This window comes from Vibrio salinus (genome assembly GCF_021272385.1).
GTDB lineage: Bacteria > Pseudomonadota > Gammaproteobacteria > Enterobacterales > Vibrionaceae > Vibrio > Vibrio salinus.
Map to the genome: position 1 here is coordinate 343,616 of NZ_JAJSDZ010000009.1, position 770,623 is coordinate 1,114,238.

A 770,623-nucleotide genomic window follows, 5' to 3' on the forward strand; every position below is an offset into this window, starting at 1 on the left:
CAGTGCGCTGAAATCCCGGACATCGGGTTACCATTATGATGATTTTGGCCGGGTCGTCACCGAAACGCTTCCGGGCAAAAATAATCAGGTGACGTATGCGTATTCTCTGGGGACGGATTGCCCTTATTCAACGGATCAGACAGTCAGTTGCTCGGTGACTAAGGCCACTTCCAGAGGTTCGGCGATCACTTTGTATGATTACGCCGGGAGAGAAATCCGGAAACTGCATCAGGCATTTAATGGTCAGTGGGTCAGTGTCAGTACCGGATGGGATACCAGCGGGCGCAAGATAATGGTGAGCCGCCCCGCGTTTGTCAGTCAGAAAAGCAAGGCGGCTTATGTTACGTTCCGCTATGACATACTGGACCGGGAAACCGAAAAATCAGAGCCCTCTGCGACGGGAAACCGGGCCGTTTATCGTTCTTCGTACAGTGGTCTGACGACCACCAGTACCGATGCCAAAGGCAACAAACATTATATTACGTACGATGTAATGGGTTATGTGCAGCGTAAAGATGAACCACTGAGCGCTTATCAGACGTATCAGTATTACCCTGACGGAAAACTCAGAAGCAGTACGGATTCAGCGGGCAACACGACGCGGATTACCTACGACGGGCTGGGTTACCGCAGAACGCTGGATGATCCGGATATGGGCAAGTGGCAGTACGTTTATAATGCGTTGGGTGAACTGACCTACAAGCGTGATGCCAATGGTATTGTCACCCGTATTAGTTACGACACACTCGGCCGGAAAGTCAAACAGGTTGAGGATGGTCATATCTCTGTCTGGCAGTACGATGGTAACGGTGCTCCGGGCACTCTGACCCGGTTTGCCGGTTATGGAAACACCACTCAGTATTCGTACAACAGTTCCGGCTTGGCAGATAAGGTGTCGGTGACGGCTGAAAATGAGCGTTTTTCTACCCGGTATGTCTACGACGGGCTTGAGCGGGTAACCCGTGAAATTCGTCCTAATGGCAGCAACAAAGATCAGGCATCGTCGTCTTCATCGGACACACTGGCAGTTGAGTATGTTTATAACCCTCATGGTTACCTTTCGGCTGTCCGCAGCCCCCGCAGCAGTGCGGATGAAGAATTTACCAGTGAAAAATTCCGGACGGAAATCCGTCAGTTGCTGGATCAGGTGTTAGCAAAAGCCAATGAATATCTGACGAAAGCCGAGCGTTATCACAGTCAGTATCAGCTATACAGCCAGCAGGCCAAAGCGTTTCGCGAAAAGACCACCAACAAACATCAGCTTGATAGTGCATCGGTCGCTCTGTTAGGAAAAGAGCATAAGTTTCAGCAATGGTGCAGTGATGACGGTGAATGTTATCTGCTTCCGGTTGGCTGGTCGCTGATCGGTGTGAATGTCTCCGTTCCGGTTGAAGCGGTGATTGGGGATGATGTATACCGTATGGATACCATTTACAGCGGAACAGACAGCGCGGGAAACCGTTTGTTTTCGGCCTCTTTGCAGCGTGTCAGTGTCAGCGAGTTCAAGAGTCTGACGCTGACCCGCCAGCACGATTTTGTGGTGTCCCGTTCCGGTGGGACGGTTTCGCTGATCAGTGATGAAGACGTGTACGTTGCTGAGGTTAGCAGCAGTACCAGACAGGAACTGCTGTATACTGCAGAGGATTTGGATGAGGCCGCAACGCTGGCCAAAACAAAACAGAAATTCTTTACGACGCTGGCCGAAAAACTGATTACGTTATCTGAAAAAGTAGCGGCACTGAGTGGATTGTATTGTCAGGATGCTCAGAAACTCGGTGGTCAGCACAGCAGTCTGGCCGGGAAGTGGGGAACCTGTGCCAAACCGACCGGTTACGGTCAGGCGGATACCCTGCAACTGATACTCGATCAGTCTGAGCTGGAAGCCTCCAAAGACAGTCAGGCGTACATTTATTACTGGCAGCGAACGGATACCGATGCCTACGATCATACGTTATCGGAAATTTTAGGTAATGGTCTGGTCAATGAGTATCAGCATAATGCGGCAACCGGCCAGCCGGGTATCATCCGGACCCTGAACAGTGGAAAAAGCATCCGGGCTCTGTATTACCGGTACGATGAGCACAATAACGTGACATACCGGTACGATGAGGAGCTGGGCATTACAGACCGCTGGACGTATGACGCGCAGGACCGGGTCATCAGTAACCGGATTGCGCTGGTGACTCAGAACCAGCACGGAACGGATAACCCTGATTTTGCACAGCCGTTTGAGTACCGTTACGACAAACTGGGTAACCTGACCTTTAAAACTAATATTGGCGACCTGACCTACAACAATAAGAAAGCCGGGCCTCATGCGGTAATCAAAGCCAATGGCCTGACGTATCAGTACGACAGTGTCGGGAATATGCTGCGGGCGTATAAGACCGGTACCAGTTCCGATGAGCGGACACTGACATGGACGCCTTTCAATAAACCGTCCGTTATCCACCGTAATGGTAATGAAGTGGAATTTCGTTACGATGCCAATCACAACCGTTACCTGAAAAAAAGCAGCGACGGCACCGAAACGTTCTACTTCGGGAAAACCTACGAACGGATTGTTAATGCCAAAACCGGCGAAACTCAGCATAAGCATTTTGTTTATGCTGACGGTAAACTGATTGCCCTGAATACCCAAATCCGGGACAAAGAGAATAAGCTGAAAAATAAGCAGGTTCGTTACCTTCATTACGACGCGTTGAACTCGGTAGATATGATCACCGATGGCTACGGCAATGTGGTGGAGCGTCGGAGTTACGATACCTGGGGCAAGCAGAGAAAAGTGCTCTGGCGCAGCAGCAGCGCTTCCGAATTGATTCAGGAAGTGATCACCAACAGGGGCTACACCGGCCATGAGGAGATCAAAGAAGTCGGGCTGATCCATATGAACGGCCGGGTTTACGATCAGGAACTGGGCCGCTTCCTGAGTGCCGATCCGCACATTCAGGCGCCGTTTTTAGTCAACAGCTTTAACCGTTATTCGTATGTGATGAATAATCCGTTGAAGTATGTGGACCCGACCGGGTTTAGTTGGGTTGGAGGGGAAACGTGTAATGTAAGTACTGGTGAGGGCTGTAAAACCAGTAAAAGTCCTTCTTCGCCAGATAATGGAGGGAACAATGATGATAATCATCAAGGCAAGAAGGCAGAGGAAAGTAAGACAACAAGCGATGTTTCTGCAAAAGAAAGTGTAGTTGGTAGTGATACCAATGCGGATTCCGGCGGAGATGAACAAAAAGAAAATGACTTAGTGGGTAGCACAGTCTCTGATGATTCAGGGTTTGGCTACGGCATCTCTCAATCTGTATGGGATTTTACTAAAGATGTACTCAATGTTGTTGTTGAATCAGCTATTCCATCGGGCGAAGAAATGGCTGTTTATACAGGACTTGGTGAAATAGCGCTTGTAACTCCAGGTCCTTTTGATGACGTGGCTCTTGGTGTCGGAATTTTGGGTCATAGAGTTGTCAAAGTTGTTGATAGCTTATATCATTTTTCTATAAATAGATCTAAATTTGTTATAAATAAAGGCATATGGACGTCATCTCGCGTAGGTGCTGTCAAAACCGATCATATTTTTTCCAAGAAACATATCAAAAATGGAATTATGGATCTTGGAGCATCACCGGATGATATTTTATCCAAGGGACGAGATATACTGACACGATTTGATCAAAGTGGTCAGTTAAAGGAAGGTTCTAACATGATCAATACCCGCATGAATGGTTATGATGCGACAGTTAGAGGAACTTTTAAAGACGGTAGATTACAAAGTATGAATATTATGAAGGGCCATAGTGCTCCCAAAAAAGGATGGAATGTAGTCAATGACTTTTGATCTTGATATAGCTATATCGTTTGCTTTGAAAGAAGATGATGATCAGCAATTATTGGAGTTACTTTCCCGATCTCATCGTCTTAAGTTAAGTGTTGTACACAGTATGGCATATGCATTAATGGAAATGATGCCTCCTTTTGAAAATTATGATTTAGCAACTGATGTGTTGAAAGGATGGTTCGGTACAAATTCAGAAAAAATTGCTGCTATATTTTGTGGCTATATATACGTTAATCTACAGCCATTTGATGATAGTTTTGTCAATATTTTGGATAAATATAGTGATTGCTCGGTTGCGAATTATATTCTTGCCTTGTATTTTGACTATGAAGGCGATGTTGATCAGGCCAAAAAACATATTGACTCATCAATAGCTTTACGACATTTTCCTAATAACCTCCTTTTCAAGTTATCATTGTATTCTAACAAATTAAACGATGAGAAAAGGGACCTGTTCAAGAGAGAGGTGTTTAGGTTAGTAACAGATAAACAATACGAGTTATCATCTGCACCTATTGATGTAGATAGCTTGGTAGACTCCTACATGAGTGAACTAGTATTAGGTACTTATATGACGAGTGTAAACTGGGGTATTACAAAGGAAAAGTATCATTTATAAATCATCTAACACTACCACCGTATATGGACACTTCTGCTTTTACAGCACTTTTGAATGATTTATTGAAAACCGCCACCACCTTTGGTGATGGCGGTTTTCACTATACCGGGTTCAGAGAAGGGTTACTGAATCTGATAGATGCCAGATTACCATGGCTGAAGAGTTAACCGGTCAGAACCTGCTTATGGCCGTGTCACTAAGCGGCTGTATTGTCAGAATGCAGCAGTCTGGCCGGGCCTCATGCGGTGATCAAAGCCAACGGTCTGACGTATCAGTATGACCATGTCGAGAATATGCTGCGGGCGTATAATACTAAGAAGGTCAATAAATGAGTCAAAAAAACTATATAGCGTTGTGCATTTTATTGTTTTTGATGCCTTGTTTTAAAGCATTTTCTGAAGAGGTTGTTGTTCCTCAGCATACTTTAGAGAAAAACTTAGGATGTAATACCAAGCCAGGCCAATCTATATGCTTTGTTAACGCAGTTAAATATATAAAAAATGATTTATATGTTTTAGAGTTCAGAGTGAAGTTCGATGTTGAACCAAAAGATATATTCAAAACCATTAGATTAAATATGACACAAATTTCTATTATGTTGAATCCCATGACAGCTAGACATTACGGCGTAAAATTCCCTTCATCAAAAATAGTGGATGAGAATATATACCCAGCGAGTGATATTGTTGTTTTTTTTCAGGTTATGAATAGAGGAGAGCAGTACGTATCATATATCTATCCAGTAGAGAAAGAAGGAGCCACTATTATTTATAGTAAGATCTTTGTTGGTGATTATAGTGTTCTGAAATTACTTGAAAAAGGAGATTTTAACGACGATTACCAACCTCGGCAGCACAGGCCATAAGACCATCAACGAAGTCGGTCTGTAGTGGTTGTTATAGCCAATCAAAATTGGTCACAGTTTTGTCGTTCTGCCAGAAGAATTGCTATGACCCATAGGGCAGTTATTATCGACTTTGGCTTTGCTTGTATTCACAATGCTCTAAATTACCTCTTGATTTTTAGGGTATTATTTTATTAAAACAGGTTGAAAATTTACCTGACCCGACAAATTCAAAGCACAGAAGTGAAAACTGCCACTTGATTAGTCAGAGCTGGACGTAAGTATCCACAGAATGTGGCAACGGGTCAGCCGGATTTTTCTGCTAGAAGTTTATTTAGTGGTGTTCGGGATCCTGTTAATTATACAAGGGCATTTAGGTAAATTATGAAATATGGACTTCGAGTTGAGCAGGTGACATCGGCAATTTTAGCTGTTGATACTTATATACAATTAAACCATTAGGGAATAATTATATGCATGCATTTGCTATTGTTGCATTTACCTTGGTCATTCGTTGGCTAATTTATGTTGTAGATTTAAAGTTAATTAAAGAAATACTGATATTTCTAGGAGGAGGGCTCCCTTTAATACTAATTATTCTTGGTTATATTGATAAAGATATTATATCTGTGACATTGGCTGCGATTTGTTTATTTGGATTTCCAATAACTTCTAATTCCAAATAGATGGACTTATGCTTGAGGTGTTAGTAATTACATTTCATTACAAGTATGATTTTATATTAATTGTGTTTTTTGGCTGAAAAATTATCAAGGGAACTGCTTGTGAATTCTGTTTTTATTATTGTTTTTGCACTTGTTGTTGGTTGGCTTTTATATGTTGTTAATTATATTTTAATTAAAAAGCTCTTAGATATAGGCGCTATTACTCCTATTATATTATTTGTTTTTGATGTTGTTAAAAATGATGCCATATCTTTAATTTTAGTTCTAATTTGTTTTCTTGGGTTTGCTAGTGTTTCAATAAAAAATAAGTAGATAAATAACTAATAAGAGCTGTTGCTCTTTGCTGTTTAGATTTCATCTAGAAACATATTGACAGATACGTTATAGTAAACATCAGAGATATTATACTGACAAATCTCTGAAATTTTGAACAGTGAAGATTGCATCAGAACACATTATTGAATGTGGTTATGTTGTAGAAATGGTTTCTATCATAAACACACCAATAGATAGCCAAAATAGAGTTCATCTATTGTTAGATGCGCATTACTCTATGTCTTTATTGCTCACAGGTGAAGGAGCTGGTTTTGAGATATTAGTAATTATTTTGGAAAAGTAATTTTTTGTTATTACTATTTGAATAGGTAGCGTTTAGCGTAAGAGGGTTTAATTAGTGGGAGACTTGCTTTTTTCTCTGCTCAGTGTAATGGTTGTTGTTATTTTTATTATACCAATCGAAACTGTTCAGGGAGACAATATCATCGGAAATGTATTTGTTCCGTGTGTTTCCTTTTTGTGCATGTTTTCATTTTTATTTTTCTTTTATGATTTTGTAGTTAACCGGCGTGTAGAAAGAATGAGAGGTTTTTGGTTCTTTGGATTTCTGTTTTTTAACTATATCACAGCAATGATATATTATGTTTTTTATTATAGAAAAAAGAAGACTTAATATATTAAAAACCATTTTGTATTTTTTCTACTTATGTCTTTTTTAGTACCGATTATATATTCTTACAATAAGGAAAACAAACTAATATCCAATAAAGGTAATAATATACAATGTGTTTGATAAAACAGTCGTTTCCTCGATTAGTCTTAATATTAACTTCATTATGTTATGTAAACAATGTCTTTTCTGGAGAATCAATTTGTGAAGAAATTAAATTACATATAAATCCAGCTATTGAACAAAGTGAATTTAATGAAAGTATATTTGGAATAAAAAGAAAGCTGGAAGAAATTAAGAGTATATCAGATGTTAATAATGTTATAGGTAAAGCAAGTCGTCATTATTCCGAATATTTTAATTTAAAGGAATGTTTTTATTTAAATAAAAATAGATTCTTACAAAGAAATTCTGATATATTTAAGTTATTATTAATTGGAATGTTAAATGAAGATTTTAAATCTGATAAATTTGATGATATAAAAAAATATGTTCTTAAATCATTACGCTCTGATGATGGAATGGTAATAGATAAAGCTATTTTTGCTACTGTTTTTTTACATGATAATATGTTTATAGGTGCTCTGAAAGATATTGTCATTAATAGTAAGAGTATTAGCACCAGGAAGGACGCTATTGATGCGATAGGAAGTATTTATACAGAAGCATCAAAAGAGTCATTAAATGAACTAAGAGAACAGGTTCCACCTGATTTAGTAAAAGAAATTGATGAAACTTTATCTAAAAACTATTGGTAAAAAGCATTTTTAGTGATTCAGAGAGCAAGTAGAGTGATTGAATGATTAAGTTTCTATATAAGAATAAAATAATTGCCAGAGAACTCTATCAGAGAAAAGGAGACAATGATGTTGGCTTTATGTCGATAGCATTTTCAGCAGTGTGTTTGTTTTTTAATATTTTATCTGTCAATTTGCTTATTGAAATCTACTATATTCCATATAGGAATTATTCAATACTAAAGAATAGCTTTATATCAGTGGAAATTTTGTACATGCTGTTTGCAATTGCTTTGTTTTTTTTCATTGCTCTATTAAAAGGTAACCCTGAGTGGAATCAGATTTCTAAAAAAGACAAGTGGTTAAACAGAATTTATGTCATATTTTCTTTTTTATCATTACCTTGTTCTTATATTGTTTACTACTTTCGTTGAAAAATTATATAAGTTATTTAGTTCTACCCATTTTAAATCCCCTCTTGATTTTTAGGATAATATTTTATCAAAACAGGTTAGAAATTTACCTGACCCTGAAATTCTGAATACATAAATAACCGCCATTACGTTTTGTGATGACAGGCACTGAAACGTTCTACTTCGGAAAAACCTACGAACGGATTGTTAATGCCAAAACCGGCGAAACTCAGCATAAGCACTTTGTTTATGCTGACGGTAAGCTAATTGCCCTGAATACCCAAATCCGGGACAAAGAGAATAAGCTGAAAAATAAGCAGGTTCGTTACCTTCATTACGACGCGCTGAACTCGGTAGATATGATCACCGATGGCTACGGCAATGTGGTGGAGCGCCGGAGTTACGATACCTGGGGCAAGCAGAGAAAAGTGCTCTGGCGCAGCAGCAGCGCTTCCGAACTGATTCAGGAAGTGATCACCAACAGGGGCTACACCGGCCATGAGGAGATCAAAGAAGTCGGGCTGATCCATATGAACGGCCGGGTTTACGATCAGGAACTGGGCCGTTTTCTGAGTGCCGATCCGCACATTCAGGCGCCGTTTTTAGTCAACAGCTTTAACCGTTATTCGTATGTGATGAATAACCCGTTGAAGTATGTGGACCCGACCGGGTTTAGTTGGGTTGGAGGGGAAACGTGTAATGTAAGTACTGGTGAGGGCTGTAAAACCAGTAAAAGTACTTCTTCGCCAGATAATGGAGGGAAAGGTAACAATGATGATGATCATCAAGGCAAGACGGCAGAGAAAAGTAAGACAACAAGCAATGTTTCTAAAGAAGAAAGTGTAGTTGATAGTGATACCAAGGCGGATTCTTCGGGCGAAGATAACGAAAAAGAAAGTATTAAGTCAGAACTCAATAAGATTGAAAGGTCTATTGAAAAGTATGATTGGGATTCTTTTTTAGATAATATGCATTTTTCCTTAGATGTCTTAGGGCAAACTTTTGGATTAGGAGTGGGGCCAGATTTATTAAATGCAGGAATATATGCTGCAGAAGGTAAATTTGGTGATGCGCTTATTTCAGGTTTTGCTGCTGTACCTTTTATTGGTAATGGAGCAACATCAGTTAGAATTGGGAGGCGTCTTGAAGCTATTGTTGCAAAGGGGCCAAGGAAGTTATTAGAGCCTGTCTATAAAACAGCTAAAGAGGCTAAAGTTGCAGCGGAGAAACTCGGCTTTAGAAAAATAAAAGAAACTACTCATGGTGGTCAAGCCGTTTATCAACGAGGAAAAAATGAGTTTATCACTCGTGATCTTGATGGTCACAACGGCGGGGCATGGAAAATGGCTGATTCTGTAAAAAATTTGGGTAAAAAAGAGACTAGAGACGGAACTTTTGATACCAACTTAAACCGTATAGGAGATTAGTTGTGAATAATAGTAGGAATCCAGATTGGGTAACACAAGGAAAGACAATTAAGCAATTGATCTCCGAACTTCAGACTTTTGAAAATCAAGACTTGCAAGTTGAAATTTCATTAGATGGTGGAGAGACCAGTAAGCCTATTAGTCTTGTTCGGAAACGACGTTCTATCTGTATGTTAGTAAACAGCGAAATAGAGTGAACAACCGCCAGTATCTGGGGTGCAGGCTCTTTAAGGTACCGAAGGCATTAGAGTTGCGGGTAGTGTTGGCTACGATGAACGTCAGGGTGTCTTGATTTTACAAAGAGAACAGTTTCTAAGATTGGGGATATAACGAAACTGTCCGTGAAAACGGGGTAGAACCCGTGTCGGCATTTTGGGCCATAGAGTAATGAGAGTCGTTGATGGCTTATATCATTTTTCTATAAAGAGATCTAAGATTGTTACAAAGGGGTTAGAGAGCAGAGGTATACGCCCACAACCTGGAACAAGAGTTAAACCTGAGGGTATTCCAGATAACTGGCGTGTTCGTTCATCAAAATCTAAAGGTGGAGTTAAATACTCAGATCCAACAAACCCTCGCAAAAACGTAAGAGTGGAACAAGGTGTTCCTGACCATCCTCATGACAACTCTAGAGTCCCACATGTTAGGGACATGAGAAATGGCAGATATGTCGATAAGAATGGAAATCCAGTTCAAGACGGAAGAAGAGATCCTGCTGGTCATATATCTTTAGATGAATATCGTTATACACCATAACTAAGGTTGACTATGAGTATTATAAATGTTGATAAACAACTCATTATTGAGTGCTTAAAAGAGTTAAGTGACACTGACTACCAGCAACGAGTATGGATTGTAGGTTCGACTGATGAGGTTTCCGGTTTCAACGATGTTGTTGCTGCCCTTTTTGATGATTCGCTCTTGGAGGACGCCCTATTAAAGAACAAAGTTACGTTTACGATAGAAGCTGATAATAAGCTTCGTATGCTAGGGGAACTGATAGCATTCCTGCCAGATAATATCACCACTAAGGCTTTGGTATCACAACCAAAATGGAAAGATATCGTCACATTGTCTGGAGATGTGTACAACTTGATTAAGTAGTTGTTACAAACAGTGGAAGAAAGTTTCAAAAGAACATCTAAGTTATATTGCATTTATGTTCATATCATTGAGAGATGACGTTATCATTTCTTTTTTTAGTGAGCAGAGGAACCACGGTGTTCAATAAGCAGACAACAGCAATAGCAGTTCTTTTTATCATCCTGTCATTCACGGTAAAAGCCGATCATTTAACGGCATCGGCGGCCTATGCATCCATGGCACTGGTGAACGACGATACCTTATGTACCAGCCAGAACTCAAAATTGTATCCACCGGCATGGACTAAAAATGCTACCATCGTTCAGGGGATTCCCCGCGGCGATACCGTACCGGCCGACTGGGCGCATCAGTATAATATTGAGCATCCGGATAGTGTGGTGACAAGTACTACGCCATGGGAAGCGATGACCGTCTGGTTTGTGGCTATTGAAGCGGAAGAGAATCTTGCTCATCACTATCAAATTGCCATTGGCCAGCCTGAAGTCTGGATTCTGAAAAAAGAACAGACATCCGATAAGGCTGTCTGGACGCAGATTAATAATACCGGATCGGATATTCTGAACTTTAGCTGGGCAACTTACTTTGAAGACGATCTGGTGCACCCGACAACAAAAGAAGCTATCAACCTGTCTTCAGACAGTCAGTTTAAAAAATACAATTCAGATCGTCTTTCAGAGACAGCTAAATGCGGTTATCCGATTCATGGTGGGACGAATATGCTTGAGATTGGCAGCGATCCGATTTTGGGCGTTTTTGTGCGCGTAAAAGCGTGGTTATCCGGAGATGACACCACATCGGGACAAGGCAGTCCATCACCGTTAGTTTTACTGAGTGTCGGTGCCGATTATTATCCGACAATAAGCTCTGCGGCCAGTGACTTTTCTCCCCTCTATTATCTGCCGGGGGCCGGTGGAAGCCGGTATGCTTATTTAACCTCTGAACCCAAATGGTATTATATGGCGACGGTGCGCCCGGAAAATGGGTTACCTGTTGTCGATGAAACCAGTGCTTATTATCAAAATGGCGGAAAAACCTACCTGACCAGAAAAGAGTGGATGGAGGATACGCCACCGGTTCTTACGACAGATTGATAGTAAAAAGAGTAGAGTATTTTTTTCTTGGAATGAAACTCTGAGATAAAAACCGCCACCACGTTTTGTGATGGCGGTTTTTACTATACCGGGTTCAGAGGTGGGTTACTGAATCTGATAGATGCCAGATTGCCATGGCTGAAGAGTTAACCGGTCAGAACCTGCTGGTGGTGGCGTCACGGAGTGACTTTCAATCAACGTTTTTTTGATATGAATGTGTTCGGGCAGCGGGTAATGTATCGTTTTCTCTTTAAAATTCGCCACGACAAGGTATTTTTTATTACCCAGCTCCCGGGTATACGCGTACACCTCGGTATTCTCAGGCGCTAAATCATGATAAGAACCGACAGACAGTGCCGGGATCCGGTGGTGAAGCGCAATGACTTTTTGATAGAAATGGTACACCGACGCCGGATCTTTGAGCTGACTCTGAGCATTAATGGTTTTGTAATTCGGATTGATTTTTAACCACGGGGTTCCGCTGGTGAAACCGGCATTCTCGGAGGCATTCCACTGAAACGGCGTTCTGGCGTTATCCCGGCTGGTGAGTTTGACATTTTTCAGCAATTCACCGGCTGTTGCTTTATGCGTTTTTACGTAGTCCTCGATAAAGCCTTTGACTTCAATATCACTAAAATCGTTCAGTGACTTAAATGGGTAGTTGGTCATGCCCAGTTCATCGCCCTGATAAATAAAGGGAGTTGCCCTTTGTGTCAGAGTTATGGTTGCCAGGGCTTCTGCTGAAGCATTACGCCACTGCGGGCGATCGTCGCCATAGTGAGAAACCGTGCGCGGATTATCATGGTTGCCGAGGAAGAACGTATTCCAGCCATACTGACCGACAACGTGATTCATCTTATCAATGGTCTGACGAAAATCCGCCAGTGTTTTCGGAACGGTGTGCCAACGGTCGGCGGCCCGGTCATATCGAATCAGATCGAACATAAAGGTCATGTTCAGTTCATGACGGCGGCTGTCAACGAACAGGGGGACTTGTTTCATCGGAACGCCGAAAATCTCGCCGGCAGAAACCGCATCATAATGGGAGAGGACTTCGCGGTTCATTTCTTTCAGGTATTTATGAAGGTTTGGTCCCTGAGTGTAAGCCAGAGAAAAGTCCTTTAACTGTTGTGGTGTCAGGTCCGGAAAGTTCGGTATTTTGGATAAGGTTGCTACGGTATCAAAGCGGAGTCCGGAAACGCCTTTATTCAGCCAGAATCTCAGAATGGAATACAACTCCTCTCTGACTTTTGGGTTATCCCAGTTAAGGTCCGGCTGGTGTTTGCCAAAATAGTGCAGATAATACTGTTGCGTGGTTTTGTCTTTTTGCCAGGCCGAGCCGCCGAAGAATGAACGGTAATTATTGGGTTCGTGACCCTCTTTGGCACTTCTCCAGAAATAATAATTCCGGTATGGATTATCTTTGGATTTTTTACTTTCCAGGAACCATTTGTCCTGATCACTTGAGTGATTAAAGACAATATCAATCATCAGGCGCATATTGCGTTTTTTCAGCTCAGCCATCAGATTGTCAAAATCTTGCATGGTACCGAATTCTTTCATTACCTTACGGTAGTCCCGGATGTCGTAACCGTTATCCGTGTTTGGGGAGTCATAGTGTGGATTGATCCAGATGGCGTCGATGCCCAATGTTTTCAGATAATCCAGTTTTTCCGTCAATCCTTTCAGATCGCCGATCCCATCACCGTTGGTGTCTTTGAATGAACGGGGATAAACCTGATAAAAAACCGCCTGTTTCCACCATTCAGGAAGCCCCTTTTCTTTTTTAACTGAGATAGCAGAAGACGAATTTGTATTGTGTATGGTAGCCGGTGCTGACGTTGTATTCCCCATCACATAAGATGAGGAGAGAGCGCATAACATGGCTGCAAAGCAAGCTTTCTTACTTGGCATAAATGATATTCTCCGATTAATAAATAGGTATTAACGACAGAGGGATATCAGAGGCTCGATATTTAATTATTATGAATTTTATTTTTATAATTTTATCAATATCTATAGGACGACAATTATTATTTCGCGATGTTTAATATGAGTCAAGGTTAATATTGTCCATGAGTGGATATGGATTAAGTTTTCGATATAAATAATTATATTATTGATTTATAAGTCATTATTTATAATTTAAAAAACAATCATTAAAATAAATCATACTATCCGATTAAGTTATTATTACCGCCAGTCAGATTCGGCTATATGACCTATTTCTTATTAGTATTGTTGTTTATCTGTGTTTCTTTCAGGCTATTTTTTGCTTGTTATCTATTACCTCGACAAATAGCCGCCATCTACGGTGTAGACGCCGCCGGTGCAAAAACTCGCTTTATCAGACAGAAGAAACAGGATAAGGTCAGCGACCTCTTCTCTTGTTGCCAGACGGGACATGGGGTGTGTCTGGGCGAAGGTGTGTAAAACATCCGGAGGAAGCTGATTCACTCTTGGGGTGGCGACATAACCGGGGGCGACAGCATTCACCCGGATATGTTGTTCGGCGTATTCCAGCGCGGCGGTTTTGGTTAAGCCGATGACGCCATGTTTGGCCACCGTATAAGGAGCCAGACCGGCGATGGCAACCAGACCATTTACTGCCGAAAGATTCACAATCGCACCGCCTCCCGATTTTTGCATTGCGGGCAGTTCGTATTTCATACAATAAAAGACACTGCTTAAGCTGGTAGCCAGTACGGATTGCCAGTTTTCGAGGGTTTGATCGGGGATTCGGGTATGACTGTCTCCGGTTTTTCCGGCATTGTTGACGGCAAAATCCAGCCTGCCATAGCGGTTTATGGTTTGCTCTACCAGTAAGCGCACCTGCTCCGGATCCGATACGTCACATTCTATGCCGGTTGCACGGTGACCATCCGGTGATAATTGCTGAGCTTTTTGCTTTGCCAGCAAGCCGGATTTTGAGGCAATAATAACCTTTGCACCGTGAGAGAACAGTTTGTCAGCAACGGTTTCACCAATGCCATTGGTGCTTCCCGTGACGATGGCTACGCGATGATCGAAATTCATAAACACTCCGTGGTTTCACATTTGTCAGTTCATGTTACCCGGGGTGTTTGTCAGTTTCTGTCAGTAGCGTTCCGGTGATGCGATTCCCTGACTGTCCCGCCATGCTTTCAGTAGTACGGCGTGGCTTTTAGGACAGGTTTCTTCCAGTACGGTCATTGTCTGAATTCTGTCTGCTCTGAAATGACGGAAATTTTTTCTTAGTTCACACCAGCCGACCAGTAACCGGGCGGATGATATAAAGCCGATGGCAACCGGCCAGAGAATCCTGGTTGATAAGTCGTCGTTTTTGTCCCGGTAGGTGATTTTGATCTTTTTACGGTGATGAAGGGCAGAGCGGATTTCGGGAAGAAAGGTGGGATCCGTATCTGGATCGACCGGGCCGGTTAGCAATGACTGAAACTCGATATGGTGTTTCATCGGCTCCGGGACGACAGAATGAAGCTTGGCCAGTGACTGACTGGCGGATTCTCTGAGCGCTGGATCGGTGTGGCTTTTGACCCAGTTCAGTCCGAGAATTAAGGCATCCAGCTCATTGCGGGAAAACATCAGGGGCGGCAGATGGTGGTCGGATTTTAAGATCAGGCCGACTCCGGCACTTCCCTGTATATCGACGCCCTGCTGCTGAAGCGTTGCAATATCCCGGTATACGGTTCGGATACTGATTTCTAGCTTTTCAGCCAGATAAGACGCCGTCACCGGGTATTTATGCGTGCGCAGAATTTGCACTATGTCGAGCAGTCTTTGTGTTCGTGTGGTCATCGCGGGTTATCCGGTGATATCAGAATTATTCTGACTTTAATACTTTCTGCAGGGTTTGCTGTGCTGCCGGAGCACATAAATCCAGTTGAGACAGACCCAGAAAGTCAGCGGTTTCAATTTCTGAATCGGGCATCAGTTCGCCACTAAAGTCGGCTGTGTAGCAGCTCATGGTGAGGTGCGTATCCTGGAGGCCGTAGGCCTGATCGGTGATGTCAAACTGAAACCGGATGGAGTCCGGCAGTAAGTCGATGCCCAGTTCTTCTTTGATTTCTCTCAGTAAAGCCGCCTCGTTTGTTTCCCCGTTTTCTAACTTTCCTCCGGGAATAAAATATTTCTCTTTGCCTTTGGACTTAACGCACAACAGAGTCTCACCTTGCTGAAAGATCCAGGCTACGCTGTTTAACTTTTTTATATCCTTGTTCATATTCTTGTCCGTTAAAAATGGAATGGATGGCAGATTTCGATGTTTGCTCTGGTGGAAATGTAACATGAATACTGTATATAAAAGGCTCTGATCCATTTGTGTGTTGTTTGACTATACTTATAACAAGTATTCAAACCAACGAGCGTTCATTATGAATACAGAAGAGTTTAATGAACTAACTGAAGAAATTAATACACTCAACTTCCCCCAACTTAAACGATTACGACACAAAATCGAATCTCTGATTTCCAGCAACCAAGTTGGTAAAGCTATTGCTGACAAAGAAGAGCATATATCACATTGTCCATATTGTGGAAGTCCTGAATTTACTAAGCATGGAACCACAGCACGAGGTCAGCAACGTTATAAATGTAAGGGGTGTTCTCGCACGTTTAATTCATTAACTGGCACTCCATTGGCGAGACTGAGAATGCAGGGGAAATGGCATCAATATTCTGAAGGTATGTGGTTAACCACTAAACTTCGGGGGGCAGCAAAAGAACTGGGTGTTAATGTCAAAACCGCATGGCTATGGCGTCATCGTTTATTAGCTGCGCCTTGTAAACATAAGCCCTCCGAGCTGCATGGGATCATTGAGGCAGATGAAACCTTTATTAATGAGTCATTCAAAGGCTCTAAGAAAATGCTTCGAGAGCCACGCAAGCGTGGTGGTGGAGACGTCCCCAAAGTACCAATATTTCTAGCATTAGATCGAACGGGCGTAGTTACTCATCAAGTATTAGAACGTGATACAAAAGAACAATTAAAACAAGCATTAATACCAGTTCTAACACCACAAAGCGTACTTTGTACCGACGGTAATATCAGCTATAAAAGTATCATAGAAGATTTACCATTTGAGATAGACCACAAACGCCTAATTACACTGGATAAGAAGAGGGTAATTGAAGGGATATACCATATCCAAACACTCAATAACTGGACGATGCGTTGGAAAGCATGGTTAGCACAGTTTCGAGGGGTTGGAACAGCTTATCTGGACAATTATTTAACTTGGTTTAGACAAATGGAATGTGCAGAACAAAATGAAAGTTGGGTAGTTTTGGCTTTATAACCACACACAAATGGATCAGAGCCATATAAAAACAGTAGAGATGACAACCCGTTGACTTATCTGGATGCTGAGGCCCGATTCCGGGGGAAAAGAGGGCGTTTTGCGTGAGTTAATGGTAATCTGCAAGCCTGTGTAGTGAAACATCCGATGGCCGGTTATGTTAAAAATTTCAAATACCGTTGAGCTTGCTGACTGGGAAATTGAATTGTCGGCGATTCGTTCGATGGGCAATGGTGGTCAGAATGTGAATAAAGTATCCAGTGCGATACATTTGCGTTTTGATATCCGGCATTCCACCCTGCCGGATGTGTATAAGCAAAGACTGCTGGCGTTGTCGGATTCCAGAATCACGAAAGAGGGCGTCGTTGTCATTAAAGCTCAGACTTACCGGACTCAGGAAAAGAACCGGGAAGATGCGCTCAGCCGTCTGAAAGGTTTGATTGTATCTTCCATGGTGGTGGCGAAAAAACGCAGGCCGACCCGGCCGACGAAAAGTTCTCAGCGCCGCCGGGTGGATTCGAAAAAGAAAAATGGTGCAACGAAACAGCTACGGAAAAAAGTAGTGATGTAATACCTTTTTACCTGTTGTGCCTTTTTAATATGCGTTGAATAGAACTTTCCCCTCAATGTTTTTTTATTTTCTAATCACTCTTGTCTATTAAATTAATCGGTAAGAACAGTCTGTATCCAGCCTGATTCACTGGTAGTTTATCACCCAAAGAAACAACCGGTGATAAGACTGTTATGCGTTATTTTTCGATTACCCGTTTGGTCCGTGCCAATACGATTCTGGCGACCATCGCTATTGTTGGGTTAAGTATCTACCTGATTTCATCTCTGAATCAGGTTCAGAAAGAATTTGGTCATGTTGTTGACCGTAATGTCAGTTTGTTAAGTACCGTTTCGGATATGAGATATTACACCGTGACCTACCGTCGTTTCGCACTGGATTATGGTCTGACAACGGATGAACATGAGCATCAGAAAATTATCAAGACGATCCGGTTTAATGATCAGGCTGTTGATCAGGCTTTGAAAAGAATGAAGCGGTTATCAGATAACAGCACCATTCAGCAGGAAGTGGATAACTTTGAATCCAATGTTAATCAATACCGGGCAATGCAGCAGGATTACATTCACCTGATTGATCAGGGAAGGATAGAGGATGCCCGTAAAAAAATGCTGGGTCCGATGCTTGAACCGTTTAATACCATTGTTGGCAATCTGACCCGGTTTCAGACGCATTTGCAGAAGCAGGCGATTGAAATCAGAAATCAGAAGCAGCATGAAATGGAGTCGGTTGTCCGGTGGTCTGTTGCGGCTGTTATTATTACCGTCATGCTGTGTATTGCCAGTGGATTCATGACGATCCGACGTGTGATTATTCCGTTGAATATTCTGAAGACTCACATGTCAATTTTAGGTAAAGGTGATTTACAGACGGCTTTTCCGGCTGAGAAATTTCATCAGGATGAACTGGGGCAGGCAGCTCAGGCTTTCAGTCAGATGAAGAAGGATCTGACAACGCTTATTACGGCAGTCAAATCGAGTGTTGATTCGCTTAATCAGGCTTCTGAGCAACTGGCGGAAAAAGTGTCCGGCACCCGAAACCATGTAAAGGTTCAGAAACAGGATATTGCTCAGATAGCGTCGGATTCTCAGGTATTGGCTGAGAATACTTATGTTATTGATGAAGCAACAAAAAAAGCATCGGAAAACAGTGAGCTGACCAAAGAACAGGCTCAAAAAGGTGAACGCGGCATTATTACCTCAGTTCAGGCGACGGATGATATGAGTAAACTGATCACACAAACCAGCGATGTAATAGACGGGTTGTACCACCGGAGTTCGGATATCAGTCTGATATCCGAAGTGATAGGTAATATTACCAAACAGACCAATTTGCTGGCTTTAAATGCAGCCATTGAAGCCGCCCGGGCCGGAACCGCCGGTCGTGGTTTCGCGGTGGTTGCTGATCAGGTTCGTGAACTGGCCCGGCAGACTCAAAGTTCTATCGAAGAGATTGGCAGTATTATTGCCAGTCTGCAATCTCAGGCGACGGATGCTCAGGCGCTAATGACAGAATGTCAGACGCATATCCAGACCAACCTGACGTTGGTGAAAGATGCCGGTAACTCTTATCATCAAATTGTGAACGCTTCTGAAGCGATTGCCGAAATGAATCAGACTATTGCGTCCTATGTCAGGGAGCAGAGCCAGCTTTCCGCTCAGGTGTGTCAGAGTACTGAACATATTGAGCAATCCTCTCTGGATATTGAAGAGATCGCGGGTGAAACGGCACAAACGTATCAGTCACTGCAGGATCAGGCTGAATACCTGAAGCAATACATTAATTCTTTTACTCTTTAATGTGTCTTACTCACGGTTTATTCATTTTTGATAAAACGGTGAGTAAAGAGAAACGGCGGAAGAGCATTTGCAATATCGTTCAATAATCCGGGAAAGTTTTCCGTTATCTTTTCCTTTTCGTATTTTGGAGAGGTAGCACAATGGATAAAGTGATTCTGGCAATGATCTCGTTTGCTTTTGTGGGGGCCGTTACTCCCGGCCCCGTCAATCTTCTGGCTATCAGTACGTCACTCAACTACGGTAAAAAAGCGGCTTTCTGGCATGTGACCGGCGCGTCTTTAACTTATGCTCTGGTGGTCTTTTGCTCCGGCAGTATGATGCAATCGATACTGACAGTGTTGCCCAGACTTGAGTTGACAATGAAGTTATGCGGGAGTCTGTTTCTGTGTTATCTGGTGTATAAAATTGGTTTTGCGCCGTATTCTTCGGTTCGGTCATCTTCTTCGGTTCAATCCGGTTTCCGGACCGGCTCTTTGACTCAGTTACTGAGTCCCAAAGCCTGGATGGTTGCTATGTCTGGCGTCAGTTTGTATGTGATTGATCAGGGAAATGAAACTATCTTACTCAGTTTGTTTACGTGCATTTCTCTTATTATTTGCTTTATCTGTGTTGGTCTGTGGGCAATGATTGGACGCCTTTTTTCAGCATACCTTGAAAATCCAGTCCGGCAACGCCAGTTTAATAGAATCATGGCGGGAGTACTTTTTGCTTCAGTTGTCATGATATGGTGATGAGAGGAAACGGAGGCCGGGAAGATGAAAAACGATACCAGTGTTAGCTTTCAGAAAAGTACAATATTGCCATGGGTTGAGCTGAGAATTGCTGATAAAAGTTCATCTTGCTATGACTTACATTCCCATGATGAGTTTTCATTCGGCATTATCGATCAGGGACAGGCAGGATACCATAACCGGCACTATCGTCACCGGATCGGAGTGGGAGATATTGTCACAATCAACCCGGCAGATACACATTCATGCAATCCGGAATCCGAGGTTTGGTCCTATCGGATGTTATTTATCGATACGTTTAAAATGGGAAAAATGCAGCAGGAAGTGATGCAAAATGAGACCTGTGATTACCTGCCATTTAAACGCAACGTAGAGCAGACCCCAGAAATAAAACAGTCGGTTATCTCACTCATTCAGTCATTGCAAACAGAAGAGAGTCTTTTACAGGTTCAGAGCTTTTTGTTTGATTTTATTGAGAAAAGTGTGGGTAATTCGTGGGAAGATAAGCCCGGAAAAACCAATGTTTATCCCGGCTTAAACCGTGTACGGGAAAAACTGCTGGATGAACTTCAGAATACTCATCAGTTAAATGAGCTGGCAGACGAAGCGGGGATGAGCCGCTATCAACTGTTAAGAGCGTTTAAACGTCAGTTCGGATTGTCGCCTCACGCTTATTTGATGGATGAGAAAATCAAACGGGCGAAAAAGTTGCTGAAATCCGGTCAGACTATTTCTGATACCGCGTTGCAACTGGGATTTTCGGACCAGGCTCATTTTCAGCGTCAGTTTAAACGAAAACTGGCCGTTACCCCGAAATTTTATCAGTCACATTTTATATATTAGTCACTTTCTTTATTACGACTTGCTATACTCTTCTTGTTATATTTATGTTTGTTTAGTTGCTGAAATGATAAAACGGTATTTTGGAATACCGGGGGACTGGTTTAAGCTGGATTACTTAATGACAGATTTAACAATAGAGCAAATAGACGAACTGGAGATGTTAAGAGCGGTCATTGAAACGTCACCGGATGCTATTTTTGTTGCGACTGAATCCGGACATTACCTTCATGTATATGCCGGAAATGAGAGAACCTTTGACCTTGATTACCAGATGATAATTGGTAAGCATTTTACAGAGACTCACTCTCCCAAATGTTCATCAATGATTGAAGAAACGATCAAAAATGCAATTGAAACGAATCTGACTCAGAAAGTGACGTATTCATTGAGGCCGGAAGAAATTTATTTTATAGCAGATAGTCATATTCCTGATGATGATTATTGGTTTGAGGCCAGAGTAACGCCTTTGTCTCTTAAGCATTTTAAAGAGCGGATCATATTATGGAATGCAAGAGAAATTACCCAACGAGTTAAACTTGAACAGGAAGTCAGGTTACTGGTTGATCATGATGAGTTGACCGGAGTGTTTAGCCGAAGGCGGCTTATGATTTGTCTGTCTGAGTATTTTGCTGAATTCAGGCGGTACCAGAAAGATACGGCAGTTATTATGCTGGATATTGATGATTTTAAGAGTTGTAACGATCAATTTGGACATCTGTTTGGAGATAAGGTCATCAGACAGGTTGCTCAGACTTGCTCAGCAGAATTAAGAGCGTGTGATATGTTCGGCCGTTTGGGAGGGGAAGAGTTTGCTGCGATTTTGCCTCATACGGGATTGACTCAGGCCTGTGATTTAGCCGAGCGTTTACGTTTTGCTATTGAAACAACAGACTGTAAAACGGAAGATGGAAAAAGTGTTCATGTCACTGTGAGTATTGGTATTGCACAATTTGATGTCTCTGATGACGAAGACAGTAATGTGCTGAACCGGGCTGATAAGGCAATGTATGCGTCTAAACATTCCGGGAAAAATAAAACGACGGTGTTTGGCGAATGTATCAGAACTAGGTGTAACTGATAGAAAAGGAAGGAAAGGTACCCAGATTTCTCCGGGTACCATCGCGATCCTGGTGGCTAGAGATTATGGTGCTGTAAATAATGACCGGCCGCGTCCGGTCCCATGTATCGGGCCAACGTTTTTTCTTCGACTTTTCTTAAATCCACGACAATTAATCCATCCAGAGCATCGTTAAAGTCAGCATCTACATTAAAGCAGACAAACTTACCGTTCAGGCCCAGATATTGTCTTAGCAGAACCGGTACGCCTTTCCCGTCATCCATTCTGGAAATAACTTTTGATAATAGCTGAACATCAGCAAGTGCACTGAGCAGGCAGTGATTCCAGTCCTGATTGTCTCTATTCTTCAACGGGTTTGTTGCCGCAACAAGTTTCGCTTGGTCGTTATCGTAGTAATGAAGTGCCATCGTCTGAGCAAGTAGTTGCCTTGCTTCATCACTGTAATCATTACTGATACTGACCGGGCCGAATAAGTGCGTATAATCGGGATTGCGGCTGACGAACGTCGCGATGCCTTTCCAGAGTAACATGAGTGGAGCCATGCTTTTCTGGTATTCTCTGGCAACAACAGAGCGCCCCATTTCAATGGATTTACCCATATTGCTGATAAATGGCTCCTGATAACTGAACAGAGTGCTGGAATAGAGCCCTTTGATACCGAATCGGGGTTGGATCTGATCGACTAATCCTAAGCGGTAAGCGCCAACCAACCGGTCATTTTCTCTGTCCCAGATAAAGAGATGAAGATACTCCTGATCGAATTTATCAACATCCAGCGTGAGTCCGGTGCCTTCACCAACCTGCCTGAATGTAATTTCTCTGACTCGGCCAATCTCATGCAGAATGCATGGAATATCTTCGGCTTTTGCGCAATATACCTCAAATTCGTTATGGGACAGTAAATGCTGCTCCGGAGAGAGACTCTGCAGATCGGCTTTGAGTTCTGAAACCGGAAGCTGAGCGCAAACCGGAGGCAGGGGATGATCCTGCTCATTCTTATTGCGAACCTGTTTGGTAGCCGGATTGAGCAGATACGTGTTGAACCTCAGGTAGCTGACAAGCTGGCTGTGAGATAGCGTATTGACTTCTTTGTACCGGATTGGCTGACCGATATAGATACGAATGGGTTTGTTTTTCTTGTTCAGTAGCTCCCGTCCAAGCATCAGAGTTCTTAATAGTGGGTGAATCTTACCTGCCATATAAAAACGTTTGGAGTTCTGGCCATTGATAAAAATCGGTACTGATGTGGCTTTGTGTTTACGGATGAGCCGGCTTACTGAGCCACTCCACTCTTTGTCTTCGAGTTTTTGCTTTTTCCTGTCAACCAGATGAGAAACTTCACCGGCAGGGAAGATTAGCAGCAGTCCGCCTTTTTCCAGATGGCGGTGTGCACTTCTTAATGCATGCATATTGGAATACTGTGCGTTTTCTTCATTTAAAACATCGACACCAATAAATAACTCATCCAGTTCCGGAACGGTTTTCAAATAATGATTCGCCAGAATCTGAATATCGGAACGAACGAAAAGCAGCAGTTCGGCGAGAATGACACCTTCTACACAGCCGAGAGGGTGGTTTGCAACCACAACCGTTGGTCCTGTGGCCGGAACATTTTCCAGTGAACCTTTAGCAACATTGTAGTCAATGCCAAGAACTTCCAGAGTAAATCGTAAGAATTGCCGGGTGTTGCATCCTGCAGGGCGCTGATGATAGAAGCGGTCTAACTGACTGAGCCCCGTCGCCCATTCTGCAATATTTTCACCCATTCCAAAGGGGGTTTTTCTCGGTAATTTAAAGGGACTGTTTGACAGCATATAAAAACCTCATGTCCGTATCTTATGCTTTATGTTAAGAAGGATATGTGTCATTAACGCTTCAGTTTAATGAGGCTTTTATTGCAAATGTTTTACCTGAAGGGACGATGGTGTACAGCCCGAAGAGTACTTGGCCTATGATAAGCTAAATACTAATAATGAATTTATCTTATTGTTTATCATTAGATAATTGGTTTTTCTGAAATCGATAATGAGTTTTTGGGTTCCGGTAACCCAATTACTTATAGCAATCCATGAGAGGGTTGTGTATAAAACAGAGAAAAGAATGTTTTCTAACCGAAGCCGTACTGTAAGGAGAATCAGGTTTGGACGTAATAGTGACGCATGCCATTTCTGTATTCATGGGTTTTTTTGCCATTATGAACCCCATCGCGAATACGCCTGTTTTTTTAGGGCTGACTTCAGAAGAAACGCATGAGCAGAGAAAAAAAGTGGCATTGATGGCCTTAGCTCTCAGCTTTATTATTGTGGCTGTGTTTGCCGTTGCCGGAAAAATGATTTTTGATTTGTTCGGAATTACCCTGCCGGCTTTCCGGATTACGGGTGGTGTGTTAGTCGCTCTGGTCGGATATCACATGCTGCAGGGAGGACAACATTCATCCATTCAGCATCCGAGTGATGAAGATAAAGAAAGCAGTATGGATGCTATTATGAATATTGCCATTTCACCTCTGGCCATGCCTATTCTTGCCGGGCCAGGTACGATAGCGACGGCGATTAATTTTTCATCCTCCGGCCGTATCAGTGATTTGGTCGTGACTGTGGGTGCTTTTTTTGTTCTGTGCCTTATTAGTTATATATTTTTTATTTTTGGCGAAAAATTTGTTCGTTATCTTGGAGATAATGGCATCAAGGTTGTGACCCGTCTAATGGGGCTGATTCTGGCCGTCATTGGTGTTCAGATGCTGATTGCAGGTATCGGAGGTGCTATTACCCAACTGCACTGATATTCTTTCCGGATTATGGACGGTTTGGTTGATGTGAACTAATATGATACAAAGGGAATATAGGGCAGCCAGAGTAAGGAGTAAAAATGGTCAGCTATGAGGTAGGATCAAGAAGTACGGGGTGGCTGCTCGCTATTTCTATTGCTCTTTTTCTTATTCTCGATTTAAGTCTGTTAGGCCTGAACTTTCGAATAACCAAAGAAGTATCTGAAGATGCTTTGGTGATAAATTTGGCCGGTCGTCAGAGAATGCTAACACAACGGATGTCAAAAGTTGCGTTTCAGATAGATCCGGAACAGGTGTCTTCTCCGGAGTCGAAAGTTCTGATGACGCGTTTCCATGATGCTTACTGGCTGTTTACAAAGACGCTGGATGCGTTTTATTACGGTGGAGAGATTAGAGATGCTGAACTCAACACCGTCACGATTAACCGTATTAATATCCCGGAAGCCAGAGACATCTTATTTCATGCCCGTAAACTTAGCCTTCATCTTGCCCCATTAATTAAAACTATCACGGATAAAGGACTGACCGGGACCAGCCTTGCTAAGGTGAAAAAGATACTGGTTAGCACTGATGAAGAAATGCTGGGTATGATGAATCGGCTTACGGTGATTGTTGAAAAGAACTCGAAGCAGAAAACAAGAACCTTGCGGATGATCCAGCTTGTCACCTTCTGTCTGGCTTTACTCAATTTTGCCGAAATTATCCGGTTGTTCCGGAAAATTCATAACCAGTCTAAAGACATGGTGAGCATTCTTGATGCGCTTTTTCAGTCCACTAACGCGGCGCTGATTGTATTCTCAGCCGATCAGCGAGTGTTAATGAGTAATCAGTTTGCCTGCCATTTTCTGGGATATTCTGCCCGCGAGCTGAAAAATATGAACCGAAATGCATTGTTATTAGAAGGCTCCGGGAAAGATGGTAGTGAGAAATGCCTGACAATCGATGGGAAAGAAATTGATGTTGAGGTGAATGAAAGAACGGTTATCCATAAAGGAAATAAACTGAGTGTATTGACCATTATGGATATTTCCACTCATGTTGAAAGAGAAAGAAATGATCCGTTAACCGGTATACAGAATAGGCACGCTTTATCTCTGGCCCTTGATATAAAATCTGAACAGGTACAGACTATCGGCGGACGGTTTGCCTGCTTTTTTCTGGATCTTGATAATTTTAAAGTAATTAATGATCAGTACGGTCATGAGGCTGGGGATAATGTTCTGAAATGTTTTGCTGGTCGTCTGAAACATACTCTAAGAGACAGTGATTTAATTTATCGCTTTGGCGGCGATGAATTTATTATTCTGGTTGATCTGACCGCGGATAATAAATCCATTGATTCTATTTTTCAGAAACTGGACTCGATGATGCGACAGCCGTTCAGCCTGTCATCACTGATTTCGGTTAGGCTTTCACTGAGTGCCGGGGTTGCTGTTTATCCTGACGATACTACGGATACAGATGAGCTGCTAAACATGGCAGACAGGTCAATGTACCGTACCAAGAATGGTACGAAAAAAGAAATTGTATATCAGCAAATTAGCTAAGGCAGGCGATAAAAGCCTGCCTTTTCCGTTTGATGTTATTGTCCAGATATTCAGACGATGGCCGAATTAAGGATCTCTTTTGCAACATCCGGTGTGATGGACTGACTCTCTCCTAATGCGACCATTCCGTGCTGTTTTAATTTTTGGATTACAATTTCAACCGCTTTCTCTTTGGTTTCTTCATAATCTTTGAATTGCGTAGATACCCCTAGCTGGTGGTAAAAGGCTTCAATGGCATCAATCGTTTCTTCTGCTGAACAAGTGTTTTTCAGTCCAAAAACATTGCGACCCATCTGTTCCAGCTTTTCCCGTTTGGCATCAATCTGACTACGTAACAATGACGGGTGAATGATTGCCAGTGAACGGGCATGATCGACTCCCCATAGCGCGGTGAATTCATGGCCAATCATGTGTGTGGCCCAGTCCTGAGGCACACCGGCACCAATCAGTCCGTTCAGAGCCTGGTTTGCTGACCACATCAGATTTGCCCGCCACTGATCGTTATCCCGGTCAGCGAATTGTTCTCCTAACACTTTCAGACTTTTCAGCAGACCTTCTGCGTAGTTATCCTGAACATAAGCATTAACAGGGTAAGTAATATACTGCTCGCAGACATGGACCCAGGCATCAACCAGTCCGTTTAGCAACTGGCGTTCCGGCAGTGTTTTCATCACATCCGGATCAAGAACGGCGAATTTAGGCTGAGCGGGGATGGCTTTAAGGACCAGTTTATCATGCGTTTCTTTTTTGGTAATGACGGCACCACAGTTGGATTCTGAGCCAGTTGCCGGCAGAGTTAGAATTGCGCCAACCTGAATCGCATCCCTGACATCGGATTTTTTTGTCAGGAGATCCCAGCCATCGCCATCGTATTTTGCCGCCGCAGAAATGTATTTTGAACCATCGATTACGGAACCGCCACCTACAGCTAAAATGAAGCCGATGTTTTCAGACTTCGCTATTGCAACGGCTTTGTCGAGGGTTTCTTTTGTCGGGTTTGGTTCAACTCCGGAAAATTCCAGCCAGGTATGTTGGTCAAGCGCTTCTTTAACCTGATCATAGACACCGTTTTTTTTAATCGACCCTCCGCCATAGACAACCAGTACCTTTTTATCTGTAGGAATTGCCTGAGTAATCGTTGCGATTTGACCCTGACCAAAGAAAATTTGAGTTGGATTTGAATACGTAAATTGCATCACATTTCCTTTTCTGATAGACATGTACTTTTTTGTTTTACCATGTGCATAATAGTACTTAAATTTATAGTTACATAGGCTGGATTCTCCATATTTAATGCCTATTTCTACAGGATTGCATTTTATGTCATTAATCAAGCTGTTAGAAACGTACATTGAACAGAATGAATTACAGTCGCTTGATGGCATTCATCAGACGCAGATACCGGGAGTCCTCATTTACCGCAGTCCTTATGGCAGCGATAGGCAGCCGTTGGTTTACCAGTCGGGAATTCTGATTTTGGCTCAGGGCTATAAGAATATTTATCTGGATCAACAGTCGGTGACCTATGGAGCGAATGACTATCTGGTGGTGGGCGTGCCTTTACCTTTAGAGTGTGAATCTTTTGTGGAAGAGGGGAAGCCATTATTGGGTATTTCCATCCGGATTCCTCCGGGTGTATTGCAAAAGGTGGTGCAGAAAATTGAAGCATCCGGATACAGCCGGAAACCGGGCACCTGCGAGTTAGGGTGTGGGCTGCGATCCGTGTCGATGGGAAAAGATATTCAGGATGCATCCATCCGGTTAACGGCATCACTGTGTCATGATCTGGAAGCGAAAGTGCTGGGTGAATCGTTGCTGGAGGAGCTTATTTTCCGGGTGCTGATGAGCAAAGAAGGGCATGTTTTGTTCGATCTGGCTCATCAGGAAGGGCATTACGCCCGGGTTGCGGGGATTCTGAACCGGGTTCATCAGGACTATAGCCAAAACCTGACAATCAACGATTTGGCAAAAGATGCCAACATGAGCATTTCGGCTTTCCATCAGGCCTTTCGTCATGTGACCATGGAATCGCCTTTGCAGTACATTAAAAAAGTCAGACTGAATAAGGCAAAGGAGCTGATTCAGCTTGAAGGCCGTAAAGTTAATGAGGCGGCCCGCATGGTGGGTTACACCAGTCCTTCACAGTTTCACCGAGAATATAAACGTCTGTTTAAAGAGACCCCGGGAGACCGAAAACAAAGTGCTTATTAAGAAGAGAAACTTGTCTTTTTCTTTCCTTACAGCATACGCTTTCACTTTTCTTTCAGTAAGATAAATCTTAACTAATTGTCATATATGGCTTTTATTTAAATGTAAGAACAAAAAGTGTGCAAGGTCACATTTTTTGTTTTTCTAACACGTCATTTTTGTTTGTTTTTGTTTGTCTGGTTTTTGTTTGAGTTCTCTCTCATCTATCTGAACTGAACTTTATAAAATAACGTCATCAAAAAGGGTTTGGGTATGTATCGAGAAAGACGCCGGGAACAGATTATTAGTGTATTGCGCCGTCAGGGACAATTGAGCGTAAGCCATCTTGCGGATGTGTTTAAAGTTACGAAAGAAACGATCCGATCGGATCTTCAACATCTGCAAAAAGCCGGGCTGGTTACCCGGTATCATGGCGGTGCTTCTCTGAAAAAGCACTTAATGCAAGCTGAATTAACACATGATGGCGATTTAAATATCAGCCATTTAATGCAGTCTCAGCGTCAAAGTCATCACATGGTTCAGAAAGGAAGACCGGACACAATGATTGGGAAAGTATGCGTATTTGGTTCTTTTAATGTGGATATTGTGGCGAAAGTTCCCCGTTTCCCTAAAAACGGGGAAACACTGGTGGCCCGAGAAGCCACGTTTGGACCCGGAGGAAAAGGAGCTAATCAGGCTCTGGCTGCAAACCGGGCCGGTGCAAAGGTTCATTTTGCAACAAAAGTTGGAAACGATCAGTTTAATTCCTTTGCCCAGAATCATCTCGAATCCTGTGGTATTGATTCGTTCACGCTCTATGAATCAGAGACCGAATCAACCGGAAGTGCAGTTATTTATGTTAACGATGAAGGTGAAAATATTATTGCAATTTCTCCGGGGGCCAATAAGCAGGTAACCAGTGAAGAAGTGGCAGAGCTGATGCCTTTCATTAATGATTCGAAGGTGTTGCTGGTTCAGTTAGAAAATAATTTTGATGCGCTTGATGGGGTTATCCAACTGGCGAATGGCTTAAAAGTACAGGTTATTCTTAATCCGGCGCCTTATGCGGCAGAGGTTGAGCGTTTTTTACCAAAGATTGATCTGATTACCCCCAATGAGACTGAAGCTTCTGCGATGTCCGGTGTTGAAGTGTTAGATGTGGAATCGGCTAAAAGAGCGTCTTCTATCATTCATCAGAAAGGTGCGAAATCGGTATTGATCACTTTGGGTAAGCAGGGTGTCGTTATCTTTAATGGCGAAAATCATTACCACATTCCGGCTTATTCGGCGGTGGCCGTCGATACAACCGGTGCGGGAGATGCTTTCAACGGGGCATTGGCCGCGTCTTTAGCCAAAGGAATGAACCTGTCTCAGGCTGCACATTATGCGACGGCGTTCGCGTCATTAGCGGTAGAAAAAGAGGGTGCCGCAAATATGCCGAATGAAGCGGAAGTCGAAGCCCGCATGGTTCAACAACAAATTTCTGTGACCGCGATTTAGCCGGTTACTATTAGTAGGACAGAGAAAATGAAAAAGATTGAAGGTATCGTTCCGGTTATGTTGACCCCTTTTACAGAGGACAACAACATTGATTACCCGGCATTAGAACGTCTTATCGACTGGTATATTGATAATGGTGCGGATGCGTTGTTCGCTGTTTGTCAGTCAAGTGAAATGTTATTTCTTTCTCTTGAAGAACGGGTTGAGTTATCAGCATTTGTGGTAGAAAAAACCGCCGGTCGGATCCCGGTGATTTCTTCCGGACATATTTCCAGAGAGCTGGACAAACAGATAGAAGAGCTGGCCGCAGTAGCGGATACCGGTTGTGGTGCCGTGGTATTGGTGACCAATCGTTTAGACCCTGATAATGAGGGTACCGATACCTTTATCCGTCATGTCGATGCTATTTTAGAAGCACTGCCATCCGGTACTCTGTTTGGTCTGTATGAATGCCCGGCGCCTTACCGTCGTTTGCTGACGGATGAAGAACTGAGTTACTGTGCCAATACAGGGCGTTTTGTGGCTTTGAAGGATGTGAGCTGCGATTTAGAAACTGTGACCAGACGGGTTAAAGTGGTTGAAGGGACACCTCTTGCCATTATTAATGCAAATGCCGCCATTGCATATGATGCTATCAAAGCCGGTTCTAAAGGATTTAGTGGTGTCTTCACGAATTTCCATCCGGACCTTTATCACTGGCTGTATCATCATTCCGATCAGGATCCTAAGTTCGCTGAAAGATTAGCGCATTTTTTATCTCTCAGCGCCGTAACGGAGAATTTGGGCTACCCAAAGAATGCGAAAGAATTTCATCTGAGACAAAAACTGGGCACATTTACCAGTGCCCATTGCCGTGCGGTCAGTGATGACGTGATTGAGAAATTTTGGGCTTTAGATGTCATTCTGGACCAAATCGCCGATGCGGATATTGCTTACCGTCAGGACATCCAACAACGTAACCCTTAAATTAAAAAGCACAGATTATAACGATAATACAGGAGCATCCAATATGAAACGTACCCTACTTATTACCGCAATTGCCTCGTCGGTATTAGCATCAACCTCGGCCATGGCTGCCTGGCCTGATAAACCGATTAAAATTATTGTTCCATGGGGAGCCGGAGGAAATACTGACACCGTTGCCCGTCTTGTTGCCGAAGGTTTGCAGGAAGAACTGGGTGTAAATGTTAACGTAATCAACCGTACCGGTGGTGCCGGAGTGGTTGGTCATGATGCGATGGCGAAAGCAAAACCGGACGGTTACACGTTAGGGGTTGCGACCGTTGAAATTGCGATGATGCACCATCAGGGCATGACCAGTCTGGACTACACAAATTATACTCCGATTACCCGTCTTGCTGTGAACCTGGGTGGCATACAGGTTGCTGAAAATTCTAAATTCAAGAACATCAAACAATTGACGGATTATATTAAAGCCCATCCGGGTGAGCTTAAGGCATCAGGAAGCGGACTGAACTCCGGTTGGCACCTGAATCTGATTGGTATGCTGGATGCGATGGGATTGCCGTCGAATGCGGTGACCTTTGTTCCGTCTGAAGGCTCAAGCTCAGCGCTGATGGAACTCGTCTCCGGGGGGATTGATTTTACCACGTCGTCCCCGGGTGAAGCCCGTAGTATGGTTCAGGCCGGAATGGTCCGAAATCTGGCGACTATGGCTGAGAAAGCCGATGGTCTGTATAAAGATGTGCCGGTTTTCCAGAAAGCAACACCTTATAAATACAGTTTTTCCACATGGAACAGCCTTGTCGCACCGGCTGGCGTACCTGAAGACGTTGAGAAAAAACTGATTTCAACCATGAAGAAAGTTTTCTCTGAAGGAAAAATTCAACAATATGCGACCAAACAGGGATTCGAAATTTATCCTCTGTATGGGAAGGATATGGTGAACTTTATGAAATCAGAAGATGAAAAGTACGGCAAACTTATCAGTAAGCTGAAAAAATAAATTGAGTCGCTAACCGATATTGAGGTGCAAAGTGACCTCAATATCGGTGTTCATGTTTTTGTTACTACCTATCACTGAAACGTCACATGTAGGTGTCCCATGCGTACCGTTCCTTTTTCCCAATTTTTTATTGGTGTATTTGCCTTAGTAATTTTTGTTACAAGTATCCATTTGTATGGAGGCGTCGATGAATTCGGTGCCGGATTTATGCCTACTGTATTAAGTGGTTTGTTGTTTTTCTTTACTGCTCTTGATGGTTTTATCCAGTGCCGGAAAGAAACAAAGGTGATGGACCAGTTCACCGGAAAGGAGTGGAAAGCCATATTCTTAATCATTGTTGCCGTCGCTCTTTTTGTCTGGCTGCTTGATATTCTGGGATTCTTAATCAGTGCGATTGCTTTGTTGTTTTGCCTGATGATGATCCGGCGAAAAGAAAAAGTTCTGTTTGCTCTGGTCTTGTCCGTGATGACTGCTTCCATTATTTATTATGTTTTTGCTCACGTGCTTATGGTGGATCTGCCATCGGGTTTCTGGCAATAGGAGAACGTTATGTCAGTTTTATTGAGTGCTTTTCATTATATTGATCTCAGTGCAATTCTGGCTATTATTGCCGCCGGGTTATTCGGTCTTTTTGTCGGTTCAATCCCAGGGTTAACTGCAACCATGGCAGTGGCGTTAATGGTTCCGTTTACTTTCTTTATGGATCCGATTCCGGCACTGGCTCTGATGATTTCCATTGGCGCATCGTCAATATACGCCGGTGACATTCCCGGGGCGCTGCTCCGGATTCCGGGCACACCGGCATCTGCAGCTTATGTTGCCGACTCGAACGAGCTGGTAAAGCAGGGGAAATTAAACCGTGTTTTAGGGCTGGGGTTAGCCAGTTCGGTTATCGGTGGTTTGATCGGGGCGGTTATCTTAATGCTTGCGGCACCATTGCTGGCAAAGTTTGCCTTAAAATTCAGTTCTTATGAATACACCTGGCTGTCTCTTCTTGGGTTAACCTGTGCCACACTGGTGGTCGGTAATCAGCCATTAAAAGGATTGGTGACACTGTGTTTAGGGCTTCTTCTGGCGTGTGTCGGTTATGATCAGATTACCGGAGTGCCCCGGTTTACGTTTGGTCAGGTAAGTATGTTGCAGGGGATCAGTTTTATTCCCGCTATGATCGGTTTATTTGCGATTTCCGGTGCCATTGAATATTACGCCGATAAGATTAAAGATATCCGTGAAAGCGCACCGAAAACCGAGTCTAATTTCAATTTGTTTAAAGGCATATCCGGGCGTTTATGGAAAAGCAAGCTGAGTATTCTCCGCAGCAGTGTTCTGGGGACTCTGATCGGGGCACTTCCGGGGGCCGGAGCCGATATTGCCGCCTGGATTTCATATGCACTGTCTCAGAAGTTTTCAAAAACGCCGGAGCAGTATGGTAAAGGATCGGAAGAAGCCATTGTCGACTCATCGAGCAGTAACAATGCCAGTCTTGCCGGAAGCTGGATTCCTTCTCTCGTTTTCGGTATCCCGGGCGATTCGGCAGCGGCCATTATCATCGGTGTGCTTTATATGAAAGATATGAACCCCGGGCCAACGCTGTTTTTATTCCAGCCGGATAAGTTGTATGCCGTGTTTATCTTATTCTTTATTGCCAACTTAATGCTGTTACCAATGGCACTGTTAGTGGTCAACTTTATTAAGCGCATTATTTACGTCGATAAAGCGGTTCTATACCCGGTTATCATCTTGTTCAGCATGGTCGGCTCGTTTGCGATCAATAATTCCGTCTCATCGATTTTTGTTATGTTGGGGATGGGGGTTCTGGGCTACTTGCTGCAGCGTAACCACTATCCGATTTCACCAATTATTTTAGGGATGATACTGGGCCCGATGCTGGAGAAAAATCTGTTGTCGTCGCTGATTAAGTCCGGCGGGAACGTGATTGAATTTGTTGAGCGTCCGGTATCAATGGTTTTAGCCGGGTTATTCTTTGTTGTAGTTGTGATGCAGATTCGCAATATTATCAAAGCTGCCCGGAATGGCCGTTCAGGGGCAATGCCTTCCTGACCTAATCAGTTAGCGGAACTACGTTGATACAATTTAAGGCCGTAGCCATGTGCTCCGGCCTTAAATTGTTTTCAGTATTCTGGCGGGATTGCCGCCGATAACCACGTTATCCCCAAAGCTTTTGGTAACAACGGCACCGGATGCGACAACGACATTGTTTCCCAGTGTAACACCCGGGTTTATGGTCGCGTGTCCTCCAATCCAGCAATTATCGCCGATGGTGATGGGTTTTGCGTATTCCAGTCCGGCCGCTCTTTTCTTCGGATCAGTTGGGTGGGTTGCCGTATATATGCCTACCTGAGGTGCAATTAAACAGTCGCGGCCAATACGAACCTCGGCAACATCCAAAATAACGCAGCCAAAATTGGCGAAAAAGTTGTCGCCGACATGAATATTTTTCCCATACTCACAGTTAAAAACCGATTCTATGTGGAAGACTTTTCCGGTTGAACCAAATAAAGCGCGGATGATCCGGTGTCTTTCTTCCGGTTTTTCTGCACTGGTTTGATTTAATGTTTCGGTGAGCAGCCGTGCTCTGAGCCGCATGGCAATGAGTTCAGAATCGTCCGGATCGTAATATTCTCCGGAGAGCATTTTTTCTTTTTCTGTCACAAGCAAACTACTCCCGATACGGATTAACACATAAAGTTAATATATCCGTTTGTCGTCGTCTGACCTAGTGATTTTTATTTTAAAAAAACAGGCTGGATAGTGAGCTTTCTTTGTCTGAGTGGCATTGACCATGAGTGGAGGTTACTCATTTTTGAAAGAAGGACTATTTATAAATATGATGGTAACGGTGGCGGTTGTGTTGCATTTAAACAACCAAACAAGGATATTGGTATTTTGCTAACCACCGCGGGCGTATTCGTTGGTATAAAGGGAGATTTACGTGAAGGTATATGGAGATATCCAGTCAGGAAACTGCTACAAGGTTAAATTGCTGTTGTCATTTTTAGGACTTAAACATGAATGGTGTCACATGAATATCTTAGATGGTGAGACCAGAACAAAGGAATTTTTGTCGATTAATCCGAATGGGAAAATCCCAACGGTTGTGATGGATGATGGCCGTTGTTTGTCGGAGTCTAATGCAATTCTTGGTTATTTTGCTGATGAAACCGTCTTTATACCTACGGGTAAATACGATAAGGCTAAAATGTACGAGTGGCTTTTTTTTGAGCAATACAGCCATGAGCCATTTATTGCGGTGGCCCGTTATATACAAAAATACCTTGGTATGCCGGAATCAAGGGTAGAGGAATACCATTCGCTACAGTCTGGTGGTAATAATGCGTTGTCGATTATGGACAGCCAATTAGGGCAAACAGACTATCTTGTCGGTCATCAGCTGACGATTGCTGATATTGCTTTATATGCGTACACGCACGTCGCACATGAAGGTGGCTTCGATCTGTCTCTTTATCCGAATATTCAGGCATGGTGCAAACGAATCCGGGAGCGTGAAGGCTACGTGGGTATGGTTTAGCTAAAACGGCTCAGAGTGTTTTTAGCTTTGCGTTATGGTTTTATGGTGTACGGACGATTTTTAGTTGATAGTATTCGCGATGAGGAGTGATCTCGCAGGTAAAAATGCACTGGATAGTCAAGTTTTAGCAAAAGCTCTCTTTAGCAAAAGCTCTCTTTGGCAAAAATTCAAATGCATGACAAGGCAATTAAGGTGATTTCTTTTGCTCGGTGGTTTTGGTTTGGAGCCCGGAGAGCTCTTCTGGTTCGGTGGGACACACCTCATCGCAGGCATTAAGTGCATGGAGGCACAATGAATATTGGTATCTATATTTACGATCAAGCAGAAGTTCTTGATTTTTCGGGTCCGTTTGAAGTTTTCAGTACAGCGAAAAGATTAGGTGCTGATGGTCTGAACGTGTTTCTGATTTCAGAAAACTCTAAACCAGTTGTAGCCCGTGGCGGCTTTAAAGTTCTGCCTGATTACACGCTACAGAATCATCCTCAGATGGATTTACTTGTCGTTGTCGGTGGAGTACACACCGATGAAATGTATAAACCAAATATCCTGACGTGGCTGGCTTCTGTTGAACCTCTTACTGTTGAAATCGCATCAGTGTGTACCGGTGTATTTCTTTTAGCTCAGGCTGGTTTAATAAAAAAATTAACAGTGACTACCCACTGGGAAGATATTCCTGATCTATCTGCTCAGTTTCCGGATTTAAAAGTCATTTCTGACCAACGTTGGGTCACTTCCGGAAAGTTCACTACTTCTGGTGGCATTTCTGCGGGTATAGACATGAGTTTACATCTTGTGTCAAAACACTACGGTAAGCCGTTTGCGGAGACTGTAGCAAGACAAATGGAGTACAACTGGCAGGAGGAGAGTAGGCAATAATTGCTAGAGGCCTCTGATGCCTGACAAACGCAATTCACTGTTTAACCTTTTCGTTTAAGACAATATTCAACTTGGGGGGCATGAGTTGTGCCCGTTAGGCGGGCAATAGTCATTAACAGGAGATTTCATTCAATAAAACTGTTCATCAATATCAAAATGAGCAGCAATATCGCTTTGTTCGAACGTTTAGGTTACAGGGTTTATAAGCGGGCTTGTGTTGATGGCTATGATCGTGTGTATATGGAGAAGAAGTTACAAAATAGCTGATAATTGCTTCAGCCGACTTTAATTGTATATATGTTTACAGTAGTCAGAAACGATAAAGGCTTAGCATTAAAAGTAATGCTAAGCCTTTAATAAATATGGTGGGCCTTCCGGGACTTGAACCCAGGACCTGCCGATTATGAGTCGGATGCTCTAACCAACTGAGCTAAAGGCCCCATGTAGGGGGATGATTATAGGGGAATGCCGTCGTGCTGTCCACCCTGTATAGGGGGTAATTCCGCTTATATTTTATTCACTTAAACCAATAAAAATAAAAAAGGTGAGCGTTTGCTCACCTTTTGTCCGATCAATAATGTGATTACTCATCAAGGAAACTGCGAAGAGTCTCTGAACGGCTTGGATGACGTAATTTACGTAACGCTTTTGCTTCGATCTGACGAATACGTTCACGGGTTACATCAAACTGTTTACCTACTTCTTCCAAAGTATGGTCCGTGTTCATATCGATACCAAAACGCATACGAAGTACTTTGGCTTCACGAGGTGTCAGACCTGCCAGTACATCCCGGGTAGCGGCTCTTAAGCTGGTAGAGGTCGCCGAGTCTAACGGAAGTTCTAACGTTGTATCCTCGATAAAATCACCCAGATGCGAATCTTCATCGTCACCGATTGGGGTTTCCATGGAAATTGGCTCTTTAGCGATTTTTAGTACTTTACGTATTTTATCTTCCGGCATTGCCATACGTTCTGCCAATTCTTCCGGCAGAGGCTCACGGCCCATTTCCTGAAGCATTTGACGGGAGATACGGTTCAGTTTGTTGATAGTCTCGATCATGTGTACCGGAATACGGATGGTACGAGCCTGATCTGCAATGGAGCGGGTGATTGCCTGACGAATCCACCATGTTGCATAAGTCGAGAACTTATAACCACGGCGGTATTCAAATTTATCAACGGCTTTCATCAGACCGATGTTACCTTCCTGAATCAGATCAAGGAATTGTAAACCACGGTTGGTGTATTTCTTAGCAATAGAGATAACCAGACGTAAGTTCGCTTCGACCATTTCTTTTTTGGCCCGGCGGGCTTTCGCTTCGCCAATCGACATACGACGACTGATGTCTTTAATGCGGTTCACGCTCAGTTTGGTTTCTTCTTCGATGGCCTGAAGTTTCTGAATTGAGCGACGAATTTCTTCTTCGTTAGCTCGAATTTTCTCAGCGTATGGTTTATCCGATGCTAAGACGGTATCCAGCCACTCTTCATTGGATTCGTTATTGGTAAATACCGCAATAAATGATTTTTTCGGCATTTTTCCGTATTCAACAACCCGTCTCATGATCAGACGTTCCTGAGTACGGACACGATCCATTGAACCACGAAGTGAGTTAACAAGATGATCAAACTGTTTTGGCGTTAAACGAAATTCACGGAAGATATCCTGAACCAGATCCGTTGCCGACCTGGCTTCCGACGACATGTCGCCGTGTTCCTGAATAGCAACCTGATAGTTCTGGAAACGGGTTCTTAATTCGTTGAATTTCTCAAGAGCGAGTTCAGGGTCGATGCCGACATCTTCGTCTTCCTCTTCCTCTGTATCATCATCACTCTCTTCTTCGTCTTCTTCATTGCCATCTTTGTCTTTTTTGGCTTTGATAGAGAGTTCTTCATCTTCAAGATCAGAGCCGGTTAATTCCGAACCGATGTGAGTCGCTGTTGGTGCGGCCGTTTCATCAGCATCAGGATCGACAAACCCGGAAATGATGTCTGTCAGGCGAAGCTCTTCCGTCTGAACTTTGTCAAACTGTTCAAGAATGTAAGGAATGGTTCCCGGATATTCAGCAACAGAACTTTGAACCTGGTTGATACCTTCTTCGATACGTTTCGCTATATCAATTTCACCTTCACGGGTCAGTAGTTCAACTGTCCCCATTTCTCGCATGTACATGCGAACAGGATCGGTAGTTCGACCAATTTCATTTTCAACACTGGAAAGTGCAGCAGCTGCCGCTTCAGCGACTTCTTCGTCAGTTATATTTGTATCGTCATTCAGAGCTAAGTCATCGGCATCTGGGGCAGTCTCTACTACCTTGATACCCATGTCATTAATCATCTGAATAATGTCTTCTACCTGTTCAGAGTCGACTATTTCTGCAGGTAAGTGGTCATTTACTTCGGCGTAGGTCAGATAGCCTTGTTCTTTGCCTTTTACGACAAGTTGTTTTAGCTGTGACTGCGGATTTTGATCCATAGACGGTATCCAACTTCTATTCTGGTGACGGAAATGGTTGCTTAACGCAAACCACGTATTATAACAAATGTATCATTTGCTGACTACAGAAATAGGGTTACGCTTTCAAGTCGAGCATTAACGCGAGAAGCTCCCTTTTTTCATCGGCTGATAAACCGACACTTCGTTCTTTTGCCTGCAGATTTTCAATTTGCTTTTCAACACATTGGGCTAAAATTTTGTCCAACGAGTCTAAAAATATGTCTTTCTGATTATCATCGACAATGGGTATATCCCAGCTTGCCAATCGAGAAAGAAGCGCTTCATTTTGGCTGCTTCGCCAATGTTCAAGTAATTGGCCTGTTGAAACATGGGGATAATTTCGACACTTTTCAAGTACCTCTATTAATAAATTCAGCCCAGCTATTTTCAGTGTGGCGACGCCGGAAAGATCGGGCACCATATGAGCATAGCTTGGATTTTGTAAAAGCAAAGCAATGACTTCCCGCATTGGCGTGCGTTTTATTTCTCTGTGTGGCTGAGGCCGGATGCTATCGTTTTGTTTTACATTTGGTTTTTTATATACACCCGTTTTGTTTTCTAATAAGTGTAGTAATTGATCCTGCAGAGATTCGTCAGGAATTTTATAAATGAGAGGTAGAGTCAAAGCCTCCAGAGCGGCTTTGCCTTCAGTATTCCCGACATCCACCTGTTGTAACAGATGATTAAACAGGTATTTCGACATCGGTTCCGCATTTTTTATCTGTTGTTCAAATGCGTCCTTTCCGTGCTTACGGATATAGCTGTCAGGATCTTCGCCATCCGGAAGGAATAAAAATTTTAATACGTGTCCGCTTTTCAGATAACCAAGCGCATTTTCCAGAGCCCGCCAGGCCGCTTCTCTTCCCGCCCGGTCGCCATCGTAACAGCATACGACGGTAGAGGTTTGACGAAAGAGCAATTGCAGGTGGTCACCTGTTGTCGAGGTTCCCAGTGAAGCCACGGAATAATCAACCCCATACTGCGCGAGAGCCACCACATCCATATAGCCTTCGACGACCAGTATCTGTTGTGGTTCGCGATGAGCTTTCAGAACTTCGTAAAGGCCGTACAGCTCTTTTCCTTTATGGAAAATTGGGGTTTCCGGAGAGTTTAAATATTTTGGTGTGCCATCGCCGATAACACGGCCGCCGAAACCAATGACCCGGCCACGCCGGTCACGGATAGGAAACATTACCCGTCCGCGGAAGCGATCATAACGCCGGCCCTGATCATTTTCTATCAGCAATCCGCCGCTTAACAGCATGTCCTGAGTTGGTTTTTGTTTGCCAAACTCCTTGAGAATCGTATCCCATTCATCCGGGATATACCCGATCCCAAACTGCTGGGCAATTTCGCCGGACAGGCCCCGTTCGCGCAGGTAATCAATAGCAATTTTTGCCGATGGTTTTTTCAACTGCTGTGCGTAAAAACGGGCGACACTTTCCATCAGATCATAAAGTGACCTTTTTTGTTCTTTATTGGCCTGTGGTTTTCCGGAACTGAATCCTGAAGATGTACGCTGTTCTCTCGGAACTTCCAAACCTAAATAAGAGGCCAGTTCTTCGATGGCCTCAACAAAGTCAAGACGCTCGTATTCCATCATGAAGTCAATGGCATTGCCATGAACACCACAGCCGAAGCAGTGATAGAACTGTTTTTCCTGACTGACACTGAAAGAAGGGGTTTTTTCGTTATGAAAAGGACAGCAGGCCGAATAATTTTTGCCTTTCTTTTTAAGTTTTACGCGAGCATCGATGATGTCGACAATATCAAGCCGAGCCAATAAGTCATCGATAAATGTTCTGGGGATGTGTCCAGCCATAAAACCTAAAAAGAAAAAATTAAATTAGTGATGTCAGAGATACAACTAAGCCGTGCTTACCAGAGGATAGCACGGCTTGCTATAAATTGGAGTAGGGCATCAGCTAAGTTTAGCTTTCACTAAACCACTTACTTTTCCCATATCCGCACGCCCTTGGATTTGCGGTTTAAGCAATCCCATTACTTTTCCCATATCCTGCATGCTTTGAGCATTAGAATCAGCGATAGCTTTGTCAAGCAAAGCAGCGACTTCTTCATCAGAAAGTGGTTGAGGCATAAATTCCTCAAGAACTGTGATTTCAGCTTGTTCCGCGTCGGCCAGGTCTTGACGACCAGCTGACCCGTATTGGGCTACGGAGTCGCGACGTTGTTTCACCATTTTTGTCAGGATAACCACGATATCGTCGTCTGTGAGTGTAATTCTCTCATCAACTTCACGTCGTCTGATTTCTGACATGGCTAAACGTATAGTGCCAAGGCGTGGTTTATCCTTGGCTTTCATCGCTAATTTTTGCTCTTCTTTGATTCTATCAATAAGAGCCATAACTTAGTTCCTACCTGGAAATTAGCTATTAGTATAGGCGAACGCGACGAGCGTTTTCGCGAGCAAGCTTTTTAGCGTGACGCTTTTGAGCTGCTGCTTTAGCGCGTTTGCGAACTGTAGTTGGTTTTTCATAGTGCTCACGACGACGCACTTCTGAAAGGATACCTGCTTTTTCGCAAGAGCGCTTGAAACGACGCAGAGCTACGTCGAACGGTTCGTTTTCACGTACTTTAACTACTGGCATATGCCTTTCACCTCAGGGGTTATTCGTTAATGCTGGATTTTCATACTACAAGTAAGCTTAAAAATGGGCTTGCTTGGTTTTTAGCCAGCGAGATCAAAAATGGTGCGAAATTTTAATCCGAACGCATGGGCTTTGTAAAGCTTTTTGTCGATTATATCGTGCTCAGTGTTTGTTTGTCGGCGTCAGCCGAGGTAACATGACGCCAAATTTTAGCCATGTTTAAAGTATTCTGAAAAAATATGCGTATTTTAGGTATCGAAACCTCTTGTGATGAAACAGGAGTTGCAATCTATGATGATGAAAAGGGACTCCTTTCTCATCAGTTATATAGCCAGATAAAATTGCACGCTGACTATGGTGGTGTGGTACCCGAGCTGGCATCCCGGGATCATGTGAAGAAAGCTGTACCATTGATCCGGGCGGCAATGAAAGAAGCGGGATGTACGCCACAGGATATTGACGGTGTGGCTTATACGGCAGGTCCGGGGCTGATTGGAGCATTGCTGGTCGGGGCGACGATTGGACGCAGTCTTGCGTATGCCTGGAATGTGCCGGCGGTGCCTGTTCACCATATGGAAGGCCATTTACTGGCGCCGATGCTTGAAGATACGCCGCCGGAGTTTCCATTTGTTGCGGTCCTGGTGTCTGGCGGCCATAGCATGATGGTGGAAGTAAACGGGATCGGTGATTATAAGATTCTCGGGGAATCAATTGATGATGCTGCCGGTGAAGCGTTTGATAAAACAGCGAAGCTGATGGGATTAGATTATCCGGGTGGTCCTCTGTTAGCGAAACTGGCTGAAAAAGGAACGCCGGGACGATTTAAATTTCCTCGTCCAATGACTGACAGACCGGGGTTGGATATGAGTTTTTCCGGTCTGAAAACTTTTACGGCGAATACGATTGCGGCAAATGGCAATGATGAACAGACGCGGGCGGATATTGCTTTTGCGTTTCAGGAAGCAGTGTGCGATACATTGGTCATTAAATGTAAGAGGGCATTACAACAAACCGGGCTGAAACGAATCGTTATTGCCGGTGGTGTGAGTGCGAATAAACAGTTGCGGGCTGATCTGGCGGGACTGGCAAAAAAAGTAGGCGGTGATGTGTTCTATCCCCGGACCGAATTTTGTACCGATAATGGGGCCATGATTGCCTATGCCGGTATGCAGCGCTTAAAATGTGGTGAAACGGTAGGGCTTTCCATTCAGGCAACCCCTCGCTGGCCGATTGATCAACTAGAGCCGGTAAAATAATTTTTTCCGAATGAGAGAGTAGTCATTATGCCGTTTGTTACGATTGAAGATCGCACTATGCATTATCTGGATATCGGTCAGGGCGAAACATTAATTTTCGGGCACAGCTTTTTGTGGAATGCCGGGATGTGGCGTCCTCAGATAGAGCTCCTGAGTCAGAAATACCGTTGCATCGTCCCGGATTTCTGGGCTCATGGTCAATCGGAGTTCCCACCGTCGTCAATGCAGAATCTTACGGATTACGCCGGGCATATTTTGCAACTTGCCGATGAGTTAAATATTGAATCGTTCTCCATTGTGGGGTTATCCGTCGGGGGAATGTGGGGCGCTGAGTTAACGGCTCTGGCTCCGGAACGGGTGAAAACGTTGATTCTGGCCGATACATTTGTCGGACTGGAGCCGGAAGTCAATCACGATAAGTATTTTGCCATGTTAAATACGATCATCGCGAATCAATCGTTCCCTTCCGTTGTTCAGGAACAGATGCTTCCGATGTTTTTTGCTCCGAGAAGTCTTGATGGCAATGCAGGCTATGTGCAGGATTTCCGACAGTATATTAGCAACGTATCAGGAGACGCTGCACTTCAGATAGCTTCAGTCGGGAAAATGATCTACTCCCGTAGGGACTTGTTCGATGACATCGAAAAGTTTGCCTTACCTGTATTGATTATGGTCGGTGCCGAAGACCGGTTTCATCCGGTGTTAGAATCGTATCTGATGCATGACAGTATTACCGGCAGTGAATTGGTGATCGTTCCTAATGCAGGGCATATCAGCAACCTGGAACAGACTCAATTTTTTAACCAGGCATTGAGTGACTTTTTGTTCCGGACTCTGCACAAATAAAGCATAGGATCTAAGGATCTAGGGTCTGTTGATCTTTGGTGATGGTTTTTGCAGCGAGTTGATGGTGATTTAGGCAAGGCGGGGCATGTGAAGTGTAGTCATCTACATGAGTCATGACCCAACGCTGAATAAATCACCATCAAACGCTGCCCGAAGGGTTCATCTGAACTGGCTTTGCTCTTTGTTGCAGGTCATTTGCTTAGAATGACTAAGCTACATGCCCTGCGCCGCGATCAAAACCCGTTCAGAGTGAACAAAAATCAACCATCAAAGGTCAACAGACCCTAGGTATTGGTGACTTTTTTTTCGCCAACTTTCGGCTCAGAGCCGTCTAAAAGCCGCTTAATATTGGCGTGGTGCCGAAAAATGATTAAACAACATAACATGGCAACGGGAACGGTATAGTGAGGTTTGATCATCCAGGTATAAAAAGGCGCCAATATGACAGAGACCAGAGCAGCCAGTGATGAATAACGGGAGACACCAAGAACGATCAGCCAGGTTGCTGCAATCAGTCCCGTCAGATCAAGCCCGATAGGCGCCATTGCTCCTAATGCTGTGGCGACACCTTTTCCGCCTTTAAAATGAAAAAAAATAGGATAGATGTGGCCTAAGCATGCTGCTATGGCAATCACTCCCAGCATAATGGACTGCACGCCGAGAAAATAACTTCCCCATACCGGAATGGTTCCTTTGAGCATGTCGCATAACAGTACCAGAACGGCTGCTTTTTTCCCTCCAAGACGAAGCACGTTTGTGGCTCCCGGATTTTTGGATCCTGATTGTCTTGGATCGGGTAAATTCATGATCCGGCAGATCAATACTGCACTGGATACGGATCCCAGTAAGTAAGCTCCGATAATCAGAATTAGAATCATTGGCGACATAGACACCTTAATTTTTATAAAACGGCAGATACCATTTTAACTTAGAAAAATATGGCATCTTTTTCCATATTTGTGTGGTTTGAGTATATGATATCGCGATATGTAACATGGTACTGTGTTTTTAATGACATAGGTATCCGACCTGTATAATAGTTTGAAGTAAAGTCTCATGGATAAAGTATTTATTGAACAGTTAACCGTGATTACCACAATCGGTGTTTATGACTGGGAACAACAGATTAAACAGAAGCTGGTTCTTGATATTGAAATGGCTCATGATAATCGTCCTGCCGGGAAAAGTGACGATGTAAAGGATGCACTGGATTATTCTCAGGTTAGCGAAGCCATTATTCAGCATATTGAAAATGGCAGGTTTCTGCTGGTCGAAAGGGTAGCGGAAGAAGTCGCTGAGCTGGTGATGTCCCGCTTCTTTGTTCCCTGGATCCGAATTCGTTTAGCGAAACCCGGTGCTGTCGCTCAGGCCGCCAGCGTGGGTGTCGAGATTGAGAGAGGAGTGCTATGACGGTTGTTTATGTTGGCATTGGCTCAAATATAGACAAACACAAACATGTAGAGGAAGGGGTCAAATCGTTATCCCTTTTAGGTCAGCTGACTGCAATGTCGACAATTTATGAATCGCCGGCGGTTGGGTTTGAGGGAAAAACTTTCTTTAATCTCATTGTTGAGATGACAACCTCGCTTAAACTGTATGAGTTTTCGAATCAGCTCAAAGAAATTGAAATCGAATGGGGGCGGGATCCTGGTGCTCAAAAATTTCAGGATCGAACGCTGGATATGGATATTCTTCTTTTCGGTCAGAGTATCAATAAGGGAAAGCCTCAGGTTCCCCGGGAAGATATTTATAAATATCCATTTGTTATTCAGCCTCTTTTTGAACTGAATCCGGAACTGATTGTCCCTGATGATGGCAGAACCGTCTGTCAGATTTGGTCGCAGGCAAAAGATTTAGATGTACTCAGGGTAGTAAAGCCCTGGTTTAATCCAACCATTACAGAGTAAATACATGGATATAATTCAAAGCGTTATTCTCGGTTTAATCGAGGGGGTTACCGAGTTTCTTCCTATTTCTTCAACCGGACATTTAATTGTTGCCAGTGAATGGCTGGGACTGGCACAAAGCGATAGCAATAAGGCCTTTGAGGTCATTATTCAGCTATCGGCTATTCTTGCTGTCCTGACCAACTACAAAGAGCGTTTTCATCCTAAATATATCGCTTTGTGGGTTAAAGTATTCATTGCTTTTTTACCGATAGCAGCCGTCGGATTTTTATTTAAGGATGAAGTGAAATCTCTCTTTTCCATTACGGTTGTTCCGATCATGTTTATTATGGGCGGTGTTATTTTCTTAATTGTCGAACGTTATTTGAAAAATCATCAACCTACGTCTCATTCACTGGACGACATTTCTTATTATCAGGCGGTTGTGATTGGTATTGCCCAGGTATTTGCTCTGATTCCGGGTACCAGTCGTGCCGGTTCGACCATTGTCGGAGCTTTGTTGGTCGGTGTCAGCCGGACTGCCAGTGCGGAGTTTTCATTCCTTTTGGCACTGCCGGTTATGTTGGCGGCTAGTGGACTGGATTTGCTTGAGCATTATAAAGATTTTACTGGTGAGCTGGCTCTGCCTCTGATCGTCGGTTTTATTACTTCGTACATTTCAGCCTGGATTGTGATGAAGGTCTTTTTGGCCTTTTTAAGCCGTTTTACGTTTAATGCTTTCGGTATTTACCGAATCGTATTTGGTGCCGCCCTATTATATTGGTTATACACTTAAACGCGTATAAGCTTACGTAATAAAGCCACTGTACTCGCGCCGGCAAAGCGGTTGTGATATAAGTGGCTTTCTATTTCTCAATCTTGATATTTTCTTAATACATCGTGTATAGGATATCGTCCACGTTCGGTTAACAGTAAAGATTATGCGTATTTTCGTACTTGTTTTGGTCTTTTTATTAGGGTGGCTTCAGTACACGTTGTGGTTGGGGAAAAATGGTATTTTTGATTACGAAACGATTTCCGTTGAAATCAAAACTCAGGAGCAGGTTAATAAAAATCTGCGCGCCAGAAATAAAGAAATGTACGCTGAAATTGATGACCTGAAACAGGGACTTGATGCGATTGAAGAGCGTGCCCGTCATGAGCTTGGAATGATTAAGGACGGAGAGACATTTTATCGAATTACCGGCAAAGAGGAAGATAATGAATGACGGAGTTACGTTTTACCGCCATTGTTCCTGCCGCGGGAGTCGGTGCCCGGATGAGAGCCGACAAACCAAAGCAGTACCTGAAAATTCATAATAAAACCATACTTGAACACACACTGGAAAAGATACTCTCTCATCCTTATATCGACAAAGTTGTTGTCGCAGTCAGTAAAGATGATCCTTATTTTGATTCGTTAGAAGTGTCTCATTCTCCTCAGGTCATTCGGGTCAATGGTGGCTCAGAACGTTCAGATTCAGTATTAAATGCACTTAAGTATGTGGTTCGGGAGAAGTTATCGACCTGGGTTCTGGTTCATGATGCGGCCCGGCCATGTGTGCGTTTATCTGATATTTCAGCGTTAATTGATGAGGCAACCAGCCACCCTGTCGGCGCAATACTGGCGGCACCGGTAAGAGACACAATGAAGCAGTCAGATTGTAATGGCGAAATTGAAACGACGGTTGATCGTGCCGTTCTCTGGCATGCCTTAACACCGCAGATGTTTCGTTCGGAACAGCTAGCAGAAGCCTTAACAAAAGCGATGTTTCACAATGTTACGATTACGGATGAAGCCTCTGCAATGGAGTGGCTGGGTATGAAACCCAAACTGGTGACAGGGCGGATGGATAATCTGAAAATAACTCAGCCGGAAGATCTCGATCTGGCTGAATTTTATTTAACGCGTGATAAGGGTTAGGTCATGTTTAAAATTGGTCACGGTTTTGATGTACATAAATTTGGTGGTGAAGGCCCGGTGATTATTGGCGGTGTGTCCGTTCCATATGAACAGGGATTGCTGGCCCATTCTGATGGTGATGTCGCCTTACATGCTTTATGTGATGCTTTGCTGGGCGCTATTGCGGCCGGTGATATCGGTCGTCATTTTCCTGACACGGATGATAAGTGGAAAGGCGCTGATAGCAGGGAACTGCTGAAAGATGTTTACCGGCGGGTAAAAGAGAGTGGTTATCGTTTGGGCAACGCAGATATCACCATTATTGCTCAGGCACCTAAGATGGCTCCTTATGTACAGGCGATGTGTCAGGCTATTGCCGAAGATCTTGAGGTCGGGCTGACTTCCGTGAATGTTAAGGCAACAACCTCGGAAAAATTAGGCTTTACAGGGCGAAAAGAAGGCATTGCCTGTGAAGCGGTTGTTTTGCTGATGAAAGCATAGCAACGAGAGTAGTAGATAGTGGAATAATTATGAGTGATATACTTGCCGATTTGGCGTTTCTTTGTGGCAAGCCGAAAGCGAAGGCAAAAATAAAAGCAAAGCCGGAAGATTTTATTGTGTTGGAAAAACCGGGATTTGAGTTTTCCGGTTCTGGTGAACATTTGCTGGTTAAAATCAGAAAAACCGGTGAAAACACCAAATTTGTTGCCAATGAACTGGCAAAATCCTGTGGTGTAAAATCGAGAGATGTAAGCTGGGCAGGGTTAAAAGATCGTCATGCCGTTACAGAACAATGGCTGAGTGTTTATCTTCCCGATGGTCAGACACCGGATTTTAGCGGTTTTCTTGCTTCTCACCCCCAGGTTCAGATCTTGGATATCACCCGGCATCATAAGAAATTGCGTCCCGGTGACTTACAAAGTAATACGTTCAATATTGCATTAACCGATGTTTCGGATGTAGATGATGTGATTGCCCGTCTTAAACAGGTTAAACAATTGGGAGTGCCGAATTATTTCGGACAGCAACGATTTGGTAACAACGGGAATAACCTGAGCGAAGCAAGACGCTGGGGAAAAGAGAACGTACGAACCCGTAATCAGAACAAGCGGAGCATGTATCTCTCTACTGCCCGTTCGTGGATTTTTAATCATATTGTATCCAAACGAATTGAGACCGGATGTTTTGACTCGTTTATTGCGGGCGATATTGCGCTTGAAAATGGTGAGCCGGTATTAGTAAAAGCGGACATGCTTGATAGCTGGAATCAGAAAGTGACTCAGAATCAGGCTGTCATTACCGCGGCAATGGCCGGAGATAACGCGTTGCCTACGGAAGAGGATGCGTTGCTTCTGGAGCAACCAGTACTTGATTCAGAACCGGATTTAATGAAATTAATTTGTGGTAACCGAATGCGTCACGACAGGAGGAATATTGCATTATATCCTGAAGAGCTGGATTGGCAGTGCGATGACAATCGGGTTATAGTGAACTTTTCACTCGGAGCCGGAAGTTTTGCTACCTCGATCTTACGGGAGTTAGTGGAAGAGATTCCGGTAGAAAGAGACTATAACTGATGAAAATTTTATTGAGTAATGATGACGGTGTCTATGCTTCAGGAATTAACATTCTGGCCGAAGTGATGTCTGATTTTGCTGATGTGGTTATTGTGGCTCCGGATCGTAACCGGTCCGGTGCATCGAATTCACTGACACTTGAGCAGCCTTTGCGAGTGACAGGCATTGCCGATAATATCTTTTCCGTACAGGGGACGCCGACCGACTGTGTTCATTTTGCGTTGAATGAGCTCATGAAAGGGGATCTTCCTGATCTGGTGCTGAGCGGTATTAATCATGGCGCTAATCTTGGTGACGATGTGCTGTATTCGGGGACGGTAGCGGCGGCGATGGAAGGGCATTTTTTAGGTGTTCAGTCTATTGCATTTTCTCTGGTTGGTGAGAAATACTTTGAGACGGCGGCCATGGTTGCAAAAAATATGGTTTTGCACCATTGCCGTTTATCAATACCGACCAACCGGTTATTAAACGTTAATATCCCGGATGTGCCGTTTGAAGATCTCAATGGTGCCGTGGTAACCCGTCTGGGAGCCCGTCATCATGCGGAGAATATGGTTAAGCAAAAAGATCCCCGTGGCCATGATATCTACTGGTTAGGTCCTCCGGGGAAAGAGCAGGATTCAGGCATTGGTACTGATTTTTATGCCATTGAGCAAAATTCCGTTTCTGTTACGCCGATGCAAGTGGATCTGACGGCTCATGAATCATTAGACACTATAAATAGCTGGTTAAAAGGATAGGCGCGATGCAAAACCCACACGCTGAAAAATTGATCGAACTTCTGAAAGAGAATGGGGTCGATGATCAAAGTGTGCTAGATGCAATTTATACTCTGCCAAGAGAACATTTTGTTTCTCAGGCAATGCTTCACCAGGCTTATGATAATAATGCTTTACCAATAGGCCACGGACAAACGATCTCTCAGCCTTATATTGTCGCCAGAATGACTCAGCTACTTAATTTGCGCCATAGCAGTCGGGTTTTAGAAATTGGGACTGGGTCCGGATATCAGACTGCGGTTCTAGCTCAGTTGGTGGAACATGTTTATTCCATTGAGAGAATCAAAATTTTGCAATGGGAAGCGAAAAGAAGACTCAGACAGCTGGATATTTATAATTTTTCGCTAAAACATGGTGATGGCTGGCAGGGATGGGCTGCGAAGGCACCGTTTGATGCCATTATTGTGACAGCGGCGGCCTCCAAAGTACCTCAGGCTTTATTAGAGCAATTGACGGATGGTGGGCGATTAGTGATTCCTGTCGGTGAAGACAATCAACAGTTGTTGTGTGTCAAACGCGTCGGAGACGCTTTCGAGACTCAGACTGTTGAAGCTGTTAAGTTTGTTCCTTTGGTATCGGGTGATTTAGCGTAGTTATTATGAGATTGGGTGGTCAGATAGTAGTAACTGTATTTTCCGCATTGCTCCTGGCTGGATGTTCAGTGACAGGACCAGCGCCGGTTACCGACTTGACCAAAAACTATCACTCATCGAAGAAAGGGAGTTACAGAGGAAGTTACTATATTGTTAATAAAGGAGATACTCTTTACTACATTGCTTACGTAACCGATAAAGATGTGAATGACCTGATTCGTTATAATCACCTTAAGTCCCCCTATGTCATTCACCCCGGGCAGAAGATTAATCTTTGGAGGCCTTCCTATCTTGCTCCTAAATACGGAAACTCGGCTCCTATCACCGCAGTATCACCAAAACTGACCGATCACTCATTAGTAAATTCTAAATCTGAGGCCCATACACATAATTCAAAGAATAAACATGACGGGGTTAAAAGATCTGCAGTTAAAGGTGTTGAATCTTCAAAATCAAAAAGGTATGGTGAGTCAGTAAGTAAAAATAATGTTAATAAAAATGTAGCAAAAGCGAAGATAGGCAATAGTAAGATCAAACACTGGGTATGGCCAACGAGAGGGAGGTTAATCAGAAAATTTTCGTCGGGTGATCAGGGTAATAAGGGTATCGATATTGCAGGACGACGTGGACAAAATATTGTATCAGCAACAGCAGGTACAGTGGTCTACTCGGGAAATGCACTTAGAGGATACGGTAATTTAATTATTATTAAACACAACGACAAATATTTAAGCGCTTACGCGCATAATGATCGGTTGCTAGTTAAAGAAGGCCAGAGTGTCAAAGCCGGACAAAAAATTGCTACCATGGGTAGTTCAGGTACAAATAGTGTCCGTCTTCACTTTGAAATCCGATATCAGGGTAAATCTGTGAACCCAATTCACTATTTGCCGTAACAAACTCTTAATTAGAGTCATGTAGCGACATTCAAAGCAGTAATGTCTTACTAAACTCGCCGGGGGGAGGCGTTATGAGTAAGAGTAATTCCGCAACTAAAAAAGTAGAACAGCTTAATTATAGCAGGCATTCTGATGGGTTTGATTTTCATGCATCAGAACATGGACATGCCGTTTCTACTGAATCCACTGTCGAAGCCGATACAAGGGAAGAATTTGATGCTTCCAACAAAACTCTGGATGCGACTCAACTTTATTTGGGAGAAATTGGTTTCTCTCCACTTCTAACTGCCGAAGAAGAAATTCTTTATGCCCGTCGAGCACTTCGTGGCGATGAGGCCGCTCGTAAAAGAATGATTGAAAGTAATCTTCGTTTGGTGGTGAAAATTTCCCGTCGCTATTCCAACAGAGGACTTGCCTTATTAGATTTAATTGAAGAAGGCAATTTGGGCTTGATTCGTGCTGTCGAAAAATTTGATCCGGAAAGAGGGTTCCGCTTTTCAACCTACGCGACATGGTGGATTCGTCAAACCATCGAGCGTGCGTTAATGAATCAGACCAGAACGATCAGGCTACCGATTCATGTTGTGAAAGAGCTGAATATTTATCTTCGTACTGCCCGTGAATTATCCCAAAAACTGGATCATGAACCAACGGCAGAAGAGATCGCATTGGAGTTGGATAAACCGGTGGATGATGTCAGCAAAATGTTACGTCTTAATGAGCGCATCAGTTCGGTTGATACCCCGATTGGCGGTGATGGCGATAAAGCCCTTTTGGATATCATTCCTGATTCTATTCAGTATGATCCGGAATTTTCTTCAGAAGATTCTGATATCAAATCCTCATTAATTGACTGGCTTGATGAACTGAATCCCAAGCAGAAAGAAGTATTGGCCAGACGTTTTGGGTTGCTAGGTTATGAACCGTCAACGCTTGAAGAAGTTGGGCATGAAATCGGACTGACAAGGGAAAGGGTCAGACAGATTCAGGTTGAAGGTTTACGACGCCTGAGAGAAATTCTGTTAAAACAGGGTTTGAATATGGAGTCTTTATTTGATTTTGAAATTGAATCTTAGGGCTTTATTTTACCAACGCAACGGATAGATTATTTGAATTTGAAAAAGGCACGGTGAAAATCGTGCCTTTCTATTTGTGCCTGTCAGGACTGTAACAGGTGTTTTAGTCGGTACAGCTCTTCCAGTGCCTGGCGTGGGGTCAGATTATCGGGCTCGATTTGTTCTAAGGCCAGTTCAACGTTACTTTGAACGGGGATCAGGCTCAGTTGCTGCTCTGTCCGGTCAGTCTTGGTGGGTTCTTTTCCTGTCGGAAGTTCTTCTCTTCCTGACTGATGTTCTAACTGAGACAGTTTTTTTCTGGCATTATTGATGACGGCTTTTGGAACACCAGCCAGTCCTGCAACCGCCAGTCCGTAAGATTTGTTTGCTGCGCCATCCTGGACGGAATGCATGAAGGCGATATCTTCACCATGTTCAATGGCATCAAGATGAACGTTAACCAGATTTGGCAATAACCCCGGCAGTTCCGTTAGCTCAAAATAATGAGTGGCAAACAGGGTTAATGCACCAATCTGAGATGCGAGCCATTCGGCACTGGCCCAGGCCAGTGACAGTCCGTCATAGGTGCTGGTCCCCCGGCCAATTTCGTCCATCAGAACCAGACTTCTTTCTGTCGCATTATGCAGAATATTTGCGGTTTCTGTCATTTCAACCATAAATGTTGAACGCCCGGAAGCAAGGTCATCAGAGGCACCAATTCGGGTAAAAATTCGATCAACAGAACCGATCCGGGCAAAGTCAGCCGGCACATAACTTCCGATATGAGCCAATAGGGTAATCAATGCAGTCTGACGCATATAGGTTGACTTTCCCCCCATATTCGGGCCGGTAATAATCAACATTCTTCTGTCCGGATTCAGAGATATCGGGTTGGAAATAAACGGCTCATCCAACACTTGTTCTACGACCGGATGGCGGCCCGCATTGATTTCAATTCCCGGTTCTTCTGTCAGCTCTGGACGACAATACTGTAACGCATCAGCCCGTTCAGCCAGAGTTTGTAATACATCGAGCTGGGACAGGGCTTCTGCCAGTTTCTGTAGCCTTTCCAGCTCGGGTAACAACTGATCAAATAGCTGTTCCCATAACTGTTTTTCCAGAGCCAATGCTTTAGATTTAGAATTGAGCACTTTGTCTTCATGCTCTTTCAGTTCCGGAATAATGTAACGCTCTGCATTTTTCAGTGTTTGCCGACGAATGTAGTGAGGTGGCACCAGGTGGCTTTGTCCACGACTGACTTGTATGTAAAAGCCGTGAACATTGTTATAGCCAACCTTAAGGGTATCGATGCCGTGGCGTTCTCTTTCTTCAATTTCCAGTTTTTCTAAATACTCAGTCGCTCCACTGGCCAAATCCCGCCATTCATCTAACTCTGTGTTGTAACCGGGAGCAATAACGCCACCATCTCGAATGACCACTGGTGGATTATCGATAATGGCGCTCTCCAGAATTTCACAGACGTTATCAACCGGAAGACAATCCTGAGCAAGGGCTTTTAAATGGGGTTGAGTCAGACTTTTCATTGTTACGGATAAGTCTGGCAACTGATGTAAAGCGAACCTTAACCGGGCCAGATCCCGGGGACGGGCAGAACGCAGAGCCAGTCGGGCCAGAATTCTTTCAATGTCTCCAACCTGTTTTAATATTGGCTGAAGGTCGGCAAATGTGCCGGAAGCGATCATTTCCTCGATTGAATCCAGCCTTTGATTCAGTTCCGGTCGGGAACGCATTGGTTGATGCAACCAGCGTTTTAGCATCCGGCTTCCCATTGGGGTTGCGCAATAATCCAGTATTGACGCAAGAGTATTGTCGTTTCCTCCAGACAGATTTTGGGTTATTTCCAGATTGCGGCGTGTCGAGGCATCCAAAATGACAGAGTCATCTTGTCGGTCATAAGTCAGAGAACGAATATGAGGAAGCGCGGTCCGTTGAGTATCTTTAACATACTGAATCAGACAACCGGCAGCACATAATCCCCGGAGAGCATTTTCCACACCAAAACCGGTCAGGTCTTTGGTGCCGAATTGCTGGTTTAATTGTTGACGGGCGGTATCGGATTCAAATTCCCAAACAGGTCGGCGGCGGTTACCTTTCCTGCTTTCCATTAGCTGCACAGAGACAAAGTCTTCCGGAAATAATAATTCTTTTGGTGAAGTTCGCTGCAGTTCGGCCGCCATTGCTTCTTCTGTTTCCGGTTCTGACAACTGGAACCGTCCGGAGGTAACATCCAGAGTGGCGTAGCCAAATTTACCCTCATGTTCGTAAATGGCGGCAATCAGGTTGTCGATTCTTTCCGGAAGTAATGCTTCATCCGTAACGGTTCCCGGTGTGACGATCCGGACGACTTTTCGCTCTACCGGTCCTTTACTGGTGGCCGGATCGCCAATTTGTTCACAAATTGCGACGGATTCCCCAAGCTGAACAAGTTTGGCCAGATATCCTTCGACAGAATGAAAAGGGACGCCGGCCATAGGTATGGGTTCTCCGGCGGATTGTCCCCGTTTTGTTAAGGAAATATCGAGCAGCTGAGACGCTTTTTTTGCATCATCATAAAAGAGTTCATAGAAATCCCCCATTCGATAAAACAGCAAGATATCAGGATTCTCAGCTTTCAGCCTGAGATATTGCTGCATCATAGGGGTATGTTTTGCATCCTGAGCGGGGGTTTTTAGGGTACTGTTTGTCATGAGAACCTTTTTAGTCAATGCATGGTTCAGATACTTATCTGATAAATGAAAATATCACAAAGCAGGGTATCAGACAGGCGAAAATAATCGGGCTAGCATAGCAAAACAAACCTGCTATGAGCAATTTGTTCGCAAACATTTTAATCGCCAGAATTTTATTGAGTTTATTTTTTTCCTGACGATGAATGCCATTGTTTTATGATTTGCGACAGAGTAATTTAGTGAACTTCGATGGAGCAATAGTCGGGGGATAGACAGATGGATAATGACACTACGAATTTGAGTGCTCAGGTAGGGCAGTGTTTAAAAAAATCCAATCATATACTATGTACAGCGGAATCTTGTACCGGTGGCGGAATTGCTGCGGCTATTACCGATATTGCAGGAAGCTCAGCCTGGTTTGATCGTGCTTTTATAACTTACAGTAATGAAGCAAAAAAAGAAATGTTGGGTGTCAGAGACAATACGCTTGACAGTTATGGCGCAGTGAGTGAGCAAACGGTCAGAGAGATGACGGATGGAGCCCTTAAACGTTCCAGAGCCAGTGTTGCCGTGGCTGTGAGTGGTATTGCCGGACCGGATGGTGGAACCGATGATAAACCGGTGGGAACCGTTTGGTTTTCCTGGCAGGATAAATACGGATGGAAGAAGTCTGAGAGGTTGGTTTTTCAGGGAGACAGAGCACAGGTCAGACAACAAACGGTTTTACATGTGTTGAAAGTTTTGCATTATCGGTATTCCTGAATAAATTTTAATACAGGTATAGACACTGTATGAATCTACAGTATAATTATCTGTATCAGCTTAAATAAATTACAACGCTCATATTAAGAGTTAGCGATAGTCTGGAGAAAGTAATGGACGAGAACAAACAAAAAGCATTGGCTGCGGCCCTGGGACAGATAGAAAAGCAATTTGGTAAGGGCTCTATCATGCGCCTTGGCGATAACCGTGCAATGGATGTAGAAACCATTTCTACAGGTTCTTTGTCTTTGGATATTGCACTGGGTGCCGGTGGTTTGCCTATGGGGCGTATTGTTGAAGTTTACGGCCCGGAATCGTCAGGTAAAACAACGTTAACGCTTGAATTGATTGCGGCAGCTCAGAGAGAAGGGAAAACTTGTGCCTTTATTGATGCAGAGCACGCTCTTGATCCTGTTTATGCAAAAAAACTGGGCGTTAATATTGAAGAACTTTTAGTCTCTCAGCCGGATACTGGTGAACAGGCACTGGAGATTTGTGATGCGCTGGCTCGCTCCGGAGCCGTTGATGTTATGGTTGTTGACTCTGTAGCTGCGTTGACTCCAAAAGCAGAAATTGAAGGTGAAATGGGAGACAGCCACATGGGGCTTCAGGCCCGTATGTTATCTCAGGCTATGAGGAAATTGACCGGTAATTTGAAAGCATCAAATTGTATGTGCATCTTTATCAACCAGATCCGCATGAAAATTGGTGTTATGTTTGGCAACCCGGAAACAACAACCGGGGGAAATGCACTTAAGTTTTATGCCTCTGTCCGTCTTGATATCCGTCGCACAGGTGCGATCAAAGAAGGCGATGAAGTTGTTGGTAATGAAACCCGTATTAAGGTAGTTAAAAACAAAATTGCAGCTCCGTTTAAAGAAGCACATACCCAGATTATGTATGGCCAGGGATTTAACCGTGAAGGCGAGCTGGTTGATCTTGGTGTGAAGCATAAGCTGGTTGAAAAAGCAGGTGCCTGGTACAGCTATAATGGCGATAAAATCGGTCAGGGTAAGGCAAATGCATGTAAGTACCTGAAGGAACATACCGAAGTAGCTAAAACCATTGATACGAAGTTGCGTGAAATGCTACTGGCACCGGCTGACATTCAGGCGGAAGAACCGGAGTTTGGTGCGGTACCGGAACAGAGTGAAGAGCTTTAATTTTTGACTTAGCACTTTTAAGAGCCCTGTTCAGTCAGGGCTTTTTTGTACTATATATTTATGCATCAGTGAGTCAGGTTAGGCGAGTATGTATTTCAACCATCAGAAATTAAGTTGTAAAGAGACGGCATTGCAGCTTCTAAGCCGGCGGGATTATGGCGAGCAGGAACTTCACAGGAAATTGGCTGGTAAAGGATTTTCTGAAAATGAAATAGGTGAGGTTCTCGCTTACTGTCATGATCTTGGGTATATCGATGATATAAAATTTGCACAAAGTCAGATTCGTCAGCATATCTCTAAAGGGCAGGGCGAAATCCGCATTCGTCAGGAACTGAAACAAAAATCGGTGTCTGAAACGGATATTGATATGGCTTTTCAGGATTTTGATACCGACTGGTATGAACTGGCACGAATTTCGGCAATGAAAAAGTATCGGGTACTGGAAACAGTTGAGCCAAAAGAGTACGCCAGACGCGTGCGTTTTTTACAATACCGGGGATTTGATTTTGAGCAAATCCAATATGCATTAACCCCGGATTCAGACGAATAACGATTACTCAAAGTTAGTTTTCACATTATATTCACTTCTTAATTACGTCTTTTCTGTAAGAAAACTAGGCGAACCGTTATCCTTGCTTTACAATATGGCAAAAATTTTACTTGAGTATTCTAGGAAGAGCTGCATGTATATGAGCACTGATGAGGTTCGTCGCGCGTTCCTCTCGTTCTTTGAATCAAAAGGACATCAAATTGTAGATAGTTCGTCGTTAGTACCTCATAACGATCCGACACTACTATTTACAAATGCGGGAATGAACCAATTTAAAGATTGTTTCCTAGGCATCGAAAAACGTCCATACACACGTGCTACAACAGCACAGCGTTGTGTGAGAGCGGGTGGTAAACATAACGATTTAGAAAACGTAGGCTTTACAGCTCGTCACCATACTTTTTTTGAAATGCTGGGAAACTTTAGTTTTGGCGATTATTTCAAAGAAGACGCCATTAAATTTGCCTGGGAATTTCTGACTGAAGTGTTAAAACTGCCTCAGGAACGTCTGCTTGTAACGATTTACAAGACAGACGATGAGGCATTTGACATCTGGCACAAGCAGGTGGGATTACCAGAAGACCGTATTATTCGCATTGGTGATAAAGACGGTGGTAAACCATACGAGTCCGACAACTTCTGGCAAATGGGCGATACCGGTCCTTGTGGTCCGTGTTCTGAGATCTTTTATGATCATGGCGAACATATCTGGGGCGGTCCTCCAGGATCGCCAGAAGAAGACGGTGATCGTTTTATCGAAATCTGGAATAACGTATTTATGCAGTTTAACCGTCATGCTGACGGTCGTATGGATCCATTACCAAAACCATCGGTGGATACCGGTATGGGGATTGAACGAATTTCTGCCATTATGCAGAAGGTTCATTCAAACTACGAAATCGATGTATTCCAGTTCCTGATAAAAGAAGCGGCAAAAGTGACTGGCAGTCAGGATTTGTCTGATCAGTCTCTTCGGGTAATTGCGGATCACATTCGTTCTTGTGCATATTTGATCATTGATGGTGTAATGCCTTCTAACGAAGGACGCGGTTATGTTTTACGCCGTATTATCCGTCGTGCAATCCGCCACGGAAATAAACTGGGCGCGAAAGACACATTCTTCTATAAATTGGTTGGTCCGCTGGCCGAGGTAATGGCAAGTGCTGGTAAAGAGCTTGAGCAGCAGCAGGCTGTTGTTGAAAAAGTGTTGCGCATTGAAGAAGAGAATTTTGGTCGTACGCTTGAACGTGGTATGGCTATTCTGAATGAAGCTCTGGATAATGTTTCGGGGAAAGTTCTGGATGGTGAAACAGTCTTTAAGCTTTACGATACTTACGGTTTTCCTGCGGATTTAACCAATGATGTTGCCCGCGAACGTGGTTTCAGTATTGACGAGGAAGGGTTTGAAGCCGCAATGGAAGCACAGCGTCAGCGAGCGCGTGAAGCTGGCCATTTCGGAACAGATTACAATGCTCAAATCAAGATAGAGGCAAGCTCTGAGTTCTGTGGTTATTCTTCCATAGAAGGGCAGAGTTTTGTTTCAGCCATGTTCGTTGATGGTCAGGAAGTTGAATCGCTATCTGCCGGTGAACATGCCATTGTGGTTCTTGAAGAAACGCCATTCTATGCTGAATCTGGTGGTCAGTGTGGCGACACCGGACTGATCAGAACCGATTCGGGATTATTTAAAGTTCTGGATACCCAGAAAGTGGGCAATGCCATCGCACATCACGGTGAATTGATCGAGGGCGTATTAGCGAAAGGTGATGCCGTGCAGGCCAGTGTGGATGCCGCCCGTCGGCAGGCCATCCGGCTGAATCACTCAGCAACGCATTTACTTCATGCGGCGTTACGTCAGGTTCTGGGTGAGCACGTTGCGCAAAAAGGCTCACTTGTTAAAGCAGATAGTTTGCGTTTCGACTTCTCGCATTTGGAAGCTATGACATCTGGAGAAATTAAAGATGTTGAGCGTATTGTGAATGCTCAGATTCGTAAGAACCATGCAGTTGAAACCAATATTATGGATCTTGATGAAGCCAAAGAGAAAGGCGCAATGGCTTTATTTGGTGAGAAGTACGATAGCAAAGTCCGGGTGCTTTCTATGGGGAACTTCTCAACAGAGCTTTGCGGCGGAACGCACGTAAACAGTACTGGTGATATCGGTCTGTTTAAGATCGTATCTGAAAGTGGTATTGCTGCCGGTATTCGTCGTATTGAGGCCGTGAGCGGTGATGCTGCTCTGGATGAGTTAGATACTCTTCAGATGGGCTACGAAACAAAACTGGCAGATGCGGCTCAGAAAGCAAAACATCTGGAAAAAGAAATTCAACAGCTAAAAGCGAAACTGGCCTCTCAGGCAAGTGCAAACTTAACCCAGCAGGTGAAAGAAATTTCCGGTGTTAAAGTATTGGTTGCTAAGTTGGATGGTGCCGATAATAAAGCGCTGCGTAGTATGGTTGATGATTTAAAAAATCAACTGGGCAGTGGGATTATTATGTTGGGTAATATTTCCGGTGATAAAGTTGGTCTGATTGCCGGAGTGACAAAAGATCTGACTGGTAAAGTGAAAGCCGGTGAGCTGGTCAATATGGTTGCTCAGCAGGTTGGTGGTAAAGGTGGTGGCCGGCCAGATATGGCTCAGGCTGGCGGTACAGATATCGCATCTTTACCGGCGGCACTGGAAAGTGTTGACGCATGGATTGAAGCGAAGCTTTAATTTCCTATGAATTTTAGTGGAAATACACCATCAAAGGTGTATTTTCTTTTTCATTTTTTTATTAACCAAGTAGTGAATACGATAAATATCACTGCTTGGTTTTGTTTTTGCGTTAGACTACGTTGAAATTTAAACAGTAGTGGGACTGTTGTTTAAAAATCTGACAAATGACGGTCTTAGTGTAGAGAATTTTGTTTTTTAACAGAATAATTTACTTAAGTTTGACTATGTTTGTATTTGGGATTGTTTTTCTTTCAGTCTGAGACTAATTTTAGTTTTAGACGAGGGAAACGGGTGATAAATAACGTATGCTGTTTATTAAGTGGTCATATTACGAAGTTTTGTCGCTGAATGTGAGCCCAAACAAGCATTTATAGGTGAATAAATCATAAGAAAGTTTACCTGATTGTTGCTTTTGTTAGATAATAATGTGGAATAAGGCAAAAACAGAGATTACTCAAGGAGCCAAGAATGCTAATTTTGACTCGCCGGGTTGGCGAAACACTAATGATTGGTGATGAAGTCACCGTAACTGTGTTAGGTGTGAAAGGAAATCAGGTTCGTATCGGTGTGAATGCGCCAAAAGAAGTATCTGTTCACCGTGAAGAAATCTACATGCGGATTCAGGCTGAAAAAGGAACGGGTAACACGGGTTCCGGGAACTATTAATGAGGAAAATTGCTGGCAGTTAATGTTGGCTTTTTTTGCAGATGGCTCATTAATACAAATATTTGCGTTAAATGTGGTGACTTTGATTAAATACCCAACGGTTGACGCGTTTTTTGTGAAATTTACCAAGAAAATGTTTGACATATTTTCGGTAAATCGTAATATGTGCCTCCGCAAGACGGTGAGGTGGCCGAGAGGCTGAAGGCGCTCCCCTGCTAAGGGAGTATACGGTTTGTAGCCGTATCGAGGGTTCGAATCCCTCCCTCACCGCCATTGTTATTGCTTATATACAAAATAGCGCGCTCGTAGCTCAGCTGGATAGAGTACCTGGCTACGAACCAGGCGGTCGAAGGTTCGAATCCTTCCGAGCGCGCCATATTCCGGTGAGGTGGCCGAGAGGCTGAAGGCGCTCCCCTGCTAAGGGAGTATACGGTTTGTAGCCGTATCGAGGGTTCGAATCCCTCCCTCACCGCCATTATTTTGTGTATATGCATACAGCGCGCTCGTAGCTCAGCTGGATAGAGTACCTGGCTACGAACCAGGCGGTCGAAGGTTCGAATCCTTCCGAGCGCGCCATATTACCGATGCGTCCTTAGCTCAGCTGGATAGAGTACCTGGCTACGAACCAGGCGGTCGGAGGTTCGAATCCTCCAGGACGCGCCACTTTTTATCGGTAAAACAAGCAATACCGGATGTTTTTTCAGACATCAATCGTTTCAATAGCGCGCTCGTAGCTCAGCTGGATAGAGTACCTGGCTACGAACCAGGCGGTCGAAGGTTCGAATCCTTCCGAGCGCGCCATATTACCGATGCGTCCTTAGCTCAGCTGGATAGAGTACCTGGCTACGAACCAGGCGGTCGGAGGTTCGAATCCTCCAGGACGCGCCACTTCTTTTTTATCGCCATATCTCCTTCGAATATTTATTCCAACACTATCTTTTTTATACCTTATTTGTTGCTATTTCGTGTTACATGTATAAATTTTCATATGCCAACATAATTATTTGATGATTTTTATCCGCCATAAGCTTATTTTAGAAAGCGAATCTTAACTTACTAATCTGAAATTTTCTTTTTTTACAATTCTGTTCGTCAACGGTGTTGATCGTTTGAAAAAGGATATTGTGTACATGGATAACTCAGTTGGAAGTTTACTTTGGCAGGCTGCAAATATCATGGTTACGGGAATGGGAGTGGTTTTCATTTTTCTGACTATTATGGTCTTTCTTGTTACATTGATGTCGAAACTTGTGCCAAAGGAATCCTTACCGGACCCCGTTCCCCGTTCTCACACTGGTATGTCAACGTCAAAGGATGTTGAGCCTCAGGTCATTGCTGCCATCAGTGCAGCCATTCATCAACATAGAACAAAGCTAAAAAAGGTAAGTAAAAGGAGCTAACTAACATGGCAAAACCATTAGCTATTACGGATGTTGTTCTGAGAGATGCGCATCAATCTTTATTTGCCACCCGGATGCGTATTGACGATATGTTGCCAATTGCAGCTGAACTGGACAATGTTGGATACTGGTCATTGGAAACCTGGGGAGGGGCGACATTTGACTCCTGTATTCGTTTCTTAGGAGAGGACCCCTGGGAACGGTTACGATTATTAAAGAAAGCTATGCCGAAAACACCGATGCAAATGTTGCTGAGGGGGCAAAATTTACTGGGATACCGTCATTATGCGGACGATGTCGTCGAGAAATTTATTGAGCGGGCCCGGACAAATGGCATGGATGTTTTTCGCATTTTTGATGCGATGAATGATGTGAGAAATTTTCAGACTGCAGTGAAAGCCACCATTGCAGTTGAAGGGCATGCTCAGGGTACGATGTCGTATACGACCAGCCCAGTTCACAATGCTCAGACCTGGGTTGATTTGGCGAAAAAACTGGAAGATTTGGGGTGTCATTCTCTTTGTATCAAAGACATGTCCGGGTTGCTGAAACCTTATGAGGCTGAAGAGTTAATAGGCAGAATTAAAGCGTCTTGTGATATCCCGCTTGCTTTGCATTGTCATGCGACCACTGGATTATCGATGGCAACGGCGGTAAAAGCCATTGAAGCGGGGGTGGATATGCTGGATACCGCCATTTCATCAATGAGTCAGACTTACGGGCATTCTCCAACGGAATCCGTGGTTGCCATGCTCGAAGGTACTGAGAGGGATACCGGACTGTCTTTGGCTGCGCTGGAGTCGATAGCGTCTTATTTCCGGGATGTCCGGAAAAAATACGCTGGTTTTGAAGGGCAATTAAAAGGTGTCGATTCCCGAATCTTAATTGCTCAGGTTCCGGGTGGCATGTTGACGAATATGGAAAGCCAGCTTAGAGATCAGGGGGCAACGGAACGTATTGACGAAGTATTGGATGAAATTCCAAGGGTCCGGAAAGATTTGGGTTATATCCCGCTTGTGACACCAACCTCTCAAATTGTTGGAACTCAGGCCGTAATTAATGTGCTGACCGGTGAACGTTATAAATCCATTACCAAAGAAACGGCCGGCATTCTGAAAGGAGAATATGGCAAAACCCCGGCAGAGCTGAATGTTGATTTACAGGCAAAAGTTCTGGATGGTGCTGAACCGATAACCTGCCGTCCGGCGGATTTATTGAAGCCTGAATTAACGGAATTGACTCAGGAGCTGTCAGATATAGCGAAAGAGCAGGCGATAACATTAAGTAAAGACAAAGTCGATGATGTTCTCGTGTATGCGTTATTCCCTCAGGTCGGCCTTAAGTTTCTTAAGAATCGCCACAATCCGGCAGCCTTCGAGCCGGTTCCCACATTAGATGAATCGGTCACATCAGCGAAAAATCCGAAATTACCGGAAGAAACGGCACCTTCAGTTGAAGCCTACAGCGTTAAAGTGGATGGGAAAGTTTACGAAGTTGAAGTTGGACCTCAGGGACAATTAACTTCAGTTGTTCCTGCTTCTCAGCCTGAAAATACGGAGAATATTTCTGGTGCTCCTGCCGGAGATATCGAGGACATTCCGGCACCTTTGGCCGGTACAATTTTTAACGTTAATGTTAATGTCGGAGATGCGGTGGCTGAAGGAGAAATTCTATTTGTTCTCGAAGCCATGAAGATGGAAACCGAAGTTCGTTCTCCCAGAGCCGGCCTGATAGAAGGTGTTTACGTGAAAGAAGGCGATTCTGTTACTGTGGGCACACCATTATTAGGTCTGGCTTAAGGAGTATTACATGGATGGATTACTGATACTTTGGTCAGAAACAGGATTGGCGAATTTTCAGTTCGGTCAGGTTTGTATGATAGTCGTCGGTGGATTATTACTTTTTTTGGCGATTACGAAAGGTTTTGAACCACTGCTGTTACTTCCTATCGGTTTCGGTGCCATATTAGCAAATATTCCTAATGCCGGCTTTACAGAACCGGGGGGATTACTTTACTACATTTATCATGTTGGTATTGAGTCCGGGGTCTTTCCTCTGCTTATCTTTATGGGAGTTGGTGCCATGACGGATTTTGGCGCCCTTATTGCTAACCCCAAAACCCTGTGGTTGGGCGGAGCGGCTCAGTTGGGGATTTTTGCCACTTTGTTTGGTGCTATTTTGCTGAATTATGTTCCGGGAATGGAATTTAGTCTGGCTGATGCGTCATCCATTGCAATTATTGGTGGTGCCGATGGTCCGACCGCGATTTTTTTAGCAAGTCGTTTGTCTCCGGATTTGTTGGGAGCCATTGCGGTAGCGGCTTATAGTTACATGGCATTGGTACCGATTATTCAGCCACCGATTATGAAAGCTCTGACGACGGTGGAAGAGCGTAAGATTAAGATGGCACAGTTAAGGTATGTCAGTAAAAAGGAAAAGATCTTTTTCCCACTGTTGGTTCTGGCACTGACGATATTACTGCTGCCGTCAGCGACACCGCTTGTCGGTATGTTCTGTCTTGGTAATCTGATGCGAGAAGCTGGAGTGGTAGAACGATTATCAAAGACAGCTCAGAATGAGCTGATTAACATAGTGACCATTTTTCTTGGTCTCGGTGTTGGTTCGAAATTACAGGCCGATAAGTTTTTGAATCTGGAGACGCTGGGTATTCTGGCCCTCGGAGCATTGGCGTTCAGTATTGGTACTGCCGGGGGTATTTTGATGGCTAAGCTGCTGAATAAGCTTTCTAAAGAAGATATTAATCCGTTAATAGGTGCAGCTGGTGTCTCGGCGGTTCCTATGGCGGCCCGTGTAGTGAATAAAGTCGGATTACAGGATAATCCTCAAAATTTTTTACTGATGCATGCTATGGGGCCGAATGTAGCCGGAGTATTAGGATCCGCCGTCGGTGCTGGTATTTTACTTGCGTTAGTTGGATAAATTCACATCATTTTCACGGAAAGGTTACCGAATTAGAGAAAAATGATATATATTCAAGGGGATGCTATTGCATCCCTTTTTAATTCACATCAAAAGGATTGTTGACATGGAAAATAAGCAAATTGCAATTACTCAGTTTGGTGACACTGATGTATTAGCCATTCAAACTGGCCAGATACCAGAGCCTAAAGAAGGAGAAGTTCTGGTTGAAGTGAATTTTGCCGGCGTGAATCCTATTGATGTGAAAACTCGTGCCGGACTTGGCTGGGCGGCAGAACAGAATAAAGACAACCTACCTTGGATTCCCGGCTATGATATTGCCGGTCGTATCGTGAAATGCGGTCCGGGTGCTGAGCGCTTTCAGGAATCCGATAATGTTGCCGGTTTTATTGGTTTTCCGGTTCAGGGTGGTGGTTATAGCCAGTATGTGTGTGTTCCTGAGTCTTTGTTAAGTTATGTTCCGCCGGCGGTCACTCTGGAAGCAGCGGCGGCTATTCCGCTTGCCGGACAAACGGCTGCTCAGGCTCTGAATAAAGTGAAAGTTCAGGAAGGAGATAGTGTACTGATCCTTGCCGGTGCCGGTGGTGTCGGACATCTGGCCATTCAGTTTGCCGTTGCGGCAAAAGCCGAAGTTTACACAACCTGTAGTGAACGTAATTTAGACTATATGGCAACACTTGGGGCTCATGCTATTAATTATGAGTTTGCGCCAGTATCAGAGCGTCTGGAAAACATTGATGTTCTGATTGATCTCGTTGGTGGCGATATTGCTTTGGATGCCCTGAAATGTCTGAATGATAATGCCAGAGTGGTTACCATTCCGACAATTTCGGCGGAGATGATCTGTGAGAAAGCCAAGCTGCTTGGTTTTGATGCAACAGGAATGCTGGTCGATCCGGATCCGGAACAAATGGATACTATGCTTTATATGATTAGTGTGGGATTACTCAAAGTGGAAATTCAGAAAATTTATCCCTACACTGAAGTGGCTGATGCACATAAACAAATGGAATCCGGTCATACCCGGGGTAAGATCCTTCTTAATATGAAATGTTAAACTGGCTGATGTCCCTCGGGATAGATTTTGGACATCAATGGGCAGACTCTGCATTGTCCATGTTGTTTTTGTCTGGCTTTCTTAGTGCAACACTATTGCCCGGAGGCTCAGAAGCTGTGTTGTTTGCAACATTGGATCTTCATACTTACTCCCCTTTTTTGGCTGTATCTGTTGCGACGTTTGGTAATTCTTTGGGCGGAGTGGCTAATTTTGCGATTGGCTTGTGGATACCTAACCGGAGTCAGAATCGAAAGCGTGGTCTCAGATCTCTGTTATGGCTGAAAAAGTACGGTTACTGGGCTTTATTGTTTAGCTGGTTACCTGTTGTCGGTGATGCGATGTGTGTTGCTGCGGGATGGTTACGAATGAGACTGCTCCCTTCTTTTATTCTTATTCTAATTGGTAAAGCAATTCGGTACGCAGTTCTTGCTGCACTTTTTTATGGTTTTTTTTAAGGAGCAGTGATGTTTCTGCGCTGGCTTTACATTAGTGTACTGACACTGATCGTTGTGGCCTGTTCTTCAACAGGGAAACAAGCGAACCGGGTTTCACTGCCTGCCGGTGTTACGTTAACTGAAAAGCATCAGCCAACGCTTGGTGAGGTTGGTATTCCTTATTCAAAGTATCGGTTGTCAAATGGTCTGACGATCATTCTTGCCCCTGATCATTCAGATCCGCTGGTGAAAGTGGATGTCACTTATCATGTTGGTTCATCCAGAGAAGAACCCGGATATACTGGATTTGCACATTTCTTTGAACACATGATGTTTCAGGGCTCTAAACACGTCGGTGATCAGCAACATTTCAGAATGATTACAGAAGCCGGCGGTACTCTTAATGGCTCAACCAATCGTGACCGGACCAACTACTATGAAATGGTACCGTCTAATCAGCTGGAAAAAGTGCTTTGGCTAGAATCCGACAGGATGGGGTTTTTACTGGATGCTGTCTCCCAGCGGAAATTTGAAATACAGAGGGATACGGTAAAAAATGAGCGAGCCCAAAATTATGATGATCGGCCCTATGGTCTTATCTGGGAAAAAATGGATCAGGCGATGTTCCCTCCTACGCACCCTTATTCATGGCAGCCGATAGGTTATGTTGACGATTTAGATCGGGTGAGTGTGAAGGATTTAAAAGCATTCTTTTTACGCTGGTATGGGCCAAATAATGCCGTGTTAACCATTGGTGGGGATATTGATGTTGGGCAGACATTAAAGTGGGTGAAGAAGTATTTTGGCCCGATACCTAAAGGTCCGGATGTGACCCGAATAGCCAAAGAGCCGGTATCATTATCTCATGATCGTTATATTACTGTTGAAGATCGTATAAAGCAGCCAATGGTAGTGATTGGTTGGCCTACGGAATATTTAGGTGCTCCTTCTGAAATCAGTCTGGATGTGCTCGCCCGGGTCATTGGTGGTGGTAGCAACAGTCTCCTTTATCAGAAGCTGGTGAAAACACAAAAAGCACTGGATGCCGGATCATTTCAGAAATGTGGTGAGTTGTCCTGCCGTTTTTACCTGTATGCTATGACGTCATCGTTACAGCCCGGAAAGTTGAAACAGCTAAAAGACACTATGCTATCTGTTGTTGGTCAGCTTTATAAATCCGGGATTCATGCTTCCCGGCTAAAAGAGATAAAAGGAATGGCCCAGGCGGATGCTGTTTTTGCTTTAGAAAGTGTTTCCGGAAAAGTAGCTCAGCTAGCCAGTAATCAAATCTATTTTAATCAGCCGGATAGGCTTCAGCAGGAATTAGCTGAGCTTGATAACGTTACCGAGCGTTCCGTTCGCGATGTTTTACAGCATTTTTTACTATCCAGACATAAAGTTGTGATGAGTGTTGTTCCTCAGGGACATCCGGAACTGGCGGTCACAAAGCAGAATTATACTTTTCACCGGGCTCCGGTAGTCGAAAAAAATCAGCTCGAAACTCAAACGTTGAAATACAGAAAACCCCGGGATACCTTTGATCGTTCGAGAGTACCGGCGGTGGTGAAATCGGTCATGCCTTCTGTTCCCAGACTTTATAATGATTATCTGGATAATGGTGTTGAAATCATGGGTACGGAAACTACGGAAACGCCCACTGTACTGATTCAGATATCGGTTCCTGCCGGTAACCGGTATGTGCCTTCTGGTAAAGAAGGGTTAGCCGGTATTACGGCTGATCTTTTGTCCGAGGGAACGACGCTGCATAGTTCAGAGGAAATTGAATCCAGACTGGATAAACTGGGCTCTGTTATTTCCGTTAGCAGTGGAATGTATACTTCGAAAATTGTTGTATCGTCTCTGAAGAGCCATTTAGACGAAACTCTGACGACTTTAAATGAGATACTGAATAATCCGCAATTCAGTATCCATGACTTTAACAGAATTAAGCATCAGAGGATTCAGGAGGCGTTATACCGACATGAAAAATCCGGTTGGCTTGCCTCTCAGGCAACAAGACAAATTCTTTATGATCATACCATTTTTGCCCGGAGTCCTGACGGGACACCTGGTTCACTCAAAGGTATAACGTTAAAAGAGGTGAAAGCGTTTTTTGCCAGTCATTACACTCCTAACGGTGCTCAGGTTTCGGTTGTCGGTGATATCTCTGAAAGAGAGGCAATGCAAAAACTGCAGTTTTTAAATCACTGGAAAGGGTTACCGGCGCCTTTATTAGTTCCTCAGTCTCTGATACCTCTGAAAGGTCAGAGTATTTACTTAATTAATAAGCCGGGCAGTTCGCAAAGCATTGTAAGGTTTGTTCGTCAGGGAATGAAATTTGATGCGACCGGAGAAATGTTTATGACTCAGTTGGCGAATTTTAATCTGGCCGGAAACTTTAACAGCCGTATGAATCAGAATTTGCGGGAAGATAAAGGTATTACCTATGGTATGAGTGGGTATATTGCAAGTAACCGGGAAGTTGGCGCGATTATCTTTAATGCTTCGGTGAAACAGGAAGCCACGCTGGAAGCCATTCGTGAAATTAAATCTGAAATGCTTCGCTATTCTCAGGAAGGCATTACAGATAGTGAATTGCAATTTATGCGACTGGCCGTCGGACAGCAGGATGCACTTGAATATGAAACACCGGCGCAAAAAGCACAGTTAATCGGTGGAATTATGACTTACAGCCTTGATCCGGATTATTTATCAGAAAGAAACCAGATTGTTGCTGATATTTCAAAAGCGACGATTAACACCCTTATAAGGAAATGGTTTAATCCCGAAGATTATCAGATTATAGTAGTCGGAGATGCAAATAAGCTAAAGCCTCAACTTGAGAAGCTGAATCTTCCTGTTGTTGAGCTTGAAATATAAGATTGAAGGACGCATTAATAGTCCATAATATAAGTTCACCCGGCGATAAGAAATACGGAATGGAATCGGATTGTTATCGCCCCAGAATAAGCGAAGCTCATTTTGACTAATTTTTCCCTACGCCTTGAGAAGATCGCCAAAGATCCTCAAATATTTCGGTCTTTAGGACGAGGTATTGAGCGAGAAAGTTTACGTTTTAATTCAGATGGTCATCTGGCTCATACACCACACCCAAAAGCATTGGGGTCGGCATTAACCAATCGTTTTATTACGACGGATTTTTCGGAGTCATTACTTGAATTTATTACCCCGGTTAACAACGATGTCGATACATTGCTGGATCAGTTGACAGATATTCATGCCTTTTCTGATTCGAACATGGGTGATGAGCATTTGTGGCCAATGTCCATGCCTTGCTTTGTCGGTAATGAAGACGATATTCAGCTGGCTCAATACGGAACGTCGAATTCTGGTAAAATGAAAACCTTGTATCGGGAAGGTCTGAAAAGACGCTATGGCAGCCTGATGCAAATTATCTCCGGCGTTCATTTTAATTTTTCATTTCCTGATTCATTCTGGGATGCGTTATTTGGTCAACAGAGTGAAAAGGAGAGGGAAGAGAGTCGTTCTGCCGGATATTTTGGATTAATCCGTAATTATTATCGTTTTGGATGGCTAATTCCTTACCTGTTCGGGGCATCACCGGCTATCTGTTCGTCTTTTCTTCAGGGAAAAAAATCCAATCTGCCTTTTGAACATATTGGAAAAACATTGTTCCTTCCCCATGCGACATCATTAAGACTGAGCGATTTGGGTTATACCAATCATGCGCAAAGCGCATTAAAAATCGGGTTTAACAGTTTAGAGCAGTATTTATCCGGATTGTCTAAAGCGATTCGTACACCTTCTGAAGAGTTTGCCCGCATCGGTATTAAAGTGGATGGAGAGTACCGGCAGTTAAACTCAAATATTCTACAGATAGAAAATGAATTGTATGCCCCAATCCGGCCTAAGAGAGTGGCAAAGGATGGTGAAAAGCCATCAGAAGCTTTGGCAAGAGGCGGAGTTGAATACATTGAAGTCCGTTCTCTGGATGTCAATCCATTCAGTCCAGTCGGTATTAATAAAACCCAGATCCGGTTCTTAGATGTTTTCCTTGTCTGGGCTGCGTTAAGTGATTCGGATTTGATGGGAGGGTGTGAGCTTGAATGTTGGCGGGCAAACTGGAGAAAAGTGATTCTTGAAGGCCGTAAACCGGGGTTAGAGCTTCAGATTGGTTGCCAGGGAGAAGTCCTCAGTCTGACCGAATGGGCAAAACGGGTGTTTTCCGAGTTTTCTGAAGTCGCTAAAGTGATGGATCAGGTAAACGATGATCATCGTTATTCAGATGTTATCACTGAGCTGGCAGACTGGATAATGCATCCTGAGAAAACACTGTCATCGCAAATGTTGGAAAAAATTAAAGAAACCGGAGGTATTGGTTCTCTGGGCAGAGCTTTGAATCAGCATCATAGCGATTTCTACCGTCAATATCAGTTGCGTCATTTTTCCAGAGAGGTACTGAATCAGGAGGCTATTGAGTCTCTGGAGAAACAACGAAAAATAGAAAAATCCGATTCGATGGATTTTGATACATTTTTATCTGACTATTTTGCCTGTTTACATACCAATGCGTTTGCTTAAGTTTTTCTGTTTTTTGATCTTTCCCTGCACACTTCTGATTTCGGGGTGTGCAACGCCACCGCCGTCGCATCCGGAAAATATCTGTTCTATTTTTCGTGAAAACCCGGATTGGTATGAAGATGCGGTTGATATGAATGATCGTTGGGGAACACCGATTCAGGTAGCAATGGCATTTGTTAAACAGGAAAGTTCATTTCGGCATGATGCTTTGCCTCCCCGTGATTATCTGCTGGGATTTGTTCCTTTCGGCCGGGTGAGCAGTGCTTATGGCTATGCACAGGCCCAGGACCCGGCGTGGGAAGATTTTCAGAAGGCGACGGACAATGGCGGAAGCCGGACGAATTTTTCTGATTCCCTGATGTTTATTGGCTGGTATACTAGGACAACAAATAAAGCACTGGGTATTTCGATGTGGGACACTTATAACCAGTATTTAGCGTATCATGAAGGTAAAGGTGGATTCCGTAAAAAGAGTTATCGCTCTAAACCTTCCGTGATGTCAGTGGCCCGTCGGGTTGCTCAGCAGGCTAAAAATTATGGGTGGCAACTGAAGAAATGTCGTCAGGAGCTTGAAGATAATCGTAGCTGGTTTTTTTAATCAGCCGGAATGGAGAAAAGTAATGCCATTACTAGATAGTTTTACCGTAGATCATACCCGGATGAATGCCCCCGCTGTTCGAGTGGCAAAAAAAATGACAACGCCTCAGGGGGATACTATTACGGTGTTTGATTTACGTTTTACAGCACCAAATAAAGATATCCTGTCAGAAAAAGGAATCCATACGTTAGAACATTTGTACGCGGGATTTATGCGTTCACACCTGAATGGCAGCGATGTAGAAATCATTGATATTTCTCCAATGGGATGCCGGACTGGTTTTTATATGAGCCTAATCGGTGCACCGGATGAGCAGCAGGTTGTTGATGCCTGGTTGGCATCAATGAATGATGTTCTGAAAGTTGAAAGTCAGGACAATATTCCTGAACTGAATATTTATCAGTGTGGAACGGCTAAAATGCATTCTCTTGATGAAGCAAAACAAATTGCGAAAATGATCATTGATGCTGGCATCTCAATTAATAAAAACGATGAGTTAGCATTACCTAAATCAATGCTGGACGAGCTTAAAGTTCATTAATTTATAAATTGTCAGTAGTAAAAAGCTTGGTTGTTGACCAAGCTTTTTTTGTTTCTTGCACAACGAATATCAGCAGGACTACTGATTTTTTTTCTTGCTCGGATAGACTTTCACAGAGGTAATCCTGTTTTCTTCTATTTCCATTATTTCCATGGCATGACCGGAAATTCTGACGCTGAGTTTGGTTTCCGGAATGTCTTCTAAATGCTCCAGAAGCAGACCATTTAGAGTTCTCGGCCCGTCAGTTGGTAATTTCCACCGTAAGCTTTTGTTGATATCCCGGATATTGGCGCTGCCTTCAATAATAAAGCTACCGTCAACCTGTGGTGTAATTTCTTCTGCCAGACTTGGCTGCATTGATGTCGTAAACTCACCAACAATCTCTTCCAGAATGTCTTCCAGAGTGATGAGCCCGTTTATATCTCCGTACTCATCAACAATCAGGCCAATCCTTTCTTTATTTCGCTGGAACTTTAATAACTGAACATTCAGAGGCGTAGATTCCGGGATAAAATAGACTTCGTCTGATGCACGCAGCAGTGTTTCTTTGTTAACCTCATTTTTCTCAAGCATGATTTTAAAAGCGTCACGCAGTTTTAGGATACCGACTACTTCATCGATATTATCCCGGTAAAGAACCAAACGGCCGTGGGCTGAGTGTGTCAGTTTACGAACAATGGACTTCCAGTCATCATTAATATTGATACCGGCAATTTCATTTCTGGGTATCATGATGTCGTTAACGGTGACGTGCTCCAGATCCAGAATAGATAACAACATATCCTGGTGGCGTTTAGGAATCAGTCCGCCGGCTTCATTCACAATGGTTCTGAGCTCTTCTGAGCTCAGACTGTCTTCTACGGAATGTTTGACGGACAAGCCTAGCAAACGGATGAAACCATTGGTGATAAAATTGACAAATACCACTAATGGGGACAGTAACTTCATTAACACGACCAGTACTAAGCTACTGGCGTTGGACACTTTTTCCGGATAAATTGCAGCCAGTGTTTTGGGTGTCACTTCCGCAAATACCAGAATAACCAGAGTTAAAGCCCCGGTGGCGATTGCGACGCCAAGATCGCCATACAAACGCATACCTATGATGGTCGCGATGGCAGATGCCAGAATATTGACCAGATTATTACCGATGAGAATGAGTCCGATGAGCCTGTCTGGTCTGGAAAGTAGTTTTTCGACGCGTTTTGCTCCTTTATTCCCCGTGTTAGCCAGATGCTTAAGCCGGTAACGGTTCAGAGACATCATTCCGGTTTCTGAGCCGGAAAAGTAACCGGAAATAACGATAAGGCACGCAAGCAGAGCAAATAATATACCCGTTGATATATCGTCCAAAATTAAAGATTCCCTTAAATATTTTTAACAAATGTCATTCTTATTACCATTGGGTCTTAACTAAGAATAAACTCTCGAACAAAGCGGTTACCAAAGTAGGCCAGCGTTAATATAAACGCGCCCAGTATGGTTAACCATGTAACCCGCCGTCCTCTCCAGCCTTTCTGATAGTGTCCCCAGAGAAGTATGGAAAAGACAATCCAGGCGATAAAAGAAAGGATTCCTTTGTGCATATTTCCCCGGGAAAACACTTCTTCTATATACACAAACCCAGTTACTAATGTTGCAGTAAGCAAAAGGTTACCAAATAAAATGATACGGAATAGCTGCCTTTCTACCATCATTAACGGGGGCAGGTTAGGGTTAATCGCCAGTGCCTGTTTGCTTTTTAATTTGTGATCCAGCCAGGCGATTTGAACCGCATAAAGTGCGCCTATAATGAGGGCGGCATAAGACGCCAGCGCAAGAGAGATATGAATGAGTAGCTCGGTCTTATTCTCTAAGTGCGTCATAAAGGTTCCGGGCAAAAAGGTTGCAGCGGCCAGGATGATGGCAGAAAAACTGTAGACAATTGGCAGTAAAAACCACAGGCGGACTTTTAAAGTCGAAACCGTCATAGCAAGAGAAATAATAAAGCTGACCAGTGATGCGACATTCAGAATGCTCAGGTTCTGTCCGTTACTGTGAAGAATTAAATCGCTTAATGACCAGCCGTGAAGAATCAGAGCTAAAATGGCACTGATAAAAACAGCACGTGCTTTTACTCCGACCTGATGCAGAATACCGGGAATGATGGTGGCAATAGCAATGAAATAGCAAGCAGATGACACTATTGCAATGATGTCGTCCATATCTCTCATGAAAATTATTAGAACAAAATCAGATTATAACCTGCTAATAGTCTCAGGGCTATGTTCATCCTTGGCGATTTTGTATGTTGCTGTGTCTTTTACCGGATAAAATTGTGTAATTGCCGGCTTTTTGATATATGCCGGACAGTTTTACAGGAATGAAAGATGCTAACGGGTATGACTATTACTCCGGCTAAGGTATACTCTTGGGTATTTGTCGCCGTACCGCGTAGAGAAGCAAGATGTTTGAGAATTTAACCGACCGTTTATCCCATACGCTGAAGAATATCAGTGGTAAAGGACGTCTGACAGCTGAGAATATTAAAGAAACGTTGCGGGAAGTGCGCATGGCACTTCTGGAAGCTGACGTCGCTTTGCCTGTTATCCGGGAATTTGTTAATCGGGTGAAAGAAAAAGCCGTAGGAATTGAAGTTTCTAAGTCACTGACGCCCGGACAGGAATTTATAAAACTGGTTCAGACGGAATTAGAAGCCGTGATGGGCGAGTCGAATGAAGCCTTGAATCTGGCTGCTCAGCCTCCGGCCGTGATTTTGATGGCTGGTTTACAGGGGGCTGGTAAGACAACCAGTGTGGGTAAATTAGCCAAACAACTTCAGGAAGTTGAGAAGAAAAAAGTACTGGTTGTTTCAGCTGACGTGTATCGTCCTGCGGCGATAAAACAGTTGGAAACGTTAGCTGCTGATGTTGGCGCGGATTTCTTTCCTTCATCTCCTGATCAGAAACCTATCGATATTGCGGATGCGGCGGTTGAGCATGCCAAACGCAAATTTTATGACGTATTAATTGTAGATACGGCAGGCCGGTTGGCCATCGATGAAGAAATGATGGGCGAAATAAAATCTCTTCATTCTGCTATTGATCCGGTTGAAACCCTTTTTGTTGTTGATGCCATGACCGGTCAGGATGCGGCTAATACGGCCAAAGCATTTGGTGATGCTTTACCTTTAACCGGTGTCATTTTAACGAAAGTGGATGGTGATGCCCGGGGTGGGGCGGCGTTGTCTGTTCGTTACATCACCGGTAAACCCATTAAATTCTTAGGTGTCGGTGAGAAGACGGATGCATTAGAACCATTTCATCCTGACAGAGTGGCATCCCGTATCCTGGGAATGGGGGACGTATTATCCCTAATCGAAGATATTCAGCGAAACGTTGATCAGGATAAGGCTCAGAAATTAGCGAAAAAATTCAAAGAGAAAAAAGGGTTTGATCTGGAAGATTTTCGTGAACAGCTTGGCCAGATGCAGAATATGGGCGGAATGATGGGAATGCTGGATAAGCTCCCTGGCATGTCAAAACTTCCGACAGATATAAAAGATAAAGTTGACGATAAAATGTTCCGGCAGATGGAAGCCATCATCAGCTCCATGACTATGAAAGAGCGGGAACGCCCGGATCTGATTAAAGGCTCAAGGAAAAAACGCATTGCTGCGGGTTCTGGTACACAGGTTCAGGATGTTAACCGCCTGCTTAAACAGTTTACCCAAATGCAGAAAATGATGAAAAAAATGCAGAAAGGTGGCATGAAAGGAATGATGCGTAATATGCAGGGAATGATGGGCGGTATGGGCGGCGGTTTTAACCCGTTTGGTCGTTAGTAAAATAAGTTTTAAGGTGATTAGTCACTTATCATTACAGAAGCGTTTCTTGTATTAAGATGACGTTCTGTACATTGGTTGAAAAATAGCTAAAAACCTTGCAATAGCTCCGAATAAGAGTAAAATTCCGGGGCTTTAAATTGGCACGAGACCCCAAACTGTTTCTTAATAAGCGGTGTTTGGGGTTAATTTTATTATTGAGAAAGCAAAAGAGGACGATATGGTAACCATTCGTTTGGCACGTCACGGCGCTAAAAAGCGTCCATTTTATCAAATTGTTGTAGCAGATAGCCGTAAAGCAGCTACTGGTCGTTTCATCGAAAAAGTGGGTTTCTATAACCCAACTGCACGTGGTCAGGAAGAAGGCCTACGTCTGGACCTGGACCGTGTTAATCACTGGGTTGGTCAAGGCGCGACTGTATCTGATCGCGTAGCTAAACTAGTAAAAGACGCTCAAGCAGCGGCTTAATCTATTTATTGTTCTGAGATAGTGACTAGTTTATGTCGATGAAAGGTAAAGAAACCATGAGCGGGCAAAACGAAAAAGTTGTTGTAGGTAAGTTTGGTGCTACTTATGGCATTCGTGGCTGGCTTAAAGTTTTTTCCTATACAGACAACGCTGAAAGCATTTTTAGTTATTCTCCCTGGTATGTAAAACATAAAGGGGAATGGGTTGAATACAATATTGAAAGTTGGAAACGCCATAATAAAGGTCTGGTTGTTAAATTAGACGGTATGGATGTTCGGGAAGATGCAAATCTTCTGACTAACTTTGAAATTGCGATTGATCCAGGTTCATTGCCTGAACTGTCAGAAGATGAGTTCTACTGGCGAGAGTTGTTTGGTATGCAAGTGGTCACCACTAATGGCTATAACCTCGGAGAGGTGACAGACATTATGGAAACCGGCTCAAATGATGTTTTGGTGGTGAAAGCGAATTTAAAAGATGCTTTTGGGCAAAAGGAACGTTTAATCCCGTTCCTTGAAGAGCAAGTGATCAAACAAGTTGATCGCGAAGCTCAACGGATCGAAGTTGACTGGGATCCTGGGTTTTAATTTATTCCCCGGCAGAGCGAGTTAGACATGTGGGTTGGCGTTATTAGCCTTTTTCCAGAAATGTTCCGTTCTGTTACTGATTTTGGGGTAACAGGTCAAGCGGTAAAAAAAGGTTTACTTTCAATAGAAATGTGGAATCCAAGAGATTTTACTCACGATAAACATCGGACTGTTGATGATAAACCATACGGTGGTGGTCCTGGCATGTTAATGATGGTTCAACCTTTGCGTGATGCCATACATGCTGCTAAAAAGGCTGCTCCCGGAAAGACGAAAGTCATATACCTTTCTCCACAGGGTCGTAAGTTAGATCAGTGTGGAGTAGAAGAGCTGGCAACAAATGAGAACCTTGTTTTGATTTGTGGCCGCTACGAAGGGGTAGATGAGCGTATTATTGAGTCAGAAGTTGATGAAGAATGGTCAATTGGCGACTTTGTAATGACGGGTGGAGAGATTCCGGCCATGACGTTAATCGATTCCGCCTCCCGGTTTATTCCCGGAGTGTTGGGAGATTTTGCGTCAGCAGAAGAAGATTCTTTTGCAAATGGTTTGTTGGATTGTCCTCATTATACACGTCCTGAAGTACTGGATGATGTTGAGGTTCCAAAGGTTCTTAAATCCGGAAATCATCGTGATATTCGTCGCTGGCGGTTGAAACAATCGCTGGGCCGAACTTGGCTGAGAAGACCAGAGCTCCTGGAAAACCTAGCTCTGACTGACGAACAGGAACAATTACTGGTCGAGTTTATTAAAGAAAACCGAACCAAGTAACCTATTTAATTTAGTATCAGTTTATTCTAGGAAATTTAAAAATGAGTAATATCATCAAAGCTCTTGAGCAAGAGCAAATGAAGCAAGACCTACCTACTTTCGCACCAGGTGATACTGTTGTGGTTCAAGTTAAGGTAAAAGAAGGTGAACGTGAGCGTCTACAGGCATTTGAAGGCGTTGTAATCGCAGTACGTAACCGTGGTCTTCACTCTGCATTCACCGTTCGTAAGATCTCTAACGGTGAAGGTGTAGAGCGTACGTTCCAAACTCACTCTCCAGCAGTGAATAGCATTGAAGTGAAACGTCGTGGTGCAGTACGTCGTGCCAAGTTGTACTACCTACGTGAACGTTCAGGTAAAGCGGCTCGTATCAAAGAGAAGCTTGCTAAGAAATAATGCTGACACTAGCGTTCTCATAAAGAAAAGCGGAGCCATTTGGCTCCGCTTTTTATTTTATGGGAATTCTGTATTGTGATTATTTGTCTCTTTTATCTTCTGCAACGGTTACCGGGATAGTCAGCTCTTTCCCATTGCGAATGACCACAACCTTGACGGTTGTTCCTGGACGCAGATCAGTAACAATTTCCATCACACTCTGGCGTCCGGCAACTTTATGACCATCGATACGAATGATGATATCTTTGGGTTTAAATCCTGCACTAGCGGCCGGGCCATTGGGATCGACACCAAGTACAACAATACCCCCAATATGCTCATTTCCTAAAAGGCGTGAAGTAAGAGAGTTGATATCCTGCCCGTCAATACCGATGTATCCGCGGATCACACGTCCGTCCGCAATAATTTTCTGCATAATTTTATTGGCAAGTTTATAGGGTATTGCAAATGAAATACCGTAAGTTTCCAAATCCGTAGCCTGTTGAAATGACGCAGTATTGATGCCGACGAGTTCTCCCTGAGTATTGACAAGAGCGCCACCGGAATTCCCTTTATTGATTGCGGCATCGGTTTGAATGAAAGACTGTCTGCCATCGGCACTGATTGATGAGCGTCCGGTCGCTGAAATAATACCAAATGTCGTGGTTTGTCCCAAATTGTAAGGGTTACCGATGGCTAAAACGACATCACCTACCTGAGGAGAATAATTTGGATTTAAAGGGATAACAGGCAAGTTATTACCATCGATGCGCAAAATAGCAATATCACTTCGTTTATCCTTACCGACAAGCTGGGCAGCGGCTACCCGGCCATCCTGAAGTGCGACGATGATTTGGTCTGCCTGAGCAATAACGTGATAATTAGTAATGATGTATCCTTTCGCGCTGACGATGACGCCGGATCCCAGTCCCTGAGTTGAAAGCTTGCGTCTGTCATTTTCGGTATACTTTCTGCTGTAGATATTGACTACGGCAGGTGCAGCTTTACGAACCGCTTCATTGAACGTAATTTGCAGTGACTGAATACTGTTAGATTCGGAGTGTTCAAGTAAAGAAAAGACATGCTGCCTAGTTGATGGAACAGCAAAAATGACAACAATGGATGTCACTAATCCCAGAATGATTGAACGAATTAAATAGCGAAACATATTCTCCCCGGTTCTGAACTTATTCCAAAGAACAATTACACAGGGAGAATAGCATTACCTTATGAGTGTGGAAATGGGCTAATGAAAAAGATTAGCCCTGTGAGACATTGGTTTAGCGAATAACCAGATAAATAGTTCGTTCACCTCTCTGGATATTAAGGGCTAATACCCCTTGAGTTTTTTCCAGTATTTTTCTGAGCTGAGCGATGTTTTTCACTCTTTGGCGGTTAACCCCGATGATAATATCGTCTTTTTTAAGTTGATATTGCGCAGCAGGAGAATCTTTTTTCACACTGATTACTTTGATGCCTTCAATCGGATCCGCCGGTGTTGTGTTAGCCAGCTCTGCACCTGCTAATCCTTCATGTAAGTTATCGGCCAGTGTTTTTGTTTCATTCTGTTCGCCTAATGTGACTTTAAAGTCTTTCTTATTACCATCTCTCAATATGCCAAGCGTAACTTTTTTACCGGCGCCAAGCGTTGCCACTTTGGCTCTTAACTCGGCGAAGCTATCAATATCTTTTCCGTTGATAGAAACGATAATATCGCCGGCTTTCAATCCCGCTTTATCAGCGGCACTATTTGGTATTACCTGACTGATAAAGGCACCTTTGCTGGATTTATAACCCATTGCCTGTGCCAGTTCGGATGTTACTTCTCCTCCCTGAACCCCCAGCATACCGCGTTTGACTTCTCCAAACTGCAGAATCTGATCGGTCAGGTTTTTCATCATGTTAGAAGGAATGGCAAACCCGATACCAATGTTACCGCCGCTAGGTCCCAATATAGCGGTATTAATTCCGATAAGCTCGCCTTTCAGGTTGACAAGGGCACCACCGGAGTTACCGCTGTTAATAGCCGCATCGGTCTGAATGAAGTTTTCAAAATTCTCGATATTCAGCCCACTACGGCCCAATGCGGAAACAATACCAGACGTCACTGTCTGACCGAGACCAAATGGGTTACCGATAGCAACGGCAAAATCACCAACTCTCAGTTTGTCTGAATCTGCGACTTTTATCTGAGTCAGGTTACTGGCATTTTGCAGTTGGATCAGAGCAATGTCTGACATTTTGTCACCACCAACCAGTTTAGCTTTGTATTCCCGGCCATCATGAAGTTTCACTTTAATTTTTGTCGCACTGTTAATGACATGGTAATTTGTGACCACATACCCTTTTTGGGCATTGATAATTACGCCGGAACCCAATGCTTTGAATGGCCGTTCCTGCAATTGTTCTGTGGGAAAATCTGGCCCGAAGAAGAAACGGAATTGCTCAGGAATTTTTTGGCGGGAAACCTGAGTTCCTTCTACAGCGATGCTAACTACTGCCGGAGTAACATGCTCTAGCATTGGTGCCAGGCTTGGTAGTTGCTCTCCATTTACAGTAAGAGGAAGGGCTGCGGATGCGGGTATTGGTGTAATGACTGAACTAAGACATAATGATAGAGCGGTTAGTGCAAGCAAAGGTTTTTTCATCCTAAAACTCCTCTGGTATTTGATTTGCCTGTTGCTATCCCATATATGTGCGTAACCGGATAACGTTAATGACAGAGACGAGAATTAAGACTCAAAAACCTTTGTAAAGTTCATAAAAAAGTTTTAACTGGTTTGCGCATTAACGACCTCTTTTGAATCGATAATTTTTAATTCATCATTTTTTAGCAGTCCTGTTGCGCCAGTTGCATAATCTTTTGGTGGCTGATCTTCACTGGTTGAGGGCTCTGGTTCTTCAGCAGGGTTATTCTGAGTAACTGACTTGGATATACCCGGCTTATTGTGTTTAGCGGCCGTTTTAACGAATGGATTGTCATGATCGGGAATGTTCGGGACAAGCTCTTTAGAGGTTTTCGCAAGGTGTTGATAGAGTTTTGTATAATCTTTCCCAATAATATCAAGCAGTTCCGCTGTCTGAGCAAAGTGATCAACCAGATCTTGCTGCTTTTGCTCTAACGCGTATTTTGCATTGTCCAATTCTTTGTGAAGTGTTTTTTGGCTCTTGTACTGAGGGGTTGTAATACGGGCAACTACTATGCCAACGACACAACCGACTAAAAGGCCTACAATGGCATAAATCCACGGCATAAGTGCTCCTTAGGTATGTTTTCTTTATGTGTAGTCTTTACACAACTTTACATAACGACATGTTACTATGAGTTCAGATACCAATAAAGTTAAATGACGATATAACTTATAGTGCTTCTTATCGGCTTCTCATTTATAAACCGTTATCTTTATGAAAGAATGATGCGGGTTTGATTTTAAAGAATAGTTGAGATTAATGAGAGAAATTTAAAGAAATTGCACAAAAAGAGATGATTTTTTCTTCTCTCTTCTCTATAATCCTGCGACCCACCGTTACTGCAGGCTCTTTAGCCGAGAGTGCCAACACTCGAAGGGGTGATGAATGGGCTCTTAGACAGTGGGAGCAAGAGCTCCTTAAGTGTAAATTTAAATTAACGGGTTATTATTAGCATGAAAACTTTCGTTGCTAAACCAGAAACAGTAAAACGCGACTGGTATGTTGTAGACGCTGAAGGTAAAACTCTTGGTCGTCTAGCAAGTGAAATTGCATCTCGCCTACGTGGCAAGCATAAAGCTGAATACACTCCTCACGTTGATGCTGGTGATTACATCATCGTTATCAATGCAGAGAAAGTGACTGTAACAGGTAACAAAGCAGCTGCTAAAACTTACTATCGTCACTCAGAATTTCCTGGCGGCATTAAATCAATCACTTTTGATAAACTGATTGATCACAAGCCAGAAATGGTAATTGAGCTAGCGGTTAAAGGTATGCTACCACGTGGTCCTCTAGGCCGTGCTATGTACCGTAAGCTAAAAGTTTACGCCGGCGCTGAGCACAACCATGTTGCTCAACAACCAAAAGTACTAGACATCTAATCGGGGATTTCGAAAATGGCAGAGAATCAATACTACGGCACAGGCCGTCGCAAAAGCTCAGCTGCGCGTGTTTTTATCAAACCAGGCAGCGGCAACATTGTAATTAATAAACGTAGCCTTGAAGAGTACTTCGGTCGTCCAACAGCGCGTATGGTTGTTCAGCAACCTCTTGAGTTAGTTGAAATGACTGAAAAACTTGATCTGTACATCACTGTTTCAGGTGGTGGTATTTCTGGTCAGGCAGGTGCTATCCGTCACGGTATCACTCGTGCTCTTATGGAATACGACGAATCTCTACGTCCAGCTCTTCGCGCTGCGGGTTATGTTACTCGTGATGCTCGTTGTGTTGAACGTAAGAAAGTTGGTCTACGTAAAGCACGTCGTCGTCCACAGTTCTCAAAACGTTAATCTTTTCGCAAAGGTTATTCGAAGAGTATTGTATCGATACGATTGGAAAGCCCGGCAAATATGCCGGGCTTTTTATTTCTTATTTTTCCTTTCCGACAGAGACTTGTCTTTTTGCTTTTGGCATATTTTTCCATCGAATAACGCCGAAAGAAAATTGGCACGGTGAGCATTAAATATGCTACCATAATACGTTGTTTTTTTATTTATCAGAGACTGATACTTCATTCGAAGTGTTGGTTAAATATTGTAAGTGTGCTGGAGGGCTCCATGGCTGTAGCTGCCAATAAACGTTCTGTGATGACTTTATTCTCAAGTGCATCTGATTTGTACAGTCACCAGGTACGAATTGTTCTGGCTGAAAAAGGTGTTAGTGTTGAAGTTGAGTTGGTGGATGAATCCAATCTGCCTACGGAACTTATTGAGCTAAATCCATATAAATCAGTTCCTACTTTAGTTGATCGTGAATTAGCGCTTTACGATTCAAAAATCATTATGGAATACCTTGACGAGCGCTTTCCACACCCGCCGTTAATGCCGGTTTATCCTGTTGCCCGAGGTAACAGTCGTTTAATGATTTATCGTATTGAAAGAAACTGGTATTCACTGGCTTATAAAATTACTAATGGTTCTGCGGAAGAATCAGAAGCTGCCCGTAATAAGCTTCGTACTGATTTATTAACGCTTGCTCCAGTATTTGCTGAATTTGAATATTTTATGAGTGAAGAATTCAGTCTGGTTGATTGTTATTTAGCTCCATTGCTATGGCGTTTACCTGAATTAGGTATTGAACTGACAGGCCCTGGTTCAAAAGAACTGAAAATTTATATGAATCGTGTCTTTGAACGTGATTCATTCTTAGCTTCACTGACTGAAGCCGAAAGAGAAATGCGTTTAGCTCGTTAATGGGTGGATAGCATGGATATGTCTCAAATGACACCTCGTCGCCCATACATGTTGAGAGCATTTTATGATTGGTTGCTTGATAACGATCTGACGCCTCATATTGTTGTAGATGCGACGTTGCCAGGCGTGAAAGTCCCAATGGAATTTGTGCAGGACGGTCAGATTATTTTGAATGTGGCTCCTCGTGCTGTTGGTAATCTTGAATTGGGTAATGATGAAGTCAGATTCAGTGCCCGTTTCAGTGGTAAACCTCATACCGTAATCGTTCCCTTGTATGCTGTTCAGGCTGTGTATGCACGGGAAAACGGCGCAGGAACGATGTTTGAGCCTGAAGATTCTTACATTTCCGAATTGGAGAATGCCGAACAAAACGGTGTGGATTCGGACATCGGGTTAAGCATTGCCGGTAAGTCTGACTCTGATGATGATCCCGGTGATGATGAACCACCAAGACCAAAAGGGAAACCAAGTCTCCGGATAATCAAATAAAAGTAAAAAAGCAGCTGAGACGCTGCTTTTTTACTTTTATTGTTTTTACCTTGATGACCGTATCAGTTTTTAGTTAATCGCCATACTGGAAAGCTCTGATGACTTTTTTGACACCAGATACGTTGCGGGCGATTTCAGTTGCCTTGTCTGCATTCTTATGGGTAACATAACCCAGCAGAAAGACTTCTTTATCTTCAGTGATTACTTTGATTTTAACGCCGCTTAATTCATGTGCCGTTAACAACTGAGCTTTGACCTTGGTCGTAATGACACTGTCTTCACCGATAGCCAGAGTACTCAAAGGTTCTTTGATTCTGACCTGATCATAAACGTCTTTTACGCCCTTAATTTCTTTCACATCTTTTTCAAGAGACTTTAAAAGAGAAGGATCCGGTGTCTGGCCCATAAGTATGACAGAACCTCGGAATGAGCTGGCGCTGATTCGGGTTTTGCTTCGGTAGGGCGGTTTTTTTACAATTCCGGTAATTTCACTTTCAATGTAGTTATCATCCCAGATTTGTTGTGTTGTTCTTGGATCAGTAACAAGGTTAACTGTTGTTGCTGTACCGGCAATAAAAAGCCCTACACATCCGGACAGCATGAGAACGAGACTAATTGTTACTATTAAAGTCAGGTTTTTCATTTTTTATTCTTCATGAGTTGGAAATAACACTTGATCAATCAGATCACATAAACAATGGAGAGTGACCATATGTACTTCGTGAATTCGGGCTGTTCTATGCGATGGAATTCGTATTTCTACGTCATTCTCACCGAGCAGACCAGCCATTTCGCCTCCATCTTTACCTGTTAATGCAATGATGGTCATGTCTCTTGTGACGGCGGCTTCCATGGCTTTAATGATATTTTTACTATTACCACTGGTTGATATTGCTAACAAAATATCGCCTGGCTGACCCAGAGCCCGGACCTGTTTTGCAAAGATTTCCTGGTAGGTATAGTCATTTGCAATAGCAGTCATCGTTGTATTGTCTGATGTCAGAGTCAACGCCGGAAGGCTTGGCCTTTCTGTTTCAAAACGATTAATAAGACAGGCAGAAAATTGCTGAGCATTGGCTGCTGATCCGCCGTTACCACAACATAAAATTTTATTGCCGTTAAGGAGTTGAGCGACCATTGCCTGTGCTGCATGAGTAATGGCATCGGGTAATGCCTCTGCTGCAGCAATTTGAATTTGAATGCTTTCTGTAAAACTTGCTTTAATGCTATCCAGCATTGTTTAATCCTGAGTGATTGCGTTTTTAAACCATTCGATATGCTTACCTTCATCATGAATGGCAATCACATCAAATCTAAATTCTGTGTCATAAAGCGAGTAGTTATTTTTTAATAACCAGACAGTTGACGCTTTAATAAGTCTTTTTTTCTTTGTGGGCGTGACCGCCTCTGCCGCATGACCATGATACTGATCCTTCCGGTATTTGACCTCAATAAAGACAAATGCTTCTTTATCTTTCATGATCAGGTCTAACTCGCCACCACGGCAATTAAAATTCCGAGCAACAGGCTTCATTCCCTGACGGATCAGGTAAGTCAAAGCCATGTTCTCATAATTTGAGCCGACAACTCTTGTTGAATTAAAGAGCTTCATGCTCTCCCCAACTGAGTTCCCGCTGTACCACGCACTGGTTATCAATACTTAGCTTACCGGTTTCTCCGTCCGCCTGATATCCTTTGACAACTTTCATCTGAGGAAGTTCCATAAGTAATTGATATGCATCCATTCCCATTGCTTTCAACCGTTTCTCTGCAAACGATTCCTTTGGCCACAATGCTTTTAATTGTCTGGCTACATCGGCTTTCGGTTCTATCAATAATGGAATATCGCTATAAGAAACACCGCTTAAATCCTCATATTGTTTTTTCCCACTGTTACTCCGGGAGCTTGAAAAAAGTTTCGGAGGGGTGGTATCCGGATTGATGGCAACTTCAATAAAAGGTTTAATCAGGGTTAGTTCTGCGCTATTAGCTACGATATAAACCGCATCGATATCGCGGCGGCTGCGGGGTTGAGATTCTAATTTCATACCCAGTAATGATTGCATCTGGGTAATATTCTGCTGGCTCGCTTTTAAGCCGAATACGGCATTAATGTCTTTTTGTAATTTTCGTTTGTCGGTAAAATTCGAAACCGCAACCGGGTTTTTGCTGTATTTCGACCATTCGGCGTCAAATGCATGAATAACACGTTGTCCAAATGAACTGTTTGGCGCAAGAATGAGTGGATATCGATAACCTTCACGGAACAGATGTTTTGCGGCCTGATGGGCTTCCTGCTCTGGTGACAGTGCAAAATAGCAGGTGTTTTCTGAAGGATCGATCTTATCCGGAATATTAAGTGCCAGCATTGCGAGGGGATGGTGTCTTTTTTTCTCCAGTTCTTTGAGAGTCAGAATATTATTTTTAATCAGCGGCCCGACCACAAAGTCAATGTCTGAACCTTCTAACCGGTTTTCGATTTGTTCCATGGACTCTGCATTGGTATCGATAATGGTAAGGGTTGCATTAGGATCTCTGTTGTGATCATTCATCATCGAAAACATGAAACCATCCCGGATCAACTGAGCCTGCTGAGAAAACTTACCACTAATAGGCAAAAGCAATGCGGTATGAAGTGGTGCCGACACTTTTAACGCCAGAATGGAAGTGATGGCTTCTGGCTGGTGAATGGCGGCCGGATGTGTCGGGTTTTCTTCTATCCATTTAGTCAGTGTGTTTTTCAGTTGTGACAAATTGCCTTTTAGGGTTTTGACATAAATAGCAAGCTGAACCCATCCGTCCAGTTCGTCTTCATTCGGGTTGAGTTTTAATTCAGTAATTTCATCTTCAGAATAATGACTTAATGATACCCAGATTTGCTGTGCAATCTGTTCCTGTGTATCGTTATCCTGTGTTAAGTCATAAGTATGAACCAAAGATTTAGCAGCGGTAAACCAATTTTCCAGTTTCGTATTGATTTGGGCTTTAGTCTGATAGAATGCGAGCCATTGAGAATTGGATAATTTCCACCATGGTTTGAATTCCAGTTGCCGTGATGCGGCATTATATTGATCCTGCATCATTAAAAGATGTGCATTCGCTAATTGCTGCTCGGCACTTTGACCTTCGTTTAACGTGGCTTTTTTCAGACGCAGAAGAAGCAAATTGGCCTGGGTTGTGTCACCTTTCTGAACGGCGGCTTTTAATGCCATGATCAACCAATCGTTCTGTAGTGTTCCCTGACTGCTGTCAGCCTTGACCAGGTAAGACTGAATGTTGTGAGTTGGAGCCTGAGTAATGTCGACAGTGTTACTTAAAGGTGCGGTTGTGGTACACGCTGCCATGGATATCGCAAGGGCGACAGGAGCTAATGTGCGTGTTACGCTTAGTTTGATTCGATTTTTCATAGCACTGAGCTGTTAACTTTTTCCGGTGTAATTAACTCTATAATAATCTTTGAAGTAATGGTAAACAAATGACAGATAATAAAACTTTTCAGCAGGAAAGCTCGATCCTATATATAGTACCGACTCCTATTGGTAATTTAGGTGACATCACTCAGAGAGCTTTGGATGTTTTAAGCTCTGTTGATGTTGTGGCTGCTGAAGACACCCGGCATACCGGAAAACTATTATCTCATTTCAATATTCAAACAAAAACGTTTGCACTACATGATCATAACGAGCAGAACAAAGCTGACATTCTAGTCGAACGACTATTGTCAGGGCAATCTATTGCGTTAGTTTCTGATGCAGGCACTCCATTAATCAGCGATCCAGGATACCATCTTGTGAGTCGTTGTCGTCAGGCTGGTGTAAAAGTTGTCCCTTTGCCAGGGGCTTGTGCTGTGATTACCGCTCTTAGTGCTGCCGGGCTGCCGTCTGATCGTTTTAGTTTTGAAGGTTTTTTGCCTCCGAAAACCAAAGCACGTAAAGATAAACTACAGGAAATCGCTCAGGTTGAAAGAACCTGCATTTTTTACGAATCACCACACCGGATTATTCCGTCGCTGGAAGACATGCTGGATGTGCTTGGTCCGGGCAGAGAGGTGGTAATTGCGAGAGAACTGACAAAAACATTTGAAACCATTCAGGGAATGCCTTTGGGAGAACTGATTCTTTGGATGGGAGAAGATGAAAATCGTCGTAAAGGTGAAATGGTATTGCTGGTTCACGGTTACAGACAACCCGGAGAAGAGGTATTATCCGCAGAAGCGACACGTGCATTAACGATTCTGGTTAAATCATTACCATTGAAAAAAGCCGCCGCTGCTGTCGCGGAGATTTATAATCTGAAAAAAAATGCGCTTTATAAGTGGGGATTAGACAATCTGGATTAAGTAAATAGTGTCTCTTTGTTGGTTTTTTATCCGTTTGTCAGAAGAGAGTTGACCTTTTCTAGACAGTGACCGGTATTCCCTATACAATCCGCCCCGGAGTTGACTGGGTAGTCGCTGCCTTATTGATGTCCCTTGGTCTAGTACCGGGGAGACTGATAAGGGGGAGGAAAGTCCGGGCTCCGTAGAGCAGGGTGCCAGGTAACGCCTGGGAAGCGCAAGCTTACGACAAGTGCAGCAGAGAGAAGACCGCCGATGACCCATATGGGTACAGGTAAGGGTGAAAGGGTGCGGTAAGAGCGCACCGTGCGACTGGCAACAGTTCGTAGCAGGGTAAACTCCACCCGGAGCAAGACCAAATAGGCTTCCATATGGCGTGGCTCGCGTCAGGAGGCGGGTAGGTTGCTTGAGTCAGTGAGCGATTGCTGACCTAGAGGAATGGCTACTGCCACGAAAGTGGTACAGAACCCGGCTTATATGTCGGCTCCAACTTTTTGTTTTTACAAGGCCTTACAGAGGCTGTGAGGCCTTGTAAAACAGCTGATGTTATAAACCCATATGTGGATCATAGTGATTTCATTTCTGAGTCGTTCGTATATCGGTACTTTTATACCTTTCTAACGAAATACCCATTTTGTACTGAGAACATAGTTACAGCACATCCCCGAGAGAATTCCCAGTACCAGAGCGACATATATTAGTGTGCCTTGTGCTCCTGTCAGTAATACCACCATCTTAAATACCGCAAAGTTGGGCAATGCACCGATGCAGGCTGTGACCATGAATTTTTTCCACTGAGCAAAAGCCTTCGGCTGTTGGAATTGTGAAAAAGTGAGCCGACGGTTACCAAACCATGTTGTTGTAGCCGCAAGTAAAAAGGCGATGCTACGGGCAAGCATCAGATCCAGATCAAAACCTTTAAACAGGATTGTAAAGAAGAAGGTATCGACGATAAAACCGATACCCCCAATAAGTGCAAATTTTAATAGTTGTTTCATCAGATTATCTGGCAAGGCAGGTATAGAGTGAGCGTTTAGATTTTGCTGTGAACTCGTATGTGCAGCTTAAGGACTGAGCGTGAATTAATGCGTACACTTCGGCTTCTTTGCCTATCAGGTGGAACCGGCTCAAATGATTTAGCTCGTTGTTATTTTTAAGTTGCTTCGCTTTGCCCCGACTGTAAAACTGACCGGAAAATGGGCGGTGACCGACATAGAAGACTGGTGCATTATCTGTGATGTGTTCAAATATCACGCGATCACTGCGCCGGTCTGCTCTGCCCATGTTCATCACTAACATGGCAATCATCAATAATACGGGTACCAAAGCGGCCACACCGGTTACCCATCTGAAATCATGCTTATCGACCAGCATGGCGATTAAAATACCAATCGCAGGAACACCCGGAAGAACATAAGCAGGCAGTATGTTTCCTGCCAGAGTGAACAGGATCATTGGTGAGATCAACCAACACAATAAATAACTGAACAGTTTTTTATGATCGGGTTCCAGCGTCTTTAACAGATTACGGCGTTTCCATGCGATAACAGGCAGAACAATAGACCAGGGGGCGGCTGAATATAGCCAAAACAACCAAATCATACCACGTGTATGGACATGAGCGGAGCCATACAGATCGCCTTTCCAGCCACTAATAATATAGCGTTTGAAATGTTCACCTACGATGAAGTAATCGATAAACCCGGGGGTCGCTCTTTCTGCCATAATATACCAGGGCAGGGCTATCGCCAGCATTAACGCGACACCGGAAACGATTGGGAAACGTTGCCACAATACTTTGAATGCGTTGATAAAACCGTGTTGAATGACTAACCAGGGGAAAACGGCAATGCCCATGATAACAAGAGCGACCGGGCCTTTTGCCAACAATCCGGATGCCAGACCGAAAAAGCTAAGATATCCCCATAAGCGACAGTATTTATCTTTACCTGACCAGCAATAGTAAAAACCCATCATGGCGATGGTCATAGCGAGTGTGAGTGCCATGTCTGTCATCACGGCGCCCGCCGCTATGGAAAAAATACCACAGGTTGCTAGCACCAGCGCGGCAATCAATGCACTAAAACCGGCCCGTTTTGCCATAAACGCTGTGAGTATAATGGTGACAACACCTGCCAGCCAATGAGGAGCCCGAACCGCAAATTCATTCAGTCCAAACAGTTCAATACCATAGGCACTCATCCAGGTGAACATAGGGGGTTTGCCCCAAAAAGGGATACCATAATCAAACTGAGGCGTTAGCCAGTTATGAGTTTCCACCATCAGACGGGCCATTTCACCATAGCGTGCTTCTGTGCTGTCCATTAATGGGTATGTAGCGAGTGAGATCAGGCGGATCAAAAGAGCAAAGGCCAGCAAGACCCATAAATGAGTTTTAGTAATGTTCATGGTTGGTTATGCCGTTTCTTCCAGTTTAGATGCCATACAATGAATTGAACTGTGTTTTGCCGGTTGCTCGTAAACAGACTGAACCAGATATAGTGGGCGCTGTTTGGTTTCGATAAAAATGCGTCCGATGTATTCACCCAATAAGCCAATGGAAAGCAGTTGTACGCCCCCCAGAGCCAGCTGAGCGACCATCGTGGATGGGTAACCAGAAACCGGCTCACCAAAAACCACCGTTTTCATTACAATGAACACACCGTAAAGAAAGGCACTGAATGCCACTAAAATGCCTGCCAGTGTCGCCAGACGCAGTGGCCGGATAGAAAATGACGTGATGCCATCCATGGCTAAACCAATCAGTTTGAGATAATTCCACTTCGTTTCACCACAAAAACGGGCATCTCGTTCGAACGGAATGGTGATTTGCCTGAATCCTGGCCAGGAAAAAATGCCTTTCATATAACGGTTACGTTCAGGAAGCGTATTGATGTGACTGACAACTTTGGCATTGAGTAACCGGAAATCACCAACGTTCTCAGGAACCTCCAGTTTTGCCATACTATTGAGGACTTTGTAGAAACAAGCGGCAGAGAAACGTTTGAACCAGGTTTCACCGTGGCGCTCACTTCGTTGCATGTTCACAACGTCATACCCTTCACGCCATCGGGATACCATTTTCGGAATAAGCTCCGGAGGATCCTGCAAATCCGAATCAATCACAACAATGGCTTCCCCCTTGCTGTGTTCTAATCCGGCGCTCATAGCCGATTCTTTACCAAAATTGCGACTCAGTGAAATACAGCGAATGTCGCTGGACGATTGAGTAAAGGACTGCGTGATCCTAAGGCTGTTGTCTTTACTGCCATCGTCAACATAAATAATTTCACAGTGTTCCGGCATGGCATCCAAAACCGCCGTTAAACGCCGATGGAATTCCGTAAGCACTTCCTGCTCGTTGAAAAATGGGACGACAACCGATAAAACGGGGTTAGAATCAGGGTATTGAGTGCCCCTTGAAAAGGCGGCAGTGTATATATTTAAGTTTGACATACGACTTTTCCACAGTATCCGATGAATAACTGCAGTCTACAAATCGCCATGTGAAAGAAATGTTATTGACATTTTTTTCACATGTTTAGTAAATAATGGTCATATAAAACGGATCATGAATGCGGTTGTATCGATCATTGGAGAGAAATACATGAAACGCGTGCTTTTGGTGGAAGATAATCGGGAAATTGCAGGCATGTTGTTCGATTATTTTGAGTGTGCCGGTATGGAACTTGATTATGCGGATAACGGTGAGCTTGGGTTGAAACTGGCGCAGGAAAATACATTTGACATCATCCTGCTTGATCTCATGCTACCCCGCATGGATGGTCTGACGATGTGTAATATGCTCCGGGATTCCGGTAACAATACGCCCGTGCTTATGCTTACGGCACTGGATAGCCGGGAAGATATGCTAAAAGGGTTCCGGCATGGCGCAGATGATTACCTTGCGAAACCTTTTGATCTCGATATTTTAGAGGCCCGCATGACGGCATTGATCCGCCGTTACCGGGGGGCTGTCGCTGCTTCGAAACTGGAATATGGTGAAGTGACCATTGATCAGAAAACGCATAAAGCATACCGTCAGGACAAGCTGCTGGCACTAAATCCCACAACTTACACGATTTTGGAAATGTTAGTGAAAAGTGCCCCAAACGTCGTTACCCGGGAAGACATTGCATTTCGTCTGTGGCAGGAAAACGAGCCAAACAACGATGTGTTGCGCAGTCATATTTACCAATTGAGAAATCAGCTTGACAGACCGTTTGAAAAGCAACTGCTTAAGACCATCACCAAAGTTGGCTTTCGTCTGGAGTCAGGTGAATGATTTTTCAACTGTTTAACCGAACTAAAAGCACTCAGAGTATGAAAAGCAGTCTGGCGCTGTTTTTCTCTTTTGTCTCAGTGGTTATTGGTATCTTCTGTTTTTTATTGATCGCCGGTTCTCTGACCTGGTCTGAAGATCGGGTTGGTGAGCGCCGTATCATGATTGATAAAAAAGAAGCCGTCCTTTATTTTCAGTCTCATCCGGAACAGAGCCGTATCAAGCTTGATTTGCTTACCACAGCGTACAATGATATTCATTTGGTACCTAAGAGCTTTCAAAAATATCTGGTCGGGCAAAAACACTTTCTTGGTGAAGTAGGAGATGAACCGGATTCGAGAATGATTTACATGAGTTCTTATACCGACAAGGGAATAGAGCACCCGGTCATTCTGGTTTCCCTTATTGATGAAACTGAAATTACGTCCCGGGAGTTTATTCTGGTGGTTGCATCGGTGCTTGCTGTTGTTGCCGTACTAATTTTTTTGTTTGGCAGCTTGTTACTTAGATTGTCTCAGCAGTTAATTGAACCCGTAAATATACTGAAAAGTCAGTTGGACAAGAGTCAGGGGGATCCCTCTCAGATTTTTAGTGTTCCGGACAGTTCTGCAAAAGAGTTCCAGACACTGGCGGATGAACTCAATCAATATCGTCATAAAATTAATCAGGTAATCAAACGTGAGCAGGCTTTTGCCCGCTATGCGAGTCATGAGTTAAGAACCCCACTTACTGTTATGAAAGGTTCTAACAGCCTGATGGCAAGAGGTGCCAGCACGGAATTTCAGGTTCGTCAGGTTCAGCGTATCCAGGATGCTACGGAGCAAATGTCGACCATAGTCGATGCGCTGCTTGGTTTGGTTCGTTATGAGCGAAATGCCGATGATGCGCCGTTGAGAACCATTACCGAAGAAGAACTGACCCGGATTATTTCTCTTAGCCAAATGCAGGCCGATGAAAAAGCGCTCCGCTTTGAGGTTCAGATCAATGGCAATCCAGTCACAAGAGCCACCAACGCAGTTATCACCATCGTTCTTGGCAATCTGATACGTAATAGTATCGCGGCGACATCAGCTGGCTCGATTCATATTGCAATGGAAGACAATCGGATTTCTGTCCGGGATGAAGGGGAAGGTTTCTCTCCCATACCTGATTCTGATGGCCATGGATTAGGGCTAATGATTGTTGATGATTTGTGCCACCGTTATGGCTGGCAGTTTCATATTGGAACTCATCCTGATGGCGGCTGTGAAGCCGTTATCATTCTCACCTCCTGACGAAAACAGTATGAAGGCATATGCTTGTGTTAGTTAGCCTACGATTATAAAACAGTGCTGGCTACGACGTACTATAATTGCATCTGTTAGCCATAGAACGTTAAGCCAGATGAAAACATTGATATTCATGATTCTGACTCTTATCGCGAGTTTTTCAGGGATGGCTGGTGAGCATTTTAATCAGGTATGGCGAAGCAGTAAGAGTGTTGATGAGTTTACACACGATACCCGGTACATTGCCAATGGCTGGTCGGAGATTCATTATCTGTTACCAGACAGTGACAGAATTGAATACACCAGCAATCAGATGTCATATGCGGTCAATCCTTTACGGCAGATCGGAACCCGGTGTGATGTTTCGGTTGAAGGGGATCTTAAATTTATGCTTACCTTTCAGATTGATCAACATCTCAAAGCACCGGAAGACGTAGTGTATCTGAAACTTCGGGTTGACCAACACGCTCCTTTGGCTTTTTCAGGCCGTTTATTTGTGAATTCCGACAATGCTGGTTATGTTGCGCTAAGTAAACAAAATGCGGCACAGATGCGGCAGTTTATTGCTCAGGCTAAAGCCGGTTATGAGATGTCAGTCAGAGTGCATAACCAATATAAATCGGTGATTGAAGATTACTCTGTGTTATTGCGGGGGTTCACAAAACATACCGCGGATTCATTGCGTGCCTGTGCGGTTTTTATTTCCCCGGCCAATATCAGTCTGTACGATAAGCAGCGATTAAATGAGATCGATAGAAAAATAGAGACACTAAAGGCTGAAAAAAACGCAATTCTGAATAAGTACTGACAAAAAAGTCAAAATACGATGACCCGATAGGTTTAGTCCGCTGTAATATTGTTGCTGTGGATTTACTTTTTATTGACGATGAGGCAATGAAATCCATTAAACTTGGGGAAAAATCACATCTCCCGGACTGAATTACTGGCTCTGATGCTATCATTCTAATACCATAAGTCGCTATACGCCTTTTTAGCGCAATGAGAACAAAATGACGCAAGCTTTCAAACATATCTCTGTACTGTTGAACGAATCAATCGATGGATTGGCAATAAAGCCGGATGGTACCTATATTGATGGTACATTTGGCCGGGGTGGTCACAGCCGGGTCATCTTATCTAAACTGGGCCCAAACGGACGACTTTTTAGTATCGACAGAGACCCGCAGGCGATTGAAGAAGCAAAAACGATCAACGACCCCCGGTTTACCATTATCCATGGACCGTTTTCTGGTATTCAGAAATACGCAGAAGAGTATAATCTGAATAATAAAGTTGATGGTGTTTTGTTTGATCTTGGGGTTTCCTCTCCCCAGTTAGATGATGCCGACCGTGGATTCAGTTTTATGAAAGACGGTCCGTTAGATATGAGAATGGATCCCACTTCAGGTGTTTCGGTCGCACAGTGGTTGTCAGAAGCCGAACTCGATGATATCACTTGGGTTATCCGGGAGTTTGGGGAAGATAAACACGCAAGACGAATAGCGAAAGCAATTATTGCGTACCGGGAAAATGAAGATAATCCCCCATTGACCAGAACCGGTCAGCTTGCGAAATTAATATCGGAAGCGGCACCTAAGAGTTTTAAAGAGAAAAAACACCCGGCAACAAGAACATTTCAGGCGTTTCGTATATACATTAACAGCGAACTGGAAGAAATTGATGTTGCACTGAAAGGTGCATTAGCGATTTTAGCTCCGGAAGGGCGTTTATCTGTGATCAGTTTTCATTCTCTCGAAGACCGGATGGTGAAGCGGTTTATGAGAAAGGAAAGCAAGGGACCGGAAATTCCTCATGGTTTACCTTTAACCGACGAACAAATCAAAGCATTGGGCAGTGCTAAGCTTAAGTTGGCTGGGAAAGCAATTAAGCCGTCCAAAGACGAAATAGAAATGAATCCCCGTTCCAGAAGTTCTGTATTACGAGTGGCGGAAAAAATTTAATGTTTCAACAATCTCGTTATCCTAATCTTGCAAAATTAATTGCCAAAGATCTTTTTACGGTTGGCCGGATTCCACTCATTTTAATGATACTGATAGGTGCCAGTGCTATGGGCGTGGTTTTTTCAACCCACCAGAGCCGACAGGCTATTTCTAAAAATGAACAGGAAATGATAGAACGGGATCATCTGGATAATGAATGGCGGAATCAGCTGATTGAAGAAACCGCACTTTCAGAACACAGTCGGGTCGAACAAATTGCTAAAAAAGAACTGGATATGAAGCGACCTGATGCAGATAAAGAAGTGATAATTTCTCAACCATGAAAAAACCATCTCATTCCGAAAAAACCGTGCTCAAAAAGACAAAAACAGACGACAAAAGTATTTTTATCCGCTGGCGGTTTTATCTGATCGTTGCTTTTGTCCTGGTGGCGTTTTCCGCACTTGTTGGCCGCGTTGCTTATATTCAAATAATTCAGCCGGATAATCTGATTCATCAGGGCGATTTACGCTCTGTCCGGGCGAAAACGCTTCCGTCTGCCCGGGGAATTATTACGGATAGGAATGGCGAGCCTTTGGCAGTGAGTGTACCGGTTGAAGCTGTCTGGGCTGATCCTGCCACGATAATTAAAAAAGATGAGCTAAAGGATGTAAAGCGTTGGTATGCGCTGGCTGATGTTTTGGGATTGAACCGGAAAGGACTTATCCGGAAAATTGAAAAAAACAAAACACGCCGTTTTGTTTATCTGCAACGTCAGGTCAATCCGGCCATGGCAAAATATGTACGGGAGCTGAAATTAAGCGGTATCGGGCTGAAAGCCGAATCAAAACGCTATTATCCATCTGGTGAAATCAGTGCTCATTTAGTGGGTGTTACCGGGATTGACGGACATGGTCTGGAAGGAGTGGAGCGCAGTTACGATAAATGGCTGACTGGTGAACCGGGTAAGCAGGTGATCCGGAAAGATCGTTATGGCCGGGTGGTTGAAAATATTTCTCTGGATAAAAGGCAGGAAGGCAAAAATCTGGAGCTGACCATTGATCAGCGGCTTCAGGCTCTGGCTTATCGTGCGGTGAAGCAGGCTGCGGCGGATCATCGGGCAACATCGGCTTCGGCGGTTATGATTGATGTTAAAACCGGGGCGGTTCTGGCAATGGTAAATGCCCCTTCATATAACCCAAATAACCGGAGCGATTTACAGAGTTATAAAATGAGAAACCGGGTGATTACGGATTCGATTGAGCCGGGTTCAACGGTAAAACCGTTCGTGGTTTTAGCCGCGCTTGAAAATGGGGTGGCGAATAAAGATACCATTATTGATACCGGTAACGGCATACTTCGTATCGGTGGTAGCCGGGTCAGGGATGTTTCCCCTGTCGGAAAAGCCAGTCTGCAAAAAATTCTGCAAAAATCAAGTAATATCGGTGTGACAAAACTGGCGTTGAGAATGCCGATAGAGTCTTTGCTTAGTATGTATAATTCCGTTGGATTAGGCGAAGTTTCCGGACTGAATCTGGTGGGGGAAACGGCCGGTATTTTCCCAACCCGCCGCCGTTGGTCAAAATTTGAAATAGCAACACTGGCCTTTGGTTACGGATTAGCTGTAACACCTATTCAACTGGCTCATGCCTATGCAACTTTGGGAAATCTTGGAAAATATCAGCCAATACATATCATTGAAAATAACCAGGAAGATCTTTCCCATCAGGTTGCTGATAAAAAATATGCCCGTCAGGTTCTGGATTATCTTGAAACCGTAACTCAACCTGGTGGATCCGCGATAAGAGCAGCTGTTCCGGGCTATCGTATCGGAGCCAAAACCGGGACATCCAGAAAGGCAACAGCTGGTGGTTATAGTGATGAATACGTTGCTCTGACTGCCGGTGTTGCACCGATTAGTAATCCCAGAGTTGCATTAGTCGTTGTTATTAATGAACCGCAAGGGGATCAGTATTACGGTGGGCAGGTGGCGGCACCGGTTTTTTCGAAAATCATGAAAGGTGCGCTGCAGATTTTAAATGTTACTCCGGATGAAAATAAGTTCCAGAAATAGTATTGGGAAATGAGAATGAACGTGGGCGCGTCTTTAGTGGAGTTGCTGGCTCCATGGATAGTGATTAAAGATAAAAAATTATCAGATTTACCGGTATCGGTCCTGAAAATGGACAGCCGGATGGTTGTGGATGGCGATACCTTTGTGGCGGTTAACGGTCATGCTGCCGATGGGCGCCAGTTTATCCCGGCGGCTATAGAAAAAGGGGCTAATCTCGTTCTGGCCCAGTCTGATACTGAAGCTGAACATGGTAACGTTACTTATTTATCAGAGACACCGGTGATTTCTTTTTATCAGTTGGATCAGGTTTTATCTGAACTCGCATTACGTTTGTATCCACTGGATCATCTGAATATTATCGGAGTCACCGGGACCAATGGTAAAACGACCATTTCTCAGCTTATTGCTCAATGGCTGGAGTTGTTGGGCCACAAAACATCGGTTATGGGAACGACCGGTAACGGATTTTTACAGCACTTGTCGTCCGCCAGAAATACGACAGGCAGTCCGATTGAGATCGTATCCACTCTCGCCTCACACCAACAATCGGGTGCGGAATATGCCAGTATTGAGGTTTCCTCACATGGTTTGGTTCAGGGACGTGTCAAGGCGATTCCTTTTAAGGTCGGTATTTTTACGAATTTAAGCCGTGATCATCTTGATTATCATGGTGATATGAACTCTTATGCTTTAGCTAAAAAGTCTTTGTTTACGGCTCACCATTGTGAGCATGCGATTATTAATGTTGATGATAAAGAAGGTGCGGCGTGGATGACGTCGTTGCCTAATGCCATTTCTGTTTCATTATCAGAGCCAGTGGGTGAGAATAAAAAGTCGTTGTGGGCAACGAAAACACAATATACCGAGCACGGAATCGAAATTCATTATGATGGACGCTGGGGAACGGGAGTCTTGAGGACTCCGCTAATTGGGGAATTCAATGCTTCTAATTTGTTTTTGAGTTTTGCTTCATTACTTGCTCTGGGGATGGATAGCGAGAGTCTTCTGGCAACAGCACCGGAGTTAACCCCGGTGATTGGTCGTATGGAATTGTTCTCCAGACCGGATAAACCCAAAGTTGTGGTCGATTATGCCCATACGCCTGATGCGTTAGAAAAAGCACTAAATGCGCTGCGCATCCATTGTGAAGGTAAACTTTGGGCCGTTTTCGGTTGTGGTGGTGATCGAGATACCGGGAAACGCCCGTTGATGGCAGAAGTCGCAGAGCGACTTGCTGACCGGGTGATACTTACTGACGATAATCCTAGGACAGAACCGGCTCAGAATATTATTCAGGATATGCTAGCCGGGTTAAAAAATCCGCATCAGGTTACGGTGATTCATTCCCGTTTTGATGCCCTGCAGTCGGCATTAAATCAGGCTGATGATAAAGATATTATTTTGCTGGCCGGAAAAGGGCATGAAGATTACCAAATCATAGGCAGAGAGACGATTCACTATTCAGACAGAGAGTCGGCCGAGACTCTGTTGGAGGCAATATAATGATTGAATTACCTCTGTCCCGAGTCGCACTGGTTACGAATGGTCAGTTAATTGGGGAAGACCGTATGATTTCTTCTGTGTCAACGGATTCCCGGCATTTTGAAAAGAATGGACTTTTTATTGCACTACGTGGAGAGCGTTTCGACGGACATAATTTTCTGGCCGGAGCAATAGAAAATGGTGCTGTGGCTGCGATTGTTGACGGGAAAGCAAATATCAGCAGCGTGTTGCCGCATGTTGTCGTTAATGACACAAAAAAAGCAATGGGACTGCTATCCTCATGGGTGCATGAGCAGTGTCAGACGCCGACCGTTGCTATTACCGGTAGCTGTGGAAAGACAACAGTAAAAGAGATGATTGCTTCCATTTTATCCCGTAAAGGCAATGTATTATTCACTTCCGGTAATTTTAATAATGATATCGGTGTTCCCCTGACCCTTTTTCGCTCTAAGCCAAGTGATGATTACGCTATTATTGAGCTGGGAGCGAACCACATCGGTGAAATTCAATATACGACAGCATTAGTTAAGCCGGATATTGCCCTTGTTAATAATGTCGCTGCAGCTCATTTGGAAGGATTCGGTTCTATTGATGGTGTAAAAAAAGCAAAAGGTGAAATTTATCTGGGATTGAAGCCGGGTTCTACCGCAATTGTTAACCTTGATAGTCAGGGAGAGGCGCTTTGGAATCCAGTTTTGTCTGATAAAACGGTAAAGACGTTTTCTGCTACTTCTGATGGCGCTACGGTTTATGCCGACAATATTGCATTGGATGAGCAGGCCCGGGCACGATTTGATTTGGTTTTTCAGGATGAACGTTTGCCCGTGAAATTAAATATTGTCGGTGAGCACAATGTAAGTAATGCACTGGCAGCGGCTTTGGTAGCGAAAGAATTGGGGGCCAGCCAGAAAGATATTCAATGGGGGCTTGCTCACTTGCCGAATGTGAAAGGACGGGTGGATGTCGAGCAGATATCCGGGAATATTAAACTTATTGATGATAGTTATAATGCCAGCGTTCCAGCTATGAAAGCGGCAGTGGATCTGTTAGGTCGTTTTTCTGCAAAAAGATGGTTAGTTTTAGGGAATATGGCAGAGTTAGGTAAAGAAAGCCTTGAACTTCACCGACAAGTCGGTGAACATGCATCACCATTTAATTTTGAACATGTTTTGACGTATGGTGCGGATGCTAAAGTAATCAGTGATGAGTGCCATGGTATTCATTTTTCATCTCATCAAGACATAATAGAATATATTGAACAGCAGCTACAGAAAGAAAAAGACCAACAACATACCTTGTTAATCAAAGGTGCTAATAGCACCGGTATGAGTAAGATTGTTGCTGCTCTTAGGGAGAAATACTTATGATTATTTGGCTTGCAGAGCATCTTCAGCCATATTTTTCATTTTTTCGCTTATTTGAATATTTATCATTTCGGGCCATTGTTAGTATTCTGACGGCCTTAGGTCTTTCCTTGTGGATGGGACCAATTTTGATAAAGCGTTTGCAGTTAATGCAAATCGGACAAGTTGTTCGTAATGATGGCCCTGAATCTCATTTTAGTAAACGGGGAACACCGACCATGGGCGGTGTGATGATTTTGGCTTCCATTTTTATCACTGTGTTATTGTGGACCGATTTAACGAATCCCTATGTCTGGGCAGTTCTTGCTGTGCTTCTGGGGTATGGTATTGTCGGATTTGTTGACGATTACCGCAAAGTCGTTCGTAAGAATACCGATGGTTTAATTGCCCGCTGGAAGTATTTCTGGCAGTCGTCAATCGCCTTGGTGGTGGCGTTTGCACTTTACCTGCATGGACATGATACCCCCGCAACGCAACTGGTTGTTCCTTTCTTTAAAGAAATCATGCCTCAGTTAGGCCTGTTTTATGTGGTTTTAGCTTACTTTGTGATTGTCGGAACCAGCAACGCCGTGAACTTAACCGACGGTCTTGATGGCTTAGCCATTATGCCAACCGTTTTGGTATCTGCCGGTTTTGCAGTGATCGCCTGGGCGACCGGTAACGTCAATTTTGCGACCTATTTGCATATCCCTTATATTTCCTATTCTTCTGAATTGGTCGTCGTCTGTACCGCGATTGTCGGAGCTGGTCTGGGCTTTCTGTGGTTCAACACTTATCCGGCTCAGGTCTTTATGGGCGATGTCGGTTCATTGGCCTTAGGCGGGGCATTGGGAACCATCGCGGTGTTAGTCAGACAGGAATTTGTTCTGGTTATTATGGGCGGCGTATTTGTGATGGAAACGCTCTCGGTCATTCTTCAGGTGGGGTCTTATAAGTTGCGGGGTCAGCGTATTTTCAGAATGGCACCGATTCATCACCATTATGAGTTGAAAGGCTGGCCGGAACCCCGGGTAATTGTCCGTTTCTGGATTATCTCTATCGTTCTGGTACTTATTGGTTTGGCAACACTTAAAGTTCGTTAATAATTTTTCTGGTTGAGTTGTAGCAAAATGGAACATTGGCAAGGCATCAGTAATGTGGTTGTGGTCGGGTTAGGTATGACCGGCCTGTCGGTTGTGAATTATCTGAAGAGATTTCATTCAGACGTTTCAGTTAAGGTTATTGATACCCGACCGTCCCCTCCCGGGCTGGATAGTGTTCCTCATAGCGTTGATGTGTATACCGGCGGTTGGAATACAGCCTGGCTTGCCGAATCGGATTTAGTGGTGGTGAATCCGGGCATTGCTTTAGCAACGCCAGAAATACAGAATGTGCTCGAACAGGGGATCCCGGTTGTCGGTGATATTGAATTATTTGCCTGGCATGTAACAAAACCGGTTATTGCGATTACCGGCTCTAATGGTAAAAGTACGGTAACGGACTTAACTGGCGTACTGGCCAGTGCTTCGGGATTGCGTGTCGGTGTGGGCGGGAATATCGGAGTGCCTGCACTGGAGTTACTGAATCACTCTTATGACTTGTATGTTCTGGAGTTATCGAGTTTCCAGCTTGAAACAACAGACAGTTTACCGCTTAAAGCGGCGGCATTTCTTAATGTGTCTGAAGATCATATGGATCGCTACGATTCCATGGAATCTTACCGGCAGGCGAAACTGCGGATTTTTAAGTGTGCCGAAACGGCCATCGTCAATGGCGATGATCCGGCAACTGCCCCGGATTCTTTTTCCGGTGATCTGGTGAGGTTTTCTATTGAGAAAGAAAGCGATTTTTACCTGTCACTCATTGATGGAGAAGAGTGGTTGACAGCTCATCAGAAACCCATCGTAAAAACATCGGATCTCCGGTTGGTCGGTAAGCATAATGTTGCGAATGTATTGACGGTTCTGGCGTTACTGGATGTGATACATATCGATCTTGTTTCCATTCTTGATGCGCTGAAAGCATACCGTGGGCTGACTCATCGTTGTCAGTTGGTTGAAGAAAAACAGGGTGTGTTATGGATTAATGATTCGAAAGCCACCAATGTCGCCAGTACCGAAGCCGCGTTGTCAGGGTTGACTTATCGTGGAACGCTGTATCTTCTGGTGGGGGGAATTGGTAAGGGCGCGGATTTTTCCCCGTTAGCGCCAATGTTGTCTAAACATCGTGTCGAATTATGTTGTTTCGGGCGCGATGGGAATCAGTTTATGGGGTTGCACCCGTCGGCGCATTTGTATGAAACCATGGAAGAGATTGTCGAAAATATTCATACCAAACTGGTGGACGGTGACATCGTGATGTTATCTCCTGCCTGTGCCAGCATGGATCAGTTCAAAAACTTTATGGCCAGAGGTGATGCATTTGCCCGTTTGGCTCATCAATATGCCTGATTAGGATGAAAATGTGTTGTCGATAAGCAGAGGGGTTTCATCTTTAAAACGCTGGTTTACTCAACCCAGCCCGGAAGCGCTGTATGATCGTCAACTGGTGTGGATCTCTCTCGGGTTGATGCTTATCGGGCTGGTTATGGTGACGTCGGCTTCCTTTCCGGTCAGCTACCGCTTAACGGATCAACCGTTTCATTTTATGTTCAGGCATGCGGTATTTTTGCTTCTTGCCTTGATCGTTTCTTCTGTGGTGGTGCAGATACCTTTAGAACGCTGGATGAAGATGAGTTCCCTCATGTTGGCGGTGTCTTTTTTCCTTCTGGCGATTGTGTTGGTTGCCGGGCATTCGGTCAACGGGGCATCCCGCTGGATTCCGTTGGGATTGTTTAATCTGCAACCTGCCGAAGTCGCAAAGCTTTCCCTTTTTGTTTATATGTCGGGTTATCTTTTGCGGAAGCAGGATGAAGTCAGGGAAACCTTTTTTGGTGGGTTTATGAAGCCGATAGCGGTTTTCGCGTTATTGGCGGTTCTATTGTTGTCTCAGCCTGATTTAGGCACCGTCGTCGTTATGTTGGTTACTCTGTTTGGTATGTTGTTTATTGCCGGAGCCAAGTTGTCTCAGTTTATCGCTTTAATGGTGACCGGCATTTTTGCGGTTATTGGTTTGATACTGGCGGAACCTTACCGAATCCGGCGTGTTACCTCATTTCTTGATCCCTGGGAAGATCCGTTTGGCAGCGGTTATCAGCTAACACAATCATTAATGGCGTTTGGGCGCGGGCAGTGGTTCGGGCAGGGGTTAGGTAACTCGATTCAGAAATTGGAATATTTGCCGGAAGCTCATACGGATTTTGTTTTTGCCGTTCTCGCGGAAGAATTAGGTTTCGTTGGTGTTGTTTGTGTGCTTGTGCTGATTTTTTGGTTGGTATTAAAGGCCTTATATATCGGGAAAAAAGCGTTTCTGCATGATCGGCCGTTTGGGGGCTATCTGGCTTTTGGTATTGGCATCTGGTTTGCATTTCAGACACTGGTTAACGTGGGGGCAGCAGCCGGAATTGTTCCTACTAAAGGGTTGACACTGCCTTTGATTAGCTATGGTGGATCGAGTCTTATTATTATGTCTGTGGCAGTGGCTATATTGCTCAGAATTGATTTTGAATGCCGACTGGCGGATGCCGGTTATGAAATAGATAAAGAACAAGATGAAAAAAAATAAAAGACTCTTTGTGATGGCAGGTGGAACCGGAGGACATGTTTTTCCCGGTCTTGCTGTCGCGAAACGACTTCAACAACGGGGATGGGATATTCGCTGGCTTGGTACGGCGGATCGGATGGAAGCGGATTTGGTCCCCAAACATGGCATTGATATTGATTTTATCCGGGTAAAGGGTATTCGTGGGCAAGGTGTTACCCGATTGCTAAAAGCGCCATTTCAAATTCTTAGTGCGGTGATGCAGGCAAGAAAACACTTTAAACAGTGGAAGCCGGATGCAGTTCTGGGGATGGGGGGATATGTCAGTGGGCCGGGAGGCATTGCCGCCTGGATGATGGGGATTCCAGTCGTTCTGCATGAACAAAATGCCGTTGCCGGATTGACGAATCAATGGTTGTCGAAAATTGCCAGAAAAGTCTTTCAGGCTTTCCCGGGAGCTTTCCCTGATGCTCAGGTTGTGGGCAATCCGGTAAGAAGTGATGTTGCCGGGCTTGATTCGCCAGAAGAGCGAATGTCCGAGCGTAAAGGCCCCATCCGGATTCTTATTATGGGCGGTAGTCAGGGAGCCCGGATTTTAAATCAAACCCTTCCTCCCGCAATAGCCCGGTTAGGAGATGGTTTCTCAGTGCTTCATCAGGTAGGGAAGGGTAATACTGATGACGTTGAGAAATGTTATCGGGACTGTGATGTTAGTTCAGAAATAAAAGTCTCAGAGTTCATCGATGACGTGGCGCAAGCCTATGCATGGGCGGATCTGATAGTGTGCCGTTCAGGCGCATTAACCGTGTCAGAAATTTCGACCACAGGTATTGCAGCTATATTCGTTCCGTTTATGCATAAAGACAGACAACAGGCGCTTAATGCAGATCATCTGGTGGAATCAGGAGCTGCTCTTATGATTGAGCAACCTGATTTAACGGCCGAAAAACTGGCTGACAGTATTTATAGGCTTGACAGGCCGTCTCTTTTAGAAATGGCGAAAAAAGCGAAATCAGCCGCCAAAGATAATGCGGATATCATTGTCGCGGATGCGATTGCTGCGATAACAGAACATGAGAAATAACGATGACAATTAAACATAAGCAAGATTTAGCTCAAATTCGTGCCATGGTTCCTGAAATGCGGCGGGTGAAGTGCATTCACTTTGTTGGCATTGGTGGGGCAGGTATGAGTGGTATCGCAGAGGTATTGCTAAATGAAGGATATCAGATTACCGGATCAGATATTGCTGTTAATGCGGTAACAGAGCGCTTATCTCAACTTGGGGCGATAGTTCATATCGGTCATCAACCATCTAATATTGAGAAGGCGAGTGCTGTCGTTGTTTCTACTGCGATTTCTCAGGATAATCCTGAATTAGTCGCAGCAAAAGAAAAACGAATTCCTGTAGTCCGGCGTGCAGAAATGCTGGCTGAACTAATGCGTTTCCGGCATGGTATTGCGGTTGCAGGAACTCATGGTAAAACCACAACAACCGCACTGGTTACTCAAATTTATCATGAAGCTGGTTTGGATCCGACGTTTATTAATGGTGGTTTGGTTAAAAGTGCCGGGACCAATGCCCGTCTGGGTTCAAGCCGCATCTTAATTGCTGAAGCCGATGAGAGTGATGCTTCTTTTCTGCACCTGCAGCCAATGGTGAGTATCATAACGAACATCGAAGCTGATCATATGGATACCTATTCCGGTGATTTTGATACCCTAAAGCAAACGTTCATTGATTTTCTGCATAATTTGCCTTTTTATGGACAGGCTATTTTGTGCATTGATGACCCGGTTATCCGGGAGTTAAGCCCCCGGGTCAGTCGTCAGGTTATTACTTATGGCTTTTCTGAAGATGCCGATGTCCGGGTTGAAAATTATCAGCAAGAAGGGCAGAAAGGTCGCTTTACCATTGTTCGTGAAGGACACCAGAATCTGGACATCACACTGAATATTCCGGGGCGTCACAATGCTTTGAATGCGGCGGCGGCCATTGCGGTTGCAACAGAAGATGACATCGCTGACCGCGCAATTTTAAGTGCCATGGCTAATACTCAGGGAACCGGGCGCCGTTTTGATCATTTAGGTGTCTTTGAGACAGGAAATGGTCAGGTGATGTTAGTCGATGATTATGGTCATCACCCAACCGAAGTTGGGGTGACTATCAATGCAGCAAGAAGCGGATGGGCTGACAAACGATTGGTGATGATTTTTCAGCCTCACCGATATAGCCGGACACGTGATTTATATGATGACTTTGCGAATGTTCTGGAAAATGTGGATGTACTGCTGATGCTGGATGTTTACCCAGCAGGAGAAAAGCCGATAGCCGGAGCTGATGGTCGTTCTTTATGCCGGACCATTCGTAGCCGGGGCAAGATAGATCCTATTTTTATTCCGGATAGCAAGGTACTACCATCAGTATTAGCAAATGTATTGCATGATGGTGACCTGGTTCTGACGCAGGGCGCGGGTGACGTTGGCAAAGTAGCGAGGCAGTTAGCGGCGTTAGAGCTTAATATTGAGAAGATGAAAACTGTTTAAATATTAGTCGTTTTGTGTCATATAATGGAAGTAACTTGGTATTAAGTAAACATTTATAAATATCAATATTTGATACTTTTTATTACCTCAGTATAATTTGTCAGTTAAAATGATTGCTTTTGCTTCTATTGCTTTTGAATTAAGGTTACAAATTGACAATTAACAATAGGGCGGTGGGCTTTGATTAAAGCAGTAACAGATAAAAGCCAGTGGCCTGAAACCGTATTTATCCGCAAGCAAGCTTGCGGTGTAGTATTTTTGATTATTGTTGTTTTGTTAATATCAGCGATTCTTTACTCTGCAATTAGCTGGATGTGGGATGATCAACGTTTGCCCTTATCTAATTTAGTTTTGCAGGGTAATTTGCATTATGTGACAGCGAAAGATGTTCAGGATGCCTTTAGTCATCTTGATCATGTGGGGACATTCATGTCTCAGGATGTTGATACGTTACAGAAAGTAGTAATGAGCATTCCCTGGGTTGAACATGCAGCAATCAGAAAGCAATGGCCGAATACGATTAAAGTGTTTTTAACTGAGCATCAGGTTCAGGCTATATGGAATGGTAACTCATTGCTGGATGAACATGGCGTTGTATTCGATGGTGATATAGGCTTAATAAAAGGCGAACATGCAAAACTCTATGGCCCGGAAGATTCCGCGCCGGAAGTATTGGCCGCCTGGCGTCATTATAATCCGGAGTTTTTAAAACTGGGCTTAAAAATATCATCTTTAGTTTTAAATGAACGTCGTGCCTGGCAAATTATATTAGATAACGGAATTCGTCTGGAATTAGGAAAAGATTCGTTAGACGAAAGAATTACCCGCTTTATGGCTTTATATCGTTATTTTGGCAATAAAGTGGATAAAATTAGCTATATCGATCTTCGTTATGATACCGGAGCTGCGGTTGGTTGGTTTCCAGAACAAGAAGTAGAACAAGAGAGTACAGATGACAAAAGTGACCGATGACAACATTATTGTTGGTCTTGATGTAGGAACGGCTACCGTATCAGCTCTTGTAGGTGAATTACTTCCTGATGGTCAGATAAATATTATCGGCGCAGGAACAAGTCCATCCAGAGGAATGGATAAAGGTGGGGTCAATGATCTGGAATCCGTTGTAAAGTCAGTTCAGAGAGCAATTGATCAGGCTGAATTGATGGCTGAGTGCCAGATTACCAATGTTTTCCTGTCTATTTCCGGCCGTCATATCGCCAGCCGGATTGAAAAAGGAATGGGTACTATTTCTGATGAAGAAGTATCCCAGGATGATATGGATCGTGCGATACACACTGCAAAATCCATAAAAATTGGCGATGAACAGCGAATTCTGCATGTAATTCCTCAGGAATTTACTATTGATTACCAGGAAGGCATAAAAAACCCTCTTGGTTTGTCTGGTGTCAGAATGGAAGTTAGTGTTCACCTTATTTCCTGTCATAATGACATGGCAAGAAACATCATAAAAGCGGTTGAGCGTTGTGGTCTGAAGGTTGAACAACTTGTCTATTCCGGATTGGCTGCAAGTAATGCAGTGATTACAGAAGACGAACGTGAACTTGGTGTTTGCGTCGTTGATATCGGTGCTGGTACGATGGACATTGCTATCTGGACCGGTGGCGCATTAAGGCATACAGAAGTGTTCTCTTATGCGGGGAATGCCGTGACAAGCGATATTGCTTTTGCGTTCGGGACACCGATCAGTGATGCTGAGGAAATCAAAGTAAAATATGGCTGTGCGTTAAGTGAGTTAGTCAGCAAAGATGACACGGTCAATGTTCCCAGTGTTGGCGGGCGTCCGTCCAGAAGTTTACAACGTCAGACGTTGTCAGAGGTCATTGAACCTCGTTATACAGAGTTGATGGGGCTGGTAAATCAGATCATTGATTCGGTGCAGGAAAAATTAAGAGCTGAGGGAATTAAACATCATCTCGCAGCTGGCGTTGTTCTCACCGGAGGCGCCGCACAAATTGAAGGTTTGGCAGAATGCGCAGAGCGCGTGTTTCGCAACCAAGTTCGCGTAGGTAAGCCACTTGAAGTGAGTGGTTTAACCGATTATGTAAAAGAGCCGTATCAGTCTACGGCAGTTGGTTTACTTCATTACGCAAAAGACAGTCAAATAAATGATGAGACTGAATACACTGTGCCTAAACGCCAGTCAGTTTCCGGTTTTTTGGGTCGTTTGCGTAATTGGATACAAAAAGAGTTTTAACCTGAGTTGCAGGAAAAACGGAGAAAACACATGTTTGAACCGATGATGGAAATGTCCGATGATGCAGTAATCAAAGTCGTTGGGGTTGGCGGCGGCGGCGGTAATGCCGTAGAACATATGGTGCGTGAATCCATCGAAGGTGTGGAGTTCATCAGCGTTAATACGGATGCTCAGGCATTACGCAAAACGGATGTAAGCACAGTTATTCAAATTGGTGGTGACATCACTAAAGGTCTTGGTGCAGGTGCTAACCCGCAAGTTGGACGTGATGCAGCTCTTGAAGATAAAGATAGAATTAAAGAAGTGCTCGAAGGTGCCGATATGGTATTTATCGCAGCTGGTATGGGAGGTGGTACCGGTACAGGTGCTGCTCCGGTAATTGCAGAAGTCGCGAAAGATCTCGGTATCTTAACGGTGGCTGTGGTTACTAAACCATTTAGCTTTGAAGGGAAGAAACGTTTGGCGTTTGCTGAACAGGGTATTGATGAGCTGTCTAAACATGTTGACTCTCTGATTACGATTCCAAATGAAAAGCTATTAAAAGTATTAGGACGTGGAATCACACTTCTTGAAGCTTTTGCCAGTGCGAATGATGTATTGAAAAATGCAGTTCAGGGTATTGCAGAACTGATTACCCGTCCGGGTATGATTAACGTTGACTTTGCCGATGTAAGAACGGTAATGTCGGAAATGGGTCATGCAATGATGGGTAGCGGTGTGGCACGCGGCGAAGATCGGGCGGAAGAAGCGGCAGAGATGGCAATTTCAAGCCCTCTTCTTGAAGACATTGATCTTGCCGGGGCACGAGGTGTTCTTGTTAACATTACCGCCGGTCTGGATATGCGTCTGGATGAATTTGAAACAGTAGGTAATACTGTGAAAGCATTTGCTTCTGATAATGCCACTGTTGTTATCGGTACATCGTTAGACCCTGATATGGCGGATGAAATTCGGGTAACGGTTGTTGCTACTGGTATTGGTAACGAAAGAAAACCGGACATCACATTGGTTGCAGGTGGTAAGCCTCAGACACAAGCGGTAGCACCGCAACCAGCAGTGAGTCAACCAGCAGCGAAAACGGAAGAAAAACCGGCACCGAATTTGCATGCATCTAAAGCAGAGTCAAAAACTCAGCCAGATGCGGTAAGTGGTTCTTCTAAAAGCGGTCAGAATACTGCGCCAAAAGAAAAAGAGAGTGGTTATCTGGATATACCTGCTTTCTTACGTCGTCAGGCTGATTAGAAATATTCGTAAATTTGACACAGCTCAAATTTATGATAACATTCGCGGTTCATATTTTATGTATAGTATATTGGACTGCGTTTGTAGCACTGATATAGAGGCAAGTAGATGATCAGACAAAGAACTCTGAAAGAAATAGTGAAAACAACCGGAGTGGGATTACACTCAGGTCGTAAAGTGACACTTACTCTTCGCCCTGCAGCTGCAAACACCGGAGTGATTTACCGTCGTACGGATGTTAATCCTCCTGTTGATTTCCCTGTTGCGCCTGAATCCGTTCGAGATACCATGCTATGTACCGCTTTGGTTAACGATGAAGGTATTCGCATCTCTACTGTAGAGCATCTTAATGCAGCCCTTGCCGGGGTTGGGATTGACAATATTATTGTTGAGGTGGATGCACCTGAAATTCCGATTATGGATGGTAGTTCCAGCCCGTTTGTGTTCTTGCTTCAGCAAGCTGGCATTGAAATGCAAAATGCGCCCAAGCGTTTCATTCGGGTGAAAAAAACGATTCGTATTGAGGATGGCGATAAATGGGCAGAATTGCGTCCGTTTAACGGTTTTCGGATGGATTTTGAAATTGAGTTTAATCATCCGGCAATTGATGCCGAGCAGCAACGTATGGTTTTTGATTTCTCCTCCAGTGCTTTTGTAAAAGAAATTTCTCGTGCAAGAACTTTTGGTTTCATGAGAGATATTGAAAATCTTCAGTCACAAAATTTATGCTTGGGTGGCAGCTTTGATTGCGCCATCGTTCTGGACGAATACCGTATTTTGAATGAAGAAGGATTACGCTTCAGAAATGAATTTGTTACTCATAAAATTCTGGATGCAATTGGTGATCTGTATATGAATGGCCATTCGGTTGTCGGTGAATTTAGAGCATATAAATCTGGACATGGATTGAATAATCAATTGTTAAGAGCATTGCTGGCCGATCAGGAAGCCTGGGAATGGGCAACTTATGAGCAAGAATCTGGTTCACCGGTTTCTTTCGCAGACCTGAATACAGTACTGGCTTGATTAATTGATGTGAATTAGTAAAAACCGGAGAAATTATTCTCCGGTTTTTTTGTTTTTGTCTGCAAGTTTTGCAATGTTTTCGAGCCTTGCTCTGACTTTCGGAGTAGCATTAGTTGCAATGCTTTTCAACATATTGGCTGCGTTTTCGGATACTGGCGCTTTTGCTGTTTTTTCCGGCGCTTTTTCTGTCTGATCTGAGCGGTATATTGACGGCTCAATGGTAATATCCAGCCCCATTAGACCGGCATATCCGTTAGCCCGGAGAAAGTTCAGAATTGTGAGTCGTTCGTACGAGACTTTCATTTTTATTGCTGCACTGGCAGCTTGTAAATGGAGGTAATTATTACGAATATTTGCCACGCGGATAAAATCTTCTGTACCTTTGGGTAAAACAGAGCGGATTAGGCTTGTGAGTTGGTGGATCTGCTCAGCATGTTCTTGAATTGTTTTTAGCTTCGATTGAGCTAATAAATCACCAGTTGAGGTTGGACGGTGATCTCGCATCATTCACTCCTATTGAACCGTGAAAAACTCAGGTACAATAGGGATTTTATCATTGTTTCGCCAGAGTGATACAGTAAGTGAGTTTTTCTTTATTCAATTTCGTAATGATATTAAGGAAAAATCAGTGACTAAATCAGACAAAATGAAATTTAGCCTTGAAAAGACCATTAGTTATCACAATATCCGATGTATATGATTTCACTCAGTACACTTAGTTTAAAACTGATAGAGACTGATGGCTTATTATAGATCACAGATGAATGATCTGGGTATAGAGAGAATAATAGTAAAATGTTAACTAAGCTACTGACTAAGATCGTAGGCAGCCGTAATGATCGAACGTTACGACGCCTGAGAAAAATAGTAAAACAGATCAATAATTTTGAACCTACTTTTGAAGCCCTTTCTGATGAAGAATTACAAGCGAAAACCGTTGAGTTTCGTCAGCGATATGAACAGGGTGAAACCTTAGATGAATTGTTGCCGGAAGCATTTGCAACTGTAAGAGAAGCGTCTAAGCGTATTTACGGTATGCGTCATTTTGACGTACAGCTGATTGGCGGTATGGTGCTTAACTCCGCGCAAATTGCGGAGATGCGTACCGGTGAAGGTAAGACGTTAACCGCAACGTTGCCGGCTTATCTAAATGGTATTGCCGGTAAAGGCGTTCATGTGGTTACAGTGAACGATTACTTAGCAAAACGTGATGCGGAGACCAACCGGCCACTTTTTGAATTTTTGGGAATGACCGTCGGGGTCAATGTGCCCGGCATGATGCCTTTGGAAAAACAGGAAGCTTACAAAGCCGATATTCTATATGGGACCAACAATGAATTTGGTTTTGATTACCTGAGAGACAACATGGCTTTCCGTAAGGAAGACCGCGTTCAGGGTGAACGTTTTTTTGCCATTGTCGATGAGGTTGACTCGATCTTAATCGATGAAGCACGGACACCGTTAATCATCTCCGGTCCGGCTGAAGACAGTTCTGAGCTTTATACCCGTATTAATGCGTTAATCCCTAATCTTGAAAAACAAGATAAAGAAGATGATGAAGAGTATCACGGTACCGGCCATTACACCGTCGATGAAAAAGCGAAGCAGGTGTATCTGACGGAAACCGGTCAGGAATACGTTGAAGAACTTCTGATTAAAAATGGTCTGATGAACGAAGGGGATACCGTGTATTCTCCGGCAAATATCGCTTTGTTACATCATGTAAATGCAGCTTTGAGAGCTCACGTCCTATTTGAGCGGAACGTCGACTACATTGTGAATGAAGAAGGCGAAGTGGTTATTGTCGATGAGCACACCGGACGTACGATGCCTGGTCGTCGTTGGTCTGATGGTTTGCATCAGGCGGTGGAAGCCAAAGAAGGCGTTCAGATTCAGAATGAAAACCAGACGCTGGCTTCAATTACCTTCCAGAATTATTTCCGTCTTTATGACAAATTGTCTGGTATGACGGGGACTGCCGATACAGAGGCTTTCGAGTTTCAACAAATTTATGGTTTGGATACGGTTGTTATTCCAACCAATAAACCAATGATTCGTAATGATATGCCTGATATGGTGTATCGTACGGAAGCTGAAAAATTTAACGCCATTATTGATGACATTAAAGAAAAAGTAAAAGCTGGTCAGCCTTGTCTGGTTGGTACCATATCAATTGAAAAATCCGAGTTGTTATCTAACGCTTTGAAAAAAGCAGGCATTAAACATAACGTGCTGAATGCTAAATTCCATGAGAAAGAAGCCGAGATTGTGGCAGAAGCGGGGATGACAGGTTCGGTAACAATTGCAACAAACATGGCTGGTCGTGGTACCGATATTGTGCTTGGTGGTAGTTGGCAGAGTAAAGTTGATTTGTTGGATAACCCAACGGATGAGCAGGTTTCTGACATCAAAGCAGCCTGGCAGGTTGAGCATGATAAAGTGTTAGAAGCCGGTGGTTTGCATATTATTGGTACGGAAAGACACGAATCAAGACGTATTGATAACCAGCTTCGTGGTCGTTCCGGTCGTCAGGGTGATCCGGGTTCAACTCGTTTCTATCTGTCCATGGAAGATGCGTTGTTACGTATTTTTACTTCTGATCGCATGGCGAATCTGATTAAGAGTGGTATGGATGAAGGGGAAGCGATTGAAAGTAAGCTGCTGTCCCGCTCTATAGAAAAAGCTCAGCGTAAAGTTGAAAGTCGTAACTTTGATATTCGTAAACAGTTATTGGAATACGATGACGTTGCGAATGATCAGCGTAAAGTTGTTTATGAACTGCGTGATGAGCTGATAGAAGCGCAGGATATCAGTGAAATGATCGAACAGAACCGCAGCGATGTCTTTACGATAGCTATTGACGAATATATTCCGCCGCAGTCATTAGAAGAATTATGGAATGTGACTGGTCTTCAAGATCGTCTGAAACACGATTTTGATCTGGATCTGCCCATTCAGAACTGGCTTGATGAAGATGACAGTTTGTTTGAAGAAGCGTTGAGAGAAAGAATTCTTGACGAAGCGGTTGCTATTTACAAACAAAAAGAAGAAGTGGTTACGTCTGAAATTTTGCGTAATTTTGAGAAATCCGTAATGTTGCAATCATTGGATACATTATGGAAAGAGCACCTTGCAGCAATGGATCACTTGAGACAAGGTATTCATCTTCGTGGTTATGCGCAGAAAGATCCGAAACAGGAATATAAGCGTGAATCTTTTGAGCTATTTGAGGAAATGCTTGATTCATTAAAATTTGATGTTATTTCTATTCTTTCTAAAGTTCGTGTTCAGCAACAGGAAGAAGTCGAACAGATGGAAGAGCAGCGCCGGATTCAAGCGGAGGAAGCAGCACGTAAAGCACAAACTCAGCATCAACAGGAAAATGCGCTCGTTGATGAAGATGAGCTGCAGGATTCACACCAGCCGATTGTTCGTGGAGAACGTAAAATTGGTCGTAATGATCCTTGTCCTTGTGGTAGTGGTAAAAAATACAAACACTGTTGCGGAAGGATTGCTTAACGCTATGTCGATAAAAAGAGTCGCTTTTTTAAAGCGGCTCTTTTTTTATCCGCTATTTGTCGATAGACTGATTTTATTCTGAGTGAACGATAAGAAATTTAATGAAACGAACTCATATTGTTGCCGCCGTTATTTTTAATGCGGATAAAAGTCAGGTTTATATCACGAAAAGACCCAATCATGTTCATAAAGGTGGGTTGTGGGAATTCCCGGGTGGTAAAGTAGAATCTGATGAAAGTATCGAACAGGCTATGGTTCGTGAACTGGAAGAAGAAGTGGGTATCCGGGTAACCAATCAGTCTGTATTTGAACATCTTGAATTTGATTATTCCGATAAAGCTTTGGTTTTTGATTTTATGCTGGTGACAGGGTTTCAAAATGAACCATTTGGAAAAGAAGGCCAGCAGGGGAAATGGGTTACTATAAACCATCTGGAAGACCATGCTTTTCCGGAAGCAAATATTGGTATTGTAAAGCGGGTTATTGCAGAATTTGCATAATGCGCAAATTGTAGGCTGAAGACATGGCAAGAATTTTGTCAGCGTAGTCGGATAGGTAAGCAGTATGATGTGTGCAAGGCATGTCATTTAGTATCGAATGGAGAAATTGGCAATGGTTAAAATTGCGATTGCAGGAGCCGCTGGCCGTATGGGCCGTAATTTAGTAAAAGCAACTCATCATAATGATAATGCACAGGTTGGTGCTGGTTCAGAAAGGGCAGAATCTTCATTGATTGGTGTTGATGTCGGTGAATTATGTTCTGAAGGCCGTCTTGGTGTTTCTTTGGTTGATTCATTAGAGGGGGTGATTGATAACTTTGACGTCATTATCGATTTTACGGCACCTCAAAGCACCTTATCAAATCTGGAATTATGTAAAAAATTTAAAAAGAAAATTGTTATTGGTACAACAGGTTTCAGCGATGAAGAGCGCTCTTTAATTGATGAAGCTGCGAAAGAAATTCCGATTGTTATGGCTCCAAACTACAGTGTCGGCGTGAATCTGGTTTTCAAATTATTGGAAAAAGCAGCGAAAGTGATGGGGGATTACTGTGATATTGAAATTATCGAAGCTCACCATCGACATAAAGTGGATGCCCCTTCAGGTACTGCTATTGGAATGGGAGAATCCATTGCCGGTGCGATGGGCAACAAATTAAGTGATGTGGCTGTTTATGCCCGCGAAGGTATTACGGGCGAAAGAAGCCGCGATGAAATTGGTTTTGCAACGATTCGGGCCGGAGACATTGTTGGTGAGCATACTGCTATGTTTGCTGATGTCGGTGAACGAGTCGAAATTTCACATAAAGCAACGGATCGTATGACGTTTGCTAACGGTGCTGTAAAAGCTGCCGTGTGGTTGAGTGATAAACAACCGGGTTTTTATTCAATGACCGATGTACTTGGATTAAATGAACTTTAAATAATTATGCGCTAACGTTTGTTAGCGCATTTTTCTTTTTCTTTTTGTCGTTTATGATCTTTACTTCGTTTTTTTCCAAAAATAAGCTTCACTTTAATTACTATTAAGCTAAGTTTTTATAAAAAAGCGAATAAAACCCATAAAAAAGTATATAAATCCTCCTACGATATCGATTACTTCCTCACCATTTCTGTATATTTCTTTTCTTTCTGCTGTCTGAATGATTATTTTTCATAATGTTGAGTATAAAATCATCAAATATGGCTGTTAAATATAGTCTTTTATTGTGTTTTATTGCTCATTGAGGATAAGTCACTAAAAAAAACACTTTCTTTGATAGCGAATGTTGACACTAATCACGGTAATCTCTAAAATAAATCCAATTTGTCCTAAGTACGCTATGACAGCAATGAATAGCGAAAAGGAAGGCAAATTTGCAGTTTAATTTACTTTTTTTGCATTTTTATTCTGGAGGTTGTCTTGAGTAAGTCAGCACTGTTAGTCCTAGAAGATGGGACAGTGTTCCACGGGGTGTCCATTGGCGCAGATGGGGTTTCCGTTGGTGAAGTCGTTTTTAATACCTCGATGACGGGGTACCAAGAAATCCTCACTGATCCTTCCTATTCCCAGCAAATCGTAACTCTCACTTATCCCCATATTGGAAACACCGGAACCAATTCCGAAGATGAAGAATCTTCTGCTATTCATGCTCAGGGGTTGATTATTCGGGATCTTCCGTTAGTCGCTTCAAATTTTCGTTCTGAGCAATCTTTGTCTGAGTATCTTTCCGCAAATAATGTTGTCGGTATTGCAGACATCGATACAAGAAAGCTGACCCGTATTTTGAGAGAAAAAGGGGCTCAGAATGGCTGCATTATGGCCGGTGATAATCTGGATGAAGCATTGGCGTTGACCAAAGCAAAAGAATTTCCGGGTCTTAAGGGAATGGATCTTGCCAAAGTTGTCACTACAAAAGAAGCTTATGAATGGAAACAGGGTTCCTGGTCTCTTGAAGGTGGTTTACCTCAGGCTAAAGAGGACAGCGAGCTGCCTTTCCATGTCGTTGCATACGATTTTGGTGCTAAACGTAATATCCTGAGAATGCTTGTCGATCGTGGTTGCCGCCTGACGGTTGTACCGGCAGAAACGTCTGCAGAAGATGTTCTGGCTATGAATCCGGATGGTATCTTTCTATCAAATGGACCGGGCGATCCGGAACCATGTACTTACGCTATTGATGCAACAAAAACCTTCCTAGATAAGGGATTGCCAGTGTTTGGCATCTGCCTGGGACACCAGATACTGGCGTTAGCATCCGGTGCAAAAACCATAAAAATGAAATTTGGTCATCACGGTGCTAACCATCCGGTGAAAGATTTGGATCGTAATGTTGTCATGATTACCTCTCAGAACCATGGCTTTGCTGCGGATGAAACGTCTTTGCCTGAGAATTTAAAAGCGACACATAAATCTTTATTTGATGGTTCATTGCAGGGTATCCACCGTACGGATAAACCGGCATTTAGTTTCCAGGGGCACCCGGAAGCAAGCCCTGGTCCACATGATGCGGCTCCGCTTTTTGACCATTTTATTGAACTTATTAAACAACACCGCGCTTAATCCGGAGTAGTAGACAATGCCAAAACGTTCAGACATAAAAAGTATTCTTATTCTAGGTGCGGGTCCTATTGTTATCGGTCAGGCGTGTGAGTTTGACTATTCAGGTGCTCAAGCCTGTAAAGCACTTCGTGAAGAAGGGTATCGGGTGATTCTCGTTAACTCGAATCCTGCGACTATCATGACCGACCCTGATATGGCGGACGCTACCTACATTGAGCCAATTCAGTGGGAAGTGGTGCGCAAGATCATTGAAAAGGAAAGCCCGGATGCCATTCTGCCTACAATGGGTGGCCAAACTGCACTGAACTGTGCTTTGGATCTTGAAAAACATGGTGTCCTGAAGGAATTCGGTGTTGAAATGATCGGAGCGACTGCGGATGCTATCGATAAAGCCGAAGATCGTTCCCGATTTGATAAGGCAATGAAATCAATTGGTTTGGCATGTCCAAAAGCGGATACTGCTAAGACAATGGAAGAAGCTTACAAAGTGTTAGACATGGTCGGCTTCCCATGTATCATTCGTCCTTCTTTCACTATGGGTGGTACCGGTGGCGGTATCGCATATAACAAAGAAGAGTTCGATGAAATCTGTCACCGTGGTTTTGATCTGTCACCGACGCATGAGCTTTTAATCGATGAATCTCTTATCGGTTGGAAAGAATATGAGATGGAAGTGGTTCGTGATAAAAACGACAACTGTATCATCATCTGTTCAATCGAAAACTTCGATCCAATGGGTATCCATACCGGTGACTCAATCACGGTTGCTCCGGCGCAGACACTGACAGATAAAGAATATCAATTGATGCGTAATGCATCTCTTGCTGTATTACGTGAAATCGGTGTTGAAACGGGTGGTTCAAATGTTCAGTTCGGTATTAACCCGAAAGATGGCCGTATGGTTATCATTGAAATGAATCCTCGGGTGTCCCGTTCATCCGCTCTGGCATCTAAAGCAACCGGATTCCCGATTGCAAAAGTCGCAGCCAAACTGGCTGTTGGGTTCACGCTTGATGAGTTAATGAACGACATTACCGGTGGTGCAACACCTGCATCTTTTGAACCGACAATCGATTACGTTGTGACTAAGATCCCTCGTTTTAACTTCGAAAAATTTGCCGGTGCGAATGATCGCCTGACGACTCAAATGAAATCTGTTGGTGAAGTAATGGCAATTGGTCGTAACCAACAGGAATCCTTACAAAAAGCGTTGCGTGGTCTGGAAGTTGGTTCATACGGCTTTGATGAAATTGTAGACCTGAGCTCTCCGGATGCAATGACCACGATCCGTCATCAACTGAAAGACGCCGGTGCCGAACGTATCTGGTACATTGGTGATGCGTTTCGGGCAGGAATGACCGTTGAAGACGTCTTTTCTCTGACTGCCATCGACCGTTGGTTCCTGGTTCAGATTGAAGAAATTATCAAACTGGAAGCAGAGCTTCACACTGCCGGTTTTGCCGGTCTGACAGCGGATGTTCTGCGTAAACTGAAACGTAAAGGCTTTTCTGATGCCCGCCTGTCTAAACTGGTTGGTGTGGCTGAAAGTGAAATCCGTCGTTTACGTGATCAGTTCAGTATTCATCCTGTTTATAAACGTGTTGATACCTGCGCTGCTGAATTTGCGTCAGATACTGCTTATATGTATTCATCTTATGATGAAGAGTGTGAAGCGAATCCGACGGACCACGATAAAATTATGGTACTGGGTGGCGGTCCTAACCGTATCGGTCAGGGTATTGAATTTGATTATTGCTGTGTACATGCTTCGCTGGCATTGCGCGAAGATGGTTATGAAACTATCATGGTTAACTGTAACCCTGAAACGGTTTCAACTGACTATGACACCTCTGACCGCCTGTATTTTGAGCCGGTTACACTGGAAGATGTATTGGCAATTGCCCGGGTAGAAAAACCGAAAGGTGTAATTGTTCAGTATGGTGGTCAGACGCCTTTGAAACTTGCCCGTGCTCTTGAAGCGGCAGGTGTACCAATCATTGGTACCAGCCCGGATGCCATTGACCGAGCAGAAGACCGTGAGCGCTTCCAACAGGCAGTTGAACGTTTAGGCTTGCTTCAGCCAGAAAATGCGACCGTTACAACGATTGAATTGGCCATCGAAAAATCCAAAGAAATTGGTTTCCCTCTGGTTGTCCGCCCTTCCTATGTTTTGGGTGGACGAGCAATGGAAATCGTGTATGACGAAGCGGATTTGCGTCGCTACTTTAATGAAGCGGTCAGTGTTTCAAATGAATCACCTGTGCTTCTTGATCATTTCCTTGATGATGCGGTTGAAGTCGATATCGATGCTATCTGTGATGGTGAGCGTGTTGTTATCGGCGGTATCATGGAGCATATCGAACAGGCGGGGGTTCACTCTGGTGACTCAGCATGTTCTCTTCCGGCTTACACACTGAGTAAAGAGATTCAGGATGTAATGCGAGAACAAGTTGAGAAGCTTGCTTTTGAGCTTGGTGTTCGTGGCCTGATGAACACTCAGTTTGCCGTGAAGAATGATCAGGTTTATTTAATTGAAGTAAACCCTCGTGCAGCACGTACTGTACCGTTTGTGTCTAAGGCGACTGGCGCTCAACTTGCTAAAATTGCTGCGCGGGTGATGGTTGGACAGTCTCTGGAACAACAAGGCTTTACTAAAGAAATCATTCCTCCGTATTTTTCGGTAAAAGAAGTAATGCTACCGTTTAATAAATTCCCGGGTGTTGATCCTTTGTTAGGGCCTGAAATGCGTTCAACCGGTGAGGTTATGGGCGTTGGTTATACTTTTGCTGAAGCTTTTGCAAAAGCGGAACTGGCTTGTGGTAATGTTTATCCGGAAGGAGGGCGTGCTCTTCTTTCTGTTCGTGAAGGCGATAAGCATCGTATTGTGGATGTGGCGAAAAAACTTCTGGAACTGGGTTACCAGCTTGATGCGACACATGGAACGGCGGTTGCTCTTGGTGAAGCGGGGATCAACCCTCGTCTTGTGAACAAGGTTCATGAAGGGCGTCCACACATTTTAGACCGGATTAAAAATAATGAGTACTCTTACATTATTAATACTGCGGCAGGACGTCAGGCGATTGAAGATTCTAAGGTACTTCGTCGCGGTGCTTTGGTTGAGAAAGTCAATTATACGACAACCATCAATGCCGCTGTTGCAACCTGTATGGGTCAGAAGACGGATCCAAAATCATCCGTTATCTCGGTTCAGGAAATGCACGCGAAAGTGAATGAAGCTTAGTGAAAAGCTGGCAAACCAATAGTAAGTCAAGGCCTGCTAAGAAGTAGGCCTTTTTGTTTATGTTTAATTTGCTAGGGGGAAATGATGAAATCAGCGGTACTGATTATTGATGTGCAGAAGGGCCTGTTTGACACTCAACCTGGTCCATTTGAAAGTGAAGAGGTGATTGAACAGATAAATACAGTCACGTCATGGGCTCGTTCTAATCAATATCCGGTTATTTATGTTCAACATGAACTGGATGATTCAGTTCTGGAATATGGAAGTGATGGCTGGCAGTTGCAGAGTGATTTAGTAACAGAAGATGGAGATTTGTTTATTCGTAAAACGACACCAGATTCTTTTTTAAGAACAGATTTGGCAATGGTACTGGAACATCAGAATATTGATCACCTTATTGTATGCGGTTATGCATCCGAATTTTGTGTTGATACCACGGTCAGAAAAGCAGCGGCATTAGGTTATCAGGTAGACATTGTTTCCGATGCTCATACGACACACGATAAAGAACATGCATCCGGTGAGCAAATTCGCACCCATCATAATGTAACACTACCGAATATTACCAGTTTTGGTGTGGCGATTTCGGCCGTTAGTGCCACAGACATTGTTAATCGCTGATGATGCCGACGGATGAAATTATGTTTATGTGTTGTACATCACTTTTAATAAATAATTGCAATGATAGTTCTCAATATGGATGAAAAACAGAAAGTGTAATATATACTAACTATATGATTTAAATGAACTATGGTGAGCATATGTCGAAAACAGCTAAAATCGTTAATGAAGATAAACTATTTAAAAAGGCATTAGAAGTCGGCTGTAAAATGGCTGAAATGCAGGGATATAATCTTGCTTCGAATGCGTCACCATCGGTTAAAGCGAAAGCGTTATATCTGTTCCTGGTTGAAGTTAAACAGATTACACCTTTACCGGCAGATAAATTAGATGGGAAAAGCATTAAAAAACGTTTGGCTCTGTGGATTCACAGTGCTCTGCCCGATAATGACCCTCTGAAATAGTTTTGGGTTTATTCTGATATATACGCTGGCTTGGTTGAATTTATTGGCTGAGTCGCGTTGAAAGAAGACGAATGGTAAGGAGGACTCTATTTTTTAGCCGAAAACAGAATTATCTAAGCATGTCTTTGAGTGGCAGAATGTTTTTTTGTTTCTTATACTCAATATTTAAAATTTAATATTTTGTATTAATGAATCATCATGGATAATTATACCCTCTTAGAAACGTTAGTCATCATGGTTGGTATCAATGCGATCTTCACTTATGCTATATCCGGTAACATTGATCTTGATGTCGCGAAGCGTTGGCGAATGTCTTCTATCCTCATCTTTTTTGGTTGTATCTTATTATTATCACAACGTTATTTTAATTATTATTGGATAACAATAATACTGTCTAATGGTTTTCTTTTATTTGGTTTTTATTATCAGGTTTCAACAGCGTTGTGTTTTGAAATAAAGAAAATTCCTTATGAAAATTTTGTTGTTTTATCTATTTTAATATTATATGGAGTCGGATTCTATTATTATACCTTTATAGATTTTAATACAATGTTTAGAGTGTTGATTGTTTCTATTATCTCTTTTATGTTGTATTTCTTTTCTATCGCATGTATTTTTCAAAAAAAAGGTTTGTTTTTAAGTTTAATTTCTAAAGAAATTTGGATGTTGTTTATTTTTTCCTGTGCTTTTTATCTGGTAAGAATAACGATAACAATTGCTGAATATCTTTCTGATTACAGACTTCATTCTTTATTTGATAAGGATGTTTTAACCAGTCTTACGTTCATTTTTTTAATTGTCTATAATACCATTTTTTTAAATGGTATGTTTAATGCTACTTTGAGAGATAAGAACAGACTGCTTAAGCAAGATAAAAATCGGTTTACACATCTTTTTGAATTTTTAAATGATACGGCAAAGCATCTTGATTTACAGGGATTGTATAAATCCATTGAATCCATATTAAGAAAGTCATTTGGTGTCCCATCAGGAGCGATTTACCTGAAAGATGAAGGTCATGGTGAGTACTCCCATACGATGGCATATCTTTTTAATGAACTGGAGTTGCCAATTAATCAGGTCAAAACCTTTAAGATGGGAGAAGGGCTGTCAGGGAAAGCTGTTGAGCAGGAAAAAGTCATCATTATTGATATTGATAGCTACCCTAATAAAGAGCTTGCTGAAGATTATAAAAGTAAGGGGGTATCTCACATGGTGAGTATTCCTTTAATAGCATCAAATGAAATTATTGGCGCAATCACTATTGTTTATTCTATTGATGAAATCAAAAAAGAATTATTTGATAAGAAGTTCCTTCTCTATCTAGGTGAACAAATATCGTTAGTTTTACATAATGCAATTTTATATAATAAGTTGTCAGGATTGGCGAATACAGACTTTCTCACCGGGCTTTATAACCGGAGAAAAATTCAGGAATTATTTCATATTGAAGAAAAAAGATTCAAACGGAATAATAAAGCGTTAACCATTGCGCTAATTGACTTAGATCACTTCAAAATAGTTAATGATACTTATGGTCATGAGTGCGGTGATGAGGTTTTAAAATGCATGGCAAATGCGTTGAAAAAATCCTGTCGTGATACAGATTATATTTGTCGTTGGGGGGGCGAAGAATTTTTAATTATATTTGTCGAGACAACACTTGCTAATGCAAAAATTGCGTCAGAAAGAATCCTGACTGTTTTTTCCACAACCACCATTGAATGTACACAAGACACTTCGGTGACCGCCAGCATAGGACTTGCTCAGAAAAACTGTGTGGATGAAACATTAGATGAGTTGACAATCAGAGCGGATAAAGCGTTGTATGAAGCGAAAAGTAATGGCCGTAATCAGGTTCGTTGTTCTTACCCTTATGAATGATACCAACAGTAATTTACCAAAGAAAAAATAAAGGCACATAATGACTGATAATATTTCCCGGGAATCGATTCCTGCAGATCCGACAGAGCGTATGAACTGGTTTTTCAATCGTGTGACAAAGGAACTGAAAATTTGGTTATTGGTTGATGAGCATGGCAGTGTCCTGCTCACTGCGGATGATGAAGATTGTGTGCCGGTCTGGCCTACTCAGTCATGTGCTGAACAGTGGGCTACGGAGGAGTGGGAAGGGTTTACTACAGAAGCGATCTCGGTTTCCAAATGGAAGAGCCGCTGGACAATGGGACTGGAAGAGGATGATTTATCAGTGATTGTTTTTCCGGATCAACAAGGGGAAGGGATTGTGTTGTATCCGGAGGAGTTTGAATTTGAGCTGACCAAAAGAGAGTCAAAACGACGCTGATACTCTGATGGTAAAGTAAGGGAGCATACAGCTCCCGATATGAATGTTTGTCTATCCGTTGTTGGAGAACTATTTCTGTATCTCTTTTCGTTTTTGTGTACCATCAACATTGATTTTTTTCTTTCCATTTTCAGATCGTTATTAAGCGTATTGCGGAGTGACTTAAGGAGGAGTTTATGTCATCGCCGGAGAGTTCTGCTTCTGGTTTTAAAGCTTTTTTGAAGAAGAAAAATGTTGAATTGTCATTCAGAATGTATGCTATTGATGCATTGGGCGCGATGGCTCATGGTCTTTTTGCTTCTTTGTTGATCGGGACCATTATGAAGACGATTGGGGCAAAACTGGATATTGATATTCTGGTGACCATGGGAGGTTATGCGGCAGCGGCGACAGGGGCTGCAATGGCAGTTGCCATCGGATATGCGTTAAAGTCTCCCCCACTGGTTCTATTTTCGTTGGTGGCCGTTGGCGGAGCGGCTAATTCTTTAGGAGGTGCCGGAGGACCGCTGGCTGTTTTGGTGATAACTATCGGTGCTGCAGAAATAGGCAAACTGATTTCTAAAGAAACCAAAGTTGATATTATTGTGACGCCTTTTGTCACTATTTGTGCCGGAGCAATTCTGGCGTTGTGGCTGGCTCCGTCTATTGGTAAAGCGGCCAGTTCGGTTGGTCAGTTAATTATGTGGGCGACCGAACTGAGACCAGTATTGATGGGAATGACTGTGGCGGTTGTGATTGGCATTGCTTTGACCCTTCCTATCAGTAGTGCGGCGATTTGTGCAGCATTGGGGATTACCGGACTTGCCGGTGGTGCTGCGCTGGCTGGTTGTTGTGCTCAGATGGTGGGGTTCGCGGTGATCAGTTTTCGTGAAAACCGCTGGGGCGGCTTACTTTCTCAGGGAATCGGTACGTCTATGCTGCAAATGCCAAATATTGTCAGACAACCACGAATCTGGATTGCCCCCATTGTTGCTTCTGCAATTACCGGACCTTTAGCTACGGCGTTTTTTCAGTTAAAAATGAATGGACCTGCAGTGGCTTCGGGGATGGGAACCTGTGGATTAGTTGGCCCTATTGGTGTTTATACCGGCTGGCTTTCGGATATTGCCTCCGGTGAAAAAAATGCGATAACTGGTCTGGACTGGGTTGCTTTGATTTTGGTGTGTTTTGTTTTACCGGCCATTTTTTCTTTACTGGTAAACCACTATCTGAAAAAAGTGGGATGGGTAAAAGAAGGCGATATGAAACTGAGCTGATTTTTCAGATTAGAATTATTGTTATCCGAAGAGATTTTATGATTTGGCGGCTCTGTTGACTATCAAATTGATAACACTAATGTTACTGTGAGCGGCATCTTATCTTGTTATAAATAAAAGTAATGGACGTTTCTATTGATATCTTGGGGCTGCTGTTTCTTGCTGGCAGTTTAGCCGGTTTTATTGATGCAATTGCCGGTGGTGGCGGATTGATCACCGTCCCTGCTTTACTGGCCGCCGGTGTTCCTCCCGCTCAGGCTCTGGCGACGAACAAATTACAGAGTTCGTTTGGTAGTTTTTCTGCTACATTTTATTTTGTCCGGACCGGACTGGTTTCTTTAAAGCAACTCAGATTTGCGATTTTTTGTACTTTTTGTGGTGCCGCTACCGGTGCGGAGTTAGTCCAGAATATCGACGCAACGATACTAACCAGCCTGATTCCGATTCTTTTAATTGGTATCTCGTTGTATTTTTTGTTTGCACCTTCGACAAAGCCGGGAAAGGCAAAAATATCAGAAAACCAGTTTGCTCTGATTGTTGGGTTCTGTATCGGTTTTTATGACGGCTTTTTCGGACCGGGTACCGGATCATTGTTTACAGTTTGCTTTATTGTTCTTGGCGGTCTTTCGATTATTGAAGCAACCGCGAGAACCAAGGTTCTGAATTTTACGTCGAATATTTCGGCTTTAACCTTTTTTCTGGTTGCGGGTTTACCGGTCTGGAAAATTGGCTTAGTCATGGCTGTCGGGCAGTTTCTTGGTGCCCGGATGGGGGCGAAAGTTGTGGTAACCAAGGGACAAAAATGGATTCGGCCTCTGGTTATCATTATGTCAATGGCAATGGCACTGAAGCTCCTCTGGGAACAGCATCAGGACTGGTTTGTCGGGTTATTCTGAGTCTCCCCTCTGAACCGTTGCCGGAATGTTTTCGGTGAGATGCCTGTCTGTTCATTAAAGATTCGGCGAAAAGCACTGGTATCTTCATAACCGACTGAGTGAGCAATTTTTTCAACCGGTGTGTTGGTATTTTCCAGTAAGTCACAAGCCGTCTGGACTCTGAGTTTTTGCTGATATTGTTTGGGACTCAGGGAAGTGGCCTTACAAAACCTACGGTGCAGTGTTCTTTCTGTAAGATGAAACAGTGCGGCCAGTGCTGAAATCGAAAGAACAGAGCTAAAGTATTGGTGGATATAATGTTGTATTGCGATAATGGTATTGTCGCCATGGCCGAATTCAGGGCGAAACTGGCAGTAACAACGTTGCTCTCTTGCTGCCGTATCAATCACCAGTGTTTTCCCCAATTGTCTCATTATGTTATCGGACAAGCGGGTTCTGACAATTTCCAGTCCCAGATCAATCCAGGACATTAATCCTCCTGAAGCAATAATATCACCGTGATTAATCAGAAGCTGATTTTCATCAACGGGTTGCTGAGGAAATTCTGCTCTGAATTTTTTGACTAAATTCCAGTGTGTGGTAATCGTTCTGCCTTTGATGCAGTCTGTTTGAGCCATAATGAAGGCACCGGCACACCCCGATGCTATCACTGCACCATTCTGATGTTGCTGGTTGAGCCATTTTATTACGTTATCCCGGGCTTTTTCATAGCCACTTAAAGCTGGAGGTAAAATGATGATATGGTAAAGCTTGTCCGGTAGGAGGGCTTCGGTTTTGATAATGTCCGGTTTTAGAATGGTTTCTGTCTGGGAGAAAGTATTCGCAATCAGAAACATTTCTTCCAGCCCGTAAAGAGCAGACCTTAAAACATTAGGATAGTGAAGAATGGCGATAGTGATAGTTGTCATTACTTTGACCGATTTGGCTCTTAATTTGTCATATCAGACTCTGATTGTACCCTTTTTTTTCGCTCATACTTGCTTTTCGTTCAATTCGTTCGATAAGAGGAAAAAGATGAGTTCAAAAGTATTATTAGTGATTGATCCACAAAACGATTATTTAGCCAATGGTGCGTATCCTTTGTGGAATGTGGAAAAGGTACTGGAAAATATAAAGCAACTAATTTGTCGGGCTGAAGAGTTGTCGGTACCGGTAATTCTGGTCCGGCATATTGCGATAAGTGAACAGGCCCCTTTCTTTAAAGATGGCAGTTTTGGGGCAGAGATATGTTCTGATATTCGTGAACTGAGTCAGCATGCGGATGTTGTTATCAAACATTATGCCGACAGCTTTGATGAAACGGAGTTAAATTCTGTGCTGAAAAGCTATTCGGCTGATTCTTTAATTTTGTTCGGGATGATGACTCAAAATTGCGTAACACACACAGCGCTGTCAAAATCAGCAGAATCATTTTCCGTTTCTGTCGTGGCGGATTGCTGTACAACCATCGATGCCATGACACATACGATCGCATTAAATGCGCTTTCCCGGCGTTGTAAGCTTATTAATCTACAAGAGTGTCTGAATACTCTCTAATCTTGTGTATTATCGATTGAGAGCAAATATTGGTAAAGACAGATGCCACCGAATTGCTCCAAGTCTGATTATGAGTGTTGACATCATACTGGCCAGAATGGCGGTTGGATGATCATAATGTAAATACAGAGCTGTTGTGTGGAAGATACCTCCGGCAATACAGGCGGTGGCATAGACTTCGCTTCTCAGAACCATAGGGACTTCCCGGGCTAATACATCTCTTATGATGCCGCCGCCGCAGCCTGTCAGAACGCCCATCAGAATGGCGATCAGATAGGAATCCTGATAAAGAAGGGCTTTTTCGACACCGATACCAACAAAGACAGATAACCCTATAGCATCGCAAACCGGTAGTATCCACCAGGGTAACCGTTTCGGACGGCGGACAAAAAGCATGGTGATAAGACAGGTTATCAGGATCACCCATATATAAGTTGTGTCTCTGATCCAGAAAACCGGTGTTGCTCCCAGAGTAAGATCTCTCATGGTTCCGCCACCAATCGCGGTAACACCAGCTAATACCACGACACCAAATGGATCCATTTTCAGTCTTCCGGCTAACAATACGCCTGATATAGCAAAGATCGCTGTTCCGAACAGATCAATAAAGTAGAGCAGCATAGTTCAAAATCTCATTAAGGGTTCACAGAAATATATGAGGCGCGCATTGTACGAAAAATTACTGTGAACTGTTAGTCATTTTTCTTACCTGATCAAAATGGTTACAGATTTCTTTTATTGCGTTCAGGGTCCTTGGGGTAGGCCGGTTGATCCAGTCTGAATTGAGAGTCCATATAAAATGGTGACTGACCGCCGGAATCTGGTGCCATTTTTGCCACATTGAGGCGTCTTTTACTGCATGGCGGGAGTTAAAGATGACCTCGGGTTTCGCAAGAATGACTTGTTCCAGACCAACTTGTGGGTATGGCGATGGACTGTTTTTGAAAATATTGACACCGCCACAGAAAGAAAAGACTTCAGAAGGCCAGTGATCCATTGCCATAGTAATAATAGGTTTTTCACTTAACTGATAAAAATAGGAAACACGTTGTTCACTATGATACCGGGTTTTTAGCATTGCTAATTGCTTGCGAAACTTCCGGGCATTGCGAAGGCCAACTGAAGGGTCATCGGCATACTGACTCAGCGTTTCTATATTGGTGGCAATATCATTCAGAGTCCGGATTTGCGAGTTATATATTTTGATGCCCATCTGACGAAGTTTGTTTAAGGCTTTTGCCGGATTTCCGGCCGGCCATGCAATGACCAGATCAGGATGAAGCGTCAGGATCTTTTCTATATTGATTCCTTTATAGTTGGCTACTTTTGTTTTCGTTTGGGCTTCCGGCGGATAATCACTCTTTTCACTAACGGCAATAATTTTATTCCCTAAACCTGCGGCGTAGGCTATTTCTGTGGTATGGGGCGACAGTGTAATGATTCGCTGAACACCGGACGCTGCGAACGTAGGATGAATCTGGCTGATTAACAGGAAAATAACCGTCAGAATACGAAGTTGCATTTAAAAACCTTTATGAATAACAAACATAATGATGCTTTGTAACACCAGCCAGACCAGTATACGCTGGGTTAAATAACGTTGAACCAACGATAGATGGTATGAAGAAGGAGCAATTCGTCCGCCTAATTTCGTTCTTACTGATTTGCGATGTTCATAGAGAGCCGGTCCTCCCAGTGATAAATTAAATTTGGTTCCGGTTATCGCAAGGAGAGCACCAATATGTGGTGATGTCCAGCTCGCGGCTTGCTGCAGAATTAAACGAAGGTGAGACATCGTATCTTTGCCGATAAACAATAAGACGGCGAACAGTGAGACCGGAATCGTTTCTATCAATGCTAAGAGTTTATAGGTAAAGAGTCCGAAAGGATGAAATTCAGCACGGGAAGGTGACCAGATGTGATGAAGCTCTGAGATAATGCGAAAGGTTAATGCTCCGATGCCACCCAGCCAGCCATACCAGAATACTACGCAGATGAGATTTCGGGCTGTGCCGGTTAGTACGGTTTCAACACCTGCTTTGCCGATACCAACCAGAGAGAGCGTCGTTGTCTTTCTGTTTAACCATCCTTCCAGTAAAGTTCTTGCCGATGCTTTATCTTCTTTTGATAAAAACTCGATCAATTCCGAAGATAAGTGTCTTAAATTTCTTAGATCCAGGGCAAGAATAAGCAGTGCCAAATCAAATAACTGAGATTGCCATACCAGAGGTGATAAAGCGATAAGGACAATGACAGCAGGTACGATCATCAGTAAACTGGCCAGGGTTCCGGATAACAGGTTTTGTTTATAGCTGTCCGGTTTGTTGACTTTATCTGATAAGATGAGGCCGAATTTTTGCCAGAGAACCATTAAATGTGACTGTTTCGGTATGGGGATAAGCCAGTTGAGAATCAGTGCTCCCCATAATACCAGCAGCGATCCATCTGCATAAAAATTTTCCATAAATTGATTCATGATGTACCTGCAATAGAAAGACTATTTAATGAGTGGCAGCATGTTCAGTACCATTTCTGAAGAGCTTTTGGCTGCCAGAGGTAAAAATTCCTCGAAAGACATTGGCGATTCTTTGTCTGCAACATCTGAGATAGCCCGGACAACAACAAAAGGGACATTAAACTGATGACAGGTTTGGGCAATTGCAGAAGCTTCCATTTCAACCGCGACAACCGATGGAAAGTTTGAGCGGATTACCTTTTGCTGTTCCGCAGTACAAACAAAAGCATCGCCGGTGCAGATCAGCCCGCGTACCGCGTGTTTATCCCCAATGGCTGTCAGAGCCTCTTCAGCGTTCTGCATAAGAGCCGAATCCGCAATGAATGCGGCGGGCTGCCCTGCCATCTGACCGATTTCATACCCGAATGCCGTTACATTTGCATCATGATGACGAACTTCTGTGGAAATAACGACATCCCCCACATTCAGAGATGAATCAAAACCGCCAGCTGAACCGGTGTTTATCACCCGGTCTACCTGATATTTTTCCAGAAGTATCGCGGTACCGACGGCTGCAGCAACTTTACCAATTCCTGACTGAAGTAAGACCACATCGACATTATTGATATGACCGGAAAAAAAAGTACAGCTGCCTTTTTTTTCTTCTTTCAGATCTGTGATTTGGTTTTTCAGAATGGTAACTTCCTGCTCCATCGCACCAATGATGCCAATTTTCATAGTAAATCTCTTATTAATAATGAAATGATGATGCTAGTTTAGCATGTTTTTTCTAACACTCTGATAACCTGAAAGTAAAAAGGTTGCCCGAAAGCAACCTTTGAATTTTTTACTTTTACTCAGTTTGTCACTCAGACATCAAGAAAATCCAAAATGCCTTCTGCTGCTTTACGACCTTCATCAATTGCGGTGACAACCAGATCCGAACCGCGGACAGCATCGCCACCAGCGAAAATCTTTTCGTTGGTTGTCTGATATTGATACGTTTGTGTTGCCGGTGCTTTAATCCGGCCTCTGTCGTCCAGTTCGACACCGAAGGGCTCAAGCCAGGGCATGGCATGGGGCTGAAAGCCAAATGCCATGATAACGGCATCAGCCGGCAGCACATGTTCACTGCCCGGTACGGGTTCTGGTCGCCGTCTGCCTGCCGGGTCCGGTTCACCCAATGCGGTTTTCACTACCTGAACACCTGAGACATTGCCATGATCATCCAGTTCGATTCCCAGAGGTTGTAGATTAAACATGAACTGAACACCTTCTTCCCTGGCATTTTTTACTTCACGGCGGGAACCTGGCATGTTTTGTTCGTCACGCCGGTAAGCACAGATGACATTGCCTGCACCCTGACGAACAGATGTTCTGACACAATCCATGGCAGTATCACCACCGCCAAGGACTACTACATTTTTTCCATTCATATCGATGAACGGTTTATCGGTATTCAGGTTCATGACACGATATGTGTTTGATATCAGGAAAGGTAATGCATCGTAGACGTCTTCAGCATCCTCATTTTTCAGTCCGGCCCGCATATTTTTATACGTTCCGACTCCCAGGAATACCGCATCGTGTTCATCGATCAACTTCTGCAATGGTATGTCTTTTCCGACTTCCGTGTTGAGCTGAAATTCGACACCCATCTCTTCAAAAACATGCCGGCGGTGAGTCATGACACTTTTTTCCAGCTTGAAAGAGGGAATGCCAAACGTTAACAGGCCGCCAACTTCAGGATACTTGTCATAGACAACGGGCTTTACCCCGTTTCTGACCAGTATATCCGCAGCTGCCAGTCCGGCGGGGCCGGCGCCAATGACAGCAACTTTTTTGTCTGTCCATTCAACGTTTGACAGGTCTGGTTTCCAGCCCATTTTAAACGCGGTATCAGTGATGTATTTTTCGACATTGCCTATCGTGACCGCTCCGAAGTCGGCGCTTAGAGTGCAGGACCCTTCACATAATCTGTCCTGAGGACAAACCCGGCCACAGACTTCCGGCAGACTGTTGGTTTGGTGAGATAACTCAGCCGCTTCTAAAATTCGTCCTTCATTGGCCAGTTTCAGCCATTGGGGGATGTAGTTGTGAACAGGACATTTCCATTCACAGTACGGATTTCCGCAATCCAGGCAGCGATCGGCCTGAGCGGTTGCCTGCTGTCTTGTAAAAGGTTCGTATATTTCAACGAACTTGATTTTACGAACTTTCAGCGGCTTTTTAGCGGGTTCAACCCGGTTAACATCGATAAATTGATATACATTCTGGCTCATAAATCCGATTCCCTCCTATTACTGTGCCTGAACACGAAGTTCTGCTGCACTACGACTTTGGTGACCCAGAAGAGTTTTGAGATCAGCCGCTTTTGGTTTAATGAGATAGAACTTAGGAATCCAGTGATCAAAGTTCGCCAGAATAGCCTCTGCATGAACCGAACCGGTTTCTTCCAGATGCTCGGCAATCAGACCACGTAAATGTTCCTGATGAATATATAAGTCGTCTAATGAAAGAGCATCGACCGATTCGTCATTAACCCGGCCCAGAAAATCTTTGTTTTCATCCAGTACATAGGCAAATCCCCCGGTCATTCCTGCACCGAAGTTCACACCGGTTGCTCCGAGAATGGCAACGATCCCGCCTGTCATATATTCACAGGCATTGTCACCGGCTCCTTCGATAACGGCAACGGTACCTGAATTACGTACCCCAAATCGTTCACCGGCTTTACCGGCCGCAAACAGTTTTCCACCGGTTGCTCCGTACAAACAAGTGTTACCGATAATGGTTGCTTCATTACACTGGAATGCGGTTCCAAGGTGAGGGTGGATCACCAGTTTTCCTCCGGCCATCCCTTTTCCGACATAATCATTGGCATCGCCGGTCAGATACAGCTCCAGCCCACCGGCATTCCAGACCCCAAAGGATTGTCCGGCAGTGCCTTGCAGGTGAATGCGTATTGGCGAGCCTGCCATCCCCTGATTACCGTAACGTTTCGCTATTTCACCTGATAAACGGGCTCCGACTGAACGGTCTGTATTGATGACATTATAGTAAAGCTCTAAAGATTGTTTTTTCTTAACAGAATCAAGGGCATCTTCGACCATTTTTTGATTCAGAGGGGCCTTATCAAAGGGTTTGTTAGGCTCGGTACAGAACAGAGGTAAACCGGCCGGTGATACAGGTTTCTCCAGAATTGCAGAGAGATCGAGCTTGTTCTGTTTGGCTGTAATGCCCTGAGCCACGTCCAGTAAATCAGTCCGTCCGATTAAGTCTGTTAATTTTTCAACTCCCAATTCTGCCAGATAACCTCTTACCTCTTCGGCCAGACCGGTAAAATAGTTCATAACCATTTCCGGAACGCCCTTGAAGTATTCTTTCCGTAACTTTTCATCCTGAGTTGCCACTCCGGTTGCACAGTTATTCAGGTGACAGATTCTCAGGAATTTACAGCCCATAGCGACCATCGGCCCGGTACCAAAGCCGAAGCTTTCGGCACCTAATATGGCACCTTTAATGACATCCAGACCGGTTTTCAGTCCGCCATCGACCTGAAGCCGTATTTTGTGTCTAAGTCCGTTTGCAACGAGAGCCTGTTGGGTCTCTGCCAGTCCCAGTTCCCATGGGCATCCGGCGTATTTTACCGATGTGATCGGACTGGCTGCGGTTCCTCCGTCGTAGCCGGAAATGGTAATTAAATCCGCGTACGCTTTTGCAACGCCGGTTGCGATAGTTCCGACACCCGGCTCGGAGACCAGTTTGACAGATACCAACGCATCGGGATTGATCTGTTTTAGATCGAAGATAAGCTGAGCCAGATCTTCGATGGAATAAATATCATGATGCGGTGGTGGTGAAATCAGGGTGACTCCCTGTACCGAGTAGCGCAATCTGGCTATTTCAGCGGTGACTTTATGACCGGGAAGCTGACCACCTTCACCCGGTTTAGCTCCCTGAGCCACTTTAATCTGAAGCACATCGGCATTGGTTAAGTAGTGAGGCGTGACACCAAAGCGGCCCGACGCAACCTGTTTTATCCGGGAATTTTTTTCGGTACCAAAACGACGTGGGTCTTCACCGCCTTCTCCCGAGTTGGAAAATCCGCCCAGCCGGTTCATAGCGGTTGCCAGAGATTCATGGGCTTCCGGGCTTAGTGCTCCGATGGACATGGCTGCAGAATCAAAACGTTTAAAGAGCTCGGTTTTCTTTTCCACTTTTTTCAAAGATACCGAAGTGGTGTTTTTCTTTAACGTCAATAAATCACGCAGCGTTGCAACGGGGCGGGAATTCACCTGAGTTGAAAAAAACGTGTAGTCTTTTGGATCTCCGGAGCGGACTGCTTTTTGCAGAGTGTTGACGACATCGGGATTGAAAGCATGATATTCCCCGCCGTGAACGTATTTTAGTAAGCCGCCGTGTTCAACCGGTTTGCGTTTTGCCCAGGCTTTACGGGATAAATTGAAGAGATCCTGTTGAAAGTCTTCAAAGGTTGCTCCTTCGATTCGGGTTGTAACTCCGGTAAAGCAGAGATCCACCAGTTCCCGGCTCAGGCCTACGGCTTCAAAGAGTTGTGAGCAACGATAAGAGGCCACTGTCGAGATGCCCATCTTAGACATGATTTTATACAGGCCTTTATTAATACCATATTGGTAATTTTGCATTGCCTGTCGGTAATCTTTATCCAAAGCCCCTTCATTAACCAGTTTGGCAATGGTTTCGTAGGCAAGATAAGGGTATATAGCGGTTGCACCAAATCCCAGTAAAACGGCGAATTGGTGGGGATCTCTTACTGTTGCGGTTTCGACAATAATATTCGCATCGCAGCGAAGCTGTGCATTGACTAAACGGTTATGAATTGCACCTACAACCATCGCGGCAGGCAGAGGCAGTTTGCCTTTTTCAATGTTACGGTCCGACAACACCAGTAGTACGGTTCCGTCCCGGGTCAGCTCTTCGGCTTCATCACAGAGATCGACAATCGCCTGTTTCAGATCTTTGGCCTCCGGATTGTAGTTAATGTCCAGAGTTACGTTTTTGTAGTGTCTATCGCCTAATGCCAGCAGTTGCTGAAGATCAGAATAGAGTAAAACCGGAGAATCAAACGTCACCCGGTGAGCAAGACCGTCGGTTTCGTTGAACACATTCATTTCCTGACCAATACAGGTCGCCAGAGACATGACATGCTTTTCACGCAGAGGGTCAATCGGCGGGTTGGTGACCTGAGCAAATTTCTGCCGGAAATAATCAGTGATCAATCGTTCTTTTGATGACAGAACCGCCATGGGCGTATCGTCTCCCATTGAACCGACGGCTTCTTGTCCCATATCGGCAAGAACATAGAGCACCTGGTTAATTTCTTCGTTGGTCATGGCAAACTGTTTCTGATAAGTCTTAAGCAGATCTTTATCAAAAGAAGCATTACCTATTTTATCATCACCCTGTTCAGAGAACGGCGTTAAACGGTAGACATTGTGTTCCATCCACTCTTTATAGGGATGGCGGCTTTTCAGATCATTGTCAATCTCATCGGATTGCCATAATTTGCCTTCTTTTGTATCGATTACCAGCAGTTCTCCGGGGCCGACCCGGCCTTTTTGGGCGACTTCATCCGGGGCGTAATCCCAGATACCGACTTCTGAAGCGAGCGTAATTAAATTGTCTTTTGTAATGACATACCGGGCCGGACGTAATCCATTTCTATCCAGATTACATGCTGCATAGCGACCATCTGATAACACAATACCTGCTGGTCCATCCCAAGGTTCCATGTGCTTGGAGTTAAAGTCGTAGAAGGCTCTGAGATCAGAGTCCATATCAGGATGGTGTTGCCAGGCAGGTGGAACAAGCAGTCTCATTGCTCTGAACAGATCCATACCACCAGCAAGAAAAAGTTCAAGCATGTTATCCAGACTGGAAGAGTCAGAGCCAGTTTCATTAATAAACGGTGCAGCAGACTGAAGATCGGGGATCAGCGGTGACGCAAATTTATAGGCTCTGGCTCTGGCCCACTGCCGGTTACCCTGAATCGTATTGATTTCACCATTGTGAGCCAGGTAGCGGAACGGTTGTGCCAGTGGCCAGCGTGGTTGTGTATTCGTTGAAAAACGCTGGTGGAAAAGGCAGATAGACGATTCCATTCGTAAATCGGCTAAATCCGTATAGAAACGGGGAAGATCGGCCGGCATGCACAGGCCTTTGTAGACGATGACCTGCGTTGAAAGTGAGCAGATGTAGAAATCGTTATCATCAATGATGCGTTTTTCCATCCTGCGACGGGCAACGTATAAACGACGCTCTATATCCTGGGCTCTCCAGCCGGCAGGCGCGGAGATAAAGACCTGTTGAATGTCAGGTAACGATTCTTTTGCTATGGGGCCCAGAACATTTGAATTGGTTGGTACTTTTCGCCAGCCGTCAACGGCCATGGTTTCTTTTGATAATTCTTCGTTGACGATTTTTATTGCGGCCTGACTTTTGATCGGGTCAGTGTTTAGAAATATCATTCCGACTGCAAACTGTTTTCCCAGTTTCCAGCCTTGTTCTTGTGCGACGAGTCTTAAATACTCATCAGGTTTTTGCAACAGAAGTCCACAGCCATCACCGGTTTTTCCATCTGCAGCAATACCACCGCGGTGAGTCATGCGATCAAGAGCTGAGATAGCTGTTCTTACTAGTTTATGGCTGGTTTGACCTTCCATATGTGCAATCAAACCGAATCCGCAGTTGTCTTTTTCAAAACTAGGATCGTATAGAGTCATTGCAACTCTCCCTTTGCTTTCCGTCTGTCAGACAATAAATGACTAATAATTCTTTATTGTTTTTGTATGTGAATTTTTATTCGTTAAAAAAGGATAAAAACACAAACCAACTGAATGGTTGTATGGTAAGGATCTATCAAATTATAGCTAATATTAATAAAGATCAAGGTATTCGTGAAAAAATGTGAAAAAAGAGTTTTATTCATCTTATGAATGATAAAAATCAAAAATAAAAAATAATTATTATGTTTGTGACGAAATCGAAGAAAAATGTACTAATGATATGATTGTTTTTAATTCTGAGAATCAGAATAAAAAAACCGGCACTATTGTGCCGGCCAATGAGAATTGCTCGGAAGGAGTGTCATATCTCAAAAATCCCCGGCTCGAGACCAAACGTGCCAGGGAAAAATCACCTATGCAGATAACATAAGTGAATCTGCTTTTGCTTCAAGGTTTGTGGTGCCAGTTAAGTAGGCATCCACGGCACGGGCACTTTCACGGCCCTCGTTGATACAACGAACGACGAGAGATTGGCCGGTGCGCATATCACCTGCAGCAAAAATTCCTTTCTGGTTTGTCTGAAAATCCGTTGTAGCGACGTTACCACGTCCATCCAGTTTGATATCCAGTTGTGCCAGAACACCATCGGGTTCCGGGTGTAGGAAGCCCATTGCCAGAAATGCCATATCACATGGAATCACGCGTTCAGTTCCTTCTACCTCTTCAAAGGTCGGACGTTCACCGGGAGCGGCTTCTTTCCATTGGATATCAGCAATTCGCAGACCGGTGACCTCACCGTTATCATTACCGATAAATTCTTTGGTCAGAATATTCCAGTAGCGCTCACAACCTTCTTCATGAGATGTTGTGGTCTTCAGAATCATCGGGTATTGAGGCCAGGGCATATTTGCCGGGCGTTTTTCCGGTGGCATTGGCATAATTTCGACCTGAGTTATGCTCTCTGCTCCGTGGCGGTTGGATGTTCCGACGCAGTCTGAGCCCGTGTCACCGCCACCGATCACGACGACATGTTTTCCTTTGGCATGGATTTCTTCGGTTTTCAGATCCATGTCATTTGCACGACGGTTGTTTTGTGTCAGAAATTCCAGTGCAAAATGGACGCCTTTCAATTCACGTCCGGGAATCGGAAGATTACGGGGTACTGTTGAACCGCCGGTCAACAGTACGACGTCATACTCCTGACGAAGTTGCTGAGCATTAATTTCCACACCAACGTGAGCGTTGACAACGAATTTAATGCCGGCCTGTTCCATCAGGTTGATTTTCCGATCAATGATATCCATACCTAATTTGAAATCAGGGATTCCAAAACGAAGCAGGCCGCCAACTTTTTCATCGCGTTCGTAAACGGTCACAGTGTGGCCGGCGCTGTTAAGCTGTTCTGCCGCCGCAAGGCCAGCAGGGCCTGAACCGATGATCGCAACGGTAAACCCGGTACGTGCACGGGGCGTTTTGGGTTTGGCATAGCCTTCCCTGTACGCGGTTTCTACGATATTTTTTTCTATATTACAGATGGTGATTGGGTCCTGATTGACGCCGAGAACACAAGCACTTTCGCAGGGAGAAGGACAAACCCGTCCGGTAAACTCAGGAAAGTTATTGGTTGAACTCAGAATGTTCCAGGCTTCTTCCCAGCTGTCTCTGTATACCGCATCGTTAAATTCGGGAATGATATTCCCGATAGGACAACCGTTGTGACAGAAAGGCACACCACAGTCCATGCAGCGAGATGCCTGGACATTGATCTTTTCACCAAATTCTTTGTCTAAAACAAATTCTCTGTTGTTTTGAATACGAACTGACGGATCTAATTTTTTAGGCAGTTCGCGTCCATGTTCTAAAAATCCAGTAGGCTTACCCATTATACTGCCTCCGCTTGCTGTTCTTTCATTGCCTGAGCTTGCTCTTTACGTTTTTGAATGACGCGTTTGTAATCACGTGGCATGACTTTTACCAGTGATTTTACGTTGTCTTCAAAGTTAGCGAGGAATGCTTTTGCAACGTCACTTCCTGTGAGTACCTGATGCTTGGTTAGCATTTCTGACAGAAGTGCTTTGTCTTCGTTATCGATAGGGTCAAGGTCAACAAGTTCTCTGTTCAGCTTGCTGTCAAAGTCACCATCTTTATCCCAGACATAAGCGACGCCACCACTCATTCCGGCGGCAAAGTTGCGGCCCGTTGCGCCAAGAACGACAGCAACGCCTCCGGTCATGTATTCACAGCCGTGATCACCAACACCTTCGACAACAACCCTTGCACCTGAGTTACGAACACAGAAACGTTCGCCGGCTTTACCGCGGATATAGGATTCACCCGATGTTGCACCGTAGAAACAAACGTTACCGACAACAATATTATCTTCGGCAATGATGGTTGAGTTTGCATTTGGATACAGAACCAGCGTACCGCCAGACAAGCCTTTACCCCAGTAGTCGTTGGCATCGCCTTCTACTTCAAATTTCACACCTTTGGCAAGGAAAGCCCCAAATGACTGGCCGGCGGAACCTTTGAACTTGACGTTCATCGGTTGCGGTAAGCCTTTATCTTTATAGACTTTTGAAATTTCGTTCGACAGCATCGTACCAGTGCTTCGGTCGGTGTTGATAATCGGGAAGTCAGCTGTTACCGCTTCACCGCGTTCAAGCGCCGGCGCTGCTGTTTCAATCAGTTTGCGATCCAGAATGGTATCCAGTCCGTGGTTTTGTTGTGTCTGGCAATAGATGCCATCTTCAGCACGGGGAGGTTCCATATAAAGCAGGGCAGATAGATCCAGATTTTTGTATTTCCAATGTTCAATGTCGTCACGAACTTTTAATTTGTTCGCCTGACCGACCATTTCATCAATAGTACGGAAACCCAGTTCAGCCATGATTTCACGCAGGCCCTGAGCCATATACCGGAAGAAAGTCACGACATCTTCAACACGTCCGTCAAACCGTTCACGGAGTGTTTTATTCTGTGTTGCAATACCGAATGGGCAGGTATTTGAGTGACACTTACGCATCATCATACAACCTTCAACGACGAGCGCTGCTGTTGCAACTCCCCATTCTTCGGCCCCCAATAGTGTCGCGATAGCAATATCACGGGGTGTTTTCATCTGACCATCAGCCTGAACAACAATACGGTTACGCAGACCGTTTTTCAGTAGTGTCTGATGCGTTTCAGCCAGCCCCAGTTCCCATGGCAGGCCGGTATGGCGAATCGATGAAATTGGAGATGCACCGGTACCACCGTCATAGCCGGCGATAAGCACCACGTCTGCTTTTGCTTTTGCAACACCGGATGCGATCGTACCCACACCGGCTTCGGATACCAATTTGACGTTTACCCGGCCTTTACGGTTTGCATTTTTCAAATCAAAGATGAGCTGAGCCAAATCTTCAATGGAGTAAATATCGTGATGTGGTGGTGGTGAAATCAGTCCGACTCCCGGAGTGGAATGACGGGTTGCACCGATCCAGTCATCGACTTTATTGCCCGGAAGCTGACCACCTTCGCCAGGTTTCGCGCCCTGAGCCATCTTAATCTGGATTTCTTCAGAATTGGTCAGATAGTAGGATGTTACACCAAAGCGGCCCGAAGCGACTTGTTTGATCGCTGAGCGTTCCCAGTCGCCATTTTCTTTGCGTTCGAAACGGATTGGGTCTTCACCACCTTCACCAGAGTTCGATTTTGCTCCCAGACGGTTCATCGCAATAGCTAACGTAGAGTGAGCTTCATAAGAGATGGAACCGAATGACATAGCACCGGTTGCAAAGCGTTTTACAATATTTTCAATAGGTTCAACCTGATCCACAGGAATAGATCCTGCCGGATTTTTGATGAATTCCAGCTGACTACGCAGAGTCACTGCTTTATTACCCTGAGTATCCACCGCTTTGGTGTACTCTTTGAACTGTTCGTAGTTCTGGTTACGGGTCGATTGCTGTAGTAACGAAATTGTCGTTGGGTTAAACAGATGCTGCTCACCACGTTGCTTCCATTGATAAACACCACCAACGTCCAGCATTTGTAGTGGGATTTCCCGTAATGGATAACCCACGCGGTGGCGGACAATGACTTCTCTTGCTATGTCATCCAGCGACAATCCCTGAATCCGGGTAACCGTACCGGTGAAATATTTATCGACAACTGATTTGCTGATACCAAGGGCTTCAAAAATCTGAGCACCGTGGTAAGACTGAAGAGTAGAAATCCCCATTTTGGAGAAGATTTTCAGCAGACCGGCATTAACACCTTTACGGAAATTATTGAACAGTTGTTCCGCTGGTGTTTCCGGATTCAGTTTATTAATCCGCTGCAGTTCAATAATGGTTTCGGTTACCAGATAAGGGTTAACCGCATTGGCTCCGTAGCCAACTAAAGTAGCAAAGTGATGAGTTTCACGAGCGTCGCCGGTTTCTACCACAATACCGCATTTAGAGCGGAGTCCACGACGAATTAAGTGGTGATGAACGGCACCGACTGCCAGCATCGCCGGAATAGCTGCATGGTTGGAGTTTGCCGCCCTGTCCGTGAGCAGAATAATGGAATAACCATCAATAACAGCATCTTCAGCGTATTGGCAGATCCTTTTCAGTGCTCTTTCCAGTTTGCCTGGTTCCCCACTGGCCTGGAATACGATATCCAGTGTTTTTGCCTGTAAGTGTTCGTTATCAATTGCCCGGAGCTTCTCCAGTTCGGCATTTGAGATAATTGGAGAATCAAGTTCTACTTTCCGGCAGTGTGCCGGTGATTCCGATAACAGGTTTTGCTCTTTACCGATGTAGGTCTTTAAAGACATGACCATGCGTTCACGGATCGGGTCGATCGGTGGGTTAGTAACCTGTGCGAATAACTGTTTAAAGTAGTGAGATAAATGCTGAGACTGATGAGAAAGAACCGCCAGAGGCCAGTCTGCTCCCATTGATCCCAGAGGTTCATAACCGGTTTCAGCCAGAGTCAGGATAATATCATCCACTTCTTCTCTGGACACGCCAAAGGCTTGTTGACGGTGTAGCAGACGTTCCGGTTTCGGCTGACTGTGGCCGGTTTCCGCGTGAGGTAAAGATTTCAAGCTTAGCAGGTTATCTTTGACCCATTTTTCATACGGTTGTGAATTGGCAATCTCTTCTTTTACTTCTTCATCAGAAATAATGCGGCCTTCTTCCAGATCGGCAATGAAGATTCGTCCCGGTTGTAAACGACCCCGGTAATCAACGTTTTCAGGTGCAATATCAACCGCCCCGGTTTCCGATGCCATGATCAGGAAATTATCTTTAGTCACCGTATAACGTGATGGTCGCAGACCATTACGGTCAAGTGTTGCCCCTACGGTAACACCATCGGTGAAGCAAACCGATGCCGGGCCATCCCATGGTTCCATGACGTTGGCGTGATACTGATAAAATGCACGGCGTTTCGGATCCATATTCGGATTTTCCTGCCATGCTTCCGGGATCATCATCATCAGAGCATGAGGCAGAGAGCGGCCTGAAAGAACCAAAAGTTCCAACACCATGTCAAAGTTTGCTGAATCGGAGGCTCCTTCCTGACAGATAGGAAGCAGCATGTCGATTTCTGCTTTGGTGAAAAGTTCTGACTGAAGAATCGCTTCACGCGCTTTCATCCAGTTCAGGTTTCCGCGTACGGTGTTTATCTCTCCATTATGGGCGATATAGCGGAAAGGCTGGGCCAGCCGCCATCTTGGGAAAGTATTGGTTGAGAAACGAGAGTGTACCAGTGCCAGAGCTGAAACCATTGTCGGATTTTGCAAATCCAGAAAATACTGTGGTACCTGCTCAGTCGTTAACTGGCCCTTATACATAATGGTTTTATAAGACATCGAGTTAATATAAAACTCATCACTTATATTAGACACACTTTCAAGGCAAACCCGAATGGTGTAATTACGCAGAACATACAGTTTGCGTTCGAGTTCCTCCGGTGTAATTCCTGGGCCACCGGAAATAAATACGTGCTCAAATTGAGGCTCTGTGCTTAATGGATCAGCACCAAGCATGGAGTTATCTGTGGGTAATACGCGATAACCTAAAATTTCAAGATCCAGGCGTTTGGCATTACGCAGTAAAATATCACGACATTGTTCGCGTTTATATTCATCTTTAGGAAACAGAACAACCCCAACACCATACTTTTCAAAAGAAGGTATTGTGATGCCTAATTTTACGGTTTCCTCAAGTAAAAATTCATGTGGTTTTTGTAACAGGATACCCGCTCCATCACCACTGCACGGGTCACAGCCCTGACCACCGCGGTGTTCCATACGGGCAAGCATGTCTAATGCCTGAGTTACTACTTCATGAGATTTTCGGTTTTTCAGGTGAGCAACAAAACCGATACCACAAGCATCATGCTCCAGTTCAGGAGTGTAAAGACCTTGTGAATTCTGTTGTCTATCTACCATAGATACATCCTTCCAGTTAGTGCGAGACGCAACCGTGCCAAGAGACAAACGCTCTTAGCCATATGATGCGACTGGTCCTTTGAGATCTAAACTGACATATGATTGTCAGTTTGAGTCCGTTCCGTTTCTCACAGGAAAATAAGTTGTGAGAAAAACAATCCATGGTGATATTCAAATTGTTATTACTCTTATTTCAGAGTTTTATTTGGTGGGGTATGAATATCACCGTCATTTCTATTTTTATTTATCTTTCAAAACTGATAAATATCAGAGTCGAAAACCTAAACATCCTACAATTTTGTTACAGCGAATTCCAATAGAAAATGTTATGAAACGCACTTTTTTTTGGAAAAAAATCGGTTCTTTCCATTACTTTTCTCTGACATTTTGTGTTAAATGCTGAAAAATCACCCCTTTATTGATATTTACCAGAATGAAACCTTTAATTACGGACTAAAATTGCCATTTAAAGCTCACAATAGTGATTCAAAAAATCTTTTTTTGAATGATATTTATTCTCATTTTGGTGTGAAAATTGAAACAATTGCACGAATTAGTCAATACCATAGGTCAGGACCTGAAACACAGATATGGCGAAAAAGTTCATAAACTCACTTTACATGGTGGGTTTAGTTGTCCTAACCGGGATGGGACGATTGGCCGTGGCGGCTGTACTTTTTGCAATGTGTCGTCTTTTGTTGATGAAACTGCGAAAGTGGTATCGATAAAGGATCAGTTGAAAGACCGGGCGGTGGAAGTAACCCGCGCCAAAAAGTATCTGGCGTATTTCCAGGCTTATACCAATACCTATGCGGAAGTTCAGGTTCTGGATAAAATGTATAAGGATGCCTTGCAGTCTGCAGATATTGTCGGATTGTGTGTGGGAACCCGGCCGGATTGTGTGCCGGATGAAGTGTTAGAACTGCTAAGCCGTTATCGCAAACAAGGGTATGAAGTTTGGCTGGAGTTAGGTCTGCAAACCGCTAATGACAGGACTCTGCATAAAATAAACCGGGGACACAATTTTCAAAGTTATGTGGATATTACCCGTAAGGCGAGAGAACTGGGGCTGAAGGTCTGTACCCACCTTATTGTTGGTTTACCGGGAGAAGGAAAAGAGGACAACCTCACTACGATGGCGCAGGTTCTGGATGTTGGCACTGATGGAATTAAGCTACACAGTCTTCATATTGTTAAAGGGAGTGTCATGGCGAAATCCTGGGAAGCCGGACGATTAGAAGCACCTTCACTGGAGTTTTATGTTGATACCGCCAGTGAACTAATCCGAATGACACCACCAGAAGTGGTTTATCACCGGGTGTCGTCTGCAGCAAGAAGGCCAACGTTATTATCACCGTTGTGGTGTGAAAATCGCTGGTTGGCAATGACGGAAATTGAGAAAGCATTAAATCGTGATGGAGCCCAGGGGTCACTGATTGACCGTCCGTTTTTCCGTTCTCCTCAGTAAACATGAAAAGTAGGGCAGCATAGACTTACTTTTTGAAATATGTGATAAAGATTAATTAATTGATATTACATTGGAGTTGTCAATGAAACCGATGAAGAATCTGGCGCAGTATTACGTCGACTTGCTTGTTAAATTAGGTATTCTGCGTTTTTCAATTTTATTGGCATTGGCACTCGTTGCTTTGGCTGTTGTTGTACAGGTAGGACTTACGCTGGTATTCAATGGTTTTGTGGACGATATTGATATCATCCGCTCCGTCTTTTTTGGTCTGATTATTACCCCCTGGGCCGTGTATTTTCTTTCTGTGGTCGTAGATCAGCTTGAAGAATCCCGTCAGCGGCTATCTAAACTGGTGTCAAAGCTGAAAGATATGAGGTTTCGTGATCAGGAACTGAATTACGAGCTTCAGCAGAATATTGCAAAATTAAATCAGGAGATAGAAGAGCGAATTAAAGCGGAAGAAGCACGGAAAGAAGCCATGGTGGATTTGGAAAATGAAGTTTACCAGCGAGAGAAAACCCAGATGGAACTTGCTGAGCAAAGTGCGTTGCTCCGTTCTTTTATTGATGCTTCTCCCGATTTGATTTATTACCGGAATGCCAATGGCATCTTTTCTGGTTGTAACCGGGCTATGGAAGAGCTGATCGGTAAACGGGAGAGTGAGTTGGTTGGTTTGTCGCCTCAGGAAGTTTATACCGAAGACGTTGCCTCATTAGTTATTGAAACCGATGAGCACGTATTTAAGAATAATTGTTCGATTACTTACGAACAGTGGCTTGAATATCCCGACGGCCGGAAAAGCTATTTTGAAATCCGTAAAGTGCCTTTTTATTCGAATGACGGTCGTCATCTGGGGTTGGTTGGGTTTGGCCGTGATATTACGGAACGTAAGCGTCATGAGGAATCGTTAGAAAAAGCCAGCCGTGAAAAGACCACGTTTATATCCACAGTCAGTCATGAATTAAGAACGCCTCTGAACGGTATTGTTGGCCTGAGCCGCATGTTACTTGATACTAAACTCGACGATGAACAGCGTAAACACATGCAGACCATCAATGTCAGTGCTGTGACACTGGGGAATATTTTTAACGATATTATCGATATGGATAAATTTGATCGTAGAAAATTAGAGCTCATTCCTGAAGCTCTTAATTTTGAAGATTTTATCGTTGAAATCGATAGTCTCGCTTCGTTAATGGCTGAGCAGAAAGGGCTTCGTTTTGATCTGGACCGACTAACCGATATCCCTTCTGTGATTGAAGTGGATGCAACTCGTCTGCGTCAGGTACTCTGGAATTTGTTAAGTAATGCAATGAAGTTTACCAGAGAAGGGGGGGTTGTGATGACGGTCAGTGCTGATATTCATGAGTCTGATGTTGAAATCTTAATTGACATTGAAGACACCGGAGTTGGTATTCCTGACGCGGAGTTAGAAAAGATTTTTGCAATGTACTATCAGGTAAAATCTGATAAAGGAAATCTTCATGCGGTTGGTACCGGGATTGGACTGGCTGTGTCGAAACAGTTAATGAATATGATGAATGGTGATATATCGGTTTCGAGTGAAGAAGGCTTTGGAAGCACATTCACAGTTTCTTTTACTGCGCCGCTAATTGATGACTCAATGTTGATAACCGAAATGCCATGTGAACAAAAAAGCTTGAATATTTTCATGGTCGAAGATATTGAATTAAATGTTACCGTTGCTCGTTCATTACTGGAAAGTCTGGGACATACTGTGACTGTTGCGATGACAGGGCAGGAAGCTCTTGATAAATTCCGTGTTGATACGTTTGATTTAGCTTTTCTTGATATTCAGTTGCCGGATATGACCGGGTTCGATGTCGCAAAAATAATCAGAGAGCGTTTTGAGGAGCAATCATTGCCGCCGCTGGTGGCATTAACGGCAAACGTTCTTAAAGATAAAAGTGAATACCTGAAGAAAGGGATGGATGATGTAGTCAGTAAACCCTTATCCGTTGCTGCAATAAAAGATGTCATAGACAAACTGGTTAATGATGATAACCGCCCTGAGGACATTATTAATGAAATGGATAAACAGTCTGGTCAAGAGATCTCGGAAATGGCACATGAAGAGCAGAAATACCATCAGATACTAGATATTGACATGTTGACCTCTTATGTTGATATTGTGGGAGTTAAACCGGTGTTAGACAGCATTGAAATGTTTGAAGAATTGATGCCTGGCTACATTGAGGTTCTCGATTCAAATATGATGGCTAAGGATCAGGATTCCATTGTTTCTGAAGCTCATAAGATCAAAGGTGCCGCCGGTTCAATTGGTCTTGCCAGAATTCAGAAAGTCGCGCAGAAAGCACAAACGCCGGATGCTCCTGCCTGGTGGGAAAACATTAGTGATTGGGTTGACGAGATTAAAAATGAGTATTCAAAAGATATTCAGCTTTTAAAACAATGGTTAGAAAGCAGGTAATCTATGAAGTCATATATATTAGCGGGTTTGTTAAGTATCGTATTAGCCGGATGCTCTAATGGGGATCGGGCTGAACTCGGTGAGTTTCCGAATTTCTCTGAAGTGACAGGCGCAGAGGTCGAAGTGACAAGCAACTTTTGGGTTGATGATACTCGGTCTCAGATGGAGGGGGATGTTTATCTTGTTTCTCACGCTTCGCTTCCAGCTGATTATGAGATAGAAAAAGTCATACTCTATCAGGGAACGAATGTGACAACGCTTTCCAAAAATCAATTAGATCTGGATATCAGTAATGAGAGTTTGTGGGAAATTCACTTTCAACTGAATACATTAAAGTTATCGTCACCGATTGATGTACTTGTCCTGCTGCATAATGACAGAGAAAAAGCATGGTTGATAGACAAAAACGTGTCAATCGACCGTGTTACGGGAAGCTAGGTCTGTATCCCGAAGATAGATATTAAAAAACCTCAGTGATTAATACTGAGGTTTTTTCTAGGTGAATTAAAAATCGCAGAGTGAGATTTTGGGGTTATGCCTCGATATCACCACAGAAGCGGTAACCTTCGCCGTGAATAGTGGCGATAATCTCGGGTGTACCTGTTACCGATTCAAAATGTTTACGAATGCGTCTGATGGTTACATCAACAGTACGATCATGCGGTTTTAGTTCCCGGCCAGTCATTTTTTTCAGAAGGTCCGCACGGGTTTGGATTTTTCCTGGATTCTCACAGAAATGAAGGAGGGCCCGGAATTCAGAACGTGGCAGCTTGTATGAATCACCATCCGGATTGACCAGTGAACGGCTGTTGATGTCAAGCTCCCATCCGTTGAAGCGGTATGATTCGACGTTGCGTTTTTCTTCGTGTACGGCATTCGTTGTCATCGAACGGCTGAGAAGGTTACGGGCACGAATGGTCAGTTCTCTTGGGTTAAACGGTTTCGTGATGTAATCATCGGCGCCAATTTCCAAACCAAGGATTTTATCCACTTCATTATCGCGTCCGGTTAAGAACATAAGAGCAACATCTGCCTGTTCCCGTAACTCTCGCGCAAGTAACAATCCATTCTTCCCGGGCAGGTTAATATCCATAATTACCAGGTTGATGGATTGTTCAGACAGTACGGTGTGCATATCTTCGCCATCGCTGGCTTCAAATACAACGTATCCTTCGGCTTCAAAAATACGTTTAAGCGTATTACGGGTGACTTGCTCATCTTCTACAATAAGAATCTGCGGGGTTTGCATCGGCGGTACCTGAAAAATTGTTAATAAGTTGTATCAAAACGAAATAAGCTATAGGTAAAGATAACATACTAATAAAACTATGTTGATATTAACCTAATGCACCCAAAAAGCATACTTTGATTCGTTTTCCGCCTTCCGTGGGGGTTGTGGCTGCTTGCCGTTGTTGTCTTGGGCTTTAACGGGCGTATTCTATATTCTTAACAGCATAGTAACAATGGTTAAATGTTCATTCCCTACAATTGTTTGATTTATATCAAGAGCTATTAACCTTCATATAACAATAGTAATATTTAGGAAAAACAGGAATATATAATGATTAAGCCTGAGCTCTGGCATGCTTATGCGGATACGGTTTTTGATCTATCCCATGAGATTTTATTTCCACAATATGCGATTATTACTGCGTGGAACCCTTTTAGCGACAGAATGTCTTATAAACAAAACTGCGCGAATAATGAGAAATTAAAAAAAGATCTCCGTAGTCGTCTTTATTGGCCCGTTATCGCAGGTGATCGCAAATTTGAATGGTATGAAGAGAGCTTTGCTGTTGAGATTCCATTACCGGATGCAATTCACCTTGGGAAAAAATACCGTCAGAATGCCATCTTTTATGTTTCTGCCGGAGAGTTGTATTTATATTCGTGTGTCGATGAATATTCGTGTCATATAGGGATTGCTGCAGAGAGATTTATAAAAAGCTTTAATGAGAATCATGGAGGAATAATGAAAGATATCACCCCAGTTATTTGTGATAAATATGCATCTGATGTCCAGTTACTTGATCTGCCACTGCATAACTTTGGTTACCGGAGTGTTTTTTTTGGTCAGGTTGTCACCGTTAGTTGTTTTAAAGACAGCGCTAAAATCATTGAACAACTGAGTCAGGATGGAAAAGGCAAAGTGTTGTTTGTCGATGGTAATGGCTCTTGTGATGCCGCTTTATTTGATGACCAAACTGCTGCTATCGCCATGAAAAATGGTTGGGAAGGCGTTGTTATTTATGGTGCATTACGAGATGTTGGTGCTTTGGCGGACAGAGACATTGGTATTAAAGCTTTGGCAGCCTGTCCTAAAAACTCGGCGAATCATGACTCAGGCCATGTCAATCTGACTTTAAGAATTGCCAATCAGTCTATCCAACCTGGAGATTACTTATATTCGGATTGGAATGGCATTGTGCTGTCAACCAAACCGCTCGATTTTTAATCTTTTTACTGAATTAATGATCGTTTTTTACGCTTTTACTGATTCATTTCCTGTTTAGCTAAAAAAACTTAAGTTTTGGTTGACTTGAGTAGCGTAAATAAGGTAAATGTAGAGGCAGCAAACATAAACTGATTAAAAAGTGAATTTGTAAATGAACGCAATTTGCCCATTAGTAATGATTACCACCATTATTATTACCGACATTACGTATGTTGGGGCAGGCTGCTGAGCGAAATTTTAGAAAAAAGGGCCTGCATTCAATAAGATGCAGGCCCTTTTTTTATGTCTATTTGAAGTATTGGAGGAAGGGATGCGTGTATTAAAGTTCGGTGGTTCGTCGTTAGCTGATGCCGATCGGTTCTTAAGAGCTGCGCAAATTGTGGCAAATAATTCCAAACAAGAAGAGGTGTCTGTTGTTCTGTCTGCTCCGGGAAAAACAACGAATAAATTGGTCGCTATTATTGAGTCTGCGCTTAAAAATGGTGAAGCAGAATTACAGATTGAAGAACTGAAAACCTCATTTGAACAGTTATTTAATACTATTCAGCAAGAACTACCGAATATCGATGGAACGGCTTTCCATGAAGTCGTGAATAAATCGTTATCTACGCTCCGTCAGTTTGTTCATGGCATAGGGTTGTTGGGTATGTGTCCCGATCATGTGAATGCCCGTATTATCAGTAAGGGTGAGCGTATATCAATTCAACTGATGAAAGCCGTGCTGGAAGCAAAAGATCAGAAAGCCCATTTAATTGATCCCGTTGAATATTTTTATGCTGAAGGCAACCATCTGGAAGCCATGGTCGATGTTGATATTTCAACAGAAAACTTTAAACGCAACCCGTTACCGGACAATCATGTAATTATTATGCCAGGTTTTACTGCAGGTAATGAAAAAGGGGAATTAGTTTGTTTAGGCCGTAATGGCTCTGATTATTCTGCTGCTGTACTGGCTGCCTGTCTGAGGGCCGATTGCTGTGAAATCTGGACTGATGTAGATGGCGTTTATAACTGTGATCCACGGCTGGTTCATGATGCACGCTTGCTCAAGTCACTGAGTTATCAGGAAGCGATGGAACTGTCATACTTTGGTGCTTCCGTTCTCCATCCCAAAACCATTGCTCCTATTGCCCGCTTCCAGATCCCATGTTTAATTAAAAACAGTTTTAACCCTCAGGGAGCCGGTACTCTTATCGGTCAGGATACAGGTGAAGATAATTTACCGATTAAAGGCATTACGACACTGAATAGTCTGACGATGGTTAATGTCTCCGGTCCTGGAATGAAAGGCATGGTTGGTATGGCAAGCCGAGTGTTTGGTGCCATGTCTTCTGCCGGCGTTTCGATCGTTTTGATTACACAGTCTTCATCTGAATATTCTATCAGCTTCTGTATTGAAACTGAGGATAAACATAAAGCAGAACAAACACTGGCTGAAGCTTTCGAACTTGAGCTTAAAGATGGCATCCTTGAACCGGTTGAATTTATCAGTGATGTTGCGATTGTGACTTTAGTCGGTGATGGAATGAGAACCACCAGCGGTATTGCTTCTCAGTTCTTCCGTTCTCTGGCCGAAGTGCACGTGAATATCGTGGCCATTGCTCAGGGGTCATCGGAAAGGGCGATTTCAGCGGTTATTTCTGAAGATAAAATTTCAGAAGCCATTAAAGCCTGTCATGAAAACCTGTTTAACGCTAAACATCATTTGGATGTCTTTGTTGTCGGTGTCGGTGGTGTTGGTGGTGAGCTTATTGATCAGATTGCCCGTCAACAACCAAAGCTGGCGGAAAGAGGCATTATCATCCGGGTATGTGGTCTGGCAAACAGTAAAGGGTTGCTGCTCGATGCTGAGGGTCTGCCTCTTGATAACTGGCGTGACAGAATGTCCGGTGTGTCAGAGGAATTCAGTTTAGCCAGACTCATTGCTCTGGTTCAGCGTAACCACATTATTAACCCTGTTCTGGTTGATTGTACTTCCAGTGATGATATTGCCAGCCAGTATGCGGACTTTATTTCGGCCGGTTTCCATGTTGTTACCCCGAACAAGAAAGCGAACACAGCCAGTATGGCTTACTATCAAGAACTGCGAAAAGTTGCCCGTCGTGCGCGCCGCCGTTTAATGTATGAAACAACGGTCGGAGCTGGTCTGCCGGTAATTGAGAACCTGCAGAATCTGATAGCGGCCGGTGATGAACTGGAACGATTTAACGGTATTTTATCCGGTTCTCTGTCTTTCATTTTTGGAAAGCTGGATGAAGGATTAACATTAAGTCAGGCCACTCAGATTGCAAAAGACAAAGGGTTTACTGAGCCTGATCCCCGGGATGACCTGTCCGGTATGGATGTTGCTCGTAAATTGCTGATTCTGGCCCGTGAATCCGGAATGAAGCTGGAACTTGATGATGTGAACGTTGAACTGGCATTGCCGCCGGGATTTGATTCTACCGGTTCGGTTGATGACTTTATGGCCCGTTTGCCGGAAGCGGATGAATACTTTAAACAGCTGCAGGCAGAAGCAGACAAAGAAGGCAAGGTCTTACGTTATGTCGGCGAAATTGCGGATGGAAAATGCCAGGTCAGAATTGCAAAAGTGGGTGAAAACGATCCAATGTTTAAGATTAAGGACGGTGAAAACGCACTCGCATTTTATAGCCGTTATTATCAGCCGATTCCACTGGTATTACGTGGTTATGGTGCCGGTACCGAAGTCACTGCCGCAGGAGTTTTTGCGGATGTGATGCGTACTCTGGGCTGGAAATTAGGGGCATAATATGAGCGAGCAGAAATCAGGCGTTGTTGTTTACGCACCAGCCTCTATTGGCAATGTTAGTGTGGGGTTTGACGTTCTGGGGGCCGCAGTGTCACCTATTGACGGTACATTACTGGGAGACCGGGTTGAGGTTAAAAGCAGTGACAACGAATTTTCTTTGAATTTAGTTGGTGACTTTGTATCTAAACTGCCTCCCGAGCCAAAAGACAATATTGTTTATGACTGTTGGGTTGTATACAAAAGAGAGCTGGAGAAAAAGGGAATACAGATTGAGCCACTGCAAATGACGCTGGAAAAAAATATGCCTATCGGTTCAGGACTGGGCTCCAGTGCCTGTTCCGTCGTTGCGGCGTTAGATGCTTTGAATCAGTTTCATCATAACCCATTGTCAGAAATGGAACTGCTGGCATTAATGGGGGAAATGGAAGGTAAGATTTCGGGTGGTGTTCACTACGATAATGTTGCGCCATGCTATCTTGGTGGTTTACAGCTTATGCTTGAAGAGCTGGGTATTATCAGTCAGGAAGTCCCTTGCTTTGATGAATGGTACTGGGTTATGGCTTATCCGGGCATTAAAGTGGCTACGGCAGAAGCCAGAGCCATTCTTCCGTCTCAGTACCGTCGTCAGGATGTTATCGCTCACGGTCGTCATCTGGCCGGGTTTATTCATGCCTGCCACTCTAATCAACCTGAATTGGCGGCTAAACTTATTAAAGACGTGATCGCAGAACCATATCGTGAGAAACTTCTTCCTGGTTTTGCAGATGCCCGTCGCTATGCTGCGACAGCCGGTGCATTAACGACAGGAATTTCGGGCAGTGGTCCGACGTTGTTCAGTATTTGCAAAGAAAAGAGCGTTGCTGAGCGAGTTGCTCGGTGGTTAGAACAGAATTATGTACAAAATGAGGAAGGATTCGTCCATATTTGTCGTTTAGATAAACAAGGTTCGAAACTGACAGGAAGTGAGCTATGAAGCTTTACAATATAAAAGAGAATGATGAACAGGTATCTTTTGGTCAGGCCGTTCGCCAGGGGCTGGGCCGAAATCAGGGATTATTTTTCCCATCAGAATTGCCAACGTTTGATGATATTGATGGGTTACTGGCGGAAGATTTTACGACTCGTAGTGCGAAAATATTGTCTGCTCTTATTGGCGATGAACTTGCTCCGGAAAAAGTCTCCGAAATGGTTAATGCGGCTTTTCAGTTTCCGGCTCCTATCAGTCAGGTAAAAGATGGCGTTTATGCGCTGGAACTGTTCCATGGTCCGACTCTGGCATTTAAAGACTTTGGTGGCCGCTTTATGGCTCAGTCTTTAGCTGCGGTATCCAATGGCGGTAAAATTACCATTCTGACCGCGACTTCCGGTGATACCGGAGCGGCGGTTGCCCATGCCTTTTATGGAATGGAAAATATCAACGTTGTGATTCTTTATCCAAAAGGCAAAATTAGTCCACTACAGGAAAAACTGTTCTGCACGTTGGGCAAAAATATTCATACCGTTGCCATTAACAGTGATTTCGATGCTTGCCAGTCATTGGTCAAACAGGCATTTGATGATCAGGCGTTACGTGATGAAATCGGTCTTAACTCAGCAAACTCGATTAACATCAGTCGTCTGATGGCACAAATTTGTTATTACTTTGAAGCCGCGGCTCAAATGAGTAAAGAAGAGCGTGAAAATCTGGTGGTGTCCGTTCCTAGTGGTAACTTCGGTAATCTGACGGCCGGTCTGCTTGCTAAAGCACTGGGTCTTCCTGTTAAGCGCTTTATTGCAGCAACGAATGTTAATGATACGGTTCCCCGTTATCTTGAGAATGGGCAGTGGGATCCAAAACCAACGATTGCAACAACGTCAAATGCCATGGATGTGAGTCAGCCGAATAACTGGCCCCGAATTGAAGAGCTTTGCCGTATTAAGCAATGGGGACTGGACACATTAGGTAAAGGCGCTGTTACCGATGAGCAGAGTGCTGAATCCGTTAAGGAGCTGAATCAGCTTGGTTATCTGTGTGAGCCTCATGGTTCGATTGCTTATCGTGTTCTCGGTGAGCAACTTCAACCGGGAGAAACCGGGTTATTCCTATGTACCGCTCATCCGGCTAAATTTAAAGAAGTGGTTGATGATATTTTAGGGACCGATATTGAGCTTCCTGCGCCATTAGCAAAACATGCCGCGATGGAATTGTTATCAGAAGAACTAGATAACGATTTTGAAGCATTGAAAACCGTATTACGCAGAGTTCAGAAATAATATACGGCAAGTTCACAGGTATAAAAAATGGCGCAAATTGCGCCATTTTTCGTTTGTCTGACAATTACAGAGATTCTGTAAAAGTACGAGCGATAACATCGCGTTGTTGTTCTGGTGTCAGAGAATTAAAACGTACAGCGTATCCGGAAACACGGATGGTTAGCTGTGGGTATTTTTCTGGATGATCAACGGCATCCATAAGAGTTTCCCGTTTCAGAACATTAACGTTCAGGTGTTGACCACCTTCAATTTTAGGTGCAGTTTCAATAGCAACTTCACGACTTTCGTATTCACCCAGCTCATTTAATGCGACGACCTGGTTTTCTTCGTAGCCAGAACCTGCAACACAACGAGCTTCGTTGGTTTCTGAATCAAGAAGCCAGATAGAATTGATAAGATCATCGTTAGCTGCTTTAGTAATTTGAATACCTTGAATCATTACGAACTCCTAATTTTAATGAGATTATTTGGTGTTTATTTTCAATAATTTTGCTGAGCTGCTCATTATATACCAAATAACCATACTAAAAATATTGATTTATATCAAGCTTGATTAATATATTGACTTGTTTGACGATCTTGTGAATTGATTAAAATCAACTAAATCTTCGTTAGTTTTGCCATGTACAAACTTTTTTAAAATATAAAAAATTGTTTATACGTAAATTTGTTGTAATTTTACTACATACGCTTTGAGGTTTGATGAAATGAATAAGCGATTGATATACTGTGATAAGGTTAATTAAACAAGAGATTTCAGGTGAATGAAAAGTGTGAAATGGGTAGGAGCACATGTATCCGCTGCCGGAGGTGTTCAGAATGCACCGCTCAGAGCAAATGAAATAGGGGCAACTGCTTTTGCTTTGTTTACTAAAAATCAGAGGCAGTGGAAAGCAAAGCCTCTGGATGAAACGACGATAACAGCATTTAAGACTAACTGTAAGAAATATGGTTTTAGTGCCGATCAAATTCTTCCTCATGACTCGTATTTAATTAATTTAGGAAATCCCGATAAGGAAAATCTGGAAAAGTCTCGCTTTGCTTTTTATGACGAAATGGCAAGGTGTGAGCAGTTAGGGTTAAAGCTGCTTAATTTTCATCCTGGAAGTCATCTGAAAAAAATGCCAGAACAGGATTGTCTGAAACGAATTGCCGAGTCGGTTAATCTTGCCCATGAGCAGGTCGGAAGTGTCATTACTGTTATCGAAAATACGGCAGGCCAGGGGACGAATCTCGGACACCGTTTTGAGCATCTTGCTTATTTAATTGAACTTGTTGAAGATAAAGAACGGGTTGGGATTTGTATCGATACCTGTCATCTATTTGCGGCAGGATATGACCTCTCAACGGCAATGGCTTGTGAGAGTACATTTGAAGAGCTGGATCAGGTTGTCGGTATGCACTATTTAAGAGCAATGCATTTAAATGATTCAAAAACACCTTTAGGTGGGCGTGTTGACAGGCATCATTCTCTGGGAAAAGGGCATATCGGTTTGGAGTGCTTTGAATTTATTGGTAAAGATAAGCGGTTTAATGGGATTCCCCTGATACTTGAAACGATTGAACCGACATTATGGCCTGCTGAAATTGATCTGGTACAATCTTTTCATTCATAAGATATATTGATTTTCAATTCTTGATAAGTTGGCATCATTTTTTCATAGCATAATATGAGAAAACGCTCTTAGTTACCAGTTAATTACATAAATGTGAATTTTGGAGGTCTTTATGTCTTTCTGCTCTGTACTTTGCGCAGCTGGTCGACCAGCACCCCGGATGCCAATGCCAAACCGTCATGTGAATGGTCAGGGACATCACCGGGCACCACAACGACCGTCTCATATATCGTACTGATTAATCGTTGAAAATGATGTCATGTCATCTGGTTTGTCGTTAAAATAGTTGTAAATTGGACAATTTAGGAATGTTTTATGACAAACCCAATTTCATGGCATGATGTAATCGGTGCCGAAAAGCAGGAGCCTTACTTCCAGCAAATTATGTCATTTGTTGAGTCGGAGAGACAAAGTGGTAAAGTGATTTATCCTCCCGCCCATGATGTCTTTAATGCTTTCCGGTTTACTGAATTTTCCGATGTTAATGTCGTTATTATCGGACAGGATCCTTATCATGGACCTCAGCAGGCTCATGGTCTCTGTTTTTCTGTACGGCCAGAAGTTAAAACGCCGCCTTCTTTAGTTAACATATACAAAGAGTTAGCAAGTGACATTCCCGGTTTTTCAATTCCTGAACATGGTTATTTAAAAAGTTGGGCCGCTCAGGGTGTATTGTTGCTTAATACGGTTTTGACTGTTGAGCAGGGTAAAGCGCATTCTCATGCAAATTGTGGCTGGGAAACCTTCACGGATAAAGTGATTGCCGTTATTAACGAGCAACGGGAAAATGTCGTTTTTCTTCTGTGGGGCGCTCATGCACAGAAAAAAGGACGAATTATTGACCGTCAGAGGCACCATGTTTTGACTGCACCTCACCCATCTCCACTTTCTGCTCATCGTGGTTTTTTAGGTTGTGGCCATTTTTCAAAAACAAATCAAATACTTAATAATGCAGGTAAGGCGCCAATTAACTGGCAACCAGTACTTAACTGAAATGTAAATTTTGTTTTTTCGACTGGAATCAAAGCATATTTCATCAATGTTTTATACAATTAGGTTGGCAAATGCATTGGAGAAGCATGATGATGATAGAACGGATCAGGCGTGAACATGGATATATGACGCGCCTATTAGCCATATTGAAAAGTCAGTATCAACGATTGCAAACAGAGCAAAAAGTTGATTATCGGTTGGTGAAAGATATAGTTGATTACTTATCTTCCCATTCAGAAACGGTACACCACCCCAAAGAAGATTTAATTTATCATTACTACGTAGAAAAATACGGTGATGATAAACACATTGCTGATCTGGCTGAAGACCACGTTGCGCTGGCTAAAAAAACACATCACTTTATGGATATTATTGAGATGATTTTGCAGGATGCCATCGTTCCTCAGGAAGTGTTTATGGAGCAGCTGGCTGAATTTATTACTTCTCAGAAACAGCATCTTGATTTAGAAGAAAGAGAAATTATTCCTATTGTAAATAAAACATTTGTCGCTGCAGACTGGGAGTTTCTGGAAAGTCAGTGGGAACAGAGCGAAGATGATCCTGTCTTTGGAGATAATATTGCCGATCGTTATAAACAGCTGGCTGAACTTGTAAGAAACTTCAAACAAGAAGAAAAAGTCTGAGCCTTGTGTTTTAGCTATATCATATCGTCTAAATCAAAGAAAAAATGAATAAAAAAGGCTCATAAGAGCCTTTTTTAAAAAAATTATAATTTGATGTCGTCTACATCAAGACAAACATCCATTTCCAACAGTTCTTTTTCTAATCGTCGTCTGTCTCTGATTTCCTCTATTTCCCGCCACATTCTTTTGGACGGTTTTGAACGTTGAGAGCGAATTTTGTTGATTTCTTTTTCTAGAAGTTCTACCAGGATTAAATCGTCCATAATTTAGCCTCTTTATGCCATTGCCAACAATATGACAGCTGAATAGATAACATACTTTCACTTAAATTAACTTTGAAATATTTCTCAAATATTTCTTAAATGTTTCTATTTGATGACGTTTTTTCTATTTTTCGTAACAAAATCACAAAAAATAAGAGGTAAAAACGTCACATAGTATTGTTGAGGTCAGGACATTGAGTGGAATTATGTAAATTTTTTTAACTTTCTTGAGGTGAATCTTCGATCAAAATTAAAATGCCATATTTCATTAAGACATCGAAAATTTCACAAATTAAGAAAAATTCCGGTCATCCTGACCAACCAATTTCCCTTTACAATGGTGTTGACGAAAGAATCTCTTTTTTTATGTCTTTTGTAAAGAATAAATTCAAATAATGTGTAAAAAATGTTAAATCAAAATAACCCCATGTTAAGTTTGTCTGGCATGTACAAAACTTGATATACATCAGTTAAGTTGATTTTTTGCTATTTAGATAGCATTATCCCCGAGTAAAAATAAGCAGTCCTTATTTTTATAAGTCAGAAAAAGGAAAACTAAGATAACGCTTCTTGGTTAGTTTCGAGTCAAGAATCAGAATGGATGTGCAACAGAATTAACAGACTCTAGTCTATGTCCGCCCGAGGTTTTTGTGACAGATTTAATCAATTTAATGAACGATCTTCTTTGGGGATCGATACTGGTTTACCTTCTTGTTGGCGTGGGGTTGTATTTCACCTTTCGTTTAAGCTTTATTCAGGTTCGCCATTTCAAACATATGTTTCTGGTGCTTAAAAATTCCCGGCGTGTTGATAATTCAGGAATCTCTTCTTTTCAGGCTTTATGTACAAGCCTTGCAGCCCGAGTTGGAACCGGGAATATGGCAGGGGTTGCGGTTGCTCTGACTGCAGGTGGTCCCGGAGCTATTTTCTGGATGTGGGTAACGGCCATGGTCGGTATGGCAACGTCATTCGCGGAAAGTACATTGGCTCAGCTTTATAAAACCAAAGATGATGATGGTAATTACCGTGGTGGTCCTGCGTATTATATGGAGAAAGGCCTTGGAATGCGCTGGATGGGAATTCTTTTCTCTGTTTTTCTGATGATTGCCTTTGGTCTTGTATTTAATGCGGTTCAGGCAAATTCGATTACAAATGCACTGACGACGGCATTTGGTTTTCAACCGGTTTACGTCGGCGTTGGAATTATGGGGTTATCGGCATTTGTTATTTTGGGTGGTGTAAGAAAAATCGCCCGGACAGCTGAGATAATTGTTCCTTTTATGGCGCTTGTTTATTTGGCGATTGCACTGTTTGTCCTGGTGATTAATATCGAAAAATTACCGGCAGTAATCACTTTAATTGTCAAAAGCGCATTCGGTTTTCAGGAAGCGGCAGCCGGTGGATTGGGGTACATGGTTGCCCAGGCGATGATTAATGGTGTTAAACGAGGGCTATTTTCGAACGAAGCGGGGATGGGGTCTGCTCCTAACGCGGCAGCATCTGCAACACCATATCCTCCTCATCCGGCTTCTCAGGGATACGTTCAGATGCTCGGTGTCTTTATTGATACGATTGTTATCTGTTCATCTACTGTAGCGATTATTCTCATGTCCGGAGAATATGTTCCACATGGAGAGGTTACGGGAATTGAACTTACCCAGAGAGCGCTTAACGCTCAGGTTGGTGACTGGGGGGGGATTTTTATTGCCTGTGCGATTTTTTTGTTTGCTTTTACCTCTATTATTGCCAACTATTCTTATGCAGAAACCAACTTAGTCTTTCTGGAGCGTAACCATAAGAAAGGACTGTTGATCTTCCGAATGGTTTTCCTTTGTATGGTGCTGTTTGGTTCTCTGGCTACGCTGCCTACGGTGTGGGCGATGGCAGATGTATCGATGGGACTGATGGCGATTGTTAATCTGGTGGCGATTCTTTTACTGTCAGGGATTGTTGTGAAACTGGCAAAAGATTACAACCAGCAACTGAGATCAGGAAAAGTGCCAACATTTGATGTTAATGATTATCCGGAGCTTAAGTCTCAGTTAGAAGAGGGAATCTGGGATCAGCCTGAAAATGGAGATGATTGATTCTATCTATTTCTGATATCGGAAAAGCCATGCAGACATTGCATGGTTTTTTTTGTTACTTTAGGATGGAAAACCATATAAAAATAAACAATCAGGAATTTTAAAGTCATGCTTATTGTCGTCTCACCAGCAAAAACATTAGATTACGAATCTCCGCTTGTTTCGGAGATCTTTACCGTCCCTGAGTTTACCGAACATTCACAAGAATTAATTGATGTATGCCGTCAGTTGACACCGGCAGATATCGCTTCTCTGATGAAAGTCAGTGATAAAATTGCCGGTTTGAATGCCGTACGTTTTGAAGAGTGGAGTCCATCGTTTTCCTTTGATAATTCACGGCAGGCTGTTTTCGCTTTTAAGGGCGATGTCTACACCGGTCTGGATGCTGAAACTCTGTCAGAAGAGGATTTGAAATACGCTCAGAGTCATTTGCGAATTTTATCCGGGTTGTACGGTATACTCCGTCCACTTGATCTAATGCAGCCATATCGTCTGGAGATGGGGACAAAACTGGAAAATCCACGAGGAACCAACTTATATCAATTCTGGGGGGATCGGATCACCGATAAGATTAATGATTCTTTGGGTGAACAAAGTGATCAGGTTTTAGTCAACCTGGCATCCAATGAGTATTTTAAGTCGGTAAAAACCAAGAAACTGAGTGGTAAGATGATAACGCCGGTCTTTAAAGACTGTAAAAGCGGTCGTTATAAGGTGATCAGTTTTTATGCGAAGAAAGCCAGAGGCATGATGGCGCGCTATATTATTGAAAACCGGATTGATGAGGTTGAGCAGCTTAAATCATTCAACACCGCCGGTTACTATTTTGTTGAAGCGGAATCCTCTGATAAAGAGTTTGTTTTTCACCGTGAAGAACGCTAATTCCCCATGTTCATTTTTGGTCGATACTCACTGTCATTTTGATTTTGATGCCTTTTCTTCTTCTTTTTCTTCAGAACTGGAAGAGGCTATTAACAGGGGTATCCGAAAACTGATTGTTCCGTCTGTCGGAGTTCAGAATTGGCGTCGGGTTGAAACGTTATCGGAACAATACCCCGGCATTATTTATCATGCATTGGGTATTCATCCTTATTTTCTGTCGTCAGTTGATGAGCGGATACTGACAGAATTTCAGAGTGCGGTAGACCGACGACAGAATTCCTGTGTCGCGATTGGTGAATGTGGTCTGGATGCGACGGTTAATATACCACTTGAAAAGCAGCAGGATATACTGACGGCGCAGTTTGATATAGCTATCAAGAGCTCATTACCCGTGATATTGCACAGCCGGAAGACCCATTCACAAATTGCCGGGATGGTCAGGAAATATCCGGCATTGTCTGGAGGCGTTGTGCATGCTTTTACCGGAAGTTATCAGCAGGCCAAAGTATTTGTTGATTTAGGGCTGAAAATTGGGGTCGGTGGGACGATCACTTATCCAAGAGCAAATAAAACCCGACAGGCTATCAGCCAACTGCCTTTAGAGAGTCTTGTTCTGGAAACCGATGCCCCGGATATGCCAGTCTCCGGACATCAGGGAATGCCTAACCATCCTAAGTACCTGCAACGAATCTTGCTTTCACTGACTGAATTACGTTCAGAAAAGGCCACCGATGTGGTGAAGCAGTTATGGATAAACAGCCATTCGCTTTTTCAGTTACCAATAGACAGGTAAGAAAAAGGGTATCAGGTCCCCTTTTTCTTATAGGATGTTTGCCTTCTCAGCCGGTGCTATTCACGTTCTTTAGTGTACGGAACACCGATTGCTTTCGGTGCAATAGCGGTGCCGATGAATCCGGCCAGCAGGAAGACAGTCAGAGCGTAAGGTAATGCTTCTATCGCCTGTACCGGTATGACGATGCCATCAATCGTCACGCCCTGCAAACGAATGGCTAAAGCATCTAAGAAACCGAACAGCAGGCAGGCACTCATGGCTGTGACCGGTCGCCATTTACCAAAAATTAATGCAGCAAGAGCCATGTAGCCTTTACCGGCACTCATATTCGGTAAAAACTGAGCAGTTTGCCCTACGGATAGGTACACCCCTCCCAAACCGACTAAAATGCCGCAAATGACCATTGCACTGTAGCGCATACCAATAACAGAAATTCCCGCTGTATCGACAGCAGAAGGCGACTCACCCACTGCTCTTAGCCGTAATCCGAAACGGGTTTTAAAAAGGACATACCATGAAATAGGGACGGCAATAAAAGCAATGTACTCAATAACGGAATGACCACTGATTAGCTCAGAGTACAAAAGGCCAATGATCGGCGTGTCTTTCACGGCATCAGCTCCGGGAAGCGTGATAGGGGCAAAACGGGCTGCCCCGGAAAGAGATGGTGTCTGACCTCCCTGATGAAACCAGTAACGTCCCAGCGTGACGGTTAATCCGGCGGCAAGAATGTTGATGGCCATACCGCTGACAACCTGATCACCCCGGTGAGTGATGCTGGCAAATCCGTGGATCAATGCCAGAAGAACAGAAACAGAGATTCCTGCCAGTAAGCCAATCCATGCCGAACCGGTGGTGTGTGCGACAGCTGCACCGGCAAAAGCGGCGGCCAGTAGCTTACCTTCCAGTGCAATATTGACGACACCGGAACGTTCACTGAACATGCCGGCCAGTGAGGCTAGGATTAATGGTGCTGCTACCCGAACTGTAGAGTCCAGCATGAGAATTATTGTTTCAAACATAACTTATGCTTCTCCTTGTGGTTTCACGGGCGCCAGACGAAGATAGAGTTTTTCTAACGACGGGCGGAACATGTGCTCTAAAGCGCCGCAGAATAAAATGACAAGTCCCTGAAGAACAACAACGATATTTCTGTCCACTCCATATTCAAAACTTAATTCAGCACCTCCCTGATACAGGAAGCCAAACAGAAGGCTGGCCAGAAAAATACCGATAGGATGGTTTCGTCCCATTAATGCAACAGCAATACCGGTAAAACCAAACCCTTCAACAAAATTCAGCTTTATCTGATGCAGTTCTCCCTGAAGAACATTCAGTCCAAAGAAGCCGGATAACATACCGGAAATAAGCATGGTGATAATAATGATTTTTATGTAGTTGATGCCGGCATAGGTTGCCGCTGAGGGGTTGGAACCAATTGCCCGGATTTCATAGCCCCAGCGGGTGTGCCAGATGAACAGCCAGACAAACACACAGCAGAGTATGGCAAAGAAAAAGCTGATGTTAAGAGGGCTTGATGCCATTTTTATTCCCAGCAACGCAAACACATCATGCATTTTGGGTAGCCAGCTGGCTTGAGTAAAAACCCGGCTTTCGGTTGCCATGGAATTTTCCGGTTTGAAAATATCAACCAGCAGATAGGCCATCAACGAGGCTGCAATGAAGTTAAACATGATGGTGGTGATTACAATATGAGAGCCCCGTTTTGCCTGTAAGTAGGCGGGAATGAAGGCCCAACCGGCACCAAACAGTCCGCCGGCTATGATGGCAACGGGAAAAATAATATACCAGGGCGCGACATCACCAAGCGTCAGACAAACAATACCAACCCCAAGTCCGCCTATGTACGCCTGGCCTTCGACTCCGATATTGAATAAACCGGCATGGTAGGCAACGGCAACAGCCAGTCCGGTAAAAACAAATCCAGTGGTGTAGTAGAGCGTATAGCCCATTCCTTCGGCGTATCCGAACGCACCTGTCCACATTACTTTTATTGCATCAAGCGGATTGATATCAATATACAAAAACAGCAGGGCTGAGACTAAAAAGGCAACGGCAATATTGACGGCCGGTAATAGACCTATGGATACCCATGCCGGTACTTTGGCTTGGCTCATGATGGCTCTCCAGATTTTTTGATATGGTTGGGAACGATGTTTGCCATCATCAGCCCTAATGTTTTTTCGTCAGCCTGAGAAGAATCGATTTCACCCACGATCTCCCCATCAAAGACAACAATGATCCGGTCTGCGAGAGAAAGAATTTCATCCAGTTCAACGGAAACCAGTAAAACGGCTTTGCCGGCATCACGACAGGCAATAATTTGTTGGTGGATATATTCAATCGCTCCGATATCGACTCCGCGGGTTGGCTGTCCGATCAGCAGGACATCGGGATTTTCTTCCATTTCTCTGGCAATCACCAGTTTCTGTTGGTTGCCTCCAGAGAAATTGGCGGTTTTCAGGTGAATATCACTCGGGCGGACATCCCACTTTTCCATGCTTTCCTGACAACACTCTTCGATGGCTTTTTTATTTTGTAGTAAGCCATTGTTGTATTTGTTCAGATGGTGATATCCCAGGATGTAAGCTTCCTGAGCCTCAAATTTGTTGATCAGTCCTTGTTTGTGACGATCTTCCGGAATGTGTCCGACACCCATCGCCCGAATCTTGCGGGGATCTGCCGGGTTCTGAGCGGTAATTGTGTGCCCATTGAGTTCTATTTTTCCGGAGGATGGTTTGAGTATTCCGGATAACAGACTGAGAATTTCGGATTGCCCGTTCCCTGATACCCCGGCAATACCGACCAGTTCGCCTTCCCGGACAGAAAAACTGATCTCCTTAACCCGGGTAACGCCAGAGCTGTCGATGTAGCTGAGTTTTTCGACACGAATTTTCTCTTTTTGGGGAATGGCTTTATCTTTTTCAACTTTGAGGCGAACTTTACGCCCTACCATTAATTCTGCGAGAGATTCACGGTCTGTGGTCGAAGTTTTGACATGGGCAACCATCTGTCCCTGACGCATGACGGAAACATTATCGGTAATCGCCAGAACTTCACGCAATTTATGCGTAATGATCATGACTGTTGTACCTTGTTCCCGTAATTTTTTCAAAATGCTGAACAGGTGATCCGCTTCTTGTGGGGTAAGGACTCCCGTAGGTTCATCGAGGATTAAAACATTGGCGCCACGATAGAGCGCTTTCAGAATTTCGACCCGTTGTTGCAGGCCGACAGGGAGTTCTCCAACAATCGCATCAAGAGGAACTTCAAGCCCATAATCTTTTTCGAGCTGTTGAAGCTTTTTTCTGGCTGATGATAAGCTTTCTTTTAATTTCCAGCCCTGTTCTGCACCCAGAATGATGTTTTCCAGTACCGTAAATGTATCTACTAACATGAAATGTTGATGGACCATTCCGATCCCGGACCGGATAGCAGCCTGAGAATCTGAGGGACGATATGGCTGTCCATCTACTTTCATATTACCGGAATCTGGCTGATAGAAGCCATAGATGATGCTCATCAGGGTTGATTTTCCGGCTCCGTTTTCTCCGATAATTCCGTGAATAGTACCTTTAGGAATCTGAAGATCGATTGCCCGGTTGGCGTGCACAGCTCCAAATCGTTTATCGATATTTTTGAGCTCAATTGCGTAGTCTGTCGTTCGGGTCACATTAACATCCTGAACAAAATTTAAAAAAATTAATACCTTAACGTAAGAAAAAAATAACAGTGTTATCTCTTATCAATACACGACAACGCCGCTATTGGCAGCGGCGTTATGGTATGGGTACTACTTTATGTCCTGATTAGTACGTACAGGTATTATTGCTCATATAGTCATGAACAACGATTTTTCCTGAGACGATTTCCTGCTTTAATTTCTCCATATAAGCTTTCATATTGTCGGTAATTAAAGCTTCGTTATTCTTATCTAATGCCCAGTCAACGGCACTTTCTTTCAGGCCAAGGACCTTTACGCCAGGTTTCCAGTCGCCTTTGATTTCTTCTTCCCAGCTATCTTTTGCCGCTTTGCCCACAAGTTTTACCATGGATGTCAGCATTGTTCCCGGATGAAGATGGTTTTGGTTTGAATCCACGCCAATAGCATATTTATGGGCATCGGCTGCCGCCTGATACACACCAAGCCCTGTACCACCGGCAGCGGCATAAATTACGTCAGCGCCCTGAGAAAATTGAGATTTGGCTAATTCAGAGCCTTTTGCCGGATCAGAGAAAGCTGCTGGTGTTGAACCGGTCATGTTTTCTAATACTTTGATGTCAGGCTTAGCATATTTTGCACCCTGTTCATAACCACATTCAAACTTACGGATCAGAGGGATATCCATTCCACCGATAAAACCAATTGTGCCTGTTTTGGAATATTTGGCTGCTAATGCCCCAACAAGGAAAGAACCTTCATGTTCTTTAAAGACAACAGACTGAACATTTGGTTTGTTTACGACCATGTCTAAAATGGTGAAGTGAATGTCAGGAAATTCTGTTGCTACTTTCTCTACCGCTGAACCCATATTGAAACCGACGGCGACAATCGGACTGAATCCGCGACTGGCCAGACGGCGTAATCCCTGTTCGCGCTGGGCTTCATTCTGAGGTTCGAATTCTCGTACTTTTACGCCTTCCGCTTCCATTGGTTTGACACCATTTTGGTAAACGGCTTCGTTAAATGATTTGTCAAACTTACCAGCTGTATCGTAAATAACAGCCGGTTTTGCTTGCGCAAGAACCTGAAATGAAGAAATTGCTAACGCAATAGTGGACAATTTTAGTATGGTTTTTTTCACCGCTTATTCCCTTTGTTGCACTGCTGTTGTGTTTGTCTTAAAACCGTTAAAGACAACGAGTATAAAATTTCGGATATTTTATCTTTACGTCGAAAAAAAGAAATCGATTAACCCCACATCAGTTCGCTTTTTCTGAGTTTTTTGATTTGACTCAGGATATTATTGTTAAATTTTTGTAATAAAAAAAGCTTTTTTTATTTTAAAGTGCTTTTTTATGAAAAACGGGGTCAGTACTAATCAGTGGACTGAGTTTTTTCGTGTTAAATTTTGTGAGATTAAGAGTTGGTATACAGTTAAAGTCGGAAAGTTCATTAATAGAGAGAAGAGGGAAATATTTATTTTTTTTGTGATATATATCTCAAAATTAAATGTACAATAAGAAACAAGTATGTCGTTTTATAATTTATATCACTTTTTTCTACTATATAATCTTTCGCCAAAGATAAGTTGACCATATGGTTGGGTTCTATCCGGTGGGGTTTGTATGGGTATTGTAATAAGTTTAGTGGGTATGGCGGTTTTAATCGGACTGGCTGTACTCATTTCAGATAATCGTAAAGCGATTAAATTTCGAACGGTTGGTGGTGCGTTTGCCATTCAGTTTTTATTGGGTGGCTTTATCCTTTACGTCCCCTGGGGAAGGGATCTGCTTGCCAGTATTTCCGCAGGGATTCAGCATGTCATTGATTATGGTAAAGACGGTATCGGATTTTTATTCGGTAGTCTGGTCAATTTCTCTGTTGATGGTCTCGGGTTTATTTTTGCCTTTCAGGTACTGCCGGCGGTTGTCTTTTTCTCCGCATTAATCTCCGTTTTGTACTACATTGGTGTCATGCAGTGGGTTATCCGTATTATTGGTGGTGGTCTGCAAAAAGCATTGGGTACTTCTAAAGCAGAATCATTATCTGCAGCGGCAAATATCTTTGTTGGTCAGACAGAAGCACCTTTGGTGGTTCGACCATTTATTGCCCGGATGACGGAGTCAGAACTCTTTGCCATCATGTGCGGTGGTCTTGCTTCTATTGCCGGTAGTGTTCTTGCCGGTTATGCGTCGATGGGTGTGCCTCTGGAGTATCTGGTTGCGGCTTCTTTTATGGCTGCTCCGGGAGGGTTATTATTTGCGAAACTGATTAAGCCAGAAACCAATGTCCCTAAAGATCATTATGATGAAGATGCCAATAGTGAGGAAGAAAAACCGGCGAACGTTATTGATGCTGCTGCATCCGGTGCGTCCGTTGGTATGCAACTGGCACTGAATATCGGGGCTATGTTGCTGGCATTTATCGGTTTGATTGCTTTGGTCAATGGTCTTCTGGGTGGTATCGGTGGCTGGTTCGGAATGCCGGGACTGAGTCTGGATGTGATTCTTGGATGGGTTTTTTCTCCATTGGCTTACATTATTGGTGTCCCATGGTCAGAGGCGACAACGGCCGGTGCCTTTATCGGTCAGAAAATCGTGATGAACGAATTCGTTGCTTACTCTAATTTTATTCCATACATTGGCGATCATGCTCAGGCAGTGGCAACGACCGGTCACATTATGTCTGAGAAAACACAGGCGATTATTGCTTTTGCTTTGTGTGGTTTTGCAAATATTTCTTCTCTTGCTATTTTACTTGGTGGATTGGGGGGGATGGCACCATCCCGTCGTAAAGACATTGCCAGAATGGGGATCAAAGCGGTGATTGCCGGCACATTATCTAACTTAATGGCTGCAACTATCGCTGGTTTATTCCTGTCACTCTAATAAAAAAGAGTGTATTCAGGAAAAAGGATTGCCCTTCATGCTTCGGTATGAAGGGTTTTTTATTGGCTCTGATAAAAAGAGTGAGACGCAAACCGATTGCGTACAGGTTCTGTTTTGAATGTGAAAAAGAACGCAGTAAGCTAATGGGATATCAGGTCAAGAATGTGAGATTTTTATGAGTGACTTAATTCAGGTTGCACAACAGGCATTATCTTTAATGGACTTAACCAGTCTGAATGATACGGATACCGATGAAACTATTTTGGCATTATGCCGAAATGCCTGTACACAGGAGGGGCGCCCGGCGGCGATTTGTATTTATCCGCAGTTTATTCCTAAGGCAAAGCAGTATTTAACCGAATTAGGTATCGGTGACCTAAGGGTAGCGACAGTAACCAATTTTCCGGAGGGTAAGGATGATGTTTCGCTCGCGGTTAAAGAGACTGTTCAGGCAATTGAACTTGGTGCCGATGAAGTGGATGTGGTGTTTCCTTACCGGGCATTAATGGATGGAAACGAGAACATTGGTTATGAGCTGGTTCGCCAGTGTAAACTGGCCTGCGGTGATAAATGCCTTAAGGTTATTATTGAAGTTGGCGAGCTGAAAGAAGAGTCGCTGATTAAAACGGCCAGCCGCATTGCTATTGACGCCGGGGCCGATTTTATTAAAACGTCGACTGGAAAGGTGCCAGTCAATGCGACACCGGATTATGCCCGTATGATGTTAGAAGTGATACAGGAAAAATCGGCACAAGACCGGGTCGGTTTCAAAGCAGCTGGTGGCGTGAAAACAGCGGAAGACGCAGAAATTTATTTGAATCTTGCCAACGATATGTTTGGTGAACAGTGGGTATGTCCGGAACGTTTTCGTTTTGGTGCATCCAGTTTATTAACGAATCTAATTAATACCATCAATGGTGTGGAATCGAACATTAATAATGAAGCTTCGTATTAATGTCTCATCGTTTGAAAAAGTAAGGAGATGTGATGGCAACGCCACATATAAATGCTGAACCGGGTGACTTCGCTGACGTTGTTTTGATGCCAGGCGATCCGTTAAGAGCTAAATACATTGCGGAAACATTTTTGGACGATGCGGTTCAGGTGTGTGATGTCCGGAGTATGTTTGGTTTTACCGGAACCTATAAAGGAAGAAAAGTATCGGTAATGGGGCATGGCATGGGGATCCCTTCCTGTTCAATTTATACCACAGAACTGATAAAAGACTTTGGAGTTAAGAAAATAATCCGGGTTGGAAGCTGCGGTGCCGTGAGTAACGATATTCAACTGCGGGACGTAGTAATTGGCATGGGAGCGTGTACGGATTCGAAAGTCAACCGCTCTCGTTTTAAGAACCACGACTTTGCTGCAATAGCGGATTATCATATGGTGAAGGCCGCGGAAGAAGCGGCAAAAGACCGGGGTATCGATGTAAAAATAGGTAATCTTTTTTCTGCCGATCTCTTCTATTCACCAGAACCGGATATGTTCGATATTATGGATAAGTACGGTATTGTTGGTGTTGAAATGGAAGCCGCCGGTATTTATGGCGTTGCTGCTGAATTCGGTGCCAAAGCTTTAGCGATTTGTACCGTTTCTGATCACATTAAAAATGGTGAGCAAACCTCTTCTCAGGAACGGCAAACGACGTTTAATGATATGGTGCTGATAGCCTTAGATTCCATTTTAATTGGTGACAAACAGCCATAATCCGTCATTTTCAGTCATAACACTAAGACAGCTATGATTGACGGGGATTTTTCAAAAGGAGGTTCTCGCCTCCTTTTTTGTAATCTAAACGACGGTTGTTTATCAGTAGTGTTATCAGTACACCACTTAAAAAACTAACCAGAATCATAAGGTACATATAGCGGTCACTTTTCCGGTAATGATGATCGGAAATGGCCGTGACTTTGCCCGTTTCAAAGGTAATCCGGATAAAGCCAATAATGCTATTGTTATGCATAATGGGTTCAACCAGTTGCTGTCTGCCAGTATTGGCAGCCTGAAGCGGAGCATCTAAACCCAGAATATCCCGGACACTTAACGCGGAGCTGCTTTTGGCCAGTTGAATGCCTTCTGAATCGTAAATAGAGGCGTCAAACACGAGTCGGTCTTTCGCCAGTTGATTAGTGAATTCAATTAATTTGTCCTGATTTTGCTCTTCAACAAACGAGCTGGCGGTTAATGCTGCCTGAGAAATTAACAGTTTTGTCAGCGTCTCTAGCTGATTAGCCTGAATTTTTTCATTTCCTTTACTGATCATTACACTGTTTTGCGCCGTAAAGTAAAACGTCGTTAGTACCAGTAAAATTGCGACGATACGCAGAACAAACTTAAAGGAAAAAAGAGAGCCATCCATATATAAAAAATCCAAATAAATTGAATATAAGCAATATTGAGACTTGCGTTTACAAATTGCAATAGGGTAACTTCATGGGACTTAAATAAATGGTGAAATTACATGGATGCATTAATGACGTTGCCGATTCATAAACACACTAACCTGACACGCCGTATTTCAAGACTGGCTTTTTCGACACCACTTGAGCGGGAAGGTGCTAACTGGATTATTTTTGGAAAGAAACTGACAGAAGCTCATTTCGAATGTATCGATTTTTATACCGGGTACTTTAATAAGGTTGTTGATGCATGGAAAGTCGGAACCTACGAAGTGGCTCTGATGAGTGGAAATATTTCTTCATTGCATGAAGAAGTACTGGAAGAACTGGAATTGGATTTTGCAGACATCTGGGATGTTCCCGATTTATCAAAGCCGGGTCTGATATTGATGGATATGGACTCAACAGCGATTCAGATAGAATGCATTGATGAAATTGCTAAATTAGCCGGTGTTGGTAAAGAAGTCTCGGAAGTGACCGAAAGAGCCATGCAGGGAGAACTGAATTTTGAGCAAAGTTTGCGTCAGCGCGTCGGTAAGCTTGAAAATGCGGATGCTTCGATTCTTGAGCAGGTACGAAGTGTATTACCGATGACGACTGATCTTCCCCCTTTAGTGGCTACACTGAAATCGTTGGGATGGAAGGTGGCGATAGCGTCCGGTGGGTTCACTTATTTTTCCGACTATTTAAAAGAGCGCCTGTCTCTGGATTTTGCCCAGTCCAATACGCTTGATATTATCGATGGAAAACTGACCGGGAAAGTGCTGGGACAAATTGTCGGGGCTCAGGTTAAAGCGGATATTCTGGTTAAGCTGACGGATGAGTACGGAATTGAAAAACAAAATACGGTCGCTGTTGGTGATGGCGCGAATGATTTGGTTATGATGGAAGCCGCCGGGCTGGGCGTGGCGTATCACGCTAAGCCTAAAGTAGAGGCGAGAGCTCAGACTTCCGTGAGGTATTCTCATCTGGGTGGAGTTTTGTGTATTTTATCTGCCGGATTAGCTAAACAGGGCAAATTGTCCTGGCAGAAAAGAGTGTAATGACAATCTTTATATGTGACAGGTCAGGGAGCCTGACAGGGTATCTCTGACCATTATGAACTTAATTCCAACCGGATTAGAACTTCTTCTGTTATGTCAATGATTTGCGCGTAACCAACCAAACTATTTATCTCTTTTTCAATGGATTTCGCATGAAATTTACTGACAGAGAGCAGCTCATCAAGGTCTTTTTGTAATAATGGGGTTAATGGCTTAAATATGGGTGACCCCGAAATATGCAAGACATAAATTTCACCAAAAAGCAGTGCGTCCCGGATATAGTCAATGCGTTCTTTGGTATTTTCAAAGTCAAAGCGAAGTTTTGTTTCCACCGAGTGCACTTTTGCACCAAAACGTTTTACTGAAATATAAATTTCGTTAGAAATCGGCTTTTCTCTTTCAACATGTTTCATTGGTTCAGCCATCAGAGTTTTGGTGTGCCCTTTGAAAATGGGTTCCAGGGAAGATGTCTGATCGGTTCCCAGTTTTGCCAGCAGGGATAAATATCCGGGAAGTGGATAAGTCACGCCAATGGCTTTTGGCGTTAGCGTGACACCTTTACGGGCAACATAGATTGGCGCGCAGTAAACGTTATTCAGTAAAATATCGTGAAGGCTCTCAAGTAACGCTTCACCAGGAAGTAACTCTTTGCTTTCCGCTAGCCGGTCCTGATTGCTATTAATTAACTTGTTTAAAAAAGCAACAATTCTGACGCTGAAACTTGAGCTTTCAATAGCAAGCTGAATTCGTCTTCCGGAGGCATCGGTCCGGATGACTTCATAAGGTACTCGTTCCAGTGAGACCGTTTTACTGTAGGATTTGAGTTCAATAAAATGTATGTGAACGGTTTGGCCAACCCGAATGTTTGCCGGCTGTTTTAACAGAAGGCTCAGTCCGCTTTTGGATAAGTCGACCGTTGATCCGGATATAACCATGTTATCGGGACTGATTATTTCCACGGGAGAAGCCAGTTTGTATCGCGGCTCTTTTCGTTGAGAACGGGTATCATAAAAAATGCACAGCGGATGCCCGGCTTGCTTTCTTGGCTGACGGTAGGCGTTCAGTTCTGAGGACGGAATTCTCGGTTTATCGACAAACAGATAATCACTGGATTCGTTATTCGTGTTGATCTCCTGCAGAAAACCGATGTGGGTGAGAGGAAAAATATGTTTTTCCAGTTGATCCGAGCTTTCCTGAAGATTTTGCCTGTCTTCTTCTGATATTTCAGAAACCGTCAGTCTGAATACCCGCCATGAATCCCGCTTTGCGCCCAGATGCCAGAACAGTTTCCGTTTTGCCGGAGTTCCTTCTGTTCTGATCATAGAAAAGAACAGTTTTTTGTCCTGATGCAGATGTTGGAAAGAATAGATGGTTGCTGTAGTACCGCTGGTTCCCGGCTTGGTCAATAATGCCATTCTTTTTGGAGAAAACAGGCCACCCAGCGTTTGCAGGTTTCTCTCATCATGCCAGTATTGCCAGATATGCTGATTATTGCCGGTCAGTAATACCGCTTTTAATTCATTTTTGTTGAAAAGAATGGGTAACTGATTTGCATTGTTTAAAAAGACGTGCTCATAGGCACGGGTTCTGGCCCGAATGATCTTATCCTGATTATTATGGCGGCTTTTCTGGGTTTCGCTGGTAAGGTGATAATCTATCACTTTATCAATGATATCCGTATCCGAGGTACGAACTGTCCTCAGAAAGTAAACCGAGTCATTTTCATAGGATTCATCAACACCGAGTATCCGGTATTCGACCGGGAATTCAATGCCTTGAATGTCGAGCGTTTTCTCTAACTCGACAAAGCGGACAAAGATGGTTTCCCCTAACTTGTAATTAAAGGATGACGGAACTTTAAATTTTGCTCCGGATGGGGAAAGATCGACGGTAACCGCATTTAATGATTGAGAACGAGGGAGTTCTATCTCAATCTGAGATGAGATTTTAAGACGGTTTTCCTGGCGTTTCAGGTCATAACCAAGCTGGATGGACTCGACATGAAACGGGTTGGATTCATTCTGAGTCTGGGGTTTGGGTTGAATTCCTTTTTCCCGCATAACCCTGAAGTTATTTTTTGTATTATACAGCGCTTCCCAGACACCCTGAGTGTAACCACCATATTTTTTGACGTATCTGTGATAATCGTTGAACGCAACATCGTCCAGCCAGTGAGCATAGCCGTCCAGTGTGTATTCTCTGCATTCCCCCTGAACCCGGCCTCTTAAATCAATATTCTTGGTGCACGGTTCCATTATCCGGTTGAGTTCCATTTTTACCAGAAGTTTGACCGACGGCGCGAGGCCTTCCGTCATATGAGATAAAATTACATCGAAATCATCGGAATAGTATGCTGGAATAAGTTTTTCGGTATAAGAAAGAATTTCTGACTGCTGCATATTTTTGTTAACGTTACATATCTCAACATAGATATCGTCATTATTTTGAAGATCTTTAACGATAATGGCTAACATCCAGCCTTAATAATAGATGGAAGTTCCCGTTGAGTCACATAAATAATTCTTTTTATCAATAAGAGGCGACATGGCGAAAGTAAAAAAAGCGTATGTTTGTAATGATTGTGGCGCGGATTATCCTCGTTGGCAAGGTCAGTGTAGCGCCTGTGGTTCGTGGAATACCATTTCTGAAGTCAGGATAGCAGCTTCCCCTCAGGTGGCAAGAAATGAACGTTTGACAGGGTATGCCGGTTCGGTAAATGAAGCGAAAGTGCAGGTTTTATCTGAAATTGATTTACAGGAAGTTCCGCGTTTCTCCAGCGGATTTAAAGAATTTGACCGGGTTTTGGGTGGGGGCGTTGTCCCCGGTGCTGCTATTTTGATAGGCGGAAACCCCGGTGCCGGTAAATCGACATTATTATTGCAAACCATGTGTTATCTGGCATCCCATATGCCGACATTGTACGTAACCGGTGAAGAGTCGTTACAGCAGGTAGCCATGCGGGCATCCAGACTCGGATTGCCGAAAGATAAACTGAAAATGTTGTCTGAAACCAATGTGGATCGCATCTGCCAGATTGCAGAGCAGGAAAGCCCGAAAGTTCTGGTTGTCGATTCCATACAGGTGATGCACGTTTCTGATGTTCAGTCATCTCCCGGAAGTGTGGCTCAGGTTCGGGAGTCGGCAACGGCGTTGACCCGTTATGCCAAGCAGAACAATGTGGCTGTTTTTATTGTCGGACACGTTACCAAAGATGGCACACTGGCCGGCCCGAAAGTCCTTGAGCATATTATTGACAGTTCTGTACTACTGGATGGCGGCGCGGATAGCCGGTTCCGGACATTAAGAAGTCACAAAAACCGATTTGGTGCGGTAAACGAACTGGGCGTATTTGCGATGACGGAGCGTGGTATGCGGGAAGTCAGTAATCCTTCTGCTATCTTTTTGTCCAGAGGTGAAGAAGAAACTTCCGGCAGTTCGGTGATGGTGGTTTGGGAAGGGACCCGTCCTTTGCTTGTCGAGATTCAGGCTCTGGTCGATTATTCCCAGTTAGCGAATCCAAGACGCGTTGCTGTCGGTCTGGAGCAAAACCGGTTGTCGTTACTATTGGCGGTTCTGCATAAGCATGGCGGCCTGATGATGGCCGATCAGGATGTCTATGTGAATGTTGTCGGCGGTGTAAAAGTCACGGAAACCAGTGCGGATCTTGCATTAGTGATGGCGTTGTTATCCAGTTTCAGAGACCAGCCATTACCCAAAGATGTGGTCATTTTTGGTGAAGTGGGTCTGGCAGGGGAAATTCGTCCGGTACCCAGTGGTCAGGAACGGTTAAATGAAGCCTTTAAGCACGGCTTCAGAAAAGCTATTATTCCGGTATCTAATATGCCTAAAGGCGGCATAGACGGAATGCAGATTCACGCGGTAACAAAACTGTCGGATGCAATTCAGGCATTTGATGAACTTTAATTGAATATGGAGTGAGCAAGAGAGGAAGGAAAGACTAAACTTATTTTGTTCACTGATGTGTGATGATATCGAGCCGGAATCGGGAAACGATACGGTAAAAAATAATTTAAGCCAAAAGGTTCGCGGGGCTATCAGTCTTGACAGATTATGGTATACTCTGCGCGCACTTTATACCTTATTAACAGAGTAAGACAATGACTGACTTATCAAAATACAGAAACATTGGTATTTTCGCGCACGTTGATGCGGGTAAAACTACCACTACTGAACGTATCCTAAAGCTTACCGGTATGATTCACAAAACCGGTGAAGTTCATGACGGTGAATCAACTACTGACTTCATGGAACAGGAAGCAGAGCGTGGTATTACAATCCAATCAGCTGCGGTAAGTTGTTTCTGGAAAAACCACCGTCTTAACGTGATTGACACCCCGGGACACGTTGACTTCACTGTTGAAGTATATCGTTCTCTGAAAGTTCTTGATGGTGGTATCGGTGTATTCTGTGGTTCAGGTGGTGTTGAGCCTCAGTCTGAAACTAACTGGCGTTATGCTAACGAATCTGAAGTTTCTCGTATTATCTTCGTTAACAAACTAGACCGTATGGGTGCTGACTTCTACCGTGTTGTCGACCAGGTGAAAAACGTTCTGGCGGCGACTCCACTGGTTATGACTCTGCCTATTGGTATTGAAGAAAACTTCGTTGGTGTTGTTGACGTACTGTCTCGTCAGGCTTACGTATGGGATGACACTGGTCTGCCAGAAAACTACGAAATCAAAGAAGTACCGGCTGACATGGTCGATGATGTTGAACAGTACCGTGAAGAGCTGATTGAAACTGCAGTTGAGCAAGACGACGATCTGATGATGGCTTACATGGAAGGTGAAGAACCTTCAATCGAAGACATCAAACGTTGTATCCGTAAAGGTACCCGTGATCTGGCGTTCTTCCCAACTTATTGTGGTTCTGCATTTAAAAACAAAGGTGTTCAGCTTGTACTGGACGCAGTTGTTGATTACCTGCCAGCACCAACAGAAGTTGATCCTCAGCCTCTGATGGATGACGCAGGCGAAGAAACTGGCGAACACGCTATCGTTTCTGCTGACGAAACTTTTAAAGCATTAGCATTCAAAATCATGGATGACCGTTTTGGTGCTCTGACTTTCGTTCGTATTTACTCTGGTAAACTGAACAAAGGCGACACCATTATGAACTCGTTCACTGGTAAAACTGAACGTGTTGGCCGTATGGTTGAGATGCAGGCTGATGACCGTAAAGAACTGACCAGCGCACAAGCCGGTGACATCATCGCTATCGTTGGTATGAAAAATGTTCAGACTGGTCATACTCTGTGTGATCCTAAACACCCTGTTACTCTTGAACCAATGATCTTCCCAACACCGGTTATCGAAATCGCTGTTAAACCAAAAGACAAAGGTTCAACAGAGAAAATGGGTATCGCGATCGGTAAAATGGTTGCTGAAGATCCATCATTCCAGGTTGAGACTGATGAAGATTCAGGTGAGACTATCCTGAAAGGTATGGGTGAACTTCACCTGGATATCAAAGTAGATATCTTAAAACGTACTTACGGTGTTGAACTGGAAGTAGGTCAGCCTCAGGTTGCTTACCGTGAAACCATCACTCAGGCCGTTGAAGACAGCTATACTCACAAGAAACAGTCTGGTGGTTCAGGTCAGTTCGGTAAGATCGATTACCGCATCAAACCAGGAGAGCCAAACTCTGGCTTTACGTTCTCTTCAACTGTTGTTGGTGGTAACGTGCCTAAAGAATTCTGGCCTGCTGTTGAAAAAGGCTTTGGATCAATGATGGCTGAAGGTGTGCTTGCAGGCTTCCCGACTCTTGATGTTGAAGTTGAACTGTTTGACGGTGCTTACCACGCAGTGGATTCATCTGCTATCGCATTTGAAATCGCAGCAAAAGGTGCATTCCGTCAATCTATGCCTAAAGCGGGTCCACAGCTTCTTGAGCCAATCATGCACGTAGACGTATTCTCACCAGAAGATAACGTTGGTGACGTTATCGGTGACCTTAACCGTCGTCGTGGTATGATCAAAAACCAGGAAGCGGGTGCAACAGGTGTACGTATTAAAGCAGATGTTCCTCTGTCAGAAATGTTTGGTTACATCGGTCATCTTCGTACTATTACTTCAGGCCGTGGTCAGTTCTCTATGGAATTTGAACAATACTCTCCATGTCCTGCGAATGTTGCAGAACAAGTGATTGCTGAAGAAAAAGCGAAGAAAGAAGCGAAATAATTTATTTCACTTTATTCTGCTATCGAAAAACAAGGGCCAACATGGCCCTTGTTTTTTATGTCCTGCTAATGAATGGTTTAGTATTCCGAATCCAATCTTTTTAATGCACTATTTCTGTATTGCTGCGGTGTCATTCCTGTGCGTTTTTTGAATATCCGGGAAAAGTAAGAAATATCCTGATACCCACACTGATAAGCAATCATGGCGATTTTCCCCGGCTTCAGTAAGTTCTTTTTAGCCAGCTCAATGCGTTTATTAATGATGTAATTTTGAAAGCTGATTCCTATCTGGTAGCGAAATCTTTTTGAAAAATAACTGATGGAATAATTCATATCCCGGGCAAAGTCTTTAATGGACAGATGTTCTGCCAGATTATTATCAATATACTGAGTGATATCGGTCATACTGGATTTGATCGTGCGGGGTGAGGTTTGTGAAAGGGGCAACTTTGTTGAGTCCAGCTTGCGGAACAATGCCAGAATTTGCTTGACCGTTTCTTTTTTCTTTAACTCGCCCACGGTAATGATCTGGATACTGTCCGTTTCGTATTCTTTTGTGATGAACTGAGAGCTCTCCTGAGTAATGACAATCAACTGTTTGTTTAAGTTAGTACAAATCTTTACCGCAGACTGAAGAGCGCTACGCTGTTCATTTCCTCTGCAATAGAAAAAAGCCAGATTGATGGCCGGGTCGGTTAATTCATCAACATCCTTTCCCTTATCCTGAATATAAAAATGCTGGAACAAACTTTTTCCGGTTAAGTGAGGCAATTTGTCCAGTTCACATCCGAACCAGTGAATAAGATGTTTATCTTTTCGGTCTATCATATTGATATAAAATTATTTTTTCTATCCTGTTGATTTAAAAGCATTACGGGAAAACCAGATGATATGTATTAAAATTAGCCAATGAATCGATAATTGCAAAAATTAACTAAGGTATCAGGTTCATATGTTTTGGAACGAAGTTAACAAAAATAATCATTGATACGAATCAAATAAAAAGCAAAAGAGAACAACAGAGTCCTATCCATTATCAACATAATCCTAAAGAATGGTTTTTATTTTTTATATTGTTTAACTGAATCATTGAAAAACGGGGGAAAACCTTATGAACACTCTACTGGCAAAATGCAAAGCCTTTTTAAAAGACGAAGAGGGTTTAACAGTCGTCGAATACGTTATCGGTGCCGGATTACTGGTGGCAGCGTTGACAGCGGTGTTTAGTGGTATGGGTAATATTCTGACTCAGAAAATTACCAACATTATTACTAACATCAACGAAAGCTAACTCTATCAGACTCTTAGGTGTTAGGCGTATTTCTGACATGGAACGCCAGGCTCATTAATGTTTAAGAGTCATAGTATATAGCCGAAAGTTTGATTCATAACTTTCGGCATGCATTGTTATGACATTATATTCGTTACTGAATATTCTGGTATTAGGAATGCTTCTTTTAATCGGAGTTTTTGATTTGAGGGAGCATCGTATTCCGAACCTGTGTGTATTCATTTTGTTAGTATTAGCCGTATCACTCAAACTGGATGGTATGTACCGAGACAATTCAGTCAGTTTGTGGTGGGACTTTTTCTCCGGCTGTCTGTTTTTTGCATTTGGACTGGTTTTGTTTCTGATGGGGGCAATGGCTCCAGGAGATGTCAAATTACTGGGAGTGGTCGGTTTTTTCCTTGGATGGAATGAAGCACTAAATGGTGCTTTTTATCTCTCGGTCGCCATGCTGATCATCGGTGTTTTTTACTATTTTTATTTTCGGGCACAAACCTGTCATCCGTCCGTATTGAGTATGGTAAAGGATTATTTTTCGCATGCAGAAATCAGTGTTCTGTCTGTGGGGGTTTTATTACGTCAGTGTAACAGGGTAAGGCTGGGACAATCCGATAAAAACATAATAAACCGGATGCCATTTGCTCCTGTTGTTGTATTAGGAGTGACACTTTTTCAATACTATAGCTGATAAGGAGTGTGAGTAATGAATTTGGTAGAAAATGGCTCGCACCTGACAGAATTAGTGCCACAGGCTTCAGCGCCAAAGGTGCCGACTTCGTTCGAGGACTTAAAAGTTCCCCGGACGGTGATTGAAAACTTATTGTTGAAGCAAATTTCTGCGTTCCCGAAATCGGATGTGATTTTTCTGACCCGGTCGATGGGTATCAGCAGTAATCTGGTTGAAGCTATGCTGGCAGACCTGAAAAGCCGATCATTGATCGAAGTGTATCAGGCCAGTCATACTTCTGTTTCTTCGGGGAATCCCATTCTTTATGCTTTGTCTGAAGCAGGGATGAAAGAAGCTGAAATTGCATTCCGGAAAGACGCTTATCTCGGAAAAGCTCCGGTTTCTCTGGATGATTATGCTGTGATGGTTCAGGCTCAGGATGTAAGGGCCAATCATGTTCAGAGACCTGAAGTGGTTCATGCGCTGAGTGATGTATATGGTGGTGAACGGCTGATACCCTTACTAGGTCCGGCCATAAACTCCGGCCGGGCATTATTGCTTTATGGAGGTGCCGGAACGGGGAAAACCTATGTGGCGACCCGCCTTCTTCGATCGCTCAATACCTCTGTTTACATTCCTTATTCTGTATTTGCGGCCGGGAATATTATCCGGGTTTATTCTCCCCAGCATCACCGGAAGGTAGACAGTTCAGATACGGTTCACTCATTCTCTCTGAAAGACAAATACGATCCGCGCTGGGCTTTGTGTGAACGTCCCAGTGTTCAGGTCGGCGGTGAACTGACCATGGACATGCTGGAAGTGAATCATACCGAGCATAACCGGGTCTGGCTGGCTCCGGTTCAGATGATGGCCAATAACGGTATTCTTATCATTGATGACCTGGGCCGGCAGCCCATGCCGGTGTCCAAACTGCTGAACCGCTGGATTGTTCCGATGGAATATCAGTACGACTACCTGACCTTACCAAACGGGCAGCAGATTTCGGTGCCGTTTGTGCTGACGTTGGCTTTTTCGACCAACCTGGATCCAGAAAAGATTGGAGATCCGGCTTTCTTAAGACGTCTTGGCTACAAAATTCAGTTTAATCCATTAAAGCGTGACGACTATCAGGCGCTGTGGGAGTCTACAGCCGATGACCGAACGTTATCGGTTACGAAAGAAGCCTTTGATGTTCTTTATCACCTGCATGATCTGCATCAGGTCGGTTATTACCCCTGCCTGCCAAAAGATTTAATCGGCATCAGCCGGGATATTTTAATTTTCGAAGATGAAGATCCTGTTATTACCCCCCAGATATTAGAACAAGCCTGGCAAGTCTACTTTACCGAAGATGGTAAAGGAGGAGGAAGACGATGAGCAAGAATCAGGTTGTACTGTTACTTATATTGTCTGTTCTGTTTGGTTTAGGTGCGGTTTTCTTTGCCAAAAAATGGATGGACACTCAGGTTCAGCCTCAGGTGGAAGTTGAACGTGTGGAGCGTGAACCGGTGGTGGTGGCTGCGATTGAAATTCCGGAAGGGACGATTATCGAAGAGCAGGAGTTATCGATAAAGCTGCTGGAAAAATCGTGGCGGAACGAATCTCAGTTTAGCGAAAAAGAACAGCTAATCGGCCGGGTGGTCGGAACGACGATTTTCCCGGATGAAATGGTGACGGCACCGCATCTGGCTCCGGAAGGGGAAGGTTCGACACTTGCCCATTTATTACCGGAAGACAAGCGGGCGGTGACGATTCGGGTGAACGACGTTATCGGGGTGGCTGGATTTCTTTTACCCGGTAATAAAGTCGACGTGTTAAGTACGGTCAAACGGGGGGCATACGCGAATACCCGCACCGTGCTGAAAGACATCAAAGTGCTTGCTGTCGATCAGACTGCCCGGACCAAAGAAAATAAACCCATTATTGTAAGAGCAGTGACGTTAGAGGTATCGCCGAAAGACGCTGAAAAATTGTTGTCGGCCAACAGCCGGGGAAATATTCAGCTGGCGTTGCGTAATCCTGAAGCAGTCGAACCTCCTGCTCCCAAATACTATGCAGCACCCAGCGTGACAATCATTAAGGGAACCGATGCATCGAACGTCCGGGTTCGTGAGTGAGTGGAGGTGGAATATGAAAAGAATAATAAATGTTATCAGCCTGATTTTCCTGTTGTGTTTTGGTTCTTTTGCCGCGGCGATGACAACCGGGAAAGTGGTTAAAGTGCCTCATCACAAATCGGCCTATGTTCAGCTGGTTGCCAAGGCGAAGCGGGTGTCTCTCGGTGACCCGAATGTGCTGGACATTATCATGCTTAAATCGAACGAAGTGTTTCTTATCGGTAAAAAACTGGGTTCGACCAATCTGATGGCATGGGACCGGCGCGGGAACCTAATCGAGTCGATCGATATTGAGGTCATCCATGATGTTAACAGCTTAAAGTCCAAGCTTCATGAGTTTTTGCCGGATGAGAAAATTGAGGTCCACAGTTCTCAGAATCGTCTGGTACTGAGCGGACAGGTTTCGTCTCAGAACAATATGATGAAAGCGGTCAAGATTGCGGAAACATACGCCGGAGCTCAGGCAGCAGATAAGGCCACTGGTTCGAGAAGTAAAGATATTGGTAAAACTAATGTGATCAACCTGTTGTCGGTCGGTGGGGCTCAGCAGGTCATGCTGGAAGTGACGGTTGCCGAAGTATCAAGGGATCTGGTCCGGCGTTTTAATACCAATTTCGGATTTTTTGAATCAAACGGCAAATTTGGCTGGGGCGGTACATCTGTCGGCAGTACGACCACATCCACCACCAGTGCGATCAGTACTGTTTTTAACAGTATCACGACCGACTCAACCGGTTTACTTACCACTTTTTTAGACGGTGATACGTTATTCTCTCTCGCTCTGGACATTGCGAAAACCAACAACACAGCCAAAGTGCTGGCTGAACCGACACTGACCGCACTCAGCGGTGCCAAAGCGGAGTTCTTAGCCGGTGGTGAATATCCGATTCCGGTGCCGGATGACGACGGTATTTCCATTGAATATAAAGAGTACGGTGTCGGGGTCAAATTTATTCCGACCATCCTCAGTGATAAGAAAATTAATCTGAATTTGGCGATTGATGTCAGTGAAGTGGCTGCCACCGGTAGTATTACTTATGGCAGTACCTCTACCGGAACCTACTCGGTTCCACCTTTTACCCGCCGGAGTGCGTCTTCAACACTGGAACTGGCTGACGGACAGACGATTGGTATCGCCGGGATGTTTAAAAATAATGTCCGGGACGTCATTTCCAAATTCCCCGGTCTGGGTGATTTACCCATCATCGGCCAATTGTTCCGGAGTCAGAATTATGTGTCCGGCGAAACGGAGCTGGTCATCCTTGTGACGCCTCATTTAGCCAAACCGATAGACAGAAGTAAAGTCCGTTTACCCACCGAAGGCTTTGTTGAACCGGGAGATCTGAAATATTACCTGTTGGGTCAGGGGGCTTATATCACGTCACCGATGAAGCGTGATCAGCTTAAAGTACAGGTCGACGATTCCTATGTCGAAGATATAAAAGGTGGCTCTGAAGGCGTATTTGGACATGAAATGTGAGGTAAACGTGATGAAAATGAATATCGTGTTTCTGTTTATCCTGACCGTACTGACGTTAGGGTGTACGTCAACTGAATACCAACTGGGTCAGTCTGTGGCTCAGATGAAGGCTGAGCAGATCTATAATCCGGGTGCAGCCAAAGAGAATCAGGGCTACATTCCTGATGGGCAGGGTGAGCGGATCGAAAGCTCTCTCAGCACCTACACCGGGAAATCTGATGATTCATTGTCGGGTACATCGAGTCAGGTTCTTGATGATTTCTGATGGGTGAGCACTATGAAAAAACAGTCGCGGTTAAATAAAAATGGCTCATCGATGGCCGGCCGGAAAGAAAAGGGACTGGTTGCGGTTTTTGTGACCTTTACGTTTCTGTTCCTTGCCGGTATTGCTGCTCTGGCTATTGATATCAATTATGCTTACATGGATAAGTCTAAGCTGCAAAATGCGGTGGATTCTGCGGCGCTGGCGGCCGCGGCAGTTATTAATGGTGACAATTCGGTTGATAACGGTGATGCGACAGTGGATTCCACTCTGGATAGTGTCATTGCTTTTACCGGAAATACGGAATTTTCGGACATTAAGAGTCACTTATCCGTAACGTACAGTGATGACCCGACAGACGGCGCTTCTTTTGTAAGTGCCGGCAGTTATTCGAGCACCAGTGAATATATCTATATCCGGGTTGCCATAACCGGTTATCCCATCCGTAATTTTTTTGTGTCTGTGTTTGGTCTGGACAAATATGTATCGGCCAGTGCGGTTTCCGGTCCCAGTGCACCAACCACGCCGAATACGGTGGTCCCGGTTGCGATTTGCGAAGGCGATGAAAGCACTCCTTCTGGTTATATTAACGGTGAAATCTATGCGGTTAAATCCAATAACTCGGCATTAGGAAACGGTAATTTTCAGTATCTGGTTTTAGAAGATGCAACCGGTGCGGACATTCTCAGTGAAAGTCTGGCCGGAGGGTATAACGGGAGTCTGCGTGTCGGTGATTCCATCTTAACGGAGCCCGGTGGTAATACCAATAAAGGGATTAACGGGATGAACTCCCGGCTGGGGACTCAACAGCAAAATAGTCTTGATGCTACCACGTTCCCGCCAGATAAATATGTAAAAGAACCGGCGGAACTTGCTGAGCTGGATAATGATGGCACAACCGTTCTCTATTATGAAGATGATCCTGGCAGTGCCTGGCATTACTCGGATTACAAAGATGAGCTGGCACAGTGCGCCGGAGGCGCAACAAACGATGACTGTACCGATTACTACGATGCAACTGGCGGTAATAACCGGCGGACACTGGTTGTCCCAATAGTGGACTGTTCAACCGGGCCTTCCGGACGGACCTATGTCACTATCACCAGTTTTGCCTGTTTTTTCCTGCTGCAGTCGATGGATAAAATCGGTAATGAACTGGCTTTGTTCGGTGAATTTATCGACAGTTGTCCGGTTTCGTCCGGCGGTGGATATGACCTTGATGACGGCACTCAGTACCGCATAGTCTTGTTTAACGATCCGTTAAGTGAAGGTTCCTGATATGAAAAGCCGTAGCCTGAAAAAACAGAAAGGATTATCGGCGATTGAGTTTGCGATCACCATGCCGCTTATTTTTATTCTGATGGGGGCCGTGATCGAATTGGGGTTGATGCTGGTTAAGTATCAGACACTGACAAAACTGGTTCAGAACGGAGCCCGTTACGCGGCGACAGAAATTTATGATGCTTACGGTATCCCTTATTCGGAAGCTCAGGAAAAAATCATTTGTGTGGTTGTCACCGGTTCGACCAGCAATCTTTCTGCCGGATGTGGTAACACCGAAGATAAGCCATTGGCTGCATTAGAGGAAAGTGATGTTACCGTGACGGAGAATGGCGATTATGTCAATGTGACCGCGGTATATCATTATTCGCCTTTTGTTGACTTTGCCGTTATCAAAAATGACTTCACTTTTGAGTTAAGTGCATCTGCAATTATGAGGATGACAAGATGATGAAGCGCCGGAACCGCCAGAAAGGTCTTTCAATCATTGAATTCACGGTTGTGGTGACGGGGTTCCTCATTGTGATTTTCAGCTTTATTGAATTGGGACTTTATCTCTATTCGATGCAGACACTGAATGATGTATCACGAAAAGCAGCACGGTTAGGGGCGGTGTGTTACCCCAGTGCGGATATTTCGACTATGGTTACAGAGGGGAAACCTCTGGGAATTACCAGTGAGCATATTCAGGTGGATTATCTGAATCTGAACAGTGGTGTTGAGTTTTCGAATCCCAAAGCGAACCCCACTAACGATGAAATCGGTTCTGTTGCTTATGTCAGAGCCACGGTCGTCGGCTTTTCTTTTCGTATGACCGGCATTCTTTCATTTTTGGGATTAGGCAATAACGGAGTATTGGCTATGCCTGGTTTAGAGACGGTTTTACCGGCAGAAAGTCTCGGGTTGCCTCACGATTATGACCCTGATAACCCGAGTTACGATACCTGCCAGTAGGGAGAATAAATGACAAACCTAAAGTCTGGTAGTGATGATATGTATTCGTCATCGCCTCTGCGGTTGAAAACGCTGCTTGATGTATGGGTGTTGTATTCTGATGACGAGTTTAAATTACACATGGCACGGGAGCTGGTTCAGTGCCTGGGGGTTAACTTTGAATTTATTCCGGAAGAAAAAGTGAATCCGGACTTGTTTAAAACCAATAATCTGCCGGATTTGTTATTTGTGCAGACGGGGCATGGGTGGGCGCAAAAAATTGCCAAATTACAGCATGCTGATATTGAACAGGATGAGCAGCATGAAATGTCGCTGGTGGTTTTTGGTGATGAATCGGATAACGAATCGTTGAGAATGGCGCTTCGTCTGGGAGCCTCAGATTATTTGTCTGATACTGCCAGTGCTAAGGATTTAATGCATCTGCTGACCGAGATTGCTGAAAATAAGATTTCCACCAGTAAGCTTGCAGAGTTGTTTGTTTTTATTAATACCAAGGGGGGGGCCGGGGCAACAACCATCGGGCTGAATCTGGCTGTGGATGTGGCGATGCATATACCGGAGAATGTTCTTTTTCTTGATTTGGACAGTCATTTTGGTGTTGCGGCCGATTATCTGAATCTGAATCCTGTGTACAGCGTTGTGGATGCGATCGACAGCCAGGAAGATCTGGACGAGATGTCTTTGCAGGGATTGGTTACCAAGCATGAGTCCGGATTACATATGTTGAATTTTAATCCGGAAACCCGGTTGGAAAACTATGAAAAGTCCAAACAGATAGCGGGATTGATACCCATTCTCCGCCGGTATTATAAATATATTTTTGTGGACTTTTCTCAGGGCATTGATGGTCTGTTTACCTCAGTATTGACTCAGGCGAGCAATGTGTTTCTGGTTACGCAGCAAAATCTGGTGGCGCTTAAAAATGCATCATCTGTTATCCGTTCACTGAAATTCGAATATGGGATTGCGGCAGAATCGATGTCGATTGTGGTGAACCGCTATGAAAAAAAACAGCAGATCAAACTTAAAGATATTCAGAGTTCGCTGGCCGGTGTCAATGTGATGACGATACCTAATGATTTTAAAGTGGCAATAGAGAGTACGAATTTAGGAAAGCCATTTGTGATGGCCAAACCCAATGCCGTGATTAGTAAATCGATACATGAATTCAGTGCTGGTCTGTGTCCTGATGTACAGTCTGAACAAGGTTGGTTGGATCGGTTATTCAGCTAAACAGGAGGGCGAGATGTTTTTCAAGCGAAAAAATATCAATCCTGACTTTCAAGATAAAGCCTTGAAAGCCGAGCAACAGTCTGTGCAGAAAGAAAGTGAGACGAGTGATAAACCGGTGAGCGCGGAGGGTACTTCAAGTAAACCGGATGAATCTGCACTGGCGGTGAAAAAAAAGACGGTTGATGAAGCGAGAAAACAACTGGAACAGGAACTGTCAGTAAAACACTACTACCATCAGAAGCTGCTGGAAATTTTAGATTTGGCGATTCTGTCCAGTCTGGAAAAAGATCGGGCTAAAAAAGAACTCAATGACGCTGTTGTTCAATTGATGGCCGATGATCCGACTCATACTTTAGGTGTTGAAGGCCGGAAACGGATCGTTAAGCAGATAGAAGATGAAGTCTTCGGGTTAGGGCCGTTAGAGCCTTTGCTGAATGATGCAACGGTGTCGGATATTCTGGTGAACGGGCCGAAAAGTGTCTTTGTGGAACGGTTTGGTAAATTAGAAAAAACGCCTTATACCTTTTTGGATGAGCGACACTTAAGAAACATTATTGACCGGATTGTCAGCCAGGTCGGGCGCCGTATTGATGAAGCCTCGCCAATGGTTGATGCCCGTTTGATGGACGGTTCCCGTGTTAATGCCATTATTCCACCATTGGCACTGGATGGAGCGGCATTGTCAATTCGCCGGTTTGCGGTCGATAAGCTGACTATGGATAACCTGCTTTCTTATAATTCTCTTTCTCCCGGAATGGCCACCTTTATTGAAGCTGCGGTGAAAGGCGAGCTTAATGTGCTGATTTCAGGCGGTACCGGTTCAGGGAAGACCACTACACTGAATATTTTGTCGGGTTTTATTCCTCATGATGACCGGATTATCACCATTGAAGATTCCGCCGAGCTTCAGTTACAACAACCGCATGTCATTCGTCTGGAAACCCGGCCGCCCAACTTGGAAGGGAAAGGGGAAATCAATCAGCGCGATTTGGTGAAAAACACTTTGCGTATGCGTCCTGACCGGATTGTTCTAGGGGAAGTCCGGGGAAGTGAAGCGGTAGATATGCTTGCGGCTATGAATACCGGTCACGAAGGTTCTCTGGCAACCATTCACGCCAATACCCCACGTGATGCATTAAGCCGTCTGGAAAACATGTTCTCGATGGCCGGATGGAATGTTTCTACAAAGAACTTACGTGCTCAGATTGCATCCGCGATACACCTTATTGTACAGATGGAACGTCAGGAAGATGGTAAAAGAAGAATGGTCAGCATTTCGGAAATCAACGGCATGGAGGGTGAAATTATTACCATGTCTGAGATTTTTAAATTCCAGCGTCAGAATGTTGATGAGCAGGGTAACGTGGTCGGTTTTTACACCGCAACCGGTGTAATTCCTCAATGTCACGATAAGTTATCGAAAAGAGGTCTTCATATACCTTTTGATATTTTTAGTGAGTCCTACCAGTAGGAGGATGCAATGCAAGATGATATTACAATCTTTCTGGTACTGTTGTTTTTTGCTGTGGTATTTATTTCTCAGGCTCTGCTTATTCCGGCAGTGGGAAATCAGGCCAGACATAAACTGCTGACTCATCGCTTAAAGCAGACAGAAGCACAACTGGATGAGGAATCCCGCTCGTTATTACGGGAATTTTACCTGAAGTCTCTGTCACCGATGGATCGCAAGCTGGTGTCGATTACTTTTTTTGCCAATATGCAGAAAAAGCTGGAAATGGCGGGATTAAGCATTTCTTTGTCCAGGTTGCTGGGGATCACTCTGGCCGTAGATATTTTGATATGTCTGACGTTGTTTGGATTTGATCAGCCATGGTATGTCATTTTGTTTGCCTTTTCGGTTGTGTGGATCATTTTGAATCTTCTGTTGGATAAACGGATTTCAGATCGGTTAACCAGTTTTGAAGAGCAGTTACCGGAAGCGCTGGATATCATGCGGCGGATGTTACAGGCCGGGATGCCGATTTCTCAGGCTATGGGGGAAGTCGGAAACGAAATGCCGGAACCGATCGGTTCTGAGTTTAAAAAGGCCTTTAATCTGCTTAATTTTGGCTACGATATGCGTCTGGCCATTATGCAGATGGCGGAACGGACTCCAACGGTATCAATCCTTGCTTTTTCCAGTGCGGTATTACTACAAAAAGAAACCGGCGGCAACTTATCGGAAAATCTGGAAAAAGTGTCCCGGGTATTACGGGCCCGTTTTAAATTGCAGCGGAAAATTAAGACCATTTCAGCAGAAAGCCGTATGTCGGCGTGGATACTGATTCTGGCGCCTTTCATCCTGTTTCTGGCAATGACGGTCATTCAGCCGGACAACGCGTCTTTACTTTATAAAGATCCCAGGGGGATCAAGCTGATCACATTCGGGGTGATCAGCTTATTCTTCGGTGCCTTATGGATGCGGAAAATCATCAATTTCGAGGTGTGATATGAATGACATACAAGCCTATTTTGAAGATCTGATTCGACTTGATCAGGAAACCTTAGTTCTGGGAGGTATTTTCCTTGCTGTCACTCTGATTGCATTATCCATTGCGTTATTCTTGCTTGGTTATCGCTCTAATACCAAAAGGAAGCTGGCAGAGATACGTAAATCAATGGATGGGGAAGCCAGAGTGACCGACGGGTCCAGAAAAATAGATAATACGCTGGAATCACTGGCACCTCTTTTTTCTCCGAAAAGTCAGAAGGAGCGGGATTCGGTTAAGAATCAACTGATGCACGCCGGTTTCCACGAATCTAGCGTTCTGACTCAGTTTTATGCGCTTAAAATGATGACCACCGTGATTGGTGTCGGAGCGGCGGCGGGTATTTTCTTTTTTGGTACGGATATTCCCTATTCGAATCTGCTTATGATTGTGGCGGCAGCGACCGGTTTGTTCTTACCTAATTTTGTCCTGCATCAGTTAGTGAAGAAACGGCAGTCAAAAATACGTAATGCCATTCCGGATGCGCTTGATTTGCTCGTGGTCTGCACGGAGTCTGGGCTCGGTTTTAATTCCGCGCTGAAAAAAGTTTCAGAAGAGCTGGAAATTTCACATCCGGATTTTGCGGATGAGCTTGATACAGTCTGTGCCAAAGTGAATTCCGGCGTTGAGCTGAATGATGCGTTTGAAGAGTTAGTCAAACGGACGGGTGTTACCGAGATTATGGGGTTGGTGAAGATGTTGGCGCATGCATCCCGGATTGGTGGCAGTCTGGCTCAGACATTGCGTGAATATACGGAAGACTACCGGGATCGGCGAAATCAGGAGATTGAAGAGATTGCGGCAAAAATTCCGACCAAAATGATTTTTCCACTGTTGATCTTTATCTGGCCCTGTTTCTTTATCGTTGCTGTCGGGCCGTCCATTTTATTCCTTCTTGATGCCCTGGGAGCTTAACTGGAGTGGTGTTATGAATATAAAAATAGTAATGGTATGTACTGCTGCGTTTCTGTTTGTGGGGTGTGCCGGTCACTCGAAGCAAAATACGATGCCTTTTGACAGCGAATTGTATGACGGTCAGGAAGTTGAAAGTTTTAATCTGAAAGACGCGCCGAAAACAGAAACGGAAGCAATAAAACGGGGAGATAAGGCTCTGGGGCAGAACAATGTGGATCTGGCGTTGTATGAATACATCCGTTCTCTGAAGCTACCAAAAGGGGTACATAAAGATAAAACGCTTTATACCATTGGGCAGATACATCAGTCCCGTCAGAATATTGCTCTGGCAGAGAAAGCTTATCTGATGGCATTAAAAGAAAATCCGGATAATGTGAAAGTACTGGAGCAACTGGGGGCGAATTTCAGTAAACAGGGTGATGTCGCGCAGGGTAAAAGCTATTTTCTCAGAGCCATTAATGCGGATCAACTGAGGATGAAAGCTGGAAGTCAACAGATAAAAGAGCCATTAACGTCAACCCGTATTAACGGCCTGACAGTTGATAATCAATCTCCGATCGTTGCTTATATGGGACTGGGGATATTATATGATGTCGATAATAAGCACGCTCTGGCACAGGGTTTTTACCGGAAAGCGCTTACTATTGATCCTAAGTCAGCGAAAGGCCTCATTAATATGGGGTATTCTTATTACATGAGCGGGGATTATGGTGAAGCCGCAAGGACCACCATAGCAGCGTTAAAACTGGCGAAAAACAATGAAAAGGCTCAGAATAATCTGGCTTTGATTTATCTGGCTCAGAATAAAGTACAAAAGGCCTTGGGTGTCTTTATGAGCAGCATGGAAGACTATCAGGCCTTAAATAATGTCGGGTATTTTCTGATGCTACAGGGTAAACCGGAAATGGCCATTCCTTATCTTCAGCAGGCTATTGATAAAAATCCGGTTTACTACCAGTTAGCCAATGAAAATCTAAAGAGAGCACTGGCTGAAATCCGGGCAAAAGACCGTAATTAAAGTTTTATATTATTAATATCCCGGAGACAGTATTCCGGCTTATTTTTCCCAGATAATAAGCTGATTTTTCGGCCAGTTTGATGCGATAAACTGATATTTATTTTCCAGTACCCGGCGCTTTATTTTGAGCGTCGGTGTCAGTATTTCATTTTCGACAGACCAGTCCTCTTTTGCGATGAGCACGCCTTTGATTTGTTCATGAGAATCAAGCTTTTCATTTATTTTGTGAATGATGGCTGAAATGGACTTTTCATAGCGGGCCTGATCCATCTTTTTGAACTTAAATGGCACAATGAGTAAGATTGGAGATGGCTGTCCGGAACCTATAAGACATAGGGACTCGAGTTTAAGTTTTTCCGAAATAAAGTGTTCGATTGGTTGCGGTGATACAAATTTGCCTTTTGCCGTTTTAAAAGAGTCGGCTTTTCTACCCAGAATATAGAGATAATCTTCGGTATCTTTTTCTCCTAAATCACCGGTTCTCAGCCATCCTTCAGACGTAAATGCTTCGTGGGTTTCATAAGGCTGCTTGTAGTATCCCGAAAATAACCCTTTGCTTTGCACCAGAAGTTCACCGTCATCGGCAATGTGAAATGTTACGCCGGGAGCGGCAACACCGATACTTCCCAGTTTCTTTTTGTTGTAAGGGAAATTGAGCGAGCCCAATGCCAGACTTTCCGTCATTCCCCAGGCCTCGGTGATATGCAATCCTAGCTGGTGATACCATTTTAGTATTGTCGGCGATATGGGTGCTGAGCCGCATCCCAGGACTCTGGCTTTATCCAGCCCTAACTCCTGAGCAATTCGGTTTTTTATTAACTGGCGGACAAAAGGCGTTTTCAGAGCTATGGACAAGGCTAACGGTGATATTTTACTGGTAATACGTTGCTGAAAAAGCGTCCATAAGCGGGGAACCGACAGAAAGAGGGTCGGCTGTTGCATCTTTACATCATTGATAAACGTATCCAGAGATTCCGGAAAAGCAACACTCAGGCCTGTTTCAATGGACGTTCCTAAAATATAGACCCGCTCTGTGATATGAGAAAGAGGAAGATAGGAAAATAGACGGTCATCGTGTTCGATACCGATTAAATTGGTAATTTGATTCACTGACCAGGTGAAAGCACTGTAGCTGAGTATTGCACCTTTAGGTGTGCCGGAGGTGCCGGAGGTGTATACGATAGACATAATATCATCGTCTTCATGTGCTTTCAGATTGGGTAAATCGGCATTGGATTGACGGATGATATCTTCATACTGGTAACGGCAATTCATTGAGAGCGGATAAGGGAACGAAATTGTTGTTATGTTCGGTAACATTTCCAGTGCCTGCTCAGTCTCCTGAGTTGAGTCCAGCTTTCCGACAAATAAAAACGTTGTTTCGCTGTGTTTAAGGCAATAGGAAATGGTTTCTCTGTTGGTGGTCGGGAAAATGGGTACGCTGATAAAGTGCCCTAACATGCAGGCAAAATCATAGATAAACCACTCAGCGCAGTTTTTGGAAATAATGGCGACCTTATCGCCGGGGGCTGCACCAAGTTGTTTCAGTCCATTTGCCAGAGCCGCAGATTTTGTCATCACATCCGCGAAGGTATAGGTATGAAACTGGCGATTAATTATCTGTTTTAAATAAATTTCATCCGGACGGTCTTTTGCCCATCGACTGAGATGTTCATCCGGTGTGAGCAACTGGCTGGATATTTCGGGTGTCGTCACCATAAAAATCAATATGCATTTTGTTGATATGTGTATCTATGAACTTAATGCTAAAACCTTATATTTTCCAGGGCTCATGCCGACTTTTTTCTTAAAAATCCGGTTGAAATAAGAAAGATCTTTATAACCACATTGAAGGGCAACAACAGCTATTTTTGTATTGGGTTGTTCTATCAGCAGTCGTTTGGCAAAGGCAATGCGTTTTCTGCACAGGTAATTCCGAAAAGAAACACCTAATAAGTTGTGGAATGTTCTGGAAAAATACGCCACGGAGTAACCGTATTGATCGGCAATATCATCTTCTCTCAGCTCTTCTGACAGCTGCATCTCCATCATATACAGTAACGAAAAGATGGAATCAGAATTAAGTGGCTCAGTGATAGTGATATCGTTGTTTTTCTGTTTTGACATCGGAGCTATATCGAGTGAATTAAATTCCCGGATAACGGCAGATAGTAACCGGAATGGAGGGGCTGAACCGGTCTGAAAGTTGATAAGCCAGACACCCGGATACAGAGAAATCAGCGGTACTGAAAAGTTGGAAAGACAAAGCAGTACATAGCCTTTCTGGCGGTATGTGAGTAAGTACGTTTTTAAATCTGCAGTCAGGGTAGCGTCTGTGATTCTGATTACCGCAATTTTGCTATGATCCTGAGCATGATCAGAGACCTGAGTCGGGTGAACAAAGCAAAAATAGGCTTCTAAAGCATCTTTTACATTGGATGGTAACTGGCTGAGTGGATCGCCAAACGTATGGGCAAGGTATTTATCAAACATGTGAGTTAATGTTTTATTTCCATGTCGCTGGGATCCGTTTCGGGATATTCGTTAATAATATCGCTCAATTTTTGTTGGTGCTGTCTTAAGGCATTAACACAGTGGTTGTCGATTTCTCCTCCTGAAACCATTTTTTCTAATTCCAGCAAAGCGTAAGCCACAGAACAGGCCTGTTTGTATGGCCTGTGACTGGTTAATGCGTCAAAGATATTGGCAACAGCAATAATTCGGGCGGATACCGGTATTTGCTCTCCCTGTAACCCAAATGGGTAGCCGGTGCCGTTTAACCGTTCCTGATAGTACGAAATGATTTCTTTCAGTATATTCAAACACGCATGAGAACTACAGCCTGTTTTTGAGATAATCTCTTCAACGATGTTAATACCTTTTTCAATGTGGTCGTAAACTTTGTCTTTTTCTGATTTTTGTAAATTCGCACATTTTTGCAGAACAGAGGGTGCAATGCTCAATTTCCCGATATCGTGAAAGCGTGAAAATATGATGATGTTTTCAATTTCTTCATCGCTTAATTCATAGACATGAGACACGCCGGTCGCAATCAGCTTAGTGTAATAATGCATCCGTTGCTGATGGTCTTTTAGTTGCGCCATGTGTCTTGGCTGTCGCTGTATGGTGCTGTTGGCGGCATCAAAAATAGTATGTACGGTTTCGTATTCCCATGTTGCTGCCTGCACAATAATATCGATGAAAGGCAGTAATTTTTCCTGAATATCATTGGTAAAATAATTTTCCACAGTGGCATTGATGAAAATAAATCCAATCAGGTCTTCTTCAAGGTAGGTGGGAATGGTCAGAGAGGATTTCAGGCCCTGTTCGATTAGCCATTGGTTATGATGGCTGGTGTTATCTAAATCTGAATCAAAGTTGTCAATAACACGGAACTTATGGTTTTCGGCGCATTCTTTCAGGGTAGGCAGGGAACTAAGTTTGTGTTCATAATGACGTAAAATACCTGTGCAGTACTGAGCACTGTCGGCATAGGTTTTGACCAGATCCGTGCTTTGTTCGTACAGAGCAAATGAAATTCGGTCTATTTGGGGAAAGTCGGATTGAATTTGATGAAGAACTTCAATAAGTTGCTGGCTTAAAGACCCTTTCCAGAAGGAAGGTCTTTTATGATCTTTTCTTGATAAAGTTCTCATGACTATCCCCCCTAATAATCATTATTTCCCGTTTGCTACTTTCCTATTTAAGTGTAGGCAAAAATGAATGTTTTTGGTGAGTAAATTATCAAAATGACGTATCAGTCACAGTAGAAATAAATTTATTGAAAAATGAAATAACCATTTCTTTTTAAAATGGTCTATAACCCTTTTAAAATGAAATAACCATTTCTTTTTAAAAGGGTTATAGACCATTTTTTATCAACATTTTTGTCATTACTATTTAATTGTCGAAAGCATGAAAATGAATGTTTTTATGCTACTTAGCTTGCCTTATCCGTCTTTACGTTTTGTTACTGATTCTTAATATAGAATGATGACGTTGAGAATCAGTGACTTGCCTGAATACGGATCATTTTAGTTGAATTTATTGTAAATTTGACTGAAATATAACCAGAAAGTTCAAAAAATCGTGCCGGAACATTTTTGTCTATTTTGATCTTGGTGTTATCCATCTATTTATTGGGCCTGTTTTTTAGCAGAGAGCATATGATAGGCAATGGCGATGACCAGATAAATAGCGATCCGTTCTGTTGAGATGAGATGCGTGGTTAAATACTGGCTGATACCGATGATGAAAAGAGGAATATATAAGCAAACTGCCGTGACAATGCCAGGTGAATATTTTCTGAGCCGAATGACACCTAAAATATGAAATCCTGCGTTAATTACCAGCATGGTTGCTACCCCCAGCCAGATTGATGCGCCGGTTTGTGTGTTTCCGAAGTACATTGCCAGAATAATAAACCACATCATTAATGTATTTATCCAGATAAGATATTCGGGGCCCCGGCCTTTTTCCTGAGGAGGACATAATTCCCGGTACCATGCAATGAAGCCGCCCGGCCATATAAATTCTTCTGTGACATGTAACATGGCTGCAATAGCCAGCAAAATTGATAATCCGTGAACATCCAACATAATAAATCTCTCCTCAAGTGCCATTCTGACTGGTGGTGAGACTCTAATCAGTGAAGACACTGACATTTCCCACAAATCAATGATGACATTGCAATTATAACCATTACAGCTGGAAATACGATACTGACGGCAGCAACGGCTTTGGCGACAACGTAGTGACTGAGAAACATTCTATCCATAATTTGTAGTAGTCCGCTTATGGACATATCAACAACAGAGGGAATGCATTTCTGGCAAACAGGCGTCCGGTCGGTGCAGTGAGAAACACATTTGTCTAAGCTATGTTCATTTTGCCTGTGAGCACCCAGAGTTGTACCGGTTAATGTTTGGGGAAGGATTTCGCAGGGCCTCTAAAGGCAGCGAAAAAGTGAAGTACTTTTTCTGTGGTCTGTTGTGCATGGATTATCATTACTTTGATTGATCAGCAGTTTGATTCCAATGCTGATCGGGACGATATTATCCGAAAAGTACTGGCGGCTGCCGAAGCCGGTTTTATAGTTTGAGCTAGGGTCAGTTGAGCTTTATCGTTCGTTTGGTATAACGGTCTCTTTTGTGACTTTTCGCAGCATTTTTAAAGAAGTTGCTGAGAATTTTGTTGCATTTATTGGAAAACTATTTCTAAAAAAATCAGAATAATAAATGTCGTTTGTTAACTTATTGATTATAATTATAACCCTAAATGGATTTTTTAGGGATAGCAATGAACAACATAAGACAGTCCGGTATTCGGTTTCAGATCCTGGTCAGTTGCTCGATTGTTTTGGGTATGCTGGTTCTTGCTGCAGCTCTGATCTCTCACTCCTACAATAGTACCAGAGCCATCTTGATTGATCTGGCGAAAGAAAATGTTCATCAGATAGCGATGAAACTTGATAGCCAGGTTGAGAGACATACTGAACCAGTGATAACTTCGATCAAATTCTTATCTCAGGATAGCCTTGTTGCTAGCCAGTCTCATGAGTCCAGGATGAAAAAAATTGGTTTGCTGAAAATGATTCTGGATGAGAATACAGTGCTGGATTCGGTGTTCATCTGCTACAAGAATGGTGATTTTTTCCTTTTGCGAAAAATAAAGAATGACCAAACCCGTCACTTAGTTGGTGCGCCTAAGAAGTCTGAATATATGGTTCAGTCGGTAGAGAGAAACCGGCCAGGAAGGGGTAACTCTGCACAATGGATTTTTTTTGATAAGTTTTTTCAACGTTTATCTCAGATAAAACCTAAAGAGTTTCAGGCTGATGTAAGAGCCCGTGACTGGTTTGTTGGAGCAATGGCATCGGATGCCCCTTTTATCGGGAGTCCTCATCTTTTTTATACAACCAAAGAAGTCGGCGTGACGTTATCAATGAGAGCATCGTCTCCGGGTACAGTTGTCGGAGTAGATTCATCTATAGCGGAAATATCAGGTATGATGAAGTCTTTTGTGCCAGATGACCAAAGCCGCTTTGCTTTAGTGAATCAAAATTTACAGGTTATTGGTTTTCCTGAATTAAATAAGTTCGTTCATGAAACTGCTGATGGACATTTTCGCTTATCCAGAGTCAATGAACTCGGGATTCCTTTGTTCAGACAACTGGTCGAGAATAAGAAAACCAGTTCTATATTACAGCAGTACATGACCGAAGATGGCGTTTGGTTTGGACAGAGTATTAAAATTGGTCCCAGTGGAAAAGAACGCTGGAGTTTATTATACGGTATTCCTGAAAATGCGTTGCTTGAAAGAGCTCGGCGAATTTTTCGGGAACAATTACTCTGGTCTGGCTTGGTTATTATTGTTTTGTTGGCTATTGGCTGGCGTTTAGGCAAATTTATTACCAGGCCAATGTTGAGTTTATCAAAAATGATAGAAGGCATGAAAGCTTTCGAGTTTAAATCCGACCAGACCGTTAAATATCCGATTCGTGAAGTGAATATTTTGTCTCAGTCATTAAGTGACATGTCGGCTGCGATCAAAAACTTTCAGTCAATATCCATGCTGCTTTCTCAGGAAAGTGATTTGGATAAGATGCTAAACGGGGTCGTCAGTCATTTGGTTAAAATCACCTCTTCAGAAATGGCTGTGATTTATCTTTATGATTCAGAGAAAGAGCAGCTTGTACAGGCGACAAAAAGTCCCCGTTGGGGGAAACCGGTTATTCCTTGTCCTAAAGCTCAGAAAAGTGACATTGTCGACATCTGCCAGAAAGAGTTTGCCGGTGATGAATCATTTGTCTGTGTTCCTTTGTCAGATCGTCAGATGAGTATTACCGGTGCATTAATTCTTAAAGCCAATACCAGTGATACCGGTGATAGCAATGTTAACCAGGCTTTTCTGGAATTTGTTACCCGAATTTCCGGATCAGCGGCTACTGCGATTGAAACCAGAAAATTGGTTGAGGAACAAAAACAATTGATTGACGGTATTATTCGTTTGCTTGCTGACGCTATCGATGCCAAATCTCCCTATACCGGGGGGCATTGTGAACGGGTTCCGATGTTAGCTGAGATGTTAATAGACCATGCACAGGAAGAAATGAATGGTGTGTTTGCCGGGTTTATGATGGATGAAAACCAGCGGCGGGAATTTAAAATTGCGGCTTGGCTTCACGATTGTGGAAAGATTACAAGCCGGGAATATATTATTGATAAAGCAACAAAATTAGAGACGATTTATAATCGTATTCATGAAATACGGACCCGTTTCGAAGTTCTCTGGCGCGATAAAGAAATTGATTTCTGGAAGGGAATAGCAAACGGTGAATTACCAGATAAGCTTGAACGGACCCTGCGACAGGAACAGCAAACGCTGCTTGATGATTTTGCATTAATTGCGAAGTTAAATATAGGAGGGGAAACCGTTCAGGATAGTGATATAGCGCGCCTGAAAGACATTAGCCGGACCTCCTGGCAACGGCATTTTAGTCGTCGGATTGGTTTGTCCCGTCATGAAGCGGATAAGTTAGCAATCGGTGAGGAAATTTTACCGGCAACAGAAAAGCTGATTGATGACTTGCCTGAACATATTGTTCCCTGGGGTAATAAAAAACCACCGGTAGAAAAAGATAATCCAGAGAATATCTGGGGATTTGATATGTCTCTTCCAGACTATGAAATGAATTTGGGCGAAATTTATAATTTATCCATCGAAAGAGGCACTCTGACTAAAGAAGAGCGCTTTTTGATTAACGATCATATTGTGCAGACAATAAGAATGTTAACACAGTTGCCGTTCCCGGAAGGGATGAAAAATGTGCCTGATATTGCTGGTAATCATCATGAAAGGGTTGATGGGCGAGGGTATCCCCGTCGTCTGACCGGAGAACAACTGACCATTCCGGAAAAAATCATGGCGTTAGCGGATGTTTTCGAAGCGTTAACCGCAAAAGACCGACCATATAAAAATGCAAAAACGTTGTCGGAATCTCTGAAAATTTTAGCCGGGATGGTGAATGAGCAGCATATTGATAAAAACGTATTCCGTCTGTTTATTGAAAGAAAAGTATTTCAGGATTACGCCGAAGGGTATTTGCTTGATAAACAAAAGGATGAGGTTGATGTCGATGAATTGTACCGGCTTGCCGGTATTGATGTTTAATTCGGTGGTCATTCGGATACTCCGGTGGTAGTGATACTCACCGGAGTCGTTCAATAAAAGCTGAGCCTGAGTATTAATCAGGCATAATTTGCAACAAAGTCCAGAACCTGCTTTGTCATCCGTTTTTTTTCTGTATCACTGATAAAGCTGGCTTCAATGGCGTTTAATGTGAACTGAGCCAGATCTTCTTTTGTGGTGGGCAGAGCTTCAGCGACTGCGACAAAGTTATCTGTCATATAACCGCCGAAGTAGGCCGGGTCATCAGAATTGATAGTGACACATAAACCTTGTTTTAACAGAGAAACGACATTGTGATCTTTCATTTCTTTAAAGACTTTCAGTTTTGTGTTTGATAATGGACAAACGGTAAGTGGCATTCTGTTTTCAATCAGGTTTTTGACCAGCTCCGGATCTTCCACGCAGCGCACACCATGATCAATACGTTGCACATGAAGCATATTGATGGCATCAATGATGTTTTGTGCAGGGCCTTCTTCTCCGGCATGGGCGACAGCTAAAAAGCCCTCCTGTTTTGCCATATCAAAGACCCGGGCAAATTTTTCCGGTGGATGCCCGTCTTCTGATGAGTCAAGTCCGACACCAATAATGTCTTTTTTGTATGGCAAGGCCTGTTTCAGGGTTTCTATTGCCTGTTCTTCACTCAGGTGACGAAGGAAACACATGATTAACTGACTGGAGATGCCTAATTCTTCCCTGGCCTTTGTCAATGCTTTAGTGATGCCCTTAATGATAGTTTCAAAGGCAATACCACGTCCTGTATGCGTTTGAGGGTCAAAGAATATTTCGGTATGTATGACATTATCTTTCTGACAGCGAAGCAGATATGCCCAGGTTAAATCAAAAAAATCTTCTTCAGTAATGAGGACGTTGGCACCCTGATAGTAGATATCAAGGAATGATTGTAAATTCGTAAACTGATAGGCGGCTTTCACTTCATCTGGTGAATTGAAAGGAATGTCTACATGGTTGCGTTTAGCGAGTTCAAACATCAGCTCAGGTTCAAGCGAACCTTCAATATGAAGGTGTAACTCTACCTTTGGTAGATCATTTATAAAACGTAACATGTGTATGCCTCTAAAATGGAACAATTAAAATATAGGTAAGAATTGGTTATCAATGCTCTTTCATTTAATGATTATGTGAGCAACCAGAGAAACCGATAGCCTGATCTGGTGATTTGTGTTGATGATTAACGGATAAACGCTAATGATAAAAATAATTAAAGGCCGGTGCAAATGCACCAGCCTTTCAGGGAAATTCGTTTCCGTTTTAATCAGTTGTTAGAGTGTAACTGATCATTTAACTCGATGGCCGATTTATTGGCCAGACATTCAACCTGACCGGTTGAAGAGTTACGGCGGAATAACAGATCCGGAACACCGGCAAGATCTCGGGCTTTGATTATTTCGACTTCATTTCCATCTTTGTCCAGCATGCGGACTTTGGTTCCGGCTGTTACGTACAGGCCAGACTCGATAGTACAACGATCACCAAGAGGGAAACCCAGACCTGCATTGGCGCCAAGCAGAGAGTTCTCACCAATCGAGACCACGACTTTACCGCCACCTGACAGGGTTCCCATGATGGAAGCACCGCCACCGATATCCGAACCGTTTCCAACCATAACACCTGCTGAAATACGTCCTTCAACCATACTGACGCCAGTGGTTCCGGCATTAAAATTAATGAAGCCTTCATGCATTACTGTTGTGCCTTCACCAACGTGAGCCCCCAGACGTACACGAGATGTATCTGCAATACGTACGCCTGTCGGAACAATGTAATCCACCATTTTAGGGAATTTATCAACACAGTCGACAGTTAGAGTACGGCCGGCCAGACGTGCTTCTGTTTGTCTGTCTGCCAATTCCGGTAAATCGATTGGGCCTTCGTTAGTCCAGGCAATGTTGTGTAGCAGGCCAAAAATACCATCCAGTACGATACCGTGAGGCTGAGCCATGCGATGAGAAATCAGCTGAAGTTTCAGAAATCCTTCCGCTACTGACTGAGGTTTTTCATCCGTTGCCAGAATAACAAGCACAAGAGGCTGAGTTGACTCTGACGCTTTAGCAGAAAAGGCTGCACTTTCCGGTTGATCATTGGCTGAGAATACGTCGCTAAGCGCTTTCGCCTGCCCGGCTGAGATTTCAACAGACTGGTTACCTTCAGCATAACCGGTTATTCCCGCCAGGGATTTTATCAGCGCATCCGATGGGGTCATAACCGGTGTTGGGAAATAAGCTTCGATGATTTTACCGTTCGTATTTTTGGTTGCAATGCCGAGAGCCAGAGCAAAATGAGCCATAATTTCATTCTCCGTATGTTGGGTAGCGTCTGTGGATGAAGAAGCGTCTTTCATTCACCCGCTTTATTCGTTTTTGTTTGTTGGGTTCATCTTAAAGATAGTTAGAAATATATAAAAGACTTGCACAGGAGAAAGTCTGTAAACCGATATTTATTGTCTTTTTAGGGATATCTCTCTTTATAAAGAAAGATATCCTGAGATTTGATGTATAAGAAAGGAGCTAAGTGAAAGATCAGGCGGCATTATCTTCTGTGTTATCTGGAACGGCTTTCTCTTCTTTGACCGCTTTGGGTTTTTTAGGAGAAGGGCGGCGTTTGGCTCCAAGAGCAAATAAGACCTCTTCTTTGTTCTGGGCCAGATACAGGGCAAGCTCTTCCTGTTTTGCTTCATCATCGACTAATTCACTTTTACCTAACAGTGTAAAAAGCTCGTCTGCCATATCCAACATTTTATCGTAGGCATCTGCTTCTGCTTTTGAGGTAAAAGTCATTTTTTCTTCTCCATTACGCTCGACCACGTACTTGACGATTACAGCCATGGTTATTCCTCTACAATTTTTATCTGAGTTAACTGGGTTTTTATACAGTCTTTTGGCTCATGAGTCCAGAAAACGACACCGAACCGTGACGATTGTTGATGTAAGTGGACAGGTTTTACTCTTTTTTACCTTGCTGATCCCATTCAAAACAAAACTGTATAAATCGTTTCATCAGCGGACTTTGGTACTTTTCTTTATGTACCAGAAGCCAGAACCGACGTTTCATATCAAGCGGGATATTGAGTGTTTTCACCCGACCGTCATTTATTGCTGAGTGCGCTGCCAGTTTGGATAAACAGGCGTAGCCAATGCCGGCTGACACACTGTTTATCAGAGATTCTGTTGTGTTGAGCTGAAAAGCTTCATGCCAGTGTTCTATTCTCGGAGCGACGGCCCGGAGAAAGAATTCTCTTGAACCGGACCCGGCTTCTCTTAGTAACCACTCGCTGTTTTCAAGGCTGGACAAAGAGACCACGTCTTCATTGGCCAGTGGATCACTGGCAGAGCAGATTACGCACATTTCATCCTGACTGAACTGGGTTGAAATAATGTCCGGATGAAGTGTTTTCCCTTCAATCAGTGCAATGTCCAGTTCGTAATCAATCAGTCTCTGGCATATGAGGGCTGAATTAGAAATAAACAGGGTTTGTGACGTGTGTTTGAGTTCTTTTCTGAAACGGCTCAGAAGGTGAGGGGCGACCTGATTGCCTATTGTGTCGCTGGCTCCGACTTTAAGGAGGCCGGTAAGCTGACTTTCGTCATCGAACAAGTGACTGATGGTATTGGCTCTGTTCAGAAGTTCATCGGCGAGAGGTAACAGTTTTTTCCCTTCCTGATTGAGAATCAGACGGTGGTTCACCCGGTCAAACAACGCATGTCCAATTTGCTTCTCCAGTTCTGACAGAGCCATACTGACAGCGGCTTTGGACAGAAATAATGCTTCAGATGCCTCTGTTAATGTACTGTGTTGAGTGATGGCCTGAAAGACCCGTAACTGCTTTAAAGAGACATTTGTACCCATAGTGATCACCATTATAAACGCATACAACGTATCTTATTGAAACTGAATGAATCTGCAAACAGGAAAATATGAAATGAGGCTTTTCAGGTAAATCGCCAGGATTATTCTAGGGTTGGTTCTTTTCACTATGCTAATCTAGACGTCATGACTCTTTTGGCTTTGGTGTTTGAATTTGTTTACCGTTTACCACTCTAATAAACTTGAAACGTTAAAAATATTACTGGTTCATTTGATTCAGAGTGACCCGTACAAGAACCCATTTGAGTCAGAACGGATATTGGTGCAGAGTCCGGGAATGTCTCAGTGGCTGAAAATGGCTCTGGCAGACGAATTGGGGATTGCGGCCAATATAGAGTTTCCCCTTCCGGCAACGTTTATCTGGGATATTTTTACTGAACTGCTTGATGATGTCCCGGCGCATAGCGCGTTCAATAAAGAGTCCATGGTCTGGAAACTGGTTCAGTTATTACCAAAGCTAAAAGAACGGACAGAATTTTCACCGGTTAAACAGTATTTGGATCGAGACAGTTCTGAGCTGAATCTGTACCAGCTGGCTGAAAAAATTTCAGATATATTTGATAGTTATCTTGTTTACCGGCCTGAGTGGATAGACGCCTGGGAGCGTGGTGAAAACATCGGAGAAAATAAAGATATTCATCCATGGCAGCCGGTGTTGTGGCGTGAGTTATACCGTTATACGCTGGAGCTTGGCCAGTCTCACTATCATCGGGCAAATCTTTATCAGACATTGATTGAGCAATTACAATCTCAGGATCTGAGTCAGAGCTCATTACCTAAGCGTTTGTTTATTTTTGGTATAACGGCCTTACCGCCACGTTATATCGATGCGCTACGTGCTTTGGGGGAACATATTGATGTACATCTTATGTTTACGAATCCTTGTCAGTATTACTGGGGAGATTTGCGGGACCGGAAAACGTTAGCCTGGATTGCTCAGCAGCAGAGATTACGATGGATTAAGAACTGTGACTCCGTTACGCGGGGCGAACCGGTTTCTATTCTGAAAGGTGGGATAGAGGATAATGAGGAAGATTCCCTGCATCTGAAAAGTGCTGTTGGAAATGATTTATTGGCATCGATGGGAAAGCTTGGGCGGGATAATTTGCTGTTACTTTCTCAGACAGAAAGTGAAGAACATGAATTATTTATCGATATTGACCGGGTTAATTTACTGACGAATATTCAGGCTGACCTGTTAAATTTAGAAGAACATCAGAGTGACGATATTCTGCTTTCTAGTCATCATAAACCTGCAATGGATGTTGATGACCGATCGTTGTCTTTTCATGCCTGTCACAGTCCAATGCGGGAGATAGAAGTTTTACACGATCATTTATTGTCTCTTTTTGACGAGGATCCTGACTTAACGCCCAAAGACATCATTGTGATGGTCGCTGATATTAATGATTACAGTCCGGCTATTCAGGCGGTATTTGGTAATGCGCCGGGTGAACGTTTTATTCCTTTTTCCATTTCTGACCGTACCGCGGATCAGGAGTCGCCGGTTCTGAATGCCTTTTTGCATATTCTTAATTTACCCCGTTCACGTTGTCTTGCCTCGGAATTTCTGGAATTGCTTGAGATTCCTGCTGTTTCCAGACGGTTTGATATCAGTGATGAAGAGTTTATTCAGGCAAAACGCTGGATTGAAGAGTCCGGAATTCGTTGGGGATTAAACCAACATACGGCAAAAGAATTTGATTTACCTGAAACGTACCAGAATACCTGGGAGTTCGGTATTGCCCGGATGCTTACCGGTTACGCGATGGGGGATGAGGTCGATTGGATTGAAGTAAAAGGTGAATGCATTGCGCCTTATAGTGAAGTTCAGGGATTAAAGGCGGAACTGGCTGGTAAGCTCGCATTTTATATTGAAACCATTCGTCGTTACCGGGATAGGTTGAATATTGCCCACTCTATCGATGTCTGGCGGGATATTATGGATAACCTGTTAAACGATTTTTTTGCAGTCGATCTGGAGGAAGAAGTCGCATTCTATTCCATTCGTGAGTTGTTCGGTCAGCTTAAGGAACAAATTAGCGAATCGCATTACGCGCAGCCGATGACCTTTGATTTATTGGTTTACTATTTAACGCAAAAATTGTCCGGGACTCGTGTCAGTCAGCGTTTTCTGGCCGGGCAGGTGAACTTTTGCACTCTGATGCCTATGCGCTCCATTCCCTTTAAAGTCGTCTGCCTGCTGGGTATGAATGATGGCGTTTATCCGAGAAGTATTCCGGCAGAGGGATTCGATCTGATGGCGTTATCTCCCAGACCCGGAGACCGTTCCCGCCGGGATGATGACCGTTATCTGTTCCTGGAAGCGTTAATTTCTGCCCAGAGTTCTCTTTATATCAGTTATGTCGGACAGTCTGTCAGAGATAATACGCCCCTTTCACCGTCTGTATTGGTAACAGAATTACAGGAATACTGTTACCAGAATTACTGTCTGCATGGTGATGAAGATTTGGATGTTGATGCATCAGGACAGCGTCTTCTTCATCATCTGACGTTTCATCATTCAATGGTTCCTTATGGTCATGACGCTTTTTCAGGTGAAAAGCCGAGTTATGCCGCGGAATGGTTAACATCAGCAAAAAGAAAAACGTATAACGAAAGTGAACCGGAGCAGGATCTGGTGGATTACTGGCTGGATAAGACATTTCCGTTTGATCTGGAACTGACGGATTTTCAACGGTTCTGGTCTTTACCGGTTCGTTATTTTTTTAATGTTCGTCTGGGTGTCTATTTTGATGAGCCAGTGTCTGAGCAAAAAGATGAAGAGCCGTTTATTCTGAATCATCTGGAAAATTATTACCTGATGGATGCTCTCATACCACTGATGCTGCAAACGGAGACAGAAGCAGGAAAAGGATTTGAACATCTTCGTAAAAAATTATCTGCGCAGGGGAAGTTACCTGTCGGTGCATTTGGTGATTTAGACTTCCATCAGCAGGTGGTCAGGGTAACGCCTTTGGTCGAGGGAATTCGTGAAGTATGCGGAGGAAAACTGCCGGATCAGGAAATTGAACTGGAGTTTAAAGTGCCGGATACCGATCGTGGTATTCATTTGAATGGTTGGATTAGTGAGTGTTACCAGTCCGGTCTGGTTCGTTACCGGCCCGGCCGCCTCAGAGCTCAGGACTATCTGACCTGTTGGATAGAGCATTTGGCTTATGCAGCGATGGGGAATGTTTGTGTGACTCACATGATTGCTCTATCACCAAAACAAGAGCGAGAGCATCAGATTTATGAGGGTATTCGTGACTCTGAATGGGCGAAAGCCGAACTTGCATCTCTTGTGTCATACTTTCTTGATGGGATGAATAAACCTCTGGCTTATTTTCCCCGGACGGCATTGGCTGGTATTGAGTCGTTATTCCGTAAAGGGCAATGGACAGACGATGAAGACGGTGTTTTCGATAAAATGGCCCGGACGTTTTGTGGCGATGATTATTTTGATGGAGAGGGACAGAACGTTTATATTTCCAGGATTTGGCCCGAATGGAATGACGAACTGGCCAGACGATCAAGGCACATTACCGCCCGGGTTCTGGAAATCCCACGCAAATACGCCAGAGCATTTGGTTCAGAAAAGGGTGAAGAATAGGGTGGCCGCCAGATTTATAATTTTTGGTAGTAGGGTATAACTGTGCGGCCATAGGTCAGAGAGACCATAAACTGGAGAGTTAACTTGTAACTGATGTGGCGATGCTACTGAGTTTACCGAATTTCAACCGTGAGTCAGATCTCAAACCCTTTTTTATCAGTAGGTAACCGGTGCCGTTTGTTACATTTTTTTAGGTTGCATCACATTATTCGTTGTCTCAGAGAGGTGAAAAAATCAATGGTAAAAGCAGATGACCAACAGGCAGAAATTCTGAATATCAATACATTTCCTTTGTTTGGGACACGATTGATAGAGGCGTCTGCGGGGACAGGAAAAACCTTTACCATTACCGGATTATTTTTACGCCTTTTGCTTGGACACGGGAATCAGAATGCCAGCCCAATAGGCCCCCTTCGGGTTGAACAGATTTTGGTGGTGACATTTACTGAAGCCGCAACTACAGAATTGCGTAGCCGGATCAGAGAGCGGATACATCAGGCTCGAATTGCTTTTAGCCGCGGAGAAAGTGATGATCCGGTGATTCAGTCTTTGTTGGACAGTGTTTCGGATCGTATATATGCCGCCCGGCTTTTACTGAATGCTGAGCGGGAGATGGATTCAGCGGCGATCTATACGATTCATGGCTTTTGTCAGAGGATGTTATTGCAAAATGCGTTTGAGTCAGGAAGCCGGTTTATCAGTGAGTTTGTGACTGATGAAAGTGCTTTAAAAAGTCAGGTGGTTGCTGATTACTGGCGTAAGTATTTTTATCCGCTGAATTTGGAACTGGCAGCTGAAGTCAGACGTTTGTGGCCTCAGCCGGATGATTTACTGCAAAGCATTGGACGTTATTTGTCAGGGAAATCTCCCATGTTGAGCGCCCGGCCTTTAGAGGGCAGCCTGAAGGCACTTCATCAACAAAACCTTGAGCGAATTATAGAAATTAAACAGGCCTGGTTGAGTGTGTCCGGTGATGTTGAGCAAATACTGAATGAATCCGATATTAAGCGGCAAAGTTACAATAAACGTTATCTTCCGGCCTGGATAGACACATTGACGCAATGGGCCCGGGAAGAGACAACTTCTTATAAGATTCCGGATGCTTTAGAAAAATTCGGACAACAGATACTGATGGAGAAAACAAAAGTCGGTGGGCTCTCTCCTCAGCATCCTGTTTTTTCCAGAATTGATGATTTTCTGGCGGACGATTTATCGGTAAAAGAACCATTAATGGCGCATGCGATTGAAGTTTGCCGGGGGACATTGCAGGCGGTAAAACAAGAGAAATTACTGTTGTCTTTTGACGATCTTCTGGTTCAGCTGTCTTCGGCTATTGATCTTGATGTGCAGGGAATTCTGACTGAGCGTATCCGGTTATTGTATCCGGTAGCAATGATTGATGAATTTCAGGATACGGATCCTTTGCAATACAGTATTTTCAGCCGTATTTATCTGAATGATGAATCATCCGGTTTATTTATGATTGGGGATCCAAAGCAGGCGATTTATGCATTTCGGGGTGCGGATATTTTTACTTATATCAAGGCCCGGAACCAGGTTACGGCTCATTATACTCTGGCGACTAACTGGCGTTCAACAAAAGAGATGGTAATGGCAACCAATGCGCTTTTTGAACAGGCAGCGTCTCCTTTTTTGTATGACCAGGATATTCCTTTTCTTCCGGTGAGTGCCAGCCCGAAAGCCGGTCAGAATTATTGGTCCTTAGCAGGAGAACGGCAACCCGCCATCAATTACTGGTGGCCGGATGAAGTTTCCGAACTCTGGAGTAAAGCGGATTATCATTACTGTATGGCAGAGGCAACGGCCAGCCAGATACAGACGTTACTTGAATCTTCCCTGCAAGGGGAAGCATTGCTCATTGAAGGAAGTGATCGGCAAAGGATTCAACCCGGTAATATTGCTGTTCTGGTTCGTACCGGTTATGAAGGCAAGTTAATACAGAAAGCGTTAAATAAGCAGGGCATTGCCAGCGTATATCTTTCAAACCGGGACAGCGTTTTTCTGACCGGGGTTGCAAAAGATATTCTGTTATTGATGGATGCGGTGCTGAATATTGATGATGAAAGAAAGCTGAAGTCATGTCTGGCATCATCACTGTTTTCGTTAAACATTTCCTGGCTGGATAAACTGAGCGAAGATGAAGGACTGTGGGAAAAAACGGTAGCGGAATTTCACTTTTATGCCCGATTGTGGTCCGAGAGAGGCATTCTGCCAATGTTGCGTTCGGTATTACTGAAACGCCATATTTCGGAACGTTGGTTAAACGAAACCGGAGGGGAGAGAGCGCTTACGGATTATCTGCATGTAAGTGAGTTACTTCAGCAGGCCAGTTCCGAACTGGAAAGTCAGACGGCGTTAGTACGTTGGCTTACCCAATCGGTTTCCGGAGCAGTTCAGGGAGGAACGAACAATGAAGAACAGATTCAGCGATTAGACTCTGAACGGAATCTGGTCCAGATAGTCACCATTCATAAGTCGAAAGGGCTGGAATACGATTTGGTTTTTCTGCCGTTTATTATGAGTTACCGGCTTGCCGGTGAAGCCAGGTACTACGATCCGGATTCAGATCAGACCATATTGGATCTTTCTGCCGGTAAAACGTCGTTGAATCATGCGGATAAAGAGCGTCTGGCCGAAGATCTGCGACTATTGTATGTTGCACTGACACGTGCTGTTTTTGGGTGTTTTATTGGCGTTGTTCCGTTAAAACAGGGACGTTCTGCAAAGGGCGCGAGTGGGGCTCATCTGAGCGCATTGGGTTATTTGTTGCAGGATGGAACAGAAGGTATCGCAGACGATTTATATGAGGCCTTACAAAAACAATTACATACCGGATGTGCTGTTGCGATGTCACCACCGCCTTCTTGCCATTCTGAACGCTACTGTGAACCAGCTTCTGACGTAGAAGTTTTGTCAGCCAGTCAACTTCAGAATCGTGTGGAACGGTCATGGAAAATGACCAGTTATTCCGGATTAGTCAAATCACACCATCATCGGTTGGATGCCTCTTTCGAGTTGCCCGGTTTTGATATCGATTCCGCTGATGACGCTGAACTGACAAGTTTGGTGGAAGAAAACAAAACCATTTTTAGCTTTCCTAAAGGGGCAAGGCCCGGAACGTTTTTACACAGTGTTTTTGAGAATGTCGATTTTTCACTTTCTGTTACTTCACCGGAGAATGAAAAAATTCTTACGGATCTCATCGAAGGTGAGCAGCTTGACAGGCACTGGCTACCTGTTGTTCAGAAACTGGTAATGAATGTTCTGAGTACTCCTCTGGATGGTAAGGAATTGATTCTTAGTTATAAAACAGTTCATCACCGGTTGCACGAACTGGAGTTCTTGTTGCCAGTTGAACTACTGCATTCAGCAGTCATTAACCGGACTTTAAAACGTTATGACTCATTATCCTGTCAGGCCACTGAGCTGGATTTTCTGTCTGTGAAGGGGATGATTAAAGGTTTTATTGATTTAGTGTTTGAACATAAGGGCAGATACTATGTTCTGGACTGGAAGTCTAATTATCTGGGTGATAGTAGTGGTGACTATACACCGGATAAATTAGAGATGGCGATGATTGAACACCGGTATGATTTTCAATATCAGATTTACACAATTGCGTTGCATCGTTTTTTAGCGACCCGTATTCCTGATTATGATTACGAGACACATTTTGGTGGCGTTTACTATTTATTTCTCAGAGGAATGGATGGTGAAAGTTCAAATGGTATCTTCTATACCCGTCCGGATCTGACATTTATTGATGAACTGGACTCAGTTTTACATGGCCTGGAGATCAGTTCCCGAATATCCGGGGCCGGACAGATGGAGCTTGATTTGTAATGGACACACAGATGATTACTGAGCTACTTGACAATTTACTAAAACAAAAGATTATTCGTCCTCTGGATGTTCAGTTCGCCAAATTTATTTGTCAGCAAAGCTCTGGCTCATTGGCTCCTTATGTGTCGTGGCTGGCGGCCGTTGTCAGCTATGAACTTGGACACGGGCACATTTGCTTTTCTCTTGTGGATGATGATAGTAAAAAAGTGAACAATGTGTTTCCTTTCCCTGTTTCTCTTGAGGGGATCGAAACTGTCGTGGAATGTCTGAAACAGGTTGACTGGTTAACTCTGATTCACGACTCTCCGGCAGTAGGGCAACCCGGAGATAACACACCGCTGATTTTTGATGGTAAGCGACTGTATTTACACCGTTATTGGTTCTATGAGGCTTCTCTTGCAGATAAACTGCTGCAGTTTAACCAGAAAAATGGCTTATCTGTATTGGATATTCATGGGTTACGGGAAAGTCTGGACCGGCTTTTTCCCCGCTCATATTCCTATCTTTTTGAGCTTCTGCAACAGGCAGATAAGAATAATGATAATCAGATCCGTCGCCTGATTTGTGAGAATCTGGATATTGTGAAACAGGAACGAGTTGACTGGGTAGCCATTAAGGATGTTGTTCTTGGAGCGACAAGGGCCGAAGATTTACAGGTTTTGGATGAACTGATACCGGAGTCGGTGGTATTAAACTGGCAAAAAGTCGCGGCAGCAATTGCCATCAGCCAGTCTTTTGCTGTTATTTCCGGGGGGCCGGGAACTGGTAAAACGACGACTGTCGCGAAATTATTAGCAGCATTAATTGAAGCCTCTTCAGAACAACAGCCGGTGATTAAGCTGGTTGCACCAACAGGAAAAGCGGCAGCAAGATTAACGGAATCAATAGGGAAAGCCATTGATCGTTTACCGGTTTCTCCGGGAATAAGAGAGCGGATTCCGACACAGGCAGGAACCATTCATCGTTTGTTGGGGGCCTTTCCTGACCGGGCTAATTTCAGACACAATAAAGCCAATTTACTGCATTTGGATATTCTGATTGTTGATGAAGCATCAATGGTGGATCTATCATTAATGTATAAACTGTTTGATGCATTGCCACCGCATGCCAAAGTCATTCTACTTGGCGATAAGGATCAACTGGCGTCTGTCGAAGCCGGAGCGGTACTTGGTGATATCTGTTCATTTCAGGCTTATGGCTACAGCAGTAAACAGGCATCTGTTGTCGAGAAGCTTACCGGCTTCAGTGCATCCGTTGTTCAGGGACAGGTATTGTCTCCACCGATTGCCGATAGTTTGTGCGTTTTGCAAAAGAGTTACCGTTTTAGTGCTCGGTCCGGAATTGGTCTGTTGGCGAAAGCGGTGAATTCCGGAGACGAAAACGCTGTCAGAACAGTATTGGACTCCGGGTATCATGATGTCCACTTCTTTAATTTATCCGCGGCCAATTACCAGCTTATTTTGTCGACATTAATGGAAAAATATCAGGCTTATTTAACTATTATTTTGGATGAAAAGGCAGGGTATGAGGATACCGGTATCAGAGCTAAACATGCGCTTCGTGCGTTTTCTCAATGTCGTTTGTTATGTGCGGTCAGAGATGGTGATTTTGGCGTAAACGGTATTAATGAAAGAGTGGAACGGAGACTTTCGGTGCAAAAGAGAATTTGTATTCAGGATGATCTTTGGTATGAGGGGCGCCCGATCATGATTGTCAGGAATGATCACCGTCTGGGTATCTATAATGGGGATATCGGTCTCTGTATGAGAGACGATGATAAGCGGTTAAAAGTTTTTTTTGAAATGGCCGATGGGACAGTAAAAGGTATTTTACCCAGCCGTCTTCCACTGCATGAAACCGCTTATGCGATGACGGTTCATAAAAGTCAGGGAAGTGAGTTTGAGACAACGATATTGGTTTTACCCCCGGACTTTACCCCGGTGATTACCCGTGAGCTGATCTATACGGGAATTACCCGGGCAAAAGAGAATTTGTATTTACTGGGAAATTGGGGGGTATTCAACCGGGGAACAAAATTGCTGACCAGCCGTGCCAGCGGATTAGCGGATCGGTTATCCTGATATCTTTTACTTTTGAAATTTTATCAGGGTATACAAACCATCCTTGGCTTGTTCAATGAGAGATAACTCAGAAGAGTGCTGAAGTAAAAGAGAGGGATTTTATTTTGTAGCGCTCTTTCGATTCTAAAATGAATTCTTTCACCTGTTTTGATACAGGAAAGACACAATGTACATCCAGTCCTGCTAAGAAATCGTTGTCGCCCATATCCCAGAAACTTTGCAGAGAGTTACAGATAACAGTTTTCATAAATCCAATGCTCTTAATAACCAGTGATAAGTTTTAAAAGCAATCCTTGCTTACTTTATTGAGCAAAATAAAAATTGGGTACAGCTCACAAAAATCAATATGTCCATGTTGATTCGCGCAAATTTTACACAAAAAAAACAAAAAGGGAAGTGATTAATTTTTGTCCTGTTTTACGCAATCGATTTCAAGGTAAAAATATATTGGTTATGCAATGGGTTTTATTGTTTTTATTCGGCAAACCAGATAAATAAACTACCAATTAGTAAAAAAAAAGAAAAAATCACTTTTTGTAGCTCAGAGAGATTCGTTATTGTTAGAGGCAAATAAATTTTCATAGGAAGAGGGATACATCCCTCTTCCGGGGTAGGTTAGATTAATGACTACAGATCAACGGATAAAATTTTTGAGCGCCGTTGGTAGTTATAGAGATTTTTCTTTTTCACCGGGAGATTGTCGACCCCCACTTCGATAAAACCTTGTTCCCGGAACCAGTGCACGCTATGAGTCGTAAGGACAAATAACTGACTAATCCCCATTTTTTTTGCCTGATGTTTCATGTGGTTGAGGAGCAAAAGCCCCCGGTTTCCATCCCGGTATTCATTGTGAATGGCCACACAGGCCATTTCGGCCATTTTTTCATCGGGATAAGGGTATAAGGCAGCACAACCAATGATTAATCCGTCTTTATCAATGATGGTAAATTTATGAATTTCCTGCTCTAACTGTTCCCTGGAACGCCTGACTAAAATGCCTTGTTCTTCTAGTGGATGAATCAGCTCTAATATTCCTCCGATATCGTCGATATTTGCCTGCCGGATTTGTTCTGCGCTGGCCATCACAATCTGAGTACCGATACCGTCGAAAGAAAACAGTTCCTGAATCAGGGCACCATCTTCCCGGTAACTGACCAGATGACTCCTTGGTACACCGGCTCTGCAAGCCTTACCAGAAGCCCGTAAAAAGCGAATTTTACCTGTGCTGGTATCATCATGCCCTTTATTTTCGATTTCATATTTATGCAAAAGATCTTCGACATCTGAAGGGAAAAGTTCGGCGATTGAATTGCCTTTTTCATCAATGATGCCTTGTTGAGAGCAAAAACCAACCAATTTGTCGGCCTTCAGACGGATGGCAACCTGAGTTGCAATTTCTTCAGAAAGAAGATTGAAGCACTCGCCGGTAATAGAAGCGGCTATCGGACCGAGAAGAACGATGGAACCCTGCTCCAGATATCGGTTAATTCCATCGATATCTATTCTGCGAATACGGCCACTATGGCAGTAGTCAATACCATCTTCTACACCTAATGGCTGAGAAATAACGAAATTCCCGCTGACGACGTTTAACTGAGTTCCGGCCATTGGTGTGTTATTCAGACTCATTGACAGACGTGCCGTCACAGCAAGTTGCAACTGTCCCGCTGCCTGCATTACCAGACTGAGAGCATCGCCGGTGGTAACCCGGATGCCTTTATAGTAGGGCGTTTCACACTGATGATTTTCCAATATTTCGTTGATTTGCGGCCTTGCTCCATACACGATAACAACCTTGATTCCCAAGCTGTGCAGAAGGGCTATATCACTAATAATATTGGGAAAGTTTTCATGAGCTATTGCTTCACCACCTAACATGATCACCATTGTTTTTCCTCTATGAGCATTAACATATGGTGCTGACTGGCGGAAACCTTTTACTAGAGCTGTACTACGTATTTTCACAATGGCAATTGCGTTGGTTATTTATGTTTTAATAATGACTTTTTATTCAAAAATAGACAAGGTTTTTGATCCGAATTCTCAAAAAAATCTTCAATTTTTGACTTTCAATACTAGAACATAGTTATGTTAGAATTTTATGAACAGGCCGGTTCATGATTGTAGTCTGGTGCCGAATTTGCGATTCTTTTACCTCTTTTGTTGGATAATGGGTTTTCTGTGAAAAAAAAGCTGATATTTCTTGCGGTTATTACGTTATTGGCCGGATGTGTGAATCCGACCGATCAGGGACAACAATATAAGAACGGAGATTTACCTGATGTTTTGAATCAGTCTTATTTGGTGACATCCAATGTACCAAGGGACTTCACGGAATTTAAAGAACAAAGCCAGATGGTTCTGGATAAATCTCCATCCATGGCAAATGTATACGGTCCACTGTATAAGCAGTTGGATGAGTGGGTGCTACAGAGTGGTGATCCGGCTAAACTGGCCAAATATGGCATCCAGACCGCTCAGTTAGGTGGTGGGGATAACAAAGGGAATGTTTTATTTACCGGCTATTTTTCACCGGTCATTGAACTCAGACACAAGAAAGATGAACTATTTAAATACCCGGTTTACGGAAAACCAGAATGTGGTCAGGAATGCCCGACCAGAGCGCAAATCTACGCCGGAGATTTACAGGGAAAGGGATTGGAATTAGGGTATGCAAAAAGCCTGATTGATCCGTTTATTATGGAAGTTCAGGGCAGCGGTTTTGTTCACTTCGGCGATGATGACACCATGGAGTATTTTGCCTATGCAGGAAAAAACTTTAAGGCTTATGTCAGTATTGGCAAGGTTTTAATCGATAACGGGGAGGTTGCCCGTAAGGATATGTCCCTTAAAGCGATCAAACAATGGGTAAGCACTCACTCTGATACTGAGGTCAGAAATCTTCTTGAACAAAATCCATCGTATGTGTTTTTTGCACCCCAAAAAGTGGATTTTGTTACCGGAACGGCGGGGATTCCGCTGTTGCCGATGGCTTCCGTTGCCGGGGACAGAAAATGGCTACCAATGGGAACGCCGCTTCTGGCAGAAGTCCCTTTATTAAATGCCGATGGCTCGTGGAGTGGGACGCATCAACTGCGTTTACTGATTGTGCTAGATACCGGAGGGGCTGTGAAGGATAATCACTTGGATCTGTATCATGGTATGGGGCCAAGAGCCGGAGAACAGGCCGGTCACTACAAATATTTTGGCCGGGTCTGGAAACTGGGGCTCGCCAATTCGGCGACTCAGCTTCCTTGGGTGACGCCTCCGGAAAAGCTAAAATAGGCTCTGGACATTTTTACAGAGAGTGCGTATAAATCGCACTCTTGTTTTTTTGTGTGATTTTTTGAGTAGGAACCGGCCATGCGAACACTTGATACCCCTGCAACAGAAAGTTATAACCAGCGCTTTGGTGGAACCAGACGCTTGTATGGGGTTGCTCAGGTTGAAGTGTTACGAGCGGCTCATATTTGTGTCATTGGTATCGGTGGGGTTGGTTCCTGGGTCGTTGAGGCGTTGGCCAGAACCGGCATCGGTGAACTGACCCTGATTGATATGGATGACGTATGTGTTACGAACATTAACCGTCAGATTCATGCAATGAATGGAACGGTTGGCCAGAGTAAAATTGAAGTGATGGCGGAAAGGATTAAAATGATCAATCCTGACTGTAAAGTCAATTTAGTCGATGATTTTATTTCACCGGATAATCAACATGAATATTTATCCAAAGCGTTCGATTACGTTGTTGATGCGATTGACAGCATTAAAGCTAAGGCTTCGTTACTCGCTTATTGCCGGAGTAATAAAATTAAAGTGATTACGATAGGTGGTGCCGGTGGTCAGACGGATCCGACTAAAATTCAGGTCGCGGATTTAACGAAAACCATTCAGGATCCACTGGCGAAAAAAGTGAAAGATCGTTTAAGACGTTTTCATCATTTCCCTAAAAATCCGGCCCGGAAATTTGGTATTGAATGTGTTTTTTCGACAGAGCAATTGAAATATCCGCAAACTGATGGGTCTGTTTGCGCGGTAAAATCGACAGCCGAAGGACCTAAGCGTATGGATTGCGCCAGTGGTTTCGGTGCGGCAACAATGGTTACGGCAAGTTTTGGTTTTGTGGCTGCGGCTCGTATTGTCGATAAAATTTTGTTAAAGCATTGTGCGAACTAATGAGTAAATAAAGAATTGTATGGCTGAATTTCCTGATTGTCCGTTTGGTACGACGATAACCTCCGGGCAGATATTAGAAGCGTTGAATAGTAAAACAACGTGGGAAGATCGTTACCGGCAGTTAATTTTATGGGGGAAAGCGTTACCGGATATGCCGGAAGCACTACGCCTTGAAAATGTGACAGTGAAAGGGTGTGAGAGTCAGGTATGGATTGTTTCTCGTGAAGAACAAGGCCATTGGTATTTTTGTGCCGATTCGGATGCCCGGATTGTTAAAGGCCTGATTGCAGTTGTATTAGCTGCGGTTAATAACCGTACTGCCGATGAGATTCGGTCATTTAATATGGAAGCCTATTTTTCCGATTTAAAACTGTTTGAACATCTGAGCCCGTCAAGGGGTAATGGTCTGAAAGCCATTGTGGATAAGATTTATCAGGATATTAAGTGAATAATAAGAGAAATCAGAAAAGTATCAGCAACGTAGTTTAGCCAGTAAATTTTATTTAACATTGAAGTTTATTTTATCGGTGATTATAAAATATCAAAATCAACTGTTGGTAACGATTCAAACCCTGGCTTAGCAAAATAATATCCTTGCATTAAATCTACTCCAATATTATGTAGAAATAGCATTTCTTCTTTTGTTTCAATGCCTTCTATAAGAGGTGATATATTAAGTTCTCTTAGCATAGCTACACAGTTTTTTATAATAATCTGACGGGTTGAGTCTGTATCCACGTTTCTTATTAGTCCCATGTCAATTTTTACGATATCACTTTGGAAGTTTGCCAGAAGATTTAATCCTGAGTATCCAGCACCAAAATCATCAATGGCTGTTTTAAAACCTAAGCTTTTGTAATATTGGATAATATTTTTTATATGCTGATTATTTTCGAATTTTTCACTTTCAGTAAATTCAAACATGATTTTTTCAATAGGGAAGTTACATTTTTTCGCTACATTTAATGTTGTGCGAATACATCTCTCGGGCCGGTAAACGGCGTTAGGTAAAAAATTGATACTAACTAATGTTGTAATGTTTAACTTTGCTGCTAAGGTAATCGCTTTTATACGACAAAGCTGATCAAACATATATTGGTTTTCTTTATTAACCTTAGAAATGACAGAGTATGCAGGTTCATTATTGAGGCCTCGAACTAATGCCTCATACCCAAAAATGCGTTTGGATGAATATTCAATTATAGGCTGAAATGCCATAGTAAAATCAAACTCTAATTCATTTTGTTCTGCGCATTGTTTGCATGATAAATTTTGATAACTTTTGGGTTTATCCATGTTTATTGTTCTCAGCAAAATTCTGAAAGTTTAACTACTCTATTTGTAGATCTTAGTTGTTGATTGAACTGTGAGCAAATTAAAAGGATATTGTGACAAAAAGAGGTTGATATTATACAACTTCTTTCGTTTATCGTTGGTTATTCAAACAGTTCAATGGCTTTATCCAGAGCCGAAATGCATTTATCAATATCGTTTTTGTCATTGTACAGACCAAATGAAAGGCGAATGGTCCCTGATAGAGAGAGTGCATCCATTAATGGATGGGCGCAGTGGTGTCCGGAACGAACCGCTACTCCCTGTTGATCGAGCAATGTTGCAATATCCTGATGGTGAATGTTTTTAACAGTAAAGCTGATAATGCTTGCTTCAGGTTGGTAGCCAATGATGGCGACAGAATCTCTCTGGCTTAAACGCTGAAAGGCATATTCTTGTAAGGAGCGGAGATGGGCTCTTTTTTGCTCATAAGGTATTTTCTGGTACCACGAAACCGCTTCCGCCAGAGCAATAGCACCGGCTATATTGGGAGTACCGGCTTCAAATTTTGCCGGTGCATCAGCAAAGGTGGTGCCACTGAACGAGACTTTATCAACCATTTTACCACCACCATGCCAGGGAGGCATGGATTGCAGTAATGGGTATTTCCCATATAAAACGCCAATCCCTGTCGGACCATAAAGTTTGTGGCCTGAAAATACATAAAAATCCGCGTCCAGAGTCTGTACGTTAACCGGTTCATGAACAATGCCCTGTGCTCCGTCAACCACAACAATAGCTCCCACAAGATGCGCTTTTTTTATAACTGTTTCAACCGGTTGCCGGTAGCCTGTTACATTGGTGATATGTGCAATAGAAACCAATTTTGTGTTGGCTGATAATTTTTGTTCAAAGCTGTTCAGATCAAAACCACCATCCGGAGTGACCGGTATCTTTATGATCCGGGCACCGGTGCGCTGAGCCAGAAGTTGCCAGGGGACAATATTGGCATGATGCTCATTTTCACAAATTACAATTTCATCGCCAGAGTGTATAAAAGCATCGCCCCATGTGTTGGCAATAAGATTAAGTCCTTCGGTTGTCCCTCTGGTCCAGACGATTTCGTTTTCAGAGTCGGCATTGATGAATTGAGCAATGTCTTTTCTGGCTTGTTCAAAACTTTTTGTGGCCTTGGCGGTAAGGTGGTGGCTACCTCTGTGCACATTGGCGTTCGTGGTTAAATAGTATTCACCAATACAATCAATCACGGTTTTCGGTTTTTGAGTGGTTGCAGCACTATCCAGATAAACGACAGGTTCATCGGGGTCAGTCAGTGATGGGAATTGAGATTTTATTGTCCGGATATCAAACATTATTGCTCACTTCCTAACTGATGATAATTCAGCGTCGGATTGGTAATCATTGGTTCTGCAATGGTCCATGCGAATTCTTTTCCAGAGAAATGAATGATGATTTCCATAGCAAATTCGAGTGCTGTTCCCGGTCCCTGGCTGGTCAGTAAATTGTTATTCACATCGTAGGTCACCCGTTTACTGCGCCACTTGTTTTCAGGAATGTCATTTTTAAATCCGGGATGGCAGGTCATAATCGCATCGGGGAAAAGATTATGCTGCTGAAGAACAACGGCAGGTGCAGCACAAATTGCAGCGACTAACCGTCCTTCATATTTCTGTTGTTTTACCATTTCTACGAGTAAATCATTATCTCTGAACGTTTCAGAGCCTCCGAGTCCTCCGGGGAGTACAATGGCATCGAACTGCTCATCGGCAACGTCAATTAAACGTTTTTGAGCGGTCAGTTCTATTCCTCTTGAGGCCTTTATTTTCAGTTCTCCGGTAAATTCTGCACTTGCAACGGTCACGTCATAACCGGCCCGGATCATAATATCAATAATAGTGACTGCTTCCATTTCTTCTGTTCCTGAAGCAATAGGAACCAGAATCCGTTTTGTCATTTTGTTATCCCGTTACGTTCGAGTTCTTTTACCTGATTATATAGTTTTTCATTTTCCGGCACAGCTACATTATGATAACGGGCCCGTTTCAACAGATAGCCGGTGATGAATTCAATCTCGGTGACTCTTCCCAATGCGATATCCCGGTTCATTGAGGATAAATTTTCAGCTGTCGCCTGAATGACCGTGTTGATCTGGGATCTTAGCCTGTTTTTCTGAATGTCTATCCCTTCTGATTGCATCACCCGGGATATTTCATCAATGATTGTTGAAAGCATTGCCTGATTCTGTGCTTTTGCAAGATCCCCATTTTTACACTGCAGAATAGCGGTCAGAGGATTGATCGCACAGTTGACTGACAGCTTGTGCCATAAAGCCTGATAAATGTCCTGAGTCCATTCTGTGTTCGGTAAAGCATGATGAAACACATCAGCAATAAAACGGCACTGCTTCCCCTTTTCGTTCAGTCCCCCGATAATGGTGTTGCCACGTCCGGTATGAGCAACACTGCCGGAAGCGGTTAACATTGCGCCATGGCTGGTGGTTGCAAGAAGTGTTGGGTATTTTGCCAATGTGGCTGTGAGTAAGTCAGTCGTTCCCATTCCATTATGCATAAATAGCAGGATCGTCTCCTGGCTGAGGTATGGAAGTAACGGATGAATAGCGTTTTCGACTTGCCTGGCTTTTACTGTGATTAGAATAATATCCGCTTCTTTTAACCGGTGTTCATTGTTATTTTGCACAAGAAGAGATTCTGTTTTGTGTTCAACCGCGACGGATAATACCCGTTCAGTTTTCCGGCTCCATAGTGAAACGCGGTGACCGGCCTTATTAAGGTGATACGCCCACAATTTTCCAATGGCACCAGGGCCTAAGATCACAATATTCATAGTTTCTGCGGCAGGAATGGTTTTGGAAAGGATAATATTTGCGGTAGAAAATGCAATGTTCATTGAGTGCGTTATGATTATTATTGGAATTTGGTTGTTTTGCTGAACATAGGAAGGACGAAATGGAAGATATCATGCTTTTCCCCCTTGGTTCGATAGTCTTGCCTGAAGGAAAAATGAAACTTCGGATTTTTGAACCCAGATATAGGCGTATGCTTAGCGAGTGTGGTAAGCAGGGGAAGGGATTTGGCATATGTCTTTTTGATAGTAAAGCACCTGAAAATATTAACCCTCTGAGTGAGTATGGTTGTTATGTCAAAGTGGTTGATTTTAAATCTCTGAGTGATGGTATTCTGGGAATTACGGTTAGTGGTATGAAGCGGTTTAAGATTATCGGTGTCAGAAAAGAAAGTGATAATTTACGTATTGCTTCTGTTGAGTGGGTTCCTAACTGGGAATATGTGGAACTGGGTCATCAGTACCAGTCTATGGCGGATAAATTACAGGAAATTTATCGTCAGTTTCCGGAAATAGGTAATTTATATCAGCAACGTTTCTTGGATGATCTTAGCTGGGTAACTCAGCGGTGGCTGGAATTGATCCCGCTTTCGAATCAACAGTTTGATGATCTAAATGAGGATTTTAATTGCTGCAAAAGTGTTGGCTTTATTCATAATGCTTTAGAGCATATTAAGATTTAGTGCTGTCTTTTTGTTTTAGTTTGTCTAACAGATCCTGAAAGTAGTGACGCAAAGAATACAGCATAATTAAGCTTGGTATGACCATAACGGACGTTAAAATAAAGAACAGAGACCAGTTGTTCAGGGAATCAGCAAGCTCACCACTAAATGAGGCAAGTGTGGTTCTGCCCAGATTTCCTAATGATGCTAATAAAGCATATTGAGTCGCAGAAAATGCCTGTCCGGTAAGCAGTGTCAGAAAAGACACAAAAGCGATAGTTGAAAATGCTGTGGTAAAATTATCGACGATAATGGTGGCAAGAAATAATTGCTCATCAGGTCCGACAGAGGCTATCCAGGAAAACATCAGGTTACTGGCTGACATGGCTATACCACCGATCATCAGTCCTTTGATTATACCAAAGCGAACATTGACCATACTGCCGAGGAAAGTAAAAAACATGGTACTTCCCCAGCCCAGAAGTTTGGAATAATACCCGATTTGTTCGTTGCTGAATCCCACTTCTTTGTAGAATGGAATGGACATTCGACCGAGAAATGCTTCGCCAATTTTAAATAAGAAAACGAATAAAAGCAGTGTGATGGCTACCCGTGTTCCATTCCGGCGGAAAAAGTCTGCAAATGGTTCGATGGTAGTGACGGTTATCCAGGTTAATATTTTGGAATGAATAACCCTATCATAACGTTGCTCTGCTTTTTCCTGCAGGGCATCCCTGTGAGAGGTAGGTTCTTTCACCAGTAATGTAAATACCATCAATACAACGACGACCAGAGCCATGCCGTAGTACACTTCATTCCAGCCAATATGGTCTGCTTCAGTAAATGCAAGATAGCCCGGCAGAGAATAACCTGTCCACCATCCTATTACCGCCATTGCAGACGCTTGTGGTAGCTTGTTTTCTTCTGATTTTGGAAACGTATCAATACGATAGGCATCAATTGCTATGTCTTGGGTTGCGGAGAAAATTGCAATAATCAGAGCAAGTAAAGACGTTAACCAGATATTTTGCGCAGGATTTATACCGGCAATACCCAGTGTTGAAATTAAGACAAAAAACTGGCACGAGAGAATCCAGCTCCGGCGTTGTCCCAGCCATGAATACAATAATGGGAGTTTGACGCGATCAACCAGTGGGGCCCAGATAAAATTAATCGCATAGACAACAAAAATACTACCAAAGTAACCAATTGCCGAGCGGGTTAGACCTGCGTCTTTTAACCAGCCAGACATATTAGAGCCAATCAATACCCATGGAAAGCCACTTGAGCAGCCAAGCATAAAAACCCAGGCTAAGCGAATATCGGCGTAGCTTTTTATTGTGCTAAGCCAGGTTTTTCTATGCGTCATACCATTCCTGTTCAGTATCTTTCCTGGTTATTCAGAGAGGAGAGTCATGTTATTAATGATGATAGGGGTTTCAGGCACATCACGCATAAACCCTTTTCTGCCTGTTGGAATGGAAGCCATAGATTTCACGACGTCAAATCCTTTAATGACTTTACCCAAAACGGCGTAGCCGGGTGGACGCTGACTCGCGTTTAAAAAATCATTATCAGTAAGGTTAATAAAAAACTGACGTGTGGCTGAATCCGGATCCTGGGTTCGTGCCATTGCTATCGTAGCGGTATCGTTGGCTAACCCGTTACCGGCTTCGTTTTTTATAGGAGGGTAGCTATCCAAGCGTTCAAGATCCTGGGTAAAACCACCACCCTGAGCCATGAATCCGGGAATAACCCGATGAAATATGCTGCCTTTATAACTGCCATCTTTTACGTATCTTAAAAAATTTGCAACCGTAAACGGCGCTTTTTCTTTGTTCAGCTCAATCGTAAACGATCCCAGCGATGTCTGGACTTCAACCTGCGGCGCAGCCCAGACACTAACGCTAATAAATGACAGTAAGGCAATAAGCCCTATTTTCATCACTTAAAAACGCTCCTTCATGTAGTTTTGCAGTTCTTTATCGTCTGCCACTTTTTTCAATACCTGATCAACAAGATCATTCAATACGGTCTGAATTTCATCTTTTGATGCACTGAACATCGCCGTTCTTTTGGCTGTGCCGTTATACGTTTTTACCAGTTTTCCTGTTGGGGTTTCTGCGGTGATGGCCAGAACAACACTTCCATTCATCTCGTTTTCCAACATGGAGTGTTTCACTGTTACCAATGCTTCCTGAACTTCAAGTGTGATCGTGTTTTCACTGTTAACACTCATAGTAAAGCCCTGGGAGGCGAATTGATCTGAAATTGCATTTTCTAAGGCAATTCTTACATTCTGGCGGGCATGAATAGGCTCAATATTGGAGCGGCCGCTGTCGATTAAAGCAACATATTGTGCTGTACGGACATCTTTACTGGTTAGCGTGAATGACTTGTTTTTCACAATGTCACGGCTACTTAATGTCGCTTTTGGCATAAAATTGATTTGTGGCTGCTGTGGTGCAGAGCAAGCGGCTAGCAAAGCAATAGACGCTGTGATTAACAATTTTTTCATTAGACTGGTTCCTTTTTATTCCATTAAAGTGATGGACATCTATTGTTTGAATCTTTTGGCGTATCATTCAAAGCACATATTATAAGGCTACACATGATAGTATGTCTTGACGATGAAAAACTGAGTATAAAATCAAAACTTATCATTTAGTGTCTTGTAAGATAACAAATTTATCCTTTCAGGTGATAGTTTTTACCTTTCTTTTGTTAAAAAAACAGGCTCATCTTTCGCCGTTGACAAAACCTTGGTTAATGTATCACATAGTGCTGATTGTTTTTTATAAAAGAATCCTGGTTGCATATTGTGCAAAGTGGCGGATTTGCAAATTGGAACCGCCTTCCTGTTTTTATTCTCTGTCCTGTTTTGTTAAAAGTTTCTTGAGTAACTGTTTCTGACAATATTAGAATAAATATGACCAGATAATGATAAAATCGTTTCAATTTTTGTCCCTTTTTAAAATGGAGTAACTTTATGATTCAGGACACCATTGAGTCTAAATTGACTGAAGCATTAGCTCCCCATCATTTAGAAGTCGTTAATGAAAGTTATATGCATAATGTTCCTGCCGGATCCGAGAGCCATTTTAAAATTGTCGTTGTAAGTGATGAGTTTAAAGGTAAACGTCAGGTTGCTCGCCACCGACGCATTTATCAAATTTTAGATAATGAACTAAATAATGGTGTTCATGCTCTTTCTATGCATATTTATACGCCAGATGAATGGATTTCGGAGTCTGAGGTACCAGAAAGTCCCATGTGTCAGGGCGGCGAAAAAAAGGGTTTTAAGCAAAATAAAACCGGAATTGATAAATTTGACCGATAGCTAAAAATCAACAAATAGTTTGTGGGAATATTGACTTTTGTTGTGCGTGTCTCTTTTTTCTTTTAATTTGTGCGATGGTTCAAATTTATGTCTATTGACCATGAATTATTGATGAAATGTTAGGAGAATTGGAACCGTTCAATAGCTGTCAGTCGTAGCATCGTTATGCTAAAAGAGATAAACTACTGAACAGGTAGAGCATAGACTGCATTTATTTAAGAATGTGACTCATTTCTTTGTTTTTTACTCAGTAATGAGCCTAATGTCGTGTCTAAGGTTTTCTTAGTTACTAAAGTGTCTTTTAGTTCAAGATGACCTTACAATACACAAATCCAAAGAATCTTTTTCCCGATAAAGTAGTGCAAGTGCGTATGATTACAATAAAAAAGGGTTTGGACCTTCCAATCGCGGGAGCGCCTGCCCAGGTGATAAATGATGGTAGAACCATCACAAAAGTCGCCTTGCTTGGCGAAGAGTATGTTGGTTTAAAACCAACCATGTATGTTCGCGTTGGTGATGAAGTGAAAAAAGGTCAGGTTCTTTTTGAAGATAAAAAGAACCTTGGTGTTTTATTCACTTCGCCAGCTTGCGGAAAAGTTGTTGAAATTAACCGTGGTGCAAAGCGTGTTCTTCAATCTGTAGTGATTGAAGTTTCAGGTGATGAGCAGGTTACTTTCGACAAATTTGATGCAAAAGAGCTGGCTAGCCTGAAATCAGATAAAGTGAGAACTCAACTTACTGAATCTGGTTTGTGGACAGCGTTCCGTACTCGTCCGTTCAGCAAGGTTCCGGCAATTGATTCAACTACCAAGGCTATCTTTGTAACTGCAATTGATACCAATCCATTGGCAGGTGAACCTCAATTAATTATTAACGAACAGCCTGAAGCTTTTACCGCTGGTCTTGACGTTCTTTCTGTCCTGACTGATGGCAAAGTTTATGTTTGTAAGAAAGGAACGAGTTTGCCTCGCTCTGGCCAGTCAAATGTTCAGGAACATGTGTTCGACGGCCCTCACCCTGCAGGGTTGCCAGGAACTCACATGCATTTTCTGTATCCGGTAAGTGCAGAAAATGTGGCATGGAACATTAATTATCAAGATGTGATTGCTATCGGTAAGTTATTCTTAACCGGTGAGCTTTACACTGACCGTGTCGTTTCTCTTGCGGGTCCGGTGATTAATAATCCTCGTTTGGTTCGTACAACAATGGGCGCAAGCCTTGCTGAGTTGACGAACAACGAAATTCTCCCCGGAGAAGTCCGCGTTATTTCCGGCTCTGTTCTTTCTGGAACAAAAGCTTTCGGACCTCATGCTTATTTAGGTCGTTACCACCTGCAGGTAAGTGTTCTTCGTGAAGGGCGTGAGAAAGAGTTTATTGGCTGGGCAATGCCTGGTAAAAATAAATTCTCCGTAACTCGTTCTTTCCTTGGTCATTTGTTCAAGGGACAGCTATACAACATGACGACTGCTATGAATGGTGGCGAAAGAGCAATGGTTCCAATTGGTAACTATGAAAAAGTAGTGCCTCTTGATATCGAACCTACATTGCTGCTTCGTGACTTATGTGCAGGCGATCTCGAAAGTGCTGAACGTCTTGGTGCATTAGAACTCGACGAAGAAGATCTTGCGTTGTGTACCTTTGTATGCCCAGGCAAATATGAGTATGGTTCATTACTCCGTGAGTGCTTGGACAGGATTGAGAAAGAAGGGTAATTTCCATGGGGCTTAAAAAGTTTCTAGAAGACATTGAGCATCATTTTGTACCGGGCGGAAAACATGAGAAGTGGTTTGCTCTTTATGAAGCATTCGCAACTCTTATGTACACTCCAGGCACGGTGACATCAAAAAGCTCACACGTTCGTGATAACGCTGACTTAAAACGTATCATGATTATGGTATGGCTAGCGGTTTTCCCTGCAATGTTCTGGGGAATGTACAATGCTGGCGGTCAGGCTATTGCTGCGTTAAATCACCTGTATTCAGGTGAACAACTTACCGGTATTATTAACGGTGACTGGCATTACTGGATTACTACTGCATTAGGCGGCACTATGAGTGCAGAAGCCGGTTGGGGTAGTAAGATGCTGTTAGGTGCAACTTATTTCCTACCAATTTACCTGGTTGTGTTTATCGTTGGTGGTTTCTGGGAAGTACTGTTTTGTATCGTTCGCAGACATGAAGTTAATGAAGGTTTCTTTGTTACTTCGATCCTGTTTGCTCTTATTGTTCCACCAACACTACCTCTTTGGCAGGCTGCGTTAGGTATTTCTTTCGGTGTTGTTGTCGCTAAAGAAGTATTTGGTGGTACAGGTCGTAACTTCCTTAACCCGGCATTAGCAGGTCGTGCGTTCCTATTCTTTGCTTATCCTGCTCAGATCTCCGGTGATCTTGTCTGGACTGCTGCGGATGGTTTCTCTGGTGCGACAGCTCTTAGCCAGTGGGCTCAGGGTGGTCATGGCGCATTAATTAATAATGCGACCGGGCAGGCTATTACCTGGCTTGACGCGTTCCTTGGTAATATCCCAGGCTCAATGGGTGAAGTGTCTACTTTAGCTATTATTATTGGCGGTGCATTTATCATCTATATGGGTATTGCATCCTGGCGTATTGTTGCTGGTGTAATGATTGGTATGATTGCAGTATCTACTCTGTTTAATCTGATTGATTCACCAACAAATCCAATGTTCTCTATGCCATGGCACTGGCACCTTGTACTAGGTGGTTTTGCGTTTGGTATGTTCTTTATGGCGACAGATCCTGTATCCGCTTCTTTCACGAATAAGGCGAAATGGTGGTATGGTATTTTGATCGGCGCAATGTGTGTACTTGTTCGTGTAGCTAACCCTGCATACCCAGAAGGTATGATGTTAGCAATTCTGTTCTCGAATCTGTTTGCTCCATTGTTCGACCATATTGTTGTTGAGAAAAATGTAAAACGGAGATTAGCGCGCTATGGCAAGTAATAACGATAGCATTAAGAAAACGCTGTTTGTTGTTATCGCGTTGAGCTTAGTGTGCTCAATCATCGTATCAGTAGCAGCGGTCGGCTTGAAATCCAAGCAGGAAAAAAACGCAGTATTAGACCAACAATCTAAAATCCTAGAAGTATCTGGTGTTGATATGAGCAAAGGTTCGGTTTCTGAACTTTATGCTAAATATATCGAACCTAAACTGGTTGATTTTAAAACAGGTGAATTTATTGAAAAAACACCTGATGGTTTTACTGCTGAAAACTACAATCAGAGAGCAGAAGCGAAAAACAAAGCGACGTCAACCGCTTTAACTCCTGAGGAAGATGTGGCCGGAATTCGTTTTCGAGCGAATTATGGCTTAGTCTATCTGGTTAAAGATGGCAAACAGGTTAACCGTGTGATTGTGCCTATTCATGGTAATGGTCTGTGGTCTATGATGTATGCATTCGTCGCAGTTGGTACGGATGGCAACACTGTTGATGGCATTATCTATTACGAACAGGGTGAAACTCCAGGGCTGGGTGGGGAAGTTGAAAATCCAGCATGGCGAGCTCAGTTTGTTGGTAAAAAACTTTATGATGATAACCATCAGCCAGCGATTAAAATCGTGAAAGGTGGTGCACCTGCAGGCTCTGAACATGGTGTTGACGCTCTATCTGGTGCAACATTGACTAGTAATGGTGTTCAACATCAGTTTGATTTCTGGTTAGGTGATATGGGCTTTGGTCCATTCCTAGCAAAAGTTCGTGACGGAGGTCTGAACTAATGTCTAGTGTCAAAAATCTTAAAGAAAGCTTAGTTGGGCCAGTTTTAGATAACAACCCAATTGCGCTTCAGGTTCTTGGTGTTTGTTCTGCACTGGCAGTCACCACCAAGCTGGAAACTGCATTTGTTATGACTCTTGCTGTAATGTTCGTAACGGCATTTTCTAACTTTTTCGTTTCATCAATTCGTAACCATATTCCTAACAGTGTGCGTATTATCGTACAGATGGCGATTATCGCCTCATTGGTAATTGTGGTTGACCAGGTATTGAAAGCCTTCTTGTATGATATTTCTAAGCAGCTTTCCGTATTCGTTGGTTTGATCATTACTAACTGTATTGTTATGGGGCGTGCTGAAGCATTTGCAATGAAAGAAGCTCCAATTCCTTCTTTTATTGATGGTATTGCTAATGGCTTAGGTTACGGCTTCGTTCTTATTAGTGTTGCGTTTGTACGTGAGCTACTGGGTTCAGGTAAAATTTTCGGTTTAGAAGTGCTTCCACTAGTCAATAATGGTGGTTGGTATCAGCCAAATGGTCTGATGTTGCTTGCTCCGTCAGCATTCTTCTTAATCGGTTTCCTTATCTGGGCTATCCGTACATTCAAGCCTGAACAAGTAGAACCGAAGGAGTAGGGTTGTCATGGAACATTATATAAGTTTACTTGTTAGGTCTATTTTCCTGGAAAACATGGCACTGTCCTTTTTCCTTGGAATGTGTACTTTCCTAGCTGTATCCAAAAAAGTAAAAACAGCGTTTGGTCTTGGTATTGCCGTTGTTGTTGTATTGACTATCTCTGTTCCTGTTAACAACTTGGTTTATAACCTTGTGTTGAAAGAGAATGCTTTAGTTAAAGGTATTGACCTGACGTTCTTAAGCTTTATCACGTTTATCGGTGTTATTGCGGCATTAGTTCAGATCCTTGAAATGGTACTGGACCGCTTTTTCCCACCATTGTATAACGCACTGGGTATTTTCCTTCCGTTGATCACAGTTAACTGTGCGATCTTTGGTGGTGTGTCATTCATGGTTCAACGTGAATACAACTTTGGCGAATCAATCGTTTATGGATTTGGTTCAGGCCTTGGTTGGATGCTCGCTATCGTTGCGCTTGCAGGTATCCGTGAGAAAATGAAGTACTCAAATGTGCCTCCTGGCCTTCGTGGCTTAGGCATTACGTTCATTACCGTAGGTTTGATGGCGTTAGGCTTTATGTCTTTCTCTGGTGTTCAACTGTAAGTCGGGTAAACCGCAACTAAAAGGAATAGTCAATGGACATAATTCTTGGTGTAGTGATGTTTACTCTGATTGTACTTGTATTAGTGCTAGTGATTCTTTTCGCTAAATCTAAACTGGTACCAACAGGTGACATTACGATTTCAATTAATGGCGATCCTGAAAAATCGCTTGTAACTCAGCCAGGCGGTAAATTGCTTGGTGTACTCGGTGGCTCAGGTATCTTTGTACCATCTGCTTGTGGTGGTGGTGGTTCATGTGGTCAGTGCCGGGTGAAAATTAAATCTGGTGGTGGCGATATTCTGCCTACAGAACTTAGCCATATATCTAAAGGTGAGGCTCGTGAAGGTGAGCGTCTGGCTTGTCAGGTTGCAGTGAAAACTGACATGGACATTGAATTGCCAGAAGAAATCTTTGGTGTTAAAAAATGGGAATGTGAAGTTATCTCTAATGATAACAAAGCAACCTTTATTAAAGAGCTTAAACTTCATATTCCTGATGGTGAATCTGTACCGTTCCGCGCTGGTGGTTATATCCAGATCGAAGCGCCAGCTCATCATATTAAATACTCTGACTTTGATGTTCCGGAAGAGTACCGTGAAGACTGGGATAAATTTAATTTATTCCGCTATGAGTCGAAAGTTGATGAGCCGATCCTTCGTGCTTATTCAATGGCAAACTATCCGGAAGAGTTTGGTATCATCATGCTTAACGTGCGTATCGCTACTCCGCCACCACGTAACCCTGATGTACCACCAGGTCAAATGTCTTCGTACATCTGGTCATTGAAACCAGGTGATAAAGTGACTATTTCAGGTCCATTTGGTGAATTCTTTGCTAAAGATACTGATGCTGAAATGGTATTTATCGGTGGTGGTGCAGGTATGGCGCCTATGCGTTCTCATATCTTTGACCAACTAAAACGTATTAAGACAAAACGTAAAATCTCATTCTGGTATGGTGCCCGCTCAGTGCGTGAAATGTTCTATGAGGAAGATTTCGATCAGCTAGCTGCTGAAAACGAAAACTTTACCTGGAATGTGGCATTGTCTGATGCATTACCTGAAGATAACTGGGATGGCTACACTGGCTTTATTCACAATGTGCTTTATGAAAATTATCTGAAAGATCATGAAGCTCCGGAAGATTGTGAATTCTATATGTGTGGGCCACCAATAATGAATGCATCTGTTATTTCAATGCTTCATGACCTGGGTGTCGAAGATGAAAACATTCTACTTGATGACTTTGGTGGTTAATTAACGTTGTTTCGTAGAAAGTAGAGAAGATAAAAGGCTGACTCGTATGAGTCGGCCTTTTTTATTTAAGAAAAGTACTTATTTGAAAAAGATTCTTACCGGAAATATGACAAATGGAATCTTTAATCATGAATAAGCCTGTTACGACCCTGCTGTTTGGCAGCGTATAATTGTTGGTCTGCGATTTTTAATTTTTCATCAAGAGTGCCGGTGTATCGGGTTGAGCCGATACTGATGGATGTGGCTATTTGGTTATTCATATAGCGGATTTTCATTGAGCTGATCTTTTTTCTTATGGCTTCCAGAGCTTCATTAAGTGACAAAAAGTCACCTTCATAAAGAATGCAAAACTCTTCGCCTCCAAAGCGAACAACACAAGATGACTCAAAATAGATTTTGAGTATGTTAGCAATTGTTTGTATTACTTTATCGCCACAATCATGTCCATAGGTGTCATTCACCAGTTTAAAGCGATCAATGTCAATCATGGCGATGTAATAATCTGTATTTGCTTTGTTATTGGCTTTGTGGAAAAAGTAACGCCGGTTCCACAATCCGGTCAGTTCATCTTCATTTGCCATTTTATAGAGCCGGTCATTTGCCTCTTTTATACCTAACAGGCAGTTGATCCTGCAGTACAGTTCTTCTTGATTGAATGGCTTATAAAGAAAGTCGTTGGCCCCTGCTTTAATGAACTGAGCTGTGAGAGTGCGTTCCTCATTGCCCGACAGACCTATAACTGGCAGTGCATTACGGTCCTTTATTTTGCGGATTTCTCTGATTAACGTCAGTCCATCCATATTTGGCATATCGTGATCTGTGATAACGAAACTAATATCTTTATTCTGGTTTAATTTCTCGATAGCAATAAAACCGTCTTCTGCAACACATGTTCTTATGTATTGATGCTCCAGTAACTGGGATAAATGATTTCTTACCAGTTGGGAGTCATCAACAATGAGTGCATGATGGTTACGGTTATTTATAAGTCTGCGTAAAATAGAAAGCAGATCATTGGTCCAGGTCGGGCTGTCTTTTAAAATGTAATCCAAGATGCCTTTTTGAATCAGGCGATCCCGGTACTCTTCTCGGAATGTTGCGCTGAGAACGACAACACGAAGTGTTTTCTCTAGTGCAAGGTCAATAATTTCTCCGTTTAAAGCATCGGGCAAGCAGTAATCCAGCACAGAACACAGAAAACATTGATCGGATGCCAGAAGCTGACGGGCATCTTCATAACTGCTGGCAGCTATCACCTCAAAGCCATTTAATGTCAGCTGCTGAGTTACGTGTTTTAGAAAACTTGGACTGTCTTCAACGACCAAAACTTTTTCAGTCAATTAGCAACTCCTTTCTCATCTCCGATGTAAATAATAATAGCTCACTTAAAAAGATAAGACAGATAGTATGTTTACAACGAACTGATGATGTTACAGTGACGTCTGTTCCTTTTCAGCGGTATAAAAGTGCTGTATGTGTAATAAAGACAGAGTGAATGACGGGCAAACTGCTCAATTAAGGAAGATAATCCATGTTGATATGGATTCATTCTTTGCATCTGTTGAAGAGCGTGATGAGCCTGACTACAGAGGGATTCCGCTTGCTGTCGGAGGAAATAAAAAGCAGAGAGGAGTCATTAGTACGTGTAATTATGAAGCTCGTAAGTATGGTGTGCATTCAGCAATGGCAACAGCGCATGCCTTAAAATTATGCCCTCATTTAAAAGTTGTGCCCGGACGCATGTCTGTTTATAAATCGGTTTCAGCACAGATTCATTCAATTTTCAAACGTTATACTTCTGTTATTGAGCCTTTATCATTGGATGAAGCGTATCTTGATGTGACGGATTGTCGTGTTTTGCAAGGTTCCGCTACCCTTATTGCAAAAGCTATCCGGAATGATATTGAGAGTGAACTAAATCTGACGGCTTCTGCCGGTGTTGCACCGGTAAAGTTTTTAGCGAAAGTTGCCTCTGATATGAATAAACCGAATGGAATGTATGTCATTACTCCCGAAATGATGCAGAGTTTTATTGATACGCTTCCTCTGGAAAAAATTCCGGGAGTAGGAAAAGTAGGTATTACTAAATTACATCAGGCTGGATTTTTTGTTTGTGAAGACATTAAGAACAGCGATTACCGGGAGCTTTTGAAAACATTTGGCCGTTTAGGTCAGTCTCTTTGGAAAAAAAGCCATGGTATTGATGACCGGAAGATTGTCACTGAAAGGCAAAGAAAGTCTGTGGGGGTGGAGCGTACATTTAGTCAAAATATTGCAACTTATCATCAATGTCAGACGGTTGTCAGAGAAAAGCTGTATCCGGAATTAAAGCGACGGTTGGTTAAAGTGAGCCCGGATTTGACGATTTCCAAACAGGGAATGAAAGTAAAGTTTGCGGACTTTCAACAAACGACAATAGAACATGTGTATAGCCATTTGGATTTGGAGTATTTCAATGAACTTCTGGCAGAAGTCCTAACCCGTCAGAATGGCAGAGAAATAAGATTATTGGGGATTAGTGTTATGCTGAAACAGGATGAACGTCATGAGCAAATTAGTCTGGATTTGTGAACGTTTAGAGGTGGAACTTTTATTTTTTAACAGATAGTACCTGATTTTTCGAATTAATTATAAATGTTACTAATGTAAATAAAAATGGAATTTCACCATTGTTATTTTAAAGTAATTTTAACATTTGATGTCTATTTCAAATTAGACACAAAAATGAAACACCTAATTCATTTTTTTGAAAAAAAGAATATTGTTACCAACTCAATAGTTTGAAATTATCATAAAACAGAATGATGCATAAACGCATTCATAATAGCCCATTACATAAGGATTTCTTAATTTTTTAAGTTGTGATGAAACGCAAATAAACAGCACATGATAAATCCTCTCTCTTTTTTTTCATTACCTTCTTTTTTACGTTAAATAATTTAATTTTTTCTTAAATGTTAACATATTATTTATTTTGTTTTTTTATTATATTACAATAACTTAGTCGCATTTGATAACCATATCATTTATTTTGATTTTTATGATGTATTTATATCATTATATTTCAATTCAAAGCTTTCTAAAATGATATAATAATGATTTTTAAAATAACAATAAAGTATAAGTACTTGATTTAAATGTGTTTTTTTGATGATAATTATTGTTTTTAGTATGATATGATGAAAAAAATTGAAAATGATATCTCCATTGCAAATACATTTGTTTCGTTTTTTTTGATAATGAAATGAACATTTTTCAGGTGTAGTATCCGAATCGTAGTCAGATGAGAAGTCGATAATTTGAATTTTTGAGTTTTAAACAAGCTATCTAGAATCATCTATTTAATTACGAATGCATAAGATATGAATGCTAAATAATACCCAAGGAGATAATATGTTTAATATTGCTTTATTTGGCGCTGGTAGAATTGGCCAGGTACATTCAGCTAATATTGATAGTCATAAAGAAACCTGTCTGTATTCTGTTGTTGACCCTTTCGGTGATAATGCACAAAAATTGTGTGATAAATACGGAGCAAAACAGCAAACAACAGAAGAAGCGTTGAGCGATCCCAATGTCCATGGGGTTTTGATAGCATCGGCAACCGATACTCATGCTGAATTAATCACGCTTGCTGCAAAAGCGGGTAAAGCAATCTTTTGCGAAAAGCCAATCCATCTGGATATGGCAACAGTAAAAGAATGTCTTGCTACAGTGAAAGAATGTAATGTTCCTCTTTTCGTTGGTTTTAACCGTCGTTATGACCCTCAGTTCAGAAGAGTAAAAGAGCTTTTGGGTTTGGGTAATATTGGTAAAGCTGAATCACTTCTTATCACCTCTCGTGATCCATCTCCACCACCAGCTGAATATGTAAAAGTATCTGGTGGTATGTTCAGAGATATGACAATTCATGATTTCGATATGGCCAGATTCATCATGGGTGAAGATCCTGTATCTATCTATGCTCAGGGTAGTAACCTGGTTGATCCGGAAATTGGTAAAGCGGGTGATATCGACACAGCATTTATTGTTATGAAATTCCCATCTGGTGCCATGGCTACGATTACTAATAGCCGTCGTTCAGGTTATGGATATGATCAACGTATTGAGCTTCATGGCGAAAAAGGTCTTCTAAAAGCTGAAAACATCTATGAAAATGCTGTTCAGCAATGGAGCGATGAAGCTGGTTGTGTTTCAGCTAAACCAGAATTCTTCTTCCTGCAACGTTATGCTTCAGCTTATCAGGCTGAATGGAATCATTTTGTTGATGTTTTGTCTGGCAAAGCACAACCAGAATGTGGTGGTTATGATGGTGAGCAAGCTCTGAATCTGGCAGATAAAGCGCTTGAATCATTAAAAACTGGCAAAGAAGTAAAACTATAAAAATGATGAGCCGACTTACAATCCGTCGGCTCTTTTTCTCCAATTTATAATCGATAAATGTGAATTAATTAAGGGTTTGGAGGTTCTATGCTATCTCTCTTGTCTTTTCTTGCGTTTACCGGGCTGGTTGCTTTTATAGCCTACAAGAAAACGCATAATGCACACCTTACGGAGTCATCGGAAGGTTATTTCCTAGGCGGCCGTTCTTTAACAGGTGTATACATTGGTGGTTCTATGCTGCTGATGAACATGTCTACAGAACACTTAGTTGGGTTAAATGGTCTTTCATTCAGAACCGGGTTTATTGTTATGGCCTGGGAAGTAATGGCAGCACTGACTATTGTGTTATTTGCTATGTATTTTCTTCCTAAGTATTTGAAACTGGGTATTTCATCAATTCCTGAATATTTGGAAAGGCGTTTTGATAAACAGACTCTCACTATTACATCCATCCTTTTCCTTGCTATGTATGTCGTCTCGCTGCTTCCTATTGTGTTGTATACAGGAGCTTTAGCATTAGAAAGTTTGTTCCAGGTTTCCAATGTATTCCATGTTGATAAAACAACCGCTTTATGGTTTATGGTTTGGGGTGTTGGCCTTCTGGGTACTATCTATGCCGTGTTTGGTGGTATTAAAGCTATCGCTGTTGCTGATACAGTGAATGGTGTTGGTTTGATTACAGGTGGTTTAACCGTAACTTGCTTCTCACTTGCTTATGTCGGTGATGGTAATATCTGGGGCGGTCTGGTTGAAGTATTCCAAAGTCATCCTGATAAATTTAACTCGATTGGTAGCAGTGATTCACTGGTTCCATTTTCAACATTATTTACCGGATTGATCATCTCTAATATGTTCTTCTGGTGTACTAACCAGTCTATTGTACAAAAAGCGTTAGGTGCCAAAAACCTGGCAGAAGGTCAAAAAGGTGTTCTGTTATGTGCATTCTTTAAATTAGTTGTTCCTTCTATCATTATTTTACCTGGTATTATTGCTTATCATATCTTTAATGGTCAGATTGATAATCCTGACAATGCTTATCCGAACTTAGTCCACTTAGTTTTACCTGAAATGTTGGTAGGGTTCTTTGCCGCAGTTGTTGTTGGTGCAGTATTCTCAACATTTAGTGGAGGACTGAACTCTTCAGTAACACTGTTTACGGTTAATATTTACAAGAAATCATTGAAGCCTGATGCAACAGAAGCTCAAACGGTTAAACTGGGTAAATATTTAGGCTTGGGTTTAGCATTTGTAGCTATGGGGGTTGCTCCGTTAGTGGCAAATGCGCCGGATGGCCTATTCTATCTGATTCAACAGCTTCAGGGTATTTTTAATGCTCCGATTCTGAGTGTTGTATTGGTTGGGTTGTTAACTAAACGGGTTCCTGCAATTGCGGCAAAACTTGGTTTGGTATTCGGTATGTCAGCCTACATTCTGTTTAACTTTGTGATAAAAATTGACCTTCATTTCTTCCACTTACTGGGTATATTGTTTGTATTGAATGTTGTCTTTATGCTGATTATTGGACATTTTTATCCTCAGGAAGCATACGAAGATGTTTATACAGAACAAGTTGATATTAAACCGTGGAATATGGGTAAACCTGTAGCAACATTAGTTTGTCTGGCATCTGTTTCTATGTATGTGTTCCTTGCTGAAAATAAACCAGACTGGGTTCAGACAGTTTACTATATTGTTGCAACGGTTGCATTGGTATACATATTCGGTTCCATTGGTAAGGCTTTGATAAATGCACCTAAAAAAGTGCCGGAAGCTTCATAGCAGTAATGGTTAAAAGATAAAATTAAATATTTTCTAGTCTTATAAAATTAGTTATGTGAAATGTTAATTCCAGAGAGATTTTGTTTCTCTCTGGAAGCAGAAAGAAGATTCAGGAGAACATCATGGATAAAAATAAAGTAAAACTGGGTATCGCTCCTATCGCTTGGACAAACGATGATTTACCGAGTTTAGGTGGTGAAAACACGTTTGCTCAATGTGTCAGTGAAATGGCTCTGGCTGGATTTACCGGAAGTGAAGTAGGTAACAAATACCCTAGAGATACTGCTTTATTGAAAGAAAAGCTGGCTTTACGCGGTATTCAAATTTGTAATGCTTGGTTCAGCACTTTCTTTGCTGATGGTAAAGAAGATGAAACCATTAATGACTTTATGTCTCATATGAATTTCCTGCATGAAATGGGCGCAAAAGTGATTGGCTGTTCTGAACAGAGTGGCAGTATTCAGGGTACTGATAAAGCTGTCTTTGATGAAAAACCTTCTTTTAATGAAGATCAATGGCAAAAAGTGGCGGCTGGTTATAACAAATTGTCAGAAATTGCGGCTGAAAAAGGCATGAAAGTTTGTCTGCACCACCATATGGGGACAGCTATTCAGACTCCGGCAGAAATTGATAAATTTATGGAAGTGACTGATCCTTCTGTTGGGCTGTTGTTAGATACCGGTCATATTTATTACTCTGAAGGTAATCAGGAAGCAATCATTAATGTCCTGTCTAAATATGTAAAACGTATTCCTCACGTTCACCTAAAAGACATTCGTGATGAAAAACGGCAGCAGGTTATTGCTGAACACCGTAGCTTCCTTGATGGTGTCAGATTAGGTGCTTTCACTGTTCCTGGAGATGGTGTCATCGACTTTAAACCAGTATTTGAGATTCTTGATCAAAATGATTACGAAGGCTGGATGGTTGTGGAAGCTGAGCAGGATCCAAGCGAAGCGGATCCTCTTGAATATGCTCAGAAGGCACGTCAATACATTAAAGATACTGCTAATATCTAGTGTAACGTATTATCCTATATGCAAAGGTTTTCCTTATATAATCAAGTTGGATAACAACAATAATTGTGCATATCATTGTGACACTTTTATTTTAGGCTCCTTAACCGGAGCCTTTTTATTGTTGGTTGCTTATTGCTCAGGTTTTAAGGGGATATTTCACATGTACTGAAATCTTTTCTGGACTTGATTATTAAGTGGTTAAATATTACTCTGCCCATGAACAATAAAGATAAGAGTATATATGAGTAGATTTGCATTATTTTTTCTGATTCTTTTTTCCCCGTTTGTGTTTGCCGAACAGTGTCATTTTAATCTTAAAAATGAGCTGCATTATGACGGAAATAATGTCTCCATTGTTTTGGATAACGGTAAGATTGCAACGTTGAGTCAGGATGATCGTCTGATCGTTAACGATACAGATTATCCATTGACGTCAGAACAACAATCAATGCTAAGTCACTACAGACAGACTATTTCCTCTGCGATGAAGCAGTACGAATCGGTAATGTCTGAATATATGCAACAGCCGGATATATTGATCGATGAACTTTCATCCGTTCTTGGTGATAGTAATAACTTTGAAGTGCTTAGGAAAAAAATCCATTCTTTTTGGCATTCGGCTTCCAGTCATTATTATCAAAATGGTCAGTTTGTTGTTGGAGATGATGTTATTTCTCAGCTTGATGCATTGTGGGACAAAATGAAGGCTTTTTTTGATCATGAAACCTTATCTGATTTATGGGCTGCTTTTTCGGAAGGAACGGCCAATTTGGGAAATCTTACCTTTTCTGAGTTTGCTAGTCTGATTCAGGAACTAAACAGCAAAATTTATCGTCATTGGCAGCAGTTCTCTGAGAAAAAAGATCACCAGAAAAAGCAATTATGTGACTCTTTTAATCAGTTGATTGATCAAGAAAAATCAATACATGAATCAATTCCTGAACTGGAAAATTATCAGGTGTTTACTATTTAAACTGCATTTGGGGATAAATCAGATTGCTGTTTTACCGGATGATTTTTTTCTGTGTAAATATATTTTTACAATTCATAAATCTATAAATTGCCCATACCTTTAATAAATATATCGTCTCTGTGTTGTGTTATAGCATCTATTGCTTTACTGTACTAGTAAACTAGTTTGTTAGTGTGGTTGTATGACAGATTTAAACAAAAGAGAGCTTTTTGGCTCAAAATTAGGCTTTATTTTATCGGCTTCCGGTGCTGCAGTTGGTTTGGGAAATATTTGGGGGTTTCCTACTCAGGCTGCAAGTAATGGTGGTGGTGCTTTCCTTTTAGTTTACCTTATCTTAATCGCTGTGGTTGCTTTCCCCATGTTGGTTGTTGAATTAGCCATTGGCCGACATGGGCAGGCTAATCCGATTGACAGTATGAGAAAACTGACGGATTCCTCCGGTATTAAACCTTTAGCTGCCGGAGTTGGATGGTTAGGTTTGTGCGTTCCGACGGCCGTTTTATCTTTCTATAGTATTGTCGGGGGATGGATAATTTGTTTCTTTCTTGCTGATCTTTGTGAACTGGTTAATTTTAGTGATCAGGCTGCGTGGCTAGAAAAATTTAGTATTGAGAGAAATATATTTGGTGCGGTTATTTTTTATCTTCTGACTATTTTGATCGTTCAGGGAGGAATTAAGCGGGGTATTGAAAAGTGGTCTGTCAGACTAATGCCTTCTTTGTTTATTCTGTTTGCCGGATTGTTTGTTTACATTATGTTTCAGCCCGGTGCTGTTGATGGACTGAAGATGTATCTAATCCCGGATTTTTCCAAGATATGGGATAAAGATCTGCTCCTTGCTGCGATGGGACAAGGATTTTTCTCTTTGACCATTGGTGGTTGTTCAATGCTGATTTATGGTTCTTATCTGAGTAAGAGTGCTAATCTGCCAAAGATGGCGCTGAGTGTCACTTTAGTAGATACTGCTGTTGCCTTTATTGCTGGTTTGGTGGTTATGCCTGCGATGTTTGTGGCGATGGCTCAGGGAGTCGAGATTTATTCTTCCGATGGCAGTTTGTTAAATTCTGATACTTTGGTTTTCAGAGTTTTGCCTATGATGTTTGAAGGTCTGGGTTCTTGGGGAAGCATTGTATCTTTGATCTTTTTCCTGCTGTTAACGATTGCAGCATTAACTTCTTCAATTTCAATGCTGGAGTGCCCGGTTACTTTGGTAAGTGAACGTTTTAATGTCTCAAGAAATGTCTCAACATGGGGGTTGGGTATCCTGATCGCCCTGTTCAGCGGGGTTATTCTCTTTTCTTTTTCTTCTATGTTTGGTTTGGTTGCGACGCTGGCAACGCAATACCTTCAACCGATTGCTGCTTTGATGTTCTGCATCTTTGGCGGGTGGGTATGGAAAAGAAATAGAAAAGTGAATGAACTCAAGCAGGGATTCCCTGATTTTGAAAACCGTTTCTTCGGACGTATATGGCCGGTTTATGTCAAAGTGGTTTGTCCGGTTCTTGTTACGGCAGTGGTTTGGAATGCCATTTTTTAAATTTTACATTATTACTGTTATAAAATGGCCCCGTTCATAAATGATCGGGGCTTTTTATTATTTTTCGGGAATGTTTTCCAAAGTGGCGGTTAGCTGTTGCCAAAATTGTTCGACGGTTTTTATTTCTACCATTTCATCCGGAGAGTGGGGATGCTTAATGGTCGGACCGAAAGATATCATGTCCATATGAGGGTAGGGCTTTTTAAACAACCCACATTCCAGACCTGCGTGAATGACCATTATGTTGGGTTTATGGCCGTACATATTTTCATAGATGGATCGGAATAGTTTCATTATTTCTGAATCCGGATCCGGTTTCCAGCCCGGATACTGACCACTGAATTCAATTTTTGCACCCGATAAAGAAGACAAAGATGTGAGTATTCCTTCGACTTCTTCCTTTCCGGAATCAATTAATGAACGAATCAGGCTGATAATGGAAATATGTTCTTCTTCAGTTGTAATGACTCCGACATTAAGAGAGGTTTCAACAATACCGGAAAAATCTGAGCTCATTCTCATGACACCATTTGGAATGGCATTGAGCAGATTAATAAATGAATTTTGTGTGTTTTGGGTCCAGATATATGGCAATGTTTCATCAGTCATCGATAAAGACATATTGAGGTTCGTTTCGATTGAAGAAAACTCCTGTTTTATGCAATAGAGGTATTCTTCCAGGCTGATATTTAATTTAGAAAGTTTATGCTCCGGAATAACTCCGGTCAAAAATACTTCCCTTGGGATGGCGTTACGTAGCGAACCACCGGTAAATTTTGCCACTTTGATTTCTAGTTCATGAGCGTATTTAGCCAGAAACCGTCCCATTAATTTGTTCGCATTGGCCCTGCCAAGGTGTATATCAACCCCAGAATGACCACCACACAGTCCTTTCAGGCTTAGCTCAAAAGCTTTTATTCCTTCAGGTACTGGTTCTTTCTCCAGTGGCAGAAATATTTCACTATCAATTCCTCCGGCACAACCAACGTAGACTTCTCCTTCCTGCTCCGAATCGGTATTCAGTAAAATTTCGGCTTCGAGTAAATTCGGTTCAAGGTTTGAAGCGCCAGTCATGCCAGCTTCTTCATCAATGGTCAAAAGTATTTCAACAGGGCCATGTTGAATATTATCTGAAGCAAGAACCGCCAGACAGGCTGATAGGCCAATGCCATTATCCGCACCCAGAGTCGTTCCTTTTGCTTTTACCCACTCACCATCAATGTATGGTTCTATTGGATCAAGGGTGAAATTATGTTGTTTATCTTCATTTTTTTGCGGAACCATATCCAGGTGTGCCTGAAGTGCCACCGTTTTTCTGTTTTCTAAACCTTTTGTTGCCGGTTTTTTGATAATGATGTTTCCGATACGATCTCTGCACACTGTCAATTTTTGATCTTCTGCCCAACAGACGATTTCTTGTATTAATGTTTCTTCATGCTTTGATGGATGTGGAACCGAACAAATTTTTGCGAAGAATTGCCATACTAGATTTGGGTATAGCTGACTAATATCTGATTGGATATCCAGCATAATAAATCCTTATTTTATTATTTGTTAGTTATATAGTCTAAATTTTAGGTTATTTTTAAATATTAATTTCTTTTCACAATAAAGTACTGTCTGACAGGATACCACTCGGCGGCAGATTTCATATAAAAAATTACGTATCGGGTAGCACAGGATCTGAAAAAGTAAACTGTGATCTTGCATTTTTGAAAACAAAACCACTCAAATATGTAATAAAATTACAATTATTTTGGGGTTCAAAATTAAATTATTGGTTATATATTAATCAATAAGCATTTTATGTTGTAATAAATTTTCTTTATGGTATATTAATAACCATCTTATTGAGATCATTTGATCCTGATGAGAGTTGTTCGAGATGGCATCATTTATGATGACTGAATCGCTCCTGAATTTTTTAAAGCAGAATGAGGTTTGTTGCTCCAAGATATTTCCTCATGCTCTTTTGCCTGAACTGGTTCTTCCTGTGATTCTGAACTCGGACATTTTGTTCACCCCTATTGTATTGGAAGTCAAATAATCCACCGCCATTTCCTTATAACAAGGAAGTGGCGTTTTTTTATCTTTCAGATAGATAATGATTAATAATGCCTGTTTTTATTGGTTTTCTTTTCTTATTCGCCCATTTTACGGCAAGATGAGTTTTATTTAGATTAATTAATAAGCTTTAGATTTTGCTGAAATTAGGAAATAGCACTGCTAATTTTTACCGGATGGTAAGGGACCTATTTTGCATTACTCATTGACCAAAAGGTCAATTTTTATCGTGTTTTGGCTAGAATTTGCTAGTCTAACTCTCTATAATCGCCTCCCAATCGATTACGCAACCGTTTACTTTTATATCTTTTTAGGATTCGATCATGTTCGAAAAACTTTTTAAGCTCAGTCACTATGGAACTGATGTTCGTACAGAGATTATTGCCGGGATTACCACTTTCCTGACAATGGCTTATATTATTTTTGTTAACCCGGCCATCTTAGCCTCAACTGGTATGGATCAGGGTTCCGTTTTTGTTGCTACCTGTCTGGCAGCGGCGGTCGGTTGTTTGATCATGGGTTTGTATGCTAATTACCCAATTGCTCAGGCTCCGGGCATGGGTCTTAACGCCTTCTTTACTTATACCGTTGTTGGCGGTATGGGGTACTCCTGGCAAATCGCCTTAGCTGCGGTTTTCTGTTCCGGAGTTTTGTTCGTTTTACTTAGCTTATTTAAAGTGCGGGAGCTGGTAATTAATTCCATTCCAATGTCTCTCCGTGTGGGTATCTCTGCTGGTATCGGGCTTTTCCTTGCTATTATAGCTTTAAAGTCGGCCGGTATTATTGTAGCGAACCCTGCAACGATAGTGTCTTTGGGGGATATTACTTCATTGCATTGTTTACTGGCTGTTCTGGGGTTCTTTTTAACGATTGGTCTGGTTCATCACAATATAAAAGGAAGCGTTATGATCGCTATTCTGGTTGTTACCGGTATTGGCATCCTTTTAGGGGATGTGCCATGGCATGGTATTGTTGATGTTCCACCCAGTATTGAACCAACGTTTCTAAAACTTGATCTTGAAGGTGTCTTTACCGTTGGTTTGATTCCTGTCATTTTTGCATTTTTGTTTGTGGATTTATTCGATACTGCCGGTACTTTAGTTGGTGTTGCAACTAAAGCGAATCTGATTGGTAAAGATGGTAAAATTCCCCGTCTGAATCGGGCATTATTGTCTGATTCAACAGCAACTGTTATTGGTTCTCTTTTTGGTACATCGAATACAACATCTTTTGTTGAAAGTACGGCTGGTGTTGCTGCTGGTGGACGGACAGGTTTAACTGCGGTTGTTGTTGGAATATTATTTATTCTTGCTCTATTCTTTGCACCATTAGCTGGTATGATTCCTTCTTATGCAACGACAGGTGCGTTATTGTACGTTGCCGTTCTGATGATTTCCGGTTTATCTCACGTTAAGTGGGATGATTTGACAGAAGCGGCTCCGGCGGCAATTACCTGTATTATGATGCCATTTACCTATTCGATTTCTCAGGGCATCGCGTTAGGGTTTATTTCGTATGCACTGATTAAATTACTAAGCGGTCAGGGACATAAAGTGTCAATCACAGTATGGTTTATGGCTGTTATCTTCGCATTAGCATATGTATTTCATGTGTTTCACTAACATCACTTTTTGAATTGGGTTTTTGTCATGAGTAAAAAATTTCTAATTACCTGGGATAATATGCAAATGTACTGTCGTCAGTTGGCTGAGCTTCAAATGCCGGCAGAACAGTGGAAAGGTATTATTGGTGTCAGTCGTGGCGGATTGGTTCCGGCGGCGATTCTGGCGCGTGAACTCGGAATTCGTTATGTTGATACTGTATGTATTTCAAGCTATGACCATGACCATCAGCGTGATATGTCAGTGCTTAAAGCACCGGATCATGATGGCGAAGGCTACCTTATTGTAGATGATTTGGTCGATAGTGGCGATACAGCCCGTAAAATTCGTGAAATGTATCCTAAGGCTAAGTTGATTACGGTTTGTGCAAAGCCTGCCGGTAAAGAGTTGGTTGATCAGTATGTTGTCGATATTCCACAAGATACATGGATTGAGCAGCCATGGGATACCACGGTGTCTTATGTCGAACCGATTAATCGTAAGTTAAAGTAATAATTTGGTTTTATTTGACAAATGGCCCTGCAAAGGGCCATTTTTTTTATTACCATGAGGTCGGATAATGGTCCGCATAGGATTAACTTAGGTTTGCCGTTTTGATGACTATTCAGGGAGCTCTATATGTCAAAAAAAAATCTCTCCGAGAAACTATTTGATAATCACAAGCAGGCTAAAGAGACATCAGTTCTTACCACTTATATGCCCAGTAGTGAAAAAGTCATCGAAGAGAAAATTAAAAACAGCCCTAATGCCTGGTACCGGACATTACGTCGGATGCTATGGGCCTGGCAAGGGATCCACCCTGTCGATCAGGAAGAAGTGTTAGCCCGAATTGCTTCTTCGGATGCTTCCCGGACTTATGATCATTGGCTGGATACGGTTATGGGATATCATAGCGGTAACTGGGCCTATGAATGGAACCGGCTGGGGGCGCTTTATCAGCAACAGTCGCATGGACTGGAAAACGAAGAGGCAGCCAATAAACTGTTTTCCGCTGCCGTATGTTTTAGTATTGCCGGCTACCCTCATTTGAAGAATGACAGTTTGGCAATACAGTCCAGAGCTATGGCCGTCTCAGCTTATTCTGAGGCTTCTGAAAAAACCCGTTATTTAGTGAAACAGCTGGAGTTTCCTTATAAAAATAAAAAAATTATTGCTCATCTTCATGTCGCTAATACCGATGAACCACGACCTGTTGTTATGGTGAGTTGTGGGTTGGATAGTCTCCAAACGGATATGTGGCGATTATTCAGGGATTTTCTGGCTGAAAGAAATATCGCGATGCTGTCTGTGGATATGCCGGCAATTGGTTATAACTCTCACTGGCCGTTAACAGAAGATAGTTCCGTATTGCATCAGGCAGTGTTGAATCAGCTTCACACTGTTCCATGGATTGATCATCACAGAGTCGGTCTTATCGGGCTTCGTTTTGGCGGTAATGCGATGGTGCGGTTATCTTTTGTTGAGCAGACAAAAGTAAAAGCGTGCCTCACACTTGGAGCGCCAATACACGATATTTTATCGTCTCCGGATAAAATTAAATCCATGCCTAAAATGTACTTGGATGTGATGGCGTCCCGGATTTCCAGAAGTGCTGTTGACATCGATAGTCTGGTTGCTCGTTTACGAGCCTGGTCATTAAAATCACAGGGCTTGATTGGTGGCAGGAAAACACAGGTTCCAATTTTAGCTATTGCTATGGAAGATGATCCGGTATCTCCACTTTCTGACAATAAAATGGTTGCCATGTGTAGCCATGGAGGCCGCTCAGAGCAGATTAAAGCAAGAACATTATTTTCCGGATATGAGGAAACGTTAGATAAGGCAATAAATTGGCTTGAAAATGAACTAATTGAGTGACAAATAAAGAAAATTCCGATACATATATTATACCGGTTTGATATGTGTGCTTATTTATATAAAGGTCACTTATTCAGTAGATAAGGAGAATCGTAGTGTTAGACAGTATTAAGGAGCCGACTCATAATCGCTTGATCGCAACATTTAAAGCGGTTGGCCCGTATGTTCGGGAAGAACATTGTATCGATGGGTGTTATGTTTTCGATTGTTTGTCTGTATGCATTAACGATAAGAAAGAGCCCGAAAAGCGGGAGTTTTGGGGGTGGTGGATGGAGCTAACCAAAGAAGGTGAACATTTTAGTAGTGTTTCTCGTGTGGGGCGTTACGATTCTCGAGGTAAATGGGTTATTGAAGAGCCGGGGACTTCTGAGCTTGAAGAAGTCAAACGAACTCACGAAGTTTTTCTGGAGAAAATAAAAACAGCATTAAAAGAAAAGTTCGATTTAGATATTGAACTTAATTCCCTTTGATTCTTTACTCTCCCGTAGTCAGATTCTAATTTAAATCAAAAAGGCACAAATAAGTGCCTTTTGTTCTTGTTTATTCTTCCGTTGATTGCTAAAACGTTGTCTCTGATTTTCTTTATATTGGGCTATCATGACAACAAATCGAAGTGGAGAAACTCAACAATCCAAAACTGTGATTGTTAAGTTAGGGACAAGTGTTCTTACCGGAGGCACGCTTGCGCTGGATCAGGCTCATATGGTTGAGTTGGCCAGACAGTGTGCAGAACTTAAAAAACAAGGCCATTCTGTGGTTTTAGTGTCTTCAGGAGCTATTGCTGCCGGAAGAGAGCATTTGAATTACCCCGCACTTTCGCCCGCAATGTCAAGTAAACAACTGTTGGCCGCTGTCGGTCAAAGCCGGTTGATTCAGGTCTGGGAATCTCTGTTTGATATCTACGGTATCAAAATAGGTCAGATGTTACTTACCAGGGCCGATCTGGATGATCGGGAGCGGTTTCTGAATGCCAGAGACACGATTAATGCACTGATTGAGAACGATATCATTCCTATCGTGAACGAAAACGATGCGGTGGCCACTTCCGAAATTAAAGTAGGTGATAATGATAATCTATCGGCTCTTGTCGGGATTTTGTGTGGTGCTGAAAAATTATTGCTTCTTACTGATCAGAAGGGGCTGTTTACCGCAGATCCACGTAAAGATCCGAATGCAGAGCTTATCAGAGAAGTTAAGACCATCGATGATACATTACGTAAAATCGCCGGAGGAAGTGGAACAACACTGGGTACCGGAGGTATGGCAACAAAACTACACGCAGCTGATATAGCAAGACGTGCCGGTATTGAAGTCATTATTGCTGCCGGACGGGCACCGAATGTTATTATGAATTCGGTAAATGATATTCCGCAGGGAACAAAATTTCTCCCCATTGAGGAAGCACTGGAGAGCCGTAAGCGTTGGATTTTAGCCGGACCGTTGTCCAATGGAGATATTTTTGTCGATGATGGCGCTGTTAATGCTTTGGTGCAAAATGGAAGTAGTTTATTGGCAAAGGGCATTGTAAAAGTAGATGGTCATTTGTTTGCCCGGGGAGATGTGGTAAAAGTGTACAATCAGGAAGGCCATTTGATTGCTAAAGGTATTACGGCTTACTCAAGAGAAGATCTGGAGAAAATCTCCGGGAAACACAGTAAAGATATTGATACTATTTTAGGTCATGATTACGGTGCAGAGGTGATTCACCGTGATGACATGGTGATAATTTAAGAAACAGTGGGAATGTGATTGTGGATTTAATCAAAATAGGGAAAGCGGCTAAAGAATCCGCTTTTCAGCTTGCGACAACTTCGACTGCACAGAAAAACAAAGCATTAAGATTGATTGCTGATGAGCTGGAGCAAAATGCAGCAACCATTCTGACTGCGAATGAAAAAGATATTCAGTTGGGGCGACAGGCTGGGTTAACGGAAGCCCTTTTAGATCGCTTACTTCTGACACAAGAACGTATCACTGCAATTGCTAACGATGTCAGAAATGTGATTAGTCTTAAAGACCCGGTTGGGGCCGAAATTGACAGTTATGTTCTCGAAAACGGCATGTCCTTGTGTAAAAGACGGGTACCGCTGGGGGTTGTCGGAGTTATTTATGAAGCCAGACCAAACGTGACTATCGATATTGCTGCACTGTGCTTGAAAACCGGTAATGCCAGTATTTTAAGAGGCGGTAAAGAAACGTTTTTCTCAAATATGGAACTGGTTAAGGTTATTCAGGCTGCATTGAAGAAAGCTGAATTACCAATAGATGCCGTTCAGTATATTGAAAAGCCAGATAGAGAATATGTGGCTCAGTTACTTAAACTGGATCAATATGTTGATATGATTATCCCTCGTGGAGGAGCCGGATTGCATAAAATGTGTCAGGAAAACAGCACGATTCCGGTTATCATTGGCGGATTTGGTATCAGTCATATCTACATTGATGATTCGGCGGATATCAAACGTTCTGTCGATGTGGTAATTAATTCGAAAATTCAGCGGCCATCCGCCTGTAATTCTTTAGATACTTTATTAGTGAATGAACAAGTAGCGGCGGAATTTTTGTCTGAATTAGCCGGTAAATTAAAGGATTCAGTTGAGTTTGTTGTCGATGAAAGTGCCAAATCTTATATGACTGAAGCAGAAAAGCAACGCCCGGCTGTTGATGGTGATTTTGATACTGAATGGCTGGGGTATGTTTTAGGCGTAAAAGTTGTTACCGATGTCTTCGGGGCTATTGAACACATGAGGGTTCATAATGCGAGTCATTCCGATGCCATAATGACCAATGATCTGAATCATGCAGAGCTGTTTATTAATTCTGCCGGTTCTGCTGCGGTGTATGTAAACGCATCAACCCGCTTTACCGACGGTGCTCAGTTTGGTTTGGGGGCTGAAGTGGCGGTATCAACTCAAAAACTGCATGCCAGGGGGCCAATGGGGCTGGAAGAGCTGACCAGCTATAAATGGGTAGGTAGAGCGGATTATTTAGTCCGAAGCTGATTTCTGTGTTTCAAATCTTTAAAAAGGGGCATATCAGCCCCTTTTCCTTTCACTAACTCATCCGTTTCCGTTACACTTCCGTCCCAGAGTTATTAAATTAATCGTCACCTGATGAATAGCTGAAAAGCTTTATCATCGCTCAGGTCAGGAGGTTGCATGCATTGTCCATTTTGTTCAGCAAATGATACCAAAGTTATCGATTCACGTTTAGTCGCTGATGGTCATCAGGTTCGTCGCCGGCGTCAGTGTTTAGCCTGTAGTGAGCGGTTTACAACGTTTGAAACAGCAGAGCTTGTGATGCCACGGGTTATCAAATCCAATGGAAACCGAGAGCCGTTTGATGAAGATAAAATGGTAAGTGGTATGCACCGGGCTTTGGAAAAGCGTCCTGTCAGTGCTGATGCTGTTGAGTTGGCTATCAGTGTGATTAAATCTCAGATCAGGGCAACCGGTGAGCGGGAAGTCCCAAGCGAAATGATTGGTAATCTGGTTATGGAGCAGCTTAGAGAGCTCGATAAAGTTGCGTACATACGATTTGCTTCTGTATATCGCAGTTTTGAAGATATCCGGGAGTTTGGTGAAGAAATTGCGAAGCTTGAAGACTAAGATGTTATGACTATGTTTTCTTCTTTTGATCATCTTATGATGGCCCGTGCTATATCGTTAGCAAAAAAAGGGGTATTTACGACTCATCCTAATCCCAATGTAGGCTGCGTGATTACATCAGGGAATAAAATTGTGGGAGAAGGCTGTCATTTTAAGGCCGGAGAACCGCATGCTGAAGTTTATGCTTTGAGAATGGCCGGAGATAAAGCCAGGGGAGCAACGGCTTACGTGACGTTAGAACCCTGTTCTCATTACGGCCGAACACCGCCATGCGCAAAAGGGCTGATTGATGCCGGCATTAGTCAGGTTGTTTGCGCTATGCAGGATCCGAATCCTCAGGTTTCCGGCCGGGGAATTCAGATGCTGAGAGACGCCGGCATCGATGTCAGAGTCGGTTTGCTGGAGGCGGATGCGAGACACATTAACCGGGCTTTTTTGAAAAAAATGGAGTCAGGACGTCCCTGGGTTCAGTTGAAGATGGCCGCCAGTATCGATGGACAAACTGCTTTAGATAACGGAGAAAGCCAGTGGATTACGTCTGCTGAAGCCCGTCAGGATGTTCAGAAATTTCGGGCTCAGGCCGGTGCCATTCTTTCTACAAGTCAAACCGTGATTTCCGATAATGCCTCCCTTAATGTCCGGTGGAGTGACTTACCTTCATCAGTTAAGGAAAGTTATCCCGATCATTCAGTGAGACAGCCGGTTAGGGTCATCCTTGACCGACAACACCGTCTAAAACCTGATATGGCCCTGTTTCAGAGTGGCGGGGCTGCTTTGACGGCGGCAGAATCAGAGGCCGACGTGGTTGTTCCCTTGGACAGTACGGGCCGGTTAGACCTGAGTAAATTGATGGATGCTCTGGCCAATGATCTTCATATTAATCATATCTGGGTTGAAGCCGGAGCTACGCTAGCCAGCTCTATGATTCTGTCTGGAATGGTTGATGAGCTGGTTATTTATCTCGCGCCTAAAATGATGGGAAGTGATGGTAAGGGGTTATTCGGAACTTTTGGTTTCACTAGTATGAAAGATGTGATTGACCTGGAATTTACCGATATACGAATGGTGGGCAAAGACTTGCGGGTGATTGCTAAGCCTTTATATAAATTAGGGTAATAGTTATGTTTACCGGAATTATTGAAGCAGTGGGTACGATAGCTGCTATTACTCCGAAAGGGGAAGATGTCACCATTAAGGTGAATACAGAAAAATTGGATATGATGGATGTTAAGTTAGGCGATAGTATCGCGACTAATGGCGTTTGTCTGACGGTCATCAGTCTGTCTGAAATGACATTCTCAGCGGATCTTTCGTTAGAAACATTAAATAAAACCGGCTTTTTACAATATCAGGTTGGGGATTCGGTAAATCTTGAAAAAGCTATGCTGGCGACCAGCCGTTTTGGGGGGCATGTGGTTTCCGGACATGTCGATGGTGTCGGTGAGGTGGTTGAAAGAAATCACGTAGGTCGTGCTATTGAGTTTTGGGTCCGGTACCCGAGAGAGCTGTCGAAATATATCGCAGAAAAAGGGTCGGTTACCGTTGATGGTATAAGTTTGACGGTTAATGCATTGCGGAAAGATGCATTCAGGTTAACTATCGTGCCACACACATTATCAGAGACAACCATTGATCATTTTCAGGTAGGTCAGAAAGTGAATCTTGAGGTGGATGTGATGGCGAGATATATCGAAAGGTTATTGACGTCTCGGCAGGATAACGACCAACCGTCGTCGAAAGTTACCTTGGAATTTTTACAACAAAATGGTTTTGCATGATGTTAAATGCCCAATAAAGGGCTTAGAAAACATTTTTATACCAGAGAATTTTACAGGATTAGAGCAATGGCGATTAGCACACCAGAAGAAATTATTGAAGACATCCGTCAGGGGAAAATGGTCATTCTGATGGATGACGAAGATCGTGAAAATGAAGGCGATATTATTGTTGCTGCTGAAAAGGTAACACCTGAAATTATCAATTTTATGGCGACTCATGGACGGGGACTGATTTGTCTGACGATGACCAAAGAGCGATGTCATCACCTTGGTTTGTCTCCTATGGTGAAAGACAATACGGCTCAGTTTTCTACCGCTTTCACGGTATCCATTGAAGCTGCCGAAGGCGTAACGACCGGAATTTCAGCGGCAGACCGGGCGACAACGGTTTTAACAGCAGTTGCTCCGGATGCCAAAGCGGCTGATTTGGTCCAGCCAGGTCATATTTTCCCTCTGGCCGCTCAGGATGGTGGTGTACTTACCCGTGCCGGACACACTGAAGCCGGGTGTGATCTTGCTCGTCTGGCCGGGCTGGAACCTGCGTCTGTCATTGTTGAGGTTCTGAAAGAAGATGGCACAATGGCCCGCCGTCCGGATCTTGAAATGTTTTCAGAAAAACATGGTATCAAAGTTGGCACCATCGCATCATTGATCGAATATCGTAATAATACTGAAACTACGATTGAAAGAGTGGCATCATGTACGTTACCAACAAAGTATGGTGAATTTGAACTTGTCACTTATGAAGATACGATCGATAAGCAAGTTCATTATGCGCTCGTTAATGGTGAAGTCCAGAATTCAACCCCGCTTGTGCGTGTTCATTTAATTGATACGTTTACGGACGTATTAAAAAGCGATCGGAATGCCAACCGTAGCTGGAGTATTGATGAAGCGATGGAGAAAATCGGTTCTGAAGGTGGGGTACTGGTGTTACTTGGTAATGAAGAATCTTCTGATTTACTGGTTCACCGGGTGAAAATGTATGAGTTGCAGGATAAAGGTGAAGCGCCTGCGATGGCAAAAAAACAGGGGACTTCACGCCGGGTTGGTGTCGGTTCTCAAATCCTGGCTGACTTGGGTGTAAAAGACATGAAACTTTTATCCTCGGCTAATAAAAAGTATCATGCTTTAGGTGGTTTTGGATTGAACGTTGTTGAGTATATTGTTTGTTAGGACAAACAAATCTCAGCAAGCGTTTTGATTTTTAATTTGGTTATGATTGATGTGTGAATCGCTTTATTCTTTTTGTCAGACAGTCTTAGTAACAGCAGACAAATTAGCAATAGATATTGCGTGAGTATTTATGCTAGAATCCGGCGATTCTCACATATGAATAGTGTTAAAGGTAGGCTTATGAAAGTTATCGAAGGTGTTCTGCCAGCACCAAATGCAAAAGTTGCTATCGTTATTTCTCGTTTTAACAGCTTTATCAACGAAAGCTTGCTATCTGGTGCAATCGATACTTTAAAGCGTCACGGACAGGTATCTGATGACAACATAACTGTTGTCCGTTGCCCGGGAGCGGTGGAACTTCCTCTTGTGGCTCAGCGTGTAGCCAGAACGAAAAAGTTCGATGCGATTGTTTCTCTTGGTTCTGTAATTCGTGGCGGCACACCTCATTTTGAGTATGTGTGTAGTGAAATGAATAAAGGTCTGGCACATGTTTCGCTTGAATATAGTATTCCGGTAGCATTCGGTGTATTGACTGTAGATACCATCGATCAGGCGATCGAACGCGCAGGTACCAAGGCTGGTAATAAAGGTGCAGAAGCTGCACTAAGCGCACTTGAAATGATAAATGTTCTTTCTGAAATTGATTCCTAATGGGGGCCAGTGTGAAACCAGCCGCACGTCGTAATGCACGTCAGTTTGCTTTACAAGCTATTTATTCTTGGCAAATAACTAAAGAGAATGTAGCGACAATTGAAGCGCAGTTTTTAGCAAACGAAAAATATGACGATGAAGAACATCGTTCATCGGAGCCGTCACTGTCAGCACCAGAAACGGATGTGGATTATTTTAAAGATCTTCTGGCTGGTGTGGTTACGGCTCATCAGGATTTGGACAGCAAATTAAGACCTTACGTATCCCGCCCTATGCAGGATTTAGATATGATGGAATTGGCATTGCTTCGTCTTGCTATGTATGAAATGACACGTCGTCAGGATGTACCATATAAAGTGGTTATCAATGAGGCTATTGAGTTAGCAAAAGTGTTTGCTGCGGAAGAAAGTCACAAGTTTATTAATGGTGTGTTAGATAAAGCTGCACCACATGTTCGTCAAAAGTAATACCGTTATGATAAAAAAGGTCAGCTGATGCTGACCTTTTTTATTGGGGAAGGCTGATAACAGGCTATGCACTTTTCATTATTTTTACAGGCAGTTGGTGTGATATATGTCAGGTGAGTTCGATATTATTAAGGCTTATTTTAGTCATAAGCAAAGTGTCAGGAGAGATGTTGATCTTGATATTGGGGATGACTGCGCCATTGTCAGAGTGCCGGATAATTCCAGAATCGCCATTACGACAGACACCTTGGTTGCCGGGACTCATTTTCTGACCGGGGCAAACCCTGCATGGGTTGCGCATAAAGCATTAGCTTCTAATATCAGTGATTTAGCTGCCATGGGTGCCACGCCAGCCTGGTGTTCACTAGCACTTACTTTGCCTGAGGCAGACAACGAGTGGCTTCAGTCTTTTAGTCAGGCTTTTTTTGACTTGGCAGATTATTATAATATCCACCTTATTGGAGGGGATACAACCAAAGGGCCTCTGAGTATAACAATTACCATCCAGGGATTTGTTCCTTTCGAAAGAGCTATTCTGAGAAGTGGCGCGAAAGTCGGGGATTGGATTTATGTGACCGGAGAGCTGGGGGATAGCAAGGCCGGGTTGGATGTTATTTTAAATCCGGATCTAAGAAGCCATCCAGCAGGTGACGAATTGGAAAAAAGGCATTATCTTTCAACGCCGAGAGTCTTAGCCGGGCAAGCCCTGGTTAATGTTGCGTCTTCCGGTATTGATATTTCAGATGGTTTGATTTCTGACTTAAGACACATTCTCAATGCTTCCGGTGTCGGAGCCCGGTTAAATCTGGAGTCTCTCCCTGTTTCGGACGAACTGTTAGAATTTGTTAAGTATAATAAAGAACAGGCATTCCAATATGCCCTGACCAGTGGCGAAGAGTACGAACTCTGTTTTACTATTCCTGATTACAGCCGGGTATCTTTGGAAAGTGCGATGGCGTATACCGGAACCCGCTATACCTGCATCGGACAAATTCAGGCCGGTGATGAGCTGTCTTTGTATTTCAATCATACAAAAGTGAACTGGCAGTTGGCCGGATACGATCATTTTCTGAGGAAAGAATGAATAACAATCCGTTATCCAAAATCAATTTATCAAACCCTTGGCATCTTTTAGCAACAGGGTTTGGCAGTGGGTTATCTCCGGTTGTTCCCGGGACAGCCGGAACACTGGCATCTATACCTTTTTATTTATTACTGGTTCATTTTCCTGCGTGGCTTTACATTCTGATATTAGTTTTCGCGAGTATTATTGGCGTGAAAATCTGTTCTCAAACGTCTTCAGATATGGGGGTTCATGATCATGGCTCGATTGTCTGGGATGAGTTTGTTGGTTTTTGGATAACCATGCTGGTGGTTCCCCTTCTTAATTTGCCTGTTTTCGATTGGCATTGGATTGCGATTGGTTTTATCTATTTCCGTATTTATGACATGCTTAAACCCTGGCCTATCAGTTGGCTGGATAAAAACGTTCATGGTGGCGTCGGTATTATGATCGATGATATTGTGGCGGGGATTGCAGCGGGTCTTACTTTATGGTTCACGCATCTGTATTTTTGAAAGCAGTGGGGATAATGATTCCCCACTGCTGGTTTGTTTTTTCTGTTAACTAATGATGTAAGCGGTTGACATCGTGGGTAATCTCGTTAATTTTGGCGATGACCACTTTTTCTAAGTGTTTTAGATCGCTAAGTATTTTTTTCTGCAAGTCATGTTCTGTCAGTTTGTGTGCCTCAGTAATTTCATTTAGCTCATCCAAAACCAGTGTCAGGGTTCGGTTTATTTCGGTTACATCTTTGTATTGATGCGTTCCACTGTCGACGAGTATGGTTTTTTTTTGTCGTGGATATTTGAGTTTAATACTTTTGGCAAATAGTTCTCCTTCTTGTTTGTAAAAATAAATTTTAAGCACATCAGAAAGTGCTTCTTGACGGAGTGTATATTTTTGTATTTTGCTAGGTTCTTGAATGCCTAAATCAGTGAGATATTGATACATAGGGTGACCTCTCGGCTGAGTCTCGTTGCCATACTAATTGTTACTCACTTCTTAATTATTATGGGTTATGACTCCAAGTTTTACCGAGAGGAATGGTGATTTGTGTCTGAAATTTTGGGATTAAAATTAATTCCGCACCAGCTCATCGACATGTTCGGTTAATTTTTCTCTGAGCTCTGTCTGCTCTTCTTCGCTAAGCTGCCGGTTATTCTTAGTTGTGATAATGAATAAGTCTTCGGCTCTTTCTCCCATTGTTGTTATTTTTGCGGCAAGTAGGCTATAACCCATCTCAGCGAAAGTCGCTCCGACTGTTGCCAGTAAACCTGGCATATCTAGCGCCACAAATTCCAGTGGTGTCCGTTTTTTGCTTTTCGTTGGCAGAAAATCCACTTGTGTTTTAACGGTAAAATGTTGTAGCTGGCTTGGTGTCCGGCGGGTTTTATGCAAGGATGGTGTGCCTTTCGCTAATGCATTACGGATATTTTTGATGATGCTATCATGGCGTTCTTCATCAATGGTATCTCCGTTTTGGTCCAGCACGATAAACGTATCAAGAACAAAGCCATCCTTGCTGGTCATAATTTGAGCATCGTGAACATTGAATCCCCGTCGATCTAACTCGGCAACGACCGTTGCAAAGAGGGCATGCTGATCTTTGCAATAGACGAAAATTTCAGTCCCCCCCCGGGTTGCTTTTTTACTCACTAGCACCATTGGTGTATCCGGTGCCGGGTTGTTTAGAATGTGTGAACATTGCCAGGCAATCTGATTATGAGTATGACGCAGAAAATAATCGGCTTTAAATCTTTGCCAGATGACATCGATTTCTCTGGTTGTGAATCCTTCCTTACGTAGTAATGCTGAGGACAGATGCTTGTTATGTCGGATACGTTCCCGTACATCGACCGGATTTTCAAGTCCCCGGCGCATAGCTCTCTGAGTGGAATAGAAAAGCTCTGCCAGCAATGTTCGTTTCCAGCTGTTCCAGAGTTCCGGGTTAGTTGCACAGATATCGGCAACGGTCAGGCAAACTAAGGACTCGAGATATTCTTCATCTCTGACTATTTTTGCAAATTCGAAGATAACTTCAGGATCGTAAATATCACGTCTCTGAGCTGTAACGGACATTAGAAGGTGATTTTTGACCAGCCAGGATACCTGTTTCGCTTCCGGTTTTGATAGCCCGTGGTCAATACAGAAATCATAGGCTTCGACGGCGCCGATTTCTGAGTGATCACCTCCTCTTCCTTTGCCTATATCGTGGAAAATAGCGGCAAGGATGAGTATTTCCCGTTTTTGCAGGCGGGGGAAGACTTCACAACAAATTGGATGTTTGGGCTGATTGCCGGGATCTGAAAAGCGGTTAATGTGTTTTAATAACCGGATACTGTGTTCATCAACGGTATATACATGGAATAGGTCGAACTGCATTTGTCCGACAATATGGCTCCATTGGGGCAGGTAAGTCGCAAGGACACCATGTTGATGCATCAGGCTGAATGCTTTGTTGAGTGAGTTAGGATGACGTACCAGTTCTAAAAACTTGTCACGGGCAGCCGGAATGGTACACAGAAAAGTATTCAGGTGGCGGCGCGCGGTTCTCAGCTCACGCATAGTCGTAGGGGCTACGCCATCAATTGTTGAATCATTGGCAATCTGGATATACATATCCAGAATGGTTTCTGGTTTATCCTGAAACAGATGAGGAATCCTGACTTCGATCAGATTGTCCCGTTTTTGGAATTCGTCATTAATGATTTCCGGATCAAATTCTTCACCGTCATTTAAGATAGCCTGATCAAAGAGCTTTATCAGCATTCGGTTAAGTTCGGCAACTCTTCTTAGTGTCCGGTAAAACTCTTTCATCATTGTTTCAACCGGAAAATTACCTTCTCCGGAAAACCCTAAGCGCTCAGCTACGGGAGCCTGATAAGCAAATGTCAGGCGGTTATCGTAACGTTTCAGCTCCATGTGCAGAGCAAACCGGACACGCCATAAGAAGTCCTGACATTCCGTTAGCTCCCGGTATTCTGCATCTGTTAAAAAGCCATTGTTACTCATTTCAAGTAACGAGGTTGCGCCAAAATGACGCCTTGCTATCCAGCCAAGAGTATGGATATCCCGGAGCCCACCCGGAGTTGATTTGATGTCCGGTTCCAGATTATAGGTCGTATCATGGTATCTGGCATGTCGTTCTGACTGCTCCTGTATTTTTGCTCTGAAAAAAGCTTCTGTCGGCCAGAATGATTCGGAAAGGATAACCAGTTTTAGTTGATAAAAGAGGTCACTGCTTCCGGTGAGTAAACGAGCTTCCTGAAGATTGGTGGCAACGGTTAAATCCTCTCTTCCAATGTCGGAGCATTCATTGACCGTTCTGACGGCGTGACCGACTTCAAGTCTTAAATCCCATAGCAGAGTAATAAAGTCACTGACTTTCGTTTGTATTTCTGGTGAGATTTTATTTTTGCATAAGATAAGAATATCGATATCCGATAACGGGTGAAGTTCTCCTCTGCCATATCCGCCTACGGCAATAAGGCCCATTTTATCATCGTCAAACTGATACTTTTTCCATAATCGCTGTAGCAGTTCATCCATGTAATGCGATCGCCCAAAAACCAGTTCACTTACGGAATGACGTTGGGCAAATAAGGTGTTCTGGTATTCAGCAAATTGGTCCAGCTGATTTTTTAGCTGTGATATAGAGAGTTGATCGTCGGTTAATGTTGATGGCGATTGAAATGACATACCTGCTTCCGTGCAAACTAAATTCTGATGAGTGCAAATTTATCAGAGAATCCGATAAAAAAATATCCCTGAGCATCAGGGATATTTTTATGAGGGAAATGAAAGTGAAATTATGAATTATGCATGACTCTGGGAATGGATTCTTCTTCTCTTAATGTGAGTACTTCACATCCATCTTTGGTAACCAGTATGGTGTGTTCCCATTGCGCTGAGTTTTTCCCGTCAGCAGTATAGACTGTCCAATTATCGTCACTATCCAGGCGACAACCGAATTTTCCGGCATTAATCATTGGCTCGATTGTGAATATCATTCCTTCCTGCAGTATGGTCCGATCATTATTTCGGTAATGAACGACCTGAGGCTCTTCGTGGAAGCCTTCACCAATACCGTGACCACAGTAATCTTTAACAATAGAGAACTTCATCCGGGGATTATTCTTATTGTTTGTTTTAACATGTTTTTCAATCGCGGTACCAATTTCGCCAAGGCGTAATCCGGGTCTGACGAGTTTCATTGCCAGATACAAACTTTCCTGCGCTACCATACAAAGGCGTTTATCTGCCGGTGATACCTCTCCAACCATAAACATTTTTGATGTATCTCCGTGATAGCCATCCTTAATAACGGTGACATCGATATTCATAATATCGCCGTTTTTCAGAACTGCCGGACGTGAAATATCGCCAAACCGAGAATCTTCTACAGCAGGGATACCGTGGCAAACGATATGATTAATTGAAGTGCAAATGGATTTGGGAAAACCATGATAGTTCAATGGTGCCGGAATAGCATCCTGAACTTCTGTAATGTGCTTGTGGCAAATTTGATCGAGCTCTTCCGTTGTCACACCCACTTTTACATAAGGTTCGATCATTTCCAGTAATTCCGCAGCGAGCTTACCCGCTACGCGCATTTTTTCTATTTCTTCTGCGGTTTTTATTTTTACAGACATCGGCTTTCTCTACAATTTACCTGCACATATGTGCTAATCGCTATATTGTAACAATGAAGAAGGTTACTGCAAGATCATAACTGATATTCATTAGCATGTACGAAATAACGCTATAATCTTACGAAATTCCAGAATTTTTTCTGGTAACAATACCGTAAAATATGGTATAAATCGCGCCGGATAAGGGTTTATTATCTTCTGTATGGCGATATAGACAATTATCTTCAAACTGATTATTTAATTCACACACATTTCGACACGTATTCCGGGGTGCTCTTGAGAGTCGGTAATATGGGAAATGTGGAGGCCTAACCCCATAGAGGATTTAAAAATGGCAACTGTATCAATGCGCGATATGCTGAAAGCTGGTGTTCACTTTGGTCACCAGACTCGTTACTGGAACCCAAAAATGAAACCATTCATCTTTGGTGCCCGTAATAAAGTTCATATCATCAACTTAGAAAAAACAGTCCCAATGTTCAACGATGCACTAGCTGAACTGGCTAAAATCGGTGAGAAAAAAGGAAAAGTTCTTTTCGTTGGTACTAAACGCGCTGCATCTGAAGCGGTTAAAGAAGCTGCTGTTGCAAGTAACCAATTCTACGTTAACAACCGCTGGTTGGGCGGTATGCTAACAAACTGGAAAACTGTTCGTCAGTCAATCAAGCGTCTTAAAGAGCTTGAAAGTCAATCAACAGATGGCACATTTGATAAACTAACTAAGAAAGAAGCTCTGATGCGTACTCGCGAAATGGAGAAGCTGGAGAAATCTCTTGGTGGTATCAAAGACATGGGCGGTCTGCCTGATGCGCTATTCATCATTGATGCTGATCATGAACATATCGCAGTTAAAGAAGCTAACAACCTGGGTATCCCTGTATTTTCAGTCGTAGATACTAACTCTAACCCTGATGGCGTTGATTACGTTATTCCTGGTAACGATGACGCGATTCGCGCAGTTCAGTTATACCTAAACGCAGTAGCAGAATCGATCAATGAAGGTCGTAACAAAGATGTTGCAGCGATTGCAGCAGCTACTGAAAAAGACGGTTTCGTAGAAGCTGAATAATTGCGGCTCTAAGCCAATCCTGATCTTTACGACATAATTTTGCAGTATAGATTAGGTTATAGTTAGCATTAGGGGCCCGATAAAACAGGCCCCTAATTTTTACCACACAGAATCAACTGAGGAATAGAGAATGGCTGTTACTGCTGCTCTAGTTAAAGAACTGCGTGAACGTACTGGCGCAGGTATGATGGAATGCAAAAAAGCGCTTGTTGAAACCGATGGTGACATCGAAGTTGCAATCGAAAACATGCGTAAAAGCGGTGCTGCAAAAGCGGCTAAAAAAGCAGGAAATGTAGCCGCTGAAGGTATCATCGTAATCAAACAGGCTGACGGTGTTGCTGCACTTCTTGAAGTTAACTGTCAAACAGACTTTGTTGCTAAAGATGGTAGCTTTAATGCATTTGCAAACAAAGTTGCTGAAGATGCACTGGCAACAAAAGCAACAGATAAAGAACTTCAGGCTAAATTTGAAGAAGAGCGTATTGCGCTTGTTGCAAAAATCGGTGAGAACATGTCTATCCGTCGTGTTCAATACATCGAAGGTACTGCAATTGCTGCTTACAGCCATGGCACAAAAATTGGTGTTGTTGTTGCAGGTGAAGGCGATGCTGAGACACTAAAACACATTGCAATGCACGTAGCAGCTTCTCGTCCTGAATATCTGACTCCTGCTGATGTACCTGCAGAAGTTGTAGAGAAAGAAAAAGCGGTTCAGGTTGAAATCGCAATGAACGAAGGTAAACCAGCAGAGATTGCAGAGAAAATGGTTATTGGCCGTATGAAGAAATTCACCGGCGAAATCTCTCTTACTGGTCAGCCATTTGTTATGGAACCTAAGAAATCGGTTGGCGATATCCTGAAAGAAACCGGTGCTTCCGTTTCCGGTTTCGTTCGTTTGGAAGTAGGCGAAGGTATCGAGAAGAAAGAAGAAATGAGCTTCGCTGAGGAAGTTGCAGCCGCTCAGAAAGGTTAATCTTTGATTGACTGACAGAGTTAAAGACCGTAGCTAAGGCTGCGGTCTTTTCGCGATATAAGCCAGTTAATCGTGATGAATAATGCGTTATCGATATAGCGTTTATTCATGACTGTTAATCACACAACTCAGTTTTAGAAGGTAATAACCATGACAACAAATCCTAAACCAGCATATCAGCGTATTTTGTTAAAACTTAGTGGCGAAGCTCTTCAGGGTGAAGAAGGATTCGGTATTGATCCTGCTGTTCTTGAACGTATGGCTCAGGAAGTCAAAGAACTTGTTGAATTAGGCGTTCAGGTCGGTTTAGTTATTGGTGGTGGCAATCTGTTCAGGGGCGCTGGGCTTGCAGAAGCCGGTATGAATCGTGTTGTTGGTGATCATATGGGAATGCTGGCTACGGTAATGAATGGTCTTGCGATGAGAGATGCATTACATCGTGCTTACGTTAATGCCCGTGTTATGTCTGCTATTCCTTTAAACGGTGTTTGTGACGATTATAACTGGTCGACGGCTATCAGAGAGCTTCGTCAGGGACGCGTTGTCATTTTTTCTGCCGGTACCGGTAACCCATTTTTCACTACAGATTCAGCCGCATGTCTGCGTGGTATTGAAATTGAAGCTGACGTAGTTCTCAAAGCAACAAAAGTAGACGGTGTATTCACAGCAGATCCGGTAGCCAACCCTGATGCTGAGCTGTATGATAAGCTGACTTATAGCGATGTCTTAGATAAGGAGCTTAAAGTAATGGATTTGGCTGCATTTACTTTAGCCCGTGATCATAAGATGCCAATTCGCGTATTCAATATGAATAAACCAGGTGCGCTTCGTCGCGTCGTAATGGGTGAAACTGAAGGTACATTAATTTGTGCTTAAGTTAATGCCTGTAAGGTTAAAATAACAATCAAGGTGATGTTTGTGATTAATGAAATCAAAAAAGACGCTCAAGAGCGTATGGACAAGAGCGTAGAGGCACTTAAAAATAACCTGAGTAAGGTTCGTACCGGACGTGCACACCCTAGTTTGTTAGCTGGTATTTCAGTTGAGTATTATGGTGCCCCCACTCCTCTTAACCAGGTAGCGAATGTGGTAGCCGAAGATGCTCGTACTCTGGCGATTACTGTTTTTGATAAAGAGCTAACTCCGAAAGTTGAAAAAGCCATTTTGACCTCTGATCTTGGATTAAATCCGATGTCTGCCGGAACGGTGATTCGTGTACCGTTACCACCATTAACAGAAGAACGCCGTAAAGATCTTGTGAAAATTGTTCGCGGTGAAGCGGAAGGTGGTCGTGTTGCGGTAAGAAATATTCGTCGGGACGCCAATAGCGAACTGAAAGCACTTTTGAAAGATAAAGAAATTTCAGAAGACGAAGATCGTAAAGCTCAGGATGAAATTCAAAAACTGACAGATGTAGCTGTTAAGAAAATTGATGATGTTCTGGCTGCAAAAGAAAAAGAATTAATGGAAGTTTAATTTTTCATGCGTTTTAAAGCGCTGGGCTTATGTGAAGGCACAGCGCTTTTTTATTCAAAGCTTACGATAGTCAAAATTATTATATAATCATGCAGAATTTAACACTTTCGTCAGAAGCTTTACCAAAACACATTGCTGTTATTATGGATGGTAATGGTCGTTGGGCCAAAGAAAAAGGGAAACCAAGGGTTTTTGGCCACAAAAATGGGGTAAAGGCCGTTCGGCGAACAATTTCTACGGCAACTCAGTTAGGTATTCAGGCTATCACTCTTTTTGCCTTTAGTAGCGAAAACTGGCGTCGCCCTCAAGATGAGGTTGGCGTACTTATGGAACTCTTTTTTTCAGTATTAACCACCGAAGTAAAAAAGCTCCACAAGAACAATCTTCGATTGAGGGTGATTGGGGATTTGTCTCGTTTTAGTAAGCGGCTTCAGGATAAGATTGCATCAGCAGAATCCCTTACCGAAAATAATACAGGAATGGTCGTTAATATTGCGGCGAATTATGGCGGAAAATGGGACATTACCAATGCCGTTCGCCAGCTCGCTGAAGATATTTCTGGTGGAATTCTCTCGTCATCAGATATTACTGAACAAAGTATTGCCCAATATTTAACAATGTCGGATTTGCCTGATGTTGATTTGTTGATTCGTACCAGTGGGGAGTGTCGCATCAGTAACTTTATGTTATGGCAACTTGCTTATGCAGAGCTTTATTTTACACCGACATACTGGCCGGATTTTAATGAAGATAGTTTAGTTGATGCAATAACATGGTATGTCAACCGGGAACGTCGGTTCGGGTGTACTGGAGAGCAAATTAAAGCACTACTGGATAAATAATAAGGTTTTTAATTTGAAACAAAGAGTTATAACAGCTTTAATATTAGCCCCACTGGTTATATTTGGCATTTTTCTACTTCCGCTTCCCTGGTTTATGTTTGCGATTGCTATCGTCACATTAATTGGTTTTTGGGAGTGGACTCAGTTTATTAATATTGAAGCGAGAATAACGGCTTTTCTGCCAGCGTTTCTTGTCTCTGTAATTTGTCTGTATTTGTTTAGTTCATCGTATGGCATTCATCATCACCACATTAACTTTTATATGATGGCCTTACTTTCTGTCGCTGTTGTGTGGTGGTGTATTGCCAGTGTACTGGCAATAACCTACCCAAAAACCTGTGCCTTTTGGAAGCATTCGAAATTATTACCTCATTGTTTTGGCTTTCTGACTTTAATCCCTTTTTTCTGGAGTATTGTTGCTCTTCGAACTGAATTTATGGATGAGCAATTTTACCATGGTGCGAAACTGGTAATGTACGTTTGTTTCATTGTGTGGGCAGCGGACAGTGGTGCTTATTTTTCCGGAAGGTTATTTGGCCGGCACAAAATGGCGCCGTCAGTCAGTCCTAATAAAACGATTGAAGGCCTGATTGGTGGTATTATTGCTGCGATGTTTGTGGGATACCTTTTTGCTGGTTGGTTTGAGATTACTTTTACGTCAATGCTTTCAATGCTTAGTATTATTTTTGTCACTGTGGTGTTCTCTGTTCTTGGCGATTTGGTTGAAAGTATGTTTAAACGCGTTGCCGGAATTAAAGACAGTAGCCATATTATCCCGGGGCATGGTGGAGTGCTTGACCGAATTGATAGCCTCACCGCCGCATTTCCTGTGTTTGCCTTTTTGTATTTTTTAGTCTGATGTGTTCGTTAAAATAATTATTTTGCTTATTTATCAGGTGGTAATAAGAAGATAGTAATGAAGAAGATAACAATTCTTGGCGCAACCGGTTCAATCGGTGACAGTACATTTAAAGTGATGGAGAATAATCCGGATGATTTTTCCGTTGTTGCTTTAGTTGCCGGAACGAATGTTGGGAAAATGTGCCGATTGTGTCAAAAATGGCAGCCCAAATATGTTGTTATGAAAGATGAAGGTGCAGCAAAAGCGCTTTCACAGCAGCTAGTCAGTCTCGGTCTTACTAAAATTTGCATCGAATATGGTGTTGATGCAATGTGTCAGGTTTGTTCTTTAGATGAAGTCGATGTCGTTATGTCTGCTATCGTTGGTGCTGCAGGGTTGAGACCGACAATGGCTGCTATTAAAGCGGGAAAGCGAATTCTGCTTGCAAACAAAGAGTCTCTGGTTATGTCTGGTCAGTTATTCATGTCAGCGATTCGGGAATTTGGTGCAGAACTTCTACCGGTAGATAGTGAGCATAATGCTATATTCCAGTGTTTACCTGCCGAAGCCCAGGCATCTCTTGGCTATTGTGAACTTGATAATTTAGGAGTTTCTCACATTTTACTGACAGGTTCTGGAGGCCCTTTTCGTTATAGTCCCGTTAATTCGTTAGTGGATGTCACTCCTGAGCAGGCAATTGCTCATCCAAATTGGTCAATGGGTCCGAAAATATCCGTTGATTCTGCCACAATGATGAATAAAGGATTGGAGTATATTGAAGCAAAATATTTATTTAATGCTTCAGTTGAACAATTAAAAGTACTAATTCATCCTCAGTCTGTTATTCACTCAATGGTACAGTTTAAGGATGGGTCAACGATCGCTCAGATGGGGGAGCCGGATATGGCGACACCGATATCGCTGGCGATGGCATATCCTGATAGAATTAATGCGGGTGTTAATAAACTGGACTTCAGTCAAATTGGTGAATTGACTTTTATTGAGGTAGATTATCATCGTTACCCATGTCTGAAACTGGCTATTGACGCTTGCTATGAAGGGCAATTTGCTACCACGGCGCTGAATGCTGCGAACGAAGTTATGGTTGATGCATTTTTACAACGCCGTATCGGGTTTACTGATATTGCGGCGTTAAATGAGAAAGTATTGGAAAGAATATGCTCCGGAGAGAACCCTTCCAATCAATTAGATTTAGAAAGCATCATCGATTTGGATAACACATCCAGATTATATGCACAACAAATCCTGAATGAGTACTGATTATATGACAGGCATTTTGTGGAATTTGGTATCGTTTCTTATTGCATTAGGCATTTTGGTGACGGTTCATGAGTTCGGTCACTTTTGGGTTGCCCGTAAGTGTGGTGTTAGAGTAGAGCGTTTCTCCATTGGTTTTGGCAAGGCCATCTGGAAAAAAACTGGCCGGGATGGTACTGAGTACAGTGTGTCAATGATTCCACTTGGTGGCTATGTCAAAATGCTGGATGGCCGGGTTGAGGAAGTGCCTCCGGAATTGAAGTCACAGGCCTTCGATCATAAACCTCTAAGCCGAAAAGCAGCCATCGTAGCCGCCGGGCCTGTTTTTAACTTTCTTTTTGCGATTTTTGCATACTGGATTATTTTTATGGTTGGTGTTCCATCCGTAAAGCCAGTGGTTGGAACCGTTGTTCCTGATTCCATTGTGGCTAAAGCCGGTTTGCAAAAAAATATGGAAATCATATCGGTTTCAGGGGTGAAAACGCCAGATTGGGAAACCGTTAATATGGAGTTGGCTTCTCATATTGGTGATACTTCGATGCAGATGACTGTGGCATCACCAGATTCCATTGGTAATTCACAAAAGTTAAATATTAATCTTACCTCATGGAACTTTGACCCGGAAAAAGAGTCTGCTATCAGAGCATTAGGATTTGCTCCTTATACTCCAGATGTAACGACAACCGTTGCTCAGGTGATTAAGGGAGGAGCTGCAAAGGAAGCCGGGTTAAAGAACCGGGACGTAATTGTTAACGTGGGTGGACATCCGGCGACGAACTGGGCCCTGGTTGCAGAGCAAATTAAACAGAGTCCGAATAAACCTTTATCGTTAACCGTTCAGAGAAAAGGGCAAAACATATCTCTGACCATCGTCCCTAAAGAGAAAAGATTGCCTTCAGGAGAGGTGATTGGTTTCGCCGGAATTGCTCCAAAAATGGAAGCATGGCCGACTGGGTACCGTTATGAAATACAATATGGTCCGGTTGAATCCGTTGGAAAAGCAATAGAGAAAACCGGGCAATTGATTTCACTGACGGCCGTAATGTTGAAAAAACTGGTGGTTGGTGATGTAGGGCTAAGTAATCTAAGTGGTCCGATTTCGATTGCAAAAGGGGCAGGGACGACTGCAGAATATGGTTTTATTTATTTTTTAGGTTTTCTTGCGCTTATTAGTGTTAACTTAGGAATCATTAACTTAGTTCCCTTACCTATGTTAGATGGTGGTCATTTGATGTTTTTTGCAATTGAAGCCATTATAAGACGCCCGGTTCCTGAAAAAATACAGGAAATAGGGTATCGCATTGGTGGGGTTATTATTTTTTCATTGATGGCTATTGCGTTATTTAATGATTTTACTCGTCTGTAATCAATTTGCATTCGGCTAGTTTAGGTTGTGTTTAGGAATAATTAGAACAGAGATGGCAATAAAGAAGTTTTTTCTGGCAACAATGCTTTTAAGTAGCGTATCAGCTTTTGGTTCTGATAGTTTTGTTGTGCGGAATATAAAGGTCGAAGGGTTGCAGCGGGTAACTTTAGGTGCTGCATTGCTGAAAATACCAGTTCGTGTTGGCGATACTGTTGGTGATAAGGATATTTCGGACACAATACAAGCCCTCTATGCGTCAGGTAATTTTGAAGACGTAAAAGTCTTACGGGACGGTGGTGTGCTTATTGTTCAGGTAAAAGAAAGGCCTACTATTTCGAGTGTGTCGTTTTCTGGAAATAAAGCCATCAAAGATGAACAGTTAAAACAAAATCTGGAAGCCTCCGGTATTAAAGTCGGTGATGCGTTAGACAGGACGACTCTGGGAAACATTGAGAAAGGTCTAGAGGATTTTTATTATAGCGTTGGTAAATATAATGCGACGGTAAAGGCGGTAGTTACACCTCTTCCCCGGAACCGGGCTGATTTAAAATTTGTTTTTACTGAAGGCGTATCCGCGAAAATTCAGCAAATTAATTTTATCGGGAACACTGTTTTTAGTGACAAACAGTTGTTATCCAAATTTGATTTGGAAGCGGATGTGGCTTGGTGGAATTTTCTGACCAGCGATAAATATCAGAAGCAGGTGTTGGCTGGTGACTTAGAAAAACTGAAATCTTTCTATCTTGACCGGGGATATTTAAAGTTCCAGATTACATCAACTCAGGTCTCCATATCTCCTGATAAAAAAGGAGTATACATCACACTGACTGTCCATGAAGGAAAACCGTACCGGGTAAATGATGTGACGTTCAGAGGTGACTTAATTGGCAAAGATGCAGAATTTAAAGCACTAAATCCATTTCATAAAGGTGATACCTATAAAGGTTCCCTAGTGACTGGTATTGAAGATGGTGCGAAGAAAATTCTGGGTGAAGCTGGGTACGCTTATCCGAATGTCAGAACAACGCCGGTTTTTGATGATGATGACCAAGAGGTTTCATTGGTTGTTCATGTTGATCCGGGTAAACGAATTTATGTCCGTAATATTCGTTTTGAAGGTAATACGGTAACAAAAGATGAGGTGCTCCGCCGGGAGATGCGTCAAATGGAAGGCGCATGGCTAAATTCTAAAGCGATTGAAACGGGCAAAACTCGTCTGAATCGCCTGGGATTTTTTGAAACGGTTAATGTTAAAACGGTTCGGGTTCCCGATTCAGAAGATCAGGTTGATCTGGTTTATGATGTAAAAGAAGCAAACTCAGGAAGTATCAATTTTGGTGTCGGTTATGGTACTGAATCCGGACTGAGTTTTCAGGTTGGTTTACAACAGGAAAACTTTCTTGGTACGGGTAACAATGTCGGAATATCCGTATCAACCAATGATTACTCGAAAAATGTTACCTTGAACTATAAAGATCCATACTGGAATCTGGATGGGGTAAGTCTGGGCGGAAAAATATTTTATAATATTTATGAAGCCGGTGACGATGGTATTGTTGATTATACCAATGACAGTTATGGTGCCAGCTTAACGTGGGGCTTCCCCGCAGATGAGCTGAACCGTTTTGCTTTTGGCGTCGGCTTTACTCACAATGGTATCGGTAACTTATCGCCGTATTTGCAAATCGAGAAATTCCTCCAATCACAGGGACTTGATTTTAACAGCTCGGAAGTTAATTTTTCTACGGATGATTTTGATATCAACCTGACCTGGACACGTAATAATCTGAACCGGGGGTATTTCCCTACCTCTGGTAATTACCAGAGAGCTTATTACAAGATGACTGTACCAGGTTCTGACACTCAGTGGTTTAAGATGCAGTACGATGTTCGTCAGTATTACCCGATAACGAAGTCTGAAGATTTTACTCTGTTGTTACGAGGTCGTCTGGGTTACGGTAATGGTTATGGTAAAACAGGGGACAATGATAATTTGTATCCTTTTTACGAGAATTTCTATGCCGGTGGTTTTTCAACCTTGCGAGGCTTTAGCTCTAATACTGCAGGACCTAAAGCGGTATTTAAAAGCTATGCCGACAGTAATAACGGAACCTTGTATGGTTCTGATGAATCTGCCGGGGGGAATGCAACAGCGCTTGCAAGCGTTGAGTTGATTGTTCCAACACCGTTTGTTTCCGAAGAGACTCGAACTCAGATGAGAACCAGTGTTTTCTACGATATGGCCAGCGTTTGGGATACGGAGTTTGACTACAATAGTGCCGGGGCTGATTATAATAATGAGTACTATTATGATTATTCGGATCCTACTAACTATCGTTCGTCTGTCGGAGCCTCGATTCAGTGGATTTCTCCAATGGGACCGCTGGTCTTTGCAATAGCGAAACCAATTAAAAAATACGATGGTGATGATGAAGAGTTCTTCTCATTTACTATTGGCAGAACATTTTAATAAATGAGGATATTATGTTAAAAAACCTTGTAAAAGCGGCAGGAGTCAGTCTGGTTATTCTTAGCTCTTCTATGTACGCGCAGGCGGCAAATGCTGCACAGAAAATTGCTTACATTAATACGGCAAAAGTTTTTCAGGCTCTTCCTCAACGGGAAGTCGCATTACAGAAAATGCAAGATGAGTTTAAAGATCGTGCAAATGAGCTGAAAAGTCTGAAAGAAGAAATTAAAACGAAAGTAGAAAAACTGAAGCGTAACAGCTCACTAATGAGTAGCGATGAAATAGAAAAACTTCGTATTAATATCGGTCAGCTGGACAGTACTTACAAAATCAAAGCTCAGGCTTTGGAAAAGGCATCCTCTCAGGCGGAAGCAAAGGCAAAACATAAACTGTTTAAAATTATTCAGGGTGCAGTTGCAAAAATTGCTAAAAAAGACGGTTACGATTTTGTTATCGATGTTCAGATGATGCAGTACGGCAATCCGGCGTACGATATTTCAGATAAAGTGATTAAACAGTTAAAATAGAGTACTTATGACTATGGTTACGTTAGGCCAGTTAGCTGAGGTTACAGGCGGTAAGGTCATTGGTGATGAGTCAGTGGAAATCGTGTCTGTTGCACCAATGGGCAAAGCGGTCTCCGGACAAATTACTTTCTTGTCCAATCCCAGATACGCTAAGCATCTGGAGTCTTGCCAGGCGTCAGCGGTAATGGTAAAGGAATCTCAGCAGTCACTTTGTCCTCAAAATGCATTAGTTGTTGATGATCCCTATGTGGCTTTTGCCCGGGTTGCTCAGGTTCTGGATTCGACACCGAAACCAGCATCAGGTGTCGCCCCTTCGGCGGTTATTGCTGAAGATGTGGTGATGGGAAATGGGGTTTCTGTCGGTGCTAATGCCGTGATTGAATCTGGTGTCGTTCTGGGTGATGATGTTGCGGTTGGGGCCGGATGTTTTATCGGAAAGAACTCAAAACTTGGTAAGAATACTAGGTTGTGGGCTAATGTGACTATTTATCATTCTGTTTCTGTTGGTGATAATTGCCTGATTCAGTCAGGAACTGTGATCGGAGCTGACGGGTTCGGTTATGCTAATGAAAAGGGTGAATGGATAAAAATCCCTCAGTTGGGTGGCGTTGTCATCGGTAATCGTGTTGAAATCGGCGCTTGTACCTGTATCGATCGCGGTGCACTTGATGATACCGTTATCGAAGATAATGTTATTCTGGATAATTTGCTTCAGATTGCGCATAACGTTCATATTGGTTATGGGACGGCAATGGCTGGTGGAACAGTTGTTGCCGGTAGTACATCTATAGGTAAATACTGTATTATAGGTGGTGCAAGCGTGATTAACGGGCATATCGATATTGCTGATGGTGTGACCATTACCGGTATGGGAATGGTGATGAGAAGTATCTCAGAAAAAGGGATGTACTCATCAGGTATCCCATTACAGTCAAATAAAGAATGGCGTAAAACAGCCGCTCGTGTTCACCGTATTGATGATATGCATAAGCGCCTTAAGGCGGTAGAAAAAATGCTGGATCAAAATGCGGAATAAGAATGTTGCTTTTTACAAAAAGCTCGCCAATTGCGGGCTTTTTTTGATTATAATGCTGCATAATTTTGTTTTGAAATAGGAAGATGACCTTGACTACTGAAAAGAAAACGATGGATATCACTGAGATTCGTTCTCTCTTACCACACCGCTACCCGTTTTTGTTAATTGACCGAGTGACTGATTACGAAGAAGGTAAATACCTTGTCGGACTGAAAAATGTCTCGGTTAATGAACCTCAGTTTACTGGTCATTTCCCGCAGCTTCCGGTTTTCCCCGGTGTTCTGATTCTTGAAGCAATGGCTCAGGCTACCGGTCTTCTGGCGTTTAAAACATTTGGCGCACCAACTGAAAATGAGCTGTATTATTTTGCAAGTATTGATAATGCGAAATTTCGTAAACCAGTAACGCCTGGAGATCAGCTCATTGTTGAAGTTGAATTCTTGAAAGAACGTCGTGGTATTGCTTTATTTAATGGTGTGGCAAAAGTAGACGGTGACGTTGTCTGCTCTGCTGAATTAAAATGTGCTCGCAGAGAATTTTAATATGATACATGAAACCGCCCAAATACATCCCAGTGCGATTGTTGAAGACGGTGCCGTAATTGGTGCAAATGTAAAAATTGGCCCGTTTTCTTATGTTGATAGCAAAGTTGAAATCGGCGATAAGACGGAAGTCTTATCTCACGTCGTGATTAAGGGACCATGTAAAATTGGAAAACAAAATCGCATCTTTCAGTTCGCATCCATTGGCGAAGCGTGCCAGGATCTTAAATACAAGGGCGAAGATACCCAACTGGTTATTGGTGACCGTAATACGATTCGTGAAAGTGTAACGATGCACCGTGGTACGGTTCAGGATCGTGGTATTACGACGGTTGGTAATGACAACCTGTTTATGATTAATGCCCACGTAGCACATGATTGTGTTATTGGTGATCGTTGTATCTTTGCTAATAATGCGACGCTAGCCGGCCACGTAACTGTCGGAGATCAGGCGATTATTGGTGGAATGGCTGCCATACATCAGTTCTGTCATATCGGTGATCACTGTATGTTGGGTGGTGGTTCTATTGTTGTTCAGGATGTGCCACCGTACTTTATGGCTCAGGGAAATCACTGTGCGCCATTTGGTGTTAATGTGGAAGGTCTTAAACGCAGAGGTTTTGAAAAATCGGAGATTCACGCGATTCGCCGGGCATATAAATCACTGTATCGTAAAGGACTGACTCTGGATGAAGCAAAAGAAGAAATTGCTCAGGAAGCCGGGGAGTATCCGTCATTAGCATTGTTACTGGCATTTTTGAACAAGTCTGAACGTGGTATTATTCGTTAAGCTTGGACAGAAAGACAGAAAGACAGAAAGACAGAAAGACCGATATAGTCTCTGGCTAGCGGTCTTTTTTTCATATTGGAAAGGTCAACGGCCCGGATTATAAGTGAGCCCGAGTAGTAAACGAAATGACGGTAAATAATTCAGAATTAACAATTGGTATTGTTGCCGGTGAAATGTCCGGAGATACATTGGGTGAAGGCCTGATAAAGTCGATAAAGACACGATACCCTAATGCCAGATTTGTCGGTATTGGCGGGCCTGGAATGATTGCTCAGGGATGTGAAAGTCTTTTCGAAATGGAAGAGTTAGCCGTCATGGGGCTCGTTGAAGTTCTTGGACGACTTCCCCGGTTATTGAGAATTAAATCGGATCTTGTCTCTTTTTTTCAGCAATGTCAGCCTGATGTTTTTATCGGCATTGATGCTCCGGATTTCAATTTGCGTTTAGAAAAAGATCTGAAAGATGCAGGCATAAAAACAGTCCATTATGTGAGCCCTTCCGTTTGGGCATGGAGGCAAAAAAGGATTTATAAAATTGCTGCTGCCACGAATCTGGTGTTGGCTTTTTTGCCCTTTGAAAAAGCGTTTTATGATAAGTTTAACGTTCCATGTGAATTTATAGGACATACATTAGCCGATGCAATTCCTATGGACTCTGATAAGCTGCTGGCAAGAAAAGAATTGAATTTAGATCCCCAAAAGCGCTGGTTAGCCGTGCTTCCTGGTAGCCGTGGCAGTGAGCTTAAAATGCTGTGTGAGCCGTTTATCAAAGCCTGCCAGTTGATTGCAGAGCAGGAAAACAATATCGGTTTTGTTGTTGCGCTGGTTAACCAGAAACGCCGGGAACAGTTTATATCAGTCTGGAAAACGTTGGCTCCGGAGCTTAATTTTGTTTTGGTGGATGATACGGCCAGACACGTTATAGCGGCTTCGGATGTCGTTATGCTGGCATCGGGAACGGTAGCTCTTGAATGTATGCTGGTTAACCGGCCAATGGTTGTTGGGTACCGGGTTAATGCGATTACCGCCTGGCTGGCAAAACGTTTGGTGAAAACTGAGTTTGTCTCATTGCCTAATATTTTGGCCGATAAGCTTTTAGTGAAAGAATTTTTGCTGGAAGAGTGTACGGCTGAAAACTTATCTGAAGAAGTGGTAAGGTTGTTCAATAGTGATACGTCGGATTTAGAGGACGCCTTTTCTGAAATGCATCACTGGATACGAAAAAATGCAGATGAGCAGGCTGCTCAGGCTGTTTTACGCTTGATTGGGAAAAGTTGTTAGCATGAAATATGGTTCAAAAGAGTTAGAATCATTCTCATATCCTGATGGATTCCAGCGATTTGCCGGTGTTGATGAGGTAGGGCGTGGGCCTTTGGTTGGTGATGTTGTCACTGCCGCTGTTATTCTGGATCCGGACCGTCCGATTGAAGGTTTAACCGATTCTAAAAAGCTTTCTGAAAAAAAACGGTTAGCGCTATTTCCGGAAATCAAAGAAAAAGCATTGGCCTGGTCTATTGGACGATGTTCCCCGTCAGAAATTGATGAACTCAACATATTGAATGCGACCATGTTGGCGATGAAAAGAGCTGTGGAAGGATTATCCGTTCAGCCGGATTGTGTCCTGATTGATGGCAACAGAATACCACCCGGCTTAGCCGTACCGGCAACAGCCGTTGTTAAAGGCGATCTTCGGGTTGCTCAGATTAGTGCTGCCTCTATTCTTGCAAAAGTCGTTAGAGATGCGGAGATGGAAGAGCTGGATAAGCAATATCCTCAGTTTGGCTTTGCCAGACATAAAGGTTATCCCACCAAAGTGCATTTGGAAGCCATAGAGAAATACGGTGTTATTGACTCGTACCGCAAGAGTTTTAAGCCTGTTAAGCTGGTCCTGGAAAAAATGGTTGCGAAATGATCCCGTTTTTTATTTATGCTCTGAATCAGAATATTTTTCCAATAAACAGGTATTTTTAAATGTCAGAACCTAAGTTTATTCATCTTAAAATGCACAGTGACTTTTCCATGGTTGATGGATTGTCAAAGGTCCCGCCTTTGGTAAACAAAGTGGCTGAGATGGGGATGCCAGCGATGGCTCTGACAGATTTTACTAACTTATGCGGTTTAGTGAAATTTTATGGGGCGGCACATAAGAATGGTATCAAGCCCATTGTTGGTGCTGACTTTTTAGTTCAGTCGGAAGAATTTGGAGAAGAATTGACCCGGCTGACGATTCTTGCGGCGAATAATGTTGGGTATAAGCATCTGACATTGTTGATTTCAGATGCTTACCTGAGGGGAAATATTCAGCATCAGCCGGTGATTGATAAAGAATGGCTTATTAAACATAACGAAGGACTGATTATTTTAAGTGGCGCCAGACAGGGAGATGTCGGACGGGCTTTGCTGAAAGGTAATCAGGCGTTAGTTGAGCAGTGCGTTGAATTTTATCAGCAGTATTTCTCTGATCGATATTACCTGGAACTGGTTCGTACCGGCCGGTCAGATGAGGAGTCTTACCTGCATTTCGCTGTTGAGCTTGCCGAACAAAAAGACCTTCCTGTCGTGGCGACAAACGATGTGGTCTTTCTTAGCGAAGATATGTTTGAAGCTCATGAAATCCGGGTTGCGATTCATGATGGTTATACGCTGGAAGATCCTCGCCGGCCCAAGAACTATAGTGCACAGCAGTATCTTCGTAGTGAAGAGGAAATGTGTGAGTTATTTCGTGATATACCAGAAGCTCTTGAGAACACCGTCGAAATAGCGAAAAAGTGTAATGTCACTATCAGGCTTGGGAAATACTTCCTGCCAAACTTCCCGACAGACGGGATGGAAATTGAAGAGTATTTGATCAAAAAATCCCGCGATGGGCTGGAAGAACGTTTAGCGTTTCTTTTCCCTGACCCGAATATCAGAGCTCAGCGGCGGCCGGAATACGATGAACGTTTGGAAATAGAATTAGGTGTTATCAACCAGATGGGGTTCCCGGGGTATTTCCTTATCGTGATGGAATTTATCCAATGGTCAAAAGATAATGATGTGCCCGTTGGACCTGGCCGGGGTTCCGGTGCCGGGTCACTGGTTGCTTATTCATTAAAAATTACGGATCTGGACCCGCTGGCATATGACCTTCTTTTCGAACGTTTTTTGAACCCGGAACGAGTATCCATGCCTGACTTTGATGTCGATTTTTGTATGGATAAACGGGATTTAGTTATTGATCATGTTGCGGATATGTATGGTCGGGATGCGGTTTCTCAGATCATCACCTTTGGTACGATGGCTGCTAAGGCAGTTATCCGTGATGTTGGTCGTGTACTGGGACATCCATTTGGGTTCGTTGATCGTATTTCCAAAATGGTTCCGCCAGATCCGGGGATGACTCTGGAAAAAGCGTTCAAAGCGGAGCCAGCATTGCAGGATCTGTATGACAGTGATGAGGAAGTTCATGAACTCATCGATATGTGTCGCATTCTTGAGGGCTGTACCCGAAATGCAGGTAAGCATGCAGGTGGGGTTGTTATATCACCCACGACTATTACTGATTTTGCGCCTATTTATTGTGATGCAGAAGGTAAGCATCCGGTTACTCAGTTTGATAAGAATGACGTAGAAACGGCAGGCTTGGTTAAGTTTGACTTCCTTGGACTCAGGACTTTAACTATTATTGACTGGGCTTTAGGGTTAATTAATCCAAGACGGAAAAAGCAGGGGTTGGATCCTGTCAGAATTGAATCGATTGATCTGGAAGATCCGGCTTCTTTTAAAAATTTGCAGAACTTTGAAACAACAGCGGTTTTCCAGCTTGAATCCCGGGGTATGAAAGATTTGATCAAACGTCTTCAGCCCGACTGTTTTGAAGATATTATTGCGCTTGTCGCCCTCTTTCGTCCCGGTCCGTTACAATCAGGCATGGTAGATAACTTTATCGACCGGAAGCATGGCCGGGAACCGGTGTCTTATCCGGATGAGAAGTGGCAACATGAATCACTGAAGGAAATTCTGGATCCAACTTACGGGATTATTCTTTATCAGGAACAGGTCATGCAGATCGCGCAGGTTCTTGCTGGTTACACACTTGGCGGTGCAGATATGTTACGTCGGGCAATGGGTAAGAAAAAACCGGAGGAAATGGCGAAGCAAAGGGCTGTTTTTGAAGAAGGCGCAATAAAAAATAACGTTGACGGCGAACTTGCTATGAAAATCTTTGACCTGGTAGAGAAATTTGCCGGTTATGGATTCAACAAATCGCATTCTGCTGCTTATGCGTTAGTTTCGTATCAGACGTTATGGCTTAAGACGCATTTCCCTGCTGAGTTTATGGCGGCTGTAATGACTGCCGATATGGATAACACTGAGAAAGTTGTCGGACTGGTTGACGAATGCGCCAGGATGAAACTGAAAGTGCTGCCGCCGGATATCAATGCAGGACTCTATCGTTTTAATGTTGATGATTCCGGTGCCATCGTCTACGGCATCGGTGCTATTAAAGGGGTTGGAGAAGGTCCTATAGATGCCATTCTGGAAGCACGTGAATCCGGTGGCTATTTTAAAGATCTGTTTGACTTCTGTGCGCGTATTGATCTAAAACGAGTCAATAAACGAGTCATTGAGAAATTGATTTATGCGGGAGCATTAGATAGATTAGGCCCTCACAGGGCGGCAATGATGGCATCATTGGATGATGCGGTAAAAGCTGCGAGTCAGTATAAGCAGGCTGAATCATTTGGTCAGACGGATATGTTTGGCGTATTGACAGATGCTCCTGAAGACGTCGAACAAAAATACCGTCAGGTACCTGAATGGCCGGAAAAAGTGTGGCTGGAAGGCGAACGGGAAACGTTGGGTCTTTATCTTACTGGTCACCCTATCAATCGTTACCTCAGAGAACTTAAGCATTATACAAGTTGTCGGTTAAAAGATTTAACGCCAACCCGACGGGATCAGTCGATGACGGTCGCAGGATTGGTCATTGCCGTTAAGGTGATGACCACAAAACGCGGTTCCCGAATTGGTATTGTTTCTCTGGATGACCGGAGTGGGCGATTAGAAGCGATGTTATTTTCTGATGCGCTGGATCAGTATGCAGATTTGCTGGAAAAAGATAAAATTCTGATTCTTACGGGACAGGTCAGCTTTGATGACTTTAACGGTGGGCTTAAAATGACGGTCCGGGAGGTGATGGGGCTTGACTCTGCGCGGGAAAAACACGCAAAAAGTTTGTCCCTATCTGTTTATCGTGAACAGGTAGATAAACCTTTTTTTGAACGTTTTTGTCAAATACTGGAACCGCATAAGTCAGGTAGTGTACCAGTTCATGTATACTACCAACGAGAAAATGCACGCGCCAGACTTACTCTGGGAACGGAATGGCGGATTACGCCAAGCGATGATTTATTATACGAATTAAAACAGCTACTTGGCCAAGATCAGGTAGAACTAGAATTTAACTAAAATTTCAGCTTACTGTTATAAAGCTGAGAACAAAGGATCGGTAAATGAGCCTGAATTTTTTAGAGTTTGAAAAACCTATTGCTGAATTAGAAGCCAAAATTGAAGCGCTTAGAGATGTTACTCGTCATGGGGGAGACACATCTGTTGATTTGGATAAAGAAATTGAGTTGCTGGAAAAAAAGAGTATTGAGCTTAAGAAGAAAATTTTCAGTGATCTCGGTGCCTGGCAGGTCGCCCAGTTAGCCAGGCATCCTTTGCGTCCTTATACACAGGATTATATTGAAAAAATCTTTACTGATTTTGATGAGTTAGCCGGTGACCGTGCTTACGCTGACGATAAGGCGATTGTCGGTGGTATTGCTCGTCTGGATGGTCGTCCGGTTATGATTATTGGACACCAGAAGGGGCGGGAGACAAAAGAAAAAGTGATTCGTAATTTCGGTATGCCTAAACCGGAAGGGTACCGGAAAGCTTTGCGTTTAATGCAAATGGCTGAGCGTTTTAACATGCCGGTTATTACCTTTATTGATACAGCAGGAGCCTATCCCGGAGTGGGTGCTGAGGAACGTGGTCAGTCAGAGGCCATTGCCCGGAACCTGAAAGTGATGGCGGGTTTAAATGTTCCTGTTATCTGTAATGTGATTGGCGAAGGTGGCTCTGGTGGTGCTTTGGCAATTGGTGTCGGTGATTACGTGAATATGCTGCAGTACTCAACGTATTCGGTGATTTCACCGGAAGGCTGTGCATCCATTTTATGGCGTGATTCAGAGAAGGCACCTCAGGCCGCAGAAGCGATGGGATTAATTGCCCCTCGTCTGAAAGAGTTAAATCTGATTGATAGCATTATTGAAGAACCACTGGGTGGTGCTCATTCGGATCATGATAAAATGGCTGAGAACATGAAAGCGACGTTGCTTGCTCAGCTATCTGAACTTACTTCTCTGGATACTGAATCTTTAAGGGAAAGACGTTATCAGAGATTGATGAGCTACGGCTATTGCTAGCTGCATTGATAAATGTGTAAAAGGGTTGGTAACTGAACCAACCCTTTTTCTTAGGAATTTTTGCCAGGCTAACCAAAATGGATTTAGTTGAATCATTTAATCAAACACTTCATCAGTATCTGAAAAGTAAGAGTCGGATTGTTCTGGCACTAAGTGGCGGTATTGATTCCAGAGTTATGTTGCAGTTGCTGCATGAATTTGCTTTGATTCATCCTATGTATCCGGTCTTGGCTGTTCATGTTCATCATGGTATCAGCCCTAATGCGGATCAATGGGCGAAAATGTGCCAGATTTGGTGTCATGAAGTGGATATCCCATTTCATCTTGAAAAGGTCAGACTTGGTGATTGCCGGGGAAAGAGTCTTGAACAGATGGCAAGAACGGCCCGTTATGAAGCATTGAAGCACTATATTGGTTCAGATGACTTGTTGCTGACGGCACAGCATGGTGATGATCAGCTTGAAACCTTCTTATTAGCGTTGAAAAGAGGAAGTGGTCCAAAAGGGCTATCTGGAATGGCAGAATGTCAGTCATTTGATAATGGAGTATTGGTCAGGCCTTTTTTAAATTGTACCCGTCAACAGATTGAAACGTATGCGAATTATCATCAGTTAGAATGGGTGAATGATGAAAGTAATGATGATATCCGGTATGAGCGTAATTTTATTCGCCATAAAATCACCCCAATACTCGATTCCCGCTGGCCACATATTCGTTCGTCTGTACAGCGCAGTGCTGAGCATTGTGCCCGGCAGGAACAATTGATTGAATATCTTCTCGCTGATGAGTTGTGCCGGTTAATGGGAGATAAGGATAGTCTTGAGATTGATGCACTTACAAAGAAACCGGAGATTGTCCGGTCTCAGTTGCTTCGTCTATGGCTGTCTTCCCTTCAGGTTCTTATGCCAAGCAAGAAACATCTACAAATGATCTGGTCAGAAGTAGCTCTGGCAAAAGTGGATGCCAATCCGGTGTTAAGAATGGAAAATAAGCAAATTCGACGTTTTAACGGGCGATTGCATTGTCTTGATATATATACGGATATTTCAGAGTGGACATCTGACCTTCATATCGGTTGTCCGGTGGTTTTACCCGATGGTCTGGGGCGGTTAACTCTGAAACCAGTGGTGGAAGTGGGGCGGTTAAATTCAAAAATATTGAATGGCTCTCTAAGGGTGGTTTTCAATCCTGAAGGGGTAATGGCTACACCAGAAAAGCGTCATGGTAAAAAAACGCTGAAATACTGGTTTCAGGAATATGGTGTACCAAGCTGGTTACGTCGCCGTACGCCCATTCTTATGTCCGGTAATGAAGTGGTCTCTGTGGCCGGATTATTTGTTTGCCGTGCTTATGCCGGAGATGAGTTTGAATTAGTATGGGAAAATACCGATTAATCATCGTCAATATGATGGTAGGGACTCTATTATCTGTATCGTTAAAGTGATGAATCTATCATAGCTTTTCAAGAGACTGTGTTAGTATCCGTCACGGAGAATGTAATTTTGGTCTGATGTTTGCAAGAGCATCTGAGAGTAGTTATTGATTGTTTACCATAGCTAGTCAATAATGCCTGGCTATGAATTTAAGTTTAAGGGATGAACATGAAAAAAATAGAAGCTATTATCAAACCTTTTAAGCTTGATGACGTCCGTGAAGCGCTGGCAGAAGTAGGTATTACAGGTATGACTGTTTCTGAAGTTAAAGGTTTTGGACGTCAGAAGGGGCATACGGAGCTTTATCGAGGCGCTGAGTATATGGTGGATTTCCTGCCTAAAGTTAAATTGGAAATTGTCGTTTCAAGTGATGTTGTAGACAAATGTGTTGAATCAATAATTGAAACAGCTCAAACAGGAAAAATCGGTGATGGTAAGATTTTCATCACTGATGTTGATCGTGTTATTCGTATCCGTACCGGTGAAGAAGACGACGACGCTATTTGATTTTATTTTGACGATAAAGGGGCGTAAAACGCCCCTTTATTTTTTGCTTTGATATTCTTGTACAATAATGAAAAAGCGTATTGCGGCTGTTGCTTTACTTAGTATTGCCATTGTCTTGTCGTCATGGGTTTTGTCGACCTATCGTATCCCCGGAAATTTAATTTTAACCTCACCGGAAGCGAAAAACGGAACTGAACATCTGACCTCCTGTTTTTCGCCATCAGACAGAAAAATTCGTCCTGTGAATACACCGGACGGAAGCATTAAAGTATTGGTCTGGAATATTTATAAAGAAAACCGGAAAAATGCGTTGTCGTTACTGTCAGACTGGTCCCGTCAAAGACAATTGATCTTATTGCAGGAAGCGACAGTTGATGATGCTTTCTGGATGAATTTTCAGACAAAGTCACCATGGCATTTCTATCACGTTGATGCCTGGGAATATCACAGAGAAAAAAATGGCGTTTTGACCGGAGCTGTGACAAATTCGTCCCGTGTTTGTGGATTTCGAGATGTCGAACCCTGGCTTCGTTTACCTAAGTCATCATTACTGACTTATTATCCTCTGAGCAACGGAGAGTTACTGGCGGTTGCCAATATACATGCTATTAATTTTACTCTTGGTCTGGGGGCTTATCAAAAACAAATAAACCGGATGGTAACCCAACTGGAGCAGCATAAAGGGCCGGTTATTTTTGCCGGAGATTTTAATAGCTGGAACCGGGAGCGCATTGCTTTTTTGAACAAAGCGATGCAAAAGTTAAAGTTAAAAGAAGTCCGTTATCAGAATGATAAACGAAGAAAGCGTTTTGTTACCGGAATGCCTCTTGATCATGTGTTTTATCGTGGGTTAGTTGAAATATCAGCGGATGTTGTTCAAACGGATGCCTCTGATCATAATCCTGTTTTTGCTACTTTTAAAATTGCTGAGCCTCAGTAAGCCGGGAGACTCAGCCTTAAGTCAGATCATTTATACGCTAACTTTTGTAACATCGACATACAGTTTGATGCGCTGCCCTGGTTTGATGTATTTCTGATTTGACAGGTTATTCCATTTGACGATATCGGAAATATTTACTTTGAATTTTGACGCTATTTCACTCAGTGTGTCGCCATTTTTGATGGTGTAAAACAAAGAACGAATGATGGCGCCATTGGCTGATTTTTTCCATACTACCAGTTTTTTGCCCACTTTTAGTGGATCTCTGGGACTCATTCCATTCCATTTAGCCAGAGCGTTGTAAGATACCTTATGTTTTTTCGCTATGGTCCAGAGGCTGTCACCGGATCTGACGGTATAACTTACTTTGTAGCGATTCCCTCTTGCTCTTGACTGAATCTTAGCCAGTCGGTTGGCGACACTCAGTTCATACGTTTCCTCATCTCTGACGGAGGTCGGAATCATTAAATACTGACCGGCACGAATCAGATTAGAGTTAAGTGCATTTGCTTTTCTTATTACTGTTGGGGTCGTATTATTCTTTTTGGCAATGAGATTCAGGTTATCGCCAGACCTCACTTTGTAGCGTACCAGTTTCAGGCCACTTCCTTTGTAATCTTTGAGGGCATGATTAAAATGACTGACATTGCTAACCGGAATCAATAAATCATAAGGACCTTTTGGTGCAGTAGACCAGCGGTTAAAACCAGGGTTATAACTCTGCAGTTCTTTTACACTAATGCCCGCCAGCTGCGCAGCAATGGCCAGATCCAGTTGTTTATTGGGATTAACCAGTTGCAATGCCGGTTTGTTGGCTATTTTAGGCAGATTAAGACCATATTTTTCTTTATGGGCGATAACATCGGCTAAGGCTAATAGTTTGGGAACGTAGCTGCTGGTCTCTTTAGGCAGAGATAAAGAAAAAAAGTCAGTTGGTTTTCCTTTTCTTTTATTATATTTAATGGCTCTTGCTACACGACCTTCTCCGCTATTATAGGCGGCAATAGCGTTATCCCAGTTATTAAACTGACTATGAAGAGCCTGAAAGTAATCCAGAGCCGCATCGGTTGCTGCGTTAACATCACGGCGTCCGTCATACCAATAGTTCTGTTTCAGTCCGTAGAGTTTCCCTGTCCCGGGAACAAATTGCCATAAGCCCGCCGCGCGTCCATAAGAATAGGCAAAGACATCAAAAGCACTTTCGACAACCGGCAAAAGAGCCAGTTCTAAAGGCATGTGTCGTTTCTCTATTTTTTCTGTAATCAAATATAAGAAGGGTTCAGCTCTTTTGGCAACAGTTTCAAGATGGCGGGGATGTTTGATGTACCATGTCCGATAATAATCGATCTTTTTATTGTCTGGAACCGGCAGAGTGAATTGCATACTAATGCGTTGCCACAAATCATCCACATCCTTCGGAGAAATACTCTGATGCGATTCTGGCCGGGTTTCCACTGCACTGCCTGTCTGTGAAGTGGTAGTGACTTCACGATTTACAGCAGTATTTGTTATGTTCTCTTTTTGAGAATCTGATGAAACGTTTCGATTTGATTGAGTGAGTTGACATCCTGCTAAAAGAAGCAATATCGCCCAACTAAAAGATTTTTTCATAGATTACAGCCTTTTTTAAACCCGGCTGCTGATAATACTTGTCCTGCGATACCAGTTTCAAGAAAGAAATGCTTAAAATCCATTTTTCCACTCACGTAATGCTGTAAAAACAGACAATTCATCAGTCTCATCTGTGCGATTACTGACACTCTTAATGATTTCTTTTTCCTGAACCCGTAAAAAAGGATTGATTTGCTTCTCAAGTGAAAGATGCACTGGAATCGTCGGTTTATTATTGGCTCTCTTATGGTTTACTTCATCCCGGTACGCAAGTAACGCTTTGTTTTCCGGATCCACAGCTAAGGCGAAGGCGATGTTACTGGCTGTATACTCGTGAGCACAGTAAACCAGAATATCGTCAGGAAGATTTTTTATTTTATTTAAGGATTGATACATATCATTCATTGTGCCTTCGAATACCCGGCCACAACCGGCAGAAAACAGAACATCGCCGCAAAATAGCATATCATTACTCAAATAGCCGATATGGCCGGATGTGTGTCCTTTCAGATCCATTACTGTAAAAGTATGGTCAAAAAGATCGATGGAATCGTCTTCTTTGACTTTGTGTGTCAGAGAGGGAATCGCTTCATTTTCAGGGCCAACAATATTGATGGAAGGATAGTGACGTAAAAGCTCTGAAATACCACCGATATGGTCATTGTGGTGATGAGTGATCAGTACTGCTTTGAGCTCTAAATTATGTTCTTTCAGGTAGCGGATAACGGGCTTGGCATCTCCCGGATCGACAATAGCACAATATCCATCCCGATTTTTGATAAGCCAGATGTAATTATCGTTAAATGCGGGTATGCTTTTGATGTTTAACATGAGTTTTCTCCCATCATTTAGTTTTGCGGGGTCAAATGGAACCAGCACGGATTAAAAAAAAATTCGATATTCCTCACTCCTGGGAACAACTAAAAACAGGTCCTTGGGTCAGAGAGTCTATTCAAACACGTTTTGATGAATGGTGTCCAAAATTGTTTGGTTACCACTTATTGAAGCTGGGCGGATTAAGCTGCGAGCTTCTTAGTCAAAATTGCTGTATCCAGCACCAGATTCATCTTGACAGTGAAAATCCATTGCATACGATTATTGCTGATAGTTACCATCTTCCATTTTTAGAAAAAAGCATCGATGCAGTGGTGCTTGCACATCAGCTAGATTACTCAAATGATCCCCATCTTTTGTTAAGAGAAGTGGACAGAGTGTTAGTGGATGATGGTTATATGATTATTACCGGTTTTAATCCTATTAGCTTTGTCGGTTTAGCCAGTTTTCTTCCATGGCGTAAAAAGTACTTCCCATGGAGTGGGAGGATGTTTACGCCTAACCGTATTACTGACTGGTTAAGCCTTTTGAATTACGAGGTTATTGAGCGTGACCAGTATGCATTGTTTCCATTTGAAACTTACCGACCATTCTGGATATGGCTGGAGAATAAAGGTCAGTGTTCAAAGGCTTTGGGGTCGCTTTATTTTATTGTGGCAAGAAAACGAACTTATCCACTTAAATTAATTAAACCACATTGGAAATTTAAACGGTCGCTGACGCCGATACGTCTGAATTACAGAACGAAACTTAAGCCGTTTGACACCACGATTAAGTAGATGACAGATTTTCGTATTCTTCATCATGTTCTGCCGGGGATTCTGCTGCCGTACGGGCCAGTTCATCGCAGATTTCATTTTCTCTGTGCCCGGCATGCCCTTTGACCCAATGCCATTCAATTTCATGCCGTTGGGTCTGTTCATCCAGCAATTTCCATAAATCTGCATTTTTCACCGGCTTTTTATCTGCAGTTTTCCAGCCTTTTTTTTTCCAGTTATGAATCCACTGTGTTATTCCCTGACGGACGTACTGACTGTCAGATGTTAATTTTACCCGGCATGGTTCTTTTAATGTTTTCAGTGCAATGATTGCTGCAAGCATTTCCATCCGGTTATTTGTTGTCAGATGAAATCCTTTTGACAGATGTTTTTCATGTTCCTTATAACGCAACACAATGCCATATCCTCCCGGCCCGGGGTTGCCAAGACACGAGCCATCTGTGAAAATTTCCACTTGTTTGTTCATGATTTGATATCATACATATTAATTATTATCTGGATATAGTTTGACACAGTTAACCCTATGAGTACTAGCAGCAATTCTGAATATCACCGTATCGTTGTTCTCGATACGGAGACAACGGGTATGAACCGGGAGGGTGGGCCTCACTACGAAGGACACCGAATCATTGAAATTGGTGCAGTGGAAATTGTAAACCGGAAACTGACCGGTCGTCATTTTCATGTTTATCTCAAACCGGATCGGGAGATACAGCCGGAAGCGATTGAAGTTCACGGTATAACGGATGAATTTTTGAGAGATAAACCTGAGTATCCTGACGTGCACGATGAATTTCTGGAATTCATCAAAGGGGCAGAATTAGTCGCTCACAACGCGCCCTTTGACGTCGGTTTTATGGATTACGAATTCTCCAAACTGAATAAACATGTCGGTCAGACAGAACAGTATTGCAAAGTGACCGATACGCTGGCGATGGCCAAGAAAATTTTTCCGGGTAAGCGAAATAACTTAGACGTTTTATGTGATCGGTACGGAATTGATAATTCGCACCGGACGTTGCATGGGGCGTTACTCGATGCTGAGATTCTTGCTGACGTTTATTTGTTAATGACCGGGGGACAAACCAGCATTCAGTTTGCCGGTGCTTATAGTTCTGAAGGATCTGCCGGTGAAACCATAAAAAGGTTATCCGCAGGCAGAAAACCATTAAAGATTTTAACCGCTTCTGCCGATGACTTAACTGCACATGAAGAAAGATTGGACTTAGTTGAAAAGAGCGGCGCCTGCCTTTGGCGAAATTAGGAGATATTATGTTGCAGAGACTGTTACTCATAATCGGACTTTTGTTCGCGTTTGAGAGTGTTGCTGCAACAAGTGAAATGTCATTACTGGATAACCGTTTCAGAGTTGACCCTACCATCTCGCAAATCACTTTTGTTATCTACCGGAGTAAACCGTCCCGGCCGGTGGTATTAGTCAGGCCCGATGGGGTCAAATACTATTCACAACGGCATCCGGACAATGTCCGCTGGTATCAGGAATCGTCTATGGATATCGTTTCGATAGACAAGCCTATGCCCGGCCCATGGCAGGCTATCGGTAAAGTAACCCCTAAAAACAATATTAAACTCATCTCCAACCTTGAGCTGACTTCCCAGAAGTTACCGCTCAGGTTGTATCATGGTGAAGAGCTGAAGTTTACAGCCCGTTTAACCTCTAATGGCAAACCACTTACACTCCGGGATTTTCTTGACCGGGTTAAGCTGAAAGTTACGTTAATTAAGTATCTGGAAAATCAGGATAAACTTGCTAAGGAAGCCAGACCTGCTCCCATTGTTTTAGGTGAATTTAGTGATGACGGCCGTGGCCTTGATGAACGCCCCGGAGATGGCGTCTTCACTGCCAGTGTTACGATGTCAGCAGAACCCGGAAAATACATTGCCCGAATCACATCTGGAAATGGGGTTTTTTTAAGAGCTCAGGAACAGGAAATTCTGGTTTATCCCAATCCTATAACCACAACGTTTATTCAGTCCCGGATTGATAACGAACCTCATCACATTGTGGTAACCGGAGAACAGGCAACGATAGCTCCTGGTTCATTGTTGGTTCATGTTGATCACCGTGATTCTTATGACAATGTTTTTTCAGTGGAAGGAAAAGCGTCAGAAGAAGGGTTTACCGTTAATCTGTCCATACCGAATAAAGGTGAATTTGGCAATTTTAAATGGGATGGCCGAATTTATGCTACGGAGTTCTCTACTAACCGGCCATTACAGTTTACCATTCCACTGCATACGTATAGTGTCGTCGATGAAATTGACCTGGAAAAAACCCGCAAACTTCAGGAAGAAGCACTGGCTGCGAAACGTAAGCTGGAAGAGCAACAGGCTCAGATAGAGGCCCGGGAAGCTCAGCGTTCTAAAATGACGATTATTATCATTATTTTAAATGTTGTTGCTATCGTACTTGGGCTTATCGGTTGGATTGCTTATAAAAAAGTCCTCGCTAAAAAGGCACTTAAACCTGAAATGCAATTAAATATGCCCGAAGAATAAGAAGTTACACTCATTTTAAGGTCGACAGACTGTTTGGTTGCGGTAAACTCCACTATATTTTACTTTTATCCCTGAAAGTCACTTAACTTAAGTATATTCGAGAGAAAAGCCATGTATCACGATCTGATAAAAAATGAATTAACAGAAGCTGCTGATGTTCTTAATAAATTCCTGAATGATGAACGTTGCCTTGAACAGATTGAAGCTGCTGCGAAATTACTGGCAGATTCATTTAAACAAGGTGGGAAAGTATTGTCATGCGGTAATGGTGGCTCTCATTGTGACTCGATGCACTTTGCAGAAGAACTGACTGGGCGTTATCGTGAAAACAGACCGGGATATGCAGGTATTGCTATTTCAGATCCAAGCCACCTTTCCTGTGTCAGTAATGATTTTGGTTATGACTTCGTCTTTTCACGTTATGTTGAAGCGGTTGGTCAGGAAGGGGACGTGCTTTTGGGTATCTCAACGTCGGGTAATTCCGGAAATATTATTAAGGCCATTGATGCGGCGAAAGACAAAGGAATGAAGACCATTGCACTGACGGGGAAAGATGGCGGTCAGATGGCCGGGCTGGCTGATATTGAAATCCGGGTTCCTCATTTTGGTTATGCGGATCGCATCCAGGAAGTACATATAAAGGTTATTCATATTCTGATTATGCTGATTGAAAAAGAGATGGCTTAATTGCTGTTTTCAAAGAAGATAACGGGAGAATCTTTCAATGTGTGAATTGCTCGGCATGAGTGCAAATGTGCCGACTGATATTTGCTTCAGTTTTACCGGACTCATGCAACGTGGAGGGCGTACCGGTCCTCATAAAGATGGTTGGGGTATTACGTTCTATGAAGGTAAGGGTTTCAGAACGTTTAAGGACCCTCAACCGGGTTATCAGTCTAAAATTGCTGAATTAGTCCAAAATTATCCTATTAAAAGTTGTGCAGTGATAAGTCATATCCGTCAGGCAAACCGGGGTGGTGTGAATTTAGAAAATACGCACCCTTTTACCAGAGAACTGTGGGGGCAATTTTGGACATTTGCGCACAATGGCCAGCTTACCGGTTATCAAAAGTTAGATACCGGGAATCATCGGCCTGTTGGCGCAACCGACAGCGAGAAAGCGTTTTGTTGGCTTCTTAAGCGTCTTGAAGAGCACTTTGTGACGCCTCCGGATGATTTTAAGACCATTTGCCTGTTTATTGCCGAATGCTGTGATGAGTTAAGAACTATGGGCGTTTTTAACATGCTTTTGTCTAACGGAGAGCATGTGATGACTTATTGTACTAATCATTTGTACTGGATTACCCGTAAAGCGCCATTTGGTACGGCAGCCCTTATTGATGAAGACGTGGAAGTTAATTTTCAGGAAGAAACGACGCCGGATGATGTTGTCTCTGTGGTTGCTACTCAGCCGCTGACGATGAATGAAGTCTGGCATCGAATGAAACCAGGAGAATTTAACTTGTTTTACTTTGGCCAACAGGTTGCCAGTAATTCAGAGGAACTGAAAGACGTTCCTTTTGCAGAAAAGAAACCGGGTAATCAGGCGCCTCTGGAAGATTCTGAATAAAAAAACGGATGCCAGTTGTGCATCCGTTTTTTATTGTACCGGTTTTAGGGGCGCTTTATCTTTTGATAAAACCATTCATTCCCAGCGGTTCTCCGTCTAAGAAGGCTTTCCCTTCTTTCATTTCAAGACGATTTTCAACGAACCATTGAACGACTAGTGGATAGATAATGTGTTCTTTTTCCTGAACTTTTTTAGTCAGAGACTCCACTGTATCCTCATCGAGGATTGGAATACGGGCCTGCATGATAACAGGACCACCATCAAGTTGTTCTGTTACAAAATGAACACTGGTACCATGTTCTTCATCTCCGGCATGAATAGCCCGTTGATACGTATTCAGGCCGGGATATTTAGGAAGTAAAGATGGGTGAATATTTATCATTCGTCCAAGATAATGGCGAACAAATTCACCGCTTAATATTCTCATGTAGCCGGCCAGAACTATCAGGTCGGGGGTATGTTCATCAATTTGTTCCATTAAAGAACGGTCAAAAGCATCCCGGGTATCGAATGCTTTTGGATCAATAAATACGGCGTCCGCACCCGCTTTCTTTGCTCTTTCCAAGCCATAAGCTGTTGCTTTATTAGAAAAAACGGCAGTGACTTTGCCATCTTTAATGCTTGTATCACAAGCATCCAGAATTGCTTGTAAGTTAGTACCATTTCCTGAAATTAAAACAACTACACTCTTCATGAACTATACGATCTCTACTTGTTCTTCATCTGCTGTTGCAGCAGCGATATTACCTATAATCCATGCATTTTCGCCTTCTGCCTCAAGAAGTTCAACTGCTGATTCAGCCTGATCCTTTGGAAGAGCGATTATGAGACCTACGCCACAGTTAAATGTGCGGTACATTTCGTGAGTATCGACGTTGCCTTTTTTCTGAAGCCAGTTGAAAATAGCCGGCCATTCCCAGCTGTTACCGTTAATAACGGCTTTAGTTCCTTCAGGAAGTACCCGGGGAATATTTTCCCAGAAGCCGCCACCGGTAATATGAGAAATAGCGTGTATTGAATGCTCTGCAATAAGCTTAAGGCCTGACTTGATATAGATACGTGTGGGTTCAAGCAGATGCTCACCAACCGGTTTCCCCTCTAATAGCTCGTTTTTATCTGCTTTTGAGACTTCAAGGATTTTTCGAATTAATGAGTATCCATTTGAATGAGGACCGCTGGAGCCGACGGCAATCAGAGCATCACCTGCGGCAACTTTTGAACCATCAATGATATTTTCTTTTTCTACCACACCGACACAGAAACCAGCAACGTCGTAATCTTCGCCTTCATACATTCCGGGCATTTCTGCTGTTTCACCACCGATAAGTGAACAACCCGCCTGCAGACAACCTTCGGCTATGCCTGAAACAACGTCTGCTGCAGTGTCAACATCAAGCTTCCCTGTTGCATAGTAATCAAGGAAGAACAGAGGTTCTGCGCCCTGAACGATGAGATCATTCACACACATCGCGACGAGATCGATACCGATCGTGTCATGTTTATTCATATCCAAAGCCACGCGAAGCTTTGTACCTACACCGTCCGTACCGGAGACCAAAACTGGTTGTTTGTATTTGGTCGGTAATTCACACAGGGCGCCAAAACCACCAATACCCCCCATTACTTCCGGGCGACGAGTACGTTTTACAGCACCTTTAATTTTCTCAACAAGCGCGTTGCCTGCGTCGATATCTACACCAGCGTCTTTATAGCTCAAAGAAGTGTTATTGCCACTCACGGGGAAATCCTCGATTTTAAGTTGGATATGAAAACGGCGCTATTCTACAGGGAAAAGTTAAAAAGGAAAACGTTTGCGTGGTTTTTTTTCGACTAATTGGGTACTGAATGTCCTTAGAAAAAGTGTATACTTCGCCCGTTTGTTTATTAATACTGCCGGAGATGGAAATGAAAGTTGTTGAAGTGAAGCACCCTCTAGTAAAACATAAACTGGGTCTGATGAGAGAAGGTGATATCAGCACAAAGCGTTTTCGTGAGCTAGCGACTGAAGTAGGTAGCCTGCTAACTTATGAAGCAACAGCAGATTTTGAAACTGAGAGCATCACAATTGAAGGGTGGAATGGGCCTGTACAGGTTGAGCAGATCAAAGGCAAAAAGGTCACAGTCGTTCCGATTCTTCGTGCTGGTCTTGGCATGATGGATGGCGTATTAGAGCATATTCCAAGTGCAAGAATCAGTGTTGTTGGTATTTATCGTGATGAGAAAACATTAGAGCCAGTTCCTTATTTCAATAAGTTAGCTTCTAATATTGACGAACGTATTGCATTGGTTGTTGATCCTATGCTGGCAACCGGTGGTTCAATGATTTCAACCATTGATTTATTAAAATCGAAAGGATGTACTCAGTTTAAAATTCTTGTTTTAGTGGCTGCTCCGGAAGGTATTAAAGCTTTAGAAGAAGCTCATCCTGATGTTGAGCTTTATACAGCAGCTATTGATGAGAGACTGAATAGTAATGGTTACATCGTTCCTGGTTTGGGTGATGCCGGCGATAAAATTTTTGGTACCAAATAGTAATCGATTTCATTAGAACAATGAGCGCTATTAATAGAAGAGGAGAATACTCCTCTTTTTTTGTGATTTATATCACGAAATAGTGGTATAAAAAATAAGGTTTATTTCTCTTGTGCCGATACCCCTGTAGCTAAGTACGCAAATAAAAATGGGGAAACCCATTCCTTTCAAAGTAGACAGGCACTGCATAATAATATGAATAGAAAAAGGTTCAGTTGGATTCTTGTTGGTCTGATATCTCTGGGATTTATTGTAACGGGTTACATGTCATATAAAATGGCTCACGAAACTCTGGAAGAACAAATTCAGCAAGATTCTTTACCGCTCACCAGTGATAATATTTATTCAGAAATACAACAGGATCTAATTCGTCCCATCTTTATATCGTCACTAATGGCTCAGGACACATTCGTTCGGGACTGGACGATCTCAGGGGAAGTGAATTCACTGAAGATGGTCCACTATCTGAAAGAAATAAAGCATCAGTATAATACGGTGTCCAGTTTTTATGTTTCTGATAAAACGAAAAATTACTACCATTACAGTGGGGTGTTAAGAAAAGTCTCCAGATCCAATATGTCGGATTCCTGGTATTTTCGGGTTAAAAATCTGAAACCGGGGAAGGATTATGAAATCAACATCGACTCAGATACCGCTGATCCATCGAGGGTTGTTGTTTTTGTCAATTACCGTGTTTATGATTTTTCTCATAAATTTCTTGGTATTATCGGTGTGGGTTTGAGTTCGAATGCTGTTTCACAGATTATTGAAAAATATAAGAAACGCTATGAGCGGGACATCTATTTCATCAACGATTTAGGCGATGTGACGCTACAGGGAAAGACCCAGGAGAATTTTAGATCAATACATGATCGGCCGGGGTTAAAAAACATTGCTCAGAAAATTTTAACGTCTCCCAGTATGTCGGGTAGTTACCAGTTTAATGGGGAAACCCGCTATATAAGTAGCCGGTGGGTTGATGAGTTTCAGTGGTTCATCATTGTTGAGCAAAAAGATGAGTTTAATGGATTGATCCTAAAGCGGGCAATTATTAATAATCTGGTTATCAGTTTGCTGGTGGCCTTGTCCGTCATCATTCTTGCACATTGGGTCTTTAAAAATTATCAGTCACGGCTGGAAACCATGGCAACAAAGGACAAGTTGACAGGAGTACATAACCGTCAGGTGTTTGATGAACTGGTTCAGACAAAATGTGAGGTTACAACGGTTAAGGATGCGCCCCTTTCACTTGCTTTACTGGACATTGACCATTTTAAAGAGGTTAATGATACTTATGGTCATACTATCGGTGACTTTGTTTTGACTCGCGTTGCGGATACCTGCTTGTCACACCTTTCGGGTCGTGGAGAAGTATGCCGGTGGGGAGGTGAGGAGTTTGTGTTGGTATTGCCTTTTATTGATAAAGAAAAAGCACTTCAGTTATTGGAATCTGTACGAAAAGAGATTCAGAATCAGTCTGAGACACCCAATGTCACCGTTAGTATAGGACTGGTCGAACGTGAGCCGATGGAAAGAGTTCAGTCAATGCTAAGCCGGGCGGATAAAGCAATGTATAAAGCCAAGAAACAGGGCCGGAATAATGTTCAGTTTGGTTAATTCCGTATTCAGTGAATGTCAGTGAAATGACACGGCAGTCGTCGGTGACTGCCGTTTCGTCTGTCTAGCTATTTCTTAAGACTCAGTTTGCCGGCTTTACGGATCTTTGGCTGAGAAGAAGAATTACCGGAACGCCGTGATTCTTTAGCCTGACTTGCTGTTTTATTCGCTTGTTTCCGCCGTTTTGAATTTGGACCATAACGCAGATCATCGGCATTATGCCCTTTATAGGTTTTGTGTTTCTTTACCGGTACGTTTTGATTTTTATGATCATACAGTTTGGCATCCATCGCTTTGGGAATGAGTGTGCCGTCTTTCGATTGTCTGGATGCTTCCTCTGTTCCTACCGATTGTTCACAAAGCGAAAGTAACTGAGTAATTTCGTCCTGATCTAAATACCGCCATTGTCCGTTTGGTATACCGTCGATAGTAATATTCATTACTCTGACCCGTCTTAGTTTGAAAACCTCATAGCCAAGAGCTTCACACATACGCCGGATCTGCCGGTTCAACCCTTGTGTTAAGGTGATACGAAAAGAATAATTCGTTTCTTTTTTTACCTGACAGGGAAGGGTTACCGTATCCAGTATCGGGACACCGGAAGCCATCCGGGTTAAGAATTCATTGGTCACCGGCTTATTGACGCGGACAACGTATTCTTTTTCATGTTGGTTTCCGGCCCGGAGAATCTTATTAACCACATCACCGTCGTTGGTCAGGAAGATCAATCCTTCAGAGGGCTTATCCAGCCGGCCAATAGGGAATATTCGCGTTTTATGATTAACAAAGTCAACGATGTTGCCTTCAACATGACGTTCTGTTGTACAGGTGATACCGGCTGGCTTATTCAATGCGATATAGATGGGTTTTGCTTTGGGCTTTAGGGGTAAGCCCTTAATCAGTATTTCATCGTTATCGCTGACTTTCAGTCCCATTTCCGGTATTTGTCCGTTTACGGTAACTAAAGCCGCTTCAATGAGCCGGTCTGCTTCTCTACGGGAGCAGTATCCTGTTTCACTAATGTATTTATTTAGACGTTTAAGTTCGGATGACATAGATGCCTCTTAACGTTTCTCAACGGCAGATGAATAATAATGGCGGATGTGCCAGAAGGTGCAAGTTTAACATTAAACCGGGCTATTTAACCAAGTCGTTTTTGATGTCTTTCTTTCGTTTCTATTTTTTTATCCTGACTTTTTCGTAATAAAACGTAAGCGGCTCCGGTTCCGCCATGAAAACGTTGTGCACTGTGAACACACTGAACATTTTTAATCTGAGGTAACCAGTAGGCGACGTAGCTTTTCATTAAGGCTGGAGGATTGGAACGTTCACCTTTTCCATGCACAAGAATGACGGTCCGGATATCCATTCTCATGCATTTATTAAAAAAGTGGACGATTTCGGTTCTTGCCTGTTCTAAAGTTCGTTTATGTAAATCGAGTTTTGCCTGAATGGGGTATTTTCCAAGACGAAGTTTCCGGTATACCCCTTCCTGAACGCCATTTCGTTTGAATGCAATAATGTCTTCAGGTCTAATCAATGGCGCATTATCAAGAGATAAGTAATCAGGTTCTCCTTCGGTAACGGTTTCAGCAGCTTCTCTTTTGGCTAAATGGGCATCGGTTAACTGGTAAGCTTTTTTTAAATTGACCGTATCTTGTTTGATGGGGGTGATATCGCCCATCATCTGTTGAAACAGATCGCTATCGTCACGAGACATGAGCAGACTCCTTTACTTAATATACCCAGGTAATCTGGTCGGTTGCGTTTAAAGTATACCAGCTGATAAAAAAATTCGAATGAAATTTGCAGAAGAAATACCGGTAAAGCGTCTGAGAGCTAAAAATCCGGAGCAGACAGTTTATCTGCTCCGGTGCATAGCGTCCCGCTTAAACTATTGGGGCTAAGCGATCTAGTGAGGAGATTTGTCATTCATGACCTTGAGATATAGAAACGATATAAGCGCAAAACTAAAATTAGCCTGAAAGTCAGGAGCCATTTAGTTGAGACTGAAGTTTCGTCAAAGTGAGAAGACAAAATTAAAAATAACGGCTTGGATATGAAAGCCTTTTGATATAGATCAATATTGGAATATTAGTAATATCATTAGTTTTCGATGCTGTGCCTGTCCTCACAAATTTGGGTCTGGTTGTTATTTGTTCGAACGAACTGAAAATGACAAAAATATGCAATTAACTATTGCTTTCGGAAAAAGAATGAGTAATATACGCCTCGTTCCGGTGAATAGCGCAGTTTGGTAGCGCATCTGGTTTGGGACCAGAGGGTCGGGGGTTCGAATCCCTCTTCACCGACCATATTCTGAAACCCCGATTTATCGGGGTTTTTTCGTTTCTGATTACTGATTGTTTAATTTAGAAATCGACATCCGGATTTTTCCTGTCTTCCTTTTTGCACAACAGCAAATCCTTGTTCTTTTAACAGCTCAATCAGATTATCATTGCCGATCAGATGCAGTAACCCGACAGCAACAAGATATTTGCCGGATTTTTTTTGTTGAAAACGTTTCAGACGTCAGTTTTTTAGCCCAATTTTTATTTCTGTTTGTTTCTAAGGCTCTGCTTAGTTGCTTTGACATCGATGTTTGCCTGACCAGTTCATTCAGGTTTTTCTCATCTCCGGATTTCCAGCTTTTGAGCATGCATAATAAATTGTTCTTGTTGTGTTTCCAGTCATCCAGGGCAGATATTAGCAACTCTTTTCCACTGTCATTTTGTTCGGTTAGCATATCGAGTTGAGATTGAAGTGTTTCTAACCCATAAACAGGAATATGTTCTTTTTTGGCGAGAGCAATAAGATGGCGGTCAACGCCAAGAGCAGCGGAATATCCCAATTGATTTAGTTGCGTTATCTGGATAGTGATAGCAGCAGACCATGGGGGAAGATGGGATAGCCGGTAAGGAGATAATTGCAACTTCTTTGCAATCTGTTTTAGCTGATTTTTCTGAACATCGCTCAGAACATCTTCCGTCATGACGCTATCTGTTGGGTATGTTGGTGATTCTCCGGCATCCAGATCGGCTTCAAGTATTAACCCGTTGCTTTGTTTTAAAAAGCGGGTGACTTCCCGGGGAAGGGGATACATAGATTTATCTCCGACGTGAACGGTTCCTATCAGCAGGTATTCCACTCCTTTTTTCTCAGCCATCCAGTACATAGGGGTTGCATGACTAAAAAACGAGAAAAATAAGAAGCCTGAAGTAAACCAGTTTCGCAAACTCATATGTCCCTTATCCTGATGTGTTAATACATTAGTATTACATGATTTGTCGGTTTATTATATCGGGACCTGCTCTCCCTGAAAACGGCCTATTCAGGGAGAAATTCGTGGATTTGGGATTAGCTATCCGGGTCAAAGAATCTTAACCGGTTCGCATTACTTACTACGGTAATGGAAGAAAGTGCCATTGCTGCCCCTGCTATTACCGGGTTAAGAAGAAAACCGGTCAGTGGAAATAAAATGCCAGCGGCTACCGGTATTCCAAGCGCATTATAGATAAAGGCACCAAACAGGTTTTGTTTAATGTTTCTGAATGTTGCTTTTGACAGCTTAATGGCTTTGATTACCTGTTCCGGTGACGGGGTTAGTAATGTCATCTGGGCGCTTTCAATAGCTACATCGCTTCCTTCCCCCATGGCGATTCCAATATCAGCTTTAGCAAGTGCCGGCGCATCATTTATGCCATCACCAACCATTGCTACGGTTTTTCCCTGTTTCTGGAGTGCAGAAATGTGCTGAGCTTTTTCATCCGGAAGAACTTGTGATATAACCGTTTGTATGCCCAGTGATTTTCCGATTGCCTGCGCGACGGATGACTGATCTCCTGTTAGCATCACAGTTTCAATTCCCATTTGGTTTAACCGGCTTATGGTTTCTTTAGCGGCGGTTCTTAGTGTATCTGACAGAGCGAAGATACCCAGAAGTTTGTTGTCGATTGACAGGCCTATCGGGGTCTGGGCAAGTTGTTCGTATCTGACCAGTTCATCACTGACTCCGCTTATATCGATTTCCTGACTTTTCAGATAAGCAACCGATGCTATTAAGACGTTCTGATTATGATAGGAGGCAGACAGTCCGCGTCCTCGGAGGTTGTGAAAATCGTCAATGATCAGCGGGGTGATATTTCTTTCCTGAGCATACCGGCAAATGGCTTTCGCTAACGGATGATCGGAATTTTTTTCCAGCGCATAAGCAATGGACAACAGCTCCTGCGTGTTCTCGGTGAGCGCTTTAAAGTTCTGAACGTCCGGTTTCCCTTCTGTGAGTGTGCCGGTTTTATCAAAGACCACCGTATCAATTGTGCTGGCCGTTTGTAGTGCTTCTGCATCTTTGATGAGAATGCCCATTTCGGCCGCTTTACCGATTCCGACAGTCACCGATAACGGGGTTGCTAAACCTAATGCACAGGGGCAGGCAATGATCAGAACTGTGGTTGCGACAACCAGCATATAGTTTATTTTTGGGTCGGGTCCGGCAATGAACCAAATGAGAGCAGAAAAAATAGCAATGCTCACCACGACAGGGACAAAAACCGCCGAAATTCTATCTGCTAATTTCGCTATTTCCGGTTTGCTGCTTTGGGCAGTGCGAACCATGTGTATTATGCGGGCAAGCATCGTTTCTGAACCAATGCCGGTGGTTTTTACAATCAGGCTTCCGTCCTGATTGATTGTGCCGGCGGATACTTTGTCTCCGGATTTTTTTTCGGCCGGAATGGGCTCGCCTGTCAGCATGGACTCGTCAATATATGAACGACCTTCAATGATTTCCCCGTCTACCGGAATTTGTTCGCCTGATTTTATATGAATCACCATTCCCGGTTTGATTTGTTCGATGGGGACATTTTTTTCTTGTTCCTCGATAAGAACGGTCGCATTTTTCGGTTGCAGCTTTATCAGCGCCTGCAGCGATAACGTCGTTTTGGCTTTGGCCGTTGATTCGATGGCATGACCCAGTGAAATCAAACCAATAATCATCGCGCTGGCTTCAAAATAAACATGCCGGGCCTGAGCCGGGAACCAGTCCGGGAATAAGACGACAAATGTAGAGTAAAGCCAGGCTGCTCCGGTTCCCAGAGCAACAAGAGTGTCCATCGTCGCTCTTTTATGTTTGAGGGATTTCCATGCGTTAGTGTAAAAAGCTTTCCCGGATGTCATCAATAATAACAGGCAGAGAAGAGCGACGATGCCCCAGCCAATTTGATCATTCAATGTGGTTATCATCATACTGCCACCCAATACGCCCCAAAGCATAATCGGAAGGCCAATGAGCAGACCAAAGAGTGCATGCCGTTTGTGCTGCTTAATGATATGTTGCTGCTGGTTTTGCAATCTGGCCTGTTGTGTCTCCGGCTTATCAACCAGCTCCGCCTGATAACCAGTGTTATCAACCGATTGTAAAAGTGATTGTATTTCGATGTCACGGGAGGAAAAAACGATGGCACTCTGTTCTGCCAGATTCACCTGGGCTCTGTCAACATAGGGAACGGCTGTGAGTGCTTTTTCCACAGAAGAGACGCAGCTCGCGCAGGTCATGCCTTTAATCAACAGATGTGTTGTTACAGGGGAGGAAGTCGTCTTTTCGGAGTGCCGGTCTTTTTTTTGTGTCGCTTCAGAACCGATAGTTTTTTTGTTATCCGTTATCGGTTCTTCCTGTTCGGTCTTTGTTTCAGAAGATCCGGAAATGGTTATGTCTTTTGCTTCAAAGCCAACTTCAGAAACCAGCGTTTTTATTTGGGCTGGACTTAATGCGGTTTCCAGTGTCATCTGTTCTTTTTCCACAATGAGATGACGAATATCTTCAGAACTACCCAGATGTTTAGTCAGTTTGTTGACACACCCACCACAATGAAGCCCGGACAGCTGATAACTCTGTTTGGCAACGGAGTACCCTATGGATTCTATTTGCTGAGCAACATCCTCAAATGATGCCTCAATATCCATAGAAATAAAGGTGGGTGACAGCTGAGAAATTTCGACATTGAAAGCTTTTTTCAGACTGTTTTCCAGTTTTTTAGCGCAGCCCATACAGTTTAATCCACTCAAGGGTAGTGACATATGGTTCATGATCGTCTCTTTGTCTTTCAGGGGTTCTTTAAAAGATAAACCTTAACGTCGGGGGAAGGTCAAGAATAATCACAGATAGGTTTTCAGCTTTAATGATAATTTAAACGGGAGAGTCATTGTCGTTATTAACTTTCGGGTGCTAGAATACCGCCCAAAAAGTGACTTAAGCTGAATTCTCGGCTTAGTTTGAATCTAAGGTAAATCATATGACGGTTAAAACTCGTTTTGCACCAAGCCCGACTGGCTTTTTACATGTAGGCGGTGCCCGCACTGCTTTATATTCCTGGTTATACGCAAAAAACCAAGGCGGAGAATTTGTTCTACGTATCGAAGATACTGACTTAGAACGTTCAACTCAGCCTGCTGTTGATGCGATTCTTGAAGGTATGAGCTGGCTTGGACTGGAATGGGATGAAGGTCCTTATTACCAGACCAAACGTTTTGATCGTTATGATGAAGTTGTTGAGAAACTATTGGCTGAAGGGAAAGCCTATAAGTGTTATGCACCTAAAGAATTATTAGATGAAGTTCGTGCGGAACAGGAAGCCAATAAACAAAACCCAAGATATGATGCAAATCACCCTAAAATTAAAGCCGTGAATGATGCTGCGAAAGAGGGTGATCCCTGTTGTGTTCGTTTCCGTAATCCAACGGAAGGCAGCGTTATTTTTGATGATAAGATTCGTGGCCGGATTGAAATCAGCAATAGCCAGTTAGATGATTTGATTATTCGCCGGACGGATGGTTCTCCGACCTATAACTTTTGTGTGGTCGTTGACGATTGGGATATGAAAATCACTCACGTAGTCCGTGGTGAAGACCACATCAATAACACAGCCCGCCAGATCAATATTTATAAAGCACTTGGCGCAGAGATTCCTACTTTTGCACATTGTGCAATGATTTTAGGAGACGATGGGGCTAAATTGTCAAAACGTCATGGTGCTGTTTCTGTTATGCAGTACCGTGATGAAGGTTATTTACCGGAAGCGCTTTTGAACTATCTGGTTCGTCTCGGCTGGTCTCATGGTGATCAGGAAGTCTTTACCATTGACGAAATGATCCAGCATTTCAGTCTGGATGCGATCAGTAAATCTGCGTCAGCATTCAATACGGATAAATTACTTTGGTTGAATAACCACTATATAAAAACGTCAGATCCCAGCCATGTTGCTGAACATCTGGAGTGGCATTTTAACGATCAGAACATTAATAAAGAAACCGGTCCGGCAATGGAAGCGGTCATTAAACTTGTCGGTGAACGTTGTCATACACTGGTCGAACTGGCGCAACAGTCCCGTTATTTTTATGAAGATTTTACCGAGTTTGACGCAACGGCAGCGAAAAAACATCTACGGGGAGTGGCAAAAGGACCACTAACACTTGCTCTTGAAAAAATCGAAGCCATTAATGGCTGGACGGCTGAAAATCTGCATAAAGTAATCGAAGAAGTATGTGCAGAACTTGAAGTTGGAATGGGCAAGGTCGGTATGCCTCTCCGTGTGGCAGTTACCGGTGCCGGACAGTCGCCTTCAGTGGATGCAACGATGGCATTAATAGGTAAGAAACGTGTGGTTGAGCGTATCAAAATGGCGCTGGAATTCATTGCTCAGCGCGAAGCAAACAACGCTTAGAACTTTTTAGTCTAGTCCAAAAAAGAGTAAACCGTAGTGGAAACGCTGCGGTTTTTTTATTTCCAAACACTATATTTACCACTTAAATCGAACTGCTCAAAAAAGTAACAATTACTTGACATAGTGATATTTTAACCCTGTACTTAATACTATACATTACCTATATGCTAATTGCGCATAGGGTGTGAAACGTTCGTTTCTCGGACATTCATTTCAGAGGAAGATAACAATGAAAAAGTTGGCAGTCGTTTCTATGTCATTGCTTGCCGTATCGACAGCATCAATGGCGTCAATGGCAGATGGTATTTATGTCGGTGCAAAAGAGGGGGCATCCTGGTTTAACGGGGCATGTTCTTCTTCTGGTGCATGTGATGATAACAAAATAGGTCTGGGTGGTTTTGTCGGCTACGAGATGACTGACTATCTGGGAATCGAAGCCGGATACGATTATCTTGGCAAAATTGTTGGTTCAGGTATTAATAATCGTTCGGTTAGTGCTATTACTCTTGCACCGAAATTCAGTTTGCCTGTTTATGATCACTTTTCCGCGTACCTGAAAACGGGTGGTGCTTATGTTGATTATGGTCAGGAACAGGATATGTCTTATCTTGCTGCCGTAGGTGCTGAGTACGCAATTAACCGTCATCTGACAGCCCGTCTGGAATATCAGAAACTGACCGACATTAACAACGATGTCGTTAAAGCAAACAACAATTTCATTACCCTGGGTGTGTCTTATAAGTTTGGTGGTGCTGAGCCGGAACCCGTTGTTGTTCGGGAAGAACCGGTTGCTGAGCCTGAGCCGGAACCCGTTGTTGCACCGCAGCCAGTTGTTCATACGTACAAAAAATCACTGAACAGTTCTGACAGTTTCGCACTGAACAGTGCTGTATTAACCGATTCAGCGAAAACCCACCTGCAGGAAGTGATTACCTTTATGAATACATATCCGCAGGCCATGGTCACCATTGTCGGTCATACGGACTCAACCGGTTCTATGAAGTATAATCAGATGTTGTCTGAACAGCGCGCAAATGCCGTTGCTACGTACCTGGAAGAAAATGGTATTGATTCAACACGGATTATGGCTGAAGGGAAAGGTGAGCTTGAACCTATTGCGTCAAATGAAACCCGGATGGGAAGAGAGCAAAACCGACGTGTAGATATTACGATTCCGGAATTTGAATATAAAGTGGTTGAATAGCACTCATTATATTTATGGGCACAGGTCTGAGTAATAATGTTGTGCTTGCTGTTATTCAGGCCTATTTCAGATCAATGCTATTGAGTCTTCCCATGTATATCAGAATATCAAGGTATTCCTGATGGGCATCTAGGAGGGCTTTTTTCGTTTTGGTATAAGCTGCCAGTTTTCCGTGTTTATTGATAGAACAAACTACACTTTTAAAGTGGCACTTGCCATCGTTATCGTAAGTTCGCCAGGCTGCTATATAGCAGGCATCACGATACTCAGGGTTTTCTTTTGTCGGGCGGGGTTTATAGATGATTTTGGGTTCTAAGCTATGGGGAAGTCGGGTCATCAGAAACGGATCTTTCAGTAGCATTCGCCAGTGTTTTCCCCACATTTCTCTGCCTAACTCATTACGGAGCTTAATGGCTTTCTTTAGCCCTCTAGTTTCACCAATGCGAACGAAACCGACAACGGTGAAGTACCTTATCCTCCGGTGTATGGATATGTATTTTGTACGCTGTCTTCGCTTTTGAAATAAAGCGGTGACCGGTATTGGTTTCCAGGTTACTTTTTTTCATTCGCAGATATCTATAGTTTTGTTAATAACCATACTAGATCAAATTAAAGCTCAGGTGAAGCGAATCACTTTAGGTGTCGGGTAACTCTAACATTCGTGTTTGAGCCAGCCTGTCTGGATGTTGACAGGAGGCATTATTTTACTGACTAGTATAAAGAGGATTCAAGCTGTCAGTGTCTTATTTTTAATATTAATAATAAAACAGAAATATTTCATCTGAATGCTGAACCTCTGTATTTTCTGGCTGATCATGAGAGAGCTTGTGAATATTACAAGTTTAATCTCATTTTTGAGGCAGTTCAAACTCTCTTAACCAGTCTTTAAGTATTTCATTTACATATTCTTTTTTATCTTCGTTCAGGCACTCTAACAGGCCGTGCTGTGTTTCGACGTGAGCAACTAATGCCCTGTCAATCAGCTGCAGCCCTTGTGGTGTTAGCTGAATTGAAACACTACGTCTGTCTTCTTTATTATGCTGACGGGTGATCAACTGCTTATTTTCTAGTTTATCCAGACGGTTAGTCATAGCCCCGGAAGTAAGTAATAAGCTGCTGAGCAGCTCTGAAGGAGTCAACGCATAAGGGTTTCCTGCTCTTCTCAGTGTTGCTAATACATCAAATTCACCCAGCTTTAAGCCAAATTGATGGTGAGTTTGACTGATTTCTGTTTCCAGATGTTTACTTAGCCGTAGCAGACGACCAAGTATCCCCATGGGAAGCGTATCGAGTTCTGGCTTCTCTATAGCCCATTGATTCAGAATTCGGTCAAGTGAGTCCATTTTGATTCCTGAAGAGTAAATCTTCACATAAAGATACTTTACAATGAATAAAAAGCAACTATGATAACAGTTAAGATATATCTTAATGTAAAGATTCTTAATATGAATTTATTGTTGGCTTTTATTGCTTCTTTTTTGTGGGGTACCACGTATTCCGTTACTCAGGCGTATTTGTCCGGATGGCCTCCATTGCTTCTTGGTGCGCTGAGAGCGTTTCCGGCCGGTTTGATTCTTCTGGCCCTGAGGCCCGTAGTACCTTCTATTGGTGTATTGGTGAAACTCAGTGTGACCGGAGTCATTAACATTGGCATTTTCTTTATCTGCATTTTTGTTATGGCGCTGACCCTTCCTTCTGCGATCTCCAGCGTCGGAATGATGTCTGTTCCGGTTTTTGCCATGCTTATTCAATGGATATTAACCAGAAAAAAACCGTCAATGTTGCAGATTATTTCAGGTATTGGGTTGATTTTGATTGCCGGGCTGCTGTTTAACCCTCAATCAATTTCATTGAATCCTATTGGGTTGGTTGCTTTGTTGGTCGCTGTGTTATGCATTGTTACCGGGAGCTTACTGACTCAGAAAATGGGAATGAAGACGCATTGGTGGAGTATCGTGACCTGGCAGCTACTAGCCGGTGGTTTTATCCTTGTATTACTGTCTGCCGGTGATGCTTACATTCATCCGGATGAATATCTTTCTGTATGGAACCGCTTATCTTCTGATAACTTATCCGGGCTTTGCTGGATTATTCTGATGAATACTGCTTTTGCCTACTCATTGTATGTGTGGACATTACAGAAAATTTCGTTGGTTGAATTTACTTTTTCCGGTGTTGCTAATCCGATGGCTGGAATTTTGTGTGGACTGGTGCTATTAGGGGAAAGTTATTCTCCCTTTCAGTATGCTCTGATGGTGGGTATGATCGCGATGTCATTGTTGCCCAATATCGTTAAATCTCTTGTCGCCAGAAAGTCCGAAGGATCCCTGGCTTCAAAGAATTAGATGATAAAGGCAAAAGTTTTTAATGCGCTGACACTCATATCTACTGGTTCGATGTTGGTTTCTTCCAGAGAATATTTTACGTTTAAAAGCATTCTGGTAATCAACACTTCAAAAGAAAAGTTTGAGTGATCAAAAAGGGTTTCCCGGCCCTGTTTTATATAATTCAGCTCATTGATGGTGTTCAGATCCCTGGTTGGGTTTTTCATCAACTCAACTTGCCAGTTGTTTTGCCAGGTCAGAAATATATATTTTCCTTCGTTGTCTTTATTAGTGAGTATTTTCCATCTGACAACCTGTAAATATTTATACAATTGTTGTAGCGATTTAGAATTGTACTCAATTGCCGTAAATTTATGATCTGTGCTTAAATCGTATGCTTTATAGATGATTTTGTATAAGCCCAGAATGAGAAGGTCGTTACGATATTTCACATGCTCAGGGGAAAAGGCATAATGCAGATATTCGTTTTCTGTGGTTAGTTCTTTGTCATCCTGAATAAGATTGATGGTGTTTTTGCCGGAATCGATTTCCTGAACGATTTTATCTTTTAATTCCGGATCAAAAGAATAAGGGTTCCTGAGATCCAGTTTTCTTTTGTATGCTTTGAGATCTTCAATAACACCATCTTTATATTTATCTATCTCAGAAGCAGACGATGTCTGAATGATTTTTTTCAGGTCTCCCTGTTTAACGGAGCATCCCTGAGAGAGCAGACATAAAAAAAAGACGCTACAAATGTAAATGGCTTTTCGGAAAAACAGTGTATTTGTTGTCATTGGGTCATTTACTGCATCAAATCATTTCGTGTTATCGTGCTCAGTTGTTTATAGCATACTGAATGGATAAGTGTCTAATTATGTGTATTTCGATTATTATTTATTGTATGCCAGAATAAAATAACAAGGAAACATTTCATTACGTTAATTTGTTAAGTTTGTTAATAACAAGGCTTCAGAATTGAAGTCGAAGTTGCATTTGGTTTCGAATGACAGGCGACGGGAATGGTACGTTACCTGCGGGGATAGGCTCCAGAGGGGGAACGAGAGAATGGATAATTATTTTGATAAAGCCGCCGGTCTTTGGGATAAGGATCCGATGAAAGTAGATCGGGCAGCAACAACAGCAAGAAAAATTAAGAGTCTTTGTTTTCATTCTACGAACAGTGTGGTGGATTTTGGCAGCGGAACGGGGTTGCTGGGCGTTCATCTGAAAGATATTTTTGATCATGTTCACCTGGTCGATTCTTCAAGTGAAATGTTGCGAATAGCAGATGAAAAAATTGCCAAGGCAAATATCAGTAATATTTCGACGCACTGTGTTGATAAACTATCAAAGCTGGGAACCCGGTTTTCCGCGGTTACCACTCTGATGGTTCTTCATCATATTGATAATATTAAGGCGTTTTTTGCAGAGGCTTTTTCTGCACTAGAGGAAAATGGCACGTTGATTATTGCTGATCTTTATAAAGAGGATGGATCTTTTCATAAGAGCAACGCTTCATTTTCCGGTCATAATGGATTTGATACCTCTGAGCTTTCAGAGATTGCAGAGCAAGCGGGGTTCTCTGTTGAAAGTGTCGAGCCATATTTTGAAATCCGAAAAGAAAATTATCATAAAGAAGTAGTCTCTTATCCCTTGTTTTTGTTTGTTGCCATAAAACAAGGATAAATTTTTCAATCTCTTTCTTTTAGGTTTATCTGCTTCTTTCTATTATATTAACGTTCCTGAGTTTTGTTTCATTATGCATTGGGGAAAAATATTTTTCATCTTATCTGATAGGAAAGTCAAAAATGAGAATATGATATTTTATTGTATTTTTTATTGATACAAACAATCAGAATTCGACTACGTTTAATTGAGATCATTCTAATATTAGTTAAAGACACATCATAAAAGGATTATGGTGAGCATTTTGACGATCTTAATTAATAGGAAAAGTCGATGGAGCAGATTAACCGTTATTATACTATTCTTGATGCATTACCTGATCATATTTTTGTATTCACAGAATCGGGTCGATATATTAAGGTTTTTGGTGGTGATGAAAATGCGACGGGTTTTGACTGTAAATCATTTATCGGGAAGCTGCTGTATGACGTCATTCCCTCCGAGCTGGCTGAGGTTTTCCTTTCCTATATTCTCGCAGCTCTCGAAACTGATAGTACTCAAAAACTAAAGTATAAATTTGATTGGCAAAGCATGCCGGATCTTCCTTCTAATGTTGATTGTCCATCAGAGCTTTGGTTTGAGGGTATCGTCAAACCACTGGGTTTTATTCATGGTGGTGAGCGGACCGTTTTATGGATTGCGAAAAACATAACTCAGCAATATGTTCTGGAACAGAAGTTAAAAATGTTGTCTGAAATTGATGAACTGACGAATGTTCTGAATCGCCGTTCATTTTCTTATTCCCTGAATGATGCTATTGATGAATACAGTCAGTTTGGCCGAGTTTTTTCGTTGGCTATGTTTGATATTGATAAATTTAAGCGGATTAATGACACTCTGGGTCATGCTTTGGGTGATGAGATTATCAGACATGTGGTTAACGTTGTTCAGGAGGAACTGCGATCATGTGATTCTATTGGGCGGCTTGGTGGTGATGAGTTTGCTATTATTTTAAGAGATTCTAATCAGGATAATGCGTATAAGGTTGCTGAAAAATTACGCTCAGTCGTTGAAAATAGTATTTGTGATCTTTGTCATTACGAAGTGCAGGTGACGATTAGCCTCGGTATTTCTGAAGTAATTCCGGAAGATGTTGATAGTCGTAATATTGCAACCAGGGCAGATAAAGCGATGTATCATTCAAAAATGAACGGATGTAACAGAACCAGTTTGTTTGATGAGAGTATTGATAAGTTGGATACAGATATTTCTAAGTGCTCTTGGGTTTCGATAAAAAAAGAGATTTAACATTTCATATCCGGTAGTTTCTTGTTATCTAAAAAATAACTGCTCACTTGTTCAATATATTATTTTAAATAGTGTATTGTTTTTAATTTTATTATTTATTTAAGAAATAAAATTAAATTTTATCACCTTAAATAAAGTATCTTTTTATTTTTTATTAATGGAATACTGTATGAATAATAATTGGAGTTGTTCACCCGGACTTGTTGTTAAAATGGAAAGAGGGCCGTTTCAGGATAATGGTGCTACGCCCTGGTATTGTGTGATGGGGATTGGGACACCGCCTCAGCCATTGTATATTTGTTTTGATACCGGAAGTAATTTTAACTGGGTGACGTCGTCGCTTTGTGGTCCGGATCGCTGTGTTCACTATGCCGGACATAAGTTTAATATTGAGTGTTCAGCGTCTTTTGACTGGATTGATCAATCAAAACAACTGGTGAGTTTCGGTCCCTGGGGAGATATGTATGCAGAGTTAGGTTCTGATTTTCTGTCATTATCCGGGGCTGAGTCATTAAATCTCCGGGCTAATATTTTGATGGCTTCTGAATACAATGCTATACAGTTTCAGGAGCTGGACTGGGATGGTGGAATCGGACTAGCGAGTAGTCAACAGAGTGCTCCATTTAGTGCTCTTCCTGGGAAGCTTCCGTTTCGTTCTTATGATGCATCAACGGTTTCTGCTGACGTTACTGAAAGTTTCGATGACGAGTTTCATTTTTTCCTTAAATTAATGAAGAATGGTATGGTCAGTAAAGACATGCCATTCATTTCTTTTATTAACGATTCGGAGCAGGGATACGTCGGATTTGGTGTTCTTGATGAAAATTATCAGGATTCTCTGGATTACGTTTTTCTTCCCTGGGAATGTTATCAGGAAGCGGCCTGTTATTTGTGGAGTACCGGGAATGCTTCAGTTAGTGTCGGTGGCGATGTTGTGGGTTCCGGTTTGTTCTTTGCGCTTGATAGCGGTTCTTCCCAGTTTAAGGGCGATTCAGGAACATTAGGCGTCTTACAAAAAATGACCGAATCGGATAATCCTGAGATTACCATAAACCTGAAAGATACAAATGGGAACGATTATGCTGAATTGAAGGTGACCAGTGACATCTATAAATGTGAAATTGAGGCAGGGCAATATAAAGGTGAGGTAAAAACGCAGTTTGAGCCATTAGCTAATGCCGACAAAATGTTGTTGGTCGGATCGGTAATCATGGATCATCTTTATACCGTTTATGAATACTCTGTACGTGATGAAAATCATCTGGATCCGGTTGGTATGTGGATTTTCAATAAACCGGACGGGCCTGTGATTATTACCAACCGGCAAGCCCGACCTGCTTCTATTTTTAATCGTGGTGGAGGAAATTCATGAATAATAATTTATCAGGTGTCTGGAATAATACTTATGGGTCGGTCATGACTCTCCGGGAAGATGGCAACCGGATCTTGGGGACGTATTCTTCGCATACTGGCTCTACCGGGACGTATTTATTGGTAGGGAGCTGCACTTCCCGGGCGCCTACTTCAAAAGCCGGTCAAAGTGTCGCCTTTTCAATTTTCTGGCGGAATGTTCAGGAAGGAACACCGGATGAAAGCTGGCACTGGACTGGTTCGATGACAGGGCAGCTTCTTGCCAGCGGAACCATGATCGTTGAAAATTCAATTGTGGTATCGGTTCCCTTTGAGCAATATCAAACCGGGAATTATGTTGATGAACTGACATTTACAAAACAGGATAATACGACCGATGCTTCTGAATTACAGTCATGCTTTTTTGGTAATGATGGCTCAGAACCGGGGCAGATTGCGTATCTGTTACAGGCAGTATGGGAGAATGCCGATACGCAGATAACGATTGGTCGGGTCAATTCAGAAACAGGTCTGACGGAAGCTGAATTAACTGAAAATGGAAAAACGGTTTCCCTGCTTGGATTTATAGATTGTTTTGCAGAAGCCGGGATGGCTCAGAGTTTTTCTTTTTCCGGATATGACAGTGAAACAGAAGAAACCATGTCGCTTTCCGGGCAGCTTAATCATGGCTGTAAAGATATCATGGTGTATAAGTGGTTATCACGCTCAACTGCACCGGATGATAGCTTTATGCAAACCAGAATTTGCTCTGTACTTTTAACAAAATATGACGAGTGACCTGATAATTCAGATAACTCATAGAGTGTTAAAATATGAGTTATCTGAATGTTGTGATGCTTCGTTTAAATTTTAAAAATACTCACTTCTTTATCCAGCTTTTCGATATTGGCTGAAATTTCTTCTGTTTTCGTTATTGAGAGTTCCACATTTTCCTGACTGTGTTGTGCCCGTTCCTTCATGCTGTTGACATTGTCGTTAATAATGGCAACAACATTACTTTGTTCTTCGGTGGCGGCGGCTATCTGGACAGAGAAATCGGTAATTTTAGTCACACTTTCTATGATTTTATTTAGTTCATCAACGGTATTTTGGGCGGATTCGGATGTTTTTTGAGCGATCTCTTTACCAGTTCGTACATTTGATACCGCCTGCTGAACCCCGTCATTGAGTTCGTTTAACGTAGAATGGATAGACGAAGTCGATTGTTGGGTTTTCTGAGCCAGTTGTCTGACTTCATCGGCAACAACGGCAAACCCTCTGCCACTTTCACCGGCTCTTGCAGCTTCTATGGCGGCATTTAAAGCGAGAAGGTTGGTTTGCTCGGCTATTCCCATAATTACATCCAGCACATTGTTTATGGCCTGACTCTTTTCCTCTAAGTCGGTGACAACAGCGGTAATATTTTCCATTGATTCCGAAAGTTCTTCGATGGTGGTGACCGTTTCCCGGATCCTTTCATTGGATGTGGAGACTGTCTCTTTTGAATAGCTGGATTCTTCCGATGATTTTTGGGACTGCTGAGCGACTTCATTGATGGCAATATTCAGCTCATTCATGGCTTCAGATAACTCATTGACGGCGGAGTTTTGTTCAGTAGATGTTTGTCCGTTTTTGGTAATCAAATCTGATACGGCCATATTGTTGTCTACGATATGGTGAGTTTGTGTGGTTATGTCTGTCATCGTTGAGCGGATTTTTTCTAAGAAATTGTTAAATGCCTGACTTACATTAGCAATTTCGGTGTCACCGTTAATTTCCAGTTTAAAGGTTAAGTCTCCCCCTCGGTCTGCCAGTTCCTGGAATTTATTTTTCAATTCGATAAGTTGTTTTTTAACGACTCTAGGTATAGCAAATAAAAAGAAAACACCGATAAGAATGGCAATACCAGTTGTGATGATAATCAGTTTTTGCTGTGTAATTTCTATCTGATGGGCCTGTTTGGTAAGAATGGTTTGCTTGCTACCGACTTCTTCGCCGAACTTGTCATAATACGTTCTGAGTTTACTGAATACAGTATCCTGCTTTTCGGAAAGGAGTTTGTAGGCTTCATCTAACCGGTTCTGTTTTGATAGCTCTAACACATCTTTGGTGATATTTTCCCATTGACTGAATGCATTGGTAAAATCTTTGTGATTGTCCGGGATTAACAGTACCCCATCGATAGATGCGTGCTTTCTGGCGTTCAGCATCCTATTGTATGCCTGATCTTTGTTTTCTGTATACAGGTCCAGATATTTCCCGGCACTGGCTTTGTCACCATGCTCCAGTTTAGCAATATAGTCTTTTAATGCCATAACAGACTGGTACAGATCCCGGTCTGCATTAAGTACCATGATGGCAGAAGGGGTTAAGTGGTCTGTCAGTCTAACCGTATTTTCTGAAAGTTCCGCGTTTGTTTGCAGTGCTTCAAACGATAAAATAATGATAAGGGTAATGAGTGCCAGTATTGGCATCGATATCAGTTGCGAAATTTTTAATTTTTTTATGTTGAGCATGAAGAAAAGTCCTGATGACTGTAAATGAAAGTAATACCTATAAATTTAGTCCAAAAAATCAGGGTTTCTATTAATAATCTATTAATAAATAGCGACTTTAGTGAAATAGCTCATACTGATATTCATTTTGATTTATATAAAATTCCGATGTAATCGAAATTGGTTTTTCAGCTTTTTGCCTTTTATGTTTATCGCTGTTATTTTTTTTGGTTAAAAAACAAACGAAATTTGTTAAAGGATACGTTTGCTTTTTTTAGGTCAGTAACCATAAAGTATTTGAGCTGGGTTGTCTGGTTACTTTCTTAACGTGTACTCATTTTATTGGTAGTCCTTTCTTAAATTTCTTCGCGTTGCTGTTGTACATTCTCTCTGAATTGCTTTTATGGTTCACTTTTTTACCATTTCTTGTTTGTCAGGCAAGTTTTTGCCTCAAAAATTATCGTGTTACAATTTTCTTTTTTGGGAGTTGTCACCTATGGCTAGGTTTGAAAAGTATGTATCCCTGATTATATTTACAGTTCTTGTTTTGGCTTTTTCTGTTGTAAATGGCTATCGATCGGATGGCGACACATTTGAGAAAATAATCAATGGCGTTGGAATGCTAGAATCTCTCCTTGTTCTCGTTGCGCTATTTGGGATCTATAAGGGTAAAGGTGCTGAGTTGTTTCCAGGTAAGCAATTGAAATTATTAGCTTATGGGGCTGTTATTATTACCTTTCTGACATACTTCTATCCATTATTTAGGTACTCAGAACAAAATAGCCGGGACTTTATGTCTACATTTGTTTATGACGTTGTACTGAACATTATTATTTTCATTCTTTTGATTAAGGAATCCAGAAAATGAGTGCTGTCAGTGTTATCTCTGAATTGAAAGGGGGTGCTCCGCTTTTAACGCTAATGAAGATGATCAAAGGGTACTTTGATAGTAGAAGTAGTGCTGATGAATTATATATGGATTTAATACCTGTCTTGCAGGATTTATTACGAGAGGGGCGTGGGTATGATGATCCTTCTGTTCAGCACATTGTTCATATTCTTGGTGAATTACAGCCATATGGTCATCGGAGAGATAATTTTAGAAAGAAATATCTGCAAGATGAATATGGTTTAAGAAGCTTACCCGCTGATCCCAGAGATATTATGGCGGGATATTGGTTCTAAAGTTGAACTTTTTTCATCATATGAAGCCTCGATTGTTCGAGACTTTTTCAATTTTATTGGCCATAACTTTAAAAGCATCAAACTGATCAGAGAGGACAATACTCGGATTCGCTAACCAATTTAACCGATCAAGTAACCGACCAAATTATACTATGGATAAACTGAATCAGAGATAAACACAATGGCTTATACCCCTCCTTTTACAATCACCAATGACATCCTTAATCTGGTTGCCGAAATCAGTAGGTTACTAGGTCGGTTAGAAGTATCAAACCCTGAAATGATGTCGCCACAGTTGCGTCGGGGTAACCGTATTAAAACTATTCAGGCTTCGCTTGCCATTGAAAACAACACATTAACGCTTGAACAGGTTACTTCTGTTATTGAAGGTAAGCGAGTTTTGGGGTTACCGCATGAAATTCAAGAAGTGACTAATGCATTTAGAACCTATGAAAAATTATCGGGTTGGTCTGGAAATTCGATTTCAGATTTACTGGAGGCTCATGGTTTATTGATGTATGGATTAGAAGCGCAAGCCGACACTTTAGAAATAGTGGCGTTGGCATTTACCGAGGCGAAAGTTTGATTCATATGGCTCCGCCCGCTGATCGAGTTCCGGTTTTGGTTGCAGAGCTGTTAGATTGGGTTAATAGAACCGATACTCATCCTTTAATAACCAGTTGTGTTTTCCATTATGAATTTGAGTTTATTCATCCCTTTACTGATGGTAACGGTAGAATGGGCCGTTTATGGCAAACATTATTGCTAAGTGAATGGCAACCTCTATTTGCTTACCTTCCGGTTGAAACTGTTATCAAAGAACAACAGGATGATTATCATCAAGCGTTATCTGATTCTGATAAGCAAAGTGAAGCAACTCCTTACATTCACTTTATTCTGAATGCGTTACTTATTGCTCTAAAAGAAATTGATCATAAACCTATTCGTAATATATCGATTGAATGCGATGTTGAATGTAGTGGATATTTTGTGCTGTTATCCGTACTTAACACTTTAGGTGAGGCATCGCTATCCGAAGTAATGGAAAAATCAGGGCATAAGCATAAACCTTCATTCAGAAAAACTTATTTACTTCCGGCTCTTGAGGCTGGATTTGTTGAAATGCTATATCCTGATTCCCCAAAAAGCCCGAAACAGAAGTACTTACTTTCTGAATCTGGAAGAGCATTATTTACAAAAAGTTAGTGCAATTTTCAGTATGTTATTTGCAATAAATTAAGAATTATTTATAACAGATTTTAAATGATTACCAATAACATTACCTGTCCATCTAAATACCATCGCAGTTATGCCAAGTCTGGTGGTATCAATCCTAAATGGGAAGAGTAAACCCCATTAGATGGCCAACAATACCTTAATTTGCTAAACAACAATCCAAAAAAGCAAAAGGGATAAGTGGTTACTAACCTCTTATCCCTTTCTTGATATGGCGCTCCCGAGAGGATTCGAACCTCCGACCTGCCCCTTAGGAGGGGGCCGCGCTATCCAGCTGTGCCACGAGAGCGTGAGGGGGTATAGTACTGAATTTTAGACAAAACTTCACCTTTCAATTTTGATTTTCTGTCTGTTTGCTCATATGATCGCCATCTTTACGATGGGGTGGGCGATTTGTTGAGGTTTTGTCCTCATTGATTTTGCGCATCACGTCGCCAATCTGTATGCTGTCTGCCAGCGTTGGCTGATCAATTTTTAGCTCAGCATTATCCTGATAAACCCGGGTGACGGTAAGAGTGATGTTACTCTGGGTAACTTTTGTCCGGGAAATACCTCTTTGATCGATAAAGGAACCCGTGTGCCAGAGCCTTAGTGTATCTCCGGCTTTTACTCCATGAATCCGGCCCAGATTCATGGTCACGGTATTACCAAATTTAGCGATGACCTCCGGAAGCGTGATCTTACATGACAGTTCCGCTTCAAAATCAAGCATCATATTCCGGCTGACTCTTAACAACATGTCTCCGTATGCCGACGCCCAAAACCGGGCACTGCGGGTATCGACCTGACTGGTTTTCGGAAATGGCCATCGAGCGACTTCACGGTATTTTCTCTGCATAACTTCATTGCCGGTTTTGCCATCGTAGACCCGGACATTCATAGAAAACTGGCGGTTTATCGTGTCGTCACTGTTAGCGGTAGCAGACAAATCGGTAATCTCGCCGCTGACTAAATATTGTGCCCCTTTGTCCTCGGCAATCATTTCAAGCCGGGAAGGGCTATGGCCGTCAAGGCGGTAATCCGTGGTACCGACAGAAACAAAACTTTGCGAGGTCTGATCAATTTGCCGGTTTAGAACACGGGCGAAATCGGTCCCTAAATCGTAAAGTTGTCCCATGACTGCCTGTTGAGGATTCTCAATATCGAAATTACTTACCAGGAAGGTTTTTTTGTATTGGTCGAAATGGCAACCTCTTGCCGATGGGTAAATGTCAATTCTTGCCTTTACATACATAATGCCGTTTTCTTTGCCGACTTGCTCAACCCATATGTAGCGGACTTCATGGTTGGTAAACAGAAATTCATCTTTTTTCGTATTGAGCAAAGGGAACAGGTTACTGACGCTGCCAATGTCGGCACCGGAAAATCTTGCTGCTTTATAAACCGCGTCTTCCAGGGCATGTATTTTCGCCTGATCTTCTGTTGCGACAATGGCTGAGCTGCCAGTTACCTCATACCAGGCTGCATCAGCCCCAGACACCAAACTTAAGGTGACAGTCAGGCTGGTAATGAGTATTGTAAGTAACTTTTTCATGTATTTTCCAGTTGGGTACGATTTTTGCTTTCAATTAGAGTAACTGTTGTTGGCAACGATACTCTTGAGGTCATACAAGAGAAAAAGCAAAGAGTGTTCCACTTTTACTGTCAAAAATCGGACACTCCTGAGGTTGCTAGAGACATTTGGAGAACTCAACATGAAACAATGGCTTATTTTTGTGCCTGCTTTACTGATGGCCGGGTGTATGGCACCCATTTACAATGGTAAGCAAGAATATAAAGGGGCCCAGTTTATGCTGAAAGAAAGTCCCAGACATACTATGGACTTCTTTGTAGAAAGCATGACTGAAGACCTGATTAAGTCGAATACCAGCATTACGGCCCGGACACCGATTGCGGTGACGTCCTTTGTCGATTTGCAAAACATGGATTCCACAAACTGGCTGGGTAATTCGATTACCGAAGGATTTATCCATCAGTTTCAGGAGCGTGGTTTTAAAGTCGTCGATTTCAAAACCACCGGTGATATTCAGGTTACTCACGAAGGGGATTTCGCCTTCAGCCGGAACTGGAAAGATTTGGCAAAAGAGCAGGATATTCAGTATGTCCTGACCGGAACCATGCTTCGTCAGGAAGGGGGGGTGCTGTTTAATGCCCGGGTCGTGGGGATGCAAACCCGAGTCGTCGTTGCCACGGCACAGGGCTTCTTGCCGGCCGATCGGATCGGGCGTGATTTAGACACATTGAATGCGATGCGTACCAAAGACGGTGTGTTGATTCGCTCAGACCCAACCATTTCTCAGCCTTATACCGTAATATTGAGACCATAAAGGAGAAATAGTGATGCGAGTGTTTTTGTTAATAGCTATTTCCATCCTGATGCTGGGGTGTCAACCATTACAGACGATTAAGAAAGATACTTATCTGACTGCAGTGGGGTATGCTTCCATCGGTGATCAAAAAGGCCGCAATGATGCCGAAAAGCAGGTTCGCGCGATGCGGGCTTCCAAAATTGATGCTTACCGGGAGCTGGCGGAACAGGTGTATGGCATGAGAGTCAGCGGCAGGGCGGATTTGGTTGACCAGCGTCTGGGGACAGAAGAAACTTCAGGCGCCGTAGATGGTATTATCCGTGGTGCGGAAGTGGTCCGGAGTTATAAAGTGGGTGACAGTTATGTAACGGAATTAAGGCTGAACATCCAGAAGATGGATGAACTGCGCAGTTATGGTGAAGTTCAGCAGGTACCCGATAAACGTCAGCAAACACTGTTTTAATATCGTTACCCATTTGAGTTCTCTACAGCAAAAAGCGGCAATGTTTGCCGCTTTTTGCTTCTTTGGTTTTCCGGAAAGGGATTACAGACGAAAACGTTATACTTTCAGGTTGGTTCCCAGAGTGGAAATATTGCTGGTTTTGCCGTCCGAGCTGTAGGTCATGCCTGTTTTCCCCTGGCTCTGCTGCATCAGGTTTTTTAATTTTCTGAAACTGATTTGTGCTCTTTCCAGTGCTTGCCCGTTAATGTCATTGGCTTGCTGGCAAACGGCAACCGTTTCTTTTATCTTGTCAACCCGCATCCGCAAATCATCGTCATCTGTCAGGCTCTTAACATCGGGATGATTTGCTAAACGTTGGTCAGTTGTATTGAGTTGTTCTACAAGTTGTATTTTTTTCTGAGCTATTGATTCAATATCTGCTGATACTCGGGTGGCAATAGCAACCTTCTCATTTTCAAGAAGGGCAAGTAATTCCTGAGCATTATGTAACTGAAAATCGAGTAAATCAGTTAGTACAGCCATCTGCGAATTTTCCTCTTAAACTAACACGGAATGTCGAATTAGTTCAGACCCCCCAGTTCTTTTTCAAACTTAATCATGTTATCAGCGAGTTTATCTGCATCAACAACGTAAGAACCATTGGCAATGGCTTCTTTTATTGCCTGAACTTTTGCGTCGTCGAAAGCAGGGGAAGATGCCAGTTTATCCTGCATTTCTCCAAGCCTCTTACTTTGTGAGCTGATAGATACTGCATCATCATGATTAGAAGCTTTATCAGCACCGTGGGCTTTTGCTTCAGATGAATGATTATCAGCGCGTTGACTGCTTCTGCTCGTATTGGTTAACGAGTGACCAGAGCGGATGTTATCAATGCCTGCCATAACTTGAGCCTTTATTAAATTAACTATTTCGTACCGTCATTATCGACATACTTTATCGATACTTTAGCATTTTATTCAGTAAAATGGTCTTTTTTTGTTCTAAAGCTTAGAATCGTACCGTCACTTCACCACTTCCGGAAACAACCGCGTCGATAATCCTTTTGGATTTATTATTTCTCACGCGAATTTGTTCGCCAAGATTACCATCACTTAATGCTTTTCCCTGAGTGGTAATTTGTAAGCCGTTTTTCCCTGCTCTGATAGTAACATCTTCATTACGGCATACGACACAAATATCTCGGCTATTGATAATGTCACCACTGGGGATGTTACGTTTAACCTTTGAGCCTACTACCTGATTTATTGAAGAAAATCCCTGTTGACGAAAGCGGAGTAAGCTGACCATAGAGAGCCTGATATCCTGATGACTGACCATTTGTCCTTTCGTTAAAGGCGTTACTGCAGTCACGGCAGGAACCGTTACGCTAAGTTTTACCGGAACGTAAACCCGCCAGTTTTCGTCTTTACATTCAATAAGAACAGTGACATTGCTTGCAGAACCATTTTTTGATGATGAAAAAGCAGAAAGTCCTGTTGGACAATCACTGACTTGTAGCCGATTATCTAAGTTAGCAGCATTAGCGGTAATGCTCCCGCCAGCAGGCAGAGAAAATGTTTCTAAAACATAGTTCTCAGCCGTTTTTTTAATGAGTTTAAGTTGTTGGATTGTTGCTGAATGAGCGTTTAAACTAAAGAAAAATAATAAAAAGACGATAAAGCTGTATAAAAGTTTACAGAAAGCTCTACACTTAGTAGTAGAAAATGAAGTCAGAAGCAGATTGGAAAACATAACTTTGTTTCTCTGTTAAGTAAACGCTACATGTAGACTAACATGTTTTAGTGCAAAAGTTTGAGATGGAGATGAGCTTATGACAGGTGTTCTTGATTCTGTGAATCAGCGTACACAACTTGTCGGTCAGAACCGATTAGAATTGTTGACCTTTCGTTTGAATGGTATGCAACGTTATGGAATCAACGTTTTTAAGGTAAAGGAAGTTCTTCAATGCCCTCAGTTAACAATGATGCCGAATCTGCACCCGCTTGTTAAAGGGGTTGCTCATATTCGCGGTCAAACTGTCTCAGTAATTGACTTAAGCCTGGCAATTGGTGGCCGGGAGACAACAGAGATTGAAAAAAGCTTTGTGATCATTGCTGAGTTTAACCGTACTATTCAGGCGTTTCTTGTTAGCTCCGTTGAGCGCATTATCAATATGCAGTGGGAAGAAATTTTGCCACCACCGGAAGGTGCCGGTAAAAGTAATTATCTGACGGCTGTGACAAATATAGATGGGGAACTGGTTGAAATTTTAGATGTTGAAAAAATTCTTGCTGAAATTGCACCTGTCGACGAAACAATGGATACTAGTATCGCAGAATCGATTGATGATGCGATCCAGGAAAAAGAATATGTTAAGCGTATACTGATTGCCGATGACTCCACAGTTGCGCGTAAACAGGTTCAAAGAGCAATCGAATCAATAGGATTTGAAGCAGTTTCCGTTAAAGATGGTAAAGAAGCATACGAAAAGCTTTGCGAGTTGGCTGAAGATGGAGATATTTTCGATCATATATCGTTAGTGATCTCTGATATAGAAATGCCGGAAATGGATGGTTACACACTGACAGCCGAGATTCGCCGAAATCCAAAACTGAAGGATTTGTATGTTATCTTGCACTCATCATTAAGTGGTGTATTTAATCAGGCCATGGTTGAGCGCGTTGGAGCCAACTCGTTTATTGCTAAATTTAATCCGGATGAATTAGGTAATGCGGTGAAAGCTGCCTTAGTGGTTGAATAAGAGAGATCAATGACAGCAATAACAATAAGTGACCAGGAATATAAAGAATTTTGTCGTTTCCTAGAATCACAGTGCGGTATCGTTCTGGGAGACAGCAAACAATATCTGGTACGAAGTCGTCTAAGCCCTTTAGTTAATAAATACAACGTTTCTTCGTTATCAACGTTACTGAAAGATGTGGTAACCGGACGTAACAGGGATATGCGTATTGCAGCGATTGATGCAATGACAACAAATGAAACTTTGTGGTTTCGTGATACCTACCCTTTTGCCGTTTTGTCTGAAAAAATCTTGCCGGATGTAGCTACCAAAAAGAAACCCATTAAAATCTGGTCTTCTGCCAGTTCATCCGGTCAGGAACCATACTCTATTGCGATGACCGTGTTGGAAACACAGCAGAGAAAACCGGGTTTGTTGCCGAATGTTTCGGTGACGGCAACGGATATTTCAACGGTGATGTTAGATATGTGCCGGGCCGGAATATATGACAATTTAGCGTTAGGCCGGGGGTTGTCCATGGAGCGTCGACGGACTTTTTTTGAAGAAGTCGGTGACGGCCGTATGAAAGTGAAAGACAATGTGAAGAGGTTGGTAAACTTTCGTCCGCAAAATTTAATGGAAAGCTATGCGTTACTGGGCAAGTTTGATGTTATCTTTTGCCGCAATGTTTTGATTTACTTTTCGTCTGACATGAAATCAAAAGTATTGAACCAGATGGCGAACAGTCTTAATCCCGGTGGATATTTGTTATTGGGTGCATCGGAGTCATTGACAGGATTGACGGACCGTTTTGAAATGGTCAGATGTAACCCGGGTATTATTTATAAGCTTAAATAAGACGATTCACTTATTGAGAGCCCGGCATTTGCCGGGTTTTTTATATAAAATCTTTCTCATACAATTTGTGGACTGAACTTTGCTTACCTGCAATACGGTTAAATCAATTTTATAATGCGCCAGAAGTTGGTATGTTAATTGCTTTAAAATATACATGGCTTTTTGCTTATTAGGGTTTGGAGTTTGATATGGCAATTTCTTTTGATAAAGCATTGGGGATTCATCAGTACACTGTTGGTGTACGTGAACGCAATTCAGAAGTAATCGCGAGCAATATTGCCCAGGCAAACACCCCGGGATATAAAGCGAAAGGTTTAGATTTCCAGAAAGCACTCAGTGCAGCGGAATCAGGGGCAAGTGTGAATCTTGCCAGAACCGATGGTCGGCATATTCCTGCCTCCATGGCAGCAATAGGGGAAACACTTTACCGTGTTCCGACACAACCGGATACCGGAGACGGAAATACCGTAGATTTGGATTTGGAACGTAATTTATTTATGCAGAACCAGATTCGCCACCAGGCTTCGTTGGATTTTTTAGGCGGAAAATTTAAAAATTTAACGAAAGCGATTAAAGGAGAGTAATTAGATGAGCTTATTTAATGTGTTTAATGTGACGGGTTCAGCAATGAGTGCGGAGTCGGTTCGTCTAAATACTACTTCCAGTAACCTTGCTAATGCGGACAGTGTCGCCAGCTCAGCAAAAGATACCTATAAAGCCCGACACGCGGTATTTGGAGCAGAGTTGAGTAATGCAAGGAATGGAAACGATTATACAGTCCCGGTGAAGGTCATGGGAATTGTTGAGAGTAATAAACCCCTAGTTGCCGAATACAATCCGGAGCATCCATTGGCAAATGAAGACGGATATATTTACAAACCCAATGTGAATGTGATGGAAGAAATGGCAAATATGATTTCTGCTTCAAGGGCTTATCAGACAAACGTTCAGGTGGCGGATGCGAGTAAGCAGATGCTGCTGAGAACGTTGCAGATGGGTCAGTGAGAGTTTAGGAGATAGCATATGGCCGGAGTAAATAATGTTGGTCAAAGTGGCTTGTCTTATATTGATCAGTTAAAAGATCTCCAGGATAAAAGCAAGAAAGATGAAGTCACCGGTAAGCAGGATCTTAAGCAGGAAGATTTCTTATCGCTATTGACCAAGCAGCTTTCCCAGCAGGACCCGTTTAAACCTGTTGGTAATGATCAGATGATTGCCCAGATGGCATCATTTGCCACTGTTGATGGTATTGGCAAAATGAACAATCAGTTTGAAAGCTTAAATTCATCATTGACATCTAATCAGGCTTTGCAGGCATCATCACTGGTTGGACGCGATGTTCTGATTAAAAGCCCTCATAGCATGAAGAAAGATGATGGTGGAATGGCTGCGATGGTCAAATTACCAAAATCAGTCGATAACCTTTATGTCCGGGTTGAGAATCAGGCTGGTCAGCTTGTGCGGACTTTGGATGCGGGGGCGAAACCTGCTGGTGATAACCGCGTCGAATGGGATGGCAAAGATGAAAAAGGCAACCCTTTGCCGGCCGGTCAGTACAGGATTAAAGCGGCAGGATTGGTGGATGGTAAGAGTACAGAATTTGAAGTATCGACGTATGCAAACGTCAATAGTGTCCTGCTTGGAAAGGGTAATGGTAACGTACTGCTCAATCTGGCTGGCTTTGAATCGCCAGTTCGACTTGCTGAAGTACTAGAAGTTGGCAAAGCGTAACCGACGCTAGCTAGATAGGAGAATTTACGATGTCATATATATCTCTAAGTGGTTTATCCGCAGCTCAGTTAGATCTGAATACCACGAGTAACAACATAGCTAACGCCAATACGTTTGGCTTTAAAGAGTCTCGTGCGGAATTTGGTGATGTGTATTCTAATTCACTGTTCACGAATTCTAAAACGACTCCTGGGTCAGGTGTTCAGGCAAATAAAATTGCTCAGCAATTTCATGAAGGGTCCAGTATTTATACGAATAACCCGATGGATTTGCGGATTTCCGGTACCGGTTATTTTGCGGTCGCAAAAGACAAACTTGTTCCGCAGCAAAACGAACTGACCCGTAACGGCGCTTTCCATCTCGATAAAAACAACTATATGGTGACATCGAATGATGAATATCTGATGGGTTATCAGGTGAACAAAGATACTGGAGACGTTTTATCTTACGAGGCTTCACCGGTAAATATTCCGGCGGAATTCGGTAAACCGAAACAGACGGCAAATATTGAGGTCGGTGTGAACCTTCCGGCAAACGGCAAACTGAAAGATCCGGCACTGTTTGATTATACGGATCCGGAAACGTATAACCGCTCTACGTCATCGACCATTTATGACTCGATGGGTCAGGCTTATAAGATGACGTCTTATTATCTGAAGGATCAGACTCAGGCAAATACCTGGCAGGTTTACTATACTGTTACGGATAAAGAAGGCGAAAAACCAATCAATATCGTTGGTGGTGATGCAACGGCAGGATCGGGTCAGACCGGACATACTCTGAAGTTTAATAATGATGGTACATTGGCAAGCATTAACAGTGGCCAGAATGTGGTTTCCGAGCCTCTTGGCGCCGGTGCCAATCCTCTCAATCTGAATGGGGCTGATATTAATCAAACCCTGTCTTTTGGACTGGATGCCGCCACTCAGTTTGCAGCGCCGTTTGAACTGACCAAATTTGATGAGGACGGAGCGACAACCGGTTTCTTAACCAAAGTCGATTTTGATGAGAACGGTAGTATCCTCGGTACTTATTCAAATGGTGAAAATGTGATTCTGGGACGTGTTGCCTTAGTTCGTGTTGCCAATGAACAGGGACTGGATAAAAAAGGTGCAACCCAGTGGGATACCACTCAGGAATCGGGTGATAAAATCTGGGGGGAATCGAATAAAGGTTCTTTCGGTACGATTACCAGTGGTACATTAGAGCAGTCAAACATTGATATGACTCAGGAGCTGGTGGATCTGATATCGGCTCAGAGAAACTTCCAGGCTAACTCCCGTGCACTGGAAGTGGATAACCAGTTACAACAAAATATTCTGCAAATTCGTTAATCCACAAGCGGTAAATCAGCGGCAACGCGGATTTACCGCATTGCCGTTTTTTTATCTGATACGGCAAATAACCGTCCTTCTATAATCCATCTATATTTTCCTATCTTAATGATAATTAAATAAAAAATAACATGGCACATAATTTGCTTTTTCTAGTTTGTATAACGAATTAGGAGCGGAAAAATGGACCGTGCTTTATACCTGGCAATGAGCGGCGCTAAGCAGAATATGCAGGCAATGCAATTACGGGCAAACAATCTGGCTAATGTGAGTACCACCGGTTTTCGTGCTGATTTAGCTCAGGCAAGAGCCATGCAGGCGTATGGCGAAGGCTTACCAAGCCGTGTATTCAGTATGACGGAACGTCCGGGGAGTAATTTTGCTCAGGGTAGTGTAATTACAACCGGGCAGGATACAGACATCACGGTTCAGGGCGATGGCTGGATTTCCGTTCTGGATGCCACCGGTAAAGAAGGTCTGACCCGCAATGGCAATCTGTCAATTGATAAAAATGGCTTGCTGCATAATGGTCAGGGGCATCTGGTGCTAGGTGATAACGACGCTCCGATTAATCTGCCTATTCCTCTGAGTAAAATCGAAATTGGCAATGATGGCACGATTTCGGTTCTGCCTAAGGGAGCGCCGGCCAATGCCATGGAAATTGCCGGACGAGTGAAATTAGTCAAACCGGATGACCGTTCATTGTACAAAGATACCAACGGTTTGTTCAGAGCCAAAGATCCCAATCAGACATTTACGGCCGATGCCGGAGTTAAGTTACTGACCGGTGTTCTGGAGGGCAGCAATGTGAATGCTGTTGGTGAAATGACGAGTTTGATTGATTTGCAGAGACAATATGAAATGCAGGTCAAAATGATGAGTACCGCTGAAGATATGGACAAAACGTCCGATTCATTACTTCGTACAAGTTAATCTGAGAATTAGGAGACGATTATGCAGCCGGCTTTATGGGTGAGTAAGACAGGGCTTGACGCTCAGCAAACAAATATCGCCACTATTTCAAATAACCTGGCGAACGCTTCAACGGTTGGATTCAAAAAGGGCAGGGCTGTTTTTGAAGATTTGTTCTATCAGAATATCAACCAGCCTGGCGGTCAGTCATCACAGAATACGGAACTACCCAGCGGTCTGATGCTTGGGGCCGGGTCTAAGGTGGTTGCGACGCAAAAAGTCCATACGAATGGAAATGCGCAAACAACATCAAACAGCCTGGATATGATGATTGAAGGTGATGGTTTCTTCCAGATTCTGTTACCGGACGGCAATATCGGCTATTCCCGCAATGGCCAGTTTACCCTGAACTCTGAAGGGGCCATTGTTACCTCCGGTTCCGGTTATCCGTTGCAGCCGGAAATTGTGATTCCTCAGGATGCAATTTCCATTACTATCGGTAACGATGGTGAAGTGTCAGCACGTGTTCGCGGGCAGCAAAATAACCAGGTTCTGGGACAGATTACAACCGTAGACTTCATTAACCCGGGTGGCCTTGAACCAATTGGTCAGAACTTATATCTGCCAACAGGTGCAAGTGGTGATCCTCAGGAAGGGGTTCCCGGTCTGGATGGGTTGGGAAACATTCGCCAGTCAATGCTAGAAAGCTCAAATGTTAATGTGACGGAAGAATTGGTTAACCTGATTGAAGCGCAGCGGGTGTATGAAATGAATTCCAAAGTCATTTCGGCCGTTGACAAAATGATGAGTTACGCAAATCAACAGTTATAGCGGTAAGGAATAAAAGAGGTTAATCACGATGAGAACGATTATTTTCCTGTTAGCAAGTGTGCTGTTGCTGTCCGGTTGCGAACTGATACCAACGACAAAAGACGATGCCGTGACGGATCAGGGTACCACGCTTGTGGATGCGGTTGAAGGTGATAAATCGGAAGACAATTCGTCATCTGGTGGCCTTTTGACGAATGCCCTGAGAAGCCGTAAGGATCCGGTGGCCAATGATCCGGCCTGGGCTCCGATACATCCTAAAAAGCATCGTGAGCATTATGCTGCTGAAACCGGCTCTTTATTTAGTCTGACAAACAACAGCAGTTTATATGATGACTTAAAACCCAGAAAAATTGGCGACATTATTACCGTCACTCTGAACGAGAATACCAAAGCGGCAAAAAGTGCCGATGCGGATCTGGCTAAAAATAATGACGCTTCCATGGACCCTTTGGAAATGGGCGGACAGGAGCTGAAAATTGGTGATAATAATCTGTCCTATAAGTTAAAAAACGGCAATAAATTTTCCGGTAGTGCGGCTGCGAACCAGAGTAACAGCATTTCCGGTACGATTACGGTACAGGTGATCGAAGTGTTAGCCAACGGTAATCTGGTGATTCGTGGTGAAAAATGGCTGTCCCTGAATACCGGCGATGAGTATGTCCGGCTGAGCGGAACCATTCGTCCGCAGGACATTACTTACGATAATACGGTTGCTTCTGACCGCATTGCAAACGCCAGAATTCAGTATTCCGGTACCGGAACCAATCAGGATATGCAGGAACCGGGAACATTGGCACGATTTTTTAATGTCGCTCTTTAGGTAATATTGAAAGTCGAAGTTTTGACAGAATCGAGTTGTAGGGTGATGACATGAATAAATGGCTTATCAGTTTAGTGAGTCTTTTGCTGGTTTCCTGGGGAGCGGATGCAGCGAGAATTAAAGACGTTGCACAGGTTGCCGGAGTCCGTAGTAACCAGCTTGTCGGTTACGGGTTGGTAACAGGACTTCCTGGTACTGGTGAGTCGACTCCATTTACAGATCAAAGCTTCAATGCCATGTTGCAAAATTTCGGAATTCAGTTGCCGGAAGGAACCAGCCCCAAGGCAAAAAACATTGCTGCTGTCATCGTTACGGCAAAGCTCCCCGCTTTTACCAAACAAGGTCAGACGATTGATGTCACCGTGTCATCCATAGGATCAGCAAAAAGTTTACGCGGCGGAACGCTGATGCAAACCATGCTGAAAGGGCTTGATGGAAAAGTATATGCCGTTGCTCAGGGAAATCTGGTTGTCAGTGGATTCAGTGCTGATGGGGCCGACGGTTCAAGTATCGTCGGGAATAATCCGGCGGTTGGTATGATCTCCAGTGGTGCGATTGTTGAACGGGAAGTTCCGACGCCATTCAGCCGTGGGGATTATATTACCTTCAATCTTCTGGATTCGGATTTTACCACTGCTCAGCGTATGACTGATGCGGTGAATAACTTTTTAGGGCCGGGTATGGCGTCGGCGGTTGATGCGACTTCTGTAAAGGTCCGGGCCCCAAGAGATGCGAGCCAACGGGTTGCTTTCTTATCTGCGATTGAAAATTTGGAATTTAATACCGCAGAGGGCGCAGCAAAAATTATTGTGAATTCCCGGACTGGAACCATTGTTGTCGGCCAGCATGTGAGACTGAAACCCGCTGCGGTGACTCACGGTGGCATGACTGTTGCAATCAAAGAAAAACCGACAGTCAGTCAGCCTAATGCACTGGCAAACGGTGATACAACTGTTGTCCCCGATTCTGATATTTCAGTGACGGAAAAGCAGGGGAAAATGTTTAATTTCCAAACCGGTGTGACGTTGGATGATTTAGTCAGGGCAGTGAATGAAGTGGGCGCAGCTCCTTCAGATTTGATGGCGATTTTGCAGGCACTTAAACAGGCCGGTGCCATCGAAGGCCAGCTGATTATTATTTAATTAAGGAGAGAGAAATGGCTGATAGTGTCAATGATATTAGTTTTACTCAGGATTTAACTCAACTTGATAAATTACGTCAGGCTGCTGTCAACGGTAATAAGAGCAGTGAAAAAGCGGCGCTTAAATCTGCTGCTAAGCAGTTCGAATCTATTTTTTCGAACATGCTGTTTAAATCGATGCGTGACGCGAACTCGGAGTTTAAATCAGATTTGCTGGATACCCGGACGCAGGATTTTTACCGTCAGATGTTAGATGAGCAACGGGCCAGTGATTTAAGTAAGTCAGGTAGTCTCGGTCTGGCTGATATGATAGTGGCTCAGCTATCGGCCGGAATTCAGGGAACGAATCCGTCCGGAAAAGATGGTTTGCAGCAAGCTCTCGAACGGGTTCGTGAATCAAATAGTCGTTCTTCCACTTCCGATCTGAAGGACATTTTTTCTGCGGGTGCTGCTGTAAATAGCGCTACACAGACAACAAATTCGGAGTTTAAAGGTCCACGGGATTTCATCAGTAAACTGAAACCTTATGCCGATAAAGCCGCGAAATCTCTGGGTGTTGATCCATCACTATTACTGGCTCAGGCCGCATTAGAAACCGGCTGGGGTGATAAAATGGTTAAAAATTCGTTAGGTAGCAGTAATAATTTGTTTAACATTAAAGCGGATAAAAGTTGGCCAGGTGATAAAGTTGCCACACAAACTCTGGAATATGAAGGCCGGACGCCGGTGATTGAAAACGCGTCTTTCCGGGCTTACGATAACTTCCAGGACAGCTTTAACGACTATGTTCGTTTCCTGAACTCGAATCCACGCTATGAAACTGCGCTTCAGAATAGTAAGAGCAGCAGTGATTTTATTCGCGGTATTCATAGCGCAGGTTACGCAACGGATCCTGATTACGCTGATAAAGTCTTACGGGTTAAAAATCAAATAGATCAAATGAATTCATCTTTGTAAATCCACAGGTATTTTGCCTGACTTTCTGCTTTATTTGCGCCAGTTCTTCTGGCGCTTTCTTTATCTGTCTCTTAAGTGGCACACATATTGCTTTATTTAGTATGTCTTTCTTTTTGGCAAAGATTTAACTTCGGGGACTCCTATGGCGTCTGATCTATTAAATGTTGGTACTCAGAGTGTTTTAACAGCACAACGGCAGTTGGGAACGACCGGTCATAACATTTCTAATGTTAATACCGAGGGTTACAGCCGTCAGTCGGTTATTCAGGGTACAAATATGCCTCGTCAGTACGGGGGTCAGACTTATGGTATGGGTGTTCATGTGGAAAATGTTCGCCGCTCATGGGATCAGTTTGCCGTTAAAGAATTAAATCTTGCCACTACTGACTATTCCAAAAAACGCGATACCGAAGAAAATCTGAATATGCTATCTGGCATGCTTTCTTCGGTGGCTTCCAAAAAAATTCCGGAAAACTTAAATGAATGGTTTGATGCCATTAAGACTTTAGCTGACACTCCCAATGATGTCGGTGCCCGCAAGGTGGTTCTGGAAAAAGCCAACTTGGTTGCACAAAACCTGAATGATTTCCATGACACCGTCAGGCGGCAATATGAAGTCACGAATAAAGGGTTAGAAGTCGGTGTCAAACGGATTAACCAACTGGCAATCGAACTTCGGGATCTTCAGCGTTTGATGATGAAAACACCGGGTCCTCATAATGACCTGATGGATCAGCATGAAAAGCTGGTTAAAGAATTATCTCAGTACACCAAAGTGACCGTTACAAAACGAAAAAATGCGGAAGGATTTAATATCCATATCGGCAACGGTCATACATTGGTTTCCGGCACAGAAGCCAGTCAGTTAAAACTGATTCCTGGCAAGCCCGATACTCATCAGCTTCGGTTAGCGATGGTTGAGGGGAAAGGGATCAAACCCATTAGCCACAGAGATATCGATGGAAAATTAGGCGCATTATTTGATATGCGTGATAATCAGATTCCCCATCTGTTGGATGAAATGGGACGTATGACCACTGCGCTTTCCTATGAAGTCAATGATCTTCAGTCTCAGGGACTGGATTTACGTGGTGATATCGGTCAGAAAATGTTTACGGATGTTAACTCGGAAGAGATCGCCAAATCTCGTGTGGTCACCGGCAGTAATTCAGAAGCCGATATGGAAGTGTATATCGATGACATTACGCAGTTAAAAGGTGGGCAATATTCTCTTCTTTATGATGGCAGTGATTACATTACTACTTTACCGGATGGTGAGCAGAAAGTATTAGAGCCGTCTGGTGGTGAATTAAATATTGATGGTCTGAGAATCAAAATTAACAATGAGCCGGAGAAAGGCGAACGGATTCTGATTCGTCCGACACGGGATGCGGCACGCCAGATTAAAACTATGTTTAATGACCCGACAAAAATTGCCGCTCAGAGTTATGAAGCATCGACAACTTTTGCCCTGGGTACGGCAGAATTCAATATCCTGGCCGCCGGGGATTTACGGGAATTCGAAGTGGATGTTTCGGATTTAGGTAACACATTCAGCGTTAAAGATAAAAATGGCAAGGTGGTTTTAAAAGATGAGGACTACCCACCATCCGGTCCGGTGACTGTGATGGGGACTACTTTTGAATTAACCGCTGGCGCATTACCAAAAGATAAGTTTACTGCCAACCTGGTACCGTCAGAAGGTGATAACGGTAACCTGCGTAAAATGCAGGATCTGCAGACCGCGAAAAATATGAATGACAATGAGTCGACACTGATCGATCTATATCAGGACTTAAATACCAATGTCGGACTCAGAATGTCGACTGCTTCACGTCTGACTGATGTGGCCAGAATAGAAAAACAATCGGCTGAAGAACGTATTGCTTCGGTATCCGGGGTTAACCTGGATGAAGAAGCGGCCAATATGATGAAATTCCAACAAGCGTATATGGCGTCTTCCCGGATTATGCAGGCGGCAAATGATACGTTTAATACCATTCTGCAGTTAAGGTAGGGAGGAAGATAGATGTTTAATCGTATTGCAAGCTTCCATAATTACCAGGCCGTTCAGAATGATTTGCGCCGTCAGGAAGCGAAAGTTCATCATAATCAGGCTCAGTTAGCGTCCGGAAAAAAGTTGTTACAGCCAAGCGATAATCCACTCGCGACTCATTATATTCAGAATGTCGGACAGCAGGAAGAACAGCTAAAACAGTATCTGGATTCAATTATTCTGGTCAGAAATCGTCTGGAACATCAGGAAGTCATTATTTCCAATGCGGAAGAGTTTACCGATGACGCTAAACGAAACATTATGGAGATGATTAATGGGTCACTATCCTCGGAAGACAGGATAGCCAGAAGACGCGAGCTGGAAGAGCTGAGAAATAATATGCTGAATCTGGCAAATGTTCAGGATGAATCCGGTAATTATATTTTTGCCGGAACCAAGCCGGATAACCAGCCTTTTTTCCGGGATAAAGCCGGAAATGTGACGTATTCGGGGGATGATTACCAGAGAAAAATGCGGATCTCTAACAGTCTGGAAATGCCATTTAATGACCCGGGTAATAAAGTGTTTATGAACATAGAGAATCCGTTTGGTAATTATGAGCCGGACTATAAGTTACAGGAAGGGTCGGAATTACTGCTGGATAAAGCAGTGAATACCGATCCGGATGATGATTCTTCTTATAAAGTGACATTTGTTGATCTGGGTAATAACCAATTTGGTTATGACCTGGAAAAGAATGGCAGTTCTGTTCAGAGTGGAGAGTTTAATCCTAAAACCGGGATTCAATATGAAGGTCTTACGATTCACTTAAAAGGTCAGATTACGAAAGGGGATTCGATCGAACTTAACCGCCGGGACACATTCAGTGTGTTCGATACCTTTAAAAATGCTTTACAGGCAGCAAAAGGCTCGGTATCGGATGCGTCTAACTCAGCAAAGTTACAACAGTATACAGCAGAATTTCAGGCAGCATTTACCCATATCACCAAAGTCAGAACGGATATCGGGGCTCGCCTGAATACACTTGATCTCCAGGAAGAGCAGCATCAGGACTTTAAGGTCAGCCTGGCAAAATCAAAAAGTCAGTTTGAAGATCTCGATTACGCAGAAGCGGTCATTGATTTTAATGAGAATACCCGAGCGTTACAGGCATCTCAACAGGCCTTTGGTAAGACAAAAGATTTAACACTTTTTAACTATATCTAACTTTCATTGCCTTATGTGCATTGGCCATAAGTGCGAAAGGAGATTGGTTTTCTCTGCAAATCAGGGCAATAGCCGGAAATGCAGGGTGGCAAGAGCGGCAAGCAGGCGGCAAAGTTCCGTTGAATTTTTCCAGATTCAGTTTGTGTTGATTGCCAATATTAAGGAAGTATCAATAACTGATATTTAAGTTATTGAAAAACAATAAAATAAAAATTTAAACAAAAGTTGGCACGCTAAATGCTTTAGTTTAAGAAAAGCTGTTAAACAGTTTACGTTAAACGGCATTGCAAATGTGGCAAGTTATTTACGGTCAGTGCTTCCCAACGAGAGTAAAGCTGACCGCTTCGCAAAAGCTTGCGAACTCATTAGGAGAGCAAAATTATGACCATTACAGTAAATACCAACGTGTCAGCAATGACTGCACAGCGTTATTTAAATAAAGCCGGTAATGAGCTGAATACTTCAATGGAGCGTTTGTCTTCCGGTAACCGGATTAACAGTGCAAAAGATGACGCCGCAGGTATGCAGATTTCTAACCGGTTAATTGCTCAGTCTCGGGGGCTGGACGTCGCCATGAGAAATGCGAATGACGGTATTTCGATTTCCCAGACTGCTGAGGGGGCAATGAACGAATCAACCAGTATCTTGCAACGTATGCGCGACTTGGCTCTGCAATCGGCTAATGGTACTAACTCACTGTCAGAACGTAAGGCTCTGAATGAAGAATCACAGGCATTGCAGGACGAACTGAACCGTATTGCTGAAACCACTTCTTTTGGTGGACGTAAGTTATTGAACGGAACATTTGGACAGTCTGCATTCCAGATCGGTGCCAGTTCCGGTGAAGCCATTATCATTGGTTTGACGAATATACGTGCAGATGATTTTCGGATGGGCGGTCAGTCATTTGTTGCTGAGCAGGGTAAAGATAAAAACTGGGGCGTTCCTCCAACAAGCAGAGACTTAAAACTTGAGTTTACTGATGGTAAAGGGGAACCTCAGACAATCGATATCCTGACAAAACCCGGTGATGACATCGAAGAGGTGGCGACTTATATCAATGGTCAGACAGACAAAGTGAAAGCGTCTGTCGATGAAAAAGGTAAGTTACAGTTGTTTATGGCAGAACCGGATATTCAGGGTAACCTGTCTATCTCTGGAGGTCTGGCTTCAGAGTTGGGTCTTAATGGTGGACCCGGTAAGAAAACAACGGTTCAGGATATTGATATTACGACGGTTGGTGGTTCTCAGAATGCGGTTGGTGTGCTGGATTCAGCGCTGAAATATATCGACTCTCAGAGGGCTGATCTCGGTGCGAAGCAGAACCGTTTAAGTCACAGTATTAACAACCTGGCGAACATTCAGGAAAACGTGAATGCATCGAAAAGCCGTATTAAAGATACCGATTTCGCTAAGGAAACAACGCAATTAACGAAAGCACAAATATTACAGCAGGCAGGTACTTCAATACTTGCTCAAGCTAAACAGTTGCCAAACGCTGCAATGCAACTATTGCAGTAGTAAAAGTACTTCATTTCCGAACTCAGACGTGGGTCTGGATTTGAAGTTACTTTGGCAAAGTGTGATGACAGGTGGGTACTAAGCTCTCTCAAGTTTATTACTGCTTAGTATCTATCCTTAATCATACGCCCCTGGTCAGCCTAAATGTGAACATTTCTCTCGATCTCCACATTGGCTATGGCTACCACAAATAGCCCCGGTTCTCTCAAAGGAAAAGGGGCTTTTCTTTTTTTGTCTGCTCCACCCCGGCCGTTTCTATTTATTCTTTAGTGTATTAAGCCACTTTATTTCTGTTTTTCCTTCTATCCCTATCTTTTTCTCCATTTATGACGTTTTTTTTAAAAAAAATTATCTTTTTCTAAAGGAATCTGAATTCTCGTCGCTAAAAGATCGAACTTTGAGAGAACTAATGGTTTTCCGAGACGTCGGAAGCCGATCGGAATTTCCGCGAAAAACGGAAAATCAATAGGAGAAACCACTATGGCGGTTAATGTAAATACGAACGTTTCAGCGATGACGGCACAGCGTTATTTAAATAGCGCAACCAGTGCAATGAATACATCAATGGAGCGTTTATCATCTGGCTATAAAATTAATAGTGCGAAGGACGATGCGGCAGGATTGCAAATATCCAACCGTCTGACCTCCCAGAGCCGGGGCCTGGATGTTGCTGTTCGTAACGCAAATGATGGTATCTCTATCGCGCAAACGGCTGAAGGTGCTATGAATGAGACCACCAGTATTTTGCAACGTATGAGAGACTTGTCACTTCAATCGGCGAATGGTTCAAACTCCAAATCTGAGCGTACTGCAATTCAGGAAGAAGTTAGTGCATTAAACGACGAACTGAATCGCGTGGCTGAAACTACCTCCTTTGGTGGGAATAAGCTTTTAAATGGTACGTTCCAGACCAAGGCTTTCCAGATTGGTTCTAATAGCGGTGAAGCTGTTATGCTGAATCTTAAAGACATGCGTAGCGATAACAAAATGATGGGTGGCACCAGTTATGTTGCGCAGAATGGGAAAGACAAAGACTGGAAAGTTCAGGATGGAGCGAATGACTTTACGATTTCTTTAACAGATAAATCGGGTCAGCAGCAAAATATCTCAATTAATGCGAAAGCGGGTGATGATATTGAAGAGTTAGCTACGTACATTAATGGTCAGACTGATATGGTTAGTGCGTCAGTCGATCAGGATGGTAAATTGCAGCTCTTTACTGATAATAACAAGGTTGACGGACAGGCAACATTTGGTGGTAGTCTTGCGGGTGAACTGGGTATGTCTGCTGGTCAGGCTGAAACAGTTGATACCATGGACGTCACTACTGTTGGTGGAGCTCAACAAGCGGTTTCCGTTGTCGATTCTGCATTGAAGTATGTAGACAGTCACCGGGCTGAACTTGGTGCATTCCAAAACCGTTTCAATCATGCTATCAGTAATCTTGATAACATCAATGAAAACGTTAATGCTTCCAGAAGTCGTATCAAAGATACTGATTTTGCTAAAGAAACGACTGCGCTTACAAAAGCTCAGATTCTTTCTCAGGCATCCAGTTCTGTTCTTGCTCAGGCAAAACAGGCGCCGAATGCGGCACTTGGATTACTTGGATAAAAACGTTTATTCAGCGAATAAAAATCCGGCATTGGCCGGATTTTTTTTGTAAAATTTCTGAGAAATAAAAACGACAAAACCCGGCTAAACCGGGTTTTATACGATACAAACAGAGGATCAGTTCTGATGTATCCACGTTATTTATCAGCATTTCGCTTAAATAACGTTATATAAATGGTGGCTACGACGGGATTTGAACCTGTGACCCCATCATTATGAGTGATGTGCTCTAACCAGCTGAGCTACGTAGCCACTCTGATATTATGCTTAAAAACCAGATAATTAACGGCTTCTAAGAAATTAATGGTGCGGAAGGAGAGACTTGAACTCTCACACCTTGCGGCGCCAGAACCTAAATCTGGTGCGTCTACCAATTTCGCCACTTCCGCATCGTAGTTATCAAAGCTCTTGCTTAATAACGTTGTCAGATTCTGGTAATTATTGCTACCAGAAAACAATGAATATGGCAGGGCTACCTGGATTCGAACCAGGGATGACGGGATCAGAACCCGTTGCCTTACCGCTTGGCGATAGCCCTGCAATGTTTAAGCATAGCCACCTTAATAGTATGGTGCGGAAGGAGAGACTTGAACTCTCACACCTTGCGGCGCCAGAACCTAAATCTGGTGCGTCTACCAATTTCGCCACTTCCGCATCGTAGTTATCAAAGCTCTTGCTTAATAACGTTGTCAGATTCTGGTAATTATTGCTACCAGAAAACAATGAATATGGCAGGGCTACCTGGATTCGAACCAGGGGATGGCGGCATCAAAAGCCGCTGCCTTACCGCTTGGCGATAGCCCTACAGTGATAGTTTGACACTATCAAATCATGGTGCGGAAGGAGAGACTTGAACTCTCACACCTTGCGGCGCCAGAACCTAAATCTGGTGCGTCTACCAATTTCGCCACTTCCGCATCGTAGTTACCTGAGTATTATCCCGGCAACGTTGTAAATATGGCAGGGCTACCTGGATTCGAACCAGGGGATGGCGGCATCAAAAGCCGCTGCCTTACCGCTTGGCGATAGCCCTACAGTGATAGTTTGACACTATCAGAATCATGGTGCGGAAGGAGAGACTTGAACTCTCACACCTTGCGGCGCCAGAACCTAAATCTGGTGCGTCTACCAATTTCGCCACTTCCGCATCGTAGTTGCCTGAGCATTATCCCGGCAACGTTGTAAATATGGCAGGGCTACCTGGATTCGAACCAGGGGATGGCGGCATCAAAAGCCGCTGCCTTACCGCTTGGCGATAGCCCTACAATGATAGTTTAGTACTATCAGAATCATGGTGCGGAAGGAGAGACTTGAACTCTCACACCTTGCGGCGCCAGAACCTAAATCTGGTGCGTCTACCAATTTCGCCACTTCCGCATCGTGGTTATCAGAGCTTTCGTCTAATAACGTTGTATAAATGGTGGCTACGACGGGATTTGAACCTGTGACCCCATCATTATGAGTGATGTGCTCTAACCAGCTGAGCTACGTAGCCATCAATTTTGAGCGAGACAATATAGCTAATCTCTACCCGTGTTTCAATGAGTTTTCATCAAAACTTAAAAAATGGCAGGTCTACCTGGATTCGAACCAGGGGTGACGGGATCAGAACCCGTTGCCTTACCGCTTGGCGATAGACCTGCAGAGGCAGTTTAAAACTACCAGAAACAATGGTGCGGAAGGAGAGACTTGAACTCTCACACCTTGCGGCGCCAGAACCTAAATCTGGTGCGTCTACCAATTTCGCCACTTCCGCATTGTTTTTGTATCATCACGTCAATTTGACCTGATAATGAATAAATGGTGGCTACGACGGGATTTGAACCTGTGACCCCATCATTATGAGTGATGTGCTCTAACCAGCTGAGCTACGTAGCCACTCTTTTCTCTACGTTTCTAAATCGCGAGAACGGAGCGCATTATGCGGATCTGACTGTTGAGCGTCAACAGTTTTTTTGAATAAATTTCCAGAAAACGCCCGTTCGACTTTTTTTTATACAAAGAGGTGTGTTTCTGATCAAAAACCAGCATAAAATCAAGCTGGTGAAGATGTGGCGTTCATTTTGAATAATAAAAAGGTCAACCGTAGGGTTGACCTTGTCATTGAATGAGGAAGGGTTATACGTTGAAGCGGAAGTGAATGACATCGCCATCTTTAACAATGTAGTCTTTTCCTTCCAGCCGCCATTTACCGGCTTCTTTTGCACCCTGCTCACCTTTGTATTCAATAAAGTCATCATATCCGACAACTTCAGCACGGATAAATCCTCGTTCGAAGTCGGTATGAATTTTACCGGCAGCCTGTGGTGCTGTTGAACCAACAGGTGTTGTCCATGCCCGGACTTCTTTTACACCAGCGGTGAAGTAAGTATGCAGATTCAGTAATTCATAACCGGAACGGATAACACGGTTCAGACCGGGTTCTTCAATGCCCAAATCGGCCAGAAATTCATCTCTTTCATCGTCTTCCAGTTCAGATAGCTCAGACTCAATCGCCGCACAAACCGGAACCACAACATTATTTTCTTTTTCTGCGAACTCACGAACGGCATCAAGATATGGATTATCTTCCAAACCATCTTCATTGACGTTAGCAATGTACATGGTTGGCTTCAGTGTCAGGAAGTTCAGATAGGCAATGGCGGCTTTCTCTTCTTTCGACAGGTCTACTGAGCGGGCTGAGCCCCCTTCTGTCAGAACAGGAAGCAGTTTTTCCAGAACGGTTAATTCAAATTTAGCCGCTTTGTCTCCGCCTTTTGCTCTTTTAGTCTGGCGTTGCATCGCTCTTTCACAGGAGTCTAAATCCGCAAGGGCTAACTCAAGGTTGATAACTTCGATGTCTTCCAGTGGAGAGACTTTACCGGCAACGTGAACGATATTTTCATTCTCGAAGCAACGTACAACATGGCCAATCGCGTCTGTTTCGCGGATGTTTGCTAAGAATTTATTACCCAGCCCTTCACCTTTTGATGCTCCGGCAACCAGACCCGCAATATCAACGAATTCCATTGTTGTCGGTAAGATGCGTTGTGGGTTAACGATTTCAGCAAGTGCATCCAGACGTAAGTCCGGGACCGGTACAATACCTGTATTTGGCTCAATAGTACAAAAAGGGAAGTTAGCTGCTTCAATCCCTGCTTTGGTAAGTGCATTAAATAGAGTTGATTTACCTACGTTTGGTAAACCCACGATGCCACATTTAAAACCCATGTCTGTAAACCTTATTCAATTTTGAAACTGTGTAAGCGATTTTGTGCTTTAGCCAGCCCATCTTTAAGTAATATATCTAAACAACGAACAGATTCGTCCACTGTTGCATTCAGGCATTCCTGTTCTTTTGCCGGAGCTTTCCCGAGAACATATCCGGCCACTCTGTCTTTATGGCCCGGATGCCCGATACCGATTCTTAACCGATAGAATTCTTTGTTGTTGCCAAGTTTGCTGATGGTGTCTTTGAGACCATTATGGCCTCCGTGTCCACCACCTTTTTTAAATTTAGCGACCCCGGGAGGTAAATCAAGTTCGTCATGAGCGACCATGATTTCCTCTGGATTTATTTGGTAAAACTTTGCCAGAGCGGAAACCGCTTTACCGGATAAATTCATAAAGGTGGTTGGAATCAGTAAACGAATATCCTGACCATCTTTCATAATTCGGCCTGTCAATCCAAAAAACTTTGGTTCATTTTTTAGTGTTACATTATTGATGCGAGCTAATTCTTCAATTACCCATGCGCCTGCATTATGTCTTGTTTTTGCATATTCAGGCCCTGGATTGGCTAGCCCAACAAGTAGTTTAATTTGTTGACTCACGGTCAGGCTCTCTCTGGAATATAAAGGCGCCGTATAATAGCACAGAAAATTTTCAATAGGAGCATGTTTGTATTCTTAAACGAAAAAGGCACGCATTATTGCGTGCCTTCAATAAGCAAATGCTATTATGTCAGCTTACTGGTTAAACATTGCTGAGATAGATTCTTCGTTACTGATACGGCGAATGGCTTCTGCCAGCATGGTAGACAGTGTCAGTACGGTGACTTTTCCGGTTGCTTCCATTTCTTTGGAAAGGGTAACAGAGTCAGTGATAATAACCTGATCTAGTACAGAGCTCTTAATGTTGTTTGCAGCATTGCCGGAGAAAACTGCGTGAGTTGCGTAAGCAAATACACGTTTTGCACCACGGTTTTTCAATGCTTCAGCGGCTTTACATAAAGTACCACCGGTATCGATCATATCATCAACGATGACACAGTCACGGCCTTCAACATCACCGATAAGGTTCATCACCTCAGCAACGTTTGCACGTGGGCGTCGTTTGTCAACGATAGCAATATCAATGTCTCCCAGTGCTTTTGCTGTTGCACGGGCACGAACAACACCGCCAAGATCAGGAGAAACAACAACAGGATCTTCCAGTCCGCGTTCTACCATATCTTCCAGCAGTACAGGAGTACCGAAGATATTGTCAACGGGGACATCAAAGAAACCTTGAATCTGTTCAGCGTGAAGGTCAATAGTAAGAACACGGTCAACGCCAACATTGGAAAGAAAATCAGCGACAACTTTTGCTGTGATAGGCACACGGGCGGAACGTACACGACGATCCTGGCGGGCATACCCAAAGTAAGGGATAACAGCTGTAATACGACCCGCAGAAGCACGACGCATGGCATCAATCATTACAACCAGTTCCATTAGGTTGTCGTTTGTCGGGGCACAAGTAGATTGAATAATAAAAACATCGCTACCACGGACATTTTCGTTGATTTGTACTGCAACTTCTCCATCAGAGAAGCGGGATACAGTAGCATCACCAAGGGAAATATACAGACGGTCAGCAATACGTTGGGCTAGTTCAGGTGTGGCGTTACCAGCAAAGAGCTTCATATCAGGCACGGTGGAAACCTCAGGTTTTCGTCCAGTATTAAATGGTTTGGGTCTCGGAAGATTGACATCTCGCCAGTGCCTCTTTCAAAGGGGACGTATTTCGCCCCTGAGCGACAAAAGCAAAGACATTACCGGGTAATCGGGCATAGGCTTCCTGAGCTTTTTTTGCGCTGGAAAATTCAGCAAAAACACAAGAACCTGTACCGGTCAATCTTGACGGCGCGTATTGTAGCAGCCATGAAAGTTGCTTATCAACCTTTGGATATAGTAAACGTACAATTTTTTCGCAATCGTTTCCGTAGTTTTGATCTAATAACGCATTTATAGGACGTTTGGGTGTGTTTCTGGTTAAATCCGGATGAGAAAAAATATCGGCGGTAGAAATGCTTACGTCAGGGCGGATGACTAAATACCATTTTTCTTCCGGGGATACCGGTGTTAATTTTTCTCCGATTCCTTCTGCAAATGCAGCAAAACCTTTAACAAATACAGGAACATCTGCCCCAAGCTTAACCCCAATGCGGGCCAGTTCATCATCGTTTAAATGGGTTTGCCAAAGATAGTTTAATGCGACCAGCGTTGTAGCCGCATTGGACGAACCACCACCAATTCCGCCTCCCATCGGAAGGACTTTTTTCAGATGAATGTGGGCACCCAAAGAGCAGCCGGTCTCACTCTTTAACGCCGCCGCAGCCCGGTAGATAAGGTTGTCCCTGAGCGGCACGCCCTCTATCTCTGGGCTTAACGTGATTTCTCCACTGTCATTTGGTGTGATACTTAATTTGTCACCAAAATCAAGAAACTGAAACAACGTCTGCAATTCGTGATAACCGTCTTCCCGCCGGCCGGTAATATACAAAAATAAATTTAATTTTGCCGGCGATGGCCAGTGAGTACATTCCTGAGTCATGATTTGATTTTCCATTTAGAGATGACCAGATGAAGTTTTGTTGCCGAATGTTTCAAAGATAGCTTATAAGGTAAAGGAATGACATCTTGGTTCAGTTCAACATTTTGATAACGGCGGTAGACAACGGACCACGGTTCCTGAGCATTGTTGGTCACTGTGCTTAATGTATGGTTTTCATTAAAGGTATAGTTATCCGTGGGGTTTGGCAGACCTAACAGCCAGTTTTCCAGTTCGGATATGGGGATTTGTAAACCGATGAGTTGTTCAATTAACAGGTCAGGATTTTTGTTCTCATAATGCTCCCCCTCGTAAGAATCGATAGTAGATAATTCGGGGGTGATGGTCATTTTCATTACCGTCTGACCAAGAAAAGTCGAGAGGCGTAAATGGCTGGTGGTGCCAGTTTTTGTTAATTGAATATTCAGAGAACGTCTTTCTGTCGGGGTAATGTAACCAAGCTGACCGGTAATGGTAAAATTTGTTATCTGAGAAAGTAATTGCTGATGCTGCTGCCAACGAACAGGAGTATTTGCCATTTGGATTGATGAGCAGCCGAATAAAGCCAGACAAGACAGAATAATGGAAAAAAACTTTAGTTGCATAGGTACATGAAACCTGAGTTAGAGTGAGAACACGGAGCTCACTATAGCATTGAACATCACCTTTAAGTAAAACAAATACGTTCAGTACTTTTATTCTGTAGGGGCATACAGTAAAATTTCTTTTTTGAATGTCTTAGCTGTCAGAGATATCCCTGTTAATGTCTTTACTTGCCATTGGTATTAATCACAATACTGCGTCATTAGAGTTACGCGAAAAAGTAGCGTTTGGTCCGGATAAATTACCGGAAGCGCTCAGGCAACTGCGTCAGCAGGTTGAGGGCAGTGTAATTATATCAACCTGTAACCGGACTGAAATTTATTGTGATGCGCGTAAAGCCGGTAAAACTCAGATGGTTGACTGGCTGTCCGAGTTTCATCAGGTTGACAGCAAAGAGCTGAAACCCAGTTTATATATTCATGAAGATCATGCGGCGATTCGACATTTAATGAGGGTTTCCTGCGGCCTTGATTCTCTGGTTCTTGGTGAGCCTCAGATATTGGGGCAGGTAAAACAGGCTTACTTACAGTCAAGAGAGCTGAAAGCGGTCGATCCGGTGCTTGACCGGCTTTTTCAGAAAGCGTTCTCGGTGGCCAAACGGGTTCGTACCGAAACGGAAATTGGCGGGCATGCCGTTTCCGTTGCTTATGCTGCCTGCACTCTGGCTAAGCATATTTTCGAATCTCTTAGTTCTTCAACTGTATTACTGGTCGGAGCCGGAGAGACGATCGAATTAGTTGCCAAGCATTTGGCATCGAACGGTTGCCAGAATATGATTGTGGCAAACCGTACCCGGGAAAGAGCTATGGGACTGGCAAGTCAGTTTGGAGCACAGGTTATCAGCCTTCAGGAAATTCCGGATTATTTGCCGAAAGCGGATATTGTCATTAGTTCAACTGCCAGTCCATTGCCGATCATCGGCAAAGGTATGGTTGAAAGTGCCATAAAATCACGTCGCTATCAGCCGATGTTATTGGTTGATATTGCTGTTCCGAGAGATATAGAAGCACAGGTTGGTAAAATTCGGGATGTTTACCTGTACAGTGTGGATGATTTACAGTCAATTGTAGACAGCAATATGGAGCAGCGTAAATCGGAGGCGGTTCAGGCCGAAGCCATTGTCACTAAGGAAAGCGACGAATTTATCAGTAAAGTTCGTGCTCTTCAGGCTGTTGGCAGTATCCGGGAATACAGGGACAGTGCAAATCAGATCCGGGATGAATTACTGGAAAAAGCATTACAGTCTATCGCATCCGGAGTGCCACCCGAAAAGGCACTTCAGGAACTGAGTCATAAATTGACCAACAAACTTATTCATGCCCCAACCCGCGCATTGCAAAGCGCGGCTGAGCAGGGCGAACTGGCGAAATTAGCCATAATCAGACAGAGCATAGGCTTAGATGACCTATCCTGATCCTATCATTTTTAAGAAGAAATTATGAAAGCGTCTATTTTAGCGAAACTTGAGTCGCTCGTTGAGCGTTATGAGGAAGTTCAGCAATTGCTGGGAGACCCGGATATTATCGGGGATCAGGATAAATTCAGGGCACTGTCAAAAGAATTTTCTCAACTTGAGCAGGTAACCAAATGCTTTCAGGCCTATCAGCAGGCACAGGAAGATCTGGAAGCGGCAGAAGAAATGGCAAAAGAAGACGATCCTGAAATGCGTGAAATGGCTCAGGATGAGATTAACGATGCAAAAGAAAAAATTGAATCTCTGAATGATGAGCTGCAGATACTATTGTTGCCAAAAGACCCTCATGACGAACGTAACTGTTTCTTAGAAATCCGGGCTGGTGCCGGTGGTGATGAAGCGGGGATTTTTGCCGGTGATTTGTTCCGTATGTACAGCCGCTACGCTGAGAGAAAAGGATGGCGTGTCGAGGTCATGTCATCAAATGAGTCAGAACAGGGTGGTTATAAAGAGATCATTGCTAAAGTGAATGGTGAATCGGTTTATGGTTCCCTGAAATTCGAATCAGGCGGTCATCGAGTTCAGCGAGTACCTGCTACTGAGTCTCAGGGACGGGTTCATACATCAGCATGTACTGTTGCGATTATGCCGGAAATTCCAGAAACGGAAGCCCCGGAAATCAAAGCAACAGATTTGAGAATTGATACATTCCGCTCATCCGGAGCCGGTGGTCAGCACGTTAACACAACCGATTCGGCTATTCGAATTACTCACTTACCAACCGGTACGGTTGTTGAGTGTCAGGATGAACGTTCTCAGCATAAAAACAAAGCGAAAGCGATGTCGGTTCTTGCTGCACGGATTGCTCAGGCTGAAGAGGCTAAACGTGCCGCTGAAGTCTCTGATACCCGCCGTAACCTTTTAGGAACCGGAGACCGGAGCGATCGGATTCGTACTTACAATTATCCACAGGGGCGGGTATCCGATCACCGTATTAACCTGACTTTATACCGTTTATCGGAAGTAATGGAAGGTGATATGGATTCTCTGATTGAACCGGTTATTCAGGAACATCAGGCCGATCAGCTGGCAGCACTTGCCGATCAGAATTAAACCAGTATGACCGCTTCCGTAAAGCATACCATTGCAGAACTTTTGAAATCAGCCACTGATGCACTGACGGTCAGTGGCAGTCCGTCACCTTCCGTTGATGCGACCGCGTTGCTGAGTCATGTCCTGCAAAAGCCCAGAAGTTATTTTTTGACCTGGCCGGAAAAAACGCTGACTTCGGAGCAATACGACGCATTCAGTAAAGTGCTGGAGCGCCGGACTCACGGAGAACCGGTTGCATACATTACCGGAGAACGTGAATTCTGGTCGCTGAATCTTTCTGTTTCCCCTTCGACGTTAATACCACGGCCGGATACCGAGAGATTGGTGGAAGTAGCACTGGAAAAAGTGAACGATTGTGACGGTGCCGTATTGGATCTGGGTACCGGAACCGGTGCGATTGCGTTAGCGCTGGCCAGTGAGTTACCGGACAGAGAGGTGTTTGGTGTTGATATCCGGGAGGAAGCAACAGTACTGGCGCAGAATAACGCCGCTAAGCTAAACATCAGAAATACCACTTTCTGGCAGGGAAGCTGGTTTGAACCGGTTATAACAGGTATGAAATTTGCTTTAGTTATATCAAACCCTCCTTATATTGACGGAGATGACCCTCATTTAAAAGAAGGCGATGTTCGTTTTGAACCAAGCAGTGCGCTCGTCGCAGATGAACACGGTCTGGCGGATATCAGAACAATTTCCGGGCAGGCAAGAGATTATCTGGAAATAAACGGCTGGTTGTTGTTTGAACATGGTTATAAGCAGGGTGAACAGGTAAGGGCGATTTTGAGCTTATTTGGTTACGATGAGATTGCAACGGAGCAGGACTATTCAGGGAATGACCGGGTTACTTTCGGACGTTATACAGGTTGAACTGAGGTAGATGATGTATTTACTGGTTAAAAATGTACATATTTTGACGGTTCTGATTAGTGTCGTTTTATTGACGTTCCGGTTTGTGTTAATGCTGCGTGATTCCGGAAAAAAACACCATCGCTTCCTGAATGTTTTTCCACATGTTAACGATTCCGTTCTTTTATTATCCGGTGTGTATCTTATCTACCTGACCGGCTCCCTGCCATTTACCTCTTCAGCTCCATGGCTGACAGAAAAACTCATGTGTGTAGTGGCGTATATTGCTTTAGGGTTATACGCTTTGAAGTTTGGCAAAACTAAGTGGCTTAGAACATTTGCTTTTTTAGGTGCTCTTGGCTGGATATTTATGGCTGGTCATATATCGATGACCAAAGTGCCGACCTTTATGTAATGAAAGAGAATAACGTTATGCTGAATTTATGCGACGAAGACTTTGATGCCATGGAGCTTGTTGAAGGGGCTCTCGCTTTAAATAAAGCCATAGATGAGTCCACAAGTGTCGATTGGGCAAAGCAGGAACTACAACGGTTATTGAAAGAAGCAGAGCTTCGTTTGGTTTGTGAAAAAAATGAAGAGCAGCGCTTGAATGCGTTTCTGCGGTTATTTTATGTGGAGTGGGGATTTTGTGGCGATCAGGAAGCCTATTTCCATTCTGGAAATGCCTTTATTGATAAAGTCATGGAAACGCGTAAAGGTATTCCGTTAAGTCTGGGGACATTACTGCTTTATTTTGGAAAGCATTTGGGTTTTTCGTTTGCTCCGGTGACGTTTCCAACTCAGTTTTTGATTCAGGTTACCGGATGCGGCGAGTCGGTTCGTTATATAAATCCTTTTTCCGGTGAATTTGTTTCTCAGCATGTCCTTCAGGCATGGTTAATCGGTCAGCAGGGGGCATTTGTTAAATTAAAACCTGAGCATCTTGCGGTGGCAGATAATCCTTCGATCATCGGTCGTTGGCTTGCGTTACTGAAAGGTGCATTGATGAGAGAAGAACATTACTCACTGGCATTGAAGTGTACTAATATAGCATTAGGTTTTGTACCGGATGATCCCTATGAAATTCGGGACCGGGGATTTATTTACCAGCAACTGGAATGCCCTCAGGTTGCTGTGAATGATTATCAGTATTTTATTGACCAATGTCCGGATGATCCGGCTGCTGAGTTGCTGAAAGGACAGGTAACGGCATTGGAAAACACGCACGTAACACTGCACTAATTTCAGAATGAGAAAGAGAATGGAACAGAAAACAATAAAAGTTGGTGATATTGATGTCGCAAACGATAAACCATTTGTGTTATTTGCCGGAATGAATGTTCTGGAGTCCCGTGATCTGGCTATGCAGATATGTGAGCACTATGTCAGTGTCACCGATAAACTGGGAATTCCTTACGTTTTTAAAGCCTCTTTCGATAAAGCGAACCGCAGCTCTGTTCATTCTTACCGGGGACCGGGCTTTGAAGAAGGTATGAAAATTTTTGAAGAGCTGAAAAAGACATTCGGCGTTAAAATCATTACTGATGTTCATACGGAAGCCCAGGCACAACCTGTTGCCGATGTTGTTGATGTGATTCAGTTACCGGCCTTTTTGGCCCGGCAAACGGATTTGGTTGAAGCAATGGCAAAAACCGGTTCGGTTATCAATGTTAAGAAACCTCAGTTCATGAGTCCCGGGCAAGTGGGGAATATTGTCGATAAGTTTGCTGAATGCGGAAATGATAAAATCATTCTGTGTGAGCGGGGAGCCTGTCATGGATACGATAATTTAGTTGTGGATATGCTTGGTTTTGGTGTAATGAAAAAAGTATCGAACGGAAGTCCGATCATTTTTGATGTTACTCATTCTCTTCAGATGCGGGATCCGACCGGGGCTGCTTCGGGAGGTCGGCGTGAGCAAACCGTTGAGCTGGCTAAAGCGGGTCTGGCAACAGGAATTAGCGGATTGTTTATTGAAGCTCATCCAGATCCTGATAAAGCTAAATGTGATGGTCCGTCGGCATTGCCATTGAATAAGCTGGAACCGTTCCTTGCGCAGATGAAAGCATTAGATGATCTGATAAAAAGTTTTGATGTCATTGAAATAGACTGATCCTCTTGTCGTTGTACTCGTTTTAATCCCTTGCTCTTTTAATGAAAGCAAGGGATTTTTTGATCCTCTGATAGTTAATCTCATTGTCCGGTAGCCGAGTTCAGTGATTTGTTATATAACTTAGAATTATTATCATGCGCCGGAGTATTTATCCGGCGTGTCAGTTTGTCAGTGGTTACGAATCTTCAGGGAATGCTCATGGTCTGGGATATGATAAAAAAATATATTGTTGTTTCACTTCTTGCTATCGCAATTATAGGGTGTTCAGGCCCGACACCAAAGGATGGACATTGGCAGAAAAATCAAACGTATCACCTTACGGTTCTGCATACGAATGATCATCATGGCCGGTTTTGGACGAATAAGTATGGTGAGTATGGTATGGCGGCGAGGAAAACTCTGGTTGATGATATTCGCCGGGAAGTGAAAGCCGAAGGCGGGAGTGTTCTGCTGTTTTCTGGTGGTGATATAAATACGGGCGTTCCTGAATCTGATATGCAGGACGCGGAACCGGATTTTAAAGGAATGAATAAAATTGGCTATGATGCGATGGCATTGGGGAATCATGAATTTGACAACCCTTTGTCCGTGTTAAGAAAACAGCAAAGCTGGTCAAATTTTCCTTTTTTGTCTGCCAATATTTACGACAGAAATACCGGTAAACGTCTTTTTCCTGCTTATAAAATGTTTAATGAGCAGGGCATTAAAATTGCTGTTATTGGTTTGACGACAGAAGATACAGCAAAAATTGGCAATCCCCGTTATATGAAAGATATTGAATTCCGGGATCCGAAAACCGAAGCGAAGAAATTGCTCGAAGTGATTAACCAGACTGAACAGCCGGATCTGATTTTTGCTATTACACATATGGGTCATTATCAGAACGGAAAATTTGGCATCAATGCACCTGGTGACGTTTCTTTAGCCCGGTATCTGAATGAAGGGGCGATGGACATGATTATCGGCGGGCATTCTCAGGATCCGGTCTGTATGTCAGGACCTAATGTGATTAATAAACAGTTTAAACCTGGAGATGCCTGCCGCCCTGATTACCAGAATGGTATTTATATCGTTCAGGCTCATGAGTGGGGGAAATACGTTGGCCGGGCGGATTTTGATTTTAAAAATGGCAAATTAACACTGGTTCACTATGCTTTGGTTCCTGTGAATCTGAAAAAGAAAATCAAAGTGAATGGTGAGTCCAAACGGGTGTTTGTGACCTCAGAAATTCCTCAGAATAAAGATATGTATCAATTCCTTAAACCGTATCAGGATCTTGGTCAGGCATCACTATCTGAAAAAATCGGACGTACTGATGGAAGATTGGAAGGGGACAGGAATGTCGTTCGTTTTCATCAGACCAATCTTGGCCGGTTAATCGCGACGGCTCAGATGGAAAGGACGCATGCCGATTTCGGAATTATGAATTCTGGCGGTGTAAGGGATTCGATCCCGAAGGGTAACATTACCTATAAAGATGTTCTGAAAGTTCAGCCATTTGCGAATGAGGTGACGTATGTTGATATGAGAGGCGATGAGTTACTGGATTATCTTTCCGTAGTTGCAACTAAGCCTGTTGACTCGGGTGCATACGCTCAATTTGCCGGTATCTCTATGCAAGTCAGTAATGGTGGTGTGTCGGAGGTCATGATAGACCATCAGCCAATCGATATTGATAAAATGTATCGTTTCTCTATTCCAAGCTATAACGCGGAAGGTGGGGATGGTTATCCGAATTTATCGGGTCATTCCGGTTATGTGAATACCGGCTATGTCGATGCAGAAGTATTGAAAAATTATATTGAAACACATTCTCCTCTTAATACGGACTCGTATGCGCCTTCCGAAGAGATTATTTATGAATAATTGATTTATAAGTGTTTTAGAGTTAGCTTAAAGGCGACATATCTGTCGCCTTTTTACGGCGATATTTTTCTCTGGCATTTCTGGGTGGTACTTATGACACCGGCAATCAATTTAGTAAAAAAGAAAAAGATTTCTCATCAGATTCATCAATATGAACATGATCCTCACAGTGCAAGTTATGGTTTAGAAGCAGCTGAAGCGTTGGGCCAGGATCCGGATACGGTATTTAAAACACTGTTGTTTTCTCTTAATGGCGATGCTAAAAAGTTGGCTGTTGCCATTATTCCCGTCGATCATAAACTCAATTTAAAACTGGCAGCAAAAGCCGCAGGAGGGAAAAAAGCTGAAATGGCTAATCCTGATATTGCAGAAAAAACAACCGGTTATATTGTCGGTGGTATCAGCCCCCTAGGACAGAAAAAAAGTTTACCGACGTTTATTCATCATAGTGCCGAGTCATTGGACACCATGTGCGTGAGCGGGGGACGTCGCGGTCTGGAAATTGAGTTGGCACCGGATGATTTGGCCACTCTGACCAGAGCAAAGTTTGTAGATTTGTGTCTAGAGTAGGCCTGGTCAACAGCTTCTTATAACTACCTGAATCAGAGTTCACCGTTAAATAACCGGTGAACTCCCGTCAGATTAAGGATTAATCTTCAATTTGAGCATTGTCGACAACGTGTTGTGTTTCGCCAAAATCTTTTGGTAAAACCAGATTAAGCAAAATCGCAACGATACCGCACAGGCTGACACCTTGCAGGCTGAACTTCCCAATTCCAAATGCCATTCCGCCAATACCAAACACAAGAGTGACTGCTACAATAACCAGATTACGTGATTTGTGCAGATCCACATTGTTTTTGATTAGAGTATTGAGACCAACTGAAGCAATAGAACCAAACAATAAAATCATGATGCCACCCATAACCGGAACCGGTATGGTTTGCAGGATAGCTCCTAGTTTTCCGACGAGAGCCAGAACAATAGCAGTAACCGCTGCCCACGTCATGATCACCGGGTTGAATGCTTTTGTCAGCATAACGGCTCCGGTGACTTCACTATAGGTTGTATTTGGTGGAGCGCCAAGAAATGCAGCAGCCATGGTAGCGATTCCATCACCGGTAATGGTGCGATGTAATCCGGGTTTTTTCAGATAATCTTTACCGGTTACATTTGAAATAGACAGAATATCGCCTACGTGTTCTACCGCCGGAGCGATAGCAACAGGAATCATGAAAAGGATTGCATTGATGTTAAATTCAGGAAAAGTAAAGTTTGGTAATGCAAACCACGATGCCTGATGAACGGCATCAAAGCTTACCACTCCAAATGAAAGGCTGAGAACATAACCGACAACGATACCACCAAAAATAGGCAGAAGCTTAAACATGCCTTTCGCAAACACACTGATAAAAATAGTGGTTAGCAGGCTGGCACATGAGATCCAAATGGCGAGTTGCCCATTAACAAGCTGAATCGAACCGTCACCGCTTTTACCCAGAGCCATATTGACTGCCGTTGGCGCGAGTCCAAGTCCTATAACCATGATGATTGGGCCCACAACGACCGGGGGTAATATTTTGTGGATAATGTCTACACCCTTAAGCTTAATAATGCCGCCTAATAGTACATAAACAGCACCAGCTGCCATCAGACCGCCCATGGTTGAAGCAATACCCCAGGCTTGAACACCGTACATAATAGGAGCAATAAAAGCGAAAGAGGAAGCGAGGAAGATGGGGACGGAGCGGCGGGTGATAAGCTGAAATAAAAGGGTACCGACACCAGCTCCCAAGAGAGCAACGTTGGGATCCAAACCGGTAAGGAGCGGAACCAGCACCAGAGCCCCAAATGCGACGAAAAGCATTTGAACGCCCAAAATGGCATTTTTCATGATGATTTCCCTGTGACTATGCAAATTTCGGGGATTCTATCACCTATTTAATCGTTTGCCATCACTATTTAAGCAAATAATTGACCATCTGGATAAGGTCTGTGAATGATTAATTAAATTTACTTAGATCAGATTCCTTGCCGAGAATTGAAGAGTTGCTTATGATCGATGAATCATTTTTTGGGGCTAACATCTTATGCGCTATTTTATTTTTGTTATTTTAGGGATTTTTTCTTCCTCATTGCTGGCCAGTGTGAATGTCGATCTTTATCACACACAGGTCACTTTGCAGGAAGGTCAGTCAGAACATGATGCTGAAGTTACCGGGTTAGAAAATGTCATCATTAAAGCCAGCGGTAATGTTAGCGCTGCTCAGAATGTCGTAATAAAAAAAGCGCTATCTAATGTAAGTCACTACCTGACAGAACTGGGGCACGATAAAAATAGTGATAATCAGACGATTGTTAAGCTGGGTTTTAACGGAAAACATATCAGAGAACTGCTGACCCAGGCACAGTTACCTTTCTGGCCGGCTTCCCGTACTAACATTTTAATTTGGTACATTAAAGACGATGGATATCAGCGTTCGATTGCCTGGGAAAATGTGGGATCTGATGAAGTTAAATGGATTAAGCAGTCTGCTGAGTTAAGAGGTTTACCTCTGACCGTTCCTGTTGGTGATTTTACCGACATTATGAATGTTGAAGTGTCTGATTTATGGGGCGGATTTTTAAAACCAATCAGTGAAGCCAGCAGCCGGTATCAGCCTGATGCGGTTTTAGTTGTCAGGGCTCAGGATAATCGTATTCGCTGGACTTTGTATGATCAGTCACCAAAACAAATTATAAAAGATTCTTCATCTCCACTGATTGGTTCTGTTGCGCTGTCCGGAGAAAACGGAATCAAAGCGGTTGTTGATGATATTGCCCGGTATTATGCCCGTAAAAATGGAATTTTGATTTCGGCTCAAACGTCGGAATCTTCAGTTGAAGTTGAGTTCAGCAATCTCAAGAATGCCATGGATTTCTTTACGTTGGAAAATGATCTGAAAGGTTTGTCATCAGTGGCATCGATTGATGTTACTCAGGTATCCGGAGAGCGGGTGTTATATACGGTGCATATTTTGACATCAGTAGAAAACTTTGAACAGGAGCTCTCTAAAAATCATCATTTGATTAAGATAGGTTCGCCGGGTTCAGAGTCTGTACCGAATCTTCAGGAAGATGCTTCTGGTGTGTTGAAAACATCATCTGAGAGCGTGATGGCAACTGAAGTGGTTTCAGGAAGCGGTGATGCGTCTCCGGCTCAACCTGAATCCGGGATTTTGAGATACGAATGGCAGTGAGTCATAGCATCTGACCCAATAGACAAAAAGGCTTAATCTGGTTTGGTTAAGCCTTTTTTCTGATATTAAAGAATTTCAAGGACTTTTTCGGGAGGCCGTCCATGTCTGGCTTTTCCATCAGAGACGACAATTGGTCTTTCAATTAATTTGGGGAATTTGACCATTGCATCAAATAGTTGCTCATCTGTGACAGAGGCATCGCCCAGATTCAGCTCTTTATATTCTGCTTCTTTGGTTCTCATCATTTTGCGGACAGAATCCAGTTCCAACTGCTTATAAAGTGTTTTAAGTTCATCTTTATTCAAGGGTTCATCAAGATAATTAATAATTTCTGGTTCAATCCCTTTTGTCTGTAGCAGTACAAGAGTTTCACGGCTTTTTGAACATCTCGGATTGTGGTAAATAACGACCATAATTTCTCCTTGAATCTATTGTTTTAACGCTAAGAACTGAGCTCTTTTCGCCATGAGCTGGTCGATTCTTGCGTCATACCTTGCCTGTTCTAAACTTCCTAATTTTGCCAGTTGGCTGGCTTGTGAATACAACTGTATGGCCTGATCCCAGTCAGCTTTCAGAGCATGTAATTCTGCTCTTGATGCCAGTTCTTCTGCCTGGTTTCCTGTTTTTGCATCCGCTTTCGATAGCAATGACCACCCAATCGTATCCTCCGGATGATCATGAGTATAGCGTTGTAATACCTTAATTGCCTTATTGTTTTCTTTTGCTTCTAAAAGAGCATTGGCATAATTGACCATAATCACATTGTTGTCGGGACTTTGCTGTAATGCGGTTTTTAACAGACTGACGGACTGCATGGGTTTTTTCAGACCAATATATAAATCAGAAGCTGCGTCCAGATAGAATAGGTTGAGGGGAGCTGAGGTCAGTAATTTTTTAATAATTGGTTTTGCTTTATTGAATTTCTTCGTATCCAGATAGACAAGTGCCCGCCCGTATTCCATTGCAGAATGAATCGTTGAGATGTTTTCTTTATCATGGCGGTTTATCCAGTCCAGTGCTGCATCATCTTCTAAACCGGTATAACGGGCAATGATTCTGACTCTGGCTAATTGGTATTGCAAAGATGGAGCCAGTTTTACATGCTTATAATGATTTGCTCTTTGACGACTGTCTGTAATTCTTGACTGTGGCAGGGGGTGAGTCAGCAGCATGGCTGGTGGTGTACTTGCATAGCGGTATTCATCTGCCAGACGACCGAAAAACCGGGGCATAGCATAAGGGTTAAACCCGGCTTTTGCCAGAGTTGCGATACCAAAACGATCCGCTTCTTTTTCGTTAGCCCGGGTGTAATTAATCTTACTCTGTATAGTTCCAGCTGTTGTGGCTGACAAGGCTGCGACGCCAGCCTGAGGGGCTGCTATTGCCAGTAACAGAGAGCCAGCGAGTGCTGCGATGGTTGCCGGTGTTCGTTTTGCTTCGGCTTCCATACTCCGGGCTAAGTGGCGTTGGGTTACGTGCGAAATTTCGTGAGCCAGAATTGAGGCCAGTTCACTTTCTGTCCGAGTGTGAAGAAAAATGCCTGAATGAACGGCGACATGCCCGCCAAAAAAGGCAAAGGCATTAAGCTCTCTGTTTCTGATCAGAAAAAAGTAAAAGGGTGTTTTGACATTTTCAGAATTTGCAACCAACCTGTGGCCGATGGCGTTTATATAATCGCTCAGGACCGGATCATGAATGATAGGTTGAGAGGCACGCATACTGCGCATATAAGCATCGCCGTATATTTCTTCCTGAGCGATGGTTAAGGTTGCACTGGCAACGGTACCAATATCAGGTAAATCAATATCTTTACTGTAGGCGAGCGGAGACAGGCAAACAGATGCCGATATACATAAACTAATCAGTTTTTTAGAAAATTGACCCAACTTCATTTTTACTCTGTCTTTTTACTGGATAAATATTTAGACCCTGATATAACAATAGAGTTTCTCTACATGGTTACACTTACTGACATTATAAATTTTTATCATAGGTTACTGACTATGGTAACTACTTTAAAAGTCTATACAATAGAATCCCTATATTATAGGTAACCAGAAATAATGAAACCATATAGTATTGATTCTTGTAGCATAATTTAATTTTTTATGACAATGGTATCCAAATCCTGATGAGCACTGCATCTTCTGCTGGTTTGGGTATATTCCGATACTACAATAAATAAATGAATATAAGTTCAGGTTAGTTTTAAAGGGACTTCAAAACATGTTCGATATGATAAACCGTTGGTATAAGAGACGCTTTTCGGATCCCCGGGCTGTGAGTCTGTTTGCGATTCTTTTTTTTGGTTTCATTGTCATCTATTTTTTCGGCCATTTAATCGCTCCATTACTGGTGGCTATCGTATTGGCTTATCTGCTCGAATGGCCGGTTTCCAAACTGAGTCAGTTAGGTCTGCCGCGGACTCTGGCGGTGATTTTAGTCATATTGTTGTTTGTTGGCTTTATGCTATTGGCTTTTTTTGGGCTGGTTCCGACAATCTGGGAACAGGTCGGGAATTTGCTTAATGATATTCCTAGCATGTATGCACGACTGCAGACTTCCATTGCGCATATCCCCGAACAGTACCCTGAATTAGCGAACCTGAAAATTGTTGAATCTGTGATGGATAATGCAAAAGATCAAGCGTTATCAATGGGGGAAAAAGTGGTGAAAGGATCCTTTTCATCCCTGCTGAGTCTGGCAACCTTGTCTATTTATCTGATTTTGGTCCCTTTGCTGATTTTCTTTTTATTGAAAGATAAAAAGGAAATGATAACCACGTTGGGTAGTGTGCTGCCTAAAGAAAGAGAACTGGCTTATCAGGTTTGGGTGGAAATGAATCAGCAGATATCCAACTACATCAATGGAAAAGTGCTGGAGATCGTTATTGTCGGTGGTGTCAGTTATGCAACATTTGCACTTTTGGATCTCCGTTATGCGGTTTTACTTTCTGTCGCTGTGGGGTTTTCAGTCCTGATTCCTTATATCGGCGCTGCCGCTGTGACCATCCCTGTAGCGATTGTTGGTATTTTTCAGTGGGGATTTACATCGGATTTTTACTGGTTGCTGATTGCATACGGAATAATCCAGGCCTTAGACGGGAATGTTTTGGTACCTGTTTTATTCTCTGAAGCGGTAAATCTTCATCCGGTTGCAATTATTGTTGCGGTATTGGTGTTTGGTGGTTTATGGGGATTCTGGGGTGTCTTCTTTGCCATCCCGCTTGCTACTCTGGTTAAAGCGGTATGGAAAGCTGTGCCAGCACAGGAAGAGGAATCTACCTCTCAATAGGTAAGTGAAAGAATGTAAGTTTATCTTTTTGAGGGAAAAGTAATTGTTAGTATCGGTAGGGCTAAATACCTTGTTACAAATTTATTTTTCTACCTTATGGAATCATAGTTAAAGATGCCGTCTCAACTGCCGATAATAGCATATACTTTAAGGGATTTAAGCTTTTGGGAGACATGGGTTGTGATAAAATTTAGTCATAAAGTCGTCGCCGCCTCATCGGCGTTACTGTTTGCAACAGTGGCGCTTCTTAGTATTCAGCAGCTAACGACAGTAAAAGATGAAGTCACCAGTCTGGTTAATGAAAGTCTGAACGAAATTGTAGGAGGAGTAGAAGATACTATTTCTGCTCAAATGAAGGGAGGCCGGCAGTTTGCCTTATCGATTACTGATGCCATAGAAATTGATCCTCATAATACTGATTTTGTAAAGACACTTATTGAAAAACCTTCCATTAAAAAAGCGGTTGCCGGAATTGGCATTGGCTATGAAAAAGACGGTTCTGTAGTCGAAAATATAGATGGCTGGACACCTGACAGCAGCTATGACCCCCGGGTCAGGCCCTGGTATACCAATGCCAAGCAGACCAAAAATATTTTTGTGACTAAGCCGTATTTGGATGTAGCAACCAAGACGATGATCATTTCAGTGGGAACCCCAATCCAGAAAGATGGTGAATATGTCGGCTCCATGTTCTTTGATGTTAATTTATCCGGTCTGGCTCAACTGGTTAATAAAGCGAGCCTATTTGATGCCGGATACATGTTTATTGCAACGGATGACGGAATCACAATAGCTCACCCCAAATCGGAATTCAATGGCAAAAAAATTAGCGACTTTCTTCCTAATGTGATGATTAAAACAGGGCTTCAGGATGTAACGATTGGAGGTTCCCCCTATCTGGTGAAATTTGTGCCGGTACCGGGAGAAAGTTGGTATGTCGGAGCTGTTGTTGATAAAGACAAAGCCTTTCAGGCTATCGGAAAAGTGCGTAACAGCTCGGTTATCTATACCATTATCGGTGTTGTAATCAGTTTACTTATTTTGACTTACCTGATTAAAGTGCTGATGAAACCTTTGGGGGCTCTAAATGAAGCTATTGAGGATGTTGCTTCAGGAAAAGGAGATTTAACGAAACGTTTGGATGAAAATACGGACCCGGAATTCGCTCAGTTAGCCATTGGTTTTAACCAATTTATTGCTTCATTGCAAAATCAGATGAAACATTCTAAATCAATCAGTAATGATCTTCATGCCGGTATCGATACAACACTGGCGAATGCGGATAAATCAGTCGAAGCCATGCATAGCCAAATGCAGGAACTGGAGCAGTTAGCTACGGCAATGAATGAAATGGCAGCTTCGGCTTCCGAAGTGGCAAATAATGCTCAGGGAGCAGCTTCAGCTGCTCAGGAAGCCGACAATGCTACATCTGAAGGCTCCTCTGTTGTTCAGGAGACGACGGATTCTATCGATCAGCTTGCTGCACGAATTGATCAGGCGGTCGAAGAAGTTCAAGGGCTTGAATCTGCGACAGCTAATATCGAGACGATTTTGAAAGTGATTAACGATATTGCTGATCAGACAAACTTACTGGCTTTGAATGCGGCAATTGAAGCGGCCCGGGCCGGGGAATCCGGTCGGGGGTTTGCGGTGGTTGCCGATGAAGTCCGGACACTGGCTCAGCGTACACAGCAATCAACAACAGAAATTCGTTCGATGATTGAACAATTACAATCTGGTGCAATGGCGGTGTCGTCTGCGATGAAAGAGAGCAAAGACACGACGGTTTCTGCTGTCGAAAAATCTCAGTATGCCAATGAAGCGTTGCAAAAAATCCGTCTATCCATTCAACATATTAATGATATGAATATGCAAATAGCGGCGGCGGCGGAACAACAGAGCCAAGTAGCGGAAGAAATTAACAACAATACCTTTAAGATTAAGGATTTGAGTAGTCAGGTTGCGGAATCTGCAAGAATGTCTAATGAGCAAACTCAGGAGCAAGCGGAGAAAGTGCGGGAGCAGGACAATTTATTAAACAAGTTTATTGTTTAATTTTAAGGTTTATTGTACACAGTAATGAAATGCCGGCAATTGAGCGTTTGCCGGCATTTTTATTTTTCAATGGCGGTTATTGATTCAGGTAGTCAAGAACGACCTGGTGGTGATCTTTTGTTTTGAATTTATTAAAGACATGTTCAATGACGCCGTTTTCATCAATCAGAAAGCTGATACGGTGTAATCCGTCATAGACTTTCCCCATGAATTTTTTTTCTCCCCAGACACCATAAGCTTCTGCTGTCTGATGGTCTTCATCTGAAAGTAATGTGAAGTTCAGTTCATCGCGTATTGTAAACTTATCCAGCCGGGCTACTGCGTCGATACTGACTCCAAGAACGACGACATTCAGATCATCCAGTTGTGTTTTTATATCACGCAGTCCCTGAGCCTGAACGGTACAACCGGGCGTCATGGCTTTCGGGTAAAAATAAAGGAGTACTTTTTTCCCCTGAAAATCGGATAAAGAGACGGTTTCACCGCTTTGATTCTGTAATGAAAATTGAGGAGCACTGGCTCCCGCCTGTAATGTATTCATTATTCTTTTTCCTTCTTTTTCTGACTTTACGTTAACCTGATATCAATTTAGCAATTTATCGGGTTAATTTTATTCTGGACATGGTAGCATAATCGGTATTATCTATAGTCTTATTATATTGGTTTTATCTGTCCTTTTTCGCTCGGTCATGCATAACAAAGTTTGTGTTTTAGCTCTATACCTTTCCTGAAAATTCTATTTCGTTAGGAATGAGTGATGAAATTTTTAGAACCAGATCAATCAATAATAAATATTCACTAATTTAGCAAAAATAAGCGCAATGAATCACTTGTGTTTATTCATCGCATTACAGTACCATGCAGGTAGTATCAACCTAGGGAGAAAGACATGTTTTCTGGAAGTATTGTCGCATTAATTACACCTTTTAGACACGATGGCGAAGTAGATTATGTCAGTCTGAAGAAGCTGGTTGATTTTCATGTAGAATCAGGGACCGACGCTATTGTTTCTGTAGGCACTACAGGCGAATCTGCGACTCTTAGTATTGAAGAGCATGTCAAAGTTGTTGAAAGAACTGTTGAATATGCTCAGGGACGTATCCCAATTATTGCGGGTACAGGTGCGAACGCAACACATGAAGCATTAACATTTGCTCGTTTGTTGAATAACACTGGTATTGCTGCTTGTTTGAGCGTGACGCCATACTACAACAAGCCAACACAGGAAGGTATGTACCTTCACTATAAAGCGATTTCTGAAGAAACCGATACCCCTCAGATTTTATATAATGTACCAGGCCGCACTGGTGTTGATTTACACCCTGAGACGGTTGGTCGTTTGTCAGAGATAAAAACCATTGTCGGCATCAAAGATGCGACAGGTGATGTAAGCCGCGTTAAAAAACATCGTGAACTTTGTACTGATGATTTTGTCCTACTCAGTGGTGACGACAGTACCGGTCTTGAGTTTTTAGAACTTGGCGGTAATGGTGTTATCTCAGTAACCAATAATTTAGCAGCAGCAGATATGGCTAAAATGGTTCATTTAGCACTGGAAGGACGTTTTGATGAAGCGAAAGAACTGAACAAACGTCTGCTTGGACTTCATAAGAATTTATTTATTGAATCCAGCCCAATTCCAGCAAAATGGGCTGCTGAAAGAATGGGAATCATTGAATGTGGGCTCCTTCGCCTGCCAATGACACCGCTTTCTGAATCAGCAATTCCAGCTGTTGAACAGGCAATGAAGGACGCAGGTCTTCTATAATTGCGTGAAATTTAGTATGTTTGCCGGGGTAATTACCTCGGCTTCCTATAGGAGTTTCAATGAAGTTTTCTTGTCAGCTAGTGAGTAGTACACTAGCTGTTTTAGTTTTATCCGCTTGTTCAAATAATGCTGTTGAGCGTAAGCAGGCAGAAGATGACTATGCATATCTGGATACCACGGCTCTTCATGCGTGGAACTATCCGAAAAATGCGACGCCGGAAGTTTATCCTCAATACGCTATACCATCAGGTCAGTATCATGGTGAAACGGGAGAGGCCGTCGATATCCGTCCACCTCAGGAAATTCTGGAGCTTCTGTCCGGAGTCAGAATTCAGCAAAAAAATAAAACGGCTGAATTGTGGATGGTAAAACGCGGGTTAGCAGATAAGCTCTGGTCTCAGATTATTTCTTTTCTGGATTCTTCCGGAGCCCGATATTCACGTCAGAGTCATGTTATTCAGACTGACTGGGTATCCTGGTCACCCAAGGATGAGCCGTCTCCTGTTATCGGCCGCTATCAGTTTGAGAAGTTAGCCAAAGCGAATCAGGAAGGCATTCAGATACGGCTTTTGGATCTGAAGCAGAACAGAAAGTCGCAAATAAATAATGTCTCACTTGCGAATCGTTATACTGCAGAAATGGCTAATGCCGTGGTTATCCGCTATGACGCCAAAGCCAGAAGTGATGAGGCGACACGCATTCAGAATCAGATGAATAATATCAATATTCAGATGGGAACGGATCGCAGTGGGTTACCTGTTATTATCGCCCGGGCGCCTTTTAATGTTACCTGGCAGCGTTTGCCGGTATCGTTGATGAAAATCGACATGATGTCTCAGGATAAAGCTGAGTCTCAAGGGACGATTAAAGTTGAATATAAGACACCGGATAATGATGTGTGGTCTTCGCTGGGTGTTAAGCCAGTTGATCTTAAGAGCGGGACTTATACATTCTTGTTAGGGGATTTAGGAAACCGGACATCAATCAATATCACCGATTCGAAAGGTAAGCCTGTTACAGAGAGTGCACTGAATTCTTTTGTGCCAGTGCTATCGAAGCTATTAGAGAAATAGTCTTATCTGTTATTTGAATATCCAAGGACACTGCTAATGTTCAGTGTCCTTTTTTTTGTTTTCTGTTTCTTCGTCGTTAAGCGCTTTGCGCCGTTTTTTGTCCAGTTCGATTAACCGGTCAAGATCACTTTCTTTCTTTTTATATGCATCCAGATTTTTTGGTGTCAGATATTTGAAAGCGGCCATATTACCAATCAGTATAATCATGATTAAAGGTATGATGACCCATGGAGAAGTCAGTATATCCATCGGAATTACCATTAAAGTGACAGGTTACTAATATATTGAGTGTAGAGGCTTTTTAACCTGGGTAAAATAAACTTTTTTCCCAGAAGCGGTTCATCTCTCAGTTGTTGGGTAATTAATTCCACACTGAGGCTTTTCAGACAATCGCTTGCAACTGGACGATAGCTTAGGTGCCAGGGTTCGATAGCCACTCCGCCAAGATCTTGCTCATAGGGGAAGTAAAAACCATAAGTTACTGCGTGTTTCACCAGCCATTGGTAGAATGGCTTTTGGTGAGACTGAAGGTATTCCCAGGGTTCCAGTTTCATCGTAACACCATCAGGCAGTCCTGCCCGGTCATAAACATCAAAGTCGGTTCCCCAGTGATGACGGCTGGTTCCCGGCAGAGCAGACCATTTCATAATAGCGTGGATTTTGTCTTCGGCATTCAGGGTAAAGATATCCACCGGGTGACTATTGCTATCTAACACGGTTCTTTGCCCCGAATATTTTCCGTTCCAGATGGTAAGCTGCTGCTCAAAACTCCTGAACCCACTGGCAATATGAAAGTCGAACCCATCTCGGTTTGCGGCATGTATTAACTTTGTCAAATCATCAGTGACATTTTGATGTATGAGAAAGTGCTTTCTGCCGATAAGCTGTGAGCATAAGTGAGTTGTTACTTTCCCTGTCAATTGGTCAGGAGTCATTATCACGCCAACAGGTTCTCCATGATTTTTTCATACATATCGGTCAGTTTTTCTAAGTCGGTGATACTGACACACTCATTGACTTTATGAATGGTGGCATTGACCGGTCCGAGTTCTATTACCTGAGATCCCATCTGAGCAATAAAGCGTCCATCGGATGTACCTCCGGTGGTTAATAATTCCGGTGTCTGATGATTAATCTGAGTGACGGAATCAACAACAGCATCTAGTAACGGTCCTTTGTCTGTCAGGAATGGAAGACCATTCAGTACCCAGCTCAGCTCGTAATCAAGACCGTGCGCATCCAGTGTTGAATGCACCCGGCTCTTTATTTCGTCTGCGGTCAGCTCTGTACTGAACCGGAAATTAAACTGAACATAAAATTCACCCGGAACCACATTGGGTGCACCTGTACCGGCCTGAACGTTTGGAATCTGAAAACTGGTCGGCGGGAAAAAGTCGTTGCCGTTATCCCATTTGGTTTCTGTCAGCTCTGCAATTGCCCGAAGTGCTTCGTGGATTGGATTACGGGCCAGATGTGGGTAGGCTACGTGCCCCTGAACACCTTTCACGACCAAATCACCTGTCAGAGAACCACGACGTCCGTTTTTTACCACATCGCCGACATGGTTGGTACTGGAGGGCTCGCCAACGATACACATATCTATAATTTCATTACGTTCTCGGAGTGTATCAACAACACGGGTGGTTCCGTTAATAAACGGACCCTCTTCATCGGAAGTAATCAGAAAGCTGATTGAACCTTTGTGGTCAGGATTTTTTTCCAGAAACCGCTCAACGGCGATAATCATACAGGCAAGAGAGCCTTTCATATCGGCAGCACCACGTCCGTGCAGATGACCATCGATGATAGTAGGTTCGAAGGGGGATGTATGCCACATCTCTTCATTGCCAGCCGGAACAACATCGGTATGACCTGCAAAGGTAAATAACGGTGCTTCACTGCCTTTTCTTGCCCATAGGTTAGTCGTATCTTCAAATACCATGACTTCAATTTTAAAGCCTAAAGCGTTAAGACGTTCGATCATGACTTTTTGGCAGTCGGCGTCTTCCGGGGTAATCGATTTACGACTGATTAAGTCTTTAGCCAGTGCTAAAACAGGACTGTCTGTCATCCTTGGTTTCCTTTATTCTGAAAATAGTTTTGCATATTGCTCTGGTTTAAAACCAATGTGATATTTCCCATCAATACAAAGAACAGGGCGCTTTATCATTGCCGGATATTCTACAAGAAGTTTTACGACAGATGTGCCATTAATTTCGTCTTTTTGTTCCTGTGAAAGCTGACGGTAAGTTGTTCCCCGTTTATTTAGTACGCTTTCCCATCCCAGTTGGTTACAAAAAGTGGTTACCATATCTTCATCGATTCCCTGCTTACGAAAATCATGAAAAGAATAGGAAATCTGTTGAGCTTCCAACCATTTTTTTGCTTTTTTTATCGTATCGCAGTTGGAAATTCCATACATGATGACTGACATACATTCTCCTTGGAAAGATAGTTTGATGTATCCCTAAATCCTATCAGGAAGTGATTGATTCCACAAAAATATGCCCGGGATTCACTATTCTGCAAATAACTTAGCAAAACCAGTGACATGACTGAAAGATCTATTGATCGAGCGCAACACACGTTAAGCGAAAACAGAAATAATGGTGTTGCACGATATAGGAGGTTTCGATGGAATTGAGTCCTGTTTTTGCTCGGAGGTTGTATTTAGCGTATCTCGTTGAAAATACTGAAAGGCCCAATGTTCCTAAATTGATAGAGAAAACGGGTTGGCCACGCCGTACAATTCAAGATGTATTAAAAGCGTTACCTGGAATCGGTATTGAGCTGATGTTTATTCAAGATGGTCGTCGTCACAACGATGGATACTATAAGTTATCTGATTGGGGCCCTTTCGATAGTCAATGGATTTTAGAACGTCAAACAGAAATTGAATCCAGCATTGCAAGATAATAAAAAAGCCAGATTTTCTGGCTTTTTTATATTCAGGCAGAATTAAGCCATCTGGATGTGAATGCGATCTCTGCTGCTGAAAATGATGTTCTCTTTCTCATTTCATGTGGATACCGTCTATTCTTTTAGTAGAGACGTTTTGTATCGGATATGGAATGAAAAAAGCAGAAAAGACTCCTTGTCTTCGTGACGCGCTTTCTGTTTCCCCAGAGCAAAGAAAGCAACATAACCTGCCTTACACTGAAAACGGTATCGTTTATAAAATTTTAGATGAAGATGACATTGAAAAGGCATCTGACTGTCTGACGACATCGTATTTTAATGATCCTAAAACAGAAATTGCTGCGGGTACTCATCACATTGGGTTTCAGGCGTATTTCGACCAATTCAGACCTTATTTTAAAGGTATTTGTTTACGGTCTTCCTGTGAAAGTAAAGGGCCATGTCTGATAGCGGAAAATGAGTCCGGCGATATCGTCGGTGTTTTAATTACCAATCAGTATGAATTCCGGAAACATGAATTTGACCTGTTTTCTGACATTCCTGTTCCGCCAGAGTATGGTGCTGTTACTAATATGATTAATCGTCTGGTGAGGGAAACAAATGAAATGTTTCCTGAGCTGAGTACGCATAAAACGCTTCACTTGTTCATGGAAAGTGTATTGCCGCAATACCGGCATCGAGATATAGGGTTAAATTTGGGCATTTTGTGTCTGGAGAGAGCAATAAAAAGTGGGTATCACTATCTTGTCGCGGAAGTGTCGACAAAAGCAACTCAGCATATGTTAAAGAGTCTGTTTGATTTTCAGATTGCAGCCAGAATCGACTACCAGAGCTATTGCTATAAAGGGGAGAGGGTATTTGCGAATCTGATGAATACGGAAAATGAACTGAGGTGTCGTTCTTTTATCTCAATGGTAAAAAAACTATAAGATGCAGCCAGTATTGACTGCATCCTGATTTTATTATTATCCCTGTTGACGGATTAAGTAATCAAAGGCCGATAAGCTGGCCTTAGCGCCTTCACCCATGGCAATAATAATTTGTTTGTAAGGAACTGTGGTTGCGTCACCAGCGGCAAATACGCCGTTCATATTGGTTTCGCAACGGGCATTGATTTCAATTTCACCACGTTGAGATAATGCGACTGACGAATCTTTCAGCCATTCGGTATTGGGCACCAGACCAATCTGGACAAAAATGCCGGATAATTCTATTTGTTTAATTTCGTCAGTATTACGATCTTTGTATGTCAGTCCTGTTACCCGTTTGCCATCTCCGACCACTTCTGTGGTCTGTGCCATGGTGATAATATCAATATTAGGCAGTGAGTTTGCTTTGTTAATCAGCACCTGATCGGCTCTTAACGAGTCTGAGAATTCCAGAACCGTCACATGTTCAACGATGCCGGCTAAATCAATCGCGGCTTCAATGCCTGAGTTACCACCACCAATAACGGCGGTTTTCTTTCCTTTAAACAACGGGCCATCACAGTGCGGGCAGTAAGCAACGCCTTTATTGCGGTATTCCTGCTCTCCCGGTACATTCATTTCACGCCAGCGTGCGCCCGGGCTTAAAATTAAGCTCTTGCTTTTTAATCTGGCACCACTTTCCAGGCTGACCTGAATATAGCCGTCATCTGTATGCTCAGCACCCATGATTTTGTCAACCTGTTGGTCTTCGACGATATCGACACCATATTCATTCAGGTGCTCACCTAAATCGGCAGCCAGTTTCGGACCTTTCGTTTGTTTTACTGAGATGAAGTTTTCGATGGCCATGGTGTCCATGACCTGTCCGCCAATACGTTTAGCAACCAGACCGGTACGGATTCCTTTGCGAGCTGAGTAGATGGCAGCGGCACTACCACCGGGGCCTCCACCGATAACAAGCACATCAAACGGGTCTTTCTTACTGATGTCCGCTGCGGCTTTTTCCGCGGCGCCATCGTCTACTTTGGTTAGAATTTCAGACAGAGACATACGACCCTGACCAAAGACTTCGCCATTCACATAGACCGTCGGGACCGCCATGATGTCACGTTGTTTGACTTCTTCCTGAAATAAAGCACCGTCTATCATCGTTACTTTTATGTCCGGATTAATGGCTGCCATCATGTTGAAAGCCTGAACCACATCCGGGCAGTTCTGACATGACAGAGAAATGAAAATTTCTACGTCCAGTTTTTTGTCCAGACGGGCAATTTGCTCGATGACACCGGATTCCAGTTTTATCGGATGCCCACCTGAGTGAAGAAGAGCCAGTACCAGAGAGGTAAATTCGTGTCCCATTGGTATGCCGGCAAAGCGTAACTGAGTGCTTTTATCCGGATTGGAGACTGTCATCACGGGTTTTCGTTCACTGGCTGAATCGTCACGGGTGACGGAAATAAATGAACTCAGTTCTGCAATTTCATTTGCCAGTGATTCGATTTCCTGTGAAGCCTTGCTGTCATCTAGACTGACCACTAAGCGGACATCTTGTTTAAGATTCGCAAGGTATTGTTGTAATTGTTGTTTTATTGCCTGATCTAACATGGTTAATTCATCCTGATTACTAAATCTTGAGTGGTCACTCTGGATAAAAGATTTAAGGGGAGAGCAGACAGAGATCTTAGGTCGTCAGGGGAAAGATCTCCGGTCCGCTCTCAATTTTTCTGATTTTTGGCCGGGAATTTTCCAGCCCAAAAGTCAATGATGGTCGGCCTGCTTAGATTTTACCGACAAGGTCTAGTGATGGTGCCAGAGTGGCTTCACCTTCTTTCCATTTTGCAGGACAAACTTCACCCGGGTGAGCGGCAACATACTGAGCCGCTTTAATTTTACGAAGCAAATCTTCAGCATCACGGCCAATACCTTCAGCAGTGATTTCAACGGCCTGAATAATGCCTTCCGGATCGATAACGAAAGTCGCGCGGTCTGCAAGACCCTGACCTTCACGCATTACACCGAAATTGTTTGTGATAGTTCCGGTTTGGTCGCCAACCATGTAGTAGTTGATTTTGCCAATCGTGTCTGAGCTGTCATGCCATGCTTTATGAGTAAAGTGAGTATCGGTTGATACAGAAAATACTTCGACGCCCATCTCCTGAAGTGTTGCGTAATGATCTGCAAGGTCACCAAGCTCAGTTGGACAAACGAAAGTAAAGTCAGCTGGATAGAAGAAGAATACTGCCCACTTACCTGCGATGTCTTTTTCAGAGATTTCTACGAATTCCCCCTGTTTGAATGCCGTTGCGTTGAATGGTTTAATTTGAGTGTTAATCATGCTTTACTTTCCTTTAAATAATATTAGTTGTTCATTGCAGTATCTTGCGTTCGGAAAGTATATTCCCATCCCCGGGAGTTAAACGGAAATCGCTTGTTTCTATTGAATTGATAGGTGAAATCAATGCATCTCCGCCGGATGTAGAGTGAGCCGGTAGTTTTTGTTTATTTCTTCTACTGAGCGATTATGAATTTATTATTTCTACCGTATCTTTATTTGCCATAAAAAGGATAAAATACGTTATTCTTCAATTGATTCGTTCATTTATGAACGCTTTGTCCGGCAGTCCTATGTCACCATCAAAAACAACACAAACCAGGCAAATTCTGGCACTGACTGTTGCCGGGTTTATTTTTCAGACGACGGAGTTTGTGCCTGTCGGATTATTGAGTGACATTACGACTGAATTTCATATGTCGGTTGAAGGAACTGGCTGGATGCTGACGATTTATGCATGGATTGTTGCTTCGTTATCTCTGCCCTTGATTATTCTTACCCGAAAAATTGAACGGAAACAGCTGATGATTGGGGTTTTTATCCTCTTTATTTTCAGCCATATCTTTTCGTTTTGTGCCGGTACATTTGAACAATTGTTGTTTAGTCGTATCGGTGTCGCTGTGGCTCACTCTCTCTTTTGGTCAATGACGGCCAATCTGGCAATTCGCCTTGTCCCGCCGGAGAGAAAGCCATTTGCATTAAGTATGATTGCGACAGGGACTTCCCTGGCTTTAATTCTGGGGGTCCCGGTGGGCCGGATTCTCGGGCAGTTTTTTAGCTGGCGAGTGGCTTTTGTTGCCATTGCCATAATGGCTTTGCTTGTCCTGCTTGCTCTGATACGTCTGTTGCCAGTATTGCCCAGCACGTTCAAAGGTTCAGTCAGGCAGGTTTCTGAGTTGTTCAGGAGCCGGTTGCTGCTACTCTTGTATCTTTTTACGTTTCTGGTTTTTGTCAGTCATTTCACAACATATAGCTATATTGAGCCTTTTCTGAAAAACGTTGGACACTATGCAGAGAATTCGGTAACACTATTTTTGCTGTTGTTCGGGGTGGCAGCCATGGTCGGAAGTTTTTTATTTAGCCGTATATGTCGGTATTTTTCTCCAAAAGCCCGGTTTATCTGTTTTACCGGCATTGTTTTGTGCTCGATGTCGCTGCTACCTTCGTTAGTTTCCAGTGTGCCATTGCTGTTTATGTTGATTATGATTTGGGGGTCAACCCGGATTATGATGATGCTGTGCTTACAGTCTGCGGTGCTTTCAACAAATGATAAGGGTGGAGATTTTGTGATGGCAGTGTTCTCAAGTATTGTGAATATAGGGATTGGGGGCGGCGCATTAATCGGCGGTAATGTTATCCGGGAATACGGTTTAACGAATATCGCATACGTCAGTGTTGCGATAGGTGCTGCTGCGATTTTCGTTCTTTATCTGATTCTGTCAAAAAGTGACGGAGAGCTGTCCTGAATACCGTTAAATAATGCTTTGGTAGCCAGTTTCACCGATTGCTTTATGTCTTTTTCTGTCCGGTTAAACTCCCATACCGCATAGATAATTCCGTCAATCAGACGGGCAACCCAAATCTCCGGTAGTGTGTTATCAATCAGACCTTCTTTTTGTGCCAGCCGGATGAGATCAATCATCTCGGATTCCTGACGTGAATACAGAGCCTTAATTTTTTCAGACGGGTACTTTTCCGGCTCGAACTGGCACATCAGTTTATATTCTTTTTCCAGGTGAAGCATCGTTTCAAAAAGTAACTCGAAAAAGTGTTTTGTACTTCGTGCTTTCGATTCTGCTTTTAGCAACTTGTTGTCAATTTCTGTCAGACAGCGGATGAGTAGGGCTTCGAGTAATGATTCTCTGTTGGGATAAAGCCGGTATAGCGTCGCTCTGCCAACCCCGGCAAGTTTTGCAATATCCGTAAATGGTGTATCCGGATTTTCGGTCAGTGTCAGAAGAGCCGCTTCCAGAATAGCGTTATTGGATTTTTTCAGCCTTGCATCATTGAATTTCACTTAGTTGCCTTTGTCCTGAAAATGGGAGTGTCTTTCTATCTTACCAAATATTTATGAGACGCGCTTGTATCATAAAATAAAATTAACTATGATACATATGTGTCTCATAAATTATCTGTGTTTTGCCAAAAAAGATGGGCATTTTGACTGAATAGATCACTTCCGGAGCCGTTGGCAATGAAAAAGTATGTATGGAAAGTATTAATTCTCAGTGTTGGAGGATTGCTGCTTTTATGGAGTCTTTCAGAAAAAAGCCGGAATATACCTCCGGAACATCAGAATGAATCCATTCCCGGAGTCTCTGTGATTAAAGTGATACCGGCACAATCGTCTTTATCTGTAAAAGTATCGGGCATCACGATGGCTCGGTGGCCGCTGTTAATGAAATCAGCTGTTTCCGGACGGGTTATTTCGATAGGCGGTAAAACGTCTCCTGGCGATCATCTGGAAGAAAAGCAGACGTTGTTAAAGATATCGCCGGTGTCATATCAGGTCGCTGTGGATGACGCCAGAACAAAAGTCGCAAAAGCTCAATTTGAACTGATGAACTATCGTCATAAACAATACGTAGCGGAAAAAATCTCCCGAGGAAACAAGCTTTCTTCATTTGGGCGTTTTGAGCCACATATCAGTATGGCCAAGTCAGAACTGACGTCTGCCAGAACGGAGCTCGCTTATGCTCAGGAAATGCTTGAACAGACAACGGTTAAAGCCCCTTATCCGGCCATTATGGTGAAAAAAATGGTGGTCCCCGGACAGTGGGTAGATGCTGGCGAGTCAATGTTTCAGATTGTATCAAGTGAATCCGTTGATGTGAGAGTTGAATTATCCAGGGGGGATTGGCAGCGGTTAAAAAGAGTACTTTCCGTTGGATGTTCAGCAAAAGTGACGGCATTTCCCGGAACCCGTTGGGATGCCAGTATCCGGTATATTTCTCCGGTTTTCGATGAGAAGACCCGTCAGAGAAGTCTTGTACTAAATGTCAAACATCCGTTTGTCGGTAATGATCCTTTGCTTCCGGATCAATTTGTAGAGGTTCTCTTTTCTGTACCACTATTGCGAGATGTTGTTGAGGCACCTTCATCGGTGTTAACTCAGGATGGCCAGGTATGGAGTCTTGTTGAAGGGCGGTTGAAACTTGAGCGTATTGAGCTGATAGAGGAAACACCGGGGAAAGTCCGTTTTCGTTATAAGCAAAAACCGGATCAACCTCGATTATTAGTTCGTTTTCCGCTGAGTTCGATGTTACAGGGGCAAAAGGCCCTGCCGGAGAAGACGGAATGAAAACAGCAACAAAGTGGTTTATTGATAACCCGGTGGCAGCGAATTTGCTGATGATTTTTATACTGGTGGCCGGCTTTCTGACAATGGGCACATTGCGGGTTGAATCTTTTCCACAAATCCCTCCGACCCGGCTGACGGTTTCCGTAGAATACCCCGGAGGGACAGCCAGACAAGTCGATGACGGTATTACTCAGCGCATAGAAAATGCCATCAGAGGGATCGCCGGTATTAAAAGTGTGATTAGTGAGTCAAGACCGGAATCGGCCATCATTTATATCAGGAAAGCAACGGGGGTCAACCTTGATCGGCTTATTGAAAATGTGCGGAATAAGATAGACGGCATTAAAGGTTTTCCAGCACTGGCTGAGCGCCCGGTTATTCAACGGGATGAATTTACCAACCTGGCTGCTTTTATACTCATTTATGGCGGACATGACCAAAATCTTCTGCAGAAAGTGGCAATTAAAGTCAAAAATAAGCTTCAGAGTAATGCCAGTATTTCTCAGATAACCAATTTAGGTAAACGCAAACAGGAACTGCGTATTGAGCCTGATTTAGAAAAATTGAAACAATATGGTTTGGATCCGACGGTGCTTTCCGGGCGGATCAATCAGTTTTCAACGGAATTCAGAAGTGGAAAACTGAAATCTTCGTCCGGGGTGATTGTTCTTAAAGGCGATCGTTATGCTGATAATTTACTGAAACTGAAAAATTTACCGATTGTCATCACGCCGGATTCAATAGTCAGACTCAGCGAAGTGGCTAATGTGCTCCGGACTTATCAAAACGATGACAGCATCGTGCGGTTTCAGGGAAAACCAGCCATTGCTCTGATGATCTCTACCAGCACAAAGGACAATTTACTTCATGTCAGTGACGCAATAAAAAAAGAGCTGAAGTTATTACAACCGGCCCTGCCTTCCGGTATTCAAACTGACGTCATGGCGGATATGGCTCCTTATATCGATAACCAGCTAGAGATGCTCGGTTCAAATGCTATTCAGGGACTCATCATTGTTGTGATTATTTTGGGATTGTTTCTTGAAGTCAGACTGGCACTTTGGGTCGCGATGGGTATTCCGGTATCGCTTGCCGGAGCGATTTGGATGATGGGTCTGCCTTATTTTAATTACAGTATTAATGATATTACACTGTTCGGTATGATTCTGATCCTCGGTGTTCTGGTGGACGATGCTATTGTTGTTGGTGAAAGCATACATCAGGAACGGCAAACCGGATTATCCCCGGCTGAAGCGTCGTTAAAAGGTGTTGATTCGGTTTCGGTCGCAACGGTTTTTGGTGTATTGACGACGATTGCGGCTTTTTCCCCCATGCTATGGATTGAAAATGAACTGGCTAAAGTGCTGGCAGGGTTCTCCGGCGTGGCTATTTTAGCCCTGATTTTTTCTCTGATAGAAAGTAAATTCATTCTGCCAACACATTTGTGTTTTCCTGTCAGTTCGGAGCCGAATCGGCATCGTTTCTCCAGAGGGCTTCAGTATTGCCGGAAAGCGGTCAATGATGCGCTTTGTTATATCAGTGATTCCGTTTATTGTCCGTTACTGACTTCGGCGTTAAAAAACAGAGTGACAGCATTATCGGTGTTTTTACTTATTGCCCTCAGTGCTTATATGGCTGTCGTTAACGGGCATATCCGCTCTGCCTTTTTTCCGGATATTCCCGGAAGGTACGGTACACTTATTGTCAAAATGGATCAGAGTGCTTCACCTGAGTTAAGTAAAAAGCATATCGCTCATCTGGAAAAAGCGGTACTAGCTACGTCAAAAGCATTACAGGATATGTTTAACCTCCACCATCCGCCGGTCAGTAAATATTTTGTTTCCCGGGAATCTCTGGACAAACTGGAAGTAGATATCGAACTTTCAAATGAGGCGCTGTCGGCTATTCCGGGAGATAATGTATTGTCAGTATGGAAAGCAAAAACGGGTAATCTGGAAGGCAATGTTTCAATGCAGTACACGTTATCCAGTGAGTTTGCCGGAAGCTCTTCACTGGTTGTGTCTTCTCCGGACCGGGCGCTGGCTAAGTATGTGGTGGCGAAAATTGAAGCTCGTCTGAAAGCCATTAAAGGGGTGAAAGATGTTACCGATAATGGCTCATCGGGAAGAAGACAGCTACAGGTTGTGCTAAATAACAGAGGCATTCAGTTAGGTATCAGTCAGCGAGATATTGCCAGAGTCATTGGCAGTACTTATGGTGAAATTGAGCTTCACCGTTTACTGGAAAAAGGCGAGGAAGTATCGGTTGTTGTCCGGATTCCCAACCGGGAAAGAAAGACGTTAACTCAGTTAGCGTCGACTCCGGTTAAATTGAACGATGGCAGCTATGTTTCTCTTGGAGACATCGCAAAACTGACTTTTTCTCATCAGGCTCAGATCATTAACCGGCGTAATTACGATGAAGTGATAGAGGTTTCCTGGAGACAGGTGCAGAGTGTTATTTCAGCCGAGGAAGTTTTAAACATATTAAACAAAAATGCGATACCTCAACTTCAGAAAATGTATCCGGAAGTGAAAATTTCCCGGTCGGGAGCGTTTGCTGAGCAGGACGATGTTCAGCATGGTTTCCGAAAAGCCATGTTACTGACATTATTGCTTATTTATGTTCTTCTTGCTGTGCCTTTGAAGTCGTACTGGCAACCTTTCATTATTATGTCAGTGATTCCATTTGGATTTGCCGGTGCCATTTTCGGGCATGGTCTGATGGCGTTACCGGTGAGTTTACTCTCTATGTTTGGGATGATGGCGATGACAGGGGTCGTTATCAATGATTCTCTGGTACTACTGACCCGGTTTAATCAGCTTTACGAGTCCGGTTTGGGGGGTAAGGTGGCTCTTATTGAGGCGGGAAGAAGCCGGATGAGAGCGATTTTCCTGACAACATTAACGACAGTCTGTGGTTTGCTCCCATTGTTGTCTGAAACATCTGAACAGGCACAGTATCTGAAACCTGCGGCTGTATCGTTGGTGTTTGGTGAATTATTTGCTACTCCGATTACGTTAATATTAGTTCCGGTTATTCTCAGTCTGGGTAAAAAGCTATCCGGTTAGGGCTCTTAATTCTTTTCCAGTTTATGAGTGCTTGAGCCGCGATAGAGTTTAAAACCGACATCGATAGCCATATTTTGTGAAACGGTGCCTCCCAGTAGTGAAAGAATTTGCTCACCGGCTTTTTTCCCCATTTCTGAGTAGTTAATCCTGGCACAGGATAATCTGGGGTAAGTGTGTTCACATGAGGCGGACCCATTGAGGCAAACTATGGAAAGATCCTGAGGAACTTTGATTAGTTTCCTCTGACACTCGAAAAGGACGCCCAGCGCGATTTCTTCATGACTGCAAACCAGCGCATCAAGGGTAGGATCGCGTAATAGCAGCTTCGATAGTCCATCACTTCCCAGTTCGAATGAAGCGGTTTCCGGTGCCGTCAGAAAGTGGTCAGGGGCAAGGTAATTCTCTATCAGGGCACTTTGCCATCCATGAAGCATATTTTGTAGTACGGAATGATGATCTCTGGCCCCGATAAAGCCGACATTTTTGCATCCCCGGTGGAGAAGGTGTTTGGTACAGGCTTTGGCAATTTCAAAATGATTAGCACCGATGCAGTGATAACGGGAGGCGTTATTAAACTCTGCGATTTCAATGACCGGTGTTTCCGTTGATGCAATGAGGTTATGTACTGTTTCACTGTGTTGTGAACCAAATAATGCGATAGCATCGGGGCGACTTTGCATGAACGTTGAAAGCAGCTTTTCTTCCAGTTCCGGTGAATAGTCACAATAACCCAGTAGTAACTGGTAACCCTGTTGATTCAGTTTTTTCTGAAAACCCGGTAAGAACAGGGAGCATGCTTTGTCGGTTAAAGAGGGAAGAATGACGGCGATCATTTTGCTTTCACCAGAAGCTAACGCGCCGGCAGCTTTATTCGGTATGTAGCCTAACTCTTCTATTACCTGCTGAATTTTTTCTCTGAGCTTCTCTGAAACCAGCTCAGGAGTTCTCAACGCCCTGGATACGGTCATACTACCTACACCGGCTTTTTTAGCGACATCTGCGATTGTGACTTTGCCTGATCCTTTTCTCTTTCTTGTTTGACGCATTACTTTATATCAATTTCCTTTATTTCACTGAGTGAATAATAACACGACAGAATGGCTTTGTTTGCATTTACTTCATGCTGTTTTTCAGTCTTTTAAGATAAAATGATAGCGCTATCACAAATAATGATAGCGCTATCAGGTAGCGCTATCGTTTGTGATCAAACCTAAACTTTTCTACTCATTTGCCCGTTACAGTAGGCTGCATTGTTCATTGCCAAAGTTCAGATACTTATGCTTACAAAATTATTAACACCAGATGTGATTCACATTTATCACGACGATTTTGACTGGCGTACGGCGGTCAAAAAAGGGTGTGAACCGTTGATCCGAAATGGTGCCATCAATGCAAGTTATGTTGATGCAATTTACCGGTCACATGAAGCTATAGGACCTTATTATGTTCTGGGACCGGGAATTGCGATGCCTCATTCCCGCCCGGAAGATGGGGTTAACCGGATAGCATTGTCATTAACGGTATTTAAACAAGGTGTCTCTTTTGGTTCTGAAGAAAACGATCCGGTTCATTTGCTTGTAACTTTGGCCGCTGTCGACAGTAACAGCCATGTTGACACTATTGCTCAGTTAGCCGAGCTATTTATGAACGATGAGGATGTACGGAAAATATGTGGGGCTGACTCGGTCACTGACATAACAACAGTGCTGGAAAAATATCGAAAACTTTAACCTGAACGGAAGGTAACAGTATGAAAATAATGGTAGTTTGTGGAAATGGTCTGGGCTCCAGTTTGATGATGGAGATGTCCCTGAAAACCATTCTGAAAGATCTTGGTATTGATGCCGAAGTCGACCATACCGATCTCGGTTCGGCAAAGGGCATGCAGTGTGACATTTTTATTGGTACTAAGGATATTGCCGAACAGCTTCAGTCTATGAATGTTGAGCCGGTTATTGTGAGTCTGGATAACATGGTAGACAAAGGGGCAATGAAAGAACGTCTGTCGGAAGGACTCAAAAAAGTGAATGCGCTTTAGGAGGTCATATGGAATTTTTCAAATTTCTCATGAACGATGTGCTTTCTGAGCCTGCTGTATTAGTTGGGGTTATTTCTCTGATTGGTTTGATTGCACAGAAAAAATCGGCTACGGAATGTATCAAGGGGACAATAAAAACCATCCTTGGGTTTGTTATTCTTGGTGCGGGTGCCGGACTGGTTATCACATCTCTGGGTGGGTTTGCTCAAATATTTCAGCATGCCTTTCACATTAGTGGTGTTGTTCCAAATAATGAAGCCATTGTGTCTATTGCACAAAAAAGCTTTGGGCGTGAAATGGCAATGATCATGTTTTTTGCCATGGTCATTAATATTGTGATTGCCCGGTTTACTCCCTGGAAATTTATCTTTTTGACCGGTCACCACACACTGTTTATGTCGATGATGGTGGCGGTTATCCTTTCGTCCAGCGGAATGAAAGGTGTTCCTCTCATCGCTTTGGGTTCGGCTGTGGTTGGGGTTACGATGGTCTTCTATCCTGCGATTGCTCACCGGTACATGAAACAGGTAACCGGTTCGGACGATGTCGCTATCGGGCACTTTTCTACGTTGTCTTACGTACTTGCCGGTTTTATTGGTAGTAAATTCGGTAATAAAGAACATTCCACCGAAGACATGAACGTTCCCAAGAGTTTACTGTTTTTGCGGGATACGCCTGTAGCCATCTCTTTTACGATGGCGATCATTTTTATTGTGACGTGTTTGTTTGCCGGTGGGGATTATGTTCGTGAAGTCAGTGGCGGTAAACAGTGGTTTATGTATGCGATCATGCAGTCAATTACCTTCGCGGGCGGCGTATACGTTATCCTGCAGGGGGTTCGTATGATCATCGCCGAAATCGTTCCAGCTTTCAAAGGTATTTCAGACAAACTGGTTCCTGATGCTAAACCGGCACTGGATTGTCCGGTTGTTTTCCCATACGCCCCTAATGCTGTGCTGGTTGGATTTCTGTCCAGTTTTGTGGCTGGGGTTATCGGTATGTTTTTGCTCTATATGCTTCACATGACAATTATTATTCCCGGTGTGGTTCCGCATTTCTTTGTTGGTGCGGCAGCTGGCGTGTTTGGAAATGCAACCGGTGGTCGCCGGGGGGCTATTTTAGGTGCATTTGCTCAGGGTCTGTTGATTACCTTCCTGCCAGTTTTCCTGTTACCGGTTCTGGGGGATCTGGGCTTGGCAAATACGACCTTTAGCGATTCCGACTTCGGAACGATTGGTATTCTGTTGGGACTGATTGTGCGTTAGCTTAGAATCTGACTTGACCTTATTTAAAACACGGGGCGCTATAGTTCCGTGTTTTTTATTGTAGGGTAGACCTGTTTCAGGTATATGGTCGACAGGTGTTATGTAATTTCAAGCTATTACACTGAAAATACGATAAAATGCGCTTTTGGGTAGGAGATTAAAGCAAAACATCGGGTTGTGATTATGACAGGTAAAAAAGAGCTGTTTGTATTTGATATGGATGGTGTTTTACTCGATTCGGAGCCTTATTGGCGCAGAGCGCAAATTGATTTGTTAAGTCGGTTTGGCGTTATCATTACCGAAAAAGACTGTATTCGGTACACAATGGGAAAACGAATTGACGATATCTCTGAATTCTGGATAGTGCGTTTTCACTTAGATGTCTCACGAAGCCATTTCGCAGAGCAACTTCTGAATATGACGGCTGCACTGATTCGTACACATGCTGAAGCCCGAAAGGGAATTGATCAACTCATCGGCTTTTTACAACACCACGGTTTTCGGATAGCACTTGCGACTTCCTCAAGCCGTCCTATTATATCAGCGGTTCTGAACAAACTTGGCTTAAACGATGTTTTTGAACTGACATTAAGTGCTGATAGCGTAGAAAATGGAAAGCCTGCTCCAGACATCTATCTGGACGTGTGTCATCAGTTAAAGGTTGAACCCGAAAATGCCTTTGCACTGGAAGATAGCCTAACGGGGGTAACCGCTGCCGTCAGAGCAGGAGTGACGACAATCGCCATACCTGAAAAGGTGACGCCTGAGTTTTATATTGCCAGCCATCAGGTTTCAGACATAGAAGATGTAATTGACGTTATTTCCGGGTATATAAAATGATTCTGTAATTCATCAAACTTTGGTTTCATCTGTCAGATTCTTTTAAAAAAACGTTAGAACATATTGTTGTCCAACGGCGTCATAAAATTTTGCAAGAGACCAAATAGGTGAGAAGTGTTTTACTGACTCACTTTCTGTTTTTCAAGTGAAAGTAAAAAGCAATTTTGTACAAAACTAACCGGAGCAAATGGGGTAGACTGGCATTTCAGGGAAAGAGAGTAACCAATGCCAAAACGAACAAAGAAATTCAAAGAAGATGCAAGTTTTACCATCGCTGCTGAGTTGGGTGGGCTGGAAATGCTGCACGCAAAATATAAGCGGCAGAATTTCTCTCGTCACAGCCATGAAGGTTACACCATTGGTGTGATAGAGAAAGGTGCGCAGTCGTTCTATCGTTCCGGAGGGAATCATTTAGCACCAAAAGATCATATTATATTGGTCAATGCTGATGAGGTTCATACCGGACATTCAGCAACCGAAGGTGGCTGGGAATACAAAGCAATATATCCACTTCCTGAGCAGTTTTCGGCAGTGACCCAGGGAATTGGTGCTCATTCTTCAGTTCCTTATTTTCCTGAACCGGTAGTGCATGACCCGCTGGTGGCTCAGCAGTTACGGCTGGTTTTTTCAACTCTTGAAAATTCAGATAACCGCTTGCTGAGGGAAACGTTGATCTATGGTGCGTTAGTCAAACTGATGGCGCGCCATAGCCGGAGTCGTCAGGATTATGAGATAAAGAAAAAAGGCCAGAAACAGGTTTTAATCGTAAAGACATTCCTCGATGATTTTCCTCAGGCTGATGTTTCTCTGGAAGAGCTGGCATCACTGGCTGGTTTCAGTCCTTATTATCTGGTTCGGGCATTTCAGAAAGAATTCGGCCTTCCTCCTCATGCTTATCAGATTCAAAGTCGTCTCCGGTATGCAAAAAAACTGCTTCGGGCCGGGTACGTTATTTCCGATGCCGCACAGGAAGCCGGTTTCCATGATCAGAGTCACTTTCACCGGCATTTTAAACGGGCTATGGGTATTACACCGAAACAATTTACTCAATCGCTCTCTTAATGCTACATTCTTTTTTGCGATACAGGACAATTTTGTACAAGTATTGGTCCGGTCTTTGTGGCGAAATGAAAACATTAAATCAACAGGTAAAGCGTTAAGATAAATAATGGATACTGAATTTATAGATAATCCTGAAATGACGGGGCAGGCAAAATTATTTGCTCAGGGGGCTTTGGCAATAATGCCTTTGAGTATAGCCGTGCTCCCGTGGGGATTACTGGCCGGATCTTTTGCCATTGATGCCGGATTGAACCCTCTGGAAAGTCAGGCCATGTCGGCCGTTTTATTTGCCGGTTCTGCTCAGCTTGTTGCTACCGGTATGTTTAAAGCCGGTGCCGGGCTGATTTCCATGTTGCTGGCGACATTTTTTATTACATCCCGGCACCTGCTTTATAGCGTTACTATGAGACAGAAAATCAGTCCGTTACCCTTGAAATGGCGGTTGTGTTTAGGTTTTTTACTAACGGATGAGCTTTTTGCCATTTGTGGTCAGCAGTCTGAGAAACAGTTTAATCGCTGGTATGCGTTAGGGGCCGGACTGAGTTTTTATCTCGTCTGGAATCTGGCGACGTTTGTTGGCATCGTGGGGGGAAGTTATATCCCGGATTTAAATGGGTTGGGCTTAGATTTCGCAGTAGCAGCAACTTTCATTGCTTTGGTCATTCCGCATGTGGTTAGCTTTCCTGTTGTGATGGCCGTTCTTGTTTCACTTGGCTTGTCTGTTACCCTTAATTTTTTCGGTACTGAAGGTGCGCTTATGATCTCTGGTTTAGGAGGGATGTCGGCCGGATATTGTGCTGAGAAGCTGGGAGGCAGAAAAGAATGATCCTTTTATCGATTTTTGCGATGACAGCCTTGGTGTTTTTAAGCCGTTATCTGTTTTTAGAGCCCGGTTTGCCATTAAAGATTCATCCTGAGTTTCAGCGCTTTCTGAAATATTCAAGTCCGGCAGTTCTGACCGCTATCTGGGCTCCGATTGTTTTTATGCCGGAGGGGAAAGGGTTTTGGATTACGCCGGATAACCCATATCTCCTGTCTGCTCTGTTAGCGGCATTGTTGGCATGGAAAACGCGGAATGTGTTACTGACAACAGTTATCAGTATGTTCGTCTTTTTGTTTTTGAATCTGGTTGTATTTTAAAAACGAATACACTGTCAAATCACGCTAACGGGATGAGTTTTGCGAAGGTTCATTCCCGTTAATGTTACCGATTCCCGTTTTTGGTCCGCTATGCCAGTAAATATTGATGCAGCTCGTCCAGGGAACTGACCTCCATGTGTGCGTTTACTCCATCTGGTGACGGTACTTTTTCTGTATTCAGCCAACAGGTATCAATGCCGGTATTTAGTCCGCCGAGAATATCTGAATGAGGATTATCACCGACCATCAATACCCGGCTTTTATCTGGATTTCCCATCAGGGTTAAAGCATGTTCAAAGATCCTGCGGTCAGGTTTGGCGATACCGATTTCTTCTGAAATGATTACGTGTTCAAAATAAGGCGCTAACCCGGTTTGTTCTAAACGGATGGACTGTAAGTCGGAGAAACCATTGGTAATGATTCCCAGTTTGACTTTCTGACTCAGCTTTTCAATCAGTTCTCTGGCTCCGGGTAGTAATGTGCAAATGTCGCCCATTGCCTGCATATAGGAATAGTTTAATTCCTGAGGGGTGGTATTGAGTTGTTCTGCCCAGATTTTAAAGCGGCGGGTTTTCAGCTCAGAAGCGGTTATATCGCCATTTTGATAATGAACCCAAAGAGGCTTGTTTACCTTTTCATAGTCCCGGAAAGAGTCATCTGTCAGTTCGACTCCTTTTCGTTCCAGCATTAGTTTGATTCCGGTGTATGAACCAAAGTGGAATAAAGTTTCATCGGCATCAAAAAGTACCCAGTCATACTGCATCAGATTCTCCTTTTATAAAGGCGGTATGATAATTGTTTTTTATCTGGATGATAATCTCGGTTTCTGAAAAAGATTGGAGAGTAAAAGTTGACAATGATTATTTTAAGTCTCAGATTGATGAATGGATCTGTCCGTGAATCAACGGTAGAATCCATCGCTGATCAACACAGTGAGTACGCCATACGTGAACAGAAAAAAGAAAATTAACGAGACACTGAAGAAAAAGCTGAAAAAGAAAAATGCGAAATTACACAAGAGTAATAAACCTCGCTATATTTCTAAAGCTGAGCGGGCGAGACTGGAGCAGCAACAGGCGTTGGCAGATAGCCCGGTCTCAGAAGAAAATACCGCAGATAGTGACTTATCACTAAAGTGAGCAACGGGCAAAGTGATGGCGGATATGTGTCAGCCATCACTTTAATTTGATTAAAGTTTTGTTGTGAAGGTGCCTTCAGGAACAACTGGAAGGTACTTCTGATAAAATTCTAAATATGCTTTTTCCGGTTCCAAATCTTTGAATAATTCCGGATACATTGCTTTGGCGTAAAACTGGAGCATGGCCCCGTCAAGGATGGTACGGCAGGCTCCATGGTAAGCACCGTATATACGCTGATTTTTTACTGCATTGATGGATGACCAACCAGTACGCTTCATGAATCCGGCCAGGCGTTGTTTGGCCAGGTTTTCATCGATATCCTGTCCCATCAGCATGGCATCATCGGCACTGCCCGATTCGTAACCTGTAATAACAATGACGTCCGGGTTGGCGGCAATGATCATTTCAGGGTTCAGTTTTCCCCACCACTCTACATATGGGTCGGCAATGTTGTTACCGCCGGCCATGGTCGCAATGGCACCCCACATATTTTTACCGAAAGTGAAGCCTTTTTCACTGACACCTGCAGCTCCGTATTCTGTGTAGATTTTGGGTTTCGGCAAGTTGGCTTTTGCCAGTCTTTGACTGATTCTGTCTGCATTTTGCTGATATTCACCGGCAATTTTCGCTGCGCGTTCTTCCTGTCCGGTAATGACACCAATAATTTGAGTGCTCTTAACATGTTTTTCGACTGTCTGGGCGTTGTAATCAACGACGATGACAGCAATTCCGGCCTGTTCCAGACGTTTTATTTCTGATGTCAGTGCTTTATATTGCCAGTCTGCCAGCATCACGACATCCGGGTTCATACTGATAACTTTTTCAACGGAAAAGGTATTGGTATCTACGCTTCCTGTGTCCGGAATGTCTTTCAGCGAAGGGCGGTGTTTGACATATAAGTCCCAGTTTTTCGTTCGGGCTTTCCAGATAGTTTTGGACATACCGACCACATGGTCATAGGCAGTTTCTGTTCCGATGGCCATATAATCTTCCGGATAAAATCCAACAACGACCCGTTTGGCCGGAGCATCAAAAGTGACGTTTCTGCCCAGAATATCGGTGACGGTCGTGACTTTTGAATAGGTAACCGAGCTAAACATTAGGACAGCAATACCTAAGAGCTGTTTTAACATGAATGACTTCCTTTTGTTTTTAATGTTATTTGTGAGACTGAAGTTTTGCATCTATCAGACCCGTTATAATATTTAATGATAAAAGAAATGCAAATTATTATTATTTGTATATAATACCAGCCAGAAATTTTGATACTCTGGACGTGGTAAATAAGTCATTTATGCCGTTTGTGAGGATTGAACATATTGTAGGAAAACAGATTCAGGTAACAAAATGCAATCAACGATGTTTTTACAGGCAGTTGAACAGCAAAGAAAAAATGAACGTAAACGGACAGTAATGATTGCAGTGTTTGTTGTCCTTCTTCTGACGTCTTTTGTGCTGGATATAATGACAGGACCGTCTATGCTTGATGCCTCCCGGGTTATCAATGCATTGCTTGAGTTTACGGGATTACCGTATCAGGTTGATCCGTCAACTCAGGTGATTGTGATTAATCTGCGTCTGCCGATTGCTTTGATGGCGATTTTTGTCGGGGGGGCTCTCGGGATTGGTGGTGCAGAAATGCAGACATTACTAAATAACCCGATGGCGAGTCCTTATACTCTGGGTATGGCTGCCGCCGCCGGTTTCGGTGCAGCAATTATGTTATATGTTGGTTCATTGGGTATGAACAGTCTTTATGCCGTACCGCTAGGGGCGTTTATCTGCTGTATGCTTTCGGCTTGTTTTCTGTTTGCCCTGGCTTCAATGCGTCATATCGGTTCCGGTCAGTTAATACTGGCAGGGATAGCGCTTTTGTTTTTGTTTCAGTCTCTGTTATCACTGGTGCAGTTTGTTTCATCACCGGAGTTAAGTCAGCAGATTTTGTTCTGGCTGTTTGGCAGTTTATCGAAAGCCACCTGGGTTAGTATGGCAATTACTGCCGTTGTTATTATTATCGGTTTTATTTTATTAATGAAGGATGCCTGGCAGCTAACAGCCCTACGAATGGGAGAAGAGCGGGCGAAAAGTGTGGGTGTCAATGTAACGAAGCTGAGGGTAAAAACCCTATTTATTGTGGCAATGATGACCGCCACAGTGACCAGTTTTGTCGGTATTATCGGATTTATTGGTATTGTGGCGCCAAATATTGCCAAAATGCTTGTCGGAGAAGATCAGCGTTTCTTTTTACCCCTTTCTTTTCTGATTGGTGCCTTTTTACTTTCTGCTGCGTCGGTTTTGTCTAAGACGATCATTCCCGGTGCTTTATTTCCGATAGGAATTGTAACGGCTATTATTGGCGTACCTTTTTTCTTTTGGCTAATTATTGCTAAGCGGGGAATGTGATGTTAATTGCGGAAAATATCCATGTTTGCATCGGTTCCCTGAAACTGGCGGATGGTCTGAGTTTTACGCTTCGTCCCGGGCAGATAACGGCAATTCTGGGACCGAATGGTACCGGGAAAAGCACATTACTGAAAAGTTTGTTTGGTGATATCCCATTAGATAGTGGTGATATTCGTTATGAAAGCACGACCCTGAGTAAAAAATCACTGACATTCTGGCGTAGCCGGTTTGGTTATATGCCTCAGGATATTCATTTTGATATCAGCCTGACGGTGATTGAAGTTGTTTTGCTGGGAAGGCTGGATAGCCTTAGTCTGCGGGTTGATGACGACATGCTGAAAGAAGTGCTGGTCATCTTAAATGATATGGGGATATCTCATCTAGCCAACCGGGATATCCGGACATTAAGTGGTGGCCAGTGTCAGATGGTTCTGTTTGCTCAGGCACTGATGCGTAACCCGACAATTATGATGCTTGATGAACCTGTCAGTGCTCTGGATTTGCATCATCAGCATGTGCTTCTGGAGCATTTGCGCAGCAAGACAAAAGAGAAAAACTATATTTCCATTATGGTTCTTCATGATTTGAATCTTGCTGCTCAGTATGCAGACAACCTATTGGTGCTGAAAAATGGGCAGTTAGCCGCTTCCGGCGCTCCGGAAGCCGTGCTCAATGCAGAATTAATTGAAGATATTTATAACGTGAAAGCTCAGGTTCAGGTTGATCCGGCCGGTACACCTTTTGTCCGGACGTTTCGTGCCGAATAGGGTCGTAGCATTTAAGAAGCAATATACTAAGTAAGAACAGAAATAACTCTTTGTAAACACAGCTACCGCATTAATTAAAAAACCCACACCGTTACGTGTGGGCTGATTTTGTTGAAGATGCAATCAAGAGCGTTAATTATAAGAACGCTTTGTATGGCAGTTCTGGTTCGTCGGTAAATACGTCTCTAAAACCGCGGAAATGTTGATAATGCATGCGGTCTTTATCCGTTGGGAAAGTATATTTACCGCCAACCTGCCAGAAGAACGGAGCGAATTGATATTCGAGGCGATTCTTTTTCATATTCCATAGAACTTCAATTTCCCGGGTATCGGCCTGGAAGTTGGACCATATATCATGGTGGAATGGAATAACAATCTGACAGTCCAGAGATTCACCGGCCCGGCAAATATCAGATGCCGTCATTTTGTCTGTCACGCCTCTGGGATTTTCACCGAAAGAAAGCAGGGCGACATCAATGTTGTAGTCATTACCATGTTTGGCGTAATAGTTAGAATAGTGGGAATCACCAGAGTGATACACAGAGCCACCGGAGGTTTCAATTAAATAATTAACGGCGCGCTGGTCCATACCATCAAGGATTTCTTTATCATAAGAAGAGGTTCCCTCAGGAAGGGTAACGAGAGCGGTCCGGTCGAAGGAGTCTAAAACCCGGATATTCATATCCCCGACGTTAATCACATCCCCGACTTTGGCTACGATGCAACGCTCTTCTGGTACTCCCCAACTTTTCCATAGATTAACGCATGCCTGAGGACCAATAAATTTCACATGATCTCCACAATTTTGTAAAACGGCGGCTGCAACATTAATGTCTATATGATCGGCATGGTCATGTGTTGCCAGAACGGCATCAATGTCTTTAATGCCAAATGGGTCAAGTACAAATGGTGACGTTCTGAGATTGGGCTGAAGTTCGCGTACTCCTCCCATTCGCATCATTTGATGCTGCTTTTTCATTAGAGGGTTGCTGTGGGTTTTTTTACCTGCACCACACCAGAAATCGATACTAATATTCGTGTTACCGGCACTTTTCAGCCAAATGCCGGTACATCCCAGCCACCACATAGAAAATGTGTTTGGTTCGACAATAGTACTTTGAATTTCTTCGTTCAGCCAGTTTCCCCATTCAGGGAACGTGTTTAAAATCCATGATTCGCGAGTGATTTCATTGATGTGATTCATAATAATACCTTTTGCTTCAGATTCTTATAAAATTTAGGGTGCAAAGAGCCGGCGCTTAAAGCGACTGGCCTTAAAACGTGTAATCCGGTTTTGATGTTAAGTGTTATTGAATAATTAGGTCAGACGAGCAATACTTCGGTTCCTTGAGTCTGCAATGCTTTTACAACCTCAGGATCGGCATTTTTCCCCGTTATTACAATATCTATCTTGGAAGCCGGGCAGAACAACATTCCTGTTTTCTGACCGACCTTAGAGCTGTCAACGACAACGACCAATTTCCCAACCTGCTCAAGCATTTGTTGTTCAGCAACCGCTGTAAGCATATCCCGTTTATAGAGCCCATTTTCGGTCAGCCCCTTGCCACTAGTGAACATCCAGTCACCTGCATAGCCACTTAGTGCATCCGGAGCAGGATTGAGGAATATGTGTTGTGCTTTGTTATACTGACCGCCTATGATGATGACGTTTTCATGATCACAATTAATTAAATAGCTGGCTAGCGGGAAGTAATTGGTTAATATTTGAATATCTTGTCCGGCCAGCTTTTGACCTAACATAAATGCAGTAGATCCACAGTTAATGACGACACTATCACCGAGCTGGCATAACTCTGAGGCTTTTGTCGCGATAGCCGATTTTTCATGGTAATTATCAGTATTTGCAATATTAAGAGGTGTCCAGTTTTTCTTTTGCCCTTCCAACCGCTCAGCGCCATTGCGAATTTTTTTTAATTTACCCAATTCATCCAGTTTGGCGATATCTCTTCGGGCTGTAGCAGGAGATACGTTGAATTTATCAATGATGTTAGCCACATTAATCGTTTTCATCTCATCCAGAAGAGAGAGGATCCCACTGTGTCTCTGTACTTCATTCATCTTATCACCTTTATCATTCATAAAATGACCACTTGTGATTGTATTTGATTTATTATGATTCTATTAATCATAGGTTATTATGTCAAATACTTACATAAAATAATAAATATAAATATATTAAATATATGAAATAAAAGAGTTTTATTTGAGTCTGATATATTGTGTGTGATCTGGTGTACAAAAAACGTCCTTTTATGAGTGAATTATAGATCAAGCTCAAAATAATCAAAAATGATCATTGTATGATTTATTTTGATTGTTATTGTTGTTGGCGTGAGCAAAAGAGTTGAGTGCAATGATTAAAAAAACAAGTTGTACTTTGTCCAACATATTATAAATACAAGGGGTCGGTTATGGAGTTTCTCTATCATGTATTTTATATCTTCTACAGTCAGGTAATGACAAAAGCACCATTGCTGCTTGGGTTGGTCACCCTGATTGGTTACTGGTTATTGCGGCGTGACAAAACCACAATTTTAAGAGGAACGATTAAAACGATTGTGGGGTTTATGCTAGTTCAGGTTGGGGCCGGAACACTGGTTTCCGGGTTTAAGCCGGTTATTGAAAAACTTTCTGAGTATCATGGTCTGACGGGATCAGTCATTGATCCTTATACCACTATGATGGCAACGATGGAGACTCTGGGGGATAAGTATTCATGGGTTGGATACTCTGTCTTGCTGGCATTGGCGATCAACATTTTGCTTGTTCTTTTCCGACGCTATACCGGGATTCGGACCATTATGTTGACCGGACATATTATGTTCCAACAAGCCGGGCTTGTTGCGGTATTTTATTATGTACTTGGCGCAGGAATGTGGGAAACCATTATTTATTCAGCCGTTCTGATGGCACTTTATTGGGGGATTTCTTCCAATATTATGTTTAAACCCACAGAAGAAGTAACGGGGGGAGCCGGTTTTTCTATTGGTCATCAGCAACAGGTTGCCTCATGGATTGCAACCAAAGTAGCGCCAAAACTAGGGGATCGGAATGAGAGCGTTGATCATTTAAATCTTCCTAAATGGCTTCATATTTTCCACGATAGCATTGCTGCTACTGCAATTGTTATGACAGTATTTTTCGGAATCATTCTATTATCGTTCGGTTTAGATCACCTTCAGGAAATGGCAGGGAAAACAAACTGGGCAATTTATATTCTGGAAACGGGTTTGAAATTTGCGGTGGCTATCCAGGTGATTGTCGCCGGTGTGCGTATGTTTGTTGCTGAATTATCGGAAGCGTTTAAAGGTATCTCTGAACGAGTGATTCCAAATGCTGTTCTGGCAATTGATTGTGCTGCTATTTATGCCTTTTCACCTAATGCTATGGTGTTCGGCTTTATGTGGGGGGCCTTAGGCCAGTTTACTGCAGTGGGTGCCCTGCTTGCTTTTAATTCTCCGATCATGATCATTCCCGGGTTTATTCCGATGTTTTTCTCTAATGCGACGATTGGTGTCTTTGCAAACCATTTCGGTGGCTGGAGAGCGGTAATGAAAATCTGTTTTGTTATGGGAATTATTGAAGTAACCGGTTCTGCATGGGCCATTCACCTGTTCGCCCAACATGGTACAGAATTTAACGGATGGATGGGAATGGCGGACTGGGCACTATTATTTCCGCCAATTATGCAGGGATTGTCTGCCTCACAATGGTTCTTCTACATCATTTTGGCTTTTTCCGCTATATACATGTTTTTTGCATCCAAAAAATTGCGTGCCGAAGAAGACGCTGAAGGTTTAGTGAGCGTTTCTGAAGAACCAGAAGTCGTTGCCGCCGTTGAGCTGGCTGTTGCGGAAAGTGATGGGGCTCGTCCTGTCAGTATTCTTACTGTGTGCGGTAACGGGCAAGGCTCATCTATGATGATGAAGATGAAAATTGGCAACTATCTGGAGAAAAAAGGCATTCCCTGTGTCATGGATTCATGTGCCGTATCTGATTATAAATCTAAGCTGGCGACCACCGATATTATTGTTTCATCGAAGCATTTATCCGGTGAAATGGAACCCGGTGAAGGCAAGTTTGTTCTTGGCGTACAAAATATGCTGAACCCAAACACCTTTGGCGATGAACTGATTAATTTAATTAATAAAAATTTTGCAAGCCGGTAAAAATATTCAGAAATAAACCAATTATAAAAACCGAAGGAGTATTCCTTCGGATATAAAAAGCGGAGAAGCATTATGGGACTGAAACAACTATTAATAGAAAATCAATCAATTAAATTGCATCAAAAAGCAGGTGACTGGAAAGAGGCGATTAAAATAGGAACCGACATGCTAGTTTCCTCTGGTGCTATCAAGCCCGAATATTACGATGCTATTGTCAGCAGCATCGAAAAACTGGGACCTTATATTATTATTGCTCCGAATCTGGCTATGCCTCATGCACGTCCTGAGCAGGGGGTGATTAAAACGGCGTTTGCTCTGGTTACACTGGATACTCCGGTGATTTTTGATGGAGAAGATGACCCCGTTGATGTACTGATTACCTTAGCAGGCAGTACATCCGATCAGCATATGGAAGGTTTAATGGAAGTCACGCAAGTACTTGATGACGAAGACAGTCCGACAGGGATTAATCTCGACAAACTGAGACGCTGTAATACCAGTGAAGATGTGTACCGGATGATTGATAACGCTTTAGCTGAAGTCGCATAAGGGAGAAATGTTCGTTATGTATGAGGATTTAAAACAACGGGTACTGGCTGCGAACCTTATGTTACCGAAATACGGACTGGTGACATTCACCTGGGGAAACGTGTCTGAAATCGATCGCGAAAGGGGGGTAATCGCAATCAAGCCTTCCGGTGTTGAATATGACAACATGAAAGTTGATGACATAGTTGTGGTAGATTTAAATGGTGACATTGTTGAAGGGCACCTAAATCCATCGAGTGATACCGCGACTCATATTGAACTATATAAAGCATTTCCTGGATTAGGAGGGGTCGTTCATACTCATTCTAAAAAAGCGACAATTTGGGCTCAGGTGTCTGCTGATATCCCAGCACTGGGAACAACGCATGCAGATTATTTCTATGGCGATATCCCTTGCACCCGAAATATGTATCCCGATGAAATTGCAGAAAACTACGAAAAAAATACCGGATTGGTTGTGATAGAGGAATTTAATCAGCGCCATATTGATCCTATGTCGGTCCCTAGTGTCATTGTTTCTGGTCATGGACCTTTTTCCTGGGGGAAAGATGCCTCAGATGCCGTTCATAATGCCGTTGTTCTTGAAGAAGTCGCGGATATGGCTTTGTCAACAAGGCTTCTTAATAGCGGCATAAAAATTCAACAGGAATTATCCGATAAACATTATCTTCGTAAGCATGGCGAAAATGCGTATTACGGCCAAGGTTAAAACATAGCCGTAATGAGACGTATCGTCTATCTGAGTTCTGACCAATATCAGATTAGCAGAAAACCGTGATTGAAAAGGTACAGCATTCGTGTGTTGGTTTTTGGGTAAGTCAGTAATGAACGGGAAGAAAGGAAAAAATAGTATGAATTTTGAAAAATTGCATTTAGATGAAATGAGAAGGTGTTACTGCGCGAGTTCTATCGAGATTAATGGTCAGTTGAATGTCATCTTAGCATCGGAGGACCCGGAAAGCCCTTGTATTGCCTATTCAGGGGAACATTTTGATGTTAAAGAAACGATTTGGAATGACCGGGGTGGATGCATGAGCATTATTCCAATTCCGAATAAAGAAAATGAATTCCTGGCTGTGAACGAATTTTATCTGAAAGTAACGCCATCGTTGTCAAAGTTAGTTTGGGGAAAGCGTACGGAAAGTGGTTGGGAAATCAAGGATGTTCAAAGTCTGCCTTATCTGCATCGTTTTGATATTTATGATGTTAATGGCGTGAATTATGTGATTGCAGCAACCATTGCGAGATCAAAAGAGTCGAAAGAAGACTGGTCTCATCCCGGTCAGGTTTATATATCGAAACTACCGGATGATCCCTCGGAGGGGCTGGAATTCACGGAAATATTAGATGGTTGTTTCAGAAATCATGGTTATTCAAGAGGTTATGATGAATCAGGTCGTGTGGTTGGTTACTTCGGTTCTGATTCTGGTATTACGAAAATTACCCCGCCATACGCAGGGAATGAATGGAAGTGCGAAATCATCATGGAAGGAAACATTAGTGAGATTGCGCTTGTTGATATTGATAACGATGGTGTGGAAGAAATTATGACCATTGAAGAATTCCATGGAAATCGTGTTCAGATTTACAAACGTATTGATGATCATTACACAAAAGTCTGGACATACGAGCCAGAAATCGATTTTGCTCATTCATTAGTTGGCTGTAAGCTGGCCGGAAAAAACAGCTTTGTCGTTGGCATCCGACGTGTGGATTCTGAGTTATTTGTTGTTCAGCACAACAACGGAAAATACGAGGTCACGGTTGTTGAAAAAAACGTTGGCCCTGCAAACTTAGCTGTCGTAAACCGGGAACAGGACGATTTGATCATTGCCGCAAATCATACTGCGTCAGAAGCCGCTGTTTATCAGGTTACTCAATAATAAGGGCGTAAAGAGCGTCACGTTATTCGCAAAAGTCATGCATGGCTAAGGTTCAAAGTATGTACAAAGTTCTCGCATTAGATCTTGATGGAACCGTACTGACCGATGATCAAAGCATTCATTCTGAAGTGAAACAGGCCATTATTGAAGCCCGGAAACATTGCAAAGTAGTGATTGCTACCGGACGGCATCATACCGCCGCGAAAGCCTATTATTATGATTTAAAGTTAGATACGCCAATCATTTGTTGTAATGGCGCTTATGCTTATGATTACCAGACGGAACGAGTCATTAGTGCAAATGCCATCAGTCAGAGTGAGGCGTTAACATTCATTGAGTTAGCAAAAGAATTTCAAATGAAGCTGGTTATGTTTGCAACAGATGAAATGACCTATTCAAAACAGAATCCGGCTGCTTATATGAAAGCGTTAGAAAGTTGGTCTCAGCAGTACCCGGTGAGTTTGAAACCACAGATATGTGGGGTGGAGTCATTTACCGATAGTGTCCGGCAAAGTCAGTATATTTGGAAATTCGTTGCGGAGGGTAGTCCCAGTTCAGTGGAACGCTTATCGGCATTAGAGTGGGTACAGAATCATTTCAGTTGCGAATATGCCTGGTCTAACCGAGTCGTATTTTTTGCAAAAGATAACAGCAAAGGTCACCGGTTAAATACTTATGTTAATTCATTGGGATACTGTGATTTCCATGTTATGGCAATCGGTGATAACGACAGTGATATTTCAATGATCGACTATGCTGCTTTGGGCATTGCAATGAAACATGCCGATGACGGTGTAAAGTCTCACGCAAAAATAATCTGTTCAACAGATAACAATGGAGCCGGGCTTGCTCAGTTAATACGTGAACATATAAAAGGGTAGAAGAATGACGAAATCAATAATTCACACGTTAAGGATGTCATTATGTATAAAGAGTTAAGTCGTCACCGAATAGGAATTTATGAAAAAGCCCTGCCAAATGATCTGGGATGGGAAGAAAAGCTTCGGGTAACGAAAGAGCTGGGTTTTGATTTTCTTGAAATATCAGTCGATGAATCCGACGAAAGACGCAGCCGTTTAGATTGGGATGATGAAACTATTTATAACTTGAGACGTTTATGTGAACGTTATGATATACCTTTACAATCGATGTGCTTAAGTGCGCACCGTAAATATCCGTTTGGTTCTCATGATCCGGCTATCCGTCAGCAGGCGGTCATACATATAGAGAAGGCGATTTCTCTTGCCTATAAGCTGGGTATCCGGGTTATTCAGCTTGCGGGATACGATGTTTATTATGAACCTGCTGATGAAAAAACACATCTGAGATTTATTGAAGGGATGAAGCTTTCGTCAAAATTAGCAGAAAAGGCAGGCATAATGCTTGCCGTGGAAATTATGGATACCAATTATCTTAACTCGTTAAGTAAATTTGAAATTCTTAACCGGGCAGTGAATTCCCCTTATTTTACCGCATATCCCGATGTCGGAAATATTACCGGGTGGAATTATGATGTGTGTACAGAACTGGCTATGGCTATGCCTCATATTACGCAAATCCATTTAAAAGATACCAAGAAAGTGAAGCCGGGTTATGACGGTCAGTTTAGGGATTTGGTGATTGGAGAAGGCGAGGTTGATTTCGATGCGATTTTTAAAACGTTCAAGGCCACCAATTGCGCAGTGCCGTTAGTGATTGAGATGTGGGCTCACGATGAGGATTGGAGGCAAAATATTATCCACGCACAACGACGGTTAAATACCGCATGTGAACAAGCGAGGTTGCCTGAGTTATTTGCCGAATAAATACCAGATAAGTGAAGCGTTGTTTATAAGCCTTGTGTCTTATGATGCTTATTCATGTTAATTCATTGACATTGTAATTAAATAACGACAAGATTCGGGCATCAAATTCTCTCCCATTCCTGTTATTTAACTGTATGTCACTGAAATGAAATTACTTCACCTACAATTGTTTTGGTATGAAAAGCATCATACTCTTCTCGAAATGGAGGATTTACCTCAACTTACACCGAATCAACAGGCTGAATTGAAGCAGTGGATTGCTACCCGGCGAAAGATTTTGAGCTTTGAAGTGCATCAACAATCTTGGGTAAAAGTGAATATCGATGGACACTCTTCACTACTGGTCTTAAATCCGACCGGGCAGCTATCGGAACAAGATTTATTTAGCGATAAAAAGTTGTCGGGCATATGGAAAGTAGTGGATGGTTTTCTTTTTATTAAAATTATCAGTGGTGAATTTATTGTTGAATACCAGATAGTGGGTAATGAAAGAGACAATATTCATTGTGGTATTGAATACATCAATGGGAAAGTAAGTACTTATAGTAAGTTTATGCAGTTGAAACCTAAAATTTAACCGATTGATAAAAAGAATCGTCTTATTTGTTTACGCTTTATATAGCCATCATTTGTTTTCTGCAAATACGGCGCGAGCGCTTTTCTGTGGATACATTATTAACTGACTATGGAGAGTTGTATTATTTCTGCTGTTCAAGTTATTATTTTGTCCTACAAAAGGATTAAATCATGTCTAAGAAACAAGAAATAAAACCATCTCAAAGAACACAAGAAGAGGCGATGGAGATAGCCAAAGCGACACAGCGTCCTGGTCAAAAAAAGGCAGAAACGCAGCTTATCGCTCAGGGTATTGAGAAAGGCATTGCACTCTACAAAAAGCAACAAAAAGCAAAGGCGAGGGCGGCGGATAAAGCGAAAAAGCAAGAAGCGAAATCAAAGGCCAAGCTTGAAGATAAGATACCTGAGGCATTAACAGAAACCAAGACTGAAACGAAGGCACCGCTTTTGCCATGGGGGCTGTTAATTGCATCATGGATTGTTTTTTTGTTTTTCTATTTTTAAGGTAGTTTTGCGTTGCCGCAATTTATTAAGTTGCCAGCTGTGTATATGATGAGCATTGTGAGTAAATAAAAACAAAAGGAAAAACGATGTCTCAATGTCAAAGTGCGATTTTGCCGGAGGCCGAGCCGTTTGCGCTTTATGCTTTGTTTAAAGTGACAAAGGATACACAGGCGGTACTGGACGCACTCAAATCACTACCTCAACTTGTTGACGATATTAACCGTCAGCAGCCGGGGGCGAAGTTAACGTCTTCTATTTCATTTACCAAACCATTCTGGGAAAAACTGAATCAGCCAATGCCGGATGAATTGGAAGATTTCCGCGAACTGGGGAAAGGTGATGTTGTCGCACCTAAAACCGAATGTGATTTTTTGATTCACTGTCATTCAGTGCGCCACGATCTGCTTTTTTATGTGTTACGCCAGTTTGTATCCGGTGTCGCGGATAAGGTGGATGTGATTGATGAGACATACAGCTTCCGGTATCTGGATGCCCGTGACATGACCGGGTTTATTGATGGAACCGAAAATCCGAAAGACGATGCCCGTAAAGAAGTTGCGATCATTCCGGAAGGGACCTTTGCCGGCGGCAGCTACGTTTTAGTTCAGCGATTTGTTCATAACCTTCCTGCGTGGAACCGGCTGAATATTTCTGCACAGGAAAAAGTGGTTGGCAGGACGAAACCGGACTCTGTTGAACTGGATAATGTGCCGGCAGCATCTCACGTTGGCCGGGTTGATATAAAAGAAGAAGGCAAAGGGCTGAAAATTGTTCGCCACAGTTTGCCATATGGAAGCGTAAGTGGCGATCACGGATTACTCTTTATTGCCTATTGTCACACCTTACACAACATGAAAATCATGCTTGAGTCTATGTATGGTGAAAATGATGGTAAAACCGATCAATTGCTTCGCTTCACCTCAGCCAAAACCGGCGCTTATCTGTTTGCTCCGTCTGCGGATATGTTGCAGTCATTAGCATTGGCGTAGAATCGCTCTTCTCTATTATAAAAAGCCATAGAAAAACCAGTGCCACCGGTACTGGTTTTGTTGTTATTTACGGTTTATTCCGGCTAACGATGCTGACCATACAATAACCATAAGTCCTAAAGTTTCTTTTTTGCCTGCCGACAGCATAACTGGGTACTTATTGGTCTTTTTTATGGCAATTACGATAAATACAAACGTTCCGGCATTGGTTGCTCAGCGTTATCTGTCGCAGGCAACTGAGAAGGCGCAACACTCTTTTGAACGGCTTTCGTCAGGAAAGAGGATTAATAGTGCCCGGGATGATGCTGCCGGTTTGCAGATATCTAATCGTCTGACCACTCAGATGCGGGGGCTGGATGTCGCTGTCCGAAATGCGAATGATGGCATTTCTATTATGCAGACGGCGGAAGGTGCCATGCAGGAGAGCACATCATTAATTCAGAGAATGCGGGATTTGGCTCTGCAGTCATCGAATGGGGTTAACAGTCATCAGGAGCGGGAAGCTCTGAATCAGGAGTACCGATCATTAAATGACGAACTTAACCGGATTGCGGAAACGACCTCATTTGGTGGTAAGAAGCTGCTTAACGGTTCGTTTGGTCAGGCTTCTTTTCAGATCGGAGCCGGATCCGGAGAGGCGGTTCAGATTCATTTGAAAAATATGCGTTCGGATTCTATTGATATGGGCGGTTTCAGTTACCGGGCCGGGTATAAAGCCGATAAATCCTGGCAGGTAAAAGACGATAGCCGTGACCTGTCGATGAGTTACTTAGATCAATTCGGTCAGCAGCAGACGGTGTCTATCCTGGCTAAGACCGGAGATGATATTGAAGAACTGGCGACGTATATAAATGGTCAGACAGACGCGGTCAATGCCTCGGTGGATGAAGATGGCCGTCTTCAGTTATTTATGGCGTCAGGGAAAACGTCCGGAACGGTTTCTTTCAGTGGTGCTCTGGCAAGCGAACTGGGCATACAGACGATGGGGTTTGAAACAGTGAATTCCAGTCGTATTGATGATGTCGGTGGGGCTCAGCGGGCCATATCACTATTGGATGCATCAATGGGGTTTGTGGACGGAGACCGGGCTCAGTTGGGCGCATTACAGAATCGTTTCAGTCATGCCGTATCGAATTTAGAGAACATTCATGAAAATGTGGCGGCATCAAAAAGCCGGATTATGGATACGGATTATGCGAAAGAGACCACGTCTTTAGTGAAGCAGCAAATTTTACAGCAGGTGAGTACTTCTGTACTGGCTCAGGCAAAGAAACAACCGAATATTATTTTATCTCTGCTGAAATAAAACCGCTATGTATCGTTCCTTTTGCTGGAAACTTTAGCGGAAAACAGCCATAAAATCGTCTTTTTTTGCTGTTTGTCTATAAATTAACCTCAATCACTTTTTTTTCAAAAAAAACGAAAATTTTTCCTCAAGGATTTCTCCCCTGCGCCGTTATTAAAAGTAACTTTGAGAGAACTGCTTGGTTTTCCGAGACGTCGGAAACCGGAAACATCGGAAAATCAATTGGAGAAATTATCATGGCAGTAAATGTAAACACTAACGTATCAGCAATGACGGCTCAACGTTACTTAAATGCAGCGACAAATGCTCAGAATACAGCGATGGAGCGCTTATCATCTGGCTTTAAAATCAACAGCGCCAAAGATGATGCCGCAGGTTTGCAAATCTCGAATCGTTTGACTTCTCAGAGTCGTGGTCTGGAAGTTGCGGTAAGAAACGCAAATGATGGTATTTCGATTGCACAGACAGCTGAAGGTGCAATGGATGAGACTACCAGTATCCTGCAACGTATGCGAGACTTATCATTGCAATCTGCAAACGGTTCTAACTCAAAATCGGAACGTGTTGCGATTCAGGAAGAAGTCGGTGCTCTGAACGACGAATTAAACCGGATTGCAGAAACTACCTCCTTTGGTGGTAATAAATTGCTGAACGGAACTTATGGAACCAAAGCATTCCAGATCGGTTCGAATAATGGTGAAGCTGTTATGCTCCATCTGGATAGTATGCGCAGTGACGTAATAGGGATGGGTGGTACCAGTTATAAAGCCGAAAATGGTAAAGATAAAGACTGGGCCGTTCAGAATGGTGCTAACGATTTGCAAATCAATTTGACCGATAAAGATGGTAATGCTCAGACGGTCAATATTAATGCTAAAGCAGGCGACGATATTGAAGAGTTGGCAACATACATCAATGGTCAGACAGACTTGATTCAGGCTTCTGTTGACCAGGATGGTAAATTACAGGTTTTTGCCGGTACAAATAAAGTGTCCGGGCCGGTGTCTTTCAGTGGCGGTCTGGCCGGTGAACTGAATATGGGCCCAGGGAAAACAGATACGGTTGACACTATGGATGTGACAACTGTTGGCGGTGCACAACAATCCGTTGCAGTCATCGACTCTGCCCTGAAATATGTAGACAGTCACCGTGCTGAACTGGGTGCTTTCCAGAACCGATTCAACCATGCAATTAGTAATCTGGATAACATTAATGAGAACGTGAATGCTTCTAAGAGCCGGATCAAAGATACCGACTTTGCGAAAGAGACCACAGCGCTTACCAAAGCACAAATTCTGTCTCAGGCTTCCAGTTCTATTCTGGCTCAGGCGAAACAGGCTCCGAATGCCGCACTCAACCTGCTTGGTTAATTCCTCAGGTCACAAATTTGACAGTAAAAAATCCGGCCATAGCCGGATTTTTTTTGTTTATAACGGACTAATAATAAATTTATTATATTAACTCTATGAATATAAAGGCTAAAAAAAAGACAAATTTTTTCTAAAGCTTCACTCCATACGGCCGTTAAAGAGAACGAGAGAAATGAATGTACTAATACGAGGTGAGAGACGTAGAGGTGCATTAACTTGTCCGTAAAGGAGATCAAAACATGGCAATTAATGTTAATACTAACGTTGCCGCAATGACGGCTCAGCGTTATTTGAACAATGCTGCCGAAGGAACACAGCGTTCTATGGAACGTTTGTCTTCGGGGTATAAGATCAATAGCGCGAAAGACGATGCAGCAGGGTTACAGATATCGAATCGTTTGACGTCTCAAAGTCGCGGTCTTGACGTGGCGGTGAGAAACGCAAATGACGGCATATCGATAGCGCAGACGGCTGAAGGGGCGATGGATGAAACCACGTCAATTTTGCAACGTATGCGTGACCTGTCACTTCAGTCATCGAATGGATCGAACTCGCGATCCGAACGTAAGGCTATTCAGGAAGAGGTTTCGTCACTGAATGACGAACTCAACCGTATCGCAGAAACCACTTCTTTTGGTGGTAATAAACTTCTTAATGGTACTTTCGGAAACAAATCGTTCCAGATCGGTGCTGATTCCGGTGAAGCGGTACAGCTCACTATGGGAAATATGCGTTCCGATACAACCGATATGGGTGGTAAAGTCTATGTTGCTCAGCAAGGGCAGGCAGCAGACTGGACCGTTGGTAACGCGACCGATCTGACTTTGAGTTATACTAATAAAGCAGGGGAAGCGAAAAATCTTACTATCAATGCAAAACAGGGTGACGATATTGAGGAGCTGGCTACTTACATTAATGGTCAGTCTGATGATGTGAACGCCTCGGTTGGCGATGATGGTAAGTTGCAACTGTTTGCGTCGACACAGAAAGTCAGTGGTGATGTCACCATTGGTGGCGGATTGGGTTCAGAAATTGGCTTTGGAGCCGCTCAGGATGTCACCGTTAAAGATATCGATGTGTCAACAATTGGTGGTTCTCAGTTAGCCGTATCGGTTATTGATGGTGCGTTAAAAGCTGTTGATAGTCAGAGGGCGGAACTGGGTGCATTCCAAAACCGTTTCGGCCATGCGATCAGCAACCTCGATAATATCAATGAGAATGTAAACGCATCGCGCAGCCGGATTGAAGATACGGATTATGCACGTGAAACGACCCGGATGACAAAAGAGCAGATATTGCAACAGGCAAGTACCTCTGTTTTGGCTCAGGCTAAACAGTCACCATCTGCAGCTCTGAGCCTGCTTGGTTAGTAGGTCTTAATGAGCTTTTGGGTCACACTAGTTGTATTAATAGGTAACCCATGAGGTGGAGGGGAGATTGTTATGGAAATATCATCCTACACATCGAACATCCAGCCTTACGGCTCACAAGGTGGCACTAAACTTGCTTCAGAAAGTGATAGTACTAACAGTACTCGAAGCATTTCGGCGCCACGGGATACAGAACGCTCTGAAAAGCTCTCAGAAAAAATTTCTGAGCAGGTGAAAGAACGGCAGGCTGAGTCAATTGAAGCCGCTCAGAAACTTGCGAAAGAAAGAGAGCGTATCAATGAAGAACAGAGGACTAAAATTACGGAACAGATGCAAGATTTTGTATCGTCCATTAATAAAGGTCTTTCTTTTCGGTTTGATAAAGAATCAGGACGCGATGTGGTGACCATTTACGAAGCTGATACCGGTGATGTAATTCGTCAAATTCCCGAAGAAGAGATGCTAGAAGTACTGAGGCGCCTGGCCCGGATGAATGATCAATCAGGTCTTCTGATGACACAGGTGTGAATGTTACTTTCGAGGTGATGAAATGAGTTTAGGCCCTGTGGGTATCAATACTGGTGGCATGGATGTGAATTCCATGGTCAACAAAATTGTCGATGCTGAGCGCACGCCGAAGCAGCAAAGCATCGATAATAAGCGTGCTCAAAACAGCGCCAGTATCAGTGCTTACGGCCGACTCAGGGAGTCGCTGGATACGATGAAAGGTCTGATGACTAATTTTCGTCAGAATAAGGCTTTTGCTCAGCGAAAAGTCGATACTTCCGATGAAAAAGTGGTATCCGCTACGGCGACAACCGATGCTATAGCAGGAAGATATGCTATCGATGTGTTGCAGCTTGCTCAGAGCCATAAGATTGCATCTGATGTGTTGTCAGATGATGATCGGTTTGGCCCTGGCAAGCTGCAGATTTCACTAGGGAAATCAAAATTTACTGTTGATATCCAGGCGGATTCCAAACTCAGGGATGTCGTGAATGGTATCAACAGTTCCAAATCCAATCCCGGGGTTCGTGCGTCTATCATTAACGATGAAGACGGTCCCCGTCTTATTATGGCGTCTAACCGGTCCGGCAAAGATAACAACATACGGATCAATGTAGATGCCGCATCTGGTAATCCACTGAAAAAACTGGAATACAAAACACTTGAGCAGAGAGTAAAGGACATTGAATCTGCACGTGTGGAGGCTCAACAATTACTGAATCCTCTTACGGCGAAGGAGCAAAAGCTTGCCGCCAAAGTTGCCGAAAAACTCGAATCAGCGGCAAGAGCTGTCGATAAATCCGTTGCTGAAGAAATTCAAAAGGCCGCTCAAACGCAGAGCAGTGATGCATCTGGTGCGTTAAAAGACGGCGTTACAGCAGATAAAACCGTTACCGATGCAGCGAAGGCGAAAGCCGCTGATGCTATTAACCAGTATAAGCGTCCTGAAGATCGCATCCCTGGCTGGACGGAAACGGCTTCCGGAACACTGTTAGATTCTTACAGAGAACCGCAGCCTGAACTGGATGATGCGGCCACAAATAAATCAAAAGACGTTCCGGGGTGGAGTAATACCGCGTCTGGAACCCTGTTTGATTCGTATGTCACGCCGAAAGAAGCTCAGGCACAGCTAAAGAAAAAGCTGGATGAAGAAAATCAGAAAATAGAGCAAGCCGTCGAAGCCGGTACGATAACGCCGGAGCAGGCAAAAGAAGCGGCTCGCCAGCAAATGACGCCGGAAGAAAGAAGCTATCTGGATAAGGTTGAATCGGTTTACGATCAATTGAAAGAGGCGCAGTCGGATTACGATGCTTATCAGGGGATGACGGAAGTCCAGCAGGCACAGGATTCCGAGGTATTACTGGATGGTGTCGCGAAGCTTTCCAGTAATAATAATATTATCGAAAATGCTATCGATGGTGTTAACCTGACGGTAAAAGGAAAAACATTACCAACAGAAAAGCCCGCAGAAATCGATATTGAATATGACCGGGATAGCGTCCGGAGTGATATTGAGAAATTTGTTAATTCGTATAATCAATTCTATAGTTTGTCCAAGCAGCTTAGTAATGTTGATCCGACAACTGGTAAAGCGGGGCCGCTTGCCGGAGACAGTATTGTTCGGAGTGCAGATTCAAGGCTGAAAAGGGTGTTCTCTACGGAAGTAAAAGAAGCACCGGAAAATTTAAAAACCCTGACTGAATTTGGTGTTACCACCACTCGTCAGGGGACTCTCGAAATTAATCAGGATATGCTGAACCGCCAGTTAAACAACAATTTTGATAAACTAGGCGAGTTTTTTGGTGGTCGGGATGGTTTCGCGAAACAAGTGGAAGACGCTATCCAGGGTTTAACCGGAGTAACAGGCTCTATCAGAACCAGAGAGAACAGTTTAAAGGATCAGAGTCATCGTTTGGATGATTCACAGGAAGCATTGGATCGTCATATGGCCAGTCTGGAAAAAAGGACACATGCTAAATTCACGGCGATGCAGGATGCAACCAGTAAAATGCATAGCCAGCTTGCTGGCATGATGAATGCGCTGGGTCAGTAATATGGATTTAAGATTAGAAGCCATTGGTGATATAGATCACAATATTGATACTTTGCTTCAGGAAAATGAAATTAATTCTGAAAAAATATCGCAGTTAGTCGATAAAAGGGATCAGATATTGCAGGAATTGTTATGTTCGGTAGAAGAGAATTCTTCTCTGTTTAAAACTGAAGAGTGGTATGAAACCATTCAGAATACAAAAAGGCTTGTTGGATTGATGCAAAGTAAAACAGCATCTTTAGGTGAACAGTTAAAACGTTATCGACACGGTAATAAATCAGTTCAGCAATACAAAAAGTACTTATAAAGAGGAAAGCTATGCGTGGTTCTTTACAGGCTTACAAAAAGGTATCAGTAGACAGTCAACTGAGCTCGGCCTCGCCGCATAAAGTTGTTCAGATGTTGATGTCTGGTGCTATTGAACGCCTAATACAAGGTAAAGCTGCTATGATTCAGGGCAATATACCTGTAAAAGGCGAGCGTTTAGGTAAAGCTCTTGATATTATTATCAGTCTGAGAAGTTGCCTTTCAATGGAAGATGGTGGCGATATAGCGAAAAATTTGGATCAGCTCTATGAGTTTATGATTACGCAGGTAACAACGGCGAATCATGATAATGTGCCAGAGCCTATTGATGATGTGATTGAAATTATTCGTGAAATCAAATCTGCGTGGGATCAAATTCCGGCAGAATATCACAATCTGACCGCTACGAATGAAGGTTCATAAGCAACTGACTGATTTTTAAACCAGTATCACATGAAATTATTGGTTGGTTGCCTTATTTTTTTTATCACCTAGAATAGAAGCTACTGATTAATCAGTAGGTTTGTGTTGCTGAAAGTTAATATTTGACTAATGTTAACTAGTAGAGATATGAAATCGTAGACTTTGTATCTTTATTTATCAGCAATAATAATTTTACTTAAGGTGATCGTACTTATTCCATGCAAGGTTTAGCAAAACTGCTTGTCATCGAGGATGACTCTACTATCCGGCAACAGCTCCAAACTATTCTGGAGTTTATTGGTGAGTCATGTGAAGCGATTGACTCATCTGGTATTGGTGATATCAATTGGTCTGAAAATTGGGCCGGATGCATATTAGGATCTATAACAGGGAAAAAACTCACTAAACCTATGGAGCAGTCTTTACACAAGGCCAGCCATATTCCATTACTTCGAACGAACCACCAGTGTTATTCTCTCGATAGTTTTACGAATTATGTGGGAGAGCTGGATTTTCCCCTCAATTATCCTCAGGTAACGGATGCATTAAATCATTGCCGGACTTTTCTTGGTCGGCGTAATGGCACGCTGTTCAATCCCAGCCGCAAAAATATGTTATTTCGCAGTTTGGTCGGTCAGAGTGAAGGCATTCAGGAAGTCAGACATTTAATTGAACAAGTTTCCGGAAGCGATGCAAACGTTTTGATCCTTGGATAATCCGGAACCGGTAAAGAGGTGGTTGCCAGAAATATTCACTATCATTCACCTCGTAGAACCGGACCTTTTGTTCCGATTAACTGCGGTGCAATTCCGGCTGATTTGTTGGAAAGTGAACTGTTCGGCCATGAAAAAGGGGCGTTTACCGGTGCCTTGACATCAAGAAAAGGTCGTTTTGAGCTGGCCGATGGTGGTACGCTTTTCCTTGATGAAATCGGTGATATGCCGATGGCTATGCAAGTTAAGTTACTTAGAGTATTGCAGGAAAGAACGTTCGAACGTGTAGGTGGCAACAGTACGATAAAGGTTAATGTTCGTGTTGTTGCTGCGACTCACAGAAACCTTGAAACCATGATTGATAAAGAATCTTTCCGCGAAGATTTATATTATCGCCTTAACGTGTTCCCAATTGAAATGCCGGCTCTGAAAGATCGGGTTGAGGATATTCCATTATTGATTCAGGAGCTACTTACCCGTATGCAGGCAGAAGGGGCTCCCAAAATTGGGTTTACTCCAAGAGCCATTAATTCCCTGATGGAGCATACATGGCCCGGTAATGTGCGTGAATTAGCCAATTTAGTTGAGAGGATGATCATTCTTTATCCGAATAGTCTGGTTGATGTGAATCATTTACCAACGAAATATCGGTATAGCGATATTCCTGAATTTCATCCGGAAAACAGTGCTGGTATGCCGGTTGAAGAGCAGGAAAGAGATTTGCTCGCCGGGATTTTTTCCGAAGAATTTAAGGTAGAAGATATCAGTGCTCTGGATGATATTGTAAACAATAGCAATTCACCACAATCTCTTCCTCCTGAGGGAGTTAATCTTAAAGAGTTGCTGGCCGAGCTGGAAATCAACATGATTAATCAGGCACTGGATGCTCAGAGTGGCGTGGTTGCCAGAGCCGCAGATATGCTCGGTATGCGCAGAACTACGCTGGTTGAGAAAATGCGAAAATATAATATGCAGAGATAGAGTTAATCAGAGTCAATATATTGTCGTGATTTTATTTTAACTTTAACTGTATGATATTTATTAAAAATAAGGCTTGGAATGCTTTTTGCTTCTAAGCCTTTGTTGTATTTATTAGGCAGATATTCGACATGGAAGACTCTCAACTTCAAGAGCAATATTCACATCTGGACTCTCTCGAAGATCAGGTCGCCCGTTATAAGCAGGTACTGAACGTGATGCCTGCGGGCGTGATTCTTCTGGATACGCAGGGGGTGGTCAGAGAAGCCAATCCGGAAGCTCACCGCTTACTGGAAGTTTCTCTTGTCGGTGAACGTTGGTTTTCTGTTATCCAGACGGCGTTTGATCCCCGCGAAGATGATGGACATGAAATCTCTTTGCGTAACGGGCGTAAAGTCCATCTGGCAATATCTGCTTCTAATACCGGACAACTGATACTCATAACGGACTTAACGGAAACCCGTCTTTTGCAGTCCCGGATAAGTGATTTACAGCGTCTTTCTTCTCTTGGACGTATGGTTGCTTCTTTGGCTCATCAGGTGAGAACGCCACTGTCCAGTGCCATGCTATATGCTTCTAATCTTGGAACATCGAATCTGCCGTCTGCAACAAGAGAACGCTTTCAGACGAAATTGATGGACAGATTGCATGATCTTGATAAGCAGGTGAACGATATGTTGTTGTTTGCTAAAGGTGGAGACAATAAAGTAGTTAAACCATTTTTGGTCAGAGAGCTGATTGATGAGTTTCAGCCAATGGTAGAAACTGCATTACACGCAAACAAAATTGACTATGCTTTAGAAGTAGAAGCGGATGAAGAAGTGCTTATGGGCAATTCCAATGCCATTGCCTCGGCACTGAGTAATCTTGTGATGAATGCGATTCAGAATTCAGGAAAAGGCGCTCAGATTGATGTATTTGTGCGTCCGGTTAATGATAGTTTAAAAATTTCGGTACAGGACAATGGGCCTGGGATACCAAAAGAGTTACAGAATAAAATTATGGAACCTTTTTATACCACCCGATCTCAGGGAACCGGACTTGGACTTGCTGTTGTCCAAATGGTTTGCCGAGCTCATGAAGGTACTCTGGAACTTATATCTGAAGAAGGTGACGGTGCCTGTTTTACCATCAGTTTGCCAATCACAACAGCGATTCAATCTGCTGAAGCGAAAGGAGAAGAGTAATGGCTCAAAGTAAAGTATTAATCGTTGAAGACGATGAGGGTCTTCGTGAAGCGCTGGTCGATACTCTTGCTCTTGCCGGTTATGACTGGGTAGAGGCGGATTGTGCGGAAGACGCGTTAGTTAAACTGAAAACAGAAACCATTGACATTGTTGTTTCGGATGTCCAAATGGCCGGTATGGGCGGTCTGGCATTACTACGCAATATTAAGCAGCAATGGCCAAATTTGCCCGTTCTCCTGATGACAGCATACGCCAATATTGAAGATGCTGTCGCTGCAATGAAGGAAGGGGCGATAGATTATATGGCTAAGCCATTTGCTCCTGAAGTCTTGCTGAACATGGTCAGTCGTTATGCGCCTGTGAAAAGTGATGATAACGGCGATGCGGTTGTTGCTGATGAAAAGAGCCTTAAACTGCTGGCTTTAGCTGACAAAGTTGCCAAGACTGATGCCAGTGTCATGATCATGGGGCCGAGCGGTTCGGGTAAAGAAGTGATGTCCCGGTATATTCATAATGCGTCATTGCGTAAAGATGGGCCATTTGTTGCGATTAACTGTGCTGCTATTCCTGAAAATATGTTAGAAGCCACGTTGTTCGGATACGAAAAAGGGGCATTTACGGGGGCGATTCAGGCTTGCCCCGGGAAATTTGAGCAGGCACAGGGCGGAACGATTTTATTGGATGAGATCAGTGAAATGGATTTAAGCCTTCAGGCTAAATTACTGAGGGTCCTGCAGGAACGAGAGGTTGAAAGACTGGGGAGCCGTAAGAGCATTAAGCTGGACGTCCGTGTTTTGGCAACCAGTAACCGGGATCTCAAACGCTATGTTCATGAAGGTAACTTCAGAGAGGATTTATATTATCGTCTGAATGTGTTCCCAATTACCTGGCCATCTTTGAGTGACAGACCCGGAGATATCCAGCCTCTGGCAGAACATCTGATTGAAAGGCATTGTAAAAAACTGGGTCTTCCGGTTCCGGTTCTTGAAGAAAGTGCGGTCCGTAAATTATTGGCCTATCCCTGGCCGGGCAATGTCCGTGAACTTGATAATGTGGTTCAGAGGGCTCTTATTCTCACTGAAAACCAACAAGTTACCGGAGAACATATCCTTCTGGAAGGCGTTGACTGGCAAGACTCCGATGGACTACAACAATTAGTTGCTGGTGACAGTTCTGATGTGGTGCCTTCTGTCAGGACTGTTGCAGAATATGAAGAAAATGGTGTGTCTCATATGTCACTAAACTCCGGGAATTCGGGCTTAGGTGGTGAATTACGTGATCAGGAATTTTCCATTATTCTTGAAACCTTAAAAGAATGTAATGGTCGTCGTAAGGAAATGGCGGAAAGACTGGGTATCAGCCCCAGAACTCTGCGCTATAAGTTGGCTAAAATGCGTGATGCCGGTATCGAGATTCCGGGCTGACCGGATTTGAGTCATGGCACGCTAATTGCTGAATAGTTATTAGAATGTCAGAACAAGGTCAAATCTTTGGCGGTGAGGCGAATATGAGACTAGATGGTTTACAAAATGAAATGCAGGCGATGATGGTTGAAGCGTCGAATCGTCAGCCTGTAGCAACCAGCCAGACTGTTGGTGCCGATTTCGGTGAAATGTTATCTGATGCTATCAACAATGTGAATCATTTACAAAAAGCCTCCAGTAATCTTCAAACCCGATTTGACAGGGGTGACGAAGGTGTTTCCCTTTCAGATGTCATGATTGCCAGAAATAAATCCAGTGTTGCTTTCGAAGCAACAATTCAGGTTCGCAATAAATTGGTCGAAGCTTATAAAGAGCTTATGAACATGCCAGTATAGTTTGTCGTAGGTATTTATCGTGGCTGAAGAAAATCAATCAACAGATCTGGCAATTCAGGATAGTTCCGACAGTACCGCATTAATGGCAAGCGATACTGATGGCCTTGAGAGTCAGAATCTGGATAAAGATGAAAAGAGCTCCTCTCGTTTCGATTTTGGTTCGGGAGATCTGGATCTGGTCCGCCAAATTGTTCTGGTGTTATCGATTTCTATCTGTGTTGCATTAATTTTGATGCTGTTTTTCTGGGTTAAAGAACCGGAAATGCGGCCATTAGGTGCTTATGATACAGAAGAGCTGATTTCCGTTCTGGATTATCTGGATAAACAGAAACAGGAGTATAAGCTGGACGGGAACACCATTTTGGTTCCTGACAGTGATTACAATAGCCTGAAACTGAATCTTGTCAGAGCCGGTTTGAACCGTAATCAGGATGCCGGTGATGATATTCTGATGCAGGATATGGGATTTGGTGTATCACAACGTCTTGAAATTGAAAGACTGAAATTAAGCCGTGAAAGACAGCTTGCTAAAGCGATTGAGGAAATGACGCAGGTTCGTAAGGCAAGAGTGTTATTAGCCATGCCGAAACAGAGCGTTTTTGTTCGTCAGAATCAGGAAGCATCCGCTTCCGTCTTTTTGACACTGAGAACCGGAGCAAATTTAAAACAACGGGAAGTTGACGCTATTGTCGATATGGTCGCCAGTGCGGTTCCGGGAATGAAAACCAACCGGGTAACAGTGACAGACCAGCATGGTCGTTTATTAAATTCCGGTTCTGAAGATCCGGTATCTTCGGCAAGAAGAAAAGAACAGGAACTGGAGCAAAAACAGGAAGAGGTTCTGAAAAATAAAATTGACTCGGTTCTTATCCCCATTTTAGGCCTTGGAAATTATACCGCTCAGGTCGATGTATCTCTGGATTTTAGTGCCGTAGAGCAAACCCATAAAAAGTTCGATCCGGCCAACCCTGCAACCCGAAGCGAATATACTGTTGATGATTACAATAATAGTAATACCGTAGCGGGCGTCCCGGGAGCATTAAGTAACCAACCACCGGCAGACTCGTCTATTCCTGAAGATGTGGCAAAAATGAAAGATGGATCGTTGCTTGGTCAGGGTTCTGTTCATAAAGAAGCCACCCGAAATTATGAAATTGACACAACGATTAGCCATGAAAGAAAGCAGACGGGAGTGATTGCCCGACAAACGGTGGCCGTTGCCGTGAAAGATCGTGAAGTTGTCAATCCGGATACAGGAAAGGTGACGTATGTTCCATTGACGGATTCGCAGCTAAAATCTATTAAACAGGTGCTTATCGGAGCAGTCGGTTACAACGAAAGTCGTGGTGATTTACTGAATGTATTAAGTATGCCATTTGCTGCTCCAGACGTAGAACCGGTTGTTGATGTACCTATCTGGGAAAATCCTAACTTTGGTGAATGGGTAAGATGGCTGGCAAGTGCTTTGGTTATTGTGGTTATTATTCTTGTACTTGTCAGACCGGCAATGAAAAAGCTTATTAACCCAACTGTTGAAGAAGATGAAGATTTGTATGGACCGGATGGCTTGCCAATTGGTGCTGACGGTGAAACCAGCTTAATTGGCAGTGATATTGACAGTGCAGAGCTCTTTGAATTCGGTTCTTCAATTGATTTGCCGAATCTGCATAAAGATGAAGATGTGCTGAAAGCGGTTCGTGCTCTGGTTGCAAATGAACCTGAGTTGGCAGCACAGGTTGTGAAAAACTGGATGGTAGAAAACGATGGCTGATGATGACGCAAAAGAAGGCGGAGATATCGTACCCAGTGTTGATATATCTGAAATGAGTGGTGATGAAAAAGCAGCCATTCTTCTCCTGAGTTTAAACGAAGAAGATGCCGCTGGTATCATCCGTCATTTAGAACCTAAGCAGGTTCAGCGAGTTGGTAGTGCAATGGCCAGAGCGGCCGATTTAAGTCAGGATAAGGTTGGGGCTGTGCACCGTGCTTTTCTGGAAGACATTCAGAAATACACCAATATTGGTATGGGTAGTGAAGACTTTCTGCGTAATGCTCTTGTTACTGCCTTGGGTGAAGATAAAGCCAATAATCTGGTTGACCAGATTTTGCTGGGAACCGGATCAAAAGGTTTGGATTCTCTGAAATGGATGGATCCACGACAGGTAGCTTCCATCATTATCAACGAACACCCTCAGATCCAGACAATTGTATTGTCTTATCTGGAGCCGGACCAGTCGGCTGAAATTTTAGCTCAATTTGCTGAGCGGGATCGTCTGGATTTGATGATGCGAATTGCAAATCTGGAAGAAGTTCAGCCATCGGCTTTGGCAGAGCTGAATGAAATTATGGAAAAACAATTTGCCGGTCAGGCTGGTGCTCAGGCTGCGAAAATTGGTGGTCTGAAAGCGGCGGCTGAAATCATGAACTTCTTTGATAATAATGTTGAGAGTGCATTGATTGAACAGATGCGAGATCAGGATGAAGATTTGGCTACTCAGATTGAAGATCTGATGTTTGTCTTTGAAAATCTGGCTGAAGTGGATGATCAGGGTATTCAGAAACTGTTGCGTGATGTTCCACAGGATGTTCTTCAGAAAGCCCTTAAAGGAGCTGACGATATCCTTCAGGAAAAAATCTTTAAAAATATGTCCAAACGTGCGGCTGAGATGATGAAAGACGATCTTGAAGCGATGCCGCCAATCAAAGTCTCGGATGTGGAAGCCGCTCAGAAAGAAATTTTGGCGATTGCCCGTAAGATGGCAGATAACGGTGAGATCATGTTGTCTGGCGGCGCTGATGAGTTCTTATAATCAACAATTAATATCGTTGGGTATGGTGTTATGACATCAGAAAGAAAACGGGGTTTTTTAAGGCCGGGTAAAGACCTTGAACAACAGGATGCTCAAAAGTGGGGACTTCCCGATTATGGTGATCATCACCGGGAAGCAAAGCCCAGCGCCTTAAACTACGATCCAACATGGATGCCGGATTTCGAAGAGCCGGAAATCCAAGAAATTAAACCTTTGACGGAGATGGAGATAGAACAGATTCGTCAGGAAGCCTATCAGCAGGGATTGCATCAGGGACAGGAAGCCGGTTTTAAGCAGGGTTACGAAAAAGGAAAAGAAGAAGGTCATGAAGCCGGGGAAACAGAAGGCCGTCAGGAAGGGATGGAGAAAGGTCTGGAAGAAGCCCGGGATGTTGTTTCTCAGCATATTGACAGTCTGATTAAACTTGCTGACCAGTTCAGTCAGCCGTTAGAGCTGATGAACAGTCAGGTCGAAAAACAGCTTGTTGATATGGTTATGGCTCTGACTCGCGAAGTGGTTCATGTCGAGCTTGAAATGAATGAACAAATCATTCTTGATACCATCAAAGAATCGGTCGAATCTTTACCTGTAACCGGTCATGCCATTACGTTAAAACTTAATCCGGTAGATGCAGACATCGTTCGTCAGACTTATGGTGAGGAAGCGCTTACTTTAAGAGAGTGGACTTTAGTCACTGAACCGGCTCTTGACCGGGGAGATGTACAGATTGAAGCCGGCGAATCAAGTGTCAATTACCGTATGGAAGAACGGATTAAAACGGTTCTGCATAATTTTTGTGGTTCTAACCGACATCCAAAAGGTGAATAAATATGCTGGCACTAGCGGATCGTCTTTCTCAGTACAAAACAGAAGGTCTTTCCACCCGGCCGGTTGCATCCGGTCATCTTGTCAGAGTCGTTGGTCTGACGTTAGAAGCGACGGGGTGCCGGGCTCCTATAGGCAGTTTATGCCAGGTTGAAACCATAGCAGGCTATATGGAAGCAGAAGTGGTTGGTTTTTCAGGTGATCGTCTTTTTCTGATGCCAAGTGAGCAAATCACCGGGGTTCTGCCCGGAGCGAAAGTCACACCATTAACGGAAGCTGCTCAGTTATCTGTCGGGATGGAACTGCTGGGAAGAGTTATTGATGGTGTTGGTAATCCTCTGGACGGATTGGGCCCAATTTACACCGAGCAGAAAGCGTCTTTTAATGTCCCGTCGATTAATCCTTTAGCAAGAAAACCCATTTCTGAACCACTTGATGTCGGAATAAAAGCCATTAATGGTCTTCTTACCGTTGGCAAAGGCCAGCGCATTGGTCTGTTTGCTGGTTCCGGTGTTGGTAAATCTGTGACATTAGGAATGATGACCCGGGGAACCACGGCTCAGGTGGTTGTCGTTGGGTTAATTGGTGAGAGGGGCAGAGAAGTAAAAGAGTTTATCGAAGAAATCCTTGGTTTTGATGGCAGACAGCGTTCGGTTGTCGTTGCAGCTCCTGCGGATGCGTCACCATTGATGCGGCTGAAAGGGTGTCAGACGGCACTGACGATTGCGGAATATTTTCGTGATCAGGGGCTGGATGTACTGTTACTGATGGATTCTTTAACTCGTTTTGCGCAGGCTCAGCGTGAAATTGCGTTATCTGTCGGTGAGCCTCCGGCAACAAAAGGGTACCCGCCGTCTGTATTTGCAAAACTGCCGGCATTGGTAGAACGAGCCGGTAATGGTTCGGATGGGCAGGGTTCCATCACAGCATTTTTCACGGTTTTGACAGAAGGTGATGATCTGCAGGATCCGATAGCGGATGCGTCAAGGGCGATTCTTGACGGTCATATTGTGCTGTCTCGTGAATTGGCAGATAGTGGTCATTATCCGGCGATTGATGTTGAGAAATCTGTTAGTCGTGTTATGCCTCAGGTGACCACCGATGAACACGTTTTGATGTCTAAAGCTGTCAGACAGGTCCTTTCAGTATGTCGGAAAAATCAGGATTTGGTTTCTATCGGTGCCTATAAAGCAGGTTCGGATCCGGCGATTGACAGTGCATTTACGTTGAAACCACGAATCGATAATTTCTTACAGCAGGCAATGAAAGAATCGGTTCCATATGATATGTGTGTCGGAATGCTGAAAAGTGTGCTTCAGGTAGAATCAGAGTCTTAGCCTTATGGAAAATGCACTGGAGTTTTTACTGGATCAGGCAAAAGAGAAGGAGGAACAGGCTGTTCTTGCTTTAAACAGTGCCCGTCAGGAGCTTGATAATTATTATGTCCAGTTGAAGCAAATTGAGCAATACCGTCTGGATTATTGCAGTCAATTGGTTGAGCGTGGGCAAAATGGTCTTTCGGCCAGTCAATACTGGCATCTGAACCGTTTTTTAACTCAACTTGACGAAACACTGGCTAAGCAGAGAGAAGCTGAATCTCATTTTAAGCAGCAGGTTCAGAATTGTGAGGAGCATTGGCTGGATGTGAGGAAGCAGTCCCGATCCTACGAATGGTTAATTGAAAAAAGAAAAGCGGAAAAAGAGCTGCTGGAACAGAAAAAAGAACAGAAATTCCTTGATGAGTTTGCAACATTACAGTTTAACCGCCAGAAGATGCGGAACAATTCTTAAGATGGCTTATTATTTGCATTAACCAATACAGATAAAGGTAACAGGGCTTTGCTGAAAATCAGGTCTCGTTATCTTGTGGGTATGGTTCTCCTGACAGTGAGTGCAATATATGAAAATTAATTTTGGCTCAACATCCGATGTCCCAAATGTAAAAACCGGTCTTAAGGCGGATGGGAAAAGTGAACAGAGTAGTGATGAAAATGAAGGTTTTTTCAGCAAGTTAGCTTCATTTTTTTCTGGGGATAATGATGCCGGGAGTCAGGTTGATTCTGTGAAAGAAGGAACAACTGTGAAAGCCGGAGCCGATACCGGTGAAGGTGAGCTGCCTGTCGGGGATGCGGCGAAAGCTCAGATTGACAGCGATACTCAGGTTAAAAATTTAGAGTCTCAGGAAGGCATGGAGTTAGCATCCGATCTGGCCGGAAATTCGGAATTTATTGCTGATCAGAAAAGAAAACCGGACGTGGAATCGTCAAAGGTTTTGGTTAAACATTCTGATTCAGATCCGGCTATGGCTTTATCGAAATCGGGTAAAACCATACAGCCTGCGGATGATGTATCTCAGGTTATGGATGAAGGAAAACTGGTTCTCAATCGGCTTAAAGAGGCAAATGCTACTTTATCGCCCGGCAAGGGTTTGCCTCAGACATATAAAGGCGATGAATCTGACCTCATCAGTACCGATACAAAGCTGGGGGAGAAAGAGATCGCTCCAGAGGTTCAGGCTGATATGAATAAGTTCGCCTCTGCTGAAAATGTGAAAAAGAATGCTGAGTCGGAATTTGATTCAGTCGCAGAGCAATTAACGATGGCTTATCCAACCAAAGAAACACAGCATATAGACAACATTACACACCATAATAAAGATCATAAGGGTAAACAAGCTGATATTTTAGCAAACGGTTCTTTACCAGTAGGCAATCCGGTACCGGGTTCCATTTCATATGCTCAAAAGCCAGAAGGAGCAGATTTAGTGGATCCTTCTCTGGCTGAAAATGCGGAATATCAACTATCGGATGAGTCTGCTTTAAGCGGTATCGATCTGAATCAGGTTCAGGCTGTGAGCCAGAATGGATATTTGCAAAAAGTGACACCGTCAGATGCTGTTAATATGGTTAACGCTATTGATGCCGGTGTTTCTGATGCTGCTGAGGTATCTCCTCAACAATTGCAGAAAATGACAAAGAGAGAGAAGGAGGCGTTGTTAACCCAGCATGGATTGCCTCCGTCTCTGGCAGAACTTCCGTCTGAGAATCCGGCCATGTATTTTGCTCCTGGCGTAGCGGCAGGAATGATGGATGAAAGCAGTCAGTCAGCCTCCATAATGTTTGTTGATACGGATGGTAAGGTGATTGATTTAGGGGTACTAAATAAACCGGAGTTAGAAAAATTGGCGCACAGGCATGGACAGACAGTGTCTCAGCTAATTTCCGGTGCTATGCAGACTAATGTGACTCAGCATCATCAGTCACAACTGGTATCAATGCAGATGCCAGAAAAACAGAATGCCGATTTTTTACAGTCCGCAACGAATTTGGCGCCAAATTCAGCGATGAATAATGCAGCCATGAATGAAGCTGCATCCCAAATGACGAAAAATATGGCGAAGTCATTTGAGCATAAAAATGGATTGGTAAATATGGAGCGTTTTTCGGATATTCGGGAAATTGATGGCGATAGAGTCGGTAAAGATGCCCATATAGCACAGCAGATATCGACGATGAGTAATCAGAGCACTCACTCACTTTCTCAGGTTAGCCGGGCTGACGCTTCTCAGGCTCCGGTTCAGATCAATAAAGATAATGCATCTGATCAATTGGCAGAGCGAATTAATGTGATGTTGTCTAAAAATCTGAAAAATATTGATATCAGGTTAGATCCCCCTGATTTAGGGAAAGTTCACATTCGCATGCATATGAATGGTGATGCTACTTCAGTTCAGTTTACCGTGGCTAACCACCATGCCCGTGAAGCACTGGAAAGTTCGATGCCAAGATTGCGTGAAATGCTGTCACAGCAAGGCGTTCAGGTCGGTGATACGGCGGTTCAGCATCAATCCGGTCAGCAGCAAAATGGCTACGCAGCCTCAGGTCGTGGTCAAAATGGTCAGCCTCAGAGTGATGGTTCTGCATTGGATGCGGGATTTTGGGAAGAAAATAATGAGTCAGATGTTACACTTAGAGTAAATGTACCCTCGCCAAAAGATGGTATAAGCTATTATGCTTAGAGGTTATTTCATTCATTCTATCAGGTAGATAATTTATGGCAGAAGAAGACGAAGTTCAGACAGAAGAGCCCAAAGGTGGTAAAAGCAAATTAATGATCATCATCATTGCCGTGGTCGTTCTGCTTCTTGGTGGCGGTGGTGCTGCATTCTTTCTGATGGGCTCTGGTGGTGATTCAGCGGGAGAAGATGCTGCCGTACAGGAAGCTCCGGTCGTGACAGAGCCCGTGGTCTATGTCAGTTTGGCTCAGCCGTTTGTCTTTAATGTGACGGGTGATAAGCGTGATCGGATGGTTCAGATTAAAGTACAGCTGATGGTCAGAGGTTCAGATAATGAAAGCGAAGCCCGTTATCACTCTCCGTTAATTGAGAGTACATTATTATCAACGTTCGCGTCGGCAACGGTTGAACAGCTTAGAAGTCCGACCGGAAGAGTTGAACTTCGGGATAAAGCAACGGAAGATATCAGAACAGCGCTGAGTAAAGCTGTGGGTAATCCGGTAATAGAAAAAGTGCTGTTTACCGATTTTGTTATGCAATAAAGGGTGGTTAGGTGACCGATTTATTAAGTCAGGATGAGATCGATGCGCTACTTCATGGTGTTGATGATGTAGAGGAAGAAGAGGAGCAGGCTACCGACTCCCCGGGTGCGGTCAATTTTGATTTCTCTTCTCAGGATCGTATTGTTCGTGGTCGGATGCCGACCCTTGAACTGATTAATGAACGTTTTGCGCGGCATATGCGTATTAGTTTATTTAACATGTTGCGGAAAACGGCTGAAGTCTCTATCAACGGTGTTCAGATGATGAAATTCGGAGAATACCAGAACACGCTTTATGTACCTACGAGTCTGAACATGGTGCGTTTCAGACCACTGAAAGGGACGGCATTAATTACGATGGAGGCCCGTTTGGTCTTCATTATGGTTGAAAACTTTTTTGGTGGGGACGGACGTTTTCATGCCCGAATTGAAGGCCGTGAGTTTACTCCGACTGAAAGACGGGTTGTTCAGTTATTACTGAAACTGGTTTTCTCGGATTACAAAGAAGCCTGGTCTCCGGTTATGGGCGTTGAATTTGAATATCTGGATTCAGAAGTAAACCCAAGCATGGCGAATATTGTGAGTCCCACGGAAGTAATTGTCGTGAGTTCATTTCATATTGAGGTTGATGGCGGAGGCGGTGATTTTCATGTTGTCATGCCTTATTCGATGGTGGAGCCTATTCGTGAGTTGCTTGATGCCGGTGTGCAGTCGGATAAAATGGAGACCGATGTCCGGTGGAGCTCTGCTTTAAAAGAAGAAATAATGGACGTACCGGTGAATTTCAGGGTGAATTTACTGGAAAAAGATCTTTCTTTGAGAGACTTAATGGAATTACGGCCCGGAGATATTATTCCGATCGATATGCCTCCGCACGCTTTAATGTATGTCGAAGAGCTGCCTACTTTCAGGGTTAAGATGGGGCAGTCCGGTGAAAATATAGCAATACAGATTTCGGAAAAAATAAGACGACCTGATGTCGTAAAAACCGATTTGGCTTTCCTCACAGAAAATATTATTTCCGAGCTTGAGGAAGAAGATGATATTGAACAAGTACAACATGAAGACGAATAAGGTGAATTATGTCTGAGTCTGATGATCAAAAACTGGCAGATGAGTGGGCAGCAGCTCTTGGCGAAGATCCTGATGCGCCTGAAGTTGACGTAGATGAAGTCTTATCGGCACCTTTAGAAGAGTTAAAAGATACTTCAGAACCGATCTCAGAAGATGAACGGAGAAAGCTCGATACCATCATGGATATCCCGGTAACGATATCTATGGAAGTTGGACGTTCACAGATCAGCATCCGTAACCTGCTACAACTGAACCAGGGTTCCGTGGTTGAGCTGGACCGGATTGCCGGAGAGTCTCTCGATGTACTGGTAAACGGAACGTTGATTGCCCATGGTGAAGTGGTTGTGGTTAACGATAAATTTGGTATTCGACTGACGGATGTCATCAGTCAGACTGAACGAATTAAAAAGCTTAAATAGTGTTATGAAACGACTATTTCGGTGGTATTTGCTACCAATTGGTATGATGAGTTCTTTTTCGTCACTGGCTGCAACAGATAGCGGCCAGTTTGACGTTTTTACAGCTTTCGGTTCTCTGATCTTTGTAATAGCATTAATTTTATTTCTTGCGTGGCTGATGAAACGTATGCGGATACCAGCTTTAGGCCGGGATAAAGATTTTGCGGTTATTCGTCAGATACCCTTGGGTGCCCGGGAAAGGTTAATGGTGGTAAAAGCAGGAGAGGAACAGTTTGTTGTCGGAATGACACCACAATCTATTCAGTTGATTTCCAGGCTGGAAACCCCTCTCAGTGATGAGTCTGAAATGGCGTCGGGGAAAATGCTTTCATCATCGTTTGCGAAACAACTTAATCAATTGTTGAAGAAAAATGAAAAATAGTAGTCTGCTTAAGGGTTGGCAAATGTTACGGCATAGTTTTTTGCTGTGTTTTTTCATGCTGATTTCATCGTTTCCTGTGTTTGCTCAGACCGGTTCAGCTCAACCGGCTAGTTCGGTTGTCACAAAAAGCATTTCATCTCAGGGGGTAACAACCAGCTCAACAGCCGGGCAATTCAGTAATGGTGGTATACCGGCGATTACGATGAAAACCAATCCGGATGGTAGCGAAGATTATTCAATTAATCTGCAAATCCTTGCGTTGATGACGATGCTGGGTTTTTTACCCGCCATTGTGATTCTGATGACATCTTTTACCCGGATAGTGGTTGTGATGTCGATTTTACGTCAGGCGATGGGACTGCAACAAACGCCGTCGAATCAGGTCATTATCGGTATCTCTCTGTTTCTGACTTTTTTTATCATGTCACCGGTATTTGATAAAATTAATCAGCAGTCCGTTCAGCCCTATCTTAATGACAAAATATCGGCCAGGCAGGCGTTCGACAGCGCTCAGCAACCTATGAAGCAATTCATGCTTAAACAAACCAGAATCAAAGACTTAGAGACGTTTGTTCATCTTTCAGGCTCTGATGTTAACGATCCTCAGGATGTTCCGATGTCGGTATTGATTCCTGCGTTTGTAACATCCGAACTGAAAACGGCATTTCAGATAGGTTTTATGCTGTTTTTGCCGTTTTTGATTATTGATCTGGTGGTAGCGTCGGTCTTGATGGCAATGGGGATGATGATGTTGTCACCCATGATTGTATCACTGCCATTTAAGCTGATGCTGTTCGTTTTGGTTGATGGGTGGAATCTGATACTGTCAACGTTGGCCGGCAGTTTCTCTCTCTAGGAGAAGATTATGACACCAGAAATTTTTGTTGAAATCTTTCGGGACGCTCTGTGGATAGTGCTGCTTATGGTGTCGGCTATTATCATTCCCAGTCTGTTGATTGGTTTAGTCGTTGCTGTTTTTCAGGCTGCGACATCCATCAACGAACAGACACTGAGCTTTTTACCCCGTTTGATAGTCACACTCTTATCGTTAATGCTTTTCGGCCACTGGATGACCCGTATTCTGATGGATTTTTTTCATACTATGATTGAGCGCATTCCTCAGGTCTTGTTTTAGGGGATTACGGAATGGAGTATCCGACTCATCTGGTTCTGGAATGGATAGCCAATTATTTCTGGCCCTTTATCCGTATTGCTGCGATGCTCATGGTTATGACGGTGACTGGTGCCCGTTTTGTTCCTGCCCGTGTCAGGTTGTATCTTTCTCTGGCGATTACTTTTGCTGCGATGCCGGTTATTCCCGTAGTGGATATTTCGACACCTTTGTTTTCTCTTGGCGGTTTTTTAATTACGTTTAATCAGATTCTGATTGGTATTGCCATGGGTATGGTGACACAGTTTATTGTGCAAACGTTTGTTATGCTCGGGCAAATCATTGGTATGCAGTCGAGTTTGGGTTTTGCTTCAATGGTTGATCCGGCCAATGGGCAGAATACGCCACTGCTTGGTCAGTTTTTTATGTTCTTAGCCACTTTATTTTTTCTGGTTAGTGACGGACACTTAAAATTGATTCAACTTGTGGTTTATAGCTTTAAAACCATTCCTATCGGTTCCGGCGGCTTGCAGGCCGCGGATTACCGGGAAATGGCAACATGGCTTTCAATGATATTTAAAGTGGCATTAAATATGTCGTTATCGGGCATTATTGCTCTGTTGACGGTGAATTTATCCTTTGGGGTGATGACCCGGGCGGCACCACAACTGAATATCTTTTCACTAGGTTTTGCGTTTGCATTAATGGTGGGGTTACTGATTTGCTGGTATATCGTATCCGGGCTGTACACTCATTATGAGCAATACTGGCAATATGGTGAGCAGGAGCTTTGCCGTATGATTAAAATGAACTGTTAGGAGAGCATAATGGCTGAGTCTGACGGTCAGGAACGCACCGAAGAAGCCACCCCCCGAAGGCGACAGCAGGCCAAAGAAAAGGGACAGGTGGCCCGGTCAAAAGAGTTAGCATCGGTCTCTGTTCTGGTGGCCGGTTCCGTCGCGCTTATGTGGTTCGGTAATACGCTTGCCCGTGATCTTTTTACCATGATGTCACGTCTTTTCAGTTTAAGCCGGGAAGAAGTATTTGATATGACTAAGCTGCTTGATATTGCCTCTGGGGCAATCATAGCAGTCGTACTGCCTTTGATGCTAATACTGATTATGTTGTTTATTTCTGCATTATTCGGTGCAGCAGGACTGGGTGGTATCCAGTTTTCTGCAGAAGCAGCAAGACCAAAACTCAATAAGCTGAATCCGTTAAGCGGCCTTAAACGTATGTTTGGTATGCAGAGCTGGGTTGAGTTGCTGAAATCCATTTTGAAAGTCGTGCTGGTTGCCGGTGTCGCTTTTTCCCTTATTCAGAGTTATCAGCATGATCTATTCCAGCTGAGTCTGGATATTTTCCCGCAAAATATCTTTCATGCTTTGGATATATTGCTTAATTTTGTTTTACTGATTAGTTGTTCTCTTTTAGTCGTTGTGGCCATTGATATTCCTTTTCAGATCTGGCAGCACGCGAATCAGCTGAAAATGAGTAAACAGGAAGTGAAAGACGAATATAAGGAAACAGAAGGGAAACCGGAAGTTAAGGGGCGTATCCGGATGTTGCAGCGGGAAGCCGCTCAGCGCCGAATGATGGCGGATGTACCGCAGGCTGATGTCATCGTGACCAACCCGGAGCATTTCTCTGTGGCCCTACGCTATAAACAGGGAACAGATAAGGCTCCGGTTGTCGTTGCGAAAGGGGTAGATCATATTGCAATGAAAATTCGTGAAGTGGCAAGGGAAAATGATATTTATATTGTTCCGGTTCCCCCGCTGGCTCGGGCTTTGTACCATACAACGGAATTGGAGCAGGAAATCCCGGATCAGTTATTTGTGGCGGTTGCACAGGTGTTGGCGTATGTCTTTCAGTTAAAACAGTATCGTAAAAAAGGCGGTAAGCGTCCGGTTCTGGATGAAGACACAATGAATATACCGCCGGATATGACCTATTAATGATTTCCTGTTTTATCTTTCCGGGATAGAGAGAAGAATCAGCAGAGCACCATCACCACCAAATTCCAGAGGGGCCTGATGGAAAGCCATGACATCCGGATGTTGTGCCAGCCATAGAGGGACCTTTTGTTTGAGTATGTGTTTGCCAATGCCATGCTGAACGCAGGCACAATGTACTGATTCTTTCACACAATAGGCAATCATTGCTCCTAGTTCCCGTTTGGCCTCTTTCTGAGTCATTCCATGCATATCAAGAAAAACATCCGGAACGTAGACACCACGGCGCAATTTTTTTAGCTCATATTTTGATACATCACTTCTGGCGTAGCGGGTTGGTCCGTCTTCGTTCAGAAGGGGCATAAATTCATCAGAAAAATAAAAACCACTGTTGTCGGCTTCCCTTGATTCCTTGTGAATTTCTTTGTGTTTAACGTTTCTGTTTGGTTGCTTGATTATGGTATCCTGTCGCAACTTTTTTACGCCCTTTACTTCCTCACGAAATAAAGCGAAGTCATCATCAGAATAATTATCTTTATTGTCTGTCATTGGCTCGTTTTATGTCATATTTTTAGAGAGGTCGTATTGTAGCGCTTTTTGGAGGAAAGTTTGGATAAGATTTTTGTAGAAGAAGCGGTTTCTGAGCTTCATACACTTCAGGATATGATTCGCTGGGCGGTAAGCCGTTTTAATGCTGCCAGCCTATTTTATGGTCATGGTACTGATAATGCGTGGGATGAAGCAGTACAGCTTATTTTACCGACCCTGTATCTGCCGATTGATGTTCCTCCTCATGTACTTAATTCCCGCCTAACCAGTAGTGAACGTACTACCATCGTTGATCGGGTAATTCAGCGAATAAATGATAAAAAACCCGTTGCTTACATTACTAATAAGGCCTGGTTCTGTGGTTTGGAGTTTTATGTCGATGAAAGGGTTCTGGTGCCACGTTCTCCTATCGGAGAGCTGATTCAGCAGCAGTTTGAACCCTGGCTGACAAAAGAACCGGCGCGTATTATGGATTTATGCACCGGTAGTGGTTGTATCGCAATCGCCTGCGCTCATGCATTTCCTGAAGCAGAAGTCGATGCCATTGATATTTCTCTGGATGCACTAACTGTTGCCGAGCAAAATATTCAGGATCATGGATGCGAACAACAGGTTTTTCCTATCCGGTCTGATTTATTCCGGGATTTACCGAAAGAACAGTACGATATTATTGTTACGAATCCGCCTTATGTTGATGAGGAAGACATGAATAGTCTGCCGGGGGAGTTTTTACATGAGCCGGAACTGGGGTTGGCTGCCGGTTCAGATGGACTGAAACTGGTCAGAAGAATTTTGGCAAATGCCCCCGATTATTTGTCTGAACAGGGTATTCTTGTCTGTGAAGTTGGTAATTCTATGATACACATGATAGAGCAATATCCGGCGATTCCATTTACCTGGCTGGAATTTGAAAATGGTGGCCACGGAGTCTTTTTACTGACCAAAGAGCAGTTAGTCGAATGCAAAGATGAATTCGCACTGTATCTGGATTAACGGTAGCTCATTTATTCAACAAGAAATGGGTCTTGTAGTCTTTACATCCTGTTCGTTTAAAGACACTATGAGGCCAACAAAAACAGAGAATATGCGCAAAGGCAGACACACTTTGCATCAGGAATAGAGGAACTCATGGCTGGAAATAGCATTGGACAACATTTCCGTGTGACGACGTTTGGAGAAAGCCACGGTATTGCTTTAGGTTGTATCGTAGATGGTTGTCCTCCGGGGCTGGAAATTACAGAAAGTGATTTACAGAAAGATCTGGACAGGCGTAAACCGGGGACATCCCGTTACACGACACAGCGTCAGGAAGCCGATCAGGTGAAAATTTTGTCTGGCGTTTTTGAAGGTAAAACAACCGGAACGTCTATCGGACTTTTAATTGAAAATACGGATCAGCGTTCAAAGGATTATTCTGATATTAAAGATAAGTTTCGTCCGGGGCATGCCGATTATACGTATCATCAGAAGTATGGAGTTCGAGATTATCGCGGTGGTGGTCGTTCTTCGGCCCGGGAAACAGCGATGAGGGTAGCCGCCGGAGCGGTTGCTAAAAAATACCTGAAACAGGAATTTGGCGTTGAAATACGTGCCTACTTGTCTCAGATGGGCGGCGTATCTATCGATAAAGTGGATTGGCACGAAATTGAAAATAATGCGTTTTTCTGCCCTGATGCGGATAAGGTAGAGGCGTTTGATCAACTGATTCGTAAGCTGAAAAAAGAAGGCGATTCAATTGGTGCGAAGATTCAGGTTGTTGCTACTCAGGTTCCGGTGGGGCTGGGTGAGCCTGTTTTTGACCGTCTGGATGCGGATATTGCCCATGCATTAATGAGTATTAATGCTGTGAAAGGTGTGGAAATCGGCGATGGCTTTGATGTTGTAGGTCAGCGGGGTAGTCAGCACAGAGATCCATTGTCTCCTGATGGTTTCGGAAGTAATCATGCCGGCGGCATTTTGGGAGGAATCTCAACGGGTCAGGACATCGTTGCGAGCATCGCGCTGAAACCGACCTCCAGTATTACGGTCCCTGGGGATACGATTACAAAATCCGGAGAATCGACTCAGTTAATCACAAAAGGGCGGCATGATCCATGCGTTGGTATCCGGGCTGTACCCATTGCAGAAGCTATGTTGGCAATTGTATTGATGGACCACCTCTTAAGACACAGAGGACAGAATCAGGGTGTGACGACCGAAACACCAAAAATTTAATTGCTTTAAGCTAAGCCATAGCCCTTTAGAATGTCCATTCTGAAGGGCTTTTCTTTTTATACTATTATTCCTGTTTCTGTTTCCCTTCTTAATATAAAAGATTTGTTACTTTCGTCCGGAATTTATCTATCAAAAGTTCGCAGATAGTTTGTGTTTGGGTATTGCCTGAACTAATTTTACATTATGTGTTCTGTTTTATAGCTAGTCGTTGATCTTTTGTCCGGTGGATATCAGCCATCAGGGGTTTTTTATGAACTTTAATAGCGTCAAATTCAGACTAAGAGCCGTTGTAATACTGGTGGTAGTTTCATTTTCAATCATTGCTTATGTATCTATTGAAGCAATGCAGAAAACATCGGATGCCATTGAAAATATGTATTCGAATGGAATGATTAATGCCAATCGGGCCAGTGAGGTACTCAATCTGGCCGGAGATGCCAGAAGTCAGTTATTGCTGGCGTTTCAGCACGAACCAAACAGTGAATTCCTGACTATGCATAATCACCCGGTCTCTATGCATTTGGATAAAATTATGGATTCTCTGAACCAGATAGACAGGTTAATTCAGAATGACATTATGAAGTCAAATCTGACCGGGAAGCAAAAAGAGCTGATTAATGCTTTTTACTCTGAGTTTAAGAAATTAAATAAAATGGGTTTTATGGTTTCTATCAATGAAATTCGTAATAACCGTTATAACAATGCAAATAAAGTGCTACTAACTGTAATTAATCCAAAATTCATGAAAATCAATGAAATAGGACGGAAATTTCTCAATGAAGAAGTTAATGAAGGTAAGGAAACCTATGAACAGGCGGAAGAGGATATCGATACTTTTATTGTGGCATTATCAATGATTGCTCTGCTGGTTGCCGGAGTGATTTTAACTCTGGTTTGGTTAATTCTGAGCCGGGTTGATTCAGCGTTGACGAAAATTGAAGTTGTCGCCAGAGATGTGTCTGATGGCGACCTGACCCGACAGGTTAAATTACAGGGCAGTGATGAATTTGCTATTTTGTCGGATTACGTAGATGCAATTGTGTCTAAATTTAAGGAAGTCATCGCTAGCATGAATGACAGTGCGCTACAGTTATCGGCTACTGCGGATGAAACGTCTTCGATTGCTACCCAAACCAAGCAAAATGTGATTGAACAGCAGCAGACTCAGTTAGTAGCAACAGCCATTAACGAATTTTCATCGACGGTTCAGGAAGTGTCGATCAGTGCAGCCTCTGCTGCTGAAGCTTCAGAGTCGGCGGAAAGTGCAACTGAAGAAGGCAAACGGGTTGTGCAGAAATCCATAGATATGATTCATGCTTTGAATAATTCTATTTCTGAGTCCAGTGACAGTATTCAGCAGTTATCGCAGCAAAGTAATCAGATTGGAAGCGTTGTCGATGTAATAGAAGATATTTCTGAACAGACTAATTTATTGGCACTGAATGCAGCCATTGAAGCTGCCCGGGCCGGTGAAGCCGGAAGAGGGTTTGCGGTGGTCGCCGATGAGGTTCGTTCGCTGGCTGTCAGGACTCAAAAATCGACTGAAGAAATCAAAACGATGATTGCAAACTTACAATCTGGCAGTAAAGATTCTATGCAGAAAATGGAAGCAGGCTCTGAGCAGGCTCAGGTTACTGTTGAAATGGCGAATAAGGCCGGACAGGCTCTGGACGAAATTTCGGCCAGCGTAGAAAAAATTAATAGTATGAACATTCAGATAGCGACAGCCGCAGAGCAACAGAGTACCGTGACAAATGAAATTAATCAGAATGTGACTTCTATTAATGATATTTCCATCCAAACGGCAGAGGGCGCAGAACAGAGCAGTTCTGCAACGTTAGAATTAGCGAACCTTACAACAAGTATGCGTGAGAAAGTTTCCCACTTTAAATATCTGTAGTGCCTTTCCTTGTTTATTAACATAAATCATAAGGCTCTGACTCGATGAAAAAGTCAGAGTCTTTTGTGCCTTTAATCTTTACCTTGTCCCCTAAAATAAGGAGAATGGCCAGCCATTAACGTAAAGTTTCAACTGTGATGATTATGAACCATCAATATCAGGATCTGATAACCATTTTTAATCAGACGTTTTCTTCTCAATACAATACCAGATTGGAGCTTGGGGGGGATGAGCCTGTCTATATGCCGGCAGATGAAAAGATACGTTACCACCGCATTATTTTTGCCCGTGGTTTTTATGCCTCTGCATTACACGAGATTGCTCACTGGTGTGTTGCCGGCAGAGAAAGACGGCTGTTGGAAGATTTTGGTTACTGGTATGAGCCGGATGGGCGCTCAGAAGAAGTTCAGAGGGCATTCGAAAAAGTTGAGGTTCGTCCTCAGGCATACGAGTGGATTCTTTCTCAGAGTGCCGGATTTTCATTTACTGTCAGTTGCGATAATCTGAACGGTGATTTTGAACCTGATCGTTTGACTTTTATGAACGCGGTACAAAGAGAAGTTCTTGATATCCTGAGTAATGGATTACCAAGGAGAGTTTTTATGTTATCTGAAGCGTTAAGGATGTTTTATCAAATTCCGCCGTTATCGGTTGAACAATTTAAAGTGAAATAAGTGAACGAGTTATGATTATAGAATATGAAGAAAAACTACTGGAATTAATCGATGCCCGTATTGAGTCAGCCTCTGATGATGAGTTGTTTGCCGGAGGATATTTAAGAGGCCATATTTCGCTGTCTGCTGCATCGTGTGAAGAGGAAGGCGTGACTGATATTAGCTGCTTGTGCCAGAGAATTGATGACAGTCTGGATGACGCTAAGTCTGAGCTGACACCCGCAGATCAGGTTGTAGTTGTCTCTTTGTGGTCTGAGTTGCAGGCTCAGATGGCTAAGTTCTAATTTTTTGAATAAGTCTGACCAATTATTGAGATTGTTGCTTCACCGACTCTTGTCTATTCTGTAACTATTGAAACGAGAGAGGGAACAATTATGAAAGTTATCGCCTTTGGAGCCAGTACCAGCTCAACGTCCATTAATAAATTTCTGGCTACTTATGTGGCTGGTTTAGTACCGGGTGCGGATGTCGAAGTGCTCGACATCAATCACTATGATGTCCCTATGTTCAGTGAAGATAAAGAAAAAGAAATTGGTCAGGCACAAGGCGCAAAAGCCTTTTTAGACGATTTGTCAAAAGCCGATGCCCTGGTTATTTCTTTTGCAGAACATAACGGGCATTACCCGGCAGCGTATAAAAATCTGTTTGACTGGGCAACCCGCATTAATCAGAAAGTGTATCAGGATAAGCCCGCAGTTTATCTTGCTACATCTCCCGGACCAGGTGGGGCACAGTCTGTATTAGGCGCTGCAATTGGTTCTGCTGGATATTTTGGTGGTAATGTGAAAGGTTCTCTTTCCGTTGCCAGTTTCTATGACAAAGTCGATTTGGGAGAAGGGGTCGTTACAGATCTCGCTCTGGAAACCCAGTTAAAAGAGCTGGCTGAAAAATTAGCTTAAATAAACAACACAAGGGCCTCACTGTTATCGGTGAGGCCCTGCTTTGTTCAGATTGACAGGATTAATCGACTTTTTTACCTTTACGAAGTTTTCTTATCCACATTCTCGATGGGTGAAGTTTTTCTGTTAAATCTACGGCGAAGGGAAGTGGATCGTCAGCCATCAGTGATGCAAGATATTCTGCAAGTAAGGGCGCGGAACAAAGTCCCCGGGAACCGAGTCCCAGAAAAGCGTAGAGGTCTGGATAACAGGAAATATCTTTTGCATTCTCCGGAGTTTGATTTACCAGATCCGCATACTGCTCTTTTATGATTTCCGGAGCAGACAGATTTCCGACAAAGGGAAGGTGATCCCGGCTCACACACCGTATTCCCTGCCGTGATTGGTTACCTTCGACATTCACTTCCTGAGTCCATTGTTGAGCAGGCAGGCAGTGTACCAGCTTCTGTTTATTCTCTTGTTGCGCCGCAGGGTCGAACACGGTGTCCAGATGGTGCTTGTCGTAACTGGCGCCAATACAGTGATGTTGATTTTCGGGGTTGCATGGGGTCATATAGCCGTCATAACACAATACGGTACGGATCTTTGACAAAACAGGCGTTGTTGGGATGTGACTGACCTGACCTTTGACCTGAGCCAGGGGAAGTTTTTTTGCCTGGCTGAGCTTGTTAAATTCGTTTCCGTTGGCGAAGACAACCGATTGGTGTCTGAATGACTGTTCATTGACATGAAGGTACCATTGGTTGTCACGGCGTGTAACGTCGGTTACTTCGTGCTGATAACGAATGGTCAGGTTGCCTGTGGATTCCAGTGCTTTCAGCATCTGTCCGGTAAACTGAGCAGGGCATAGCCATCCACCAAGCGGATAAGAAAGACTTTCTGTATCAGTATTCAGTCCGAATACGCTTTCTGTCTGCCTTTTATCGAGTTTCGTGATCAGTTCCGGATGGTAGTCCCCATCAACAATGTTATTTAATTTTTTTGTTGATTTATCATCCCACATAATCTGAGTGACACCGCACCAGTCGTGGTCGAAGTCTAAGGTTGTTGCTGCCTGCCGGACTGATTGGCGGGCGAACAGGAATGCACTGGAAAATATGCGGGAAATTTCGTCATTATTTTTGGTCAGTAGCGGATAAATGGCCCCCTGCCGGTTACCGGAAGCACCCTGAGCCACTTTTGAATCTTTACAGTAAAGAGTGACATGGATACCACGTTGAACCAATGATTTTGCCAGGCAGGCACTGGCGATTCCTCCGCCGATAATTGCAACGTCTTTGAGTTCTGAGGTCGGATAACTGCGGTACCAGGGTAAAACATTTGTTTGACGTGCTTTATGAGATAATGTGCCTGCTATCATTTCTCTTTTGGTTCCAAAGCCTTTAACTTTTTTCATATCATAACCGGCTTCAATGAGTCCCCGGCGAACAAAGCCAGCAGCAGTAAAAGTAGCACAGGTGGCGTTATTTTTACTTAAGTTCGCCATGTTATTAAACAGATTCTGGTTCCACATTTCCGGGTTTTTACTGGGAGCAAAGCCATCCAGAAACCAGGCATCAATAATTCCGTTTTTACTGACCGGAATTTGAGGCATACAATCTTTGATGTCACCAAACCAAAGATCAAGAGTTATCAAACCTCCTGCTAACACAACTCGATGACAACCCGGTACAGCTATGGGATAATATTTTTGTAGTTCTGACGCGTATTTTTTCAGTTGTGGCCAGGCATCGTGAGCCCGGATAAGATCCGGAAGCTGAATGGGGAATTTTTCGAAACTGATAAAGTGTAGCTCTTTTATGACAGATTCTGGATTCTGAAGACGAAAATCATCAAATAATTGCCATGCAGCCAGAAAGTTGAGTCCTGTTCCGAATCCGGTTTCACCAATGACAAAGCGTTTGGAGGAAAATTCATTCCAACGTTCTGGCAAGTGATTCTGATGTAAAAAGACATACTGGGTTTCGGCTAACCCGTTTACATTTGAAAAATACACATCATCAAATTGATCTGAAACGGGTGTACCGGATGCATTCCAGTCAATATTTGCGTTAGTTATGGAAGCCATGTTGAAGAAATTCGCTATATCTAAGACAATAATTGCAATGAATTGTACGAATTTCTTGGAAAGCTGACCACTTTTGTTATGCTTGTCCGTTATTATTTAGCAGTATTTTTATTTATAGGAATGACAAATGAAACGAGTCGTAATCACCGGTATGGGAATTATTTCAAGTATCGGTAACAACGTCGAGGAAGTTCTTTCATCTCTGAAGGCAGGTAAATCAGGAATTACTGCGTCAGAACAGTTCAAGGAACAAGGACTTCGTTCTCAAGTCTGGGGAGATTTAAAAATCAAACCAGCTGAGCATATTGACCGCAAAAAAATGCGTTTTATGGGCGATGCGGCTGCTTATGCATACCTATCATTAGAGCAGGCTATCGCAGATGCAGGCCTGACTCAGGAACAGGTTTCTGATGTTCGGACCGGTATTGTTGCAGGTTCCGGTGGTGCGTCTGCACTGAACCAGTCTGCAGCGGTTGATATTCAACGAGCTAAAGGTGTGAAACGTGTTGGTCCATATATGGTTCCACGTACCATGTCGTCTACTGTTTCTGCGTGTCTGGCTACGCCATTCCAGATTCGTGGTGTCAACTATAGTATGAGTTCAGCCTGTTCAACATCGGCTCATTGTATTGGCCATGCGGCTGAGTTGATTCAACTGGGTAAACAGGACATCGTTTTTGCCGGTGGCGGTGAAGAACTGGACTGGACAATGACGATGATGTTTGATGCGATGGGCGCATTATCAACAAAGTATAACGAGACTCCGGACAAAGCTTCCCGTACTTATGATGCTAATCGTGATGGTTTCGTTATTTCCGGTGGCGGCGGTATGCTGGTGGTTGAAGAACTTGAGCATGCGCTTGCCCGTGGCGCCAAAATTTATGGTGAAATTGTGGGTTACGGTGCAACATCTGATGGTTATGACATGGTGGTACCATCCGGTGAAGGTGCGGTTCGTTGTATGAATATGGCAATGGAAAATGTTGACGGTGTTGATTACATTAACACACATGGCACATCGACACCTGTAGGTGATACAAAAGAATTAAGTGCTATTCAGGAAGTGTTTGGTGATAATAGCCCGGCAATTTCTGCAACTAAAGCGATGACTGGCCACTCACTGGGTGCGGCTGGTGTCCATGAAGCCATCTATTCAACGCTGATGTTGGATAATAATTTTATTGCGCCAAGCATCAATATCGAAAACCTTGATGAAGCGGCTCAGGGACTGGATATTGTGACTGAAAAACGTGATCAGGAACTGACAACTGTCATGTCAAACAGTTTCGGTTTTGGTGGAACGAACGCCACATTGGTGATAAAAAAATATCAGGCGTAATTCCATTATCGATTGATACCCACTTATGGAAGCCATAAGTGGGTATTTTTATGTGCATTCCTCGACTCTTTTTTTCCTGAGAGTACAATCCTCCATACAAAGTTACAGTTGATAAAAGAAAATGAAGATCCTGATAGATGAGAATATGCCCTATGCCGAAGGATTATTTAGTCGGTTGGGGACGGTGGTTCTGAAAGCCGGTCGTCAGATGAGTGCCGATGATTTGATTGATGTTGATGCCCTGATGATTCGCTCGGTTACAAAAGTAGACAAGACGCTGATTGAGAAAGCAAACAAGTTAAAATTTGTTGGAACGGCAACGGCCGGAATGGATCATGTCGATCAGGCTTTGTTAAAAGAAAAAGGCATTTTTTTTACGGCTGCACCGGGATGCAATAAAGTTGGCGTTGCCGAATATGTTCTTAGTTCACTGATGGTTCTCGGTCAACAACAAGGTTTTTCAATTTTTAGTAAAACAGTTGGTATTATTGGTGCCGGTCAGGTTGGAAGCTATTTGTTCGATTGCCTTTCAGGGATTGGTATCAATGTTTTACTTAATGATCCGCCAAAACAATCCGAAGGCGATACCCGTGTATTTACACCGCTTGGTGAGTTGATAGAGAAATCGGACATCATTACTATTCATACGCCTTTGACAAAAACAGGAGAATGGCCTACATATCATATGTTTGATTCTGAGGTGCTTGATACAATGCGGGCTGATCAGATATTAGTGAATGCGGCCCGGGGCCCGGTTGTTGACAATCGGGCATTAAAAAACCGATTGTTACGTAATGATGGTTTTACCGCTGTTCTGGATGTCTTCGAGCAGGAACCGGTAGTGGATATGGAGCTATTGCCTTTGTTAGCCTTTGCTACGCCACATATTGCCGGATATGGTCTGGAAGGGAAAGCTCGTGGAACGACAATGATTTTTAACCGCTATTGTCAGTTTCTGGGACTGGAACACTATGCCGACCCTGCGGAATTATTGCCGGTTGCGCCGATACCGGAAGTGTCAGTATCAAAACCATGGGACGAGTTCGATTTGTATAATCTGATTCAGTTGATTTACGACGTCCGTAGAGATGACAGCATTTTTAGGCGAAACATTGGCTCTGAAGGGGCCTTTGATAAAATGCGCAAAGAGTATTGGGACCGTCGGGAATACAGTGCAGTAAAAATTAAAGGCCAACAAGCATTTGGTCTTGAATCATTACAAAAACTTGGTTTTAACGTAGAGGTAACACATGAGCCAAATGTTTAATATTGCCATTTTAGGGGCTTCAGGTACGGTTGGTGAAGCGATGCTTGAGGTTCTGGAACAACGTGAGTTTCCAGTTGATACTCTTTATCTGTTGGCGACAGAAAAGAGTGAAGGAAAAACATACCGGTTTAAAGGCAAGACGGTTCGTGTACAGGATGTTGAAGATTTCGACTGGTCTCAGGTTCACATCGCATTGTTTTCGGCGGACAGTGAAGCGTCTGAACGCTGGGCTCCGGTTGCTGCAGATGATGGTGTCGTTGTTATCGATAATACAGCCCGTTACCGTTATGAATATGATGTGCCGTTGGTTATTCCGGAAATTAATCCGGAAGCCATTGCCGATTTTCGTAACCGGAATATCATTGCCAACCCAAACTGTTCGACCATTCAAATGCTGGTTGCATTAAAACCTATTTATGATGCAGTGGGTATCGACAGGGTAAATGTGACGACCTATCAGTCAGTCTCCGGTGACGGGAAAGCCGGAATCGATGAACTGGCTGGTCAGACAGCCAAACTGTTAAATGGACTACCGGCAGAACCGGTGCAGTTTTCTCAGCAGATAGCATTTAACTGCATACCACAGATTGATGAGTTTCTTGATAATGGTTATACCAAAGAAGAAATGAAGATGGTTTGGGAAACTCAAAAGATATTTAATAATTCCAACTTAATGGTGAATCCGACTTGTGTTCGTGTGCCAGTTTTTTATGGTCATGCAGAAGCATTGCATATTGAAACCAGTTCTCCAACGGATGCGGAACAGGTAACCCGGTTGCTGGAACAGTCAGAGAGTATAGATGTCTATACCGGCACAGAATTTCCGACTCAGGTTCGTGATGCTAATGGAAAAGACACGGTTTTAGTCGGACGGATCCGAGAAGACATCAGTCATCACAGTGGTATTAATTTATGGGTGGTTGCAGATAATGTCAGGAAAGGGGTGACGAATGCGATTCAGATAGCAGAGTTATTGATCCGGGATTATATGTAAAATTGCGGATGTGTTGAGTTAAAAAAACCACCTTAATGGTGGTTTTTTATTAAGATTTTTTCTTATGTGCGTTGGGGTCGTCTTTGCATTTTTCATCGGCACAACGACCGTACAAATACAAACTGTGGTTTGTCAGTTTTACATTATACATTTCGGCAATTTCCTGCTGACGTTTTTCGATAACATCATCAGAAAATTCAATAACTTCTCCGCAGTCCAGACACACTAAATGATCATGGTGGTGCTGCGTTGACAATTCAAATACAGACTTCCCACCTTCAAAATGGTGACGGGTAACAATACCGGCATCGTCGAACTGGTTAAGAACCCGGTATACTGTTGCAAGACCGATTTCTTCACCTAAATCGATTAGCTTTTTGTATAAATCTTCAGCACTAATATGTTGACATTCCGGCTGTTGTAAAATTTCCAGAATTTTAAGTCTTGGGAGTGTGACTTTTAATCCAGCATCTTTTAGCGCTTGATTGTTATCAGACATATACTTTCCTGTTGATAATCTGTATTTGTTACAGAAATGGTTTATTAGGAATATTATAGGCGACTAAGTAATAACAATAAACCATGAACTTAACAAGGATTATTAATACCTATTTCCCGTATCGTTTTAAGCACAGTATTCGATTCAAACAATTTTTCACAAGTTTTCTTCGTAATAATTGTTCTACATCGTGATACAGGCCCCTATTATTGGTTGATACAGAAGCCAGTATGTTAAATAACTGTTATTTAATCTTCCAGCTCGGCAAGACACATTTCGTCATATACCTGATTTACCCAGTTTTTGACGCGTTCCTCGGTTAATTCAGGCTGACGGTCTTCATCAATGCACAGACCGACAAAATGGTCATCATCAACCAGTGCTTTCGATGCTTCGAATTCATAACCTTCTGTAGACCAGTAGCCGACAATAGTAGCACCTTTGCCTTCAATAATATCTCTCAGAGTTCCCATTGCATCACAGAAATACTCTGCGTAATCTTCCTGATCGCCACAGCCAAACAAAGCAACCAGTTTGGTAGAAAAATCTATGTTTTCTAATTCAGGGAAAAAATCATCCCAGTCACACTGAGGCTCACCGTAGTACCACGTTGGGATACCAAGCAGCAGAAGATCGAAATTATTAATGTCTTCCAGACTGCTTTTGGCAATGTCTTGTACGTGAACGAGTTTTTCTCCAAGTTGCTTTTGAATCATTTTAGCAACGGTTTCGGTATTACCAGTATCACTACCAAAGAAGATACCTACACTTGCCATAGATTATTACCTTTCTCTAACTTAAATTGACGAGGATAATGTCTGACGTTACATCGCTGAGTGTTATTGTCATATCCCAGAATAATCCGCGAACTATACCATTGTTATTGATAATTGTTAACGGGGTTTTCTTTTTCTGATCTTAGTTTGCATTCGTTGACACAGCATAAAATTTACTGATGGCTCTCAGAACTTCTTTTGGCTTTTCTGCGTGAAGCCAATGGCCTGTTCTGGTCACAACGTGTGCTTTTGCGCATGGAAACTGCTGTCTGATCCGTTCCTGATGCTCTGGTAGTATATATTCCGATAACTCACCTTTTATGAAGAGGGTGGGTACCGAGACTGGTTCAATAGTATTCCAGCCTAAAATATTCCGATAATGCTTTTTCAGTGCATGTGCGTTGAACCGCCAATGCATTTCCTGCGTTTCATTATCTTTATATAACGATTTGCTTAAAAATTGTCTGACGCCTTCAATCGTGATGTATTCTTTCATTATTTCCAGTGCTTCGCTGCGTGAAGCCGGACGACTGGCCTGGACATTTTCTATTGCAGTGAAAACACTGTCGTGACGGTTCTCGGTATAGCCAATCGGAGCCATATCCAGCACGACCAGAGATAACACCCGTTCCGCTAATATAGAGGCCATTTTCATCGCTACTTTGCCGCCCATCGAATGTCCTATGAGCGAAAACTTTTCGATCTGTAATGAATCGATGAGATGAATCACATCCTGAGCCATTTCCGGATATGAATGATTTTCGCTGTGGAAAGACAATCCATGATTGCGAAGATCCACACTGATGACCCGATAGTTTTTTTTCAGTTCCCGGGCAAGAATGCCTAAATTATCCAGATTGCCAAATAAACCGTGTATCAGGACGATGGGATGGCCTTCTCCCTCTGTTTTATAGTGAAGTAATGCTGACATTTTCTCTTAATAGTATAGGGTTTAACGTAGAGTATCGTTGCAGATCTCGTTATAATCCTAAAGAGTTTAAACATAGAGATTGTGAAAAGCGAATGAAAACAATTGAGGTTGATGAGGAATTATACCGTTATATAGCAGGCCAGACCCAGCATATTGGGGAAAGTGCGTCGGATATTCTCCGCCGTTTACTGGGCGTGGATCAATCAGAACAGCCGCTGGTTATGGCTAAAGAAGACGTTAAGCCGGGGGTTTCTGTTGAATTAGCCACGGCTACTCAACCCGAAGGCATCATTGTCAGTAAAGATGCGGGTAAAAATAGTATGCATGATTCTGTCAAAGCAATGAGAGAGTTGCTTATTTCAGATTCTTTTGCTGAACGTAAAAAAGTCATTGATCGTTTTATGTTGGTTTTATCAACACTATACCGACTTGATGCTGAAAGTTTTTCTGAAGCAATGTCAGTAAAAGGCCGTAAAAGAGTGTATTTTGCAGATAATGAACATACCTTGCTTGAACATGGTAATACGACAAAACCAAAAGCGATTCCGGAGACGCCTTTCTGGGTCATTACAAATACAAACACAAGTCGTAAGCAGCAGATGGTGGAACAGGTGATGACTCGTATGAACTTTTCTGCAGATATCATTGAAAAAGTGTCTAATGCCATTTAATTTGTTTCAAAAGTGAGATAAATCACTTTTGAGCATAAAACTATTCTTTTATCATAGTGTTATAAATTTATTATAAATTTAGCTTCCAGTAATCTATAAACAAAGGATGTCATATGGCTAATCACCCACGAGCAGGACAAAAAGCACTTCAGGAGGATTTACAGAATATCCCGGCGTTAGTTGCAAATTACTATTTATGCCAGCCTGAAGCTGGTAATGATGCGCATAAAGTTGAATTCGGAACGTCCGGTCATCGGGGAACATCAAATAAAACCACGTTTAATGAGAACCACATACTTGCTATCGCTCAGGCTATTGCTGAGGTCCGGACTGAGCAGGGGACGAACGGGCCTATGTTTGTCGGAAAAGATACTCACGCGTTGTCTGAGCCCGCGTACTCAAGTGTTGTTGAGGTTTTGATTGCGAACGGAATAGAAGTTATTGGTCAAATTGATAACGGATATACACCGACCCCGGGAGTCTCTCATGCTATTCTGACTTACAACTTGAGTCATGATAAAAAAGCGGACGGCATTGTTATCACTCCATCTCACAACCCTCCTCAGGATGGTGGTATAAAATATAACCCAATCCATGGCGGTCCGGCAGAAGCTGAATTAACTCAGGCGATTCAGGATCGTGCTAATGAAATTATTGCATCCGGTCTTGCTGCAGTGAAACGTATTGATGTTAAAACGGCAAAATCGTCAGATCTTTACAAAGAAGTGGATTTAATTTCGCCCTATGTCAATGACTTAGTAAATGTCATTGACATTGAAGCAATTCAGAAAGCAAACCTGAAGATTGGTGTTGATCCATTAGGCGGAAGTGGTATTGAGTACTGGAGACAAATCGCAGAAACCTATCAGTTGAACATTTCTCTGGTTAATGAAGCGATAGACCCGACATTTCAGTTTATGTCTTTAGATAAAGACGGGGTCATTCGTATGGACTGCTCATCGCCTTATGCCATGGCTGGTTTGTTATCTCTGAAAGATGAATACGATTTAGCGTTTGGTAATGACCCCGATTATGATCGTCATGGTATTGTGACGCCAAAAGGATTGATGAATCCGAACCATTTCTTAGCGGTATGTATCGATTATTTATACCGCCACCGTTCTCAGTGGAAAGCGGATGTTGCAGTGGGAAAAACACTGGTTTCCAGTGTATTGATTGACCGGGTGGTTGCTGATTTGGGCCGCGAATTGTGTGAAGTACCGGTTGGGTTCAAATGGTTTGTTGATGGGTTGCATTCAGGTCGGTTTGGGTTTGGTGGTGAAGAAAGTGCCGGCGCTTCATTCCTTAGAAAAGATGGTACACCATGGTCAACAGATAAAGATGGCATTATTTTATGTTTGCTGGCTGCTGAAATTACAGCTGTGACCGGTAAGAACCCTCAGGATTACTATGAGGAACTGGCAGCGAAGCATGGTGAATCGAAGTACAATCGGATTCAGGCTGTTGCAAATGGTGCTCAGAAAGATGTTCTTAAAAAGCTGTCTCCGGAAATGGTATCAGCAGAAACATTAGCCGGTGACCCGATTACGGCCCGCCTGACTCATGCTCCGGGTAATGGTGCAGCGATTGGTGGTCTTAAAGTAACCACTGACTATGGCTGGTTTGCGGCAAGGCCATCAGGAACCGAAGATATTTATAAAATTTATTGCGAAAGTTTCAAGGGTGAGAAACATCTCAAATTGATTGAAGACGAAGCGCAAAAAATTGTAAATCAGGTTTTTTCAGACGCGGGTCTGTAAGAATCATCGTTAAAAAAATCAGGTGCTTTTGCGCCTGATTTTTTTTATCTGTTATCCGGCCAGTGTTCAGGAACGATAAACCAGAACGTTCCACTGGCTGACTGGTAATGCGTAAACTGAGTATGTGATTGGACGTTTTTGGTTATTGCCCCATTATGGCCTGCCATCCATTGCCATTTTTCTAATGGGTATATGGGTTCAGGTATTTGGGATACTTCATTTCGGTAGCACCAATGGCCGGTAATCTGACTCTGGTTTACCGGAAATTCAAAGCAATGTGTCGGAATGCGTTCATTTCTGAAAGGATTTGTATACAACCTTCCCTGCATAAGCAGTTTAGGATCAACGTTTTCCCATTGAGGAAAACGTTCTCTGAATACAGATGTCTGATTTATCGCCAGTTGATGGTGGAGCATACGATCCAGTTTTTTATCCAGTCTGTCCTTAGGATTAGGACCATACCAGAGTTCATCGTGGAGCAGGTAAAACTTAATCGCTACTTCCCAGTGTTCAATGTGCTGTGTTCGAATGTTGTGAGCGATGAAGTCGATGGCTCCCAGTGTCTTTTTATCCCTGATAAGCTGAATTTCCTCAGCCAGTAACTGGTACTCCGGTGACGCATTGAAAAGTTCTGAACATACATGTTGATAAATAAATCCCAGACGTGGATTTCCCTGATAAGCATGATGCATTGATAGTGGAACGGAAGAAAAAGGAGCATTGTCTGCAATGACAGAATTGCCCTGTAAAAGGCCTGGGTGCGTCATTATCCAATTTGCTATCTGATCAAGCTCCATATTTTACCTCGTTTGAACTATGATAACGGGCATTGTAGCCTGAAAGGTGAACGCTAATGAACTGTCCGCAGGAAATATAATGAATAATATACAATTGGAATCATTACTGAATCAGACACTGTCTCCCGAACTTATCAAAGACTATTGCCCTAATGGATTGCAGGTTGAGGGGCGAGAAGAGGTAAAGACCATTCTGACCGGGGTTACTGCTTCTTTAGAATTAATTGAAAAGGCCATAGAAAGTAAAGCTGATGCTCTTTTGGTTCATCATGGTTACTTCTGGAAAGGAGAACCGGAACCGATTCGGGGAATGAAGGGGAAAAGAATTCGTGAGTTGATACAGAACAATATAAATTTGTATGCGTATCACTTGCCATTGGATATTCATCCTTCTCTGGGAAATAACGCCCGGTTGGCTCAGTTACTGGATATTGAGGTTACGGGTGGGCTGGAAGATTGTCCTCAGTCAGTCGCAATGGTCGGAAGGTTTCGTCAGGCCTTGACCGGAAAAGCGTTAGCCGAAAGAATATATCGTGTTTTAAATCGTCAGCCGTTACACATTTGCCCACAAAACGATAAACCAATAGAGACGGTTGCCTGGTGTACCGGTGGTGGGCAGGATTTTATTGATCTGGCTGCCAGCAAGGGAATGGATGCCTTTATTTCCGGTGAGATATCAGAACGTACAACGTATAGCGCCAGAGAGCAGGGGATTCATTATTTTTCTGCGGGACATCATGCAACAGAAAGGTATGGCATAAAAGCGTTGGGAGAATGGTTGGCGGAACATCACGGATTTAATGTGATATTTGCTGATATAGATAATCCGGTTTAAAAGAAAAGAGCGGATATTAATTACCCGCTCTTTTTATTTTAATATGGAACCAAGAAATTAGTCTCTTTCGTGCTGAGGTTTAAAGTTGCGTAATTTCTGGCCGGTATAAAGCTGTCTTGGACGACCAATACGACTTTCAGGGTTACTGTGCATTTCATTCCAGTGCGCAATCCAGCCAATGGTTCTGGACATTGCAAAAATAACGGTAAACATAGATACCGGGATACCGATAGCTTTAAGAATGATACCTGAATAAAAATCGACGTTAGGATACAGTTTTTTATCGACAAAATATGGGTCAGAAAGAGCAATTCGTTCCAGTTCCATTGCGACATCCAGAAGAGGGTCATCAATGTTCAGCTCTTTCAGTACATCGTGACAGGCATTTCGCATCACTGTAGCACGAGGGTCGTAGTTTTTATAAACCCGGTGACCGAAGCCCATTAAACGGAATGGATCATCTTTATCTTTCGCCCGTTTGATGTATTCAGGGATACGATCTACGCTGCCAATTTCTTCCAACATCCGTAAGCAGGCTTCGTTTGCGCCACCGTGAGCCGGTCCCCATAGTGATGCAATCCCCGCGGAGATACAGGCAAATGGGTTGGCGCCGGAAGAGCCGGCAAGACGAACTGTGGATGTTGATGCGTTCTGCTCATGGTCCGCATGAAGTGTGAACACTTTATCCATTGCGCGGGCAACAATCGGATTAACTTCATAGTCTTCACAGGGTGTAGAAAACATCATGTGTAAGAAGTTTTCTGCGTAATTCAAATCGTTACGCGGGTAAATGAATGGCTGGCCAATTGAGTATTTGTAACACATTGCTGCCAGTGTCGGCATTTTTGACAACAGACGATAAGCGGCAATTTCACGGTGACCATCGTTATTAATATCAAGAGAGTCGTGATAAAACGCGGCAAGAGCACCGACAACACCCACCATGATTGCCATAGGGTGAGCATCTCGACGGAAACCATGGAAGAAACTTGCGATTTGTTCATGGACCATCGTGTGCCGTGAAATGATATAGGTAAATTCCTCGTATTCTTTTCTGCTGGGCGCTTCGCCATAAAGAAGAATGTAACAAACTTCTAAATAATCTGCATTGTTGGCTAATTGATCTATCGGATAACCACGATGTAACAGAATTCCCTTATTACCATCGATATAGGTTATTTGCGATTCACAGGATGCAGTGGCAAGAAAACCAGGATCAAAAGTGAAATACCCGTTAGCTCCCAGTTTACGAACATCGATTACCTGAGGCCCCATAGCGGCATCAATAATCGGCAGCTCGATTGGCGCTTTGCCTTCAATATGAAGGATCGCTTTCTTATCTGCCATAACAATCTCCTTTGTTTATTATTTAATCCGTCCAGGATGTTTGCGAGCAAATTCTTACCTCGGAACGGAATAAAGTCAATTTTTCTGAACGGTTGTGTGCACTGAACACGATTTTTAATTTCTAGAAAGTTAAAAATTTGTACTTGTTAGCATTAATTGTTAATTCATTGGTGCTAAAATGTTTCTTGCTTTGTACTGTATGATGGTTTTTCGCTTGAAATTCCTGTTTTTTCTGAAAACAGTATAGGGTAAAAATAGTCGTATATGCTTATTTAGTGAATTTGATTGTATATAAACGCTCAACTATAACATTCAAATGTGAGAACTTTGTTAAATAATTACGATTATGAATTTTTTTGATAATTACAAGATATTAAAAGCTCTTAATGAGCTAAGAGAGTAAGTCCGTGAAGCAACTTAAGTCAAAAAATATAGCACGTAATTTGTGTAATATTCATTTCCCTTCTTTATTTAAAATTTTTATTCGTGATCTTATCCTCGATATGAAGCAATTCCGTACCAATTGCGAGAAAGTTCATCCATACTTATTGACAAAATGCAACATATTGTTTTTTTACAAAAACAAGCCTCAATGATGCATTTTGTGTCTTTGGTTGTCGTGGTACTATAAATAATGTAAGTATTTGTCTTAGACAATATTTTTACAAATACATTGATTTGGCTGAATCTGCGTTGATTTAATTTTCAATATATAAAATATCAGCTCAATGTTACAAGCTCTCAGGCATTGATTTTTGTTGATGCGAAATCAAAACGAATGGTAAAGGGAAAATATGCAAAACGGCGTGATGAAGGCATGGCTCGAGTCTTCACACTTGGCTGGCGCCAATGCAACGTATGTAGAAGAACTCTACGAACTCTATTTAAGTGATCCCGATTCGGTAAGTGAGGAATGGAGACGTGTGTTTGATGAGTTACCGGCATCAAATTCTGTGGTTGCTGAACAACCACATTCGCGTGTCCGTGATTACTTCCGTCGACTCGCTCAGGAGACAAAGCATTACAATGCCCAAGTTAGTGATCCCGATGTCGATGCAAAACAAGTAAAAGTACTCCAGTTAATTAACGCGTACCGATTCCGCGGTCACGAAGCGGCCCGGTTAGATCCTCTCGGTTTATGGCAGCGTTCCCCCGTTGCCGAATTGAATCCTTCTTTTCATAATCTTACTGATGACGATATGCAAGAAACCTTCAATGTTGGTTCTTTTGCCATCGGTCAGGAAACGATGAAGTTGAAAGACATTTATGAGTCTTTGAATAAAATTTATTGTGGTTCCATCGGTGCGGAATATATGCATATGACGGATACCGAGCAAAAACGATGGATTCAGCAGCGTTTGGAGTCTGTGGTTGGTCAGCCATCATTTTCTAAACTGGAAAAAATTACATTTCTTGAGGAATTAACGGCAGCAGAAGGGCTGGAGCGTTATCTTGGTGCTAAGTTCCCCGGAGCAAAACGGTTTTCCCTTGAAGGGGGCGATGCGCTGATTCCGATGATGAAAGAGTTAATTCGTCATGCCGGAAATCAGGGTATGAAAGAAATTGTGATTGGTATGGCGCACCGTGGACGACTAAACATGCTGGTAAATGTTTTAGGTAAACGTCCTCAGGATTTGTTTGATGAGTTTGCTGGTAAACATGATGAAACATGGGGAACGGGAGACGTAAAATACCATCAGGGATTCTCCGCTGATTTTGAAACGGAAAATGGTCCGATTCATTTGGCTTTGGCCTTTAACCCTTCTCATCTGGAAATCGTTAATCCTGTGGTGATGGGTTCTGTACGTGCCAGACAGGATCGTCTTGGTGACCGGCATGGACAGCGTGTGTTGCCGATTTCAATCCACGGAGACTCGGCGATTGCCGGTCAGGGTGTGGTTGCAGAAACGTTTAACATGTCTCAAGCCCGTGGATTTAAGGTGGGCGGAACCGTAAGAGTTGTTATTAATAACCAGGTTGGATTTACGACGTCTAATCCTCGTGATACCCGTTCGACCATGTATTGTACGGATATTGCTAAAATGGTTCAGGCACCGATTTTTCACGTAAATGCCGATGACCCGGAAGCCGTAGCTTTTGTTACACGGGTGGCTTTGGATTACCGCAATACGTTTGAGAAAGACGTCGTTATTGAGCTGGTTTGTTACCGCCGCCATGGGCATAACGAAGCGGATGAGCCGAATGCTACTCAGCCGTTGATGTATCAGAAAATTAAAAAACACCCCACACCACGTAAGATCTATGCCGATACCCTGATAGATAGGGATGATTGCGATATTGAATTAGCAACTCAGTTAATTAACGAATACCGGGATGCACTGGATCATGGTGAAGTTGTTGTGAAAGAATGGCGTCCAATGGCGATGAGTACGGTTGACTGGTCCCCATATTTATCCCGGGAATGGGATGAAAGCTGGGATTGCACCATTGACCGGCAGCACTTATACGAGCTTGGTGTTCAGGTTTGCCAGTATCCTGAAAGCCATAAATTACAGAGCCGGGTTGAAAAGATTTACAAAGATCGCATGCTGATGATTAATGGTGAAAAGCCGGTTGATTGGGGTATGGCTGAAACGCTGGCCTATGCGACTTTAGTGGACCGGGGTAGCCGCATCCGAATTTCGGGACAGGATTCAGGAAGAGGAACATTCTTCCATCGTCATTCCGTATTGCATAATCAGAATGACGCCAGTGTCTATGTACCATTGAAAAATGTTCATCCAAGTCAGGGACCGTTTCAGGTAATTGATTCCGTCCTGTCTGAAGAGGCGGTACTGGCATTTGAATACGGTTATGCAACCGCTGAGCCGGAAGGCCTGACAATTTGGGAAGGCCAGTTTGGTGATTTTGCTAATGGGGCTCAGGTTGTAATTGACCAGTTTATTTCTTCAGGTGAGCAAAAATGGAAAAGACTTTGTGGAATTACAATGTTACTTCCACATGGCTATGAAGGACAGGGACCAGAGCATTCCTCTGCTCGTCTTGAACGTTATTTGCAGTTATGCGCTGAACAAAACATTCAGGTTGTGGTGCCATCAACACCGGCTCAGGTTTACCACATGCTTCGTCGGCAGGTGGTTCGTCCGATGCGCCGTCCGTTGATTGTGATGTCACCCAAATCTTTATTAAGACACCCTCAATGTGTTTCGTCATTAGATGATTTGGTCGATGGAACGTTTTTGCCAGCTATCGGTGAAGTGGATGATATCGATCCTAAATCGGTTAAGCGCGTCGTTTTCTGCGCAGGTAAAGTCTATTATGACCTGTTAGAGAAACGTCGTAGCAACGAGCAGGATGATGTGGTTATTGTTCGTATTGAACAGTTGTACCCGTTCCCGTTAGAGCATGTGCGGGAAGTCATCGCATCTTATACTAATGTTGAAGATTATGTCTGGTGCCAGGAAGAACCTCAGAACCAGGGCGCCTGGTATTCAAGCCAACATAATTTCCGGGCTGCCATTCCTGATGGTGCCATTTTGAAATATGCCGGACGACCCGCATCGGCGTCGCCAGCCGTTGGGTATATGTCTGTACATATGAAACAGCAAAAAGCGTTAGTCGAAGACGCATTAACCATTGAGAAGAACTAGAAGTAAAAGGAAAATACGATATGACAATTGAAATTCTGGTTCCAGATTTGCCTGAATCCGTTGCTGATGCCACTGTTGCGACCTGGCATAAAAAGCCTGGTGATGCGGTTGAAAGAGACGAAGTACTGGTTGATATTGAAACCGACAAGGTGGTATTAGAAGTCCCGGCACCTGAATCTGGCGTGTTAGAAGCCGTTATTGAAGAAGAAGGGGCAACCGTATTATCAAAACAGCTGATTGCCCATCTGAAACCCGGCGTTGTTGCGGGTGAACCAACAAAAGATAAACCACAGGAACCTTCTGAAGAAACAGACGAGTCTTCCGGGGAAGAAAGCAGCGACTGGCTGAGTCCGGCCGCGCGTCGTTTACTGGCTGAGTATGGGCTGGAAGCGAAGGATGTTAAGGGTACCGGTGTTGGCGGGCGAATTACTCGTGAAGACATTGATGCGCATTTAGCGGTACTGAAGTCGAAGCCTGAAGAAACGACTAAAGCTGCTGATGTGGATGAATTGTCGGGTGCTGATGCGCCTCGGAGCCAAAAACGAGTTCCTATGACACGTTTGCGTAAACGGGTCGCGGAACGTTTGTTGGAAGCAAAAAATAGTACGGCCATGCTAACCACTTTTAATGAAGTGAATATGAAGCCGATTATGGATTTGCGTCATCAATATAAAGATTTGTTCGAGAAAAGGCATGGTATACGTCTCGGCTTTATGTCTTTTTATGTGAAAGCGGTGACGGAAGCGCTGAAACGTTATCCGGAAGTGAATGCTTCTATTGATGGGGAAGATATTGTTTACCACAATTTCTTTGACATCAGTATTGCGGTGTCAACACCTCGTGGTCTGGTCACCCCTGTTCTGAAAAACTGCGATTTGCTTAGCGTGGCTGAAATTGAGAAAGGAATTAAGGATTTGGCGATCCGCGGACGGGACGGCAAATTGACCGTTGACGAATTAACCGGTGGTAATTTTACCATTACCAATGGTGGTGTGTTTGGTTCACTGATGTCGACACCAATCATTAATCCACCTCAGGGTGCTATCCTGGGGATGCATAAAATTCAGGATCGCCCCATGGCGGTAAATGGAAACGTCGAGATTCTTCCAATGATGTATCTTGCTCTTTCTTATGACCACCGCTTGATTGATGGCAGAGAGTCGGTTGGTTTCTTAGTCACCATTAAAGAATTACTGGAAGATCCGACTCGTTTAATACTGGATGTCTAAAAATATCCACCTAGGTGTCTAGACGGCTAAAAAGATTCAAGCTAGACTAAAATAAGTCTGGCTTGTTGATCTGACGGCTGTCATTAGTCAACAGAAACTTACTTTTTAAAGTACCCTACAGACGTTTCGCTTATATGTGAGTTGTTGTTATAAGCAAATGGAAAACAACTACAATGGAATACAATAATGAATTTGCATGAATATCAGGCTAAACAGTTATTTGCAGAGTTCGGATTACCCATTCCAGATGGATACGCCTGCCGAACTCCTCAGGAAGCTGCTGAAGCAGCGGGAAAAATAGGAGGTTCTAAATGGGTAGTGAAATGTCAGGTTCATGCCGGCGGCCGAGGGAAAGCCGGTGGGGTGGAACTTCATGATTCCAAAGAAGGCATTCAAGACTTTGCTCAGAAATGGTTAGGAAAAAATCTGGTGACTTTCCAGACGGACTCCAATGGTCAACCGGTATCTAAAATTTTGGTTGAAGCGGCTTCAGATATTGCCAATGAATTGTATATCGGTGCAGTTGTTGACCGTTCTACCCGACGAATCGTATTTATGGCTTCCACGGAAGGTGGCGTTGAAATTGAAAAAGTAGCCGAAGAAACACCGGAGCTTATTCACAAAGCCTCAATTGACCCTCTTGTCGGCCCTCAGCCTTTTCAGGGACGTGAGCTGGCTTTCAAACTCGGTTTGAAAGGTGAACAGATAAAGCAGTTTACCAAAATCTTCCTTGGTCTGGGTAAGATGTTCACTCAGTATGATTTAGCCTTACTTGAAATAAACCCTCTTGTGATCACCGGATCCGGCGATTTGCTGTGTCTGGATGGAAAAATCAACATTGATTCCAATGCTTTATACCGTCAGCCAAAACTTCGTGATATGAATGACTTATCACAGGAAGATGAACGGGAAGCGCATGCAGAGCAATGGGGGCTGAATTACGTTGCACTAGATGGCACTATCGGTTGTATGGTGAACGGTGCAGGTCTGGCGATGGGAACCATGGATATCGTTAATGTTCATGGAGGTAAACCGGCCAACTTTTTGGATGTTGGAGGTGGCGCAACAAAAGAGCGGGTAACAGAGGCGTTTAAAATTATTCTGTCCGATGACAAAGTGAAAGCTGTTTTGGTAAATATATTTGGCGGTATTGTTCTCTGTGATTTGATTGCCGACGGAATTATTGGCGCTGTAGAAGAAGTGGGGGTTTCTGTACCGGTGGTTGTTCGCCTTGAGGGCAATAATGCAGAACTTGGCAGGAAAAAACTGGCAGACAGCGGATTGAATATTATTGCAGCAACTTCTCTTAAAGAAGCTGCAGAGAAAGTTGTTGCTGCTTCGGAGGGAAAATAATGTCCATTTTGATCAACAAAGATACAAAGGTCATATGCCAGGGTTTTACCGGTGGTCAGGGATCATTTCACTCTGAGCAGGCTATCAGTTATGGGACTCAGATGGTTGGCGGTGTTTCTCCGGGTAAAGGAGGACAGACTCATCTGGGGTTACCGGTATTTAATACTGTTAGAGAAGCCGTAGATGCGACAGGTGCGACGGCTTCTGTTATTTATGTCCCGGCACCTTTCTGTAAAGATGCTATTCTGGAAGCCATTGATTCAGGCATAAAACTGATTGTGACGATAACGGAAGGGATACCGACTCTGGATATGCTGGAAGTGAAAGTCCGGTTAGACGAGTCGGGCGTGAAAATGATTGGCCCAAACTGTCCGGGGATTATTACTCCCGATGAATGCAAAATAGGTATTATGCCAGGACATATCCATAAAAAAGGTAATATTGGCATTGTTTCCCGCTCCGGTACGTTAACTTATGAAGCGGTACAGCAAACTACGGACGAAGGTTTTGGGCAGTCTACCTGTGTTGGTATCGGTGGCGATCCGATTCCCGGACTAAATTTCATCGATATATTGAAACTGTTTCAGGATGATCCTGAAACGGATGCAATTGTCATGATTGGAGAAATAGGCGGTACAGCAGAAGAAGAAGCAGCTTTGTTTATTAAAGAGCATGTGACTAAACCGGTTGTTTCTTATATTGCCGGAGTCACTGCTCCTCCGGGTAAACGAATGGGTCACGCCGGAGCTATCATTTCTGGTGGTAAGGGCACGGCCGCGGAGAAATTCGCAGCGCTGGAAGCGGCTGGAGTGGCTACCGTGAAGAGTTTATCGGATATCGGTAAGGCGTTACAAAGCGTTAAAAACTGGTAGTCTCTGATGGCTAAGTAATGAATAAAACAAGCTTCCTTGATGGAAGCTTTTTTATTTTTCATTAAGTGCTGGCACTGGTTATTCCCTATTTCGGCTGAGTTGAGACAGTAAAAAGAAGCCACTACAGCAGACAACGACGGATGGGCCAGCCGGTGTGTCAAATTGCCAGGAGGCGTACAGGCCAAGCAGTACGGAAATCATTCCAATGATGGATGCAAACAAAGCCATCTGCTCGGGCGTCTTTGACAGCTTTCTGGCGGCGGCTGCCGGTATGATCAGCAAAGAGGTCATGATTAATGCTCCAACAAACTTCATCCCCAGAGCAATCACAACCCCAACCATGACCATAAGAATAATGCGCATTAAATCGGTATTAATGCCTTCCACTTCCGCCAGTTCTTCGTTAATACTGGCCGACAGTAACGGTTTCCATAAATAAATAAGGATGGCGGATATCACCACAACTCCTAGCCAGATAAACATCAAATCGGTTGGCGTAACAGCAAGAAGATCCCCAAAGAGGTAACTCATTAAGTCAACACGAATATTATCCAGAAAAGAAAGGGAAATCAGTCCGATAGATAATGAGCTGTGAGCGAGAATACCTAATAAAGTATCTGTGGCGACGACTTTTTGCTTTTGCAATCCCACCAGAATGACGGCTAAAACAATACAGCAAACCAGTAATGCAAGGTTAAGGTTTACATTAAGAAGAAATCCAAGTGACAATCCCATTAATGAGGCATGAGCCAGAGTATCACCAAAATAGGCCATTTTTCGCCAAACAACAAATGAGCCCAGAGGGCCTGCTATTAATGCAATGCCGATTCCGGCAAAAATAGAAGGCATCAGAAATTCAAGCATAGATTAATGACCGTGAGGATGATTAGGACAAGTATGATCGCGAACAGCATCTGTTTCTGGCTGCTCTGCAAGGTCATGATGGTGGTGGTGTTCATAAAAAGCAAGAATCTCCCTGCTCTTGTCACCAAACATGGCTAGATAATTGGGGTGGTTCCGGATATCAGTAGGCGCTCCTGAACAACATATATGATGCTGAAGGCAAATGACATCATCTGTTTTTGCCATGACCAGATGGAGATCGTGTGAAACCATAAATACAGCACATCCGAATCTGATTCTGACGGTATTGATCAAATCATACAGTTCAATTTGTCCCTGAACATCGACTCCCTGAGCCGGTTCGTCGAGAACCAGAACATCGGGTCTTTGAAGCAGCGCTCTGGCGAGTAATATTCTTTGAGTTTCTCCACCAGACAAATTGTGCATGCTGGATTTTAACAGGTGTTCGGAGCCGACAAGACTGATGGCTTCAATTACTTCCTGCTTACTGAATTTTCCAGCCAGAGATAAAAATCGACTGACAGAGAGGGGCAAAGTATCGTTTAATCTCAATTTTTGCGGTACATAGCCAATTCTTATTTTCTTTTCTTTGAGGATTTTACCTTTGGTTGGTGCTTGAAGGCCTAACAACACGTTTACCAATGTTGATTTTCCAGCACCGTTGGGACCGATCAAAGTTGTTATTTTCCCTTTAGTTACAGTCAGGCTAATATTATCTAATACGCGGCGTTGGTTAAAATCGACACAAATATGTTGTAATTCGATCAAAGGTGTCATGGACGAACTCATTTGCAATTCTCTGGTGTTATAATATAACATTCTGCATCTTCTGATTCTACCTTGTCGTAAGAGGGGGCTGTATGCTTTTTCGTAGTTTATTATTTCTTATTGTTTTTTTGTCTATAAGACCTGTTTTCGCATTGACGGTATTAACAACCATCAAACCCATTCAGATGATAACACTTGAGTTAACGGAAGGGGTAACTCAACCGCAGGTGTTACTTTCATCGACGGCTTCTCCACATGATTACGCGTTAAAGCCTTCTGATGTTCGTCGGCTCAATCAAGCCGATTTATTAGTTTGGTTCGGAGACGGACTGGAACCTTTTCTAAAACAGATTATCCAGAAAAAAGATCCTTCAAAAGTTATTACGTTGAGTCAGTTGCCGAATGTTAATTACCATCAATTTGGAGACGATCATGAAGATGATGGACATCATCATGGAACCGTCAATCCTCATTTCTGGTTAGGGCCGGATGTGACAGAACAGGTTGCAGTGTCTTTAACTAAAAAGTTAAAAACAGTCGATCCGGCTCATGCTGCGGTTTATGACAAAAATTTGGCTCATTTCCTGAATCAGCTAAACGGAATTGATGAGCAAATTCAGACAAAACTTTCTCCGTTAAAAAATAAGCCTTATTTTGTTTTTCATGATGCCTATGAGTATTTTGAATCGTTTTTTGGTTTAAATAACATGGGACATTTTACGGTTAGCCCTGAACGCAGACCAGGAGCGAAAACATTGGTTCATATCAGACGGACATTAAATCAGTATCATGATGTTTGTATTTTCTCCGAACCGCAATTTACTCCTGCCATTATCAATAGTGTTACCAGAGGTACTGATGCAAAAATAGGACACCTGGACCCATTAGGAACCGATGTTAAATTGCAGAAAGGGAGCTATTTTACTTTTTTGAATGGTATTGCAGCGCAGTTTGAGCAATGTCTTAAGTAGGTATTCAGAAAGAAAATAAACGTGGTATAGCGGGGGAGCTATACCACGGACGCAAACCGTCAGTTGTATTTGGTATCCGGGCTATCCGGATACCAAATACGTACTGAAACAAAATTCCAGTGAAATGTAAGTAGATAGGCTAATCTCAACTAGGCAGTGCTACAAAGCACTCAAAGGTAGATAAGCACGGGGGATACTAGCACTAAAAGTTCGCCATGTGTGTCTCATTATCGAGATGAAATACCTGTTTCATCTTTCAGTGAATTATAAATATTTTTCATCTTTAAAAATCTTTTTCTTTCATATGGTTACCATTGCCCATAAAGATACGAAAAAAAAGTTGATTTATCTCAACGCGTGAAGCATCATTTGAGCCTACTATCACTGATAATACAAACCCTTCTCATTACGAATTAATGGTGTTCTTATGAAGTTATCTCACTTGAAAAGTGGGCAGTCTGGTTCGATTGTCGCTTTTAACAGTCTGTCTAATGATGTTCGTAAGCGCTTAATGATTATGGGTTTGCTTCCCAATACGGAAGTGACTGTTATTCGCCGGGCCCCGATGGGAGATCCACTTCAGTTAGAAGTCAGAGGTGTATCTATTGCGGTTAGAGAAAGTATTGCAGCATCGATTGAGGTGGAAGTAGTCTGATGAAATATAATATTTTAACCGTAGGCAACCCAAACAGTGGTAAGACGACGTTATTCAATGGTTTGACTGGTGCTAAGCAACAGGTTGGTAACTGGGCTGGGGTGACAGTTGAGAAGAAAACGGGTAAATACACTCATGCCGGCAATGATTTTTTTCTGACGGATTTACCGGGAATTTATGCGTTAGACAGCGGTAATGACAGCAATAGTATTGACGAGTCTATTGCGGCACGTTCTGTCCTTACTTACCCAACTGATTTGATTATTAATGTCGTAGACGCGACCTGCCTTGAAAGAAGTCTGTACATGACTTTTCAGCTACGTGAGCTTGGGAGACCGATGGTCGTCGTTCTCAATAAAATCGATGCGCTGAAAAGAGAACGCCTAATCATTAACAGCAAAGGGCTCGAGAGTATTCTTGGATGCCCGGTACTGGAAATTAGTGCTAATAACAAGCATCAGGTTAATGAAATGAAAGAGAGTCTGCACAAGCTATTGGTGCAGGGCATTCCAATGCGTGATTTTACTCTTAGTTATGATCAGCAGTTCGAAAACGCCATTTCAGATCTGGAGCCGTTGTTTTCCGAGCATGTTGTGGCCAGTCGTGCTCTGGCGATTAGAGCATTGGAAAATGATAAAATGGTGATTAATGATCTTTCAGAACAAGATCGCAATACCATTCATCAGTATCAGAAACAGAGCCACGTTGATATTGATCTTCATGTCGCTGATACCAAATATACTTATTTACATGAGCAGTGTAAGCGCATCAGACGATCAGAAGGTAAGTTAAGCCGTAGCTTTACTGAAAAAGCAGATGCATTAGTGCTGAATAAATGGTTCGGTATACCATTCTTCTTCTTAATTATGTACCTCATGTTTATGTTCTCGATTAATATTGGTAGTGCTTTTATCGACTTTTTTGATATCAGTTTTGGCGCTCTTTTTGTCGATGGCGGACACTACCTTTTAGATGGACATTTGCCTGTATGGTTAGTAACCGTGATTGCTGATGGTATCGGTGGAGGTATACAGGTTGTGGCAACCTTTATTCCGGTTATTGCCTGTCTGTACTTGTTTTTAGCTGTTCTGGAAAGTTCAGGATATATGTCCCGGGCTGCATTTGTACTGGATAAAGTGATGCAGAAAATTGGCTTGCCGGGAAAAGCCTTTGTGCCTATGGTTCTTGGTTTTGGTTGTAATGTGCCGGCTATCATGGCTACAAGAACATTGGATCAGGAGCGGGAGCGTAAGTTATCTGCTGCAATGGTTCCGTTTATGTCATGTGGTGCCCGTCTGCCGGTGTATGCGCTTTTTGCTGCTGCATTTTTCCCTGATAATGGTCAGAATGTGGTTTTTCTGCTTTATTTCCTTGGTATTCTGGCAGCTGTGTTTACTGGTATTGTTCTTAAGAAGACATTATATCCCGGGTCCAGCGATAGCCTGGTAATGGAAATGCCTAATTATGAAATTCCAACTGTACGAAATGTCATTATTAAGACCTGGCAAAAGCTTAAGCGTTTTGTTTTGGGGGCAGGTAAAACCATTGTCATCGTCGTCGCTGTATTAAGCTTTTTGAATTCCGTTGGAACCGATGGTACGTTTGGCCATGAAGACAGTGAAACCTCTGTATTATCAAAGGCTTCTCAGGTGATTACTCCGGTTTTTGAACCCATCGGTGTGAATCATGATAACTGGCAGGCCACAGTCGGTATTATTACCGGTATCTTCGCTAAAGAAGCCGTTGTTGGGACTCTTAATAATTTATACACATCTGTTGAGTCAGATCAAACAGAATACAACTTGTTTGGCAGCCTGAAAGAAGCTGTGATGTCTATCCCTGAAAATTTGGTCGGTTTGAGTTTTACTGACCCCCTTGGTTTAGAGGTGGGTGACGTTAAAGATCAAAATGTTGCGGCTGAAGAGCAGGGAGTTGATTCTTCAATTTTCAGTAATATTCAGATGAATTTTGTATCGGGCGGTGCTGCGTTCTCCTATCTCATCTTTATTTTGCTTTACACTCCTTGTGTTGCGGCTATGGGCGCATATGTCCGGGAGTTCGGGGCGAAGTTTGCGAGATTTATCGCTGTATGGACCTTTGGCCTGGCGTACATTTCGGCAGCTCTGTTCTATCAGTTGACGAAAGTTATTGAGCAGCCACTTGTTAGTATTCCCGTTATCGTAGGGATACTTGCGATGTGTTATGGCATCTACAAATGGTTATCGAGAAGGGGGCAAAGGCTTCAGACAGCTGAATTAGGAGCCTTATGATTTTACATGAATTAAGAAACTATATTGCTGAAAAAGGGATGGTGACACGTCACGAGTTAGCGAAACAGTTTGCTTTAAGTGAAGATGGTGTGGATGCTATGCTGGATATATGGTTAAAAAAGGGTGTAGTTTGTCGTTATGCCGATACCGATTTAAACAATCATATTTCAAGAGTCAGGTATTGTTTAAATAAAACGGATAGTATCCCGATGAAAGTTGTTCTTTAAAAAAAGCCGCTGTAGCGGCTTTTTTTGGGGCGGAATAATACTTGTTGACTATACGGGAGAAAACATTTCCTGGTGTGTAAGATAAGCGATGATTTTGTCGGCCATAGCCTGCTGTTCAATGTCTTTCCTTTGTTTGCCTGATGTATTTCCCCATACCGGGCCAGGCCATGCTTCATCATTTTTGTATCTTGCGATGTGATGATAATGAAGTTGAGGCACCAGATTCCCTAATGCCCCTAAGTTAATTTTGTCCGCATGAAGTGCTTGTTCCAGAAAATCAGAAATGCATTGAGATTCAAGTAAAAATTGTTGTTGCTCTTCCATTTTCAGATGATGGAATTCAACCAGATTTTCTTTCTTGGGAACAAGGATGATCCAGGGAACGGCACTGTCTTTATGCAGCAAAATAAGAGAAAGTGGAAATTCGCCAATGATAGTTGTGTCTGCTTTAAGTCTGGGATGCAGTTGAAATGCCATAATTAAACTTCCTTATATCAAATAAAAAAGGTTGGCGTAGCCAACCTTTCTGTTGCATTGTGTCTTACATTTTTTCCAGTGTGTTGATACCCAGAAGTGCAAGACCTTGTTTGATTGTTTTTGCGGTTAGTGCGGCCAGTTTTAAACGGCTTTGTTTCAGTGCTTCCGTCTCTGCGACCAATATCGGGCAAGCTTCATAGAAGCTGGAGAATTGTCCGGCAAGTTCAAACAGGTAACTACACATCAGATGAGGCTGACCTTCCCGGGCAACGGACTGCACAGATTCTTCAAACTGAAGCAATTTGGCAACCAGCGCTTTCTCTTTTTCATCATTGATGATGATGGCCCCTTCCAGGTTATCCATGCAGATACCAGCTTTCGCAAATATTGACGCAACACGGGTATAAGCATATTGCATATATGGCGCAGTATTACCTTCAAAGGCCAACATGTTATCCCAATCGAACACATAATCTGTGGTTCTGTGTTTTGACAGATCCGAATATTTCACGGCTGCCATTGCTACGGTTGTGGCGATTTTTGCTTTTTCTTCTGCGCTTAGTTCTGGATTTTTCTCTTCTATTAGACGGCTTGCACGCTCTTCGGCTTCATCCAGTAACGCCGCAAGGCGTACAGTGCCACCTGCGCGGGTTTTGAATGGCTTACCATCTTTACCCAGCATCATGCCAAAAGCGTGGTGTTCCAGAGAAACGTTTTCAGGGATGTATCCTGCTTTACGAACAATCGTCCATGCCTGCATCAGATGCTGGTGCTGGCGGGAGTCGATAAAGTAAAGGACCCGGTTTGCCCCCAGCGTTTCATAACGATATTTCGCGCACGCAATGTCTGTTGTCGTATACAGGAATCCGCCGTCGCGTTTCTGTATGATAACCCCCATGGGCTTGCCATCTTTGTTTTTATACTCGTCGAGAAAAACCACCTGAGCGCCATCGTCTTCTTCAGCCAGACCTTTTGCTTTCAGATCGGCCACAATGCCCGGCAACATGTCGTTGTACATGCTTTCGCCCATGACGTTATCACGGGTCAGGGAGACATTCAGACGATCATAGTTCCTCTGGTTTTGTTCCATGGTAATGTCGACCAGCTTTTTCCACATTTGAGCGCAGAACTCATCACCACTCTGTAGTTTTACCACATAATTACGGGCTTTTTCTGCGAAGACTTCGTCTTCATCGTAGAGTTTTTTTGACTCGCGATAAAATGCTTCCAGATCGGAAAGTTCCATAGAAACGGAGTCGGGTGATGCCTGCTGAACTCTCTCCAGATTCGCGATGAGCATGCCAAATTGTGTTCCCCAGTCACCGATATGGTTTGCACGAACGACTTTATGCCCAAGAAATTCCAGCGTCCGGACGACAGCATCACCAATGATAGTAGAGCGAAGGTGACCCACATGCATTTCTTTTGCTACGTTGGGTGCTGAGTAATCTGCGACGATCGTTTGAGGGACTTCTTTCGCAACCCCTAACCGGGAATCGTCTAATGCACTTTCTGCCTGTTGAGCTAAAAAGTCATCATTCAGGAAGATGTTGATAAAACCGGGACCGGCAATTTCAGTTTTACTTGCGATGTTACTTAAATCGAGTTCATCTAATACTTTTTGTGCAAACTCACGAGGATTGGTTCCGAGCTTTTTCGCAACGCCCATGACGCCATTTGCCTGGTAGTCCCCAAATTGGGGTTTTGCTGACTGGCGTACTGCCGCCGGACTGCCACTTGGTGCGCCTGCTTTTTCTAGAGCCTGAGAGACTTTTTCATTTATCAGTGCTTGAATATTCACTCGCTTGTCCTTCAATTCGTAGAATTGTTTGGTTATGCATCCGTTATTCTGTATTATCGTGATGCATATCTCGATCTTGTTCAAAAATTGGCGCACATGATACCAATTTTATCTGCGCTCTTATAGATGAACAGACGAATTTTATTTCATTTACGTTTCTATTCATTTATTACCATACCGATAGAGCAATCATCAAGGTCTGACCCCATAATGACAATGTTAAAAATCGCAGACAATAATTTATTGCCTTCTTATTTGCTCACATGTGTTGATGAGTTTATGGTTGAAATAGAAGCATTGATCCGGCATCTTTCTCTGGAACTGTCAGATGGATCACATTGCATTGCGTGTTAATGATGAGGTGACGGCCCGACAACTGGAAGCGCAATGGTACTCGTTGGGAACCGTATTATCAAATGCCGACATTAACGGACGCCCGATCTTTATTTTTAAGCTTCGGCAGACAATAAAGGCATCATTATGGCAAGTCAGGTGTGTTGAGTTTCCCTACCCTAAGCCGGGGAAGATCGAAGATATTATTGAATCCGAACTGGCTTAGTCTCAGTCTTTCGGCATTAGCTGAAATTCTTTGATTGAACCTATCGGCTGTCCTAAATGAAGATGGACCTGTTCTTTATGGGCGAGCCCCTGAGTGTGCATCACCAACCGGTTTGCAGTGCGTGGCTTCAGCTCTCTGATGATAAACCGAATCATATCGACTCTTGATAATGCACGCAGCGATTCAAGAACTCTTTCTTTTTGATTAAATTCATAGTCTTTGTTGCCGATTGCAACCCAAAGTCTCTGTGCCCGGCTTCGTAATGTTGGGTCCGGCGTAGCTATCTGGTTCCACAGACCGCGTTTACTGCTATGCCATTGGTATTCATTCAGTTCAAGTAATACCATATAAAATGCATTGAGAAACTCATCAATGGCATCCATTAGTTGCGCAGGACCGGCGTTTGGTGACTGGACATAAAGAACAATGCCCGGGTGTTTATTTAGTGGCAGGTTACCGGTACCGACCATGTAGCCAAGTTGTTGTTTTGTCCGGATTTCGTTGAAAAACGTTGCAGACATAAGATGATTTGCCAGTGAATATAGTGCGATGTCTTCAACGCTGGTGTTTTCACTCTGATAGTAAACAACAACCGCAGAATCGTCCTGATTACAGGTAATTTCACGGCTGAATGTTCCGTGTTTCCCAAGCATGACTAAGGGACGTAATGACTCTTCATACGTTTGCTCTTTAAAGCTGAGAGCATTGCGGAGCGTGTTGCCGATTTTTAATGCGTCCTGTTTATGCCAGTCACCAAAAACAAACATTTCAATATGCAGATGATTCATCATTTCTTTAACGAATTCATCCAGTTCACTGACATCAATGGTTTCAAGAGCGCTCAGAAGATCCTCATAAGGGGGATTATTGGGTTGCAGCAAACCTGTCATGCAATTAAATAATTGAGAAATGGGACGATCTTTTGATGCATTTGACCAACTTCTGTGAAGTTGTTGCTTAATAGATTCGAATCGTTTGGAGCTGAATTCCCGGGTTGCAAATTTATTGAGGATCATTTTCAGCAATTCCGGTTGCTTCTGACTAAAACCGGAAATGGAAAGAGTGACGCCTCCCTGATGAGTATACATATTGTAATTGATTCCAGCGATTTCTGCCGGATAGGTCTGTTTCGCCAGTGTATCTAAGAACATTTCAACGCACAGACGCGTTATGACAATATTTCGAGTGTTCTTCACTGCATACGGGCTGTCGATAGCGACATAGATGACACCTTTAGGTACCCGGAATTCGGTATCCTGCATATGCCACAGCCTGAAACCGGATTTCTCTTCTATAATTTCGGGGATTATCTGATCGGGATTTTCAATGGCCTTAGGAATCAGGTTGTTGCAAATGAAAGGATTTTCTGGTGGAAGCTGGATATCTAGATCATCAGCAGATTGCTGGTAAAACTGTATCTGTTCCGGAGTAAATTGGTTCACTGAGTATGGAGTAAAATACCATTTTGCTTCCAGATCAAAGCTCCCTTCTTTGGCTAACAGTGTCGCTCTCAAATTGTCAGGAGTCAGTTGGGTCAATACCTTGGCCATAATATCGACTTCCAAGCCATCCATCATGTAGTCGCCGTAGATTGTGTCATTCTGGTCGTAATGTTGCATGTTCATCGCCAAATGACTGACCATATCCAGTGGGCGGGAGGTTTCCTGAAACTGGAAGGCTGACTCCATCACTGCACGTTTTTCATCATAGCGCCAGGATTGAAACCCTTCTGAATCGATTAGCCGGATATAGTTAAATACCGCCTGAATGATATCGTCGGTATGCTTTAGTCCGGATTCAGTCAGTTGCATGCTAATGTTGAACTCCCGGTAGTTACTGCCACTTGCACCACCACCGGCAGATAAACTGTTAATCCATTCTTTATTTTTCAATGCAAGCATCAGACTTCCGGGTCCTTCATATCCAAGTAAATGAGCGAAATAAGATAGGGGTTTTGAACGGTAATACTTCTGCATTTCCGGAAGCGGGAAGCTTAAGATTAATTTTCTTATGTCTTTAACAGGATTTACTTTTATGAACAATGACGTATGGTCTTTCGTTACATAAGGTTCGGAAAGTGTTTTTCCGGATAAAGAATGGTTGGGTACTGCTGAAAAAAACGTCTGACACCAGTTTTCCAGTACATCCAGTTCTTGTGGACCGACGATGGCCAGAGTCATGAGATCAGAGGAATAATTTTTTTTGTGAAACTCTAAAATTTCTTCCCGGATGGAAGTATCGTTTCTATCTGCCAGAGTCAGACTGTTTCCAACTGAAAATTTAGCGAAAGGATGTGCCTGATTTATCGTTTCTTTGTGTACCTGATATAAACGGCGTGTTTCATCCTTGAGTTTAAGACGATATTCTGATTCTATTGCTTGCCGCTCCTTGTCCAATGCTTCTTCATTGAATAAAGGCGCAGAAAAAAATTGGGAAAATCGCTCAAGCGCTTCATGAAAGGCTTTTGGAGTTATATCAAAGAAGAAACAACTGTGTTCTGTTCCTGTCCAAGCATTATGAGCTCCACCATACTGGTTAATAAAATTTTGAAACTCACCAATTTTAGGGTATTTTTCTGTTCCAAGGAATAACATGTGCTCCAGGTAGTGAGCCAGTCCTTCTCGAGAGATCGGATCATCGAAATGTCCTACGTTGACGGCTAATGCTGCTGCAGACCGAGAGGCATTTTCGTCGTGAATCAACAACAAACGTAATTTGTTACTTAATGTTAAGTAGCGGTAGGATTTTGAATCGTTTGGGCTGATACGCACGGTCGATGGTCTCCTGAGTTTTTTGTCTTTTAAGTATGTCTTTGATTTCTATCGAAGCAAATAGCAAGACAAATTTTTATGAGAAACACGTCATTTTAATTGTTTGGCTTGAAATATGATAGACGAAGAAGAAAAAAGTCTTCGTTAACGAAATTATAAACCAGCGAAGCTTCCTGAGGATAATTTGTTGGTCAACAGGTACCAGAGAATATGAAGATTTTTATTATGCGTCATGGCGAAGCCAGCCATATGGCCAGTAGTGATGCAGAACGTCATCTGACCATGCGTGGCAGATTGGAATCATTATCAGTAGTTAAAGACGTGTTTGACCATAAACTGACAGTTGATAAGGTGTTAGTTAGCCCTTATATCCGGGCCGGGGAGACCTGGGAAGAAATCTCGTCCCATATCTCTTGTTCTAATGTTGAAAAATGCGAAGATGTTACGCCTTACGGTCAGGCTGATAAGGTTTACGATTATGTAATGGCTTTAATTGAGACCGAAAATCTGGAGTCTGTTTTTATTGTTTCTCATTTACCGTTAGTCGGTTATATGGCAAGTGAATTTATTACGGATATGGCACCGCCAATGTTTCCGACATCGGGGTTGGTGTGTATCGAATTTGATCCAGAGACAGAAACCGGGCAGCTTTTGTTTAAACATCACCCTTAAGGTTTCGTTTTTCTTATCCAAGCACTAAGCCATATTTTTGACATTTCTATGGTGCAATAATTGCATGGTCGCTGTCATATCTGTGTTTCCTCATAAGGCAGCGACTGTTTAATGAAGTTTTCTTTGCCATTTGCTAATAAATTACCACCAATTCCACGGAAGAATGTTCCAGCAATTGGTGCGCCAATTATGGTTCTGGCCACGTTAGCGATGGTGGTTTTACCTATCCCTGCGTTTTTGCTCGATTTATTCTTCACCTTCAATATTGCCTTGGCGATGGTCGTTTTACTGGTGACGGTGTATACCCGCAGACCATTGGATTTTGCTGCATTCCCAACAGTATTGCTTATTGCTACATTGCTCCGGCTGGCATTGAACGTTGCTTCCACCCGGGTTGTGTTGCTTTATGGTCATGAAGGCCAGGGAGCTGCCGGTAATGTGATTGAGGCGTTTGGTAATGTTGTAATTGGTGGTAATTATGCGGTCGGTTTGGTGGTCTTTCTTATCTTGATGATCATTAACTTTATGGTGGTGACCAAAGGTGCCGGACGTATTTCTGAGGTAAGTGCCCGTTTTACACTGGATGCCTTGCCTGGTAAGCAAATGGCGATTGATGCCGATTTAAACGCTGGGCTGATTGACCAGGAACAGGCCCGTACCCGTCGTTTTGAAGTGACTAAGGAAGCGGATTTTTATGGCTCAATGGACGGTGCTTCGAAGTTTGTTAAAGGGGACGCAATTGCAGGTATTTTAATTCTGTTTATCAATATCATTGGTGGATTGTCTATTGGGATGATTCAGTACGATCTGGCCTTTTCTAATGCTATCCAGATATACACACTTCTGACCATTGGTGATGGATTGGTTGCTCAGATTCCATCGCTTATTTTATCCATTGCTGCTGCGATAATGGTAACCCGTCAAAATACCGATGAAGATATGGGGCAACAGGTTATCTTCCAGATGTTCGATAAGCCCAAAGCGTTAGTAATTACCGCTTCAATTCTGGGGGTGATGGGCATTGTGCCTGGAATGCCACATTTTGCTTTTCTGTTGTTGGCATTGTTGGCTGCTGGTGGTGCTTATTTAATCCATCGTAAACAGAAAAAAGCTGCAGAAAGTCCGGTAGTGCCTGAAACCACGGAAGCAGACTCCCCGACCCAGAAAGAACTTTCCTGGGATGACGTACAGCCAGTTGATGTAATTGGGCTGGAAGTCGGATATCGTCTTATTCCTCTTGTGGATAAGGATCAGGGGGGAGAGTTATTGGATCGGGTGAAAGGGGTCAGGAAAAAATTATCGCAGGATTTTGGTTTTTTAATTCCTCCTGTCCATATCCGGGATAATCTGGAACTGACACCAAATAGCTACCGTATTACGCTGATGGGGGTGGCGGTGGGAGAAGCCGAAATCCGTTCAGATAAAGAACTGGCCATTAACCCCGGACAGGTTTATGGGAGCATCGATGGTGAAACAACGCTTGATCCGGCATTTGGTCTCGAAGCCGTCTGGATTAAAGAAGACCAGCGGGAACACGCTCAGGCCTTGGGGTACACTGTTGTGGATGCTTCTACCGTACTTGCCACGCATTTGAGTCAGTTACTTACCAATAATGCAGCTCAGTTAATCGGTCACGAAGAAGTTCAGAATCTTCTGGATCTCCTTGCCCGTTCAGCACCTAAGCTGGTAGAGAATTTTGTTCCTGATCAGCTTCAGCTTGGGGTGGTTGTTAAAGTACTGCAAAACTTGCTTCATGAAGCGATTCCTATCCGGGACATCAGAACCATCGTTCAGACACTTTCAGAATATGCAAGTAAGAGTCAAGAACCCGACGTCTTAACAGCGGCAGTCAGGATTTCACTGAAACGATTAATTGTTCAGGAAATCAATGGGATAGAACCGGAATTGCCGGTGATTACGTTGGTTCCTGAGCTGGAACAAATATTGCATCAGACAATGCAGGCTTCTGGTGGAGAATCTGCCGGTATTGAGCCAGGGCTGGCTGAACGGTTGCAGTATGCATTGAGTCAGGCAACGCAGGAACAAGAACTCAAAGGTGAGCCTGCTGTGCTTCTTACTTCAGGAGTTCTCCGTTCAACATTAGCCAAGTTTGTTAAAAACACGATACCAAATCTGCGGGTTCTTTCATATCAGGAAGTGCCTGATGAAAAACAAATTAGGATTGTACAAGCGGTTGGAAATTAGAATCCTTGTATAAAGTGAGATCGATGGTGGATAGCTGCTTTGAAAATTAAACGATTTTTTGCCAAAGATATGAAAACAGCATTGCTTCAGGTGAAAGAGGAGCTTGGGGTCGATGCGGTGATTATGTCCAATAAAAAGGTCGCTGGTGGCGTTGAAATAGTGGCTGCTGTCGACAACAATGAGGCGGCGTCAACCAGGCAAGTCTCAAGTTATGATTCCAGACCCCGCCACCAGCCGTCGGCTGCTAGTTATTCTCGGGGGAAAAGGCCCGCTAGCAACAGCCGGGAACTTGCCGATGACAGGGTGCAGTTAAGCGCCGGAAAACATTCCGGAGCGGAAGAACAGCCCGCTTCGATGTCCAAGCGTTTTGCAAATCTACTTAAACAGTATAATTCTCCGGGGGGCTCACGTGATGATGAGGACAATGAAGATTCGTTATCGGCTTTGTTAAAGCGCCAGTCAGGCGCCAAATCGTCGTCCCCCAGCCGTTCTTCTGAATCAGCCCAAAAGCGGGCACCGGAACGTTGGCCTGAAATGGCTTCCAATAAACGAAAGAGCCCCGGAAGAAAACCGCTCGCCAATCATTCCCTGGATGAGGGGGATGATGTGTCAGGAGATGAGCTTGATGCCCTGAGAGAAGACGTGACTTCGATTCGCCGTTTACTCGAGCATCAGGTATCCGGTTTGATGTGGCAGGAAGTTGAACGACGGGAACCTTTAAGGGCGATGTTGATAAAGCGTTTGGCCCGAATGGGGTTGTCTCTCGAATTGGCAGATCAGCTCGCCTGTTATATACCGGAAGAAACGCCCCCGCCTAAAGCCTGGAAGGCGCTATTAAGGTTAGTGTCTGACCAGATCCCAATTGTAAAAAAAGATTTACTAAAACGAGGTGGTGTTGTTGCACTTCTTGGTCCGACAGGTGTTGGCAAAACCACTACGGTTGCTAAGTTAGCGGCAAGGGCTGCAATGGAGTTTGGTTCCGATAATGTGGCACTTGTAACAACAGATACATTCCGTATCGGTGCTCACGAACAGTTGGCAATTTATGGAAGGATTATGGGGTGTCCGGTAAAAGTTGCTAAAGATTCTAGTGAGTTAGCCGATGTTATATACCAATTACGTAATCGTCGTTTGATTCTTGTCGATACAGCAGGTATGGGACAACGGGATGTCAGGTTGTCTGAGCAGTTAGACACCTTAATGTCAGAGAGTGGAGAAGTGATCCACAGTTATCTGGTTTTGCCTGCAACAGCGCAAAGAAAAGTGCTGCAGGAAACCATTGATCATTTCCGCAGGATTCCGCTTTCTGGCTGTATTATGACGAAACTGGATGAATCTTTAAGCTTGGGTGAATTTCTCAGTGTTGTTGTCCAGAATGCACTTCCGGTCGCTTATATAGCAAACGGGCAGCGTGTTCCCGAGGACATTGTTTTAGCACAACCCAAGTACATGGTAGCGAAAGCAAATGAGTTGCTTGAAAAGTCTGCGGACAACGAGCCTCACTATTGGTCCAGTGATTCAGACAGACTCTAGGCGGCGAAGAATATGGCGAACAAGATGACATATGATGATCAGGCAAGTGGTTTACGTCGGTTAAGTAAACCTACACTGACCAAGGTAATATCAGTTACCGGCGGGAAAGGCGGTGTCGGCAAAACCAACGTGACTTTAGGCATGGCTATTTGTATGGCTATGCAGGGGAAAAAAGTCATGGTTCTTGACGCTGACTTAGGATTAGCGAATGTTGATGTCATGCTCGGTATTCGCCCTAAGAAAAATTTAGGCCATGTACTTGCCGGAGAATGTGAATTAAAAGATGCTATTCTTGAAGGACCGCATGGTATAAAAATAATACCGGCGACATCCGGCACTCAGTCAATGACAGAGTTAAGCCATGCCCAACATGTTGGGTTGATTCGGGCTTTCGGGTCTCTAGAAGAAGACATTGATGTGCTGCTTATTGATACCGCAGCCGGTATTTCAGATATGGTGGTCAGCTTTTCCCGTGCTGCTCAGGATGTGGTTGTGGTGGTATGCGATGAGCCGACATCCATTACAGATGCCTATGCTTTGATGAAATTGCTGAGTCTGGAGCATCAGGTTCAACGTTTTAAAATTGTGGCAAATATGGTGAGGAGTTATCGTGAAGGGCGAGAATTGTTTGCTAAGTTGACCTTAGTCACAGAGCGGTTCTTAAATGTCAGTATAGAACTCGTAGCATGCATTCCTTTAGACGATAATGTTAGACAGTCGGTGAAAAAACAAAAAATTGTTGTGGATGCGTTTCCACGTTCACCAGCGTCTTTAGCGATTAGTTCATTGGCAAGTAAAGCACTTACCTGGCCAATTCCAAAAACCCCAAGTGGACATCTGGAGTTTTTTGTTGAACGCTTATTAAATCGCTCTGAAACCGTAGAGGAGCCGTTTAGTGAATAAAGCGTTAACTTACGACCAACATGGAAATGTTAAGAGTCAGCAGGCGTTTTTAGAAAAATACTCTGTTTTAGTAAAAAGAATTGCTCACCATATGATTGGACGTTTACCGCCAAGCGTTTTGGTTGAGGATCTTATTCAGGCAGGCATGATAGGTTTACTGGAAGCACAGAAAAATTACGATGGACGTAAAGGTGCCAGTTTTGAAACTTACGCTGGTATCCGTATTCGTGGTGCTATGCTGGATGATATTCGCCGTGGAGACTGGGTTCCGAGGTCGGTACATAAATACAACAGAGAAATCAGTCATGCCATATCAGTATTAGAAGGACAATTGAATCGTGATCCAAGTGATACTGAAGTGGCAGAGTTCCTGGAAATGACGTTAGATCAGTATCATAGTATCCTAACAGATATAAATTGTTCTAGAATAGTAGGAATTGATGATCTTGGTGTTTCTGAAGACGTTATCTCTTCACCCGATATGGCCGGTGATAACACACCGTTTAAAGGTGTGGCGGATGAATCGTTCAGAAAAGCATTAGTTGAATCAATAAAATCATTGCCAGAACGTGAAGCTTTAGTACTTTCACTTTATTATGATGAAGAATTAAACTTAAAAGAAATTGGCGAGGTGATTGGTGTCAGTGAATCACGAGTCAGTCAAATCCTTAGCCAGACAATGCAACGTTTAAGAACAAAACTTAGTTCTTGGACTCAGAATGACTAACTATCACTGATCTCATACTCAGTGGAGGTAATTTTGAATAAAAATATGAAAATATTAATTGTTGATGATTTTTCAACAATGCGCCGAATCGTAAAGAACCTACTTCGGGACTTAGGCTTTAATAATACCCAGGAAGCGGATGATGGTTTAACGGCATTACCGATGCTTAAGAAGGGAGAGTTTGACTTTGTTGTCACTGACTGGAATATGCCCGGAATGCAGGGAATTGACTTGCTGAAAAATATACGGGCTGATGAGGAATTGAAACATCTTCCTGTCTTAATGATAACGGCTGAAGCCAAGCGTGAACAGATTATTGAAGCGGCTCAAGCTGGTGTAAATGGCTATATAGTAAAACCATTTACAGCTGCTACCCTTAAAGAAAAACTCGATAAGATTTTTGAGCGTCTTTAATTAACGTTTAATAATTTTAAAGTTTTACCATATTTATCCGATTCATAATGTGTAAAAGGCTACTTCAGCATGATTACATTAGAACAAGCCGAAAAACTCGTTGAGCTTCTTAAAGCAGAGCAGCAAGAAGAAGCAAATGAATTATTAGTTGATATCTGTAAACGTTCATCGGAGCTCCCTATATTTGAACAGATAGGTGCTTTGACCAGAGAACTTCATGATTCATTGATTGACTTTCAGTCAAATGAACGAATGCAGGTGATTGCAAACGATGAAATTCCCGATGCCAGAGATCGGCTGGAGTATGTGATTTCTAAAACAGAGGTCGCAGCGAATAAAACAATGGATTCGGTAGACAGATGTATGCCGATTGCTGACAGTATGCATGAGGCCTTACTTAAAGTTCGTCCTAAATGGAATGAACTGATGCACGGTCGGATAGAATTAAGTGAATTTAAAACGTTGTGTCACGATGTCGATGAATTGCTTTCTCAGGTCGAAGGGGATAGTTCGGAACTGAGAGGCCAGTTGACGGAAATTTTAATGGCACAGGATTTTCAAGATTTAACCGGTCAGATTATTCGTCGGGTTATAACGCTTGTAACTGAAGTAGAGCAAAGGTTAGTCGAAATATTAACTGTTTTTGGTGCACATCAATTAGAAGAAAGTTCAATTACAAATTCAAAAAGAGATTCAAAATCGCCGAGTGAGCCGGAAGGTCCGATTATTAATCCTCACGAGCGTAATGATGCAGTCTCTTCTCAAGACGAAGTTGACGACCTGTTGTCGAGTCTTGGTTTTTAGGGGTACCTTATGAGCTATGATTTAGATGAAGACATTCTACAAGATTTCTTAGTTGAGGCTGGAGAAATATTAGAGTTACTTTCCGAGCAACTTGTTGAACTGGAGAACAATCCGGAAGATAAAGATCTTCTTAATGCCATATTCCGTGGCTTCCATACGGTTAAAGGTGGTGCCGGATTTCTTTCGTTGAACGAATTGGTCGAAACGTGTCACGGTGCTGAGAATGTCTTTGACATTTTGCGTAACGGTCAACGTTCCGTATCCGCAACGTTGATGGATACAATGTTACGTGCACTCGACACAATTAATGATCAGTTTAGTGCGGTGCAGGAAAGGGAACCTCTAGAGGCTGCCGATCCTGAATTGCTTGAAGAGCTCCACCGGTTATCCAGTCCGGAATCTGCAGATGAAGAGGTTGCTGATGCTATCGAAGAAGCGGCACCATCTGAGCCGGAAGTGACAGTGGATGAAGTGGTTGAAGATGAGCCTGTTCAGGAACCGGAAACGAAGACGGATGTTGGCCCTGTTGATGAAATTACTCAGGATGAATTTGATAAGCTTCTAGATGAGTTGCATGGAAAAGGACATGCACCGGGACAAACAGAAACAACGCCTGCGGCCAGTCAGCCTGAATCATCTCAGACTAAGGCTGACAGTGGCGATATTACTGACGATGAATTTGAAAAGCTGCTAGATGAGCTTCACGGATCAGGGAAAGGTCCATCTGTATCGTCTTCTTCTGCCGCTCCCGTTTCTGATACACCATCTAAGCCTGCAGAAGAGCAAAAAGCAGCGAAGCCGGCCTCGGTTGATAGTGATTTGATGACAGACGCAGAATTTGAAAAGCTGCTAGATGATCTTCATGGTACGGGTAAAGGCCCATCAGCTGAAGAGCTGGATATGGCAACAAAACCTGCTGCGAAACCCTCCGCGCCTAAGTCTGAAAAAGAACCTGTGAAAGCAGCGCCTGCGGCTCCAACACCAAAAGCTGAAGTTAAAGCTCCGAAAGCAGCACCTGCCTCTGGTGGTGCTGGAACACCAGCTAAACCGCCAGTAGCTTCTGCTAAGAAAGAAGTTGCTAAAAAGCAGACCCCTCAGGCCGAAGCTACCGTTCGTGTCGATACGTCAACGTTAGACACCATTATGAACATGGTTGGTGAATTGGTACTGGTTCGTAATCGTTTGTTAAGCCTTGGCTTAAATAGTAATGATGAGGAGATGTCTAAGGCAGTCGCAAATTTAGATGTGGTTACGGCGGATCTTCAGGGTGCTGTTATGAAAACCCGCATGCAGCCAATTAAGAAAGTCTTTGGCCGGTTCCCCCGGGTTGTGCGTGATTTGGCACGTAATCTGAAAAAAGACATCGTTCTTGAAATGCGCGGTGAAGAGACAGACCTGGATAAAAACCTGGTTGAAGCATTAGCTGACCCATTGATTCACCTTGTCAGAAACTCCGTTGACCATGGCGTTGAAATGCCTGATGAGCGTATTAAAGCCGGCAAGCCGAAAACCGGTAAGGTGATTTTATCTGCGTCTCAGGAAGGGGATCATATTGAACTTTGCATCATTGATGATGGTGCAGGTATGAATCCGGATAAGCTTCGCGGTATTGCTGTGAAGAAAGGGTTGATGGATGAAGATGCCGCTTCACGCCTGACAAATAAAGAGTGCTTTAACCTTATCTTTATGCCTGGGTTCTCCAGTAAAGAGCAAATTTCGGATATATCAGGCCGTGGCGTTGGGATGGACGTTGTAAAAACGGGCATTAATACTCTTAATGGTTCTATCGATATTGATTCTGAGGTGGGTAAAGGAACTAAAATTTCCATTAAAGTTCCTCTGACTCTGGCTATCTTACCTACATTAATGGTTGGTGTTGGCGGTAGTCCGTTTGCGTTGCCTCTGGCTAGTGTGAATGAGATTTTCCATCTGGATCTTAGCCGGACAAACGTTGTTGATGGACAGTTAACTATTATCGTGAGAGAGAAGTCTATCCCATTATTCTATCTGCAGAACTGGCTGACACCTCAGAAAGGGTTTGTTGATGCCAGAAAAGGTCATGGACACGTTGTTATTGTTCAGATTGGTAGTCAGCGGGTAGGTTTTGTTGTTGATACTCTGATAGGTCAGGAGGAAGTCGTTATCAAACCTCTGGATGACATGCTGCAGGGTACGCCTGGTATGGCAGGGGCAACAATTACCAGTGATGGTCATATTGCGTTGATACTTGATATTCCGGATCTATTAAAAAATTACGCAGCAGCATCCCGTATATAAGTAATTCTGTTAAAGAAGGAAAACTATGGCGATTAGAGTTTTAGTGGTTGATGACTCCAGTTTTTTCAGACGCCGTGTCAGTGAAATCATCAATTCTGAGTCGCGTTTAGAAGTGATTGACGTTGCGACGAATGGTAAAGATGCGGTTGAAAAAGCTAAGCGCCTTAAGCCAGATGTGATAACGATGGATGTGGAAATGCCGGTATTGGATGGCATTTCCGCTGTTCGTCAGATAATGGCAGATAATCCGACGCCCATCTTAATGTTTTCTTCACTGACTCATGATGGGGCGAAAGCAACATTAGATGCTCTGGATGCCGGAGCGATGGATTTTTTACCTAAGAAATTTGAGGATATTGCCCGTAACAGAGACGAAGCTGTGTCGTTGTTACAACAGCGAGTGATTGAGATATCAAGGCGCAAGGCGTTTATGCGTAGAAGAGTCTCTCCGCTAAATACGTCTCGTAGCGATACGTCCCCGACAACGGGGAATCGTCCTCAGACAACACCCTCACGTCCGCTCAGACAGCCAGTAAGAAGTAATCTCTCAACGGGTCAGGCTGTTTCTGTTGCTGCGAAATTTAAGGCGACAGGCAAAAAGTACCAGCTAACCGCAATTGGTACGTCGACCGGTGGTCCGGTGGCTTTGCAGAAAGTGTTAACCAAGTTACCGGCTAATTATCCTCATCCTATTTTGTTGATTCAGCATATGCCGGGTACGTTTACGGCTGCATTCGCCAGCCGTTTGAATTCACTGTGTAAGATTTCAGTGAAAGAGGCAGAGAATGGGGATCAGCTTCGGCCTGGTGTTGCTTATCTGGCTCCGGGAGGGTTACAAATGATGCTGGACGGACGGCCCGGTGCTGCGAAAATTCGCATCCTTGATGGCGGCGAAAAAATGAATTACAAACCTTGTGTTGATGTGACTTTCGGTTCTGCAGCAAAAATTTATGGGGATAAAGTTCTTTCTATTGTATTGACGGGAATGGGTGCTGATGGCCGGGAAGGGGCCAGAATGCTTAAGTCAGCAGGCTCGACGATTTGGGCTCAGGATGAAGAAAGTTGTGTGGTTTACGGTATGCCTCAGGCTGTTGCAAAAGCGGGTATTTCTACCGAAAGCTTACCACTTGAGAGAATTGCGGAAAGAGTGTTGATTGAATTGGGTATGGCATAAGGGGTCATAATGATCGTTTGGAGTATCGCGAATCAGAAAGGCGGTGTTGGTAAGACTACGACAACTATTACGCTTGCCGGCTTACTATGTCAGCAGGGAAAAAGAGTGTTGCTTGTTGATACCGATCCTCATGCTTCATTAACCACTTATCTTGGTTATGACTCTGACGATATGGATAAGAATTTATTTGATTTATTCCAGATAGAGAAGCTTACCCAGCAGTCGGTACAATCACTGATTATCAATTCCGAAATAGGAGGTCTCGATATTATTCCGGCCCATATGTCACTAGCGACACTTGATCGGGTGATGGGTAACCGTAGTGGTATGGGATTGATTTTAAAGAAAGCGTTATTAGAGCTAAAACATATTTATGATTATGTTTTAATTGACTGTCCTCCCATTTTAGGGGTGATGATGGTGAATGCATTAGCGGCAAGTGATCGAATCCTGATTCCGGTTCAGACCGAGTTTCTGGCGATGAAAGGCTTAGAACGGATGATCCGGACTTTAGCGATTATGCAACGTTCCCGTAGTCGTGAATTTAAAGTTACGATAGTTCCGACTATGTATGACAAGCGTACAAAGGCATCACTTTTAACGTTAAATCAGCTTAAAAAGGATTATCCGGATCAGGTTTGGAGTTCAGCGGTTCCTATTGATACCAAGTTCCGGGATGCAAGTTTGAAACGTCTTCCTGCTTCCCATTTTGCAAGTGGTAGCCGGGGAGTGTTCGCATATAAACAGTTACTGATTTATTTAGAGAGGCTGGCGATAGATGAGTCGTAATGTATTGTCTGGAGAACAAGCGCTTACGGATTATTTCTCTGCTTTACTGGATGAGTCAGAGCAGTTAGAGCCAGTTCAAGAAAATGAGGTTCGGGAAACCGGAGATGTCTCTGTTGAAGACCATTTTGAACCACAATTAAAAGTATCAGAGGATGAAAAAAGTTCAGATACCGATGTGGATTTTTTGCCTCAACCGGATTTAAAGGACGTTGAAAGATTATTAGGGCAACTTGAATCCGTTAACCCTGTCACTGAAATTGAGCATGTTGAAGACATTATTGAAGAAAATACAGAAAAAGTAGTTTCAGACTATAAGCAGCATGAACAGGTTCAGGAGGAATTACAAGAAAGCATTACAACAGAGATGGATCTGCCGGATGTTGATATTACTTCTGATGAAGTATCGCAAATTGAGGCGATGACAGAAACATCTGAAGATGAAGATAGTGTTACTTCTGAAGTGATTGATGAATCAGTGACTGTAAGTAGTGAGGTAGCAGTTCAGGGAGGAGGGGCCGGCGGCCTCTCAACGGACTGGGAGAGTGTTAAGCGCACCTCTGATTTTCAGGTTTTGTATTTTGATGTAAATGGTGTCACTTTTGCGGTTCCTTTGGACGAGTTAGGTGGTATCCATAAGTTAGCAGAATTAAATCATCTGCTTGGCAGACCGCAATGGTATCTGGGATTACAGACAAACAGAGACATGCAGTTGGATGTTGTTGATACTGCTTGTTGGGTGATGGCAGATAAGCTGACTGATGAATCCTATAAAGATGGTTACAGTCATATTGTTATGCTGGGGGAAAGTCTCTGGGGATTAGCCTGTGGCGAATTGAAGGGGACAGAGTTTCTTGAAACTGAACAGGTACGTTGGCGTGAGCAGGTCGGAAAACGTCCCTGGCTTGCGGGAATGGTAAAAGAAAAAATGTGTGCTTTAATCAATGTTGAGGCATTAATAGCTATGCTTAATGCAGGCCTTGATGTTAAAGCACTCGATGAATAGAGCATTAATGTCGGATACGACTTTAGAGAGGATAAGGTATGTCTCAATCTAGCGAAGTAGTTGAAGTGAAAAAGGACCAATCCAAAGACGAAGTTCTTCAATGGGTTACGTTCCAGTTAGAAGAAGAAACGTACGGCATTAATGTAATGCAAGTGCGTGAGGTATTACGCTATACAGAAATAGCACCTGTTCCGGGAGCGCCTGATTACGTTCTTGGGATTATCAATTTGCGTGGTAACGTGGTTACCGTCATTGACACCCGGTCTCGCTTTGGCCTGATGGAAGGTGAAGTCACGGATAATACCAGAATCATTGTTATTGAATCTGAGAGACAGGTAATCGGTATTCTGGTAGATAGTGTGGCTGAAGTGGTTTATTTACGTTCTTCTGAGATTGATACTACGCCAAGTGTCGGTACGGAAGAAAGTTCTAAATTTATTCAGGGCGTAAGTAACCGTGATGGTAAACTCTTGATTCTGGTTGACCTTAATAAATTGTTAACCGATGAAGAATGGGATGAAATGGCTCATCTGTAATGCTGGATAGTTTGATTAATAACACTCCCTTACTGATTGGTGGGGGAGTGGTAATATTATGTGTTTTTCTATTCTTGTTATGGTTATTGCGTTTTAGGAGCCATACGAGAGTGAAACTTGAGCATCTGCGACAGGAAAACCGAACTCTGGGGAAAGATTTACAGAAAGCAAATAAACAGATACTGGAGTTGCGTTCTATTTCTGTCGGTTTAGGGCAGAGTTTTTCAGAACAGCAGGATATTGTGAGACTTCTTGCCGAACGAATTTCTGAGTTAGAACAGGAAGATCGTGATGGGCGTCTTTACAGCCGGGCATCAAAAATGGTGAAACTGGGCGCTGATATCGATGAGTTGATAGAAGAGTGCGAGTTGCCAAAAGCTGAGGCTGAACTCATGCTATCGTTGCAGAAAAAACTGGCTGGTCAGGAGGCGATCCCACCTCTCGAACAAGCTCCCTCCTCTGGCAAAGGCACCTCTAAAGCAGCCCCGAAACGTAGTTCTCGTCGTTCTGTTCGTTAATTATTTTCAAATGTTTAGAGGAAGCATCACTTCCTCTTTTTTTTATTTTTACTCATTGATATCTTGACGTTATAATTTCTTTTTGATTAGTAGATAAACGTCGTTAATGATCGGATGATATCATTCAAATCAAAAAGATAGTATTATGAGACGGGTCGCTAATATGTGTGATTAATGAGTTAATGAAATTGATGCCAGAACTAAAATTAAATCAAATCAGGTACATTTTTATTGGTTTTGTTGTTGTCTTTATGCTGGGGTGTAGCAGTGCCAAAGAGGCAGGTGAAACTCAACAGAAAACAATTACCAATGTTAAGAATATGCCAACCTCTGAAGATGAGGTTAAATATGTTTCTAAGATTAATGATCCTCTTGAATCTTTGAACCGGAAAACATGGTCTCTGAATTATGATGTTTTGGACCCGTATATCATCAAACCGGTTTCTCTTGCATATGTTGGCTATGTCCCTCATCCAATTCGTCTGGCTATTTCAAACGTTTTTTCTAACTTAGACGAACCTGCAAGTTTCGTTAACAACCTCTTGATGGGAAATTTCAAAGTCGCCGTAAATCATTTTAACCGCTTTTGGATTAACAGTACCTTCGGTTTGTTTGGATTGTTAGATATTGCTTCTGCTGCAGGTATTGAAAAAGAAGGCCAGACAGCATTCGGTGATGCTTTAGGTCATTATGGTGTCGGAAACGGTCCCTATATGATGTTACCTGGTGCGGGTCCTTATACTCCGAGAGAAGCAACTGATCTAGTGGATTACACTTATGCACCATTATCTTACCTGAATATCTGGGCTTCGATAGGTAAGTTTGTCTTTGAAGGTATGGAAACGAGGGCGGCTCTTGCCAACCAGGAAGCTATGCTGAAAAACTCACCAGATCCTTACTCTCTGGTCAGAGGTATTTACTATCAGCGTCAGGATTTTAAAGCAGACATTCAGGATGATAAGTTTGATGAAAAACAGGAAGAAATGTTGGATGATTATCTAGATATGCTTGATGATGAGTAATCCAGTTTTATTTCAATTTATCATGCCGTCATTATCCTTCCACTAAAGTATTCGTTTTCAAGGATATATTCCGTGTTTCTTATGACATCTTCAAGGAGCTCATTACTGGGTTCCTCGTAAGAAGCGTTAGGGAAAATACCACCAACTCTGATATTAAAAGGGGTTAGCTCTTTAGCCCAGCTTTGAGTAAATCCTGATACCATTGATGTCGTGTGATCGATGCCATGACTGGCTTTTGTTTCTTCTGAATTGGCAATAATATTAACGACAACTCCTCCTTCTTCATTGTTTCTTACTCTTTGAGCAAATAGTTGTGCGAATGAAAATAAAGTTGTTGCAATAGAAGAAATGTTGGAAGAGAAATCTTCAATTGGATGGTCATCCGTTATTGATGGAATTTCCGGTTTAGGCCATAAGTTAATTAAAACATTGGGTGAATGTTCGCAGTGTTGATCAATCCATAAGAAAAACGCTTCTATTGATTGGGTACTATAATCTGTAACGTTGATACAGTCGACATCTTCCGAAATACTCCTGCACCTCTGATAGGTTTCATTTAACATCGGTTCACAACGGTCAATCAAAATAAGCCTTGCGCCCAGTTTGCAAAACCGCTCAGCTAACGTTCCACCGACCAGAGAGCCTGCAGATGTGATGATAATAGTAGATTTATTAATATGCATTCTATAATCCCGCTTTGAGCAACACCCTTGTTGCTAATGTATAAAAGCATGGCTTAGTAACGACTGAGTGGTTGTGAATGGATTCGCATATTTGACGCTGCAAAATAACTGGTGTGCTAAACCTTGTAGAGACTCACAAAAATGCTTCGGGCTTAACATGTATTTACAATATTTATCTATCAGGAGTGGGACATTAATTGGTCTCGTCGCTGAGCATCTATCAACTGATGGTAGAGTTCCTGACTGAGTACTTCAGCCTCTGCCTGTTTGTTCATCCTACGGATAGTGTGTCCTGACAGATTATGGTACACGTCTTCCTCTAGTCCCTGAGTCTTTTCCGGGCGATAACACAGTGCTTCAGGTGTCAGGTAGTGGTTAAACTTAGCGCTGTATAGTCCTGCAGAATGGAACAAATCCGCAATGTGGGCAGATGTTTTGTAAGAGTCCGGGGTTGAGATAAGCGGTTGTTCCTGAGGTACGGACAATTGTTTTCTTATCCTTTCACTGTCTGAATTATCCGGTGAGATTGTATCGATGGGAGTTGTTTCACAAGCGTCGTTGGAGAGCATTGCCAGTAAAAGAGCAAAATCTGCCCTGCGTTGTTCAGAAATGGCCAGATTGACGCTGGTGCCGCATTGAATTTCGGTTATCAGATTTGCGCTGATAAAATCGGTTTTGTTCATTCATCTCTCCACTTGTTAATTATAATAGCGACAGAGACTTAGAAAGCTTTAGAGGTTGTTGATGTTGAGTAAAAGTTTTTACAGCGAATTCAGAATGACTTAAGTAAGGTGGGTCGTGTGGATTACGATAAAAAAGCCCGCATGAGCAGGCTTAATTACCTGAGATATTTAAAATAAGAATAAAAATCTTATTTAACTAGATTTTCGGCAACAAATTCCCAGTTAACCAGTGCCCAGAAAGCGGCAAGATAGTCAGGACGAACGTTGCGGTAATCTATGTAGTATGCGTGTTCCCAAACATCAACAGTAAGAAGTGGAGTGATACCTTCTTCTGTCAGTGGTGTTGCCGCATTTGATGTGTTTGTGATTGCAACTGAACCATCTGCTTTTTTAACCAGCCATGTCCAGCCTGAACCAAAGTTATTAACGGCAGATTCAGTGAATTTTTCTTTGAATTCCTCGAATGAGCCAAATGCAGCGTTAATCGCATCAGCAACTACACCAGTAGGTTCATTTCCGCCTTTTGGAGACAGACAATGCCAGTAAAACGTATGGTTCCAAACCTGAGCTGCGTTATTAAAAATACCACCAGTTGACGTTTTTATAATGTCTTCCAGAGATTTGTTTTCAAATTCAGTACCGGGGATCAGGCCATTGAGTTTTACCACATAAGTGTTGTGGTGTTTCCCGTAGTGAAAATCGAGAGTTTCTGCTGAAATGTGCGGTTCTAATGCATCTTTTGCGTAAGGAAGAGCGGGTAGTTCAAATGCCATTGCTGGATTCTCCTTTGTGTTGAAAGAGTTTCTCTTTCATTGCTTCCGATTGTAATAATTGTCTTTATTCGTCAATACGGCTGACTTGTGCTATATTTTAGCAAGTTTTTACTTTATTTAAAGGTTTTTTCGAAAAATATAGAACTATGTTCATAACTATTTCTACTATTCTAGAAGAAATTAGATACCTTGGACGACGTTAAAATAAAGGATTTTAGTGCCAATAAGCAATATCCATAATTATTATAGGCTTTTTATTCTTTATTAATTCTTTAAAATAGATAGTTATAGCAAAGAATCTTCGAGAGGATGCAATGGAAACAATAGATAAAATTAAGAAGCAGATTGATGAAAACCCAATCCTGCTTTACATGAAAGGTTCCCCAAAATTACCAAGTTGTGGATTTTCTTCACAGGCATCACAGGCATTGATGGCTTGTGGTGAAAAATTTGCCTATGTGGATATTCTGCAGAATGCAGATATCCGTGCCGAGTTACCGACTTATGCCCAATGGCCAACTTTCCCTCAGCTATGGGTGGAAGGCGAATTGATTGGCGGATGTGACATTATTGTTGAGATGTTTCAGAAAGGCGAATTGCAACCACTGATAAAAGAAGCTGCACAACGGGCGGATTCCGGCTCAGACAATAAAGAAACTGTATAAAATTACAGGTTAATTTGCTATGTTTAAGCCACGAATTATCGTGGCTTTTTGTTATGCCTTATTTATATATTGCTGAAAAACCAAGTTTAGGACGGGCAATCGCTGATGTGTTACCTAAACCCCATAAAAGAGAAGATGGTGCCATTCGCTGTGCTAACGGTGATGTGGTTACGTGGTGTATCGGACATTTATTAGAGCAGGTTGAGCCGGATGAATATGATGCAATATATAAAAAGTGGTCTTTGGACTCTTTGCCAATTCTTCCCGATAAGTGGCTGCTGAAGCCGAGAAAAAGTGCGACAAAACAATTATCAAAAATAAAAAAACTGCTGAAGGAACCTTTAGATATTATTCATGCAGGAGATCCGGACCGGGAAGGTCAGTTACTTGTTGATGAAGTGATCGATCATTGCCGGGTTATTCAAAAACGAAAAAGCGAAGCCAGGCGTTTATTGATAAATGATTTAAATGCATCCGCCGTTCGACAGTCCATGAAGCATATGCCTCTGAATTCAGAGTTTATTCCTTTGTCTGTTTCAGCGCTGGCACGTTCCAGAGCTGACTGGCTGTATGGTATGAATTTGTCCCGGGCTTATACCCTGTTAGGGCAGAAAGTCGGGTATCGGGGCGTTTTGTCTGTCGGACGGGTTCAGACCCCGGTATTGGGATTGGTGGTTCGCAGGGATGAAGAAATAGTGAATTTTGTTCCACATGACTATTTTATGCTTCATGCTCTGATTCCCTTCGCCGGTGAGCATGCCAGCGGCGATATTAAGGCAAGGTGGAAGCCAAGTGAGGCTTGCTCTCCCTGGATGGATTCAGAAGGGAGAGTTCTGAATTTAAAACTGGTTGAGAATGTTGCTCAGCGTATAAAAGAAAAACCGGCGATCGTTAGTAAAAGTGAGCATAAAAAAACAAAACAAAACCCACCTTTACCATACTCACTTTCTGCGTTGCAGATTGATGCATCCAGACGGCATAACCTTAATGCGCAGCAAACTCTGGATGCCTGCCAGTCTTTGTACGAAAAACATAAACTGATTACTTATCCCCGTTCTGATTGTCGTTATCTGCCTGCCGGGCATTTTAAAGAGGCAGACAGAGTGCTGGCGGCGATTGCCAAACAAGATCCCGGGTTGCAGGCGTCAGTTTCTGATTCTGATACTCAATTACGTTCAAAAGCATGGAACGATGATAAAGTAGAAGCTCACCATGCAATCATTCCGACCAGTAAAACAGTGGCCTCCGTGGTTCTCAGCGATAAAGAAACGAAGGTGTATCATTTAATTGCACGGCAGTATCTTCTGCAGTTTTATCCTGCCGCTGAATTTTCAGAGAGTCGTCTGGAATTTTCTATTGAAGGTGGAAAATTCATTGCTTCCGGAAGAGCGCTTATTGCCCCTGGCTGGAAAAAAGTGATCGGTTTTAGTCATGAAAAACAGGACTGTGATGCTTTAGTTCCCCCCTTAAAAGAAGGCACGGAACTGCTTTGTCGGGAAGGCATGATTCAACAGAAAAAAACAGAGCCACCGGCTCACTTTACAGAGGCAACCTTACTAAAGGCAATGACAGGGATTGCAAGATTTGTCAGCGATTCGTCACTTAAATCTATTTTACGTGAAACGGATGGATTGGGGACGGAAGCAACAAGAGCCGGAATTATTGATACTTTAATTCGCCGTCAGCTTATGACAAGACATGGGAAACAAATTCTGAGTACACCTGCGGGTAAAGCATTAATACATGCCTTACCCGATACAGCAACTTATCCTGATATGACAGCCCACTGGGAAAAACAACTTCATGATATGGCAGAAAGAGGTCAGGCATATCAGCCTTTTATGAAAGAGCTAACCAGTAATATTACTCAGTTGATTGATAATGTGAAGATTCAGCCTGTTCCCGAATCTATGAAGATTCTGTCGACTCAGAGCAGTGGATTTACGAGAAAGGCCGTCAAGAGAACCAGACGAAAATCGCGCTAATATTGAGAGTATGTTTCCCTGCGTGCTTTACATTGAGCAGGGAAACCGAATCAAACGTCGCAGCTTATTTTTGTGACAGAAACTGAGCAAACCACTGCATTACGATCGACGAATGTGGAGGAAGCTCAAGGCTGGTCAGAGCATGATCATACTGATCCATGGTCAGTAGTGGTTTTTTTCTTTCCACCAGTTTTCGGTCAAACTCAACTGAGAATTCCGGGTGTCCCTGAACGGTTAAAATATGGTCGTCTTTTGACAGCATATAGTTGGGGCAAAACTCACTTGAGGCAATAATTTTCATGGAGTCAGGGATGTCAATAACCTGATCCTGGTGACTGACCAACAGATTAAGAACATCCAGATGAGGCGTCATCCACTGAGGGGACTCATGTACTTCGTTGACACTCATGCCGATTCCCCAGCCTTTTTCCGACTTCCGAACTGTACCTCCAAGAGCAAGACTGATGATTTGATGACCGAAACAAATACCAATTAGCGGTTTTTTTTGTTCGTCACAGAGACGAATCCAGTCGACCAGTGAATGAATCCATTGCTGGTCAGAATAGGCATCGTGCGTACTGCCGGTAATGATATAGCCGCCACAATCATCATTTTTATCCGGTAACTCGCAATTTACTGCATTAAATAATGTAAATTCGAAAGAAGCATGAGGACTGAGAGTTGCCATAATCATATCGGCATATTCACCGTAGTCCTTTGCTAAATCTGGTGCGACTTTATCGCATTCAATGATTCCAATTTTCATCATAGAGACCTGTCCTTGTATCTGATGAGCAGACAGAAAGTATCTGTCTTGTTGTCTTGATGCATTTCCGAGAATGATTTAATATAATTAACACTATCGTAATTATTTTTATCAATTTGGTAAACAAAAATTAAAATATTTAACATTTAGGTCAGAAAAGGAAAACCTGACTGCGTTTGTAATTGCATCCGGTTAATGAAGGGAATTCAATCATTTCATTAACTCTTTAAATCATCATAGATCAATCGGGCGGAACAAGGAATATTATGGATAATCAATCTTGGCACGAGTTTGCAGAACAGCTCACCTATTCAACGCAGGCGTTTATTAACGGAACTTTAACAAATTCAGCTGAAGGACGAACTTTTTCCTGTATCAATCCGGCAAATGGCGAGTCACTTGGTGATGTTGCTCGGTGCGGTGAAGCGGATGTGGAATTAGCGGTAACGGCTGCCAGACAGGCTTTTAACAGTGGTTGTTGGTCTGAGCTTGCCCCGTCTGAAAGAAAAAAGAGCCTACAGAAATTTGCACAGCTAATTGAGGCTAATATTGAAAAACTGGCGTTGTTAGAGTCAATGGATGCAGGAAAACCCATTTCAGATGCTATGGGTTATGATGCTCCGGCTACTGCCCGGTGTATAGCGTGGAATGCTGAAGCGATTGATAAAATTTATGATGAAGTTGCTCCGACATCTAGCGATGCTTTGGCTTTAGTGACTCGTGAGCCGGTTGGTGTTGTTGCAGCGATCGTTCCCTGGAATTTCCCGTCAGTGATGGCTTCCTGGAAGCTGGGTCCTGCGCTGGCCGCAGGAAACAGCGTCATTGTTAAGCCTTCGGAAAAAAGTCCGCTGTCGGCAATTTATCTTGCTGAACTGGCGTTTGAAGCCGGGATTCCGGCCGGTGTCTTTCAGGTACTGCCCGGATTCGGGAATGAAGCGGGGCAGGCACTTGCTCTTCATAATGATGTTGACTGTATTACATTTACTGGTTCAACGGCGGTTGGGAAAAAATTAGTCACATTTGCTGGTGAGTCCAACCTTAAACGTACTTTTATGGAGTGTGGTGGTAAGAGCCCTCATATTATTTTCGATGATGTTAAAGACATTGATAAAGCAGTAGCAACAGCAGTTTCTGCTATTTGCTACAACCAAGGTGAGGTATGTACTGCAGGGTCCCGGTTACTGGTTCATCGATCTATTTATGATGATGTTGTGAGTAAATTGAAAGACGGTGTAAAAAACTGGCAGCCAAAGAATCCGCTAACCATTGATAGCTCGATGGGAGCGATTATTGATGAGCAACAATTATCCAAAATTCTGAGTTATATCGATATTGGAGTTAAAGAAGGCGCAACGCTTGTTTGCGGTGGTAAACAGGTATTGCAGGAAACCGGGGGCTTTTTTGTTGAACCGACGATCTTTACGAATGTAACGCCTGCGATGAGAATTTCCCGTGAAGAAATATTCGGTCCGGTGCTGTCAGTGATTCCATTTGATACGGTAGATGAGGCTCTTGAGATTGCAAATGACAGTGAATATGGGTTGGCAGCAGGATTGTGGACAAGCGATATTACTAAAGCGGTTCGCTGTTCCCGGGCATTAAGAGCCGGGACCGTATTTGTAAATAACTGGGATGGCGGCGATATGACGATGCCTTTTGGAGGCTATAAGCAGAGTGGTAATGGGCGGGACAAGTCTCTACATGCCATTGAAAAATATACAGAGTTAAAATCAACCTGGATTGAATTAGATTAAACAGGTTGGTGAACAGAAAATGGGCCCCGGGATGTGAGGCTCATTTTTTATGTTCAGAAATCGCAAAGGGAGATTAAAACGTGCTGGGAGTTGCTGCACTGATCAGTTCACATTCTATCTTGCCTTTGTTACGAAACCGGTGTGGTTTCCTGGTTTCAAAATAATACGAATCTCCGGCTTTTAATGTTTTGCTTTGATTGCCGATAATAATTTCAATCTCGCCCCGCAGAACGATGCCACTTTCTTCACCGTCATGTTTCATAAAATCAGTGCCGGTGTCGGCTCCGGGTGGGTATATTTCACGCATCATCGTGAGTTTCCGGTTAGCCCGCTGACTTCCGACAAGCATCATACGAATTTCACCATCACCCAAATCAACCAGTTCTTCGGCGTTGTAAAAGATTTTTTCCTGTTCTTCTATATCCATAGTGAAAAATTCCCCCATAGATACGGACATTGCGTCCAGAACCTTTTTGAGTGAGCCGACTGACGGATTCACCTGATTCTTCTCAATCTGAGAGATCATGGAGTTGGTAACCCCACTCAATTTCGCTAGTTCTCTTTGCGAAACTCCTTTCATTATACGAATGGCTTTTAACTGGCTACCGACATCCATAAACTTCTCCAAACTAGGTAATAGAACGCATTTCCTTTCGTCGTTTTTTTTCTGCTCTTGCAATTAGCCACCAGGCTAAGAAGGTAGCACATGATACTATAAGAATCATAAGTGTAGCCAGTGCATTAATTTTAGGGCTGACCCCCAAACGAACACTGGAGAACACGACAATAGGCAAAGTTGTTGCGCTTGGACCGGATACAAAACTTGATATAACAAGGTCATCTAACGACAGCGTAAATGCCAGCAACCACCCGGCGAACAGGGCAGGGACGATAGTTGGGATGGTAATTTGAAAAAAAACTTTCCATGGTGGAGCACCTAAGTCCAATGCCGCTTCTTCTATTGACTGATCGAGTTCCTGTAGCCGGGAACTGACCACTACAGTGACATAAGCGGTACAGAATGTGACATGCGCGATCCAGATTGTTATCATCCCCCGGTGTGCGAAGAGGTCAAAATATTGTCCCAGTGAAATGAACAAAAGTAATAATGATAAGCCGGTTATGACATCCGGCATAACTAAGGGGGCGGTGATCATAAAGGCAAAGCCGGTCTCACCTTTAAATTTCCCAAATCGTTGAAGAACAAAAGCGGCAATTGTGCCAAGGACAACAGCAGCAGAAGCGGCCAATACGCCGATCATCAGGCTGAGTTTTAAGCCACCGATAAGCTGACTGTCCTGAAACAGTGCTCCGTACCATTTCGTGGAAAATCCGGCCCACACAGTAACCAGCCTGCTTTCATTAAATGAATAAGCAATAAGAACCACGATAGGAATATAGAGGAAGGAAAATACTAATCCCAGCATTAGCCATTTCCATTTATTGTTATAAACAGGAATTGCATTCATCAGGCATTCTCCAGTTCTCGTTTCTGATAGCGATGGAACCATAGGATAGGTACCATCAGTATAAGCAGCATGATAATGGCAACCGCAGAAGCGACCGGCCAGTCCCGGTTGTTAAAGAACTCTTGCCACAGTACCCGTCCGATCAAAATTGAATCCGGCCCTCCGAGTAGTTCCGGAATAACAAATTCACCTACGGCCGGAATAAAGACCAGCATCGAACCGGCAATAATGCCTGACTTCGTGAGTGGGATAAGTACCTGAAACAGCACTTTTACTGGTTTGGCACCTAAGTCAAAAGCAGCCTCTACCAGTGAATAATCGACTTTCATCAATGCGGTGTAGATGGGCAATACCATGAAAGGTAAATAGGTATAAACAATGCCGATGTAGACAGCTAAATCAGTGTGAAGGATTTTTAACGGTTCGTGGATTAATCCGATATTCATCAGCAGGTTATTCAGCAGTCCGTTATTTTTTAGCAGGCCTATTAATGCGTAAACCCGAATAAGGAAACTGGTCCATGATGGTAAAATAATTAGCATTAACAGGACATTACGGGTGGATGACTTTGAATGGACAATCGCCCAGGCTGTTGGGAAACCGATTAATAAACACAGAAATGTGGAGATTAAGGCAATTTTAATGGATAGAAGATATGAGGATGCGTATAAATCATCCTGTACTAAATAGAGATAATTGCCAATATTCAGAAAGACCTGTAGCTGATCGTTCAGATAGCTGAACAAATTGGAATAGGGTGGAATGGATAGTTGTGCCTCAGTCAGACTTATTTTAAAGACAAAGATAAATGGCAGCAAAAAGAACAGTAATAACCAGGTATAAGGAACGCCGACAACAGTATAACGGGCAAAGGGTATCGCTTTCATTCGATTAATAATATTCATATTGTTAATACTACCCCGCTTTCCATTTCCCAGTAGAGACTGATTGGATCATTCCATGTCGGCATTTGTGTATTAACACGATTAACATTCTGTACAGTTGCTGTGACTAACTTACCACCTGGCAGACGAACGTGATAGATAGACTGACTCCCCAGATAGGCGATATCTTCTACGATTCCGGAGCAGGTATTCCCCTGACTGAGGGATTCGCTGCACAGGTACATTTTTTCCGGGCGAACGGCAACCATCAGTTGTGTTCCCGGGGTTGCGGAGATGCCATGATTCAGGATGATTGGCTTTTCCAGGTCGTTACAGATAATTTCTGCCCGGTCGCTGCGTACGAAATCTAAGGTACCTTCAAAAATGTTAACTGAGCCAATGAATTCAGCACTGAAGCGAGAGTTTGGTGATTCGTAAATGGATTCCGGAGCGCCAATTTGGACAAATTGTCCCTTATTCATAATGGCAATGCGGTTAGCCATTGTCATGGCTTCTTCCTGATCGTGAGTTACCATGACACATGTCACCCCCACACGTTCAAGGATATCAACAATTTCCAACTGCATTTTTTCACGCAGGTTCTTATCTAATGCGCCCATCGGCTCATCGAGTAATAATAATTTGGGTTTTTTCGCCAGACTTCTGGCCAAAGCTACCCGTTGCCGTTGCCCGCCTGACAGCTGATGCGGTTTCCGGTTTGCGTACTCACTCATGTGAACGAGTTTAAGGAGTTCTTCAACAGTGCTGTGAATTTCTTTTTTAGGAATTCCATCCTGCTTCAGACCAAACGCAATGTTATTAAATACAGTCATGTGTGGAAAAAGCGCATACGACTGAAACATCATATTGACCGGCCGTTTATAGGGTGGAATTTTGGAAAGATCTTCGCCATCAAGGATAATTTGTCCTTCGGTTGGCGGTTCAAAGCCAGCAAGCATTCTCAGGAGAGTGGATTTACCACAACCGGATGCACCCAGCAAAGCGAAAATTTCACCCTGATTGATTTTCAGATCAATTTTGTCTACGGCTGCCTGTCCGTCAAATTCTTTTGTTAGCCCTTTAATTTCCAGTAATACTTTTTTTTCAGGCTTAGGGGCCAAATGGAGAGCCAGTTCACTCTCGATTGGTTCTGATTCTACAGCTAACACAGTCATAACAACTCCTTGTTTGCGTAATCTGTCTGTCCCCAGACTTGCTGGGGACGGTTTCCATGATTAGTTTTTAACGAAGTCAGTCCATGTACGGGTCAGGACACGTGTAACTTTCATCGGTAGCATCTTGCTTGAGTACAGTTTTTTCTGAACTTCCGGTGTCGGGAAGATACTTGGGTCGTTCAGTATTTCTTTATCCACGAATTTGCGTGATGGAATGTTTGGATTGGAATACCAGACATAGTTTGTAATATCCGCAATAATTTTTGGTCGTAAGATAAAGTTAATAAACTTCAGTGCGTTTTCCGGGTGTTTTGCATCCTTTGGAATTGCCATTAAATCGAACCAGGCTAACGCGCCTTCATTAGGTATTGAGTATGCAATTTCAACGCCATTTTTTGCTTCCGAAGCCCGATCGGCTGCCTGCATGACATCACCTGACCATCCGATAACCGCACAGATATCACCGTTAGCTAAATCATTGATATACTGAGATGAATGGAAATATGAAATGTAAGGGCGAATTTTTTTCAGCATTGCCAATGCGGCTTTATAATCTGCCGGATTGGTTGAGTTTGGATCTTTCCCGATGTAATTTAGTGCAGAGGCCATGATTTCGGTTGGTGCATTCAGAAATGCGACACCACAGCTACTCAGTTTTTTCATGTATTTGGGCTGAAATACCAAATCCCAACTATTTACCGGTGCATCATCACCAAGCAACTCTTTGACTTTTTTAACGTTATAACCAATTCCTGTTGTACCCCACAGATATGGCACCGCATATTTATTTCCCGGATCTACAGAATCCGAAAGCATTTTCATAAGTTGTGGATCTAGGTTTTTATAGTTAGTCAGCTTACTTTTATCCAGAGGCATAAATGCCCCTGCTTTTGCCTGACGTCCGAGGAAGTCATTGGATGGAACAACCAGATCAAAGCCGGTATTACCGGATAAAATTTTTGCCTCCAATACTTCATTTGAATCGAAAACGTCATAGACAACTTTGATGCCGGTTTCTTTTTCAAATTTACTGATGGTATCTTCGGCAATATAGTCTGACCAGTTGTAAATGTTCAGAGCTTTTTCTTCTTCAGCATGAACAACTGAGACAACTGAGGCTGCCATGAGTCCAACCAGAGCCGTTTTTTTGAGTTTGTTAAACATATTATTCTCCAATCCATGGGGTTGATATGTTTGACAAGACTTATAAGTTAGTCAGGGTCTTGTCGAGTGCCAGTTTTGCCCGTTCAACGAGCAAATCGATTTCATCTTTGGTGATGATCAGTGGAGGAGAAACTATCATTGTGTCTCCCACTGCACGCATGATTAATCCATTTTCAATGCAGTGTTCCCGGCATTGCATTCCTACTTCCAAATTTTTGTCGTAGCGCTCTCCGGAGGTTTTATCGCGAACGATCTCTATTGCACCGACCATTCCTTTTGATCTCGCTTCTGCAACAAGCGGATGTTGTTCCAGTTCTTTCCATTTATCGGCAAAATAAGGAACGATGGATTCTTTTAGTTTTGGAATAATGTTACGGGCTTTCATTTCTTCAATGTTGGCAATAGCAACTGCGCAGGCTGCCGGATGTCCTGAGTAGGTAAATCCATGAGCAAATTCCGAATCAGCGGCATTGAGGACTTCAGCGATATTATCGCGAACCATTACTCCTCCAAGAGGAAGGTATCCGGATGTAATCCCTTTTGCCATACAAAGAAGATCGGGACGAATATTGTAAGTTTCGCTTGCAAACCACTCACCAGTTCGCCCGAAGCCACAGATAACCTCGTCGGCAATTAACAAAATTTCATATTTGTCACAAATTCGTTGGATTTCCGGCCAGTAAGATTCGGGTGGAATAATCACGCCACCCGCGCCCTGAATCGGTTCTGCAATAAATGCGGCGACATTGTCTTCACCTAATTCCAGAATTTTTTCTTCCAGCTGACGTGCCCGTTCTAAACCAAATGCTTCAATGTCATCCCCTTCACATTCACCAAAAGCGTAGGGTTGGTCGATGTGCACAATATCAGGAATAACACATCCTGTTTGTTTGTGCATGTACTCCATGCCACCCAGGCTTGCACCGGCAATCGTACTGCCGTGGTAAGCGTTTTTACGGGCAATGATGGTTTTTTTATTGTTTTTACCAAGGTTGGTCCAATAGTAGCGAACCATGCGGATAACTGTGTCGTTGCACTCAGAACCGGAACCGGTGAAAAAAACGTGATTCATTCCATCAGGAGTAACCTCCGACAACAGTTTGGCCAGTTTAGCCGCTGGTGGATGTGATGTCTGAAAAAACAGATTGTAGTAGGGAAGTTTGCCGAGCTGCTCTGTTGCAGCATCAATTAAAGGCTGACAACTGTAGCCTAAATTAACACACCAAAGCCCGGACATTGCGTCAAGGATCTCATGACCATTTTCATCATAGATATAGATGCCTTCCGCTTTTTCGATAATACGTGAGCCTTTTGTATTTAAATTATGATAGTTACTGAATGGGTGGAAGCAGTGTTCCGCATCATATTGAACTAATTCAGACATTTGAAAATCCTTTTTCATTTACATCAAAGTTGGTTAAACATTAAGTAACAGGAACTCTCGTTCCCAGGAACTGATGACCTGGAAGAACGTTTGATGTTCTTTACGTTTGATTGCGATATAGGCCGCAACGAAACGTTCACCTAAAACTTCTTTTAATTCATCGCAGTTGTCTAACAACGTCAGTGCTTCCTCTAATGTGTGTGGCAGCGTGTATGGGTGCTGACTGGTATCATCAGTAGAGATGGATGTCGGCTTGATTTTGTTTTTAAGGCCTAGATACCCAGAGGCCAGGCTCAGAGCCATTGCCAGATAAGGATTGGCGTCAGCGCCAACGTAACGGTTTTCAACCCGTCTGGAATTTTTGCCGGATACCGGAATTCTTAAGCCAACAGTACGGTTATCTTCTCCCCATTCAAGGTTTGTCGGAGCGCAGTCTCCAAATATCAACCTGCGGTAAGAATTGACGTTTGGGGCAAAGAATGAGATAGCAGCCGGGGTGTATTTCTGCATGCCTCCGATGAAGTGCATAAAGAAATCACTGTTTGAGCCGTCCTCGTTACTGAACAGATTTTTTCCGTCTATGTCCAGAACGTTCTGATGGATATGCATGGCACTGCCTGGTTCCTGCTCCATTGGTTTTGCCATAAAAGTGGCATATACATCGTGTCTCAGAGCGGCTTCCCGTACGGTTCTTTTAAACAAAAAAACCTGATCAGCACTTTCCAGCGCGTCACCATGGTCAAAGTTGATTTCCATCTGAGCGGCACCCGATTCATGGATAAGCGTATCAACATCTAATTTTTGAATTTCGCAGAAGTCGTACATTTCTTCGAACAAGGGGTCAAATTCGTTTACAGCATCAATACTGAAAGATTGACGGGCGGTTTCAGGCCGTCCGTTACGTCCGATTGGTGGTTGCAGCGGATAATCCCAATCGAGATTTTTCTGGACTAAGAAGAATTCCAGTTCAGGAGCAACAACCGGAGTCCAGCCTTCTTTCTCATAAAGCTTTAATACTCTTCTTAATACGCTTCGGGGTGCAATATCGGCGGGTTCGCCTTCAGAGTCAAAGCAGTCATGAATGATTTGGGCGGTGGGTTCTTTTGCCCAGGGGACAAACCGGATGGTATTAAGGTCAGGTTGCAGCTGCATGTCACGTTCAGTCAGGTCAACCATACTGTCATCATCAGGCCATTCTCCGGTCACAGTCTGAAAAAACAGACTTTCAGGAAGACGCATCCCCTGATCGTGAATGTACTTATGTGCCGGAATGATTTTTCCTCTGGCGTTACCTGTTATATCTGGAACTAAACATTCAACTTCGGTAATTCGGTTTTCATTAAACCAAGATTTGATGATATCCATATCAGTCACTGTCCATGTTTAACTGTAAAGTTTTTTGAAACATTTATGTAACAACTTAAATCCTAGAATTGCCGAAAAATTGGTCGCTTGTCAATTGCTTTGTTAATTATTTTTATAAAAAATAACTTTTTTATGTTCAATGTAAATGATGTGTTGCAATATATTTAACATTGTGTTTATTTAGAAATGGTCTGTTTTTTGAGCTGCATGAAAAGGATATCGAAAATGGAGCAAGGAAGAAAAAAATGGATGACGGCAGAAGATCTATCTGTTGCTGATAGATTTATAGAGCAGAATCCTGATATTAATAGTATTGATTTGATTTTGTTCGACATGAATGGAATGGAAAGAGGTAAGCGCATTCCAGTCTGTATGCTTCATAAAGTCATCAAAAATGGCGTTTGTATGCCAGCATCAGTATTTGCATTAGACATTACTGGTGAAACTGTGGAAGAAACCGGACTTGGTTTCGAACTGGGTGACGGCGATCGGCTTTGTCGTATTGTGCCGGGGACATTAAACGTAACTCCATGGAAAGAGGGGGTGGCTCAGGCGGTCATTACCATGCTTAACAGGGATGAGACACAGGGATTTTTTGCGGATCCACGTAATGTGTTGCATCGTCAGATTGGGGAAATGACCGATCGCCATTTTTACCCATGTGTTGCAGTCGAATTTGAATTTTATCTTCAGGACAACAAGTTAGATAAAAATGGTTGTCCTCAGCCCCCCATCATGCCTGTCAGTGGTAAGCGGATGACGCAAACGCAAGTGTATTCTCTGGAAGAGCTTGATGAATTTCGTAGTTTTATTGATGAAGTCATTAGTGTTTGTGAAATCCAGGATATTCCCGCTTCTAACATTATTGCTGAATATGCACCAGGTCAGTTTGAAGTGAATCTGAAACATAGCAAAGATGTTTTATTAGCCTGTGATCAGGCGATGTTGATGAAGCGGGTGATCCGGGCTATTGCTAAAAAACATGGTTTTGAAGCGAATTTTATGGCGAAACCTTATACTGAACATGCCGGTAATGGTTGTCACATTCACATCAGTATGATGGATGCAATGGGGGTGAATGTTTTTTGTAATCAGCCAAAAGTTTTCGAAAATGCCATTGGTGGTATATTGAAATGTATGCCTGATACGATGGCGGTTTTGGCCCCGAATGCCAATTCTTTTCGCCGTTTCCAGCCGAATATGTTTGTATCGTTGTGGCCAAACTGGGGATGGGACAATCGCACTGTTGCTGTTCGTATTCCCTCCGGTAATCTTGAAGATACCAGAATTGAGCACAGGTTACCTGGTGCAGACTGTAATCCATTTTTGGTTATTGGCACTATCATGGCAACGATGCTTGAAGGCATTGATAAGAAAATTGAACCTCCTGAAGCCATTGAAGGAAATGCGTATGATAAAGAAGGCGAAAACTTTTTGCCTCTTTCCTGGCCTCAGGCTTTAGAACGTTTTCACAGTAGTGAGGTCTTAAGTGAGCGTTTAACCCCCCGGTTCTGTCGGGTCTATCACGAGAGTAAGCATAGCGAACAAATCCATTTCTTTTCTAAAGTATCACCACTGGAGTATGAGTGGTACATGTAGCGGAGTGCTAAATTAACGGTTAAATTTTGTAAGTTAAGGATAACAGGTAATGAAACAACCACATGCAGATTCATATTATGCATTTAGTGCGAACCAGTCATTCGATTTTCCGGAATTAACAGGCGAACAGAAAGCAGATGTTTGTGTAGTCGGAGCGGGAATCACAGGGACTGTTGCTGCGATTGAACTTGCCAAAAAAGGCTATAGTGTCATTGTTCTTGAAGCTGAAAAAGTTGGCTGGGGTGCTTCCGGGAGAAGTGGTGGTCAGGCAATCTTTGGCTGGGCCAGCGAGCAGGATACGTTAGAAAAACTGGTCGGTGATGAGGAGGCGAAAACATTATGGGATATGTCGCTTGAAGGGTTAGCGACCACGAAATCCTATATTAAAGAGTATAACATCGATTGCGATTGGCGCGATGGCATGGCTCATCTGGGTGTAAAGCCACGACATGAAAAGGAGCTGAAAGCCTGGTATGAAAGTCTGACCGGTAAGTATGGTTATGATTCTCTTGAACTTTGGGATAAAAATGAAGTTCGTCAGCATATTGACAGCAGTCGCTATACCTTTGGCATGCTTGATCATAATAGTGGGCATTTACATCCACTGAATTACACACTGGGTTTGGTTAAAGCAGCAAAAGAACTTGGTGTTACTTTCTATGAAGGAAGCGCTGTACGGAAGATCAATCATGGTGATAAGGTTCGGTTGGATACTGAGAGAGGTCACGTTACAGCAGATAATGTTCTTTTAGCCTGTAATGCTTATATGAATGGACTGGAGTTCAAACTTGAAAGCCGGGTAATGCCGGTGGGTACGTACATTTGCGCCTCTGAGCCTCTTGGAAAAGATGTAGCTTTAGGATTAATGAAAGATCATATTGCCGCCTGTGATATTAATTTTGTATTGGATTACTTCCGGTGTTCGGGTGATTACCGGATGCTATTTGGTGGTCGCTGTAGCTACTCCGGTATTGATCCCCGCAGTATTGAAGGCTCAATGCGTAAACGGATGGTGGATGTTTTTCCACAGTTAAAAGAATCAAGAATTGATTTTGCCTGGGGAGGTTTCGTTGGTATTACAATGAACCGGGCGCCATATTTTGGCCGGCTTAAGAAAAATGTATTTTACGCACAAGGCTTTTCCGGCCATGGCATTGCCGCAACCAGTATGGGCGGTAAAGTGATGGCCGAGGCGGTGTCCGGTACTGCTGAGAGAATAGATGTTTTTGAACATATATCCCATATGCCGTTCCCCGGCGGAAGGGTCTTCAGAACTCCGGCTTTAGTACTAGCAATGACTTACTATCGGATCAGAGATTTACTGTAATCACTGTTGGTTGTCTATTCTATTCCTGCTTTTAAATAGAAAAATTTTCTAAAAAATAAGGATTTTAAAGTAAAAAAAACGAAAAACTTTCTTAACTGCAAGCGTATATTTGTTTAACCGGATACAGAAAAAAGGATAAACAGATGAAAGAGCAGGTATGGGATAAGTTGATTAATATCACTAAAAAAGAAGTGGTACCCGCTTTAGGATGTACAGAGCCCGTTTCCGTTGCTCTGGCTGCTGCCATTGCAGCAGAGAAATTAACCGGTGATCTGAAGTCTGTTGTTGCTTATGTTTCTCCTAATCTGATGAAAAATGGTATGGGGGTTGGTGTACCGGGTACAGGTATGGTGGGATTACCGATTGCAGCCGCTGTGGGTTCGATTGCCGGTGATGCTGAGGCAGAACTGGAAGTATTAAAAAATATTACTGACGATGATGTTGAGTCAGCAAAACAGTTTTTAGATAGTGGGAGTGTTTCCGTTCATGTTGCTGATATTTCACAGGCTTTATATGCAGAAGTCATGGTAAGCAATGGAATAGACACCGTTTCAGTAACGATTGCAGACAGCCATACACAGGTAGTTCAGATTAAAGAGAATGGTATTACCACTTATATACGGAAAACCGATAAGGTTTCATCTTGTGAAGAGGAAACTGATAATCTTTTTGAAGAACTGTCAGCCAGAGATATTTATGATTTTTCGGTGAATGTCTCTGTTGAAGATATCGAGTTTATAGAAAAAGCTAAAGAGCTGAATGATGCTCTTTCTCAGGAAGGATTATCAGGTCATTACGGTTTGCAGATTGGTGCTACTTTTCTGCGTAATGTTGAAAGAGGACTGCTTTCCGGTGGGTTACTAACAGAAGTGCTTGCCCGGACTTCTTCAGCTTCCGATGCCAGAATGGATGGAGTAATGAAGCCGGCGATGAGTAATTCCGGTTCCGGTAATCAGGGCATAGCTGCAACCATGCCAGTTGTCGTCACAGCTGATTATCTGAATAGCTCTCGTGAGAAAACGTTACGGGCTCTGATTATGGCGAACTTAATGGCGATTTATATAAAAAGTTACCAGAATAAATTATCAGCTCTTTGCGGTGCAACCACGGCTTCGATGGGGGCTGCCGCTGGTATTACCTACCTGATGGGCGGGAGCTATAAGCAGATTAGTTATGCAGTGAGCAGTATGATAGGTGATATTGCCGGTATTATCTGTGATGGCGCAAAGACCAGCTGTGCTATGAAAGTATCTTCATCAGCAGGAGCGGCAGTCAAAGCCTCTTTGATGGCTCTTGATGATATTCATGTGTCAGGTAATGAAGGTATTGTTGCCGATGATGTGGACACATCTATCCGAAATTTATCCATTTTGGCTAATGGCTCAATGATTCAGACGGATGTTCAGATTTTGGATATTATGGTTCGGAAAAGTGCTTGACAGTATATAAAACACATTGCATTAATCTGAATTTACGGTTCAACCAATGAAAGAGAGTGCTCTGTTTTATCCGGCTTTTACGGTCAACCATGAGCAATTTGAGAATTCAGAATTTCTGGTTTCTACTTCAGTATTAAATGAGCTGGTGCAGTTCCGTCCTTTCATTTTGGAATGATACATGGCTTTATCTGCCCGTGAGATAATGCTTCGGACATGGAAGTCATCTGCTAATACTTCTGTCACGCCGAGACTGGCCGTTACATTGACATTGTATTTTCTAAGTTCGCAGACACTTTCTTCTAATTGGATACGGAGTTTTTCTGCTACGAAAAAGGCATTATCTATATGTGTATCTCTGAGAATAATAGCGAACTCTTCTCCGCCAAATCTCCCGATAGTATCGCATGAACGCAATTCTTGCAGGCAAACGTTAACTACATGTTTAATAACTTCATCCCCAGCCGCATGCCCCAGAGTGTCATTGACTCGCTTAAATTTATCAATGTCGAACATGATTAATGAAAACACACGTCCAAACTGATGGTATTCGTCAATGGCGGATTTCAGTGTATTGGTTAATGAACGACGGTTAAAGATAGAGGTTAATTCATCTATTTCTGATAAAGACTTGAGTTGTTGTTCAAGAACATGTTGTTGGGTTATGTTTTTAGCAATCCATAACACGGTTTTTTCCCCGTCATGTATCAGAGGAAGGGGTTTGATAGTACCTTCAAACCAGATTTCCTGAGGTTTGGGCACATCTGCAGGTAAATCGATCATATCCTGCTCATCAAATTTGTACTTTACTTTTTGCGTTTGGTTTGTAGACAATGATGTACGGATGTAAAACAGAAACATATCTGACATTTCTTTCGGGGTAACATCATGCAACTTTTTTCCTATGAAGGGTTTACAGTCGAAACCAGTCGCATTGTCTTCACCACCGAAGACATCAACATATATCCCTGATTCTGAGAAAATAAAAATGTGATCTGGCAGCGTGTCTAATATTTTAAAATAACGACTTAGCAGTTCTTCATTTTCAGATGTTTGTCTATTTTCCAGGTGATCAGATTTGTTCAATATGAAATATCCTTTTCTAATACCCACAAAAAGCCATCATACCATTGCTCTTATAAATTGAACATCGTCCATTTTTATTTACCGCATATTATGAGCTTATCCGTATGTTAGAAAGGTATAGGCAGATAAGCGATTATATCACCTATCATTGGTTCTTTGATGACAAATAATGAGTAGTATAAGAACCTCATTGTCAACTACTCATTATTTGTGTGTGGAATGTGGTTATGATAATAATGCTGTTTGAGGTTCTACGAAATTCAGTCCGTGACTTTTCGCAACGGATGCATTAGTTATCTGGCCGTGAAACACATTTAGTCCATTCAAAAGGTGCTTGTCGTTTAAAAGGGCTTCTTTATAGCCTTTGTCAGCCAGTGCAACAATATAGGGTAAGGTTGCATTATTCAGAGCAAAGGTTGAGGTTCTCGCTACGCCTCCGGGCATGTTAGCTACGCAGTAGTGAACGACCTCATCGACGATATATGTCGGTTCCTGATGTGTGGTCGCGACAGAAGTTTCAGAGCAGCCTCCCTGATCAATAGCAACATCGACGATAACTGAACCTGGTTTCATTTTTTTAACCAGTTCTTTTGTAATGAGCTTCGGTGCTGATGCACCCGGAAGAAGAACTGAACCAATCACCACTTCAGAGGATGTGACGTGCTTTTCAATCGAGTCAGCAGTGGAATAAACCGTTTTCACTTTTCCTTGATAAATCGTGTCTACTTCCCGTAATGCATCGATATTTTTATCCAGAATAACGACCTCAGCTCCTAGACCTGCAGCCATTTGCGCCGCATTTCTTCCCACAACACCAGCGCCTAAAATAGTTACTTTTGCAGATTCTACACCTGGGACACCGCCTAGTAACATTCCGCATCCGGAATTTGATTTTTCTAGTGATGTCATTGCAGCCTGAATTGACATTCTTCCGGCAACTTCTGACATAGGAGCCAGTAATGGCAGCGTTTTTTTATCGCTGGTGACGGTTTCATAAGCAATACATACCGCTTTGCTTTTCATTAAATCCTGAGTCTGAGGTGCATCAGGTGCGAGGTGAAGATAGGTAAACAGAATCTGGTCTTCACGAAGCATCGCACGTTCAGATGCCTGAGGCTCTTTAACTTTTACAATCATGTCGCATTCGGAAAATACGACTTCAGCATTTGGAGCAATGTTTGCACCGGCATCAATAAAATGTTGGTCAGAAAACCCGATGCCGTTACCGGCATTGGTTTCTACCATTACTTTATGACCACGTTCAACCAGCTCTTTGACACTGGCGGGAGTCATTCCGACTCGGTATTCGTGGTTCTTAATTTCTTTAGGTACACCAATTAACATATATTTTCTCCAGAATCTGAATTATGTAACGTGATTGTGAGCAATCCATTTATAGGTTATTTATTCTGATTTAGCAACGATTACATAAATTATTTGCCTGCCATAGTGAGATTGTGATAGTTAATTACTCTGAATTATTTTTTAAATTAGGTTTATTATTCCTTGTATTATTTGTGATTTGGCAAGAATTACTGAATTTTAGCAATAAATGTTGAAATATTTTATTACAACTTTATCAGTTAATTAACAATATTGACTTAGTGTAATGACAGGTTAGATCGTATTTCACTAAAAAAAGTGGGTACTGCGCTAAAAATATTTTGTTTGACTATATTGATTGAGATGAATTTGGGGGAAGGATTCACGAATTAAGAAATAAAAAAACCGCCGTAAGTACGGCGGTAATAAAAGTGGCGGAGAGATAGGGATTTGAACCCTAGATACGCTACAAACGTATGCCGGTTTTCAAGACCGGTGCTTTCAACCACTCAGCCATCTCTCCGTAGTGGGAAGAATACTATCGATATCTTATTAATATGTAAAGTGTTTGACGTGTTAATTGCTCTATTTATAGGCGATTGATTAAGGTTTTTTGATGAAGTGCTGTTTTTTAGTGTTTCAATACAAAAAAAGGAAGATTCTCTTTCGAAAATCTTCCTCAGGTGTATGGTCGGACTGAGAGGATTTGAACCTCCGACCCCCGACACCCCATGACGGTGCGCTACCAAGCTGCGCTACAGTCCGATGAACCTCAATCTAATTGCTTTCATTCCATTAGTCAAGTCTGAATCAGTGCTAATGTAATGATTTAATTGCTTTTTGTATAAAAACGCTGCAATTCGGTCAAACCTTGCATCAAAATGGGTAGTGTCGGTGTTTTATCTGGTTGTCTTTTATAGTTTTTATCAAATACTTTAAAGTTACCAAATTTATCGATGACCGTTGTGTTATTTTTCGTAATCAATGCAAGTTCACGAGCGTCTCCGGCTAAAATCCACCGACGTGGTTTTTCACTAAATAAATTTCGGCCACTACTGTAATCTGACGGATTGGAAGATACCCCTAACAGATCTTGCAATAATGTTACTGACACGTCTAAGTGGCTTGTCTTGTGAGTGAATGCACTTGCTACCCGTCCTGGCCAGTGAATAATGAGAGGGACTTTTAGCTGATAGTTGCTGTAGTTCGTGTTAGAACCCCATGAGTTTGTTTTTGTTTCGTTGAATTCCGTACCATGATTCGAAGTAATAATGACAACTGTTGAATCTAATAGTTTATTTTCATTAAGTCTTTTGAATAACAGGCTCAATTCTGAATCAGCAGTCTGGACTGACAGTTCATAGTTTTCTTTTAGATGCTGATCCGGAGTTTCTTTACCTGGGTTGGTTTGGTGTATGGCATCGAAGTCCTGTACAGTCACTAATTCTAAATAACTAAACCACGGAGAATTCGCTTGTTGTTGGGTCCATGATGACCATTGTTCAATTACCTGCTCATCTTTTGATTCGTCGGGTTGATTAAACGGTATTTTTTCTAAAGGTAATCCTCTGAACACAGTTTTTGCGTAGAGCGAATCATCAAAGTTATCACCACTGAATAAACCAAAGTGGTAATCCTGTTTTTGCAGCGTGCTCATGAGTACCGGTAAAGTCCCCTGAACGGCGATACTACCGGAGTAACTGCTTGGTAGACCATAAAACAGGCCAAAAATGCCAAACATATCGTTACTGGAACTGTAATGATTGATGAAATTTAAATTCATGCTGGCAAAAGCGGAAGCATGAGGCATGTCTTTAGGGTTCAGGCTGTCACTTCTCAGGTTATTGACGCTGACTATAAGAATATTCAGATCGTTCGGACGCCTGTCAAACGAAAGTGGTTCAAGAGGGTAAGAAACCAGATCCACATTTTCTTTTTTCTTTTGTTCGAGTTTCCGGCGATATTCTTCTCTGTCTAACAGGCCATGTTTTTCCATGAAAGACTTCGCTGTCATCGGATAGGACAGCGGAAAATTAGATCGTTGACTGGTCACCGGTGTATAGAGAGAGGCATCTGACCATACATAAATTAAATGACTGCAAATAAATGCGACAAAGAAAATGGCAGCTAACGGACGACCGATATGTTTGTGGGAAAGTCGTCTTTGCTTTCTCCATACCCACTCAGCCAGCCCCAGTTCAATGGCGAATATCAGCGGAAGCAAAATGAATAAGTGTTGTAAATCGGCTGAAATAGCGCTGTTTTCATCACTGAAAATTAATTCCCAGACCACCGGGGTTAAGTGGAAATTAAAGGACTGATATGTTTGCGTATCGATAAGTAGAACCGTTAGCCCAAAAGTTGAGAAACAGACGGAAACAAACCGGAAAATCCGGCTTGAGGGTAATAGAAACGTCAGTGGGAACAGGATTAACAGATAAAGAGCAAATACAAGAAAGCCAAAGTGGCCGACCCAGGATACAGCCAGATACAGTTGCCCCAAAAAGGTGTCAGGCCACGGCGATTGGCTGATGTAACGCGTGCCAATCAGCATTGCTGCAATAATATTGAAAAAAGCAAACCAATGACCCCAGCCAACGAGTCTAGATACACGTTCTCCGTAGGTATTTCCGCTATCTACCATTTTGTATTCTTATCCGTTTTAATTTTATTTAAAAATTAGTGAACTGAACCTTCAATCGATGACATTAATGCTTGAGCGAATTTTTCCGCGATAACCGTTCTTTGTTCTTTAGATATTTTTTGGTTAATGACATTTGTTGCAATATTGCCGGCAATCATCAAAACAAGGTCTGACGAAGCATTATGCTTATCAAACACGGCGGCAACTTCCGCAAGTATCGTTTCGATTTTTTGGTCACTGTATTTAGATTGTATAGGCATATGGACTCTAATGGTGATAGAAAAACGTCTTATGATACCCTACTATAGCTACCAACTGAAACCAGAACACATACAAAATCTTATGAGCCTAGATCTATTTAACGTTATTTTGCATCAAGTTTGCAAAAATGAATCGGAAGAACTGGTAGTTAACTACCGTTCTCAGGCATTGGAAAATAATACCGCGACGAGTAATTTAGTTGCTGAATTACATCGTGTTTTTAATTCTAAGTCAGCAAAAGGCTTTGGTATTTTCAGGTCTGACAGCGAAATGAAAACCTGGTTGCAGGAACTGAAAAATAATGAACTGAATTTTTATGATTTTTCACAGGTTGCCGGAAATAAATTAAAACAGGAGCTGGCAAAATACCCGTTTGCTGATGAAGGTATTCTGGTTCTGGCTGAATATCAGTCTTTGGCAACCCATTATTTATTCATCGGTTTGTTACCTAATAGCCAAAGCTTGAAAGTAACCGAAGGACTGGATATCAGTGCTACTGATTATCTTGATATTAATCATATGGATATCGCCGCAAGAATTGACCTTTCACTGTATGACTCCGAACCGGACTCGAATCGATACCTGAGCTTTATTAAGGGTAGAGTCGGACGGAAAATCGCCGATTTTTTCCTTGATTTTCTGCAGGCAGAGGTGGGGCTGGATACAAAACAACAGAATCAGGTGTTGATGCAGGCGGTAGACGATTTTTGTACCGACTCTAAGCTGGATAAAGAGGAATCCACCAGTTATAAAAAGCAGGTTTACGACTACTGTAATGAACAGATAAAAGGTGGTGAAGAAGTCAGTATCAAGGAATTGTCAGGTGAACTTCCCGGCCATACCACTGAAAACAGCAGTTTTTATCAGTTTACTCGTGAAAACGGTTATGAGCTGGAAGAAAGTTTTCCCGGAGATCGGTCGACAGTGAAAAAACTGGCTAAGTATGTTGGGGCAGGAGGTGGTTTAAACATTAGTTTTGATAGCCTGTTGCTTGGTGAACGTGTTTTCTATGATCCGGAAACCGATACGCTGACCATTAAAGGCACGCCGCCGAATCTTAAGCACCAGTTGACTAAATCATAAACCAATAGAGCAGGGGTTGGGAGGAATGAACCAAACGATTGCAGATTTGCAGGTGGTATCTAATACATGTCACTCAGAAATTGATATTCGTGTTCTGAGAAATTCGATGAGTAATGACTTCGGGGCGATAAAGATGCTGTTGGAGATTTTTGTCGCTGATCATTGTAAAGATGGTCATTTGATCCGGCATTGTATACAAGGTCATCGTTTAGCGGAGGCAAGAATAGCCGTTCATAGCCTTAAAGGGGTTGCTGGTAGTGTTGGTGCAACCGGACTCAGAGATGTTGCCTGTCATCTGGATCAGATATTAAAAACGCAGAAGAATCCTACGGAGCATCATCTGAAAGCACTGGAACATCGGTTGGCTCAAGCGGTTATATCCGCTAATTATCATATAAGTGTACTGACGGGTAGTGAATAACAAACATTAATTTGTTATCTCTGGTGTATTTTAGTTTCTGATGAATATCTCTTTGTCATAAAGTAAAAAAAAAACTGATAAATATGTTAAATTGGGGTTGTGATTTCCCCCAAAACCACTTATAGATGATGGGCTTTAGTTTAACAAGAATACACGGAGAGTTTGTACAATGAGAGTAGGTTTAGTTGGATGGCGTGGCATGGTTGGTTCTGTACTTATGCAACGCATGGTTGAAGAAGGTGATTTTGACCTGATCGAACCAGTTTTCTTTAGTACATCACAAGTAGGTATTGCTGCACCGAACTACGGTAAAGATGCAGGATTACTTCAAGATGCTTATGATATTGAAAGCTTGAAATCATTAGATGCTGTCGTTACCTGTCAGGGCGGTGGTTATACTGAAAAAGTTTACCCGGAATTACAGAAATCGGGTTGGAAAGGTTATTGGATTGACGCCGCTTCAACATTGAGAATGGCTGATAACTCAATAATTACATTAGATCCCGTTAACCTCCAGCAAATCCAGGAAGGTATCCAAAGCGGTGTTAAGACGTATGTTGGTGGTAACTGCACGGTCAGTCTGATGCTGATGGCACTTGGTGGCCTTTTTGAGAAGGGGCTGGTTGAATGGATGAGCCCTATGACTTATCAGGCGGCTTCTGGTGCCGGTGCCAAAAATATGCGTGAATTGATTTCTCAAATGGGTGTTATCAATGACAGTGTTAGCAGTGAGCTGGCTAATCCTGCCAGCTCTATTCTGGATATTGACCGTAAAGTGGCGGAAACCATTCGTTCCGATTCATTCCCGACGACTGAATTCGGTGCCGCACTTGCTGGTTCTTTGATCCCATGGATTGATGTTAAACGTGAAAATGGTCAGAGTAAGGAAGAGTGGAAAGCCGGAGTTGAGGCGAACAAAATTCTTGGTCTTTCTGATACGCCGATTCCAATTGACGGTACCTGTGTCCGGATCGGTTCCATGCGCTGCCACTCTCAGGCGATTACGATTAAACTTACTCAGAATGCACCATTGGATGAAATTGAAGAGATCATTGCTTCTCACAATGATTGGGTAAAAGTGATTCCTAATGAAAGAGATATTACAGCTCAGGAGCTGTCTCCGGCGAAAGTAACCGGTACGCTCTCTGTTCCTGTCGGTCGGTTGCGTAAATTGGCGATGGGTGATGAGTATCTGAATGCGTTTACAGTTGGCGACCAATTGCTTTGGGGTGCTGCTGAGCCGTTAAGAAGAACCCTTCGTATTATTCTGGCTGAAAAATAGATACCAAACTCTTCTAAAGACTCTGAAGGGCTACCTCAGAGTCTTTTATTTTGTCCGCTGTTTTTGTGAGTTTCTGATGACATCGGGACAATCCGCTTATCCGGTTCCGGAAGTTGACTACCGCAATATTTACAATACATAGCATCGGCATCATGGCCGGATGTTGAACAGTTAGGGCACTTAACTAATTCTTTGTGAGAAGCCATTTCATCATGAATATGAGCTGTTATGATGCCCGTCGGTACTGCAATGATTGAGTACCCCAGCAGCATGGTCAATGATGCGATGGTTTTACCCAGTGCAGTTTGGGGAACAAGGTCACCATAACCAACAGTAGTGATCGTGACAATTGCCCAGTAAATACTTTTTGGAATGCTTGTGAAACCGTGCTCCGGCCCTTCGATAACATAAATTAAAGAACCGAAAATTGTGACTAGAATGGTGACTGCACTGAAAAAAATAAAGATTTTCCTGCGTGCCAGATAAAGGGACCTTAATAGTAAATTAGAATCCTGTAGGTACCTGACAAGTTTTAATATCCGGAATATTCTCATTATTCGTAATAATCTTATGACAAATACGTAAGAAGCGGCCGGGAAAAAAATGGTCAGATAGGTTGGTAAAATGGCTAAAAGATCGATCACACCATAAAAGCTTTTTGCATAAGCTACCGGCTTTGGAGAGCAATATAGCCGGGTCAGATATTCAAGTGTAAAAAGAGCGGTAAACAAATATTCCAGATATCTTAGTTCAAGTCCCCAGTCATGGTGAATGACTGGAACAGAATCAAGGACTAATACAGCCAGAGATAACAGTATTGATACTATTAACGTAATATCAAACCATCTGCCGTGTAGGGTATGAGTTCCAAAAATGATTTCATACAGACGTTTTTTTAGTGGTTCTCTATTCATAGAAATTATCTGGTCAGTAAGTCTGTTTTTAATAATAAATCGATTCCTATTTCTATGCTAATTCGCCAGGGCTTTTTGTCGATGTCGGTTGAAAGTGAGTTGCCATCTTTTGGGACTACAGGCTCTATTGTCTGCGCAAAGTTTGTCTGTTCTGTTTATTTAAACTAAATTTCATAGGATGTGATGCTGACGGGGAATCTGACCGGATAAAGTGTGTTTTCACAGAGGCCGAAGAAAATAAAATCTGGTTTTTGACCGTTGAATTCATCCAAGAATGACGAACTCCAAGAGATGCTAATTGCCTGTTTATAGGGTGAATTACAGATGTTGCGTTGCAACATTTATTAATCGAAAATAAAGGGTGTAATGTAAATTTTCTAAGATTAATATCAACCCCTTACCGGGGAAACAGGAGTATTGTAATTATAGAAGCACGTTTAATTTGCGTAACATTGGTCAAAAAGGATGCAATATGAAAATTAGTTACACTTTGATACAAATATTTCATTAAAGAGACTTTTGAATTGAGTGTTTCGGTATATTTTTAGTTGCGTGAAATAATTAATTTAATCAATAAAAACAAATAATTATTATACTTTTGTTTGGTTAGGAATATGTGGCTTGTGAAATTAAGTTTCATAACTGATCTGAGTCAATGTTTTCAACTCTTTAAGGTCTATACTGCGGACTTGAGAGCTTTTTAATAAGGTTAAGAAAACAAATAGTTATGTTTTCGGCGTTATGTGGGACTAATAGGCTTAATAAAGAGTTTTTAAATATTTATTAAATTTAGGAGATTCATTATGCCTGTAACTAACTTGGCGGAACTTGATGCTCTCATTGCCCGTGTAAAGGCGGCGCAAGCGGAATTTGCAACTTTCTCTCAGGAGCAAGTTGACAAAATTTTCCGGGCAGCATCTTTAGCAGCCAACCAAGCTCGTATTCCTTTGGCTCAGCAAGCTGTAGCTGAATCGGGCATGGGTATTGTTGAAGACAAAGTTATTAAAAACCACTTTGCATCTGAATATATTTATAACAAATATAAAGATGAAAAGACCTGCGGTATTCTTGAAGAAGATAACAGCATGGGCACGATCACTATCGCAGAACCTGTTGGTATTATCTGTGGTATTGTTCCAACCACTAACCCGACTTCAACAGCTATCTTTAAGTCGCTGATTGCTCTGAAAACCCGTAATGCAATCATCTTCTCTCCTCACCCACGCGCAAAACAATCAACCAATGATGCTGCGAAACTTGTTCTTGAAGCAGCTATTGCAGCAGGTGCTCCAAAAGATATCATCGGTTGGATCGACCAGCCATCTGTTGAGTTATCAAATGCTCTGATGAGACATGACGAGATTGCGCTTATCCTTGCTACTGGTGGTCCGGGTATGGTGAAAGCTGCATACTCTTCAGGTAAACCTGCAATCGGTGTTGGTGCTGGTAATGTTCCGGTTGTTATCGATGAAACGGCTGATATCAAACGTGCGGTTGCTTCTGTTCTTATGTCAAAAACATTTGATAATGGTGTGGTTTGTGCCTCTGAACAGGCTGTTATTGTTGTTAAAGAAGTATACGAAGAAGTTAAAGCTCGTTTTGCTTCTCACAAAGGTTATGTTCTTTCTAAGGATGAAGCCGCAAAAGTACGCAAAGTACTGCTAATTGACGGTGCATTAAACGCGAAAATTGTTGGTCAGCCAGCAGTGAAAATTGCTGAATTAGCTGGTGTAACCGTTCCTGCAGATACGAAAGTTCTGATTGGTGAAGGTTTGAATGGTAAAGTTTGTCACGATGACGAATTTGCACATGAAAAATTATCGCCAACACTGGGTATGTTCTGTGCTGATAATTTCGAAGATGCCGTTGCTCAGGCCATTACCATGGTTGAGATCGGTGGTATTGGTCATACTTCAGGTCTGTATACCGATCAGGATGTGAACGAAGATCGTATCCGTTACTTCGGTGATAAGCTGAAAACAGCTCGTATTCTTATCAATACACCGACAACTCACGGTGGTATCGGTGATCTATACAACTTCAATATGGCTCCGTCTTTGACACTAGGTTGTGGTTCCTGGGGTGGTAACTCTATCTCTGAAAACGTGGGTCCCAAACACCTGATCAACAAGAAAAAAGTGGCTAAGAGAGCTGAAAACATGTTGTGGCATAAACTACCTAAATCCATTTATTTCCGTCGTGGTAGCCTTCCTGTTGCCCTTGGTGACCTTGAAGGTAAAAAACGCGCATTCCTTGTAACTGACCGGTTCCTGTTTAATAACGGTTATGCCGATGAAATCGTAGAGCTTCTGAAAGCTCGCGGTATGGAAGTTCAGACTTTCTTCGAAGTAGAAGCTGATCCAACGCTTTCTATCGTGAAGAAAGGTGCCGAAATCATGAACAGCTATCAGCCAGATGTGATTCTTGCACTTGGTGGTGGTTCACCAATGGATGCGGCGAAAATTATGTGGGTAATGTACGAGCACCCGGAAACCGCCTTTGAAGAATTGGCAATGCGTTTTATGGATATCCGTAAACGTATCTACAAATTCCCTAAAATGGGTCAAAAAGCTGAGCTTGTTTGTATCACTACAACATCAGGTACTGGTTCAGAAGTGACGCCATTCGCCGTTGTAACAGATGATACGACCGGTGCTAAGTATCCATTGGCAGACTACGAGCTGACACCGAATATGGCTATCGTTGATGCTAACCTGGTTATGAACATGCCTAAGTCTCTGACTGCCTTCGGTGGTTATGATGCGGTGACTCACGCACTGGAAGCCTATGTGTCTGTTCTTGCAAACGAATACTCTGATGGTCAGGCACTTCAGGCACTTACTCTGCTGAAAAACTACTTGCCTTCAAGTTATGAACATGGTGCGAAAGATCCTATCGCACGTGAAAAAGTTCACAATGGTGCGACCATTGCCGGTGTAGCATTTGCCAACGCCTTCCTGGGTGTTTGTCACTCAATTGCTCACAAAATTGGTAATGCCTTCCACATACCTCACGGTTTGGCGAATGCGCTGCTGATTTCTAACGTTGTTCGTTACAATGCGAATGATAACCCAACAAAACAAACTGCTTTCTCTCAGTATGACCGCCCTCAGGCTCGTCGTCGTTATGCAGAGGTTGCAGATCATCTTGGATTATCAAAAGCCGGTGACCGTACTGCACAGAAAATTGAGCGTCTGTTAACTTGGTTAGATGAGCTTAAAACTGCACTGGATATTCCAAAATCAATTCAGGAAGCCGGTGTTTCTGAAGCTGATTTTCTTGCCCAGCTTGATAAAATTGCAGTGGATGCATTTGATGATCAATGTACAGGTGCTAACCCTCGCTACCCATTAATTACTGAAATTAAAGAAGTACTTCTTGCTTCTTATTACGGTAAAGCGTTCGTAGAAGGTGAAACTTTCGAAGGAACTTCCGTGATTAAGAAAAAAGAAGATCAGGAAGCTGTAAAAGCAGCACCAAAAGCAAAGAAAGAAAAAGCAAATGCTTAACGAGCTCTTGCGAGTAATTTAAGGCTTGCACTCTTTAGCCCCAACGTAGTTTGGGGCTTTTTTGTGCTTGAATTGCAGATATAGAGAAAGCATTTATTCTTTTATTTGTTTTAAAATTTCGCTGACATCGAAGTGATATTTTTTAATATTTGGGTTCTGGTATTTTGAAAAATAGGTGAAATTAATCTCATTGTTATCTAATGCGTACAATAGTGTATTGATGTCTTGATAGTTATTTTTGTCAATTGGATACATTGGGGATTTTATTTGAAGGCCTTCTTTATTTTTAAAATCAATGCCATGAAAATAGTCGTAGAGTAAAATTGTTACCCACGCTGCTTCTAAAAAGTGTCCGCCGACATTAACAGCCATTTCTCCTTTCTTTACGGCCTCTATCCCTTCTTTCGACCAGTTAATTCCAGCAATAAAAAAATCTTTTCCCGGTGTTAGTTTCAAGTGTTTTGCTGTTTTTATTATTCCAAGAGCAATATCATCACCGCCGGTCCAAATTGCATTCGCATCAGGGTAGCGATTTAATGCTCCGGTATACTTTAGAATCGCTTCGCTTTGTGACCAATTTCTGGTTGTGAAATATTGATATAGGTGTGCTTCCCTTTTTCTTTCTTTTAATGCTTTTCTCAACCCTTTTTCTCTTTCAATGGCTGCCCCATCAGAAACAATACCATTGAAGGCGATAAGTTTGATTTTTCCGTTTGAATTCTGTTTACCAGCGTTCAATGCATCATCAATAATTTTGTTGGTAATAAGATAACCTGCTTGCTGGTCATTCGGTATCATTTCTCCTAACCAGGTTTTGTATTTTTCTCTTGGCTTTCCAATTAATTGATACCCTTTTTCAGATAAGGGAGCGTTAATCAAAAATGAGGCAACATTGTTTTGATCAGCAAGCTGAATGAATTTTTCACCCTGTTGTTTATAGTTTTGAAAGATAACCGCATCAACTTTATCAGCTCCGGATATAGCGGACTCTAGCTGTCGTTTCATTTTATATGGGTTATTATCAGAGTAATATACCAAACAACGAATTTGTAAGTCTCTGCAGGCATCTTTCATGAAGGCTTCGAGTTTTGGCCAGAAAGAGTCTGCTCTGGGGGCAAACAGTGCGAATGTGAGCTGTTTTTCGTTTGTGTCTGCCTTGATCGAAACAGGTACAAATAAAAGTAAACTAATTAACCATACAATGTGAGAAATACGATTAGATTTAACCATTATATTGCCTGTATTTTTGAAAGTAGGTGAAGCTGGATTTCGCTACAAATAGGCTTTCGTGTCAATTATAAAAAGGATAGCTCAGAAGAGCTTCTTTCACAAAGAATGAGGCAATGTATTATGCTTTGTATCAGTTGTCGGTATTTATTTGCTTTAAGAGGCTACCAACATCAAACTGATAATGTTTTACTTTAGGGTTGAGATGTTTTGAAAAAGACGAAAAATTAATTTTGTTGTTATTAAGTGCTGAATATAAGCGATTTATATCCTGAAAATTATTTTTATCTATCGGGTACATAGGCGATTTTATATGTACCCCTTCGTCTTTAAAGTCTATTCCATGGAAATAGTCATACAGCATAATCGTTGCCCATGCCGCCTCAAGAAAGTGGCCGCCGACATTCACAGTCATTTCCCCTTTTTTGACAGCTTTTATTCCTTCTTCAGACCAGTCAATACCAGCAATAAAAAAATCTTTCCCCGGTATTAAATCAAGGTTCTTTCCTGTTTGTATTATGGCGAGGGCAATATCATCATCACCTGCCCATATCGCATTTGTATCAGGATAGCGGCTTAATGCACCTGTATATCTCAAGATGGCCTCTTTCTTGGACCAGTTTCTGGTGGTGAAATATTGATAAAGATGGGCTTCTTTTCTTTCATTGAGCGCTTTTCTTAACCCTTTTTCTCTTTCAACGGTTGCGCCATCAGATGCAGTACCATTAATGGCAACAAGCTTAACTTTACCATCGATATTTTTTTTATTAGAGAGCAAGGCTTCATCAATAATTTTATTCGCAGTAATATAACCGGCATATTGGTCATCCGGTATCATTTCACCCAACCAGGTTTTGTATTTTTCTCTTGGCTTTCCGATTGTTTTATATTCTTCATTAGACAAAGGGGCATTTATGAGAAATGAAGCGACATTATTCTGGTCGGCTAACCGGATAAAAGATGCACCCTGCTGTTTGAAATTCTGAAAAAGGACAGCATCGACTTTGTCCGGACCGGTAACCGCATCTTTAATTTGTCGTTCCATTTTGTAGAAATTATCGTCTGAGTAATATACGCGACAATGAATATTTAAGTCGTTGCATGCATCTATCATGAAGGCTTCAAGTTTTGGCCAGAAAGAATCGGTACGGGGAGCAAAAAGAGCGAAAGTCAGTTGTTTTTGTGTTGCTTCTGATCTGACTGGAATTGAAGCGGATAGTGATAATATGATGAAGCAAAATAAGAAAAAAAATCGGTTCGAGCTATTCATAGAAACACCTGCATCAATTGAGAAACAAGTCATGTTATCCGACCGTTATGGTCTCTTTATAGAAGAATAGCTGAAAAAATGAATGTAGGAGACATAAGCTAACCACTTATGTCCGTTAATGCCTTATATTGGTTAAAGTCTCAGCGGGATTTATAAACAGAAAGGCAATAGTCATTGATTTGTTTTTTAACAAAAACGGAACCATGTCGGTATTGTTGCCGGCATTTTTCTCTTCTTATCAGATACTCGGCGTCCTTATAAGACAGTTTGAGTCTGAAAATGCTATATGGCGCTGCTGTTAAGCCCAAAATACTGGACAAGATTATCCATACGGGTGTGAGAGAATATACCTGTTCAGACCAATAGGAACGAGAATAGTCACTCATTATAAAGTGCAGAAAATAAGGGCTGATATACATGAAAGAGCAACAACCGGCAATCATATAAATGACAAACTCAGTTCTGAACCAACGGTTGAAATGTTCCAGTTTTGGTTTTGATAATTCGTCTATTTTTTTCTGTATGTCATCATCTGAATATTCCGGGAGCGAAAAAACAGGCGTCGTATTTTGATGGTGTCTCATATTAGGTTTCATTCATTTCTTTGGGGATAATGCGATTAAGCCGGCTTCAGATTGCCGGCTTATTTTTTCAGCCGGCAAGAACGTCCGTTGCAACTTTATAAGAAGGATCTTCTTTAACGTTAATTTCAATCAGGCTTCCGGCTTTTTTCAGCAGCGAATGGCAATCGGGGCTAAGATGCCGAAGGTGTATGGTTTTGCCAAGAGCGGCGTAGCGTTCAGCAATGGTCTCTATAGCATCAATTGCCGAGTGATCTGCTACCCGTGATTTTGCAAAATCAATTATGACTTCAGAGGGATCAGAGTGGGCATCAAACAACTCCAGGAAATGACTGGCTGACCCAAAGAAGATGGGGCCGTTGATGATGTATTCTTTCTCACCTTTGTTGTTGGTATGCGTAGATGCGTAGATATGTTTAGCATGATCCCATGCAAACATGAGTGCAGATGCGATGACACCGACAAATACTGCAATCGCAAGATCGGTAAATACTGTCACGATAGTGACTAAAATAATGACGAAGAAATCTTTACGGGGCACTTTTCTGGCGAGCCTGAATGTTGCCCATTCAAAGGTTCCGATAACGACCATAAACATTACGCCAACCAGCGCTGCCAGTGGAATCATCTCAATTAATGATGATGCAAACAGAATAAAGACAAGTAGCATCACTGCCGCGACAATACCGGACAGACGTCCACGACCACCTGAATTTATATTGATCATTGACTGGCCGATCATGGCACAGCCACCCATGGCACCAAACATCGAACAGGTGATATTAGCCATACCCTGACCGATACATTCACGATTGGACTGACCACGGGTATTGGTCATTTCATCAAGAACTGTCAAGGTTAGCAAAGATTCAATAAGGCCGATTGAAGCCAGAATTAATGCATAAGGCAAGATGATTTTAAAGGTTTCCAGATTCCAGGGAACGGATGGCATGGAAAAGGTAGGCAAAGTTCCGGCCAGAGTGGCACTTTCATTACCAGCCATTGTCCTCAGAAAGTCAACTACCGTCCTGGTATCCAGATTCAGAGCCTGAACGAGAACTGTAACAGTAACAATGGCAGCCAAAGATGAAGGGACGGCTTTTGTGAACTTTGGTAAGAAATGAATAATTGCCATCGTCAGCAGTACCAGTCCAAACATGAGGTAGAGATCTTTACCTGCCAACCATGTGAGAGAACCATTAACATCCGGCATTTTGAACTGGCCTAACTGAGCTAAGAAAATGACGATAGCAAGGCCATTCACAAAACCAATCATGACCGGGTGGGGGACCATCCGGATAAATTTACCTAGTTTCAACAGCCCTGCAATGATCTGAAATATGCCGGCAAACAGAATAGTTGCGAACAGATAATTGACACCATGAGTGGCTACCAGACTGACCATAACAACGGCCATTGCACCGGTTGCTCCAGAGATCATTCCTGGCCTGCCTCCAAAAATTGAGGTGACCAAACCAACGATGAAGGCTGCATAAAGCCCTACCATGGGGTCAACACCGGCAACAAATGCAAAAGCAACCGCTTCAGGAACAAGTGCTAACGCCACGGTAAGTCCTGACAGGACATCATTTTTTACAGACATGTTTGATTTTTCGATCATGATTTCCATTAGTTCAAGTAAGTGAATTAAAGAACATCAACTGTCTGACCAATATTATGGATATGAAAAGTTACAGGTAAATTGGTAGTAATATCGGTCGAATTTCAGTCAGAACGGGGCATCCTACAGAAAATTGTGATGAAGTTCAACTAATCAAAAAAATAGCCCCATAGAAGGGGCTATTGGTAGGGTAATTGTTACGTTTTAGGTTACGACATAGCAGGTTTTGACATCTCAGCATGGGCATGAGTTGTCGCGGCCTGACCGCCAGCGCTGCGGCCTTCATAGCGTTGTTCGCGTAATGGTGCCGGTTGGATGTTAATTTGCCGGATATCATCAATTGCCGGAGCTTTTGCCATTAGAGAAGACGCATGACCCTTAATCCGTGATGCTGTGGTAATAACAGCAGACTGCTTAACTTCAGCGACTGGCGCTGTTTCTTCTGCAGCCGGTAAATCAACATCAATTGCCGGTGCGGACTCAGTTGCTTTTTCTTCTGATGCTTTTGGTGCTTCTTCAGGAGCCGTATTCACATTGACTTCAGTTACAACCTCGGAAGGTGTGCCATCCGGATTGTCTGCTTTAACATACGCATCTGTTGTTTTACCTGAAATGACGATTTTACCCATTGCCAGTTCTGGTCTGGCAACACCACTAGTAATGACTGGTGAAACTGCAGATACAGTTGCTTCTGTTTCACTGCTTTCAAACTGTGGTTTGGCTGGCTGGAATGCAGGTTTTCTTGCCAAATCGTATTTTGGCATTACTTTACCCATTGCCATTTCCGGAGATGCGACGCCGCCTTTTCTCAAGCGGAACGGATTCGGCCGACGATCTCTTCCTCTACGACGTCGTTGACCATTGGCCCGCAGGTGACGTGGTGAACGGCGGGAACGACGTTGTTGAGGTTTTGTTGCAGTATCCTCGGCAGATGAATCTGGCAGATTGTTGTCTGGCTGGATCTGTTTCTCTGAAACCGATTTATCCTGCACTTCATTTTGTGCACTAACGGTATCTGGTGATAATTCTTCAGTTACTACCGCATTATTTTCAGCTTCAGTAGGCTGTACCCGGACTTTTTTCGTCAGTTTTCTTCTTTCTCGACGTTGCTTAACCGTTTTCGTCCGTTGAGATTCAGAAGATTCACTCTCGGTTTGTTTCGGTTTGTTATCCTGACGGGCCTCTGATGCCAGTTTTTTACCTTCTTCAAGAAGCTCATTATCTCGCGCGTTGTTTCTATTGCGGCGATCCTGTTTGCCTTTTCTTTGTTTAGGTCTGCGTTCTTCCTGAGATTTCGGTTTATTCTGCTCAGTTTCTACTGCGGATTTATCAGTTTGTTTACGGCGATTGCTATCATTTGGTTTATCACGATTGTTACGTCTACGCTGATCATTTCTGTTCGGGCGACGATTCCGCTGATTATTCCGGTTGTTTTTTGACTGATTAGAGTCTGATTCTTTGTCATCCGTTTCTTGCACCTGCTCATCTGAGCCTGCAAAAAGCTTGCTTAAGCCTGTAAAGAAACGGGAAACAAGACCTGGTTTTGGTTCTTTCGCACTTGTCGAAGGCGCCGGCGCTGATACGGTTGGAGATGAGAATCCTTTCAGTACAGGTTCTTCTACTTTACGGGTTTTAACTTCATCTTCTTTTTCTTCCAGTTCCGCTTCTTTCATTGCTTCCAGTTTTTTCGGAATCAGATAGGAAAGCAGATCCTGTTCATCTCCTTCACGGATACGAATAACGTCAAAATGAGGTGTCTCCATATCAGAATTAGGAACGATGGTGATTTTTACATCCTGAATACGTTCAATGTGATTTACCGAACGACGTTTTTCATTGAGTAAATAAGAGGCGATGGGAACCGGAACAACGGCAAGCACCTGAGATGTATTATCTTTTAGTGCTTCTTCTTCAACAAGTCGAAGAACGGATAAAGCAAGAGATTCATTATCGCGGACAACACCCGTGCCGGAACAGCGGGGACAAATATGGTGACTGGCTTCAGCCAGGGAAGGGCTCAGACGTTGTCGAGACATTTCCAGCAGGCCAAAGCGGGAAATACGTCCTATCTGGACGCGGGCCCGGTCTACTCTTACCGCTTCACGAAGTCGACTTTCAACTTCTCTTTGGTGGCGAACAGGGGTCATATCGATGAAATCGATAACAACCAGTCCTCCCAAGTCACGCAGACGTAGCTGTCTTGCGATTTCGTCGGCGGCTTCAAGGTTTGTATTTAACGCCGTTTCTTCGATATCACCACCTTTGGTTGCCCGTGCTGAGTTGATATCAATAGACGTTAAGGCCTCGGTTGGGTCAATAACGATTGAGCCACCGGAAGGTAATCTGACTTCGCGTTGAAATGCCGATTCAATCTGGCTCTCAATCTGGTAATGACTGAATAAAGGGACTTCTCCGTCGTATTTTTTGACACGGGAAATAAAGTCCGGACGAACCAGTTTTATGTGCGATAAAGCGCGGTCATAAATAGTATTGCTATCGATTAATATTTCACCAATATCACGGCGTAAATAGTCACGAATAGCACGAACAATGACATTGCTTTCCTGATGAATCAGAAATGGAGCAGGATTTGAATTTGCAGCCTGTTTAATCGCATTCCAGTGATTCAGGAGTACATTGAGATCCCATTCAAGTTCTTCTGCACTTTTTCCAACACCGGCAGTACGAACAATCAGTCCCATTCCCTGTGGCAGGTTTAGAGTGCTTAATGCTTCTTTTAATTCTGTGCGTTCATCGCCCTCTATTCGGCGGGAAATACCACCGGCCCGAGGATTATTTGGCATCAGAACCAGATAGCTCCCTGCCAGAGAAATAAACGTTGTTAAGGCGGCGCCTTTGCTGCCTCGTTCTTCTTTCTCGACCTGGACAATAACTTCCTGACCTTCACTCAGGACTTCCTTAATACTTGGACGTCCCTGATAAGTATAACCGTCAGGAAAATATTCTTTTGCTACTTCTTTTAGAGGCAGAAAACCGTGTCTTTCAGCTCCGTAATCAACGAAGGCGGCTTCCAGACTAGGTTCAACCCGGGTGATTCGGCCTTTATAAATATTGGCTTTCTTTGACTCATGCCCGGGGCTTTCGATATCAAGATCGAAAAGACGCTGACCGTCGACCAGCGCAACACGCAACTCTTCTTTCTGAGTTGCGTTTATTAACATTCTTTTCATTTAAAAGTCTCGTTATAATTCTTTGCTTTTTGTTTATTTTTTCTTGTCGCTTTTTTCATGGTGCCAGATCCCATGGCTAAAATTGCAGCCTCCCGGCTGGAAGGGATGCTCTAGGGGCACGACAGTAACCACAGATAGACAACAACCTGCGATCCGCTCATTACGCGAATAATACTCAACATGAAAGCATGAGTAGAGCAACAAGAAGGAGTGCATTATTGTTAAGTCTTACGCCATTTGCTGCATAAACAATGTGCCGTTCTACTCACATTTGCTCAAAAACAAGGCGGCCATGATTAAAACTCCGCCAATGCTAATACCGCAGATATGAACTATAGCAGTGGTGCTCAATTTCAGCAATCTGCTTTGTAAAAAATATAACGTTAATTGCATGGTATATTTTAATTTTTTACGTTATAACGGTTTGTTTTTGAAAAGATTATTGACTTAACTGTTAATAAGTCTGTGCTAAATATGCTTATCTCTCTACCATTCCGATGCTGAGAATGAGAAAATGCAGACAAAATGCGTTGGTTAGTGGTTGTTGAATGACAAACAATATGGCAAACGTAATTCCTCCGGAACATATTATTGAAACTTCATGAGTGACATTAGAACCCAGGTCCAGTTGGTCGATGTTGATGCCGATATGGCAGGTCAGCGAATCGATAATTTTTTACGGGCTCGATTAAAGAGTGTGCCCAAAAGTGTGGTTTACCGAATTCTCAGAAAAGGGGAAGTTCGCGTAAATAAAAAAAGAGTGAAGGCCGAATACAAAATAGCAGCGGGCGACGTGGTCAGGATTCCGCCGGTCACGATTTCTGAATCGGCAACAAAAACCGAACATGTGAGTGCTAAATTGAACAAAGTGGCTGAATTAGAGCACTGCGTTTTGTACGAAGATGATCATCTTCTGGTATTAAATAAGCCATCAGGAACAGCCGTTCATGGTGGTAGTGGCTTAAAATTTGGCGTGATTGAAGCATTGCGGGCATTAAGGCCTCAGGCCAGATTTCTGGAGTTGGTACACCGGATTGACCGTGATACCTCAGGGATATTGCTTGTGGCGAAAAAACGGTCTGCACTGCGTCACTTGCAGGCTCAGTTTCGCGAAAAAACTGTTCATAAATATTATTATGCGCTGGTCATGGGAGTATGGAAGAAAAGTTGTCATACTATCAAAGCACCTCTACTTAAAAACGATGTGAATAGCATCGTTAGGGTTAATCCGAACGGAAAAGCGTCGGAAACCCGTTTTAAAGTACTGGAATCGTTTGAAGAAGCGACACTCCTTCAGACCAGCCCGATTACCGGGCGTACGCATCAGATTCGTGTTCATACACAATATGCCGGACATCCGATTGCCTGGGATGATCGGTATGGTGATCCAAGATTTGATGCTTACACCGGTAAATTGGGTTTGAATCGGCTTTTCCTTCATGCCGCTCATATCCGTTTTACCCATCCGGGTACCGGCGATATCATGGAGATCGAAGCGCCGATGGACCGGATGTTAAAGCAGGTGATTCAGAAACTCAGAGCGCAGGCAAGTTAACCGGAACAGCGCATCTGCTGCTCCGGTAAAACTATAAGACAGAGAATCCTTCGCGATTGAGAAGATCAATCAGTTTGATTAGGGGTAATCCGATTAAGGTGTTGGGGTCATCACCGGTAAGACGTTCAAACAGAGCGATACCCAAGCCTTCGCACATAAAACTTCCAGCACAATTGAGCGGTTGTTCTTTATCGACGTAGGTTTCTATTTGTTTACGTGATAACTGACGGAAATGAACATCAAATGTGTCGATGACCGATTGAGTCGTTCCTTTCCCGGTATTGTGCAGCGCCAGACCGGTGATAAAAGTAATGGTTTGCCCACTTTGAGCCAGTAACTGTTCTATGGCTTTTTCTTTGGTGAGAGGTTTGCCCACAATGCGGTTATTGACGATACATACCTGATCGGAGCCAATAATCAGGCTTGGCTCAGAAACACGGCAGGATTCTGCCTTGGTTTTTGCCAGCCGCAACACCAGGTCTTGTGGGGATTCATTTTCTCCGGGCGTTTCATCGCATTCCGGAGAAGCTATTTCAAAAGGGACCATTAACTTTTCCAGAATGGTGCGACGATAAGGGGATGTTGAGGCAAGAACTAACGTTGGATTTTTCATTGTTTTCGAAAATTAACGGATGGAATAGTTTTCGATTATACGATAATAATAGCCGCTTCATGGCTTTTATGCCGATGCGGGAAAAAAAGTCTAACTTTTTGCCCTTTTTCTTTGACTAAATTTGATTTGGAAGATAATATTCGCGCCCTATGCAAAAGGTAAAAATACCGCGGACGATTGATCCGTTAAAAGCTGCTCAAAAAAAACTGGACTACAATGGTATCATTCAGACCAGTCTTTTTAAGCGCTTAGAGGAGTCAGTCGCAGGCGTTAAACGCGACGCAGAAGTCTCATTGTCATTTGAGATTGATGAACAGAAACTGGTTGTTATCTCTGGTAAAGCTAACATCGAAGTTGATTTAGTCTGTCAGCGTTGTAATGAGGTGTTTTCACATACGTGTGAAGTAGAATTCACTTATACACCCAATACAGGTGATAAAAGTGAAGAACAGATCCCAGAAGAGTACGATTTGGTAGATCGGAATGAGTATGGGGAAATCGACCTTATTCAACTTGTTGAAGATGAGTTCATCATAGAATTGCCTCAGGTAGCAATGCACGATGATGCGGATTGTAGCGTTAATTCGGATAATATGGTGTTTGGTGAAATTCCGGAAGAAACTGAGGAAACGAAACCGAACCCATTTGATGTTTTAAAGAGCTTGAAGAATCAGTCTTATTCTTAAGCATTAACACATATAGGAGTAGGGTCCATGGCCGTACAACAAAACCGTAAAACACGTTCTAAGCGTGGTATGCGTCGTTCACATGATGCGCTGACAACTGCAGCTCTGTCTGTAGATGCGACTTCAGGTGAAACTCATCTACGTCATAACGTGACTGCTGACGGTTATTACCGTGGCAAAAAGGTTATCAACAAGTAAGGTTGACCTTTGCATAATTTAACCGTTGCACTTGATGCAATGGGCGGGGATTTTGGTCCCCGCGTTACAGTGCCTGCCGCCGTGCAGGCACTGTCACATTTCCCAGAGCTACGAGTGATTATCACCGGTGATCGGAACGATATCACCCAACAGTTGTCTCAGTTAGGTTACTCTGAAGATTCTCGAGTGAGCATCGTTCATAGTGATCAAGTTATCTCTAACCACGAAAAACCTTCTCTGGCTCTAAGGCACCGGCTAAACAGCTCTATGGGTGTTGCTATCGATCTGGTTGCAAATGGTGAGGCTCAGGCCTGTGTAAGTGGCGGTAATACAGGTGCTTTGATGGCGTTATCCCGCTTTCGTCTCAAACTGTTACCCGGTATTGATCGTCCGGCATTGGTGACTGCACTACCTACGGAATATGGCAAGAGAACATGGATGCTTGATTTAGGTGCAAATGTTTCGAGCGATGCTGATTCATTATTCCAGTTTGCTGTGATGGGGTGTGCGTTGGCTGAAGAGCATTTGGGACGTCCTCCTAAGGTTGCGATTCTGAATATTGGCGAAGAAGATATTAAGGGTAATGATCAGGTTAAACGTTGCGCAGAAATGTTGAAACAGGCAGAATCAGTAAATTTTATTGGCAATGTCGAAGGAAATCAGTTACTAAGTAATATAGCTGACGTTATTGTCTGTGACGGTTTTGTCGGTAATGTATGTTTGAAGTCCTGTGAAGGGACGGCTCAGCTTTTTATTGATAAGCTAAAGAGCAAAATGTTTGGCTCATCAATAAAAGGTTGGATTGCAAAAAAATTGTTTGCTGATTTGTTTATGGAATTAAAAACATTGAACCCCGACCAGTATAACGGTGCAAGTTTGTTAGGATTGCGCGGTATTGTTGTTAAAAGCCATGGAAGAGCGGATGTATCTGCTGTCGTCAATGCGATTGGAGAAGCGGTACATGAAATAAAAAGACAAGTACCTAGTCGTATCAGCGATCGGTTAGAAGCGGTTTTACTCGAGAGGCATTATTAGTCTTCATGTTTAGCAAAATTTTAGGAACAGGCAGCTACCTGCCGTCTCAGGTGCGTACTAACGCTGATTTAGAGAAAATGGTAGAGACAAGTGATGAGTGGATTGTCACCAGAACGGGTATCAAGGAAAGACGTGTCGCAGCAGAAGATGAAACAGTTGCAACGATGGCGTTTTATGCCGCAGAGAATGCTATTGATATGGCTGGTATCGATAAAAACGATATCGATATGATTATTGTAGCAACAACCAGTGGAAGCCATGCGTTTCCGTCTGCTGCCTGTCAGGTTCAGGCTCAACTGGGTATCAAAGGCTGTCCGGCATTTGATGTTGCAGCTGCCTGTTCTGGGTTTATGTTCGGCCTGTCTGTTGCTGATCAGTACATAAAAAGCGGAATGTGTAAAAATATTCTGGTTATTGGTTCTGATGCCTTGTCCCGTACCTGTGATCCGACGGATCGTTCAACCATTATTTTGTTTGGTGATGGTGCCGGGGCCGTTGTAATTGGTGCGAGCAAAGAACCAGGCATTTTATCTACTCATATTAATTCTGATGGTGAACACGGTCCTCTGTTAAGTCTGGAATATCCTGAAAATGGTGACGCTTCAGATAAATGGCTTTATATGGCAGGTAATGAGGTATTTAAAGTCGCTGTTACTCAGTTAGCTCGTTTAGTTAAGGATACATTGGCTGATAATGGTATGGAAAAGTCTCAACTGGACTGGTTGATTCCACATCAGGCTAATTACCGGATTATTACCGCGACAGCAAAGAAGCTTTCCTTACCAATGGAACAGGTTGTTGTAACGCTTGATAAGCATGGCAATACGTCTGCAGCTTCTGTCCCCAGTGCTCTGGATGAAGCGGTTAGAGATGGTCGAATTAAACGGGGTCAGACACTCCTTTTAGAAGCTTTTGGCGGCGGTTTTACGTGGGGTTCTGCGTTAATCAAATTTTAATAAGATAAAACAGATAACTTATTGAAACGACACTATTGAATTAGGGGAAATTTATAATGAGCAAATTTGCTATTGTATTCCCAGGCCAAGGTTCTCAATCTGTGGGAATGCTTGCTGAACTGGGTGAACAGTATGAAATTGTGAAGGCAACCTTTGCTGAAGCTTCTGAAGTGCTGGGTTACGATTTATGGGCACTGGTTCAGAATGGACCTGCAGAAGATTTAAACCAGACATTTCGTACTCAGCCAGCCTTGTTGGCAACATCCGTTGCTATCTGGCGTGTTTGGCAAAAAGAAGGGTATGCGCAGCCTGAAATGCTGGCAGGTCATAGCTTAGGCGAGTATTCAGCATTGGTATGTGCCGGTGTGATTGATTTTAAACAAGCAATTAAACTGGTGGAGTTACGTGGACAGTTAATGCAGGAAGCAGTACCCGCTGGAGTTGGTGCAATGTATGCCATCATTGGTTTGGGTGACGATGCTATTGCAACTGCATGTGAAGAAGCGGCACAGGGTGAAGTCGTTTCACCTGTCAATTTCAACTCTCCCGGACAGGTTGTTATTGCTGGCAATAAAGAGGCAGTAGAACGAGCAGGCGCTTTATGTAAACAAGCCGGCGCAAAGCGTGCACTACCTTTGCCTGTCTCTGTCCCTTCACATTGTGCTCTAATGAAACCAGCCGCTGACAAACTGGCAGAAGCACTGAAAAACATTAATTTTAATGCCCCTGTGATCCCGGTGATAAATAATGTTGATGTTGCTACGGAAATTAGCCCTGAAAAAATCAAAGATGCACTGGTCCGTCAGCTTTATAGTCCGGTTCGCTGGACAGAAGGCGTTCAGAAAATGCACGAAGAGGGCATTGAGAAATTATTTGAGGTTGGTCCTGGTAAGGTGCTGACTGGCTTGACAAAACGTATCGTAAAAACACTTAGCGCTTCTGCTGTGAATGACATCGCATCATTAGAGGCTGCTAAGTAATAACAGGAAAGGGAGCATGAGTAATTTCATGAATCTAGAAGGTAAAATTGCGTTAGTGACAGGCGCCAGCCGTGGTATTGGCCGGGCTATCGCCGAATTGCTCGTTGAGCGTGGTGCCACAGTGATTGGCACGGCAACCAGCGAAAATGGCGCTGCTGCAATTAGTGAATATCTTGGGGAAAATGGCAAAGGCCTTGCCTTAAACGTTACTGATGTTGAATCCATTGATGCAGTACTTAAGTCAGTTAATGACGAGTTCGGTGCGGTTGATATTTTGGTGAATAATGCCGGGATTACCCGAGATAATCTCCTTATGCGAATGAAAGACGATGAATGGTTAGATATCATGGATACGAACCTGACATCGATTTTCCGGTTATCCAAAGCCGTTTTGCGTGGAATGATGAAAAAACGTGCGGGACGTATCATCAATATTGGTTCTGTTGTTGGTACTATGGGCAACGCAGGTCAAACGAATTATTCTGCAGCGAAAGCCGGCGTTATTGGTTTTACAAAATCAATGGCAAGAGAAGTCGCTTCTCGCGGTGTCACAGTTAACACTGTTGCGCCTGGTTTCATTGAAACTGATATGACAAAAGCGCTGAATGATGAGCAAAGAGCTGCTACACTTACACAGGTTCCAGCTGGTCGCTTGGGTGACCCTCGTGAAATTGCCTCGGCAGTTGCATTTTTAGCTTCATCTGAAGCTGCGTATATTACTGGTGAAACGTTACATGTTAACGGCGGTATGTACATGGTATAGTGTTTTTTTGAGATAATTAAAAAAGATCACTTTTTAATCGTTTCGTTGAAAAAACATTAAGTGCGCAACTTTTGTGCATGATTTAAGTCAATTATGGTCTGAATTTCGGTTAAAATCGTCAATTTTGTGGTTTGACCAGCTATGACCCTCTTGCAACTTTCCCTAGTTCTAATAAACTACGGAATATCGCATTGAGCGAAATCTGTAAAGGAAAAGAAAAAATGAGCAACATCGAAGAACGCGTAAAGAAAATCATTGTTGAACAGCTAGGTGTAGATGAAGCAGAAGTTAAAAACGAAGCTTCTTTCGTTGAAGATCTAGGTGCTGATTCTTTAGATACTGTTGAGCTGGTTATGGCTCTTGAAGAAGAATTCGACACTGAAATTCCTGACGAAGAAGCAGAGAAGATCACTACTGTTCAAGCTGCAATTGATTACGTAAATAGCGCTCAGTAATCTATCTCGCCAGGCGGCCTTCTGGCCGCCTGTGTTTTTTTGTCTCTACCCCTCTCATAGAATTGTTCAATTCCGGAGAAATGATTGTGTCCAAGCGTCGTGTCGTTGTCACTGGCATGGGAATGTTGTCACCAGTTGGCAACACAGTAGAATCTTCGTGGAAAGCCCTGCTAGAAGGTCAAAGTGGTATTACTAATATTGAGCACTTTGATACAAGTGATTTTTCAACTCGTTTCGCGGGTCTTGTCAAAGACTTTAACTGCGAAGATTACATGTCAAAAAAAGATGCCCGTAAAATGGATTTGTTTATCCAGTACGGTATCGCAGCTGGCATTCAAGCCCTAAATGATTCTGGTCTTGAGATTACAGAAGAAAACGCACCGCGAGTCGGTGTGGCTATCGGTTCAGGTATTGGTGGCTTAGACCTTATCGAAAAAGGTCATCAGGCACTGATGGAAAAAGGTCCTCGTAAAGTAAGTCCATTTTTTGTTCCTTCTACCATCGTTAATATGGTTGCAGGTAACCTTTCCATTATGTGTGGTCTTCGCGGTCCTAATATTGCGATTTCTACAGCATGTACAACTGGATTGCATAATATCGGTCATGCTGCCCGAATGATTGCATACGGTGATGCGGATGCAATGGTTGCCGGTGGTGCTGAGAAAGCCTCGACTCCACTGGGTATTGCTGGGTTTGGAGCTGCAAAAGCGTTATCAACACGTAATGATGAACCACAAAAAGCCTCCCGTCCCTGGGATAAAGACCGTGATGGCTTTGTTTTAGGTGATGGTGCAGGCGTTATCGTGCTGGAAGAGTACGAACAAGCAAAAGCTCGTGGTGCTAAAATTTATGCGGAACTTGTTGGCTTTGGGATGTCTGGTGATGCTTATCATATGACGAAACCAACAGATGATGGTTCCGGCGGTGCATTAGCCATGGAAGCGGCAATGCGTGATGCCGGTGTTTCCGGTACACAAATTGGCTATGTTAATGCACATGGGACATCAACGCCTGCCGGTGATATGGCTGAGTTACGTGGTGTCAAACGAGCACTGGGTGAAGATGGTTCTAAACAGGTATTAGTGTCGTCAACAAAATCAATGACAGGTCACCTTCTTGGTGCGGCCGGTTCAGTTGAAGCGATTATTACGATTATGTCTTTGGTTGATCAGATGGTACCTCCAACGATTAATCTGGATAACCCGGAAGACGATATTGATATCGATCTTGTTCCTCATACGGCTCGTCAAGTCGAAGGAATGGAGTACGCTATTTGTAACTCTTTTGGGTTCGGTGGAACAAATGGTTCACTGATCTTTAAGAAGATTTAATCTGCCAAACAAATTGGTTGATTCGCTTGTATCGAAACGGCTTAATGCGTAGCATTGAGCCGTTTCTTTTTTCAGGTAGGGTTAAATGTATTGGATTAATGGACAGGTTGCTGATTCAATTCCGTTAAATGATCGTTCATTTCAGTATGGGGATGGCTGCTTTTCTACCATACTGACTTGCAATGGTAAGCCTGATTTATGGGATTATCATTTAGAGCGAATGCAATCGACATTAACCCGGTTATCTATTGAATCTCCGGACTGGAAGCAGGTGAGTGATTGGATTAGCCAAATTGCATTTCCAGATACCAAAGCCGGCATTAAAATCCATATTAGCCGTGGTCAGGGCGGTCGGGGGTATAGTCCAAAGGGCATCTGTCAGTCACAAGTGACCATTAGCCGTTTCAGATATCCAGCTCATTATGGCTTATGGTGTGACTGTGGTGTTAAATTGGCCATCTGTAAAACCCGTCTTGGGTTGAATCCATTGCTTGCCGGGATGAAACATAACAACCGTCTGGAGCAGGTTCTGATTAAAAATGAACTGGATAAACAGGATGCGGATGATGGTATTGTATTGGATATTCATCAACGGGTTATTGAAACTTCAATGGCGAATGTTTTTTGGGTATCTGATGGTAAGCTGTGTACACCGAAATTAACGATGGCTGGTGTCGAAGGTGTAATGCGTCGCCACGTTATCCAAACCGTTGGCCAAGCATCATTATCCGTAAATGAAGGTGAGTTTTTGTTGTCGGATCTGCTCAATGCTGAAGAAATTTTTATTTGTAATTCACTGCTTGGGATCGCCCCTGTTATTCAGCTAGAAAGCCAAAATCAGTACTCTATTGGCTCTATTACCCGATATTTACAGGAACGGATTATAAAGTGATAAAGAAGTTAAGTATAAGCCTGTTGATTATTTTATTTTGTCTGGTCATCGGGGGGAAAGTTTATGTGCATTCCTGTGTTCAGACTTATCTTGAACAGCCATTGAAACTAGAAAAAAACGAATTATTCACGATAAAACGCGGCGTCTCTCTTCACTCTGCTTTGAATAATATGGCTCAGCGTCATTGGATCACGTCCTCCTGGGTTGCAAGGTTTTTGCATCGCCTGGAACCTGAACTTACCGCCATTAAAGCTGGTACTTATCAGTTAGCCCCGGATGAAACCTTAAAGCAGGCACTGGATGATCTTATCGCCGGTAATGAGCACCAGTTTTCCATTACTTTTGTTGAGGGGAGCCGTTTTTCCGAATGGCGTCAGAAACTGGCGAGCGAGTATGGTCTTGAGCATACGTTAAAAGGGGATACAGAAAAGCAAATAGCTGTAAAGCTCGGTATTGAAAAAAATAAGCTTGAAGGTCTTTTTTTAGCCGAAACTTACCATTTTACTGCCGGTACTAAAGATATTGATATTTTAAAACGTGCGCATACAAAACTGGAAGCGGTGTTATCGGATGCGTGGCAAGGCAGAAAAAAAGGATTGTCATTAAAGTCACCCTATGAAGCATTGATTCTGGCTTCTATTATTGAAAAAGAAACGTCAATAGAAAGCGAAAGAAAACAGATTGCGTCTGTCTTTATTAATCGTCTGAAAAAAGGAATGCGTTTACAAACCGATCCTACGGTTATTTATGGTATGGGAGATAAATATCATGGAAATATCCGCAAGAAAGATTTATTAACCCCGACTGCATATAATACATATGTTATTAAAGGGTTACCTCCTACACCAATTGCGATGCCGGGTAAGTTGTCCATTCAGGCTGCGTTACAGCCGGATGAGACTCATTATCTTTATTTCGTTGCGAGTGGTAAGGGAGGGCATGTATTTTCAAATACTCTGGCAGAACATAACCGGGCGGTTCACCGTTATCTTAAACAATTAAAAAAGAAAAATAACTGATGAAAGCTAAATTTATTGTTGTTGAAGGACTCGAAGGTGCGGGAAAAAGTACCGCTATACAGACTGTTGTCGGGGTTTTGCGTCGGTATGGAATTTCAGATATTGACAATACCCGTGAACCAGGCGGAACGGTGCTGGCTGAAAAAATGCGTGAGCTTGTTAAGCAGGATCATGAAGGTGAAGTTCTGCAGGATATGACCGAGCTTTTGCTGATGTATGCGGCCAGAGTGCAATTGGTGGAGAATGTGATTAAACCTTCGTTAGCGAAAGGCCACTGGGTTGTTGGCGATCGTCACGATATGTCTTCTCAGGCTTATCAGGGCGGTGGCCGAATGATCAGCTCAGGTACTTTGCAGTCGTTGCGGGATATTACTTTACGTGGATTCAGACCGGATTTGGTTTTGTATCTGGATATTGATCCTAAGATTGGGTTGGAAAGAGCAAGGGGCCGCGGTGAGCTGGATCGTATTGAGAAAATGGACCTCAGTTTTTTTGAGCGAACCAGAGCCGCTTATCTGGACATTGCTCACAAAGACAGTAATGTTGTCATTATTGATGCAGGCCAAGCGATAGATTGTGTCAGGGCTGATATCGAAGTAGCTCTTGAAAACTGGCTGAATTCTGAAAAGGTATAGTGGTATGTATCCCTGGTTGATTCCGGTTTGGCAGCAGTGGTTAGAATCAGTAAACCATAATCGTTTGTCTGCATCTACGCTGTTTGTTTCTGAAAAAGGGCTTGGTATTGAACAACTGCTCAAATCAGTTGTGAAAGGTATTTTGTGTCAGAATAGTAGTGAAGGCTGCGGTTTTTGTCACAGTTGTCAGCTACTGGAATCGGAATCTCACCCTGATTTCCATTCAATCCGGCCGGAAAAAGAGGGAAAATCAATCACGGTAGAGCAGATTCGCCATGCAAACCGGTTAGCGATTGAATCATCTCAGTTGGGCGGTTACAGGGTTATTTTGATTGAACCTGCAGAAGCAATGAATGAGTCAGCTGCAAATGCGTTACTAAAGACCTTAGAAGAGCCGGCAGAAAAATGTTGCTTTCTGCTTGTTACTAATCAAATGAGTCGTATTTTGCCTACCGTTTTAAGCCGGTGCAGAAAAGTGGCGCTGAGCACTCCAGATGTCAGGGAAACCATGAGCTGGTTGGAACAGCAGGGATGTGAGCAGGTTTTTCCGTATGTGGTGAAGATAAATCATTATGCGCCATTAGAAACGTATAAATTTTTGCAGCAAAACCTTGCATCTGAATTTTCTGAAACGGAAGCACAATTTTTATCTTTTCTGGACAAGCCTGTTATTCAGCTTACTTATTTGGTTCAGTTATTAAAATCCAATCCTATCAGGAACTTAACCTGGTTTTGGTATTCACTGACGGATGCCCTGAAAATTCATCAGGGTATCCATATGCCTGATTTTATACCGGAAAGTCAGGAAATTGCCCGTAAAGTGTCTTATGCTTTATTGCACAGGCAATTAAAGGCTCTAACAGTTGTCATTCATCAATTGTCTTCTCAGACAGGATTAAATGATGAATTATTGATCACAAATTGGTTATTAAATTTTATTGAGGACTCATGTTTGTAGATTCCCATTGTCATCTGGACAAACTCGATTATACGGAAAGACATGCCGATGTTGCCGATGTTTTAAAAAAAGCACAGGACGTAAATGTTGATCATGTTCTGTCGGTTGGGGTTACTCTGGATGCTTTCCCCAAGATGATAGAGTTAATTACTCCCTTTGATGCTGTTTCTGCTTCCTGTGGTGTTCATCCACTGGACGTTGAAAGTGAGTTTGCACTGGATACATTTAAAGAGTTTTGCCGGCATCCTCGTGTGGTTGCTGTTGGTGAAACCGGATTGGATTATCACTATAAGCCGGAAACGGCTGAGCTGCAAAAATTGAGATTCAGGCAGCAGGTCGAAGTCGCAACCGAATTAGATAAGCCACTGATTATACATACGCGCAATGCCAGACAGGATACACTTGATATTTTGCGTAAAGGGCATGCAGAAAAGTGTGGTGGAGTGATTCATTGTTTTACTGAGGATGAAGCTTTTGCCAATGCAGCGATGGATTTGGGCTTTTATATTTCAATATCCGGCATTGTGACTTTCAGACAAGCGACAGAACTGAAAGAAGTCGTTAAGAATTTGCCATTAGAAAGGTTGCTCATTGAAACGGATTCTCCTTATCTGGCTCCGGTTCCTCACAGAGGCAAAGAGAATCAACCGGCTTATGTTGTTGAAGTTGCTTCTTACCTTGCTCAGTTAAAAGGACTTTCTATTCAACAAGTGGCAGAACAAACATCTAATAATTTCAGAAAGCTTTTTTTAAAAGAAAAAATATGATTGGCATTTCTTTAATGCCATAGCTTTGGATTTTTTGAAAATTTCATCCTTTATATTTAAAAATTATTTTAAAAACAAAGTGTTATGTAGATATTATCTTGGTTGTTAATAAATCTGAAATTTCCGTTACAATTCTAACATTTGCCTTATTTGATTTTTGATGAAAAATTAGGTGTCTTTCTTATTAAATAACATATTAATCAATAAGTTGTATGTAGTTTTGGTATTTTGATTCACAAAATGCAACTGTGATCTGCATTTTATTTTAGAACTAAAATTAATTTGGCTATGGAAAAGTTGAGTGCGGTCAATATATATTTAGAGCCGAAAAATATAATGCGAACTATGGCATTAGCCATTTTTCACACTAAGTAAGACGCTGTGGGGGTGAGCTACTTAGTGTTCACAATAATATTAATTAGAACTTAATCAGGAGCATATGATGAAAGGCTTTTTCAGTAAGCTATCTCAATCAATTATGTTACCAATAGCGTTGTTACCTGCTGCAGGTATCATGCTAGGGATTGGTGGTAGTTTTACCAACCCGACAATGGTAACGGCATATGATATTGGCATTTTACAAGACGGCACGGTACTTAACAGTTTCCTTCAAATTATGACTGCCGCAGGTGGTATTGTATTTGCTAACTTGCCAGTAATGTTTGCAATCGCAGTTGCTATCGGTTTCGCCCGTACAGAAAAGGGTGCAGCTGGTCTGGCAGCCGTTATTTCTTTCTTGGTCATGAACGTTGCAATCGCAAAAACGTTGCAGGTTGCCGGAATGATCGATGGCGGTTCGGTTGTTTTAATGGGCGAAAAATACAATGGTGTGTTAGCAAATACTTTGGGTATTAGTAACACACTGAGTATGGGTGTATTTGGTGGTTTGATTGCGGGTGCTATTACCGTTATCCTTCATAACAAATACCATGATGCCAAATTACCTGATTATCTGGGTTTCTTCGGCGGCGCTCGTTTTGTACCAATTATCAGTGCATTTGCAGCATTGTTTTACGGTATTGCATTAACCTTTATCTGGCCATTCTTTGGTGCAGCTTTCGGTGCTATCGGTCACGCTCTTGGTGAACTGACTGCTTCCGGTCACGGTTATATTGCATCATTCCTGTTCGGTATCATCGAACGTTCTCTGATCCCAGTTGGTCTGCACCACGTGTTCTACTTGCCACTATGGCAGACAGAAATCGGTGGAACAGCGACGATTGCCGGTGAAGTTGTAAAAGGTACTCAGAACATCTTCTTCGCTTCTCTTGCCAGTGGTGATTTTTCACACTTCAGTTCAACTAACTTCATGACTGGTAAATTCTCGTTCATGATGTTTGGTTTGCCTGCTGCAGCTTATGCGATGTATACGCTTGCAGATGATGAAAACAAAGCGGCTGCCGGTGGTCTGTTATTCTCAGTTGCTCTGACTGCATTCCTGACCGGTATTACAGAACCTATTGAATTTACTTTCTTGTTCTTAGCTCCCGCGTTGTACTACTTCATCCATGTACCTTTGGCTGGTGTTTGTTTCATGCTGATGGATATGCTGGGTGTTAAAGTTGGTATGACGTTCTCTGGTGGTTTCATCGACTTCTCGTTATTCGGTATTCTACCGGGTGTGACAGGTGTTGATAACCACTGGTACTACATCATTGTTGTAGGTATCGCATACGCATTTATCTATTTCTTCCTGTTCCGCTGGTTTATCCTGAAGTACGACATTAAAACTCCGGGTCGTAAAGGAAGCGATGTTGCTGTGGTTACTAAGAAAGATTATCAGGCAGCAAAAGCAGCCGGTTCTGACAGTGCATTGGTTGAGAAAATGATCGAAGCTCTTGGTGGTGCTGATAACCTTGTTGACGTCGATGCATGTATTACACGTCTTCGTGTCACGGTTAAAGATGGTTCATTAGTGCAGGATAACAGCTACTGGACTCAGGAACTGGGTGCGAAAGGTTTGGTTAAAGTGGGTGACACTGGTATCCAGGCAATTTACGGTGCACAAGCTGCAACTTATAAAGCGCAAATCAATTCACGATTAGGTCGATAATGGGCTTTAAATTCAAATATCGGCGAATGGGGTCGTTTATACTCGACCTCGTTATTGTAAAGATCTTTGCCCAGGTGGGCATGGATCTTTATCTTGGGATCGTTGCCTATTTAGGTAAAGGTTCCGGTGTTTCTCTTTCATTCACCGACTCATTAGCATTACCTGTGTTACTGACTTTATATATAATGTTACTGCTGGTGTTTATCGGGGTTTATATGGGGTATCACTGGGTTTGTTATGCTTTTTTAAAGACATCATTATCCCGGTATTTCTTAGGACTTAAGGTTGTTTCGGATAAGGGGCAACCCCTTGAGAAAAGTCTTTATATGAGAAGGGAGTTTGAGAAAATTGTGTGGAGTGTTGCGACATTAGGGTTATATGTATTCTACTGTGGTGCACAATATCTGACGTTTTCAAACCCTCCCATGCATGATAAGAGAAATCATACGCAGGTAGTTGAATCTTAAATAAACGCCATTTTTACTTGTTTAATCCCTTCTCAGTGAGAAGGGATTTTTCTTTGTCTGTCATTCGTTGTTTTGTCTGTTTCTTCAAATTAGATTTACGTCTTACTGACATCTTTATTTGTTTCTCTTTTTACTCTGATAGTTTTAAAGAATATTGAATCCAGAGGAAGAGAATGGATGAAAAAGATAAAAATTACTGTAGCCGTTGGGGTCTTTTTTGCATTGACGACAAGCGTATTTGCCGCATCCGATAATAATTATATTGATCTTGCCGGAAATGATATTGCTGTTGGTATTGCTATCGATCAGGGATTAAGTGCTGTTCTGGAACTTAATGATCAGGTAAGAGTGACTGCCGGGACAAAAGGATTGGCGCTCGATTATATTTTGACTAGCGGGTGGTTTAGTAACCCTGACTTACCGGTTGAATGGTATGTGGGGGCAGGCGGTTGGTCTCTGTGGGATGATGATGATTACGGAGCAAGACTTCCGGTTGGTTTAAACTGGTCTTATACGAAAAATGTCAGTTTTTACGGTCAGTTGCAGCCACAGTATGATTTTGGTGATGATGATGAATTTGAGTTAGGTGTCTCAGCAGGCATCACGTATCGCTTTTAATCTATCTCTTTAAAATAAAGCCCGCAACATCAGTGCGGGCTTATTGGTTTATTGGAAATATTTAGTGTTTACTTGTTGCGATCTTCATGCAGATAATTGCGCCACCCCAGGTAAAACCTAAACCGATCACCATCATAACAATTGCTGAAAATTCCATTATTCATACTCCTTATATTTATATGCTTCCCCAAAGCCTGCGATGATCCAAAGAGCGAAAATAATAATCCAGCCCAGAGACAGATCATAGCCGCCATAGCCTTCAGTTAACAAGGTATGAACTTTCGTGACCAGAATAATCGCAAGGATAACAGGAGTAACGAAACGTAGGCATACATCAAACCAAACGCTAATTGTGAAATCTGAAATTGAGTTAACATATCGTCTGGTGTCTGAAATTTTTGCAATCCAGGTCATCAGCAAGATTTCAATTAAACAACAGCTGATGATACCGATATTGTTGGTAAAGTGATCGACAAGGTCAAGTAACAGCAGACCGCCATTTGTTGCGAATGCCATTGAAATAATGAAACCACATCCCAGAACAATATTGGCTGTTTTCTTACGTCCCCAGTGGAATTTGTCCATAATTGCAGAGACAACGGCTTCAAGAATTGAAATCAACGAGCTTAAACCAGCAACAACCAAAGCAAAGAACAATACCGGACCAAGAATGTATGGAGCGGGTAACAGGTTGATGGCTTCTGGCAGAGTAACAAAAGCAAGCCCCACACCAGCAGATACCACATCTGTAATGGCTTTACCCTGAACCTGAGCCATATAACCTAAAACAGAGAAGATCATGATACCGGCAAGGATAGAGAATCCACAGTTGATCAATACTGTCATAAATGCGTTATTGGTGACGTCAGATTTTTCAGGCAAATAACTTGAATAGGCCAGCATAATTGAGAAACCGATACTCAACGTATAGAAAATCTGGCCGTAAGCCGCTGCCCATACCTTCACATCCCAGATTTTGCTAAAGTCTGGTTTGAACATATAGTTCACACCATCAAGAGCTCCAGGCAGAACGATCATACGGGCAATCAAAGCAAGCACCATGACAAATAAAATTGGCATCATGATTTTTGACATTCTTTCAATACCAGCTTTAACGCCACCAACAATCGCAGCATAAGTGATTGCCCACGCAATTGCCATGACCAGTGCAATTTGCCACTGAACACTTCCCAAATTTGTTGGTGAATTATCACCAAGGTTCAGGTAAGTGCTAAAGAAGTAAGCATTGGTATCAGTTCCCCATCCTTGATTGAAAGACAGGACGAAATATGAGATAGCCCACCCTACAACCGCTACATAATAGACACCGATGGTAAAAGCGACACCAACCTGAAACCAGCCTAACCACTCAAATCGTTCATGAATTTTAGTTAAGGTTTTTGGTGCTGATCCCTTGTACTTTTGTCCCATGCTGAATTCCAGAATCATGAATGGGATACCTGCAGTGATCATGGCAAAAAGATAAGGGATAAAAAATGCGCCACCACCATTTTCATATGCCATGTATGGGAAACGCCAGATGTTTCCCAGGCCGATTGCAGATCCAACAGCCGCTAATATAAAACCGGCCCGGGATCCCCATTGTTCTCTCTTCATCGATTACTCCTTCAAAAATGTACTGAGTTATGAAGTCGTCTATTTATGCCAGATGACAAAGAAATAAATGGGTGCTTTACCATTATAAAAATGAACCATTATTTATATTTCTACTACTTTGTCTGTATTAGTTATAAGTACTGCAAAAATAGATAAACTCAGACTATTGCTCTTTATGTTTTGATGTGTGTTTGCGCTAGGTAATATCTTCGCCTGCGCTTAATGGTCGAGACTACATATTTCTCTTTTGAAAGGCAATAGATTGTAATTTTATTACTAAATTTTAAATTAGGTTTTTATTTTTATATTTTATTTATATATGGCGTTATTGTTTGTATTTTTTGTTAAATTTTGCTCTTGTCTCCATTAATTCTTTTATGTTTGAAATTAAATTTTGTCCTTTTGGTTAGGTTTTTATGCGTGAATATCCATTCTAGCTAGTGATTAACGTGGTTGATGGTGATTTCTGATGAGAGCGTATATGTTATTATACTTATATAAGTTGACAGAATATTATTCTGTTTAACTGTATTTATTATGCCTTTGATCACCTTATGAACACAGAATAAACTGGATACAGAATATCTAATATGCATCAGAATTCAAATGGCTATATAACAATACACCTTAATTGTGATCAATTGATCATATTTGTGAGTGTAAATGGATAGAAGTTGTCAGTTTCTATTTTTTATGTGTATGTTGAAATAGTTGTCTCAATGATAGGAGAAGAGTATGGACTTCGATATGAAATTCTCACTGGGTATTACTGCAGTGGTTTTTTTCTTCCTTATTGCCTACGGTGTCATTGCGATTGTTGCTTAGGCATTTTGATCACCAACAAACGCACAAAAAATAGTTTTTGTTCTTTGTGCGTTTTTTGTATTTGTCCAGAACAGCCGGCTTTTTTCTTACCTCATTCAGTTGTCTGAAATTTCTTTTGTCCCTTTATATTGAGTCTAATAAACGGGAAGTATTCTGATGCAGTTTGTAGCGCCTTCGACGTTTTGTATGTCGCCCTGAGTGATGATGACGATATCCCCAAACTCGAGATAATGTTGTTCTTTTAAATTGTCTATGGCTTCAAGTGCTACTTCGTAGCCTGAGTCCTGTTGACTATTAAAATATATGGGAATAACACCTCTATATAGCGAGCATCGGTTAAGAGTTCGTTCATTACTGGATAAGGCGAATATAGGAAGCTCCGAATTTAGCCGGGATGTCATTAATGCTGTACGGCCACCTTCGGTCATGCAGATCATGGCTTTAATGCCTTCCATATTATTGGCGGCAAAAATGGTCGATAGCGCAATGGTCTCTTGGGCAGTAATGAATAAATTATCAAAGCGATAAGTCTGCTGGCGTACTTCGGACATTTTTTCAGCACCGATACAAACGTCAGCCATCGCTTTTACTGTGGCAACCGGGTGTTTCCCGGCTGCGGTTTCACCGGATAACATCACGGCATCGGTTCCATCCAGAACGGCATTGGCAACATCCATGACTTCGGCCCGGGTTGGCATTGAATTTTCCATCATGGATTCCATCATCTGAGTCGCAGTGATAACAACTCGGTTCAATTCTTTGCTGCGTTTGATTAATTTTTTCTGTACACCAACTAATTCCGGGTCCCCAATTTCGACGCCCAGGTCTCCGCGGGCAACCATGATGACGTCCGAGGCCATTATTATGTCATCGATATTTTTACTATCGGCAACGGTTTCTGCTCGTTCAACTTTGGCGACAATTTTGGCTTCCAGTCCGGCATCTCTGGCTAGATCCCGGGCATATTTGATGTCTTCGCCCGTCCTCGGAAAAGAAACGGCCAGATAGTCTACTTTCAGTTCAGCTGCTGTAATAATGTCCTGTTTGTCTTTCTCTGTCAGAGCCTGTGCGGATAAGCCGCCGCCTTTTTTGTTGATGCCTTTGTTGTTGGATAGTTTTCCTCCAATGGTCACTCGCGTGTGAATTTTAGCTCCGTCTACCATAATAACTTTCAGTTGGATCCGTCCATCATCAAGAAGCAGAATATCATTCGGTTTTAAATCGTTTGGCAGCGCTTTATAATCGATACCAATACTTTCCTGATTACCATCACCTCGGGGTAAATCTGCATCAAGGGTGAATCTATCCCCGACCTCCAGAAAAATGTGGTTGTCCTTAAAGGTAGATATGCGGATTTTCGGGCCCTGTAAATCACCTAATATAGCAACTTGCTTGCCTAATTTTGCTGCAATTTCCCGGACTTTTCTTGCTCTTTGTTTATGTTCTTCTGGTGTGCCATGTGAGAAGTTCATCCTGACAACGTTAGCTCCGGCTTTGATAATCTCGGTTAAGTTATCACCAATATCTGTTGATGGGCCTAACGTTGTAACGATTTTAGTTCGACGTTTTCTATTTACCATCATTTTTTCCCAATTAGTGGTTTATAAGATACTATCTGATAAGTATATGCAAGATATTAAAACCTGCTTAATTTCAAAGATTGCTGGTCGATATTTGATCATATGACTGAAAGAAAAATGACGGGAATACAGTAACTTTTGAACAGAGACACAATATATCCAATTTGTACGTGATGATGGTCACGCTCGGTTACTAAATTACTTCACAATTTCTTCGCAAAGTAAAAAAATTACAGAGATTCAGTTTTGAGGAGAATGAGATGTATACGGCTCATCCGGGCCACGTTGATCATATTAAACAGGTTAATGCGGGACGGGTATATCAATTGATCGATCAGTATGGACCTATTTCCAGAATCGATTTATCCAAATTAAGTGATTTAGCGCCTGCAAGTATTACTAAAATTACGCGTGAACTCATTGCTGCTCACCTGATTCATGAAACCATTGTTCAGGAAGCATTAAGCCGGGGTCGGCCTGCGGTTGGTCTTCAGACCCGGAACGAAGGCTGGCAGTTTTTTTCGATAAGGCTTGGACGGGGTTACATGACGCTGGCTTTGCATGAGCTTGGCGGAGAAGTGTTGATTGACTCAAAAATTGAAATCCATGAAACGGATCAGGATGATTTACTTGCCCGTATTCTTCATGAAATTAATGAATTTTTCCAAACATATTCATCACATATGGAACGACTGACCAGTATAGCCATTACATTGCCAGGAGCAGTTAACGGAGAGAATGGTGTTGTCATGAAAATGCCATTTTATCAGGTTAAAGATTTTGCTCTAGGTGTCGAGATATATAAAGCGACAGGTGTACCTGTTTTTATTGCAAACGATACCAGAGCGTGGGCTCTGGCGGAAAAATTGTTTGGACATGCTCAGAATAGTGATAATTCTGTTTTGCTTTCTATTCATAATGGGTTATCTGCGGGTGTCATGGTTTCTGGCCGGGTTATGCAGGGTCGGTTTGGGAACATCGGAGACATGGGGCACATACAGGTTGATCCTATGGGAAAAATTTGCTCATGTGGTAAACGTGGCTGTTTTGATACGGTTGCCAGTTCCCAGGCTGTCAGGGAGGAAGTTAAATCCCGTATTGAATCGGGAGAGGTATCTGTTCTGAGTAGCTCAGACGAAATTACGCTGGAAGCAATTTGTCATGCAGCCTCTCAGGGAGACACTTTGTCTTGTGATGTGATAAGAAAGCTGGGGACTTATCTTGGGAAAGCGATCGCCATTCTGGTGAATATGTTTCACCCTGATAAGGTGCTTATCGGTGGTGTGATTAATCAGGCGAAAGAAGTGTTATATCCAAGTATGTTGCAGTGTATTTCGGATTTATGTCAGGAAGAAGATGTAAAAGCGCTGGATATTATGGAGTCCCGTTTTTATAAGCAGTCCACAATGCCGGGGGCAGCGTTAATAAAGCAAGCATTATTCGATGGCTCTTTATTGATGAAAGTGACAGAAGGGTGAATTATCTTTCTATCATTAACTGAAACTTTTCTACTCATATCCTAGATTTATCATAGGAAATGGTCCACAGTGTATAGGACAATATTCCTTGTTATAGTGTAAGGAATGATAGATAGTTCATACTTAACTGATGGTTATTATTTAGCTTAATCAAGTGAGTATATGGGTAGCCGGAAGTCTGGGTTACGGGTTGTTAAGTCTTTACGTCCATGGAAATTTCTATGTCCAGTGTATTAAATACGGTTGATCAGCGCACGAACTTAGTCGGAGAAAACCGGCTTGAGTTGCTTTTGTTTAGTCTGAATAGTCGGCAAACCTTTGCTATCAACGTTTTTAAAGTTAAAGAAGTAATAAAAGTCCCCGTTCTTACTAAGATGCCAGGAGCTCACCATAATATTATTGGGGTGGCTTCATTAAGAGGTGTATCGGTTCCTGTCATTGATTTAAGGAGCGCTATCGGCTTTCCCTATTCCGATTATGGCGAAAGTGAGCAAAATTTAATTGTTACGGAATATAACCGTTCTGTGCAGGGTTTTTTAGTCGGTCAGGTGAAACACATCATTAATACGGCATGGACTGAGATTCAGCCGCCTCCAAGAACTGCTGGTAGGGCAAATTATCTGACCGCGATTACCCAGATCAAAAATGTAGATCCACCGGAACTGGTTGAAATCATCGATGTTGAGAAGGTGCTCGCTGAGATTATTCATTACGATGTTTCTATATCACAGGAAGTCCTTGATGAGGAACTGGTGAGAGAAATGCACGGAAGGAAGGTGTTGATCGTCGATGATTCTTCCACTGCCAGAAATCAGGTCCGGGATACGTTATCTCAGTTAGGACTTGAGATTATAGAATGCCGGGATGGCAGAGAAGCATTGAACTTGCTGAAACGCTGGAGCGATGAAGGTAGAAAGGTAACAGATGAGTTGTTATTACTAATAACCGATGCTGAGATGCCAGAAATGGATGGTTACCGGCTTACTTACGAAATACGACAGGACGAACGGCTGAAGGATTTGCATGTTACACTGAATACGTCTTTAAGTGGCAGCTTCAACGAATCCATGGTGAAAAAGGTGGGATGTGACCGCTTTATTTCCAAGTTTCAGCCAGACATGTTAGTTGAGGTAGCACAGGACCGGCTGAGAGAGCTGTTAACAAAATCTTAGCCAATGGTTGTGTAAAAATTGTATCTTCCGGGATGGCCTTTCTGAGCCATCCCTTTTTATATTCCTCATTATATTCACTGTATTAATATAACATATTTAAGCAACCAAACACATATTATGTGTGCTAAGATATACATTGTATATTCTATAAAACTGATATTTGTTAGGAAAATACAGTTCAGTTCAAAAGTGTCTGGTTAATTTATTGATATTTAAGGTCTTAAAGTTCTGTTGGTGTGAGAGCAACATGATCATAAGGTAATAAAATTCTGGGGTATTTTGTAACTTATTTATATATGGATATGAATATGAAGCTTGCAAAAGAAGAATTGGCTGATTGTCATGATAAAAAAGAAATTTCGTTCACATGGAATCCGGGTAGCGATGAGTTTAGCATCGATGATAACCGGCTCAGTTTGATTTTGGGGATAACGTCGTCTATTTCGTCTGTTCAGGACTTTTTCGGAATTTTTTCCGATTCAAATAAGGCATTATTATTTAACTTATTTGAAAATGTTGTTGAAGGAAAAGAGCCGGACCCGATTAAGATTTGCCTGGTTAATCGGGTCTCCGGTATTAGTTTAGACTTAATTTCAGTAAAAAAAATTACTGAAAATCTTGTTGCCGGGGCTATGACGCCTTTGGTTTTGTCTCCTACTCATGAAGATGTCTCTTCGTTTTTCTATCAGATATTCGAAAACTGTCATCACGGTATTATTCTGGCAGATGAAGAAACACGTATCATCGCGTGTAATACTTATTATGAGCAATCTCTGGGTTATAAAGTCGATGAGCTGATCGGTAGAAAAACGTCAGTCTTCAATGCCGGTAAACATGGTCAGGTTTATTACCACGACATGTGGGAAAAACTGGACAAGCAGGGATACTGGAGTGGACTGATACTCAGTAAAGGTAAATCCGGTAATATTAAGCCACAGGAGCTTCTTATTCAGAGGTTGGTATCGGTCAGTAAGCACATTTACTATTTCGGGATGACCTATGACTTATCCGATAAACTTTACCGGGTCGCAGGTATTGAGCATGGAGGCATTGAGCTTCTGACGCAACTTCCCGGGGAAGATGAGTTCTTCTCAAAAATTCAGGATTTAGTTTCTGATTTGAAAGAAGAGCAGGGAATGCTGGTTCTTTCATTTGTGCCTCTGTTTGATAAACAGGACGAGTTTGAATACAAAAAACAACTTGCCAGTGCTTTAGCCTATTATGAACGTGAATGCGCTGCCGGTTTTATTAAGAAATCGGTGTTTACTATTGCTATCATTTATCAGTGTTCTGCCGATAAACCCCATGCAATGTCCATCTATGAAGCAATAAGAACGAGGTTTAATGAGATAAAAAGAAGAGTCTCTGCTGATGTTTACAGACATATTATGGATTGTACTATTGGTGTCTCCGTGCTTGGTCTGGATGCCAATAATGAAAACAAACTGATTTCTCATTCATTACAGGCTATGTATGAGAGGCATACGCAAAATAATAATAACATTTGTTTTTTTAACCGGACATTACATGAAAATGTGGAGCGACGTGAAGTTTTGGAGGAAATTGTCTCCAACTCGATTGAGTTCAAAACGCTTGAAGTGTTTTTCCAACCGGTAATTTGTACATCACAATGGCGTGTCTGTAAATTTGAAGCACTTTGTCGGTTTAAGGATTATAACGGAGATCTGCTGAATACTCAGGAAATGATCAGTATTGCCGAAGATATGGGACTGATATCTGAGTTGGATCTTGTTATGGCTGATAAAGCGATTGGTTACAGGGATGTTCTTGTCGAGATGTTCGGTGAAAATGTCGAACTGGCCATAAATATTTCTCTTAATTTTGAAAAACCACTGAAATCATTTTTTACTGATCTGCTGCAGGTTTTTAAAAGACACACTCGCCATTTACCGTATATCACAATAGAACTGACAGAGCCGGCTTATCTTGATTGCCAGATTAGGGCAAAAGAGAGCGATTTGCTGTTTGATCTCAGGGACAAAGGACTCAAAATTGCTATTGATGATTTTGGCACGGTTTCCTGCCTGAAAAACGGTCATTTTGATCTGCTTAAAATTGACAGGGAGGTGGTGAAGGATCTGACGAAGGATTCTGATAATTACCATATCGCTAAAATGGTCACTCAGTTAGCGCACACAATGAATATTGAAGTCGTTGCTGAGGGGGTTGAGAACAAGCAGGAAGCTGATGCACTGAATGACCTGAATGTGGATTATATGCAAGGTTTCTACTTTGAACGGCCTTTACCGATAAATGCGTTATCGGTTGATATTGATACGAAAGGTGAGAACCCGGTTCCGGCGTCAAATCTATTCAAACCAGAAAGAGAAGATGTGGATCTTATTGTTTATCCGCCAGTGCTATCGCCAGAGCAAACATTAGAAGCGGCTAAGGCTTTGTTTGATAATCACCCGTTCAGCACATTACCGGTTATCTTAGACCGGTACTGCGTCGGTATTATCACGAGAGAAATATTTAATTTATATTCTACCCCATCATTAGGAACGGATAGGGAAACCATGCAGGATTATCGATCACTGACGAAAGTGGTCAGTTCTATGATGGAATCGTCGATTACTAAAGTGAGTGAAACACTCAGCACTGATGAAATGTCTGAAAAAGTAAAACAAGGTCATCGGTTCCCGTGGGTTGTTGTCAATGATGCCGGAAAATATGTTGGCATTATCGATACGATGAGTATGGTCCATTATTTAAACGAGCAGTTAGTGGCGTCATGTTAAGCCGTTACAATCCCATCAATTATCTTTTCGTTCCGGAATAATTGATGGGATTTTTCACCGGCTATTTTAATTTAAACTGGTTAACTACAGAGACCAGTTTTTCGTTCATCTGAGAAATATCATGTGCCTGTTCGGATACCAGATTTCCGTTTGCACTGAGTTTTGTGACAATATCATTGATTGCCGACATATTCTGATTGATTTCTTCAGTGACACTGCTTTGTTCTTCTGCCGCAGTGGCAATCTGAATACTTAAATCTTTAACGTTGCTTATTTTATCGGTTAATTCGTAAAGAATGACATTGACTTCTTCTGTACTTTCAAAGGTTTCCTGACTGGTTTTTTGAGTGTTTTCCATTTGCTGGACAACATTCGCATTTCCTGAGAGTAAACGTTCCAATGCTTGTTCTATTTCTTCTGTACTGGATTGAGTCCGGCTGGCCAGGGCTCTGACTTCATCGGCTACGACGGCAAATCCACGTCCCTGTTCACCCGCTCTGGCGGCTTCAATGGCAGCGTTAAGAGCCAGAAGATTCGTTTGTTCTGCTATATCACCGATGACGCCGAGAATATTACTGATATTTGATGTTTCTTCGGTCATTTTTTTCATACTTTCGGATGTGCTACCAACGTTTTCAACCAGTTGAGAAACTTTTTCCTTGTCTTCACTTAATACTTTTATGGATTGCTCGCTGAGACCGGCGACATCCTGAGTTGAGGCGGAAGAATCACTGGCATTCTGAGCAACAGTACCGGCAGTCGCACTCAACTCCTCTATTGCCGTCACAACCTGCTCGGTTTCCTGTAGGTGCCGGTCAAGAACCTGAGTGTTGTCATCGCTGGTGGATTGTAGTTGGGATACGTTGCTTTTCAGCTCTGTCGATACCTGATCAATTTGCAGCATAAGCGATTGCAGTTGCTCAATAAATTTATTGATACCATTTGCAATTTGTCCAATTTCATCGGTACTGCTGACATTTAACCTCTGAGTCAGGTCTCCGTTACCACTGGATAAGCCCATAATGGTATCTTTTAATGCAATAATAGGCCGGTATAACGTGTTTAATACCAGAATAACAATAACGATGCTTAGAATAACTGAACCTAGTGTGTATAAGATGGCTTCATGCTTAATTTCTTCAATGGCCTCAAATACAACGCTTTTGTCAAGTCCAACGACTAAAAACCAGTTTTTATCGCCATATCTTAATTTTTCTGAAAACATGACTTTATCAACACCACTAAGGTTGTAATTAATGATATTCGAATCACTGGTTATGATTTGGTGAGTAATATCGGAAAGCTGACGGACAGAGGTCATTTTGTCTCCGGTTTTTAGTGCCGAAGAGGTGCTGGCCAGCACCGTTGAATTCTGATCCATAATAACGGCAGATGCCCCCTTGAGTGCTTTAAATTCCTGTACTGTTTCTTTTAAAATAGTGAGCGGAATATCGGCCAGAATAACCGTGTCCGGTCCGGCTTTTCTTCCGATGCTGACCATTAGTTTATTCGTTGCATCTTTATATGGAGCAGTATAAATAAGCCCGGACGAATTTATGGCCTGTGAAAACCAGGGTCTTTGGGTTGGGTTATATGACGGAGGATTTTTAAAATTTTTCCAGCCAGGAAGGGGATACGAACAATAAGCATCACCGGAAGTAAAACCGACGGTTAAATTTGCTATATCACCGGCTTTTGCTGCAACACGCATTCTTTCTGCATGATTGTCTGTGTAATTGTGATTTTCATAATCTTCGGCAATGTTATTAACCGTTGCCGATTTATTGGCAATGAATGCTTTTAGTTTATCGCGTTCAGCCCGGACTCTGTTTTGAGTTTCACTATAAAGATTCTTTTTAAATACGGAACTGATCGATTGATAATTGAGATAATTTGAAATCCCGACAGCTAAGGCTGTAATACCGACTAACGTCAGGATCAATGTTTTTTTAAAGCCCAATGTATTCATGAATTTCCTCAGATGTGTGTCCAACTAGATAAATTGTTATGATTTATTTTATAGAGGATAGATATGAAATAAGATGTATTGTTAAAATTTGCGTGTAATTGCTACGAAAAATAAGATTTGTCCGACAGTTTTTGGGAGTCATTGATAATGCCGGACAATTTTTTCAGACCCTAGGCTGTGCATCAATACATTGGCCATGAATATTTTTTCCTTCCGGTGCCATCAGATATAAATACAGCGGTATGATATCTTTCGGTGTTTTTAGTGTTTTCGGATCTTCAGATGGAAAAGCCTGGGCTCGCATACCGGTTCTGGTTGCACCGGGGTTGATGGCATTCACTTTGATTTGGGATTCTTTTAATTCATCTGCTAATACCTGCATCATTCCTTCAGTCGCAAATTTGGAAATGGAATACGTTCCCCATGATGCCCTGCCTACATGACCAACTGTGGAAGACGTAAATATAATACGGGCATCACTGGATTGGCGAAGCAGTGGAAGAATGGCCTGAGTCAGTAACAACTGGGCTCTGACATTCACCGACATAGCGTCATCGAACACATTAATGTCGATTTCTTCCAAAGGGGTAATGGTGCCCAGTAATCCGGCATTATGTAAAACACCATCAAGATGGCCGTGTTGTTCTCTGATGGTATCAGCAACCTGAAGGTAATCTTGTTTTTGTGCTGTCTGCATATTCAGTTGAATAACTGTTGGACGAGGATATCCAAGCGCTTCGATTTCTCCGGCTGTGTTGTTTAATTTGTCGGCTGTCCGGCTTAATAAAATAACGGTTGCACCATATTCAGCAAAGCTGATTGCAGCCTGTTTTCCTATTCCATCACCGGCACCAGTTACCAGAATTATCTTATTTTTAAGTGCTTCTTTCTTAACCGAATAGCTCACATTTATCTCCTTCTGTTATGATTTATATAACAACACAGGTACAATACACCAAATCACAAATAAGAGGATTAAAGCATTGGAATTTTTATTGGACTATGGCCTGTTTCTGGCCAAAATCGTGACGTTTGTTGCTGCAATAATTGCATTGCTTGTGGTTGTTAAAGCTGTAAATGGAAAAGGTCCAAAAGGCGAATTAGAAGTCACTGATCTGACGGAAAAAAATAAAGAAACCGTAAAGCATATGGAAGCCCATCTGCACGACGATGCCTACCTTAAAGCTCTGCATAAATTAGAGAAGAAAGAAAATAAAGCCAAAAATAAGTCGTCGGAAAAAGCGATGAAAAAGGCGGCTAAGGCCGGTAAACTGGAATCCGCCCGGGAACCCCATCTTTTTGTGCTTGAGTTTAAAGGCAGTATTGACGCGAAAGAAGTGTCGTCATTAAGGGAAGAAGTAACGGCGATTCTGGCAGTGGCGAAAGAAGGTGATGAAGTTCTGTTAAAATTGGAAACCGGTGGCGGTATGATTCATGGTTACGGGCTGGCTTCTTCTCAGTTAGACCGTATTCGTTCCGCAGGGCTTCCACTGACTATCGCGGTAGACAAAGTTGCAGCCAGTGGTGGGTATATGATGGCCTGTATTGCGGATAAAATTGTGTCCGCTCCGTTTGCTATTGTCGGTTCGATTGGCGTTATTGCACAGCTGCCAAACTTTAATAAATTATTGAAAAAGCATGACATTGACTATGAACAACTTACTGCCGGAGAATTTAAGCGTACACTGACCATTTTTGGGGAAAATACGGAAAAGGCCCGTGAAAAATTTAAGCAGGAACTGGAGGAAACTCATGGACTGTTTAAAGATTTTATCCGCGAACACCGTCCAAATCTTGATGTTGATAGTGTTGCAACCGGTGAGCACTGGTTTGGTACCAAAGCAAAAGAATTGGGGCTGGTGGATGAGATTAAAACATCCGATGATCTGATCGTTGATGCGTGTAAAGAAAAAACAGTGCTGGCGATTCAGTATGTTCAGAAGAAAAAACTGACAGACAAACTGGCCGGTGTTGCCGGTGAAGCGGCAGAAAACGTTTTTATGAGGCTGTTAAGTAAAGGTCAGCGTCCATTTATGTAATTAACTCATAAGGTATCAGCTTGAGAATGGCATGCTGATACCTTTTTATTTTTCCCCTCGGACTATCTCCTGTTTTTTTATTCTTTTTATCTTCCTTGTTTCATATGCATCTTTTTGTCATGATTTTATTGTATTTTCTAAACTTTAGCAGATAAGTGTCGACATTAACTGTAAGAAAAAAAATTCAGTTCATGGATGAGTGTACCGGGGAGTGTATGAAAAAATTAGGTTTGAAACAGATACTACTACTGTCTGTTTTGTCACTGGTTGGAATATCGGTGGCGATTTCCAGTTATATTTCTTATATAAAACAGGAAGAAAATTTATCGGAGCTGATCATTGATTCCAGCGATGAATTTGTTGCCGATCAGGTAAAAATTGTCGAACAGTTTATTAATGAAAAAGTGGATGGTTTGAGGGAGCTTGGCAAGATTTATCAGGATAAGGATCTTCCGGGAAAGGGCGCAAAAGATTACATCGGCCTGGCAAAAATCTTCGCCAGTACCATGAATACGGGCAGTTCTTTTATTGGTTTCGAATCTACCGGAAACGCATATTGGAACCTTACCAGCTCAAGCTGGCCTGATCATAAATTCGAAGACGATATCCGGAAAATGAGTTATTACCAGGATGGCCGAAAAGCCGTTGAACCGTCACTTACTGAACCTTATCCCGATGAAGCCGATCCCAGTATCTATTGGATAAGCATGGTCCAGAAGATAAAAGAAGGCATGATTGGCGCAGATATGCGGTTAGGTTTTCTAAATAAACTGGTGATTGATGCCGCAAAAGCAAAAGGGGCTTTAGTGTTAATTCTGAATCAGGATAGTACAGTGTTGGCATCGTCTTCCGAAGAAAAAGTGAAGTCGGGAGCGAAAGGGAACGAATTAGACTGGTTTAAAGGGATGGCTAATTCGGTTATCAATCATGAGAAAGCGATGATTGAGTATACTGATGGGCAGGATAAAGTCTTGTTCTCTCATAAGATCAAGGTGGCCGATAAAAACTGGTATTTTGTGTTAGTTGTTAATAAATCCGAAGTATTTCAGTCCTTAATTTCGGCCCGAAATACTTCGGTTATTACCGCTGTTGTTGCGATTTTCGTCAGTCTGATTGTGGCGTTTTTTGTTATTCAGTTTCTTTATCGGCCGATATTGTCTCTGAAGGCGATGATAGCCAGTCTATCGAATGGAGAAGGGGATTTGACGCAGCGGTTGGATGTAACATCGGATGATGATTTGGGGCAGATTGCGCATAATGTCAATCAGTTCATTGGCAATCTTCAGAAAATGATGCAGGAGATTCATCAGTCATCGCTCACTCTGGATGACAATATCAGCCAAATGAAACAGCTTTCTGAGAATAACTCGGCTATCCTGAACCACCATGTGGTTGAAACCGAGCAGGTGGTGACAGCGATTGAAGAAATGAACGCCACGGCAGAAGCGATGGCCACCGATATTGCTCATGCTTCCGACTTGGCTCAACAAACAAACACTAAGAGTAATGAATCCCGCGATATTATGACAAGCTCGCAGGAAAATATATCCGCTTTGATTGATGGCGTGGAAATGTCTGCTAAGTATGTGCAGAACATGAGTAAGGAAACCGAGAACATTGATTCCATTCTAACGGTGATTGGTGATATAGCCGGGCAGACGAACCTTTTGGCATTGAATGCGGCGATCGAAGCGGCTCGGGCCGGAGAGCAGGGACGTGGATTCGCGGTCGTGGCCGATGAAGTCCGAAATCTTGCAACCAGAACCATGTCGAGTACCGAGCAGATTGAAGAAGCATTATCCCGGTTATTAAAAGGCAGTAAGGATATTGTCGGGGCGATGGAACATACGAAGCAGAGAAGTCAGGAAACTGCGACGGAATCCGAAAATGTATTCAGCAGTCTGGAAGGTATTACTCAATCGATCACTGAAATTAACGATGTGAGTAGCCAGGTTGCAGCTGCAGCAGAAGAACAAAGTAGTGTGACTCATAATGTCAGAACGAATATGAGCTCCCTCAATGATATTGTGAACAATCTGGCTGAAAATGGAGAGAAAGCTCTGACCGGAATGAATGATATTACTAAAGTGAACCAGCAGTTAATTTCAATCGTGAAGCGCTTTAAATTATGATTCAGAAGAATGTACCCTGCAAATATGAAATAATATGAATAATAAACCCTGCCTAACTGGCAGGGTTTATTTCTTTATACAAGACATTGCTTTTTATCACAGAATTACATTTTATAGCATATGGTGAATATCAATAGTTTGCATACTTTGTTTAACTCTCTAATATTAAAAGAATAACATTTCAGACAATTCTCTTAATGACAAAGATTTCAGACTGCTTGACTTGCTTTGTCAGTACTACCGGTGATGAATAAGGACGATGTGGTATGCAGCTTGGATGTAATAAGGTCACTAGGCTTTTTGGTAAGTCTTACATTCCCCTGGCTATTGTCATCATGGTTATGATTTCGGTCGTTTATTATATCGATGACAAATCCCGTTCAGATCTGCTTAAGAGTGAAGAATTTCAAATTATTCAGCAACAGGAGAAAATTATCCTGCATGAAGTTGAGCATGTCACGACGGACTTGAGGGTATTGTCTAACAACTACTTTCTTAAGCAATACCACCGGGGAGACAAGCTGGATATTTTACCTGTTGAGTATGAATTTCTGGTGCTGATTAAAGAAAAAGAAGAATACGATCAGATTCGTTTTATTGCTGCTGACGGTAGGGAGAAAGTCAGGGTGAACAGAAATGCCGGCCAGGTTTATGTTACTCCTGAAAGTCAGTTACAAAATAAATCGGAGCGGTATTATTTTAAGAATACGATTCAGCTGAATCAGGGAGAAATGTTTATCTCCCCTTTTGATTTAAATATTGAAAATGGCCGGATTGAGTTACCGGTTAAATCTGTACTACGCTTTGCTATGCCGGTTTTTAATTCATCTGGTGTAAAAATCGGTATTGTTATTATCAATTATACCGGTTCTGATATTCTTGAATTACTTAACGGACTGGGTGAAAATAAAATTGGTATTACTCTGTTACTTAACCGGAACAGTTATTATTTAAGAGGCTTTAGCCCGGATGACGAGTGGGGCTTTATGTTCCCGGGAAAAGAGGATGTAAATTTCAAAGCAGAGTTTCCGGTTGCCTGGAGGAAAATACTGAGTAAGAAACAAGGGCAATTTATTGATAATGATGGATTGTTTACTTATTCCATTATATATCCGTTATCTGATGGCGTACATTATCATACGGGAATGTCTGAGACTCGCAAGACAGGGGCAGTACAGCATGCCACTCATGATTTTTTCTGGGTACTGATTTCTTATGTTACTCCGGTTAAGCTGAAGTCCCGGGGCTGGGTATTGTATCTTGTTAGTGGAGCTTTTATGCTGGTGATTCTTGGTTTCTATTCATGGAAAACCGCCCAGGCCAATTGTCAACGAATTGAAGCGGAAAAAGAGCTGGAACAGCAAGCTACCCACGATGACCTGACACATTTGCCTAACCGTAAACTTTTGTATGACCGGCTGGAACAAACACTTGCTCAGGCAGAAAGGCAGAAGTTTCCATTTGCTTTGTTTTTTATTGATCTGGATAACTTTAAACCGGTTAATGATACATATGGTCATGAAGCCGGAGACATTGTTCTGCAGCAAACCGCATTGAGAATGCAGAGAGTGTTACGTAAGTCTGATACTCTCGCACGGGTTGGTGGTGATGAATTTGTTGTTTTAATCCCGGATATCGGTGATGTGGATGATCTCGACATTATTGCGAAGAAATTAATCTCGGTTGTTAATGCACCGGTACTGATCAAATCAGACAGAGGCGTGATCGATCAGTTTATAGGGGCCAGCATCGGAATCAGTCTTTACCCTGAAAATGGCCGGGATGCGGATATCCTGATGAATGCCGCAGATAAGGCAATGTATAAGGCAAAACAATCCGGACGAAATCGTTTTTATCAAGCCGGATAATTTGTCAGGGGGCTAAGCGTTGTTATGATCTTACGGCTACTTTTTTTTCCTGAATCGGTTATACGTGTGGTAGCTGAGAGATAATATTGTGCCCCAGATTAATCCCGTTAAGTGAGCCTGAATAGCGACTGGAGCCTGGATTAACTCCTGGGTATACGTCGCCGGACCCATAAGTTGTTCCCAGATGACTTTGGCTGTTACACCTGCAACCAGTATCCAGCTATGGCGGTGGCCATGTAAATACTCTTGTAAGGCAAGATACATAAATACGCCATGTAATGTACCGGAAAGGCCGACGTATTGCTGTAGAGATGTGAACATCAATCCGAAGCCCACGCCCAGACTAATTAGTATTGTAATGGCAAAATAATGGCAGGCCGATGGCCGGAATATTAGGGCAATCAACCATAATGCGGCCAAATTCATAATGCAATGTTCAGGGTTGGTATGAGCAAAGTTTCCTGTTAGGATGCGCCACCACTGGCCTGTTGAGATGGATGTTTTATCCCAGACAAAAAACGATGTTGCCGGTTCGAAAAGTGCAATCACGCTTGGTATGCTTAACAGGGTTAAAATGGAATAAAGGTTCACATGTCTTCTCGTTATTGTTCTCAGTGTGGTAAAGCGCTAAAAGCCTGTATTTGTCAGTATATTATGCCGCTGAAATCAGAGGTGGAACTGATCATACTACAACATCCTACAGAAGCGCACCGTCCGATGGGAACAGCCAGAATTCTGAGCTTATCTCTTAACCATCATTATCACATCGTCGGTGAAAATTTTTCAGATAATAACGAGTTGAATCAGTTGTTGGAAGATACAAACTACCGGCACTATATTCTTTATCCTAATGAAAATGCCCGGGAAGTGGACGCTCATAAAATCATACTGGGAGAGAATAAGAAAAAAATACGGATCATTCTCCTTGATGGAACTTGGAAAAAAGCGTTTAAGATGTGGCAACTCTCCGCAAATTTGAAAGCGTTGCCATCTTTAAAATTGCCAGTGGATCTTAAGGGGAACTACCGAATCCGAAAAGCGCCCGGATCAAACAGCCTGTCGACAGTGGAAGCCGGGTTTCATATCTTAACCCTGTTACAGCCAGATAAAGATTTCACATCATTACTCAGAACATTCGATCAAATGATTGATTTTCAGATTAGTCAGATGCCTTCCGGGGTTTATGAGCGCAATTATCTTAAAGACTAATTTTATCAGTCATTGCGGGATGAAAATAATTCCTGATGCAGGCGTTGGGCGTAAGCATCGGTCATCGCTGCAATATAATCACAGATTATACGCATTCCCTGACTTGCCTGTTTTTCTGCATCACGCCATTTATCCTGTGTGGATTCAGGGAGTAATCGTTCGGGTGCAGTGGTTAACGCCTCGAATAAGTCCATAATAATTTGCTGTCCCTTATATTCAAAACGCTGAACTTTAGGAATATGTATTACATACTGACTGACAAAAGATTTCAGAACACTAAGAATCTGAGACATGGATGGAGTGAGATACGCATTATAAGCAAGCAGAGGGAATGTGAAGTGGCCACTGACCGGATGGATTTCCACACTGGTAAGTAAAGCATTGACCAGACTGCCAATCGCATCTTTGCGCAGAAAGTGCTTGCCGGAAAATAGATGATCCGTAATCAGTGGTAGGTTGTCATTCAGCCATTCATCATTGCAGTCCCGTAATGCCGGATAGGCTGATAACATCCATCGGTCCCGGTCTATAATCCCCAGAACAATGGCATCCTCCAGATCATGAACGCCATAAGCAATGTCATCGGCCAGCTCCATGATAGAAGCATCCAGAGATTTAAACTTTGTTCTGGCATGTTCGTATGGCGATGAAACCACGGTTCGGTGAACCGAGAGTTCTGCTTTGTCCTGACTGGACAGTGGGTCAAGAACCCAGTCAAAAACTGTGTGGTCACAGTCAAAAATACCTTTTGCAGGTGTCCAGTCATCGGCTTTTAGTTGTCTCTGGTGGCGGACGGCATCAGGATGTTTTCTCGCCTGAACCTGACTGAGTAATGCCGGATACTTCATTAAACCGAGCAATGTCCTCCGGGCTAAATTCATCCCATGATGTTCAGTGTATGGTTCAAGGCAGGTTACGATACGGAAAGTCTGGGCATTGCCTTCAAAACCGCCATTTTCTCTCATTACGTAGTTCAGTGCGATTTCGCCACCATGCCCGTATGTAAAAGAACACCCACTTAAATATCAAAAAATGTATGTAATATTGTAAATAGTTACTACACTTAAAAAAGTTATTAGTGAGAAGAGTGAGTATGATTCATTTTCAAAGTGAGAAATTTAAAACTATGTTGTTCTGTGATGACAGGGGAATTCCTCTAATCATGCCAGACCTATTTTTGTACTCGCTCAATAGAAATAAGAATGTCTATGAAGCAACTTGGTCTACCTCCCTAGATCAGCGTCGTGTTAAAACTGTAGAGTTGAAAACTGTAAGAGTCAGCAATAAGACGATTATTGAATGTTCTTATGAATTGAGAAAGTTTCTATTATGGTTAAATGAATTCAGTGAAAACAAAAATCATATCTCTCTTGATAAACATCACAATTTGCCAGAGGAAATTCTAAATTATTATGTAAATGACATTCTAATATTTGATAAAAGTAAAAGTGAAAAAATGGTTGAAAAATCCGTCAGCGCTCTCAGATGTTATTACAACTACCTTACTTATCACGGGTTTACAAGCTTTAAAAACATAGAAATGAAAGGTGCTAATAGAGGGATTGCAAGAGATAATGCTCGAAAACGTAATGTTGTTAAATATCTATCTACGAGATTACGAGCTGAATTATTTGCTAATGCACATACATTGAGAGAAGAATGCTTGTTGAGAGCTGGAGCTGAGTGCGGCGTAAGAACTGAGGAAAATACGGGTTTTTTGCTAGAAGATTTCAAACTGGGAACTACTGTATACCGTGGTATGAAATCTCTTTTCAAACTGCTAGATGATAAGTCTTTTAACGACAAACAAGAATTTGAATATTGGTTGCAAGGAAAATATTCCAAATCACGAAAAAATGGCCAAGGAGGAAAATCGCGATGGATTTATATTCCAAGAGATGTATTGCAGCGATTCAAGCTATATTTTGAATCAGAACGGCCAGATTGTTGTCATAATAGCTTATTTGTAACAGCTTCATCAAATGGCATAGTTCGTCCAATTGCAGGCTATCAAGCTACTAGAGATTTCGCGTTAGTTAGAGAACGAGTGATACAAAAGCAAAATCAAGGGTTACTTCATAATAGCATGGACGTACTACAACAAGGACACACATATCACATTCTTAGGCATTCGTTTGGCACGGATACATTTTATGAAATAGCGGAGGAGAATGGTTTGAAAATTGAAAATGTAACGGCAATGGACAAACCATATTTAGTTGTCGCCGAATTACTTGGCCATGAAACTGATGGGAAATATGCACCTCGGACGACAAGAACATATATTAGGTCGGTAAAAGAGAAGATGAGACAAGAAAATATTGAGTATTGCTTATGAATGATAAAGTTCTGGATGATAATTTAATTAAACAGCAAGATTTAATGCTTTCAGAATTCAAATTAAATCAAAAGGTAACAAATCTTACTTTTGAGCCGTTAAATGTACTTAAATTTGTTGTTCCTAGCTACAAAGGCTCCATGGAACGAATCATTGAATTAAAAGAAAATGCTACTCATGAAGAGCGTCTTATATTCTCCGCATTATATACGTCTAACTACATTACATTTGTTTTGGATAAAGGAACTCTATCTGCACGACAGACATTGTCAAACATTGTTCCTAAATTTATAGATTTTCTTAATAAGACTGATTTTGAAATATTTGATAGGGTAAATATATTCAAAAAGTTTGAAGCATTTAGAGTCAAAAATGATGGAATAAAAACGCAAAGTACCGGACTTAAAGATTTGATTAGACTTCTAAACGATGCTCTTAACTATACTCCATTCGGAAGCGATTATTTGAACCCGAGTGACTATAGATACTTAGATTTACTTAGCAAAACCAAACCAGCAGCGAGTGATGAAAGAGTTCAAACTACACTTACGGACTATTTTGGTTTCCATTCTTGGTTAATTCGAGATGACGTAGGTGTCGGTATAGAACTTTATGAAAGAGTTAAATCACCAAAATTATTGATGTCTTCATTTCTGGTGACCATTAGCACAGCATTGACGCAAATTAATACTTCTAAACACGCTTTAATCGAAGTGTTTAAATCTGCAAATATAACAGTAGATGATTTTCCTTCTTTAACCCCGGTTCCTAAAGCTAGCGATTATGATCAAGGTAAGGATAACAAACAGTTTAAGAAGGATTGTGCCGCACATAAAGTTGAGACTCTTAATTTCAAAAGAGATTTTTTCTTTAAGCTGTGGTCGGTTTTGCATAATGTTGAACGTACTGAAAGTATAGATATAGCGGTTGAATCTCTAATCTATTCACAGTGTACTGAAGTTGCTATAAATTTTGCAAAAGAGTCTTTTTGGGAAAATGGTTTAATCCCGCAACAAACTACAAAGATTACTAAAAAAGTAGTTACCATTTTTAAGCAGGCTACAGATAATTCGTTATTGTTCACACCTGATTTTGTACTCAAGTTATTAGAATTTATTAATTCAGATGATGAAAAAGTTCCTATCAGCTTTGGGGAAAATTATCTATTCTCGTTGCTTATGGCATATCAAACAGTTCCCCATTCCGATATTCCTCGTATTAAATCAAGTGATTTTAGACTTTCAAGGAGACAGAATGGTGAAGTTATCTCGATAGAGTCGGATTACTTTAAATCTCGAGCAAGAGCTGTTCATGAGATCGAGACTGTACGTGCTTCGTCAAACCTTGGCAAAGCTATCCTTTGTTACTTAAAGGATAAAACCGGTAATTTTACTGTTGAAACAAAACTGGTAGATGATACCAACAACGCGCTTCAAGCCAAGCTTGGGCCAACTTCATCAATTTCTGTTTTCTATAGTTATCTAGCTCGGTCTTCAATAAGAAACATCATTGATTACAGACTAAATGATGCTAAATGTTCCCCGGTTTTTATTGAGTGTACCCTCTTCATTTGTAAAATTGGTATTAGAAAAGATATATATGAGAGAACTGGAGAAGACTGGGCTTTAAATTGTGAGACGCCATGCGTTACACGAATTTTTAGTTCCGAAGCTATTAAAAACACCAGAGTTCACTCCGAAAGTGATTCTTTTTATCCGACTAAAATAACAAACTATCTTTCCCATACTAATGAAACGGAGCGGGCGAATTATTTAAATGAACAAAATCATACATGGGAAAACAACTGTTGCCGAGCGACTCGCTTAGTAATGAACGATCTCGAATTAAATGTACTAAGACCCAGCCGTTCTGATATTGAAATGTATAATCAAGATATTAATTCAGTCTTATTGCTTGTTACTACTAGAGCTGAGAGTACATTATCCCGACTCAAAGTTGTAGCTAATACAAATGAGGGTAAAGTCGATGAGCTGGGTTTTCTATATGACCGTGATTTTGTGGATGGTGATTTACCCGATACAATCTATTTAACAAATACTCCTGAGACAGTTTTAAAACTATTACATTACGTTTCTGAGCTTGAACGGTGTCATACTCGACTCTTGGAACGTTCTCCTGAGTTCCTTTTTTTTAATGCTCTTCCTACCGCCGAGTGGATCGAGACTGTTTTCTCTAACCGATTATTTTTCCGTGAGACAGTTACTGAAGGACAGATACTTTATGCTAAGACGAAAGAGCATTTGCCTCCGCTATTTACCGCATATACAGGAGGTTACTAATGTTATATTCAGAATTTCACTCAGATGCAAGTGACAAAAGTAAGAGAGCATTTTTACGTGAATGTAATGATATGCTCAGAAAGATTGATCCAACTTCTAAAGCCAAAGTTGAAAAAGATGAATGGACAATTCCATTTTCAAAAATGGAAGATAATAAGTCTTCTAATCTCAACGTTACTCTTAACTTTTCTGACTTTAAACGAGACGCTTTGAAATTCAAAGATTATTTTTCCATTCAACTCAATAATAATGAATCCGTTGTCGTGAATGCGTTAGGTTTTTCTAAGTGGTTTTTATTGAAAATTATTTCTGATAAATCGTTAAGTTATCGTAGTAAGTGGGTACTGGATATTTTGAAAATGCAATTTGCGTTTTTAACTGAGCGGCTATCTACGGACCTGAATGAGTCAAATTTAGAAGATTTCTTTAGCCTGCTTTTGACTCATGATTTTGAAAATGGTGGCTTTATTCGAAGGCTCTCTGCACCCGCTTATGCATCAAGACTTAAATTTGTCAATTTGGTGGAGTCTGCAAGGATTTTGAGATCATACGGTATAGAAGAACTTGTTGGAAACCTCACTAGCTTAGAAATTAATACCGCGCTTAATGAAGCATGTTTAGCACAAATAGATATGACCTTAGCTGACTATAAAGAGGGAGGGTCATTTGATTTTCTTACACTTGATGTTGGTCGTTATTACATTGATTATTGCGCAAGTTTCTTTGAAGCACATGTTGCATTTTCTACTGCATTATCAAATGCTTTAGTGGATGTTGGATTAAATGTCAGTGAAAGTGGAAATTCTAATAAGTGGAATGACTGTTTAGATTTTTCTACAACAACATTATTAACTAGTAAATTGGTAAAGCAGTTTAGGGGCCACTACAACAATATTGTTTATGAAAGAACTGCTTTTAATTTATCTACAATAGAGCAGATAACTTCAGAATTAGGGCTTGATCCAAATCGTTTCGATACATATGAGTTTGTACGAGCAATGCTATATTCGAAGTTTTACGAGCCTAAATTAAAAAAGCGAGAGTTCATTTTAGCTGAGTATCTTGCTACTTTGAAAAATGAATCGACTGATGAAATTGTAAACTTTACTTTAGCTGACTTTGATTCGGTGTGTGATAATTTACTTTTACAAATGAAGATTGATGAATCAGAGTCAGTTGCTTTACTTATTCGCTATGCAACTAAGTTTAATCTAACAAATCGCTTAACTGTAGAAAAATTTTTATTAGATGTGGAGTCGGCGGGTATCACATTTTTTGTTGCGTTGACTGGCTGGAGACGGGGGGAGTATGGGTTTACAGTTGCAGCGTTAAAATCTGAAGTGAACAAAGATATTAAAGATGCGGTGTATACCCCTTTTCGCTTCTACTTGAAGTGGATATCACCAAAGACAAATGGTGATACGTTGCTAAGAAGAGAGATTACTCTTTCGGCTAGTGTTTTAGTTAGGCAGTTAGATGCACTGACGAAAAATGAAAGTAACTTTTTTGCAATGTCATCTAAACCTAGGAAAGAATCTACCGATATTGGTCAAATTATTTACGATGCAGTAACAAGACTCTGGTTTTATTTTCCATTTAAATATCAATTATTTAATGATTTAGATAATCTTCAATGTATTGATGGCTCGGTCGAGTTTAAATCAGGGGTAGGAAAAAAACAGTATCTTGAGCTTAAGAAAAAGTACAACTTGGAAAATGGACTTGTGAAAGACCTAATTTCATTAAGAGACAAGCTTAGAAATGATGTTACATTGCAAGAGTTGTCTGTACGTTCTTATTCGATTAATAAAAGTACTGTGCGGTTTGAAGAAACTCTCAATCGCTTTATTAATAACACCCTAGATGAAGCAGATAGAATGTTATTAGAAAGAAATTTATCTCAGGATACATTAACTGCACTCAATTCTATTAAGTTAACAATGGATGTCGTCGCGAGTATTAAGAACGAACTTTTAGCTGATACATATTCCGTAAGCCCTCATGCATTAAGACATATTTGGGCTGAATCAGTATTGCGTCGATATAAAGGTGACGTAGGGAAGTTTATTCGCGCAAACTTTAAACATATCGATGAGCGTTTTTTTATGGCCTATCTGAGAAATAAAGAAGCAAAATCGATAATGGATATAGCTAAACGTACAACTATTAACTCTGTTGTCAGACACCGTATTAAAAGTCTGAAAGATGAAAAACGTGTTTATTCAGGAGGGTTCGATAGATTCATTAACAAGGCTGCTAAGATTACTAAAGTACTTACTCAGAGTGAGTATGAGAGTTTATCAAATGATATTGCTGAAAGCAGAATTATTGATATTAGTCCTAAACCGTGGTCTACATGTCTACCTAGAAAGGGAACATCTACCTCTGCTAAATGTTCTGTCGATGGTATATTACAACGATATAACGCGTCCCCCTCACTTTGTTTAGGTTGCATAAATGCGGATATCGAAGAAGGAAATTTTGAGGGAATTGTGATTTATGTGAAACCAGATGTTGAAGCATGCAGAAATCCTGATTTACCCGCTCATTTTAAGAAATATCATTTAGAAACAGTTAAAACGGCATTGAAGCGAGTTTTAGAGCTTGAGGCAGGAAGTAATGTTGAAATGAGGTTTAAGCCATTTATTAATCACCTTCAAGAATCAATAGAAATTGCCAACCGCTCCATTAGGGGGGATTAATGTCAGAAAATTACTATAAACAGTTTCTAGGTGAAGATAACCCTGTAGAAAAAGTCTTGAAATCGGAATCTAAGCAGCCTGAATGGGTTAGTTTTCATCCTACGGCTAAAAAAGCTTACGAGGCTATAAATGAGCTGAAGAATATAAAACTCAGGTACATCAAAGGACATACAAAAAAAACTCATTTTTCAAAAAAATCATTATGGTGCATCACAAAGTCGGAAGTAGCTAACCGACTAGAGGTTAAGCCACAGCCTTTATTCAATAGCAATACATTTTCTTTAGGCTTAGCTAAATATTATGATGAAGTTGTTCAATACCTTAAGTTAGAAGTAGATAAGCAATTGAGCAAAAAGAAAAAAGGATTACAACATCGAACTAAGTCTGAGCTTAAGGAAAGTACGATAGATTTAAATAGTAGACTCGATAATCTTCAAAAAGCTAATTGTGAATACCTTTTTCAACAATTATTAGATGGAATACCTTTGGATATAAAAAGGAAATTGGGGCTTTATTGACTAAATTAGTCCGCGAAGATTTTTACTTATTGAAAATGGACGAGTAGCTAATAATCTCACGAAAAATTTGAGGTACGAATAGGTATGGATTACAACGTAAAATTAAAGCGAGATCGGTTTAGGCCTTCAACAGCACCAAAGGAAACATTTGATGATGAAATGGAGTCCGATAGAGGACGAGCGATAAATTCCGCAGCAGTAAGGCGACTTCAACAAAAAACACAAGTATTCCCACTTGAGTCCAATTCAGCGGTTAGAAGTAGACTTACTCATTCACTCGAAGTTCAACAAGTTGGAAGATTTATTTCAAAACTAATACTGAAAAAGATTAAGCAAAGAGGGGAACTTAAGACACTAGGATTAGATGGCAAAGAAGACGGCTTTATTAGTGCTGTAGAGATAGCTTGCTTGTTACACGATATTGGTAATCCTCCTTTCGGTCATTTTGGTGAAGAAGCTATAAATCATTGGTCTAAGAAAAAGCTAAAAAAGATATTTGTAGATAAGTTTGGGAAAAGTATCACAGATAGTGAAATATTTAAGGATTTAATGATATTCGAAGGGAATGCTCAAGCTATTCGTTTGTTACACAGTATTCAGGAACTAAACTTAACGTTCTCCCAGGTAGCCTGTCTTATCAAATATACCAGGTCTGCTCATGAATCAAAGCCGGGTGAAAATGACGACTTTTTTTACCGAAAGAAAAAGCCAGGATATTATTTTTCTGAAAAGGACTATGTATCGAAACTATGTAATAGTTTGCAAATTGACCTCGGCTGTCGTTTTCCCTTGGCATATATAATGGAAGCTGCTGATGATATTTCTTATTGCATCGCAGACCTTGATGATGCAATAGATAAGAAAATTCTAAACGTAGAGCAGTTGCACGAAGCCATTTGTAACACTTGGCAGTCATTTGGTAGTGAATTGGGCGTCAGTCAGGATATCGTTGATAAAGGATATTTGCCACGAATAGCCCAAGATGCATATGTCAGGTGTGGTTCTGAAACTCACAACAAGAGCCATGCGTACATATTAACTTTACGAACCAAGTTGATTAATGATCTAGCGAACTATGCTTCTGATAGGTATTTGGATAATCATCAGGCGGTTTTTGATGGTTCTTTAGACGAATCTCTCCTTGATGGAAATGATGAATATAATCTGGCCACGGAAACTCTCAAAACAGTAGCTAAAAAGTATGTATTTTCAGCAAAAGAGGTAGAGCGCCTTGAGTTGAAGGGGCACGCTATAATCTCAGGTTTGCTAAATATATATACTCCACTTTTAGAGTTAGGCTTTGATGAGTTTAAAGTGCTTTCTACAAATGATGTTCTGAAATCTTACCAAGTCGAGACTCGTTTGTACCATGGTTTATCTAATAAACAAAAACGTATGTATATTGACAGCACAAAATATTTGTTTGATAAAGAGAATATTAGTGAACATGAGCAAGCACTTGAACTTTACTTTCGAGCACGCTTGTTAATTGATTATGTTAGTGGAATGACAGATCGGTTTGCTTTAGAGGAATATCGAAGCTTGTCCGCTATTGGTTAGTTACATGCGATGGATGTGAATTTTATAGTTAGGAGGACTAAAGCTATGCAATCTGTGATTATGGAATTTAAAGGAAATATAGATCAATTAATATGAATTAGTCTTAATGCAATCTGTCATTTTCGTTACCTCGATGTGGCTAGATCTGACAGGTTGCCCTAAATCGGTTCTGCCCCATTTTGTTTTTCGATCATGCCCAAATTCGTGGGATTTCGCCTTCTTCAGTACACGTATGTTATGAATTTGGTTGACTATTTTCCTTCAAGTGTCATGATGAATCTTATTAGGACGACATGTTCCACCTTTGTATTCATTATCTTAAATTTTAGTTAATTAATCAGTCAGTTACTGCCATCATGTCCATATTTTATCTCTGCCAAGTGTGGGCATTGTCCGTTGAAAAAAGACTGTTATGTTACTCAAAAAAATGGCGAGGATATTATGTTAGAAATTATAGGGAAGTATCTTTTAGACGAAGATAGTCCCCTGAAACGAGCTAAGTTTATAGATGGGAGATTTACTTATATTCCCGAAAGTAATGTGGATAATTATATTATAGAATGTGGAAAGGCAGTGGCTGCTATAGATCATGCGGTAGATAAATCAAAGCAGTGCTTAAGTTTAATAAACTATGAATACATACGTTTAATCAATAACGATGAATATAATCTAGCAGATTACATAGAATTCCATATAGAGAATTATATTATTCGCACTCATTCTATTTACGATAGAACTCTAATATTTATTAATAAGCTATTGCAGCTTGGTATAGATAATTCCCATATTGGGCATGAACTATTAGTTAGTAATGAAAATGTGAAGAAATATAAAATCAATGAAAGCATGAAGAGTCTGAAAAAAAGATTTAAAAAATACCATAATATTAGAAATATGATTATTCATCATGATAAATATAATGATGAAGAGTTCGAGGAAATCAGCTTATACCATAAAACTAATGAACTGTTGGAAAGAAATAATCAAAAAGAAATGATTAATAAAGAAGTTCTAGATTTTGTGACAGAAGACTATCTTAAAGAAAAGCTACAAGAGTTGTCTTCTAACTTAGATAGTATATTAGAACAATTAGTGATCTTATTGGAACAGTCGTTTGAAGTATATGAAGGTAAGAAGCGTCAACTAAAAGTAACATAACAAGACGAAGCAATTGACAAAATACATGTCACGAATTTTGCTTCGCAAAATATAGTGCCAAGTATTTTGCAACTGTTCTTTGCGTTATGTTTTTTACAAATGGAGAGAACAAATGGATAAAATATTCAATTTGTCCAACGTTTCAGAAACTGAAAAGAAAGAAATGTTGGAGAATAAAGTCGATTTCAGTAAAAAAAATAGTCAAATAGCTTCAGAAAGTAGAAAGAATAGTAAAAGTGGCAAGTGTTTGTATTGCAAAAAAACAACAACAAGTTATTGCAACTCTCACTCAATTCCAGCGTCATTTTTGAGGAACATTGCTAATGGTGGAAAGTTATTAGCTCACGGTGGGTTAATTGATCTTCCTTTGTTAAATGCAGAATCTGGAGTAAATAATGCAGGCACTTTCCAAGTTATCTGTAGAGATTGCGATGGGAAAATTTTTAGTAATTACGAAAGTAAAGCTACTTACGACAGTGAAATTAAGCAAAAAACGCTTGCTCAGATCGCAATGAAAAACTATCTAAAAGCTGTTAGCCAAAGAGCATTTGAAATAGCGTTTCATGATCATCTATCAGATGATTCCGGTATTGACCTAAGTTCGATCAATAATATCAAAGATATTGACCTAAAAGAGAATGTCCGAGGCTTTGAGCGTGCAAAAAAGGTAGACGCGAAATGTGTGCAAGATGAATACTACTTATTTTTCTATGAAAAGCTCAATTACGTCGTACCTATTGCATTTCAGCATAAAATAGCACTTGCAGTGGATTTGGAAGGAAATGTTATAAATGATCTTTATAATCATGATCCTAAATATAAAATGCAACATTTGCACCTAGCCGTTTTTCCTCTTGAAGAGACCAGTATTGTTATGATGTTTATAGACAAAAACGATACTAGATATCGTCAGTTTATCCGTCAATTTAACAAGTTAGCACTAGAAGATAAGTTGGCATTATCCAATTACATGATCTTCTTATATTCGGAAGACTTCTTCCTTTCGACTTCACTTGATGAAGAAATTGTTAACGATGAAACTCTTAAACGTGTTTCAGGCAGCCTAGGTTTTGCACTTATTGGTCGAAATCCTATAGACAGTCTTAAAGAGAACTATAAACTATCTGAATTCAAAGATATTCCTAACTTTTTATCTCAAGATCTTTCAGTAGAGCGAAAATAAAACATAATAGACGTTGGTCTCTATAGGAGAATTTTATGAATCGCAATGAAAAGTTTGAAATTGGAAATGATCCTACTCTTTCCTTAGATACCAAAATTTCAAAGCTATATAGTGGTTCTCAAGTGACTCGGGCGTTAATCGGAGGAGTTCCTTGGGTTGGTACATATATAGATAATGTACTTACCGACAAGGCTCAGGGTTTTGCTCAAAAGCGTTTAGAAGCATATATATCTGAGCTATCAGCTCAAGTTGAGGAGTTGAAACTTCAATCGATTGCTCAAGATGATGAAGTGATATTTGATTTGTTTCAATCATCACTTGATAAAGTGGCAAAAACGAAATCAAGCGAAAAGATAAAACGATTTGCCAGTTTATCTGCTTCATGTCTAAATGGAGAGTGTTCATGGGATGAAACTGAAGCAGCACTGAATCTGGTCAATGAGTTATCTGATATCCAAATGGAAATACTGAAAATCGCTCATCAGAGCAACGGGTACATATTAGTGGAAAAAATTCCTACAGTTTTGACCTCACTAACTAAGTCATCTTCCATGTTATTTTGTGCTGATCTCGTATCAAAAGGGTTACTAAAAGATCAAGGTGTATCTCATTTTGATACAGGAGCAATTGAAATGCTCTCATCGACAGAACTAAATGACTGGTTTCTAAAAAGGGTTCGTAGCTTGAGCAGTACCGAGACATAACAAGGCGTTACTAGGTCTTGCGCTAAAACAAAATTGTCCAACTCCGGTTTTCAGAGCTGACAGCCAAAATCAAAATTGCCCCATTTCATTTTGCGATTATGCTAAACCCCGTGGAATTTCCCCTTTCTCTAACACACATGCTCTATATGTTTGGTTGACTATTTTTCTTCAAGTGTCATGATGAATCCTATTAGGACAACATGTTTCACATTTGTATTCATTATCTGAAATCTTGGGCAATTAATCAGGCTATTACAGTCGTCATGTCTATATTTAATCTCTGCAAAATGTGGACATTGTCCGTTGAAAAAGGACTGTTAAATACCTAAAGGAGTAAAGATGTCCCTCATCGCTAACACACCTAAGCCGCCATACTACGCGGTAATTTTTACATCTCACCGCACTGAAGGTGATAGCGGTTATGGCAAAATGGCAGATCGAATGGTCGAACTAGCATCAAAACAACCAGGTTTTTTGGGCGTGGAATCGGCACGAGAGGATGTTGGAATTACTGTTTCATATTGGTCAGATCTTGAGTCCATAAGGCAGTGGAAGGCAAATGCAGAGCACCAAGAAGCCCAAAAGCTTGGTCATGACAAATGGTATTCATCATTCAAAACCCGTATATCGAAGGTAGAGCGCGACTACGGTATTTAACAAACCAATTAATCCGACCTCAATACGCTGCGCTCCTTTCGCGGCTTGTTGGGGCATTACTGAATTTTAGTCCTAGATCGAAAATGTCCAAAAATGTACTGGTGCTGATCTCGGCAAACACACCTTTGCCCCATTTCCTTTTACGAAATAATTAATTTAGGTATTGTCTAAACATAATCCTATAATTCAGGTAATAATTTAATACTGGCGTCATTGCATAATAGTGATGAGTAAGCCTTAAGAGGCTATTAGTTAAGACATTGTCGGTATTTGTGATGCCTTATTGAATAAAATTTTTATTTCTACATGTAAATCAATGCGTTGACAATGTTTAATAAAGTAGCATTTACATTAGGTGGACAATGTCATGTGGACACTGTCCACCTAAGAACTGTTAGTTTCTCTAGGTCAGCGATATGGGAAGAATTGGTAAAAAAATCAGAATGAAATGTTTTAGGAAAATGTTATCTGATTTTATATTAAATAGTATAAGTCTCAGTTCGGAGGAGCTATTTGTGAGTAAAATATATAAGTATTTTAACAATGACGTATTAGATCTGGTATTTGACCGCGATGGATTTTGTGGAGTTAAATGTTCATTACCAAAAGACTATAATGATCCATATGAACTATTTTTGGGAATGGATCTTAATACTCCACCAGAGCTATTAGCATTTTATTATGATGTAATTAGTGAAATTCCTCAAAGCCCTACTACATGTTTTTCATATTCACCAATAGTTTCCCCAATGTGGGCTCATTACGCTAATAACCATTCTGGTTTTGTATTGGAGTTTGACCTAGAGGGTATGCAAGAATATTTTGAAGGTAATCCTATTTGGGATGTAACCTATCGAAAAGAACCTTTAGAACAGTTAAAAAATATTTTAGCACGGGCGGTTGAAACATTAAAACCAAGACATTCGTATGATCTTCAAGAAGCTGTATTTGTAGAGTCCTACTTTTCTAAATACGTGGATTGGAGCTACGAGCAGGAATGCCGTCTCGTAGATTTAAAAAATAAAACAGAAAATATTGCTGGTAATGATATTTTATATATCCCTTATGAATTTATAACATCAATTATTGTTGGTCCTAAATTCCCAGATGATAAAGTTGAAACGTCGAAAAAAATATCGAAAGACGCTGGTTTGGATTGGTATGAATTAAAAATAGGTAAGAGTTATCCGAAACCATACATGATAGATTTTGATAAAAAATCATTTATTTTTAATAACTCAAATATTGTTTCATCTGAACACTGTTGTACAAATTGTTCAGAGCCCTTAGAAGTAGATAGACAGTTATGTGCTTGGTGCAGCATTACCGAAGCTCATAAAAATGATGCTGCTATGAAAAATCCATTCCGAATGTTGAACCAAATTGGAAAATTGGATGAATATATGGATGCTATGGGGAAAGTAGGGCGATAAAAAAGAAACTAACAAATCGCAGCAATTGACGATGATACATGTGGATTTGGCTATATCACTTAGTACATATGAAAATATTTTGACTAACTACTGATTTAAAATAATTGGAGCTATGTTAATGAATGAATTTAACAAAAACAATTCTGATGCTGAAGGTAAAAAATATGACCCTGATGGCCATGAATTAGTTAAAAATCAAAATGTAATTTTTATAATCTTACTCATAATATTCTTTGTTATATTGATTTCAACTTGTACAGATAGTAGTGATTTATCGAGCAGTGATGATGCTGGTGCAATACCAGTTATCATGCTTATGGTATTTGTATTTATTATATTTGGAATTATTAACAACATTACAAAGTACAATCATAAACAAAAAATCGAAAAGGAAAAATTAGAAGAACAAGACAGGGATAGAGAAATGCAGCATAAAATATATATGAATAGTGAGGAAACTATCAAAAGGAGTCATCAAATCATGAAATCAATAAATGAGGCAAGCATTACTGGAGATATAATAATTCAAGGAAATAAAGCGCCTGTTATTATTAACTCAACAATTGTTGATTCGTTTAATAAGATTGGTAAAAATGACCCTGAACTTGCTAATGCCCTGAAGGTATTGGGCGGCTATATCGAAAACTCAAAGGATAAAGCTGCTGGGATAATATTTGATAGTTTACAGGGAGAAATATCGAAAGATGATCGCGATAGTTCCACAATAAAATCATATTGGGATGGATTGATCTCAATATTACCTGAAATAAAGGAGTTGGTTGGTGTTGTCAGTGCAATCACAGGATTGTTTTTATAGTTTTGTCATTTATTGAAATCAGGTTATCCAACTTGTGGTATTAGTGATTGCTGCATATTGGATTTAAGTATGATTACCAAATTCTATTATTATTAAAGATACTTAACAAGGCGTTTCAATTGACAAAATATATGTCACGAATTGTGGTCCCAAAATGTAGTGCCATATATTTTGCAACTGAACTTAGCGTTGATGTGGGAAACACATCGAGTATTCATTTTAGTCTTTGCAATACTAAAAGTAATTCGAAAGCTGGTAATTTACTTCTTCTGCTAAAACGAAATTGTCCAATTATGAGTTATGATATCAGCAGGCCTACTGTGTGATCTAGTCGTGACTAACCAGCGGATATGTAAGATCGAGTATGAGTTACTACAATTAATATTAACCGATGATCATCTTTACTTAATTTTTGGTAAAGAACCTAGGGCGTGTTGATCTTTGCTGTACATATTTTATTCAGCAATACATAGGTAGCCACATTATCGTAAACGCCAGTGATACCATACTGGCGTAATTCCTTGCTAACTTGTCATATCTCGTTGATATTGAACGAAAGTGCTTAATTCTTGCAAAAGCATTCTCAACCAAGTGTCGATACTTATAAAGGCACCAATCAACGCTTTCTTTATCAATATCTTGCCCATAATTTCTCTTTGGTATGATGGTTTCACCGCCTTTTGAGTCAACATATGATCTCAACGCTTCACTGTCATAACCTTTATCAGCGATGAATACATTCACTTCCTTCAGGTGGTTAACGAGGCTTTCAGCACGAGCAATATCATTTCTTTGCCCTTCTGATAGCTCAAAATAGATAGGCAATCCACCACTATCCACGACCAAATGAATTTTGGTTGAGTTACCGCCACGGCTCTTTCCAATGCACTCACTATCTGGTGTTGCTGCACCTGAACTGTGCTGGTGAGCTTTGACTATCGAGCCGTCTGCAAATACCCAGTCATAATCAGAAAGCTTTGATAACTCATTGAATAATATATCTAACAAACCTTTCTTCGACCACAGGTTAAAACGACGATAAACGGCGCTCCAGTCACCAAACTCAGTAGGCAGATCTCGCCAGGGAATACCAGTTCGCAATCGGTAAAGAATGCCTTCAAAGGTCATTCTATGTTCAGATTTGTTATAAATGCGGCCTGTACTCATCATTATTTGAAGTAGCTTTTCCCACCGCTTATCAGTTAGCATTAGTCTCGGCATGGTATCGGGTTGTGTTTTTACTTTTGGCGAAGCAAATTATAACGCTTTACCATGCCGCTCAAAAATTCATCACGAAAGATCAACAGCCCCTAGAGATAAATACTTTGTTGATTTAACGGTTAATCAGCATAAATTTTTTGTTCGGTATTTAGATGCGGATACTCCTTTGATCGCATCTTACCTTCCCAATGGTCGAATAGAAGATGCTATTGAGATCGAAACATGTGTGATTGATGAATTGCAGCGTCTAAATTTTATTCGGAAGGTAGAAATTTATGATGAGGAGGCTGAATCAAGCAGACCTCATAATCATCCTCAGGATTGCTTAGTCACAATTGATATTTCAACGAAAGGAACTGCCCTATGATTTACCTTCTTAGTACATTTGTTATTTGAATTCATAACATTTTTATCCAGCGTTGATTCTAGATATCTATTCTTATCATATCATCAATGCACTTCGGATCTTCTTTAGGTAGTAGATCTAAGATCGAACAATCTAAAGCAGCAGCCACTACATAAACTTTTTCTAAAGTTATTCTTTTCTGGGCTCTTTCTAGTAGTCCGATATAGTTCTTGTCGAAGCTACACAGCAAACTTAGTTTTTGTTGAGAAATGTTTCTTTTAACTCTTTGTTTTTTCAGGTTTTTGGCAAATTCTTTCGCAATTATGTTCATTTTTATTCTTTAGGAAAGTTTGAGTCACCTACAAGTTGTGACCAAAACCCTTTTATGGAACATTTGCGCTATGTGTTTCAACCTACTATAGTAGGTATTTTGAATTGTGGAGATTAATCATGATTGGAGTTAGAGAGCCATTCTATAGCGCTCTGATGAATTTCACTGAAGGCGTATTTTTCATAGATGAATTTATATTAGAGATCAAACAGGTGTGTGCTCTCAACGGTGAGGAAATTATCGTTAGTGATAAAGAACTAAGACATATGGTTCATAATCAGTTAGCTAGACTTTTAAATCGTGGTCTCCTTATTTTTTGTTCTCACAAGTGGAAGAGAAACGCTCTTTACCAAAAGGTTGACGATTTTAATGAGCATGTCGAGTTACTAACAGGTAATGCTGTTGTTAAAGATTGTACCGAGAAAAAGCATATCGAATACTCTAAAGGTCAGTTGAGCAAGGAGCTTCAAGAAGTCATGGAAAATGCTGCTTCTTTAGAAAAAAGAAAATTGCAGCTCCATGGGCAAACGGAAGGATACCGACTTGCTGGCTCTTTACTTCCTGATATCAAAGACTTACTCGAACAGAAGATTGAGCTTGTAAGCACAGAAGCGGAAAAAATAAACGGAGTTTTATTAGCTCTCAACGATGCTATTGATACAGCAAAGAATCAGAACTTAGCACCTTGATTTGCGATTTCTAATTAATAGTTAGAACCGTTTTGGGAATGTGTAACTAGAGAATGATGACGACTTATTGTAAATCAGCACTACTGATTGAAAATCCTTTACAGATTGAGGAGCTGTTGACTCATTTCGCAAGAGAGTATCTCCGGGCTAAACGTGTAATAAAGTTGGACTACAGGCAGTACACCATTGACGCTGGAGAGAATGACATTAGAGCCGTTGTTATTGATGAAGAAAAAGCTCTGATTGCGTTTTGTTGCCGGTATGCCAAGGACGTTGAGATATATGAGTCAAAAATTAAGCAATTTGCTACCGAGCATCAGTTAAAAATCATTTCTAGAAGTAATAAAAATAATGAGTAAGGGAGATTAGATGAAATTTATTCCAGTTTCCGATCTTCATTTGGATTTTTTCACGATTAGGCGGGATTTTTGGCAAGATTTTGATAATGAAGCAGTATTAATCTTGGCGGGTGATGTCTCGAACTCACTGGCTGGGATAAATTACATAAAAAACGTACTTTGCCCGTACTTTCGTGCCGTTGTTATGGTGGCAGGAAATCATGAATGGTATTCCTGCAAAAACCTTATTGCTGAGTTGGATAACTACACATTCAGTAAACGTTATCAGACTAATGTGGACTATTCGATGGTGATGAAAAACTCGCCATTGGTCCGTTTGAAAGAGCACGCAAACAGAATAGAAAACTTCTATTTTCTAGATAATGAGTCTCTTGTCATTGATAAAAAACTGATTTATGGCGGAACTCTATGGTTCCCCATTCATCTTCTTACCCAAGAAGATATTTTCTGTTATTCATTCTTTATGAATGATGCTAAGTATTTGAATTACCGCGTTATTGAAGAACAGTATAAAGCGTTTATATATAATGCACCGCCAAAGGCAGATATCATCGTTTCTCATCACCTCCCGAATTTACAAGCTTTTGCTTTTCAAAAAGATGCACAAAGTGATATAGCCCAGTTTTATCATGCAAACCTGACGGATGAGTTTGTTAATCGAACTAAATTTTGGCTTGCTGGTCATCACCATCAATCTGTTGAAAAAGAAATCGCAGAGGGTGTCCAATTTATTAGTAATGCAAAAGGCTATCGCCCGATAGCTCCAGGTGTTCTGAAAAACAAAGTCTACAACGTTTAAAGATGAAATATAAAATGACTATGGCAGCGCAACAGGCATTTGATCGGTTGGTTACTAATGACTTCCGTCATGCATCTATCGATGATGTTAAAATAGTAGCAATTGCGATATGGCATGAAGACTTCATTCCTGATGTCAATGACCTTGATTCAGTAGACTCCGCTAAAGCCGCGTGTTACGTAATTGATAAGCTGATGAGATTTAATTGCGTGGATGGCGAACAACAAAAAAAGCTTATCAATGTCTTAAATTCGGTGTCGAGGCGATTTGAACTTATCCCGCTTCTTGATTTAGAAAGGAATCAAGGCTTGGATTTGCTTGCAAGAAAATGGGGACTGAAAAGCGATCTTAAGCTAATGACCAGGAAATTGCTGTACTATCAAACAAGACATTACAAACACACCCCTCTCCATATAAAAGCCAAGCGAATTCCTGGCCGTTATAAAGATCAAGTGTCAATTCCGAGCGACTTTGATGACGAATTCGACATCTTTAAAGATATGATTGAATTTGATCCTGAGTAAGAGGCAGGAGTAGCAACTGGATTCTGACTCTTATCCGTTTGGCTCGAGCACAAATTCGGTTAGGTTGCCTTCTCGGCAAAGGCCGTGATATCACAGGGGATAAAACATCGCGGTTTAAATCTCTGACAAAAACGCTTCTATATCTTCAAATGATTGAGCATGCATCCGCGATGCCTTGTTCTCCAATTTCCAGAAATTTCAACAGCGCTATTGCTTCATCATTATGCTTTATCTGCTGATCACACAGTTCGTTATCATCACGTTCTTTCATACATACCACAATCGACTGATAGATAAGTAAGGGGGCTAGTATAGCATCCATCACGGTGAATAGTGACTCACAAACATTCTATATTGGATGCTCTCCACTGAAATGGCAGCATTCACATCAGTACGCTGCCATTTCTAAAAGGTTTATGCCCCTTTCCTTGTTAGCACCGACAGTAACTCCAACATTCTAACTCCATCGTCGCATAAAGGAAGCTAATCGACTACTTGTAACCAAGAGTAGTTACACTGAATTATTTACAGGGCTACTAAAAACTTTAGTTTTAGTTCGAGTCGTCCAATTAGGGAAGTATTGATCTTCCTTCCCTTTGAATCCTTCACGTGGAAGGGCTTGCAATTTCAAGATGTCTTCACTATCAGCGGGGTTTACTATTTGACTCGGTATTGGGGGGGGACCGCTTCAGTGAGTCCAATTCAGTCGCAGTGTTGCTTAACTTTGCGTGTAGCGTTTCTCGCAATTGTTTCGCTTCTGCTGTTGCTTTTATACAACCACCTCCTTCCTCGAAGTTAGTTCTGAATTCGATTTCAATGATTATCTGGTCTTTGTAAACGTTGGATGAGCCGTGAACTGGGGGAACTTCATGAACAGTTGAAATTACGTCTGCCATGAACTTCAAAAATGACCCTGTTTACAAAAAATCATGACAACTGGTATACACACGAAAATAATTTTCTAAAATAAGGCGTTAGGCATAAAAATCTGAGCGTGCATGAGTTAGAGTGGTAAAAAATACTGAAGAGATATCAATACTATGAGAATGGAACCCTCTCACATTAAGAAGTCTAAGGATAAAGCAAATACTTTAAGCTATGCCGATAACAATTTAGTTCAAGAAAAGTTTAGATCGTTTCTTGAACATGAAAATAGTGATGACTTATCCTCATTAAAATCCGACTTTAAGTCACTACAGTTTGAGTCTGAAGAGGGTGATATAGCCTACGAACTTGTTAAGGGACAATTGAGTTCCCCTTCAATAGAATATATCGAGTTCGATTCCAAGTTTTCAGATACGATTACTAAAAATGCGCGTAAACTCGAGTCAAGAGGTACTCGGGATAAAAAAAGAACTCAGGTGTTTCCAGCGCTTGCTATCATTGCATCACTACTTCTCTTGTTTCTTGGAGACAAAGCATTCTTGGGTACTGCTCAGGAAGTGGTCACCAAGTTTATCCAAAATAATTTTTTCCCGGAACTTAACCAAACACACTTCACCATCTTCGCTTATTTTGTATTTTTTCTGATTTTGGTTTGGGCTTGCTACCTTTTCATTAATAGTCGGTGGGGAACATCAGATACAGATCACTCTGAAAATATTATCAGCCTTTTAAATGAAATAAATCAAGGCTGTAAATTTTCTGATTCAGAATATTTAAATAAAAGCCGTGCTTTTGAGTACTTTTCTTATTTAAAACATATCAATCGTAAGTATTCAAAAAAAGGTGGTAATAAAGTTATTGTTTTCAGAAACCTTTCTGAATCCGAGTTAACTTACTTACTGCAATTAATTGATAAATACATCTATAACATTACGGTTATCCACTTTTTAGATATAAACGATAAGGGAAATGTTGGAAGGACCAACAGTTTAGTACAATCTGTAGAAAAGATGAAAATCCGCCCAATTAGTCGTAAGCTACTGTCTAAGTTTTGGCAAGAATTTGGGGTAGACGAAAATACCGCGGAAAAACTTTCTCTAATTATGCCCCCAAACTATGAAGCGATTTGCTATGTCGCATCTCAAATTTTAAAAAATGGCGAGTGTATTGATTACATCGACATTAACAACCTAGAGTCATACTGCAATCCGGCATTAAACTGGCAAAAGAACTGGAATAGTGTTAAAGACGATGATAGAAAAAGAACCATACTTGACCTGAGAATGCTTGTATCTTTAATCGGTAGTTGTACCTTTGAAGAACTTAGCAGCTTTTCCAGTGCTGTATTGCAGCAACCTCTTTCTGATAAGTGGAAGTCCGAACTTCTCGATTGCGCATATATCTTTGATAATGGTGGTAGATTCCGATCTCTTTCTTTTTCCCGCTCTCTTTTTTATTCAGTTTATGATGATAACAAAGAAAGATATGAAAACTACGTTAGATTTGACCGCTTTCGCTCTCATGCTCTAGAACGTAGGTGGTTAACATACATAGATTCTGTATCGGTTATTGACTCCAACTCAAAAACATCAAACAGTAACTTTGATTATCTACTTGAAGTCTTTGCCCCAAGGATATTAACTACCTTAAATCGAATAGAAGTTAGAGATTCGATTGTCGGTGTTTTATCCCCTGCCAACTGCTTTGACGATGTAATGAAGTTCCTTGCGCGAGACGAAAACTTTTCGAAAGTAAGAAATAGCTACTTAAGGGGCTTGAGACATGCCTCTTATGGTGTGGTTCAGGCTGTTCAATATCTCAAAGAGGTTAGCTGTGATCCTGATTTTATTGTCGCTAATTATCCATCATGGTTGGTTCTTAAGGCGGACATGCTCAGAGGAGTAGGAATAGGCCTAACAAGTGATGCCCTAAAGTGCGCCAATATCGCTTTAGAAGAGTTTAAAAAACGCCAAACCTCAAAGGAGTTTAATCATAGGGAACAGGTTTACTTTTTTAATATTTTGTATTTCATTGCTTCAAGCTATCAAACCAAAGTATTTAACGCACAGGTACTTGGCCTGATAGAATATGGCATTGAAGAGCTCAGAGAGCTATACACCAATGAGATAGACATAGAGATCGCAAATAGGAGAGAGTTAGAAGCACTGTATATTAAGTACGTTCTTTTGACGAGAAAAAGAGTTCTCCGAAACAGAGCCTTCAAACACCATGAAACCGCCATAGATGATATTCTAGGACACAAGTTTGAGAATGTCGTTGAAGACTATCAGGATCTATATCACTCCCTCCCTCGTCTGGAACTGTGCACTCGTTACTGTAGCTTGCAGTTAGATAAAGCAGATTTATTTGACAGGTTAAGCGTCCTTGAACAAGTGATCCCTCAATTGCGTGACATCAGTGAAGATAACCCTAAGTCAGGGGAAGCAATGAGTCTCTTCTTATCCGGGATTAAGGGATACGCTTATATATTGAGCAAACTGGGTGATGAACACAAAACTCAGACAAACGCAAACATCCTGCTTAATGAAATTCGGGACTATTTGGATAAGTATAAACAGCGGCGAAGCCATATAGGCGAACATACCACTATAAAGCCATCATTTGTTATAACTCTACTGGACAGATTGAAAGACGCTGTCCTAGTCGGGGTTGAGTTTGATCCAGAACTCTTGGACAGAGACATTTTGGTGTCTGTATTCCAATATCTTAACTCAGAAGCCGAAAGGCATATTGCTGATGAGCGGTATAGTCCGCTAGATGTAAATGAAATTGACGAGTCAAGGGTAGTTATCGAGGAGTTCCTAGCGGGCTATGACTGCGAAAGTCAGATAGACAGTAGTTTCCTTAGCTCCGCTCAGGTGTCAAAGCTACAAGACTTAAGTAACTCTTTACTGATGGTTATCAGCCGACACAAATACAACAAAGATGGTGAAAATACTGGTCAAAGAAGTGCGCTCAATGAATTTTATCAGATAAACCAACTGCTGTGGATTACGAAACCGACCACGTACGAGTTCATATTTGCACAGGCACTAGCGATGAAAGTCTCAAATGGTTCCTATGCTTACCCCTCATTTAAAAACAATATTGCCAAAATTAAATCAGAATCCAACAGAAAAGGGTTAAATTTGATTATGGATATAGTGTATAAAAGTGTTGCACTCTACAGTACCTATGAAACCGTTGAGCCTAATCTCATCTTACCTTGTCGGGTATTGAAGTGGTCAAAATTTGGTGTTGTTTGTGCTACCCAGCAAGACATGCATAAAAACTCCAACAGGCTTTATGTTCCAAGAATAGTACTCGAAAATAGCTACAATGATTGTGAACGGGACTTCTGCTCCCCAAATATAAGTAAATTGTTGGATATAAAACCATACAATGAGGTTAAAGATCACTTGCCTAATTACGTGTTTGTGCAGTCTATGGGTAAAAAAGTAGGAGAGAAAAGACCTTTATCCAAAACTATGTTTGATACTATGCAGATGGTTAGAGAGCAGGACAATACCAGCCTTAGAGCATTCTCCAAGTTTATTGAAAATAGTGACTCAATTGGTACGATGAGAGGCGACACTTTCTTGCAGAGTGTTTTAAACAATTTCTTCATTAGTTTCCATTCTCCTAATTTTCAATTTGATGATAAAAACACCTTTTTAGCGATGAACAAATCCTGGGCTTTGTTACTGGTACCCAGTCGCTGTATTGATTACTATCTGAATTCAATGATACGCAGGCAGATTTACTATATGACTGGCATTTACAATATCACTATCCTGCCTGAAGGGTTGAGCGCTGAAGACATAGCATGTCAATTAACAGAGCTATTTCGAGTACCTGCAATCTATGATGCCAAGACCAATACATTGAAGTGTTATACTGAACCCAGAAAAAACAAGAGCTTACTCTTTCTCTGTAACACCATGAAATCTAAATTTGATACTCAGTACATGGTAGAAAAAGAAATCTGGAACGAACTTCAGGAATTAGCCTGAGCAGCCAAAGCTAAGTTAGGTACTGCTTTTAGCAAGTGATTGTGTAACCTTCCCTGTTTTAATGATAAGGCACGTTAGAGTTTTCCCGCTTTCGTGTCTTGCTAGATAATTCCATCACGTAAGATTATTTAGGTGTTGTGGGGGCTGTACGATTTGGCCGAACTGTACAACAGATTAGAGAGTTGCTTCCATAACAGAATCATATCGATGAACATAGCATTACGACTACAATGAATAGATATTGTTGGTACTAGAAGTTTTGACTCTTCCTTGGTCTGATAAGTTTGAAAAACGGTAATATTAAATACTGCTGTGGAATAGAAAAGTATCTTAAGCAGTCAGGAAATTTAAGTTGTATCTAAGAATTTGTATGTAAATTTGGCGATGTCATTATTAAAAATCTAATTATTATAATTAGTTAGATGTTTTTGAGTACAAAATTATTACTTTTTTGGGATTTTCTTCCAAAAGGTGGATGACCAATGTCATGAGCAAGACACAATGCATCAATCAGGCTGTCACATGGCAGTAAATCTGAAAATTCCGGTTGTTTTATACTTAACTGGGCAACAATGCCAGTACCGATTTGAGAGGTTTCTAAAGAATGGGTTAGACGGGTACGGTGAAAATCATTCAGATTAACACCATGAATCTGAGTTTTAGACTGCAAGCGGCGAAAGGCTGCAGAATGCAGAATCCTGGCTCTGTCCCGCTGGAAAGGCGTGCGGTGATCATTCAGGCGTATTTTCTTTTCATCGTTAAAGCGCCCCTGCCAACGGATATCTATAGGTGTTTTCATTCTTCTTTTCTCTTTGTGCAGCGCTGATTTATCAGAGACGGATTCTGTTGTGATATCCCATCCCGGTAGTCGTCATTAGACTATTTGTGGTCCGGCTCTTTATCAAATTCTCTGTTGATATAAAAGAACTTACTGTAATCAAAGTCAATATCTTTTAGGTATGGATTCTTCAAAATAAACAGTTGCCGGTGGGAAATATCGCTATAAGATATGCTGTCAGAATACATCTTTTCCCATAATGATATCAGGCTCCCATCGTGGTAGGCCCTCATAATGCCTTTGGTTAGTCTTTCAATTGCCTGTTTGTTGTTTTTGTTAGTGTAAAAGAAACGGGGTAATGGATAAAAGAAGACAAATCGTTTGTCTACGATTAATTTTTCTATATGACTAAATTGGTTGAACTCATTCTGAATTTCATTGATTCCACGGCAAAAAAGATCAAACCGACTTAGTGCAACAGCATAAAACTTTCCCGTGTAGTTGTTTATTTCATGAACATTAAAACCATTGTACCGGAGTATTTTTACGTCCATCCAGCCTCTTCCCTGTACATGTGTGAATTGTTTCAGCTCTTTTAAAGTTGGTTTGGGTGATAAATGGTGATTTGCTTTCGGTGAGATAAAACATACCCGGTACCCGACGATGCCTAAATCAACAGGGAAATGAACATAATCCATATAATCCGGATATTCACTGTCATAGCTGAGTCGGATAAAAAAATTTTTCCGGCTTTGTGTTTTGAGCACTTCTAATGCACGGTCATTGTTCATAGAACCACTGGGCACCAGTTTATAATCGCCGTAGTCATTTCGGGTTTTTTCTAACGCAAGCTTTAATAAAGCAATTTGATATTGTTTACGTTTGTCATCCTGATTTTGAGGGGACCGGTAGGTGATTGTTAGCGTTGTATCTGCCTGCGATATTGAGGACTGAGTTAAATACAGGCAGAGAGAGATGAGAATGTAAAACCATTTCATATAAGCATCCATTCATAATGACCGTGATTGTAATGAAGATTAGCAGTTGTCAGAAAGAAAAAGGTGATGTGGCTTTTAAAATTTTCGGGATTCTGCTTGTGCACCGTTTTTTGATGGTCATTCTGATGATAGTTTTTGAGCGAAATAGCCATAATTATCTGGGACAGATATCTAATATTTTCAGTTTGTTACAAAAAAGTAAGAGTTAAGTTCTTAATTCATGGGAATAATATTTAACCTTTACTATTATTATATGTACAAATATGTCATTAACGGTTGATTAATAGAATGAAACTTTCTCAACAACTTATAGGGCTTCTTATCGTCGTGATAATTGGTCTCATCTCACTAGGTGCGTATGGGTTGCATGCGATGCGCGATAGCCTGATAGACAATCGTAAACACGAATTGGAATCGGTACTAACCTTTGCTACAAAACAGGCAGAGCATATTATTCAGCAGGAAGAGGCAGGTAAACTAAGCAGGGACGAAGCAGAACGAAAAGTAGTAGATGTCCTCTCTCAGTTTCGTTATGGCAGTATGTATATCTGGGCAAACGATAATAATGCGATTGCCCGTGTCCATGTTAAGCCGGAAAAAATTGGGGAATTCCAGTCTTCTTATCAAGAACATATGAGAGTGTTAAAGGATAAGAAGTTTGCTTTTGTTGTAGAAGACAACATGAAACCGGGTACCGATGAAATGGTGACAAAAGTCAATGCCGTTACCAAAATTCCTAAATGGAACTGGGCAATGGGACTCGGAGTTTACATGGATGATCTGTCAGCCACTTACTGGAATTTTGCCCTTAAGTTTATTTATATTTCCGTTGCTTTAATTATGATTATTGCTGCGATTGTCGGATACGTGTCCCGCTCTATTTTGAGGAAAATTGGTGGAGAGCCGGATTATGCCGTGCGTATCACGAACAAAATAGCGAAAGGCAATCTGAATGAAGTGGTAGAAGGCACGTTTGACGATGACAGTCTGCTTGGATCTATTAAAAAAATGCAGTCTTCTTTAGTCAGTATGGTTTCTAGTATACAAAAAGCGTCTACCAGACTGGAAAGTTCAACGAACCAGCTTGCATCGGAGTTTGCGGTAATCTCAGATTCATCCCAGAAATCTTCTGATGCAACCATATCAACATCAGCTGCTATACAGGAACTTTCAAATTGCATACAGGAAATCACCCAGAACGCGCAGTCGACAGAAGAAAATTCTCAACGCTCGCACGAAACCAGTAATTCCGGGGTGGATTTAATTAATAAATCGAATGCGACGATCGCACAAATGTCTGAAAGGATTCAGTCTTCCGTTGATGATTTCAAAAAACTACAGGAGCAGACCGATCAGATTGGTAATATCGTGGAAGTGATTAGTGATATTGCGGAACAGACTAACTTACTTGCTTTGAACGCCGCCATTGAAGCCGCCCGTGCCGGTGAGCAGGGAAGAGGGTTTGCGGTGGTTGCAGATGAAGTGCGGACACTGGCATCCAGAACGGCATCGGCAACCGATGAGATTACCAATACCATTTCGGTTGTTCAGAAAGATACGGATACAGTTGCCAATGCATTAACGTCCGTTTTACCTATGGTTGAGGAAAATATGAATATATCGGGGTCGGTCAGCGATGTGTTCAGTGAAATTAGTGAAGGAACCAATAATACCTTATCCATGATTCAGGAAGTGTCCAGTGCGACCAGTGAACAACAGGTGGCATCTAATGAACTCGCACAACATGTTGAGCTGATTTCTGAAATGGTGAGAGGAACAGCTCAGTCAGTTGCTCTTTGTAATAAGACCGTTTCAGATTTGGATGCACTATCAAAAGATCTGTTAAACAATGTAAGTCTGTTCTCAACAAAGAATTAATGACAGGAATGAGTCTGGAATGAAACGTAAAGCCCACTGGTTATGATGATCGGTGGGCTGATTTTGGGGTTTATGAAGAGAGTCGCTATCCGGAAATTTTATCAAATGTCGTGGTGCAGCTATTACAGAAGACATCCATAAAGTCTTTTACCTCCGGCAGGGTTTCTATAAGCTTCTCGATCCTTGGATCAAGCCCTTCTTTGACGTGCAGGAATTCGTCATTATTAAATCTTAACTCATTTAATGTTTTGATATACGCCGCCAGAATATCCGCTGCTTTTACAATGGATTTATAATCGGCATCCACATTTTTCTGAACCAGCAAATCAGAAAACTCACCCTGCAAGTCTTCCGGTAACGTTTTTAAACATTCTTGTTCGGCAATGTCTTCCAGTTTTTTAAAGGCGGCAGTGAATTCCGGACTGTGATATTTGGTCTTTGAATTCATGTCCTGAAGCTTTGTTTCCGATATTTCATGGTAGATAGCGATGACGGCTGCTTTTTCAGGGTTAAGGTTCCCACCGTAGCGCTTATTGCGGATAACCGTTAGTAAATGAGCGATAACGGAAACCTGATGAGAGTGCTCGGAGACATTTTCTTCCTGAAAACAATGCATTAATGACCAACGTTTGATAAGAGGCATACGGGTAACCCATGCCATGAATGTACTTTGTTTTTTCACTTAAGGATCCTTGTGGTAAGCGCTGACACTTATGGTGTTAATATAAAAACAGGCTCACTTCAGTTTACCGAAGTGAGCCTGTTGTGCCTACTAGTGATTATAAATAAGGTTATTGTTTGTAGGTTGACAGGAATTGTTCAAACCGGCCAATTGCCACTTCCAGTTCATCGACATAAGGTAGTGTTACAATACGAACGTGGTCAGGCTTAGGCCAGTTAAATCCGGTTCCCTGAACCAGCAAGACTTTTTCCTGTATCAGAAAATCCAGAACCATTTGCTGGTCATCTTTTATGTTGTATTTTTTTGTGTCAATTTTTGGGAATAGATACATCGCCCCTTTGGGTTTGACGCACGATACTCCGGGGATCTGATTAATGAGTTCCCATGCTCTGTCTCTCTGTTCCAGTAAACGTCCACCGGGTAGGATCAGTTCGTTAATGCTCTGATAGCCACCTAATGCTGTTTGAATCGCATGTTGCATCGGGACATTCGCACACAAACGCATAGAGGCTAAGATATCCAGACCCGAAATGTAGTTTTCGGCAATGTGCTTGGGACCGGTGATAAACATCCAGCCACCACGAAAACCACATACTCGGTAGGCTTTGGATAATCCGTTAAAGGTTACCATCAGCACATCGTCGGCCAGCGTTGCAATCGAAGTGTGAGTAGCACCGTCATAGAGAATTTTGTCGTAAATTTCATCAGCAAAGATGATCAGCTGATGCTTACGGGCAATTTCAACCACTTCCATTAAAAAATCACGTGAATAAACAGCCCCGGTTGGGTTATTCGGGTTGATTAAAACAATGCCTCTTGTTTTTGGGGTGATTTTTTTTCTGATGTCATCAAGATCCGGAAACCAGTCCGATTCCTCATCACAAAGGTAGTGAACGGCTTTGCCACCTGACAGTGCTACTGATGCCGTCCAGAGCGGATAATCCGGAGCCGGAACCAGCATTTCATCGCCATTATTCAGTAATGCCTGCATGGACATAACAATCAGCTCTGAGGCACCATTACCGATATAAACGTCTTCAACCGTTAAATTGCGAAGTCCTTTGCGTTGATAATACTGCACGACGGCTTTTCTTGCAGGGTAGATACCTTTTGAATCACAATATCCCTGAGAAGTGGGTAAGTTACGAATCACATCGACAAGAATCTCATCCGGGGCATCGAAACCAAACGGGGCGGGATTACCGATGTTTAGTTTCAGTATTTTGTTTCCCTCTTCTTCCATGCGCTTAGCATGTTTTAATACAGGTCCCCTAATGTCGTAGCAGACATTATCGAGTTTGGACGACATCCCGATATTTTGCATTGTGAGATTCCTAGATGTGATTGAGTTTCTTTATTAAGTTACACCAAATTGATGTTTAAAAGAATATATATCTAGGGTCTGTTGACCTTTTGTGGCCGATTTTTGTTCACTCTGAACGGGTTTTGATCGCGGCGCAGGGCATGTAGCTTAGTTATTCTAAGCAAATGGCCTGCAACAAAGAGCAAAGCCCGTTCAGATGAACCCTTCGGGCAGCGTTTGATGGTGATTTAGTCAGCGTTGGGTCATGATTCATGTAGATCACTACACTTCACATGCCCCGCCTTGCCTAAATCACCATCAACTCGCTGCAAAAACCATCACCAAAGATCAACAGACCCTAAGAACAAGTCGATTTTAAACTAGAGCTTTGTGTGCAGGTGATTTAAAATCCACTGCGTTTATCTTGATTTGCGATAGTTCTCTCAATAGAGTAGCGCACTATTGCTTGTCAAACCTTCGGAATTTGAGGTTGCTTTGTCTGATTTTTACCATTCTATAAATACACTGATTCAAAAAGTTGAGTCTGCTGAAGCCGGGGTAACCCGTTGTTCACAAGTTTTAGATGGAGCGCCCCAATTCGGGTTAGTTGACTGGCTCGATGCCCAGCCGGTTTTCCCTAAGTTTTACTGGCAACCCCGTAACGCGGAAGAAGAAGTCGTCGCATTAGGTCAATTGTGTACTTTTCTTGATCCTGCACCTGCCTACCAGATTCTGTCAGAGAACCAGCGGATTTGGGGGGGGCGTTCTTTTGATGGGCGGACCGATAAAAACCCGCGTTGCATGTCCTCGTTTTTCTTTTTGCCTCAGGTTGAACTCATTCGTCAAAACGAACATTGGCAACTGGCTGCCAATATTAATGACGATAAAGAAAAAACGCTGGATTGTCTTCGTTCGCTGCAACATTCCGTGTCTCCTCTGATGCCTGTTGAAGCTTCGGTGTCGACGTTGTCTCATTGCCCGGATAAACAGCAATGGTCCGGCTTGATAGATAAAGCTCTGAACGAGATTAATGAAACGGCGGTGAAAAAAATCGTACTGGCCAGAGAAACCACCCTTGAGCTGGTAGAGCCTATTAAGCCGGCTCAGCTTTTAAAAATGAGTGCCGGGAAAAATCACGACAGTTATCATTTTCTTCTGGCACTGGATGAGAAGCATAGCTTCCTTGGTTCAACGCCTGAGCGCTTGTATCAGAGAACAGAGAAAACCTTATATACGGAAGCACTTGCCGGTACCAGCGGGCGGGGTGAAAGTGAAGGCGAAGACAGAGAGCTGGCAAGCTGGCTAAAGAATGACGTCAAAAATCTGGTTGAGAACCAATATGTTGTGGATGATATTCTTGAGAGGCTAACCCTATGTGCGGATGAAACCCGGGTGGACAATCAGGTTCAGTTGGTGAAATTGCGTAAGGTGCAGCATTTGAGACGCCGGATTGAGGCCAATTTGAAACCGGGTATTAATGGTGTCCATTTGTTGGGCGCATTGCAGCCTACAGCTGCAGTAGCTGGTTTGCCCAGACATGAATCAAAACGGTTTATCGAAAAATATGAGCCATTCAGACGAGGCTGGTATGCAGGCTCAGTTGGTTATATCAGTCATCAAAAAGCCGAATTCTGTGTTGCAATACGCAGTGCCTTAATTCAGGGTAATATTGTTAAACTGTATGCCGGTGCCGGAATTTTACCGGGTTCAGAAGCGGAAAATGAGTGGACAGAGCTGGATAAAAAAGTGTCTACTCTGTTAAGTCTTATTACGGATCAATATCCTCAGGGAGCCGCCTCGTGATAGAACATCGCCCGATTATCAATCGATTGTGGAGTCAGGTTCTACTGGATGAATTATCTCGTCTTGGTGTCGAGCATGTTTGTGTTGCGCCGGGTTCCCGATCTACCCCGTTAATTGTTGAGGCAAATGACAATAAAAAACTGACATTACATTCTCATTTTGATGAACGGGGATTAGGCTTTCTGGCCTTAGGAATGGCCAAAGCCAGCCAAAAACCGGTGGCGGTTATTGTGACATCAGGTACGGCTGTTGCAAATTTGCTTCCCGCTATCGCAGAATCTCACCTGACCGGTGAAAAGCTGGTGGTGTTAACGGCTGATCGTCCGGTTGAACTGATAGATTGTGGTGCCAATCAGGCAATCAACCAGATTGGAATTTTTTCTCATCATGTGACTCAGGCAGTGAATTTACCCTCACCAACGGCGGATATCCCATTGAGCTGGTTGCTGACCACTATTGATGATGCCATGTTCCGGCAATCCCAACTGGGTGGAGCGGTTCATATTAACTGCCCTTATCCGGAACCTTTGTATGCAGATGCTATTTCCTGGGACGATGCCTGTTATGGTCCGGAACTGAAACAATGGCTGAATTCTCAACAGCCATATAATCTTAAGCTGTCTGGCAGTGATGTTCATGAGTTTGCCGGTTTATCGGATGCGATGACAAAAAAAGGTGTCATTATTATTGGTTCAGTTTCGCTTGCTCAGGCCGAAAAGGCGAAATCTCTGGCAGAGGGACTGGGCTGGCCGGTGCTTTGTGATCCTCAGTCGGGGATTTCCAGTGACTGGGCTTATTATGATATCTGGATGCAAAATACCCGGCTGAAAGAAAAACTCAGCCAATGTGAGGTGATCATTCAGTTTGGCGGACGTCTGGTTTCTAAACGTTTAAATGCATGGCTGAGTTCTCAGCTTAAGTTGTCAGATTGTCGGTATTGGTATGTTTCACCGTGCTGGTCGAGGAATAATCAAAGTCATTTGGTTCAGACGCACATCGTGACGAATATTGAAACATGGATCGATCGGCAGCAGAAAGTGCTGAAAACAAAGCGTTGCCTTCATTCCGGTTGGGCTGATGATTTAGCTCACGAGCTTCATCCATTGCCGGCGCTTATTTCTGCTGTGGCTGATGAGCAGACTTCTGTTTGCGAGCTGTCTCTGGTATCAGACATTGCCCGTCTTGGGAATCAATGCGATGTGTTTATCGGGAACAGTTTAATTGTTCGTTTGTTTGATATGTTTGCCCGTTTCGATTCAAGGGAGACTTATTCTAATCGTGGCGCTTCCGGTATCGATGGGCTTGTCGCGACGGCCGCTGGTGTTCAGACGATAACAAACCGACCTATGATTCTGTTTATGGGTGATACTTCCCTGTTGTACGATTTGAATTCGATGGCATTGTTATCAAAAGTTGTTTGTCCGTTTGTTCTCGTTGTGACCAATAATGACGGTGGTGCCATTTTTGACTTGCTGCCGGTACCTAAAGAACAGAAGCAAAGGCTGTATCAAATGCCTCACGGGTTTGGGTTTGAGCACGCATCCCGTCAGTTCGGATTAGATTATCATTGTCCGGGGACTCTGGACCAATTCCAAAATGTCGTTAATAATCATATTTTAAATGGCGTAGGTGCGCTGGTTGTTGAGGTGAACGTTCCCAATGAACAGGCAGCAACGCATATCAGGACGATTGTGGAGCAGGTTAATGCTATATAGTCATTATTATCCGGCTGCATCATCTCAGCAGGAAAAACCAACACTGGTTTTTTTACATGGTCTGCTTGGAGATGGGCATGACTGGGCCGATGTGATTTCTCAGTTATCCGGTTTGGATGACTACCCCTGTCTGACGATTGATTTATGTGGGCATGGGCGTAGCCGGTATAAGAGTTGTCACGGATTTGATCATATCAGTGAATTAATTGAATCAACGGTCCGGCAGCGTGTCGGTGAATCGGTCCCGGTTATTCTGGTGGCCTATTCTCTTGGCGCCAGAATTGCCATGTATGCAATAGCCAAAAGAAAATGGCCCGGTATTAATGTGGTTTCTGCAGTTATTGAAGGGGGGAGTTTTGGTTTACTCTCTCAGAAAGACAAAGATCTCCGGTGGCAGAATGACATGTACTGGGCAAAGCGTTTTGGCTCTGAACATCTGGAGCAGGTCATTGCCGACTGGTACGAACAGCCGGTATTCGCTTCACTGGATGATGAACAGAAAGATGAAATGATTGTGCAAAGAAGCGATAACCTGGGCGTTTCCGTTGCAGAAATGCTGCTTGCTACCTCTCTTTCCAGACAACCTTATGTTTTAGAAGAGCTTAAATCCCAGCCAATTCCTGTGTTGTATTTATGTGGCGGTAAAGATACGAAATTCCGGAACTTCGCATTGGAAAGTGGTCTAAACACTCAGGTGATTGATGGTGCCGGCCATAATGCCCATAAAGAGCAACCAGAACATTTTGCACAATGCATTAACGATTTTATTTTCAATACTTTTAAAGTGAACAGTTCGCAATAGGAACACACATGACAATTACTGTAGGAATCACAGAAGAAGAACTTTATGCCCCTGTTGAATGGCAGGATTGTACCGGTGAATATGAAGATATTCGCTATGAAAAATCGGTGGATGGTATTGCGAAAATTACCATTGCCCGTCCTCAGGTACGTAATGCTTTTCGTCCTCAGACTGTGAAAGAAATGATCCAGGCACTGGCTGATGCCCGCTATGATTCATCGGTTGGCGTAATTATTTTAACCGGTCTGGGGGAAGATGCATTTTGTTCTGGCGGAGATCAGAAAATTCGTGGTGACTACGGTGGTTACAAAGATGAGGAAGGAACTCATCACCTGAATGTGCTGGATTTTCAGCGTCAGATCCGGACTTGTCCTAAGCCCGTGATTGCCGCTGTTGCCGGGTGGGCTGTTGGCGGTGGTCATGTGTTGCACATGATGTGTGATTTAACGATTGCCGCAGAGAATGCCAAATTTGGTCAGACGGGACCTAAAGTCGGTTCCTTTGATGGCGGTTGGGGTGCGTCTTATATGGCTCGTATCGTGGGTCAGAAGAAAGCCCGTGAGATTTGGTTCCTGTGCCGTTTTTATGATGCTCAGGAAGCATTGGATATGGGATTGGTGAATACAGTTGTTCCTTTGGATGATTTGGAACAAGAAACTGTTCGCTGGTGTCGTGAGGTTCTGCAACATAGCCCAATGGCATTACGTTGCCTGAAAGCCGCATTGAATGCCGATTGTGACGGACAGGCTGGTCTGCAGGAATTGGCCGGAAACGCCACCATGCTGTTTTATATGACGGATGAAGGTCAGGAAGGACGGAACGCATTCAATGAGAAAAGACGTCCGGATTTCAATAAATACCCAAGAAATCCATAGACCTCTCTCTATTTTACGGCAGTTTATTATAAAATAGGTGTCATAATTTTATGCAATACCGGGTGGTGAAACCCCGTTTTATTGTTGCTTTGTTCATATACAGCAGGCTGGAGATGTCGGCTTGTTGTATAAAAAAGAGGTTATCATTGTTATGCGTAGTGCAAAACTGTATCGCTATCGGTTACCTATGGATAGTGGGGTGATTTTGCGGGAAGAGAAACTTTTCGAACGCGAAGGCTTTATCGTTGAATTACATGAAGATGGTAAGGTCGGCCGCGGAGAAGTGGCTCCTTTGCCCGGCTTTAGTCTTGAATCAGTTCAGGAAGCCGGTATTCAGATACAGGAACAGCTTGCAGTATGGGCCCGTGGTGGTGATGTGGTTGATTTTGACCGGTTATACCCCTCGGTTGCTTTTGGTCTTTCTGCTGCTCAGTATGAACTTCAGGGATTGCTTCCTCAGGAAGGTAACTATTTCAGTGCGCCTCTTTGTTCGGGGGATCCGGATGGATTGGTTGAAAAATTACAGCAGTTACCGGGTAAGAAAGTGGCCAAAATTAAGGTCGGTTTGTACGAAGTGGTCCGTGATGGTTTAACCATCAGTTTCTTTCTTGAATCCATTCCGGGGCTTTCTCTTCGCCTTGATGCGAACCGTGCCTGGAATTTAGAAAAAGCCAAGAAATTTGCCAGTAAGATACCGCCGACGTTGCGCCAGCGTATTGCTTATATTGAAGAGCCATGTCAATCACCAAGTGATAGCATCACGTTTGCGATTGATACAGGCATTGCCGTTGGCTGGGATGAAACCTTACAGCAATCATTGCGTGATTCGGATTTCCGGCTGGAAGACCTGACGGGCGTCAAAGCCATTATTATCAAACCAACTGTGATTGGTTCGGTTCAGCGGTGTCAGTATTTGGTCGAAAAAGCGAAAAAACTGGGTATTCAGCCGGTGATAAGCTCAGCACTGGAGTCCAGTCTGGGTCTGTGTCAGTTGGCACGTCTGTCCCGTTGGTTATTACCTGATGAAGTTCCGGGACTGGATACTCTGAATTTGTTTAAGCAGCAACTGGAAGTGAGCTGGCCTGACAGCGAATTACCGGTGGCTTCGTTAGACGATCAGGAACTGATTTGGCAGTCTTAAATACTTTGGTGGAAGAAGGCCTGTGGCGGCATTGGTCTGAATATTATTCGGAAGATGTCGACGCTCTTATCTCTCCATCCGGACGTTACTCCTGGGCCGGACTGGATGAAAAAATAACGCAATATGCTTCCCTGCTTCACCAGCAGGGAATTGGCTCTCATGATGTTATTTCGGTCATTGGAAAAAACAGCGAGTTATCGGTTTTTATCTTTCTTGCCTCTCTTTCGTTAGGGGCTTCAGTCGCGTTTATTGCACCGCAGACAGAATGTCAGTTGCTTAAAAAGTTTGAGACGCTGTACCGGGAAGATCAGGTGGTTAATCTTATTTGTCCGGATTCTGATGTTAATTGTGAGTTGCTGAAAGAAAAACGTTCTTCTGTGCGTATTCTGGATGCCAGTTTTCCTGTCAGCCCGCTTTCTGCTGAGATACCTGAATGTAAGTTTAATGCAGACCGCTTAGCCTCTCTGATCTTTACGTCCGGTTCCACGGGAGAACCGAAAGCCGTCGCTCATACTTCTCTGCAGCATCTGTATTCAGCGGATGGACTTTTGCAGAAATTTCATTTTTCACATCCGGACTGCTGGCTGTTAAGTTTGCCTTTGTATCATGTTTCCGGACTTTCTATTCTTTATCGCTGGATGCTGTCCGGTGCAACGTTAAAAATTGGAATGGGTTCGTTATCTTCTGATATTAACGGTGTAACGCATGCTTCTCTGGTTACTACTCAGTTACAGCGGTTGCTTGATTCTGATGTTTCCCTGTCGCTGACTCATGTTTTGCTTGGCGGGAGTGATATTCCAGTTAAGTTATCAGACGCGGCATCTGCATCCGGTATTGAGACCTGGGTTGGATATGGGATGACTGAAGCGGCTTCAACGGTAACCGCTAAACGGGCAAACGGTGAATGTGGCGTCGGAGCTATACTCCCCAACCGTCAGTTTAAACTGGAAGACGGACGAATCTGGATTGGAGGTAAGACACTGGCCAGTGGCTATTACCGTCAGGGACAGTTAACCCCTCTGACCACTGACGGAAAGTGGTTTGATAGTAAGGATCTTGGTGAATGGCAATCCGGGGAACTGGTTATTAAAGGCCGGGTTGATAACCAGTTTATTTCTGGCGGTGAAAATGTTCATTGTGAAGAAATCGAATCGGCGCTGGTAAAACATCCCCATGTACTGCTGGCAATGATCATACCGGTGAATCATAAAGAATTTGGTGCCCGCCCGGTTGCTCTGGTGAGAACGTCCTGCGAGCTGGAAAAAACGGATTATGAACAATGGCTTAAAGAACGGTTAGAGAAATTTAAATGGCCTGTTGAGTACTATCCGTTACCTGATTCTCTGATGGGCCAGGGGATAAAGCTATCCCGTCCGGCAGCCCGGAAATGGCTTATGGAGCAATACCCTCACTACCAGTAATGCTGAATTACAAAGTTAAGTTATGAGATAGAGCAAAACGGCATTTCGGATTTTTATACCCAATATTCATAATAATCTCGGTAAAGTCACTATCGAGGAATAATAATATGTTTACAAAAAGTATCTTAATTGCCGTAGTGCTCCTCCAGTTAGCCATTGCTGTAACAACGTCGGGCAGTGTTCGTTCGTTGGCTGAGCTTTCTGCATTTTTGGTCATTGTGGGCATGCTTTGGAATCAGCCTCGCCATTCATTGCCTAAAAAGTTGTATTAGCCGAATGAGTCATAATCCACATCAGTGAGCAAACCGAAATTGTCACCCACAGTCCGATACCGTACAGCAGTGGTTTAGGGCCGGCTGCTTTCAGACGGCTTAATGACAGTCCGCATCCAATCAGGAATAGACAAACAACCAGTGTTTTTTTCGCAATTTGGAAGATGATGGTATACCAGTCATTAAACTGAGGCAGTTGATCATGAATAACAATGGCAACGCAATAAAACAGGATAAAATAAGGAATCGTGATTTTTTTAGATTCGTTTTTAAACAGAAAAGCACTGATTAATGCCACCGGAATGATCCAGAGTGCCCGGGCCAGTTTTAATGTGGTTGCTGTTTTAAGTGCTTGTTCGCCATATGCCTGCGCAGCTCCGACAACGGAAGAGGTATCGTGAATTGCGATCGCCGCCCAGGTTCCGAATTCGTTTTGAGTCAGATGCAATATGTGGCCGATCAACGGGAATAAGAACAAAGCAATTGAATTAAGCAGAAAAACCGTTCCCAGTGCCAGTGCCATCTGGTCATCATCGGCTTTAATCGCCGGTCCGACAGCCGCAATGGCACTACCACCGCATATTGCTGTACCGGAAGAAATCAGGTATCCGGTTTTTTTAGTCAGGCCAATTTTATCACTTACGAAGAATCCAACGATTAGGGTAAAGAAGATGGAAGTCATAATAAGACCGAGACCATGAGACGTTACCGTTAATGCTTCCTGAAGGGGAATACCAAAACCTAACCCGATAATGGAATATGAAAGAAGTTTTTTGGTGATTTTTGATAAAGGAAGTGATTCCGGAACCAGACCAAGAGCTGTCAGAAGAAAACCGATAACCAATGCAGTAGGAGAATTTACCCAGGGGGTAAAACAGGCAACAATGCCTAAAATAAAAAAGAGATAACGAAGGGGATTCATATACATACTTCCGTTGTGGTAAACAATGGATGCATTGTATATGAAAGTTAGTGGTCAATAAGTCTTAATGTTTTTAACATATGTTCAGTAAATCTGAACATATGTTAGGAGACTGCTTCTTTTATCAGTTTTTCGACATCGGTTTGCAGGCGAGTGCTATTGGCATGTACAGCATCCACCGCTTCACCCACGTTGATAAATAATGGATGACGGCGAAGTCGAGGGAACCCTTTGCAGGCCTGGCCTTTGGCCCGGCTGAAGTAACATCCCCAGACGCCCTTTAAACCTATGGGGATGACCGGAACGGGATTTTTTCTGAGGATAATATCGGTTCCTCTTAAAAAGGGTTGTAATTCCCCATCGGGCGTGAGTTTTCCTTCCGGAAAGATACAGACCAAATCGCCTTTTTTCAGTGCATCTCCTACATCATTAAAGGCTTGTTTTACCATTTTGGCATTACTGGCGCAGATTGGGATAACGCCGGCTTTACGCATTAATTTCCGGATTAGTACATTGTTGGCATAGTCGGCTTCCATGACAAAACGGATAAGTCTTGGTGATGCGATGTTAAGCAATAACGCATCCAGATAACTGACGTGGTTACAGACAATCAGCGCAGCTCCCTGAGCCGGGAAATTCTCCGTTCCCTTAAAGCGGACTTTGTAGGCAAACCTGAGCAGAAAGTTGATAATGACTCTCAGAGTATAAACAGGCGTTTTTTTCAGCAGATAAAAAAACACTACCAGATTGAGCAAGGCTAACAGTTCAAACAATCCGGCAATGGACATCTTTATTACCGTAAGACAGACGATACCGAGAATGGCACTGCCAACCATAAATAACGAATTGTAAATATTAAGAGCTGCAATTACCTGAGCCCGTTCTTCCGGTCTGGCCCGTTTTTGCAGCAAAGTATACAGCGGTACGATGAATAACCCACCACAAATACCAATCATCAGTACGCAGGCAAATAAAGGCCACATCGTGCTGTCTGAAATAAAATGAACAAATCCCGGTTGTGGCTCCGGATGTTCAGGAACACACTGAGTGAGCAGATAGCCAAACAGAGAAATACCGAAGGAGGAAAAGGTAACGATACCGATTTCAACACGCCCGAAGGACAAACGTTCGCAGAGTAGGGAACCCGTGGCGATACCGATAGAGAATAATGCCAGCAGCCATGAGACAGCCGATTCATTTCCCGCAAGAGTCCATTTGGTAAAATTCGGAAATTGGGTCAGATATGTTGCACCCAGAAACCAGAACCAGCTAATGACATAAATAGTAATTTGTATGATCGGGTCCTGTTTGCAGATAGACAGTGTTTTTCTTGTCTGTTTCCAGGGATTAAAACAAAAACGGATACTGGCATCTGCTGCCTGAGCGTAGGGTATTGAACAACTACTGAAGTAGCCCAGAATTGCAATAATAACTACTACTGCAGCGGCGAGTTGTCTCGAATGCTCTGATGAAGCAATTACACCGGCTAGCAACGTGCCCAGTAAAATGGCAATAAAAGTGCCCATTTCTACCAGAGCATTTCCGGCGACCAGTTCCTTTTCTTTCAGGTGTTGGGGCAGTAAAGCATACTTTACCGGGCCGAATAATGCCGATTGCGTCCCCATCAGAAACAGCAGAATCAGCAGAATAAAATAGCTGTTGGTGAGAAATCCGATGGCACCGCAGGTCATGATGATAATTTCGAGTAATTTAATTTTCCGGATAAGCCGACTCTTTTCCAGCTTGTCGGCCAGTATTCCCGATGAGGCAGAAAAAAGAAAGAAGGGCAGGATAAATAAACCGGCGGCCAGATTGATAAATAAACTGCTTGTGATAGTAAGCTCATCTGCCCCGGCAAACGCAACGAATAACAACAGCGTATTTTTAAAGATATTATCGTTAAAAGCTCCGAAAAACTGAGTCGCAAAATAAGGGAAAAAACGGCGGGTTTTTAACAGGTGTTGGGGAGCAAGTGACATACTAGGCCTAATTTCACCAGGTTTTCAGGTACTGGGTCAGTAAATTATCAATTAGTGCTTTACCGTCTACATTGGTACCGGCAAAAAATTTATCATCGACACTTAGTAGAGTAATACCATGGACACCGGCCCACAGTACCCGGCTTGCTTTAATTACTTCTTCCTCAGAATGTGTTGGACCGATTTGCTTTAATAAGCCTTCCAGCATTGTTGTCATGGTGTTGATTCGCTCTGTCTGCCAGTCAGGCAGCGTTTCACCATTCATATTATGTTCAAAAATGAGCTGCCACCGGTATGGATAACGAAGTGCGAAACTATGGTAGCAGTATGCCAATTCTTTCAGGGCGTCGGTTGGGGACTGGCTGGGACAGACGACGGCCTTTGCTTCCATTGCCAGTTCGTCAAGTGTTTGTGCAACAGCATGAAGCAACAGCAGATTGTAGTTGCCAAAGATATTTACCAGTGTACTTGGTACGTAGCCAATCATGTTGGCAATTTTTCTTAAACTCAATTCGTGATAGGAGTGATCATTTAAAAATTCTTTTACGGTGTTAAGAGTAAGATTGATCAGTTCTTCTCTTGTGTGGTCGTTTCTGCGTGCCATCTATCTGTGCCAATTTTGAACAACGTTCAATATGATAGTAACCGGGGAAACGACCGTCAACGGATTCTTTTGCAATATCCTGATACATGTTTGATGTGCCGGATTGTTTTCATGTCCGGTTTAAATAGCTATGATGTTATTTGTACCCTCGATGCTAATAAGGAAAATAATGAAACGCTTGTTTTCTTACGTTGCTGTGCTTTTAATTTCGTTTTCGGTCATTTCTGTTTCATCAGTTGCTGAAGCAAAGAAATTTGGCGGAGGCCGGTCGTTTGGTTCTGTTTTTAAAACAGCTCCTGCACCTAAAAAAGCAACAACGAATACATTCAATAGTAATAAATCATCAACGGCAGCCCGTAGTTCAAACAAACGGGGACTCATGGGAGGCATTCTCGGCGGATTGCTTGCCGGTGGTCTGTTAGCGGCCTTTTTCGGTGGCGCGTTTGATGGAATACAGTTTCTGGATATTCTGATACTGGGTCTGGTGGCTTACTTTATTTTTAAATTTCTGCGCGGAATGCTTGGAGCTAAGCAGGCAAGCATGAATCAGCAGCAACCAGCTTTTGGAAATATGGACCGGGACCCCCATGTTCAGTCTCATGTTCATAATTTTGAGCAGAGTGATTCTCCGTCCGGAGGATTTGGAGCAGCGGCGCATTCGGATGTGCCTCATAATTACCCGAACGGCTTTGATAAGGCGGCTTTCATAGAAGGAGCCCGGGAGCACTATCGGATTTTACAGGGTGCCTGGAATTATAATCAGCTTGATACTATTAAAGAGTATGTGTCTGAAAGCTTGTTCAATGATCTTCGTGATGAACGGGCAAAGCTGGACGGTGAACAGCATACCGATGTGATGTATGTTGATGCGGAAATTGTGCGGGCGGATTACGATCAAAACAGAGCGCATCTCAGTATTCAGTTCAGTGGCCGCTACCGTGACGCGGTTGAAGGTATCGAAGAAAACATTGAAGATGTCTGGCATCTTGAGCGGGACTTAACCGCCGCAGACGCCCCCTGGATTATTATTGGGATACAGGGGTAGTCTTCACTGTATCGTATATAAATGAGAGGCCTGAGCATGTTAATGCTCAGGCTTTTGTTTGTCTGTACCATGAAAATGTGTCAGGACATAGTCGATCAGAAGACGAACTCTCAGAGGTAGGTTGTCTCTGTCCCGGTACAGCATATAGAGGGTTCTCGGTTTGCTGAACCATTCTGGTAACACTCTTTTTATTTCACCGGATTCAATGATTGGTAAAGCATGATAGTCCGGGAGGTATCCGATTCCCAGCCCCTGTTTGACGGAGCGGGACAGCATTTCTATGTCGTTGGTTTCGAAACGGATATGGCTGGTTGGCTGATAGCTGAATTGTTCACCGGTTTCCGCGTGTTCTAACTGCCAGGTGGTCATCGGATCGCAGAGAACGGCGGGGAAGTTCACTAAGTCTTTCGGGGTACAAAGACCGGAAGTGTCCATACCGGGTGAGCTGCAAAGAATAAAATGAATGTCTTTGAGAGGGCGGGAAATCCAGTTTTGGACGACCGGGCACCCAACACGGAAAACCACATCAATACCTTCCGATTCGATATCCAGTAACTGATTTGAAATACGAAGATCAATCCGGATATCGGCGTATTCATGAAGGAAAGAATAAAAGACATCTTTCAGGTATTGGTAACTGGCATTGATCGGCGCCGTAATTTTTATTTTTCCGGCTGGGTGGGATTTTTCTTTGTGCAAGTCATCGTCAATATTGGTCAGATCGTCAAAGATGTCTTTATAGCGATTATAAAAACTGCTTCCTGTATTGGTTAAGGTCACCCGGTGTGAATCCCGGTTCAGTAACCGGACTTTGATTTCCGATTCCAGCTTATTGATTCGTCTGCTGAGCGTTGACAGAGGAATACCCAGCTCATCCGCTGCCTTTTTGAAACTGGTGGATTTTGCCACTGCGCAGAAATAAAACAAATCATCTAAAGAATACCTTGATTTCATATTTGATATTTACCGTCTTATATTTGCAGGTTTATTCATAATATGAAATCTATACACTGACTTCATTGGTTTATCAAGTGATGGAAGAGAAAAATGAAGTCAGTATCAAAACCCGTATTTATGCTCATATTATGCGCCTTTTTTTGGGGAAGCTGTTTTCCTTTTGGAAAAGAAGCACTTCAGCAGGTGCATGCCTATACTCTGGTTATGTGGCGGTTTGTCATTGCTGCCATTTGTCTTGGTATTTACATTAAATTCAGTCGTATTTCTTTTGGAAAAATGTCTGCCCGGCAGTGGTTGATTGCCATTGGTGTCAGTGTGATTGGTGTCGGTGGTTTAAATATCGGTTTGTTTACCGGGTTAGCGTCAACCAGTTCGACAAACGGGGCGCTGATTATGGCCTTAAGTCCGTTAACCACATCTATTATTGCCTGTTTTGTCCATCGTCAGTTCCCAACAAGAGTACAGGTCGTCAGTTTGATTGTGAGTTTATGTGGTGTTGGATTGGTGATAACCAATGGCAGTTATGCGGTTATTCGTGACTTTGCGATCAATAATGGCGATATACTGATATTTAGCGGCATGTTGTGCTGGAGTTTTTATACGTTTGCCAGCCAGTCCATCAGCCGCTGGATGCCGGTGATTCCTTATACGTTTTTGGGCATGTGCAGTGGTTTTGCTGTGATCGGGGGGCTTTGCCTGTTTTCAGGTAGCATTCATCCGGTTGATGAATTATTTTCCAGCTCAGTGACCGGCATTCTGGAAGTGGTTTACATCGGGTTGTTTGGTACCGTTGCCGGATACCTGCTTTGGTTGAGTGGGGTTAAGACTTTAGGTGCATCTACCGCCTCTCTGTTTTTTAATTTTGTTCCTGTCTTTTCAGTGCTGGTATCAGTTACTATCGGTCAGGCCGTTACATCAACTCAGTTGTTGGGAATGGGCATCGTTATTATCGGATTATTGATTCCCCGCTTATTAACCTTGAGACTATTTTGGGTAAGAAAACTGGCGTAGGGAAAAAACCAGGTTTTTGATTTAGGATGAGAGAGAATTCAGAACATAAACAGTACACAGATGTGATGAAGGTCGAGACTGAAATCGACAGGGCTGTCTATTATCAAAGACAGAGCACTGTTTAGCTTCGTATTATTCAGTCTGGAGATCGTTTGTTATTCGATCAACGGTAAAGGTATTGAAGAAGCCCGTGGCAGTTTTGCCCGGGCTTTGTCGTATTGGAGAGACATTATGGATGAACAATATCAGCAGTTACCTGATGAGCTGAAACAACATATTGATGCCGCTGTTTTCAGTCGTCTGTTGAGCCATCTTTCTGACCACCCGGAAGTGAAGAATCTTGAATTAATGCTGGTTTCCGGCTTTTGCAGGGATACGCTTGCTCAGTGGTATATTGAAGAAGCGAAAGCCAGAGGATATGAATGTTCTGCCGCGGCGGCGGAATCCAGAATCTACACACCAGATGAGAATCAATAGCTATAAAATCATTGCTGGTAATGATTACCCGATAAATTGACAAAAATATCCCCATCCAGACGATTATTGGTTATAGTCAGAAAATTGTATTTGTCAGGTATTCATCTATGAATTTCGATGAGATAGATAAAAAACTTCTCAGGTTAATTCAGCATGATGGAAATATTTCGCTGAATGAACTGGCTGAAGAAGTAAATTTAACCACAACCCCCTGTTGGAAGCGCTTAAAACGCCTGGAAGACGAAGGTGTAATAAGAAAGCGTGTAGCGCTGTTGGATCCGGATGTTATTGGTCTGTCATTTACTGCTTTTGTTATGTTGAAAACCAGTGACCACTCACATCAGTGGTATCAAACGTTTGTTGATACGGTTGCAGATTATCCGGAAGTCATGGAATTTTACCGGATGGCGGGTGAATACGACTATATGCTGCGGGTTCTCGTCAAAGATATGAAAACCTTTGATAACTTTTATAAAAAATTGGTCAATAGCATTAAAGGACTCAGCGATGTTACTTCTACGTTTGCAATGGAGTCATTAAAGTACACCACTGAACTTCCTTTCTGAACAATATACCGAGATTATCATGCGCATAGTCAGTCGGGTACTAACCAAACAGCCAGGCAATGATAAAAATGACAGCCATAAAAATGGCCATAAATTTAATCAGCGGGCCGATTTCCCGGGTTCCGCCTTTTGGTGGTTCATTACAGCATCCCATTAGTCAGTCTCCATTATGTTTGATGACAAAGATACTGTAAACCTTACCCTAAGGGAAAAGTAAAGAATTAATAATCCCGGTAGCGCATGACACCTTCCTGTACCGCACTGGCGACCAATGTTCCCTGTTGATTGAATATTTGGCCTCTCACCAGTCCTCGAGTATTACTGGCAGTTGGGCTTTCGATGGCGAACAGTAGCCACTCATCCATATTAAACGAACGATGAAACCATATGGAGTGATCGATGGTTGCCACCTGAAAGTTGGGTGTCAGCAGGGAGACACCATGTGGGTGCAAGGCAGTTGTCAGAAAACCCCAGTCAGAAGCATAACCCAGCAGGCACTGATGCATGAGTTGGTCTTTTGGCAATTCACCGGTTGCTTTAATCCAAAGGTATTGTTTTGGCTCTGTTTTTTTGGGGTTGATAGGGTCAATGACATTCACAGGACGAACCTCGATGGCTTTCTCCTGCGTAAAGCTTTCAGCAAATTTCTGTGGAAGTAGATGGGCATATTTTTTAATAAGCTCTTGTTCTGAAACGTAATTTTCCGGACCCTGAATATCCGGCATCGGATTTTGGTGCTGAAACCCGGGAGCTTCGCCATGGTAAGAGGCGGTAAGATAGAAGATTGGCCGTCCGTTCTGTATGGCTTTCACCCTGCGGGTGCTGAAGCTGCGTCCGTCACGGAGTTTATCCACATCGTAGATAATGGGTTTTTCGGGATCACCGGGATAGAGAAAGTAGCTGTGCATGGAATGGACAGTGCGGTCAGCCGGCACCGTATAGCGTGACGCTGACAAAGCCTGACCGATAACCTGCCCGCCAAAAACCTGTGGCAAACCAATATGTTCACTGTTACCACGGAACAGACATTCTTCCAGTTTTTCCAGATTTAACAACTGGAGTAGATTGTTGAGAGCTTGACTCATATTGCCTCTGATGTGTCTTTATGAAGCGTACAGAAAGTGATATCAAACTGCTCTTATCATTAAAAATCAAGTTTAATTACAATTTAATGTAGGGCGCTTTGCGGCTCCCAGCGGTATTGTCGCAAAGATACACTGCCAGACTGACGTACTGTGATTTCTTCTTCTGTCAGTTTATTTAACTGACGCTGATAGTCTTCCCCTTTTAATGAGATACATCCTTTACTGTTCACAACCCGGTACCAGGGTAACTGAGAGTCAGGGGGTATTTTGCTTAGTGCTTTACCAACGTGCCGGGCATATCCGGGAAAACCCGCCATTCTGGCCACGTCGCCGTAAGTGGATACTCTTCCTTTAGGAATCGAGTTTACAACGGAAAAGACAGACGCTAAAAAGTGATTCTGAAAATGGGAATTTTGATTCATCTGCAACTCCACCTAAAGTGAAAGATAAAATTGTACAATTTTTTATTCTCTTGTGCTTATTATTGTTTGAAACTTATACAATTGGTCAGTTTTTAGTGTATTATTGACCCAATTTATTAAAAATAAAAACAAATCACAACGTCATGAAAAAAGCCATACTGGTCCTGATTAGTCTTTTCTGGCTGACGACCATCGGCAGTAATGCTCAGGCTCGTGATGAGACACAAGCCTCCCCAACCTACAGAATCGGCATCGAAGCAGATGATGTCACTACACGAGTTTTGTTTAATTCGGCAGCTTATCATTTCGATTTTAACGTGCAGTACGTCAGATATCCGAGTTTTGATGCGATTTTAAAAGCCATTGAAACCGGGGATGCCGACTTTGCTGCTAATGTAACTTTTACTCAAGAGAGGGCGAAACGTTTCGAAATATCAAGACCGACAAATATTGAATACACTTATATGTTCAGTAAGCATGGTGCCAGGCTGGATGATATTTCATCGATTGGTGTACCGGAAGGAACCATCTACGGTCAGCTCATCCGGGATCATTACCCACAGATGAAGCAGATATCTTATCTTGGCCATGACGCCGCAGTTACGCTTTTAAGAAGTGGGGCAGTAGATGGGGTCATTGACGCCATTAATCAGTTAAAACCGATGTTGTTTAAGGGATTTGAAGCCGAAATCTTAAATGATCAGCTTCCTATTAAACCGGTGTCTATTATAGCTCCTTCCGGCAAGCATTCAGAGTTACTGAAGAAAATTCAGCAGTACGCATATTCAGCAGATCTACAACGGATGCTGAGTTCTTCAATTAAAAAATATCAGCTCGATATCCGTAAGCAGGCACTCCGGCTGGCCGTCAGAGAAAGTGGTTTGGATATGCAAAGGATTTACCGGGTTAAGCTGGAAGATCTGAGTGAGTATACCATCTACCACAAGAACGGTGATGTGGATGGAATTAGTGCTGATGTCGTGTTTCAGGCCTGTAAGATGCTAATGATTAAATGCGACTTACTCAGCCAGTCTGGCGAATCGTGGGAAAACATGTATTCGGAGCTATTGCAGAAGAAAATTGACATTCTTTCGCCGACCATTATTTCGGAACGCCGAAAAAAACACATGTATTTTAGTGATCCTTATTATTTCCCTGAAGTGGTGCTGATAAAACGGGAGAATTACAAAAATAACGTGTACAGCAATATCTCGGAATTAATTACCGAGAGAATCGGTGTGATTAAAGACGATTTTTTCGATACATTATTAACCAGAATGTTGCCGAACAAAGTGCTTTACCGGTTTTCGAGTCAGAAAAAACAGATTCAGGCGCTTTTGGATAAAAAAGTGGATTACATTGTATTAAGCCGGATTAATTATAATCACTTGTTACGTAATTCCGATACCGTTTTCCCGATTCAGGAAGATACTTTAATTGGTAACTTCTATAAGTCTAAGGTTGCGATCGCCTTCCCTAAAAATGAAGAAGGCAGATTACTTGCTCCATTGTTTTCCCGCGCTATTCACATGATTGATATGTCGAAAATAATCACTAAGTACAATGTGCTTCCAGACTGGCGTGCAACGTTAATTGCCGAGAAACGATTTAACCGCCATAGTTTGTGGTTTCTGTTCGGTTTGTTACTGGCTTTGGCCGTGGTGGCTTATTATCTTCATATTCAGGCATTGACCGATAACTTAACCAAACTGAAAAACCGCCGGGCTTTGTACCGTAAATATGTTCGTGGTATTTCTTCACGTCATACTGTTGTCTATCTGGATGTAAACCGTTTTAAGCCCATTAACGATACGTTTGGCCACGAAGTGGGAGATAAGGTATTAATGCGGCTGGCGGAAAGAATTATGGCCCACTGGAAAGGAACTGGATACCGGATCGGTGGCGACGAATTCATTCTGGTCGGAGACAGTAAGGGGGAAGAACTGCTAGAGTCGATTGCTAATTTCGAACGTTTTGTTTTTATCGATTCTGATCGTAACCTGAGCTTTACCGTGACGGTTGCGGTCGGGATTTCGCAAAACAGAGAGCAGCAATATATGGATCTGGAAGATGTTCTGCATCATACCGATATTGAAATGTACCGTTCTAAATACAAATCCCGGAGTTTTAAGTCCGCTTCCATCGATATGTCTGAGCCGGATCAGGAGCAAAAATGGGCCTGAAAGTAGAAAGTGGTTAATCACTAAGCGATTAAATTATATGTCGCTCAAATTAAGGGAATATCACTTGCAATGACGGGTTCGTTGTTTAATAATCACCGCACTCTTAAGCAGAGTAACAAATAGAATCTATGGAGGCTCTGGTCCTCCCGCAACACTAGTTTGTGAACCTGGTCAGGTCCGGAAGGAAGCAGCCACAGCAGATGACGTGTGTGCCGGGATGTGGCTGGGGCCTCCGCCCTTTTTGTCGCTGAAAGCATAAAGTGTCCTATTAAAAGCATAAGCTGTCCTTTTAAAACTCATAAAATGTCCTAAACTTAATTTGGTTGTTTTATTACAACGTTAAGGGACAAGTTATGTACGTTCGAAATCTTCGCAAACCATCTGCAACTAAGAATGTATACAAGTTTGCAAGTTCTAATACCAATCACACTAATTAACTGGTCAATATAGTCCAATCTCTAAAACAGAGCGAAATGACTCTACTTTTGTCTGCACAAAAACGATTCCAAGCACTACACAGCTTGTCGACAATATCGTCATAACATTCAAAACACCTATTGCCTATTTCGTTCTGACGTAACCAACTCCATACCTGCTCTATTGGGTTGAGTTCCGGCGAATAGGGCGGTATATGAATGACAGTCAGGTTCTTAAATGAATCAGCAAGATAACTTTGATGCCAACTGGCTTGGTCCATGATGACGACAGCATGTTTGTCTGTGGGTGTTGATTGTGAAATAAGCCTGAGTTGCTCTTTCATTGCTTCCATGTTGCTCATTGGAACAACAATAGCTTCCGCTTCTCCGATATTAACGCATACCGCCCCAAATAGGTATGCATACTCAAATTGCTGCTGTTGTACCGCTCTGGGGCGAGTCCCTTTTTCTGCCCATATTCGGGTTGTTGTGTTGCGCTGGCCAAATCTGGCTTCATCTTGAAACCAGATTTGAACATCTTTTAAAGCAACATGTCCTGGGATCTTAAGGATCGTTTCTATTAGGAATTTTTTTAAAAGCTTCTTGCGCTTCTACTGATTGTTTTGGGTGCTTTGAACGCGTTGTTATCCAAACTAAATCAAGTTTTCTCAATATCTTATAGATGCGGATAAGCTGTACGATAGGCCAAATTCTTCATGGATGAATTCAATAATATCTGTCCCCTGCAGTCTTCCACCTTCAGGTTTAATCGCATTGGAAGTTATGTACAGCTTTAACTGAGATAGCTGATCTTCAGTCAGTCGTGGAGGACGGCCTGTATGCTGCTTTTCTACCAAGCCTTCAACACCATTCTTTAAATAAGCCGCCACCCAGTTATTGACACTGGTACGGCTGACTTTTAAATATTTGGCGATCTGAGTACGGCTTTTTCCATCCACAAAATGGGATATAGCAAGAAGTCTCGTACGCATCCTGGCATCAGATGTTTCACGAATAAGTTTTGGGAAGTTAGGGGTCGTCATATCAGCTCCTATTGAAGCTGATATTAGATCATAAAATTAGTGTGATTGGTATCAGATGGGTAAATCGAAGAGAAAAATCACCAACTGGAAAGAATACAACCAAGCGCTCGTAAACCGAGGTTCGCTGACTTTCTGGATGAATGACGCCGCAATCACCAATTGGTACTGCGATACGCCGTCTGGACGCAGAGGTAGAAGCAATGAGTTCAGCGATTCCGCGATAGAGACTGCCCTGATGCTGAAAGGAATTTTCAACTTGCCACTCCGTGCTCTACAGGGCTTTATTGATTCGCTGTTTCGTCTGATAGATGTAGATTTGCGTTCACCGAATTACACCAGCATAAGCAAACGAGCACGAACAGTAGAGGTGGACTATCGCCAGCCTCGGCGTTTTTCAAGATAGTTGTCACTACTTGCTTAGTTATTAAGCAACTTCTCTTTCTGGATTCAAGTGAACCTCTCCTATCGGTTCACAGTTCCTGATCTTTCCTTTTTATAGCCTTGAGCATGGAGTTATAGTATTTGGGTTTATTTTTAGACTTTTGCTCACGTTCAGGGATATTAACTTGATTGCTATCTTTATTGTGACCGTGTCTTGTAAGTAAAGTGACACTATGATCTGCTTCTTGTATCGCATATGCCATCCTCTCATATGCATCTTCAAGTTCATATATGTTGGCTCTTTCTCCCGCCAAGCATGATACAAGTTGCTTTAGTTCTTCAATATTCTTATCTATTCGGCCGTATTTGCACTGCTGCTTAAAGATAGCTGACGATACATTGTAACAACATAAGTAATCCAAACGAACAAGACAGTATAGAGTGCCATGATTCTAACATTACCTGACCATGCAGAGCGACGCCGAATTATCAAAAAAATGCATAAGACAAAGGATAAAGACCATTATCGCCGTTTGAATGCCATATTACTTCTGGCTGACGGACAGACTGTCACAAAAGTTCCTCTGCTTTCAGATACGTTGGTAGAGATAAAAAGAGTCATTATTATATCAATGCCTTCTTATATGGGGGCAATTGTCGTCGATAGCTTTGATAAAGAGTAACGTCTTAATTATTTCTTTATTCTCGTGAAAATTTTTTTGTCTCCCCTCTTGAAGTCTATTTTTCTTGTCCCTATATAGCAAAACGAAAGCGCAGTATTACGTTTTATTGATCATAATGATGTCTTTTATTTGAGTAATTATAGGAGGCTAACCTCATGAATATTCGACCTTTAAATGATCGACTGATTGTTGAAAGACTTGAAGCGGAGAATTTGTCTGAAGGAGGCATTGTACTTACATCGCAATCCGTTAAAAAATCCAATAGAGGTAAAGTCGTTGCTGTCGGTTTAGGTCAGCGGCTGGAAAACGGTGAGAGGGCGGTACTGGATGTCAAAGTCGATGACATCGTTATTTTTAATGACGGGTATGGGGTAAAAGCGGAAAAAATTGATGGTACCGAGTACCTAATTCTTTCTGAATCTGATGTGTTAGCAATTGTCGAGTAATCAAACTATCGTTGTTTTTTGAGGAGATAATCATGACTGCAAAAGAAGTTTTATTTGCTGATGAATCGCGTCAAAAGATGCTTAAAGGCGTTAACCTACTGGCTGATGCGGTTAAAGTAACATTGGGGCCAAAAGGCCGAAACGTGGTGCTTGATAAGTCTTTTGGCGCACCAACCATTACCAAAGATGGTGTCTCTGTGGCAAAAGAGATTGAACTGGAAGATAAGTTCGAGAATATGGGCGCGCAGATGGTGAAGCAGGTTGCGTCTAAGGCTAATGATGAAGCTGGTGATGGTACAACTACGGCAACGGTTCTTGCTCAATCTCTGATTAATGAAGGTCTGAAAGCTGTGGCTTCGGGTATGAATCCGATGGACCTGAAACGAGGTATTGATAAAGCGACTGAGGCTGCGGTAGATAAACTGAGAGAGATAGCGCAACCATGCAGTGATAAGGAGTCGATTACCCAGGTTGGCAGCATTTCAGCTAATAGCGACAGAGCAATCGGGGAGATCATCGCTGAAGCGATGGAGAAGGTGGGACGAAATGGCGTGATCACGGTAGAAGAGGGGCAGGGTCTTAATAATGAGCTTGCCGTAGTTGAGGGCATGCAGTTTGACCGTGGCTATTTGTCACCTTACTTTATTACTAACCAGGAATCGGGCAGTGTTGAACTGGATAACCCCTACATTCTGATGGTGGACAAAAAAGTAAGTAATATCCGCGAATTACTACCGGTACTGGAAGAAGTAGCCAAACAGTCCCGCTCGCTATTGATTATCGCAGAAGATATTGAGGGCGAGGCGCTGGCAACACTCGTTGTGAATAATATGCGCGGTATTGTACGTGCGTCGGCAGTTAAAGCGCCTGGCTTTGGTGATAACCGTAAGGCGATGATGGAAGATATCGCTGTACTTACACAAGGAACGCTTATCAGTGAAGAGCTTGGTCATGAACTGGAAAAAGTGACGTTAGAGCAACTGGGTAGCGCGAAGAGAGTAACCATCACCAAAGATGCCACTATTATCGTGGGAGGAAAGGCCAGTGAAAGTAGCATCAGAGATCGCATAGCCTCCATTGAAAAACAAATTGCCGCAACCAGTTCTAATTACGATAAAGAGAAACTGCAGCAGCGCATTGCTAAGCTGTCTGGTGGTGTTGCCGTAATTAAGATCGGTGCAGCGACAGAAGTGGAAATGAAGGAGAAAAAAGATCGGGTTGACGATGCTCTGCATGCGACTCGTGCCGCAGTTGAAGAAGGCATCATTGCCGGCGGTGGTGTTGCCCTGACGAAGATAGCCAATGAGTTAGCCGATTTGACCGGTGACAACGACGACCAGAATATGGGCATTCGAGTGGCATTGCGTGCAATGGAAGAGCCGTTGCGCCAGATTGCAAACAATGCGGGTGATGAAGCCTCGGTGGTTGCTAATGCGGTGAAAGGCGGTGATGCTTACTATGGATTCAATGCAGCAACGGGGCAATACGGCAATATGATCGAGATGGGGATTTTGGATCCGGCTAAGGTTACCCGTTCAGCGTTGCAGTATGCAGCATCCGTGGCTGGTTTGATGGTTACCACTGAAGCGATGATCTCTGAAAAGGCGAAAGATAAGGAGTTGGCACAGTAACTTGAGCATGAGCGGGCAAGTTATGCTCGCTCTTATATACGTTAATATTGCTGGGTACATAGAGAGTTCTGGGTTTATAAAAACTAGATATTTATTAACCGGCTTAATAAATATCTTTTATATAAATAATCTTGATCTATTTACATCTCAGCGTTATATAAATAAGTGAAAAGGTTGTCTTACTAGAGACTTTTTCATAAACATTGTTTTTGTTATATGTTGCTTCTTTGGAGGATATATTATGAACTCAATTGACCTATCTCCACTATATCGTAGTAGTGTTGGATTTGATCGCCTGGCTTCACTGATTGATCATGCATTAACCAGTGATACGGCCGTGAGCGGTTATCCCCCATATAATATTGAAGTTCTGAATGAAAACCGCTATGCCATTACTCTGGCCGTAGCTGGATTTGTTCAGGAAGAACTTGATATTCAAGTCGAAAAAGGTGTATTGACTGTACGCGGCCATAAGGATGCAGATAAAGAGCGGAAGTATCTTCATCAGGGGATTGCCAATCGAACATTTGAACGTAAGTTCAATCTGGCTGATTATGTTGAAGTCACCAATGCGGACCTTTCTAACGGTTTGCTAACCATTACTTTAGTGAAAGAAATCCCTGAAGCGATGAAGCCAAAGACCATTGCTATTAATCAAAATAGTAAGGTACTAGAGCACAAAGCTGAAGAGAAAATCACCCAAGATGGTGCAGCCGCTTAAATTTAAATAATGATAGGGTACATGTTCTGTACCCTATCATTTAATGCTTAGAAAGAAATGATAGGGTAGGTATTACCAGACAAATTTAGTTGTAGCAGTGATTCGTTTTTTAACATTAAAGCGGGCGAGTTAGTCCTATGTTTATTGGCTAAGGTGCTTTTTTGGTGTCATCACTTATTATCGAGGTAAGTTCGGTATTAATAGAATCACTGTCAATAGAACTAATCAAACGCTGGTGCACAAACTTGTTCAGGTGTGCATTATGGACCGTCTTTACCATCCACTTAACTCATTGTTTGAGATACTCGTAGAGTGTGTGCTTAACTATGATGGCTTATATAGAAAAGTGCCAACCAATAATCGTGTTACTATACTTTAACTAATTCATGATTAGCTAAATTAGCAACGTTGCAGACTCATTTCTGTCCAAAACCTTGTTACGATGGCAAGATTAGTCGTGTGATTTTGGGTATGATTACATCTGGTTCTGTATGTGGTTTTCTTTCACAAGATTCATTGGAGTTAAGCTGAAACAAAAAATAGGACACCTTATGCTTTCATCTTAGGACACAATATGGTTTTACTGTGTTATTAATGGCTTGGTTTATAATGGGGTGTTAGGACATTTTATGCTTTCAGCGACATCTTGATATGTGCAAAATAAGTCAGCAAATTTGCACACTAAGTCAGCATAGACTATTTTCTGTTGTAGGTTTACTACAAAAGTTCTTTCACATGGAGTCTTCTAGCCAAGAAACTGGGCTGAAATCTCAAATTCTCAAAAACTTATTTGACGAAGACGATGACTGCCGACCCTCAATTGATACTTTCCCTGAAAAATACAACAAGAAGTATTGTAGCGGCCAATAAAAATTGACCGCTATTTAAGATGCTTTCAACAGTTAACGTTCATTTTCCGGTAATAATGGCGGAATGGAAGGAACCATGGGTGCGTTATCAATATCTTCCTGAGTCATTTTAAACTTTTCCGGGTAATGTTCCCGGCTGATACGTCGTAAAGGTTCGGTTGAACGCCAGGTGTACAGGCAGTGTTGGCATTGGTAAACTTCCCAAACATCAGGTACCTGTGATTTTGCGAGTACTTCAATATTGTTCTCACCACAGCGTGGACAAATCATTATTTACTCTCCTGTTTTTGTGCAGAGATCATTTCAGTTAATTTGGTTATCCATTCTTTTGTTTCCGGTAGATCTTTTACTGGTTGGCTGAAATGACCTCGATTATCTGGCGCAACGGGAGTTGTTGCATCGATGATGAGTTTATCGGTGATTCCTGCAGGGGATGAGCCTGGATCCAGCTCAAGAACAGACATATTGGGTAATTGAACTAAATCTCCTGCCGGATTAACTTTTGCAGACATAGCCCACATGACTTGCTGTAGGTCGAATGGATCAACGTCTTCGTCAACCATTATGACCATTTTGACATAACCCAGACCATGTGGGGTTGTCATTGCCCGAAGCCCAACGGCTCTTGCAAAGCCACCATACCGCTTTTTCGTTGAGATAATGGCTAATAGGCCGTGAGTGTACATTGCGTTTACGGCTTGTACTTCCGGAAATTCTGCCTTTAACTGTTGGTATAAAGGGACACAAGTCGCCGGTCCCATCAGGTAATCGATTTCGGTCCAGGGCATACCCAAATATAAAGATTCGTAGATAGGATTGGTTCGGTAAGACACTTTATCGATGCGAACTACGGTCATATTTCTCCCGCCGGAATAGTGACCGGTAAATTCTCCGAATGGTCCTTCTATTTCACGAATCCGACTTTCAATCACCCCTTCAATAACGACTTCTGCCCCCCAGGGAACATCAAAACCTGTCAGTGGTGCTGTCGTGATGGGATACGCTTTTTCGCGTAGCGCTCCTGCCATCTCGTATTCAGATTGATCGTATTTTAGTGGTGTTGCTCCCATTAGGGTAATGATCGGGTCATTACCCAGTGTGATAGCAATTGGTAAATCTTGCCCTCGTTCTTCCGCTTTATTCAGATGAATGGCGATATCGTGCATTGGTACTGGCTGTAAGCCCAGTTTACGTTTTCCTTTTACCTCTAAACGATAAATACCCACATTTTGTTTACCAAAATTATCAGGATCTGTCGGATCGCGAGAAATGGTACATGCCTTATCTAAATAAAAACCACCATCGCCATCGTTGAGGCGAAATAGCGGAAGAATATCAAATAGGTTGATGTCATCCCCTTCTGTCGTGTTTTCGGCCCAGGGTGGGTTGTCACGTCGCTCTGGTGCAATCGGATAGTTGTCCCACCGACGGATGAATTCTGAGATTTGCTCACTGACAGGCGTTTTCGGTGGTAGGTTCATCGAGATCGCATGATTTTGCCAGGAACCAATGGTATTCATTGCTATACGAGCATTGGTAAAACCTTCAATATTATCAAACCATAATGCAGGCGCACCTTCACCAATTCGGCCGGTCGCATTTGCGGCTGCAGCTATATCGGGTTCTGCTTTTACTTGTTCAGAAATTCTGAGTAATTGCCCGTTATCTTCTAATGATTGCAGGAAACTGCGTAAATCATCGTATGCCATAGTGTTTTCCTTTGTAAATTAATCTAAATCTTCTGAAAAGGTGAGTCCTTGCCAGCGTTTGGCTTCTGGATAATCCAGATCGAATTGATCTAAAACGCGAGCGACGATGTGATGCTTAATATCATCGATAGATTTGGGATGGTTATACCAGGCAGGCATGGGTGGAATCATCGTAACGCCTTTTTGCGCAAGGGCTAACATGTTCTCTAAGTGAATGGTACTCAGTGGGGTTTCCCTTGGGACTAACACCAGCTTTCGGTTTTCTTTCATCACAACATCTGCAGCCCGAGCCACTAACCCTTCTGCATATCCTGCGCGAATACCTGCCAATGATTTCATGCTGCAGGGGATAATTATCATACCGTCGGTTTTGAATGAACCGGATGAAATCGCCGCTGCCTGATTTGATGAATTGTATGTGACATCTGCAAGAGCACTGATTTCACGTGCACTGTAGGGGGTTTCTAGTTCAATTGTTGTTTTTGCCCAACGAGACATTACAAGGTGCGTTTCTACATCAGGCATCATTTGTAGTGCTTGTAGCAGACTTACCCCCAAAGGAGCTCCGGTAGCGCCAGTCATTCCAACGATAAGCTTCATATATTTTCTCTATATCAATCATAACCATATAGTTCGTACACGAACAATGTACTTATGCTATGTTGTGATAAAGGGAAAATCAATAGAGATGCATAAAAAAGTTCGTCAACGAACCTTTTTATTTTCTAACGGTATCACTGGCTTATAGATAAGTATCCTGTGATATAATTTCCGCTAGCAATAAGTAATTTGGGATTATCTACAAAATGCAGTTTGAGTCGGGCCATGGCATTTTCCATTTGATGCGTAAATTAATTCAAGAACATACAGCAAACTGGCAGAGTGAGGTTTCTGGTCTTACTAAGCCACAATATTCCGTTATGCTTGCTGTATCTTTAAATCCTGGAGTTGAACAGGGTGAGTTGATGGAGGCATCTGTCTCTACAAAAGCGACATTAGCAGAGATCGTCGGTAGACTGGAAAAACGAGGCTTAATTTATCGCCAAACCGGCGAAAAAGATAAACGACGTCGATTTGTCTATTTGACTCAGGACGGTCTCAAATTGCTTGAGCAGGAAAAAGCAAAAGCAAACTATGTTGATAATATTTTCCTATCTCGTTTATCAAAACAAGAGCAATCAGAGTTTATACGATTATTGAACGTGATAGTGACAAAGCCATAATACTCACTAAGGCTGATTTGCTCTACTGATAAAATCATCTAATAATTCATTAACAAGTGTCTGTGTTATTTTTATTTTTGAACTGTCGGCGTTATCTATATGGATACCGCAGGTGACATTTACAACGCAATTAAAGGTAGCGGATAATTTTTGAGCGATATGGTGAGCTAATAAATCTTCTTTGTGGCCTAAGACACACATAACCGATGTTGATGCACTGATTTTATCAGGGTTTTCGAGACTGGCTCTGGGTTGTGATAACGCTGATGCGCCAATATGGGCTTTATCCCCTCCTGCAATAACAATGACTAAGTCATTACCCACAGAGAGAGCCAATAGTTCGATGCTAATGTTATCTTTTTCTTTATACAACGATTGTGAAGATATGAATGGTTTCATTTTGTTGAACTCGATTGAAAAAAGGATATTAGCATTTTTCTCATTGGTAACGAAATAATAGGAAATTCATCTGCTCACAGTGATTTAGCCCTGAACAGTATGCTCAATACGTTGCGCCATTTGATTAAACAGTCGGCTCAGATTCGCCACTGCTTCGACTTTGGGAATTGGAGTGCGTTGGGACAATTCGCCCTTACCAAATAGATAGTAAGGTTGCCAACTGGATGGTTTCGGGGTAACGTCGTGCTAGTAGCCCTGTTATGTTCGCCGGGATTTGCCTTTTGAACATTTGTGTTGCTTTATAAATTGTGTGAAGAAATTAAGTGATAGATGAGTTTTTATGAAAGATGTAAAGGGTGTATTCCGTAACCTTGAAAAAATGCTGCGTCAGGCAAGCTGGTTTGATGAGGATTGGGAAATCTATAACCGGGGCAGCTACTTACAGCTCTATAAACACAGTTGGTTTAACCATAATCAAGGTGGTATTCACTTCGAAACGTTTATCGAAGCACCACAAATAAAACAGAAATCGTTCCCGGTGTGTATGCATGCCGAGGAAGACTGCCCTGAACAATCTGAGTTCATTCGCCAACTTATCGAATTAGAAGGACAGCGTATATCTGGCTGGAAGGGATATAAAATGTTGGACAGCAGCTATGGCATCTGCCAGAGAACGTTGCCACTGAATTTTAAGAGTCTGGAGCAGCGGTTATTCGAAGAATTTAACCGGCTCCGTACCCTCGAAGCCAGCGTTGAACAAATCTTACTTAAGCTTTGATATTGAGCGGACGGAAAGGCAACCAAGAAAGATGAAGAAACAAAAGAGCCCTTGTATCGATATCTGTGATTTTTCACATGCTAAAGGCTGGTGTCTGGGTTGCGGCAGAACTCGTGAGGAATGTCAGAAATGGAAAACAATGAAACCCTATGCGGTAAACATTCTTCAAAAAGAGTTGCGTAAGAGAATGTCTCAAATGAATACAGAAGCCGATCATTAAGCCTTTGCTGGGCGCTTGTTATGGCTGTTCGTCACGCCCTCCCTCAAGACTGAGCAAAAACCGCGCACTCGCTTCCTGAATGGCGGTTTTTTTATCGTCATTCATCCGGTCATACGTTTTATACATCATCCCCAAACGGGCATTAGTGCGCAATTTTTCCCGGTTTCGGGCCAGAAAATCCCAGTAAAGATAATTAAACGGACAGGCATCCGGGCCCGATTTTTGGGCTACTTTATACCGGCAATTCCTGCAATAGTCGGACATTTTATGAAGGTAGCCGCCACCGGCAGCGTAAGGTTTACTGGCCAGATAACCGCCATCGGCAAACAGGATCATGCCGGACACATTCGGTAGTTCTACCCATTCAAATGCATCGGCATAGACGACTAAAAACCATTCATTGACCTGTTTGGGATCAATGCCGGTGAGCAGGGCAAAGTTCCCGAGCACCATCAAACGTTGAATATGATGGGCGTAGGCATTGTCGCGGGTTTCCTGTATGCACTGACGCAGGCAGTTCATGTCGGTGTCACCATGCCAGTAGAAATCCGGTAAATCGCGGGTGGCCTCAAAGTAATTGTGACGGGCATAACCCGGCATAGTAAGCCAGTAGATTCCTCTGACGTATTCTCTCCAGCCCATAATCTGGCGGATAAATCCTTCAACGGCATTTAAGGGCGCGTTGCCTTGCGTGTAAGCGTCTTCTGCGGCTTTGATACATTCGATCGGTAGCAACAACCCTGCGTTGAGGTAAAAACTGAGATGCGAATGGTACATCCAGGGTTCGCCTTCGAGCATGGCGTCCTGATAATCGCCAAAGGACACCAGTCTCTGTTCAATAAACTGTTCTAAGACAAGCAGCGCCTGCCGACGGGTGACCGCGAAACAGAAAGGTTCCAGTCGGCCAAAGTGAGAGGAAAAATGTCGGGAGACCAGTTGCATCACTTCCGTGGTGATTTCATCGGGTGGAAAGGTGCTTTGCGCCGGGATATTCAGACCGGTTTTTGGTGGTTTCCGGTTTTCTGCATCATAATTCCACTTGCCGCCAACCGGAGCTCCATTATCCATTAAAATATCGTATTGCTGGCGCATTTCACGGTAAAAGTATTCCATTCGCATCTGTTTGCGACGACCGGCCCACTCTGCAAACGCTTCTGGCGTACATAAGAATCGCTGGTCCGGGCGAATGTCCACCGGAATGCCCAGTTCAGACGACCAGTTTCGAATATCCTGTAACACCCGGTATTCGCCAGGGTGGGTGACCACTATCTGCGCCGGGTGGTATTTTGCAGCCAAGCGTTTGACTTCACCGCGAAAACTGCCGCTGTTGTCCGGATCATCGAGCTTGACATAGACGACCGGATACCCCTGTTCTGTCAGTTCCCGGGCAAAATGGCGCATGGCTGAAAAGAGGAATGCAATTTTCTTCTGATGATGTTTGACGTGTGTGGCTTCCTCGCGGACTTCACACATCAGAATCACATCGTCCAACGTATTGCAGCCTTCAAGACTGGAGATTGATTGAGATAACTGATCGGCAAAAATAATCCGTAATGTGCTCAAGGCTGAATCTCCTTTCCGTCCCACGCAAAACAGCGACCGCTTTGTTCTGGCGTCAGGTGATGGATGACATTCAGAAGGTGCCGGGCCGATTCTTCCGGGGTAAATAACTGTTTTTCTGATACCTTACTCTGAAAGGGTTGCGATAAGCGGCTATCGACCGTGCCGGGATGCAGCCCGGCGACAATGGCGTTTTTATTCAGCCTGCCGGTCTCGATTGCGGCATTTTTAATGATCATATTTAAGGCCGCTTTCGAAGCCCGGTAGGCATACCAGCCACCCAGCCGGTTATCGGAAATACTGCCGACACGGGCAGACAGCACAGCAAACACCGAGCGTTCTTTCCGGTTCATGCGTGGCAAAAAATGCTTGGCAAACAGGGCGGGGACAATGGTATTAGCCTCAAAGACATCGTGCAGCTTTGCTGCGGTCAGCTCTTTTAACGATTTTTCGGGCATCAGATGTCCGTGATGCAACAGACCTGTCGCGACCAGCATCAAATCCACAGGGGCAAGCTGTGTTGCTGTTTGTACCGCGGCGTCAATGCTGTTTTCATCAGTATAGTCAATGGAGTGTGTTTTGACTCCGGCAAGCGTCGGCTCCGTTCCTTGCCGGGAAAACGCATGAATGGTGGCATCGGGATAGCGTTCAGCGACCTGCCGGATAAATGCACTGCCAATGGCACCAGAACTTCCGGTGACGACGATGTTTTTGTATGTCATGATTTCAGCCTATCATCAGCCTGATAAGCCAGGCGAAGACAGACAGAACGGACACGCTGCCAACCCAAAGGCCTATCAGCCAGAGCCACTGTTTTACTTGTGTATGCATTAGTGATAACCCTCCCCATGTTTGAGTCTTCCGCGGAATACCCAGTAAGCGTAGGCGCTGTAGCCGATGATTGTCGGCAATAGAACCACCGTTCCTGCCAGCAGAAACATCTGGCTGTTTGCCGGTGCTGCTGCCTGAGCATAGGTGAGGGAATACGGGATAATGTAAGGATAAGTGCTGATAGCAAACCCCGCAGCAGAGATCAGAAATAGCCCGATACCATACAGATAGGCGTGGAACCCTCTGTGCTCCTGCAATGCTTTGAACAGTCGCCAGATAATCAGGACCGCCCCAAACGGAATAGACAGATAAATCAGCGTGTCAGGCAGGTTAAACCACCGGCGGTAAATCATCTCATTCGTCAATGGCAGCCACAGGCTGATCACGGCAATACAGATCACCATGCCGGCTCCCCAGCGTTTAGACACGCCTTCATAGCGGGTAGCCAGATCTTTGGGTAATTTCATCATCAGCCAGCAGCCACCAAGCAGGGTATAGGCACAGATTGTACTGAGCCCGCAGAGCAGCGTGAACGGGGTCAGCCAGTCAAACCACCCGCCTGAATACGCCCGGCCTTCGATTTCAATGCCCTGAAGTAAGGCGCCTAACATCATTCCCTGCATCACGGTTGCGAGCAGAGAACCGGTGAAAAAAGCGGTATCCCAGATAAATTTTCCTTTTCTGGTTTTAAACCGGTACTCAAAAGAAACACCTCTGAGTACCAGTCCGAGTAGCATGATGATCAACGGAGCATACAATGCCGGCGCGACGACTGAGTAAGCCAGAGGGAATACGGCAAACAAGCCACCCCCGCCCAATACCAGCCAGGTTTCATTGCCATCCCATACCGGGGCGATGCTGTTCATCATCAGATCCCGCTCGGTTTCCCCGGAGGCTGAGGGAAACAGGATACCGATGCCCAAATCAAAGCCATCAAGCACGACATAAATCAATACCGCCAGCCCGATAATGCCATACCAAATCAATGCAATATCCATGAATGCCTCCTTAAGACAGCCGGTTTGGGTGCGATGCCGGTGGGACATCAGAGCCATCAGGCAGATGGTTATCCGGCGGCGTTTCATAGCGGGTCGGAGATTTGCGCATGAGTCTGATCAGATAGAAAAATCCGGCGCCAAAGACAAACAGGTAAACAATAACAAAAGCTGTCAAAGAGGCGCCGACTGCAGTGGCATCCACAGGTGATGCGGACTCAGCTGTCCGCAGCAGGCCATACACAGTGAACGGTTGCCTGCCGACTTCTGTGGTGATCCAACCGGCCAGCACGGCGATGAATCCTGACGGCCCAAAGGCCACACACAAACGATGAAAACGCGGAGATTGATATAATTGCCCTTTTTTGCGCAGCCACAGGCTGAACAAGCCAATGGCCAGCATGCCGAAGCCAATCCCAACCATTACCCGAAAACTCCAGAAGACAATCGAGACCGGCGGATGGTCGGAGGCCGGAAAGGCATCCAGTCCCTGTACTGTACCATTGAGATCATGGGTCAGAATCAGGCTGCCCAGTTTGGGAATGGCCAACTGATATTTCATTTCCTGTGCTTCTTCATCCGGGATACCAAACAGAATCAGTGGGGCTCCCTGATGAGATTCAAAATGACCCTCCATGGCAGCGACTTTCGCCGGTTGATGCTCCAGAGTATTTAAGCCATGCATGTCTCCGGCGAGGATTTGCAGCGGTGTAACAATCGCAGCCATCCACATCGCCATAGAGAACATGGTTTTGGCCAGTGGATTGTGCGGGGCTTTTAGCAAATGGTAAGCGCCGGTTGCCGCCACAACGAAAGCCGTGGTCAGATAGGCCGCCAGCAGCATATGGACCAGCCGGTACGGAAATGAAGGATTGAATATGATCGCCAGCCAGTCCTGTGGCACATATTGCCCGGCGTCGTTGATGGCATATCCGGCCGGGGTCTGCATCCAGCTGTTCACCGACAGAATCCAGAAGGCAGATAAAAAGGTGCCGAAAGCAACGATACAGGTGGAAGCGAAGTGAAGTTTCCGGCCGACTTTATTCATGCCGAACAGCATCACACCCAGAAAACCGGCTTCAAGGAAGAAAGCAGTGAATACTTCATAGCCCATCAGTGGCCCGAGGATCGGCCCGGTTTTGTCGGCGAACACACTCCAGTTGGTGCCGAACTGATAACTGAGTACAATCCCGCTGACCACTCCCATGCCAAAACTGACAGCAAATATTTTCACCCAGTATTTATATAACTGGATATATTTATCCTGGTCTGTTTTCAGCCACAACCCTTCCAGCACCGCAAGATATGAGGCCAGGCCAATCGTAAAAGCAGGGAAAATAATATGGAACGAAACCGTAAAAGCGAATTGAAAACGTGCCAGATCGATTGCTAATGTGTCCATCTCCACTCCTCTTAAAGTAACTCTAAACGGGTAGGGTAGATTAATATACTGTTAATTTTTGATATAAACAGATTGTAGACACAAAAATAGACATATACAAAGAAATTTAATGTATAAGTATTGATGCATAGTTAGATACATTGAAGATAGGATCCCGGCCACGTTTGCGGGAAATATTGTGGAGAAGATGATTTCTTTTTAGTGATTTATCACGGTTAAGTGTAATTTATATACTTAACGTTCATTATTTCTGTGGATTATTTCACGTTAATATGGGCTCGATGAGGTGGCCATATTAGTACGTCATGATGCGTATAGCTTTTCCTTAATTTGCTTCCTTAACCATGCACAAGCAGGGTCATGGTGCTGTCTACGGTGCCAGTACTGATAAACGGTAAATGGTTTTAGGTCTACGGGCGGGCGGTACATTTTCAGTTCATATCGTGTCAGGAAGTGTTCCGCCAGTTGTTTAGGAATCGTTGCCAGATAATCCGTCTTTTCAAGCACCATCGGAATAACCGACATATGCGGTATCCGCAGCGCGATTTTCCGTGTTAGTGAATAAGCGGCTAGTGCTGTGTCTATATTACTTATTCCTTTCCCCTCCAACGAGAACAGAACATGCGGGATCTCACTGTAAATATCCAGAGTTAACTTGCCTTCCCGTTGAGGGTGGTTTTTTCTGGCTAAAGTGACATATGAATCCTCGAATAACTGTTGCTGATAGAGCCCTGCGCCGGTCAGGTCCGTCGAAATGGTGAGATCGATCCTTCCATCCCTTGGCTGTTCGTACGCATCCGTATGATCAATATGCGTCGTTACCAGTGATAGTTTGGCGATTGTTCCTGAAGTAATCTTGTCAGGCTCGGCAGGATGACCGCTCCATAATAATCGCCAAGCATTAGTCTAAAACTGCGAGTGGACTCATCAGTAAAAATGCTCTCAGATGACAAGCAATCCCTGAGATTATTGAGAGAGTCAGTCACTACGCCCGCTATGGATTCAGAATAGGCGGTTGGTATCATTCCGTCTGTTGTTCTGACAAACAGTGGATCATTGAGCTTGTTACGCAATCGCTTTAACGCATTACTTACTGCAGGCTGGGTGAGATTTAACCGCTCGCCTGCCAGTGACCAAAATGCTCTTTTCAGATAAATGACGCGGATCCGGTTTCTGTGGCTGACATGGATTAGGGCGAGAGGCGGGTTCTGTTTCTATACTTAATACGGGTATGGTAAATGCGGAGGTTGATATGACGATAATAGCCCGCCTGGACCGCTATTTGAATGAGCAAAATATCCACTATCAAACTGTGAGTCATTCTCACAGTAATAGTTCATGGCAGAGCGCGAAAACCGCGAATATATTACCAATGAACTTAGCAAAAGGTGTGATATTAGAAGACCATGAAGGGAAGCATCTTATGGCTGTTTTACCCGCGAATGCGAAATTGAGTTTGTCTGTCTTAAATGAAGAGATGAAAGCAACGTACCATTTCGTGAAAGAACAGCAAGTGTATAAACTTTTTGATGATTGTGAACATGGTGCGGTTCCGCCTGTGGGGAATATTTACCACATGACATCAGTATGTGAGCAATCTCTTACTGAGTTAGATCATGTTTATTTGGAAGCTGGCGATCATGAGACCTTGATCAAGCTGGACAGGGAAGCTTTTAGAAAACTGATGAATAACAGTAAGTGTTTGCGTTTTGGTACTCCGGTCTTCCACTAAATAAGAGCCGGGAATCGTTGCCCGGCTTTCTTCATTAATATCTTCAGAATTATTTGTTTGATTCTTTAGCTCTGCAAAGTAGCAAAAGGTTATTCTATATCTGTCTATGTCAAACAGAGATAATTGTTCAAAGGCACAGAAACAAGCATTGATTCGTGCATCCGAAAGTGTACCTGAAGTTGAGAAGAAAGCGTTAGAGACTTTGATCCACTCAGCAGATTATCAACACTATATACAAAATCTGGAGACTAAAGAGATAGAAAAAATTCAGAGGATATTTCCCCAGCCTTTTGATTCTATAAAGATAGGGAAAGAAATCGGTTTAATTAAATAACGGTGCGGTCAACGACTATAAATAAGGCCGGAACAGACCTTATTTATAGTCATTCATTCTGTAAAAAAGAAAGCCATAAATCCATTGAGAAAAACATGGCACGCTCTGCCTTTCCCCTGAAATAATATGGTTGAATAATCCATGTCCGTCGGTTCATTATGACTTTTTTTGATGCAGTAATTACTGTCTTCATGAACCAATGTAAGCCTTTCTTCTTTCATTCCTGATAGTAGTTCGTTAATGCATTGTATTTGAGCCGATATGATTGGCTGATACCCATTGACGTTATCCAATGACATAAAAACCCATCCTTAAAAACTGGTATTAAAAAATAATACTAATGATTGTTTATATAATACACCTATTTCGACAAATAATGAAACTGTGTTAGTATAAAATTTGTTTTATATTACAATGGGAAGGGACTTTTATGGAACATGTCGGACGTCGCTTAAAAGAGATTCTCAAAATGAAAGGGATTAGTGCTTCTCAAATGGCTCAGGATCTGAACGTTGGGAAAGGTCACATCAGCAATATTATCAACGGACGGATTCAGACGCCTAAGAAACATATCTCGGCAATTGCGGAGTATCTGAAAATTTCGTCTGTCTGGCTTTTGACCGGAGAGGGAAGTCCTGATGCAGGATTTGACGGGCTGACTTCTTTACTTCCCATTTATACGATGAAGCATTTTAAAAAGAAATCGATTGGTACCTTTAAAATTTCTGGAATGACATTCACAGAAAACCATTATGGATTGGTTGATATACCTACCTTTCCTGATGGTCAGGTTGTGATATTGAGTCCAAAAGTTCAGGGGGATGGGTATTTTTTAGTGGAGGAACGGCAGGAGTTCGCACTCGCACAACGAATAGACAAGTTTAGTCATATTGAATGGAATTATTTGTCTGGAAATCAACCAGACAATCCGTCGGTGTTAGGAAAAGTAGAAGCAATAATAATGAAAGAGTTAATTAATTATGAAATGGCTTAAAATAGTAAAATCATCAGCAACAAATATTACGTATCAGTCGGATACGGGGACTACATTAAATGCACAACCCAATGATTTATTGAAGAAAAATGTGCTTTTATTATTTAATAGAAAAGATAGAGCCACTATTAGGGAATTAGCCAGTTGTTATATTTCCCATAAGGATGAGTACGATTTTCTCTGGCTGGGTGGCTTATATGCTTTTTACATAGGCATTTTATTAGTAACAACACTTTTTTCACCTGTGACGATCCATATATTGGGTACTGTTCAGCCGGGTGGGATTCTGATTTTTCCATTGACCTTTGTTATTCTCGATTCGGTAAATGAAATCTTTCAGTATCGATATGCCCGTAGATTGACGTATTTAACCAGCGCCATACAGCTATTTGCTTGTGCAGCAGTATATATATGTCTTAACGTAAATACATACTCCCCAGCATTTCACAATCATATGGATAGTTACCCTTTGTTGTATTTGGTTAGTGCATTTACATTACCTATAGCTGATCAAACGAATAATATTGTTTTCAGGCTGATGCGATACAGATTAGCAACATGTCCGCTTTGGTTAAGAAGTGTCGTTTCAACTGTCACAGGACAATTGACGTACACTATTGCGTGGATCACTTTATTCTTTGGCACCTCAATTGATACGGCTCTTCTTACCCGTATTGTAGATAATTATGGGTTTAAGGTTATTTATGCTGCCTGTCTGGTTCCTATTACTTATTTAATTGTTGCTGTCTATCGGGCTCGTAAACCTGCAATAGAGAACCAGCCTTCGGTTGTCGGTGAAGTATAAGGTGATAATCTGAATACGATTTAACTCGGAGCCACATTATTGTGGCTCTTGTTTTTCTGAGTTATTTAAGTTTTTCACTTTATCGGTTTGACTGAATGTATTGAGCATTTCGATAAGTTTCGGGTTTGGCATTTAAGGCAATAGCCATTACCATAGTGACCCTGTTTAAAGTGTGTTAATGGTAATTTATGTCTTTTCCTCCATGTCCGAATTGTTCATCTGAATATGTTTACGAAGATCAGCTTCATCTGGTATGTCCTGAGTGCGCCTATGAGTGGGATCCTTCAGAAATTGAGGAAGCATTAGCATTTAAAGATGCTAATGGAACCGTTTTAGCCGAAGGCGATAAGGTGACATTAGCAAAAGATCTGAAGGTGAAAGGCAGTTCACAAACGTTGAAAATAGGAACTAAAGCCGTTATTAAACGTATTGTTGATGGCAAGGATCATCAGTTGGATTGTAAAATTGACGGGGCCGGCGAAATGTGGGTAACCGCCAGGTTTGTGAAAAAAGCCTAATCAAGGTAATGGCTTAGCAATGAAACCAAATACAATGACTCCTGACCCTCTTATTTGTCCTTTATGTGGTCAGCCCAATTTATGTGTCAATTTAGGGGATAGTGATGTGATGAAATCTTGCTGGTGCAATGATCCCTCGATTGTATTTCCGAAAGCGTTGTTGGCTCAGCTTCCTCCGGAAAAAAGAGGAAAAGCCTGTATTTGCAGGGCATGTGTTTTGAAGTTTCAGGGCGAAAAATCCGGATAAAGTGATTCGGGGAAAACGCATAAGCTAACTTTATATATAACTGGTCTGGACAGTTAAGATAGGGAAAGGTATTCTTCATGTCCGAGATCTCAATGGGGAAACCAAATGGGGATAACAGCTCTGAATTGTGCGTTAGTCGCGGCAACGGTTTTATCACTGACATATTCGCAAACCTCAGTTGCCAATACCGGAAAAATAATTACCTGGTATAAATCGGAATTTCCACCATTGAGTATCGTAAACGGTCCTGATGCAGGTAAGGGCTATTCAGACCGTATTGAACAGTTTTTGTTTAAAAATCTTAAGGGATATGACCATAAGATTTTAGTGGCACCGGTCAAGCGAACTTTGAGAGATATGGAAAAAGGGGTGAATGCCTGCGCAGTAACGTTGTTGAAAACCCCTGCCCGTGAGAAATTTGTGGCGTTTACCCGACCGGCCCGTTTGCTTCTTCCTAACAGTCTTATTATTCGTAAATCTGATGTAGAAAAGATTAAGCCGTTTATCGGATCTGACGGCAAAGTATTGCTGGAAGACATCATTAAGTCTCACTCGTTCCGGATTGGCTACACTAATGGCCGTTCTTATACTAAACCCATTGATAACCTTTTAAATAAATACCAGACATCGGGTGTTTTTGTTGATCGCCTTGGAAAGGACAGTCCTAAAGGACTGCTATCGATGTTGTCTAAAAAGCACATTGATGCAATATTGCAGCAACCGGTTGAAGCTCAGTTTAATGCCCGGACTCTTAATATGGAAAACAGTATTAAAGTATTACCCATCCGGGAAATAAAAGATTATACAGTCGGTTATATTGGGTGCTCTAAAACCCCCTGGGGAAAAGAAGTTGTCAGAAAAATAGATGCTCTAATGAAAGATGCCGTTAAACGTAACGATTTCCGGAGCTTTTACGAGACGTTTTTGGATGATGAATCCAAAATTCGTTACCGTAAGGTCTATAGCAAGTTCTTCAGGGTAAATGGCTAAGGCCGGTAGTGATCGTTTATGGTATCGTTTAAGAATACACCTCTGATGGTCAGAAGCCAGCTATGGTTTCGTCAGACAGTACTTACGGTTACTCTGGCAATTCTGTTGGGTATTATTATCAGCATGGTAACAATTGCCATGGACTTGATGGACGAGCAGGCAGCGACAAGAAACCATGCGAAAAATGTTGTCAATTCGGTTCGTCAGCAAGCAGCACAAGCCGTCTTCAATGTTGATCATGTTCTTGCAAAAACCGTCACAGATGGTCTGAATGAATATCAGCTTTTCAGTAAAATCAGAATTATAGATGATGTGAATGAGGTGATTAGTGTCAGTAAGAAAGACGTAAAAACGGGCACTATGACGGATATATCTAATTTATTATTCGATACAGAAAAACCTTTGGTCTTCGCTGTCATTTACCCTGGTGTGGTCGGTAATATTGGTTATATAAAGGTATGGCTGAACAGTAATTATGTGGCGAACCAGTTCTACCAGCGGTCATTCCGGAATCTGCTCGGCAGTGTTATTCGAAATGTGTTATTTAGTGTCTGTTTGCTCAGCTTGTTTTATTTTACTCTGACCCGGCCACTCCTGAGTATTGCCCGGCAAATTGAAAATATTGATCCCAAAGAACCTAAAGATAATCTGAAAGTAGACTATTTTCATCAAAATGATGAACTGGGACATATGACTAGCCTGCTTAACCTTTTACTCAGGCGTTTGCAGAATGTCCAGAAACAACACGAAGATTCTGAAAAAGAGCTCAGAGAACATAAAATTCAGCTTGAGTCACTGGTTGAAGAACGAACCCGGGAACTAATGTCCGCAAATAAAAAACTGGAAGAGCTGGCTTCGACAGATCCTTTAACTGGGATTTTAAACCGTCGGGCTTTCAGGGAATTGGCTCACCGCGACCTGAATCTTGCGGAAAAAGAAGAAATACCGGCTTCTGTTTTGATGCTGGATCTGGATCGGTTTAAACTCATTAATGATGTTCATGGTCATCGGGTCGGAGATCGGGTTCTTCAGGAGTTTGTTTGTTGTACCCAAACCATCGCCAGGAAGTATGACTTGCTGGCTAGGTATGGGGGTGAAGAGTTTATTATCCTGCAGATTGGTCTTACCGATGAAGAAGTGAGTAATGTTGCCCAAAGAATTTGTGATGAATTTGCAAACACTCCCATTAAGATTCAAAGTTCTTACTTCAACTTCTCTGTGAGTATCGGTATGACAACAAGTACCAGCTGTAAAACGTATGATTTAGAAATGCTGGTAAATCAGGCGGATAAAGCTCTCTACCGGGCTAAAATGAATGGTCGTAACCGGGTAGAAGTTGTTTAGCGTTATCCTTCTGAGTTATTTTTGTTATTTGCATCAGTTAATTTCTTCCTGCGATTCTACGTATAAACGTCCGACCTCACAGTGTTTTATTATTACCCTTGTACCGGCTTTCAGGTTTTCTTTCGACCGGACTTTCCACATTACGCCGGAAAAACGGGTAGCACCTTCTTTTCCGGCTTCAAGATCGTTATCTAAGACAAAAGTTGTACCCACTAGTCCTATGTCTGTCTGATTTTTGTCAGAATCGGATTTTTTCTTTATAAACAGGAAGAAAATGACACCAAGAATAAAAGCAATGACACTGATCCACAGCAGTTTTTGAGTTGGGGTGGTCACATGTTCCCATTCAAGGTAAGTTAATCCGGCAACAACCAGGCAGCCACCACCAAAAAAAGAAAAGAACAGAGTACTCCATCCAAGAACAAACATATCCAGTATGATCAACACAATACCAATAGCGATCAGCCCATAAGGCTGGTTGAAAAATTCAATGATCATTTTTATTATTTCCGGCTTTTACAAAGTGTTATATCAGAGTACTGATAACAGGTTCGGCACCTGTTATCAATAAGAAAGCAATGGTCAGATCTTCGGTATGCGATCTGTTACGACTTTACTTTGTGCTAGCAGGGAGGCCAATCCGTTGCCCTGATCCGGCAATACGATGACACTCGACTCTTTGGCAATGGCTTTTTTCGCATCGATATCTTTCAGGGTAACATCGTAACTCATAGCCATTTGGTTATTTGACTCATTCAGTGCCTCGCCAATTGCAGCAAACTGTTTGGCCTGAGCTTCTGCATTAATCCGGATGGCTTCGGCCTGAGCCTGAGCGTTTATTCTGATGGCTTCGGCTTTTGCGGTGGCTTCCAGAGTGATTTGTCTGGCTTCCCCTTCTGCGGTCAGAATTTTAGATTGCTTTTCCCCTTCCGATTTTGCGATTTCCGACGCTTTAGCTCCCTCTGCTTCAAGAATGGATGCCCTTTTCTGACGTTCAGCTTTCATTTGCTGTTCCATTGCGGCCATGACGGATTCAGGTGGATTGATGTCTTTGATTTCATATCTCAGTAACTGAACGCCCCAGGTTTCAGCTGCTTGATTGACGCCTTCAGAGACGGCAGAGTTCAGTTGGTCTCTTTCTTCGAAGATGGCATCCAGTTCACGTGATCCAAGAGCAGAACGAAGGGTTGTCTGTGCCAGTTTCGTGATGGCAAATTCATAATTTTCGACGCCATATGAAGCCTGTTTGGGGTCAATGACCCTGTAGTAGACAATACCATCGACGGTGACAGAAATGTTGTCTTTAGTAATGACGGTCTGAGCGGCCGTATCTCTTGGTATTTCTTTTAATGAATGCCGGTAAGCAATTTTATCCAGAACAGGAATGATGATATTTAACCCGGAATTCAGTGTCCGGGAATATTTTCCCAATCGTTCTACCACATAAGCATGTTGCTGAGGAACGATGATAAAAGCCATTCGGAGCAGAAGAACAAAAAAAACAACAATAACGATTGTTGTCACTAAACTAGACGATATGTAGTCCATGATGGTTACCTTTTACAATTTTGCTTAGCAAACGATCTCATAAACTAAAGTATTAGGGATAGTGCTAAATTTGAGAATTTACTTTTTTTTGGATCAGGGTTCATAGATTGAGACAGTTCTGATGTTAATTTTATCGCCTCTAAATATCAATAAGTTAGAAATGACGGTGCGGGTGTATCCGGTAGGCAACTACGTTGATGAAGATGAATGGTTGATTAGTCACGGGAATGGCACTTGGTTTGGGGGTGAGTGTGTTGTTGCTAAAGAGATCCGGTTTACTGCCGGTAAAAAATAGGGGCATTTCGCGCCCCTATTTCCAGACCTCAAGGCCGTAATAGCCCATCAGCTCTGCATAATGCCTGATTTTTTCTTTGTCTTCCGATAGCATCGCTTTGTATAACTCCCGGGTTGCATTCATCAGTTTTGCATTATTTTCTTCAGCTTGCTCGTGCTTTAATGAAAGAAAGTCTTCATTATTCAAGTGATTAACCTCTTTCATTGAGGACGGGGACTTAATCGTGTTACTGTCAGCCAACATGTTAGTATCTCCGTAGTCATTATTGATTGCTCAATAGGGGCCCATTGGATAGTGGTAAGGTACTCTCTTTGTATTAGAAGATTAGCATCAGGACGTAGGAACAACGTTAAGATTTGATGTCATTAGAAATACAGTTTTAATTTTAAGGCGTTAGTGCTATTCGTCAGTCTTCCTTATCTTCCTCTCCTATATATGATAGTACATCAGCAGAAAGTTGAAGGGCTGTATTGGCAGAGAGTGATGTTATCCAAATTTTTGATGAAACGGATAACAGGATTAAACAAATTTTCAGTTGCCAGGGTAAATCATAATAAGTCAGAAATAGATTTTCTATTGAGCCGTATTAACCTTCTGAACCACCAGTTTTCCTATTCTTCTTGACTCTGACACTACTGTCAGACTTTAAAATAAACGTCTGTTATAAGGAGAATATCAAATGATTAAATTAATATGCATTGTAAAGCGGCTACCCGAATTGAGTTACGACGAGTTTCTGGAGCACTGGGTAAACAATCATGCCCGGTTGATAAAAAAACATGCCAATGTATTAAGCATTGAAAAATACGTTCAGAGTCATGCGGTGCGCTCGAATCGCGCTCAGTCTGATATTACTTCATTAAGGAATATGACGGACGTTGAATTTGATGGGGTCGCTGAGCTTTGGTACCCAAGTATGGAAAGTCACCTGAGCCGTAAAAACAGTCCGGAAGGCACACTGGCGCTGGCTGAAATCATTACTGATGAGAAGCGGTTTGTTGATTTGTCTCAATCGAGAATGTGGTATAGCAATGAGGTGACCGTGATCTAAATCTGAGGTTTTCCGGAGAAGCCTTAATTATCGCCTTTCGCTTTAATGCTAATAATATGTGTTATCATTATCATTTTTGAGTGTTGTACTCATCTGTTACATGTACGCTAACGTGTCGAGCAAAGGGATACAACACTGGCTTGTCAGTGATATAAGGCCTTTAAATAATGAAAACAAGAGATGAAAATCAGGTAGAAATCCGCTGGACAGAGAATGATGTTCCTCATATCGAAGCCGGTAATTATGAATGTCTTGGTTACGGTTATGGTTATGTTCATGCTCGGGATCGTTTGGGCGAACTGTCCGGCCAGGCGATTGCTTTGCGTGGAGAGCGTTCGAAATACTATGGAGCCGACGGTTTCTCAACCATTGGTTTTTTAAAAACAACTAATCTTAACTCTGATTTAATGTTTCGTATGCGGTTGCCGGATGACTGGGTTAGGGAAGAGTCAGAAAAGCTAGGCCGGAATACCCGTGATTATATCCGGGGATACGTTAACGGTCTTAATGATTATGTAAGAGACTTGTCTGACGAAGAAAAAGAACGGCTGAGTGCCGGCGAACCGCTTGTTACGTTTGAAACTGCGGATGTTATCCGCGCAGCCATGCGCTTTGGCATCATGAAAGAGCTGGTGGAAATCGGGCCTTATATTGTTTCCTCTGCCGTAAAGGGGCGTAAAGCAGGATCTGAGGTTTCAGACTATTCGCCTCATGCAAAACCAGTTGAAGTGGAAGGCGGGTTTGGCAGCAATGCCTGGGCGTATGGTGGTGACGTGGTTGAAGGTGAGGGGGCCATTATGCTTGGTAATCCTCATTCGGCCTGGAAACGGACACCTCATCAGCAACGTATTTATATGCATCAGTATCACCTGACGATTCCCGGAGAGCTTGATGTCGCAGGAACCTCTTTTCTGGGTTTCCCTCTTCCGATGACCGGTTACAACTCAGATGTGTCATGGAGTATTTTAGATGCAGCATCCGTCACGCCATATGTTTTACAGAAAATGCAGACAGACTTATCGGGAGAACAGCCTTTCTATCTTATGGATGGCGAAAAAAAACCGCTATCGGTCCGGGCGGTTTCTGTCGATGTGCTGGAAAATTCCGGTAAGGTGGAAACCCGGATCTATGAGTTTTTTGAATCTGAACTTGGGTTTATTTATAAACTGCCGGACCGGCCGGGAAAGCCTGAAGGCTGGTATTCCATTACCAATCCCGGAGAGAAAAATGCCCGGGGGCTGGATCAGTTTCTGAATGCAGCAAAGGCGACGTCCACCCGTGAGTTTGTTTCGGCCATTGAACATAACCGGGGTATTTTGTGTCAGCTTGTGGTGGCGGATCGTCACGGTGATGTTGCTTATGTTATTGCTGGTAATGTCCCACCGGTAACGGATGAGGAAATGGCGGAATGCCATATTGATGATGAAACAGCTGCATTTAACGTACTGGACGGTACCCGGTGTCGCTGTTCTTTTCGTGATTCCGGTAACCGGCCTCTGCAGGCTCCGGTGTCATTCTATCCAACGGTGATTTCGCGGGGCATCATTCACAATACCAATAACAGTTATAAGTTTACAGAGTTCGGAAAAGTACAACCGGATTATCCTTCAGTTTTCGGGCAGCATAAAGCCGATCATCAGATAGGCAAACATATTGCCGCCGGGTTAAGGTATGACCCGAGACTTGAAATGTCTGCCCTGAGAATGAAAGAAATATCGCTGAAATCGTTTATTACGCCGGATAAGGCACTACAGGTTATTTTTGATAACCGCAATTATGTGGCTGAACGATTTTTGGATGATATTTTGGCTTTGGGTGGGCAGTCTGTCAGTGAAAAAGCCGGAAGAGGGTTGACGGTATTACGGAAATGGGACCGGAAAAACAATCCGGACAGCCGGGGCGCTTTGTTATTTCACCAATTCTGGAACCGGATTGTACAGACCGATCTTCTCAAAGTGGCGGGCAGCGGTGATCCGGAAGCGGGATCGAAACTTGAAATTACGGCCGGGAATGAACCTGTGATCATCTGTGCGCTGGAAAATGCGGCCGATGATCTTACTGGTTTGGGTTTTACTCTGGATGAACCCTGGGGAAATGCGTTATATCAGACAGCGGAAGGTGCCCGCATTTCTTTGCATGGCGGTTCTTACCAAGAAGGATTGCTTAACGGAGAAATGCCGGCTCCACTGACGGAAGCCGGGTTTCCACATATTTTGTTTGGCACAGCGTATATCCAGCTCGCCCGGTGGGAAAATGAAAGTATTGTGGTAGACGCTCTGCTCAGTCACGGTCAGCGTGATGGTGTTGAAACGTCAGGGCGAACGGCACAGTTAACGATGTTTTCAAATAAGCAGCTATACCGCATTCCTTTTTTACCTCAGGAACTGGAAACCACCGGTATTACCGGTTCGTTGTGTCTGGCGGGCTCGGGAAGCTGTGTTGGCTAAGACGCCACCAGCATTGTTCCGAAGCCAATCAGTCCGACACTGCATGTCTGGTTTACTCGGTGCCCGAACTTTTTAAGCAGCTCGTTTGCTTTGCCGGAAGTGACCAGACAGGCAACCACAATAAACCAGAGACTATGTAGGACGATAATGTAACTCCCATAGGCAATAACAAACGGCATATTCCCATTGTCTGGTGAGATAAGCTGGCTGAATATGCTTAGAAAAAACAGCATTGTTTTAGGATTTAAGGTGTTACAAATAAATCCCTGAATAAAGAATCGTCGGTGATTTTTCGTTATTTCCCGTTCTTTTTTGAACGTCAGGTTGAGCCGGGAAGTCCGTAATCCTGATATTCCCAGATAGATTAAATACGAAGCCCCTGCATATTTTATGATACTGAGTAAAATGATATTCTGTGATATAAAGTGACTTATTCCGATAACGGAATAAGTCACGTGGATACAAACGCCGCTGCCAATACCCAATGCGGTGATGATCCCGGCTTTCCGCCCGTGCATGGCGCTGTTTTTGAACATTAATACAAAGTCAGAACCGGGGCTCATAACAATTAACAAACCAAATATAGCCAGACTTATTACTTCCATATTGTTTCCTTTTGTTTCCGTGTTATGTTGAAGATTGTATCGGTAATCTGCTAAGTTATAAGCGAAATAAATACACAAATTATGTGAGAAAAAGTCACATGAGACATCTTAAAGCTTTTCATGTTTTTCATATTACAGCCGGATCATCCAGTTACAGCGAAGCGGCTGGGCGATTACATATCACTCATGGTGCCGTAAGCAAACAAATCAAATTATTGGAAAGTCATTTATCGCTGACCCTGTTTTATAAACAAGGCCGAAGAATGTGTCTGACTCAGGAAGGGGAATTACTGAAACACTATACGGATATAGCCTTTAATACGCTTGAAAGTGGCGTGAAAAAATTGACGCAGGAGCATCGCCGGTACCTTGAGATCTCCTGTGAGCCGACATTAACCATGCGGTGGCTGATGCCCAGATTGTCACTGTTTTTTCAACACACTGGTATTGATATCCGGTTATCAACGGCGGGTGGCGCCATTTCTCTGGATAAAACCGGATTATCTCTGGCGATTCGTCGTGATGATTTTGATATTAATCCGGAATATACCGTGTCCCGGTTAGTTCCTGAATGGGTTGGGCCCGTACTTTCACCTCAATATTGGAACAAGGTGAAAAATACGCCGGAGATGATGGTCTTTCTGCATAGTGAAACGAGGCCGCTGGCCTGGAAAGAGTGGGCGACTGCAACCCAACAGAAACTGACACTGAATCAATCCAGCCAGTCCTTCGGCCACTTTTATTTTTGTTTGCAGGCAGCTACGGACGGACTGGGAGCGGCGATTGGATCTTACCCCCTGGTTGTTGATGATCTGAAGAACGGGCGGTTGATTGCGCCATTCGGATTCGTCCGTTCCGGGCATCACTATGTTCTGCTCAGTCATAATGAAAAACCGGAACCAAACGAGCTGATCTTTTTGAACTGGCTGCAAAAGACGATGGCGTTGTGCCAGCCAGACCAAAACGGATGTTAATTGGCTACATTTTGTTTGTTAGTGTTAACTTATCGGGACGAGCAAAATATTTTTCTGAATCTACGGTAACGGATGGTTTGTTTATTTTACAGCAGACCATCCCGGCTATGACGTTGTGGGTCACAGCAGTCGACATCCGTTACCGGTGGTTAATGGTGCTGACTCGTAAAAGGGCTGTCTTTGTCCAGTGCGTGAGAGAGTTCTACGATCGATAAAGCCAGACTGGATTTTATCACCTGCTCCTGACGTAAGAGCTGTAGCTGGTAAAATTCATCTGACGTATCGCCGGTATATTCGGCAACAAACTGCTCGAACTGATCAATCCCCATGGTCTGTACTGACGTTAATTTTTTAACGGCAGCGATGACTTTTTTATCACTAAACTTATATTCGTAAGCATCGTTGTTTAGCTGATTTCTTATGTGAATAAATGCATCGATATCGTGATAGACGTTTTCAGGTAAGACACCTAAGCCAAATAACAATTTTATACGTACAGAGAGATCCCCAAGTGGTCCCGATGAATCGAGCAGCGGATTAATGACCGCTTTTACCGCTAAGTAATCACTTCGAAATATTCGCTGGACCAACATATCGACTGCATCTTCGAATATTTCAACAGCAGAAATGAAAAACACTCTGACTGAAGGGGCCTCATTAAGCCTTTCTATGATCTCTGATTCTTGAATATTGTCGGACATATAAAAATAATTTGTTTGTGAGGGAGTATTACTCCCTCAATGTATTTATTAAAGAATTTGAAATATGGATTCAACTTCCCGGGCTTCTTTGCTGTCTTTATCCAGATCAGCATAATGAGCCAACGTGTTACGTACTCCGTTTGTTTGCAAATATTCCTGTAGCTCTTCTGCCTGCGGATCTGAGCTGTTCTGATATTTCAACGCAGCCGCAATGCCTTTCAGTAAAGCTGAATTATCTGACTGATACTCTATGGTTCCGTTTAAAGGTTTTACCAGCCGGTCGTTTTTACCTAATTTTCGGATCGGCTGACGACCAACGCGATCTACTTCATCGACTAAATATGGGTTGGCAAAGCGAGACAGGATTTTATTAATATATGCTGCGTGTTTTTCTTTATCAAAACCATACCGCTGCACCAGAACTTCTCCGCTTTGCTGCATTGCGAGAGTGACGTCTGCCCGTATTGAGGCATCTTCGATGGCTTCTTTTATGGTGTTGTAACCATTTAAGCAACCAAGATACGCTGTTATACAGTGACCGGTGTTAAGAGTAAATAGTTTACGCTCAACAAATGCCATTAAATTGTCGGTCGTTTCCATTCCTGAGATGGCCGGAATTTCTCCTTTGAACTGAGTCTTATCGACAATCCATTCACTGAAACTTTCAACGGTAACATCTAGGATGTTATCGGATGGTTCGGCAGGAGGAACTATCCGGTCAACGGCCGAATCGACAAAACCGACGAAGTTATCACAAAAGTGTGCTGTCTGTTCGTCAAGATATTGATACACCTGTTCTTTCAGGTGACTGGTTCCGCGGACCATATTTTCGCAGGCAATAATATTTAATGGTGAGTGGTTATTGTTTGCGGCTCTGACATTTAGACCATCGGCAATACTTTTTGCAATAATATCAAGAACATTTGGACCAACGGCGGTGGTGATTATATCTACGTTGGCGATGAGTTGGATCAGATCATCAGATAAAGAGCTGACAGCCGAAACATTTTTTACTGTCTGAATTTCGCATTTTTCACCTACGACTTTAACATCGTATTGGGTGTCTGTTTTAAGTTTATTAACAATGGCTTCGTTGACATCAGCAAAAGTGACATGAATGCCTGCATCTGCCAGTAGTTTTCCTATGAAACCACGGCCTATGTTTCCGGCACCAAAGTGAATAGCTTTCATCGTGTTATACCCTATAAATTGAAAGAAGAGACCAACCCTAATGGGGAAGGCTGGCCTCTAATGGAGCAAATTGAAATTTATGCGCCCAGAATCGAAAGGACATCTTCAGTATTTGTAGTCGAGCGAAGTTTTGCGATTGCATCTTCGTCATCAAGCGCATTGGTAATGGCTGTGATAACGGAAATGTGTTCATCGTTTTTCGCGGCAATGCCAATTACGATTTTTGCGATGCTATCTTCGTCATCACCAAACTGAACACCTTCAGGGTATTGACAGATTACGATGCCGGTTTCTTTTACTTTGTCTTTTGCCTCGACTGTGCCATGAGGAACCGCAATGGACTCTCCCAGATAAGTGGATACCAGTTTTTCCCGGTCAAACATTGCGCTTACGTATTCCGGTTCTACATAACCGAGTTCGACCAGTTTGTCTCCGGCAAATTGAATTGCCTCTTCTTTTGTTGCGGCAGAAAGACCCAGGCAGACATTTTTTGATTCAATATTGAATGGCTGCGCATTTTCTGCCGGTTTTGTGGTATCCGCTGTCGTTTTAGGAGCTGATGCTGTGTTGGATTTTAGTAATTGCTGGACAAGATCGTCGTAGGTTGCACCATCCAAAAAGTTAGTCAGCGAAATATGATTCGCATTTGGCGCATGTGTTTTCGCCCGTGCTGTCAGATCCTTATGAGTGACCACGATATCAACATCCTGAGGCAGGCTGTTGATTGCAAGGTTGGTGACGTCAATATTCAATCCGGCAGCCTGCACTTTTTTACGAAGCATGCTGGCACCCATTGCGCTTGAGCCCATTCCTGCGTCACAGGCAACAATGATTTTTGCCACATTGCTGAAATCGGTTTTGGCTGTTTGAGCAGATATGCCTTTGGATTCTGCTTTCATTGACTTCATTTGAGAAGTCGCGTTTTCAAGTGCATCATCATTATCTGTGTCTTTTTGAGTTTTCATCAAAAATGCAGCGACAGCAAAGGACACGGCAGTTGCCGCGAAAATAGCACACAGCACTCCGACATAAGAACCTTTCGGTGTCATTAGCAGAACAGCAAAGATAGAACCTGGAGAAGCCGGAGAAATCAGACCCGCATGGAACAGAGTCAGAGTTGTTACACCTGTGATACCACCGGCAATAACTGCCAGGATCAGGCGAGGGTTCATCAGGACATATGGGAAGTAAATTTCATGGATACCCCCAAGGAAGTGAATGATGGTTGCACCACCCGCAGTCTGTTTAGCCGTACCTTTACCAAAGACCATATAAGCAAGCAGGATTCCTAACCCAGGACCTGGGTTCGCTTCAATAAGGAAGAAGATAGAACGACCAGTCTGCTCAGCCTGTTGGATACCCAGAGGAGTAAAGATACCGTGGTTAATGGCATTATTCAGGAACAAAATTTTTGCCGGTTCAACAAAAATTGAGGTTAATGGTAATAAGTGTGCACTGACTAATGTGTCAACACCATGCGACAGAGCGACAGACAATACTTTGACAAACGGACCAATCAGGTAGAAAGCTGCGATAGCACACAGCATACCAATGATACCGGCAGAGAAGTTATTGACTAACATCTCAAATCCGCTTTTAATTTTGCCGTCAGCCCGTTTATCAAATGTGCTGATAGCCCAGCCACCCAGAGGGCCGGCAATCATTGCGCCCATAAACATTGGGATATCTGAACCGACAATAACCCCCATAGTGGTAATAGCACCGACAACTGCGCCACGTTCGCCGCCAATGAGTTTACCGCCGGTATAGCCAATTAAAAGAGGTAGTAAGTAGGTGATCATTGGCCCGACGAATGCTGCTAGTGTAGCGTTAGGTGTCCAGCCTGTTGGGATAAAGAGTGCGGTGATGAAACCCCAGGCAATAAATGCCCCGATGTTCGGCATTACCATGTTTGATAGGAATCGGCCAAAATTCTGTACCTTGACCTTAGCATCTGGTGATATCATGAGAAGTCCCCGTTCGATGTTCTGTTGATATTTTTGTGTTTTACAAACCGGCTCTGCAAAGCCGACAAGATTGTTTAAAGTTCAAATTCAATCTAGCACATCTTTTGACTCAGCAGTCTCGCTCGGGGGTTTTGTGACCAGAATCACGTATTTATTTGTGAGGCTAGAAATTTTTTGTGACTAATATCACTAAAATGATTCGTAATTTTATTACAAATTATTGTTTTTTAGTTTGTCAAAAAATATTTAACGATCTAGATCTCATAAATAGAATTATCAATAGTGAATTTAGTGTGATATGTATCACATTAAGAATATCTTCAAAATGAGCACTTTTTTAAAAAGTGATCTAACTCTCATTGCGTTTTTTATTTCACCATTCGAAATAAATATCTAAAAAATTTGTCGTTATTTTGTAATTTATCTACATATAAACTTTCACATCGTATTACCTGTTTAGTAAAGATTGTTATCAGTTAAAGGTGGCGGATTTGTGAATCAATGATGGTTTCGGTATTTGTTGAACCTTGCTTTCGGGCTAAGTTGTCTATAATAAGTAAAATAGATAGACAAATGTTTCGAAATGACTATTATATCTTTCCAACCGAAATTTAATTAGTATTTTAAATGTCAAAGCGAAATACAAAACAAAGACGGCATCTTATTTTAACTTTATTGCAGGATAAAGGAGAGGTAAGTGTTGATGAATTATCCAAAAGTTTCGAAACATCGGAAGTAACCATCCGGAAAGATTTATCGGCTCTTGAGAAAAATGGTCTTCTTCTTCGCCGTTATGGCGGCGCTATCTCTCTACCGAAAGAAGTGATAGCAGAAGAATTAACTCAAAAAGTTTCAAACCGAAAGCTTTATATTGCGAAAGAAGCGTCCGCTCTTATTAAAGACCATCACCGAATCGTCATAGACAGTGGCAGTACTACGACCGCCGTGATCCCTCACTTAAATGAAAAACAGGGATTGGTTGTGATGACCAATTCTCTAAATGTCGCCAATGCCCTGCGCGAGCTGGAGAATGAACCTACGCTGTTGATGACGGGCGGCACCTGGGATCCGCATTCCGAATCTTTTCAGGGGCAGGTTGCCGAATCTGTTTTGTGTTCTTATGACTTTGATCAGCTATTTATTGGTTGTGATGGAATTGATATGAATCGTGGCACGACCACATTCAACGAATTATTTGGGCTGAGTAAAGTAATGGCAAATGTGTCCAGAGAAGTCATCGTGATGGCGGAATCGGACAAGCTCGGGCGAAAAATACCCAATCTTGAACTAAGCTGGGAAATTATTGATGTTCTGATTACCGACAGTGGTTTGTCGGATGAACAAATGCGTGTCATTGAATCCCATGATGTTCAGGTTATCCGGGCTCAGAATTAGCCAGTGTCAAACGAATTTAAAGGTTAGGAGTAAATTAAATATGTGTGGAATAGTCGGGGCTGTAGCACAACGGGATGTTGCTGAAATTTTAGTAGAAGGTTTACGTCGTCTGGAATACCGGGGTTATGATTCTGCCGGTGTGGCAATTGTCGACAGTGATAACAATCTGACAAGAATTCGCCGCCTGGGTAAAGTTCAGGAATTGTCGGATGCCGTAGAAGTCGCCAGAGTCACCGGTGGAACGGGTATTGCTCATACTCGCTGGGCAACGCATGGCGAGCCTTCTGAAATTAATGCTCACCCACACGTCTCCGGCAATATTTCCGTTGTTCATAACGGCATCATTGAAAACCACGTTGCCCTTCGCCAGTCATTGCAGGCAAAAGGTTACATCTTTGAATCTCAGACCGATACAGAAGTGATTGCTCACTTAGTTGCCTGGGAAATGAAAACAGCAGACAGTTTAGTTAAGGCAGTTCAGAAAGCCGCTAAGCAGTTAGAAGGGGCTTATGGTACGGTTGTTCTGGATAAAACCGATCCTTCGCGCCTGGTCGTTGCCCGTTCCGGAAGCCCGATTGTTATTGGTCTTGGAGTTGGTGAAAACTTTCTGGCGTCTGACCAACTGGCATTATTGAATGTCACACGCCGCTTTATGTATCTGGAAGAAGGTGACGTTGCAGAAATTACCCGTCGTGAAGTTCGTGTATTTGATTATAAAGGTGACGCGGTTGAACGAGAAGTGTCCGAGTCAACGGCTGAACATGACGCCGGTGATAAAGGTAAATACCGTCATTTTATGCAGAAAGAAATTTATGAACAGCCGGTTGCGATTACCAATACGATGGAAGGCCGTTGTACTAAAGATTCTGTGATTGTTGACAGTATTGGTGTTCATGCTGCAGAAATACTGGAAAAAGTCGAGCATGTTCAGATTGTGGCCTGTGGTACTTCTTATAATGCCGGTATGGCTGCCCGTTACTGGTTTGAAGGCGTTGCCGGCGTCAGTTGTGATGTTGAAATCGCCTCTGAATTCCGTTACCGCAAGTTTGTCACCCGTCCTAACAGCTTGCTGATTACGCTTTCTCAGTCTGGAGAAACGGCCGATACACTGGCTGCATTACGTCTTGCCAAAGAAAAAGGTTACATGGCTGTAATGACCATCTGTAATGTGGCCGGTTCATCTCTGGTCCGTGAATCTGATATTGCCTTTATGACCCGTGCCGGCGTCGAAATCGGTGTGGCATCGACCAAGGCGTTTACTACTCAGCTAACAGCAATGCTAATGTTAGTGGCTGCTATAGGTAAACAGAAAAACATTGTGGATGCCGCGCAGGAGAAAGAAATTGTTACCGCTTTGCATGAGCTGCCGACACAAATTGAAAGTGCTCTGAAGTTTGATAAAGAGATTGAAGAACTGGCGAAAGATTTTGCCGATAAGCATCATACTCTGTTCCTTGGTCGTGGTGAATATTATCCGATTGCTCTGGAAGCCGCATTGAAACTGAAAGAAATTTCTTATATTCACGCAGAAGCCTATGCGGCCGGTGAACTGAAACACGGACCACTGGCACTGATTGATGAAGATATGCCGGTTGTGGTTGTGGCTCCGGGTAACGATTTACTGGAAAAACTGAAGTCAAATATTGAAGAAGTTCGCGCTCGTGGTGGGCTTCTTTATGTCTTTGCTGATGAGAATACCGGTTTTGAATCGGATGACACCATGAAGATCATTTCAATGCCTCATGTGAATGAGATTACGGCGCCAATTTACTATACAGTTCCAATGCAGTTACTTTCCTATCACATTGCCCTGATTAAAGGGACCGATGTTGACCAGCCAAGAAACTTAGCGAAAGCAGTGACGGTTGAATAAACCCATTGTAAGAGAGTAATAAAGTCCCATATTAAAATGGCAGCGTTCTCATCGCTGCCATTTCTATTTCTAAATCGAAAATTACCCCTAATCAAGTTAGTTAACTTGATACTCTCTATTATCTGATTTTTGTTTAGAACAATCATTTATGATGCAAAATGACCTAATGAAATAATGGTAAAAAGTCCAACTTTTAATAATTAATGAAATTTAAGGAAAGAATCATGTGCGATGATAATCTAAAAAGTATTATCTTGTTTTGTTAAATTTTATTTTAAAAAAATCAAATTGCTAGGTTGATAATAATGAAGATTACACAAAAAAGGTCGTCAAAACATATTACTTTTACATTTTACGATACTTATTTAAATTACCATGCAGAAGATAAAAATGATGAGAAGGATTTATATATACATTATTCAGAATTGACAGATAAAACTTCAGAGAGCGTTGATAAAATAGTTTGGTACGAGCGGGCAGGAATTTTCTGGTGTTTCATTGGCATTATTCAAATTGGACATGCTGCTTATTTAGACTTACCACTGACAGGAAAAGGCTTTTGGCTCGGGGTAGGGTTACTTAGTCTATTAGTTGGACGTTTTACAAAAGTAAAATATACCAAAGTAGAAACAAAGTTCGGTTTCTTTCATATCCTTCATGATAAAAATCATAATGCAGTACTTCACGAGTTACAGGCAAGACGTAGCTTAATCATGGAAGATGCAGAAAATAAGGAAGACGATGTTGAAGCTAAAAAACAAACAGTCTGGAACGGTGTGATCAATGCCGCTTCTGCTATCACTAACAACGTCACTGAAGTTTTAGATTTCTTAAAATTAGCTCAGAAAGACCTCGATCCTACAGATGGCGATTCGAAGTTTTGGCGTAAAGCGAGAATTACTTTTGATAATAGATTTAGAGAACCTGATGAAATAGACGGCTCTGATCCCACCGTAGTTCCTTGCGTGATATTCAAAACAATAATGGAAGGATTTGGTTTCATGGAATCGTTTGACTGGAAAGAAATCTACTCTCCAGACATGTTAATTGAGAAGACGAATCAAGTTTTAACCACATTGTCGCTAGATACGATTTCTCAGCAAGAAAGTTACGATATGAATAAAGAAGTAAAAGAAGCTGATGATGACCCTGAACTGATTTCTCATATAAGCGTTACCAAACTAGAGAAGATAATTGGGAACAGAGGGCATAAAGCATTATGGTTTGATGAAGGTGGCGATTCCTTTATGTTATTTATTGTTAAGCCAGATGTGTACGATTCGTTGGTATCGACCGAACTTGATGAAATCCACAGGTTTACAGTACAGCCTTTTTAATTTTCTTTGTTTTGATAAAAGTTACATTGTAATCAGCTTTATTATTTTGTAGTCCCAAAAGTTATTCGAAATAAGATACCAATCAAAAATTGATATGTACCATAATAATGGACACTGAGTTACGTGACTTTGCCATATCTAAAGTAATTTGTGGATTGCTAATTTAGAAAAATCACTAAAACACTTCTGTCCATCAACGTGTTAGCTAGATCTTAGCTGACACGAATCTGCCCCGAAATGCTTTAGGTTAAATATTCTATAGCAAAATCTCTGACCGAACTTGCCATACTTTTTCTTATGTTCGCTACCCGCCTTGGCGTCGAATTAGAATATGCCCTAACGCTCTCGGAGAAAACGAACTGTAAAGAAGTGTTGGTGCAGGCTTTTCATTGATCTTGAAAAGCCTTTACCCCTCTCCGTTTTACAGGAGCTGACTGAAAAATGTTGGCACCAAGCTTGTTTATCCTTGACCTAATTTTGTCACTAAGAGTGATTATCGTTAAAACTTACCTAGGGTCTGTTGATCTTTGCTGTACACATTTTGTTCAGAAATACATCGGCAACCACATTATAGTAAACGCCAGTGATACCATACTGGCGTAATTTCTTGCCAATTTGTCATATCTCGTTGATATTGCTCGAAAGTGTTTAATCCTTGCAAAGGCATTTTCAACCAAGTGTCGATACTTATAGAGGCACCAATCAATACTTCCTTTGGCTATGTCTTGTCCATAATTACGCTTTGGTATAACAGTTTCGCCACCTTTTGAGTCCACATATACCCTTAAAGCTTCGCTGTCATAACCTTTATCAGCAATGAAAACATTTACTTCCTTTAGATGGTCAACGAGGCTTTCCGCCCGCGCGATATCATTTCTTTGGCCTTCTGATAGTTCGAAGTAGATTGGCAATCCACCGCTGTCCACGACTAAATGAATTTTTGTTGAGTTACCGCCACGACTCTTTCCTATGCACTCACTATCTGGCGTTGCCGCACCAGTGCTATGTTGGTGAGCTTTGACTATCGAGCCGTCAGCGAATACCCAATCATAGTCAGATAGCTTTGATAATTCATTGAATAATAAACTTAAAATACCTTTCTTAGACCACAGATTAAAACGACGATAAACAGCACTCCAATCACCAAATTCTGATGGTAGATCCCGCCAGGGAATACCTGTTCGTAATCGATAAAGGATCCCCTCAAAGGTCATTCTATGTTCAGGTTTATTATAAATGCGGCCAGTATTCTTCATTATTTGAAGTAGCTTTTCCCACCGCTTATCAGTTAGCATTAGTCTCGGCATGGTATCGGGTTGTGTTTTACTTTTGGCGAAGCAAATTATAACGCTTTACCATGCCGCTCAAAAATTCATCACGAAAGATCAACAGACCCTAAGAACTCAGAGATTCGTGGGTTTTCGTGATGAAAAAAGCGCTCAGGGTTCTCATCGGCGACAACAATGCCATTTTCCATAAAGATTATGCGGTCAGCAACGTCTCTGGCAAAGCGGATTTCATGAGTGACGATAATCATGGTGATGCCCGATTTGGCCAGATTGCGCATAACCGACAGAACTTCTTCTTTCAGCTCGGGATCAAGCGCAGAAGTGGGTTCGTCAAATAAGATCAATTCTGGTTCCATAGCGAGGCTGCGAGCAATAGCGACACGCTGTTTTTGCCCCCCAGAAAGTTTACTTGGGTAAAGACCAGCTTTATCTTCCAAACCGACCTGACGTAATAAATCGGATGCTTTTTGTATAGCCGTCTGCTTAGCTACCTTTTTAATTGTCACTGGCCCTTCTATGATATTTTCAAGCACGGTAAGGTGAGGGAAAAGGTTAAAGGATTGGAAGACCATCCCTGTTTTCAGTCGTAATTGTCGAATGGCTGCTCTGTCCTGTTTAGTTAGCGGAGTGTCTGCGGTTTTCTCAATTCGATTTCCGCAAATATTAATGATTCCGGTATCGGGCTCTTCGAGAAAATTTAAAGAGCGCAGTAAGGTGGTTTTACCAGAACCGGATGGTCCTAATATGGTGACCACTTCACCACTTTTTACGTTGAAATCAACTTTGCGCAATACCTCTAAATCGTCAAAGGATTTGGCGAGACCCTGAACGCTAACCTGTAATTCATTTTTCATTTCATGTGCCTCGTTAATTTCACTTCCAACCAAACTTGTAACAATGTAAGTGATTGATTGATAACCCAGTAAATGATGCCGACCATTAAGAACATTTCCATATACCGGAATGTGGTAGCGCCGATAAGTTCAGCAACACGAGTGAGTTCAACAACAGTGACCGTCGATGCCAGAGAGGTATCTTTCATTAAAGCAATAAAACGGCTACCCAGTGGAGGAAGAGCAATACGGAATGCTTGTGGCCAGATGATTCGCCTCAGACAGGTCCAATACCCTATTCCCATCGACTCGGCAGCTTCCCATTGCCCCTGGTCGACACTATTAATACCTGCACGGAAAATCTCACTTAAATACGAAGCAGAAAAGAGAGTTAATGCCAGTAATGCCGCAGGAATGGGTTCTAAATTAATACCGTAACTGGGCAGAGCAAAGTAAACCAATAAAATTTGTACCAGTAATGGAGTACCACGAAAAATGGATACATAAACAAAAGCAATGACATTCAGTATCCGGGAGGCAGAGTTGCGCATTAGCGCAACTCCCATACCAACGATACTTCCTAAAATAAACGAGGAGATACCTAAGCCCAGAGTGACCAGAATAGCTGTCTTTAGCAGAGGTAACGCCCGAATAAATAAGTCGTACATTATTTAACCTCAGCCTTCGCTTTCTTGATATCATCGATCATGTTGTAGTCTGGGCCAATATATTTGTGGCTTAACTTATCAATAGTGCCGTCTTTGATCATTGATTCAATCGCTTTATTTATCGCTACCTTCAAGCTGGTGTCTCCCTCAGGTACTGCGGCCGCAGAGAGTTGGAAAGTCAAAGGCTCACCAACAGCTTTAATTGGTAGATTATTCGCTTTTCGATATTTTTCGCCGCCAAAGAAAGAGGAAATGACTGCATCAATACGACGGTTACCTAAATCGGAAAAGACCAGTCCGCCGTTTTCATAAGCTTTGACCTCTGATTTGGTCAGATGCTCACGTGACCCGGACTCATTTGTTGTTCCCGCTGTAGCACCGACTTTTTTGCCGGCTAAATTAACTTGTTCATGGATGTCTTTATTGTCATCCATGACAAAGATTCGAAACTCTTCAACACCGTATGGTTCTGTAAAATCGACCTGTTTATCGCGTTCAGCGGTAGGTGTTAAATCATTCATGACTACATCGTATTTTCCTGTTTTTAACCCTTCAATAAAGTTTTTAAAGGAATCGGCAACAAACACAATATGTTTGATACCAATACGTTTCATCACCTCTTTTGCCATTGCCACATCATAACCATCGGGTTGGTTCTGATCGTTTATGTAGCTCCATGGTGGGCTTGCCTGGGTGTTTGCAATGCGAACTTCACCTTTATCAAGCAATGTCTGTAAGCTGCTGTCTGCGTAGGTATTACTACTGACGATGCCCAAAGCACAGAGTGAAAGGAAAAGAGAAGTCATTTTCTTCATTTTCAAAAGTCCTTTTATTGAGGGTTAACTAATATTATTTTGGTTCGCTAGAACCGTTTAGAGAGCATGCTGCCAAGCGTTTAGTGCTTTCTGTAGATCGGCAATTAACGTGTCGGCATTTTCCAAACCGATCGAAACTCGAATGATCGCTTTGGAGGTTGGAGAATAGTGACGAGCTTGCTGTTGCTCTGCCGGATAGTAGGCGATTAGACTGTGAGTTCCCCCCCAGCTTGCGCCAATTGGAAACACTTCGAGAGTGTTAAAAAATGCGGCAATTGCGTCATCACTATCTTCTTTGAGAGTGAAAGAGAACAGGCAACCCGCACCGCTGTATTGTTGTTTCCAAATCTGATGGCCCGGATCGGATTCCAGAGCTGGGTACATCACTGTTTCTATTTGCGGTTGTTGTTCAAGCCACCGGGCAATATGCTGAGTCTGTTTGCTTTGTTCACGCAAACGAAGTTCAAATGTTTCTATACCGCGCAATACCAGAAATATGTCATCTGGGCTCACTGCCTGACCAAGAACACTTTGGGTTTCACGTAATACATCATAATCATCGAAGTTGTTTAAGCTGATTGTACCCATGAGCAAATCGGAATGACCGCCGAACATTTTGGTTGCCGCTTCAATAGACAGATCAACACCATGATCAAGAGGCTTGAAAAATAGAGGACTTGCCCAAGTGTTATCCATCATGGTTTTTACGTTGTGTATTTTCGCCACAGAGGTAATTGCATCGATATCTTGCATTTCCATCGTGACGGTTCCTGGTGATTCCAGACAAATCATACGAGTGTTAGGGCGGATCAACTCTTCAATATTTTTACCAATGGTGGGGGGATAGAATTCGACTTCAACGCCCATCTGGCTTAACCATTTACGGCTAAATGTTTTTAAAGCGCCATAGCATGAGTCAGAGATCAGCATATGATCGCCACCGCGAATAAATGCCATTGTGGCAGTCATCAATGCACTTTGGCCTGATGGTGTGATGATGCAGTGTTTAGCCCCTTCTAACTCGGCCACGCGAGTTTCCAGTTGTCGAGAAGTTGGTGTGCCGGTAATACCGTAGCTGTAACCGTCGGGTTGTCGGGATTTACGGCTGATGAAATCTTCAAAGTTATCGAATAAAACGGTTGATGCTCTCCAAACTGCTGGAGATAAGCTAGCGAATGAATTATTTTTGGGATCTTTAAACTGCATAGTAGTCTCTGATAAGTGCGTGATGTTAATTAGGTGTTATCCTGATTTCCTTTAGATTACATATTTCGTTATGATTACATCAACACTAGAAATTATTTACCTTATAAGCTGAGGTTATACATTTGTACCGAGAAATAGAGATTTTCCGAGCAGTAATGCTTAATGGAAGCACTAGTCAGGCAGCGAATAAACTGAATATATCCCAACCTGCTGTGAGTCAGGCGATACGTAAATTGGAAGCATATGCAGGATTCAATTTATTCGAACGAACTCGTGGACGTTTGGTACCAACAAGAGAAGCTCAAGGTTTAATGGTAGATGTTGACCGCCATTTTATTGGAATGGAGGCTATAGAACACCGCATTAAATCGTTGAAAAACATTGATGACAGCAGATTGGCGATAGCAGCCTATCCCGCTTTGGGTAATCAGTTTCTGCCACGAACGATTGCGTCATTCAGCCAAAAAAATGCCGATGTACAAATTTCATTAAGGGTATCCAGTTCAAGGGATGTTTACGATCAAGTGGCTGCCGGACAGGTTGATTTTGGACTGATGGCAAACGAAATACCCACTTCAGGATTAGAGTCTTCCACATTTTTGTCTTGTCCCGGGGTTATCATTATGTCTCGGCGTCATCCACTGGCAAAAAAAAAGCTCATTACTCCAGAAGATCTGGTTAACTCACGGTTTCTAGCGTTGAACACAGAAGATACAGCTCGAAAGCAACTGAGTGAAATAATGGGGTCACTTAATCTGTCTCTTCCTATCCAGGTTGAAACTCCATATTCTATAACTATTTGTGAAATGGCACGTCTGAATCTTGGGGTAGGGTTGGTTAATCCGATAGTTGCTTACGATTTTATGCATACCAATATTGTTATTCGGGAATTTAGCTACCCAATAAAGTTCACTGGTTTAATGGTTTTTCGACCAGGCTCACCACTATCAGATAGTGCTCGTAATTTCACACGTGCTTTACGTATCCAACTCGACAAAGACTTAAAAGAGGTATTGGATCAGTACTAGAATTTATTTAATTAATATTTGAAGAATTTCTGCTGATTCAAAGGATGCCTTACCCAACTTACACTGGTTAAAATTAAGGTGCTAAACCGTTTCTGCCCCATTCTGCGTTAACATAATTACTTAGTGGCAGATCTTGCCACTGGAATCACCGTACTTTTTCTTATGGTTAGAAGCAGAGAGACCGTGACAGAAAACTCCCAAATTTGGGCTCGCGCAGGATTTAAATGATTCATCGCCTAACTTGTCATTATCATTTTCTGAAAATTTTATTATTAAATGATATTTAAATTCCTAAAAACTTGTTGTATTTGTAATCGGGTTATGGACGTAAGGGATAACTACATGAGTACACCAAGTTATTTATCAATAGTCGGTTCTAATCAAAGGTTAATATAGAGAAGTTTTTGTAGGCGTTGAGTAAAAAACTAACAAACAAGGATAAGTGTCGCGAAGCCGACACTTTATCTGGGTGTTGAACAAGTCCAAGCCACTTCTTTATAGTAAATTGCAGGTTTGATTTTAAGCCCATTGTGGTGTGTCCCCATAAGCGCTTTCTTCTAGATATGTTAAATCCAAACTTGCTTTTCTGATGACACAGTAACTTCAGTCTGTTCTTCGCCGGTATGTGCGGTAGAAGATGGCTCTACCATCATGAAATGGGTATCAGGTTGCGCTTTAGGACAGTGTTCAACCCCTTTTGGAACAACATACATTTCACCTGGGTTAAGGACTACATCTCCAGCTTTCATCATTAAAGTTAGCTGTCCTTTAAAGACGATAAAAAGCTCATCTTCATTTTCATGTTGATGCCATACAAGCTCGCCACTCCCTTTTGCTATTTTAACTAATTGCCCATTGGACTCGGCTATAATTTTTGGAGTCCATTCTTCTGAAAATAGACTAAATTTTTCACTAATATTTACTTTATTCACGGAACTTTCCTTAACATATCAACGCCGCCACCAAACCTAAACCTTTGCGCTGTAAACACGAATCCCAACCTTGAACTGAAAATGCCAAGCGTAGCGAATCACTCTTGAATAGTTTGCATCTACATGTACAACGTAATAACACATTGTGGTGTGTATCCCCGTAAGCATGGTACAGCATAACTCTTATGAAATCTCGCATAAGATAAAAATACAATTCCGCCGAATAAGTGAGCGGTTTTGTCCAAATCCACGCCAATCGACCACCGATAGAAACGGTGGTCGTTAACGTTTGAGGATACTAAAAGTTATCCGAAGGGTAGAAACAAGCCTGTGGTCGTAACTCGAAAATGTCCATCAACGTGTCAGCGAGATCTCCACTGTCACGAAACAGCCCCATTTCATTTTGCGATTATGCTAAACCCCGTGGAATTTCCCCCTTCTCTAACACACATGCTCTATATGTTTGGTTGACTATTTTTCTTCAAATGTCATGATGAATCTTATTAGGACAATATGTTTCACATTTGTATTCATTATCTGAAATATTGGGCAATTAATCAGGCTCTTACAGTCATCATGTCTATATTTAATCTCTGCAAAATGTGGACATTGTCCGTTGAAAAAGGACTGTTAAATACCTAAAGGAGTAAAGATGTCCCTCATCGCTAACACACCTAAGCCGCCATACTACGCGGTAATTTTTACATCTCACCGCACTGAAGGTGATAGCGGTTATGGCCAAATGGCAGATCGAATGGTCGAACTAGCATCAAAACAACCAGGTTTTTTGGGCGTGGAATCGGCACGAGAGGATGTTGGAATTACTGTTTCATATTGGTCAGATCTTGAGTCCATAAGGCAGTGGAAGGTAAATGCAGAGCACCAAGAAGCCCAAAAGCTTGGTCATGACAAATGGTATTCATAATTCAAAACCCGTATATCGAAGGTAGAGCGCGACTACGGTATTTAACAAACCAATTAATCCGACCTCAATACGCTGCGCTCCTTTCGCGGCTTGTTGGGGCATTACTGAATTTTAGTCCTAAATCGAAAATGTCCATCAACGTGTCAGCGAGCTCTTGGCTGACACGAATCTGCCCCAAATCGGGTTAGATTAAATGCTCTTGTCTACTATCTCAACGTTAGTTTGCCTTAGTTTTTTATTATTATAGGAATCGATCTTAATCCCCATATAAATACCAGATATGATCAATAAAATAGAAGAAAATTCAATTAGACTTGGTAATGCTTGATCTACTAAATAGCCATAAAACAAACTGGATAAGGTTTCGAATATAATTATTTGTCCTAATAGTGTCACAGGAATATTTCTGGATACGTTATTCCATAGTATGGTTGATAACCACGATACAACGATTCCCAAGAATAAACTACTAAAGATATATTCATACATGACACTTGACTCAAATAATAGTGACGTGAGGTTTGGTTTACATAAAAGTAGCAGAGGTATAGCAGCAATACTTTGAATAAAACAACAGACTCCAATGGCTTCAGACCATTGTATTGATGTTATAGACCCATTTTTTTTCAAAAATGTAACATTACTAACACCATAGAAAGTCCACAATACTAAAGAACTAAATGCAAAAACAACCCCAAGAATTATATTATTCATTTCATCTGGAGCGCTAGTAATTGAAAACTTGGATATATTAACAAGGAATAATCCTGTTAGTATTAATAATACAGGGAAAACTATCGTATTTAATCTAACTGGTTTTTCGATAAAACAACCAATTATTATCATTGAAATAGGAATTGTTCCAACAATCAGAGTGGAAATAGTTATTCCACATAGATGTATTGCGGTTGTTAAAAATAAATAATAACCAACGTTACCAGTAAAAGCGAGTAAGAAAGCAGTTTGCCATTGTCTTTTTGTAAGTGATTGTCTAGTTTTTACTTTTGTTATATATAGAAAAACTGAAATAATTCCATAAGTCAAATAACGACCTAAGGCTATAATATTTGGATCTAAAGAAGAAAAATAATAAGGGATTAAAAATGCGCTACCCCATATAAAATTCACAATAATTCCAAGAAAAATATAGTTACCTGAGAACATAGAAACCTCATGATTCTATAGAACGCCTAATGGTCAGTTATCTGCTACTTAGAAGCTAGAATGATTGTTTATATGGAAACACTATTGCAAGCAATCTTTGCATTTCAATTTATCAACAACCAAACTGGCAATTGCTAAGTCTTGTGCTCCGATACCAGTCAAATCAACAACAGTTATTTTGGCTGATGTAAAGTCTGCTTCTGGATTCTTTCCTGCCAAAAGATGTGGAAGTGAAATATCAGAGTCCTCTTTTACCAATTTTTCCCGTACAGTTACGCCAAAATCACCATGATGAAGACACTGCTGATGGTTATCAGTCACTATATAATCAGCGTCAGCCAAGATTTGAGGGTCAATTTCGTTCTTACCTGGGCTATCAGCTCCCACCGCTATAATATGTAGACTCTCTGGTAAGTCGTCTTTGGTAACAATTGGCTGTGTAGCTGGTGTTATGGTCACTAGGATCTGGCTTACCTCGCATACTTCCTTGGCTGAATGCATAGCTACAGCAGTTACATCGAAGTCACGGTTTAACCTTTCACATAACTCAACACTCGAATCATAGGATCGTCCAGCTACAGCAATGCGCTTTAAGCCCATATGCTGGGTAATAAATGAAGCCTGCCAATATGCCTGAGTTCCTGTTCCAATGATGCCAACGCAAGCTTCTTTATCTACGGTTTTTAAAGATGCAGCCAATGCACCCGCTGCGGCAGTGCGAATCTGAGTTAACCAACCGTCATCATTCAACATTGCTATAGGGCGACCAGTTTCAGACGACATAACCAAGCTAAGCCCACTATTTGCTGGTAAGCTTTTCTCGGTATTCTTATAGAAACCAGACGCAATTTTAATAACATAGTAAGGGTGTTGACCCTTTTGAGCTGCCTTTACATGGCAATCACCAAAGAAGCTACCATCGCTTTCGTTAAACAACATTTGCATTGGTTGTGGTTGGCTGACCAACCCTGCCGAGAATGACACAAATGCATCTCGTACAGACTCAATTGCTTCTGGTAACGAGACTAAGGATTTAATATCTTCTAGCGGGACAATGACCATCATTTACTTCCTAGCGTAGTCAGCGTAGTGCTTTTCAAAATGTTTGCGCATAGCGGCTAAACCATCTTTGAAAATTTTGGCACGACCAAAACCAATTCTAAATCTATCCTTTGAAACATCTGTTAGTTCAGACATATAAATAGAAGATGGCAACAGAAGAACACCACTTTCCTCAACTAAAGAGCGGCAGAATTCCTCGACACTTCCTGGTCCTGTGTAACGTGGAAAAGCGATACAACCACCTAAAGGACGTTGCCACTCTACAAGTCCTGGGAAGTCTTCGAACAGAGCTTCTAACTCAAGGACATTTTCCAGCATCATGGCACGATTACGAGATAGAATAGTATCTCTGTTCTTGAGCGCAATTAGGGATAACACCTCCGACGGAGCAGAGTTACAGATAGACAAGTAATGTTTATAGCGCTCTACTCTTAGTAGAACTTCTTTGTCCTTAGATGCCATCCAACCAATTCGAAGGCCTGGTAGCCCGTATGCTTTGGACATAACATTTAGCGAAATACCTTTCTCGTATATATCAGCTATTTGTGGCATTCGAACTTCTGGGTCTAGCTCGACACCTCGATAAACCTCATCAGACAGAATGTAGATCCCGTGGTCTCTACAGACCTGAATAAGATCATCCATCTCTTCTTTTCCCATTATGTATCCAGTTGGATTATGTGGGAAATTGAGACTAATCAGCTTAGTGTTTGGACGAATAGCTGCCTTTATATCTTCGATATCAAGATGCCATCCGCCTTTCTTGCTGGTGTTTTCACGAAGAGGAACGCCAGTAACATCACAAATGGTTAGTGGTATTGTTTCAGCACTCTGATAGTTTGGGGTTGGAACGATAACGTGATCTCTGCTTGTAAGCATACATTTAGCCAGTGCATATAAGCCTTCCCCTGCTCCTGCAAGACACAAAACCTCATCGGGGTTTATGGTCTGATACGTATTAGCAATCTCTTGTCTTAGTTCAGCTGATCCCCAAGTTGGTGTATATCCTAACCAAAGGTTTTCAAAAGCTGCACGATCCTCTTCAGTAGCCATCGAAAGTAGATCATTAACAGTCATACTTTCTAGGTCTGATGCAGTCATGTGGTGCTCAGCCGTAAATTCCCATTCTGAGAAATAGACCTCTAGTTCAAAATCTCTCATTGGCTTTGGTTTAGTAATCATTGTGTGTACCTGTTAGTTATCTTCTGGCTGCTTTACTGTTTTCAATAATTGATAAAAGCCAGCTCTTGATATACCTAAAGCTTCTGCTACATATTCAGCAGAGCCTCTATATGAAAAAATGTCAGCGACAAAAAGGTTTCGTATTATTTCTATCCGATCCTCTTTTTTAGTTTGTGCCAGTCGAACGCCTCTTTTTTGGACAGTTTCAGCAATGATTAAATTTGCATTCTCACGCCAATCACTGATCACGAATGCACTGTGTTTTTGTGCATCCACAGTGATCAGTTTTTGCAAGTGATTGAGAGAAAGCTCTAGTCCATCTACTTGCATATTGATGCACAAGAGGCCTACTGGTGAGCCGTTTTTATCAGTCAACAGTGAAGAAACTGACTTCAACTTCGAGCCATCAGGATTAGACTTCCTGTAAGGCCCAATCACGTTATTGTTGTCTAGCTCTTTTTCGTAGTTTTCCGTTTCTAGTTGTGAATTGTCTCCTACCTTTCGAGGGGTAAAAGCATTCTCAATATGGAAAACCGTATTTGTCTTCAGATCATGAATCACGACTTCGACTAGGCCTGGCAACAGGGCACTAAGCGCTTTAGTTATTGGAATATATTGTTCTAAAATACTAGCCATTTATACACTTTGTCCAAAAATAGATAAATTATCTTACTAGATTTTTTCGGCTTTTACAAATCTAGTCGATTTTTATTAACATCGAATAAATCAAACCTGCCAATTTGCAGTACGAGAACTAAACCAGTGAGAGCTGGAAAATATTTAGCCCACTTGCTATCTGAATGGTTTTAAGTCTCTAATAAACAATGACTTTCACATTCGAGATTGAGAGGCTCATCCTGCAAGCTAAATTACAGTTAGGTGCTTTAAAAGATTGGGCTAGACAGATCGCTATGAACGAATGCTAAGTAAGCTCTATATGATTCAGAAAGGAGGAATAGGATGGCGCTTGTTATTATTACTTTTTCTAACTGATTTGCGTAAAATTAGGCTGATTATTCTAAATCGTTTATGTCCAGAAACGTGTTTGAACCAGACACTGAAATATCTCCCTATATCAACACTGCCGGAACTATTATAAAATACAGCTCTATGGTTAGATTTTTACAGTGACAAAGGAGAAATATGCTGCAGAGAGCGAGTCAAATGTATATGTTTCATATCCTTGAAACGACGGGCAGTTTTACAAAAGCGGCTGCAAAATTAGATGTTTCTACCTCTCATGTCAGTAAGCAGCTTACTCTTTTAGAAAATGAGTTAGGTATTCAGTTAGTCCAAAGAACAACCCGTAATCTGATCCTGACCGAAGAGGGCAGAAAATTTGCGGCGTTTTGTACTCAAATATTTGACTCTGTTCAAAATGCACAAGCGCAGATAACGGATGATAGGGACCATATATCCGGTACTGTAAAACTGGCCCTTTCCCGCTCCTTTGGTACGCTGCATGTGATACCGGTTCTGGACCGTATGCAGAAGCGTTACCGAACGTTAAACTTTGAGATAACCTTGTATGATCAAAAGGTGAATATGCTGGAGGAAGATATCGATTTATGGATTACCACGCATGAGAGCCTGCCTGACGGCTACGTCGCTCAGAGGATTACGGATACAAACTTTGTATTGTGCGCAGCCCCTGACTACCTGGAGGCGAATTCTGTCCCTCATCATCCTAACGATTTGTTAAATCACAACTGCATCATATATCACAGCAAAGAGAGCAGCTTTGGTGTGTGGCCATTCAGGCGGGGCCCGGAGCAGGTGGATATCCATGTATCCGGTAATTATCGTGTTGATCTGTCAGAAGCGGTCAGGGACGCGGTTATCGCCGGAAGGGGCATTGGTTACATAGCAACTTATTTACTTTCCAATGAGTTTGAAGAAGGGAAACTTATCCAGCTACTTCCTGACTGGAAACCGACTCAGGAACTGCCGGTATATGCGGTATATCCCAGAAGAAGGCATCTTCCGCTAAGATTAAGTACGCTTATTTCGTCTCTCAAAGAGCACATCGGCTCGCCTTCTTATTGGGATAAGCAGTTGGATAAATGGGTTCGGATATAACCGTGATAGCTGAGGTGTTTGATCCGAGAAACGTCGACACAGGCTTCTGAGTCACCAGAGAAGCCTGAGACCATATCCTGCTGTTTATAAATCACTGTTTCCGTCAGGAAAAAATCCTTATCTGAATGGCTATTTATCCCATCCTCTTTTTTTTCTATTTTCTTTGTCAGGATAGGATACCAGTCTGAGTCATTTTATGATCGGTTAATTCGTGTAACTGGTATTAACCCGCCCACTAATTTATTACCTGGAGATAAAAATGAGTGATTTAAAATCAGTCGCGTTGAAAGCACTTAAGCTGATGGATCTTACTACTCTGAATGAGGACGATACCGATCAGAAAGTTATCGAGCTGTGCAAAGCGGCTAAGTCCCCGGTTGGCAATACGGCGGCGGTTTGCATTTACCCGCGATTTATACCGATTGCTAAGAAAACCCTGCGCGAGCAATGCACACCGGACATTCGTATTGCCACCGTGACGAATTTCCCCCATGGAAATAGCGACATCGATATTGCCGTTGCAGAGACCAAAGCCGCTATCGCTTATGGCGCTGATGAAGTGGACGTTGTGTTTCCTTACAGGACATTGATTGCCGGCGATGAAAGCTGCGGCTATGAACTGGTCAAGGCGTGCAAACAAGCCTGTGGTGAAAAGCTTCTGAAAGTTATTATCGAAACCGGTGAACTGGAGAAGCCGGAACGGATCAAACGTGCCTCTGAAATTGCGATTCAGGCTGGCGCTGATTTTATCAAAACCTCTACCGGCAAGGTCGCGGTGAATGCCACCCCGGAAGCAGCCCGCATTATGCTGGAAGTAATTCGCGATATGAAGGTCTCTGATAAGGTGGGCTTTAAGCCGGCGGGTGGCGTTAAAACAGCCGAAGATGCGAATGCGTATCTGACCATGGCTGACGATATTCTGGGTAAGGGCTGGGCCGACAAAATGCACTACCGGTTCGGGGCTTCCAGTTTATTGACCAATCTGCTTAATACGCTGGAAATCACAAAAGAAAGCGCTGACCCATCGTCCTACTAATAGCGATGTGTGTCTGACACCCTGTACTGAAACCCTACATTCAAATGCTCTTAAATACGAAGAGCTCAGGAGTCTATATGTTTTTGCCTCAGGAAATTATCCGTAAAAAACGTGATGGAGAAATCTTAACCCGTGAAGAGATCCGCTTTTTCATTCAGGGCGTTGCCGATAATACGATCTCAGAGAGCCAGATTGGCGCCTTTGCTATGGCGATGTTCTTTAATGACATGACGATGGAAGAGCGTACCGATCTTACCTGCGCGATGCGGGATTCCGGTATGGTCATTAACTGGGAACACATGAGCTTTGATGGTCCGGTTGTGGATAAGCATTCGACGGGCGGTGTCGGTGACGTGACCTCACTGATGCTGGGTCCCATGGTGGCGGCCTGCGGTGGTTATGTTCCGATGATTTCCGGAAGGGGGTTGGGTCACACCGGTGGCACGCTGGACAAACTTGAATCCATTCCCGGGTATAACATTACTCCGGATACGGAAACATTTCGCTCCGTTACTCAGGAAGCGGGGGTGGCGGTGATAGGGCAGACCGGCAATCTGGCTCCTGCCGATAAACGGATTTATGCGGTGAGGGATATCACCGCAACGGTCGACAATATTTCGTTGATCACAAGCTCCATCCTGTCCAAAAAGCTGGCCGCGGGGTTGGATTCTCTGGTGATGGACATCAAGGTTGGCTCCGGAGCCTTCATGCCTACGTATGAAAAGTCCGAAGAGCTTGCCAAATCAATTGTTGCTGTTGCCAATGGGGCCGGAACCAAAACAACGGCAATCCTGACCGATATGAATCAGGTTTTGGCTTCCTCTGCGGGTAATGCGCTTGAAGTCCGTGAAGCGGTTCGTTTCCTTACCGGCGACTACCGAAACCCACGGCTGTTTGAGGTAACCATGGCCCTGAGTGCGGAAATGCTGGTACTGGGGAATCTGGCGGAGACGACTGCAGATGCCAGAGACAAACTGCAAACCGTTCTGGATAATGGCCGGGCTGCTGAGTGTTTTAACATCATGGTGGCAAGGCTGGGAGGCCCGGCAGACTTTACCGGAAACTACGAGGCTTATCTGGACAAAGCGGACGTTATCAAACCGGTTTACGCTAAGGTGGATGGCATTGTGTCTGCGATGGACACCCGTGCGATCGGCATGGCCGTTGTGAGTATGGGAGGGGGACGACGGGTTCCAACAGATAACATTGACTATGCGGTTGGGTTTGACCAGTTTATAAAACTGGGCGAAGTGGCCAGCCGGGATAAGCCGCTGGCTGTTATCCATGCCCGCAGTGAAGCTCAGTGGGCTGAGGCAGCTTCTGCGTTGCAGCAGGCGATAACCGTCGGACCGGATGCCTATATCGCGACGCCTGATATATACCGCCAGATTCGGGCGGAAGAGGTTTAATGGCTAACATGATAAGAAAGGTAGACTTTCAATCCGGTCGAAAGTATCTGCTTTCAACTGAGAAAACAGACACTGATTTTCCTGACGGCGAGAATAAAAACCGGAAGCCTTTGCTGTGGTTTGCTTTATCATTTTTGGGGCATCATGTCATGTCTGGCCGGATGACATCAATTCCCCTTTTCTGTAAATCTTCAACAATCTGAGCGGGTAAATCCAAATCAGAAATAATGTAATGAAAGACGCCTATAGGTAGGGCATGAAAAGGGGCTACTTTCCCAAATTTTGATGAATCTGAAATGAGGTAGCATTTATTTGCAACTTCTGTGATCGTTTTTTTTACAATGACTTTATTTTCACTTGGTGTTGAGATTCCTTTCATGTTCCATGACGATGTTGATATGAATGCAATATCAATATTCATAGTATATAAAAAGTCAGAGACTTTGCTCCCTACAGCGGATTGGTTTGCACGATCGATTAGTCCACCTGTATGATAAATTTTACTCTGGGAGTTGTTCATTAAATAGGTAGCAATAGGGAAATCATTTGTGATGAAAATGAGGTCGTCCCGGTTTGCTAATTGTTTCGCGACTTCTAACGAAGTTGTTCCTGCATCCAGATATATTGTTGTATTTGCTTGCACTTGGTCTGCAGCCAGTTTACCGATCTGTTCTTTTTGATGTACGCGTTCTGTAATTTTTTTGGAATGAGGCAGTTCTTCGTGTAATTGTGTTGGTAATTTAACCCCACCGGAAATAGATATTACCTTTCCTGACTTTTCAAGTTTTGCAATATCACGTCTTATTGTCATATGAGACACATCGAGAATGTTAACTAATTCAGTGATGCTTATGATGGGTTGTTCTGTTAATGCAGACAGAATTGCTCTATGGCGTTCGGCTGGAATCATTCGTTTTTTCTCTTATCGGAATCTTTATTCTTATTATCTATCTTGTGTGAAAAATTGTGAATTAATAATTAATGAATTTGACTCAGATGTTGTTGGTTGGCATTAAGATGCACATAAATTCACAATTTTTGTTTATTTTTGTGAATTTATGTGACGTGAGCGTTAGATTAGTGATAATGCGTAACATATAATCACACTATAAGGTGTAAATCATGAATGAAAGGTATGAGAAAAATATGAATAACGAAAATAATAAAGGCGTAATGGTGATTGGCCTGGGGTCTATGGGAATGGGGGCTGCTAAGTCATGTGTGAAGGCTGGTCTGACAACTTACGGTGTAGATATAAATACAGAGTTGCTAAATGAACTGAAAGCGTTTGGTGCCGAGGCTGTTTCCACAAACGCAAGTGATTTTGCCAGTGTCATTGATACTGTCTTGCTCTTGGTTGTCAACGCTTCTCAGGTTAAACATATTTTGTTTACCAGTGGACTCTGTGAAAATTTGTCAACAGGCACAACAGTTATGGTTTCCTCTACCATTTCAGCGACAGATGCAAAAGACATCGAAGTGAAGCTAAAAGAAAAGAATCTTATCATGCTGGATGCCCCGGTCTCCGGTGGCGCGGTGAAAGCCGCTGCCGGGGAAATGACGGTGATGGCGTCCGGTAGTGAAAAAGCGTTTGAAAATCTGGCCCCAGTTTTAGGAGCGGTAGCAGGGAAGGTGTATAAAATTGGTCAGGACATTGGTCAGGGTTCAACCGTTAAAATTGTTCATCAGTTATTAGCCGGGGTACATATTGCAGCCGCTGCAGAAGCGATGGCGCTGGCTGCACGGGCAAATATCCCTCTGGATACTATGTACGATGTTGTTACGAATGCAGCAGGTAATTCATGGATGTTTGAAAACCGAATGCAGCATGTACTGGATGGTGATTATTCGCCTAAATCGATGGTCGACATCTTTGTTAAAGATTTAGGATTGGTCTCGGATACAGCTAAGGATCTGAAATTTCCGCTTTATCTGGCTAATCCGGCACTAAGTATGTTCGTTAATGCGAGCAATATGGGTCTTGGAAAAGAAGATGACAGTGCAGTTATCAAAATCTTTTCTGGTATCGAGCTCCCAGGGGGTGACAAATGAGTGTCAAACTTGGTGTGATAGCGGATGACTTTACCGGAGCGACCGATATTGCAGGTTTTCTGGTCGACAGTGGTTTAAGCTGTATTCAGTTAACAAAAGTTCCTACAGAGATTGACGCCAAACATTCGGTAGATTGTGTCGTGGTTAGCCTCAAATCCAGATCTTGTGATTCGGCACTGGCAGTTTCAGAATCTGTTTCTGCATTACGCTGGCTGAAAAAGCAGGGGTGTGAACAGTTTTACTTTAAATATTGTTCTACCTTCGACAGCACTGAACGGGGAAATATAGGCCCGGTAACGGATGCTCTACTGGATGAACTTGATGAAGATTTTACGGTGGTTTGTCCTGCTCTTCCGGTTAATGGTCGCACGGTATTTAATGGTTATCTGTTTGTGTTTCAGGAAATACTCAGTGACTCCGGAATGAGCAAACACCCAATCAACCCGATGACAGAGTCAAATTTGATCAAGTTGATGGAAAGACAGTCAGCCGGAAAATGTGGATTGATTGACTACCAAACTATTGAAAATGGACCTCAGTCTGTTGTTGAAAAGATTGAAGAACTAAAAAATCAGGGTAACCGATACGCGGTAACTGATGCATTTACGGTTGAACATTTACAGACCATCAGTCAGGCCACGCGGAGTCTTAAATTACTGACAGGTGGTTCTGGTTTGGCTCCGGGAATAGCGAGTCATTATGCTTCCGGAACTCAAGATTTCGCTTCAGCGAGTCTGATGGGTTATCCGGAAAATGCTCCTACCATCGTTCTGTCTGGTTCGTGTTCTGTGATGACTAATAAGCAGGTTGGGGTCTATAAACAATTAGTTCCATCATACGAACTTAATATTGTTGATTGTCTGGATAATTCTGATTATGTCGAAATTGTCACTGAATGGGTGAAAGGTAATCTTGATTCGACACCTCTGGCACCAATTGTGTACGCAACTGCCCAGCCGGAAGAGCTGAAACGGATTCAAGACCGATATGGCATGAAAGAATCCAGTGAGGCTGTTGAAACCTTTTTTCAACGATTGGCAGAGCGTTTGAGTGATATCGGTATTAAAAACTTCATTGTTGCCGGAGGAGAAACATCGGGAGCAGTCACAAAAGGTCTTGGAGTCAATGGTTTCTATATCGGTCCACAAATTGCTCCAGGTGTTCCATGGGTTAAATCTATTGATGGTTCTATTTCTCTTGCTCTGAAATCAGGAAATTTCGGTGATGAGCAATTTTTCAAAAAAGCACAGGACTTTTGGTTATGACTGAACATGAGTTAAGAAAACAGATGGTATCTCTGGCTCGCTCGATGTTTGAACGTGGTTATTCAACCGGAGGTGCGGGTAATTTGTCATTGAAATTGCCCGATGGCAATTATCTTGCTACCCCAACAGGTTCTTGTTTTGGAAGATTAAAAGAAGAAACGCTTTCGGTCATTGATATCGAAGGAAATCTTCTTGCCGGAGATAAACCATCAAAAGAAGTGCAGTTTCATTTGGCCATATACAAACAGAATCCGGATTGTAATGCGATTGTGCATTTACACTCCACTTATCTTACGGCGTTGTCGTGTCTGAAAAATCTCGATACTGACAATGCGATCAAAGCTTTTACTCCATATTACGTAATGCGTATCGGACAGTTACCCGTGATCCCGTATATCAAGCCGGGTTCACCTCAAATCGCTGAGGAGCTCAGTAAACGAGCGAAAGATTTCAGGGCTTTTCTCCTTGCCAATCATGGACCGGTGATTACCGGAAGTAACTTTGAAGATGCGGTCGATAACGCGGAAGAACTTGAAGAAACAGCAAAATTGTATTTTTTACTAATGGAGCATGAGGTGAATTATTTGACTGATGCGCAAGTTAACGAATTAAAAGAGGTGGGTAAATAATGGCTAAGTTCGCTGCAAATTTAACAATGATGTTTACGGAAGTCGAGTTTTTAGAACGATTTGAGAAAGCGGCACAGGCAGGATTTAAAGCGGTTGAATTTTTATTTCCATATGATTATGAACCGGAACAATTAGCGCAATATATTGAGAAATATAATCTTGAACAGACTCTGTTTAATTTATATCCGGGGGATTGGGTCGGTGGTGAAAAAGGGTTTGCTGCTCTTCCGGGAGAAGAAAAACGTTTCAAAGACTGTATTGAACAGGCTATTCCTTATGCTGTCGCCATGAAATGCAAAAAAGTGCATGTGATGGCTGGTATCGTGAATCCCCAATATACCCGGGAGCAACACGAAGAAACCTTTATCAACAATATTCGTTATGCGGCTGACGAGTTTTCAAAACACGGCATTAAGGTTGTACTGGAACCTCTGAATAGCCGGGACGTACCGAATTATTTTATTTCTCATCAACGAGAAGCTGTTGAACTGATTCGCCGGGTTGAACGTAAAAATGTCGGGTTACAGTTTGATGTTTATCACGCTCAAATCATGGATGGGGATTTATCAGTGTTAATTAAAGATCTTGCTCCTTATATCGGGCATGTTCAAATTGCTTCCGTGCCAGACAGGCATGAGCCAGATGAAGGTGAACTGAATTTTAACCATATCTTTGATGTTCTTGATTCAGCCGGTTATGACGATTGGATCGGTTGTGAATATAACCCAAGGGCAACCACAGAGGAGGGACTGGCCTGGTTTAAATTGCGTAACTAATAAAAATAAAAAAATCAATTAGTTAATGATAAATCTAATTCAATAACGTGACAAAAGGGTAAAATTATGGATGGGGCAATCATTGGTATAGTGATAGGCATTGTCACTATGATGATCATGATCATCAAAACTCGGATTCCGGTAGCTTTAGCCATGATCGTAGCATGTTTGATCATGGGTTTATTTGCCGGAATGGTACCAGATGCATTAGTTAGTGCGATTAAATCCGGATTCGGGGGAGTACTTGGCGGAATAGGCCTGATCATTGCCTTTGGTGTAATGATGGGGGCTTGTTTCGAACGCTCCGGAGCCGCAGTTAGGATGGCGAAAACATTCGTAAAAATATGTGGAAAAGGCCGAGAAGATATCGCGTTGGGTCTGACTGGGGTTATCGTCGCTATTCCAGTATTTTGTGACTCTGCGTACATCATCTTACACTCACTGGTCAGAGCGATTTCCAGAAATACCGGACGTTCTGCCGTAGGGCTAGGAGTTACTTTAGCTCTTGGTCTTCTGATTACTCATGCATTGGTTCCGCCGACACCTGGCCCTATTGCCGTTGCTGGTATTCTAGGCGTTGATTTGGGTGTGTATATGGTGTGGGGGCTCGCTGTTTCCATTCCGATGATGTTGCTGTCGATTATTTATATTCGCAAAGTAGGTAAAGAATACTATCGCGTACCAAGCGATGACGGCTGGATCACGTCTGAAGCTGACTGGGCAAACTTAGAGAAAATAGAAGAAGTGGATGACTCTAAATTACCGGGTAACTTTATCTCCTTTGGCCCCATTTTTATTCCAATTGCCCTGATTTTGGCAAACACTCTTATTAACAAAGGAGACTCTACATTCCACACGGTGATCAGTTTACTTGGTAACCCAGTCGTTGCAGTTGGTATCGGTGTCATCATTGCGCTGTATGGACTTACCACGCATATCGATCGTAAAGATATGATTGGCTCTATGGATGATGCGTTATCAAGTACAGGATTAATTCTTGTCGTGACAGGTTGTGGTGGTGCGATGGGGGCGGTACTAAAAGCATCAGGTGCAGGTCCGGTTGCTGCTGAAGCGATTGCTAGTAGTGGTATTCCCGCATTACTGGTTCCTTTAGCTATCTCATCAATGCTTCGGTTGATTCAGGGGTCTGCAACAGCATCTATGATGGTAGCCGCAACGATGAGCCTGCCTTTAGTCGAATCTCTGGGCTTGGATCCTGTCTTTGTCGCGTTGGCATGTGCAGTGGGACCGGTTGGTTTTTCTCACTTAAATGACTCTTACTTTCATATTATTAGTCGTACTTTAGGGATTTCTGATTTACCGGATCAGCTAAAAATTTGGACAGTGAGTTCAACGATAGCCTGGGCCATTGGTTCTAGTATCGTGTTACTTTTGAATCTGATTTTTGGCAGAGGCGGTACAGTTATTGATCCTATTGTGCCAATAGTAGTGCTTGGGATCATTGTTATCTGGATTAAAATGAAATCAAAACCATCTGCAACACAGCAAATCGCAGAAAACTAATCCTTTACTTACCAATTTTAGACAGGAGAGTGATTTACTCTCCTGTCTATACTCAGTGAATAACCTACGATAATTTTTTTTGAAGCATCAAAATTGTATAATGCAGACAATGAGTTCCGGGATTGGTCGTTCATATCGTGACAAATACAAAACAGAATGAAATTGTTGACTCTTCAATCAGGCTTTTTACCCAATGCGGTTATAACGGTCCGAGTATTGATAGAATCTGCGAAGAAGCTAGTGTTTCAAAAATGACGTTTTATCGCTATTTCAAAGATAAAAATGCGCTCATCGAGAGTGTATTGAGCCAGAAGCGCACGCAGTTTGTTGAAGCGGTAACTGATATCGAACAGTCTGAATCTGGCGTAAGAAATAAATTGTTTACCATTTTTCAGTACTACGAAGAGTGGTTTAATAGTGAGAATTTTAATGGATGCTTGTTCAGCCGGGCCTTATTTGAAGCTGGTAATACCAATAACCACATTAAGAGTCTGAATGCTCAGTTCAGAACTGAGATGCTGAAAGTGTTCAGAAGAATTCTATCTGAAACACTTAAGCCGGAAGCCGCTGAAAGAACATCATTGATGATCTTAATGTTGATTGATGGCGCCATCATTGCACAGGGGTCAAACAGAGATACACCTGCGAACAAAGAATATCCGCCAGTCCTTGTTGCCTGGCAAGCTGCAAAAAACATTATTTATGCAGAGGGGGGGCAACTAGATTAGCTTTTTTCTTTCGCTTGCTGGAGCAGAACCATATTCCCGTACCTATGAGCAGAGCACTGATGATGTGGTAGGTTTTCAGATTCACGTCTAAAAATAGAATACTGAATACTCCGCCAGATAGAGGAATGATGTGAGTGTATATTTCTCCTCTTGTCGCGCCTATTTCACCGATGCCTTTATTCCAAAACACATAAGATAACCAGGATGGGAAAAGTACCAGATACAGCAAGCCTGTCAGAAATTCTTTGTCTGTATAAGACGACAAGTCAACAGCCTGTTTAGCAGATACGTGGTACCAGACTATAGGGATTAGCATGATTGCTCCAAGGAGTGAGCTGGTTGTCACGAAGGCGTTACCCGGAATAGTTTTGTCTTTTAGGCGTAAAAAAGAGCAATAAATTGCCCAGCTCAGGGCTGAACCCATTGCCCATAAGTCCCCGGTATTAATATTATGAAATACACTGGTATCCGTTATATTTCCCTTCATAACCAAAAAGAAAACACCAAAAGTACTTAAGATGACGCCACAAATATTATTCAAAGTGATCTTATCCCGGAAAACAATACCATTGATGATTAAGACTATTCCCGGTGTAGCAGACATATAAATGGCAGCATTTAAAGACGTTGTTGTCTGTAATCCAATGTAAAGGGTGAGAGGGAAGAATACCTGACCACATAATGAGAGGAAAAATATGGGTATAAAGGCGCGTTTGATCTTGTGCAAATTCGTAAAGAGTTGTTTGTAATACAAACAACTCAGAAGTAATGCTGTCAGTAACCAACGGGCTTCAGTCATAATAATAGGATCTGCCTGAGAAACTAATACATGACCAATTACATAATTTCCTCCCCAAAACATAGCGGCAAGTACTAACAACAAATAAGGCATATATCTCTCCAATAGAAATCTGGCATTAAGATACTATGTAGTAACTTAATTTATTTGTGATAAAAATCTCATTATTCGGCATTTTTATCGATTTTTTTTCTAAAAAGGATGGTTTTAATCTATGGAGGACACTCAAGGTGTACTACATAGTATAGTTTTGATCCATCTGAACACCGCATCTTCCGGTTGCCTGGGTTATATGTGCCATTTATCTATTATTGAGGTTGTTATTTAAAAATGAGTAAATCACAGGAATAATTTCTTGTCCGTGAGTTTCCAGTGCAAAATGTCCGGTGTCATAGAAACGGATGTCTGCATTTGGAATATCTCGTAGCCACGCTTTTGCACCATCAGGTAAAAAGTAGGGATCATTTTTTCCCCATACGGCAAGTAACGGTGGTTGCCTATCGCGAAAGTAGGCTTGAAAGTTAGGGTAATTTTCTACATTCGAAGCGTAGTCAAGAACCAAATCTAGTTGAATATCTGCATTTCCCGGACGAGAAACATGTAAACATTCGAGGGTGTAGCTGTCTGGAGAAACCAAACTACAGTCTTTTACACCGGACAGATATTGCGATTTAACTTCTCGAGCTGTTGGGAAGTCGTTGAGTGTTGCGCGATTTTCGGGGGAAGGATTATCCCAATATTTTTTTATAGCAGCCCAGCCATCAGCAAGTCCTTCCTCATAGGCGTTTCCATTTTGCGAAATAATGGCACTGATTCGTTCGGGATGTGCCATAGCGAGACGCCATCCTACAGGTGCTCCGTAGTCGTGTACGACAATGGCATAGCGTTGAATGGTTAATTGTTCAGTAAATTTGTTTATTGTCTGAGTAATATTTTCAAAAGTATAAGAATAGTCTTCCCGGGCTGGTGATTCTGTGAATCCAAATGAAGGTAAATCGGGAGCAATAACATAGAAACTTTTTGCTAATGCGGGGATCAAATCTCGGTACATGTAAGAAGATGCGGCAAATCCATGCAGAAGCAATACACAAGGATTAGCTATATCTCCGGCTTCGCGATAGAAGATTCTTATATTATCTACCTGCTCGTAACGATAGTGGGTTTGAAATATATCAGAGTTATTGTTCATGAAGATTCCCTTGTAACTAGTAAAATGTATATTTGAAGGTTACATATTTTTAATGTAACCTGTCAACATGATATTTAAGGGTTACTTAGTTATGAATTTAAACGGTTCTACCTCGGCTCTCTTTCTGGCAAATAATTTGGCTTTAGATTTTATTAATACATCTTATGGTTCGGGGAGTGGTTATTGTGATTGTTTTACCGATGATGAAAGTGTTGTTGTATGGCTAAAACAAGCCGATCAATTACCAGCAGAATCGTTGATAAAAATTCCGACCGGATTAGTACAAAAAGCAAAGGGACTAAGAAATTGTGCAAGAAAAATTGTTCGATCTGCGAGTGAAAATCAGCCAGATGATTTAAATTTAGTGAACGAAATTTTGAATTTTGGATGGCCTGAGCAAAAATTGGAGTGGGATGAGAAGCAGAAACAATATATTTTTACTCAATATCGCAGAAGTGATGAGGTGGATAGTTTACTTTATCCTGTTGTGGCAGCGTTGGTGCAACTGCTTTGCAGTTCGGAGCTTAAGTATGTTAGGCAATGTGAAGCTCATGATTGTACTTTAATGTTTTTGGATACAACAAAGTCGCATCGCCGACGCTGGTGTAGTATGGCGTTATGTGGGAATAGAATGAAAGTTGCAGCCCACAGGAAAAGAGAGAAAAAGTAATATTATCAGTTTGTTGTAAGTTAGGCGGTCAGTAAAGCTTCACGCTATAAAATCAGCATTCATTATTGTGTGCTTCAGTGTTTACTATTTTTATTATTGTGACCCTGACAGGGCGCTTAGGAACAGTTGTTAATTTTTGTTTATATCAATCCTTCGGTCAGCATGTCTAATAATCAGACATGCAACGCTTGAGTTAGAAGGCTTTTCTTTATCTGTCTTATTTCCCCTTTGATATCTTAGGCGGAAAACCAAAATACCGTTTGTACATATAGGAAAAGTTGGATGGGTAATCGTATCCTGTTTTGTAAGCAACCTGATTGACGCTTATTCCTTCATAAAGTAACTGACGGGCAGCTTCCATTCTGGTTGCCAGTAAAAACTGGTATGGAGATGAGTGCACTATTTCCTGAAAGAGCTTTCTGAAACGATTTTCTGTGATGCCGCTTCTTTGGGCTAAAAAAGCAACTGAAATGGATTGATCGTAATGATTCTCGATAAAACTGACGGATTCTGCAATGGCATTTTCTTCAGAAGGTGTCCTTTTTTTATTATCAGCTCTCTGATTCATCGTTTCGCTCAGAAAATCACTGACTAAATTGCACACAATGATTTTCCTTTCCAGTGGTTTTTCCAGATGGTTGCAGACTCTAAGAGTATTGAGCCGGGTTAAAAAGGCATTGGCTGCTGCCGATATGGGAGCCTGCCGAATATGATAAATGCCATTTCCCTGAACAGATGATAAAAAATCTAATCCATAATGCCGGTAAGCTGGTTTGGAAATGACAATACGATATTGGACTGTCCGTTGGTTTTCCCGAAAAATCCTGATTCCTTCGCTGGTTTGAAATAGGCAGGAATGGCGTTCACCACAGGTGAATTGTAAATCGGGATTTAGCTGTTTGGGGTGGAACCCGGATGCGCCTTTTAGCGTATAGGTCATACAGAAACGGGTGGAGTCGTGTTCCTGATGGGAAGCCTGGCTGGTTTTTGATTGAGTGAAAAAATCGGAATACACGATCTGAATATTATCATCAATGGACAACGTTTCGTGAAAACCATTTCCGTCTTCCATTGGAATAGTTTGTTTTGTCCAATGAGAAAGAAACGGGAGCCTGTCTGATTGCGTCTGATTCATGTTCATCATGTAACCTTATATCCTTTCAGGCTATGTCACCACAGCCACCATAATTCATACGAAAAAGTATGAAATTCATATCAAATTAAATGAGAATGATTATTAATTGTTGCTAGTGTACACCTATGAGCTTAAATAACCAGGCAGGTAATACACGATGAGTGCAGAAAGACATCCACTACAGCAATATTGGGATTTGTACGGAGCAGGGATCAAAGCAAAATCGCTGGATATTGCGCTTGAAAAGAAATTGTTTGATTTTCTTTATGATTATCAGTCAGTGGCGGTTATTGCCGTCAAAATGGCTTTTGATGCCGGTATGGTCGAACCATGGTTAACACTGTTGTGGAGTATGAATTGTCTGGATCGGAAAAAAATTGATAGCCGTGGATTTATGTACAAACGTTCTGAACTGGCAGAAAAACATCTATGCCACTCCTCTGATGAGTGCTGTATTGATTCGCTTCGTTTCCGGTATCGTACACTTAGCCTTTCTGTGTCGTCACTGGAATTGGGTTTAAAGGGACTTATTTATAACCCTGCAAAACAGACGCAGACCAGTGTTCAGGAGGGATGGGCAGCGGCCGCTGAGAAGCAGATTAAGCAGGAGCAGAAAAATGTGTCGTCGCATGTTTTAACAGAACTGCTACCGGAATTACCGTTCAGAAGTGAACCTGAGAGTTGTCTTGATATTGGCGGTGGGGCGGGATTTCTGCTGAAGTCTCTTGCTGATTATTTTCCACAGACCCGGACGACATTATTTGATTTTCCGGCAACCGTGAATGTCGCTAAGGAAAATCTTTGTAACTCGTTATGTTATGACCGGTTTGAATTTATCTCTGGAGACATAAATCATGATGTGATTCCCGGTCACTATGATTTCATTTTGTGCTCTTCTGTTTTCCACTTTATCAGAGATTTACCTGCACTGATTCTGAATATGTGGGAGATATTAAATCCGGGCGGGATGATTCTGGTGTTGCATTCTGAACTGACGGATTCGAAAGAGGAAACGGCTCAGGTTTTACCGTTCTATTTGCCGATGAAGACAAGGAAACTGTATGTACCTCAGCAGAATGACATTATATCCCGTTTTATGACAATGAAAGACAGTCGTCATGTGATAACGAAGTTATTACCCGGCGCTCCAATGGCTCCGCTATGGGCGCATGGCTTTGTTAAAGAAGGGAGACGTTAGTTAAGTGTATTGTGCTTTTTAACAGAGGCATAAGTCACCCTATTTACTTGTTGTTATTGAGTTCTTGTATAAGTCATTACGGAAATAATGATTATAAAAGAACCAAAAATAGTGAGTAAAGGCATTGGAGTCTGAAAAATAATATAGTCAAACAACATTGTGACAGCAGGAATGAAATAGAACAGGCTGCTTACTTTATTTACAGAGCCTTTAGATATCATATAAAAAAGTAGCAGTAATGCTCCTGTTGAAACAATGATTATCATCCATAGAACAGATACAATAAATGTAAGGTTTCATTCGACATGCCAACCATTACAGAGGGAAATAATGAGAAAGATGATAGAAGCAAAAGCATTTTGCACTAATGCTGAAATGGCGGGATGCACGTCGATTTTTTTCTGGTAAGTCGAGCCCAGAGTTATGGACAGAACGGCTAAAAAAGCAAAAAGTAATCCGGTCCAGTTAAAACTACTAAAATCCTTGGAGCCAAATAAAGAAATAAACAATCCGACAAATGCAATAACTAAGAGAATCAACGCCTTAATGGTTATTTTTTCTCTGCTAAATAAAGGTGTTATCAGCGGTTGTATACCTAAAATTAATGCTACTAAGCCTATTGCAAGTGCATAATGTATTGATAGGAAATAAAAGGACTGATAGAGAACCTGAAACAGAAGACCATTCAGACACAACATAAGAATATCATTACGACTTAGTGAGTGTTTTAAATTAGTTCTGATATCAGAAAAGAATAAAATACTTAATACCAGACAGAAAGAACCTAAAGATCTTAATGCAAGAAATGACCATACCGATGAAAATTCTAATCCTGTTTTCACGAAAAAAGCTCCGCTGCTCCACATAAATAAGAAAAGTAGTGGCGCAATCTTTTCTAAACTCATCATTAGTTAGTTTCTCCTTTTGAACATGTTGTTTTGATATTGGTATCATAGATATGCTTATCATTTAAATTAATAATGAAGATAATATTTATCAGAAAGTGAGATATATGAATTTAGATACTTCTCAATTAAGAACTTTTATTACAGTTGCCGAATTGAAAAGCTTCTCAAAGGCATCAAAACGTTTGAATAGAGTTCAGTCGGCAATTAGCCAGCAGATCCAAAAACTTGAAGCGCAAGTTGGTGAAAAATTGCTTACGAGAACAACGTCAAAAGTGGAACTTACTTTAAAGGGTGAGTTATTACTCAGTTATGCGGTACAAATTCTTAATATTAACGATAAAGCTATTTATGAATTAAAGGGTGAGCAACCAAACGGCCGTTTAAAAATTGGTACATCTGATACTTATGCAAGCTGTTTTTTTATGGAATTATTAGAGGTGTGTGCTGATTTGTATCCTCAAATTGAAATTGAAGTTCAGTGCGGATATAGCAAGGATATATGGTCTCTGTACGAACAGGGAAGGATTGATCTTGTTTTAACTCAGAATTGTCCTAACCATATTTCTCACGAGGTACTGCACATCGAGCCTTTGCGATGAGTGTGCTCTAAAACATCCGAAGTTTATAAGAATCGACCTGTGCCGCTGGCTCTTTTCTCTGAAGGATGTGGAGACAGAGAAGTGGCCCTTGAAGCATTAAATCAGAAAAGAATTGATTTCACGATACACTTTTGCAGTACAAGTTATGCAGGTGTTTTAGCCTCCTTAGCATCTGGTCGTTGTGTTTCTGCAATACTGGCAAGTACAGTTAACAATAACTTCAGAATTCTTGGTGAAAAAGAGGGGTTTCCTCAACTGAAAAAACTAGAGTTATCGATAGCATACAGAGAACAGGATAACACTAAGTCTAGCTATTTATTTGCTCAGTTGGTAAAAGATTATTTTTATAATAAAAAATTGTAAATTTTGTTTTTATTCTATTGAGCAATTAAGTTTTGATATTGGTATGAATCTCTAAGTAAATAATATGCTCCTTAGGTTTATGGCCAGGCCCGTTTTTTGGTTTCACTGTTTGTTTTCACCAGCTCGAGTGTTTTTTTGGATTTATCTTCAATTGCCCTAAGACTTTGTGTCACTGTATTCTGAAATTGTAACTGGCGCTGGTCCGGCTGACTTGCTGAAGGCGAACGAAGCTGATGAATTAACTGAACTAACTGCTTATTTTGATTTTCAAGTGCTTCAACTTTCGCAGAGAGCATTTTCAGAGAGACATTTTGTTCCTGAATTTTTGATTCAATGCTATGAAAGGCTTGTAATATCTGTCCTATGTTCGTATCTGGCATCGATTACCCTCTCTCTGTTGATGGGGGGGGGTTAGACTAATGGATTTGAGCTAATCACATCAACGGCACATTATCTGAATTTTGCTATGGGCGAAAAGGTAGATTTTATCTACCCGTACATTCAAATCTATCCGCAAGGTTATTAGTCGTTCTTTAATTATAGAACGAAGATCTCAGTATCATTTTTTCTTTGCCCGTGGATATGTGGTTTGTTGTCAGGTATTACCGGGGCTGTGCAAAATAAGGAACTGAAAAATAAAAAGTGTTCTGTTTTTTGTCGCCTTATCTTTGCTCATAATTCTTTTTTGAAAAATGTCTGGATAGGAAATAATTGTGAGGGGCGTAGATGAAAATCGAACATGTTGCAATCTGGTGTCAGGATCTGGAAAACATGAAATGTTTTTATGAAAAATATTTCAATGCATCCAGCAATGATAAATATGTCAATCAAAAGAAAGGATTCTCTTCTTACTTCCTGACGTTGCCGGAAGGTGCCAGAATTGAATTGATGAAGATGGATTCTATCGACGTTTTTCAGGCAGAGGTCGGCAAATTATTTACCGGACTGGCGCATATCGCCTTTTCGGTTGGGTCGGTTGAACAGGTAGATGCTATGACAATGGCATTCCGGTCTGATGGCATTGAGATAGTAAATGGTCCGCGCCGGACCGGTGATGGTTATTACGAAAGTGTTCTTTTGGATCCGGAAGGCAATTGTATTGAGCTGGTGGCGTAATTTGTTCACTGTTGCTCATGAGCCGGAAAAACCGGCCATGAGCAAAGTGAGAGGGGGTAGGTTAACGTGCCGGTGATAACTACTCTATTGCATCAGTTGATGAAGATGTGCATCTGGCAGGTTTTTGAGTTTTTTACTTTGCACCAGAAATAACTCAGCACAGGCCAGTGCATCACTGGCGGCAGAATGTGACAGATAACCGGGAAGCTGATAGTAGTGACGGAGATCATCCAGCTGATAACTGCTGTGTGCGCCACTTTTCCCGGCATAGCTAAACTGCTGCTCTATCCGTAATGTATCAATAAAATACGCAGGAAGATCTTCAATCTGATACTGGTTAGAAAAGTAGGCCTGAATAAATGCTTTTTCAATACAACACCCATGAGCAAGCACGACTTTACCGGTAATTCTTTCCAGAAGCCGGTTCATTCCTTCTGTTAACGTCATTCCCTGCGCGAGATCCTGAGGAGTCAGTCCATTTATTTGTGCCGATTCTGGTTTGATGTATTCTCCATGGCATATGTACCATTCTTCTGAGCTGGCGAGATCAACCCTCTCCAGAGTCAAATCCACCATACCTATGGATAAGATTTTATCGGTATGGGCGTCTACGCCTGTGGTCTCAAAATCCAGTGCGACGAAACTTAATTCGTTCACTGGTGTTTCGCAATCTATAAAAGGTTGTTCTAAATAGTGCTTCAGAGGGGCTGGCCATGAGCTATTAACGTTTATCGCTTGTCGCTTTTGCTCCGGAGTCCGCTGGTGGTGCCATTGTTTAAACCAATGCGAAAACATAGTTATGCCCCTTTTACGAATTTCAGCTTCGCGACGTCTTGTAGTTCGCTGATGATTTTAAATGCTTCTTTTAGGTGCTTCCGTTCGAAACTGCTGAAATTATCGGGAGCAATGTGATTGTCCGGGGTCGAACCGGAGAGAATCGCATTCAATTGGTGACGAAACCGTACCTGAGTAATAAAACGGTATGCACCTATGATATTTTCAGCGCTGTCTTTTGATAAGGTGCCGTGCTCTGCCGCATAACGGAAACGTTCTTCAGTTCCGGTCAGCGATCCGCCGGCAGACAGACTGAAAATACGTGCTAAATCAATGATCAGATTTAATGCGTATTTTTTTATATTTAGCGTGTTGCTGTTTTGTCCGCCTTTTTCCAGAACCAGATTATTGAAAATGCCCAATGGGGGCTGAGTGTCGATCGCATCCCGAACCAGAGCTGGGATAAAATTTCGGCTTTTCTGAATACATTCATGCAGATGCTGCTGAATCTGATCGACGAACTCCCGGTTTCCGTGGATGGCCCGGACTTCAAGAAACACACTGATGCTTAACAGTTTGTTATATTCCGGGCTGGCAATCCACTTCTGATAGTATTCTTTCCAGCGATGGATTGGTTGACACCATTTGGGCGACGCTGCCATGTATTTCCCGTCACACAATGGGTAACCACAGGCGGCTAATCCGTTACATACCCGCATAGACAGGTGAGTAAAATACAGTTTGTGCTCTTCCGTTGTATCATCGGAAAGTACTATTGCACTGTCCTGATCGGATAACATGTGCACTTCATTTCTGGCATGGGAACCAGCCACCAGCCAGGCATAGTCACAGGGTGGCGGGCCAAGTAATTCTTCATTTAACTGTATTAGACGTCGGGTAAAGGCATCCATGATCATTGACATGACTCGGCCCTGGATTTCAGCGCTGACACCGCTTTCGACTAATGCCTGAAAAATCGTCTGCCGTTCTTCTTTTAATGCTGCCAGAGCATTAATAGAGCTGGCATATTTAATTTTTTCAATCAGGAACAGAGACTGAGTACGGTGATTATGAACAAGATGAGTCGTGGTCAGAAGTCCTTTGACCTGATCGCCATGGACTACAGGTAAGCAGCGAATGTTGTACTGCAGCATAAGAGAAATGGCTTGAATGACTTTTGCATCTTCCTCAATCAGCACCGGGTTTGGGGTCATCACATTTGAGATAGACTCTCCGGTGTTGATATCGGCAGCAACGACCGAGCGGGTCATGTCACGGTCAGTGACCAGACCGACAATATCACCGTCTTTCATTACGACCGCACAGGAGCTGCGTTTTTTACCGCACATTGCCTGAGCGACACTTCGGATCGACTGGCTTTCTTCGACGATAGTGATGTTTTCGCTGGCAATTTCCCCAACGGTGCGGAAGAACAGGCCTTTTTCTTCCTTCCGGCATACGTATTTGACGGCAGAACTCAGTCGGATGTTGGCTTTAGCGGCAAAGTAGTCCGCAAATTCCGGATGGGCTTCACTGACTAGTTTAAGCTCTTCATGAGGAATCAGGTAGAGGAGAGAATCCTCAATAGCCTCGGCCTGATAGCCGTCTTCAGAATTATCCAGTGGTTCTAAAAAGGTAAACCCAAACTGGTCATCCTGTCCCAGCCGGGCTCTCAGGTCTCCATTAGGTGTTCTTTGCTCAATTGCGCCTGTCCGGATGATATACAGAAAGCGATGGTCACATAAGGCACTAAAACCAATGGTTTCACCTTTAACAAGGTATTTTACTTTGACAGAGTTAGCGATGCTTTCAACCACGGAGTCTGGCAATTTATCAAAAGGGTCTATTTTGATTAAAAAGTCATAGATATTTGGAGTGACGGATGTGCCCATGGCTAACCTCTATAATGAACCGGTGTTTCAATATTTAATAAAGTGGCAAAAAAAGCAGCTCTTCGCTGCCTTTTGTTTCTTCTGTTTACGCCGGGTAGCTATGGTAGCCCAGTTGTTCAGAAATATTTTTGCCGGCCTGATGCATTAATCGGACGTAATATTCCATGCGTTTTTCATCAAAGCGAATAGTCGGAAATGAGATGGATAGCCCTGCTATAATTTGACCAAACCGATCATAGATCGGTGCTGCAATACAACGAAGACCAGGTTCTTGTTCTTCGTTATCTTCTGCATAATGTAAATCACGTACTTTTGCCAGCTCGATTAATACCTGATCGGTATTTTCCAGTGTTTTCTTTGTGTGTTTGATGAATTCAACATCGCTTAAAACGTCCCGGATAAAGCTTTCATCACGTTCAGAGAGCAGCATTTTACCAATGGCTGTGCTGTACAAAGGATTACGGCGGCCTATACGGGACTGCATACGAAGGTTGTAGCCGGAGTCAATTTTGTGAATATAAATGATGGCATTTTCATCCAAAGCTCCCAAATGCAGAGCTTCGTTAGTCTGTTCTGATATGTAGCGCATTTCTTTATCTGCCAATTCAATCAGATCGACATATTCTAATGACTTTGCCCCTAGCTCGAACATTTTAAGTGTCAGAGAGTATTTATCTGCTTCACCTTCCTGAGAAACATATCCTAAAGACTTCATCGTCTGCAGAAAACGGTAAGTTGTTGCTTTGGACATCATAAGGCGTTGTGACAGTTCTGAGACACCGATGGCTTTTTGTTCACCAAGGGCCTGAAGAATATGAAATACTTTTAGTACTGATGAAACTGCTTCAGGCGGAGTCGATTTTTCCATTTTTATCCCTTCAATTCTTAGTTTTCTTTATTATATCGCTGAATTTCTTAAGAACCAGTATTTTTAAAATACCTTTTCAAAAATTTGAAACCACGCACTCATAAAGATCAAAAAAACACGATCCCAGTCAATTTTTTTAAAACAGCTTTTCAAAAATTATTTGCAAACGTTTTTTTTTTGAGTAAAGATAGGACATACAACGTGAGGCAACGACGAATTGTCGGGTCTCGACATTACCTACTACACTGAGGAAAGCGATATGTTTCTTGATTCATTTAACCTAGAAGGAAAAGTGGCCATCGTTACAGGTTGTGACACCGGTCTTGGTCAAGGTATGGCGCTTGGTCTTGCAAAAGCAGGCTGTGACATTGTTGGTGTTAACATTGTTGAGCCAACAGACACCATTGAAAAAATAAAAGCTGAAGGTCGAAAATTTATTGATATTCGTGCCAATCTGATGAAGCTGGACGATATTCCAACAATTGTTGATCGTGCTGTTACTGAATTTGGTCGTATTGATATTTTGGTTAATAATGCCGGTATTATTCGTCGTAATGATGCTATCGAATTTTCTGAGCAAGACTGGGATGACGTAATGAACATCAATATTAAGTCTGTGTTCTTTATGTCTCAGGCTGTCGCAAAACAGTTCATTGCTCAGGGCGAAGGCGGTAAAATCATCAACGTAGCTTCTATGCTTTCTTTCCAGGGAGGCATTCGTGTTCCGTCATACACTGCTTCTAAGAGTGGTGTAATGGGCGTAACCCGTTTGATGGCAAATGAATGGGCAAGTCACGGTATTAATGTAAATGCAATCGCACCTGGATACATGGCAACGAATAATACAGCGGCATTACGTGCAGATGAGCAGCGTAGTAAGGAAATTTTAGATCGTATTCCAGCAGCCCGTTGGGGAACGCCTGAAGATCTTGCCGGTCCTTGTGTATTCCTGGCTTCAAAAGCAGCCGATTATATTAGTGGTTATACCATTGCAGTTGATGGCGGTTGGCTGGCACGCTAGTCCGTTAGAGAGAAGGTGGTTGTGTGGATAACGCAATATTAGCGCAGTTCGTAGGGTTCATTAGTTTTGGTTTGGGATTGTCGGTCTTCTACCAGAAAAATGATAAGCGCTTAAAAATCTTAATGTTGATTTTTAATCTTACTCACCTTCTCCATTTTTTATTGCTCGGTTCGATGGTATCTGCGCTCAGCGCGTTACTGTCGGCCTTAAGAACGACCACAGCAATATTTATTTCGTCAAAAAAAGTTGCGGTGTTCTTTATTGCAATTAGCCTGGTTAGTGGTTATTGGATGGCAGAACATTGGTGGGATATGTGGTCGGTTGTCGGAACGGCAATTGGTACATACTCGGTGTTTTGCTTATCTGGTATTGTGATGCGCATTGGTTTTCTTCTGGGCGCATCGTGCTGGTTAACCAACAACATTCTGGTGGGGTCGATTGGAGGAACACTACTGGAAATGACGTTGATTGCAATGAACTTACTGACAATATACCGTTTATATCGTCAGCAAATGAAGTCTATGATTAAACAATCAGGTTATTAGGTGAACTATGTTCGTATTTAACAATGACATTCCAATGGAAGATCTGGGAGAAGGCGTTTCACGCAAAGTACTGGCATATAGCGATAATATCATGTCAGTGGAAGTTCACTTTGAAAAAGGTGCTATCGGCGCGATGCACTCACATCCTCATGAGCAATTGACTTACGTGTTGTCAGGAGCATTTGAATTTACTATCGGTGGTGAAACGAAAGTTGTCAGAACCGGTGACACACTATACAAAGAGCCAAACATTGAGCATGGCTGCGTTTGTTTAGAAGCGGGTGTTCTTATTGATACATTCACCCCTATGCGCAAAGATTTTGTTTAAGAATTGAAATTGGAATGCGGGTTGGTCCCGCAGGAGTAATACATGAAAATTGCACTAATGATGGAAAACAGCCAGGCAGCGAAAAACGCGATGGTGGCTGGAGAATTAAAATCTGTAGCAGGTGGTCTTGGACACGATGTCTTCAACCTTGGAATGGTAGATGAAAATGACCATCACCTTACTTACATCCATTTGGGGATCATGGCCAGTATTCTACTAAATTCAAAAGCAGTGGATTTCGTAGTAACAGGTTGTGGAACCGGTCAGGGCGCGATGATGTCATGTAACATGCATCCGGGCGTGGTCTGTGGTTATTGCCTGGAACCTTCTGATGCTTTCTTGTTTAACCAGATTAACAATGGTAACGCGCTGGCGCTGGCTTTTGCAAAAGGTTTTGGTTGGGCTGGTGAATTGAACGTTCGTTACATCTTTGAGAAAGCATTTACAGGTCCTCGTGGAGAAGGTTATCCGGTTGAGCGTGCTGAACCACAAAAACGTAATGCCTCTATTCTTAATGGTGTGAAAGCTGCTGTTTCAAAAGATGTACTGGAAGGGTTGCGGTCAATTGATCAGGAATTAGTGAAAACTGCAGTTGGTAGTACTCGTTTCCAAGAATGTTTCTTTGCGCACTGTCAGGTGCCGGAGATTGCTGAGTATGTGAAGTCTTTACTAGACTAAACAGCACTCTTTTATCGGGAAGTAAGTTCAAGCCAGCCATTGAGCTGGCTTTTTTTATGCCTTGTTATATCTGATTATCTGAGAAGAGAGAACATGTCTACTGAACCGATTATTTCGATGAGAACCTGGTTTCCTGATCAGCTTGTTATTCCTTTGTGGCCGGAACCGGACGCCATGCCTGAAATGCAGCAGTGTTATCAGGAAAGAAGTTCTGATCCTGAAAGACCTGACCGGGCAGTTCTTAATATTACCCGCCCGGAGATTGTTGTATTTAAGCCTGAACATCCGAATGGTATCGGAATTCTTTTGTTGCCCGGAGGTGGTTATCAGCGAGTGGCGGTTGACCGGGAAGGAACCGATACGGCCCGAGTTTTAAATAAGGCCGGATTTACAGTATTTGTGATGACATACCGGATGCCGAACGAAGGACATTATTTAGGGCCATTAACGCCGTTGGCTGACGCTCAGAGGGCGATACGTCTGATTCGTTATTTGCCTGCCGCCCACTATTTATCTCATGTTGGTGTTTTGGGATTTTCTGCCGGAGGGCATGTAGCGGCAAGTTTAGCGTTACAATATGCCAAAAATCTGTATCCGGCACAGGACAGAGCCGACAGTCTGGAAACCAGGCCTGATTTTTGTGCACTTATGTATCCCGTGATTAGTATGGACAGCACGATTGCTCATGTGGGGTCAAAAACAGAATTGCTCGGTTCATTGGAAAATGATGAAGATATTACGCTTTTTTCTTTAGAAAAACAGGTCAGTGTATCGGTAGCACCGTGTTTTATTTTGCATGCCAGCGATGATGAATCAGTAGTAGCTGAGAACAGCATAGTATTCTGGCAAGCGCTAAGAGAGTATGGCATTGCTGCAGAAATGCATTTGTTTGAAAAGGGCGGTCATGGATTCGGAATACAGGGAACCGAAGGACTTCCTGTTGCTATGTGGCCTGAATTATTAGCAGATTGGTTACAAAAATGTTGTCAGGAATGTGTTGGGTAGATCTAAGTCACAAAATAAATGAACCGTTGTTTTATTTTTATTGTTAAATGTTGTTGTTATTGTAATAATAACAACAACGAATACTGAGGAGATCCCCATGAATCCAGTTAGCCGTGTTGCCATTATCGGTGAATGTATGGTGGAACTAAAAAAAAATAACGGTGTACTACAGCAAGGATTTGGTGGCGATACACTAAATACGGCTGTGTATTTGTCCCGTTTAACCAGAAAACAGGGTATTGAAACATCTTACGTAACCGGCTTAGGGCGTGATCCGTTTAGCCGTGAAATGCTGGCGGCATGGCAGGAAGAAGGTATCAATACAGAAATGGTTTATCTTTCTGAGGATAAATTGCCTGGTGTTTACGCAATTGAAACTGCAGATGATGGCGAACGTAGCTTCTTTTACTGGCGTAATGATGCCGCGGCTAAATATTGGCTGAGAGACTGTGCATTGTTATCTCTTGTAAAAGCCTTGTGTCAGCATCAGATGATTTATCTTAGTGGGATCAGCCTTGCCATTATTTCTGAAGATTGCAGACAAATGTTGATTGAGTTACTGACGATGTGTCGTCAAAAAGGTGTGAAAATTGCCTTTGATAACAATTTTCGTCCAAAACTCTGGGCGAGTACAACAGAAGCCCGTGATTTTTATTCTGAAATTCTCAGTATCACCGATATTGCGTTTTTGACTTTTGATGATGAAGTTATGCTATGGGGTGATAAACACGAAGATGAAGCAATCAGCCGTACGAAAAACTTCGGCGTAAAAGAAATCGTGGTAAAACGCGGAGCAGAAGCGTGCTTTGTTGTAACTCAAGAGAATCAATACTCAGTTGCAGCGGTCAAAGTCGATGCGGTTGTTGATACCACTGCCGCCGGAGACTCTTTTAGCGCCGGTTATCTTGCCAAACGAATTTTAGGCGGAGACGAAAAAGAGTCTGCGTTGGCCGGGCACAAAGTGGCTGGTACCGTTATTCAGCATCGTGGTGCAATCATTCCACGAGAAGTGACACCTATTATCTAAGGAACGTAAAATGAAAGATCTCAATCAACAACTTTCCGAAATTAAAGTGGTACCTGTTATCGCAATTAAAGATGCAGGTAAAGCCGTCAAGCTGGCACAGGTTCTGATGGAAAACGGTTTGCCGTGTGCGGAAGTGACATTTCGGACCGAAGGTGCAGCTCAGGCGATCAAAAGCATGCGTGAAGCCTTCCCGGATATGTTGATAGGTGCAGGAACGGTTTTAACCTGCGAGCAGGTTAATGAAGCCATCGATGCCGGTGCTGATTTTATTGTCAGTCCGGGTTTTAACCCAACCACTGTGAAATACTGCCAGCAACGTAACATCGTTATGGTGCCGGGTGTCAGTAATCCAAGTCTTGTAGAACAGGCAATGGAAATGGGCCTGAGAACCCTGAAATTTTTCCCGGCAGAAGTGTCTGGTGGGGTAGGTATGCTGAAAGCATTGGCAGCTGTTTATCCAGTTAAATTTATGCCGACAGGTGGTGTAAACCCGGGTAATGTGAAAGATTATTTGTCTTTGCCATCTGTTTTAGCCTGCGGTGGGACCTGGATGGTACCCGGTGATTTAATTGACAATGAAAAATGGGATGAATTAGCTAAGCTGGTCCGCGAAGTCGCCGGTATTATTGCCTGAGTATTTACCCCATGACCCGAATTATTTTTTTCATCTACTTTCTTACTTTCTAGCTTAAGGTTTTACGACCTTTTCAGCCATTCTGGCAACGCCTGTATTTTTATACGGGCGTTTTTTTATTTTGCGTAGACAGCTCTTTTGTTAAAGGTCAACAGACCTTAGAAAAGGAAAAATATTCATGTGATAAAGCCAATAAGAAGAAGGCAGATCATGATATCAAAGTTGTTCATGGTCTATGTCTCATAAAAGCCTGTGAAAAACGATTATTATCGTTCATTTCTATATAGTAAAACAAAGATTGATATAAAACAAAACAACATTTCAATAAAACATAAGCAATGTGTTACCCATTGATATATCTGGGCTGCAGAGGTACATGCTCCGTTCTCTTCTTAAAGAGAAAATTATCAGCAATGCAGTTTTTAGATAAATGTTAATAGTGAGCTATACAAGGGTGATCATTATCACGTTTGGGAGGGAAAAATATAAAAATGAACCGATGTTTTGATTTTTGTCTCGCATGGTTTTATTTTTTTAGTGTATAGTCTAAAAAAAATAAAACGATGTTTTGAGGTGTTAAACATGCAATATGATTATTTAGTAATAGCAGGCTATTTTGCTCTTATGGTGGCAATCAGTCTGATATTTAAAAAAATGGCAAGCAATAGTACCAGTGACTATTTCCGTGGGGGCGGTAAGATGCTGTGGTGGATGGTAGGCGCCACTGCATTTATGACCCAATTTTCAGCCTGGACTTTTACCGGTGCAGCAGGTAAGGCATTTAGCTCCGGTTTTGAAATCCTGGGCGTATTCGTAGGTAACATGGTTGCATACGGATTTGCTTTTTTCTATTTTTCACGTCGTTTCCGTCAAATGCGTGTGGATACCCCGACTGAAGCCGTAAGACGTCGCTTCGGCAGCACAAATGAACAGTTTTTTACCTGGGTGATTATTCCGTTAAGTGTTCTGAATGCCGGCGTATGGTTAAACGGTCTGGGTGTATTTGCTTCTGCCGTATTTAAAACAGACATCAACATGACTATCTATGTTACCGGCGCAGCCGTACTGCTGGTTTCTCTGATTAGTGGTGCATGGGGAGTTGTAGCATCTGACTTTATCCAGTCACTGATTGTTGCCGTTATCTCTGTCGCCTGTGCGATTGTGGCTTTGGTTGTTGTGGGTGGCCCGGGTGAAATTCTGACGAAGTTCCCTGGCGGATTCATTGTCGGTCCGGACATGAACTATCCGATTCTGATTGTGGGTTCATTCCTGTTCTTCATCGTGAAACAGCTTCAAAGTATCAATAACATGCAGGAATCTTACCGTTTCCTTAATGCGAAAGATTCTAAGAATGCATCGAAAGCGGCTCTGCTGGCGCTTGGTATGATGTTTGTCGGTGCCATGATCTGGTTTATCCCGCCATGGGCAATTCGTATTCTGAATCCGGATGCCGCCCTTGCGTATGCAAACTTAGGTAAAAAAGCAGGTGACGCGGTTTATCTGGTCTTTGCCCGTGATTATATGCCGGTTGGTACTGTTGGCTTGCTGATGGCCGGTCTGTTCGCTGCGACCATGTCTTCTATGGACTCAGCACTGAACCGTAACTCAGGTATCTTTGTTCGTAGTTTCTATGCCACTGTGGTTCGTAAAGGACAGGCAACGGATAAAGAACAGCTTCGCATGGGTATGATTGCCAGTGTGATCAACGGTATTCTGGTCATCCTGTGTGCTCAGTTCTATGTCTCACTGAAAGGATTGAGTCTGTTTGACCTGATGATGCAGGTTGCAACCTTGCTGCAGTCTCCGATTCTGGTTCCGCTGTTCCTTGCTATCCTGATTCGCAAAACACCAAAATGGGCCCCATGGGCAACGGTTGTGTTCGGCTTATTCGTGTCGCTGTTAGTTGTAAAAGTACTGACTCCAACCGTTGTTGGCGGATGGTTTGGTATGGACAACCTGACTGGTCGTGAAGCCGGTGATTTGAAAATCATGACAACTATCGGTGCTCACCTGATTCTGACTGCCGGTTTCTTCTGCCTGACCACATTGTTCTATAAAGAAGAAGACGATATCAACCTTGAACAAACCAATGAATTCTTTAAAGACGTTGATACAGAATGCATTGCGGAAGAGGGTCAGGATATTGTTGACCGCATGCAACGCGCCAAACTGGGTACATTGGTTACTTACATGGCAGCGGGTTTAACTCTGATGGTCTTGATTCCAAATCCATTGTGGGGACGTTTGTTATTCCTTGCCTGTGCGGCTTCTGTCTTTGCGGTTGGTTATGCTCTGAAAAGGAGTGCCAAGCTTGATGAGAATTCATCACGCATTCGGGCAATTCAATAGAACACTAATCAGTAATTATTAATTTTGGTTGCCTGTGAGCGGGCAACCATTTGTGGAGATGTATTATGGCTAAAGGTGATGTGATTACACTCAACTTTGAAACATTTGTTGATAGTGATACAGAGGTAAAAGTAACGCGTTTAACACCAACAAACGTTATTTGTCACCGTAACTATTTTTACCAGAAGTGTTTTACTCAGGATGGTAGCAAGCTGTTGTTTGCCGGGGATTTTGATGGCAACCGCAACTACTACCTGGTGAATCTTGAGACACAGCAGGCGGTTCAGCTAACCGAAGGGAAAGGGGACAATACGTTCGGTGGCTTTATTTCGACCGATGACCGCTCTTTTTTCTACGTGAAAAATGAACTGAACCTGATGCAGGTTGATCTGGAAACATTAGAAGAAAAGATCGTATATACCGTTGATGACAAATGGAAAGGCTATGGCACCTGGGTCGCTAACTCTGAGTGTACGAAGCTGGTGGGTATTGAAATCCTTAAAGAGGATTGGCAACCCCTGACATCGTGGGAAAAATTTGCAGAGTTCTATCATACCAATCCGACTTGCCGGCTGATTAAAGTAGATATTGAAAGTGGTGAGCTGGAAGTCGTGCATCAGGATACGTCATGGCTGGGTCACCCGATTTATCGTCCGTTTGATGATTCCACCGTTGGCTTCTGCCACGAAGGGCCTCACGATCTGGTCGACGCCAGAATGTGGCTTGTGAATGAAAACGGCAGCGATGTACGTAAAATCAAAGAACATGCGGAAGGGGAATCCTGCACGCACGAATTCTGGATTCCGGATGGCAGTGCAATGGCTTACGTTTCTTACTTTAAGGGACAAACTGACCGTGTGATTTATAAAGCCAACCCGGATACGTTAGAGAATGAAGAAGTCATGGTGATGCCACCTTGTTCTCACCTGATGAGTAATTATGATGGTTCATTAATGGTCGGTGATGGTTGTAATGCGCCGGTTGATGTATCGGATGCAGATAGCTACAACATTGAAAATGATCCGTTTTTGTACATATTGAATACCAAAACGAAATCAGCACATAAATTATGCAAACACAGCACATCATGGGATGTTCTCGATGGCGATCGTCAGATCACTCACCCTCACCCATCGTTTACACCAAATGATAAAGGGGTTTTGTTTACCAGTGATTTTCAGGGTGTACCCGCGATTTATATCGCAGATATGCCTGAGTCATTAAAAGCGTAAACCTCTCTACCATTCAGTCCCCGGAGTTTTGCCTCATTCTCCGGGGACTGATCTCCTGAGATTATTTTCTTTTTATATCTGAAGGAATACCGGGATCTGCAGATTCTTCAGGTGTTAAGTTGTCTTTTTCTTGTTTTTCGTGCTCATGCATCGCTTTAATCAGTTGCCGATCCAGTTCGGCAAAGAACCGGTCCTCCTCTGCCTGACCTCTTAACCTGAGTTTGTCTGTAAAGTCCATCAGAAGGTACCTCTTATTTTACCTACTGATATAAGTATAGATAACGTTTGAGGTAACGATTTTATTTTCGATATTTTATCAGAGAAAGAAGTGTGGTCTGACGCACTTTTTATAATGAGAAAAATCCAGTGTTGTTTTTTAATCCCGCCGTAGCGGGATTTTTATATTTCAGGAAGATGAATAACGATTTTATCGGTTAACTTTGAAATGACTCATGTGTTGACTCAATTGTTGAGCCAGTACTCTGAGCTCCTGACTGGCATTCTCTGATTGTTCACACGTATCTACTGTTTGCGTGACAGCATCGTTGATATTTGCGATGTTGCGATTAATTTCATCTGAAACTGACACCTGTTCATTTGCTGCACTGGCAATTTGAATGTTCATTGCATTGATGGTGTCAACCGTGGAGGTAATTTCCTGTAACGATGTTCCTGCCTGTTCTGCCTGTTCGACGGAGTAACGAGAGCTATCAATGCTGTTTTGCATAACGCTGACAGCCTGTTTGGAGCCCTGTTGTAACTGCTCGATAATATGCTGAATCTCTTCGGTTGATTGCTGAGTCCGACTGGCCAGAGCACGGACTTCATCGGCGACGACTGCAAATCCGCGTCCCTGCTCTCCGGCACGAGCAGCTTCAATTGCGGCGTTGAGAGCTAACAGATTAGTTTGCTCTGCAATACTGCGGATAACCTCCAGTACCGTATCAATATCTGTACTTTGCTGCTCCAGTTGTTTCAGTACTTTTCCGGTTTGCTCAATGTCTTCTGACAGATTATTGATACTATTAATGACTGACTCTACGTCAGATTGCCCATGCATACTCGCTTTATTGGCTTTTTCGGTTGCTTCTGCTGCTTCTGATGCACTTTGCGCTACTTCCTGAACGGTTGCGACCATTTCATTCATCGCTGTGGCGACCAGTTCAGTTTCCTGTTGCTGGCGCTGGATATTATTTCCGGTTTGTTCTGTCACCTGAGACAGTTTTTCAGCCGACGAATTCAGAGATTGAGAAACCAGATTCGCTTCAACGACCGTATCATGTACTTTGCTTACAAAGTAATTAAACTGACGGGCGAGTTCGCCAACCTCATCTTTTGCTCTGTCATTCAGCCGTGAGGTCAGATCGCCGTCACCATGGGCAATGTCTGCCATGGCCTCTGTTGCCCGGTTGATTGGGTTTGTTATCCCGCGGGCGATAAAGTAGGCTGCAATTAAGCCAAGAATCAGTGTGATAATTGTTCCCGTAATGGTTTCGTATATCAGTCCGTGCTCTGTTTCTAGGTTATGACTCCTGTCCATGGCGATTTCAATAACGGCGATCGGATTTCCCGAGTAGTCCGGGATAACTTTGAGGTAGGTTGCCAGTGGTGTGCCTTTCAGTTCTGTTTTTCCTTGCATGTAATCTTCTCGCCCGTCAAATACGGCCTGAATATCGGCTTTATTGCTGAGCATAACACCACCGGTCGTAGAGGCAAATGTGTTAATTTTTCCTGAATTGAATGTGTAGAGATTGATGTCAACGCCAAAGGTATGTTTGAACTGATCAAAAAAGGTTTGATCAAATGACATACCGAATTCAACCGAGCCAAGATGGTTATGTTGATAATTGACCGGGACAATACCACGGATGCCAATTCCTGCTATGCCTTTTTCCAGTCCCATAATGGTTTTTTTTGACTGATTGGCTTTAACAACAGTCTTACGAAAAGGGGTAAGGTCATCCCCAAATTTTGCAGGCTTATGTGCCCGGAAAAAAGACGTTGCCGGTGGTGTATGAAACTGGAATTGTCTTACACCATATTCTTGTTCAAGGGTTTTAAACATAGGTACAGTAAGTTTAGCCAGTGACTTCCGGTCTCTGTTGGCAAAGCTGCGTTGTATCCCCGGAGTCAGTGAAATAACTTTCGCCAGTCCTGTTGCCAGGTTTCCATTACTTTCAATCCTTGCAAGGGCAATATTGTAAAGTACTTTCAGTTCTCTCATTTCGGCTGTCCATAAAGCATTTTTAGATTTAGTCAGTGCCATTGTGATCGTTAATGCTGAAACCAGAATCATCAGCAGACTGATAGCAGCCATTACCCTCGTTTTTATTTTAAACTGATCAAACATACTGTTTCCTTTTATGTTTTGTGTTCCCTTTTAGTATCGGTAAGTTTTTCTATTTATTAATCTATCAGTTTAATTCGTTTGATCTATGACAAATTTTTATAAGTGAAAGCATGCTTATAAAACTTAGCTCACAAAAAATCCCACCAAAGCGGGATTAATAAAATATCAGCGGTAACGTGGTTAACAGCAATGCTCCCATAATGATGTTGAAAAGGCGGTTATAGGCCGGTTTCTGAAGCTTATTTGACACCAGCTTGCCAATGGTTATCCACATAAAGGTGCCGGGAATGGTGGCGGTGTTAAACATCACGATGCCTAACAGAGCGGATGGCCAGAATAAGTCGCCGCTTAATGTAAACACTGAACTGGCGGTTATCAGACTTGCCCAGGATTTGGGATTGACGACCTGAAAGGCCGCCGCCTGAATGATGCCCATGGGCTTTGCGTTGTGGTTGACGGTGTGTACTTTTGCCAGCGCAATTTTTAATGCCATGTAGATGATATACCCCGAGGCCACATACGTGCACACGGTGTGCATGACCGGCCAGTGTTTAAATAGTTCGCCCAGCCCGGAAAGAATCGTCAGATGAAGGAGTGTCATACCACAGCGGATTCCCAATACGTGTGGGAGCGTTTTTCGGATACCGAACTGAGCACCGGAATGGGCCAGCAAAATATTATTTGGCCCCGGTGTCACCGTGCTGATAAAGCAAAAAAGCATAATAGAAGGCAGGATATTGAATAGTGCACTGTCCATAGTGTCTCCTGAAAGAGTGAGTTTAAAAATCAAATTGTATTAATACAATATTAAGCGTATTCTTATTTGTACCTTTTCATATGATACAAATTTGATCAATAAATTTATTGTTATGAATACAATTGAAGCCATCAGCACGGACCAATTTCAACAGGCCTGTATGCAGTACCCAAAATATCAGGCGCTGGCATGGGTGATTGAGCAGGCGATCCATGAAGGCAAGCTGGTTAATAAGCAAAAATTACCTGCTCAGCGGTTATTGGCTGACGCATTGGGCATTACCCACGGGACAGTGACCAGAGCGTATGCGCTGCTTGAAAAGAAAGGGATAGTCACGGCAAGACTTGGGGCCGGAACCTATGTCCATTTGCCGGGGGCGGCTTCGGACGGGGTAAAGAACCGGGCTGGAATCAAAGAATACGATTTTGCATCGAGTATGCAGCCGATGCTTGGTCAGCCCATGTTGATTAAACAGGCTTTGGTTGATTTGTCTGGCGATCTGAGTGCAATTGAGGATGTCATGACGTATGCGTATCAGGGACTGGATCGGCACAAACGCGCATTTTGCTCCTGGTTTGCGTCAAAAAATATCAATGCGGAACTGTCGGATATTTGTTTTACCAACGGGGCACAGCAAAGTATTTTTACCTGCATGCAACTGCTTACCAACCGTGATGATTGGATTTTGCATGAAGAATTAACCTATCCGGGGGTGCTGCATGCGGCTCAGGCCTGCCAGGTGAAAACGGCGGGGGTTCCTTTTGCTGAGGGCGGCCTGGATTTGCAGATGCTGGAGCAATATTGTCAGCAATATCAGCCCAGACTGTTGTATCTCACACCCAACATGCAAAATCCGACGAACATCAGATACTCAGACGATCAGTTGAACCACTTTGTCGCGCTGAGCCGGAAATACCAATTTTACATTTTAGAAGATGATGTCAATTACTGCTTACCGGAAGACTGGCGGTTACCTTTGCAGCAGCGTGCCCCTGACCGCGTGTTTTATCTGACCAGCCTGTCAAAATATGTGGCCGGGGGACTGCGTATTGCCTGTACTCTTGTGCCGGAACAGTGGCAGAAGACGTTTAATGAATCTATACACAGTCAGTGCTGGATGATTCCATCACTGAATTTTGAGCTGGCCAGCCGTTTTCTTGGCAGTGATGATTTCAGGCAGAATCAGGCGTATTTAGCCGGTGAGATGCGTTATCGTCAGCAGGCGTTTTCATCAATGGCACAGCGCCATGGCCTGATAACCCGTAGTGGGGGGCTGAATATCTGGCTTACCCTGCCGGAGGATATCAATATCAATCAGTTTCAACGTTTGTTGATAACACAGGGTATCAAAGTCAGGCCGGCCGATTTGTTTCAACCCGCTCATTCGGCACCGCCTCAGGAATATGGTTTCCGGATATCGCTCGGTGGGTTTCATTCCCGGCACGATTTTGACGAAGGCGTAGCGGTGTTTGAACAGGCACTGATGCAGCTTAATCAACAGCAGGATGTGGTGATCTGACTAAGTCTTCTATTGTTGAAAGTGATGCCCTGTCAGTTCATGGAGGTTATATACGATACCACCGATTGAGATAGTCAGTAAGAACAAGGAAGTGATGAACGTAATGTGCTGTTCGTATTGTCCGGAAACCCAGCGTTTTACGGTCAGAATGTAGGCTGACATAACGGTGTAATCAAAAATGATCCAGAGGCATGAGAGTGTCATGATACTGGTCGAAAATTGCTGAGTTATCGGGATGAACTGAGGGAAAAAAGAGACAAAGAAAAGGATGTCTTTGGGATTTGAAATGCCGGTTAAAAAGCCTTTAACAAACCCACCCTTGTGCGTCGGCGTTTTTGCGGTTTTTTTGTTTCGCTGGAAGCAAGAAAGCAGGCCGGTGACAGCATTGTATCCAATGTATAACGACCCCACGATACCCAAAAGAGAAAGAAACCGGGGAGGAAGAGAGACCACGCCGGCAAGGATCAGGGTGGCGAGCGCGATCAGAAACAGGGAGGCGATATTGGCACCTACGGCGGTCACAAAGGCTTTGCGGCTGCCATGGCGTGCTGCGGTTCCGGTTATCAGGGCAATCACCGGGCCAGGTGTGGAAAGCAATAAAATAATGGCAACAACATAAGTACTGATCAGCGGAAAATTCATTGTCCTTTTCTCTCCGGAGTAGTGTGTGTTTTTTAGCATTATTACCACGGCGTCAGCTATTGAAAAACGGAAAAAACTGAGGCTTAATATGAGTAAAACTCACAATGGGATGTGTTATGACGTTGCCACCTCTCTATGCTTTAAGGGCATTTGAAGCTGCCGCTCGTCTTGGCTCGTTCAGCAAGGCTGCGAAACAACTGAATGTGACGCCTGGTGCGATCAGTCGCCATATCCGGACTCTTGAAGAATGGTTTGAGTGCGATCTCTTTACGCGTAATGGCCCTCACATTAGGGTCACCGATTCCGGCCGGGCGCTAACCGGGCAGTTGACGGAAGGCTTTTCCTGTCTGGAACGGGCCTGCGATTCGCTTCGCAGTAATCGACGGGAAATCCGTTTAAAAGCCCCGTCGACACTGACGATGCGCTGGCTTTTGGATGTGTTGACTTCGTTTCGTGAGAATTACTCAACACCGGTTGTTGAGATCACCAGTGTCTGGATGGATAAGGACGCGGTGGATTTCAGTTGTGAGCCTTATGACTGTGCCATTTTACTGGGAAACGGGCAGTTTGGTCCGGAAACGGAAAGCAGTCTTCTCTTCGAAGAGTGGCTGACTCCTGTTTGTGTTCCGGAGCTGGTCAGACAGGCACAACAGAATCTTCCGGATTGTGAGTTAATTCATCCATCTCCCGATCGCCGTGACTGGCGGCGGTGGCTGAAACGAACCGGTAAATTCAGCCAGTTAAATCTCTCCCGGGGTAAAGTCTTTGATACCCTTGAACAGGGGAATCTGGCAGCAATCCGGGGTCATGGTATTTCCGTGGGTGACGTTTTACTGAGTCAGGAAGCCATTTCTGCCGGTCAGTTGGCGTTGCCATTCAATGAGGCTGTTGCGACCGGAGAAAGTTATTATCTTGTCTGGCCGAAAGACACCACCCGCAGAGATAATATTGATTTATTCTATCACTGGCTGAAAGGGGCGGTACCCCGGAATGAACAGGAAAATATTGATTGGCTCAGATGATCAAAAGGAAAGAAAATGACAAAAGTATATCTGTTTGACTGGGGTGATACATTAATGGTGGATTTCCCTGATCTGCCGGGAAAAATGTGTGACTGGGTTAACGTTGAAATGGTAGAAGGTGCGGAAAGCGTGTTGTCGCAGTTATCGGCTAACGCCCGGATATTTATTGCGACCAATGCGGCAGAGTCCAGTGAGGATGATATACGGAAAGCGTTTGAAAGAGTGGGTTTAGCACAGTATATCACGGGATATTTTTGTAAAGCGAATCTGGGCATTGGTAAAGGCAGCCCGGAATTTTTTTATAAGATAGCTGAGATACTTGGCGTCCCGGCAGAATCAATCACTATGGTCGGGGATTCCATTAAAAACGATATTGAGCCGGCACTAAAAGCCGGGGTTGCCGCAGTTTGGTTTAATTCCCGTCAGCATACGCCGGAAATTTCCACTACCGGTTACCGGCAGATTCATTGTTTACATGAGCTTTGTTTGCGTGATTAGTCTTTTAATGTCTGATACCCGGCCCAGATTCGGGTGGCAGTCGTAATCCAGCACAGGCTGCCAAATATCCATGCAATGACGGCAAAATGGGCAGGGAATAGACAGAAAAGAATCAGACAGGCAATGGTTTCTGTCCCTTCTGTTAATCCGCCTATGTAGTACAGTGATTTCTGCCGGTACACCGGATTTTCTATGTTCCTTTTTCCTGCCATTACAGCAAAACTAAGAAAACTTGAGCCTGTGCCGATAAATGAAAAAATCAAAAAAGCGCCGGCGATGGCATTGGCGGATGGGTTTGCCAGGACAAAACCGAAAGGAATCAGTGAGTAAAAAAGAAAATCCAGCGTAATGTCAAGAAATCCCCCACAGTCTGTGATTCCCTGACGTCGGGCCAGAGCGCCATCCAGACCATCAAAAATCCGGTTGAGTAGGATAAACCCTAGAGTCCACAGGTACTGCTCCAGTATCAGGGCCGGTAATGACAGTAACCCGATAGCAAAACCGGTAACGGTAACCTGATTTGCCGTGATGCCGGTTTTGTCCAGTAATGATGATAAAGCCGATAACGGAACTCGAACCATTTTAATGGAATAACGATCTAGCATTCTGATTCCTTATGTGGATTGATATCGGTAAGCGGTTCTGTGACGGAGCGATCACCGGTTTCTTTTGCATCCCAGGGCCAGCACAGGACAACGCCATCTTCCGGTGCGTCATCCCGGTCATGCGTGACCATAATCGCGGGTATGTTTTTTGCCCGTATTTGTTCGAAAACAAGCTGGCGGAACTCGGTACGCAAAGCTTTATCCAGTTTATTGAAAGGCTCATCAAGCAGAACAGCCTGAGGTTCGGACAACAACATTCTCATCAGGCTGACTCTGGCACGCTGACCTCCTGAGATCTGCTCCGGCATATGGTCGGCCAGAGACTGCAGATCAATGGAAGCGAGTGTCTGCATGGCCTGTTCACGCCTTTTTTCTCCTTTATATTTTTTGGGTAAACCAAACATCAGGTTTTCCAGAATGTTCAGATGAGGAAACAGTAAATCATCCTGAAACAGTAAACCGATTTTACGTTCATTCGGAGGAAGGCTGACGACCGGCCTGTCATGCAGCAAAATGTTTCCTGACATTGTGAATTCCGGCGCTAAGTGACCGGCAATCGCCGCCAGTAATGTGGACTTCCCGCACCCGCTGGGCCCCATAAGTGTATAGACATCTCCGCCACCGACGGAGAAGGAAACCGGAGGAAATAACCGGGTGCTCTGATGATGAATACTAAGGTCGCTGACTGACAGAGTCATGGATTCTCCTCCGGTTGAAAAATAACGCCAGGCTGAAAAAGACAAGTGGTAATATTCCCTGAAGCAGTCCGTAAATCGCCATGACTCTACGATCCTGACCACTGCTCAGAGCGACCGCTTCTGTTGTCAGTGTGCTGATGCGCCCGGCCCCCAGCATTTGTGTCGGAAGATATTGTGCCAGACTGACGCTGATTCCGACAGCGAGGCCGAAGATAATTGCAGGCTGGACCTGTGGCCGTTTTACGTGCCACCATGTTTGCCAGGCAGTTTTCCCCAGACTGCGGCTGCACATATCCAGACGTATATCGTAACTCCGCCAGGTGCCGTCAAGAGTGAGATAGAGATAAGGAAAAACAAAGATAAGATGACTCCACATTACCCATAACTGGTAATGTTGCCCCGGGATAAGGAAGGTTGAGACCTGAATACCAAAAAGCAGGGATAATTGCGGTGTAATAAGCGGTATTGTAAACAGCCAGACAGGCAGTCCCCGATGGTATTTACTACGGAATTCAAGACACGAAACAACCAGGATCAGTGCCAGAATGGAGCTGACCGTTGCATAAAAAAGGCTGTTTCCGATAAGTGTGATGATGTTCGATAGTTCCTGCTCCCAGAACCGGGAGCTTAGCTGAGACGGTAACAGTGCCGGGAAACGCCAGCGGAGAGCAAAAGACCATAAGATCAATATGGGGAAGGTGAACAGCGGAATGAACAGGAAAAAAGGCAACCGGGGTGGTTTTGTTTTTTCATGTCGCCGTTTGTTCGATGAGGCACCGCTGGTTTGCCATTGTCTGCATTTTTGTAAGATGAACCATTCCACGCTGCGCATAAGACATAATACCATTGCGGTCAGTCCCAACATCAGCAATGCGCCTGCTGCGGCGCGGGGAAGAAAGAAAATATCCGGTTCATTGAACCATTGCCAGAGGACCACCGCTAAAGTAGGAGGCCGGGTAGGTCCTAAAATAAGCGCAACATCCACCACGGAAAGCCCGTAGGCCGCAACCGCAAACAATGGTAAACGGAGTCTCGGCATCCAGAGTGGAAATATGACCATTCGCCAGCTCTCAGACCGGGTATACCCCAGGCTTTCGGATACGGCGCAAAGGCGCTGGACATTGAGCTGACGTAAAACCGGGATGCTCATGATCAGCAGAAAAGGGGTTTCCTTGATGGCAAGCATCAGTATCAGACCGATTCCGAACGGATCTTTAATGAGATTCATCTCCCCGTCAAACGAGATTCCCATAGCTTCCAGCACCCGGAATACCCATCCTGTTGGCGATAGCAATAGAACCAGACTGATAGCCAGAGCGACATGCGGCATTGCAAGCATCGGTGATAAGCTGCTCTCCAGTTTTTCCCAGAGTGGCTTTCCCCAGTGATGGCTTAGAATGACATAGGTCAGAAAGAGTGCCAGAAGCGTACTGCTAAACCCGGTAAAAAGCGTTAAGGCAATCGATTCTGTCAGGTTTGGCCAGTCAATAATTTGCCGGAAAGCTTCTGTTCCTGGTGCCATATACCCCAGAGCAGGCAGCCATGAAATGGCCGGTAAAAAGACACCGATTACGCCAGGTATTAATGGAGCAAAGCAAAGAAGCAGAGCAGTTGTGTAAATCAGCCGAATCATAAACCTCCGGGAACAATAAGCGGATGACACAGTACGTAGAACGCATCAATGGCCATAGCGTCTCTGCCATTCTGTCTCAATAGCCAGTAACCAACTGGGATGTGGCTCTGGAATGGATTTAAATAGTTTGCTGCTCTTTTGACCGGCTTTGGCTAACACGTCTTTGTTAAGGATTGATGGATCGCCCCAGATATGTGTATCGGCTTTTCTTGCCTGAGCCTGCGGGCTTATCAAAAAATTGATGGTGACCAATGCTCCGGCTCTTGCCTTGGCGTTCCATGGAATTGCCAGGAAATGAATATTAGAAAGTGCACCCTGTTCAAAAGCATAGGTACTGGCTGTTTGGGGTAATTTCCCATTTTCTATTGCTGCTTTTGCAGCGTTGGGGTTGAAAGTAATGGCCAACAGTAATTGCCGGTCATCCAGTAACTGGATCATCTGGCTGCTACCGGACGGGAACTGTTTCCCTTGTTGCCAGGCGACCGGATTGAGCTGATCCAGATAGTGCCATAAAGGGGCTGTCACTCTGTTGAAACGGTTTTTTTCACTTTGAATATCAATGGGTTTGTATAATTCACCGGGTTCCGGTGTCAGTTCAAGTAACGCGGCTTTAAGAAAGCTGCTTCCGTGAAACTCCGGAGGCTGGGGATAGGTGATCTTCCCGGGAAACGCATTTGCCAGACTGAGTAAATCGGAAAAGCTGCGGGGGGGATTACTGAGTGTTTGGGTATCGTGGATAAAAACCAGTTGGCCGACACCCCACGGAGCTTCAAACCCTTCTGTTGGTTCGGTAAAGTCTTCAAAAACCGGGAGGGTTTTATCGACCAGCTTCCAGTTTGGTAATCTGTCGACAATCGGGCCATAGAGCAGATGATTTTTTTTCATGGACTGGAAGTTTTCACCATTGATCCAGACTAAATCGACACTGCCATCCTGATTTTTTCCGGCGGTTTTTTCTGCCAGTAAACGTTGAGTTGTTTCGGCAATATCGGTAACTTTGACATGTTTTAGCTGAACGCCATACCGGTTTTGTAGTTGTTGGTCTGCCCAGCGCAGATAGTCATTAATTTCCTGGCTGCCACCCCATGCATTAAAATAGACGGTTTGTCCTCTGGCTTCCTTTAATATGGTGTCCCAGTCCGTTAAATTCTGAGCGTTTGTAAGAGTTGATACCAGCAATACCAGCAATCCTGTGAATAATCTCTTCATTTTCTTCCTCCCTGTTTTTTATTATTTATAAGTAATTGATTTATTGGCTATGACGCATCCAGTTGTGGTATTTCTCTACTATGCGGAGTAATCCCTCAGGAGCATGCGTCTTTTTCCACTCTCCTGCGGTGTATTTTGCTGCTTCACTCATTGTGGGGTAGGGATGGATGGTTCCCAATAGTTTGTTAAGGCCTAATCCGTGTCTCATTGCCAGTGTAAATTCAGCCAACATGTCACCGGCCCGGTCTGCGACAATGGTGACACCAAGAATTTTGTCTTTACCTTTAGGCGTAATGACTTTAATAAAACCATAGTCTTCCCCATCCGTGATTGCACGGTCAAGATCGCTGAGTTTGTAGATTGTGATCTCATATTTATTTTCAAAATCAGAATGTTGTTGACGGGCTTCTGTTTCATTTATACCTACCCGGGCAAGTTCCGGAGAGGTATAGGTTACCGCAGGAAGAACCGAATAATCGGCTTTGAATTTTTTAAACTGACCGAACAGTCCGTTAACGGCGGCATACCACGCCTGATGCGCGGCAGCGTGGGTAAGCTGATACGGCCCGGAAACATCGCCAACGGCAAAAATATTAGGGTATTTGGTTTGTAAATAGTCGTTAACTTCTATGGTGCCTTTTTCTGTTGTTCCTATCCCTAGATTGTCCAGCCCGAATCCCTCAACATTGGCAACCCGGCCAAGGGCCAGCATGACGGCATCAAATGGGATGACGGACGTATTTTTTTTGGTGTCTTCCAGACAGACCTGTTGAATGGTCTGCCCGGATGGGTCATTGAGAGACTCGAACCGGACGGCTTTATAGCCGGTTTTTATGGTCACCTTGTCGTTTTCAAGACGTTGTCGAACTAACTGTGCGGCTTCGGTATCTTCACGGATCAGAAGCTGCTCTGCCATTTCTATCAGCGTAACCTGACTGCCTAACCGGCTGAAGCTCTGGGCCAGTTCGCAGCCAATAGGGCCCCCGCCAAGAACCAGTAACCGCTTGGGAAGTTCTGTGAGTGACCAGATGGTGTCCGAAGTATAATGGCGAACGTCACTGAGCCCGGGAATGGCGGGTATCAAGGGTCGCGCGCCCGTCGCAATGACAATGTTCCGGGTTGTGATTCGGGTTCCCTGAACGGAGACTTCCCAGGGGGAAAGAAGCGTCGCTTCGCCTTCAATGCAGTTCACTCCCAATTGTGTGTAACGTTCCATGCTGTCGTGAGGTTCAATGGATTTGATCACGTGATGAATCCGGTTCATGACTTTGCGGAAATCAACCTGAGCCTGCCCGGTATGAATGCCGAATTGTTCGGCATGGGCTATTTCTTTCATGGTATGGGCAGCGCGGATGAGGGCTTTTGATGGGACGCAACCGGTATTGAGACAATCACCGCCCATTTTTTCTTTTTCTATCAGGGTGACTTTTGCTTTAACGGCGGCGGCAATATAGGCACTGACCAGACCGCCGGCACCGGCACCAATGACCACCATATTCTGATCGAAACGGTTTGGTTTGGTCCAGGGGGTATAAACACGACGCTGTTGTATCCATGCCATCGTTTTTTTAGCCAGCAATGGGAATATCCCCAATAGAACCAGTGATATCAGAATCGGTGGCGACAGGATGCCACTGAGTGACTTGAGCTGTCCGATCTGGGTTCCTGCATTGACATAGACCATGGTGCCCGCCAGCATGCCTAACTGGCTGATGATGTAAAAGGTCCGGGTTTTCATGGGCGTGAGAGCCATCAGGATATTGATCAGAAAAAAAGGGAAAACGGGGATCAGGCGCAGGGTAAACAGATAAAAAGCGCCGTCTTTTTTTATGCCCTGATTCATGGCATTTAACCGATGGTGAAATTTGGTTTGTACCCAGTCGTGAAGCAGATAACGACTGACCAGAAAGGCCAGTGTTGCCCCGGCAGAGCTGGCGAAAGAAACCAGAAGCAGGCTCCACCAGAAGCCGAACAATGCCCCTCCGAGTAATGTCATGACTGCCGCGCCCGGAAGGGAAAGGGCTGTGACGATAACATAAATAACAAAATAGACCGCGCTGGATTGTAACGGATTGCCGGCGATGACCTCCTGAAGAGCGGACTGCTGACTCTTTGCATTCTCAAGCGTGAAATACTGTCCGAGGTCGAACGCATACCATGTGCCAATCAGGGCGAGAACGACTCCCAATACAATGATCTTCCGTCGGTTCATAGTTCAATCCTTTTACTGGTTTTTATGTGGTGTTGCTACGTCGTTAATTTCAGTTTGTTCCGGTTGTATGGGCAGAGAGCAAAAACCTTGCTCCGGGACATCCAGAGCCGTGTTAAATTTGGCAGACAGATTCTGAAAAGCAACCAGTGCGGTAAGTTCAATGATGGCATCGTCATCAAACCATTGGTGCAGTGCTGTGAGCATGTCATCACTGACTCGTTGACCGGTGATAGTCATGGCTTCGGTGTAACGGAGAACGGCCTGTTCCCGTTCCGTGAAAAGCGGGCTGTTTTGCCAGTCCGACAAGGCTTTGATTTTTTCGATGGAATCACAGCGTTCCGCCAGTTTCATGCCATTGGCATCTACACAGAAAGCACAGACGTTTAACTGTGAGGTTCGTACGCAGATGAGTGAGCGTAAGACATCCGGAATAGGGGAGCTTTTTCGGTCCAGATAGCCAAAGAATCCGGCGACCAGCCAGAATAATGCCGGTTTTCGTCCCCAGAGTTTTGCCGGGTTCAGCACTTTTCCGTAATGGCGTTTTTGCAACCAGAGTAATGGCCGGACAAGCAATGAATAGTCATTTTTGGTGCTGATTCTCACGTGAGTCTTCCTTGTTAACTATCTGAGGGATAAATAGTAAGTGTAATCTATTCTCATTTTTATGCAGATTGATAAGCATGTAATGCTTATGATTTTCTGAAAGTCGGATTCAGAAGATCGTCTAAGATATTTCTTTATTAGGATGTGAACAGATAAACAGTCATGATGTCATTTTTTATGAAAAGTGTAGAGTATATTGTGTGTGTTAAATCATAAATACACGTGAACTTATCTGTAATGGAATATAAGAATGGGCAAATTGAAGAATCGTAATTTTATGGTCACCGGTGCGACATCCGGTATTGGAAAAAAACTGGCTAAATATCTTATCAAATCCGGCGCAAATGTGGCACTTTGTGGTCGTTCTTCTGAAAAACTGAAAGAGTTGGTTTTTGAATTGGAAGAGTATGAAGGGAATATTTTTTATCAGTCATTTGATATCTCGGACTATGATCGTATTGTGGAATTTGTCTTACAGGCAAAGGCTCAAATCGGTGAAATTGAATTTCTTGTGAATGTTGCCGGGGTGAATTCGGCCAGAGCAAAAGTTGAAGCAATTGATATTGCGGATTTAGAGTGGATGATCAAGGTGAATATGATCGCGCCATTTGTGTTTATGAAGGAAGTGTATAATCAGTCAATGAAACCCAAAGGCAAAGGTACCATCATTAATGTTATGTCAACAGTTTGTCAGTTTAGTAATGAAGGTATTGGTGCGTATACCGCATCCAAATCCGGATTTGATGCGCTTACCGGTGTTTTCCGTAAAGAAGCAAGAGTTAACGGCGTTAAAATTTGTGGTATTTATCCGGGAGGTGTAGATAGCCCTTTCCGGGAATCAGATCGTCCGGATTATTTAGCGATAGATGATGTGGTTAATTCCATTCTCTATATGATTAATCAAAGCGACAATGCCTGTATCGATGAATTAGTCGTACGTCCAATGGTTGAGCGGAATTTTACATAAATAAGGAATGCAGTCTGTTTCATTTTTTCAGTACGACCGTGGTTTTGTGTGATATATGAATGTCGTCTAAGCTTATAAAATAATTTATTTAATTATTAGGGTTTGTTGTTTTTCGATGGTTAATTTTTGTTCACTCTGAATGGGTTTTGATCTCGATTCAGGAGATGTAGCTTAGTTATTCTAAGCAAATCGCTGCAAAAATCATCACTAAAGGTAAACAGACCCTAGAAGTACCTATGGTGTAAAATAATATGTCAGAGAAGAACGAACCGGGAGATTTTCATCATAGAAAGGAAATCTCATTTACCTGGCAATTAAATTCGGGGCAATTTCATTTAGATGATAATTTGTTTGCTCAGGCATTGGGTATCACGGTATCCATTTCTTCAATTAACGATTTTTTGAGTATATTTCCCGGTAAAGATAAACAGCTTGTTTCTGAAATGTTTAAGCAAGTCAACGATGGTCATGATCCAAAACCAATAAGAGCTTGTATTGTAACAAGAAAATCTAACGTCAGTTTAGCGCAGATTTCGGCAAAAAAAATCACCGAGAATCTTGTTGCCGGCGCTGTCATCCCAATGTTTCTCACACACACGATTGAAGATTTCGCTTCTTTTTTTCATCAAATTTTCGAGAACGATCATCGTGGCATTATTGTTACCGATGAAATGACACGTATTGTTGCCTGTAACTCCTATTTTGAAAGATCGACGGGTTACCGGCTTGATGAACTTCTTGGAAAAAAAACGTCCACGTTTAATGCCGGTAAACACGGAGAAACCTATTTCTCTGAAATGTGGGATAAGCTCAGCCAAACTGGGTTTTGGAATGGTTTAATTCTTAGTAAAGGTAAGAGTGGTGTTATTAAACCTCAGGAGCTTCTTATTCAGAGATTGGCATCCACCCGTGGGAAAATGTACTATCTGGGATTGACACAAGATCTATCCGATAAACTTTACCGGGTTGCCGGTATTGAGCATGGTGGTATTGAACTGCTTACTCAGTTACCCGGAGAAGATGAGTTTTATTCGAGAGTAAAAGATGAACTATCGGAGATAAAAGACGAGCAGGGGATGTTAGTACTTTCTTTTGTTCCTGATTTTGATGATGATTCTGAATTTGAACAGAAAAAACAGCTGGCCAGCGCGCTCGCTTATTATGAAAATGGTTACTCTGCCGGGTTTATTAAAAAAGCTATTTTTACCATTTCAATTGTCTATTCACGTAGTAAAGATAAACCCCATTCGCTTTCTATATTTGAAACGATAAAAGAGCGGTTTAGTAAGATTAAAAGCCGGGTTGACGTCGATGTGTACCGGAAAGTAATGAATTGTACCATCGGTGTTTCTGTGCTGGGGCTGGATGCCAATTCCGGTAGTAAACTGATTTCTCACTCTCTGCAGGCAATGTATGAAAAGCACACATCAAACAATAATAATATTTGTTTTTTTAGCCGGGCGCTTCATCAGAAACTGAGAAGACGGGAAGAACTGGAAGATATAATAAGGCAGTCGGTTGAAGATGAAGCTATGGAGGTATATTTTCAGCCAATTATCTCTTCTACCTTGTGGAAAGTCCGTAAGTTAGAAGCATTATGCCGTTTCCGGGATAATGATGGGGAACTGCTTAATACCGAAGAGATGATCAAAGTTGCGGAAGACATGGAGTTGGTCTCTGATTTAGATTTAGCCATTGCAGATAAAGCCATCCGGTACCGGGATGAACTTGTCGCAAAATTTGGAGAACACGTTGAGATAACCATTAATGTGTCCATTAATTCTCAGAAGCCAATAAAGCTGATCTTCAGTGATTTGATGGCTCTTTTTGAAAAACATCAGCGTCATCTCCCCTACATTAATGTTGAATTGACGGAATCAGCGTATTTTAACAGCGAGCCAACTGGCTGTGATTTACTATATGAGCTTCACAAGAAAGGGATTAAAGTGGTCATCGATGACTTCGGAACCGGCTATTCTTCTTTTTCATACCTTAAAGATAATCATTTTGACTTACTGAAGATAGATAAAAATTTTATTACTGATCTGACGGTAGGATCTCATAACTACTACATCATAAAAATGATTACCAATCTTGCTCATATACTGAATGTTGAGGTGGTAGCGGAAGGGGTAGAAACGTTACAGGAAGTGACGATCCTTAAGGATTTAAAAGTCGATTTTATGCAGGGTTTTTATTTTGAAAAACCGTTGCCGGTTAATCTTCTTTCCAGAAACATTAATTTTAAGGATGAGATAAGGGAGTTAACAGGGCTTACAGACGAAAATGTTGAGCTTTTTGTTTATCCCCCGGTGATGTCGCCAACCAATACATTACGAGAACTGAAAGAAGTCTTTGATAACAGGCATTTTCATACACTTCCGGTTGTTCTTGATAAAGATTGTGTCGGAGTGGTGACTCGAGAGCAGTTCAATTTACATGCTACCCCCACGATGGGAACGGACAGAGAAACAATGCAGGAGTTCAGGGCTCTGGATAAGATCGCCAGTGCCGTGATGACTTCTTCTGTTACCCGGGTTCACGAAACGATTAATGCCGGTGAAATTTACGAAAAAATCCGTAACCGAAATGCGTTACCCTGGGTCGTGATTAATGATGCCGGGCATTATGTAGCCATTATTGATACGACTAGCATGATCCATTATTTGAATGAACAATAAACCAGATTTGTAATAATCGTTATACCCGGTAAAAGCATTCGATTGTTTTCCGTTATTTGTATTGCGAATGGTTCTTATTTACACTTATGGTTCACCCCAAATTGTGGAGAAGTAAGGATGATAGCTGAAAATGCCGGGAAGCGGGAATTTGTTCAAGTTGAAATAGACATTAAGAAACTTGAGTTCTTATTGAATCAGGGGCATTTATGTGTTTCTGATTTACATTGTTTAAATAGTGACAGTAAAAGATGTATTTGGGAGTTATGCCTTTCCTCCTGTTCGAAACGAATGCAGTGCCATTTCTCTGGGATTGAACATTATTCGGACAGTGAGCCGCAGTTAACCAAAATTGGATGCAAACAACACACTTGTCATGAGTTTATAAAGCAGGAGCAGATTATCAAAGTCACATAACTGGCCGGTTTGTGGCGATGGGCGAGAAATTAAGAATGTCATAACTCCCACAGTCCATTTTATAGATAAGCTTATGAGGTCTTTAGCTGTATATCATCTGTTTTTTTTAGATTTAAAACCTGAACACTCTCGTTAGAAATGGCGGGGAATCTTCATTTTAATTTGTCTCTTGTCTTATTTTATGTAATAAATACAGTTTGTTATGGTTTTTTAATGATACTTACGTATATGCGAATATTAAATGTGAATATTTCATCGTATTCTGTTTTTTAACAAAACAACAGAAAGTAAGGTGAATGCCATGACCAGAAAATACACGTTTTTTGTCCATATGAATGCCCGTCAGGAGTGGTTAAAATTAACCAGAGATGAAAGAAATGCTTATTTCGATATACTGAAAAGAGAGATTTTTTCAAAATACCCTGAAGTTTCGGTTCGTTTATTTGATGTTGAAGCTTTCAGTTCCGTATGCAGCGATATTGCTATGTACGAAACTGAAAATATTCAGGATTATTATTTTCTTATTGAAGAGTTGCGTGACAGTAAAATCTATACGGTTCCATATTTTGACATTGTTAATATCTTTCCTGCGATAGAAGATGGATTTGTCGAGTTTGAAGAATGCTCATAATCGGGGAAGATCTTCATTTTGACTATATCAGGGCTTGCATCAGGCCCTGATATAAAAGGTTTATTGTCTGTAATAAAACAGCACATTTAGAGAAATCTGTCTGCTGTTGATGCCGAATGAAGTTTGTTGAGAAAATACCCTATATTTATTGATAATTGTATCTATACTATTAAACAAGGGACGATACCAGATTGTATGGAATAATTTAATTCATGAGTGGTAATGATAACGATATTAATTTAAAAGCGATTACGTTTATTTCCTCAAAAAGTGCCGGCGCGAATATTCGAATTTATCGCTACACTACCTTGAGCGTTCTTTTTACCTTTTTACTGTCTCATTTTATTATCGTTTATAACGATTTTATGAACCTGAAATACAATGAAAATACGACATTTGAATTATTTGAGAGAGCCGCTTTTCAGGTTAAAAATACTCTGGATCTGGATATTTCAGTATCGACTCGCTGTACTGAAAAAGTTAGTAATGTTTTTAAAGATATTTTAAAGACTTACTACTATATCGGTGATATCGGTTTAGTCAGAAATGGAATGATGTCTTGTTCACTTTTTTCAGGTAAGTATCCCATTAAAGTCAGTAATGACAAGAGAAAAAATGGAGAAATAGACATTCTCCATTTTAACAATACCAAAAGTGTCTACGATAATATTGCCTTTGAACATAACGGAATTGTGGTCTTCTTATCGAAAGCTTACCTTCGGCAAGTCAATAAGTATCCATCAGGAAAGGATGGTTCAGGTATTGTCATTCATAGCAAAGACAGAAGTTTCATTTATAACTATATTGGTGATATTGATAAATACGATTTAGACTTTCTAAAAGCTTCTAATATCCATGACAGTGACTACAGTTTTTTATATAAACCCAGTCTGGCATTAGAAAGATGCAGTCGGTTTTTAAAAATATGCACTACCGCACTCGATAATCAGGTTGGTCTGTATGGTTTAAGCATTGATAAAATTATTTATTTATTTCTTTTAGGGCTGTCTGTCGGGGTTGCTGTCAGTTACATTCAACAACTAAGATATAGTGGTATTCGACATTTCCTCCGAAAATTAAAAAAAGCATTAAAAAATGAAGAGATAAGAACAGTTTATCAGCCACAGTATGCGTTATCCAGTAAGCAACTCACGGGGATTGAGGTGCTTGCACGCTGGAATGATATTGAATATGGATATGTACCACCAGACATTTTTATTACCGTATGTGAAGTTAATGGATTAACCAAAAAAATGACGAACCGGGTTATTCTGAGTGCGTTAGATGATGTGGGAGAATTGTTAAGAGCAAACAGAAACCTCACTATTTCGTTTAATATTTCAACCGATATTTTTACTGACGCTGCATTTATGGCGCAAATGTCAGAGATACTGGCCCGGTTTGATATTGCGACCAGTCAGGTGATTCTGGAAATCACAGAGAGAACAACAAGTGATCAAAGCCAATTGGTGTCGGCCCGTAAAGCGCTTCATAAATTGGGGTTTAAAATTTCCATCGACGATTTTGGTACCGGTTTTTCTAATTTGTCGTGGCTTTCGACATTAGAACCCGATGAAATAAAAATTGATAAAATGTTCACTCAATCCATTTCGTCACAAAACGTGAATACTTATGCTCTCAACGGGATTATACACATGCTTAAGGAATTAACTGTCAGCATCGTAGCGGAAGGCATTGAGACAGAGGAACAATATCGAAGTTTGAAGGACAGCCTTTCTAACGTGTCGGGTCAGGGGTGGTATTTTTCCCGGCCTGTTGATATTAAAACACTTTCGGAATTAGTACGTTCTTCTTCGATAAAAGAAAATAATAATGAGCTGAAAAAGGATTAACGGAATTCCGATTTTCATCGCAAATAAGAATGCTTTTAATTCGATCCCGGAAGAATCAATATACCGGCCATGGCCTATGACCCAACCCCACGGTTTAAGGATAAAATAACCATTTATTTTATCCTGACGTTGCCCTGTTGATGGATTGATATTGTCCGTCATTTCAAAGATAACACCACGTTCAGATTTCGATATATGCCGGATATAAGAACTTTGGAAAGAACCAATCTTTGATGGATCAATGTGGTATACAGCAACACCTTTATTATCATTCGCCCAGAAATAAAACCCCTTGTGGGATATTGATGCTAAATACCTAATGAGCTCTTCCTGTTTCTCTTTTTTAGAGAGTTTTTCCTTCTGGATAATGTCTGTGCTTTGTTTTTTTACAACATTTAAAAATCCGGTGATTTCTGCGCGGTAAACGTCTTTATAGATAGACGAAATTTGTAGGTTTGTTGAATAGGTCAGAGCGGATATCAGAGCGATATTAAACAGAAAAAAATAAATAATATTCAGAATATTGTTACGTTGTCTTACTTTTGATGTTTTAGCCATGGTGCCACACTAATTCGTTGTTAAAATCGATTGCGCTCTCTGCATTCAGATAGCGAAGATGTGGTACTTTTGTGAAGAACAGCTTTAAGTCTGTTCTTCACTTTTCTTTATAAGTTAGCATCGTCAGTGGGGATGGGCAACCCCATGTAAAGTGATTGCCTTTAGTTCTGAACAGGGGGCTCCAGAGCTGAATGATTATCTATATGTGTTTTACGCATCATTTCAACGGTTGGATAGTCCGAGGTCTGCTTCATCGTCGGATACGTAAACATATTAATTGATTGTAATACACTGTAACGACTTACCAATTGTTCTATGATGACAAAAACCAGGCCAAGCCAGATTAAGCTAAAACTTATGAGTTTAACTTCTGAACATGCTTCATGAAAGGCAAAAGTGGCAATCAGAAACTGCAGACTTGGCTCAATATATTGCATGATGCCTATAGTGCTCATTTTGGCATTTCTCAATGCCAGTGAATAAAGTAAAAGTGGCAAAATGGTGATTGGTGCAGCACCGATATAAAGTAGAAAATCTTGCAAGGGAAGAGTAAATGAAACACAACCGACTGTCTGTTCTTTGTAAAGAAGATAGATGGTAGCGACAGGTAGCATTGCAATTGCTTCGACGTACAAAGACGTTGCCCAATTGTAGCGGACGTATCTCTTGCACCAGCTATACAGAGTAAATAGTAGGGCGAGCATAAATGCAATGTATGGTACGTGCCCATATTGGAGCGACAGAAAAACGACGCCGCTTAATCCTAAAATTAATGATAAAACCATTCCATGTGAGAGTTTTTCCCGGGAAAATACTATCCCCAGTGTGGCTAAGATTAGAGGACTAATGAAAAAACCCAGACTTGCGTCCGTTGTTCTGTTATTTACGACAGCCCAGATAAAAATGTACGAAGAGGTACTAATCAGCAACGCACCAAGGATGCAGAAAAAGAGTGAACGATGATCCGCTAAAATTGCTGAGATCTGTGGCCATGACCGGTTGACTGCATATGCGATTAATCCACACAAAGGGACAGACGCAATAATACGTAAGGCAAGCAGCTCATCCATGGCTGGGTGCGATATAAATTGATAGTAAAGCGGTGAAAATCCCCAACATGCAAATGCAAACGCCGCCATTACGTTACTTAAACGCATTTCTATTCTTCTCTTCAGTGTAAAACGATGGATGGAATGGGAAAAAAGTGGCGGCATTCTAACCACTTTTATTTAAAAGTAAATAGCATTTAATGTCGAATATTAAGCTTATGTTTTTATTTTTGTTTGTTTTGTTTTTAACTTTTTGTTTTGTAATGAATAAATTATTATTTATTGGCATAAAACTTCTTTCTAAGATGTTTTTTTACATATGCTTAGTGTTCAAAATATTCGTTTAGGCTGAATCTGGTGTATAGAGGAAAATTTATATCTATTTTTCCGCTGAGCAGGGGATGTGTTTTTTCTATTTATATTAAACAATCTGGCAGTCATTAACCGGGTCAGCAATGAGCTGAAGATAAGGGTTCAGCGCCGGAATTTAAGAATGTAGCCTTTGAACTTTACAGTCAGCTATCTCAGATGGCAGATAAATGACAAAACGTAGAAATGATTCAAAGATTAATTGTTCTTAGGTTAAAACTTTGAATATTAAATACAACTGATTTAGAAAATTAATTCTGCTTGTTTTCTGTTAGTTCAAGCACCTTTTTGTGTACCTCGGCAAATGGATAGTGTGCTAATTTCCCGAACCCTTCCATTTTTGTTGCTTTTAAGCGGATGCTTAGTGGTGTGGTAATCCCGCACAGAAAGTGACTAATGGCTTTGTCTGATAATCTATTTGATCCGGCCTGTTTATAAGGATGAATCCAGGTTATCAGTTGCTGGGCATTTATAGGTGGACGTTCCTGCTGGTTTAGCTGTGCAATCCGGCCGGCACAGACAGAGCAATGATGACATTCTTTTGGCGCATTGAGATCAGCAAAGTAACTGGCAAGCGTATAGCTCAGACATTGATGGCTTTGGAAAAAATCAATCATATTATGGATTCGCTGGATTTCATTTTTTTCTTTCAGGATAAATAAGTTATATAGCCTGTCTGCCAGTTCTGACTCTGGTTTCTGTTTGTCCAATACGCTGTAGACATCGGTGATTTGTTTGTTTTCCAGTTCTATCCATCCTTTTCCCTGAAAATACTCAAGTGCTGCAATTACCCGTTTTCTGTCGGCATGAAAGGTTTGCCACAGTGCTTCGAAATCGATGGTGTACCAGAGGCGGGCTTTTAAAGTGCATTGAAACACCGCTTCAACAAAAGATCGTCTTTCTCCACTGAAGTAATTGGTAATATGTTCAGTACTCTCAATTAATTTAAACCGGTAAGTGGCAAAATAGCTGAACCTTGACTCGATTATGTTATCCATTTCAAGGTAAACCAACAGTGTTTTTAATGGAAGCTGGCGGATATTGCTGTCACGTGACAGACTACTGAGCATGACTTCCCACTGGTTTGTGGCTGAATATATTTGATGAATAACATATTCAATAGAAGACTTGTCCGGTGTATCACCGTAGACAAAGTTTTCTAATACACTGACGTGGTCGGTGTTCGCCAGAATGATGCATTCAGATGGCTGACCATCCCGCCCGGCCCGGCCGATTTCCTGTGAATAATTTTCAATGGATTTGGGTAAGTCAAAATGAATAACGTTCCGGATATTGGCTTTGTCGATTCCCATACCGAATGCAATAGTAGCGACGATACAAGTTGATGTGTCCTGCATAAATCGCTGCTGGATTTGTGCTCTGAGCTCATTATCAAGACCTGCATGATATGCAATCGCATTGATTCCGCTTTCCTGAAGTTTTGTTGCGATGGTTTCAGCCGTTTTCTGTAACGTAACATAAACGATGGTGGAGGCCTCAGGTGACTTGTTAATAATGGAATGTAACTGATGAAACTTCTCTTTTTCAGAACAGGGGATGATATTCAGGTTTAGATTCGGTCGATAAAATCCGGTAACAATCACTGCTTCATCCGGAATATCAAACTTTTTGCTCATATCATCAATAACCTGTGGGGTCGCTGTTGCGGTTAGTAGTAGTACCTGAGGAATTTTGAGCCATTTTCTATATTCGGGCAGCTTCAGATAATCGGGCCGGAAATTATGCCCCCATTCTGAAATACAGTGAGCTTCATCGACAACAAGAAGAGAGATTGGTATTTCGGAGATAAAATGTCGGAAACGTTCGTTTTTCAAACGCTCAACAGAAATCATTAAAATTTTCAGCTTGCCGCTTTTTACCTGGTGCATGATAGCTTGTGTCGTATCAGTATCCTGACCAGAATGAATGCTGTCTGCCGGGATTCCTTTACTGCGTAGAAACTCGACCTGATCTTTAATCAAAGCCAATAAAGGCGAAATAACCAGTGTCAGATGCGGTAACTGCATGGCCGGAAGTTGGTAGCAGAGCGATTTTCCTGAACCTGTCGGAAATATGGCGGCAGCGGATTGGCCGTTTAGGATATGACGGATGACATCTGACTGACCGGGGCGCAGAGAATTAAAACCAAAGTATTGTTGCAGCAGTTGTTGCATGTTTTTTGTCCTGATTGCGGCCGATGATATGAATTTTTAACAGAGTAACCTAGTATGTTGATATAGCAATATGATAAGCCGATACATCCTGAAAGAATTTTTCTATCGTAGTATGGTTTCGTTTTTGTCCACGGCTTTTATGCCCTCATTACGATCAAAACTGTTTAGAGTGAACAAACATCAACCACCAAAGGTCAGCGACCTTAGTGTGTCTGATCTTTTATTTTTCATATTAAGTGGATGAGTCTGCCGTCGCAAAAGGAAGGGGTTTGCTATACTTTCATCGGTTACTGTTCATCCTCTTTGTTGGCGTGATACCCGGGGCATTTTTGAATCCGGAAATAGCTTCAGTATAAATAGTCTTGTTTTATCGGAAAAGTGAGTTATTCCGCCATTTTTATATTGTTACAAATAGAATTATTGATATATGGATAGTTGACGGTTGATTTTATAGAATACAAAGCTTTGTGATTTTATTAAATGTTTCTTGTCTAATTTATGGTAATGACAGTGACAATATAATTTAAGGCCAGGCTTGAAATTCGGAGTGGAATTATGTCTGCTGTAAAACAGCTTCTGTCTAATTTAAATATTCGTACCAAGCTGATCATCCTTTTTGTTTTTATTAAAGTGATTCCATTAATTCTGCTTGCTGTGATAACACTGATAGGCATCCATTCTCTTTATGATTTTTTTATCAATAATACCGCTCAGGTAAAGCAGACCACGAAAGAAATAGTGTCTTCAACAGCGAATACTGCGGTGGCAGACAGTATTCTTGCTCTGGATAGAAAATCTCAGGAGTCGCTGGAGAAAATGAGTGGTCAGATTGCACAGTCTGTCGCTGATTTTCTATACGAGCGGGATGATGATATTCGTTTTCTGGCAACGCTTCCTAAAAACCGGGAAACGTACGAAAATTTTATGCATGAGAAACTGGGAAGAATTATCCGAAGCCAGAGCGATAAGTACCGGTATGATGATACAGCATCGAAATGGGTCAGGGTTGATAAATTAAGTACAGAAACAACGTTTAAAAGAGCGGATTTATCCGATAATGCCAGAGAATTTAACCGTATTGATCCGGTTAAATATGCCACACAGAGTTTGCCGCTTTATAAAGAAATAACGTTTTTTGATCTTAACGGAAAAGAACAAATAAAGGTTTCTTCTCTTAATCCGGAAAAAGAAGACATCAGTAAACCTCAAAATACTTATATTAAAGCTGAAACGTATTTTGCAGATGTTCAGAAACTAAAAAAAGGGCAAATTTATGTTTCTGATGTCATTGGTGCGTATGTGCCCAGCAAAATTATCGGAACGTTTACTAAAGAGAAAGCAAAAAAAGCAGGTATTCCATTTGAGCCTGAAAAATATGGTTATGCCGGACGGGAAAACCCGGTAGGGAAGCGTTTCGAAGGTATTGTCCGGTTTGTTACACCGGTTTATGAACGCGGGCAAAAAGTCGGTTACATATCTCTGGCGCTGGATCATCGTCATATTATGGCATTTACGGATACTGTTGATCCTCTCAGTTACTCTCCTATGGATGTATCCGACGCCAGCGATGGGAATTATGCATTTATGTGGGATTATAAAGGTCGCTCAATTTCTCATCCACGAGATTATTTTATTGCCGGATTTGACCCAGCCACAGGGAAAAGGGTTAAGCCTTGGTTGTCATCTGAGGTTGCCAGGGCATTTGATGCTTCTAAATCATCGGATATCAATGCCTTTCTGAAAGGTTATCCGAAATTTGATGCTCAGTCGTTATCTAAAACGCCGTCTCTGGAAGGTTTGCAGCAGGGATTGATCGGATTGGACTGCCGATATCTTAATTTTGCACCTCAGTGTCAGGGATGGATGCAACTGACAGAAAATGGTGGTCAGGGTTCATTCATTATCCTATGGAGTAATGTCTGGAAGTTAACAACCGCAGCAACTATTCCTTATTACACTGGGCATTATGGTAACACCCCGAGAGGGTTTGGTTTTGTGACGTTAGGGGCTAATGTCGATGAATTCCATAAAGCTGCCGATAGAACTAAAGAAAATCTGAATAGCATTTTGGTCGAACAACTGAGCCATATTGATGCCATTGTTGGAAAGGCAGAGAAGAGAACCAAAGATGAAACAGACCTTCTAATCAACCAACTTACTATTTCAACGCTCGTGATGATTGTATTTATGATAGTGATTGCCATCTGGCTCTCCAATTTGTTGAGGCGCCGATTGCAGGAACTGATTTTAGGAGCAAAACAATACAGCCAAAATAACCTTTCTTACCGTATTCCTGTCGATTCTCATGACGAAATAGGAATGTTGTCGGATTCATTTAATGATATGGCCGGCTCTTTACAGAAATACATTCGGAAAGAGCGGGATCTGAATCATTCTTTGGAAGCTCGTATTGAAGAGCGAACTGAGCAATTGACCGTACTAAACCGAAGAATTCAGCAGGAACTGACGGAAAAAGAAAAACAGGAACAGCAGCTGAAAATCTATGCAAGAGTATTCAGCAACACGACAGAAGCGATCGTTATTACCGATGTTCAGGGTAATATTGAGCATGTCAACGAAGCGTTTACGCTCATGACCGGTTACCTTCCTGAGGATGTGATGGGTAAAAGCTACAGCCTGCTTCGCTCTAATCACCATTCTCTTCTCTTTTACCGGAAAATATGGCAAACCGTCTTTTCTAAAGAAAGCTGGGAAGGAGAAGTCTGGACCAGTAAAAAAGATGGCACACTTTATCCTGTACTGGCGATCATTGTTCCTATTCTGGATAAAAATGGCAATATTACTAATTTTGCCGGTATTCAGCATGACATGTCAGAAATCAAGCAGAATGAACAAGAACTTCACCGGCAAGCTTATTACGATTCGTTAACCAATTTAGCTAACCGAGCCCTGGCTTATGACCGGCTTGAACATGCATTGGTTAATGCGAAGTCTAATCAAACGAAAGTCGCTATTTTGTTTTTAGATTTGGATAAGTTTAAGCAGGTGAATGATGTCTTAGGTCATGATGCCGGAGATTCGCTGTTATGCGAAGTCGGGAAACGGTTATGCAAAGTATGCAAAGAAACCGATACTATCAGCCGTTTAGGGGGCGATGAATTTTTGATTATTCTGGAAGGTGTGTCTTTTTACGAAGATGCTATCCACGTTGTTGAAAATATTATTAAGGAACTGGAAAAGCCCTTTATGGTTAATGATCAGGTGATTCACTCATCAACAAGCGTGGGCATTACTTTTTATCCTGATGATGGTTTAACGGTTCGTCGTCTTCTCAAGAACTCAGACATTGCAATGTACAGGGCAAAAGCCAAAGGAAGGGGTGTCTATGAGATTTTCACTGAGGAGCTGGGTCAGCAGGTTCAGGAATCGGTATTGCTGGAGCAGGCTTTAAAAGAAGCAGTAATCAATAAAGATTTTCTAATGCATTATCAGCCTATTGTTAATGTAAAAGAGCAGAGAGTTATTGGTGTTGAAGCATTAATGCGTTGGGAAAAAGATGAGAAATTGTATTCTCCGGAGCGGTTTATTGAAATGCTTGAGCATACAAAACTGATTGTTGAAGCGACGGAAGGTATGATGATAACAGTCTTTGCGTTAGCGAAAATGCTCAACAATCGTTATGAGCAAGACATTTATGTGGCTGTGAATATTTCTGCAATGCATTTTGCTCTGGATGATTTTTGTGACCGGATAATAAAACTGGTCGAATTATCAGGTATTAATGCTTCACAGATTTGTCTGGAAGTGACAGAAACGATTTTTTTACATGATATTGAGGCTGTTTCTAAAAAACTGAGTAAATTAAAAGAACTTGGGTTTCATGTAGCGTTAGATGATTTCGGAACCGGGTATTCTTCCCTTAGTTATCTGAAGCGATTACCTCTGGATAAAATAAAAATAGACAGGACGTTTATTAATGGTCTTCCTGATTCGACAGGAGATGTAGCCATTACCACGTCAGTTTGCTCCTGGGCGGACAATTTTTGTATGGATGTGATAGCCGAAGGTGTTGAAACAGAAGAGCAACTTGCCTTTTTAGAACAGCTGGGTTGTAACAATGTTCAGGGGTATTTGTTTGCTAAACCTATGGCTGAGCATGAACTTCTGGACTATCTTGATGAAAATGGATGGTCGGATACCGGGAATGAATGGTAAACAGACAGCTTGTTTCATTTTGCAGGCTGTGATGATAACGGTTTATCCATATCACCTTTACAATAGTGAATGACAGGTTGCTCAACAATTGGTATTTTTATCATTAATTAAACGGGTAATATTCTTCCTCCTGAGAGGCAAAGAAATCGCTTAAGCGGTAAGTTTTTGCCTTCTTTTTTCTTTGCACCCGAATCCTTCTGGTTGATAAAACAGCAATATTCTCTTCAGTAGCGTTAAAGTCTGTTAATTTTGCTGTTTTACCTCTGCGTTTAATATCTTGGTCTGCTTTTTGCTCTGTATGAATTATGTTATTTCGTAGTCGGCATGTTCTGACTGAATACATAAGAACCGTATGTATGGAGATGAGTATTCTGTGAACCAATATTATCGGGGCAATACAAGTCGTAAGCTTTTTTGTATCAGTATTCTTTTAACGATGTTTCTGTGTGCAAAAGCATTTGCGAAAAGTAAGGATCTTGAGGAAGCCGGAGATATTTTGCAATGGGGTATTCCGGTGACCGCCGGAATCATTTCAAGTGTAAAACTGGATGGCGAAGGATTGGTCCAGCTTGGAGAAGGAGCGATGTGGACCGCAATATCGACTCATTTTCTCAAAGTGTCCCTAAATGCTCAAAGACCAAACGGTCAGGATTTTAGTATGCCTTCGAGCCATACTTCTGCTGCTGCTCAGGGGGCTGCATACCTTCAGTTCCGTTACGGTTGGAAATACGGTGTTCCTGCTTATCTGTTAACGGGGTTGGTCGCGTATTCCCGGGTAGATAATGATTACCATTATTGGCGGGACGTTATTATCGGAGCAGCCCTTGGGACTGCAATACAATATTCGGTAACACTGGGTGGATTTAGTGTAACGAATTTAGCCATAGCGCCATATTTTGATGGTGATAGTGTCGGTTTGTACGCATCTATGAATTTTTAGTAATAATGAGCTGGTTTAGTTGTTTTACGAGTCAGGACGAAAAGTAAAAGAGAAAAATGATATGAAAAAGTTAACCTTACTGCCTTTGTTAGCATTGGTGTTTGCTCCTTCAATCTGGGCTAATTCTATTGTATATGGTGGGGCATCCATTGGCTCTTCCGATTACAATAATGATCGGTCAGTAGCTTATAATCTTCATGCCGGTATTGGTTTTATTCCATGGATAAGCCTGGAAGGCGGCTATACTTATCATGGCAAATTTGATGCGGTTGGTGGCGACATCGAGGCCGAATCTGCTTATGCCGCAATAAGACCCAACGTTACTATCGGGGCACTTCAGTTGTATGCTAAAGCCGGAATCAACTCCTGGATTCTGGAAGGGGATCGGGGGGTGACGATTCAGGATGACGATGGTTTCGATAAAATGTGGGCTGTGGGCGCAGATTATTCTTTGATTGGTCCTATGGCTGTCGGTCTGGAATATTCAAATTATACGTTGGGTAATAAAGACGTTAAAAGCATTAATGCGACAGTGACATTTTACTTCTTCTGATTTATGTCGTTCTGAGTCGGAATTCGGTCAATTAACAGCACAGTCATATTCTTCCTGAACATTGTGATGACGGAATTTTTGACGAATGTTGTTAATTGACTTACTCAGGTCTTTGATCGCAACCGGCTCAGAAAAGTAGTACCCCTGAAGCGCCAGATAGCCTTTCTGTGTGATGTATTTCGCGTGTTCTTCTGTTTCAATTCCTTCGCAGCAACAATAAAGATTTAGCTTATTTGCCAACTCCAGAATTGAGCTTAAAATGGCGTCGTCTCTGCTACTCATAAAGGCGTTTGAGACAAATTTCCGATCGATTTTCAGTGTGTCAATTTCAATCAGGCTTAGGTAGCTCAGCGACGAATATCCTGTTCCAAAATCATCGAGAGCAATGCTTCCCCCCATTTTTCTGATTGAAGAGAAGAATTGATTTGCCAGTTTGAAATCTTCCAGATAACTGGATTCGGTAATTTCTATTTGTAATGACGTGATACTTTGTTTATATCGTTCTAGTTCAGACAATATAAATCCATGCATTTCATTACTAATTAAATCTTTAGAGGATAAATTAAAAGAAACCACAATATCGTCACCGCAGATTTTCTTTAACAGTGCCAAATCTGAACAAACCTTTGAAATCACCCATTTTGTAATTTCGCCTATTTTCCCACCCTGTTCTGCAATAGGAATAAAGAATTCCGGCAGGATTTCACCCAGACGAGGGTGGTACCAGCGTATTAATGCTTCAAGACCTTCTATTTTCCCAAATGTAGACACTTTAGGCTGGTAGAAGAGTGAAAATTGCTTATTCGTGATGGCCTGAGGAATCAGGCTAATGATTTCTTCCTTTCGTTTTTTCTTATTCAACATGACGTTTTCAAAAAACGTAAATTGTCCTCTACCGTTGTTTTTTGAAAAATACATGGCTACATCGGCGTAGGAAATTAATGTATCCAGGTTGTAGTCCGCCTGACTGGCTTTGGCGATACCAATACTGACGCTTGTGGTTATATTCCAGTTATTGACCATGATCGGAGACTGAAATTCATTAACGATCTTTTGAGCTACCTGGATAGCTGAGTCAATTTGAGCTCCTTCATTCAGAACGATGAGAAATTCATCACCGGCAAGCCTGGCCAGAATACAATGATTGTGCAGACAGGTAAGTACTTTTTGGCTGACAATGTTTAGCAGAGCGTCGCCGGTTTCGTGTCCCATTCTGTCATTAATGTTTTTGAAGCTGTCAATATCAAAATACAGAATGGACAAGTCCTGATTGCTGGTTTTTACTTCGGCTAAATCTTCGGTTAGTTTCTCGATGATAAACCGCCGGTTAGGTAGTCCCGTTAACTGATCGTAGTTGGCAAGCTTGTTGAGTTTGTTTTGTTGTTCGATCAGTATTTTATTTTGTTCATGATTAATTTGGTATTCATTATTAATCGTTTCCAGCATGGCATTGATATCATCCGTTAAAGTCGCGACTTCGTCGGAACTTTCGGAAGTAAATCTTAAGCTGTAATTACCGGTTACTTTAATTTTCTTTGTAAATTCAGATAAAGATAACAGAGGGTTAAACAGTTTTTTAAGCAGAAACCAGGTTAAAATTAAAGTAACCAGCAGAACGATTCCGACGACTGGCAAGGCAATTGAAATGAGAGTATTTCTGCTTTTAATGATTGGAGCATTGAAATCATGAACCACGAGAAGATAACCTTGTGGATTATCGTGTTCGCCAATGGGTTTTAATATCGCCAGTACATCCCGTTGCTCAGAAGTGACGTAGGGCAGAGATTTTATCTCAGGTAAGGTAGATAAAATGTGTTTTATCCGGCTGTGTGACACTTTGTTTATGTTGACGTACTGGTTGATTTTATTCCAGTTTCTATCGTAAACATAGGAAAAAAGAATGTGATCATATTTTTGAAATGTCAGTAAATTATTTTTTATTTCAAAAGATGAATCCTGATCACCAATGTAAAGTAACAGTTCGTCAGCGACATTAGCCGTCAGTGCATCCAAATTACTTTCTACGGAATTAAGATAGATTTGCTGATGTTGTTTAAGAGAGATGGCAAATACCAGTAACGCACAGAGTACAATTGATATTGTACTGATTAACATGAATTTTGTGCGGATGCTGAGTTGTATCATTGGTATTCCGGTTTCAGGGTAATCTTATTTTTGACAAAGAATTTTCATGTCATCAGGCAGTGACTGTTTGGCGGTTATGTAACCTATCGTATTGTCATGTGAAATGATATAGCCAATGACATCTTTTTCAGTATTAAACTCTTTTGGGCGTCTTTCGCTTTTACCGGAAAACAGTAACTGAGCCCAGTAAGCCTGTACACGGCCTTCTGTTAATCCCAGAATTTGAGTATTAAATAAAGTTCGGGCGCTGTTTCCGACAGAGAGATTGACGGGTTTAAATTTTCGGCTCAGCGTTCCACCTAAAAAAATCTGTCTGACTTCATTTCGGGATAAATGGTCAATTTGTGATGATACATTGGTAATGACGTAGATGTCAGCCGCGCAGGCAGATTGGCTCATACTTAGTGAGAGTATGAGCCCAACACATGAGCATAAAATCTGCAACCGTAAACTCTGACAGAATCGTTTCATTAAAAGACCCACTGTACACTTAATTTATATAGTGCTGCTTTTCTGTCAAATCCATCTTTTATTGAAGTAAAATAAGACTCTTTGTCTTCATAGCCGTCTATGTAGCTGATTTCTGCTTTTAATGCTATCTGAGGCTTTATGTCCCAGCGGGTACCCAGAGTCCAAACTCTGACAGAATCATTGGCCAGAAAGGACGTGATAGGAGATAAAGCTTCGATGTGCCGGTATGACTCCATCGGCTCATTGTATTTTACCCTGCTGTCGGCATAAGTCAGGCTGAACGTCCAGGGAAAGGTAATATATCCACCGGTTAAATAGTAACTTTCCATATCCGGGGCAAAATCAATGTCGCCAGTTTTGATTTGTACCCATTCCGCGCGGGTGAAATATTGCAGTCCATCGTAAGACACAGAAGCCTGTGAGACATCAAAAAAGCCTTTCGATGAAAAATCAGCATCGTTGACTGAGCTGGCCAGAGAAGACAGTTTGTTGGCTTCTGAGATACTTTTTGCATTTAAAATGGCTATGCTCAGATACGATTTGGCCATGTTTATCAGGTTATCGACATTCATGTTGACTTCTCCCCGATGTTGCGATATCCGGAACTGAAAATTGTTATAATTGATCTTCCCGACCAGGCCGCCAAAGAAATTTACCCGGTAATCGGTGTTGAGGCCATTCACATCGGTATTATTACTGTATGTGCCAATGTAGGATTCCAGAGACGTATCAAAATCATCGAAGCTATTTCCCCAGGAAATATCCACTCCGTCATATGTTTGGAATAACCAACCGTTATAAGACTGTTTTGGTAGTGTAATCCAGGGATAGGCATAGCTGATATCATTGGCATCGCTGTAAGCAAGGAAGGGCGCTCTCATTCTTCCGGCTTTCAATGTCAGATGATCATTTGCCAGCCAGGTAAGGTAAGCCCAGTTGATGATATCGTCGTTATAATCTTTGTATTTTTTATTATCATCTTTAATTGTGCCCTGAACAGTGGCACTAAATGTTTCATTAAACTGGTAGGAAACCTGTAAGCCCAGTAAGCTATCTGGTTTCAGAGAGAGAGCATCAGTATACCCCCGGTAATTGGCTTGCTCTGTATCGAGTTTCCCGACAGAAATACTGCCGAATCCTGATATGGACCAGGGCGAATCATTTGCGGTTTCGGCTAGGGACAAGACTGGAAGTAATGACAGGCCAATAATTAATAACGTATTGAATAATGGCCGAAAAAATAAAAATGAGGTAACCACTACGAAAGATCTTATTTTTAATATGTTAATGGCGGTTTTATGGCGATCGTCAAAAAACCAACGAATAGTTGATATAATACTCTTTTAGTGAATGAATTAGCAAATATTAATAAACACAGGAGAGGGATGATACAGCAGTTGAGAAGTGAAAATCAGAACCAACATCTTATTATCTAGCATGCCGAAGTATTTCGTGGACTTCGCGCAGGCTAGTGATGGTCAAATTAAAATATGTTATGAAGCCTGATACCGGCTTCTGACTTTTCAGGGGGAACTAACTTTTATGTGTTGTTTTCTGACGATTTAGCTGGAACCAATGACGTTGGCGTCCTGTTCTTTTCGACATAACATTCTCCTTATTATTTAAGTAACCAGTTGAGTATAGGCAGAAGATATTAATTTTATGTGAAGCTGAATTGAAATTTTGAAGACAGTCACGATCTGTTTTTGGATAATTGTGATCACTGAAAAACAAGTTTCTCTGTATCAACCTGATTTTGCTCAATGAATGTACTGTTGGTATCACTATATATTTGCGTTTTATTTGTGAAACTAATAATAAGGTTTATTAATAATGCGGTGGTGGGTATTAGGTTTACTGTTGTCGTCAGGATGTTCCTGGGCGGTAAATACAGAGTGTTTGTCTGAGCGAACACAGGCATTGGAAGTAGTTTGTCAGACTCAGTCTCTGAGTACAATGAATCATATTATCGGTATTCTTTATAAAAAAGATTTAAAGCTGGCCGGTTCTGAAAGTTTAAAGGCGGAGCAGGAAGCCTGGCTTGAGTTACGTGACCAGCGTTGTCTGGATAAAGAATCGTGTGAAGACTCGATGATCGAGAGGATTAATCAACTTTTAATCCACCTGACGGAACGTCGTGTGAAAAATTTGCAGAAGGGTATGGATTTACCTGATGGCTCCGGGCTGGATAATTATTCAAAAGATGCACTTAAGTTAGTCGGGCAGGAACATTACCATCCATGGAAACGCAGAGCTGTTTTAAAACCGACCGTGAAAGCTTTTGAACCTGTTGCAGCTGTATTTGGCAATGAGGTTTTTGTTTTTTACAAAACATATACATCTAATTACCGGCAGATAATTCATGAGCTGAATTTGATGACGATGCAGGGATACCAGATTGCATCCGGTGATGAATACAGTATGACAGTAAAAGGTAATCAGCTGCTGTTTGTTCATACTTCCGATAAGGAAAAGGTTCAGCTGTATTCTTACACGATTGGATCGAAAATGTATCCGACCAAAAAAGGTCAGATTACTTCTGTTGATTTTCAGAAGATGATGGGACGCAGTGATCGTACCAAGCGTTGGGCACTATCTCACGATGGGCGAAAAATTGCAGTAATTACCTCGGAAATTAATCATATGTCTACCGACTCATCTCTTTCTGAAAACGTATCCGGATATATAAAGGCAATCACAGAAAAACTGGATATCAAGGCAATAAAAGATGATCGTACTATAGCCGTTTATGACAGTACCAGTGATCAGGTAACACTTATGCCTGGTATTCTGGATGGTGCGAAGGAACGTATCTGGTGGCGGATTTTTGATATGGTTTGGACGGATGATGATACCCAGATCTATTTTGATAACGAGGGACAACGTTTTGCCTGCATATGGCAGTATGATTTAGTGTCTAATCAGGTAACGAAAATTGTGCCAGAACATACGGCCATTACCCCATATCCTTTTAAATATAAAGGTCAGCCATATATTGTTTACATTCAAGCCAGTGGTGGTTATGACGGGAAACTGATACTGGCTACTCCTTCTGAGTAATATTTTGAAAGCATTGCTGTTCTGCCTTTTGCCATGATCCCCCTGAAAGGCAGGACGTCAAATCCATTCTTTTTGTGAATGTATTTCTTCCTCTTATATATTCTTATTATTTGTAATATTTCAAATTATTGCCCATATTTAAAATTTTATTTTGAATATATAGTTGGTTGCCAAAATAAATATTCATTATATTTAATATAAATAGTTAATAATTTTTAGTTGTTTCTTCTGATTGTTTTTGTTTTTTTATTTTAAAATATTGATTTTAATGGCTTTATCTTTTATTTTGTTTTTAATATTTATTTTTATCTAAAAAATACATATTCATTGGTATAAAGATCTGCTTGTATTTGTTAATTTAGATCATTTGTTTGTATTTTGTGTAAAGAGTAGGATTTGGAACCTTTTGGTTCAATATCTAAAAAATACAATGACAAATACACATCAAATTTTAGGGCATCCCAGAGGCCTGTTTCTTCTTTTTGGTACTGAGTTGTGGGAGCGATTTTCCTACTATGCAATGAGAGCAATTCTTGTTTTGTACTTAACTGATACAACAATTCATGGCGGTCTTGGTTGGACGGAAAAAGAAGCACTCGATTTATATGGAATTTATACTGGGCTTGTCTATATCACTCCTCTGATCGGTGGTTGGTTGGCGGATAATTATCTGGGTCAGAGAAAATCCATTTTGATCGGCGGTACCCTGATGGCTATCGGTCAGTTTACTCTTGCCCTGCCTGTTGGTTTTTTGGGTTTAACGGTGGTTCACGGTTTTGTGCTTGGACTGGTATTTCTGATTGCCGGTAATGGATTTTTTAAACCGAATATTGCAACAATGGTTGGAGATTTATACGAAGAGGGAGATCACCGCCGGGATGGTGCGTTTACTATTTTTTATATGGGAATTAACCTTGGTGCTCTGATTGCTGGAATTATCGCCGGAGCAGTCACCAACGAATTTGGCTGGAAAGCGGGATTTGTTGCCGCCGGGATCGGCATGTTAATCAGTGTCGTATTACAAATGACTCTGGCCCAGCGTTGGTTGGGTGACATCGGTCGAGTACCATCAGCTGTCAGTGATGCAAATCAAAAGCACCAAACAAAATCCACGCCTCTGACAAAAGAAGAAGTCGATCGCCTGAAGGTGATTTTGGTGATGGGGTTATTTGTCATTATTTTCTGGGCGGGTTTTGAGCAGGCCGGTGGTCTGATGAATTTATATACCCAGCAATATACTGATCGTATGGTGGGCAATTTTGAAGTGCCAACAGCCTGGTTTCAGTCATTGAATCCATTTTTTATTATTACCTGCGCGCCAATTATTGCTGCCATCTGGGTAAAACTGGGTTCGAAGGAACCTAATTCTCCGGTGAAGTTTGCGATGGGACTTTTCTTTTTAGCAATCGGCTTTGTCTGTATGGTCGGCGCCGTACTGGAGCAGGGGGGGGATGTGACGGTTAAGACTTCCATGTTGTGGCTGGTCGGTGCATTTTTCTTTCACACCATCGGTGAACTGTGTTTGTCTCCAATCGGCTTGTCTATGGTGACCAAACTGGCTCCGCTCAGACTGGCCTCTCTAATGATGGGGGTGTGGTATGGTTTTAATGCTGTTGCAAATTATGTTGCCGGTTTGATTGGTGCTCATGTCGGCGAGCTGGGTGCATTATCTATCTTTGGTGGCATTGCGGTCACTGCGATTTTGAGCAGTATTATTCTGTTGGTATTTTCCACTAAGCTTGTTTACTGGATGCATGGTGCAGAACAACCTAAGACTTCCGTTGATTCAGAGAATCCGCTAAATACTCAGGAAGCATAAGCATCAGTCTGAAGTAAATACCCTATCAAACCGATCTAATCCGGCAACTTTAGCATTGGCTTTTCGTTGCCATTTAGAACGATTTGCAACCAGCCATTTTTGCTGACAATTGGCGAGGATGGCCTGGCTGACATTGGCTTCCCGCAATTCATACTCCATGGCCGTTTCTTTGATAGGAGCACCTATATCACTGCCTGTGGGATATTCTCTGACGGCTGCACAGCCAATAATGCCGATGTCAGCAAAATAACGGCTGAATAAATTTGTGACACTTTCGCCGACAATATCGCCGTCATTGGATCGTATTCGTCCTTCCGGAAGCCAGATTTCTGTGTTGTTGTACTGCGACAGGGTGTAGGCGGCTTCGAAATTATTGGTTACAACTCTTAACTCTTTATGATTTAAGAGTTTTTCTGCAATAAAAGCAATGGTGGTACCAATACCTAAGAAAATAGTGCTGCCGTCAGGAATTAAGCGGGCCACTGCTTCGGCAATTTGTTGCTTTTCTGCCTGGCTGGTTCTTTGCCTGGAAAGAAAACTCCGGTTACTTAATGTGATGGGAAGGCCAACACCACCATGGTGACGACGTGCAAGGCCAAGAGTACAAAGCTGATTGATGTCCCGGCGAATAGTCTGGGTTGTGACGCTGAAAAGAGCGGACAGATTCTCAATCGTGCAATATTCATTTTGGTTAATACATTGGAGAATTTTTTCCTGACGAACAGATAAATTGTGCATGTGGCACCGGTTTTTTAACGAAGAAAGTTAATGGGCATAACGATCTGGGGTATCTGTGATCATCATATCTACACCCCATAGCCAGTAGTTTTGAACGTCCATAGGATTGTTAGGTGTGTAGCAATAGAGCTGATAACCTTTTCTCTTGATTTCTCTTGCCTGATGTTCCGTTAAATAACGGTAATCACAGTGGACACTGTAGGCATCCAGTTTCTTAAGTAATGTAAAGGCATCCCCGGGTATTTCCTGCCACAATAATCCCCGTCTGATTTCAGGAAGTATCGTTTTAATGTGTTGTAATGCTTTAATGTTAAAGCTTGAAAACAGAATTTGTTCCGGCGGAATCTTTACCGCACGGATAACTCTGGCAATTTGCTGACAAAGCAATTGCTCGTCATCGAAAGGATAGGGCTTCAGTTCGATGTTCAGTGACGTGTTGCTTGATTTAGCAATCAGCAACACGTCCTGTAAAGAAGGAATAGTTTCATTGGAAAATTCATCACTGAATCCATTTCCGGCAGAAAATTGTCTGAGTTGCTTCAGGGTATGATCCGACACTTTCCCCTGACCGGATGTACAGCGGCTCAGCTCCTGATCATGGATCACCACGGGGACATTATCTGCGCTAAGCTGGACATCTAATTCTATCCACTGACATCCAAAGTCGATTGCTTTTTTAAATGCGGCAAGAGTATTTTCCGGTGCCTGACTTGAAAAACCCCGATGTGCCATGACTCGCATATATTCTCTCCCTAAAGATCTCAGCTGAATAAGAGAATTCCAGATGATTATGACAATTTTATTTCATTAAAATGAATAATATACAGTTTCGGATAAGTTCATTTATTTGTCATTTCGCCGTCATTTTTATTGCGTAATTTTCATTTGAACGCACATTGAGCGAATTTAAATCGAAAACGAATATTCGCTTGAGACTTAAATCTTAACGAAGACATTTCAGGGATATTTAGAATGACGCTTAAACAACTTGTCGGTCTGGCTGTTGCTGCAACTCTGGTGAGTTCTCCAGCCTTTGCTAAAACAGAAATTCAGTGGTGGCATGCAATGGGTGGTGCACTTGGTAAAAAAGTGGATGAGATTGCGGCAGATTTTAATGCCAGTCAGAATGAATACGAGGTGAAGCCTGTATACAAAGGGACTTATGCAGAGACAATGACAAGTGCCATTGCGGCTTTTCGTGCCAAGGAACAACCTGCGATTGTTCAGGTGTTCGAAGTAGGTACAGCAACCATGATGGGGGCGAAAAAGGCTGTGTACCCAGTCTATAAGCTGATGAAGGATGCCAAAGAACCTTTTAATCCGAATAATTATCTTTCTGCGGTTACCGGGTACTATACAACGAACGATGGAAAGATGCTTTCTATGCCATTTAACAGTTCAACGCCGGTTTTGTATTACAACAAAGATATGTTTAGAAAAGCCGGTATTACTCATCCGCCCAAAACATGGGATGACATGGGGGATGTGTCCCGGAAGTTGCTTAAATCCGGTGCGAAATGCGGTTTCACCACAACATGGCAATCATGGACTCAGATTGAGAACTTTGGTGCCCGTAATAATGTTCCGATGGCGACAGAAAATAATGGTTTTGGTGGACTGGATACTCAATTTGAATTCAACAGCAAACCATTTGTCGATCATATTTCTCAAATGGCTAAGTGGTCAAAAGAAGGCATTTATAAATATGGTGGTCGCCAGTCAGAAGGAATGCCGTTGTTTTATACTCAGGAGTGCGCGATGAGCATGGGGTCATCAGCGGGGCTTGCCGGTATAAAAGAAAATATGAAAGGTATCGATGTCGGCGTTGCCCAGTTACCTTATGACTCTCACTTGGTGAAAGAACCTCAAAACACGATTATAGGTGGTGCATCGTTGTGGGTATTGAGAGGTCATTCGAAAGAGGAATACAAAGGGGTCGCAAAATTCTTTAAATATCTATCCAGTCCTGCAGTTCAGGCCGACTGGCATCAGTTTACCGGTTATCTTCCAATCACTAAAAAAGCTTACGAGTTAACCAAACAGCAGGGATTTTATAAGAAGAACCCCGGGGCTGAGGTTGCCGTGATTCAGATGACTTCTAAGAAACCAACGGCCAACTCTAAAGGCATTCGTTTTGGTAACTTTCTTCAGACCCGTGACATTATTAATGAAGAGTTAGAAGCGGTCTGGTCAGGAAAAGAATCCGCTAAAACGGCACTGAATAATGCGGTTGTCCGCGGCGATAAACAATTAAGACGTTTTGAACGTACTCAGCAATAAGTTTTTCACTTTCCCGGCGGGTCAGAATGACCCGCTGTTTTGATTAAGTTACTGAAATATTATGATCTCATCTCAGGTTATATTTAAGCATCGCTGGTTACCGGTGATACTACTGATGCCTCAATTACTGATTACGTTTATTTTCTTTTTGTGGCCGGCCGGTCAGGCGATTTTTCAGTCAACACAACTGGAAGATGCTTTTGGTATGAGCAGTGAATTTGTTGGAGCTGAAAACTTTTTGCGTTTGTTTACCGATATTCATTATCTGGAATCGTTCGGAACCACATTTGTATTCAGTATGACCGTTTCATTTCTTGCTCTGATAAGTGCTTTGGTTCTGGCCTGTGTTGCGGAAAATATTGTCCGTGGAGCGTTAGCTTACAGGACTCTGCTTATCTGGCCTTATGCTGTTGCTCCGGTGGTTGCCGGTGCATTATGGCTGTTTATGTTCGATCCGACGATTGGTGTGATCAGTGAAGGACTGAAATCTCTTGGTGTTGACTGGAACCCCAAGTTAAACGGTACGCAGGCATTAATTATGATTGTGATTGCCTCAACCTGGAAGCAGGTGAGCTATAATTTTTTATTTTTCCTTGCGGCGCTTCAGTCGGTTCCCAAATCTTTGCATGAGGCTGCGGCGATAGATGGCAGTGGACCTGTCCGCCGGTTTCTGACCATCAGTTTTCCTCTGATTACACCCACGGGTTTTTTTCTTCTGGTAGTAAATTTTGTATACGCATTTTTTGATACGTTTGCGGTTATTCATGCCATGACTCAGGGTGGCCCGGGTAACAGTACGTCCACTCTGGTTTATAAAGTGTATAACGATGGGTTTCTTGGTTTGGATATGGGGTCATCGGCCGCTCAGTCGGTCATTCTGATGCTGATTGTCGGTGGGCTGACAGTGATTCAATTTAAATACGTTGAGAAGAAGGTGACCTACTGATGGTAGAAAGGCGATCTTTATTCCGGCTGTGTTGCCACCTGATTTTGATTCTGGGTATTGTTTCCGTTGCATTCCCGGTGTGGCTGGCGGTGGTTGCTACTACTCACGAAAATGGTGAATTTGCGACGGGAGCACCGCTCTGGTTTGGGCATTTAGGGTTCGATGTTTTCAGGCAGTTATTTCATTCCGGGGAAAAAGTAAATAACTCAGATTTTCCGTTAACATTGATGTTAACGAATTCACTGATTATGGCTTTATGCATTACGGTTGGGAAACTGATAATTTCCATTTTGTCTGCATACGCCGTGGTGTTTTTTCGCTTTCCCGGGCGAATGCTGGCTTTCTGGATCATTTTCTTTACGTTGATGCTTCCGGTGGAAGTAAGGATTATGCCGACATTTGAAGTGATTACTAATCTGCATATGTTGAATTCTTTTTATGGCCTGACGATTCCTCTTATTGCCAGCGCCACAGCGACCTTTTTATTTCGCCAGTTTTTTATGACGGTACCGAACGAACTGGTTGAAGCGGCCATTATCGATGGTGCCGGCCCCTGGCGGTTTTTCTTTGATGTTTTGCTGCCATTATCGAGAACGAATATTGCGGCGCTGTTTGTTATCACTTTTATTTACGGCTGGAACCAGTATCTGTGGCCATTATTGATTACTACCGATATTCATTATTACACCATTGTGATGGGAATTAAGCAGCTACTGAATGTGAATGACGGTCTTGTGGAGTGGAACAAAATTATGGCAATTACACTCATTGCCATGTTGCCTCCGGTACTGGTCGTGATTGGAATGCAAAAAGCCTTTGTTAAAGGCCTAGTTGATTCGGAGAAATAGCAGATGGCTACGTTAACGCTAACCAATATAAAAAAATCCTATGCCAATGGCTTTCAGGCTATTCATGGCGTTGATCTTGATATTGATGATGGTGAAATGGTTGTGCTTGTCGGGCCAAGTGGTTGTGGGAAGTCAACATTATTACGCATGATTGCCGGACTGGAAGAAATCAGCTCTGGTCTGCTCAAAATTGACTCACTTCAGGTTAATGATATAGAGCCAGGTAAGCGGGACATTGCCATGGTTTTCCAAAATTATGCGCTTTACCCTCATATGTCGGTTTTCGATAATATGGCTTATAGTCTGAAAAACCGGAAGGTCCCGAAAGATCAGATCAAAAAAATGGTCCGGGATACCGCTAAAATGCTGGAGCTGGATCATCTTCTGGACCGGAAACCAAAGCAGTTGTCCGGTGGACAACGCCAGCGGGTTGCAATGGGAAGAGCCATTGTCCGCTCACCAAAAGTATTTTTATTTGATGAGCCTTTGTCTAATCTGGATGCAAAATTGCGGGTTCAAATGCGTCTGGAAATTAAAAAATTACAACGTCGTTTAGGAACAACTTCTGTCTACGTGACTCATGATCAGGTCGAAGCGATGACGTTGGGAGATAAGCTGGTGGTACTCAACAAAGGCAATATAGAGCAGGTTGGTACACCAATAGCGATTTATCAGAAACCGGCTTCTTTGTTTGTGGCGACATTCATTGGGGCTCCTGCGATGAACATTTTAGATGCAGACATAATGGCAGACAGTATTGCGGTGGGTGCGTCTCATATTCAGCTATCAACAAACTGGTGGAATTTGGGTAATGTAAAATTAGGTATACGCCCTGAGCATATCCAAATTGTCGATCATGCACCAACGACACACGTTGAAATTGAAATGATAGAGGCTTTAGGTGCCGATCATCTTTTGTATTGTCGACTGAAAGACCAAACTAGCCAGCCATTGGTTATCCGGGCTCAAGGGGAGCAGCAGTTTGAAGTCGGGGACACACTGGGTATCCGGGTAGATTTGGCAAATTTACATTTGTTTGATCCGGAAAGTGGCCGGCGTTTGCCTTCGCCATCGTATGCAGAGCAGGAAAGTGAGATCGTGAATGGTTAAAACAATTCATCAACTTACGGCAGAAGAAGCGAAAAAGATCCAGTGGTTGCTGACGGATGTAGACGACACATTAACATGGCGGGGGCGACTTCCTCCGGAAACACTTTCGTCACTTGACCGTTTGCACCGCTCCGGTATTCGCGTCATTGCCGTCACCGGTGCCTGTGCCGGATGGTGTGATCACATTGCCAGAGTATGGCCTTTACATGGTGTGATTGGTGAAAACGGTGCATTTTGGATGCGCAGAAGTGATGATGGATTTTTTACCCGCTACGCGTATCCACTTAAAACAATGAGTATCCATCAGATAAAATTAAGAGAAAAAGTGACCGGGTTGCTGCAGGATTTTCCCGGTGTTGATTTTGCCGTTGATCAACCTTACCGAATTTGTGATGTAGCAGTTAATCTAAGTCAGGATAGAAAGCCTGTGGAAAAACACATTGCTCAGGAGTTAGTAAAAAGAATCAAACATCTGAACATTGATGGTGAGCCGGTTAATGCGATGATGAGTTCAATTCATATTAATGCTTGGGTTGGATCGCATTCCAAGCAAAGCAGTGGTGAGAAATTTTTGAGAGAAATGCTCAATAGTGATGATTTTGATCTGGAGACAATTACTTACGTTGGTGATTCTCATAATGATGAATGTATGTTTCAGTGGCTTCCGTTAACATTTGGTGTGAATAATATTTTGCCTGTGTTAGATGATTTAATTTATCAGCCCGGTTATATCACTGACCGCAACGGTGGCTACGGGTTTTCTGAGTTAGCTGAAACGTTAATGCTGCTACGAAGAAGCTGAAGAGTTGGCGTCTAACCGATAGAATAACCGGGCCAGATCCGCAATATTTTCATCGATGTTTTCTAATTCAGCATTGCCAAAGCCCAATATCGCGCCTTTCCAGCTTCGCTGAGTTGGGTAGCTTTCATATTCGGATAATGGTTTCAGAGTAATCATATGGTTTTTAGCGTGCTCAGACCATGTGGATTCTGCAATGTCTTTTTCCCATATAATAGTGACATGCAGCCCTGCCGGTTGGCTAATGACTTTGATATCCGCGCCAAAGTGATAATTGAGACTGTTTATTATCATTTGGTGTTTTTCCTGATACAGACGACGCATTTTTCGGATGTGTCTCTGTAAATGTCCTTCAGTCAGGAATTGAGTAAGAGCAAGTTGATAAGTGGTTGCCAGCTCACCACCCATTGCCTGTTTTATCTGACAACATTTTGTGATCAAAGATGAAGGAACGACCATATAGCCAAGTCGTATGCTATTGAACATAATTTTACTGAGCGAACCGATATATATGACGTTGTCCGAGTATCCGTATTCGTGAGCTAACCCCTGTAAGCTTGGATAGGGCTGATGCGCAAACTGAAACTCACTATCGTAATCGTCTTCAATGATAAAGCTATTTTTTCCCGATGCCCATTCAACTAATTCAAGACGCTGAGTAACAGGCATTGTCATCCCCAGAGGATATTGATTACTTGGGGTAACATATACAGCTTTTGCCTCGCTGTCGGTCAATGATGTCAGATTCCAGCCTGAATCTTTATCGATTTTAACCGGTGTGTTTTTCATATTAAACAGTTCTATAACCGAGCGGACACTGGTGTAGCCGGGGTCTTCAAAAGCAACTTCTCCTCCGTAAGATGCGGTTGCCAGTAAGGCTGTGGATATTGCCTGCTGAGCGCCATGAGTGATAATGACCTGATCAGGAGAACAGTAAACACTCCGGCTGGAAGAAATGTAGTTTGCAATGGCATTCCGAAGAGAACTTAACCCCTGAATGTTACTGTAGCCCAGATAGCTCCGACGTTGTCCGTGTTGATGAACCAGTTTTGACCAGCGTTTAACCGGAAACTCTTCCAAATCGGGAACACCCGGTGCAAATCCCCGTTTCATCGTTTCATTAACCGGGAATCCGTTTTGGTCAGGTTTAATATTTTCTCCGACATAAAATTGTTCCGGTAAGTTGACAGCTACATAAAATCCAGAGCCAACCTGGCTTTTAATGTAACCTTCAGCAACGAGTTGTTCGTAAGTGGCAACGACGGTATTTCTGCCAATAGCAAGTCTGGTTGCCAGCTCTCTGGTTGATGGTAATTTAGCACTACTTTTCCAGAGGCCGGAAACGATTTTATTACGAATAGCGTTAAAGAGTTTTTCTTGTTTTGTATGTCCCTGTTTTGTCAGGGTTAAATCACCAATATCAATAATCAAACTGGTGCCACTGTATGTTATAAAACGACTCTTAGGTAGAGTATCAATTTTCGTTTAGATGGAAAAACAATTTCTTATCAAACATTCATATAAGATAATGAGACAATGGATAAACGTCAGAATGTTTAAAAGTAAATGATAAAATTGAAAGTTTCAAAATAATTGAAATACAATATCCAATTTTATCAAAAATGCCTATTTTTCTTGCACTTATTCGCAAAAATGAGTTTCCATCAATTTAGACCATCAGAATGACTGGCGATATAGTATAAGAATGAGTAAAGTGCTTACTCTGTTGTATTGGTTTATCTCTTTCAGAGCTAAACAAGTAGTTGTTTTTACATAGAACTGATTTTGGCATGAGATATTTGGATAACAATAATAATATGGCCTGCCATTACCTGAGGAAGATACATGTTGACGATCAGAGAAATGGATATATCGGATTATGATTCTGTGATCAAGTTATGGAGCGATACGGAAAACCTTTCGTTACGGGATGCTGATTCCAGAGAAAACATTAAGCAATATCTGAAAAGAAATTCCGGATTAAGTTTTGTGGCTGAGTGGGATAAAGAGATTGTTGGTGCCGTATTGGTTGGAACGGATGGAAGACGGGGGTATTTACAGCATCTTGCTGTTGCTCCGGAATACAGAAAGCAGGGAATTGGTCAGGCTTTAGTAGGGAAGACCATTCAGGCACTAAATAATATTGGTATAGCGAAAACACATTTGTTTGTACTGAGCGATAATGTGGGAGCGCAAAGTTTTTATCAGAGCTTAGGCTGGTATCCCCGTGATGAAATTCGTATGTTTTCGTTTAATAGTTCCGTTAATCTCAATATTTAGTTACAGTCATAGATATTGTATATATGAATTAATTAAAAGAAGAATGCCTTATAGGCCCGGAGATAAAAATGAGTGCAGATTTTAGCGTAAAAGCATTAGTAGCAGTGTTATGTGAGTTGGAAAAAGAAGGGGCTGATGTAGAAGCTTTTGCACAGAAAGTTAAAGCAGGCATTATGGGTGAGGAAACGTATTCTCCATCCGGAATGGCAAAGAAACTGCAAGTTGCTGATGTTATTGATCAGGCAATTGAATACACAAAAAAATATTCAAATTAGTGGTGTTTCCCTTTCATTCCTGAGTACCCGAATTCGGGTGCTCTTTCTCTAAAACTATATATTCAGTCGGTCGGTTATATTATTATTTTTACTCAGAAAGTTTCATAAAATTGTGATATTAATATCATCCGTATTTGGTTTAATTTTAGATGTAGACTAAAGAAATGAGAATATGGAGATTGACATGATTTTTTATTCATTAAATGAATTGATGAAAATGTGGGGTACAAGGCTGGGACTGTTACTGATGGGGTGCCTTTGTTTTCAGGCATCAGCAAAAGATCTTAGTATTGATGTTTTTGCAATTCCTTCTCAACCGGTGAAAGAATTGGTAGCGCACACCAGTCAGGCATTGAAATCAAAGGGAATGACCAGTTTTTATGAGAAAGGGATGCCGGTTCATGTTACATTGTATTTAACGGAATTTCCTGAAGAATCGATCTCAAAAATAAAGCAGTCTGTACAAAATCTTGTGAAAAAGACAAAGCCGTTTCCATTAGTTGCGGACGGGATAACGGTGACCAAGGGAAACTGGGTCTTTATTGATATTCAGCGTAGTCAGGCATTGCAGCGTTTGGCTGATCAGGTCACAATGGCAATTGAACCGTATCGTGTAATGAATCCTGAATTACCTCAATGGGTAAAAAAATACCCTGGAAAGCTGGCGGCTTTTGAACGTTATGGTAGCCCGAATGTTTTCCAGAATTTTCAGCCTCATCTTACATTATTGGCTGCAGAAAAGAGTCCTAATCTTCCGGCATTTGAACAATTGATGAAGAAGCAACCTCCGAAAGCAAATGGAGTGGTAACCGGGTTAGGCATTGGTATTACGGATAAATGGGGTCAGCAGAAAGACGTTTTGGCGACTTATATGTTCCGCTAATCTGCTTTTTCCGGGAGTGCTCATTTCAAACACTCCCGGTTTTGATATTTATCTGAATTTTTTATCTTTTTTGTCCGAATACATTAATTAAGGCTCCGGATATAATTAATCCACCTCCCAAATAGGTCCAGATTGATGGAATCTCATTAAATACCCAAACCCCGATTAATCCGGAAAAGACAACCTGAATGTAAGAATAGGCTGAGGCTTTTCCTGCTGCCTGAGTTTGCATCGCTTTGGTTAATCCGTACTGGCCAAATTGCGTACAGATACCAATAAGCACCATTAAGATAAGGACGTGCATATCCGGAATAACAAAATCATGACCGATCAGTAATACCGAGACAGGAAGTGCGATTAACGGGAAGTAAAAGATGATAACCGAACTGTCTTCTGTATTGCTGAGTTTTCTGACGATAACATAAGCGATAGCGCTTCCGAATGCACCTAATATGGCAATACCGACGCTCATAATAGGTAATTGATAAGATGAGTCAGACTCCATTCCGGGTAAGACCATTACGGTTAATCCGGCCAGACAGAAAACAATGCATATGATTGTCGGAATCTGAATTTTTTCTTTCAGAAAAATGACCGCAAGAACAGCTGTAAAAACAGGATGAACGTACTGCAGGATGGTGGCAGCGGCAAGCGGAAGCGTTGTGACGGAATAATAGACACACATCAACGCAATGGTGCCGACAGTCCCTCTTGCCAGAAGTAGTTTCTTATTTTTCCCCCAGACAGAAATTCGTTTTCTTTTGACATCCAGATAGCTGATGATTAATGAAACGAATGCTCTGGCAGCAACAATTTCAAAAAGCGGAATATCGTGAGTTCCCACTAATTTAACGAAGGCCGTCATTAATGAAAAACCAAGAGCAGAGAGCAGCATGAAGCGTACTCCGACGGGAATAAGAGTTTCGAAACGGTTAGGCATAGTAATATGGGTAAGAACAATCAGGGGCAGTAATGTATCACATTCTCATAAAAATAGCAGGATGTAATAAGCGGACGGACCGTGGACAAGCGTATTTATAGAACAGAGCATTGTTATGAAACTGAGCTATTATAAATAATAAACGTCAGAATTTGGATACGGAAAAATGGATCAGGCATATAAGTTAAATGTTGATTTACGTCAGATGATTTTGGCTATTGAAACAACAGTTTCTCTGGTGGGAATGAATGATACGAATCATGGGAAACGGGTCGGGTACATTGCCAGTGAGATCGGGGCAGAACTTGATTTTAGTGAGCCAGATATTCAATTCGCTTTTGAACTGGGGATGCTTCATGATTGCGGGGTTTCGACAGAGCAGATGCATTCAAATCTGGTAAATCATTTTGATTGGGATGGCGCAGATACGCACTGTAAAATTGGTTACCGGCTTCTTCATATGTTTGAACCTCTTTCTAAGTTTGCAATTCCAATTCTTTATCACCATACCCCATGGGAAGAGTTACAGACACTGGATATTAGCAATTATGATAAGCGCATGGCGAATCTGACCTTTCTTGCTGATCGTATTGATGTTCTGGCTGCCTCACATTATGGGACCGACATTTTACTGGCCAGAGCTGATATTGTGGATGCGGTTGTCCGGTGTTCAGGCCGTTATTTTAATCCTGAATTTATCAGTGCGTTTTTAGATATTGAATCGAGCGAGGCTTTCTGGATTTCGCTGGAGGACCGGCATATTGCTCGTTATACCTGGGATATGGGAAGTGTACCCGGTAATCAAATGTTATCTTTGGAGCAAATAAAGCATTTGTCTTTGATTTTAGCCTATATTGTGGATCAAAAGAGCCACTTTACTACGCAACATTCGGTAAGAGTGGCCGATCTGGCAAAATATATATCTTCGATATTTGGCTTGCCTGAAGAGCGTTGTGACAAGATAGAAATTGCCGGCTTATTGCATGATTTGGGAAAGCTTCATGTCCCGGATGATATTCTCGAGAAAAAAGGACCTTTGGATAAAGAAGAACGATCTGTAATGAACCGACATAGCTATGAAACTTACGAAATACTTCGGCATATTGATGGATTGGAAGATATTGCTCGGTGGGCGTCTTATCACCATGAAGGGCTAAATGGAATCGGATATCCGTTTCATCCGGAGAAAAGGGATTTAAGTATTGAAGCCCGGATTATTTCAGTTGCCGATGTGTTTCAGGCGTTAGTCCAGGATCGGCCTTACCGGAAAGGCATGTCTCTGAAGCAGGTTACTGACATTCTGACCGAAATGTCGGAATCTGAAAAACTGGATAAAGAGATTGTCAGCCGTGTTATTAATGCCGGTGAGTCGTGTTATGCGGTTGCTATGGGGTCGGATCCGAATAAAAATCAGGAATATATGCGTTCTATCTCTTCATAAAAAAACAAGTCCACGGTTACCGTGGACTTGCTGTATAAGAGGGGGCACATTTAGAACCAGGTTTCCATTTGCAGGGCAAAGACGGTTTCATTGTTGTTACCCATACCAACATCAGTACCGTTGATTGTATAACTATCATTAAGACTGGTATCCCAGTCTATGTAGCTGACCGCAAAACGCAGTTCTGGTCGGTCAAAAAATCCCGCCTTGGTATCCATTTTAAATGTTGGAGCAATGGTTGCTTTATAGAAGCTGCCGTCTGTTTTTACGCTGCCATTATTCAGGTCCATGTACTGATATGTCCCTTCGTAGACCATTTCAAAGTTTTGGTTGAATTCCTGGGCAAGACGTACATTCAATGATGACCAGACATAACGGTCATTTTTCTCATACATGTCATCGCTGTATTCGGCAAGCAGTGCCGGAGCTATGCGCCAGTTATCTGCAAACCGGGTGACACCGTAAGAATACAAACGAATAGCGTTCGCGTCTTTTCTCAGTTTTCCATCCGAACCGATATTTTTCACTTCAGCGCCTAAACCGTGACCATAGATGATTCCGGTTTTAGAGAAACCGTCTGACAGACCATAGAAGCTATCTGCATGATAGCCGATTAAGGTGTGAAAGCCGTTCTCTCCGATGTCATCATCACTTTCCTGATTATCTTTGGCTACGATTCCATTTAACATCACCTGCCACTTACCAATGTGGTTATTCATGGTAAGCGTGTAACTTTCAATATCTTCACTGGTATTGTTAACATCATTGAAGTCATGGCCATAAACTGAAAAGCTGGTTTTCCAGTCATCAGAAAGCTGAATATCATAAATCCCTGCCCCGGTACCAGCTAAGTAAACGATATCTGAATCAATAAAGTGGATGTCAAAGTTATCGCGATCAAAACGTTTACCAGCCCAAATGGACGCATTTTTCAAAGCACCATCAAACGATGCCAAATTAGAAAATTCCGCAAATACCTGACGAACGTTCAGATCACTGTCGTCGGCTGTCCATGGATTTTCTGATTCGACGCCATCCGCAATCATCAGTTTGTAGTAAGACTTTGTTCCATTATCTGCGACACGGTTATGGATTAAGTTGGCTTCGACATAGGTATCATCTTCTACACCCAGACGGCCAATATGTCCGCCCAAAGCGCCAACCGGACTCATCGTTGCACCGATATCTGTAGCACCATGCAGGTTTTGATCAATGGATAAACCACTACGGGCATAGCCGGTAAATTGAAAATCTGATGCAGACTTTTGAGCATCTGATGCCACTTTTTCCGTATTGGCCAGTCTTGCTTCCAGTTCATTGACACGGGCTTCTAAAGAATCAAGCTCGCTGTTAGCGCTGGCATATTGCAGAGGTAGCAGTGCGCAGCTTATAGATAGGGCAATTAGATGTTTCTTGTTCATGTTGTTCTCCAATAATAATAAATAATGATTATTTTTTTGCAAACGTTCCCATTCATTATTTAAAAAAAATCCGGATTAATTAGGTTTATTTGTAATAAAAATCTTCTAATTCCAGATTGGTAAATAATATATGTTATTTTTTATTGGGATCGTTCCCTAAACTTTAAGGAGTAAGAAATCAGTCACGGAAAAAGGGAAAAATTGTCTGAAAAGTGATACGAAGCTCTCTTTTTTAGAGTTGTGTTATTAGCAGAAATGAATAGTCAGGAGAGCTTTTTTGCATCAATTATGTGCATTTGCACCAGAGATGAGAGATGTAGAGTTGAGAGACTAGTAGCAATGGATTCGTTCCAGATAGGTGCTTTGCTTTACCTGATGTTGATATTCCATAGGTGTGGCATTGACCAGCTTCTTAAACTCTCTTAAAAAATGAGACTGATCGCTAAAACCCAGATCACAGGCTAAGTCAGAAAAGATAACCCGGTCACTATGGTTAATGTCGTAAATAGCTGATTGACAACGGATTGCCCGACTGAACCCTTTCGGTGTCAGGCCGACATCCTGTTTGAAAAGTCGCTGCAATGTACGAGTAGAGTAGCCGGAATATCTTTCCAGTTCTTTTATCTGAATATTGCCCTTTTGCTGACAGATTTTGGCAACAATTTGTGTTGTGAGTTTTGATGGTGATCTGGCGTCAATCTTTTTAAGAAAGGCATTGACTATATTAATTTGCTGAGAAAAGTTTTCAGCAGTAATGACTTGTTCGAAAAGGCTTTGAGTGTTCGGAATAAGATCCAGCATATTGTATTGTTTTTCAATCAGTTCTTCTGCATCGATTTCGAGGAAATCAGGAAAAACTCCGGGAACGAATCTGACCCCAAAATAGGGGTGATTTCTGTCAAATTCAATTTGCCGGGCCTGTAGTGTTGTGCCGCACACCATGGCAGATGGTTTGTCCGGATTGCAGTAAAAAATCAGGTCAACACATCCATCCGGAATTGCAATGGTCGGGCTTTCCGATTTATTTAATTCAAATCTGTAGAAATGGGAAACAACCGGATTTTCGACAGTTAAATTGGTTAAAAAGGTGTCCGCACTCAGAACAAACCAAGGCTGTTTTGAATGAATTCCGGAGATATTGTGACTGATACAATTCGCTGACATGACCAACTCCTTTGCTCATATACTGCTTTTTCTGCAAGCAAATCAAGTGCCAGAATTCATGTTTGTTTTTTTAGCATCGAATGTCGCAAAAATTCAATACGAACGATTAAACCCTTCATAGTATGAATTTACTGAAGCAATAAAGAAGAATATTTCTGGTTAGTATAAATTTGCTTGAATGATGGACCAATGACTCTTAAGTCAATGAACTATAAGGATATAGATACCATGTCGAATAGTACGAAGATTGATTTTATTTACCTTTCAGAGCAGGACATGATTAAAGCGGGTGTGACGAACATGCCTGAATGTGTCGATGCAATGGAAGAGATGTTCAGGTTACTTCATTCCGGTGATTACCGGATGGCAGGAGAAAATAATGATTCTCACGGTGCTATGGTGACATTTCCGGAAGAATCCCCATTTCCGACGATGCCTAAACCGACCGCAGATCGTCGTTTAATGGCAATGCCTGCTTATCTTGGTGGTGATTTTCAAACCTGTGGTGTTAAGTGGTACGGTTCAAACATCGCGAACCGGGAGAAAGGGCTTCCTCGTTCTATTCTGATGTTCATTCTGAATGATATTGATACAGGCGCACCGCTTGCTTACATGTCTGCGAATCTTCTTTCTGCTTACCGGACCGGTGCCGTGCCGGGGGTAGGGGCTCGCTATCTCGCTCGTAAAGACTCTAAAGTGATTGGCCTTCTTGGTCCCGGAGTGATGGGGAAAACAGCAGTTGCTGCATTTATGGCGGAGTGCCCGGATATCGATACGATTAAAGTGAAGGGCAGAGGTAAAACCAGTCTTGATAGTTTTATGACATGGGTAGCGGCCAGCTTTCCTCAGATAACCAAAGTGGAAGTGGTTGATTCAATAGAGGACGTTGTTCGTGGTTCTGACATCGTTACTTACTGTAATTCCGGTGAAACAGGGGATCCGTCAACGTATCCTGAAGTGAAACGTGAATGGGTAAAACCGGGGGCGTTCTTAGCAATGCCTGCCTATTGTCGTCTGGATGCAGGTATGGAACGTTCGGATGTTCGAAAAGTCCTTGATAACACAGGTCTTTATCAGGCCTGGTTTGAAGAAGTACCAAAGCCGGCTCATCAGTATATTCCAATTATCGGTGTGCGTTTTATGGATATGGTTGATGAAGGCAAAGTAACCATGAACGAGCTTGAAGACCTGGGTGAGATTGTGGCGGGTGTGTCGCCAGGACGCAAGAATGATGAGGAAATTGTCGTGATGTCAGTCGGTGGTATGCCGGTAGAAGATGTGGCATGGGGAACCAAAATTTACCGTAATGCGATTGATAAAGGGCTTGGTGTGACATTGAATTTATGGGAAACCCCTGAACTAAGTTGATTCAGTTAAAGGACAGTTATATCAGGGAAAGGGAAGAGAAATGACGCATATCATGAAAATTAAGTCTGGCTCTAAATTTGAAGAGATTGCCAGTTACTCCAGAGCAGTGGTCGTCGATAACTGGATTTTTGTTTCGAATACTGCCGGTCGTAACCCATTAACCGGGGAGATGCCCGACGATATTTTTGAGCAGACAGAACAAATTTTTATCAATATTGATCGGGCGTTAATCTCAGCCGGGTCATGTATGGCAGATGTGATTTCAGCAAAAGTTTTTATTCAGGACCCTTCTCATGTGTCGTCTGTTATGGAGTTTTTCGGGGGTAAGTTCAAGGATATTGATCCTGTGGTTACGGTGACTTGTCCTCCGCTGGGCTCAACCATTTATAAAGTTGAGATTGAAGTGACTGCATACCGGGGAGCTTCAAAACTCGATGCAGAAAGAATTCATATTTCTTAGTAATACATGTTGTGGCCGTCGGGCTCGGGTTTCACGGCCATTAGGGGATCTTTATGATAAAAACGCTTGAATATATTGATACACCGAATGAGTTACCTAAATCGACAAGTATTGTCATCATTGGTGGCGGAATTGTTGGGGTTAGTGCTGCATTGACACTGGCGGAACGTAACATACCGGTTGTATTAATTGAAAAAGGATTTATCGCCGCTGAACAGTCAGCCCGGAATCTGGGGTGGATCAGGAAAACCAATCGTCACCATGATGATATACCTTTGGCATTAGCTGCGGATAAGCTATGGGCTTCAATGTCAGAGCGGGTTGGTTGTGATGTGGATTACAAGCAAAGTGGCATTATGTTTCTTTCGTCGACAGAAGAATACAATGCGGTTCAGGAAGCCTGGCTAGAATCAGTAAAAGACCATAATCTTGACTCCAGACTTTTGTCATCAAAAGAAATCGATGACATGGTTCCCAGGGGGAAAGGTAGCTGGAAAGGTGGATTGTATACAAAATCCGATGGCAGAGCAGAACCTTCAATAGCCACCAGTGCAATGGCAAAAGCCGCAATCAAAAAAGGCGCAGTGATTGTTCAAAATTGTGCAGTCAGAACATTATCGAAATCCGGCGGAAAAGTAAGTGGTGTTATCACTGAAAAAGGTGAGATTCAATGCGATCAGGTATTACTGGCAAGTGGGGCCTGGTCGAGGCGCTTTCTGGGAAATCAGGGTATTTCAATTCCTGCTCTGCACTTGATTTGTTCTGTATTACGTACAAAACCAATGTCTGGTCCGACCGACATTTCTGTGGCAGGGCCGGATTTTTCTTTTCGTAAACATCTGGGTGGCGGGTTTGTCATTATGCAGAGAGGGGCAATTGAAGCGCCGTTGACTCTTGATCACTTGTTAATTGGACATCGTTATCTGAGCCAGTTAAAAGAGCAGGGAAGTGCATTACGTATTTCATTAGGGAAGCACTTTATAAAAGATTTAAGAGTTCCCCGGCGTTGGTCCGGTGAGTCTCCTTCATTTTTTGAAAATATCCGCATTATGGATCCAGAGCATAATCCTGCGTTAAATCAGGAAGCATTAACAAATTTGCGTAATGCCTGGCCAGAATTTAACAGTGCTCAGATTGACGAAGAATGGGCGGGGCTCATCGATGTCACACCAGATTCAAAACCAATCATAGACCATGTTGATAAATTGCAGGGGTTGACCATCGCAACCGGATTTTCCGGACATGGGTTCGGAACTGGTCCGGCAGCCGGTCATTTAGCCGCGGATCTGGTGAGTGGGGTGGCGCCGATTATTGATCCGTCACCTTACAGGTTAGGCCGCTTTTAGGATAGAAAGCGGGAAATTAGTGATATAAGGAAGAAAGCTATGAGTGAAATGATTGACTCAGGTAGTATCGGACATACTGAGGGACCAGAAACGAAAACCCCGGAGAGAAAACTGGGTTTACCGACAATGATGGGAATCTGCATAGGTTTGGTTATTGTTCAGGGGGCAATGATCTCAGCAATGCAGGGTATTGCCATTGGAGGCATGGGGTTTGTTGCGGCTATGGTGTCAGCATTAATCCTTGCTCAGTTTAATGCCATGAGTTTTGCCGAGCTGTCATTGATGTTTCCGAACGAGGGAACACTGGCGACTTATACTCAAAAAGCGATTGGCCACTTCCCGGCCATTCTGTCTGTTTTTGCCGGATATGTTGTTGTAGCTGTATTAGCTCTACCTGTTGAAATGGTATTGGTTGATGCCATGATTGATCAGTTATTACCTGGGCTAATACCGGATAAAGTGGTTCCGTTGGTTATATTGGCGGTGTTGTGTATCACAAATCTTATTGGGGCTGATGTATTTGCTCGTGTTCAGAATTTACTGGCTTTTGTTCTGGTCGCAGCATTAATATTGGTTGGATTAGGTGCTATTACCGGATTTGCTGAACCGCATCCACGCCTTACCGGAGCAACTGTTGACTGGAGTTTTACCGGTGTTTTTAATGGGAGTTTTGTTGGTCTCATTGCTCTGGCAATGTGGCTGATGGTTGGAGTTGAGTTTATCTGTCCGATGATTAATGCGGTAAAACAGCCGAAGAAAAATATTCCTAAGGCCATGCATTTTTCTCTGTTTATGATTTTTCTCATTTTTCTGGCTTTTGTTTACGGCGCCAGTTTATATATGAATGTTGATACATTATTGAAATCTCCCCTTCCATATCTGGATTATATCAAGGATGTATTTGGGAAAGCCGGTCTTTTGATGGCAACTGTGATGGCTCTTGCGGCTACATGCAGTACAATGAATACGATTTTGGCGTCCATTCCAAGGATGCTACATGGAATGGCGGTACAAGGGCAGGCTTTCCCTCAGCTTAAAGCGACAAATCGGTTTGGCGCACCATGGGTTGCGATGGTTCTGCTGGCGGTTGCTACCTCAATTCCTTATCTGATTGTTGATGTCGACTCTTTAATCGTATTGGTTATTGCGGCAACAACAAGCTGGCTTCTGGCTTATATGGTTGCTCATATTGACGTCATAGTACTGCGCAGACGTTATCCCAATATGCCACGACCTTACCGGACACCGTTTTACCCTGTTCCACAGATTTTGGGAATTGTTGCTATGGGATATATTGCACTGCATAACTCTCCTTCCCCGCAAATGACGACATTGGTTTACGGTATTACCGGTGGCATTTTGCTGGCGATTGGTCTGGTTACCGCAGTGTGGGTTAAATTCTTTATGAAAAAAGGGTTGTTTACACCTGATGTAGATAATTAGTATTTATTTTTCATAGTATTATATATATATGTGGGTCAGATGATTATCTGGCTCTTTTTTTATACATTAAGCATCTATCAAATTAGAGGCGCGAAATCTATAGATAAAACTAAAACTAAGGTTTACATCTTCATGTAAAGTCTGAAGAATAAGTGTTTGGTAAAGTTGGCGCAAACTTGTCGGGTTCATGGATTGTTTAGTTTAAATGAACCTGGTGCTGTCAGTTAAGGACTATTTTATGGCATTTGTTAATTCTGGGTTTCATACGAGTTCTCGTTTTAATACTGTCTTTCACATTTGTAGCTTTCTTACCATCATTTATAGTTTGACCATGTTGGTTCCAGTGCTGGTGTCGTGGTATTTTCGTGATGGCTACATTACACCGTTTATGTACAGTTTTGTTCTTTCTCTGGGGATAGGTGTTATTGGCTGGCGTTTGACGCAGGAGCAAACTCATTATTTGCAAAAGCGCGATGGGTTCATGGTTGCCTGTTTGTTTTGGCTTATTTTTTCCGCTCTCAGTGCTTTACCGTTTTATCTGGATGCCCGACTGAATTTAAGTCTGACCGATGCTGTATTTGAAGGAGTATCTGGCATTACTACTACGGGAGCTTCGATTTTTTCTGATATTGATAATCTTCCGAAATCGATTTTGTTTTATCGTGCTCAGCTTAATTTTCTGGGTGGGTTGGGGATTATCGTTCTGGCTGTTGCTGTGATGCCTTTCCTTGGTATTGGTGGTGCCAGACTTTATCAGGCAGAAATGCCCGGACCTATGAAAGAGGAAAAGTTAACGCCCAGGCTGGCCGATACTGCACGTAGCCTTTGGGGTATATACAGCTCACTGGCTTTGGGGGGAACACTTTTCTTTCACTTTGCAGGGATGAATTGGTTTGATGCAATATGTCACAGTCTTTCAACGGTATCGTTGGGTGGGTTTTCAACGCACAGTGACAGTATCGGTTATTATCACAGTCTGCCAATTGAATTTGTTGCGGGTGTCTTGTCTCTTTTTGCCGCTGTGAACTTTTCTCTGTATTACATTGCCATCACGAAGCGAACATTGAAACCCATTTGGTCAAATCCGGAGTTTAAGTTTTTTATTAGTATTTTGTCGATTGTCGTTGGGATCAGTGTTATTGAATTAGTCCGAAGTAAAATGTTTGGTGTTCAGGACTCATTAGTTCACGGTTTCTTTCAGGCAATATCTGTTATGACAGATAATGGACTGGGTTCAGCAAATTATCCTAACTGGCCGGATCAGGTTGTTATTTTGCTTCTGGGTGCCAGTTTTTTTGGTGGTTGTTTTGGTTCAACCTGTGGTGGGATTAAAGCGATGCGGTTTTTTTTACTGTACCGTCAGTCAAAACAGGAAGTGCATCAGTTAATACGAACCAATGCGATATATACAACAAAAGTCAGTGGTCAGGCTGTGTCAGACCGGGTTATGCGATCCGTTTGGGGGCTGTTTTTTATCTATATCTTTTTTAGTTGCATGTTTATATGGGGACTGGTTGCTCTCGGAGAAGATTTTGAAACGGCATTTGGAACCGTTGCTGCCTGTATTAATAATATGGGCATCGGATGGGGAACAACATCGTCTGGGTTTGAGCCGCTGCATAGTAGCGGTAAGTGGTTGATGTGTCTTGCGATGTTATTTGGCAGGCTGGAAATCTTCCCTATACTAATTATCTGCTCTCGGTCGTTCTGGGAGTTTTAAGTGGCTTACGGCAGTAGAAGTGTAACCCAAGCTTTTTGTGAGGAATAAAAAACAAGCCAGTAAATTATGAGAACTGACTTGTTTCTTTATCAATCAATAATGATCAATGTGAACTCATGATTTTTTCTGCGGCTTGTTTATAATTTAAGCCCGCTTTTCGTAATTTTTCTGAAGTTTTCAGTAAATTAGCATGAAGTTGAGTTAAACTCTCACGTACAGCTATCTGAGCTGATTTTTCATTTTCTTTGGACATGATAAAATTCCTAACGATAAATTAACCTACAGCCATTACCGTTAGCCAGACATGTCGTTGCTTTTCTAATAAAAAGACAATCTATTATTATATACGAATACTTTTCATGTTCGGTTAAATTATAACCACATTTGTATGCTTACACCAGAGTGTGGGTTATTTATGTGTCACAAATATGATAAAAATATGATGATATGGTTTCAGGTTTAATTCATATCAGTCCAGAGTAGTAAGGACCTTCTCACACAGTTCTTTTAATGCAATTAAATCTTTGGTATTTAATTGTAGTTTGCATACCATTGAATCAGGAACGGATCTTGCGTTCTCTTTTAACTGTTGTCCTTTCCCTGTCAGTAATAACACTCTGATTCGTTCATCATATTCACTTCGTTTCCGGTGAAGTAATTCTTTTGCTTCCAGCCTTTTTAACAGAGGCGTTAATGTTCCAGAGTCAAGGTGCAGTTTCTCGCCTAATTTTTTGACGCTGATGCCATCATCCTGCCACAACACCATCATAACCAGATACTGAACGTAGGTGAGATCCAGCTCTTTTAGTAATGGCCGATATGCACGAATGACAGCATTGGCGGCACTGTATAACGGAAAGCAAACCTGATTTTCCAGTAAAAGGGGTTGATCCGATTTGTTGTTTACTGTTTCTGTATTGCAGCTATTCATCATATTCTTCAGGCAATAAAAAAAATAAATTGTGCACAATATACTTGCATTTCATCTATAGATCGAATTAAAATTGCATAAAATTAAATAGTGTAAAATTAAATTGTGCAATATTAAGGTGAAATTATGAAAACAATATATCAGACAAAAGCAACCGCTCTGGCTGGTCGTAACGGTAAAGTTTCTTCAGATGATGGGCTATTGGCAGTAGATCTAACGTACCCTAAAGAATTAGGTGGTGCTGGTGGTGCTACCAATCCTGAGCAATTGTTTGCGGCAGGTTACTCTGCCTGTTTTTCCAATGCGATATTACATGTTGCACGGGAAGCAAAAGTATCGCTTAAATCTGCACCGGTTACTGCAGTTGTTGGTATTGGTTCTAATGATGATGGCGGTTTTGCTCTTAGCGTGAGTCTTGAAGCTGAGTTGGATTTACCTCAGGAACAAGCCATTGAAATGGTAAAAATGGCTCACCAGGTTTGTCCTTATTCAAATGCGGTTCGTGGAAATATCGAGGTTTCTGTTTCTGTTAACAATATTCAAATATAAAATGGTTTAAAGGTCGTCCAGGTAATAAATGGGGAAGATTTTATTTTCTTCCCCATCAATAGTAGGACTAGTTGATATCAATTTTCGTGCTACTTTCAGGTTTGTTGTCCAGTTTTGGAACCACGACTTCCAGTACACCGTCTAGGAATTCGGCATAGATTTCTTTTGGATCAATATAATCACTTAACGTGAAACTACGTACCATTTTCCCTTGAAAGCGTTCCTGATGGATAACTTTGTCTTCTTCTTTTGTTTCAACACATTTTGAAGTGTGAGCTTCAATAGTTAATACTCCGTTAGTACAGGTAACGGAAATATCTTCTTTTGCAACTCCGGGTAGATCCGCGATAATTTCAAACGCGGTTTCTTTTTCTACCACGTCAACACGTGGAGAGAAAGAATCATGTTCAAAGTTAGAGCGGACGGAAGGAAATGCATGATCAAATAAACGATAAAAATCTGACCATGAGTCTCTTGGTATTAAGCTCATATTGCCCTCCTGTTAATCTCTATCCAACTTACCACTATAAGTGTAGATCTCAGTCTGCAATTCGCTAACTGTTTATTGATAAAATTTGATCATTATCAATAGTCATTTTTGAGCATTAAATTTGTTTATATATCATGAAGTTAAAGTCATTTTAGTCTGAAGGTTGAGAGCGGGATGCACCAATGAAGAACGGTGAAAAATAGCCGGAAAACAATAAAAAATAGGTGGTAGGTATGAAATGGTATTACTTATAAAAATAATGTATTGAAATTTTGTTCGTTTTCTTTAATGATTCCCTTTACTTACCAAGTGAAAAGCAGCGTATAATTCTGCCGTTTTATTATTGAACACAACACAATGGATGTATTAATTAAATGATAATAAATAAATTTAAAAAAAATGTATGCTCGGTGTTAACCGCGACTTTATTTGCAAGTGGGTTACTTATATCGGCGAACGTTTCTGCAGACGAATCTACCGTTAGTCAGATTCTGAAATCGGGAGAGCTGAAATTTTGTTTTGAGGCAGGATACATTCCATTCGAAATGAGAAGTAAGGATGGACGGTATGTTGGTTTCGATATTGATATTGCTAAGCATATGGCTCGTTCTATCGATGTGAAGTTCGTCCCTGTCAATACGGCATGGGATGGAATTGTTCCGGCACTAAAAACAGGCAAGTGCGATTTCATTGGTGGAATGACGGTGACACCTAAACGTAATATGAGTGTAAACTTTGCAAATCCGTACATTCAGGTTGGTCAGACAGTTCTGATTTCTCCAAAACTTAAGGGAAAAATCAAAAGTTATCGTGATTTGAATAACCCTAAATACACCATTTCAACTCAAATGGGGACAACCGGAGCGGAAGCTGCCAAAAAATACCTGTCAAAAGCAAAAATCGACTTATATGACACTTCTGCTGATGCGGTACTTCAGGTAGCCAATGGTCAGGCTGATGCGTTTGTTTATGATTTGCCTTACAACGCAATGTATGAAGCACAACATAAAGGAAAGGTCGTTCATCTGGATGAGGCATTTACTTTTGAACCTCTTGGATGGGCAATTCGTCAGGGGGATCCGGATTTTCTTAATTTCCTGAATAATTATCTGCAGCAGATAAAGGGCGATGGGACTTACGATCGTATTTATAATAAATGGTTTAAATCCGATAAGTGGATTAGCCGGGTACAATAGCTGATTGGAAGCCAGAGTTATCTCTGGCTTTTCTATTTTTAGCTGTTGTATAAAGTATTTTTGAAGGTACCTGACTGGCTCAGCAATTATGGTATAAATTTCACCGTTGTCTGTTACTGTTCTTACATTGGGCTGTTAACGTGTAGATCCATTCAATTGTCACCGGACTGATGTTATGCGTAAAACGATTTCTGTTGTTATACCTTGTTTCAATGAAAGTGAAGTGATTGATTTTACCGTAGATAAATTACTTGCGGTTACTAATGGAATCAGCAGGTATCGGTTTGAACTTATTTTTGTTAATGATGGCAGTACCGATAAGACGGAAGAAAAATTATTAGCCTACAGTCGTCGTTACCACAATATACGAACCATTTCTTTCTCCCGTAACTTTGGTCATCAACCTGCGGTAAGTGCCGGACTTGATGCGAGCCGGGGAGATGCGGTTGTTCTAATCGATGCCGACTTACAGGACCCGCCTGAAATCATTGAAGATATGATTGATAAGTGGGAGAAAGGCTATGATGTTGTTTATGGTACCCGTTTATCTCGTGAAGGTGAGAGTATATTTAAGAAAGCGACGGCAAAACTTTTTTATCGTCTTTTGAATAAATTGTCGGAAGTATCGATTCCTCTCGATACAGGTGATTTTCGTCTGATGGACCGTCAGGTGGTCGATCAATTAACAGCGATGCCTGAAAAATCAAGGTTCATCAGAGGCATGGTGAGTTGGATTGGTTTTAACCAGACGTCGGTAGCCTATGAACGTTCTCCCCGTTTGGCAGGAGAATCTAAGTATCCGCTTCGAAAAATGCTTAAGTTTGCCTTTGATGGTATTCTTTCTTTTTCAGTAAAACCCCTGAAACTGTCTATTATGATGGGTTTTTTGTGCTCAGGGATCGCCTTTTTTATTCTCTTATATTCTGTTTATGTCCGTTTGATGACCGAACATTGGGTCTCTGGGTGGACTTCCTTATTAGTGTCGGTTTTGTTTATTGGTGGGGTTCAGCTAATCTCTATAGGGATTCTCGGAGAATATATTGCCAGAATTTATAATGAATCGAAGGGACGTCCTCTCTATATAGTGAAAAAAACAGATAAAAGGCAACAACGTGCAGAACATAGTCAAGCTGCTTAATGCTTATTTCAGTGCTGAGTTACTTCAGAAATTACGCTTCAGTGTTGTGGGTGTTATCAACACAGTTGTTGCTTATCTTAGTTTCGTTATCTTATTGTATTTACTAAAATATTATCTGATTGCCTCGGTACTGTCTTCTTTTATTGGTATGATGGTCAGTTTTATCCTTAACCGACGTTTTGTTTTTAGAGCCGCAGCAAGAAAAGGGCAGTTTATCCCATTTTGCGTTGTTAATCTGGTCTCCATTTCATGCAGTGCCGGAGCCGTGTATATATTTGTCGATGTATTAAATATTTATGTGTATTTAGCTCAGGCAATGTCAATTGGTGTTTCTATGGTGATTAATTATCTTGGTTATCGTGCCGTGTTTACTTATGGGATGGAGGTTAAATGACCGATTTAGTCCACCGTCTGCAAGGTGCTTATAGCCGGAATCAAAAATGGAATGTTGCCGGGTATTTTGTCGTTTTTCTCTGTATTGTCGTCACGTGTTTTAATATGCATATTGCTTTGCTTGAGACTGTTGCGCACGATGCATTACCATTTATGGAAAGTTATGCCGGAAAGTTTACGTCAGAGGGAAGGTGGATTAACTTTATTTTGTTTCCTTTATTGCGGCAAATACCTCAGTTGATTGCATTCCCATTGTGCAATGTCTTTGTTTTTATTTTTGGTTACCAGGTTATTAAACCTCTGATTCGTGAAAAGTGGCTGGTGGTTTGTTTCGCTCTGACTTTAGTTCATATTCCCTATTTTACGATGTTATTTAAGTGGCCAATGACATTGGTTGCCGGTATAGGATTATTAGCATTATTTGCCTGTTTGCGTGAAAAAATTTCGTTTACGGCAATGTTTCTGACATCGGGAATACTCCTATTTGCTACTTATCCTGCTTTTTATTTTCTAATACCTTTGATTTACATTGCTCGTTTGTCAGAGGGGAGTGCGAAACAGATAATTAAATTTGTTTGTATCTGGATCGCTGGTTATATACTTGGCTACGTCGTAGCGCAGTTAGCCGTGTATTGGTACACATTATTCATAGGTGGTCAGGGGCATTTTATTGAGTTCGCTGGCTGGAGAAAATCGACGCCCGTTCATAACCTCATCTCCCTGTTTGATAATATAGAAAAAAGTGCCGGAAATTTTGAGCGTAATGCTTTGTATCTTTCCAGATTAAGCCCATTATTTTTTATTCCGGTATTCCTGATTTTTTTGATCAATGTTAAACAGAAATTCAAATATCTTTTGGTTGTATTTTTCGTCATCTTTTCTATTTATGCCAGTGTCATTGCCCTTGGCGTTAAGGTTCCGCTTCGTTCCGGCATCACTCTTCCTATTGGTCTTATCATGATTGCTTTACTGACGCCGACATCACCGGGAAAAGTGTTGCTGATGATGACTCTTTTTATTCCTTTTTCGTATTCAACATATGGGTATAACTACGCTTACCATGAAAAGCGCGTCGTGTTGAGAGGTATTATTGAACCGGCCGACCCTAATGGTTATCTCAAAATGCCAGAACGGTTTAAAAAGGTGATTGTAAAAGTAGATGAGCAGAAAACCAGTCAGTATTTTTATCAGTTAACGAGATCAAAAGCGTTTAAAAATACGACGAATTTAAGAGAGCATTATATAAAACCCTACTTATATACCTATGGCTGGAAAGAAAATGAAATAGCTGTGGTGGATATTTCGGTTGCACATGTAACCGGTAAGGCCGATGTTGAAACAAAAGGGGATAATTTGTATTTAATTATCAATTAGCGGATTGCTCTGATGTAAAAATAAAGTTTGTGCTGGATGGATTTGTTAATAAAATTATTGATAACGTTCTATGGATGAAGACAATCGCTATCCTAGTACTGGAAAAGTTACGGACGATGCAGCGTATGTCAGATTTAGGTGCCCGGAAATGAGTGACCCTGTTGAGGTTATTATATTGATAAATTAATCATTGAACTGTCGCCATGTCTTAAGCCAGTAATCACATCCTCAATTTTTAAACGTTTGATTAAATCTCCTGTTGACTGATCACTCAATGAGATATAAGTCTGACCGTTCGAGTTACTTAGCTCAGCCTGTAGGTGGATTTTATGAAATTTTAACAGGTTGTTGAGATAAGAAACGGTGTTCATTTGTAAAAATGGATCATTGGGGTCTATAGTATCAGTCTGATCATTATGATTGTTCTGTAATTGTTCCGGTTTTTGTGGCATCTCTATTGTACTGGTGGTTGCCGGTTTATTTTGCTCGGTATGATGTGATTGGGCAGGAGCATGATGGGTACCAATCACTTGCTGTAACTGAGATATATTCACAATGACTCTCCTGTGAAATGTTTAATTTTTAATCGGCGGAAAGGCGTGGCGCTTAATCAGTTTTTTGATTTTTCGTGATATACGTCAAATTATTATCTGCAAAGAATAAATTTTTACATAATCATTCGACCTTTTTATGAAATGTTGATGAGATAAATCCTTCAATAACGGATTGATACCAAAGTTTGGAGAGGGTTTCCGTCATAGCAACGTAACCATCCTTTCCCATGTTCGCTGAATAGTGAAAGCGTTTTTGGTTGAGTAATTTGTTATCTTGTGACCATAACGTCCAATATCCGGCGATGCTGACGTGTCCCTTTTGGCTGGCATCGAACTTTTCTAATGAAATCGTAAGATAAGGCGCCGTAATCTGGTATTGGGAGGGGGCTATCCACTGAACATTGGGCAAACGGGTAGCCAGATATGTCAGCGTATTCTGTTCCAACTGAGTTTCAATGGACTCTGCCCACAGATGATGCGTTGCCTGATAAACCTGACCGTCCTGATTAACCAGAATAATGTTCTGCTTTTGCAGATAATTCGGAACGGATATGGATTTCAGCCTGTATACATCGCCATGCTTTTCTGATGTGGAATTTGAACTGACGTTCACGGGATAAGGAAGCAAATACTGTTTGATTTGCGCTTCATCGGGTGAAGAACAGGCGGTCAATAACAGGCCAAAGGCCAGAATGACGAGTCTATTTTTCAATGTTGGCATCATGAGTCTGTCCTACTTATTATTGGCATGGGGTTGTTTATCTTGTACCTCTGAACTGCCGAAAATCAACGAGTTGGGCTTTTGTTTTAATTGCTGAATCAGAGGTTGTAAATCTTCCAGATCCTGTTTAAGTATTTTCAGGGTTTGATCCAGACTTTGTCCAATTTCCCCTTGGGCCTGGTAATGCTGCAAGGTTTTGTTTAGTGAATTCAGAGAGTTCGATAATTCGGCAGGCAGAGCCTGAGTTTCTTTCTGTGCAAGCAGGGCATCGACTTTTCTGCTGATGCTGTGAATCGAATGAATGGCATCTGTTGCAGAGCGTAATGTGGTATTCAACTCTTTGACTGACTTATCAAGAGGCAGTTTTGATAACGTATCGAGCAGTGTTTCCACTTTGTGTTGCATGGAGGCAAGGCTGTCGTTGGTGGTTGGAAATACCGGATACCCCGCATAATGTTTCAGGTGGAAATGTTTGTTCGGTCCGGTAAAGGAAATAGAGACCAGTTTTGCACCCGTCAACAGATTACTGGTCGATAGGGTTGCACTGATTCCAACGCCGAAGGATTGTATGAACTTTTCTTGCCATTGGTTTAATGACAGAGCGGCATTTCTGAATTTACTGAACCTTTGAGGTTCGATGTTGATCAACACCGGAATATGCGAAATTTGCTCTTTTGACAGCGCATCTATCGTCATGCCACTAAAGGGGACTTCGGCTACGGTTCCGATGCGCAGTCCGTTAAACTCAACAGGAGCACCGGGTTCAAGTCCGGACATATTCCCTTTGAACAAAGCAATAAAACTCAGGTGCTGATCGTAACGATGGTTGATGGCATCCTCTTTCGTGCTGAATAGCTGAAATTCGGTCAGGTCTTTGACTGGTTTAGGCTGAACATTCGAAGACATTGACCCAAAACTGATACCGCCGGAGATAAAGGTTTCCAGAGAGTCGACTTTAACCTCCAGTCCTTTCGCCGATCCTTTGACGGAGAGACCGGGAGTCATCCAAAACTGGACGGTGTTATTGATTAATGAGTCATAGGGTGCTTTGATGAATAATTGATAAGTAATGGCACTTCTTTTTATGTCGAAGCCAACATTTTCAATATAGCCTACCTGATATCCTCTAAAGTGAACCGGCGCTCCGACATCAATCTTCGAATTATTTTTTGAGAACAGCCGGATACGGATTCCATGGTCATCGGATGTGGATAAGGGGGGTTGAGAGAGCATATCAAACGTTATTTGTCTTTTTCCATCCGTACTTGGCTGCATATTGATGTATGAGCCGGACATGATTGTACTTAAACCACTTATACCTTCTCGTCCCACTCTCGGTTTCTCAATCCAGAATTTGGTATTCTTGGTCAGGAGTTTTTCTGTTCCTTTTTTCATCTGAACAGTAATGATGGCATTTTCGTAATCTTCGCTTAGTTTGATTCCTGTTACTTCACCTAAATCTACATTGCGGGCTTTGACTTTTGTTTTTCCAGCTTCCAGCCCATCGGCATCGTGAGTTACAATCGTTATCTGGACACCCTGTTCAGCCCAGTTGGAATATAACATCCAGGCGGCGACGACCAGCGCAATGAATGGGACGAACCAAATCGTATTAAAATGAAATTTTTTTGTAGACTCTAAATTATTGTTCTGGGGCATCGTGTTTCTCCTGAACGTCCCAAATTAAGCGAGGATCAAAACTGAAAGCTGCCAGCATCGTGAGAATAACAACAAATGAAAAAGACAAAGCGGCTCTTCCGGGGATAATGTTCATCAATGTACCTAACTGGACTAAAGCTGCCAGTATGGCAACAACAAATACATCAACCATTGACCATTTACCCACAAATTCAGTAATGTGATAGATTTTTTGTTTTTTGGCGGGTGGAATATGCGTTTTGAATTTTGTATTCCAGCATAACCAGAATAACGACAGAATTTTTGCCAGAGGAACGATGATGCTCGCTGCCAGAATGACCAGCGCTACCGGATAAGAGTGCATTTCCCACAACAGAATAATTCCACCGATAATGGTTGAAGGTTCAGCCTGCCCTAAAAACGTGGTGATCATTATGGGGTATAAATTGGCCGGGATATATAAAATGGATGCTGCGCACAATAAAGCACAGGTTTTAGATAAGCTGTTTTTTTTTCTGCTATGGATAAGGTGATGGCACCTTGGGCAGCTTTTCTCGTTGTGAGGTACTAGTGCGCCACAGAACTGACAACCGGTTAACTGTTGTGACCGGGCAGTTCCGTGATGATATGTTATTTCTTCACTTTTCCCTTTCAATTGGTTCCAGAACCACCGTTTATCTACTAAAGACACAATCCGGATTAGCAAAAGAGCAAAACAACAGAATGCCCAGAATGAGTGTCCTAGCTCAATTTGAGCCAGACTTTGCAGTTTAACGATGGCGACTAAGGCACCCAATAAAAAAACATCGACCATCAGCCACGGCTTGAGACTTTCCAGTAAATGAACCATCCCGTATAGCCGTAATGGGAGCTGTTGATGGGATTTTATCATTAGCAGCAGAAGAATAACAAAGCAGAGATAAAGAAATGGGAAGACGATTAAGGGCAGGGTAACAATGATGCCAAGTAGTGGGTGATGCTCGACGGAAAGATTAACAATACATTCAATGAGAGAAATATGTCGTTCAACACCGTTCGATGCAAAACCCAGAAAAGAAAAACAGAATGACAATATGAACATAATGACGGCAATGGCACTGTTTAGCCATAACTGAAGAGCTAGCTGAGGATAGTGTGAGTATAAGAGATGCCCACATCGTTCACATCGCAGACGATATCCGGTTGGAATTTGAGGAATTTGATTTATCCAATCACATATTTCACAAGCCGTGCTGTTTTCTTCAAACCAATGTTTATTGGGGTGATGGCACACTCTGAAAGTCCTTTATGAATAGCAGTGATTAGCCAACAAAGTATAACTCTAAAGGTAAAAAATAGGTTAATTCTTTGAAAAACTTTCTATTGTCATAAATAAGACATTATTGGTGATGAATTAGTGCACAAGCTTACAATTGTGGCCTAAATTGGTGCATATTTGATGATTTAAGTAGGAGAATATTAATTAAATATCTTAAACTCATTACTTTTTGTATCGATTAAATATAAAAATAATTTTGTAACATACTGTAAAAGTATATTTTTTTAAAAATAATCATTAGCAATTTATTGCCAAAGCATGATTAAAATTTATTTATATTCAGTCTGGAATCAACTATGCATCCATTATATCTGCAAGGGAAAAATAAGATAAAAACAATTTGTAGAGACTATTGTTTGTTGATTATGAGGCTAATAGTGATGAAATTAATAACGAAAAGGATGTTGATCGCCAGTTTGCTTTGCTGGCCAGTACTTAGTTTTGCGGATGACCCGATCACGGCTGATACGGTTCAGAGCAATTTGAATTTTGTATGGACGCTGATTGCGGCTTTTTTGGTCTTCTTAATGCAAGCTGGCTTTGCCATGGTTGAAACCGGATTAACCAGAGCCAAAAATGCAGCCAATATCATGATGAAAAATATGATGGATTTCTGTATAGGTTCATTAGCATTTTGGGCTGTCGGTTTTGGCCTTATGTTTGGTGCCACTAATGGCCTTTTTGGTACATCTGATTTTTTCTTTAGTGGAGCAACCGGTGATGATCAGGCATGGAATTATGCTTTCTGGATGTTTCAGGTGGTTTTCTGTGCGACTGCTGCCACCATCATTTCTGGTGCCGTTGCAGAACGGACTAAATTCAGTGCTTATTTAATTTACTCGGTTTTTGTTTCAGCCATTATTTATCCGGTGTTTGGTAGCTGGGCCTGGGGTAGTTTGTATCATGGTCAGGGTTGGCTGGAAAATCTGGGTTTTATTGATTTTGCCGGTTCAACAGTGGTTCATTCGGTTGGTGGATGGCTGGCTTTGGCTGGTGCCATTGTAGTTGGCCCTCGTTTAGGCAAATACGATGCGAATGGTAAAAGTAAAGCGATTCCGGGTCATAATATTCCTCTGGCTTCACTGGGTGTGTTTCTCCTTTGGTTCGGATGGTACGGTTTTAACCCGGGCTCAACTACGACCGGGGATTCTTCTATTGCTTCTATTGCGGTTACAACAACCTTAGCAGCGGCAGCTGGCTCCGTTTCTTCTATGCTGTATACCTGGATTAAATTTGGTAAGAGCGATGTTGGTATGACGCTGAACGGCGCCTTAGCCGGTCTTGTCGGTATTACTGCAGGTTGTGCAAACGTATCGCCGATTTCGGCTGTTATCATTGGGGTTGTTGCCGGTATTTTAGTGGTCGTTTCTGTGTTGGCACTGGATAAAATGAAAATTGATGATCCGGTTGGTGCGGTTTCTGCTCATGGTGTTTGTGGTGCGTGGGGGACTCTGGCTGCGGGTATCTTCGATCAGGGAGGATTCTCACTTTCGGTTGTCGGCGTTCAGTTACTTGGTATTGTCGCCTGTTTTATCTGGGCATTCGGTACCGGTATGATTTTATTTAAGGCCATTGATGCTGTTATTGGTATGAGAGTATCCCGTGATGAAGAGCTGGCCGGTCTTGATTTCTCTGAGCATGGTGCAAATTCTTATCCGGATTTTCATACCGTGAGTGACGTAGCCGATTATCCTTCCAATTCAAAGCCGGGGGGTAAAACGGTGAAACGAGGTTCTACTGTCGCTGCGAAGGATTCGGCAGTGCAAATCTAATCTGTTTTGTTTCATTGTGAAAAAACCAGAACGATGATGTTCTGGTTTTTTGTTGTCATCATAAAGCCGGCGTTGCCTTTACAGATCGTCGGCAACGGCTCGTATGGCGGCCAGCACATCTTGTCCGAAGGCCACACTTCGTTCAGGAGACCATCCGTAGAATTCATTAGGATGGAGAATGTGATCTTTAAATGGCATCTCGATAGTGTTGGAGAGACAGTGAAATTGTTCGGCTACCCATTTGGACCCCACGGTCAAATTCGCCATTCCCGGTTCGTTTTTCGGGTAACCGTGCTGATCCTGAAATTCCGGTGTGATGGTCAGCAGAGCGTTTTTAAAGGCTGTTTCCAGATGGGCCATTTTTTCATCGTACGAAGGTACCCCTTCTGATCCAGCAATAAAGTTGTAGGGGATCGCTTCGTCTCCGTGAATATCAAGAAACATATCGACACCGGTTTCAAGCATTTTGGCCCGGACATAATATACTTCCGGGCTTTTTTCCGGTGAAGGTGCTTGCCATTCCCGGTTGAGGTTGACACCGACAGCATTGGTTCTCAGGTGTCCGCGTATGCTGCCATCCGGGTTCATGTTGGGAACAACATAAAATACCGCCTTATCGAGTAACGCCTGCGCAACGGTATCGGTATCGTCCAGCAGGCGTTGAAGCAAGCCTTCGGTAAACCATTCCGCCATGGTTTCACCTGGGTGCTGACGTGCGGTAATCCATATCCTTTTTTTGTCTTTATCCGGTTCACCAATGGTTAAAAGACTGATGTCGTTTCCATCCAGAGTTTGCCCCAGTGTTTCTAACTGACAGTCGTGATTCATCTGGGCCTGATGCAGTAGATCCTGATGACGTTCATAACTGTAAGGCGCAAAGTAAGCAAAATACATCGAGGAATATTCTGGTATGACGGAAAACGTCAGTGTGTCACCATCAAACGTTGCCGGTATGCGAAACCATTCTTCACGATCATAAGAGGCCACGACATCGTAGTTTTTCCAGCCGTCCGGGTAGGCCGAAGCTGATAAATTGAGAAGCTGAAATGAGTGGCGTTCCTGCGGGGTTGATTCCAGCCGGAAATAGAACCATTGCGCAAATTCGGACTGATTATCCGGTTTAATGGTTAACCGGATCGAGTCTTTGGATTGTGCATCCACCACCTGAATATTGCCACTTTCGAAATTGCTGAATATTTTCATGATATTGTGCCGTTAACGAATGATATTAACGACACATTAACAATAATTGTTTGTGTTTTAAAGGTGTCAGAAACCGGTATTATTCTGAGCGATCTTTATTGGCTTTAAATAATGAACTGATTAATTCTGTCGGCATAGGGAACAGAATGGTGGAGCTTTTTTCTCCGGCAATTTCGGTTAATGTCTGAAGATAACGAAGGAGAATGGCATTCGGTTCTTTTGCCAGTTGATTGGCTGCCTCAACCAGTTTTTCCGATGCCTCCATTTCACCGGCCGCGTGGATAACTTTGGCTCGGCGGACCCGTTCGGCTTCGGCTTGTTTGGCGATCGCCCGGATCATGGTTTCATTCAGATCGACATGTTTTATCTCGACGTTGGATACTTTGATTCCCCACCCATCGGTTCTGGCGTCCAGAACTGACTGGATATCGTCATTGAGCATTTCGCGGTTGGATAGCATTTCATCCAGATCATGCTGGCCCAGAACCGATCTCAAGGTTGTTTGCGCTAACTGAGAAGTGGCCTGAAAATAATCTTCAACATTGATGATCGATTTTTGAGGATCGAGAACCCGGAAGTAGATAACGGCATTGACTCTGACGGAGACGTTATCCCGGCTGATGACATCCTGACTGGGTACGTCCATCACCACGGTACGCAGATCGACTTTGACGATTTGCTGAACAAACGGAATCACAATGATCAATCCCGGTCCCTTTACGGCCTGAAAACGGCCAAGAAAGAAAATTACACCTCGTTGATATTCACGCAGAATTCGGATCATGCTGAATGCAATCGCAATGAGCAGGACAGTGCTCAGAAACGGCGTAAGCATTCCGCTGGAAAGTATTAATTCTATCATTTTCCCTCACTCCCAGTTCGCTTGCGAACGTGTAAAGTCAGACCATTCACCGCATCAATGATCACCATGTCCCCTTTATGCAGGGGGCGATCACAGGTTGCGGCCCATCGTTCACCCCGGATTAGCACAAACCCCTGAACAGAAAAACTGTCGTCGACCTGAGCTTCAGAGCCAATAAGAGCTTCAATTCCACTGACAATTTTTTTGTGTCTGATACGCCAGAGGGTTTTCAGAACGAAAAGGATGAAAGCGCCAGACATAACAGCAATGGAATAAATCAGGTTCATTGAAATTTTTAACTCCGGCAGATCCGTATCCATCAGGAATACGGATCCCAGAGTGAAGGCGATGATTCCGCCAATACCGAGTAAACCGAAACTGGGAATCATGGCTTCAGCAGCCAGTAACGCAATACCAACGAGAATGAGCCCTAAACCAACATAATTGACCGGCAATAGCTGAAAAGCATACAAGGCGACCAGTAATGCAATGGCTCCGGTGATGCCGGCAATACCAAAACTGGGGCTGTAAAATTCTAAAATCAGTCCGTAAATGCCAATCATCATCAAGATATAAGCGATGTTGGGATTCGTGATGGTGGTCAGGAATTGATTGCGCCAGTCGGGTGGGGCGGTTTTCAGCGTGACGTTATTGAAATCCATCCTGTGCGATTTATCATTCATTATAATGGACTTATTATGTAAGCTTTTGAGCATCGCCTCCGGAGAGTCGGCAATAAGATTAATAACGTTGTTTTCTAACGCCTCATTGGCTGACAAGGTGGCCGCTTCCCGGACGGCTTTTTCTGCCCATTCGGCATTTCGCCCTCTTAACTGTGCCAATGATCGAATATAAGCAATGGAGTCATTTAGGACTTTTTTTTCCATTGCGCTGGGTGACTTATTGTCGCTTTCTTTTTCCTGCTTTTGTTCACCGGTCGTTCCACCGATTTGTACTGGCGTTGCTGCACCCAGAGTCGTTGCCGGTGCCATGGCTGCAATATTGCAGGCATAGAGAATGTAGGTACCGGCACTTGCTGCACGTGCTCCCTGGGGGTAAACAAGACAAAGAACAGGAATTTCAGAGGCAAGAATTTGCTGATTAATTTTACGAAGACTGGAGACCAGCCCTCCCGGCGTGTCCAGTGTAATTATAATTGCAGGCGTATTTGGCTGATTGTTGAAATACCGGATTTCATTGATGACATAGTCACCTACAGCTGGTCCGATAGCACCACTGATATTCAGTACCGGGACTGTCCTGGGTAACACATTGTCAGGTTTCATTGTGTCGGCAGCAGGCAGATCCGTTATTACAATGAGACAGCCAAGTACTATCCCGATTATCCAACGATACATCTGACTTTCCACTATGACATATAGTCAGAGTATAGTTCATGTCGGTATGATTTGTTTTTCTTATATACTCCGGAACGTATTGGTCAGAAGAAATAAAAGGGAGTTACGCCGAGATATTAACCGTTTCAAATGTGAGTGATTCATGAAATTGTTCATGAAAAGCAATAAACTCTTTGGTGTATGACTGTTCACAGTGCCATTCATGTGCTTCTTTTGACTTCCAGCATTCAATGAAGATCAGTTTATTTGGATCATCTGTACAGGTAAAAAAATCGTAAGAAATACAGCCGTCTTCTGCCCTGGTACTTTTCTGCGCATCTGGCGCTTTAGCCAGAATTTTTTCAAGACTGTTTGGCTTTAATTTTATAGTGATAACAAATTTATACATGATGAATTCCTTGTCCTGATATCTGTTTCCTGATAATTCAATCAACGCATTAATCTAAAGACCAGTTCCGTTTCCGATTGCTCTGACTATTGACTATATGGAACCATGAACTGGGAACCGGTTCCTGTCAGTCAGTAACACTAATATTTATATTATTTTTCAAAGCGGGCTTTATATTACGTCGTACTTTAAGCGCTAACAATCCCAGGCCTAAGAATATTACCGTCGGGGGCTCAGGAACCTTTGTTGGGAAATGCCCCTCAAAAGAATGCAAATGAACTTCACCATGTTGAGTAAAACGGTTTACTACTACTGAGCCTTCAATAGGCGTCCAGTTTGTCAGGTGGGCATATGGGGCAAGTAAACTCCCGTTGAGTAGTTTCGTTAGGTTGATTGTTTTTGCTTCGTAAAAATTCCAAATGATTTTTTCGCGTAAGGCGTTACTTAATATTTCACCCACGGCATTAGCATAAAATGTTGAATCGTTAATTTCAGTTCCGGAAACATTAATAATGATCGCTGCAGGTGATTCTTCGTTCAGATTTACATCGTATTGTTGAATATTCTTATTTCCAAAAAAATCCGAATTTGAAATATTAAATACAGCAATATCACTGTTAATACTTCCAATGTCGAATGAGGCAATGCTGCAGCAAACAAAGGGAGCTGTTAATGTGGAATTAGAGTTTAAACTACTTAAATAAGCTGAAAAAGATGTGAGTTCTGATTGTTCCTGGGAAAAATTGTGGCCGGATGTCGCGTTTATTAATGAGCCACCACCATTTAAATTAACCGTACCGTTGGTATGGCCTCCAACCAAGACATTTTGGCCGTTGTTGATGTTCACTGTTGTTCCGGCTTTAAGATTTCCACCTATTGTCAATGCGTTTTCACTTTTATTTTTAGTTGAAAGCTTTGTTCCATAGTTGGATGCTGAACCACCCAGATTGCCGCCGACAAATGTTTTTCCCTCGACTTCGCTGGTCGAATTAAGATTATCAAAAACAATAAGATTGTAATTTCTTATTAGTTTGATTGGGGAAGCTACAGTATGAAAACTAACCAAACAAAAGGTCAGCATTAATACGAATTGACATGTCTTCAATTCTCTTTCCTTCTTATTATTAATTTATATTTTTATCACTTAACCAATAGGTTAATAGTATACATTTAATGTGATATTAGTTCCATGGGTGTCTGTAAATCAGCTAATTTGTTCTGTCGTAAAACAATGTTAAGTGAATGGTTTTTTATATATTATTAATTAGTTGTTTAATAAACATTAAAGTCAACCGGGTATTAAAATATAAATAAATCTTCTTCACTTGATGAAAATGAAACAGGTCTATATGATAACGGTAGATTATTAATGTTTGGATTAACAATGAAAAAGAAAACATTCATCAATAAGCATGGAACACGAGTTTTATTTTTAACGCTTTCCTGTTTGTGTTCTTCTTATGCTTCGGCTGGTGCTTCAGTTGGGTTGGGTGGCGGATTTGGTCATCATTCAGAATATAAAGATTATGATGGTGATACTCAGTATTTCCCGCTGATTAATTACGAAGATAATATGTTTTATTTCCATGTGTTATCGGGTGGAATTTTCCTTCTGAAAGATGATTATAATGCCGTTACTCTGGGGCTCTCATATTTTCCGAAAGAATTTGATGCCAGCGATTCAAGTGACGTGCGGTTACAGCTATTAGATGATCGTGATAGCACCGGAATGATTGACATCGGATACCGTTATATGGACCCGGTTTTAGGGACCATATCGACTCGTATCTCTGCCGATTTTCTTGATGAAACCGATGGTGGATGGAAAATCGATATGGGTTACAGCAAAAGGTTACCAGTGTCTGAGTTTTTTATGCTTACCCCCGGATTTGGTGTGACTTGGTTTAACGATGATTTAAATGATCACTTGTATGGTGTTAGTTCAGTTGAAGCATCGCGGTCGACGTTGAATGAATATCACCCGGACGGTTCAGTATCTACTTATGCGGAATTGTCTGCCGATTTTATCATTTCCGAGAGTATCAGTTTGTCTGCCAGCGGCCGGTATACATGGTTGGATAGTGAGGTCACAAACAGTCCAATGGTTGACAGTGACCACAGTGTCGGGGCTTTTGTCGGTATCAACGTTTCATTCTAAATCGCTTAAAAAAGTTTTTAGCCGTTTTTTCGTTTAAAAATTCATAGTTAATTGTCGAACTTTTTGACTATGAATTTTTGTTGTTTGCCATACAATAACGTTCAGTTCATTTTATTATTAATATCGACTTCGGGGCGGGGTGAAATTCCCCACCGGCGGTAATTTGTGTTTATTCATGCATTAAGCCCGCGAGCGCCTGTTTATTCTGATATGCAGGGTCAGCAGATCTGGTGAGAATCCAGAGCCGACGGTGATAGTCCGGATGAAAGAAGATCGAAACAAATACACACAAGGATTGCTCTTGTGTGTATGAGTGTGATATTTCAATCATCACCCTGTTCATCTTTATATTGGGAGAATCTAAGATGACAGGTACATTTTTTATCATGATTGCGTGCCTGACCTGGGCATTGGATACGCTGATCCGCTATCCATTATTAGGTCATGGTTATTCTACGTTGCAGATCGTACTTTTCGAACATTTAACCCTGGTTATTTTAACGGCTCCTCTGTTGTGGCGCTACAGGGCCGTATTCAGCCGGTTTAACCGATTGCAATTTGTAAGCTTGTTCTTTATCGGCGGAATTGGTTCAGCAGTTGGTACGCTGGCTTTTACTCAGGCTTTTTATTATCTGAATCCAACTGTTGTGATTTTATTGCAGAAGCTTCAGCCAATAGTAGCAATACTGGCGGCATCGTGGTTTCTTAAAGAAAGGATCCAGAGGTATTTTTTATACTGGTCAGTACTTATTATTGGCGGTAGTTGTGTCATGATCTGGCCCGATATTCATTCGCTGACAATGGGTAATCTTCACTACGGTAATGATCTGAAAAATATTGTTTTGGGGTATGCTTTCACTTTACTGGCCGTGTTTGCATGGGGAGTGGCAACCGTCTGTGGCCGATATTTATCGGAATGTGATATCCCGGGTAACGCTATTATGTCCGGTCGTTTTTTGTTTGGTTTGATTGTGCTGTTGTTGTTCGCAGCTTGCCAGCCTGATCAAATTCAGTATGTACCATTTTCAGTGACAGGCTCTATTGTTCTGATGGCTGTACTTAGTGGTTTACTGGGAATGGGGTTTTATTATCTGGGGTTAAAAGATACGCCAGCCCAAATTGCAACATTGGTGGAAATGACATTTCCGGTTTTCGCTGCTGTGATTAACTGGAGTTTTCTGGGAATAGATTTAAATAGTTTTCAGGTGTTGGGTGGCTTACTTTTAATTTGTGGAAATATCGGATTACGCTTACAGACTCTTACCAGACAGCAAGCAGCTCAGTTTCAGCAGGCCTGAGTTTTATTAATTGATAAATGATGATCGCGGAGCAGGATGGCTCCGCAATGGTTTGTTTTAGTTAATATCAATATGATGAGTGGCTTCCGGGTGACCGGCTTGTTTGGGAACAAAAATTTCTAATACGCCATCATGATGCTTTGCATAAATTCCACTGGTATCAATGTTACTTCCAAGTGCGACGGTACGTTTCATGAGACCATTGTGTCTTTCCCGATGTATGAACTTATCGTTTGGTTTTGCTTCCAGTTCCTGAGAGATTGATGCATGAATTGTCAACACACCCTCATTACAATCAACGGAAATATCTTTTTTTGCAACTCCGGGAAGGTCAGCGATGATTTCAAAAGCGGTTTCTTTCTCAACTACGTCAATGCGTGGCTCAATAAAGGAATCGTTGTCAAAATTATGCCGATGTGTCGGACATGCCTGATCAAACAAACGATAAACATCAGATAACGAGTCTTCGGGTAGTATGCTCATGGTTATCCTCCTGCTTATATAACCTTTCGCTTTAAGTGTAGCGTTCACTTTATAATTGAACAGGTTAAATTCACTAAATTGTTAGATAGCTTTAGTATTTTATTGTGTACTATTATTCTTATTTATTGAATGAAAAAATTTTATTTTTCACACTTATAAGATTCGATTAAAACAGATGTATCCATTCGTCCCAGCCCTTTTTCCTGAAGTGATTGGTACCTGGTATCAACACTTTCAGTTAAAGGTAATGCCAGAGAGTGAAGTTTAGCTTCGTTTAAGCAAATGCCTAAATCTTTGCGCATCCAGTCAATGGCAAATCCAAAATCAAATTTTTCCTGTGCCATTGTTTCTGCACGATTTTCCATTTGCCAGGATCCGGCTGCTCCATGTTTTAACACATCAACGACCTGACTGATATCCAGACTTGCTTCTTTAGCTAACAGAATGGCTTCGCTTAGTCCTTGCAATATACCGGCAATACATATTTGATTTACCATTTTGCAGCGTTGCCCCTGACCGTTTTCTCCCATGAGCGTTGCTTGTTTTCCATAGTTCTTCATTACCGGAAGGATTTGGTTATAGATGGCTTTATCTCCGCCACACATAATCGTAAGGCATCCATTTTCTGCACCTGCTTGTCCGCCGGAGACCGGGGCATCAATAAAGTGAATGTTTTTTTCTGCACATGCCCGGGCCAGTTCAACGGAAAGAGTAGCTGATGTTGTCGTATGGTCAACAAGGATTGCACCAGCATTTAAACCGGCAAGAATGCCATCTGCGCCATATACAACACTTCGGACGTCGTCATCGTTTCCTACACACATAAATACAACCTGACTTCCTTGTGATGCGTCTTTCGGGGTTAGTTTAAAATCCCCACCATATTGTCGGGTCCACTGTTTTGCTTTTTCTTCGGTTCGGTTAAAAACGGTTGTTTTCAATCCCGAATTCTGAAGATGCCCTGCCATTGGATATCCCATGACGCCTAGTCCAATAAATGAAACGTTATTTATGTCCATTGTTTTCTCCATGATTAATTTGTGTCTTTTAGATGCTCACCTAAAAGAATTATATTAATACATTCAAATTAACCTATGTCAATAAGAGCTTGTTTAATTATTTATATTTATTAACACATGTTTTGCATGTTAGTATTTACTGCGTTCGGTACAATGTCTTAGTGATAAAGGTTTACCCGTGAGTGAAAGTAAATTCGAAAAAATTGCGCTGATTATAGAAAAAAGGATCATTAGCGGGGAATATCCTCCAAATTTTAAGTTGCCTACTCATAAGTCACTGGCCGCTGAGATTGATACGACACCGGCTACGGTAGCAAAAGCATATAAATTACTTATTGATAAGAAGAAAATAGAATCTTTCGTTGGTCGTGGCTCATTTGTCTGTGGGCAATCATCACTTGAGAAAGTGATTCATCCGACTGATAATGATTCCGAAATTAACCTTTCTATTTTACAACCGGACTTGCTGGAAAATGTCACGGAGTTGTCATCCGCATATAGTCGATGTGCTCAGGCTTTTACTCCTGATTTGATTGGATATGCGGAGCACTCTGGTCATGAAAAACATCGGTTGGCTGGTGTTGCCTGGGCTAAATCATATGGTTTGGAGTACGGTTCTTCAGAGAATACATTACTTGTTGATGGTGCTCAGAATGCATTGGCTCTTGCCATTATTGCATTGACGAAACCAGGCGATACTATTGCTGTTGAATCTCTGACATATCCGGGGATTCTTGCTATTGCAAGCTTATATCGTCGAAATGTGTGCCCTGTAGCGATGGATAATGAAGGTATGATACCTGATGTGTTGGAAAAAGTGACAAGAGAGTCCAATCCGGCTTTGGTTATTGTTGTTCCTTCTCATCAGAATCCGACTGGTGTGACGATGTCGGAAGAACGCCGGAAAGCGATTGCGAAAGTGATTTTAAAGTCTGACTGCTGGCTTGTTGAAGATGACATATACGGATTTTTAAATTCTGATGTAATTCCGGCAATTTGTAACAGAATACCGGACCAGGGAATTCATATTACCAGTTTGTCAAAGGCGATCAGTCCGGCTATGAGATGTGGTTTTATGAAAATGCCAGAAGCGTTGGTGTCACAACTGGCTTCTCATATCCGAACCAATATTTGGTTATCTTCGCCCTTAAACTATGCGGTTGCATCGTATCTGATTGAAAACGGCTGCGCTTATGATATGGCAGAGAGACAAAGAAAACTGGCAGTACGAAGACAAGCGATTGCAAGGGACTTGTTTTCCTGTATTTCAGGTAGTCTGGCGGGTTTTCACATTTGGTTACCATTGCCGGAAAAATGGACAGGTGACCATTTAACTATGGAAGCAAAAAACAGAAATGTATTGATAAGTAGTGGCAGTTATTTTAGCTGTGACGGACATGATCCTAAAAATGTGCGTATTTCACTAATGTCTGTCAGTAACGAACAACAATTGGAAAAGGGATTAAGTACGTTATCTGATTTAATGCATTCAGAAGCGCGTACGTTTTTGCCTTTTTAATTTAAGCAGGTGGTCAATAAAGCAGACCACCATCCATATTTTTTATTTAGTGGCAATGACCACCATGACAGTTGCAGCCTCCGGAGGTTTTTTTACTAAAATAACCGGATATTTTTACAATAAGATCTTTTACTACTATCACGGCTAATAATATTGATGCGATCCAGGTTATAGCGGAAGGAATAATATCATTACTGCTTGCAATCTCGCTGCTTATGTTGATATCCCAGATTTCGATGAGAAAATTTGCAAAATAGCCAAAACCTATAGCAACGACGAGTACGCCTGTTAAGTAGCTTACCAGCGTATGCCAGCCCAGTTCTTTTTTTACAATACCTAAACTTGCTATATTGGTTGCCGGACCTGCCAGTAAAAAAACCAGAATGGCTCCGGGTGAAACACCAGCCAACATTAACCCAGCTGCCAGAGGCGTTGATGCGGATGCACAGATATACATCGGGACTCCAATTAAGGCCATTATTATCATGGCTGCCGGACCCTGACTAATACTGGCCAGCGCGTTATATGGAACCGTGGCTACGACAATTGCTGAAATGATCAATCCTATTACCAACCAGCCTGATAAATCTTCCAAAAGTTCTGTAAAAGCGTATTTTTGTCCCTGCCATAATTTACTTAAAAAAGGTTGTCTATTGTCGATAGGGGTTGGGTTTTGGCACCCACAGGACCGACTGCTGCATTCCGATTCTATCTTCGATATTTTCAATATTTGAATTTTATTTTCTTTTTTGTCCTCATTCAGAAGTACAAGTGCGGCAGCAACAATGGCGGAGCATACGGCAGCAATTGGACGAATAATGGCCATGAATGGGCCCAGAAGTGCATATGAAATCGCAATAGAATCCACACCGGTTTCCGGTGTGGAAATCAGAAATGCAGTTGTGGCACTTTTAGAGGCTCCGGCTCTGCGCAGACCAACCGCAGCAGGGATGACACCACATGAACAAAGCGGAAGAGGTGTTCCGAGTATTGCGGCTTTTACTGCCGGCCACAATCCTTTTCCCTGTAAGTGTTTTCCAATGTTTTTGCTGTTAATAAACGACTGAAGTAATCCAGCAATGATAAGTCCGAGAACAAGCCAGAATGCTGCATCTGTCCAAAGATCAATAAATGCATGTCCTATATTAACCAGAGTTGTCATACACTATCTCCAGATTTGCAAATGAGAATAATTATCTGAAGTAAGTGTAAACCTTAAAGTAAACTACAAGGTCAAGTATTTTTATGAAAGGGCGTGAGAATGCCGTTTATTGTATGTTCCTACTAACTGATAAAGAACAATAAGTAATATACACAATGTCAGAGCAATTCTTGTTGCTCCAAGTACTCCCTGCCAGCCCCAAGTCTTATAAAAAGGCTCAAGAAAGAAGACCCCGAAGCTTGCTCCTGAGTAATAGAAGAGGCTATAGAGTGCCTGAGCACTGCCTTTTGAGGTAGTGACACTTCTTCCAATCAAAGTACTGGCCTGAGCATGACAAAAGAAAAAACCGATAGAAATCATTACCATTCCTATGACCATTGTATATATGTTTGACCAGCTCATCAGGAAGTTAGCTACCAGCATAATACTGATACCAACAATAATTCCTGCAATTTGACTGTGTTTCCTGGCAAATTTTCCGGCAAGCGAAGAGCTGGTGGTTCCCCCTAACAGGGTAAGAAACATAAGGCTTCGGATATCGCTTGGCAGATTATAAGGGAAATCATCTAAAACAATCATCAGGTAGTTAGATAAGTTGACGAAAGTGCCAAATGCAAGTCCGATCAATAAGTAGAGGATCAGCAATTGCGGTTTTTTTAAGTGTCTGCCATAAGCTTTAAGGCTGTGACTGATTTTTAGTGGTGCTGGCTTAAAGTGTTTTTGTTTAGGAAGGAGGAAGAAAATAACAGTAAACAGAATAAGACTGATACCGGCAATGACATAGCCTGCATTCGCCCATCCGCCAAGGTATTCAGAGCTAACCCCACCAAGTAATCGGCTACTAAGTCCGCCGACGGTATTTGAGGCGACATAAAAACCGACGGCACCCGCTAACCAGCTTTTTCTGAGCTCTTCGCCAAGTAACGGTACGGCCAGAGCCGGGCAAACAGATAAAAACACACCTTGTAGAAATCTCAATGAAAGAAATAGCTGATAATCCTGAACTAAGGGAAGAGTAAAGGAGATCATCAGCCCGATTGCAGTTCCACTTAGTAATATCTTGCATCTCCCAATGGCATCTGACCAACTGGCAAAGATAAGCAATCCCAGCCCCATACCGAGCAGAGGGGCAGACATGGCTAAATTGGCAGATAATGAACTGATTTGGAATTCTCTCTGTAATACCGGTAATAACGGCTGTAGCCAGTAGATATTTGAGAATGTGACTACAGAACATAGGCATACTGAGATAACAAAACGACTGAAGTGGGGGATATTTTTCACTGTTTTCTACTATAAATTGAAATGGTTGAGGACTAAATGGTTTACTTTTTCAGAATAGCGATTGCGGAGAGATAAATAAAATATGTTGTATTTATATTTTCCATAGATAAAATTTATACCCTATTATAAGCTTCTGGCATCCAAGTAATTTTCGCGTGTTAGGTTGAATTAACGATGGAATTAAGACAATTACGACATTTTATCTCAGTGGTTGAAGAAGGGTCGATTTCTGCAGCGGCCAGAGCGTCAAATTTGGCTCAGCCAGCGATAAGTAGCAGTATCAAAAAATTAGAGCAAGAATTAAAAATGCCCCTTTTTAACCGTCGGGACAGGGGGATTGAATTAACAAAAGCAGGCCAGGAGTTTTTATCTTATGCCAGACAGATCATTAATCATGCTCAGGATGCGAAACTCGCTATGCAGGCAATGGAAGGGTTGGATCAAGGGCAGGTAGAGATCAGTGTTCCCAGTATGCTTGGTTCTTACTATTTCCCGCCTCTCCTGATGGCTTTCAAGCATCAGTATCCTAATATTGATATTAATGTTCTTGATACCGGAACGAGAAATATCCGAAGATTACTGCTCGATGGTGACGTGGAGTTAGGGGTAGTCGCTGATAAAGATCTGACTCCTGAACTTGAAAGTGGCAGTTTAATTCGAGAGGAAATGGTGGTGTGTATGGCCGTTGATCACCCTCTGGCAGAAAAGGATGCCATAGAGTACGAAGATTTTCTCTCTCATGAGTTAGTTTTATTCCGGAGAGGGTATTATCATCACAGCCTGCTCGATAAAATCAGCAGAGAAGTGAATATTAAACCTAAAGTGGCCTTTACCAGCAATTTACTGCCTCTGATCAAGTCGGTTATCCGGCAGGGATATGCCATTTCGCCAATGTGGCAGGTTGCAATTCAGGACGATGACCGGATTGTCACAAGGCCGTTTGCAGAAACGTTTGAGATTGATCTGAGCCTGGCCTGGAGAAAAGACAGCTATATTTCCCGGGCCAATCAGGCATTCCGTGATTTTGTTTTAAAAGAAGTTGGCAGTTTATAAACCGCAAGGCAGCCGTATCTTGTTCTTATTTCTCTGCGACAGCGTGAATGGTGAGTTTTTCTCCGACCGCGTCCAATAACGCGTCATCGTTTTCCGTTTCCTGATCGCCAGAAGGTTTACCTGTGTATTGATCTGAGAACAGATTATCATGAAAACCTGTTACTGAGTCGAACATACTGTTGTCATCAGCATAGTGACATTTCACCATTGCAGTGGCCGTAATCAGAGATATCAACGTCGATAAGCATAAAATCATTATTTTCTTTATTGTGGTCTGATTACGCTTTTTTATTGCTGCTATCGGTTTTACTACCACATGACCTCCGCTTTGGATTAGTCGTAACTACGATATATACCATCGCGGAATTGTATCAGTGCATGAGTCTTATTGATAAGATTTACGATAGCATTTTGTAAATTCGTCTGGGTCTTCCGCCAGTATTGTAATCCAGTTCCAGTTTGAGGGTACCTTCGGATTCTAAGTACTCGAGATAACGTCGGGCAGTAATGCGGCTAAAGTCCATGATTTGCCCCACTTCTTCAGCCGAGAACTCCGTGAGTCCCAGTTCATTGATGCGTTGACGCAGGCGTTCCAGTGTGGATGTGTCTATTCCTTTTGGTGTACGTCGGCGGGAGTGTGACGTCGGTGATTTTCCTAACAATGTATCGATACTGGCCTGATCGACTGTCGTTTGATTTCGAAATGTTTCAATTGATTTCAGATAATCATCGAGAGCCTGATTTACTCTCGACATGCGGATGGGTTTAACAAGATAGTCAATAACTCCGAGTTGAACTGCTTTTTCAACAACAACAGTATCACGGATAGCGGTTGTCATGATGAAATGACAGGACTCATTCTCTGTACGTAATTTTCGGATAACGTCCAGTCCGTTACCATCCGGTAAAGTGATGTCAACAAAGACTAACTCAGGCGTATATAATTTGAACTGGTCTAGAGCTTCGCGGCACGTTTCGGTGACGGTAACAACCTGGAATTTACCATGATGATTAATTGTTGATTCCAGAGTGTAACTTGCACGAATATCATCCTCCAGAATCATAACACGGGTTTTATTTTTCATCTGTGACCACTTTTCTTTTCTAAATATACGCTAAATAAGGTTGAATTATCTTCTGTTCTTTCCCAGTCAATGCTACCGTTCATGTAATCGACAAGTTGTTTTACCAAATACAGACCGACACCATTTTGTTCGTCCGTATCTTTGGAGGTTACTCCAAATTCTAATATATTATGTTCAATTTCGCTTGGTACTCCAATACCATTATCTTCCACTTCAATCATAATATGTTGACTTCTGTCACTGATATAAATTGAAATAAAGGGTGACGGTTGCTGATTTCGGTTTTCCCAGGCAGCAAGCAGAGCATTATCTATTAAATTACCGAGAATAGTGACAATTTTTTCGGAAGTATCTTTTTCATAAGGGGAAAAGCTGCTGTCGTTATCCAGCTTAAAATGCACGCCCATTCTAGAAGCTTTATTAAATTTTGCCAATAATAATCCCGCAACAGCAGAATTGGAAATCGTTTTAACGATCTGATTAATTATCGATTGGTAGCCGTCGGCTTCCTGCTGAATAAAGTCGATACACTCATCATATTTTCCAATTTGAAGCATACCTGATAATACATTTAATTTATTGGAATATTCGTGAGTTTTGCTTCTTAATAATTCGGAATAACTTTTAAGGTAGGTTAATTCGTTTTCCAGATCATTATTATTTGATTTGGCAAAAAAAACAATGACATGACCACTTAATTCTTTTGATGTGATAATCGGGTAAATATCAGCCTGATATAATAATTTACCCAACATAAATTCCCCTTGTTGAAAATGCTCCGGTGTTTGTAATACCTGGTGACTAAGAGAAGAACTGTAGCGGGATAATAATTGCCCTATATAATCAGAACGGCTGAAAACCCCCATCGATAACATTCTTATTGCCCGATCGTTAATGAGTGTAATTTTCATATCTTTATCGATAGCAATAATAGCATCACGAATACTATCGAAAACCATTTCATGTTCGCGAAATTTATTGGCAATGTATTCCGGTTCGAAATCGAAAAAGGTACGTTTTATTTTTGTTAAAAAGGCCACTGTGACACACAAGCCGACTAAATAAACGATAACAATTAGTGTAATTATCTGGATAAACTGCCTTTGAAGAATGTCAGAGATTTGTTCAGTAAGATAACCAATACAGACAGCGCCTATGATTTGTCCATTATCGATGATCGGTGCAAAGTTACGGATTGCTTTTCCCAATGATCCAGTTTCTATCGTGCTGTATTCCTCGCCTTGTTTTAAAACCTGGAAGATATCTTTACCAACGAAATGTTTATTCACTTTCAGTGGATCTGGGTGGCTTAGCCGGATGGCATTTTTATCAACGACGACAATAAAAGAAGCATCAGTTCTCGCCCTGATGTTTTCGATATAATGTTGCAGTACGTATTGAGGAATACCCTGGTTTTTTTCCCGCACAGAATCAATAACAACCGGATCATGAGCAACCACTGCGGCGAGTTCAAGACCCCTGGCCTTCAAACCATCGTGATAGGTATGCTGTAATAGGTACAAAATAGCCACAGTGACGATAATCACAATTGATGAAGTGGCTGCAACGGTACTTAATGTCAGGTAGTTCTTTAATTTCATAGTTTGGATTAATTGGGTTTCTGCATTTTGCAGATAGTTATTATGGATCGATCTTGTGTTTGATTCGTTTTAGATTATCACGTAATTAATATTTATATAAATTATGACTTATCTAGACCCATTTTTTGCTGATATAGAATAAGAAAAGGCTGATTGTATTACCAATCAGCCGAAAAATATATCACCAAGACCTTCAATTAATAGAATAAACAGAGTTTTATTCTATTAATTTAGTGCCATAGACAAGAAGTAACCAATGATGGTTGCTGTTGATACGGCAAGAAATCCTGGGATGATAAAGCTGTGGTTTAGTACATATTTACCGATGCGGGTTGTTCCGGTTCTGTCGAAAGTGATCGCTGCCAGATCACTTGGATAGAATGGGAAGAAGAAATATGCGTAACAAGCAGGCAATACACCAATCAGTACTTTTGGCGGAATTCCTAAAGAAAAACCAAGAGGTAGCATGATGGTAAGAACGGCTGCCTGACTCTTCAGGAATGCAGATACTGCAAACATGGCGAACGCAAATGCCCATGGGTGTGCTGCAACAATGCCGCTGATCATTCCAATCAGGTAATCTTCGTGGTGAGTAATAATGGTTTCACTCATCCATGCGATACCAAAGATAATGACAACTGCAGTCATACCGGCGATGAAAACGTTACTGTGAACAATTTTCTTTGGTTGAATTTTAGTTGTCAGAAGGATGACGGCACCAACCGCAAGCATTAAGAACTGGATAGCAACTGACATTTTCACGCCATGCGGCAGAAGTCCCAGTGTTTTACCGAATAGTGCAACAAAGACAACGACTGCGATACCGCCAAGGAAGATACCAAGACCTTTGCCTGCAGTATGTTCAATATCCTGTTCTTCGTTAGTGCCATCGTTATCTTCAAGTTCTGCGACGAATTCAGGATCTTTCAGACGAGCCTGAAATTCAGGGTCTTTATCCAGATCTTTACCGCGTTTCAGGCTCCATGTGCAAGCCACCATCAGACCACAGAAAGTAGCTGGAATGGTGATTTTCAGAACATCGATCAGACCGATATCAAGGTTATTATCGGTTGCTGTTGCCATGACAACGGCTGCAGCCGCTGCAATAGGGCTGGCAGTAATACCTAACTGAGAAGCGACAGATGCAATTGACATCGGACGTTCAGGACGAATGCCTTTTTTATAGGCAATATCATAGATAACCGGTAGAAGAGGGTATACAGAGTGACCTGTACCGACCAAAACGGTTAAAGTATAAGTACAGATAGGACCTAAGAATACGATCTGGTTAGGGTGTTTACGCATTAATCTTTCTGCGTATTTGACTAAAAGTTTAAGACCACCAGTCGCTTCAAGCGTTGCAGAAGCTGCAACTACAGACAAAATAATCAGCATTACGGCGACAGGGGGTTTCCCTGGTGCAATACCGAATACGAAAGCCAGAATGGTTACGCCAAGGCCACCAAGCAGACCAAACGCGACGCCTCCAAACCGGATACCAGTGAAGATGACGGCCAACAACAATAGCATGTGAACATAGAACATGTTGATACCGTCGAATAAGTGTATTATTGACATCTTTTGTTTCCTATACAGCGAGGCAGTTTCACCTGTAGGGAAGTTCACTGCCTCATTAAGTCGTTAAATCATAAATACAAACACAACGCCAAGTACAGTGATAGCAAACGCAATTGCATAACACAGGAACTTGACCAGTGAACCAGTGTGGATTTTCAAATCATGCATACCGTGGTGAAGACGGTGCATACCATGCCACATTGGCAGCGCCAGCGTCAGAATGACAAAAATGCCACCAATAAAGCTGCCGGCAAAATCCGCCACTCTGTCATAGCTGAGTGCGTCCGCATCCAGAATACCCAGCGGTGCCAAAACACCAAGTACAAGGATTGTGACCGGTGAAATTATGGCAAACCAGGTACCACCAGCACCAAACAGACCCCACCATACCGGCTCGTCGGAACGTTTTGGATGTTGATTAATCACAGTCTTCTCCTTATACCAATAGCAATACGATGATTGAAATCACGACAACCGCTGCCCACTGACCGCCAACAATCAGTTTTGTATCAATCTCTTTGCCGTTCAGTTTGATTGGCATGACTTTCGGCAGCATGCCGAAAAATGTATGCGCGTGGTAAAGTGACCCCAGCAGCGCAAGAATATCGATAATGATGACAACCGGGTTAGACATAAATGATAACCAGCTTGCCCAGGCTTCCGGGCCCTGTACCAATGCACCCAAACCAAACGTCAGGAATACCGTAAACAGGAGCAGGGGTAATACCGTTCCTTCACGTAACATGTAAAAACGGTAGAACGGATTGTTGTTCCACCAGGTCCGTTTCATTTCTCTTACATAAGGCTTACGATTACTCATCTTCTTATGACTCCTGTGGTTTTAGCATGGCAATCACAAAGTCTTTTGATGACTCAAGTTTGCCCTGGTTAACTGCTGCTGCAGGGTCAACGTGTTTCGGACACACTTCAGAGCAGTAACCGACAAACGTACAGCCCCAGACACCGTTTTCACCGTTGATTATATCCATACGCTCGGCCTTACCGTTATCACGGGTATCCAGATTGTAACGGTGCGCCAGCGTCAGCGCCGCAGGACCGATAAAGTCAGGATTCAGACCAAACTGAGGACAGGCTGCATAGCAAAGACCACAGTTGATACACGCCGCAAACTGTTTGTAACGGGCCATCTCTTCCGGTGTCTGCAGGTTAGTGCCGTCTTCCGGTTTGCGGTCGTTACCAGAATGTAAGGTTTAATGGCTTCCAGACGCTCGATAAACGGAGTCATGTCCACAATTAAGTCTTTCTCAATCGGGAAATTCGCCAGCGGCTCAATCTTGACACCATTCGGATAATCACGCAGAAAACGTTTTACCACGCCAGTTTCGGTACGCCACCAATCATCATGCCGCAAGAGCCACAAATGGCCATACGACAGGACCAGCGGAATGACAGGTGTTTGTCCAGATTGTCTTTGATGTACATCAGCGCATCCAGAACCGACATGGTTTCATTGAATGGCACTTCGTACGACTGTAGATATGGTTCAGCATCCTTTTCAGGGTCATAACGCAGAATATCTACCTTTTGCATGCGTTGTGGGGTCATTATTGCCTTCTCCTCTGCGCTTTTTGCTGCCGCCGCTTCTTCCGCTGCTGCTTTTTCTGCTGCATCACCATACAGACGCGCTTTCGGTTGCGATTTGGTAATCGTTACCGGAACTGTAGTCAATCTTCGGTGCGCCCTCTGGGTGTAAAAGGCCAGCGAGTGTTTTCAGATAATAACGTCATCCCGTTCCTGACAACCTTCGTCTAACGTTGGTGTGCGCCACGGATTCGTGACGGTTAATCGCAGAGTGAACCATTGCTTCTGCAACATCTAAGCCATAACCCACTTCGATTGCATAAAGAAGGTCAGTTTTAAATACATTGCCTTTGTCTTTGATGCTGATTTTTTTGTAACGTTCTTTCAGCTCAGCCAGTTTGTCGATGGTCTGCTGCATCAGGTCTTCCTGACGGTAAATACCACAACCGGCTTCCATGCTCTGCCCCATCTCGGTACGGATGGTTGCCCAGTTCTCGTCACCTTCCTGAGTGCGGAGCGCCTCAATACGGGCTTCCACTTCTTTTACCTGTGCCGCGATTTTCTTATCATCCCAGCCGGCAAACTTGTCCACGTGTTTCACCGCGCTTTCGCCCGCAACCCGGCCAAGTACCACGAATTCCGCCATTGAGTTAGAGCCCAGGACGGTTAGCGCCGTGCAATCCGGAAGACGCACATTCACCCACCGCAAACAACCCTTTAATACGGGTTTCACACGCCGGGTCAACTTCAATACCACCCATGGTGTAGTGAACCGTCGGACGAATTGGAATCGGCTCTTTCGCCGGGTCTACGTTAACGTACGCTTTGGCCAGCTCACAGATAAACGGCAGACGCTCTTCCAGGTATTCTTCACCCAGATGACGAAGGTCCAGATGCACCACATCACCCAGTGGGTGCTGAAATGGTGTTGCCTTTCTGTTGCTCATGCCAGAAAGCCTGCGACACTTTGTCTCGCGGACCTAATTCCATGTATTTGTTCTTCGGCTGACCCACCGGTGTTTCTGGTCCCAGACCGTAGTCCTGCAGATAACGGTAACCGTTTTTGTTCAGCATGATACCGCCTTCACCACGACAACCTTCGGTCATCAGAATACCGGTACCCGGCAGACCTGTCGGGTGATACTGAACAAATTCCATATCACGCAGTGGTACGCCGTGACGGTAAGCCATCGCCATACCATCGCCCGTAACAATACCGCCGTTGGTGTTGCAGTGATACACACGACCCGCACCACCGGTTGCCAGTATGACGGATTTGGCTTTGATGATGACCATCTCGCCTTCTGACATGTGAATAGCAAGCAGACCCTGAATTTCATCGCCGTCAACCAGCAGGTCAACCACAAAATATTCATCAAAACGTTTAATTTGTGGGTACTTCATTGAAGTCTGGAACAAAGTATGAAGCATGTGGAAGCCGGTTTTATCCGCTGCAAACCAGGTGCGTTCAATTTTCATTCCGCCAAAACGACGTACGTTCACTTCGCCGTTTTCTTTACGGCTCCATGGACAACCCCATTGTTCCATTTGGGTCATCTCGCGGGTTGCGTTTTCAACAAAATATTCCACAACATTTTGTTCACACAACCAGTCGCCACCGCCAACCGTATCATTGAAGTGGTTATCCAGTGAATCTTCTTCTTTGATGACAGCCGCTGAGCCGCCTTCCGCTGCAACGGTATGCGAACGCATTGGGTAAACTTTAGAAATCAGAGCGACTTCCAGGTTTGGATTTGCTTCGGCTGCTGCAATCGCTGAGCGAAGACCGCCGCCACCGGCACCAATGACCGCGATATCTGTGGTAAAAGTTTGCACAGTTATCCTCCAGTGAGTAATAGAAATTGTGTAGTGTAAATTATCACTTTTATTGTTCTTATATATCAGTGTTGTACACCGAAAAAAACGTGATTGACTATATTGTGGGTAGTCTAATACTGGGAATAGTAAGAAATATTGATTTTGCTTATTTTGTAACTATCTAAACCTTTTGTAACTTCTGTAACCCAAAAAATACGTTCCAAAAACTTGTTATTTGGAAAAAAAATTCGTTCTGATCTTGTGTTTTTTATAACCGGGGAATTTTTCATCGTTGTCAGATACCGTTTTTTAGGGGCATGTGCTAGTTATATAAGGTAGGTATCTGTGATGGAAAGGTAGGGGATATGGATAATAATCATATTATTTTGAAGCGTGGTGACATCACTCAGTCGAATTCTGATGCGATCGTTAATGCGGCAAATGTGACGCTGCTGGGTGGCGGTGGGGTCGATGGTGCCATTCACCGAACGGCCGGTACCGGGTTATTGAAAGAATGCAAAGCATTGCCTGATATCGATGGCGTTCGTTGTCCGGTTGGGGAGGCACGGATAACCAAAGCGGGTCGTTTAAAATGTCAGTATGTTATCCATACGGTTGGACCGAATTATTTTTCGGACTCAAACCCGCCTTATCATCTGGAGCAGGCCTACCGCTCATCATTATCACTGGCATTGCAGATGGATTTATCAAGTATCTCATTCCTGCTATATCCTGTGGTGTAT

Annotated in this window: 701 protein-coding genes, 26 tRNA genes, 2 other RNA genes, 12 pseudogenes, 1 riboswitch and 1 other annotated feature (1 of these 743 only partly in view); of the genes and pseudogenes, 478 read left to right on the plus strand and 263 right to left on the minus strand. The window is 42.6% G+C overall.

Annotation, left to right across the window (positions count from 1 at the left end):
- The 11 genes from LRQ06_RS09755 to LRQ06_RS09805 form a co-directional block, all read left to right on the plus strand.
- Positions 1-3,841, plus strand: partial view of an RHS repeat-associated core domain-containing protein gene (locus LRQ06_RS09755; protein WP_232766146.1) — the 3' portion only. Its footprint begins 3,209 nt before the window's first position; the window shows 3,841 of its 7,050 coding nt (coding positions 3,210-7,050); its start codon lies off the left edge, out of view; the stop codon is at positions 3,839-3,841.
- A complete protein-coding gene (locus tag LRQ06_RS09760) occupies positions 3,831-4,460 on the plus strand; it encodes a hypothetical protein (RefSeq protein WP_232766147.1) in 630 nt (209 codons plus the stop codon). The genes LRQ06_RS09755 and LRQ06_RS09760 overlap by 11 nt, the downstream gene beginning before the upstream one ends.
- Before the next feature lie 23 nt (positions 4,461-4,483).
- Positions 4,484-4,627: a hypothetical protein gene (locus LRQ06_RS09765; protein WP_232766148.1), complete on the plus strand. Its 144-nt coding sequence runs from the start codon at positions 4,484-4,486 to the stop codon at positions 4,625-4,627.
- 161 nt (positions 4,628-4,788) lie between these two features.
- A complete protein-coding gene (locus LRQ06_RS09770) occupies positions 4,789-5,325 on the plus strand; it encodes a hypothetical protein (protein WP_232766149.1) in 537 nt (178 codons plus the stop codon).
- A 452-nt stretch (positions 5,326-5,777) separates the two neighbouring features.
- Positions 5,778-5,990 (plus strand): hypothetical protein, encoded by a 213-nt coding sequence (locus LRQ06_RS09775; protein ID WP_232766150.1) that lies wholly within the window; start codon positions 5,778-5,780, stop codon positions 5,988-5,990.
- A 99-nt stretch (positions 5,991-6,089) separates the two neighbouring features.
- On the plus strand, positions 6,090-6,302 hold the full coding sequence (locus LRQ06_RS09780; RefSeq protein WP_232766151.1) for a hypothetical protein: 213 nt from the start codon (positions 6,090-6,092) through the stop codon (positions 6,300-6,302).
- Positions 6,303-7,049: 747 nt separating this feature from the next.
- Positions 7,050-7,694 carry a hypothetical protein gene (locus LRQ06_RS09785; protein WP_232766152.1) on the plus strand — a complete coding sequence of 215 codons (645 nt, stop codon included), beginning with the start codon at positions 7,050-7,052 and terminating at the stop codon, positions 7,692-7,694.
- A gap of 550 nt (positions 7,695-8,244) precedes the next feature.
- Entirely contained in the window at positions 8,245-9,513 is a 1,269-nt protein-coding gene (locus tag LRQ06_RS09790; protein ID WP_232766153.1) for a toxin C-terminal domain-containing protein, read from the plus strand.
- A 387-nt stretch (positions 9,514-9,900) separates the two neighbouring features.
- A complete protein-coding gene (locus tag LRQ06_RS09795) occupies positions 9,901-10,269 on the plus strand; it encodes a hypothetical protein (RefSeq protein WP_232766154.1) in 369 nt (122 codons plus the stop codon).
- Between the two features lie 12 nt (positions 10,270-10,281).
- Complete coding sequence (locus LRQ06_RS09800) at positions 10,282-10,617, plus strand: SCO4402 family protein (protein ID WP_232766155.1); 336 nt, start codon at positions 10,282-10,284, stop codon at positions 10,615-10,617.
- 116 nt (positions 10,618-10,733) lie between these two features.
- Positions 10,734-11,708, plus strand: a complete 975-nt coding sequence (locus LRQ06_RS09805; protein WP_232766156.1) for a hypothetical protein — start codon at positions 10,734-10,736, stop codon at positions 11,706-11,708.
- Positions 11,709-11,813: 105 nt separating this feature from the next.
- Here the strand turns inward: LRQ06_RS09805 and LRQ06_RS09810 are convergent, their stop codons facing one another.
- The 4 genes from LRQ06_RS09810 to LRQ06_RS09825 all read right to left on the minus strand — a co-directional run bounded on the left by LRQ06_RS09810 (position 11,814) and on the right by LRQ06_RS09825 (position 15,927).
- On the minus strand, positions 11,814-13,622 hold the full coding sequence (locus tag LRQ06_RS09810) for a glycoside hydrolase family 13 protein (RefSeq protein WP_232766157.1): 1,809 nt from the start codon (positions 13,620-13,622) through the stop codon (positions 11,814-11,816).
- Between the two features lie 372 nt (positions 13,623-13,994).
- The gene (locus LRQ06_RS09815; RefSeq protein ID WP_232766158.1) at positions 13,995-14,744 is read right to left on the minus strand and encodes an SDR family NAD(P)-dependent oxidoreductase; all 750 of its coding nucleotides are present in this window, start codon (positions 14,742-14,744) and stop codon (positions 13,995-13,997) included.
- Between the two features lie 60 nt (positions 14,745-14,804).
- Positions 14,805-15,503, minus strand: coding sequence for a helix-turn-helix transcriptional regulator (locus tag LRQ06_RS09820; protein WP_232766159.1), 699 nt, complete (start codon positions 15,501-15,503; stop codon positions 14,805-14,807).
- A 25-nt stretch (positions 15,504-15,528) separates the two neighbouring features.
- On the minus strand, positions 15,529-15,927 hold the full coding sequence (locus LRQ06_RS09825) for an NUDIX hydrolase (protein WP_232766160.1): 399 nt from the start codon (positions 15,925-15,927) through the stop codon (positions 15,529-15,531).
- Positions 15,928-16,078: 151 nt separating this feature from the next.
- Here LRQ06_RS09825 and LRQ06_RS09830 point away from each other — a divergent pair, with 151 nt between their 5' ends.
- From LRQ06_RS09830 to LRQ06_RS09855, 6 genes are all read left to right on the plus strand, one after another.
- Positions 16,079-17,002, plus strand: a complete 924-nt coding sequence (locus LRQ06_RS09830) for an IS1595 family transposase (protein WP_232766161.1) — start codon at positions 16,079-16,081, stop codon at positions 17,000-17,002.
- Between the two features lie 157 nt (positions 17,003-17,159).
- Positions 17,160-17,573, plus strand: coding sequence for an alternative ribosome rescue aminoacyl-tRNA hydrolase ArfB (gene arfB / locus LRQ06_RS09835; protein WP_232766162.1), 414 nt, complete (start codon positions 17,160-17,162; stop codon positions 17,571-17,573).
- Positions 17,574-17,746: 173 nt separating this feature from the next.
- Positions 17,747-19,372 carry a methyl-accepting chemotaxis protein gene (locus tag LRQ06_RS09840; RefSeq protein ID WP_232766163.1) on the plus strand — a complete coding sequence of 542 codons (1,626 nt, stop codon included), beginning with the start codon at positions 17,747-17,749 and terminating at the stop codon, positions 19,370-19,372.
- A 140-nt stretch (positions 19,373-19,512) separates the two neighbouring features.
- A complete protein-coding gene (locus tag LRQ06_RS09845; protein ID WP_232766164.1) occupies positions 19,513-20,103 on the plus strand; it encodes a LysE family translocator in 591 nt (196 codons plus the stop codon).
- Positions 20,104-20,127: 24 nt separating this feature from the next.
- Positions 20,128-20,946, plus strand: coding sequence for an AraC family transcriptional regulator (locus tag LRQ06_RS09850; protein WP_232766165.1), 819 nt, complete (start codon positions 20,128-20,130; stop codon positions 20,944-20,946).
- 118 nt (positions 20,947-21,064) lie between these two features.
- Positions 21,065-22,024, plus strand: coding sequence for a sensor domain-containing diguanylate cyclase (locus tag LRQ06_RS09855; protein ID WP_232766166.1), 960 nt, complete (start codon positions 21,065-21,067; stop codon positions 22,022-22,024).
- Positions 22,025-22,080: 56 nt separating this feature from the next.
- Here LRQ06_RS09855 and LRQ06_RS09860 read toward each other — a convergent pair whose 3' ends face one another.
- Positions 22,081-23,838: a bifunctional lysophospholipid acyltransferase family protein/GNAT family N-acetyltransferase gene (locus LRQ06_RS09860; RefSeq protein WP_232766167.1), complete on the minus strand. Its 1,758-nt coding sequence runs from the start codon at positions 23,836-23,838 to the stop codon at positions 22,081-22,083.
- A 326-nt stretch (positions 23,839-24,164) separates the two neighbouring features.
- On the opposite strand from LRQ06_RS09860, the gene LRQ06_RS09865 reads away from it, so the two are divergent.
- Both LRQ06_RS09865 and LRQ06_RS09870 read left to right on the plus strand, forming a co-directional pair.
- Positions 24,165-24,806, plus strand: coding sequence for a MarC family protein (locus tag LRQ06_RS09865; protein ID WP_232766168.1), 642 nt, complete (start codon positions 24,165-24,167; stop codon positions 24,804-24,806).
- Positions 24,807-24,892: 86 nt separating this feature from the next.
- The gene (locus LRQ06_RS09870; RefSeq protein WP_232766169.1) at positions 24,893-26,359 is read left to right on the plus strand and encodes a diguanylate cyclase; all 1,467 of its coding nucleotides are present in this window, start codon (positions 24,893-24,895) and stop codon (positions 26,357-26,359) included.
- A 50-nt stretch (positions 26,360-26,409) separates the two neighbouring features.
- Here LRQ06_RS09870 and LRQ06_RS09875 read toward each other — a convergent pair whose 3' ends face one another.
- On the minus strand, positions 26,410-27,555 hold the full coding sequence (locus LRQ06_RS09875) for an iron-containing alcohol dehydrogenase (RefSeq protein ID WP_232766170.1): 1,146 nt from the start codon (positions 27,553-27,555) through the stop codon (positions 26,410-26,412).
- 124 nt (positions 27,556-27,679) lie between these two features.
- On the opposite strand from LRQ06_RS09875, the gene LRQ06_RS09880 reads away from it, so the two are divergent.
- The 6 genes from LRQ06_RS09880 to LRQ06_RS09905 all read left to right on the plus strand — a co-directional run bounded on the left by LRQ06_RS09880 (position 27,680) and on the right by LRQ06_RS09905 (position 34,073).
- A complete protein-coding gene (locus tag LRQ06_RS09880; RefSeq protein ID WP_232766171.1) occupies positions 27,680-28,570 on the plus strand; it encodes an AraC family transcriptional regulator in 891 nt (296 codons plus the stop codon).
- 249 nt (positions 28,571-28,819) lie between these two features.
- A complete protein-coding gene (gene rbsK / locus LRQ06_RS09885; RefSeq protein ID WP_232766172.1) occupies positions 28,820-30,046 on the plus strand; it encodes a ribokinase in 1,227 nt (408 codons plus the stop codon).
- Positions 30,047-30,073: 27 nt separating this feature from the next.
- On the plus strand, positions 30,074-31,012 hold the full coding sequence (locus tag LRQ06_RS09890; RefSeq protein ID WP_232766173.1) for a dihydrodipicolinate synthase family protein: 939 nt from the start codon (positions 30,074-30,076) through the stop codon (positions 31,010-31,012).
- Between the two features lie 43 nt (positions 31,013-31,055).
- Complete coding sequence (locus LRQ06_RS09895) at positions 31,056-32,012, plus strand: tripartite tricarboxylate transporter substrate binding protein (protein ID WP_232766174.1); 957 nt, start codon at positions 31,056-31,058, stop codon at positions 32,010-32,012.
- A gap of 99 nt (positions 32,013-32,111) precedes the next feature.
- The gene (locus LRQ06_RS09900) at positions 32,112-32,552 is read left to right on the plus strand and encodes a tripartite tricarboxylate transporter TctB family protein (protein WP_232766175.1); all 441 of its coding nucleotides are present in this window, start codon (positions 32,112-32,114) and stop codon (positions 32,550-32,552) included.
- Positions 32,553-32,561: 9 nt separating this feature from the next.
- Positions 32,562-34,073 carry a tripartite tricarboxylate transporter permease gene (locus LRQ06_RS09905; protein WP_232766176.1) on the plus strand — a complete coding sequence of 504 codons (1,512 nt, stop codon included), beginning with the start codon at positions 32,562-32,564 and terminating at the stop codon, positions 34,071-34,073.
- A gap of 60 nt (positions 34,074-34,133) precedes the next feature.
- On the opposite strand, the gene LRQ06_RS09910 is transcribed toward LRQ06_RS09905, so the two are convergent.
- On the minus strand, positions 34,134-34,685 hold the full coding sequence (locus tag LRQ06_RS09910; RefSeq protein WP_308218825.1) for a sugar O-acetyltransferase: 552 nt from the start codon (positions 34,683-34,685) through the stop codon (positions 34,134-34,136).
- A gap of 280 nt (positions 34,686-34,965) precedes the next feature.
- On the opposite strand from LRQ06_RS09910, the gene LRQ06_RS09915 reads away from it, so the two are divergent.
- Together LRQ06_RS09915 and LRQ06_RS09920 are read left to right on the plus strand one after the other, a co-directional pair.
- Positions 34,966-35,562, plus strand: a complete 597-nt coding sequence (locus tag LRQ06_RS09915) for a glutathione S-transferase family protein (protein ID WP_232766177.1) — start codon at positions 34,966-34,968, stop codon at positions 35,560-35,562.
- A gap of 291 nt (positions 35,563-35,853) precedes the next feature.
- Positions 35,854-36,438, plus strand: coding sequence for a DJ-1/PfpI family protein (locus LRQ06_RS09920; protein WP_232766178.1), 585 nt, complete (start codon positions 35,854-35,856; stop codon positions 36,436-36,438).
- Between the two features lie 363 nt (positions 36,439-36,801).
- Here LRQ06_RS09920 and LRQ06_RS09925 read toward each other — a convergent pair.
- From LRQ06_RS09925 to rpsU, 5 genes are all read right to left on the minus strand, one after another.
- Positions 36,802-36,878, minus strand: a tRNA-Ile gene (locus tag LRQ06_RS09925).
- Positions 36,879-37,021: 143 nt separating this feature from the next.
- Positions 37,022-38,914: an RNA polymerase sigma factor RpoD gene (gene rpoD / locus LRQ06_RS09930; RefSeq protein ID WP_232766179.1), complete on the minus strand. Its 1,893-nt coding sequence runs from the start codon at positions 38,912-38,914 to the stop codon at positions 37,022-37,024.
- A gap of 97 nt (positions 38,915-39,011) precedes the next feature.
- Positions 39,012-40,757, minus strand: coding sequence for a DNA primase (dnaG, locus tag LRQ06_RS09935; protein ID WP_232766180.1), 1,746 nt, complete (start codon positions 40,755-40,757; stop codon positions 39,012-39,014).
- 99 nt (positions 40,758-40,856) lie between these two features.
- Positions 40,857-41,300, minus strand: coding sequence for a GatB/YqeY domain-containing protein (locus LRQ06_RS09940; RefSeq protein ID WP_232766181.1), 444 nt, complete (start codon positions 41,298-41,300; stop codon positions 40,857-40,859).
- A gap of 28 nt (positions 41,301-41,328) precedes the next feature.
- Complete coding sequence (rpsU, locus tag LRQ06_RS09945; RefSeq protein WP_001145625.1) at positions 41,329-41,544, minus strand: 30S ribosomal protein S21; 216 nt, start codon at positions 41,542-41,544, stop codon at positions 41,329-41,331.
- A 239-nt stretch (positions 41,545-41,783) separates the two neighbouring features.
- Here rpsU and tsaD point away from each other — a divergent pair, with 239 nt between their 5' ends.
- A complete protein-coding gene (tsaD, locus tag LRQ06_RS09950) occupies positions 41,784-42,800 on the plus strand; it encodes a tRNA (adenosine(37)-N6)-threonylcarbamoyltransferase complex transferase subunit TsaD (protein WP_232766182.1) in 1,017 nt (338 codons plus the stop codon).
- A gap of 27 nt (positions 42,801-42,827) precedes the next feature.
- On the plus strand, positions 42,828-43,646 hold the full coding sequence (locus LRQ06_RS09955; RefSeq protein WP_232766183.1) for an alpha/beta fold hydrolase: 819 nt from the start codon (positions 42,828-42,830) through the stop codon (positions 43,644-43,646).
- A gap of 284 nt (positions 43,647-43,930) precedes the next feature.
- Here the strand turns inward: LRQ06_RS09955 and plsY are convergent, their stop codons facing one another.
- On the minus strand, positions 43,931-44,533 hold the full coding sequence (gene plsY, locus LRQ06_RS09960) for a glycerol-3-phosphate 1-O-acyltransferase PlsY (protein ID WP_232766184.1): 603 nt from the start codon (positions 44,531-44,533) through the stop codon (positions 43,931-43,933).
- Positions 44,534-44,702: 169 nt separating this feature from the next.
- Here plsY and folB point away from each other — a divergent pair, with 169 nt between their 5' ends.
- The 11 genes from folB (at position 44,703) to rpoS (ending at position 52,359) form a co-directional block, all read left to right on the plus strand.
- Positions 44,703-45,056 carry a bifunctional dihydroneopterin aldolase/7,8-dihydroneopterin epimerase gene (folB, locus tag LRQ06_RS09965; RefSeq protein ID WP_232766185.1) on the plus strand — a complete coding sequence of 118 codons (354 nt, stop codon included), beginning with the start codon at positions 44,703-44,705 and terminating at the stop codon, positions 45,054-45,056.
- Complete coding sequence (folK, locus tag LRQ06_RS09970) at positions 45,053-45,553, plus strand: 2-amino-4-hydroxy-6-hydroxymethyldihydropteridine diphosphokinase (RefSeq protein ID WP_232766186.1); 501 nt, start codon at positions 45,053-45,055, stop codon at positions 45,551-45,553. The genes folB and folK overlap by 4 nt, the downstream gene beginning before the upstream one ends.
- Before the next feature lie 4 nt (positions 45,554-45,557).
- Positions 45,558-46,328 (plus strand): undecaprenyl-diphosphate phosphatase, encoded by a 771-nt coding sequence (locus LRQ06_RS09975; RefSeq protein WP_232766187.1) that lies wholly within the window; start codon positions 45,558-45,560, stop codon positions 46,326-46,328.
- 145 nt (positions 46,329-46,473) lie between these two features.
- The gene (gene ftsB / locus LRQ06_RS09980; protein WP_232766188.1) at positions 46,474-46,761 is read left to right on the plus strand and encodes a cell division protein FtsB; all 288 of its coding nucleotides are present in this window, start codon (positions 46,474-46,476) and stop codon (positions 46,759-46,761) included.
- Entirely contained in the window at positions 46,758-47,456 is a 699-nt protein-coding gene (gene ispD, locus LRQ06_RS09985; RefSeq protein ID WP_232766189.1) for a 2-C-methyl-D-erythritol 4-phosphate cytidylyltransferase, read from the plus strand. The genes ftsB and ispD overlap by 4 nt, the downstream gene beginning before the upstream one ends.
- Positions 47,457-47,459: 3 nt before the next feature.
- Positions 47,460-47,936 (plus strand): 2-C-methyl-D-erythritol 2,4-cyclodiphosphate synthase, encoded by a 477-nt coding sequence (ispF, locus tag LRQ06_RS09990; protein ID WP_232766190.1) that lies wholly within the window; start codon positions 47,460-47,462, stop codon positions 47,934-47,936.
- 29 nt (positions 47,937-47,965) lie between these two features.
- The gene (gene truD, locus LRQ06_RS09995; protein WP_232766191.1) at positions 47,966-49,012 is read left to right on the plus strand and encodes a tRNA pseudouridine(13) synthase TruD; all 1,047 of its coding nucleotides are present in this window, start codon (positions 47,966-47,968) and stop codon (positions 49,010-49,012) included.
- Positions 49,012-49,752 (plus strand): 5'/3'-nucleotidase SurE, encoded by a 741-nt coding sequence (surE, locus tag LRQ06_RS10000; RefSeq protein ID WP_232766192.1) that lies wholly within the window; start codon positions 49,012-49,014, stop codon positions 49,750-49,752. Before truD ends, surE begins: the two co-directional genes overlap by 1 nt.
- 5 nt (positions 49,753-49,757) lie before the next feature.
- Positions 49,758-50,384 (plus strand): protein-L-isoaspartate(D-aspartate) O-methyltransferase, encoded by a 627-nt coding sequence (locus LRQ06_RS10005; protein ID WP_232766193.1) that lies wholly within the window; start codon positions 49,758-49,760, stop codon positions 50,382-50,384.
- A 5-nt stretch (positions 50,385-50,389) separates the two neighbouring features.
- Positions 50,390-51,280, plus strand: coding sequence for a peptidoglycan DD-metalloendopeptidase family protein (locus tag LRQ06_RS10010; RefSeq protein WP_232766194.1), 891 nt, complete (start codon positions 50,390-50,392; stop codon positions 51,278-51,280).
- A 74-nt stretch (positions 51,281-51,354) separates the two neighbouring features.
- Entirely contained in the window at positions 51,355-52,359 is a 1,005-nt protein-coding gene (rpoS, locus tag LRQ06_RS10015) for an RNA polymerase sigma factor RpoS (RefSeq protein WP_232766195.1), read from the plus strand.
- 83 nt (positions 52,360-52,442) lie between these two features.
- On the opposite strand, the gene mutS is transcribed toward rpoS, so the two are convergent.
- Positions 52,443-55,046: a DNA mismatch repair protein MutS gene (gene mutS / locus LRQ06_RS10020; protein WP_232766196.1), complete on the minus strand. Its 2,604-nt coding sequence runs from the start codon at positions 55,044-55,046 to the stop codon at positions 52,443-52,445.
- Positions 55,047-55,304: 258 nt separating this feature from the next.
- On the opposite strand from mutS, the gene pncC reads away from it, so the two are divergent.
- The 21 genes from pncC to luxS all read left to right on the plus strand — a co-directional run bounded on the left by pncC (position 55,305) and on the right by luxS (position 72,421).
- Positions 55,305-55,790 carry a nicotinamide-nucleotide amidase gene (gene pncC, locus LRQ06_RS10025; protein WP_232766197.1) on the plus strand — a complete coding sequence of 162 codons (486 nt, stop codon included), beginning with the start codon at positions 55,305-55,307 and terminating at the stop codon, positions 55,788-55,790.
- Between the two features lie 113 nt (positions 55,791-55,903).
- Positions 55,904-56,953 carry a recombinase RecA gene (recA, locus tag LRQ06_RS10030; protein ID WP_232766198.1) on the plus strand — a complete coding sequence of 350 codons (1,050 nt, stop codon included), beginning with the start codon at positions 55,904-55,906 and terminating at the stop codon, positions 56,951-56,953.
- An 88-nt stretch (positions 56,954-57,041) separates the two neighbouring features.
- Positions 57,042-57,503, plus strand: coding sequence for a recombination regulator RecX (recX, locus tag LRQ06_RS10035; RefSeq protein WP_232766199.1), 462 nt, complete (start codon positions 57,042-57,044; stop codon positions 57,501-57,503).
- 133 nt (positions 57,504-57,636) lie between these two features.
- Positions 57,637-60,219, plus strand: a complete 2,583-nt coding sequence (alaS, locus tag LRQ06_RS10040) for an alanine--tRNA ligase (RefSeq protein WP_232766200.1) — start codon at positions 57,637-57,639, stop codon at positions 60,217-60,219.
- A 471-nt stretch (positions 60,220-60,690) separates the two neighbouring features.
- Entirely contained in the window at positions 60,691-60,888 is a 198-nt protein-coding gene (csrA, locus tag LRQ06_RS10045; RefSeq protein WP_232766201.1) for a carbon storage regulator CsrA, read from the plus strand.
- Between the two features lie 180 nt (positions 60,889-61,068).
- A tRNA-Ser gene (locus LRQ06_RS10050) sits at positions 61,069-61,161 on the plus strand.
- 26 nt (positions 61,162-61,187) lie between these two features.
- Positions 61,188-61,264 (plus strand) — tRNA-Arg (locus tag LRQ06_RS10055).
- Between the two features lie 6 nt (positions 61,265-61,270).
- Positions 61,271-61,363: transfer RNA gene (locus LRQ06_RS10060), tRNA-Ser, on the plus strand.
- A 24-nt stretch (positions 61,364-61,387) separates the two neighbouring features.
- Positions 61,388-61,464, plus strand: a tRNA-Arg gene (locus LRQ06_RS10065).
- A 10-nt stretch (positions 61,465-61,474) separates the two neighbouring features.
- A tRNA-Arg gene (locus LRQ06_RS10070) sits at positions 61,475-61,551 on the plus strand.
- A 61-nt stretch (positions 61,552-61,612) separates the two neighbouring features.
- Positions 61,613-61,689 (plus strand) — tRNA-Arg (locus tag LRQ06_RS10075).
- A gap of 10 nt (positions 61,690-61,699) precedes the next feature.
- Positions 61,700-61,776 (plus strand) — tRNA-Arg (locus LRQ06_RS10080).
- A gap of 242 nt (positions 61,777-62,018) precedes the next feature.
- Positions 62,019-62,288, plus strand: a complete 270-nt coding sequence (locus LRQ06_RS10085; RefSeq protein WP_232766202.1) for an oxaloacetate decarboxylase subunit gamma — start codon at positions 62,019-62,021, stop codon at positions 62,286-62,288.
- Positions 62,289-62,293: 5 nt separating this feature from the next.
- Positions 62,294-64,087, plus strand: a complete 1,794-nt coding sequence (gene oadA, locus LRQ06_RS10090) for a sodium-extruding oxaloacetate decarboxylase subunit alpha (protein ID WP_232766203.1) — start codon at positions 62,294-62,296, stop codon at positions 64,085-64,087.
- A gap of 10 nt (positions 64,088-64,097) precedes the next feature.
- The gene (locus LRQ06_RS10095) at positions 64,098-65,228 is read left to right on the plus strand and encodes a sodium ion-translocating decarboxylase subunit beta (protein ID WP_232766204.1); all 1,131 of its coding nucleotides are present in this window, start codon (positions 64,098-64,100) and stop codon (positions 65,226-65,228) included.
- 106 nt (positions 65,229-65,334) lie between these two features.
- A complete protein-coding gene (locus tag LRQ06_RS10100) occupies positions 65,335-66,285 on the plus strand; it encodes an NADP-dependent oxidoreductase (protein WP_232766205.1) in 951 nt (316 codons plus the stop codon).
- Positions 66,279-66,740 carry a YqaA family protein gene (locus LRQ06_RS10105; protein ID WP_232766206.1) on the plus strand — a complete coding sequence of 154 codons (462 nt, stop codon included), beginning with the start codon at positions 66,279-66,281 and terminating at the stop codon, positions 66,738-66,740. Before LRQ06_RS10100 ends, LRQ06_RS10105 begins: the two co-directional genes overlap by 7 nt.
- Positions 66,741-66,749: 9 nt before the next feature.
- Entirely contained in the window at positions 66,750-69,599 is a 2,850-nt protein-coding gene (locus LRQ06_RS10110) for a M16 family metallopeptidase (protein WP_373054823.1), read from the plus strand.
- Between the two features lie 102 nt (positions 69,600-69,701).
- Positions 69,702-71,282, plus strand: a complete 1,581-nt coding sequence (gene gshA, locus LRQ06_RS10115; protein WP_232766207.1) for a glutamate--cysteine ligase — start codon at positions 69,702-69,704, stop codon at positions 71,280-71,282.
- Complete coding sequence (locus LRQ06_RS10120) at positions 71,269-71,880, plus strand: transglycosylase SLT domain-containing protein (RefSeq protein WP_232766208.1); 612 nt, start codon at positions 71,269-71,271, stop codon at positions 71,878-71,880. Before gshA ends, LRQ06_RS10120 begins: the two co-directional genes overlap by 14 nt.
- A 22-nt stretch (positions 71,881-71,902) precedes the next feature.
- The gene (gene luxS, locus LRQ06_RS10125; RefSeq protein WP_232766209.1) at positions 71,903-72,421 is read left to right on the plus strand and encodes an S-ribosylhomocysteine lyase; all 519 of its coding nucleotides are present in this window, start codon (positions 71,903-71,905) and stop codon (positions 72,419-72,421) included.
- A 78-nt stretch (positions 72,422-72,499) separates the two neighbouring features.
- On the opposite strand, the gene LRQ06_RS10130 is transcribed toward luxS, so the two are convergent.
- Together LRQ06_RS10130 and LRQ06_RS10135 are read right to left on the minus strand one after the other, a co-directional pair.
- Entirely contained in the window at positions 72,500-73,774 is a 1,275-nt protein-coding gene (locus LRQ06_RS10130) for an HlyC/CorC family transporter (RefSeq protein ID WP_232766210.1), read from the minus strand.
- A 56-nt stretch (positions 73,775-73,830) separates the two neighbouring features.
- Positions 73,831-74,625, minus strand: a complete 795-nt coding sequence (locus LRQ06_RS10135) for a cytochrome C assembly family protein (RefSeq protein WP_232766211.1) — start codon at positions 74,623-74,625, stop codon at positions 73,831-73,833.
- 242 nt (positions 74,626-74,867) lie between these two features.
- Between LRQ06_RS10135 and ffh the strand changes: the two genes are divergently transcribed.
- The 5 genes from ffh (at position 74,868) to rplS (ending at position 78,466) form a co-directional block, all read left to right on the plus strand.
- Positions 74,868-76,244 (plus strand): signal recognition particle protein, encoded by a 1,377-nt coding sequence (gene ffh / locus LRQ06_RS10140; protein WP_232766212.1) that lies wholly within the window; start codon positions 74,868-74,870, stop codon positions 76,242-76,244.
- Between the two features lie 220 nt (positions 76,245-76,464).
- Positions 76,465-76,713 carry a 30S ribosomal protein S16 gene (gene rpsP / locus LRQ06_RS10145; protein WP_232766213.1) on the plus strand — a complete coding sequence of 83 codons (249 nt, stop codon included), beginning with the start codon at positions 76,465-76,467 and terminating at the stop codon, positions 76,711-76,713.
- A gap of 32 nt (positions 76,714-76,745) precedes the next feature.
- Positions 76,746-77,300 (plus strand): ribosome maturation factor RimM, encoded by a 555-nt coding sequence (rimM, locus tag LRQ06_RS10150; protein WP_232766214.1) that lies wholly within the window; start codon positions 76,746-76,748, stop codon positions 77,298-77,300.
- Positions 77,301-77,327: 27 nt separating this feature from the next.
- Positions 77,328-78,071 (plus strand): tRNA (guanosine(37)-N1)-methyltransferase TrmD, encoded by a 744-nt coding sequence (trmD, locus tag LRQ06_RS10155; RefSeq protein ID WP_232766215.1) that lies wholly within the window; start codon positions 77,328-77,330, stop codon positions 78,069-78,071.
- A 41-nt stretch (positions 78,072-78,112) separates the two neighbouring features.
- Positions 78,113-78,466, plus strand: a complete 354-nt coding sequence (gene rplS, locus LRQ06_RS10160) for a 50S ribosomal protein L19 (protein ID WP_232766216.1) — start codon at positions 78,113-78,115, stop codon at positions 78,464-78,466.
- 79 nt (positions 78,467-78,545) lie between these two features.
- Here the strand turns inward: rplS and degS are convergent, their stop codons facing one another.
- The 3 genes from degS to zapG form a co-directional block, all read right to left on the minus strand.
- Positions 78,546-79,613, minus strand: coding sequence for an outer membrane-stress sensor serine endopeptidase DegS (degS, locus tag LRQ06_RS10165; protein ID WP_232766217.1), 1,068 nt, complete (start codon positions 79,611-79,613; stop codon positions 78,546-78,548).
- Positions 79,614-79,725: 112 nt separating this feature from the next.
- Entirely contained in the window at positions 79,726-81,093 is a 1,368-nt protein-coding gene (locus tag LRQ06_RS10170) for a Do family serine endopeptidase (protein ID WP_232766218.1), read from the minus strand.
- A gap of 123 nt (positions 81,094-81,216) precedes the next feature.
- Positions 81,217-81,699: a Z-ring associated protein ZapG gene (zapG, locus tag LRQ06_RS10175; RefSeq protein ID WP_232766219.1), complete on the minus strand. Its 483-nt coding sequence runs from the start codon at positions 81,697-81,699 to the stop codon at positions 81,217-81,219.
- A 390-nt stretch (positions 81,700-82,089) separates the two neighbouring features.
- On the opposite strand from zapG, the gene rplM reads away from it, so the two are divergent.
- From rplM to sspB, 4 genes are all read left to right on the plus strand, one after another.
- Entirely contained in the window at positions 82,090-82,518 is a 429-nt protein-coding gene (gene rplM / locus LRQ06_RS10180) for a 50S ribosomal protein L13 (protein ID WP_232766220.1), read from the plus strand.
- Between the two features lie 15 nt (positions 82,519-82,533).
- The gene (gene rpsI, locus LRQ06_RS10185) at positions 82,534-82,926 is read left to right on the plus strand and encodes a 30S ribosomal protein S9 (protein ID WP_232766221.1); all 393 of its coding nucleotides are present in this window, start codon (positions 82,534-82,536) and stop codon (positions 82,924-82,926) included.
- A 267-nt stretch (positions 82,927-83,193) separates the two neighbouring features.
- The gene (gene sspA / locus LRQ06_RS10190; RefSeq protein WP_232766222.1) at positions 83,194-83,829 is read left to right on the plus strand and encodes a stringent starvation protein SspA; all 636 of its coding nucleotides are present in this window, start codon (positions 83,194-83,196) and stop codon (positions 83,827-83,829) included.
- A gap of 12 nt (positions 83,830-83,841) precedes the next feature.
- Positions 83,842-84,318: a ClpXP protease specificity-enhancing factor gene (gene sspB / locus LRQ06_RS10195; protein ID WP_232766223.1), complete on the plus strand. Its 477-nt coding sequence runs from the start codon at positions 83,842-83,844 to the stop codon at positions 84,316-84,318.
- A gap of 73 nt (positions 84,319-84,391) precedes the next feature.
- Here sspB and LRQ06_RS10200 read toward each other — a convergent pair whose 3' ends face one another.
- The 4 genes from LRQ06_RS10200 to LRQ06_RS10215 are packed head-to-tail and all read right to left on the minus strand — an operon-like array spanning position 84,392 to position 87,725.
- On the minus strand, positions 84,392-84,961 hold the full coding sequence (locus LRQ06_RS10200) for a BON domain-containing protein (protein ID WP_232766224.1): 570 nt from the start codon (positions 84,959-84,961) through the stop codon (positions 84,392-84,394).
- Positions 84,962-84,964: 3 nt separating this feature from the next.
- The gene (locus LRQ06_RS10205) at positions 84,965-85,555 is read right to left on the minus strand and encodes a phosphoheptose isomerase (RefSeq protein ID WP_232766225.1); all 591 of its coding nucleotides are present in this window, start codon (positions 85,553-85,555) and stop codon (positions 84,965-84,967) included.
- A gap of 3 nt (positions 85,556-85,558) precedes the next feature.
- Entirely contained in the window at positions 85,559-85,930 is a 372-nt protein-coding gene (locus tag LRQ06_RS10210) for a YraN family protein (protein ID WP_232766226.1), read from the minus strand.
- Entirely contained in the window at positions 85,917-87,725 is a 1,809-nt protein-coding gene (locus LRQ06_RS10215; RefSeq protein WP_232766227.1) for a penicillin-binding protein activator, read from the minus strand. Before LRQ06_RS10215 ends, LRQ06_RS10210 begins: the two co-directional genes overlap by 14 nt.
- A gap of 68 nt (positions 87,726-87,793) precedes the next feature.
- On the opposite strand from LRQ06_RS10215, the gene rsmI reads away from it, so the two are divergent.
- On the plus strand, positions 87,794-88,657 hold the full coding sequence (gene rsmI, locus LRQ06_RS10220; protein ID WP_232766228.1) for a 16S rRNA (cytidine(1402)-2'-O)-methyltransferase: 864 nt from the start codon (positions 87,794-87,796) through the stop codon (positions 88,655-88,657).
- A gap of 95 nt (positions 88,658-88,752) precedes the next feature.
- Positions 88,753-89,146, plus strand: an RNA gene (gene rnpB / locus LRQ06_RS10225) — RNase P RNA component class A.
- Positions 89,147-89,271: 125 nt separating this feature from the next.
- On the opposite strand, the gene LRQ06_RS10230 is transcribed toward rnpB, so the two are convergent.
- The 3 genes from LRQ06_RS10230 to LRQ06_RS10240 are packed head-to-tail and all read right to left on the minus strand — an operon-like array spanning position 89,272 to position 92,110.
- Positions 89,272-89,652, minus strand: a complete 381-nt coding sequence (locus LRQ06_RS10230; RefSeq protein ID WP_232766229.1) for a GtrA family protein — start codon at positions 89,650-89,652, stop codon at positions 89,272-89,274.
- A gap of 4 nt (positions 89,653-89,656) precedes the next feature.
- A complete protein-coding gene (locus tag LRQ06_RS10235) occupies positions 89,657-91,063 on the minus strand; it encodes an ArnT family glycosyltransferase (protein ID WP_232766230.1) in 1,407 nt (468 codons plus the stop codon).
- A 6-nt stretch (positions 91,064-91,069) separates the two neighbouring features.
- On the minus strand, positions 91,070-92,110 hold the full coding sequence (locus LRQ06_RS10240) for a glycosyltransferase family 2 protein (protein ID WP_232766231.1): 1,041 nt from the start codon (positions 92,108-92,110) through the stop codon (positions 91,070-91,072).
- A 151-nt stretch (positions 92,111-92,261) separates the two neighbouring features.
- Here LRQ06_RS10240 and LRQ06_RS10245 point away from each other — a divergent pair, with 151 nt between their 5' ends.
- From LRQ06_RS10245 to lpxC, 17 genes are all read left to right on the plus strand, one after another.
- Positions 92,262-92,939, plus strand: coding sequence for a response regulator transcription factor (locus tag LRQ06_RS10245; protein WP_232766232.1), 678 nt, complete (start codon positions 92,262-92,264; stop codon positions 92,937-92,939).
- Entirely contained in the window at positions 92,936-94,210 is a 1,275-nt protein-coding gene (locus tag LRQ06_RS10250) for a sensor histidine kinase (RefSeq protein ID WP_232766233.1), read from the plus strand. Before LRQ06_RS10245 ends, LRQ06_RS10250 begins: the two co-directional genes overlap by 4 nt.
- Before the next feature lie 109 nt (positions 94,211-94,319).
- Positions 94,320-95,012, plus strand: coding sequence for a hypothetical protein (locus LRQ06_RS10255; protein WP_232766234.1), 693 nt, complete (start codon positions 94,320-94,322; stop codon positions 95,010-95,012).
- A 202-nt stretch (positions 95,013-95,214) separates the two neighbouring features.
- Positions 95,215-96,165: a 16S rRNA (cytosine(1402)-N(4))-methyltransferase RsmH gene (rsmH, locus tag LRQ06_RS10260; protein ID WP_232766235.1), complete on the plus strand. Its 951-nt coding sequence runs from the start codon at positions 95,215-95,217 to the stop codon at positions 96,163-96,165.
- Positions 96,165-96,488, plus strand: a complete 324-nt coding sequence (gene ftsL, locus LRQ06_RS10265; RefSeq protein ID WP_232766236.1) for a cell division protein FtsL — start codon at positions 96,165-96,167, stop codon at positions 96,486-96,488. The genes rsmH and ftsL overlap by 1 nt, the downstream gene beginning before the upstream one ends.
- The gene (locus tag LRQ06_RS10270) at positions 96,485-98,218 is read left to right on the plus strand and encodes a penicillin-binding transpeptidase domain-containing protein (protein WP_232766237.1); all 1,734 of its coding nucleotides are present in this window, start codon (positions 96,485-96,487) and stop codon (positions 98,216-98,218) included. The genes ftsL and LRQ06_RS10270 overlap by 4 nt, the downstream gene beginning before the upstream one ends.
- 15 nt (positions 98,219-98,233) lie before the next feature.
- Complete coding sequence (gene murE / locus LRQ06_RS10275) at positions 98,234-99,721, plus strand: UDP-N-acetylmuramoyl-L-alanyl-D-glutamate--2,6-diaminopimelate ligase (protein WP_232766238.1); 1,488 nt, start codon at positions 98,234-98,236, stop codon at positions 99,719-99,721.
- Entirely contained in the window at positions 99,721-101,088 is a 1,368-nt protein-coding gene (locus tag LRQ06_RS10280; RefSeq protein WP_232766239.1) for a UDP-N-acetylmuramoyl-tripeptide--D-alanyl-D-alanine ligase, read from the plus strand. Before murE ends, LRQ06_RS10280 begins: the two co-directional genes overlap by 1 nt.
- On the plus strand, positions 101,085-102,167 hold the full coding sequence (gene mraY / locus LRQ06_RS10285; RefSeq protein ID WP_232766240.1) for a phospho-N-acetylmuramoyl-pentapeptide-transferase: 1,083 nt from the start codon (positions 101,085-101,087) through the stop codon (positions 102,165-102,167). The genes LRQ06_RS10280 and mraY overlap by 4 nt, the downstream gene beginning before the upstream one ends.
- Positions 102,168-102,194: 27 nt before the next feature.
- The gene (gene murD / locus LRQ06_RS10290) at positions 102,195-103,514 is read left to right on the plus strand and encodes a UDP-N-acetylmuramoyl-L-alanine--D-glutamate ligase (RefSeq protein WP_232766241.1); all 1,320 of its coding nucleotides are present in this window, start codon (positions 102,195-102,197) and stop codon (positions 103,512-103,514) included.
- A 16-nt stretch (positions 103,515-103,530) separates the two neighbouring features.
- On the plus strand, positions 103,531-104,727 hold the full coding sequence (gene ftsW, locus LRQ06_RS10295; RefSeq protein WP_232767145.1) for a cell division protein FtsW: 1,197 nt from the start codon (positions 103,531-103,533) through the stop codon (positions 104,725-104,727).
- Entirely contained in the window at positions 104,714-105,787 is a 1,074-nt protein-coding gene (gene murG, locus LRQ06_RS10300; protein WP_232766242.1) for an undecaprenyldiphospho-muramoylpentapeptide beta-N-acetylglucosaminyltransferase, read from the plus strand. The genes ftsW and murG overlap by 14 nt, the downstream gene beginning before the upstream one ends.
- Positions 105,788-105,789: 2 nt before the next feature.
- Positions 105,790-107,250, plus strand: a complete 1,461-nt coding sequence (gene murC, locus LRQ06_RS10305; protein WP_232766243.1) for a UDP-N-acetylmuramate--L-alanine ligase — start codon at positions 105,790-105,792, stop codon at positions 107,248-107,250.
- Between the two features lie 228 nt (positions 107,251-107,478).
- Complete coding sequence (locus LRQ06_RS10310; protein WP_373054827.1) at positions 107,479-108,222, plus strand: cell division protein FtsQ/DivIB; 744 nt, start codon at positions 107,479-107,481, stop codon at positions 108,220-108,222.
- Complete coding sequence (ftsA, locus tag LRQ06_RS10315; protein ID WP_232766245.1) at positions 108,203-109,465, plus strand: cell division protein FtsA; 1,263 nt, start codon at positions 108,203-108,205, stop codon at positions 109,463-109,465. The genes LRQ06_RS10310 and ftsA overlap by 20 nt, the downstream gene beginning before the upstream one ends.
- Before the next feature lie 30 nt (positions 109,466-109,495).
- Entirely contained in the window at positions 109,496-110,707 is a 1,212-nt protein-coding gene (ftsZ, locus tag LRQ06_RS10320; protein WP_232766246.1) for a cell division protein FtsZ, read from the plus strand.
- A 108-nt stretch (positions 110,708-110,815) separates the two neighbouring features.
- The gene (gene lpxC, locus LRQ06_RS10325; RefSeq protein WP_232766247.1) at positions 110,816-111,733 is read left to right on the plus strand and encodes a UDP-3-O-acyl-N-acetylglucosamine deacetylase; all 918 of its coding nucleotides are present in this window, start codon (positions 110,816-110,818) and stop codon (positions 111,731-111,733) included.
- Positions 111,734-111,766: 33 nt separating this feature from the next.
- On the opposite strand, the gene LRQ06_RS10330 is transcribed toward lpxC, so the two are convergent.
- Positions 111,767-112,237: a DUF721 domain-containing protein gene (locus LRQ06_RS10330; protein ID WP_232767149.1), complete on the minus strand. Its 471-nt coding sequence runs from the start codon at positions 112,235-112,237 to the stop codon at positions 111,767-111,769.
- A 291-nt stretch (positions 112,238-112,528) separates the two neighbouring features.
- Between LRQ06_RS10330 and secA the strand changes: the two genes are divergently transcribed.
- The 11 genes from secA to LRQ06_RS10385 all read left to right on the plus strand — a co-directional run bounded on the left by secA (position 112,529) and on the right by LRQ06_RS10385 (position 127,017).
- Positions 112,529-115,252, plus strand: a complete 2,724-nt coding sequence (secA, locus tag LRQ06_RS10335; RefSeq protein ID WP_232766248.1) for a preprotein translocase subunit SecA — start codon at positions 112,529-112,531, stop codon at positions 115,250-115,252.
- A 101-nt stretch (positions 115,253-115,353) separates the two neighbouring features.
- A complete protein-coding gene (gene mutT, locus LRQ06_RS10340; RefSeq protein WP_232766249.1) occupies positions 115,354-115,752 on the plus strand; it encodes an 8-oxo-dGTP diphosphatase MutT in 399 nt (132 codons plus the stop codon).
- A 112-nt stretch (positions 115,753-115,864) separates the two neighbouring features.
- Positions 115,865-116,674 carry a 4-hydroxy-tetrahydrodipicolinate reductase gene (dapB, locus tag LRQ06_RS10345; RefSeq protein WP_232766250.1) on the plus strand — a complete coding sequence of 270 codons (810 nt, stop codon included), beginning with the start codon at positions 115,865-115,867 and terminating at the stop codon, positions 116,672-116,674.
- Between the two features lie 480 nt (positions 116,675-117,154).
- Positions 117,155-118,294 (plus strand): glutamine-hydrolyzing carbamoyl-phosphate synthase small subunit, encoded by a 1,140-nt coding sequence (gene carA, locus LRQ06_RS10350; protein WP_232766251.1) that lies wholly within the window; start codon positions 117,155-117,157, stop codon positions 118,292-118,294.
- A gap of 16 nt (positions 118,295-118,310) precedes the next feature.
- Positions 118,311-121,535 carry a carbamoyl-phosphate synthase large subunit gene (gene carB, locus LRQ06_RS10355; RefSeq protein WP_232766252.1) on the plus strand — a complete coding sequence of 1,075 codons (3,225 nt, stop codon included), beginning with the start codon at positions 118,311-118,313 and terminating at the stop codon, positions 121,533-121,535.
- An 84-nt stretch (positions 121,536-121,619) separates the two neighbouring features.
- On the plus strand, positions 121,620-122,156 hold the full coding sequence (locus tag LRQ06_RS10360; protein ID WP_232767151.1) for a cysteine hydrolase family protein: 537 nt from the start codon (positions 121,620-121,622) through the stop codon (positions 122,154-122,156).
- Positions 122,157-122,296: 140 nt separating this feature from the next.
- Positions 122,297-122,560, plus strand: a complete 264-nt coding sequence (locus LRQ06_RS10365) for a DUF5062 family protein (protein WP_232766253.1) — start codon at positions 122,297-122,299, stop codon at positions 122,558-122,560.
- A 309-nt stretch (positions 122,561-122,869) separates the two neighbouring features.
- Positions 122,870-124,444, plus strand: coding sequence for a sensor domain-containing diguanylate cyclase (locus tag LRQ06_RS10370; protein ID WP_232766254.1), 1,575 nt, complete (start codon positions 122,870-122,872; stop codon positions 124,442-124,444).
- Between the two features lie 40 nt (positions 124,445-124,484).
- The gene (locus LRQ06_RS10375; RefSeq protein WP_373054824.1) at positions 124,485-124,865 is read left to right on the plus strand and encodes a DUF2750 domain-containing protein; all 381 of its coding nucleotides are present in this window, start codon (positions 124,485-124,487) and stop codon (positions 124,863-124,865) included.
- Between the two features lie 176 nt (positions 124,866-125,041).
- Positions 125,042-126,121: a PTS sugar transporter subunit IIC gene (locus tag LRQ06_RS10380; protein ID WP_232766255.1), complete on the plus strand. Its 1,080-nt coding sequence runs from the start codon at positions 125,042-125,044 to the stop codon at positions 126,119-126,121.
- 122 nt (positions 126,122-126,243) lie between these two features.
- A complete protein-coding gene (locus tag LRQ06_RS10385) occupies positions 126,244-127,017 on the plus strand; it encodes a TSUP family transporter (protein ID WP_232766256.1) in 774 nt (257 codons plus the stop codon).
- Here LRQ06_RS10385 and LRQ06_RS10390 read toward each other — a convergent pair.
- On the minus strand, positions 126,990-127,925 hold the full coding sequence (locus LRQ06_RS10390) for a GlxA family transcriptional regulator (RefSeq protein WP_232766257.1): 936 nt from the start codon (positions 127,923-127,925) through the stop codon (positions 126,990-126,992). The two genes, LRQ06_RS10385 and LRQ06_RS10390, sit on opposite strands and share 28 nt — an antisense overlap.
- Before the next feature lie 106 nt (positions 127,926-128,031).
- Between LRQ06_RS10390 and LRQ06_RS10395 the strand changes: the two genes are divergently transcribed.
- Positions 128,032-128,553 (plus strand): cysteine hydrolase family protein, encoded by a 522-nt coding sequence (locus LRQ06_RS10395; protein ID WP_232766258.1) that lies wholly within the window; start codon positions 128,032-128,034, stop codon positions 128,551-128,553.
- A 9-nt stretch (positions 128,554-128,562) separates the two neighbouring features.
- Here LRQ06_RS10395 and LRQ06_RS10400 read toward each other — a convergent pair whose 3' ends face one another.
- The 8 genes from LRQ06_RS10400 to gltB (LRQ06_RS10435) all read right to left on the minus strand — a co-directional run bounded on the left by LRQ06_RS10400 (position 128,563) and on the right by gltB (LRQ06_RS10435) (position 144,205).
- Positions 128,563-129,174: a TRIC cation channel family protein gene (locus LRQ06_RS10400; RefSeq protein WP_232766259.1), complete on the minus strand. Its 612-nt coding sequence runs from the start codon at positions 129,172-129,174 to the stop codon at positions 128,563-128,565.
- A gap of 58 nt (positions 129,175-129,232) precedes the next feature.
- On the minus strand, positions 129,233-130,075 hold the full coding sequence (locus LRQ06_RS10405; protein ID WP_232766260.1) for a cobalamin-binding protein: 843 nt from the start codon (positions 130,073-130,075) through the stop codon (positions 129,233-129,235).
- Positions 130,076-131,029 (minus strand): cobalamin biosynthesis family protein, encoded by a 954-nt coding sequence (locus tag LRQ06_RS10410; RefSeq protein ID WP_232766261.1) that lies wholly within the window; start codon positions 131,027-131,029, stop codon positions 130,076-130,078.
- 21 nt (positions 131,030-131,050) lie between these two features.
- Complete coding sequence (gene mtnN / locus LRQ06_RS10415) at positions 131,051-131,746, minus strand: 5'-methylthioadenosine/S-adenosylhomocysteine nucleosidase (RefSeq protein ID WP_232766262.1); 696 nt, start codon at positions 131,744-131,746, stop codon at positions 131,051-131,053.
- Between the two features lie 131 nt (positions 131,747-131,877).
- On the minus strand, positions 131,878-133,290 hold the full coding sequence (locus tag LRQ06_RS10420; RefSeq protein WP_232766263.1) for a glutamate synthase small subunit GltD family protein: 1,413 nt from the start codon (positions 133,288-133,290) through the stop codon (positions 131,878-131,880).
- An 18-nt stretch (positions 133,291-133,308) separates the two neighbouring features.
- Positions 133,309-137,772, minus strand: coding sequence for a glutamate synthase large subunit (gene gltB, locus LRQ06_RS10425; protein WP_232766264.1), 4,464 nt, complete (start codon positions 137,770-137,772; stop codon positions 133,309-133,311).
- 416 nt (positions 137,773-138,188) lie between these two features.
- Positions 138,189-139,658, minus strand: a complete 1,470-nt coding sequence (locus LRQ06_RS10430; RefSeq protein ID WP_232766265.1) for a glutamate synthase subunit beta — start codon at positions 139,656-139,658, stop codon at positions 138,189-138,191.
- Positions 139,658-144,205 (minus strand): glutamate synthase large subunit, encoded by a 4,548-nt coding sequence (gltB, locus tag LRQ06_RS10435; RefSeq protein WP_232766266.1) that lies wholly within the window; start codon positions 144,203-144,205, stop codon positions 139,658-139,660. The genes LRQ06_RS10430 and gltB (LRQ06_RS10435) overlap by 1 nt, the downstream gene beginning before the upstream one ends.
- A gap of 535 nt (positions 144,206-144,740) precedes the next feature.
- Here gltB (LRQ06_RS10435) and mnmL point away from each other — a divergent pair.
- The 3 genes from mnmL to LRQ06_RS10450 all read left to right on the plus strand — a co-directional run bounded on the left by mnmL (position 144,741) and on the right by LRQ06_RS10450 (position 148,563).
- Positions 144,741-145,673 (plus strand): tRNA modification radical SAM protein MnmL/YtqA, encoded by a 933-nt coding sequence (gene mnmL, locus LRQ06_RS10440; protein ID WP_232766267.1) that lies wholly within the window; start codon positions 144,741-144,743, stop codon positions 145,671-145,673.
- A gap of 91 nt (positions 145,674-145,764) precedes the next feature.
- A complete protein-coding gene (gene arcB / locus LRQ06_RS10445; protein WP_373054828.1) occupies positions 145,765-148,125 on the plus strand; it encodes an aerobic respiration two-component sensor histidine kinase ArcB in 2,361 nt (786 codons plus the stop codon).
- 3 nt (positions 148,126-148,128) lie between these two features.
- Positions 148,129-148,563, plus strand: a complete 435-nt coding sequence (locus tag LRQ06_RS10450; RefSeq protein ID WP_232766269.1) for a hypothetical protein — start codon at positions 148,129-148,131, stop codon at positions 148,561-148,563.
- 94 nt (positions 148,564-148,657) lie between these two features.
- Here the strand turns inward: LRQ06_RS10450 and arcA are convergent, their stop codons facing one another.
- Positions 148,658-149,374, minus strand: coding sequence for a two-component system response regulator ArcA (arcA, locus tag LRQ06_RS10455; protein ID WP_232766270.1), 717 nt, complete (start codon positions 149,372-149,374; stop codon positions 148,658-148,660).
- Positions 149,375-149,686: 312 nt separating this feature from the next.
- On the opposite strand from arcA, the pseudogene LRQ06_RS21040 reads away from it, so the two are divergent.
- The 5 genes and pseudogenes from LRQ06_RS21040 to thrC form a co-directional block, all read left to right on the plus strand.
- Positions 149,687-149,968: pseudogene (locus tag LRQ06_RS21040) on the plus strand (DUF3293 domain-containing protein); the annotation flags it as partial.
- 129 nt (positions 149,969-150,097) lie between these two features.
- Positions 150,098-150,580, plus strand: coding sequence for a putative 4-hydroxy-4-methyl-2-oxoglutarate aldolase (locus LRQ06_RS10465; protein WP_232767154.1), 483 nt, complete (start codon positions 150,098-150,100; stop codon positions 150,578-150,580).
- A gap of 166 nt (positions 150,581-150,746) precedes the next feature.
- Positions 150,747-150,862: a sequence feature (Thr leader region), on the plus strand.
- Between the two features lie 28 nt (positions 150,863-150,890).
- Positions 150,891-153,350 (plus strand): bifunctional aspartate kinase/homoserine dehydrogenase I, encoded by a 2,460-nt coding sequence (gene thrA / locus LRQ06_RS10470; protein WP_232766271.1) that lies wholly within the window; start codon positions 150,891-150,893, stop codon positions 153,348-153,350.
- Position 153,351: 1 nt separating this feature from the next.
- Positions 153,352-154,323, plus strand: coding sequence for a homoserine kinase (gene thrB, locus LRQ06_RS10475; protein WP_232766272.1), 972 nt, complete (start codon positions 153,352-153,354; stop codon positions 154,321-154,323).
- Positions 154,320-155,603: a threonine synthase gene (thrC, locus tag LRQ06_RS10480; protein WP_232766273.1), complete on the plus strand. Its 1,284-nt coding sequence runs from the start codon at positions 154,320-154,322 to the stop codon at positions 155,601-155,603. The genes thrB and thrC overlap by 4 nt, the downstream gene beginning before the upstream one ends.
- Before the next feature lie 64 nt (positions 155,604-155,667).
- Here the strand turns inward: thrC and grcA are convergent, their stop codons facing one another.
- Positions 155,668-156,042, minus strand: a complete 375-nt coding sequence (gene grcA, locus LRQ06_RS10485) for an autonomous glycyl radical cofactor GrcA (protein WP_232766274.1) — start codon at positions 156,040-156,042, stop codon at positions 155,668-155,670.
- A 325-nt stretch (positions 156,043-156,367) separates the two neighbouring features.
- Here grcA and nfo point away from each other — a divergent pair, with 325 nt between their 5' ends.
- From nfo to LRQ06_RS10500, 3 genes are all read left to right on the plus strand, one after another.
- A complete protein-coding gene (gene nfo, locus LRQ06_RS10490) occupies positions 156,368-157,219 on the plus strand; it encodes a deoxyribonuclease IV (protein ID WP_232766275.1) in 852 nt (283 codons plus the stop codon).
- 315 nt (positions 157,220-157,534) lie between these two features.
- Positions 157,535-158,212 carry a uracil-DNA glycosylase gene (gene ung, locus LRQ06_RS10495; protein WP_232766276.1) on the plus strand — a complete coding sequence of 226 codons (678 nt, stop codon included), beginning with the start codon at positions 157,535-157,537 and terminating at the stop codon, positions 158,210-158,212.
- Positions 158,213-158,301: 89 nt separating this feature from the next.
- The gene (locus tag LRQ06_RS10500) at positions 158,302-158,856 is read left to right on the plus strand and encodes a hemerythrin domain-containing protein (protein WP_232767155.1); all 555 of its coding nucleotides are present in this window, start codon (positions 158,302-158,304) and stop codon (positions 158,854-158,856) included.
- An 83-nt stretch (positions 158,857-158,939) separates the two neighbouring features.
- Here the strand turns inward: LRQ06_RS10500 and LRQ06_RS10505 are convergent, their stop codons facing one another.
- The gene (locus LRQ06_RS10505; protein WP_232766277.1) at positions 158,940-159,119 is read right to left on the minus strand and encodes a DUF3545 family protein; all 180 of its coding nucleotides are present in this window, start codon (positions 159,117-159,119) and stop codon (positions 158,940-158,942) included.
- Between the two features lie 650 nt (positions 159,120-159,769).
- On the opposite strand from LRQ06_RS10505, the gene LRQ06_RS10510 reads away from it, so the two are divergent.
- From LRQ06_RS10510 to LRQ06_RS10520, 3 genes are all read left to right on the plus strand, one after another.
- Entirely contained in the window at positions 159,770-161,206 is a 1,437-nt protein-coding gene (locus tag LRQ06_RS10510; protein WP_232766278.1) for an alanine/glycine:cation symporter family protein, read from the plus strand.
- A 108-nt stretch (positions 161,207-161,314) separates the two neighbouring features.
- A complete protein-coding gene (gene yaaA, locus LRQ06_RS10515; protein WP_232766279.1) occupies positions 161,315-162,088 on the plus strand; it encodes a peroxide stress protein YaaA in 774 nt (257 codons plus the stop codon).
- Positions 162,075-162,881: a TatD family hydrolase gene (locus tag LRQ06_RS10520; RefSeq protein WP_232766280.1), complete on the plus strand. Its 807-nt coding sequence runs from the start codon at positions 162,075-162,077 to the stop codon at positions 162,879-162,881. Before yaaA ends, LRQ06_RS10520 begins: the two co-directional genes overlap by 14 nt.
- A 56-nt stretch (positions 162,882-162,937) precedes the next feature.
- On the opposite strand, the gene LRQ06_RS10525 is transcribed toward LRQ06_RS10520, so the two are convergent.
- The 4 genes from LRQ06_RS10525 to LRQ06_RS10540 all read right to left on the minus strand — a co-directional run bounded on the left by LRQ06_RS10525 (position 162,938) and on the right by LRQ06_RS10540 (position 167,707).
- Entirely contained in the window at positions 162,938-163,903 is a 966-nt protein-coding gene (locus LRQ06_RS10525; RefSeq protein ID WP_232766281.1) for an ABC transporter permease, read from the minus strand.
- 3 nt (positions 163,904-163,906) lie between these two features.
- Complete coding sequence (locus LRQ06_RS10530; RefSeq protein WP_232766282.1) at positions 163,907-165,019, minus strand: ABC transporter permease; 1,113 nt, start codon at positions 165,017-165,019, stop codon at positions 163,907-163,909.
- Entirely contained in the window at positions 165,016-166,575 is a 1,560-nt protein-coding gene (locus LRQ06_RS10535; protein WP_232766283.1) for an ABC transporter ATP-binding protein, read from the minus strand. Before LRQ06_RS10535 ends, LRQ06_RS10530 begins: the two co-directional genes overlap by 4 nt.
- Before the next feature lie 136 nt (positions 166,576-166,711).
- Positions 166,712-167,707, minus strand: a complete 996-nt coding sequence (locus tag LRQ06_RS10540; RefSeq protein ID WP_232766284.1) for a BMP family lipoprotein — start codon at positions 167,705-167,707, stop codon at positions 166,712-166,714.
- Between the two features lie 484 nt (positions 167,708-168,191).
- On the opposite strand from LRQ06_RS10540, the gene LRQ06_RS10545 reads away from it, so the two are divergent.
- The 3 genes from LRQ06_RS10545 to deoD all read left to right on the plus strand — a co-directional run bounded on the left by LRQ06_RS10545 (position 168,192) and on the right by deoD (position 171,164).
- Complete coding sequence (locus LRQ06_RS10545) at positions 168,192-169,454, plus strand: NupC/NupG family nucleoside CNT transporter (protein ID WP_232766285.1); 1,263 nt, start codon at positions 168,192-168,194, stop codon at positions 169,452-169,454.
- Between the two features lie 175 nt (positions 169,455-169,629).
- Complete coding sequence (gene deoC / locus LRQ06_RS10550; protein ID WP_232766286.1) at positions 169,630-170,409, plus strand: deoxyribose-phosphate aldolase; 780 nt, start codon at positions 169,630-169,632, stop codon at positions 170,407-170,409.
- A 32-nt stretch (positions 170,410-170,441) separates the two neighbouring features.
- Positions 170,442-171,164, plus strand: a complete 723-nt coding sequence (gene deoD / locus LRQ06_RS10555; RefSeq protein WP_232766287.1) for a purine-nucleoside phosphorylase — start codon at positions 170,442-170,444, stop codon at positions 171,162-171,164.
- 31 nt (positions 171,165-171,195) lie between these two features.
- On the opposite strand, the gene LRQ06_RS10560 is transcribed toward deoD, so the two are convergent.
- Entirely contained in the window at positions 171,196-171,816 is a 621-nt protein-coding gene (locus LRQ06_RS10560) for a YtjB family periplasmic protein (RefSeq protein ID WP_232766288.1), read from the minus strand.
- A gap of 102 nt (positions 171,817-171,918) precedes the next feature.
- Here LRQ06_RS10560 and serB point away from each other — a divergent pair, with 102 nt between their 5' ends.
- Entirely contained in the window at positions 171,919-172,899 is a 981-nt protein-coding gene (gene serB, locus LRQ06_RS10565) for a phosphoserine phosphatase (RefSeq protein WP_232766289.1), read from the plus strand.
- 53 nt (positions 172,900-172,952) lie between these two features.
- Here serB and LRQ06_RS10570 read toward each other — a convergent pair whose 3' ends face one another.
- On the minus strand, positions 172,953-175,298 hold the full coding sequence (locus LRQ06_RS10570; RefSeq protein ID WP_232767157.1) for a PilZ domain-containing protein: 2,346 nt from the start codon (positions 175,296-175,298) through the stop codon (positions 172,953-172,955).
- Between the two features lie 145 nt (positions 175,299-175,443).
- On the opposite strand from LRQ06_RS10570, the gene radA reads away from it, so the two are divergent.
- Positions 175,444-176,823: a DNA repair protein RadA gene (gene radA, locus LRQ06_RS10575; protein ID WP_232766290.1), complete on the plus strand. Its 1,380-nt coding sequence runs from the start codon at positions 175,444-175,446 to the stop codon at positions 176,821-176,823.
- 194 nt (positions 176,824-177,017) lie between these two features.
- Entirely contained in the window at positions 177,018-179,102 is a 2,085-nt protein-coding gene (fusA, locus tag LRQ06_RS10580) for an elongation factor G (protein ID WP_232766291.1), read from the plus strand.
- A gap of 77 nt (positions 179,103-179,179) precedes the next feature.
- On the opposite strand, the gene LRQ06_RS10585 is transcribed toward fusA, so the two are convergent.
- Positions 179,180-179,929 (minus strand): helix-turn-helix domain-containing protein, encoded by a 750-nt coding sequence (locus LRQ06_RS10585; protein WP_232766292.1) that lies wholly within the window; start codon positions 179,927-179,929, stop codon positions 179,180-179,182.
- Positions 179,930-180,212: 283 nt separating this feature from the next.
- Here LRQ06_RS10585 and LRQ06_RS10590 point away from each other — a divergent pair, with 283 nt between their 5' ends.
- From LRQ06_RS10590 to LRQ06_RS10655, 14 genes are all read left to right on the plus strand, one after another.
- Positions 180,213-180,392, plus strand: coding sequence for a Flp family type IVb pilin (locus tag LRQ06_RS10590; protein ID WP_232766293.1), 180 nt, complete (start codon positions 180,213-180,215; stop codon positions 180,390-180,392).
- A 118-nt stretch (positions 180,393-180,510) separates the two neighbouring features.
- Complete coding sequence (locus tag LRQ06_RS10595; protein ID WP_232766294.1) at positions 180,511-181,077, plus strand: A24 family peptidase; 567 nt, start codon at positions 180,511-180,513, stop codon at positions 181,075-181,077.
- A 15-nt stretch (positions 181,078-181,092) separates the two neighbouring features.
- Positions 181,093-182,433, plus strand: coding sequence for a DUF8689 domain-containing protein (locus LRQ06_RS10600; protein ID WP_232766295.1), 1,341 nt, complete (start codon positions 181,093-181,095; stop codon positions 182,431-182,433).
- Positions 182,430-183,173 carry a Flp pilus assembly protein CpaB gene (cpaB, locus tag LRQ06_RS10605; RefSeq protein WP_232766296.1) on the plus strand — a complete coding sequence of 248 codons (744 nt, stop codon included), beginning with the start codon at positions 182,430-182,432 and terminating at the stop codon, positions 183,171-183,173. The genes LRQ06_RS10600 and cpaB overlap by 4 nt, the downstream gene beginning before the upstream one ends.
- A gap of 13 nt (positions 183,174-183,186) precedes the next feature.
- Entirely contained in the window at positions 183,187-184,653 is a 1,467-nt protein-coding gene (locus LRQ06_RS10610) for a type II and III secretion system protein family protein (RefSeq protein ID WP_232766297.1), read from the plus strand.
- Positions 184,654-184,663: 10 nt separating this feature from the next.
- Positions 184,664-184,918: a hypothetical protein gene (locus LRQ06_RS10615; protein ID WP_232766298.1), complete on the plus strand. Its 255-nt coding sequence runs from the start codon at positions 184,664-184,666 to the stop codon at positions 184,916-184,918.
- A 12-nt stretch (positions 184,919-184,930) separates the two neighbouring features.
- Complete coding sequence (locus tag LRQ06_RS10620; RefSeq protein WP_232766299.1) at positions 184,931-186,193, plus strand: pilus assembly protein TadG-related protein; 1,263 nt, start codon at positions 184,931-184,933, stop codon at positions 186,191-186,193.
- Position 186,194: 1 nt separating this feature from the next.
- Complete coding sequence (locus LRQ06_RS10625; RefSeq protein WP_232766300.1) at positions 186,195-186,647, plus strand: TadE/TadG family type IV pilus assembly protein; 453 nt, start codon at positions 186,195-186,197, stop codon at positions 186,645-186,647.
- Complete coding sequence (locus LRQ06_RS10630) at positions 186,644-187,150, plus strand: TadE/TadG family type IV pilus assembly protein (protein WP_232766301.1); 507 nt, start codon at positions 186,644-186,646, stop codon at positions 187,148-187,150. The genes LRQ06_RS10625 and LRQ06_RS10630 overlap by 4 nt, the downstream gene beginning before the upstream one ends.
- 9 nt (positions 187,151-187,159) lie before the next feature.
- Positions 187,160-188,383: an AAA family ATPase gene (locus LRQ06_RS10635; RefSeq protein WP_232766302.1), complete on the plus strand. Its 1,224-nt coding sequence runs from the start codon at positions 187,160-187,162 to the stop codon at positions 188,381-188,383.
- Positions 188,384-188,396: 13 nt separating this feature from the next.
- Entirely contained in the window at positions 188,397-189,854 is a 1,458-nt protein-coding gene (locus LRQ06_RS10640; RefSeq protein WP_232766303.1) for a TadA family conjugal transfer-associated ATPase, read from the plus strand.
- Between the two features lie 9 nt (positions 189,855-189,863).
- Positions 189,864-190,832: a type II secretion system F family protein gene (locus LRQ06_RS10645; protein WP_232766304.1), complete on the plus strand. Its 969-nt coding sequence runs from the start codon at positions 189,864-189,866 to the stop codon at positions 190,830-190,832.
- Position 190,833: 1 nt separating this feature from the next.
- Entirely contained in the window at positions 190,834-191,787 is a 954-nt protein-coding gene (locus tag LRQ06_RS10650) for a type II secretion system F family protein (protein ID WP_232766305.1), read from the plus strand.
- Positions 191,788-191,800: 13 nt separating this feature from the next.
- Positions 191,801-192,805, plus strand: a complete 1,005-nt coding sequence (locus LRQ06_RS10655) for a tetratricopeptide repeat protein (RefSeq protein ID WP_232766306.1) — start codon at positions 191,801-191,803, stop codon at positions 192,803-192,805.
- Between the two features lie 39 nt (positions 192,806-192,844).
- Here LRQ06_RS10655 and LRQ06_RS10660 read toward each other — a convergent pair whose 3' ends face one another.
- The 4 genes from LRQ06_RS10660 to LRQ06_RS10675 all read right to left on the minus strand — a co-directional run bounded on the left by LRQ06_RS10660 (position 192,845) and on the right by LRQ06_RS10675 (position 197,403).
- Positions 192,845-194,524 (minus strand): AMP-binding protein, encoded by a 1,680-nt coding sequence (locus tag LRQ06_RS10660; protein ID WP_232766307.1) that lies wholly within the window; start codon positions 194,522-194,524, stop codon positions 192,845-192,847.
- Positions 194,525-194,557: 33 nt separating this feature from the next.
- The gene (locus LRQ06_RS10665; protein ID WP_232766308.1) at positions 194,558-195,298 is read right to left on the minus strand and encodes a helix-turn-helix transcriptional regulator; all 741 of its coding nucleotides are present in this window, start codon (positions 195,296-195,298) and stop codon (positions 194,558-194,560) included.
- 5 nt (positions 195,299-195,303) lie between these two features.
- Positions 195,304-196,461 carry an HD-GYP domain-containing protein gene (locus LRQ06_RS10670; protein WP_232766309.1) on the minus strand — a complete coding sequence of 386 codons (1,158 nt, stop codon included), beginning with the start codon at positions 196,459-196,461 and terminating at the stop codon, positions 195,304-195,306.
- 480 nt (positions 196,462-196,941) lie between these two features.
- Entirely contained in the window at positions 196,942-197,403 is a 462-nt protein-coding gene (locus LRQ06_RS10675) for an HXXEE domain-containing protein (RefSeq protein ID WP_232766310.1), read from the minus strand.
- A gap of 700 nt (positions 197,404-198,103) precedes the next feature.
- On the opposite strand from LRQ06_RS10675, the gene LRQ06_RS10680 reads away from it, so the two are divergent.
- On the plus strand, positions 198,104-200,977 hold the full coding sequence (locus LRQ06_RS10680) for an HD domain-containing phosphohydrolase (protein ID WP_232766311.1): 2,874 nt from the start codon (positions 198,104-198,106) through the stop codon (positions 200,975-200,977).
- Positions 200,978-201,054: 77 nt separating this feature from the next.
- On the opposite strand, the gene LRQ06_RS10685 is transcribed toward LRQ06_RS10680, so the two are convergent.
- The 4 genes from LRQ06_RS10685 to LRQ06_RS10700 form a co-directional block, all read right to left on the minus strand.
- Positions 201,055-202,062, minus strand: a complete 1,008-nt coding sequence (locus LRQ06_RS10685; protein ID WP_232766312.1) for an adenosine deaminase — start codon at positions 202,060-202,062, stop codon at positions 201,055-201,057.
- 209 nt (positions 202,063-202,271) lie between these two features.
- Positions 202,272-203,303 (minus strand): 2,3,4,5-tetrahydropyridine-2,6-dicarboxylate N-succinyltransferase, encoded by a 1,032-nt coding sequence (gene dapD / locus LRQ06_RS10690; RefSeq protein WP_232767158.1) that lies wholly within the window; start codon positions 203,301-203,303, stop codon positions 202,272-202,274.
- 232 nt (positions 203,304-203,535) lie between these two features.
- A complete protein-coding gene (locus LRQ06_RS10695) occupies positions 203,536-203,841 on the minus strand; it encodes a YebG family protein (RefSeq protein ID WP_232766313.1) in 306 nt (101 codons plus the stop codon).
- A gap of 115 nt (positions 203,842-203,956) precedes the next feature.
- Complete coding sequence (locus LRQ06_RS10700; protein WP_232766314.1) at positions 203,957-204,862, minus strand: LysR family transcriptional regulator; 906 nt, start codon at positions 204,860-204,862, stop codon at positions 203,957-203,959.
- 172 nt (positions 204,863-205,034) lie between these two features.
- Between LRQ06_RS10700 and recC the strand changes: the two genes are divergently transcribed.
- The 3 genes from recC to recD all read left to right on the plus strand — a co-directional run bounded on the left by recC (position 205,035) and on the right by recD (position 214,438).
- The gene (recC, locus tag LRQ06_RS10705) at positions 205,035-208,493 is read left to right on the plus strand and encodes an exodeoxyribonuclease V subunit gamma (protein ID WP_232766315.1); all 3,459 of its coding nucleotides are present in this window, start codon (positions 205,035-205,037) and stop codon (positions 208,491-208,493) included.
- Between the two features lie 237 nt (positions 208,494-208,730).
- Positions 208,731-212,357, plus strand: coding sequence for an exodeoxyribonuclease V subunit beta (gene recB, locus LRQ06_RS10710; RefSeq protein WP_232766316.1), 3,627 nt, complete (start codon positions 208,731-208,733; stop codon positions 212,355-212,357).
- Between the two features lie 11 nt (positions 212,358-212,368).
- On the plus strand, positions 212,369-214,438 hold the full coding sequence (gene recD, locus LRQ06_RS10715; protein WP_232766317.1) for an exodeoxyribonuclease V subunit alpha: 2,070 nt from the start codon (positions 212,369-212,371) through the stop codon (positions 214,436-214,438).
- A 67-nt stretch (positions 214,439-214,505) separates the two neighbouring features.
- On the opposite strand, the gene LRQ06_RS10720 is transcribed toward recD, so the two are convergent.
- Complete coding sequence (locus LRQ06_RS10720; protein ID WP_232766318.1) at positions 214,506-214,685, minus strand: hypothetical protein; 180 nt, start codon at positions 214,683-214,685, stop codon at positions 214,506-214,508.
- Between the two features lie 380 nt (positions 214,686-215,065).
- Positions 215,066-216,403: an amino-acid N-acetyltransferase gene (gene argA, locus LRQ06_RS10725; RefSeq protein WP_232766319.1), complete on the minus strand. Its 1,338-nt coding sequence runs from the start codon at positions 216,401-216,403 to the stop codon at positions 215,066-215,068.
- Positions 216,404-216,619: 216 nt separating this feature from the next.
- Between argA and mltA the strand changes: the two genes are divergently transcribed.
- From mltA to csdE, 3 genes are all read left to right on the plus strand, one after another.
- Complete coding sequence (gene mltA / locus LRQ06_RS10730; RefSeq protein ID WP_232766320.1) at positions 216,620-217,723, plus strand: murein transglycosylase A; 1,104 nt, start codon at positions 216,620-216,622, stop codon at positions 217,721-217,723.
- A gap of 78 nt (positions 217,724-217,801) precedes the next feature.
- Positions 217,802-218,614 (plus strand): tRNA cyclic N6-threonylcarbamoyladenosine(37) synthase TcdA, encoded by an 813-nt coding sequence (tcdA, locus tag LRQ06_RS10735; RefSeq protein WP_232766321.1) that lies wholly within the window; start codon positions 217,802-217,804, stop codon positions 218,612-218,614.
- A gap of 19 nt (positions 218,615-218,633) precedes the next feature.
- Positions 218,634-219,062: a cysteine desulfurase sulfur acceptor subunit CsdE gene (gene csdE / locus LRQ06_RS10740; RefSeq protein ID WP_232766322.1), complete on the plus strand. Its 429-nt coding sequence runs from the start codon at positions 218,634-218,636 to the stop codon at positions 219,060-219,062.
- A gap of 83 nt (positions 219,063-219,145) precedes the next feature.
- Here csdE and LRQ06_RS10745 read toward each other — a convergent pair whose 3' ends face one another.
- The 4 genes from LRQ06_RS10745 to panE form a co-directional block, all read right to left on the minus strand.
- A complete protein-coding gene (locus tag LRQ06_RS10745; protein WP_232766323.1) occupies positions 219,146-219,910 on the minus strand; it encodes an EAL domain-containing protein in 765 nt (254 codons plus the stop codon).
- Positions 219,911-220,050: 140 nt separating this feature from the next.
- Positions 220,051-221,259: an aminotransferase class V-fold PLP-dependent enzyme gene (locus LRQ06_RS10750; RefSeq protein ID WP_232766324.1), complete on the minus strand. Its 1,209-nt coding sequence runs from the start codon at positions 221,257-221,259 to the stop codon at positions 220,051-220,053.
- Entirely contained in the window at positions 221,259-221,861 is a 603-nt protein-coding gene (locus tag LRQ06_RS10755) for a DJ-1 family glyoxalase III (RefSeq protein WP_232766325.1), read from the minus strand. The genes LRQ06_RS10750 and LRQ06_RS10755 overlap by 1 nt, the downstream gene beginning before the upstream one ends.
- Positions 221,858-222,814, minus strand: coding sequence for a 2-dehydropantoate 2-reductase (gene panE / locus LRQ06_RS10760; RefSeq protein ID WP_257794098.1), 957 nt, complete (start codon positions 222,812-222,814; stop codon positions 221,858-221,860). Before panE ends, LRQ06_RS10755 begins: the two co-directional genes overlap by 4 nt.
- Before the next feature lie 59 nt (positions 222,815-222,873).
- Here panE and LRQ06_RS10765 point away from each other — a divergent pair, with 59 nt between their 5' ends.
- Complete coding sequence (locus tag LRQ06_RS10765; protein WP_232766326.1) at positions 222,874-223,452, plus strand: LON peptidase substrate-binding domain-containing protein; 579 nt, start codon at positions 222,874-222,876, stop codon at positions 223,450-223,452.
- Here the strand turns inward: LRQ06_RS10765 and LRQ06_RS10770 are convergent.
- The 3 genes from LRQ06_RS10770 to LRQ06_RS10780 are packed head-to-tail and all read right to left on the minus strand — an operon-like array spanning position 223,442 to position 225,949.
- Complete coding sequence (locus tag LRQ06_RS10770; protein ID WP_232766327.1) at positions 223,442-224,800, minus strand: AmpG family muropeptide MFS transporter; 1,359 nt, start codon at positions 224,798-224,800, stop codon at positions 223,442-223,444. The two genes, LRQ06_RS10765 and LRQ06_RS10770, sit on opposite strands and share 11 nt — an antisense overlap.
- 27 nt (positions 224,801-224,827) lie before the next feature.
- The gene (locus LRQ06_RS10775) at positions 224,828-225,376 is read right to left on the minus strand and encodes a peptidylprolyl isomerase (RefSeq protein ID WP_232767161.1); all 549 of its coding nucleotides are present in this window, start codon (positions 225,374-225,376) and stop codon (positions 224,828-224,830) included.
- Between the two features lie 3 nt (positions 225,377-225,379).
- Entirely contained in the window at positions 225,380-225,949 is a 570-nt protein-coding gene (locus LRQ06_RS10780; RefSeq protein ID WP_232766328.1) for a YajG family lipoprotein, read from the minus strand.
- A gap of 471 nt (positions 225,950-226,420) precedes the next feature.
- Between LRQ06_RS10780 and LRQ06_RS10785 the strand changes: the two genes are divergently transcribed.
- The 7 genes from LRQ06_RS10785 (at position 226,421) to nqrF (ending at position 233,000) form a co-directional block, all read left to right on the plus strand.
- Positions 226,421-226,771, plus strand: a complete 351-nt coding sequence (locus tag LRQ06_RS10785) for a BolA family protein (protein WP_232766329.1) — start codon at positions 226,421-226,423, stop codon at positions 226,769-226,771.
- Positions 226,772-227,142: 371 nt separating this feature from the next.
- On the plus strand, positions 227,143-228,483 hold the full coding sequence (locus LRQ06_RS10790; protein WP_232766330.1) for a Na(+)-translocating NADH-quinone reductase subunit A: 1,341 nt from the start codon (positions 227,143-227,145) through the stop codon (positions 228,481-228,483).
- A gap of 5 nt (positions 228,484-228,488) precedes the next feature.
- The gene (locus LRQ06_RS10795) at positions 228,489-229,733 is read left to right on the plus strand and encodes an NADH:ubiquinone reductase (Na(+)-transporting) subunit B (RefSeq protein WP_232766331.1); all 1,245 of its coding nucleotides are present in this window, start codon (positions 228,489-228,491) and stop codon (positions 229,731-229,733) included.
- Positions 229,723-230,508, plus strand: coding sequence for a Na(+)-translocating NADH-quinone reductase subunit C (locus tag LRQ06_RS10800; RefSeq protein ID WP_232766332.1), 786 nt, complete (start codon positions 229,723-229,725; stop codon positions 230,506-230,508). Before LRQ06_RS10795 ends, LRQ06_RS10800 begins: the two co-directional genes overlap by 11 nt.
- The gene (locus LRQ06_RS10805) at positions 230,508-231,140 is read left to right on the plus strand and encodes an NADH:ubiquinone reductase (Na(+)-transporting) subunit D (protein ID WP_232766333.1); all 633 of its coding nucleotides are present in this window, start codon (positions 230,508-230,510) and stop codon (positions 231,138-231,140) included. The genes LRQ06_RS10800 and LRQ06_RS10805 overlap by 1 nt, the downstream gene beginning before the upstream one ends.
- A 7-nt stretch (positions 231,141-231,147) precedes the next feature.
- Positions 231,148-231,744, plus strand: a complete 597-nt coding sequence (gene nqrE, locus LRQ06_RS10810) for an NADH:ubiquinone reductase (Na(+)-transporting) subunit E (RefSeq protein WP_232766334.1) — start codon at positions 231,148-231,150, stop codon at positions 231,742-231,744.
- A gap of 32 nt (positions 231,745-231,776) precedes the next feature.
- A complete protein-coding gene (nqrF, locus tag LRQ06_RS10815; RefSeq protein ID WP_232766335.1) occupies positions 231,777-233,000 on the plus strand; it encodes an NADH:ubiquinone reductase (Na(+)-transporting) subunit F in 1,224 nt (407 codons plus the stop codon).
- A gap of 122 nt (positions 233,001-233,122) precedes the next feature.
- Here nqrF and LRQ06_RS10820 read toward each other — a convergent pair whose 3' ends face one another.
- The gene (locus LRQ06_RS10820; protein WP_232766336.1) at positions 233,123-234,340 is read right to left on the minus strand and encodes a GGDEF domain-containing response regulator; all 1,218 of its coding nucleotides are present in this window, start codon (positions 234,338-234,340) and stop codon (positions 233,123-233,125) included.
- Between the two features lie 133 nt (positions 234,341-234,473).
- On the opposite strand from LRQ06_RS10820, the gene dinB reads away from it, so the two are divergent.
- The 6 genes from dinB (at position 234,474) to LRQ06_RS10850 (ending at position 242,691) form a co-directional block, all read left to right on the plus strand.
- Positions 234,474-235,571, plus strand: a complete 1,098-nt coding sequence (gene dinB / locus LRQ06_RS10825; protein ID WP_232766337.1) for a DNA polymerase IV — start codon at positions 234,474-234,476, stop codon at positions 235,569-235,571.
- A gap of 822 nt (positions 235,572-236,393) precedes the next feature.
- Positions 236,394-237,383, plus strand: a complete 990-nt coding sequence (iolG, locus tag LRQ06_RS10830; protein ID WP_232766338.1) for an inositol 2-dehydrogenase — start codon at positions 236,394-236,396, stop codon at positions 237,381-237,383.
- An 87-nt stretch (positions 237,384-237,470) separates the two neighbouring features.
- Positions 237,471-239,162, plus strand: a complete 1,692-nt coding sequence (locus LRQ06_RS10835; RefSeq protein ID WP_232766339.1) for a solute:sodium symporter family transporter — start codon at positions 237,471-237,473, stop codon at positions 239,160-239,162.
- Positions 239,163-239,284: 122 nt separating this feature from the next.
- Positions 239,285-240,181 carry a myo-inosose-2 dehydratase gene (gene iolE / locus LRQ06_RS10840; RefSeq protein ID WP_232766340.1) on the plus strand — a complete coding sequence of 299 codons (897 nt, stop codon included), beginning with the start codon at positions 239,285-239,287 and terminating at the stop codon, positions 240,179-240,181.
- A gap of 241 nt (positions 240,182-240,422) precedes the next feature.
- Positions 240,423-241,154, plus strand: coding sequence for a DUF2884 family protein (locus tag LRQ06_RS10845; RefSeq protein WP_232766341.1), 732 nt, complete (start codon positions 240,423-240,425; stop codon positions 241,152-241,154).
- 181 nt (positions 241,155-241,335) lie between these two features.
- Entirely contained in the window at positions 241,336-242,691 is a 1,356-nt protein-coding gene (locus LRQ06_RS10850; RefSeq protein ID WP_232766342.1) for a sodium-dependent transporter, read from the plus strand.
- A 57-nt stretch (positions 242,692-242,748) separates the two neighbouring features.
- On the opposite strand, the gene LRQ06_RS10855 is transcribed toward LRQ06_RS10850, so the two are convergent.
- Positions 242,749-244,221, minus strand: coding sequence for an aminoacyl-histidine dipeptidase (locus LRQ06_RS10855; protein WP_232766343.1), 1,473 nt, complete (start codon positions 244,219-244,221; stop codon positions 242,749-242,751).
- A gap of 857 nt (positions 244,222-245,078) precedes the next feature.
- On the opposite strand from LRQ06_RS10855, the gene LRQ06_RS10860 reads away from it, so the two are divergent.
- The 14 genes from LRQ06_RS10860 (at position 245,079) to pgpA (ending at position 257,492) form a co-directional block, all read left to right on the plus strand.
- Complete coding sequence (locus LRQ06_RS10860; RefSeq protein WP_232766344.1) at positions 245,079-246,377, plus strand: NCS2 family permease; 1,299 nt, start codon at positions 245,079-245,081, stop codon at positions 246,375-246,377.
- Between the two features lie 27 nt (positions 246,378-246,404).
- Complete coding sequence (gene gpt, locus LRQ06_RS10865) at positions 246,405-246,869, plus strand: xanthine phosphoribosyltransferase (RefSeq protein ID WP_232766345.1); 465 nt, start codon at positions 246,405-246,407, stop codon at positions 246,867-246,869.
- Positions 246,870-246,995: 126 nt separating this feature from the next.
- A complete protein-coding gene (frsA, locus tag LRQ06_RS10870) occupies positions 246,996-248,234 on the plus strand; it encodes an esterase FrsA (RefSeq protein WP_232766346.1) in 1,239 nt (412 codons plus the stop codon).
- A 95-nt stretch (positions 248,235-248,329) separates the two neighbouring features.
- Positions 248,330-248,704 (plus strand): sigma factor-binding protein Crl, encoded by a 375-nt coding sequence (gene crl / locus LRQ06_RS10875; protein WP_232766347.1) that lies wholly within the window; start codon positions 248,330-248,332, stop codon positions 248,702-248,704.
- Between the two features lie 127 nt (positions 248,705-248,831).
- A complete protein-coding gene (gene proB / locus LRQ06_RS10880; protein WP_232766348.1) occupies positions 248,832-249,965 on the plus strand; it encodes a glutamate 5-kinase in 1,134 nt (377 codons plus the stop codon).
- 20 nt (positions 249,966-249,985) lie between these two features.
- Positions 249,986-251,236 (plus strand): glutamate-5-semialdehyde dehydrogenase, encoded by a 1,251-nt coding sequence (locus LRQ06_RS10885; RefSeq protein WP_232766349.1) that lies wholly within the window; start codon positions 249,986-249,988, stop codon positions 251,234-251,236.
- A 156-nt stretch (positions 251,237-251,392) separates the two neighbouring features.
- Positions 251,393-251,842 (plus strand): transcriptional regulator NrdR, encoded by a 450-nt coding sequence (nrdR, locus tag LRQ06_RS10890; RefSeq protein ID WP_232766350.1) that lies wholly within the window; start codon positions 251,393-251,395, stop codon positions 251,840-251,842.
- A gap of 6 nt (positions 251,843-251,848) precedes the next feature.
- Positions 251,849-252,958 carry a bifunctional diaminohydroxyphosphoribosylaminopyrimidine deaminase/5-amino-6-(5-phosphoribosylamino)uracil reductase RibD gene (gene ribD / locus LRQ06_RS10895; protein WP_232766351.1) on the plus strand — a complete coding sequence of 370 codons (1,110 nt, stop codon included), beginning with the start codon at positions 251,849-251,851 and terminating at the stop codon, positions 252,956-252,958.
- Between the two features lie 5 nt (positions 252,959-252,963).
- A complete protein-coding gene (locus LRQ06_RS10900; RefSeq protein WP_232766352.1) occupies positions 252,964-253,620 on the plus strand; it encodes a riboflavin synthase in 657 nt (218 codons plus the stop codon).
- Between the two features lie 66 nt (positions 253,621-253,686).
- Positions 253,687-254,796 (plus strand): bifunctional 3,4-dihydroxy-2-butanone-4-phosphate synthase/GTP cyclohydrolase II, encoded by a 1,110-nt coding sequence (gene ribBA / locus LRQ06_RS10905; protein ID WP_232766353.1) that lies wholly within the window; start codon positions 253,687-253,689, stop codon positions 254,794-254,796.
- A gap of 180 nt (positions 254,797-254,976) precedes the next feature.
- A complete protein-coding gene (gene ribH, locus LRQ06_RS10910) occupies positions 254,977-255,447 on the plus strand; it encodes a 6,7-dimethyl-8-ribityllumazine synthase (protein WP_232766354.1) in 471 nt (156 codons plus the stop codon).
- Positions 255,447-255,914, plus strand: a complete 468-nt coding sequence (gene nusB, locus LRQ06_RS10915) for a transcription antitermination factor NusB (RefSeq protein ID WP_232766355.1) — start codon at positions 255,447-255,449, stop codon at positions 255,912-255,914. The genes ribH and nusB overlap by 1 nt, the downstream gene beginning before the upstream one ends.
- A 106-nt stretch (positions 255,915-256,020) precedes the next feature.
- Positions 256,021-256,998: a thiamine-phosphate kinase gene (gene thiL / locus LRQ06_RS10920; protein ID WP_232766356.1), complete on the plus strand. Its 978-nt coding sequence runs from the start codon at positions 256,021-256,023 to the stop codon at positions 256,996-256,998.
- Positions 256,995-257,492: a phosphatidylglycerophosphatase A gene (gene pgpA / locus LRQ06_RS10925; protein ID WP_232766357.1), complete on the plus strand. Its 498-nt coding sequence runs from the start codon at positions 256,995-256,997 to the stop codon at positions 257,490-257,492. The genes thiL and pgpA overlap by 4 nt, the downstream gene beginning before the upstream one ends.
- 49 nt (positions 257,493-257,541) lie before the next feature.
- On the opposite strand, the gene LRQ06_RS10930 is transcribed toward pgpA, so the two are convergent.
- The 3 genes from LRQ06_RS10930 to map all read right to left on the minus strand — a co-directional run bounded on the left by LRQ06_RS10930 (position 257,542) and on the right by map (position 261,629).
- The gene (locus LRQ06_RS10930; RefSeq protein ID WP_232766358.1) at positions 257,542-257,928 is read right to left on the minus strand and encodes a DUF3461 family protein; all 387 of its coding nucleotides are present in this window, start codon (positions 257,926-257,928) and stop codon (positions 257,542-257,544) included.
- Positions 257,929-258,054: 126 nt separating this feature from the next.
- Positions 258,055-260,676, minus strand: coding sequence for a bifunctional uridylyltransferase/uridylyl-removing protein GlnD (glnD, locus tag LRQ06_RS10935; RefSeq protein WP_232766359.1), 2,622 nt, complete (start codon positions 260,674-260,676; stop codon positions 258,055-258,057).
- 110 nt (positions 260,677-260,786) lie between these two features.
- Positions 260,787-261,629 (minus strand): type I methionyl aminopeptidase, encoded by an 843-nt coding sequence (gene map, locus LRQ06_RS10940; RefSeq protein WP_232766360.1) that lies wholly within the window; start codon positions 261,627-261,629, stop codon positions 260,787-260,789.
- A gap of 331 nt (positions 261,630-261,960) precedes the next feature.
- Between map and rpsB the strand changes: the two genes are divergently transcribed.
- The 20 genes from rpsB (at position 261,961) to LRQ06_RS11040 (ending at position 284,173) form a co-directional block, all read left to right on the plus strand.
- Complete coding sequence (gene rpsB, locus LRQ06_RS10945) at positions 261,961-262,698, plus strand: 30S ribosomal protein S2 (RefSeq protein ID WP_232766361.1); 738 nt, start codon at positions 261,961-261,963, stop codon at positions 262,696-262,698.
- A gap of 130 nt (positions 262,699-262,828) precedes the next feature.
- Positions 262,829-263,671: a translation elongation factor Ts gene (tsf, locus tag LRQ06_RS10950; protein WP_232766362.1), complete on the plus strand. Its 843-nt coding sequence runs from the start codon at positions 262,829-262,831 to the stop codon at positions 263,669-263,671.
- 150 nt (positions 263,672-263,821) lie between these two features.
- Positions 263,822-264,547, plus strand: a complete 726-nt coding sequence (pyrH, locus tag LRQ06_RS10955) for a UMP kinase (RefSeq protein ID WP_232766363.1) — start codon at positions 263,822-263,824, stop codon at positions 264,545-264,547.
- Between the two features lie 42 nt (positions 264,548-264,589).
- Complete coding sequence (gene frr / locus LRQ06_RS10960; RefSeq protein WP_232766364.1) at positions 264,590-265,147, plus strand: ribosome recycling factor; 558 nt, start codon at positions 264,590-264,592, stop codon at positions 265,145-265,147.
- An 89-nt stretch (positions 265,148-265,236) separates the two neighbouring features.
- Entirely contained in the window at positions 265,237-265,989 is a 753-nt protein-coding gene (gene uppS / locus LRQ06_RS10965) for an undecaprenyl pyrophosphate synthase (RefSeq protein ID WP_232766365.1), read from the plus strand.
- 13 nt (positions 265,990-266,002) lie between these two features.
- A complete protein-coding gene (locus LRQ06_RS10970) occupies positions 266,003-266,848 on the plus strand; it encodes a phosphatidate cytidylyltransferase (protein WP_232766366.1) in 846 nt (281 codons plus the stop codon).
- Between the two features lie 57 nt (positions 266,849-266,905).
- The gene (gene ispC / locus LRQ06_RS10975) at positions 266,906-268,111 is read left to right on the plus strand and encodes a 1-deoxy-D-xylulose-5-phosphate reductoisomerase (protein WP_232766367.1); all 1,206 of its coding nucleotides are present in this window, start codon (positions 266,906-266,908) and stop codon (positions 268,109-268,111) included.
- A gap of 4 nt (positions 268,112-268,115) precedes the next feature.
- Complete coding sequence (rseP, locus tag LRQ06_RS10980) at positions 268,116-269,474, plus strand: sigma E protease regulator RseP (RefSeq protein WP_232767163.1); 1,359 nt, start codon at positions 268,116-268,118, stop codon at positions 269,472-269,474.
- 52 nt (positions 269,475-269,526) lie between these two features.
- Positions 269,527-271,944, plus strand: coding sequence for an outer membrane protein assembly factor BamA (bamA, locus tag LRQ06_RS10985; protein ID WP_232766368.1), 2,418 nt, complete (start codon positions 269,527-269,529; stop codon positions 271,942-271,944).
- 14 nt (positions 271,945-271,958) lie between these two features.
- Positions 271,959-272,471: an OmpH/Skp family outer membrane protein gene (locus LRQ06_RS10990; protein WP_232766369.1), complete on the plus strand. Its 513-nt coding sequence runs from the start codon at positions 271,959-271,961 to the stop codon at positions 272,469-272,471.
- 7 nt (positions 272,472-272,478) lie between these two features.
- Positions 272,479-273,507 (plus strand): UDP-3-O-(3-hydroxymyristoyl)glucosamine N-acyltransferase, encoded by a 1,029-nt coding sequence (lpxD, locus tag LRQ06_RS10995; RefSeq protein ID WP_232766370.1) that lies wholly within the window; start codon positions 272,479-272,481, stop codon positions 273,505-273,507.
- A 110-nt stretch (positions 273,508-273,617) separates the two neighbouring features.
- Positions 273,618-274,049 carry a 3-hydroxyacyl-ACP dehydratase FabZ gene (gene fabZ / locus LRQ06_RS11000; protein WP_232767165.1) on the plus strand — a complete coding sequence of 144 codons (432 nt, stop codon included), beginning with the start codon at positions 273,618-273,620 and terminating at the stop codon, positions 274,047-274,049.
- A 1-nt stretch (position 274,050) separates the two neighbouring features.
- Complete coding sequence (lpxA, locus tag LRQ06_RS11005) at positions 274,051-274,839, plus strand: acyl-ACP--UDP-N-acetylglucosamine O-acyltransferase (RefSeq protein ID WP_232766371.1); 789 nt, start codon at positions 274,051-274,053, stop codon at positions 274,837-274,839.
- Between the two features lie 125 nt (positions 274,840-274,964).
- Complete coding sequence (gene lpxB / locus LRQ06_RS11010; RefSeq protein WP_232766372.1) at positions 274,965-276,119, plus strand: lipid-A-disaccharide synthase; 1,155 nt, start codon at positions 274,965-274,967, stop codon at positions 276,117-276,119.
- 1 nt (position 276,120) lies between these two features.
- Entirely contained in the window at positions 276,121-276,750 is a 630-nt protein-coding gene (gene rnhB, locus LRQ06_RS11015) for a ribonuclease HII (RefSeq protein ID WP_232766373.1), read from the plus strand.
- 59 nt (positions 276,751-276,809) lie between these two features.
- A complete protein-coding gene (gene dnaE, locus LRQ06_RS11020; protein ID WP_232766374.1) occupies positions 276,810-280,289 on the plus strand; it encodes a DNA polymerase III subunit alpha in 3,480 nt (1,159 codons plus the stop codon).
- A gap of 44 nt (positions 280,290-280,333) precedes the next feature.
- Positions 280,334-281,293 (plus strand): acetyl-CoA carboxylase carboxyl transferase subunit alpha, encoded by a 960-nt coding sequence (accA, locus tag LRQ06_RS11025; RefSeq protein ID WP_232766375.1) that lies wholly within the window; start codon positions 280,334-280,336, stop codon positions 281,291-281,293.
- Between the two features lie 77 nt (positions 281,294-281,370).
- Entirely contained in the window at positions 281,371-282,687 is a 1,317-nt protein-coding gene (gene tilS, locus LRQ06_RS11030) for a tRNA lysidine(34) synthetase TilS (protein ID WP_232766376.1), read from the plus strand.
- A 207-nt stretch (positions 282,688-282,894) separates the two neighbouring features.
- Positions 282,895-283,233: a nitrogen regulatory protein P-II gene (gene glnB / locus LRQ06_RS11035; RefSeq protein WP_124936079.1), complete on the plus strand. Its 339-nt coding sequence runs from the start codon at positions 282,895-282,897 to the stop codon at positions 283,231-283,233.
- Positions 283,234-283,300: 67 nt separating this feature from the next.
- The gene (locus tag LRQ06_RS11040) at positions 283,301-284,173 is read left to right on the plus strand and encodes an endonuclease/exonuclease/phosphatase family protein (RefSeq protein WP_232766377.1); all 873 of its coding nucleotides are present in this window, start codon (positions 283,301-283,303) and stop codon (positions 284,171-284,173) included.
- A 30-nt stretch (positions 284,174-284,203) separates the two neighbouring features.
- Here the strand turns inward: LRQ06_RS11040 and LRQ06_RS11045 are convergent, their stop codons facing one another.
- A complete protein-coding gene (locus LRQ06_RS11045) occupies positions 284,204-285,784 on the minus strand; it encodes a LysM peptidoglycan-binding domain-containing protein (protein WP_232766378.1) in 1,581 nt (526 codons plus the stop codon).
- 72 nt (positions 285,785-285,856) lie between these two features.
- Entirely contained in the window at positions 285,857-286,615 is a 759-nt protein-coding gene (gene gloB, locus LRQ06_RS11050; RefSeq protein ID WP_232766379.1) for a hydroxyacylglutathione hydrolase, read from the minus strand.
- 35 nt (positions 286,616-286,650) lie between these two features.
- Here gloB and LRQ06_RS11055 point away from each other — a divergent pair, with 35 nt between their 5' ends.
- Positions 286,651-287,397, plus strand: a complete 747-nt coding sequence (locus tag LRQ06_RS11055; RefSeq protein ID WP_232766380.1) for a methyltransferase domain-containing protein — start codon at positions 286,651-286,653, stop codon at positions 287,395-287,397.
- Here LRQ06_RS11055 and rnhA read toward each other — a convergent pair.
- A complete protein-coding gene (gene rnhA, locus LRQ06_RS11060; RefSeq protein ID WP_232766381.1) occupies positions 287,390-287,863 on the minus strand; it encodes a ribonuclease HI in 474 nt (157 codons plus the stop codon). The two genes, LRQ06_RS11055 and rnhA, sit on opposite strands and share 8 nt — an antisense overlap.
- Before the next feature lie 57 nt (positions 287,864-287,920).
- On the opposite strand from rnhA, the gene dnaQ reads away from it, so the two are divergent.
- The 4 genes from dnaQ (at position 287,921) to LRQ06_RS11080 (ending at position 291,487) form a co-directional block, all read left to right on the plus strand.
- Positions 287,921-288,661: a DNA polymerase III subunit epsilon gene (dnaQ, locus tag LRQ06_RS11065; RefSeq protein ID WP_232766382.1), complete on the plus strand. Its 741-nt coding sequence runs from the start codon at positions 287,921-287,923 to the stop codon at positions 288,659-288,661.
- A gap of 8 nt (positions 288,662-288,669) precedes the next feature.
- Entirely contained in the window at positions 288,670-289,917 is a 1,248-nt protein-coding gene (locus LRQ06_RS11070; RefSeq protein ID WP_232766383.1) for a TIGR03503 family protein, read from the plus strand.
- A gap of 111 nt (positions 289,918-290,028) precedes the next feature.
- Positions 290,029-290,604, plus strand: a complete 576-nt coding sequence (lpcA, locus tag LRQ06_RS11075; protein WP_232766384.1) for a D-sedoheptulose 7-phosphate isomerase — start codon at positions 290,029-290,031, stop codon at positions 290,602-290,604.
- Positions 290,605-290,641: 37 nt separating this feature from the next.
- Positions 290,642-291,487 carry a class II glutamine amidotransferase gene (locus tag LRQ06_RS11080; protein ID WP_232766385.1) on the plus strand — a complete coding sequence of 282 codons (846 nt, stop codon included), beginning with the start codon at positions 290,642-290,644 and terminating at the stop codon, positions 291,485-291,487.
- Between the two features lie 55 nt (positions 291,488-291,542).
- Here the strand turns inward: LRQ06_RS11080 and purN are convergent, their stop codons facing one another.
- Positions 291,543-292,181, minus strand: coding sequence for a phosphoribosylglycinamide formyltransferase (gene purN / locus LRQ06_RS11085; RefSeq protein ID WP_232766386.1), 639 nt, complete (start codon positions 292,179-292,181; stop codon positions 291,543-291,545).
- Positions 292,182-292,184: 3 nt separating this feature from the next.
- On the minus strand, positions 292,185-293,225 hold the full coding sequence (gene purM / locus LRQ06_RS11090) for a phosphoribosylformylglycinamidine cyclo-ligase (RefSeq protein WP_232766387.1): 1,041 nt from the start codon (positions 293,223-293,225) through the stop codon (positions 292,185-292,187).
- A 167-nt stretch (positions 293,226-293,392) separates the two neighbouring features.
- On the opposite strand from purM, the gene upp reads away from it, so the two are divergent.
- Together upp and LRQ06_RS11100 are read left to right on the plus strand one after the other, a co-directional pair.
- Positions 293,393-294,019 carry a uracil phosphoribosyltransferase gene (upp, locus tag LRQ06_RS11095; RefSeq protein WP_232766388.1) on the plus strand — a complete coding sequence of 209 codons (627 nt, stop codon included), beginning with the start codon at positions 293,393-293,395 and terminating at the stop codon, positions 294,017-294,019.
- A 195-nt stretch (positions 294,020-294,214) separates the two neighbouring features.
- Positions 294,215-295,636, plus strand: coding sequence for a sensor domain-containing diguanylate cyclase (locus LRQ06_RS11100; protein ID WP_232766389.1), 1,422 nt, complete (start codon positions 294,215-294,217; stop codon positions 295,634-295,636).
- A gap of 68 nt (positions 295,637-295,704) precedes the next feature.
- Here LRQ06_RS11100 and rluF read toward each other — a convergent pair whose 3' ends face one another.
- On the minus strand, positions 295,705-296,691 hold the full coding sequence (gene rluF / locus LRQ06_RS11105; protein WP_232766390.1) for a 23S rRNA pseudouridine(2604) synthase RluF: 987 nt from the start codon (positions 296,689-296,691) through the stop codon (positions 295,705-295,707).
- 86 nt (positions 296,692-296,777) lie between these two features.
- Positions 296,778-297,356, minus strand: coding sequence for a DNA endonuclease SmrA (gene smrA, locus LRQ06_RS11110; RefSeq protein WP_232766391.1), 579 nt, complete (start codon positions 297,354-297,356; stop codon positions 296,778-296,780).
- 518 nt (positions 297,357-297,874) lie between these two features.
- Here smrA and LRQ06_RS11115 point away from each other — a divergent pair.
- Positions 297,875-297,951 (plus strand) — tRNA-Pro (locus LRQ06_RS11115).
- Between the two features lie 52 nt (positions 297,952-298,003).
- Here LRQ06_RS11115 and LRQ06_RS21205 read toward each other — a convergent pair.
- From LRQ06_RS21205 to LRQ06_RS11125, 3 genes are all read right to left on the minus strand, one after another.
- Positions 298,004-298,165: a TraB/GumN family protein gene (locus LRQ06_RS21205; protein ID WP_373054829.1), complete on the minus strand. Its 162-nt coding sequence runs from the start codon at positions 298,163-298,165 to the stop codon at positions 298,004-298,006.
- The gene (locus tag LRQ06_RS11120) at positions 298,092-298,877 is read right to left on the minus strand and encodes a TraB/GumN family protein (RefSeq protein WP_232766392.1); all 786 of its coding nucleotides are present in this window, start codon (positions 298,875-298,877) and stop codon (positions 298,092-298,094) included. The genes LRQ06_RS21205 and LRQ06_RS11120 overlap by 74 nt, the downstream gene beginning before the upstream one ends.
- 116 nt (positions 298,878-298,993) lie before the next feature.
- The gene (locus tag LRQ06_RS11125) at positions 298,994-301,720 is read right to left on the minus strand and encodes a heavy metal translocating P-type ATPase (protein ID WP_232766393.1); all 2,727 of its coding nucleotides are present in this window, start codon (positions 301,718-301,720) and stop codon (positions 298,994-298,996) included.
- A gap of 206 nt (positions 301,721-301,926) precedes the next feature.
- Between LRQ06_RS11125 and gltX the strand changes: the two genes are divergently transcribed.
- Together gltX and LRQ06_RS11135 are read left to right on the plus strand one after the other, a co-directional pair.
- Positions 301,927-303,354 carry a glutamate--tRNA ligase gene (gltX, locus tag LRQ06_RS11130; RefSeq protein WP_232766394.1) on the plus strand — a complete coding sequence of 476 codons (1,428 nt, stop codon included), beginning with the start codon at positions 301,927-301,929 and terminating at the stop codon, positions 303,352-303,354.
- Between the two features lie 229 nt (positions 303,355-303,583).
- A complete protein-coding gene (locus LRQ06_RS11135; RefSeq protein WP_232766395.1) occupies positions 303,584-304,558 on the plus strand; it encodes an OmpA family protein in 975 nt (324 codons plus the stop codon).
- A 61-nt stretch (positions 304,559-304,619) separates the two neighbouring features.
- Here LRQ06_RS11135 and LRQ06_RS11140 read toward each other — a convergent pair.
- Positions 304,620-305,124, minus strand: a pseudogene (locus LRQ06_RS11140) (Fe3+-citrate ABC transporter substrate-binding protein).
- 282 nt (positions 305,125-305,406) lie between these two features.
- Entirely contained in the window at positions 305,407-305,901 is a 495-nt protein-coding gene (locus tag LRQ06_RS11145; RefSeq protein WP_232766396.1) for a MarR family winged helix-turn-helix transcriptional regulator, read from the minus strand.
- 102 nt (positions 305,902-306,003) lie between these two features.
- On the opposite strand from LRQ06_RS11145, the gene LRQ06_RS11150 reads away from it, so the two are divergent.
- Positions 306,004-306,903: a DMT family transporter gene (locus LRQ06_RS11150; protein WP_232766397.1), complete on the plus strand. Its 900-nt coding sequence runs from the start codon at positions 306,004-306,006 to the stop codon at positions 306,901-306,903.
- Here LRQ06_RS11150 and LRQ06_RS11155 read toward each other — a convergent pair.
- Complete coding sequence (locus LRQ06_RS11155) at positions 306,900-307,679, minus strand: hypothetical protein (RefSeq protein WP_232766398.1); 780 nt, start codon at positions 307,677-307,679, stop codon at positions 306,900-306,902. The two genes, LRQ06_RS11150 and LRQ06_RS11155, sit on opposite strands and share 4 nt — an antisense overlap.
- A 271-nt stretch (positions 307,680-307,950) precedes the next feature.
- Between LRQ06_RS11155 and LRQ06_RS11160 the strand changes: the two genes are divergently transcribed.
- From LRQ06_RS11160 to LRQ06_RS11175, 4 genes are all read left to right on the plus strand, one after another.
- On the plus strand, positions 307,951-308,571 hold the full coding sequence (locus LRQ06_RS11160; RefSeq protein WP_232766399.1) for a class I SAM-dependent DNA methyltransferase: 621 nt from the start codon (positions 307,951-307,953) through the stop codon (positions 308,569-308,571).
- 273 nt (positions 308,572-308,844) lie between these two features.
- Entirely contained in the window at positions 308,845-309,819 is a 975-nt protein-coding gene (locus LRQ06_RS11165; RefSeq protein ID WP_232766400.1) for a sensor domain-containing diguanylate cyclase, read from the plus strand.
- 169 nt (positions 309,820-309,988) lie between these two features.
- On the plus strand, positions 309,989-311,191 hold the full coding sequence (locus tag LRQ06_RS11170; protein ID WP_232766401.1) for a pepsin-like aspartic protease: 1,203 nt from the start codon (positions 309,989-309,991) through the stop codon (positions 311,189-311,191).
- The gene (locus LRQ06_RS11175) at positions 311,188-311,967 is read left to right on the plus strand and encodes an avidin/streptavidin family protein (RefSeq protein ID WP_232766402.1); all 780 of its coding nucleotides are present in this window, start codon (positions 311,188-311,190) and stop codon (positions 311,965-311,967) included. The genes LRQ06_RS11170 and LRQ06_RS11175 overlap by 4 nt, the downstream gene beginning before the upstream one ends.
- 65 nt (positions 311,968-312,032) lie before the next feature.
- Here the strand turns inward: LRQ06_RS11175 and LRQ06_RS11180 are convergent, their stop codons facing one another.
- Complete coding sequence (locus LRQ06_RS11180; protein ID WP_232766403.1) at positions 312,033-313,685, minus strand: methyl-accepting chemotaxis protein; 1,653 nt, start codon at positions 313,683-313,685, stop codon at positions 312,033-312,035.
- A 475-nt stretch (positions 313,686-314,160) separates the two neighbouring features.
- Between LRQ06_RS11180 and LRQ06_RS11185 the strand changes: the two genes are divergently transcribed.
- The 4 genes from LRQ06_RS11185 (at position 314,161) to LRQ06_RS11200 (ending at position 316,055) form a co-directional block, all read left to right on the plus strand.
- Positions 314,161-314,532 (plus strand): hypothetical protein, encoded by a 372-nt coding sequence (locus LRQ06_RS11185; RefSeq protein ID WP_232766404.1) that lies wholly within the window; start codon positions 314,161-314,163, stop codon positions 314,530-314,532.
- Entirely contained in the window at positions 314,529-314,849 is a 321-nt protein-coding gene (locus LRQ06_RS11190; protein ID WP_232766405.1) for a hypothetical protein, read from the plus strand. The genes LRQ06_RS11185 and LRQ06_RS11190 overlap by 4 nt, the downstream gene beginning before the upstream one ends.
- 181 nt (positions 314,850-315,030) lie before the next feature.
- Positions 315,031-315,435 carry a Fic family protein gene (locus tag LRQ06_RS11195; RefSeq protein WP_232766406.1) on the plus strand — a complete coding sequence of 135 codons (405 nt, stop codon included), beginning with the start codon at positions 315,031-315,033 and terminating at the stop codon, positions 315,433-315,435.
- A 5-nt stretch (positions 315,436-315,440) separates the two neighbouring features.
- A complete protein-coding gene (locus LRQ06_RS11200) occupies positions 315,441-316,055 on the plus strand; it encodes a Fic family protein (RefSeq protein WP_232766407.1) in 615 nt (204 codons plus the stop codon).
- Positions 316,056-316,297: 242 nt separating this feature from the next.
- Here the strand turns inward: LRQ06_RS11200 and LRQ06_RS11205 are convergent.
- Together LRQ06_RS11205 and LRQ06_RS11210 are read right to left on the minus strand one after the other, a co-directional pair.
- A tRNA-Arg gene (locus LRQ06_RS11205) sits at positions 316,298-316,374 on the minus strand.
- 42 nt (positions 316,375-316,416) lie between these two features.
- The gene (locus LRQ06_RS11210; protein WP_232766408.1) at positions 316,417-317,619 is read right to left on the minus strand and encodes a flagellar assembly protein FlgT; all 1,203 of its coding nucleotides are present in this window, start codon (positions 317,617-317,619) and stop codon (positions 316,417-316,419) included.
- Between the two features lie 160 nt (positions 317,620-317,779).
- On the opposite strand from LRQ06_RS11210, the gene LRQ06_RS11215 reads away from it, so the two are divergent.
- Together LRQ06_RS11215 and flgP are read left to right on the plus strand one after the other, a co-directional pair.
- On the plus strand, positions 317,780-318,412 hold the full coding sequence (locus LRQ06_RS11215) for a FlgO family outer membrane protein (protein WP_232766409.1): 633 nt from the start codon (positions 317,780-317,782) through the stop codon (positions 318,410-318,412).
- A gap of 13 nt (positions 318,413-318,425) precedes the next feature.
- Positions 318,426-318,857 carry a flagellar assembly lipoprotein FlgP gene (gene flgP / locus LRQ06_RS11220; RefSeq protein ID WP_232766410.1) on the plus strand — a complete coding sequence of 144 codons (432 nt, stop codon included), beginning with the start codon at positions 318,426-318,428 and terminating at the stop codon, positions 318,855-318,857.
- Positions 318,858-318,953: 96 nt separating this feature from the next.
- Here the strand turns inward: flgP and LRQ06_RS11225 are convergent, their stop codons facing one another.
- The 3 genes from LRQ06_RS11225 to flgA all read right to left on the minus strand — a co-directional run bounded on the left by LRQ06_RS11225 (position 318,954) and on the right by flgA (position 320,588).
- Positions 318,954-319,379: a flagella synthesis protein FlgN gene (locus tag LRQ06_RS11225; protein WP_232766411.1), complete on the minus strand. Its 426-nt coding sequence runs from the start codon at positions 319,377-319,379 to the stop codon at positions 318,954-318,956.
- A 38-nt stretch (positions 319,380-319,417) separates the two neighbouring features.
- Positions 319,418-319,738, minus strand: coding sequence for a flagellar biosynthesis anti-sigma factor FlgM (gene flgM / locus LRQ06_RS11230; RefSeq protein ID WP_232766412.1), 321 nt, complete (start codon positions 319,736-319,738; stop codon positions 319,418-319,420).
- A 106-nt stretch (positions 319,739-319,844) separates the two neighbouring features.
- Positions 319,845-320,588 (minus strand): flagellar basal body P-ring formation chaperone FlgA, encoded by a 744-nt coding sequence (flgA, locus tag LRQ06_RS11235; RefSeq protein WP_232766413.1) that lies wholly within the window; start codon positions 320,586-320,588, stop codon positions 319,845-319,847.
- A gap of 79 nt (positions 320,589-320,667) precedes the next feature.
- On the opposite strand from flgA, the gene LRQ06_RS11240 reads away from it, so the two are divergent.
- The 15 genes from LRQ06_RS11240 to LRQ06_RS11310 all read left to right on the plus strand — a co-directional run bounded on the left by LRQ06_RS11240 (position 320,668) and on the right by LRQ06_RS11310 (position 336,518).
- On the plus strand, positions 320,668-321,597 hold the full coding sequence (locus LRQ06_RS11240; protein ID WP_232766414.1) for a chemotaxis protein CheV: 930 nt from the start codon (positions 320,668-320,670) through the stop codon (positions 321,595-321,597).
- A 9-nt stretch (positions 321,598-321,606) separates the two neighbouring features.
- Positions 321,607-322,434: a CheR family methyltransferase gene (locus LRQ06_RS11245; RefSeq protein WP_232766415.1), complete on the plus strand. Its 828-nt coding sequence runs from the start codon at positions 321,607-321,609 to the stop codon at positions 322,432-322,434.
- Between the two features lie 188 nt (positions 322,435-322,622).
- Entirely contained in the window at positions 322,623-323,018 is a 396-nt protein-coding gene (gene flgB / locus LRQ06_RS11250; protein ID WP_232766416.1) for a flagellar basal body rod protein FlgB, read from the plus strand.
- A 4-nt stretch (positions 323,019-323,022) separates the two neighbouring features.
- Positions 323,023-323,439 (plus strand): flagellar basal body rod protein FlgC, encoded by a 417-nt coding sequence (flgC, locus tag LRQ06_RS11255; RefSeq protein WP_232766417.1) that lies wholly within the window; start codon positions 323,023-323,025, stop codon positions 323,437-323,439.
- 18 nt (positions 323,440-323,457) lie between these two features.
- Positions 323,458-324,165 carry a flagellar hook assembly protein FlgD gene (flgD, locus tag LRQ06_RS11260; RefSeq protein ID WP_232766418.1) on the plus strand — a complete coding sequence of 236 codons (708 nt, stop codon included), beginning with the start codon at positions 323,458-323,460 and terminating at the stop codon, positions 324,163-324,165.
- A 29-nt stretch (positions 324,166-324,194) separates the two neighbouring features.
- A complete protein-coding gene (flgE, locus tag LRQ06_RS11265; protein WP_232766419.1) occupies positions 324,195-325,499 on the plus strand; it encodes a flagellar hook protein FlgE in 1,305 nt (434 codons plus the stop codon).
- 183 nt (positions 325,500-325,682) lie between these two features.
- Positions 325,683-326,432, plus strand: coding sequence for a flagellar basal body rod protein FlgF (locus LRQ06_RS11270; protein WP_232766420.1), 750 nt, complete (start codon positions 325,683-325,685; stop codon positions 326,430-326,432).
- A gap of 21 nt (positions 326,433-326,453) precedes the next feature.
- Positions 326,454-327,242 carry a flagellar basal-body rod protein FlgG gene (gene flgG, locus LRQ06_RS11275; RefSeq protein WP_232766421.1) on the plus strand — a complete coding sequence of 263 codons (789 nt, stop codon included), beginning with the start codon at positions 326,454-326,456 and terminating at the stop codon, positions 327,240-327,242.
- Positions 327,243-327,270: 28 nt separating this feature from the next.
- Complete coding sequence (flgH, locus tag LRQ06_RS11280; RefSeq protein WP_232766422.1) at positions 327,271-328,062, plus strand: flagellar basal body L-ring protein FlgH; 792 nt, start codon at positions 327,271-327,273, stop codon at positions 328,060-328,062.
- 50 nt (positions 328,063-328,112) lie between these two features.
- Positions 328,113-329,204 (plus strand): flagellar basal body P-ring protein FlgI, encoded by a 1,092-nt coding sequence (locus LRQ06_RS11285; protein WP_232766423.1) that lies wholly within the window; start codon positions 328,113-328,115, stop codon positions 329,202-329,204.
- Between the two features lie 14 nt (positions 329,205-329,218).
- On the plus strand, positions 329,219-330,160 hold the full coding sequence (flgJ, locus tag LRQ06_RS11290) for a flagellar assembly peptidoglycan hydrolase FlgJ (RefSeq protein WP_232766424.1): 942 nt from the start codon (positions 329,219-329,221) through the stop codon (positions 330,158-330,160).
- A 142-nt stretch (positions 330,161-330,302) separates the two neighbouring features.
- Positions 330,303-332,177 (plus strand): flagellar hook-associated protein FlgK, encoded by a 1,875-nt coding sequence (gene flgK, locus LRQ06_RS11295; RefSeq protein WP_232766425.1) that lies wholly within the window; start codon positions 330,303-330,305, stop codon positions 332,175-332,177.
- Between the two features lie 12 nt (positions 332,178-332,189).
- The gene (gene flgL / locus LRQ06_RS11300; protein WP_232766426.1) at positions 332,190-333,383 is read left to right on the plus strand and encodes a flagellar hook-associated protein FlgL; all 1,194 of its coding nucleotides are present in this window, start codon (positions 332,190-332,192) and stop codon (positions 333,381-333,383) included.
- A 381-nt stretch (positions 333,384-333,764) separates the two neighbouring features.
- Positions 333,765-334,904 carry a flagellin gene (locus tag LRQ06_RS11305; RefSeq protein WP_232766427.1) on the plus strand — a complete coding sequence of 380 codons (1,140 nt, stop codon included), beginning with the start codon at positions 333,765-333,767 and terminating at the stop codon, positions 334,902-334,904.
- 480 nt (positions 334,905-335,384) lie between these two features.
- Positions 335,385-336,518 carry a flagellin gene (locus LRQ06_RS11310; RefSeq protein ID WP_232766428.1) on the plus strand — a complete coding sequence of 378 codons (1,134 nt, stop codon included), beginning with the start codon at positions 335,385-335,387 and terminating at the stop codon, positions 336,516-336,518.
- A 175-nt stretch (positions 336,519-336,693) separates the two neighbouring features.
- Here the strand turns inward: LRQ06_RS11310 and LRQ06_RS11315 are convergent.
- The 19 genes from LRQ06_RS11315 to lolB all read right to left on the minus strand — a co-directional run bounded on the left by LRQ06_RS11315 (position 336,694) and on the right by lolB (position 342,916).
- Positions 336,694-336,770, minus strand: a tRNA-Met gene (locus LRQ06_RS11315).
- 52 nt (positions 336,771-336,822) lie between these two features.
- Positions 336,823-336,907 (minus strand) — tRNA-Leu (locus tag LRQ06_RS11320).
- Between the two features lie 75 nt (positions 336,908-336,982).
- Positions 336,983-337,056, minus strand: a tRNA-Gln gene (locus LRQ06_RS11325).
- Between the two features lie 31 nt (positions 337,057-337,087).
- Positions 337,088-337,172: transfer RNA gene (locus LRQ06_RS11330), tRNA-Leu, on the minus strand.
- Positions 337,173-337,247: 75 nt separating this feature from the next.
- Positions 337,248-337,322 (minus strand) — tRNA-Gln (locus LRQ06_RS11335).
- A gap of 28 nt (positions 337,323-337,350) precedes the next feature.
- Positions 337,351-337,435 (minus strand) — tRNA-Leu (locus LRQ06_RS11340).
- Between the two features lie 41 nt (positions 337,436-337,476).
- Positions 337,477-337,551: transfer RNA gene (locus LRQ06_RS11345), tRNA-Gln, on the minus strand.
- A 29-nt stretch (positions 337,552-337,580) separates the two neighbouring features.
- A tRNA-Leu gene (locus LRQ06_RS11350) sits at positions 337,581-337,665 on the minus strand.
- A gap of 41 nt (positions 337,666-337,706) precedes the next feature.
- Positions 337,707-337,781, minus strand: a tRNA-Gln gene (locus tag LRQ06_RS11355).
- Between the two features lie 29 nt (positions 337,782-337,810).
- Positions 337,811-337,895, minus strand: a tRNA-Leu gene (locus LRQ06_RS11360).
- Between the two features lie 41 nt (positions 337,896-337,936).
- Positions 337,937-338,013: transfer RNA gene (locus LRQ06_RS11365), tRNA-Met, on the minus strand.
- Between the two features lie 72 nt (positions 338,014-338,085).
- Positions 338,086-338,159, minus strand: a tRNA-Gln gene (locus LRQ06_RS11370).
- 30 nt (positions 338,160-338,189) lie between these two features.
- Positions 338,190-338,274 (minus strand) — tRNA-Leu (locus LRQ06_RS11375).
- 45 nt (positions 338,275-338,319) lie between these two features.
- Positions 338,320-338,396: transfer RNA gene (locus LRQ06_RS11380), tRNA-Met, on the minus strand.
- A 240-nt stretch (positions 338,397-338,636) separates the two neighbouring features.
- Positions 338,637-339,728, minus strand: coding sequence for a redox-regulated ATPase YchF (gene ychF / locus LRQ06_RS11385; RefSeq protein WP_232766429.1), 1,092 nt, complete (start codon positions 339,726-339,728; stop codon positions 338,637-338,639).
- 11 nt (positions 339,729-339,739) lie between these two features.
- A complete protein-coding gene (gene pth / locus LRQ06_RS11390) occupies positions 339,740-340,330 on the minus strand; it encodes an aminoacyl-tRNA hydrolase (RefSeq protein ID WP_232766430.1) in 591 nt (196 codons plus the stop codon).
- A gap of 135 nt (positions 340,331-340,465) precedes the next feature.
- Positions 340,466-341,413: a ribose-phosphate pyrophosphokinase gene (locus LRQ06_RS11395; protein WP_232766431.1), complete on the minus strand. Its 948-nt coding sequence runs from the start codon at positions 341,411-341,413 to the stop codon at positions 340,466-340,468.
- A gap of 28 nt (positions 341,414-341,441) precedes the next feature.
- Positions 341,442-342,329 (minus strand): 4-(cytidine 5'-diphospho)-2-C-methyl-D-erythritol kinase, encoded by an 888-nt coding sequence (gene ispE, locus LRQ06_RS11400; RefSeq protein ID WP_232766432.1) that lies wholly within the window; start codon positions 342,327-342,329, stop codon positions 341,442-341,444.
- On the minus strand, positions 342,311-342,916 hold the full coding sequence (gene lolB, locus LRQ06_RS11405; RefSeq protein ID WP_232766433.1) for a lipoprotein insertase outer membrane protein LolB: 606 nt from the start codon (positions 342,914-342,916) through the stop codon (positions 342,311-342,313). Before lolB ends, ispE begins: the two co-directional genes overlap by 19 nt.
- 158 nt (positions 342,917-343,074) lie before the next feature.
- Here lolB and hemA point away from each other — a divergent pair, with 158 nt between their 5' ends.
- The 8 genes from hemA to ybaK all read left to right on the plus strand — a co-directional run bounded on the left by hemA (position 343,075) and on the right by ybaK (position 350,836).
- Positions 343,075-344,328 (plus strand): glutamyl-tRNA reductase, encoded by a 1,254-nt coding sequence (gene hemA, locus LRQ06_RS11410; protein WP_232766434.1) that lies wholly within the window; start codon positions 343,075-343,077, stop codon positions 344,326-344,328.
- A 24-nt stretch (positions 344,329-344,352) separates the two neighbouring features.
- A complete protein-coding gene (gene prfA / locus LRQ06_RS11415) occupies positions 344,353-345,441 on the plus strand; it encodes a peptide chain release factor 1 (RefSeq protein WP_232766435.1) in 1,089 nt (362 codons plus the stop codon).
- Positions 345,442-345,447: 6 nt separating this feature from the next.
- Entirely contained in the window at positions 345,448-346,308 is an 861-nt protein-coding gene (prmC, locus tag LRQ06_RS11420) for a peptide chain release factor N(5)-glutamine methyltransferase (protein WP_232766436.1), read from the plus strand.
- 13 nt (positions 346,309-346,321) lie between these two features.
- Positions 346,322-346,702, plus strand: coding sequence for a SirB2 family protein (locus tag LRQ06_RS11425; RefSeq protein ID WP_232767166.1), 381 nt, complete (start codon positions 346,322-346,324; stop codon positions 346,700-346,702).
- A 17-nt stretch (positions 346,703-346,719) separates the two neighbouring features.
- A complete protein-coding gene (locus LRQ06_RS11430; protein ID WP_232766437.1) occupies positions 346,720-347,529 on the plus strand; it encodes a SirB1 family protein in 810 nt (269 codons plus the stop codon).
- A 19-nt stretch (positions 347,530-347,548) separates the two neighbouring features.
- Positions 347,549-348,400: a 3-deoxy-8-phosphooctulonate synthase gene (gene kdsA, locus LRQ06_RS11435; RefSeq protein ID WP_232766438.1), complete on the plus strand. Its 852-nt coding sequence runs from the start codon at positions 347,549-347,551 to the stop codon at positions 348,398-348,400.
- A gap of 210 nt (positions 348,401-348,610) precedes the next feature.
- The gene (gene ushA / locus LRQ06_RS11440; protein WP_232766439.1) at positions 348,611-350,266 is read left to right on the plus strand and encodes a bifunctional UDP-sugar hydrolase/5'-nucleotidase UshA; all 1,656 of its coding nucleotides are present in this window, start codon (positions 348,611-348,613) and stop codon (positions 350,264-350,266) included.
- A 93-nt stretch (positions 350,267-350,359) separates the two neighbouring features.
- Positions 350,360-350,836, plus strand: coding sequence for a Cys-tRNA(Pro) deacylase (gene ybaK, locus LRQ06_RS11445; RefSeq protein ID WP_232766440.1), 477 nt, complete (start codon positions 350,360-350,362; stop codon positions 350,834-350,836).
- A 79-nt stretch (positions 350,837-350,915) separates the two neighbouring features.
- Here ybaK and LRQ06_RS11450 read toward each other — a convergent pair whose 3' ends face one another.
- Complete coding sequence (locus LRQ06_RS11450) at positions 350,916-352,160, minus strand: uracil-xanthine permease family protein (RefSeq protein WP_232766442.1); 1,245 nt, start codon at positions 352,158-352,160, stop codon at positions 350,916-350,918.
- 196 nt (positions 352,161-352,356) lie between these two features.
- On the opposite strand from LRQ06_RS11450, the gene LRQ06_RS11455 reads away from it, so the two are divergent.
- Entirely contained in the window at positions 352,357-353,505 is a 1,149-nt protein-coding gene (locus tag LRQ06_RS11455) for a DUF2066 domain-containing protein (RefSeq protein WP_232766444.1), read from the plus strand.
- 65 nt (positions 353,506-353,570) lie between these two features.
- Here LRQ06_RS11455 and arsC read toward each other — a convergent pair whose 3' ends face one another.
- Together arsC and bepA are read right to left on the minus strand one after the other, a co-directional pair.
- Entirely contained in the window at positions 353,571-353,921 is a 351-nt protein-coding gene (arsC, locus tag LRQ06_RS11460; RefSeq protein WP_232767167.1) for an arsenate reductase (glutaredoxin), read from the minus strand.
- 12 nt (positions 353,922-353,933) lie between these two features.
- Positions 353,934-355,397 carry a beta-barrel assembly-enhancing protease gene (gene bepA, locus LRQ06_RS11465; protein ID WP_232766450.1) on the minus strand — a complete coding sequence of 488 codons (1,464 nt, stop codon included), beginning with the start codon at positions 355,395-355,397 and terminating at the stop codon, positions 353,934-353,936.
- 334 nt (positions 355,398-355,731) lie between these two features.
- Here bepA and LRQ06_RS11470 point away from each other — a divergent pair, with 334 nt between their 5' ends.
- Together LRQ06_RS11470 and LRQ06_RS11475 are read left to right on the plus strand one after the other, a co-directional pair.
- Complete coding sequence (locus tag LRQ06_RS11470) at positions 355,732-356,799, plus strand: AI-2E family transporter (protein ID WP_232766452.1); 1,068 nt, start codon at positions 355,732-355,734, stop codon at positions 356,797-356,799.
- Between the two features lie 183 nt (positions 356,800-356,982).
- A complete protein-coding gene (locus LRQ06_RS11475) occupies positions 356,983-358,854 on the plus strand; it encodes a methyl-accepting chemotaxis protein (RefSeq protein ID WP_232767168.1) in 1,872 nt (623 codons plus the stop codon).
- A 76-nt stretch (positions 358,855-358,930) separates the two neighbouring features.
- Here LRQ06_RS11475 and bcp read toward each other — a convergent pair whose 3' ends face one another.
- Positions 358,931-359,395 carry a thioredoxin-dependent thiol peroxidase gene (gene bcp, locus LRQ06_RS11480; RefSeq protein WP_232766454.1) on the minus strand — a complete coding sequence of 155 codons (465 nt, stop codon included), beginning with the start codon at positions 359,393-359,395 and terminating at the stop codon, positions 358,931-358,933.
- A 348-nt stretch (positions 359,396-359,743) separates the two neighbouring features.
- Here bcp and dapA point away from each other — a divergent pair, with 348 nt between their 5' ends.
- Both dapA and bamC read left to right on the plus strand, forming a co-directional pair.
- Complete coding sequence (gene dapA, locus LRQ06_RS11485) at positions 359,744-360,622, plus strand: 4-hydroxy-tetrahydrodipicolinate synthase (RefSeq protein ID WP_232766455.1); 879 nt, start codon at positions 359,744-359,746, stop codon at positions 360,620-360,622.
- Between the two features lie 59 nt (positions 360,623-360,681).
- Positions 360,682-361,695 carry an NlpB/DapX family lipoprotein gene (bamC, locus tag LRQ06_RS11490; protein ID WP_232766456.1) on the plus strand — a complete coding sequence of 338 codons (1,014 nt, stop codon included), beginning with the start codon at positions 360,682-360,684 and terminating at the stop codon, positions 361,693-361,695.
- Between the two features lie 33 nt (positions 361,696-361,728).
- Here the strand turns inward: bamC and LRQ06_RS11495 are convergent, their stop codons facing one another.
- Genes LRQ06_RS11495 through LRQ06_RS11510 form a run of 4 tightly spaced genes read right to left on the minus strand, consistent with a single transcriptional unit; the run spans position 361,729 to position 364,129 of the window.
- Positions 361,729-361,944: a DUF2897 domain-containing protein gene (locus LRQ06_RS11495; RefSeq protein ID WP_232766457.1), complete on the minus strand. Its 216-nt coding sequence runs from the start codon at positions 361,942-361,944 to the stop codon at positions 361,729-361,731.
- An 11-nt stretch (positions 361,945-361,955) separates the two neighbouring features.
- The gene (locus tag LRQ06_RS11500; RefSeq protein WP_232766459.1) at positions 361,956-362,630 is read right to left on the minus strand and encodes a M15 family metallopeptidase; all 675 of its coding nucleotides are present in this window, start codon (positions 362,628-362,630) and stop codon (positions 361,956-361,958) included.
- A gap of 2 nt (positions 362,631-362,632) precedes the next feature.
- Positions 362,633-363,766 (minus strand): succinyl-diaminopimelate desuccinylase, encoded by a 1,134-nt coding sequence (dapE, locus tag LRQ06_RS11505; protein ID WP_232766461.1) that lies wholly within the window; start codon positions 363,764-363,766, stop codon positions 362,633-362,635.
- Between the two features lie 12 nt (positions 363,767-363,778).
- Entirely contained in the window at positions 363,779-364,129 is a 351-nt protein-coding gene (locus LRQ06_RS11510; protein WP_232766463.1) for an ArsC family reductase, read from the minus strand.
- Between the two features lie 200 nt (positions 364,130-364,329).
- Between LRQ06_RS11510 and LRQ06_RS11515 the strand changes: the two genes are divergently transcribed.
- Entirely contained in the window at positions 364,330-364,611 is a 282-nt protein-coding gene (locus tag LRQ06_RS11515; RefSeq protein WP_232766465.1) for a winged helix-turn-helix domain-containing protein, read from the plus strand.
- Positions 364,612-364,766: 155 nt separating this feature from the next.
- Positions 364,767-365,543: a hypothetical protein gene (locus tag LRQ06_RS11520; protein WP_232766467.1), complete on the plus strand. Its 777-nt coding sequence runs from the start codon at positions 364,767-364,769 to the stop codon at positions 365,541-365,543.
- A 36-nt stretch (positions 365,544-365,579) separates the two neighbouring features.
- Here LRQ06_RS11520 and ahpF read toward each other — a convergent pair whose 3' ends face one another.
- On the minus strand, positions 365,580-367,148 hold the full coding sequence (gene ahpF, locus LRQ06_RS11525; protein ID WP_232766469.1) for an alkyl hydroperoxide reductase subunit F: 1,569 nt from the start codon (positions 367,146-367,148) through the stop codon (positions 365,580-365,582).
- Positions 367,149-367,320: 172 nt separating this feature from the next.
- Entirely contained in the window at positions 367,321-367,878 is a 558-nt protein-coding gene (ahpC, locus tag LRQ06_RS11530) for an alkyl hydroperoxide reductase subunit C (RefSeq protein ID WP_232766470.1), read from the minus strand.
- A 290-nt stretch (positions 367,879-368,168) separates the two neighbouring features.
- Here ahpC and LRQ06_RS11535 point away from each other — a divergent pair, with 290 nt between their 5' ends.
- Positions 368,169-369,341: a sugar transporter gene (locus LRQ06_RS11535; protein WP_232766472.1), complete on the plus strand. Its 1,173-nt coding sequence runs from the start codon at positions 368,169-368,171 to the stop codon at positions 369,339-369,341.
- On the opposite strand, the gene LRQ06_RS11540 is transcribed toward LRQ06_RS11535, so the two are convergent.
- Positions 369,302-369,892, minus strand: coding sequence for a TetR/AcrR family transcriptional regulator (locus tag LRQ06_RS11540; protein WP_232766473.1), 591 nt, complete (start codon positions 369,890-369,892; stop codon positions 369,302-369,304). The genes LRQ06_RS11535 and LRQ06_RS11540 overlap by 40 nt on opposite strands.
- A 177-nt stretch (positions 369,893-370,069) precedes the next feature.
- Between LRQ06_RS11540 and LRQ06_RS11545 the strand changes: the two genes are divergently transcribed.
- Both LRQ06_RS11545 and LRQ06_RS11550 read left to right on the plus strand, forming a co-directional pair.
- On the plus strand, positions 370,070-371,176 hold the full coding sequence (locus LRQ06_RS11545) for an efflux RND transporter periplasmic adaptor subunit (protein ID WP_232766475.1): 1,107 nt from the start codon (positions 370,070-370,072) through the stop codon (positions 371,174-371,176).
- A complete protein-coding gene (locus LRQ06_RS11550) occupies positions 371,173-374,247 on the plus strand; it encodes an efflux RND transporter permease subunit (protein WP_232766477.1) in 3,075 nt (1,024 codons plus the stop codon). Before LRQ06_RS11545 ends, LRQ06_RS11550 begins: the two co-directional genes overlap by 4 nt.
- 5 nt (positions 374,248-374,252) lie before the next feature.
- On the opposite strand, the gene LRQ06_RS11555 is transcribed toward LRQ06_RS11550, so the two are convergent.
- Positions 374,253-375,293, minus strand: coding sequence for a LacI family DNA-binding transcriptional regulator (locus tag LRQ06_RS11555; RefSeq protein WP_232766479.1), 1,041 nt, complete (start codon positions 375,291-375,293; stop codon positions 374,253-374,255).
- Positions 375,294-375,524: 231 nt separating this feature from the next.
- On the opposite strand from LRQ06_RS11555, the gene LRQ06_RS11560 reads away from it, so the two are divergent.
- The 7 genes from LRQ06_RS11560 to LRQ06_RS11590 all read left to right on the plus strand — a co-directional run bounded on the left by LRQ06_RS11560 (position 375,525) and on the right by LRQ06_RS11590 (position 380,592).
- Positions 375,525-375,977 carry a PTS sugar transporter subunit IIA gene (locus LRQ06_RS11560; protein WP_232766481.1) on the plus strand — a complete coding sequence of 151 codons (453 nt, stop codon included), beginning with the start codon at positions 375,525-375,527 and terminating at the stop codon, positions 375,975-375,977.
- Positions 375,978-375,997: 20 nt separating this feature from the next.
- Positions 375,998-376,285: a PTS sugar transporter subunit IIB gene (locus LRQ06_RS11565; RefSeq protein ID WP_232766483.1), complete on the plus strand. Its 288-nt coding sequence runs from the start codon at positions 375,998-376,000 to the stop codon at positions 376,283-376,285.
- 8 nt (positions 376,286-376,293) lie between these two features.
- Positions 376,294-377,550, plus strand: coding sequence for a PTS ascorbate transporter subunit IIC (gene ulaA, locus LRQ06_RS11570; protein ID WP_232766484.1), 1,257 nt, complete (start codon positions 376,294-376,296; stop codon positions 377,548-377,550).
- A 183-nt stretch (positions 377,551-377,733) separates the two neighbouring features.
- Entirely contained in the window at positions 377,734-378,390 is a 657-nt protein-coding gene (locus LRQ06_RS11575) for an HAD family hydrolase (RefSeq protein WP_232766485.1), read from the plus strand.
- A gap of 225 nt (positions 378,391-378,615) precedes the next feature.
- A complete protein-coding gene (locus LRQ06_RS11580; RefSeq protein ID WP_232766487.1) occupies positions 378,616-379,452 on the plus strand; it encodes an AraC family transcriptional regulator in 837 nt (278 codons plus the stop codon).
- 106 nt (positions 379,453-379,558) lie between these two features.
- Entirely contained in the window at positions 379,559-380,278 is a 720-nt protein-coding gene (locus LRQ06_RS11585; protein WP_232766489.1) for an AzlC family ABC transporter permease, read from the plus strand.
- Positions 380,275-380,592 carry an AzlD domain-containing protein gene (locus LRQ06_RS11590; RefSeq protein WP_232766490.1) on the plus strand — a complete coding sequence of 106 codons (318 nt, stop codon included), beginning with the start codon at positions 380,275-380,277 and terminating at the stop codon, positions 380,590-380,592. Before LRQ06_RS11585 ends, LRQ06_RS11590 begins: the two co-directional genes overlap by 4 nt.
- A gap of 88 nt (positions 380,593-380,680) precedes the next feature.
- On the opposite strand, the gene yjjG is transcribed toward LRQ06_RS11590, so the two are convergent.
- Entirely contained in the window at positions 380,681-381,355 is a 675-nt protein-coding gene (gene yjjG / locus LRQ06_RS11595; RefSeq protein WP_232766491.1) for a pyrimidine 5'-nucleotidase, read from the minus strand.
- Between the two features lie 184 nt (positions 381,356-381,539).
- On the opposite strand from yjjG, the gene LRQ06_RS11600 reads away from it, so the two are divergent.
- Positions 381,540-381,731, plus strand: coding sequence for a DUF2986 domain-containing protein (locus tag LRQ06_RS11600; RefSeq protein ID WP_232766492.1), 192 nt, complete (start codon positions 381,540-381,542; stop codon positions 381,729-381,731).
- Positions 381,732-381,781: 50 nt separating this feature from the next.
- Here LRQ06_RS11600 and LRQ06_RS11605 read toward each other — a convergent pair whose 3' ends face one another.
- A complete protein-coding gene (locus LRQ06_RS11605) occupies positions 381,782-382,864 on the minus strand; it encodes an ABC transporter substrate-binding protein (RefSeq protein ID WP_232766494.1) in 1,083 nt (360 codons plus the stop codon).
- A 214-nt stretch (positions 382,865-383,078) separates the two neighbouring features.
- Here LRQ06_RS11605 and LRQ06_RS11610 point away from each other — a divergent pair, with 214 nt between their 5' ends.
- Entirely contained in the window at positions 383,079-384,134 is a 1,056-nt protein-coding gene (locus tag LRQ06_RS11610) for a FecCD family ABC transporter permease (RefSeq protein ID WP_232766495.1), read from the plus strand.
- Positions 384,134-384,901 (plus strand): ABC transporter ATP-binding protein, encoded by a 768-nt coding sequence (locus LRQ06_RS11615; RefSeq protein ID WP_232766496.1) that lies wholly within the window; start codon positions 384,134-384,136, stop codon positions 384,899-384,901. Before LRQ06_RS11610 ends, LRQ06_RS11615 begins: the two co-directional genes overlap by 1 nt.
- A 136-nt stretch (positions 384,902-385,037) precedes the next feature.
- Here the strand turns inward: LRQ06_RS11615 and ulaG are convergent, their stop codons facing one another.
- A complete protein-coding gene (gene ulaG / locus LRQ06_RS11620) occupies positions 385,038-386,105 on the minus strand; it encodes an L-ascorbate 6-phosphate lactonase (protein ID WP_232766498.1) in 1,068 nt (355 codons plus the stop codon).
- 119 nt (positions 386,106-386,224) lie between these two features.
- On the minus strand, positions 386,225-386,980 hold the full coding sequence (gene ulaR / locus LRQ06_RS11625; RefSeq protein WP_232766499.1) for an HTH-type transcriptional regulator UlaR: 756 nt from the start codon (positions 386,978-386,980) through the stop codon (positions 386,225-386,227).
- A 353-nt stretch (positions 386,981-387,333) separates the two neighbouring features.
- On the opposite strand from ulaR, the gene LRQ06_RS11630 reads away from it, so the two are divergent.
- From LRQ06_RS11630 to flhB, 34 genes and pseudogenes are all read left to right on the plus strand, one after another.
- The gene (locus LRQ06_RS11630; RefSeq protein WP_232766500.1) at positions 387,334-389,091 is read left to right on the plus strand and encodes a PTS ascorbate-specific subunit IIBC; all 1,758 of its coding nucleotides are present in this window, start codon (positions 387,334-387,336) and stop codon (positions 389,089-389,091) included.
- A gap of 72 nt (positions 389,092-389,163) precedes the next feature.
- Positions 389,164-389,640: a PTS sugar transporter subunit IIA gene (locus tag LRQ06_RS11635; protein ID WP_232766501.1), complete on the plus strand. Its 477-nt coding sequence runs from the start codon at positions 389,164-389,166 to the stop codon at positions 389,638-389,640.
- A gap of 16 nt (positions 389,641-389,656) precedes the next feature.
- A complete protein-coding gene (locus LRQ06_RS11640) occupies positions 389,657-390,349 on the plus strand; it encodes an L-ribulose-5-phosphate 4-epimerase (protein ID WP_232766503.1) in 693 nt (230 codons plus the stop codon).
- A 142-nt stretch (positions 390,350-390,491) separates the two neighbouring features.
- Positions 390,492-391,523, plus strand: a complete 1,032-nt coding sequence (locus LRQ06_RS11645) for a hypothetical protein (protein ID WP_232766505.1) — start codon at positions 390,492-390,494, stop codon at positions 391,521-391,523.
- Positions 391,524-391,582: 59 nt separating this feature from the next.
- Positions 391,583-392,404 (plus strand): Cof-type HAD-IIB family hydrolase, encoded by an 822-nt coding sequence (locus LRQ06_RS11650; RefSeq protein WP_232766506.1) that lies wholly within the window; start codon positions 391,583-391,585, stop codon positions 392,402-392,404.
- 42 nt (positions 392,405-392,446) lie between these two features.
- Complete coding sequence (locus LRQ06_RS11655; protein ID WP_232766507.1) at positions 392,447-393,328, plus strand: L-ribulose-5-phosphate 3-epimerase; 882 nt, start codon at positions 392,447-392,449, stop codon at positions 393,326-393,328.
- A 145-nt stretch (positions 393,329-393,473) separates the two neighbouring features.
- Entirely contained in the window at positions 393,474-393,905 is a 432-nt protein-coding gene (locus LRQ06_RS11660; protein ID WP_232766509.1) for a hypothetical protein, read from the plus strand.
- A 170-nt stretch (positions 393,906-394,075) separates the two neighbouring features.
- The gene (locus LRQ06_RS11665; RefSeq protein ID WP_232766511.1) at positions 394,076-394,408 is read left to right on the plus strand and encodes a DUF2956 family protein; all 333 of its coding nucleotides are present in this window, start codon (positions 394,076-394,078) and stop codon (positions 394,406-394,408) included.
- An 86-nt stretch (positions 394,409-394,494) separates the two neighbouring features.
- Positions 394,495-395,397, plus strand: a complete 903-nt coding sequence (locus LRQ06_RS11670) for a Dyp-type peroxidase (RefSeq protein WP_232766513.1) — start codon at positions 394,495-394,497, stop codon at positions 395,395-395,397.
- Positions 395,398-395,569: 172 nt separating this feature from the next.
- Positions 395,570-396,703 (plus strand): flagellin, encoded by a 1,134-nt coding sequence (locus LRQ06_RS11675; protein ID WP_232766515.1) that lies wholly within the window; start codon positions 395,570-395,572, stop codon positions 396,701-396,703.
- A gap of 236 nt (positions 396,704-396,939) precedes the next feature.
- A complete protein-coding gene (locus tag LRQ06_RS11680; protein WP_232766517.1) occupies positions 396,940-398,073 on the plus strand; it encodes a flagellin in 1,134 nt (377 codons plus the stop codon).
- A 239-nt stretch (positions 398,074-398,312) separates the two neighbouring features.
- Positions 398,313-399,443 (plus strand): flagellin, encoded by a 1,131-nt coding sequence (locus LRQ06_RS11685; protein WP_232766519.1) that lies wholly within the window; start codon positions 398,313-398,315, stop codon positions 399,441-399,443.
- Positions 399,444-399,515: 72 nt separating this feature from the next.
- Positions 399,516-399,971: a flagellar protein FlaG gene (gene flaG, locus LRQ06_RS11690; protein WP_232766521.1), complete on the plus strand. Its 456-nt coding sequence runs from the start codon at positions 399,516-399,518 to the stop codon at positions 399,969-399,971.
- 22 nt (positions 399,972-399,993) lie between these two features.
- Positions 399,994-402,003, plus strand: coding sequence for a flagellar filament capping protein FliD (gene fliD, locus LRQ06_RS11695; protein WP_232766523.1), 2,010 nt, complete (start codon positions 399,994-399,996; stop codon positions 402,001-402,003).
- A gap of 1 nt (position 402,004) precedes the next feature.
- A complete protein-coding gene (locus LRQ06_RS11700) occupies positions 402,005-402,310 on the plus strand; it encodes a flagellar protein FliT (RefSeq protein WP_232767170.1) in 306 nt (101 codons plus the stop codon).
- A gap of 11 nt (positions 402,311-402,321) precedes the next feature.
- Complete coding sequence (gene fliS, locus LRQ06_RS11705) at positions 402,322-402,732, plus strand: flagellar export chaperone FliS (protein WP_232766524.1); 411 nt, start codon at positions 402,322-402,324, stop codon at positions 402,730-402,732.
- A gap of 218 nt (positions 402,733-402,950) precedes the next feature.
- Positions 402,951-404,426: pseudogene (locus LRQ06_RS11710) on the plus strand (sigma-54 dependent transcriptional regulator).
- Between the two features lie 128 nt (positions 404,427-404,554).
- A complete protein-coding gene (locus LRQ06_RS11715; protein WP_232766525.1) occupies positions 404,555-405,610 on the plus strand; it encodes a sensor histidine kinase in 1,056 nt (351 codons plus the stop codon).
- On the plus strand, positions 405,610-407,034 hold the full coding sequence (locus LRQ06_RS11720; protein WP_232766526.1) for a sigma-54-dependent transcriptional regulator: 1,425 nt from the start codon (positions 405,610-405,612) through the stop codon (positions 407,032-407,034). Before LRQ06_RS11715 ends, LRQ06_RS11720 begins: the two co-directional genes overlap by 1 nt.
- An 83-nt stretch (positions 407,035-407,117) precedes the next feature.
- Complete coding sequence (gene fliE / locus LRQ06_RS11725; protein ID WP_232767171.1) at positions 407,118-407,429, plus strand: flagellar hook-basal body complex protein FliE; 312 nt, start codon at positions 407,118-407,120, stop codon at positions 407,427-407,429.
- A 19-nt stretch (positions 407,430-407,448) separates the two neighbouring features.
- Positions 407,449-409,200, plus strand: a complete 1,752-nt coding sequence (fliF, locus tag LRQ06_RS11730; protein ID WP_232766528.1) for a flagellar basal-body MS-ring/collar protein FliF — start codon at positions 407,449-407,451, stop codon at positions 409,198-409,200.
- Positions 409,193-410,239 carry a flagellar motor switch protein FliG gene (gene fliG, locus LRQ06_RS11735; protein WP_232766530.1) on the plus strand — a complete coding sequence of 349 codons (1,047 nt, stop codon included), beginning with the start codon at positions 409,193-409,195 and terminating at the stop codon, positions 410,237-410,239. Before fliF ends, fliG begins: the two co-directional genes overlap by 8 nt.
- A 30-nt stretch (positions 410,240-410,269) precedes the next feature.
- Positions 410,270-411,067: a flagellar assembly protein FliH gene (fliH, locus tag LRQ06_RS11740; RefSeq protein ID WP_232766532.1), complete on the plus strand. Its 798-nt coding sequence runs from the start codon at positions 410,270-410,272 to the stop codon at positions 411,065-411,067.
- A gap of 2 nt (positions 411,068-411,069) precedes the next feature.
- On the plus strand, positions 411,070-412,401 hold the full coding sequence (fliI, locus tag LRQ06_RS11745; protein WP_232766533.1) for a flagellar protein export ATPase FliI: 1,332 nt from the start codon (positions 411,070-411,072) through the stop codon (positions 412,399-412,401).
- Positions 412,402-412,405: 4 nt separating this feature from the next.
- On the plus strand, positions 412,406-412,855 hold the full coding sequence (fliJ, locus tag LRQ06_RS11750; RefSeq protein ID WP_232766535.1) for a flagellar export protein FliJ: 450 nt from the start codon (positions 412,406-412,408) through the stop codon (positions 412,853-412,855).
- A gap of 109 nt (positions 412,856-412,964) precedes the next feature.
- Positions 412,965-415,082 carry a flagellar hook-length control protein FliK gene (locus LRQ06_RS11755; protein WP_232766537.1) on the plus strand — a complete coding sequence of 706 codons (2,118 nt, stop codon included), beginning with the start codon at positions 412,965-412,967 and terminating at the stop codon, positions 415,080-415,082.
- Between the two features lie 35 nt (positions 415,083-415,117).
- Complete coding sequence (gene fliL / locus LRQ06_RS11760; RefSeq protein ID WP_232766538.1) at positions 415,118-415,621, plus strand: flagellar basal body-associated protein FliL; 504 nt, start codon at positions 415,118-415,120, stop codon at positions 415,619-415,621.
- An 11-nt stretch (positions 415,622-415,632) separates the two neighbouring features.
- Positions 415,633-416,694 carry a flagellar motor switch protein FliM gene (gene fliM / locus LRQ06_RS11765; RefSeq protein WP_232766540.1) on the plus strand — a complete coding sequence of 354 codons (1,062 nt, stop codon included), beginning with the start codon at positions 415,633-415,635 and terminating at the stop codon, positions 416,692-416,694.
- An 8-nt stretch (positions 416,695-416,702) separates the two neighbouring features.
- Positions 416,703-417,113 carry a flagellar motor switch protein FliN gene (gene fliN, locus LRQ06_RS11770; RefSeq protein WP_232766542.1) on the plus strand — a complete coding sequence of 137 codons (411 nt, stop codon included), beginning with the start codon at positions 416,703-416,705 and terminating at the stop codon, positions 417,111-417,113.
- A 4-nt stretch (positions 417,114-417,117) separates the two neighbouring features.
- Positions 417,118-417,534, plus strand: coding sequence for a flagellar biosynthetic protein FliO (gene fliO / locus LRQ06_RS11775; RefSeq protein WP_232766543.1), 417 nt, complete (start codon positions 417,118-417,120; stop codon positions 417,532-417,534).
- A 55-nt stretch (positions 417,535-417,589) separates the two neighbouring features.
- Complete coding sequence (fliP, locus tag LRQ06_RS11780; protein ID WP_373054830.1) at positions 417,590-418,390, plus strand: flagellar type III secretion system pore protein FliP; 801 nt, start codon at positions 417,590-417,592, stop codon at positions 418,388-418,390.
- Positions 418,391-418,399: 9 nt separating this feature from the next.
- The gene (gene fliQ, locus LRQ06_RS11785) at positions 418,400-418,669 is read left to right on the plus strand and encodes a flagellar biosynthesis protein FliQ (RefSeq protein WP_232766547.1); all 270 of its coding nucleotides are present in this window, start codon (positions 418,400-418,402) and stop codon (positions 418,667-418,669) included.
- A gap of 11 nt (positions 418,670-418,680) precedes the next feature.
- Positions 418,681-419,463, plus strand: a complete 783-nt coding sequence (fliR, locus tag LRQ06_RS11790; protein ID WP_232766548.1) for a flagellar biosynthetic protein FliR — start codon at positions 418,681-418,683, stop codon at positions 419,461-419,463.
- A gap of 9 nt (positions 419,464-419,472) precedes the next feature.
- The gene (gene flhB / locus LRQ06_RS11795) at positions 419,473-420,603 is read left to right on the plus strand and encodes a flagellar biosynthesis protein FlhB (RefSeq protein ID WP_232766550.1); all 1,131 of its coding nucleotides are present in this window, start codon (positions 419,473-419,475) and stop codon (positions 420,601-420,603) included.
- 12 nt (positions 420,604-420,615) lie between these two features.
- On the opposite strand, the gene smrB is transcribed toward flhB, so the two are convergent.
- Complete coding sequence (smrB, locus tag LRQ06_RS11800; RefSeq protein WP_232766552.1) at positions 420,616-421,149, minus strand: endonuclease SmrB; 534 nt, start codon at positions 421,147-421,149, stop codon at positions 420,616-420,618.
- 60 nt (positions 421,150-421,209) lie between these two features.
- Here smrB and prmB point away from each other — a divergent pair, with 60 nt between their 5' ends.
- From prmB to LRQ06_RS11830, 6 genes are all read left to right on the plus strand, one after another.
- Positions 421,210-422,142 carry a 50S ribosomal protein L3 N(5)-glutamine methyltransferase gene (gene prmB, locus LRQ06_RS11805; RefSeq protein ID WP_232766553.1) on the plus strand — a complete coding sequence of 311 codons (933 nt, stop codon included), beginning with the start codon at positions 421,210-421,212 and terminating at the stop codon, positions 422,140-422,142.
- Positions 422,143-422,277: 135 nt separating this feature from the next.
- Positions 422,278-423,363, plus strand: coding sequence for a chorismate synthase (gene aroC, locus LRQ06_RS11810; RefSeq protein ID WP_232766555.1), 1,086 nt, complete (start codon positions 422,278-422,280; stop codon positions 423,361-423,363).
- Positions 423,364-423,613: 250 nt separating this feature from the next.
- On the plus strand, positions 423,614-425,263 hold the full coding sequence (locus LRQ06_RS11815; protein ID WP_232766557.1) for a methyl-accepting chemotaxis protein: 1,650 nt from the start codon (positions 423,614-423,616) through the stop codon (positions 425,261-425,263).
- Positions 425,264-425,406: 143 nt separating this feature from the next.
- Positions 425,407-425,937: an elongation factor P hydroxylase gene (locus LRQ06_RS11820; protein ID WP_232766559.1), complete on the plus strand. Its 531-nt coding sequence runs from the start codon at positions 425,407-425,409 to the stop codon at positions 425,935-425,937.
- An 11-nt stretch (positions 425,938-425,948) separates the two neighbouring features.
- Positions 425,949-426,221 (plus strand): YfcL family protein, encoded by a 273-nt coding sequence (locus LRQ06_RS11825; RefSeq protein WP_232766561.1) that lies wholly within the window; start codon positions 425,949-425,951, stop codon positions 426,219-426,221.
- Positions 426,222-426,311: 90 nt separating this feature from the next.
- Positions 426,312-426,836, plus strand: a complete 525-nt coding sequence (locus LRQ06_RS11830; protein ID WP_232766563.1) for an NADPH-dependent FMN reductase — start codon at positions 426,312-426,314, stop codon at positions 426,834-426,836.
- A 61-nt stretch (positions 426,837-426,897) separates the two neighbouring features.
- Here the strand turns inward: LRQ06_RS11830 and mnmC are convergent, their stop codons facing one another.
- Positions 426,898-428,904, minus strand: coding sequence for a bifunctional tRNA (5-methylaminomethyl-2-thiouridine)(34)-methyltransferase MnmC2/FAD-dependent 5-carboxymethylaminomethyl-2-thiouridine(34) oxidoreductase MnmC1 (mnmC, locus tag LRQ06_RS11835; protein ID WP_232766565.1), 2,007 nt, complete (start codon positions 428,902-428,904; stop codon positions 426,898-426,900).
- Between the two features lie 127 nt (positions 428,905-429,031).
- On the opposite strand from mnmC, the gene fabB reads away from it, so the two are divergent.
- From fabB to LRQ06_RS11850, 3 genes are all read left to right on the plus strand, one after another.
- Positions 429,032-430,243 carry a beta-ketoacyl-ACP synthase I gene (fabB, locus tag LRQ06_RS11840; RefSeq protein ID WP_232766566.1) on the plus strand — a complete coding sequence of 404 codons (1,212 nt, stop codon included), beginning with the start codon at positions 429,032-429,034 and terminating at the stop codon, positions 430,241-430,243.
- A gap of 121 nt (positions 430,244-430,364) precedes the next feature.
- Complete coding sequence (locus LRQ06_RS11845) at positions 430,365-431,510, plus strand: 4-phosphoerythronate dehydrogenase (RefSeq protein ID WP_232766568.1); 1,146 nt, start codon at positions 430,365-430,367, stop codon at positions 431,508-431,510.
- Positions 431,494-432,504 (plus strand): aspartate-semialdehyde dehydrogenase, encoded by a 1,011-nt coding sequence (locus tag LRQ06_RS11850; protein ID WP_232766569.1) that lies wholly within the window; start codon positions 431,494-431,496, stop codon positions 432,502-432,504. Before LRQ06_RS11845 ends, LRQ06_RS11850 begins: the two co-directional genes overlap by 17 nt.
- Positions 432,505-432,553: 49 nt before the next feature.
- Here the strand turns inward: LRQ06_RS11850 and fcrX are convergent, their stop codons facing one another.
- The 3 genes from fcrX to LRQ06_RS11865 all read right to left on the minus strand — a co-directional run bounded on the left by fcrX (position 432,554) and on the right by LRQ06_RS11865 (position 434,710).
- Positions 432,554-433,003, minus strand: coding sequence for a ferric iron uptake transcriptional regulator FcrX (fcrX, locus tag LRQ06_RS11855; protein WP_232766571.1), 450 nt, complete (start codon positions 433,001-433,003; stop codon positions 432,554-432,556).
- A 248-nt stretch (positions 433,004-433,251) separates the two neighbouring features.
- Positions 433,252-433,779, minus strand: a complete 528-nt coding sequence (fldA, locus tag LRQ06_RS11860) for a flavodoxin FldA (RefSeq protein ID WP_232766572.1) — start codon at positions 433,777-433,779, stop codon at positions 433,252-433,254.
- Between the two features lie 142 nt (positions 433,780-433,921).
- Entirely contained in the window at positions 433,922-434,710 is a 789-nt protein-coding gene (locus LRQ06_RS11865; RefSeq protein ID WP_232766574.1) for an alpha/beta fold hydrolase, read from the minus strand.
- 92 nt (positions 434,711-434,802) lie between these two features.
- Between LRQ06_RS11865 and seqA the strand changes: the two genes are divergently transcribed.
- Positions 434,803-435,381 (plus strand): replication initiation negative regulator SeqA, encoded by a 579-nt coding sequence (gene seqA / locus LRQ06_RS11870; protein WP_232766576.1) that lies wholly within the window; start codon positions 434,803-434,805, stop codon positions 435,379-435,381.
- A 113-nt stretch (positions 435,382-435,494) separates the two neighbouring features.
- A complete protein-coding gene (pgm, locus tag LRQ06_RS11875) occupies positions 435,495-437,141 on the plus strand; it encodes a phosphoglucomutase (alpha-D-glucose-1,6-bisphosphate-dependent) (protein WP_232766578.1) in 1,647 nt (548 codons plus the stop codon).
- 44 nt (positions 437,142-437,185) lie between these two features.
- Here the strand turns inward: pgm and LRQ06_RS11880 are convergent, their stop codons facing one another.
- The gene (locus LRQ06_RS11880) at positions 437,186-437,938 is read right to left on the minus strand and encodes a DUF1853 family protein (RefSeq protein WP_232766579.1); all 753 of its coding nucleotides are present in this window, start codon (positions 437,936-437,938) and stop codon (positions 437,186-437,188) included.
- Between the two features lie 79 nt (positions 437,939-438,017).
- Between LRQ06_RS11880 and LRQ06_RS11885 the strand changes: the two genes are divergently transcribed.
- Entirely contained in the window at positions 438,018-438,773 is a 756-nt protein-coding gene (locus tag LRQ06_RS11885) for a Nif3-like dinuclear metal center hexameric protein (RefSeq protein ID WP_232766586.1), read from the plus strand.
- A 57-nt stretch (positions 438,774-438,830) separates the two neighbouring features.
- Here LRQ06_RS11885 and LRQ06_RS11890 read toward each other — a convergent pair whose 3' ends face one another.
- A complete protein-coding gene (locus LRQ06_RS11890; protein ID WP_232766588.1) occupies positions 438,831-440,120 on the minus strand; it encodes a citrate synthase in 1,290 nt (429 codons plus the stop codon).
- Between the two features lie 794 nt (positions 440,121-440,914).
- On the opposite strand from LRQ06_RS11890, the gene sucA reads away from it, so the two are divergent.
- From sucA to sucD, 4 genes are all read left to right on the plus strand, one after another.
- On the plus strand, positions 440,915-443,731 hold the full coding sequence (sucA, locus tag LRQ06_RS11895) for a 2-oxoglutarate dehydrogenase E1 component (protein WP_232766589.1): 2,817 nt from the start codon (positions 440,915-440,917) through the stop codon (positions 443,729-443,731).
- Positions 443,732-443,751: 20 nt separating this feature from the next.
- Positions 443,752-444,960 (plus strand): 2-oxoglutarate dehydrogenase complex dihydrolipoyllysine-residue succinyltransferase, encoded by a 1,209-nt coding sequence (odhB, locus tag LRQ06_RS11900; protein ID WP_232766595.1) that lies wholly within the window; start codon positions 443,752-443,754, stop codon positions 444,958-444,960.
- 186 nt (positions 444,961-445,146) lie between these two features.
- Positions 445,147-446,313, plus strand: coding sequence for an ADP-forming succinate--CoA ligase subunit beta (gene sucC, locus LRQ06_RS11905; RefSeq protein WP_232766602.1), 1,167 nt, complete (start codon positions 445,147-445,149; stop codon positions 446,311-446,313).
- Entirely contained in the window at positions 446,313-447,185 is an 873-nt protein-coding gene (sucD, locus tag LRQ06_RS11910; protein ID WP_232766604.1) for a succinate--CoA ligase subunit alpha, read from the plus strand. The genes sucC and sucD overlap by 1 nt, the downstream gene beginning before the upstream one ends.
- A gap of 78 nt (positions 447,186-447,263) precedes the next feature.
- Here the strand turns inward: sucD and znuB are convergent, their stop codons facing one another.
- Together znuB and znuC are read right to left on the minus strand one after the other, a co-directional pair.
- Positions 447,264-448,049, minus strand: a complete 786-nt coding sequence (znuB, locus tag LRQ06_RS11915) for a zinc ABC transporter permease subunit ZnuB (protein WP_232766605.1) — start codon at positions 448,047-448,049, stop codon at positions 447,264-447,266.
- Positions 448,050-448,052: 3 nt separating this feature from the next.
- A complete protein-coding gene (znuC, locus tag LRQ06_RS11920; RefSeq protein WP_232767173.1) occupies positions 448,053-448,826 on the minus strand; it encodes a zinc ABC transporter ATP-binding protein ZnuC in 774 nt (257 codons plus the stop codon).
- Positions 448,827-448,909: 83 nt separating this feature from the next.
- Between znuC and znuA the strand changes: the two genes are divergently transcribed.
- From znuA to LRQ06_RS11940, 4 genes are all read left to right on the plus strand, one after another.
- Complete coding sequence (znuA, locus tag LRQ06_RS11925) at positions 448,910-449,788, plus strand: zinc ABC transporter substrate-binding protein ZnuA (RefSeq protein WP_232766607.1); 879 nt, start codon at positions 448,910-448,912, stop codon at positions 449,786-449,788.
- Between the two features lie 427 nt (positions 449,789-450,215).
- The gene (locus tag LRQ06_RS11930) at positions 450,216-450,443 is read left to right on the plus strand and encodes a FeoA family protein (RefSeq protein ID WP_232766609.1); all 228 of its coding nucleotides are present in this window, start codon (positions 450,216-450,218) and stop codon (positions 450,441-450,443) included.
- Positions 450,443-452,713 (plus strand): Fe(2+) transporter permease subunit FeoB, encoded by a 2,271-nt coding sequence (feoB, locus tag LRQ06_RS11935; protein ID WP_232766611.1) that lies wholly within the window; start codon positions 450,443-450,445, stop codon positions 452,711-452,713. Before LRQ06_RS11930 ends, feoB begins: the two co-directional genes overlap by 1 nt.
- On the plus strand, positions 452,710-452,940 hold the full coding sequence (locus tag LRQ06_RS11940) for a FeoC-like transcriptional regulator (RefSeq protein WP_232766613.1): 231 nt from the start codon (positions 452,710-452,712) through the stop codon (positions 452,938-452,940). The genes feoB and LRQ06_RS11940 overlap by 4 nt, the downstream gene beginning before the upstream one ends.
- Before the next feature lie 48 nt (positions 452,941-452,988).
- Here the strand turns inward: LRQ06_RS11940 and LRQ06_RS11945 are convergent, their stop codons facing one another.
- Positions 452,989-453,417, minus strand: coding sequence for an HIT domain-containing protein (locus tag LRQ06_RS11945; protein ID WP_232766615.1), 429 nt, complete (start codon positions 453,415-453,417; stop codon positions 452,989-452,991).
- Between the two features lie 64 nt (positions 453,418-453,481).
- Positions 453,482-455,218 carry an arginine--tRNA ligase gene (gene argS / locus LRQ06_RS11950; protein ID WP_232766617.1) on the minus strand — a complete coding sequence of 579 codons (1,737 nt, stop codon included), beginning with the start codon at positions 455,216-455,218 and terminating at the stop codon, positions 453,482-453,484.
- Positions 455,219-455,428: 210 nt separating this feature from the next.
- Between argS and LRQ06_RS11955 the strand changes: the two genes are divergently transcribed.
- Both LRQ06_RS11955 and LRQ06_RS11960 read left to right on the plus strand, forming a co-directional pair.
- Positions 455,429-455,572 carry a hypothetical protein gene (locus tag LRQ06_RS11955; RefSeq protein ID WP_232766619.1) on the plus strand — a complete coding sequence of 48 codons (144 nt, stop codon included), beginning with the start codon at positions 455,429-455,431 and terminating at the stop codon, positions 455,570-455,572.
- Positions 455,547-455,777: a VOC family protein gene (locus LRQ06_RS11960; protein ID WP_232766621.1), complete on the plus strand. Its 231-nt coding sequence runs from the start codon at positions 455,547-455,549 to the stop codon at positions 455,775-455,777. Before LRQ06_RS11955 ends, LRQ06_RS11960 begins: the two co-directional genes overlap by 26 nt.
- 2 nt (positions 455,778-455,779) lie before the next feature.
- On the opposite strand, the gene LRQ06_RS11965 is transcribed toward LRQ06_RS11960, so the two are convergent.
- Entirely contained in the window at positions 455,780-458,548 is a 2,769-nt protein-coding gene (locus tag LRQ06_RS11965) for an insulinase family protein (protein ID WP_232766623.1), read from the minus strand.
- Positions 458,549-458,758: 210 nt separating this feature from the next.
- Here LRQ06_RS11965 and sixA point away from each other — a divergent pair, with 210 nt between their 5' ends.
- From sixA to LRQ06_RS12035, 15 genes and pseudogenes are all read left to right on the plus strand, one after another.
- A complete protein-coding gene (gene sixA, locus LRQ06_RS11970) occupies positions 458,759-459,220 on the plus strand; it encodes a phosphohistidine phosphatase SixA (protein ID WP_232766626.1) in 462 nt (153 codons plus the stop codon).
- A gap of 111 nt (positions 459,221-459,331) precedes the next feature.
- Positions 459,332-461,425, plus strand: a complete 2,094-nt coding sequence (gene flhA / locus LRQ06_RS11975) for a flagellar biosynthesis protein FlhA (RefSeq protein WP_232766627.1) — start codon at positions 459,332-459,334, stop codon at positions 461,423-461,425.
- 39 nt (positions 461,426-461,464) lie between these two features.
- Positions 461,465-461,887 (plus strand): annotated as a pseudogene (locus LRQ06_RS21210) (flagellar biosynthesis protein FlhF); the annotation flags it as partial.
- Positions 461,870-462,958, plus strand: a complete 1,089-nt coding sequence (gene flhF, locus LRQ06_RS11980; protein ID WP_373054831.1) for a flagellar biosynthesis GTPase FlhF — start codon at positions 461,870-461,872, stop codon at positions 462,956-462,958. The pseudogene LRQ06_RS21210 and the gene flhF, both read left to right, overlap by 18 nt.
- Before the next feature lie 12 nt (positions 462,959-462,970).
- Complete coding sequence (locus tag LRQ06_RS11985) at positions 462,971-463,861, plus strand: MinD/ParA family protein (RefSeq protein ID WP_232766636.1); 891 nt, start codon at positions 462,971-462,973, stop codon at positions 463,859-463,861.
- Positions 463,854-464,588, plus strand: coding sequence for an RNA polymerase sigma factor FliA (locus LRQ06_RS11990; RefSeq protein WP_232766638.1), 735 nt, complete (start codon positions 463,854-463,856; stop codon positions 464,586-464,588). The genes LRQ06_RS11985 and LRQ06_RS11990 overlap by 8 nt, the downstream gene beginning before the upstream one ends.
- 45 nt (positions 464,589-464,633) lie before the next feature.
- Positions 464,634-465,002, plus strand: a complete 369-nt coding sequence (gene cheY / locus LRQ06_RS11995) for a chemotaxis response regulator CheY (RefSeq protein WP_232767174.1) — start codon at positions 464,634-464,636, stop codon at positions 465,000-465,002.
- A 69-nt stretch (positions 465,003-465,071) separates the two neighbouring features.
- Positions 465,072-465,806 (plus strand): protein phosphatase CheZ, encoded by a 735-nt coding sequence (locus LRQ06_RS12000; protein ID WP_232766643.1) that lies wholly within the window; start codon positions 465,072-465,074, stop codon positions 465,804-465,806.
- 9 nt (positions 465,807-465,815) lie between these two features.
- On the plus strand, positions 465,816-468,083 hold the full coding sequence (locus LRQ06_RS12005; protein ID WP_232766645.1) for a chemotaxis protein CheA: 2,268 nt from the start codon (positions 465,816-465,818) through the stop codon (positions 468,081-468,083).
- A 25-nt stretch (positions 468,084-468,108) separates the two neighbouring features.
- Positions 468,109-469,257 carry a protein-glutamate methylesterase/protein-glutamine glutaminase gene (locus LRQ06_RS12010; protein ID WP_232766647.1) on the plus strand — a complete coding sequence of 383 codons (1,149 nt, stop codon included), beginning with the start codon at positions 468,109-468,111 and terminating at the stop codon, positions 469,255-469,257.
- A gap of 9 nt (positions 469,258-469,266) precedes the next feature.
- Positions 469,267-470,046 (plus strand): ParA family protein, encoded by a 780-nt coding sequence (locus LRQ06_RS12015; RefSeq protein WP_232766648.1) that lies wholly within the window; start codon positions 469,267-469,269, stop codon positions 470,044-470,046.
- Positions 470,036-471,049 (plus strand): chemotaxis protein CheW, encoded by a 1,014-nt coding sequence (locus tag LRQ06_RS12020; protein WP_232766649.1) that lies wholly within the window; start codon positions 470,036-470,038, stop codon positions 471,047-471,049. Before LRQ06_RS12015 ends, LRQ06_RS12020 begins: the two co-directional genes overlap by 11 nt.
- A gap of 38 nt (positions 471,050-471,087) precedes the next feature.
- Positions 471,088-471,585: a chemotaxis protein CheW gene (locus LRQ06_RS12025; RefSeq protein WP_232766650.1), complete on the plus strand. Its 498-nt coding sequence runs from the start codon at positions 471,088-471,090 to the stop codon at positions 471,583-471,585.
- Positions 471,585-472,103: a DUF2802 domain-containing protein gene (locus LRQ06_RS12030; RefSeq protein WP_232766652.1), complete on the plus strand. Its 519-nt coding sequence runs from the start codon at positions 471,585-471,587 to the stop codon at positions 472,101-472,103. Before LRQ06_RS12025 ends, LRQ06_RS12030 begins: the two co-directional genes overlap by 1 nt.
- 320 nt (positions 472,104-472,423) lie before the next feature.
- A complete protein-coding gene (locus LRQ06_RS12035; protein WP_232767176.1) occupies positions 472,424-473,125 on the plus strand; it encodes an MlaA family lipoprotein in 702 nt (233 codons plus the stop codon).
- A 20-nt stretch (positions 473,126-473,145) separates the two neighbouring features.
- Here LRQ06_RS12035 and LRQ06_RS12040 read toward each other — a convergent pair whose 3' ends face one another.
- The 3 genes from LRQ06_RS12040 to sodB all read right to left on the minus strand — a co-directional run bounded on the left by LRQ06_RS12040 (position 473,146) and on the right by sodB (position 475,264).
- Entirely contained in the window at positions 473,146-473,808 is a 663-nt protein-coding gene (locus LRQ06_RS12040; RefSeq protein ID WP_232766654.1) for an SDR family oxidoreductase, read from the minus strand.
- A gap of 179 nt (positions 473,809-473,987) precedes the next feature.
- Positions 473,988-474,491 (minus strand): VC2046/SO_2500 family protein, encoded by a 504-nt coding sequence (locus LRQ06_RS12045; RefSeq protein ID WP_232766656.1) that lies wholly within the window; start codon positions 474,489-474,491, stop codon positions 473,988-473,990.
- Positions 474,492-474,679: 188 nt separating this feature from the next.
- Positions 474,680-475,264: a superoxide dismutase [Fe] gene (gene sodB / locus LRQ06_RS12050; protein ID WP_232766658.1), complete on the minus strand. Its 585-nt coding sequence runs from the start codon at positions 475,262-475,264 to the stop codon at positions 474,680-474,682.
- A 314-nt stretch (positions 475,265-475,578) separates the two neighbouring features.
- Here sodB and LRQ06_RS12055 point away from each other — a divergent pair, with 314 nt between their 5' ends.
- On the plus strand, positions 475,579-475,929 hold the full coding sequence (locus LRQ06_RS12055) for a Grx4 family monothiol glutaredoxin (RefSeq protein ID WP_232766660.1): 351 nt from the start codon (positions 475,579-475,581) through the stop codon (positions 475,927-475,929).
- A gap of 53 nt (positions 475,930-475,982) precedes the next feature.
- Positions 475,983-477,914 carry a DNA topoisomerase III gene (locus LRQ06_RS12060; protein ID WP_232766669.1) on the plus strand — a complete coding sequence of 644 codons (1,932 nt, stop codon included), beginning with the start codon at positions 475,983-475,985 and terminating at the stop codon, positions 477,912-477,914.
- 64 nt (positions 477,915-477,978) lie between these two features.
- Here the strand turns inward: LRQ06_RS12060 and LRQ06_RS12065 are convergent, their stop codons facing one another.
- Positions 477,979-478,683, minus strand: coding sequence for a glutamine amidotransferase-related protein (locus LRQ06_RS12065; protein WP_232766671.1), 705 nt, complete (start codon positions 478,681-478,683; stop codon positions 477,979-477,981).
- Positions 478,684-478,946: 263 nt separating this feature from the next.
- Between LRQ06_RS12065 and LRQ06_RS12070 the strand changes: the two genes are divergently transcribed.
- Complete coding sequence (locus LRQ06_RS12070) at positions 478,947-480,434, plus strand: aldehyde dehydrogenase (protein WP_232766673.1); 1,488 nt, start codon at positions 478,947-478,949, stop codon at positions 480,432-480,434.
- A 73-nt stretch (positions 480,435-480,507) separates the two neighbouring features.
- On the opposite strand, the gene LRQ06_RS12075 is transcribed toward LRQ06_RS12070, so the two are convergent.
- The 7 genes from LRQ06_RS12075 to LRQ06_RS12105 all read right to left on the minus strand — a co-directional run bounded on the left by LRQ06_RS12075 (position 480,508) and on the right by LRQ06_RS12105 (position 487,875).
- On the minus strand, positions 480,508-481,050 hold the full coding sequence (locus tag LRQ06_RS12075; protein WP_232766675.1) for a cupin domain-containing protein: 543 nt from the start codon (positions 481,048-481,050) through the stop codon (positions 480,508-480,510).
- Positions 481,051-481,063: 13 nt separating this feature from the next.
- Entirely contained in the window at positions 481,064-481,903 is an 840-nt protein-coding gene (locus LRQ06_RS12080) for an ABC transporter permease subunit (RefSeq protein WP_232766677.1), read from the minus strand.
- Positions 481,903-482,808: a putrescine ABC transporter permease PotH gene (gene potH, locus LRQ06_RS12085; protein WP_232766678.1), complete on the minus strand. Its 906-nt coding sequence runs from the start codon at positions 482,806-482,808 to the stop codon at positions 481,903-481,905. The genes LRQ06_RS12080 and potH overlap by 1 nt, the downstream gene beginning before the upstream one ends.
- The gene (gene potA / locus LRQ06_RS12090) at positions 482,805-483,962 is read right to left on the minus strand and encodes a polyamine ABC transporter ATP-binding protein (protein WP_232766679.1); all 1,158 of its coding nucleotides are present in this window, start codon (positions 483,960-483,962) and stop codon (positions 482,805-482,807) included. The genes potH and potA overlap by 4 nt, the downstream gene beginning before the upstream one ends.
- A 60-nt stretch (positions 483,963-484,022) precedes the next feature.
- Complete coding sequence (locus LRQ06_RS12095; protein WP_308218828.1) at positions 484,023-485,087, minus strand: extracellular solute-binding protein; 1,065 nt, start codon at positions 485,085-485,087, stop codon at positions 484,023-484,025.
- Between the two features lie 79 nt (positions 485,088-485,166).
- Positions 485,167-486,510 (minus strand): aspartate aminotransferase family protein, encoded by a 1,344-nt coding sequence (locus LRQ06_RS12100; RefSeq protein WP_232766681.1) that lies wholly within the window; start codon positions 486,508-486,510, stop codon positions 485,167-485,169.
- A gap of 33 nt (positions 486,511-486,543) precedes the next feature.
- Entirely contained in the window at positions 486,544-487,875 is a 1,332-nt protein-coding gene (locus tag LRQ06_RS12105; protein ID WP_232766682.1) for a glutamine synthetase family protein, read from the minus strand.
- Between the two features lie 225 nt (positions 487,876-488,100).
- On the opposite strand from LRQ06_RS12105, the gene LRQ06_RS12110 reads away from it, so the two are divergent.
- From LRQ06_RS12110 to LRQ06_RS12120, 3 genes are all read left to right on the plus strand, one after another.
- The gene (locus LRQ06_RS12110) at positions 488,101-489,474 is read left to right on the plus strand and encodes a glutamine synthetase family protein (protein WP_232766683.1); all 1,374 of its coding nucleotides are present in this window, start codon (positions 488,101-488,103) and stop codon (positions 489,472-489,474) included.
- Between the two features lie 49 nt (positions 489,475-489,523).
- Positions 489,524-490,801: an NAD(P)/FAD-dependent oxidoreductase gene (locus tag LRQ06_RS12115; protein ID WP_232766684.1), complete on the plus strand. Its 1,278-nt coding sequence runs from the start codon at positions 489,524-489,526 to the stop codon at positions 490,799-490,801.
- Between the two features lie 143 nt (positions 490,802-490,944).
- A complete protein-coding gene (locus LRQ06_RS12120) occupies positions 490,945-492,240 on the plus strand; it encodes an L-cysteine desulfidase family protein (RefSeq protein WP_232766685.1) in 1,296 nt (431 codons plus the stop codon).
- 66 nt (positions 492,241-492,306) lie between these two features.
- Here the strand turns inward: LRQ06_RS12120 and LRQ06_RS12125 are convergent, their stop codons facing one another.
- The 6 genes from LRQ06_RS12125 to LRQ06_RS12150 form a co-directional block, all read right to left on the minus strand.
- Positions 492,307-493,323 (minus strand): sensor domain-containing diguanylate cyclase, encoded by a 1,017-nt coding sequence (locus LRQ06_RS12125; RefSeq protein WP_232766687.1) that lies wholly within the window; start codon positions 493,321-493,323, stop codon positions 492,307-492,309.
- 225 nt (positions 493,324-493,548) lie between these two features.
- A complete protein-coding gene (gene ald / locus LRQ06_RS12130; RefSeq protein WP_232766689.1) occupies positions 493,549-494,667 on the minus strand; it encodes an alanine dehydrogenase in 1,119 nt (372 codons plus the stop codon).
- Positions 494,668-495,078: 411 nt separating this feature from the next.
- Positions 495,079-495,169: transfer RNA gene (locus LRQ06_RS12135), tRNA-Ser, on the minus strand.
- A gap of 165 nt (positions 495,170-495,334) precedes the next feature.
- Positions 495,335-495,411 (minus strand) — tRNA-Pro (locus LRQ06_RS12140).
- A gap of 64 nt (positions 495,412-495,475) precedes the next feature.
- Positions 495,476-497,290 (minus strand): DUF3413 domain-containing protein, encoded by a 1,815-nt coding sequence (locus LRQ06_RS12145; protein WP_232766691.1) that lies wholly within the window; start codon positions 497,288-497,290, stop codon positions 495,476-495,478.
- A gap of 35 nt (positions 497,291-497,325) precedes the next feature.
- Positions 497,326-497,550: a YejL family protein gene (locus LRQ06_RS12150; protein ID WP_232766693.1), complete on the minus strand. Its 225-nt coding sequence runs from the start codon at positions 497,548-497,550 to the stop codon at positions 497,326-497,328.
- 82 nt (positions 497,551-497,632) lie between these two features.
- On the opposite strand from LRQ06_RS12150, the gene yejK reads away from it, so the two are divergent.
- The 3 genes from yejK to asd all read left to right on the plus strand — a co-directional run bounded on the left by yejK (position 497,633) and on the right by asd (position 500,337).
- On the plus strand, positions 497,633-498,634 hold the full coding sequence (gene yejK / locus LRQ06_RS12155) for a nucleoid-associated protein YejK (RefSeq protein WP_232766695.1): 1,002 nt from the start codon (positions 497,633-497,635) through the stop codon (positions 498,632-498,634).
- A 25-nt stretch (positions 498,635-498,659) separates the two neighbouring features.
- Complete coding sequence (locus LRQ06_RS12160) at positions 498,660-499,055, plus strand: Hpt domain-containing protein (RefSeq protein WP_232766697.1); 396 nt, start codon at positions 498,660-498,662, stop codon at positions 499,053-499,055.
- A 169-nt stretch (positions 499,056-499,224) separates the two neighbouring features.
- On the plus strand, positions 499,225-500,337 hold the full coding sequence (asd, locus tag LRQ06_RS12165) for an aspartate-semialdehyde dehydrogenase (protein ID WP_232766699.1): 1,113 nt from the start codon (positions 499,225-499,227) through the stop codon (positions 500,335-500,337).
- 35 nt (positions 500,338-500,372) lie between these two features.
- On the opposite strand, the gene LRQ06_RS12170 is transcribed toward asd, so the two are convergent.
- A complete protein-coding gene (locus tag LRQ06_RS12170; protein WP_232766701.1) occupies positions 500,373-501,251 on the minus strand; it encodes an ion transporter in 879 nt (292 codons plus the stop codon).
- 803 nt (positions 501,252-502,054) lie between these two features.
- On the opposite strand from LRQ06_RS12170, the gene adhE reads away from it, so the two are divergent.
- Complete coding sequence (gene adhE, locus LRQ06_RS12175; protein WP_232766703.1) at positions 502,055-504,760, plus strand: bifunctional acetaldehyde-CoA/alcohol dehydrogenase; 2,706 nt, start codon at positions 502,055-502,057, stop codon at positions 504,758-504,760.
- A 93-nt stretch (positions 504,761-504,853) separates the two neighbouring features.
- Here adhE and LRQ06_RS12180 read toward each other — a convergent pair whose 3' ends face one another.
- Positions 504,854-505,990, minus strand: coding sequence for an ABC transporter substrate-binding protein (locus tag LRQ06_RS12180; RefSeq protein ID WP_232766706.1), 1,137 nt, complete (start codon positions 505,988-505,990; stop codon positions 504,854-504,856).
- A gap of 130 nt (positions 505,991-506,120) precedes the next feature.
- Positions 506,121-507,101, minus strand: a complete 981-nt coding sequence (locus LRQ06_RS12185) for an ABC transporter substrate-binding protein (RefSeq protein ID WP_232766708.1) — start codon at positions 507,099-507,101, stop codon at positions 506,121-506,123.
- Here LRQ06_RS12185 and LRQ06_RS12190 point away from each other — a divergent pair.
- Positions 507,100-507,327 carry a hypothetical protein gene (locus tag LRQ06_RS12190; protein WP_232766710.1) on the plus strand — a complete coding sequence of 76 codons (228 nt, stop codon included), beginning with the start codon at positions 507,100-507,102 and terminating at the stop codon, positions 507,325-507,327. The two genes, LRQ06_RS12185 and LRQ06_RS12190, sit on opposite strands and share 2 nt — an antisense overlap.
- A gap of 70 nt (positions 507,328-507,397) precedes the next feature.
- Here LRQ06_RS12190 and LRQ06_RS12195 read toward each other — a convergent pair whose 3' ends face one another.
- The 3 genes from LRQ06_RS12195 to rne all read right to left on the minus strand — a co-directional run bounded on the left by LRQ06_RS12195 (position 507,398) and on the right by rne (position 512,650).
- On the minus strand, positions 507,398-507,853 hold the full coding sequence (locus LRQ06_RS12195; protein ID WP_232766712.1) for a hypothetical protein: 456 nt from the start codon (positions 507,851-507,853) through the stop codon (positions 507,398-507,400).
- 55 nt (positions 507,854-507,908) lie between these two features.
- Positions 507,909-509,459 carry a SulP family inorganic anion transporter gene (locus tag LRQ06_RS12200; protein ID WP_232766714.1) on the minus strand — a complete coding sequence of 517 codons (1,551 nt, stop codon included), beginning with the start codon at positions 509,457-509,459 and terminating at the stop codon, positions 507,909-507,911.
- Between the two features lie 209 nt (positions 509,460-509,668).
- On the minus strand, positions 509,669-512,650 hold the full coding sequence (rne, locus tag LRQ06_RS12205) for a ribonuclease E (protein ID WP_232766716.1): 2,982 nt from the start codon (positions 512,648-512,650) through the stop codon (positions 509,669-509,671).
- A 601-nt stretch (positions 512,651-513,251) separates the two neighbouring features.
- Between rne and rluC the strand changes: the two genes are divergently transcribed.
- Complete coding sequence (gene rluC, locus LRQ06_RS12210) at positions 513,252-514,205, plus strand: 23S rRNA pseudouridine(955/2504/2580) synthase RluC (protein WP_232766718.1); 954 nt, start codon at positions 513,252-513,254, stop codon at positions 514,203-514,205.
- A 31-nt stretch (positions 514,206-514,236) separates the two neighbouring features.
- On the opposite strand, the gene LRQ06_RS12215 is transcribed toward rluC, so the two are convergent.
- Positions 514,237-514,818: a Maf family protein gene (locus tag LRQ06_RS12215; protein WP_232766721.1), complete on the minus strand. Its 582-nt coding sequence runs from the start codon at positions 514,816-514,818 to the stop codon at positions 514,237-514,239.
- Between the two features lie 149 nt (positions 514,819-514,967).
- Here LRQ06_RS12215 and yceD point away from each other — a divergent pair, with 149 nt between their 5' ends.
- From yceD to LRQ06_RS12295, 16 genes are all read left to right on the plus strand, one after another.
- The gene (gene yceD, locus LRQ06_RS12220; protein ID WP_232766723.1) at positions 514,968-515,504 is read left to right on the plus strand and encodes a 23S rRNA accumulation protein YceD; all 537 of its coding nucleotides are present in this window, start codon (positions 514,968-514,970) and stop codon (positions 515,502-515,504) included.
- A gap of 27 nt (positions 515,505-515,531) precedes the next feature.
- Positions 515,532-515,702, plus strand: coding sequence for a 50S ribosomal protein L32 (rpmF, locus tag LRQ06_RS12225; RefSeq protein ID WP_021019534.1), 171 nt, complete (start codon positions 515,532-515,534; stop codon positions 515,700-515,702).
- Between the two features lie 9 nt (positions 515,703-515,711).
- A complete protein-coding gene (gene plsX / locus LRQ06_RS12230) occupies positions 515,712-516,737 on the plus strand; it encodes a phosphate acyltransferase PlsX (protein WP_232766731.1) in 1,026 nt (341 codons plus the stop codon).
- 5 nt (positions 516,738-516,742) lie between these two features.
- Positions 516,743-517,693, plus strand: a complete 951-nt coding sequence (locus tag LRQ06_RS12235) for a beta-ketoacyl-ACP synthase III (protein WP_232766733.1) — start codon at positions 516,743-516,745, stop codon at positions 517,691-517,693.
- A gap of 56 nt (positions 517,694-517,749) precedes the next feature.
- Complete coding sequence (fabD, locus tag LRQ06_RS12240; protein ID WP_232766734.1) at positions 517,750-518,673, plus strand: ACP S-malonyltransferase; 924 nt, start codon at positions 517,750-517,752, stop codon at positions 518,671-518,673.
- A 28-nt stretch (positions 518,674-518,701) separates the two neighbouring features.
- Positions 518,702-519,436, plus strand: coding sequence for a 3-oxoacyl-ACP reductase FabG (gene fabG / locus LRQ06_RS12245; RefSeq protein ID WP_232767178.1), 735 nt, complete (start codon positions 518,702-518,704; stop codon positions 519,434-519,436).
- Between the two features lie 221 nt (positions 519,437-519,657).
- Positions 519,658-519,891 (plus strand): acyl carrier protein, encoded by a 234-nt coding sequence (gene acpP, locus LRQ06_RS12250; protein ID WP_014204679.1) that lies wholly within the window; start codon positions 519,658-519,660, stop codon positions 519,889-519,891.
- A gap of 86 nt (positions 519,892-519,977) precedes the next feature.
- Complete coding sequence (fabF, locus tag LRQ06_RS12255) at positions 519,978-521,222, plus strand: beta-ketoacyl-ACP synthase II (RefSeq protein ID WP_232766736.1); 1,245 nt, start codon at positions 519,978-519,980, stop codon at positions 521,220-521,222.
- A gap of 85 nt (positions 521,223-521,307) precedes the next feature.
- Complete coding sequence (gene pabC / locus LRQ06_RS12260) at positions 521,308-522,114, plus strand: aminodeoxychorismate lyase (RefSeq protein WP_232766737.1); 807 nt, start codon at positions 521,308-521,310, stop codon at positions 522,112-522,114.
- Positions 522,111-523,133 carry an endolytic transglycosylase MltG gene (gene mltG, locus LRQ06_RS12265; RefSeq protein ID WP_232766739.1) on the plus strand — a complete coding sequence of 341 codons (1,023 nt, stop codon included), beginning with the start codon at positions 522,111-522,113 and terminating at the stop codon, positions 523,131-523,133. Before pabC ends, mltG begins: the two co-directional genes overlap by 4 nt.
- Positions 523,130-523,768, plus strand: coding sequence for a dTMP kinase (gene tmk, locus LRQ06_RS12270; RefSeq protein WP_232767179.1), 639 nt, complete (start codon positions 523,130-523,132; stop codon positions 523,766-523,768). The genes mltG and tmk overlap by 4 nt, the downstream gene beginning before the upstream one ends.
- Before the next feature lie 4 nt (positions 523,769-523,772).
- The gene (gene holB / locus LRQ06_RS12275; RefSeq protein WP_232766741.1) at positions 523,773-524,726 is read left to right on the plus strand and encodes a DNA polymerase III subunit delta'; all 954 of its coding nucleotides are present in this window, start codon (positions 523,773-523,775) and stop codon (positions 524,724-524,726) included.
- Positions 524,717-525,493, plus strand: a complete 777-nt coding sequence (locus tag LRQ06_RS12280) for a TatD family hydrolase (protein ID WP_232766743.1) — start codon at positions 524,717-524,719, stop codon at positions 525,491-525,493. The genes holB and LRQ06_RS12280 overlap by 10 nt, the downstream gene beginning before the upstream one ends.
- A 442-nt stretch (positions 525,494-525,935) precedes the next feature.
- Complete coding sequence (locus LRQ06_RS12285; RefSeq protein ID WP_232767181.1) at positions 525,936-527,546, plus strand: PTS transporter subunit EIIC; 1,611 nt, start codon at positions 525,936-525,938, stop codon at positions 527,544-527,546.
- A 26-nt stretch (positions 527,547-527,572) separates the two neighbouring features.
- Positions 527,573-528,013: an RDD family protein gene (locus tag LRQ06_RS12290; RefSeq protein WP_257794100.1), complete on the plus strand. Its 441-nt coding sequence runs from the start codon at positions 527,573-527,575 to the stop codon at positions 528,011-528,013.
- Between the two features lie 177 nt (positions 528,014-528,190).
- The gene (locus LRQ06_RS12295) at positions 528,191-528,631 is read left to right on the plus strand and encodes a hypothetical protein (RefSeq protein WP_232766746.1); all 441 of its coding nucleotides are present in this window, start codon (positions 528,191-528,193) and stop codon (positions 528,629-528,631) included.
- A 61-nt stretch (positions 528,632-528,692) separates the two neighbouring features.
- Here the strand turns inward: LRQ06_RS12295 and LRQ06_RS12300 are convergent, their stop codons facing one another.
- Together LRQ06_RS12300 and LRQ06_RS12305 are read right to left on the minus strand one after the other, a co-directional pair.
- Positions 528,693-528,788: a MetS family NSS transporter small subunit gene (locus LRQ06_RS12300; protein WP_232766748.1), complete on the minus strand. Its 96-nt coding sequence runs from the start codon at positions 528,786-528,788 to the stop codon at positions 528,693-528,695.
- Complete coding sequence (locus LRQ06_RS12305) at positions 528,788-530,248, minus strand: sodium-dependent transporter (RefSeq protein ID WP_232766749.1); 1,461 nt, start codon at positions 530,246-530,248, stop codon at positions 528,788-528,790. Before LRQ06_RS12305 ends, LRQ06_RS12300 begins: the two co-directional genes overlap by 1 nt.
- A gap of 735 nt (positions 530,249-530,983) precedes the next feature.
- Here LRQ06_RS12305 and cydH point away from each other — a divergent pair.
- Positions 530,984-531,073 (plus strand): cytochrome bd-I oxidase subunit CydH, encoded by a 90-nt coding sequence (gene cydH / locus LRQ06_RS12310; protein ID WP_232766751.1) that lies wholly within the window; start codon positions 530,984-530,986, stop codon positions 531,071-531,073.
- 134 nt (positions 531,074-531,207) lie between these two features.
- Here cydH and pyk read toward each other — a convergent pair whose 3' ends face one another.
- Positions 531,208-532,653, minus strand: a complete 1,446-nt coding sequence (pyk, locus tag LRQ06_RS12315) for a pyruvate kinase (RefSeq protein WP_232767183.1) — start codon at positions 532,651-532,653, stop codon at positions 531,208-531,210.
- Positions 532,654-532,913: 260 nt separating this feature from the next.
- Here pyk and mlc point away from each other — a divergent pair, with 260 nt between their 5' ends.
- The 3 genes from mlc (at position 532,914) to LRQ06_RS12330 (ending at position 538,065) form a co-directional block, all read left to right on the plus strand.
- Positions 532,914-534,131: a sugar metabolism global transcriptional regulator Mlc gene (gene mlc / locus LRQ06_RS12320; RefSeq protein ID WP_232766754.1), complete on the plus strand. Its 1,218-nt coding sequence runs from the start codon at positions 532,914-532,916 to the stop codon at positions 534,129-534,131.
- A gap of 221 nt (positions 534,132-534,352) precedes the next feature.
- Positions 534,353-535,303, plus strand: coding sequence for a chemotaxis protein CheV (locus LRQ06_RS12325; RefSeq protein ID WP_232766756.1), 951 nt, complete (start codon positions 534,353-534,355; stop codon positions 535,301-535,303).
- A gap of 308 nt (positions 535,304-535,611) precedes the next feature.
- Positions 535,612-538,065, plus strand: coding sequence for an EAL domain-containing protein (locus LRQ06_RS12330; RefSeq protein WP_232766758.1), 2,454 nt, complete (start codon positions 535,612-535,614; stop codon positions 538,063-538,065).
- A gap of 61 nt (positions 538,066-538,126) precedes the next feature.
- Here the strand turns inward: LRQ06_RS12330 and LRQ06_RS12335 are convergent, their stop codons facing one another.
- Both LRQ06_RS12335 and LRQ06_RS12340 read right to left on the minus strand, forming a co-directional pair.
- Complete coding sequence (locus LRQ06_RS12335) at positions 538,127-540,034, minus strand: methyl-accepting chemotaxis protein (protein ID WP_232766760.1); 1,908 nt, start codon at positions 540,032-540,034, stop codon at positions 538,127-538,129.
- A 163-nt stretch (positions 540,035-540,197) separates the two neighbouring features.
- Positions 540,198-540,941, minus strand: a complete 744-nt coding sequence (locus LRQ06_RS12340) for a YciK family oxidoreductase (protein ID WP_232766762.1) — start codon at positions 540,939-540,941, stop codon at positions 540,198-540,200.
- A gap of 76 nt (positions 540,942-541,017) precedes the next feature.
- On the opposite strand from LRQ06_RS12340, the gene sohB reads away from it, so the two are divergent.
- The 3 genes from sohB to LRQ06_RS12355 all read left to right on the plus strand — a co-directional run bounded on the left by sohB (position 541,018) and on the right by LRQ06_RS12355 (position 546,073).
- Positions 541,018-542,073, plus strand: coding sequence for a protease SohB (sohB, locus tag LRQ06_RS12345; protein WP_232766764.1), 1,056 nt, complete (start codon positions 541,018-541,020; stop codon positions 542,071-542,073).
- 215 nt (positions 542,074-542,288) lie between these two features.
- On the plus strand, positions 542,289-544,205 hold the full coding sequence (locus LRQ06_RS12350; RefSeq protein ID WP_232766765.1) for a methyl-accepting chemotaxis protein: 1,917 nt from the start codon (positions 542,289-542,291) through the stop codon (positions 544,203-544,205).
- A 266-nt stretch (positions 544,206-544,471) separates the two neighbouring features.
- Positions 544,472-546,073: a sensor domain-containing diguanylate cyclase gene (locus LRQ06_RS12355; protein WP_232766767.1), complete on the plus strand. Its 1,602-nt coding sequence runs from the start codon at positions 544,472-544,474 to the stop codon at positions 546,071-546,073.
- A gap of 36 nt (positions 546,074-546,109) precedes the next feature.
- Here LRQ06_RS12355 and rrtA read toward each other — a convergent pair whose 3' ends face one another.
- Positions 546,110-546,664, minus strand: a complete 555-nt coding sequence (rrtA, locus tag LRQ06_RS12360) for a rhombosortase (protein ID WP_232766768.1) — start codon at positions 546,662-546,664, stop codon at positions 546,110-546,112.
- On the opposite strand from rrtA, the gene LRQ06_RS12365 reads away from it, so the two are divergent.
- The gene (locus tag LRQ06_RS12365; protein ID WP_232766770.1) at positions 546,665-547,282 is read left to right on the plus strand and encodes a tRNA-uridine aminocarboxypropyltransferase; all 618 of its coding nucleotides are present in this window, start codon (positions 546,665-546,667) and stop codon (positions 547,280-547,282) included.
- A gap of 5 nt (positions 547,283-547,287) precedes the next feature.
- Here LRQ06_RS12365 and LRQ06_RS12370 read toward each other — a convergent pair.
- Positions 547,288-548,283 (minus strand): annotated as a pseudogene (locus LRQ06_RS12370) (anti-phage deoxyguanosine triphosphatase); the annotation flags it as partial.
- 92 nt (positions 548,284-548,375) lie between these two features.
- Here LRQ06_RS12370 and LRQ06_RS12375 point away from each other — a divergent pair.
- The 11 genes from LRQ06_RS12375 (at position 548,376) to LRQ06_RS12425 (ending at position 562,652) form a co-directional block, all read left to right on the plus strand.
- Positions 548,376-549,620 (plus strand): site-specific integrase, encoded by a 1,245-nt coding sequence (locus tag LRQ06_RS12375; protein WP_232766771.1) that lies wholly within the window; start codon positions 548,376-548,378, stop codon positions 549,618-549,620.
- Positions 549,617-551,920, plus strand: a complete 2,304-nt coding sequence (locus LRQ06_RS12380) for a hypothetical protein (RefSeq protein ID WP_232766773.1) — start codon at positions 549,617-549,619, stop codon at positions 551,918-551,920. The genes LRQ06_RS12375 and LRQ06_RS12380 overlap by 4 nt, the downstream gene beginning before the upstream one ends.
- The gene (locus LRQ06_RS12385; RefSeq protein ID WP_232766775.1) at positions 551,920-554,622 is read left to right on the plus strand and encodes a hypothetical protein; all 2,703 of its coding nucleotides are present in this window, start codon (positions 551,920-551,922) and stop codon (positions 554,620-554,622) included. Before LRQ06_RS12380 ends, LRQ06_RS12385 begins: the two co-directional genes overlap by 1 nt.
- On the plus strand, positions 554,622-555,140 hold the full coding sequence (locus LRQ06_RS12390) for a hypothetical protein (protein WP_232766778.1): 519 nt from the start codon (positions 554,622-554,624) through the stop codon (positions 555,138-555,140). The genes LRQ06_RS12385 and LRQ06_RS12390 overlap by 1 nt, the downstream gene beginning before the upstream one ends.
- Positions 555,141-555,224: 84 nt before the next feature.
- Complete coding sequence (gene dgt / locus LRQ06_RS12395; protein ID WP_232766779.1) at positions 555,225-556,700, plus strand: dGTPase; 1,476 nt, start codon at positions 555,225-555,227, stop codon at positions 556,698-556,700.
- A gap of 441 nt (positions 556,701-557,141) precedes the next feature.
- Positions 557,142-557,858 (plus strand): Cthe_2314 family HEPN domain-containing protein, encoded by a 717-nt coding sequence (locus LRQ06_RS12400; protein ID WP_232766781.1) that lies wholly within the window; start codon positions 557,142-557,144, stop codon positions 557,856-557,858.
- Between the two features lie 112 nt (positions 557,859-557,970).
- Entirely contained in the window at positions 557,971-559,041 is a 1,071-nt protein-coding gene (locus LRQ06_RS12405; protein ID WP_232766782.1) for a hypothetical protein, read from the plus strand.
- A gap of 35 nt (positions 559,042-559,076) precedes the next feature.
- Entirely contained in the window at positions 559,077-559,745 is a 669-nt protein-coding gene (locus LRQ06_RS12410; RefSeq protein WP_232766784.1) for a hypothetical protein, read from the plus strand.
- A gap of 339 nt (positions 559,746-560,084) precedes the next feature.
- Positions 560,085-560,402 (plus strand): antibiotic biosynthesis monooxygenase family protein, encoded by a 318-nt coding sequence (locus tag LRQ06_RS12415; RefSeq protein WP_232766786.1) that lies wholly within the window; start codon positions 560,085-560,087, stop codon positions 560,400-560,402.
- A 515-nt stretch (positions 560,403-560,917) separates the two neighbouring features.
- Entirely contained in the window at positions 560,918-561,835 is a 918-nt protein-coding gene (locus LRQ06_RS12420) for a DUF2971 domain-containing protein (protein ID WP_232766787.1), read from the plus strand.
- 118 nt (positions 561,836-561,953) lie between these two features.
- Positions 561,954-562,652, plus strand: a complete 699-nt coding sequence (locus tag LRQ06_RS12425) for a hypothetical protein (protein ID WP_232766789.1) — start codon at positions 561,954-561,956, stop codon at positions 562,650-562,652.
- 459 nt (positions 562,653-563,111) lie between these two features.
- Here LRQ06_RS12425 and LRQ06_RS12430 read toward each other — a convergent pair whose 3' ends face one another.
- Positions 563,112-563,873, minus strand: coding sequence for an IS5 family transposase (locus LRQ06_RS12430; RefSeq protein ID WP_232766791.1), 762 nt, complete (start codon positions 563,871-563,873; stop codon positions 563,112-563,114).
- Between LRQ06_RS12430 and LRQ06_RS12435 the strand changes: the two genes are divergently transcribed.
- Entirely contained in the window at positions 563,872-564,240 is a 369-nt protein-coding gene (locus tag LRQ06_RS12435) for a hypothetical protein (RefSeq protein ID WP_232766793.1), read from the plus strand. The two genes, LRQ06_RS12430 and LRQ06_RS12435, sit on opposite strands and share 2 nt — an antisense overlap.
- A gap of 58 nt (positions 564,241-564,298) precedes the next feature.
- On the opposite strand, the gene LRQ06_RS12440 is transcribed toward LRQ06_RS12435, so the two are convergent.
- On the minus strand, positions 564,299-564,550 hold the full coding sequence (locus LRQ06_RS12440; RefSeq protein WP_232766795.1) for a helix-turn-helix domain-containing protein: 252 nt from the start codon (positions 564,548-564,550) through the stop codon (positions 564,299-564,301).
- A gap of 119 nt (positions 564,551-564,669) precedes the next feature.
- Here LRQ06_RS12440 and LRQ06_RS12445 point away from each other — a divergent pair, with 119 nt between their 5' ends.
- Genes LRQ06_RS12445 through LRQ06_RS12460 form a run of 4 tightly spaced genes read left to right on the plus strand, consistent with a single transcriptional unit; the run spans position 564,670 to position 566,921 of the window.
- Positions 564,670-565,239, plus strand: coding sequence for a hypothetical protein (locus LRQ06_RS12445; protein WP_232766796.1), 570 nt, complete (start codon positions 564,670-564,672; stop codon positions 565,237-565,239).
- Between the two features lie 53 nt (positions 565,240-565,292).
- On the plus strand, positions 565,293-565,598 hold the full coding sequence (locus LRQ06_RS12450; protein WP_232766798.1) for a hypothetical protein: 306 nt from the start codon (positions 565,293-565,295) through the stop codon (positions 565,596-565,598).
- A 10-nt stretch (positions 565,599-565,608) separates the two neighbouring features.
- A complete protein-coding gene (locus tag LRQ06_RS12455) occupies positions 565,609-566,397 on the plus strand; it encodes a metallophosphoesterase (protein WP_232766800.1) in 789 nt (262 codons plus the stop codon).
- 14 nt (positions 566,398-566,411) lie between these two features.
- Positions 566,412-566,921 (plus strand): hypothetical protein, encoded by a 510-nt coding sequence (locus LRQ06_RS12460; RefSeq protein ID WP_232766802.1) that lies wholly within the window; start codon positions 566,412-566,414, stop codon positions 566,919-566,921.
- A 145-nt stretch (positions 566,922-567,066) separates the two neighbouring features.
- Here the strand turns inward: LRQ06_RS12460 and LRQ06_RS21045 are convergent, their stop codons facing one another.
- Positions 567,067-567,192 (minus strand): hypothetical protein, encoded by a 126-nt coding sequence (locus LRQ06_RS21045; RefSeq protein ID WP_257794101.1) that lies wholly within the window; start codon positions 567,190-567,192, stop codon positions 567,067-567,069.
- 769 nt (positions 567,193-567,961) lie between these two features.
- Here LRQ06_RS21045 and LRQ06_RS12465 point away from each other — a divergent pair.
- On the plus strand, positions 567,962-571,819 hold the full coding sequence (locus LRQ06_RS12465; protein WP_232766804.1) for a hypothetical protein: 3,858 nt from the start codon (positions 567,962-567,964) through the stop codon (positions 571,817-571,819).
- A 424-nt stretch (positions 571,820-572,243) separates the two neighbouring features.
- Here LRQ06_RS12465 and LRQ06_RS12470 read toward each other — a convergent pair.
- Positions 572,244-572,618: pseudogene (locus LRQ06_RS12470) on the minus strand (anti-phage deoxyguanosine triphosphatase); the annotation flags it as partial.
- 80 nt (positions 572,619-572,698) lie between these two features.
- The gene (locus LRQ06_RS12475; RefSeq protein ID WP_232766805.1) at positions 572,699-573,595 is read right to left on the minus strand and encodes a hypothetical protein; all 897 of its coding nucleotides are present in this window, start codon (positions 573,593-573,595) and stop codon (positions 572,699-572,701) included.
- Positions 573,596-573,883: 288 nt separating this feature from the next.
- Between LRQ06_RS12475 and LRQ06_RS12480 the strand changes: the two genes are divergently transcribed.
- Complete coding sequence (locus tag LRQ06_RS12480; RefSeq protein ID WP_232766807.1) at positions 573,884-575,473, plus strand: methyl-accepting chemotaxis protein; 1,590 nt, start codon at positions 573,884-573,886, stop codon at positions 575,471-575,473.
- 85 nt (positions 575,474-575,558) lie between these two features.
- Here LRQ06_RS12480 and yfbR read toward each other — a convergent pair whose 3' ends face one another.
- Entirely contained in the window at positions 575,559-576,155 is a 597-nt protein-coding gene (yfbR, locus tag LRQ06_RS12485; protein WP_232766809.1) for a 5'-deoxynucleotidase, read from the minus strand.
- A 109-nt stretch (positions 576,156-576,264) separates the two neighbouring features.
- Positions 576,265-577,479 carry a pyridoxal phosphate-dependent aminotransferase gene (locus LRQ06_RS12490; RefSeq protein ID WP_232766810.1) on the minus strand — a complete coding sequence of 405 codons (1,215 nt, stop codon included), beginning with the start codon at positions 577,477-577,479 and terminating at the stop codon, positions 576,265-576,267.
- 474 nt (positions 577,480-577,953) lie between these two features.
- Between LRQ06_RS12490 and LRQ06_RS12495 the strand changes: the two genes are divergently transcribed.
- The 7 genes from LRQ06_RS12495 (at position 577,954) to LRQ06_RS12525 (ending at position 585,487) form a co-directional block, all read left to right on the plus strand.
- The gene (locus tag LRQ06_RS12495; RefSeq protein WP_232767184.1) at positions 577,954-579,261 is read left to right on the plus strand and encodes an isochorismate synthase; all 1,308 of its coding nucleotides are present in this window, start codon (positions 577,954-577,956) and stop codon (positions 579,259-579,261) included.
- Positions 579,261-580,976, plus strand: coding sequence for a 2-succinyl-5-enolpyruvyl-6-hydroxy-3-cyclohexene-1-carboxylic-acid synthase (gene menD, locus LRQ06_RS12500; protein ID WP_232767186.1), 1,716 nt, complete (start codon positions 579,261-579,263; stop codon positions 580,974-580,976). Before LRQ06_RS12495 ends, menD begins: the two co-directional genes overlap by 1 nt.
- Positions 580,966-581,778 (plus strand): 2-succinyl-6-hydroxy-2,4-cyclohexadiene-1-carboxylate synthase, encoded by an 813-nt coding sequence (gene menH, locus LRQ06_RS12505; RefSeq protein WP_232766812.1) that lies wholly within the window; start codon positions 580,966-580,968, stop codon positions 581,776-581,778. Before menD ends, menH begins: the two co-directional genes overlap by 11 nt.
- Positions 581,779-581,786: 8 nt before the next feature.
- Positions 581,787-582,653: a 1,4-dihydroxy-2-naphthoyl-CoA synthase gene (menB, locus tag LRQ06_RS12510; RefSeq protein ID WP_232766814.1), complete on the plus strand. Its 867-nt coding sequence runs from the start codon at positions 581,787-581,789 to the stop codon at positions 582,651-582,653.
- 151 nt (positions 582,654-582,804) lie between these two features.
- Positions 582,805-583,794: an o-succinylbenzoate synthase gene (menC, locus tag LRQ06_RS12515; protein ID WP_232766815.1), complete on the plus strand. Its 990-nt coding sequence runs from the start codon at positions 582,805-582,807 to the stop codon at positions 583,792-583,794.
- Positions 583,782-585,215: an o-succinylbenzoate--CoA ligase gene (gene menE, locus LRQ06_RS12520; protein WP_232766822.1), complete on the plus strand. Its 1,434-nt coding sequence runs from the start codon at positions 583,782-583,784 to the stop codon at positions 585,213-585,215. Before menC ends, menE begins: the two co-directional genes overlap by 13 nt.
- A 107-nt stretch (positions 585,216-585,322) precedes the next feature.
- The gene (locus tag LRQ06_RS12525; protein WP_232766824.1) at positions 585,323-585,487 is read left to right on the plus strand and encodes a hypothetical protein; all 165 of its coding nucleotides are present in this window, start codon (positions 585,323-585,325) and stop codon (positions 585,485-585,487) included.
- On the opposite strand, the gene LRQ06_RS12530 is transcribed toward LRQ06_RS12525, so the two are convergent.
- The 3 genes from LRQ06_RS12530 to LRQ06_RS12540 form a co-directional block, all read right to left on the minus strand.
- Positions 585,471-586,409 carry a YeiH family protein gene (locus LRQ06_RS12530; RefSeq protein WP_232766826.1) on the minus strand — a complete coding sequence of 313 codons (939 nt, stop codon included), beginning with the start codon at positions 586,407-586,409 and terminating at the stop codon, positions 585,471-585,473. The genes LRQ06_RS12525 and LRQ06_RS12530 overlap by 17 nt on opposite strands.
- A 104-nt stretch (positions 586,410-586,513) precedes the next feature.
- Positions 586,514-588,388, minus strand: a complete 1,875-nt coding sequence (locus LRQ06_RS12535; protein ID WP_232766827.1) for an MFS transporter — start codon at positions 588,386-588,388, stop codon at positions 586,514-586,516.
- A 13-nt stretch (positions 588,389-588,401) separates the two neighbouring features.
- The gene (locus LRQ06_RS12540) at positions 588,402-588,992 is read right to left on the minus strand and encodes a TetR/AcrR family transcriptional regulator (RefSeq protein WP_232766829.1); all 591 of its coding nucleotides are present in this window, start codon (positions 588,990-588,992) and stop codon (positions 588,402-588,404) included.
- 169 nt (positions 588,993-589,161) lie between these two features.
- Here LRQ06_RS12540 and LRQ06_RS12545 point away from each other — a divergent pair, with 169 nt between their 5' ends.
- Entirely contained in the window at positions 589,162-590,037 is an 876-nt protein-coding gene (locus tag LRQ06_RS12545) for a Tim44 domain-containing protein (protein ID WP_232766831.1), read from the plus strand.
- Positions 590,038-590,076: 39 nt separating this feature from the next.
- On the opposite strand, the gene LRQ06_RS12550 is transcribed toward LRQ06_RS12545, so the two are convergent.
- Positions 590,077-590,991 (minus strand): LysR family transcriptional regulator, encoded by a 915-nt coding sequence (locus tag LRQ06_RS12550; RefSeq protein WP_232766832.1) that lies wholly within the window; start codon positions 590,989-590,991, stop codon positions 590,077-590,079.
- 93 nt (positions 590,992-591,084) lie between these two features.
- Here LRQ06_RS12550 and LRQ06_RS12555 point away from each other — a divergent pair, with 93 nt between their 5' ends.
- The 3 genes from LRQ06_RS12555 (at position 591,085) to LRQ06_RS12565 (ending at position 593,048) form a co-directional block, all read left to right on the plus strand.
- Entirely contained in the window at positions 591,085-592,005 is a 921-nt protein-coding gene (locus LRQ06_RS12555) for a DMT family transporter (protein WP_232766834.1), read from the plus strand.
- Positions 592,006-592,236: 231 nt separating this feature from the next.
- A complete protein-coding gene (locus LRQ06_RS12560) occupies positions 592,237-592,482 on the plus strand; it encodes a DUF1244 domain-containing protein (protein ID WP_232766835.1) in 246 nt (81 codons plus the stop codon).
- A 107-nt stretch (positions 592,483-592,589) separates the two neighbouring features.
- Positions 592,590-593,048 carry an Lrp/AsnC family transcriptional regulator gene (locus tag LRQ06_RS12565; RefSeq protein ID WP_232766836.1) on the plus strand — a complete coding sequence of 153 codons (459 nt, stop codon included), beginning with the start codon at positions 592,590-592,592 and terminating at the stop codon, positions 593,046-593,048.
- 221 nt (positions 593,049-593,269) lie between these two features.
- On the opposite strand, the gene tesB is transcribed toward LRQ06_RS12565, so the two are convergent.
- Positions 593,270-594,133: an acyl-CoA thioesterase II gene (gene tesB, locus LRQ06_RS12570; RefSeq protein ID WP_232766837.1), complete on the minus strand. Its 864-nt coding sequence runs from the start codon at positions 594,131-594,133 to the stop codon at positions 593,270-593,272.
- An 83-nt stretch (positions 594,134-594,216) separates the two neighbouring features.
- On the minus strand, positions 594,217-594,555 hold the full coding sequence (locus LRQ06_RS12575; RefSeq protein WP_232766838.1) for an MGMT family protein: 339 nt from the start codon (positions 594,553-594,555) through the stop codon (positions 594,217-594,219).
- 143 nt (positions 594,556-594,698) lie between these two features.
- Here LRQ06_RS12575 and LRQ06_RS12580 point away from each other — a divergent pair, with 143 nt between their 5' ends.
- Together LRQ06_RS12580 and ffs are read left to right on the plus strand one after the other, a co-directional pair.
- Entirely contained in the window at positions 594,699-596,738 is a 2,040-nt protein-coding gene (locus LRQ06_RS12580; protein ID WP_232766839.1) for a GGDEF domain-containing protein, read from the plus strand.
- 135 nt (positions 596,739-596,873) lie between these two features.
- Positions 596,874-596,970, plus strand: an RNA gene (ffs, locus tag LRQ06_RS12585) — signal recognition particle sRNA small type.
- A 201-nt stretch (positions 596,971-597,171) separates the two neighbouring features.
- On the opposite strand, the pseudogene LRQ06_RS12590 reads toward ffs, so the two are convergent.
- Positions 597,172-598,197 (minus strand): annotated as a pseudogene (locus tag LRQ06_RS12590) (IS630 family transposase).
- 55 nt (positions 598,198-598,252) lie between these two features.
- Here LRQ06_RS12590 and LRQ06_RS12595 point away from each other — a divergent pair.
- The 6 genes and pseudogenes from LRQ06_RS12595 to LRQ06_RS12615 all read left to right on the plus strand — a co-directional run.
- Positions 598,253-598,582 (plus strand): annotated as a pseudogene (locus tag LRQ06_RS12595) (transposase); the annotation flags it as partial.
- Positions 598,583-599,024: 442 nt separating this feature from the next.
- Positions 599,025-599,171, plus strand: a pseudogene (locus tag LRQ06_RS12600) (IS630 family transposase); the annotation flags it as partial.
- Positions 599,154-599,261 (plus strand): annotated as a pseudogene (locus LRQ06_RS21215) (DUF2391 family protein); the annotation flags it as partial. The pseudogenes LRQ06_RS12600 and LRQ06_RS21215, both read left to right, overlap by 18 nt.
- A gap of 155 nt (positions 599,262-599,416) precedes the next feature.
- Complete coding sequence (locus LRQ06_RS12605; protein ID WP_232766840.1) at positions 599,417-599,707, plus strand: co-chaperone GroES; 291 nt, start codon at positions 599,417-599,419, stop codon at positions 599,705-599,707.
- Between the two features lie 32 nt (positions 599,708-599,739).
- Positions 599,740-601,338 carry a chaperonin GroEL gene (groL, locus tag LRQ06_RS12610; RefSeq protein WP_232766841.1) on the plus strand — a complete coding sequence of 533 codons (1,599 nt, stop codon included), beginning with the start codon at positions 599,740-599,742 and terminating at the stop codon, positions 601,336-601,338.
- A gap of 241 nt (positions 601,339-601,579) precedes the next feature.
- The gene (locus tag LRQ06_RS12615) at positions 601,580-602,059 is read left to right on the plus strand and encodes an Hsp20 family protein (RefSeq protein ID WP_232766842.1); all 480 of its coding nucleotides are present in this window, start codon (positions 601,580-601,582) and stop codon (positions 602,057-602,059) included.
- Between the two features lie 902 nt (positions 602,060-602,961).
- Here LRQ06_RS12615 and LRQ06_RS12620 read toward each other — a convergent pair.
- The 3 genes from LRQ06_RS12620 to LRQ06_RS12630 are packed head-to-tail and all read right to left on the minus strand — an operon-like array spanning position 602,962 to position 605,237.
- Complete coding sequence (locus tag LRQ06_RS12620) at positions 602,962-603,198, minus strand: non-oxidative hydroxyarylic acid decarboxylases subunit D (RefSeq protein ID WP_232766844.1); 237 nt, start codon at positions 603,196-603,198, stop codon at positions 602,962-602,964.
- A complete protein-coding gene (locus tag LRQ06_RS12625) occupies positions 603,198-604,637 on the minus strand; it encodes a non-oxidative hydroxyarylic acid decarboxylases subunit C (RefSeq protein WP_232766845.1) in 1,440 nt (479 codons plus the stop codon). The genes LRQ06_RS12620 and LRQ06_RS12625 overlap by 1 nt, the downstream gene beginning before the upstream one ends.
- Before the next feature lie 18 nt (positions 604,638-604,655).
- On the minus strand, positions 604,656-605,237 hold the full coding sequence (locus LRQ06_RS12630) for a non-oxidative hydroxyarylic acid decarboxylases subunit B (protein ID WP_232766846.1): 582 nt from the start codon (positions 605,235-605,237) through the stop codon (positions 604,656-604,658).
- A 206-nt stretch (positions 605,238-605,443) separates the two neighbouring features.
- Here LRQ06_RS12630 and LRQ06_RS12635 point away from each other — a divergent pair, with 206 nt between their 5' ends.
- The gene (locus LRQ06_RS12635; RefSeq protein ID WP_232766847.1) at positions 605,444-605,860 is read left to right on the plus strand and encodes a MarR family winged helix-turn-helix transcriptional regulator; all 417 of its coding nucleotides are present in this window, start codon (positions 605,444-605,446) and stop codon (positions 605,858-605,860) included.
- Positions 605,861-605,866: 6 nt separating this feature from the next.
- Here LRQ06_RS12635 and lpdD read toward each other — a convergent pair whose 3' ends face one another.
- Positions 605,867-606,259: a prenylated flavin chaperone LpdD gene (lpdD, locus tag LRQ06_RS12640; RefSeq protein ID WP_232766848.1), complete on the minus strand. Its 393-nt coding sequence runs from the start codon at positions 606,257-606,259 to the stop codon at positions 605,867-605,869.
- 340 nt (positions 606,260-606,599) lie between these two features.
- Here lpdD and LRQ06_RS12645 point away from each other — a divergent pair, with 340 nt between their 5' ends.
- Together LRQ06_RS12645 and LRQ06_RS12650 are read left to right on the plus strand one after the other, a co-directional pair.
- Complete coding sequence (locus LRQ06_RS12645) at positions 606,600-607,037, plus strand: hypothetical protein (RefSeq protein WP_232766849.1); 438 nt, start codon at positions 606,600-606,602, stop codon at positions 607,035-607,037.
- Positions 607,038-607,068: 31 nt separating this feature from the next.
- A complete protein-coding gene (locus LRQ06_RS12650) occupies positions 607,069-607,257 on the plus strand; it encodes a DUF1289 domain-containing protein (RefSeq protein WP_232766850.1) in 189 nt (62 codons plus the stop codon).
- Positions 607,258-607,275: 18 nt separating this feature from the next.
- Here the strand turns inward: LRQ06_RS12650 and LRQ06_RS12655 are convergent, their stop codons facing one another.
- The 6 genes from LRQ06_RS12655 to LRQ06_RS21220 all read right to left on the minus strand — a co-directional run bounded on the left by LRQ06_RS12655 (position 607,276) and on the right by LRQ06_RS21220 (position 613,235).
- Positions 607,276-608,820, minus strand: a complete 1,545-nt coding sequence (locus LRQ06_RS12655; protein ID WP_232766851.1) for a cryptochrome/photolyase family protein — start codon at positions 608,818-608,820, stop codon at positions 607,276-607,278.
- Positions 608,817-609,539: an SDR family NAD(P)-dependent oxidoreductase gene (locus LRQ06_RS12660; RefSeq protein WP_232766852.1), complete on the minus strand. Its 723-nt coding sequence runs from the start codon at positions 609,537-609,539 to the stop codon at positions 608,817-608,819. The genes LRQ06_RS12655 and LRQ06_RS12660 overlap by 4 nt, the downstream gene beginning before the upstream one ends.
- A gap of 108 nt (positions 609,540-609,647) precedes the next feature.
- A complete protein-coding gene (gene cydB / locus LRQ06_RS12665; RefSeq protein WP_232766853.1) occupies positions 609,648-610,646 on the minus strand; it encodes a cytochrome d ubiquinol oxidase subunit II in 999 nt (332 codons plus the stop codon).
- A 10-nt stretch (positions 610,647-610,656) separates the two neighbouring features.
- Entirely contained in the window at positions 610,657-612,045 is a 1,389-nt protein-coding gene (locus tag LRQ06_RS12670) for a cytochrome ubiquinol oxidase subunit I (protein WP_232766854.1), read from the minus strand.
- 303 nt (positions 612,046-612,348) lie between these two features.
- Positions 612,349-612,900: a LysR substrate-binding domain-containing protein gene (locus LRQ06_RS12675; RefSeq protein ID WP_308218829.1), complete on the minus strand. Its 552-nt coding sequence runs from the start codon at positions 612,898-612,900 to the stop codon at positions 612,349-612,351.
- Positions 612,864-613,235: a LysR family transcriptional regulator gene (locus LRQ06_RS21220; protein ID WP_373054832.1), complete on the minus strand. Its 372-nt coding sequence runs from the start codon at positions 613,233-613,235 to the stop codon at positions 612,864-612,866. Before LRQ06_RS21220 ends, LRQ06_RS12675 begins: the two co-directional genes overlap by 37 nt.
- A gap of 62 nt (positions 613,236-613,297) precedes the next feature.
- On the opposite strand from LRQ06_RS21220, the gene LRQ06_RS12680 reads away from it, so the two are divergent.
- Entirely contained in the window at positions 613,298-613,777 is a 480-nt protein-coding gene (locus LRQ06_RS12680; protein WP_232766855.1) for an aminoacyl-tRNA deacylase, read from the plus strand.
- 106 nt (positions 613,778-613,883) lie between these two features.
- Complete coding sequence (locus LRQ06_RS12685) at positions 613,884-614,111, plus strand: hypothetical protein (RefSeq protein ID WP_232766856.1); 228 nt, start codon at positions 613,884-613,886, stop codon at positions 614,109-614,111.
- 53 nt (positions 614,112-614,164) lie between these two features.
- Here LRQ06_RS12685 and LRQ06_RS12690 read toward each other — a convergent pair whose 3' ends face one another.
- The gene (locus tag LRQ06_RS12690; protein WP_232766857.1) at positions 614,165-614,410 is read right to left on the minus strand and encodes a hypothetical protein; all 246 of its coding nucleotides are present in this window, start codon (positions 614,408-614,410) and stop codon (positions 614,165-614,167) included.
- A 131-nt stretch (positions 614,411-614,541) separates the two neighbouring features.
- Here LRQ06_RS12690 and LRQ06_RS12695 point away from each other — a divergent pair, with 131 nt between their 5' ends.
- The 6 genes from LRQ06_RS12695 (at position 614,542) to LRQ06_RS12720 (ending at position 619,009) form a co-directional block, all read left to right on the plus strand.
- Positions 614,542-615,105, plus strand: coding sequence for a helix-turn-helix domain-containing protein (locus LRQ06_RS12695; RefSeq protein ID WP_232766859.1), 564 nt, complete (start codon positions 614,542-614,544; stop codon positions 615,103-615,105).
- A complete protein-coding gene (locus LRQ06_RS12700) occupies positions 615,092-615,910 on the plus strand; it encodes a queuosine precursor transporter (RefSeq protein WP_232766861.1) in 819 nt (272 codons plus the stop codon). Before LRQ06_RS12695 ends, LRQ06_RS12700 begins: the two co-directional genes overlap by 14 nt.
- A 188-nt stretch (positions 615,911-616,098) precedes the next feature.
- Positions 616,099-616,428 (plus strand): zinc ribbon domain-containing protein YjdM, encoded by a 330-nt coding sequence (locus LRQ06_RS12705; protein WP_232766863.1) that lies wholly within the window; start codon positions 616,099-616,101, stop codon positions 616,426-616,428.
- A 19-nt stretch (positions 616,429-616,447) separates the two neighbouring features.
- The gene (locus LRQ06_RS12710; RefSeq protein ID WP_232766865.1) at positions 616,448-616,675 is read left to right on the plus strand and encodes a cysteine-rich CWC family protein; all 228 of its coding nucleotides are present in this window, start codon (positions 616,448-616,450) and stop codon (positions 616,673-616,675) included.
- 105 nt (positions 616,676-616,780) lie between these two features.
- Positions 616,781-617,665, plus strand: a complete 885-nt coding sequence (locus tag LRQ06_RS12715) for a TIGR02285 family protein (RefSeq protein ID WP_232766866.1) — start codon at positions 616,781-616,783, stop codon at positions 617,663-617,665.
- Positions 617,666-617,683: 18 nt separating this feature from the next.
- Complete coding sequence (locus LRQ06_RS12720) at positions 617,684-619,009, plus strand: diguanylate cyclase (RefSeq protein ID WP_232766868.1); 1,326 nt, start codon at positions 617,684-617,686, stop codon at positions 619,007-619,009.
- 33 nt (positions 619,010-619,042) lie between these two features.
- Here LRQ06_RS12720 and LRQ06_RS12725 read toward each other — a convergent pair whose 3' ends face one another.
- Together LRQ06_RS12725 and LRQ06_RS12730 are read right to left on the minus strand one after the other, a co-directional pair.
- Positions 619,043-619,507, minus strand: a complete 465-nt coding sequence (locus LRQ06_RS12725) for an NfeD family protein (RefSeq protein ID WP_232766870.1) — start codon at positions 619,505-619,507, stop codon at positions 619,043-619,045.
- Positions 619,508-619,591: 84 nt separating this feature from the next.
- Positions 619,592-620,557 carry an SPFH domain-containing protein gene (locus LRQ06_RS12730; RefSeq protein ID WP_232766872.1) on the minus strand — a complete coding sequence of 322 codons (966 nt, stop codon included), beginning with the start codon at positions 620,555-620,557 and terminating at the stop codon, positions 619,592-619,594.
- A gap of 121 nt (positions 620,558-620,678) precedes the next feature.
- On the opposite strand from LRQ06_RS12730, the gene LRQ06_RS12735 reads away from it, so the two are divergent.
- Positions 620,679-620,852 carry a hypothetical protein gene (locus tag LRQ06_RS12735; RefSeq protein ID WP_232766873.1) on the plus strand — a complete coding sequence of 58 codons (174 nt, stop codon included), beginning with the start codon at positions 620,679-620,681 and terminating at the stop codon, positions 620,850-620,852.
- 15 nt (positions 620,853-620,867) lie between these two features.
- Here LRQ06_RS12735 and LRQ06_RS12740 read toward each other — a convergent pair whose 3' ends face one another.
- Positions 620,868-621,095 (minus strand): hypothetical protein, encoded by a 228-nt coding sequence (locus LRQ06_RS12740; protein WP_232766874.1) that lies wholly within the window; start codon positions 621,093-621,095, stop codon positions 620,868-620,870.
- 436 nt (positions 621,096-621,531) lie between these two features.
- On the opposite strand from LRQ06_RS12740, the gene LRQ06_RS12745 reads away from it, so the two are divergent.
- Both LRQ06_RS12745 and LRQ06_RS12750 read left to right on the plus strand, forming a co-directional pair.
- Positions 621,532-621,903: an EthD domain-containing protein gene (locus LRQ06_RS12745; protein WP_232766876.1), complete on the plus strand. Its 372-nt coding sequence runs from the start codon at positions 621,532-621,534 to the stop codon at positions 621,901-621,903.
- Positions 621,904-622,070: 167 nt separating this feature from the next.
- The gene (locus LRQ06_RS12750; protein WP_232766877.1) at positions 622,071-624,350 is read left to right on the plus strand and encodes a penicillin acylase family protein; all 2,280 of its coding nucleotides are present in this window, start codon (positions 622,071-622,073) and stop codon (positions 624,348-624,350) included.
- On the opposite strand, the gene LRQ06_RS12755 is transcribed toward LRQ06_RS12750, so the two are convergent.
- Positions 624,347-624,955 carry a LysE family translocator gene (locus LRQ06_RS12755; protein WP_232766879.1) on the minus strand — a complete coding sequence of 203 codons (609 nt, stop codon included), beginning with the start codon at positions 624,953-624,955 and terminating at the stop codon, positions 624,347-624,349. The genes LRQ06_RS12750 and LRQ06_RS12755 overlap by 4 nt on opposite strands.
- A gap of 98 nt (positions 624,956-625,053) precedes the next feature.
- Here LRQ06_RS12755 and LRQ06_RS12760 point away from each other — a divergent pair, with 98 nt between their 5' ends.
- Positions 625,054-625,929: a LysR substrate-binding domain-containing protein gene (locus tag LRQ06_RS12760; RefSeq protein WP_232766881.1), complete on the plus strand. Its 876-nt coding sequence runs from the start codon at positions 625,054-625,056 to the stop codon at positions 625,927-625,929.
- A gap of 149 nt (positions 625,930-626,078) precedes the next feature.
- Here LRQ06_RS12760 and LRQ06_RS12765 read toward each other — a convergent pair whose 3' ends face one another.
- The 3 genes from LRQ06_RS12765 to LRQ06_RS12775 all read right to left on the minus strand — a co-directional run bounded on the left by LRQ06_RS12765 (position 626,079) and on the right by LRQ06_RS12775 (position 629,788).
- On the minus strand, positions 626,079-626,630 hold the full coding sequence (locus LRQ06_RS12765; RefSeq protein WP_232766883.1) for an MltR family transcriptional regulator: 552 nt from the start codon (positions 626,628-626,630) through the stop codon (positions 626,079-626,081).
- Positions 626,631-626,678: 48 nt separating this feature from the next.
- Entirely contained in the window at positions 626,679-627,821 is a 1,143-nt protein-coding gene (locus LRQ06_RS12770) for a mannitol-1-phosphate 5-dehydrogenase (protein WP_232766884.1), read from the minus strand.
- 77 nt (positions 627,822-627,898) lie between these two features.
- A complete protein-coding gene (locus LRQ06_RS12775; RefSeq protein WP_232766886.1) occupies positions 627,899-629,788 on the minus strand; it encodes a PTS mannitol transporter subunit IICBA in 1,890 nt (629 codons plus the stop codon).
- Positions 629,789-630,415: 627 nt separating this feature from the next.
- Here LRQ06_RS12775 and LRQ06_RS12780 point away from each other — a divergent pair.
- The 3 genes from LRQ06_RS12780 to LRQ06_RS12790 all read left to right on the plus strand — a co-directional run bounded on the left by LRQ06_RS12780 (position 630,416) and on the right by LRQ06_RS12790 (position 634,393).
- Complete coding sequence (locus tag LRQ06_RS12780) at positions 630,416-631,183, plus strand: DeoR/GlpR family DNA-binding transcription regulator (protein ID WP_232766887.1); 768 nt, start codon at positions 630,416-630,418, stop codon at positions 631,181-631,183.
- 40 nt (positions 631,184-631,223) lie between these two features.
- Positions 631,224-633,056, plus strand: a complete 1,833-nt coding sequence (gene glmS, locus LRQ06_RS12785; RefSeq protein ID WP_232766888.1) for a glutamine--fructose-6-phosphate transaminase (isomerizing) — start codon at positions 631,224-631,226, stop codon at positions 633,054-633,056.
- Between the two features lie 305 nt (positions 633,057-633,361).
- The gene (locus LRQ06_RS12790) at positions 633,362-634,393 is read left to right on the plus strand and encodes a hypothetical protein (protein ID WP_232766890.1); all 1,032 of its coding nucleotides are present in this window, start codon (positions 633,362-633,364) and stop codon (positions 634,391-634,393) included.
- A 545-nt stretch (positions 634,394-634,938) separates the two neighbouring features.
- Here LRQ06_RS12790 and LRQ06_RS12795 read toward each other — a convergent pair.
- From LRQ06_RS12795 to metC, 5 genes are all read right to left on the minus strand, one after another.
- Positions 634,939-635,700, minus strand: coding sequence for an IS5 family transposase (locus LRQ06_RS12795; protein WP_232766892.1), 762 nt, complete (start codon positions 635,698-635,700; stop codon positions 634,939-634,941).
- 68 nt (positions 635,701-635,768) lie between these two features.
- Complete coding sequence (locus tag LRQ06_RS12800) at positions 635,769-636,536, minus strand: amino acid ABC transporter ATP-binding protein (RefSeq protein WP_232766894.1); 768 nt, start codon at positions 636,534-636,536, stop codon at positions 635,769-635,771.
- Positions 636,533-637,183, minus strand: coding sequence for an amino acid ABC transporter permease (locus tag LRQ06_RS12805; protein WP_232766896.1), 651 nt, complete (start codon positions 637,181-637,183; stop codon positions 636,533-636,535). The genes LRQ06_RS12800 and LRQ06_RS12805 overlap by 4 nt, the downstream gene beginning before the upstream one ends.
- Positions 637,183-637,998, minus strand: a complete 816-nt coding sequence (locus LRQ06_RS12810) for a transporter substrate-binding domain-containing protein (RefSeq protein ID WP_232766897.1) — start codon at positions 637,996-637,998, stop codon at positions 637,183-637,185. The genes LRQ06_RS12805 and LRQ06_RS12810 overlap by 1 nt, the downstream gene beginning before the upstream one ends.
- A 57-nt stretch (positions 637,999-638,055) precedes the next feature.
- Complete coding sequence (gene metC / locus LRQ06_RS12815) at positions 638,056-639,204, minus strand: cystathionine beta-lyase (protein ID WP_232766898.1); 1,149 nt, start codon at positions 639,202-639,204, stop codon at positions 638,056-638,058.
- A gap of 122 nt (positions 639,205-639,326) precedes the next feature.
- On the opposite strand from metC, the gene LRQ06_RS12820 reads away from it, so the two are divergent.
- Positions 639,327-640,232 carry a LysR substrate-binding domain-containing protein gene (locus LRQ06_RS12820; protein WP_257794102.1) on the plus strand — a complete coding sequence of 302 codons (906 nt, stop codon included), beginning with the start codon at positions 639,327-639,329 and terminating at the stop codon, positions 640,230-640,232.
- Positions 640,233-640,798: 566 nt separating this feature from the next.
- Here the strand turns inward: LRQ06_RS12820 and LRQ06_RS12825 are convergent.
- Positions 640,799-641,164 carry a cupin domain-containing protein gene (locus LRQ06_RS12825; protein ID WP_232766900.1) on the minus strand — a complete coding sequence of 122 codons (366 nt, stop codon included), beginning with the start codon at positions 641,162-641,164 and terminating at the stop codon, positions 640,799-640,801.
- A gap of 652 nt (positions 641,165-641,816) precedes the next feature.
- On the opposite strand from LRQ06_RS12825, the gene LRQ06_RS12830 reads away from it, so the two are divergent.
- Positions 641,817-642,089, plus strand: coding sequence for an antibiotic biosynthesis monooxygenase family protein (locus tag LRQ06_RS12830; RefSeq protein WP_232766902.1), 273 nt, complete (start codon positions 641,817-641,819; stop codon positions 642,087-642,089).
- A 189-nt stretch (positions 642,090-642,278) separates the two neighbouring features.
- Here LRQ06_RS12830 and LRQ06_RS12835 read toward each other — a convergent pair whose 3' ends face one another.
- From LRQ06_RS12835 to LRQ06_RS12850, 4 genes are all read right to left on the minus strand, one after another.
- Complete coding sequence (locus tag LRQ06_RS12835; protein ID WP_232766904.1) at positions 642,279-643,253, minus strand: DMT family transporter; 975 nt, start codon at positions 643,251-643,253, stop codon at positions 642,279-642,281.
- An 81-nt stretch (positions 643,254-643,334) separates the two neighbouring features.
- Positions 643,335-644,318, minus strand: coding sequence for an ornithine cyclodeaminase family protein (locus LRQ06_RS12840; RefSeq protein ID WP_232766906.1), 984 nt, complete (start codon positions 644,316-644,318; stop codon positions 643,335-643,337).
- Entirely contained in the window at positions 644,319-645,497 is a 1,179-nt protein-coding gene (locus tag LRQ06_RS12845) for an aminotransferase class I/II-fold pyridoxal phosphate-dependent enzyme (RefSeq protein WP_232766908.1), read from the minus strand. It abuts the gene before it with no gap.
- Positions 645,498-645,509: 12 nt separating this feature from the next.
- Entirely contained in the window at positions 645,510-646,133 is a 624-nt protein-coding gene (locus tag LRQ06_RS12850) for a helix-turn-helix transcriptional regulator (protein WP_232766910.1), read from the minus strand.
- A 507-nt stretch (positions 646,134-646,640) separates the two neighbouring features.
- Between LRQ06_RS12850 and LRQ06_RS12855 the strand changes: the two genes are divergently transcribed.
- From LRQ06_RS12855 to deoA, 3 genes are all read left to right on the plus strand, one after another.
- On the plus strand, positions 646,641-647,576 hold the full coding sequence (locus LRQ06_RS12855) for a LysR family transcriptional regulator (RefSeq protein WP_232766911.1): 936 nt from the start codon (positions 646,641-646,643) through the stop codon (positions 647,574-647,576).
- Positions 647,577-647,835: 259 nt separating this feature from the next.
- Entirely contained in the window at positions 647,836-648,612 is a 777-nt protein-coding gene (deoC, locus tag LRQ06_RS12860) for a deoxyribose-phosphate aldolase (protein ID WP_232766913.1), read from the plus strand.
- A 77-nt stretch (positions 648,613-648,689) separates the two neighbouring features.
- Entirely contained in the window at positions 648,690-650,021 is a 1,332-nt protein-coding gene (deoA, locus tag LRQ06_RS12865; RefSeq protein WP_232766915.1) for a thymidine phosphorylase, read from the plus strand.
- A gap of 142 nt (positions 650,022-650,163) precedes the next feature.
- Here deoA and LRQ06_RS12870 read toward each other — a convergent pair whose 3' ends face one another.
- Positions 650,164-650,931 (minus strand): DeoR/GlpR family DNA-binding transcription regulator, encoded by a 768-nt coding sequence (locus LRQ06_RS12870; protein WP_232766917.1) that lies wholly within the window; start codon positions 650,929-650,931, stop codon positions 650,164-650,166.
- Positions 650,932-651,143: 212 nt separating this feature from the next.
- Here LRQ06_RS12870 and ltnD point away from each other — a divergent pair, with 212 nt between their 5' ends.
- The 6 genes from ltnD to LRQ06_RS12900 all read left to right on the plus strand — a co-directional run bounded on the left by ltnD (position 651,144) and on the right by LRQ06_RS12900 (position 656,995).
- Complete coding sequence (ltnD, locus tag LRQ06_RS12875) at positions 651,144-652,073, plus strand: L-threonate dehydrogenase (protein ID WP_373054798.1); 930 nt, start codon at positions 651,144-651,146, stop codon at positions 652,071-652,073.
- Positions 652,070-653,338, plus strand: coding sequence for a 3-oxo-tetronate kinase (gene otnK / locus LRQ06_RS12880; RefSeq protein ID WP_232766919.1), 1,269 nt, complete (start codon positions 652,070-652,072; stop codon positions 653,336-653,338). The genes ltnD and otnK overlap by 4 nt, the downstream gene beginning before the upstream one ends.
- Positions 653,335-653,967 (plus strand): 3-oxo-tetronate 4-phosphate decarboxylase, encoded by a 633-nt coding sequence (gene otnC, locus LRQ06_RS12885; protein ID WP_232766920.1) that lies wholly within the window; start codon positions 653,335-653,337, stop codon positions 653,965-653,967. The genes otnK and otnC overlap by 4 nt, the downstream gene beginning before the upstream one ends.
- Positions 653,967-654,743, plus strand: a complete 777-nt coding sequence (otnI, locus tag LRQ06_RS12890; protein ID WP_232766922.1) for a 2-oxo-tetronate isomerase — start codon at positions 653,967-653,969, stop codon at positions 654,741-654,743. The genes otnC and otnI overlap by 1 nt, the downstream gene beginning before the upstream one ends.
- 66 nt (positions 654,744-654,809) lie before the next feature.
- On the plus strand, positions 654,810-656,267 hold the full coding sequence (locus LRQ06_RS12895; RefSeq protein ID WP_232766924.1) for a GntP family permease: 1,458 nt from the start codon (positions 654,810-654,812) through the stop codon (positions 656,265-656,267).
- Positions 656,268-656,404: 137 nt separating this feature from the next.
- Complete coding sequence (locus tag LRQ06_RS12900; RefSeq protein ID WP_232766925.1) at positions 656,405-656,995, plus strand: TetR/AcrR family transcriptional regulator; 591 nt, start codon at positions 656,405-656,407, stop codon at positions 656,993-656,995.
- Here the strand turns inward: LRQ06_RS12900 and LRQ06_RS12905 are convergent.
- Together LRQ06_RS12905 and LRQ06_RS12910 are read right to left on the minus strand one after the other, a co-directional pair.
- Positions 656,964-657,887: a DMT family transporter gene (locus tag LRQ06_RS12905; protein WP_232766927.1), complete on the minus strand. Its 924-nt coding sequence runs from the start codon at positions 657,885-657,887 to the stop codon at positions 656,964-656,966. The genes LRQ06_RS12900 and LRQ06_RS12905 overlap by 32 nt on opposite strands.
- A gap of 208 nt (positions 657,888-658,095) precedes the next feature.
- Positions 658,096-658,983, minus strand: a complete 888-nt coding sequence (locus tag LRQ06_RS12910) for an alpha/beta fold hydrolase (RefSeq protein WP_232766928.1) — start codon at positions 658,981-658,983, stop codon at positions 658,096-658,098.
- A 91-nt stretch (positions 658,984-659,074) separates the two neighbouring features.
- On the opposite strand from LRQ06_RS12910, the gene LRQ06_RS12915 reads away from it, so the two are divergent.
- Complete coding sequence (locus LRQ06_RS12915) at positions 659,075-659,653, plus strand: CGNR zinc finger domain-containing protein (RefSeq protein ID WP_232766931.1); 579 nt, start codon at positions 659,075-659,077, stop codon at positions 659,651-659,653.
- 217 nt (positions 659,654-659,870) lie between these two features.
- Here LRQ06_RS12915 and LRQ06_RS12920 read toward each other — a convergent pair whose 3' ends face one another.
- Complete coding sequence (locus LRQ06_RS12920) at positions 659,871-660,797, minus strand: helix-turn-helix domain-containing protein (protein ID WP_232766932.1); 927 nt, start codon at positions 660,795-660,797, stop codon at positions 659,871-659,873.
- 148 nt (positions 660,798-660,945) lie between these two features.
- On the opposite strand from LRQ06_RS12920, the gene LRQ06_RS12925 reads away from it, so the two are divergent.
- Complete coding sequence (locus LRQ06_RS12925) at positions 660,946-661,986, plus strand: class I SAM-dependent methyltransferase (protein WP_232766933.1); 1,041 nt, start codon at positions 660,946-660,948, stop codon at positions 661,984-661,986.
- 53 nt (positions 661,987-662,039) lie between these two features.
- Here the strand turns inward: LRQ06_RS12925 and LRQ06_RS12930 are convergent, their stop codons facing one another.
- On the minus strand, positions 662,040-662,252 hold the full coding sequence (locus LRQ06_RS12930; protein WP_232766934.1) for an EamA family transporter: 213 nt from the start codon (positions 662,250-662,252) through the stop codon (positions 662,040-662,042).
- A 30-nt stretch (positions 662,253-662,282) separates the two neighbouring features.
- Positions 662,283-662,894: a DMT family transporter gene (locus LRQ06_RS12935; RefSeq protein ID WP_232766936.1), complete on the minus strand. Its 612-nt coding sequence runs from the start codon at positions 662,892-662,894 to the stop codon at positions 662,283-662,285.
- Between the two features lie 104 nt (positions 662,895-662,998).
- Here LRQ06_RS12935 and LRQ06_RS12940 point away from each other — a divergent pair, with 104 nt between their 5' ends.
- A complete protein-coding gene (locus tag LRQ06_RS12940; protein WP_232766938.1) occupies positions 662,999-663,493 on the plus strand; it encodes a LysR family transcriptional regulator in 495 nt (164 codons plus the stop codon).
- Between the two features lie 39 nt (positions 663,494-663,532).
- A complete protein-coding gene (locus LRQ06_RS12945) occupies positions 663,533-663,856 on the plus strand; it encodes a type 2 periplasmic-binding domain-containing protein (protein WP_232766940.1) in 324 nt (107 codons plus the stop codon).
- Positions 663,857-663,933: 77 nt separating this feature from the next.
- Here the strand turns inward: LRQ06_RS12945 and LRQ06_RS12950 are convergent, their stop codons facing one another.
- Positions 663,934-664,236, minus strand: a complete 303-nt coding sequence (locus LRQ06_RS12950; RefSeq protein WP_232766941.1) for a hypothetical protein — start codon at positions 664,234-664,236, stop codon at positions 663,934-663,936.
- Positions 664,237-664,582: 346 nt separating this feature from the next.
- Between LRQ06_RS12950 and LRQ06_RS12955 the strand changes: the two genes are divergently transcribed.
- On the plus strand, positions 664,583-664,972 hold the full coding sequence (locus tag LRQ06_RS12955; RefSeq protein WP_232766943.1) for a VOC family protein: 390 nt from the start codon (positions 664,583-664,585) through the stop codon (positions 664,970-664,972).
- Between the two features lie 84 nt (positions 664,973-665,056).
- Here LRQ06_RS12955 and LRQ06_RS12960 read toward each other — a convergent pair whose 3' ends face one another.
- The 3 genes from LRQ06_RS12960 to kdgR all read right to left on the minus strand — a co-directional run bounded on the left by LRQ06_RS12960 (position 665,057) and on the right by kdgR (position 668,506).
- Positions 665,057-665,767 carry a 3'-5' exonuclease gene (locus LRQ06_RS12960; protein ID WP_232766945.1) on the minus strand — a complete coding sequence of 237 codons (711 nt, stop codon included), beginning with the start codon at positions 665,765-665,767 and terminating at the stop codon, positions 665,057-665,059.
- 2 nt (positions 665,768-665,769) lie between these two features.
- Positions 665,770-667,638 (minus strand): DUF294 nucleotidyltransferase-like domain-containing protein, encoded by a 1,869-nt coding sequence (locus tag LRQ06_RS12965; RefSeq protein ID WP_232766947.1) that lies wholly within the window; start codon positions 667,636-667,638, stop codon positions 665,770-665,772.
- An 85-nt stretch (positions 667,639-667,723) separates the two neighbouring features.
- Complete coding sequence (gene kdgR, locus LRQ06_RS12970) at positions 667,724-668,506, minus strand: DNA-binding transcriptional regulator KdgR (protein WP_232766948.1); 783 nt, start codon at positions 668,504-668,506, stop codon at positions 667,724-667,726.
- Between the two features lie 259 nt (positions 668,507-668,765).
- On the opposite strand from kdgR, the gene kduD reads away from it, so the two are divergent.
- From kduD to LRQ06_RS13015, 9 genes are all read left to right on the plus strand, one after another.
- Complete coding sequence (kduD, locus tag LRQ06_RS12975; protein WP_232766950.1) at positions 668,766-669,527, plus strand: 2-dehydro-3-deoxy-D-gluconate 5-dehydrogenase KduD; 762 nt, start codon at positions 668,766-668,768, stop codon at positions 669,525-669,527.
- Positions 669,528-669,550: 23 nt separating this feature from the next.
- Entirely contained in the window at positions 669,551-670,072 is a 522-nt protein-coding gene (locus LRQ06_RS12980) for a YgjV family protein (RefSeq protein WP_232766952.1), read from the plus strand.
- A 7-nt stretch (positions 670,073-670,079) separates the two neighbouring features.
- The gene (locus LRQ06_RS12985; protein WP_232766953.1) at positions 670,080-670,400 is read left to right on the plus strand and encodes a cupin domain-containing protein; all 321 of its coding nucleotides are present in this window, start codon (positions 670,080-670,082) and stop codon (positions 670,398-670,400) included.
- A 42-nt stretch (positions 670,401-670,442) separates the two neighbouring features.
- Positions 670,443-671,078, plus strand: coding sequence for an RpiB/LacA/LacB family sugar-phosphate isomerase (locus LRQ06_RS12990; RefSeq protein ID WP_232766961.1), 636 nt, complete (start codon positions 670,443-670,445; stop codon positions 671,076-671,078).
- A gap of 93 nt (positions 671,079-671,171) precedes the next feature.
- Positions 671,172-672,083, plus strand: a complete 912-nt coding sequence (locus LRQ06_RS12995; protein WP_232766962.1) for an alpha/beta hydrolase — start codon at positions 671,172-671,174, stop codon at positions 672,081-672,083.
- 97 nt (positions 672,084-672,180) lie between these two features.
- Positions 672,181-673,110, plus strand: a complete 930-nt coding sequence (gene kdgK, locus LRQ06_RS13000; RefSeq protein ID WP_232766963.1) for a 2-dehydro-3-deoxygluconokinase — start codon at positions 672,181-672,183, stop codon at positions 673,108-673,110.
- A 10-nt stretch (positions 673,111-673,120) separates the two neighbouring features.
- On the plus strand, positions 673,121-673,744 hold the full coding sequence (locus LRQ06_RS13005; protein WP_232766965.1) for a bifunctional 4-hydroxy-2-oxoglutarate aldolase/2-dehydro-3-deoxy-phosphogluconate aldolase: 624 nt from the start codon (positions 673,121-673,123) through the stop codon (positions 673,742-673,744).
- Positions 673,745-674,326: 582 nt separating this feature from the next.
- Entirely contained in the window at positions 674,327-676,093 is a 1,767-nt protein-coding gene (locus LRQ06_RS13010; protein WP_232766967.1) for a sodium:solute symporter family protein, read from the plus strand.
- Between the two features lie 65 nt (positions 676,094-676,158).
- A complete protein-coding gene (locus LRQ06_RS13015; RefSeq protein ID WP_232766969.1) occupies positions 676,159-677,325 on the plus strand; it encodes an oligogalacturonate lyase family protein in 1,167 nt (388 codons plus the stop codon).
- Positions 677,326-677,386: 61 nt separating this feature from the next.
- Here LRQ06_RS13015 and LRQ06_RS13020 read toward each other — a convergent pair whose 3' ends face one another.
- The 3 genes from LRQ06_RS13020 to LRQ06_RS13030 all read right to left on the minus strand — a co-directional run bounded on the left by LRQ06_RS13020 (position 677,387) and on the right by LRQ06_RS13030 (position 680,432).
- Positions 677,387-677,563: a hypothetical protein gene (locus LRQ06_RS13020; protein ID WP_232766970.1), complete on the minus strand. Its 177-nt coding sequence runs from the start codon at positions 677,561-677,563 to the stop codon at positions 677,387-677,389.
- Between the two features lie 189 nt (positions 677,564-677,752).
- Complete coding sequence (locus LRQ06_RS13025; protein WP_232766972.1) at positions 677,753-679,675, minus strand: methyl-accepting chemotaxis protein; 1,923 nt, start codon at positions 679,673-679,675, stop codon at positions 677,753-677,755.
- A gap of 154 nt (positions 679,676-679,829) precedes the next feature.
- Complete coding sequence (locus tag LRQ06_RS13030; protein ID WP_232766973.1) at positions 679,830-680,432, minus strand: LysE family translocator; 603 nt, start codon at positions 680,430-680,432, stop codon at positions 679,830-679,832.
- Positions 680,433-680,544: 112 nt separating this feature from the next.
- Between LRQ06_RS13030 and LRQ06_RS13035 the strand changes: the two genes are divergently transcribed.
- Positions 680,545-681,951, plus strand: a complete 1,407-nt coding sequence (locus LRQ06_RS13035) for an aminotransferase-like domain-containing protein (RefSeq protein WP_232766975.1) — start codon at positions 680,545-680,547, stop codon at positions 681,949-681,951.
- Positions 681,952-681,960: 9 nt separating this feature from the next.
- Here the strand turns inward: LRQ06_RS13035 and LRQ06_RS13040 are convergent, their stop codons facing one another.
- On the minus strand, positions 681,961-682,593 hold the full coding sequence (locus tag LRQ06_RS13040) for a LysE family translocator (RefSeq protein WP_232766977.1): 633 nt from the start codon (positions 682,591-682,593) through the stop codon (positions 681,961-681,963).
- 116 nt (positions 682,594-682,709) lie between these two features.
- On the opposite strand from LRQ06_RS13040, the gene LRQ06_RS13045 reads away from it, so the two are divergent.
- The gene (locus LRQ06_RS13045; protein ID WP_232766978.1) at positions 682,710-683,615 is read left to right on the plus strand and encodes a LysR family transcriptional regulator; all 906 of its coding nucleotides are present in this window, start codon (positions 682,710-682,712) and stop codon (positions 683,613-683,615) included.
- 15 nt (positions 683,616-683,630) lie between these two features.
- Positions 683,631-684,113: an HAD family hydrolase gene (locus LRQ06_RS13050; protein WP_232766980.1), complete on the plus strand. Its 483-nt coding sequence runs from the start codon at positions 683,631-683,633 to the stop codon at positions 684,111-684,113.
- Here LRQ06_RS13050 and LRQ06_RS13055 read toward each other — a convergent pair.
- The 6 genes from LRQ06_RS13055 to LRQ06_RS13080 are packed head-to-tail and all read right to left on the minus strand — an operon-like array spanning position 684,110 to position 691,073.
- The gene (locus LRQ06_RS13055) at positions 684,110-684,718 is read right to left on the minus strand and encodes a CDP-alcohol phosphatidyltransferase family protein (protein WP_232766981.1); all 609 of its coding nucleotides are present in this window, start codon (positions 684,716-684,718) and stop codon (positions 684,110-684,112) included. The two genes, LRQ06_RS13050 and LRQ06_RS13055, sit on opposite strands and share 4 nt — an antisense overlap.
- Entirely contained in the window at positions 684,712-685,416 is a 705-nt protein-coding gene (locus LRQ06_RS13060) for an ATP-binding cassette domain-containing protein (RefSeq protein ID WP_232766982.1), read from the minus strand. The genes LRQ06_RS13055 and LRQ06_RS13060 overlap by 7 nt, the downstream gene beginning before the upstream one ends.
- Complete coding sequence (locus LRQ06_RS13065) at positions 685,391-687,049, minus strand: ABC transporter permease (RefSeq protein WP_232766983.1); 1,659 nt, start codon at positions 687,047-687,049, stop codon at positions 685,391-685,393. The genes LRQ06_RS13060 and LRQ06_RS13065 overlap by 26 nt, the downstream gene beginning before the upstream one ends.
- A 45-nt stretch (positions 687,050-687,094) precedes the next feature.
- Positions 687,095-688,258 carry an ABC transporter substrate-binding protein gene (locus LRQ06_RS13070; protein ID WP_232766984.1) on the minus strand — a complete coding sequence of 388 codons (1,164 nt, stop codon included), beginning with the start codon at positions 688,256-688,258 and terminating at the stop codon, positions 687,095-687,097.
- 40 nt (positions 688,259-688,298) lie between these two features.
- The gene (locus LRQ06_RS13075; protein ID WP_232766985.1) at positions 688,299-690,470 is read right to left on the minus strand and encodes a dihydrolipoyl dehydrogenase family protein; all 2,172 of its coding nucleotides are present in this window, start codon (positions 690,468-690,470) and stop codon (positions 688,299-688,301) included.
- A 12-nt stretch (positions 690,471-690,482) separates the two neighbouring features.
- Positions 690,483-691,073, minus strand: coding sequence for a carboxymuconolactone decarboxylase family protein (locus LRQ06_RS13080; RefSeq protein WP_232766986.1), 591 nt, complete (start codon positions 691,071-691,073; stop codon positions 690,483-690,485).
- Between the two features lie 250 nt (positions 691,074-691,323).
- Here LRQ06_RS13080 and LRQ06_RS13085 point away from each other — a divergent pair, with 250 nt between their 5' ends.
- From LRQ06_RS13085 to LRQ06_RS13100, 4 genes are all read left to right on the plus strand, one after another.
- Positions 691,324-692,040 (plus strand): SDR family oxidoreductase, encoded by a 717-nt coding sequence (locus LRQ06_RS13085; protein WP_232766987.1) that lies wholly within the window; start codon positions 691,324-691,326, stop codon positions 692,038-692,040.
- Positions 692,041-692,291: 251 nt separating this feature from the next.
- A complete protein-coding gene (locus LRQ06_RS13090; RefSeq protein WP_232766988.1) occupies positions 692,292-694,721 on the plus strand; it encodes an EAL domain-containing protein in 2,430 nt (809 codons plus the stop codon).
- A 715-nt stretch (positions 694,722-695,436) separates the two neighbouring features.
- Positions 695,437-695,766, plus strand: a complete 330-nt coding sequence (locus tag LRQ06_RS13095) for a darcynin family protein (RefSeq protein ID WP_232766990.1) — start codon at positions 695,437-695,439, stop codon at positions 695,764-695,766.
- A gap of 212 nt (positions 695,767-695,978) precedes the next feature.
- Positions 695,979-697,619, plus strand: a complete 1,641-nt coding sequence (locus LRQ06_RS13100; protein WP_232766992.1) for an EAL domain-containing protein — start codon at positions 695,979-695,981, stop codon at positions 697,617-697,619.
- On the opposite strand, the gene LRQ06_RS13105 is transcribed toward LRQ06_RS13100, so the two are convergent.
- The 3 genes from LRQ06_RS13105 to LRQ06_RS13115 form a co-directional block, all read right to left on the minus strand.
- The gene (locus tag LRQ06_RS13105; RefSeq protein ID WP_232766994.1) at positions 697,566-698,177 is read right to left on the minus strand and encodes a cache domain-containing protein; all 612 of its coding nucleotides are present in this window, start codon (positions 698,175-698,177) and stop codon (positions 697,566-697,568) included. The two genes, LRQ06_RS13100 and LRQ06_RS13105, sit on opposite strands and share 54 nt — an antisense overlap.
- A 161-nt stretch (positions 698,178-698,338) precedes the next feature.
- Positions 698,339-699,334, minus strand: a complete 996-nt coding sequence (gene rarD / locus LRQ06_RS13110; RefSeq protein WP_232766996.1) for an EamA family transporter RarD — start codon at positions 699,332-699,334, stop codon at positions 698,339-698,341.
- A 512-nt stretch (positions 699,335-699,846) separates the two neighbouring features.
- Positions 699,847-701,769 (minus strand): RecQ family ATP-dependent DNA helicase, encoded by a 1,923-nt coding sequence (locus LRQ06_RS13115; protein ID WP_232767001.1) that lies wholly within the window; start codon positions 701,767-701,769, stop codon positions 699,847-699,849.
- Positions 701,770-702,324: 555 nt separating this feature from the next.
- Here LRQ06_RS13115 and LRQ06_RS13120 point away from each other — a divergent pair.
- From LRQ06_RS13120 to LRQ06_RS13130, 3 genes are all read left to right on the plus strand, one after another.
- On the plus strand, positions 702,325-705,945 hold the full coding sequence (locus LRQ06_RS13120; protein ID WP_232767004.1) for a putative bifunctional diguanylate cyclase/phosphodiesterase: 3,621 nt from the start codon (positions 702,325-702,327) through the stop codon (positions 705,943-705,945).
- A 373-nt stretch (positions 705,946-706,318) separates the two neighbouring features.
- Positions 706,319-706,885, plus strand: coding sequence for a phosphatase PAP2 family protein (locus tag LRQ06_RS13125; RefSeq protein WP_232767005.1), 567 nt, complete (start codon positions 706,319-706,321; stop codon positions 706,883-706,885).
- A gap of 61 nt (positions 706,886-706,946) precedes the next feature.
- The gene (locus LRQ06_RS13130) at positions 706,947-707,438 is read left to right on the plus strand and encodes an outer membrane beta-barrel protein (protein ID WP_232767007.1); all 492 of its coding nucleotides are present in this window, start codon (positions 706,947-706,949) and stop codon (positions 707,436-707,438) included.
- Positions 707,439-707,465: 27 nt separating this feature from the next.
- On the opposite strand, the gene LRQ06_RS13135 is transcribed toward LRQ06_RS13130, so the two are convergent.
- The 3 genes from LRQ06_RS13135 to LRQ06_RS13145 are packed head-to-tail and all read right to left on the minus strand — an operon-like array spanning position 707,466 to position 711,313.
- Positions 707,466-709,583, minus strand: a complete 2,118-nt coding sequence (locus LRQ06_RS13135; protein ID WP_232767009.1) for an EAL domain-containing protein — start codon at positions 709,581-709,583, stop codon at positions 707,466-707,468.
- Between the two features lie 24 nt (positions 709,584-709,607).
- Entirely contained in the window at positions 709,608-710,054 is a 447-nt protein-coding gene (locus LRQ06_RS13140; protein WP_232767010.1) for a hypothetical protein, read from the minus strand.
- Positions 710,054-711,313, minus strand: coding sequence for a hypothetical protein (locus tag LRQ06_RS13145; RefSeq protein ID WP_232767011.1), 1,260 nt, complete (start codon positions 711,311-711,313; stop codon positions 710,054-710,056). Before LRQ06_RS13145 ends, LRQ06_RS13140 begins: the two co-directional genes overlap by 1 nt.
- 574 nt (positions 711,314-711,887) lie before the next feature.
- Here LRQ06_RS13145 and LRQ06_RS13150 point away from each other — a divergent pair.
- The gene (locus LRQ06_RS13150; protein WP_232767013.1) at positions 711,888-713,114 is read left to right on the plus strand and encodes a lysozyme inhibitor LprI family protein; all 1,227 of its coding nucleotides are present in this window, start codon (positions 711,888-711,890) and stop codon (positions 713,112-713,114) included.
- A gap of 430 nt (positions 713,115-713,544) precedes the next feature.
- Entirely contained in the window at positions 713,545-714,933 is a 1,389-nt protein-coding gene (locus LRQ06_RS13155) for a peptide MFS transporter (protein ID WP_232767015.1), read from the plus strand.
- 3 nt (positions 714,934-714,936) lie between these two features.
- Here LRQ06_RS13155 and LRQ06_RS13160 read toward each other — a convergent pair whose 3' ends face one another.
- Positions 714,937-715,671 (minus strand): DeoR/GlpR family DNA-binding transcription regulator, encoded by a 735-nt coding sequence (locus tag LRQ06_RS13160; protein WP_232767017.1) that lies wholly within the window; start codon positions 715,669-715,671, stop codon positions 714,937-714,939.
- Positions 715,672-715,698: 27 nt separating this feature from the next.
- Positions 715,699-716,412 carry a glycerophosphoryl diester phosphodiesterase gene (locus LRQ06_RS13165; RefSeq protein ID WP_232767019.1) on the minus strand — a complete coding sequence of 238 codons (714 nt, stop codon included), beginning with the start codon at positions 716,410-716,412 and terminating at the stop codon, positions 715,699-715,701.
- A gap of 231 nt (positions 716,413-716,643) precedes the next feature.
- On the opposite strand from LRQ06_RS13165, the gene ugpB reads away from it, so the two are divergent.
- The 5 genes from ugpB (at position 716,644) to LRQ06_RS13190 (ending at position 721,657) form a co-directional block, all read left to right on the plus strand.
- Positions 716,644-717,951, plus strand: coding sequence for a sn-glycerol-3-phosphate ABC transporter substrate-binding protein UgpB (gene ugpB, locus LRQ06_RS13170; RefSeq protein WP_232767020.1), 1,308 nt, complete (start codon positions 716,644-716,646; stop codon positions 717,949-717,951).
- 64 nt (positions 717,952-718,015) lie between these two features.
- On the plus strand, positions 718,016-718,897 hold the full coding sequence (ugpA, locus tag LRQ06_RS13175; RefSeq protein WP_232767197.1) for a sn-glycerol-3-phosphate ABC transporter permease UgpA: 882 nt from the start codon (positions 718,016-718,018) through the stop codon (positions 718,895-718,897).
- A complete protein-coding gene (gene ugpE, locus LRQ06_RS13180) occupies positions 718,897-719,745 on the plus strand; it encodes a sn-glycerol-3-phosphate ABC transporter permease UgpE (RefSeq protein WP_232767021.1) in 849 nt (282 codons plus the stop codon). The genes ugpA and ugpE overlap by 1 nt, the downstream gene beginning before the upstream one ends.
- Before the next feature lie 3 nt (positions 719,746-719,748).
- Positions 719,749-720,855 (plus strand): sn-glycerol-3-phosphate import ATP-binding protein UgpC, encoded by a 1,107-nt coding sequence (locus LRQ06_RS13185; protein WP_232767022.1) that lies wholly within the window; start codon positions 719,749-719,751, stop codon positions 720,853-720,855.
- Positions 720,848-721,657 (plus strand): HAD-IIB family hydrolase, encoded by an 810-nt coding sequence (locus LRQ06_RS13190; protein ID WP_232767023.1) that lies wholly within the window; start codon positions 720,848-720,850, stop codon positions 721,655-721,657. Before LRQ06_RS13185 ends, LRQ06_RS13190 begins: the two co-directional genes overlap by 8 nt.
- Here the strand turns inward: LRQ06_RS13190 and pdxR are convergent.
- Positions 721,643-723,085, minus strand: a complete 1,443-nt coding sequence (gene pdxR / locus LRQ06_RS13195) for a MocR-like pyridoxine biosynthesis transcription factor PdxR (protein WP_232767029.1) — start codon at positions 723,083-723,085, stop codon at positions 721,643-721,645. The genes LRQ06_RS13190 and pdxR overlap by 15 nt on opposite strands.
- 414 nt (positions 723,086-723,499) lie before the next feature.
- Here pdxR and LRQ06_RS13200 point away from each other — a divergent pair, with 414 nt between their 5' ends.
- The 3 genes from LRQ06_RS13200 (at position 723,500) to LRQ06_RS13210 (ending at position 725,092) form a co-directional block, all read left to right on the plus strand.
- Positions 723,500-723,934, plus strand: coding sequence for a GNAT family N-acetyltransferase (locus LRQ06_RS13200; protein WP_232767031.1), 435 nt, complete (start codon positions 723,500-723,502; stop codon positions 723,932-723,934).
- A gap of 68 nt (positions 723,935-724,002) precedes the next feature.
- Positions 724,003-724,209 (plus strand): hypothetical protein, encoded by a 207-nt coding sequence (locus LRQ06_RS13205; RefSeq protein ID WP_232767032.1) that lies wholly within the window; start codon positions 724,003-724,005, stop codon positions 724,207-724,209.
- A gap of 184 nt (positions 724,210-724,393) precedes the next feature.
- On the plus strand, positions 724,394-725,092 hold the full coding sequence (locus LRQ06_RS13210; protein WP_232767035.1) for a 2'-5' RNA ligase family protein: 699 nt from the start codon (positions 724,394-724,396) through the stop codon (positions 725,090-725,092).
- Between the two features lie 61 nt (positions 725,093-725,153).
- On the opposite strand, the gene LRQ06_RS13215 is transcribed toward LRQ06_RS13210, so the two are convergent.
- Positions 725,154-726,032 carry a DMT family transporter gene (locus tag LRQ06_RS13215; protein WP_232767036.1) on the minus strand — a complete coding sequence of 293 codons (879 nt, stop codon included), beginning with the start codon at positions 726,030-726,032 and terminating at the stop codon, positions 725,154-725,156.
- Positions 726,033-726,198: 166 nt separating this feature from the next.
- Between LRQ06_RS13215 and LRQ06_RS13220 the strand changes: the two genes are divergently transcribed.
- Positions 726,199-727,473 (plus strand): HD-GYP domain-containing protein, encoded by a 1,275-nt coding sequence (locus LRQ06_RS13220; RefSeq protein ID WP_232767038.1) that lies wholly within the window; start codon positions 726,199-726,201, stop codon positions 727,471-727,473.
- A 50-nt stretch (positions 727,474-727,523) separates the two neighbouring features.
- Here the strand turns inward: LRQ06_RS13220 and LRQ06_RS13225 are convergent, their stop codons facing one another.
- Positions 727,524-728,894: a carbohydrate porin gene (locus tag LRQ06_RS13225; RefSeq protein ID WP_232767039.1), complete on the minus strand. Its 1,371-nt coding sequence runs from the start codon at positions 728,892-728,894 to the stop codon at positions 727,524-727,526.
- A gap of 330 nt (positions 728,895-729,224) precedes the next feature.
- Positions 729,225-730,058, minus strand: a complete 834-nt coding sequence (locus LRQ06_RS13230) for a helix-turn-helix domain-containing protein (RefSeq protein WP_232767041.1) — start codon at positions 730,056-730,058, stop codon at positions 729,225-729,227.
- Positions 730,059-730,286: 228 nt separating this feature from the next.
- Between LRQ06_RS13230 and LRQ06_RS13235 the strand changes: the two genes are divergently transcribed.
- From LRQ06_RS13235 to LRQ06_RS13255, 5 genes are all read left to right on the plus strand, one after another.
- Complete coding sequence (locus LRQ06_RS13235) at positions 730,287-731,426, plus strand: ornithine cyclodeaminase family protein (RefSeq protein ID WP_232767042.1); 1,140 nt, start codon at positions 730,287-730,289, stop codon at positions 731,424-731,426.
- A 40-nt stretch (positions 731,427-731,466) separates the two neighbouring features.
- Complete coding sequence (locus tag LRQ06_RS13240; protein ID WP_232767044.1) at positions 731,467-731,886, plus strand: RidA family protein; 420 nt, start codon at positions 731,467-731,469, stop codon at positions 731,884-731,886.
- 53 nt (positions 731,887-731,939) lie between these two features.
- Positions 731,940-733,232 (plus strand): NAD(P)/FAD-dependent oxidoreductase, encoded by a 1,293-nt coding sequence (locus LRQ06_RS13245; RefSeq protein WP_232767046.1) that lies wholly within the window; start codon positions 731,940-731,942, stop codon positions 733,230-733,232.
- A gap of 39 nt (positions 733,233-733,271) precedes the next feature.
- Positions 733,272-734,675, plus strand: coding sequence for an APC family permease (locus LRQ06_RS13250; protein WP_232767047.1), 1,404 nt, complete (start codon positions 733,272-733,274; stop codon positions 734,673-734,675).
- A 238-nt stretch (positions 734,676-734,913) separates the two neighbouring features.
- On the plus strand, positions 734,914-736,395 hold the full coding sequence (locus LRQ06_RS13255) for a TrkH family potassium uptake protein (RefSeq protein WP_232767049.1): 1,482 nt from the start codon (positions 734,914-734,916) through the stop codon (positions 736,393-736,395).
- 103 nt (positions 736,396-736,498) lie between these two features.
- On the opposite strand, the gene LRQ06_RS13260 is transcribed toward LRQ06_RS13255, so the two are convergent.
- Both LRQ06_RS13260 and ohrR read right to left on the minus strand, forming a co-directional pair.
- Complete coding sequence (locus LRQ06_RS13260; protein ID WP_232767051.1) at positions 736,499-736,648, minus strand: hypothetical protein; 150 nt, start codon at positions 736,646-736,648, stop codon at positions 736,499-736,501.
- Positions 736,649-736,864: 216 nt separating this feature from the next.
- Positions 736,865-737,326: a transcriptional regulator OhrR gene (gene ohrR, locus LRQ06_RS13265; protein ID WP_232767198.1), complete on the minus strand. Its 462-nt coding sequence runs from the start codon at positions 737,324-737,326 to the stop codon at positions 736,865-736,867.
- 126 nt (positions 737,327-737,452) lie between these two features.
- Here ohrR and ohr point away from each other — a divergent pair, with 126 nt between their 5' ends.
- Entirely contained in the window at positions 737,453-737,875 is a 423-nt protein-coding gene (gene ohr / locus LRQ06_RS13270) for an organic hydroperoxide reductase Ohr (RefSeq protein ID WP_232767053.1), read from the plus strand.
- Positions 737,876-737,942: 67 nt separating this feature from the next.
- Here the strand turns inward: ohr and LRQ06_RS13275 are convergent, their stop codons facing one another.
- Entirely contained in the window at positions 737,943-738,365 is a 423-nt protein-coding gene (locus LRQ06_RS13275) for an Hsp20/alpha crystallin family protein (protein ID WP_232767054.1), read from the minus strand.
- Between the two features lie 374 nt (positions 738,366-738,739).
- Here LRQ06_RS13275 and LRQ06_RS13280 point away from each other — a divergent pair, with 374 nt between their 5' ends.
- From LRQ06_RS13280 to LRQ06_RS13295, 4 genes are all read left to right on the plus strand, one after another.
- Positions 738,740-739,561 carry a transporter substrate-binding domain-containing protein gene (locus LRQ06_RS13280; RefSeq protein WP_232767055.1) on the plus strand — a complete coding sequence of 274 codons (822 nt, stop codon included), beginning with the start codon at positions 738,740-738,742 and terminating at the stop codon, positions 739,559-739,561.
- Positions 739,562-739,736: 175 nt separating this feature from the next.
- The gene (locus tag LRQ06_RS13285) at positions 739,737-740,699 is read left to right on the plus strand and encodes a glycosyltransferase family 2 protein (RefSeq protein WP_232767057.1); all 963 of its coding nucleotides are present in this window, start codon (positions 739,737-739,739) and stop codon (positions 740,697-740,699) included.
- Positions 740,674-741,093 carry a GtrA family protein gene (locus tag LRQ06_RS13290; protein WP_232767059.1) on the plus strand — a complete coding sequence of 140 codons (420 nt, stop codon included), beginning with the start codon at positions 740,674-740,676 and terminating at the stop codon, positions 741,091-741,093. The genes LRQ06_RS13285 and LRQ06_RS13290 overlap by 26 nt, the downstream gene beginning before the upstream one ends.
- A complete protein-coding gene (locus tag LRQ06_RS13295) occupies positions 741,090-742,466 on the plus strand; it encodes a GtrA family protein (RefSeq protein ID WP_232767061.1) in 1,377 nt (458 codons plus the stop codon). The genes LRQ06_RS13290 and LRQ06_RS13295 overlap by 4 nt, the downstream gene beginning before the upstream one ends.
- Positions 742,467-742,636: 170 nt before the next feature.
- Here the strand turns inward: LRQ06_RS13295 and LRQ06_RS13300 are convergent, their stop codons facing one another.
- The 4 genes from LRQ06_RS13300 to LRQ06_RS13315 all read right to left on the minus strand — a co-directional run bounded on the left by LRQ06_RS13300 (position 742,637) and on the right by LRQ06_RS13315 (position 746,652).
- A complete protein-coding gene (locus LRQ06_RS13300) occupies positions 742,637-743,020 on the minus strand; it encodes a hypothetical protein (RefSeq protein WP_232767063.1) in 384 nt (127 codons plus the stop codon).
- Between the two features lie 121 nt (positions 743,021-743,141).
- Positions 743,142-743,744, minus strand: a complete 603-nt coding sequence (locus tag LRQ06_RS13305) for a PqiC family protein (protein WP_232767065.1) — start codon at positions 743,742-743,744, stop codon at positions 743,142-743,144.
- A gap of 9 nt (positions 743,745-743,753) precedes the next feature.
- The gene (gene pqiB, locus LRQ06_RS13310; protein ID WP_232767067.1) at positions 743,754-745,400 is read right to left on the minus strand and encodes an intermembrane transport protein PqiB; all 1,647 of its coding nucleotides are present in this window, start codon (positions 745,398-745,400) and stop codon (positions 743,754-743,756) included.
- The gene (locus LRQ06_RS13315) at positions 745,384-746,652 is read right to left on the minus strand and encodes a PqiA/YebS family transporter subunit (RefSeq protein ID WP_232767072.1); all 1,269 of its coding nucleotides are present in this window, start codon (positions 746,650-746,652) and stop codon (positions 745,384-745,386) included. Before LRQ06_RS13315 ends, pqiB begins: the two co-directional genes overlap by 17 nt.
- Before the next feature lie 425 nt (positions 746,653-747,077).
- On the opposite strand from LRQ06_RS13315, the gene LRQ06_RS13320 reads away from it, so the two are divergent.
- Entirely contained in the window at positions 747,078-748,469 is a 1,392-nt protein-coding gene (locus tag LRQ06_RS13320; protein WP_232767074.1) for an ammonium transporter, read from the plus strand.
- A 78-nt stretch (positions 748,470-748,547) separates the two neighbouring features.
- Here LRQ06_RS13320 and LRQ06_RS13325 read toward each other — a convergent pair whose 3' ends face one another.
- The 5 genes from LRQ06_RS13325 to LRQ06_RS13345 form a co-directional block, all read right to left on the minus strand.
- The gene (locus LRQ06_RS13325) at positions 748,548-749,672 is read right to left on the minus strand and encodes a M14 family metallopeptidase (RefSeq protein ID WP_232767075.1); all 1,125 of its coding nucleotides are present in this window, start codon (positions 749,670-749,672) and stop codon (positions 748,548-748,550) included.
- A 79-nt stretch (positions 749,673-749,751) separates the two neighbouring features.
- Positions 749,752-750,534, minus strand: a complete 783-nt coding sequence (locus LRQ06_RS13330) for a slipin family protein (protein WP_232767077.1) — start codon at positions 750,532-750,534, stop codon at positions 749,752-749,754.
- Positions 750,531-751,892, minus strand: coding sequence for an NfeD family protein (locus tag LRQ06_RS13335; protein WP_232767079.1), 1,362 nt, complete (start codon positions 751,890-751,892; stop codon positions 750,531-750,533). Before LRQ06_RS13335 ends, LRQ06_RS13330 begins: the two co-directional genes overlap by 4 nt.
- Positions 751,893-751,995: 103 nt before the next feature.
- Positions 751,996-752,280 carry a putative quinol monooxygenase gene (locus LRQ06_RS13340; RefSeq protein WP_232767081.1) on the minus strand — a complete coding sequence of 95 codons (285 nt, stop codon included), beginning with the start codon at positions 752,278-752,280 and terminating at the stop codon, positions 751,996-751,998.
- A gap of 127 nt (positions 752,281-752,407) precedes the next feature.
- Entirely contained in the window at positions 752,408-753,385 is a 978-nt protein-coding gene (locus LRQ06_RS13345; RefSeq protein WP_232767083.1) for a collagen-binding domain-containing protein, read from the minus strand.
- A gap of 279 nt (positions 753,386-753,664) precedes the next feature.
- Here LRQ06_RS13345 and LRQ06_RS13350 point away from each other — a divergent pair, with 279 nt between their 5' ends.
- Together LRQ06_RS13350 and LRQ06_RS13355 are read left to right on the plus strand one after the other, a co-directional pair.
- Positions 753,665-754,438 carry a MipA/OmpV family protein gene (locus LRQ06_RS13350; protein WP_232767085.1) on the plus strand — a complete coding sequence of 258 codons (774 nt, stop codon included), beginning with the start codon at positions 753,665-753,667 and terminating at the stop codon, positions 754,436-754,438.
- A gap of 121 nt (positions 754,439-754,559) precedes the next feature.
- Positions 754,560-754,717, plus strand: a riboswitch (FMN riboswitch).
- Positions 754,718-754,803: 86 nt separating this feature from the next.
- A complete protein-coding gene (locus tag LRQ06_RS13355; RefSeq protein WP_232767087.1) occupies positions 754,804-755,736 on the plus strand; it encodes a DMT family transporter in 933 nt (310 codons plus the stop codon).
- Positions 755,737-755,793: 57 nt separating this feature from the next.
- On the opposite strand, the gene LRQ06_RS13360 is transcribed toward LRQ06_RS13355, so the two are convergent.
- Positions 755,794-756,219: an Hsp20/alpha crystallin family protein gene (locus LRQ06_RS13360; protein ID WP_232767088.1), complete on the minus strand. Its 426-nt coding sequence runs from the start codon at positions 756,217-756,219 to the stop codon at positions 755,794-755,796.
- A gap of 140 nt (positions 756,220-756,359) precedes the next feature.
- Positions 756,360-757,238: an NAD(P)-dependent oxidoreductase gene (locus LRQ06_RS13365; protein ID WP_232767089.1), complete on the minus strand. Its 879-nt coding sequence runs from the start codon at positions 757,236-757,238 to the stop codon at positions 756,360-756,362.
- Positions 757,239-757,416: 178 nt separating this feature from the next.
- Here LRQ06_RS13365 and LRQ06_RS13370 point away from each other — a divergent pair, with 178 nt between their 5' ends.
- Positions 757,417-758,757, plus strand: a complete 1,341-nt coding sequence (locus LRQ06_RS13370; RefSeq protein WP_232767090.1) for an aminotransferase-like domain-containing protein — start codon at positions 757,417-757,419, stop codon at positions 758,755-758,757.
- A gap of 46 nt (positions 758,758-758,803) precedes the next feature.
- Here the strand turns inward: LRQ06_RS13370 and LRQ06_RS13375 are convergent, their stop codons facing one another.
- Positions 758,804-759,919 (minus strand): SO_0444 family Cu/Zn efflux transporter, encoded by a 1,116-nt coding sequence (locus LRQ06_RS13375; protein WP_232767094.1) that lies wholly within the window; start codon positions 759,917-759,919, stop codon positions 758,804-758,806.
- An 81-nt stretch (positions 759,920-760,000) separates the two neighbouring features.
- Positions 760,001-761,203 (minus strand): MFS transporter, encoded by a 1,203-nt coding sequence (locus LRQ06_RS13380; protein ID WP_232767096.1) that lies wholly within the window; start codon positions 761,201-761,203, stop codon positions 760,001-760,003.
- Positions 761,204-761,377: 174 nt separating this feature from the next.
- Between LRQ06_RS13380 and LRQ06_RS13385 the strand changes: the two genes are divergently transcribed.
- Positions 761,378-762,256, plus strand: a complete 879-nt coding sequence (locus tag LRQ06_RS13385) for a LysR family transcriptional regulator (RefSeq protein WP_232767097.1) — start codon at positions 761,378-761,380, stop codon at positions 762,254-762,256.
- A gap of 25 nt (positions 762,257-762,281) precedes the next feature.
- On the opposite strand, the gene LRQ06_RS13390 is transcribed toward LRQ06_RS13385, so the two are convergent.
- The 8 genes and pseudogenes from LRQ06_RS13390 to frdA all read right to left on the minus strand — a co-directional run.
- Positions 762,282-762,572, minus strand: a complete 291-nt coding sequence (locus tag LRQ06_RS13390) for a hypothetical protein (RefSeq protein WP_232767098.1) — start codon at positions 762,570-762,572, stop codon at positions 762,282-762,284.
- 82 nt (positions 762,573-762,654) lie between these two features.
- The gene (locus LRQ06_RS13395) at positions 762,655-763,341 is read right to left on the minus strand and encodes a response regulator transcription factor (RefSeq protein WP_232767099.1); all 687 of its coding nucleotides are present in this window, start codon (positions 763,339-763,341) and stop codon (positions 762,655-762,657) included.
- Positions 763,338-764,942 carry an ATP-binding protein gene (locus LRQ06_RS13400; RefSeq protein WP_232767101.1) on the minus strand — a complete coding sequence of 535 codons (1,605 nt, stop codon included), beginning with the start codon at positions 764,940-764,942 and terminating at the stop codon, positions 763,338-763,340. The genes LRQ06_RS13395 and LRQ06_RS13400 overlap by 4 nt, the downstream gene beginning before the upstream one ends.
- Before the next feature lie 225 nt (positions 764,943-765,167).
- On the minus strand, positions 765,168-766,487 hold the full coding sequence (locus tag LRQ06_RS13405; RefSeq protein ID WP_308218831.1) for an anaerobic C4-dicarboxylate transporter: 1,320 nt from the start codon (positions 766,485-766,487) through the stop codon (positions 765,168-765,170).
- A gap of 96 nt (positions 766,488-766,583) precedes the next feature.
- On the minus strand, positions 766,584-766,946 hold the full coding sequence (gene frdD / locus LRQ06_RS13410) for a fumarate reductase subunit FrdD (protein ID WP_232767104.1): 363 nt from the start codon (positions 766,944-766,946) through the stop codon (positions 766,584-766,586).
- Positions 766,947-766,956: 10 nt separating this feature from the next.
- On the minus strand, positions 766,957-767,340 hold the full coding sequence (gene frdC / locus LRQ06_RS13415) for a fumarate reductase subunit FrdC (RefSeq protein WP_232765958.1): 384 nt from the start codon (positions 767,338-767,340) through the stop codon (positions 766,957-766,959).
- A 4-nt stretch (positions 767,341-767,344) separates the two neighbouring features.
- Positions 767,345-768,086: pseudogene (locus LRQ06_RS13420) on the minus strand (succinate dehydrogenase/fumarate reductase iron-sulfur subunit).
- Positions 768,087-768,089: 3 nt separating this feature from the next.
- Positions 768,090-769,898: pseudogene (gene frdA / locus LRQ06_RS13425) on the minus strand (fumarate reductase (quinol) flavoprotein subunit); the annotation flags it as partial.
- A 347-nt stretch (positions 769,899-770,245) separates the two neighbouring features.
- Between frdA and LRQ06_RS13430 the strand changes: the two are divergent.
- On the plus strand, positions 770,246-770,623 hold a 378-nt coding region (locus tag LRQ06_RS13430), incomplete at its 3' end, for a macro domain-containing protein (protein WP_232767111.1).

What these genes read in the sequence shown, in the direction of transcription:
- LRQ06_RS09760 (WP_232766147.1), top strand. Translation starts at nt 3,831, where the DNA reads ATGACTTTTGATCTTGATATAGCTATATCGTTTGCTTTGAAAGAAGAT.
- LRQ06_RS09765 (WP_232766148.1), top strand. Translation starts at nt 4,484, where the DNA reads ATGGACACTTCTGCTTTTACAGCACTTTTGAATGATTTATTGAAAACC.
- LRQ06_RS09770 (WP_232766149.1), top strand. Translation starts at nt 4,789, where the DNA reads ATGAGTCAAAAAAACTATATAGCGTTGTGCATTTTATTGTTTTTGATG.
- LRQ06_RS09775 (WP_232766150.1), top strand. Translation starts at nt 5,778, where the DNA reads ATGCATGCATTTGCTATTGTTGCATTTACCTTGGTCATTCGTTGGCTA.
- LRQ06_RS09785 (WP_232766152.1), top strand. Translation starts at nt 7,050, where the DNA reads ATGTGTTTGATAAAACAGTCGTTTCCTCGATTAGTCTTAATATTAACT.
- LRQ06_RS09790 (WP_232766153.1), top strand. Translation starts at nt 8,245, where the DNA reads ATGACAGGCACTGAAACGTTCTACTTCGGAAAAACCTACGAACGGATT.
- LRQ06_RS09795 (WP_232766154.1), top strand. Translation starts at nt 9,901, where the DNA reads ATGAGAGTCGTTGATGGCTTATATCATTTTTCTATAAAGAGATCTAAG.
- LRQ06_RS09800 (WP_232766155.1), top strand. Translation starts at nt 10,282, where the DNA reads ATGAGTATTATAAATGTTGATAAACAACTCATTATTGAGTGCTTAAAA.
- LRQ06_RS09810 (WP_232766157.1), bottom strand. Translation starts at nt 13,622, where the DNA reads ATGCCAAGTAAGAAAGCTTGCTTTGCAGCCATGTTATGCGCTCTCTCC.
- LRQ06_RS09815 (WP_232766158.1), bottom strand. Translation starts at nt 14,744, where the DNA reads ATGAATTTCGATCATCGCGTAGCCATCGTCACGGGAAGCACCAATGGC.
- LRQ06_RS09820 (WP_232766159.1), bottom strand. Translation starts at nt 15,503, where the DNA reads ATGACCACACGAACACAAAGACTGCTCGACATAGTGCAAATTCTGCGC.
- LRQ06_RS09825 (WP_232766160.1), bottom strand. Translation starts at nt 15,927, where the DNA reads ATGAACAAGGATATAAAAAAGTTAAACAGCGTAGCCTGGATCTTTCAG.
- LRQ06_RS09830 (WP_232766161.1), top strand. Translation starts at nt 16,079, where the DNA reads ATGAATACAGAAGAGTTTAATGAACTAACTGAAGAAATTAATACACTC.
- arfB (WP_232766162.1), top strand. Translation starts at nt 17,160, where the DNA reads ATGTTAAAAATTTCAAATACCGTTGAGCTTGCTGACTGGGAAATTGAA.
- LRQ06_RS09840 (WP_232766163.1), top strand. Translation starts at nt 17,747, where the DNA reads ATGCGTTATTTTTCGATTACCCGTTTGGTCCGTGCCAATACGATTCTG.
- LRQ06_RS09845 (WP_232766164.1), top strand. Translation starts at nt 19,513, where the DNA reads ATGGATAAAGTGATTCTGGCAATGATCTCGTTTGCTTTTGTGGGGGCC.
- LRQ06_RS09850 (WP_232766165.1), top strand. Translation starts at nt 20,128, where the DNA reads ATGAAAAACGATACCAGTGTTAGCTTTCAGAAAAGTACAATATTGCCA.
- LRQ06_RS09855 (WP_232766166.1), top strand. Translation starts at nt 21,065, where the DNA reads ATGACAGATTTAACAATAGAGCAAATAGACGAACTGGAGATGTTAAGA.
- LRQ06_RS09860 (WP_232766167.1), bottom strand. Translation starts at nt 23,838, where the DNA reads ATGCTGTCAAACAGTCCCTTTAAATTACCGAGAAAAACCCCCTTTGGA.
- LRQ06_RS09870 (WP_232766169.1), top strand. Translation starts at nt 24,893, where the DNA reads ATGGTCAGCTATGAGGTAGGATCAAGAAGTACGGGGTGGCTGCTCGCT.
- LRQ06_RS09875 (WP_232766170.1), bottom strand. Translation starts at nt 27,555, where the DNA reads ATGCAATTTACGTATTCAAATCCAACTCAAATTTTCTTTGGTCAGGGT.
- LRQ06_RS09880 (WP_232766171.1), top strand. Translation starts at nt 27,680, where the DNA reads ATGTCATTAATCAAGCTGTTAGAAACGTACATTGAACAGAATGAATTA.
- rbsK (WP_232766172.1), top strand. Translation starts at nt 28,820, where the DNA reads ATGTATCGAGAAAGACGCCGGGAACAGATTATTAGTGTATTGCGCCGT.
- LRQ06_RS09890 (WP_232766173.1), top strand. Translation starts at nt 30,074, where the DNA reads ATGAAAAAGATTGAAGGTATCGTTCCGGTTATGTTGACCCCTTTTACA.
- LRQ06_RS09895 (WP_232766174.1), top strand. Translation starts at nt 31,056, where the DNA reads ATGAAACGTACCCTACTTATTACCGCAATTGCCTCGTCGGTATTAGCA.
- LRQ06_RS09900 (WP_232766175.1), top strand. Translation starts at nt 32,112, where the DNA reads ATGCGTACCGTTCCTTTTTCCCAATTTTTTATTGGTGTATTTGCCTTA.
- LRQ06_RS09905 (WP_232766176.1), top strand. Translation starts at nt 32,562, where the DNA reads ATGTCAGTTTTATTGAGTGCTTTTCATTATATTGATCTCAGTGCAATT.
- LRQ06_RS09920 (WP_232766178.1), top strand. Translation starts at nt 35,854, where the DNA reads ATGAATATTGGTATCTATATTTACGATCAAGCAGAAGTTCTTGATTTT.
- rpoD (WP_232766179.1), bottom strand. Translation starts at nt 38,914, where the DNA reads ATGGATCAAAATCCGCAGTCACAGCTAAAACAACTTGTCGTAAAAGGC.
- dnaG (WP_232766180.1), bottom strand. Translation starts at nt 40,757, where the DNA reads ATGGCTGGACACATCCCCAGAACATTTATCGATGACTTATTGGCTCGG.
- LRQ06_RS09940 (WP_232766181.1), bottom strand. Translation starts at nt 41,300, where the DNA reads ATGGCTCTTATTGATAGAATCAAAGAAGAGCAAAAATTAGCGATGAAA.
- rpsU (WP_001145625.1), bottom strand. Translation starts at nt 41,544, where the DNA reads ATGCCAGTAGTTAAAGTACGTGAAAACGAACCGTTCGACGTAGCTCTG.
- tsaD (WP_232766182.1), top strand. Translation starts at nt 41,784, where the DNA reads ATGCGTATTTTAGGTATCGAAACCTCTTGTGATGAAACAGGAGTTGCA.
- LRQ06_RS09955 (WP_232766183.1), top strand. Translation starts at nt 42,828, where the DNA reads ATGCCGTTTGTTACGATTGAAGATCGCACTATGCATTATCTGGATATC.
- plsY (WP_232766184.1), bottom strand. Translation starts at nt 44,533, where the DNA reads ATGTCGCCAATGATTCTAATTCTGATTATCGGAGCTTACTTACTGGGA.
- folB (WP_232766185.1), top strand. Translation starts at nt 44,703, where the DNA reads ATGGATAAAGTATTTATTGAACAGTTAACCGTGATTACCACAATCGGT.
- folK (WP_232766186.1), top strand. Translation starts at nt 45,053, where the DNA reads ATGACGGTTGTTTATGTTGGCATTGGCTCAAATATAGACAAACACAAA.
- LRQ06_RS09975 (WP_232766187.1), top strand. Translation starts at nt 45,558, where the DNA reads ATGGATATAATTCAAAGCGTTATTCTCGGTTTAATCGAGGGGGTTACC.
- ftsB (WP_232766188.1), top strand. Translation starts at nt 46,474, where the DNA reads ATGCGTATTTTCGTACTTGTTTTGGTCTTTTTATTAGGGTGGCTTCAG.
- ispD (WP_232766189.1), top strand. Translation starts at nt 46,758, where the DNA reads ATGACGGAGTTACGTTTTACCGCCATTGTTCCTGCCGCGGGAGTCGGT.
- ispF (WP_232766190.1), top strand. Translation starts at nt 47,460, where the DNA reads ATGTTTAAAATTGGTCACGGTTTTGATGTACATAAATTTGGTGGTGAA.
- truD (WP_232766191.1), top strand. Translation starts at nt 47,966, where the DNA reads ATGAGTGATATACTTGCCGATTTGGCGTTTCTTTGTGGCAAGCCGAAA.
- surE (WP_232766192.1), top strand. Translation starts at nt 49,012, where the DNA reads ATGAAAATTTTATTGAGTAATGATGACGGTGTCTATGCTTCAGGAATT.
- LRQ06_RS10005 (WP_232766193.1), top strand. Translation starts at nt 49,758, where the DNA reads ATGCAAAACCCACACGCTGAAAAATTGATCGAACTTCTGAAAGAGAAT.
- LRQ06_RS10010 (WP_232766194.1), top strand. Translation starts at nt 50,390, where the DNA reads ATGAGATTGGGTGGTCAGATAGTAGTAACTGTATTTTCCGCATTGCTC.
- rpoS (WP_232766195.1), top strand. Translation starts at nt 51,355, where the DNA reads ATGAGTAAGAGTAATTCCGCAACTAAAAAAGTAGAACAGCTTAATTAT.
- mutS (WP_232766196.1), bottom strand. Translation starts at nt 55,046, where the DNA reads ATGACAAACAGTACCCTAAAAACCCCCGCTCAGGATGCAAAACATACC.
- pncC (WP_232766197.1), top strand. Translation starts at nt 55,305, where the DNA reads ATGGATAATGACACTACGAATTTGAGTGCTCAGGTAGGGCAGTGTTTA.
- recA (WP_232766198.1), top strand. Translation starts at nt 55,904, where the DNA reads ATGGACGAGAACAAACAAAAAGCATTGGCTGCGGCCCTGGGACAGATA.
- recX (WP_232766199.1), top strand. Translation starts at nt 57,042, where the DNA reads ATGTATTTCAACCATCAGAAATTAAGTTGTAAAGAGACGGCATTGCAG.
- alaS (WP_232766200.1), top strand. Translation starts at nt 57,637, where the DNA reads ATGTATATGAGCACTGATGAGGTTCGTCGCGCGTTCCTCTCGTTCTTT.
- csrA (WP_232766201.1), top strand. Translation starts at nt 60,691, where the DNA reads ATGCTAATTTTGACTCGCCGGGTTGGCGAAACACTAATGATTGGTGAT.
- LRQ06_RS10085 (WP_232766202.1), top strand. Translation starts at nt 62,019, where the DNA reads ATGGATAACTCAGTTGGAAGTTTACTTTGGCAGGCTGCAAATATCATG.
- oadA (WP_232766203.1), top strand. Translation starts at nt 62,294, where the DNA reads ATGGCAAAACCATTAGCTATTACGGATGTTGTTCTGAGAGATGCGCAT.
- LRQ06_RS10095 (WP_232766204.1), top strand. Translation starts at nt 64,098, where the DNA reads ATGGATGGATTACTGATACTTTGGTCAGAAACAGGATTGGCGAATTTT.
- LRQ06_RS10100 (WP_232766205.1), top strand. Translation starts at nt 65,335, where the DNA reads ATGGAAAATAAGCAAATTGCAATTACTCAGTTTGGTGACACTGATGTA.
- LRQ06_RS10105 (WP_232766206.1), top strand. Translation starts at nt 66,279, where the DNA reads ATGTTAAACTGGCTGATGTCCCTCGGGATAGATTTTGGACATCAATGG.
- LRQ06_RS10110 (WP_373054823.1), top strand. Translation starts at nt 66,750, where the DNA reads ATGTTTCTGCGCTGGCTTTACATTAGTGTACTGACACTGATCGTTGTG.
- LRQ06_RS10120 (WP_232766208.1), top strand. Translation starts at nt 71,269, where the DNA reads ATGCGTTTGCTTAAGTTTTTCTGTTTTTTGATCTTTCCCTGCACACTT.
- luxS (WP_232766209.1), top strand. Translation starts at nt 71,903, where the DNA reads ATGCCATTACTAGATAGTTTTACCGTAGATCATACCCGGATGAATGCC.
- LRQ06_RS10135 (WP_232766211.1), bottom strand. Translation starts at nt 74,625, where the DNA reads ATGGACGACATCATTGCAATAGTGTCATCTGCTTGCTATTTCATTGCT.
- ffh (WP_232766212.1), top strand. Translation starts at nt 74,868, where the DNA reads ATGTTTGAGAATTTAACCGACCGTTTATCCCATACGCTGAAGAATATC.
- rpsP (WP_232766213.1), top strand. Translation starts at nt 76,465, where the DNA reads ATGGTAACCATTCGTTTGGCACGTCACGGCGCTAAAAAGCGTCCATTT.
- rimM (WP_232766214.1), top strand. Translation starts at nt 76,746, where the DNA reads ATGTCGATGAAAGGTAAAGAAACCATGAGCGGGCAAAACGAAAAAGTT.
- trmD (WP_232766215.1), top strand. Translation starts at nt 77,328, where the DNA reads ATGTGGGTTGGCGTTATTAGCCTTTTTCCAGAAATGTTCCGTTCTGTT.
- rplS (WP_232766216.1), top strand. Translation starts at nt 78,113, where the DNA reads ATGAGTAATATCATCAAAGCTCTTGAGCAAGAGCAAATGAAGCAAGAC.
- degS (WP_232766217.1), bottom strand. Translation starts at nt 79,613, where the DNA reads ATGTTTCGCTATTTAATTCGTTCAATCATTCTGGGATTAGTGACATCC.
- LRQ06_RS10170 (WP_232766218.1), bottom strand. Translation starts at nt 81,093, where the DNA reads ATGAAAAAACCTTTGCTTGCACTAACCGCTCTATCATTATGTCTTAGT.
- zapG (WP_232766219.1), bottom strand. Translation starts at nt 81,699, where the DNA reads ATGCCGTGGATTTATGCCATTGTAGGCCTTTTAGTCGGTTGTGTCGTT.
- rplM (WP_232766220.1), top strand. Translation starts at nt 82,090, where the DNA reads ATGAAAACTTTCGTTGCTAAACCAGAAACAGTAAAACGCGACTGGTAT.
- rpsI (WP_232766221.1), top strand. Translation starts at nt 82,534, where the DNA reads ATGGCAGAGAATCAATACTACGGCACAGGCCGTCGCAAAAGCTCAGCT.
- sspA (WP_232766222.1), top strand. Translation starts at nt 83,194, where the DNA reads ATGGCTGTAGCTGCCAATAAACGTTCTGTGATGACTTTATTCTCAAGT.
- sspB (WP_232766223.1), top strand. Translation starts at nt 83,842, where the DNA reads ATGGATATGTCTCAAATGACACCTCGTCGCCCATACATGTTGAGAGCA.
- LRQ06_RS10200 (WP_232766224.1), bottom strand. Translation starts at nt 84,961, where the DNA reads ATGAAAAACCTGACTTTAATAGTAACAATTAGTCTCGTTCTCATGCTG.
- LRQ06_RS10205 (WP_232766225.1), bottom strand. Translation starts at nt 85,555, where the DNA reads ATGCTGGATAGCATTAAAGCAAGTTTTACAGAAAGCATTCAAATTCAA.
- LRQ06_RS10210 (WP_232766226.1), bottom strand. Translation starts at nt 85,930, where the DNA reads ATGAAGCTCTTTAATTCAACAAGAGTTGTCGGCTCAAATTATGAGAAC.
- LRQ06_RS10215 (WP_232766227.1), bottom strand. Translation starts at nt 87,725, where the DNA reads ATGAAAAATCGAATCAAACTAAGCGTAACACGCACATTAGCTCCTGTC.
- rsmI (WP_232766228.1), top strand. Translation starts at nt 87,794, where the DNA reads ATGACAGATAATAAAACTTTTCAGCAGGAAAGCTCGATCCTATATATA.
- LRQ06_RS10230 (WP_232766229.1), bottom strand. Translation starts at nt 89,652, where the DNA reads ATGAAACAACTATTAAAATTTGCACTTATTGGGGGTATCGGTTTTATC.
- LRQ06_RS10235 (WP_232766230.1), bottom strand. Translation starts at nt 91,063, where the DNA reads ATGAACATTACTAAAACTCATTTATGGGTCTTGCTGGCCTTTGCTCTT.
- LRQ06_RS10240 (WP_232766231.1), bottom strand. Translation starts at nt 92,110, where the DNA reads ATGTCAAACTTAAATATATACACTGCCGCCTTTTCAAGGGGCACTCAA.
- LRQ06_RS10245 (WP_232766232.1), top strand. Translation starts at nt 92,262, where the DNA reads ATGAAACGCGTGCTTTTGGTGGAAGATAATCGGGAAATTGCAGGCATG.
- LRQ06_RS10250 (WP_232766233.1), top strand. Translation starts at nt 92,936, where the DNA reads ATGATTTTTCAACTGTTTAACCGAACTAAAAGCACTCAGAGTATGAAA.
- LRQ06_RS10255 (WP_232766234.1), top strand. Translation starts at nt 94,320, where the DNA reads ATGAAAACATTGATATTCATGATTCTGACTCTTATCGCGAGTTTTTCA.
- rsmH (WP_232766235.1), top strand. Translation starts at nt 95,215, where the DNA reads ATGACGCAAGCTTTCAAACATATCTCTGTACTGTTGAACGAATCAATC.
- ftsL (WP_232766236.1), top strand. Translation starts at nt 96,165, where the DNA reads ATGTTTCAACAATCTCGTTATCCTAATCTTGCAAAATTAATTGCCAAA.
- LRQ06_RS10270 (WP_232766237.1), top strand. Translation starts at nt 96,485, where the DNA reads ATGAAAAAACCATCTCATTCCGAAAAAACCGTGCTCAAAAAGACAAAA.
- murE (WP_232766238.1), top strand. Translation starts at nt 98,234, where the DNA reads ATGAACGTGGGCGCGTCTTTAGTGGAGTTGCTGGCTCCATGGATAGTG.
- LRQ06_RS10280 (WP_232766239.1), top strand. Translation starts at nt 99,721, where the DNA reads ATGATTGAATTACCTCTGTCCCGAGTCGCACTGGTTACGAATGGTCAG.
- mraY (WP_232766240.1), top strand. Translation starts at nt 101,085, where the DNA reads ATGATTATTTGGCTTGCAGAGCATCTTCAGCCATATTTTTCATTTTTT.
- murD (WP_232766241.1), top strand. Translation starts at nt 102,195, where the DNA reads ATGGAACATTGGCAAGGCATCAGTAATGTGGTTGTGGTCGGGTTAGGT.
- murG (WP_232766242.1), top strand. Translation starts at nt 104,714, where the DNA reads ATGAAAAAAAATAAAAGACTCTTTGTGATGGCAGGTGGAACCGGAGGA.
- murC (WP_232766243.1), top strand. Translation starts at nt 105,790, where the DNA reads ATGACAATTAAACATAAGCAAGATTTAGCTCAAATTCGTGCCATGGTT.
- ftsA (WP_232766245.1), top strand. Translation starts at nt 108,203, where the DNA reads ATGACAAAAGTGACCGATGACAACATTATTGTTGGTCTTGATGTAGGA.
- ftsZ (WP_232766246.1), top strand. Translation starts at nt 109,496, where the DNA reads ATGTTTGAACCGATGATGGAAATGTCCGATGATGCAGTAATCAAAGTC.
- lpxC (WP_232766247.1), top strand. Translation starts at nt 110,816, where the DNA reads ATGATCAGACAAAGAACTCTGAAAGAAATAGTGAAAACAACCGGAGTG.
- LRQ06_RS10330 (WP_232767149.1), bottom strand. Translation starts at nt 112,237, where the DNA reads ATGCGAGATCACCGTCCAACCTCAACTGGTGATTTATTAGCTCAATCG.
- secA (WP_232766248.1), top strand. Translation starts at nt 112,529, where the DNA reads ATGTTAACTAAGCTACTGACTAAGATCGTAGGCAGCCGTAATGATCGA.
- mutT (WP_232766249.1), top strand. Translation starts at nt 115,354, where the DNA reads ATGAAACGAACTCATATTGTTGCCGCCGTTATTTTTAATGCGGATAAA.
- dapB (WP_232766250.1), top strand. Translation starts at nt 115,865, where the DNA reads ATGGTTAAAATTGCGATTGCAGGAGCCGCTGGCCGTATGGGCCGTAAT.
- carB (WP_232766252.1), top strand. Translation starts at nt 118,311, where the DNA reads ATGCCAAAACGTTCAGACATAAAAAGTATTCTTATTCTAGGTGCGGGT.
- LRQ06_RS10360 (WP_232767151.1), top strand. Translation starts at nt 121,620, where the DNA reads ATGAAATCAGCGGTACTGATTATTGATGTGCAGAAGGGCCTGTTTGAC.
- LRQ06_RS10365 (WP_232766253.1), top strand. Translation starts at nt 122,297, where the DNA reads ATGTCGAAAACAGCTAAAATCGTTAATGAAGATAAACTATTTAAAAAG.
- LRQ06_RS10370 (WP_232766254.1), top strand. Translation starts at nt 122,870, where the DNA reads ATGTCTTCTATCCTCATCTTTTTTGGTTGTATCTTATTATTATCACAA.
- LRQ06_RS10375 (WP_373054824.1), top strand. Translation starts at nt 124,485, where the DNA reads ATGACTGATAATATTTCCCGGGAATCGATTCCTGCAGATCCGACAGAG.
- LRQ06_RS10380 (WP_232766255.1), top strand. Translation starts at nt 125,042, where the DNA reads ATGTCATCGCCGGAGAGTTCTGCTTCTGGTTTTAAAGCTTTTTTGAAG.
- LRQ06_RS10385 (WP_232766256.1), top strand. Translation starts at nt 126,244, where the DNA reads ATGGACGTTTCTATTGATATCTTGGGGCTGCTGTTTCTTGCTGGCAGT.
- LRQ06_RS10390 (WP_232766257.1), bottom strand. Translation starts at nt 127,925, where the DNA reads ATGACAACTATCACTATCGCCATTCTTCACTATCCTAATGTTTTAAGG.
- LRQ06_RS10395 (WP_232766258.1), top strand. Translation starts at nt 128,032, where the DNA reads ATGAGTTCAAAAGTATTATTAGTGATTGATCCACAAAACGATTATTTA.
- LRQ06_RS10400 (WP_232766259.1), bottom strand. Translation starts at nt 129,174, where the DNA reads ATGCTGCTCTACTTTATTGATCTGTTCGGAACAGCGATCTTTGCTATA.
- LRQ06_RS10405 (WP_232766260.1), bottom strand. Translation starts at nt 130,075, where the DNA reads ATGCAACTTCGTATTCTGACGGTTATTTTCCTGTTAATCAGCCAGATT.
- LRQ06_RS10410 (WP_232766261.1), bottom strand. Translation starts at nt 131,029, where the DNA reads ATGAATCAATTTATGGAAAATTTTTATGCAGATGGATCGCTGCTGGTA.
- mtnN (WP_232766262.1), bottom strand. Translation starts at nt 131,746, where the DNA reads ATGAAAATTGGCATCATTGGTGCGATGGAGCAGGAAGTTACCATTCTG.
- LRQ06_RS10420 (WP_232766263.1), bottom strand. Translation starts at nt 133,290, where the DNA reads ATGAGCCAGAATGTATATCAATTTATCGATGTTAACCGGGTTGAACCC.
- gltB (WP_232766264.1), bottom strand. Translation starts at nt 137,772, where the DNA reads ATGACTCTATACGATCCTAGTTTTGAAAAAGACAACTGCGGATTCGGT.
- LRQ06_RS10430 (WP_232766265.1), bottom strand. Translation starts at nt 139,658, where the DNA reads ATGGGTAAGCCTACTGGATTTTTAGAACATGGACGCGAACTGCCTAAA.
- gltB (WP_232766266.1), bottom strand. Translation starts at nt 144,205, where the DNA reads ATGGTAGATAGACAACAGAATTCACAAGGTCTTTACACTCCTGAACTG.
- arcB (WP_373054828.1), top strand. Translation starts at nt 145,765, where the DNA reads ATGAAGAATCTGGCGCAGTATTACGTCGACTTGCTTGTTAAATTAGGT.
- LRQ06_RS10450 (WP_232766269.1), top strand. Translation starts at nt 148,129, where the DNA reads ATGAAGTCATATATATTAGCGGGTTTGTTAAGTATCGTATTAGCCGGA.
- arcA (WP_232766270.1), bottom strand. Translation starts at nt 149,374, where the DNA reads ATGCAAACCCCGCAGATTCTTATTGTAGAAGATGAGCAAGTCACCCGT.
- LRQ06_RS10465 (WP_232767154.1), top strand. Translation starts at nt 150,098, where the DNA reads ATGAAAGATATCACCCCAGTTATTTGTGATAAATATGCATCTGATGTC.
- thrA (WP_232766271.1), top strand. Translation starts at nt 150,891, where the DNA reads ATGCGTGTATTAAAGTTCGGTGGTTCGTCGTTAGCTGATGCCGATCGG.
- thrB (WP_232766272.1), top strand. Translation starts at nt 153,352, where the DNA reads ATGAGCGAGCAGAAATCAGGCGTTGTTGTTTACGCACCAGCCTCTATT.
- thrC (WP_232766273.1), top strand. Translation starts at nt 154,320, where the DNA reads ATGAAGCTTTACAATATAAAAGAGAATGATGAACAGGTATCTTTTGGT.
- grcA (WP_232766274.1), bottom strand. Translation starts at nt 156,042, where the DNA reads ATGATTCAAGGTATTCAAATTACTAAAGCAGCTAACGATGATCTTATC.
- nfo (WP_232766275.1), top strand. Translation starts at nt 156,368, where the DNA reads ATGAAAAGTGTGAAATGGGTAGGAGCACATGTATCCGCTGCCGGAGGT.
- ung (WP_232766276.1), top strand. Translation starts at nt 157,535, where the DNA reads ATGACAAACCCAATTTCATGGCATGATGTAATCGGTGCCGAAAAGCAG.
- LRQ06_RS10500 (WP_232767155.1), top strand. Translation starts at nt 158,302, where the DNA reads ATGATGATAGAACGGATCAGGCGTGAACATGGATATATGACGCGCCTA.
- LRQ06_RS10505 (WP_232766277.1), bottom strand. Translation starts at nt 159,119, where the DNA reads ATGGACGATTTAATCCTGGTAGAACTTCTAGAAAAAGAAATCAACAAA.
- yaaA (WP_232766279.1), top strand. Translation starts at nt 161,315, where the DNA reads ATGCTTATTGTCGTCTCACCAGCAAAAACATTAGATTACGAATCTCCG.
- LRQ06_RS10525 (WP_232766281.1), bottom strand. Translation starts at nt 163,903, where the DNA reads ATGTTTGAAACAATAATTCTCATGCTGGACTCTACAGTTCGGGTAGCA.
- LRQ06_RS10530 (WP_232766282.1), bottom strand. Translation starts at nt 165,019, where the DNA reads ATGAGCCAAGCCAAAGTACCGGCATGGGTATCCATAGGTCTATTACCG.
- LRQ06_RS10545 (WP_232766285.1), top strand. Translation starts at nt 168,192, where the DNA reads ATGGGTATTGTAATAAGTTTAGTGGGTATGGCGGTTTTAATCGGACTG.
- deoC (WP_232766286.1), top strand. Translation starts at nt 169,630, where the DNA reads ATGAGTGACTTAATTCAGGTTGCACAACAGGCATTATCTTTAATGGAC.
- deoD (WP_232766287.1), top strand. Translation starts at nt 170,442, where the DNA reads ATGGCAACGCCACATATAAATGCTGAACCGGGTGACTTCGCTGACGTT.
- LRQ06_RS10560 (WP_232766288.1), bottom strand. Translation starts at nt 171,816, where the DNA reads ATGGATGGCTCTCTTTTTTCCTTTAAGTTTGTTCTGCGTATCGTCGCA.
- serB (WP_232766289.1), top strand. Translation starts at nt 171,919, where the DNA reads ATGGATGCATTAATGACGTTGCCGATTCATAAACACACTAACCTGACA.
- LRQ06_RS10570 (WP_232767157.1), bottom strand. Translation starts at nt 175,298, where the DNA reads ATGCAGCAGTCAGAAATTCTTTCTTATACCGAAAAACTTATTCCAGCA.
- radA (WP_232766290.1), top strand. Translation starts at nt 175,444, where the DNA reads ATGGCGAAAGTAAAAAAAGCGTATGTTTGTAATGATTGTGGCGCGGAT.
- fusA (WP_232766291.1), top strand. Translation starts at nt 177,018, where the DNA reads ATGACTGACTTATCAAAATACAGAAACATTGGTATTTTCGCGCACGTT.
- LRQ06_RS10585 (WP_232766292.1), bottom strand. Translation starts at nt 179,929, where the DNA reads ATGATAGACCGAAAAGATAAACATCTTATTCACTGGTTCGGATGTGAA.
- LRQ06_RS10590 (WP_232766293.1), top strand. Translation starts at nt 180,213, where the DNA reads ATGAACACTCTACTGGCAAAATGCAAAGCCTTTTTAAAAGACGAAGAG.
- LRQ06_RS10595 (WP_232766294.1), top strand. Translation starts at nt 180,511, where the DNA reads ATGACATTATATTCGTTACTGAATATTCTGGTATTAGGAATGCTTCTT.
- LRQ06_RS10600 (WP_232766295.1), top strand. Translation starts at nt 181,093, where the DNA reads ATGAATTTGGTAGAAAATGGCTCGCACCTGACAGAATTAGTGCCACAG.
- cpaB (WP_232766296.1), top strand. Translation starts at nt 182,430, where the DNA reads ATGAGCAAGAATCAGGTTGTACTGTTACTTATATTGTCTGTTCTGTTT.
- LRQ06_RS10610 (WP_232766297.1), top strand. Translation starts at nt 183,187, where the DNA reads ATGAAAAGAATAATAAATGTTATCAGCCTGATTTTCCTGTTGTGTTTT.
- LRQ06_RS10615 (WP_232766298.1), top strand. Translation starts at nt 184,664, where the DNA reads ATGAAAATGAATATCGTGTTTCTGTTTATCCTGACCGTACTGACGTTA.
- LRQ06_RS10620 (WP_232766299.1), top strand. Translation starts at nt 184,931, where the DNA reads ATGAAAAAACAGTCGCGGTTAAATAAAAATGGCTCATCGATGGCCGGC.
- LRQ06_RS10625 (WP_232766300.1), top strand. Translation starts at nt 186,195, where the DNA reads ATGAAAAGCCGTAGCCTGAAAAAACAGAAAGGATTATCGGCGATTGAG.
- LRQ06_RS10630 (WP_232766301.1), top strand. Translation starts at nt 186,644, where the DNA reads ATGATGAAGCGCCGGAACCGCCAGAAAGGTCTTTCAATCATTGAATTC.
- LRQ06_RS10635 (WP_232766302.1), top strand. Translation starts at nt 187,160, where the DNA reads ATGACAAACCTAAAGTCTGGTAGTGATGATATGTATTCGTCATCGCCT.
- LRQ06_RS10640 (WP_232766303.1), top strand. Translation starts at nt 188,397, where the DNA reads ATGTTTTTCAAGCGAAAAAATATCAATCCTGACTTTCAAGATAAAGCC.
- LRQ06_RS10645 (WP_232766304.1), top strand. Translation starts at nt 189,864, where the DNA reads ATGCAAGATGATATTACAATCTTTCTGGTACTGTTGTTTTTTGCTGTG.
- LRQ06_RS10650 (WP_232766305.1), top strand. Translation starts at nt 190,834, where the DNA reads ATGAATGACATACAAGCCTATTTTGAAGATCTGATTCGACTTGATCAG.
- LRQ06_RS10655 (WP_232766306.1), top strand. Translation starts at nt 191,801, where the DNA reads ATGAATATAAAAATAGTAATGGTATGTACTGCTGCGTTTCTGTTTGTG.
- LRQ06_RS10660 (WP_232766307.1), bottom strand. Translation starts at nt 194,524, where the DNA reads ATGGTGACGACACCCGAAATATCCAGCCAGTTGCTCACACCGGATGAA.
- LRQ06_RS10665 (WP_232766308.1), bottom strand. Translation starts at nt 195,298, where the DNA reads ATGTTTGATAAATACCTTGCCCATACGTTTGGCGATCCACTCAGCCAG.
- LRQ06_RS10670 (WP_232766309.1), bottom strand. Translation starts at nt 196,461, where the DNA reads ATGAGAACTTTATCAAGAAAAGATCATAAAAGACCTTCCTTCTGGAAA.
- LRQ06_RS10675 (WP_232766310.1), bottom strand. Translation starts at nt 197,403, where the DNA reads ATGTTGGATGTTCACGGATTATCAATTTTGCTGGCTATTGCAGCCATG.
- LRQ06_RS10680 (WP_232766311.1), top strand. Translation starts at nt 198,104, where the DNA reads ATGAACAACATAAGACAGTCCGGTATTCGGTTTCAGATCCTGGTCAGT.
- LRQ06_RS10685 (WP_232766312.1), bottom strand. Translation starts at nt 202,062, where the DNA reads ATGTTACGTTTTATAAATGATCTACCAAAGGTAGAGTTACACCTTCAT.
- dapD (WP_232767158.1), bottom strand. Translation starts at nt 203,303, where the DNA reads ATGGCTCATTTTGCTCTGGCTCTCGGCATTGCAACCAAAAATACGAAC.
- LRQ06_RS10695 (WP_232766313.1), bottom strand. Translation starts at nt 203,841, where the DNA reads ATGGCTGTAATCGTCAAGTACGTGGTCGAGCGTAATGGAGAAGAAAAA.
- LRQ06_RS10700 (WP_232766314.1), bottom strand. Translation starts at nt 204,862, where the DNA reads ATGGGTACAAATGTCTCTTTAAAGCAGTTACGGGTCTTTCAGGCCATC.
- recB (WP_232766316.1), top strand. Translation starts at nt 208,731, where the DNA reads ATGGTAAAAGCAGATGACCAACAGGCAGAAATTCTGAATATCAATACA.
- recD (WP_232766317.1), top strand. Translation starts at nt 212,369, where the DNA reads ATGATTACTGAGCTACTTGACAATTTACTAAAACAAAAGATTATTCGT.
- LRQ06_RS10720 (WP_232766318.1), bottom strand. Translation starts at nt 214,685, where the DNA reads ATGAAAACTGTTATCTGTAACTCTCTGCAAAGTTTCTGGGATATGGGC.
- tcdA (WP_232766321.1), top strand. Translation starts at nt 217,802, where the DNA reads ATGCGAACACTTGATACCCCTGCAACAGAAAGTTATAACCAGCGCTTT.
- csdE (WP_232766322.1), top strand. Translation starts at nt 218,634, where the DNA reads ATGGCTGAATTTCCTGATTGTCCGTTTGGTACGACGATAACCTCCGGG.
- LRQ06_RS10745 (WP_232766323.1), bottom strand. Translation starts at nt 219,910, where the DNA reads ATGGATAAACCCAAAAGTTATCAAAATTTATCATGCAAACAATGCGCA.
- LRQ06_RS10750 (WP_232766324.1), bottom strand. Translation starts at nt 221,259, where the DNA reads ATGTTTGATATCCGGACAATAAAATCTCAATTCCCATCACTGACTGAC.
- LRQ06_RS10755 (WP_232766325.1), bottom strand. Translation starts at nt 221,861, where the DNA reads ATGACAAAACGGATTCTGGTTCCTATTGCTTCAGGAACAGAAGAAATG.
- panE (WP_257794098.1), bottom strand. Translation starts at nt 222,814, where the DNA reads ATGAACATTGCATTTTCTACCGCAAATATTATCCTTTCCAAAACCATT.
- LRQ06_RS10765 (WP_232766326.1), top strand. Translation starts at nt 222,874, where the DNA reads ATGGAAGATATCATGCTTTTCCCCCTTGGTTCGATAGTCTTGCCTGAA.
- LRQ06_RS10770 (WP_232766327.1), bottom strand. Translation starts at nt 224,800, where the DNA reads ATGACGCATAGAAAAACCTGGCTTAGCACAATAAAAAGCTACGCCGAT.
- LRQ06_RS10775 (WP_232767161.1), bottom strand. Translation starts at nt 225,376, where the DNA reads ATGAAAATAGGGCTTATTGCCTTACTGTCATTTATTAGCGTTAGTGTC.
- LRQ06_RS10780 (WP_232766328.1), bottom strand. Translation starts at nt 225,949, where the DNA reads ATGAAAAAATTGTTAATCACAGCGTCTATTGCTTTGCTAGCCGCTTGC.
- LRQ06_RS10785 (WP_232766329.1), top strand. Translation starts at nt 226,421, where the DNA reads ATGATTCAGGACACCATTGAGTCTAAATTGACTGAAGCATTAGCTCCC.
- LRQ06_RS10790 (WP_232766330.1), top strand. Translation starts at nt 227,143, where the DNA reads ATGATTACAATAAAAAAGGGTTTGGACCTTCCAATCGCGGGAGCGCCT.
- LRQ06_RS10795 (WP_232766331.1), top strand. Translation starts at nt 228,489, where the DNA reads ATGGGGCTTAAAAAGTTTCTAGAAGACATTGAGCATCATTTTGTACCG.
- LRQ06_RS10800 (WP_232766332.1), top strand. Translation starts at nt 229,723, where the DNA reads ATGGCAAGTAATAACGATAGCATTAAGAAAACGCTGTTTGTTGTTATC.
- LRQ06_RS10805 (WP_232766333.1), top strand. Translation starts at nt 230,508, where the DNA reads ATGTCTAGTGTCAAAAATCTTAAAGAAAGCTTAGTTGGGCCAGTTTTA.
- nqrE (WP_232766334.1), top strand. Translation starts at nt 231,148, where the DNA reads ATGGAACATTATATAAGTTTACTTGTTAGGTCTATTTTCCTGGAAAAC.
- nqrF (WP_232766335.1), top strand. Translation starts at nt 231,777, where the DNA reads ATGGACATAATTCTTGGTGTAGTGATGTTTACTCTGATTGTACTTGTA.
- dinB (WP_232766337.1), top strand. Translation starts at nt 234,474, where the DNA reads ATGTGTAATAAAGACAGAGTGAATGACGGGCAAACTGCTCAATTAAGG.
- iolG (WP_232766338.1), top strand. Translation starts at nt 236,394, where the DNA reads ATGTTTAATATTGCTTTATTTGGCGCTGGTAGAATTGGCCAGGTACAT.
- LRQ06_RS10835 (WP_232766339.1), top strand. Translation starts at nt 237,471, where the DNA reads ATGCTATCTCTCTTGTCTTTTCTTGCGTTTACCGGGCTGGTTGCTTTT.
- iolE (WP_232766340.1), top strand. Translation starts at nt 239,285, where the DNA reads ATGGATAAAAATAAAGTAAAACTGGGTATCGCTCCTATCGCTTGGACA.
- LRQ06_RS10845 (WP_232766341.1), top strand. Translation starts at nt 240,423, where the DNA reads ATGAGTAGATTTGCATTATTTTTTCTGATTCTTTTTTCCCCGTTTGTG.
- LRQ06_RS10850 (WP_232766342.1), top strand. Translation starts at nt 241,336, where the DNA reads ATGACAGATTTAAACAAAAGAGAGCTTTTTGGCTCAAAATTAGGCTTT.
- LRQ06_RS10855 (WP_232766343.1), bottom strand. Translation starts at nt 244,221, where the DNA reads ATGCTGGATATCCAATCAGATATTAGTCAGCTATACCCAAATCTAGTA.
- LRQ06_RS10860 (WP_232766344.1), top strand. Translation starts at nt 245,079, where the DNA reads ATGTTCGAAAAACTTTTTAAGCTCAGTCACTATGGAACTGATGTTCGT.
- gpt (WP_232766345.1), top strand. Translation starts at nt 246,405, where the DNA reads ATGAGTAAAAAATTTCTAATTACCTGGGATAATATGCAAATGTACTGT.
- frsA (WP_232766346.1), top strand. Translation starts at nt 246,996, where the DNA reads ATGTCAAAAAAAAATCTCTCCGAGAAACTATTTGATAATCACAAGCAG.
- proB (WP_232766348.1), top strand. Translation starts at nt 248,832, where the DNA reads ATGACAACAAATCGAAGTGGAGAAACTCAACAATCCAAAACTGTGATT.
- nrdR (WP_232766350.1), top strand. Translation starts at nt 251,393, where the DNA reads ATGCATTGTCCATTTTGTTCAGCAAATGATACCAAAGTTATCGATTCA.
- ribD (WP_232766351.1), top strand. Translation starts at nt 251,849, where the DNA reads ATGACTATGTTTTCTTCTTTTGATCATCTTATGATGGCCCGTGCTATA.
- LRQ06_RS10900 (WP_232766352.1), top strand. Translation starts at nt 252,964, where the DNA reads ATGTTTACCGGAATTATTGAAGCAGTGGGTACGATAGCTGCTATTACT.
- ribBA (WP_232766353.1), top strand. Translation starts at nt 253,687, where the DNA reads ATGGCGATTAGCACACCAGAAGAAATTATTGAAGACATCCGTCAGGGG.
- ribH (WP_232766354.1), top strand. Translation starts at nt 254,977, where the DNA reads ATGAAAGTTATCGAAGGTGTTCTGCCAGCACCAAATGCAAAAGTTGCT.
- nusB (WP_232766355.1), top strand. Translation starts at nt 255,447, where the DNA reads ATGGGGGCCAGTGTGAAACCAGCCGCACGTCGTAATGCACGTCAGTTT.
- thiL (WP_232766356.1), top strand. Translation starts at nt 256,021, where the DNA reads ATGTCAGGTGAGTTCGATATTATTAAGGCTTATTTTAGTCATAAGCAA.
- pgpA (WP_232766357.1), top strand. Translation starts at nt 256,995, where the DNA reads ATGAATAACAATCCGTTATCCAAAATCAATTTATCAAACCCTTGGCAT.
- LRQ06_RS10930 (WP_232766358.1), bottom strand. Translation starts at nt 257,928, where the DNA reads ATGTATCAATATCTCACTGATTTAGGCATTCAAGAACCTAGCAAAATA.
- glnD (WP_232766359.1), bottom strand. Translation starts at nt 260,676, where the DNA reads ATGTCATTTCAATCGCCATCAACATTAACCGACGATCAACTCTCTATA.
- map (WP_232766360.1), bottom strand. Translation starts at nt 261,629, where the DNA reads ATGTCTGTAAAAATAAAAACCGCAGAAGAAATAGAAAAAATGCGCGTA.
- rpsB (WP_232766361.1), top strand. Translation starts at nt 261,961, where the DNA reads ATGGCAACTGTATCAATGCGCGATATGCTGAAAGCTGGTGTTCACTTT.
- tsf (WP_232766362.1), top strand. Translation starts at nt 262,829, where the DNA reads ATGGCTGTTACTGCTGCTCTAGTTAAAGAACTGCGTGAACGTACTGGC.
- pyrH (WP_232766363.1), top strand. Translation starts at nt 263,822, where the DNA reads ATGACAACAAATCCTAAACCAGCATATCAGCGTATTTTGTTAAAACTT.
- uppS (WP_232766365.1), top strand. Translation starts at nt 265,237, where the DNA reads ATGCAGAATTTAACACTTTCGTCAGAAGCTTTACCAAAACACATTGCT.
- ispC (WP_232766367.1), top strand. Translation starts at nt 266,906, where the DNA reads ATGAAGAAGATAACAATTCTTGGCGCAACCGGTTCAATCGGTGACAGT.
- rseP (WP_232767163.1), top strand. Translation starts at nt 268,116, where the DNA reads ATGACAGGCATTTTGTGGAATTTGGTATCGTTTCTTATTGCATTAGGC.
- bamA (WP_232766368.1), top strand. Translation starts at nt 269,527, where the DNA reads ATGGCAATAAAGAAGTTTTTTCTGGCAACAATGCTTTTAAGTAGCGTA.
- LRQ06_RS10990 (WP_232766369.1), top strand. Translation starts at nt 271,959, where the DNA reads ATGTTAAAAAACCTTGTAAAAGCGGCAGGAGTCAGTCTGGTTATTCTT.
- lpxD (WP_232766370.1), top strand. Translation starts at nt 272,479, where the DNA reads ATGACTATGGTTACGTTAGGCCAGTTAGCTGAGGTTACAGGCGGTAAG.
- fabZ (WP_232767165.1), top strand. Translation starts at nt 273,618, where the DNA reads ATGGATATCACTGAGATTCGTTCTCTCTTACCACACCGCTACCCGTTT.
- lpxA (WP_232766371.1), top strand. Translation starts at nt 274,051, where the DNA reads ATGATACATGAAACCGCCCAAATACATCCCAGTGCGATTGTTGAAGAC.
- lpxB (WP_232766372.1), top strand. Translation starts at nt 274,965, where the DNA reads ATGACGGTAAATAATTCAGAATTAACAATTGGTATTGTTGCCGGTGAA.
- rnhB (WP_232766373.1), top strand. Translation starts at nt 276,121, where the DNA reads ATGAAATATGGTTCAAAAGAGTTAGAATCATTCTCATATCCTGATGGA.
- dnaE (WP_232766374.1), top strand. Translation starts at nt 276,810, where the DNA reads ATGTCAGAACCTAAGTTTATTCATCTTAAAATGCACAGTGACTTTTCC.
- accA (WP_232766375.1), top strand. Translation starts at nt 280,334, where the DNA reads ATGAGCCTGAATTTTTTAGAGTTTGAAAAACCTATTGCTGAATTAGAA.
- tilS (WP_232766376.1), top strand. Translation starts at nt 281,371, where the DNA reads ATGGATTTAGTTGAATCATTTAATCAAACACTTCATCAGTATCTGAAA.
- glnB (WP_124936079.1), top strand. Translation starts at nt 282,895, where the DNA reads ATGAAAAAAATAGAAGCTATTATCAAACCTTTTAAGCTTGATGACGTC.
- LRQ06_RS11040 (WP_232766377.1), top strand. Translation starts at nt 283,301, where the DNA reads ATGAAAAAGCGTATTGCGGCTGTTGCTTTACTTAGTATTGCCATTGTC.
- LRQ06_RS11045 (WP_232766378.1), bottom strand. Translation starts at nt 285,784, where the DNA reads ATGAAAAAATCTTTTAGTTGGGCGATATTGCTTCTTTTAGCAGGATGT.
- gloB (WP_232766379.1), bottom strand. Translation starts at nt 286,615, where the DNA reads ATGTTAAACATCAAAAGCATACCCGCATTTAACGATAATTACATCTGG.
- LRQ06_RS11055 (WP_232766380.1), top strand. Translation starts at nt 286,651, where the DNA reads ATGGAACCAGCACGGATTAAAAAAAAATTCGATATTCCTCACTCCTGG.
- rnhA (WP_232766381.1), bottom strand. Translation starts at nt 287,863, where the DNA reads ATGAACAAACAAGTGGAAATTTTCACAGATGGCTCGTGTCTTGGCAAC.
- dnaQ (WP_232766382.1), top strand. Translation starts at nt 287,921, where the DNA reads ATGAGTACTAGCAGCAATTCTGAATATCACCGTATCGTTGTTCTCGAT.
- LRQ06_RS11070 (WP_232766383.1), top strand. Translation starts at nt 288,670, where the DNA reads ATGTTGCAGAGACTGTTACTCATAATCGGACTTTTGTTCGCGTTTGAG.
- lpcA (WP_232766384.1), top strand. Translation starts at nt 290,029, where the DNA reads ATGTATCACGATCTGATAAAAAATGAATTAACAGAAGCTGCTGATGTT.
- LRQ06_RS11080 (WP_232766385.1), top strand. Translation starts at nt 290,642, where the DNA reads ATGTGTGAATTGCTCGGCATGAGTGCAAATGTGCCGACTGATATTTGC.
- purN (WP_232766386.1), bottom strand. Translation starts at nt 292,181, where the DNA reads ATGAAGAGTGTAGTTGTTTTAATTTCAGGAAATGGTACTAACTTACAA.
- upp (WP_232766388.1), top strand. Translation starts at nt 293,393, where the DNA reads ATGAAAGTTGTTGAAGTGAAGCACCCTCTAGTAAAACATAAACTGGGT.
- LRQ06_RS11100 (WP_232766389.1), top strand. Translation starts at nt 294,215, where the DNA reads ATGAATAGAAAAAGGTTCAGTTGGATTCTTGTTGGTCTGATATCTCTG.
- rluF (WP_232766390.1), bottom strand. Translation starts at nt 296,691, where the DNA reads ATGTCATCCGAACTTAAACGTCTAAATAAATACATTAGTGAAACAGGA.
- smrA (WP_232766391.1), bottom strand. Translation starts at nt 297,356, where the DNA reads ATGTCTCGTGACGATAGCGATCTGTTTCAACAGATGATGGGCGATATC.
- LRQ06_RS11120 (WP_232766392.1), bottom strand. Translation starts at nt 298,877, where the DNA reads ATGAGTTTGCGAAACTGGTTTACTTCAGGCTTCTTATTTTTCTCGTTT.
- LRQ06_RS11125 (WP_232766393.1), bottom strand. Translation starts at nt 301,720, where the DNA reads ATGAACCATATGTCACTACCCTTGAGTGGATTAAACTGTATGGGCTGC.
- gltX (WP_232766394.1), top strand. Translation starts at nt 301,927, where the DNA reads ATGACGGTTAAAACTCGTTTTGCACCAAGCCCGACTGGCTTTTTACAT.
- LRQ06_RS11135 (WP_232766395.1), top strand. Translation starts at nt 303,584, where the DNA reads ATGAAAAAGTTGGCAGTCGTTTCTATGTCATTGCTTGCCGTATCGACA.
- LRQ06_RS11145 (WP_232766396.1), bottom strand. Translation starts at nt 305,901, where the DNA reads ATGGACTCACTTGACCGAATTCTGAATCAATGGGCTATAGAGAAGCCA.
- LRQ06_RS11150 (WP_232766397.1), top strand. Translation starts at nt 306,004, where the DNA reads ATGAATTTATTGTTGGCTTTTATTGCTTCTTTTTTGTGGGGTACCACG.
- LRQ06_RS11155 (WP_232766398.1), bottom strand. Translation starts at nt 307,679, where the DNA reads ATGACAACAAATACACTGTTTTTCCGAAAAGCCATTTACATTTGTAGC.
- LRQ06_RS11160 (WP_232766399.1), top strand. Translation starts at nt 307,951, where the DNA reads ATGGATAATTATTTTGATAAAGCCGCCGGTCTTTGGGATAAGGATCCG.
- LRQ06_RS11165 (WP_232766400.1), top strand. Translation starts at nt 308,845, where the DNA reads ATGGAGCAGATTAACCGTTATTATACTATTCTTGATGCATTACCTGAT.
- LRQ06_RS11170 (WP_232766401.1), top strand. Translation starts at nt 309,989, where the DNA reads ATGAATAATAATTGGAGTTGTTCACCCGGACTTGTTGTTAAAATGGAA.
- LRQ06_RS11175 (WP_232766402.1), top strand. Translation starts at nt 311,188, where the DNA reads ATGAATAATAATTTATCAGGTGTCTGGAATAATACTTATGGGTCGGTC.
- LRQ06_RS11180 (WP_232766403.1), bottom strand. Translation starts at nt 313,685, where the DNA reads ATGCTCAACATAAAAAAATTAAAAATTTCGCAACTGATATCGATGCCA.
- LRQ06_RS11185 (WP_232766404.1), top strand. Translation starts at nt 314,161, where the DNA reads ATGGCTAGGTTTGAAAAGTATGTATCCCTGATTATATTTACAGTTCTT.
- LRQ06_RS11190 (WP_232766405.1), top strand. Translation starts at nt 314,529, where the DNA reads ATGAGTGCTGTCAGTGTTATCTCTGAATTGAAAGGGGGTGCTCCGCTT.
- LRQ06_RS11195 (WP_232766406.1), top strand. Translation starts at nt 315,031, where the DNA reads ATGGCTTATACCCCTCCTTTTACAATCACCAATGACATCCTTAATCTG.
- LRQ06_RS11200 (WP_232766407.1), top strand. Translation starts at nt 315,441, where the DNA reads ATGGCTCCGCCCGCTGATCGAGTTCCGGTTTTGGTTGCAGAGCTGTTA.
- LRQ06_RS11210 (WP_232766408.1), bottom strand. Translation starts at nt 317,619, where the DNA reads ATGAAAAAGTTACTTACAATACTCATTACCAGCCTGACTGTCACCTTA.
- LRQ06_RS11215 (WP_232766409.1), top strand. Translation starts at nt 317,780, where the DNA reads ATGAAACAATGGCTTATTTTTGTGCCTGCTTTACTGATGGCCGGGTGT.
- flgP (WP_232766410.1), top strand. Translation starts at nt 318,426, where the DNA reads ATGCGAGTGTTTTTGTTAATAGCTATTTCCATCCTGATGCTGGGGTGT.
- LRQ06_RS11225 (WP_232766411.1), bottom strand. Translation starts at nt 319,379, where the DNA reads ATGGCTGTACTAACTGATTTACTCGATTTTCAGTTACATAATGCTCAG.
- flgM (WP_232766412.1), bottom strand. Translation starts at nt 319,738, where the DNA reads ATGGCAGGCATTGATAACATCCGCTCTGGTCACTCGTTAACCAATACG.
- flgA (WP_232766413.1), bottom strand. Translation starts at nt 320,588, where the DNA reads ATGTTTTCCAATCTGCTTCTGACTTCATTTTCTACTACTAAGTGTAGA.
- LRQ06_RS11240 (WP_232766414.1), top strand. Translation starts at nt 320,668, where the DNA reads ATGACAGGTGTTCTTGATTCTGTGAATCAGCGTACACAACTTGTCGGT.
- LRQ06_RS11245 (WP_232766415.1), top strand. Translation starts at nt 321,607, where the DNA reads ATGACAGCAATAACAATAAGTGACCAGGAATATAAAGAATTTTGTCGT.
- flgB (WP_232766416.1), top strand. Translation starts at nt 322,623, where the DNA reads ATGGCAATTTCTTTTGATAAAGCATTGGGGATTCATCAGTACACTGTT.
- flgC (WP_232766417.1), top strand. Translation starts at nt 323,023, where the DNA reads ATGAGCTTATTTAATGTGTTTAATGTGACGGGTTCAGCAATGAGTGCG.
- flgD (WP_232766418.1), top strand. Translation starts at nt 323,458, where the DNA reads ATGGCCGGAGTAAATAATGTTGGTCAAAGTGGCTTGTCTTATATTGAT.
- flgE (WP_232766419.1), top strand. Translation starts at nt 324,195, where the DNA reads ATGTCATATATATCTCTAAGTGGTTTATCCGCAGCTCAGTTAGATCTG.
- LRQ06_RS11270 (WP_232766420.1), top strand. Translation starts at nt 325,683, where the DNA reads ATGGACCGTGCTTTATACCTGGCAATGAGCGGCGCTAAGCAGAATATG.
- flgG (WP_232766421.1), top strand. Translation starts at nt 326,454, where the DNA reads ATGCAGCCGGCTTTATGGGTGAGTAAGACAGGGCTTGACGCTCAGCAA.
- flgH (WP_232766422.1), top strand. Translation starts at nt 327,271, where the DNA reads ATGAGAACGATTATTTTCCTGTTAGCAAGTGTGCTGTTGCTGTCCGGT.
- LRQ06_RS11285 (WP_232766423.1), top strand. Translation starts at nt 328,113, where the DNA reads ATGAATAAATGGCTTATCAGTTTAGTGAGTCTTTTGCTGGTTTCCTGG.
- flgJ (WP_232766424.1), top strand. Translation starts at nt 329,219, where the DNA reads ATGGCTGATAGTGTCAATGATATTAGTTTTACTCAGGATTTAACTCAA.
- flgK (WP_232766425.1), top strand. Translation starts at nt 330,303, where the DNA reads ATGGCGTCTGATCTATTAAATGTTGGTACTCAGAGTGTTTTAACAGCA.
- flgL (WP_232766426.1), top strand. Translation starts at nt 332,190, where the DNA reads ATGTTTAATCGTATTGCAAGCTTCCATAATTACCAGGCCGTTCAGAAT.
- LRQ06_RS11305 (WP_232766427.1), top strand. Translation starts at nt 333,765, where the DNA reads ATGACCATTACAGTAAATACCAACGTGTCAGCAATGACTGCACAGCGT.
- LRQ06_RS11310 (WP_232766428.1), top strand. Translation starts at nt 335,385, where the DNA reads ATGGCGGTTAATGTAAATACGAACGTTTCAGCGATGACGGCACAGCGT.
- ychF (WP_232766429.1), bottom strand. Translation starts at nt 339,728, where the DNA reads ATGGGTTTTAAATGTGGCATCGTGGGTTTACCAAACGTAGGTAAATCA.
- ispE (WP_232766432.1), bottom strand. Translation starts at nt 342,329, where the DNA reads ATGGAAAATCAAATCATGACTCAGGAATGTACTCACTGGCCATCGCCG.
- lolB (WP_232766433.1), bottom strand. Translation starts at nt 342,916, where the DNA reads ATGCAACTAAAGTTTTTTTCCATTATTCTGTCTTGTCTGGCTTTATTC.
- hemA (WP_232766434.1), top strand. Translation starts at nt 343,075, where the DNA reads ATGTCTTTACTTGCCATTGGTATTAATCACAATACTGCGTCATTAGAG.
- prfA (WP_232766435.1), top strand. Translation starts at nt 344,353, where the DNA reads ATGAAAGCGTCTATTTTAGCGAAACTTGAGTCGCTCGTTGAGCGTTAT.
- prmC (WP_232766436.1), top strand. Translation starts at nt 345,448, where the DNA reads ATGACCGCTTCCGTAAAGCATACCATTGCAGAACTTTTGAAATCAGCC.
- LRQ06_RS11425 (WP_232767166.1), top strand. Translation starts at nt 346,322, where the DNA reads ATGTATTTACTGGTTAAAAATGTACATATTTTGACGGTTCTGATTAGT.
- LRQ06_RS11430 (WP_232766437.1), top strand. Translation starts at nt 346,720, where the DNA reads ATGCTGAATTTATGCGACGAAGACTTTGATGCCATGGAGCTTGTTGAA.
- kdsA (WP_232766438.1), top strand. Translation starts at nt 347,549, where the DNA reads ATGGAACAGAAAACAATAAAAGTTGGTGATATTGATGTCGCAAACGAT.
- ushA (WP_232766439.1), top strand. Translation starts at nt 348,611, where the DNA reads ATGATAAAAAAATATATTGTTGTTTCACTTCTTGCTATCGCAATTATA.
- ybaK (WP_232766440.1), top strand. Translation starts at nt 350,360, where the DNA reads ATGACACCGGCAATCAATTTAGTAAAAAAGAAAAAGATTTCTCATCAG.
- LRQ06_RS11450 (WP_232766442.1), bottom strand. Translation starts at nt 352,160, where the DNA reads ATGAAAAATGCCATTTTGGGCGTTCAAATGCTTTTCGTCGCATTTGGG.
- LRQ06_RS11455 (WP_232766444.1), top strand. Translation starts at nt 352,357, where the DNA reads ATGCGCTATTTTATTTTTGTTATTTTAGGGATTTTTTCTTCCTCATTG.
- bepA (WP_232766450.1), bottom strand. Translation starts at nt 355,397, where the DNA reads ATGAAGTTGGGTCAATTTTCTAAAAAACTGATTAGTTTATGTATATCG.
- LRQ06_RS11470 (WP_232766452.1), top strand. Translation starts at nt 355,732, where the DNA reads ATGTTCGATATGATAAACCGTTGGTATAAGAGACGCTTTTCGGATCCC.
- bcp (WP_232766454.1), bottom strand. Translation starts at nt 359,395, where the DNA reads ATGAATACATTACAGGCGGGAGCCAGTGCTCCTCAATTTTCATTACAG.
- dapA (WP_232766455.1), top strand. Translation starts at nt 359,744, where the DNA reads ATGTTTTCTGGAAGTATTGTCGCATTAATTACACCTTTTAGACACGAT.
- bamC (WP_232766456.1), top strand. Translation starts at nt 360,682, where the DNA reads ATGAAGTTTTCTTGTCAGCTAGTGAGTAGTACACTAGCTGTTTTAGTT.
- LRQ06_RS11495 (WP_232766457.1), bottom strand. Translation starts at nt 361,944, where the DNA reads ATGGATATACTGACTTCTCCATGGGTCATCATACCTTTAATCATGATT.
- LRQ06_RS11500 (WP_232766459.1), bottom strand. Translation starts at nt 362,630, where the DNA reads ATGACTCCTGACCAATTGACAGGGAAAGTAACAACTCACTTATGCTCA.
- dapE (WP_232766461.1), bottom strand. Translation starts at nt 363,766, where the DNA reads ATGACAGACAGTCCTGTTTTAGCACTGGCTAAAGACTTAATCAGTCGT.
- LRQ06_RS11510 (WP_232766463.1), bottom strand. Translation starts at nt 364,129, where the DNA reads ATGTCAGTCATCATGTATGGAATTTCCAACTGCGATACGATAAAAAAA.
- LRQ06_RS11515 (WP_232766465.1), top strand. Translation starts at nt 364,330, where the DNA reads ATGGAATTGAGTCCTGTTTTTGCTCGGAGGTTGTATTTAGCGTATCTC.
- LRQ06_RS11520 (WP_232766467.1), top strand. Translation starts at nt 364,767, where the DNA reads ATGAAAAAAGCAGAAAAGACTCCTTGTCTTCGTGACGCGCTTTCTGTT.
- ahpF (WP_232766469.1), bottom strand. Translation starts at nt 367,148, where the DNA reads ATGTTAGATCAGGCAATAAAACAACAATTACAACAATACCTTGCGAAT.
- ahpC (WP_232766470.1), bottom strand. Translation starts at nt 367,878, where the DNA reads ATGATTAACACTCAAATTAAACCATTCAACGCAACGGCATTCAAACAG.
- LRQ06_RS11535 (WP_232766472.1), top strand. Translation starts at nt 368,169, where the DNA reads ATGTCACCATCAAAAACAACACAAACCAGGCAAATTCTGGCACTGACT.
- LRQ06_RS11545 (WP_232766475.1), top strand. Translation starts at nt 370,070, where the DNA reads ATGAAAAAGTATGTATGGAAAGTATTAATTCTCAGTGTTGGAGGATTG.
- LRQ06_RS11550 (WP_232766477.1), top strand. Translation starts at nt 371,173, where the DNA reads ATGAAAACAGCAACAAAGTGGTTTATTGATAACCCGGTGGCAGCGAAT.
- LRQ06_RS11555 (WP_232766479.1), bottom strand. Translation starts at nt 375,293, where the DNA reads ATGCGTCAAACAAGAAAGAGAAAAGGATCAGGCAAAGTCACAATCGCA.
- LRQ06_RS11560 (WP_232766481.1), top strand. Translation starts at nt 375,525, where the DNA reads ATGCTTACAAAATTATTAACACCAGATGTGATTCACATTTATCACGAC.
- LRQ06_RS11565 (WP_232766483.1), top strand. Translation starts at nt 375,998, where the DNA reads ATGAAAATAATGGTAGTTTGTGGAAATGGTCTGGGCTCCAGTTTGATG.
- ulaA (WP_232766484.1), top strand. Translation starts at nt 376,294, where the DNA reads ATGGAATTTTTCAAATTTCTCATGAACGATGTGCTTTCTGAGCCTGCT.
- LRQ06_RS11575 (WP_232766485.1), top strand. Translation starts at nt 377,734, where the DNA reads ATGACAGGTAAAAAAGAGCTGTTTGTATTTGATATGGATGGTGTTTTA.
- LRQ06_RS11580 (WP_232766487.1), top strand. Translation starts at nt 378,616, where the DNA reads ATGCCAAAACGAACAAAGAAATTCAAAGAAGATGCAAGTTTTACCATC.
- LRQ06_RS11585 (WP_232766489.1), top strand. Translation starts at nt 379,559, where the DNA reads ATGGATACTGAATTTATAGATAATCCTGAAATGACGGGGCAGGCAAAA.
- LRQ06_RS11590 (WP_232766490.1), top strand. Translation starts at nt 380,275, where the DNA reads ATGATCCTTTTATCGATTTTTGCGATGACAGCCTTGGTGTTTTTAAGC.
- yjjG (WP_232766491.1), bottom strand. Translation starts at nt 381,355, where the DNA reads ATGCAGTATGACTGGGTACTTTTTGATGCCGATGAAACTTTATTCCAC.
- LRQ06_RS11605 (WP_232766494.1), bottom strand. Translation starts at nt 382,864, where the DNA reads ATGTTAAAACAGCTCTTAGGTATTGCTGTCCTAATGTTTAGCTCGGTT.
- LRQ06_RS11610 (WP_232766495.1), top strand. Translation starts at nt 383,079, where the DNA reads ATGCAATCAACGATGTTTTTACAGGCAGTTGAACAGCAAAGAAAAAAT.
- LRQ06_RS11615 (WP_232766496.1), top strand. Translation starts at nt 384,134, where the DNA reads ATGTTAATTGCGGAAAATATCCATGTTTGCATCGGTTCCCTGAAACTG.
- ulaG (WP_232766498.1), bottom strand. Translation starts at nt 386,105, where the DNA reads ATGAATCACATCAATGAAATCACTCGCGAATCATGGATTTTAAACACG.
- ulaR (WP_232766499.1), bottom strand. Translation starts at nt 386,980, where the DNA reads ATGAATGAAGTACAGAGACACAGTGGGATCCTCTCTCTTCTGGATGAG.
- LRQ06_RS11630 (WP_232766500.1), top strand. Translation starts at nt 387,334, where the DNA reads ATGGAGTTTCTCTATCATGTATTTTATATCTTCTACAGTCAGGTAATG.
- LRQ06_RS11635 (WP_232766501.1), top strand. Translation starts at nt 389,164, where the DNA reads ATGGGACTGAAACAACTATTAATAGAAAATCAATCAATTAAATTGCAT.
- LRQ06_RS11640 (WP_232766503.1), top strand. Translation starts at nt 389,657, where the DNA reads ATGTATGAGGATTTAAAACAACGGGTACTGGCTGCGAACCTTATGTTA.
- LRQ06_RS11645 (WP_232766505.1), top strand. Translation starts at nt 390,492, where the DNA reads ATGAATTTTGAAAAATTGCATTTAGATGAAATGAGAAGGTGTTACTGC.
- LRQ06_RS11650 (WP_232766506.1), top strand. Translation starts at nt 391,583, where the DNA reads ATGTACAAAGTTCTCGCATTAGATCTTGATGGAACCGTACTGACCGAT.
- LRQ06_RS11655 (WP_232766507.1), top strand. Translation starts at nt 392,447, where the DNA reads ATGTATAAAGAGTTAAGTCGTCACCGAATAGGAATTTATGAAAAAGCC.
- LRQ06_RS11660 (WP_232766509.1), top strand. Translation starts at nt 393,474, where the DNA reads ATGAAATTACTTCACCTACAATTGTTTTGGTATGAAAAGCATCATACT.
- LRQ06_RS11665 (WP_232766511.1), top strand. Translation starts at nt 394,076, where the DNA reads ATGTCTAAGAAACAAGAAATAAAACCATCTCAAAGAACACAAGAAGAG.
- LRQ06_RS11670 (WP_232766513.1), top strand. Translation starts at nt 394,495, where the DNA reads ATGTCTCAATGTCAAAGTGCGATTTTGCCGGAGGCCGAGCCGTTTGCG.
- LRQ06_RS11675 (WP_232766515.1), top strand. Translation starts at nt 395,570, where the DNA reads ATGGCAATTACGATAAATACAAACGTTCCGGCATTGGTTGCTCAGCGT.
- LRQ06_RS11680 (WP_232766517.1), top strand. Translation starts at nt 396,940, where the DNA reads ATGGCAGTAAATGTAAACACTAACGTATCAGCAATGACGGCTCAACGT.
- LRQ06_RS11685 (WP_232766519.1), top strand. Translation starts at nt 398,313, where the DNA reads ATGGCAATTAATGTTAATACTAACGTTGCCGCAATGACGGCTCAGCGT.
- flaG (WP_232766521.1), top strand. Translation starts at nt 399,516, where the DNA reads ATGGAAATATCATCCTACACATCGAACATCCAGCCTTACGGCTCACAA.
- fliD (WP_232766523.1), top strand. Translation starts at nt 399,994, where the DNA reads ATGAGTTTAGGCCCTGTGGGTATCAATACTGGTGGCATGGATGTGAAT.
- LRQ06_RS11700 (WP_232767170.1), top strand. Translation starts at nt 402,005, where the DNA reads ATGGATTTAAGATTAGAAGCCATTGGTGATATAGATCACAATATTGAT.
- fliS (WP_232766524.1), top strand. Translation starts at nt 402,322, where the DNA reads ATGCGTGGTTCTTTACAGGCTTACAAAAAGGTATCAGTAGACAGTCAA.
- LRQ06_RS11715 (WP_232766525.1), top strand. Translation starts at nt 404,555, where the DNA reads ATGGAAGACTCTCAACTTCAAGAGCAATATTCACATCTGGACTCTCTC.
- LRQ06_RS11720 (WP_232766526.1), top strand. Translation starts at nt 405,610, where the DNA reads ATGGCTCAAAGTAAAGTATTAATCGTTGAAGACGATGAGGGTCTTCGT.
- fliE (WP_232767171.1), top strand. Translation starts at nt 407,118, where the DNA reads ATGAGACTAGATGGTTTACAAAATGAAATGCAGGCGATGATGGTTGAA.
- fliG (WP_232766530.1), top strand. Translation starts at nt 409,193, where the DNA reads ATGGCTGATGATGACGCAAAAGAAGGCGGAGATATCGTACCCAGTGTT.
- fliH (WP_232766532.1), top strand. Translation starts at nt 410,270, where the DNA reads ATGACATCAGAAAGAAAACGGGGTTTTTTAAGGCCGGGTAAAGACCTT.
- fliI (WP_232766533.1), top strand. Translation starts at nt 411,070, where the DNA reads ATGCTGGCACTAGCGGATCGTCTTTCTCAGTACAAAACAGAAGGTCTT.
- fliJ (WP_232766535.1), top strand. Translation starts at nt 412,406, where the DNA reads ATGGAAAATGCACTGGAGTTTTTACTGGATCAGGCAAAAGAGAAGGAG.
- LRQ06_RS11755 (WP_232766537.1), top strand. Translation starts at nt 412,965, where the DNA reads ATGAAAATTAATTTTGGCTCAACATCCGATGTCCCAAATGTAAAAACC.
- fliL (WP_232766538.1), top strand. Translation starts at nt 415,118, where the DNA reads ATGGCAGAAGAAGACGAAGTTCAGACAGAAGAGCCCAAAGGTGGTAAA.
- fliN (WP_232766542.1), top strand. Translation starts at nt 416,703, where the DNA reads ATGTCTGAGTCTGATGATCAAAAACTGGCAGATGAGTGGGCAGCAGCT.
- fliO (WP_232766543.1), top strand. Translation starts at nt 417,118, where the DNA reads ATGAAACGACTATTTCGGTGGTATTTGCTACCAATTGGTATGATGAGT.
- fliP (WP_373054830.1), top strand. Translation starts at nt 417,590, where the DNA reads ATGCTGATTTCATCGTTTCCTGTGTTTGCTCAGACCGGTTCAGCTCAA.
- fliQ (WP_232766547.1), top strand. Translation starts at nt 418,400, where the DNA reads ATGACACCAGAAATTTTTGTTGAAATCTTTCGGGACGCTCTGTGGATA.
- fliR (WP_232766548.1), top strand. Translation starts at nt 418,681, where the DNA reads ATGGAGTATCCGACTCATCTGGTTCTGGAATGGATAGCCAATTATTTC.
- flhB (WP_232766550.1), top strand. Translation starts at nt 419,473, where the DNA reads ATGGCTGAGTCTGACGGTCAGGAACGCACCGAAGAAGCCACCCCCCGA.
- smrB (WP_232766552.1), bottom strand. Translation starts at nt 421,149, where the DNA reads ATGACAGACAATAAAGATAATTATTCTGATGATGACTTCGCTTTATTT.
- aroC (WP_232766555.1), top strand. Translation starts at nt 422,278, where the DNA reads ATGGCTGGAAATAGCATTGGACAACATTTCCGTGTGACGACGTTTGGA.
- LRQ06_RS11815 (WP_232766557.1), top strand. Translation starts at nt 423,614, where the DNA reads ATGAACTTTAATAGCGTCAAATTCAGACTAAGAGCCGTTGTAATACTG.
- LRQ06_RS11820 (WP_232766559.1), top strand. Translation starts at nt 425,407, where the DNA reads ATGAACCATCAATATCAGGATCTGATAACCATTTTTAATCAGACGTTT.
- LRQ06_RS11825 (WP_232766561.1), top strand. Translation starts at nt 425,949, where the DNA reads ATGATTATAGAATATGAAGAAAAACTACTGGAATTAATCGATGCCCGT.
- LRQ06_RS11830 (WP_232766563.1), top strand. Translation starts at nt 426,312, where the DNA reads ATGAAAGTTATCGCCTTTGGAGCCAGTACCAGCTCAACGTCCATTAAT.
- mnmC (WP_232766565.1), bottom strand. Translation starts at nt 428,904, where the DNA reads ATGGCTTCCATAACTAACGCAAATATTGACTGGAATGCATCCGGTACA.
- fabB (WP_232766566.1), top strand. Translation starts at nt 429,032, where the DNA reads ATGAAACGAGTCGTAATCACCGGTATGGGAATTATTTCAAGTATCGGT.
- LRQ06_RS11845 (WP_232766568.1), top strand. Translation starts at nt 430,365, where the DNA reads ATGAAGATCCTGATAGATGAGAATATGCCCTATGCCGAAGGATTATTT.
- LRQ06_RS11850 (WP_232766569.1), top strand. Translation starts at nt 431,494, where the DNA reads ATGAGCCAAATGTTTAATATTGCCATTTTAGGGGCTTCAGGTACGGTT.
- fcrX (WP_232766571.1), bottom strand. Translation starts at nt 433,003, where the DNA reads ATGTCTGATAACAATCAAGCGCTAAAAGATGCTGGATTAAAAGTCACA.
- fldA (WP_232766572.1), bottom strand. Translation starts at nt 433,779, where the DNA reads ATGGCAAGTGTAGGTATCTTCTTTGGTAGTGATACTGGTAATACCGAA.
- LRQ06_RS11865 (WP_232766574.1), bottom strand. Translation starts at nt 434,710, where the DNA reads ATGTCAGCATTACTTCACTATAAAACAGAGGGAGAAGGCCATCCCATC.
- seqA (WP_232766576.1), top strand. Translation starts at nt 434,803, where the DNA reads ATGAAAACAATTGAGGTTGATGAGGAATTATACCGTTATATAGCAGGC.
- pgm (WP_232766578.1), top strand. Translation starts at nt 435,495, where the DNA reads ATGGCTAATCACCCACGAGCAGGACAAAAAGCACTTCAGGAGGATTTA.
- LRQ06_RS11880 (WP_232766579.1), bottom strand. Translation starts at nt 437,938, where the DNA reads ATGGAGCTTGATCAGATAGCAAATTGGATAATGACGCACCCAGGCCTT.
- LRQ06_RS11885 (WP_232766586.1), top strand. Translation starts at nt 438,018, where the DNA reads ATGAATAATATACAATTGGAATCATTACTGAATCAGACACTGTCTCCC.
- LRQ06_RS11890 (WP_232766588.1), bottom strand. Translation starts at nt 440,120, where the DNA reads ATGGCAGATAAGAAAGCGATCCTTCATATTGAAGGCAAAGCGCCAATC.
- sucA (WP_232766589.1), top strand. Translation starts at nt 440,915, where the DNA reads ATGCAAAACGGCGTGATGAAGGCATGGCTCGAGTCTTCACACTTGGCT.
- odhB (WP_232766595.1), top strand. Translation starts at nt 443,752, where the DNA reads ATGACAATTGAAATTCTGGTTCCAGATTTGCCTGAATCCGTTGCTGAT.
- sucC (WP_232766602.1), top strand. Translation starts at nt 445,147, where the DNA reads ATGAATTTGCATGAATATCAGGCTAAACAGTTATTTGCAGAGTTCGGA.
- sucD (WP_232766604.1), top strand. Translation starts at nt 446,313, where the DNA reads ATGTCCATTTTGATCAACAAAGATACAAAGGTCATATGCCAGGGTTTT.
- znuB (WP_232766605.1), bottom strand. Translation starts at nt 448,049, where the DNA reads ATGCTTGAATTTCTGATGCCTTCTATTTTTGCCGGAATCGGCATTGCA.
- znuC (WP_232767173.1), bottom strand. Translation starts at nt 448,826, where the DNA reads ATGACACCTTTGATCGAATTACAACATATTTGTGTCGATTTTAACCAA.
- znuA (WP_232766607.1), top strand. Translation starts at nt 448,910, where the DNA reads ATGCTTTTTCGTAGTTTATTATTTCTTATTGTTTTTTTGTCTATAAGA.
- LRQ06_RS11930 (WP_232766609.1), top strand. Translation starts at nt 450,216, where the DNA reads ATGAAGTTATCTCACTTGAAAAGTGGGCAGTCTGGTTCGATTGTCGCT.
- feoB (WP_232766611.1), top strand. Translation starts at nt 450,443, where the DNA reads ATGAAATATAATATTTTAACCGTAGGCAACCCAAACAGTGGTAAGACG.
- LRQ06_RS11940 (WP_232766613.1), top strand. Translation starts at nt 452,710, where the DNA reads ATGATTTTACATGAATTAAGAAACTATATTGCTGAAAAAGGGATGGTG.
- LRQ06_RS11945 (WP_232766615.1), bottom strand. Translation starts at nt 453,417, where the DNA reads ATGGCATTTCAACTGCATCCCAGACTTAAAGCAGACACAACTATCATT.
- LRQ06_RS11955 (WP_232766619.1), top strand. Translation starts at nt 455,429, where the DNA reads ATGACAATGTTAAAAATCGCAGACAATAATTTATTGCCTTCTTATTTG.
- LRQ06_RS11960 (WP_232766621.1), top strand. Translation starts at nt 455,547, where the DNA reads ATGGATCACATTGCATTGCGTGTTAATGATGAGGTGACGGCCCGACAA.
- sixA (WP_232766626.1), top strand. Translation starts at nt 458,759, where the DNA reads ATGAAGATTTTTATTATGCGTCATGGCGAAGCCAGCCATATGGCCAGT.
- flhA (WP_232766627.1), top strand. Translation starts at nt 459,332, where the DNA reads ATGAAGTTTTCTTTGCCATTTGCTAATAAATTACCACCAATTCCACGG.
- LRQ06_RS11985 (WP_232766636.1), top strand. Translation starts at nt 462,971, where the DNA reads ATGGCGAACAAGATGACATATGATGATCAGGCAAGTGGTTTACGTCGG.
- cheY (WP_232767174.1), top strand. Translation starts at nt 464,634, where the DNA reads ATGAAAATATTAATTGTTGATGATTTTTCAACAATGCGCCGAATCGTA.
- LRQ06_RS12000 (WP_232766643.1), top strand. Translation starts at nt 465,072, where the DNA reads ATGATTACATTAGAACAAGCCGAAAAACTCGTTGAGCTTCTTAAAGCA.
- LRQ06_RS12005 (WP_232766645.1), top strand. Translation starts at nt 465,816, where the DNA reads ATGAGCTATGATTTAGATGAAGACATTCTACAAGATTTCTTAGTTGAG.
- LRQ06_RS12010 (WP_232766647.1), top strand. Translation starts at nt 468,109, where the DNA reads ATGGCGATTAGAGTTTTAGTGGTTGATGACTCCAGTTTTTTCAGACGC.
- LRQ06_RS12015 (WP_232766648.1), top strand. Translation starts at nt 469,267, where the DNA reads ATGATCGTTTGGAGTATCGCGAATCAGAAAGGCGGTGTTGGTAAGACT.
- LRQ06_RS12020 (WP_232766649.1), top strand. Translation starts at nt 470,036, where the DNA reads ATGAGTCGTAATGTATTGTCTGGAGAACAAGCGCTTACGGATTATTTC.
- LRQ06_RS12025 (WP_232766650.1), top strand. Translation starts at nt 471,088, where the DNA reads ATGTCTCAATCTAGCGAAGTAGTTGAAGTGAAAAAGGACCAATCCAAA.
- LRQ06_RS12030 (WP_232766652.1), top strand. Translation starts at nt 471,585, where the DNA reads ATGCTGGATAGTTTGATTAATAACACTCCCTTACTGATTGGTGGGGGA.
- LRQ06_RS12035 (WP_232767176.1), top strand. Translation starts at nt 472,424, where the DNA reads ATGCCAACCTCTGAAGATGAGGTTAAATATGTTTCTAAGATTAATGAT.
- LRQ06_RS12040 (WP_232766654.1), bottom strand. Translation starts at nt 473,808, where the DNA reads ATGCATATTAATAAATCTACTATTATCATCACATCTGCAGGCTCTCTG.
- LRQ06_RS12045 (WP_232766656.1), bottom strand. Translation starts at nt 474,491, where the DNA reads ATGAACAAAACCGATTTTATCAGCGCAAATCTGATAACCGAAATTCAA.
- sodB (WP_232766658.1), bottom strand. Translation starts at nt 475,264, where the DNA reads ATGGCATTTGAACTACCCGCTCTTCCTTACGCAAAAGATGCATTAGAA.
- LRQ06_RS12055 (WP_232766660.1), top strand. Translation starts at nt 475,579, where the DNA reads ATGGAAACAATAGATAAAATTAAGAAGCAGATTGATGAAAACCCAATC.
- LRQ06_RS12060 (WP_232766669.1), top strand. Translation starts at nt 475,983, where the DNA reads ATGCCTTATTTATATATTGCTGAAAAACCAAGTTTAGGACGGGCAATC.
- LRQ06_RS12065 (WP_232766671.1), bottom strand. Translation starts at nt 478,683, where the DNA reads ATGATGAAAATTGGAATCATTGAATGCGATAAAGTCGCACCAGATTTA.
- LRQ06_RS12070 (WP_232766673.1), top strand. Translation starts at nt 478,947, where the DNA reads ATGGATAATCAATCTTGGCACGAGTTTGCAGAACAGCTCACCTATTCA.
- LRQ06_RS12075 (WP_232766675.1), bottom strand. Translation starts at nt 481,050, where the DNA reads ATGGATGTCGGTAGCCAGTTAAAAGCCATTCGTATAATGAAAGGAGTT.
- LRQ06_RS12080 (WP_232766677.1), bottom strand. Translation starts at nt 481,903, where the DNA reads ATGAATGCAATTCCTGTTTATAACAATAAATGGAAATGGCTAATGCTG.
- potH (WP_232766678.1), bottom strand. Translation starts at nt 482,808, where the DNA reads ATGAATATTATTAATCGAATGAAAGCGATACCCTTTGCCCGTTATACT.
- potA (WP_232766679.1), bottom strand. Translation starts at nt 483,962, where the DNA reads ATGACTGTGTTAGCTGTAGAATCAGAACCAATCGAGAGTGAACTGGCT.
- LRQ06_RS12095 (WP_308218828.1), bottom strand. Translation starts at nt 485,087, where the DNA reads ATGGCAGCCTCAGTTGTCTCAGTTGTTCATGCTGAAGAAGAAAAAGCT.
- LRQ06_RS12100 (WP_232766681.1), bottom strand. Translation starts at nt 486,510, where the DNA reads ATGTCTGAATTAGTTCAATATGATGCGGAACACTGCTTCCACCCATTC.
- LRQ06_RS12105 (WP_232766682.1), bottom strand. Translation starts at nt 487,875, where the DNA reads ATGGATATCATCAAATCTTGGTTTAATGAAAACCGAATTACCGAAGTT.
- LRQ06_RS12110 (WP_232766683.1), top strand. Translation starts at nt 488,101, where the DNA reads ATGGAGCAAGGAAGAAAAAAATGGATGACGGCAGAAGATCTATCTGTT.
- LRQ06_RS12115 (WP_232766684.1), top strand. Translation starts at nt 489,524, where the DNA reads ATGAAACAACCACATGCAGATTCATATTATGCATTTAGTGCGAACCAG.
- LRQ06_RS12120 (WP_232766685.1), top strand. Translation starts at nt 490,945, where the DNA reads ATGAAAGAGCAGGTATGGGATAAGTTGATTAATATCACTAAAAAAGAA.
- ald (WP_232766689.1), bottom strand. Translation starts at nt 494,667, where the DNA reads ATGTTAATTGGTGTACCTAAAGAAATTAAGAACCACGAATACCGAGTC.
- LRQ06_RS12145 (WP_232766691.1), bottom strand. Translation starts at nt 497,290, where the DNA reads ATGGTAGATAGCGGAAATACCTACGGAGAACGTGTATCTAGACTCGTT.
- LRQ06_RS12150 (WP_232766693.1), bottom strand. Translation starts at nt 497,550, where the DNA reads ATGCCTATACAATCTAAATACAGTGACCAAAAAATCGAAACGATACTT.
- yejK (WP_232766695.1), top strand. Translation starts at nt 497,633, where the DNA reads ATGAGCCTAGATCTATTTAACGTTATTTTGCATCAAGTTTGCAAAAAT.
- LRQ06_RS12160 (WP_232766697.1), top strand. Translation starts at nt 498,660, where the DNA reads ATGAACCAAACGATTGCAGATTTGCAGGTGGTATCTAATACATGTCAC.
- asd (WP_232766699.1), top strand. Translation starts at nt 499,225, where the DNA reads ATGAGAGTAGGTTTAGTTGGATGGCGTGGCATGGTTGGTTCTGTACTT.
- LRQ06_RS12170 (WP_232766701.1), bottom strand. Translation starts at nt 501,251, where the DNA reads ATGAATAGAGAACCACTAAAAAAACGTCTGTATGAAATCATTTTTGGA.
- adhE (WP_232766703.1), top strand. Translation starts at nt 502,055, where the DNA reads ATGCCTGTAACTAACTTGGCGGAACTTGATGCTCTCATTGCCCGTGTA.
- LRQ06_RS12180 (WP_232766706.1), bottom strand. Translation starts at nt 505,990, where the DNA reads ATGGTTAAATCTAATCGTATTTCTCACATTGTATGGTTAATTAGTTTA.
- LRQ06_RS12190 (WP_232766710.1), top strand. Translation starts at nt 507,100, where the DNA reads ATGAAGGCTTCAAGTTTTGGCCAGAAAGAATCGGTACGGGGAGCAAAA.
- LRQ06_RS12185 (WP_232766708.1), bottom strand. Translation starts at nt 507,101, where the DNA reads ATGATAGATGCATGCAACGACTTAAATATTCATTGTCGCGTATATTAC.
- LRQ06_RS12195 (WP_232766712.1), bottom strand. Translation starts at nt 507,853, where the DNA reads ATGAAACCTAATATGAGACACCATCAAAATACGACGCCTGTTTTTTCG.
- LRQ06_RS12200 (WP_232766714.1), bottom strand. Translation starts at nt 509,459, where the DNA reads ATGATCGAAAAATCAAACATGTCTGTAAAAAATGATGTCCTGTCAGGA.
- rne (WP_232766716.1), bottom strand. Translation starts at nt 512,650, where the DNA reads ATGAAAAGAATGTTAATAAACGCAACTCAGAAAGAAGAGTTGCGTGTT.
- rluC (WP_232766718.1), top strand. Translation starts at nt 513,252, where the DNA reads ATGAGTGACATTAGAACCCAGGTCCAGTTGGTCGATGTTGATGCCGAT.
- LRQ06_RS12215 (WP_232766721.1), bottom strand. Translation starts at nt 514,818, where the DNA reads ATGAAAAATCCAACGTTAGTTCTTGCCTCAACATCCCCTTATCGTCGC.
- yceD (WP_232766723.1), top strand. Translation starts at nt 514,968, where the DNA reads ATGCAAAAGGTAAAAATACCGCGGACGATTGATCCGTTAAAAGCTGCT.
- rpmF (WP_021019534.1), top strand. Translation starts at nt 515,532, where the DNA reads ATGGCCGTACAACAAAACCGTAAAACACGTTCTAAGCGTGGTATGCGT.
- LRQ06_RS12235 (WP_232766733.1), top strand. Translation starts at nt 516,743, where the DNA reads ATGTTTAGCAAAATTTTAGGAACAGGCAGCTACCTGCCGTCTCAGGTG.
- fabD (WP_232766734.1), top strand. Translation starts at nt 517,750, where the DNA reads ATGAGCAAATTTGCTATTGTATTCCCAGGCCAAGGTTCTCAATCTGTG.
- fabG (WP_232767178.1), top strand. Translation starts at nt 518,702, where the DNA reads ATGAATCTAGAAGGTAAAATTGCGTTAGTGACAGGCGCCAGCCGTGGT.
- acpP (WP_014204679.1), top strand. Translation starts at nt 519,658, where the DNA reads ATGAGCAACATCGAAGAACGCGTAAAGAAAATCATTGTTGAACAGCTA.
- pabC (WP_232766737.1), top strand. Translation starts at nt 521,308, where the DNA reads ATGTATTGGATTAATGGACAGGTTGCTGATTCAATTCCGTTAAATGAT.
- holB (WP_232766741.1), top strand. Translation starts at nt 523,773, where the DNA reads ATGTATCCCTGGTTGATTCCGGTTTGGCAGCAGTGGTTAGAATCAGTA.
- LRQ06_RS12280 (WP_232766743.1), top strand. Translation starts at nt 524,717, where the DNA reads ATGTTTGTAGATTCCCATTGTCATCTGGACAAACTCGATTATACGGAA.
- LRQ06_RS12285 (WP_232767181.1), top strand. Translation starts at nt 525,936, where the DNA reads ATGAAAGGCTTTTTCAGTAAGCTATCTCAATCAATTATGTTACCAATA.
- LRQ06_RS12290 (WP_257794100.1), top strand. Translation starts at nt 527,573, where the DNA reads ATGGGGTCGTTTATACTCGACCTCGTTATTGTAAAGATCTTTGCCCAG.
- LRQ06_RS12295 (WP_232766746.1), top strand. Translation starts at nt 528,191, where the DNA reads ATGAAAAAGATAAAAATTACTGTAGCCGTTGGGGTCTTTTTTGCATTG.
- LRQ06_RS12300 (WP_232766748.1), bottom strand. Translation starts at nt 528,788, where the DNA reads ATGGAATTTTCAGCAATTGTTATGATGGTGATCGGTTTAGGTTTTACC.
- LRQ06_RS12305 (WP_232766749.1), bottom strand. Translation starts at nt 530,248, where the DNA reads ATGAAGAGAGAACAATGGGGATCCCGGGCCGGTTTTATATTAGCGGCT.
- cydH (WP_232766751.1), top strand. Translation starts at nt 530,984, where the DNA reads ATGGACTTCGATATGAAATTCTCACTGGGTATTACTGCAGTGGTTTTT.
- pyk (WP_232767183.1), bottom strand. Translation starts at nt 532,653, where the DNA reads ATGGTAAATAGAAAACGTCGAACTAAAATCGTTACAACGTTAGGCCCA.
- mlc (WP_232766754.1), top strand. Translation starts at nt 532,914, where the DNA reads ATGTATACGGCTCATCCGGGCCACGTTGATCATATTAAACAGGTTAAT.
- LRQ06_RS12325 (WP_232766756.1), top strand. Translation starts at nt 534,353, where the DNA reads ATGTCCAGTGTATTAAATACGGTTGATCAGCGCACGAACTTAGTCGGA.
- LRQ06_RS12330 (WP_232766758.1), top strand. Translation starts at nt 535,612, where the DNA reads ATGAAGCTTGCAAAAGAAGAATTGGCTGATTGTCATGATAAAAAAGAA.
- LRQ06_RS12335 (WP_232766760.1), bottom strand. Translation starts at nt 540,034, where the DNA reads ATGAATACATTGGGCTTTAAAAAAACATTGATCCTGACGTTAGTCGGT.
- LRQ06_RS12350 (WP_232766765.1), top strand. Translation starts at nt 542,289, where the DNA reads ATGAAAAAATTAGGTTTGAAACAGATACTACTACTGTCTGTTTTGTCA.
- LRQ06_RS12355 (WP_232766767.1), top strand. Translation starts at nt 544,472, where the DNA reads ATGCAGCTTGGATGTAATAAGGTCACTAGGCTTTTTGGTAAGTCTTAC.
- LRQ06_RS12365 (WP_232766770.1), top strand. Translation starts at nt 546,665, where the DNA reads ATGTCTTCTCGTTATTGTTCTCAGTGTGGTAAAGCGCTAAAAGCCTGT.
- LRQ06_RS12375 (WP_232766771.1), top strand. Translation starts at nt 548,376, where the DNA reads ATGATTCATTTTCAAAGTGAGAAATTTAAAACTATGTTGTTCTGTGAT.
- LRQ06_RS12380 (WP_232766773.1), top strand. Translation starts at nt 549,617, where the DNA reads ATGAATGATAAAGTTCTGGATGATAATTTAATTAAACAGCAAGATTTA.
- LRQ06_RS12385 (WP_232766775.1), top strand. Translation starts at nt 551,920, where the DNA reads ATGTTATATTCAGAATTTCACTCAGATGCAAGTGACAAAAGTAAGAGA.
- LRQ06_RS12390 (WP_232766778.1), top strand. Translation starts at nt 554,622, where the DNA reads ATGTCAGAAAATTACTATAAACAGTTTCTAGGTGAAGATAACCCTGTA.
- dgt (WP_232766779.1), top strand. Translation starts at nt 555,225, where the DNA reads ATGGATTACAACGTAAAATTAAAGCGAGATCGGTTTAGGCCTTCAACA.
- LRQ06_RS12400 (WP_232766781.1), top strand. Translation starts at nt 557,142, where the DNA reads ATGTTAGAAATTATAGGGAAGTATCTTTTAGACGAAGATAGTCCCCTG.
- LRQ06_RS12405 (WP_232766782.1), top strand. Translation starts at nt 557,971, where the DNA reads ATGGATAAAATATTCAATTTGTCCAACGTTTCAGAAACTGAAAAGAAA.
- LRQ06_RS12410 (WP_232766784.1), top strand. Translation starts at nt 559,077, where the DNA reads ATGAATCGCAATGAAAAGTTTGAAATTGGAAATGATCCTACTCTTTCC.
- LRQ06_RS12415 (WP_232766786.1), top strand. Translation starts at nt 560,085, where the DNA reads ATGTCCCTCATCGCTAACACACCTAAGCCGCCATACTACGCGGTAATT.
- LRQ06_RS12425 (WP_232766789.1), top strand. Translation starts at nt 561,954, where the DNA reads ATGAATGAATTTAACAAAAACAATTCTGATGCTGAAGGTAAAAAATAT.
- LRQ06_RS12435 (WP_232766793.1), top strand. Translation starts at nt 563,872, where the DNA reads ATGGTATCGGGTTGTGTTTTTACTTTTGGCGAAGCAAATTATAACGCT.
- LRQ06_RS12430 (WP_232766791.1), bottom strand. Translation starts at nt 563,873, where the DNA reads ATGCCGAGACTAATGCTAACTGATAAGCGGTGGGAAAAGCTACTTCAA.
- LRQ06_RS12440 (WP_232766795.1), bottom strand. Translation starts at nt 564,550, where the DNA reads ATGAACATAATTGCGAAAGAATTTGCCAAAAACCTGAAAAAACAAAGA.
- LRQ06_RS12445 (WP_232766796.1), top strand. Translation starts at nt 564,670, where the DNA reads ATGATTGGAGTTAGAGAGCCATTCTATAGCGCTCTGATGAATTTCACT.
- LRQ06_RS12450 (WP_232766798.1), top strand. Translation starts at nt 565,293, where the DNA reads ATGATGACGACTTATTGTAAATCAGCACTACTGATTGAAAATCCTTTA.
- LRQ06_RS12455 (WP_232766800.1), top strand. Translation starts at nt 565,609, where the DNA reads ATGAAATTTATTCCAGTTTCCGATCTTCATTTGGATTTTTTCACGATT.
- LRQ06_RS12460 (WP_232766802.1), top strand. Translation starts at nt 566,412, where the DNA reads ATGACTATGGCAGCGCAACAGGCATTTGATCGGTTGGTTACTAATGAC.
- LRQ06_RS21045 (WP_257794101.1), bottom strand. Translation starts at nt 567,192, where the DNA reads ATGAAAGAACGTGATGATAACGAACTGTGTGATCAGCAGATAAAGCAT.
- LRQ06_RS12465 (WP_232766804.1), top strand. Translation starts at nt 567,962, where the DNA reads ATGAGAATGGAACCCTCTCACATTAAGAAGTCTAAGGATAAAGCAAAT.
- LRQ06_RS12475 (WP_232766805.1), bottom strand. Translation starts at nt 573,595, where the DNA reads ATGAAATGGTTTTACATTCTCATCTCTCTCTGCCTGTATTTAACTCAG.
- LRQ06_RS12480 (WP_232766807.1), top strand. Translation starts at nt 573,884, where the DNA reads ATGAAACTTTCTCAACAACTTATAGGGCTTCTTATCGTCGTGATAATT.
- LRQ06_RS12490 (WP_232766810.1), bottom strand. Translation starts at nt 577,479, where the DNA reads ATGCAAAATATCGGGATGTCGTCCAAACTCGATAATGTCTGCTACGAC.
- menH (WP_232766812.1), top strand. Translation starts at nt 580,966, where the DNA reads ATGCTATATAGTCATTATTATCCGGCTGCATCATCTCAGCAGGAAAAA.
- menB (WP_232766814.1), top strand. Translation starts at nt 581,787, where the DNA reads ATGACAATTACTGTAGGAATCACAGAAGAAGAACTTTATGCCCCTGTT.
- menC (WP_232766815.1), top strand. Translation starts at nt 582,805, where the DNA reads ATGCGTAGTGCAAAACTGTATCGCTATCGGTTACCTATGGATAGTGGG.
- LRQ06_RS12525 (WP_232766824.1), top strand. Translation starts at nt 585,323, where the DNA reads ATGTTTACAAAAAGTATCTTAATTGCCGTAGTGCTCCTCCAGTTAGCC.
- LRQ06_RS12530 (WP_232766826.1), bottom strand. Translation starts at nt 586,409, where the DNA reads ATGAATCCCCTTCGTTATCTCTTTTTTATTTTAGGCATTGTTGCCTGT.
- LRQ06_RS12535 (WP_232766827.1), bottom strand. Translation starts at nt 588,388, where the DNA reads ATGTCACTTGCTCCCCAACACCTGTTAAAAACCCGCCGTTTTTTCCCT.
- LRQ06_RS12540 (WP_232766829.1), bottom strand. Translation starts at nt 588,992, where the DNA reads ATGGCACGCAGAAACGACCACACAAGAGAAGAACTGATCAATCTTACT.
- LRQ06_RS12545 (WP_232766831.1), top strand. Translation starts at nt 589,162, where the DNA reads ATGAAACGCTTGTTTTCTTACGTTGCTGTGCTTTTAATTTCGTTTTCG.
- LRQ06_RS12550 (WP_232766832.1), bottom strand. Translation starts at nt 590,991, where the DNA reads ATGAAATCAAGGTATTCTTTAGATGATTTGTTTTATTTCTGCGCAGTG.
- LRQ06_RS12555 (WP_232766834.1), top strand. Translation starts at nt 591,085, where the DNA reads ATGAAGTCAGTATCAAAACCCGTATTTATGCTCATATTATGCGCCTTT.
- LRQ06_RS12560 (WP_232766835.1), top strand. Translation starts at nt 592,237, where the DNA reads ATGGATGAACAATATCAGCAGTTACCTGATGAGCTGAAACAACATATT.
- LRQ06_RS12565 (WP_232766836.1), top strand. Translation starts at nt 592,590, where the DNA reads ATGAATTTCGATGAGATAGATAAAAAACTTCTCAGGTTAATTCAGCAT.
- tesB (WP_232766837.1), bottom strand. Translation starts at nt 594,133, where the DNA reads ATGAGTCAAGCTCTCAACAATCTACTCCAGTTGTTAAATCTGGAAAAA.
- LRQ06_RS12575 (WP_232766838.1), bottom strand. Translation starts at nt 594,555, where the DNA reads ATGAATCAAAATTCCCATTTTCAGAATCACTTTTTAGCGTCTGTCTTT.
- LRQ06_RS12580 (WP_232766839.1), top strand. Translation starts at nt 594,699, where the DNA reads ATGAAAAAAGCCATACTGGTCCTGATTAGTCTTTTCTGGCTGACGACC.
- LRQ06_RS12605 (WP_232766840.1), top strand. Translation starts at nt 599,417, where the DNA reads ATGAATATTCGACCTTTAAATGATCGACTGATTGTTGAAAGACTTGAA.
- groL (WP_232766841.1), top strand. Translation starts at nt 599,740, where the DNA reads ATGACTGCAAAAGAAGTTTTATTTGCTGATGAATCGCGTCAAAAGATG.
- LRQ06_RS12615 (WP_232766842.1), top strand. Translation starts at nt 601,580, where the DNA reads ATGAACTCAATTGACCTATCTCCACTATATCGTAGTAGTGTTGGATTT.
- LRQ06_RS12620 (WP_232766844.1), bottom strand. Translation starts at nt 603,198, where the DNA reads ATGATTTGTCCACGCTGTGGTGAGAACAATATTGAAGTACTCGCAAAA.
- LRQ06_RS12625 (WP_232766845.1), bottom strand. Translation starts at nt 604,637, where the DNA reads ATGGCATACGATGATTTACGCAGTTTCCTGCAATCATTAGAAGATAAC.
- LRQ06_RS12630 (WP_232766846.1), bottom strand. Translation starts at nt 605,237, where the DNA reads ATGAAGCTTATCGTTGGAATGACTGGCGCTACCGGAGCTCCTTTGGGG.
- LRQ06_RS12635 (WP_232766847.1), top strand. Translation starts at nt 605,444, where the DNA reads ATGCAGTTTGAGTCGGGCCATGGCATTTTCCATTTGATGCGTAAATTA.
- lpdD (WP_232766848.1), bottom strand. Translation starts at nt 606,259, where the DNA reads ATGAAACCATTCATATCTTCACAATCGTTGTATAAAGAAAAAGATAAC.
- LRQ06_RS12645 (WP_232766849.1), top strand. Translation starts at nt 606,600, where the DNA reads ATGAAAGATGTAAAGGGTGTATTCCGTAACCTTGAAAAAATGCTGCGT.
- LRQ06_RS12650 (WP_232766850.1), top strand. Translation starts at nt 607,069, where the DNA reads ATGAAGAAACAAAAGAGCCCTTGTATCGATATCTGTGATTTTTCACAT.
- LRQ06_RS12660 (WP_232766852.1), bottom strand. Translation starts at nt 609,539, where the DNA reads ATGACATACAAAAACATCGTCGTCACCGGAAGTTCTGGTGCCATTGGC.
- cydB (WP_232766853.1), bottom strand. Translation starts at nt 610,646, where the DNA reads ATGGATATTGCATTGATTTGGTATGGCATTATCGGGCTGGCGGTATTG.
- LRQ06_RS12670 (WP_232766854.1), bottom strand. Translation starts at nt 612,045, where the DNA reads ATGGACACATTAGCAATCGATCTGGCACGTTTTCAATTCGCTTTTACG.
- LRQ06_RS12680 (WP_232766855.1), top strand. Translation starts at nt 613,298, where the DNA reads ATGACGATAATAGCCCGCCTGGACCGCTATTTGAATGAGCAAAATATC.
- LRQ06_RS12685 (WP_232766856.1), top strand. Translation starts at nt 613,884, where the DNA reads ATGTCAAACAGAGATAATTGTTCAAAGGCACAGAAACAAGCATTGATT.
- LRQ06_RS12690 (WP_232766857.1), bottom strand. Translation starts at nt 614,410, where the DNA reads ATGTCATTGGATAACGTCAATGGGTATCAGCCAATCATATCGGCTCAA.
- LRQ06_RS12695 (WP_232766859.1), top strand. Translation starts at nt 614,542, where the DNA reads ATGGAACATGTCGGACGTCGCTTAAAAGAGATTCTCAAAATGAAAGGG.
- LRQ06_RS12700 (WP_232766861.1), top strand. Translation starts at nt 615,092, where the DNA reads ATGAAATGGCTTAAAATAGTAAAATCATCAGCAACAAATATTACGTAT.
- LRQ06_RS12705 (WP_232766863.1), top strand. Translation starts at nt 616,099, where the DNA reads ATGTCTTTTCCTCCATGTCCGAATTGTTCATCTGAATATGTTTACGAA.
- LRQ06_RS12710 (WP_232766865.1), top strand. Translation starts at nt 616,448, where the DNA reads ATGAAACCAAATACAATGACTCCTGACCCTCTTATTTGTCCTTTATGT.
- LRQ06_RS12715 (WP_232766866.1), top strand. Translation starts at nt 616,781, where the DNA reads ATGGGGATAACAGCTCTGAATTGTGCGTTAGTCGCGGCAACGGTTTTA.
- LRQ06_RS12720 (WP_232766868.1), top strand. Translation starts at nt 617,684, where the DNA reads ATGGTATCGTTTAAGAATACACCTCTGATGGTCAGAAGCCAGCTATGG.
- LRQ06_RS12725 (WP_232766870.1), bottom strand. Translation starts at nt 619,507, where the DNA reads ATGATCATTGAATTTTTCAACCAGCCTTATGGGCTGATCGCTATTGGT.
- LRQ06_RS12730 (WP_232766872.1), bottom strand. Translation starts at nt 620,557, where the DNA reads ATGGACTACATATCGTCTAGTTTAGTGACAACAATCGTTATTGTTGTT.
- LRQ06_RS12735 (WP_232766873.1), top strand. Translation starts at nt 620,679, where the DNA reads ATGTTAATTTTATCGCCTCTAAATATCAATAAGTTAGAAATGACGGTG.
- LRQ06_RS12740 (WP_232766874.1), bottom strand. Translation starts at nt 621,095, where the DNA reads ATGTTGGCTGACAGTAACACGATTAAGTCCCCGTCCTCAATGAAAGAG.
- LRQ06_RS12745 (WP_232766876.1), top strand. Translation starts at nt 621,532, where the DNA reads ATGATTAAATTAATATGCATTGTAAAGCGGCTACCCGAATTGAGTTAC.
- LRQ06_RS12750 (WP_232766877.1), top strand. Translation starts at nt 622,071, where the DNA reads ATGAAAACAAGAGATGAAAATCAGGTAGAAATCCGCTGGACAGAGAAT.
- LRQ06_RS12755 (WP_232766879.1), bottom strand. Translation starts at nt 624,955, where the DNA reads ATGGAAGTAATAAGTCTGGCTATATTTGGTTTGTTAATTGTTATGAGC.
- LRQ06_RS12760 (WP_232766881.1), top strand. Translation starts at nt 625,054, where the DNA reads ATGAGACATCTTAAAGCTTTTCATGTTTTTCATATTACAGCCGGATCA.
- LRQ06_RS12765 (WP_232766883.1), bottom strand. Translation starts at nt 626,630, where the DNA reads ATGTCCGACAATATTCAAGAATCAGAGATCATAGAAAGGCTTAATGAG.
- LRQ06_RS12770 (WP_232766884.1), bottom strand. Translation starts at nt 627,821, where the DNA reads ATGAAAGCTATTCACTTTGGTGCCGGAAACATAGGCCGTGGTTTCATA.
- LRQ06_RS12775 (WP_232766886.1), bottom strand. Translation starts at nt 629,788, where the DNA reads ATGATATCACCAGATGCTAAGGTCAAGGTACAGAATTTTGGCCGATTC.
- LRQ06_RS12780 (WP_232766887.1), top strand. Translation starts at nt 630,416, where the DNA reads ATGTCAAAGCGAAATACAAAACAAAGACGGCATCTTATTTTAACTTTA.
- glmS (WP_232766888.1), top strand. Translation starts at nt 631,224, where the DNA reads ATGTGTGGAATAGTCGGGGCTGTAGCACAACGGGATGTTGCTGAAATT.
- LRQ06_RS12790 (WP_232766890.1), top strand. Translation starts at nt 633,362, where the DNA reads ATGAAGATTACACAAAAAAGGTCGTCAAAACATATTACTTTTACATTT.
- LRQ06_RS12795 (WP_232766892.1), bottom strand. Translation starts at nt 635,700, where the DNA reads ATGCCGAGACTAATGCTAACTGATAAGCGGTGGGAAAAGCTACTTCAA.
- LRQ06_RS12800 (WP_232766894.1), bottom strand. Translation starts at nt 636,536, where the DNA reads ATGAAAAATGAATTACAGGTTAGCGTTCAGGGTCTCGCCAAATCCTTT.
- LRQ06_RS12805 (WP_232766896.1), bottom strand. Translation starts at nt 637,183, where the DNA reads ATGTACGACTTATTTATTCGGGCGTTACCTCTGCTAAAGACAGCTATT.
- LRQ06_RS12810 (WP_232766897.1), bottom strand. Translation starts at nt 637,998, where the DNA reads ATGAAGAAAATGACTTCTCTTTTCCTTTCACTCTGTGCTTTGGGCATC.
- metC (WP_232766898.1), bottom strand. Translation starts at nt 639,204, where the DNA reads ATGCAGTTTAAAGATCCCAAAAATAATTCATTCGCTAGCTTATCTCCA.
- LRQ06_RS12830 (WP_232766902.1), top strand. Translation starts at nt 641,817, where the DNA reads ATGTCCCTCATCGCTAACACACCTAAGCCGCCATACTACGCGGTAATT.
- LRQ06_RS12835 (WP_232766904.1), bottom strand. Translation starts at nt 643,253, where the DNA reads ATGTTCTCAGGTAACTATATTTTTCTTGGAATTATTGTGAATTTTATA.
- LRQ06_RS12840 (WP_232766906.1), bottom strand. Translation starts at nt 644,318, where the DNA reads ATGATGGTCATTGTCCCGCTAGAAGATATTAAATCCTTAGTCTCGTTA.
- LRQ06_RS12845 (WP_232766908.1), bottom strand. Translation starts at nt 645,497, where the DNA reads ATGATTACTAAACCAAAGCCAATGAGAGATTTTGAACTAGAGGTCTAT.
- LRQ06_RS12850 (WP_232766910.1), bottom strand. Translation starts at nt 646,133, where the DNA reads ATGGCTAGTATTTTAGAACAATATATTCCAATAACTAAAGCGCTTAGT.
- LRQ06_RS12855 (WP_232766911.1), top strand. Translation starts at nt 646,641, where the DNA reads ATGCTGCAGAGAGCGAGTCAAATGTATATGTTTCATATCCTTGAAACG.
- deoC (WP_232766913.1), top strand. Translation starts at nt 647,836, where the DNA reads ATGAGTGATTTAAAATCAGTCGCGTTGAAAGCACTTAAGCTGATGGAT.
- deoA (WP_232766915.1), top strand. Translation starts at nt 648,690, where the DNA reads ATGTTTTTGCCTCAGGAAATTATCCGTAAAAAACGTGATGGAGAAATC.
- LRQ06_RS12870 (WP_232766917.1), bottom strand. Translation starts at nt 650,931, where the DNA reads ATGATTCCAGCCGAACGCCATAGAGCAATTCTGTCTGCATTAACAGAA.
- ltnD (WP_373054798.1), top strand. Translation starts at nt 651,144, where the DNA reads ATGAATGAAAGGTATGAGAAAAATATGAATAACGAAAATAATAAAGGC.
- otnK (WP_232766919.1), top strand. Translation starts at nt 652,070, where the DNA reads ATGAGTGTCAAACTTGGTGTGATAGCGGATGACTTTACCGGAGCGACC.
- otnC (WP_232766920.1), top strand. Translation starts at nt 653,335, where the DNA reads ATGACTGAACATGAGTTAAGAAAACAGATGGTATCTCTGGCTCGCTCG.
- otnI (WP_232766922.1), top strand. Translation starts at nt 653,967, where the DNA reads ATGGCTAAGTTCGCTGCAAATTTAACAATGATGTTTACGGAAGTCGAG.
- LRQ06_RS12895 (WP_232766924.1), top strand. Translation starts at nt 654,810, where the DNA reads ATGGATGGGGCAATCATTGGTATAGTGATAGGCATTGTCACTATGATG.
- LRQ06_RS12905 (WP_232766927.1), bottom strand. Translation starts at nt 657,887, where the DNA reads ATGCCTTATTTGTTGTTAGTACTTGCCGCTATGTTTTGGGGAGGAAAT.
- LRQ06_RS12910 (WP_232766928.1), bottom strand. Translation starts at nt 658,983, where the DNA reads ATGAACAATAACTCTGATATATTTCAAACCCACTATCGTTACGAGCAG.
- LRQ06_RS12915 (WP_232766931.1), top strand. Translation starts at nt 659,075, where the DNA reads ATGAATTTAAACGGTTCTACCTCGGCTCTCTTTCTGGCAAATAATTTG.
- LRQ06_RS12920 (WP_232766932.1), bottom strand. Translation starts at nt 660,797, where the DNA reads ATGATGAACATGAATCAGACGCAATCAGACAGGCTCCCGTTTCTTTCT.
- LRQ06_RS12925 (WP_232766933.1), top strand. Translation starts at nt 660,946, where the DNA reads ATGAGTGCAGAAAGACATCCACTACAGCAATATTGGGATTTGTACGGA.
- LRQ06_RS12930 (WP_232766934.1), bottom strand. Translation starts at nt 662,252, where the DNA reads ATGATAATCATTGTTTCAACAGGAGCATTACTGCTACTTTTTTATATG.
- LRQ06_RS12935 (WP_232766936.1), bottom strand. Translation starts at nt 662,894, where the DNA reads ATGATGAGTTTAGAAAAGATTGCGCCACTACTTTTCTTATTTATGTGG.
- LRQ06_RS12940 (WP_232766938.1), top strand. Translation starts at nt 662,999, where the DNA reads ATGAATTTAGATACTTCTCAATTAAGAACTTTTATTACAGTTGCCGAA.
- LRQ06_RS12950 (WP_232766941.1), bottom strand. Translation starts at nt 664,236, where the DNA reads ATGCCAGATACGAACATAGGACAGATATTACAAGCCTTTCATAGCATT.
- LRQ06_RS12955 (WP_232766943.1), top strand. Translation starts at nt 664,583, where the DNA reads ATGAAAATCGAACATGTTGCAATCTGGTGTCAGGATCTGGAAAACATG.
- LRQ06_RS12960 (WP_232766945.1), bottom strand. Translation starts at nt 665,767, where the DNA reads ATGTTTTCGCATTGGTTTAAACAATGGCACCACCAGCGGACTCCGGAG.
- LRQ06_RS12965 (WP_232766947.1), bottom strand. Translation starts at nt 667,638, where the DNA reads ATGGGCACATCCGTCACTCCAAATATCTATGACTTTTTAATCAAAATA.
- kdgR (WP_232766948.1), bottom strand. Translation starts at nt 668,506, where the DNA reads ATGGAAAAATCGACTCCGCCTGAAGCAGTTTCATCAGTACTAAAAGTA.
- kduD (WP_232766950.1), top strand. Translation starts at nt 668,766, where the DNA reads ATGTTTCTTGATTCATTTAACCTAGAAGGAAAAGTGGCCATCGTTACA.
- LRQ06_RS12985 (WP_232766953.1), top strand. Translation starts at nt 670,080, where the DNA reads ATGTTCGTATTTAACAATGACATTCCAATGGAAGATCTGGGAGAAGGC.
- LRQ06_RS12990 (WP_232766961.1), top strand. Translation starts at nt 670,443, where the DNA reads ATGAAAATTGCACTAATGATGGAAAACAGCCAGGCAGCGAAAAACGCG.
- LRQ06_RS12995 (WP_232766962.1), top strand. Translation starts at nt 671,172, where the DNA reads ATGTCTACTGAACCGATTATTTCGATGAGAACCTGGTTTCCTGATCAG.
- kdgK (WP_232766963.1), top strand. Translation starts at nt 672,181, where the DNA reads ATGAATCCAGTTAGCCGTGTTGCCATTATCGGTGAATGTATGGTGGAA.
- LRQ06_RS13005 (WP_232766965.1), top strand. Translation starts at nt 673,121, where the DNA reads ATGAAAGATCTCAATCAACAACTTTCCGAAATTAAAGTGGTACCTGTT.
- LRQ06_RS13010 (WP_232766967.1), top strand. Translation starts at nt 674,327, where the DNA reads ATGCAATATGATTATTTAGTAATAGCAGGCTATTTTGCTCTTATGGTG.
- LRQ06_RS13015 (WP_232766969.1), top strand. Translation starts at nt 676,159, where the DNA reads ATGGCTAAAGGTGATGTGATTACACTCAACTTTGAAACATTTGTTGAT.
- LRQ06_RS13020 (WP_232766970.1), bottom strand. Translation starts at nt 677,563, where the DNA reads ATGGACTTTACAGACAAACTCAGGTTAAGAGGTCAGGCAGAGGAGGAC.
- LRQ06_RS13025 (WP_232766972.1), bottom strand. Translation starts at nt 679,675, where the DNA reads ATGTTTGATCAGTTTAAAATAAAAACGAGGGTAATGGCTGCTATCAGT.
- LRQ06_RS13030 (WP_232766973.1), bottom strand. Translation starts at nt 680,432, where the DNA reads ATGGACAGTGCACTATTCAATATCCTGCCTTCTATTATGCTTTTTTGC.
- LRQ06_RS13035 (WP_232766975.1), top strand. Translation starts at nt 680,545, where the DNA reads ATGAATACAATTGAAGCCATCAGCACGGACCAATTTCAACAGGCCTGT.
- LRQ06_RS13040 (WP_232766977.1), bottom strand. Translation starts at nt 682,593, where the DNA reads ATGAATTTTCCGCTGATCAGTACTTATGTTGTTGCCATTATTTTATTG.
- LRQ06_RS13045 (WP_232766978.1), top strand. Translation starts at nt 682,710, where the DNA reads ATGACGTTGCCACCTCTCTATGCTTTAAGGGCATTTGAAGCTGCCGCT.
- LRQ06_RS13050 (WP_232766980.1), top strand. Translation starts at nt 683,631, where the DNA reads ATGACAAAAGTATATCTGTTTGACTGGGGTGATACATTAATGGTGGAT.
- LRQ06_RS13055 (WP_232766981.1), bottom strand. Translation starts at nt 684,718, where the DNA reads ATGCTAGATCGTTATTCCATTAAAATGGTTCGAGTTCCGTTATCGGCT.
- LRQ06_RS13060 (WP_232766982.1), bottom strand. Translation starts at nt 685,416, where the DNA reads ATGACTCTGTCAGTCAGCGACCTTAGTATTCATCATCAGAGCACCCGG.
- LRQ06_RS13065 (WP_232766983.1), bottom strand. Translation starts at nt 687,049, where the DNA reads ATGATTCGGCTGATTTACACAACTGCTCTGCTTCTTTGCTTTGCTCCA.
- LRQ06_RS13070 (WP_232766984.1), bottom strand. Translation starts at nt 688,258, where the DNA reads ATGAAGAGATTATTCACAGGATTGCTGGTATTGCTGGTATCAACTCTT.
- LRQ06_RS13075 (WP_232766985.1), bottom strand. Translation starts at nt 690,470, where the DNA reads ATGAACCGACGGAAGATCATTGTATTGGGAGTCGTTCTCGCCCTGATT.
- LRQ06_RS13085 (WP_232766987.1), top strand. Translation starts at nt 691,324, where the DNA reads ATGGGCAAATTGAAGAATCGTAATTTTATGGTCACCGGTGCGACATCC.
- LRQ06_RS13090 (WP_232766988.1), top strand. Translation starts at nt 692,292, where the DNA reads ATGTCAGAGAAGAACGAACCGGGAGATTTTCATCATAGAAAGGAAATC.
- LRQ06_RS13095 (WP_232766990.1), top strand. Translation starts at nt 695,437, where the DNA reads ATGACCAGAAAATACACGTTTTTTGTCCATATGAATGCCCGTCAGGAG.
- LRQ06_RS13100 (WP_232766992.1), top strand. Translation starts at nt 695,979, where the DNA reads ATGAGTGGTAATGATAACGATATTAATTTAAAAGCGATTACGTTTATT.
- LRQ06_RS13105 (WP_232766994.1), bottom strand. Translation starts at nt 698,177, where the DNA reads ATGGCTAAAACATCAAAAGTAAGACAACGTAACAATATTCTGAATATT.
- rarD (WP_232766996.1), bottom strand. Translation starts at nt 699,334, where the DNA reads ATGCGTTTAAGTAACGTAATGGCGGCGTTTGCATTTGCATGTTGGGGA.
- LRQ06_RS13115 (WP_232767001.1), bottom strand. Translation starts at nt 701,769, where the DNA reads ATGCAACAACTGCTGCAACAATACTTTGGTTTTAATTCTCTGCGCCCC.
- LRQ06_RS13120 (WP_232767004.1), top strand. Translation starts at nt 702,325, where the DNA reads ATGTCTGCTGTAAAACAGCTTCTGTCTAATTTAAATATTCGTACCAAG.
- LRQ06_RS13130 (WP_232767007.1), top strand. Translation starts at nt 706,947, where the DNA reads ATGAAAAAGTTAACCTTACTGCCTTTGTTAGCATTGGTGTTTGCTCCT.
- LRQ06_RS13135 (WP_232767009.1), bottom strand. Translation starts at nt 709,583, where the DNA reads ATGATACAACTCAGCATCCGCACAAAATTCATGTTAATCAGTACAATA.
- LRQ06_RS13140 (WP_232767010.1), bottom strand. Translation starts at nt 710,054, where the DNA reads ATGAAACGATTCTGTCAGAGTTTACGGTTGCAGATTTTATGCTCATGT.
- LRQ06_RS13150 (WP_232767013.1), top strand. Translation starts at nt 711,888, where the DNA reads ATGCGGTGGTGGGTATTAGGTTTACTGTTGTCGTCAGGATGTTCCTGG.
- LRQ06_RS13155 (WP_232767015.1), top strand. Translation starts at nt 713,545, where the DNA reads ATGACAAATACACATCAAATTTTAGGGCATCCCAGAGGCCTGTTTCTT.
- LRQ06_RS13160 (WP_232767017.1), bottom strand. Translation starts at nt 715,671, where the DNA reads ATGCACAATTTATCTGTTCGTCAGGAAAAAATTCTCCAATGTATTAAC.
- LRQ06_RS13165 (WP_232767019.1), bottom strand. Translation starts at nt 716,412, where the DNA reads ATGCGAGTCATGGCACATCGGGGTTTTTCAAGTCAGGCACCGGAAAAT.
- ugpB (WP_232767020.1), top strand. Translation starts at nt 716,644, where the DNA reads ATGACGCTTAAACAACTTGTCGGTCTGGCTGTTGCTGCAACTCTGGTG.
- ugpE (WP_232767021.1), top strand. Translation starts at nt 718,897, where the DNA reads ATGGTAGAAAGGCGATCTTTATTCCGGCTGTGTTGCCACCTGATTTTG.
- LRQ06_RS13185 (WP_232767022.1), top strand. Translation starts at nt 719,749, where the DNA reads ATGGCTACGTTAACGCTAACCAATATAAAAAAATCCTATGCCAATGGC.
- LRQ06_RS13190 (WP_232767023.1), top strand. Translation starts at nt 720,848, where the DNA reads ATGGTTAAAACAATTCATCAACTTACGGCAGAAGAAGCGAAAAAGATC.
- LRQ06_RS13200 (WP_232767031.1), top strand. Translation starts at nt 723,500, where the DNA reads ATGTTGACGATCAGAGAAATGGATATATCGGATTATGATTCTGTGATC.
- LRQ06_RS13205 (WP_232767032.1), top strand. Translation starts at nt 724,003, where the DNA reads ATGAGTGCAGATTTTAGCGTAAAAGCATTAGTAGCAGTGTTATGTGAG.
- LRQ06_RS13210 (WP_232767035.1), top strand. Translation starts at nt 724,394, where the DNA reads ATGATTTTTTATTCATTAAATGAATTGATGAAAATGTGGGGTACAAGG.
- LRQ06_RS13215 (WP_232767036.1), bottom strand. Translation starts at nt 726,032, where the DNA reads ATGCCTAACCGTTTCGAAACTCTTATTCCCGTCGGAGTACGCTTCATG.
- LRQ06_RS13220 (WP_232767038.1), top strand. Translation starts at nt 726,199, where the DNA reads ATGGATCAGGCATATAAGTTAAATGTTGATTTACGTCAGATGATTTTG.
- LRQ06_RS13225 (WP_232767039.1), bottom strand. Translation starts at nt 728,894, where the DNA reads ATGAACAAGAAACATCTAATTGCCCTATCTATAAGCTGCGCACTGCTA.
- LRQ06_RS13230 (WP_232767041.1), bottom strand. Translation starts at nt 730,058, where the DNA reads ATGTCAGCGAATTGTATCAGTCACAATATCTCCGGAATTCATTCAAAA.
- LRQ06_RS13235 (WP_232767042.1), top strand. Translation starts at nt 730,287, where the DNA reads ATGTCGAATAGTACGAAGATTGATTTTATTTACCTTTCAGAGCAGGAC.
- LRQ06_RS13240 (WP_232767044.1), top strand. Translation starts at nt 731,467, where the DNA reads ATGACGCATATCATGAAAATTAAGTCTGGCTCTAAATTTGAAGAGATT.
- LRQ06_RS13245 (WP_232767046.1), top strand. Translation starts at nt 731,940, where the DNA reads ATGATAAAAACGCTTGAATATATTGATACACCGAATGAGTTACCTAAA.
- LRQ06_RS13250 (WP_232767047.1), top strand. Translation starts at nt 733,272, where the DNA reads ATGAGTGAAATGATTGACTCAGGTAGTATCGGACATACTGAGGGACCA.
- LRQ06_RS13255 (WP_232767049.1), top strand. Translation starts at nt 734,914, where the DNA reads ATGGCATTTGTTAATTCTGGGTTTCATACGAGTTCTCGTTTTAATACT.
- LRQ06_RS13260 (WP_232767051.1), bottom strand. Translation starts at nt 736,648, where the DNA reads ATGTCCAAAGAAAATGAAAAATCAGCTCAGATAGCTGTACGTGAGAGT.
- ohrR (WP_232767198.1), bottom strand. Translation starts at nt 737,326, where the DNA reads ATGAATAGCTGCAATACAGAAACAGTAAACAACAAATCGGATCAACCC.
- ohr (WP_232767053.1), top strand. Translation starts at nt 737,453, where the DNA reads ATGAAAACAATATATCAGACAAAAGCAACCGCTCTGGCTGGTCGTAAC.
- LRQ06_RS13275 (WP_232767054.1), bottom strand. Translation starts at nt 738,365, where the DNA reads ATGAGCTTAATACCAAGAGACTCATGGTCAGATTTTTATCGTTTATTT.
- LRQ06_RS13280 (WP_232767055.1), top strand. Translation starts at nt 738,740, where the DNA reads ATGATAATAAATAAATTTAAAAAAAATGTATGCTCGGTGTTAACCGCG.
- LRQ06_RS13285 (WP_232767057.1), top strand. Translation starts at nt 739,737, where the DNA reads ATGCGTAAAACGATTTCTGTTGTTATACCTTGTTTCAATGAAAGTGAA.
- LRQ06_RS13295 (WP_232767061.1), top strand. Translation starts at nt 741,090, where the DNA reads ATGACCGATTTAGTCCACCGTCTGCAAGGTGCTTATAGCCGGAATCAA.
- LRQ06_RS13305 (WP_232767065.1), bottom strand. Translation starts at nt 743,744, where the DNA reads ATGATGCCAACATTGAAAAATAGACTCGTCATTCTGGCCTTTGGCCTG.
- pqiB (WP_232767067.1), bottom strand. Translation starts at nt 745,400, where the DNA reads ATGCCCCAGAACAATAATTTAGAGTCTACAAAAAAATTTCATTTTAAT.
- LRQ06_RS13320 (WP_232767074.1), top strand. Translation starts at nt 747,078, where the DNA reads ATGAAATTAATAACGAAAAGGATGTTGATCGCCAGTTTGCTTTGCTGG.
- LRQ06_RS13325 (WP_232767075.1), bottom strand. Translation starts at nt 749,672, where the DNA reads ATGAAAATATTCAGCAATTTCGAAAGTGGCAATATTCAGGTGGTGGAT.
- LRQ06_RS13330 (WP_232767077.1), bottom strand. Translation starts at nt 750,534, where the DNA reads ATGATAGAATTAATACTTTCCAGCGGAATGCTTACGCCGTTTCTGAGC.
- LRQ06_RS13335 (WP_232767079.1), bottom strand. Translation starts at nt 751,892, where the DNA reads ATGTATCGTTGGATAATCGGGATAGTACTTGGCTGTCTCATTGTAATA.
- LRQ06_RS13340 (WP_232767081.1), bottom strand. Translation starts at nt 752,280, where the DNA reads ATGTATAAATTTGTTATCACTATAAAATTAAAGCCAAACAGTCTTGAA.
- LRQ06_RS13350 (WP_232767085.1), top strand. Translation starts at nt 753,665, where the DNA reads ATGAAAAAGAAAACATTCATCAATAAGCATGGAACACGAGTTTTATTT.
- LRQ06_RS13355 (WP_232767087.1), top strand. Translation starts at nt 754,804, where the DNA reads ATGACAGGTACATTTTTTATCATGATTGCGTGCCTGACCTGGGCATTG.
- LRQ06_RS13360 (WP_232767088.1), bottom strand. Translation starts at nt 756,219, where the DNA reads ATGAGCATACTACCCGAAGACTCGTTATCTGATGTTTATCGTTTGTTT.
- LRQ06_RS13365 (WP_232767089.1), bottom strand. Translation starts at nt 757,238, where the DNA reads ATGGACATAAATAACGTTTCATTTATTGGACTAGGCGTCATGGGATAT.
- LRQ06_RS13375 (WP_232767094.1), bottom strand. Translation starts at nt 759,919, where the DNA reads ATGACAACTCTGGTTAATATAGGACATGCATTTATTGATCTTTGGACA.
- LRQ06_RS13385 (WP_232767097.1), top strand. Translation starts at nt 761,378, where the DNA reads ATGGAATTAAGACAATTACGACATTTTATCTCAGTGGTTGAAGAAGGG.
- LRQ06_RS13395 (WP_232767099.1), bottom strand. Translation starts at nt 763,341, where the DNA reads ATGAAAAATAAAACCCGTGTTATGATTCTGGAGGATGATATTCGTGCA.
- LRQ06_RS13400 (WP_232767101.1), bottom strand. Translation starts at nt 764,942, where the DNA reads ATGAAATTAAAGAACTACCTGACATTAAGTACCGTTGCAGCCACTTCA.
- LRQ06_RS13405 (WP_308218831.1), bottom strand. Translation starts at nt 766,487, where the DNA reads ATGTTCTATGTTCACATGCTATTGTTGTTGGCCGTCATCTTCACTGGT.
- frdC (WP_232765958.1), bottom strand. Translation starts at nt 767,340, where the DNA reads ATGAGTAATCGTAAGCCTTATGTAAGAGAAATGAAACGGACCTGGTGG.